This is a genomic window from Glaciecola nitratireducens FR1064, assembly GCF_000226565.1.
Classification (GTDB): domain Bacteria; phylum Pseudomonadota; class Gammaproteobacteria; order Enterobacterales; family Alteromonadaceae; genus Glaciecola; species Glaciecola nitratireducens.
The window spans coordinates 346030-1268775 of sequence record NC_016041.1 but is presented as its reverse complement, the minus strand read 5'-3'; the positions used below and the strand labels follow the sequence as shown (position 1 = coordinate 1268775).

The following is a 922746-nucleotide window of genomic DNA, read 5'->3' as shown; positions in this document are numbered from 1 at the left end:
ACCCGAGTCGGCTGGCGATTACGCGAGCGGCACTAATCACGTATTGCCAACCTATGGCTATGCGCGAAACTATTCAAGCCTAGGCTTACTCGATTTCATGCGCCGCTATACAGTGCAAGAACTAACCCGCGAAGGGCTAGAGAATATTGGTGATGCCATTATGGATTTAGCTGATGCTGAAGGTTTAGATGCACATAGAAATGCGGTTAAAATCAGATTAACTGGTTTGGATCTGCCTAGCGTCTTAACGCAGTCGGATGAAGATAATACAGCAACAGACAGTGCCTCTAAACAGGCTGAGACCCCATCTGAAAACAACGCGAGCACTGACGATCGGGTTTATCTTGATGTGCCATCTGGGAAACAGCCATGAGCGCAAAAGAAAGCCGCAATTGGTTAAGCGATTTGACTGTTGAGCACGTCAATGCACTCACTCCTTACGAATCAGCCAGGCGGTTGTTCGCAGGGTCTGGCGCAGACGCCGAGCAAGTTTGGTTAAACGCAAATGAATCTCCGTTTGCGGGAGAGTATGCTGTCGATTCGTCTGTATTCAACCGTTACCCTGACTGTCAGCCTGATACCGTTATTAAGGCCTACGCAAAATATGCGAGTTTACAAGCATCACAAACCTTGGTAACTAGAGGTGCTGATGAGGGCATAGAGCTTATCGTGCGCGCATTTTGTGAAGCAGGCAAAGACAGTATTCTTATTTGCCCTCCAACCTACGGAATGTATGCAATTAGCGCACAAACGTTCAACGTCGGTGTGCACAGGTCATTGCTCAACAACGATTTCAGCTTAAATATCCCTGATATATTAAGCTACGTTAGCAAAGTCAAAGCCGTCTTCATCTGTTCGCCGAACAACCCAACAGGTACAAGTGTTTCTCAACGAGATATTGTTGAGGTGCTCGAAGCATTTAAAGACCAAGCGATTGTTGTTGTCGATGAAGCCTATATAGAATTCGATATAGCACAAACGCAAACTGACTTACTTGGTAAATATGAGAATTTAGTGATTTTGCGGACGCTGTCAAAAGCCTTTGCTTTGGCCGGTTTACGCTGTGGATTTACACTGGCATCGTCAGATATTATTCAAACATTATTAAAAGTGATTGCGCCTTATCCTATTCCAGCACCCGTTGCTCAAATTGCTAGTAAAGCACTTGAAAACCAAGGGCTGGCGAAAATGCGTAACGACGTTGAAGTATTAAAAGCCGAACTCATTTCACTAAGAACGACCTTAGCTGACATTGGTGATATTCAAATTATCGGCGATACTAACGCCAATTTTGTGTTGTTTAGAACGCAAAGCAAAACTGAACTTATGGCTTACCTCGTTAAGCATAAAATGTTAATTCGCGACCAATCAAAGCAAATAAATTTGCAGAACTGTCTGCGTATTACGATTGGTAATCCTGCACAAAACAAAACATTATTAGCATTAATAAAGGCATTTTTTGCCGACGGAAATCAATAATATGAGTCAACAACCCATTCTTTTCATTGATCGCGATGGCACTCTAGTGGAAGAGCCCCCTGTCGACAAACAACTCGATAGCTTAGAAAAGTTAGTTTTCGAACCTAATGTCATCCCTGAACTGCTCAAACTCCAAGCAGCTGGTTTCAAATTAGTGATGGTGTCGAATCAAGATGGCTTAGGAACTGATAGTTTTCCTACTGCCGACTTCGATTTACCGCATAATGCCATGATGAATATATTCGCAAGCCAGGGTGTGCTATTCGACGACGTATTAATTTGCCCGCACTTTGACGCTGATAACTGTAGCTGCAGAAAGCCTAAACTGGGCTTAGTAAAAGATTATCTGCAGGCCGGTAAAGTCGACTTTACTCGTTCATTTGTTATTGGCGATCGTGATACCGATATCCAACTTGCTGAAAACATGGGCATAAAGGGCATCAAGTACGACCCTGTTTCTAATAATTGGCCAATGATCACCAGTCAATTGACCATAACGGCTCGCACGGCAGAAGTAGTAAGGACGACATCAGAAACGGATATTAGAGTAAAAGTGAATTTAGACAGTTCACAAAAACCAGAGATACACACTGGTTTGGGTTTCTTTGATCACATGCTTGACCAAGTAGCGACACACGGTGGCTTCTATTTAAATGTAAGCGTTGATGGTGACCTTCACATTGATGATCACCACAGCGTTGAAGATACCGCACTCGCACTAGGTGAATGTCTGAAAAAAGCATTAGGAGACAAGCGTGGTATCGCTCGTTTCGGCTTTGCCTTGCCAATGGACGAGTGTCGTGCTGAATGCCTTATCGATATTTCAAACCGCCCTCACCTGCAGTTTGATGCAAACTTTAGTCGTGATTCCGTTGGCGACATGGCTACTGAAATGGTGCCTCACTTCTTCTATTCAATTGCTCAATCAATGGGGTTGTCACTGCATTTATCCACCACTGAGGGCAATGCTCACCACCAAGTAGAGAGCTTGTTTAAAGTGTTTGGTCGTGCTTTGCGTCAAGCTATAGCGAAAGAAGGGAATGCCCTGCCGAGTACTAAAGGATCACTATAAATGTCGAGTTCATTAGTTATCGTGAATACAGGCTGTGCAAATATATCGTCAGTTAAATTCGCCTTTGAACGCTTAGGCATTCAAGTAGATGTATCTGACGATGTTGGCGTTATTGCAAAAGCACAGCGCGTACTGCTTCCCGGAGTAGGAAGCGCTCCTGCCGCCATGAGTAGCATCAATCGCAAGGCATTGGCCGACTGTCTGCGCTCTTTAACACAGCCTACACTCGGCGTTTGTCTGGGCATGCAGTTGATGGTAACAGACTCACAGGAAGGTGAATTTGGGAAAACCGATTTGACCAATAGCCTGAACCTCATTCCCGGACACGTAAAACGCATGCAGGTTGGCAATTTACGTTTGCCACATATGGGTTGGAATAGGGTCACCAGTAAATATGAAAACCCTTTATTTGCTGGCATACCGGACGGCGAACATTTTTATTTTGTGCACAGCTATGCCATCGATGACTATGAGCATACCTTGGCTACGTGTCACTATTCGTCCAACAAAAGCCAGTTGAGTGCCAGTGCGTCAGTCAACAATGCAAATGCAGACAAGCTAAGTGCTGAAGAACTGAAAGCCGACATTGGGACTACCTTTTCAGCCGCTATTCACAAAGACAATTTTTTTGGTGTCCAGTTTCATCCTGAGCGTTCTAGTGACGCTGGCGCGCAGTTACTCAAAAACTTTATTCAGTTGTAAGGAAGTAAAATGATTATTCCAGCGATCGATTTAATCGAAGGTAAAGTGGTTCGTTTATACCAAGGCGACTATAAGCAGACTACCGAATACAAACTCGATCCGATTGATGTTGTGCATCAATATGCCGACGACGGCGCACTATGGCTGCATATTGTTGACCTGACTGGTGCAAAAGACACTAGCAAACGACAGCTGACTCTCATATCAGAAATGGTTGCAACTAAACGTATGAAATTCCAAAGCGGCGGCGGTGTGCGCACTAAAGCAGATGTTGAAGGCTTATTGTCTGCGGGCGTTGAGCGCGTTGTGATTGGATCGCTTGCGGTTACTCAACCAGAATTGGTTGAGCAATGGATGCTTGAATTTGGCCCAGAACACATTGTTTTGGCACTGGACATCAACATTGACGAAAAAGGCAACAAGTTTGTTGCAACCCACGGGTGGCAGCAAGATTCAGGCGTTTCTATTGAAGAGCTTATCAATCGTTATTCGAAAGTTGGCTTGAAGCACGTACTGTGCACAGACATTAGTCGAGACGGCACGCTTCAAGGTGCAAATGACAGTCTGTATACGGAAGTTGCTGCGCAATTTCCTGATATTCAATGGCAGGCATCTGGTGGCATAGGTAGCTTACATGATATTGAAGTGTTAAAACCGACAAACGTTGCCGGTGTGATATTGGGTAGAGCCTTACTTGAAGGCAAGTTTACGGTAAAACAAGCCATTGAATGTTGGTCAAAATAACAAGTATATTTAGCAAGTTTTTGCTAATAAGAGCGTTATTGCGATGTGAAACTCTCGAAGTAGCTCGCAATACCCATAGCAAAATAATTCTTTATATTGATTTAGCGCTAATAAATGCAGCACAAAGCTGCTCTCGCTATTGTTCAAAGTGAAATATTACGTAAAATGATCACATAATTTAGGCTATCTGCAAACGACTGCTAGCTGAAGATCAATACACTTAGGCGGTTAATACTATTAACGCCACAACAAAAATTAGGAATTCTACATGGCTGTGTTCGGGACTGTTTTTATGCCGCAAATGGCATTAGCGACTTTTGAAAATGACAAATGGAGCGATGCTCAAAAGGTCTCTTCTGATAGCATTCAAATGCATCCAGGCGCACACGTACTGCACTATTCAAGCACTTGTTTTGAAGGTTTAAAAGCCTTCCGCCACGACGATGGCGGCATTTACATATTCAGAATGGATAAAAACATTAAGCGCTTTGAGCAAAGCAGTCAGCTATTAAATTTACCTAAAATTAACCCGAAACAGGTTGAAGCAATGATACTCGACATCGTCGCCCAATACGCCGACGATGTGCCACAACCTCCCGGCTCAATGTATATTCGCCCAACTCATGTAGGTACAGAAGCCTCTATTGGTAAAGCTGCAGCGCCATCACTTACTTCAATGCTTTACATACTCTTATCTCCTGTAGGTGATTATTTCGCTGGCGGTGCAAAGCCATTACGTTTACTGCTTGATGAAACTGGGATGCGATGCGCCCCGCACATGGGAATGATCAAAAGCGGCGGTAATTATGCGAGCGCCTTAGGCCCTATTTTAAAAGCGCGTGGCGAAGTACAAGCTGACCAAATACTTTTCTGTCCAAACGGTGATGTACAAGAAACCGGTGCCGCCAACTTTATATTAATCGATGGAAACGAAGTCATTACTAAAGCGTTAGATGCAAGTTTTTTGCATGGCGTGACTCGCGATTCTATTCTGACCATTGCTGCCGATTTAGGTATGACGGTTAGCGAACGCAATATTACGGTTGAAGAATTATTAGAAAGAGCAGCCAAGCCTGGTGTTGAAGCAGCTCTTTCAGGCACTGCAGCAGTACTTACGCCTGTAGGCACCTTTATTCACAACGGCAAAGAACATCAAGTTGGCAGCGGTGAAGCTGGGCCAACCACCATGAAATTGCGCCAAGCATTGAATGATATTCAATGGGGTAAGGCGGACGATAAACACAATTGGCTAGTTAAAGTTAAATAGAACTCCGCTAACCATAGACACAAAAAAGGCAGTTTAATGTTAGCAAGAAGAATCATCCCCTGCTTGGACGTAAAAGATGGCGTTGTCGTAAAAGGGGTTAAATTTCGTAATCACGAAATAATTGGCGATATAGTACCATTGGCGAAACGTTATGCAGAGGCCGGCGCTGACGAACTGGTATTTTATGACATTACCGCTTCAAGCGATCAGCGCGTTGTCGATAAAAGCTGGGTGACGAAAATTGCGCAAGTGATAGATATCCCCTTCTGCGTTGCTGGCGGCATAAAATCAGTCGAAGACGCGGGTAAAATCCTGGAAATGGGCGCAGATAAAATCTCTATCAATAGCCCAGCCCTCTCCAACCCAGAACTTATTAAAGATTTACATGATACATTCGGCCAGCAGTGCGTAGTCATTGGTATTGATAGTTTTTTTAATGAAGAAACGGGGCACTACGAAGTATACCAATTTACCGGCGACGAAACGCGCACTCAAAAAACCGCGTGGCAAACTGTTGATTGGGTAAAAGAAGTGCAGGCGCGTGGAGCCGGTGAAATTGTCTTAAACTGTATGAACCAAGACGGTGTTCGCAAAGGCTACGATATCGCGCAACTTGCCGCGGTGAGAGCGGTTTGTAATGTGCCTCTTATTGCGTCGGGCGGTGCAGGTGAAATGCAGCACTTCGCTGACGTTTTCAATCAGGCTGATGTTGATGGCGCACTAGCTGCGTCAGTTTTTCATAAAGCCATTATCGATATACCCGAATTAAAAGCTTGGCTATCCGCTCAAGGAATAGAAATGCGCAGCCAACGAGCACCGACTTAATAGGAAGTAGAATGAAAATCACAAACGAAACTTCAGCGCAGTTAGCGTGGGAAAAAATGCAGAATTTATTGCCTGCAGTGATACAAGACGCCCATTCAGGTCGTGTTTTAATGCAAGGTTATATGAACCAAGAAGCATTGGCTCAAACGCTTGATACAGGCAAAGTCACTTTCTTCAGCCGTTCAAAACAGCGCCTGTGGATGAAAGGTGAAACTTCTGGCAACACTCTCGATCTAGTGGATATTTCCGCTGATTGCGATCAAGATTCACTTCTTATTTTGGTGCATCCAAATGGGCCAACGTGTCACACAGGTGCAAGTACCTGTTGGTTTAATAGCGACGTTCCCAACATGACTTTTTTTGCTGAGTTGGAGCAAACTTTAGCCGAACGCAAAGAAGCAGATCCATCCACCAGCTATACAGCAGAACTTTACAGTAAAGGCATCAAACGGATTGCCCAAAAAGTAGGTGAAGAAGGGGTTGAAACAGCGCTGGCAGCTGTAGTGCAGGATTTAGACGAATTAAAGAATGAATCTGCCGACCTTTTGTACCACCTGATTGTGCTACTGCAAGCCAGCAATCTCTCGCTGAATGATGCTATTGCGGTATTGAAAGCTCGCCATAACAAATAAACTGTTAGCCGTGTTTGCTTTTAGCACGGCTACGACGCAGTAATATTCCAACCGTACCCATAAAGAAAAACATAAGAGTGGCTGGCGCTTATACACTTGCTACATCGATTCACGGCTGCATAGTTACTACCAGGTTATCTAGGCAGTTACCAACAGTGGCGTTACTGGGTCGAATGGAAGTAAACGTAATCTATGGCTTACTGCTATTCGCCACAAAAGAAGTTTTTAATAACGTCCACTTTTTTACCACATGGTCGCTAATTATAACGCTGTCGATAATGATATTATTGCCGCTTACGTCATAGCTAAATTGTTTTGTACTCTCCCTTCTCGAACTGTTTTAGAACTCAAATTCTATACAGGAAAAACACTTACTTTCTTATTTTCACGTTTTTATAGTAGGCTTCAGTCTACATCGTAAACTATCAAAGGAATTACATGCGCAGGCTCTCAAATAAACCCACAAGCGGTGCAACGAAATTGCTATCTTCGATTATTTACTCCGTCACGATAATCTTGCTAGTGACATTATCCATAAATACGAAAGCGGATAGTAATGATGACTTACACATATTACTTGATCGCCATTGGCAGCAAGCTGAAAAAGAAAAAGTGTTTTTTAGAACCGACCCCGACGCTTGGAAACCAAACGGAAAACTTGCCGATTTTTCGACCGAGGGCATGGCAAGACGCCAGGCTTTTAATGCCCAAATGCTGAAAGACTTATCTAGCATTGACACGAAGCAGTTGAGTGAACAAAACTTAATGAGCTATCGGCTATTTAAATATGAACGAGAATTTGAAGATAAATATTATCAATACCAAGACAAATATTTCCCAGTAAACTTTTTAAGCGGTTGGCATACATATTTTGCTGAAGCCCCCGCTAACATGGCATTTTTGAATTCTCAGGATTACGATAACTTTCTCGTTAGCTTAGAGGATTATCCTCGATTCAACCAAGAAAATATCGATTTAATGAAACAGGGTTTAAAAGCCGGTTTTGTGCATGCTTGCGAAAGCTTCAAAAACTATGAGCAAAGTATTCAACAACATATCGTCAGCCGTGCTGAAGACAGCGCGCTTTTTGAGCCATTTACGCGTTTTCCGAGCACCTTTACTTCGCAGCAAAAAGAGACTTACAGTGCAAAGGCCAAGCAGCTTATCAACGCGCATGTTGTGCCCTCATATCAGGAAATGTTCGATTTTTTCACTCAACAATACATGCCCAATTGCCGCCAACAGGCTGGTATATCCTCAGTGGAAGGCGGAGCGGATTATTATGCTTATGCCATAGAATATTACACAACAACGACGCTTAGCGCTCAACAAATTCATGATTTAGGCTTGGCAGAAGTCAAGCGCATCAAAACAGAAATGCTGGCAATTATCGACAAAGTCGGATTTAAAGAAGGCTCTGATGACAGCGCAGACAAAAAGCTCTCTGCGTTTTTGCAATTTCTAGCAAACTCAAAACAGTTTTATGCTGACAGTCCACAAGATGTATTGGAAAAGACGGCATTTATTACGCAAAAAATGTATGGCAAGCTGCCTTTCTTTTTCGGTAATTTACCTAGAAACACATTTACGATAAAAGGCTCAGCTAGCCGCGGTGCCTTTTACATGCCTCCTCCAGACAATCGCACTCCTGGCACTTATTTTCTGACCTCGGTTCCTTCTCAGCAGCCTTTATACAATCTTGAAGCTCTGAGCTTGCATGAAGCCGTACCTGGTCACCACCTGCAAAATGCGATTGCGATGGAGCTCGACTTACCTGAGTTCAGAAGAACACTCAACCACAGCGCCTTCTCTGAAGGTTGGGGGCTTTATTCTGAGAGGCTTGGGAAGGAGGCTGGCTTTTATGAGGACCCTTATAGTGATTTTGGTCGCCTTGGCTATGAAATGTGGCGAGCAGTAAGGTTGGTGGTTGATACTGGTATACATGCATTTGGATGGAGTCGTGAACAAGCGATTGATTACCTAGCAGAGCGCACTGCCCTGACCGACAAAGCAGTTCAAGACCAAATTGACAGGTATATTTCATGGCCTGGACAAGCTCTTTCTTACAAAATTGGTGAGCTTAAAATTCGTGAGCTGCGCGAACGTGTAGAAAAGAAGCAAGGTAGTAAGTTCGATATCCGCGTCTTTCATGACGCCATTATTGGGAATGGTTCACTTCCTTTAGCGGTGTTGGAGGAGGTTATTGAGGAGAAGTTCGAGCTGTAATACATTTTATGCTTGCGCCTCGACAGAATGTGCGGCGCAAGTTGATGTCGTGTTGCCCGATACCACAAGGTTAGAAACCTCAGATAAATTCTACTTTTTAAGCAAACCGGTAACAAAACCCCGCAAAAACAAAAAGAGTATAATTTCGCTTCATTTTTAAATTAAGTGAAATTTTTAGATATTTATTTCAACTTTGTTCTTGAAAAAATAAAGTCCGTACTCATATAGAAATAGTGGATGCCGAAAGGGTTCACAAAACCGCCGCCGAAATATCGGGGCATTTAATTTCAAACATATTGCTTAAAAGTAAAAGGATATGACTATGCGTACTATCGATCTATCTCCACTATACCGTTCATTCATTGGTTCAGACCATTTAGCATCTATGATTGATGCAGCTGCTCGAAACGAAAAACAGAATACTTATCCACCATACAATATTGAACTTCTTGAAGAAGATAAATATAGAATTACCATGGCAGTTGCTGGCTTTGCTAAAGACAATGTTGTTATTGAGGTTGTGGAAAACACACTCATTATCAGCGGCAGCAAAGAGCAAGCTCCAGACGAAAGTCGTAAATTCCTTCACAAAGGTATTTCAGAAAGAAACTTTGAACGCAAATTTCAACTCGGTGACAATGTGAAAGTACTGTCTGCCGATTTAGAAAATGGCTTATTACACGTCGACCTTGAGCGAGTAGTACCGGAAGCTAAAAAGCCAAGACGTATTGAAATAGGCAGCCAGCTTTTTGAAAATAAATAGGCGTTAACCGTTTAATTGTGCAGCTCGGTTGGTAGATCCCTAGCTTCCAACTGCAGCATTCAGCTAAACATCAAAGAAAGTTCGAAGCCATCGCATCTGCGATGGCTTTTTTGTATATATAACACTATCGCGGCGCTAAATAAATTTCGCAATAACTATGTACAAATTCCAGAAAGACAAGGCAATTAATACAGCAAATGTGGCTAAAGTGCCACTAACCCTTCCCCAACTTGCACCCGCTTTTGTCACCAAGCCATAGGCATGAGCAATCCGTCCAAATACCAACGCAATACCACAAATATGCAAAAAAACGTCAGCCTGTGACGTTAACTCTGCTATTAATAAAAGAATGATACAAACAGGAACATATTCACTAAAATTAGCATGCGCCCTCGTTGCTCTCTGCAAATCGTCTATATTTCCATCACCTAAGCTAACCATATGTTTTCTTCTAGCTTTGATTACTTGAATAGATAGAGCAAGCAAAATAAGGCCTAAAAGACCAGCGTAAAGTCCGGTAATCATTAAATTCATTTGGTATTTTCTATAGTTAGTTTATAGTGAGTATAACCAATCAACGCGCCGTTGAAACTGAAATAAATTAAATAAAGTAACAACTTAACTTGAGTTGTTGTGTTAGCGTTAATCAATTGTTAAATTAACCTTGTTAGTAAATAAAGACCTAGCTTTTATTGCGTAGTGTCATTTTCTGCTTCAATCATCACACTATTTTTTTATAGTCTAGGAGATAAAATTGAGTCATTTGTTTAGATTAGGCGTGATACTTGTTGTTGTTTGGCTTTTACTATCTGGTATCTACGAGCCATTAATGCTCTCCTTTGGTGCTCTCTCCATTCTAATATCGCTTTGGCTAACAAAACGCATGTTACGAATAGACCAAGAACAATTTACATTCTTTGTCACGATCAGTCTGGTCAAGTTTCTAGCTCAACTATTTTATAAGGTGATCGTTTCCAACTATGATGTCACATTGAGGGTTCTTGGAATAAGACCTGTGGAATCCACGTTTATCACTATTGAAGTGCCTTTTGACAATGACGTTGCAAGAGTTCTTTACGCAAATGCAATTACACTCACGCCCGGTTCAGCCAGCATCGCCTTATCAGATCACACACTCTTAGTTCACACCATTAGTGAGCAAGGCGCTCAAGACCTTGCGCAAGGCGATATTTTGAATATTATGCCCAAGCAATATCAGGTAAAAACTTTAGAGAATAGTAACGAATGATTGAATATTATCTTGTTGCAGGCTTAGCCATACTTATTGCAATGGCATTAGGTGTTTGCAGAGCACTATTAGGACCGACCGTTTTTGACCGTATCTTAGCCGTCAACTTATTTGGCACGAAAGCTGTGTTGTTAGTGGCTGTTTTTGCCTTCTTTTCCGGCCGTCATGATTTATTAGATATTTCTTTACTGTACTCCCTACTTAACTTTGTAGGTGTTATTGCAGCATTAAGATTAGTTGAAAGAGGCAAATTCTTTGCCAACAACAGCAAAATAGAACAAGAACATCTAACCGGCGACCAAAGCGCTGGTGAAATAAATCTCGAGAACAAACAAAAAGGAAACCAAGATGCTTGAAATATTTGGCTTCATTCTTATTGGCATAGGCTGTTTTCTTGGACTTGTTGGTGCATTCGGTTTGGTCCGCTTACCTGATATGTACGCAAGATTGCATGCTGTAGGTGTTACCGATACCTTATGTTCATTTTTAATTTTATCTGGTCTAGCGTGCCACGCTGACTCAGTCAACGTAATCGCCAAACTCATTCTTATCTTTTTATTCCTAGTATTTACAAGTCCTGTTTCATCTTACGCATTGGCGAACAATGCTTGGCGCTGGGGCTTAATTCACAATCAGAAGATCCACATCAGCAACTTTAAATTAGACAAGGAAAAAAAATGAGCCTTATCGTTAATTTAGTTCTACTTGTGTTTCTCCTAGTAATGGCTTTAGCCGTCCTTAAAACCCGTCATTTATTCGCAATGGCAATGCTATTTGGCTTATACAGCTTATTGGTTGCGGGTTTGTTTGTTGTTCTAGATGCACCAGACGTCGCTTTTACTGAAGCGGCTGTTGGAACAGGCATATCAACTGTTCTGATGTTAGTTACCTTAGCGTCGATTAAGGACGGTCACGAACTTGTCTCAACCCAAAAATCGCGAGCAGCTCCGCTTATCATCTGCATATTAATGGGTGGACTACTTATATATGGTACTCATGACATTGCAGAATTAGGTGATGGTAAAAGCGCACCACATATGCAGGTAGCGGCACGATATATTGAAAAGGGACAAGAGGAAACTGGTGTGCCAAATCTAGTCACGGCGGTTTTAGCAAGCTATCGCGGCTTTGACACACTCGGAGAGGTGACGGTTGTGCTCACTGCGGGTATTGGTGTGTTGATGTTGCTGGGTTCAAGAAAGAAAATAAGAATAAAAGAGGTATCCAATGGCAAATGATCTTATTTTAAGAGTTGTCACTAAGTGGCTGTCTCCCATCATTATTCTTTTTGCACTTTACGTTCAATTTCACGGTGATTATAGTCCCGGCGGCGGTTTCCAAGCAGGTGTAATATTCAGTTCAGCGATTTTGTTATATGCGCTCACTTACGGGCTTGATGCTGCACTGCAGCTTATCCCTGAATATATGCTGCGCATTGGTGCAAGTTTAGGCGTGCTTATATATGGTGGCGTTGGTGTAGCTTCGATGATACTTGGCGGTAATTTCTTAAATTATAGCGTGTTGGCCAGTACTTCCATTGCTGGGCAGCATCTTGGCATTATTATTATCGAACTGGGCGTTGGTATAACGGTAGCCTCGGTGATGGTGCTATTGTTTTTCACTTTTGCAAGAAGGGTGGCACCAGAATGATGGAGTACCTTGTTGGACATATTAACTACTGGTTAATTGTCGCAGTTATGATGGTTGGTCTTTATACCTTAATGAGTCGCTCTAATCTCATCAAGAAGCTAGCAGGTTTGGCAATGTTTCAAACTGCAGTGATTCTATTTTACGTTAGTTTAGGCAAAGTCACTGGTGGTACTGTTCCGATAATTAGCGAAAAATATAGCCTGTATTCAAACCCTCTTCCACAAGTGCTTATGTTGACAGCTATCGTCGTGGGTGTCGCGACTACAGCCTTGGGATTTGCATTAGTTATCCGCATAAAAGAAGCTTATAACTCTGTCGAAGAAAATGAAATTTCGGCTATGGATGAAAAAGAATAATGGAACAACTTACCATCTTATTGATTGTCATTCCTTTGATGGTCGCCCCGATTACTGCATTAATTCCGTCTGAAAAAATAACTTGGTTATTAACATTAATTGTTTGCCTTATATCGTTAGCAATCTCTAGCTATATACTTTATGCAGTGATTGATGGCAGCCACGTTATTTATGAATTAGGCGGTTGGCGTCCACCTTGGGGGATTGAATATAAAATTGATTCCTTAAATGCATTTGTTGCTCTTATCGTTAGCGGTATTGGTTGCCTTGCGTGCTTATTTGGTTATCGCAGCGTGCCTGATGAAATTGAAGAGAAGACAATACCACTGTTCTATGCTGCATTTCAGCTATGTTTATTGGGTCTTTTAGGCATCGCATTGACGGGCGATATTTTCAACCTGTTCGTGTTCTTGGAAATTTCATCACTGGCTACCTATGCACTCATCAGCATGGGTAAAAATAGAAAAGCGCTCACCGCAGCATTTTCATATTTAATACTCGGCACCATCGGTGCAACTTTCTTTCTTATCGGGGTTGGTTTTTTATTCGCAGCATCCGGAAGTTTAAATACGGCAGACATAGCGAACCGATTCAGTACATTTGAAGACATGCAGCTAGTTGAAACCGCACTTATTTTTATGGTCATGGGCATAGCCCTGAAAGCAGCAATATTTCCTCTCCATAGTTGGTTGCCGAATGCTTACAGCCAAGCCCCCTCAACCGTGAGCGTTTTTCTTTCTGCAACCGCGACAAAAGTCTCAATATATGTATTGCTTCGTATTCTTTATGACCTCTATCCTATTCAGTATTGGGTGGACATGTTATTGCCGCAAATCATGTTATCACTCGGATGCGTCGCCGTTATTTACGGTTCATATCGCGCTTATCAACAAACCGAAATGAAACGTCTTTTGGCTTTTTCTAGTGTCGCTCAAATTGGCTACATCGTGATTGGATTCTCACTTGTGAATCAGCTTGGACTGACCGCAGCAATTATACATTTATTCAACCACGCTCTGATTAAAGCGACCCTATTCATTGGTGCGGGCATTCTGCTTTATAGAGCCAATACAACAGAATTAGGCAGCTTAAGAGGTTTAGGAAAGGACATGCCGTGGACCTTTGCCGCCATTACTCTGGCAGGGTTAAGTCTCATCGGTGTTCCGGGTACTGTCGGCTTTGTTACGAAGTGGTATTTGCTTGAAGCTGCCGTTGAAAAAGGCATGTGGATTGTGGTCATCACAATTGTTTTAGGCTCAGTATTGGCAATTGGTTATGTCTGGAAAATTGTCGAAAACCTATATTTCAGAAGTAAGCGGAAAACACATATACAAGATGTACATAGCGGTGACTCAGGCATAGCGAAAGCACCTAAAACAATGGTTACAGCTCTCTGGATTGGCGCTGCCCTATGTATATTTTTCGGCTTAAATACTGAATTATCTTTTCAAGCGGCATCTTCTGCTGCCTCTGCACTGCTGAAGCCATAGGAGTAGTAATGACGCAATTGGCATTAACCCATTTATTGATACTCTCTATGGTTGTTCCGATAGTTGGGGCGATCATCATATCCCGATTAGACAAACACATAAATTTACGCGAGACAGCCACTATTGTGACCGCTGTCATACTTTTCATTATCAACGTTGATATTTACCTCAGTCTCGACTTATCTCATGCAAAAGACGTTGCAGCTTCGCGGCTCACCTTTGCTGAACCTATAGAAGGTTTGTCGATTGCATTTTCTGCAACGGCCTTTGGCAGTTTATTTGCACTGATCGCCAGCGGCTTGTGGATCGCAACATCCATTTATGCGATCGGATACATGCGCGGACACAACGAAAAATACCAGACGCGTTTCTATGTTTTGTTTGCTGTTGCTATTGCCGGCGTAATGGCCGTCGCTTACTCAGACAATTTGTTCACACTATTCTTATTCTATGAAATATTAACGGTCTCAACCTACCCCCTAGTTACTCATGAAGGAACCAGAGATGCGAGAAAAGGTGGTAAAACCTATATCCTCATCTTAATGGGCTCATCCATTTTGTTTTTCCTTCCAGCCATGGTCATTGTTTGGTTTGTATCAGGCACATTGACCTTCCAAGAGGGTGGAATACTTGCTGGTAACCTTGACATGATTTGGGCTGCACCACTTTTAATATTATTTCTTTTCGGCATAAGTAAAGCTGGGCTAATGCCACTTCACCGATGGCTTCCCTCCGCGATGGTTGCGCCAACCCCGGTAAGTGCCTTACTGCATGCCGTAGCCGTTGTAAAGGCTGGCGTGTTTTCAGTGATGAAGGTGGTTGTATTTATTTTTGGCGCAGACTTCATTACTGAATCTGGTGCGAATCATTGGTTAATATGGATACCATTAACCACCATTGTTCTCGCCTCATTCATTGCCTTAACCAAAGACAATTTGAAAGAGCGCTTAGCCTATTCCACGGTAAGCCAATTAAGCTACATTATTTTAGGTGCGCTTTTAGCCAATGAAGCCGGAATTATAGGCGGCACAATGCATATCGCAATGCATGCATTTGCTAAAATTTCATTATTTTTTGCAGCGGGCGCCATTCTTGTTGCAAGTCATAAAAAGTATGTAAGTGAACTGGCTGGCTTGGGCCGCGTTATGCCCTTCACTTTTGCGGTCTTTACGATAGGTACCCTGAGTATTATTGGTTTGCCTTTCTTTGGCGGCATGTGGAGCAAATATTATTTAGTATCAGGCGGCCTCAGTTTTACTGGTCCTGCCGCCACCTATTGGGCGGTACTTATTGGCTTAACAGTCAGTTCTTTGTTAAATATTTACTATTTACTCAGTATCCCTATGACGGCATTTTTCAACAAACCAGTTAAGACCAGCGCCGATCATTCGCATGATTCACATGGCGATCCCAACTCTGTGAGGCAAGGGATCAAAGAAGCGCCTTTTGCCTGCCTAATTGGCATGGCTATTCCCACATTAATGACACTTTATTTGTTCTTTGATCCGCAAGTGTTTTATCGACTTTCATCAACACTGGCAAATTTTTAAGGTATCGAAATGAAGATTGAAACAAGTAACGCTGAGCAAAAAATTCCATTTTTCGACAATCCTAAAAATGTCATGTGGATACTTCGTATTTTTTATGCAATATGCATATTATTAGTAGTTGCCGACTTTATTGTTCACCGACATATTTATGTGTCATTTGAAGAGATCCCTGCTTTTTATGCCCTTTATGGCTTTGTTGCATGCGTGGTGTTGGTTGTTATTGCAAAAGCAATGCGGAAAATTGTGATGCGTGATGAACACTATTACGACAAACGCAATGATGAAGTAGAGCTAGATGTTCCTCGTGTTGTTATTGAGCACAACGCTGACGAAGGCTCTCACCTTGGCGAGAACGAGAGTGCAGACAAGGAGTCGCATAAATGAGCTACGCTATTCCTGCATTCTTACCGTTTTTCTTAGCAGCACTGTTTGCAGCAGTCGCACCAGTGAAGCTGCGATATCTATTGGTTTTAGTGCCTTTAGTTAACGGTATTTTGATTTATTTGAACGCTGACCAACTAACCCCAATTAGCGTTCAACTGCACACATTCACCCTACAGATTATGGATGTTGGTGCGCAAGTGAGCGAGCAAGACGCTAAACTCAGTTTACTTTTCGCCTATCTATTTCACCTAGCCTGCTTTATCTGTCTTATATATGCATTACATGTTAAGGATCGAGTGCAAATTGTTGCAGGCTTGCTGTATGCCGGTAGTGCCGTCGGTGCGGTATTTGCGGGTGACTTCATTACCCTATTTATCTTTTGGGAATTGCTCGCAGTTACTTCTGCCTTTTTAGTCTTTGCTCGCAGAACCCAAGCATCTAAATTAGCGGGTATACGTTATTTAATTATCCAAGTACTGTCGGGTGTTCTGCTGCTCATTGGGGCAATTAGCTACTTCCAACAGACAGGTTCAACAGACATAGGCTATATCGGTTTAGGCTCCATGGCGTCGTGGTTATTCTTAATTGCCTTTGGTATCAAAGCAGCCTTCCCATTCATGCATTCATGGTTAACAGACGCCTATCCAGAAGCCACACCAGCGGGTGCTGTTTTCCTATCAGCGTTCACCACTAAAGTCGCAATTTACATGCTCGCCAGAACATTTCCGGGCGAAGACTTATTGGTTTATATTGGCGCAGCGATGACCTGCTTCCCTATATTTTATGCCGTAATTGAAAACGACTTACGCAAAGTATTAGCGTATAGCTTGATCAATCAGCTAGGCTTTATGGTTTGCGGTATCGGCATTGGTACTGCGCTCGCACTCAACGGTACTGTTGCGCATGCATTTAACGACGTTATATTTAAAGGTCTATTGTTTATGACAATGGGCGCCGTATTGCATCGCGTTGGTCACGTAAACGGTTCGAACCTTGGTGGCTTATATAAAACTATGCCTAAAACGACGATTTTCTGTATTGTCGGCGCAGCATCTATTTCTGCTTTCCCATTATTTAGCGGTTTTGTCAGTAAGAGCATGGTGATGGCAGCCATGATTGAAGCTGGACATGAATATTTATGGCTTATGTTGTTGTTTGCTTCAGCTGGCGTATTCCATCATGCGGGGATCAAGATTCCATTTTTCGCTTTCTTTGCGCACGATTCAGGTTTACGTCCAAAAGAGGCTCCAACCAATATGCTTGTCGCGATGGGGATTGCTTCATTTATCTGTATTCTTGTTGGCACGTACCCAGAGTTTTTGTATCAAATGCTGCCTTGGGATATGGAAAAAGCCTACGTACCTTACGATTTAACACATACGCTAACTCAACTACAACTATTGTTCTTCTCAGCGCTAGCCTTCGTTTGGTTAAACAAAAAAGGATTATATCCGCCTGAATTGAAGTCGGTTAACTTGGATACTGAGTGGTTATATCGAAAAGTATTACCGACGACAGGTAATGGTTTAGCGCGTATTGCGAACAATATCAAAGCCGGCGTTATCGAAATATCTGTGAGCGCATTCAACGCATTACCGGTAATGAAGCGCGGTAATGACGCAAACGCGGCGACCTTAACGTTAAGAATGGCATTAGGGTTTGTTGTATTAGCCGTATTAGCGTTTGTGACGCAATTTATGTAAGTCACAAGCGCTTAATTTTCGCAGCCACCCATACTCATGCCGCGGGGTTAATACTTTCGCATAAAAATACGATATTCCCAGGGTTCGAGGTCGAGTTCAAAATCTGCAAACAAATCATGCAGACACGGACTGCTTTCGAACACGTCTATATATTCATCAGTAAACAAGTCCTCTTTAAAGCTCACCTGCTTGTGCTCATTGCTGAAATTAAAAATCATAAACCACTTACTTTCACTGTCTTGGCGCACAAAGCTGAATATTGCTTGCTGATGATTATTCGGTACTTGATGCATGAGCGCCCCGTGTTCAGCATTCCAAAGGGCTGTATAGCGCTGACGCAAGGACAATAACTGTGTATATAGAGCACCAGTGGAATGCTCTTGCCATTCAATACAATCTTTTTCAAAAAACGCCAGTCGTTTAGTTTCTCCCGCTTCCTGACCATTGTGGATCAGCGGCATGCCTTGACCCAAGCATGACAATACAATGCAAGCGTGCTCTGCATCACCAAATTTTTCGGAAGGTGTGCCTTCCCATGCGTTTTCATCATGATTGCTGACAAACGTCATTCGCATGGCTTCCTTTGGCCATGCTCGCTCATTCCAAGAGTAGTATTTTCTTAACTTATCCAACGAAGCACGTTCATGCACAATATCGTGTAGCACCTCATTCCAAGACCACGCATAGGTCATATCAAATGCATATTCGTGTAAATCCCTATTCTCCCATTCGGCTAGCATAAACACGGGTTTTATTTCATCTAGCGCTTCCCGAGCCTGTCGCCAGAAATCATTGGGAATATAACCAGCGACGTCACAGCGAAAGCCATCAACATCAAACTTTCTGACCCAATAACTCATGGCATCAATCATATATTCACGCAAATCTGGCTGCGAGTAATCAAACTCGATGATGTCATCCCAATCCCACCACGGCGCAGGTCTAAAATCACCTTTATAATCTCGGGCGTACCAATGCGGATGTTCTGTGACCAATTTATTGTCCCATGCGCTGTGATTCGGAACCCAGTCGAGTATGACTTTTAATTCAAGTTCATGGGCATGTTCTATTAACTCTTTAAGCTCTGCATCGGTGCCAAGCTCCGCATTGATTGAGTAGTAATCTTTAACCGCGTAGGGACTCCCCAAGGTGCCTTTTCGTTTAACTTGCCCAATTTCATGAATAGGCATCAGCCAAATAATACTAACCCCTAACTGTTTTAGACGTAACAGCTGAGTGTTAACTGCCTTAAATGTACCTGATGGACTGAATTGACGAACATTGACTTGGTAAATACTGGCGTTACTCGCCCACAGCGGAGTGCTATGTTTAACATGGGGTATGACTGGATATTTCAAAATAATTGTCGCGCGTGCGTTGTTCATTTAATGAGCATGTAATCATAATCCTGGCTCGTTCGCAAATATTGGCGCCAAAAGTATCTTATTAAATGTTCGCTAATTCGACTGATAATCAATGACGAGCCTGATCATCTTCCTTTGGGCTTGCTTTCACTGAAACTTTTGTGCACTGTAATACATATCACTGGCTAACTGACTTTTTGAGAACAACAATATGCTGCAAAAACAATATGTACTCGGAGCGTTCGCGTTAGCAACTTTACTGACTGCTGGATGTTCTAATAAAGCAGCCTATGAAATAATGCAATCTAACAAAAAGGAGGCCTGTGAACGCGTAGCTGAGGGCCAAGCCAGAGAAGATTGCATGCGTGGATATGAGCGATCCTTCGCGGAGTATGAACGTGAACGTAATCGCGCCGTAGGAAAATAAAACTACCTTTTTCAAAAATGACTGCTTTCCTTACGTAATTAATCCCGCTATACCCATGATTAGTATCCATGTAGCAAAGAATATTTTAAGTTTTACCACAGAGAAATGGAGGACAACTCGCTTTGCAACAATACCGCCGACAATTGCACCAGCACCCGCAAATAATAGGACATTCCAATAAATCGCTTGTGAAACCATAAGATGGTAAATCACAGCCGACCAGACTGTAAACGCACTAAGTATGACGGCAGACGCAATCGCTGAGGTAACGTTAAACCCTCGCAAGATTAGATACACAGCGACAAGTTCACCAACGCCAACCGATAACCATGCTGTAATAATGCCACCGAGAAAGGCAATGATACCCAAACACAATACGTCCACGGGTAGCAAGAACGTTAATGATTCTTGTCTGCGCAGTAGTGGAATAGAGCCATAAATTGCGAACGCCAATAGAATAGAAAACACACCAAAAGCGAGATGCAAAGACGTTTGCATTTGTTGCGTGTATTCGCTCAAGATAAATTGTGCTGTCACTATCCCGAGAATGGATAAAGGGATCGTAATCAACAAGCCTTTGTTTATATATGACCACTGCTCTGCGTCATGGGAAATAACGCTCTTGTTTGCATAGTGGTTTGGCACCAGAGACTTTCGGTGCTTATGCCAAGTAATCGCTCCAGCAGTCATGCCACAGCACTGAATTGCGAAACTAGTGGCAACAATAGCAGTGTTTTGCATATCGATTTGATTGAAAAAGGGGACAAATACTACACCTCCCCCAGCTCCTGTAGCATTGGCAAAAATTGCTCCTGCAATACCTAAAAATAGAAAACCAATATAATCAAAAATGATCTGAAAACTGTCTGGTATGCTAAAAATAAGAATGAGCCAGCAAACTGCAAGAGCTGCTCTATACGGATGACTATTGAAAGCGCTTCGAAAAATGGTTAACAATACAACTGACCGCCAATAAAAGAGTACAAATATATGCTGAAAAAAGCGATAGTCTTAAAAAAACAACTTCATTCGAGCATTGGCATATGGTTCAGCTAGACAAGCACGATAGTGACGTTATTATTCTACTGACGCCTAATCGTTCTCTTACGTGGGCCGAAGCGAAATGGATTATCGCATTCATGGTTGCTGTTGTCATGATAATTGCCATCGCGTGGACGTTTATCGGTGCTTGGGTCATTCTTCCTTTCGCCGGTATTGAAGTTGGTTTATTTGCCGTACTAATGTACAAGGTCACGCGCTTCACATATTCGAAACAAATAGTGACATTTACAACTCAGGATATCACGATTGAAATGGGCATTGACCGCTTACAATCGACCGACTCATTTCCTCGATTCGGTACCGACATCTATTATTCTGAAACTGAGCGAGATTGGCGCACACCAAGGATCACTCTTCAAAATGGTAATAAAAGGGTTCAAATTGGTCAGTTTTTAAACGCCGATGATATGGTCATTTTACGCAACGAATTAGAAGGCTTAGGGTTTCCAGTTTGCCGAGAGCATTGGTGGAAGAAAAGGAAATAATACAACACTACGTTAGCACTAAGCTTAGACTCCATTGGATGCTTAATTGATCTTTTGCCTATACTCCTCGTTTAAATTTAAAGGGTTAAGGAGAAGCGCAATGAACTTGTTTATCGAATCAATTGAAGGTGGGACTTATATCGCAGGTATAGGTGAAACAAAAGCGGATACTCTATTAAAGGAAAAGCACAGCAATTCGCTCTCATTTCAATGCATCAACACAATCAAAACGCAGGTCGAGGGACAGAAGTTCGATAAAATTTGGTTGAAGCAAAACACACCCTACGAGGAAATGTGCGGCTTGAACAGCAGCACTGAGTCGTTGGTGATTGAACTAGACTGGTAATAAACTGATGCTTTCGCATTAAACTAAAAATCGACTGGTCAGATGTGACAATAATGTTAATATATTGCGATATATCAATTTGAGATTTGAAGTCATATGACTGAGTTTGACATAATTATTGTTGGCGCTGGATCTGCCGGTGCTGTTCTAGCTAATCGATTATCAGAAAACCCAAAACTATCCGTCTGTTTACTAGAGGCTGGTGGCAAGGATACTCACCCCGCAATACACGTTCCCTTCGGACTTTCGTTTTTATCAAGTATTAAGTCGGTCACTTGGGGCTTTGAAACCCACAACGAGCCTAATTTGAATGGTCGCGAATTATTTTGGCCGAGAGGCAAGACATTAGGCGGTTCTAGTTCTATTAATGCCATGTGCTACATCAGGGGAGCCGCTCAAAACTATAATGATTGGGCAGAGTCAGGCCTAACTGGATGGTCATGGGATGACGTTCTTCCCTACTTCAAAAAGAGCGAGGACAACACCAGAGGCGCATCAGAATTTCACGCTATCGGTGGCAGTCAAACTGTGTCAGACCTTAAGCATGTTAATACCTTGAGCAATGATTTTATCACTTCGTCTGTAGCCAACGGCCTCGCTGAATCAAAGGATTTCAATGGTGAAAGTCAGGAAGGTGTTGGTCTGTATCAAGTTACACAGCGCAATGGATCTCGATGCAGCACAGCAAAAGGCTTCTTATCTGACGAAATACAAGCACGACCTAATCTACATATTATGACCAATGTTGAAGTGAAAAGAGTGACATTGGATAATAATAATATAGCCACTGGCATCGAAATTTTTTCGAATAACACAAAACAATATCTGTATGCTAGAAAGCGCGTTATTTTAAGCGCTGGTGCTATCGGGTCTCCGCAAATACTCATGCAGTCTGGCATCGGTAACGAAGAACACCTCAAATCCTTAGATATCGATGTAAAAGCGCACTTACCTGGCGTCGGTCAAAACCTGCAAGACCACTTGGACGGCACCATTTTATTTAAAACAAAAGACACGCGCTCCTATGGCTTATCTATGTCTGCGTTGTTAAAAAACGCGGCAGAACCCATCAATTATTGGCTGAATAAAGAAGGTATGTTCACGTCAAACATTGCAGAAGGCGGCGCCTTCTTTAAATCAGATCCTGCTATGCTTTTACCTGATTTACAGCTACATTTTTTACCTGCTCTGCTAGTTGATCATGGTCGCTCTAAACCTTGGGGCCATGGCTTTACCATCCATTTCTGTAATTTGTACCCAAAAAGTCGTGGCGAAATTTTACTGAAGAAAGTTGACGGTAAAATAAGCGCAGATATTCGCCCTAATTACCTGTCTCATGAAGACGATATAAAACCGTTAGTCGCCGGTTTCAAATGGTGCAGAAAAATTAGCAATACCTCTCCCTTAAGCGATGGAGCGAGAGAGTGGATACCTGGTGACGATGTACAAAGCGATGATGAGATTATTGATTATTTAAGAGGCAACGCCGAAACCGTTTACCATCCAGTGGGCACCTGCAAAATGGGCGTAGATGGAGATGAATTAGCCGTTGTTGATACTAATTTGAACGTCAAAGGTATGACCAATTTAATGGTTGTAGATGCTTCTGTTATGCCAAATATCATTGGAGGGAACACAAATGCCCCTACTATTATGATTGCAGAAAAAGCGGCTGATTTATTGAAAGCGACTCTTTAGGCTAAGGTTGTCTTTATCAAAGTTTAGATAGGTATAAAAAACAAAGCTATAACCGCGATGTCATTTGAGATTCTATCTCATATGACATCGCGCACTGGTGCATTTATTTAGCTCACGATTTGCTCTAACTCACCGCTCACAACACCCACTGCTTTTGTTCCATCAAGCTTGTGATAAGCACACAAACCTTCAGATGCAGCGGCTTGATAATAGTTAACCAGTGGCTTAGTTTGATCATGATAAATAGCGAGGCGGTCGCGCACTGTCGCTTCTTTATCGTCATCGCGTACGATTAAGTCTTCACCGGTATCATCGTCCTTACCATCCACCTTAGGCGGATTATAAACAACATGATAAACCCGTCCTGAAGCAGGATGCACCCGACGTCCACTCATACGGTCAACGATGACGTCATCAGGCACATCAAACTCGATACAATGATCGACCTTAACACCTGCATCTTTCATCGCTTCAGCTTGAGGTATAGTGCGAGGGAAGCCGTCAAGTAGAAAACCATTGGCGCAATCTTCTTGTGCAATACGCTCTTTGACTAAGCCAATAATAATATCGTCAGAAACAAGTTTCCCTGCATCCATTACTTCTTTAGCTGCTAGTCCCATTTCAGTACCAGCTTTAATAGCGGCGCGTAACATGTCACCAGTAGAAATTTGTGGGATCCCAAATTTCTTCATCAAAAACTGAGCTTGTGTTCCTTTTCCGGCACCTGGTGCGCCAAGTAATATGATGCGCATTAAGCATCCTCCAACAAATTGATTTGAATTATAAACCAGCAAACTTTACAACTAAGGCTACTAGTTCACAAGTCAAATTGGCTTAAAAATCATAACTTAAGACTAATAGCGAATAATTTCCCCGAACTGTGCACAAAACAAGCGCTTAGGACGGCTAAATTTTCCGTTTTACATAAAAAAGCGAGCCTAAGCTCGCTTTCATTATTTCAATCAATCACTAAAAAATGTGGACTAGTGAATGCTTGGCTATCGCCAAACCATTAACGACTATTTCGCTAAACTCGCCAAGAGTCCGTTTAGATTTTTAGCAAATGTTGCGGGGTCTTTCAAACTGCCCTGCTCAGACAATGCCGCCTGATCAAATAACACTTCTGACCATTGTTTAAATTGCTCTTCATCCTGCACGCCCGACATCAATTTGACTAGGTTATGTTCAGGGTTCAATTCAAAGTGATACTTAGTATCTGGTACCGGTTGACCAGCTGACGCCATTAACTTCGCCATCTGTGTTGTCATTCCATTCTCATCTGCCACTATGCAAGCTGGTGAGTCTGTTAGTCGATGAGTAAATTTGACGTTTTCAACTCGATCACCTAAAGCGGTTTTTACTCTTTCAAGTATACCTTCCACTTCTTTTTCTGCAGTCTCTTTTGCTTTCTTAGATTCTTCATCATCCAAATCACTTAAATCGAGATCTGCTCTAGCGATCGACTGAAACTGCTTTTCATTGAATTCGCTTAGATGTGACATTAACCATTCATCGATGCGCTCACCCATTAATAGAACTTCAATGCCCTTCTTGCGGAAAATCTCTAAGTGAGGGCTTGTTTTGGCTGCTTGATAGCTATCAGCGGTCACGTAAAAAATCTTTTCTTGGCCTTCTTTCATGCGACCAATGTAATCTTCTAGGGAAACGGATTGTTTGCCTGATTCGTCTGCGGTTGAAGAGAAGCGAAGTAAACCTGCGATTTTCTCTTTATTTGCAAAGTCCTCTGCAGGACCTTCTTTAATAACATTTCCAAATTCAGACCAGAACGACTGATAATTCTCAGGTTCATTCTTCGCCATTTTCTCAAGCATTTGAAGCACACGTTTTGTGCAACCCTGACGAATTGATTGAGTAATTTTATTGTCTTGTAAAATTTCACGAGACACGTTCAGTGGTAAGTCGTTCGAATCTAATAGCCCTTTAACAAAGCGCAAATAGGTTGGCATAAACTGCTCGGCGTCATCCATAATGAACACGCGTTGAACATAAAGCTTTAAGCCGTGAGCTTGGTCTCTGTTCCACATATCAAATGGTGCTTTAGCAGGAATATATAATAAGCTGGTGTATTCTGTTTTGCCCTCAACACGGTTATGCGACCACTTTAATGGGTCGGCAAAATCATGTGACACATGCTTGTAAAATTCAGTGTACTCTTCATCGCTGATGTCAGACTTTTCTCGCGTCCACAGCGCTGTGGCTTTGTTTACTAACTCCCAATGTCCAGGAACTGCCGGTACTTTTTCGCCATCAGGGCCATCGCTCTCAGGCACTTCCTCTTTAAACATTTGTACTGGAATGTTGATGTGATCAGAGTATTTAGTAATGATTGAACGAACACGCCAATCGTCTGCGAACTCTTTTTCATCTTCGCGCAAGAATAATGTAATTTCAGTGCCGCGAGTGTCTTTGTCAATTGTAGAGACGGTGAACTCTCCTTCACCTGCTGATTCCCAGCGCACGCCCTCAGCCTTGTCAGCACCAGCTGCACGGCTCTTAACGACGACTTTCTCTGCAACAATAAATGCAGAGTAAAAGCCTACACCAAACTGTCCAATAAGCTGAGAGTCTTTGGTTTGGTCGCCTGATAATTTACTGAAAAAGTCTGCGGTACCCGACTTAGCTATTGTACCCAAGTGAGCAATTGCATCTTCTTTGCTCATGCCAATTCCGTTATCAGCGATAGTCAGTGTGCCAGCCTCTTTGTCTACACTGATCTTTACGGTAAGCTCTGCATCATTCTCGTACAAACTTCCATCAGAAAGACCTTTAAAACGAAGCTTGTCGGCGGCATCTGCAGCGTTAGAGATAAGCTCTCTTAAAAAGATTTCTTTATTTGAATAAAGCGAGTGGATCATCAGATGAAGCATTTGTTTTACTTCGGTTTGAAATCCATGGGTTTCTTGTTGGACTGTCTCAGCCATAGCCAAGTATCTCCTACGTTGTTTTCTAGTATGTGAAGCCAAGTGGCTTACTACATTTCTCTTTTGGTGAGAAGCGCAGCACGCCATCATTAAAAGCGTTGATTGATGAGAGATGTAGGGACAAGCAGAGGTAATTTCAAGGGAAAAAGCGAAATGAAGGCAAAAATAATTTTAGAATGTTTGCCTATAGTAGATTGTCTGTACTTAAACTTGCCGTCTACCTGAAAAAGCGTGGCTAATGGTGTTTCCGTCAATATATTCGAGTTCGCCGCCCACAGGCACACCGTGCGCAATCCGTGTTGCCTTTATTTGCTTGTCTCTGCAAATTTGCCCAATATAATGCGCGGTCGCTTCACCTTCTACTGTTGGGTTAGTTGCCAAGATAACTTCTTGAATAGATTCTTTGTCCAAAAGCAGAGCTAACTCACTTAAGCCGATTTCAGCAGGACCAATACCATCAATGGGAGACAAATGACCCATCAACACGAAATACTTTCCTTTATATTCCGAAGTTTGCTCGACCGCTAGTACATCCTGCGGTGATTCAACAATACATAGCTGCCCGCTTTCACTGCGCATAGGGCTTTCGCATATTTTACATAAGCGAGTTTCTGTAAACGTTCTACACTGTTCACAGTGTGAGACGTGCTCCATTGCATCATGCAGCACTCTACTCAATGTCATTGCTCCTTCACGATTTCTTTCCAACAGTGTAAACGCCATCCGCTGAGCGCTTTTAGCGCCAACACCTGGAAGACATTTTAATGCTGTAATTAATTCGTTAATAAGAGGACTGAATGACATAGATAAAACTTCTCGAATGATAAAAGTGAATAATAACATGAAGTGATGAATTTGTTGCCCTGTGTAATTTCATCTCTTGCGTGAGTGAAGGTGTCTTGTTGTGTTACCAAGGCCTAACTGGTCGTAGAGTTTCTAATGGAGCTAACTATCGCTTTTAGTATCTAAAAGCTATGTACTAAGTTTGGCATGCTGTCATTGCTTGCATGCCAAACCTTCCTTACCAAAACATCACCCCGTCTCACCTGCTATCTTTAGCAAATAACAAACTAATGCATTGAATCGACTTAAAGCTAGAAAGGCATCTTAAAGCCAGGTGGCAGATTCATCCCGCCAGTTACTGAACCCATTTTTTCTTGACTTGTTTCAGCAACGCGACGCACAGCGTCATTTGTTGCCGCAGCAACCAAATCTTCAATCATGTCTTTATCATCTTCCATAAGAGATGGGTCGATCTCTACTCGTCTCACATTATGATTACAAGTCATTGTCACCTTAACTAGGCCGGCACCAGACTCTCCTGTTACTTCTAGGGAAGCGAGTTCATCCTGTGCTTTTTTCATTTTCTCTTGCATTTGCTGGGCCTGCTTCATCATATTACCCATGCCGCCTTTAAACATTTTCATCTCCTAATTTATCTTGGACAGAACTCAAATTGTCCTATCAATAGTTATCAATACGGGTCGTTTGTTACCTTGGTTTTATAGAACCTTCAATAACTCGTCCTTCAAACGCTTTTATCAATTCTTGAATTGAATCATTAGTTTCCACAACCTTGTGGGCATGTTGGTGTCTTACCAACGATATCTGTTGCTGTATTTGAAATGGTGTTTCGTCTACATCACCGCACTGCACTTCAAAGGTGACAGGCTTTTGATAAAAATTACTCAGTGCTTCGGTAATCGTAGCGTGGTGTTGCTCTTCGTCCAAGTGCTTGTTGCGTTCATCAATGCGAATGATGAAGTGTTCACCGTGTTGTACTAAATTAGATTGTAGCAAAAGTTGTTTATTCAACCCTCCAACACCCAGCTCTTCAATAAAATCACTCCATTTATTAATTTGTTTCGCTCTTAATAATTTTTCACCATTTTCTAAATAAGGTGCAATTTGTGGATGAGTTATTTTTACGTTGCTGAGGTCGTTCACACCATGCCCAAACATCGCCGCAATTTCATCTGCGGTATCTACGAATTGTTTTTCTGGCGTACTTTGTCGTTCTTCTGGGTATATGTCGTCCACGTGCTCTGTTTCTAAATACTCTGGGGGAGCTTCCTGCTTAACACCTACCTGCTCGCTAGTTCTTTGCGCATCATCCATTTGGTCAACACCATCAACGGGCGGCAGTTCAGTAAAAGCTTGGTTTACATTATGAGCATCATTGGTTTGTGAGTCAGATTCGAGGGATATACTTTGCAGCTCTTCTTCTTTTGATGCTACCGACGCTTTTTCAAAAGGCGCGTCGTCTGCTTCATCAAAATCAATTTCGTCGTCATCCGTCGTTTCGACATGTTCTTCCAGACTTTCTAGGCCAGCAGCCGTAAATGGTTCAACAACATCAGCATTCTGCTCATTCGATTGGACTATGTCATCCCAAGGCGGCACTTCGCCCTGAGTTTCAATCAATGGGTTTCTAATAATCTTGCTTTCTGCTCCACCTGAGTCTTTATTTGAATCCGACTTCGGCAAGTTATCATTAGTAACAAATATGGAATTATCTTGCTTCATTAAACGATCAAACAAAGACGATGTGCTGCCTTCAACTTCAGTGCTCTGTGCCTCGTCTTCAGGCTCTTCGTTCTCAAGTAATTCGTGAAGTGCTAGTAAATCAGTTGTCGTGCTTAGATTATCTTGCAGAGGCTCTGCATTTTCTTCGATATTTTGTTCTGCATTAGGAGTATGTAGCGCTGAATCTGTTACTTCTGGCGTTAATAAACTAGCCGCGTGCTCACGCTGTGTTTGCGCTTCATCTTGTAGTTCGTGAAACTCATCAAACATTGTTTGTTCAACATCTTCGTCCACGAAAGACATATTGAAAATATCTTGTTCTGCTTGTTCTGTCTTGTTCTGCTTGTTCTGCTTGTTCTGTCTTGTTCTGCTTGTTCTGCTTGTTCTTGCTTGTTCTTGCTTGTTTCTGCTTGTTCTGCTTGTTCTGCTTGTTCTGCTTGTTCTGCTTGTTCTGCTTGTTCTGCTTGTTCTGCTAAAAGGATATTTTCTGGGGATTGTGTGTCAAGTTTTTGTGTTGGAATTACCGGCTTATTTTCAGTAGGAAGCGTTTGGTTATTTTGTACTGAAGCAACAGGAACTTCTGTTGTATTAAGTTCTTTTGAAGCATTAGAAGCCTTCGAGGCTAAGTCGACTGTTTTTTTTTCTGCCAAAGCGTCGGTGTGTGCAGTTTCTAAATCAAGTTCAACTGCCTGAGCTGGGCTAAACGCAAGCATACGCAGTATAGTCATCTGCAAGCCAGTAAAAGCATCCGGAGCGAAAGGTAAATCTTTTTTGCCTTGCAACACGAGCTGATACAACAATTGAATATGTTCTGCGGATACCGACTTTGATAATTGATAAACAGCCCGCGCGCTCAAGGTTTCAATTTTACAGATATCAGGCACTATTTGTGTTAATGACACTTGATGTAACAAACTCAGAACTTCTGACAACACTTGCGAATAGTCTGGCGCGTGTACACAAATTTCATCTAACTGTTTCAGGGCTTCCTGACTATTCTTTTCAATAACAGCTTTAACCAATCGTAATACTTGATTTTTATCTAGTAGACCAAGCATATCCGTAACAATTTGAGCTGTTACTTGATTATTACCCTGAGCAATTGCTTGATCGGTTAAGCTCAATGCGTCGCGCATGCTCCCTTGAGCGGCCCGAGCTAAATGCGATAAAGCCACTCGTTCAGACGGGATACTTTCTTGCTCTAAAATATACTCTAGCTGCTTTTGAATCTGTTCTCGAGACAAAGCTTTGAGACTAAACTGTAAACATCTGGATAATATTGTGACAGGTAGTTTTTGCGGATCCGTCGTCGCTAGCAAAAACTTAACGTGCGGAGGAGGCTCTTCCAATGTTTTTAATAAAGCGTTGAAGCTGTGCTTAGAAAGCATATGCACTTCATCGATCAAATATACTTTAAAGCGTCCGCGAGTGGGCTTGTACTGAACATTATCGAGCAACTCTCTCGTGTCTTCGACTTTTGTTCTTGAAGCTGCGTCTATCTCCAACAAATCTACGAATCGGCCTTCATCGATATCTCGACAGGCATCGCAGGTGCCACATGGTGTTGCACTTTGCCCTGTTTCACAGTTCAAACTTTTTGAAAATATTCGAGCTATTGTTGTTTTACCAACGCCTCGTGTTCCAGTAAACAAGTAAGCGTGATGTAACTTGTCGTTATCAAGTGCGTTGGAAATAGCACTAACAACATGCTCTTGGCCAACTAGCTCAGCGAATTTTTGTGGTCGCCATTTCCTTGCCAATACTTGATAGCTCATTATAGTAAGTTACTCACCCTCAAATTCAATTAAACTAAATGGTGTCACACCATGTTCTTCTAACTTTTTCGCACCGCCAATTTCAGGTAAGGATATAACAAAACCTGCGTGTTCAGCGATACCGCCTAATTGACGAATTAAATTAGCAGTGGCGACCATTGTGCCGCCTGTAGCGAGCAGATCGTCAATCATTAATACTCTTTCGCCAGGTAAAATAGCATCTTTATGTATTTCTAAGGCATCGATACCATATTCAAGTTCATATGTTTCAGAAATCACTTCTCTGGGCAATTTGCCAGGTTTCCTGGCGGGAACGAAGCCGATCCCCATTTCTAGGGCTAATGGAGCGCCAAAAAGGAATCCTCTTGCTTCAGTGCCAACAACCTTGTCAAAAGTCATTCCATTAAATTGGGCTTTCAATTGCTCAATACAAGCGGTGAAAGCTTCATGATTTTGAAGCACACTCGTTACATCACGAAACATGATCCCTTTTTTTGGATAATCAGGGATGGAGGTTATTGCAGATTTGATTAATTCGATTGTCACTTCACTACCTAATACAGATTAATTGCTGAAAAAGAATACATACCAACCAGCTAGTATATGCATAAGTGGCAACGCTAGTAAAACAACAAGCACCCCCAAAAAATACCAACCGTTAAAAACTTCTTTAAATTCAGTATCATTACTCATTGGCACGACCTTCGTTGTTGACAGTAATTTAAGAGCGGTGAATATTACTTGATTGAGGTCAAAAAAAACAGGATTTGATGTGTTTATTACTAGAAGATTTCGATCTATGTCTACTAGCTGGATAATCTCATTTACAAGATGTGCATGAAGCACTTTAACGTGAAAACGCTAAAGCTAAAGATGGGCATACTTAACAGCCAATAGCGTTTCTTTTTGCGCTATTGGTTGAGTTTTTACTAAGACGCTTTATAGCCTATTCTAAATCCTCCCCAGTGTTTACCGTTCACATAAATAGGTGCTGATAAATCATGCATAACTTCACCCGTATCGCGTTTATAGGTTTGCAGTAAAAACAATTCTTGATTGCTACCGCATCGTGAACCCGTATAGTCGTCAAATATTCGTTTAGTTCTATTACCGACCAAATCTGTCTCATAGTTGCCAGTTAATGGCTTCGAAAAGCAATGATTGTGCGTTGGAAAATAACCATTTCTATCAACCGCACCTGCATAAATAATAAAATTATTTTCCTGAAGAATTGTTTCTTGTAATGACGGTAATAGCTTATCTGTAAACTTATCAAATTTAGTCGTGTGTTTCATTGGGTCAGTATTTGCAATAGGCTGATAATTAGTATCAAAAAGATCATTTTCACTTATCTTTGCATTATGTATTGATTCTTCAAATAACTTGCCGATTGCACCGGCAGTTTGAATTGCCAAGTTCTGAACCATTGCATTTCTATTCTCTAAATCGAACACGTTTAGGGTTCGAAATATTCCTTCAGTTTGATGACACAATACCAGTACCTTATCAGAGACATCCTCTAGTTCTCGCTTTAAAGAATCAGTAGAAAGAAAAAGACTCTCTGCGTGCGTTGAAATTCCGCTATTTACCTCTTTAGTTTCAGCAACACGTATGGTCAGGCTATCCATCGACTCTTTGGCTATCAATGAGGTTGAAGCTGATTTAGATACACGATCAGATGCTTGAGCTACATAATCTGCCATTTGATTCCCAGCATTGGTAACTTTCTCAATCGCCTCAACGGAAGAATTACTGCCTTTGGTAATTTCTTCAAGTACCGACTTAATTCCCTTTGTTGCTTCCGTCGTCCTTTTTGCTAAATTTCTTACCTCATCTGCAACTACAGCAAATCCTCTACCCTGCTCACCAGCCCTAGCTGCCTCAATGGCTGCATTAAGTGCCAGCATGTTAGTTTGAGCTGCGAGTTGATTAATCGTTTCTACAATGCTTGCTATATCCGTTGCATTGTCTCTTAGGCTTAATAAAAGTGTATTGGTGTCGTTTATGCGAGATTGCAGTGTGATTTGTTGAGCGGACACTTGTTGCAACAATTCCACAGAGTCGTTTGCATCGCCAAATGAATCTGAAATACTAATTAAAGCTTCTTGGCTAATTTCAATAATGGATTGATTGGAGCTTTCAATGGCTGTAACACGTTCTGCGATTTGTTTCGTACTTTCAACTTGCGCATCAAATAAATTGGCTAATTTATCTACGAAATGAGACACGTTTGCGCTACCAATGGCTATTTCACTCGATTGCTGTGCAATATTTTCACCTGCCCTTCGCATGTCTTGCACGATGGTACTAGCAGGCGCAATATCCTGAGTTTTCGACGCGCTTGCAAAAAAAGCGAATGCAAAAGTAGCCGCAATAAAAATGATGCAGACGGAGACACTAGTGATTAGCGGCCCTAACTCGAAATAAAAAGTAATATAAACAACGGCAATTAGAAAAACAGACCCTAAGGTTCTAAGAAGCAAAATCGGTTTCAATAGACAGCCCTCTGAAATTGATTTAAATGAGCGTCTTCCGTACAGACAATAAAGACTGATGAATAATATAGTTATTATCGGCGCAAAAGCTACATTGATTAATAATACTTTTGTCGCAGGCTATGACTAAATCAGTAGAGTTAAGAAGGGAAAGCCTCATCCATGAGGCAAAAACAGGAATCCTTGTTTGGTAAAAAGTGACGTTAAAAATTATTTTTTCAAATTGGCGACTGCAAATTCATCCGAGCTAATAAAACCATCGCCATCGATATCTAGGGAATCAAATAGCTCATAAAGCACGTCGTGAGCTTCGGCTTCCTCTTCAGAAATCATACCGTTTGCGTCTGTATCTAAAGTTTTAAACAAACCTTCATTTGAAAATGCACTTGTTGAGGTTAAGGCGAGCGTGAACGCGAACGCCACCATAGACAAAAATATATTCCGTTTATTATTCATAATAAATCTCCATTCCATAAAAAGTTACGAGAAGAAGGTGTTCTCAATGAATCTACTTCACAATTCATGCCAGATAAAAATTATGTAATAATTACAGTAACTTGGAAAAACACATCTAAAATAATACGCCTTTTATCCTCAAAACATGTTTCATTTTGGTAACACCACATCAATCATTTTCGTAAGACTCTGCTAGGTGCTTGAAAAATTCATTATTTTACTGTATGCAATAGATAACACCGGCGTTTTGTCGATGATAAACAGGTGAGAAAAAGGTGTAGGGGTCACTGTAGTACAGAGTTCTCGTGTCTAGAAAGAAAAAACCCGTCACAAGGACGGGTTCTTAAATGGGAGCCTGACGGTGTGCTACTCTCACATGGGGAAACCCCACACTACCATTGCCGCTAATACGTTTCACTTCTGAGTTCGAAATGGATTCAGGTGGTACCGTATCGCTATTGCCGTCAGGCATAAGCTTGGTGCAGAATCATCGCGCTCTTTGCGATGGCTTCTGCGCAACTGATGTCTCTCTCGCCACAGGGCGGTAGATGACAACAATTACATTAATCTTTGTTTTAACATATTTAGAAAGCTAATAATCAATGTCTCTATTCAACGCAGAGTCACTACTCTGTCTTACTTTATTTGATTTGGCTACTTGTCACACTTCAACCCTTTCGCTTACGCTACTTTGGTGTTGTATGGTTAAGCCGCACGGGCAATTAGTACAGGTTAGCTTAACGCCTTACGACGCTTCCACACCCTGCCTATCAACGTTGTAGTCTACAACAACCCTTCAGGACAGTTAAACTGTCTGGGATGACTCATCTCTGGGCTCGCTTCCCGCTTAGATGCTTTCAGCGGTTATCGATTCCGAACGTAGCTACCGGGCAATGCCATTGGCATGACAACCCGAACACCAGCGGTTCGTCCACTCCGGTCCTCTCGTACTAGGAGCAGCTCCCATCAATCATCCAACGCCCACACCAGATAGGGACCGAACTGTCTCACGACGTTCTAAACCCAGCTCGCGTACCACTTTAAATGGCGAACAGCCATACCCTTGGGACCGACTTCAGCCCCAGGATGTGATGAGCCGACATCGAGGTGCCAAACACCGCCGTCGATATGAACTCTTGGGCGGTATCAGCCTGTTATCCCCGGAGTACCTTTTATCCGTTGAGCGATGGCCCTTCCATTCAGAACCACCGGATCACTATGACCTACTTTCGTACCTGCTCGACGTGTCTGTCTCGCAGTTAAGCTGGCTTATGCCATTGCACTAACCTCCTGATGTCCGACCAGGATTAGCCAACCTTCGTGCTCCTCCGTTACGCTTTGGGAGGAGACCGCCCCAGTCAAACTACCCACCAGACACTGTCCACACCCCCGATCAGGGGGCAATGTTAGAACATCAAACGTACAAGGGTGGTATTTCAAGGTAGGCTCCACATCATCTGGCGACAATGCTTCAAAGCCTCCCACCTATCCTACACATGTAGGGTCAATGTTCAGTGCCAAGCTGTAGTAAAGGTTCACGGGGTCTTTCCGTCTAGGTGCGGGTACACAGCATCTTCACTGCAATTTCAATTTCACTGAGTCTCGGGTGGAGACAGCGAGGCCATGGTTACACCATTCGTGCAGGTCGGAACTTACCCGACAAGGAATTTCGCTACCTTAGGACCGTTATAGTTACGGCCGCCGTTTACCGGGGCTTCGATCAAGAGCTTCGCTTGCGCTAACCCCATCAATTAACCTTCCGGCACCGGGCAGGTGTCACACCGTATACGTCATCTTTCGATTTAGCACAGTGCTGTGTTTTTAATAAACAGTCCCAGCCTCCTGGTCACTGCGGCCCTCAGATGCTCATGCAGCAAGTGCAATCACAAATAAGGGCGTACCTTCTCCCGAAGTTACGGTACAATTTTGCCGAGTTCCTTCACCCGAGTTCTCTCAAGCGCCTTAGTATTCTCTACCTGACCACCTGTGTCGGTTTGGGGTACGGTTCGATATATCATAAGTTTAGAGGCTTTTCCTGGAAGCAGGGTATTTGCTACTTCGTCACCTTAGTGACTCGTCTCGTGTCTCAGGCATGTAGAATTCCGGATTTTCCTAAAATTCAACCCTACGCACTTTCACTTGGACTACCAACGCCAAGCTAGCATAACCTTCTCCGTCCCCCCTTCACTGATATACCAAGTACGGAAATATTAATCCGTTTCCCATCGACTACGCATTTCTGCCTCGCCTTAGGGGCCGACTTACCCTGCCCTGATTAGCATGGGACAGGAAACCTTGGTCTTCCGGCGGGGAAGTTTTTCACTCCCCTTATCGTTACTCATGTCAGCATTCGCACTTGTGATATGTCCAGCAAACCTCTCGATTCACCTTCAGCCACTTACACAACGCTCCCCTACCACTTGAACCTAAGTTCAAATCCGCAGCTTCGGTATATTGCTTAGCCCCGTTACATCTTCCGCGCAGGCCGACTCGACTAGTGAGCTATTACGCTTTCTTTAAAGGATGGCTGCTTCTAAGCCAACCTCCTAGCTGTCTTAGCCTTCCCACTTCGTTTCCCACTTAGCAATATTTTGGGACCTTAGCTGGCGGTCTGGGTTGTTTCCCTCTTCACGACGGACGTTAGCACCCGCCGTGTGTCTCCCGGATAGTTCTCATCGGTATTCGGAGTTTGCAAAGGGTTGGTAAGTCGGGATGACCCCCTAGCCTTAACAGTGCTCTACCCCCAATGGAATTCGTCCGAGGCTCTACCTAAATAGATTTCGGGGAGAACCAGCTATCTCCCGGTTTGATTGGCCTTTCACCCCCAGCCACAAGTCATCCGCTAACTTTTCAACGTTAGTCGGTTCGGTCCTCCAGTTGATGTTACTCAACCTTCAACCTGCCCATGGCTAGATCACCGGGTTTCGGGTCTATACCTAGCAACTAAACGCGCAGTTAACACTCGCTTTCGCTACGGCTCCCCTATTCGGTTAACCTTGCTACTAAATATAAGTCGCTGACCCATTATACAAAAGGTACGCAATCACCCTACAAGTGGGCTCTCACTGCTTGTACGTATACGGTTTCAGGTTCTATTTCACTCCCCTCACAGGGGTTCTTTTCGCCTTTCCCTCACGGTACTAGTTCACTATCGGTCAGTTAGGAGTATTTAGCCTTGGAGGATGGTCCCCCCATCTTCAGTCAGGATAACACGTGTCCCGACCTACTTAATATGGCAACTATGAGGCTTCGTGTACGGGGCTATCACCCTGTATCGCTGTGCTTTCCAACACATTCCACTACCTCATAATTACTCGGCTGCTCCCCGTTCGCTCGCCGCTACTTGGGGAATCTCGGTTGATTTCTTTTCCTAAGGGTACTTAGATGTTTCAGTTCCCCTCGTTTGCTTCGTTAGGCTATGAATTCACCTAACGATACCGCCGAAGCGGTGGGTTTCCCCATTCGGACATCTGTGGCTCAAATGCTTTTTGTCAGCTCACCACAGCTTTTCGCAGACTTACACGTCCTTCATCGCCTCTAACTGCCTAGGCATCCACCGTATACGCTTAGTCACTTAACCATACAACCCAAAATAGCGTACGTATTCACCCCGCCAAGAATGAAAACATGCGCATTTTATCAGCCACCGCCTTTTTAATCGGCAACTGTGGTGCAGCTTAACGATTGCTCGTAATCTGCTAGTCGTATGCATGACAAGTTTTGCTAATCAAATATCGTGTAGAATTTTCGCGCCTTTCAGCGGAAACTTCTACGCAACCGATGTATCACTCGCCTAATGACGGTTAATGACATCAATCACTTACACTTTGTCAGATAGAGTAGCGTTGAAAGAATCTCATTCAACCTAAGTTGAATTTAATTCATCAATTACTCTTTCGTTAAATATTGATTACTAATTATCAGCTTTCCAAATTGTTAAAGAACAGTGACACACTAATGCGTCACTTTTAAGGTTTAAAAAACCTTAATGGATAAACATTCAATATGCGTATTCATTAAGGTTGTTGCCTTTTCATGTAAGGTCAATTTCCATCACAGAAATTGGTGGAGCTTAGCAGGATCGAACTGCTGACCTCCTGCGTGCAAGGCAGGCGCTCTCCCAGCTGAGCTAAAGCCCCTTACATGCGAGTAAAAATGTATTTTGGGATTTTAACAAGGCGGAAGCTACCGAAGTGTGCTTTTGCACATGAGGTGGCGTCCAACGCAGTAAAAATCACAAAATGGTAGGCTTGGGCAGACTTGAACTGCCGACCTCACCCTTATCAGGGGTGCGCTCTAACCAGCTGAGCTACAAGCCTATGTTGCAGGCTTATATTGCCTAAACTACTTTTTTACTCTTTCTTTTATATAACAAGATAATCTGTGTGAACACTGCATTAAGAACGCGCAACTAATAGTAAGGAGGTGATCCAACCCCAGGTTCCCCTAGGGTTACCTTGTTACGACTTCACCCCAGTCATGAAACACAAAGTGGTAATCGTCCTCCCGAAGGTTAGACTAACTACTTCTTTTGCATCCCACTCCCATGGTGTGACGGGCGGTGTGTACAAGGCCCGGGAACGTATTCACCGTAGTATGCTGACCTACGATTACTAGCGATTCCGACTTCATGGAGTCGAGTTGCAGACTCCAATCCGGACTACGACGAGCTTTAAGGGGTCCGCTTACTGTCACCAGTTTGCATCCCTTTGTACTCGCCATTGTAGCACGTGTGTAGCCCTACTCGTAAGGGCCATGATGACTTGACGTCGTCCCCACCTTCCTCCGGTTTGTCACCGGCAGTCTCCTTAGAGTACCCAACTTAATGCTGGCAAATAAGGACAAGGGTTGCGCTCGTTGCGGGACTTAACCCAACATCTCACGACACGAGCTGACGACAGCCATGCAGCACCTGTATCTTGGTTCCCGAAGGCACTAATTCATCTCTGAAAAATTCCAAGTATGTCAAGAGTAGGTAAGGTTCTTCGCGTTGCATCGAATTAAACCACATGCTCCACCGCTTGTGCGGGCCCCCGTCAATTCATTTGAGTTTTAACCTTGCGGCCGTACTCCCCAGGCGGTCTACTTATCGCGTTAGCTTCACTACTCACGGATTAAATCCACAAACAGTTAGTAGACAGCGTTTACGGTGTGGACTACCAGGGTATCTAATCCTGTTCGCTACCCACACTTTCGCACATGAGCGTCAGTTATTGACCAGAGAGTCGCCTTCGCCACTGATGTTCCTCCAGATATCTACGCATTTCACCGCTACACCTGGAATTCCACTCTCCTCTCCAAAACTCTAGTCTGCCAGTTCTAAATGACCATCCCACGTTGAGCGCGGGGCTTTCACATCTAGCTTAACAGACCGCCTGCGTGCGCTTTACGCCCAGTAATTCCGATTAACGCTTGCACCCTCCGTATTACCGCGGCTGCTGGCACGGAGTTAGCCGGTGCTTCTTCTGTTGCTAACGTCACAGCTGACGGGTATTAACCGTCAACCTTTCCTCACAACTGAAAGTGCTTTACAACCCGAAGGCCTTCTTCACACACGCGGCATGGCTGCATCAGGCTTTCGCCCATTGTGCAATATTCCCCACTGCTGCCTCCCGTAGGAGTCTGGACCGTGTCTCAGTTCCAGTGTGGCTGATCTTCCTCTCAGAACAGCTAGAGATCGTCGCCTTGGTGAGCCTTTACCTCACCAACTAGCTAATCTCACCTGGGCTTCTCTTTGCGCGGGAGCCGAAGCCCCCTTTGACCCGTAGGTATCATGCGGTATTAGCCATCGTTTCCAATGGTTATCCCCCACACAAAGGCAAATTCCCAGGCATTACTCACCCGTCCGCCACTCGACATCATCTAGCAAGCTAGACATGTTTCCGTTCGACTTGCATGTGTTAGGCCTGCCGCCAGCGTTCAATCTGAGCCATGATCAAACTCTTCAATTAAATTTTTTGTAAATCGTTTTTTGTTGTCGACACTCTTAATGAGTGCCCACACAGATTGTCTTGTTATAAATTGTTAAAGAACATGCCAGCTTCTTTCCATTTCACTGGCGGCTTGAAAGTCACGTTGTGTGCCGTCTCAAGCGGGATGCGTATACTACCTGCATCGTTTTTATTGTCAAGGTTTTTTGCAATTTAATTTGAATTTATTTTTAACCGAAGCAAACGATAAAACCAATTCAAACTGCCCTAAAACATCCTGTTCGTGCGAACCAGCAAACTACTGTTTGGCTGCCTCCCTTGAACAGAGCGCGCATTCTACAGAATCAAATAAAGTGTTCAAGTCTTTTTTACAATTATTTTTATAAGGTAGGGAGATAATCTAGTATTAAGTGTATATAAATACGTCAATAAATAGATTTAAACCAATAAATTCAACAGTTTAATGATTATACTTTTAAAGCTATTGTCAGCTTAACGATTCGATACTTCAGGGTTAAGCTATAAAAGTAGGCACAAGCAGCAATAGTGGGTGCTAAAGGCTGCTTATGCTACAACGATATAAATTGGATTACCGATGATTACTTTTCTTTCTTCGAATCTTTGTCTTTATTATCGGCTGTATCTTTATCAACAGTATTGTTGCTCGATGTTGCGTTCTTATCTGCAGCTTCGACATTATCCTCAGACGCTCCCTCAAAATCGGCGTCTTCTGCTGTCTCTCCGATCACATCCTCTAACGTCACTTTTTCAACCGACCTAAAAGTATTAACGGGCCCAGCAACCGCATATAATAGAAACACGATGAAGAGCACAAGAGAAGGTGCAGTTGCCACTACTATGAATACCAACATAACGACGAGTATTGCTACAAATGGTACTTTCCCATGTAAATCTATCGTCTTAAAACTGTTGTATTTAAAATTACTAACCATTAATAGCCCTGAAATACCGGTCACTATCGCAACAATGATCCCATATTCATTTCCATCAATGTCGTAATCGATTCCTACCCATACCATACCAGCAACAAGTGCAGCCGCGGCCGGACTCGCTAAGCCCTGAAAAAATCGATTGTCAGCAATACCTACCTGCGTATTAAACCGTGCCAACCTTAATGCAGCACACGCAACATAAACGAACGCCGCTAACCAACCAATCTTGCCTAACTCAGCAAGACCGAAGTTATAAGCTACCAATGCTGGTGCCATGCCGAAAGAAACCATATCAGCCATCGAATCATATTCGGCTCCAAAGTCACTTTGTGTATTTGTCATCCGCGCAACACGACCATCTAACCCATCGAATATCATGGCCACAAATATTGCAATTGCTGCGGATTCAAAATGATTGTTCATTGACATAACGACAGCGTAAAAGCCTGAAAATAGCCCTGCCGTTGTTAGTAGGTTCGGTAAGAGATAAATACCTTTTCGTTTATTGGCTTGCATATATATAGTTGTACTCATTAGTTTAGATTAACTGCGCTTCGAAACACTAAGCACCTTTATTGCGGTCAGCTGCTCCGATTTACACGCATTCTTATTCGTTGATTAATTGTATACATAAACAATAGAGCTGTATATGTTAGTCAATCCGCTGTTGTTGTGACCAGTCAAGGAGACATGTGTGTCAGGCTTTTTGACACACTAGCGCATTACACTCACAACCAACTGAAAAATATGCAAAATTCTTTTAAGCATCAAATTTGCTAGGCAGAATACAAATTCCATTAAGTTGTAGGAAAGATATGAGAAAGTTTTATTTAGCGAACCGCTGATTGACATAAATATTGCCAATGGCAACAACCGTGATGCATTGATAATACTGAATACGCTAATAAAGGATGACTTTTTAAACGCCAAGTATTTCTACAAAATAGCCCTAATTTTCAATAACTCAAATGAGTTTACAAAAGCGAAAGAAGATTTTAAAACATTATTAGGCCTCTATAGTGACAATGTAAACGACCTATACCGTTTAAGTTTAGCTCAATGGCGAGTCTCCGATGCCGCTGGCAGTTTAGTCACTTTAAATAGAATTTTAGAATTAGATGAAACCAACTTCTTTGCCATACGTGACAGCGTGAGAGCATTGTTATCGCTAGGCGATATAGATGAGGCTACAATTCTTTTAGATTCATTGACCAAAACCTAACCCAAAAATCCTGACGTAAATTTATTGACGGGCGACTTCTATCTTTCTAACAATAACGTTGATGCTGCATATAATTTCGCTCAACAAGCGCACGAAGCATGAAGGAACAACTATCTAGTTTAGAACAACACGCCAGTTTTGATGTATTTATCAGCTTATTTAAATAATGCCATTAGTAATCCTAATGGCATTATAAACGACTGATTAAGCAATCACTAAAACGCCATCAACCGCATCAATTCTGACTACTTCCTTATCGACAAGTTTGTCACTTAATAGAGTTTCAGCTAATGGGTTTTCAATCTGAGTTTGAATTGCACGCTTCAGCGGTCTCGCACCATACACTGGGTCAAATCCCGCATCAGCAATTATATCTAATGCTGCACCAGATATTTCTAATTTTAATCCCATTTCTTGTAGGCGCTGACGTAAGCCTAAGAGCTGAATTTTAGCAATCGACTTTATCTCTTCCCTACCCAATGAATGGAATACAACAATATCATCAACTCTGTTAATAAATTCAGGCCTAAAGTGAGCTGACACTTCTACCATCACTTGCTTCTTCATTTCTTCGTAGGTGCTGTCATCAGTGTGACCTTGGATAATGTCAGAACCTAAGTTAGAGGTCATAATAATTAAAGTGTTCTTAAAGTCGACTGTGCGACCCTGCCCGTCTGTCAATCTGCCATCATCCAACACTTGCAGCAAAATATTGAATACGTCTGGATGCGCTTTTTCTACTTCATCTAATAAAATAACCGAATAAGGTTTGCGTCTAACGGCTTCGGTTAAATAACCACCTTCTTCATAACCTACATAGCCCGGCGGCGCACCCACTAATCTCGACACTGAGTGTTTCTCCATAAACTCAGACATATCAATGCGGACCATGGCATCTTCAGTATCAAACAAAAAGTTAGCCAATGATTTACATAGTTCAGTTTTCCCCACCCCTGTTGGACCTAGAAACAAAAACGAGCCGGTTGGTTTATCTGGGTCAGCAAGACCAGCACGAGAACGCCTGATCGCATTTGAAACAGCAACCACTGCTTCCCTTTGGCCAATGACACGTTTACCGATAGTGTCTTCCATACTAACTAGTTTATCTTTCTCACTGTCCAACATTTTGCTTACAGGAATGCCAGTCCAACGAGATAACACATCGGCTATTTCATTTTCAGTCACTTTATTTTTTATCAGCTGTGTTTCCATTATGTCAGACTCACTGGCCTGCTCAAGTTTGAGCTCCAGCTCAGGAATACGGCCATACTGGAGTTCTGACATTCTGGACAAATCAGATGCTCTGCGCGCTATCTCGAGATCAAGTTTCGCTTGTTCGAGCTCTCCCTTGATAAACTGGGTGCCCTGCATTGCATTTTTTTCAGCGCGCCAAATCTTATCTAAATCGCCAAATTTCTGCTCTAGCTGCTCGCGCTCTATTTCAATTACCTCTAATCTTTTAAGGCTGGCAGTGTCGGTTTCTTTGGATAAAGCCTGCTCTTCAAGCTTCAATTGAATAATTCGACGCTCAAGCTTGTCCATTTCATCTGGCTTGGAATCTATTTGCATTCTAATGCTAGACGCAGCTTCATCTATTAAGTCAATCGCCTTATCAGGCAACTGCCTATCGCTGATATAGCGGTTAGATAGTCTGGCTGCCGCAACAATAGCCGGGTCGGTAATGTTAACAGAGTGGTGAAGCTCATAGCGCTCTTTTAGTCCGCGCAAAATAGCAATCGTGTCCTCCACCGAGGGCTGATCTACCTGCACCTTTTGAAAGCGTCGTTCTAGCGCCGCGTCTTTTTCAATATATTGTCTGTATTCGTCTAGCGTAGTGGCGCCGACGCAATGCAACTCACCGCGTGCTAACGCTGGTTTGAGCATATTTCCTGCATCCATCGCTCCTTCACCTTTACCTGCGCCAACCATGGTATGAAGCTCGTCAATAAATAAAATGACTTTGCCTTCTTCTTTGGATAGCTCATTCAACACGGCTTTTAAACGTTCTTCAAATTCACCACGGTATTTTGCACCGGCTAAGAGTGAGCCCATATCTAAAGATAATACTCGTTTGTTCTTTAGACCTTCAGGTACTTCGCCGTTAATGATTCGTTGCGCTAAACCCTCAACAATGGCTGTTTTACCAACACCTGGCTCACCGATCAACACAGGATTATTTTTAGTTCTGCGCTGCAGGACTTGAATCGTCCGGCGGATCTCATCGTCGCGCCCAATCACTGGGTCTAATTTTCCCTGCTCAGCACGCTCTGTTAGATCCATCGTAAACTTTTCCAGTGCTTGTCGAACATCTTCAGCATTTGGATCAGTCACTTTTTGACCATTACGCAACGAATTAATCGCTGACTCAATCGCTTCTTGTTTAACGCCTAATGTTTTGAATATCGTGCCTAGGTGGCCTTTGTCTTCCATACATGCAAGCACAAATATTTCAGATGTGATGTAGTCATCTTTGCGCTTCTGTGCAATCTTATCGCTCAAATTGAGCAGTTTTAATGTGTCATTACTAAGCTGAACATCACCGCCAATACCTTGTAATTGAGGCAATCTTTCAATGGCTTCTGATAGTGATGAACGCAAGCTATTTACGTTGACCTTTGCTTGATCAAATAACGGGCGCACAGAACCGCCCTGCTGGTTTAGTAAGGCCATCATTAGATGCACTGGTTCAATGTATTGATGATCTCTTCCCAATGCGAGGCTTTGTGCATCGGAAATCGCAATTTGAAACTTGCTTGTAAATCGGTCTAAACGCATAAGTAACTTAACTCCATGATGTATATTAAGTAAATGTGGAGTCTAAGACGCGAACTTTCAAGCTCGTTTTTTATTCAATCGAGGTCTTACTTGATTAAGATCAAGTTTGCCATTCGCCCACAAGTAGATATACCTTGATGTGTAGAGCGACGGTGTGAGAACAAGTTAACTGAAGAATAGGTACAAATATTTGAATAGTAACGCTGATAAACACTCAGTTCATCAAGCTTTAAATTCGCTACTTCAATCAAGTTTAGCAGCGTTTTATTCTTTACCGTAGAGGCTTTCAACGCGCTTGGAAACTTCGAAAATAGGGTTTTAAGGTCTTCTCCAACCTCAAAATGCTGCTGACATATAGAAGGTGCGAACCATACGTGAATCTCACTACGCCGCGAGGAAAACTGCTTTACTGTATTTTCAATAACGCCGTTTAATAAACCTTTCCAACCTGCATGAACCGCAGCAACTTCAGTACCGTCAGTGTTTGCAATCATGAGGGCCATGCAATCTGCAGTCATGACGCTGCATGGTAAATTAGGCATATTAGTAAACGCCGCATCGGCCTCTACTTTGCCAGCGTCTGTGGGTGCTGACAGTCTAAGAACGTTCGTATTGTGAGTCTGATTAAGCCATGACAGAGGCTTAACATCTGGCACAAAACGCTTGAGTTCAGAGGCCAAACGTTGACGATTCAGCTCAACATTATGTGGATCATCACCAACGTGAGAACCTAAATTTAGGCTTTTGAACGCACTGGTACTGACACCACCACTAGTAGTGGTGCTTACACAAAACACGCTCTTATTTACCGGCCACGAAGGCTGAATAAATTCGATAAAGGCCAATTAGATATCAATTCCGTTTATTTTTGTGTCTTCCCTTACGTCTTTCAACAAGGTAACAAAATCTTCCGGAAGAGGAGCTTTGAACGTCATTTCTTCGCCACTAACCGGATGCATTAAGGTCAGTTGTGCTGCATGCAGTGCTTGACGTTTGAACGCTCGCAACGCGTTAATGAAATGTTCGCTAGCGTTCTTTGGCAAACGAGGTCTACCGCCGTAAAGTGCATCGCCTACTAATGGATGATTAATATGCGACATATGAACTCGGATCTGGTGCGTTCTGCCACTTTCCAGTTTTAAGCGAAGATGAGTATAGGCGCGAAACTTTTCTTTCACTCTATAATGCGTTACAGCAGGTTTACCGAACTCTCTCACCGCCATTGCTGTTCTTTTTGTTGCGTGTCTGCCGATAGGTTCATCAATAACTCCACCTGCAATCATTGTTCCCATAACCAATGCTTCATACTCACGGCCCATGCTTCGAGCCTGCAACTGTTCCACTAAGCTTGTTTGCGCAGGCAGTGTTTTTGCGACAACCATTAAACCCGTTGTATCTTTATCTAAGCGATGGACAATGCCGGCTCTAGGTACTTGATCAATTTCAGGAACTTTAGCCAACAATGCATTTAGTAGAGTGCCGTCATGGTTTCCGGCACCGGGATGGACGACTAAGCCGGCTTGTTTATCGATAACCAGTATATGCTCATCTTCATAAACAACATTCAAATCGATGTGTTGAGCTTCGCTAGTGACCTGCACTTCTTGCTCAGCGTCGATAACAATTTCTTCACCGCTTTTTAGTTTTAGTCGTGGTGTGTCGATTTTTTCGCCGTCAACACTTACAAACCCAGCTAGTATCCACTCTTTTAGCTTAGATCTTGAGTATTCAGGGAACAAAACCGCCAAACATTGGTCTAGTCTTTTATCGAATAAATTTTCAGGCACTGTTGCCGAAAGATTAATTTGGAGTTTATTGGAAGCCATAACATTCGCATTAATAAATAGTGTGCGTAGTATAGCAAGCAAGTTATGTTGCATAACAGCAAGAATTTCTAACACAGCAAATAAAGCTTAGTGTAGAATAGCCAAACGCGGTGGAAAACATGGTTAATGGCGCAAAAAATCCATCGAAAAGTACAAAGAGTTGATTTGAAAAGAGCAACTCATTAATAAATAGAAAAGGTTAAGCAATTTCAAATGATACTGAAAAATAAGATAAGCATAGCAATACTCGCAGCAGCAATGATTGGCCTAGGAGGCTGTGCCTCATCTGAAGACGAGGAAGCTAAAGCAGTTGCTAATCAAGGAGTTCAGGCGCTCTACGCTAACGCTCGTGAAAGCATGGCTGTAGGTAACTATGCACAAGCAGCACAAACCTTAAGCGCAATTGATTCAAAATATCCGTTTGGCGCACATTCACACCAAGTTCAATTGGATCTTATCTTTTCATATTATAAAGTAGGTAAGCCTGACCAAGCATTGGCGACTATCGACCGCTTTGTTCGCTTGAACCCTAACCATGCAGACGTTGACTATGCGTACTTTATGCGCGGCGTGACCAACATGGAACTAGACAACAATCTTTTTCAAGAAATGCTTGGTGTGGATCGCTCTGACCGAGACCCATCTAAATCACGTGAAGCTTTTGAAGATTTCAGACGATTAATTCAAAAATATCCGAACAGTAAATATGCAACTGATGCGAGTGAGCGCATGCTGCATATTAAGAATCGACTCGCTAGTTATGAAATTGCGGTTGCACGTTATTACATGAGAAGGCAGGCATACGTAGCTGCAGCTAACCGTGGAAGATATGTTATCGAGAATTTTCCCGATACGACACAAGTGCAGCCGGCACTTGAAATTATGGTTTCAAGCTACAATCAGCTTAACTTGACTGAACTTAAGCAGAATACAATGAGAACACTCAGGTTGAACTATCCTGATAGTGAATTTCTTGATTAGAAATAGATTTACACAAGTAAAAGAAAAATTACGCACAAAAAAGCACGCTCAAAGCGTGCTTTTTTATTGTCATTTATTCTGAAATAATATTACGCTAGTGTATTTACTTAAAGAATAAATGGCTAAATGGGTTTATCAGACGAGCCCAGCCAGAAGTAAAATGCAATGGCTTATCGACGATACTAAACACTAGACAGCCTTCATCAGAGATCGTCGATGGTGTATGTATGTGTTTACCATCCATAACCATGAAGTCTCCACTATCGTAGTCTGCTAAACCGTCACTGAACTCACCATTGACAACTAGAGTCATCTCACTGCCTCTATGGGTATGCTCTGGAACAGACCCACCCTTCTCCATAAAAATAAAGTTTGCGACGTTGTCACCACCAATATTTACAGGTGCTTGCCAAAGCTTCCCAACCATGTGGGACCAGTTTCCCATCGACTCAGACAACCTATTTAGTGACCGAGGTAAAGTAAACTTACGACCATCCAACTCTAACACCCTGTTAGTTGGCTCAACTACTATGCCCCTATCCACTTCTTCAGACATAATTTGAGATAACATGTCACCAAAAATGCCAGGTTCTGCCTTCGGGCTGCTTTGGTCGAAGACTATTTCTGCATTTGCATCAGTATATAGCGCTACTTTCTTGGCACATTTCGAACACATGTCGCAGTGGGCTGAAATAATCAATGCTTCGGCAGGCGCCATAAGGCCATCTGCAAATGCATCTAATCTTTCGTTTGTAGGATGAAAATTAATCATGTGTTTCTAACATGTCCTTTAAACGTTGTAGGGCAAGTCTCGTGCGAGATTTTACTGTACCTAAAGGTATTTCCAACTCGTCTGCAACTTCTTGCTGAGACTTTCCATCGATATAAATTGCTTCAATTACTGCTTTCTGCTTCTCAGGCAATTCGTTAAACAATTCCCCTACTTGCTGCAGTGTAATTTGTTCTTCCAAAGACTTTTCTTTCGGGTCTGCCGTTTGTTCGCAAAGTATCGGCCACATATCGTCAGAGCAAACATCTTCCTTTCTATTCTTCAACTTGCGCAGCATGTCGAAACGAATGTTTCGCGCAATCGTGAAAATCCAGGTTGAAGGAGAACCTTTCTCTGCATTAAACAAATGCGCTTTCTGCCACACATTTGACATCGTATCTTGAACTAATTCCATAGCAATAGCTTCATTGCCCATTTGCTTTAAGGCATATGAACGTAAGCGGGGAGCGAAATAACCAAATACTTTTGCGAAGGACGCTTTGCAACGTTCTTGCGCCACCGTCTCTAACAGCGCTGACATTTCTGCCGCACAGTCTTTCGGTTTTCTTACATCTGGCTTGTTGTTTTCCAATGGGATTCCGATGAGCATTTTGTTCTTCCTGTCGTATGCATTGCTAGTTTATACGAGGTGCTAATTAGAAAGATCACTTAAATAAAAATTTAATATCATTTTTTAAATTGATTTTGCAAGCATCAGTTTATCTCAACAGAGCAGTTTAATATAGACGTTTATTTTCTTAGGTCATACAACCCTATAATGACCAATCCTGCTTCGGTGTTAGGCGAGATATACTACTCAATCAGCTGCGAAAGATAATCTACTATTTTCTTGCAATCTTTTTGCGCTAAAAAATGTTGTTTCTGCTCAGCATCGACAGGGAGTAATTCTAACCAACGGTTTATCACCCATAGCGGATCATCTAACTTAACTGTCTCATATAACGAACTAACCTCTTGGTACGTCTCGAATATTTCACCTAGACGCTCATTCATCGGAGCTAAGTCTTGAATATCAAAACTGCAAGACCACACCTTGACGTCTTCGCAGTCAGCGACACGTAGACCATCTTTTTCCGTTTCAATATTACTTATCGTTACACAATTAATGCCTTCGATTGTTATGCCTAAGAGCCCATCTTCTAAAAGATCAAAATCAATAACCTTGCAATACGTTCCCGTTGGAAAGATGTGCGTATTTAGCTCTTTCTGTCCTTTAGAATTCAGCATGCAGATAACAAAACCAGTGCCTTCGGCGCAGGCCTCTTTCACCATCCTTACATAACGCGGTTCGAAAATTCTCAGCGCCATCCTTCCCTCGGGAAGAATATGCGCAGACAGCGGGAATAATGGACACTTCATAATTACAAACGTTCTCGGTAGCTTAGAATACAATAATGATTACGCTGAGATTAAAGATTAGATCGAAATCACAATGAATTAAAAAAATTTAATCTCTTGATCTCAAGTATAATATAGGATGTAAAATCCATTAAGCATTAAAACAAAGAGCATCACATATGAACGCAATCAAAAAATTTGAATCATTCTATGTTGACCTAGAGTCGATGAAAGTAGAGGAATTAGCGGACATATACAGTAATGACGTTACATTTATCGACCCTATCGCTACACACTCAGGCATTGCTGCAGTGCAAACATACTTTACTAAGCTCCTAAGAAACGCTAAAAACTGCTCGTTTGAGATACATTCTATCGATAAAGTCGCCTCGCTAAATAGTGAAGAAAAAAGCGCAAGTGCTCTCCTAGCCTATCTAGTGACGTGGAAAATGACCTTTACCACATCCGGAATTAATAAGGGGAAACCCATTGACGTTGATGGTATTACTCAATTGAAAATCAAGGACGATAAGATTATATTCCATCGCGATTATTATGACTTAGGTCAGATGGTATATGAGAACATTCCTCTACTGGGCAGAATTATAAAACGTATCAAAAGGAAATTAGGATAATGGCAACAATACTCATCACCGGTGCAACGTCTGGCATTGGCGAAGCCCTCGCGAAGCGCTGCGTAAATGATGGACATAAGGTGATTGCCTGCGGCAGAAATGAAGAAAAACTGGCTGAGCTTGCCAAAATAGAGAACATGACAACATGTCGCTTCGATGTAACGGATGAAGCTGCAACGAAGGACGCATTAGCTAATGTAAAATGTGATATCGCAGTCCTAAACGCAGGAACTTGCGAATATGTTGATATCAATAATATAGAACCAGACATGTTTAAACGTGTTTTTGATGCAAACGTGTTCGGCGTCGTTAATGTTGTATCTGCACTCATCCCTGTCCTTAAATCAGGGAATAAAATTGTCTTCGTTGACAGCCTTGCCCGCTTGCTGCCCTTTCCAAAAAGCCAAGCTTACGGAGCGAGCAAAGCCGCCTTGAACTATATTGCCAAAAGTTTTGAAGTCGATCTAGCGCACAAAGGGATTGCGGTACAAACCTTATCGCCAGGTTTTGTAAAAACACCGCTGACCGATAAAAACGATTTTCCAATGCCCATGGTTATTAGTGCAGAAGAAGCAGCAGAATACATGCTTAAAGGAATCGTTTCTTCTCGAGCTAGTGTTTATTTTCCGAGAAGATTTAGTTTTATTGTCCGCTTGTTAAACCTACTCCCCGAAAGAGTGCAGAAAAAAATATGCATCAGCATGCGTCAGAAACCAAAGAAAAAAGAGAACGCTCGCAATGACTAAGAGAATTGCCATCATTGGTACAGGTATATCAGGCCTGAGTTCTGCGTACTTACTAAACAAACAGTATGAAGTGAAAGTCTACGAGGCGAACGATTATATAGGCGGTCATACGGCAACAAAGAATGTCGTTGTGAATGACACTACATATGCCATCGACACCGGTTTTATTGTTTACAACGAGTGGACGTATCCAAACTTTATAAAATTAATGCAAACGCTCAACGTTGATACTCAGCCTACCGAAATGAGCTTTAGTGTTAAAAATATCAAAACAAAGATGGAATATAACGGCAATACTATCAACAGCTTGTTTGCCCAGCGGCGAAATATATTGCGGCCTTCTTTTTGGCGTTTAGTGCTCGACATAGTTAAATTCAACAAGTTGTGTAAGTCCCACATTGCCGACAATAAAGATACTGACAACATCACACTTCAACAATTTATTACGCAACATAAGCTGAGTGAGGTTTTCACACACAACTATATACTGCCTATGTGCGCCGCAATATGGTCAACGAGTTTAGAGGCCTCTGCTAATTTCCCGCTGTCTTTCTTTCTGAAATTTTTTAATAATCACGGCCTACTCAACATTACCAACAGACCGCAATGGTTTACTCTTGTCGGCGGCTCAAGCCAATATATCGCGCCTTTAATTGAATCTTTCAGTAGTAAAATTAGTGTAAATGACGCTGTTAAAAGTGTAGTAAAAGTAGATAGCAGCTTCGTTGTAGTCAGTGAAAAAGGTGAAGAAACCTTTGATGAAGTAATATTTGCGTGCCATAGCGACCAAGCATTAAAAATGCTGTGTGAAGAGCCTCAAAATGAGGTAGACATGCATTTATATAAGGAAATTTTGGGAGCTATTCCTTACTCTATGAATGAAGTTGTGCTGCACACCGACACGTCTGTTCTACCTGATCGGCCGCTTGCCTGGGCAAGTTGGAATTATGAAATTGAAGGCGCTAAGGCAGAAGCATCGAGGCCTGCAGCAGTGACCTACAACATGAACATCTTGCAAAGATTAAAAAGCGACACTACCTTTTGCGTGACTTTAAACAACACCCAAGCCATATCGCCAGACAAAGTGTTGGGCACATATTATTATGCACACCCACAATTCAGTCCCAAAATGGTGAGTGCGCAAGAACGCAGAGAAGAAATATGCGGGAAAGATGGCATTCATTTTTGTGGTGCATATTGGTACAACGGTTTCCATGAAGACGGTCTTCGCAGTGCATTAGATGTTTGTAAGCGCTTTGGTGCGAGCTTATAATGTCCCTGCAGAAGTCAAACACATCAATTCAACGACAGACCGAGTCAGCTCTGTACACTGGGGTTGTGCATCATCAACGCTTTGTACCGAAAGTACATAGGTTCAACTACAAGATTTATTTGTACTGGTTAAAGTTAAGCGAAATTGAGCAATTAGATACTGACGTCAAAGGCTTTTCGAATAAATCAAATGGGTTTAGTCCTGTCAAATTTTTACGTAAAGATTACTTAGGCGACCCTGCGAAAAAGCTAGAGTCATCTGTTATCGCAAGAATGTCTGAGTTAAACGGGTCCAAACTATCGGGTGACGTTTACTTTCTCGGGCAAGTTCGTACATTTGGCTGGTACTTTAGCCCAGTTAATTTTTATTATCTTAGAAATTCAGAAGGTAAGTATACCCACATGCTGGCTGAAGTGAGCAATACACCTTGGAACAAGAGACATCACTATTTGGTAGATTTAGCCAAACAAGAAGACTGCGACAAGGAATTCCACGTTTCTCCATTCAATCCAATGGATATGACCTATCAGTGGAAAATAAAACAACCAAATGAAAATCTAAGATTGCATCTTTCGTGTATAAAGCATGAGAAACACTTTGAGGCTGCCTTGAATATGCAAAGACAGCCCTTAACAACAAAAACACTGCGTGGCGCTTTACTCAGTATTCCTAGTATGACCTTAAAAACGGTTGCGGGAATTTATTGGCAAGCAATTAAGCTCTTTTTTAAACGCGTTCCAATTTATATGCATCCATGAGGTAAGGAATAGATATGTCACATGGCGAACAAACAATACAAAACACCGATTCAATGACATTTATGGACCGTACTTATCGGCAGCTTTTTGTTAAAGCTATGCAAAATATGCCCGAAGGGCATTTAACTTTAAAAGAAAACGGTCGATTAGTTGCACAATGCGGCAACCCAGACCAAGACTTGCATGCCGAAGTAAATATCATTGACGCTCGTGCTTACAAACGCTTAGTACTTGGAGGAAGTGTTGCATCAGGCGAAACATTTACAGATGGTTGGTGGACAACGCCAAGTTTAACTAACGTGATTCGGATTTTCGCGCGCAACCTAAGCACATTGGATGAATGGGAAAATAAATTCAAGTGGGTCACGATGCCGGTGCTGAAAGTACAGCATTTTATGCGACGCAATTCACGTGAGCAGGCTAAGAAAAACATCTCAGCTCATTACGACCTGGGCAACAAATTATATGAAAAGTTTTTAGACCCTTCGATGATGTATTCCTCGGCTATTTACCCTACGCCAGAAGCAACGCTAGCTGAAGCTCAAGAGAACAAACTGCGCTCAATTTGCGACAAGTTACAACTATCTGAAAACGACCATTTAATGGAGATAGGCACAGGCTGGGGTGGCTTGGCCATCTACGCAGCAAAGCACTACGGCTGTAAAGTAACTACCACCACGATTTCTGATGAGCAGTATGCTTATGCCCAAGAATGGGTAAGTAGGGAAGGTTTGAATGAGAAAATCACCTTATTGAAAAAAGACTATCGTTTATTGGAAGGTAAATTTGATAAATTAGTGTCAATCGAAATGATAGAAGCTGTCGGCAAAGCGTATCTAGCTAATTTCTTTGAAAAATGTTCTTCGTTGCTGAAGCCAAACGGACTCATGCTTTTGCAAGCCATTACTATTGATGACCGTCGCTATGACAGTTACTCAGACAGTGTCGATTTTATTCAGAAACATATATTCCCTGGCGGCTTTTTACCTTCTCAATTTGCCATCAATAAGTTTTTAAAGAAATGTACCGACATGAACATTCGTGACTTACATGATATTGGCTTAGATTACGCTAGAACACTACACGACTGGCATATAGCATTTGACGCAAGTAAGGAAGCGCTTGAAAAAGATGGATACGACGAACGGTTCGCTCGTATGTGGCAATATTATCTAAACTACTGCGAAGGTGGTTTTTTAGAGCGCGCAATTAGTACGGTTCAGTTGGTTATCAGCAAGCCACATTACCGTGCAGAGCTAGAGCGCTCTTAATTAAAATTACTTTTACGTATTAGCAAAAAGCCCTAACAATGAAGTGTGACCAATAATTTGGACGCTTCTTTGCTAGGGCTTTCTTACTTTATATATTTTGTGTACTGCCCTCTATGCTCTACAACCTTTCTTAGACTCAATAAACTTAATTTTCCAGCACTGATATGGGGTCTGAAAACTTCGGTTTACCCTGCATAATTGATATTTCTACGCGCCTATTTTTGTTTCGAGATTCAGGTGTATCTTCTGCTTCAATTGGTTGTGTAGCAGCTTTCCCAACGATTTTCATTCTGGCTTCATCAAACCCACGTGCTTTTCGCAGCTCTTCAGCAACAGCAACTGCTCTTTGCGCTGACAAATCCCAGTTTGAGCGATATAGTTCATTTGAAATTTGAACACTGTCACTGTGCCCAGTCACTTCTATTTCGCCCGGCATGTCTGCTAGTAAGACGCCAATCTCGCGAATAATCGGTTTGAATTGCGGTTGTAAAAATGCAGAACCGGCTGAAAAAGAACCATTCTCTCTTATCCGAATAACAATTTGCTGTCCGAGATTTTCAACATCTACTGCGCCATCTTTAATTTCTTTTTGCAGTAAATCTTCTATTTTTTTGGTATTTTTATCTGTTTGATCTTTGCTTGAGGCCGCGGCCGCTGCGGCCGCAGTTTGATTTGCTGTTTGTGCTGATTGGCCACCTCTAAAGCTACCACGCTGCTTTTGTCTGCCACCTGCGTTATCTTCTTCACCGTCTTGGAAGTTCAACATAGGTTTAGTAATTTCTTGTGTGATTTGTTGGACTGTTTCAATGGGCGTTGGATCGGGTTTCCCCGGGCGAAACTCCATTGCAATAACGCTGGTACCTTTGGGAATATCTTTCAACTCAATTTTATTTTGGACACCAAATGCAAACTTCATGGAACCCGCTATCTGTTTAAACTTTCTCACATCCATTTCAGAAAATGAAAGTAGCAGTACGAAAAAGCACATTAACAATGACATCAAGTCAGCGAAGGTACCCATCCAAGCAGGCAGTCCTGCGGGAGGACATTTGGGGCATTCGTCATCCACTACTCTGTTTCTCCAGTGCCGCGTTTACCTTCAGCAATATAGCCTTTCAAAACACCTTCAATAACACGTGGGTTTTGACCATCGGCAATTCCTAAAATACCATCCAGAATAAGACTTTGATTAAGTTTCTCTTGAGCCGCTCGCACGCTCAATTTAAAAGATATTGGCAAACAGACAATGTTCGCTAAAAAAGCGCCATACAGCGTCGTTAAGAGTGCTACTGCCATCGCCGGACCGATTGCTTTTGGATCATCCATGTTTGACAGCATCGCAACTAATCCAACCAAGGTACCGATCATTCCCATCGCTGGAGCCACGTCACCGAGGGATTTAAAAATTACCGAACCTGCGTCATGTCGTTCAGACGTATTCGTAATATCCTTACCCATTGTTGTTCTTACGACTTCAACGTCGTGACCGTCGACCAACATGTCGACGCCTTTTTGCATAAATGCGTTGTCAATAACAGCTTCTTCTAAGGCCAGAAAGCCGCCCTTACGCGCTGCGTCAGCCATTTCAACAATCTTATGGATTAACTCTTCAGGCGCTTGAATCTTGAACATAAACGCTTTACCAGCAACTTTCCCTGCGCCTAAAAATTGGCCAAGTGGATATTGTGAAAGTACAACGAATACAGAGCCACCAAAAACAATCAAAACCGAGGGTACATTGAAAAACATCCCCAAATCGCCGCCTAAGATCATTGCCATTAAGACAAAACCTATGGCACCAATCATACCTATGAGGGTTGCTAAATCCACGTTTCGCTCCTATTAAAATTGCTTTTTAAAAAATTGATAGTGTTGACGCTTTGCAGTTTACCCGTAACGCCAAAAATCGCGGTATCGGCTTTAATACCTTTGTATTTTGGACTAATCACAGCCTGCAAAAGTATTAACGGCATAAATACCAAAAGCTTTACTAACAAAGGAATATATTTACGCATATTTGGGCAAATTAATTGACCTTGAATCGCCCCTCAGTTATGGTTCTCCGCAAGCATTTGCCAGAAAAATTAAAGTCAATGACAGAACAAAAAACATCATTTGAAGCAGCCATGCAAGAGCTCGAAGAAATCGTCGTCGAAATGGAAAAAGGTGATATTCCCTTGGAAGACTCTTTGAAGAAGTTCGAACGCGGTATTCAGTTAGCAAGACAAAGCCAGCAGCAACTGAAGGCAGCTGAACAAAAAGTCCAGATATTGATGCAATCTAACGGCACCGAAACACTTGCTGATTTCGAAAGCGATGAGCTTTAGTAAGAATGTCGTCCACTTCGCCCTCCGCTATAGCACTGTTGAACATTCAGCAAGATGTGCAAACACGAATTGATCGCAAACTAGCGTTATTTATTGACCAGCAAACACAGACTGCTGACGAACTTATCACAGCAATGAAATACAGTGTTTTTAGCGGTGGTAAACGTATGCGTCCAATGCTCCTTTCGATAGTTGGAAATATGCTTGACGCTAATCCAGACGATCTTGATGTGGCGAGTATGTCAATTGAATGTATTCATGCTTATTCCTTAATCCATGACGACTTACCCGCCATGGACGATGATGCCCTGCGCCGCGGCAAGCCAACAAATCATATACAGTTTGGTGAGGCGACCGCTATTTTGGCAGGCGACGCACTACAAACGCTCGCTTTTGAAATTGTGCTGAATCACCCACTGTCAAAAGACAATTCAGCGAAGCGCGTTGATATGGCAAAAGTAATAGCCAAAGCGTCTGGGGTAAACGGAATGTGCGCTGGTCAAAGCATTGATTTACTTGCCACCGGTAACGAAATATCATTAGCCGAGTTAACCGAGCTTCATCAACTAAAAACCGGTGCATTGCTGAGTGCTTGCGTATCGTTAGGCGCAATACTAGCGCCCAGTATACCCATTGAACATATTCAGTTATTGCAGAAATACGCCAGCAAGATTGGTCTCGCTTTTCAAGTACAAGACGACATTTTGGACGTCATATCGGACAGCGAAACATTAGGTAAACCCCAGGGTTCAGATACTGATTTAAATAAAAACACTTTCGTGTCACACCTTGGCTTGGAGGGATCGCAAAGCTTTTTGCAAATGCTGCACAATGAAGCACTTCAAGCAATTGCCTCTTTGCCCTACAATACAGATCAATTAAAAGCCTTTACCGATTTTTTGGTCTCGCGAGAATACTAGTACTGGAATCAAGTTTCGTGCTTAAAAATGCAGCGTGCACCTTTAAGCAAATGATTTACGAACAGAAATAGACACCTTTGTTACTCATCAACAATGCTACAATTGCCTGAGTACGCGGTATCACTGACAGAAGATAAAAGAAATAATGACGTTAAACCTAGCTGACTACCCACACTTAGCGAAAGCAAATATTCCAGAAGAGTTGCGCAAGTTACCCAAAGACTCTTTGACCAAAATTGCAAACGAACTGCGTCGCTATTTGCTTGACAGCGTTAGTTTAAGCAGCGGTCACTTCGCCTCGGGTCTAGGTACCGTTGAATTAACCGTGGCGCTTCATTATGTATACAATACACCGTTCGACCGCGTGGTATGGGACGTGGGCCACCAGGCTTATCCGCATAAAATCCTAACAGGAAGACGTGACCGAATGACCACCATTCGTCAAAAAGGTGGTCTTCATCCCTTCCCTTGGCCTCCTGAAAGTGAATACGACACCTTTGCTGTTGGTCATTCCTCAACCTCTATCAGTGCCGCCTTAGGCATGGCAATTGCAGCTGAACAAGAGGATAAAGGTCGTAAAGTCGTTGCTGTAATTGGTGACGGTGCGATGACCGCTGGATTAGCGTTTGAGGCGCTGAATCATGCCGGCGATATAGGCAAAGATATGGTGGTTATTTTAAATGATAACGAAATGTCGATATCGGAGAACGTTGGCGCGTTAAACAGTCATTTAGCTCGCTTATTAACAGGCAATTTTTTCAATAGCATAAGAGACGGTGGCAAAAAAATCTTAAGTACCTTGCCACCTATTAGAGAATTTGCGAGTAGAGCTGAAGAACACCTAAAGGGCATGGTAGTGCCGGGGACGATTTTCGAAGAATTGGGTTTTAATTATTTTGGGCCAATTGATGGTCATGATGTTCTTGCTATCGTTGATACCTTAGCCAATATGCGCAAAATGTCAGGACCAAAAATTTTGCACGTAGTCACCAAGAAAGGCAAAGGCTATGAGCTTGCCGAGCAAGATCCAATAAAATGGCATGCGGTTCCTAAGTTCAACCACTTAGAGCACAAGTTGCCTAAAGCAGCTCCTAGCTCGCCAAACTTCTCCGCCATATTTGGCAAGTGGTTATGCGACATGGCTAAAGTAGACACTGATTTAATGGCTATTACACCAGCGATGCGCGAAGGCTCTGGTATGGTTGAGTTTTCACAACGTTTCCCTGAGCAATACTTTGATGTAGCGATTGCTGAACAACATGCTGTCACGCTTGCTGCAGGTATGGCACGAGAGGGAAAAAATACTGTCGTTGCCATTTATTCTACCTTTTTACAGCGTGCATACGATCAACTAATACATGACGTTGCGATCCAAGACTTGCCTGTTCTATTCGCTATCGATCGTGCTGGATTGGTTGGCGCAGATGGTCCAACTCACCAAGGTGCATTCGATATTAGCTTTCTTCGCTGTATCCCAAACATGATCATTATGACGCCATCCGATGAACTTGAATGCCGCAATATGCTATACACGGGTCATAAAGCAAATAAACCAGCCGCTGTAAGATATCCGAGAGGTTCAGGATCGGGGATTGATGCCACGGGCGAAATGCAGTTATTAGATATTGGAAAGGCCAGGACCATCAGAAAAGGTAAAAAAGTCGCTATTCTTAATTTCGGTACCTTAATGCCTTATGCAGCTGAAGCGGCTGAGCAAATAGACGCAACGTTGATTGATATGCGCTTTGTGAAACCGCTTGATGAAGTCGCCTTAGTTGAAGCGGCCAAACAGCATGAGCTGCTTATAACACTAGAGGATGGTGCGATTGCTGGCGGTGCTGGTGGTGGGGTGGCAGAAGCCTTATTCAAGCACAAATTAACCCCAAACCTTGTACAGTTAGGCTTACCAGATGAGTTTATTATGCAGGGCACGCAGCAGGAAATGTATGCGGAGCTAGGATTAGATACTAAGGGTATTTTAACGGCAGTTGCAGCAAATAGTTAATCTACGGCAATGCGATGTTTCCACATCGCATTTCACTCTGTTTTGCTTGCTGCATAATGTATTTAGCTAGGTGATTTGCGACGCAATATTAGGTAGTAGATAAAAGATCCCATGCAAGCAAGCACACGCCATGAGCCCAGCCACAATATCGTCAATCATAATGCCAAAGCCGCCATGGACGCGCTTATCAAAAACTCGAATAGGCCAAGGTTTTAAAATATCAAAAAATCGAAACAATAAAAAACCCAACAATAGAGAAAGTGGATTGATTGGAATTGCGATGAAGGTCACCATCATACCAGCAACTTCGTCCCACACAATCGAACCGTGATCGTGCATTTTCATATCGCGTGCTGTCTTGCCACAAAGATATATTCCCACTAAAAAACTTACTACAGCAATTGCTATAAAGACTTCTAAAGTGACAAAACTCATCGCGTATAAAATGGGAAGGGCTGCTAGAGAGCCAAAAGTGCCAGGCATTAACGGAATTAGACCACTCCCGAAGCCCAATGCTAAAAAGTGCACTGGATTTCTCATGCTAACTCGCTGACGTAGGGTTTTATCCATTAGGAAAAGTGCTCAAAGCCAATCTTTTTTGATTCAAATTCAAAAGGCTGCTCGTCTAAACGAAGATCAATCTTTCCTGCCGCACCCGTAATTTGCCCAATGCAGGTAACTGGAATATTATAACTTGCAAGCGCCGTTTCAATGTAAACTCTTTGCTCTTCTGGAACCGTAAACAACAACTCATAATCGTCACCAGCCGTCGCTGCATATGTGAGCGCGTCAGTTAGGTTTTCAATGTTTTTACCCAATGCCTCTGAAATAGGTAACTTATCAAGGTGCACTATAGCGCCAACTTCAGAGCGTGAAATGACTTGATGTAAGTCTTGAATAAGTCCGTCAGACACATCAATACACGAGGTTGCAACGCGCCGAAGCGTCGTGCCTGCAAGCACTCTGGGAGTTGGAAACCAATGCCTATTTTTCAAATAAGATGCGTGCTCAGCATTACTGACTATGACTTTATCGGTGAGAATATCTAAGCCTACGCCTGCATCGCCCAAACATCCCGTCACTAGCAACCAGTCGCTAGGCTCTGCACCACTTCGAGTTATTTGGTTGTCGTCTGGTATAAAACCTTGAGCGGTTATGGTAATGCTAAGAGGACCTTGAACCGTATCGCCACCGATGAGCTGGAATGAAAAATAGTGGCTTAAACTGTGGATTTTTTCTGAAAAAGCTTTCACCCAACTTTCATCAATACTGGGTAACGAAAGAGACAGGCTGATCCAAGCAGGCTCTGCACCCATTGCGGCGAGATCACTGAGGTTTACTGCAATCGCTTTGTGAGCGATTGCCTCTGGCGCCGTATCGGCGAGAAAGTGAACGCCTTCAACAAGCGTATCGGTGGTTGTCACAACACATTGGCCAGTAGGCACCTTCGTAACAGCAGCATCATCACCGATACCTAACAATACATCTTTGCGGACATAACCACCTTTTGCAAAGTAGTTACCAATCAAATCAAACTCTTTCACTACATTAGCTTCTTTCGTCTTTTCGAAGTGTCTTAACGGCTTTATCTAACACGCCATTGACAAACTTATGACTCTCTTCAGCGCCAAAGGTTTTGGCTAACTCAATTGACTCATTAATGACAACCTTAAAGGGCGTGTCAAAACGTTCAACGAGTTCTAATGTTGCTAATCGTAAAATTGCTTTTTCGACCGGATCTAGTTCTTCCGGCAAACGGCCGAGATACGGCTTGATAGCTTTATCTAACTCTTCTGTTCTTTCTGCGACTCCGCGCAACAGGGCTTGAAAGTACTCCATGTCGACTTTGTGCATGTCATTGGTAGTAGCAATACTAAGCTCTATTTGTTCGATAGGGTTGCCACTCATTTGCCAACCATACAAACCTTGAACTGCTAGCTCTCTAGCTTTACGTCGCGCGGCAGGTTTCACTTAGTTAGCCTCTTCAATAGCACTAATGACGTTTACCATTTCAAGTGCACACAAAGCTGCTTCTGCGCCTTTGTTGCCAGCTTTCGTTCCTGAACGCTCAATTGCTTGCTCTATGCTGTCTGTAGTGATAACCCCAAACGCAACAGGAATGCCAGCATCTAAAGATACTTGAGCCAACCCTTTGTTGCATTCACCAGCAACGAAATCAAAATGTGGCGTACCGCCACGGATCACTGCACCGATAGCAATAATCGCATCAAATTTATTTTTCTCAGCGAGTTTTTTAGCAGCGATAGGCAATTCATAGGCACCCGGCACTCGAACCACGGTGACGTCATCAGGATTCACTTCACCATGACGCTCTAGCGTATCTAATGCACCATCCAACAAACTCTCAACTACAAAACCGTTAAAGCGTGCTACAACAATGGCAAATTTTTTGCCAGTCGCTCGAATATTACCTTCAATCTCTATCATTTTTGCTCTCCAAAAAAATCGGCGCGAAGTATACCATAAGTCGCGCGAAGATTAATTGTTAAAAGGGTTTATTTTTCATCGTAAACGTATTCGACAACTTCAAGGCCAAAACCTGATAATGCCGAGTATTTAATTGGCTTGCTTAATAAACGCATTTTCTCTATACCTAGGCTTGCTAGTATCTGACTTCCCACGCCTACAGTGCGAGAAGAACCTTGCCATGCTTTACCTTCAGCAACTTCGCCGTTATCTTCTGCTTGAAACTGCTTCACTTGTGAAATGATGTCTTCTTTTTTACCAAGCAAAACTAATACACCACCCTCTTTATTAATGCGTTGCATCGACTCAGAAAGAGGCATCGAGCGATTCACTGCTCGCGTTGAGCTAAGTAAATCACTTAAGGTATTATGTAAATGCACTCGCACTAAGGTTGGTTTGCCTGCAACAATGTCGCCCTTTTTAAGCGCAAAATGAATTTGTTCATCAATTACGTCTTTAAAAGTAATGAGCTCAAAATCACCGTAAGCGGTAGGTAAATTGCAAGTTGCTACTTGTTCAATAGTCGTTTCGTTTAGGTTTCTATACTCGATGAGATCGGCAATCGTTCCTATTTTCAGATTATGTTTCTGGGCGAATACCTCAAGCTCAGGTCTTCTCGCCATCGTGCCGTCATCGTTGAGAATTTCAACAATTACTGAAGCTGATTGACAGCCAGCCATTCTGGCCAAATCAACACCGGCTTCTGTATGTCCAGCTCTATTTAACACGCCGCCTTCTTTCGCAATCAGAGGGAATATATGACCTGGCTGCACGATGTCTTTGGCAATAGCGTTTGGATTGACTGCTGCCAAAACTGTTCTTGCTCTGTCGGCTGCTGAAATACCCGTAGTTACGCCTTCTGCAGCTTCAATCGAAACAGTGAAGTTAGTGGAAAATTGAGCGTTATTGTTGTCCACCATCAACGGCAACTTCAACAATTTGCAGCGCTCTGCTGTCATGGGCAAACAGACTAGGCCCCTTGCATGGGTAACCATAAAGTTAATCGCTTCTGGCGTAACGTGCTCAGCAGCCATAATCAGATCACCTTCATTTTCTCGATCCTCGTCATCCATCAAAATAACCATTTTGCCTAGCTTGATGTCTTCGATAATTTCCTGTGTTGTGTTCAACGCCATTACATTTCTCTTCGTGTTTTTAAATATGGTGAAACTTCGATTATTTCATGTCTTTTTACTGGCTAGTTCTGCTTGCAACAATGAGCTAATGCCAAACGAATCTGTTTCAAGTTAGTGTATTTGAGTCGAGCTTTTGTAAAGCTCCCCCTATTTTAAATAACCATGCTCAGCTAAAAATGACATGCTGATGTCTTGTTTTTCTTCTTGTGCGGCTTTGTCACCGAGCATAAGTCTTTCTAGGTAACGCGCAATCACGTCAACTTCTAAATTGACTTTAGTTCCTTTTGCATAAGTGCCCATGACCGTTTCTTGCAACGTATGAGGGATTAGCCAAAGCATGAAAGCCGCCCCCTTAACTTCGTTTACTGTTAAGCTGACTCCGTCGACGGTAATTGAGCCTTTGTGCGCAATGTACTTAGCCAATTCATCCGGCGCTTTAACCCAGATTTCAACGTAGCGCTGATGGTCAGTAACCGAAAGCACTTCGCCCACACCATCAACATGACCACTCACAATGTGACCACCAAATCGGGTATCAGCACGCATGGCTTTTTCAAGATTAACGGCGCTGCCGCTACTGTAATCCGCAAATCCAGTATATTTTATGGTTTCAGAAGAAACGTCCACACTGTAAAAGTGCTCACCAAAATCAACAACCGTTAAACAAACGCCGTTAGTGGCGATGCTATCTCCTAAGGCAACATCGCTCATATCAAGCTTGCCTGTTTCAACTGTTAGGCGAATATCGTCGCCGTGATTGACCAAGGACTTAATCGTTCCCTTGGCTTCTATAATCCCAGTAAACATAAACCGACACTCCTACTACTTTTAATTTGTTGTTAGCTTTTAATAGATAAGCGAAGTTTTAGATCTTTCCCGACCTGAGTCACTTCTTTAAATTCTGTTTTAACTGCTTGCTCTATACTTGTTAATTGGCCAATGTTTACCGCACCTCTGGCATCAGAGCCGAGCAAAATTGGGGCTTGATAAATAATCAATTCGTTGACTAAATTGCTTTTCAACAATGCGCCTGACAGTGCGGCCCCAGTTTCAGTCCACACTCTGTTTATTTGCCTTTCAGCTAACACGAGCATTATAGCGTGTAAATCTAAATACTGCCGAGCTTCTGCAGATTGATGTTCTGTTGAGACCACCAGCGGCACTTGAATTTGCTCAATATTTTTAGCCGTTAATTGAAAGTTATGTTTGGCGTTGAAGACAATTACTTCGTGTTCATCTTGAAAGATTTGATAGTTATTATGCAGTCGGTTTTGGCCGTCAATAATGACCCTAACAGGCTGTGCAGCGCGCAGTTTGAAAAGCACACTTTCGAAAACAGGCAAAGCCGCATCGCGCACGTTTAATTTGGGATCATCTGCGATGACAGTGTCTGCACCACTTAAAATAGCGCAGCTAGAGGCCCGTTCTACCTGCACGTTAGCACGCGCCTCTGGCCCGGTAATCCATTTACTCTCACCGTTTTTCAATGCGGTTTTGCCATCGATACTGGTAGCGAGTTTGACGATCACATATGGCAAACTATGAGTCATTCGAAAATTGAACGCTGTGTTTAATTTTTGCGCTTCAGACTCCATCAAGCCTGTGTCTACTTGGATACCCGCTTCTTTTAACTGCGCAATCCCGTTATTCATGACTTGAGGGTTTTTATCAATGCTAGCAATAACAACCCGAGCGATTTGTGCTTCAATCAAAGCAAGTGCGCACGGTGGGGTCTTACCGGTATGACTGCAGGGTTCTAGCGTAACATAGGCTGTGGCGCCATGCGTTATAGGTTTATCCTGATGGACTGTTGGCTCATTTGCTGGGTTTTGGTGAGGAATAAATCCAGCGTTTATTAACGCATTAACTTCTGCGTGGGCCTGACCTGCCTTTTGATGGAAACCTTGACCAATCAACTGATTATTCTTGTCAACAATGACGCAACCCACATTTGGGTTGGGCATTGTTGAAAAACGTCCCTTTTGAGCCAATTTCAACGCCATTGACATCCAATGCGCATCGATTTTAGTGAATTTGGGCATTAATCACCTAGCTTAGCAATTTCTTCACCAAACTCACGTATGTCCTCGAACGATCGGTATACCGAGGCGAAACGGACATAGGCTACTTTATCCAGCTCTTTAAGCGCATCCATTATTAAACTGCCGACAAGCTCACTCTTAATTTCACGTTCGCCTGTTGCTCGCAGCGATGATTTAATACGAACAATGCAGTTTTCAACTTGTTCGGTGCTTACTGGACGTTTCTCTAGTGCTCTTTGTAGCCCAGCCCTCAGCTTGTCTTCATTAAAAGGCTCTCGCGAACCGTCTCGTTTAACAACACGAGGCATGACCAGTTCAGCAATTTCGAAAGTGGTATATCGTTCATGACACTCCAAGCATTCCCTGCGTCTGCGCACCTGAGCACCGTCGGCAACGAGCCTTGAGTCAATAACTTTAGTTTCTTGTGCGGAACAAAATGGACAAAACATGAGCTGACGCTCCAAAAATAAGCAAGGCCATACACATCAATGTATGGCCTGCAATTGAGCTAATTTTAAAAAACCTCTTTAACTAGCCGTATACTAACTAACCATATACTGGGAAGCGTTCGCATAGTTCTACGACTTCGCCTTTGACTCTTTCGATGACACTTTGATCATTGATACTGTCTAATACATCACACATCCAAGTAGCTACTTGGCCTGCTTCTGCCTCTTTAAACCCGCGTCTCGTAATAGCCGGAGTACCAATGCGTAAACCGCTTGTGACGAAAGGTGACCTTGGATCGTTAGGCACTGAGTTTTTATTAACGGTAATATTCGCGTTACCCAACGCAGCATCAGCATCTTTACCCGTGATATCTTTGTCTATTAAGTCTAGCAAAAATAAATGATTATCGGTGCCGTTTGACACAATCTTATAACCGCGCTCTTGCATGACCGAAACCATTGCTTTGGCATTTTTAAGCACTTGCTGCTGATAAGTTTTGAACTCAGGCTCAAGCGCTTCTTTGAACGCGACCGCTTTCGCAGCGATAACGTGCATCAAAGGTCCGCCTTGGTTACCTGGGAACACTGAGCTGTTAAACTTTTTATATAAAGTTTCATCGCCACAGGCTGATAAAATCAGACCACCGCGCGGGCCAGCCAATGTTTTGTGTGTCGTTGTAGTGACCACGTGTGCGTGAGGCAGAGGACTCGGATAAACACCCGCAGCAACTAAACCGGCAACGTGCGCCATGTCTACTAGTAAGTATGCATCCACTTTGTCTGCAATTTCGCGGAAACGAGCCCAGTCGACAATACCTGAATAGGCAGAAAAACCGCCGATGATTAGTTTAGGCTTGTGCTCAAGGGCAAGCGCCTCGACTTGGTCGTAGTCAATAATGCCGGTTTCTGGATGCAGTCCGTACTGAACCGCATTATACGTTTTACCCGAAAAGTTAACGTGAGAACCATGTGTAAGGTGACCACCGTCGGCCAAGCTCATGCCCAACACGGTGTCATTAGCGTTAATTAATGCCATAAACACGGCAGTGTTTGCCTGTGAACCAGAATGTGGCTGCACGTTTGCATAGTCGCAGTCAAATAACTGTTTAGCTCGTTCTATTGCTAATTCTTCGGCAATATCAACAAACTCACAACCGCCATAATAGCGCTTACCCGGATAACCTTCAGCGTATTTATTGGTAAGTTGCGAACCCTGTGCTTCCATAACTCGCGGACTGCAATAATTCTCAGACGCAATAAGCTCGATGTGGTGTTCTTGACGTTGGTTTTCGTTGTTTATTGCAGCAGCCAATTCTGGATCGAATTCTGCAATAGTCATTTTACTTGATAACATACGGATCTCCTACTGAGCTTGTTTTGCGTGCATATTTCACTTCGTCTCGTTACTTCAATCACAACACAAATAAGCGTTTGCTCTTGTTGTTAGTGCCGATGACAATATGAGGGACTAAAATGTGCGTATTCACCTAAAATTCAGACTCGATATTTTAAGCATTTTCAGGCGCTTGTATAGCGCTTTATTGGAATTAAATATAAGCAGTTGTAAAGCCTACTTATGCAGGCCTTCCAAGACTTTGACTCGTTCAACCAATTTATCGATTTGACGCAGTCTAACTGTGTTTTTCTGCCATTCTCGATTTAGTTGCACCGGCATGCCTGAAGAGTAGACTCCAGGCTGGGTAATCGATTTAGTCACCATACTAAAACCGGTTATTTGCACCTTGTCGCAAATATCAATGTGCCCATTCACAACACACGTGCCCGCTATCACCACATATTTGCCGATATTTGTGCTTCCGGCAATGCCAGTGCCACCGCAAATACAAGAATGATCACCGACCGTTACGTTATGCGCAATCTGCACTAAGTTATCAATAATGACATCGTTGCCAATCATTGTGTTGTCCAATGCACCTCGATCAATACAGGTGTTAGCGCCGATCTCACAGCCATCACCAATCACTACGGTGCCTGTTTGCGGGATTTTCACCCACACGCCTTTGTCATTTGCGTAACCAAATCCGTCAGAGCCAACAATCGTACCACTATGAATTGAAACTCGATTACCTAAAATCACGCGATGATAAATCGTGACATTCGCCCGCAAATTCAAGTCATCGCCTATCTTAGCGCCTTGGCCAATGACAGTATTCGGACCAATACGCGCATTTTTGCCAATCGTCACGTCTCTTTCAATCACAACGCCCTGCGCAATACTCGCGTTTTCGCCAATTTCAGCAGTAGGATGAATGCTAGCAAGCTCGGAAATACCGCTGTCGGGTACCGGAGTAGAATCCAACAACTGAGCAATTTTCGCGAAAGCAACATAGGGGTCAGAGTGAATTATTTTATTGGTTGAACAAAATTCCGCGTCGGCTTCCTTTAAAATCACGGCGCTCGCTTTTGTATTGGCCATGGCATTTTTGTATTTCGAATTGGTCAAAAATGACAGCTGTCCTTTTTTAGCCCCTTCTAAAGTGCCCATGCTAGTGATGATGGCGTTTGGATCGCCCTGTAGCTCGCCCCCAATATGTTGTGTGAGTTCTTGCAGAGAGTAAGACGCTGGCATAAGGCTCCTTATAATTGTTTTGAATTTTACGATTTTGTGTTTTTTATTGATGATATCACAGATATTTACTAGTACTTAATTACCAAAGTCCTTACAATTCAGACACTGATATTCGGATTATCACATTCGGGTTAACGTGCCGCTATTAATACACTCAAGCTAGTGTACTCGTATTCGTAAAATGGCTCGTTAAAACGTGTTTTATCTCTGAATTAATGCAAAATCTCAACAAAAAGGTTAAAAGAGAGAACTATGGCTCAATATGTATATAGCATGCATAGAGTGGGAAAAATTGTCCCACCTAATCGTCAAATTCTTAAGAATATTTCCCTCAGCTTCTTCCCTGGCGCCAAAATTGGCGTTTTAGGTTTAAATGGTTCTGGTAAGTCGACACTGCTGCGCATTATGGCTGGCCTTGACACCGATATTGAAGGTGAAGCAATTCCTCAAACGGGGCTAAAAATAGGTTATTTGCCGCAAGAACCGCAGCTAGATGAAAGCAAAGACGTCAGAGGCAACATTGAAGAAGCCGTCGCCGATGTAGCTCATGCATTAAAGCGACTTGATGAAATATATGCAGCTTATGCGGAGCCAGATGCCGATTTCGATGCACTAGCGCAAGAGCAAGGTGAAATGGAGGCCATCATTCAAACCAAAGATGGTCACAATTTAGAAAACGCATTAGAGCGTGCTGCCGATGCTTTGCGTCTTCCTCCTTGGGATGCTGACGTAAGTAAGCTCTCAGGTGGTGAAAAACGCCGCGTTGCATTGTGTCGTCTATTGCTAGAAAAACCTGAAATGCTACTACTTGATGAACCAACCAACCACTTAGATGCGGAATCGGTAGCTTGGTTAGAACGTTTTCTACATGACTATGAAGGCACTGTTGTGGCCATTACCCACGATAGATATTTCCTTGATAATGTTGCTGGTTGGATACTTGAACTTGACCGTGGCCAAGGTATTCCATGGGAAGGTAACTACTCGAGCTGGTTGGAACAGAAAGACGCACGCTTAGCACAAGAAGAGCGCACTGAAAGCGCACGTCAAAAATCTATCAAGCAAGAGCTTGAGTGGGTTCGAAGCAATCCCAAAGGCCGTCAAGCTAAAAGCAAAGCCAGAATGTCGCGCTTTGAAGAGCTGAATACTGGCGATTATCAAAAACGTAACGAAACGAATGAATTGTTCATTCCACCTGGTGAGCGTTTAGGTGACAAAGTCATTGAAGTGACTAACTTGAGAAAGTCATATGGCGATCGCTTATTAATTGATGACCTCACTTTTAAAGTACCAAAAGGCGCTATTGTGGGCATTATCGGTCCTAACGGAGCGGGTAAATCAACTTTATTTAGAATGCTGACGGGTCAGGAACAGCCAGACTCAGGTAAAATAGATATTGGCGACACCGTTCAATTAGCTAGCGTCGATCAATTTAGAGATCATATGGATGGCAACAAAACGGTTTATCAAGAGCTTTCCGATGGACAAGATATTGTTCGTATCGGCAATTTCGAATTAAACAGCCGCGCATATTGCAGTCGCTTCAACTTCAAAGGCACTGACCAGCAAAAGTTTGTGAAAGACTTATCGGGCGGTGAACGCAACCGTGTGCATTTAGCGAAACTACTCAAAGCTGGCGGCAACACGCTGCTACTGGATGAGCCAACCAACGATCTCGATGTCGAAACCTTGCGTGCACTTGAAAACGCAATATTAGAGTTTCCGGGCTGCGTTATGGTTATTTCGCATGACAGATGGTTTTTGGATCGCATCGCCACACACATAATGGATTACCGTGATGAAGGGAAAATTAACTTCTACGAAGGTAACTATAATGAGTATGAGACGTGGATAAAACAAACTTATGGACATGACGTTGTTGAACCACATCGCTTGAAGTACAAGAAAATTAGTTAAGTCGCTGGTCTAACGATGGCTAGACCAGACACGCAAAAAAGGAGCTACATGAAAATGTAGGCTCCTTTTTTGTTACTGAAGCGTGATTACTGCAAGTGCTGATGTAGGAAAAGAGCTAATGCATCCGTTTGCTCAAGAGGCAGCATATGCCCAGCATTAGTAAACACCTCTTTTTGGAATCTTTCGGCACGCGCTGCAATCTCAGTAATTTCAGGTACGGTAGCAATGTTGTCCTGCTCCCCTACTAAAAAGTAAGTGTTGAACTGTTGTTTGCTCAACTTATTGATCAGATCTTGTCGGTTTGCCGTCGCTTCTGTCTGTGCGCCTAATACTGAAGGGCCCAAGTCATCAGCCATCTCTTTTATCAGAGCAACAATCTCCTTGTTGCCCTGACTATTGCTGTGCAGCATAAAGTCAACGCGAGACTGCGTCATACCTTTATATTGTTTGTTTTTAATGGTTTTCAACACCAACTTACGTTGTTCAAGTTCTTTATCTGCTAGTGCGGTTGCAGTGCTAGCAATAAGTGTTAATGACGCGACTTTATCAGGATTTGCCAAAGCAACTAAGGCCGCAATATAGCCGCCCATTGAATACCCCACTAAGTGCACTTTTTCAGGAAAATAAGCGAGGCGATCTTCATTTAATGCCATCATTTGCGACAAATCTTCAGCCCATTGCAAAGGCACAAAAGCTTTGTTATCTAGTGAATTACCTTTTGAATTCAGCGCTCGCCACAGCGGTATAAATATGCGTTCATCACATAATGTTCCGGGTAAAAATACAACAGGGGTCTTAATTGAATGAGTCATTTTTAACGTTCCAAAGCTTGCTGCAGCTATAAAGTAGTATCAAAGCGCTTCGAGAGCTTCAGATAGTCGACTAACAGGCACAATTTCAATACCCGGTATTTTTTGTTTCGGCATGTTTGCTTTCGGCACAATAGCACGCTTAAACCCGTGTTTAGCCGCTTCAGTTATGCGGTCAGTACCATTTGGCACCGGCCTTATTTCACCGGACAAGCCTACTTCACCAAAGGCAATTAGCTCTTTTGGTAAGGTATAGTTCCTAAAGCTAGATACCATCGCCAATAACACCGCAAGGTCAGCACCCGTTTCAGTGATTTTTACCCCACCCACAACATTCACGAATACATCTTGATCGTTCATTTGCACATTGCCATGGCGGTGCATCACTGCTAGCAGCATAGCAAGCCTGTTTTGATCAAGCCCTACCGCAACACGTCGTGGATTCGATAGCTGCGAGTAATCAACCAGCGCTTGTATTTCAACAAGCAGCGGACGAGTTCCTTCCCAGATCGTCATGACAATACTGCCAGGTGATGCTTCATCTTCTCGGTTTAAGAAAATAGCAGACGGATTAGACACTTCTTTCATGCCTTTCTCGGTCATACCAAAAACACCCAATTCGTTAATTGCACCGAATCTATTTTTAGTACCACGCAAAGTTCGAAAACGGCTGTCACTCTCCCCTTCTAGCATCATGGAACAATCAATGCAGTGCTCCAACACCTTTGGACCCGCAAGACTGCCGTCCTTGGTTACATGACCAACTAAAAACATAGCAATGTGATGTTGTTTCGCAAAACGTGTCAACGCAGCGGCACTTTCTCTAACTTGAGACACGCCACCCGGCGCAGATTGAATGTCACTCATATGCATCACTTGAATCGAATCGATAACCATGATGCTTGGTTTGTGCTGAAGCGCTAATTGACAAATAGTATCAACATTCGTCTCAGCTAATAATTTGAGTTTGTCATCGGGTAACTGCAGTCTTTTAGCTCGCATTGCGACCTGCTGAAGCGACTCTTCGCCGGTCACATATAGTGTCGAATTCGTTCTAGCTAACAGGCACATGACCTGCAGTAATAGTGTACTTTTGCCGGCTCCGGGAGAGCCACCAATCAATATTGCGGAACCAGGAACAATACCGCCCCCCAGAACACGATCGAGCTCTTTAAACCCCGAAGAAAAACGCGGAAGCGCCGCCAAATCGATTTCGTTTAATATTTCTACTTTAGCAGCTGTAGTGCCAGAAAAACCGCTACGACTAGCTGGAACGCTTTTAGTCGCCGAATTTTCAATTATAATTTCGGTAAGCGTGTTCCATTCGCGACAGTCATTACATTGTCCTTGCCAGCGCGGGTGCTCTGAACCGCAGTCGTTACAAACAAAAGCCGTTTTTCTTTTTGCCATAAATAATGTGTGTTCTCAATATAGTAGTCATATAATCGCCGTATATGATGGTCATATACAATGGTCACTTATAGTGCTGGTTTAACGTTTCGTGTTATTGTTCGAAGAGTAACGAAATTTGTCCCAAAAATCCGTTTAGAAATGAAATTTTTTGCCGATAAAACGAGTAATTGACGATATTAAACGTGTAATCGCGATAATAGCCCATTTGATACTAAAAACGACTGCCTAAAGAATAGGAACGCATGACGCACGATCTGTCTGAACACACTTATCTTATCCACAAATTAGCTCCACTAGTAGAAAGAGCGGAATTTTCACGTTTACTCATTGAGGCAACTAAAGATATTAGTGTTGAAAAGCGTTTTTTACTGAAAATGGAAATGAAGCGACTGTCCAAGCCTTGTATCCGTTCAATTGATCTAAGAACGCGAGTGAGTGCAAATTGTGAACTTGTCTCATTTCAGGGGATCAAGCATTACTTGCATCAACCAGCAGTGACATTGTTTGAGGAACTAATTGAGCGTTACGGAATTTATACCTTCGGCGTTTATGAGTCAGTATTAAAACTGGCTGAACACGAATCCAATGCCAATGCTGGCACAATGACATCCACAGAAGAACAAAACGACAATCACAAGTCAAACTCCGAAAAGTATATCGTTGCTAATCAGCAGTTATTAAATTACGCACATCGTCGCGAAGAGCGCATGAACTATGTTGTGGCGATAGAAATCTTTTTAGACAATAATCAGAGTTTATTTGCTACCACTGTCGACCTTAGCCCTAGCGGCTTAAAACTGAAACTTAAAAACCCAGACGAACTCGACATGATAAAAGCGTTTGCACCTGTCAACATCGTTTTTCGAGGCTTTGAGTCTGATTCCGGACTCATTAAAGAATCTATTGAGTACCGTATATTGGGCATTTCTGGTGAAGCAGGCCAAGCGCGGATCCACGTTAGCCGTGATTTAAGAACTGGGCCTCAAGTTTTCAACAATTATGTGAAAAAGCTAATAAAGCTTCACAAACGTAAATACAAAGTAAACCTCGACAATACCTTAGCAGCCTTAGACGACAAGATTCATGAGCAGGCTTTTGCTAGCACCACTCCTGCACTGTCAATATTCATCGATTCTCAAGACGCAGAGACGCCAACAGCCCGATTCGCCTGCGTGAACGGGACAAATAAAGAGATAATGGATTACTGGTTAGACGAAAACAATGAGCAAAATATCGGTTTCTTGTTGAATCCGACTAGGCTCGCAGCCATGATAGCGAGCCCAAGCTCAGACGCTTGTCTTTGGATATATGCATTCACTCACATCAAAGACGGTAAAACCTATTTTTATTCCGCATCAAGCGCAGAACTTGAAATTGAGAGAGAGCTAAAGCCCATTTTTTTGAGTTATGCTGCTCGCAAAGTGAGTTGGCGCGTGTATAAGGTGTTGTGCATTGACATTGATCCGAAGTCTGCTTATACGCCTAGCGCAATGCCCACCGGCATCAATCGTAAAATTGATAGACTTAATCGTCCTCTTACACCAAGGCTTGAATCAAAATTAAAGCATATCCAACACATGGTAAGCGTGACTGATGTTACGCATTTAGTCGCTCAACAGTGTTATCAAAAAAACATCCTAGAACGAGATAAAATAAAACATTTAGCTGCTTTCGGTCACCCTCGTAATAAACCGCCGGTACCTGTGCTTTCTTTTCGCTACAAGCAACAAGAATTACGTAGGGAAACTCGATATAAGTTGCGCACCTTAGTTAAGTTATCTAACTATGACACGCAGATTACGGGCGTCAGCGAAGATTGCTCTATCAGCGGCCTCAAGATAGAACTCGACTCACCTTTTGAACAACGCATAAATTCAAGGGTGAGCATCGCTTTCCCTGTGCTGCAAAAAAGAACATCGCAGTTTGTCTTAGAAGATTTGCACTATAGAGTCAAACACATCAACTACGACAAGCTAGTGCTGCATTTAGAAGCGATATCTGAAAAAGAATTGAGTATTGCTGAGAAGTTTTTCACATTGTTAATAGACAGCAACAAAGATAAACTCAAAACAATTACAAACGAAGAATCTGTGCCTGGTATGGGCCATGCGTTGCGCTGTATGCAAGCTAAAAACTCGCCACAATTGTGTACTTACATGCAAAAACAACGCGGGGGTTACTTTCCTACCGTCACAACCATGCAACCTATAAGAGCGTCTTGGTTAGCATTGCTGAAACACGATATGCCGGCGACAAAAATGAATTGCGCTTGGCTATTTCAAGATAAGCATAAAAGCAATGCGTTCATAAGAGATGCACTGCGTACATTGCGCGTCGATCTTCGTCCAATACAGGCAGAAATCTATGTCGCATTCAACCCAAACGAACTTGAATATGAAACAGCAATTGTTGCGCAATGGGAAAACGAATTAGCCACTCATCGTTCAAAATTACAGTTCATTAAAACCGCTATGGCTCAAGGCGAGTTTTATGCATTTAATGTTCATATTAGTCGTGCTAATCGCCCTGATATTTCTTTTTTGGATCAAGAGTTAGCTTACATCACTCGCTATGCTATTCACAAAGCAAAACAGTTAGAAGAGCAAATGTGGGATATTGCCGGTCAAATATATTTAACGGATATTAGCCAAGAAGTCATTTATCGTTATCAAGTCAAAGGATAAAACCGTCATTCTATTAATCGTAATTATCACTTAAATACAATTTTTATATCTGCAAAAACTACCCAAGTAGCATAGAGTGATTTTTAGCCTATTTTTTATATTCAACAAGGGTTTAGCGCTGAATTTATGTTTTAAGGGGTATTTAAACAAAAGAGACAAGGCTTTTAACTTCTTAAGGTGTTAAACACCAAAATTACAAACAAAGAGGCTATCTAAGTAATTGTTTTTAATGATTTATTTCCATTTTTAAAACAGTAGATTTTATATAAACATAAATTCCAGCCTGCCTGCAAGTAATTGTTTCTATTGTATTTTTTAATTTTTGGCCATATTCAATAATATTTTTCTTTATATTTTAAGCAGTAAGCCCTTGTTTTAAACTATACACCGCACAAGCAACAGATATGATACAGAGATTAACTCCAAGCCAAGGCCTAATTTAGACAATATCGCTTTTGCTATATATAAATGAAGCCATATAGCGAAAGAGCACATAAGCAACACTGATAACGTTATTGAAGCCAATCTTTATTGCAGAATTCTAAAATGATTCAGCACTCTACTCTTCTTTATGTATTCTAGTTAAAGATAAGACTTCTTTTTTTTATGTAGCTGTGGTTTTATATCGACAGTTTTTTATCAACTAGAAATATAGGCGCTGAGCGCGGTCATTCATTTAACTTATGGCAACCGTGGCGCAACTCAGGAGACCTTATGCGTAATGGCAATCAAACCGCGGCTGTAAAAAACTTTGATCTATGGATCAGAAACGACTTCAAACAGCTTAATACCCAATTAGAAGAAATCTATTTTGCACAGAGTGATCGTAGTGACGTAAATTGCCAAACTAGCGTTACTAAGCCTTTAACCAACGAATTAACTGAGGCTGGACGAACTTATATTGCAGCATTATTAAAGGAAGGCAATACCGATTCAGGTTTTGATGCTGGTTTTGATTTGCTCGGCAACGTCGGTTTATATATGGCTGCATGTCGTCGTCATGACATTACTGAACCAAGCAGAGAAACTAAATCACCCCTAATCGAAGCGTCTGCATTGGCCATGCAAATTGGCGCGTCGCTTGGCGTAACGCCGCGTTTTTCTACTAGTCATTTAACTACGCACAATTCAGCCATAAACGGCTTATACAAGAGCTTTACCTCGTTGGAAGATGAGATATTGTTCTTAGACTACAATACACGCGGCATTTTAGCGTACATGCGCACCGCCGATGCCCTACTCAAAATACTACCAATGGGTATATCACATCCACTTACTGGCGATATGCTACACGTTGCCAAACAAGGCTTACAGGATGTCATTAAATACAATGATATATTGTTTAATGAGCTGAACGTAGAGCGCTTTTTTCATTGCGTACGTCCATACTACAAGCCTTATCGAGTTGGCCAGAATGAATATCGTGGAGCAAATGCGGGCGATTTTGCCGGAATCAATGTCATTGATTTATTGCTCGGTGTTTGCCAAGGTGATGACCCCTACTACTCACAAATTTTAGTCGACAAGTTCCTATTCATGTTGCCGGAGGAACAAGCCACGCTGCGTGATTGTATGAGGCGCGAGAGCTTGCTAGATTCTATGCTGAGTGTGACGCCTGAACAGATAAGTAGTCCGTGGTTTAAAGAAAATGGCGCCTTATTTTTAGAAGTGCTCGAACTTCATGGCTACGCAGCAAGCCAACATCACAATCAATTAGTTGAACGATTCATTGCGCAGATGGCAAAAAACGAATCTCAACAGGCATATGAAAAAGTCACGGCTAGTGGCCCACCTCTGCCCGTTTTGTTGCGCTCACTGGAAAAGTTGAAGGATTTACGTTGCGCGACAGAGCGAGATGATATTCCCAGCAGATATGCTGAAATTCAATTATTGAAAGCAAGGATCGCATAGCCCATCAAATTTGATGAGATTGAGGTTATTTAGTGTGTGGTTGCACCTTTGAGCTATTGCTGTCTTTTGTGTCACTTTCTTCAGACAGCAGTTCTATAAAAGGTTGTGGTTTGTGAATAGCAAAGCCCTGTGCGTAATTCACACCTATCTCTTTTAGCATCGTCTTAATCTCTTCACTCTCAACAAATTCAGCGATGGTTTCCATGCCCATCACTTGACCTATTTCATTTATCGACTTTACCATTGCACGATCTATTGGATCGCAAACGATATCTTTGACAAATGCTCCATCAATCTTGAGATAATCAACGGCTAAATTTTTTAGATAGCCAAATGAAGAAAGGCCACTGCCAAAATCATCTAGTGCGAAACGGCAACCAAACTTTCTCAATTCAGATATGAATTTACCCGCTAACAAAAGGTTAGATATTGCCGCAGTCTCGGTGATCTCGAAACAAATCTTTGACGCGCTGTTCTTCAGACTGCGAATTTCTTTGAGTACAAATTCTAAAAAACGCTCATCAGTAATCGATTGACCCGAAAGATTGATTGAAATGAAGTCTATTCTGTTCAAAAATTCGGGGTGAGCTTTTAACGAACGAAGTGTGTTGCTGATAACCCACTTGTCGAGTTCACGCATTAAATTGTAACGCTCTGCAGAAGGCAAAAAAGCTCCCGGTGGGATAATATCACCATGTTCGTCTATCATTCTGACCAAGATCTCAAAGTGTTTTCCCGAACTTTTCTCTAATGGTTCAATCATCTGAGCATAAAGACAAAAGCGATCTTCATCTAGTGCATGCTGTATGCGAGTAACCCAATGCATCTCACCCTGTCGTTTTGCTAACTCTGAATCTTCGTCACTGTGCACGTGTATGCGATTACGCCCTTTGTCTTTAGCCATGTAACAAGCTACGTCGGCAACTTTCAGTAATTCTGTTAAGTTATTCGTCTTATCCGTTATTTGCACTAATCCAATACTTACCCCAACACGGAAACTGCGATTTTCCCAAACAAACTGATATTCTTGAATAGCAGCTTGTATTGCTCTCGTAACTCGGTAGGCGTTATCGGGCGAACAGTGCTCCATCAACACACCGAACTCGTCGCCTCCTAAACGAGCAAGCGTATCGTTATCTCTAACCGCTTCTTTTAATAAGGCGGAAATCTGTCGTAACATTTCATCACCTGCAGCGTGGCCACAGGTATCATTTACTATCTTAAACTGATCCAGGTCCATATAGCATAGAGCGTGAAGCTGGTTTTTCTTCTTGGAGGCAGAGAGCAATTGTTCGGTTCGCCGCTCGAACTCTCTTCTATTCACCAGCCCTGTTAATGAATCATGTGACGACTGATAATTGAGTTGTTCTTCTGCTTTTTTACGCTCTGTAATATCAATATGAGTGCCGACTAAGCGCGTTATTTTTCCCTCCTCACTTTCCACTGCAAAAGCGCGTGACAGTATATTAATATATTGACCATCCTTATGTCGCATTCTAAATTCGGCTTCATATCTCTCAACTTTTTTATCCATAAAATCTTGAATTTGAGCTATGGCCCTGTCTACGTCGTCAGGATGCACCAAGCCCTTCCAAGTATCATAATGATCTTTAATTTCATCTTCAGCAAAGCCAAGCATGCTTTTCCAACGCGGTGAGAAATATATTTTGTCACCTGCTAAATCCCAGTCCCATAAACCGTCATTTGCGCCTAACATAGCTAACTTCAAACGCTCTGAACTGGCCTCTGCTTTTTCTTTTTCAATGAGCAACTTAGTGTTTTGATGCTCAATAGAAGCTGTCATGTTTGCCAGAGAGTCTGACAGATCACCAATTTTATTTTTAGCTTTTTTTATTTCCGTAATGTCATAAAAAATAACCAAAAATACTTCTGTGTAAGAGCCCTTCAATGGTGCAGCACTGATTAATACAACACGCTTTGTGCCATCCTTGCACTTAATATTAACTTCGATAGGTTCAAAGTCAGTGTTGGTTTGTTGCGACTCAGCAAGATGCTGTTCCCAAATATTAACAACCCATTCTCTATACAAGACGTCGGGGTACGCCAGAGGCCACCAATCTGACACTGTAGGAATATCTTTTATGTCATAACCAAATGTTTTAACAAACGTGGTATTGAGGTTAATGATGGTGCCAGCTTTGTTGCTCAAACCGAATGAAACAGGAGAAGAATTAAACATATTTAAAAATAATGGATTATTCGTTGAATTTGTTTCCAATTCCAAAATACGCATCTCTGCTTTTTTTAAATCAGACTGCAGTTCAACTATGTCTTTCATTATTTCATTCCTGTAATCTAACTTTGAGAGCCGTCGAAGGGTTGCTATTCAACGTCACACTTCTGCTAACATTAGTGTAAGATTTATCACAAATCGAGCTTAGAATATATAATTTAATGTTTTACACCGAGTGGTCAGCACATATTATTAAGCGTAAATAAACACTTTGAAGGAAGCAAATGAACAAATATAGATTACATATAGCGACACTTATTCTGCTAACCGGACTAGTCGGATGTGACAAATCAGAGGTGGGCGATATTTCGTTGGGAGTGTTTACGACACAAGATATAAAACTCAATACACTCGTTGACCCATTGGTGCCAGGCGTTACCTGTCACGTGGCCAGCATTGAAGCTGATTTGAGCTTTGCCGATCCATCTGACAGTTCCATTGCTTGCCGACAAACCGGTGAAATAACTGCTGCGATGATTGCGACAATTGATAAATCAAAGTCGGGAGAAATTGTTTTTAGAAAATCAAAAAGTATTTTTTTCAAAACAATGAAAATACGGCGTGTTTTTGATGCTGAATCTCAAACCTTGATGTATGTCTCTTATTCAACCAAAGAAACATCGGGTAGCTTTAAGCACAGCCTTTCAACCGTTCCACTGTGGGGAACTCAGGCCTACGTCAACCCAGTAGGTATAGAACAGCCTCCAAGCCGCTAAATCGAATTGAGTTAGCCGCTTGTTCTTGTACTTTAGGTTTTGCCTTAAACGCCACACCGCTGCCCGCTACCGACATCATAACCAAGTCATTAGCGCCATCGCCAACAGCAAGAGTGTTTGCTATAGGAATGGCGTTGTCTTTCGCCAACTGTTGTAAAATGTCAGCTTTAGCCTGAGCATCAACAACTTTACCTAAGACCTTGCCGGTTAACTTGTTATCTTTAACTTCTAAGGTATTGCTTGAGGCATAATCAAAATCGAACAGCGCTTTAATATAATCAGCAAAATAGGTAAAACCGCCAGAGGCGATTGCTACTTTCCATCCGGTGCGTTTTAATTCGTTAATTAAGAGAGTGAAACCAGGCATAAACGGCAAACGCTTTCGAATACTCAACAAAGCATCTAAATTCACGCCACCCAAACAGGCGACGCGATGATGCAAACTTTCTGAAAACGCAATTTCACCCAGCATGGCTCGTTCGGTGACTTTACTCACAGCTTCACCGACTCCCGCTAACTTTGCTATCTCATCAATACACTCCATCTCTATTAGTGTGCTGTCCATATCAAACACAGCCAGACCAGGTTGTTCAATAAATAAAGGTGGTTTCACAAAAACATCAATAAACAAGGTCTCACTGAGATTTTTAAGTGTCGCATTGAGAATTTCAAACTGACTGCTAGCCTCATTCATTTCACAATCAATATTCACCACCATTTTGTCAAACGCACAGTGATATCGGTTGGTGGTTATTTTGATAAGGTTTGATTGCGTAGGCAGCGCATTTATAATCTCCTCAAGTAGCTCGAAATTAACCACGGTTGCAGCAACAATAAATGTGTATGACTTACTGCTGCTGTTCGCAGAAGTATTAAGCGTTGTATTTGCTGCTTCGTGACTACCGTCGACGTTCTCTTGGCTGAACCAGCTTCCTTTGGGTGAATTAATAAGAATCTGCTTACTAGCATGCTCGGAGATCAACTGACCCATGACTGCGCTATTTTCAGTATTTTTAAGCATCCAGAGTACATTTTGCGGTTTTAGATAGATCGCGAATTTGGCAGCGCTCAGTATTTTGGTAGTTTCTGTGGGTATGAGGTACAAATTAGTTCCTAAGATAACGCGGTGTATTTTACCGACGAGATGATACCTAAAGGCGCATCGCAATAAAACAAAGTCTTGGCAAAAAGCGTTATTTATCCTATTGTTGCTCGGTAGCCATTAACCATGAGAAGCGCTTGTTTAGCCAAACCACACCTAAATTTTCCATGTTGAAACGTATCTCCAACTTTGTATTGGCGATATGTATTGTGGTGATTGCAGTTAACTTGTGGTTGATGCACAATAAAAATGCCAATGAATGGTATAGCTTAGAATCAGAGCAACTCGGCAGAAGTCTAGCTGGCCAAGCCTCAAGAATGTTAGCTGCACCGCTTGAAAAAGAAGACCAAGAAAGTATCGAAAATTACGTAAGCACTATTGAGACTGACAGTTTCGTTAAAGGCACATCACTATACGATCAAACCGGAAAAACAATTACAAGCTTTGATGAAAACTACTCCATCATAGAAGAGTTCAGAGTCTTAGATCAGCCCCCACTCATTTTTATTGAAGATATTATTTATGATGGTAAAACGATTGGCTATGTAAAGCTTTTACTGGACCGCGACGCTATCATTAAACATCACAAAGCATTCAATCGCACCCAATTGATACAAACCGGTTTAATCATGTTGTTAACGGCTATTTGTGCAATGATTATTACTCGCCTATTTTACAAGATACGCGCCAGCTATCAGTTTAGCGACAACCCAAAGAGCGTTAAATAGTTTTCAGTCGTTTGTTGTTCAACTTCAATTGATGACGTTTTTTTAAGTTCAGCCAATGCCTTAACCACCAGCGACAGTTGACTGGGTTGATTGCGTTCGCCTTGAAATCCGCTTATTGGCATATCGGGCGAGTCGGTTTCAACAACGAGTTTGTCTAAGGGAACTTTTGCAATACTCTCTCGTGTTTTTTTCGCACGTGCATAGGTTATCGTTCCCCCAACACCCAATAAAAACCCCATATCAATATAAGTTTTAGCTTCTTGATAGCTACCAGAAAATGCGTGAAGTATTCCCCCACCCTGATAATTTTGCGCTTTCAACAGACTAATGAGTTGATTGTGAGATTTGCGATGATGCAGGATAACGGGTTTTTTATAGCTTTTTGCAAGCTGAAGTTGATAAGACAGGATTTTTTGTTGATACATCATATCAAGCGCTAAACTGCCGTCCAAACCCATTTCACCGAAAGCGATAAAATGCTCAGTATGCAAACTCGCTAAACGAGACAACTCGTCAAGCGTAAGCTGAGTGTTTGCATCATCTTGGAGTTGAAGAAAGTAAGGATGTAAGCCCAAAGCAATATCAACCTGCGGGTATCGCTGGCGCAGGCCTAGTAATTTAGGAAATTGCTGATTTGTTAATCCAAGCACTAACAGACGCTGAATGCCCACTTGAAATGCTCGCTGCAAAACATCATCGCGATCATCATCAAAGGTCTCAAGGTCGATATGGCAATGACTGTCAATCATAAGTTCAGGGCTTAGCCGGGACCTTCATCACGGCATCAATCGTTGTATCGTCCAACTGCCATTTTCTTGCTTATTGTATTCGAAGCGATCATGTAAACGATGTTCTCCTCCTTGCCAAAATTCAATTTGCTGAGGCTCTACTCGAAACCCACCCCAAAAATCGGGTAAAGGAACTTGGCCCTTAGCAAACTTTTCTTTCATTTGCGCAAACTGAGTGACTAACAGCTCGCGTGTTGAAATTGGCTGGCTTTGCTGAGATGCCCAAGCGCCTAACTGACTGTCTTTTGGGCGGGATAAAAAATATTTAGCAACTTCGGTTCGTGAAAGTGCTTTTGCAACGCCGTTAACTCTGACCTGACGTTCTAAAAAATACCATGGGAAATGCAGAGAAATTTTTGCATTGTTAGCAAGGTCTTTCGCTTTTCGACTACCTAGGTTGGTATAAAAAACAAAGCCCTCGTTGCTTAAGTCTTTCAGCAACACAATGCGCTGGCTAGGCTGACCGCTTGCATCTACGGTAGCTACCGTCATGGCGTTTGGGTCTGGTAACTTTGCATTGATAGCATCGTCTAACCAGATCTTAAATAAATCCACTGGATGCTCGGTAAGCACGTCTGATGTCAAACGACCGGCCGTATATTCTTTTCTAAAATCACTAAGCGGTTTCATAATTTGTATTCCACAACAGGACTGCATTATTGTTAAAGAGAATTAGCCTTTATAGTCGTTATCGTAGCCAAGGGATCGCAATGCGCGTTCGTCATCTGCCCAGCCGGCTTTCACTTTAACCCACAGTTCAAGAAAAACTTTATTATCAAACAAAGCTTCCATGTCTTTACGCGCCTCTGCGCCCATGGTTTTAAGATGACTACCCGACTTGCCAATAATCATGCGCTTTTGGGTTTCACGCTCAACTAATATTAATCCATTTATATGGTAGATACCTCTGGGAGTGAGTTTAAACTGCTCTATTTCAACTGTCGTTGCATAGGGCAGCTCATCGCCAGTGAAGCGCATCAACTTTTCTCTGATAATTTCCGCAGCCATGAAGCGGCTAGAGCGATCTGTGATGTAGTCTTCTGGAAAGTAAAACTCACTCTCAGGCAGGGCTTTTAGGACAAGCTGACGCAAATGATCGATTTGCCTATTTTGCTTCGCACTGACAGGAATGACATTTTCAAAATCATGTTTTTCGTTGAGCGCTTTCAACGTATCCATTAACTCTGCTCTGTCAGGCACTTTGTCAGTTTTGTTCACGATGAGCCAGCAGGGTATATTTGCCTGCTTTATTTTCGATAAAACAAGTTCATCATCTTCGGTCCAGCGTGTTCCTTCAATCACAAACAATACTAGAAATACTTCGCCGAGCGAACTGGCAGCGGCACGATTCATTAAACGATTGATAGCGCGCTTTTCTTCGCCATGTAAGCCTGGTGTATCAACATACACTGCTTGACGTTCGCCAATAGTATCAATGCCCATGATACGATGCCGAGTGGTTTGCGGCTTGCGTGAGGTAATACTGACTTTTTGACCTAAAATTTGGTTCAATATTGTCGATTTCCCAACATTCGGGCGACCAACAATGGCAACCATCCCACAATGTTTATTGCTCATTTAATAATATCTCTAGTGTTTGTTTTGCCGCGTTTTGCTCGGCTTGTCGACGACTTTTACCTTTTCCAATTTGACTGGTATTTAAAGGCTCTACAGTACAATCAACTTCGAAGGTTTGCGCATGGTCTTTGCCGCTAATAAGGACAACTTCGTAATTGGGTAATGGCAGTTGTCTGGACTGCAAAAATTCTTGCAACTGTGTTTTATTGTCTTTTATTTGCCTATTCGGATCGAGTTTTTCGATGCGGCTTGCGAATAGTTTAACGATGGTATTTTTTGCAGCATCAATACCCGATTCTAGAAATATCGCACCTATCACAGCTTCAACAACATCAGCTAAGGTTGAGCTACGTCGATGACCACCGCTTTTCATTTCGCCCGAGCCTAGCTTTAGGAATGCGCCGAAATCATGTTCTTTCGCAATCATTGCCAGTGTATCGCCTTTAACGAGTGAAGAACGCATTCTCGTCAACTTACCTTCAGGTTGTTCTGGAAATTGCTGATATAACAACTCGGCAACGACCATGCCTAGCACTGCGTCCCCTAAAAACTCTAATCTTTCGTTATGAATTTTGGCAGCACTACGATGCGTGAATGCCTGCTCAAGCAAAGCCTTATTTTCAAATGTATAATCAAGTACTTTGTTTAATCTAATATATGGATTCATTTTTGCTCTTAACGATGCCTATTTAATTTACGACTCTTAAGGTAATCACTGCTTACCCGAAACGTAAAAGATATAGGCACCTTTGATGTTAACTATCATTGGGATAGTCATACAACTATTGGTTATATCAACCAATTAATTAATAGTACCACTGCGTTCAAATCGTATGCCGGAAGGCAACCAAGTAGGCAGAAAATCTTCAGGCGCTCTATCAAACTCGAAACTAACCCAAATCAACACGGCTTCACCGACTAAGTTTGCGTCAGGAACGAAGCCCCAATATCTGCCGTCTTCACTATTGTCTCTATTGTCACCCATCACAAAGTAGCTGTTCTCTGGCACAATCCACTCGTTGATTGCGGTTCCTGGCTGTTTTGGTTCATAGCGTGCTACCGGATCAATTGCCCTTGGATTTCGCAATAAAGAATGCTGCTTGGTGCCCAAACCTTCAGTATATTCCTCAAGATAAGCACCGCGACTAATAAAGTCAGTCCGACCTGTATATATTTGGGTAACCATTTTTTCTGTAGGACAAGGTTGCTGCCCATTACACGCTTCGGTGATATACAACTGCTTATTGCGATAAATCACTCTGTCGCCAGGTAAGCCAACGACTCTTTTGATAAAATCGACATTAGGATCGCTAGGAAACTTAAAGACAACAACGTCACCTCTTTCAGGTTCTCCGGTTTCAATCAGCTTCGTTCTAAAAATAGGATCTTTTATGCCATAGCTGAATTTTTCAACTAAGATGAAGTCTCCTACTAACAGTGTCGGCATCATCGAGCCTGATGGAATTTGAAAGGGTTCGTATAAAAATGAGCGAAACACCATGACCAACGCAAAAATTGGAAAAAACTGCTTAGCATTATCCACCAAGGCAGGCAAATTAGGATCCGCTTCTTCACCGACTAACTCAATTATGCTCTCATCACCTAAAATAGCGCGACGCTCTTCTAATGCGATTACTTTTCTTTTTGGTGCGAAAAACATGGCATCGACTAGCCAGATGAAACCGGTGATTGCGGTCATCGCCACCAAAAATATTGCGAAATAATTGGCCATTAATTATCCACCTTCAAAATTGCTAGGAAGGCATCTTGAGGTAATTCTACATTCCCTACTTGCTTCATACGTTTTTTACCGTCTTTTTGCTTTTGTAATAGCTTTTTCTTACGGCTAATATCGCCACCGTAACATTTTGCAATAACGTTTTTACGCAGCTGTTTAACCGTACTGCGCGCTACCACGTGATTGCCAATTGCCGCTTGTATTGCAATATCGAACATTTGTCTTGGAATGAGCTCTTGCAGTTTTTCCACTAAGTCACGCCCGCGGCGCTGAGAGTTTGCTTTGTGGGTTATAAGTGCTAAAGCATCGACTCTTTCACCGTTTATCAGTATATCTAAGCGAACCATATCGGCAACTTGGAAACGACTAAAGTTGTAATCGAGCGATGCAAAGCCTCTGCTGGTTGATTTCAATTTATCAAAGAAGTCGAGAACCACCTCTGCCATAGGCATATCGTAGGTAACCGCAACCTGTTTGCCATGGTATGTCATTGCTGTTTGCATTCCGCGCTTTTCAACGCATAGCGTCATAACATTACCTAGGTATTCCTGCGGCACCAGCATGCTTGCGGTCACAATAGGTTCACGGATTTCTTCGATATCATTAATTGGAGGTAGTTTAGATGGATTATCTACTTCTATCACGACGCCTTTGGTTGTTTTCACTTGATAAACAACAGTTGGCGCGGTAGTGATCAAATCTAGGTTGTATTCACGCTCTAAACGTTCTTGAATGATTTCCATGTGTAGCATACCTAGGAAACCTATTCTAAAACCAAAACCTAATGCGGCAGAACTTTCAGGTTCAAAAAACAAAGAAGCGTCATTCAGACTGAGCTTTGATAAAGCATCGCGAAAATCTTCGTAGTCATCAGAACTCACTGGAAACAAGCCCGCGTATACCTGCGGCTTGATCTTCTTAAAGCCGGGTAATGCATTGGCAGCTGGGGCTTTAGCTAAAGTAATGGTGTCGCCAACCGGCGCGCCATTAATTTCCTTAATACCAGCAATAATAAAACCAACCTCACCTGCTTTTAAAATCCCGGTGTCCGTTTGTTTTGGTGTGAATATCCCTACTTTATCTACCTGGTGAACAACACCATTTGACATTATTTGAATTTTATCTTTAGCGTTTAACTGTCCCTCTACTATTCGCACTAGCGAGACAACGCCCTGATAATTATCAAACCAAGAATCAATAATCAATGCCTGAAGAGGCGCATCAACGTCGCCTTCTGGCGGCGGAATACGTTTAACGATTTCTTCTAACACATCTTCAATACCAACACCTGTTTTAGCAGAACAACGCACAGCGTCGATTGCATCAATGCCGATAATATCTTCAATTTCTTCGGCGACACGTTCTGGCTCAGCCTGTGGCAAATCTATTTTATTTAGAATTGGCACAACTTCCATATTCAAATCCATTGCTGTGTAGCAGTTCGCCAGCGTTTGTGCTTCTACGCCCTGACCAGCATCGACCACTAACAGAGCGCCTTCACATGCTGCCAATGAGCGCGATACTTCGTAAGTGAAGTCAACGTGCCCTGGCGTATCGATAAAGTTTAACTGGTATTTTTCACCGTCTTTCGCTTGATAATAAAGTGTCACGCTTTGCGCTTTGATGGTGATCCCGCGTTCACGCTCAATATCCATTGAATCGAGCACTTGAGCCGACATTTCGCGATTAGTTAAGCCGCCACAAGTTTGAATAAGTCGATCGGCGAGCGTCGACTTGCCGTGGTCGATATGCGCAATAATACTGAAGTTGCGAATGTTCTTTAGTTGCATAAATTTAGCTACTTGTCCTGAAGTTACCGAGATTTGTTTCAAGCCCTGAGACGCTTTGTTTTGCCGTCGAAGCTTACCTTGGTTTTATAAGCGAAAAATAAAGACGCGATTTTACCGTTTTATCAGCACAAATGCGAATGATTACAGCATTATTACTACGTTTAGACTGCTGAACTTGCTCACAAGTTACAAATAATTTGTCAGGAGGTGTTACCTAGCATACTTCACGCTAACAGTTGCTTTAAAAGACAGGCTGCAATTAAGTGATTTTTTTAAGAGGGATTTCGTTTTTCATGGTCGTTGTTGCATCGTTCACCGCGCCTAAGATAACGGGAGAAAACTGACCTTTATCGTGCTTTTTCGTAAATTTAGAAATTTGCCAGAAACTTATCGCGGTCGCAATAAAACCGAATAAGATTTGCCAGCCTTCATGCAGTGAAGGAAGCATAATTTGCATGCTTGAAGTAGAAACAATTAACACGATTATTGGCAATAAGTAAACCAGCATAGAAGCGCCCATTAGCTGCTCTTCAGGGATCCCTAACTTTACAGTTTGCCCCTCTATCAACTCATGTGGACTGTTTAGTTGCAGTAATTCTGGCTTAGCAGTAAATGCTTTGGCCACGACACTTGTTCCGCAATTTTTATTCACATGGCAGGTGCCACAGGTTGTCTTAATTTGGGTCTCTATCCAAACTTGTTTGCCCTGTACTTTTCTAACAATGCCAGTTTCTTCAATCATATTTTTGTATTAATTTATCACTTCAATTGATTTTGCCATCAGCTGCGCCGTAACTAACGGAATATCACCGACAACAGTCACCTGTACTTTACCATCTGTGCGAGAGTGCACAGTGTTAGCACCGTTATTTAAATTGACGTCGTTCTGAAATACGCCTGTCGCCGCTTGAATATACACGGAAACATTGACTAGACCGTCGCTAAATAAACTATATTCCGCCACCTGCCCTGTTATCGCTAACTGATGAATATCCTGTTTTATCGCTTTCATACCTACCGGCAAAAAAGCCAACTTCCACTTGTGTTTTCTTTGCGGAGGATTAACCACGTTGATCACTCTCGGTAAGTTCTCTTGCTGCAATTGACTGAACGCATCTGCTACTCTGTCGTCAATTCGGAGTTGAGTAACTTGAATTTGCTGTAGGAGCTTACCATCAAGTCCGTGCATATTTAATTTCAACAGCATCCCGGTTGCTTCGTCTAACCACAAATTATAACCGTAGCGCGTTTTATCCGTGCTAGTAATTCTGATTTGTTGAGCCGAGCGGCCTGATATTCGGTTTCTGCCTACTAAGAGGAATTGATAACTCTTCAGGAGCTTATCAGGTTCATGAAGTAAGGCATACGGTATGGGCCCATCTATAGCACTACCGTACATACTGTAAGCAGGGTATCCAGGCTGAAAAACGCTGACCACACCATTGACCCGTATATTTTCAAAACCGGGGCCATTCAACAAACTAAGCTGTTCTATTTGAGTACTCTCGTCGACTTTGGCATGTCGCCATAAAAATGGTTGAGCATCTTTGCCTGGTATATTTAACACAAACGATATTTCGTAATTTAAGCTTGAGGTTTGTCTTGAAAGACGAGTCAACCAGCTTATAGCGGATAAAGGATCGAAAGTCTCGCCTCCGTTCAGCACGCCCTGAGCAATCTCACGCGCTACCGCCTGCTGGGTTTCTGAACTGAGTATTTTGTTTTCTTTCTTGGTTTCTTGCGCTTGTTGATTTACTTGCTCTTGCGCGGTCAAAATAGTGACCGCCGAACTTGAAAAAGAAATAGACGCAAGCATTCCCAAAATAATAAGAAGCAAACCCCGCTTACAGAGCACATTGCCGATACTCGCTCTAGTAATCACGTCTTTTACTCCAATTATCATACTACTTCTGTGCTTGCGCTTTTTCTACTTGTTCTATACTCGAGTCTAGGTTTTCTGTCTCTAATTTCTTACTTTGCCCAGCATTCTTTAGTTTAAGTTGACGCTGATGATCTTCAATCAAAGCATTAATTTGACGTTGCTGTTCCAGCAATATCGCCATACCTTCGCGGTCAACGCTCTCACTCGTGTTCAAGCTTACAGGAGCCAATCCGCCTTGTGGGCCGAAGCCAGTCGGTGCGGTTAAGAATGGCTGTGACTCTTCTGGTTGGTTGTAAGACTGATAACTAAATATCATCACAGCGGTTGCGCATGCGGCAACAGCTAGTTGACCACTCTGTTTAACCAAAGGAATTACACTCGCCACCACTGGAAGCTCACGCCAAGTGCGTTTTGGTGCAACCATTGGCAGCTCGTGTTCCAACTTCTTCGCAATTTGAGCACTAACATCAAAGTGAATGTCGACACTCATTTCGTTGCGAATGCAGTCTCGAGCCAAGTGATAACGTTTCCACTTGTCGGCGAGTTCAGAATCTTGAGTCAAGCTTAACGCTATCTCAGAGTCTTGGTGCTCACCGTCTAAAAATGCTGATAATTTTTCATGCTGTTGCGTCATATAACACATTCCTACTTTAACACCGCTAATGGATACATTGGCTTATAGCCGATAATATAATCAACCGTGTTTATGTTTGCACCAAAGGCAATATAACTTTGTCAATTGCTTCTCGTGCTCTAAAAATTCTTGATCGTACTGTCCCAACCGGACATTCCATCACTGCAGCTATCTCTTCATAGCTTAGTCCTTCAATTTCACGCAACGTAATTGCCGAACGTAAATCTTCGGGTAGCGCGTCAATTGTTGCGAATAGTTTTTGCTGTAATTCGTCGGATAGCAAAGCACGTTCTGGAGAATTATTTTCCTTTAATGCGTCGCTTCCATCGTAATAATCAGCTTCACTCGCGTCAACATCACTTGCTGGTGGCTTTCGCCCCTGAGATGTTAAATAATTTTTTGCACTGTTTACCGCTATCCTATACAGCCAAGTGTAGAAGGCACTTTCGCCTCTAAAGTTGGGTAACGCTCTGTAAGCCTTTATAAACGCCTCTTGCGTTACATCCGCGACGTCCCCACTGTTCTTCACGTACCTTGCTACAATATTCATCACTTTATTCTGATGACGAATAACTAACAAGTTAAAAGCGTTCTTATTGCCTTTCTGTACCTGTTCAACTAATTCTTGATCGGTCTTTTGCTCGCTCATTCGAGCCACTACTCCTAAAAAACATCACTTATGGCTCATGCAAGTGTAGTAATAGACAGACACTTGTTGGATAAGTTCGATATACAGCTAAAATAATTTATAAATAACCACTAGTTGTAATTTTTTACTAGATGATTAGTATGGCGATACATCACAATTCTACATGTTACTTGAAAAACAATCTATGTCTCAAACAATTGAACACCGCTGCGATTTATTAATCGTAGGCAGCGGCGCTGCAGGTTTAAGCCTTGCACTCAAAATGGCTGAATATTGTGACGTTATCGTCCTCAGCAAAAGCGACATCAACGAGGGTAGCACGCGCTATGCGCAAGGCGGTATTGCTGCTGTTTTTGACGACACGGACTCTATCGAAAGTCACATCAAAGACACTTTAGATGCCGGCGCCGGACTTTGCGATGAAGCTGTCGTTGCATTTACTGCACGCAATGCAAAAGAGAGCATGGAGTGGTTAATCAATAAAGGTGTTCCTTTCGATCAAGAGAAGAGCGAGAGTGGTGAAACTAAGTTTCATCTCACGCGAGAAGGTGGCCACAGCCACAGAAGAATTCTACATGCTGCAGATGCAACTGGCGCCGCAGTGCAAGAAACACTGTCGGACAATGTCGCGAACCACCCCAACATACACTTGTTCGAGCGCTATAATGCGATTGACCTAATTAAAAGTACGACGACGCCGGACCATTGTGTCGGTGCCTATGTTTGGAACCGTAAAAAAGAGCGCGTTGAAGTGATCAGATCACGATTCACTACGCTAGCGACGGGTGGTGGAAGCAAAGTTTATCAATACACTTCAAATCCGGATGTATCTAGCGGAGACGGTGTCGCAATGGCGTGGCGTGCAGGATGCAGAATAGCCAATATGGAATTTAATCAATTCCACCCTACCTGCTTGTTTCATCCTGATGCTGGAAACTTTCTTATTAGTGAAGCGTTGCGCGGCGAAGGCGCATTTTTGTGCCACAAAGATGGCACTAAATTCATGCATAAATTTGATGAAAGAGGCGATTTAGCCCCCCGTGACATTGTCGCAAGAGCAATTGATTTTGAAATGAAACGTCTCGGTGCTGACTGCATGTATCTCGATATCAGCCATAAATCTAACGATTTCATCAAAAAGCACTTCCCGAACATATACCGTCGCTGCCGCTCATTGGGAATAGACATCACGACTCAGGCAATACCCGTCGTTCCAGCTGCTCACTATACCTGTGGGGGTGTCGTTACTGATTTTGATGCTCGCACTAACTTGCAGAATGTGTATGCCATCGGAGAAGCTGCATATACTGGCCTGCACGGTGCAAACAGGATGGCGAGCAACTCTCTATTGGAATGCATCGTATTTGCTCATGCCGCCGCTAAACACATAATCAATCGTTTGGACGGAGATTGGATTGATGAGCCAATAAAAGCCTGGGATGAAAGCCGTGTTATCGACTCAGATGAACTTGTTATTATTCAACATAACTGGCATGAACTGCGACTTTTCATGTGGGACTACGTGGGCATTGTTCGCACCAACAAACGTTTAGAGCGAGCCTTGCGGCGCATTAACTTGCTAAAACAAGAAATTGATGAGTACTACAGCAACTTTAAGGTCAGCAATAATATGCTGGAGCTGCGTAATCTTGTATGCGTTGCACAACTGATTGTGACCTGCGCTATGGCCAGAAAAGAAAGTAGAGGATTGCATTACAACCTAGACTATCCGGACATGCTTGAAAAACCAGAGCCAACTATTATTCAAAAGAAACTTTGAGATTCTCAGCCCCCCAACACAGAAAGTATTGCGTGCTAAAAACCAGGTAATGCAGATGAGCTCTTTACAACGAGTGCTATGCAATCACTACCTTAGTGCGCAAGTGCTCTCTTGCTTTAGAGCGACTTTTTGACGTTAGCGAGAAGTCAATCTGATCGCCACCGCGATTGATGTTTAACTCACAGCTCGTAGGTAAATAAATGGGTTGTATAAATTGAGTAGAAAACTGCATTGGTGTTTGTGCTAATGCCCCTTTCCTATTTTCCATTTCTTTTTTTAAGACCTCTGATATACACAGCGCCTTGGAGTACATTCCGTGCGCAATCGCCTGTTTAAAACCCATTAATTTTGCCGTCCAGCGAGTCAGATGAATAGGATTAAAGTCACCAGAAACTCGTGCATACTGGCGACCAATGCCTAGAGGGAAATTCATATCACAGCTAATATCAAAAGGAGGCAAGACCTCATTAATTATTGGCATATTAGAAACATTTTTTTGCGCTATTTTGGTCTTCGAATTCGTTTCATCGATATTCACATTACTCGTCAAGTCGGTATTTTTATTAGTTTGAGCGTGCCGCTGCCGAGACAAATAGTAAGATGTAGCGGAAATAGCCAATTGACCATTCACAAACCCCTCACTTAAGAGAGCAAACACCCAACCACTCTTATGCCACGTTAATCCATTGAAGGATGTCTGCAGCAATAATTTAGCATTTTGTTCCGGTAAGTAGTTCACCTCGATATGATTGGCTAAATGCACCAATCCCATTGGTTTAAAGGGAAAAGGTTCGTTTATCATCATCTCAAGCTGCATAGGCAGGGACAAAACCTGCAAATAATTCGGATGTATTACGGATGCAATACCTAGCTTCCAATTCACAGCCTTATTGTATCGCTCACAGTGCACAGTATTTATTTGGATCTCTTTGCGCACAATGTTTTCGGGCAACACAGGTACATCACTATCAAGACGCTGTGGACTGTACATAGCCGCTTTCAATAAGCCCATGTTCATCATTTACTTGGTATTCCTAGGTTAGTTTCGAGCGTAAATTAAATTCTATTGCCGCATTTCGTGCAATTGCCGAGGTAAGCGCTCGGTAGTGCTGCTCACTTAGCTGCCACTTAAATAAGAGCGTCTGACTCTCGAGTTTCTGCTGCTTTGACTCTAATACTAAGAATATACAAAACTGCGTGCAGCGCGAGCGAAAGTCTAGTTGATAGTCCCCTTCGACTTTTGAATTATCAATGTCCAGATATTTATTCGCATTTTGCTTTTCATTATCAAATATTTTATCCATTGGCGCATCGCAGAGCAGTATTTCTTGCTGCCTCATGCATATTGCAAAATGCGTTGTTAATTTGGTATTGCTGCTAACTCGATACACAAACCAAATACTCAACATTGCGGTGAAGGCAAACTGCAATAAATATAGGTTCGGCGTAATCCCGTTTGGTAAAGACCAACAAAGCAAAAGCGGTACAACGCAGTAATTAAAAAAATCTACTAAACCGAAGTCATAGCGTGTTGCGGTGATAGTTATTATTGAATTAAACCTTAACTCTTTGCAGTACACGCTGCACCATAGCGGCAAAATCCGGGTCTTCACATTTTTGATGGCCCATGAACCACGCGAAAAGGTCGGGATCATCACAAGTTAGCAAACGTTCGAAAACCACTTTCTCGCCGTCAGTCAATTCATCGAAAGCCTGCTCAACGAATGGAAGGAACAACACATCTAACTCTAGCATTCCTCTGCGACATGCCCATTTTAACCTAGCGACCCTCTTTGCTGTAAACATTGGTAACCTCGTGCTTTAATTCGTTTGATAGTAGCATAACGCGGACAAATGCAGAACTGATCAAAAGATATTAAAATGTAGTCATATGAGCGTAAAAAATTCAAAATAAAAGCCGTCCGATGAATCATCATCTTGCAAACTAACGTACAATCCCAATATCGACTATACCTAGAGAAAAGAGTGAGCTTACTTCGTTCAACAATAACTGAACAGTCGGCAAATCTCGACTGCATTAGAGGCTACAAAATGTCATCTCAAAAAGAACTGATCGCAAAATTGACTAATCTGGGCTGTATTACATTTTCAGGTCCACAGGCTGCAGAGTATTTACAAGGTCAAGTAACCGTCGATGTTGCAAAGATGAACTCCCAAACTGCTCGGTTTGGCGCACACTGCGACGTCAAAGGTAAAACATGGTCTGTGTTCACAGCGCTATTAACGCATGATGTCTATCAGTTGATCATGCGAAAATCCGCACTTGAAAAAAGCATGGCCGAATTCAAGAAGTATGGTGTTTTTTCAAAAGTAGATATAAAGCAATCTGGCGATGACTTAAGCTTTTTCGGAGTGTCTGGCAACAACACAACCGCAGCTATTAGTGCATTGTTTACTGAGCTAAGTGATCAACATCTCAGCGTAGTTAATAACGAATTTGGCAGTGCAATATGCTTGAATATAAACGGCCCTCGATACTTGCTAGCGCTGAACGCAGAGGGCGCATCTATGCTAAGTCAATTAGCAATGCCTAATGCATATGCGGACGAAGGCGATTGGGACGCCATGAATATACGAGACGCGATCCCTTATGTAGAAGCCGAAACCAGTAACGAATTTGTGCCGCAAATGCTGAATCTGCAAGCAGTTTCCGGTATCGATTTTGATAAGGGATGCTACATGGGACAAGAGACCATTGCTCGCACAAAATTCCTAGGACGCAACAAAAGAGCTTCGTATATTCTCACCGCTGAGGGCGTTGAAATTGCACCGCATTTGTCACCTGGTATCGCTCTAGAAAAACAAGCCGGTGAAAACTGGCGCAGTGGTGGTACCGTTCTTCAAAGCGCAGTATATGAAGGCAATACGCTGATGTTAGCAGTGCTTGCAAATGACACGCAAATAGATGATGTGTTAAGATTAAAAGAGTTTCCAGAGCAGCAATTTACCGTAAGCGCTCTACCTTATAAATTAGATTAAAAATAGGATATAAGATGCAAATACAGAAAGATAATGTTGTTACCCTTCATTACACTGTAAGTACCATAGAGGGCGATATGATTGATTCCTCTCACGAAGCGCCACCAATGTCTTTTCTGCAGGGCAGTCATTTTATGATCGAAGGCATTGAAGATGCCTTAGTTGGAAAAACTAAAGGTGACAAATTTTCCGTCACTGTCAATCCTGACAAAGCCTACGGGGAGCGTCATGACGATTTAATACAAGAAGTTCCTGCTGACATGTTTGAAGGCATGGATGTTGATGTTGGAATGAGTTTCCGAGCAACCACTGACGATGGCGAGCAATCGGTTATTATCATCGACAAAACGGACACAACCGTGACCGTCGATGGCAACCACCCATTAGCAGGAATGTCGCTTGCCTTTGATGTTGAAGTTGTGGATGTTCGTGAAGCAAGCGCTGATGAAATAAAACATGGGCACGTGCACGGCGAAGGTGGTTGCGGTCACTCCCACTAATTTTTAACTAGCAGACAGCCTTTACGCTAGTTTTAATAAGCGAGTACATGTACTCGCAATATCTTTCGATTTAAACAATGCCAACGAAGACGCTAAATAGCGTCTTCGTCTGTTTCACCAGTGCGAATTCGAATAACTTGTTCAACGTTAAATACGAATATTTTACCGTCACCTATTTTACCGGTTTTTGCATGCGCCAAGATGGTTTCAACCGCTCTATCCAACAGATCGTCTGGCACAACCAGTTCGATTTTTACCTTAGGTAGAAAATCCACGTTGTATTCCGCTCCGCGATAGAGCTCTTTGTGGCCTTTTTGTCTACCAAACCCTCTCACTTCAGTCATCGTGATACCACTAACACCTATTGAAGATAGCCCTTCGCGAACATCATCCAACTTAAACGGCTTAATAATAGCTTCAATTTTTTTCATTAGTTTTGACTTTCCTTATTCATGATCATAAACGGTCGGGATAGGAAGACGCTTATGCTGTGTTTTTAAGTATATAGCTAAGAGTTTATCATCAGCAACTTTATCATCACTCTTGCCTTCTAAAAAGTCGTCGATTTGTTCGTAAGTTAGGCCTAATGAGGACTCATCTGACTTCTGTGGTGTCAGCGTTTCTAAGTCGGCAGTGGGCGGCTTTGTAATGATGTTTTCAGGCGCCCCCATATGCCGCGCTAAACTGCGAACTTGACGTTTACTCAAACCAAACAGTGGCGCTAAATCGCAGGCACCATCACCAAATTTTGTATAAAATCCCGTAATGTTTTCAGCAGAATGATCTGTACCCAGTACTAATCCATTCATTAAACCGGCTATATCGAATTGAGTTGCCATTCTTGTTCTCGCTTTGGCATTCCCTTTCACAAAATCGCTTTTTTCTGCTGAAAAGCTAGTTACGCCAGCAGCAAGAAGGCCGTTGACTGCGCTCTCATGTATTGCATCTGCCCCTGCCTTAATATTCGACGTTACGTGTAAACTTGGTTGAATAAAATCAATCGACGCTTGCGCATCATCTTCATCTGCCTGTGTATCGTAAGGCAATCTCACCGCAATAAACTGATAGTCGCCCTTAGATTCTTCATTCAATTCATTGACCGCCATTTGTGCGAGCCGACCCAATGTACATGAATCAATACCGCCGCTTATACCTAGCACTAGACTGCGTAAACCTGACTCACTCAACTTATCCTTTATGAATTGAGTTCGGCGTTGAATTTCATGTTCGACATCTATTTCAGGTAAAACACGCATCTCTTGGATTACTTCAGATTTCAACATGAACTCTTCCTTCTTGATTTTCAGATAAAAAAATTTGGTGACAAAAACGTAAACATGAACAATTAATATTGCAAACTTATGAAGTTAAAGCAATTTTTGAATTTAACATTCAGTAAAAGAGGAAACTAGCACTACTGAATGACGCTAATTGTTACATATTCAAATTATATATATTAATACAAGGTATTAACTAAGCTAACGAGCGTTGTTAGTGTATACGCATCAAAAATAAAAATAGAGTATAGTTGTACAATATTTATTGGGGGTCACAGTGCTAAATAACAAGCTTACCACGCAGGTTAGTAGAACCGTTCAAAAAGGCGTAACGCTTCTTGAAATGATGATCACATTAGCAATATTAGCGATTGTGCTAACGGTTGTCGCGCCCAGCATGCAGGATTTCCTAATTAAAAATAGGATAACGGGTGAAATTAACGAAATTAGCGGTGTTGTTCAGTACGCTCGTCACCTCGCTATTGATGAACAAATTAATGTCATTGTATGTCCCTCTGCTGATTTTGAAACGTGCGGAACAAATTGGAACGACCCCAAAATTGTATTTATAGATTCCAACACTGACGGTAATAGAAGCTCAGGTGAAGAGCTTTTGGTAACCACTGCGAAGGCATCTGATTCAACCAAAGTGACTGGGCCAAATGCTAATATCCACTTCAAGGATTCAGGGGCTGCTAGTCAAGCTTTTACGCTTCAGATATGCCCAATTAACAAAGATGAAACTTTCGCTAGAGCACTGTCGGTCTCTTTACAAGGACGCGTAAAGGTGAGCTCTGACTCTGATGACGACGGTACGCATGAAGATATGGATGGAACCGCGCTAACTTGCAACTAGAAGAAAAAAGCACCTTTAAATAGCAAGCGGCCAACATAACTTGACCACAAGGCTGTAGGATTTTTCGATGATGCAACACAATAGAGTGTTAACTATCTATGTTGGTCGATCAAAATAGGGTTGCCATCGGGATCTGTCAGCATAAAATTGGCGGGCCCCTTGTTGTTTTCACCAATCATCTGCCCACAATCAATGCCTTTGTCGCTCAGCATTTTTTGTAAGTACCTTACATCTATATAATCATCAATGTGTTTAGCGTTGGCATCCCATCCAGGATTAAACGTTAACATATTTTTTTCCAACATCCCTTCGAATAAGCCAATGACCTGATCGTTTGGGTCTTTCATAACGACCCATTTTTGATCCACATGCCCGGCCATTTGATTAAAACCCAGTTTTTCATAAAATGCTTTTGAAATTGCAATATCAGCAACTTTTAAGCTGATCGAAAGTAAGCCTAATACCATGCTTGTTTCCTTATTGTTCAGTTAACTTTGGGGGAAGTATAAAACATTATCCAAGCATATACACCGATGCTTGGCATCAACATCGGTGATTGTGTCATTTACACTTGTTTCAAAGTCTTTGCAAAACGTGTTCTGAGCGATCTAAAGATAAATAACAGGGCGATGGGTACCTATTCGACTAATTGGTCTTTGAAATTAAAGGTATATACAGCAATTGCTCGTCGCTCACCTGTAAAACGCTGCGTACTCGTTCTAAATCAGCCGTGGCCTGTGCCGGTGCATAAACGTTTATTGTTTTAGTTTCGACTGGGGATGTATTTACGCCCACACCATCAGTACAGTCATCATTATCACCACGGGCTTTGCTAATAACATTTGGACAATTGTCTATCACATCGGGGGTACTTTGAACTGTTTTATCTGCCGACTGCTTTACAATAAGCTTGCCGCCATAGTATCCCTGACCAGGCTTCAACTCGATAGGGGCGAGCGTACTAAGCGAAATGTCAAATACTTCTGAATCTTTGTTGGATGACACACATTTTAAATCACCAAATCTGTAAGTACCTGGCATCAATTCGACGAGAGCAAATACGCTGTCTTTAAATTGAAGCGATTCTGCAACTTGCCCTGAATGCGAGACTAATTCAATGTTAATCGCCCCGCACGCAAGATTGCTAGAAACTTGTAAAAGATAGCTCGCTGGCATGCTCTCTTGTCCCTTCGCGCTTGCTATTGATACACCTAAAACAAGCATTCCTCCCAATAAAAGTTTACGCATATTTATTACCTTTCCATTTGATTACGCTGTCTTGAAATTAGCACCGAAGGACTTCGGCGTATATTAAAATAGACGATATGCCTGCTCTATGCAACAGAATAGGTTTGTGACCGTAAGTAACGGTAACATCGCGGAGGAAGTTTAACAGTCGGCAAAACGCAAGAGGGAATAGGATGAAGGTTCACACTCACCTCCAAATTGAAGTGAGTGTGATAAAGCTATTATCAGTGAACTAGCAGGTCCAGCAAAACTCACTTGTGGCAATAGTGCCATTGTTGTCTTGATCCCATGCCTTACGTCCATCGCTGTAAATGAAAAGCGCACCGTCATCAGCCATTGAACCGCCAGAAATGGGTGTTGCCTTCAAACGAAATGTTATGCCGTTCGATGAAACGTCATCGATCGTCAGATCATATCTCTTGTTTGTAGCGGGTTCAGAGCTAGGTGAATGCGATGCGAATATCTGTGGTTTCCCCGTATTCGCGCCGCTCTCACCTGCCCCTTTATACGAAAAACTCGACGCATTGTGTCTTTCCATTGCAGCGGCGAAAGACATAAGATCAGCTTGCGCTGTGCTCCTTGCTGCGCCGTTTATCATATTTTGATAACTAGGAAATGCGATTGCAGATATTATTCCAATAATGGCAACTACAATCATCAATTCAATCAAGGTAAACCCTTGATGCGTTTTTCGAAACTTCATCTATTCACGCTCCACTTCAGTTTTCCAGGTATTTTTTTGGACTCGCTCAAACTTGCCATATATGTTTCTGGCCAAACATTCAAAGTCAGAACCACAGGCAACAACTGCGCCATTCTCGTCAGTTTCTATAACAGCCGACACACACTCAGCACCTAAACAAACAACAGGCTTAACGATGTTCTCTATCAGTATTTTTGTATCGGGTGCAATACCTGTTTGCTTGAGTAATGCGTACCTGTCTGTTGAATCGGTCTCATTATTTCTGTTCAAGTCCTCAACGGCATTTCCGTCAAGCAAATTGACCAGATAAGCCCTACTGTTACCTGTTGGTGGGGCGCAGGCGCTTTCACTAGAGCTAGCAGGCAAGTACGTTGTAAAGAAAACTTGGTAATCTAGTATTAGCGGCGACGCTAATACTTTTTCACCGTTCTGAGTCAATCTAATCATCCAACCGTCTTTAGATGCAAATAAACTGCGCTGCAATTCTTTTTCATCATCGTTACTGCTGGTAAGTAGATGTTCCGTAGCGTCATACAGGTTGCTTATAGAGAATGGTGTTGATGGCAAGACGTAATTATTAAACTCATCGCGCTCAAACACACCTTTGTCTTTTACCATGAAGAAACTATCTTCGATGGTTGTATTTAAAGGACCAGCTCTTAAACCAGAACCAATAGCCACTGCAAAGTAGTGGTCATCTGCCGTAGAAACTTCTGCGATATCAGGAGCGTAATAAAAACGACGATTGTTTTCAGGTAGGTCACCGCCGAACTGCGCCAACAATCCACCTTTAACTAAATTACTCGTGCTTTTGCCATTATAAATATCGAAACGGAATATTTGCCCCCCCATATCAGCAACGTACATATGATCGGCTAAGCCATCGTTATCACGGTCAATCACCGAGATCCGTGCAGGTATACTGTAGTTCATTTCCGTTACCGTCAAGTCGGCATCGGCGTTGCTAGCTGACCACAATAAATCACCTGTGTTTGCATCAATAATGTAAAGCGCATTACCAACAGTATCTTCACTACGATTTACTTTGGCATCTTGGCCTTCATCGTAGCCACCACCAATAATCATCACATCTTTGACGGTGCTACCAATCTTAACCTTGGTAATTGTTGGTCTTGACCACGATTGACCCATTTTTAGATAGTCGCCTTCGCCGCCATTAATCGTGAAGACTATTTTTGGATCTAACTTATCTGTGACATCAACAGCATAATAGTTGTTGCCGCCACGACGCATGCCAATGTAGATATATTTTTTATCGCCATATTCACGATATACCATATCGCCATCTAGCCCATATATATGGTTAAACGAACTACTGTTTCGATAAAATTCATTGAGATTTGTCATCAACTCCTTGGGCATGATTGCAAAGTTTTCTTCGCCTGTTTCGGCGTCGATTGAATGCAAGAAACCATGGTTAGTTGCTACAAACACTGCGCTATCAGTGGCACTATAGTTAACAATGACCGGCTGTGAATGTATTGGGTCGCCTATTTGCAAACGAACATCTGTTGTTGAGCCGTCACCGTCGTCATCTCTAACATCGACGCCTCTAGCCCATTTCAATACCACTTCCCTAGTACCTACAGGGTCTATGTCGGGATCAAGAGCTAGGTCTGCATCAGTAATATCTGTATTACTTTCTGATACTTGATTTTCCGGTATCATCACTGACCCAGTACCATTAAAGAAATACACTTTTCTTACTAGATCTAATCTGCTTGCTGCACCACCTTGACGCACATCATTGCCATCTTGCGTTGTAGACCAATATGAATGAGAGTTTTCAGAGAAGAAACCTGATCCACTATCCACCGCATTTACGCCATTTTTATCAAGCACTTTATCGCCACTGATTCGATACTTTTTCAAGTTACCTGGCCAAAGTGTGCCCTCAGACGGCTTAAACAAGGCAAAATACAACTCATCTCTATGGGTGAGTCGGTTTAACTGGTTTACAGCGACACCCGGCGAAACGAAGGTCGCATTAACATCTTTAACGTTGCGCAATATAGCTTGGAACGCCTGCACTAAATCTTCACTGTTATCAGCTTGATAGAAACCGCCACCACCTTGCAATGCAAGCTGATTCAAAAAGTTATTTGCCGTGGAGTTTGCAGCAAAACCAATAGTATGGGTTACTACACGCGCACCAATGGCTGAGTCTCCCGCATCACTTATATTTTTAACCAGATCGATACCGCACTTTTCTCCACCGCTACCAGCACAACTTGTGCCCAGTAAAGTTTGAATTTCGCCAACACTATGGTTGTTATTAGCTTCACCATCAGACAATAAAACGATGTGATTATTTACTTGGCATTGCAGATCAACTACAGGAGAAATGTATTGCGCACCAACAGGAATATATTCTTGAATACAGTTAGAGCTGCTCAAATCATCTTCAGTACAACCAGCTGGACGCACTGCATCGCTACCAGTATATGATGCTCTATGACTTACTCGGGTGCTTCTGCGAACGCTACTGCTAACCGAATCTTCACCACGTTTACGACCATAATAAACTTCTCGGCCTCCAAAATACATTGCGGCCTCATACAAAGTATCCACAATCGGCGTTAATCCGTTTGCCGTTAATTCATCGACTTTACTCATAATGTGTTGACGTACAGTTGCCGATGAACCTGGGGTTGCATTACCTTCAAATTCAATAACCAACCTTGCGGCACCAGAAGGTTTGCCACTCGCCGTGTATGCACCACGATATGACCAATCGAAATCGGACATCACAAACATCATACTGTTACCATTATTCCAACCAGTACGATTAACCGTTGCTTGTACCATGCTAGTAAGCGATGGGGATTTGTAATCTCGATCCGTTAGCCACTGCCCAATATTAGCCCAATTTACGCCTGCGCTTTTTGGTTTATCTCGCAGCAAGTATCGAGTATAGTTATTCCGTCTACCGGAAAACATTCTACCAGGGTCATCTTCTTGTACTGCACGAATAACCATTGAACCATTACTACTAGCGCTATTTCTATTTGCGGTAAACTCTAAATACGCGTTCGAAATATTGGCATTTTTAGGTACATTGATATCAGTGAAGCGCAATCCAATATAGCTGTTAGAGTCTCGATAAAACGTCAACTCTGTTCCGGTGCTTTGATAACCGTTGGACTGTTCTTCTGCATTTTCGCGTTGCGACGTTACCTGATAAATAAGACGCTCTCGCATGCAACCTGTTGCAGTGCTTTCGTCATAAGTAAGCATTAACTGTGGCGTTCTGCCATTTCCAACTTCAAGTGAAGAAGTTTTGCGAGCGCTCGATGATACTGCGCTAGTGCCCTCGATAAGCAAATTGAGACTATTGCCGCCACACCAATCGCCACGATTAACAACTTCTTGGATAACAGCACTAATGTCAGGAGAAAGGATACTTTCATCCGATAGAGGAAAATTATTATCTGTGTTCCAAACCACCTCAGAGCCGGTAGTCGAACGACTAGATATATTCCTGTCCTCGCTAGTGAAAGTTGTTGAGTTACCCACCGACTCAGCTCTAAAAGTCAAAGTCGCATCTGAGGTATTTAATGCTCTTGACGTAAAGCGCACGCGAGCGCTTGTAATCACTGCACCTCGGGGAATACGCAAATCTTGATAACGCAAACCTGTGTAAACAGTTTCTGTGCCTACGGTAAGATTGAGTTCATTAGAAGTAAGCGCAACATTCTCGTTAATTTCGTTTGCGTCGTCTGAACCAGAGGTAATTGGAACAATAATTTCAGGTGATACGGGCGAGTCAATTCCTCGCACGGGGAATAAAACAGGACCACCAAAGTCAGAGAACCGCATCAAACCTGCATTAATATTGGTTGCCGAACCTAAAGCTGTCTTCAAGGCGTTTTGCACACGTAACATTCTAGTTTCGTCAGTGTCATCCCTAGATCCCATCGAACCTGAACTATCCATGATAAATAGGACATTAGGATTATATGTGCTTGCGTTACCCCCAGTACCTAAGTAGATTTCTAAGTCGTCGCCTAATGCACTCATACTGATAAGAATAGTTAACAGGAATGCACTAACCGAACTTGTAACTCTCTTGATTGACATACCTAATACCTCACTTCGATGATGGTGCAAAAACTGCTGCACTCATTGTATTTGCGACGGCATAATTGCTGCCCGCAGTTTTTCCACAACCTCTAACCATAAACACGTGACAGCTTATATTGCTGCCACCAATAACGTTACTTGAACCTCTACATGCTTCTTCTCTCACGAAAACGCTTTTAGACCAGCTTGTTGTTGCAGGATTTGTTCTAAAATTTCCCGTCGTTGTGTGCATCTTTCCTCTCGTTAAACCGTCGTTGGTGATAAAACGGTCAGCACGATCATTGTCAAAACAACTTAATTCATCGTTGGCTAAATCTAGTGCATCCAATTGCCTTGCTTCAGACAAAGGATCTGTTTTCAAAGGGTTTGCTAGTAAAGACTCATCTTCTGACTCGTAAACCACCCCAGCTAACGCCGCTTCAGCAGCATCAAAAGCAAATGATTTTCGCTCTAATGACGCCGCCATTTTAGTTTGCAGCATACCGCTAGAAACCGAGGCAACGCCTAAAATAGTTAATGACATCAACACCAACAGTGCGAACACCATAACGACACCTTGCTGATTCTTCATGCCTTACTCCTTACGAAATTTTTCATATTTCTCAGTGTTATTGTTGTTTCGAATGATTTATACAGGCCGTTGTCGCTGGGGGTATAGTTTGCTTCATTTAGCAGCCTAAACGACGGCTTAGTTTCTACCGTGATATCGCTGTCAGCGCGCACAACTAGCGCAATGCGCAGAGCGACAATTGTTTTTCCATCGTTTATTGCGTTCTGAATATCGTCAGCGGTTACAAAACGGGTCGGGATTGCTGATCCTGAGGTTGATGCCAAGTCAGTGACGCCATAGGTCACTTGAAAGTTGACCACGTCGTCTAAAATAGTCATTGATTTATGACTATTATGACCTTCAGCTGCCTTCTGTCCGCGCAAATAACGACCATCAAAACCTCTGCACTTTAATTTATTATCATCAACAAAATATTCGTTAACCACATAAAACTCTTCATCGTTTGCATAGCCGAGGACATAACCTCTACAATCCATATTACTCTGCAGACTAACAACTAAGGTGTCATTGCCGCCGTTACTTCCTTGAATGGCACCCAACGTCGTTCTCACTGCAAATTCATTTGGTAATATAACTGGATGATTACGCACAAAGTTATTTTCGTTAACGATATCGACATTAAGATTAAGCTTCGGATTCATTTGGTCATATAGCCCAACCATCAGCATCTCTGCGCGCAAACGGTTAATAATAAAACGCCCACTTTCTTGCGTGGACGCCATTGCTCTATTTAATTTTTCAGTAACTGAATTGCTGACCATAATTTGAATTACAGCACCTGCTATGACAAGCCCTAAAGCCATCGATATCATTATTTCTACTAGCGTAAAACCTTTTTGATGTCTATTATTGACGCCTACACTGCTGCGTTTATTGATAAACAAGCTCATAAGGCAACCTCAATAACAACACAATCATTAGAATCACCAGTAGTCTTGTTGCAGGCACTATTCAGCACTCTTTCATTGCCCTGCCAGTTGCGCACAGGCCAGCTAACTATCACCTCGTGAATAGAACCTGCAGTACATAAATCGGTGTCACCCAAGTCTTTATCTGTGCAGCTAAGGCTTATTTTAGCGTTTGGATTATTGCGCACGGCGGCACAAGACATTTGATACGCATCGAACTCAGCTAATTCTGCTGAGTTACAATCTCCAGTTTGACAATTAGCAACAGCGGAAGGATGAGCCTTGCAATGACAGTCATAAGCACTTGCACCCGCTGTTGAACAAGTTAAGTTGGCGAAGTTATAGATGTCCTCGTCAAAGTATGCATTGTCGACAACAAAACCATCGGCTACATCAGATGACATGGCGTTTGCATTCAAACGCTCACTAAACTGCTGCGCTACAAAAACGGCCTGAGTACGATTCAAGGCGTCAGCGTTAGAAAAAGAACCAACAAATTGCAGTGATGCAACGCCCAGCAATCCAATTGATAAGATAAAAAGAGTGACTAATACTTCAATCATGCCCAGCCCTCTTTGCGAGCGCTTTGATTTTCTTGCCAATTGATGAGTCAGTTTATTCAGCTTCATAGTTATTCAAAAACAATTTTTCCATGTCATCAGCCTACATGAGATGCACGGGTAGTTGGTTATCTTGGATAAGTCTAACGTATTAAAAACGTATCGAAACTGAACTAAAGTAGGTTTGGAGCGAAGATGCCGCCGCAAAGCACGTATTAACTGTGCTCTGCGTCGGTGTATTAGTTTAAAGTGTGTCTAAATTTGCTTGATGCGGAGCTCTTTTGGCACTGCAAACTCGATATTCTCCTCTCTTCCAGGGCGCTCAGATGAATTAACGGCTCCCCAGCTAAGCAGCTTATCCACCACTCCTTTGACCAGAATCTCTGGTGCTGAAGCGCCCGCTGTTACACCAATGTGATGTGCATTCGCTAACCACTCTTTTTGAATACAGTTTGCATCGGCAATCAAATACGCTTCAGCACCAATTTTTTCTGCTAATTCTCGTAATCTATTCGAATTAGAACTGTTTTGTGCGCCGACCACGAATAGAATGTCGCAGTCGCCTGCTAACTCCCTCACGGCATCTTGTCTATTTTGCGTTGCATAACAAATATCGTCTTTGCGTGGGCCGTCAATATTTGGAAATTTTTGACGCAATGCATCTATTACATCCGCTGTATCATCGACGGAAAGCGTTGTTTGGCTGCAGTAGTAAAGAGCGTCAGGGTTATTCACAGATAAGGTTTCTACGTCAGCAATCGATTCAACCAGATAGATGCCGCCATTAGGGTTATCATATTGGCCCATTGTTCCTTCAACTTCTGGATGCCCTTGATGGCCTATCAGAATGCACTCTGTGCCTTTCTTACTGGCTCGCATTACTTCCATATGAACTTTTGTCACCAATGGGCAGGTTGCGTCAAACACTTTCAGTCCGCGTTCATCAGCCTCTGTGCGCACCGCTTGCGATACACCATGTGCAGAAAAAATCACAATTGTGTCATCAGGTACTTCTGTTAGTTCATCGACAAACACTGCTCCACGCTCTTTCAAACCATCTACAACGAATTTGTTATGCACCACTTCATGACGCACATAAATAGGCGGTCCGAACATTTCTAGAGCACGTTCAACGATAGTGATTGCGCGATCAACTCCGGCGCAAAACCCTCTGGGGTTAGCTAAATGTATTTCCATCTTACTTTGCGCTCGCAGTTCTAACTTCAATAATTTCAACGTCAAATGTTACGTTTTGGCCTGCTAAGGGATGATTAAAATCGACAGTGACAGAATGGCCCGCAATGCTTCGAATAACACCAGGAAGCTCAGAACCATCGGGTTGAGAGAACCCCATAATCATGCCCTCTTGTATAGGGGTATCGGTACTGAATTTTGTGCGATCGACATAGTAGATGTTGTCAGGGTTTGGCATACCAAACGCATCAACTGCCTCCAGCAAAAACGATTTTTTATCGCCCGCCGCGAGGCCACGTAAACAGTCTTCAAAGTTTTTGGTTAAACTGCCGTCCCCCATAACCATTTTCGCAGGTTTGTTATTCACTCTTGTACTGTCAGCGGCTGATCCATCAGAGAGTTTTAAGTCGAAATGCAAGATAACTTCGGAGTTATCTCCAATGACTAAGGTATTATTTGTCAACGTCATTTGCCTCTTTGTTAATAAACATATCGATGATAAGTAAGACAGCGCCTAAAAATATTGCAGAATCTGCAATGTTAAACGCTGGCCAATGTGAAGTACCATAGTAAAAATCAAGAAAATCAATCACATAACCATGCATAACACGATCATAGACATTGCCCAATGCGCCACCTAAAATGAATGAAAAAGCGACAGGAAGCAAAATTTGATCGCGAGTTGTACTTTTCAACCACCACACTATCAAGCCACTAACACCTAGTGCAATTGCACTGAGAAAATAACGCTGCCAGCCGCCAGCATCATAAAGAATGCTAAACGCAGCACCGTAATTATGTACGTAGGTAAAATTAAAAAACGGTACAATTTCAATTGACTCGTAAAGCGCCATAGATTGAACAACCGCTTGCTTGCTCCACTGGTCTAAGACCACCGCAATAATGGAGATCCAAGTAAATCGCAATCCCGTATTTTTAAAGACATTAAGCATAGTGGCGAACTTCTCCATCACCATCAACATTGTCGATACATCTATTACACAGTTCAGGATGTTTAGGATCGCTGCCGACTTCCGGTTTATGGTGCCAACAGCGAGCACATTTCTCACCATCCGCTACCAGCACATCGACAAATACATTGGAGTCATTCAACGCAATAGCGGTCTCTGTCTTCTCACTCAAGCTTTTCACTTCAGCTTCAGAAGTAATAAGAACAAAACGAAGCTCGTCTTTTAACTTCGCTAGCACACTTGCCTTTTCCTCATTCACGTAAACGATGACTTTCGCTTCAAGTGAACCACCGATGGTTTTTTCATTACGCGCTTTCTCAAGCGCACTGTTTACCTCGGTTTTAATTTTCATCGTTGTTTGCCAGAAATCGTTATCGAGAGAACTCGTGGTATCAGCCGCCGGTAAACCCGCATACCAAGTACCTGTAAACACAAATTCATCTCGCTCGCCCGGCATTGCTTCCCACACTTCTTGTGCGGTAAAACTCATCACAGGTGCCATCCAGCGCACTAAAGCTTCAGCAATATGATACAAGGCCGTCTGGCATGAACGTCTGGCTAAACCATCCGTTTTAGCCGTGTACTGTCTGTCCTTGATGATATCGAGATAAAAACTACCCATTTCAATGGAACAAAACTGCATCAATGTTTGGCACACGACTAAGGTATCGTACTGCTCGTAGCTTTCCAATATCTGCTTTTGTACTGCCGATGCACGTGTTACTGCCCACTGATCCAATGCCACCATTTCTTCAAACGGCACGATGTCGCGACTCGGCTCAAAGCCATTTAAGTTGGCGAGTAGGAATCGACAGGTGTTACGGATACGGCGATAAGCATCAGCGGAACGCTTCAAAATTTCGTCTGAAACCGTCATTTCACCGCGATAATCAGTTGAGCCAGCCCACAAACGTAGAATGTCTGCACCCAGTTTATTGGTCACCTCTTGTGGGGCGATCACATTACCTAAAGACTTCGACATTTTTTTACCATTGGCATCAACAGTAAAACCATGTGTTAGTACTTCTTTGTATGGCGCGTGACCATGCATCGCTGTCGATGTCATCAATGAAGACATAAACCAGCCGCGATGCTGATCAGAACCTTCTAAGTACAAATCAGCACCAGCCGGAATATCATCGCGCTTATCGACGACAAAATAATGCGTTACGCCAGAATCGAACCAAACATCCAGTGTGTCTGTGACTTTTTGATATTTTTGAGCGTCAGTGCCAATTAGGCTCTCTGCTTCCATGTCCCACCAAGCTTGAATGCCCTTTTGCTCAACTTCCAACGCCACTTTTTCAATAATTTGTGCTGTTTGCGGGTGCAACTCACCGGTTTCTTCGTGGACGAACAAAGTAATTGGCACGCCCCACGTACGCTGACGTGAAATACACCAGTCTGGGCGACCTTCCACCATGCTTTTAATGCGCTCTTCACCCCAACCTGGGATCCATTTGGTTTGCGCAATTTGTTCGATCGATTGCTTGCGTAAGCCATTTTTGTCCATGCTAATGAACCACTGCGGAGTAGCACGGAAAATAATCGGCGATTTATGGCGCCAGCAATGCGGGTAGCTATGCTCATATTTAATCTGCAGCGCTAGAGCACCTTTTTCGGCTAGTGCATCAGCAATGGGCTGATTAGCCTTGAATACATGCAACCCAGCAAACAAAGGTGTGTTCTCAAGAAAAACGCCATTGCCGCCAACGGGGTTATAGACTTCAATATCGTATTGCTTACCTACATTAAAATCGTCTACGCCATGTGCAGGTGCAGTATGAACGCAGCCAGTACCAGATTCGGTAGTAACATGCTCACCTAATATCAATGGCACTTGAATAGGGTTCAGAGGGTGATTTACCTTCAAGTTTTCAAGGGCAGCTCCGGCGCACGCACCCACAACGTTGAAATCTGTGATCCCGTAACGGCTCATGCAGCTTTCCACTAAATCAGCTGCAATAACGTAATTTTCTTTACCTGTTTCAAGCGTAACTTCAACTAATTCATAACTTAGCTCTGGATGTAAGCTAATTGCACGGTTAGCAGGAATAGTCCAAGGTGTTGTTGTCCAAATGACGACCGAGGATTTTACTTGCTGCAAACGCTCAGGGTTAACACCAAACGCATCAGCAAAGGCGGCGTGGTCTTTAATTTCAAACTTTACGTCAATGGCTGGAGAAACTTTGTCTTGGTATTCAACTTCCGCTTCGGCCAATGCTGAACCGCAGTCAGTGCACCAATGAACCGGCTTGAAGCCTTTCTCTAAATGGCCTGACTCAGCAATTTTACCAAATGCCCTGATGATGTTGGCTTCTGAACTGAAGTCCATCGTTTTATATGGGTTCTGCCAATCACCCAGCACGCCCAAACGAATGAAGTCAGTGCGTTGCCCGTCAATCTGACGCTCAGCATAAGCTCTGCACTTTTCGCGAAACTCTGCGACCGTGACTTTTTTACCAGGCTTACCTACTTTCTTCTCTACCATAAGTTCGATCGGTAGACCATGGCAATCCCAGCCTGGAACGTAAGGGGAATCAAAGTCAGACAAGGTTTTTGATTTAACGATAATGTCTTTTAGAATCTTATTAACCGCATGACCAATGTGAATATCGCCATTTGCATAAGGAGGGCCATCGTGCAAAATAAAAGGTTTTTTACCAGCTTTTGCGCTTCTGATCTGCTCGTACAGTTTTTTCTCTGTCCACTGTTTCAGCATTTGCGGCTCGCGATTAGCCAAATTACCACGCATTGGAAACGCCGTCTCAGGCAAGTTTAGCGTCGGTTTATAATCAGTCATATCTGGTTTTCCACTTCTATAAGTATGTTTTTATAAATTTAATACTGGCTTCGTTATTTCAAGCCCTTAAATATTGAATATGTCTCGTGCCGCTTGTGCGTCACGTTTTATTTGTTGGTGCAGCTCTTCAAAATTGTCGAACTTTTTCTCATCTCTGAGCTTTTGTTTAATAGCGACTTCTATAAAGGTTCCGTAAAGATCTTGCTTAAAATCGAATAAATGCACTTCCAGCTGTGATCTCGTTCCACTAACCGTAGGCCTATTGCCTATGTTTGCAACCCCTTTATAGCGCTGCTTTCTAATAATTACCTCAACGGCAAAAACACCACTAACAGGAGATTTGCATCGCTTTAGCAAGACATTTGCGGTTGGAAAACCGATGGTTCGGCCTTTTTTATCTCCGTGATTCACTCGCCCAGCAATAGTGAAGTCACGTCCGAGCATTTCTTTTGCTAATTCAAAATCGCTATTAGCCAGTGCTTCACGAATTTCTGTCGAACTAATTCTGCAGTTCGCTAATTTAAAACTCTGAGTGCTGACAACGTTAAAGCCTAAATGTAAACCAGCCTCTTGCAGCATTTCAAAATTTCCTCGGCGCTGAAAACCAAATCTAAAGTCGTCACCTACCACTAAAAATTTAACGCCTAGCTTCTCAACCAACAAATCTTGAATAAAACTTTCAGGGCTCATTCCGGCAAAGGCAGGGTTAAACCTGACGCAAACAAGACGATCAATACCGAGAGCTTTGAATTGCTCATACTTGTCACGAAATCGAGACAACCTAGCAGGAGCGTGGTCCGGAGCAAAAACTTCTTCAGGTTGCGGCTCGAAAATCATTACGGTTGACGCCAAACCGAGCGCTTTTGCTTTCTCTACCAAATTAACAATGACAGCCTGATGACCTAAATGGACACCATCAAACTTACCAATAGTTAATACACACTTTTGATGCTGTTGTCGTAGATTGTGTAGGCCTCGAATTAACTGCAAACCACCTTGCCTTTTGATGTTTGAATGATGCATTCTTCGCGGTTCTTAACAAGAACCGAGAACAATACACAAAAATTAAATTGATTGATCGTTTTAAAGCCAAAAGATTATAAACGACCCCAGAGTGAATACCAATGATTATAAGGCGACGAGCGCTATTTTTTAAGCAGCTTTCTGGATCTTCAGATGCCTAGGTCGAATTCCAACAACGATTAGACTAACAGCAAAGACACTAAGACCTAAACCAACGAGTGCCGTTAGCATGTATATACGCGCCATTAAATCGGCTGATTCCCAAACAAAACTTACGTTAAACATGTAGATTGAAGCGCCCATGGCAATTGATGCCAATACAACTTTGAGAATAAAGCTAAGGGTTTCACCGCTTATTTTGTAGACGCCTTGACGATGTAAACGTTGATAAAGAAGCACGGCATTCAAAGTGCCTGACATTGCAGTGGCGATCGCTAAACCAACATAGCCAAAGGGGACAGCAAAAATCAGATTAAATAACATGTTGGTCGCCATCGTAATGATACCGTATTTTACTGGCGTTTTCGTGTCCTGCCGGGAATAGAAAGCAGGAGCTAGAATTTTAACTAACATAAAGCTCAACAAACCACTACCGTATGCAATCAGGCTATAGGATGCCATTTGAGCATCATCAACGCTGAATTCACCTCGTTGAAATATGACCATTAAGAGCGGATAAGCCAGTAAAACAAGCGCGGTTGCTGCTGGTATGCCTAACAAGCAAATAATCTTAAACGCCCAATCCAAATTACTTTTAAAACCTTGATCGTCCTTACCAACATGATTTCTAGACAGAGCCGGTAATATAACTGTGGCGATCGCAATGCCAAACAAGCCAAGTGGGAACTCCAGCAAACGGTCACTGTAATACAACCAGCTAATTGAGCCAGTCATCAAAAAACTAGCAATGAAGGTATCGAGCAACAAATTGATTTGGCTAACAGATACACCAAACAGCGCTGGGATCATCAGCGTTCGCACTTTTGTTACGTTAGGATCACGCCAGCCCCACTTGGGCTTTACCAACAAACCCGCTCTAAATAAGAATGGCAGTTGAAACAAAAGTTGCACTAGCCCACCAATGAAAACACCCCATGCAAGGGCAAATGCTGGTTGTTCAAACCGTTCAGCTAATAACCAAGCACAGGCGATAATGCTGATATTGAGTAATACTGGAGTAAAGGCTGCTACAGCGAACTTGTTCAGTGTATTAAGAACAGCTCCTGCAAACCCCGTGAGAGATATGAAGAAGATATAGGGAAAAGTAATTTTGAGCATGGCAGAAGCCAGTTCAAAGTTGGCACCGTCTGGTTTATCATTCAGATAGTCAATAAACCATCCGGCTCCGAATAACGCGGCTAGTACTGGTGATAACACAACTCCAGCTATAGCCGTGACGAAAACGATGGCTCCCAACGTACCTGACACCTTTGCGACGAAATCTTTTAATTCGGCTTCATTCTGATGTGACTTAACTTCTGTTAAAACCGGCACAAATGCTTGCGCAAACGCCCCCTCTGCAAACAATCGACGTAAAAAATTAGGAATTTTATTGGCGAAGAAAAATACGTCAGCCGCGGCACCCGCCCCCATAAAATTAGCAACAACAACGTCTCGCACCAGTCCGAGCACTCTCGATATTAACGTCATTGAGCTAACGACAATCCCTGATTTTAACATCGACTTAGTTTCACCTTTGATTCGTTATTATTCTTAGCTAACCATTTCACCCTATTTATAATCGCACTAATCCCCTAATACTCGCAATAGCTCATTCCGTCCTGAATAAATAACCGACGCTTTTACCAAAAATTAAATGTAAAATGCGCGACGGAAGCAATGAAGTCACTTATTTGCGTTATTTTTTGATTTTAACCGTCAATTTTATTGACAGCGTGTTTTAAAAACTGGATAATCCGCACCCTCAATTTTGACATGAATTTACTTAGGAGTTTCACTTGGCTAACATTAAGTCTGCTAAGAAACGTGCTATCCAGTCTGAGAAGCGTCGCCAGCATAATGCAAGCCGTCGCTCCATGACACGTACGTGCATCAAGAAAGTACTCGCCGCTATCGAAGCTGGTGATAAAGCAGCCGCCCAAGAAGCATTTACAGCAGCTGTTCCTGTTTTAGACCGTATGGCAACTAAGGGCCTTATTCATAAGAATAAAGCTGCTCGTCATAAGAGCCGTCTAAACACTCAAATTAACGCGCTTTAAGGAAGTTATCTTAAACGCTATTTGTAGCAATGCTTATCGTTATTGAGTAAATGCTACGAAAATAAAAAACGCCTCTTTGGCGTTTTTTTTTGTCCTCAATAAAGCACAAAATACCCTAAATAGATATTTTACATCGACAAGGAAGGCGTAAATATCACGAGATTGATTGACGATAAGTGTGCACTATTTCATAAGATATCACGTATTTGTTATATGAATTGTTAATCGGCGTGCCAAAGAATTTGCAACCGTGTGACTATAGAGCTAGCTAGCCGCTAGAAATATTAAGAACATGTGTTACTGTATTGTGGCAGGAAACGTAAGAAAACGTAAACCGATTAGCGGCAACCTAAAAAGCACAAATTAAAACTCTGGAGTACCCGATTGTTTAAGTTTTTATTTCTAATCCCTATCGTTCTTTGCCTACTATGGCTGGCCTATTTGCGCTCTGGTGGCTATTCATTGTCTGAGGGCAAACAAGGCTTTATTTATATTATCGTCATTTCTGGAACGATTCTGGTGGCTTTTTCAGCCATCATGTTTTTACTTTAAAACGACTCAAGAATTACGGTTCGGACCTATCCCAAAGTGGGCCACTAAAGATTAAAAAAGCCCCCGGAAGTTATTGCTAACTTTCGGAGGCTTATAGTCTTTTTATGTTTAAATCACTCGCCTCTCAACGGAGCGCCAATGAGAGGTTTATGCGTAACACTATCTTTTGATAATCTCGATATCCGCGTCACTTCTCAACGCATCAACAAAGTTTTCATAAGACGTTCTGCTTTCGTTGCTCGCCAATCCTTGTTTCACAGCGAGTAGGTCATCTGCGTTCACCTCTGAAGCAGCTTGCACTGAATCTAAAATGACTAAGCCAACATTACCCGAGCTGAGCTTAACCACTGATACATTCTGCTGTGCAACAGGCGATAATTTGAAGATAGCACTGCTCATTTCAACTGGTAAGGCACCGCCAAAACGAGCTAGTCCCTCAACCGGTGTAAACTCTATCGACTTAGCCGTTAATGCTTCATCAATCGACTCACCTGCAAATATTTTAGACTTCAAGCCTTCAGCCCAAGCAACTGCAGCTTCCTGTGTTTTCTCTGCGGTTAATTGATTAACGATAGAGGCCTTTACTTCCTCAAGCGCCAGCGTTCTCTGAGGTTTATGATCAGCGACTCTAACCACCATTATTTTTTCATCTGATATCTGGAGAACATCGCTGTTCAAACCGTTTTCAATTAACTCGGCGCTGAACGCAACATTTTCAACCTGCGGATAATTAACCGATGCAGGGTAGTTTGTCTTTTCAAAAAACGCAGTATCGATAATTGGTCTGTTAGTAATTTCTGACACTCTTTCTAAGCTATCTGGCTGTTCAAAAGCAGCGCTAGCGACTTGCTCTTGAAAACCAAAGAAACTCTCCATTGCTTTGTCTTTAAGCAAGGTTTGAGTAAGCTCATCTTTTACTTCTTCGAAAGGCGTTGTCACTGATGGCTTAAGGTCGGTTAACTTAATAATGTGATAACCAAATTCGGTTTGCACCAAATCAGAAGTATCACCAACAGCCTTCAATGCGAATGCAGCATCTTCAAATGACTCACTCCAATCACCCTTAACGATAAAGTCTAGGTCACCACCAATTTCAGCACTGATCGTGTCAGAAGAACGTTCAGAGGCAATTTTTGCAAAATCAGCGCCTGGAGCTTTTACTAGCTTAAGAACTTCTTCAGCAGTCGCTTTTGAAGCTGAATCATCTTCCCCAAATTCAATAAGGATATGTGAGATACGACGCTCTTCAGTGGTTTGATAAGCAGCAATATACTCGTTGTAATACGCTTTCGCCTCTTCTTCAGTAACAGCTTCGTTGGCCATTAGATCAGAAACAGAAAGGGTAACATAGGACAACTTTACCTGTTCTTGGGTATCAAAGTCGCTCAAATTAGACTGGTAGTATTGTGCCACTTCGTCATCTGAGACTGAAACATCAGAAGTAAAATCATCAGCGTTAACTTCTAGCGTTCTCGCTGTTCTCGTTTGATTTTGTAGACGCAATACAGAGGTAACTTCATCATCTATGCTAAAACTCGAGCCGTTAATGACATTACTTAACTGCTCTGTGGTCATTTGCTTACGCAAATAATCTCTAAAACTAGCAGGCGTAAAATTTTGTCTTGCAATAACGGCTTTGAAGGTATCATTGTCAAATTGACCGGCCAATTTAAAAGCATCTATTTCAAAAATAGTCTGCTTTATTTGCTCAGTACTTACTCGCAGTCCAATTTCATTCGCTTCTTGCTCTACTAGCTTCTCTGAAATCAATTGCTGTAACACCTGCTCTCTGAACGTTTCTAAGTAAGCTTCGTTCGCAAATGCTGCCGCCACCGACTCACCGAATTGCGCTTCCATTCTGGCTCTTTGGTTTTGGTATGCAGCTTCAACTTCAGTTAACGTAATTTCTTCGCCGTTGACCGTCGCAGCAGCTTGTGTTGATGAAGAACCTAAGTAACTCCCGACACCTGTAACCGCAAAACTAATAATTATTAAGCCAACAATAGTCATGGCTAAAGGACCTTGAGAGCCCTCTCTAATTCTTTCTAACATGAGTTAAAACAACCTTGTAATACTAACTTTGATGTTGCAACTAAAAGTATAGTTGCGCCGCATAATTCGTTTTTTTAGGCCGGGTATTATACCCGTTGAATACAGCTTGCGCGACTATTAAGCATTCTTTTTTAGATAATATAAATAAAAAAGGCGATGGACTAGCCATCGCCTTTTTAGAATAAAACTAAAATGCTTAGTTAACAGCGTCTTTCAATGCTTTACCAGCTTTGAATGAAGGTACTTTAGCAGCAGCAATCTGGATAGTCTCACCAGTTTGTGGGTTACGACCGCTACGCGCAGCGCGCTCACGAACTGAGAATGTACCGAAACCGACAAGTGCTACTTGATCGCCATCTTTAAGAGCAGAAGTAACTGCGTCAGTGAAAGCATCCAATGCACGACCCGCGGCAGCTTTAGAAATATCTGCGCTAGCAGCGATTGTATCGATTAGTTGAGACTTGTTCACAATATGACCCCTTTATTTTTTTATTATATTTGCTTAATGCAAAATTATATTGTCTAAAAGTTATAACAAGCTTGAAGCTGAACTTCAAGCTATCATTAACAATTTTTTAACTTCCTAGTAAATCGCTTGCTATCCCTTTCGTGACAAGGCATTAAGCGAGTACGAACCTAAAGGTAGCATAACTGTCGGACTTGTGAAGCCCTAATATTTAAAAAAAGTAAAAAAATCGCGTTTTTTTCAAAGAATTTGCCTGTTTTTTATTCAACAGGCAAGTCTTCAAAAATTTCTCACCCTAACTAGGATAAAATTTCTACAGCATCTACCGGTGACTCTAGCGCAATATTTAGCACTTCGTCTATCCATTGAACGGGATAAATATTCAGATCACCAATCACATTTTTTGGTATTTCCTCTAAATCCCGCTCGTTGTCTTTGGGTATGATGACGGTTTTTATACCGCCACGATGTGCAGCTAATAACTTTTCTTTCAAACCACCGATAGCTAGAACTTCGCCTCTAAGCGTAATCTCACCGGTCATTGCAACATCGCACTTTACTGGATTACCGGTTAATGTCGAAACCAAAGCAGTACACATACCGATGCCGGCACTTGGACCATCTTTTGGTGTCGCACCTTCAGGAACATGGACGTGAATATCTCGCTTCTCATGAAAGTCAGCGTTAATGCGCAACTTTTCAGCGCGTGAACGAACCACAGTCATCGCAGTTTTAATTGATTCCTGCATAACATCACCCAACGAACCCGTGAATGTTGTTTTACCTTTACCTGGCACAGAAGTCGTCTCAATCGTAAGCAAGTCCCCACCCACTTGAGTCCAAGCTAAACCAGTTACTTGACCAACTTGATTGTTCTTATCAGCTTTTCCGTAATCATAACGCTGGACACCCAAATACTCTTTTAGATTATCCTGATTTACGACCACTTTTTTGCTGCCTTTGTTCAGCAAAATATGCTTCACGGCTTTGCGACAAATTTTAGATATTTCCCGCTCAAGACTCCTTACACCGGCTTCTCTAGTATAATAACGAATAATACCGATAATCGCAGAATCCTCTATCTCAAGTTCTTTCGCCTTTAGCCCATTACGAGAAATCTGTTTACTAATCAAATGACGAGTCGCAATATTGAGTTTCTCGTCCTCTGTGTATCCCGACAATCGAATAACTTCCATGCGATCGAGCAAAGCATCAGGAATGTTCATACTATTCGATGTTGCAACAAACATGACATCTGAAAGGTCATAGTCGACCTCTAAGTAATGGTCACTGAAGGTCGAATTTTGTTCAGGGTCGAGGACTTCTAATAATGCCGAGGATGGGTCTCCGCGCATATCAGACGACATTTTGTCGATTTCATCCAATAAGAACAGCGGATTTTTAACTCCGACTTTAGACATCTTTTGAATCAACTTACCAGGTAGTGAACCTATGTATGTGCGGCGGTGACCACGGATCTCAGCCTCATCTCTTACGCCACCCAGTGCCATTCTTACATATTGTCTTCCCGTTGCCTTTGCAATCGATTGACCCAAAGATGTTTTACCAACACCAGGAGGGCCCACTAAACACAAAATTGGCCCCTTGAGTTTTTTGACGCGCTGCTGCACTGCTAAATACTCAAGAATACGTTCCTTAACCTTCTCTAAACCGTAGTGATCGTTGTCTAAGACCTCTTCCGCTTTCGCTAAGTCTTTCTTTACAACACTGCGCTTAAACCAAGGAACGGACGTCAACCAATCGATATAGCTTCTGACAACCGTCGCTTCTGCAGACATCGGAGACATCATTTTCAGTTTATTTAACTCTGCCTCAGCCTTGTCTTTCGCATCTTTCGGCATTTTCGCTTCGGTAATCTTCTTTGCTAACGCTTCAAACTCATCAGGTGCTTCATCCATCTCACCCAATTCTTTTTGAATCGCCTTCATTTGCTCATTGAGATAATACTCTCGCTGACTTTTTTCCATCTGCTTCTTAACGCGAGTTCTTATTTTCTTCTCAACTTGCAGTAAGTCAATTTCACCTTCCATCAACGCCATCAGGTACTCTAAACGCTCAACGATGGCGTTCATTTCAAGTACTTTCTGTTTTTCCGCTAGCTTCAATGGCATATGAGCAGCCATCGTATCAGCAAGTCTCGCAGCGTCTTCGATGCCGTTTAGCGATGTCAGTACTTCTGGTGGGATTTTTTTGTTTAGCTTTACATAGCCTTCAAACTGAGACACAGCGGAACGTATTAAGACTTCTTGTTCAGCATCATCTAATGTTTCAGCCTCAATTGACTTTATTTCGCCGGTAAAGAATGGATCAACATCAATATACTTTTCAATTTGGCCACGCACATTACCTTCAACCAGCACTTTGACTGTTCCATCAGGTAACTTAAGAAGCTGTAGAATTGTAGCTACGGTGCCTACCGTATAAATATCGTCCACAGCTGGCTCGTCAATGCCTGCATCTTTCTGGGCGACTAAAAAGATCTGCTTGTCGTTGTCCATTGCTGCTTCTAAACATTGAATAGACTTTTCACGCCCTACGAATAGTGGGATAACCATATGTGGGTAAACGACCACATCACGCAATGCCAAAATTGGCATTGTTCTGAGATTATTGAGCTCAGTTGTCATATTTCTCTCTTGTTTATGGACTTGCATGTTTATATGGGGCTTGGCCGGCAAAGTTCAAACCGAAATTGAAAAAAAACTAATAATTAACGAAAAAAAAAGCTGAGAAGTCAGTCCCAATGGTTCTGTCTGCTCAGCTTTCACTTTTTCAAATGCCTCTGTTTATTCTGAAGCAGCCTTCTTGTCTTGCGCATTATCATAAATAAGCAGTGGTTTTGATTCGCCTTTAATCACGGCTTCATCAATCACAACTTTACTCACTTTTGGCATAGACGGTAATTCATACATCGTATCCAATAGAACCGCTTCAACGATAGAGCGTAATCCACGCGCACCCGTTTTACGATGCATCGCTTTTGTTGCAATCGCATGCAGCGCATCATCACGGAACTCTAATACCGTATCTTCCAAGGCGAACAATGCACCGTATTGCTTAGTGATGGCATTCTTCGGTTCTTTCAAAATCTGAATTAATGCATCTTCATTCAGCTCTTCGAGGCTCGCCACAACGGGCAAACGGCCAATGAACTCAGGAATTAAACCGTATTTCACTAAGTCTTCAGGTTCGACTTCTTTAAACAACTGGCTCACAGCCTTTTTGTTTAACGATGACTTCACTTCAGCACCAAAGCCAATACCTGCGTTTTTAGCTGCACGCTGCTCAATTACTTTATCTAGTCCGGCAAACGCACCACCACAAATGAATAAGATCTTAGAAGTGTCTACTTGTAAAAACTCTTGTTGTGGATGTTTTCTGCCGCCTTGAGGTGGTACTGACGCAATTGTACCCTCAATCAGTTTCAACAATGCCTGCTGAACACCTTCACCAGAAACATCTCGGGTAATAGACGGATTGTCAGACTTGCGAGAAATTTTATCAATTTCGTCGATGTAAACGATACCACGCTGCGCTTTTTCTGGATCGTAATCACATTTTTGCAAGAGTTTTTGAATGATATTTTCAACGTCTTCGCCGACATAGCCAGCTTCAGTCAACGTAGTAGCATCGGCCATTGTGAATGGCACGTCTAATAAACGCGCTAAGGTCTCTGCGAGTAGCGTTTTACCACTTCCCGTTGGACCAATTAGCAGTATATTACTTTTACCTAATTCAACGCCATCGTGCACATCATTGTTACGCAATCGCTTGTAGTGATTATAGACCGCAACGGCTAATACTTTTTTGGCATGCTCTTGGCCAATGACGTAATCGTCTAGATGTTTGTGGATTTCGGCCGGTGTTGGCAACGCATCGTTCTTTTGCTTTGGTGAAATCTCTTTGATTTCTTCGCGAATGATATCGTTGCACAGTTCGACGCACTCATCACAAATGAATACACTTGGTCCTGCAATTAACTTTCGAACTTCATGTTGGCTTTTACCACAAAACGAGCAATACAGTAGTTTGCTGTCGCCGTCTTTATCATGGTCATCACTCATAAAATTTGCCTTTTCATTCTTACCCTAAACTGGGTTCTTATTGTGGTTCGCAAAATGAAGAAAAGTGCGAACCATTACTACTTACTTGCTTACTTGCTTACTATGGCGATTAATCTGCGTTTTTCAACACTTCTGCACGATTAGCCATTACTGAATCAACTAATCCATAGTCGACTGACTCTTGTGCACTTAAGAAGTTATCACGATCTGTGTCTTTAGCCACTTTTTCGTAATCTTGCCCTGTATGCTCTGCCATCAGTCTATTCATCTTCTCTTTAATAGAAAGAATTTCTTTAGCATGTATTTCAAAATCCGAAGCTTGCCCTTGAAAACCACCTAATGGTTGATGAATCATAACACGTGCATTAGGCAAACAATAACGCTTTCCTTTTGCGCCGGCTGAGAGCAAAAACGCGCCCATACTGGCAGCTTGACCAATACATACAGTGCTCACGTCAGGCTTAATGAAATTCATAGTATCATAAATAGCCATACCAGCAGTAACTGAGCCGCCGGGAGAATTAATGTAAAGGAAGATATCTTTTTCTGGATTTTCTGCTTCTAAGAATAACATTTGAGCAACAATCAAATTTGCCATGTGGTCTTCAACTTGACCCACCATAAAAATGACGTTCTCTTTTAATAGGCGTGAATAGATATCATAAGAGCGCTCACCGCGAGCTGTTTGCTCGACGACCATAGGAACTAATGCGCTGTGCGGTTCTGTAATAATATTTGTCATAATTCTCTTAATAAAAAGTCTTCATAAAAAAAATGCCCGGATAGTCCGAGCATTTAATCAGTTGATAGCGTGATAAGTCAATTGTTGAAGAACAATTTACGCGTTTTTGTTCATGATTTCGTCAAAAGCTTTCTTAACTTCTTTCACTTTTGCTTTTTCAAGAATCGCTTCAATTGCTTGTTCTTCTAATGCAAGATTTTGCATTTGTTGCTTTAACTCGGCGTTTGACTGGTAATACTCGACCACTTCTTGAGGGTCTTCATATGCAGACGCTGCAGTCTCAATTAATTGTGTGACTTTAGCTTCATCCGCTTCTAATTTGTTGTCTTTTATAATCTCACCTAACAACAAACCAATGCTGACTCGACGTTTAGCGTTATCTGTAAACAAGTCTGCTGGCAATTCAGGAACCTGACCGCCTTTGCCTTGCTGTTCAAAACGTTGCTTCGCTTGCTGGCGCAGAGCTTCGATTTCTTGATCAACAAGCGCTTTTGGCAAATCCAATTCGTTGTTTTCTAACAAACCTGCAATTACATTTTCTTTTACGGTTGCTTTCAAGGTTTGGTCTAGTTCACGCTGCATATTTTTCTTAACTTCAGCTTTAAGCGCTTCAACACCGCCCTCTTCTACACCAAATAATTTAGCAAACTCATCGTCAACTTTCGGTAGATCTAAGCCTTCAACTTTAGTCACTGTGATCGCGAAAGAGGCATTTTTACCTTTTAGCGCTTCTGCATGATAGTCATCAGGGAAAGTGACTTCAGAAACAACTTCATCACCCGTTTTAGCGCCGACTAATGGCTTTTCAAAACCTGGGATCATACGACCTTTACCAAGTTCTAATGGAAAATCTTCTGCTTTGCCGCCGTCGAATTCTTCGCCGTCAATTGTTCCTACGAAGTTAACCGTTACTTTGTCGTCTTTCTTAGCTTTGCGCTTAACTTCTTTCCATGAAGCGTGCTGTGTTTGCAACGTTTTCATCATGGTATCTAAGTCTTTGTCAGTAATCTCAACTACTGGCTTCTCGACTTTAATTTTATCAAGGCCGGCAACTTTAACTTCTGGATACACTTCGAAAGTAGCAACAAACTCTAAGTCTTGACCATCGACGTCTTTGGTCATGTCAAAAGTAGGCATACCTGCTGGCGTGATCTTTTCTTTCATTATGGCTTCGTAGAAGTTGCGCTGCATAACGTCACCGGCAACTTCTTGACGAACTGCCTGACCGAAACGCTTCTTGATAACGCTTACTGGAACTTTACCTGGGCGAAAACCGTTAATACGTTGTGTTTTTGCTAATTGTTGTAAACGTGCTTTAACAGCGGTATCTACAGAATCTGCAGAAACGGTAATAGTAAGACGGCGTTCTAAACCTTGAGTCGTCTCGACTGACACTTGCATTGTTCTACCTCAACTTGCGCTTCTGTGCGCTTTACATGATTCAACACGCTAATATGACTAATGCCATGGTGTTGCCGAATGTGGTCTAGCTAAACTAAGCCACATGAGTTTAAAAAAGGACGCGGAATTATACAGAGACGACACCATGGAGTCGAGTGATTACAGGTAATAAATGTAAATTAATTGCTATGTGCCCAACATGCATAGAGAAATCGCTAGATTATTTGATTCAAAAGCGAGTGGTAAATGGCAAAACGATGGCTGTATTCTAACAGCATGCGGTCAGCCCTATCCGTTAGAAAGTCGCTTCGAGCCCATCCCTGGGTCGCTAGGTGCAAAAGCGGTGGCTGTGTTCCAACATCATCCGGTCAGCCCTATCCGATAGAAAGTCGCTTCGAGCCCATCTCTGGGTCGCTAGGTGCAAAAGCGGTGGCTGTATTCCAACAGCATCCGGTCAGCCCTATCCGATAGAAAGTCGCTTCGAGCCCATCCCTGGGTCGCTCGGCAATCGGCGTCCTGCCGATTGACGCTTTCTATCGGATAGGGCTGCCCGGATGCTGTTTGCATTAGTGAGCTTTTTGGGCTTTTTGAGCTTTTTGAATTTTGTGAAACAAGGGGCCAGGTTCTTTGATTTCAAGGAACCTGGCCCCTCGTTGTGTAAATTGACTCGTTGAGATTTTTAGATTTTTGAACGCGACCGCCAGAAACTGGGACACAGTTTGGCTAGTTCGTTATTTTTTGTTGGTTCATGAGCTGAAGATTTTTTTTCACAAAGATGGTCGGTGAGATAGGATTCGAACCTACGACCCCCTGGACCCAAACCAGGTGCGCTACCAAGCTGCGCCACTCACCGACATTTTGCTTTTTTTATGTGTGGCTACACATAAGATGGTGCGGAAGGAGAGACTTGAACTCTCACGCCGTGAAGCACTGGAACCTAAATCCAGCGTGTCTACCAATTCCACCACTCCCGCGAAACTATTCCTTGTCAAAGGTGCTATTTGTTCGACATTGCGCGTTGACCAATCAACGTCGAACTTAGCAAAAAAAGTGGGGTGGACGATGGGGTTTGAACCCACGACCGCTGGAATCACAATCCAGAGCTCTACCAACTGAGCTACGCCCACCACTGTTTCACTTTACAACATTTTACAACTTACTTTACCTGCTAGATTCGCATGGCGCGTCCGGCAGGATTCGAACCTGCGACCACCCGCTTAGAAGGCGGGTGCTCTATCCAGCTGAGCTACGGACGCTCGTCGAATCAAAAGCAAATGGTCGGTGAGATAGGATTCGAACCTACGACCCCCTGGACCCAAACCAGGTGCGCTACCAAGCTGCGCCACTCACCGAAACCGTATTGGTAGAACACTACCTCTACGGGGGGCGCATATTACCGACTTGCCCTAGTATCGTCAAACACTTTTTACAATGAATTTAAGTTTTTTTTCAGTTGCTTAAAAAGCAAACAAGTTGTTTGTATAAGAGTGTATTTTAATGACTGATTTTATTACACTACACCCACTAAATTATTGCGACAAAAGAATACTCGATGACTGCTCATTTAATAGACGGTAAAAAAATTGCCAAACATGTTAGAGACAACGTACATGCTTACGTGGATACGCTTAAGGAAGCAAACAGAAGGATGCCCGGACTAGCCGTCGTTTTAGTAGGTAGCAATGAAGCATCTAAAGTTTATGTGAGCAACAAAACGAAAGCGTGTGAAGAAGTCGGCTTTGTTTCCAAATCATTCAATCTTCCATCCGATACCTCGGAAGAAAAACTGCTCGCATTAGTAGACGAGTTAAATCTTGATGGCACTATAGATGGCATATTAGTGCAATTACCCTTGCCAGCAGGTTTAAATGCGGAAAAAGTGCTAGAGCGAATACATCCGCATAAAGACGTCGACGGTTTTCATCCTTACAACATTGGACGATTGGCACAGCGTATGCCTGCCCTGCGCCCATGCACGCCGAAAGGCATTATGACCATGATTGAAGCTACCAAGCGCCCTGTCAAAGGATTAGATGCTGTCATCGTGGGTGCTTCGAATATTGTGGGGCGGCCTATGGGTTTAGAACTATTGTTAGCCGGGTGCACTGTCACAACGTGCCATAAATTTACGAAACAGTTGAAAGAGCATGTGATGCGCGCCGATTTGCTGGTAGTTGCTGTTGGTAAGCCTCACTTCATTCCTGGAGAATGGATAAAAGAAGGTGCTATCGTGATTGATGTGGGTATCAATCGCTTGGAGAACGGTAAGCTGACCGGTGATGTTGATTTTGAGATAGCGAGAGAACGCGCTGACTGGATTACTCCCGTACCCGGCGGCGTCGGACCAATGACAGTTGCCAGTCTGATCGAAAATACGCTCGAGGCCTATGTCAAATTTCACAGCCATAACGCTAAACAAGCGGCTTCGAAGGAACAGTAGCATGACAACTCAAACAGCGGTTGAACAGACACTACATTGGGTTGATAAAGTCATTATCGGTGAAAATTTCTGCCCCTTCGCACGCAAAGAGCGAGACAGTCACCGCATCCGCGCCGTTGCAACTGAAGAAACAGATAACGGGCTGATTTTGCAAGCATTGCTAGATGAAATGCAGTTATTAGAAAACCAAAGCAACATTGAAACGACGCTACTCATTATCACTAATGGTGTCAAAGATTTCTTCGATTACTTAGATTTAGTTGACCTTGCTAATAGGCTATTAAAACAAGAACAATACGAAGGTGTTTTTCAGCTAGCCACCTTTCATCCAGACTATATGTTTGCTGACGCACCGGCCGATGCCACCAGCCACTATACCAATCGTTCACCTTTTCCGATGTTACATATCATTCGTGAAGAAAGCTTAGAATTAGCGCTCGAGACGTTTCCGAATCCTGAAAATATTCCCGTGCGTAACATTAAACATGCAGAGAAATTAGGAAAAGCGTTTTTTCAGCAATTGCTTGGCTCACATGACCAAACGAAATAGTAATGCAGGTAGTACAAATGCAGCTAGTTTTGAGTTTCGTTCAATCGGTATTATCTCTACACCTTTTAAACAGAAATTTGGTATTCCACGGCAATCACAGTCAATTAGCAAGGCAACGGGTCTTATTATATTTTCATCCGATATCAATCCAGTAAATGCATGCCGCGGACTCGATGACTTTTCACATCTATGGATAAGCTTTATATTTCATGAAAATCTACAGGGGGGATGGAAAGATACGGTTCGCCCTCCTCGCCTAGGCGGCAACGAAAAGGTGGGCGTATTCGCCAGCAGAAGCACGTTTCGACCAAATCCTATCGGCCTTTCCGTCGTGAAAAATCTAGGGCTCAATAGCAAAAATGAGCTCGTAGTGGCAGGCGTCGATTTACTAGATAAAACACCTATTATCGATATTAAACCTTATATACGGTACGCGGACAGTATAAGCGATGCCTCTTGCGGATTTGCTGAATTTGCTCCCGACACGATTCTGCAGGTCGACTACTCTGATCTTGCCCGTGTAAAGCTTAATAAGCTGCTGCACAAGCACCCTGACTTTGAAGTGCTATTGCAGAATATTTTAGAGCAAGATCCTCGCCCAGCATACAAATCAGTAACGGAAGATGAAAAAACATATTCAGTCCTATTGTACAGTTACGATATCAAATGGCAGGTACGTGAGGCAATAAACTACGTTATTGATATTGAAGCTAAATACTAAGCAAGCGGCGGAATCGTTCAAGAGTTAAGGAATCGGTGAAAGTGTAATAAAAAAATAAATAAAGAGTTTCTTCATTTTATGCTTTGTTGCCACTCTGCGCGCTGTTAAACTTCTCGATTAAATTTATTTTAGTCTCTGACATCGTTAGAAAAACTTCAAGGTTACCTAAACACCATGCGTACCTCTCAATATTTACTTGCTACTCAGAAAGAAACACCAGCTGAAGCTGAAGTTATTAGCCATCAACTTATGCTTCGCGCCGGTATGGTTCGCAAACTTGCCTCTGGTTTATATAATTGGCTCCCTACTGGCTTAAGAGTCGTTAATAAAGTAGCTGCCATAGTGAGAGATGAGATGAACAAAGCTGGCGCAATCGAAATATCGATGCCCGTTGTTCAACCCGGTGACTTATGGGAAGAGTCTGGTCGTTGGGACGACTATGGACCAGAGTTATTGCGCATAAAGGATCGTCACAATCGAGATTTCGTGCTTGGTCCAACGCATGAAGAAGTTGTCACCAACCTTGTTAAGAATGAAGTTAGCAGCTATAAGCAGCTACCGCTAAATTTGTATCAGATTCAAACCAAATTTCGTGACGAAGTGCGTCCTAGGTTTGGCATTATGCGCAGCCGAGAGTTCATTATGAAAGATGCGTATTCGTTTCATATCGACGCAGAAAGTCTAGATCAGACTTATCAAATAATGCATCAAGCTTACTGCAATATATTTGAAAGAATTGGTTTATTGTATCGTCCTGTTATTGCGGACTCGGGTTCAATCGGTGGCGCAGTTTCTCATGAGTTTCATGTATTAGCCGACTCGGGTGAGGATGATATTGCTTACAGTGATACATCTGACTATGCAGCGAATGTAGAGCTAGCCGAAGCAGTTGCCTTAGGAGAAGCGACAGAGGGTGCTGCCGAGCTTCAGCTTGTCGATACCCCTGATGCGAAAACAATTGCGAAGGTATCAGCATTGCTTGGCTGCGACGTAAAACAAACGGTCAAAACGTTGATCGTAAAAGCTGACGAAGATTCAGGACATGAGTTTGTTGCCCTAATATTGCGTGGTGATCACAGTTTAAACAGCATTAAAGCGGAAAAGTTAGCACTCGTTGCCTCGCCACTGCAAATGGCCGACGAAGCGGCGGTAAAAGCTAAACTTAACTGTGGTTTTGGCTCTTTAGGGCCTGTTGAGCTTGATCTTCCAATTATCGTTGACCGCAGTGCAGAAACAGCGTCTGATTTCGTTTGCGGTGCTAATAAAGAAGCACAACACTTTACCGGAGCCAACTGGCAACGAGATGTGAAAACATACACAGTGGCTGATATACGTAACGTAGTCGCCGGCGACCCTTCGCCCGATGGAGAGGGAATACTAGCGATTGCCAAAGGTATCGAGGTTGGCCACATTTTCCAACTTGGTGATAAATATTCAAAAGCAATGAATTGTGGCGTGTTAACTGAATCAGGTAAACATGACGTCCTACAGATGGGTTGTTATGGTATCGGTGTTACACGCATTGTCGCGGCAGCCATTGAGCAAAACAACGATAAATACGGCATTATTTGGCCTGAAAGTATCGCGCCGTTCAAAGTCGTTATTATTCCGATGAATATGCACAAATCTCCTCGCATCCAAGAAGTTGCTGAAAAGCTCTACAAAGACTTATGTGACGCTGGTATCGAAGTGTTATTTGATGATAGAAAAGAACGTCCAGGTGTCATGTTTAATGATATGGAATTAATTGGCATACCTTACAGCGTTGTAATTGGCGAGCGGAATCTTGATAATCAGCAGCTTGAAATAAAAAATAGAAAATCAGGTGAAAAAACTTTGTTAGAGGTCGATAACCTGCTTGAGTACATAAAAAATTTAGGCTAAAGCATATATGAAAATCACTTTTTGTGGAGTTCGCGGTTCCACACCAGCACCGGGCGCAGAGTTTATACGCTACGGTGGCAACACTGCATGCGTGCATGTGGAGTTGGCCGACGGCAGCGATATTGTATTGGATGCCGGCACTGGTATACGCGAACTCGGTAAAAAGCTAGCGAGTAAAAAAACACCTGTACACATTTTGCTAAGCCATAACCATTGGGATCACATTCAAGGTTTTCCCTTTTTCATTCCAATTTACCAACCTAATCGCGAGATCTTGATTACACCGGGCTTAACGGACTTGAAACAGCCTGAGGCCGTACTCGATCAGATGACAGGCTCTTATTTCCCAGTTCATAAAAACGATCTTGCAGCCATCATAAAAGTGATACCTCGTCCCGTGCAAGAAGATGATGAATGGTATATCAATAACGCGCTAGTAAGCCGACTCAAAATGAATCATCCCGGGGGAGGCAGTTGTTACACTATAAAGGAAAACGGTTCTAAAATTGCCTATATTACTGACAATGAACTCTATCCTCCTTATCGAAAACAAACTGACTTTTTAGATTTTGTCGAATTTGCAACGGGCGCCGACCTTCTTATTCATGACGCTCAATACCTTGTATCGGATATGCCAGGAAAATCGGGCTGGGGCCATAGTGTCGCTGAGGAAGCCGTGAAACTGGCTATGGCTTGCAAGGTAAAACAACTTGCACTGTACAGTCATGACCCTGAGCGCACCGACGATGATATCGACGAAATCATTGCTCATTGCAACGATGTTATCGACGCAGGAGGGATGGACTTAATTTGTTTTGGTGCTCGAGAAGGTCAAATAATCGAAATATAAGTCGTTTCCGTGTATTATCAGCGAAAATAATACCGAGTAAAGGAACCGGTTTGAAATTAGTCAACATATCCAAGTTTTGGGCTTCTGCTCTTACCTTAATTTTCATAAGCTCAGCCTACGCTCAAGAGACAAGCCCTCCCACTCAAGAAACGCCTCCCCCAGAGTCAGAGTTAGAGATAGTGAAATCGGTTAAGCAAGTCGTTGAAGAAGCGAATGATAACAATCAAACGACGAATTCAATATTAGACAAACGCGTAAAAAGTGTAAAAGAATCAAATATTAATCCATTTTCCATTTCACAATATCGTCAAAATTACCTACTCCCTTTCACTTATGTGAGTTCACCCAACGCAATCAGCGTAGATGGCCTAACAGATGAAAACATCGACAAATTTGAAGCCAAATATCAGATTAGTGTGAGCATGCCGCTCTACTTGATGGAAGATGATGCCAGCGGTGTTTTCTTCGGTATGACATTAATCAGCTTTTGGCAGGTTTACAACAGCGAAACTTCAAAACCGTTTCGTGAAAACAACTATGAACCTGAAGTGTTTTATCAATGGCAAACTGATTGGGACATACTTGGCTATCGCTTTAATCAATTCAATCTTGGTTTGAACCATCAATCTAATGGCCAAAGTGGCTTAAAATCAAGAAGTTGGAATCGCCTTTACGCTACTGCTATTTTCAGCGATATCGACTCCTTTTATTACTTAAAAGCGTGGTATCGATTACCTGAAGATGAAAAAACCTTTGAGCTAGATCCAACAGGCGATGACAATCCAGATATTACTGACTTTATAGGGCACGCCGAACTTGGTTATGGTTTTAACTTCGGTAAAGTTAACTTACTTACCAAAATTACAAATAACCTGTCGTTAAGCGAGAATCGTGGCAGCATAGAATTCAACCTTACTTATCCTATTAACGATAGATATGACTGGCTTCTACAGTACTTTAACGGCTACGGTGACTCACTCATTGATTACAATCGACACCAGCAGCGTATTGGGCTTGGTATTCAGTTGAAATTGTTCTGATAGGTAAACTGTCAACGCACTTAATAGAAAGTTTGCATACTTATGAAATACGCGAATACCATTGATCTAGTCAATTCAAACGAAACGCAAGCCGACTTCAAGCGATGGTCGGGTCATGGTTTAGTCAGTATTGGCTTGGTCAACCCTAAATCGGCAACAAATGTTGCTTCAATTTTACGCGCTTGTGGTTGCTATGGCGCTAGCGCTGTTTTTTATACAGGTCAGCGCTTTGGCTATGCGAAAAACTTCAATGCAGATACACGACAAATGCGACATATAATCCCTACCATAGGGGTCGATGACTTATTAGCAATCGCGCCAAAAGATGCCAGCAAAGTCGTTATAGAGCTGGTTGAGGGTGCCATACCATTACCGGAATTTGTGCACCCAGAAAATGCATTTTACATATTCGGTCCTGAAGACGCTTCCGTGCCTGAAGACATCGTTGCAGCATGCGATCACGTTGTATACATCCCCACTCGCAACAGCATGAATTTAGCGGCCACTGCAAACGTTGTCTTATACGACCGCATGGCAAAAAGTGACTATGTCGCAAATGATGAACTGATAAAAAAAAGCCGAGACAACAATAACGGCCTAGCCATATAAACGAAAACAAGGGGCCAAAAACAAGGGGCCAGGTTTCTTGAAGTTTCAATGAACCTGGCACTTTGGTCTTAACCGCAATTGTTTGCGATTCAAGGTACCTGGCCCCTTGATATTTTTCTGGTTGAACGCGGGGGGTTATTCACTTACTAATTTCGCTTTGTTTGTTTCCATGTGCCGCCATATTGATATGCGGCTTGAGTTTTCGCCTTTGTTTGACAAACTGAGCAGGCGAATATCCAAGGGGCTTGTGAACTCAATCTGATCCTGTACAACACCGCTTCGATTTTACCGCAGCTATCACATTGTTTTGCTTCGCGACTTCGCTGTGATTTTCCCATAAGAATAAATGACCTATTGCCAGAGATAATTTGAAATACATCTTCTTATAGACCATCTACGTTAATTGAACAGTCAAGAACTTACAATTTATAGGACCTTAAATACTCTGGAGACTTCACGATTTGAATATTTCTCCCGGTTTCAAATGACATTTGTGTGTTGTCATTAAACTAACGCGGGAGAATTCTCAATGGGGTAAAAAATTAATTAATTATTCCCATTCAATTGTAGCGGGTGGCTTACCTGAAATATCGTATACCACTCTCGAAATGCCATCGATTTCATTGATGATCCGGTTAGAAACCTTACCTAAGAAGTCATAGGGTAAGTGAGCCCAATGCGCAGTCATAAAATCGATAGTTTCTACGGCTCGAAGTGAAACGACCCAATCGTATTTGCGCATGTCGCCCATCACGCCAACCGATTTTACAGGTAAAAAGACAGTAAAGGCCTGACTCACTTTTTGATATAAATCGGCCGCATGCAGTTCTTCAATAAAAATAGCATCAGCACGGCGCAACAAATCACAATACTCTTTTTTAACTTCGCCAAGCACCCGCACGCCCAATCCTGGCCCAGGAAATGGATGTCTAAATAACATATCGTACGGTAAGCCCAACTCTAAACCTATTTTGCGAACCTCATCTTTAAACAATTCGCGCAAAGGTTCAACCAAGCCCATGTTCATCTCGTCAGGCAGTCCACCGACGTTATGATGCGATTTAATGACGTGTGCTTTTCCGGTTGCAGAGCCCGCTGACTCAATTACATCAGGATATATTGTGCCCTGTCCTAACCACTTAGCATTTGCTAACTTATGTGATTCTTCGTCAAATACTTTAACAAACTCACCACCAATCACTTTGCGTTTAGCTTCAGGTTCTTCAACGCCTGCAAGTGCGCTTAAGAAACGTTCTTCAGCATCTACCTTGATAATGTTGAGTCCAAACTTGTCGCCAAACATGTCCATGACTTGTTCGCCTTCATGTAATCGCAGAAGGCCATTGTCAACAAATACGCAAGTTAGGTTTTTCCCAATGGCACGATGTAACAGCATCGCTGTGACTGAAGAATCAACACCGCCCGACAGGCCTAATATTACTTCATCGTCACCGACTTTTTCCTTTATGCGTTCTATTGCATCTTCAATAATATTAGCGGGTGTCCATAAAGCTTCTAACTTACAAATATCGAACGCGAAACGTTTTAAAAGTTCAAGACCTTGCTTGGTGTGTGTTACTTCTGGGTGAAACTGTACGCCGTAAAAGTGTTTCTTTTCGTTCACCATCGCGGCATGCGGACAACTTGGCGTTTGCGCTATTGTACTAAAGCTGTCTGGCACTTTAATCACTTTGTCACCATGGCTCATCCAAACGTCTAATAATGCGTTACCGTTATGATTTGTCTCGTCCACAATGCCATCAAAAATTGTTGACGCTGTTAACACTTCCACTTGTGCATAGCCAAATTCACGAATATCAGAACCTTGCACGGTTCCACCAAGCTGATGCGCCATTGTTTGCATGCCATAGCATATGCCTAATACAGGTACGCCAGCATTGAATACATATTGCGGTGCTCGGGGCGAGCCCATTTCAGTTACCGACTCAGGGCCACCCGATAAGATGATACCGTCGGGTGCAAAGTTGCGAATTTGATCCTCTGTCACATCCCATGCCCAAAGTTCGCAATAAACGCCAATTTCGCGAATACGTCTTGCGATCAATTGCGTGTACTGAGACCCAAAATCAAGGATAAGGATTTTCTGACTATGTATATTTGCAGACATTATTTTACCTACTTCTAAAAATGAAAAAGGGCTGAGACGCGAAGGTTAACAACCTACACCAGCCCTTTAGAGACGTCTTTGGTTTATCCTAAACGATAATTTGGAGCTTCTTTCGTAATACTCACATCGTGCACATGAGACTCACCCATGCCCGCTGCGGTTACTTTCACAAACTGTGGCTTAGTACGCAGTTCTTCAATATCTGCACAACCAGTCAGTCCCATTGCCGAGCGCAAACCCCCAAGCTGTTGGTGAATAATAGTTGAAATAGGCCCTTTATAGGCGACGCGACCTTCAATACCTTCCGGCACTAACTTTTCTGCATTGCTGCTGTCTTGGAAATAACGATCTGATGAACCGTTACTCTGATTCATTGCACCTAAAGATCCCATCCCACGATAAGACTTATAGTAACGGCCTTGGTACAACTCTACTTCACCCGGCGCTTCTTCTGTCCCAGCCAGCATACTGCCGACCATTACCGAGCTTGCGCCCGCCGCCAATGCTTTTGCAATATCACCAGAGAAGCGAATACCGCCATCTGCGATAACCGGAATACCAGTGCCTTCCAATGCTTCAACTGCGTCTGATACTGCCGTGATTTGCGGAACGCCGCAGCCGGTTACTATTCGTGTAGTACAAATTGAACCAGGGCCGATACCGACCTTAACTGCATCAACGCCAGCATCTGCTAGCGCTTTTGCGCCTTCACCTGTGGCAACGTTACCAGCAATAATTTGGATATTTGGATAATCTGCTCGCACTTTTTTAACGCGATCGATCACGCCCTGCGAGTGACCATGCGATGTGTCGATAAGCAAAACATCAACACCTGCGTTAACCAGTAATTTAATACGCTCATCAGTACCAGGTCCAACACTAACAGCTGCACCTACACGCAAGCGACCTTTTGCGTCTTTACACGCATTGGGTTTGCTTTTTGCTTTTTGGAAATCTTTTACGGTGATCAAGCCGGTTAGCTTAAATGCGTCGTCGACAACTAGAATTTTTTCAATTCTGTGCTCATGCATTAAATCCATCACGACGTCAGGGTTAGTATCTTCTTTCACCGTGACTAGTTTTTCTTTTGGTGTCATTACCTTACTGATAGGTTGATCGAGGCGATTTTCGAAACGTAAATCACGACCGGTAACCAAACCAATTAAGTTGTTTTCTTCGTCAACGACGGGAAAACCAGAGTAGCCGAGTTGCTTACTCATCGCTTTGACATTGCCAATCGTCGCATCTTTACTAACAGTGACTGGATCGGAAACAACTCCGCTTTCATATTTTTTTACTTGCAGAACATGAGCAGCTTGGCTTTCAGGCGTCATATTTTTATGAATGAAGCCAATTCCTCCTTCCTGCGCTAACGCAATAGCAAGGCGAGCTTCAGTAACTGTATCCATTGCTGCTGAAATCAATGGCATATTTAAGGTAACGCCGCGGGTTAAGCGTGTTTTTAAATCGACAGTGTGGGGTAAAACAGTGGAGTGACCGGGGACGAGTAAAACGTCATCAAAAGTTAACGCTTCTTTAGTAATTCTTAACATGCAAGTAACACCTTAGGACAGTGGCTAATTGCGGTGCAATTGTAGTGTTTTTTTATATTTAGGTAAACTACAATTCGCACTCAAATGAATAAAAAAAGTGAAATATGTTTTCTACCTCCCCAAAACAACCTAGCATTATCTCTGTTACGCGTTTAAATAGGCTAGCAAGACAAGTTTTAGAGTCGGAAATTGGACAGGTTTGGGTGTCTGGCGAATTATCAAATTTTGTAGCGGCAGCTTCTGGTCATTGGTACTTCACTTTAAAAGACAGCAAAGCGCAAATTAAGTCCGCAATGTTCAAAGGCGCAAATAGAAGTATCAAATTTACGCCAAAAGCCGGCGATAAGGTGATCGTGCGCGGTAGTTTAAGTTTATACGAAGCAAGAGGCGATTATCAGCTAATTGCAGAACATATGGAGCCAGAAGGACTCGGGCAGCTAAAGCAAGCTTATGAAGCACTTAAAGCAAAACTATCAGCCGAAGGTTTGTTTGCCATGGATGCGAAACAAGCCCTACCTGAGAGTGTAAAAAGGCTCGGCGTAGTGACCTCACCAACCGGTGCGGCAATACATGACATATTGCATGTTTTAAAACGCAGAAATCCTAGCATTGACGTTATTATCTATCCTAGCTTAGTACAAGGCGAAACGGCAGCGAAGAGTATTGCTGAACAAATTAACATTGCTAATAAAAGAGATGAAGTCGATTTGCTCATTGTAGGTCGTGGTGGAGGTTCCTTAGAAGACCTTTGGGCATTCAATGAAGAAATCGTTGCCTACGCTATCTCTGAATCTAAATTACCCATCGTCTCAGCTGTTGGTCATGAAGTCGATGTCACTATTGCTGATTATGTAGCGGATATGCGTGCACCAACGCCATCTGCCGCAGCTGAGTTAGTTAGCACGGATAAAAGTCAGTTAGAAAGACACATCCAACAGCAGCAGCACAGATTAGCGCAAGTGTTTCAGCAACATTTAAAACGTATCGACTACAAACTTCAGTTAGTCCAGTCACGGCTGTCAAATGTACATCCGGCGGTACAAATAAGACAGGCAAGTCAACACGCTGATAGCTTGATGATGCGTTTATCGCAGTCCATCGCTGCAAAGTTAAATGGTGATCAGAACAGAAGCGACAAACTCACGCTACGTTTACAACACATATCTCCAAGCAATGCGATAAAGGAAAAGCAGCAACAGTTGCAAAAAGTTAGTAAACAATTGACCTCTATACAGCAGCGTCAGCTTTCTGATAAACGATACCAATTGCAAAGGATCGCAGATATTTTAAATTCGGTGAGTCCATTATCAACGCTGTCCCGCGGCTACAGTATTGCGTTTAAAAACGATAAGGTTGTGCGCAGTGTCGCCCAACTTGCAAAGGGTGATGTCATTGAAACACGTGTGAGTGATGGCAGTGTGATTGCAAAAGTTCAGGAAATCACACTTAAAAAGCAATAATCAACACGACAATTGCGACATCAAATGTCAGCTCAGGCGTCTGATTTATTTACACTTTATTTACTTTTTATCTTTAAAATTATCTGTTAATCTCTTACCTACGCTGACTTTCCGAGTCAGAGAGGATTTAGCTTTGTATATATAATTACAGTGAGCCCTTAAGGCAGTAAAAATATACAATAAGTATTAAAAATAATAAGGGATACAGATGCCAAGGATGACAGATAGACTCTCAGAACGCTTTAACGAAAGCTACGCAAGCAAAAAAACAGCCTTCATAAAAAAACGGTTTGCTCTGTTATCATTCTTTGACCGTTGCTTTTATTCCCTCGCCTTTGGTGTATTGCTAATTTCTCCAGTTAACGCGGCCCACGCATATTCCGTTGAGCAAGAGGCTAATGTTGTTCATTCTAGCGATATCAATATTTACGCTGCTCACCTTACAGAAGAATTAGAAACTTACTGCGAAACTGACACTACTATTAGATGTGAATTAAATGTGTTGTCTCAACCTCGCTTACTCGCAGCCTTGCAACAAATCGATACAAAAAGCAACGTGATTAAAGCGCTTGAAAGCTCAGAGTACGAACTACTTATTGGAAGCGCAACAATCAAAAATACGGAAAATTCAGTTCAAAAGTTGGTTTTAGAAGTTACTGCTCAATGGCATGGCATTGTGATTGACGATATTCAATTGACAGCAGTTTTAGATATCAATATGGCGAGCGTGGCTGACACTATCTCTGAAACAAGCAATAGACTTTTAAGCGAGTGGGTTGAAAGCGCATTGAGCAAACAACTATTCAGCGCGGAGTTTCTTTATCAGTTTTTAGGAGCAAGCGATTATAAAAACGAACTGAAAGTACCACAGCAAATTGGTGACTTTGCACTATCGCGTCAACACTTATTTAATGACCCTCTAAAAGGCATGCTTTCGCGCTATATTCACAAAGACTTTGATCTTGCAGTGTTCGACGTTTATGTTTATCCGCTAAAAAACGACGATTCAGCGGTTACACAAAGCCGAGATGAGTTACTGCGCGAACAACAAGATATTCTAACCATAAGCAAAGCATTAGGGAAAGAAGCACTAACAATGTCCGAAATTTACGAATTGGACAATCTTGCAAGCCTTACAGATGTCCGTGTGTTTGGATTTGAAGCAACACTGCAAACCAACTCTGAACCACTTTTTGCGACCCAGTATGCGTATGTAAAAAATGACAAAGTGGTCAAATTCAGCATTAATGTCCCAGCGCGAATTACAAAAAGCTTAATTGCCGATGCCATCAACGCGATAGTTGTCCCACCAGAATCGTCGATGATGAAACAAGTGCGACAAACCAATCATAGTCAAAGCAACGCCAACTTAGTGTCCATGGCACCATAAACAGCTAGCTTCCACGCCAATCGATTATTATGAAAAATGAGACTATAGTGGTCGTTAAAAGCATAAGCCTATTCACCAAAGAAGAATAATAATATGAATAAAAGCAAACTTTCAGTATTGGCATCAATCCTGATTGCCCTTTGTGCCGGCTGCTCACCGAGCAACACAAGTTCAACAAAGCCTCAAGCCCTAACGCTCGATGCAGATGATGCAAAAGCATTCTTGCAAAAAGTAGATGCTGACATCACTCGCTTGAACAAGCCGGCGTCTCATGCTGCATGGGCCTACGCAACTAACATCAACTATGACAACGCGCAGGTTGATGCATATCTGGGCGAGCAATTGTCAGTAATGTGGGCGAAGTACGCTGTAGAAGCGGCTAAGTTTAATGACGTAGTCGTAGATGCAGATACGCGCAGGCAACTAGATTTGTTGAAATCAGGGCTAGAAATTGCTCCTCCAGCGGACCCTGCTAAAGCAGAACGTTTAGCCGCAATTGGCTCAGATTTATCCGGTATTTATGGCGCAGGAAAATACTGCCGCAGTGAAAACGAATGTTTTTCTCTTGTTGAAATGAGTGCAGAAATGGCGGTGAGTCGCGATCCCGCTTTGATGTTAGAGTTTTGGAAAGGTTGGCGCGAGGTGTCTGTGCCCATGAAAGAGATGTTTGTTGAGCAAGTTGGCATAGCGAATGAAGGTGCTGTGGAGTTGGGCTATGCCAATACATCGGAATTGTGGCGCGCTAAATACGACATGCCGGCGGAAGCTTTCCCAAAGGAGCTTGACCGTTTATGGGGCCAAATTCAGCCATTCTATAACTCATTGCATTGTCACGTTAGAGCTGAGCTATCTGAACACTACGGTGAAGAAATCGTCCCACTAGACAAGCCGATTCCAGCGCATCTGCTCGGCAATATGTGGGCACAAAGCTGGGGCAATATTTACGACCTTGTCAAACCCGAACAAGAAATGAACTTACCTGATGTGACAAAAGCATTAGCAGAGCAAGGATACGACGAAATAAAAATGGTGAAACAAGCTGAGGGCTTCTTTTCTTCACTCGGTTTTGCTCCACTCCCAGATACTTTTTATGAACGTTCAATGTTCCAAAAACCGGCAGAACGCGACGTTCAGTGTCATGCATCGGCGTGGGATGTAGATGAAAAAGACGATTTACGCATTAAAATGTGTATTCAAAAAACCGGGGAAGAGTTTAACGTTATTCACCACGAATTAGGCCACAACTATTATCAGCGTGCATATAAAGACCAACCGATGCTGTATAGAGGTTCTGCCAACAGTGGCTTCCACGAAGCCATTGGCGACACTATTGCTCTGTCTATCACACCGACTTATTTGCAGCAAATTGGTTTGATTGACGATATTCCAGACGAGTCAAATGACATTGGCATGCTGTTGAAAGTGGCGCTGGACAAAATTGCCTTTATCCCATTTGGTTTAATGGTAGATCAGTGGCGCTGGAAAGTACTTGCAGGCGAAACGACCCCAGAGCAATACAATCAGCTTTGGTGGGAGTTGCGCGAAAAATATCAAGGAGTAGCAGCACCCGTTGAGCGCTCTGCTAACGCTTTCGATCCAGGTGCGAAGTATCATGTTCCTGCTAACGTTTCGTATACACGTTACTTCCTAGCGCATGTGCTGCAGTTTCAATTTCACAAAGCCCTGTGCGACATTGCTGGTAGCGAGGAAGCCTTACATCGTTGCTCAATTTACGGCAGCAAAGAAGCTGGAGAAGCGCTAAATAACATGCTAAAAATGGGTAAAAGTCGACCTTGGCAGGAAGCAATGACAACTTTGACGGGCTCGCCTGATATGGATGCCTCAACGATAGAAGCTTATTTTGCGCCGTTAAAGGTATGGCTAGACAAGCAAAACGAAGAACGAAATTGTGGCTGGTAACAGCCGCTAAACAATGGGAAACGCCATCTTACAGGCGTTTCCCGTTTCAAACTTAAGATTTACCTCTGATGTTCATCAGTTCTTACTAACTTCATATCTAACTTTCTATTTATCGCCGAATTAATTATTGTTTGCGCAAGACTAATGTAAATCAAAAAACTAGCTATTTTGCGTAAAAGTTGTCGCACAAGTATCTATTACCATAGTTGTATTCTTTACATAACAGATAAAGCGTATACTCCCGCCCTTTCCTCTTGAGCACTTACCTTAGAGACTCGCAACATGATAGATTGGATACTCATTGGCATCGCCATTGCTGCGCTGCTAGGCGTCATATTTGAAGAACTGATACATGTCAATAAAGCTAAAACGACATTGTTATTGGGCACCACAGCTTGGATAATTCTTTTTATTGATGCCAATAAGGGATCTGGTTTAGAAGCCGTTGAAAAGAACTTGTTTATCAATATCACCGAAATATCAACACTTTGGCTTTTTCTTGTTGCCGCTATGACCTTTGTCGCTTATTTAAATCGAAAAGGGCTAATTGAAAGCATGTTAAACGTGATCATGCCGAATCAGATTAGCCTGAAAAAATTGCTGTTCATGACCGCTATATTCAGTTTTTGTTTCTCTTCCTTAGCCGATAATATTACCGCGACACTGGTATCCATTGCATTGGTGCTATCACTGGGCTTACCGGCTAATCAAACCATGCGGTTTGCTGTTTTAGTGGTATTTTCGGTCAACTCAGGCGGGGTGTCTTTAATCACCGGCGATGTCACAACATTGATGATATTTTTACAGGAGAAAGTCACAATTACACAACTGCTTTGGCTTATTTTACCCTCGTTTGCTGGGGTAATAGTGCTGGCAAGCTTACTCAGTTTTGGCTTGCAGGGTAAAGTTAAAATTAAAAAGCAGCATCACCACATAAGACCCGTAGATTACACCATCGCTGTGACTTTTTTATCCACTATAATATTAACCTTAGTTGGTAACGTGCTGTTTGCTATTCCGCCTATGTTGAGTTTTCTGGCAGGCATGTCAATTATGTTTTTAGTCGCTAATTTTATGGCTAAAGATAATGACAAAGACCCCATTTTGGACTACATCAGATATATCGAGTTTGACACATTGTTGTTCTTTTTAGGTGTGTTGTTAATTGTCGGGATGTTAGAGCATATTCATGCATTACACGCACTCTTAGATATTTACACCATGTTCCCGCCAGTGATAGCCAATTATATTATGGGGATTTTATCCTCAATGATAGACAATGTACCGTTAACAGCCGCGTTGTTAAAAGCTAATATTAATATGTCATTCAGCGAATGGATGTCATTAACCTACGCTGTTGGTGTGGGAGGCTCGTTATTGGTAATTGGCTCTGCCGCAGGCATCGTTGCAATGAGCAAGGTGCAAGGCTTAACATTTGCTCGCTACGGCAAGTATTCACTCTTGCTTTTAATCTCTTACTCAAGCGGCTACGGATTGGTGCTGTTAATGACGCAATATCTGCAATCTTAAGCGCGGTTGGGGGCAGAGTTGAGAGCAGAGTAATATGAAATTTTACTCTGCCTTTAACAGGCGAGATATCGAGTCATGCTTAGTATTTTATGAAAAGTTTATATTGATTAGTCGCATTATAGATAAAGGATAAAATTATAGTTTTGTGCTTTTATTAAAAGCTGGGATTTTGAGTGTGATCAAAAACGTGCGTCGCCTCTAAGGACTTTTTATATCAGTGTCGGTTGTGCGGCAATTGCGGCCCTAAGATAGCTTCTCTCGAAATAACCAACACGTCATCCTTGCGAAGGCAAGGACCTGCCAAAGCCAAACTCCATGTAAAAACCATCCTTTTCAATTTCAGGTAAAGCTTATATGCTCGATGCTTAATTGAAAAGGAATTCAATAATGAAACAACCCTGTGTTTATATGATCACAAATCGTAATAATACGACCTTATATATTGGTGTTACCAGTAATTTGGTGCAACGTGTATATCAACATAAAAATAAGCTAATAAAAGGCTTCAGCGCCAAATATAACGTAGACAAGCTTGTTTACTTTGAGCTGTTTGAAGATATGGAGAATGCCATAACCCGTGAAAAAAGGCTGAAGCTCTGGAAACGAGATTGGAAAAATCGGATTATTAATGAAGTAAATCCTAGTTGGCAGGATTTATACCCTGACCTAATTAGGTAAACGTAATTAGACTTTCTATGCTATTTGGTAGGTCCTTGCCTTCGCAAGGATGACGTGAGGGATGTTTCCTACATGGGATAAATATGATGTTTTTCTACGTCCGGAATCTGCCCTTTGCTGCCCTTAAAAGAACATATCTAAAATGTACTTAACAGGCAGAAACATCCCAATCAAATCATTTTTAATTAACTACGTTATTATCTATCGACAAGAACCGCTATAAGCATCGCAAGCAAATATAAAGCCTAATAAAACAAAAAAGCTGTTATTTTCGATTGAAAATAACAGCTTTTTAAACACTTGGGTTGGAACTAATAGACTCTCAACACTTACTTTTTCTTGTGAAAAGTCATCAAACGTTTACGCTTACGTTCCTGCCCTACCGTTAACTTATTGACCTTACCTTCAAATGGATTCGCACCCTCTTTGAATTCAACTCGTATCGGTGTACCCATGGTTTTCAGTGCTTTTCGATAGTAATTCATCAAATAGCGCTTGTACGAATCAGGTAAATCTTTTAACTGATTGCCATGAATAACGATAACGGGCGGATTATAACCACCAGCATGAGCATACTTCATCTTAACGCGGCGACCATGGATAAGTGGCGGATTGTGATCATTCTGAGCCATTTCCATGATTTGTGTTAGCACTGACGTTGTAATACGCACAGTAGCAGACTTGTAGGCTTCTTGGACAGATTCAAACAAGTGTCCAACACCAGTGCCATGTAATGCAGAAATGAAATGTAAACGAGCAAAATCGACGAAGCCTAAGCGTCTGTCTAATTCTCGTTTAATTGATTCCTTTATGTGGGTTTCAAGCCCATCCCATTTGTTGACGGCCAACACTAGAGAACGACCAGAATTTAACACAAAACCTAATAACGATAAGTCTTGATCAGTAACCCCCTCTCTAGCATCTATCACCAATAACACCACGTTAGATTCTTCAATCGCTTGTAGCGTTTTAACGATCGAGAATTTCTCTACTGTTTCTGAGACTTTCTTACGTTTTCTCACGCCTGCAGTATCAATCAAAATGTACTCACGATCGTCGCGCTGCATTGGGATAAAGATGCTGTCTCGAGTTGTACCTGGCTGATCGTAAACAACAACGCGCTCTTCACCCAAAATACGATTAATAAGTGTGGATTTACCTACATTCGGCTTACCCACTATCGCTAGTTTAATAGGAGAGGCTTGTAAGCGCGCCAGTTTCGCATCAGCGTCTTCTTCTTCGTCTCTCTCTTCCTCTACAATTTGCATGTCGGGAAAGGTTTTTTCGAGAGGCGTTAGGACATGCGTCATCATTTGCGAAACACCGCGACCATGCGCAGCCGCAATCTGCAGTACTTCTGCAAAACCTAACTTAAAGAAGTCGGCCGTTTCACTATCACCGTCAATACCATCGACTTTGTTGGCAACCAAATACATGGCTTTATCTTGTTTGCGCAAATGCTCAGCAATGCCAATGTCATCAGGCGTCAATCCGGCTCTCGCATCAACTAAAAACAAGACCACATCAGCTTCGTCTATTGCTAACAATGACTGTTCAGCCATAGCCGCATCAATGCCTTCTTCATCACCCGTAATACCACCGGTATCGACGACAATGAAACCACGATTTTCGAATTTTGCTGGGCCGTACTTACGATCACGTGTCAAACCCGGGAAATCAGCAACTAGTGCGTCTCGAGTATTCGTTAATCGATTAAATAATGTTGATTTACCAACATTGGGTCGGCCAACCAAGGCCACTACAGGTAACATTTTTCACCCTTAATAAAAAACGCCAATGGCATACCATTGGCGTGTATCGTTATCCGTTCTAACACGTTATCTTGACTACAATATGGCATCACTTCATTAGTACTTAACGCACATAAATCAGCGACACTTTCAACTCACTGTGGTTGAATAACTGCAGCAATTTTTCCGTCTCTCGTTTGTACATAGAGGATGTTTTCTGCGCTAATCGGTCCCGTGAAGATAGCTTCATCTTCATCATCATCACCAACCGCTAACTGCGCCACGAGCTTACCTTCGTCTTTAGTAAACCAATGAATAAATCCAAACATATCTCCTACAACCACGTAATCTCCGTGTGGTGTGGCAGATGTAATGTTGCGATCTTTCAATCCAACATTAGACCATAATTCAACGCCGCTACGGCGATCAATTGCAAATATATTACTGCTATTATCGACGACAAATAAGCGGTTTCCATCGATACTAATGTTGCGGTAAGAACCGTATTCACGTGTCCAAATTACTTGACCTGTGCGCAGCTCTACGGCAGACAAAGTACCATTGTAAGAAACAACAAACACATTTCCGCCAAACACCAGTGGCTTGACATCAATATCAACGATACGCTCTAGCTCGGTAGCACCAGATGGAGAAGCAATTTGCGTTTCCCATGCTACCATACCCGTTTCAAGGATACTGACCTTCAGTTTTCCTGAAGGAGTGCCGATTAGTGCGCCGCCGCTGTCTGCTGCAGGTGCAGAAACGCCGCGCAGTGTTAATGGAGGAACATCAGACTCAGTGACCCATTTCTGTTCACCGTTCTCAGGATTAAGCGCAATCAAATGACCCGACGTTGTATTGACTAGCACTACACCAGCATCAACAGCAGGCGCAGAAATAACTTCACCTTTTACGCCAACCTTCCATTTTAATTCGCCTGTTGATTCCTCGAGGGCATATACGTATCCGTCCTCTGTGCCAAAATACACAGACTGATAGGCAACTGACAGACCACCAGAGATTTTTGCGGATACCGCGCGGTTTGAGTACCACAGCATCGCTTTCTTGAAACTGTAGTTTTCGTAGTTAGCGAAGTCTTGTTCCCAGATTTTTTTACCCGTTTCCTGATCAATCGCCACAACAATACCATCTCTGCTCGCAGCGAATACTTTGCCATATGCGACAGCCGGTGCTAGGCGGGAGAAGTAATCTTGAACCCCGTCTCCGACATCTATATCCCATTTGATTTCAGGTTCAAAAGCGGCTTCAATCGGTTTCAAACGGCGGATTTCTAATTCCTCATCGTCCGCAAACCAATCTGATACAGTTGCACAGCCACTGAGTGACAAAGCTAGCAACGTTATTATTAGTCTATTCTTCACTGGGTAGCACCTGCCACTTCAGTTGCAGCATAGTTTAAGTTACTCAGTTTCATTTCCACTACACGATTTTGCGGTTGTTCAGCGAGCACAGCATCATACGCAACTTTTGCTTTATCGAATTCTTTCGTTGCAACGTAAATATCGCCTTTAACTTCTTGCACTTGGTCGTTGTATGAGGCACTCACGACAGTGTCTAAAGTTGCAAGTGCAGCGGCAGTATTACCTAGTTGATTTTCAATACGCGCTAAACGAACTTTTGCTAAATCTGCAATTGCTTCACTAGGAGAATTGCTTGCCGCCATCGCCAAGTGCATTTTTGCGCCTTCAAAATCGTTTTTTTCAGCAGCTTTCTGAGCAGAAATTAAACTTGTTAACACAGCATAGCCCGAATCACCGTTTTCTTTTGCGAACGCTTCTGCTTCTGTCAATCCATTTTCTGAATCAATGCCTTCTAATACACTTTGAAATGCCATTGATTGGGTTTCTTTACCTTCGATAACCATGTCGTTGTACTGCTGCCAACCGAACAAGCCAGCTAAGCCGATGCCGATACCGACTAATATTGCAGTACCATTTTCTTTCCAAAAGCCTTTGATTGCTTCTACTTGTTGTTCTTCGGTTTCGTAACGTTCCATTGAATTCCTCTACCCTTACTACATCTAACTGATTAATAACTAAGTTTTATCTGACCAACTCTACTTTGAAGTGTTTACAGCCATTCTGCTATTGCAGATAACTCACTCAAAAACACGCTAGCCTGCGGCTTATCTTGTTTTAAATACTTTATCGAGACGCTCGCATTAGCAAGTTCATCATCCCCGATAATCATCGCAATCGCAGCATCTGATGCCATTGCCTTTTTCATTTGTTTCTTAAAATTCCCACCGCCACAATGCTGTTGCACTTTTACGGTCGGTAACTCGTTTCTAACTTGCTCTGCAATCTTAGTTGCTTCCGATTCGGCTTGTTCGCCGATTGGCATTAAATAAATATCAACTGCATTATTTGCATAAAGCGACTCGTCAAGACTTTCTACTAGCAACACTAAACGCTCTAAGCCCATAGCGAAACCAACAGCGGGACTAGCTTTGCCTCCGAGCTGCTCAACGAGACCATCGTACCTGCCACCCGCGCAAATAGTACCCTGAGCACCCAAGAGCTGTGTTACCCACTCGAAAACAGTGCGATTGTAGTAATCTAAACCACGCACTAAACTTGGATTAACTGTGTATTGGATGCCTAAATTGTCTAAACGTTCACATAAAAGTGAAAAATGCGCCTGTGATTCATCATCTAAATGATCAATGAGTTTTGGCGCGTCTTTTACAATCTCTTGTACGGCTGGATTTTTACTATCAAGCACGCGCAGTGGGTTGGATAACAACCTGCGCTGACTGTCTTCATCCAATTGGTCGTGGTGCCCTTGTAAAAACGTTACCAGCACTTCCTTGTAAGCAGCTCTTGCTTCCGCCGAACCCAAGGAATTTATCTGTAGCTCAACTTTGTCGGCAATACCGAATGCTTGCCAAAGGCGCGCGCCAATCAAAATCATTTCAACATCAATATCCGGGCCATCAAGACCGTATGCTTCAACGCCAAACTGATGGAACTGGCGATAGCGACCTTTTTGCGGGCGCTCATGCCTAAACATGGGACCCATATACCATAATCGCTGCTGCTGATTATACAGTAAGCCGTGCTGATTACCCGCTCTTACGCAACACGCAGTGCCTTCAGGGCGCAATGTGAGACTATCTCCGTTGCGATCCTCAAAGGTATACATTTCTTTTTCGACTATATCAGTGACTTCACCAATTGAACGCTTAAATAAATCGGTGCTTTCAACAATTGGCGTACGTATTTCTTGATAACCATAATTGGCTACGACACGGCGTATATTTGACTCAACAAACTGCCATATACCAGTTTGCGATGGTAAGCAGTCGTTCATACCTCTGATTGCTTGAATAGTCTTTGCCACGTTTGTCTCTGATTAATTAAATAAAGCGCGACATTATAAGGATTTTGTCGCGCGGGGTAAAATTTAGGAGGCCTGTTTTTGCGTGTTTTATGTGTTTTTTTTCGCTTTACGCGGGATTATTCGATTTAGCTGCTGATATCGGTCACTTTGATTCGGTTTTTCTCGTCCAGCTGCGCGGCTTTTGCTCGAATACGCTTTTCTAACTGATCCACTAGGTCATCATTGGATAAACGCTCGCGCTGACGCTTGCCGTCCAAATAAAAACCACTCATGTTGCGAGCGCCAGTTAATCCTAAATCAGAAACTTCCGCTTCACCGGGCCCGTTTACAACGCAGCCAATAATCGAAACGTCCATGGGCGTTAGAATGTCTTCAACTCGCTGTTCAAGGGCATTGACTGTAGCTATAACATCAAACTCTTGACGTGAACAACTTGGGCAAGCGATAAAGTTGATGCCGCGTGCTCTAATTCTCAACGACTTCAAAATATCAAAGCCTACTTTAATCTCTTCAATTGGATCCGCTGCAAGTGAGATCCTAATGGTATCGCCAATACCTTCTGCCAAAAGCATACCCAGCCCTACCGCACTTTTTACTGCGCCAGAACGGAAACCGCCCGCTTCAGTAATACCTAAATGCAGTGGTTGCACAATTTGCTTCGCTAATAGGCGATATGCACCAACAGCTAAAAATACATCCGATGCTTTGACGCTCACTTTAAATTGATCAAAATTGAGTTTATCGAGAATATCGACATGCCTCATTGCTGACTCAACCAGTGCTTCGGCCGTTGGCTCTTTATATTTCTCTTGGATTTCTTTCTCTAAGGACCCGCCGTTTACGCCAATTCGAATAGGGATGTTCTTGTCTTTTGCGCAGTCAACAACCGACCTAACGCGCTCCATATTGCCGATATTACCCGGATTTATTCTGAGACAATCGACACCGTACTCTGCCACTTTCAACGCAATTCTATAATCGAAATGAATATCGGCAATCAACGGAACGTTAACTTGCTGTTTGATTAGTTTGAATGCTTCTGCCGCTTCCATCGTTGGCACCGATACTCGAACGATTTCACCGCCAACGCCTTGAATGCGCTTTATTTGAGCAACTGTTGCAGCAACGTCTAAAGTATTGGTATTAGTCATCGACTGCACTGCAATAGGTGCACCGTCACCGATAGGAACATTACCTACGTTTATTCTGGTTGATTTACGCCGAATGATCGGAGAATCAGAAAACATTATTCACCTTTAACAGATAGTTGGAACTTAACAGGATTACCTCTAGGATATTTGGAAAGATCAACCGGGGCGCCACCAAAAACAATATCTACTATGCTAGGTGGGCACATATTCACCGAAATCGGTGGAATACCACTAACTGACATCACTCTGCCTTTAACTTTCACACCTACAGCCATCACTTCGTCATTTGCGTCTGTGACACTTAACCAGCAATCTTCTTTAAAAGTAAAAATAACATCTATCGTGCCGTCACTGTTAACCGAGTATCCGTTTACATTTTGGCTGTCAGCGCTAGCAAAATCGTCGTTAACGTCGCCGCTATCATTGAATGGACTGTCCATATCGGATAATTCGTCTACCGCTTGCTCAATTACTTCAGGGCCCTGCTCTGCAATTGCTTGCACTTGCTTAACACTTTCAACAGCGGCCTTTTTAATTTCACTGGCAGCTTCACCTGCAATTGTGTCGCTCTCACTGCTAGGTTCATTTTGATTTTTAATATCTTCTTCAGGTATGGCAAGCTCATCGGGCATAGACAAGTTATTGCTCATTGCATTCACCGATTGCCCCTCGTCGATATTATTCGATTGTGCCTGTTCTGTCGTCGTATCACTGAACAAATTTAATCTGTTCATTATCGACTTGTCCGATTGCTGATACCACCAAATAACTAGAGATGCTATCACCAAAAATACGATAAGGTAGGTCACCATCATCCAACGGTCATCGTTTGCTTGCTTCGCAACGCGTTGAGAAAAACTTTGTAGCTTCGCTGGCTGCTTTTCACCTTGATGCAAAATATCAAACGCTGCCAGCAACGGATCCACAGGCATGCTCAATAATTTGGCATAAATTCGAACATACCCTTTTGTAAACGTAATAGAGACGCCGGGCTTGTGTGTGTCAGTTTCAATATCTTGGATGTTACCCAAGCGCAGGTGAAGACGATCAGCAACTTGTTGCTGTGTCAAACCCATCGCCTCGCGACCCCTTTTCAACTGTTGACCAGGTGTAGCTTGCGTCGACTCTACTGTCGCTTCTTTAGTATTGCTATTTTCTTCAGTCATTATTTTTTGGGTCCTTTACCCGCAACTTCATCCCTACTCTTATAGCGGATGAATCGTCAAGGTTATTCCATTGCATTAGGTATTTCATTTTAACGTTATATCGAAGTGAAATTCGATATAAGTTTTCCTTTGGTAACACAACATGATAACTGGCATTTGCGCTCGCCGCCTCATCTATTTGCTGTGTTGCTTTATCTTGTGTTTGCTCAACTGTCGTCTCTGCAGCTTTGTCGGCAGTTGCGAGCGTCTCATCGACCTTTTCAATAGTACCATCAATGCTTGCAGACTCATCACTTACCGCATTAAAATCAGCCGACAGTGCCGCTTCTAATTCGGCCTCGCGTTTCGCCGCTTCATCCAAACTAGGTGCATTTTCTATCACTTTCTGTTGCACTTGTTCTTCGACTTTATTTTCAGCTGCATCTGGCGCCAACGTTTTTATCTTTTTATTCACTTTAACTAAAGACGGAGCTTCTACCGATGCGCTTTGGTCGTTTTCAACTGCGTTTAGTGGCTCATCAACTGTAACGGCAACTTCAGCTTGGGTATTTGCTTGCACTGCAGGAGGAACTGCAAGAGCTGCACGTTTATTTTTAACTGTTGCTACCGGCTGAAATTTACCCATTTGTTTTTTGAAAAGAGCGGTGTTCGGATGCTCTGGGAACATACTCTTCATCAGTTCGCCATAGCCCAGTGCAGCTTCAGTGTCACTGAGACCCTGTGCTATTTCATAAGATAACCAAAGAGATTCTGGAGAAACGCGCGAAACACGGTCGTACTTCCACAGGGTCTTCTTGGCCTCGCCATAGTTTCCCTGTTCCTTCTGCAATTGAGCTAAGAAGAATAAGCTTTTGCCTCGTGTTGGCTGATGGTTTAACGCCGACTCAAAAAAGCCAACTGCTTCATCTGTCTTTCCTTGGTCTACTGCACAAATCGCTAGGTTTTCGTAGGTTTCAGCTGTTGAAACATAACTTTTGCTCGACACCGCTTTTAAAAAATATGATTTGGCTTTTTCATAGCGACCCTGCTCACAAAGAAATGCGCCATAGCTGTTGATGATATTTGGATTCTCAGGTGCTAATTTAAGCGCCTTAAGATAGTACTCTTCGGTTAGCGCAAGTTCATCAACCTGCTGATAATAATAAGCCATCGCAAAATGCGCGTCTGCTGACTTAGGTGCAAAATTGAGTGCCTTGTCTAAGTTCGCCTTTGCTTGAGAAAAGTTGCCATTATTCAAATAAGTTAAGCCCAAGCTCACTCTATTCTTCGCTGCAGCATCTGTGTTAATCGCGTCAGCACCAGCAAAATCTGGATCCCTTGGCTCTGTTACACACGCACTTAGCAGTGAGCATAGAACAATAGCAGCTACGGATTTCTTCAACATGGTTTGTCTCTTATATTTTTTATTGCGTCATTCTTACCGAAATTGGTTTTCCATTCATCTGTTTTTTTAATAATCTTTTTGTTCTATCAACAACGTCACCAACTAATTGCCCGCAAGCGGCGTCAATATCGTCGCCGCGTGTCTTTCTGATGACAACCGTAAAGTTATAGTCCATCAGTACCTTAGAAAATCTATCCATGCGTGAATTGCTTGAGCAAGTGTATGGCGAACCAGGATATGGATTAAAAGGTATCAGATTTATTTTACAAGGCGTGTCTGCTAACACTTTTGCTAACGCATGCGCCTGATCAGTACTGTCATTTATATGATTCAACATAACATACTCAACGGTGACTTTACCTTGATTTGCTTTAGATTTTGCCAAATAGCGCCTAACCCCTGCTAAAAACTCTTCAATCGGATACTTTTTATTCACCGGAACAATTTCATCGCGTAGTTTATCGTCTGGTGCGTGCAAAGAAATCGCTAAAGCGACGTCTATCTGATCACCTAACATATCCAACGCAGGGACCACACCTGAGGTACTGAGTGTCACTCTGCGTTTTGATAGACCAAAGCCATAGTCATCAAGCATAATGCGCATTGCAGGAACGACGTTTTTCAGGTTGAGCAACGGCTCACCCATTCCCATCATCACAACATTGGTAATCGGCCGTTTTGATGTGTCTTTAGACATGCCTATAAAGGTAGCAACGCGCCAAACTTGCCCGATTATTTCAGCAATAGATAGGTTGCGATTGAAACCTTGCTGAGCGGTTGAACAAAATGTGCACTCTAATGCACAGCCTACTTGGGAAGAAACGCAAAGCGTCGCGCGATCAGTTTCTGGGATCCATACCGTTTCAACCTCCTGCCCCCCTTCCAATAACATTGCAAACTTAATGGTGCCATCGGATGCTTGCTGATGCTCTGAAATTACAGGCGCTTCAATCACACAATAGTTTTTCAACTTTGCGCGCAAGTCTTTATTCATATTGGTCATCGCGTCGAAATCAGATTCACCCGCTTGATATATCCATTTCATCAGTTGGTCAGCTCTGAATGGCTTTTCATTGATTGAAGCAAAATAGTCACGCAAACCTTGGCGATCAAAATTCAATAAATTGACTTTTTTCATCTCTTTTTTTATCTCTCCTTTCACCTCGTTCGAAGCTTTAGGATCCACTTGGTTTACAGACATAATTTTACCTTTATAACAAAAAATCTAACCCGGGTTTTATTTTACCGACGCTGGTCTAGGCTCATTTTGGCTTAACCAACTCACAGTATACGCACTTTCGGGCTATTCAGCGCGTTTAAAATAACTAAAAAAGGGAGCCGAAGCTCCCTTAGTATAACACTTTGTCGCTTAACGTGTGCGTGGGCAAATTTCTTCGTCAGAGAAGAAGTAAGCTATTTCGCGAGATGCTGACTCTGGTGCATCTGAACCATGACAAGCGTTTTCGTCGATAGATTCTGCATAATCAGCACGTAAAGTGCCAGCAGCAGCTTCTGCCGGGTTAGTTGCACCCATGATTTCTCTATTTTTAACAACAGCGTTGTCGCCTTCAAGCACTTGAACCATCACTGGACCAGATGTCATGAAGCTAACAAGAGCGCCAAAGAAAGGACGTTCGCTATGTTCAGCGTAAAAGCCTTCAGCCTGTTCTTTGCTCATGTGGACCATTTTTGAAGCAACAATGCGTAAGCCTGCGCTTTCAAAACGGTTGTAGATTGCGCCGATAACATTTTTCGCTACTGCGTCAGGTTTGATGATCGAGAAAGTACGTTCTAAAGCCATGATTAATTCTTCCAGTTTACTGATTTTTAAAATTCGCGCGATTATAAAGAAGAAGAGGCGTAATGAATACCCCTAGACCGAAAATTCATCTTATATATTTGCGCTATTTGTGCAGCAAAAACTCTATTAAGATGCAAATTTACAACAAATAATTCTTTTAATTCAGAAGCTTGATCATATAACAGCGACGCCATTTCTCAAATTTTAGTGTGTCATAATTCATCCAACAATCCGCACTACGCCGCTTTATGTAAAAGCTTCAGTCCTGATTACTGTCTTCAAACAAACTTTCGGCTGATTGTTTTCAACAATAATTTAGTGTGCAGCTCGCTCAACAGTACTTTGATCGATTCCCTCTTTATACATATCCCAAAGTGGCGACATTTCACGCAACTTGTCGATAGCGCTGCGAATAAGATTAGTCACATAATCAATCTCTTCTTCAGTAGTGAACCGACCAATACTAAAGCGAATTGAGCTATGAGCTAATTCATCAGTAAGACCAAGTGCCCGCAGCACATAAGAGGGCTCTAGGCTTGCAGAAGTGCATGCTGAACCTGAAGATACGGCAATGTCTTTCAGTGCCATTATCAACGATTCACCCTCGACGTATGCAAAACTTACATTCAGGTTATGAGCAACCCGATGGTCGGCATCACCGTTTAAATAAACTGCCTCGATATCTTTTACGCCGTTGTAGAGCTTGTCACGTAACATTTTTATACGTTCGTTTTCAGTCGCCATCTCTTCTTTGGCTAAGCGGAAAGCTTCTCCCATCCCAACGATTTGATGAGTTGCCAGTGTGCCTGAGCGCATTCCACGCTCGTGCCCACCGCCATGCATTTGAGCTTCAATTCTTACTCTTGGCTTACGCGACACGTAAAGTGCGCCAATCCCCTTAGGACCATATGTTTTGTGTGCAGAAAAAGACATTAAATCAACGTTTAATTCTTGTAAATCAATTGGAATTTTACCTGTGCTTTGCGCTGCATCAACATGGAATATGATTTTACGTTCGCGGCATATCTGACCGATAGCAGCAATATCTTGAATCACACCAATTTCATTGTTCACGTGCATGATGCTGATAAGAATGGTGTCGTCTCGCATTTCAGCTTGAAGCTTGTCCAAATCTACTAAACCATTTGGTTCAGGCATCATGTAAGTTACTTCAAAACCTTCACGCTCAAGCTGTCGGGTCGAGTCCAACACAGCTTTATGCTCAGTCTTCAAGGTAATGATGTGCTTGCCACGCTCTTGATAAAACGTTGCGGCACCTTTGATTGCTAAATTGTTCGATTCTGTAGCGCCTGATGTAAATACGATTTCACGTGGGTCTGCATTCACTAGGTCCGCAATTTGATTTCTCGCAATGTCTACCGCCTCTTCCGCTACCCAACCAAAATAGTGAGAACGTGAGGCTGGGTTACCGAAATTGCCTTCTTTTGTTAGGCAGTCTTTCATTTTTTCGGCGACACGAGGGTCAACTGGTGTGGTCGACGAATAATCTAAATAGATTGGTAATTTAATATTACTCATTATCGCTCCGATTAAAGTTGCATACTGATTTCAATGTCGCTCACTATGTTTTTCGCCGATGCCTTTGTAAGGTCTTGTCGGTCGGCTACCTCTTTTACTTCATTTTTTGTCATTAACTCGCCAAGAGTAATGCCATTGAGAAACTGACTGATCCTAACGCTAAGATCTTGCCAAAGTGTGTGTGTCAAACAACGCTCACCGCCTTGGCAGTCTGCTTTTCCTTGGCACCGTGTTGCGTCAACTGACTCATCGACAGCGCGAATGACGTCGCCTATGGCGATGTCGTTTGCTGCGCGTCCTAGTTTATAACCACCGCCAGGACCTCTGACACTAGACACTAGCTGCTCCTTGCGCAAGCGAGCAAACAATTGTTCTAAATAAGATAACGAAATTTCTTGGCGTTCCGAAATATCGGCCAACGGCACGGGCCCCTTGCGCGAATGTAGAGCAACGTCGAGCATTGCAGTAACCGCGTAACGACCTTTTGATGTCAGCTTCATACTTCCCTCATTTCGTTGAACAGCCAATTGGCTTGGAGTTTATGAGGAAATTGTATATACCTGAGTAAAATTGTCAAGTATATACCCGACCACTTTAGTAGGTTATTACTACCTCGGCATTATGTGACCCAAAATACGAGAAAAGCCGAGGTGTTCTTAATTAAATATGCGGGTCAAAAGCGTCTACTGCTGCCTTTTTAAGCACAGGGGAAATACCCGTATCGGCAAAGTCCTTAACGCCAAGCTTAGGAATTGAGTCACTGCACACATCTCCACCGAGTGATTGTATCACCTTACACATCTCTTCTACTTTAGTGTCCATTTGATGCACATGTTCGAGCATAATGCCCATTGCGTTAGCAACTGGATCGGGGTTTTCTTCACTCACTGCGTATGCATCAAAGCCATATTTTTTTGCGATGACTTGGCGCTTTTGCTTTGTTTCAGAGCTTGCTTCTTCACTCTTTTGTTTCTGCAACAAATTACGCCCAGGGATCCCAACGCAAGTAGCATTTTCTGGAACGTCTCTGACTACAACTGAGTTCGATCCTATCCTGGCATTTTTACCCACAGTAATAGGGCCGAGTACTTGTGCACCTGCACCTACGACAGAGTTGTCTTCCAATGTTGGATGGCGTTTACCCGCTTTCCAACTTGTCCCGCCTAAGGTAACACCATGGTATAGCGTTACATCGTTACCAACGATGGCTGTCTCGCCAATTACTACACCCATACCGTGATCGATAAAAACTCTGCGACCAAGCTGTGCACCCGGATGAATTTCAATACCAGTTAAAAAGCGAGAAATGTTTGATAAGAAGCGCGCTACCCAATAGAGTTTCCACTGCCATAGCTTGTGGCTTACACGATGCATCCAAATTGCGTGCAAACCAGGATAATTGAATAGTACCTCCATTGTATTTCTGGCGGCAGGGTCTCGATGAAATACACTTTTAATATCTTCACGAATTCTACTAAACATTATTTTGTACTTCCGTTTTCTTTGGTCGCCATCTCTTTGCTCAACATCTCTTTATTCGGATTATTTTTATCAATAGAGGCCAGAATGCCTCGTAAAATATTTAACTCCTGCACTTCTGGCCGAGCACGATTAAATAGCCGCCGTAGCTTGGTCATAACCATGCCCGGATGGTTAGGTACAATAAAATCGACTTCTTTCAAGGTTTTCTCAAGGTGCACGTAAAAACGCTCTAGGTCTTCACTTAAAGGATATTCAGCTACCGCCGAAGCGGCATGCTGTGACGCTTTAATATCAAGATGATTGACACGAATTTCATAGCAAAGTGTTTGCACCGCGGCAGCAATGTTCAATGAACTGTAATCTGGATTTGCTGGTATGCAAACATGAAAGTGACACTGCTGTAACTCTTCATTGCTCAAGCCATTATTCTCACGACCAAAGACAAGTGCCACAGGATATTTCTCAGCTTCAACTACCAACTTTTGACCACACTCTCGAGGTGTCAGCATAGGCCAAGGCAAGGTTCTTGAGCGAGCCGAAGTACCCACAACCAAACCACAGTCACTCACTGCTTCTTCCAATGTGTTTACCGTAATCGCATTAGCCAAAACATCCCCAGCGCCTGCAGCTAATGCACTCGATTTGCCATCAGGCGGGGAAACAGGATCGACTAAATATAATGAACTGAGCCCCATCGTTTTCATAGCGCGAGCCGCCGAACCAATATTGCCGGTGTGGCTAGTACTAACTAAAACAATGCGAATATCTGAAAGCATGAGAGGATTCCGTTAAATTATTAGCGCTCAAATACAGATGATGAGTCAGTTACAGTCAACATCAAAATAGAGTTGCGACCAAAATAGAGTGACAAATAAAACTGACTCGGTTTTTAAAACTGAATAATTGCTGCCGACACTTGTGGAAGCGAAGTTAGCGCTGCCCGCTGCCTGTTAGCTCGGCACCTTTTTCGGCGCGAAGTTTATCACAAGCGATAAACACTGTCTTTTGCAAAAAAGTAATAAAATATACAGGGAATGATTCAAGACATTTCGCAAAGATTATTTAAGTCGGCCGCTTAGCCTATAATATGCCTAATTTCATTAATTAATTCATCAATTTGGGGCTCAAGCTCGAGGAAGCTTAGCTTTCCATTTTTAATATTAGTTTCGAGTTGCGTTGCTTTTCGGCTTAATTCAGCAAAGCCAAATAGATATGAAGCACCGGAAAGTCGGTGAGCTAATGCTCTGAGAGCATTAACATCCTGTTTTTCCTGCTCAGCGCTGAAATGCTTAAGTTCACTTATCAGACTTGTTTTAAATTCGCTTACTAAATCTGACATATCAATATTTCCAAGTATCGAATTAGCTCTGCGCATAGAATCGTCATCATTAGCATTAAAAAACGTTGCTATGGTTGAAATCAGCAGCTGTCGATCAATTGGTTTTTCAATATAGCCATCGAAGCCTAGCGAAAAGTATTCATCAACTTCATTTGTCATCGCATTTGCAGTTAACGCAATGATCGGTTTTTCACAGCCCAAATCACGCAAGGCCTTGTAAGCCTGTAAACCGTCCATTCTGGGCATTTGAATATCCATCAAAACAACCTCAGGCGAATGCTCTTTGTAAAGCTCCAGAGCCTCAAATCCATCAGCTGCCGTGTATACGGTTAAACCTAACTTGGTTAACAAACGCGATATCAAACGACGGTTATCTGAGTGGTCCTCAGCCAGCAGTATTTTCCCATTAAACAAAGGCGTAGACGACGATTCATCTACCTTAAGGTTTACTCTCGGCTTGTCCGATGCTGACATAACTGGTGGCGCAGGCATACTAAAGGTAAATACGCTGCCTTTGTCTACTTCGCTTTTTACCGTTATCTCACCATTCATTAATACGGCCAACTGGTTAGAGAGGTGCAAACCAAGACCTGAACCACCAAAACGTCGGCGTATGCTGCTGTCTCCTTGGGTAAAACTTCCAAAGATAAGATCGATCTGGTCTTCGCTTATACCGATACCTGTGTCTTCTACATTGAATACTAAGCGACTATCCGCCAGTAAAACTTCTAATCTTACGTAGCCACTGACAGTAAACTTTAAGGCATTAGAAAGCAGGTTAATTAATATTTGTTTTAAACGTAAACCGTCGACATTGATAATAAATGGGCGTGGTAAATTCTCTATTAAACTGAACGAAAGTCCTTTGACGCGAGCCTGCATGGAAAACATCGTATTAATATTGCTTAGTAAACTATGTAAATCTTGAGGTGCATACTCAAGCTCAAATTTATTCTCTTCAATTTTGGTCAAATCTAGAATATCGTTCAAGAGCGCGAGCAGGTATAAACTGCTGTCGTGAATGATTTCAACCTCTTTATAAATGTCTTCTGGTTTTACATCACGGCAAATAATAGCTTCAGCCTGACCAATTACTGTGGTCAAAGGCGTGCGAATTTCGTGGCTCATATTTGCAAGGAATTGTGACTTTATGCGGTTCGCAGCGGCTAGCTTCTGGGATTCTTGAGCGATGTCTGCGGTTTTCTCTGCAACTTGACGTTCCAACTTAATAACGGCTCTTTTTTGTCTTTGTAAATAATACAATATGCCCAGCAGAATCAGTGTTGCATATACAACAAGCATCCACCACCGTTCCCAGAAGGGGATACCTACATTTAAATTTACAGCTAGGTCTTGGTCATACCAGAGATCATCCTTTATTTTTGCACGAACCCGAAATACATAGTCGCCGCCACTTAAATTTGTGTAGGTGGCAGTGTTGTTATTGCCGTTTTCTATCCAGTCTTTATCAAAGCCTTCCAAAAAATAACTGTATTGAATTTGCCTCGCATTTAAGAGATCTAAAGTCGCAAACTCAAATTTAACGTTACTTTCGTCAAACTTGAGCTTTATTCCCTGTTTCTTTATTTGTTCTATGTTGTATTTAGTAGTAGTAGATAATACTTCAAAATTAGTGAGCTCGGTGTTTTCGTCCAAACTATGATTTTTAACAGATGCTGGTGAAAAATAAGTAATACCGTCGCGACTTGACAAGTAGATGGTGTCGTCTGAGGAACTGCTTGTTGGTCTGAGAAAATATCGAGAACCAGGCAAGCCATCGCGCTTATCATAATGTTGAAAATCACCACTGGTCGGATTAAACTTGCTAACACCGGTTGGAGTCACTAGCCATAAAAAGCCACTTTTGTCTTCGTTGATCAAACGAATACCTTTATTTTCTTGTTCCAAAAAATAACGACTGATGGCCTGCCTCGCACCAGACTTTTGATCGACCATGAAAAGTCCTGTTTTATTACTGATCCATAATTGATCGTTGCTATCTATCAAGATTGAATAAATAAAATCTTTGATCTCACTAGAGTTGGACGATGGCTCAGGACTACTTATCAACTCTAACTCTTCTGTATCTTTACTCCAACGATACAAGGAATTTTGAACTGTCACCCACATGTTGTTATGTGGATCCAAATAGAATTGAGAAAAGTGATAATCATCGGTAGATAAATTTTCTATTGAAATAGAGTCAAACGATAAATCGATTGTATTGACAACAAAAAGTAAATTTTTGGTCCCAATCCAAATATTATCCACTTCGTCCGTCGCTATATCTGTAAACCTTTCAAATTCTTCCCGTAATGCCACCGGTGGTAAAACTTCTATTTGCCTGCCTCGCTCATCTAACTTAAATAGATTTTTTGAACTGCCATACCAAATATCACCTTTGGATGTCTGAGTGATAAATCTGATTTCAGGGAAAGTTGTTTCTGTCTCGCTGTAAATTAAATTAGTTAACTGATTACTTTCTGGTCTCCAGTTAAAAAGACCATTTTGCGCAGTACCGACTAAAACACTATTGTCGTTCGCTACTTCAGTCGCAAATGCCGCCTTGACAAGTGGGTCGGGAAACGTTTTAAAGATGTTAGTCTGGGTAATTTTATACACACCAACGCCTTCGCAATTAAGCCAAATGGTGCCTTGCCTATCTTGGAAAATACTCTGACTACAGCGATCATCAAAACCCAATTCTACTTTTTTCAGCGTTTTGTCATCTTGGGAAAATGAAAAAATGCCATGGCCACTGGTTACCCAGTATTCACCAAAATCTGTAGCAATCATTGAATATATAGGTCCCATATTGGGAAAGCTGGGATTATCTATCACATTGAATTCACCGAGTTTTGTATCCAAAACCACGACACCATTTTGGGTGCCTAAATACAGGTCTCCGTTTTCAGCGGTTTCAATTACACGTATTTTATTGCGTTCAGAAAGAAGTCGATCTGGCTCTGGGAAGTAATAAGAAAATTTAAGCGTAACGGTGTCTAGTTTGTTCAGGCCAGATTCCGTCGCTATCCATAATTCATTAAGTTTAGTCTGCTTTATATCCCATATTCTGTTATTCGAGGGGCCACTGTTTCTTTCATCTTGCATTGAGAATCGTTTGAATTTTTGACTGTCTTTATCAAATCTGTTGATTCCCCCAGCAAAAGTACCAAACCACACTACGCCGTTAGCATCTTCGAAAATACTTTGTACCGAAGAGTGGCTAATTGTGTCGGGGTTATCGAGTGAGGACTGAAATTGCGTAAATACTTGAGTGGAAGGATCGAATTTAATAGCTCCTCCACCCCAACTACCAATCCAAAGATAGCCTTGCTTACTCAGTATTAAATTTCCAGCATTATCATGTGGCAAGGAGTCAGGATTATTAGGATCGTTTTTAAAGTTGACAACATTTTTGCCGTCATAACGTAAAATTCCGCTAAAACCAGTACCAAACCAAAGAAAACCATCCTCATCTTGTACGATCGAAAATATGATCGACGACGTGAAGCCGTCATTATCATTAAGTAATTCATATTGGTAGTCATTCGCTGATACCCTTAGGATACTAAGCGACAGCAGTATCAGCAAACTACAGCATTTTATTAACCGATTTAACAACAAGGCACCTTAATAGATGGTAATACCAGTTACGATACGAAAGTATACATTAATTAATAAGCCATGAAAAACACCAATAGACCCATTCACCGCTATCTGTTAACATGTGCGCGATTTTTTTGGCCATGCTATCGAACAAAAAGCGTACTATGCGCAATCTTCGACATCATGACTCAACCGTTCTTTTTACAACTTGGTGGTTTTAACTATGCATCCTATGCTCAATATCGCTGTGCGCGCAGCTCGCTCAGCAGGAAACGTAATCGCTCGTGGATTTGAAAATTTCGACGACTTGCAAATCGAACAAAAAGGCGAAAATGATTTCGTAACGAAAATTGACAGGGAAGCTGAACAAACCATCATTTACAAAATTCAACAGTCTTATCCAGACCACACGTTTGTTGGTGAAGAAGGCGGTATTGTTGCTGGTAACGACGATTATAAATGGATCATTGACCCGCTTGACGGCACCACCAACTTTATCAAAGGCATTCCTCATTTTGCTGTTTCTATTGCACTTCAATATAAAGGTCGTTTAGACCAAGCAGTTGTGTTCGACCCTATTCGTGGTGAACTATTTACCGCAAGTCGCGGCAACGGAGCTCAATTAAACGGACATCGTATTCGCGCTAGCCAAGCAAAAGAATTAGGCAGCACAATTTTAGCCACCGCTTTTCCGTTTAAAAACAAAGACTCGTTAAACGAATATATGACAAGCTTTAATCAGATATTTTCTGAGTGTGGCGACATTAGAAGAGGTGGTTCTGCCGCACTTGATATGGCTTATGTCGCAGCCGGTCGTTTTGACGGGTATTGGGAACGTGGGATTAAGCCATGGGATATCGCCGCTGGCGAACTATTAGTGCGCGAGTCGGGCGGCTTAGTGACTGACTTCGCTGGCGGTAACGATCCGTTATTAAGCGGTGAAATAGTTGCTGGCAGTCCTCGTGTTGTGCAGGCGCTTGTTAAAAGACTCAAATAAGTACCTTTGTTAGGTAAGAATAAAATAAAAAAACCCGCTAATTAGCGGGTTTTTTGTGTTCAAAATTTGAGTGGTAAGGTGTTCTCATTTCCTATAAAGGATCTAAGTCTTCCCCTTCTTTCTCAATTTCTGTTGGTATCAAATCATCTCGGCTAATACCCAGTGCTAAGCCTACTGCACTTGCAATGTATACAGAAGAATATGTACCAATGAAAACACCAAACAACAATGCTGTTGCAAAACCGTGTATTAACGCACCACCTTTATAAAATAGAGCTATCAAAACCAAAATAGTGGTTAATGATGTGATAATTGTTCTATTTAGTGTTTGCGTCAAAGAAATATTAATTATCTCTATTGGCTCTGCTTTTCGTATTTTTCGGAAGTTTTCACGAATTCGGTCTGACACAACAATGGTATCGTTAAGCGAATAACCTATTACTGCCAGCACAGCAGCCAATACGGTTAAATCAAACTCTAGTTGCAGCACTGAGAATAAACCCAAGGTCAAAATAACGTCGTGCGCCAATGCAGCGACAGATCCTAAAGCGAAACGGTATTCAAAGCGCATTGCTACGTATATCAAAATACAAATAAGCGCCACAAGCATGGCTAAACCACCTTGCTCTGTAAGCTCATCACCCACGTTTGGGCCAACAAACTCAATGCGTCGCATATCGACTTTCGTGCCATCAGCGCGCAATGTCACCATCACTTGGTCACCAATGTCTACAGCTTTTACACCTTCACGCGGAGCAAGGCGAATCAGCACGTCCTGACTGCTGCCAAAGTTTTGTACTACTGCATCGGTATAACCTGCGTCTAGCATCTGTGCTCTAATCGATTCAAGATCGGCCGACTGCTCGTAGCCCACTTCAATTAGCGTTCCGCCCGTAAAATCAAGGCCCCAATTTAATTGATTAACGCCCAGTGAGACAATCGAGCCAATAATTAACAGCGTTGAAAAAATCATCGCTGGAACACGCAACTTCATAAAGTTGATTGTTTCGTTTAGTTTTAGTAATTGAAATCCCATGTGACTCTCCTATATCGATAACTTAGTCACACGTCTACCGCCCCATATGCTGTTAACCAGCACACGAGTGACAATAATCGCAGTGAACATTGATGTAGCGATACCTATCATCAACGTAATTGAGAACCCTTTAATGGGACCGGTGCCGACGGCAAACAGAATCAAACCGGCAATGAAGGTAGTTATGTTGGCATCCAAGATAGTCGAGAATGCGCTGTCATAGCCAAAGTGGATGGACTGCTGCGGACTTCGACCATCACGCAATTCCTCTCTAATCCTTTCGAATATGAGTACGTTCGCATCTACTGCCATACCCACTGTAAGAACAATACCGGCCATACCTGGAAGCGTTAAGGTCGCACCTGGGATCATCGACATAATACCGATAATCATGACTAGGTTAAGCACTAGCGCAATATTCGCAATAACCCCAAAAGCACGATAATAAATCAGCATAAATACTAACACCGCGGCCAAGCCCCAGATAATAGCAGTCATGCCTAATTCGATATTTTCTTTACCTAAACTTGGTCCAACCGTGCGTTCTTCAACTATTTGAATGGGTGCAATCAACGCACCAGCTCTTAGCAGCAATGATAACTCTCTTGCTTCTGTTGGAGAATCTAGCCCAGTGATTTGGAATGAAGAACCTAATTGCCCTTGAATAGTCGCGACGCTAATAATCTCTTCTTTCTTTTCAAACACAAGCTTGCCGTTTACATCACGCTCGCCGGTTGTTTTGTATTCGATAAATACCGTTGCCATTGGCTTTTTGATATTTTCTTTCGTAGCCTTCGACCACTTCGCTCCGCCTTTTGAATCAAGGTCAATGCTCACGTTAGGCACACCGTATTGGTCAACGCCGCTGTTAGCATCGATAATGTGCGAACCAGTTAGCATAATCTGCTTTTTCAACAAATAAGGCTGACCATTCTTATGATAGATAACTTCTGACCCTGCGGGAGCTCTTCCACGCATTGCGTCACGCACATCATTTTTTTCATCCAGCATGCGAAACTCAAGTGTGGCTGTCGCATTGAGAATTTCTTTTGCCTTAGCGGTATCTTGAATACCAGGCAACTGTACGACAATACGCTCTTGTCCTTGCTTCTGAACCAGAGGCTCGGCAACACCGAGCTGATTTATTCTGCTGCGAATAATGGTTACGTTTTGTTTGACAGCCGCGTCACGTATTTCTGCCAGGCGAGCTTCCAAAAATGTCGCTCGTAGTGTCAGGTCGTCACGTTCAGTAATGCTCAAATTGCCAAACTGATTGCGCAAATAAAACTGCGCTTTCTCAAGCATATCAGCGTCCCTAAAGATAACGTCTACGGAGTCAGCGTTTTGCACAACGGTACGGTAAAATATTCTTTCTTCTCGAAGTTGTAGTTTGAAATCACCAACAACATCTTCGTATGCTTTTGTCGTTGCGCTGTTCATGTCAACTTCCATTAGAAAGTGAACACCACCGCGCAAATCAAGACCCAGCTTCATTGGGTTTGCGCCAAACGCTTCTAGCCAATCCGGTGTGTCTGGTGCTAAGTTCATAGCAACAACGAAGTCATCGTTATCAAGCGTACTATCAATCAACTCTCTAGCCACCAACTGAGTGTCAGAATCAAGCAAACGTACTAGTATGCGTTCGTTCTCGAGCTCAATACCTTTAATCTCGATGCCTTTATCTTTCAAAGAGCGCTCTATCGAGGTTTTTAACTCTTCACTAACAGTGGCATTATTACTTGCCGAAATCTGAATAGCGTGATCTTCACCATAAATATTCGGCATTGCATACAAAGCTGTTATACCAACAACAAATATGACTAAAATATATTTCCAAAATGGAGTTTTATTTAACACAATGTGACCCTACAAAAGCAAAATAGCACCTTAGGCGCTATTTTACTCTCTGTTGATAGTTTATATTGATTTCATTGTGCCTTTCGGCAGAACGGCACTCACTGCTGATTTCTGAACAACAATGTTATTGGATTCGTTAAGCGCAATTTCGATGAAATCTTTGTCATCGCTCACTTTCGTGATTTTACCGACCAGACCACCTTGCGTTAGCACTTCGTCCCCTTTTGAAAGAGACGAAACAAGATTCTTATGCTCTTTTACACGCTTTGCTTGTGGGCGATATAGAAGAAAATAGAAAATCAAACCAAAAACAGCCAACATAATTAACATACCGAATTCACCACCCGGCTGACCTGCTGCTGCATCTTGTGCGTGTGCACTTGAAATTAAAAAGCTCATAGATATCCTCGTTTATTTCGTTTTTATTGTTGTTTTACTTTATTTTTAATACTCGTTTGCTTCCTGAACACATCGTCCAAAAAACCAAATACCAATGCTAATCTTCCAAAGGTGGCACTGGCAAACCTTTCTGCGCATAGAACTCGTCGACAAAACTAGCCAGCTCTCCCGCCGCAATGGCAGTGCGCAATCCCTCCATAATCCGTTGATAGTATCTTAAGTTATGGATGGTATTTAATCTTGACCCAAGTATCTCATTGCACTTGTCTAAGTGATGTAGATATGACCGAGAATAATTTTTACAAGTGTAACAGTCACATTTTTCGTCCAACGGACCGGTATCAGTTTTGTGCACCGCATTACGTATTTTCACAACGCCGTCGGTAACAAACAAATGACCGTTTCGTGCATTTCTCGTTGGCATAACACAATCAAACATATCAATACCGCGGCGCACTGCCTCAACGATATCTTCAGGTTTGCCCACTCCCATTAAATACCGTGGTTTGTTTTCTGGAATTTTCGGTGCTGTATGATTGATGATTCGTATCATGTCTTCTTTAGGCTCACCTACTGACAAACCGCCAATGGCGTAACCATCAAAGCCGATATCTTCCAAGCCTTCTAAAGAAGTGTCGCGTAAGTGTTCGTACATGCCGCCTTGTATAATACCAAATAAGGCCGATGGGTTATCACCATGCGCATCTTTGCTGCGTTGAGCCCAGCGCAAAGACATTTCCATTGAATCAGAAGCTTCTTTTTCGGTTGCTGGATAAGGCGTGCACTCATCAAAAATCATGACGATGTCAGAGCCTAAATCGCGCTGAACCTCCATTGATTTCTCAGGTGTGAGTAAGATTTTCTCGCCATTAATAGGAGAACGAAACGTTACACCATGTTCGGTAATTTTTCGAAGATCGCCTAAGGAGAAGACTTGAAAGCCGCCAGAATCTGTGAGAATGGGTTTATCCCAATTCATGAAATCGTGCAAGTCGCCATGCTGCTTAATAATGCTTGTGCCAGGACGAAGCATTAAGTGAAAGGTATTGCCAAGGCAAATATGAGCGCCAGACTCATCAAGTTCTTCCGGCGTCATGCCTTTAACGGTGCCGTATGTACCAACGGGCATAAACGCGGGTGTTTCAACCACACCACGCTCAAATATAAGTTGACCGCGACGAGCTTTGCCGTCTGTAGCCATTAAATTGAATTTCATTTGTTAACCTAACATTCGCGACCCAGCGCACTTGCCATGCCAAACTACGACTGGATCCAACGCTTTCAAGCTTTGAACATGATGCGCAACTAATGTCATCAACGCGCTAAAAAATGAAAAACGTATAATACTGATGTTATACAGTAAACAAACATACGGGCTGCTTACTGTGAACGCTTACTGTGAATTGCGGCGCGCAGTATAACAAGAAACAGCGCGAGGCTCACGTATTTTTGCGCTCTATAAACATCGCGTCACCGTAACTAAAAAAGCGATATTCTTCCTCAATAGCCTTTGCGTATGCATCCATTACATTGTCGCGCCCAGCAAATGCACTAATCAACATCATCAATGTAGACTCAGGCAAGTGAAAATTGGTCAGCATTGCATCGATCACTTTGAATTGGTAACCCGGATAGATAAAAATATTAGTATCTGACATAAATTCAGTGATCAGATCATTATCAGCAGCTTTTGCGGCTGATTCAATTGAGCGCACAGACGTCGTACCAACGGCAATCACTCGGCCACCCGCCGCTTTTGTTGCAATAACTTTATCGACAACGTCCTGTGAAACTTCGGCATATTCTGCATGCATCTGGTGCTCTACGATGTTTTCGACCCTTACTGGCTGAAAAGTACCGGCGCCAACATGCAGCGTAACAAAAGCTAAATCAACGCCTTTATCTCTTAGTTTGTTTAATATATCGTCGTCAAAGTGCAGCCCAGCCGTTGGCGCTGCAACCGCGCCCGGCTTCTCGTTATATACAGTTTGGTAACGCTCTTTATCGGCTTCATCGTCTGGTCTATCGATATAAGGAGGAAGAGGCATATGGCCATATTTTTCAAGCAAGTCAAAAACATTTTCTTCTGTCAAAAACTTAATATGAAAAAGTGCGTCATTGCGACCGAGCATTTCAATCTGTAATCCACCCTCCATCGTCAGAATTGCACCCGACTTTGGTGACTTACTCGATCTAATATGCGCCATTGCGCTACCATCATTGAGTATTCGTTCGATTAATACCTCTACTTTCCCACCCGAGGCTTTTGCGCCGTGTAATCGTGCAGGGATCACCCGTGTATTATTAAATATTAGGAGGTCGCCCGGATGCAGCAAGTCTAGTATGTCAGTGAACTTTTGGTGTAAAACCTCTCCTGTATCGCCCTTGAGATGCAGTAATCGACTTTGCGTTCGCTGCGCTGTTGGATGTTTTGCAATCAAATGTTCAGGTAAATCAAAATAAAAATCGGCTAACTTCATGGCTCTCTCATAATCGCTGTATGTCTTTATCAGTAAGGGACGAAAAACTTCACTTACAAATTATCGTATATTCTAGAATACCCTATACTAAGGCTTAATACTTAAAACGCCTGTTATTTCTACAAATATGGCGTACTCTTGTTACATGTTTCGAATTAAGTGACGTTCTCCCAAACTTACTTATTACCCAGTTTTTCTGGGTATTTTTTTGCCTAAAATTTGGGGATTTCCGAGTTACTACTGCATGTCGCTCAGCATTTCTTCAATATCTTCATACTTAATTTGTTTGATATTGAGTACAAAAATAATTTGAAATAAGAGATCAGAGCCCAAAATGCCCTTATTAATTTTATTTCTTAGATTATCTGCGCTTTGATTCACACCTACCGCACTTAGCTTATCACTGAGGTCCTGATACTTTATTCCCTTTTTCGATAGCTCTGCTTTTAATAATCGCTCAACTAATTTGCGCCAATCGCTTGCTTTTGGCTTCATATATCACCTATTTTTAAGTTTCTTTTGTAACGTATAAGTCACATTTAAACATTATTTAACCCAAATGTGAAAAAATAATTTGACTTTATTTTTACCCTATGACTATACTTCTCCCAAGTTCGAGGTCAGCCTTGTTGTTCAATCAATAGTAAGAGTCTATTATAGATGACGACATGGTAAAAACACACTTTTAGGAGAAGATGAATGACGTGGGAACTATCACAACTAGCAGAAGTTGTTTCTGCTCAAGAGGGATATGTAGTTACACACGAGGCAGATTGTTTGCTTATTGCGAATGAAGATGGAATCGACGCTTGGTTAGCTATTAGTGGAGAACAAATATTAGTTGAATCTTTATTGTTCTCGTTAGACGAAGTGAAAGACCCGGCTGCGTTGAATGAAGAAATTCTGAGAACGCACATGATTTTTCCATTAACCACTATCGGTATTTCGTCAGTCGCAGGGACTCAGTATTACACGGCTTTTGGTTCGCTTAGTGCGCAGTCAAAAGAGCAAAGTGTGTTGATTGAAATTTCAACATTGTTTCAAAATGTAGAAGCATTTTTAGATGCATACCAAGATTTTTTAAAATCTAAATAATAATCGGAGATTGCCATGTCAGTTTGGAAAAAATTATTTACTGCCGTAAAAGGTACCGCTACAGAAGCAGCGCAAGCGGTTGTTGATACACAAGCAATTAAAATTCTTGAGCAAGAAATTCGTGAAGCAAAAGACGAATTAAGAAAATCAGATCATGCGCGTACGCAAATTTTAGCGAAATGTAAACTATCACAGCAGAAAGTAGATGGGCTGAACAAGTCTATCGGTGAGTATGAAGCTCATGCTAGAAAGGCCATTGATACTGACCGTCAGCTAGCGCTCGATTGCGCTCAACGCGTATCTGAGCTGCGTGGCCAAGTTGAAACTGAACAAACTTATCTTGATCAGTTCACGAAGTCAGAGAAACAACTTGCTGGTAACATAACGCAAGCAAAAAACAACTTACGTCGTTTGGAGCAGCAAGTGGACATGATCAAAGCGACAGAGTCAGTGCAGCGTGCTCAAGTAGCAGTTTCATCTAGTCACCTAGGTGCAAACAGTAAGATGAAAACGGCAACTGAATCGCTTGCTCGCATCCAAGAAAAGCAAAATTTGCGAAATGCTGAACTTGAAGCGGCTGAAGAATTAGCACAAAGCGAATCTTCAGATGATCTCGAAAAGCGATTGGCTGGTGCAGGCATCAAAGGTGGTCAAGCATCCGCTGACGACGAACTAAGCCGCATACTTGGCAAGTAAATTTATTGAGAACGGCAGCTTAAAAGGCTGCCGTTTTTTGTTGTTCTTTATACAAAAGGAAGATTTTCATTCATGTTACATTGGGTAAAACTCAAAAAACTATGCGTGAGATACTTTTCCGAGCTGCGCTGGTACACATTATCATTAGCGCTGCTGTTCTACACAGTTTCCAGTTGGATATTGCTTTTCTTAGCAGACGAGAAAGCCTTACTAAGCGCCTCTGATTATTTTTATTGGCTCGTTGTAACTGGCTCGACGGTCGGTTACGGCGATATGTCACCGGCAACACCAGCGGGTAAATTGATTGTTGCGTTGTATGTTATTCCACTTGGATTAAGTATATTTGCTTTGGTCATTGGACGCATCGCATCTTGGGTTAGTGATCAATGGAGAAAAGGAGCAAGAGGTTTGAAACCGTTAAATGTCTCTAATCATATTTTAATTATTGGCTGGAATGAAAAACGTACTGACCAATTACTAAAGCTACTGATAAAAGAAAAAGTCGATACCACCGAGAATCCAGATATTGTGCTTTGCGTGAAGGCGGATATTGAAAATCCGCGCCCCTCAGAAATTGAGTTTGTGCACGTTAGTTCCTTCAATCAAGACGAAGATATGGATCGTGCCTGTATTGAAACAGCAAGTACCATACTCATCGACAACCCTCACGATGACCTCACATTAACGACTGCATTGTATTGTTCAAAGCGCAACCCAAAGGCCCATAAAGTAGCCTATTTTGAAGATGAAAGCTTGGTGGCTTTGTTGCAACAACATTGTCCTGAAGTAGAGTGCACGCCTAGCGTTGCTGTAGAAATGTTAGCAAAATCCGTTTTTGATCCAGGCTCTAGCTTATTACACCATGATTTATTAGACGTAGAAGAAGGCCAGGCACAGTTTTCGGTTAAACTCCCTAGCACAATTAATGACATCAGCGTTGAAACATTATTTTTAGGTCTAAAAAAACAATATAACGCGACATTTATTGGTTATTCTGCGCCGGAAAGAGTAAATAAAATTTCAGTGAACCCGGATTTTAACGACGTTGTAAAACCCGGTAATAAAGTATTTTATATTGCAGAACACCGCATCAATAACATTGATTGGAACAGCTTACACTTATAGTTTTGCACTCAGTATCTTGCATCAATAATAAGTAAAAGCTAAAGGAGCATAATATGTTCGGTAAGTTATTCGGAAAAAAAGACAAACCCCAAGCTCATAAACCTGATACGCCAGAGATTATGGGCTTATATTTGGGCGGGTCATTCGAACTCGACACGCTCAAATTAAAATTGATTGAACCGTCTCTTAAGATAAACGGTGCAGCAAACAAGCATTTGATCCAAGCCGTTGGCAAAGTAATATTAGATAGCGGTGGCACTATGTTTCGGTTTTACACCGATGATGATGCGTATTTACAGGTGATCACCGATGGCGGTGAGACAGAGAATCACATTACTGACGTTAAACTGTGGTATTTTTACGATACCAAAACAGTAGGATCTGAAACGCAATGGCAAGACTTACTCAAAAATGGCATTTCACAGCCTATCTATAAATTAGGTGACGACGCCTATGAGCGTGTTTGGGATGCCGTTGGCGAAATATCCCCACCGGTAGCAATGACCGAAACCACTTTTGAAGAAGATGGTGATGTGACGACAACAGACCAATTCATTATGCTCTATGAGAAATCTATTTCAGAAGATGATGTCGAATCAGTGTTAGTATCCGGCGAAGAAAAAATTGTCGGTAACAACCACGACAGATGTTTGGTCATTAGCACCGGTTTCAATTTGTCACCTGCAGATATAATAATAAACGGTTAAGGAAAATAAAATGGACGCACTACTAAACTCAATCGCCGGATTGCAAAATTTCGCACTATATTTTGCTATCTCAATCGCCTTATTTTTTGTTTTCAAAATCGTCTACGCTTTCGTTACGCCGCATGATGAATGGAAGCTGGTTAAAGAAGACAAGAGCACTGCAGCCGCAATTGGTTTTGGTGGTGCGATGATTGGTTTTGCCATTGCACTATCTGGTGCGGTCACCAATTCAGAATTTTTACTCGACTACGTGATCTGGGGTTTCATTGCAATTGTTGCGCAACTCGTCGCCTTTGCACTTTTGCGATTTACTTTCATGCCTAAAATAGCTGAAAGAATTCAAAACAATGAAGTATCCGCAGGCGTCATGTTAGGCGCAATGTCAGTTGCTGTAGGCCTGCTCAACGCCGCTTGCATGAGCTATTAAGGAGTAATCCAACTATGCAAACTAACGTTAAACAAAAACGCAGTAACAATATTAATGTATCGAAAATGCGAAAAGCATTTTCTTTCAAACCGTTGGCCTTAGGTGTTGCAACTGTATTACTCAGTGCGTGCTCCGGAGGTAAAGAAGAAGCCTTAGTGTTTAAGACTGCTGACGAATGCGCAGATGCCCTGCCCGATATGGCGCAAAAGTGTCAAGTGGCCTACGAAGGAGCGCTCGCCGAGGCAGCTAAAACAGCACCTAAATACAACAGCAAAAATGATTGTGAATACGAGTTTGGTGCAAATCAATGCCAAAGTTATAACAACAACGGTAGCTCGATTTTTATGCCATTAATGGCTGGGTATATGATGGGGAATTTATTGGCTCCTCGCCCCTATTACCAACCTATGTTTACATCTTACTCTCGTTATTCGCCATACCGCAATCACTGGATCGGAGCTGATGGGCGCGATTTTGGCGATACGAGAAAACGCGCTCTTAACGTTAGACCAAGTGCTTTCGATAAGAAGCCAGCAGTGACCCGCACAATGCAGCGCGGTGGATTTGGTAGCAGCGTGAGAGCAAAAGCTTCATGGGGAAGCAAAAGCAGTAAAGGCTGGGGTGGCTAAGTGCTCCGACTCCCCATTGAGGCGAGAAAAAACTGGCAGCAAATGGCGCGTGATTACGGATTTCATTTCCATACTATGCACGGACAAGCATACTGGGATGAAACCGCCTACTATCAATTTAATTTACAACAGATAGAACGAGATCTTGAGGCTCCTACGGAAGAAATCCACCAGATGTGTTTGCATGTGGTGGACCTAGTTGCAAAAAGTGAAGAACGATTATCACAATTTGCTATCCCAAGTACTTATTGGCAAGCCATTGCAGACTCTTGGCAAGCGAAAGAACCTTCACTTTATTCAAGGCTGGACTTTGTCTACGACGGAAGAACGCCCGCCAAACTGCTTGAAAATAATGCAGACACACCCACCAGTTTATATGAATCAGGCTTTTGGCAATGGCTGTGGCTTGAAAACAATGTAGACAATAACAAACTCAGCAAGCGCGCAGACCAGTTCAACTCGCTGCAAGAAAAACTGGTGAATCGTTTAAAAGTGATCGCCGATTATTATGGTATTCACTATCTCCACTTTGCTTGTTGCAAAGACACCGACGAAGACAGAGGAACCGTTCAATATTTACAAGACTGCGCAAAAGAAGCGGGTCTTGACGACTACTTTTGTTATATCGAAGATATCGGGCTTGCCGTTGGAGGTGAACTCACCGACTTACAAGACCAAGTTATTTCACATTGCTTTAAACTCTATCCGTGGGAATTTATGCAGCGTGAAGAGTTTGGCCCTCACGCATTGAAAGCAAATACAGCTTGGATTGAACCAATTTGGAAAACGATCCTCTCAAACAAAGCATTGTTACCTATGCTGTGGAAAGAATTTGAAGGGCACCCAAACCTTTTGCCGGCTTTCTTTGAAACTGACATAGCAAGCATGAACGCACTTTCAGGTATAAAAAAGTGGGTCAAAAAACCGCTTTATTCTCGCGAAGGCGCAAATATTGATATTTTAGAAAACGGCAAAATGAGCCTGTCGTCAGACGGCCCCTACGGTGAAGAAGGATTTATATATCAAGCACACACACCGTTACCAAAGTTTGCTGACAATTATACACTGATTGGCTCATGGTTGGTTGACGACGAGGCTGCGGGAATATCTGTTCGTGAAGATAAATCGCCCATTACGCAAGACCTGTCGCGCTATATACCGCACATTATTCTATAACATACTTAAAGTAATAGGGGCATAAATTGGCCATTGTCAAATCACCTACAACACTAAAAAAACAGCTGGTTTGGGTTAGCTACGTTGTTGGTATTATGCTGGTGATAGAAGCGATTAATATGCTCACAGGCCGCTACTTCAATCAGTTCAGCATTTTCCCAAGAGACCTCAATCATTTAGCCTATATTTTTACAGCACCGTTTTTACATGCTAATTTCACGCACTTTGCGTCAAACGTGGTTACGCTTGGCATTTTTGCGCTGCTGCTTCTTCAATTTGGCGGGAAGCGTTTTCTAAGCGTTACTTTTGGGCTGATCGTTTTGACAGGTTTGCTTGTGTGGATGTTTGGCAGGGCCTCTTATCATTTGGGCGCAAGCGGTGTCATTTATGGCTATTTTGGTTACTTAGTTTTTGCAGGTTTTCTCAGCAAGCGTCTATTTTTGATTATTATTTCAGTAGTTGTCGCTTTCTTCTATGGCGGCATGATTTGGGGAGTTTTACCGAACCAACCCTATATATCTTGGGAATCACATTTATTTGGATTTATTGCAGGTCTCTGTTTAGCATGGTTTTTACGAACGCGGTCTTAAATTGATACAAAATCAGGGTGACATCATCTCACTTTTTTTCGTACAATCCTTATCCACTTCAAAAGAGCAGTCCAATTTACATGTCTGAAAAAACACAGCAACCGAAACAAACAGGATTTTTTGGCAATTTAATTTTTAATATTGCTGTCCCTGTTGTCGTAATGAGCTATTTAAGTTCAGACGAATATTTAGGCCCTGCTTGGAGTATTGTACTGGCACTCTCCTTTCCACTAGTATTTGGCCTGTATGATTTAAAGCAAACAAAAAAAGTAAATGCTTTTTCGGTACTTGGCATCGTTAGCGTGTTGCTAACAGGTGGTATTAGTTTATTAAAACTTCCCGCTGAATATATCGCAATAAAAGAGGCGGCTATTCCGGGTCTTATTGGCTTAGCGGTCATCATTACGCAATACAGTAAAAAACCACTAGTAAAAGCACTTATATTAAATGACCAATTAGTTAACTGGCCTAAACTCAATGACACGTTGGAAACGAAAGGCTTAACCACTGTTTTCAACAGCAAAGTTGCTGTGAGTTCGTACATTGTTGCCAGCTCTTTCTTCTTATCTTCAGCCTTGAATTACTTGCTCGCAAAGTGGATTTTGGTATCAGAACCAGGCACTACGGCGTACACAGAAGAGCTTGGACGCATGACTGCCTTAAGTTACCCGGTGATTGTTATTCCTAGCATGATTTTATTGATATTCGCTTTGATGTATTTATTTAAGCAAATTTCGAGTGTCACTGGCGAACCTTTTGAAAGCTTTTTACATCAGTAGTCTTTCAGCGCCTCGTTAACGTATACTTAAGGCATCGACGCAAATTAGTTGCCTTTTTATGCTTTCCCTAAAAAATTTACAGAAAAGTTATATCGATGCTGGTGAGAAACATACCATTCTCAACAACGTCAACTTAAGCATAATGCCAGGAGACAGCATCAGTATTCAAGGTGCTTCAGGCTCTGGAAAATCGACCCTTCTGCATCTTTTGGCTGCGCTTGATAAACCCGATAGTGGTGAAATTCTGCTAACGAGTTCAGGCGAATCATGCGGCACCAACAATAAGAGGCCGAATGACCCGCAAACTCTTTCCCACGACATTACTCAGTTCACTGAAAAGCAAGCAGATCAATATCGCCAGTTTAAAGTTGGACTAATTTTTCAAAGATTTAATTTAATAGACTGCATTACGGTGATGGAGAACATCATGCTGCCAGCCAAGATTACAGGCAATGTGCAGCACGAGTACATTCGGAACTTGCTGAATGCCCTTGGTATTGATCGCCACATCAACAAACTTCCCAATCAACTATCTGGTGGAGAACAGCAGCGAGTAGCCATTGCAAGGGGCCTATCGCATCAACCTCCCCTTTTGCTTGCCGACGAGCCTACAGGAAACTTAGACGGTAAGAACTCAGACACTGTGAGCAAATTACTGGTCGACACATGCAAAAAGCTCAACACCTCTCTTGTTATGGTAACTCACAGTGAAAAAGTGGCTTCACTTACTCAGCAGCAGTGGTACTTAAACGACGGTAGGCTGAGCCAAATTTAATATGAAGTATTCGCCATTCCTTTCCGTTTTATTAAAAAGTTATCGCAACAGCAAATTTAGCCTCACGATGCTAATGGCGTCGCTAATTATTGCTGCCGCTGGTTTATGTGCTGTGCTGGTGATTAATAGCAGTGCCAAACAAAGCTACAGTAGTCAACAGCAATATTTAGTGCCCAATGTTACTCATACTATCTCCTCTAATTCGTCCAAGTTAACGCTCACAAAACAAGACTATGCTGCGCTCAGGATGAAAGGGTTTAATCAATTGATTGCCGTTGCGCAAACAAGGCAACACTTATATAAAAATAACCTCATTATTTCTCAAAGGCGCATCGACTTTACTGGCATCGATACATTTTCACTAATCGCACTACCCACCTTTTCAAATCCAACACCTCTTGCAGAGCAAGCAGGTGCGGCGAAGCAGCCCAACGCTAACTCGAATACTAAAACCAGCGAAACCAATCAGCTTATTCGGCAACTGAGCGTTGGGCAGCCAAGTGCCATATTGCATCCGCAATTACTTGAGCAATTAACAAGCGCTAAAAATGACACCAATAGTGAGTCTACTGCTAGCTCATATCTTGGCGCTGACGGCGCGTTAACAATGAGTCAATTTACGACAATGTCAGGTAAGCCCTTACCCAAACTCATCACCTTTGAAAGTGCAGCTTTAGGCAATGATATTATTATGGATATTGCTGCGTTGTACCGCCTTTATCCTAACGCTGAGTTGTCGATGTTGTTATTTGTTGGCGAATTATCGCAAAGCCAAGAAGAGACGCTTAAACAGTTATTACCAGACCATCTACAACTCATCAGCACTGACAAAGGCCAACAGGATTCGGAGCTTACCAGCAGCTTTCATTTGAACTTAATGGCAATGGCACTGCTTATGTTTGTTGTGTGCCTCTTTATTGTCGTAAACGCAGTCAACCTCCTATTAAATTCAAGACTTACTTGGCTAAAAATTTGTCGACAGCTTGGCATATCAAGACAACAACTGTTTTTCGTTCAACTTACTGAAATTGTATTACTCACTTTTGTCGCCAGCTTATCGGGCGTTTTACTTGGCATTGAGTTAGCAAAATTAGCCTCGCCAACGGTGCAAGCAACGCTTGAAAATTTATATTCCGTAGAAGTAGGCTTCGGTAAAGTATCCTTTCTTGGTTTACTGTTTCAAGTATTCGGCATTTGTTTGCTTGGCAGCATCTGCGCTACTTTCATTCCCCTAAATAAACTTAATCATCAGTTAGCACAAGCCAAAGATGTGCCTTTGTCGAGCGTTCAACAGCGTTTTTGGAAGCTCGCTATATGGCTTTGTTTTGCAATTTTTGCAGTCCTTGCCTATGTGTTATTGAATTATGCGCAGGCGCTTTGGCTCCTGCTCATCGCCACGGCATTAGTTATCCTGTCTGGCTGCTGTTTACTGCTTGCTAACTATCCAAGCATGCTCAAAATTATCCAACGATTTATTCCTGATCGCTTTCCATTACTGCAAGTTAGCTCCAAACAAAGCTTGGCATTGTCAGGTAAAACTAAGATCGCCTGCTGCGCTTTTTTTATTGCCGCGACAAGTAATATTGGTATGAATTTAATGGTAGACAGCTTTCGAGGCGCAACGGTCGGATGGCTAGAGCAACGATTAGCGGCTGATTACTATGTTTACAATAATGGTGAACCTAATATCAGTGAGTTGGCAAAAAATACTGGCGTGAATGTTTATTCACGTTTGGAAAACTATATTTCTTTTCAAGGTAAAAAAATACAGCAGTTTAGCTACCCTACCGACGAGTTCAACCAGCAAGCTATGGTGTTTTATGAAAAAGGACGGGATGAAAATTTGTGGGCGGAGTTTAGCCAGGGCAAGGGGGTCTTAGTTAACCAACAGTTTGCGTTTGGATTTGAGTATCGAATTGATGACTATATAGACCTTCCACATCCGTCTACAGGCACCTTGTCGTCTTATAAAATACTCGGCATTGTTTATGATTTTGGTAGTCCTTATGCGCAAGTATTGATGCCATTCGATATGTTTGAATTATCTAACTCTAAGTGCTGTATCTACGCACTCCAAGGTTCTGAGAGTAGCATAAATTTGTTGCGCGAAAATATGCTCAAAGCAGGGTTCGAACCAGAAACACAACTACTGAAAACCGAAGCGTTACTGGCATTATCGATGCAAGCTTTTGATAACACCTTTATTATTACCGACGGATTGAATGTGGTCACGCTCTTAGTTGCTGCACTCTCACTCGCCTGCGCTATTATTGTTCTAATGAATGATATTCGTCCACAGAATATGCTAGTTCGCAGCATGGGAGTATCAGCATTAAAAACTCAAGCACTCGCACTATACCAATATTTACTGCTCTGTTTTGTGGCCTTATTATTAGCGACACCGTTCGGAATTTTACTAAGCTGGGTGCTAATATTTAACATTAATTATCAAGCTTTTTCTTGGACTTACCCCTTAGTTATAAATCCAATGAAAATACTGCAAATATACGCAACGAGCCTATTAGTGGTGACTGCGGTCATCGTTATTCCTATTGTTAGAGCTGGCAGAAGACCACTTATTGAGGATATCCGATGGGTAAATTAAGCAAACTTTCTAGGCTACTCATTGCGGTTTTGTTTATCTTACTCGCAGTTGCCTTAGTTGCGTCTATAAGCAATTCGCAAAACAATAACTTGGGTAGTACTGTGCGTTATATCGAAGCCTTAGTTTTTGATAACGGGTATAACGACGCGACGACTGCTGACGAAGGTGCCATGTCACAACAACCCTTTGGGAGAGGCTTCAGTGCGTCTAATCCACAAAATTTAGGGAACACTTCCGATCCAAACTATGTCATTAGTTTTCCTGAGGATCATGGCGCTCACGAGTCATTTGATATTGAATGGTGGTACTTAACCGCAAACTTGCAAGATGAAGTTGGCAATATATACGGCCTGCAATGGACGCTATTTCGCTTTAGAAACCCAAACAATGAAGCCCGCGAGCAAGGGCAAACAAACGTCAGCACCGGAAGCGAACCGTTCAATAGTGATGACACTATCAAGACGCCGAGTTCGGATTGGAATAACCAACATATTTACATGGCACATGCTTCGGTGCATAGTGCCTCGCAACACTGGTTTTCGGAGAAATTTGCACGGGGTAATGTAGGCAATGCAGGCGCGGAAACAACGCCATTTAAATTATTCATCGATGACTGGCAATGGCAAAGCCCAACACCTGGCTTGCTGCCCGCAACATTAGCTTTCAACGCCAGATTGATTAGCGACAGTACTAATATTAGCGGCATTTCTTACCTTGATGTTCAACTTAATTTATCTAACACAGGGCCATACATACTCCAGGGACAGAACGGTTACAGCATAAAGTCAGCAAATGGCAAACACGCTTCGCATTACTACAGTGCCCCTTTTATTCAGGTAGATGGTAAGTTTACGATGAGTGATGAGTTATTACTTTCACGCGTTAGCGAGCAATATGCGCCAATGAAGAAAAGCACAGAAGATGAAACTAAGACAGATGACTTATTAAAGCATATAGCCGTTAAAGGTAACGCGTGGTTTGACCAAGAATGGACATCACAACTATTCGACCAAGCAACATTGGGCTGGGACTGGCTTTCTCTTCATCTTGATAACGGTGACAAAATCATGGCTTTTCGAATGCGTTTACAAGATCAGCCTGACTATATCACCGGCACCTACATACAGGCTGACGGTTCAACAGCAACGTTAATGCCATCCGATCTAAGCATGGATATCATTGAGTTTACTGAACTTAGCAATAAAAAGCTGCCCTTACAATGGGCCCTAAGCATTGCAAGCAAAGGACTTAACATTAAGATTGAAACCAGCAAAGACGACCAATGGAATCCTGCACTAGTTGCGTATTATGAAGGTAACGTGGTGGTGAGCGGAACACATACCGGTCGTGGTTTTCTAGAACTCACAGGCTATTAAATAAAATCTCCTCTCAACAAGAAAATTTCATCTATGAGTAGCAAAAAAATATTATTTTGTAGTCATTGATATTTGACCTAAACAATACTATTAAGTGTTTATCGATTGGTGAATTGTTTACCAACTATATTGAGAGAAAACATGCTACGTATTCTGTTATTCGTCGGTACCAACATTGCGATTATTGCTTTATTGAGTCTTACTTTTAGTTTATTTGGGATCCAGGGTCTGCTTGCACAAAACGGCGTTGACTTAAACCTTAATGCACTGATGGTTTACTCTGCCGTTATTGGTTTTAGTGGCGCATTCATTTCATTATTAATTTCAAAATGGATGGCGAAACGCTCAATGCGCGTACATGTCATTGAGCAAGCAACTGATAGCACAGAAACATGGTTGTTAAATACGGTTAGTCGCTTGGCTAAACAGTCCAATATTGGTATGCCAGAAGTGGGTATCTTCCAGAGTCATTCGCCAAACGCTTTTGCTACAGGCTGGAACCGCAATAATGCACTCGTAGCGGTTAGCACCGGCTTGCTCGAAAGCATGAATAAAGATGAAGTTGAAGCTGTGCTTGCGCATGAAGTGGCGCACGTTGCAAATGGTGATATGGTAACCATGACGCTGCTGCAAGGCGTAATGAATACCTTTGTGGTATTTCTGTCGAGAATTATTGGTCACACCGTTGACCGCGTTATTTTTAAAGTAGAACGTGGCCATGGACCTGCATTTTGGATTGTGTCCATTATTGCAGAACTCATTCTAGGTGTTTTGGCGATGACCATTACCATGTGGTTTTCTCGGCATCGTGAATACAGAGCAGATGCTGGTGCGGCAAAGCTTGTCGGAAAACATAAAATGCGAGCCGCGTTAATGCGTTTACAAGCGAGTCAAACTGGACCTGATATGCCCGATGAAATGGCTGCGTTTGCAATTAATGCAGGCAAAATCCACAAGCTGTTTGCGAGTCACCCGCCGCTTTCAGAAAGAATAAAGGCGCTTGAATAAGCGCCTTTAAATAGCCTATTCAGCGTCACCTAAGAACGCAAAAATCTTTTTAGCGATATCAATGTTATTTAAGTTGCCGGCAAATGCTTGTGCGCCGGCACCAAATGCATAAACTTCTACATCTACGCCAGTATGGCCAGATGTTGTCCAACCTGTATTCGTGCGTTTGTCCAGGAGAGATTTCAATATACTTTCACGCTCTCTCCCACTCATGCTGCTAGAAATACCGCTAATAATATTTTTTTCATCTTCATTCAATGCAAACCCGAATACGTCTTCAACGTATAAAGTCATATCTTCACTATCTATTATTTTTTCTGACATGACGGTCACGGAAGCCTTCATGTTTTGAATGAATTCAGGACTCCAACGATAATCACCATCAGCACCAATGGTTAATCCACCAGTACTATGATCAGCAGTTAGCACAACTAAGGTGTCAGGGTGCTGGTCGACATAGCTTTTCAGCATTTTAATCGTTTGCTCTAAATCTTCCATTTCCCCCATTGCCGAAGCAATGTCGTTAGCGTGCCCCGCCCAATCAACCTGACTCGCTTCAACCAACAGGAAGTAGCCATTCACATTTTCCAAGTGGGATATTGCACTTTCGGTTAGCACCGAAAGTCGATGAGGATTAACGTCATCTAGTGCTTTGGGTAAGCCAACATCTGCAAATAGACCCAAGGTTGGTTTGCCTTTAGGCAATGATAATAAGTCGGTATATGAAGCAGCGTATTGATATCCCAATGTCTTGAATTCTTCAACTAGATTGCGGTCATCACGAATAAAGTAACTCCAACCGCCGCCCAACATAACATCGACAACATTCTTATCATTGATGCGGTCATCTAAAAACGAGTCGGCAATTTCGTTGTAGTTACGACGAGATTCGTTGTGTGCAACATAAGCAGCGGGTGTTGCATGAACAATTTGTGAAGTAACAGCCACACCGGTTCTTTTACCTAGTTTCTTAGCGCGTTGCAGCACACTTTCAACAGACTGCTTGTCAACATCTAAGCCAATAGCACCGTTGTATGTTTTGATGCCAGCAGCCAAAGCCGTTGCGCTTGCTGCTGAATCGGTCACATAACCCGATACCGAAGCCGGATAAGTTTGAGCAGTACCAATCAAGAAAGCATCAAGCGCAGTTAGTTCAATCATCGGCGTGTTTGGGTCGTCTTTATATAAGCGGTAGGCCGTTGTATATGCCGGTCCCATGCCGTCTGCGACTACCATAATAATATTTTTAGGCTTACTTACATTTACCTCAGCGCTGTCCATACCGTTGTGCTTATTCGCTGTACATGCAGCGCCGAAAAGCGTGACGGTGGCAAGCAAACTAAATGTAAAAATATTCTTTTTGATCATATGACTAAATACCCTCTAAAAGCTCGTAACACATTGAGTTACCGCTGTTTAATAAATCAATTCTTCAGATTAAAATAAAAGGAGAGAGGCGGATTTTAACACGCCTAAGGAGCCCTTTGTTGAAAAGAAAATACCAATATTTCGGTGCGCTATAATATAAGCTAAATCTATGCCGTAAATATACCGTTAAACACCTTAGAATGCCAAATACAAAAGACCGCCCTGTTAAGCATTAAACGTTACTAATTGTTACTCATTTAAAATTATTCCCAACACTGCGTAAAAATTCACCGGCTAATATTCACAGCTGTTCAGAGGTGGATCGAAATAGAGAGGCTAAATCACTCATTAATTGCCGAATTAGATGGATCGCTAAAAATATTAGCACTAGCATTTCAAGCAGACAGCGCTCAACAACGCGCTTTATCATCAGTACCTTTTCTTTATAACGCCATAGAATTCATTAAGTTATGATTCATGTCGAATCACAGTCTCATGCCCAATAAAAGCAACATTCACACTGTGAATAGCTGGAATAAGTTTCATACTGTTTTTTTATTCATCATTGCAGCATAGGATGGGTATGTCTTCACCGATTAGCGAACTGAAAAATAAACGCGTTCACCAAAGGTCATGGTTATTTAGAGGCTCGCAATATCAAATAGAATTAACGACAAGATTTAATATCACCAGTTTCAATATCTGCATACAGCACAGAAAGTTAATGAAACGGCAAAGAGGAAAACAATATGTCACAGTATCAAAAAGAACTAGAAAACATGGCGAAACTTAAGGCCGCTCAAGGCACACCATGGAATGCTATCAGTCCTGAGTATGCAGCAAGAATGAAAACGCAAAATAGATTCACAACTGGATTGGATATTGCAAAATACACTGCTGGCATAATGCGCAAAGATATGGCTGATTACGACGCAGACACGAGCCAATATACTCAGTCACTAGGCTGTTGGCACGGTTTTATCGGACAGCAAAAAATGTTGGCCGTTAAAAAGCACCAAGGTACTACGGACAAAAGCTATCTTTATTTATCAGGTTGGATGGTTGCAGCATTGCGCTCAGAGTTCGGTCCGTTGCCTGACCAGTCTATGCATGAAAAAACTTCGGTTCCTGCATTAATAGAAGAGCTATATACATTTTTACGTCAAGCCGATGCCAAAGAGCTTGGCAAACTTTTTGACCAGTTAGACGAAGCGAGAGCAAATGGTAAGGACACAAGCGAAATTCAGTCTCAAATAGATAACTTCGAGACGCATGTTGTTCCTATTATTGCAGATATTGACGCGGGATTCGGGAACGAAGAAGCTACCTACTTGCTTTCGAAGAAAATGATCGAAGCCGGCGCGTGCTGCATTCAAATTGAAAACCAAGTGTCTGACGCGAAACAGTGTGGTCACCAGGACGGTAAAGTAACCGTGCCGCACGAAGATTTCCTAGCTAAGATAAATGCTGTTCGTTACGCTTTCCTTGAATTAGGCGTAGACGACGGTGTTATTGTCGCTCGCACAGATTCATTAGGCGCTGGTTTGACGCAAAAAATCCCAGTATCTACAAGCGAAGGCGATTTAGCGGCTCAGTACAACGCATTTTTAGAAACAACGCCAGTCAACTCTATCGATGAATTGTCAAACGGTGATACCGTAATGAAATTGAACGGTGAACTTGTGAAGCCTGTGCGTTTGCCAAATGGTCTCTATAAGTTTAAAGAAAACACAGGCTTTGACCGCGTTGTTCTTGATTGCATAACATCATTGCAAAACGGCGCTGACTTACTGTGGATTGAAACTGAAAAGCCACACGTTGGCCAAATCGGCGATATGGTTCGCGCTATCCGCGAAGTAACACCTTCAGCTAAGCTTGTTTACAATAACAGCCCGTCATTCAACTGGACGCTTAGCTTCCGTCAACAGGTATTCGATACTTGGGCAGAAGAAGGTAAAGATACCAGCGCATACGACCGTGCAGCCCTTATGTCTGCGAGTTATGATGATACTGAACTTGCATTAGTTGCTGATGAAAAAGTACGTACATTCCAAGCTGATGCGGCACGTGAAGCCGGCATTTTCCATCATTTGATTACGCTACCGACCTATCATACGGCAGCACTATCAACGGATAATCTGGCCAAAGGCTACTTTGGTGACGAAGGTATGTTAGCTTATGTTAAAGGCGTTCAGCGTCAGGAGTTACGCCAAGGCCTAGCCTGTGTTAAGCACCAAGCAATGGCGGGTTCTGACTTAGGTGATACTCATAAAGAGTACTTCTCAGGTGAGCAAGCATTAAAAGCGTCAGGTAAAGATAATACGATGAATCAATTCGACTCTGTCGATTGATATCGTAATTAAGCAAAAGTTTGATATAGAAGTAGCGTGATATCGAACCACAGTAAGACTCTTGTTCAGCGCCCTTCGGGGCGTTTTTTTTGTCTTTAAATATTAAAAATCAACGATATAAATTGAATTATTCGCTATTGCGCGACCAAGGTATTATCAATCTTTCGTCGTTTATGCTTATATATTTATCGAAATATAGGCATAATTAACGTGAATGGGATTTGTAAAGTCACCTATTTTTCTGAATTGTGCACCTTTTACTTTCACTGACATTGGAACGAATACTTTGAATATTGCAAAAGTCGACCTGAATCTATTAGTTTACCTAGACGTTTTATTAAGAGAAGGCAGCGTCACCAAAGCAGCTAACCAGCTAAGTATTACCCAACCAGCGATGAGCAATGGCCTTAAGCGATTGCGAGATTTATTCAAAGACCCCTTACTCGTTAGAACCAGCGATGGTATGACGCCAACTAAACGTGCTCTGGAGTTACAGCCAGTTATTCGTGATGTGTTGAGTAAGTTAGAATCGTCTATTCAACCCGAAATTGAGTTTAGTCCTGAAACAAGCGTACGTACTTTCAGAATAATGACCAGCGACTACGCGGAATCCACATTACTGCTTGAACTCATTGGCCGCCTCGCAGTATTAGCGCCTAACATTACTTTAGATTTGATCACTCCTAGCGACGTAACGTTTCACGATGTTGAGCAAGGCAAGGTTGATATGGCCATAAATCGCTTTGAGGAGCTGCCTCTTTCGTTTCATCAAAAGGTCATTTGGTACGATTCATTTTCGTGCGTAATTGGCAGCGATCATCCCATGAAAAATAATTTTGATCTTGCCGCGTATTTGAAAGGCACCCACATTTGGGTGAGTAAAACTGGTTTTGGTGTTGGTGTCGGTATTGACCCAAATGAAGTGCAAAAGTTGGGTTGGGTTGACGCTGAGCTAACAAAAATAGGTAAGCAGCGTGAAATTCGTGTTTTTACGCGCCATTATCACGCAGCGCTGCAGTTGGCCAAAACACAGAATTTAATAGCAACATTACCGACCAAGGCGGCTAAAATTTTTAAAGACGACCCAAAAGTTGTCGTTCTTGAGCCACCTTTCGACATTCCACCCATTGCATTGAAGATGGCGTGGAGTGCGTTACTGCACCACGATGCAGGTCATATTTGGCTGCGAAGACTTATTACAGAAGTCGCAAACGCTATGACTAGTGAGACACAACCCTAAGGAATATAGTGGCAATTACTACATTCACAGTATCTATAGCAAATATACTGTACATAAACTAAAAAACTGTCGTTATATTCCCTAGACTGTATGAAACATAACTACGGAGTATGCCAATGTCTACGGTTTCAACAAAGACAACAAGTTCACCTGGTGCAAATGGCATCAGTGCCAGCGCAGAAAGATACGTAACAAAAGGCAAACTGTCGGTCGCCAGCGAACTACTCAATTTCATCGAGTCTAGCGCCTTACCAAATTCCCAAACTGACGCTCTCGCGTTTTGGCAAGGCTTTGAAAAAGTCCTCGAAAGCTTAATGCCACTCAATAAAGCACTATTGAACGAACGTGAAACTTTACAAAAACAAATTGACGACTTTCACCGCGTCGATGCAAACGCTCCCGCAAATGAATACAAATCCTTTTTAAGCACAATAGGCTATTTGCAAGCACCTCCGATTCCTAAATCAATTGAAACTCAAAACGTAGACGCCGAAATTGCGACTATGGCAGGACCGCAACTTGTTGTCCCAATCAATAACGCGAGATATGCATTGAATGCTGTTAATGCCCGCTGGGGAAGTTTATACGACGCACTCTATGGCACTGACGTTATTTCAGATGAAGGTGGCGCCGAAGCTAAAGGGGCATACAACCCTGCCCGTGGTAATAAAGTTATCCTAAAAGCACGAGAATACTTGGATACTATTGCCCCTTTAAATGTAGGCAGCCACGTCGGGAGTCAAGACTATCAGCTACGTGACGCTGGTTTATCGATTACCTTGGCTGATGGCAGCGAAACAACGTTGCAAGACCCGTCTCAACTAATTGGTTTTCAGGGCGAAATAGAAAGCCCAACAGCAATTCTAGTAAGTCATAACGGCTTACATGCTGAAATTCAGTTTGATAATTCACATCCCATTGGCAAAACAGATCCCGCAGGTATGAAAGACATTGTTCTTGAGGCAGCGATAACCACGATTATGGACTGTGAAGACAGTGTTGCCGCAGTTGATGCCGAGGACAAGACCTTAGTTTATCAAAACTGGTTGGGCTTGATGCAAGGCAATTTACGCATTCAGCTTGATAAAGGGGATAAAACTTTTACCCGCAGCATGAACCCAGATCGTGAGTATCGTTCTCTGCAAAATGAAAAGATTACGCTTTCTGGTAGAAGTCTGATGTTTATCCGCAACGTTGGGCATCTTATGACAAACAGTGCGATTTTATTTGAAGGGGAAGAAATCCCAGAAGGGATAATGGACGCGATGATTACATCGCTTATCGCCAAGCATGACCTACTTAATAATAGCCCTTTTAAAAATGCAAAAGAAAACAGTATTTATATCGTAAAACCAAAAATGCATGGTCCTGATGAAGTCGCCTTCACAAACCGACTATTCAGCAGCGTGGAACAAGTACTTGGTTTAGCAAAGAATACGATAAAAATAGGCATTATGGATGAAGAACGCAGAACGAGCCTCAATTTAGGTGCGTGTATTCAAGCTGCAAACGAGCGAGTGGTTTTCATCAACACAGGCTTTTTAGATCGCACTGGCGATGAAATTCATACATCTATGCTGAAAGGTGCTTTTGCACCAAAAGCAGAAATAAAAACGCGCCCTTGGTTGAATGCCTACGAATTAGCGAATGTCGCTACGGGGCTAAATTTTGGGCTATCTGGTCGCGCGCAAATTGGTAAAGGCATGTGGCCTATTCCTGATCAAATGGCTAACATGATGGCGGTCAAAATCGGGCATCCGAAAACGGGCGCAAATACCGCTTGGGTTCCGTCTCCAACGGCAGCAACTTTGCACGCGCTGCATTATCATCAAATTGACGTCTTTGAACAGCAGAGAAATATACTTAGCGATAATAAAAATGCCCATTTGGATTATATCGATACCATTCTAGAAATCCCGCTCATGGAAAAAGGTGCAAAACTAAGTCCGCAAGAAGTCACTAACGAACTCGACAATAATGTTCAGGGTATTTTAGGCTACGTTGTGCGCTGGGTACATCAAGGCATTGGCTGTTCTAAAGTGCCCGATATTAATGGCGTCGGCCTCATGGAAGACAGAGCGACGTTGAGAATTAGCAGTCAGCATATTGCGAACTGGCTTGAACACGGGCTTGTAACTGCGGAGCAAGTAAATGAGTCTTTGCAACGAATGGCTGCTTTGGTTGATAGTCAAAATGAAAGTGATGCAGAATACATTCCGATGCTTCCAGACTTAGCGAATTCAATCGGTTTTCAAGCCGCTAAAGACCTTATCTTCTTAGGCAAAGAACAACCATCTGGTTACACTGAGCCGCTGTTGCATGCTCGCCGCAGAGAAATGAAGGCAAAGCTTAAGGACGCTGCTAGTTAGCTTAGGTGAGAAAAAGCATTCTTTTATTCAATTGAACTGTTGACCCAACTGGTTTAGCGCAGTAGAGTTAAGAGACGAAAGAGAATTCTTTAAACAGGGGCGGAAATGAAAATTTTATCATCAAATAATCGATATTCTTTGATTTCTATTCTGCTGCTATTACTCTTGGCTAATTCACTGCACGGGTAAGTTTTATTGCGAAAACACATAAAAAACCCGTGCCAAGCACGGGTTTTTTGTTTTCTACCTAAATTAAATATGAATGACGTTCTAACAGAAGCGGTGCGCATCCCGCCATAGCAAACAACGGTCAAATGAAAAAGGCAATTAGTATGACTACAGTTAACCAGAGCAATAAGCAGGTCATTATTTTTGACACCACCTTACGTGATGGAGAGCAAGCGCTGCCGGCTAGCCTGAATGTAAAAGACAAGCTACAAATTGCACTGATGCTAGAAAAACTCGGTGTCGATATTATTGAAGCCGGTTTTCCAGTCTCATCACCAGGTGATTTCAAATCCGTTAATTTGATTGCTAAGGAAATTAAAAATTCCATTGTTTGCGGTCTGTCCAGAGCATTGGAAAAAGACATCGACGCCTGCGGACAATCGCTCAGCGTGGCTGATCACTTTCGCATTCACACCTTTATCGCGACGTCAGATATCCATGTAGATACCAAGCTGCGTAAATCACAAGATGAAGTGGTTGAAATGGCAGTAAAGGCCATTAAGCACGCGCGCAAATATACAAATGATGTAGAGTTTAGCTGTGAAGACGCAGGACGGACGCATATCGACTATCTATGCCGTATGGTTGAATCTGCGATAAACGCCGGGGCAACAACAGTCAACATTCCTGATACAGTTGGTTATACAACGCCCACAGAATTTGGCGGCATTATTCAAAACCTATATAACCGTGTTCCCAATATTGATAAAGCGGTCATATCGGTGCATTGCCACAATGATTTAGGCCTCGCTGTCGCGAACTCATTGGCGGCTGTCGAGCAAGGTGCTCGTCAGGTTGAATGCACGGTTAACGGTATAGGCGAGAGAGCTGGCAACTGCTCTTTGGAAGAAATAGCGATGATCCTACAAACTCGCTACGCCATGCTCGGTTTAAGCACCAATATTAATTCACAAGAAATTCATAAGGCATCAAAATTAGTCAGTAACCTTTGCAATATGCCAGTGCAAGCCAACAAAGCAATTGTAGGGGCAAATGCATTTAGTCACTCATCAGGCATTCACCAAGATGGTGTTCTAAAGGGGCAGAATACATACGAAATAATGACGCCAGAAAGTGTGGGAATAAATAAAAACAAACTCAATTTAACATCGCGCTCTGGCCGACACGTCATTAAGCATCGCCTGGGAGAACTTGGCTACCAAGCAGATGAATATGATTTAGATGCTATTTACGAAGCATTTTTACGCTTAGCTGACAAAAAAGGACAAGTGTTTGATTACGACCTGGAAGCCTTGTTGTTCTTCGACCAACAAAAGCACGACCACGCACATTATCAATTGGATTACTTGCTCGCCAACTCAGGTCGCAATATCATACCTAACGCCACCGTTCGCCTTAAAGTGGGCGACCAAAGTATTACGGAATCAGCCGTAGGAAACGGTCCTGTTGACGCCGCATATAATGCTATTATGAGAGTCGTAAAGGGTCACAAAATTGATATCGTTGATTTTAAGCTAGATTCAAAAGGCGAAGGCGCCGACGCGCTTGCTCAAGTTAGCGTAGTAGCTGAATATAATGGTAGACGCTTTAACGGTATAGGCTTGGCTACCGACATTGTTGAATCAGGCGTTCGCGCATTAATTTTCGTATTGAACAATACTTACCTAGCTGATCAAATTGACGAACAAAAATCACAACAAGAAAATATCGTAGGAGTTTAGAATGGCCACATACCATATTGCAGTTTTACCCGGGGATGGTATTGGTCCTGAAGTGATGGAACAAGCAAATCGAGTATTAGACGCGGTTTGTACTAAGTTTGATATTACTCTAGAACGCACAACCTATCCTGTAGGTGGTTTTGCAATCGACCAACATGGTGAAGCATTGCCACAAACAACCCTTGATGGATGCGAACAGGCTGATGCGATTTTGTTCGGCTCAATTGGCGGTCCAAAGTGGGATAGTCTGCCTTTAGATAAACGTCCAGAACGCGCCGCGTTACTGAAACTGCGCAGTCATTTCGATCTATTCAGTAATTTACGTCCAGCAAAAATTTACTCAGGCCTTGAGCACCTATCCCCACTGCGCAGCGATATTGCCCAGTCTGGCGTGGATGTTTTGGTGGTACGTGAGCTCACTTCAGGCATTTATTTCGGCCAGCCTAAAGGGCTTGAAGGAGAAGGTGAAGAACAGTTTGCTTTTGATACCATGCGCTATTCGAAACGTGAAATTCGGCGCATTGCTATCAGCGCATTTGAAGCGGCAATGAAACGCAATAAAAAAGTCACCTCCGTCGATAAAGCTAATGTGCTTGTTTGCAGCCGCTTGTGGCGTGAAGTAGTTGAAGAAGTTGCAAAAGATTACCCTGAAGTAAAGCTTGAACATATTTACATTGATAACGCGACTATGCAGCTTATCTGTGACCCTGCACAATTCGACGTGATGTTATGCTCCAATTTATTTGGCGATATCATCAGCGACGAGTGCGCAATGTTAACTGGCTCAATGGGCCTATTGCCGTCGGCGAGCATCAATGGTTCAGGATTTGGTATGTACGAACCAGCAGGCGGCTCAGCGCCGGACATTGCAGGTAAAGGCATTGCCAACCCAATTGCGCAAATTCTTTCAGCCTCAATGATGTTACGATACAGCCTAGGCGAAGTTGACGCCGCTGACGCTATTGACGCAGCCGTCGTAAAGACCTTGGAAGATGGCATATTAACCGCTGAATTAATGCCCAAAGAAGAACGCGTAAACGCGAGTTCTACCGCAGCCGTAGGCACTTATATTTTACAACAAATCTCTTAAACTAAAGGGAAGGATAAATCATGGCTCAAACCCTTTATGACAAAGTCTGGAACGCACATATCGTTGAACAGTTAGGTGAAGACACTCTTTTGTATATTGACCGTCACCTCATTCACGAAGTTACTTCACCTCAGGCCTTTGCCGGATTAAATGAGAAGGATCGCAAAGTACGTCGGCCTGATCTCACCTTTGGCACCATGGACCACAGCATATCCACGCGCTCACTAGCTTTAGATGCGTGCGGGCCACAAAATAAATTACAGCTGCAAACCTTGGCTGTAAACTGTGAACAGCACAACATACAGCTGTATCCTGTTGGTCATAAAAACCAAGGCATCGTGCATGTAATTGGTCCTCAGTTGGGTCTCATCCAACCTGGTATGACCGTTGTTTGTGGCGACAGCCACACGGCTACGCATGGAGCATTTGGCGCACTCGCCTTTGGTATAGGTACTTCACAAGTTGAACATGTTCTCGCAACTCAGACTTTAAAACAAAGTAAAGGCAAAAGCATGAAAGTTGAGGTAGCAGGCAAGCTACCTACAGGTGTTACAGCAAAAGATATCATCCTGGCCATTATCGGCGAAATAGGTCACGCGGGTGCTACTGGCTATGTTATTGAGTATTGTGGTGAAGCGATCCGCGAATTATCGATGGAACAGCGCATGACCATCTGCAACATGAGCATTGAAGCTGGTGCAAAAGCAGGCTTAATTGCACCCGATCAAAAAACTATCGATTATCTCAACGGAAAAGAATTCTCCCCAACGGGAAAACATTGGGATGATGCAGTTAGCTATTGGCAATCATTAACGACAGATGCGGATGCCACTTTCGATACTGTTGTTACCCTGCAGGCGAAGGAAATTCAACCACAAATTACCTGGGGCACTAATCCAGGGCAAGTAATTGGCGTAAACCAAGCGATTCCATCCCCTGATGATTTTGATGATCCTATAGAAAAAGAGTCCGCTAAAAAGGCACTCAAGTATATGGGCTTAGAAGCTGGACAAACATGGGACAAGGTTAACGTATCTCACGTTTTCATTGGTTCTTGCACTAATAGTCGTATTGAAGACTTAAGGGCGGCAGCCAAAATAGCTGCAACAGGCAAAGTGAAAAGTAACGTTACCGCTATTGTAGTTCCTGGCTCTGTTGCGGTGAAAGAACTAGCGGAACAAGAGGCCTTGGATGTCATATTCAAAGAAGCGGGCTTTGAGTGGAGACTGCCAGGTTGTTCAATGTGCTTAGGCATGAACGACGATATTCTGCAGGCAGGTGACCGCTGCGCCTCTACCAGCAATCGAAATTTTGAAGGTCGTCAAGGTCGTGGTTCAAGAACTCATTTAGTAAGCCCCGAAATGGCTGTTGCCGCAGCTTTAACCGGCAATTTTGCTGATTCAAGGCAGTTTGGAGAATAATATGACAGGATTTACAGAGTTAACAGGTAAGGCCGCTCCATTAGATCAAGCCAACATTGATACTGACCAAATAATCCCAAAACAGTTTTTAACCGGCGTGACGCGCGCAGGCTATGGTGTGCACCTGTTTCATGACTGGCGTTATTTAGACTTGCATGAGCAAGAGTTGAACCCTGAATTTGAGTTGAATAAACCGGAACATCAAGGAGCTAAAATTTTGTTGTCTCGCGAGAACTTTGGCTGCGGTTCAAGTCGAGAACATGCTCCATGGGCTCTGGCAGATTTTGGCTTTGCATGTGTCATTGCGACAAGTTTTGCCGATATTTTTTATGGTAACTGTATTAACAATCAATTTCTTCCTATCGCACTGCCAAGTAAACAAATGGACGAATTGTTCGCGCATGTGGCAAATGACCCAGACATTAGCTTTCATGTTGACCTCAAGAATCAAACATTGAACGTTGGCAACAGCACTTATAAATTTGACATTGCTGAGCACCACAAACAAAATATGCTTAAAGGATTAGACGCAATCGGGCAAACACTCGAGTTTGATAGCAGTATAAGTGCATTCGAGGAGAAACGTCTCGCTTGGTTATAGCAATAGCATAAGGGACTATACAATTTATGATTAAATCCATTTCCATTTCTGAGCTCACCATAGGTATGTATGTTGAGAACGTGGTCAAGCAAAAAGGCAACGTTCGCATAAAAAGTAGAGGATTGGTTAAAACTCAATCGATTTTGGATGCGCTGAAAAGCAAAGGCATATTAGAAATTGAAGTCGACTTTGCTAAAAGCCGACTCCCAGAGAGTGCCACTAAAAACAACCCTAGATCAGAGCAATTGCTTGATAGCGATAATAACGCAGAGAGCAGTTCTGCTGCTGATATCGGACAGTTACAGAGTGACACTCTAAGCTCAAGCGTGCCAATGCGAAATTCCATAAAAATAGCGCAGATAGAAGAGTCTAGCTCAACAAACGCTATCAAAGCAGCTCGGCATCAAGAGGCATTAGAGGAAGCTGATAAGCTCTATTCTCAAGCGAAGAATGTACAAAAAAGTTTTCTCAGTCAATTACGGTCAGGTTCAACACCAAATATCGATGATTTAAATAACCTGTCGCAACATATCATTGAGTCTGTATTCGACAACACCGATGCACTCTCCTGTTTATTAATGCTGAAAGACTCCAATGAGTATTTAGTAGAACATGCTATCAACTGTGCCATTTTGCTCGCTATGTTTGCTCGCGCCAAGAATATGTCTGAGGCAGAAGTTGAAGATTTAACCAACGCTGGCTTACTTATGGATGTCGGCATGGCCTCCCTACCCCGTGAACTCGTCGCAAAAACAAGCAAACTAAATGAGGCCGAGTGGGCGAAGATGAAAACGCATGTCGATATTGGTGTCGAGATAGCTGAAGGCTTAGCTGACCCACAACCTATTGTGTTAGATGTGATTGCCAATCATCATGAGCGAATAAACGGCAGTGGCTATCCCAATGCGAAAACGGCATCAGAAATTAGCGTTTATTCTCAAATGGCCGCCATCGTCGACTGTTACGACGCGATGATATCGAATCGTCATCACCGACGCTCTGTAAGCGCAACAGCTGCTCTGCAAGAATTAGAGCGCGATGAAACGCTAGACCGCGACCTAGTTATAGAGTTTATTAACGCAATTGGGCTGCATCCTGTTGGCTCCTTAGTTGAACTGCACAGTAAAAACCTCGGCATTGTGAGTAAGCGTAATCGTCAACATCCGCTCGATCCTGTAGTGATGATTTTTTACAGTTTACAAACGCAACTACACACCGATGTGCAGCGGGTTGATCTGCTAGAAGCCGATGATCACATTGTAACCGGCGTAAGACCTGAAGAATTTAGTATGAATTTGGGAAAATTCTTTAAGAAAGTGTTTTTATCCGGTTAATATCAACAAGCGGTAAGCAGGCGTTTAAGGCTATAACCCTTGGTTTTTTTTAGAGTAAACGCCTTGCTACATGTCACACACAAAGTTAAAGTCAAATACTGTAAATCCACAAACACACCGTAGAATAATGAACCGCATCAATTATCTAATTTTCATTCTGGTCTTGTCTTGCATAAACCTGCCGATAGCACTTGCTAATGACGACATCCCAGGCCTAAACGCAGCGCAACTGCAATCCATAGGTGAAAAGATTTATCAAAATGAAACCGGCAGCAACCCTGAACATTTAATCGCTTGGAATAATGGCGAAGCATTTTCGAGTTTGGGCTTAGGCCACTTTATTTGGTTTCCAAAAGATATGATTAGCCCATTTACCGAAACGTTTCCAAGCTTGCTGCAATATTTACAAGCACAAAACGTCCCGATTCCTAATTGGTTGCAGCAAACGCAATATTGCCCCTGGAAAACTAAGCAAGAGTTTACTGATGCAAAAGATAGTCTGCAAATGCAAGAACTAAGAAGTTTACTAGGCTCTACGTTTAAACATCAGGTTGCTTTTATCCATCAACGGATGCGCCGTTCTTTACCTCTGATGTTAGCTGAAGTCGATAATGCGGAAACTCAAAGCCTCGTTTCTTCACGATTTAAAGCACTCGCCGCCACCGAATTAGGCATGTACTCCTTGATTGATTACGTTAACTTTAAGGGAGAAGGTATTGCTGAAACCGAAAAATACAACAACCAAGGTTGGGGCTTGCTGCAGGTACTACTCAACATGCAGCTAGATAGTCAAAACCAGCACTTGGCGTTTACCCAAGCGTGCGATGCAATGCTAACTCGGCGTGTAAAAAACTCACCGCAAAAGCACATTGAACAAAATTGGCTAGCAGGCTGGCGCAAACGCTGTGATACATATAGTAATACTAGTTTGCGTTAAATTTATCACGAATTTCTTCTATTCGTCTTCTATTAACGCCAAGGTCTGAAAGTCCAAGACGAGAAGCTGAACGGGTCTGAATGACTATTTTTCCAGTCTCTTCTGATGGGAAATAAAACTCAACATCATCGACAAATCCAAAGATTGCTGAGGTGGACTCGGCTCGAATATAATCTTCCTGATCTACTGTAACTTCGGTTCGCTCCATCTCTTTCAGTACTTTAATAAGGCGTTCCTTCGCGTCTTTTTGTGTGCCGGTAAAATAAAGAGGCTCTACAGAGTCTAGTTTACCAGTGGCTTGACTGTTGACACAGTTCGGCGTAATTGGACAAGGTGTTAATTGTCCATCAGTGACGCCTAATTTGGGCCCGCTGCCCGCACATCCTGCCAAGAAAATAAAACTGAATAATGGGACTAGCATTTTCTTACTCATTTATCTTATCCTTTTACACTTTGCGGTGCCGGTGCACCCTAAAAAAGACTTTCTGTCATATTCTTATCAAGTACAAATTTGGAGTTAGAATAAACTCACGCCAATTCCTAAGGTCGGCAACATGAATCTAGTTTCCCTACCAATCAGACAATGCATTCATCGTAAAAATTTCGTCTTTAAAAGATAAGATAACCTTTTGAGGCTCTATGTTAACCAACTGCAGCCCTTCGGCAATAAAGTCGCCCTCAACCAATCTTCTACCATTAACTCGAACCCAGCGACCGTCCCTATCTGAAGAGTACATATGCGCGCTGAACGCCATGCTTGGAAGTTGGGTTTGAATAGCAATGGACAACTGGTCAATTCTTGGTAAATCATCGTAGTTTGTCGCTTGTTGATTGCCGGAGTCGAGGTTTGTGTCATTGTCTAAATCAGCAATCGCTTTATTAATTTTGTTTAATAACGCCGCCGAAATACGCGCGTCGGTTTGCGTTTCCTCAGCTTCATTTGAGATGGTTTCACTCTGACTTTCAACAACACGATCGAGTGCCTCTTGCTGGGCTTCATCTTTGGGTTGATAACCTAACACAAGCGGCTCCACTTCTTCCTTTGACGGCTGATTTGCTTGTTCAGATGTAAAGTTGTTCGCGCTGTCTACAGCTTGAGGATTCTGTTTGGAAGTTTCTTTGCCTGGGCTCACTTTTTCAGTGCTTCCTTTTGCGTTTTTCTCTTGCTCGGTTGAAGCAAGATTGTTGGGACCATCGGTATTCTTGCTACTATTCTCGCCAACAGTCAGCTCCTCTCGCTTTCTAGCAGAATAGGCAGGCTGATAATCTATGACCACGTAGTCTTTGCTTTTAGACAATGACAACCATTTAGGAATGGAAGCGATATTCCAACCAACACAAACACCGCCAATAACCAACAGCAGCAAAAGCGCAATATTTTTACCATATAAGTCCCATGACGAGGGCAAACTATCCATAGAAGGCATAAACAGGGAGCGATTGTATTGTTTACTTGTATCATTGCTGGTCCTTGCAGACTGTCTTTCATTTTGTAAAAGCTGTTGAGTCGGCGTTAATTTTGCCTCTTTTTCTAAAGGTTCAATTGAGATCTCAGCTTCATCGGCGTCTTGTAAACCGAAACTTTGGCTTAAATCAACTTCAACTTCAGTCACGCCCATTTCGGTCAAGCCTTTGATCATTTCAGGGCTGCGGATCATGCCAATTTTGCGGATTTTAACCGGACCATGCTGACTAATCACTTTGCTAACTAACATACCGGGCTGTAAGTCTTTTACATTAATCACCTTATGCATACAGTCCTCCCACCAGCAAGCCAACAACAATGGACGCAACAAAACTGCCTACAAAAATACGCTGCCACAGCTCTTTTTGACGCTGCTGTACAATATCTTCGCCAAGTACTTGATAACTCGCTGCAGTAACTAGTTGATGAGTAATAAGAGGTTTTTGTAAAGTATAAGCAAGAGTCATGGCCCGGTCGCAAAGCAAATTGATCACTCTAGGAATGCCGCCACTGATTTGAAATAAGCTGCTTAACGATGTTGGTGTAAATATGCTTGGGTTGCCATTTGCGACCTGAAGACGGTGAGCAACGTACAAGGCAACCTCTGCTTTTGTCAACGGCAACAAATGATAGCGCGCAGTCACGCGCTGCGCTAATTGCCTAAGCTCAATGCGACGCAACAGCTGCTGTAACTCGGGTTGACCAATCAGTACAACTTTTAAGAGCTTTTCTCGGGTTGTTTCTAAATTCGTTAACAAACGCAGTTGTTCCAATACTTCTGGCATTAGATGCTGAGCTTCATCAATAATCAGCACGGTATTGATGCCGTTAGCGTGATTGTCGGCGAGCTTATTTAAAATTTTATCTGTGAATACTTTTAGTGAATGAGTGTTCGTTTCATAACGAATGCCTAGCTCGTCGCAAACGGTTGCTAATAACTCTATGGCAGACAAGGTGGGATTTAAAATAACTGCCGTTTGTGTGTCATCCGATAAATCTTGCAACAGTTTGCGCGATACTGTGGTTTTTCCCGTTCCTACTTCACCCGTTAACATTACAAAACCGCCCGACTCCTTTAAACCAAACGTTAGGTGAGCCAGTGCTTCGCGGTGTCGCGGGCTCATGAAGAGGTAATCGGGGTTAGGGGCAATTGAAAATGGGTTGTCCGATAACCCAAAATAGCTTAAATACACGTTATCTGCGCTGTCATAATTATTGTGTTGATAAACTATCGAGTATCGCTATTTAAGTCAATGCTTAAGGAGCGAGAATGCTAACACCTACAGTGTATTTTACGTATTGTAAGAAAATACCGTTTTGCATTAAAACAAGCATACTCGTTATCGTCGATTTGAGGTAGAATGCGCCCAAACACAAACGAAACTAAGTCATACATGTTTGCACAATTAGATTTAGATGACGAGCTCTGCAGAGCCGTCGCCGAAATGGGCTATGAACGCCCAACCAGTATTCAGTCTTTGGTCATTCCTCATGCAATGGAAGGTAAAGATATACTCGCTGATGCTCCAACGGGCACCGGCAAAACTGCGGCATTCTTGTTGCCTGTTTGCCAATATTTACTTGATTATCCGCGAAAAGACGACAGTTCAACGAGAGCGCTTGTATTGGTTCCTACCAGAGAACTAGCAAATCAAGTATATGAACAAGCCGTCGCTATCACTAAATTTACGCATTTGACCTGTGGTGTCATCACTGGTGGCATTAACTACGGTACCGATCGTGAAACGCTAAACGCAAAGGTCGACATTCTAGTGGCAACACCGGGTCGATTGTTTGAGCATATTGAACAAGAAAGCTTTGACTGCCGTGACATTGAATCACTCATATTAGATGAAGCAGACCGCATGTTAGACATGGGCTTTTCATCCATTGTCCATCAAATTGCAGGGGAAGCTAGGTGGCGTAAACAAAGCATGTTGTTTTCTGCAACGCTGGAAGGGAAAGGCGTACGAAATTTCGCTGAGGAACTTTTAAAAGATCCCGTTACACTTTCTGCAGACTCATCAAGAAAAGAAAAGAACAAAATTATTCAGTGGTATCACTTAGCTGACGACTTACAGCACAAAAATGCCATATTAGTGCATCATTTACTCAATACCATTGAGTCTTGCATCGTTTTTGTAAAAACGCGAGAACGCTTGCATAACCTAAAAGATTTTTTGGCTAGCCAAAAATTTAGCGTAACTTATTTGCAAGGCGAAATGCCGCAAGATAAGCGCAACGCCGCACTCGCGAGCTTTAAAGCCGGTGAAGTGAAAATTCTGATCGCTACCGATGTGGCGGCGAGAGGCATTGATGTTCAGGATATTAGTCATGTTATTAACTATGACATGCCTCGTGGTTCAGATATTTATGTGCATCGCATAGGCCGAACGGGCCGAGCGGGCGCAAAAGGCACAGCAATATCGATTGTTGAAGCGCATGACTTTGAAAAAGTGGGAAAAGTAGAGCGTTACACCAAAGAGCCATTTAAAGCTCGCGTCATTGATGGTTTACGTCCAAAAAATAAACCACCGCTTGTGGTGAGAAAGAAAAAAGTAAAATTAACAGGTAAAGCAAAGAAAGCAAAAGCTAAATCTAAGGCGAAGACCAAGTTTAAAAAGAAGACGACTAGACCCTCATCACCTAAATCAAAAGAGGCCTAAATGAGCATAAAGCAAATAGTCTTAGCCACTGGTAACAAAGGAAAAGTTGCAGAGTTCTCAACCCTTTTTGATGGTTTTTCAATTAAGGTATCACCGCAGTCGGAGTTCAATGTAGAAGAAGTGCCTGAAACTGGCACTACGTTCGTTGAAAATGCAATTATTAAGGCTCGTCACGCAGCAAAAGTGACTGGGCTACCTGCGATTGCCGACGATAGCGGTCTGGCGGTAGATGCACTTGGCGGTGCACCGGGCATATACTCTTCTCGCTACGCTGGTGAAAGTGCTAACGATAGCGATAACATCGACAAATTGTTAGGCGCTTTAGCAAATGAAACCGACAATCGCAAAGCGCGTTTTCTATGTGTTCTTGTATTTATGCAACACGAACTCGACCCGACTCCGATTATCTGTCAGGGTGAATGGCACGGCGAAATTAGCACCTCACGCAACGGCAACGGTGGATTTGGCTATGATCCTATTTTTTGGTTACCAGAGCAAAAATGCAGTGCTGCTGAACTAGACAAGCACACCAAAAACAAAGTTAGCCATCGCGGCAAAGCCCTTGTGCAGTTAATACAGCGCATGCAGGAAGTATTGAAAAGTTGAGCTCTATTTCGTCAACTACCTTAAACACATCCATATATACAATGCCCGCGACTGATGACAGCGTAGCAAGTTTGCCTCCCCTCAGTTTGTATGTGCATATTCCTTGGTGCGTACAAAAATGCCCCTACTGTGATTTTAACTCGCACAACTTAAAGGGCGGCTTGCCCGAATCTGAATATATTAGCCACCTGCTAGATGACTTAACGCAAGATCTCCCGCTGGTGACCATTGATGGCGAGATGCGTGAAGTGTCTACCATTTTCATTGGCGGTGGTACACCGAGCTTACTCTCCGTTGCGGGAATGCAGAGATTAATTGACGGCATTGCAGCGAGGATCCCTTTGTCACCTAGCGCTGAAATTACCATGGAAGCCAATCCGGGTACCGTTGAAGCCGATAAATTTATCGGTTTCGAAAAAGCAGGTATTAACCGTATTTCAGTGGGCGTACAAAGCTTTGATGAGCAGCATTTGAAGGCTCTCGGTCGAATTCACGATTCAACGCAAGCAACATCAGCCATTGAACTAGCGAAACGCTTGCCGTTACGCAGTTTCAACTTAGATTTAATGCATGGCTTGCCAAATCAAAGTGTTGAAGACGCTATGCAAGATTTGCATAAAGCCATTGCCTTGGCACCACCTCATTTGTCGTGGTACCAACTCACTATTGAGCCAAACACCTCATTTTACTCAAAGCCACCCACGCTTCCCGACGATGATATACTTTGGGAAATTCAGGAGCGTGGTCATCAAATCCTAAGCGCTGCGGGCTATGAACAATATGAAATATCAGCCTATGCAAAAAAAGGCCAGCAGTGCCAACACAATTTAAACTACTGGCGCTTTGGCGACTACCTTGGCATTGGTTGCGGTGCACACGGCAAAATCACGCGTATGGCCAAGCAGATGCCAAAGAGGGCCGAACAAGATGCAGCGGCTAATACAAATATAGTACCTGAATACGAAATTTTGCGAACCGTTAAAGTGAAGCATCCAAAAGGCTATATGGACCTCACGCGCTCTTACATGGATAAAGTGATACCGGTTGAAAGTGACGATCTTGCATTTGAATTTTTCATGAATCGTTTTCGTATTATGGAGGCTTGCCCTAAGGCTGAATTTACCAAAAATACTGGCCGCGAATTAAGCAGCATTGAATTGCAACACCTCAAAAAAGCCGAGTCAATGAAGCTCATCACCAGCAATACTGAAGAATGGCAGCTTACCGACACCGGCAAACGTTATTTGAATAGCTTGTTGGACCTATTTGTATAGATCATTTTGACATTGCAATTAAGCGCTCAACTGTCGACAGAAGCTTAATCTTGTCTATCGGCTTAGCGATAAAGTCGTTCATCCCTGCTGCGAGGCACTCCGCCCTATCTTCAGCAAACGCATTTGCTGTCAGCGCTACTATGGGCGTTTTTAAATTGTAGTCATTGCGCAGCTTTTGCGTTGCCGCTAAACCATCCAATACCGGCATTTGTAAATCCATAAGGATTAGATCAAAGTCTTGGATCAGGCAGGCGTCTATGGCTTTTTGGCCATCGAATGCTAAAGAAACCTCATACTTCTCGTGCTCAAGCATAGATTTAACGACCTCTGCATTGATCTCATTATCTTCTACTACAAGTATATGCTTACCAGAATTTTGCTTTGTGTCATACTCAAGTGAATTTTGTTGAACCAGCGTTTGAAGCTCAACGAGATCTCTTTCTATTGCGCGTCGGTCTACTGGTTTTGCATGCATTCGCCAAATAGCATTTCTTACCTCATCAGAACACTCAAGATGCTCTAACACCGCAGACGCTAAAAGGATGTATGGCATATGCTTTAAGTTAGCACTCAGCATTCCTTCGATCGCACCCACGCCATCTATATTTGGCATCGAAAGGTCGAGTATCACCAAATCGTAACTATCTGGTTTATCGTTTAAAAATTCAGACGCTGATTGATAGGTGCTTGCTTTAAGCCCTTGGAGTTTAATTAAGTGTTCAAAATATTCACGACTCGTTTGCAGGTCGTCAACAATTGCACAATTAAGCATTACGTCAGACTGAACCGGCAGCGCCCGTTTATCAATGCGAATAGGAATGCTAAAAGTGAAGGTACTACCCTCACCTAACGTTGACTCAACGCTCAGGGAGCCTTCCATCAACTCGGTTAACTTCGCAGAAATACTGAGTCCGAGTCCGGTGCCGCCATAAAGACGCGTTGTGGTTTGGTCAGCTTGTTCAAATTTATTAAAAACACTCAATTGATTTTCTTTACTAATACCAACGCCTGTATCTTTTACAACATAAGTAAGGTGATGCTTTTTATTCTTTATAATGACACTAACGTGCAGAGCCACCTGCCCTGTTTTTGTAAACTTGATAGCGTTGCTCAACAGGTTGTGCAGAACTTGGCTAATGCGAGATGGGTCCCCGATAATTGTATCGGGGAGGTCGGTATCTTTGTGATAAAAAAATTCGAGTCCCTTTTTTCGACAGTAGATAGCCTGAAGTGAAACGACATCATCAATACACTGATACAAGTCAAACGAGATATTTTCTATCCTGAGCTTGCCAGCCTCAATTTTTGACAAATCTAAGACGTCATTAATTAGCATGAGTAATTGTCGGCCTGCATTTTTGGCTTTTTTGAGGTAATTGTTACTTTTGCTTGGGTTGTCGATAGCAAGTTCGATCATGCCAAACAAACCGTTCATTGGGGTTCTGAGTTCATGACTCATGCTTGCTAAAAACTCTGATTTTGCTTTACTGGCCTCCATCGCCTTTTTTTCTGCGTTTTTGGCTTTAATTATCGCTTTATCAAGACGCTTTATATTCGACGCGATTTGTTTTTCCATTGGCCTAAAAATGAGAAAAGCCTCTAACAGCAATATAAGTAGCGTTACAACCCATAAACCCATCTCTAGCTCTTCAACATATGCAACTCTACTTTTCGCATCATTTTCAAACTGTTGAACAACCTCATTTAAAAGACCAAGCAGCAATTCTGTTTGCTCAGTATTGAAAGTATCAGGGATTATCGCGCACTCAGCACTCGCAGCGTAAGCTCGCGCACTTCTGATGTAATCTTTGGTCTCCTTATCAACGTTTTCGGGCCCAAAATACATCGAAGTTAGTTTAGCGGGTAAAGACGGTAGAGCCGTCAGAAATTGATGATTCGTTTCAAATTTATTAACGATTTCAAATAAACGATCAGTGTATTCTACTGTCGAGTCATCGCAAACCGATACGCGTTGCACAAACAATGCGATGCGCTGGGAAAGCATTCGCTGCTGACCAGCAACATTAATAACAAAAGCGTCGTTTTCCTGTGCCTTAAAAACATAGCGCATTGATATTGCAGACGCAGATACGATAATTGCGACAAGAAGCAGTGCGGATATGTATCGAAACTTTATAGACACAAAAATTCGTTTCCTTTTGCGAAGTTCATAAACGGTGCCACATCAACGTTTTTTTATCAATTAAATTAATCGGGCTCACGTTCAAAAGGCAGCGCTGTTCGCACAAGCCTAACAAAAACGGTACGGTTTTTCTCTTTAATCGAATTGCTACTATTAAAAAATGCTACCACCCAAGCACGCTCTGGGTCATTCATTGATGGCGTTGAAGTCCAGAAGTCATCCGGCGGTGTTGCCGGAAATAAGTCAACATCAACTGACGGTCTCGTGCATGAACGCTCTGTGATCGAACTCAATTCTTTAATATTCGGTAAACGCCAATTAGTAGAGGCATTGAATTCGTAACCTACGCTTAATTCTAAAGCCTGTTTCCATGTATAGGGTTCGGCTTCGCCTGTGCAGGTCTCGCCATTCCAAGTTTGCCCGATAGCACAGCGCATCCACACGAGATTAGTACGCAAATGCAATAATTGTCCATTGTCGAGTTTGAGAAAGTTTTCTTCCGGTGCGCTAACAGGCGCGGTACCTAAGCAGAATTGCTCGGCATTAGCGACGCTGAAAAAACAGACGCAAAAAAAGCACAACACGTTTTTAATAAAGCGATTCTTAATCATCGTCCGGCTCTCACTAGTTTGACACGCGCCTGCGTAGATTTATTAATGAAATTATCGACCCCAGAGTTGAAGTCAATTGCCCACGCGTTCTGCGCTCCGCGCTCGCTCACGCCATCGACGTTAGGCACAAAAGTCCAATACCACAAAAAAGTATTCGGATCCGTTGTTCCCATATCGGGAAAGTACTCACTTTCAATCAGTGGCGGCTGCAGTTTGCCAAAATGAACCAGCGACAAAAGCTCATTGTGAGATGGTAAACGCCAATCGAAGAAGCCGCACAAACCCTGTGCGTTAACGGTATCTACATACGCCTGAGTGTTGCATTCTTCTGAAGAAAGATTACAAGCAGTACTGCCTGCATTTGGATCACCTTCGAATCCTCCGTTGTCGCCAAATGCGTACCAGGTAAATAGCTGCTCGGCATCGTGTAAATCACCAGGAATACCCGTCTTATTCTCCCAAATTAATCCTGTAATATTATCACGTACGCAGCGCCAGTCGGCTGTGTCTTGGTCCAGTTCATCACCATTCTGATTTAATCGGGTAAAATCGAATCCCAGCTCCCCTCTTCCTGCTTTATCTGAAAAACCACTGGTTGCCATACGATCATATCCATTATGAGCGTCCTGACCTGCGAACTCTCCCTGATACGCAGCGAGATTAGCATTGTTGTTTGCATTTAAGCTCACACCAGTATCATTGAGCCTAGTGAGTGTTTGTGGCTGAACCAACATGGTTTGCGTTTTACTTCGTCGATTTCCATAGTTATCCATAATCGCCAGTTGATAAACGATTTCTGTCTGTTCGGATACCAAAGGCGCAATACTGAATGTGTTGAGCGCGATTGCATCACCAATCACCGGAACTAGTGGCGAATCAGATGTCCACAGCACTGAAAATGGTTCAGCACCGCTTGCCACGCTAGAGACTTCTCCACCAAGTGACAATAGTTCACCTGAAAAAACGGTTTGCATAGGCCCAATAGATAATTCCGGAATAGTTTCAGACTCACTGAGTAGGCTCAACGTTTTGTCTATGCTTGCTGTTGCTCCTTCTTGATCAGTCACCTGCAGTCGAATAGTAATATCTGCGGACTGCTGAAGCACCGGTGTAGTAAAGTTTAGGGTAGATGTCGTTAAAATACGTCCTGCTAGCACATCGGGGCCGGCAACTTGTTGCCAATTATAGGCAGCGATTGGTGCGTTTGCGCTTTGCGGGTCGGCGTCAGTACTGCCTGTTCCATCGAGCGTTATGCTAGTTAGAATTGGATAAGTATCGATATCGTAAAGCTCAATACGAGGTGCAAGTATTGCTGCTACAGGGGCCACATTTACGGGGTTGACGCGCATCGTAATACTGTCTACTCCGGTTGTGCCATTGCTGTCAGTTGCAGTCAGTGTGAGTATATATTCTGTCACTTGGGTCACAATAGGTGCAGTAAAGGTTGCTTCTGCAATCGCCGCGGTTGGATCAGTGAGCGTGAATGTTAATGCGGGCGTTGATGTCCATGTGTAACTAATTCCACCAGCGGTGCTGGTTGCTATGCCGTCAACTGAAACCGTTATCTGCTCGTTGGTCTCAATATTTTGTCCTGCATTGACCAGGACCTTCGGAGTTGTAGGTCTCTCAGCGTCGCCGCCACCACAAGCTGTAAGGGCGAAGATAGCTGAAAGGATAAGTAAAAACGTTGAAAATTGATTCATCACTGTATGCCAGAAATAATGGTAGCCTCAAACGTCATCTAACGCTCAGCTTGGAAATAATAGATAGGGTTTTGCAAGGATCAGACCAATCCGACAATATGGTGAAACGCAAATTTTTACTTCGCTGCTTGCTTCATTTCACTATGTTCTACTTGCAAGGCGAGGAGCTGCTTTTTTGCAGATGCAGCGTCGGTCATGTCATAAATCATCATGCAGACATGGTCAACTTGCCCGGTTGCTGATACTAACGCAGATATTGAAATGTTCTGATACATGAAAGGTTCAGTGCCCGTAATTGGACGAAAATTTCTAAACTTGAATAAATAAGGACGTTGTTCCCACGTCATAAACGCGCGAGTACGAAGTTCAAACACGGCTTTCGCTTTGCGTCTGAACCAAGTTTCTGAAATATCTGGAAACAGCGAAAATAAGGTTTTGTCCCTTACGTCGCTTGGCAACTTTCCACTGTGCGCTTCCATGAAACCATTCCACACTTTAATTTCAAAATCACTATTAAGAACAACAATGCCCACATCAACTGTTTGCAACATGTCCATCATCCAATGAAATTCTAGTATTTCGTCAAGTGCGCTAGTGGTACTCATTGTTTAATCCTCGAGCAAATGGGCCAATTTCGAATTTAAGGTTTCTAGTGAGTCTTCGGTGAACAACAAGACTAAGTCACACTGCACATTGTAGCCTTCTAAGCCATAGCTCAATTCAATCGCGAGGGTTTTTCGCCAATTGTTTTTATTCATTTTAATTAGGTCTTCGACGCTTTGATGTTGACCCAAAACAACAGGTTGGCCTTGTCTAAACTGCATATCCAGCTGTTTTGCAAAACCAGACAAGCACGAGCCGATAAGAATACTGGCAACATCCATCAACATTTCGAGCTGTAATTCGTCGTCAACAGCTTCCTTAATGTCCAGAATTTTTGCAACATCACCGAAACTAGAGTCACTTAATATGCAAAGCGCTTCCCCACTGATGCCATCGCCAAGAAACCCTTGGCAAACACCAGATGTTTGCTCATGCATTTCGATATCAGAAAGCATCATATGCAATTCCGACACTTCAATTAAGTTAACGTTAGGAATGGGCAGCTTAACGAAAACGTTCATTATTCTCGCAAGGTGGTCACCAGCCTGACCCATCGCCACATTAGTGACCTCTTGGTAACAATCGCGTAAGGCATCATCCAAACCTTCAGATGGTGCCTCTTCAGCCAAAGCCAATATGTTATGTTTGCGCAGCACAGCGGCAAGATCGCTTGAGCTGACAGGTTTTTGAATGAAATCGATAGCGCCTAAGGCCATTACTCTTTCTTTCGCTTCTGGCTGAATGTCTCCGGATACCACAATTGTTTTGGTTAAAAGCTGCTGATCTTTAATCCCTTTTAAGGTTTGATAACCGTCCATAACCGGCATGTTTAGGTCAAGCAATAAAACTTGTCCCTTCCCTTCAGCTAAAGCAACAAGCGCCTCTTCGCCATGTTTGGCAAAGTGCACAGCAACATCCCAGTCCTGAGGTAAACACTTAGCAACCTGCTTTCGCGCTACAAGAGAGTCGTCACATATTAGGACTGAAATCATGTATTAACCTAACAAAGATGAAAGTTAAAAGACGTATACCGTTAAGTGGCTTTTGCATACCACCATGTATTAGTAACGGCGCAATGACAAAATTCTTTAGAGTTTCGTTCACTATGACTAACAACTGCAGGAGGAGCTAATTAGCACTCAAGCAAACAATATAGGCAACAACACGGCAGTGAATATTCCATTTAAACACAATCCTAAGGTGGCAAAAGCGCCACACGTTTCACTGATGCTCAACGCCTTCGATGTGCCAACAACATGAGCAACCGAACCTAGTGCAAGACCTTGGGCATATTCTGAATCTGTCTTTGTGAGCATAATTAGCCATGGTCCAAAGGTTGCACCAACTATACCGGTAAGTATTACAATAACCGCAGCCAGTTCAGGAGTTCCTCCAATAAGATCCGCAGTTCCCATTGCTAGTGGCGTGGTAATTGATTTGACTAGCATTGTCATTTGTAGTTGCAGAGGCGTATCTAAAAAATAAACCGACAGCCACGCAAGCGAGGGCGCAATGCTTCCGCCAATGATAATAGGCGCCAACACTTTTAAGCCCAGTTGTCTGAGAACAGGTAACTGATTATATAGCGGGACAGCTAACGCAACAGTTGCCGGCCCCAATAATAATTCAAACAGCGTTATACCGTGTTTGAACTCAACTACATCAATTTGCGTGGAATATAAACCAAGTCCAATAATCAAGGTGCTGACGGTTAAAGGATGCAGTAATGGCGTTTGATTCAACCAAAAATGTATTTTTCGACTGAATAAATAAATGCCCAAAGTGACAAATATACACGCAAACATAAAAACAAAATCTTGCGTCCATAGAGGCGAAAACTGAGCAGCAATCCTCTGCAACGCAAATATAATAGGGTCAGTGTTAATTATCATTTTCTTGGTCTTCACTTGCCATCGGCGTCTTCACCGCCACAGACTTACTTACGCCGGATAGTATGCGCTGACTCAACCACAAAGTAATACCAAGGCTGAGCAGTGTGCTCAGTAAAATAGCAACAATGAGCGCAGCGTAGTATTTTGCAAACAAGTCGCCGTATAACAATACTGAAATAAGAGCTGGCAGCAAAAACAAGCCCATGTGTGCAAGCAATGGGCGCGCAGACTGAGTGATAGCGGCAGGCACTCTGCCCAGCATTAACAGCGAAATCAAAAGGATGAAGATGCCGATAAGTGCTGGGGGTAATGGAATGGTAAAATAGTGAAAAGAAAACAAAGAGACTAAGTAGATACAAAAAATCACGGCGAATCCAAATATTCCGCGCACTGAGTTTTTCATCATATTGGCGTATCTACTTAATGCTAAAAGGTACTGTCTTGGTGGATTGTAATAAAGTAATCCGTACCCGCTTTACTATAGTCGATTTTGTATTCTTTGTTATTCAAGGTTTGAATAAATAACATTGGGCGATAATCACTAAAATTATCAGAAGAAGAAATATCAACCCTCACCATGTCCATACGTTTAGCTTCCAGCTTATTTTCAGGAATTTTCCCTTCATAAACTTCTATGTCGTTATACATAACAAGTAGCACAGGATCGCGTCTGCCATTAATGACAAGCAAATCCTGCTTTCTTAATTTATGTATGATCGTGTTTCGACCACTAATTAAATAGGGTTTTTCTGCCATTTACAGCTCCTAGCAAATTTAAATAGGCATTTCTCGTGGAAATATAACAAAACAAGTCCGTTTATGCACGCGCAGATGTTGAAGATAGTACATATAACAGTCATTTATGATATATATCGGCTTTTTTTAAAAAACTTTTACCTGTTTGATGACAACACCATAAAAAGAATTTATACTTCACGCCGCTTTTCGGATGGAGCTCGGGACTCTTAGTTCCAAGCAGTCAACTTATGCAACGCCTCATATTGTTTTATAGGTTTTCGTTATAAGAAACACACAACCGTTCGTAAGCTTCCAAAGTGTGGCCCAATAGCTCAGTTGGTTAGAGCATCCGACTCATAATCGGCAGGTCCCCTGTTCAAGTCAGGGTTGGGCCACCATTTCTAAAAGCTTACCAAGCTAGCGGTTACTTACAAAAAACAAAAATCATAAATTTTATAGCGTATTTGTAGCACGGCGATGCGGCATCCTATGTCTCTACCAACACCTAGTCAGACGATGATAAATTAAGAGTTAGACCGAAACTGATACCCGCCTACACGACAATAACCCACACACGCCATTAAAAATTTTGTGAATATACCCTACTTCCAGATGAGTCATTTCTAGGACATATTTCCAAGTAAACTAATGGCGATTCAATATGGTTATATATTTAATTAACACAATGATTTACTTCCCTCGCTGTATTGCATATCATTCATTTATAAAAATATTGTATTAAATTAATCGAGTATTTATGAAATTAGCGAAGCACCTTGTAGTTATTTTTACAGTATGTTTATTAGCCTCTTGCACATCTGTCAAATTCAATGATAGCTACGCAAAACGGATGTGGTCAGTCGTTGTTATTGCGCCACTTGTCGACGAGAACAATACCTATGTAACAGATCAATATGTTCATGAATTAGCTACACAAAGCGCTATTCGTTTTATTACCCCTGAAAGAGCTATCGCTAAACTTATTGAATTAGATCTATTAGATGCTTATAAAACTGACACCGTTAACACGCTAAACCGCATATCATCTGAGTTTGGGGCTGATGGTTTTTTACTAATCGACGTAAAGGCGAACGGTTCCGGTATAAACCGAGCTACTTTGTCCGAGGCAGTCATAAGGACGACCCTATATGAGACCAATTCGTTGGCCGTTGTAGCTTCTACATTCAGCGAATCTAGCAGTGTCTTCTTTGGTGGTCGTCATTCCTTAAATGCTGCAACTAATGATTCACTCGAAGAACTACGGGTTATATTTTCACGCCTCAACGGTAATTTCAAAGAAGGCTAAAAACAGACTAGTGATGTTAACGCTTTTATCGAAATCAACTCACCCTACTGCTACCAAACTAGAATTCAGTACTAACGATAATAATTGGTGATTAACTCATTTAGCAGGTTGAGTATACCCTACGACAGGGTTTAGTTGTCATATGCTGAGTTTTTACACAGTCCGTGCCCGTTTCTGACTTAATAACTCGGTTTTCAATATGGCAAAAAGGGACGTACGCCACTCAAATTCGTATGCGAGCTTTGTGCAAAAAGCGGACCTTCGCCAACATTCATCTGAATTGGCGCTTTGGGCAGTTTCCTGCCGTTGCGGTTTTCTTGTATTTGGTATTGTTAGAATGAAAAGATGGTGTTAGTTTTAAAAATATATTGAGTTAATTCAAGGTTATTTTAAATTGATAATAAAACTACTTTTCTCGATAGCTGACGTTCACTAATGCCCTGTTAAGGGGAAAATTGTAGTCGCCTAAAATGTGAAGCGAATCCAGCCGACTACAATTTGTCCCGCCTGAACAGCTTGTTATGCAATGTAGCTAACAATTGAACCATAAATCAATAAACTAACACCAAACACCTGAAATTTTATACCACCGACGGAGACTTTTTCTAATTTGGTACTTATGTCAAAAGTTTTGTTAGATAAGGCACCGTACTTTTTACTACTTTCCTCATACATATTTTGTATTTGCTTTTTTAAGTGTTTAATATCATCTTGAAAATCTTCCTTGAGCCAATTGAGTTTCTCTTCAAGTGCCTCTATTTTTTCTTCTAGTGTATCGGCTTTTCTCCCCAACTTGATTTTTATTGGGTGAACTTCTGATCTGCACTCTGCTGTTATTGGCCTAATTACTAATGGTTTTCTTTTAATAAATGGAAATGATTTAAACCAAGCTAGAGTTAAACTTTTTAGATTCTTATTTCTAAATAATCCAATGTTAGAGTCAATTGAGTGAAGGACAAGAAAGCCACCCAATACTTGTAGAATAAGTGCAAACACTTTGTTGATTTCATTATTTGCTATGCAAATAATGTTTACCCCAAAGATAGAATCAATACATGGTAAAACCAAAAATAAATAATGCACCAGAAATAAGGGTAGGATACCGAGAACAGGCCATGCCCTTGAAATCCATTTTAGCAGACGAATCATGAGTTCACTCTCGTTGTATAACACCCCGCATAGAGGGCAAGTTTGCGGGTGCAGCTTTTGAACGAAGTGAAATCCGCACGTAAAATTGTCACAGCGACCGAAGGGAGTGAACTGATGCGTTTGTTAGATTTGAATGATTTAACTCGGTTTTGACTAAACAATCCATGTCTCCTTACGTTATCCATTTTAGTAAAAATATACTCGTTTAACGTTGATACAGCAAACGATGTTGACCAGCGAAGACCAAACAGCAAATGCTCGCGAACCCGAAAAGAGCTCATTAAAAACAGATGAAAGTCACTCTTGAAAGAGTGAGCTAGCACTTAAAGCGGATATCACAGCGTTTTTTGCGAAACCTCAAAAAAAGTACATAGATACTAATAACCGAATTTATAATCGAAGTTTGTAACAATATGAACCCAAAAACCTTTAGCGTTATTTTGTACTACCTTGCATCAAATTTGTATTTAATTGAAGCGGTTGAACACAATATAATCGGGATAACATAAATAAGAACAGAAGCCATTTGAGACACGATAGAAGTACTTATTGTCCAAGCGATTACTCTTGGGTCGGCAGGCTCACTAAACACTAAGGTTTGCTGCAAAAGAGAAAGCAAAGGTGCGTACAAGCAAAGAAATCAACAATAGAAATAGTTAAAAAACAAACAACCTCCAACTGCAATCCATTTACTCAACTTTAATATTCCAGCTTAAACGACAAAACCTAATATCTTATTATGGAGAATCCATAGTAACAGCGGGCAGCAGTAATTTCGAGAATTCTATATACATGAATATTATCAGAAGCTTACTGTCTATTGGGTGATAATTTCTACAACTTTTTTATTCAATATTGCACTTTACTGGTACAGTTATTTACAGAACTCCAAGTGAAGAGCTAAAAGGCGCAGCAATTTTCTCAATACGCCATTGATGAACGCGAGTGATGATTTCTTTTCCTTTGTAAAAAATTCCTTTTAGTTTAAATATAGGAATACCATCAAACAAGTTTGCTTTAATGGCACCTGTATCTTTGTTTACTTCAAAGTCGTAATAAGGTCTTACTAATTGGTCTTTGCGTTTTGAAAATACTCCTCCCATCAAAGTAACAAAGATCCCCCACTTGCCCTGATCTGCTGATTGATGGATTTGTTGCAGTTTTTCGTCTTTATCGAAAAGCTTTTTAAGCCTCCGCATTTCTCGCCAAACAGTCACAGAAACCCCACCTAGTTGTTGAAACTGACGAATACCCCAACAACTAGCCCAAGCTTCGACACGCTCAGCACCTTCTATAGGATTCTCGCCATAGATACCTTCGTCTAAATTCGCTCCATCTATATTTTTACTAACGTATTTAGCGACGTAACCAGTAGCAGAGCCCTTTTTTGGGTCAATATCAACGAACTTAACACGATTTTCTTTTGCTCCTGGTTCATCGCCATCTTCCTCTAATGAATATTGCTCAATTATTACTTTGCAACTTTCCAACTGATGGGCTTCAACAAATATCATTAAATGCCAATGCGGTGTGCCGTCATGTTGAGGTTCAGATACTCGTAAGCCATACAATCTAATATTCTTTCGATTAAACTCAGCCCTTATGCGTGCCCATGTTGTGCATAGGTACTGTTGACTATCATGAGGTGTGGCCCCATTCCATTTCGGGTTTTCACCGCCAGAACGTGAGTAGGCGCGATGGTATTTAGAAGGGCAAGTCAGCGTAACAAAGATTCCTAAATGACCGTGCTCTTTAGAAAGTTCTTCGAACCCATGCATTCTTGTCATCAATTCGTTTCTTCTATTAATTGGGTTCGACACACCTTTTTCATAGATATCATAGAGTGTAAACTGCTCACCTAACTCGTTTGTCATTAGTATCTTTTTGAGCGACTCTAGTTGATGTGACTTTTGAAACCTTCTGTTTTTTGCAGTCCAATCACTGCAGTAAATACCTTTGACACGATTAACTTTATTAAGGTAGATCATTACTTGTTCAGTGGAGCGTCTTAATACGCATCTCAATTTACGTAACCACCAAACTTCATCCAACATTCTTTTTAGACACCCATCGAAAGTAAGCTTCTTCGATGGTTTAGGGGGCGTAATACCGTTTCCCCTGACAAAGTTTGCGCACTTTTCATAACTTAATACAATCGTGTCACTGCGCGTGCTAGCGTTAACGGATGAATCCGAAAAAAGAAACTCGCTTTCACAAGAATCAATGCGCAATGCTGCGCTTACATCCGTTTCTTTTTTCGTAACGAATGTAAACGCTTTATAGTGAATTGTTTGCCTAAGCAAATAGTGACAGGATTCCGCGCAGTCTTTCGCAAGAAGGCGCAAATCTTCTTCGCCTGCGTCAAAGTGTTTTAACAATACTTTTGGAATAATTTTGTTAATTTCTTCAGTCGTGGTTCTTATGCAAGTATTCGCCTCAAAGCGTGTATTTTTCGCATTGTAGTCGCTAATAAGGTATGACTGTATTGCTCTAGGTAAATGCGAGATAAGTTCTCGCACATAAAGCCGATCATCCTTATCTAATTCTAAATAGAAGGAACCAAATTGTTCATCTTGAAGATTAAGAGCCCTATGTATGGGGTTTTCAACGAATCTTCGCATTGCAAACCTCCCCGCAGTTGTAAGAACTTAGACCTTTTGCATTTAGTCGGAAAATTGACCAACGCATACCAAAACAAAAATATTCTCTCTCATCTACTAAACCATATTGGATAAGGTTATTTAAAGTAGCGTTAATTTTGGCTGGTACTGTCTCACCAATAGCTCTTATATTTCCGCAGCTACGACCAGCATGAGTGCACTGTTCTATTCGATTTCCTAACGATAGCCATTCGAGCGTATCTAAAGTAACTTTATTTAATTTAATCAAAATGGCCCCCTTGGATTTGTCCCAAATGCTGAAGGCGTTGAAAACTATCTAACCAGCTATCAAGGTCGTCTTTCATATATCGAATTGAACGACCGATTTTGATGAATGGTGGAGCTGAGGTTCTGTTGGTTCTTTGCCCATCCATGCGGGACTGACGCAAAAAAGAACGACTCATAGAAATATATTCGGACGCTTCCTGTTCTGAAAAAGCGCGTTTGACTGAAATAGAATGCATATAAATCTCCAAATGCAAAATGAAATACAATGAAGAACATGCTAAGTGTCCCAATATTTTTGGGACACTTTTTGGGACACTAAGAGCTAATTAATTTTTTTAAATTCTATAACTCTATTTTTAAAGCTCTTATAGGAAAGTTTTTTCTCAAGGTCATTCTTGCCCATCCAACGAATATAGTCATTAGTAACTTCGCACAGAATGGAGTTAGGATCGAGATCGTCACGTGATTCCCAGTTATTTTGCAAAAACTTCCATAATTCTGATGGGATCATTAACGGTTGTAGCTGAATGAGGTTTTTAATAAGGATATGAGGTGGATGATTTATAGAAACTAATTCCGACGGTGACTTTTTATTTTTAAAAACTCTCGAACTAATGTGTGTATGACCAAGTTTAACGAGATCTTGGTGAGCCACTCGTGAATGATGTAACTCAAACTTTTCGGTTTTAGAGAATACATCTTTAGATTTTTCCATAATACTTAACAGTACATTTCCCTCTTCTGTTATTAACGGCTGCTTGCTTGTAAAACTCTCAACACTTGCTGCAATAACGTCGATAACCCCTTGCTTAGTATCTTGCAGAGACGGTTCAAAGACAAATCCATAAGTTATAGTGTCGTTAAGTGACTGCGACGGATTCCATTCGGCAAATATTCGATTCGGCATTTTACTACCCAATTGATACTCAGAAGAATAAATATTTAGTTTTGACGTTTCTAGAATTGCTCCAATCGAAAATTCCACCTTGCCTTCAATCGAGAGAGTTCGTGTATTTTCAGCTCCTATTGCTAAACATCCATTGTATGTTGCATGACAAAGTCCAATACGCCTTTTGTCCTTAATAGAAAAAACTATGCCTTTCTTATCGACACAACGAACCGAGAATTGAAGCTTCCTATTCTCTGCCAAGTCAAGGATTTCAGATTTTGTTAAACTAAAATGCTCCTCAACTTCATCCAATCTATAAAAATCTTTAGGTTTTAGCATACTAAACTCAATAAATACTGTGGTGTTCGCGTGATTCTGCCGAAAAAATCAAGCCGTCATAAGTAGAAGATTCCAGTGAAATAAAAAGACAGAAACTTTAAATAGCTTACATTAGGGTTCTAGCAGCGGCTCTAAATTTTTAGTATCGTCGTCCCACCTTAAATTGAATGCTGCCAGATGTCTTTTTCTCTCTTCCGCACATTTAACAAACAGCGACATATCACCCCTATTTGTTCGACAAGTCTCTGATTCAGTAAAAAACTCTCGCCAACTCTTCAACTTTGCACCTTTGAACGCAGCGAATTCTTGTACGCGTATATTTTTAGTTGGAACGACTCTGCGGGGATAGGTAGACGATTTGTTTCTATTTCGACTTTTTGAGTTAACTGAATTGTTACTGCGAATCAGGCTGTTTTGAGTTGAGTAGACATTCTGAGCTTCAATATTGTTCTTTTTGTTGTTTTCTTTTTCTTCACGTAAACATTCCAAAAACTCCATTTTGGCCTCTCTGTGTCTATCTCTAGCTCGTTCGGTAGACCTATTTTTTAAAAGATCATTCCAATAATCAACACTATCTTTTTCTTTCTGACATGACTCTTCAGCGTATGAGGCTTGAGAGTACATTACGAAAAAAACCATGAACAAATACCTTTTCATAAATGGGCTTAATTTGACAAATTTTGTTTATACTAATCATCTATTGCTATGCGTTGGGAGTTAAAAAATTTACAGAGGTATGAAAACATGTGACTTTCCTAACCAATAAGATTCACAGCGGCTGCAGTATGCTCAGGTGCTAAATGTGCATAACGAAGCGTCATATCTAAATTATGATGGCCTAACAATTCCCTAACGGTATTCAGATCAACACCAGCCATAACAAGCTTACTTGCAAAGTGATGCCTTAAATCATGAAACCTAAATTCAGAAATTTTTGCTTCGACCAACAAATTAGTCCAAGCCTTTTTTATATCCTTTAGAGGTTTACTCGCCTCTCCTTCAAAAACAAATATGTTTGGAGCATTAAAGCGCTCCCATTTCGATAAAGCACTTTTTGCTTCAGTGTTTAAAGGAATTATTCTGGACTTGCCTGACTTCGCATTTTCGGCAGCAACCGTTAGTCTACTATTTACCAAGTCAACTGATGACCATTTCAAATTAAATATTTCACCCTTACGCATTCCAGTATTCATCGCAAGAATAACTAAAGGTTCTAAGTAGTCGATATACTCATTTCTATTATAAGTAGGTAGTAGCGGATAATCTCTATCTTCCCTGAATTTGTTGCCGCTTTGCCTTTGCTCTTTTGCTTTTTGGTCTCTCGTGCTCATAGCTAAACGAAGACTGTTCTCTTGAGCTTTAGTCAGGTAACGAACAAGGGCATTATCAACCTTCAATGATTTCACTTTGTTTAGTTCATGACTGTCAATTATCCCCCACTCTACAGCCCTGCTAAAAGCGCCTTTAAGCGAGTTTACATAACTATTGATAGTAGAAGGTTTCAAACCTATTTCACGCTTCTTAGAGCGCCACTTTTCGATAATCCAAGGATTAATACTCGAAAGCTCATGACTTAATAAATCTGGAAAGCCTGTTTTTATGGCCTTAACTGTTTTATCTGCTGTCTTTGCATTTCTAGTTTTGAGCCAAGGCAAATATTTATTGTCTAAGAACGTCTCTAATTCTGAATTCTTCTTATTCAAATAAGCTTGCTTGGCTAATTTTTTTTCAACCTGAACATCAACACCTTTTGCAACATCCCCTGCTTTTGTCTTTGCAAGATCACGAGCTTGTGTTGCTGTAATTTGACCATGAGTGCCTAACTTAATATTTGCTTGCTTACCATCAATGCGATAGTAAAAGTAATAACTGATTTTGCCCTTGGGAGAAATAAGTGCATGAAAACCTGCTATTTCAGAATCATTGAGCCGCTTATCTGAAGGTATAAGGTTTTTGATTGATGTGTTTGATATTTTTTCGCGCTTTGACATAGCCCCTACTTTTTATAGCAAATTTATAGCAAAAGTAGTATGCATTGAGAAACATGAATGAACGCTGAAGAACAAACTTTAAAATTTAACACGTTGTATTAGTTGGGATTTATTCACCATGTAACGTACATTGAAGTTCATAGTGATTCATTGAAAAACAACGATAAAAACAACTCATAATCGGCAGGTCCCCTGTTCAAGTCAGGGTTGGGCCACCATTTATTCATAAATATCATCAAGTTATCTCAACTCAGACCCGCCGATTTATGGATTTAGGTCCATTCCATTTTGTCTGAAAAAATTCTCTCCTGCTTTTTGGTGCTCAGTCACTCTCTGCGTAATCTTGATCTCTGACCATCACCGACGTAACAGTTTGGCGGAACTTTGGCGGAGGGTGCAACTGTGGAGCACTCAGGGTGGACGGGGGCGCAGTTTTGCAATTTCTTTTTTGCGAGTGACCGAGTTTGAAAATTCTGAGAAGCTGACATTCTGAAAAGCTGGAAGCTGATAAAGCTAACTTTAAGCATATGACTGCTGTGGGCAGATAACGGACGTAGCGATTTAGATTAATTTAGTCCCCTTAGAGCGAGAAGCTAAAGTTGGCTTGAGTATCATCGATCGACCGCTTTAGACAATCAGCAGACGTTCAACGCTGTGTTCAGGGGGCCACGCCCTGAGTGAGACGGAGTCGAACTGAGCAAACAACGATAACGCAAGTGTACCGCTGAAAAAAGCGAACGACCCAGTGAGTCACTTGCATTACGTTGTTGGGGGAGAGCACCACAAATTGGACTAACCCCGATTGTTCCGATTTCAACACAAGCGCATTTTATGATAGGGTGGAAACCTATAGCCTCGATTCTCGCATCTGTTAGCGGGCTTGGTGCGTAAGAAGTGTCTCAATCCAACCTATGGAGAATGCCCAATGACCGGATTTATCGCTGTGCTGCTTTACGTAGTGTGGATGCAACTGCTGATGCTGGCTTACGCGTTTCCCCGCGTGCCGATGGCGCTGCTCGGGGATCGCAACTTCGCGGACTGGGAGCGCGCTGAAGTCAACCGCGACTCACCCTTTATGGTCCGCGCCAAAGGCGCACATCTCAACTGCGTGGAAAACTTTCCGCTCTTCGCTGCCGTCGTGGTGATCGCTACGCTAATGAGTGAGAGTCCCGTTGTGGATGGCCTTGCGGCCTTTATCCTGGCCGCGCGTGTGGGGCAGAGCCTGGTGCACCTTATCAGCACCGCGCCAGCGTTTGTGCTGCTACGTGCCACGTTTTTCCTCGCTCAGGTAGGCATGATTTTCTGGGTTTGCTACCAACTCATCGTCTGACCAAGCCAACGTGCCCATGAAACCATGGGGTATCAAACGCCAGTCAGATCCACAACGCTGATGAAAGAACTCGGCGGGTAAATCGTCATGCTTATTGACAGCGGGAATCATATCAACTTCCCACTAAGGGGCGATAACACATGATCTAAAATTAGGAACGAAGTGACGCAGCCCTTGTTAGCGTCCCAGCGAGCGAAGCGAAAGCCTTGTTAACTGCTATAAACAATCTATTTACTACCATTATTGCACTCGTAATTTTCAAGAATTTTGAAAATCGCATCATAGGAAATTGGCCCCCACAAAAGAGGGATTATTGGAATGATGATGAATGGAAGATAACTTCCGGAAAAAAAGTAACTGAATACTATGGTAAAAGATAAAGCTAAACAGCCTAAAAAATACAAGTTTGAGTTTTTGAGCTGAAAATTGCCTTTAGAAGTGTCCAAGAACATAAGAGCACTAATAACAAGAATACAGAACTCTTTTCATGCCTTTCGCTCGTTAGGGAGTAAAGTGCCGCCGGTAATACGAAAATGATACTAGTCCCCCAAATTCGTCTTAAGTGAGGACTAAAATATGAATTACTCACTTTAATTCCTTGCTTTTCCCACAGGCAGCTAACATTTAAATGAAGCGGACCCTAAGAACCGCTTATTAATTTTTATCATACCGGGCCATCTCCGCTATCCTTTGCTGTGACTGAGCTGGCGTCACTTTTACTATTTTGCGAACCTATTTATATGCGAACCACAGTTCGCATATAAATAAATCACGATTGGCATAGTACAGCTTTAAGCCGCTAAGTCATACACTTAGGCATTCGCAAAACTGGTGAGTGAAAATAAAAGCGAATACACGAAATGACTGTCGGGCCGAACGGCAGCTAAACGTACACAGCGACCATACAAATTTCAAAACTTGAACGGCAGTTAATGGCACAAAGCTCGCATACGAATTTGAACGGCGAACGGCTGCTTATGCCGTGCACTTGTCCTTCACAAAATGGAGCATGGGCACATTAGATTAGATGGTCGCACTTCTGTTGAAGAGGTGCGACTTTCAAGCTTTTGTTACGAATCAATTCCCTCCGATACCTCTAATGCATCATCTACTTCTATACCTAAATATCTCACCGTACTTTCAAGTTTTGTATGACCGAGTAACAATTGGCAAGCTCGCAGATTCTTGGTCTTTTTGTAAATAAGAGAGGGCTTTGTTCGCCTCATAGTATGCGTGCCGTATTGAGTCGCATCTAAGTCTATCGATTCGACCCAATGATCAACAATCCGGCTATATTGTCGAGTTGATATATGATCAGATGCTTTCACTCTCGATTTGAACAAGTAATCACTTGACGTCAATTGGTCGTGTTGGATTAACTGTGAGATAGATTCACGCGTGTTTTTAGTAATTTCAAACTGTACCGGTTGCCCAGTCTTTTGTTGAACTACCATTGCTCTGGATTGAACACTTAATCCATGAGCAATGTCACGCAACCTTAAAGAAACTAAGTCACAACCTCTCAACTTGCTGTCAATAGCTAGGTTAAATAGTGCTAGGTCTCTAACATTACCTGATAGCTCAAGGCGAATACGAATAGCCCAGATTTGCTGAAGTTTAAGTGGGAGCTTTTGACCAACAAGCTTATTTTTATTCCAAGGTTCCTTTTTCCTATAAACTGTAATTTGATACATGGTGTCACCTCTTTAATATTTGGTTGATGTGATGAATGACCACACATACTAAAGATGAGCTACATATCATGTTAAAGACAATTTTTCGCTCTACACATGGTTCCGAAAAAATAGCCAATAAGTCCATTTACCGAAAGCCGACTGTCGCCAGAGTTTTTCATCGGTCGGCTTAGAGCGACAAGGAGACATTGCCCTTCCTAACGCTCAAGGGAAAGATTACGGCATAAGCGGTCACTCGCCGTTCAGATTTGAATGAGCATTTTTTGATTCTAAATAGATACAAATATTTTATCGTAGCTTCTCAGCGCTACCCGCATTCTTACAAAAAGGATGGAAGTCAACATGCCTTCGCAACGCGTTTCTGTCGATTTACCGCATAAACGCATACCTAACGCTATCAAATCCTGACTTTTTCATCCGTTGACCTTTACCAACAGTCAGCTCAATGACCCTGAACCCAACAAAATTATACCCTGTTGAATAGATCAGGTATGTGGTTTTTTTTCTTATACTCGCGCCTGTTGCATAGCTTATGGATGTGTTCTATTCTGCAAATACCCCATTTGATAATCGACAGTTTTTAACATGACTTTATTCCGAAAATTACCTCTATTGTTGCTCTGCGGCGCTTTGGTCGCGTGCCAACCAGCAAACAATCAATCCACCGTAGCGATAGATGAAGAAGTGGACAAAACTTCGTCAAGTTCGGCTACCATTGCCGACCGTGTGCTAACGGGCGGTACAATCATTACCGTAGATCCCGACCAACCAGAAGCTCAAGCAATTGCTTTAAAAGACGGTCGAATACTTGCCGTTGGTAATGTTGAAAATATCGCTAGTTACATTGGTGATTCTACCGAAGTCATTAATCTTGATGATCGTGTTGCGATACCCGGGTTTATTGAAGGACATGGGCATTTTCTCAGTCTTGGGCAAGCGCTAATGACGCTCGATCTTGTGCCAACGCGCAGTTTTCAAGACATTGTCGACATGGTAGCGCAGGCAGCAAAAAATGCCGAACCGGGTGAGTGGATTACAGGTCGCGGCTGGCATCAGGAGCGTTGGGGTAAGACCGATGAAATGCTTTATGATGGTATTCCTCACCACCGCAGCTTAAGCGCGGTTAGTCCGAACAATCCGGTATTTTTGATTCATGCAAGTGGACATGGTTCTTTAGTCAATGAGATGGCGCTTTCACTAGGTGGAATTGATAGCAATACTCCCGATACCGAAGGCGGCACTATCGTTCGTGATAACAATGGTGATGCTACCGGATATTTACGTCAGGCTGCCCAACGACCTATTTATGCGGTTCTAAATGATGTGCAGGCAAGCCTAAGTGAAGAAGAAAAACAAGCACAGTTCGAGCGTAAAGTGAAGCTCGCTGGTGAAGAATCGTTACGTTTTGGCGTTACCAGTTTTCATGACATGGGCTCCAATTTTGAGGAAATTCAACGATTAAAAGTAGCGGCTGACGCTGGGCAACTACCTATTCGTTTACATATGGCAGTTCGTTGGGAAACTAACGAATCTCTTCGTGCTCGCGCTGCTGATTTTCGCATGGTTGGTCACGCCAATGGCTTTTTAACGGTCCGCGCACTGAAACGCGGTATTGACGGCGCTCTTGGCACCCACGGTGCTTGGATGCTTGACCCATACAGCGACAAACCCGAAACATCAGGACTCCCACAAACGTCTATGGAAAATCTGCGTGAAACAGCCCAAATCGCTTTAGACAACGGGTTCCAGTTAAATACCCATGCAATAGGTGATCGTGGAAATCGTGAAGCAATGGATATTTATGAAGATTTGATGGGCGCCCGCTTAGATGAAGACCTTCGGTGGCGAATAGAACATGCTCAAACCCTACATCCTGACGAAGTCCCACGTTTTGCCAAGCTGGGCGTTATAGCCTCAATGCAAGGTGTACACGCGACCTCTGACGGCCCATGGGTTCCCCAACGAATAGGCGAAGAGCGCGCTCAGAACAGAGCCTACGTTTGGCGCTCGTTGCTCGACGCTGGCGCAACTATCTGCAACGGTACCGATGTGCCGGTAGAAGCAATTTCACCCATTGAGTCTTACATTGCTTCAGTGACCCGTCGCATGGAGAGTGGCGAGCAGTTTTACCCAGAGCAATCTATGAGCAGAATGGAGGCGTTATATTCATACACGATGGGTTGCGCCAAAGCGGTCTTTGACGAAGACGAACTTGGCAGCCTTACACCCGGCAAGCGTGCCGACATTGTAGTCTTGAACGGTAATCCACTAACCCTAAGCGAAGAGGAACTGTCTGGGCTTGAGGTTGAAATGACCTTGATTGAAGGCGAAGTACGCTACGCCCGCCCCAACTAGTCAAACTTTTGACCTGTATTCATGTCTATGAAAGCAGGTCAATTCAATAAAGGAATATTAGCGGCTGGCAACCAGGTATTTTGTGGACAAATGTAATTTCTGATTTATCGATTGCCTTTGCTTATTTCTCGATACCCTTTGCCATGCTGTACATCAATTGCCCTTTCATACTCTCAAGGGCAAGGTTACGGCCATAGCAGTCATAGGTTGATTTCCCGCTTAACCTTGGTTCACGCCTGAGAGAGCGGAAAAAATCGGCCCAAGGAATAAATAAGTAAACCCATCTTTCTAGCTAACCATACAGTGTTGGAGGACTCTTCTTTAGGTTAAGATAGAATCATCGTCATCAAAGGTTTACTGGATCAAAATTGTTTGGCCCAACGACGTCTAAGAGATCTTTTTCCTACCAGGTTAGCGATTTTCATAACTTCAAATTGTTGGCTAAAATTACAGAATTAGCCTTAAAAAATATCCATCCTCTTAATTATTCTGCTTCCTGTTTATACAAGGCAGGTTACAAATGTCTGTGTCCAACATTTCTACCAATTTTCTGACGACCTTCTTTAATGAATGGTTGTTAAAGTAAATCGAACGCTGGATGTCAACATTGTTGGTATGGATAACTTTTTCTCCTAAATGTGAGATATATTTTTCCAACTTTAATTCCCGGATCTGCTTCGCTAAACTTTCAACTGTTGATTCATAATGGTCCTTTAATGGCAGGACGATGTCAAAAAGTTCGTCATAGATGGAACCGTGTATGCCAAAATGGGCGGCACGGTAACGATTGTCTCGCTCGATCCACTGATGCAATGCTTGCGGCATCATGCGGTCGACTTCATCATCTTCGCTCGCGCGTAAATGGTAAATCAAGGCCTGCAGGAAGGCCGCAAGTGACATAGCGTCTGAAATGGTTGGCTGGGTATCCATGACGCGAATTTCGAGTGTGCCCAGGTGTGGTCTGGGACGGATATCCCAATGTACATCATTGATCGATTTGAATATTCCACTTCTCGTTGTAACCGCAATAAAGGTCTCAAACTCGTCCCAGGATTGAAAAGAAGGGGGGATACCATAACTGCGGCTGGCGGCCAGCACATGATGGCGAAAAGCGGCATAGTCGGTATCGTGACCATGCCAGAAGGGCGAATTTGCAGACAGCGCAATCAGCAAAGGAATAAATCGTTTGCACCCACGCATGATTCTAAGGGCTTCTTCGCCTGATTGCATGCCGACGTGAATGTGAGTGGCAAAGGTGATTTGAGTGTGACTGGTAAACCCTTCTATAGCCTCCATACGGAGATACCGCGGTAAAGGAGTCGTAGCGGCCATACCCCTACTAAAAGGATGAGTCCCTGCTCCGCAAATCGCCATTCCCAAACTGTGACATTTTTGATGAACGTCGGTAACGAGTATCCTCATTTCACGCTCTAATTCAGAGATGCTATGACAAACAGGCGAGATGACTTCTACAGTGTTTTGAATAAATTCAGGCTTAACGAATGGGTTGCTGCGATAGAACTCCATGAGCTCAAGAATTCCTTCTTTTAGTTTCAGAGTCTGTCTGTCTAACAATTGGAACTCGATCTCCATTCCTATGGAACTGATCTCTGATACCTTGAAAGGTAACTGAGTATCAGACATAGTAGTCTGCAGCCAACTTTGACAGGGTATGAAAATAGTTGGCTCCGATAGCTAGAACTTCTTCGTCGATATCGAATGAGGGGCTGTGCAGAGGGACAAACTTTTTGTCCTTGTCTCTGGCACCAAAGCGGACATAACAGCCAGGTATCTTTTCTAGATAATAGGAAAAATCTTCTGATCCCATGCTTGGATAGTCCATCATGATCACGCCGTCATCCCCTAACGTTTCTTTTACAGCGGCTAATGCCAGGTTAACTTCCTCATTAGAGTTTACAACTGGAGGATAGCCTTCGGTTATCGTTAAGCAGACTTTTGCGTTATGTAGTATTTCGAATGCATCGACCATTCGTTGAAGACCTTGCGTGATTCGTTCTCTAGATTCTGGCAAAGTGGTACGAATTGTTCCTCTTAGCATTGCTGACTCTGCGATGACATTAGCTGCACTGCCAGCTTGAATCTGTCCGATTGTTACTACTGAGGGGTGCAGTGGATCGACTTCTCGAGAAACTAGCGTCTGAATACTATTAACTAAGGAGCCGGCGATAATTACTGCATCGGTTGCCTCTTGCGGTCTTGCCCCATGGCCTCCTTTACCGGTAATATTAATTTCAAACCGGTCCGATTGCGCAGTAATAATTCCGTGCCCGATCATAATTTGGCCCACTGAGTAATAGTGAGTTACATGGCCAGCAAATATTGCTGATGTTTTTTCCAGTATTCCTGTTTTAATTATTTCTCTGGAACCTCCTCCACTTTCTTCTGCCGGTTGGAAGAACAAGAAGACATTAATCCCCACAGGTTTCTCTTTCAGTAATTTCGCGGCACCGAGAACAATTGCCATATGCGCGTCATGACCGCAGGCGTGAACATTGCCGATATTTCTGGAAGAAAAACTAAGTCCAGTAGTTTCATGGCCGGGCAGGGCATCCATTTCTGCCCTCAGTGCGATGCTGGGTCTATTCGGTCGCTTGCAAGCGATGGTGGCAATGATACCTCCGCCTACCCCCGTATAATCATAGGGAATACCGAGTTTGTTCAGCTCGCTGAGAATAAGTTCAGCCGTCTTTTCCTCATGAAAAGCCAGCTCGGGCTCCTGATGTAGAGTTCTCCTTGTATCTACCAGATATTTTTTTAGCTCACCAGAGTCATTCATGAGTTCTTTCACTTTGTAATGATGTTTTCCAAAAGAGAAAATAAAGATACAGAGAATAAGCATTGGTAGAGTTGACACACGTCAACTAGTGAAACTTGTCAGGGCTTTAAAGTCTTAGCTAAGGAGTGGACTGCCCATTCTTGTCTATGACAGCTGCACGGCAAAACCTGCCGTTCGCCGTTCAAATTCGTATGCGAGCTTTGTGCCAAAAGCGGCTGTACACGTTCTACACAATGAACGGCCCCAAAAGGCAGTAACACAAATAAAGCTACCGCCAAAAAGCCGTTGGATCCTTACCCGCCCAAATAATTTCATCGATCATAACTTCTGCGTTACGCAGTTGAGAGAAATTACTGTTTATCATGCAGGGGAGAATAGGCGCGACTATCTTGCGATACAAAAGCTCATCAAAAAGAAGAACGTTATCTGTAGGTGAGACGACATCGTCCGTTAATGAAACAAAACTATTTTCCCCGTTACCCTCTTGACGATTTTCATAATATAGCGACGAATACTTATTCTGCAGGCACCAATCTCTGAACTTTAATGTTAAGTCTATCCAAACAGCTTCTTGATATTTAGTATTGTGAAAATTCTCTCCCACATATTTAGAGCGCTGACGTCTAGCTTTGTACTCTACTGAGCCAATTGTATCTTTTTTCAAATTTAAGATTATCGACTTAATGTCTTTGCGGGAGTATTTTAAATTCAATTTATCTGGAAAAATTGGACCATCGAACGGCTTAAATATTGACCAAAGGCTTTGCAACTCATTGCCCCGTATAGTGCAGGTAAGTCGGTCAATGAGGCAAACGGAAAGCCCCTAGTAGCGGCATCAAAGTTTATGCTTTGTCCTTTAGTTAGCGCGGGTAAGTCTTGTGAAAATAACGGCTCTACATCTTGTGTGGGCCACGCACTATAAAACCTAGGTTCTTGCTCATCTGATTTAGAAAAGATTACGTGTAGTCGTCCTTCTTTTGGCTCACTTTGCGAACTGGTAATAGTCAAAGACACCTCTTTTGCAGCGACAGTATTAATCACCAACTGCGAGATTAAAAAAAATATGGATAAGCGCATCAGCTTAGAAGAGGATGTCATTGTAAAGGCCTTTCTTTATTATATTGAGCGAGCTTTAGGTTACCTGTATTCATCGCTTTTGGCATCTTTTAGATAAGGTCGAATGTCTGTAAATTGTTTATTTATCTAAACCTTAAAAGCAGATAGTAGAACTGTGGTATTTTAACGGTCGAAAATTTCAGAAGGTGTATAAATAGTGAAGTTGTGGCTTAAGGATGATTTGGACTCAAAAAAAACGCTTATTCAAAGAGCGATGCTATTTTCTGTGGTCACCTTAGTAATATTATTTTTGTTTCAACCTTTTGGCACGCACAGCGATACTATTTCCTATAAATATCTGCGTCTGTCTGGTTATGGTTTAGTGACTTTTTGTGCTTTATTGCTGGCTGGGTTCATAGAGATATTATTAAGCCGTAGACGATTAAATAGCCACATTAGAAAAGGCCTTATTGCTACTTTGTATATTGGCTTTGTAGCGGTATTTAATCACAGTTATTTTGTGGTGGCCATATTAGGTGTTTGGCATTGGCAGAATCAATTGTTGTTTGTTTTTTATATTTTAGCCATTGGTCTGTTTCCGATTATTTTTATGTTTTTAGTTAATCGACATTCAATTGCTATTACTCAGTCTCAGCCAATTGCCCTTGAGTCAAGCCAAGCGAAAAACGCTACGCTAACCTTAGAAAAACAAATAACCTTAAGAGGTGACAATAAAGATGACATTGTACAAGTCAGTTTGTCGCAGATTTTATTTATCAAATCTGCGGATAATTATTGTGAGCTTGGTATGCTCGAAGATGAAAATTGCAGTCGTAAGTTATTGCGCGGCTCGTTAACCAAACTGTTAAAACAGCTTCCAGCTGACGCTCAGGTGGTACGTTGTCATAGATCTTATGCAGTAAATCTTGGTTTAGTTAAGTTATGGCAAGGTAACGCTGGTGGTTTGCAATTGACTATGCAGGCTGGCGATTTGGTAGTGCCCGTCTCTAGAACCTATGTAGAAGCAACAAAAAAGGCCTTGTCATTCGCCCCTAAGGTTTGTTAATCACCGCAAATTTTTGTCACTAAACCCTAAATAATCAGCTTTAGCCCTAACTCATCGCCATGATGAATTGGGCTTGGCATGCTTAGCTCGAATTTTGAATTTCTTACTAAGCAGGTAACTATGAATCACACAATCAAATCACTAATATTATTAACCACCTTTATGTTCTGTCACTATTTTATGCGTGATTTTTGGGGCGAGAGTTGGAGCGAAGTATTACTTAACCTAGATCAACAAACTTATCTTTTATACACCTTGGCGAAATATCTATTTATCTACGGGCCACTTGTCTTAGTGGCGGTCTTATTATTTAAACAACACCCTTGGTATGACGTAATAGGTGTAAACGTGTCTGGCAGTCAGCACTACTTATTGGCAGCTGTAGCTTGTTGTTTGCCTATGACCTTAGGGTATGCATTCTTAAGTACCGAATTAGACCTCTCACTGCCTGGCATTATTACCGGCTCAGTATATGCTGGGTTGTTTGAAGAAATTATCTTTAGGGCAGCGTTATTTGGGGTGTTATTTCACTTTTGTCGTTGGGGATTTATTCCTGCCGCATTAATTAGCTCGGTTATTTTTGGTCTAGGGCATATTTACCAAGGGCATGATGTTATGTCTGTTGTTATGGCGCTAACCATCACAACTATCGCTGGAACATGGTTTGCGTGGTTATATTGTGAATGTGGATACCGTATTTGGTTTCCTATGTTTATGCATATTTTCATGAATGCAGCTTACGGTATATTTGGCATGTCAGGCGGCGCCGCTGGTGACCTAGAAGGCAACCTTTTCAAGGCCACTGCCATTATTCTAAGTATAATTTATGTGCATATACTGGTGCGTAAAGGGAAAACACGGGAAATAGCCTTTAAAACACTATGGCGCAACAATGGCGATGTTAATTCACAACCTCAACCTCAATCAGAACTAACCACTCAAAACAGCTACTAGGAGAACCACTATGTTTGAATTATTTTTAGTTATGCTAGCCCTTACCTCACCGATTTTAATTATCATCTTTGTGCGTAATTATTTTAATTACAAATCTGAGGTCAATCAGAAGATATTAGCGCTGCAAAAAGACACAGATACCGAAGCGGTGAATAGCATGCAGAAAAGGGTAGAGCAGCTGGCTAAAAGAGTGATAGTGCTTGAAAAAATAGTCACCGATAGCAAGTTTGAGTTGGGGCAGGAAATCAGCCAATTGTGATTGATGTAACAGACAACAATAAACGGCTCATGTTGAGCCGTTTTTTTGTTTAATAATTTAGTAACCTAGAGGAGCGCTATCTAACAAATAAACTTAGTTTCACGTTACAAAGTTTTATGGTCGGCTAATAGATAATGAGACATGCAAGATTTGCTTGCTGACAGTCGCAAAAACGGCAATAGTGGCCGTACGCTGCTCAAATTTGAATGAGTATTTTATCCAAAAATAAAAGTGTCAGAATTTTCTACACTTGTTTCGGCTTCACACCAAAGCAGACGGTCGGTGCGTTTCAGCAAATTGGCACTTTGTGCCAATAGCGGTCATTAGGGCGGCATTACAAAGCGACTCTTGATGGACAGCAATGCCACCAAAGCGGTCATAGATACTTTAAAATAAAGTACCAATAAAAACTAACACTTCACTTTATTATCCATTGCTCTAATATGTATAACCAGAATCAGAATGAAGTAAGGCCATACATTTTCTATTATTATGAAAAATCTATTATCCATTCGCTCTTATAGTACAAAACCAACTCGTCACTCACATCACTTTAATCAATTAGTTTTACCCTTACGTGGTGTTATAAATATATGTGTTGGTAATTTCAATGGTAAAGTTGCACCTAGTGAATGTGTTGTAGTTAAAGCCAACGAAGAGCACTTGTTCACTGCTGATACTGAAGCTAGATTTGTAGTCGTGGATATGGAACACCTCCCCCTAAACATTTCATCTTCACAATATATTGTTTTTGCGATTAATTCATCTCTTAGAAGTTACTTAACTTTTATCGAAAACCAACTAGAAAACAAAGTTAATGCTCAATTAGAGCAGGCAATGTTTGAAATATTTAGTTTACTGCTTGCAGAGCAACCTTTATTGCCAAAAGTAGATAATCGCATTGGTACAGCAATATCCTTCATAGAACAAAATATTGCATCGCAGCTTCAAATCAAACGCTTGGCTGAGTCTGCTTTCCTGAGTGAGACACAGTTTAAGAAACTATTTAAACAACAAACAGGTATGACTGTGATGAAGTACTTAACAAAACTTCGGATGGAAAAAGCTCAAGCTTTACTTACACATACAGATTACCCACTACCAATTATTGGTGAAAAAGTAGGTTACAAAGAACCGTCAGCTTTTAGCCGAAAGTTTTCACAATACTTTGGCCTATCACCTACTAAGTTCAAAAAGTAAACGTAGTCTGAATTGTTAACGATTGCGTCTTAATTGTTAAAAACGCCTTTCTTAATTAGCATACTATTTCCGTATTGAAGTAATCATATACAGGTTTCATTATGGAAAATTATCATGACAACTTTAAGGGTGTTATTGCTATTGTAATTGCCAGCTTTTTGTGGGGAACAACTGGCACTGTGGCAAGCTATTCACCTGATGTAAGCTCTTTGGCTATTGGGGCATTTTCTATGGGTATAGGCGGAGTATTACTTGTAGTTACAGCTCAAAAAAAACTATTTATAGATTATAAGCTCATGCTAGAACAACCTCGTATATTACTTTTTGGGGGAGCTTCTGTCGCTATTTACCCATTAGCATTTTATACCTCAATGCGTTTTTCGGGTGTTGCCATTGGCACTGTGGTTTCTATCGCTACAGCACCTTTTTTTGCCGCAATCCTTGAACATCTAATTAGTAAAAAGCACATATCACAGCAATGGATATTGAGCTTTGTCATTGGAGCGATAGGTATTGCTCTGTTAACGTTAGGTAGAGACCAAAGTAATAATACTGCTTACAGTATTAATCAACAGGGTCTGGGGATTCTTTTGGGTTGTATTGCTGGATTAACTTATGCAGGTTATTCATGGGCAGCAAGGCGTTTAATTGAAAGTGGCGTTCATTCAAAAGCGTCCATGTCAGGGCTATTCGGTTGTGCAGCACTATTGTTACTCCCTTCATTATGGTTTACGGGTGATAACTTATTTTCAAGCTCAACTAATGCTTTGGTATCTTTGTATATGGCAATAATTCCAATGTTTTTAGGATACTTATTATTTGGTTTTGGCTTGAATTATATAGATGCAAGTAAAGCGACATTAATAACCCTAATTGAGCCATTAGTTGCAACTATTTTAGCTGTTTTCATTATTGGCGAAAAATTTAAAGTCATTGGTTGGATAGGTGTGGCTTTAGTCTCACTATGTCTATTGATGCAAACCATCAAACCTCAAAACCAACTAAGATTAGCCTTCAAATCAACTTAGTTATACAGTCTGATATAATTACTGCTTTGACAAAAAGTTCATAACGCTTTTAGTTGCCAACCATAAGTTAGCGTAAAAATATCAACGGCAACTATGAGCTTGAAGCAGTCTCACAAAAATACAAAGCTTACCGTCCACTGATCGCTCTAAGGAGACCACCTCCTTCGCGATGGTGACGGGCTGCAAATCTCTCATTGCCGAAGTTCGGCTCAGTGCCATAAGGAGTCATTCGATAATAGATACGACACTTTTACTTTGGGAAAAAATAGTCATTTATTCGAGTTGAATTCAACTCAATAATTGTTCCGCTTCGTCACCAAAACGGACATTTTCGAGCAAAGTCTAAAGAGCATAACAAAGAAACTCTAAGCTGATGGCTATTGCTCACCATTGATAAAATCGATTTGTTTTTTAATTGTAGTGATAAATTTTTCTGTGCGTTTTTGTAACTCTTTATACATATCAAAGTTAGCTACTCGCAGTAACTGCTGATGATGAATGTCATTAATATATTGCTGATTTTTACAAACCTCTTGAAAACGCCCGCTAATCTTGTATCGACTGAAATATAGGGGATCGTTAGTTTGTGTCTTCTCAACAAAATAGGGGGATTTGTCAAATGGCCAAGTATTCCAAGATACTTTAGAGTTATCGCTAACATCCAAACTAAATTGCTTACTAATAGCTGAATATTTATTGAGTAGGATAATAAAGGTATCTTCATAAAGAGGATAAAAAGACTGGGTGTATAGCTGCTCCAAGGCAACCGTATTTAGATTCAAAGAAAAGTTATATATAAAGGTGTTAAGTGTTTCGTTAAATACCATCTGACTGTCATTTTTATCGTCACATTTTAATAGATTCTGCATATTTTCATTAAATAGGATTTCTTGAGCCACGGCGGATTCGAGGTAAAAAGAGAGTAGCTTGTTATTTTCAATCGCTTCTGCTTTTGCTTTCTCAAGCGATTTAATAGCAAGTTGATTTAAGTCGTTATTATCTTTCCATTCGGTTACTTGCAATGCGACAAAAATACCAACTACTACGACCGAAAAATCAAGGAAAACAGCGAACCAATTTTCTGTTTTTACATGTTTTATAAATTTCCGTAAAAGCATTGACACTTCCTTTCTCTTTAATTTTTTAAATAATCAATAACACAAAAGCATTTATAAAGTCCATTTTACCCGTGTATAGGTGAAATTAGTTGAATATCGGAATATAGATGGAATTTATGCTATCGACTAGCCTTGGTGACTGCTGTCTCTGAAACTGATTTTGCACTCTCTTTAAGCGCTGTGTCCACTCATACTCCGAGCACTATACGGATTTTCAGAATCTAATGTAGTCACGAGTTGGTGGTCATTTTTTTGCATTATGATGCAGAGGGTCTGCTTTAAGTAAAAACAACTCCGTCAGGTTTTGCGTTCGATTGTCCGCTTTAGGATCAGATGTAGACATTAGGTTTACACGTTTCGAACTTCTGCTTTTCGCTCTAAGCCGACCGATGAACAACTCTGGCGACAGTCGGCTTTCGGTAAATGGACTTATTGGCTATTTTTTCGGAACCATGTGTAGAGCGAAAAATTGTCTTTAACATGATATGTAGCTCATCTTTAGTATGTGTGGTCATTCATCACATCAACCAAATATTAAAGAGGTGACACCATGTATCAAATTACAGTTTATAGGAAAAAGGAACCTTGGAATAAAAATAAGCTTGTTGGTCAAAAGCTCCCACTTAAATTTCAGCAAATCTGGGCTATTCGTATTCGCCTTGAGCTATCAGGTAATGTTAGAGACCTAGCACTATTTAACCTAGCTATTGACAGCAAGTTGAGAGGTTGTGACTTAGTTTCTTTAAGGTTGCGTGACATTGCTCATGGATTAAGTGTTCAATCCAGAGCAATGGTAGTTCAACAAAAGACTGGGCAACCGGTACAGTTTGAAATTACTAAAAACACGCGTGAATCTATCTCACAGTTAATCCAACACGACCAATTGACGTCAAGTGATTACTTGTTCAAATCGAGAGTGAAAGCATCTGATCATATATCAACTCGACAATATAGCCGGATTGTTGATCATTGGGTCGAATCGATAGACTTAGATGCGACTCAATACGGCACGCATACTATGAGGCGAACAAAGCCCTCTCTTATTTACAAAAAGACCAAGAATCTGCGAGCTTGCCAATTGTTACTCGGTCATACAAAACTTGAAAGTACGGTGAGATATTTAGGTATAGAAGTAGATGATGCATTAGAGGTATCGGAGGGAATTGATTCGTAACAAAAGCTTGAAAGTCGCACCTCTTCAACAGAAGTGCGACCATCTAATCTAATGTGCCCATGCTCCATTTTGTGAAGGACAAGTGCACGGCAATTGCGGACGTAGAAACCCAAAATTACGCAAAAATCCATACTACTTTTTGTCTATTTGAACTGGAGCTTTGAGAGGCTCCTTAGAGGTAGCTAGCAGACGTTGCTTTTTGCGTTCTGCTGAACAAGTTTCACGTTTATCGCTAATTTTTTGAAAGCAAGAACGAGGCTGTTCCCGGATGGTTATATCTTTTTGTATTTGGAATGTTATAAACTAGTTCACCATTCAAACTCTTAATTTGAATGGTGTTAAAGGTAAGATAGTTGGTTACCTGAAATCAGCACGTAGCTATTGAAACATTAAGGCTTTTTAGCGATAAAAAATTGCTACCCAAATTCGCCGAGGCGAGTTTTTTATTAATCGACTTCGCTTTAGATATCAATCACAGCTTGTGATCCAGTCATCTTAGATGCAAGCTCTTAAAGACGCTGTTCAAGTGGTTGTAAGTTTTAAAATTATAACCGCAAACGACCTTGAGCTAAGCTTAAACGATTTGAAAAGCTAGTTGTAACAACAGGTAGCATAAAACCTCAATACACCCTATACTGCCCTTTCATTTACATAGTGTTTACCTTTTGTTTTCTTTTCCGCTAAACCTCAGATTTTAAAGGATTTCCCAGTGCTAAGAACTAGCCTACTTCTGTTGCTCTTTCTTATTAACTCAAAAGCATTATGCACAAACCAGTACAGTGAAATCGGTATGCCTGTGACGCAAACCTTTGGTTTGGCGGAACATAAAGGTAGTGATCAAAACTGGTATCTCACCCAGGCTGACAATGGCCTTATATATTCTGGCACCGGCACGGGTATCATCGAATGGGATGGAGAAAACTGGCATCTTTACAATACACCTAATAACTCAAGAGTGCGCTCGTTAATCCATTGGCATGACGGTCACATCTACGCCGGTACGATTGACGATATTGGCGTTTTTAAACCAAATACCCATGGTACGCTTGAGTTCATATCTTTAGTCAGTCAGTGGTCTGCCCAAGAGCGCCAATTTGGCGAAGTGTGGTCTACCGCTGCAAATTCCCAAGGTGTCATGTTTGTGACCAACAAGGCAATGTATTTTTGGGATGGTAATAAGGTACATAAAGTGCCAGATATGCCTGGTGGCAGGCACCGTATTTTCACTTTGGACGACAGCTTTGTATTCAAAATATTAAACGAGAAGTCCTTACATATACTGAATATAAACACTTCTTCATTGTCACCTGACTTTACACTAAACAAAAGCGATGTGGGTCTTCCTAAAGCAGCAGTTATTCGTAATATGTTTTACAATAACAGTAATGAGCTTGTCACGATAACAGGCACACACGGGATCTTTGAGCAACACAACGGTACTTTTGAACTCAGGTTAGACGGAACCCGCTTTGGTGTAGATGATGGTTTGTACGAAGGTATACAAGCCAAAGACGGCTTTTATTATCTTGTATCATTAGACCGAGGTTTATTCGTGCTTGATCCTACATATCACATCGTGGCGAATTACCGTGAAGAACACAATTTAGATATTGGTTCACTTTACTCTGTGCTAGAAGACCAGCAAAGCAATATTTGGCTTTCTGGTATCCCAAGTATCACTCAAATGCTTCCTCCTCACCGTTTAAGTTCATACAAACCCGGTACTCAATCCACGATCATTGATAGGTTGGTACCAGTTGGCGGAAAGCTTGTGGCTACAGGCGATGGTGTATTCCAACTCAAAGCCGGACAGTCCCAACTGGCCCCAGCGAAGTTCGAAGTGCTCATTGACAGCAAACGAATTTATTTCGATGCCATAGAATACAAAAAACATTTTCTTTATGCTGGCAATGGCGGTGTGTTCGCCCGCCTTATCAATGAACCTGAACAAGAGTTTTCAAATATACTAAAAACTGGATGGGCTCGGTCTTTAAAAGTCGATCCTTTAACAAACAAGTTGGTTGTAAGCTCATACGAGGGTTTATTTATTGTCGAATACCTTGACGGTGAGTGGTCGAAGAGCAAAGTAGAGGGTTTAGCTGATGAATTAGAGTTTGTTGCAGTGCAAGACAACGGCGTGATTTGGACAGGCACCACTACTCAAGAATTATATCGTGTTGAAAACGCGCAGTTTTTGGATAAAGCCACGAAGGTCGAAAAATTTGTAGATAAGGATGGTTTGGGCCCCGGCAATGTGATGCCCTTCAAATTGTCATCTGGCGTTGTTATAGCCACTAGCAACGGTTTAATGGATTACATGCCTCAACGTTTACCTGCACTGCAATTTATGACCGGCTTCCCCGAAATTTTCACAACTGAAAAAGAAGACGTATTTCGTGTTTTTGAAGATCCAAAGGGCAGAGTTTGGTTCCGCATTGGACAGCAATCAGGATATGTTGAAAAAGACAGGAACGGCAAATGGCAACGACACTCTGAATTGTTTGCGCCATTTACAAAAGTCGGGTTGAGAGATTTTGCTAGCGACTCAACGGAACATGTTTGGTTTGTGCAAAGTTCCGGTGAAGTGTACCGAGCAAATGTCGACTTGGCGGAAGCATTGCCAAGCGAAGGTAAATTAAATATTCGCCGCATTAGCAATCTTGATAGCCAAGTGATGATTAATGGAGGGCAACTTTCAGCAACAGACCCCATTGCACTCGACCAGACTAATAACTCAATTCGGATAGAGTTTGCTCTAAGTGGTAGTAGCTTGTTGAATGACACTTTGTATCGACATCGGCTGTTAGGCAGCGGGCAACAAAAATGGAGTGAATGGGCCAACGAACACCAAAAAGACTATACCTTATTGTCTGGGGGTGATTACCAATTCCAAGTTCAGGCAAAAGATGATTGGCTGCGCACGTATGAAACGGAACTTGCATTTTACGTTAAACCCCCCTGGTATTTGAGTCGGATTGCTTGGGTAGCTTATATTTTAGTGCTGATTACTTTGTTGGTCCTAACGGGCTTGTTAACACAGCATTGGCGTGCCGCTGAGCTTAAAGCACAAAACCGCAGCTTAGAAAGTACCGTGGCGCTGCGAACCCAAGAGATCAAAGATAAAGTAGCTGAACTAGAGCAACAACAAGTTTTAAAAGAGCGTTTCTTTGCCAATGTATCCCATGAGTTTAGGACGCCATTAACCTTGACGATTGCGCCCTTAAAAGACTTGTTGGCAGAGTACCCAAACCTAAAGCAAGGCATTTCTTATCCAGTTGAAACCGCCTTAAGAAATGCGAATAAAATGCTGGAGCTTGTAGGCCATATTTTAGATATCAATCGCTTAGATGCTGGTCAATTCCCTATGCATATTGCTCAATACGATATCGCGGAATTGATAAACTTAGTCGCGCCTCGATTTAAAGGTTGGGCACATAAACAACACCAAACAATTACAATACACGATACAAATGATCCAGTGCTGCTTTACTTTGACCGTGACCAACTAGAAAAATGCATTGCTAACTTACTCTCTAATGCAATCAAATATAGCGGTTCGAATACGCAAATAAGCATATCAATATTAAAACAAACATCTCGAATAGGCATCGAGGTAAAAGACAACGGTACAGGTGTTGAACATTCCTTACACGAAAAACTCTTTGATCGATTTTATCAAGGTGAATCATCTCAAAATGTCAACCAACCGGGCACCGGAATTGGCTTAGCGCTAGTTAAAGAACTCATGGAGCTGCATCACGGAGAAATAGAGTTAGTAAGCCAAGTCGGTCAAGGGTGCTGCTTTACAATATGGCTCAAGCCTGGCAACCAGCATTTTGACGCTTCGCTACTGCTTGAAAATAGCGTCTCAAACAGTGTCAGCGATATGCCAATTTTCCCTATTGCTCAAATCCCAGACCGTGACATGTCCAATATGATAAGTAGCGATACTCTTACGCATAGTAAGGATGACATCACCACAATATTGGTGGTTGATGATAATGTCGAATTAAGACAATTTATTTCGCTAAAACTGTCAGGATATTACCGCATTGTTCAGGCTTGTGATGGTGAAGAAGGCTTAGAGAAAGCGATATCAACCCTACCCGATTTAATCATTTCTGACGTCATGATGCCAAAAATGAACGGTCTAGAGATGTTGGCTGAATTAAGAAAGAACGCTCTTATCTGTACTGTTCCCATTATCATGTTAAGCGCCAAATCAGGTAAGCGCGAGACAGTTGAAGGTTTACAAACTGGCGCTGATGATTACATGACTAAACCCTTTGATACTTCCGAGCTAATTGCCAGAATAGACGGACTTATTAGAAACAGAAAAATGATCCGTGAACAATTAAAAACAGACTTCGCTTTATCATTAAACGCTCATTCAATCGCGGATAAAAATGAGCCTAGTTTCGCTGAAAAGCTACGTTTTGAAATTTTACAAAACTTGACAAACCCCGAGTTCAATACAGATATTTTAGCCGCAGCAATGGCCCTAAGCCGGCGTTCACTCAGTCGAAAGTGCCAAGAAGATTGCCAACAATCTGCTGGGCAATTTATTACGCAAGTACGCATGCAGATTGCGCTTAAATTAATCAATGAAAACACCCTAAGCATTAGCGAAATTGCCTATGGAACAGGTTACGAAAGTTTGGCTTACTTTTCTCGTACCTTCAAAAAATTCTATGGTAAAGCGCCTACCGCAATTAAAAGCTTGAAGACGAATTAGTGTGTTTGTGAGGCTAAAGATTTTGCAAAATCTAAAGGTATCAATTGCCTCCCTCTAAATCATCATCTTCATTTGAGGAAGAATCTTCAGACGAGGTTGAGCTTGAAGTTATGTCTGAGTTTGTAGTACCCGTCAAAGAAGATTGTTGAACGATATCCTTAATGCCTTCTAAAAAAGCAGAATAAATGTCAATGGTAGTTTTATCATCTGCATTAATATTAGATGCCAGTTCGCAGGCCCTATACATTAGCTCTCGAGTAATCAATACCGCCGGCGATCTACCTCCTAAATTAAGACCTGTTTGTTTTTCCCCTCCACCGATACTCTCGCCGCCATTCATAGGTAGCGATAAATTGAGTTGATCACTTTGTTGCACGCTAAAGTCAGGGTCTGGTGCCCTACAATATTTTTCTTTTGATACCGAAGGGCTAAAATAAACTTCCCTGTAAGTTGCTGGAATTAAAGAAATACTGACACCATTTCGTTCGACTACTTGCTCTACCTTAGTCGCTGGCGCCATGGTTGAACAGCCACTTAATAAAGCTGTCGACACAAACAAAGTACACATAATTGACCGTTTGTTCATTTGCAATATCCTATATTTATGTATGAGAAATAGGTACGAGCCAAAAACTCGTACCCTAGATGTTACAAGCAATTGCAAACATGGCTTAGTTATGGTCTTCACTCAAAAGTGAAAAATGATTGTGTACCAAAGCATCATAGTTATTATCGTAGTCTTGTTCGTTATCGAAAGTTTTCCACTGAGGGGCGGGTTGATATAAAACCTTGGTCACTTTTGTGGTGATTTTTCTCGTTGACGAATATCTTGGTGGTAAGTGAACACTATCGCTCGAAGTTTTAGAGCTTAGGATTGTGTTAATTGCAGCTGCTTTATTTTTGCTCCCTACTGCAAAGGCGGCATAACCGCTAAAAGTCGAATCGAATGTGACCTCTACTTCATAGGATAAGTTGTCAGCAGAAGGTGCGTGACCATAAAACTCACCTTTAGGAATGTACAAGGTTTCGGTTGAAGTATTCGTCTCTGAGTTTTGATGTTCCTTCGACTGTATAAAGTCGGATTTGAGAGACTGTTCTGTTGTTTTTGATGTAGACCCGCTCACTCCTCCTGATAGTCCTTTGTAGGTAAAACCAAGGTTAGCATCCGCAGTTTGTGTCCTCGTGATTTTACTCGTTGATGAAGTACTCAATGTAACGCTTTGTGAATTTGAAGTGCTGATTGTGCGCTGCCATTGTTTTTCTTGTTTTTCTGGCGTCTTAATACTAAACATGCCCGCTTGTTTTGGTGTTGCGTATGTTTTTATCTCGCAACGTACTGCCTTTGTATGCATCAATGGACGCATTTCGATTTTTTTGTTGTACTTTTGAACCCTCTCAAAGTGTTTGTTACTGCGATTGAGTATGGGAGCAGCAAAAGCTGCTTCATAACCCCATTGAGATAACGCATACTGCGTAGAAATATGAGAAAAGTTTACAACGCCACCGACGGCAAGATTAAGATCATCTAGCGTTAGGTCTTGAACAGTTACGCCTTCGGTTACACTGCACTTGAATCCACTTTTGTGATCGCCTGTTACCACATACCCGGCAGGCTCAGATGCCATAACAGATGTTGATAGTGTAATAAAGAGAGCCCCCGCACTAAATGTTTTCATTACCTTTATTGATATTTTTGCTTTCATTTTCGTTCCCTTTCAATTTAGTAAATAATGGGCTATCTCTGACAAACCCGTATTTTATTAAGAGTCACATGCAAGCTAGAAGCGCCGTGTCAGCGATAGAAGCTTTGCAAGTAATAACATCGTTTTAGTTCGACGAGAAATAGCTTAATGTGTTTGAAAATTGGGGGTTTGCAGTATTGAGCCAATCACTTGACATATCGGGTCAATTTTTTGAAAGGCCAATAAAAACAGGAAGTGTAGTAGAAATCGAACGACCGTTATTTAGATGGGACTTGCCGGTCAGATATTCTAGTCAAACCAACATTCTACTCCAGAAATAGCACTTTATGGCAATGTCGGCAATCTGCCCTAAGGCGTCATATACTCACAACCAGTTCCCGCAGTTTTTCAGGATTTCACGTTTTCTGCTGCCCCTCCCCCCTTTTTTTTGCAAGTTCACACTACTAGTTCAGTAAAAGTTCAGTGTTCGGTTGAGAATTTCCATTAATTTTCTTGAACTTACACTTGAGTCGTTCGAAAACCGAACCTGCTCAGTTCGGAATAGTTTCGGTCGGTTTTTTGAGCCAATTTTGCCAGAGATTTTTTGCTTACTTTTCTTGCACTTACTACAAAACCGCGAACGATTTCCTTGGCCTCATAATCGGCAGGTCCCCTGTTCAAGTCAGGGTTGGGCCACCATTTCTTCATAAATATCATTAAGTTATCTCAACTCAGACCCGCCGATTTATGGATTTGGGTCCATTCCATTTTGTCTGAAAAACCTGTGCTGCTCTTTTGTGCTCATTCACTCTCTGCGTGGTTTCCACTCGTGACCATCAGCGTCGTAAAAGTTTGGCGAAATTTTGTCGGAGGATGCAGCTGTGGCGACTCAGGTTGGGATTAGAAAGGAATTAAAGACCTTAAAGAAACCCGAGGGGTATGCAAAGGGTATACACTTAAAGCCTTATAACAGTCAGAAACAGCCACCGTAAACCACTAAAACAAACCTACATAGACATAGTCTTAAATGTATCGCGCCTTTACTAAATGTCAGACATAAAAAAAGCACCTACCAAGTGGAAGGTGCTTTCAGAAAAACTATTAAGCTTATTTTTTAAAGCGACGTGCGCCTAAGCCAATCAAGCCTAATGCTAAGATAGCTAGTGTTGATGGTTCTGGAACTACCTTAACGTTATCAATTATCGCTCCACCAAAGTCATTCGGACCTGTAGACGTGAAAAATATTGAAGCTTCCAAGTCACTATCTGGCGTAAAGTATAGTGTTACGACTGATGACGATGTGTTTAAACTTGTTAGGTAGCTTTTTAAATTGCTTATCGTCCCAGATGCTAATACGCCGGCTGAATTCCTAAACCCATAAATCAAACCATTATCTTGGGTGTGCTGATTATTGCCAAGTAAAAATGATAACGAATATGTAGCGTTTGCTGCAAAGCTGAACATTTCTTGAGTTTGAATTGAACCTACTTGATTGCCGCTCATATCAACAGCATATCCCGGTGCAAACGCACCCGTAAAATTCCACAAATCTACGTTACCAGAAACTACAGACCAATTGCCGAAGTTACCGGTAATATTAGCTCTGTTGTTACCGCTACCAAAATCGTCCTGAAATATTAGCCCAGCGCTCGCATTACTGATTAACAAACTGAACAGTGCAAATGTTACTAAAATCTTTCTCATGTTATTAAACCTCAAAATTAATAATAATAAAATCCTGTAAGCACATGCCGCGCCAACATTATTTATTTATTATTATCAATAATATACATATCCTAGACATTTAAAAAAACAAAGATTGTAAAAAAACCTGACACTCAACAGGCTCAATTTAACGTCAACAAACAAAGAAGAGAGAGCTATGCGGCTGTAGGATTTATCTAAGTGTAATAGTCAAGGGATTTTGGCCACCGTTCTATAGTATTTCAAATACCTATATGTGGATTTATTTGGCGCCAATCCACCGTTATATGAGTAAAGCTAATTTCACTACAATAACCAAGAATACGAAATTACATTTGCGCTCTTCTGAGTATCTTATCTGAACAACATCGTTCATAACCAAATCGGAGACCTACTATGAATATACGCCTAATCAAAATCGCCGAGTGCGGCAAACTCACTGCTCCTAAATCTATCAGTCTCACCTACAACATCGGTGTTGCTGGCTCCAGTAAAATCCATTTCAGAGTCACGGACAATAAAACCGGCGGCCTATTATCCACAGAATGGATAGCACTGGATGCCATCCTAGACACGGTCAAGACTGCGGCACCTGATGCTACGTCATTCAGCGCGCTGATTTTTGACCGCCTGTTCAGCTTTAGAAGCGCTAATAATGCTCGCTTTCACTTCGCTACCCTGCTGGTTGAGGGTGTATTACAGCGTTACAAAGAGACTAAGCCGAATACTAAGCCCACTGCAAAGTAACCGCCCTAGCCCCTTAGCTGGGCTCATCACATTACACAAAAGGTCCCTTTATAGATATGCAACTTTCACTTGTAGGCATAGTTGCACCTGCAATTTAGACCATAGGAGAAAATGTAGAAAGTAGTAAATGTACCAACCTCCCTCGGGCATCTGAGAGCTCAATCTGGCACCAGACTGTCGGACTCCGGGACTTTCATAGGCCAAGGGTGACCAATGCACTGCCGGGGGTCGGCGTTCCAGAGCGGAGGGCTATAACGCACTTTAGCTAGGGAAGTTTTAGCCCCTGTGCAACGCAGACGGGAAGAATATGGGGGATGCAAGTATTCTCCCCTAACTCATTCTGCGGCTGCGCTCGCTCATCCTGTTAACTTATGATACCGCACCTCAACTAAAAGTTGGCCCAATCCCTTGTGCTGCATAAAAAGCTGGCCGAATTTGGCTGCACTCATTCACTGCAGCATTTTGCTGGGGTGGGTGGGGTCGTAGTTTTTCGAGTTTTTTTGCCAGTGAACGAGGACGAAAAGCTGAAATCCTGAAAATTTTGGAAAAGCTGGAAGTCTAGTGTGGATAACATATGCGCTCGACGGTTAGCTAAACGGCAAAAACCGTCATACGCTAATACATCCTACGTCATCCTCGCGGAAGCGGGGACCTCCCACCGCAAGAGAAATTTTGAAACTACAGCATCACTTAATTAATGAAAAAAAGTCATTTTTTGAATTTTCTATGCTGTTGGGGAGGTTACCACCTGCGCGGTAATGACCTAGGGTTTGTATACATCGCAGGTCAAATTAACGCCCGTTATCTACCCATTTGAGACAGTCATTAATACAAGAGCAAACAGGTGAGTTGTTATACAACACCTCTAAAAAGTGATCAGCTTTCGAGTTGCGTACTTTCTTAAGTAGCTATCTTTAAAGATCATTACTAGTGGCGTACTTTATTAAAAACCGATTCTGGAAAAAGCTTTTGATATCGGTATGTTAAGGTTTCTCCCTTAGTAGCGCACTTTATTTAAGAACAACACTTAACTTCCGCGTTTAGCGGCTCGCAACATAGACTGAACCAGCTCTTTAGCATCAAACTTAGTCAATGCTTCATCCGCACCCACTTGTTTGGCTTGAGAAACCGAAATTTCACTGGATAGTGACGTATGCAATATAATGTAAGCGTTTGCTAACGCAGGGGCACTTCGCACTTCAAAGGTAAGCTCATAGCCATCTAAACCTGGCATTTCGATGTCACTCACCAAAATATCAACCGGATTACCTTCTGATGCCTTTTTATGCATGATATCCAGAGCATGTTGGCCGTTATCGGTAACATCAAACGAGATGTTTAAATAGTTCAGCACATCGCTTAGTTGTTTACGCGCTGTTCGAGAATCATCCACAACTAAAATATGTTTCGGCCGCAGTAACTCACGCTCCACGTCCGTTACTGAGGTTTTGATCGATGACGGGTCGCTTGGGTAAATTCGTTCTAACAGCACTTCAACGTCCATCAACTGAACCAGTTCGTCATTTACTTCAACGGTTCCGGTAATAAAGACATCCCGCCCAAGCGCAGCATTTGGTGATTTAATATGCCGCCAGTTGGTTTCAACAATTCGCTCTATAGAATGTACTAAAAAACCGATGACCTTACGTTGACAATCGGTCACCACAATAAACGATTTATCCAACTTAGTCGGCGGTATCGCACCTGCACCAATAACCTGCGCCATATCAACAATCGGGATGGTTTGATTACGAATCGTGGCCGCACCCAATACGCCTGTTTGTGTATTTAATATGGGCGTGACGGGTTTGTAGGGCACAAGCTCACGAATTTTTAACGTTCCCAAAGCAAATTGCTGGTTATTATGCAATCGAAACAACAACAACCCTTGGGAATGTCCGGCTTTAGAAGTCACAAATAGATCCTTGAAACAAATGGATTACAAAATTATCGGCCAGCTTATCTTTTTCTGAACAGCCTATAACCCAGCTCAACGTGCTATGATCCTAATCCTTCTAGGTACGCCTTAATAATGAAAGTAGACCCGCCAGTCAGTTCCAGCAAAAATTCAACGGCAGGAAATGCGCACAGGAGTCATACACTCAGATCCAGTTTTCTCAGCTATCGCAGATTTTCAGAAGTTTAGATTTTCTGCTACCCCTCTCCCACTATGCGACTTTCCACTGCAAGTTCAGTAAAAATTCAGTATTCGGTTGAGAAATATCGTTAATTTTCTTTGGCTTGGTACGGTCCGAACCAGAAACCGAACTTGGCAAGTTCTGAATAGTTTCGGTCAACTTTTTGAGCACATTTTACCAAAGATTTTTTGCTTATATTTCTTCAACTTACTGCAAAACCGCCGACGATTCCCTTGGCCTCATAATCGGCAGGTCCCCTGTTCAAGTCAGGGTTGGGCCACCATTCTTCCATAAATATCATCAAGTTATTTCAACTCAGACCCGTCGATTTATGAATTTGGGTCTCGCGCCATTTTGTCTGAAAAACCCTGTTGCTGTTTTGTGCTCAGTCCTCCGCTGTGTAATCTTGATCTCTGACCATCACTGGCGTAACAGTTTGACAAAATTTTGTCGGAGGATGCAACTGTGGGGCGCTCAGGGTGGATGGGGGCGCAGTTTTTCGAGTTTTTTTGGCAGTGGCCTAGGCTGAGAAGGTGAGATTCTGGAGAGCTAGTAATTTAACTGTATCCCTACTAATATAGACTCGATTGCTGGCACGCAATAATAACGTAAGGCAATACACAATAATGTGGAACTTTTGCGGGTTATCCACTCAACATTTAATCTTTATATAAAATCAAGGATGAACTTTATGGTGATCAAGTCGCGACTTTGCGGTGCGTTGCTGTTTAATGCATTACTATTAATTGGTACAAGTTATTTACACGCATCTGAAAGCCCTCTCCCTGAGCCTTTTCAGGGCGACGACCCAAGGTCAAAGCTATCGATAGCTTATGCCGATCTGGATGCTTTCATAAAGCCACATTTCTTTCAGTCTGGGCCTTCAACAAGAGCTAAGGCACCTGAATCAAGCGGCAATATTGGGACCCGATTTAAAATAAAGGTTAATAGATACACTGCACTTGAGGGCAATCGTTTTTATTTTAAAAACTTACAAAATCCTGAGATTGTTGCAGTACTTTCTGACCTTGTTGAAAGCTTAGAAATGCTCCCGGACCAAATTCCGCTAAGTATATTGAATCGAAATGAGCAGCTCGCATATTGGCTCAACTTATATAATTTCGCATTATTGGAAGAGCTGAGCCAAGTCTATCCAAAAACAAGTCTAGAAAATGTCTTGGATTACGTTGACGACAATTCGATACTCGCCAAAAAAGTACTTAAGGTGTCCGGTGTGTCCTTAAGCTTGAATAATATTCAATACGATATTGTTTATAAAATATTCCCCGAAAAACACAATATCTTATACGGCTTTTTTCAAGGGAATATTGGGGGCCCTAATATAAGGGAGAAAGCCTATGAGGGTGACACCGTTTGGAGAGCACTAGAAGAAAACGGAAAACGTTTTGTAAATTCCAATCGCGGCGCCGCAGTTGGGAGCAGTGGTAAAGTAAGAGTGTCTGAATTATACGAATACAACATGATGTTATTTAACAATGATAAAGAAGTGTTGCGCAATCATTTACAGGACTTGGCTGTAGGCGATTTAGAAACGGCATTAGCCACAATGAAGTCAGCGATAAAAATAGATTTCGATATTGTCGATTGGAACTTTGCCGATTTATTTGGAGACCCGCGTAGCTTTGGTGGCGGTTCTCACACTAACGCGGCAGCGTTATTGGATTCAGTAAAAGCAACAATGGTTGCCGACGGAGGCAGATCAGTACAAAGCTACTTATCTGACGACCTTCAATCTAAAGCTAAAATGGATATTCGCTTTTCCGATTCGGAACTCGAAACATTATTGATGCTCAAACAGAAGAGAAATGAAAGTATGGGTACAGTAGAAATTAGAGACATTGAATAATTTATAGAAGGTAAATAAGAATAAAAGAGCCAGGCGACTCTAATAAGTAGTCTGGCTCCGCTCAGTTTGTTCGTGCATTATTTACGATTTAACGCTATATACGCTTTTTAAACTAAACGTTAGTTCAATTCACCTAGTAGCTATGACGATATCTCGCTCATAAAGGAAGTAGTCATATGCTCACAGCCAGTTTGCGCAGTTTTGCAAAATTTTGCTGCGCAATCAGCTGCGAAGCGATGCTTTATTATTATTTGGACTAGGGCCTGCAAGATATGCACTCGACGAACGGCAATGCCTTTTGCTGCCAGCAATTCTTCGATGTCACAAAAACTGAGTGTAAATCTATGATAAAGCCACGCAACATGACTGATTATTTACGAAGGATAGCGATATCTGGCATACATATTTATATTTTTCATGCCTAGATTATCGCATGTTTCTAAGTCTGCTCGTTATATTGACATTACCTAGTCGAGGTAAGCGAGCCATATTGTATTCCTTTACATTATTTTTGGTAGGTAAAGTCTAATTTATAATACCGTTAACTCCATTTAACTGCTTTCAACAAACCTGACCCCGAAGGTCCATATACATCATCTTCTATAAACTTAACTCGGAATAGCTTCTCAATCAGACATTAAAATAGCCTTAAACCTGTCAGAGTATTTTACACTTTTTAATAATGAATAATTAAGAATTAATAACTTACTGAAATATATAAATAAAAATATTGGCTCATTTTTTGCTCAACTGTAAAGGTGAGTAGTTTGAACAACACCAATTAATTTAAAGGAAATATTATGAAAAAGTATTTAACAGGAATTCTCAAAGCTACGACATACGCGGCAATACTATGCTCTAGTGTTGCTCAGGCCAATATAATTAACTTGCCAGTGGATATAACCATTCGCGACTTTCATCAAGTCCATCCTGATTTCCAAAATGGCATATCTGGACTTACATCGGGAATGGTTGGTACCACCCTTGTCGGCGGTGTGCCTGTCTTCGTGGCTGCAGGTGGAACTGGATCTGTCAACAATGCAACAACGTTTGCGAGCTGGTACAGCGGTGCCTGTGATTCTTCAACTCCAAGTCTTACTTGTGTGGCTACATACAATGAACAAATCAATACTACTGTAGATGAATCGACTGGCCAGCTAACCTATAATTCATCGTCGTTTTTCCCCTTAGATGCCATAACAGGGATCACAGGGGATGGTGATTCAAATAATAATCATAATTATTTCTTCACTGTTCAGTTCAGCCTAGACCTCGTCTACGACCCAAATCTGACAAATACCTTTTTGTTTACAGGTGACGATGATGTTTGGGTTTTTATCAATGACCAGTTAGTTCTCGATTTGGGTGGCGTACATTCAGCTGCAACTGCCGGTTTTAACATGAATGCCATAGCGCTTAGCCAGGGAATTCAGGCTGGAGAACAGTATTCATTTGATTTCTTCTTTGCGGAAAGACATTTTACAGAATCAAATGTAAATATAACTTCTTTCTTGGGCGCGCCTGTTTCGGTCCCTGAACCATCCAGTCTTGCAGTATTTACGCTTGGCCTTATAGGGTTAGCGGGATTTTGGCGTCGCAAAAAGGCTTAGTTGTTAGCGGTATTGGCTAAATACCGATGATTATCGACTAGTTACGTAAACACCTTTTGTTGGTCAACCTAACGAAAAGGTGTTTACGGTCGACAAGCGTTCCTCTGAAGAAAAAAGCTATTGCCATTCGAAGTCGACAGTGTAACTCTGTGGCAATTTCAAATTACGGATCAAAAAACTCAAAACTCGCTTCGCTGTTCCTGTTATTTTAAGGTGTTGACAAGTCATCAAAATTGGATGAATAAAATGCCAGTACGACCACCTATCCCAAAATTATAAACACTTAAGGTGTATTGAAACCCCTAACTGTTTTGCTCTCAAAAGATTCCCAGTTTACAAAATAATGATGGTGAAGAAGTTTATGATCATACATTTAGGGGAGGCAGAAAACTTTAAGTTTGAAATTAAGCATCCGACGGATTTGCTTGAACACAATAGTCTAACTGGCAAAATAAATCTAAGCGAATATAGGCTAAAAGTCATATCGATTATGGATACTATTTTACAGTAGTGGGGCTTAAGCTAAGCGCTTAATCAAAAGAACACAAAAAAGCCCGCATTAACGCAAAAGATAATGCAGGCATTTATTACTACTTATTTTTTTATTTAAGCACCTGGTACGCGAGGTACGCCCTTGCCTGGACGGCCATTGGTTACATACATACTGACTTCATAATTACCTGAACGGAATTGACCGTTACCCGTTGCGTCAAGCGATATAAATAAATCAGGATTAAGTCTTAAGAGGTCTGGTGATAAAACCTGCAAAACATATTCGCCATCCTTCTCTAATGGTGCATCTACCAATAATGCGTCAAAACCTTCAAAGTTTTGGAAGTTTTGTCTAACAAGGGTGAGAGAACCATCCTCTTCAACGTAGTAAAGGGCGAGCGCGCCAATTACAAAATCAGCTTCCTGTGCAAGTTTAGTAGGTACAGTATCAAATCCAAAAAATTCTGCGTTTAAGAATTGACCTGCTTTAGCTTTAAACCTGTAGCTATCGACTTCTCCAGCAATATCAATACTTCCTTCTATTCTCGCTTCAAGGAGCTCAAGTTTACCTTCTGCATTTTCGCCAGAATCAATGGTATTAGGCGCAAGCACTCTTCTAAATTTTACTTTTTGATTCCCGCCAGTTACGTCTTGTTCCTGCAGAATGAGAGGGCGCTGGTTGGCGGCCAATTTAAGAGCAGAGCGTTCAGAGAAAAATCGCAAATCTACAGTGCTGTCAGCAAAACCGGTTCCGACGCTGGCGCCAGATGCCATAGTGTGATCAAACGACTCAAGTGCAGCCAATGGACCGTCAAAAACTGGAAAGAAATCGCCGGTACCTGGTGTAACGCCATCACCAGGTGCGCCGAAACTATCATGGTGACGAAGACCTAGGTTATGTCCAAGTTCATGTGCGCCCGTGTTTGATGCTTGGTTTACAACCGCTTGTGAAAGAGCCGCATCAACATTGCCATCATTGATAGGGATGCCTGAAAAGTTGCTGAGAAGCCCACCACTTGGGTCAAGCTCAGCAAACACTTGCCAAAGATTAGCATCTACAAAGGCACTATCGTTTCTATTTTCGTTTCGAATGTCTATAGACTGAGCTCGCCCGAACAAAATACCTGCTGTGAAATCTATGCATCCACCTTGTTGACACTCAAAATTTAGTGTGGAGAAATCACCGTCTGTCGGCTGCTCTTGCGTAAATTCCACATCAAAGCCTTCATAACGGTCTGCGATATTCGCTTGGATTTCATCACGCTCTTCTTGTGAATATTCATAGGATTCAAACGTTCCTACAACGCCACCAAATACCACTGCTTGAAAAGTCGGTGAGGACTGATCAAAATTGAGATAAACCACCTGGGTGCTGTTATCATTTTGCCCAATACCGTAGCCTTTACCGTGGTTACGTTCATTTTTACTGGATTCAGAATTAGCGTTTGCGCGCATCGCGCTTTGTCGATTAGCAGCATCCGATAACAAATCGAGCGTTTGTTCGACTGTAAATTCACGTCTATCAGCACACGAAGTCTCGCCGCAATCATCTGTGATGACCGGTAAGCTTGATACTACTGGAGTCTGCTGCGCTAATATTGTAGTTGCGTAAGTGATTCCCAGTGCAACACTGATCCCTGCCGCTAGTGTAGTTTTTAATTTTTTCATTTTATTACTTCCCATTTATTGTTGACTAAAATCCTGCTGTCAGTTTTGGAGTTTTTATGCTTTCTTTTCTCTAAGGAAGAGCCCTGACTTGTTATGGTTTTTTATCCCTTCCATTCAATAAACATACCTTAAATTTATTTCGTTTGAAAGAGTCAGGGGTCGAGACTGCTTTTGCTAATCCTAAACATGCAGGTTGGGTGTCAGCATTTTTTTACAAAGTAATTCATGGACATAAAAATTTTGATTTAACCTTCTAACATTTTTGCCTTTAGAATTTTGGGTTGAAAATTGTAACTTGATTTTAATGCTGGACTGGGGGACAAACTCAGTAACTTGAGTTGTTAAAATTTAGAAATGAACGCTGCGCAGCCGGAGATAACAAGCCGGGGCAAAAGCGGCTAATCGACCTTCGCTGTGGTAGCGTTAAAAATCCTGACAGTCGGCTAACTGCCCATTGTTGCATACAAGACATGCAATATATTCTCAGAGCAAAACAAATCACATCGAATAATTCGAGCTTATCCGAAATTTAATCAGTATTTTTATTGAAGCAATAAGTCACTACACTTTTGCTAGAACAGTTAATAAGTGCTTTTATTATTAGGAAATTAAAATGAAGATAAATAGTATTACAGCTTTCTCGCTGGCTTTGTTTGGCTTTTCGGCGCAGAGTTTAGCTGGCGCAAGTTTCAACTTTGCTAGCAGCGCCAGTGTTGACAAGAAATCTCACGTTGTATTCATTAATAGCGCAGATAACTTGCAAGGCAAAGCCAAGGAAATTGACCAAGCATCTGGCGGCCAATTAACAAAGCTCATTGAAATGAATAAATTTTCTGCTGAAAAAGGTGACCTATTGCATTTGCAGATGGTCGCCGGTATTGAGTCAATTTTATTAGTCGGCAGCCAAGATGATGACGGTTTGAGCGCGCCTGAGCTGCAAAATCTAGGTGGAAAAATAGCGGCTAAATTTGAATCAAGTAAAAACACCCTAGACTTCACTATGCATATTGAAGGCTTGGAAACCGATGTGCTATTTCCAAGCGCCCACTTAGCTTATGGTTATCATTTACGCGACTATAATTTTGATCAATATAAAAGCAAAAAAAGCGAAGGCAATTCCAAGGTATTATTTCTTACCCCAAAAGCGGAGCAAGCCGCAAACTTATATAACAAGGACTTAGCCTATATTGCTCAAGGGGTGCATTTAACTCGCGACTTAGCCACTGAGCCAGGCAAGAACATGTACCCACAGGCATTTGTTGATGTAGTCAAAACCAAATTCAAAGGTGTGAAGAATATCGAAATAGACGTGCTAGATATGCGCGATATTAAAAAACTAAATATGGGAGCTTTAGCCGGCGTGGGGCAAGGCTCAATTAATGACCCTCGCCTGTTAGTCATTCAGTACAACGGCGCTGAAAAATCTGAGGCGCCCGTTGCGCTAGTGGGCAAAGGCATTACCTTCGATACCGGCGGCATTAGCCTAAAATCAAACAGTGGCATGTGGGCGATGAAATCAGATTTAGCCGGCGCTGCTGCCGTAGCGGGTACTTTATATGCAGCCGCGCAACGTGGCGAAAATATTAACTTAGTCGGCTTTATGCCCTTGGCCGAGAACATGCCTAGTCAAGACGCTATCCGCCCTGGTGATGTATTAGAAACCATGAAAGGCGTAAGTATTGAAATAATGAGTACTGACGCAGAAGGCCGATTAGTGTTAGCCGATGCAGTGTATTATGCGCAGCAGAAGTTTAAGCCCAGAATGCTGGTAAATATTGCAACCCTTACCGGTTCAGCTGCTCGTGCTTTGAGTGATGAGTACGCAGCTGTGATTACCAGAGACTTCGCACTGTCTACAAAAATGATGAGTGTCGGCGAACGTTCTGGTGAACATGTTTGGCCACTACCTTTACATGAAAATCACTTTAAGCAAATTGAATCCCCTATTGCTGATATCAAAAACTCAGGCGCCGGCAACCCAGGCGCAAGTATTGGCGCTGCGGTAGTTGCTACCTTTATTGATGATGATCTTCCTTGGGTGCATTTAGATATTGCCGGTGTAGATTGGCTAGAAGCAGATATAGATGTAGCACCAAAAGGCAGTCAAGGATGGGGAGTAAGGTTCATGGACCAGTTTGTGCGTGATGAAGTTAAGTGATAAGCCGCTGCTTAGGCGTCATTAGTTTATCCAATTAAATGCTAGCGCTTCTGATATTTGCCCTCTGCGAGGGCGAATATCTAAGCGTAAACCGCGTAACATAAAGCTAAAAGGAATTACGACAAATAATCATTATTAAGCAGGAGTTATCTCATTTATGAAAATTTGTCAGATAGAGCATGTAAACGTTCGATAAAACCATTAGCCTTTTTAATTTATATTAGAATCTAGCACTCGCAGAGCTTGCTCAACGGCCAATATATGCTCGTCGTTAACACCGTATTCCCGCAACGACTCTGCTAAATCATATACATAGTGTTTGTTTTCACCACTTGGTCCTCTACTTGTATGTATCTCTATGGCAAGTTTGTCTATGCTAGCCTCTCCTAAAAATGCTTTGTTTTCTGGGTTTGCCATATAAACTAGACCCCTGACTGTTTGTCCGACGTTGGGGCTTGATATGAACTCTATCTCTATTTCTTCTCGCAGATAGCCGTTCTTTTCTCTGTGATCTAAATGCTCGAAAACTGTCGGGTTAACTTTATAGGCCATCCCAAAACATGCTGTTTTGTTAGATGGAATAAGGGTGGCAACACGCCCTGGCTTTTCAATTGTGCCTCTATGATCGCTACTTCCTTGCCAAAGTCTGCGCTCATAACCATAAATATTCGCTGGCCTGCGCTCAATATAGTCAAAATCAACTTTATAAATCAACGAGCCGTAACCAAAAACCCACAGCTCATCATATGTCTGTAAGTTTTGTCTGCTCTTGTTGAGCAATTGTGTATCGAAAGTCATAGTATTTACTTTATTTTTGATTGAACGCTTATTTCTAACTTAAGTACTGTCAAGTTACCGAGATCGGATGAATTGAATAGCAATCAAGCCTAAACAGATTATTAATCATACCATGACAGGAGATAAATCGTTGAGCCTGACCTTAGGACTTAAATTTCCTCATCTGCATTTTCTGTTATCGACTAGCTTGGTGGGATAACTCAAAAACTAAGTGTAAATGTATGATAAAGCCAGATAGTAAGAAGAATGATCTGCCGATTTAGAGGCGCGCTAACCACATTTCTTTGCTGTCATATTATCAATATATTGCTCCAACGCTTCTATACTGAGTGGCCTGCTGAAAAAATAGCCTTGAAAATAAGAGCATCCTTGTTGCGTAAGGTAGTTTTTCTGCTCCACCGTTTCTACCCCTTCAGCAATTACCTCAAAGCTCAAAGACCGACCTAAAGCGATTATTGTTTTAACAATGGCTGCGTCATGCACGTCGGTAAAAACATCGCGCACAAAAGTTTGATCGATTTTTAGTTGATCTATCGGTAATCGTTTAAGGTAAGACAAAGACGAAAACCCAGTACCAAAATCATCAAGCGAAAATCTGACACCGTGATTTTTTAATAACATCATCTTTTGGCTCATTTGATCGGAATCCTGCATTAGTAGACTTTCTGTTATTTCGATTTTCAGACGATTTGCTGGCGCACCTGTTTTTTCAAGCACTCTCAATACTTGGCTCACGAAGTCTAATTGGCGGAACTGCATGGTACTCACGTTGACTGAGATAGTTAGATCACGCCGTTCAGGGATGCTAGACCATGCCATTAGCTGTTTGCATGCTATCTTTAATATCAATATACCCAGTGGAACGATCATCTGATTCCCTTCAGCTAAGCTAATGAATGAAGCTGGTGACAATAGCCCCTGAGTTGGATGATTCCATCGAACTAAAGCCTCTACACCTTGCACTTTGCCGTCAACGTGAACCTGCGGTTGATAACAAAGAAAAAACTGCTCTTGTTCAATGGCTATTCGTAAGTCCGATTCGAGTGCTGTTCGAGTAGACAGCACAGCATGCATTTCAGGGTCGAAAAACCTCAATGTATTTCTTCCTGCTGCTTTAGCTTGGTACATCGCCAAATCGGCATGTCTGAGCAACTCATCCATTGTTGTTGAATTCTTGTCAAAAATAGAAACACCGATGCTCGGAGTACTATGATGCAACACACCCATTAACAGATATGGTTCATTGAGCAACTTAATAATTTTTTCTGCGACTCTCTTTGTTAATTCTGCTGCTAACTCTCCATTCTCGCTGAGGTTTTCAATTAACACGACAAATTCATCCCCTCCTATCCTTGCAACAGTATCCCCCTCTCTAACACACGAGGTTAAGCGTTCAGCGACTTGACATAAGAGCTTGTCACCTAACGCGTGGCCCAGGGTATCGTTGAGACTTTTAAAATCGTCAAGGTCAATAAACAGAACTGCACCGATGCGGCCACTGCGTTTATATGACAGTAATGCGTGCTTTAATCGGTCCATTAATAAACGCCGATTAGGTAATTGAGTGAGTGAATCGAAAAATGCTAGGTTACGGATTTCCTCTTCTGCCTCTTTGCGTCGACTAATATCAGCGATATTACAAACGTAGTTAGTAATGTCCCCATCTGTATTTCTGATGCATGTGATAGACATCAGAAGCGGCTGGAGCTTACCTGATTTATGACGATTCACTATTTCGCCCTGCCAGCGGCCAATTTCTGCGATGGATGCCCGCATTTCACTGTAGTATTTAGAGTCGTGGTGTTCAGATTCAAATAGCTGAGGTGTTCGGCCAAAAACGTCTGCGTGGGTATAACCTGTAATTTCTGAAAAAGCAGTATTGACGCGTAAAATTATTTGGTTTTCGTCCGTAACATAAATACCCTCTTGAGACTCAAAAGCCGAGGCTGCAATACTCAATTCTTTCTGTGTTGCAACTAGATTTTTGTTAATTGTATTGAGCTCTTGAGTACGCGCTTTGACCTTTAGTTCTAGGGATTGGTTTAGCATTTTGATTTCAAAAAATTTCTTTTTGAGAGAATCTGCCATCGACTTAAAATTACCGATCAAATGATGAATTTCTTCAGAACTACTTTCAGGCCATACTATGACTTCATTCGACGCTAATTTAACGGGCAAATCATAGGTAAGTTCTAACAACTGTTCATTAGCCTTTGCAATTTGGCGACTCAAGAGTTCTGCTATCACGGTGCCAATTAATAATAGCTTTAATAACAGCACCAATCTCTTGGTTGAGCTCTCATTAAGCGCTTGCTGTATAGGTTCAACAGATTGTTGCAACTCTAAGGTCCAATTTGTTGGCCCTCCGAGCTGTGCTGTAGTCATATAGTAAGACGATGTCGTACGATTAATTGCCAATTGGTATGAATCAGAAGGAAACCATTTTGATACTTCATCATTAATGACGAGTAATTCTCCTTCACCGCGTTTAAAGTTAGCTAGCAATGGCTGGTTAGGGTCATTTGTAAGCATTACATTGGAGTTCTCGTCCAACAGCATGTAGTGAGATGCCTCGCCTCGCACTGCCGAGTTTAAAAACAATTGAATCTGCCCTGCCTTGAGAAAACCGACAATATAACCATCAAAGACAGCATTTATACGTAACGGTAAAATAATTGCCACAGCAGGGTTAGTGGTATCGTTTAGGTCAGTGAGCACTCGAGTAAAAAATGGTGAAGAGTCTGACGCTGCCGAAAAATCGATTTGTTCAGAAAAGTCCCTACCTATATTGCTAACTCCCTTTTTATCTCCTTTGGGCGCAAAATAGACGCTCTTACCTTGCTTGTTAATAAAGCCGAAAGAGGCAAAGTTCTGGTCAAAACCTAGCGCTTGCTCCAAGCGACTTTGGAGTTGTTCTATTGGTAATGAGTTCGCCAATAATGCCAGTTGAGAGGAACTGTCAAGTCGGCCTGAAACCCAAACTGACAGCAGTTGTTCCATATTCCTCCGTTCATCTATTAATACTTGCTGTACGTCATCCTCTAACTTATTCAGATCGGTGCGGCTTTCAATAGACAAAAACAGTAGCATCGGAGCGGCTAAGCAAAAAATAAGGCTGTAATAAATAACTTCTCTAAACGACGCCGTATTACGACGACTCAAATAAGCATAAATAAGATAAATAACTCGCGCAATAAGCACATTGCTAATTCCGTTGACCGCCTGCTTAGCCATAACAACATAGACGCTATCCAGCGAGATCCCCATAATTTGGTTATAGAAAAAATACACCATAGGAAGGCCGACAAAGAGCCAATAAATCGCGTCAGATAAAATAACGTTTATTTTTATTTTACGCAGCAATAAGGCGGCGATTAGGATCTCTGATGTGAATATCACAATCGCATAAGGATGACCCCAATGAAGATAAGTCACTGAGGCAATAAGAGAAGAAGCAAGTAAGCCCCATTTCAATCCGAAGAATTGCAAGGCTAAAAAAGCAAATATACTACCGAAAAGAAAATCGATACTTAGAAATAAGGGATATTTGAAATAATTACCGAGAATTCCGGCAAGAATGAGAACCGTATAAAGGCCCCATTGCTTTCTAACCGTCATCGTCTCAGTCATAGATTTTTAAAAACTGTTGTCTAAAGATAAGAAACAGTAAGCTACAAGCCTTTCCTAATCAACTGACTTTTTCATTTCAAAGATCTAGATCAAAGAAACGGACAGTTAAAACCGATTTGCCTATCAATTTCAAATAAAAATAGGATGAGTTGTAAGTGGGCATTCTTTGTTAAAACATCCTTAAACGCTGAAGAGCTAACCGTCGTATGGCAGTCAATTAATGTTGAGCACGATTGCCATTACTGCGTACCAGCACACAGCGGAATTGCGGCGTCGATGAAGGTTGATCAAGATATCGTTGATGCACTTGTAAATAAAACACCTCTAGCGGATCCTAAACTAGAAGCTTTACGTGAAACGACATTAGCAGTCACACGCGAACGCGGTGTAATTAGCGACAAACAAATTGAAAAGTTTTTTGCAGCGGGTTACGGAAAGCAACAGTTGCTTGAAATTATTTTAGGCTTATCTCAAAAGGTGATGAGTAACTACACTAACCACCTTGCTGATACGCCAGTAGACGAAGCATTTAAAAAATTCATAAAATAATGAAGATTTTCTACTAATAAAAGGCAGCTTCGGCTGCCCTTTTATTGTGCCTATGAACAGTGTGATAATATGCAGATGAAAGTCCTGTTGCTAGGCCACAGCGCAATCATCCAAATTAGAACTATCGGCCACAATTCTATTACGTCCCGCATTTTTAGCTTCATAAAGCGCTCGGTCGGCGCGCGAAATCCACTCATAAGATGCTTCAGTGCCATCTAGTTCAGCCACTCCGCCAGATGATGTAAGCACTTTATTTTCTAGCATATCCCACTGTGTCGTCTCGATATCTTTGAGAAGATTTTTCGCTAACGTTAAGGCGCCTTCTAGTGGCGTGTCTGTCAATATAATCACAAACTCTTCACCACCAAAGCGATAAGCGCTATCTTTGCCTCTAATTCCTTTCAGCAGTACGTTAGCAAACGCTTCAAGTACTTGGTCACCACATTTGTGCCCGAAGGTATCATTAATATTTTTAAAGTTGTCGATATCAAGCAACAGTAATGAACAAGATGTCAGCGACTTCGTTTTGATTTTTTTAGTTATTTCTGCAAGTTTACTATCAAGGGCTCGGCGGTTACCCAAGCCCGTTAGCGGATCAGTTTCTGACTCGTTGCGAAAGAAGTAGGCTTTTTTGTGCATTTTCAACGAAAACGCATATGAGAACACAAATGTAATTGCTGCCGTAGCTGCGATAGTAAGTAAATACAATGAATTTACATCCGGGTAGATTATGATAAACGCCGCGACAAGGCATATCATGCCCACCACTGCGGCAAAGTGAGCTGAGAGCATATAAAAAACAGTCGTCAACGCAGGGTAAAGCCAAAGGATTTGCTCCGCACCTTTGAGATGTATAGTTATTAGCATAGCACTCATGCTTAATAACGATAAACCCCAGCGCGCAATGAGTGTTCTATAGGTGAAATAAACATAACAAAACAGGGCGAAAGCTAAGGTCGTAATGGAAACATTCAATGCTGCTACGGGCCAATCGCCCTGCATAATTCTAATGACACAAAATGGCAACAGACAAAGCGTGATTGAACCACTGATAAAAAGAATGATTGCCGAGTCGGCATTATGTTTTGAGTTTGTAATTTTCACGCTGCGCAAACAATCCTTGTTGATTAGTTGTAATTCGGAGACCCTATCGAATTACAAGCAAAACTCTTAGCGCAGACAAGGTACAGTATTTTATCTACTCCTGTCTACTAACTACACACTAAACTAGCACTCAAAAATTCATCGAATTTTTACATCCAAGAGCGTTTATCAACAACGAGCTGACTTAATATACGATTAGTTATGCTTTGCACCTCTTTTGCAGGCATGTAGGGAACGAACTTTGCCCCAGAGGCTAATACCACTTTGAATGTTGCCAATCGGTATTGTCGAATGAATATATTTTGTTTAAATTGCACTTGTTGCACTTTATGCATTGGAAAACAGTAATAATTCACGCCCAAAAAGCCTTTTCGAAGATAAAAATATTCATTGTCATAGCTGTAACCCCAGCGCTTCCATCTTATTACTGACAGTGCAGTGATAAAGCCAAGCACAAAAGCGGCAGAAACCGATGCCGTCATCGGTTCTTTTTGAAACATCGCAATAAATACTAAGGCCGCAGCAGGGAGCGCAATAAAGAGAAAGCTTCGCAGTATATAGCGCTTGGAGATCGGCTTGAACGTTTGTTCTCCCAGCTTTTGTGTAGGCATCGCGTCTTGCATCAACGCTAGTGATTCATCAACGGTTACAGAGGGAACAAGCAGCTTATTCGCCATATGCTCGCCTGATTTATTCGCGTTCGCAGCCCCCGATGTATTTTGCTCAAATGATAAATTAACCCTTCCTAAGATTAGATCAAGCCAGTCCTGCGCTTGCACCATTATTTGGATTCGACTTAACTTCATACTCACCTCATGCTTGGTGAGTAAACCTGAGCGTCTAATATAGCGGTCACTGGTTTTACTTAATGTGTATTTATAAAACATTAAAATAGCGCCAACAACGGATAACAAAACGACAACGAGCATAATTAACATAGCTACAGACAGCACATGCAAACCCAACTCCCACCAAGCCTGAGTTTCTATACTAAAATAAGCTTCAGCATCAAAGCCGATTGATTCAAAAAACTGAGCTAAAACATCCGAAATAGCGTTGTAAAAAGGCGCGAGTGCCCCGAGAAAAATCCAGATGCGATTGTTTGTTAAGCCATGGATCACGAGATCGCGCATGCTTCGACGATTTAATATCACTTCATTTGAAGCTTTATCTATAACTTCCCCTGCCCCCCCCTCATCGGCGTGCACTTCATTAGCTGTTTCAAGTATCTGGAGCCGGAATTGTTCAGCGAGATGTGTTTTTAGCGCAACGATTTTTGCCTCTTGTTTTGCACTACCTGCAGTATCTAACTCAATACAAGAATAGTCATTAAACCTATAATATAGCGGCTGAGATAACTTAACATTTTGAATTCGTTCAAAAGGCAAATCAATGTGTGACTTTTTAAAAACACCTTGTTTGATCTCTATTCGATTAGCGCCAACTCTAAAACGATAGAACCAGTAATTCATCACACCCATCACAAAAAATACAAGTAAAACTGTCAATGCCACAGCAACGACAATCAAGGGCTGCTCTTTAATTTTGTTGAAGTTGAGCGCAAGAACAGGTATCAGATAAAACAAAGTATTTGCAAAAGCGAAAATAGAGCTCACAGCAAAGTAGACGATACTGATCGGCGAAAGTCGATTCCACTCTTCACTTTGCAGTTCAGCAACTTGCTGGTTATCTACCTTGGTTTCAGACAGCTCGCCATTATCCATTTTGACTAACATCCTTGTGATTCAGAATAAATTGACGTAGTTCGATTGCTTTTTCATACGTCAAACCTGGGATTTCAAAAGTATGATGAGCCCCACCAGCGCTGAATACTTGTAACGTGGCTAAACCAGCGCTGCGCTCTAATGGCCCGCGCTCTATTTCGATATGTTGGATCCGCATGATTGGCTGACTCACTGTGCGAAAAAATAGCAAGCCCGATTGAAAATGCACATCAAACTCTCGCAGTGCATATTGCTTCTTCGGATCAGCAAAGAAGCTGTACAGCACAGACCAGAGCGTTAAGAAAACAACAGCAAAAACGACAATATGGTAATAATTGAGATACTTTTCTGGCATTGAAATGAAAGGCTGTACTGCTAATAAAACTAGAATTCCAATAATAACGAAGCCAATAACCAAAGACACAATAATATTTAACGTGCGGTATTTTGGAGACAAGGCCTGCAGTTTCATGTCTTCAACGTTGCATGTCCCCAACAGCTCGACCTGTTGATTTGACACTATTTCATTACTCATTATCTATCCTTTGCTAAATTCGTTTTTGCTTTCATCCAATAACTAGCGCTCAGTTTGATGGAAATTTTTTCATTTGTACAATTGTCGCTTATGAATTTATCAACACAGCCCGACATTTATGCATGTTAGGTACATAGGCAAGCACTAAACCAACGTAAACCCCAGTTATTTATACCATTCTATATTAACGCATACGCTCTAAAACTGAGATTGGCTGTTAATTTTTGAACGCGTCTTTATAATGATTTTATGATATTTAAAACAATCCGCTCCACCCTTACCGCTTTCAATAGTTTGGCTATTGCGAGTTTGTGTGCCGCTGTCTTGAGCTTTGCAATTTTTCAACACGAAGAACTCTATAGTGAAGCAGTTACCAGCAACCTTGATGGCTTATCGAATAACATGGCCGAAGATTTGTTCACTATATTAGGGGCATCGAATATAGACAAACTCGAGGTGACTAAAGCGCTGCTGGAATTAACGGAATACGAAAACGTGGACTTTGCGATTGTTGTTGATAAAGATTTTAAAGAAATCGAGTTTCATGCAGGAAAGCCTCTGCAGGAAATCGGCAGGCCAAATTTAAGTGTCGATACAGAACAACTCCGCGAACTCGAGATCGGAATGTCGACAAGTAAAGGCCAACTATATGCTAAAAAGCTCATAGGTGAAGTAGCGTTTCCACTCGGTTATTTGTTAATAGCCAATGACCTGCAAAACCCTCTAGATCGAAGCAAAATTGCACTAATGAAAAATGTGCTCCCTCTAACCATTATCGTTATCGGTATTGGTATCGCACTGTCTTTATGGCTGAATAGTAAGATGCTGTTGCCCTTCCAAAAACTGGCTCGTTTAGCTCATCAAATCAAACAAACTAACGACTACAGTATCGATATTAAAGTCCATGGTAAGCAAGAAGTTACCGACTTGAGCAATGAAATGAGCAGTATGATGGATACTATTCATGACGAAGAGATCAAAAATAAGCACTACACTCAACAACTAATGCAGCAGCGTAAAGATATGGAAAGGCTAGCCAATTTTGATAGCTTAACCGGTTTACCTAATCGCCAGTTTTTTATGGAAACTTTGCGTAAATCATTGAGCCAAGCTGAGGGCGAAAACGATGATATGGTGCTCATGTACTTTGATCTTGATGGTTTCAAAGGCGTTAACGACACCCATGGTCATGAAGTAGGTGACAAGCTGCTTATTGAAGCCAGTAAACGCACGCAACGGTTTTTACGCCATGGTGATTTGATTGCCCGTCTTGGTGGCGATGAGTTCCTTATTTTACTTTACAACGATCCGAATGACTTTGTTGTGACTGACATTGCAGAGCGTATTATCAAGGAAATTAGTAAGCCATTTTATATTAGCGACTGGGAGATATTGATCAGTGTGAGCATTGGTATTGCGCGCGCAACTGATGCTAAATACAATCTAAGCGACTTTGTCAGTAATGCTGATGTGGCAATGTATAAATCAAAAGTGGAAGGCAAAAACAAACACACTATTTTTATCCCTGCCATGATGGAAGACAACAGACGCCGGCTTATTATTGCTAATAGCATTGTGTCTGGTTTACGAAACAACGAATTCCAAGTTTATTATCAACCCAAAGTTAATGCGGATGAACAAATTGTTGGTTTTGAAGCCTTGCTTCGATGGAGTAGCGATGAACTTGGTCTGGTCTCACCTGACGAATTCATTATGATCGCAGAGCAAAGCGGTAAAATAAATCAAATCACAGAGTGGCTCCTAAAAGAAGTGATGTTTAACTACGCAAGTATCCTTGAGCATTTTGGCGAAGATACCGTGATTGCGCTCAATTTATCCGCCCATGACTTAAAGAATGCTAAAATCTTAGAGCTTATTACGTCACTTTACGCGCGTCATATGATCAATCCTAAATGCATTGAGTTTGAAGTGACCGAGTCGACATACCTTGAAAACTTCGATATGGCTAACGCCTTCTTCGAGAATATTAGAACGCTTGGTTCATCTATTGCTCTCGATGACTTTGGCACAGGTTATTCGTCACTAAGTTATTTAACACAAATCCAGCTAAATACACTCAAAATTGACAAACAATTTGTAGATAATTTGGGGATATCAAAACGCAGTACACTCGTCACTAAAACGGTGATTGAAATGGCGAAGCAGCTCAATCTGAATATATGCGCAGAGGGTGTAGAAACACGTCAGCAAATGGACTTCTTAGTTGCCCACGGTTGCCATCAGCTGCAGGGTTATTTGTTCGGAAAACCTACAGATCTGCCAACGTTACTAGCAGTGCCATATAAAAAAGAGAGTAAGAGAGTACTTCCCTTCATGAGGTAAGAACATCAATCAACAGGCTTTTTTATTTAATACTAAATATAAACTTTCATACCTTATTATTAGTATTGATTCTAGAACGCTGAGGTAATTTGTTATTGTATATGCCAATTGTATTGTTATCGAGAATCCATGTTGCTTAAAAATAGACAAATAAACAGACAAATCGTTACCGCATTTGTCGTAATATTGATGAGTCAAATTCCAATTGCGAAGGCACTTGACCTTAAAATTCTCGATAAAAATGGTACACCTGTCGCGAATGCCGTGGTTTCATTTCCTGAAATTAAGGTAGCGGAACAAACTGCACTGGCGATCATGGACCAAATTGACAAACAATTTGCTCCCTACGTATTAGTAGTCCAAAAAAATCAAATGGTTGATTTTCCAAATAGCGACGCTGTAAGACACCATGTTTATAGCTTTTCGTCACCTAATCAATTTGAAATTCAATTGTTTAGTGGAAGCGAGGCAAAGCCACTCTCCTTCAAGAACGAGGGAGTTGTGGTTCTAGGCTGTAATATTCATGACAATATGATTGGTTATATCTATATAAATGGTGGCGAATTAACAGCAATGACCGATACACTTGGAGAGCTGTCAATTCCCTTGCCTGACGATATCAAGTCAGCAGCAGAAGTAGAGTTGTCAGTGTGGCATCCCGAGCTTTCACCTATGCAAACAAAGAGAGTAACAGTGCGCTTACCCGGTAATACAAAAAATCACAGTATTACTTTGCCATTTGGCTTAGAAATTGCGAAACCAGAGCTTAACACTGGTTTTAAGAAAAAATTTGGTAACTAATTGATAACGAATAAACAATGCAGCAGTCTTTAAATAAACGCATTAACAAGCTTATTATCGGGATCGTCGTTCTAACGACGTTGGTTCTCGTGCTTTTTGTTTGGAAATCGACTAGTGAGCAAGCGGCAGCTAGACTAAAAAATGACTTAGACGTTGCGCGCAACGTACTCACGCTCGTGCTAGAGAATCGCACAAAACAGCTAGCGAATTCAGTCACTGTATTGACCGACGACTATGGCTTTAAGAGAGCGGTAGGAACTGGAGACAAACTGACAATTGACAGCGTACTTTCTAATCACGGCAAACGGGTTAACGCAGATCTAACCGCCTTAATTTCACTTGATGCTCTAACCATTACTAGTGTGCCCGAGCTAATAAAAGCGCAGTCTCCCTTTATTTATCCCGAATTCATTGATGCTGCAGTATCGGAAGGAAACTCAAGCTCAATACTCTCTATCAATAATAAGCTCTACCAAGTTTTACTTTCTAGCATAAAAGCCCCTCGCCCCATTGCAGTTGCTTTAATGGGCTTCGAAATTGACCGCTTACTTGCAGACCAGTTAAAAAAGATAACCCAGCTTGATACGACACTCATTGTATATATTGAAGGTAACGAATCTTACAGAATAAGCACGTTAAAACCCGAACAATACACTCAGAACATTCAAATTGAGAATACTGACGCACTGTATTTGCCGCTATTAGCGTTTTCAGCTGACAGCAAACTGATTTCAACCCGATTTACTTTTCTAGACAAAGAAGGCTTGAAAATTGACATTATGCTGTCGAACGAAGTAAAAGTTGTTTTTGCCGACTTTATTTCTCTCCAAACCAGTCTTGCCTGGATTGCCCTCCTTGCTATCCTGATTGCCGTTTTGTTAGGTGCGCTGTTTTCTCGCAAATTAGTCAAACCCATACATTCACTGACCAATCATGCCGAGAAAATTTCGGTCGGCATTTATGATGAAAAAATTGATGTTGATTGGCATTCATCTGAACTAAGTACTCTTTCTCACGCGTTTGACACGATGCAGGAAAGCATTCAAGACCGAGAAAGAAAGGTGGTATACCAAGCGCAGCACGACGTGCTCACCACCTTATACAATCGCAATCATGCTGAAACCTTGCTTGATAAAAAGTTTGAGAATAAAGATACCTTCCAAGCGATTGGTATTAACATATTTGGGTTCAGAGGCGTTAATGACACTTTTGGTTATCACAATGGTGACTTGTGTTTGCAAGAATTAGCCCGCCGTGTAACAAGTCTAGGCGGATTATCGGCACGCTTAACGGGCGGAGAATTACTCTGGGTACCTGACAAAATTTTAACTGAAGAAGAACTCAAGGTTATAAAAACACAGATCGATGGCGACGTGCTTAGCGGCGATTTAAGTATTCCTATGACGGTTGCAATGGGCGTTATTAATTGTCCATCGGAGACGCATTCGCCGAGTGAGTTGTTTAGGCGCATGAATATTGTTATTGATGAAGCGCAAATTACCCGCCAATTTATATTACATTTTAGTGCTGGATTAGAAGAAAAGTATACGCGGCGCTTGTCTATCATTACTGAGCTGAAGAAAGAACTCTCAAACACTAAGGGCGAATTGGCTCTATTTTATCAACCAAAATTAAACCTAGTGCACAAAAAAGTCACAGCAGTTGAGGCATTGATCCGCTGGAATAATGCGGAGCTTGGCTTTGTATCACCAGAAGATTTTATCGCCGTAGCTGAACACGCTGGCTTTATCGGTGAAATTACCGCTTGGGTATATCACCAAGCAATTCAAGATATACAAAGCTTTAGAGCGCAAGGAATCGACGTAACCGTTGCCATCAATATATCGGCTCAGGATGTCATGAACGCTGAGTTATTGCCGACGATATTATCGCTATTAAACGCCTACGACTTGCCGCCCAGCGTATTATCGTTCGAGATGACCGAGGGGCACTTGGTGAAAAATTTAAGTGAGGCGGTTCAACAACTAACAATAATGCGCGACGCAGGGTTCAAAATAGCCATTGATGACTTTGGTACGGGCTACTCATCACTCTCATATTTAAGCCAATTGCCTGCCGATATCCTGAAAATAGATAAAAGCTTTGTGCTAAAACTAGATGAGCAGGTTTCTGATCAAAACATCGTCCAAAGTGTTGTTTTGCTAGCCCACCAATTCGGTATGGAAATAGTGGCTGAGGGTGTAGAAAATCAGAACTCACTTGAGCTACTTGACGACTATGGCTGCGAATGGGCTCAGGGTTACCACATTTGTCGTCCAATTGATGCCGCAAGCTTCGTGAAGTGGTTTAAAGAATACAAGTATTAACGTTCAATTTTTATAAAATTTATCAGTGAGATCCTTATGCCGTATAAACATTTATTTCTCTCGCTAGCACTCTTTGCTACTCTGGGTTCTACAACAATACACGCCAACGATGGAAAATTACTCGCAACTGCCGGCTTGAGCCAGATAGAAGGAGCCGGAGGCGGTGGTATAGTGCCTTGGGCAACACTCTCAGGTTATGACAGTCAAGACCAAATATCTGTATCTGCGGCACTCTCACAGGTTGATTTAGAAGATTATCGACTGAATGTTCAAGCGGTAAGCGCGTCCTTCTATGACAAGCTTGAACTTAGCCTTGGGCATCAACGTCTTGACTTAAAAACACTTGGCGGCGACATTAAAATGAATATTGTCGGTGCAAAGTACAAATTATATGGCGATGCTGTTTATTCGGAATTACCGCAAATAAGCCTTGGTGTTCAACACAAAATGCTTGAAGACAAAGCAATTGCAAACGCCTTAGGAGCCAAAGACACGTCGGGTACCGACATTTATCTTGCGGCAACTAAGATTCACTTAGGCGCTATAGCCGGTTATAACGCAGTATGGAATGTAACCGCGAGAGCAACCAAAGCGAATGAATTAGGCCTTTTGGGCTTTGGTGGTCAAGGCAATGACAGCTATAAAGTGATGCTCGAAGCGTCAGCCGGCATCTTATTCTCTCGGCATTTAGCCGTTGGCGTAGAGTATCGTCAAAAACCAGATAACCTAGGCTTAAAGGAAGATGATTGGATCGACTTCTTTGTAACTTACATTCCTAGCAAGTCGGTTTCTATAACCGCGGCATACACAAAGCTTGGCACTATTGCAGGTGCTCCTGATCAAAATGGTTTATATTTTTCAATTAATGGACATTTATAATGCGTAAAACTCAACTCAAATTGAATAAAAGCGTGGTCTGTATCACATTCTTAGGGCTTTGCCTGGTGGCAATAACCGGTTGCGCGACGCCCACCACCTCGGCGTCTTCTAGCGTAGTATCTAGCTCGGATAATTTATATCAAACCTTAGGTGGTAAAGCGAAGATAGATGAAATTGTTGACAACTTTATTAACGAAATCGCATTCGATCAAGAAACCTACGCATTCTTCAAAGACAGCAACATGCAACGTTTTAAAGAGAAGCTTTCTGAGCAACTATGTGTAATGGCTCAAGGTCCTTGCACGTACACGGGTGATAGTATGGAGCAGGTTCATACTGGAATGAATATAACAGAGGCCAACTTTAACCATGGTGTCGACTTATTCATCAATGCGATGGACAAAGCGGATATTCCTCACAATGTACAAAACCGTTTGCTGAACGAAATGGCGAAAACCAGAAAACAAATGCTTTATCGCTAATAAAGTCAACCAACTGCCTTATGATAAGGTGATTAGCAGAGATATTGGTATGCTTATGTCGTTTGAAATACACTGTCGCTTCGATGTGATAACCTTTCGCTCGATTTGAATCTGCAGCGGCTGCTAAACAATTGCTAGAAAAGCTTTTTATTCACTAGTAGAAACGTCAAGCATCTATCATTCTTACCGTTGTCATTTTAGAGCAATCTGATTAAGCGTGGTGTTCGTATCTATTTTTTTAAAGTGAAGTATGCAGTGTTCGCACGGAGGCGTGATGTCCCATCTTGTTTTTCATCCAATTTATAGCCAGCTCGACTTACCGGTTCGACACCGTTTCCCCATTCAAAAATATCAAGGCATAAAGGACGCGCTGTTACGAGAAAAAGTATCTGCCGAGTTCTTCTATGAGCCAAAACCACTTTCGATTGAAGCGCTGTCGCGTATTTACGATCCTGTCTATATCAGCCAACTTTGCTCTGGTGAGCTAGATCCAAAAGCGATGCGGCGCATTGGTTTTCCATGGTCAACGCAACTTGTAGAACGCACCTTAACCGCGGCAGGCGGCACCGTGTTAACCTCAACATTGGCGATTGAGTATGGCAAAGCCTTAAATCTAACCGGCGGATATCATCACGCTTTTGGCAACTTTGGCTCAGGTTTTTGTATGGTTAACGACCTCTACCTCGCCGCGTTGAATATGCTCCAGTCTCCTAGCATTGACAAAGTATTGATATTTGATTGTGACGTTCACCAAGGCGACGGAACAGCGAAGCTAGCCGCCAACAACAGTGCTGTTTATACCGTTTCTATCCATGGTGAAAAAAACTTCCCGCATCGCAAACAAGTGTCCGACTTGGATTTCGGCTTGACGAAAGGCACCGGTGATGACGAGTATTTAGCCACCGTTGAGCAAGCTTGGCAAATGGCGATGACCTACTTTCAGCCAGACGCTGTTATCTATGATGCAGGAGTCGACGTGCACATCGATGACGATCTTGGCCATTTAAATATCACTACGGAAGGCGTTTTGGCCCGCGATAAGTTTGTATTTGCAGAATGCAAAAAAATGGGGCTACCGATTGCAGCCGTCATTGGTGGCGGATATCAACGTGACATTGACGCCTTGGTAAATGTTCATATGCAGTTATTTAAGGCGGCAAACGTTTATTAGAAAAATATCTATATTTAATTATTTCACTTAAGTTTGCTTTAAGTTTGACGTGAGACCCTGACGTCATCCTAACTGTTATACTGCATCGCCAATGAGCTTTGAAAAAAATATAGTAGATGACAAGCATGATTCGCAGACCTATCTACTTTCAGATTTTGTCGAATTTAATCGTAATCAGCTTACTATAAGCAAAGTTAAACCCGCGTTAGCAAAATATATTAGTACATTGGCATTAGTGCTTGTGCCTTTATGCTCGGTTCAGGCACAAATCAGCGCAGACAAAAGCGAAGCACTTCCAATGATTCAGTGCTCCCCTTCCGATACAAACATTGATCTTGACCTAACAATTAAAAATCACGGCCAAGTTGAGCCTAATGATGCCTCTGCTACTCCTGATAGCACTCAAAGGCTGCATAAAGGTAGACGACAAGTCGCTAAGATATCAATTACCAACAATACAATTTTCGATGAGTCTGAACATGACACAATGGCCTTTCATCACATGGCGAATTGGATGCATATTACAACCAAAGATGACGTTATCCGCGAGCGCCTGCCCTTTAAAGAGGGCGATTTGTTAAATGAAGATGATTTACTTGAAGCGGAACGTATTATTCGCAGTCAAGCCTACATTAGAGACGTTAAAATCACCTTCAAAGAGAACTGTGATATAAACGAACCGGCTCAAATAGAAATTCAAACTTGGGACAACTGGTCATTGATCCCCACCGTCAGTTTTGGCCGCAAGGGTGGTGAAAACAAACTTTCTATTGGGGTAAAAGAAGACAACGTATTCGGCACCGGCATTCGCGCTCGATTTAAATACAACAGTGACGAACAACGTAATGGCTATCAATTTACCCTGCGCTCACCATTTCCAGCAATACCCTACTCAACAATATTAGTAGACTTTGCGGACAATGATGACGGCCAACTGACACAGTTGGAATTGGATAAGCCGTTTTATCATATCAATTCAGACTATATGTTTAATCTATCATTTTTAAAAAATGAAAAAACTGAAGATATTTTTCAAAATGGCCTAACTCGCAATAGTTTTAATGAAAACAGTCATCGCTATGCGGTATCAGGCGGCTGGCAATTAGAGCATCAAGAGAATATGAGCACTCGCATTGAATTTGGCTTTGTTGATGACTCAGCTAAATTTGAAGCAACTCGCTTATTAAATACGGCCGATAGCGTGTTTTTACCACAAGATCGAGCTTATCAATACCCGTGGATTGGTGTGGAGTATGTAGAGCGCAAATTTAAGAGAATGTTTGATGTCTACTTAATCAACCAAACCGAAGACATTAATCTGGGCTGGCATCATGAAGTTAAGCTAGGCCTTGAATTAAACGATGTTGCGCAAGACAGCGACGCTGGTTATCACGTAAACCTATTATCCAGCAAGGGATATGAAGTTAACGATGCGCTAGTTTTGCTATCTGCAGAGGGCCAAGCACACCTCAACACGTCGAATCCAGACCAATACTCGTTAACCGGTAACCTCGAATACTTCAGCAGATATAGCGACTTAATAGGTATGTATGCTCGCTTTTCAGGTACCTCGTCAAAAAATAATTTCCTTGATAAACCGTTCACCGTGGGCGATGACAGCGGCGTCAGAGGTTATCCGCTTCAATATCAACATGGTGACACGAGTTTCTCAAGTTCATTAGAAGCACGCTTTTATACCGACTACAACATTCTTAAAATACTTGACCTTGGCTTTGTTGCATTTGCCGATGCAGGGAAAGCTTGGGGTGGCGAACAAGCTGCTTTCAACGAGACCGACTCATTACTCACCAGCGTTGGAGCAGGTGTCCGCCTTTATTCATCACGCTCGAGCCATAAAAGCGTTGTACACATGGATATTGCTAAGCCGTTTGAAACGTCTGACAACGTCGACTCTTGGCAATGGCGATTACAAATAAAGCAGTCCTTTTAAAACACTAGTGATAACCCACAACATAGAATAGATATAGGTAACGATGACAGATTTAACTAATAAGCAAAATGGCAGCGGTGCACAAAGAGTATTCAAAGCGACGCTTTGCTCATTCAAAGGCTTCAAGGCAGCATGGTTACATGAGTCTGCTTTTCGTCAAGAGCTGATAATGAGTACTGTTTTACTACCTTTGAGTTTTTATCTTGCGCAGTCCCGCCAGCATTGGTTGCTCTTATTTGGAGCTCTATTATTTGTGCTTTTCGCCGAAATTATCAACTCAGCGCTCGAAGCTTTGGCCGACAGCATTACGCTTGAACATAGTGTATTGATTGGTCGAGCTAAAGATTTAGGCTCTTCTGGTGTATTCATCGCGCTCACTTTCCTTCTGGCGGTATGGGGCGAAGCGATGCTGAGTCTATTTATGTAGATTATTAACGAGCCAACTCAAATTGATTTGAAAATCATAAACGCTGTTTCTTCAATATTACTGCATTTTTCTTTTAGGACATAAAATGATAACCAACGATAAACCTATCACGCATTTCATCAAGCAAAGTGCAATATCGCTTGTAAATCGCATTCGTAATCATCGGTATAGTGCTAATCAACTTATCGTTATCACCTCGTTATACGTGGCGTTTGTTTGTAACTTCCCTTTCTTAACAAGGGCAATAACAGCCATCACGCAAACCAGTGACTACAGCTTCTTGTTTTTATTATCGGTGCCAACACTGCTGGTTAGTCTTATCATCATGATAAATGGCACAATAGGTGTTGGTAAATTACTAAAGCCTCTACTGATTTTAACCATACTTTTGTCCACTGTTTTGCTTTATGCCACCGCAAGCTATGGCGTCGTTTTCGACTACACAATGATTCAAAATGGCGCAGAAACTGACTCAGCAGAGGCTTTTTCTTATTTAAACGCGCACGATATTGTATTTGTTATTCTAGTTGGCGGCATTCCTGCACTTGGTATTTTTTTTGCTAAAGTGAAAACTCAATCGTGGAGCCGAGGACTCAAAGCCCGGTCTGCTCTAGTAGCGTCTCACACCATACTCGTCGTGTTGATAGCTAGCGTTTTCTATGCCAATTATGCCGCAGTTGGCAGAAATAACAGAGAGCTACTAGCTTACATTACGCCCTATAAGTTTGTTGATGCCACGGTTAAATATACTAAGCGACATTACTTCACAACTGAGTTGCCATTTAAAACATTAGATAGCAATCCACTGCTGGAGATTGAAGATGATAAGGCAAGAGTAACCGTTCTTGTGGTCGGTGAGACCGCGCGGGCGCAAAATTTTTCATTAAATGGATACAGCCACAATACTAATCAATATACAGAAGATTCAGGCATTGTCTCATTTACAAAGGTGTCCTCCTGTGGCACAGCTACGGCCGTATCCTTACCGTGCATGTTTTCGAGACTAGATAGACAAACCTACGACAACAGAACCGCGAATGCCCAGCAAAATTTACTCGATATTGCCAAGGCTGCGGGCACCGATGTGCTCTGGATAGACAACAATAATGGAAGTTGCAAAGGCGTTTGTGCCCGCGTTAATTCTATTGATATTGATACTGGCATAGCCAACCCATTGTGTGACGGCGAGTATTGTTTCGATGAGGCTTTGCTGTTGCCACTGCAGAACAAACTCGATAACTTAAGTGCGAAAAACACACTCATTGTACTGCACATGATAGGCTCTCACGGACCCACTTATTACAAAAGATATCCGCAAGACAAAGCCGTGTTTTTACCTGATTGTCAGCGCAGCGATATTCAACACTGCAGCGAGCAGGAAATCGTTAATACCTATGACAACACCATTGCTTACACCGATTTTGTGCTGAATAAAATTATTGCTCGCTTAGAAAAACTGGAAAGTGACTCAGCGGTGCAAACAGCCATGCTGTACATCTCCGACCATGGCGAATCATTGGGAGAAAAAGGTGTCTACTTACATGGTCTTCCGTATGCTTTTGCTCCCCAAGAACAAACTCATGTACCCATGTTATTTTGGCAGAATAAAAGCCTTGCTCATCAAGATAATGATTGTATTAAATCGGTGTCTAGCGAAGTTATTTCACATGACAACCTTTTTGATATTGTTCTTGGCATTACTTCAGTGAGCAGCACTCAATATATTGAAGGTAGAGATGTTTTGTCAAAGTGCAGAGCCAGTGATGGACTGCTCGCAGCTGCTACAGAGCCGAATACAAAGATATTACTCTAGATCCACTTTTTACGTCTGAAGAAATACAGCATGCCGCCAATCATCAATGCAATGATGCCCCAGACCATCAGATATCCGAACTGCCAATCGAGTTCAGGCATATTGGTGGGGCTGTTTTCAGAACGAAAATTCATTCCGTAGACCCCCACTAAAAAGGTCGGTGGAATGAAAATCGTGGTAAAAATAGTTAAAAATTTCATCACGTCGTTTAACTTGAGGCTCACACTGGTTAAATACAGCTCCATTAAACCTGAAGTCATTTCGTGGTAGGTTTCTAACATTTCCATAATAGAAATAACGTGGTCATGACAATCTCTCAAATGAAGCAGTGTGTTGTCCTGCAGCAGCGGATTGTCATCCGCTCTTAATAACTCGTTGATAACTTCCCTCTGTGGCCAAAGACGTCTGCGGATGAGAAGTAGGTCGCGACGCAACTCATGTATTGAGCTCAATAATCTTTCATTCTTTGTTTCCATCAACTCATCTTCCAATGCCTGAATTTGCTCAGAGTACGTTTCTAACATTGGAAAGCCAAAATCAATGACGGTGTCAATCAAGGCATATAATAAATAATCGCTTTGTTGCTTGCGCAATTTACCTATTTTATTTTCCAGCCTTTCAATTACGGCTAAAAAAGGATTGTTTTTACCTGTAGAAAAGGAAATTAACGTGGTTTTGCTTAAGAAAAGGCTGACTTGATCGACACGAGCACTGCTTCCTTCTTTAACCGGCAAGTTAAGAATAAGGAATATTTGTTCATCATTTATTTCCACTTTGGGTCGCTGCCCGACGTTAATAACATCTTCGACATAGAGCTCGTGTATCCCTAGGTCTTTTCCTAGCAGCTTCATGGCTTCTGCAGAGGGGTCTCCTTGTACGTGTATCCAAGTGCAGTTTTCGCTCTCTATAAATGACTTGCAGGTGCTGACATCGACATTGAGCTGAGCGTTAAAGACCGTTGCGTTGTAGTCATAGAGATCAACACTGAACACCGCATTTTCATTCGTTTTCAGAGTGCCCGGCCTAGTACCCGGTTTGTGATATTTTTTATTGAATAACTTCACTGCGAATCCTTTACCTTATGATTTATCGTGACTGCACTTGCGTTGACCTGTCCTGAAGCATCAAATGTTCATATACTGAAAGCTGCTTATGGTGAGTCGACCAGATCCCTGTAATTTACTGTTACTAATCTGCACTCTTAGCAATGTATGTGTTTAAATATAAGCACATTCCCACTGGTAAGCCACCGCTAAATATAAAGAAGTTAATCTATGCTAAATTTGAGGGAACTGAAGGGATGCTTTCGAATGCGTATTTAAGCCCTACGAGGCAATCATTTTGATTGCACACTGGTCATTTATACACTATTCTTGATGAATTCGTTTTCACAAGAAAACACGCTGTGGCGATATTGAAGTAAAGGGAGATTGAACAGAGTGAACACCACCGAAATCATAAACGAAATGCCCCATGCACAAAGAGAACGTTTAGCGTTTATCGACTTCTGTCTGCAATTTTTTGGGCACATTACTCGCAATGATTTGGTTAGTCGCTTTCAAACAGGTCTGGCGGCGTGCACTCGTGACTTTGCAGCCTATCGCGAGTTAGCAAGTACCAACTTAGTGCTCGACCATTCTACCAAGCAATATTATCGAACAGCCTCATTTGTACCGCTTTTTAAATATCAACCCGATATTATTTTACAATCACTGAGTCGCGGTTTTGGCAACGGCATTTCACACTCGACACAACCATCTGAACAGTGCTTTGATGCCGTGCAGCTTATTCATCCGGATAGCAGTATTATTGCCGCGCTGATGCGTGGGATCCATAATCAAGCACTGTGTGAGGTTGGCTACGTTTCGGTTTCATCAGGTGAATCAGTTAGGCAGTTTATTCCACACGCATTGATTAACAATGGCCACCGCTGGCACGTGCGCGGCTACGATTGCAAAAACCAAGGTTTCAGAGATTTTGTATGCACGCGCTTCACCCATATTACCGCCACTGACGAAGAAATATTACCTCATCAACTTGCTGCTGCTGACGTTCAATTTAACCAAATTATAAACTTAGTTATTGTGCCTCACCCGAGTATTACAAACCCACTCGCCATTGAAATGGATTTTGCGATGCAAGACGGAAAAAAAGTAATGACTACCCGAGCAGCGCTGGCGGCTTACATTCTGAGGCAGTGGCAAGTGGACTGTTCCGAAGGACACCGCATTCGAGGACAGGGTTGTCAGTTAGCACTTGAAAACATTGATATATTACAACGTATTGAGAACCCCACTTTAGCGCCTGGTTACTCGATATAAATAGCATTAAAAAAGACTGTAAATTCAGAAAAGTAAGGCATTTATTTTAATAACCTTGTGCTTTATTGGAACTTTACTCAGCTAGGTTAGGTCTTTATAACTTAGGAAACGGTCTTCTCATCTCATAAGGTAGACATTATGGCTGAACTACATCGATTAGATACTAGACAACATCAACTCCATAATGAGGCGTTGATTAAGTTAACCGTCTTGCTCTATCAGATTGACGGGAAAGTGACGTTGACAGAACAGGATTACTTTGACGAGCTTTTGCAAGAAATGTCTTGGCACAGCGGTATTTCCAAAGAAGCTTACGTTAATGACGCGATCCACCAAGCCCGAGAGGCGATTGATAGTGTGGCGGCACCTGAGTTCGTTCGGTCACTATCAGATGAATTAAACATAGATGCCGCGCGTTCATTAGAAGTTGCAATGGCTATCACTAAAGTCGACGGTGTTCGCAGTGAGAAAGAAGTTGAACTACTTGCGCTACTAGCAAATCGAGTGCTTGCTAGAGGCCTAGTCGCCTAAGTAAACATGCTTTTATATTTATTACACACTAGCGCTGAAGCATTCCGCCAATAACGCCCGGAGTATTTTTAAAATCGATAGAGTTGGGTATTATTTGAGTATGATGATTTGAGTGACGCGTTAAAAACTATTGTATTTTTTGCGGCATTGTTAGGAGGCCTAACTTGGTTCTTTTCTAGCATGTTGGGCCCTGATACTCGCGGAGTAAACCGTTTAAATAATGGTGTCATTCAATACTTTGGCCCTATCGATATAGAGCGAGTGGAAAAATTCAAACAGCTCTATAAACCTGGCGACCGCCTATTAGTAAATAGCAATGGCGGTAGTCTTTACGCTGGCATCGAGATGGGTAAATTCATTCATCAAAACCGAATGACGGTGGAGGTTGCAGGTCTTTGCATTTCTAGCTGCGCCAATTATGTATTCTTAGCCGGTGAAACCAAAGTACTGAATAAGAATTCCTTAGTTGTCTTTCATGGCGGACCTAAGCAAGCCAACTTCTTGTCGCTTATGCAGCAAGCTGACGCGTCTAATGCAGAACCTGGTACAACCTTTGGAAGAGCAGACTACGAAGGAGTAGTGACTATCGAGTCGGCTTCTGCACAGCGCCAAGCGCTGGCGTCAAATTACGGAAATCCCTGCGGCATTGGCGAGATCCTGAATGTCTATGGTAACTGTGAAGTGTTCACAGCTGAGCAACAGCTCCAATTTTTAATCGATTTGGAAAATCAGTTGTACAGAGACATCAATCCAAATATGGATAGAGATATTCCTTACCTTGGTCAAATCGGTGACTATGCGCAGCTCTACCTTGCCTATCAATACTATGGTTTTTTTTACAATATAGACAGCCTTGAGAAACTCGGTGTATCAAATGTCTATACAAAGGACGGCGAATGGTCGCCGCAAAATAATCCCTTATATGACAAAGTTTATGAGGTCGTGGTAACGCCATAATTTGCGAAATAGAGTGACTTACTAAGTGACGAACTGAGCAAGCGACGCACTTAGCAAAGGACGTACTCAACGCCCTATAATTTACCCTGAGGCACATCAAAGCTTGCTTCTTGCTGCAACTGCAGTTCATTTACCGATATACTATTTTCACTATCTGAAATAGACCAGCACCAAAATTGTTCTTTACCAACCTGCTCTGTTTGAGGCGATAAGGTAATGGTTAATTCACGTGACGGATCGACAGAAAAAGGTGTGGGCAATGGGAACAAAATTTGATCCCAGTGGGTTGGTATATCATTCGGACCCGTGCCAAATTGCACTTCAGGGCTCAATTGCGCGCTGAACCAGCCACACAGAGCAAATATTTCGGTTTTTTCACTGGGTATCAGAGTAGTGGTAAATACTCGCGGTGTATTGGTTTTTGTGATGGTTCGCATGTCCAGCGTACCCAAGTCGGCGATACTCTCCAACAGACTTTCGGGCTCAAGTGCAACCAAATCTGATTGCTGAAAAGGTACATGAGCTATGGGTGTAAAGTCGAGGCCGTAAGGACTATTTTGCAAAAAGCATAAATCATCCAATACAAATTCATCGACCACTAAACCCACATGCAGGCTTACTTGCGCCGGGATCATAGTACCTCCCTCTGCCAAATAACGATCTCTCACCGTCAACAAGGGCTCTAGCATAGCTTCGTAAAATAAACAGTGCCCCATCCACTCCGATACAATAACGTCCACTTTCTCGTCCAGTGCTAGCGACTGGTGATCATCATGATAAAAGTTAATTTTTTCGAAACCATTAGCAATAGCAATGTTTTGAGCATTCTTGATAAACGGCGAACGATCTACTGCTATCACCTTGCTTGCGTTAGCGCGCGCAGCAAACATCGATAGCACACCGCTACCGCACCCAAAATCAAGAACGCTAAGACTAGGATTCACTGTGGCATTAATCGCCTTTTCATAAGCCTCGGTACGAACAATATCTTGCAGCATGACTTTATGCATGGCTACATCACGATAAGACATGCGATGAAGACCGCCGCTACCATCAGTTTCATTGGCGCTGATATCAGCGTGGGTATTATCGTTTTTGGATTTAGTCATAGCCATCTCAAGTTCGTTTTTTGCGGTATTCTAACAGGCTGCATTGAAGCCAGATACTGTTTATATCCCGTAAACTTTGCAAATAGCCGACCGGCGAGTGCAATATCGTTAACTAAAACAATAAATAGGCTTATATTTCTCAAATCTCCTATTCATTTGTTTTTCGATTTTTATCGAAGCTGTTATTATGCCGCAAAACAAAGTAGCAACACCACGCACGAGGCAAGATATGACAAATCAACAACACGCACATGAAGATGAAGGCCATGTACACGGTCCTGATTGCAACCATCACCACCACGAGGTGCAAACACCTATAGTCAGAGCCGGCGCTAAAATTGGTCGTAACGATGTATGTCCATGCGGCAGTGAAAAAAAGTATAAAAAATGTTGTGGTAAGTAGCGTCAGTCTTGCTTGTAATAATAGTGTATTGCAGCATTCGGCATGTCTCGATCACGTGGCTGTGAATGAGCTTTAAAATGGAAAAATCAACTATTCATTTCGCTGCCGAATTAGCCACCGCATTAGCAAAAATTGATCATGCACTGATTCAGAATGACAGCCAACAACCTGAACTCAAGCTCATCATTCATGCTGGTACACCAAAAACAGGTACCACGAGCTTACAAACCTACTTGGATAAAAAACAACGCAAATTAAGAGGAAAAGGAATTCTTTATCCACATAATTTGGAGAAGTTAAAAAATCCCCACGCGCCAAAACACCAATGGTTTGAAAAGAATCTAGTCACGACGAATTTAAACAGTTTCTTAGAAAACTTTAAAAATATTCTTTCGCAAGTCACAAGCGATACTCACACCATCCTTCTGTCCTCTGAAGGTATTTATAATTACTGGTGGGATTTTCCTGACGCGTCAAAAGATGTTTTATCTGAGTTGAGTAAACTTTTCAACATTGAGCTATGGGTGTGGTTTCGTGACCCAATCAAATTTATTGAAAGCTATTACAAGCAGTGCATTCGCAATCCACAGTTGGATGGCAACCCATGCTATGGCAAGAATTTATCCTTTGCTGACATGTTGAAGATAGACTGGTTTGCTCGGCATCTGGACTATCAAGGCTTCGTCGATGAATGCCAAATGCTGTTCGGCGAAAATAAGGTCTCCGTATTTAACTACGAAGGAGATGTGGTGCAGGAAGTCATTCAGAAATTAGGGCTAGCAACTGCGCATGACAATCCAACGCCAAGGCAAAATAAAAGCCTTAACAGCGCATCCGTAAAATTATTAAGAACGATAAACCACTACAATTTAAAAGCAAAAGATAAAGAGCGTTTGATGCCCCACTTAAAAGAAATTAATACACTGCTTGAAAATTATGCCAAGGATGCTCTAATTGACGCAGAATCAAGAAGGAGAGTGTTGGCCCTCGCTCATCCAATAAAATTCTAAGCCTTTTTTAAGTTGTTGGTGCAGCATTTATGATCATTTAAGTTTCTTCCTGCATATCAATGAGATTGCAGGCACTTAAATTAGGTCAACAGCATGCGTTTAATAATCACCATTGGTATCACTTTAACTATCAGCTTGTTCGCTTTCTTTTCATGGAGTATTCAAAACAACACAATGGAAAAACGCATAGATTTCAGCACTTCCGCAGAAGCCCGAAATTGGGTTATTGTTAACGACACGGTAATGGGTGGCCGCTCACAGGCGGAATTAGCCATTGAAAACGATATGCTAGTTTTTACCGGCAATTTATCATTAGAAAACAATGGCGGATTCGCTTCAACTCGAAGAATCTATTCACCCTTAAGCTGGAACAGCAACGAAACTTTGGAGATAAAAGTACTTGGCGACGGCCGCAGTTATCAATTCAGGCTGCGCACTAACCGAAATGCAGATGGCATTGCTTATGTGGCAAATTTCACTACGACAAAAGGTGAAGTTCAGCTCCTCACTTTCAATCTTAATGACTTTAACCCTCAATTCAGAGGGAGACTCGTGAAAGGCGCCCCCAGCCTAAACTTTTCAGACATTGCACAAATCGGCTTTATGTTGGCAGACAAAAACCGAGGAGATTTTGTTTTGCGAATTGCGCACATTAGGCAGATACCAGAAATCATATAGTCCAGTGCCATAGCTTAGTCTTAATAATGTAAAGAAATCGGGGTATGAAGAGTCTTTAAAGCAATCAGTGACCTAGAATGCACGTCACAAATGTCCTAGCAGTTTATCACTAAGCGAACACAGCAGCTTAAATGTGCCGCTGTTTAGGGACCTTTGACACTTTGCCGTATTAATTAAAATACCCACCCTGCAGCTTGAATACTTAAGCTAGAACTAGCAACTGTATCATTACTCCCATAGAAACATTATTGGGATATTCCGTGAACTTCCGACTTTTCACTATCGCTATTTGCTTTTTCGTCTGCAGCAAAGCCGCTAAATGAGGACAGTGCAACATGGCATTCGGACAACAGGTCTATCAGTCAACGATATGGTTCACTTAGCACAAGTTCAACGCCGTCCAATGACCCAGACTGTGCAGAATCGCTTTCTTTTGCACCTCGCTTGGCGAAATGAGGCTGCTAATTCAGCAACGTTTGGCAACTTAAATTTGATAAGGGATCTATGAAGCCTTTACTAAGCCTAAATCGACTTTTCAGCCAAGTCGGCATCCGAGGGCTATTTTTGCCGTTGATCATATTACTAGTCGGTATTTTGATGTCGCTGTTCGCTGAACAGAAAGCGCAAAATAACCAAGCTGATTTAGTAACACACACGCTCAAAAATGACTTGCGCAACATTCGTTTAGATTTTAATCAAAGACTCACTTTTTACAATTACGGATTGAAAGGTCTGCATGGACTGATTTCAACCATAGGTTTAGAAAGTTTTGATTATCAGACAATGATGAATTATGCCGAAAATAGAGACTTTCAAGAAGAATTCCCTGGTGTTCGAGGCATCGGTTTTATTCAACGAGTTGAGCAGAATCAATTAACAGAATTCATATCCGCACAAAGACAAATGAGACCGGATTCTCAATTCGATTTAAAACAATTAAATGCGCACAACGACAGTCTTTTTATAATTCGTTATATAGAACCCGAAGATAACAATAAAAGTGCGGTTGGCCTCGATATTGGTTCAGAAAGCATGCGCAGAAACGCGGCCATAGCTGCAGCAAGCAATAATGAACTACAGATAACCGCGCCTATCACGCTAGTACAGGCAGATAAAAAAGAAAAACAGGGGTTTCTCATACTCTTACCTCTTTACGACACCATAACGATTCCCACAGAGCCTGAGGAGAGGCTAGAACACACGATTGGCTGGATATATGCGCCAATACTAATAGACGAAGTATTGAACTCCAACACCGACTTCCCTAGAGATGTCGATATTCAAATTTCAGATGTCACTGCCACCGGCGGACAAGTGTTTTATCAACAGCAGTCGGAAAGCTCGGCTCTTAGCTCCTTTGCCTACAGTGAGCGCGTTAGTGTGTTCGGCCGAGTCTGGGAGTTAACCTTATCGGCGCAACCAAGCTATGTAAATCGAGTCAAAACAACGAAAAACTTTCATACCTTCTTTCAATATTTGATTATCAGTGTCTTGATAGCTCTTATATTCTTGAGTGCCCACTTAGCCTTGCTTCGCAGAAAGCTAATGAAAGACTATGCTCAGGAATTGCTCATCGCTAACGAGAAAACGTTAAAGATCGCAAATGAGCAACTAGAAGACGTAGTTGCGCAACGCACTGCAGAAATCCATAAAGCCAATGCATTGCAAAACGCGATTTTAACTAATGCCAATTACTCGGTTATTGCGACAGATACAAAGGGGCTTATCACCTTGTTTAACCCAGCAGCCGAGCGGCTGTTGGGATATAGAGCAAAAGACTTAATAGGAAAAGAATCACCTGCTTTGTTTCATGTGGAAGAGCAGATACATGAACGAGCGCGTGCTCTATCTCAAGAATTGCAATGTGAATTTGAAAACAGTATGGAAGTGTTTTTTGCTAAATCCGATAGAGGATTAGAGGATAAATCAAACTGGACTTATGTTAACAAAAGTGGGCAAAACATACCTGTAATGCTTAACTTAACGGCGCTGAGAAATGAAAGCAACGACATAACTGGTTATTTAGGAATAGCCTACGATTTGACTGAACAAATAGAAAAAGAGAGCGCGCTAGCAGAGGCAAAAGAAGCAGCAGAGAAAGCCAACTTAGCGAAGTCTGAGTTTTTAGCGAATATGAGCCACGAAATACGCACCCCTTTAAACGGCATTTTTGGCACACTGCAGCTGCTGCGAGATGCCACAACTAAAGCCAAGCAATCCAAACTGATTGAACTCGCGGAGAAGTCGACCAAGACACTCAACCGACTGGTAAATGATATATTGGATTTTTCTAAATTCGAAGCGGGAAAATTGGACTTGAATATATGCCCAGTCGATTTACCCATGCTCATAAATGAAATTGAATTAGAATCAAATCCGAGCGCGCAACAGAAAAAGTTAGCATTAAACGTCAATATCGATTTGAAAAATGCTGTCTGGATGACTGACGAATTGAGGCTGAAACAGATATTACTCAATGTGCTCAGCAATGCGATTAAATTTACACACGAGGGCGAGGTAAACCTGACCATTTCTGAACAGGATAGGAATGGGATAAGTTTCATTGTCGAAGACACGGGTATCGGGATGAATGAAGTATCACTAAAAAGACTATTTCAGCGCTTCGAACAGGCCGACAAATCCATAACCCGTCGCTATGGCGGAACAGGACTCGGCATGTCGATTACTCATTCTTTAGTGCATTTGATGAACGGAACAATATCTGTAGCAAGTAAAGAAAACACTGGTACACGTATTAGCATCTCGCTGCCTTTAGTGGCTATTGAAGCGCCAAAAACAATTACCCCCGAACCGCACAAGCTTCCTGTAGAAATAGATGAAAGGACGATATTAATCGCAGAAGACAATGATATTAATCAAGTCATTCTTAATTCAATGCTAGAAGATCGATATAAGACTATACATACCGTTGAAAATGGACAGCTGGCTTTGGAGTTTGCAACAACAAGACAGGTCGACGTAATCCTTATGGATATACAAATGCCCATTATGGATGGAATAGAGGCCTGTAAACGCATTAAATCTTTGCAGCCAAACTTACCCATTATTGCGACTACAGCAAATGTCTTCGAAGAGGATATTGCGCTTTATAAAGCCGCGGGCTTTGATGCCTGCATTGCTAAACCATTTGAACAACAGCAATTGTTCGAGGTTATTCACAACACCTTGAACAAATAGTAAATAAGTTGAGTTGGCCGGTAAGCCGGGTTCTGTCTTGGACAATCATTCGTCTAGGCCAATAATCGCTCATTGGCTCAAGCAACCTACCCGTTCCCAACGCGGGCCGCGCCATAAGGGAACCTATTTGGTCTTGCTCCGGGTGGAGTTTACCTTGCCGTCAACTGTTGCCAGCGACGCGGTGCGCTCTTACCGCACCCTTTCACCCTTACCAAGTGTAAACACCTGGCGGTCTTCTCTCTGCTGCACTTGTCGTCGGCTTACGCCGCCCAGACGTTATCTGGCACCCTGCCCTGTGGAGCCCGGACTTTCCTCCCCTCTAAAACATACAAGTATGAATAAAGCGGCGATTGCCTGGCCAACTCAGGGCGGGAGTTTACACTAAACGTTTGCGTTGTGATATACGTTTTGCACGTCATCACAGTCATTCAACATATCCATGAATTTTTCATACATAGGCATGTCTTCTTCACTAATGTCTTTGCTGTCTTGCGGTACCCAAGTAATTTCTTCAACTTCAATTTCCAAATCAGGAAACGCGTCATTCAATGCTGTTTTGCATTTGAAGAATTCAGTATGGGGGACGAATACCGTTACCGTGCCATCCTCAACTTCAACGTCAGAAACATCCACATCTGCTTCCATTAATGGCTCAAGCACAACTTCATCGTCGTCACCTTTAAAGGAGAATATGGCAAGATGATCGAACATAAACGCAGAGGAACCTTGCGCGCCAATTTTACAATTTGTTTTAGTAAAGCAATTACGCACATCTGTAATGGTTCGATTAGCATTGTCAGAAAGGCAATCAACAATAACCATGCAGCCGCCGGGGCCAAAACCTTCATATCGCATTGGAACGAAATCTTCACCAGCACCACCAACCGCTTTTTCAATAGCTTTATCAATTACGTGGCTTGGTACTTGGTCTTTTTTGGCTTTTTCGATAAGGCGGCGAAGCTGCAGGTTTGCATCAGGGTCAGGACCACCGCTTTTGGCAATGACGTAAATTTCTTTACCGTAGCGTGAATATACTTTCGTTTTTGCGCCGGCAGTTTTCGCCATCGCGACTTTTCTTACTTCAAACTTTCTACCCATTTTTAGTTCTCTTTTTATGGATTTTGTAAATTCGCATCGCCATTATGGCGTCGCGCTTTGTATCAATGTATGAGATTGTACTGCTTTTCGTTTACGCTGTCAGCGTTGTAGAGCGCTTTGGTACGCACTTTATAATACGCATAATACGCTGCGAGTCGCTAGTTAGTCTGCAGCAGTATTAAAGCAAACAAAATAAGCTCTCTTCTAGCAACTTCCAAATCACGCGATATGCTGCAAACCCAAATATTCTCGTGATTGCATTTCTTGCAAACGACTCAAGCACCGCCGAAACTCGAAACTCAAACGACCTTCTGAATATAATTCTTCTAAAGGTACTGCCGCTGACATAATTAATTTTACTTTTCGTTCATAGAATTCGTCAATCATGGCAATGAAGCGCCTAGCAATATCGTCACTGTTAGCCCCCATTTGCTCAACATTGGCAACCAATACAGAATGATAACAGCGGCTTATTTCGATATAGTCAGACTGACTTCTAGGCCCATCACAAATAGCTCTAAAGGTGAACATCACTACGCCGTCTGCCTCTCGCATTGCTGGGATATCTCTACCCGCAACATTGATATTTATATCGGACACACCTTCTTCCGGCGCAAGCTGCGTAAAGTAAGTTTGTAAGTTGGTCGTTGCCTCATCGTCTAACGGATAGTGATATATCTCGGCTTTTTCGAGGGTTCTCAATCGGTAATCGACACCGCTATCGACATTAACAACACGCGTGTTCTGGTTAATTAATTCTATAGCAGGTAAGAATCGAGCGCGCTGCAGTCCGTTGTGGTACAGCCTGTCAGGAATGATATTGGATGTTGCCACCAGCACAATTCCGTGCCCAAAGAGTTCTTCCATTAGCGTGCCAAGTATCATGGCATCGGTAATATCTGACACAAAAAACTCGTCGAAACAAATCACTTTCGCCTCAATAGAAAGCTTTTTGGCGATAATTTTTAAAGGATCTTCTTTACCTGCCAGCAGCTTTAACTCTTCGTGAATCCGATGCATAAAACGATGAAAATGCACCCGCATCTTATTCTCGAACGGTAAACATTCATAAAATGTATCAACGAGGTAGGTTTTGCCACGGCCCACACCACCCCAAAAATAGATGCCCTGAATACTTGGCTGCGCCATCCCTTTTCCGAAAGCTTGCTTAATTTTCACTCGCCATGAAGGCTTTCTTTCAGGATGCGTTAATTCATCATATAAACGCTGTAATTCTTTAACCGCATTTTCCTGCGCCGCATCGTATTGAAAATCAATGAGCGACAAATCATCTTGATATTTTTCCCAAGGGGTCATTAATGTTCCAAAAATTCTAAAAAATTGCTAAAAATCACTTCGAATGGCTTGAAAATAAACTCAACAGACTACACTAAGCGTATTATAACGAAACGCTCAAGTGCATACTTACGAGCAAAGGTAACGTTTGGGTTTTGTGCGAGTATACAGCGCGGCGACTAAGTTGAAAATCACGACATAGGTATTATCCTAATTTATTACTAATAAGCGCTTGCATGGAATCGATGAATAGCTGATCATTTGTCCGAAGCAATCCTCAGTTGGAGACATCATGGAAATCGGTACATTAATTATTGGCGTCATTATCGGACTCGTCATCGGCGGTATTTTGGGTTTAGTTGTATTCAGAACAATGCAATCAAATTCTCAGCAAAAAGTTAACCATACAGAGGACGAACGCAAAGCCTTATTAGCTATACAAGCCCGACAGCACTTGGATATTTCAAGACAGGCATTAACTGACATTCAAAATAGAACAGCGGAACTGGCGAGTCATTTAAATGAGTATGAAGACTCGCTTACACAGGCAACAACAAGCGCTGGTGAAGTGAAAGAAACGTTCTTCGGTGAACATGCCAGCGTATTTTTACGTAACAGTTTAGAAGCACATAAGAAAGACCTTGCTTTAGCTCAACCGGATACTCAACCACGTGATTTTGCGAACAGTGGTTCAGGTGTCTTTGTTGGGGCTAATGCAAAGACAGTAAAAAAGAATAAATCACAAGGCTAGTGAACTTAACCCGCTTTTCACTAGTCTTTGTCAGGTATTCAATTTTTTTAAACATACTTGGAGTATTGAGATTAATGAAAGCATTTCTTCGTAAATTAGCGGTCTGTTTCACTGCAGGCTCTATTATTTTTGTTACCCTCTCAAGCGCAAACGCTGCGCTACCCTTTTTCTCGACCAAAAAAGACGAAGTTCCTTCACTCGCCCCGATGATTGAACGAGTGTCGCCTGCGGTTGTGAGTATATCGGTAGAAGGGACTCAAGTGAGTCGCCAGCAAGTGCCAGAAATGTTCAAACGCTTTTTTGGTGCGCCCAATGAACAAGTTAATGAAAGGACATTTCGTGGCATGGGTTCTGGCGTAATTATTGACGCAAAGAAAGGTTATGTTGTCACCAATAATCACGTGGTTGAGAATGCAGACGAAATCATTGTAAAACTAACTGACGGGCGCGAATTCGTTGCTAAGAAGCTTGGTGCTGACGAGCAAAGCGATGTAGCGCTGCTGCAAATTGAAGCTGATGACTTATCTCAAGTATCGATAGCTAATTCAAATGAATTACGCGTAGGTGACTTTACCGTCGCCATCGGCAACCCATTTGGGCTAGGACAAACCGTGACTTCTGGTATTGTCAGCGCACTAGGACGCTCAGGCTTAAACATTGGCGGCTTTGAAGATTTTATACAAACCGACGCGGCGATTAACCGCGGTAACTCAGGCGGCGCGCTAGTTAATCTAAACGGCGAGTTGATTGGTATGAACACCGCTATATTTGGCCCGAACGGCGGCAATGTCGGCATTGGCTTCGCGATCCCAAGCAATATGATGAAAGGTTTGATTGATCAAATTGTTGAATTTGGTGAAGTTAGACGGGGCTTACTTGGTATTCAAGGCGGGAACGTTGACGCGAAACTTGCAGAAGCGATGCGCTCTCCAAGCAACCGAGGTGCTTTCATTAATGAGGTTGTGCCCGAATCAGCAGCGGATAAAGCCGGATTAAAGTCAGGCGATATCATTACAAGTATTAACGGTAATGACCTCAGTAGCTTTGACGAACTTCGCGCCAAAGTAGCCACCATGGGTGCAGGTGCTAAAGTGAAATTAACGATTGTAAGAGAAGGCAAAAAGCAAGATGTCGATGTTGTCCTTGGCGATGCAGGAAAACCTGTTACGGAAGCCAAAGATTTACACCCAGCCTTTGAAGGTAGCGTGTTGAGCAATGGTCAGGACGAGACAGGCAACGATGGTGTGGTCGTGTCAGAAGTTCAAGCGCGTTCACCCGCAGCTCGAATTGGTCTTAAATCAGATGACGTTATTGTTGGCTTAAATAGACAGCGCGTAAATAATGTCGCTGACCTTCGCCGTCTTGTAGAAGAAAGCGAAGGAAACGTGATGGCGTTGAATGTGAAGCGCGGCACATCCACTATTTATGTCGTTATTAGACAGTAATTAAGTATCAACTTTGAGCATTCCATTTCGACGCATGCAGCGTCGTCTTGGAATGTTTGATTCACCACGCTGTAACACTTTGGATTAATTTGGTATTCTTACGAATTAATCACTAGTATCGAACTTATTAAACATGCCAGTATTGCAACGTTTCTTTATCGCACTTCTAAAACCAATTATTCTTGGTTTAATTGTTGCAGCTATCCTCCTTGTATTTATCCCAGAGTTTCGTCAAGGCAGTGGCCTAAGTATTAATTGGCTACAAAAGAAAGATAATCCGCCAGAACGCCTCAGTTATTTCGACGCTATCAGCAGAAGTGCTCCGGCTGTTGTTTACATTTATGGTGTTAGCATCGATAACCCTAATCCAAATAGTATCTTTAGAGGCAGGACAACTGAGCGCACCAACTTAGGCTCAGGGGTTATTATGAACGAAGATGGCTATCTAATGACCTGTTATCATGTCATTAAAGATACAGATACAATATTTATTCGCCTGCAAGACAGCCGCACGCTTGAAGCTCAAATTGTTGGGTTTGACGTCGAGACCGACTTAGCTGTGTTGAAAGTTGACGCTAAAGATCTTCACGTAATGCCTCAGGTACCAAAAACAGGGCTTCGAGTGGGTGATGTCGTAATGGCTATTGGCAATCCACTCGACTTGGGTCAAACCATCACACAAGGGATAGTCAGCAGGATTAGTCGCAACAACTTAGCGAATTACTTTGACTTTATTCAAACCGACGCAGTATTACACCCAGGCAATTCAGGTGGTGCATTGGTGGATAGTAATGGCTATCTGGTAGGGATTACCAACGCTAACTTCAAAACTCGAGGACCTTCTGGTCGCGGACTAACAACCGTTGATGGTATTAACTTTGCGGTTCCTTATGAGTTGGCAAAAAAAGTAATGGAAGAAATTATAGTATCAGGCACCGTTGTTCGCGGGCAGTTAGGATTTGTAGGAAACCCGCTAAGAGAAGGAAAAGGAATGGTTGTGACCGCAGTGACTCGCGGCGGTCCTGCTGACAATGCAGGTTTAAAAACGAATGATATCCTGCTTGCTATCAATGGCTTTGAAATTGAAGAGAATGATACAGGCCAAGCGTTGAATATCGTGAGCCAAACTGCCCCTGGAACATTGCTTACTTTGAGAATTGAACGCAATCAGGAGCTGATGACACTGACAGTGGTGGTTGGCTCGTCAGCGTCGTCCTAGACGATTATCGTAAAGCTAAAAAAAGGATTAGAAGCTACACTCGCTTGCTAATCCTTTTTTAACACTATGCATTTGGTGAGTTAAGCTTGCTTTTCTTTTACTCGCTTAATGTTAGCGCCTAAAGCACTTAACTTATGCTCTATGGCCTCATAGCCTCTATCGAGATGGTATATTCGATTAACCGTTGTTTCACCGTCAGCGACTAAACCAGCAATAACCAAGCTTGCTGAAGCACGCAAGTCAGTTGCCATTACCTGTGCACCTCTCAACTTAGAGCCACCCTTCGATAACGCACTGTTGCCCTCAAGCTCAATTTCGGCTCCCATACGCTTTAATTCTGGTACATGCATAAAACGATTCTCAAAAATCGTTTCCGTGATCACGCCAGCACCCTGAGCAACTGCATTTAATGTCATGAACTGAGCCTGCATATCAGTTGGAAAGCCAGGGTGCGGCACCGTTCTTAAATTTACTGCTTTTGGCGATTTACCCTGCATGTCCAACTCAATCCAGTCATCTCCAAGCGTTATATTTGCGCCAGCTTGTTCAAGCTTGCTCAGAACTGCGTCAAGTGTCGATGGATCTGCTTTTTCACAGCGAATACGACCACCAGAAACTGCGGCTGCAACTAAAAAAGTCCCCGTTTCAATCCGATCGGGCAAAACGCTATAGTTGCATCCCTTAAGACTTTTAACACCCGTAATTTTAATATGGTCGGTACCTGCACCGCTCACGTTTGCGCCCATGCTGTTTAAGCAGTTAGCGAGATCGACAATTTCAGGCTCTCTGGCAGCGTTCTCTAAAATCGTTTCGCCATCAGCTAAAGATGCGGCCATCATCAAGTTTTCTGTTGCACCAACGCTTACCACGTCCATAAAAATACGAGCGCCTTTCAAGCGTCCGTCAACTTCTGCTCTGATATAGCCCTCGTCTACTTCGATCTTAGCGCCCATTTTCTCGAGGCCCGCCAAATGCAGGTCAACCGGTCGAGCACCAATGGCACAACCACCAGGCAATGACACGTTCGCTTTGCCATGCTTTGCTAAAAGCGGACCTAAGACCAGAATCGACGCACGCATAGTGCTCACTAATTCGTAAGACGCCGTCACGCTGCTTAAGTTACTTGCGTCAATTTCCACGTGATTTTTATCCACTTGATTTACTTTCGCGCCAAAATCTTTTAACAAAAGTAACGTGGTACTGATATCTCTAAGCGCGGGAACATTGCTAAATGAACAAGTTGAATCAGCTAATAAGCTCGAAATAAGTAACGGTAGTGCGGCATTTTTCGCACCTGAAATTGTAACTGAGCCAGATAATGGCGGGCTTTTAGTAATAACCAACTTGTCCACAGGTACTCTCTTTTATTTATATTTTTTATTATTATTTACGTTAGTTTCAAGAATGAAACAATTTCTCTCGCTGCCATTGGTCAGCGGTAAACGTCTTGATGGTGATAGCATGCATGGTGCCGTCTGCTATTTGCGTCGACAAAGGCCCGTAAATTAACTGCTGCTTTTTGACTCTTGTCATTTCGGCAAAGCGATCATCAACAGCAATTATCTGAAAATGGGAACCTTCGCTTTTTACCTTCACGTCGCTTAAAGAGAGTTCAGATTTTAGTAAACTCGCTATTTCTTCATTTGTCATTCTTTTCTCTATTTTAGGAAGCTGTCAGCATTGCTAAGCTTTGCCAGCTCAATTAATTTTTTAGGTGAATGATGAATACTAACACTAACGTTACGTTGTTTTAAATCACGTTTAAGATTAATTAGCCAAGCCAAGCCCGCACTATCCGCTCTTTCCACATCATTAAGGCAAACAACAAGGCTTGATGCCTCTGCTAATTGCTTTTTCGCACCGTCGTTAGTAGACGCCCAATAATCGTTTTTTAACGTTAGTTGGTCAAGATCTCCTTTTACAACTAACGTTAGTTGTTTTTCTCGCAGCTCTAGTTCAGCTTGCATCGATTGTGTGACCTTATTTATCAAGTTTTTCGTTAAGTTTAATTGGCTCAGCGATACTTTTTCTCATTAATTCGATCACTTTGTCGATGCCATCCTGACGCAATATAGATTCAAACTCAGTGCGTTTGCTCGATAATAAACTAATACCTTCTGCGACCATGTCATACACTTGCCACTGGTCTGATTGACGGTCTTTGCGCACTTTAAAGGCAACCTTGATATCCGGGCGATCGCCGTCTTTAATCACAGCACGCACTGTCACATCTGAGCGGCCATCGAACTCCATTGCTGGGGCAAATTCAACCTGCTGGTCGTCATAATAACCGAGGGCAACCGCATAGCTAGTAATTAAGTACTCTCTAAATACTGACACAAATTCCAACAATTTCTCTCTTGGTACTTTGTTGGCATACTTGCCCAATACTTTAAAGGCCGAAAATCGGTAGTCTATGTAAGGTAACAACTCTTCTTCCATTACAGTACGCAGTAATTCTGGGTTGCTTTTAATCTGTGATTTCTCACGCTTAATGCGGTCAAACGTTAGCATCGCAACCTCATTGATCATAACGTAGGGATCGCTTTGTTCGGCAGCCACCGTAACGCTGGCAGGGACCATAAAAATCATGGCAGTCAAAATAGATATAAGCCACTTTTTCAGGCTGTTACCATGTTTATTCACATTATTCTCCTCGTTTACTACTGTCATGATTATTCTGAGTCTTTGCCAAACAAAAACTGACCAATAAGGTCTTCCAACACCAACGCTGACTTGGTATCAACGATATATTTAGTTTCGCCTTCTTTATCGCCGATATAAATTGGATCTTCCCCGGGAAAAACAAAACCTGGTGTCAAACCAATATACTGCTCACCCAGCAAACCCGCTGTCAGAATGGATACAGAGCTTGTTTCAGGGAATGTTTGCGCATAGCTCGACGAAATTTCCATTTCGACAACAGGAATGAGCTCACGTTCATCTAAATAAATACGCGACACTCTTCCTACAACCACTCCCCCTACTTTTACGGATGATCTTTCTTTTAGCCCACCGATATTGTCGAACTTAGCGCTAACCTTATAGATTTCGCCGTTTCCACTCATTCCTTGATTAGCTACTTGCAGCGCAAGCATTAAAGTTGCTGCAATTGCAAAAGCAACGAAGATACCGACCATTAATTCTGTTTTCTTGCTTGTCATCTTATTTCCTAATTAATTCCAAACATCAGTGCTGTAAGCACAAAATCTATACCTAAAATCGCCAACGAAGAAAGCACTACGGTTTCCGTCGTTGCCTTACTTATACCTTCTGACGTTGGTAAAGCATCGTATCCTTTGTAGAGTGCAATCCATACAACCACTAGCGCAAATACAACACTTTTTATAACGCCATTGATGACATCTTTATCCCACTCAACCGTTGACTGCATAATTGACCAATAGCTTCCAGAGTCGACACCTAACCACTCAACACCAACTAAATGGCCACCTAGAATTCCCACGGCGCTAAAAATCACAGCCAACATTGGCATGGATATTACGCCAGCCCAGAAGCGCGGAGCGATAATCCGTCTCAACGGATCGACGGCCATCATTTCTAAACTACTCAATTGTTCAGTCGCCTTCATTAACCCGATTTCTGCAGTTAACGCTGAGCCAGCTCGGCCAGCAAACAATAAAGCAGTAACCACCGGCCCTAACTCACGGAGCAAAGACAACGCAACCATAGGACCTAGGCTGCCTTCAGCACCGTAATTCACCAAAATCGTATAGCCTTGCAGCGCCATAACCATGCCGATAAACAGACCTGACACGATGATAATCAGCAGGCTCTGCACACCGACAACGTATATTTGCTGAATAATGAGAGGGATGTTCTTTAGTCTTGGAATTGCAAACAAACCGCCCCACAGCATCAAAGAGGCATTACCTATAGCACTCAACTTCGCCAGCGTTCCAGCACCTAAATTAATCAACCAGTTCACTATTTAGCTCCCTTTAAGATTTCTTTTTCAGAGACGTCTTTCTTAAAGGACGTTTTCTTGGAAGCTCCTGCCATAAAAGCTTCCTCCAGCGACGGCGCAGGAAAGTGAAATGGCACTGGCCCATCAGCATTGCCTTGCAAAAACTGCTGCACTAGCTCTGAGGAAGAGTTTCTAATTTCTTCAGGCGTGCCTTCTCCAATAATGCGTTTATCAGCCAGAATGTAAGCGTAATCAGCAATTGTAAGGACTTCTTTTACATCATGAGTGACTACGATACTGGTTAAACTCAAGGCAGAATTCAGTTCTTTAATTAACTTAAGTAGCACGCCCATCGAAATTGGGTCTTGTCCCGCGAAAGGCTCGTCATATAAAATTAAATCAGGATCAAGCGCAATCGCTCTCGCCAAAGCGGCCCGTCTTGCCATGCCACCAGACAGCTCACTGGGCATTAAATGAGCAGCCCCGCGCAAGCCCACGGCTTCTAACTTAAGCAAAACAATTGTCTCAATAATTCCCTCTGATAATCCGGTGTGCTCCCGAAGAGGGAAAGCAACATTGTCAAATACTGAGATATTCGTGAATAGCGCGCCACTTTGGAAAAGCATGCTCATTTTGCGCCGAACGTCATACAAGCGTTTCCGGCTCATTTGATGAATATTTTCACCTTGAAACAACACTTCACCGCTGTCCGGATAGAGTTGGCCTCCAATGAGTTTGAGCAGCGTAGTTTTACCTATTCCGCTGGGGCCCATCACTGCTGTGATACCGCCTTTTTTCACTTGCATCGAGATGCTGTCATAAATGACACGATCACCTCGCTCGAAGTGCATTTTGTCGATATCAACTAAAATGTCTGACATTAGATTTCTTTAATTCCTATGTGAGTGATCTTCACTATTGAAACGTCTCCATACTGGTCTTTCACAGATCTCGTTCCTTAAAGACGACCAAGCGCCGATAAAAGTTCATTACATTACCAATCTTTAATGACTGTAAGCTGAATGAGACCGGCTTTTTACGTTTTTATTTTATTTTTTTGCACTTTTATACAATAGTGAATAAAACAATCGCGCTTAATGCCGTATTATAGCGTAATAAGCTAGCTATGTTGTTATAGATTAGTACTTTTCAAGAGCTAAAAAGGCATAAATCTGTAACAAAAATTATATATTAGGAATTGACTTAGCGACGAAAACGGTAAAAAAGTACGAGAGAACAATATTTCGCACTTTTTAGGTGTCAAACCGCTGGGCTTTTTGCGACAATAACAAAACGATTTAGAAGAGATTTAAAACTACGTGATTACACAAATCATTATATTTTTAATAGGCTTAGCTGTGCTCAGTTGGAGTGCAGATAAATTTGTCTATGGTGCTTCAGCACTTGCCAAAAATTTTGGTGTGTCCCCGATGATGATTGGCTTGACTATTGTCGCCATGGGTTCGAGCGCTCCTGAAATAGTGGTTTCCGCAACAGCATCATTGAACGGCAATCCGGATACCGCGGTTGGTAATGCAATCGGCTCCAATATTACGAACATTGCTTTAGTCTTAGGAATAACTGCACTCATCAAGCCCTTACTAGTCTCATCGACAACATTAAGACGGGAACTACCGGTGTTGCTGTTGGTCACCTTAATCGCTGTTTACTTCCTTTCAGACAATTACCTCAGCAAAACTGAAGGCATCATTTTAATTACCTTATTTGTCTTGGTGCTCGCAATAATGGCTTGGCTCTCATTCAAAGTGGATAAAAACGACCCATTAATTGCAGAAACCGAGGACGAAATACCAAGTAATGTGCCAACCGTAAATGCAGTCATGTGGGTAATCGTTGGTTTAATTATGCTCCCCTTGAGCGCGCACTTTCTCGTGGAAAGCGCGGTCTACATAGCGCGTTTCTTTGGCGTTAGCGACCTAGTGATTGGTTTGACCATTATCGCGTTAGGTACTAGTTTGCCTGAGCTTGCGGCAAGTATCGCTGGTGTTCGAAAAGGTGAAGACGACCTTGCGCTTGGAAATATCATTGGTTCTAATATCTTCAATATATTAGCGGTTCTCGCAATGCCTGGTTTGATTATTCCTAGTATGTTGGACCTGAACGCCTCTACGCGCGACTCTTATGTCATGCTTGGCTTGACTATACTGCTCTTCGTTTTTTGCTTTAATTTGCGCGGCACACGGCAAATTAACCGCTATGAAGGTGGTATTTTTGTATTGGCCTTTCTTACTTATCAATACTGGTTATTTAAGTAACAGCCCACATATATAATTCAGTTGGAATTCATGTAAGGCAGCGTATTGTTGCTCAAGGCATGAACAAACAAAAAGGTTGCTGTAATAGCATGAGCGAACAGAAGAGTTTTTTAGAAACCGCAAAAACAGTTTTTCAAAACGAAATTGAAGCTTTGCAAAAATTGCAGAATAGTTTGGATGAGAGTTTTAACCAAGCCTGCGAGTTAATGCTTCACTGTACTGGTAAAGTAGTTGTTTGCGGCATGGGCAAATCCGGTCACATTGGAAATAAGATTGCAGCAACGCTTGCGAGTACTGGCACGCCAGCCTTTTTTATGCATCCCGGAGAGGCCAATCACGGGGATTTAGGAATGTTAACCAAGGGTGATGTACTTATCGGTATATCTAATTCAGGCGAAACCCATGAGTTGACAGGCCTTTTGCCCGTCGTCAAAAGAATTGGTGTACCGGTCATTGCCATAACCAACAATGCGAACAGTACTTTGGCCAAGTTCTCGGATGTGGCGCTCAATATTAATGTTGAAAAAGAAGCTTGCTCTCTCGGCCTAGCACCAACCACCAGCACCACTGCCACATTGGTATTGGGTGATGCGTTAGCCGTAGCTCTTCTGGAAGCAAAAGGATTCACAGCCGACGACTTTGCGCTATCCCATCCGGGTGGTTCGTTAGGAAGAAAGCTGCTTCTCACGGTAGACGAAATAATGGCTGTCGAACAAGAACTCCCCCTCGTTAAGCACACCGCAACCGTCATGCAAGCTTTGTTTGAAATTTCAGACAAGGGCTTAGGAATGACAGGGATCATTGACGATGATAATAACTTGCTAGGTGTTTTTACCGACGGTGACCTGCGAAGAGCATTAGACAAGCAGGTTGATATACACAAATCGACAGTGGAACAAGTGATGACTCCGAAAAGTGTTACTATGATCAAGGGAAAATTAGCGGTAGACGCCCTCAACTTAATGCAACAATACAAAATTAGTGCGATGTTTATTGTTGATGATGAACAAAAACCGGTCGGTGCTATTAAAATGCATACACTGCTTAAAGCAGGAGTCGTGTAATGTCAAAAGTCGATACCTTATATGGCCCAATAGACGCAACTTTATTTGAGCGTTTCAAAGGCATTAAACTGTTAGTGTGCGACGTTGATGGCGTATTTTCTGACGGTACTATTTTGTTGGGCAATCAAGGTGAAGAACTCAAAGCCTTCAACACAAAAGACGGTTATGGTATCAAGGCTCTAGCAAAAGTTGGCGTTAAGGTTGCTGTTATCACAGGTCGCCAATCAAGTATTGTAGAGCAGCGCATGACGGCACTGAACGTTGATCATATTATGCAAAACAGAGAAGATAAACATATCGCAATAAATGAATTGATTACACAATTTGGCTACAAGGCATCTACGATTGCCAGCGTCGGCGATGACATGCCTGATCTGGGCATGTTCAGCGCAAGTGAAATTGGTATTGCGGTGGCCGACGCTCACCCTTATGTGAAACAGCAAGCCACATTTTGCACAACGTTGGCGGGCGGGCGTGGTGCAGTGCGTGAAATTTGTGACATTATTCTGCAAGCCAAGGGTAAACTTGAAGATATTCACGGAGCAAGCGTATGAATAGGCTGGCTGTTAGTATTATTTTAATATTTGGTATCGCTTTTGCGCTGTATCTACCGACGTGGTTGGAAGATGATAAAGAGGTCGTGTTAAGCGACAAAGACGCTGCGTTGATGCCTAATTACGAGGCGAAAAACTTACGCAGTAAATTATTCGACAAAAATGGCAACCTTACCCATCAAGTCAGCGCTGAGACCATGGAACATTATGAAATGCTGGGGTTTGTCAATTTCACCAACCCTGAATATACGATCTATCTTCAAAGCGATGGTTCAAGTTGGCAATTAAATGCTGACGAAGGGACTTTTTACGACAACAACCGAATTGAGTTGGTTAACGGTGTACAAATTCGTAATCTGCAACCAGAAGACTACATACAAACCATATCGACTAACTTTATAGAAATTGATTTATTGACTAAGACAATTACATCCGATGAACCTCTAGTTATTTCGGGTGCAAACGTTATTATTAATGGCCGAGGGTTCGAAGCCAATTTAGAAACCCAAAAATATGAGTTAAAAAACCATGTTCAAACTGAATATCTACCTGTTCGCTAGCCTACTTATGTTGGCTGGCGCGGGTTCATTAAGTGCACAAGAAGCAATTAAGAAGAACGACTTTGATAAACCAACGAAGCTATCATCTGACAGCAGCTACGGTGACGGAAAAGAGAAAGTAGCCGTGCATGAAGGCAACGTAAAGATTACTCAGGGTACTTTAGAAATCAAAGCTGAACGATTGAAAGTATCAGCAGCTCTTGGTAAAGATAAAGAAGTGTTTGAAGCGACAGGCAATCCAGCGAGTTACACACAACAACTGGCCGACGGCACAATGGTGGTGGCAAAAGCAAACAGTATTCGCTACGAGAAAGCCACTAAAATCATCACGTTAAAAGGAAATGCGGAGCTTTATCAAAATGCGTTTAGTATAAAAACCGACTCAATTATATACAACATTATAAAAGAGCAATGGCAGGCGCAGAAAGACACCGATAGTCAGCAGCAAGTTGTGACCGTATTTGATGGCGATACTTTGAAAAAAACAAAAGAAGCAATGGAAAAGCAAAAGGAAAATAAAAAGTGAGTACCTTGTTTGCAAAACACCTCGCTAAATCATACAAAGCTAGACAAGTTGTAAGAGACGTTAGCTTGGAAGTGTCCACAGGCCAAATTGTTGGCTTGTTAGGCCCAAACGGCGCAGGTAAAACAACGACGTTTTATATGATTGTCGGCTTGGTACCGCTTGATAAAGGTGAAATTTTTATTGACCAATTAGACATGTCAATTCAACCTATGCACGAGCGTGCGAGACATGGCATTGGATATTTGCCCCAAGAAGCCTCTATTTTTCGTAAATTGACCGTGTATGAAAATCTAATGGCAATATTACAAACACGCAAAGAATTGGCAAAAGATCAACGTGAACAAGAAGCTGACGACTTAATGGACGAATTTAATGTCAGTCATATCAGAAATAATTTAGGCATGAGTTTATCCGGTGGAGAGCGCCGCCGCGTTGAAATTGCACGAGCTTTAGCTGCAAATCCTAAGTTTATTTTACTCGATGAACCATTCGCCGGTGTTGACCCAATTTCTGTTAATGATATAAAGAAGATCATTAAACAATTAAAAGAGCGAAACATTGGTGTGTTGATCACAGATCATAATGTACGTGAAACGCTAGATGTCTGTGAAAAAGCATATATTGTAAGTCACGGTGAGCTGATTGCATCAGGAACCTCTGCTGAAGTACTCAGTAACCAAAAAGTGAGAGAAGTGTATCTCGGCGACCAATTTGTATTATAGGTGTATCATGTTTTGTAACTGGCTTTTATCACCATTAGAAATAACTGAAGGACATCAATGAAACCTTCACTGCAGTTAAAATTTAGCCAACAGCTAACAATGACGCCTCAGCTTCAGCAGGCGATAAAGCTGCTACAATTGTCTACATTGGATCTTCAGCTCGAAATTCAGGAAGCGTTGGATTCCAACCCTTTACTAGAAATTGACGAAAGTGAACACAACAACGACAGCTCAGACAGTGACTCTGAACCTCAAGACTATACTGATAAAAACTCACTCAGTGCGGAGAATTCAGATAACGTTGACAGCCACGACGCACTCGAAAACAACCAAATTCCTGATGACTTACCACTAGACAGCTCTTGGGAAGAATATCTAAGCGCCTCGTCTGCGCCAGCCAACATATCCAACGGCCCCGCAGATGATGACTACATATTTCAGGGCGAAACCACCGAAAATATCCAAGACCATCTAATTTGGCAGATGGAATTAACCCCGTTTTCAGATATAGACCGCTCTATTGCTATTGCGATAATTGACTCAATTGATGAGTCTGGTTATCTCACTGTTAGCAGCGAGGAAATTTTAGATAGCTTACAAAACGAAGAAATTGAATTGGACGAAGTTGAATGCGTTCTAAAACGCATTCAAATGTTCGACCCTATTGGTTCCGGCTCTCGTACTCCTCAAGAGTGCTTAATGGTGCAATTAGCCCAATTTGATCCTGCAACGCCTTGGTTGGCTGAAGCCCGTCTGTTGTTAACAGAACACAGCGACTTGTTAAGCAGCAAAGACTACCGCACATTGATGCGTAAAACTCGATTGAAAGAAGACCAGCTGCGAGAAGCAATGCGCCTATTGCAAACGCTTAACCCAAGACCAGGAAGCACAATTGCCGTTAAAGATTCTGAATACGTTATTCCTGACGTGTCTGTTGCGAAAAAAAATGGTCGTTGGACAGTTGAGCTGAATGGTGATTCTTTGCCACCGCTGATCGTCAATAAAGAGTATGAAGCACTCAGTAAAAGCACTAAAAATTCGAACGATTCACAATATATTAAGTCACACTTACAAGAAGCTAAATGGTTTATTAAGAGCTTAGAAAGTCGCAATGAGACACTATTGAAAGTATCTCACTGTATTGTTCAGCAGCAAATGGGCTTTTTTGAACACGGTCCAGAAATGATGAAACCAATGGTTTTAAATGACGTTGCTGAGATGGTCGATATGCATGAGTCAACTATTTCAAGGGTTACCACCCAGAAGTATATGCATACGCCCAGAGGCATTTTCGAGCTTAAGTACTTTTTCTCTAGCCATGTTTCAACTGAATCTGGCGGTGAATGTTCGTCGACAGCAATAAGAGCACTCATCAAAAAGCTCGTTGCGGCGGAGATTGTCAGCAAACCACTTAGTGATAGCAAGATTGCGCAATTGTTGGCCGATCAAGGAATTCAAGTTGCTCGACGAACCATTGCGAAATATCGAGAGTCCCTCTCGATTCCCCCGTCGAACCAAAGAAAAAGTCTGCTGTAGACTTCATAAGAGGACGTAACATTATGCAAATAAATCTAACTGGTCATCACGTTGATATTACTGATTCACTAAGAGCATACGTCGACAGTAAATTCGAACGATTAGAAAGACACTTCGATCATATTAGTAATGTACATGTAGTGTTAAATGTAGAGAAAATAAATCAAAGAGCTGAAGCAACACTTCATCTCAAGGGTGACGTTGTTCACGCTAACGCTGAACATACTGACATGTACGCAGCCATCGATGGACTGATTGACAAGTTAGATCGCCAAGTTATAAAGCACAAGGAAAAGTCAAAACGACATTAGTCGCCTACGAATTATGATTATATCTGATATTATTTCACTCGACCGCACTGAATGTGCGGTTGAGTGTCAAAGCAAAAAACGAATTTTTGAAGTCATCAGCGAAATTGCAGTGAAGGGAAATCCACAGCTCAATTTAAATGATGTGCTTGCGAGCATGTTGGCGCGCGAAAAAATGGGTAGCACAGGCATAGGTAACGGTATTGCTATACCACACGGCAGAATTGAAGGAATACAGGATATAGTTGCTATCATTGTCACTAGCGAAGAACCGATCCAATTCGATGCAATAGACGACAAGCCCGTAGATATATTTTTCGCTTTATTAGTGCCCAGTGAACAAACCCAAGAGCATCTTCAAACGCTTTCATCTATCGCGCAAAAATTGAGCGATAAAAACATAGTAAAAGCGTTAAGAAACGCTGCTACTAGAGACGAAATTATTTCAGCACTAGCGTAAAAATTAACCACACGGTGAATTATCCCACCGTTTCATAACTGTTATCTACCTCTAAAGGACCTGCACACGTGAAACTCTTGATCATCAGTGGTCGCTCTGGCTCAGGCAAATCAATTGCATTAAGGGCCTTGGAAGACCTAGGGTATTATTGCGTCGATAACATACCCGTAAATTTGCTGCCGACACTTACTCATGCACTCGCCGATGAAAGCGAAAAAGTAGCGGTGAGCGTCGATGTTAGAAACATGCCTAAAATGGCGAATGAGCTTAGCGAAATTGTGGACTTTTTGCCCAGTATTTGGGAAGTTACCATTTTGTATTTAGACGCTAGTGATGATGTATTGATTAAGCGCTATAGTGAAACAAGACGTTTGCACCCGCTCTTCAAACTCAATAAATCACTGGCCGAATCAATTGAGGCGGAACGAGAAATATTAGTGCCTGTATCGGAAAAAGCGGATTTACATATCAACACCGATAATTTATCACTGCACGAGCTTTCAGAACTAATTCGAGAAAGAGTGTTAGGTAAAAAAAGCGCAAACTTAGTCCTAGTATTTGAGTCGTTTGGCTTTAAATACGGCATTCCAAGAGATGCAGATTATGTATTTGACGCCCGTTTTTTGCCTAACCCACACTGGGAGCCCGACTTAAAGCCCTTGAATGGATTAGATGGCCCGGTACAGTTATTTTTAGGGGGACAGCCACTTGTCACCAAATTCATATGGCAAATTCAAAACCTGATATCAACTTGGCTGCCACATTTAGAAAGAAACAACCGCAGCTATGTTACTGTTGCTATAGGTTGCACCGGCGGGCAGCATCGCTCTGTATTTGTGGCAGAGGCGCTTGCAAATAGCTTCCGTGCAAGCCATGGGGATGTACAAATCAGACACCGTGAATTGAAGTTGAGCAAAAAAGAAGAGATTGATCCAAATACACTGAATGAGTCTCAGCATGATCGTTGAAAAGCAACTTACTATCGTAAATAAATTAGGCCTGCACGCGCGCGCAGCGACTCAATTAGCAAAATTAGCTAATCAGTTTGAAGCGACAATAACAATGCATCAAGAGGATAAAGAAGCCTTTGCTAACAGTGTGTTAGCGCTTATGATGCTTGAAAGTAGCCAAGGAAAAGAGGTACTCGTGCGCTGCGATGGCGGCGACGCTGAGAAAGCGATGCAGGCGATTGAAAATTTAATCGTAAATAAATTTAACGAAGACGAATAGGGCCTTATGGCTGAAACTGTTGAACAAAACAATGTACAAAGCCAATTAGCATCGATAAGCGAGTCGCTTAACGATGGTACTTTTGTGCAGGTTCGAAAGTTACTCCATGACCTACAGCCAAGTGACGTTGCCCTTCTATTAGAATCCAGCCCGAGTAAAACCCGTAATGAATTATGGCAGCTTATTGATGCTGATTTCCATGGTGATGTACTTGAAGAATTATCGGAGGATGTCCGTAACGGCATCATCTCTAAAATGGTGCCCTCTAGTGTGGTCGATGCACTTGAGGATATGGATACTGATGACTTAGCTGAAACCCTAAGCTCCCTGCCCGATCCGGTTTTACAAAGCATTTTAAAATCGATGGATGCTCAGGATCGTTTGCGGGCGGAAAAAGCCCTATCCTACGGCGAAGAGACGGCCGGTTTCATCATGAATACCGATACCATTACACTTCGGCCTGACGTAACAATTGACGTAGTTTTACGCTATTTGCGACTTAAAGGTGAGCTACCCGAAAACACCGATACTTTATACGTTGTAAATCGTCATGATAATTTGATCGGCACTGTGCCGGTGACTAAATTACTGACTTCACCTCCGGACATGAGCGTGAACGAGATCATGAATGAGGAGCCTGAAACCATTCCCGTGGACATGAGTGACAGTGAAGTTGCGAGTATGTTTGAGCGTTACGACTGGCTTTCAGCACCCGTTATCGATAAAAACAAAACGCTTGTCGGGCGGATCACAATAGATGACGTGGTCGACATTATTCGCGAAGACGCCGAACACTCAATGATGAGTATGGCGGGTCTCGATGATGAAGAAGATACATTTGCTCCTGTTGGAAAAAGTACTCAGCGTCGCTCTATTTGGCTCGGTGTTAATTTAGTTACCGCTTTAATGGCTGCTGCGGTGAGCGATTTGTTTGAAGCTACACTGAGTCAGCTTGCCGTACTAGCTATCTTGAATACCATTGTGCCCAGCATGGGTGGCGTTGCGGGTAACCAAACGCTGACCTTAGTGATCCGCGGTATGGCCTTAGGTCACGTCAGTCAAAGCAACTCGGTATGGCTTATCAAAAAAGAACTCGCCATCGGCTTTTTAAATGGCGTGATTTGGGCAACACTTATCGCTTCGGTAATAGCGCTGTGGAAGCAAGACTTTATGCTCGGTGTGGTTATCGCCTTTGCGATGATGATGAATATGATTGCGGCTGGATTAGCCGGCGCAACGCTGCCGATTATTATGAAAAGATTAAATATTGATCCTGCGCTCGCTGGTAGCGTCATCTTAACGACCATAACGGATGTTGTGGGAATATTTGCCTTTCTAGGCACCGCCACTTTATTCTTAATATAGCAAAAAAAGCATTCCAAAAGTGTTATCACAATAAAGGTACTAGCTCAAACGTGATACACACATTTACACTAAAGGGCATGACCAAAGCGTATAATCGACAATATTTATAGTAGCCTTATTTAACGACTCCAAGTGGCAGTTTGCCAGACTTTTAAGCATCCTCCGTCATACTTGCGAAGGCAAGGACCTCCCAAACAAGATAGAAAATTCGAAAACAACGACTCTTTTGACCACACGGTTGATGGCGGGGGTTTCCTGCTTTCGCAGGAATGACTTGGGATGATTCAATCTTCAGAACGCAAACAAACAATATTGCCAGAAGTGATATCAACCAGCTCTGACTGCAGTGCTACAACATCACTTAGTGCAACCGCAAAACTGTTCACGACACTGATTTGATATGTTGCTTCTACATCTTGCACAGCATACCTTTCTAATAATCGTGCGATAGCTCCTTGAAAGCTATAGTCATACTCAATAGTGAGTCTGCAGCGTTCTACTTTTACTACTAATGGTAACTTCTCCAGAACTTGAACGACCGCATCAGAATATGCTCGCTGTAAACCACCGGTTCCTAACTTTGTACCACCGAAGTAGCGCACCACCGCCACGGCTATTTCACCCAAGCCGCTATATTGAAGCACTTTCAACATTGGCATCCCTGCAGTGCCGCTTGGCTCCCCGTCGTCACTCATAGACCGTTCGGTGCTATCTGGCGAGCCTGCAATGTATGCCCAACAAACGTGGTTAGCTTGTGGATGCTGAATTTTCAGTTGCTTAACAAAAGCATCGGCCTCCTGGCGATTGCTTGCTTTTATCGCATAGGTAATAAATTTACTGCGTTTAATTTCTAATTCAACCTTGTTGTCGCCGGCAGGTATCGAGTAGGATATAGTCATGAGCCACAGTGTACTTTGGAATTAAAGATGAACAGCAACAACATAGGATTAATCATCTATCTTGTTTGCATTCACCCACTCCATCAGATGCTCAACATCCTTATCAATAGCCATCGCAAGTTCTTCAACCCATTCGTGGACGTTCTCCCACCATGCAGGATGGTCACCTTCTTGAATTTTATTTGCCGTTTGCTGCACGCGCATCAAACCCACTGAGCCTGCGGCTCCCTTAATTTTGTGTGCTTGAGAACATACCTCTGCCTTTTCATTTGCGGCGAGAGAGACAGTTAAGAGTTCCATGTACTCAGGAATTTTCTCTTTGAATATGCCTAAGCTTGCGCGCACCATATCTTCACCAATCGTATCGACCAGCATCTGCAACATGTCCACATCTAATATTTTGTCTACTTTAGGAATACTCACAAGCTCACTAGTTGGACGTCTTTCTTCGTGCTTTTGTTCTTCTCCAAACAACTCATTGAACACTTCTATCACACGGCTCTTTTTAATTGGCTTGGCGATGATATCGTCCATTCCATTTTGCAAATACTCTTCGCGTTTTTTAATCACGTTTGCCGTTAAAGCGACAATAGGAGTTTGTAAAACTAATTCTTCTTCGTGCAATACTTTTGCAACGTCGAAGCCGCTCATATCGGGGAGTTGGATATCCAGTAAAATAAGGTCGTACTCGGTTTTACGCGCCATTTCAATTGCAGCTGTGCCTGTCATAGCAACCTCAACTCGCTGCCCTAACTTTTCTAACAATGCTTTTGCCACCAATACATTCAATTCAATATCTTCGACTAACAAGATATTTAAGTTACTCACTTCTAATTCAGCCATTCTTGCTTGATGCTGACTGATTGCCACGGGCAGCACAATTTCGAAACATGTGCCTTGTCCTATAACACTGTGCACATGAATTTCACCTCCCATCTTATCCACCATCTGTTTGCATATCGCTAAGCCAATGCCAGTGCCCGTTGCAGATTTGTGGTCAGGATGGTCAACTTGATAATACATCGCAAATATCTTATCCAAGTCATCCTGCGGAATACCAATACCGCTATCTGTAATCCTAAAGGTCACTTTAGCGTTACCTGCTCCTTCATCAGATGCCTCAATGCTTAGTTTCACCTCGCCTTTTTGAGTGAACTTAATGGCGTTAAACAAAATATTCCACAGTACCTGACGCAACCTAGTGCCATCCGCTTCGATGGCTACCGGTATAGGCTCTATAATTTCAGAGTGGAATTTTAGGCTCTTATCTTGCGCTAACAAGCTAACAATACTGCTAATTTCGTTTGTAAAATCACGCAAGTTTACTGTTTTTAAATCAATTTCAATTTTGTCTCTATCCAGCTTATCGAGATCCACAATATCGTTGAAAATATTGCCCAGAGTAATGGCACTTGCATAGATTGTGCTCACCCAATCGAATTGCTCTTTGCTTAATTTGGTATCTCTTAGCATGCGGCTCAAACCAACAATACCATTTAAGGGGGTGCGCAATTCGTGGCTAATTGTGGCGACAAATTTTGTTTTGTCCTTACTAGCTTGGGCAATCGCACTTTCTGCTTGCTTACGTTCGGTCATGTCTCGACCAAAGGCTAGTAAACCCAAGCGGTGCCCGTCCTGATCAAAAAATGGTACCTTGCGCATTTCGAAGTAACGTCGACGACCATCCGCGAATTGTAACCACAACTCTTCTGTCAAACTGGCGTTGGTTTCTAATACCTCATGATCACTAGCGGCAACCTGTCGGGCAAGGTGTTCATCATAAACCTGGTGCGGTGTTAGTCCTAAAAGTTCAGCTTCCGTTTTACCCGTTACTTCTTCAGCAACACGATTACAACCGGCAAACCGCCCTTCTTCGTTTCGGTAATAAATTAAGTCAGGAGACGCGTCAATAATAGAACGAGTAAGAGTTGATAAACGCCTAGCCTGAATTTCTTGCTCAGACTTTTCTTTTATTTCTCGCTCTAACTCTTCAAATACACTTTCACGCTCTAATTGCGCATTACGACGCTGCTCTATTTCATAATTTAACTGACGAATATTATTTTGTAGTTCACGATTTAAGATAACGTCATGTTTGCGTAAGCGTTCCAATTGACTTACGGCATCTTCCAAATTAATCCTACTATGCTCGAGTTGTTTAATTAACTCACTAAAGAAATACAGTACCCAAGGTGCACTCAATAAAGTAAGTATGAGTGCAGTAATAAAGTCATCTGGATCAACAGGGCTCCCCAAGCTAGACCTTATTATGTATGAGCCTGCTAATGTAAACAGCAGTGTAAATATGACAAACATAATACTGATTTTCAGTGTGCCAAAACGGTCAACAAATTTTGCAAATTTGATGGCCCAAGAGTCATTTGGTGATTTTATGTTCATAAAAGAGGTCGTCGTAAACTAGAGGAAGAACACTATGCTACCAAGAATGCAAAATAAGTGACAATAAAGAAATAGATTGATCAAATACCGATGTGGATACGTTTAATACTTATGCAATTTAATTCGCATTTCCATTCAAAACCAATCATATTTTTTAGTTAAAAACCGTCGCCACAGTCACAATAAAAAAATAATTTCCATGCCACAATTGCAGTTTAAAATAGAGGCACACCGTAAAATTAATGCTAAATACATGTTTAAACTCTTGTTTAACGCGTTATATCACTCTAATTTCCATTATCCAAAAGCAACATTCACCAAATAAATATTGATATTATCGCTGTTTATAATTGATTTTTTCATGGGGAGTCGGTATGTTATCTGGCCAGTTTTGAAATGCATAAAAATTCGACATTGTCGAATATCAAAACGGCTCAAAAATTCGGTCAAATCCGACAGCAAAAACTCAAATAATAATAATAAAAAAGAAACACAGCGACATCATCGCTATTTTAACAAGTATCACGCTGGTTTTAGGACAACGTGCCCCGGTGAACGTTACCGTGGAAGGAGAAAACATGAGTTTGTATCATCAAAATGATTCCAAAGACAATTGTGGTTTTGGGCTAATTGCACACACAACAGGTGAAGCGAGTCACCAGCTAGTTAAGACCGCAATTGAAGGCCTAGACCGCATGCAGCATAGAGGTGGCGTTGCCGCCGATGGTAAAACAGGAGATGGTTGCGGACTTTTATTGCAAAAGCCTGACGCTTTTTATCAGAAAATAGCGCAAGACAAAGGCTGGAAGCTAACAAAAGACTATGGCGTGGGCATGATTTTCTTAAGTCAAAATCCTACCCTAGCAGAACAATCACGCCAAATACTCAATGAAGAAATGGAACGCGAAATGCTGCCGATCTTAGGCTGGCGCGATGTTCCTGTCGATAAAACTGTCCTTGGCGATTTGGCCTTGACCGGCGTTCCGCAAATAGAGCAAGTCTTTGTTAACTGCCCAAATGGTTGGCGCACAGAAGATTTAGAGCGCCGTTTATATATGGCAAGACGTCGAGCAGAAAAACGCTTGGAAGATGATCCAGACTTTTATGTAGCGTGTTTATCCGCTCTCGTTACCGTCTATAAAGGCTTGGTAATGCCAAAAGACTTGCCGGCTTTTTATCTTGACCTTGCAGACGAAAATCTACAGTCAAGCATTTGTGTTTTCCACCAGCGATTCTCAACCAACACGCTACCTAAGTGGCCACTAGCGCAACCTTTCCGGTACTTAGCACACAATGGTGAAATTAATACTATCAAAGGGAACAGAGATTGGGCTGCGGCGCGAGAAGGTAAGTTTGCAACACCGTTAATACCCGATTTAATGCAGGCAGCACCGTTTGTTAATACAGAAGGTTCTGACTCAAGTTCGTTAGACAATATGCTTGAACTATTTCTAGCTGGCGGTATGGACTTATTCCGCGCTATGCGTTTGCTAGTGCCACCTGCTTATCAAAATAACAAAATCATGGGTGAAGAACTGCGCTCGTTTTATGAGTTCAACTCAATGCACATGGAACCTTGGGATGGCCCAGCAGGCATCGTATTAACCAATGGTCGCCACGTAGCGTGTAACCTCGATAGAAACGGCTTGCGTCCTGCGCGATATGTCATCACCAAAGATGGCCTAATTACGCTAGCGTCTGAAATTGGTATTTGGGACTACAAACAAGAAGATGTTATTGAAAAAGGTCGAGTTGGGCCGGGTGAAATGCTTGCAGTAGATACTTACACCGGCAAGATTTGGCGTACCAATGAAATTGATGAGGACTTGCAGTCTCGCCATCCTTATAAAGAGTGGTTAGACAGCCATATCAAGCACCTTGTTCCTGTTGAAAGCGCAGATCACAGTAAAATTGGTCAACGTGTTTTTGATGACAACAAAATGGCGACTTACCATAAACTGCACGGCTACAGCTATGAAGAAATGCAGCAGATCATTAAGGTTCTCGCCAAAGATGGCCAAGAGGCCGTTGGGTCAATGGGCGACGACACGCCGATGGCCGTCATGTCATCAAACAATCGCACGCTTTATGACTACTTTAGGCAGCAATTTGCGCAAGTTACCAATCCACCAATTGACTCCTTACGCGAAAATCACGTTATGTCTTTGGCAACCTGTATTGGTCGTGAGCAGAACGTGTTTAATGAAACTAGAGGCTATGCAAACCGAGTATTGTTTAAGTCACCTATTCTTATGTATACCGACTTAAAACAGCTGCGCGAGCTGGACGAAAAGTATTATCACAACGAAAACATTCAACTTAACTATCATCCAGAGGAAGGCCTAGCCGCAGCAATTGTGCGTGTTTGTGATGAAGTTGAAGAGGCTGTGCGCGAGCGCGGTGCCGTTTTTGTTGTACTTACCGACAGAGATATCAGTCCCGAAACATTACCCATCCCAGCAGCTATGGCCGTTGGTGCAGTGCAACGCCGACTGATTGACAAAGCACTGCGTTGCGACGCTAATATTGTTGTAGAAACAGCATCAGCAAGAGATCCGCACCACTTTGCCGTACTTATAGGCCTGGGCGCCACGGCTGTTTATCCTTTCTTAGCATATGAAACCATTGAACAGATGGTCGAAAATAAAGAGTTAGACATCAGTGCTATGCAGGCCGTTATGAATTACCGAAAGGGCATTAACAAAGGCTTGTACAAGATAATGTCTAAGATGGGCATTAGCACGATTGCGAGTTATAGAAGTTCTAAGTTATTCGAAGCCGTCGGCATTAATAGTGACGTCGTTGCACTTTGCTTTAGGGGCGTACCGAGCCGCATTCAAGGTGCATCATTTGCCGATTTCGAGCAGGACTTAACAAATCTCTCCAGAATCGCTTGGCTAAAGCGTAAAAAAATCTCCCACGGTGGTTTGTTGAAATACGTTCACGGCGGCGAATATCACGCATACAACCCGGATGTAGTCACTTCGCTGCAAAAGGCAGTGGTGAGCGGAAAATACGAAGATTATCAAGTGTACAGTAGCTTGGTGAATGATCGTGCTCCTGCGCATTTACGTGATCTCATGCAAATAAAGAGCTTCAAAGAAGCCATTCACATCGATCAAGTTGAACCAGCGGAAAAATTATTTCCCCGCTTTGATACTGCAGCGATGTCGATGGGCTCATTGAGTCCAGAAGCACACGAAGCGTTAGCGATTGCAATGAACCGTTTGGGTGGTCAATCGAATTCAGGCGAAGGTGGTGAAGATCCGGCGCGCTTTAACACCGAAAAGAACAGTAAAATTAAACAAGTGGCTTCTGGTCGCTTTGGCGTGACCCCGCACTACTTAATGAATGCGAGTGTTATTCAAATTAAAGTGGCTCAGGGCGCTAAACCCGGCGAAGGCGGTCAGCTACCGGGCGATAAAGTGAATAAATACATCGCCGATTTACGCTTTTCAGTGCCTGGCGTTACCCTAATTTCACCACCACCGCATCACGATATTTATTCAATAGAGGATTTAGCTCAACTCATATTCGATCTAAAGCAAGTTAACCCTAAAGCGCTGATTTCAGTGAAATTAGTATCTGAGCCTGGCGTGGGCACAATTGCCACAGGGGTGGCTAAAGCCTATGCCGACTTGATCACCATTTCTGGCTATGATGGCGGAACTGGTGCCAGCCCGTTATCTTCGGTTAAGTATGCAGGAAGTCCATTTGAATTGGGCTTAGCTGAAACACAGCAAGCCCTCGTTGAAAACGGATTACGACACAAAGTTCGGGTTCAAACCGATGGCGGTTTAAAAACTGGCTTAGACGTAGTTAAGGCAGGTATTCTTGGCGCTGAAAGCTTTGGCTTTGGCACTGGCCCAATGGTTGCCCTAGGCTGCAAGTATCTGCGCATTTGTCATTTAAATAATTGTGCTACAGGTGTGGCTACCCAAGACAAAACCCTGCGTGAAAACTACTTTATTGGTTTGCCCGACATGGTAATGAACTACTTTAAGTTCGTCGCTCAAGAAGTGCGCGAAATTATGGCCAGCATAGGTGTGACCAGTTTCCAAGACTTGGTAGGTCGAACCGAGTTACTAACGTTGTTGGAAGGACAAACTGCAAAACAACAACGACTTGATTTATCGCCTCTATTGGTTAAGCCTGAGGCAGGCAAGCATACTCGTTTGTTCTGTTCAGAGACAACCAATGAACCTATTGATAAAGGCGTATTGAACAAAAGGATATTAGCGGATAACAAACATGCCGTTAAACACTTAAAGGGAGCTCAGTTTACGTACAATGTTCGCAACACGGATCGCAGTATTGGGGCAACCTTGTCAGGCTACATTGCCAGCATACACGGCAATCAAGGCATGGCAGATCATCCTATTCAACTGACCCTAACTGGCACCGTCGGTCAATCCTTCGGTTGTTGGAACGCAGGCGGTTTACAAATGCGCTTAATTGGTGATGCGAATGATTACGTAGGCAAAGGCATGACCGGTGGCAAACTGGTTATTCATCCTCCACGTAATGTGTCGTTTGATACCCACAGCAGTACCATTATGGGCAACACCTGTTTGTATGGTGCTACTGGCGGCAAACTATTCGCAGCGGGTCGCGCAGGCGAACGCTTTGCGGTTCGAAATTCAGGCGCAGTTGCGGTTATTGAAGGCATGGGTGATAACGGCTGTGAATACATGACTGGTGGCATTGTGGCTTGCCTCGGTAGCATAGGGGTGAACTTTGGTGCTGGTATGACCGGAGGCTTTGCCTACTTGTATGATGAATTTAATGATATGAACAATAGAGTAAATGAAGACCTAGTTGATATTATGAGCGTTGACGACAAAGTTATTTTGTCTGAGCATTTACGCGGACTAATCAACCGCCACTATGAAGAAACCGGAAGTGACCATTCACTCGCTTTACTCACGAACTTCGCTGAAGAAAGTAAAAACTTTAGGTTAATTAAGCCTAAAACCAGCGACGTCAAAAACTTGCTTGGCCATATCAGCCGTTCTACCGCAGAACTACGCATACAAGCGCAATAGGAAGAGAGAAATACTATGGCTAAAAATGTATATCAATTTGTAGACGTCGAGCGTATCGATCCTCCGAAAAAACCTATCATGATTAGGAAAGAGGATTTCGGCGAAATTTATCAACCGCTGTCACAGTCGCAAACAGAAGGTCAAGCCGATCGCTGTTTGGACTGCGGAAACCCTTATTGCGAATGGAAATGTCCAGTACATAACTTCATTCCACAGTGGCTAGACCTCGCCAATCAGGGCAGAATAATTGAGGCTGCAGAGCTGTCACATAAGACCAATAGTTTGCCGGAAGTTTGCGGTCGTGTTTGTCCGCAAGACCGCTTATGTGAGGGCGCATGCACTTTGAACGATGATTTTGGTGCCGTTACTATTGGTAGTATTGAAAAATACATTACCGATACCGCATTTAAAATGGGTTGGCGCCCAGATATGTCGGATGTAGTTTGGACCGATAAAAAGGTGGCAATTGTCGGTGCAGGCCCAGCAGGTTTAGCTTGTGCTGATGTATTAATACGCAACGGTGTTAAACCGGTTGTTTATGATAAATACGAAGAAATAGGTGGTTTGCTTACTTTTGGAATTCCATCGTTCAAACTTGAAAAAGAAGTTATCAAGCTGCGTCATCAAATATTCGCCGACATGGGTATTGAGTTCGTTTTAAATACCGAAGTGGGTAAAGATGTGCAATTCCAAGACTTAATTGACAGCTACGACGCCGTTTTCTTAGGAATGGGCACATATAAGTCAATGAAAGGCGGCTTTGAACACGAAACTGCACCAGGCGTTTATGAAGCGCTCCCCTTTCTTGTTGCTAACATTAATCGCGTTATGGGCATTGAAAAGGCAGCAACTGACTTTATCGATATGAAAGGTAAAAAAGTAGTTGTACTTGGCGGTGGCGACACCACCATGGACTGCGTTAGAACCTCAATTCGTCAAAATGCGGAATCAGTAACCTGTGCATATCGCCGAGATGAAGAAAGCATGCCGGGTTCACGACGTGAAGTTGTGAATGCAAAGGAAGAAGGCGTGCATTTTCAATTCAACCTACAGCCGCTGGATATTGCAGTAGACGAAAAAGGCAATACTATTGGCGTTCGTGTGGTTAAAACGCAAATGGGTGATCCGGATTCCGCGGGTCGCCGTCGCCCTGTCGAAATTCCTGACTCAGAGCATATCCTAGAAGCGGATGCAGTTATCATTGCGTTTGGTTTTCAACCTAGTCCTGCACCGTGGTTTGGTGAGTTCGGTATCATGCTGGATGAGAAAGGCAGAGTGAGAGCGCCAGCAAAAGGTCGCTTCGCATTTCAAACGTCTAATCCAAAGATATTTTCTGGGGGCGATATGGTGCGAGGCTCTGATCTTGTCGTAACTGCCATAGATGAAGGACGTAAAGCAGCCGAAGGTATACTCGACTATATGGAAGTTTAAGAGCTTCAGCTATTTACAAAGCTTTAATAATGAAGCGAGTGTAAGGCAGTGCAACTATATATCTTGCTGCTTACACTCGCTTTTTGTTGTCTTTAAATTGTTTTTGTTTACCCGCGGCATGGACTCAAGACTTTATCGCCGAGTCACCTAAATTCAGCAAGCCCCTTCATTAGGTTATTGCTTACCATACCTAGCTATTATCTAGCAGACTTCAAACCTTCAGTACAGCTAGTATCCTGCCGATGATACTTCTACAGTTCGAATAACGGACATCACTTTCGATTGCAGCATATCGTACATTGAAAATTGGCCCAATCCGCCTTCTTCAAAATATGTTCGGGAAAAACCACTACCGACGTTCAGGGTGAATAAAAATAGCGGTATTAGCAGCGCGGCAATCAAATGAAAGTCAGCATTTAAGGCAGGTAAACACAGTGAAATACACAAAGAAAACGAACATTAATCAAACCACTCCTTTGCTTAAGTACATACCAAGCTTAGTGGCAGGTGTTGTCATCGCCTCTTTATCTGCCTCCGTGACAGCGAACCAATTGAATAGCAAATTACAGACACCGGCTCAAGTAGAGCAAGCGTTAACCGCGCTGCTAGATTCGAGAGATGCTACCCTCCAACTAGCGGCCTACACAAGCAAACAGGCTTCAATCCCAGTAGGGCAACTTGTTGTTAGGCAAGCAGCGACTAAAAAAGTGGATCACTCACAAAAGTCAGTTGCCGAACTAGTTTTAGCTGGTTTAGCCATTACTAGCGAAGCCAAAGACGAACTATCGTCATCTGCTCCGACCATTGAGCCAGCAGCAGCCGTGGCTCAAGACTATGCTGTAGCAGACATTGTTGACGTAGAAGAGTTAGTTGCGACAACTAACGGAAATACAAACAGCACTATTCAAGACTCAGAATTTGATAGCAACAAAACACAAGACGCATCAGCAGCAAATGTTGACTATTCTAGTGAAGCTGACGTTGCCACCGAAATTGAAATACAGCCCGTTGCTCAAGGAGTAGCAAGTAAATCGACTAAGATAAACAGCCCAGTCTCTATCAATATTAACGAACTTGACGAAGATGCATTACCTGCAATGCCAGTATCTGAAGCGCTGACGACACTTAACGCAGAAGAAAAAAGCGAGGTTGACGGTTCTTCAACATTAGTGGAAAGCAACGACCAGCCCGAGCGCGTTGAAACGTTTGCTATGAGCAATACTGATGAAATAGATGTTGTAGAAACTAAAGCGTCAGCGTCGGACATTGCAGCCGTCGAAATGGAAACTGTTGAAGCAGACGTTGCTGAAATTGCTGCCGTCGAAACAGAAGCTGTTGAAGCTGAAGTTACTGAAATTGCTGCCGTCGAAACAGAAGCTGTTGAAGCTGAAGTTACTGAAATTGCTGCCGTCGAAACAGAAGCTGTTGAAACTGAAGTTACTGAAATTGCAGTCGTCGAAATAGAAGCTGTTGAAGCTGAAGTTACTGAGATTGCAGTCGTCGAAACAGAAGCTGTTGAAGCAGAGGCCTCTGAGATCGCAGCTGCCGAAGAGGAATATGCTCAAGCAGGTGTTACCGAAGCAAAGTTTGTTCAAAGTAACATTGCAGAAGCCGATGTGGCAGAAGAAGTCGCGCCAAAGATTGTTGAATTAGAAGAGTCCGCACCAATTCAATTGGCTAGCGTATCAACTTCAGCATCGCTATCTGCGCCGACAACGCCAGATAGTGCTCAAAACTCCGCTCCAGAGACTTTCGCCAACGACGAGGTGACGAACAAAATCGACGCTAACGTTACTGTAGCAACACGCAGTGCGGGTTGTCCTGAAGACTTCAACAAGGTCAGTATTCCGGTAAACGGCAAAATGTGCCAAATATTTGCCGCCGACTTTCCGGCATCAATGATTTTATTCATTCCACAAACACCTGAAGAGGTCATTCAGTACTATTTAGCGTCCTCGGCTAATTTTGTTGAACCGAAGGCAATTAAGCAAAGAACGATGCTGAAAAGTGCAGACAACAACACCACCCTGATCATTTCAAAAGACGGTGGCGGTACTCAGGTAGATATACTTGTAAAGTCTCCAGTTATCTAAAAAGTCATATTTTTCATGATGTTACTTTCAATGATTGTATTTCAAAAGGTCAGTATTTACATAATAAATACTGACCTTTTTTGTTTTTGCAAATTACTTGTCTTTCTGCTCTATGCGTCAACTTTTAATCTTCTTTAGGTTCTCTACTATTTTATTTTCAATAAAGAATATCTATTGGCACATCAATTGCTAAACCTTCAATATGCAGTGGGAAGCCTCCCATTCTCTTTTTGATTTAGTCTTGATGAGTTTCTTCTTCACTACAAAATTGAAGAAACAAACCAATGTTTTAGGAGTCGTTATGGAATTCGCAATTATCCTTATTATGGTATTAATCGTCGTTGCTATTGTTGCTATCAAGCTCAGCGTTGACGAAGTCAGCTTTCCCTTCATGAGTAAATCCCAGCTTTTTTCGCCGGTCGAGCATCAATTTCTCGATATGATTGAAAAAGCGGTAGGTAATGAATTTAGAGTCATGTGTCGGGTAAAGCTGACTGACATCCTGGCATTACGCAGAAACACGAACAAAAAAATGGCGAAAAGCGCATTGCTGAGAGCTGGCGGCAAACAGCTCGACTTCGTGCTTGTAAATAAAATCGACATGACGCCGGTATTAGCACTTGATTTAGTGCACTCGTTGGGTAAAGAAGGACATAAAACAACGCGCGACTTCTTTGTTACAGGTGCATTAGATTCTGCGGGTATACCGCACGCTCGCATAAAGGCTCGTCACGGTTATAAAATTGAAGATATAAGAGACTGTATTGAATCCAAACTAGTAGCGTTCAGACGTCGCCAAGGCAAGCTCCCAATACCAGCGGTTGAAGAGACGCCTAGCTTATTTACACCGACTAAGCGCCCTACTCGTCCAATTCGTTCATCAAGACAAGTTGCTGCTTAAACACTGCCTAGCTGACGACATTAGTAAGTGCGTTGAGAAGACTAATGAACACCTAGCAACGCGCTTCTACCTAGCGACGCAAAATAAACGCAAGAATTCATATGTTTTCTTGCGTTTCTGCATATGCTTAGTAAACTTCTGTGCAATTGAATAAAGAGACAACCCATGAAAATAGCAATCTTAGGAGCAATGGACGAAGAAGTGAAACTTATTAAAGAGTCTCTTGAAGACTTACAGCAAGTTACTTACTCACATCTCGTCTTTTATACTGGCAAACTACACGGTCATGAAATTGTGTTGGTGAAGTGCGGTATCGGTAAAGTGGCAGCGGCTGTCGCTACTACTATGATCATAGAAAAATTTGACCCTGACTATGTTGTTAACACTGGTTCGGCCGGCGGTTTCGATAAAGAGCTTAATATTGGCGATATTGTTATTAGCGATGTGGTGACTCACCACGACGTAGATTTAACCGTCTTTGGTTACGTGCCAGGTCAATGCGCTGGTATGCCTGAGAATTACGTGTGTAACGAGCAATTGATTGAAGCCGCAGAGAAATCAGCTAGCCAAATAGATGGTGTGAAGGTGAAAAAAGGTCTAGTTTGTTCCGGCGATAGTTTTGTTGGTAGCGATGAGCTCGCAGCGGCAACACTGCAAAAATTTCCGTCGATGATGGCTGTTGAAATGGAGGGCGCTGCTATTGCCCAAACCGCTTATTTAATGGGCATTCCATTTTTAGTGATCCGCAGTCTATCCGACATAGCAGGCAAAACTTCTACGGTTTCATTCCAAGCCTATTTAGAAAAAGCGGCAAAAAATAGCGCACAGTTGGTGATGGGAATGGTAAAAGCGCTCGACTAATTCATGGAGAGCCTGATTAGCTTTATCACAACACCGGCTATTTTACCTTGGTTTATTTTATGTGCCGTGGTGCTCTTTGAGCGCTTTTGGCACCTACCTACTCGTGTCGATCCGCTCGCTTTTGTTCGCTTGCTCGGACTTAGAATGGCGCAGCGCGTTTGTCCAGATAGGAACTTAACGTCGACCTCTCAGCCAAAAACAATGCAATCTCGGATATCAGGTTCACTTGCCCCATTCATGATTGTCGCACCTAACCTCATCATATTAGTCATATTCAGAGAGTTCGTTTATTATCCAGAATTGTTCGATGCCATTATTTTATATGTGTGCATCCAATTTTCATCTAATATTCATCAGTTTCAACATATTAGACGGGCATTATTAGCCAGTAAAAAGAAACTCGCAAAAGACCTATTATCGCCAATGGTATTGAGAGAAACAGCAATGTTGTCGGAAGTAGGTGTGAGCAAAGCGGCCGTTGAAAGCTTGATCCTGCGCTTTCATTATCAAGCCTTAGTTTGCTACTTTCTATTCATTGTTTTTGGACCATTCACTTTGTTGACTTATCGCTTGTGCTACGAGTTACACCTTGTATGGAATCCGAAAATTGACGCCTATCGTGAATTTGGAAAGCCGATGGAAAAACTGGTGATGATATTCCAATGGCTGCCTATCCGACTTAACGCATTGATATCAGTAATATTGAGCCGGGGCTTTAAAGCCATTGTTTATCTTAGAACGCAAAAGCTAGCAAAACGCGCAACCGAACCGCATGGCGCAATTTTACTCCGTGCAAGTCATTTTGCTCTCGACGTCAATCTCAGCGGCGCTGTATTTTATAACGATAGAAAAGTACGCAGAACGAAGTACATTGGCAGAGGCGAACCTAATGCAGCATTTATGCCCAATACAATTGCGCTAATTAATCGGGTTCTTGTTGTAAATCTTTTGCTCCTCCTGTTAACTTGTCTAATCATCAATACTATTTACTCGACTATTTAACCAAAAACTCAAAAGAGCAAACTTATCATTCTTAGAAATTTACAATCATGCGCTGCCTGCTTAAAAGCTATATTGGTTTATAAAAGCACAGAGAAGAATAAGCATTTAAGTCTGCTATTTATCCCCTTATTGTTAGCATTCTTATTGTTAAACGTGTCGTCAAGTTATGCTAAAAGCAAGCCTCAGCGTATTGTTAGCCTGTCGCCTCATCTTACAGAAATGGTGTTTGCGCTAGGTCGAGAGAAACAATTAGTTGGGGTGAGTGACTACAGCGATTATCCGTATGCTCAAGGTTGTATTAATGAAGATTGCTCGGTTAAGTTGCCAACAGTAGCAAATTATCAAGGGGCCGACATTGCTGCTATCATTCGGCTAGAGCCTACCATTATTCTGGTCTGGGCCGGCGGCAACAAAACACAAGATATTGATCGACTGGAGCAATTGGGCTACGTTATTTTTCGTTCATCTCCAGCGAATATTAAAGCACTTATGGAGGAAGTACTTACCTTAGGACAAGCGCTGAACGCCGTTTCAAAAAGCAAAAAACTGCATGCCGATATGACCGAACAGGTAGGCAACATAAAATCGGAGTATGCGAAGCAAGCCACAAATGCGCTTTATTACATGAATCAACAGCCTTTAAGCGGCATGGGAAGTGACGTATGGATAAATTCTTTGCTTTCCTTGTGCAATATTCAAAACATTTATGCTGATCTTCCCACTGCTTACGCGCAGTTTTCCATGGCAGATATCATTAGAAAACAGCCTGAGGTAGTTATTGCAGCAAGTCATCAAAACCTCAGTTCAGTGAAAGCCTTCTGGGCATTGCATCAGTCGGTTTATAATCCCAAAATAGTGTCAGTAAACCCTGATGCACTGCATAGGTTTACAGCAAGAGTATTGCCCGAACTTACGCTTTTATGTAAAAAAGTGCATTTTGAAAATAATTAGCTAATATAATAAGCAACGGGCAGAGCCGTTTGTTCTAGTGCAATAATTTAAATGGACGCAGCAAAAATGAAAAAAATAAAAACATCATCACTTTCAGCCTCGTTGACCAAAGCAACAAGGCTAGGTATGAATAAAAAATCTATCACCCGTTTACTGACTTGCTTATATTTATTTTTTGTTTCAGCTTCAACAATGGCCGCTGAAGATATTAGTGCAGACGCCATGCTAGCGATGAAAGCATCAGAACGCTTATTGTTAGACGTTAGGACGGTTGAGGAATATACCAAAGCCCATATACCGACATCGGTTAATATTCCACTGAGCGAAATCGAAACCAATTTAACTCGCCTATCAGACTTTAAAAACTCTCCAGTGGTTGTTTATTGTCGTTCTGGTGTGAGAGCAGGTAAAGCCATTGCCTTGTTGGAAGACAACGGCTTTACAAATGTTATGCACCTCGAAGGCGATATGATGGGATGGGAAACAGAAAACAGACCAACAAATAAGTTAGGTAATTAGTCTGTTTGAAGCGTAATGAGCTTATATTAAGGATATACGAGCAAACTTACGCTTGCCTACCTGATATACATTCTCGCCCTTTGTCTGCAAAATCAATCGTGTATCAGTTACTTTCTCGCCATCAATTTTAACCGCACCTTGCTTAATCATCCGCATGGCGTCCGACGTTGAAGCAACTAAATCAGCCTGCTTTAGCAAATTGCCAATGGCAATCCCTTCTGCATCCATCGTAATTTCAATTTCTGGCATCTCATCAGGAATAGCATTTTTCTGAAAACGCTGAATAAAATCCTGCAAAGCGGCGTCTGCTTCAGCTTCACTATGAAAACGAGCTATGAGTTCCTGCGCTAAAGCAATTTTAATATCGCGCGGGTTTTTGCCCTTATCCATATCTTCTTTAAGTTGCTTTATTTCATCAATGGGTTTAAAGCTGAGCAAGTCATAATAACGCCACATTAATTCATCAGAAATAGACATTATTTTACCAAACATCTCTGTGGGAGAGTCGGTAATACCAATGTAATTGTTTAATGACTTTGACATTTTCTGCACGCCATCTAAACCTTCAAGCAAGGGCATCATGAGCACAGTTTGTTGTTTCTGACCTTGAGACTTCTGGAGCTCCCGGCCCATTAACAGATTAAATCGTTGGTCTGTTCCGCCTAACTCAACGTCAGATTCCAGCGCAACAGAATCCCAACCTTGCACAAGTGGATATAAAAACTCGTGTATAGCAATTGGCTGTCCATTAGCGTAGCGCTTTTTAAAGTCATCACGCTCCAACATCCTTGCTACCGTTTGACTTGCGGCTAGTTTAATCATACCCGCCGCCCCTAGTTTATCGAACCACTCAGAATTGAACCTAATAGTGGTTTTTGCAGGGTCAAGAATTTTGAATACTTGTTCCTGATAAGTTTTTGCATTTTCAAGCACTTGCTCTTTTGTCAGTGGCTTGCGTGTTACATTTTTACCTGTTGGATCGCCAATCAAACCTGTGAAGTCGCCAATCAGGAAGATAACTTCATGTCCTAACTGCTGAAATACACGAAGCTTGTTTATTAAAACGGTATGTCCTAAATGCAGGTCTGGCGCAGTAGGATCGAAGCCAGCTTTGATTTTAAGAGGTTTACCTGTTTTCAACCTCTCAATAAGCTCTTCTTCAATTAAAATTTCATCCGACCCGCGTTTTATCTCCGCGAATGCTGTTTGCCAATCTGCCATTACTTATTCCTGTGGTGTAAAAGGTATAAAGCACCTCGCTCTATAACTAACTCAATTTATTAGATTTTAGTTGATGTATCTCGCTAGCAAGCTAAATACGCTCGATATTTTGACAATAACAATGCGTTAATTAAACCGTTCCGCTGGATTCGAGACCAAAATCGTTATATTCTCATGTTTTGATTAGCAAGCATTTTACGGTCGTATGATTACGAATACAATAAAACAACTACCAAAACAACATCGTTGGACACTTGGCTGTGTCGCGTTAGTCTTGGTGTCTTTGATTTTATTTCCTTTTGATTCAGTCAAAGCGTCAAGGAATGTCGAAGTCAAACAACTGCTTCCCGGCATAAAATACGAACTGCACCTTCCTCCTCTCGCTGAACACTTAGACGATATGGATTTGGAAGATGATATAGACAACTGGCAAACCTACAAAGTCGAAAGTGGCGATACATTAGCCAAAATATTTTCGCAGGTTGGCTTGAGCGCGCGCGATACTTACAATGTTAGCCGTGCTGGTGACCTTGCTAAAAAGTTAATTCATATAAAACCAGGTGATGTCCTTTATGTGCATGTTGACGATGCTAATCAATTCGTATCATTGCGTTACCCTCTTTCTAAAACTGAAACTCTCAGCGTTGAAAAAAATGCCGATGGAAAGCTTGTAAGCGATGTATCCATCAAGCAGGTAGAAACGCTACACAGCTTTGCGCAAGGTGAAATTCGCAGTAGCTTTTGGAATGCTGGCGCCGAGGCCGGTTTAACTGATAATCAAATAATGCGCCTAGCCGGTATTTTTGGATGGGATATCGATTTCGCGCAAGAAATTCGTGAAGGCGACACGTTCAATGTAATTTTTGAAAAACAGTATATAGATGGCGAATTTATTGGTTTCGGTGACTTTGTTGCCGCTGAATTTAAAAACCAAGGCGAAGTTTTCCAAGCCGTTAAGTACGATGATGGGAATTTTTACACGCCCGATGGAAAGAGTATGCGTAAAAGTTTTTTACGTGCACCCGTTTCGTTTAAATATATTAGCTCAAGCTTCAAGAAGAGCCGTTTTCACCCTGTGCAGAAAAGATGGAAGGCTCACCGTGGCGTAGATTACGCTGGTAAAGTAGGCACACCAGTAATGGCGGCGGGCGATGGAAAAGTGATAAAGTCGGGATATGACAAGTATAACGGCCATCACGTTTTTATTCAGCACGGTGAAAAATACACCACAAAATATTTACACTTTACGAAACGCGCAGTGAAGTATGGGCAAACTGTTAAGCAAGGAGAGACTATAGGATATTTAGGGTCGACAGGCTTGGCCTCTGGCCCTCACCTGCATTATGAGTTTCTTGTTAATGGTGTGCATCGCAATCCAAGAACCGTCGCGTTGCCACAAGCTAATCCAATCGCTAAAGAGCACGCTCAATCCTTCAAACTGATTGCTCAACAGCGTGTAGAGCAGCTTAACAACAATAAGCGCATCATGTTAGCGATGAATTAAGCAACCATCGCCTGAGGGCGAGTGACTAAGCTTAGTTTTTCAAGTGATGCAATCCAGCCGTACTGCTGATGCAACATATCTTCTTCACGATTAAAGCCACTTTGAGTTAATTTAATTGAGGTGGTTGTATCGTTGTCACACGTAAATTCAATATCTACTTTGGTAGTATCGTTCGTATCTTCCCAACGCCATGTAAAACATAGGCTCTGATCTAAGTTAATCGTTTGGTAGCAGCCCACAATTGTTTGTTGGAAACCGTCGGGTGATTGCAATATCAAGCGGTAGTTGCCCCCTTCGATAAAGTTAGACATAAACTGCGACACCATCATGTTACCTGGAGCAAACCAACGAACGAGTACATTTGGGTCGTGAAAAGCGTTATAAACATCATGAAGACGTGCGTTCAGTGTACCGTCAATGGTGAAATCATACATAAAATCTACTTCGCTTATTATTCTCAATTGTGATAGAAATGGTATCGGCATCAGCGCCATTTTCTTCACTGTGAATTTCATCAAATTTGGATTATGTTGCATGGCTAAGCTAGCTATTATTTCTCGAGAGTACCTTACGTATAAAAAAGCGTTGCAAGAATTGCAATTAGCAGGTGAATTTAATGATGTAGAACTCATTTGGGCAAATGAGCATGCTGACGGAGCGCCTTTAGATAGCATAGAATATGCGTTAGCGAACCCAAACATTATGTCGCGCTACATACACAAGTGTCATCATCTGATTTGGGTTCAATCGACTTGGGCCGGTGTTAACACTCTCACTAATCAAGCTAAAAAAGACTATCAACTGACGGGCCTGAAGAACGTCTTTGGCGCTCAAATGCGCGAATATGTAATGGCTTATTTACTCTATTTTCAGCGCAATGTTCCTGAATTATCTGCCAATCAACAAAAGCGTGAGTGGCAACAATATCGTATTCCTACACTGCAAAATCAAACGTTGGGGATAATGGGTTTAGGAAGTATTGGCAAAGACGTTGCCAACGCGGCCAAGGCATTTGGAATGAAGGTCCACAGTTTAAATGCTGCAAGTAAACCCGTTGAAGCAGATAAACACTTTCATTTAAGCCATCTGCATGAATTCGCTAACAGCGTCGATTTTATCGTCAACTTGCTTCCGCATACATCTGCAACAACAGGGATCTGTGATACGAGGTTTTTTGAAAGTATGAGAAATCATGCCGTATTCATTAACGCAGGTCGTGGCAATGTTATTAAAAACGATGAAGATTTAGTGAATGTGTTAAATGACCGCAGAATTCGAGCCGCTGTTATCGACGTTTTTAAAACTGAGCCACTACCGACCGATCACCCCTTTTGGAATGCGCCCAATTTACTCATGACCAACCACACCGCAGCGACTAGCCAGCCTAAGCTCGTTTTTACGGTATTTAAAAACAACTTGATAAAACAGTTAGCAGGTCTGCCTCTTGATTCAACTATCAACCTGAATCAAGGTTATTAAAATTACCTGCGCTAAGGTCAGTCTTTCAAAAGTCTCGTCATTCCTAAGTTAAATAAGCGCAACCAGTGTCCACTCAGTTTGCCTTTAGATTCTTTGTTGATGGTGATAACCGCTTCTTTTTTGGTTTGTCTGTGCTCGTCTTTTGGATTAATCAATCCCTCGTACTTATCTAAGATAGCGAGTAGTTTTGCCCCATCACAGATATCTTCATTTTTAATACCCAAAGGGTACCCGCTGCCATCAACTAACTCATGATGCTGCATGACTATTTTTCTAGCTTCGTCCCACAAGCTAAGGTTTTCGAGTAAGCGGGCGCTTTTATAAACATGGGAACGCAGCAGGTTTTTCTCTAGAGCTGTCAATTCTGTGGTTTTGTTAACAATCTCAGCAGGCATAAAAGACAAACCAAAATCATGTACATAACACGCTACCGCCAGCTGTGCTTGATCAATTGGTTCGTCGCTTAAGTCATTAATGTAAAAAGCTAGCTTTGCAATCCGATCCCCTCGCCCCTCTGGATAGCCGGCTCGCTTTTCAATTGGCTTCATCAGTTCTCTGAAAAATAGCAAATCTACTTGTTGTTCAGGCGTTAGCGTCTTCGGGATGCCAGTACGAGCTAAATTAGCGCTACCTTGGAATGCGTCGCTGTCGTCTTGGTTTAGCTGTCGTGAGGGCTCAATTAGATTTATTGCTTTGGCAAGCAAACCCTCATGACGAGACTGATTTGTTGCATCAATGGTAGAAATAATCGCTATGACAGCATCATTTAGTTCGCCGTCATATTCCGCCTGACCGGATTTCATGCAGCTTTCAACAAACACCTTCACTTTATCCATCAGTAAAAGAATAAGATCGCTCATGTTATGAGTGTATTCGATTTCACCTTTTCGCAGTAAATCAAGCAAGTCTTCAAGGTGCTGTAGCAGATTGATCATAGGCGTAAAAGCCACTAAGCCAAGGTCACCTTTGATTGTATGCACCGAGCGGAATAGAGCACGTTGTAATTCATTATCTTTGGGCGTGAGCTCTAACTCTATAAGTGTTTGCTCACTGGCCTCATATAATTCATTAATTTCTTCCATTAAGTCTTGAAGAATATCGTCTTCCAATTCTTCGGGCTTAAAAATCGGCATAAATGCTCACTTACTAAAGGTAAATATATAGTGCTAGTATATCGGCAATGCGGACAAATTCATGCATTAAATCGACTGATAAGGTATCTTCAGAAAAAAATCTCCGTATAATTGCGGCCAGTTCAAGCTTTTTGGAATTTCTGTGCTAGCTATTATTCGAATCATCACGCTATTTGTCTATTTTATCGGGATAAATATCGTACTCTTCCTAATTTATTTAACCCGTCCGTTTCATAGAAATAACGTGTATTTAGCCGGTCAATTTTACTCAACGATGGTACGCATCCTCGGCTTGAAAATAGAGCTACGGGTTTCAAACAAAATAGACAGTAAGCAAAACTACGTGTTTGTTGCTAATCATCAAAACAGCTACGACATATTGACGATCAGCAAAGCGGCATTACCGGGAGTAGTGACCGTCGGAAAAAAAAGTATCAAGTGGATCCCAATTTTTGGACTTATCTATTGGCTTTCGGCTAACATCATGATCGACCGCAAAAATACCGGAAGCGCAAGAAATACTCTGGACGCAACACTAGATAAAATGAACGCAAAGAAACTAAGCATTTGGTTTTTTCCGGAAGGCACTCGCAGTTATGGACGTGGATTATTACCCTTTAAGACCGGAGCTTTTAGGTTAGCCTTAGCAGCTAACAAAGCAATCGTCCCGGTGTGTGCAAGTGAAATGCACAACAAAATTAAATTTAATCGCTGGAATAATGGCACCGTTATTATTGAAGCGATGGAACCTATTGACTTACCCGAAGAGATGAATGCAAAGCAACTTGCTCAGCACGTTCATTCGATTATGTCGGCAAAAATTGCTCAGCTTAATATTGAAGCTGAAAAACTAGATAACGCATAAGGTCGCTCGACCTAGATTTATTACAAGAGGTTAGTATGAGTAAGCATGACGCCAGCGAATGGCACGAATTCAACAGAGAGACAATAGAAGCGCTTACAGAAGACGGCAGCGATTTAAGTCTGCCGCATACTATCGAGCATCATTTTGCGAGCAGCGACTTTGATGCCTTAGAAAAAGCGGCGGTTGATGCATTTAAAGCGGGTTTCGAAGTAAGTGACGCAGAAGAACTTGTACTTGACGACGGCGGCACTGTGTTTTGCTTTGATGCTGCAGTAGAAAAAAAGCTCGACCTTGACGTGTTCAATGCAGACTCTGACAAGCTCATTGCGATTGCAGACAAGCACAACGTGTTTTATGACGGCTGGGGCACCTACTTCATTGGTGAAGGCGCGATTGAACGTGACGAAATCGATGAAGACGACTACGACTTTGATGACGATGATGAGTATTAGGCGCGCGTGCTTAGTATAAATAATGAAGGAATGTAACCAGTGCGGCAAATGCTGTATCAAATACGGCGATGGCGCACTGAGTGCCACAAAAGAAGAGATAGATCTGTGGGAGTTATTCAATCCCGATATTTTTAAATTTGTGAAAGACCATGAAATTTGGTTCGACCCGACCTCAGGCATTCAGCTAACACGGTGTCCGTTTTTAGAAATTGAACCGCCCAAAAGTGCATCCGCTCAAACTAAATATACATGCAGCATATACTTAGACAGACCAGAGGACTGCCGTCATTATCCTAGTCTCATATCGGAGATGATTAGAGATGAATGTGAAATGATTGAAGTAATCGATTTGGGCAATGCAAAACAGGCTCAAATAAAACTAGATACGTTAATGAGAGATAGTCGGTCTTCCGGTTAGCAGAAGCGTCATTTATGACGGACTAATCGAGTCTTAACCTTGTAGTCGGAGCACACATGCAAGCAAAAAGAAACGGTCGAGACTACCTAGTCCTTGCAGGTAAAGGATTGATAATGGGCGCAGCCGATGGAATGCCCGGCGTTTCGGGTGGCACCATTGCCTTTATTACAGGTATATATCAAGAATTAATCCATTCAATCAAGCTTTGTGGCCCAGAAGCTCTGCGAATTTTGTTCAAGCAAGGCTTACTTGATGCATTCAAATATATTAACGGTAGTTTCCTTGTCACACTTTTTGCCGGCATAATCGTTAGTGTTATTAGTCTCTCAAGAGTAGTCGTTTACTTACTCGACACTTATCCAGAATTACTCTGGTCTTTCTTCTTTGGGCTCATTCTTGCTGGAACTTGGTCAGTAATTAGGCACGTAGATAAGTGGAATTGGACTTTATTTGTCACTTTTTTGGCAGGCTCAGCTGTTGCATACTCGCTTACGATGATAACTCCTGTCGCAATTGAACCAAGACCGCTATATTTCTTTTTATCTGGCATGCTAGCAATATGCGCGATGATTCTGCCCGGTATTTCCGGCGCTTTTATTTTACTATTACTAGGCATGTACGGCCCTGTCATGCTAGCCATAAAAGAGTTTCAGTTTAGCTTATTGGCACTATTTGCGTGCGGCTGTGCTATCGGGTTACTAAGCTTTTCCCATTTTCTAGACTGGATGTTTAGCAAGCACAAAAACCTGACGTTCGCATTGCTCGGTGGCTTTATGTTTGGCTCATTAAACAAGGTATGGCCGTGGAAGCAGACCATAGAGTCGACCATTGACCGTCATGGGAAAGAAATTTCTTTGCTTGAACGCAACATTTCACCGCAAGCGTTTGAGTCATTAACAGGTCAACCCTCTTATTTACTGTTCGCATTAGGTTTAATGTTGCTAGGCATTGCCTTGGTAATTTTCATGGAGCTAATGAATAAGTCTTCTGATAAATCATAGAAGCCTTAAACCCGAAGCCGATATCGACAAATATCATAAACTTTTCATGTGCTCTGGCCCCTTGATATTTATTGATTAGATTGGGTGTAGCGTTTATTCTTTTTGTACGTTCTTTTTGAATTGTCTGTTGAGATAGTAATTAATGAAAAAAATAAAGAATGAAAATGCGCTTTTGAAAAAAGCGCTCGCGGTTGCCGAGGCTTATGCTGTGAAACGTGGCTACAATGCTTTTTCAGCGAGTGATTCGGCTAAACAAAAAATTGAAAGTTTGTACCGACTGTTGGTGCATGACAAGTTAATAAGCCCTCTGCCAGAAGACAAAGAAGATTTGGCTAGTTTAAAACACCGGCTAGTCATGTGGATAAGCAGTCAATTACCTGCTGATCATGAATTACTAAAATAGCATTGCCACTTTGCTCAGACTAAGCAAGCAGCCTGCAGGCGAGAGCGGCATCGGCAGCTTTAAATCTAACTATAATAATAAGACAGGAAGTTGAGCCTATGAAAACCTTCTACTCAATCAACATCTCCCGACAGCTTTTGATAGGCTTATGCCTACTATTCGCCGTATCAGGCTATTCTCAGGCTGCGACTCCAGTAGTCGAGGGTAAATATACGATTGAAAACTTCGCCTATGACGATGGCAGCAGAGTTAACCTTACACAGCACTATCGGACGCTCGGCACGCCGCGACGCGACGAAAACGGTAGAGTAGAAAACGCCATAATAATAATGCATGGCACCACAGGAAGTGGTGCGAGCTTTCTCAGCGATCGCTATGCTGGCGTATTATTTGGTGATGGTCAAATCCTCGATGCCAGCGAGTACTTCATTATTCTTCCTGACGCTATCGGCCATGGGCAATCGAGTCGCCCAAGTGCAGGAAGTGCTGCGAACTTTCCAAAATATACGTATGACGACACCGTGCGGGCCTTGCATCAACTGTTAACTGACCATCTTAAGGTAGACCACTTGCGCCTAGTAACAGGCACTTCGATGGGTGGCATGCAAAGTTGGGTATGGGGCTATACTTATCCCGATTTTATGGATGCAATCATGCCTCTAGCTAGCCTGCCCGTGGAGATTGGCGGACGCAACCGCATGTTGCGCAAGATGATGATTGACGCAGTAAAAAACGATCCTGATTACAAAGAAGGCTTTTATGAAGAACAGCCAGACGGTATGCGAGAAGCAATGTATTCGCTGATTTTCATGGTTTCTAGTCCGCTGCAATACCAACTGCAAGCCCCAACTAGAGAAGCCTCAGAAGCGATGTTGGATAGTTTGGTAGAACGCTATTCAACACGCATTGATGCTAACGACTTAGTGTGGGCATTCGATTCCTCAAGATTCTATAACCCAGAACCCCACTTGGAGAAAATATCAGCTCCGCTTATGGCCATCAATTCCGCTGATGATCAAGTCAATCCACCGGAACTTGGCTTATTAGAATCCCTTATCGTTCGAGTTCCTCATGGTAATGCAGCAACTTTAGCTATATCGAAGTTGACGCGCGGGCACGGCACGCATTCTATGCCTAGCATATGGGGGCCTTACCTCGCGCGCTTGTTAGACGCCACAGAAACGCGCAAACAAAGCTCGCTGCCAACAAAAAACCACCTCGAAAAACCTACAGCTGCAGTTTGGCAAGAACGCGCTCCGGATACATTTACAGTCCGCTTTGAAACCACCGAAGGCATGTTTCGGATTGAAGTGAAACGAGATGATGCACCACTTGGAGCCGACCGCTTTTATCAGCTAGTCAGCAATGGGTTCTATGATGGCGTGCATATCAATCGTGTTGTGGAGGGTTTCATCGCTCAGTTCGGCATACATGGCGTACCGTCAATCAACGCTGTCTGGAAAAACAACTATATTTCAGACGACCCAGTGAAGCGGAGCAATACTCGAGGCTCGGTGGCCTTCGCGATGACAGGACCAGATACGCGTGCTACTCAAGTTTACATAAATACAGGCAATAATAAGCGTCTGGACGCCGATGGCTTTGCGCCGTTTGGTGAGGTTATCGAGGGTATGGACGTTATCGACCGACTTTACTCACCGTATGGCGAAAACGCTGGTGGAGGACTGCGCGGAGGTCGTCAGGGCCCCCTAGAAACCGGCGGCAGTGATTATATTAACCAAAACTTTCCTCTTCTCGACTTTATCCGAGTCGCGCACGTAGAGTAAAAGTAAAGTTACATCACCGCCGCCTGCAACAGTGCGGCGGTTAGTTTTACTCTAAATGACACTGAAATAGTGTAATTACACTTTGTTACAAAAATGTAATTTTCAAACGAAGAAAAAACCCCTCCGCACTTACTAACTAAGCCATTGATATATAATATTATATTGTAATAATCATCGTCTTATCCTTGCAAAAACAACAATTTGAAAAGTAGTCTGACTTTCCATTTTTTGTGTAATCATACCAACTGTGATCAATTATCGTTTTAACAATGATGAATATTGCTGTGCTTTCAAGCTCATACGCACGGCAATTTGTGGAGAAAGAGAGACATGAATACCCAGCCCGACCAATCCGCTAGCTATAACAAAAAAGTACCCTGGATCCTTCACGGCATTGTCACCGTGGTGATATTGCTGATTGCTTTTCTCGTCATTACTGGCATGTTTAGCAGCAAACCTGAAGCGCAAAGGTGGGGAGGTGCACGCCCTGCACCATCGGTAGGCGTTGATGTCGCTGATTTATCAATTCAAGACTATCCTGTCTGGATAGACTCTTACGGCACGACTAAACCACTAACAGAGACGGTACTAGTGGCCGACGTAAACGGTAAAGTTGTTGAGGTTTCACCAAATATTCGCACCGGCAAACGATTCAGTAAAGGTGAAGTTCTCGTTCAGCTAGATAACCGAGACTTCGTTGTTGAAGTAGACATTGCGGCAGCAGCAGCGGCGGAAGCAGAAGTTCGATATCTGCAAGAACTGGCTGAATCAGAACTGGCTGCACAGCAATGGAATAAGCCACCAGAAACAGAAGCAGCGCAATTATTATCACTGCGTAAACCACAAGTAGCGGCAGCAAAAGCGTCCCTCAGAGCTGCAAATGCGCGCTTAGAAAGAGCAAAACTAAACCTCGATAGAACCACTATCAGAGCTCCATTTGACGGTAAGGTTTTGGAACAAATGGTCGATGTTGGTCAGGTTATCAATCCAAGCCAATCTATTGCAGAAATTTATAGTACTGAAGCTGTTGAAGTGAGACTCCCGGTAAAAGTTGCAGATTTAGCCTACCTAAGCATTGATGATAGCTCGGAGAATATGGATAACTTACCGCGCGTTGTTTTATCGGGTGAACTGGGCAATCAAACCTATGAGTGGACCGGCAAGATAGTGCGCAGTGAGGGCGCCTTCGATCCAGCAACAAGAATGCTATATTTAGTTGCACAAATAGATAACCCGTTCACAAGCACAGAGCAACGCCCCGCGGTTAGAATTGGGCAATTTATGCGCGCCAAAGTACAAGGCGATACCTTAGAAAATGTGTTCGTCATTCCAAGACGCGCCGTTTCACAAGATTTCGTTGTGGCTGTGGTTGATGAGGGTTTGTTAAAGAAGCGTCGCGTTCAACCCTTGTGGACTGATGCAGGTTCTGTTGTTGTCTCAGCTGGAGCGCCTAGCTCACAAACCTTAGCTGCAAACTCGGCTGATGTGATCCGCAGTAGTATTCAAAATTTGCGCAATACTGACAAGTTGATTTTAACACCCACAGCTAATTTGCCCGATGGCACTCGCGTAAAAGCGATTGCTCCTATGACAGAAAGCGAGCCCGATACACAGTCTATTGTAGGGAGCAAGCAATCTAGTGAGGACAGCGCTAATGCCGCTGCCCCCTCAACGACTGCTGCGCAATAAAGGGAGATTATTATGATTGCATGGTTTGCTAAAAATGATGTAGCAGCGAATATTTTATTATTCGTCATTATGATCTCAGGGCTATATGTAGCGACAACGCAAATTCCGGTTGATCTATTCCCAGAATTTGAACAACGCAATGTGCAAGTTTCAATGGTATTACCCGGCGCATCTCCACAAGAAGTGGAAGAAGGCATTACCATTAAAATCGAAGAAGCAATTCAAGATTTAGAGGGTATCCGTCAGATAACCTCACAAAGCCGTGAAGGCAGTGCATCTGTCACTGTTGAAGTAGAAGAAGGGTATGCGGTGCGTGACCTTCTCGATGAGATGAAAATTCGAGTTGATGCAGTTAATAACTTCCCTGTCGAAGCAGAGAGCTTATTAGTGCAGGTTCCCCAATGGCGTCGCGATGCCATTGGCGTCGTACTCTATGGTGACTACGACAGTTTGACCTTGCGTCGGTTCGCCGATGGCATTCGCGATGAGCTAGCGGCTTTGAGCAGCATTTCGCAAGTGGAAGTTAGCAACGTATTGCCGTATGAAATTTCTATTGAAATTCAGGAGTGGTCGCTACGACAGTATGACATCAGCTTAGAGCAAGTTGCCGCAGTTTTGCGTCAAAACTCAACGGATGTTTCTGCAGGAAACCTTAAGACGGAAGGTGGCGACATCTTCATACGCAGTTTAGGGCAGGCTTACAAAGCCGATGATTTTGGTGATATTCCGATTATCACTACTCAAGACGGCACCATGATCAGGCTTAGAGACATTGCAAATATTCGCGACGAATTTGAAGAAACACCGCTACGCACTCGTTTCAACGGGGTTTCAGCAATAGAGGTTGAAGTGTTTCGCACAGGCGATGAAAGCATTATTGAAGTGACGTCTGCTGTCCGTGACTATATCGATGCAAAACAAGTCGACATGCCACAAGGATTGAGTCTCGATTATTGGCGAGACCGAAGTGAGCCCATTAAAGCGCGCTTACAAACTCTGTCGACTAGCGCTTGGCAAGGATTATTGCTAGTTATTGCGCTACTCGCTCTATTTTTGCGCCCATCTGTAGCATTTTGGGTTTGCTTGGGTATTCCTATGAGCTTCATGGGTGCTTTCTTATTCATGCCTTTGTTTGATGTGACTTTAAACCTGATGAGCTTATTCGCCTTTATACTGGTGCTCGGTATCGTGGTTGATGACGCTATTGTGACCGGTGAAAACGTTTATTCACATTTACAGCGAGGCGAAGACCCGCTTAGTGCTGCCATCAAAGGCACGCAAGAAGTAGCGGTTCCCGTGACCTTTGGTATCTTGACCACCGCTGCTGCATTTTTGCCCTTAGCCTTTCAAACGGGCCGAGGAAGTTGGTACGCTGCGATCCCATTCGTCATTATTCCGGTCTTACTCTTTTCGCTAATAGAAAGTAAGTTTATTCTTCCTGCGCATTTAAAGCACGTAAAAGCCAGAAACGATAAGAACTCATCTAAGCTTTCGATGGTACAACAAAAGATAGCGAATTCATTAGAAGTACTCATTGCTAAGGTATACCAACCTGCCCTAGCTCAAGCGATGAGATGGCGTTACGCAACGTGGATGGCAATGTTCGCTATTTTAATTATTATCATAGGAACAATTGCGGCAGGCCACACCAAATTTGTATTCTTTCCGAGAGTACAAAGTGAAGTTGCCACAGCTACCTTGGTCATGCCTGCCGGTACAGCATTTGAAAGTACCGACCGCATTATTTCTTCTATGACCCAACACGCAAAAGATCTACAAAAAGAATATACCGATGCGGATACCGGCGAATCCGTGATCCGCAACATCTACTCCATAAGTGGCGGCAGAAACTCAACCACCGGACGCGTTCAGATAGATATGATACCGCCAGAATTAAGAACGGTTGACGTAACGACCCGTGAAGTGGTGAATCAGTGGCGAGAAAGGGTCGGCCAAGTCGCTGGAGCTGAACAACTGAATTATCGAGCTGAAATAGGCGGTTGGGGTGGCGCACCCATTAATATTGAGTTAAAAGGCCGTGACACTGAATCATTGAACGAGCTTGCTGAAAAATTAAAACAACAGCTAGGACAATATGCGGCAGTATCGGATATTGAAGACTCGTTGTCGGATGGTAAAGAAGAGCTACAGCTTGCTCTAAAACCAGAAGCAAGACTACTCGGCTTGGATCTAAACACCGTCGCAAGACAAGTGCGTCAAGCGGTATTTGGTTTTGAAGTACAGCGTGTTCAGCGCGGCAGAGATGAAGTTAGAGTAATGGTGCGTTACCCTCTCGAATCAAGACAGTCTATAGAAACTTTAGAACAAATGATGATCCGCGTTGGCCCCAACAGAGAAGTCCCCTTGTGGCAAATTGCAGATGTTCTCCCTGGTTTAAGCCCCGACAGTATTCTGCGTGTGGATAGGCAGCGGACTATTTCTGTGAGCGCTGATTTTGACAAGCAAGGTGGTGATTTATCATTGGTTCAAAGCGAAATAAGAGAATGGCTACAGCAAGAAGTCCTTACCTACCCTAGCACCAACTTTGAGATGGGAGGGGAAGCACGCGATCAAGAGGAATCGTCCCAGGGTCTTTTAGTCGGCGGCATTGGCTTGGCTATCCTTATTTATATATTGTTAGCCATTCCATTTAAATCATATCTGCAGCCTATTATTGTCATGTCTGTTATTCCTTTTGGTTTAGTTGGCGCTGTCATTGGCCATTGGATAATGGGGATGGACCTAACATTACTCAGCTTTATGGGAATGCTAGCGCTCTCGGGAGTTGTGGTAAATGATTCGCTCGTGTTAGTGGACTATATCAATCAAAAACGAAAAGAAGGTGTTGCCCTTAAAGATGCGGTTTATAACGCAGGCGGGCGACGTTTCCGTCCGGTTCTGCTAACCTCATTGACAACATTTGCCGGGTTGATGCCCTTGTTGTTCGAAGAGTCGACGCAAGCCCAGTTTTTGATCCCGATGGCAATTAGTTTAGGTTTTGGTATTTTATTCGCTACAGTGATTACCCTATTCATTGTGCCTCTTAACTACCTAATACTAGAAGATATCCAACGCTACTTTAAAAGATATGGTGCTGATATGAAGGGCTTAGTGTCGTCCAAAGCAAAGTAGATACCGTGATAATTTGTTCCGTAAATTTTGTTCGCCACCCAAATGAAGTCTCGGGTGGCGTTACAATATTTAGGTTCCTCCCCAATCATCTAAACTCTAGCTAAATCGATGACTATTGCACAGACCCAAGATGTGCTTTAATCTTCCCACGCTCACTCAATTCTTAAATGAGCATTGGTGACTGCTTTTCGACTTCGCCCCCATAAAACGGAGATTAAAAAAGATGCACATTGTGCGCTACTGGACAAATATATTCCGCGACGCTGGAAAGCTATGGCTGCTTGAAAACGCCTTCAGCTACGCCGGAGCCCTAGCCTTTTACACGCTATTTTCTCTTGCACCGATCGTTATTATTGCAGTGACTGTGATTGGTGTCGTGCTTGGCGAAGAAGCAGCTCAAGGCCAAATTGTCGCGCAATTTACTGACATCATGGGAGCCGAGGCTGCTGCCGTAGTAGAGCGAGCGGTGAGCCAATCGCGCATTGAGGAATCAGGACTATTACCGTCGGTGCTAGGTATCGGAGCCTTAATGCTTGGCGCAACGACAGTATTCGGCCAGATGCAATATTCTCTAAATTCAATTTGGGGCGTTACCGCAAGTCCGGATCGTAACGGCTTGTTTCTGCTTGCTAGAAAACGCCTTTTTTCGCTAATGGTGGTGCTATCCATCGGTTTTGTGTTGCTAGTATCTTTGCTCTTTGGGGTGGCTTTGCGCGCAGCGCTTAAATATACCGCCGAATTCGTCCCGTTCGTTGAATTACTGCTAGGAAGCGCCGAATTTATTGTTTCGCTGGCCATGATATCGCTTTTGTTCGCTACCATTTTCAAAGTGCTGCCCGATGTCATTTTAAGCTGGAAAGATGTGATGGCAGGCGCGCTTGTAACCGCTATTTTGTTCTCTCTGGGGCGTTATGGTATTGCGGCCTACCTTGCCTATACCGCAACCGCGTCGGCCTATGGCGCAGCTGGCTCAATGGTAATTATTTTACTCTGGGTTTACTACTCGTCGCTTATATTGTTGTACGGCGCGGCCTTTACTCGCGTCCACCTGCAGGCAAGAGGTAAGCCTATCGTACCGCGCAACACAGCTGTAAGAGTCGAAAAAAACATGATTATCTAAGCGCTGAAGGAGGACTCATATTAGCAATATTATTTCCTCCTTTTAGTCAGCTGCCGTTCAGTTTAATTTCAGATTAGGTTCAGGTTACAAACAGCATAATGTTTTTAAGCATTAAATCTGAGGTAAAACACATGAACGCATCTAAAAATAAATTACTTCGCGCCACGACTTCAAAAGTTAGTGCATTAGCTACTATTTTTGCACTGACCTTTGCTAGCGCAGCAACATTTGCACAAGGCAACTCGCAAACGAATAAATTAACTGAGGACGTGGTTGTTAGCGGAACCGAATATCAACCAAATTTGGTGCAAGAGGACGGCTTACATCTAAAAGTTAAGAAACAATTAAAAGGTGCAAAGCCACAAAACACAGCTACAAACAAAGGTGCGTTATCAGCACAGACGGAAAAAGGCCCGTTATCAAGAGAGTCAGCTCGTATCGATGATGACATCGATTTTTGGATTTATGATAGCTACGTTACGCTGACTGCCGACATTGACTACGATGGTTACTATTCATCTTTTACGCTCGAATTCGACGTTGATACTATTTATCAATCAGCTCCTATTTACGCTGTCATTTATACCTCAACGTCTGAAGAGTTCACGCCGTTTTATACAACGAATATCTATAATATCTACGGTGACAATACTCAAGATGCCATCATTATTGAAAATGATTTAGTCACCGGCTTTCCGAGCAATGAATATGAACTCATGGTGGTTATATACGATGCAGATACAGACGAAGTGCTTGCTGTTTCTGACGGTACCGACGATGCAGACCTTGCTTACCTGAGCTTAGAAAGTGAAAACTATGAATATGTTGAAACAGTTGAAGTTGTGGTTGTTGAACATGGCGGTGCGTTAGGAGTGTGGTTATTCGCTGGGCTAGGTTTAGTGGCTTATAGACGTTTAAGGGTTTAAACCACAACCTATTTAAGCGGCTTTCAACTGAGAAAATGGCAACACATGCAGGCAGATATTACTATTGGTTCCTTAAGCCATATTGTGTTGGGGTTGAGACTGTTTGCATTCTGCCATTCACCGACGTTTCATGGCTATCTGATGACGGTCTCAAATGGGCAGTTTATAGTCATTCAAGATATAGCGGCAGCACCTCACCTCCCAAAATCAGGCTCATAGATCAGTCGTTTTCTAAGCTCTTGTTTGACATCCTTGAATGCCACTATTCAAGGACGAAGGAAGTGCTGGCAATACAGCAGGAACAAAAGTACAAACGGAACCGCCCCGAAACTACCTCGCTGTATCAGTTGGTAGAACGTTATTATCCTGAATTTACTACAAACCTAGCCGAGCGAGGCAAGTACTTACCCAAATATGTTGAACGTGAGTTTGATGAATTCTTGCGTTACGGTCGACTTGAGTACGGATTTTTACGCGTGGTATGCGGCGACTGCAAACATGAAAAGTTAGTCGCGTTTAGCTGCAAGCGACATGGATTTTGCAACAGTTGTGGTGCCAGAAGAATGGCAGAAAGTGCAGCTTTGTTGGTCGATGATGTGCTACGAGGCTACCCAGTTCGTCAATGGGTGTTGAGCCTCCCCATCCCTTTGCGCTTGCTATTGGCAAGATACCCAAGTGAGTTAAGTAAAGTGATGCAAATCATTCACCGCGCCATCTCATCAAGAGATGCTTGAACTAGTGCATACTATCAGCCATCGCATTGCTCGATATTTAGAAAAAGTCGGTTTAGTACAACACGATATGGAAAATAGTTACCTCAATTTGCCAATTGATGATGAGGATAGCCTGCTACAGTTGCAAGGAGCGTCTGTTAGCTATCGCATAGCCATGGGTCCTCAGCAAGGGTTGAAAGTATTTACCTTGCAAACCCTTCCGGCAAGTAATGAAGGTGAATTTGGCCAGTTGGCCAATACCTCTGATTTTTCTCTTCACGCCGGTGTCTTCGCCAATGCAGCTGAGCCAGAGAAATTAGAAAGGCTGTGCCGCTATCTCAGTCGCCCGGCCATTAGCGAGCAACGTTTAAGTATGACTAACCATGGAAAAGTACGCTATGAATTGAAAACGCCCTGCAGTGATGGAACGACTCACGTCTTCTTGGACCCCATCGATTTCATTGGCAAACTAGCCGCACTCATTCCACCACCAAGACTTAACCTCACCCATTGCTGGCAACAATACCAAAAATGAGTAACTACAAAACCACCAAAAATACAGCTGTCACAGAGGCTAGTCGGTAGCGTTAATTTGTCCTGTAATCTGTACTCTCTTTGTTAGATGATTTTGAAACGGTGAATTTAACGTGCCACAAACATGCTATTTGAAATTATCAATCAGCACCAATGTCACTTTGAATTCTAATCACTAATAGTGACCACTTAGTGGCTTGATAATTCCATAAAGGTAGATTTATGGTGATCGTTATTCGATAATGGCCTAAATAAAATTAGATTGCAGTCATTGCTACTCAATAAGCGAACGAATTCTGCACAGTGATACGGATTGGTATAAGGACATGTTAATGCGGTTGACTTCAATTGATGCACTTCGAGGCATGGCGATTTTGGGTATTCTTTTGATGAATATTCCATTTCACGCAAATTTAGAACTTGGTTATGTGCCGTTCAGTCCTATACTACTCAGCGACCAAGTGATGACACTTTTTCATAGTATATTTGCCGACGGTCGGTTTAGGACACTTTTTTGCTTGTTGTTTGGAGCAGGGTTAGCCATTCAATATGATTCATGTATAAGAAAAGAAGTCGATCCTAAGATATTTATAAAATCTAGGCTGAAATGGTTGTTCGTTTTTGGGTTTATCCATGGAGTGTTTGTTTTCGGTGGCGATGTTTTGATGCTTTATAGCCTAGTAGGCTATTTTTTGATTGATGGTCTGTCACTCGATAATAAAGGATTGTTGCAAAAATCACGTAAGTTTTTAATTATTGGCTGCACCATCATATTTATTATCGCCATGTTAATGCTTATTTTTTCAGATCCCAGTGAACGAGTTGTTAGGGGGACTGAAGAATATTTTGAGTCTGTTGCGTATTGGCAAGGTAATTGGGGGTATCAAACCATGATTAATGCTGGCTTCTCTATTGGATTACTAATCCTGTCACCTTTATTTAATCTGTGGCAAGCACTGGGCTTGATGTATTTAGGCAGTTACCTGTATCGAAGTGGCTTTTTTATCCAAGGTTTTAGTCGGTCTGTATTGGTAAAAATCTCTATTCTCGCAGTTGTTAGCACGCTGTTGTGTATTGCTCCTCAGATATTCATTAAGGACATAGACTCAGAAGTCATTCCTGCTTTTTCAAGTATTTCCGCCATCTTTGTTGCTTTAGTGTATGCACATATTGTTGTTAAGCTTTGCCAATCAAAAAGTAGGATCATGAGTGTATTAGCGAATACGGGCAAAGTAGCTTTTAGCTTGTATATTTTGCAGTCAATCGCTATGGGTATTTTACTGCGTTGGTTAATACCTGAGTTCAGTTTAGAGGCAACACACCTTGATTATTTATTAATAGTGATAGCGTTCACTGTGATCCAAATAGTGATTGGTCAGCTTTATTTATACAAATTTAAACAAGGACCATTAGAGTTACTTTGGCGGTCACTTTACAATAGAAGCATACATAAGGCGCTTCGGGACCACATAGCCGAGCGGGGATCCGAAGCTCGTTGTAAATAAATACATCAGCTTAGTGACCTTAATTGAAATGGCTTTTTTTAGTCATTAGCGTGTTTAATTTGGAGCTGCCCCCTTTTATTTTCTTTATTATTTTTAATTAGTTAGGAATTTAATTGTTTACCATAAACTTGCTTAAAACATTGTGCTGTAGCGCATTGCTACTATTGCTTTTATCTTGTGATCAGGCGCCACATAAAACTCAGTCAATGCTCAAATTAGACGCCGCGCATCATCAAAGCCAACAGCTAGTGGATAAAGCCAATGCCCTATTAAACGCAAAAGTCATGGTTGACCCTAAGTCACATTTAGATGCGATTGTGTATGCCAAGAAGGTCAGTGATGATGCCATTAAGGTTTTTGATACTGCTAATATTCGTGACTGGGAACATCAAGAGTTAACCCAACTGCGTAATGCCATCATGGCTTTACAGCCCGAATTAGCGCGTTATGCCATTGAGCTGTTAATACAAACAACAGAAAAACTATCACACTACGTAAACGTCTAGAAGAGGTGAAAAACATTCTGTTTGGAGGGAATAGCACGCACGGGCACCGAAAAAATGATCCAGTACTTATCTAAAAACTATAATGCTGACATTTCTGATTGCTGTCTGGTCAGTGTCACTCGAATCTTCCAAATGTTATCTCGATTAACTACTATTAGCTACTCAGTTATTTCTAGGTTATTGAAAAATAATAAATGATCGACAAAAAAGTCATTCTATTTGAGTCGTCTTCTCATTGTAGACCGGCAATAAAGTATCACACTCTTTGGCAATTGACAGGCCGTTTTGGGCAGTTTGCCGACGTTGATTTGACCTCCGTTGTAAAAACACCCTAGGTCATTGCCGCGAAGGCGGTAACCTCCCCAACAGCATAGAAAATTCAAAAATGACTTTTTTTCAATAATTTAGTGATGTTGTAGTTTCGAAATTTCTCGTGCGGTGGGAGGTCCCCGCATCCGCGAGGATGACGCAGGATGTCTTAGCGTATGGCGGTTTTTCCGACAAAGCAGACATACAAACGAAGAATTATATTACTGTATTTTGCTGCTAAAACCCTTCAACATCAACTTCCTCTATCCGTCGGCCACGCGCGCAGGCTGTGTAAAAACTATTTTCAGCCCATTATTTGAACAAAAATAGATGTAAATATGTGTCTTACATTAAAATCTGACCAAGTTTCATAACTAAGGAAACTTACATTTTACGTAGTATTGCGTAATTAATTGGGTTGTTGAAGTTTTTACACAACCTGAGCCAATTGCAGACGTTCGTGGTCATAGCGATTCAGGAGCAAGAAGCCTAAGTTTTAGCAAATTAGGATGATGTCTCAGCAACTGATTTAAGGCACTTTTTAGTTGGTAGGGCACCTTAACCGTAAGTCGTTATTGCCAACCTTTTTCCGATACCCCAGAGCGGGTAATATAACGGCACAGCCTTTCGAGTTTACTTCTATCCTGTGCGTTGCTCATCATGACACCTGCATGGAGACTGAAGCCTGCCACTTTGCGGCACAGCCTGACGCAACCCCTTGCTCTGCCATAGGTGCAATGGTTTGCAAGGTAAAGACGTTTCGTCATTGCCGTCCCCATTCCTTTCCACCCATTTCTGCCAATCGAGACGCGGCTCGTCGAAAGGAAAAGGCAAGATCATTGGCGGACGATAATTGTGCCAGTGACACGCCAATTAGACCCGTTGCCGACCACTCGAAATATTCCCCCTCTTTGGTACGAATCATGGTCGTCGCAAAGGAACTCGAGTTTCCCCCCTTCTCACTGACAAACAATTCTTCATCTCCATCACTGCTTTGCACTTGCGCTTCAAAATCGACAAACAATTCGTCGAGCGGGACTTGTGCCGCCAGCACCAAGCGGGTGCGAGATTCATAACACGCGTCAATGAGGGTCACGAATCGTCGCGCTTCGTTGAGGTGTTTGGCGTCCAGTTGGGGGACGCGGTCCATGATGAGGACCGGAAATCGGCAGCAGAGGGAAATATAATCGGCCGCCCCGAGCGGTTGGTAGCACAACTCGGAAAAGTCAAACCAGGCGCACCGGTCATTCAATCGGGCGACCTGGACGGTGCGACCAAAAAGGACGGGAATGATCTCGGCCTCAGTTCCGGATGCAGTGCCACCAAATATTTCTTCCAACTGCGCCTGCATGTTGTTATTAATATTATTATCGCCATGAACATCCTTGTTTGACCAAAAATAGGATTGCCCAGCCGCTCGAGTTTCGAGTCGATAATCCTTGCGGGAATCCTCCATGGAAATAATGTCGGACGTGTGTTTCAACATGTCGATGAATGGCAAAAAGAGGGATCGGTTAATGCCTCCCTCATACAAGGCATCGGGGGCGCGATTCGAGGTGGCCACCACCACGACATTCCAATCCAATAATAGTAAAAACAGTCGCTTCAAAATCATGGCATCGGCAATGTCTGTCACTTGAAATTCATCGAAACAGAGGAGTTGGGCTTCTTGTGCCAATTGTTGCGCAATGATGGGAATCGCATCACCTCGTGGGTGCTTCTGTTTGTAGACAAAGATTCGATGATGGACGTCTAGCATGAATTCATGAAAGTGGACGCGGCGTTTGGTAATCTTTGCGTGTTTGTGTTTGTGTTTGTGTTTGTGTTTGTGTTTGTGTTTGTGGTTGTGGTTGTGGCTGTCATTATTACAACAAGAATCATCATCAGGAACAGTGACCGACGCGTAAAAGAGATCCATTAGAAAGCTCTTGCCGACCCCGACCGGTCCATGAATGTACATGCCTCGCGGTGGTGGACCAAAAGACCACAAATGGAACTTCTTTCGAAGAAAGGAATGTGCGGATGCCAGGGATCGCGCCAGTAACGGTAACAGTGGACTGCTGCTTGTACAGCTGCTCTCTGTCGGATCGTCGGTGCGTACGGGTACTGGTGGGAGCGAGGCAAGAGACTCGTGCAGGGCATCGAACTTTGCCGCCAGAGCGACTTGCGCGTCATCTCGTCGCACCTCCCCCGCGTCCACCTTGAGTTCATAAGCCGCTGTCACGGGGCCTGTCGAGAAGCACCGCCGAGCGACGCGATGTTGTGCTATCATCGTCTTCATCATCATCGTCTTCATCGTCTTCATCATGGAGCTGATGAGTTTATCAACATGATGGTATTGTACACTAGATTTCTGTAAGGGTATCAAATGGATTTGTATTAGAGACTCAAGTTTTGGAGTTCAACTTGAACGCCAAATTCAGCATAACTAACTGAATAATATAAATAAAAACAGCCTTATTATGGTAAAGTGTTTGTTATCTAGACAAAACACGAAACCACTCAAGGGCTATAAACTGAACTCTGACACAACCCCCTCTATTTTATATTCTTAAGGGAGTGAAAGTCGGCTATTTTTCGTCTATTAATCAACTGTTTCCGCGTAATTAAGAATTCAAGACAAGCGGCTCCTAAAGTTGTGCAAACCAGTTTTGAATATTACTTTTATTTAAACAGACTTATCTGAGGCCAAGTTTGATTAATCGTATGATGATTCTTCGCTCAATATAGTCTGATAGTTCGAATTTTCTAACGTCAGCTTTAGGTTGTGAGTTCAATTGGTCGATTCAAGCCTTTTCTAGACTAGAACCTTATGTCGGCTGTTGCCATAAACCTGTCCAAGCGAGCACATGGAGCAAACTGATGCTTCTGTTGATGTTGTTGCTTAACGTGTGTATTTGTTTTGAGCAGCCAAATGATGCTGTAAAGTCCGCCAAAACCTGGTATCGCATGACACGACATTGATGGCGTCCGAGTTAGTTCTGAAAATCTTGGTATGAAGAAAACGATCTTTGAAATTTAGTTTTATGAGTTAGGTACGATAGTGACAATTGTAGTTTACTTAAAAAGTTTTTCTTTCATCAACTCATTCCGTTAAAGACTAAAGCTTCGAATATGGGGCGAGCGTTGTTCAAGCGTTAGCCATAATTTGTTTATTATGCCTATCTCGTCTATCGTTTGCCTGCGGCCTGGTAAAGTTATGCATGCAGAGAGCAAAAGAATACTTACAATGAATATCAGCAGGCGAAACCGAGAAACACCCATAATCTAAATTCCTTTTTTAAACTATTAATACTCATTTACAATCAATCGTTTCGTTCAGCTAATAAAAAAACGCGCTTACTTTACAGTAGCGCGTTTTTGTATATCACATTTAAGGACTATGTAACTCTTTGCAAATTACTCTGTTATTCCGTGCGAAGCCAGCATAAATGCAGTTTCCTCGGCATAATCACGCAAACGGCCATATCGTCCGCTATTTGAAAAGTGGCCGGCGCCCATATTAATCCGCATCACTAACAAATTATCGTCAGTTTTGAGTTCGCGCATTTTAGCTGTCCATTTTGCTGGTTCCCAGTAAGTTACTCGAGGATCATTTAACCCACCCGTAACTAACATTGGCGGGTATTCCCGTGCAACAATATTATCGTAAGGTGAGTAGCTTTGAATATAATCAAATGCGACTGCGTCCTCAATTGGGTTGCCCCATTCACTCCACTCCGGCGGCGTTAACGGTAAAGTAGCGTCAAGCATCGTGTTTAACACATCGACGAAAGGTACACCCAAGGTCACTGAACTCCAGAGTTCCGGCGCTTGAATAGTTACCGCTCCCATTAGCTCACCACCAGCACTTCGGCCCGAAACACTGATATTACCTTCGGCAACATACTTTTGTGATACTAAGTGACGGGCAACATCAACAAAATCGTTGAAGGTATTCACTCGCTTATCTAATTTACCGTCCAAGTACCACTGATGACCTAACATATCGCTGCCGCGAACATGCGCAATTGCGTAGGAGAAACCTCGGTCAAGAATACTCAAGCGTGTCGTAGAAAAACGCGGACTTATTGTTGCTCCATAGGCACCGTAACCATACAAATGCATAGGTTGGCTTGCATCTTTCTTAAAGCCTTTCTTATAAACTAAGGTCACTGGCACTAAGACACCATCGCGCGCCGGCGCCATAATACGCTCGGTGACATACTGCGACTTGTCGTAGCCCGATGGTATTTCTTGAACTTTTTTCGTCACTAAGTCTTTGTTCACTACATTATAGTCAAACACCGTACTTGGAGTGATCATGGAATTATAGTTGATACGCACAAAATCCTGCTTGAACTCGCGATTATTGCCGTTCGACACTGAGAATACTGACTCAGGAAATTCAACATCTTGCTCTTTACCTGCATAGTCATAAATCGTAAAACGCTCGATACCGTTTTCTCTTGATGCCACAGTTATGAATTTTTGGAAAGTTTGCATCTCCATCAAATAACGTTCGTTTGAACCTGCAATAACGGTTTCCCAATTCGCATAAATTGGCTCTGCATCTGCTACTTTTGCTAATCTTGAGTTTGTATGAGTATCGTTAGCAAGCATGTAGAAATAACCATTCGCATGATCAATTTTACTTAGAAACTGTTGCTCTCGAGATACTAGTTGAACAGGCGCTGCGGTAAAGTCAGTTGCAGGCACAACGTACACTTCGGATGTTTCACTTTGCCCCGTACTAATAACAAGATATTCATTACTGCTTGTCAGACCAAAACCAATAAAAAAGCCATCATCGCTTTCGCTAAAAATCGCTTTATCACTTGCCTGTTTGCTGCCTAAAGTGTGTACTTTTACACTTTCTGTGTACCAACGGTCGCTGGCTAATGAACCATAGACAATAGACTGACTGTCCGCGCTAAACACGATGTCGCCACTGGTATCAGTAAGCTCATCAGACAGCATTTGCCCCGTCGTTAAATCTTTCACTACAATTCTATAGCGCTCGTCACCGTTTGTGTTGTATGAATAGGCAATTAGCTGATTATTCGGGCTAATTTCCCAATCGTCCATCGTGAAATAGTCGAATGGCTTGGCTAATTCAGTAACGCTTAAGAAAACAACTTCTTCATCACTATCCAATTTACGACGGCTAAACGTTAAGTACTCTTCGCCGGGCTTGTAGAAGGACTTGTATTCATAGTCATTTTCAATCCAAGGCACTGAGCTCTCAACGTCGTTTGTGCGACCTTTGAACTCCTCAAACAAGGTGTCTACCAATGCTTTTTGAGGCGTCAAAAAGGCATTGAAATAGGCGTTTTCTTCGTTCAAATAATCAATAATAGCTTGATCGTCAACCTCTGGATAACCAGCGTCTTTTAACCAATTGAAATGATCGTTAATCGTTTTTCCGTGATACTCAGCGCTAAACGGAATTTTATTTGCTTGCGGTGCTGCAATACTCAGCTGTTGTAATCGTTGCTTTTCAGTTGTTGGCTTTTCAGGCATTTGGGACTCTTGTGAAGGTGAACAGCCAGCCAAAATAGCAATACTGCATAAGGCTACCGCAGGTATAAATATCTGACGTAACATAATTTTTCCTTTTTAATTTTAAATCCGTTTAGAGGAAATCGAAGCTTAAATAGCTTCGATTTCCGCTTTTTGTGCTTGTATTTTAGACAACTGCATCTCCATGTCCGCAAGCTTCGCACGCTCTTTATCAATAACTGCAGCAGGTGCTTTACTCACAAAGCTCTCATTGCTAAGTTTGCCTTTTGTACGCTGGGCGTCCTTCTCAATTTTCTCTGCCGCTTTGTTTAATCTAGCAAGCTCTGCTTCTTTATCTATCAAGCCTGCCATCGGAATTAGAATTTCCATTTCACCTACTAAGGCTGTTGCAGACGCAGGCGCTTTTTCACCTGCCGATAAATAAGTGACAGACTCGAGTTTAGCAAGCTTTTCCAAGTAACTTCCGCTTTTGTCTAATCTTGCCTTATCGCTTGCGCTCACGTTCTTAAGCAACACGGGCAATGGCTTCGATGGCGGAATATCCATTTCGCCACGAATATTGCGAATACCAACAATGAATAACTTAACCCACTCAATATCATCAATTGCAGCTTGGTCATGCTTGTTTACATCAAATACCGGAAACGCATCAACCATGATGCTCTCTGCTGTTGTGCGATTGCTTGAGAGAGGCTGAATTTTCAGCCAAATTTCTTCTGTGATGTAAGGCATAAATGGATGCAGTAGACGCATCATATGCTCAAGAACATTGATTAAAGTATGTCTTGTTCCTCGCTTTTCGTCTTCAGTGCTTTGCTCTGAATTCAATACTGGCTTCGACAATTCTAAATACCAATCGCAGAATTGATTCCAAGTAAACTCATACAAATGTTGCGCTGCAATATCGAATCGGTACTGCTCAATTGCCGTTTCATAAGCTTTTAACGTTTCTTGGAATTGTGACCAAATCCAACGATCAAAAACACTAAGAGACATTTCGCCGCCATCACGACCTGCATCGAATTCTTCCGTATTCATCAACACAAAGCGTGTCGCATTCCAAATTTTATTACAGAAATTACGATAGCCTTCAACACGACCCATATCGAAATTGATATCGCGGCTTGTTGACGCCATAGCTGCAAAGGTAAAGCGCAAAGCATCGGTACCAAAGGCGTTGATGCCGTCAGGAAATTGCTTTTGCGTCGCCTTGCCAATCTTTTCAGCCATTTTTGGCTGCATCATGCCCGACGTGCGCTTGTCCATTAGCGACGCTAGATCAATGCCATCAATCAAATCGATGGGATCGAGCACGTTGCCTTTTGATTTCGACATTTTATCGCCGTTTTCATCACGAATGAGGCCGGTAATATAAATATCTTTAAAAGGGACTTTCCCAGTGAACTTCTTCGTCATCATAATCATTCTGGCAACCCAGAAAAAGATGATATCAAAGCCGGTAACAAGCACAGAGCTCGGCACAAAGGTTTCTAATTCAGGCGTTTCTTTTGGCCACCCCATGGTAGCAAATGGCCAAAGTGCAGATGAAAACCAGGTGTCTAACACGTCGTCGTCTTGTCTCAATTTGACAGAATCTGGAATACTGTTTTTTGTTCTTATTTCCGCTTCGTTGCGACCGACAAAAATATTTCCTTCTTCATCAAACCACGCAGGAATACGATGTCCCCACCAAAGTTGGCGTGAAATGCACCAATCTTGAATATTATTCATCCACTGGTAATAGGTTTTGTTCCAGTTTTCAGGCACAAAGCGAATTTCGCCACTTTCCACAGCCTCAATTGCAGGCTTTGCAAGTGACTCGACAGCGACGTACCACTGGTTCGTTAGATAAGGTTCTATAACAACACCCGTTCTATCACCTCTAGGAACCTTGAGCTTGTGTTCATCAATTTTAATCAGTAAGCCTGATTCTTGTAAATCGGCAACGATAGCTGCCCGTGCATCGAAACGATCCATGCCTTGATATTTAGCTGGTGCAACATCGTTAATCTTGGCTTCGTCGGTTAATATATTAATAATTTCAAGATTATGACGTTTACCCATGTCATAGTCGTTGAAGTCATGTCCCGGGGTTATTTTCACACAGCCGGTGCCGAAGTCTTGATCAACGTAATCGTCTGCAATAATCGGAATTTCTCTTCCCGTTAATGGCAAAGTAATGGTCTTACCAATAAAGCTTGCATAACGCGCATCGTCAGGATGAACCGCAACTGCGGTATCGCCTAACATAGTTTCAGGGCGCGTTGTTGCAACAACTAAGTGACCCGAGCCATCCGTTAATGGATATTTCATGTGCCACATATGACCGTTTTCTTCTTCGCTGACAACTTCTAAATCAGATACCGCAGTTAATAATACGGGATCCCAATTGACTAGGCGCTTGCCCCGATAAATCAGCCCTTCTTCATGTAGTTTGATGAATACTTCTTGTACTGCATCAGACAAATTGTCATCCATCGTGAACACTTCGCGTTCCCAATCTGGTGATGTGCCCAAACGACGCATTTGTTGCGTTATAGTGCCGCCCGACTCTTCTTTCCATTCCCAGATTTTTTTCACGAAATCATCGCGACCTAAATCGTGACGAGTTTTGCCTTCGGCGTTTAATTTGCGTTCGACCACCATTTGCGTAGCAATACCGGCGTGATCGGTTCCACATTGCCAAAGCGTATTCTTGCCTTTCATGCGGTTGTACCGGATCAAAGAATCCATGATGGTATGTTGGAAAGCGTGCCCCATGTGCAGGCTGCCCGTCACGTTAGGCGGTGGCAACAAAATACAGTAAGGTTCACCTTCACCAGATGCTTTGAAATAGCCTTGTTGCTCCCACTTTGCGTAACACTCTTTCTCAATATTGTGGGGGTCGAATGTCTTATCCATTAATTACTCTCGTTTATTTGATTAGCTGGCGTGAACTGCATAGTGCACCCGGCTAATTTATACTGCTTGTATCTTTCTCGTGCTTGCTGCTTTTGAGTTTCTTCAACAGGCACAAAATCAATAATGTGTTGGTACTGGCGATGATTGTCTATCATGCTTTGTGATAAATTAATGAGCGTATGACGGCTATTTAGACTTTGACCAAGCCACGTAATTTCAGCAGGCGTTCCTTGCTTAGGGCCCTCTCCCACCAAATTATGCGGGATGAAACTATCGACCGGGTGCTGCCAAACGAATTCGTCGACATCCTCAGCCTGCTGCTTGTCAGTGCACAATACCGCCGCCCATTTGCGTTTCTTTACTGTTTCCAATAACAATTGGGAGCAGGCTTCTAAGATATCCTGCTTTGCATCTTTGCTATTTTCGTCCAATTGATAAAAAGTCACGATTGGCATTATTTGTCACGTCCATAACGAAGACTAAGGTCTGTTTTAGACCCGTCTTGGTGCGCTAGTTGGTCATCGGTTGCGCTAGTCATTAATCTTCACTAACCAATCCTGCTTTGTTAAATAAATACTGCGACAGCATGGGTACCGGACGGCCCGTAGCGCCTTTGCGAGCACCACCTAGCCAAGCTGTTCCAGCAATATCGATATGAGCCCAGTTGTATTTCTTAGTAAATCGAGATAAGAAACACCCTGCCGTAATCGTTCCTGCAGGTCTTCCACCAACATTCGCCATATCGGCAAACGGGCTTTCAATTAATTCTTGGTACTCATCCCACAGCGGCAAGCGCCAAGCTTTGTCAGAAGACTGTTCCGAAGCATTAATTAATTCATGCGACAGTGGATTGTGCGTGCTGAGTACCGCACTTGCGTGAGGCCCCAATGCAATCACACATGCTCCTGTTAAGGTGGCAATATCAATTACCGCTTCAGGCTCAAATCGCTCAACATAAGTCAGTGCATCACAAAGCACTAAGCGACCTTCAGCGTCAGTGTTGAGCACTTCAACCGTTTGGCCTGACATGGTAGTTAAAATATCACCAGGACGATATGCATTTGCATCCGGCATGTTTTCACAACCAGCGATCACGCCAATGACGTTAATCGGTAAATTCAATTTTGCCACAGTGTGCATTACGCCTAGTACTGCACTCGCGCCACACATATCGTATTTCATTTCATCCATGCTAGCACTGGGCTTGATTGAAATACCGCCGGAGTCAAAAGTTAATCCCTTGCCAACTAACACTATGGGAGCTTGTGAATCATCGGCGCCTTTATGATGAATAATACTCATAATGGATTCATTTACTGAACCGCGTCCAACGGCCAAATAACTGTCCATTTTAAGCTCAGCCATTTGCGCTTCGCCAATAGTTTCTAGCGTCAAAGACGGATACTCTTCTACTAGCAAAGCAGACTGCTCATTCAAATACTTAGGATTACAAATATTTGGTGGCATATTGCTTACATCTTTTGCAACCAAGACGCCTTTACTAATCGCAGAGCCATGTTCAATTGCGCGTTCACCCGAGGTTAACTCTTTGCGCGTTGGTACGTTAAAAACCATTTTACGCAACGGGCGTCGTGGTTCGCCTTTTTTCGTTTTTAGTTGTAAGAATGTATACAATGAATCACTTGCTGCCTCGACCGCTTGGCGAACTTTCCAGTAAGTGTCTCTGCCTTTAACATGTAATTCTGTTAAAAAGCATACAGCTTCCATGGAACCTGTTTCATTCAGGGTTTGGATTGTTTTTGCAATAATTTGTTTATATTGTCTTTCGTTTAGCTCTCGCTCTTTACCACAGCCTACAAGAAGAATTCGTTCACTTAGTACATTCGGCACATGGTGTAGCAGTAGCATTTGCCCTGCTTTCCCTTCAAGGTCGCCGCGGCGTAGCAAGTTACTAATATAACCTTCGCTTATTTGATCGAGCTGCTCAGCAACATGAGTCAGGCGACGAGGTTCGAAAACGCCAACCACAATGCAAGCACTGCGTTGCTTTTCTGGACTACCGCTTTTGACGCTAAATTCCATGATATATCCTCAATGATTATGCTTAGTTTCTCCGCCTAAAACCGAGATCCTTTTGATTTTCAGTTTCATGCAAATAAAAATCTATTAATCTTTGTTAGCAAAAGAAAACTTTATGCTAAACTTATACGCGATTTATATACGTTGTGTGCATTAAAACAGTTAGAAACGTTAAGTTTACTGAAATATCTGCACCTTTCCACTAAAACCTATGTTTTCATCAGTAACTAAATGCTAATTTTCCGATATTTATTGCGAGAAACATTCAAATCACAAATTGCTGTATTTTTAATACTTATGGCCATTTTCATCACGCTTAAATTCGCCAGAATTTTAGGTGATGCCTCTGATGGTGATGTTCCCGCTGATTTAGTCCTTGGTTTTATTACACTTTATAGCCCAATACTAGCTTCACTCGTACTGCCCATAAGTCTATTTTTAGGCGTTATGCTTGCACACGGACGGCTGTATGTCGACAGTGAAATGACGGTACTCAAAGCATGTGGCGTTAGCGAGTGGTATGTTACCAGAGTCACGCTGCTATTTGCGGTCATTATGGCAATAGTTACCGGCGTTGTTACACTGTATCTTGCCCCAGCTGCTGCTGAAAAAGAGTATCAATTGCAGGAGCAAGCCGCCGCAAAATCAGGCTTAGCCTCTGTCATTCCTGGTCGCTTTCAACAAACTGGTAATAATAAGGCGGTGATATTCATACACGACGTTGATTCAGAGACGCAACGGCTTCAAAAAGTATTTTTGTCACAACGAAGTCCTGATGATGAAAAAATGCACCTTATTTATGCAAAAACTGGCACGATGGAAACGAGTGAAATTGGTGACCAACAGCTCGTCTTGTTCGACGGCAACCAATATGAAGGATCGAGCACAGAGCAGGCTTTTCAAATCGTCAATTTTGATGAGTATCGCGTGACGATTGCGCCAAGAGACCAAGAACAAAAAAGACGCAAACTCACAGCTTTGCCGACTACAGAACTAATGAAGCTAGATAACATTGAGGCTATCGCTGAGCTGCAGTGGCGTATTGCGATACCGCTTTCTTTACCTTTTTTAGTGCTGATTGCCGTGCCGCTCAGTGCCGTTGACCCCAGACAAGGACGATTCGGTAAAATGTTCCCCGCGCTATTACTTTACCTCGGCTATTTTTTATTGTTGCTCGCGAGTCGACGAGTATTGGAAGACGGTAAACTTCCTCCAGCATTGGGCTTGTGGTGGGTGCACTTGCTTATGTTACTGGTTGGTTTTGGCTTGATTGTTAGGGATCGAAAAATGGGTGCCGTGTTACGTCAAATATTCTTGAGGAGAAAAGATGTTCCGTCTCCTTGATTTATATATAGCTCGAACCCTTCTGGGAACGGTAACGGTAACGCTATCAGTACTGGTGGGTCTCAGTGCGCTTATCAAGTTTGTCGAACAACTGCGTCGAGTGGGACAAGGTGACTATGATATGACTATGGCAGCATTATACGTGCTGCTAAGCTTGCCAAGAGACATCGAACAATTCTTACCTATGGCTACCCTGCTTGGTGGCCTTATTGGCATGGGCTTACTCGCTCAAAATAGTGAACTTGTAGTAATGCAAGCGTCGGGTTTAAGCCGCTGGAATATTATTAATTCAGCTATGAAATCACTGATTATCTTAATCATCGCGGTCATGATGTTAGGTGAATGGGTTACTCCTCGTAGCGAGGCAAAAGCCAAAGAGTTAAGAACAACAGCATTGTCAGGAGGTAGTCTGATTTTATCGGACGAATTGTTCTGGGCCAAAGACGGCAGCGACTTCGTAAGTATCGGTGAGGTACTTACAAAAGAAACGCTAAGAGATATAACGGTCTATCAATTCAATCCAGGACTTGAATTAACTAACGTTCTCACAGCCGATGCAGCGCTTTTTAAAGATGAAAGTTGGGAGCTACAAAACGTAAGCTTGTTGTCTTTTTCTCCCACTAAAATAGATAAGACACAGGCCAAGACGCTGTCTTGGAATTCAACATTAACACCTGATAAATTAGGCATTGTGGCAATAAAGCCGGAAGCCCTATCGATTCAAGGCCTTGTTGGGTATGTGAAGTATTTGAATAGCAGTGATCAGGATTCGGCGCGCTATGAATTAGCATTCTGGCGTAAAATTACGCAGCCGATTACTGTCGCTGTCATGCTGCTAATGGCCTTATCATTTATTTTCGGTCCGCTACGAAGTGTCACTATGGGGGCACGCACAATAATGGGCGTAATGGTCGGCTTCTCATTCTTTATTGCGAATCAGGTTTTTGGGCAAGTCAGTCTTGTTTTTCAGCTGCCTGCATTCATTGGCGCCTTGTTACCTAGCATCGTTTTTGCAGGTATTGCGATGCTCTTACTCAGACGCCAATAACAGCGCCTACCAGCTTTTGTGGTCGTTTTCTTCTTTAGAAAGATAAAGCACTTCGGTTTGAGCAATCCTGTCTTGTAGCGACTGCCTATTTTTAACATCGATTAACACGAGTAAGGTGCCTAGCCCCAAAAAGGCTGTGACTAACCGCAGTGCAAGTCGAGCGTAACTTATGTTCTTTTCGTCTTTTAAGTTATAAATTTTAAGGCGCCATGCTCGCATTCCAAGCGTCTGACCACCGTGTTTCCAGAACCATAAAAAAAAGCCTGCGACCCAAAGAGCAACCCATGCATTGGCCATGATCTGAAGTGACTCAGAGGATTGAAAATAATCCATATAGTCTGCAAAATCATGACTATCAAGTAATTTGTTTTGAAACAGAATAAGCATCACAACTTGAAAAATCAATCCTGACAGCATGCCCACAGCAGTTGCAACTAATGCATCGTAGACCATAGCAGCTAAACGTCGAAAAAAACCTGCGCGTTGAAACGACATATCACTCTTGTTTGTCTCTGCGCTACTTTTTGATTCTGGCTTTTGTTGAGATCTGGATTTACTTTTTGCCAACGTTTATTGCCTCTGACTAGGGTAACTAAAAGGAACTCGTTTAAACACTTTACGCATATTATCACTGTTTAGACTTGCGACAAGGTTGAAGAGCGTACTTTTATTCGCAAAATAAGCTATCTTTTCTGCATAAGAGTAAAATAACACTTGATACATGATCTTAGATGGATATAATGCTCATCCATTCGACGCAAGTCGTGTGGCACTCTGTGCCAGAGTGGCGAAATTGGTAGACGCAGCGGATTCAAAATCCGCCGGTAGTAATACTGTGCCGGTTCAAGTCCGGCCTCTGGTACCATCTCTTTTTAGAGACTCAAAACCTATTGAACTTCAATAGGTTTTTTTTGTTTGTGGGATATAAATAATGAATGCAAACCACGTTGTTAATTCGTGACGTGTTTACTGTATAAATCTATTTATAGAAAGCTTCAACTGTACCTTTTAAAGTAATCATCAGTGGTTGTCCTTTGCGATCTAAGGCTTTCGGTGAAGGAACTTTTACCCACCCGTCACTGATGCAGTATTCCTCAACATTAAAACGCTCTTTGCCATTCAACATGATACCAATATTGTGCTCAAAGATTTCTTCCACGTAGTGTGGACTGCGAGGATTGCTGGAAAGGCGATCCGGTAAAATGGGTTGTGATTTCGTATCGTTCATAACGCTTGCCTGAGATAAATAAAAGTTGGCTATTGTAGACGCTATAAGGCAAGCGCTCAAGAGACTAATATCAATGCCTCAACGTTTGCCCCCATTACCTCTTAACAAGCGACATACTATTTACTCTTTTTCACGATACGGAAACTCTTTTATGTACAAATCTTGCTTTGAATATGGGATCTCAATGTCATTGGCCTTGAATTGGTGAAAAATTTGACTGTTTAGGATGTCTATTAAGCGGCCTTTTAATGCTGGTTTTTCAATCCATACCAGCAGCTCAAAGTCGAGTGCTGAGCCACTAAAACGTCTAAATCTGACTCGAGGCTCAGGATCTTTGCACACGAGTTCCTCATCTTGCGCAATACCTATTAAAACAGATCTCACTAAATCGATATCAGCATTATAAGAAACTCCTATTGGCAGTCTGCATCGAGACTTCTCTAATAGGCCACCGGACTCATTGATTATTTTTGAATTACCCATCACCGAGTTTGGAATTGTAATTTCAACATCATCCCTTGTTAACATGCGGGTACTGCGTATTCCAATATGCGTAATTTCCCCCCTATCTGTTGAATCCAAAATAACGTAATCACCAACTTTGTATGGTGCATCAGCCATAATGAATACGCCAGAAAATAGGTTTGCTAAGGTATCTTTTGCGGCGAATCCGACCGCAATTCCCACAATGCCAGCAGATGCAAGCCAAGCCGTCATATCTACGTTCCAGACCGAAAATACGACATACACTGAAATAACAATAATTACGATACTAAGGATGTTTTGAAACAACGGTAAAGTTTTACTGTTAATTGCACTGAAGTGAGTGGGATGTGAGGCAAATCGCTTTAAAAATACGCTATTTGCTCTCAATAAAAACACAGTCCAAATGATAACGCCAACTGACTTGAGCACTGCAGACTCGATATAAAGAATATTTTCAGATGGTTTTAGGGTAGTAAGCGCTATCGAAAGACCAATAAAAAGAACACTGTAATAAATTGGGGTTCTTAAGAGATCTAAAATGTCAGAACCTAAATTAATATTGGTCCTCGCCACAATGTTTTTTAGGGCAACAATAATCACACGCTTGAAGAGCGTTGCAGCTAACAAAGAAAGTAAAATCGCTGCCGCTGCCTGAACAATTAGATTATCGCCAAAAAATGCTAGTACAGAAGTGAGTGACGATTGCATTTTATCAAACATGTTAGTTATTCTTACAGTTAAGGGACATTCGGTTAAACAAGTATACACAACTTTAAAAAACGTTGAGCATATTGTCGAAACATGGTTCAAGTTATTCCTCTCTAGCCTATACCTAGCGTCCATGTGCGATAAGGCTTGGCATTTTGTTCAATGAAGTCAAATACCAAGTTAGCAAGGTCTTCAAATTGCGTACTATGTACACAGAACTATAGCTGATAATATGCAGCGTCGCTTACGTCAGGAATAAACATGGCAAATATAGTCAATTTTGGTTCAGATATTCTTATCTGGTTAGGCATACTCGTATGTATTTGCCACAGTGCAGTCTTTTCAGGGCTGAACCTTGCATTTTTTAGTATGAGCCGACTGCAGCTTGAAGTCGAAGTAAAGCAAGGCAGCGAGGCTGCTAAAAGTATATTAAGACTCAGAGAGGACGCTAATTTTTTATTAGCCACGATATTGTGGGGCAATGTTTCAATAAACGTATTGCTAACGCTACTTTCTGACTCAGTTTTAGTTGGCGTGTCCTCGTTTTTGTTTTCCACAATTGTCATTACTTTTCTTGGTGAAATTATTCCTCAAGCCTATTTCTCGCGCAACGCATTAAAAATGGCTTCTTTACTTACTCCTGTGATTCGCTTTTACCAAAAAGTATTTTTCATTGTCGCCAAACCGACAGCCATCATGTTAGACGGCTGGTTAGGAAAAGAAGGGATCACGTATTTTCGAGAAGAAGAACTCAAGGCGATTATTACCGCACACGCTGAAGCAAATGAGGCTGCTGTTGTGCATGTTGAAGGACTAGGTGCATTAAACTTTTTAGAAATAGATAAAGTATCCGTCATGGAAGAGGGAGAAGAACTAGACCCCCAGAGCATTATTGAACTGCCATGTAAACTCGATTTACCAATTATTCCAGACGCGAACACTGAAGAGGGAAAGGTGTTTGTGGCTAAAGTTAATTCTTCTGGTCACAAATGGGTGGTGCTGGTTAACCATAAACAATCACCACAATTGGTGTTAGACGCAGATGGTTACTTGCGTTCATTGATGTTTGGTGACAAAAATGTGGATAGCTATCTGTTTTGTCATCGGCCAGTTATTATTAGAGATAAAAACTGCACACTTGGCAGAGCCTTGAGCGAACTCAAACAAGCCGCAAACCTTGAAGAAGTGTCCACCGATGTTTTAAATCATGACTTAGTTATATTGTGGACAAGCTCTGCTAAACGCGTAATTACTGGAGCCGATGTGCTCGGTCGATTATTGAAGGGAATTGGTCATGAAAATGGCTAAGATATATATAAATAATGCTGACTTATGAGAAAAGCTAAACATGACAATAAATAAGCAGTGGTGGGGAGAGTTTGAATTTAAACTTGGAGAAACCAAGTGTTGGCGAATCGATGACAGGCAAATCTCGATTAGGCGAAATCCTCACGAGTGGACAATCTGGAATCAAGAAACTGAATCTGAAATGCAAAAACCGATAGTGGTGAATAAGCCAGGCATGGACGAATCATTTGAGCACGTAGATTATAAAAGATACGTATTAGGCTCAACCAGTGAACAATTAATCATTGAACCTTCGCTCGCAGATAGAGCAATGATAGCAAGACCCAGTAAACCTTTAGTCGTATTGCCGGGCGAGGATATTACGGTTTTTATAAGCACGCCTTTATGGATGACTATTTTAGTTCCTCAGCGAGAAGTGCCGATTGCGGACATTCCTTTTTGGCGTCCTTCGGATTCATGGTTCGGCCCTTCTACCATGACCGGCGATTTATGTTATTCAAAATATACCGATGCCAAAATGGATGTAAAGAATCTTGAAAAACGCTCTCATCGCGCATCAACAAGGGTGACTATTAAGAATGCACTGGACGAACCTCTAAATATAGAAAGAATAAACTTGCCAGTACCTGCATTAAAACTATATGTGGATGAAAACGGCGAATTTTGGACAGACCATGTTTCTATTTTACAGAAAATCGAGCACTCCAAGCCAATTTCTCACATACGTCATTTACCACCGGAAAATGTTGGCAAAATGAAGCACGTATCAGAGTCGCGAGAATTAAGTAAGAAAACCTCGTTTTTATCCTCAATCAAAAGTTTAGTTGATTAACATTAATAAGTGAGACAAGAGGCAAATGAACGTACCTGTTGAAACCATCAGCTTACTTGAAAAGCTCCACGTTTTTGCAATTGGAAAAGCACTTTTCATCCTTATTGTGGGTTACTTTGTCGCAAAAGCGCTAAGCAATATGGTGATGAGATTTAATTTCGCACATATGTCGAATCACGGTCAGGTATTGCTTAAACGCGGTGTTTTCTATGGCGTTTTGATTCTCATGTTTATCTCCGCTTTGCGAGAATTAGGCTTCGACTTAAGCGTTGTTTTAGGTGCAGCAGGAATACTCAGTGTCGCTATCGGATTTGCATCACAAACATCGGCATCCAACTTAATTAGTGGTCTATTTCTTATGATGGAGAGACCATTTTCTATTGGCGATGTTATCCGTGTAGAACAAACGACCGGCGAAGTCATATCCATTGACTTACTATCCGTTAAAATTAGGACCTTCGATAATCTATTTGTTCGAATACCCAACGAATCGATGATCAAAACTCAAGTCACTACGCTAACCCGTTTTCCTATTCGCAGAGCTGATCTTAAAGTCGGTATTGCCTACAAAGAAGATATTGAAAAAGTGAAAAAGATTCTCGCAGATGTTGCAGAAAAAAATCTACTCTGCCTAAGTGAGCCAGTACCTTTGTTCATATTGCTCGGCTTCGGAACATCTTCTGTCGATATTCAATTTTCAGTATGGGCAAAACGCGAGAACTTTTTGTTATTGAAGAATAGTATTTATCAAGAAATAAAAGAGGCATTTGATAAGAATGGCGTTGAGATACCCTTTCCGCACCTGAGTCTTTATTCTGGCGAGGCATCTAAGCCAATTAACATAGCAGTCTCGTCGTCAGATAAAGAACAAAACGACTCTTAATCCTGCAAGGCTTTGTTAGCCTTGCAAGTGAAACGCTTCAATTAGTTGATTTGAATATCCAAATGGTATCCAGAATACTTCCTAACATTAATGACCCTATCATTATCTAATAATAAGTACTGGCCTTTTATGCCTTGCAGTTTTCCTTCAAAACCAAGCTCTTTGTCTAGGTTTATCGATTTTATCTTTGTAGGGTAAGTGTCCACTGGATAGCCAATATTAATAATTTCGGATTCCACCTCAGCGAGAGCCTGTATACCAAACTGATTTTGTAATTCGGTGAGCTCTGGTGCAGCGGTTTCCAGCAAGGTATTTTTCAAGGCTATCAAATCGATAGGCTCTGCATCCCCCTGTAGCATCTTTCGCCAATTTGTTTTATCCGCGATTTGTGATTTTAATGCAGTTTCAACTAAACCACTCATTAATCTATTCTGAACTCGTAAAATCGGGATCGCTTGCGAAGCACCTTGGTCAATCCACCTAGAAGACACGCCGTCGGTAACAAAGCGCGTAATACCTACTTTTGCATTTCCCGTATTTGACAGGTAAACGAAATGCGACTGCAGACAATTTTTTTCACCCCATGCTGGCTCTCTGCATGTTCCCTGGTCGTAATGACACTTTTCAGGCTTAATAATACAAGTGTCACACTGCGCCAACTTAGTCAGACAAGGATAACAATATCCTTGGTTGAAACTTTTCTTAGTTTTTCTACCACAGTGAACGCAATTGATGGTTGCTTGGTAGTTAATGGAAATATGCTTCCCTATTACATCGTTCATATTAAGTACGTTATCGCCAACATTTAGTTGATATTGCGCTACATTGTCGTCGTTGACGTCAACAGACATCTTTTTAATATTTCCAGAAAATACGGTCATAAAACTCTTCGGCTAAACTTATATGGTGGAATGATAAAGTTATCTTACATCGCTTACAAATAAGAGATGGAAATAATTCAATAGAAATCATATTTAACAAGCTAGTCTTCAGTTGTATGCGAATGTGTTACCGTAGCTTTAGCGAATTATTTGTGCTAATTCAATCGACATTATCTTACTTTTTATGGATTTTATATGCAGCCCAGCAATCTCAAAGAGACTTTTGCGTTATTGGAAAGTGCAAAAAGCGAATCGCTCAAATACTTAGACAACGCGGACCGCCTGCCAGTTTATCCAACAAACGATGCACTAAGCCTGTTGGCATTATTTGATGAAGATCTGCCAGATAATCAAAACAACCCCAGCGATACTCTATGCAAGTTAGCTGAATTAGGCTCACAGACGATTGTAAATACTGGCGGGAGCCGATATTTCGGTTTTGTAAACGGTGGTATTCTTCCTATTGGTCTTGCTTCTCGCTGGCTGGCTGATGCTTGGGATCAAAATGCGGCATTGGAAGTAATGTCTCCCTTATCGGCTAAGTTAGAGCAGGTTTGTGAACAATGGCTAGTTGAGCTACTACAATTGCCTGATACAACTAAAATGGGACTTGTTGGCGGTACTTCAGTTGCAACACTTTGCGGCTTGGCTGCAGCTAGAAATCATCAATATAACAAGCTTAACTGGAATGTGAATGAAAAGGGCTTAATTGGCGCGCCACGCTTACGTTTCATTATGGGAGGCCAAACACATGGAACCGTTAGTAAAATGATTCGTCTTCTTGGTTTTGGGTCCCAGTCGATGAAAATCGTGCCATCCGACGATCAGGGGCGACTTAACGTTGCTTGTTTACCTCCGCTTGATGAAACTTGCGTTTTAGTGCTGCAGGCCGGAAACGTATGCTCCGGCTCATTTGATGATTTTACCGCTCTGTGCGCTGCAGCAAATAAAGCAGGTGCATGGTGCCACATTGATGGTGCTTTTGGTTTGTGGGCTGCAGCTTCACCATTACTGCGACATCTGACCTCAGGAATTGAATTGGCCGATTCGTGGGCAGTGGATGGACACAAGACTTTAAATACGCCTTATGACTGCGGCATAATTTTATGCAAGCATCCTTCTGCCATTACTGAAGCGTTGCATCAACAGGGAAGTTATATTGAATTTGGTAAAAGCAGAGATAATATGATCTACACTCCCGACATGTCTCGCAGAGCCCGAGGTATCGATCTGTGGGCCTGCATGCATCACCTTGGCAAAAATGGTATTGCCTTATTAATTGAAAGACTTCATGAGGGTGCTAGATATCTTGCTGAACGGCTGCAGGAATGTGGTTTGCCCATCGCGAATGTAATCCATTTTAATCAAGTTATTGTTCACGCAGGGAATGAAGCATTAACTCAACAGGTTTTGAAGCATATACAAGCTAACGGCGTTATCTGGTGTGGTAGCGCGATTTGGAAAGGCATGTTTATTATAAGATTGAGTGTTTGCTCATGGCAAACGAATAAAACAGATTTAGATGTAGCAATAGAAGCACTGGCGTCTGCACTGCATTTAACAGAAGAAACCGACCATACTAATCAGACCACCCACCCATAAGCAATGCGTTTTCTCGTGTCTAGAAAGAAAAAACCCGTCGCGAGGACGGGTTCTTAAATGGGAGCCTGACGGTGTGCTACTCTCACATGGGGAAACCCCACACTACCATTGCCGCTAATACGTTTCACTTCTGAGTTCGAAATGGATTCAGGTGGTACCGTATCGCTATTGCCGTCAGGCATAAGCTTGGTGCAGAATCATCGCGCTCTTTGCGATGGCTTCTGCGCAACTGATGTCTCTCTCGCCACAGGGCGGTAGATGACAACAATTACATTAATCTTTGTTTTAACATATTTAGAAAGCTAATAATCAATGTCTCTATTCAACGCAGAGTCACTACTCTGTCTTACTTTATTTGATTTGGCTACTTGTCACACTTCAACCCTTTCGCTTACGCTACTTTGGTGTTGTATGGTTAAGCCGCACGGGCAATTAGTACAGGTTAGCTTAACGCCTTACGACGCTTCCACACCCTGCCTATCAACGTTGTAGTCTACAACAACCCTTCAGGACAGTTAAACTGTCTGGGATGACTCATCTCTGGGCTCGCTTCCCGCTTAGATGCTTTCAGCGGTTATCGATTCCGAACGTAGCTACCGGGCAATGCCATTGGCATGACAACCCGAACACCAGCGGTTCGTCCACTCCGGTCCTCTCGTACTAGGAGCAGCTCCCATCAATCATCCAACGCCCACACCAGATAGGGACCGAACTGTCTCACGACGTTCTAAACCCAGCTCGCGTACCACTTTAAATGGCGAACAGCCATACCCTTGGGACCGACTTCAGCCCCAGGATGTGATGAGCCGACATCGAGGTGCCAAACACCGCCGTCGATATGAACTCTTGGGCGGTATCAGCCTGTTATCCCCGGAGTACCTTTTATCCGTTGAGCGATGGCCCTTCCATTCAGAACCACCGGATCACTATGACCTACTTTCGTACCTGCTCGACGTGTCTGTCTCGCAGTTAAGCTGGCTTATGCCATTGCACTAACCTCCTGATGTCCGACCAGGATTAGCCAACCTTCGTGCTCCTCCGTTACGCTTTGGGAGGAGACCGCCCCAGTCAAACTACCCACCAGACACTGTCCACACCCCCGATCAGGGGGCAATGTTAGAACATCAAACGTACAAGGGTGGTATTTCAAGGTAGGCTCCACATCATCTGGCGACAATGCTTCAAAGCCTCCCACCTATCCTACACATGTAGGGTCAATGTTCAGTGCCAAGCTGTAGTAAAGGTTCACGGGGTCTTTCCGTCTAGGTGCGGGTACACAGCATCTTCACTGCAATTTCAATTTCACTGAGTCTCGGGTGGAGACAGCGAGGCCATGGTTACACCATTCGTGCAGGTCGGAACTTACCCGACAAGGAATTTCGCTACCTTAGGACCGTTATAGTTACGGCCGCCGTTTACCGGGGCTTCGATCAAGAGCTTCGCTTGCGCTAACCCCATCAATTAACCTTCCGGCACCGGGCAGGTGTCACACCGTATACGTCATCTTTCGATTTAGCACAGTGCTGTGTTTTTAATAAACAGTCCCAGCCTCCTGGTCACTGCGGCCCTCAGATGCTCATGCAGCAAGTGCAATCACAAATAAGGGCGTACCTTCTCCCGAAGTTACGGTACAATTTTGCCGAGTTCCTTCACCCGAGTTCTCTCAAGCGCCTTAGTATTCTCTACCTGACCACCTGTGTCGGTTTGGGGTACGGTTCGATATATCATAAGTTTAGAGGCTTTTCCTGGAAGCAGGGTATTTGCTACTTCGTCACCTTAGTGACTCGTCTCGTGTCTCAGGCATGTAGAATTCCGGATTTTCCTAAAATTCAACCCTACGCACTTTCACTTGGACTACCAACGCCAAGCTAGCATAACCTTCTCCGTCCCCCCTTCACTGATATACCAAGTACGGAAATATTAATCCGTTTCCCATCGACTACGCATTTCTGCCTCGCCTTAGGGGCCGACTTACCCTGCCCTGATTAGCATGGGACAGGAAACCTTGGTCTTCCGGCGGGGAAGTTTTTCACTCCCCTTATCGTTACTCATGTCAGCATTCGCACTTGTGATATGTCCAGCAAACCTCTCGATTCACCTTCAGCCACTTACACAACGCTCCCCTACCACTTGAACCTAAGTTCAAATCCGCAGCTTCGGTATATTGCTTAGCCCCGTTACATCTTCCGCGCAGGCCGACTCGACTAGTGAGCTATTACGCTTTCTTTAAAGGATGGCTGCTTCTAAGCCAACCTCCTAGCTGTCTTAGCCTTCCCACTTCGTTTCCCACTTAGCAATATTTTGGGACCTTAGCTGGCGGTCTGGGTTGTTTCCCTCTTCACGACGGACGTTAGCACCCGCCGTGTGTCTCCCGGATAGTTCTCATCGGTATTCGGAGTTTGCAAAGGGTTGGTAAGTCGGGATGACCCCCTAGCCTTAACAGTGCTCTACCCCCAATGGAATTCGTCCGAGGCTCTACCTAAATAGATTTCGGGGAGAACCAGCTATCTCCCGGTTTGATTGGCCTTTCACCCCCAGCCACAAGTCATCCGCTAACTTTTCAACGTTAGTCGGTTCGGTCCTCCAGTTGATGTTACTCAACCTTCAACCTGCCCATGGCTAGATCACCGGGTTTCGGGTCTATACCTAGCAACTAAACGCGCAGTTAACACTCGCTTTCGCTACGGCTCCCCTATTCGGTTAACCTTGCTACTAAATATAAGTCGCTGACCCATTATACAAAAGGTACGCAATCACCCTACAAGTGGGCTCTCACTGCTTGTACGTATACGGTTTCAGGTTCTATTTCACTCCCCTCACAGGGGTTCTTTTCGCCTTTCCCTCACGGTACTAGTTCACTATCGGTCAGTTAGGAGTATTTAGCCTTGGAGGATGGTCCCCCCATCTTCAGTCAGGATAACACGTGTCCCGACCTACTTAATATGGCAACTATGAGGCTTCGTGTACGGGGCTATCACCCTGTATCGCTGTGCTTTCCAACACATTCCACTACCTCATAATTACTCGGCTGCTCCCCGTTCGCTCGCCGCTACTTGGGGAATCTCGGTTGATTTCTTTTCCTAAGGGTACTTAGATGTTTCAGTTCCCCTCGTTTGCTTCGTTAGGCTATGAATTCACCTAACGATACCGCCGAAGCGGTGGGTTTCCCCATTCGGACATCTGTGGCTCAAATGCTTTTTGTCAGCTCACCACAGCTTTTCGCAGACTTACACGTCCTTCATCGCCTCTAACTGCCTAGGCATCCACCGTATACGCTTAGTCACTTAACCATACAACCCAAAATAGCGTACGTATTCACCCCGCCAAGAATGAAAACATGCGCATTTTATCAGCCACCGCCTTTTTAATCGGCAACTGTGGTGCAGCTTAACGATTGCTCGTAATCTGCTAGTCGTATGCATGACAAGTTTTGCTAATCAAATATCGTGTAGAATTTTCGCGCCTTTCAGCGGAAACTTCTACGCAACCGATGTATCACTCGCCTAATGACGGTTAATGACATCAATCACTTACACTTTGTCAGATAGAGTAGCGTTGAAAGAATCTCATTCAACCTAAGTTGAATTTAATTCATCAATTACTCTTTCGTTAAATATTGATTACTAATTATCAGCTTTCCAAATTGTTAAAGAACAGTGACACACTAATGCGTCACTTTTAAGGTTTAAAAAACCTTAATGGATAAACATTCAATATGCGTATTCATTAAGGTTGTTGCCTTTTCATGTAAGGTCAATTTCCATCACAGAAATTGGTGGAGCTTAGCAGGATCGAACTGCTGACCTCCTGCGTGCAAGGCAGGCGCTCTCCCAGCTGAGCTAAAGCCCCTTACATGCGAGTAAAAATGTATTTTGGGATTTTAACAAGGCGGAAGCTACCGAAGTGTGCTTTTGCACATGAGGTGGCGTCCAACGCAGTAAAAATCACAAAATGGTAGGCTTGGGCAGACTTGAACTGCCGACCTCACCCTTATCAGGGGTGCGCTCTAACCAGCTGAGCTACAAGCCTATGTTGCAGGCTTATATTGCCTAAACTACTTTTTTACTCTTTCTTTTATATAACAAGATAATCTGTGTGAACACTGCATTAAGAACGCGCAACTAATAGTAAGGAGGTGATCCAACCCCAGGTTCCCCTAGGGTTACCTTGTTACGACTTCACCCCAGTCATGAAACACAAAGTGGTAATCGTCCTCCCGAAGGTTAGACTAACTACTTCTTTTGCATCCCACTCCCATGGTGTGACGGGCGGTGTGTACAAGGCCCGGGAACGTATTCACCGTAGTATGCTGACCTACGATTACTAGCGATTCCGACTTCATGGAGTCGAGTTGCAGACTCCAATCCGGACTACGACGAGCTTTAAGGGGTCCGCTTACTGTCACCAGTTTGCATCCCTTTGTACTCGCCATTGTAGCACGTGTGTAGCCCTACTCGTAAGGGCCATGATGACTTGACGTCGTCCCCACCTTCCTCCGGTTTGTCACCGGCAGTCTCCTTAGAGTACCCAACTTAATGCTGGCAAATAAGGACAAGGGTTGCGCTCGTTGCGGGACTTAACCCAACATCTCACGACACGAGCTGACGACAGCCATGCAGCACCTGTATCTTGGTTCCCGAAGGCACTAATTCATCTCTGAAAAATTCCAAGTATGTCAAGAGTAGGTAAGGTTCTTCGCGTTGCATCGAATTAAACCACATGCTCCACCGCTTGTGCGGGCCCCCGTCAATTCATTTGAGTTTTAACCTTGCGGCCGTACTCCCCAGGCGGTCTACTTATCGCGTTAGCTTCACTACTCACGGATTAAATCCACAAACAGTTAGTAGACAGCGTTTACGGTGTGGACTACCAGGGTATCTAATCCTGTTCGCTACCCACACTTTCGCACATGAGCGTCAGTTATTGACCAGAGAGTCGCCTTCGCCACTGATGTTCCTCCAGATATCTACGCATTTCACCGCTACACCTGGAATTCCACTCTCCTCTCCAAAACTCTAGTCTGCCAGTTCTAAATGACCATCCCACGTTGAGCGCGGGGCTTTCACATCTAGCTTAACAGACCGCCTGCGTGCGCTTTACGCCCAGTAATTCCGATTAACGCTTGCACCCTCCGTATTACCGCGGCTGCTGGCACGGAGTTAGCCGGTGCTTCTTCTGTTGCTAACGTCACAGCTGACGGGTATTAACCGTCAACCTTTCCTCACAACTGAAAGTGCTTTACAACCCGAAGGCCTTCTTCACACACGCGGCATGGCTGCATCAGGCTTTCGCCCATTGTGCAATATTCCCCACTGCTGCCTCCCGTAGGAGTCTGGACCGTGTCTCAGTTCCAGTGTGGCTGATCTTCCTCTCAGAACAGCTAGAGATCGTCGCCTTGGTGAGCCTTTACCTCACCAACTAGCTAATCTCACCTGGGCTTCTCTTTGCGCGGGAGCCGAAGCCCCCTTTGACCCGTAGGTATCATGCGGTATTAGCCATCGTTTCCAATGGTTATCCCCCACACAAAGGCAAATTCCCAGGCATTACTCACCCGTCCGCCACTCGACATCATCTAGCAAGCTAGACATGTTTCCGTTCGACTTGCATGTGTTAGGCCTGCCGCCAGCGTTCAATCTGAGCCATGATCAAACTCTTCAATTAAATTTTTTGTAAATCGTTTTTTGTTGTCGACACTCTTAATGAGTGCCCACACAGATTGTCTTGTTATAAATTGTTAAAGAACATGCCAGCTTCTTTCTATTTCACTGGCGGCTTGAAAGTCACGTCATGTGCCGTCTCAAGCGGGATGCGTATACTACCTGCATCGTTTTTATTGTCAAGGTTTTTTGCAATTTAATTTGAATTTATTTTTAACCGAAGTAAACGATAAAACCAATTCAAACTGCCCTAAAACATCCTGTTCGTGCGAACCAGCAAACTACTGTTTGGCTGCCTCCCTTGAACAGAGCGCGCATTCTACAGAATCAAATAAAGTGTTCAAGTCTTTTTATTAAAAAAAGTGAAAAACATGCCAAACAAGTGATTACCCGTTCTAAATACGACCAAATCGAATGAAATTCGTGCAATTAACAACAAATATCATGTTGAAGTAATAGTTTACTGGCAAAATTAACTTAAAACCGTCATATTGTATGTGCCTTTTACATAACATTAACAACAATAAGAGAAGGAAAGGTTATGGTATCCGTTAAAGCGCCACTATTACTCGTGGCTTCAATCGTGCTCGCCGTGATTGGATTTTTTGTCGCAGGTCCAATACTTGGTGAAGGAACATCCAGTATTGCAAAATCAATGTTTTCAGCGGGAGTTCTTCTAAATGCTGTTTTAATCTTTATATTAAGCAGCATGACAAAATCTTCCTCTTCAGTAACCACAGCACCAGTAAGTAGTCCCACTACATCTGCATCTACTGACGTTGAATCTGATGAAGACGTTTCTACTTTATATGTAGGAAATTTGCCTTATCGCGCTAACGAACAAATAGTCAAAGAGCATTTTGAGAAATTTGGTTACGTTAGATCAGTAAGATTAATGAAAGACAAACGAACTGGAAAACGAAAGGGATTTGGATTTGTTGAAGTAGCAGCGCAGGAAGCTGATTCAATGATAAAAGAACTCAATGATTCAGAGTTTGAAGAAAGAACAATAAAAGTAAGGCCCGCTAAGGATAAAGTGGCTTAAATTTATTATTCATAGAAGTAAATAAAAGCCCGCTACTCAGCGGGCTTTTCATTTGTAGGAAGCTCGGGTTTATCTATGTTCAACCCTTCCAGAAGTTTTGCATTAAATGTGTGGAAACGATTGATCGCGGTCAAAATATCTGGCACCTGCACATCCTTCATCTCATTCACTAGGCTGTTTATAATCGAGTTAAAGTCTTCTTGAGACCCAAGCTGTTCATTGGCTTGCTTCATCCCATTTAATACTTTGTTTAAATATTCAGCTACGGCTTTCGGCGCTTTCAAATCTGTACTAGGCGCTTCTGAATATTGCTGCACCTCACCATACTTTTGAATTTTCTGTGAGCTTTCGACTTTAGTCAGCTGTAAAGCAAAGCTTTGTAGCTCCTTATTATCATAACCAATATCAAGTGCTTTTTCGTAAGCTTGTTCTATGTTTCCGCGATAAAACATATTAGCAACGTCATCGGCTTGAGCAACCAGGTCACCAATAGCTTTTAGTTCGCCCTCATCAAGCTCGCCTCTCACCTGTATCGAAAAGCTAGTTGTTTGTTGGTAAACAAATTTACTCTGTGAATTGCCGTTGTCTGCAGAAAAGCTCTCAGTTGAAGTATTTTCTCGCATTCCAAAACTAATTTGAACTTCATCACCGTCTCTTGTGCGCACAGAGAACTCGCTCAATTCAGCTTTCTGAATCGATAGAGAATTACTGACTATCGATGTGTTCTTCTCAGTTTTATCAAAGATACTGGTTTCAAGATCCTTAATTCCATCAAAAATAGACGCTTTACTGTTAGCAATTCCTTCTTTGACTTCATCAGTCGCTTTGTCGCCTAGTTCATCTTCAGCTAATTTAATGCCTTTGGACACACCATACCGAGCTTGTTCAAACAATGAGTTTAATTTGTCATCAGGTGCACCATCAGACGCCGCCTTTTTAATGACATTACCAACAAAGTTTAAAACATTGCGCGCTACTTCTTCAAAATCAAAAAGTGGCTTTTTAGCCTTCTGCTCGTCATCGTCAGTTTTCGCGCTTACATCGCTTGTTCGCCCTTCAATTGTCAGGCTTTGGCTAATAGACACGCCAAGTACTCGCGCGGCCACCTTTCGGTTATCCGAAATGTCTTGATTTGCGTTTGCAAAAGACTGTTGAAGCTCTCTAGCTTGCTTCAAACCATCCTGCTGCAATTGCTTGTTTAGCGCTACGTCAGGACGAACCACTTTTGGTTGTTCTGACTGTACAGCTTTAATTTCACCTAAATTCATTGCGAATACCTCTCTATCCTCAGCATCCTTATCGGCATGTAAAAATAAAACCTTTAGCTTTAACTTGGTAAATTTTTAAAAAACTTTACAATTCACGTTCAAGAATTAATTTAAGGAAATGCATGTCAGTCGATCTTAGCGAAAAATATCAACGTCAACTTGATGAGAAAACGAATAGAGTCAAAGAGTTACTCTCTACGTTTTATGAATCAACAATTGATATTTACGCCTCTCAGCCCAGTAATTTTAGAATGAGAGCGGAATTTCGGATTTGGCATGACGGGCCTGATACCTACCACATCATGTTTGATAAAGTGGATAAAGAACAATATCGAGTAGACCAATTGGCAGCAGCAAGTAAGGTCATTAACAGTGGTATGCAGATAATGACGGAAGCGTTTGCAGGAAACGAAGTACTCAGAAGGAAGCTATTCCAAGTTGATTATTTGAGTACGCTCACTGAAGAGCTTTTGGTAACAATGATTTATCACAAGCAGCTTGATGAAGAGTGGGAAGCTGAAATTCAACAATTAAAATCAGCCTTTCCTAAACATTTTAACGTTAACTTTATTGGTCGCTCGAAAAAACAAAAAGTTATGTTAGATAATGACTTCGTTATAGAGAAACTCTCAATAAAAGATAAGACATACCAATTTAAACAAATTGAAAATAGCTTTACGCAACCTAACGCAAAAGTAAATTGCAGTATGATTGAGTGGGCTATGGCGCAAGTGAACGACAAAAGTAGAGACTTGTTGGAGCTGTATTGTGGCTCAGGTAATTTTTCTGTCCCTTTGGCTAGCTGCTTCAAAAGCGTATTGGCTACAGAAATTTCAAAGACATCAGTTAACGCAGCTCAGTTTAATATAGCCGCGAACAACATTGACAACCTCGATATAGTGAGACTTTCTAGCGAGGAGTTTGTTGAAGCAATGACGGGCGTAAGAGAATTTAAGCGCCTAAAAGACGTGAATTTAAGCGACTATGATTTTTCAACCGTTTTAGTCGATCCTCCAAGGGCAGGTATAGACGACAAAACGATAGCGCTTATCCAGCGCTTCGATAACATCATTTACATATCGTGCAATCCACTCACCTTAGCGGACAATTTACAAGAACTCAGCAAAACACACAAAGTTAAACGCGCGGCGCTATTCGACCAGTTTCCATTTACAGAACACATTGAAAGTGGCGTTTATTTGGAGCGTCGCTGATAAAAATACATTCAGAGGAATAAATAAAGAACAAACGAGAGCCAGCTTTAGCGTAACGAGTACTGTAATGCACCAAGCTGCACAAAGCGGAGTTGAAGCTTGACTCGTTTGGCCGTTTCAGCAACTGAGGATTTGTCGGAATCAAGCGCCTCTGCGCCGGCACTGAATACAAGCTTCACCATAGCTTCCGCCTGCATTGTCGCAATTGCTCGCGGTAACCTTAACTGCAAAACAATATAGTCACTGAGCTCTTCAATAAAGTGCTGTATTTCTCTGGCAACAGCTGCTCGAAACGCGCCAGAAGTGCCCGTGTGTTCGCGCAGCAACAAACGAAAGACGTTTTTATTATCGGTGATAAATTCCATAAAGGTATCAACGGAAATGTCTATAACTCCGCCACCGGCCTCTATCCGCTGCCTGGCTTGGCGCATTAATTGGCGCAGCGCTAAGCCTGCCTCATCAACTAGTGTTAAGCCGAGGTCATTAATATCAGTGAAATGCCGATAAAAAGAAGTGGGTGCTATTCCAGCTGCGCGAGCTACTTCGCGCAAGCTCATAGCAGATAGACTTTTATCTTCATCTAATAAGCTAAAGGCGGCATCTACGATACGTTGTCTTGTTTGGAGTTTTTGTTCTTGTCTACTCATATGTACATAGAATACATCAAAAATTGTCATTTTAAGAACTTTATTTCTTGCCAAATAAGCCAACAAAAGTTAAGTTAGCGTACAGTTGTAAGCTGAAATTTTAAAGGTATCTCTTGAATAAACCTCCCATTATAATTACCAACGTATTAGTTTTTAGTGTTCTGACACTAATAGCACTGGTAGGGACACCAATGTGGGCACTAAGTTACGGATTTGACTGGGTCGAAATAGGCGCAGCCATTTTTCTTTTTTATTTTACCGGTATGTCGATTACAGCTGGTTATCATCGTCTTTGGTCTCACAAGACATATAGCGCACATCCGATAGTTCGCTTCATTTTGGCCGTCGGCGGTGCAATGACATTGCAAAACAGCATTTTACATTGGTCTTCAGATCATCGTGTTCACCACAAGCATGTTGATATTGACGACGCCGATCCGTACTCAGCGAGCAAAGGCTTTTGGTTTTCGCATATCGGTTGGATGCTGCGTGAATACCAAGCTACCCGATATGCAGATTACAGTAACTGCAAAGACTTACAAAAAGACAAAATTGTCATGTGGCAACATAAGTATTACTTACCTATCGTGCTGGTATCGAACTTTGGTATATGTATTTTGTTAGGTTGGTTAAATGGCGATATTTTAGGCATGGTGTTACTCGCCGGGGTGACTCGACTTGTACTGGTTCACCACGTCACGTTCTTCATAAACTCACTGGCACACATGTGGGGTTCTCGCCCGTTCACGGACAAAAACTCAGCGCGCGACAATGGAATATTAGCATTCTTTACATTTGGCGAAGGCTATCATAATTTCCATCATATATTTGAGTATGACTATCGAAATGGTGTGAAGTGGTGGCAGTTTGATCCAACGAAATGGATGATAAAAGGTTTGTCATACGTGGGCTTAACAAACAATCTTAGGACTTGCCCTGAAGAGCGTATTGAAAAAGCTAAATTAGAAATGCAGCTTAAATATGCTCATGATAAGGCGATAACGTTGCCGAACGCAGAAGAAATTGTTGTCAAAATTCAACATGAATATGATGTTTTAATGCAGCGCATGGGTGAATATTATGCCACTAAAAAGCGTCTGGTAAATATGAAGAAGAAGAATTTGCAGGCTACATATGAGCGCTTAGAGCTTGATTTTAAATATAAAGAATTGAAGCAAACTCTTGCTGTTCAAAAACAAAAGTGGCGAACAATGTACTCATTCTACTTAGAGCCTCAAACGGCTTAATTGTTGCACTTATACAAAAGGATGCCTCGGCATCCTTTTTTTATTTCTAAATAATAAAGCAATGGTTAAAAGCTTAGATGTTTAGATGTTGTTGCTACAAGTCTCGGTGCTATAACGTACGCTAATTCTGACCGTGCGTAAAAACCTAACAAAATGAGTGTGCCGTCCTCGCTCACCTCACAAGCATGCTCCCTATGACCCAGCGCCTTTTCAGCGTGTGGTAACTTTATCACCAAAAACCATAAGACATAAAAAAACCTCCGATTAGGAGGCTTCTTCTATGTCTTTGCGCACTATTAGTTTTTGGCTAAATATGCATCTCTGTGCGCCACAACATCAATCGACATTGTTTTTGGATTGAAAGTCATAGTTGCAATTGCTCTATCACTAACATCACTGGCTTTTTGGAATACAGCTTCTTCAGCTCGTTTGAAGACTAAATTTGATGCAATTTGCTGGCTCATACACTCACTGTTCATCTCGAAAGTGGTTTTATCCATACAATTAAATAACTTAGCTTCACCGGACTTTGCGTTCGCTGACATTGCGATCGCAGAAACTGTTATTAACATGATTGCTTTTAAGTACTTCATATCAGTTCTCGGTGAATTAACAGTAGAGAGAGTATATGCATTGATAACCTAGAATTCAAGCGAAAACACACAAATATTACATTAATATTACAGTTAAACGACAAAACCATGAATTATTGACATAAAGCAGTTATTAATTAAACAATTAACACCGTTAATTGACAGGATTATGTTTGTTCATATTCTAGTTTAATAAATGAGGCATCATTTAGGTATTATCTGGCGCAACTTTTTGGTAACTGTGCGACAGTAGGTATGTTTTAAGATCACTGAATGGCATTGGCTTTGCAAACAAGTATCCCTGCGCCTCATCGGTACCCAGCTTTAGCATTTGGCTGGCTTGGCTTTTTCTCTCGACACCCTCTGCAATCGTAATAAGACCCAACTGCTTTCCTAAATTAACGATTGCCTGTGCTATAAATGCATCTTTGTTAGTATCTATATCTTTAACAAACGATCTATCAATTTTAAGACGGTCCAAGGGGAGTTTTTGAATATAACTCATAGAAGAAAATCCCGTGCCAAAATCGTCAATCGCAATATGTACGCCGAATGCTTTGAGTTGATTAAGCGCTTGTATTACTATTTCTGGTTCATCCATTACAACCGATTCAGTGATTTCCAACTCCAATAGCTTAGGCGGTATTCCATGCAAATCGATGACATATTTTACGTAATTAACGAAACTCTGATCTCTGAATTGCAGGACTGACACATTAACTGCCATTCGAATATGCGAATAGCCCGCTGCGATTAATACTTTCAGCCGACGCACACTCTCAGCTAACACCCATTTACCGATTTCAACAATTAAGCCGGAATACTCAGCAAGCGGGACAAAAACCTCTGGAGATATAAACTCTCCTTTTGAATCACGCCAACGTAATAACGCTTCAACCCCTACCGTTTCTTCTGTCAGCAGATCAATTTGTGGTTGATACCAGACTTCAAGTTTTTCGCATTCAAAGTCATGCTGTAAATTTCTGATAATATCTAAGCGCTTTCGAGTTTCGTCATCCATCGCAGGTGAATAGAATGCAGCATTTTTTGAAATGCTTTTCTTTGCATGATTAAGCGCAACGTTAGCGCAACGCAGTTGATAAATAGCGTCGACATTGGCCTGTATTTCATAAAAGCCGATATTTACATTGATCAGTAGCGCATGAGAACTAACCGAAAAAGGCTCTCTGAACAAATCATTAATAATATGGGGCGCCACAAAACTTGCATCTCCGATAATGCCAAATACATCCCCAGTAATACGACCTATTTGAATTCCATCGCTAAAAGAATTTACTAGCCGTTTAGATACAGCCACTAACAAAGAGTTGCCGATATCTTGTCCTAGTCCGTCATTGATATCGGAAAAATGGCTCAAGTCGACAAGCGCTAACTGCTTTCGAACGGTGAGATCCGTTTTCATTGCACTTATTAGATTAATAAATTCATTTCTATTAGGAAGCTTAGTTAACCAGTCGTTAAACGATGTTGTCTTCAACTTACTATATAAATTTACATTTTCAAGACCAATAGATATTTGCGACGCCATTGTCTCCGCGATTTTTTGTTCACTGACTTCCAAAGCAGTCGCAGACTCAAAGTAAATTAATGATTCAAGCCCTGAGTAGTTAAGGTACATCAAGTTGTCTTTAGAGGAGTAATAATGCGTTTTAGAATCAAAGCAATGTTGGACAAGCTTGGCTAGTCTTTTTGGTAGTGCAGTTGCTGCATCATTTTGAAGAATAGGTAAGAAAGCATTTATTGCACCTATCACATATAAATTGTTGCTGTCTTTATCAAGCAAGTGGCCAGCCCTAGAAACGCAAAGCGCGCTGCCTGATAGACCAAGAACATCATTCATTTTTGCTAATTGATATCCTAGATAATCCATTACAGAGCCGACAGAAGACGGACTCATTGCCGTATCATTGATCGCATCTAAACCTGACATTAATTTCGCGTTCATCGACATTTTTTCAGCACACCCTCTGAGCATATAGCCAAAGTAAATTTATCAAAGCATGGCTACACTATAGAATAATTTGCACAAAAAACCAGCACTGAAGGCTGGTTTTTAATGTTTCATAAGACTTTGTTTTGGCTATATATAAAAAGGTTTGTGCCGGGAGTTTTTATATACCATCGCCATCACCAAATTCATGTAAACCACACTCACGCTTCAAGCCAAAGAAGCGCGTATCTTGCTCTGACATTCCGTCTTGCAAAGCCATCGTTGTGTGCCAATCGCCAATCGAAACGAAACCTTTTTCCCATAGGGGGTGATAAGGCAATTGATTCGCTTTCAGGTATTCATGCAGTTGCTTGTTCGATTGATCAAGAATAGGGTGAATCTTAAATTGCTTGCTCTGCTTTTGTAGGACTTTAAGGTTGCCGCGTGAATCGGATTGATCTCTGCGCAAGCCCGCAAACCAAGTTTTGACATTAAGATCGTCAATTGCCCGCTTCATCGGTTCAACTTTGTTTAACTTATTATATATTTCAATGCCTTCCACGCCCTGTTCCCATAATTTACCGTGTCGCGCTTCTTGCCAAGCAGCACTGAGTTTCGCGGAGTAAACATGCAAATTTAAATCTAAACGCGACACCATCTCATCAATAAATTGGTATGTTTCTGGAAATAAGTAACCGGTGTCTGTAAGCACTACCGGTGTGCCTGGCGCTACTTGGTTGATCAAATGAAGCATCACTGCAGACTGAGCACCAAAACTCGAAGACAGCATATGATTGCTAGGTAAATTGTCTAAGGCCCATTCAACACGTTTTATAACAGGCATGGCTTCAAGCGTCTGGTTTAACTCAACCAGAAACTCGCTATCAATATCGAAATCAAGTGTCCCTTCTGGTCTTAATTGATGTGCTAGATTAGTCATAGAAGTCCCTTGCAGAGTCGACAACAGGTGCGATGATGCCGGCTCTAATTACGTAGTCACCAAACGATTCACTAGGAGTTCGCTCTTTTGACCAGCGACCAATTAATTCATCTAAGTGCCCCATAATTTCTGTATCGGTAATATTCTCTTTATACATACGAGGTATTCTGGTGCCCTGACGGTCTCCTCCAATATGGAAGTTATATTTACCGGGGCCCTTCCCTACCAAACCAACTTCGGCCAGCATTGCACGACCACAGCCATTCGGGCAGCCTGTTACCCTATAAATAATACTGTCATCTTGCATACCGTGTTTTGCAAGTATGCCTTCAATTTCAGTCACAGCCTCTGGCAAATAACGCTCAGCTTCTGCCATAGCAAGAGGGCATGTTGGCAATGACACACAAGCCATAGAGTCTTTACGTTGATTAGATACGCTGGCTTCCATCAAACCATGTTTAATAGCAAGCGCTTCTATGCGTGCTTTTTGTTCAAGCGCGACGCCTGCAACGATCAGGTTTTGGTTGGCCGTCATTCTAAAATCACCCTGATGTATTTTAGCGATTTCTGCGCAGCCTGTTTTCAGCGTTTTACCTGGATAATCCAGAATACGGCCGTTTTCAATGAACAACGTCAGGTGATGCTTGCCATCAATTCCTTCAACCCATCCAAAACGATCGCCACGACTAGTGAATTCGTATGCTCTGCTTGCTGCGAACTTAACGCCAGCACGTTTTTCTACTTCCGCTTTGAAATTCTCAACACCAACGCGCTCTAAGGTGTATTTGGTCTTTGCATTTTTACGATTAACCCTGTTGCCCCAATCGCGCTGCGTTGACAATACAGCAGCGGCAATATCGAGAGTCTTATCCAATTCAATAAAGCCAAAATCATCAGCTTTACGAGGGAACGTAGAATGGTCACCGTGAGTCATCGCTAAGCCACCGCCCACAAGGACATTGAAACCGATAAGCTCACCATCTTCGGCAATCGCAACAAAATTCAAATCATTTGCATGCACGTCCACATCGTTTTGAGGTGGTATCACAATGGTTGTTTTAAACTTACGCGGTAAATAATTCTTACCTAGTATTGGCTCATCTTCTTGCGTTGAATCAACTTTTTCACCGTCTAGCCAAATTTCAGCGTAGGCATTTGTTTTTGGTAACAAATGCTCACTGATTTTTGTCGCCCAATCCCACGCCTGTTTATGTACTTTTGACTCAATAGGATTCGATGTACACAGTACGTTGCGGTTAACGTCACCGGCTGTCGCAATAGAGTCTATACCTGCTTTATGCAAGGTTTGATGCATCAGCTTCATATTAGGTTTAAGGACCCCGTGAAACTGGAAAGTTTGACGAGTAGTTAAACGAATACTGCCATACATAGTGTAATCGGCTGCGAATTTATCAATTACCAACCATTGATGGGGTTGAATAACGCCACCAGGTAGTCGGGCACGAAGCATCACATTATGCAGAGGCTCCAGTTTTTGTTTCGTTCTTTCTGCACGAATATCGCGGTCATCCTGCTGGTACATTCCGTGAAAACGAATAAGTTGGAAGTTATCTGCAGTGAAACCGCCAGTAACGTCGTCTTTCAAATCGTCAGAAATCGTGCCGCGAAGCAAGTGGCTTTGCCCTTTCATTCGCTCGTTATCAGCAAGTTTACCTTCAACTTTAAATTTGTTGTCGTCGCTCATTAGTAAACATCCTTCTGGTAACGTTTTGATTTGCGTAAGTTCGTTACGTATTCTTTTGCTTCAGCAGTGGTTTTATTGCCATGCTCAGCGACTAAGTCTAATAAAGTGGTTTCCACGTCTTTAGCCATTCGTAAAGCGTCGCCACAGATATAAAAATGAGCGCCCTGCTCCAACCAATCAAACACTTCCTTGCCGTTCTCTTTCAATCTGTCTTGGACATAAATCTTGTTGGCCTGGTCACGAGAAAACGCTAAGCTTATTTTGCTCAACAAACCCGACTTTAAATAGCCTTGCCATTCGGTTTGATATAAAAAATCTTGGGTAAAATTGGGATTACCGAAAAACAACCAATTCTTACCCTCTGCTTCTACCGCATCTCGCTCTTGCATAAATGCTCTAAATGGCGCTATACCTGTGCCTGGACCGATCATAATAATCGGCGTATTTGGATCGGATGGAAGTCTGAAGTTATCGTTATTTTCAACGTAAACATTCAGCTTATCGCCTTCTTTCAATCGAGTTGAAAGGAAACCAGAAGCACCACCTTGGTGAGTGAAACCGTTGGCTTCATACTCGATGTGGGCAACTGTTAAATGCACTTCATCCTCTACCTCAGCTTGACTTGATGCGATAGAGTAAAGTCTTGGCGTGATAGGTCTAAGCGCATCTACGAGTTCTTGAGCTGAAATTTTAGCGGGGAACTTCTCGGTAATATCAACAATTTGCGAAACAGATAAGTATTCTCTCAAAGCCGCTTTATCTTCCATTAGCTCTGCGAGTTCCTGATGCGCGGTTTGCGCTTGATATTTTTTCACAAAACCTGGATAACTTAAGGTCAGTTCAAGTTTATTAAGCAGGGCATCGAGCAGTGTAAACTCGGTCTCAGCAATTAATACTTTGTCTTCAGCGTTTGTTGAGGTCGCTGCTAATATGCGCTGTACCATTGCTTCGTCGTTGCTAAACCAAACGCCTAGTGCATCGCCGGGTTTGTATACAATTCCACTGCCTTCTAAAGAAACTTCAATATGGCGAATATCTTTGACCGAATCTCGCGCCGTTATTTTCAAGCTTTCACTCAAGCTAGCGGCGAACGGGTTCTTTTTATTGTAAAGAGACTCAGCGACAGCGTTGGCGGCGGGAGTCAAATTAATCACCTGCTCGGTTACCACTGGCTTTAATTCATCTTTTAACTTGGCATTCAACGATACAGTCCAGTCAGCGACTACCGACTCGTAGTCAACATCGCAATCTAATCTTTCAACTAAGGCCGTTGCACCAAGGGCTAACAAACGAGACTCAAAGTCCTTGCCGGTTTGACAGAAGAATTCATAACTGGTGTCGCCCAAACCCACTACCGCAAACTTTAGATTTGGCAGTTTAGGCGCTTTTTTACTTGCTAAGAACTCGTATAATTCCACGGCATCATCAGGAGCATCTCCCTCGCCGTGGGTACTAACAATAACAACGAGATGAGTTTCATTTTTCAACTGACGCGGCTTATAGTCGCTCATGCTTACTACATTTGCTTTGTATCCTTGCTCTAACGCAGAGGCTTTATAGCTATTAGCTACGCCTTTTGAGTTACCTGTTTGCGAGCCATAAAGGATGGTCAACGTAGGCTGCAAGGATGCTTGTTCTGTTGTTTGTGAAGAAGCAGGGATCGGTAGCGCATTAGCAGCACCCGCTAAGCCAGCTAAGAAACCGCTTGCCCAGATAAGCTGGTTGCTATTTAAAGAAGAAGCCGCACTAGAAAGCAACTGTAGTTGCTGTTCTGTTAATGCTGAAAAGTTGTTGTTGCCGTTATTTGTTGTCATTAATCGTTAACCTTAGCTAGTACGCTGCTAAGATTAACGACTTTTTATCATAACTTGAAAGACTTAAATCAGATTTTTTATTACTTTTTAGACTTAAAAACTATGTAATAAGATGAAAGTTTTTAAAAATCAAATTCTAAACCGACGAATACACCTTTAAAATCAAGATTTGTATACAGGTCGTCGAGGTCATCTAACTCAACCTTCATCGATCTATAACCTGCTTGCAAGGTCATATCCAAAGCAAGCGTTTCAACGAAACTATAGGTAATAGCTGCTTGAAAGTCTGATACGGTGCTATCGCCTAACGCTAAAAAACTGCCTTCAGCATAAAGTCCCAAACCAGTAAACGGTAATCCAACTTCAGCTTTTGCATATCCCATAGGGATAACGCCTGAAAAGTCTTCAGATACCATTCTGTTGCCGCTCGTTTCCGATACCATAATAGTACCGTCAATGTATTTACCGTTGATACCTACATCGATACTTACTAGGTCGTTATCTAGAATTTCATAGTACAAAATAAAATCTGTACCTGTCATTTCAATGTCTGTCGTCAGGTTGGTGTCTGCACTATAAACCTCGTCGTTAAACTCAAACGTTGACGTAAGTGTCGTCACGCCATTCGTGTCTAACATTGTTCGGTTTATTTTAATATTTGGTATCAATGGAACAGGATGCTCTAATGCAACATAGAATGAACCATTTGTTTGATCATCAAACGAAAAGTTAGTGACACTTTCGTTATTAGAAAAGCCACCGTCTACGCCCATATTCCATGCCTGCGCTCCTACATAAGCGCCAAGTAGGGTATCGGCCTGCACCGGAGCAACTGCTGCAGCTGCTAACAACGCACAACCTAAAAGTGACTTCTTCATATTTTATCCTTGATTTAATAATTCTGATAATTCGATTAGAGCAGCATTTGCTCTTGAAATATAGTTCGCCATTACTAACGAGTGATTAGCTAACATACCAAAGCCGTCTCCGTTTAATATCACGGGCGAAAACATGGTTTCTTGAGTTGCTTCTAATTCACGAATAATTTGACGTACGCTAACCGTCGCGTTTTTATTCTCCAATACATCTTTAAAATCTATCTCTACGGCTTTCAAAAAGTGCAGCAAAGCCCAACTTGCGCCGCGCGCTTCATAAAAGTTATTGTCTAACTGAAACCAACTCGTTTTGTTGCTAACGACTGGACTTTGCGGTGTCGATTGTGTTGCTTTAGAGTCGCCGGCGAGCTCAGTATTGATCACGTCTGAGCCTACACTGGCACTCAGCTTTTGCGACATACTTCCTAATCTCTTTTCCATCTGCTTTAACCAATCACGCAAGTTGTCAGCTCTAGCATAAAATTGAGTATTCGAATTAGTAATATTGCCAAGCTCAGCCTGATACAAGTAAAGTTGCTCTATGGCTTTTTCATAGCGAGATTCGGAGGAAGGCAAAATCCAGCGGTTACTGTCATTATTAAAAAACGGTTGGGCTTCAACTAAATAGGGATTTTCGAGAGACTGTGATTGCGAACGACTGAAGTCTTTACGCATAGAGAGCGCAAGATCTCTGCTCATTTCTAAAACACCAAACTCCCAAGCTGGTATGTTATCCATAAAAATGCCAGGAGGCAGTACATCGTTTGTAATGTACCCACCGTTTTTATAAAGCATTTCTTCAGTCACTCGGATAAGCGCTGATGTTGTTGTGTATCCTGTTACTACTTGATGACCTTTTTGAGCCGCCATGTCTTGTGCATTTTTGCGCACGTCAAATGTGTTTGGCTCAAAACTCCACCAAAAACCGAGTAATGCGAACAGCAGGATGATGAGTGCGATACCCGCAGAAACTGTCTTCGTAGAAAAAAACTGTGTCATAAATATCCTTTGACTTTTGTTAACCGGAGTAGAAAAACTCACAGCCGCTTAAGCGGCTGAAGACGACAACTAAACCATTCAGGGGTTTATTGTACAAGCGTACCTACTTATACCGCAACAAAAGGATTGCCAAAACATAGGCCAATGCGGTGGGAACGGTTAAGAAAATCATACTTACAATGGCACCAGCTCTAACCCAAACAGGATCGACATCCAAGTATCTTGCTACGCCAGCGCAAACACCAGAAATAACAGCGCGGTTAGCGTCTCTAAATAGTCTTTTATCATTAATTACTGTTTTCATTATAAGTACCTCTTTAACTCTCTAATTTCGTAAACCTAATGTTGTAGGTGTCTGTAAAGCTAACGCTAGCTTTTCCTAGCCGTAATCAGCTTAAAGTGCTCTAGGCATAACACAACAGTTGCGCTACCAATGTAGAATAGTACCGGTGTTGCTAATAAACCAATCAAATTCATTTGACCTAACATAATTCTCTCCCTGCTTTACTAATGAAATGGGACGGCAACTAATCCATTAATTAGTCTTCACTTTTTTCTGTAACATCTGAGTCTTTCGCAGTTGTTTTAGCACTAGCGATATCAGTAATTGTTACTTTCGTTGCTGGTACTGTTGGGTCGACAGGCTTAGCAAAAGAGAAGTTATAGGCCGAAGTAAGAATTGATTTCTGCACTTCTTCGTTAATTTCTGCTGTTACATTTTGCATTGCTTGGCTAACCATTGTTGATAATACTCTCTCAACGTGAGATTCCTGTGCCTGAACTGGAGCTGCACAAACGATAGCAGTAGCGAATAAAGTGGTGAGTGCTGTTCTTTTAATTGACATGATATTTTCCCTAAATTTTTAAAAATGTTGGTTACGCTTACTGCTACGGAACCTTAAGTTAAATGCCTTTTCGGCAACGACACTTAGACTTAGCGATTGTTGTGCCAACTTTCATAAAAAATAAATTGTTGTTATTATTCAATAGTTTAAAGATTTTCATCTCATTGAGAAAGGTAATTTTAGAATAGGGAGATGTTGCAATTGGTTAAATTAACCACTTGAGTTAGTTAATTCAACCAATTATTGAGTCATATATTTTGAGAGATGTAAAGGAAAGAGAATACTGACTAACTTTCTATTTTACTTGCTTGAAAATCGCGCGCTTTTGCTTGTGCTGCCAATACTTCTTCATAAGCATGCAGTAAAAGATCGGTAGAAACGTCTTTCTGCGTGCCATGTTGACTTAAATAGCGACGCCAAATTCTCCCCCCTGCTTGTCCTTGAAACAGACCCAGAACATGCCTTGCAATATGCCAGACTCGTGAGCCTTGAGCTACTTGCTCCTTTATATAGGCAGTCATCAACAGCACCACTTGTTCTCTGCTGATCGCATTCTCCGATTCACCATAAATCAGAGAATCAACCTTACTCAAGATATAAGGGTTTGAATAAACTTCACGGCCCATCATCACACCGTCTATCGACTGTAGATGCTTATTTGAGTCCTCAAGCGTGTTGATCCCGCCGTTGATAGAAATCTTCAACTGCGAAAACTCTTTTTTCAAATCATAAACGCGTTGATAATTTAATGGTGGAATATCTCTGTTTTCTTTTGGACTCAAGCCCTGCAGCCAGGCCTTGCGGGCGTGAACAATAAAGTGTTCGCAGCCCCCTTCGGCAACGAGCGAAACGAAACGACTCAAACCTTCGTAATCGTCCATATCGTCAATGCCAATTCGGCATTTCACAGTTACCGGGATAGTAAGCTCAGACTGCATGGCAACAACACACTCGGCAACTGTATCTGGCATAGCCATTAAACAAGCGCCAAAACTGCCGTTTTTAACTCTGTCAGACGGGCAACCCACGTTGATGTTCACTTCGTCATAACCGCGGTCCTGTGCAATAGAGGCACAATGCGCCATTGCTTTCGGGTCGCTGCCACCTAACTGCAGTACAACAGGATGTTCTTCGTTGTTATATCCTAAATAATCTCCCTTGCCATGAATAATTGCACCTGTAGTGACCATTTCTGTATATAAAACCGTGTGTTTTGACAACAAACGGAGGAAATATCGACAGTGGCGATCTGTCCAATCAAGCATGGGGGCTACTGAAAAACGGTGGTTTAGCATAACTTAGGACACAGACCTATTAGTTTGGGGTCAACATAAAGAATAAGTTTACATGACATAACGTTTACTTAGTTATGTGATGGCCACTTCTAGCGAACGAGGATTATAGAGAATCTGCGGCAACTAAACAAAATTAAAAGGGGTAGAAATGGAAATTAAAAACTGTAAACCAATTCAACTGCAGCTAGAGTCCAGTCATCCGTGTCTTGAGTCACGAAGCGCGGAATTGAAACCTGAGGTATCCATGCTGAACTATTCACAGTTTGGAGTTTTGCATAAGCTTTCAAACCTCCATAAACAGTCCAATTCAAACCTAATTCTCTGGCCGTCGACGTTCTTGATTCTGTTACTAAGCTCCACTCAACTGGACGCAAGGTTCCACTTGCTTCATAGCCATCGTTGTATGAATCGTGTAGACGCGTCCATTGACCCGTTAGCACTAAATCATTTTTGAGGGTTAACTGAAACTCTGTGAAAAAACCATAATTAATACCGCTAGAATTCAGCGCCTCGGTACCTGTTGTCGTATAATGATTAAACATGTCGATATCGCTAAGCGTCAGTGACGAAATAACTAATGTATTTGCAGAAGCCGCGTCCAATATATCAAACGATTTGAATACCGGCTGTTTCACTTGAACAATAGGAGACGCAACCAAGGACGCTGTCATCGTATTCTGGGATATTAAATAAGCGCCCGAACTGAGTTGACTACTCGTCGAATCGACCGCATAACCGACGGTCGAAGTAAGTAATAATGTAAGTAGGCAACTTAGTTTAATCATAATTTCTCACACTCATAGTGTTTAAAAAACGATCTACATAGTACCTTACTTTTTTAAGCCTGAGTCCCAAGTTGGGTATTCTTGAGGTGCCTTAGATATCAGATTAAATACGCTAAATTATCTCTTTTTCATTCATCTGCAAATAAGCATTTTGCGTGAAACGATATATGATCATCGATAAAGCTACTTATGAAAAAGTAGCTGTGGTCGTAACCAGAGCGCATATTCAGGGTTAAATGATAATCAGACATTTGCGCGACTCTAATCAAATTATCAGGCTTTAATTGCTCTTCCAAAAAGTCATCGTCTGTTCCTTGATCGATTAAAATTGGGACTTGTTTCGACGCATTTTGCAGTAGATGACATGCATCATATTCTAACCAACTTTGTTTATCGTCACCGAGATAATGTGTGAACGCTTTTTGACCCCACTGACAGTTAACCGGATTACAGATCGGGCTAAATGCTGAAATAGAGGTAAATATATCAGGATTTTTTAACCCCATCGTTAGGGCACCGTGTCCTCCCATTGAATGACCAGAGATTGCTGAATGCTTATTCACAAAGAACGTTTGCTGAACACTTGGAAGCAATTCATTAAGAATATAGTCATACATATTATAGTGAGCAGACCATGGCGGCTGTGTTGCATTGAGGTAAAAGCCCGCACCTAGGCCAAAATCATAGGCCTTGTCAGGGTCGTCAGGTACACTCTCTCCCCTCGGGCTGGTGTCAGGTGCAACGATGGCTATACCTAATTCAGCCGCGGCTCTAAAAGCACCTGCCTTTTGCATGAAATTTTGGTCATTACAGGTAAGTCCAGATAGCCAGTACAAGACCGGCACTTTCTGCGCTTCTTTACCTTTTCCTAACGCTATTGGTGGTAAAAAAATAGCGAAGGTCATGTCACACTTATTGGCTTCACTGTAGTGGCTGTATTGAGCATGTTCGCCACCAAAAACTCTATTTGAAGAAAGCTTTTTCATTCCCGCTTCCATTATATTTTAGGGCTTGGTTGGAAGTGCACAACAGAACGTATGCTCTTACCTTCGTGCATTAAGTCGAAGGCCTCGTTAATGTCTTCGATCGCTAGGTTGTGCGTGATGAAGTCATCTAAAACGATATCACCGTTAAGATATTTTTCAACGTAATCTGGCAACTCACTGCGACCTTTCACACCGCCAAATGCACTTCCTCTCCATACTCGGCCGGTAACCAACTGAAAGGGTCTAGTACTAATTTCTTGGCCAGCTCCAGCAACACCGATAATGACCGATTCGCCCCAGCCTTTATGGCAGCATTCGAGAGCACTTCTCATTACGTCAACGTTGCCTATGCATTCAAAGGAAAAATCAACGCCACCTTCGGTCAACTCGACGATGTGTTCTTGAATAGGTTTATCAATTTTCTTTGGATTTATGCAATCAGTTGCCCCTAACTTTCGCGCTAGCTCGAACTTACTTTCATTGATATCAATGACTAAGATTCTCGATGCTTTGGCCATTACCGCTCCAATTACCGCAGACAGGCCAATGCCGCCCATACCAAAGATGGCAACCGTATCGCCCGCTTGCACCTTAGCCGTATTCATTACAGCTCCGATACCAGTGGTGACGCCGCAACCGAATAAGCACACTTCATCCAATGCCGCTTTTTTATTCACTTTAGCGAGTGAAATTTCAGGCAACACTGTATATTCAGAAAAAGTTGAACATCCCATGTAGTGATACAGTGGCTTACCGTCTTTATAAAAACGTGATGTTCCGTCAGGCATCACTCCTTTGCCTTGTGTCTCTCTAATTTTTTGACAAAGATTGGTTTTTCCTGACAGGCAAAATTTACATTCTCCGCATTCAGGTGTGTATAAAGGAATAACGTGATCACCCACTGATACGCTGGTCACGCCTTCGCCGACTTGTTCAACGATGCCTCCACCCTCATGCCCTAAAACCACAGGAAAAAGTCCTTCTGGGTCTTCACCAGAGAGAGTAAAAGCGTCTGTATGGCAAACGCCACTGGCGACTATTCGTATTAATACTTCGCCTGCTTTTGGCAGCATCACGTCAAGCTCTTCCATAACAAGCGGTTGATTAGGACCCCATGCAACTGCTGCTTTAGATTTGATAAATTTTTGTTCCATGAGTTTTCCTTAATGATTTCGCTTTTGTAAATGAGTTTTATAAATAGGCACCTGTGAATGAGCCTTTATAAATAGCCTTTATTAGGTCGGTCTAAATAAATTGCTAATGATACATAGAGTATTAATCCTTTGCGAATTAAGATCAAACCTAATTGCTAGAGTTAACCTCTGTACAAAAACCAAACAAAAAAGGAAAAAATCACCGCTAAGTAGCAGCAATTTCTTGATCTCAGTGTTCAAAGGACTAACATCGACAAGCTGCCTAGTTTTTAGGCGGGCATCTAATGATTAGACATTTAGAAAAGGATTTCGATATTAAAAAACTGTTAGCTCACACGCCTCAGCATACTGAATCTGTTTTTTCAACGGCGGTTCTTGTATATGGTTTGAATTTTGGTGGGCTTGGCGCTTTAACTAATTACTTCCTCAGTATCCCTTTCTACGGGCATTTTTCACTTTATTTTGGACAAATATTTGTTCTTATCTGCCTCATAACACGTGGACTAAATGCTGGCATCATCGCTTCTGTAATTTCCGCAACTGCCCTAGCAGTCAAGATGGACGACCCTTTTTTATTCATAATCCTTGTTAGTGAAACGTTTGCCGTTCATATTTTTTTGCGAAAAGGTAAAGTATTGCTTGTAGCCGACGTCTTTTACTGGCTTTTCATTGGTGTACCGCTAACCCTTTTATTATTATTGTTAACCAGCAACTCCTCCACTGAACTGCTTATCATTTCCGGCTTGACCATAAGTATCAACGGTATTTTTGGCGCTTCCGTTGCCGCATTAATTTACTCATTCATTCCTTTTCAAAGCGTTTATAGAAAATACAGAGGAAAGCCGCCAAAGTTTGCCACCATCATATTTTCGCTCTGCATGTTAACGGTGACATTACCTACTATCGCAATTTCACTCGTCTTCACTTGGCAAACTACAGCGCAAAAAGAACAGGATTTATCAAATATGCTGTCAAAACAGGGCGAACAAATCATGTATGTTGGGGAGGCGTTTGTTAATAATCATATTTCGGCAGTTAAAACACTTTCTAGCATATTATCTGAATCTAGCTTCTCAATTCCAGTTCAAACTGTGTTGGATTCGACAGCAAAAAACTATCCGAGCTTCACTAGCATGTTAGTGTCGGGACCAGACGGTGAAATATTATATGCTTCCCCCGAAAAGTACGCCATGATGCTAGGCAGGACAAAAAAGCACACACTGCATACAAGGACTTACTTCAATGATGCGAAAAGGACGCTTGAGCCGCAATTGTCTGAGGCCATAGAGGGAGTTGGCTTTGGTAATGATGCAATATTGACGGTGTCTGCGCCGATTGTTTTAAATGACCAATTTTTGGGTATTTCACAAGGCGCTATTCGTTTATCAAGCTTTTCGAAATTTAAACAAGAGCATATTGACGACAATGAGTTTTATCAATATGTCATTACGGATAGAAATAATCGGATTATATTTGCATCGGACGGACTTAGCTTGCCAATGCTATCGCAATTTAGTTACCAACCGAGTAACAATATACTGCTCAGAAAAATACCAGAGTTAAAACTGCAAAATAACAAATATCTTTATTATCAAACAGTCACAGAACATGGCTGGAAAATAACTGTGCTCAATTCACCCTCGGCAGTAACGCAAGTTATCTCACAAAATTTTTATATATTGGCAGTAGGCTTGCTCATCACTCTCGTTGTATTTTCTTTTATTGCCAGTCAGTTAAGTAAAAGAATCACCTTACCACTCGAGCGCTTAGCTAATCATTTTAACGACACTACTTTTCCTGAGGATATAGCAAAGGAAGCAGAAATAAGCGATGAAATGATTAAAGTGACAGACAAATTAATAAACTCTCGTGAAATCATGTTGAACTTTCAACAACAACTAACAGAGCAAGTGCAAGATAAAACTAAGCAACTTAAATCGTTAAACCAAAAACTGTATCATTTAGCGCAAAAAGACGGTTTAACCAACTTGTTGAATCGAAGTGGCTTTGACGACCTCGCGCAAACGACTTTTCGCAACTGTGTGCGCAACTATGTGCCCTTATCGATGGTGTTAATTGACATCGATGATTTCAAACAAATTAACGATACCTATGGGCACCCTTTCGGAGATAAATGTATTGTCTCTATTGCTCAGACGCTAAGTAAATTTTGCAAACGCAATACCGATTTACTGGGGCGATACGGTGGAGAAGAATTTATTGTATTGCTCAGCGGTGGCCATATTGAAGAACATCATGAGTTGACCAAACAGATTCATCGAGCGGTGCAAAAAACCACGGTCAGCAACAGCGAGATTACTGTGAAGATGACGATAAGTATTGGCATTAGCAGCCTTAGCAGCAATTATGGAATGACTTACGAGGGTTTGGTCAAGTCTGCAGACGAACAGCTTTACAAAAGCAAACGTACGGGCAAAAACAAAATATCAATCTATGTGCAATAACAATAAAAATTCTCGTTTATTTGAATGCGTAAACAGACCGAGCGTAAAACCGCAACAACTAGACTTTCAATCTGAATAGGGCTAATGTTGCTCGATAGAACAAAAATTAAACTCCTGTATTAAATGCCCAATTTAATCCTGAAACAAAATCAAGAATTTATCTTGCAGGGACTGCTTTTTGGAATTTTAGCGGCCGTTGCTAACTTGTTTTTGTCAATCCCTATTTATGCTGCATTGAGTCTTTCATGGGGCATGGGTTTGTGCATCTATGTCCTAATAAGCTTTGGCATTCGGGCTGCTATAATCCCACTTATATTTAGCATCGGTTCAATGTACTTATTGGATAAACCCGCTATACATATTGGCATTGACTTGGCAGAGTTCATTACTATCGCGTATCTGATTCAGAAGCGCTTCTTTGTTGTTATGGCTTCCCTTTGTTTTTGGTTATTTATCGGTAGTCCATTCTGCTGGCTGTACCTAAACAGTTTTTCGGCAAATGCTAATAGCCACGACTTCAGTTTTGTGTTCGCCGCAATGCAAGGGTTGAACGGATTATTTAATGCTTCTTTAGCCGCAATGCTGTATCTGTTGACACCGACAAAATGGATTTCAAGGCACACGGCGTCATCTGACAAAAGCTTATCGTCAAATATTTTTGCATTGAGTGCGCTCACACTTATTTTGCCACTGGTCACCGTGTCTTTAGCATTGGCTGGCACCGCAAGCATGAGTAATGAAGAGCAATTGATGAAAATTTTAAGAGCTCAAGCGACAAATATTGGTCTCGCCACAGACCGATTTATTGGTGAACACTATACTGTCGTTAAACAACTCGCGAGAACCTTGTCAATAGTGTCTGATGAAGAGCTTAGAAAAAGCATTTTATTAGACGCGCAAGCCAACAACCCTAACTTCTTCAATTTAACTATTATCAACTCTGACGGCTATACAAACTACTTTGCGCCAGACAGATACAATGAAGAACTGCAAGGCTTGCCAAAGAACCTGAGGTATGTGAACGACCGTCCCTATTTCATTCATGCTCGTGAAAATAAAACGCCTTTTATTTCTGACGCCATGATGAGTAGAGGTATTATTTCGGCACCCATGATTGCAATGTCGAGTCCGATACTCATTAATGAAGAATTTCAAGGCGCTTTGTTAGGTGCAATAGATTTGCAGTTTATAGCAACACTGCATCAGAATATTGAGACGACTCTACAAACCGACTACACCATCATTACGGATAAAGACGACAAAGTTATTTATGCATCTTCTCCCATCGGTCTCAAAAATTTAGAGCAATACCATGTGAATGCTGGAAAAAGTGAGTTCACCCCCAACTTTCCAGTGTTATCTATCAACGGTAAAAATCACCCGTATTATTTAGCAAAAAACAGCTTTGACTGGAAAATTTATATTATTAAACAGCCTACCGAGCTGGTGAAACTTTTTAGTCAACATATTGCGGTACTTGCAGTCACCGTGGTCGCTATCATTTTACTATTTCTGTACATAGCATATAAATTAGCGAATAAAATTACGTCCCCACTGGTAAAGTTGTTAGAAAATAGTTCAGAAAATTACATTTCAAACTTTGAAAATATTCAGGATTCGACTTCAAGCCAAGAGATCAACGATGTTGCCGCAAAACTGCGTAAATCACACAATCTGCTGCGCGACTTTGAGGACCAATTGCAGCAACAAGTTACGGAAAAAACCACTCAGCTAGAGCAGATGAATTTGCAACTTGCCGCGCAAGCGAGAGAAGATGGATTAACCCAACTTCTCAACCGCAGTGGATTTGATGAAATTGCCTACAACGCAATTAAAACCAATCAACGAATGAATCAGCCTATTAGTTTAGCGCTTATCGATATAGACCATTTCAAACTCATTAACGACAGTTATGGTCACTTAGTGGGCGACGAATGTCTAAAAGCATTCGCCCAATTGATGCAACAAAACTGTAAGCGTGAAACAGATATTATTGGGCGCTATGGCGGTGAAGAGTTTGTTATCTTAATGTCAGGTAAAGATGTCAGAACTCATCATCAGTTGATCCACAATATTCTCACACAGACACAAAACATGCTGATAAACATAAAAGATTTGCAGGTTCCTATTAGCTTTACCATAAGTATCGGTGTATGCAGTTTACTTGGGAACAGTCTTTTGAGTTTGCATGAAATAATCAATATTGCTGATGAAGAGCTATATAAGTGTAAACGAAACGGGCGCAATCAACTATCAGTTGTGACAATTGATCCCGAGTAAATCCGAATAGTGCTGTAGGCAATTAATTTACGCTTTAATTGTTTCGGCACAGAGCTTATGTTCATATATACTTACCGCTTTGGTCGACATAAAACTAGGATACGCCAGCTTTGCTTCATTTTATCAACGGCTGTTTGTCAGCACTCGGTTATTTTATTAATACTGTTTTCTGGGTAATCCCAATCATCATTTTATCTTTACTAAAGGTTATACCTATAAAGCCGTGGCAAAAGTTTATCTCTTTTCCACTCGATGGTTGCGCTACCACTTGGATAAGTATCAACAATATTAATCAAAACATTTTCTCCCGAACTCGCTTCAATACCAAAGGCCTTGAAGGGCTGACGACAAAGGAGTGGTACTTAGTTATTTCAAATCATCAATCGTGGGTTGATATTTTAGTACTGCAGCGTGTGTTCAACCGCAAAATTCCATTTTTAAAGTTCTTTCTCAAAAAAGAGCTCATTTGGGTTCCTTTCATAGGCATAGCCTGGTGGGCATTAGACTTCCCTTTTATGCGTCGTTACAGCAAAGCATTTTTAACTAAAAATCCACACCTAAAAGGAAAGGATTTAGAAACCACTAAAAAGGCCTGTGAAAAGTTTCAGCACAAACCGGTTAGCGTTATGAACTTTATTGAGGGTACGCGGTTCACCGAGCAGAAGCGTCAGCAGTCGGGCGAGATCTACTCTAAGCTGCTTCCACCGAAAGCTGGCGGCATTGCGTTTGTGTTAAGTGCAATGGGTGAAAGATTGACTCGCCTTGTCGATGTCACTATTCACTATCCTGAAGGAACCCCTTCATATTGGGATTTTGTTTCAGGAAAAGTGTCGAATATTGACGTCAGCATCAAAACCGTTTTAATTGATGACTTATTTACAAAAGGCATCTTTTCTGCTTCCTTTTTCGACGATCCAGAGCAGAAAAAAATATTTCAGGAGTGGCTGAATCAAATGTGGCAAAACAAGAACGCAGAGTTAGAGTCAATGGAGCACAGCAATAAATGAATTCACTAAAGTCGTACTTAATTTTCCCTATACATTTTGTTTTGCAAATGACTAATTTAGGCCTTTGGGGAATGTTGATTTTTTGCTTCGGCATTATACGTTTTATGATCCCCATAAAGGCCATCAGCAGAATGTTGCTCAAACTGATGCATTTTTTCTATTTTACGTTCAGCGTTATTAGCGTAGGCATGATTAAGCTTTTCAATAATGTGAATGTTGAAATAAAAGTAGATAAAGAGCTTAGCAAGCAAGAATGGTATTTGATTATTGCGAACCATATTAGTTACTTAGATATCATTCTCCTTATTCGTTTTTGTGCGAAATACACATCACCGCCCAAGTTTTTTCTAAAGAAAGAACTTATCTGGCTCCCTTTTGTTGGTATTGCGGCTTGGGCCTTAGACATGCCTTTTATGCGTCGTTATACCCAAAGTTTTGTGAAAAAAAATCCGCATTTGAAAGGGAAGGATATAGAAACGACTCGGCAATCTTGTGCAAAATTTATAGATAGCCCAACCTCCGTTATTAATTTTGTTGAGGGCACTCGTTTTTCGCCAGCCAAAGCAGAGGCGCGAAACAGTCCGTTTTCACATTTATTGCGCCCAAAAGCTGGAGGTATTGCCTTTACGCTTGCATCGATGGGTGAGCAATTTAGTAGTCTGCTAGATATAACGCTGGCATACCCAGAAAATTCAGGTCACCCAATGCGAGACATGCTGAGCGGTGAGATGACACATATTGTCATTGACGTCAGCGTTCACCCGCTTTCAGACGAGGTGATTGGCGATTACTTTAATAACCCTAGTTTTAGAGAGAGCTTCCAAGCCTGGTTAAATGAGCTTTGGATTAATAAAAACCAACGCATGAAAGAATGGATGAAAGGGTTGAAGGTGTAAATTAATGAATTATATAACAATGCTTTTATCATCAATTTTTACTTCTACTGCAGTTACTCCGGACGCTTTACCAGAACCCGAACAAACGGGAAGCCAAGTTGTAGGTGACCTTGTCGAACTATTGATTGAAGCGGGTCAGTATTTTGGGATGAAGTTGGCACCGGGCACTATTTCATATCAATTATTTGCCTTGAGCAGCATCATATTGGTCGCTTTCATTGCATTTATTGTCGTCAAGTTTATTCTCCATTTTAAAGTGCTCAGACTGGTCGCTAAGTCTAGCATTACTTGGGACGATTGTTTGATGAATGCTGGCGTGTTCAGGCGTATTGCTAGAATTGTGCCTGGCATAGTAGTGTATTCAACCTATGGCCTCTTTTTTGAACCTGAAGAAAAAATATATGGCGTACTGGCAAATCTTACCGCTATTTATCTTTTGTTCACGGTATGGAGAACCTTAAGTGCTTCCTTGACTGCTATAGAGAGCATTTATAGTAAAAGCCAATTGGCTAGAAAAGCTCCCATCACTGGCTTTATACAAGTAGCCAAACTGCTCTTCACCCTTATCCTCATATTTTTAATCTTGTCGCTAATATTGGGTAAAAGCCCCATTTATTTATTGTCTGGATTAACGGCTATTGCTGCAGTTTTACTATTAATATTCAGAGACACTATTTTAGGTTTTGTTGCAGGTATACAAATTGCTGCCAATAGAATGTTCAATACAGGCGATTGGATTGCTATGCCTAAATACGAAGTTGATGGCGAGATATTGGAAATTGGCTTAAACGTCGTCAAAGTTCAAAATTGGGATAAAACAATATCAACACTTCCTACTTACGCACTCACCACCGATGCGGTCAAAAACTGGCGTGGAATGACAGAGTCTGGCGGTAGAAGAATAAAGCGCTCAGTCTATATCGACCTTCATTCTGTTTCTTTCGCGGACAATGAACTGCTCGAAGAGTGGGAAGGTATGAAGTTGTTGAACAGCTATCTAAAAGCGAAGAAACAAGAATTAATAGACGACAGAAAATCAAAGTCGATAGAAGAAACCGACATTCTAAATTGCAGACGTTTAACGAATTTAGGCACATTTAGAGCCTATTTAACGGCTTACTTAAAAAACCATGAATGGATAAATCAAGATCTAACGTGCATGGTCAGACAGTTACCACCAACGGAAATTGGAATTCCACTGGAAATATATTGCTTCAGCAAAGAAAAGGACTGGGTAAGCTATGAACGCATTCAGTCGGATATTTTTGACCACGTAATAGCAATCATGCCCGTTTTTAAATTAAGAGCTTACCAACGGGTGTCTAGTAATTTCGAGCAGCCACAAAAAAACGCGCAATAGCGCGTTTTTTTTTCACTCTCGCTCTTATCAAGCTGCAGCGTAACCTAACAATAAAGTTATCGCCAAGCCTGAGAAGCCCATAAATCCATATTCAATTTTTTCACGCATTCCTTCTGCGCCTGTTTTTCCTGATAAGAATGCCATAACGATACAGCTTAATCCTAAAACCAAAGCTACAGCAGTCGCACCAAATAAAAAACCGCTAAGTATACCGTTCATAATAGTCCTAAATTGAAAGCAGAAAACGCGCGTATTATGCACTAATTTGCCAAAATGTCACATGCTAGCGACGTGTTTTTTCCTCGGCACTTGATCTTGGTCAATATCACCAACTGTTAGGTGAAATATGCAATTAAATTTTGAAACGCATCATTCCTTTAGTTATAAAAAACATAAACAACTGAATTTTATAATTATTTTAAAATGGGAACGTTATTTGCTGTTGTCTGTCCTAAGAGGTATGTATTTAGACTAAAAAGCTGTTTATCGCTTGGTCACTAAACTTTTAATAAAAGCTCTATATGAACTCGATACGCACCTTTGTCCTATTTCGAGAAGCTTTACAGCTTTTAATAGCGATATTCATATACACATACTAAACTATGGCTCAACCAACAGGATTATCAAAAATGAAAAAAACAATCGCGACCACTATTGGTCTTTGCGCTTTAACCGCCTTCAACGCAAGCGCAGCTCAATATCATTCAGAGCAGTGTGACATTAATCTAAATGGTGATTTACGTTTTGCTGAAAAAACGCTCACGGTGAAAACAACAGCGGATGAGGAAGTAAAAATCACAGATAGCTATATGGTGTATTTGGATGGCAAAAAGTTGTCACTTTCAGCAGAAGAAACAAAGTGGATTCAAGATTACTACCAAGGCATTGAACAAAGTATTCCGCAAGTGATGACGGTTGCTGCAGAGGGCGTAAAGATTGCAAACTACGCAGTAAGTGAAGTATTAAGAGGATTTCTGGGCGAACAAAGCAAAGTTGCTTCACAGTTAGAGATTAAGCTAGACGATTTATATAGCAAGTTGACCAAGCATGTCTATCAGAACCCTGAGTCACTTACGTTTGATTCTGCCAAGCTGCAAACTGAGTTAGGCCTTGGCCCAGACTTTGATGCTGAGGTTGATCTCATCGTATCTGATGTTATGGAAAAAGCGATGGGTGAATTTTTAGTTCAAATGGGCAGAAGCATGTTAAACGGTGAAGGTTCAATGGAGTCGTTCGAACAACGCATGTCAAAAATGGGCGACGACATCGAAAGCAAAGTAGAAAGTCAAACCGATGGCATTGAGAAAGAAGCTAAAGTACTCTGCGAAATGTTAACGACAATTGATGCCTCTGAAAGTAACGTGCAGAAAATTAAGGGACTTAGTAAGGTCGATATTGTGTCAAAAAGTAAAAATGCATAAACACCTCATCATTGGGTTGGGCTGGTTAGGGGCCCCATTAGGTCTTTATTTTAAAAGTGCCGGACATACTGTTGCCGGCACAACACGTAGTGCAGAAAAAGCAGGAGCCTTAGCGAGTCAAGGCATTCAAACCGTGTTGTTTGACCTATATGAAAATGACGTCACTGACCTTCCTAACGAGCTTTTTCAAGATGCCTATGTGGTTATAAACATTCCTCCTGGCCGCAAGAACTTTGAGCCAATATTGTTTATCGAGCGCATGAAACGGCTTTTTAATTATGCTCACCAGCACGCTGCCGTGCATATCTGTTTTATAAGCACCACCTCAGTATTCGGTGAACTTGAGGGGCGAGTGACTAATGGTTCCCCATTAGCACCAAGCACCGCATCGGGGAATGCGCATGTCGAGTTAGAACAATACTTGAAAGGCTTAGCACTGGCATCTGGCGCAACTCTTGACAAAGACCTTAAAGCGAATGGCTTTAGCTGCTCTGTGCTTCGCCTTGCTGGATTAGTAGGCAAAGACAGACACCCAATCACTACCTTATCCCAGAAATCGAATATTACTATGGGTAAAAACCCAGTTAATCTAGTCCACCAAGAGGATGTTATTCAGGCCATTTCAGCGGTTTTGCGGAAGTCAGATGAGAAAGTAGATGATAATCAACCGGGGATATTTGCAACCGGTCTTTTCGAAAACAATTTTTACGCTGCGAATCTGTGTAGTTTAGAGCACCCCAGTAGGGAGCAATACTATACATGGTGTGCAAAACAAAGAGGCATCCGTCATCCCGCGTTTTCGCCTGACAATAGGACAATAATCAACGGAAAGTGGATTGATGCTGAAAAAACAGTAAGTGAGCTAGGGCTAACGTTACGTTATCCAAGCCCCTATAGCATGCTGTAGCGAAAGAATTCACAGCTTATAAAAACCTTCAATGGGCAGGGTGCAAACAAAAGTGGCAGTATATTATAGATAATTGTCTTTAATAAACGTCATGTAGTCCTGCTCATCTAAAATATTAAATCCACTGTTTTCAAAATCGTTACATTCGATTTCAGTAGGAAAAGTAAAGTATAAATCACTCTCTTCTTGAGCTTCAGAATGCAGCAATTCATCTCTCTCTAAAGATTCAATAGCAGCCATTATATCGAGAGAACCTTGCTTATAGAGCTCGAGAACATGCCAAAGATAAGATTTATCTGCCCTACTTTTCATTTTAGACGTTTTTATAATGCGTCCCGTGTCTATAGAGCCATTTTCAATGGTATGCAGAGTAGTCCCAACCTCACAGTCATTATTTTTCAAGGCCCAAAACGTCGCCATAACGCCTTTATATTTGGGTAATATTCCAGAGTGCAGATTAAGCACACCTTTTTTAGGAAGATTAATAACCGCCTCTTTTAAAATTTGGCCGTAGCGAATAGATATAATCAGGTCTGGCGATAGATCCGCCAAAATATCCACTATCTCGGGCGAGTTAATTTGATTAATCTCCTTCAGTTCGGAGCTTAAAAAACAGCTAAAATCATCAAAAGCTTTATATGCATTGTTAGATTTAACGATCAGAGGGCTAAGGACTTCATTAAACAAATCTTGCTCGAAAAATTTAAGTGATGTTAACTGTTTGGGCAAAACACTATTCTTTCCAACCTTTGCCGACAGCCAAAGATGAACCTCATTATTTTTTGACACTTTGGGTAGAAGCCGATTGAGTGCAAAATTACTTGCTAAATCTTTATTAGAAAGAAACAAAATTTTCATATTTATATTTCTCTATCCATTTCGCTATGAAAAAGTAAAGCCAGCGACGAGCGCTGGCTTTACATTATAAGTCATTTTCGAGGTGAGCCAGTTAAATCAAAATAACTCCGTCAGCAACGAGAAACCAAAATACTTCACCGCCACAGTATTGATGAAAATAACCAGTAAAATAACGGGAATGAAGGTACCCACAGACAGGTTCACATAGCGCTCAAACAAGCTCTTCTTAAACTTAGGTGCACCTTTATCTAATTCTTCGTTAAAGTTGTGTTTTTTCCAGCGGTACATTACAAAAATACAAATCAAAAAGCCGTTTAGAGGTAGTATAGTATCGTAAAACACATCATAAACGACAGTGAAGAACGAATTATCGTTACCGGCATAAGTCATGAAATTAGTAAAAAACTCTGAGTGTCCAAATGATAAAGCACACATTATCGAAAACACTACCAACAGAACGCCGCAAAGCAGCAGTGCTGGCTTTCTCTCCATGCCTTTTTCGCTCATTAACGACGCCACAGGCACTTCAAAGATAGACACTAAGGAAGTGATTGCAGCGAAGAAAACTAATAAAAAGAAAATACTAGCAACGACACTTGCACCGATGTAACCGATACTTGTTTGTAATTCTAAAAATATTTGCGGTAAAAATGAGAAAATCATACTGACCGAAGACTCACTCAGCTCCTCTGGATTAATCTCAGGATTAAACGAAAATATCGCAGGTAAAATCATCAGGCCAGCGGTAAAAGCCACAGCAGTATCGGTCAATGCAACTAGCTTTGCAGAGCTAGGCACGTCGGCCTTGCTGTCGATATAACTACCGTAAGTAATCATGATCCCCATACCTAAAGAGAGCGAGAAGAAAGCTTGAGAAAGCGCTCCGTTCACTACTGAAGCATCAATTTTAGAGAAGTCAGGGACTAAGTAAAATTCAACACCCGCCATCGCATTGTCGCGCGTGAGTACAAAGATAACGAGCACAATAAGCATGAAAAATAACGCTGGCATCAGTATTTTTGCCGCTTTTTCGATACCCTGTTTGACACCGCCTTGCAGAATAAGGTACACCACCAGCAACACGCCAATCATGTACGCAAAGATACTATTACCACTAATAAAATCGCCGAAGGTATCGGCCTGGGCAAGCTCGTCGAGATTACCGATCATGGATTGTAATAAGTAGCCAAATATCCATACGGTGATAACGAGATAAAATACCGCAATCATGAAGGGCGTAATAACAGACAACCAGCCAGCTATTCGCCAACCGCCTGAGCGATTCGATAAAGCAGCATAAGCCCCAAGCGGATCTTTTTGGCTGTTTCTACCAACTGACATCTCAGCGAGCATCACCGGTAAACAAATGAAAACCACAAAAATGGCATACATCAATAGGAAAGCACCGCCGCCGTTTTTGGCAGCACCAACGGGAAAACCAACTAGATTGCCAATGCCGACAGCAGAACCTGCAGCAGCAAGAATAAAACCAAGCTTTGAGCCAAATTGCTCTCTTGAACCACTCATCAATAATCCTTCTTTTTATTTTTGTTATTTGATGTTGAGCGGTGGATATTAACAGCCTCGTAACAAAAAGTCTTGAGCTTAAAGCAATAAAAAAGCCGATAAAAATCGGCTTTACAAAAACGATTAAAACAAGCCCTATAGCCTACCAAGCAATAGCTTCACCTTTCCAATCTAAGTAAAATGGGCTTTGCTCTGGATTTAAATCAGCGCAAATAGAAAGAAGCTGTTCCACTGTGAATTGTGGTGTGAATAATTTTTCAGGTTTTACGTTGGCTTGGAATGGCTTCGACAGTCCTGTGTCGACGGTTCCGGGGTGATAGCACATTAAGCTGACGTTCGGCGCTCTGCGCTTGTATTCCACCGCTGCAGTTTTTACAAGCATGTTGAGCGCAGCTTTCGATGCTCTGTATCCATACCAGCCACCTAGTTCATTTTCACTGATACTGCCAACACGGGCGCTAAAGAAAACAAGGTTGGCACCTTGCTTATCTACAACCTTGACTAGATTCTGCAGCCAAATCGCGGGCAATATGCTGTTTATTCTAAAATACTCGGCCAGCTGCATTTCATGCATGTCTTCCAAACGCTTCTCTGGTTTTAGCCCGACTACTTCCGGTGTGCTTTGTGTATTTGCTTCTTGATGCAGGATCCCCGTCGTGCAGATCACTAAGCTCAATTTTACCCCATTGTCCTTTAGTTCATCGATGAAGCTCTTCACCGCCGCTTCATCTGCTGTATCCATTGCTTTGTGAATAAGCTTTGTGTGAGCACTGAAATCACTAATATTATAAGCAGCCTCACCGCGAGAGAGAGTGTAGATCGTATCAAATCGTTGTTGCGCACTTACCTGACTGACCACCTCTTTGCCTATACCGCCGTTTGCGCCTATGACCAGTGCATATTTTTTGTCGCTATCTGTCTGTTGCATATTACTCCCGTATGATGAGTCCAATATTGTCATTGCGTGACTAATGAAAAAATTATTTTTCGTCGCTTTTTATACTTCACGTAACCGTCATTTACATTTGCTGCTGTTTCACAAAAAAATGCTATTTCAAATTACAACGATTGCTCTCGCATCTTTCTTTACCCGTTAACCAATACGAAATTTTGTATCTATGTTTCGCAAATACCAGATAGAATTTATCTGCAAACCATCTGATCACAGGCCATCTCAGTGGTGCATACAACCAAGTCACCCCCACTAAACTCCAAGCTTTGTGCGTAACATCTAAGCCTGTAATCATGCTACCGTCATCTAACTGACCGTGTATGCGAGCATTTAACTCGTCCAAACTCAGATGCGGATAGCGCGACGAGAAGTCTGGAAGCGAAATATCTTCGAATACAATATTGTTGTCTTTATCGCGTTTCATTAAATGCGTTATTTCTTTTTCGCACAATGGACAAAGGCCATCATAAAATAGCGTGAATGCCATGTTTGCCTCGTTTACATAGTTAGTTAATTCTTATACGTGAATATATTAAGAATAGATGACTTGAAATTTGGTCTAGTTAGTCGCACTTTATGTACCAAGTAAAAGAATTACACAGCTAATAGGATAAATCATGAGTTCGCAAACAATAACATTGGGTGGCGGTTGTTTTTGGTGTTTAGAAACAGCAATGAACACCGTTGAAGGGGTAACGTCGGCCTATTCAGGCTATTCTAACGGTCACGCAGACAATCCCAGTTACGAAGCCGTATGTACGGGAGAAACAGGCCACACAGAAGTGGTTCAGGTTACGTTTGACACAGCTAAACTAACCTTGCGCGAAGTACTGGAAATTTTCTTCGCATTGCACAACCCAACACAACTAAATCGTCAAGGAAACGATACTGGTACCCAATACCGCAGCGGCATTTATTATCACAATGACGAACAAAAAATAGCGGCTGAAGAGATTGTTAAAGAAATTGAAGATAATAAAATTTGGCCAGATCCAGTTGTAACAGAAATTTTACCCATTGATAATTATTTTCAGGCTGAAGATTACCATCAAGATTACTTTACGAATAATCCGCAAAATCAATATTGCAATATGGTCGTCGCGCCCAAGTTAGCGAATTTTAAGAAAACCTTCGTGAGCAAGCTGAAGAAATCATAGAGAAAACGATAAAACTCAGCCACGTTTGTGACCACAGCATTGACTGTTGAACGTGGCTTCGTCTGAGCGGCAGAAAAGCAGGGCGAGAGTTACTCGAACCAAGCATCTTCAATTTTCATCTTAAACAACAATGGCGCCATTTGCTGGTATCGATATTCGTCGCTAGCGCAAACCACATTTTTAAGGTAATTCACCTTCCACGGATCATTGACCATCCACACATAATTATCAACAACAGCAACCCCTTCAATAGACGCATTGTCCATCAAGTGTGTCGACTCGCAAGCAGCATCACCTGAGGGTGCAAAAAAAGCCAATTTAATACGTTTAGTTGGCTTACTTTTGGCTAAATCGACAACCCAAAGTTCACTGTCATTGCGCGCCGCCGCTAATAAATAACCAGCGCTATCCGGTGAAGGATAATACACATCCATTCCGTTGATCGGATGATTTCCTTGTTCAAAAGTGGGTAACAACAATTCACTGTCCGATACCACAGCAAAGTCTGCCGCCTGCCAAAACTTATCGTCTATCGTTACTTCAAAAACCCTAGGCTGCTTGTTAGCATCTTTTTCCAAGCCAAGCAATAATCTATTATCTTTTGTAAAGGTGAGGCCCTCTATACCATCGTTTGGAAAATCACCCACTTGTGCTGATCTTGGAAATTGAATAGGACGAACGTGTGTTACTTCAATACTGTCATCACTTAGCTTTAGACGTACCAACAAAGTAGGAAAAAAAGTTGAGCCTGTATTCGCGAACTGCTGCTGGCAGGTTTCGCTCAGTTGCTTTGAGCGACTAGCGTCTTCAGTTACAAAAACCCATGCATTTTCCTCACTGGGTATCGGTGCGAGTCCTTCATAATCTGGTTTACCAGCAAGGTAATCATAAAAGCAGCTGTTTCTCACGCTATCACTGAATTCGGTTGGCCCAAGTTTGTCCATTATTTGACTATCATCCGGCGAAATTTTGTGTAATCTTTTTACTTGGCTAGCATGCGCGCTTGCATCAGAAAGCGAATACAAATAGCCGTTGTCATATTTCAATCCCGAAGTTTGTGGATCTATCATCACGCCAGCATCAAGATCGATAATCCAACTGCCTACTAGTGGCACAGCTTTACTGGCTTTATTATAGGCAATTACATCCTCAGTAATGACATCAGCACTGTTTTGGTCTGGCGTGCAGCCAACACAGAAAGTTACAATTGATGAGACAACAACTATCGCCATGAGCTTTTTCATTCTATATCCTTTGAGTGGTATATATTTTACTAGTACAAATAACAGCAGCCAGCGAGTATACACGTCGACGGCAAACTTATTGATGACAACTTACGTACAAAAATAAAATAAAGTTGTCAGGTTAACAAAAATCTTGGGGCATCGTTTAAACTAAGAGTATTTAGACTAACGAGAGTCCTAGGACAGTGTCCCAAAGGAGCTAAGAACACATTGACGCAATCACTCCCCACGGTCATGGCTGGTCCTGTTTTGCGCCACACTGACAATCAGCGTATTGTTTGGTGGTTGGTAAGTTCTGTAGCAATCAACATAAAACCGGTCTTGTTTGATACACATGGCAATGCCGTTGACATGCAGCATGCAAATGTTCAACAAGACACATTTTGCGTTGGGCAGCGCGCTTTCATTCAATTAATTACCCTAGAATCAACCACCGATGAACCCTTGATTCAGTCGGGAGCGCTATATCATTATGATTTATTAAGTGACCTTCAAAGTAAGCTCGATATAAATTCAAATAATGCCGATAAGGCGATTGCTAGCACCGAAGAAATGCTGCTTCAAAGTGTTCTAAAAGATATGCCCCACTTAGTTTACGAGGGACATACACTGCCTAACTTTCGATTCAATCAACACTTAACTAAAGTAACTCAAGGCTCTTGCCGTAAGCCACATTTTCATGGTCAAGACGCGTTACCGCAACTAGACAATTTAGTGGCTGATGAATTGGCCAATAAAGTGAATGCATCGAAAACGAGCGAAAGCAAAAGCATAAATCGCCCTGATTTGATGCTGATGACAGGCGACCAAGTTTATATCGATGATGTGTCAGGACCGATGCTGCACGCCGTACATCAAATAATTAAGTTGTTAGGACTTCACAATGAGCAGTTTGATGGAGCAACGTTCAATGACCTAATCGAGTTAATGTCACATGAACATAGCTTTTATCAACGAGAGCTATTGCTGCCAGAGATTGAAGCTAACGACAAGCTGACCAAAACGTTTTTTGGCGCTAAACGTAAACCCGTATTCACGTCGGTAAATGCCAAAAATCATCTTATTGCATTGAGCGAAATGTTAGCGATGTATCTATTAACTTGGTCTCCGACACTCTGGCAATTTGTTGATTTAAACAAACAGGAACTGAGCGAATCAAACCAAGAGATATATGATAAAGAAAGACAACACATAGAGCTATTTCAAGCAGGTTTAGCAAAAGTTCATCGCGCCCTTGCTCATGTGCCAAGCTATATGATGTTCGATGATCATGACGTTACCGACGATTGGAATTTAACAAGAGGCTGGGAGCAACAGGTCTACGGACATCCCTTTTCTAAGCGCATTATCGGAAACGCAATGACCGCCTACTTTTTGTGCCAAGGCTGTGGCAATCCTAGATTAAAAATAGAGCCATTGTTTAGTGAATTCCACAAAGAATTCTCAGTCAGCTGCGCAAATACCGCTTCAGGTGATTCAAAAGATACTGCGATATACGGCGATTCGCACAACAAGCTCATCGAAACATTATTTCACTTTGATCAATGGCACTATGAGCTGGCAACGCAACCGCCTGTGCATGTGCTGGATACCCGAACCCAACGTTGGCGCTCAGAATCGTCGTTGAATAAACCCTCAGGGCTCATGGATTGGGAAGCGTTATGCGAGCTTCAGCAATCTATTATGGGTAAAGAGTCGGTTATTATGGTGTCTCCCGCACCAATATACGGTGTAAAGTTTATAGAAACCGTACAGCGAATATTCACTTTTTTTGGCGGCGCGCTGGTTGTCGATGCTGAAAACTGGATGGCTCATAGAGGTACGGCCAGCGTGATTTTGAACATATTCCGACACCTTAAAACTCCACCAAATTTCATTATACTATCGGGAGACGTGCACTATTCGTTTGTGTACGATGTGAGCTTACGTTTTCGGCGTAATAGCCCACATATAACTCAATTCACAAGTAGCGGACTGCACAACGAGTTTCCGCCTGGGCTGCTAAAATGGTTCGATAGGCTAAACAGGTGGTTCTATGGCCCTCGTTCACCGCTCAACTGGCTAACAATGCGAAGAAACATGTCCGTTAAGCAACGCGAACCCAGTAATCACAGCGGGACGCTGGTCAATAACTGTAACATCGGCGTTCTAACCTTGAATGATGACGCGAGTGAGGTAGACTGCGCACTGTTATGCAGTGACGGCGAATACGTCAGCTTTTCAAAAGCCAAATCAAGGTTTTCAAAATATTCACAGGTAGGTTCAGATAAACAGGCCGAGGCAGAGTAAGAGTAATGAGTTCAGCAAAAAAAGAAATTGCCATTTTTTATGGTTCAACCACCTGCTATACAGAGATGGCGAGTGAAAAAATACAAACTGAGTTGGAGTCCATCGCAAGTCAACAAGGAATCGAAGCGAATATCAGTATGTTCGACATTAAAGAACACGCACTTGAAAAATCGACACAATACGATCTAGTCTTATACGGCATATCAACTTGGGATTTCGGTGAATTGCAAGAAGACTGGGAGTCTACTTGGGACGATATCAAAGCACTGGATTTGGCGGGAAAAACAGTTGCGCTCTTCGGGTTAGGAGACCAATTGGGCTATGCAGATTGGTTTCAAGATGCCTTAGGAATGCTGCATGACGAATTAATCGTTTTAGGGTGCGACGTTATCGGCTATTGGCCAAATCAGGGTTATGAATTTACCGCATCAAAAGCGTTAACTGAAGACGGCGAGTTTTTTGTTGGCTTGTCTTTAGACGATGAAAATCAATATGATCAGAGCGACGAGCGCGTTAAGCAGTGGTGCGCACAGATTTTTGAAGAGTGGACAACTGCTTAGCCTTGCAAGCCCACACAGGGTCTACATCCACTCTATGCTCTGTTTACACCATTGAGTCGATAACACAGCAAGCCTAGGCTTGCTGCTCTGGATCAAGAATTCTAACTTCCCGTTGAGGGAATGGAATTTCGATACCGTGCTCTCTCAGAGTTTCAAGAATAGTCAGCATTAAGTCGCCACCGACACGATTTTTACCGTCATCAACGCCAATCATCCAAAACTCTACAAACATGTTGATGCCTGAATCACCGAAGCTATCTATTTCACAATCTGGACGCTCTTCGAAAGGCACGCTTTCGCCACTCAAAACCTGAGGATGCTCGGCAACGGCAACTTTGATGAACTCAACCATGCTGCGAACGTCCGTAGCATAGGGCACGGAAAAATCGACGCGATATCGCTGTTTGGGATCTTTATGCGTCCAGTTAACTAAAAAGTCTGAAATGAACTTTTCATTTGGAACCAGTATATCTTTGCCATCATAGGTTTCTAAAACGGCATAGCGCATCTTAAATTCGCGTACAAATCCTTTTTGACCATCACCTAATTCGACAAAATCACCGACCGTTAAAGAGCGGTCAAGAAGGATAATGATACCTGATATAAAGTTCGAGGCGATAGACTGCAAACCTAAGCCGATACCGACACCTACAGCACCGCCAAATACAGCTAGCGTAGTCAGATTGATACCCATTACATTTAGTAACAACAAAACAATGATGCAGAAAAGGGTTACTTCAAATAATTTCGAAAAAACTTCCTTTGTTGGAATGTCTAAACTTTCTTGGCGTTTGATAACGGCTTTACCAAAACTATTGGACACGCGGCCAAGCCAAAACAAAAAACCACCAAACAACAATACTCTGACGACACCATAAACAGATATATCGACGTTACCGACACTCATTGACATTTCTTCTAAGGCACTGACAATGCTAGGTAACAGTCCAACTAAATGTAAAAACAATATCGGTAAGCCAACCCAGCGGAACAGCGTCGCCGCATAGTGATGAGTAACAAACGCACGAATAATGGAGCTAAAGAACAATAATATTGCAACAGAAAGTGCGACTTGAATAACCCAAGGGGTGTACTCGAGATTTTCGCCAGCTTTACGCGATACTTGCAGCAACAAAATGGCAATAAGCGGAAACAAAACGCCGCCAATTCGATACGCAAATTTGCGCAGTGGGTGAGCAACGTCGTCAGGCTCGTTGTGCGTTAAGCCAATGCTGTGGCGTATTTTGTATGCAACTCCAAATGCAATACCATAAATGACCACAAGCATAGCCAACTGCACGTAGGTTTGTGTGCTCGTAATTAACGCTAATCCTTTATCAAGATTGTCGTTAATTACGGTTAAGATTGATGAAAAATCCATAGCTGTGCTTCCTTTTATATTATTGCTCGACATGAATCGAGTACAGCGCTACTCGCGCCAATGCTTGCACAAGAATGAATTCAAGCCAATGTATTTCTGCACTTTGAATCAGAATAATAGATAAAAAAGTGATAGCCTTTGAGTATTCCGCGTATACAGAATCTACACGCACAGTTAACGCCAATTGAGAATAATGCATCCAATACAATCGAAGACTGACCCTACAAAAACAAAGAAAGGTCGTTTACATACCCAATTCTATCGCAACGGAGATGAGCACCGCGCTGGCGCGGACGTCAGTTTCCAAGATGTATTGCGCCTCTTCCGCTTTTGCTCAATTGAAATAGGCAAATGGGTCACCGAAGAAGAAAAGCGAATTGCTGCAAATCTTTTTTTCGACGCGCTGTGCGACTTAATGGATATCCTGCAAGTACCTGAAAACGTCATTTCACTCAATGGCACATTATCTCTAGGATTCGGGGTTGGTGGCCAAAAACACGCTAGCGCACACTACAATAGTGCAAAGAAACAACTTTCATTAGCGAAGAACGCCGGCGCTGGGGCGCTAGCTCACGAGTGGTTTCACGCCTTTGACCACTACATTGCGAGTAAAATGTTTGCAGTATCGGGTAGCAATCTGTTTGCCTCTGAAATTTGGCTTAATGAAAATGCTCAAATGAACGCTCACGCACTAAATAGCCAACTGGCTCTTTGCTTTGAAACTATTTTTTTGGAAGGCAATGGCAATTTGCCAAGCGAACTCATGCAAAAGAGTGTACTCATCGATAAAGAACTCAAAAGCTTCTATTACGCACGACCGCAAGAAGTTGCAGCCCGAGCTTTCGAGGCATGCATTCAACATCACCCCATTAAAAATGCATTTTTGGTGCAGGGCACAAAACAAAGTGCAGAAGCAAAGCTAGGTATTTATCCAAGCGGTATTCAACTATCGAAAATAGCGGTTGAAATGGCAACTTATTTTAACTGGTTAGGTAAAGCCCTTGATCATAGCCCTACTGACTAGTAGAGTTAGGGAAAGTAGAATTACAAAATCGCTTAAATTCATGACGCAAAGCTAGTTTTTGACAACAAATGAAAGAAAAAATAGTTTTTTGTAAAATTCGTTTACAAAACTCTATGCTTTTTCTAGCAAGTTACTATACTATGTTGTTCGCTAAGATGAATTGCTATAGAGCAGAATTAGAAGGACTGAGTGTAAAAATGAAAAGAAAAAAACATACATCCGGTGATGAGGACGCAGCAGTAGACATGACACCAATGTTGGATATCGTGTTTATCATGTTGATATTCTTTATCGTGACAACGACCTTCTCATCAGAGAAAGGCTTAGAGCCTACGCGTCCGCCAGAGAGCGATAGTCCTCCACCACCAAATAGTAAGTCATTATCTATTAGAATTGACGAGTCAGGCCAAATACTTATGAACGGTCGTATTGTTGATATCCGTCGTGTTGTTGCGAACGCACAGACGTATTTAGCAAATAATGACACCGACTCAGCTGCAATTCAAGCCAGTGAAAACACTGAGCATGGTGTTGTAGTTAGTGTTATGGACCAAGTTAAATTAGCGGGTATTAGCAAAATATCAGTGTTGGTAAAAGAGAAGTAACTCTCTTACAAAACAAATTCAAAAACGCTGCTTGATGCAGCGTTTTTTTTTGCTATTTTTTCTCTATGCTTCATTTAATCTTTAGGTAAAGCGCTCTTTTCTGCCGAGGAATCTCGATACAATGTATAAAATATACTGCACAAGTTAGTTATATTAAATACCGTACCAAATATACTGCCAACCATAATTGCGTAAACTAAGCCTAGTACTTCAGCTAAAATAAACCACTGACGGATCATCTTAGCACTCGTTAGGGTAATTGAGCCTACCGTGAATATGAGTGAAGAAGCATAGGCAATCACAATCGTCCAGCTATGATTCAACCAAAACAATTCATAAAAGAAAAAACAAAGATTGGCTGTCACGAAGGTAAATAGGACCGGTAGACCACGATACTTCATAGCAACAATATTACGAATACTGGCCAGCATGCAGCCAATACCGGCGGCCATTGCGCCCAACAAGAAAAAGTGAATACTAACGCTCAACAGCGCGATAGATGAAATAAAGCGATATCGGTTAATATCGCTTTGTCGGTATCCAATAAAATTAAAAACAACGGCTATTGCGCCAAAAACTTCTGCTACTGGGAGCATGTGTTCTCCGTAAATTACTTATTAATCGGCTGCTGGCTGTCTATAGATAGACAGCTGCAATAAAAGCAGAAACACCGCTAAAAGTAATCATAAGGCGCACAATACCTTATTGAAATGAAGACTGGGTTTCAAACCACTCGTCGTATGACAGCATAATATGTTCATCAATATGATCGGCTGGATAAGCAAATAATCCAAATTGATTGCCTTTATGATGCGATATCACTACCGCAAGCTTGGGCATCTCAGACATGTTTTGATGAAAAGGGTCCCAAAGCGGGATTAGATACTTGTCGACACGGATCAAAGGCACTTTGACACCATTGATCAGCTTCCATTCATCAGCTACTGGATTAGGAATGCATGCGTACACGCAATGAAAAGGGATTTTAATTTGTACCCCGTCCCACCAGAACTGTTCAATTCTTATATTTTCTATCAGTGTTTCAACATCTGTTGGAATAGCTGTAGCCATAATGAATTGCCTCTTAAAACTTCATGAAGGAACATACTTAGTATGTCCCTATATAGCTTATCGATGCAAATTAAGATTAACTTTAGCTAAAAATCGGCGCGAGTATAGTAATTATGCCCCTCTATCGCCAGTCCTATTTCAGAAAACTTGCAGTTGGATCATCTGATAAGCCACTTGGTTCGCGCTCACTGGTCGATATTTAGCTAAAGGACCAAACATTATGGGCGACAACACCTTCATGATGGCAATTCCCCAACTTTCCGCCGTGCGCTTTTGCGTGCGCTGCCCTAGCAGTAAACTAGGCCGCACAGCAGCGGCATTGTCTAGCTGCGGCATACTAAGGATGGCGTTTTCTAATTCCCCTTTTACTTTTAGATAAAAGTTACCACTCTTCGCGTTCGCGCCAACAGAAGAAATCCAAACAAAGCTTTTAGCACGCTGTGCCCGCGTTAATTGCGCCGCAACGTGCACAAACTGAAAATCGACACGTCGGAAGTTTGACTGCGAACCCGCTTGTTTAATCGTCGTGCCTAAACAACAAAAAACGTGTTCAACTGAAAAGTAACCTTGATAGTCCTGAAGCTCCTCGAAGTCTATGACAATGGCCTGTATTTTATTTAGTGGATCATGGTACTGCGCTTTTGATAACGGTGAGCGCACCAAACACGTTACCTGTGAATATCGGTCGTCCTGACATAGTTGATTAACCAGCGCTTTGCCAACTAAACCTGACGCGCCGAGCACCAATGCTTTGTATTTTTCAGTCATATTTTACCTAGGTTGTGATACTCTTTTGCGCCATTCAAACAATAACAACGTGAACGACGAACAATTCATTATGAACAGACTAATCATTACTTTAGCTTGCGCGTTTGGGTTCAGCTTAACCTCAAATGTAAATGCAGAAACGCTCAGCATTGAGCGCATTCACCAGTCACCCTCTTTATCAGGCAGCACGCCAAAAGGTATTCAAGTATCGCCAGATGGTCAGCGAGTGACTTTTTTGAAAGGAAAAGAAGCTGACTACGATCGATATGACCTATGGGAATATCACATCCCTACTGGTAAAACACAAATTCTATTTAATTCAGACGACCTACATACTGGTCCCGAAGTCTTATCCGACGAAGAAAAAACGCGCCGCGAGCGGATGCGTGTCTACGGCAGCGGCATCATTACTTATGATTGGTCTAATGACGGCAGTGCTTTACTATTTCCCTTAGCTGGAGACGTCTACTACTTTAAAATTGGCGATAAAAAAGCCAAACGATTACTAGAGACAGACGCATTTGAAACTGACATTAAATTCTCACCAAAAGGAAACTTTATTTCCTACATTCGTGAGCAAAATTTATATGTGATGAACGTCGCAACAGGAAAAGAACAAGCCATCACAACCAAAGGCGGCGGCGACATTAAATACGGCATGGCCGAGTTTGTCGCACAAGAAGAAATGGGCCGCATGACAGGCTATTGGTGGTCAAAAGACGAAAAGCACATTGCTTTTACGAAGGTTGATGAAAGCCCCGTTGACAACATCGTGCGCTCAGAAATCTATGCCGACTCTATTAGCACTATAGAGCAGAAGTATCCTAAAGCCGGCAGCAATAATGTGTATATTGAATTGGCTGTCGCCAACCTCGATAGTGGCAAAGTTCGTTGGGTAGACTTGGGCGAAAACAAAGATATATATTTGGCTCGCGCTAATTGGATGGATTCATCCACGTTGACTTATCAAACGCAATCTCGCGACCAGCAAATACTTAACTTGAACGCGGTGAATATTGATAGCGGCGAGCAAACAGTGCTATTGCAAGAAACCAGCAACACGTGGGTTAACTTAAATTTCGATTTACGTTTTTTGGCAGACAACAAACATTTCGTTTGGGCCTCAGAACGCGATGGCTTTAAACACCTTTACTTGTATCGTAATAACGGTGAACTCGTTCGACAAATCACCCAAGGTGACTGGGTTGTTGAAAGCATCAAAGCCATTGACGAAAAGAAAGGACTTATCTACTTTCAAGGACGCAAAGACACTGTATTGGAAAGTCATGTCTATTCAGTGTCACTTGATGGCAGCAATATAACTCGACTAAGTGAAGCGAATCGATTCCACAGTGCGACCTTCAGCTCTGACGCTTCGGTATATGTGGATTCGCATTCAAGCACTAACTCGCCTGCACAAGTCAGTTTGCATCAAGCCGACGGCAGCATGATCACTTGGCTTGAAGAAAACAAAGTCGATAAAGACCATCCCTTATTTGCCTATACCGATAGCTGGGTTAAGCCGGAGTTTGGCAAGATAAAAGCGCAAAATGGTACCGACCTTCACTATCGCCTATATAAGCCAACAGAATTGAAAGGCAAACACCCGGTTATCGTTTATTTATATGGCGGTCCTCATGCTCAAACAGTCACCAACAGCTGGGGTGGCAATCGTGGTCTATTAATGCAGCATTGGGTTAGCAAAGGCTATGTTGTCTTTACAGTCGATAATCGTGGTTCATATAACAGAGGCAAGGCCTTCGAAGATCCGTTATTCAAAAAAATGGGCTTTGTTGAAGTAGACGATCAAATAGCTGGAGTGAAGTTTTTACGCACCTTAGATTATGTTGACCCAGCAAGAATTGGAGTACATGGGCACAGCTACGGTGGCTATATGACGCTGATGACAATGTTCAAAGGTGGTGACTACTTTGCAGCAGGCGTGTCAGGCGCACCCGTTACCGACTGGCGTTTATATGACACTCATTACACAGAACGGTACATGGGCAATCCAAAGACAGATGACCAAGCCTATACGGACTCATCCGTATTTCCATATGCCAAAGACCTTAAAGGTGATTTGCTAATTTACCACGGTATGGCGGATGACAATGTGTTATTTACTCACAGCACCATGTTATACAAACATTTGCAGGACTTAGCCCTGCCGTTTGAAGTAATGGATTACCCAGGTAAGAAACATAGCATTCGTGGTAAAAATACCGGAATTCATTTGTATAAAACAATCACCAATTTCTTTGACAAACATTTGCAGCCAATGAAAACGGTAGAATAATAGCTTCAGGTCACGATTCAGTAAGCAGATAAGGTACTTACTTGATATTGTTTTTTACTAACAGTGCGCCTTCACTATCGAAGGCGCATTTTTTATGTCTGCGTTATCGACCGAGCTTAATTGAGGCGACAATAATAATGACCAGACTACTAAGGCTTTGTTTTTTAGAATGGTCATTTATGGTTTCTCGTTGGTTCGTAATGTTGGTGCACTTAACGCTGACTTTATCTTAGGTAAACATCATATTTGCTAGGGTCTTTTGGACATCTTGCGCCAAACCGGATTTTAACTTGGTCTCGATTGGTTCTGATTGACCTGAAACCCATATCTTAAGATCACAGTCCATATCAAAATGCCCCGCAGTTTCTACCTTTACTTGTGTAATTGCTCGATAGGGAATTGATAAATAATCAACTTTCTTACCCGTAACACCTTGTTTATCAATAAACATTAATCTTTTATCAGTAAATACAATCAAGTCCCGAACCATTTTGTAGGCTTCTACTACTTGTTCAGCACTAGAAAGTATCGGTGCTAGTTCTTCCGTAACCGATGAAACGTCAATTTTTGAAGCGTTTCCTAATAAACCATCTAACAGCCCCATAGCGGCATCCTTTTTAAGTGTGTATGTCTTCCTATTTAGGCAAACGACAATAGCAAATTTTGAATGTTTTTCCACAACTTCCCTTTGCGATAGGTATCGAAAACATAAAGTAGCGCTTTACTTGCGCTTCCGCCCGCTGCACAGAGATTTTTTCTGCTAACGCTTCATATAAAAACCGGATACGTTTAAACTAGTGCTTAATATGAAAACACGGTGAAACGAATTAGTGTTCTCCTAAAAGGATATTTTTTAGATGGTATCGATAGCTGATATAGAAGCGGCACAAACACGCATTAGTGGCATTGTAAAACAAACACCGATATTTGAATCGCGTTTGCTCAATCACTGGCTCGGTCATCAAATTTACTTCAAAGCTGAATGTTTACAGCGAACAGGTGCATTTAAACTACGCGGAGCAACCAACATATTAGCTAAACTGCATGAGCAAGGAGCACTTCCTCAACGTGTTATCGCCAATTCATCAGGAAACCATGCGCAAGCAGTGGCCTTTGCCTGTGGGCAATTTGGCATTCCTGTTTCAATTTACTGTGCAGACACTATTTCCCCCATCAAAGCGGCGGCAACTGAGTTTTATGGTGCACAAATAAACAGATTTGCTAGCAGAGAAGAAGCAGATATTGCCGTTGAAAAAGCAAGCCATGAGGAAGGAACGCTTTGGATCCCGCCGTTTAATCATCCTGATATTATTGCAGGCCAAGGTACCGTAACCTTAGAGGCTCTGCAGCAACTAGCAGAAACTGGCGTCGAGCCAAATGGCGTTTTTGCCCCATGTGGTGGTGGTGGTCTGCTATCCGGTGCCATTATTGCAACCAAAGCGCGTTTACCCAATGCTGAGGTTGTGGGTGCTGAGCCTTTAAATGCAAATGATGCTGCGCGAAGTTTGCAAAGCGGAAAGATTGAACGCCTTGATGGCCCGCCAGATACTTTGGCCGACGGCGCAGCGACGCCCGCTATTGGCGAACATACCTTCGAAATATTAAAAACGGTCGATGACTTTTACGAGGTAGAAGAACAACAAATTGCTTATTGGACACAATGGTTACATCATTTGTTAAAATTACACATAGAGCCAACCTGCGCCATGACCATGGCAGCCGTGGCAGCTTGGTTGAGTGATAAACCTGCCAACCAGAAGGTGCTAGTGTTATTATCGGGTGGAAATATTAGTCAGGCATCAATGCAAAAAATATGGCAGCAGGATTATCTAACGCAGCCCCCAATAATGAATCCAGAAGCTTAAACTGTTTTACAAAAATAAAATTGACACCAAAAGGAATGTAAATGAAATCAATGCTTAAAACACTGCTCAGGACAAGCACGCTTATACTCGCGTTATTTTCCACATCGGCCTTCTCACTTACGTTTATTGAGAATGTAAAAGGCTACACCTTGAATCAACAAGGCAAATTAATCACGTTCACCAATATTGCGTTTGAAGACGAATTTATTGTCGGCATGAATCTGACCCAAGAACCCGGTGGAATTGTTACAAAAATAGACGGGAAAGGCCGCGTTATGTTACCCGGCTTAATTGATGCTCATGGGCATATTTTGGGTTTAGGACAGAACCTATTAGAAATTGATTTACGCGGCACCAAAAGTGAAGACGAAGCGGTTAAGAGAGTTTTAGAGTTTGTAAGTGCTCACGCATTACCAAAAGACAGCGCGAAATCCACAACCACACAGTGGCTTATTGGCAGAGGCTGGAATCAGGTCTTATGGTCAAGCAACGCATTTCCAAGTAAAGAAAGTTTAGACGCAGCGCTAAAGGATCGTCCAGTTGTGTTATCAAGAGTTGATGGACACGCAGTATGGGTAAATAGCGCAGCCTTGAAGTTAGCTGGAATTGACGCAAATACGCCCTCACCGGCTGGCGGCGAAATAGTAAAAGACAAAAATGGTCAACCAACAGGCGTCTTAATCGATAACGCCGAATCTTTGGTAACGAAATTAATCCCAGCGGCGGATGTAGACCAGCTGTCCCAGCAACTTAATGCAGCGTCTGAGCATTTATTGTCGTTAGGCATCACCAGCGTGCATGACGCAGGTATCAGCAAACAAGTGTATGATTTTTATCAGCAGCAAGCACAATCTGGAGAGCTTAAATTTAGAATATACGCAATGATTGCGGCCACAGACCCACAAATTAATGACATGCTCGCGGCTGGCCACATCACAACAAAGAACGATATGCTAAGCATTAGAAGTGTGAAGGCTTATGGTGATGGAGCATTAGGAAGTCGCGGAGCTGCGTTAATTGAGCCCTACTCGGATGATAAAGATAATCATGGATTATTAGTTACCCCGCAGGAAAGCTTACCAAGTTTGTTTTCACAGGTACTTGGCGCTAATTTCCAGCTTAACTTTCATGCAATTGGTGACAGAGCTAACAGATTAGCGCTACAGCAGTTTGCTAAAACCTTCAAGACCTTCCCAGAGAATACACAGCGGCATCGCATTGAGCATGCTCAGGTTGTTGCAGTAGAGGATATACCTCTATTCAAAGAGCTTGGTATTATTCCATCAATGCAGCCAACTCATGCCACAAGCGATATGAACATGGCTGAAGATCGCATTGGTAAAGCAAGATTAAAAGGAGCCTATGCTTGGAGAACTTTTTTAGACCAAGGCTCAAGGATCGCCTTTGGCTCTGACTTCCCAGTAGAACTTGCGAACGCCTTTCATGGACTGCATGCGGCAGTGACGCGTCAAAGTAGTGAAAATGAACCTAAAATGGGATGGATACCTGAAGAAAAAGTGTCTGTTGAAGATGCACTTCGTGGCTTTACCTTAGACGCAGCTTATGCAGCTTTTCAAGAAGACAAACTTGGTACCTTAGAAGTAGGTAAGCGTGCTGACTTCATCTTTATTGATAGAGACATCTTTACTGGGCCAGCGTCAGATATTCGCGATACCCAAGTATTAGAAACATGGATAAATGGTCAGCAAGTATTTGCTAAATAAAAACCTTAATAACGCAGAGTCATAAAGCGACAGCCGTCGAGGGCATTTATGCCAGGAGGCGTCGCCGACTCTGCAAATCCAAATTTTGTATAACAAGCAATTGCAGTTGTGTTTTCAAGATAAACAAACAACGACACTTCTTTTACCTGAATTTGTTGCTGGGCATTTTCAATAAGTTCAGATAACAAACGTTTAGCCAAGCCCAAACCTCTATAATTTGGATTAATCACGAGTCGAGCTAGATGCGCACGCTGTTTCACTAGTTGAATTTGGCCAAAGCCAACAATGTTGTTGTTCTCAGTTAGTGTAAAAGATTGGTAATTACCGTTGATAACATGAAATGCGAGCTGTTCGGCTGAACAGGGGTACCTGATTTTTGGGCCCGCCCACTGACGGATTAATTCTCGTTCCTCTGCTGAACTTGCTAGTTTGCGGGGAACAAACCAAGCGGATACAGCCGCAAGATCTTCTATTGCGGCTGCCCTTAATTCAATATCAGAACCTACTTGTATAAGGTTCTTATCCATCTTTCTTCAGTAATGAAGTTCCAAGACCAGCTTTTCCACTTATCTTCCAGCCCAGCGGCAACCATATCGTCTTCACTCATACCAGCCATCTTTTTAGCCTGAACATAAGCGTAGGTTTTCTTAATCATATCTAAGAAGCGCACGTAATCGGCCTTGTTAGCCAACGCACCGTGTCCTGGGATAACTTTCGTGTCATTATCAATCATCGTCAACAACGTTTCAACTGCAGCTATATAGCCCACCACTGAGCCACCTGAATTTAAGTCTATAAACGGGAACCAATCTTTAAAGAATAAATCACCGGTATGCATTACATCGGGTTGTTCAAACCAAACCGCACTATCGCCATCTGTGTGCGCAGACGCAAGATGGAATACATGCACTGTGTCACCGTTCATATGAAACTTAACACCTTTGTCATACGTTACAACAGGCAGCATAGCAGGATCGGTATCTTCTCCTGCAGCTAAACGAACACGCACATTTTCATGGGCAAATATCGTCGCTTGTTTGTGCTTACTAAAAAATGCGTTTGAACCAGTGTGATCGCCGTGAAAATGCGTGTTGATGACATAGCGAGTCTGCTCTTTGCTTATATCAGCAAGGCTTACTGCAATTTTGTCTGCTAGATCAGCATATTGATCATCAACGATCAGTAGTCCATCAGGCCCAGCAGAAACGCCGATATTACCGCCCGCTCCAACTAGCATATGCACCGAGCCGCCTACCGATTGTGATTTCACTTCAACGTCATCGAAACGGCCTTGGGAAAATGCAGAAGATGCAAATAGCCCAGCGAGTGATAGTGCTAAAACGCTTTTTCCTATCATATTTTTCATTATTTATTCCTTAATGTTACTTTTTCGATTGTTCGTGTTTACATGTTTTTTTGCAATTTAGTTCAATACGGAGCTATTCAGTAAAAAGTGCTTAATTATATTAGAACTAGTTACCGTAGTCTGATAGCGAATTACGTTTCATCTATATAGCTAAACCTTGGAATTTGTTTTCCATCAACTTCAATGCTCTCTGTAAACATATCCAGTGGACGAACCCAAAGCCCTTTCTCACCATAAGTTGGCCTATAAACCACTAATTCTGTTTCATCTTCCGAGTGGCGTGCTACACCAATGACTTCATAGTTATTGCCTTTATAGTGCTTATATAATCCAGTTTTCATCTAAAAACCTATAAGTAAGTGTTAACAAACACATTAACTGGCGCGCCTGTTGGCTTTCCATGTTGCCAATCAAGCCCCTCGATGCCGCTACCCGCGATATCGACGTGAGTGAAAGGCAATGGCTGTTTTGCGCTAGCCTCATGTTTGTCCAAGCCAGACGCAATCGTTAAAAATGCCATTGGGAATTGATGACCACGCATAGTGGTTACAGAAGGCGCATTGTTTGAAGACAACACATCATCCGCTTTTGTGCGTGGCTTAACAAAGTCAAAATCTTCGCGACGCGAAAGCGATGGCTCCACCTGATCAGCACATAGTTCACCCTGCACGAATAATTGCTTTGCAATACCCATATCTCGGGCAGGTTTGTTTTCAACCAGCGCGGTATAGGGTCCAAAAGCCATTGCTGCGTGTCCTGTTAGGGTTGCAACTGAAAACAATTGAGGGTTTACCGCACTAACTGCATCTTCTCGCAAATGCGAAAGTAGGTCGGCAAGCAACATTCTGCCTTCAGCATCCGTATTGCCAACGCGTACTCTTACGCCTGCATGGCTAGTAATAATTTCATCCGGTATAAAGGCTTCAGCACCAATACTGTTTCGAACTGCGCCGAGTTCTGCGATAACTTTAATGCCTTTCGGCGCGAGTAAAGAAAGTGTCTTCATAAAACCGGCAACGCCTGCAGCGCCGCCTTTATCTCGGCTCATACCTGCCATATGACCATTCACTTTTAAATCAGCGCCGCCAGTATCAAAAGTGATGCCTTTGCCTGCAAATAAAAGTGTTTTAGTAATTTCGCCCGATGGCTCGTAAACCATGCGAATAATGCGGGGACGATGTCTTTTCACTTCAATTGAAGCTCTCGCGACAGCATGCAGCAGAGGATACTCATGTTTGATATGTGCATCGTCAGAAACAACCGTTACTTTCACATTTGAGCCTTTGAATGCCGCAACACAGTAATCGGCGAAACCTGGCGGTGCCATGCGCTCAGGCTCAGTGCCGCAGAGGTCACGTGCAATTCGCTTCCCTGCTTCAATAGCATTTAAACGAGATACATCGATGCTACTGCTGCCGTCAATCAAACCAATGAATTCAATCGGTTCAATTTCGTGTTCATCTAAAGCTTGCCTTGCTTCAAGAGGCTGCCATAAACCTTGGCATAGTCCCAAATATGCCGCTTCGACAGCATTTTTAAATTGCGCTGCTTGGCTCTCATTTAAGCCCGCTAGATTGATTTCTAGAAGCGGCTTGCGTACACCTGAGTCCAAGAGGGTCTGTGCGACGTTTCGCGCTGCATCAAAGATGCGGCGAACATCGTCGTAGTCTCGGTCTAATTGACCTACAGGCACTTGCAGTAACCTTCCGCCAACAACGTCCGCTGCAACAAGAACTGCATGTCCGCCAACGCGCTTGTCGAGCGACTGGTGCTGCTCTAAATTTTGTTGAATATCTGGGTAGTGCTGACTCGACAGCGTGTTACTGACTAATACATAAGCGTCATATTCATGAGTCAATTGTGCAATATTTGTTTCTAAAACTGCGTTAGGAAAAGGCATTGATGTCTCCGTTAGGATTGCATATTAAGCAGAAGTCTATTTTCTCTTTTAAAAGAGCTTGGCACTTCTTGCATAGCTTATTATTGTTATTATGAAATGAAACTAAAGTATATTGCTTATTCTGCACTAAACAAGGGCAAAGCGAGTTGATCAGCATTAATATTATCTGCCAAAGATACGTGCAGCCCCACTAAGCGGACGTTTTTACCATCTCCTCTTTCGAATGCCTTGGCGAGCAATTCGATTAATAATTGCTCGTTTACTTCTTGTGACTGCTGTTCAACAGTGGTTTGTTGAAAGTCGTCAAACTTCAGTTTCACTCCCAATGACTTAATTGGACTGTGTTTTTTAGTATCAATTCGTTCATAAAGCTTAGGCAGCAGCCTTGTTACCACTTCTTTGCATTCTTCCAAGCTTACAAGATCTTTGTCTAAGGTTCGCTCCACCCCTATCGACTTTCTTTTTCTGTTTGTCGAAAGTCTTCTTTCATCGATAGCATGTGCCCGTTTCCAAAGAGCGGCGCCAAATTTACCGAAATGTTTATGTAGTTTTTCGATGGGGAATGAACGAATATCCTCACATTTGTATAACCCGAGTTTATTTAACTTTTCGAGTGTTACCTTGCCCACGCCCGGTATTTTCTTCAAGGGGAGGCGCTTAACAAACTCGTCCAATTGCGCTGGATTAATTACACAAATACCGTTCGGTTTGTTTTCGTCACTAGCAACTTTAGCCACAAATTTTATAGGAGCCACGCCTGCTGAAGCGGTTAAGCCTGTTTCTTCAAATATTGCACGTCGAATATCTTCAGCAATATAGGTAGCACTCCCGCCAAACAATTCACTTTCGGTGACATCTAAAAAGACTTCATCCAACGAGAGAGGCTCAATCTCATCGGTATAACGCAAATAAATTTCCTTTATTTGGTCCGACACTTTTTTGTATTCATCCATTCGACCTTTCACCAAAACAAGGTCTGGACAGAGCCTTAGGGCGGTTGCGGTAGCCATAGCTGAGCGCACACCAAATTTTCTCGCAGGATAGTTACAAGTAGCTACGACACCCCTGCGATCGGCGCTGCCACCAATGGCAATTGGTTTGTGCTTTAAGCTTGGGTCGTCACGCATCTCGACTGCTGCGTAAAAGCAGTCCATGTCGATGTGAATAAACTTACGCATTAGATAATATTTGCTTCAGAATAATGTGGAATTCCAACTCAGCAACACTGTATATACACACAGTTTAAAACACTATTAGTGATTTACCAATTATTCATCGCGTTGTTTTGACAGAGAGGGCCTTTGTTGTTTTACAATTGGACGCGGGAGTTATGTATTTCAACTGTTCGCCGCTTATAGAATTTGGTTATCTTGCCATTCCTTTATTTTTTTCTGTCTTTGTTCTTCTCTTTCCATTCTTGCTTTTTTTCTATCGCATGGCTCTGGGCAATCACAGGCTTTTGAAATACCTATTGCCCCTAAACCACCGCAACTGCCAGCAATCGTTTTTTTTTGCAGGATATAACCCACTGCCATGGCCGCTACCATCAGTAAGAAAAATGCAAATGCTAAAATAAATGTACTCACGCTTACCTCTAAAATTTTCAAAATGCTTTAATATGACTGAACGGCGATGCTGCCGCACACGGTCGCTAATTTTGTTTAACATCTCTTACAAATGCGGGAGACGCGTATTCAATAAATTCGCTGCCTTCCTTCATGATCATAAATACGGCTAGATCATTGCTGACTGCTAAAACCTTTGCTTTATCCGCCCCCATGACATTCAACGCTGTAGCTAAACCATCTGCAGTCATTGATGAAGGATGCACTACGGTAACCGATACAAGATTATGCTTAATAGGATACCCGGTAGTTGGTTCAATTAAATGCGAATAGCGCACACCGTCTTTTTCAAAATAATTACGGTAATCGCCTGACGTGGCTACGGCATTGTCGCCTATACTGATAATCTTTTGTATGGCCCGCTCTGTCGTTATAGGTTGTTCAATAGCAATGCGCCAATCAGAGCCATTGCCTTTTTTGCCGGCAACTCGCATTTCGCCGCCAATTTCAACTAGGTAATTATCTATTTGATTGTTTTCTATGATATCAGCTACAACATCAACACCATACCCTTTTGCAATTGTCGATAAATCTATATACAACTTTGAGTGTAACTTTGTGACAACGCCATCAACTAACTGGAACTTATCAATACCCACATAATCTGCAATTTCCGTTAGTTGGGTTTGGGTAGGTATCACTTCTGGTCGTTTATCGGGCCCAAAGCCCCACAGATTGACTAAAGGACCAACAGTTATGTCAAGGCTGCCTTGGCTCAAGTTATTCAACCTAATGGCTTCTGTTAGCACGTATTCGGTTTGTTCTGATATAGGAAATGCTTGTCCTGCTTGTGCTTTGTTTAACAAGGATAGCTCTGACTTAGGGTCATAAGTGGACATTAATGCGTTAACTTGAATTAGCGCATCATCAATTTCTGCCTGTAGTGCCTGTATATCGATGGGCGCATCGCTTTGCTGAACCACTTTTATATTATATGTGGTTCCCATTGTTTTGCCGGTTATAGCAATCTCAAGCGGTTGCTGGGGGGCACACGAAAATACAAATAATAATAGAAAAGGCAGTAAAAATTTCAAGGCAATCCTCATATATAACTAGTTGGTAAACTGAAAACGTGGGTTACAACTGTAAGACCAGCATAGCGACGTTTCGTTGCGCTGCATTATACATGAATTTACTGATGGACATAAAAGTTCGTTATCCTGACCGCTCACGCTAGGCCTCTCGATCTAGCGAAAGTTTAAGACCGCAAAAACCGAGAACAGCCCCCCTCTGCGCCATTAGCAAACGCGCTTTTCGTCATCCTGACCGCTCACACTAGGCGTCCTTGCCTAGTGAAGGTTTGCTAATGGCGCAGAGGGGGGCTATTCTCGGTTTTATATTTGAGCTTCTGTTGTTGTTTTTTATTATTTATTATTTATTTTTTAATAAAAAGGCGCCAATGAGGCGCCTAATGTTGTTGCTTTCTTCCTTATGGCTGATTAGCCACCGAAGTCATCTAGCATGATGTTTTCGTCTTCAACGCCAAGCTCTTTGAGCATGTTGATTACTGCGGCGTTCATCATAGGTGGACCACACATGTAGAACTCACAATCTTCTGGTGCTGGGTGGTCTTTCAGGTAGTTTTCCAACAGTACGTTGTGAATAAAACCTGTGTCGCCTTCCCAGTTATCTTCTGGTTGTGGATCTGACAGTGCTACATGCCATTCAAAGTTATCGTTTTCTTTGGCTAACATGTCGAAATCTTCTACGTAGAACATTTCACGTGACGAACGAGCGCCGTACCAGAACGTCATTTTACGGTCTGTTTTAATTCGACGAAGTTGGTCAAAAATGTGTGAACGCATTGGGGCCATACCTGCACCACCGCCAACAAATACCATTTCTGCATCTGTTTCTTTCGCGTAAAACTCACCGAAAGGACCGGATATCGTGGCTTTGTCGCCTGGCTTTAATGACCAAATGAATGATGACATTTTACCAGCTGGAAGGCTCAAATTATTTGGTGGCGGCGTAGCAATACGCACGTTCAGCAAAATGATGCCTTCTTCTTCTGGGTAATTTGCCATTGAGTATGCACGAATAGTTTCTTCGTCACACTTTGACTCTACATCGAAGAAACCGAAGTGTTCCCAATCTTTACGGAATTTCTCTGGTACATCAAAATCTTTGTACTTAACATGGTGAGGTGGCGCCTCAATTTGAATGTAACCACCGGCTTTAAACGGAACGCTCTCGCCGTTAGGTATGCCAAGCTTAAGTTCTTTGATGAAGGTTGCTTTGCTGTCATTAGAAAGCACTTCACAATCCCACTTTTTAATACCAAAAACTTCTTCTGGAAGCTCAATATCCATGTTTTGCTTGATGGATACTTGGCAAGATAAACGACAACCTTGCTTCGCTTCACGCTTTGATATGTGATCAAGCTCGGTTGGTAATATCTCACCACCGCCTGATTTGATATCAACAGTACACTGACCGCAAGAACCGCCGCCGCCGCATGCTGAAGACACAAAAATACCTGAATCAGCTAGAGCGCCTAATAACTTTCCGCCCGGAGAGGTTGTAATTGATTTGCTTGGATCGCCGTTAATGGTGATGACAACATCACCTTCAGGCACTAATTTCGATTTCGCAAACATGATGATAAAAACTAACGCTAAAACGATAGCGATAAACATGCCTACACCGAGATAGATTTCAACTGAATTCATTATCTATACTCCTAATTCGCCTTACAGCGAAATACCTGTGAATGACTGGAAGCCCAATGCCATCAAACCAGCAATCATAAACACAGAACCTAATCCGCGGATACCATCTGGCATATCAGCATACTTTAACTTTTCTCTAACAGCAGCTAGCAAGATAATGGCTATTGCCCAACCTGCGCCGCTGCCGATGCCGTAAACGATACTTTCAGTGAAGTTGTATTCGCGTTGAACCGCGAACGCAACACCACCGAATATTGCACAGTTTACGGTGATAAGCGGTAAGAAGATCCCTAATGCGTTATATAAAGCAGGGAAAAACTTGTCCAGTGTCATTTCCAATATCTGAACCAATGCCGCGATAACGCCGATAAAAGTCAAGAAACTCAAGAAGCTAAGGTCGGCATCTGGGAAACCAGCCCAATCCAAAGCGCCTGGAGCAAGGATATTAACAAAAATAACTTGGTTGACCGGCACCGAAATACCTAATACTACGATAACGGCTACGCCCAAACCCATTGATGTCTTTACTTTCTTTGATACTGCCAAGAAAGTACACATCCCCAAGAACAGTGACAACGCCATGTTCTCAACAAATACTGCTCTAATAAATAATGCTGCGTAATGTTCCATGATTATTCCTTAGGCTCAACTTGTTCAGGGCGAATAGTACGAATGAACCAAATCAAACCGCCAATGAGGAAAAATGAGCTAAACGGTAATATTAACAAGCCGTTACCCTGATACCAACCACCGTTCGTGACGAGTGGTAAAATTTCAAAACCAAGTAACGTACCAAAACCGGCGATTTCCTTGATTGTACCAATCACGATTAGGACGAATGAGTAACCCAAACCATTACCAATACCATCTAAAAAGCTCATTACTGGGGGTGACTTCATTGCGTAAGCTTCCGCGCGCCCCATCACGATACAGTTAGTGATAATCAATCCGACGAATACTGAAAGCTGCTTTGAAATTTCATAAGAATAAGCTTTCAATACTTGGTCAACAACGATTACCAACGAAGCAATGATTGTCATCTGTATGATGATCCTCACGCTTGAAGGAATTTGTTTACGTATTAGTGAGATAAACAAACTAGAAAACGCGGTTACTGTTGTTAATGCCAAAGACATAACGAGTGCGGTTTCTAGCTTTGTTGTAATTGCCAATGCAGAGCAAATACCGAGTACATGCAACGCAATAGGATTACTGTCTATTATTGGCCCAAACAGGGCTTTTTTCATTTCTTTAGTGTCAGCCATTGTGGTGCCTTATGATTTCCAAGATTGCTTTTTAAGGTAATTACCGTAGCCGTTGTCACTAGCCCAATACTGCAGCGTATTTTGTACGCCGTTACTGGTTAGTGTCGCACCTGATAGTGCATCAACTGCATACTGGTCGTCTTTGTTTTCACCCTTGTTAACTTCAATGGCAACGTTACCGTCATCATAAAGCTTTTTACCGTCCCACTTAGCCTGCCATTCTGGGTTTTGAATTTCGCCACCTAGTCCTGGAGTTTCTTTGTGTTGGTAGAAAATCAATTCACGAATAGTCTGACCATCGTTGTCGATTGCTAGGAATCCATACATCAAATCCCACAAACCGCTGCCGTGCACGGGTAAAATAATGCGTGAAACTGTACCGCTATCATCTTTGATCAAATACACGCTAGCGACATTTGCACGTCGAGAAAAACCAGCCGGGCTGCCATCTACTTTTGTGCTTGTAGCATCGGCCTTAGACACTCTTCCGTACATGTCGTATGGCTTCGGTTCACCCTCAGCAGGGTTAGCGACGTATTCACCAGATGCTAGGTCTACAAAACGCTCTTCAACCTTCGCATCGTAAATTGTCGCAATGTCTTTTTTCGTTTTCGCTTCGCCGAGTAGTCCAGCTGCAGTTAATATGTTCGACTGCTTATCAAGCGCTGCATTGGTTTGCTGTAGTTCCCGCAAACCTACCGCTGCACCCGATACTATAATTGAACAAACTAAACAAACAGCAACGACAACACCGACTGTTTTACCTAAAGTTTCTTTTTTAGCCGACACGAGCAACCCTCCGTTTAATATTGCTTTGCGCTACGAAGTAATCGAATAATGGCGCCCATAAATTAGCGAACAATATAGCTAGCATAATACCTTCAGGGAATGCTGGGTTGATGACTCTTACTAACACTGTCATAAATCCGATAAAGAACCCATAGAACCATTTACCTTGGTTAGTAAATGATGCAGACACCGGGTCCGTAGCCATAAAGAACATACCGAAGGCCAAACCGCCGATTACAAAATGCCAGTAGAACGGCATTGCGTATATTGAGGTTGCGTCTGGCGCAAAGAAGTTAAGCAAGGTACTGAAGAAGGTCACGCCTAGCGCTACACCCAATACAATTCGCCAACTCGCAATGCCGAGATAAATGATGAACAAGCCACCCAGCAGGATCATCAAACTGGATACCTCACCAACTGAGCCTGGTATGTCACCCAAGAAGGAGTTCATCCAAAGACCCATGTCTGAAAAGTCCATTTGCCCGTTTGCCGCATTACTTAACCAAGTTGCACCTGAATAACCGTCAGCTAACTCAGCAGCAACCCAAGGCTGGTCGCCTGAGATTTGTGCAGGATATGCAAAGTAAAGGAAAGCACGACCAGATAACGCTGGGTTTAGGAAGTTACGACCGGTTCCGCCAAAGATTTCCTTCGCGATGACAACACCGAAAGTGATACCCAAAGCAACCTGCCATAGCGGGATAGTTGCTGGTAGGGTCAATGAAAACAGCACTGAAGTTACGAAGAAGCCTTCGTTTACTTCATGTTTTCTAACAGATGCGAACAGAACTTCCCAGAAACCACCCACCACAAACGTTGTGGCGTAGATAGGGATGAAGAAACAAGCACCGTAGAACAGCATTGATAATATGCCAGAGTCAGCCGTTAAGGTTCCGCCTAATGCAGAGAACAAACCTGCTTGCCAACCATCATACAACGCGCCGCCGGCTTCGATAGCATAAGATGCCTGCAGACCAACGTTATACATACCGTAAAACATAGCTGGGAATGTTGCCATCCAAACCATGATCATAATGCGTTTTAAATCGATACTGTCTTTTACATGCGTATTAGCCTTATTCACTTTGCCCGGCGTGTAAAAAATAGTAGCGGCTGCTTCATACAGTGCATAAAACTTTTCGTATTTACCACCTGGTTCGAAATCAGGTTCTGCTTTTTCGATTATTGCTTTTAAACCCATGACTTAACCCTCTTCTTCAATCTTGGTTAAACACTCTCTTAAAATTGGTCCATAGTTGTATTTGCCAGGGCAAACATAGGTACATAAGGACAAATCTTCTTCGTCTAATTCAAGCGCACCAAGATTTTGTGCACCTTCTAGATCACCGGAAATGATGTCACGAAGTAATAGAGTCGGAATAATGTCTAATGGCATGATACGTTCATAATTACCGATTGGCACCATTGAACGGTCTGAACCATTAGTTTGTGTGGTCATATTAAATAACTTTTTAGGTGATAAATGTCCTAAATAAGCTCTAGTCACAGAATGCTGGTTTGAACCTGGCATAATCCAACCAAACAGACGCTTTTCTCTATCTTCTACGAGCAGTGAAACCTGCGTATGGTAGCGTCCGAGATAAGCCTGCGGGCCAGAGGCTGTTACGCCATTTAAGACTGAACCAGACACAACGCGCACAGGACCGTCAATTTTCTGATCTGCGGTAAGCTCATCAAGACTAGCGCCCAAAATAGTGCTTATCAATTTCGGAGCTTTAGCTGCAGGCCCTGCAATCGATAAAACCTTCGATGTGTCGAGCTTGCCGGTTTTTAGTAATGAACCAAACGCGATGACGTCTTGATACCCAACATGCCATACGAATTTCTTCATGCCAACGGCATCAAGGTGGTGTATGTGAGTACCCACAAGACCAGCAGGATGCGGTCCAGCAAATTCGTTCACTTCAACCACTGCGTCGCCTGTATGAATATCAGCGCCAGGTGCTTTACTCACAAACACTTTACCGTCGGTTAGCTTAGCTAATACCTTTAGACCAAAAGCAAAATCGTCCTTACGTTCAGCGATAATGATTTGTGGGTCGGCAGCAAGCGGATTGGTGTCCATAGCTGAAACAAAAATTGAAGAAGGTGTTGAACCTACTTTTGGGTTTTTGCTGAATGGACGCGTTCTAATAGCTGTCCATGCACCAGACTCAACCAATAATTCGCTTATTGCAGAGCGCTCTGCAGAAGCAAGAGCTGCTTCGTCATAGCTAGTGAATGTAACTTCTTCGTCACCTTGAAGTTTGATAACCACAGACTGCAAGACACGTCTTGCGCCACGGTTAATTTCAATGACTTCACCTGCTGCTGGTGCCGTAAATTTTACACCCGGGTTTTTCTTGTCTTCAAAAAGCAACTGCCCTTTTTTGACAACATCCCCAACCTGAACATGCATCGTAGGACGCATGCCATTATACTCTTCCCCAAGGATGGCGACTTTCGTCACAGCCGGCCCTGGATGGACCTTCTGCTCCGGCGCGCCTTCGATAGGAAGATCTAAGCCTTTCTTGATTTTTATCATACGTAATTGACTACTCTAATTTAAGATACCAATTTTAATCAGCCTATGGCTGCTGCTTAGTAAGCCGATTAAAATTTGTTACTTTGTGTTATGCCCGACCGAGGTGTATCAACGACCCTGTTATTAAACCGTTATAACTCAATCACTTATTACCGTAAAAGAAAAACAAAATCACCTTCTACGCCATTTACATCAGTGCTTAAACGTTTAGAAAACGTGTTACATAAAAAATGAGCAGGCCCTATAAGAAGGTCTACACTCATCCGTGGTTTATTATTATTATGTGTAGTCGCAACATCGCTGAGATGGTCGTCATGAAGAAAAATGAATTCATCTTCGTCCATCTAGCAATGGAACGCGCGGATTTTAGCATTAATAAAGGTGAAAATGCTATGCCAATAATGTCAAAAACCACAATTTAATTGATGCATCGTGAACAAAATGTTCCACCTTACGACTGAATTAAGCCACCATTTACCCTTTCAGAGTAAAGGATGGCTCTGTATCGCATGGTTTTTACACTTCGCTGGTAAACAAGCTATTTTACATCGTTATTTCAGACCAGTTACGACCAATTTACTACAGGATCAACATCGGCCTCATAATCAACACCTTGAATGTCAAAGCCGAATAAGTTTAAGAACTCATGGTGATAACCCGCATAATCACTTAAGTCATGGAAGTTCTCCTGAGTAACCCTGTCCCATAGTGCTTTAATTTTAGCTTGGGTAGCGTCATTGGTTTCATTGTCTTCCATATGGTAGCGATTCATGTTGTCCACTGCAGGATTTGCTGCATAAAGACAGGTGGTGTAAAGACCCGCTATTTGTTCGATACAGCCTTCGTGCGTGCCTTCCTCTTTCATCACTTTATAGATAAGCGAAATGTATAGAGGCATAACCGGAATTGCTGAACTCGCTTGTGTTACTAGCGCCTTCAAAGACGATACATTCGCACTCACGTTGTTGCTTTTCAGCCTATCAATAATCGCGCTAGCTGCTCGATCTAGATCTTCTTTCGCCAGACCAATGGTTGCTTGTCCGTATATAGGCCAAGTCAGTTCTTTACCAATGTAAGTATAGGCCGTAGTCTTCGCCCCCTTTGCTACGACGCCGGCTTCATTCAACATGACTAACCAACGTTCCCAGTCTTCTCCACCCATGACTTTTACGGTCTGGTCAATTTCATCCTGATTAGCTGGTTCAAGCGTTATTTCATGGACTTTGTCTTTGTCTGTGTCATATGTTTTAGTCGTATAGCCTTGCCCAACCGGTTTTAGCGTAGATTTGTAGACTTCACCTGTATCGGGATCGGTTCTTCTAGGAGATGCTAAGCTGTATATGATCAGGTCGACTTGACCTAAATCTTGCTTTATTTTTTCAATAGTGGTCTTTTTAATGTCATCAGAGAAAGCATCGCCGTTAATCGTTTCAGCATATAGCCCGGCTGCCTTTGCTTGGTCATGAAAAGCCGCTGTATTATACCAGCCAGCCGTTCCTGTTTTGCGTTCTGACGGTTCTTTTTCGAAACAGATCCCTAGGGTTTTTGCGCCGTAGCCAAATGCAGAGGTAATTCTAGAAGCCAGTCCATATCCGGTGGAGCTACCAATCACTAACACTTTTTTGGGGCCTTGAAGTTCAGACTTGCTCTTCACATCTTGCGACTTTACATAGTTGATTTGGTTTTCAACACTCTTTGCACAACCTGCTGGGTGAGCATTGGTACAGATGAAACCTCTAATTTTTGGCTTGATGACCATAATAACTTCCTTTTTTATCACGCATAAAAAGCGCGCGATTGATGAAATGGCTAATTTGCTGCTGCTTGTAAGCTAGGACCTATACCAAGCATTCTACGCAAAACTAACTGTTATATCTAATAAACGCGCGCATTCTAGTGCTATTCGGGCAATAAACAAATCAGATCAGATCGAAAAGCTACTCTCTATTTTCATAATATTCTTGCTCTGATACCTTGTGATAGGCTTTTACATCTTGGAAGAAAGCATCATACGATGCATAAATTCTATCGAAATCTTTGTCGTCGGCACGCTCTTGTTTAATCACTTTTGCTGTCGCGACTTTAAGCGCTTCAATAACATCGGCAGGTAATGCACGCATTTCAGTTCCATACTCAACAAGTTGTTTGTAAGCATTCGGGTTTCGTGCCGTGTATTCATCTAACATATCTTGATTAGTAGCACGCGTAGCTACTTCCACTATTTTTTGTAAGTCTTTTGGCAGCGCATCAAATGCCGCTTTGTTTACGGTAAATTCAAGCAACGTACCCGGCTCATGCCACCCACTGTGATAATAGTATTTTGCTGCTTTATGCAAGCCAAATGCTAAGTCATTATATGGGCCAACCCACTCTGTTGCGTCAATTGCGCCGGTTTGTAGAGCGGTAAATAACTCACCACCGGTAAGCGTAATAGGCAGACCACCTACTTCTTTAAATACGTCGCCACCCAAACCAGGTATGCGCATTTTCAGTCCTTGAAAATCTTCTAGGCTATTGATTTCTTTATTAAACCAACCCGCCATTTGCACACCTGAACTTCCTCCTGCGAATGGAATAACGCCATACGGTGCATATAATTCGCGCCATAATTTCATGCCGTCGCCATAGTGCAACCATGCATTCATTTCGGTCGCGTTCATACCAAATGGAATGGCGCTAAAGATCGGTGCTGCCGACATTTTACCCTTCCAGTAATACGCCCCAGCGTGCCCCATTTCTACGCTGCCACTCGACACCGCATCAAATACTTCAAAACCAGGTACTAGCTCACCAGCACCGTAGACTCTCACTTCTAAGCGTCCACCAGACATCTCATTGACATATTCTGCAAAGGTCTCCGGTCCCTTACCTAAACCTGGAAAGTTCTTTGGCCACGAGGTTACTAACTTCCATTTAATCGTTTCGGCGGGCTTACCTGCCGTCACTGTTGCACTGTCCTCACTTTTCCCGCCGCAAGAAACCACAGCGAACATAGCTGCGGCAGCAAACAATAAACCAAATGACTTTTTCATTTTTAATCTCCTTTAGAAATAAGACTAGTTACCGTCATAAACGACTGAAGGTAACCAGGTAATAATCTCTGGCCAAATAGCCATGACAACCAATAAAACCAGCTGAATAATAATGAACGGAATCACTCCTTTGTAGATTTGCTCCGTTTTTACTAAATCTGACGCCACGCCACGAAGATAAAATAAAGCGAAGCCAAAGGGCGGCGTTAAAAAGCTAGTTTGCAGATTAACCGCAATCATAATACCCAACCATATAGGGTCTAGCCCCATCATAAGTAGGATTGGTGCGACAATCGGAACAACTACGAAGGTGATTTCGATAAAATCTAGAATAAACCCAAGTAGAAATATAACAATCATAACCAACAGCATGGCCGTAAATGCGCCGCCCGGTAAATCAGTAAAAAAGGCTTGCAGCAGCTCTTCGCCTCCAAACCCTCGGAAAACTAGCGAAAAAATGGACGCTCCGATGAGTATCAAAAATACCATTGAAGTCACTTTTGTCGTTTCACGCACCACATACTTGGTGTTTCCAACACTAATTGTCTTCTTCAATAGCGCAAGGATAACCGAGCCTATAGCGCCAACTCCAGCGGCTTCGGTAGGTGTGGCTTTACCCGTCAATATAGACCCCAGAACAGCGGTGATCAGTATTAATGGTGGCAGTAAAGCAAGAAGCAGTTCCTTCAAATTAGCGTGTTCACTTTCTTGACCGTGTGCAGGTACCTGTGAGGGACTAAACTTACTGACCGCCCATAAATACAATAAATAGAATACAACGAGAATTAGCCCCGGTACGAGTGCGCCCACAAATAAGTCGCCAACAGAAACGCTATCGGGAGAAAATATCCCCATATCGAGCTGTGCTTTTTGATAAGCACTCGACAGCACGTCGCCAAGCAAAACGAGAGCAATAGAAGGCGGTATAATTTGACCCAAGGTGCCAGTTGCACAAATCGTCCCCGTTGCTAGAGATGGCGAATAACCGTGCTTAAGCATAGTAGGCAAAGACAATAAACCCATTGTAACTACAGTAGCACCAACGATACCTGTACTGGCAGCTAGTAACATACCTACCAACACCACTGATACACCTAAGCCGGTTTTAAAACGGCCTAAAAGACCCGACATTGCTACGAGCAAGTCTTCGGCAATTTTAGAACGCTCTAACACAACCCCCATAAAAACAAACAGTGGCACTGCAATAAGCGTTTGGTTATTCACGATACCAAACAGGCGACTAGGTGTGGCTAACAAATAGCTAGCGTCGAACGCGCCAAAAAAGATACCTATGCCGGCAAAGACAAGGGAAGTGCCGGCAAGCGTCAAGGCAACTGGATACCCAACCAATAAAAATAGACAAACTACAAGAAACAGGACGAGAGACAAAATTTCCACTATTTAGAAACTCCCGCCAAAATCATGCTTTGTTTGATGACTTCTGATATACCCTGCAAAAGCATTGTTATTGAAAATAACAGAATAAATGATTTCAACACATACAAAAATGGGAGCCCGCCAGATTCCATTGAGCCTTCAAGTGTTTGCCATGATTCCAAAACATAGTGCCAACTGACTAAAGTAATGAATAGCATGACAGGCAATAAGAAAAACAGAGTCCCCACAAGATTAACTAGCGCCTTGTGTTTGTCACTGAAGCGCCGATAAAACACATCGACTCTTACGTGACCGTCGTGCTGCAGAGTATACGCACTGCCAAGTAAAAACACCGCTGCGTGCAGGTAAACGATGGACTCCTGCATTGCTATCCAGCCGAGATTGAAGCCATAACGTAGGATCACAACTACAAAAGTGATAGCAGCCATTAAAAACGTAAAATAGCTTACCCATTCGCCAATTTTTTTATTGATGATGTCAATTGCTGCTGATACGGATGAAACAGTGCCTACTACAGACATGGCATACCCTCGCCTAATGGTCATTCTTTAATAAAATGTTAATGCTGGTATTCTTGCATATAACTCTTGATGGCGTAATGTTTTTTTGTGTTCGGATGGAGTGTTTATATTGGCTAATTAATCACTTTGATATCATTAAGAATAATAGCCCCTTCACAAATCGCGATTTCAAACAGGACGGAGAACGTTGGTGCATTGTTCAACGAGATAAGCCTCGAGTTCGAAGACGCAAACGAAATAAACGCAAAATCACATTGCTAAAAACCCTATTAATGCATTTCTAAAGTATTTAAAGGTAAGCTAGCAGTATGCAAACACCTCTCAATTAGATACGGTACTCTGAGATAAATACTTTTTTAACGGTATAAATCAATATCAGTTCCTTTTCTTTTAGCTCAATATAATCACTGTATTGCATAGGAAAAGGATCGCGTTTATTATTTTCATTATAAACACCAAAAGCCACGAACTTCTTGATAACCCGCGGATGTATAAATGAAATTAAATAGAAGTGCCACGAAAATAGGGGTTATCGGTCTTGGTTACGTTGGTTTACCTTTAGCGGTAGAGTTTGGTAAACACTTTATTACGGTTGGATTCGATACTAATCAAAAACGTGTCCAAGAGCTTAACTTGGGCTATGACAATACGGAGGAGCTTGAAACAGATGAAATACATTTGTCCGATAAACTATCCATAACCTCTGATATTAATAAGATTAAAGCATGTAATATTTATATAGTTACCGTGCCAACGCCCGTCGATATAAATAAACAACCAGACTTAACTCCGCTTATAAACGTTAGTGAAATGATAGCCCCGCATATCGCTAATGGAAATATTATTATATATGAATCAACAGTTTACCCCGGCGTTACGGAAGACATATGCGTACCAATATTGGAAAAAATCAGTGGTTTAGTATTCAACAAAGACTTTTTTGCAGGCTATTCACCTGAACGCATTAATCCTGGGGACAAAGTAAAACGACTCACCAACATAATAAAAGTTACCTCTGGCTCTACACCAGAAGTTGCCGAGCTAATAGATACCTTGTATCAAACTATTGTGATTGCAGGTACACACAAAGCTCCTTCAATCAAAGTCGCTGAAGCGTCAAAAGTAATAGAAAACGTGCAACGCGATGTCAATATCGCGCTAGTCAATGAGTTACATCAAGTGTTTAATAAACTAGGCATTAACACCAAGGATGTCATTGACGCAGCCGCAACCAAATGGAATTTTATGAAATTAATGCCGGGCATGGTTGGTGGCCATTGTATCAGTGTCGATCCTTATTACTTGTTACATAAATCTGAAAATGCCGGATTTATCCCCGATTTAATGAGAACCGCCAGAGAAATAAACAATGGAATGCCAAACTATTTTGCCAATGACTTTTTACGCAAACTGATTTTGCGTAAGATCAATCCACTCAATTGTAAAATTTTACTATTGGGCTTTACGTTTAAAGAAAACTGTCCTGATATAAGAAACACAAAAGTATACGAGCTTTACATTGTGTTAATCAATATGGGATTAGATGTTCAGATATATGATCCGTGGGTTAATAAAGAAGAGGTTTTCCAAACTTTTAATGTAGAAGTCTTAACTGAATTAAATCCAAACCAAGTGTTTGATGTTGGATTTTTAGCAGTGGCACATGACACTATTGTATCTGATTTAGCAACTCAAAAATTAATGTTATCCAAAAATTTTGTTTATGACTTTAGAGGCTCTTAAAGGATAAAAATCACGTTACGTTTATTCTAAAGGTCATCTTTTTTTGCTATTCGCGAAACTTTCCAAGGGTTCCAACTATCATCGTAGGAGGTTTTATGAAAGAACTCCATGATATATGAATATGTGCGAACTATACGCAAATACACTCCCGTATAAAAAGGCATGAGCGGCAGGAACAGAGGCAAAAATTTATCAGGTTGCTTGAAAGTATCGTTTACTAGCATCCGCACTATGACAAACTGAAAGCAGTTCGCGAGAAAATACAGGCAATAATTAATGATAAAAATATACCCCAGATTCTCTGGTTGTGTGATTAGCATAATAATAAAATAGACAAACCATTTAAAATCAAAAAACACGTTGAAAATTATATTTTCTAATACGGAAAAGAAGTTAGAACCACGGAAATTAGCATCCGGCTTCAGTACGTCTAAATGTTTGCGCAAACGAAATCGAATTAATGATTTATCCCAACGATAGCGCTGTTTAGACAGCTTTCTGAATGTGGTTGGTACGTTTGTATAACAAACTGCATCAACTTGATGCACTACGTCATAGCCGAGCTTTCGAACTTTTAAAGTGAGATCACCATCAAGCCCAGGGCCAACATCCCAACCTTCGATGCGTTCCAATACATCACGTCGAAATACACCATGAGCACCCGATATAATACGTAAAATATTGAGTTCAGATGACGCGGTGCGCCCTGCACTGATGGTTTTATAATATTCGATAGTTTGTAAACGACTGGCAAAACTATCATCTGAATTGGCCACTCGCACGTCGCCACCCACTGCGCCAACATTTTCATTTAAATAAAAAGGCAGGAGTATTTTCTCAATCGCATCACTTTCTAAATGTGAATCGGCATCAATATGTACGATATAGCGGCCCTTCGAGTGCTGAAATGCTGTATTAGCTGCAGAGGCCTTTCCACCTCTGACTTCGTTGCGGATAAAGACATCGATTTTACCTTCACGCTGCAACCGTCGACAAATAATAGGCGTTTCGTCATCTGAGCCATCATCGACCACAATCAGCTCAATATTTTTATAGGTTTGTTGTGCAAGCGATTGAACTAACTTAAGTAGATGTTTACCCTCGTTTTTACCTGGAACCAGAATAGAGACCAATGGCTTTTCAAAGAATAGCTGATGACGTGCCAAGCGTCTTTTCGGTTTATCTCTGCGCTTGCGAAAAAGAAATGCAAAAATAAGAATACTTTCTAACACCACGTAGCGCAGCATATCAAGTATAAAAAACGGCCAAAAATAGGCAATTAGCTGAGTGCCCGTGAGTCCTAAGGCAAATTCGAGCAACCCTTCCATAAAGCTAGTTAACCCTCAGCAGAAATAAATTCATCGATAACAACATCTAAATCATCAACCTCAATTATATTAGTAATCTCAGTATTTACCTGCAGTGTGAAATCAAGACTACCCTCGAATAAGCCTTTGATAGCATCGTCAAGTCGCTCAATCGCCAACTTAGCATTTTGAGTGGAGGTTTCAGTCATTATCACCGCATACAAACTTTCGTTTTTCGCCGTGATCAGATCCGACTCACGAAAAATCGACTTAAAGACCGCACTAATTTCTTTAAACACTTGTTCGGTTTTGCGTCCAAGAGTATCAAATAGAGCCTCTAAGTTGGCAAAATGAATGACAGCTAAGCTTGTTTCAGACTTTTTATAACGTTCTATCCTCGCTTTTTCGACTATAACAAACTGCTTAATTTCGGCACTGCTATAAAGCTTTAGATCGGTCTGGAGTATTGAGGTAAATAATGCATCTAGACCAAAACGCGCGGCATTGGCGCCTATTGCTGAGACACTAAACGCACTCATTGTGCGTAAAGTCAAATCATCACTGCTACTGGAACGATGGCAGGCAAAACAGTCAGCTTTAACTTCAGGGTCTTGAAAGGTACGCTTACACTCTAAACAAGTTGAAACCGTCGATGGCTTATCGTAGTCAACACCAATATGTTTTAAATCATCTTCACATTTGGGACACTTTAAACGATTATTATAGATAAACTTATTGATCACGTCCGTATGACCGCACTTAAAGTGATGGATGAGTTCGTCGCGTTCCAAATTATCACTACTGCAGTCTGGACAAGTTTCTTTAAAATTTAAAAAGGCACTGTCACAGTGGGGACAAAAGTGTGCTTTTTTAACAAACTCATCTTTCACTAACTGCTGAGACTGTAAAAACGCTAAAACCTTTTCAACACTGCCATCTGACTCGCTGAACAAAGGCCTAAGTAGGCTGTATTCAAAGCCTCGTTTATCATAGATCGTCGCGTTAGGCGTGCAGCGCGCATTGCGACTCGCCATCAAGCGCAGCGCCCGGAAACGTAAACTTGCATCACTTAGCGTATTATCATTATTAGGTATTTTAGCAATCCAGCTATTTAACTTTCCAAACTTACTTTGTAAATCAGCTAATTGCACTTCTGTAAATTCGTCTTCAGTAAATACACAATCGAAGCGTTCGCGGATGTAATTTGGCTTGAGCTCGCTATTATGCAGCAACACAATCGCACGCAAATAGACGTTTGGGTTATCATGTTGGCGTATAGCATTTAAGAGATGCTCAGCCTGTTCATCGTTTTCGTAGCTAACGAAGAAACCTAGACATTCAGATGCGACATTCACGATGGCTTGTTCTTCAACATGCTGTAATGAAGTGAGGATATAATTAGGTTTCGCTGATACAGCGTAGAATGCTCTCATTTTATCCCCTTAACGTCGACACTGTATCGATCGTACTGCTTCCATAGTTCTACATCGCTTTTATCTACTGGCACAAGGTTAGCCTTCAGCTGCGGTATTACTGGCTTATAGTTATTCCAAGCACGCTCTGGCTGCGTAATCGCAGAGGAGAATATCTCGCTAACAACGGCTTTCGACGACTCACCATTAGGAAGTGTAATGTCAAAGGTTTGCTGCGGTTGTGCAGAAGCAAACAAATCATTCTCTAAGTAAATCTCTATGTTCACTTCAGCATTATCAGCCACGATCGTCATAATAGTCTCGCCACGATTGCTCACCTCATTTTGGCTAAAAGTGGTTGAAAATACGTACCCATCAAACGGCGCTGAAATTATTTCTGCTGAGCAACTCGGATCATTATTTACAGTCACAGCAACGTTGCGCTGTAGTTTAAGGCGTTCATTCAAATTCGCAATGCGTAAGCGCTGAATATCAATTTCATTCTGTTTTTCTAGCATCTTAATATTTTCAGCCTGCGGGTTTTGCAGCAGCGGTGCATTTAACTCTAGTGCACGACGAATGCCTGCATCGATTCGAGCGGGCTGCGCTTGAATACGTTTAAGCAACGCGAATTCTTTAAGTAAGCCACTTAACTCAATCTCTTCATCTTTTATAGTAAATGCTAGCTGCGCTGAACGCGTATCGGCGGCCGGCGGACTACAAAAGCGCGCGGCTCCAATAACCGCTAATTTATCTCCTGCTTTAAAACGGTCTCCTTGGGCTACAGTAAATTGTTCAATTTTACCACCGTGAGTTGCGGCTATTCTCTGCTTTGAAACTTCAATAATGCCGTCTGTTTTAAGATAAAAACTACGAGCAAAAAAGAAATAAATTACGTACAAAAAGATAAATAAAATAAATAAAAAATACAGCAGTTGTGTGAATCGAGGCCACTTCCTGCGTTCGGGATGCCCCTCGTCCTGGGAGACTAAATAACTCTTTTTTTGATGCAACTTCATTATTGTTTGCCCTTATTCATTAACTAGGTCAGCAAGTTTATGCATTACAAACTCGTCAACCCCCGATGCTTTATTCACTAGCTTCAGGCTCTCTTCAAGCGCAAAATTTGTAGAAAAATCATTTGGTCTAACGGCCATAGCTACTTTCGACTTAGGTACAACCTGCAAAATATTTTTCATTCGACGTACTAGCGTATCAACACGGTCATTTTCGTAGTTCATCACCACAACTTTATCAGTCAATGCCGCGACTTTACGGTAGGTTTCTAGCTCCCAGTGAAAAGGAACGGCTATGCTCAAATAAACATCGGGCGACTGCAAGCGTATCGCTTTGAGCATGTCAATAAAGCGCTGTTGGTATTGCTCCTTTTCCTCAGCGTAACTATCCAGGGCTTGGGGTTCAATATCCAGATGAATATGATCAGTTTGCATCGTCAGCGCCGCGACCGTTTGCGCAGCTTTCATATGGTTACGCTCGTAAACCCATTGATTATCACTGAGCATCAACTCAATCTTGATGCCTTTTTGCTGGGCGCTTTGCATAAAATTGGCCAGCTTTTGTTTGTCTGTCATCTTACTGTAAGACAGCATTACTCGTGTGAATGATTTGGTTTGTAGTAACAATAATATTTGCTCGTTACTGAGCCGATTAAAGGCATCAGACCAAATGTAGACTCCTCGTGAGTAGGGCCGAGAGCGGTGGTTTTCGATAGACATGGGTAGCGGGCGAATGTATTCGGGTGAAAAATCCAATCTTGAGGTCAGAAACAATGCATTCGCTCTTTCAAACAACCCTTGCTTTGCAGCAATCAGCTCAAGGCTAGCATCGACATAAGTAACTAGCCGAGCGATAACCGCTTGTAACATCAATGGGTCACCCATGGCTTTGCGGCTAAAAACTCGGCGCATGCGCTCTTTGCTGCGCAGATAACGATAGTTTTGCGTTATTACTCTATCACTCTGCTGTCTAAAACTTTGATAAGCCTCGCGCACTCTTGTTATACGCTCCCACTCATCAAGGCTTCTTTCTTGGTCAAGTTGCTGCAGCTTGTTTTGATAATTTGGTCTATCCGCAAACACCAAGGGCACAGCAAACCGAACTCCTGCAACCAAATCGTCACGATTAGAAGACAATATATCGAATTCTTTACGCACGAAAAATCGTAGTCGATTACCATCTTGATACGGGTTAATTGCAGCTGCGCGCTGCTGCTGGAGATCGACAACACTTTTAAACCTCGGGTCATCGCCGATGTTTTGTAGCAGTTGCTCAATATTGATGTCAAAAGCAGGCAGATTAAGTACTTCGAAGGTTTCCTGTTGATAGTTTTGCGGAGAATTGAGCTGCTCCAGCCGACGACGTAGTGTAAATAATGCTTCTTCCGAAATCAGTAATTCATCTAAATCGCTGCCACCATTAAAATAGGCTTCTTGTTCTATTTTATACACAGACTCCATCAAGCCGAGCTTTGCAGCAGCAATCTTCGCCTCAATACCAACGAAGGACTTGCCGATTTGATAACTGCGACAACGGTAGCGGTTAGCTATTTGTTCAAGCTGTGTAGAAATTCGTTCAAGGGCAGCGCGGCGCTTCAAGTCTTGCGCTCTATAATCGAACTCTTTGTAGCCGTTGTCGAGCACATCCCAAGAGAGCTCAAGGTAACTTAGCCCCCCATCGTCTATTTCGCTATTATCTAAATCCCCACTGGTAATGCCACCGCGAAGCTCAAGCCCGTAATTTTTTTCCCAATATAGAGATTCTTGGAGCAAATCGGCAGAGTTGGTCGGAACAGTTAAGTTAACACGGCAAGATTGACCAAGAACCCGTGAAGCAACAAACAAGGACTCTTCTTTTTCGATTGTACTTTCCGTCAGCAGATAAGTTTCATTGACCCATTGCCACATCTGCTCATCAGTATAGGCAATGACTACATCGTTTGCGAAGGTTTTTGAGACATTTAGACAAAGCCCAATAACAATGAATATGAGAAAGCAAGAGCCTCGCAAAATTACAACTAAATTTTTTAATGACATAAAATAAGAGGAGTGTTCGTAAATAAAGTTTGTACGATTTTGCTACAGTGCGTCGATGAAGTCACCTTTTTTGATAACCTTTCGTTGAACTGTCGCTATCAAATACTAGCTGCTTGTAGTGGCAACCGTTTCTTTTATATTGTTTTTTGAGCATACTATCGTTGGCTTCAAAAGATTTATTACTGAATTACATGATATCTACACAGTCTCTCTCTGCACCGCTCTCGTATGGTATAAGAAAGAATACACAAGTATAAAAAGTTATAAACAATATTCTTATATTAAATTGCTGAAAGCTGGTTTGACCTGTATTATTTCTAGCCATATATAGCATCAGGAGCAGTAATCAATGACGCTAACACGTTTTATCAGTATAGCCGCATTGACGTTGTCATTTAGTGCACAGTCTGCGCAAATTCTAATCGACACGACTAAGTGGACCGAGTCTGTTTCGCCATCCTCGGACAGATTAAGCAACGAAAATTGGGTACAGTTACATGATAACGCTCCCAAAAAACAGGGGAATTCCTCGGGCGCGCTTATCAGCGACTTTACACTCGGTGGGGACTTTACATTTAGCGGGATTTTTACACCTACATATGCGTACAACGCCAGCTGTCAAGCTGAGAACACATGTGACGATGACGATATCTTAGGTTTAGTGTTTGGTTGGCAAGATGCGAACAATCATTATCGATTGGGTTGGAGTCAAGGAGATGGTTCAAACTCAAGCGGTGTGAAAGACGTAACAGGTAAAACGGGCCTTTTCTTGGTCAAAGAAGAAAATGGTCGCAGTAACACAATCAAAAACTGGGATAGCAGTTTTTGGCTTGAGGACGTTGCATATAAATTTAGTATCTCGCGTGTTGCAGATTCAATTAGTCTTTCAGTTCAGGGGTTGATGCAGAGCATTCGTGGTATACAAGGCGCTATTGTGCCTACCAATGTTGCGCAAAGTGGTACGCCTCAGACTATAGACTACAGTGTTAGTGATAGTACATTTGTGAGCGGTAGAGTGGGTATTTATACCGAAAGCCAAACAGCCGAGTTCAAATCTTTGGCCGTCAACGTTCCTTCGACGGCTGTAAATGTAGTTGCACCAGCAACGGCGAGTTTGGCAATACTGGGTGGTCTAGGACTTTTAGTCTTCCGCCTCAGAACGACAACTCCCACAATTAAGGCGTAGTTTTGGAAGTCGCAGCTACAATGATTTTAAACTGCTCTTGGGCTTTAAATTTTTACTGCGGTTAAGTCGACGAGAACAACTAAACAATAATAAAGCCTGTGCTGTGTCACAGGCTTTTCTTTATTGTTCTTGCAGCCAGTTAGAATTACTATTATACAAACAATTATTCGCATTATTGTCGTTAGCAGCGACCTTTGGCAGCGCCTAATCAGTAACAGAACGTAAAGATTATTTATTCAAGCGGTGCTTCACTTTCCTGAAGCCCACTTTTACTCATTAGTCATAAGATTGTTTTATTCAGAGTCGAAAGCTAAAAGGCTGTGTTTATCGATATGTGATATCGAAGAGTATGACATAAAGTGCTGTAAAAAACGTACGTCAGATAACGTTAATAGCTAGAAAAGAGAGAACGACCATGCGGCCGCTCTTTTAATGTACGCAACGTAGATGCAATATTAAACACACCTATCAGGGCTATTTCTAAGCCCTAACTTGCCCCACACCATTCACTAAATACTTCTCAGTAGTTAATGACTCCAAGCCCATAGGCCCGTAGGCGTGCAGCTTAGTGGTTGCGATACCGATCTCAGCACCCAAGCCTAGCTGACTACCATCAGAGAAGCGTGATGACGCATTAACCATAACAACAGATGAATCCACAGTGCGCTGGAAACGCTTAGCGGTCAGTTCGTTCTTAGTACAAATAACCTCAGTGTGATGACTACCGAAACGGGCAATATGCTGCATAGCTCCTTCAATAGTAGGTACAATGCGCACAGCAATCTCTAAATCTAGGTACTCTTCACCAAAACCATCAGTTTTAATCACAGTTGAGTTATTAAAGTACTTGCTTGAATTTTCACAGCTGTTCACTTTAACAGAATGCTCTTCCAAAATAGGACCCGCAACACTCAAAAATTCTTCAGCAATGTCTTCATGTACCAGCAAGCCTTCAAGCGCATTACATACACCCGTTCTCTGCGTTTTGCCGTTCACCAACAGGTTGATGGCGGTTTCGATGTCCGCTTCTTTGTCAATATACAGGTGACATACACCTTTAAAGTGCTGAATAACAGGTACTTTACTATTTTCAGTTACGTAGTTGATAAGACCTTCACCACCGCGCGGTATGATCACGTCAATGTAGTCTTTTTGTTCCATCAACTCTTGCATCAGGGCTCTGTCGGCGTTTGGTACTACCGAAATAAGCTCTCTTGGTAAGTTATGCTTTTCTAGCACGTCTTGAAGCAAGTTTGCGATGAATAAGCTTGATTCCAATGCTTCTTTACCACCACGTAAAATGGCTGCGTTACCTGATTTGAAACATAAGCCTGCAGCATCTGCAGTTACGTTTGGACGCGCTTCATAAATCATGCAAACCACACCCAGCGGAACTCTCATTTTTCTGATTTGTAGACCATTAGGGCGAGTGCCTAAATCTCTTTCAACGCCAACAGGGTCTGGCAGTATAGCAACTGTTTCCAGTCCTTCAGCCATCGCTTCAATGCGCTCTTGGTTTAGGGTCAGTCTGTCGATCATGGACGCTGCTAGGTCGTTATTCTTAGCATTAACTAGATCCTTAGCGTTGTTCTCAATGATACCGTTTGCATTGTCACGCAAGGTCTTAGCCATATCCATTAAAACAGCGTTTTTTTCTGCTTCATCCAAAACCGATAGGATTTGTGCTGCTTCGGCTGCTTTTCTTGATAGGTCTTTAATTAAACTCATTTGTCCTCCAGTAGGGCTATATTACTATCTGATATTATCGGGCCAGTGCTGTCTTCAAACTTAGAAGCAAACTCTTCATCATCTTGCTCGGCAATAAAACTAAGCAAACAACTGCTGTAGTTTGACGTGGCGTTTGCAATTCTAGTACCGTCGTCTTTTCTCACCAAAATGGTGTCGCCGACGGCAAAGTCGCCGTTTACCGCAATGATTTCGTTGCTAGTAAGTTGTTCACTGTCGCCTTCAAGCTCAGTGTTAAAATCATTATTAACTACCACTTCACCTTGAGCGGTTGAAGTGTGTGTCATCCAGTGTAAATGCTCGTTCATTGGTTTTTTATCCGGCGCAAAATGCGTACCTGGATTTTTACCCGACAGTAGCGTGTTGAACGTCTGCACAGTAAAACCATTAACAATGTAAGTATCGATGCCGTGGGCAACTGCTTTTTCAGCTGCTTCTATTTTTGTTTTCATGCCGCCGGTGCCAACTGAGCTAGTTGCGCCACCTGCCATTTCAAAAATTTCATCCGTTATGAATGGTACCGACGACAACAATTTCGCGTCTGCATTAGTATGTGGATTGCTGTCATAAAGTCCGTCTACGTCAGAACAGATAATTAAGGTATCTGCGTCTGCTGCGGCTGCAACCATCGCTGACAAGTTATCGTTGTCGCCTACTTTTAGCTTATCGGTGGTTACCGTGTCGTTCTCATTCAAAATTGGCAAGATGCCGTTTTCGAGCAAACTAAATATCGTTTCTTGAATGCTGATATAGCGCTCTCGATCTCTTAAATCACCGTGAGTCACCAAAATTTGAGCCGTTGGAAAATCAAATAAGCGATCCCAAGTCGTCATCATTTCCATTTGGCCAGCTGCCGCCATTGCTTTCTTGACCGCGATCGAAGGCTTGTAACCTTCTTCTTGTTCATTAAACAAATGCGCGCCTGCCGCAACAGAGCCAGATGAGACTAATACCACCTCAATGCCCATTGACTTGCAACGTACGATGAATTGAGCAATACCTAATAAATAATGGCTACTACAACCGTTTTGGTTTGGAGCAATTAACGCGCTCCCCACTTTTATTACTATTCTCTTCCAACTTACCGAACTCATTGTTGTCTCCAAAATTAAAATCTCTTTAGTAGAACAGCATTCACTTTATCGATACTGTTTCTCGCGGTTTTGTTACTTTCGTTCGCCATTCCAATCATTATAAAGATGATTTCGTTACTTATGGCAAACCTAATAGGTTGTTGCTTCTTATCTCTGATTTTTCAGATAAAAAAGCGATTTCCTCTAAACTAAATTTTTGAACATCTAAAATCAATGTTGAAATATCTGACGTAAAGCGACTATTGCATACACGTCATTTCTTATGCTGTTACGAAATATATCCTGACGGAATCTAAGCTCATGGTTTTTCTTTGTTATTAATTTACAAAAAAAACGACTAAATAATATAATAAAAAGTTCGATGAACTAGATAGAACTCAACGTATCAATAGTTATCCTATGGAGTAGGACAAAGTTGTTAAACAGTCACGTAGGAGAGTGTGAACCGCCATGCGCAAGGGAAAGCACATTTACAGATTGTACGAAGGTGTTGTGTTTTTTGAAATTGGTCATTGTGTTGTTTTGACCTTTTTTCGTAACCATAATATTTAAATTGCACTCGATTGATTAGAAGTCGACGTATATTATTGACTATTTTTGGTACTAAAATCAAATTTAAGTGGGTTTAATTGTGTTAAATTGATGTAATAATCGCATCAAAGTGTGAAAAAATAGATCCATGTCGAACTATTTTCATGCATTATTGGTTGAATTTACATCTATTTATAGTATATAAACCCTGTTTTCTCTATAAAAGCGATAAAAACTCACTTTTTTAATAGAGTTCTAATTAATACCAATAAACTATAACGAGCCCCGCTGAACGATGAAAAAGTATGAAGAATTACTGGTTTCCTTGCGAAAAGTGATTAGAGCCATCGATTTATATTCCAAGAAACTCAACAAAGATTCTGGCTTAACGGCGCCACAACTTTTCGTTTTGCAGGAAATATCAGCTCATGATGGAGTGATGGTAAAAGACATTGCGAGCAACATTAACCTTAGTTCGGCGACCGTCACGAATATACTAGACCGACTCGAAGTTCGAGAACTCGTCATAAGAGAGCGTTCAACGGTAGACAAACGAAAAGTGGGTCTTCACCTAACTGAACTCGGAACAAAAGCACTAGAAAATGCGCCAAAACCGCTGCAAGAACACTTTATTGACCGCTTCGAAAAATTGGAGGAGTGGGAGCAAACGCAGTTGGTTGCTACCATGCAGCGCATTGCGATCATGATGGATGCGGAGAATTTAGACGCCGCACCGATGCTTGAGGTTGGTGCTATCCAAGTGCTCGATAGAGAAAAGTAGCGAAAACCTCCTATTGGGGCAAGATTGCTCAACGCTGAAAGATAAGCGTAGGCAAAAAAAAGGAAGCAAAAAATGCTTCCTTCTATTTAATTTCAATTACATCACCGCAGATCACGCCTTCAACGCAAATCCACAGACTTGGCAATCACTAGCCAACAATATCTAATAACTCAATATCAAACACTAATGTGCTAAATGGACCGATTGCGCCGCCAGCACCTTGCTCACCGTAAGCGAGGTCATGTGGTACATACAAACGCCATTTTGAACCAACAGGCATCATTTGTAATGCTTCAGTCCAACCTTTGATTACACCAGCTACTGGAAATTCAGCTGGCTGACCGCGTTCGTAAGAGCTATCAAAAACGTCGCCATTAATAAGCGTACCGTGATAGTGAGTACGAACTGTGGATGCTGGAGTCGGCTTTTCGCCTTCGCCCACAGTCAGTATTTCGTACTGCAAACCAGTTTCAGTGGTAAGAACTTCTTCACGTTTTGCATTTTCTGCTAAGAACTTAGTACCTTCTTCAACTGCGCCTGCAAATTGTTCTTGCTTAGCAGCTTGCATACGTTCGTGAATTTCGGTGAACGCAGCACGTAGGTCGTTGTTATCAACTTGTGGCTGTGCGCGATTAAAACCGTCTGTTAAACCAGTTAATACTGTTTCTACGTCTAGTCCGTCGAAAGGGTTAGAGGCAAGTTGTTCACCCATCTGGTAACCAATACCGTAACTTGCTTGTGATTCTACTGTTGAATACTTATCTGACACAGGGTCTCCAAAATAGTAATTTAATGATTTAAGTTAGTCGTATAAAAATTTCGGGCGTAGCTTAACACATTCTCAAAAGCTTTAAAATTCGCTGCTTATCTCAACTAATAGTCAGTTATAAACCTAAGAATTAGACTTTAGCCCTAATGATGAGTATCTTGTTGTGGTTGTTTTTAACTAAGGAAAACTGGAAATATGAACGATTCGCTCGACGCACAATTAAAGGATACGGTACGTTATTTGGGTGCAACACTTGGTGAAACCATTGAAGCTGAATTAGGCAGCGAATGGCTACAAAAAATAGAGCAAATCAGACAGGACGGCCGCGATTCTTATGCCGATGATACAAAAAGCACAGATCGCCTCACCGCCTTATTTTCAAGTTTAGATAATCAGTCTCTATTAACGATAGGACGAGCTTTCGCTCAGTTCTTAAATTTAGCCAATATTGCTGAGCAAGAATATAACAGCGCAAATCAGCGTGATGAATCGCTCGCTTCGTCACTCGAAAAAATTAAAACCATCGCCACAGATAAAGAAAAAGTCATCGCTGCGGTGAAGAGTCTCAATATTGACTTAGTATTAACGGCACACCCTACGGAAGTGACTCGCCGCACTCTCATTCATAAGCACAGGCAGCTGGCCGCTCAGCTTGAAGCAATGCATGCACCTGATTTGAGCAGCAAAGACCGCGGGAAGATCAAAAATCGCATTGCAGCGTTAATAAGCCAAGCATGGCACACTGAAGAGATACGTTCTGTGCGCCCAACACCGGTAGATGAAGCTCGCTGGGGCTTCTCTGTGATTGAAAGCTCGTTATGGGAAGCGGTACCTGAGTTCTTACGTGAGTTAGAAGAATACCTAAAGGCCGAATTCGACATTACCCTGCCGCTCGACGCTAAAACAGTGCAAATAGGTTCTTGGATGGGCGGCGATCGCGATGGCAATCCATTCGTCACCTCAAAGGTAACCGAAGAAGTTCTCATGCTTGCTCGACGCAGAGCTGCTAAGTTATTCGCCCTAGATATGGATGATTTGTATATTGAACTCTCCATGAATGACTGCAATGACAAATTGCGCGATATGGTTGGTGATGCGAAAGAACCCTATAGAGCTGCGCTAAAAGCGATTAGAAACAAATTAGAGAAAACACGTGACAACCTGCTCCCTTTAGAAGAATGGGTCGCAAACAATGATGAGCTGTTAACACCCTTATTAGCCTGCTACGAATCATTGCATGAATGCGGCATGGCAGTCATTGCTGAAGGTGTGTTGAAAGACACCATTCGTCGAGTACACTGCTTTGGTGTGAATTTGTTGCAATTGGATATTCGTCAGGATTCAGATCGCCACGCCGACGTATTCAGCGAACTCACTCGCTATCTTGGGCTCGGTGACTACGCGCAATGGAGTGAAGACGATAAACAGGCATTCTTACTGCGTGAACTTAGCTCTAAAAGACCCCTGATCCCGCGAAACTGGCAGCCAAGCGAGGACGTTCAAGAAGTCTTGGATACTTGCGCTGTGATATCGCGCCACAGTCGAGAAAGTTTTGGTATTTACATTATATCCATGGCAAGAGAAGCATCCGATGTTATGGCTGTTCAGTTGCTATTGAAAGAAGCAGGCTTGAGTTGGCCAATGCCCGTAGCTCCGCTGTTTGAAACCCTCGATGATTTAAATAATTCACCAAAAGTCATGCGTAATTTGCTCGATATTGACTGGTATAGAGGCTACATCAAAGGTCGTCAGTATGTCATGATCGGCTATTCTGATTCAGCAAAAGACGCAGGCTCGCTCGCTGCAGGCTGGGCACAATATGAGTCACAAGAAGCCTTAGTCGCGCTTGCCGAAGAAAAGTCAGTAAATCTTACCTTGTTTCACGGTCGTGGCGGCACAATTGGTCGCGGTGGATTACCGGCGAAAGCCGCTATTCACTCACAGCCTCCTGGCTCACTGACCGGCGGATTCAGAGTAACCGAACAGGGCGAAACTATTCGCTACAAATTCGGTATGCCGCAGTTGGCTAAACGCAGTTTGTCTATATACGCAGCGGCAGTTGTTGAAGCAATGCTTTGCCCGCCACCAGCCCCTAAGCCTCTGTGGCGAGAAACCATAACGAAAATGGCAGCGCAAGCACGTGACAACTACCGCGGTGTTGTGAGAGAAGACCCAGAGTTTGTCCCCTACTTCCGCGTGGCAACTCCTGAGCAGGAACTTGGCAAACTGCCGCTTGGAAGCCGTCCAGCTAAACGTAATCCACAGGGCGGTATCGAGAGCTTGCGGGCTATTCCATGGATATTCGCATGGGCGCAAACGCGTATGGTGTTGCCGTCTTGGTTAGGCGTTATGAAAGCGGTTGAAAGTGTTATCGAGGACGGTAGTGAAGAAGCGGTCAAGGATATGATTGATAACTGGCCGTTCTTTAATTCAAGATTGTCTATGCTTGATATGGTGTTCAAAAAAGCTGAGCCTCATATCAGCGCAGCTTACGACGCACGATTAGTGCCTGACAATCTGAAACACTTCGGCGAAGGCTTGCGCGCTGAGCTTAAACAAAGCATTGCTTCGATACTGCGCATTCTAGATCATACCGACATGATGGAAGATGACCCGCACGGCAAACTGTCGATGGAGATCCGTGGCGGTTACCTCGAGCCATTGCATTACTTGCAAATAGAGTTGTTAGACCGGATCCGTAAAGAAGGATCGTCTGATTACAACGATAACGACACCGCAACTTTAGAGATGGCGATGATGGTAACTATTACGGGTATTGCTATTGGTTTACGTAACACTGGGTAAATTCACTATATATGCGCCTAGCTTAACCCTGTAAGAATGTAAGGGACCCTATGTAAAATTGTAAGGGTCCCTTTTTTATGCTTAAAAAATATAAATATAATTTAGCAAAATCAACACCTTAAATTAGGCACAACTGTTGCTTTATTCTTAGTGAGGACGTAACGCTGCTCTACAATTAGAGTAGCAAGCAGCGTTTTTCCAATAACGAATAACAGGAGTATCTATGACTAATCAAGTAAAACAAGTCGAAAAAGTAACTGATGTCATTCAAGTATTACATGCCGGGATTGGTTTTTATGAAGACGCGATGAAAGAAGTCGACAACATGTCGGTTAAGTCGGCATTTAGCCGTATGGTGGAAAACAAAGAAAAGACAATCGCACAACTGCAACCACTGGCTATCGCTGAGCAAGGTGATGTCGAGAAAGGCTCATCGTGGGCAGTAGAGGCGAGAAAGATGTACACGAAATTAGCGAGCAGCATTTCGTCAAATCAAGATTTCACTTTTGTGGATCAGTTAGAAGAAGTTGAGGACAAAGTGCTTGAGGTACTCGACGAGGCCATGGGTGCTGACCAACCGGCTGCCGCGATGGTGACCCTTCGAGCAGTCAAGGCTGAGGCGCAGAGCCTGCATGACGAGATGAAAGCATTGCAAGAGACGATGAAGCAATAGGTACGTACTTTTATAAGGCTGTTTTCAGACTTGCGTCTTAAGCACCTTTTAATTACCTGTTCTTAGTAAGTAGATAGATTATATAGGTCGCTCATGCGGCCTATTTTTTTGCTAGTTATTTACTCGTTCCACTTCACTATGAGATTTTAAAACTTCGTCACCGTCATCTTGTTCAATCAAATAAGCTGGGCACTCGCTAGAAGCCTCCCGTGTCACCTCAGTTCCCTTAATAGTTTTCGTTACTTTTTCGGTAAAACGAGAAGTCACTTTCCCTTCAGCTGTGCCGCTACCCCAATCCCAACTCACTTTCGTATTAATGGCAAATCCTTCCACGCTAAATTCCTCTTTTCTTTTTTATCAATTTATTTTCGGATACAAGCTTACTTTCGTATCTCGGATCTACTTCCTATCATCTTCGGCTTGGTGTTTCACTTTTATATAATCACTGTGAGAGATATACAGCAATTCAGACACTTTCCTAATGACAGCCTCTTCGTATTTATCAAGCTCATCATCAACATATGCTACTTTCCACATTAACCCGAGTAAGTTGACTTTCTGGTCGTACTCATAGCTGTCATTTATCATTGATGTAAATGGATGTACCGACGTGGTGTCTTTACTTGCCTGTTTGCTGTACTCGAATAACTCCGCCAGTTTTTCATCTGACAAACTAAATAACGATTTAAGCACCTGTTTTATCTTCTCTTTTTCAACATCCGATTGCTCAAAATCAGCATTAGACACTTCCATTAACAACAAAGCACAGGCTTGTTCTAAACTATGCTGTTGCTTCTCCTTTGAGCCACCGGAAGTACTGAATGCAATTTCATTTTTAAAAAATTCTTTAAGTTTATTTATCATGCCTAGCCTTTTTGATTGCTTAAGATATGCAAATCTATTGTGTCATCCATACGCCTTAGTTTATGCGCATTGTTTTCTTAACAGAATGAATATGTATATGAAATTATCGGTGAATTGGTTTTGTTTGTATTAGCAATCAGAGTTCTAGATCGCATACACACGTCGCATAAACGGCTTAGTATTTTGCCAACCATAATGCATCAGCAAAAAAAAACCGGCTGTTTAATTTAATAAACAGCCGGCTACTTTCATCTAACTCAACATGCACTAGCCGTTAACGAAATCGACACCCATTTTGATGTCGCCACGTAGGCCTTCAAGCATTGAATTTTTAGCGTTTTCTTCAAAATCGCTTAAGTCGCCGTATGGTAGAATTTCTTCAACGCCATTTGCGCCCAAACGTACTGGGTGAGCAAAGAACGCAGCGTCATCAGAACCATCAACTTGAACGTAAGTGTATTCGATAACTGCTTCACCCTGCATTGCAGCAACAAGTGACAAGCAGAAACGTGCAGCGGCTTGACCCATAGACAATGTAGCAGAACCGCCACCGGCCTTAGCTTCAACAACTTCAGTACCTGCGTTTTGGATACGCGTTGTTAAACTTGCAATCTCTTCATCAGTAAAGCTTACGCCTTCAACTTGTGAAAGAAGTGGAAGAATAGTTGTACCTGAGTGACCGCCGATAACAGGAACGTGAACTTCAGTCGTTTTTAAACCCTTAAGGTTTGCAACAAAAGTTTCTGAACGGATAACATCTAGTGTAGTTACCCCAAACAGTTTGTTTTTGTCGTAAACGCCTTTCGCTTTAAGCACTTCAGCAGCAATAGCAACCGTTGTGTTTACCGGGTTAGTAATAACGCCGATACAAGCTTTTGGACAATTGTCTGCAACTGCTTCGATAAGGTTTTTAACGATACCAGCATTGATGTTAAACAAATCAGAACGGTCCATACCAGGCTTTCTTGGAACGCCCGCAGGAATTAAAACAATATCACAACCAGTTAGTGCTTCAGCTAGCTCATCTTTACCGTGGCCAGTAACAGCAACATCAGTAGGGATATGACTTAAATCAACAGCAACACCTGGAACAACAGGTGCAACGTCATACAATGCTAGCTCAGAGCCAGCAGGTAATTGTGTTTTCAATAATAATGATAACGCTTGACCGATACCACCAGCGGCGCCTAGTACAGCTACCTTCATAAAATTCTCCTGTTAATAAAAGCTTTTATTTGCGGGCGACACAATAATCTATATACGTGAAGATCTCAATCACCCGATAGTCTTATCCCTCTTTTTTACGCTCACCTTCACAAAAAGCCTACAATGCTTACAATTTGCTAACATTTATTAGTCACATTCGTTTGCGAAAAGGGTCTCGCTGATGCAGAATACGCCATTGTCAATAATGAGGCTTTCAGTAATATGTCATCGAGCAAACAAGACGCCCTAGTAAAATCATTTAAAGAGCTATTGAAAACCGAAAGCTACGGTTCGCAGGGTGAAATTGTTAATGCGTTGAAAGAGGCTGGCTTTGACAATATTAGCCAGTCGAAAGTGTCTCGAATGTTGAGTAAATTTGGTGCGGTACGAACTCGAAATGCACGCGGCGATATGGTTTATTGCTTGCCGCCTGAGCTCGGTATGCCGACCGCAAAAAGCCCGTTAAAACAGCTTGTGTTAGATATTGTGCACAACAATGTGATGGTAATTATTCGCACCAGCCCTGGTGCGGCGCAACTCATAGCGCGCCTGCTTGATTCATTAAGCCACACTGACGGTGTACTTGGCACCATTGCTGGCGATGACACCATTTTTATTGCCCCCGCTGATATCACTGAGATAGAAGAACTTCGTCAACGTGTAGAAGACCTATTTGAGAGTGTCTAAGCCGATTGCGTAGAGTGCGTTTTTCTTAAGACCATAGTGCGCAGCGGTTAAGGCCGCTGCTTTTTTCAGAGGCAGTTCTTTTGCTAGTAACGCGAGTAAAGACAAAGCTTCCTGTGATGCACCATCAGAGTTCAAATTATTAGGGCAATAAATCATCAACACAAATTCACCCTTTTGGTGGACTGGGTCTGCATCTAGCCATTCTAAAATAGCTTCCGCTCGGCCTTGTTTATAAGTTTCAAAGGTTTTACTTATCTCTTTTGCTAAAACAATTTCGTGATCTTCTTGCAAGTTTTCGTGACAAGCCGCAATTGTATCCCGAATGCGCCTGGGTGCTTCATAAAATACGGTTGTAGAACCTGAGTTTGTGAGTAACTTTAGCGCTTCTGCCTTGGCTTGTTGCTTTACAGGTAAAAAGCCATGAAAGGTAAATTTATCGGTTGGCAAACCGGAGGCGCTTAATGCGGTAGTTAGCGCGCATGGGCCAGGTAAAGCAATGACAGGTATTCCCTTCTCTCGACAATCTCGAACAAAAATAAACCCAGGATCGCTTATTAACGGCGTTCCCGCGTCAGAAACCAACGCGATGTTTTTACCTTCAAGTAGTTTCGACGTTAATTGATTTGAACGAGCTGCTTCATTATGGTCATGCATCGAAATGGTCGACGTGCCTATAGAATAATGGGATAACAAGCGTGAGGTGTGCCGCGTGTCCTCTGCGGCGATTAAATCAACCTCTTTCAGGATATCGAGCGCTCGAGAGCTAATATCAGATAAATTCCCAATGGGCGTGGGCACGATGTAAAGCGTTCCTGATGTTGTCGTAGTTTGCATTTTTCTCTATTTTCCAACTCTTAGTTGCACGCGGGCAATATTACACTAAATCAAACCACAGCTTTTACACTTTATGCACGTACTTTAGAACAGAATATGTCAAAGTTGATAGATATTTACCTGAGCTTGAGTAAACTAGTACTATATTAGTTATTTGAGAGCACTTGTGAACCTAATTTCCAATTTTCAAAACATGGCACCCACACATAGCAAGTATGTGCTTATCGCATTCATTTTATTGTTTTTGAGCAGTTGTGCCACTCCAACAAAAACAACGACTCAGAAACCACTCGATAAGGTAGACAAGCCTTCTAAGGAAGTGGTTCTAAACAATGCCGAAAAATCATTGCAGAAAGCGGAAGTGGAATGGTTGAAAAACGGTGACATCGAGCAACGCAACAGCCTGTTGCTAGCCGCTGCTCAAGACTTTCAAACGGGTGGTGAATGTCGTCGCTCTGATATTATCATTGCCAACATAGAACCGTTCTTAGAAAATCCGATTCAACAACAATACTCGCTACTATTAAAAGCCGAGTGCGCATTGATACAGCACTATGCGTCTGGACTATCTGCTGAGCTTATCCAAACGCCGATAGACACAATGATTTCATGGCTCACTCCTATTACTGCGAACCAATTTATCGCTCGCAAAGAAGTGCTTATCGCACACTTGGCCGCATTACATGAGCGTTGGGACTTAGCCGCTAATGTGTTAAGCCAGCAGTTGGAAGCCGATAGCCCATTGAATGTCGATAGTTCGCCCGTTAGTCAGCTCCCACTAAGTGCGGATGCATTGAATGCCCGCAGCCTACCAAGCGCAGCGCCAGAGCAAATATTGTGGAAATGGTTTTTAAAGTCATCGAAATCGACTCAAACTACTATGGCGCAGAGCAATCCGTTCATGCGCGCGTATTTGTCACTTGCTAATATCTTGGAGGATGAAAACTTAACAGATGCGAGTAGACAGCAAGCAATCATCTTCTGGCAAAAACAAAATCCAAGCCACCCACTCTCTATTAACCTGCCTAGCGGAGTTAAAGGATACCTAGCGCAGACGCTAAAAGAAGTGCGCAACATTGCGGTTTTACTGCCGTTAAGTGGGCGCGTTGAAGTGCAAGGAGATGCGATAAAGCAAGGTATTATGACGGCCTACTTTGCAAAATTAGAAAATATCAATAAAAACAACCCAGGCGAGACTATCCCAAACATTCGCTTTTTGGACACAGGTTCTGATACCAGCCGCTTCGTAAGTGACGAAATTACGCCCGAAGGACTCATGCAATATGATATTGTCATTGGGCCACTGCTGCGTGAACACGTGAGTTTGGTGAAAAACTTCAACTTGCCTGATTCGATGTTGGTTTACTTAAACCGTATTTCTCGGGCGACATCAAACATCGGAGCAAAAGACAACACCGTTGCTGCCTTGCTGCAAGATGAATTTGTTGACTTACCGAATAATGATTCGAGCACTTTATCTTCTGATAAAACTCTTTTTCAGCCTAATCAAGACCAGGCACAAGACGCTACTCTTAGTTTGAAGACTAATGCTGAAAGCACATCAGCAAAAGTATATTTTGCACTGGCTCCGGAAGATGAAGCGACGCAACTTGCAAATTTAATGAAAAAACAAGGAATACGCACCCCAATCATTATCAGCAATGGTTCGTCACTTAGTCGTCGAATGATTGATACTTTCAATGAACAGTGGATTGCCCTAAATGGTCTCGATGCTATAAAACCTCCAAAAGTTGTGACTTTTTCCGATAATAAAGGTTTACGCGTTGGTATTACCGCAGCACTTGATGTATTGCAAAGTCAACGACGCATTAACCAACTGTCTAACTTAAGCTCAGAAACGGTCCACAGCGTAACGCGCAACAGAAGAGATGTAGATGCTTTTGTCGTTTTCGCTTTGCCGCAGCAAGTCGAATTATTGAACCCAATTATTGAGGCTAGTATTAGCTTGTTCACGGATCGGACGATACCTGTATTCGCCACCTCTTATAGCTACCAGCATCAACTAAACAAAAACAGTATTCGCGATTTGCGCAGCTTGGTGTTTGTTGATATGCCCTTTTTAATGCCAGAACAAAGAAATAGTCCACTTGCCGAGCAGGTAGATACGCTTTGGAATAAACCACCCAGTTCGTTTTTACGTCTATTTGCTTTTGGCTATGACGCGTTTCAGTTCTCCGAGCAAATGCAGCAGTTGGCATATTTCAGCCACACCGATTTAAAAGGTCTTTCAGGTAAGTTGACGGTGAATGAGCAGCGTCAAGTGATCCGTAATTTACCAAGCGCTATTATACAAAATGATTCAATAACCCAAGTAGACGGTTTTTAGTCTTTGGTGTCTCACCAATTCATGGCCAGCTTGATTGGCCATGATGCAGAGCAAACAGCAAAGCGCTATTTGCTCGAACATTCACTTCAATTTTTGGAACAAAATTACAAAGCCAAGGTCGGAGAGATAGATTTGATTATGCTCGACGAGCACCAGCTTGTTTTTGTTGAGGTAAAGTTTAGATCGACTAACAGCCATGGTTGCGCCGCTGAGCAGTTCACGTCGAAGAAGCGAAAAAAGCTTGAGAGAACGATTAATTACTATTTATTACAAAAAAAATTGAATCCTCACCACACAAATTTACGAATAGATGTTGTAGCAATAGACGGCGAACAGGTAAACTGGATTAAGAACGTATAGCGACGACTTTATAAAAAGAAACTAATAACTAAAAAAAGTCACCGAATGGACACGACTTAAGGGGCAATAAATGCTGGATAATATTAAAAAAAGTTTTACCGAAAGCATTCAAACTAAAATAGCAGCGGCAGAAGTATTACCTGTTCCTATTGAAAAAGCAGCCAATATGATGGTGCAAGCACTAATTCGTGGCAATAAGATTTTAAGCTGCGGCAATGGCGGTTCAGCAGGCGATGCACAACACTTTTCATCAGAACTTTTAAATCGATACGAGCGCGACCGACCATCACTTCCCGCAATGGCCCTCACAACCGATAGCTCCACCATTACATCAATTGCGAATGACTACAGTTACGATGAAATTTTTTCTAAACAAATTAAAGCGCTCGGACAACCTGGTGATATTTTATTAGCCATTTCAACTAGTGGGAACAGTCGTAACGTTATCAACGCAATGGAAGCCGCGCTAGCAAGAGATATGACAATAGTCGCTTTAACTGGCAAAGACGGCGGAGAGATGGCTGGATTCTTGAGCGAGAATGATGTAGAAATTAGAGTACCTTCATCGCGTACGGCAAGAATACAGGAAGTGCATCTTCTTGTTATCCACAATTTGTGCGAGTCAATTGACAACGCGCTATTCCCCATTAGTGATTCTGAATAAAGAGAAGGGTTTATGTTTAGCAAGGGAAAGTTCGCCACGATTTTGATTATCTTCGTTGCGTTTATGCAAAGCGGTTGCGCACTCATGGCAGTTGGAACTGCTGGCGCTGCTGCAACTGCATCAGCTACGGACAGACGAACGGTAGGAACACAAATAGATGACAAAACGACCCAAAGCAGAGTAAGAAGCGCAATCAATGATATTCCATTGGTGAAGGACGAGGCGGCAGTGAGCGTTGATGTTTACAATGGTCAGGTGCTGTTGACAGGTCAGGCACCATTGCAAAGAATGATTATTGATATCGAAAACTCCGCTTCTACCGTACAAAACGTCACAAAAGTACACAATCAAATTAGACTAGGAAGCCCTATTCCGGCGACGTCGACGATGAATGACGTTTGGTTAGCCTCAAAAATCAAAACCATTATGCTCGCCGATGAGCAAATTCCATTGTTTAAACTCGACCTGATAGTGGAAGACAGCGAAGTGTTCATCATGGGCTTATTAACAAAACAGGAAGCCGCCGCTGCCGTTGAAGCCGCCAGAAATGTCGACGGCGTCACCAAGGTCATCAGAGTCATGGAGCTCATCCGCTAAAATCAAGGGGCCAGGTACGTTGAATAACCAAGGGGCCAGGTACGTTGAATTCAAGGTACCTGGCCCCTTGGTTTTAGCAACTTGGTTTATTTACATTTTTAAGCAATAGCGTTTTTCCCATTCTTCAATACAGCTATATTTAGACACAAGCTTTAGTATATTTGTTGACGTCGGTTTCAACTTTGGTAGCACTCATTTTGCCACGTCATCCAAGAATTATGGTTCCTAATGTTCCAGTCCACGTTATTCAGCGCGGTAACAATCGCCAAGCATGTTTTTATCAAACGAAAGATTACGCTGTTTACCTGAAAAAACTCAAAGAAAGTGCAAAAAAGTTCACAGTAAGAGTGCATTGTTTTGTTTTGATGACCAATCATGTTCATCTATTACTCACAGCGAATGACTATACCGGCATTAGCAACGTAATGCAGAGCTTGGGCAGCTATTATGTGCGATACATTAATACCACCTATGAACGGACGGGAACGCTTTGGGAAGGCAGGTTTAAATCTAGCCTAGCCGACAGCGAAGAATACCTTTTGAATTTATATCGATATATCGAAATGAATCCGGTTAGAGCTGGAATGGTGAGGCATCCGAGAGACTATCCGTGGAGTAGCTATCACACGAATGGTGGTGATCGGCAAATAAGCCTCATCACTCCTCATCCTCTATTTCTCTCACTTGGGGACAATGAACGGCAACGAAAGAAATATTATAACGATTTACTATTATCGCCACTTTCGGAGAATATGGTTCACCAAATTTCAACAACCACAAACAAATCTAGAGTTTTAGGCAACGCAAAATTTATCGCCCAAATATCTCAGCAGCTAGAGCGGTATGTTGGACATGTCCAGCATGGCGGGGATAGGCGATCTGAAGATTTTTTGGAAATTGCATATATTAATAATAACGCAGATTAAGTCCTATTCTCTTTCGAAGAACTTACATCTGCGTTAGCCACTCTCTCTAATCGTTATTTAGTGCATACCCACAATGCATGAATAATGCCTGGAACGTAAAACAGTATGCAAAGCAATATGTTGATTAGTAAATCCTTGCCTGCACCACTTTTAAGGAAAACAGCAACTGGAGGCAAAAATATAGCCAGAAGAATGAGTACTAGTTTATTCATGATGTATCTCTCTTAGTTTATGGTTTTTCGAATTATTATATAAGAAAATGCATAACACCATTTTGCGCTCTAAAAAGCTAGTATTTGATTTTTCTAGTTGACGTAAGGACTGGCTGCTTTCTTGAACTGCACGTGACAGCAAGTTGACTACTTTAGAATGGGCCAGCAACTAAATTTACGGAAAATTGCTCCGATTCGAATGAATCTGAGCGGTTTTACACTTCAATAAAACCACGCTCGCATTCAAGTAACCCGGCCCCTTGAACTCGGCACCTTGAGCTAAGGCCTTGCTAGATTTTCAAGTAACCTGGTCTCTTGATTTGATTTTCAAGAAACCTGGCCCCTTGGTGTTTTGGTCGGTTTATTTGATTACTTTTAGACTCGGTCTTTTGGGGGGTTCATCACTGGGTTTTGATAGTTTTTCAGGACCGCTGGCCTTGCTTTCTTCGGTTGAGCTTTCTTTTTTCGCCTTCGGAGGGCTCTCTTCCGTTAGCTTAACGCTTTGCAGTTTCTTCGCAGGTTCCACAGAGGGCGCTCCCGCTTGTTTGTAAGTGTTCTTTTCATATTCGGCTAACTCTTCAGGAGTGTGCGTAAAAACTGTACCTGCGCCGTTTTCACGAGCATATATGGCACTAACTGCAATGCTTGGCACAAACACTTGCATCGGTTGTCCAGAAAAGCGCGCCTGAAATGCTACACCTTCTAAGCCGACATTTAAGTTTACACAGGCGCTAGGCGAGACATTCAAAACAATTTGGCCGTCTTTCACAAACTGCCTAGGCACTTCAACACCTGGTAAATCTGCGTCTACCACAATGTAAGGTGTTAAACCGTTGTCAACTATCCAGTCGCAAAAAGCGCGAAGCAAGTACGGTTGGTTGTTGGTCATATTATCCATTGGGTCTCTCAAATTGTTGTCACAGGAAAAATAATGTAAAGGATGGTTTAGGAGCGGCCATAATTATGAGCCGCTCTTAATAACTTACTTATAGAGGATTATGAATTTCACGCTCTTGGTCAGTCAAAGATGCTTTGAATGAACCTCGTTCGAATATACGATTCATATAAGCCACTACGTCTTTACTACCTGCGCCGCTCAACGTGATGTTCAAAGCTGGTAAACGCCATAGCAACGGCGCTAAGTAACAATCAACCAAACTGAATTCATCACTCATGAAGTAAGGTTTTTCTGCAAAGATTGGACCTAACGCAAGTAAAGATTCACGTAATTCATGGCGAGCTTCTTCTGCGCCTGGTTCATTGCGGAAAATCTTCGCAGCTAACGCATACCAATCATGCTCAATACGATGCATCATCAAACGGCTCTCACCGCGAGATACCGGATAAACAGGCATTAATGGTGGATGCGGGAAGCGCTCATCTAAGTACTCCATAATAATATGAGACTTATAAAGTACTAATTCTCTATCAACTAACGTTGGTACTGTGCCGTATGGGTTCAGTTCCAACAAATCTTCGCTCAATTGGGTTGGATCGATGTAGCTTATTTCTACGCCCACACCTTTTTCCGCCAATACAATGCGTACTTGGTGACTATAAATATCAATATTGTCAGAAAACAACGTCATTATTGAACGTTTGTTCGCGGCTACAGCCATTAAAACCTCCGAATTCTCTCTCAAAAAGAGAATTGCAAAAAATAAACAATTAAAAACACTAAAAGGGGCGCACTGCCCCTTTTATTTTATTACTACAGGTAAGTCGTTATTTTTTAACGTCTTTCCAATAATCCTTTTTAAGCAGGTAAACAAACACAAAGAAAATAAGGATGAATATTAACACACCTTTACCTATGCTTTCTGATTGTAATCTTGATGGCTCCCCAGAGTATTCTAAGAAATTCACCAAATCCAAAATAGTCTGATCGTATTCATCAGTAGTGAGTTGTCCATCACCATCGGTGCGTAAACCAACACTCACTTCTGTCATTTCGCCATCGATCATTTTCATTTCGGTAGCTAATCTTGGTGTTCCCTGCAAACCTTGCAAAACGTGAGGCATACCTGCATTAGGGAATGCTAGGTTGTTTACACCAAATGTCTTGGTCTCATCTACATAAAAGGTACGTAGATACGTGTAAATCCAATCGGCACCACGAACACGTGCGACTAAGGTTAAGTCAGGTGGCGCAGCACCGAACCATGTCGCCGCATCTTCCGCAGGCATTGGCGACGTAATGTAATCGCTGACCTTTTCACCGGTAAAACGCAAGTACTTATCACCTAGGTCATCAGGCACGCCAATATCTTGGAAAGTGCGCTGGTAACGCTGATACTGCATTTGGTGACAGCCTAAACAATAGTTCATAAATGTTTGAGCGCCACGCTGCAACGATGCCTTATCGGTTAAATCAATATCCGCGTGGTCGTTAGGATATGTTCCACCTGCGGCAAATGCGAAGGTAGGCACTAACAGTAAAATTGCTAACCATTTTTTCATAGTGTGATCCTCGCAGGTACTGGCTTGGTTTTCTCTTTACCTGAGTAAATCCAAAGTAAAACGAAGAAACCAAAATACATAATAGTGGCTATTTGTGACGCAACAATTTTCCAGTTTTCTTGTGGTGTACCGCCGAGGTATCCCAAAAATATGAATACAGCTGCGAACACAAGCAAGTTGACTTTGTGAAGGCCACATCTGTAACGCCATGATCTCACTTTACCACGGTCAATCCAAGGTATAGCAAACAGCACTGCGATAGCACCGAACATGGTCAATACACCGAATAGTTTATCTGGTACTGCCTTCAAAATCGCATAGAACGGCGTGAAATACCATACAGGGAAAATATGCACAGGTGTTTTATACGGGTTCGCAATTTCAAAATTCGGATGCTCCAAGAAGTAACCGCCCATTTCAGGCATAAAGAACATGATGTAGCAGAAACCGAACAAGAACACGCTAAAGGCAACCATATCTTTCAACACGATGTGCGGGAAGAAAGGTACAACGTCGTCAATGATGTCGTATTTATTCGTGTAATGCTCATGGATCTTATAAGACGTTTTGTCTTCTTCAGCCAATGAACCTTTTTTATGCTTTATGTTAGTGCCGTCCGGGTTATTCGAACCCACTTCATGCAAAGCAATGATGTGTAGGAAAACCAAAATCACAATCACTAGTGGCAGCGCAATTACGTGCAGTGCAAAGAATCGGTTAAGCGTTGCACCCGAGATAACGTAGTCACCTTGGATCCATTCGACTAGGTCAGGACCGACAACTGGAATAGCACTAAATAGCGATACAATAACCTGTGCTCCCCAATATGACATCTGACCCCAAGGCAATACATAACCCATGAAAGCTTCAGCCATAAGTGCTAAGTAAATTAGCATACCGAACACCCACAGCAATTCGCGAGGTTTTTGATATGAGCCGTACATCATCCCTCTGAACATGTGAAGGTAAACGACAATGAAGAAAGCTGAAGCGCCTGTACTATGCATGTAGCGAATAAGCCAACCGTAGTCGACTTCACGCATGATGTATTCAACCGATGCGAACGCGCGTTCTGCGGATGGTTCGAAGTTCATCGTTAACCAAATACCAGTAATAATTTGGTTTACCAGCACGATAGTGGCTAAGAAACCAAATATGTACCAGAAATTCATGTTTTTTGGTGCTGGATATTGAATCGCATGCATATTAGCAGTGCGCATCATGGGAATACGTTCTTCGATCCAGTTCATAAATGCATTCATTACGCAACCTCCGCTTCTGAGCCGATAATAATCGTATTATCATCAACGTATTGATACGGTGGCACCACTAAATTGAGTGGCGCTGGAACACCTTGGAAAACGCGACCAGCCATATCGAACTTAGAGCCGTGGCAAGGACAGAAGAAGCCTTCCGCTACGCCCTCAGCGTATTGCTCGAAAGCACCATCAGTTAGATGCTGTGGTGAACAACCAAGGTGAGTACAAATACCAACAAGAACCAGATATTCCGCCTTTAAAGAACGGTATTGGTTATGTGCAAATTCAGGCTGCTGTTCAGTGTCTGAATTTGGATCACGAAGCTGATCTTCGTGAGCACTCAAGCTTGCAAGAAGTTCTGGTGTTCTGCGAACAATCCATACTGGCTTACCGCGCCATTTTACACGAATCATTTGGCCTGACTGGATTGCACTAATATCTACTTGCACATCAGCACCCGCCGCTTTGGCTTTTGCGCTTGGTTGCCATGAGGCAACAAAAGGGACTGCAGCACCTACAGCACCAACAGCACCAACAACACATGTACCAACAGTCAAAAATTTGCGGCGATCGCTGCTTTGAGGCTGTTCGTTATTTGTTGCTGACTCATTGGTATCTACTGATACATCGCTCATCAACTTTTCTCCGGGGTTGGAAAGACTGGGTTCAAATCATAAATTCGAGTTCAATGATGGTTTAAATACGACCTAAATCAAACTATAGACTTACTACAACAAGATTAAACAAGGTTGCAATGTAACCTAAATTGAACTGGTATTTTTAATCTGAAACTCTTAATTATTTCAAGCAGGGTATGTTAAAAGAAAACCCTTAACAAACACAAGGATTTACTCATAAAAATTGATTGTTTTTGTCGTTATAAGTCAAGATTTCTCCACAATAGTGCATTTCAATAAGATATCGGCAGAAATTTGCTATACGACACAGTTTTTCGCTAACAAATAAAAAACCCAGCCGGAGCTGGGTTTTTGAAAACATGTCGAAACGAATTAACGTTTTGAGAATTGTGGACGCTTACGCGCTTTATGTAGACCCACTTTCTTACGTTCAACTTTACGAGCATCACGTGTTACGAAACCAGCTTTGCGTAGTGCTGGACGCAAGGTCTCGTCGAACTCCATAAGAGCGCGAGTGATACCGTGACGTATTGCACCAGCTTGTCCGCTGATACCACCGCCAGAAACGGTAACGTAGATGTCGAATTTTTCTGTCATCTCAACTAATTCGATTGGTTGTCTCACGATCATACGTGCAGTTTCACGACCAAAGAATACGTCAAGTGGACGTTGGTTTACAGTAATGCTACCTGTGCCCGGACGAAGAAAAACGCGAGCTGTTGAGCTTTTGCGACGGCCAGTGCCGTAGTATTGAGTATCTGCCATTTTGCTCGCTCCTTAAATGTCCAGTGATTGTGGCTGTTGTGCAGCATGCGTATGCTCTGGACCTGCAAAAACTTTCATTTTGCGGAACATAGCACGACCTAGTGGGCCTTTTGGAAGCATACCTTTCACTGCTTTCTCAATAACCATTTCTGGCTTCTTTTGAATTAGCTGTTCGAAAGTTGCTTGCTTCAAGCCACCTGGGTAACCAGAGTGAGCGTAGTAGATTTTACCTAGCGCTTTATTTCCTGTTACCGTAATTTTTTCTGCATTAACTACAACAATGTAATCACCAGTATCCACATGAGGTGTGTACTCTGGTTTATGCTTTCCACGCAGTCTTACTGCGATTTCAGCCGCTAAACGGCCTAAAGTTTTGCCTGCGGCGTCAACCACATACCAGTCGCGCTGTACGCTTTCTGGCTTTGCAACAAAAGTTTTCATTTATTCGTCACCCAAAATTATCAGTTAGTTTCACTGTCAAGCAGTGTATTCTGCTCAAAGTGTATATTTATCAACCTGTTAGCCCCTTCGAGCTGGTCAATCTACCACCTTCCCAAAGGTGGGTGCAACTGGGCAGGTCGCGAATTATACAGACTTTGCAGGAAAAGCGAAGTGTTTTTGTGGATTTTGTCTGAATGTATGCAGAGCATCTATTTTATGTCCAGATACTTTATGCTGCAAAAACCATTCTCAATCCTGCGATCCAAAGAACCTTAACCAGCCTCTTCACTCACTTTATCTGCCTGAATTAAGCTTAGCTTTGCTTTCTGCCAGAGTATTTCTAGTTCCTCTGCGCTTAGATTTTTGAGCTCAAGACTTTCATTAGCAGCAAAGGTCTGAACTAAAGCAAAGCGTTTACAAAACTTTTCGGTCGCTTTTGCCAATGCAAGATCTGGGTTGATGTGCAAATGGCGCGACAAGTTCACAACTGCAAATAGCAAATCGCCTACTTCATCTTCAATTTTGTGCTGCTGCGGTTCGGTCGCATTGACCTCCGCTTTTACCTCATCAATTTCTTCAAGTATTTTATCGAATACGGGCGCGGCGTCTGGCCAATCAAATCCGAATTCCGCACATTTCAGCTGAATTTCCAGTGCTTTTTGTAGCAAACTCGAATTAATCCCTTGCGACATCATTCACGTCCGGCAGTTGCTTCAATCTATCGACAACGCGAGCTAAATTATTGGCATCTGTCACTTCAACAGTGAGTTTTATTAGCGCAGAATTGTGGCTTTTGTTGCTAAAACTGTTTACACCGAGCAAACCCACCTTTTCATTTGATAATACGGTAGTGATATCTCGTAAAATACCGGTTCTGTCATTACAAAAAACGTTGAGTTCCGTTTGAAAGCTTGTTTGATGCTCTACTGCCCACGAAACGTCAATTTGGCGTTCGGGATGTTGTTCCAAGAGATTAGCGAGCTGTGCACAACTTTCTTTGTGCACGCTAACGCCTTTACCTTGGGTTATGTAGCCTAAAATCGGCTCACCAGCTACCGGTTGGCAGCATTTTGCAATTTGGCTAAGCAAATTACCGACACCTTCCGCGATAATCGGCTCCGCTCCTTTTCGAAGCTTTGCTCTGCGCGGCTTAATCGCCATTTCAGCTGGTTCTGGTGGCGCCGGAGCATGTTTCTGTGATAAGAAATGTACAACCGTCATCACACGCGTATCGCCCACCCCGATAGCAGCAAACAGATCGTCAACAGAATTAGCATTGAATTTATCCAGCGCCTCTGCAGCAAGCTTAATCGGAAGATCGACTTTTGAAAGCTCTCGTTCTAGGAGTTCTCTTCCTGCATCAACGTTCTTATCTTTATCCTGCTTTTTAAAGTAGGAATGGATTGTCGCTCGGGCTCTAGCAGAATGCACATAGCCTAAGCCAGGATGCATCCAATCGCGGCTCGGTGACCGGTTTTTACCGGTAAGTACTTCAACTTGGTCGCCACTTTGTAACTTATAAACAAATGGCACAATGCGCTTATTTACCTTCGCGCCAATACAACGGTGGCCAACGTTACTGTGTACGTAATAGGCAAAGTCAAGCGGGGTTGAACCTAAGGGTAAATCAATCACATCGCCTTTGGGCGTAAACACGTATACTCGGTCATCGAACACCTGACTACGCAGTTCTTCAACCAAATTACCGGATTCAGCCATTTCTTCTTGCCACTGCAGGATTTTTCGCAGCCAGTTCAAGCGTTCTTCTGAGCCAGCCGCTTTGCCCGTTGTCCCCTCTTTATACTTCCAATGCGCCGCAACACCGAGCTCTGCATCTTGGTGCATTTGCTGTGTTCTGATTTGAATTTCAACTGACTTACCTTGAGGGCCAATAATAACGGTATGAATACTCTGATATCCATTCTGTTTTGGCGTCGCTATGTAGTCATCAAACTCCTTCGGGATATGTTTCCAATTTGTATGCACTGTGCCGAGGGCCGCGTAACAATCTTGTAGTCTGTCCGCAACAATACGCAGGGCACGAATATCAAACAACTCTTCAAAAGTAAGCTGCTTCTTTTGCATCTTTTTCCAAATGCTATATATATGCTTGGGTCGACCAATTACTTCTGCCTTGATGTTTTGCTCATCCAACAGTCCCTGCAATTTGTTAACAATGTCAATAATGTACTGTTCACGATCAATTCGCTTTTCATCCAGCATTTCTGCAATGCGTTTGTAAGTGTTTGGATGCAAATAGCGAAAAGAGAGGTCTTCGAGCTCCCATTTGAGTTGTCCAATTCCGAGTCTATTAGCTAAAGGCGCATAGATACTTGAGCACTCATGCGCCACGATAACCCGCGTTTCTTCATCCGCCTCTTTGACGGCATGCAAGGTACAAATGCGTTCCGCCATTTTAATGACCACGGCTCGCACATCTTCGACCATACTCAACAGCATGCGACGTAAATTATTGACGTGATCTTCGTCTTGACGGGTGCGCGATTGCAGAGTTTTGATGGCATCCATGCGTCGAACGCCCATAATAAGCTCTTTTATTGGCAAGCCAAATTGGTCTTCAATTTGTTCTTCAGATAATTTATGAATTTGACAGTATGGATAGACTAAAGCCGCTTGCAGCGTTTCATCATCCATATGCAGTTCGTGCAAGATTTCCACCATTTCTTGACCAACTAAGAGCGTATCTGGTTGATCTGAAACATGGCGAAGTTTTGTTTTAGTTTTTTCGGGCACATCCAAATCTGCCAACCATTGGCTAAAAGTGGGCCGACTGCTTTGGTGTACGCTTCTAATTGATACCATTTGGTTTCACTCTACTTTGAGCTGATTAAAGCTATCATCTCAATATGCTTTGTGAACGGAAACATATCAAGTGCTCTAATTTTAGTAATCTCGTATGTGTTTGGCAAAACTTCTACATCCCTCGCGAAACTAGTCGGATTGCAAGAAACGTACAATATTTTTTGTGGTTTAAAAACCGATATTACCTTCATAATTTCCAGAGCACCTGCGCGCGACGGATCGACTATAAAGAGAGCGCCCTGAGGTATATCAAGTGTTGCCTTTGCGGCCAAGTTATTCAAGTCAAAGTGTTCAAAGCGACAATTGCTAATGCCATTTAACTGTGCATTTGCGCTAGCTTGTTGCACCATTTCAGGGATACCTTCAACGCCAATAACTTCTTTACAATAAGAAGCTAAAGCCAACGAAAAGTTGCCCATGCCCGAAAATAAATCAACAATGCAGTCCTCAGCGCTGGGATTTAACCATTCTTTCGCTAAGCGCAGCATCTGCTGGTTCACATGTTTGTTGACCTGTATAAAATTATTAGCAGTTACTGCAATTTTCAACGATGGAATGTCCGAAATGCTGAATTTCGCATCAAAAATTACATCTTCACCTACGTCACTACTTTTATCCGCTCCATCTAATACCGAAACATTTAGGAGCTTTGAACCTTTGCTTTCTATTACATATTCTGTGCCGGAAGCTTTTTGCTCTGCAACTAACATGTTCACTGATTCGGCACTTAAGCTCTTAGTTAAATGTAGACAAACCTGCGCCCTTTCAGAACCTTCAGTTAACGTGATATGACCGATAGAGGAAACACTCGGAAGGCGTTTAATTAAACTGACTAATTGGGCGTAAACATCGTGCAGTGACTCAACTAAAACCGCACACTTCGGTATATCAACAACTTTATTCGACTTCTCTTGTCGAAATCCAATTTTAATCTCGTCTGGATTACGAGCATCGATAGCCAAGCGAGCGCGACGACGGTATCCATGTTGCATATCCGATATATCCGAATGTATTGCATCACCCCATTCACAGTGCTTTAGTCTTGACGAAGAAATAACATTCTCTAAGTAGCTTTTCAGACTAGCTTGCTTTGCTTCAATTAAATAGTCAGCGCGAAATGCTTGGTGCGAGCATCCTCCACAAGTAGTTACATAAGGACAAAATGGCTCAACGCGAGCAGATTCATGCACTTGCAAGACCTTTGCAATTTTACCATGCCATACCTTTTGCTTTTTAGTGAGTATTTCTACTCGATACGATTCACCTGGAATTGTCGCAGGTACAACGATAATCGGTTGATGAGATAGGCATATGCCGTTGCCGTGGTGATCAATAACGTCCGCTGAAAACTCGACAAACTCGTGCTCGGCCTTTACTTGAGTACGGTTTCTTTGAGGTCTTTTTTTACCTGAAGATGAGGGCTTTTTTGCTTTAAAAAACTGAACCACAGCTATTACCCCTCTAAAATGACGGTAGCGGTTGCATAATGCTTTTCATCTGAGATAGAAATATGCGTGTGGTTAACGCCTTTCTGCTTAAAAAGTTTCTCAAGGTGACCGTTTACACGCATATAAGGCTGGCCTGTAGCATGATGTGCAATTTCAATTTGCTGCCAGCTAACGCCATTACCAATGCCATTGCCAATGGCTTTCACCGCAGCTTCTTTTGCAGCAAAACGTTTGGCTAAAAAGCGCGCTTGCGAACTGATAATCGATGACTCTTTGTCGACCGCCCCCGCCTGTTGGCGCGATCTAAGCGTTGGCAATTCAGTTAACGTTGAGTAGTCTTGATATTCTCTAGGCGTTAATATCCGCTTGGCCATAGAATCTGAACGGTCAACGCTCGCCTGCAGTCTTGCAATTTCAACAATATCAGTTCCGACTCCGACAATGGGCATTCACTACTCCTGAGTTAGTTAACGGTGACCTAACCTTGCTTCTTGCATTAATAAACGCATGTCTTTGACTGCTTTTTCAAGACCGTCGAATGCAGCTCTCGCAATAATACTATGCCCAATGTTCAATTCAATTAATTCAGGGATAGCCGCGATTGGTTTGACGTTGTGATAGTGCAAGCCATGGCCGGCATTTACCTTTAATCCCAATTTATGCGCATACCGTATGCCTTTAATGAGTTTCGCCAATTCAAACTCGGCTTGTGTTTCATTTTTTGCTTCAGCATATTGCCCAGTGTGGATTTCAATATAAGGCGCTCCAGCCGCAAGCGCAGCTTCAATCTGCTTTTCATCGGCGTCGATGAACAATGAGGCTAAGGTGTTTTGTGCCTTTAATTGCTCACAAGCCGCGCGCATTTTCGAAAGATTACCAGCAACATCCAAACCGCCTTCGGTCGTCAGTTCTTCTCGCTTCTCAGGTACCAAACAGCAAAATTCAGGCAACACTTTGGCAGCGATCGCGAGCATTTCATCGGTCACCGCCATTTCAAGGTTGAGGCGTGTGTTAATGGTCTCTTTGAGTAAATACACATCTTGATCTTTTATATGTCGACGGTCCTCACGCAAGTGCACTGTAATACCATCGGCACCGGCTCTTTCAGCAACATCAGCGGCATGCACTGGGTTGGGATAGTTAGTACCTCTTGCATTGCGAAGTGTCGCAATATGGTCAATGTTGACACCTAGTAATATATCTTGCACTTGGCTCTCCTTGGATTGCCGAAAAGGGTTAGCGAAAAAGGGTTAGTTTAAGTAGTTGTTTTAGTGCTAAATAGTTCACGGCTTTTAATCGGTTTGTCGCCTAATATTGGATGCAAGGCAATACGACTTATCTTTTTTGCCGCTTTTAGCGACGCAGGATGCCAGTCATTATCATTCACTGCCAATATATCGAGCCCGCTAATGGCAAAAGACTGATGCGGGTCACATTCAACAAAACCAATCTCATTCATTAACGAATAGCTCCTATTAGCAACTATCTCCAGCTCATTCTGTGAATCATAAGTAAAGTCAGGCAAATAACCCAACTCTTCAAGCAGTACAAATTCAAAATTTCTCAATACAGGTTCAATTTCCGTTAATTCACAATCAGCGCTTGATAGTGCCTGCAGTGTGTTCAAGGATAACTCATATTGGTGAAACAAGCGGGTAAATACTTCCGATTCCGGTAGCGCCCTATTCAATATTTCATTCATATAAAACACACAAAACAACGCATTTTGTGAGAGCACATACGATCTAGAGGTCGATTCAATTCTTCCTAAATTTCGCAACGTGCCGCGGCCGCTCAGTTCGAAGTTAACCGCCTGAAGTGGCTGCAATAAGCTTTTTTTATCTGACTTTGGTCTTCGCGCACCTTTCGCCATTGCGCTAACCCTGCCATTCTGGAGGGTAAAGAAGTCAACAATAAGACTAGTTTCACGATAAGGTCGTCGATGGAGCACATACCCATCGTAAATGTCTTTGTTCAAGCTAGCTCACTTTGATCCTAACAACTTTCATTGTTTCGAATTCCATACCCGCGATTTCTTTTACTTCAGGGTAATAAGTTAAATTGACGACGCTGCTTTCTAGATTTTTGTATTTTTTGCGTCGTTTGAAGATGAAAGGGACATCCGATTTAACGATTAGGAGTGTGTTAACGAACCAACCATCTTCTTCGCGCTGCACATGTGATGTCACTTTGCATAATTCTGAATGCACCAAGTTTGGGTGAGTTTCTAGTAATGTTTGCAAAGCTGTTTTTCTTGCCATCGTTCTAATATGCCTCATTTTAGCCGCATTATATTATAATGAGCTCGGTTTCATCAGCTTATCTTGCTTACTCAAAATGACTTGGCAGCCCGACTGTGAACCTTATTTGAAAATACGCCTCAATCGACTGACTCGAGCGCTTGGACCAACAATTGTACACTGATTTGGCCCCTAAATTCATTAATATCCAACTTATAAGCCAGTTTAACTTGCCTAGTTTTGACATTTGGCCATGATTCTAGGTCAATATTGAAAGCAATAGCGTCGAATTCTATGCCGTCTAAACTAACGACCATTTTTAAGTGGTTTTTACCAACAATGCGCTGGCTGCGCATTTGAAATACCCCGTCAAATAATGGCTCCTCAAAGGTTTGTCCCCAAGGAACCGCCAACTTAATAAGACTAGCGTTATCAATATTGATTTCGTCACTTTCTAGGATACCGTCAGACAAAATCAAGTTATGCATTGGTAAACCTTTCGTTGCCAGCGCAACCGCAGTCTCAAAGGCTGCTTTAAACTCGCTTAATTTTGTTGTTTGTAAGCTGAGTCCTGCAGCCATCGCGTGGCCACCAAACTTATCAATTAAACCCGGGTGCTGCGTATTTACCGTTTCCAACAAATCGCGAATGTGAACGCCTGGAACTGACCTAGCAGAGCCTTTAATGACGTAATCGTCTTGCTGCGCAAAGACAATAGTGGGTCGATAGTATTTCTCTTTGATTCTGCCCGCTAATATCCCGATAACGCCCTGATGAAAGTCTGATTGATAAAGAACAACACCAGCAGGTAAGTCATTTCCATCAGACATAAAAGCCTGAAGTGCTTTTTCAGCTTCTTCTTTCATCGATGATTCAATTTCACGACGCTCTAAGTTCAATGCGTCTAATCGCGCAGCCATTTGCCGTGCCATTTGTTCATCTTCTGTCAGCAAGCACTCGATACCTAGAGACATGTCATCAAGTCTACCCGCAGCATTTAAGCGCGGACCTAACACAAAACCAAGGTCGGTTGATGAGAGCTTATGACAAGGTCTGGCCGCAACATCCAATATAGCTCGAATACCCGGGCGGGCAATACCGCTGCGAATGCGCTGGAGCCCTTGATGTACTAGTACCCGATTATTTTGATCTAATGGCACAACGTCGGCAACCGTGCCTAAAGCCACAATGTCGAGATAATTAGCCAAATTCGGCGCTGGAATGTTTTTCTTTTCGAACCATCCTTGCTCCTGCAGCTTTGCTTTTACGGCCAACATCACATAAAAAGCAACGCCAACTCCAGCTAAATTCTTAGAAAGAAATTCGCAACCAGGCTGGTTAGGATTAACTATTGCATCAGCGTCAGGCAGCGTAAAACCTGGTAAGTGATGATCTGTGACCACCACTTTCATGCCTAAATCCTTTGCATGACTCACACCATTAACACACGAAATCCCATTATCAACGGTAATTATAAATTCAGCATTGTTTTGATGGGCAACATCGACAATTTCGGGGCTTAGTCCATATCCAAAATCAAAACGATTTGGCACCAAATAATGAACATTTGTATGACCAAATGCCTTCAGAGACAACATGCAAATAGCAGTACTGGTTGCGCCATCGGCATCGAAATCGCCAATAATGCAGATTGATAATTCTTGCTTTATTGCTTCACATATTAATGATGCAGCCTTTTCAATTCCCTTTAACTCTTTGTAGTGACGTAGCTTTTTTATCTGAGTTTGTATTTGAGCGACGTCGGTAACGCCTCGATTTCGATATAACCTGTCTAGAATTGGTGGTAGTTGAACATCGATAGGATTAGAAATGACGGCGTGGCGTCTCTGTATTTGCAAAACTGATTTCTCTAAATTTCAAGATATGGTAGTGAGTTTAACACAGGCGAGTCATTAACTTTATAGCCAAGTTTATAGATATTTTTCAAAAGACAGTGAAAGCGCATGAGAGTGCTCGAGTAATAAAAAAGCCCGCTGAAAGTTTTATCAAATTTCCAGCGGGCACCTTAAACGCTTATGACGGCTTATGTTGGGCTACTATTTTTGCCTTTTAACCATGTAAATTTTCATAAATTACTCGCAGCGTGTTGGAGAAAGCACGCTTGGTATTCGGCCAACCAATCGATATGTTGTCAACCATACCGGATCCGCAGTCGACTTCTAATCGACTAACTACATCGAATAATGCATCTGCGTTAACTTTCTTACCCGACTGAACAAGCTTTCTGGCCCCGCGCAAAATTTCGCCATTATCATCCTGCATCACTGCATTGTCGGTCGAGACAATAACTGTCTCCAACTCAGAAATTAACTGATTGAGCGCTGTAGACAGCGAGTCCACCTGCCCTTGCTGCTGCAGGTAAGGCAGCAAATCAAACCAAACGCTCGGGTTTTCAGGCATAGGTATTTTTGCAATTGCAGACTCTTGCTCTGGCACTGCACTTTCCTTCTTCTGCGTCTTCATTTGCTCTTGCGCTTGATGTAACTCTTCTTTGTGCGCAGCTACTAGCGCATCTTCCTGCTCAGAGAGCATCTCCTCATTGCTTTGTAGCTGTTGTTGCGCCTTCTGTAACGCTTGCTCTTTGTCATCTAACTGCGCTTTGCTTGACTGTAGCTCATTCTCTAATGAAGCCAACTGCTCAGCTAGACCCGACTGATTATTTTGTTGCTCACTCAGGCTCTGCTTGCTCTGACTGTATTCTTGCTGAACCGCTTCTAATTGAGCCAACAGCTGCGCTTGTTTCTGCTCCATATCCTGAATACTTTGCTCACGACCTAACAGGGTTGCCTGTTGTTCCTCTACTTGCTTTTTAAGCGCAAGCTCTTGCTGCTCTTGCTGCTTAATACGTGCTTCCAACTCTTCTTGCTGCGCTTTCGCATTGTTTAACTCATCCTGCAGTTTGTTCTCTGCTGACTGAGTCTCTGAAACCTGCGATTCCGCGTGCTGTAGCTCACTTAGATTGCCCTGCAGTTTTTCCTGCAGACTCTTGTTTTGTTCCTGAGCAGCAATAAGAGCTTGCTGTAGCTGCTTCTTCTGTTCTTCAATTTGTTTGTGATGCGCAGTCCACTGTTCCTCGCTGCCTTCAAGCATTTCGCGCTGCTTGCTCGCTCGGCTTTCAACATCAGACAATTCAACTGTTAACTGTTCGAGTTTTTGCTCTTTTTCAAGACGTGCAAGCTTCTCAGCTTCAGCCTGCTGCTGAATTTCATCGAGTTTCGTTTGTGAATCTTGCAACTGCTGACGTTTAGCCTCTACTTCTAGCTTAAGCTCGGCTTGATGCTCTTCCCACTGTTTACCTGATTGTTCAATCTTGGCCTGCTGAGCGGCACTATGTTGCTCAATTTCTTGTAGCTCTGCCTGCAGTTTGTCGAACAATTCTTGCTGGCGAAGTTTCTCTGCTTTCTCAGCTTCTGTTTGTTGTTTCGCGTCACTTAAGATTTGCTCAGTTTCAAGCAGTTTCTGTTGTTTCGCTTTTAACTCTTCGTGGAGCTTATTCTGCTCGGCTAAGCGCAGCTCTTCAGCCTCTTTCATTTCTTGCAGCTTGCGCTCCGCATGTTGCTCAGCTTCGGCCAGCTCTGCTTCAACGCGCTTCATCTCTTCCTGCTGCTTCTGTTTCTCTAGCTTCTCTTGTTCGGCAGTTTGTTTCGCCTCATCAAGTGCATTTTGAGTTTCTTGCAGGACATTTTGCTTTTCTTCCAGCTCTTGCATCAATTTGCTTTGCTGAGCCGCCATGTCGCCTTTTTCTTGCTTCGACATTTCTTCAAATTTTTGCATTTCGTTCTGCAGATGCTCAACGTGGCGCACCTTATTAGTCAATTCTGATTGCGCTAGTTTGTACGTTTGCTCAATTTCACGACGCTGATTTTCAGCTTCTTCGCTAGCTTTGCGCTGATTAATTAAGGCTTGCTTTAACTTCTCGCTATTACTATCGCTGGTTTGCAGCTGCTCTTGGAGACCCGTGATTTGAGAGCCAACTTCATTAATCTCTGCGTCTTTATCGGTAATTGATTGCTTCAATGAATCAATTTGCGTCACGTAAGCCTGCATTTTTTCTTGCTGCTGCTGCTGCTGAATCTGCAGTTGCTTCGAGTTTTCTTCACTAGCTTCAAGCTGCGATTGTGCTTCCTTGAAGTTCTTCTCGCTCAACTGCAATTGGTTCGAAATTTCGTTGCGCTGACTTTGCAAGTTATTTACTTTCTTCGTTGAAAGCTCTAGCTGTTCAGTTAGCGTATTGTTAACGTCTTGCGCCTCACTCAGCATCTCTCTGCTTTGTGAATACTGGTGTTGCACTTTTTGAAGATTGTCAGTGACGCTCTGATGCTGTTCTTGCAGCGTGATATATTCAATTTTGGCCTCAGAGATTTCGTCATGAGCTAGCTGAAGCTTAGTTTCAGTATCACGCAGATCGCGAAGTTTCGTGGCAAGCTGCTCGTGACTTGAACGCAATAATTGTTGCTTCTCAGCCACTTCGCGCTCAGCTTCTTTATGCGCAGTAATTGCTTCTAATCTAGCTTGATCAGCTTGAATGATCTCTGTTAAATCGGTCCACATACAAAGAATTGAATCAAATTCTTTCCCCTTGTAAACAGGTATATAGGTAGCTTGACAAGGACGCGATGTTGGACCTACTTTATGCTCCCAATTAATCGACTTCGCGCGACCGTCATACTTCACCTTGTTGACGATACGTTCTAATTCATATGCCTCACCTTCGTCGTTATTTAACTCGAGTGAATAAGGTGCAAAGCCCCATAAATCATCTTCATTTTCAACGCCAAAGAATTCACATGCTGCAGGGTTGACGCTGGAGAATCCTTTTTCATCCAAAATTGCCATTGGCATGCTGCTATGCTCAAGCAATCCATGGAATTTATCTTCCTGGAACTGCTCGCCCGAACGATCGGAAATCCAGCAAACGTATTGTTCTTTTTCTTTATCAAATAAATCTATATGCAGTTCGCTCGGATGCATCACCTCGTTTTTACCACGCAAGCTCGTGTTGAACGCTCTTAAGCGACCGGTCTGGTGCAGCTGTTTGGCTGCGCGGCCCGCAGCATCCGCATCGTTAAACAATTGATAAAACGTGCCTTTCTTAAGCTCTTTCTCATTTAAGCCCAAACGCTCTGTCATTGCCGTGTTTGCATGGACAATTCTGTCGTCTGCATCAATCGTTGCGACGGCTATTGGCGCAATATCGAGCAAATTAGAGAAGTGAGTACGCTCAGATTCTAGCTGACGCTGCGTTTCTGTTAACAAGGTTAAATCTTGGAACATACCAGCAAAACCAGCGCGTTCATTTTTATCATCGCCGAAAGCTTGCAAGGTGACGCGTAAATGCAGCGTTGTATTGCTATCATTCCCTGCACTAAAGCTTTGCGGAGCATCTGCCGCCAGATGCGCTTGTTCAAGTTTTCGGCCTACTTTACCGCTAAACTCTCTATTGAGCGCTCTACCAATTGAGACCGGTGTGGAGTCTGGGTTATGTAAAATGTTGATGTCTTCTGGCACTAAGTTTAGCAAATCAAATCGCTTGTTCTTAACATCCGCTATACGCACACCAAACATGCGTTCGAATGGATTATTAATTGCAACAATACGGCATTCGTCATCAAGTATATAAACAGGATGCAGCGACACATTCAGCATCGCTTTCACTTTTTGTTCGCTTGCGTATTCTTTTCTTTGGTTTTGGCTAATTTCAGTTTCATCAATGACTAATAATTTGAACTTCGTCGACTTACCCTTGCTGTTTTTCGCCGTACTAATGGCAACAATGCGCACTGGCACTTTGAATTCAATCGACTGCAAAACGCTTTTAAAGTCAACTTCATGCTGTTCTTTCGCTAGCTCAAACGACTGTTTCCAAAAGGTAATATTATTCGGACAAATGAGCTTGTGTAACTTATCGAAGTCCCCTGAAACTTCTTCATTTTGACCCAAAATAGTAGACAGTATTTGATTTGCTTGGAAAGTTTCCGCCTCAAAATCAATAGTCATTTGACCTAAATATAAATGCTCGGTCAGCTCATTCAGTTCATCTAAGTTGATCTTTGTTTCTTTTAATTCTTTTTCATAATCGTTGACATTTTCGAGACTGACAACAAACGCTACACCGTCATACATGGACGTATTTTTCACAATCGTGAGGCGCAACTCCATATTACTAGACGGGGCGGTCACCACCATTTTCACCGTCTCGTTGCCGTCCATTGCTTTATTAATTGCATCTTTTGCCTCTGCTTTGAAAAAATCCACCAGCGGCTGGTTTAATACCCTACTTTTCTCACGCCCTAGTAATTTAGCTGCAGGATTTGTCACTTCAACGACGTTTCCACGCAAGCCCACTAGCATGAGGCCGTTATTCATTTTTTGTAAGATGTCGTCTTTGTGTGCAATTACTTCATCGTGAATTTCAATGGTTTTGTTTTTAGAATGCATACTTACAAACGCATAAATTGCCAGTCCTAAGAGCACGACAATCAAACCTATGCCCGAATAGGCGACTAGGCTCAATGTTGCTTCATCTTGGCGTGCTAATTTATCACCCAATGCCAAACATGCAGGGCTGATAAACAACAAAGCTAAGAAAGCTACACGCTTTGTTGAGGAAAAAATCGAAAGCAGCAGGTGTCGTGGCATCTTAAAAGTATCCAAAGAAAATAAATTGATATCCTATGAGACAACTTACATCGTGAGCGTCAACTTAAAAATAGTCGCACGACATATAGTGTATATTTATAAATAACTAATACACCGTATCTGTCGCAGAATATGTCCCAAACTTAGTGTGTGAGAATCTCATCGTTTTAGCTGCGCAAGTACGTGATAGTTGCATCTTCATAACTCTTTATCGGCAGCGTTAGCGGGATTTAAAACTTATTGTGACGACAACGCCCGAACCATCGGTTTGATTGTCGATACTAATGTCGGCATGATGAAAAAGTGCAATCATTTTAGCAACATACAAACCTAGACCTAAATGTGGTTGCTCTGTGTTTTGTTCCTTGCGAACAGATATCATGGAGTCTAAAAGTTCTTTTTGCATATTTTTTGGTAACAATGGTCCCTGATTACTAACGTGAATTTTGTAGGCACTTGAGTTCCCCGTTAAAGCAATTTTTATTGCCGAGTCATCAGGACTAAATTCAAGCGCATTTGCGACAATCTTGTCTAACATTTGAGCGAGGAGCTCGGGCGAACCGGATATCATCAACTTCTTTAGCTTCAAATCAAGTGAAAACTGTCTTTCAGGGTAGGCCATTCGATACCCTTGCGAACACCCATCTAATACTTCGTCAAGGTAAAACTCCTCGATATCGCTGCGCTGAATAGCTTGTTCTAGCCGAGTTGCTTCACTCATATTACTCAGTATTTTGCTTAACCTCGCAATCCCCTCTTTCGCTCTGTCAATATAGACTTGGTTGTCGCTTGAATGTTGCTCAAGCGACAAATTGTCTAGTGACGAGTTAACAATCGCTACGGGAGTTCTTAATTCGTGCGACAAACGCGACGCCATATTTTCTAAATAGCTATTATATTGACTTAGTTTTGACAACACGCTGTTGAAGGTTCGGCTCAGATCGCCAATTTCATCATTCGTTACCGACGCTTTAATTTCACCGACTATTTTACCGGAACTGTCGATAGCACTTTCTGTTTCGTTTCTAAGTTTTCGAATTCGCCATGAAATACGTGATGCTAATAAAAATAAGGCAAGCGTGCCTAAAACAATCACGCTCAAAATGAAATGAAACTGTTTTTCTAAGGCTTGATTTCGAAGCGTTCTTATTCCATTTGTCGTTTGTTCGACAACGACGGCCCCCATTACCTGCTCATCAATGTAAATAGGATGTGCGGCCGATAAAATGACTGCTTTTTTATCTGCACTTAAACGCCACAACGAACTCGGCACGCCACCGAGCGCCTGTTCGATATCCTTCCCCTGCAGCGCATAGGCATTTTCGAGATCGTCTACAAAGTCGGCGGGCGGTTTAGTGAGAATTTTATAGTAAACAGGAAGCAGCCATTCATTTTCAATATATTGCCACCAGCCTGTTTGTTTAACATCAATTTGATTTTCGGCTTGTGAACCAGTGCTATTTTGGTCTGATTCATCTTGTAGTAACGTAACATCATAGCTATTAACAACAAGGTGTTCAGCTTCGAGTGAAGCATAACGACTAGGTTCAATTCCACTATTTTTGCCACTTTCATCAGTAAAAATGCGTTGTTCTTCGCTGCCCTGAGTTTGCAGTCCACTTGAACTTTGTATCTCGCCAGACTTAGCTAACACGCGCATGTGTTTATCAATTACCCAAACTCTTGCATTCGCGTACTGCAATCCTTTCAGTATACTTTCAATATCTGGCGACGGAATGAGTATGGTGCCCAAGGCGTCTTTATTCGACGGATCGGAGGTTCCAACCGTGTATTTGGAAAAGCGCGTCTGCGGGTCGTCAACGTCGGTGATCGCGAATGCAATTTTACTCGACATCATGCTAACGGGTAAGCGCAGTTCTATCGTATAGCCCATTTCCGTTTGCTGCCAGTAGCCTTGAATTTTAGTTTCTAAGCGCTCGGGTTGAATACTCTGTGTATCAGACTGAAGCAGGTATGCATTAACCCAGCCGGACTGCATGGGCGCAACGAGGTAACGCTCGAATTCACCATTAATGTCGGTCATCGCCACCTGCAAATAATCGTTGCGGTCGATGCGTAAACTATTGCGAGCTCGGTAAATCAAGCTGTCGTCAACTACTTCAAATAACGCATATAAAAAGTTCTCATAACGACCAATCATGTGTTTAAACGAAAGGCTTTGAGGACGATAAGCTTGCTGAATTTGCACGAGATTTTGCTCGGCATAATTGAGTTTAAAAGCTTGATATTGGTCCCAATCGGATGCATCACCGTCAAGTTGAATAGGATAATCCATGCTGTGGGCATACAAGTCTGTCCCCGGCCGCACGTTACCAACAAAGGAAGACTGCCCATCGAAAAGTTTGGGTCGTTCATGCAAAGCTGTCGCTACTGCACGGGCGGTGCCGACCATGGTTTGTTCTTGACCTATGCGCAAATAGCTTTCTAATTCCCATACATATTGATAGCCTAAATACGGAATGGCGAATAGAAATGATGAGAAAAAAAGCAGCTTAACGCGTAAGCCAATGCGCCATTTATTCATGCATGCTCTGCTTTCCAGCGATAGCCCATGCCGTAGACGGTTTCGACACGATCAAAGCTAGGGTCGATTTGTACGAATTTTTTTCTCACGCGTTTAATATGTGACGTAATGGTTGTATCGTCGACCACCATCTTGGACTCATCCATTAACTGCTGTCGACTTTTTACGTGCCCAGCATATTTTGCAATCGCATGTAGCATCCAAAATTCGGTCACAGTGAGTTCAATAAACTGTCCTTTCCACTTCACGGTCATGCGCTTGGCGTCCATGACTAAATCTCCAGCCTCAATGAGGTCTGAGGGAACTTGAGGTTCATTCAATAATTCAGTGCGTCTGAATAGGGCCGCTATGCGCGCCAATAAATGCGGCAAGCTAATATCTTTTGTCAAATAATCATCCGCGCCCATTCTTAAACCACATATTGTGTCGTAATCATTATCACGTGCTGTAAAAAAAATAATCGGCAGGGTTTTCGAGAGGCTGCGCAATGTTTGGCATACTGCAAAGCCCCCATCAATTTCATCTTCCAAACCAATATCGACAATAGCTAAATCGGGCAGTTGTTTTGCAAAGGCCAATTCAGCTTGCTGCCTATTTGCGTAGGCTTTCACTTCGTAGCCCTGTTTAGATAACGCGGATACGTAGTTATCTCTCAACGCTCGGTCATCTTCAACTAAAGCAATTTGCTTTGACATAACATACCTTTGGTTCATACAGCTTGTTATTAAGAACGTTTAACTAGCTGCTTTTGTGAGGTGTTTTTTATAAACCGCCCAAGATAAACAACTAAACTATCGATATTAAGAATTAAACTTACTATATAGAAAATTCCGGTAGGTTAAAGCCCTTCGAGGTAATTTCCATTTTTTCGCCACAATTGACCTCAACATTGCCATTTTTTCTCCCTTAAGTTGCCATGAATTCTTTGTTTAATGACATGGCGATTCACAGATGCTTTAAAAAAAGTCATTTATAAAAAATTAATAATCTTTGGAGAAAAACATGAAAACAGCATTTAATAAAATTACCTTAGCTATCGCATTTACAGGCTTAATGAGTGCTTCAGCTTTTTCAGTTGCGGGCTCTCGTTCAGATGAACAATTAGCAACACCAAGCGCCCAAGAAATAAAAAGCAAAGAAGACCAAAACAACGCAGTAGGTTTCGGCACGGGAGTTGTGCTTGGTGCCGTTGTTGCCGGCCCTGTCGGTGCTGTTGTTGCGGGTCTATTTGGCATATTGATTGCCGATGATGTGAATGACAAAAACCGTTTAACGCAAACAAAAAATGCATTAGAAAATGCATTAGACAGCACTAATCAGGAGCTGGTTGCGCTACAGCGGGATTATCAGCAATCGATTACCTCGGCAAATCAACAAATTGCAGCAATGGACAGCGCGATGAGTCAAGCAATGCAGCAAGTTACGCCAAGTCTTGAAGCAAATATTCAATTTAAAACTGCCTCATTTATCGTTGAAGACCATTACAAGTCGCAGCTTGATGGTTTAGCGAGTGAATTACGAAAGAATCCAAAATTGAAAATTGAGCTTTCTGGTTTTGCAGATCAGCGCGGTGAATCGACATACAACCAAGTGCTTTCAGAACAGCGGGCCAAGGCGGTTAAGGATTATTTGGTAAGCCAATTTGTGAATGACAATCAGATTATTACACAGTCATTTGGTGAGTCAGAATTGGTGAGTGAAAGCGATAGCTTTGAAGACAACTTTTTTGACCGTCGCGTGTTGTTGAAAGTCAGTAATAAACCAGTCGATATGACCGCTGCAAACAACTAGAAACCTCAGCAGTAAATAAGTACTTACTTCGAGCTCTTTATCAGAGCTCGCAGTAATAGCTCCTCATACTAGCTCTTAAACATCACATTTAAATTTAGCAAAAAAGGAAGACTCTAATGGCATCACTTCATCGCTTCATTATTGCTGTGTCCGCAGTTACTGTCGTTGGTGTTATTCAGGCTGTAGTACCTGATTTTCCTAGTCGACTGCTACTAAGCAATGAGGAGAGTTTAGGCTGGCCAGCATTGTCAGGCTCATCGCTATCTGCGTCTGCGCAACCCAACCGCATCAACATTGAGAATGTCAATGTCGAGCGCGCCAATTTTACCGTAAATAATCCTTATCAAGAGACGCAATCAGGGCAACTTTATTTTCAGGCGGTTTTTGACAATAAAGACCAAAGCCCTCCCAATAGAAAAAACCACGCAAGCGCTAATTCCGCCTTTATTTTAAGTGATAATCTGCAAACCGACGTAAAAATTGCCGTCACAGGTATGATTGCTAGAGCCACTGTCACTCAAACTTTCACTAACCCAAGTAATGAATGGGTAAATGGCCTCTATGTATTTCCGCTACCTGAAAACGCGGCTGTCGATCATTTAATGATTCAAATAGACGAGCGAAAAATTGAAGGACAGATAAAAGAGAAACAGGAGGCGAAACAGCTTTTTGAACAAGCAAAGCTGGCAGGTAAGAAAGCCAGCTTAATTGAACAAAAGCGGCCTAACCTCTTCACCAATAACATTGCAAACATCGGCCCCGGTGAAACGATTATAATTAGTCTTGAGTACCAACAAACCTTGCAATATTCGAACGGTAGCTATTCATTGCGTTTTCCTTTAGGCATTACACCCAAATACATGCCAACAAACACTGATGCAGCGATAACGAGCGCGAATGAGGAGCAGGCAGAACTTGCTTTGCTCAGCAGTTCAGGGAATACGCAGATGTCAGGCTTGGCAATCAGCAACAATATGCAGGACTTAGCCTCAGCGCCTGCATATTCAGAAAACATCAATATCAGTGTCGTGCTTAACACCGGAACACAACTGCAGGGCATAGAAAGTGAGCATCACAGCATTTATACGAGTATCTTGGGGAATAATAAGTACCTCGTTACACTGGATGGAAGTCAGGTGAAAATGTATGACTTTGTATTGAATTGGCAGCCAGAGTTGGGCAGCAAGCCAACCTCAGCTCACTTTACGCAGTTCGTCAACGGCAATGAATATGGCTTGATCGTGCTATATCCGCCATTGCCAGACGAGCCACTTTATCTGGACAGAGAAGTTATCTTTGTGTTGGATACCTCAGGCTCGATGTCCGGTAAAGCGATTGAGCAAGCCAAACAAGCATTGGCTTATGCGATTGATGATTTAAGTACGAGAGACAAATTTAATATTATTGAATTCAATAGCAATGCAGAAATTCTTTGGCGCCAAGCAAAATTTGCAGACCAAGAAAACAAAGCCGTTGCATTTGAGTTTATCTCAGAGTTGAGCGCGAATGGCGGAACAGAAATGCGTCAAGCACTGACTATGGCTTTACGAAGTGAAGCTGATCCGGAGCTTTTCAAACAAATTCTGTTTATCACAGACGGCAGTGTCAGCAATGAATCCGATTTAATGACGCTCATTGAGGAAAATTTGGGACCAGCGAGACTATTTACCATTGGCATAGGCTCTGCTCCAAACAGCTATTTCATGACCGAAGCAGCAAAAAGTGGCAAAGGCACTTTTACCTTTATCGGTGACACTAGGCTCGTTGAGGAAAAAATGGCGCAGCTACTCGGCAAAATCAATGCACCAGCATTGACCGACATCAAACTGAACTTAAAAGGTATTCAGCAATATCAACAGTTTGAGATGTACCCGAACGTCATCTCTGATTTATATAGCAGCGAACCATTAGTAATTACTTACAAACAGCCTATAACTGACAATACAGATTCACCGCTGCAACACACAAGTGAGCCAATGTTAGTTGGCAACTTTAATCATTCTTCATGGCATTTTACACCCAAAACGACATTCAGCAGCAAAACAGCCAAGACAGTAGATTTAACTAACAGCAGTTTCGAAAAAAGCTTGGCTGCGAAGCAATTGGCTAAACCTGAGTTTGCTCTGCAAGAAAAAGCAAAAGGCATCAATGTAGTGTGGGCCAGAGAAAAAATTTCTCAATTAACGAGAGACAAGCGCAATGCTGCCACGCTAAATAAAAAGGCACGTTTTCACAGAGTGGGTGCCAATAGTCTCAGCCCTCGTATAGAAAGCCATAACAGCGAAGAATTAGTAAAAGAAGCGCTCATTCAAGAGATAACATCAACCGCTCTTGAGCATCACATTGTTAGTGAGTATACGAGCTTGCTGGCCGTTGACATCACGCCAAGTAAACCTTCATTCATAGAGAGTGATGGCGACAATAGTGATGCCTTAAGCGCTGAGCAGCAAGCAACGCGAGAAGTAACAAAACATGCTCTGCAGTTACGAAACATAAAGGCAGCTCAATCACATCAGGCATTTGCCCTACCGCAAACGGCTACGAATGCGCATTTGAGTATCCTTACCGGAATGCTATTACTGCTTCTCAGTTTACTCATCAATGCACTGAAAGTTCCTTTTTTGACGAAAAGCTAAAACACACTAAAAGGAGGCCGAGTAAATGAGACAAACTAAAGAAGGCTCTATTTTTGAACGCACGTTTAATCAGAGCATCAAACTAAAAACAATGATGAGCTTAGCGCTTTTTGCCTTTGCCCTATTTCTTATTATTGATGGATTTTACATAAAGGCTAAGGCGCAATATGCACAGTACTTAATTGCGGATTCGTGGGACCATTATATGAAAACCGGAGAACTAAGAAAACCGTGGCCATGGGCTGATACTTATCCTGTTGCTAAACTTGAGATGTACCAAAAAACACAATATGTATTGGCAGGGGCAAGTGGACGTAATTTAGCATTTGGTCCATCGCACATGTTGCAAACTGCAGCGTTAGGAAGACGCGGAAACGCAGCAATCGCGGGTCATCGTGATACTCACTTTGACGTGTTGAAACAGGCCAAAACAGGCGACCTCATTTACTTAACGAGCCGCAACTCCAGCACCCCACGAACCGGTTTAGAAAGCGAGGGCGAGCATACAAACTATTTAAAACAAGCTTATCGTGTAAAAAGTATCGAGATTGTCGACCAACACAACCTAGATGTTTTGAACAATACAGGAGGCGCATCAAGCATTACTTTAATTACCTGCTACCCGTTTGACAGCATGGAACCCAACCCTGCATTACGGTATGTCGTCAAAGCTCAATTAATATAGAAAAAGATTGAGTTGGCGGCCTGATTGCCGATAAACTGAATCCTAGGTGTTAACAAACAAGCGTTAACTATATCTTTCAGAAGAAATTATTACGCTTATAGCGGATGGTGTATATGCTCATAAAAAGTCTTCGGACTGAAATTGCAATATTGGCTTTCACCTCAATTCTTTCTGTCAGCACTCTTATTCTATGGTTTGCAATTGATTCCTACGAAACCCTATACCAACAAACCGCAAGCAACGATCTCAACGGTTTATCTGAGAACGTCGCCATTGATCTAATCGCAAGCATCGACGAACAAGACAATTTCAAGATCGATAGTACGTTATTGCAGTTAGAACAGTACGACAATGTCCGCTTCGCAGCTGTTTTTGATGAAAACGGTAGCATATTAAATGATTATTTAGGCAACGCCTTAAGGCGCAACAAAACGCCTGATGAAATTATTGCACTACCGCAAATTAACTATCAGGATTACTTTCAATATCCACTGGGCATGACTAAAGTCGGTGGTATTATTTTAGCCAAAAAGCGGATTGGGGACATTCAATCATCATTGGGTTATTTGATTATTGCAAATGACCTATCGGAGCCACTATTAGTCAGTAAAAAGAATTTGCTGTGGTCGATTTTACCTTGGGCCATTTTAACGATATTCGCTAACGTCGTGTTAATTATTGTCTTTCAAAACCGCACGTTGAAACCGCTTATTCAACTGGCAACGTTCTTGCGGAAAGTCAAAGATACTAGGAATTACAGCCTGGTTGCCACTGTTAACGGTAAGCGAGAAATATCTGTTGTGACAGAGGGGCTCAACAGTATGATGAAAGAAATCAATACAGAGATAGAGAAAAACAAACAGCAAAATCACTTACTGACTGAGCAACAAGAAGAGATGGAGAAGCTAGCTAATTTCGATACCTTAACCGGTCTACCAAATCGACAATTCTTCATGCAAAGCTTGGAAACTGCTTTGGTAAAAGCAAAAACTATGCATTCTGATGCTGTATTGATGTTCTTCGACCTAGACGGCTTTAAACTAGTAAACGACTCATTTGGGCATGAAACTGGCGACCGTTTACTACGAGCTATTGCTAGAAAAATCGTGGATATTATCGGGCCTGAACATGTTGTTGCGCGCTTAGGAGGCGATGAGTTTTTGGTGTTATTGGAAGGAAAATATAGCGACGATTATCTGCAGGCAACCGCCAGTAGATTCATCAAAGGAATTTCGGAACCCGTTGATATAGAACAGTGGAATTTGCAGGTAGGCACCAGTGTTGGCGTCGCCAGAGCCAGTGCTTCTGACTTTAACGTGACTGAGTTAGTCGCCAATGCCGACATTGCAATGTACCGTGCTAAAGCAGACGGCCGTCATCGCTTTACCTTATTTAGTCAGGACATGATTGAAATTAGCCGTCGCAGGTTAAGAATAGCAAACGCAATAAATAATTCACTTAACGCGAACGAATTTACCCTTTTTTATCAACCCAAAGTAGATGTTCATCAAAAGATTATTGGCTATGAAGCCCTTGTTAGGTGGTCGAATGATGAGTTAGGACATATATCACCCGCTGAATTTATTCCTATTGCCGAACAAAGCGGAAAAATCACGCAGATTACCGAATGGGTAATTGAACAGGCGTTTAAGGACTCGCATTCTATATTTGCAGTTCGTAATTCGATTACCATTGCTCTTAACCTATCTATCCATGATCTCAAGAACCCATCGTTAATAAACATCATCTATCGGCTAATGTTGCAATATAAAGTAAAACCGCAGCAAATTGAGTTTGAAATTACAGAATCGGCCTACTTAGACAACTTTGAAGGTGCTAATCTATTTATTGAAGAAATAAGAAATATGGGCTGCTCTATTGCGCTTGATGACTTTGGCACGGGCTATTCATCACTCAGCTATTTAACACAAATAAAGATAGACACCTTAAAAATAGATAAACAATTTGTTGATCAAATTGGGGTATCACAGCGCAGCACATTGGTGACTAAAACGATAATAGAGATGGCTAAACACTTAGATTTACAGGTGTGTGCCGAAGGGGTTGAAACGATTGAGCAAAGCCAACTGCTGTTAGACAGCGGATGCCACATTTTACAAGGGTATTACTTTGGTATGCCGGAGCCTTTGGAAATCATCTTAAAAAAGCTCCAATGAAAGCAGTGTGGTGCCCTAACTACTATTCCGTTTTGTAGATTATCGTTAGGTTAGCTGGTATTTCAGTATCAGCGGGTACATACGCAACGGTATCTTTGTTTTCCTGCAAAAAAGCCAATATAGAGTCAATAGTTTCAAACTCTTGCGGTGGTTTCTTCCTTCCACTAAATCGCATTTGCGCCCAGTAGGATTGAATGCGTGATTCGGTCAGACCGACTATTTTTGTGTTAAATACAAAACGCGCTTCGCTTTTTGCGGTTAATACCACTGGCTTTAAAAAGAATTGAGAATCATTGCCCATAAAGATATCTCTTATTTGACGTTTCTCCGCTTTAAGATCGTCTACTGAAGTATTCGCAACTACAACCACATCGGAAGCATAAATACTAAATGCATTTATCGACAAAACGGCAAGGCAAATCTTTGACAAATATTTCATTAAAAGACCCACTCCAATCCGACTTGGTAGAGCGTCGCCTTTCCATTAAAATTTGGATCGCTGACGTTATTAAAGAACGAATTGTCACCAGGCTTTCCATCTAAAAATGTAATCTCTGCTTTTGCAGCCATACCGCGGGTGAAATCCCAGCGAAGACCTAGAGAAAGAGAGTTTAACGAAAGCGCCGGCAAGCCGCTGATAATTTGGTCATAACCAAATGACAGCTGATCAAGCTGCGGATTAACTCCTTTGGGGATTAAATTATCGCTAGCATTGTATGAACTGTTGGACACGGCATAAGTCACGTGTGCTTGCAAAGGATGGAAATTATAGCCTGCAGTAAAATAATACGAATCAACCTGCGGAACTGCCAGTAAATCACTTACAATCTTCATGCCTTCAACAGCGAGAAAGTAATCGAGGTTATCGTAATTAAAACCGGCTTGGTAAACTGTCACGCTGCTATCGAAACGCAACGACTCTGCGTTTTGAATAAATCCAGCACTCTCTAACACATTAGAAAACTGGGTCAATTCTGGTATGTTTACCGAAAAATCTGACGAGTTAAATACAGAGAGTCTTGTCGTGAAGTTACCGCTGTTTATACTTAAGATTGTGCCGAATAAAGCATCGACTTCAACTGCAACTTTCCGGTCATCTTGATTAAGATCGCCATCAAAGCGGCCATAATATGCCTCCAGTTCAAAGGTAACATCATCGAAACTAGAAATATATGTTGCACTGCTACCTTCATAATTTGAAAACAGATAAGCGGTATAAACTTGCTGTGGCGGCAAGATCCATGGATAAGCGAAGCCAACGTCAATAACATCACTGTAGCGGAAAAAAGGTGTACGCAACTTGCCCAACTTGAATCGCCAGTTTTGAGTTGGCTCATAACTCAGATATAGCCACTCAATGCCCGACTCACGCTTCTCACTTGAATGAGCAAGTAATTGAGCAGAAAGACTGAGCTTTTCGGTGACGGTTACATCAGTTTGCAACGCAAAAAGAGATTGCTGTGAGAAGCTCAGATTATCTGAATAGCCGTCATACTCGACGCTTTTCTCATCTAAGTAGCCCCCTATCAAGCGACCGAAACCACTAAATTCTATCCGCTCAGATAGATCAGTCGACGCAAACGAAGGCGCAGCAAGCGAACATAATATAGTGGTAATGCCAAAGATTTTAGGATTTAAGAGCATTGTTCTTTTTTCATATTGAATTTACGACAAATAAGACATCAGTGCGTAATATGCCAAACAATCTGGCGCCCTTAGTTATTTTGTATCATACGCTGTTATGTAATGCGCGTGAACCAAATACACTGCACATAAAACATCACATCCAGCGACTTATTAGTCCTTCTTATTAATCTGCAGTTTAGAGTGCCCAAGCAGAATAAATACCGCAGTAAATAAATATACGGATTAATTTCGATTAATTTGTGACGTTTCATCATTTGCCAACGTCTATACGTCAAATTGCCAATATTGGCAGTCATTTGAATGGAGCAACAATAATGAAAAAGTCAATTATCAGTATCAGCCTTACGCTAGCTTTGCTAGGTGGTTGTGCATCAAGCCCTTCAGTTAGTGAAGCAGACATTTTTCAGCAGTACCCGAGTGTACAAGAGGCCAGCACCTTATTAACGAACGCAAAAGACGATAATTTAGCATTCTATTCGCCAGAACAAATGAAAGAAGCCAGGCGCGTTTATGACCAAGCAATGAAAGATGCCAAAGCAGGTAAGTCTGGCGCTGGACAACTAGCAGATGAGGCGGTCGCACGCGCTAAAGCAGCAAAAACACAAGCAGACAAAGCAAAGTACACTTTCGAAGAGGTGTTGTTAGCCCGTGAAAAAGCACTTGATGTGAATGCTACGACTGTTGCGCCTGAAGATTTTCAGGAAGCTGAAAAAGAGTTCGCAAAAGCCATTGCATTGTTAGAGATAGGTCAGGATGCGAAAGCGAAAAAAGATATTGAGGCAATTAAAAATCAATACTTAGCAATTGAGCTTAAAGCGCTGAAAAAGAACATGTTGAGCTTTGCTCAACAAGCTGTCGCCGCATCAGAAAAGAACGATTTAGACGATATTGCACCAAGAACTATTGCTCAAGCAAAAGACGAACTTAAATTAGCAATCAACACATTAGAAGCCAACCGAACGGACACAGCGAAAGCCAACATCCATTCTAATAGAGCAATTTGGTTAGTAAAACAGGCCGAAGGCATAGCTGATATTAATGCTTACTTTAAGAATGCTAATTTTGACGAAGAACAAAAAATATTGTGGTATCAAGAACAATTAAGCACAGTTATCGCTCCAGTTAACAGCGATGTTCAGTTCAATCAAATGAACAAAGAAGTAGTTGCGGGCTTGCGCCAACAGCTTTCAGCATTAGTTAATAACAATGAGTCTTTAACTGCTAGTTTGAGTAACGCACAAACGCAAGTAAAGCAAATTACGTCTGACTCTCAATCTCGTGAAAGCCAGTTGGAGCAAGAAAAAGCTAATGCATTAATGCAAGCTCAAATGGAACGCGCAGCAGAGCAAGCGGCCAAAAAAGCAGACGACGCTCGTTTTGCGGCAGTGCAGTCGATGTTTACAGAAGAAGAAGCGACAGTTTATCGTCAAAGAGATAACGTGTTAATTCGTGCACAAGGGTTTGCGTTTAAGCCCGGTGCAAGCGAAATTGAATCATCTAACTTTGTTATGTTAAACAAAATTACTGATGCAATTAAACGCTTCCCTAACGCTACTATTGTGGTATCAGGCCATACCGACGTGACCGGCAGCAGCGAACTTAACCTAGCGCTGTCTAAAGCTAGAGCTGAAGTAGTAGCAAACTTTATTACGCAAGTGAGTGAGATTGATAAAGATCGAGTGAGCTCCACTGGCTATGGTAAAGAGAAGCCCGTTGCCTCAAACGAGACGCCCGAAGGCAGAGCACAAAATAGACGTGTTGAAATACTGATAGTCAACAAGTAGCCCCATATGTCGGCCCACTAATGTGGGCCGTTTTTGTTATTGGAGAATGAAAGTGAGTATTGAAGAAGAGAAACTGAAAGCCCTATGGGCGATTGAGTCACCTGCTATTGATGAACACAAAGCGCTCGAGAAAGTACTAAAGGAAACGCAGAGGATCACCGCAGTTAAGGACGTATCTAGCATTTTCGTAGGATGGGTTTGGGTTATATTTTTAGGCTTCGGGGCTTCTGCTTTTTCTGCAAAACGAAAACTCGAACTACATCGACAAAAAGCTACTAGTAAAAATGAAAACAACACAAACCAAAACAACCATTAATTAATGTACCTAGGGCTATAATATCGCCCGGAGAAACACAATGAATATAAATGCTTGGGCACAGTCATTCAGCAGCGCACTTTCTATTTTTTGGACAGAAATAGCAGGCTTCCTGCCTAATTTAATCGCTACCATTATTGTTGTGGTGATTGGTTTGTACCTCTCAAAATTAGTGACTAAGTGGATCGCAAAAATAATACAAAAAGTGGGCTTTAATGAACTTTGTGAAAAGCTCGGCATTGAAAAAAGTTTACAAACCCTAGGATTTAAAGCTAGTTCCTCAGAACTGGTCGGAGGCATCCTTCACATATTTTTCGTACTTATTATATTCGTAGCAGCCGCCGACACGCTGGGATTAGATCGTTTCTCCGCCGTCCTTGATAATTTCGTACTATACTTACCCAAGCTGTTTGGTGCGGTGCTTATTGCTCTCATCGGTCTATTTATCGCGAAGAAAGGAAAAACACAGGTTGAATCAGCCCTGGATAACGTTGGAGTAGAATATAGCGCCTCTGTCGGCCGCGTGCTGCAGATGCTTATTCTGTTTGTGACTTTTTCCTTAGTTGTGGGTCAACTCGACTTAGAAACACAGCTGCTCAATACTATCTTTACGGTGTTGATTGCCAGCTTAGGCATCGCTTTAGCATTAGCCTTAGGGCTTGGTACAAAGGGTATAGCCAACAGTATTGTCTCCGGGATTTATGCTCGCGAGCAGCTGTCACCAGGTGATGAAGTTACGTTTGACGGATTCACTGGCAACGTGGTTATGGTGAGCACGGTAAACACACTTTTGGAAAATAAAAGTGGTGAACAATTAAGTATTCCAAATCAAGAGTTACTCAACACTAAATATACTGTCGTGCGACTAGCCGATAGAAAGTAAAGGCTGATAAATATGGAAATCCCAGAACACGATAACCATCGTGTTTCTGAAAGGCTGTCAAAGTTCGATGATATCGAACTGGTGCGCTTAGCAAAGCTACAGCTCCCCTATGTGACAGCAGCCTACGAAGTGCTTTTTCATCGATATCATAGGCAGCTAAGCAGCGTCTGCTATCGATATTTAGGCTCATTGGAAGAGGCCGAAGAAACCGTTAACGACACTATGCTGAATGTGTTTAACAACATAACTCGGTTTGAACAGCGTGCCAGTTTCAAAACCTGGATATACAAAATTGCCCATAACTTATCAATCACTCGCTTGCGTAAAAAAAAGCTAGATTATGTCAACATTGATGAAACCAAAGATATTCTCACAGAAGACGAACCGACTGACGATAGCGAAAACCAACAAAAAATGAATACATGGCTTGATTCGTTGAGCGTTGAAGACAGAACGATTGTTGTTTTTAGAGTTGTAGGATGCTTGGAGTTCAGCGAGATAGCCGAAATAGTTGAGCAAAAATTGAGTGCCGTAAAAATGAGGTTTAAGCGTGTTTTAGAAAAACACGCCTCATAGCATTAAACTCCTACGCTTTCTCTGCAGCTCTTAAAGCTGCCAAAAGAGCTTGAGCTGGCTGATAGCCGGGGATAACTGTGCCGTCTGGCAAAATAATATTTGGGGTTCCGTTAACGCCAATTGCTTTGCCAAAATTATATTGTTCCGCTACTTCATTTTCACACGATGTGCTAGCAACGTTACCACCGGCCTTAGCCTGTGTCATCGCTTCTTGCGGGTTGTCTGAACACCAAATCGAGACTGCGTCGCTATAAACTTTGCTATTAAGCCCTTGTCTTGGGAACGCAAGGTAGCGAACCGTGATACCCAAGTCATTGAGGATATCCATTTCATTGTGCAATTTCCGACAGTAACCACACGTCGCGTCGGTAAATACGTTTAACACATACTTTTCCTTTGCAGACTTAAATTCAATAGCTGAATCTTTAAAGCGCTTGATACCCTCCAGACGATACTTTTGTAAAGCGGCGCCTGTCTCATCGACTATCTCGTCACCCACGCGGTAAATGCGAGCACTTAGAAAGTATTCGCCGTTTTCGCTAGCGTAAAAAATGCCAGTGTCCGTATTTATCTGCAATAAGCCTGGAACATTTGCGTCAGCCACAGAGATTATTTTGAAGTTTAGCTTTTGCTCAAAACGTTTTATTAGCTCGGCATGCTCTTGTTGAGCAGCGAACGCTGATGTCGTCAGCACTGAGGAAAGCAGCAAGATTGAAGCAGCAACAAGCTTGGTTGCTGCCGTTAAGTTATAAATATAATTCATATAATAATTCCAAAAAATTGCGATGTCGCTTTTTGTTTTAAGTATTCTTTCTGTTTGTTACTAGACCGTCTGTTTGCAAAAAAATATTCAAACTTTTTTCTTATCCTCGAGGATGATGGTTTTTCACCAAAGATTGAAGTCTTTCGGTAGCAACATGGGTATAAATTTGTGTTGTAGATAAATCGCTGTGACCTAACAGCATTTGTACCACGCGCAAATCTGCGCCGTGGTTTAGTAAATGAGTAGCAAAAGCATGCCTTAGGGTGTGAGGAGATAAATGTACCTGAATACCAGCCTGCTTTGCGTGCAGTTTTATACGATGCCAAAAGGTCTGCCTCGTCATTGTCGAGCCGCGCTTACTTGGAAAAATGGTGTTGCTCGGTTTACTTAGCAATTGTGGCCTCCACTCCTTTAAATAAGTAGCTAAACAATCAATCGCAACCTCACCTAACGGCACTAAGCGCTCTTTATTGCCTTTACCCATCACCCTAATAACGCCCTGCAGCAGACTCACTTCATTCATTTGCAGGTTGACCAATTCAGATACTCGAATACCGGTAGCATACAGCACTTCAAGCATGGCTTTATCACGCACATTTATTGGATCGTCATCATTCGGCGCAGCCAATAAGTCGTCTACTTGCTTTTCACTTAGCGTGCTGGGTAAATAGCTTGGTAACTTTGGATTACTAACCCCTTGCGTCGGGTTATCTTCACGCCACTTTTTCGCGATAGCGTATTTAAAGAAAGATCGCGATGAACTCAGAAATCTTGACGTTGAACGTTGGGACAGCTTCTGTTCAAAACGCGCAGTCAGATAGGCTTGGATATCCTCTTTTCGCACTGAAACCAGATCTGAAGTTAATGCTGATTTGCTTTGTAAAAAAAGCGAAAACTTACTGAGGTCGGTTCTGTAGGCAGAAGCCGTGTTATCGCTGAGCCCTTTTTCAACCCAAAGCATGCTAATAAAGTCATTAATCGCAATTTCATTTTCAGCCGAAAGAATGGCTTTTTCTTTTTGATTTTGTTCGGTCATTAAATTCATTTAAAAATGCTTATGTTTTCGAACCAACTCGTAGGCAGCTTGAATGTCTTGCGCTTTTTGTTTAGACAGTTCAAGTGCCTGCGCAGGCAAACCTTTTGATGCCATTTTATCGGGATGATGCAATGACATTTGTCTGCGGTAGGCTTTTTTAACCAACTTTGCATCATCGCTTTGTTTTATGCCTAAAATCTTGTATGCATCATCAAGTTCAGCTATTGCCGAATACGAGCGCTGTGTGCTTTGTTGCCGGCCTTGTCTGTGTTGGCCTTGCTGACCACGTTGATTATTTGCCTGCGACCGACCTCTACGAAATCGTTGTTCTGCCTCAAAAGTCATAATCAAAAAATCGAGTTCAACGCGTCTAAAACCTAGCGCTTTAGCTACCTTTTCCAATACGGTGTATTGCGCGGCGCTCAACTTTTTAGTTGCACAGGATGCTTGAATCAATATTTCCAAGTATATTTGCAGGACATCTCTGCGAGCATGACATTGCTCCTTAAATTGTTGCAGCATCTCGATAATCGCAAAATCACGTTGCTTACCGTCCCTAAAGGCTTGCTGTGCTTCTAATCTTACGTCACCGCTAAGGTTCATTTCATCCATTAGAGCAGACGCGATCTGAATATCTTCTTGCGTCACTTTGCCATCTGACTTTGCAACATGCCCGAGCGCAGAAAACAAACTATGGAAAAAAACCGCCTGTTGTTGAATTTCATTAGAAGTGGTGAATAAACGAGAAAAACCGCCTTTTTGAGAAAAATCTTTACTGTAGGTGACATCGAATATATGGCCGACCACCAAACCCAATATCGCACCCGCTACTCGGCCAAACATAAAGCCAAAAAGCACACCAACAACCTTTCCCCAAATTTGCATCTTTTTGTTGCCCTCTGGCATTTTTATTTACGTTATAAAAAATAAATCACTCTTCACTGTACAAGCGAGTGAATCAATAACAGTAGTTCTCGAATGAATTATGCACTCGTTGGTAGCATTCTGCGTCTAATTTCGCTGTATTTTTCAGCATTTTACATTTAATTATGTATTTATTGCCAATTATCCAACAATATAGTTGGTTATTCCGCCCCAAAGCATTAAAATTTAAGGTCATTTGAACGCTATATTCGATAGTTGCGAAAAATACCTGTGTCGTGCAGGGTCGCAACGTCAACAAAAGCATCTCAAGTAGTGTTGCAACGTGATTTTTCAATGTGATTTTCAACACTATGGAACGAGGGAACGAGACGATGCTTAAGCGACACCATGCGAACATTAGCTCTTGGTGAAATCACCGAGACTAGCTGAAAAGGTTACCTAAAATCACTTGATGATTAAATTGTTCTTTGCCACAACGCTCAGTATTAGTGCATTTTTTGTGAGTGCGCAAACTGTTGAGTTGTGTATACCTGAAAGCACGCCGTTTGAGTCATCATTACTGACTACCGGTAAGCAGATCAAAGTAAGTTCTGACGCCGCCCAAATGATTCAAAATAGATCAGCATTATTTAACGGTAATGTTCTGATTACCAGTCCTAGCTCCATGATAAATGCAGATGTTGCGCAAATAGATAATAACGGAAAACAAGTTATCGCTAGCGGTGATGTGCTTTATCGAGACGAAGCTTTGCAAGTCGAAAGCCAAGGCGTTGAATTGAACAGCGACCTTAAATTATTGCAAATGCAAGATACTGAGTATCAATTTAAAAACATATCAGGGCGTGGTGCGGCTGATTTGCTGTCGCTTTCTGGTGAACAAGGTTTACGCTTAGAACAAGTCTCATTCACCACCTGTCCTGAAGGCAGTGAAGATTGGAAAATGTTTGCTAATGAAATTGTCATTGCTAAAGACAGTCCATTTGGTGAGGCTTACAACACTAAGTTTTACCTTGGTGGTGTGCCGGTGTTTTGGCTCCCATATTTTGCATTTCCCGTTACTGCTGAACGTCAAAGCGGATTATTATTTCCTAATATTGGCAGCTCAACCCGCACCGGTCTTGAGTATGAACAACCGGTATATTGGAATATTGCGCCTAATTATGACGCAACTTTCTCGCCGAGAGCGATGACCAACCGCGGTATTCAACTGAAAACAGAATTCCGCTATTTGTTTAGTCAAAGTCAAGGTGAAGTGCAGTTAGAATACTTACCGAAGGATCTCGATACCCTCACTCAAGAGGACCGCTATTTTTATCGATATTTGCATCAAGGGAAATTAAGCGACAATTGGAGTTTAAATGTCGATTTTAGCGGGATAAGTGACGACAACTATATCGTTGACCTTGGCTCTGATTATTACAATCGCGCTGACACTCACTTATACCGCCAACTAGGGTTAAATTACTACTCACCTAATTTAGACTTTTCTTTGCAGTTTCGCGATTTCGAAGTTGTTGGTGATCATCCCGATGTGTATCGTGCATTACCCGAAATGAAGTTAAATTACGGCAGCGATATCGGTGAATACATTGATTTCAAATTAGCAAGTGAAGCGGCTTACTTTGAGAATAAGCTCGATTCAAAACCGAATGCGTTTAGAGTGCACATTGAGCCTAGTTTATCCCTGCCATACCAGCGCGCTTGGGGTGAACTGTTAGCAGAAGTGAGTTTGCTACAAACTTATTATGAGCAAGAACTGCCGGAAGGTTCTGTAGGGCAGCTTGACGAAAGCGTCAGTAGAACCATTGGTCAAGGGAGATTATATGGTTCTCTCATTTTCGAAAAAGAAGGCTTAGTATTAGATGATAAATACGGGCTGACTATCGAACCAAAGGTGCAGTACCTTTATACTAGCTTTGAAGAACAAGACAATATTGGTCTTTACGATACAACACCGCTGTTGACTACTTTTAACAATTTATTCCGCGGGCAAGAATTTACAGGTTTAGATCGCATTAACGACAATAATCAATTTACATTAGGTGCAACAGCCAGACTCATTGATCAAAAAAACAGAGAAAAATTGGTGCTAAGCGTCGGTCAGATATTTTATTTGGAAGACAGTAAGCTAATTAGCAGTGTGAGAGAAGACAATCGCTCAGCTTTAGCCGCTGAATTTGATTGGCAAGTGAACCAACGCTGGTTTTTGCACTCTGATATTCAGGTTGAGACGCAAACCCAAAAAGTAGAACGTAGTAGTGTTGCGACTGAGTATCGTATTGACGATAATAAGCTTATACAGGTAAACCATCGCTATATTCGCGATCTGTCTGGAGAGGAAATAAACCAATTTGGTGTAACGGCTAGTTGGCCAATCAACGAAAAATGGCATTGGGTAGGACGCTGGTATAGAGATGCTAATCTATCCAGAACCACCGAAAGCTTTGCTGGCATTCAATACGAAAGTTGTTGCTGGGCATTACGTTTCACTTATCAGCGCAGTCTCAGCAACCGATTTGACGCAACAGGCTTACGCACAACCGATGAGTTTGACTCAGGCATAGGCCTACAGTTTATTATTAAAGGTATTGGCAGCCGTAGAAGTAATTCCGATATGTTAGAGCAAGGGATGTTTGGCTACCGCCAGCCCTATGTTTTAAATTAATTAGATTTAGACGTAATTTAAATAGAGAAAATATGAAATACAGATTATTAAAAGCAAGCTTACTGAGTGTTACCGTCGTTTTCAGCATGCTAGCCAGCGCGGTTGAGCAAAGTCTAGACAAAGTGTCCGTCATTGTAGACCAAGGCGTCATTCTTGAAAGTGAAATATCTGAGCTAGTCAATGCCGTTAAACAAGGCGCAGTTGCAGAAGGACAAGCTCTACCGTCAGACAGAGCTTTGCGCACGCAAGCAATCGAACGTTTAATATTAAAAAGCCTGCAAATGCAGATGGCAGAACGCATGGGCATACAGATAAGTGACCCACAGCTAGAGCAAACTATCGGCAACATTGCGCAGAGAGACAATATTAGCATTGATGAATTGCGCAAAAGGGTGCAGCTTGATGGCCTTTCGTACGAAGTATATCGCGAAAAAGTCCGTGAAGAGCTAATCACAGGTGAAGTAACGCGCGCAAATGTAAGACGCCGTGTTTATATTACACCACAAGAAATTGAGACCTTGGTAAACTTAATTAGCCAACAAGGTGACGAACAAGCTGAATACCGTTTAGGCCATATTCTGATTGCTGTACCGTCGGGTGCAACGGAAGAAGAAATTACTAAATCGAGAGACACCGCAGAAAAGGTGCTTGAACTGTTAAACTCTGGGTCCGATTTTACCAAAATCGCGATAGCATCATCTTCTGGTCCAAAAGCACTTGAGGGCGGTGATATGGGTTGGATGAACGTTAACTCTATGCCAACCTTGTTCGCTGAAGCCGTAGACGGTAAGAAAAAAGACGATTTAATTGGTCCGTTGCGCAGCGGCGCCGGCTTCCATGTATTAAAAATACTGGATTCGAGAGGCATCGAGACTGTAGAAGTTGAAGAAGTTAACGCTCGCCATATTTTGGTGAAGCCGTCGATTATCCTTAGCGATCAAAAAGCAGAAAAAATGCTGCAAGAGTTTCGTACCAAATTAATTGAAGGCGAAGAAGATTTCGCTAAGCTAGCAAAGCAGCATTCCGAAGATCCAGGTTCAGCTTTGAAAGGCGGTGTGTTAGGTTGGAACGACCCAAGCATATATGTTCCTGAGTTCAAGGATGCACTTAGCACCCTGAAAAAAGATGAATATAGCCAGCCAATTAGAACAGTTCACGGTTGGCATTTGATTCAGTTGATTGAACGTCGCATTGATGATGCAACGGAAAAACGCAAGGAAGATCGTGCGTATCAATTATTATTTAACAGAAAATTTAATGAAGAAACAGACACTTGGTTACGCGAAATGCGTGAAGGTGCTTACATTGAATTACTCGATAAAAAAGACCTGTAATGTCAAAAACTTTAAAGATTGCTGTTACGCCCGGAGAGCCTGCGGGCATCGGCCCAGACCTTATCATTAAATTATCCCAGCAGGTCTGGGATGCTCAACTGGTGGTTTATGCTGACGCTGACATGCTGCAAGAACGAGCTACATTATTAGGAGTTCCACTCGATATCATTCCTTATGATGCTGGTAGTAACTATATTCAGCAGCCTGGCCAATTGATCGTTAAGCATATACCTGTGGCAGTTCCTGTTATAGCAGGAGAATTAAATAGCGAAAATGGACACTATGTTGTCGAAACATTGCGCCAAGCCTGTGACGAGAACATTAACGCAACCTTCGACGCGGTCGTAACGGGCCCCGTGCACAAAGGCATCATTAATAAAGCAGGCATTTCGTTCAGTGGTCACACCGAATTTTTTGCAAACCAGTCTAACTGTAGCGATGTTGTGATGATGCTTGCAACCGAAGGCTTGCGCGTGTGCCTTGCAACAACGCATATTCCGTTGCAATACGTTTCCCGTGCTATCACGCCTGAGCGCCTCGACAAAGTTATTCATATTATTCACACCGACATGAAGCTTAAATTTGGTATTGAAGCGCCTAAAATCTATGTTTGCGGTTTAAATCCACATGCTGGTGAAGACGGTCATTTAGGTACTGAGGAAATTTTGGTAATTACACCAAAATTAAATGAGCTGCGAGCACAGGGCATTGATCTTGTTGGCCCACTCCCTGCGGATACTATTTTCCAACCAAAATACTTAGAAAAAGCTGATGCTGTGCTAGCGATGTACCATGACCAAGGTCTGCCGGTATTGAAGTACAAGGGCTTTGGCGCATCGGTGAATATCACACTGGGTCTGCCGTTTATTAGAACCTCAGTGGACCACGGCACTGCATGTGACCTTGCTGGTACTGGTGATATCGATTGCGGTAGCTTCACCAAAGCAATTAACAAAGCCATCAAACTGGCTAGGAAAAAATCATGAGTCAAAAGCACTTAGGCCACACGGCAAGAAAACGCTTTGGTCAGAATTTCCTGCATGACCAGTATGTGATTGATAAAATAGTCTCCGCGATTAATCCAAAACCCGGAGAGAACCTTGTCGAAATTGGCCCCGGTTTAGGCGCATTAACCGACCCAGTTGCGGAAGAAGTTGACCATCTCACTGTTGTCGAACTCGACAGAGACCTAGCAAAAAGGTTACGTGAGCATCCGTTTCTGAGTAAAAAGCTGACCGTTATAGAAGAAGATGCACTGAAGTTCGATTTCGCCAGTCTAGTTAAGACGGATGGTGAACTGAGGATTTTTGGCAACCTTCCCTATAATATTTCAACTCCACTGATGTTTCATTTGTTTACTTTCACCAACAAAGTGAAAGATATGCATTTTATGCTTCAAAATGAAGTGGTAAAACGCCTGTGTGCAAGCCATGGAGACAAGCTTTATGGCCGATTGTCGGTGATGGCGCAATATTACTGCCAAGCCATCCCTGTGGTCGCCGTTCCGCCTACAGCCTTTAAGCCTGCCCCAAAAGTAGACTCTGCTGTTGTTAGACTAGTACCACATGCAACGCCACCGGCTCAAGTCGATAGTATCGACAGGCTACAGCAAGTAGTTACCACTGCATTTAATCAACGCAGAAAAACCATTCGCAATAGCTTAAAAGAATTAATGTCGCACGAAGAAATCGAATCTTTAGGCATAAAACCAGAATTGAGAGCTGAAGCCTTGTCTTTACAGGATTTTGCATTGATAGCTAATTACGTTGAGAAAAAGCGCATCGCTTTTGAAAAAGAAGAGTTTGAAAAAGAAGAGCTTGAACAACAATCCGCTGAAGAAACCGTGACTAAAAAAGCAGACTAAAGCAATGAAAAAATCACTCAACATCAGCACCAAAACCAATTTTATGGGCGTTAAAGACAGCGGCGACAACACGCCTGTTTATGTTTTTAGCTATACTGTTACCATCAGCAATAACCTGGCACAACCTGCGCAACTGTTAAGCCGATATTGGTTAATCACCAATGGTGACGGTGAACGAGTTGAAGTAGAGGGCGAAGGTGTCGTCGGTGAGCAGCCAATTATTCAACCAAATGAAAGCTATGAATACACGAGCGCCTCGATGATAAAGACGGCAGTAGGCACAATGGAAGGTTATTACGACTTTGAGCTCGCGGACGGGCAAGCTTATCGTGAATCGATACCTGTTTTTAACTTGTCTAAACCAAACAGCTTGCATTAATCTTAGCATGAAGAATTACGTAGTCGGCGATATTCAAGGTTGCTATAAAGGATTGCGCAAACTTCTGCAGGCGGCAGGGTTTAATGCAAAAAAAGATAAGCTATGGGCTGTTGGTGATCTCATAGCTCGCGGGCCCGAGTCTTTAGAGACTCTTAAATTTTTAAACGATTTGGGTTCCGATCATTTTGATACCGTGCTCGGCAATCATGATTTACATCTTATTGCCATGGCTCACGGCATCAGCGACCCCAAACCCGTCGATAAACTTGCCCCATTAATGAAACACAAATCATTCAGTGAACTCATAGACTGGCTGAGTACTAAGAAGCTAGCTTTAAAACCGGCTAAGCGGCATTTTATCTCTCATGCCGGCCTGTATCCAATGTGGTCTACAAAAAAAGCGCTAGCGCTGTCAGATGAAGTAAGTGAAGCATTAAGCGGTAGCAAACAACTCAAATTTTTGAAGAATATGTATGGCAATACACCAAACGTTTGGAACGACAGTTTAGAAGGCAATGAGCGCCTTAGGTTTGTCGTAAACGCCTTAACACGAATGCGCTTTTTAAGCGACAACGCGCTTGAATTCAAAACTAAATGCCACCCAAATGTCGCGCCCGAAGAACTCACACCCTGGTATCTTTCTCCCAATCCAAAATTGAAGAAAAATAAAATCATTTTATTTGGACATTGGGCATCATTAATGGGCGAAACTAACAACGAAAATATCATCGCGCTAGATACTGGATTCGTCTGGGGCAAGAGAATGTCGCTCTATTGCATTGAATCGAAGCAGTTATTTTCACAACAGGCATAAAGAAAAAGACCCTCCTACCGATACCTTCATATACACATAGTTATGAAACTGCGTACCCGAGTCTTTGCTGAAATCAATTACTCTTGCGCTACTGTTCAAAAGACAGAAATCATTGTCACAAAACCGAGTAATTAGGGGTCAAAAAATGAATCTTACCGTGAAAATGCGAGTAATAGGCGGATTTAGCATCATCAGTTTTCTGCTCGTATTGTTAAGTGCACTGTCGCTTGTTAGTTTAAATAAGATCGAAGGTGCCACTGCTGAGGTAAGTGAATTAGCATTGCCAACCGTGGGAGGAAGCAGCAGTTTAAAAGCGTCGTTCCTCAATATGGGGAGATTAACCTTTGAGGCTTACGTCACAACTAATCAACCCGATTTAAATGACAAGCTATCGGAATTTGAGACGAGTAAAGGCAATTTTGAATCAGAGCTATCGGATTTACGCACTACGGTGCAATCTGAAAGTAGTTTGAAAAGCGCTCTTGCTTCAGTTGAAGTCGCGTATGACGAATATTCCACAAACGCAATTCAAGTCTATTCTAACCGCCTCGCTGAACAAAACTTCGGTGACAGCGTAAAATCTAAGTATGCAGTGATTGAAGAAAGTGCCGATGATGCCACTTCTTTATTATTGGACTTTACTGATTTAGATGAAGTCGCTAACTCAGCTTTACTTTCAAAAGTAGCGAGCGAAGGCGTTAAATTAGAATCAAATTTACTCTCACTTCTATCTTCTATTGCTGAGTTCGCTTCGACTGAGACACTTCAACGAGCAGAACTCAGAAGTAAAGAAGTTCTGGTAATGGTTGAGCAAGCTGATGAGCAATTTGCGAGTATGGTGAGCTTGGCAAACGGACAAGACGATACCGGCACATTGGATGAAGTCGGAGACCTAATTGATACAATAAAAGAAACAACATCTGGCTCTAATGGCATTCTAAGAACAAAAACAAATATGCTAGAAAGAGCTGTCGATTCTAAGAAATTCTTAGACGCATCTGATGAAAATATTACGCGTGCGCTGGAATCATTAGCTAGCTTACTAAAATTGGCTAACAATAAAGCAACAACACTCAAAGAGGACGTTAGCTCTCAAGTTAGCTCAAGCATTCAATGGGTGGTTGTGATGGTATTGGCATCCTTGGGTATTGCCGCATTCACAGCATACAAGAGTGTTATTGCGATAATAAATCCGTTAGCAAAAGTCAATGAATTACTCACAATTGCATCTTCTGGTGACTTAACGCATCGCCTTGATGATTCATCAAAAGATGAATTTGGTGTGCTTTCGAAAAACTGTAACTTACTTATTGATAACTTAAAGTCATTAATTGAAGGCATTCATCGCCGAGCAGAGCAACTTGCCGCTGCGTCTGGTGAAACATCGGCTGTAACCGAACAAACAACGAGATCGATTCAAGATCAGAAATCGCAAATATCGCAAATTGCGGCGGCTACTACTGAAATGCACAGCACATCTCTACTTGTCTCGCAAAGCGCTGACGATACCTTGAAAGAAATTGGTCACGCTGATGAAGAGGCAGAGAAAGTAAAACAAATATCTTTAGACAACAAACGGACTATTGAAGTACTTGCTCGTGACGTACAGGAAGCTGCTGACGTTATTAACAAACTACATGAAGACAGCGCATCCATAGGAGGTATCCTTGATGTAATCCGTGGCGTTGCAGACCAAACTAACCTACTCGCATTGAACGCCGCAATTGAGGCAGCACGGGCGGGTGAGCAAGGTCGAGGTTTTGCTGTTGTCGCAGATGAAGTGCGCACTCTGGCAAGTCGGACACAAAAATCGACGCAAGAAATTAATTCGATGATAGAGGTCTTGCAAGCTGGCGCTGAAAAGGCGGTAGCGGTAATGACGCAAGGCAAGCAACAAACAGAGTTGTGTGTACAACAAACTGAGAAAGCAGCTCAAGCGCTTGATTTGATTACTGACGCGGTGCACAAAGCGCATGAAGTTAGCACTCGCATCGAACAAGCAGCACGTGAGCAGAATCAGGTGTCGGCAGAAATTAGCGAAAAACTCGAGAGCATTGTAGGTATTGCAGAGGAAACATCTTTGGGTGCTCAGCAGACAACAGAATCGAGCGCTGAAGTAGCGAGACTGGCGGATGAACTACAAGAGTCTATTGGTAGCTTTAAGGTCTAAGTACTTCCCGGCGAAGGCTTGAATATCAAGCTAGCGAGATTTATTTCTTAACATTGGTTTAACGTTTTAATAGCTACAAAAAAAGCGATTTTGTATTTTTACAAAATCGCTTTTTTATTGCTTAATTTTAAGCTGTATCAATAATTAACTGCGCTATGCCTGCTTCTGAACGATTATTCAAAAAGCGCTTTGTGCAACACTTGAACGACATCTTCACTGTCAGCATTACTCACGACGAAAGATAAGTTGTGCGGGTTTGCGCCAAAACAAATCATTCGTAAGTTAAAATCAGTCACCGCTTCGAATATTTTGCTCGATACGCCAGCAGAGCTATGCATATTATTTCCCACAACCGTAACCACGTCATACCCTTGCTCAATAGTCACATCACATATTGTGGTTAACTCAGCGAGCGTCTCTTTATTTACCCTTTCGGAAACGGAATTAGGCGGATTATCAAGTGTAAACGACACCGAAATTTCAGACGTGGTTACCAAGTCAACCGACAGATTGTGTTTCGCGATAATTGTAAAAACACGCTGCAAGAATCCCTGTGCATACATCATCTGGGGTGTTTTGACTGTTACCATTACTTGGTCTTTACGTCGCGTAATGGCTCTATAAGCCGGTTCATGCTCGCAGTCTCTGACTATCCACGTGCCACCTTTTTCAGGTTCACGGCTAGAGCCAACAAACACTTTAATGTCCTGTCGAAGCGCAGGCTCCATCGTTGCCGGATGCAATACTTTGGCACCAAAGGTGGCCATTTCGGCAGCTTCTTCAAAACTAAGCTCTGGCAAAGGCCGCGCTTTGTCAGTAATGCGAGGATCGGTTGTGTAAACACCAATAACGTCAGTCCAAATTTCACAGGTTTGTGCATCTAGTGCTTCGGCCAGCAGTGCTGCCGTAAAATCAGAGCCACCACGGCCCAATGTTGTTGTTCTGCCCTGCTCATCGGCACCAACAAAGCCTTGTGTCACAATCACTGAGCTATCAAGTTCAGGCTGCAGCAAGGATTGTGAAAGTTGCCTAATAACGGAAAGATCCGGCGCTGCTTGCGTAAACAACGAATCAGTGCGCAAGACTTTTCTGACGTCAAAATTGGTCGCCGGAACGTCGAACTCTCTGAGTACCGCTGAAAACAACAGTGAAGACATGCGTTCGCCCATAGACACTAAGGCGTCTTTTAAATCATCTCTAAAGTTGATTTCTTCATGTTTTGCTAGTTCGGTTAATTCAGTTAGCAATACGTTTAGCTTATCGCTTATCTGCTCTGGTTTTTTTAACTTACCGACAATAGCCAGCTCAATGGTCTTAATCTTTTCGATAATTTCTTCGATCTGTTGGCTGGTTAAAGCTGTGTTTGCTAAGGCAACTAAATGATTGGTTATGCCCGCAGAAGCGCTAACTACTACAACTCTAGTACTTTGATTGCTCGCGATTATTTTCGCGCAATTACACATTGTCTCGTAGGTCGCTACGCTAGTTCCACCAAATTTGGCAACATTCAACGCTGAATTCATTTATTTTTATCTTCCTCTACGTTAACTCAAAGAAACACATTATCGACAGCTGCCTAATACAGCTAAATGTTTATTATTAAAATAAGGGCTGCTTAACGCGCCCTTCTATTGATACTTTATCACCTACTTTTATGCCGTTTTTAGCAAACCAGCCCTGATTCATTTCCAAGGCAAAAAGAACCTCTTGTGATGACACTACTGAATTAAGGTCGTGGGGCTGAAGTTGCTTTATGTCGACTATACTACCATCAACCGTTATGTAAGCTAGATCAAGCGGCACAAAGGTGTTCTTCATCCAAATGCTGGCTATACGTTCGCTATCAAACTGAAAGAGCATGCCACAGTCTGTGCACAAACTTTTGCGATGCATCAACCCGAGCGCTCTTTCTTCAAAGGAATCGGCAAATTCAACTTGGAGCGCCTTGTCAGCAAATGCAATGTTAATATTACTGTCGTCAGCGAGTAAAGCTAACTCTTCTTCATTTAGTTCATCATCAAGGCTTGCTGTTGTGTCAACCTGAACCTGCTTGTCTAAGCCTCTGGTACTCTCTTCTTGTGCACAGGCTTGCAGCGAAAATATTGACGAAAATATAATGGCGATAAAGCCAACGATATTGCTGTATAAGTATTTTTTCACGACGCGATCCTTGTTTTGTTTATATTATCGCAGCGTTTTATTAGGTGATTTATTTCGCTGCGACTTTTAGCTAACGAGTATTATGTATCTAAACAAAAGCGCTGTTAATGACTTTCTGATTATTTAAACCAAGAGTGAAGTCCGAGATGTACAATATAAAAAAACGCCAAGACTTTTTGAAGAGTCTCGGCGTTTAGATTATTTATCATCGCCGGTAAACGTTATGTAACAACGCTTACCTTGCCAACATTATCACGCTCTTACACAATGTTTAACGCTGGAATGATATTTTCTTTCGCAGCAGCAGCGGCTTTGCTGAACTTAGGCATGCGATCAAAGTTCAAGTAACGGAATACTTCACCGCTCATTGATTCAATTTTACTCGCATATTCCATATATTCTTCAGCCGTTGGAATACGACCAACAATCGCGCCTACCGCAGCCATTTCAGCTGAACACAAATACACATTTGCGCCATCGCCTAATCGGTTCGGGAAGTTACGAGTTGAGGTTGAAAGCACTGTTGCGCCAGCGAGAACTCGAGCTTGGTTACCCATACACAAAGAGCAACCTGACATTTCCATTCTTACGCCAGCCTTACCGTAAATGTTGAAGTAGCCTTCTTCCATTAGCTGTGCTTCATCCATTTTGGTTGGAGGAGACATCCATAAACGCGTTGGCAAGGTGCCTTTAAACTGTTCAAGAAGCTTACCTGCAGCACGGAAGTGACCAATGTTCGTCATACATGAACCAATGAATACTTCATCAATTTTATCGCCGGCAACTTCTGACAATGTTTTTGCATCATCAGGGTCATTTGGACAACACAAAATTGGCTCATTAATTTCAGCTAAGTCAATTTCTAGTACCTCAACATATTCAGCATCCGCATCAGCTTGCATTAGCGATGGGTTGGCTAGCCAGTCTTCCATCTTACGCGCGCGGCGCTCTAATGTTCTTGGGTCGCCATAACCTTCGTTAATCATCCAACGAAGCATAGTGATATTCGAATTCAAATATTCTGTGATCGACTCTTCAGACAGCTTGATTGTACAGCCAGCAGCAGAACGTTCTGCAGACGCATCAGATAGTTCGAATGCTTGCTCAACAGTCAGATCATCCAGGCCTTCAATTTCTAATATACGACCAGAGAAAGCATTAATCTTACCTTTCTTAGCTACAGTCAAGAGACCTTGCTTGATGCCGTATAACGGAATAGCGTGGACTAAATCGCGCAGAGTGATGCCTGGCTTCATTTTACCTTTAAAACGAACCAATACTGATTCAGGCATGTCCAGCGGCATAACGCCAGTTGCAGCAGCAAAGGCAACCAAGCCAGAACCTGCAGGGAATGAAATCCCCATTGGGAAACGTGTATGTGAATCACCACCAGTACCAACCGTGTCAGGCAACAACATGCGGTTTAACCAAGAGTGAATGATACCGTCACCAGGACGCAATGAAACACCACCACGATTCATAATGAAGTCGGGTAAAGTGTGCTGTGTATCGATGTCTACAGGCTTAGGATAAGCTGCTGTGTGACAGAATGACTGCATTGTTAAGTCGGCAGTAAAACCTAAACACGCTAAGTCTTTAAGTTCGTCACGAGTCATAGGACCCGTAGTATCCTGCGAGCCTACTGTGGTCATTTTTGGCTCACAGTATGTGCCTGGGCGAATACCTTCTACGCCACATGCTTTACCCACCATTTTTTGCGCGAGTGTGAAACCTTTGTTTGATGCTGCAGGAACCTCAGGTTTACGGAACATATTGTTCGCTTCTAAGCCTAATGCTTCGCGAGCTTTGTCAGTCAAGCCACGACCGATGATCAAATTAATACGGCCACCAGCACGAACTTCATCAAGCAACACGTCTGATTTATATTCGAAAGTAGACAGCAATTCGCCTGTTTCAGCGTTTTTAACTTCGCCTGCGAACGGATAGATGTCGATAACATCACCCATGTTTAATTTGTCGACGTCAGCTTCAAATACTAACGCACCGGCATCTTCCATTGTGTTATAGAAAATAGGAGCTACTTTGCCACCGATACAAACACAACCACCGCGTTTGTTAGGCACGCCAGGAAGGTCATCGCCGAAAAACCACAAGACAGAATTGGTTGCTGATTTACGTGAAGAGCCTGTACCAACAACGTCTCCCACGAATGCTACTGGATAACCTTTTGCTTTAATTTCTTCGATTTGCGCAAGAGGACCAACTTCGCCATGCGTTTCAGGCGTTAAGCCATCACGAGTCATTTTATACATCGCACGGGCATGCAAAGGAATGTCAGGACGAGACCAAGCGTCTGGCGCTGGAGAGAGGTCATCGGTGTTGGTTTCGCCAGTTACTTTAAAAACGGACATGGTGATTTTTTCTGCCAAATCATCTCGAGAAGTAAACCACTCGCCTTCGGCCCATGACTCTAGTACGTCTGTAGCAAACTTATTACCCGCTTTATGTTTTTCTTCAACATCATGGAATGCATCAAACATTAACAATGTGTGCTTTAGCTCTTCTGCTGCAAGCTCTGCTAGTTCTTTATCATCGAGCAAACCGACTAAAGTTTCGATGTTGTAGCCACCGTGCATGTTACCGAGTAACTGCACTGCGGCATCAGCGCTGATAAGGTCGCAAGTTTCTTCACCCTTAGCAAGCGCACTTAAAAAGCCAGCTTTAACGTAGGCTGCTTCATCAACGCCTGGAGGCACACGTTCTGAAATTAGTTCTAATAAATATTCTGCTTCGCCTGCTGGCGGGTTTTTCAATAGTTCAACGAGACCAGCAACTTGCTCTGGATTCAATGGCTTAGGCGGTATACCTTCAGCTGCGCGTTCTTCTACGTGTTTACGATAATCTTCTAACACTATTTAACCCTCTTTTTGATGCTGATGTTTGTTCATTTAAATTGTCTACATCAATTGATAATATCTATACAACAATCTGACAAGAATAAACTTAATTGTAAAAATGCGTTGCGCATTATAGCGCTTAACGTTAACAATTTGAATGACAAAACGTCAGCAACGAATTATAGCCGATATTCATCAAACTAATTGTTTTAGTAATGTTAATGAATTTAAATTATACCTACCTACTTTGCCACGAGTTTATAAATCTTCGCGTCTTCGCCGTCTGTTAACAGCAAAACATTTCCCTCATTGTCTTGCTCTATGTCTCTCAATCTCTCTTGAAAGTTTGACAACAAAATTCGCTCGTTTGACATGCCAATCCCATCAAACATGACTGCCCTAAGCTGTTTAAACTTGAGTGAGGTTGCGATCAAATGTTGAGATAAAGATGCCAACTTTGATGACTCATATAAAATCATACCGGAGGGCGCAATTGAGGGAGTCCAATCAAAATTAGGCTGTTGCATGCCCTTATATTCAGTAAATGGCGTAATGACAGCTCCGGAATAGTCCATCCCATTAGTAATCACAGGCCAACCATAATTATTGCCGGCTTCAATGATGTTGATTTCATCACCACCGGCTGGTCCGTGCTCATGCGAAATAATGACGCCTGAATTACTTACCAACAGCGCTTGTGGGTTACGATGTCCTAAGCTAAATACGAAGTTAACATTACTTTCGGGCGCCTCTTTATCATAAAAAGGATTGTCATCTACCGCCTTCCCAGTGTCACTCACTCGCAGTATTTTGCCCAAATGTGAAGATTTGACTTGTGCCTGCTCTCGATAATCAAAGCCGTCACCAGTGCTTATTAACAGACTCTTGTCAGATAAAAAAGCAAGACGCCCACCATAATGGACAGGGGTGTCTTTATCTGTTTTAACAGTGAAAACGTCTTCGATTGTTGAAACCTTGTTACCTGACTCAGGTAGTTGAAATCTCACCACTTTCAATCGATTTGAATCACTATTACCCGCGCTATAGCTTAGGTAAATCCAACCATTTGATAGAAAGTCAGGATGGAACGTCAAATCAAGAAAGCCACCTTGGCCTTCAGAAAATACGTCATTTATCGATGTGGTGTAGGACTTCTTATTCCATTGCTGGTCAAAGACAATGATCCTCCCGCTTCTGTCAGTAACAAATATTTCGTTATCTGGAGAAAGTGCGAGTGACCATGATTTAGGTAAGCCATCGACAATTAATTCGACGTCAAAATTGTCATCGGGAACGGCGGTGTTCGATTGCGCAAATGCTGCTTGCCAACTCAATGAGGCTAACAGTAAGGAAGAAGCAACTAGCTTAGTGATTAATGTTGAGCGTGTTAGAAGCATCATTATCCTTTTTAAAGAGAAACGTGGAAGTCATGTCATTTGTATCTTACTATCTTCATACTAAGACGAGAAGATAATAACTGCACTTTATGTTAAAACAGTCAGTATTAGGTTAGTTATCAACAAAATAGCTGTCGACAAAACTGATATAGTGTCAATAAGCAAACGGAGAATGAAAATTTTGGAAAGCCCCACTACCATGCATAAAAGAACGAAATTAACCCGATTCGGTTTATTCATGTTTCAACTCTTGGTTGCTACGCTTGTTACCTTTTTAATAGCGAGTGCACTACACACCCAATCTGTTTTATCCGGATTAATCTCTGTTGGCGCTGAAATTCCTTTAAGCCTGCGAATAAAAACAGTTTTTGTCGATTTTGCAGGTCTTCTTCCAACATATGGCGTTATCGTTTTTGTTGGTATGCTAATTGCCATGTCGGTTACTCTACTTATCGCAAATAAATTACCGTCAGCATCAGCAAAGCGTGCAAATAACCCTCAATCACCGTCTCAATCCTCTCGGCTTTGGCTATTTTCTCTAGCAGGAGCTGTAGCCGTGTTTACTCTGTTATCTGCTATGCATCCTATTTTGGACGTTAGCATTATTGCGGGAGCAAGAGGTCTTTCAGGTTTACTCACACAAAGCATTGCAGGAGCTATTGGCGGTCTTGTATTTGCACTGGTCAGATATAAATTGAATAAGACTGCCTGATCGAGGTAAGCAAAGCCGTTCGATGAATATCCTTTAAATTGCAATCCAAATCATCAATAAGCGCATATAATGTAAATTGATTGTTAATTACATCAGTTTAGGACTATCTTATTTCAATAATCCAATCTGAATCAAAAACTAACTTTACACATTAAGGATGTGACATGACTGAGCAATTAGTAATACCGTCTCATATTAATTCTCTTGCTGATTACATAGAAGAAACCTTCAAAAAATTTGACAATAAGCCTGCTTATAATGCGCTGGGACAAACCCTAAGTTTCGCAGAAATAGATAGTATGTCTGCTCAATTTGGCGCTTGGTTATTAGCAAATGGCAATTTAGTGCCCGGCGATCGAATAGCGATCCAACTGCCAAATTTACTGCAAAATCCGATAGCTGTTTACGGTGCATTGCGCGCAGGATTGGTTATCGTCAATACAAATCCTATGTATACACCGACCGAAATGGCGCATCAATTTAGTGATTCAGGTGCTAAAGCATTAGTTATACTTGAAGACTTTCTGCCTAAATTTGAAGAAATAAAAGATAAAACGCAAATACAAACCGTGATTGTCACGGGAGCAGCTCAAATGCTCAACAAAACAAAGTCTGCGTCAGGACTTCCTTGTTTTATTCAAATATTTGAAGAAGCCAAAGATCTCACACTGCCAGCTCGTCCAGATATATCCTTGGATGACGGCTGTATCTTGCAGTATACAGGAGGCACCACTGGGATATCCAAAGGTGCAGAATTGACCCACCGCAATGTCCTTGCTAACAGCATTCAGACACTTGAGCGTTTGGGTAAACGATTTGACGACGGTAAAGAAATAATCGTGTGCCCGCTTCCTCTCTACCATATATATGCATTTACCGTATGTATGATGACCTTGTTTGCTAAAGGTGCACTGTGTGTACTGATCCCTAACCCACGCGATATGGATGCGTTTGTGCAACAAATTAAACCTCATCAGTTTAGCGCATTCGCTGGTTTAAATACTTTGTTTATGGGTCTTTGCGCACACCCTGAGTTTCCTTTACTAGACTTCAGTAAATTAAAACTAACAATGTCTGGTGGAACCGCTTTGACAAGTTCAGCGGCCGATCTTTGGAAAGAAACGACAGGATGTGCTGTAACCGAGGGATACGGTTTATCAGAAACCGCTCCCGTTCTGTCATTCAACGAACCCGGTGATGAACAAATTGGTACTGTTGGTCTTCCTTTGATTTACACCGACATTCAAATGTTAGATGAAAACGACCAAGCGGTCGCGGATGGAAAAGAAGGTCAAATAGCGGCCAAGGGTCCGCAGGTAATGAAGGGCTACTGGCAGCGTCCTGAAGAGACAGCAAAAGTAATGACCAAGAATGGATACTTTAAAACCGGCGATATAGGTGTAAGGCTACCCAATGGTTGCATTAAAATCGTAGACCGCCTAAAAGATATGATCATCGTTTCTGGCTTTAACGTCTACCCAAATGAGATCGAAGATGCCCTCACAAAACATCCAGATATATTAGAAGCTGCTGTTATAGGAAAGCCAGACGAGAGGACTGGAGAACGAGTATGTGCTTTTGTTACCGTTAAAAATGATATCGATAAAGAGGAAGTGCTGAACCACTGTCGAGTCCTCTTAACTGCATACAAAATTCCCAAAGAACTACATGTTATTGATGAATTACCAAAATCGACGGTTGGTAAAATATTGCGCAGAGAATTGCGTTAACCTTGAGAACTTAGCTTAAGCTTTAAATCAGGTTCTGCGACTCCGCCTAAAACTGTTATTAGTCGGAGTCGTCAAGATTATCCCAAATCTTCAAAGCGGTCGCCCGCTTAAAACGTTTATTTAGAAAAGCCGCGATAAAACGCGTATCATTCCCACACGATTTCATCCTGAGTCACGCAGTGTTAGATACTAAAACCATCATCGATTTTGCCTTTTCAGTCATTGGTCCCGTCGTTTTATTAATTGCATTCGGTTATGGCCTATATAAGACCGGACTAATGACGGATGATTTTGTTGAACGAGCCAGTCGGCTCATCTTTAATTTCGCGTTGCCCGCTCTACTATTCACGACTATTAGCGCAAGCAACATCGATGCGGTGTTTGATTTTGAGATGATAGTCATTGGCGTATTAGGCACAATTATAATTTGTTTAGCGTTGATGCTTGTTAGCCCATTTTTAGTGGCCAAACGCAGTGATCGCGGGGTTGTGATACAAGGCGCGTTCCGTTCAAATATGGGCATTATCGGCTTGGCATATTGCGCAAATGCCTACGGTGAGGCAGGATTAGCCTTAGGGTCCATATACTTAGGCGCACTCACCATTACTTATAATGTGATAAGTGTCGGCATTTTAAATTTCTATTTGGATAGCAAAACCTCTTTTATTATTGTGATCAAAGGCGTGGCCAGCAATCCCATTATTTTATCGATTGTCGCAGCCCTATTGGTATCTACATTTAACATTAAGTTACCGAGTATAATCCTTAACAGTGCAGGCTATTTTGCCCAACTGACCCTGCCGCTAGCACTATTGTGTACAGGCGCGGCGCTTCGCTTTTCAAGCTTTAGGAACGATGCAAAAGCGGCATCATTGAGTATATTCGTAAAATGTTTCGTATATCCAGGGATCATTGTTTTAGCTGCCATTTGTTTTGATATTAGAGGCATAACGCTGGGCGTCGTGTACCTGATGTCAATTGCCCCAACCGCAGCAGCAAGCTACGTTATGGTTCGTAAGATCGGGGGCAATCACCAATTGGCTGCACATATCATTGCCATTAGTACGATATTATCAGTACCAATCACAATTGTTGGCTATACTTTGCTCGCAGTTTATTTATAGCATTAACTTACTAACTTACACAGAAAGAACAAACACATGAGCAAAAACATGGAAAATAAAAGGCGTCATTTTGAATTGACGAAAAAAAATATATTGATTGTTATTGTGATTTTTTTGGTTTGCTTTGGCGTTCCTATCTGGTTATTTCTAAATTTATAGTTCCAATTGAAAAGTCTAACTTATTTTTTTTTCATATCGACCGATACAATATTACGCGGCCTGATTGTGACCATCACAATTCACAACAATATTACTTACTTTAAATAAAAGATTCATTGACGACTTAGTTGCTTTAAGACTTAACGTTTTAAAAACTTAATAAATGAATTACTTAACCAATGGAACATTATAATGTTTGTCTTAGCCTCAAATTATGAAAAACTAGAACGCGAAAATGCACAATTAAAGCAAAAACTACATGAGGCAAACTCCTTTGCAGATGAGCAGAAAGCGGAAAAAGAAGCATTGATTCAAGAGTTAAATTTGCCTAAACCAAACGATGCTTTCGAAAAATCACTCGTTGAGTGCACGCTTGAATCATTGAAGCAAGTGGAAGGAATAAGACAAACCGTATTAGAATCCTTCTTGAACATTCAAAGCGAAAGTGAATCAATAGAACAAATAAACGCACTGTTTGATGTTTCAACTTCAGCTTTGAACGACATCGCTAGCTCAATGAGCGGTTTGACTAATAAAATGGGCAGTCTGACTCAAAATATATCAGGCCTCTCTGACAAAGCCGATAACATCAACAAATTTGTGTCGACCATTACTAGTATTTCTGACCAAACAAACCTACTGGCCTTGAACGCCGCCATTGAAGCTGCAAGGGCGGGCGACGCTGGTCGTGGATTCAGTGTGGTGGCCGATGAAGTTCGCTCGTTAGCAACCGAAACAAACAAATCAGCCAGCGAAGTAGCGGATTTAGTAGGCAATATAATATCATCGACGAAAACGGCGGTGGAGTCAGCTGAAGATGTAAAACATAACAATGAAACACTTTCACTTGGTATAACTACCTTAAGCGAAAACTATAGCACTATTGTTACTAGCAGCAACAGCATGAAGTCTACGATCTCAGAGTCAGCGCATCGCTCGTTTATTCAAACTGTAAAACTAGATCATATCGTTTGGAAAAGTGAGGTTTATAGCGTCATCCATGGCCTTACTAATAAAGCGCCAAGTGACTTTGCTAACCATAAAAACTGCCGTTTAGGCCAGTGGTATGAAACTAAAGGCTTACAAAAATATGCTAATAACACAGCCTTTAGAAGTATAGATCAGCCTCATGCCGAAGTTCATAACGAAGGCGTAAGAGCACTCGAAGCATTCGCAAAGCAGAATAAAGAGCAAACGATAATAGCGTTGCAAAAAATGGAAGACGCTAGCAGAAGAGTAATGGCTTACTTAGACGACCTCGGCAACCTCAATTAGGCTTAGCCGCCGATTTATGGTTTAGTCCTTGAACCCAGCAAAGCCTGAATTGTATCTTTGTAGGCTTAATTCGACTAAACCTAAGAGTCTTATGCACATGGAGAGTGAGCTAGTTAAGCAAGCGAAAATCTAAATATTTCCCATAAAAAAAGCACCCTTAGGGTGCTTTTTTTCGAATGAAAAGTGAAAACTTATTTTTGAACTTTAAATCTGCGACTAGACAAACCCAAAAGACCTAAGCCTAAAAGAGCCAAAATTGATGGTTCAGAAACTTCAGTACCAAAAAATTCTATCTCACCTAATTGATGATTTGACCCGCTCACAACTGAATAAGCTTGATAACGAAAAATGCTGTAGCCAGTAGACGTATTGTAATCATCTTGATTAGAGAATTGAATTACTTGATAGCGAGTGTTGCCCCAAATTGATGTACCGTCAACATTATATGTATATAAAGCCGTATAATTGATACCGTCGTTTGACCCTAAAATGCTCCAATGGTCAGCGTCTCTGCTTGGAACATCATTTGCTGAAGAAAGCGTAAAACTGTTCAACAAAAAGCGCTTATTGCCGAAGTCTGCTTCAACCCAAACACTAGGACCTGAACAGCACCATTTACCGTTACCACCTGACAGTATGTTATCGAATACATTAAAAGCATACTCACCACCACCGAAACCTGGTTCGTTGTTGGAACGAAAAACCGCATTGTAATTAACATTCGCGTCAGCTAAGCCATCATTCTCTGGGTCCGTTAAATCACCACCTATCAATGAACTAGTTCCGGTTCCAAGTATCACAGAAGCGTTTGCTACTGAGGTAAAAAACGTCGCTACTGTAAAAACAACGAGGGAAATATACTTCAATTTCATTTACTACACCTTTTTTAACTTTACGTTTTACACCAAATCACTTTATGGATAGGCACTTTATTTAAAAGTTAGAGCAAAATTTAGGCCACATAAAATAACCAATAATTACAACAAGTTAAATTTTATAATATTAGTGATGTAAAAAAAGCTGACAAAAATAAGGAGAAAGATAAAGTAAGTTCATCCTTAAACGTCCGATCTATGGAACAACGACTCAAAATTCTAAAATGACGCGTTGTTATTATATTAGCTGGAACAATGACCGTCTCTCCATGCCATTTTTCCATTGATAACGGCTACCAACTTACCTTCAGTTGTTTAAACAGGCTTATGTTCTTTAATTCAAAAATCTTAGTGCAGGATTGAGAAAGTACACTTGAATTAGATTGTTATTTCACGCCAGTGCTAAATCCACAGCCGCTTTTGCATGTAACTCTGTGGTATTGAATAACGGTGCTTGCGGAAGATCCTCCGGCTTCAACAACAAAAATATTTCCGTACAACCCAAAATTATTCCCTGTGCGCCTTTTAATAGTAAGTTTTCACACACACTAACGTAGGCCTGTTTTGACTCCGTTGAAGTTTTTCCTTTTACAAGTTCATCAAAGATAATTTTGTCTACGGAAATCTGTTCGCTTTCATTTGGCGAAATGACTTCTATACCAAACTTTTTCTCAAACCGGTCTTTGATATAGCTTGCTTGCATAACTGGCTTAGTGCCTAAAATACCTACTTTCGTCAGCCCCGCATTCTTTATTGCTTGTCCAGTTGGATCACTGATATGAATAAAAGGAATACTCACCACGCTATCAATATTATCAAGAACACAATGCATCGTATTGCTAACGCAAATAAGCATATCAGCGCCAGCTAATTCTGCACCTTTTGCTTTCGCCTCAATATACGTGCGGGCTTCATCCCACAAACCGTTTCTAACGTAATATTCAATATTGCCAAAATTAAGACCTTGGATCAGTGTTTCCCCAATTTCCCAACCACCTAAGCGCTGATTAACAAGCTCGTTAATCATTCGATAATATTCAGACGTGGCTTGATTACTCATACCACCGAGAATGCCGATAGTTTTCATTTTGGTTGGGCGCATCATACTAATTCCTGTGGGCGTTGAGCTATTCTGTTTTCGTGGCAGAGTGTAACTCACTACACCTGCAAAGTGCACATATCAGAATTCAATTGCGACTTTACTTTGCAAGTACAATGAAAGTACATTGCTGCCTCTAATTAGTTAATACGCGCCATCTGAATACGTTAACTCATAGCTATGGCTATATATTTCAAGAATATTTCCAAACGGGTCTTCCATGTAAATCATTCGGTAGGGTTTTTCACCTGGATAATAGTAACGTGGCTTTTCCATTCTTTTTTTACCGCCTGCCTCGACTATTTTCTCAACTAATTCTTCTAAATTTGGGTCTTGAACGCAAAAATGAAATACACCAGTTTTCCAATACTCAAAATTATTGTCTGGCTGCTGTTGGTTAGTAAACTCAAACAGTTCAACGCCAATACGGTCACCTGTAGACAGGTGGGCTATCTTAAATTGCCCCCAGTCCGCACCGAAAACATCGGTACACATCTCGCCAATTGGACTGCTGTCTTCGATGATAGTCGTTGGCACCATTATCTGATACCAACCTAAAACTTCAGTATAAAATTTAACAGCTCGTTCTAGGTTTGGAACGGAAATACCTATGTGTGAAAAAGATCGTGGATATGCTTTACTCATGCTCTCTACCTCTGGTTATTAGTTGATTGAATTATAGCGGGCATGTTAAGATTAAAAAATTATCATTTATTATATAAATAAGTATATTTTGTAATGATTAATCAAACCTTGTTAAAGACATTTTGCACTCTGGTAGAGAATGGTCACTTTACTCGTACGGCCGATCGCCTCGCAATGACACAATCGGGTGTTAGTCAGCACATTAAAAAACTTGAGCAGCAACTTGAAGTGCCTTTGTTAATTCGCGAAGGAAAGTCTTTCTCGCTTACCAATGCGGGTGAGCAGTTATACCATCAAGGTAATGAACTTTTAAAATCATCTGAAGACTTAGAAAGGTTGATTAAACACGACGAACCGCATGAAGGGGTCGTTAAATTCTCCTCTCCGGGAAGCATAGGACTGCGCCTTTACCCATTTTTATTAAGCCATCAATCAAATCATCCAAATTTGATAATCGACTATACATTTGCACCAAACAAAAACATTGAACAAGCGCTAGCAGAACGCAAAATTGATTTAGGTCTGCTTACTGATTTAACCAAAGTCAATAATTTGATTAGCAAAAAAATTGCGGTTGAACCCCTAGTTTTAGTAACGCCAAAAAATATAACTTCAGTGGATTGGAAACAGCTAATACAACTGGGGTTTATTGCACATCCAGACGCTGCTCATCATGGGAGATTACTATTGAGCGAAAATTTCAGCGAGTTTGAACATGTTAAACAATTTACGCATAAAGGGTTTTCAAACCAAATTAGTTTAATACTAGAGCCGGTTAGCCGAGGTTTCGGGTTTACGGTTCTGCCTCTGCATGCCGCAAAGGCATTTCATCAGCAAGGTTTGATCCGAATTCACCATCTAAATAAACCAGTAAATGAAAACCTTTATTTATGCTTTAATCGACAAGCAATAAAATCAAACCGAATAAAATATATAGAAAGTTATATCACAAGCTATTTAGCTGCCTAATACTCCCTTCACATCAATCTAAAAAAATATTTCTCCTACAACTTAGTTTTAAGCTCAAAGTTTGATTCTAGTCAAACATAAATTTTCATAAATTAGTTTACTAGCTAAGCAGGGTTAACTGTAATTACCCAATGGTGACAGCAGCGCTTAACCAACCATCTTTTAAACTAGTTTATAAATAAACATCGGAGAATCATTATGTCGAATATACAAAGTAGAGAACAAACCAGCCCAACTAAACAAACAGGTTTATTTCCTATTGATATGTCATGGGATCATATGGACAGAATATTCAATAATATGAAAAGTCATTGGCCATTTCGTATGACAGACGAAAATCTGTTCAAAACAAGTGATTTAAACCTAAGCCCCAGCGTAGACATAAAGGAAGACAAAAAGAGTTACGAGATATCAGCTGAATTGCCGGGCTTAGAAGTTGGCGATATTAGCTTAGACATTTCAGATGATATCCTCACCGTTAGTGGTGAAAAGAAAACGGAAAAAAAAGAGGACATAGATGAAAGCTATCATGTAATGGAGCGCAGATACGGCTACTTTAAACGCAGCTTCAACTTACCCAATAGTGTGGAGCAAGACAAAATAAAGGCCGAATTTAAGAAGGGAATCTTACATATTACGCTACCTAAATCTAATCATGCTCAAGAGGCGCAGCGAAAAATAAAGATTAACGATTGAATCTGATTTGTATGGTAAATCAATTTCGTTAGATTTAAGCACACGATTTTGCGTTGTTATACTGCGTTAAAACACAGGGCGGCACATATAAATTTAACTGAAATTAATATGAAGATAAAAAGGCTGATGAATAATATCAGCCTCTTCGTTACCCATTCAACAATGCCTAGCTATCGCAGGAAAACGTGAGTAAAAATAAACAGAAGAACCACTCAAGTTTTGTCATAAATATTAACTATACGTTAAGTTTATTGGAAAAAACCAACCGAGACCAAAAAATAGGGATCGACTAATGAAAACAATGATTGTTTACTATTCGCTTTCTGGCAATACAAAAAAACTAGGCGATTTTCTTGCAACAAAGCTTTCTGCTGATAAAACCCAGATTGAAGAACGTAGTAAAAATACTAACTTTTTTACCATGCTGCGTTTGATGTATCAGGTTTTGCTAAACAAGCCGAGTAAAATTCGTTCATTTGGTGCTAACCCCTCACAATACGACCTAATTATTTTAGGAACGCCTGTTTGGATGACGAGACTATCATCTCCAGTAAGGGCATTTATTAATCAAGAGAAATCTCACTTTAAAAAAATAGCTTTTTTTTGTACTGAAAGTTCCTCCGGAGGAAATGCAGTTTTTAAAAGTATGTCAGAGTTATGTGGACAACAGCCAATTGCAACGCTTGAAATGACACGCAGTGACATGGTCGATTTAAACAATAACCAAAAACTGTCTGACTTCATTGATGTCTGCCGAGGGCGAATTGAAGAGTGCAGCACCGGAGCAGTTGATCACAAACCGCATCATATGGCTTGATAATAATCAGAGGTGTTAGTTATGAGTACACGAAAAAAAGTCACATTAGCTGCAGTACTTGTCGGCTTAACCCTATTCTCTTCACTAACATGGTACAACGTAAAGTATTCCATGGAGTTTGTGCCTTCCTTTACAATTAAATCTGAAAACTCAATATACAATCTATTAATAGCTACGCAAGGAAGCGCATACAAAAGATCATTGGTTGACGGCGTCATTGAACAACTTAAAAATCGTCCATTTAATATTACGGTAATTGATGTATCTGCTTTAGCAGACGTAAACACTGAAGAGTGGACTGCCATTGTTATTTTACATACGTGGGAAAGTTGGAGACCTCAACAGGATGCAATGTCATTTGTTCATCGTAATCCAGACGCAGACAACACTATTGTACTGAGTACTTCAGGTCAGGGAGATTTAAAAATAAAAGGAATAGACGCAATCACATCAGCTTCCAATATGGCGGATGTGGATAAGGATGTGGCCAAAATCATGCGTAGAATTGACTTATTAGTACCAAACGGCTGATATTTTGATGGCCTCAAAAGAATTAAAATTGCATACGAGCTTGCATAGTTAAGCCACACTTGCGTGATAAGTGTCATCGGGTGACGCAGAGTAAGCCTTCGTTCCTGCAAACCTTCAAACGGCAAGGACGCCGTTTGAGAGCGGCCAAGGATGGCGAACAGCGTGTTTGTGTGATAAGTGTTATCGGGAGCAGCAGGCGGGGCCTTTTCCCCACACAAACCGTCTAATGGCAAGGATGCCATTAGCGAGAGGCCAAGGATGGCGAACAGCGCGTTTGTGTGATAAGTGTTATCGGGGGGCGCAGAGTAAGCCTTCGCTCCTGCAAACCTTCAAACGGCAAGGACGCCATTTGAGAGCGGCCAAGGATGGCGAAAAGCGTGTTTGCAGGAGCGAAGGCTTACTCTGCGTTCCCCGATAACACTTTTTCTTAAGCAAAAAAAGGCGCTCATTGAGCGCCTTCTTCGTATTTGCAGTCGGTATTATGCGATGACTTTCGCAACAACACCAGCACCTACTGTACGGCCACCTTCACGGATTGCGAAGCGTAAACCTTCGTCCATCGCGATGGGTGCAATCAACTCTACTACGAATTTCAAGTTGTCACCTGGCATTACCATTTCTACGCCTTCAGGAAGCTCTACAGCGCCTGTTACGTCAGTTGTACGGAAGTAAAACTGTGGACGGTATCCTTTAAAGAAAGGAGTGTGGCGACCACCTTCGTCTTTGCTCAAGATATATACTTCAGCTTCAAACTTAGTGTGTGGGTTGATTGAACCTGGCTTCGCTAGTACTTGACCACGTTCTACGTCTTCACGCTTTGTACCACGTAGAAGAACACCAACGTTCTCGCCTGCACGACCTTCGTCAAGCAACTTACGGAACATTTCAACACCAGTACAAGTTGTCTTAACTGTGTCTTTAATACCAACGATTTCTACTTCTTCGCCTACTTTAACAATACCTTGCTCAACACGACCCGTTACTACTGTACCACGGCCTGAAATTGAGAAAACATCTTCGATTGGAAGAATGAATGGCTTGTCAACGTCACGCTCTGGCTCTGGGATATAGTTATCTAGAGCTTCTGCTAGTTCGATGATTTTTGCTTCCCACTTCTCGTCGCCTTCTAGCGCTTTAAGTGCTGAGCCTTGAATAACGGGTAAATCGTCACCTGGGAATTCGTATTCTGTAAGAAGTTCGCGAACTTCCATTTCTACCAATTCTAGTAATTCTTCGTCGTCTACCATGTCACATTTGTTCATGAATACGATCATGTAAGGGATACCAACCTGGCGACCTAACAAGATGTGCTCACGTGTTTGTGGCATAGGACCGTCAGTTGCCGCAACAACCAAGATACCGCCGTCCATTTGAGCAGCACCAGTGATCATGTTCTTAACATAATCGGCGTGTCCAGGACAATCTACGTGTGCATAGTGACGCTTAGGCGTATCGTATTCTACGTGTGACGTAGAGATAGTGATACCGCGCTCGCGCTCTTCTGGAGCGTTGTCGATTTGATCAAATGCTTGAGCGGAACCGCCGTAAGTTTTTGCTAGTACCGACGTGATTGCCGCTGTAAGAGTTGTTTTACCGTGGTCAACGTGGCCGATAGTACCAACGTTTACGTGTGGTTTATTACGTTCAAACTTTTGCTTTGCCATTTTAAATATTCCCAGCAACGTATAAAAAATTAATTTTCAATGAAGTAAGGAAGGAAGATTAGGATGTGGTGCTGATAGGCAGATTCGAACTGCCGACCTCACCCTTACCAAGGGTGCGCTCTACCAACTGAGCCATATCAGCAACGTTAATGGAGCGGGCAGCGGGAATCGAACCCGCATCATAAGCTTGGAAGGCTTAGGTAATAGCCATTATACGATGCCCGCGTTCCTAATTCTCGTCCCCACTTCATAAGAAAGTGGTGGAGGGGGCAGGATTCGAACCTGCGAAGGCTGAGCCGGCAGATTTACAGTCTGCTCCCGTTGACCGCTTGGGTACCCCTCCGAGATTGATGGTGCCGACTACCGGAGTCGAACTGGTGACCTACTGATTACAAGTCAGTTGCTCTACCAACTGAGCTAAGTCGGCACTGCATCAAGTGGGTGCGCATATTAAAGAAATGATCGGCATGTGGCAATAGCTAATTGCGAAAAAAACACATTTTTTTGTACTTTTTTTTAATATGGCTTTTTTTAACGCAATTTATTGATAATTTTTAATCAACAAACAAGGTTAAACCTTCTAAAACCAGATTTTCACACTGAATAATATTTTTAACATCCAGATTTAAAAATAGTTTTTTATCGCCGCCAGTCAAAAATATTTCAAATTTTTTGACATTTTTTTTCATTTCTCTCTCAGCCATCAGTAGAGTGCCTAAAATTTGAGCAGTACAACCATGGTCAACACATAGCGGTGTGTCCTTACCAAAGTCTGTTAAACCGAAATTTTCCTCACTTCCAAACACGCGCTGTGTATTTTTAAACAAACTTTGCTTGAGTAAAGAGAGTCCAGGAACGATCCATCCTCCGAGGTGAACTCCGTTTTGTACCGCATCAACTGTCATAGCTGTACCAATATCGACGACTAAAAAGGTTTTACTTTGACTTTTTTGCATACATGCGAGCATCGCAAGCCAGCGATCGACCCCCATATTTGATGGAGTTGAATAAGAATTTGTTAAACCAAATGCGCTTTTTTGGGTTTCAGCAATAAACAACTGAACATTATTATCTGCACAGATAGATTGAATAAGGAGAGTGACGTCTTCTTTACCTACATTGGAAAGGTAAACACGACCAGCGGCTTGAATCGGTGTTATTAACTCACTAGCATCACGATAACGTGAAATGTAAGCAATACCGCGTTCGTTCGGATCATATAGCGCTGATTTTATAGAAGTATTGCCGACATCAATGCATAAATTAGCTTTTTCTAACACTGATTTCTCCACCGTGATGCGGTGTGACTTTACCTGCATTTTCTAGCATTAAAGCCCCCCCTTCATTTATACCTTTACTTAAACCGTGAATTCTATTGCTACCAGACTCTAAATAAACGTATTCATTATAAAATAAGTCAGCTTCTCTCCATTCAGATAAAAATGGGGCTAATCCTTTTAATTCAAATTCTGTGAGCATTGTAGTTAACGTTAAAATGATAAGTGCAACTAATTCATTTCGGTCAACTGGTTTTTGGGTAATGCTAACTAGGTCGACGAATGGTTGGTCAATTTCACTGACGGCATTGGGTAAATCAACGTTGATACCAATTCCAATAACCGCGCTTGCATCAGAGCCAACTTGCCCCTCTACTTCAACTAAAATTCCTGCGAGTTTTCTGCAATTATGGAAAACGTCATTCGGCCACTTTAACTTGCAGTCCTTTATGCCCATGGTCTTTAGTGAGCGATTAATTGCAATACCAACTAGTAGTGAAAGCCCAGCCATTGACTGGTAACCGCCTTTAAAAGTCCAGGCCATTGACATATAAATACTTGAACCAAAGGGTGAGACCCAAGTTTTACCGCGTCTTCCACGACCGTGCGTTTGCGCTTCGGCCAGACAAACATAGCCTTTGGGTAATTGGTGCAAATGCTCTTTAACATAAGTATTAGTTGAATCAATGATGCTGACTACCTCAACAACATTTGTACTCTGTTGGCCTAACAACGCTGATATCTTGTTTTGATCTAATAGCTGCAGTGGCGACGCTAAACGATAGCCTCGTCCTTTTACACTAAACACATCTAAGCCTATATTGGTCAGATACTTGATATGATTTGCGACGGCACTGCGACTCACTCCGACCAGTTCACCTAACAGCTCACCAGAGTTAAAGTCACCGTTGGCCAATTGCTTTATTAGAAGGGAGCGAGTTTGAGCTGCCTTTTTCCTCATAACACTATCAATCCGCTATTGCCTACTAATCTGACTTCATTTTCTAATTCAATAGCGAATGTGTCGAAAACACTCTTTTTGATTTCTCTTGCTAGCATTAGTAATCCTTCTCCATTGCCGTTTCCATTGTTAACTAGTACTAAAGGTTGTCTTTCATGACACTTAACGCCTAAGTGCATTTTTCCCTTAAACCCGAGTTGGTCAATTAGCCAAGCAGCAGGCACTTTAAAACTCACCTCGGATAATTGGAAGTAAGGAACCGTATCGAAGCGTGTTTTAATGTCGTCTAGTATTTGTTTCGATACCACTGGGTTTTTAAAAAAACTGCCTGCATTGCCTAACACTTTAGGGTTCGGAAGCTTATCCGTTCTGACTTCAATGACCTTGTGAAAAATATCAATAGGCGTTGGTTTAACTAATTGGTTTAAAGGCGCATAACTCTGCTCAACCACGTTGTTTTTTGGCATTGTAAAATTAACGCTAGTAATCACTGCTTTGTTGAATAATTGCTTTTTAAAAATACTGTCTCTATACCCAAAGTTGCATTCTTCATGGTTAATAATGTTGAAAGTATTTAAATCTATATCGTAATACTCAATACTTCGGATGAATTTTTCAATCTCGACACCGTAAGCACCAATGTTTTGTATGGGCGCTGCGCCAACCGTTCCTGGTATTAATGCAAGATTTTCGAAACCAAAAACACCGTTCGAGAGCGTGTATTCAACCAGTTCGTGCCATGGTTCGCCAGAAGCAACCGATAAACAAAACTCTGTATCACTTTCCTGCAGTTCTATGCCTTTCAATTTATTGAGAACAATAGTTCCAGTAAAGTCCTCCAAGAAAATACTATTACTGCCCTCACCTAATAAATAATACGTTTTATTTTTTACGCGTCGAAATACTGAAATCAAATCGTCGCGATTGTTAATTTCAACAAGGTCTTGAGCTGAGGTATCAAAACCAAAAGTATGTAGTTGTTTTAAAGATACCACGGTTGTTGCCCATTCTTGTGCAAGGTACAGAGTACATAAAGCTAGTTGGTTCTAATGATACCAACTTTTACTATTTAAACGCGTTTTTTTATATCGACGCGGTGATGTATTTTCAATAATTAAATATTGTTTTCAAGCGCTAGCAATTTGGTGGTGAGAGTTTTTATCGAATGGGTTACAATAACGGCGTCGAAAATAGAGAATATAATATGAAAATATGTGGTGTGGAATTAAAAGGTTCTGAAGCGATTGTATGTTTACTATCTTTTAAAGATGGCTTGTTTAACCTACCTGAGTGCCGAGTTCGTAAGGTCGAGTTTAATAAACGTAACAGTACCGGCGACATCCGTTATTTTCAGTCTACTTTTAGCAAGCTAATGGCAGATTACGGTATTGATTCTGTTGTTATTAAAGAAAGGCCATTAAAAGGGAAGTTTGCTGGAGGCGCTTTAGGGTTCAAAATGGAAGCTGCGATTCAACTCATCGAAGGACTTGATGTTGAAACCATGTCACCGCAGGTTTTTAAAGAGTCAATTAAACGTAATCCAGTTGTAGTACCGTTTGCAGAGACTGGCCTAAAAGCGTTTCAAGAAGCAGCGTTTACCGTTGCATACGCTAAACACATGAACTTACAGTACCCGCCGCCCCCCGTAGAGTTAGCAGAGTAGTCGATAAGTACGGGCCTCTTTGCCTGTTATGCCTGTACAGTGTTTCGACACCAAATTGAAGACTGCTCAGGCCTAAGTATTAAGCCAAAAAAATAACCAATCAATACGTATATCTAAATTCATCCTCATCGTGTTTGGTGCGGCAGCGCACTGACGCTATCGCACATTGCGTCTAGGATGATGCCTGCGCTTAATGATAATAGAGTGAGAATTACTCATCTCAACGTCAATTTACTACGATAGTTTGTTTCAGCTTTCTTTTTTTAACTCTCTTCCAATTGGAAGAGACTGTGCTATTTCAAACTGAAAGCATGCCATTCGTTCTAATGCTGCACCGACTATAAAAGTTAATCACTCGTGAACCGTAGAGTTTTATTAAGGGGGAACTAACTATCAACAACCTTATTGCTAACTTTTCATACTGGTCTACTCTAGTTCAAATTCGGCAGCTAGCGCTTTATTGCGGTGGGCTCCCGATAACCAGTCGACCTTTTTCATATTATCGAAGAGTTTTCTTTGACGACCAGTCACCACAAACTATTTTAGCAAGTTTACAAGGAAAGAAATTACTTGATATTGGCTGCGGATATTCACCTTATTCCAAAGAGTCTATGTTCAGGGCTTGTTATGACAACGGAATCGAATTTTACGGCGTTGATCCGGTTCTCAAGCAGTGTAATGCTTTCAGATCCTCAGATGTCTTATTAGCACGATTAACTGGTGGAACAGGCAAATATGATATCAATGCCCCTGGGCTCGATCGAGCAATTTCCGCGAGTGCTAATCAATTACCGTTCTTCGATAATACAATCGACATGATACTCAGCTGCTGGTTTATTCCTATTTGGATTGATACTGAGGAAGAATTATTAGCTGTCTTTGCAGAAATTTATAGGATATTGAAAGTAGGAGGGACTATCAGTCTGTACCCACTGCCAGATTGGGATAGTTTCGCAATCAACCTCCCTCATCTGCGATTACTGTTCAACAAATTTACATTCAGCCAACAGTTTATCTTTGAACCATTTAATTTGATGTATCCGCCAACAAACAGATTAACATTAACGAAAACATACTAGTTTTCGATTATTAAGCATCAAGGACCAAGCATATAAGATTGTGGCCGAGCACTCATAGCAATGCGTTTTCTCGTGTCTAGAAAGAAAAAACCCGTCGCGAGGACGGGTTCTTAAATGGGAGCCTGACGGTGTGCTACTCTCACATGGGGAAACCCCACACTACCATTGCCGCTAATACGTTTCACTTCTGAGTTCGAAATGGATTCAGGTGGTACCGTATCGCTATTGCCGTCAGGCATAAGCTTGGTGCAGAATCATCGCGCTCTTTGCGATGGCTTCTGCGCAACTGATGTCTCTCTCGCCACAGGGCGGTAGATGACAACAATTACATTAATCTTTGTTTTAACATATTTAGAAAGCTAATAATCAATGTCTCTATTCAACGCAGAGTCACTACTCTGTCTTACTTTATTTGATTTGGCTACTTGTCACACTTCAACCCTTTCGCTTACGCTACTTTGGTGTTGTATGGTTAAGCCGCACGGGCAATTAGTACAGGTTAGCTTAACGCCTTACGACGCTTCCACACCCTGCCTATCAACGTTGTAGTCTACAACAACCCTTCAGGACAGTTAAACTGTCTGGGATGACTCATCTCTGGGCTCGCTTCCCGCTTAGATGCTTTCAGCGGTTATCGATTCCGAACGTAGCTACCGGGCAATGCCATTGGCATGACAACCCGAACACCAGCGGTTCGTCCACTCCGGTCCTCTCGTACTAGGAGCAGCTCCCATCAATCATCCAACGCCCACACCAGATAGGGACCGAACTGTCTCACGACGTTCTAAACCCAGCTCGCGTACCACTTTAAATGGCGAACAGCCATACCCTTGGGACCGACTTCAGCCCCAGGATGTGATGAGCCGACATCGAGGTGCCAAACACCGCCGTCGATATGAACTCTTGGGCGGTATCAGCCTGTTATCCCCGGAGTACCTTTTATCCGTTGAGCGATGGCCCTTCCATTCAGAACCACCGGATCACTATGACCTACTTTCGTACCTGCTCGACGTGTCTGTCTCGCAGTTAAGCTGGCTTATGCCATTGCACTAACCTCCTGATGTCCGACCAGGATTAGCCAACCTTCGTGCTCCTCCGTTACGCTTTGGGAGGAGACCGCCCCAGTCAAACTACCCACCAGACACTGTCCACACCCCCGATCAGGGGGCAATGTTAGAACATCAAACGTACAAGGGTGGTATTTCAAGGTAGGCTCCACATCATCTGGCGACAATGCTTCAAAGCCTCCCACCTATCCTACACATGTAGGGTCAATGTTCAGTGCCAAGCTGTAGTAAAGGTTCACGGGGTCTTTCCGTCTAGGTGCGGGTACACAGCATCTTCACTGCAATTTCAATTTCACTGAGTCTCGGGTGGAGACAGCGAGGCCATGGTTACACCATTCGTGCAGGTCGGAACTTACCCGACAAGGAATTTCGCTACCTTAGGACCGTTATAGTTACGGCCGCCGTTTACCGGGGCTTCGATCAAGAGCTTCGCTTGCGCTAACCCCATCAATTAACCTTCCGGCACCGGGCAGGTGTCACACCGTATACGTCATCTTTCGATTTAGCACAGTGCTGTGTTTTTAATAAACAGTCCCAGCCTCCTGGTCACTGCGGCCCTCAGATGCTCATGCAGCAAGTGCAATCACAAATAAGGGCGTACCTTCTCCCGAAGTTACGGTACAATTTTGCCGAGTTCCTTCACCCGAGTTCTCTCAAGCGCCTTAGTATTCTCTACCTGACCACCTGTGTCGGTTTGGGGTACGGTTCGATATATCATAAGTTTAGAGGCTTTTCCTGGAAGCAGGGTATTTGCTACTTCGTCACCTTAGTGACTCGTCTCGTGTCTCAGGCATGTAGAATTCCGGATTTTCCTAAAATTCAACCCTACGCACTTTCACTTGGACTACCAACGCCAAGCTAGCATAACCTTCTCCGTCCCCCCTTCACTGATATACCAAGTACGGAAATATTAATCCGTTTCCCATCGACTACGCATTTCTGCCTCGCCTTAGGGGCCGACTTACCCTGCCCTGATTAGCATGGGACAGGAAACCTTGGTCTTCCGGCGGGGAAGTTTTTCACTCCCCTTATCGTTACTCATGTCAGCATTCGCACTTGTGATATGTCCAGCAAACCTCTCGATTCACCTTCAGCCACTTACACAACGCTCCCCTACCACTTGAACCTAAGTTCAAATCCGCAGCTTCGGTATATTGCTTAGCCCCGTTACATCTTCCGCGCAGGCCGACTCGACTAGTGAGCTATTACGCTTTCTTTAAAGGATGGCTGCTTCTAAGCCAACCTCCTAGCTGTCTTAGCCTTCCCACTTCGTTTCCCACTTAGCAATATTTTGGGACCTTAGCTGGCGGTCTGGGTTGTTTCCCTCTTCACGACGGACGTTAGCACCCGCCGTGTGTCTCCCGGATAGTTCTCATCGGTATTCGGAGTTTGCAAAGGGTTGGTAAGTCGGGATGACCCCCTAGCCTTAACAGTGCTCTACCCCCAATGGAATTCGTCCGAGGCTCTACCTAAATAGATTTCGGGGAGAACCAGCTATCTCCCGGTTTGATTGGCCTTTCACCCCCAGCCACAAGTCATCCGCTAACTTTTCAACGTTAGTCGGTTCGGTCCTCCAGTTGATGTTACTCAACCTTCAACCTGCCCATGGCTAGATCACCGGGTTTCGGGTCTATACCTAGCAACTAAACGCGCAGTTAACACTCGCTTTCGCTACGGCTCCCCTATTCGGTTAACCTTGCTACTAAATATAAGTCGCTGACCCATTATACAAAAGGTACGCAATCACCCTACAAGTGGGCTCTCACTGCTTGTACGTATACGGTTTCAGGTTCTATTTCACTCCCCTCACAGGGGTTCTTTTCGCCTTTCCCTCACGGTACTAGTTCACTATCGGTCAGTTAGGAGTATTTAGCCTTGGAGGATGGTCCCCCCATCTTCAGTCAGGATAACACGTGTCCCGACCTACTTAATATGGCAACTATGAGGCTTCGTGTACGGGGCTATCACCCTGTATCGCTGTGCTTTCCAACACATTCCACTACCTCATAATTACTCGGCTGCTCCCCGTTCGCTCGCCGCTACTTGGGGAATCTCGGTTGATTTCTTTTCCTAAGGGTACTTAGATGTTTCAGTTCCCCTCGTTTGCTTCGTTAGGCTATGAATTCACCTAACGATACCGCCGAAGCGGTGGGTTTCCCCATTCGGACATCTGTGGCTCAAATGCTTTTTGTCAGCTCACCACAGCTTTTCGCAGACTTACACGTCCTTCATCGCCTCTAACTGCCTAGGCATCCACCGTATACGCTTAGTCACTTAACCATACAACCCAAAATAGCGTACGTATTCACCCCGCCAAGAATGAAAACATGCGCATTTTATCAGCCACCGCCTTTTTAATCGGCAACTGTGGTGCAGCTTAACGATTGCTCGTAATCTGCTAGTCGTATGCATGACAAGTTTTGCTAATCAAATATCGTGTAGAATTTTCGCGCCTTTCAGCGGAAACTTCTACGCAACCGATGTATCACTCGCCTAATGACGGTTAATGACATCAATCACTTACACTTTGTCAGATAGAGTAGCGTTGAAAGAATCTCATTCAACCTAAGTTGAATTTAATTCATCAATTACTCTTTCGTTAAATATTGATTACTAATTATCAGCTTTCCAAATTGTTAAAGAACAGTGACACACTAATGCGTCACTTTTAAGGTTTAAAAAACCTTAATGGATAAACATTCAATATGCGTATTCATTAAGGTTGTTGCCTTTTCATGTAAGGTCAATTTCCATCACAGAAATTGGTGGAGCTTAGCAGGATCGAACTGCTGACCTCCTGCGTGCAAGGCAGGCGCTCTCCCAGCTGAGCTAAAGCCCCTTACATGCGAGTAAAAATGTATTTTGGGATTTTAACAAGGCGGAAGCTACCGAAGTGTGCTTTTGCACATGAGGTGGCGTCCAACGCAGTAAAAATCACAAAATGGTAGGCTTGGGCAGACTTGAACTGCCGACCTCACCCTTATCAGGGGTGCGCTCTAACCAGCTGAGCTACAAGCCTATGTTGCAGGCTTATATTGCCTAAACTACTTTTTTACTCTTTCTTTTATATAACAAGATAATCTGTGTGAACACTGCATTAAGAACGCGCAACTAATAGTAAGGAGGTGATCCAACCCCAGGTTCCCCTAGGGTTACCTTGTTACGACTTCACCCCAGTCATGAAACACAAAGTGGTAATCGTCCTCCCGAAGGTTAGACTAACTACTTCTTTTGCATCCCACTCCCATGGTGTGACGGGCGGTGTGTACAAGGCCCGGGAACGTATTCACCGTAGTATGCTGACCTACGATTACTAGCGATTCCGACTTCATGGAGTCGAGTTGCAGACTCCAATCCGGACTACGACGAGCTTTAAGGGGTCCGCTTACTGTCACCAGTTTGCATCCCTTTGTACTCGCCATTGTAGCACGTGTGTAGCCCTACTCGTAAGGGCCATGATGACTTGACGTCGTCCCCACCTTCCTCCGGTTTGTCACCGGCAGTCTCCTTAGAGTACCCAACTTAATGCTGGCAAATAAGGACAAGGGTTGCGCTCGTTGCGGGACTTAACCCAACATCTCACGACACGAGCTGACGACAGCCATGCAGCACCTGTATCTTGGTTCCCGAAGGCACTAATTCATCTCTGAAAAATTCCAAGTATGTCAAGAGTAGGTAAGGTTCTTCGCGTTGCATCGAATTAAACCACATGCTCCACCGCTTGTGCGGGCCCCCGTCAATTCATTTGAGTTTTAACCTTGCGGCCGTACTCCCCAGGCGGTCTACTTATCGCGTTAGCTTCACTACTCACGGATTAAATCCACAAACAGTTAGTAGACAGCGTTTACGGTGTGGACTACCAGGGTATCTAATCCTGTTCGCTACCCACACTTTCGCACATGAGCGTCAGTTATTGACCAGAGAGTCGCCTTCGCCACTGATGTTCCTCCAGATATCTACGCATTTCACCGCTACACCTGGAATTCCACTCTCCTCTCCAAAACTCTAGTCTGCCAGTTCTAAATGACCATCCCACGTTGAGCGCGGGGCTTTCACATCTAGCTTAACAGACCGCCTGCGTGCGCTTTACGCCCAGTAATTCCGATTAACGCTTGCACCCTCCGTATTACCGCGGCTGCTGGCACGGAGTTAGCCGGTGCTTCTTCTGTTGCTAACGTCACAGCTGACGGGTATTAACCGTCAACCTTTCCTCACAACTGAAAGTGCTTTACAACCCGAAGGCCTTCTTCACACACGCGGCATGGCTGCATCAGGCTTTCGCCCATTGTGCAATATTCCCCACTGCTGCCTCCCGTAGGAGTCTGGACCGTGTCTCAGTTCCAGTGTGGCTGATCTTCCTCTCAGAACAGCTAGAGATCGTCGCCTTGGTGAGCCTTTACCTCACCAACTAGCTAATCTCACCTGGGCTTCTCTTTGCGCGGGAGCCGAAGCCCCCTTTGACCCGTAGGTATCATGCGGTATTAGCCATCGTTTCCAATGGTTATCCCCCACACAAAGGCAAATTCCCAGGCATTACTCACCCGTCCGCCACTCGACATCATCTAGCAAGCTAGACATGTTTCCGTTCGACTTGCATGTGTTAGGCCTGCCGCCAGCGTTCAATCTGAGCCATGATCAAACTCTTCAATTAAATTTTTTGTAAATCGTTTTTTGTTGTCGACACTCTTAATGAGTGCCCACACAGATTGTCTTGTTATAAATTGTTAAAGAACATGCCAGCTTCTTTCTATTTCACTAGCGACTTGAGAGTCACGTTCTGTGCCGTCTCAAGGGATGCGTATACTACCTGCATCAAATTTATTGTCAACTTATTTTATTAATTTTTTTTAATTAATTTAACTTGTTGGTAAATACATTTATTAATGTTCATAGAATGTAAATAAATGTAAACTTTTTCAACATTACACAGTCTTAACATTCCTGCTAAGAAGCCAATCTCGAAAGCGACGCGCATTGTAGTCATTTATACGAATAGGTCAATAGCAATACACACAAATGTTGAAAGATTTTTCACTTAAGCGTAACTTAACAAATCTGTTATAAACTCTTGTTGTGCCGATAAGACTAAAACGGAAGAGGAAAACATATGAAACTTTCAGTCCTAGCAATTAGCGTATTGATGATTAGTAGCGGATATGTAGCCGCACAAAACAATACTAACGAACTTGTGGACGCCTCAGTTGTATCCTCTGAGCAATCCAGTCATTTTCTTAAACAACAAGTGCGTAGCAGTAACTCTGTTGGAAGGGCGATTCGAACAGTTTTAGCGAGATACCCGGAAAATACATCCGACTTAGTAGAAATTGCATTGGATACATATCCAGACAAGTACAGAGAAATCGTTTCCGCTGCAGTGTCGTCTCAGCCGGCTTATATAGACGATATCCTTGAACTAGCTATTACTCGAGATCTTGCCCCTACTACCGAACTAGTAACCTTAGCTATAAATGCAGAACCCAGTTATGCAGAATATGTAACAGAAGCAGCTTGTAAGTTTTCTCCTGACCAATTCAATGAAATTGTAAAAACCGCCGTTACTATGGAACCGGATTCTGCCGATCAAATAGCAAAAACACTAGCAAGGACATACCCTAACAAAACATTGGAAGTTTTAGTCACTACCATTCAAGAAGTACCGCTTGTTGGAAAATATGTGGTCGAAGCATTGCTTGCACTTTTCCCTGATGACTCTTCTGAGTCTGAATCAATGATCATAATATCGGTTGAACAATTGGCAAAACATCCAGAAGCCCTAGAGCGCTTAATAGAATTAGCAGAGCGACGCGGTATTGAACAAGATTTGATTAGCGCGAGTGCTATGAGAGGTGGATTGACAAATGCACAAGCAAAGGTATATGTAGACAGATACTATATAGAAAAATAGAAGCGTAAAGATATAAGATTTAATATCGACTTCCAGCCCACAACCCATATAACAAAAAACCCGGCAATTGCCGGGTTTTTTAATTTCATTCTCTAATTAGAGAGTGACTAGTCTTCTGTTACTTCAACTACTTCTTCAGTAGATTCAACAACAGGACGGTCAACCAATTCAACGTAAGCCATTGGAGCGTTGTCACCTGCACGGAAACCACACTTCAATATACGACTATAACCACCTGGACGTGTGTCGTAACGCGGACCAAGTTCGTTAAACAATTTACCTACCACTTCTTTATCACCGGTTCTTGCAAAAGCAAGACGACGATTAGCAACACTATCTTGCTTTGCTAATGTGATTAGCGGCTCAATTACTCGACGTAGTTCTTTCGCTTTAGGCAACGTAGTTTTAATAACTTCGTGCTTTACCAAAGAACCTGCCATGTTTTTAAACATTGCTTGTCTGTGGCTGCTATTGCGATTTAACTGTCTACCACTCTTGCGATGGCGCATAGCTATATCCTTCTTTACAAATCAGTTTATCTAAAACCTGATTAATCTTTTTCAGCGATTGATTCTGGTGGCCAATTTTCTAGGCGCATGCCTAGTGACAAACCACGAGAAGCAAGTACATCTTTAATTTCTGTAAGCGACTTCTTACCTAAGTTAGGCGTTTTAAGAAGTTCAACTTCAGTACGCTGTACCAGGTCACCAATATATTGGATAGCTTCCGCTTTCAAACAGTTAGCAGAACGAACCGTTAACTCTAAGTCGTCAACAGGACGAAGTAGAATTGGATCGAATTCTGGTTTCTCTTCTTTTTCAACCGGCTCAGAAATGTCACGTAATTCTACGAAGGCATCTAATTGCTCAGCTAAAATAGTAGCAGAACGGCGAATCGCTTCTTCTGGGTCTAAAGTACCGTTAGTTTCCATATCGATAATTAGCTTGTCTAGGTCAGTGCGTTGTTCAACACGAGCTGACTCTACAGAATAAGCAATACGTTCTACAGGGCTGTATGAAGCATCAACTAATAAACGACCAATAGGACGATCATCATCTTCAGAGGAACGACGAGTTGAAGCTGGAACATAACCTCGGCCCATTTCTACTTTGATGCGCATGCTCAACTCAGCTTCGCCAGTTAAAGTACAAATAACGTGCTCTGGATTTACGATCTCAACGTCACCATCGTGCTGGATATCACCGGCAACAACTAAACCTGCACCAGATTTAACTAGTGTAAGAGTTGCCTCGGTTTTACCTTCAAGACGAACTGCTAGTCCTTTAAGGTTAAGCAAAATTTCAATTACGTCTTCTTGAACACCTTCTTTAGTGCTGTACTCATGTAATACACCATCAATTTCAACTTCAGTCACTGCACAACCTGGCATAGACGAAAGCAAAATACGACGAAGCGCATTACCTAGAGTATGGCCGAAGCCTCGCTCTAAAGGCTCTAGTGTTACTTTTGCACGAGTAGGTGAAATATTTTCAATTTCAACTAATCTTGGCTTTAGGAATTCGGTCACTGAACCCACAATGTATCCTCTTTAGTTAATCTTTACTTAGAGTAAAGTTCGACAATCAACTGTTCGTTTATGTCCGCAGACAAATCCGTTCTTTCTGGAACGCGTTTAAAAACACCTTCCATTTTCGTATTGTCAACTTCCAACCAAGTTGGTTTCTCGCGTTGATCTGCTAATTCTAGTGCAGAAACAATACGGGCCTGTTTTTTCGCTTTTTCACGAACAGCAACCACATCTTCAGCTTTTACGTTGAATGATGGAATGTTCACTACTTTACCGTTTACTACGATAGCTTTATGGCTAACGAGTTGACGAGCTTCAGCACGAGTGCTGGCAAAGCCCATGCGGTAAACAACGTTATCTAAACGCTGTTCTAAAAGTTGCAACAAGTTTTCACCTGTATTGCCTTTAAGGCGAGCAGCTTCTTTATAGTAGTTTCTAAACTGTTTTTCCAATACGCCATACATACGACGTACTTTTTGCTTTTCACGCAATTGAACACCGTAATCAGACAGACGACCGCGACGGGCGCCATGCTGACCAGGAGCTTGGTCAATTTTACATTTACTTTCAATTGCTCTTACGCCGCTCTTAAGGAACAAATCAGTTCCTTCACGACGACTTAGTTTGAGTTTTGGACCCAAATATCTAGCCATGATCTTTCTCCAACTGTCCGTCGATTAAACGCGACGTTTTTTCGGTGGACGACATCCGTTGTGAGGTATAGGTGTCACATCGGTAATATTTGTGATCTTGTAACCCGTTGCATTTAATGCGCGGATTGCAGATTCACGACCTGGACCTGGGCCCTTAACGAACACTTCAATGTTCTTTAAGCCGAATTCCTGAGCGGCTAAACCAGCTCTTTCAGCAGCAACCTGTGCAGCGAAAGGAGTTGATTTACGTGAGCCACGGAAACCAGATCCACCAGAAGTTGCCCAAGATAGAGCGTTACCCTGACGGTCAGTGATTGTCACAATTGTGTTGTTGAAAGAAGCATGGATATGAGCCATACCATCTGCAACTTGACGTTTTACGCGCTTGCGGGCGCGAGTAGGAGCTTTAGCCATTGTAACCCTCGCTTACTTTTTAATAGGTTTGCGAGGACCTTTACGGGTACGCGCATTAGTTTTAGTGCGCTGACCACGTAGAGGTAAGCTACGACGGTGGCGAATACCACGGAAGCAACCTAGGTCCATCAAACGTTTAATGCTCATTGATACTTCACGGCGAAGGTCACCTTCAACTGTGAATTTAGCAACTTCTTCACGAAGTTTATCAATGGTCGTTTCATCAAGATCTTTCATCTTGGTTGATTCTGATACACCTGCACCAACACATATGAGCTTCGCTCGTGTTGCGCCAATACCGAAAATTGCTTGGATAGCAATGACAGCATGTTTGTGATCAGGAATGTTAATGCCAGCGATACGGGCCATTAACAGCACTCCTTATATTTAGTGTTACTAGCCTAAAAAGCCCGATAGGATACTTACCCAGTAACAAAATTGCAAATAAAGGTTTTAAGGCTCGGGCGCTAGTACAGCAACCCGATATTAAAAACCATCTTGATTCCCCTATTTCTAGGGGTCTGGATTAACCTTGCCTTTGCTTATGCTTAGGCTCTACACAAATCACTCTAACAACGCCGTTGCGTTTAATGACCTTGCAGTTACGGCAAATCCGCTTAACAGATGCACGAACTTTCATCACATCACTCCGTAAATAGCTAGCTTAAGGTGTCGGCCAATGCCTAACCTTTAAGGTTCGCTTTTTTAAGAACATCGCCATATTGATGTGACATCAAATGGGTCTGAACCTGCGCCATAAAGTCCATTACCACTACGCATATAATGAGTAGTGAAGTACCACCAAAGTAAAACGGAACGTTAAACCATAGTAATAAGAACTCAGGCACCAAACAAACAAAAGTAATATAGAGAGCACCAGCTAGTGTTAAACGAGTCATCACCTTATCGATATATCGAGAGGTTTGCTCGCCTGGACGAATGCCAGGAACAAAAGCACCAGATTTCTTTAGATTATCAGCTGTTTCGCGAGGATTAAAAACTAATGCTGTATAAAAGAAGCAAAAGAAAATAATCGTTGCAGCATAAAGCATAACGTATAACGGCTGCCCTGGAGACAATGCTAAGGACACATCAGTCAAAAACGAGAATGTCTCATTCTGACCGACCATTCCGGCAAGTGTACCTGGGAAAAGGATAATACTTGATGCAAAGATAGGTGGAATTACACCCGCCATATTCACCTTGAGGGGTAAATGTGAACTTTGCGCAGCAAAAACCTTACGGCCCTGTTGGCGTTTAGCGTAGTTGACAACAATGCGACGTTGCGCACGTTCTACGAAAACAACCAAATATGTCAACGCTACAATAATGGCACCGATAACTAGCAAGAACAGGAGATTAATTTCACCCAATCTTGCTTGCTCTGCAGTTTGACCAATTGCGGTAGGTAAACCTGCGACGATACCAGCGAAAATAAGTATTGAAATACCATTTCCGATGCCGCGCTCTGTAATTTGCTCACCTAACCACATCAAAAACATGGTGCCAGTAACCAAACTCACGATAGCTGTAAAATAGAAACCAATGCCAGGGTTTACCACTAAACCTTGAACTAAGTTTGGCAAACCAGTAGCAATACCGACAGACTGAAAAATAGCTAACAACAAAGTAAGATACCTTGTGTACTGACTAATTTTCCGTTTACCCGCTTCACCTTCTTTTTTCAGTTCCATCAATGGAGGGTACATATGCGAAAGCAACTGCACTATAATAGAAGCTGTAATGTAAGGCATAATCCCTAACGCTAGTACTGAAGCACGCTCAAGAGCACCGCCAGAGAACATGTTCATCATCTCTACGATAGTACCCTTCTGTTGTTCAAATAATTGAGCCAACACGTTGCCATCAATACCAGGGATAGGCACATAAGAGCCCAGCCTAAACACGATGATTGCTCCAAGAACAAACAGCAGTCGAGATTTAAGCTCGCTTAATCCGCCTTTTGCCCCTGAATCTTGTCCTGGTTTTGCCATTTAGCTTATTCCTCTACTTTACCGCCAGCCGCGTTAATCGCTTCGAGTGCACCTTTACTCACGCGGATACCACTTAAAGTAACAGAACGATTAATTTCGCCACTCTTCATCACTTTTACAAACAGGATTTCTTTTTTAACAAGACCCGCTGCTTTCAAAGTTTCAAGAGAAACGATATCGCCTTCTACTTTAGCAATTTCGCTAAGAGTAACTTGGTCAGATACGAACGATTTACGTGACGTAAAACCGAATTTCGGTAAACGACGTTGAAGAGGCATTTGACCACCTTCAAAACCAGGTCTAACAGTACCGCCTGAGCGAGACTTTTGACCTTTATGACCACGACCACCAGTCTTGCCTAAGCCAGAACCGATACCGCGACCCGCGCGCTTACTTGCTTTGTTAGCTCCCTCGGCAGGAGCGAGAGTATTAAGTCTCATAGATTACTCCTCTACTATCTCAACCATGTATTGAACACGGTTGATCATGCCACGAACTGACGGAGTATCTTCCAACTCACGTACTTGTCCGATTTTACGTAATCCCAAACCAACTAAAGTTGCTTTGTGCTTAGGAAGACGTCCGATTGAGCTTTTAGTTTGCTTAACTTTAATCATCTTAGACATGTTCGATTACCCCAAAATATCTTTGACTGACAAACCGCGTTTTGCAGCAATCTTCTCTGGTGAATTCATTTCCACTAGAGCGTTGACTGTTGCACGTACAACGTTAATCGGGTTTGTAGAACCGTAGCATTTTGAAAGTACGTTCTGAACACCAGCTACTTCAAGTACTGCACGCATCGCACCACCGGCAATAATACCAGTACCTTCTGATGCAGGCTGCATGTAAACTTTAGAGCCAGAATGACGACCTTTAATTGGATGCTGTAATGTATTGCCGTTTAGGTCAACGTCAACTAAGTTGCGTCGAGCCTTTTCCATTGCTTTTTGGATTGCAGCAGGTACTTCACGTGCCTTACCGTAACCAAAACCAACGCGGCCATTGCCATCGCCAACCACTGTCAAAGCTGTGAAACTAAAGATACGACCACCTTTAACAACTTTTGATACACGGTTTACAGCGATAAGCTTTTCTAACAGATCACCCTGTTGTTGAACTTCTTGCTTAGCCATTTTAAACTCCTAGAACTGAAGGCCCGCTTCACGAGCGGCATCAGCCAGTGCTTTCACACGACCATGATATTTAAATCCACTTCTATCGAAAGCCACTTTCAAAATGCCTTTTTCGATAGCTCGTTCTGCGATCGCTTTACCAACTGCCGCTGCTGCCTCTGCGTTGCCTGTAGCTTTTAAAGAACCCTTAAGGTCTTTTTCTACAGTAGAAGCTGCTGCTAATACTTCAGAACCACTTGGAGCGATTAACTGAGCATAGATGTGGCGTGGTGTGCGGTTTATAACCAAGCGATGTGCACCTAACTCACTAATTTTCTTACGGGCGCGAGTAGCGCGACGTAAGCGAGCTGATTTCTTATCCATCGTATTACCTACCTACTTTTTCTTAGCTTCTTTACGACGCACAGTTTCATCTGCGTAACGAACACCTTTGCCTTTATATGGCTCTGGTGGACGGTATGCGCGGATATTCGCTGCAACCTGACCTACAACCTGCTTATCAGTGCCTTTGACAATGATTTCAGTTTGCGTAGGGGTTTCTACGGTAATGCCTTCAGGCATTTCGTAGCCGACAGGGTGAGAAAAGCCCAACGTAAGGTTTAGTTTGCTACCTTGTGCTGACGCACGGTAACCAACACCATTAAGTTGAAGTTTCTTTTCAAAACCATCAGTAACACCGATTACCATCTGATCCAACAATGCGCGAGCGGTACCAGCCTGAGCCCAGTTGTTTGCAAAACCATCACGTGGAAGTGCTTTCAATTGGTTCTCTTCTTGTACTACTTCGACTGCGTTATTAAATACGCGGGTCAATGTACCTTTACTACCTTTTACTGTGACTTCTTGGCCAGCGATTGTAATTTCTACGCCAGTTCGGATGTCGACAGGTGCTTTTGCTATACGTGACATAATTATTCCCCTGTTATGCTACATAACCGATGATCTCACCGCCCATACCCGCTTTACGCGCTGCACGGTCAGTCATCACACCTTTTGAGGTAGACACGATAGCAACCCCGAGTCCGCCCATCACTTTTGGTAACTCATCTTTTTTCTTATAGATGCGTAGACCAGGACGGCTAACTCGTTCGATTGTATCAATTACTTTTTTACCTTCGAAATACTTCAAAGTAACTTCTAATACAGGCTTAACGCCTTCAGTTACTGAAGAACTTTCGATATAACCTTCAGCTTCAAGTACTTTTGCGATAGCAACACGTACTTTTGAAGAAGGCATAGAAACCGCAACTTTCGAAGCCAATTGGCCGTTACGAATTCGGGTAAACATATCTGCGATAGGATCTTGCATGCTCATAGTCTGCTCTCCTTACCAACTGGCTTTTTTAAGGCCAGGGACTTCACCACGCATTGCAGCTTCACGAAGCTTTATGCGAGAAAGACCAAATTTGCGTAGGAACCCATGTGGACGGCCCGTGATGCGACAACGATTATGTTGACGCGACGGAGACGAATCACGTGGAAGTGATTGCAGTTTTAGAACAGCATTCCAGCGCTCTTCTTCCGAAGAGTTTACGTCACTGATCGTCGCTTTAAGCGCAGAACGTTTCGTTGCATACTGTTTAACCAGCTTGGCACGTTTTACTTCACGCGCCTTCATTGATTCTTTTGCCATAACCCTACACCTTATTTTCTAAACGGGAAGCTGAACGCACTCAAAAGAGCGTGTGCTTCATCGTTAGTATCTGCACTGGTAGTGATAGTAATATCCATACCTCGCATTTTATCCACTTTATCGAATTCGATTTCAGGGAAGATGATTTGTTCACGAACACCCATGCTATAGTTGCCTCGACCGTCAAAAGATTTCGGGTTAAGACCACGGAAGTCACGGATACGTGGAATTGTAATTGAGATTAATCTCTCAAGGAATTCCCACATACGTTCGCCACGCAGGGTCACTTTGCAGCCAATCGGATAACCTTCACGGATTTTAAAACCCGCAACAGATTTTCTAGCAACAGTGACAATTGGTTTTTGACCGGCAATCGCTGCCATGTCAGCTTGCGCTGACTCAAGAACTTTCTTATCCGCTACTGCTTCACCCAAACCCATGTTTAAGGTGATTTTCTCAATCCGAGGGACTTGCATGACGCTTTTGTACCCGAACTGCTTCGCAAGTTCAGCTACTACTGTTTCTTTATAGAAATCATGCAGTTTCGCCATCGTACTCTCCAATAATTATACTAGGTCGCCGTTAGACTTAAAGAAACGAACTTTCTTTTCATCTTCAACACGGAAACCAACGCGATCAGCTTTACCCGTTGCTGGGTTAACTAACGCGACGTTAGACACATGAATGGTGGCTTCTTTCTCAATGATACCGCCAGGCTGCTCAATCTGTGGATTGGCTTTCTGGTGTTTCTTGATCATGTTCACACCTTCAACTACTAAACGGTCTTCAGAACCAAGTACTTTCAAGACTTTGCCTTGTTTTCCTTTGTCTCTTCCCGCTAATACGACTACTTCATCATCACGACGAATTTTATTAGCCATTATCGTGACTCCTTATAATACCTCTGGGGCCAATGAGATAATCTTCATGAATGAATCTCCACGAAGCTCACGGGTTACCGGGCCAAAGATACGCGTACCAATTGGTTGCTTGTTTGCATTGAGCAAAACAGCTGCGTTGTTATCGAAACGGATGGTTGAACCATCTGCACGACGAACGCCTTTTCTAGTACGCACCACCACTGCATTCAGAACATCACCTTTCTTTACTTTACCGCGAGGAATTGCTTCCTTGACAGTAACTTTGATGATGTCACCGATATGTGCATAACGGCGATGCGAGCCACCAAGAACCTTAATACACTGAACCCTGCGAGCTCCCGAATTATCGGCAACGTCCAGGTTAGTTTGCATTTGGATCATGTTTAGTGCTCCGCTGTTAAATATTATGACTCTTGCGAGTCGCTAAGCTGCTATTTGCCCCTTGATTTCAAAAGAAATTTCAGAAAAAATAGACCACACCCCTACAAAAAGGGCGCGAAACTATAACAGAAATTAAGGGGTAGCGGTAGTTTAATTTACAAAACAGTTCAGTTTATTTGCTAGTCTTGCGTACTTCACTTCGCTTTAAGAATAAGTATGTTGGGGTGGTGAATAAAAACACACTGGTTGGGAAGACGAAAGGCAGTGGTCCTGCCTATCAATTCTGCTTAGATTGAACGCTGTCGAACAATTTCGTACAAACACACACCTGTCGCCACTGACACATTCAAGCTACTGACTGAACCTGCCATAGGTAGCTTAATTAGCTCATCGCAGTTCTCGCGAGTCAGCCTGCGCATGCCTTTGCCCTCAGCTCCCATAACCAGAGCAGTTGGTCCTGTCAGTTTACACGCATAAATTGACTGCTCAGCCTCGCCTGCAGTACCAACAATCCAAACACCCGCATCTTGCATTGCTTTAATCGTTCGCGAAAGATTAGTCACCTGAATTAACGGAATGACTTCAGCCGCGCCACAAGCCACCTTGCGAACGGTGGGTGAAAGCGTAGCTGATTTATCCTTTGGCACCACGACTGCATGCACACCGGCTGCGTCGGCGGTGCGCAGACAGGCTCCTAAATTATGAGGATCAGTCACACCATCTAAAACCAGTATAAAGGGTGATGCTTGGCTTTTTAAAATATTGTTTAGGTCGTGTTCATCTAACACTTTACCTGGCTTCGCGCGCGCAACAACACCTTGATGTTGTTCGCCATTGCATTTGTCGTCCAATGTCTTGCGCTGGCAAAATTGAACGCCAATACCATGTCGCTTAGCTTCATCAAGAATATAGGTTAAGCGCTCATCATCGCGGCCTTTCAACACAAATAATTCAATAACACGTTCTGGTTCGTGATCCATGACCGCCGTCATCGCGTGCAGTCCGTAAATTAATTCCTGTTGTGCCATCTTTATGTCTGCTTCTTATTTTTTGATGATTTTCTAGCTTTAGACGCCGGACCTGGTCTTTTTCTGCCTGCAGGCTTGCGCTTCGAAGGCGGTTTATCATTTGCAGAAGCGCTGTCTTTGGCCGCTTTATCCTTTGAGCCCTTACCTTGAGTTCCATCTACCTTAGTAGAAGACCCGTTTTTGCCTTTACCGCCAGCTTTACCTTTACCGCTGCGCTTGCGTGGTGCTTTCACTTTGCCGCGGCTGCTTGTTACACCATCAATAAGCAAGTCAATTTTTCGCTCATCAAGGTTAACGCCCGCAACTTTAATCTTAACCTCATCGCCCAACCTGAATATAACTCCTGAGCTTTCCCCTACTAAGCATTGCTTTTGGTCATCGTATTGATAGTAATCGCTTGCTAGTGAGGTAATGTGCACTAGACCATCAATTTGGAACTCTGTAATACGTACAAACAGACCAAAGTTCGTCACCGATGCAATCACGCCGTCAAAAACATCGCCAACGTGATCTTGCATAAACTCACATTTTAACCAATCAGACACATCTCTCGTAGCATCATCTGCTCGGCGCTCTGCCATTGAACATTGTTCACCTAACTGTTCGACTTCCTCCGCCGAATAAGCTTTTCCACCGGTTCTCGATTTACGTTGATTTTGTTTATCGACAATTGCTTTAATTGCTCGGTGGACCACCAAATCCGGATAGCGACGTATAGGCGACGTAAAGTGTGCATATGCGTTTAGTGCTAAACCAAAATGCCCAACGTTATCTGGCGAATAAACCGCTTGCTTCATGGAGCGAAGAAGCATCGTCTGGATAAGTTCTTTGTCGGGTCGATGTTGGATTTTTTTCATGACACTCGTGAAGTCAGCTGGCGTAGGTTCTTCACTCACGGTAAAAGGAATGCCGATTTCTGACAGATACGTTTTGAACGTAGTTAGGCGATCTTCATCTGGCTTGTCATGCACGCGGAACAGAGCTTCGGCTTTGTTTTTCTCCAAGAATTCCGCTGCACATACGTTTGCCATAATCATGCATTCTTCAATTAACATGTGCGCTTCATTGCGCTCTACCGCAATGATATGAGAAATTTTTCGTTGTGCGTTAAAAACAAATTTGCTTTCAATCGTTTCAAACTCAATGGCACCGCGACCTTGACGCGCTTTTTTCAGCGCTTTAAACAAGTTATTGAGGTTCATCAAGTGAGGAACATGCTGCTCATAACGTTTGAGTAAGACTTCATCTCCCTTCAGAATTCCCCATACTTTATTGTAGGTAAGGCGAGCATGAGAACGCATTACTGCTTCATAAAACTGATATTCACCTAATTTTCCGCCTGCAGAAATAGTCATTTCACAAACCATACACAGTCTGTCAACATCTGGGTTGAGAGAGCATAATCCGTTAGACAGAACTTCAGGCAGCATGGGTATTACTTTTTCAGGGAAATACACAGAAGTCGCACGATTTTGAGCTTCGCTGTCAAGAGCGGTGCCGGTTTTGACATAGGAACTAACGTCAGCAATCGCCACCCATAGTTGCCATGAACCATCGTCGTTGGGCTGACAATAAACGGCGTCGTCAAAATCTCTGGCATCTTCACCATCAATAGTCATTAAAGGTAATTGTCGTAAATCAACACGACCTTCTTTGGACTGCTCTGGCACTTCCTCCGACAAACCTTCAACCTGCTTCAAAACGCCTTTCGGCCAGTTGTGCGGGATATCAAAATTACGCAAGGCCATTTCAATTTCCATGCCTGGGGCCATATGCTCACCCAGTACCTCTAGTATTTTACCAATGGCATTAACTTGTCTGCGCGGGCGTTGGGTAATTTCTACAATAACGACATGACCTTGTCTGGCACCATTCCTACCTTCTGGTGGAATAATAATTTCGTGCGAAATGCGGTTATCATCTGGAATAACGATAGAGACGCCTTCTTCCATAAAAAAACGACCTACAATCGGTTCTTTTCTTGGTTCTAGGACTCGATTCGGACGGAATTCTGCACGCCCTCTTCTGTCTGCACCGCCCATTACACCCTCTACAATATCGTCGTGCAAGAGTGTTTGCATTTGACCTTGGTGGATAAATAAGTCTTTTTCTGTATCGGAGTGCTTTAAAAAGCCATAGCCATCGCGATGGCCAATAACTCGGCCTCTGATTAGCGCTTCAGCTTTTTGTACTTCATATTTTTTGTCGCGTGTGAAAGCCACCTGCCCTTCGCGCTCCATAGCACGCAGGCGCCGCTGAATACCAATTCTGGCATCTTCATCTGTCGCGTTGACAATATTGCAGATTTCTAAAAAGGAAAGGGCTTTAGTAGCGTTGGAAAGTGTTTCGAGTAGAAATTCTCGGCTTGCTACCGGGTTTTCGTATTTTTCTTTTTCTCTTGAGTAATGCGGATCTTCTGACATTCATTCTTTTCGTTGTTAAATTCGCGAGTATTATAACAAGGTTTTTGTTGCAAGTCTGTGACAATTAATGTTTGCTCATAAATTAAGCGTTTTTTTTACAGGATGCTTTATGTTGTCCCCTAACTAAATTCGTCTATCGATGACTACAACTAATTAATCATCGGTTTACGCGCATCTCGCACAGCTTTAGGGTGCATTAGGGACTCTAATTCACCCATGTACATGGCTATACGCTGGTGCGTTCGGCTATCATCGGTTATCGCGTTATAAAGCCAATGATAGAGATCTTCAAAATCGTATGGACTGCCATAACCATCAATAAACAATTCTGCCAGCTGTAGTTGAGCTTTTAAGTTTCCTAATGCAGATGCTTCTCGCAAATAAATAACTGCTCTTTTCTTATCTTCTTGTACTAGTTTCCCAATAGAATGATAGCGGCCTAACTGTTCTAACGCAGCTGCTAAACCTTGCGCTGCGGCTTCCCGCATGTAATAAACGCCGCGCTCGGGTTCTGCATCTACGCATACACCCCAAGCAAGCATGTCGCCCCACAGGAATTGATAAGCAGGTACTCTGAGCACTTCGGCTCTGGCCTCGATGTCCTGAACTAACTGACAACGATCAGAGACTACTCGCTCCAAGTGCTGGTTTTTATTGATCATTTTAATCAGGTCGTCTTGACTGTAAATTTGCACAGCTTCTAATTGCTGAGCCTCAGTAGTGCCAATCATAGTGATAAAAATAGTAATGAAAATCGAAAATTTGAACACGAAGACTCCTGACCTTGCGATATTTAAGCTGCTAAGTAGCTATCGGCAAATTAGCTAACAGCAATAGTAGCAAACTATAAAAAACCTTGTTTTGGTGTTTTTAATTCTCTTGTTTGATCAATGCATATGTTTAGGCAGTAATAAGCACGTCACCAAAATACGAAGAATGAAATATCAGCTTGTGTTATTTTTTGGTAGACTTTAGTGATTAAGTTAATTGCTATTAATCTTGATAGTTATTACTAGTCACTGTGCGCTTACACGTTAATTTCTCATAAAAAGCGTATTTAAAAACTCAGATTTATTGCATCTGGGATGAACTGGCTGATTAATAGACCATCTAGTAAGTAAGCAATGCACATAATAAGTTAACGATTTAATAAAGGACTTTCATGAAAGTGATTAATTGCACGGTTGAATCGATTGAAGCGCAGACTTCAATTGTGCACAAAGTAGTATTGACTCCCGAGTTCCCTCTTGAGTTTAAAGCGGGTCAATACCTTCAAGTAGTAATGGGTGAAAATGATAAACGTCCTTTTTCTATTGCAAACGCGCCTAGTTCATCAAATAAAATTGAGCTGCATATAGGTGCTGACCCCGCAAATAGCTATGCTTTCGAAGTATTGGCGAAATGTAAAGAAGAGGGTAAATTGATTGTTGAAGCTCCTTTAGGTAATGCATATTTGCGAGAATCAAGTTCGCCAGCAATTGTTGTTGCCGGCGGCACTGGCTATTCTTATGCAAAATCAATTGTTATAGATTGTATTGAAAATCAGCCGCACAGAGAGCTAACTTTGTATTGGGGGGCTAAATCGCTTAATGACTTATATGAGTCTAGTGAATTGGAAGCGATGAGTATTACCCATCCACACTTTACGTTCATTCCGGTGGTCGAACATCCAAACGATGACTGGACGGGGCACACTGGTTGGGTTCATAAAGCGGTAATGAAAGATATTATCGACTTTTCAGCTTTACAGGTCTATACAGCAGGTCGTTTCGAAATGTCAGCGACCATTCGGGATGAATTTTGCGCCAACGGGCTCAACAAAACTGAATTGTTCGGCGACGCCTACGCCTTTATATAAAAATTAGTAAAATCATGAACGAACTGAACTGTTTCTTAAGCGATTTATGCTGCAGTTCGTTACTGATTGCAATACGCCAGGTCTTAGATTTGGATTTAATGGCCACTTTTTCAGATAGATTTAGTTCGATGAACATTGTTTTCGGAATGCTAGGATTTTAGTAGCTTTACAAAACAAACACTATCTTAGTAACGATTGTTTTTATAACCATTTTTTAAAGTAAATAGCTAAGGACATTGTATGCGTAAATCAACTTATTCACTGGGCAAGATCAACAAGGCTATCGCCTGTAGTTTGCTCGTTTTTTCATCCTCGCTGCTTGTGGATAGCGGCGTTGCGCATGCACAACAAACTCCCACCAATATGGTTAGTTACACTGACCAAGCTCTTTTACACGAAATAGCAAAGGACGTTTCAGCAGACCGAATTGAACAAGATATTCGCACTTTGGTTGGATTTGGTACGCGACACACCCTCTCAGAAACAGAATCAGAAACACGCGGCATCGGTGCGGCGCGACGATGGATTAAGGAAGAGTTTGAAAAGATCTCGGCGGAATGCGGCGGCTGTTTGGAAGTGTTTTTTCAAGCAAAAGTTATTTCTGGTGAACGACGTATTCCAGATTCAACCGAAGTTGTCAGCGTTATCGCGATTCAAAAAGGCACTACAGACTCCAATAGGTATGTCATGATGAGTGGTGATATTGATTCTCGGGTGTCCGATGTGATGGACAGTACATCTGACTCTCCTGGCGCTAACGACAACGCATCGGGCGTTGCCGGTACCTTAGAAGCAGCTAGAGTATTGAGCAAACACAAATTTGAAGGTAGCATCGTATATGCTGCATTAGCCGGTGAAGAACAAGGTTTGTTCGGTGGACAAATACTTGCAGAATATGCAAAAGCTAACAACTGGCGTTTAAAAGCGGTGTTGAATAACGACATGATCGGTAACATCGAAGGTATTAACGGCGTTATTAACAACACAACAGCCAGAATATTCGCAGAAGGAACAAGAAATACTGAAACTGCAGACGAAGCAACATATCGTCGCTTTACAGGCGGCGAAGTTGATAGCCCAAGCCGAAATTTGGCGCGCTATATCGACTTCATGGCTGACCGCTACATTGAAAATTTAGATACAATGGTGGTTTATCGTTTAGACCGCTTCAGACGCGGCGGACATCATCGTCCATTCAATGACCTCGGCTTTCCTGGCGTTCGCATTATGGAAACAAACGAACATTATGACAGACAGCATCAGGACTTGCGCACCGAAAATGGCATCGTTTATGGTGATACTATCGAAGGCGTCAATTTCGACTATGCAGCAAAGTTAACTGCGCTCAATGCAGTTTCACTAGCCGGCATGGCTAACGCACCAAATCCACCAGCAGATGTCAGTATTTCTGGCGCAGTGCAAGCTTCAACGACCCTAAGCTGGAAACCTCATGCAGATGCTGATACAACGCCAAGCAACCCACATTTAAAGGGCTACAAGATATATTGGCGATTAACAGATGCACCACAGTGGCAGTACAGCAAGTATGTAGGTAACGTAACTACAGCAACACTTGAGAATGTTGTTATTGATAATTATTTCTTTGGAGTTGCTAGCGTTAGCGAAGACGGTTTTGAAAGCCCCGTAGTATTTCCTGGTGCAGCAGGTGCGTTTGGAGAATAATCCAAATGAGAGTGAAAACTCGTACTTACATTAATGAAGGTTTAAAGGTAATTAAATGAACAATGAATTGTCAGTACGAGCACCACTTCTTATTTGCTTAGAAGGTAAGTCTCCATGCTTATAAGTAACACGCACAAAGCAGTAATGGCAGCGGCAGTGCTGCTTGTTGTATCGAGTATGTTGTTATCAACCACTCTTCAAGCGCAAACCTTAAATCTTGTAGGCAACAAGGTCGCTACTTATATTGACGAGCATAAATTACCCGCTCGTCAAATGGACGTTGTTGCTGCCGCATTGGGCGATAAAAAAGCGCAAATAATAGCAACAACGCAAGCTTGGTCGGGCAGCGGATTAAGATCAGGCAAGTTTGCTGGTTACATTGACCATTATTCTCTTAATGACCAAAAAGATGATTACCTCTACTCTTTGCCTTACATGCAAGTGGAATTGCATGTGGTATCGCGAAATCAAAAAGCCGAAAGCATTATTAGGCTTGAACAACTGTATCGTGAACGAGTTGGTGTCGAGAATCGGTTCGCCAACACTGATCAACTGCGCGACGAACGTGATATTCGGTGGGCGCGGTCCCCTTGGTTTTTCGACAATATCAAGCAACTCTCAGAACGACGCGTCGATTTCCTATTAGTGGACAAAGCGATGTTAGATGAAATGAATCTATTGCTCAAAAGTGTCGGCCAGAAACCAATTTATGTTTCCAAAGTATCTCTAATCTCAGTCAATGTCTCTTTAGCGATACATCGTGATTACGCTGATGCTAAAGATATTATCGCGTCTTTTGAAAAGGGTATCGAGGCATTAAAAAGCAGTGGCGAGTATGCAGAATTACTGAAACAAGACCTTAACAGAGAAAGCCTACTTGATGACCGTGTTTACAGCGATATTTTAGAAAAGTGGTAAGAATACGTATAGGTCAAACTAACCTGATGTTTGCGACGAGTTCATTTGCAACTTTGCGTAAAGCATCGCTCCATCTTGAGCGACTCTTTGCATAGCGAGCACAGGTTTCCCCATTTTTTGCTGCAGCAGCGGTTGATAGCTTCCCGAGACGCCTCCCGTGATAAATATAGGAAAGCCATCGCCAAGCGCATTCGAACTTAATACAGAGGATAAGTAGTCAGCACCTTCATTAATGAGGGTGTTCGCTGTTGAATTTCCATTCTGATACAAACCAATAATAACAGGGGCAAGTTGCGCATAGTCTGCAGCTAGCTTATTTTTAAAATACCGTAGAATGTGGTCAACGCTTGCCGACTTTTCAGCATTGCTAATACCGCTCGTATAGTCAATGCCGATAGCGTGCGCTATTGCGTTACAGAACTCTTCATCATCAAGCAGATTATCGAAGCTTTTCAATAACAGTTGTACCGCTCTCAACCCAAGCCAAGCGCCACTTGCGTCATCACCGTGAATAAAACCATGGCCCCCATATTGCGTTACTAGGCCATTTTGACAATGCGCGATTGATGAGCCTGTGCCGGTAATCAGAACGACACAGTCACCGCCACTATTCGCTGCTAGGCAACTTGCGTGCAGATCACTCGTCATAAACAGCCGTTTATAAGGAACATTGAGGCGACTAAGACCCTCCTTTGCCTGTGCAGTTTGCCCTCCAGCACAACCCGCACCGACAATCAGGGATTTTCTATCAATAGATATTTTTGCACTGTGAAACGCTATATCAATAGCGATGTCAATTTGCTGCATTGCCTCCGTAAAGTTATTAAAAACATTTGCAGGGCCTGCAAGCCCAGTTCCAATGACTGTTTCAGTACTGTCATAGAGCGATGCTCTGCAGTGTGTGCCTCCAGCATCAACACCAACAAAATAGTCCGTCATACGAGCTTCCTAGGCACTCGTTTGGAAACACGAGTCATCAATTCATAACCAATAGTGCCAATGTGTTTAGCCACCTGATTGATAGGTAAGTTTCTTCCCCATAGTTCTACTGGCGAGCCTATATCAACATTATCGATATCGGTCACATCAAACGTCAGCATGTCCATCGAAACACGACCGACGAGTTTAGCTACGTGGCCATCGATAAGCGCGGGAGTGCCAATTGGAGCATGCCTCGGATAGCCATCAGCATAACCAATAGCAACAGTGGCAATAGTTGAGGGCTGTTGGGCTGTCCATGTTGCTCCGTATCCAACTGACTCGCCCGCCGGGATATGGCGAATAGCAATGACTTCGCTATTTAGTGACATCACCGTTTGCAGGGAAACTAATACTTCATCGTTTTCAAAAGGAGAACTACCGTAGAGGGATATTCCCATTCTATTCCAGGTTTTTGCAGACGCTGGCAAACAAATGTTTGCAGCAGAGTTAGCAATAGATAAACAATTGTGTCTACCAACCATGACGTTTAAAAACTGCTCTATTGCTGTCAGCGAGGCTTTATTATTAGGCTCATCGGCCCTTGCTAAATGTGTAGCGACAACGGTTTCAGCGTGAAATATATGTGCGTAATCCTCACTCAAACGCTCGTAGTCTTCGAGCATAAAGCCTAAGCGATGCATACCGGTGTCAAACTTTACCCAATGATGAAGATTATTTATTTCCTTGTTTTTTATACGTTTATTTATCCAATTTAACTGTTGCTCAGCATGTAGCATCCAAACTACATTGAGTGTATTTGTGAGTTCACACTCTTGCTCTTGATGTGGTCCTTGTAGTACCAGTATTGGCTGCGTTATTCCCGCTGCTCTAAGTTCAAAGACTTCATCAATAAACGCAACCGCAAACATATCCGCGTGGTTTTGCAAGCAAAGCGCAACCGCAACAGCACCGTTGCCATAGGCGTCTGCTTTCACCACAACAACCTGCTTGCTGTTTGGAGAGCATTCGCTCATAGCCATAAAATTATGTGTTAACGCATCGAGATCGATTGCTGCGTGGGTATGTCTAGCCAAAAAATGAACTTCCGATTAATCAGTGCAAGCAAATAAGTATTGCGATAGTAAACTAGTGAAACTTGTTTTTCATCATGATTAATGGGTTAATGGCAAGATAAATCAAGCGAATGGATAAAAATGTCAGCTTCGAGCTTTTGACAAGCAGACATTCCCCGAAGAATAACTATAAGAGCGTTATGATTGATCAATTTTCCGCCATTGACTGGCTCATTTTTGGAGGCTACGGCCTGATTCTCATTGTAAGTGGTTGGCTGTATAACCGGCAAGCTGCTAATTCAAACGACTATTTCCTAGGTGGAAAGTCGATGCCTATGTGGGTAGTTGCTATATCAGTGCTAGCCACCTCGCAAAGTGCCGCAACGTTTTTAGGTGGACCTGACCAAGGCTATCGAGGGGACCTTACTTATTTAGCCACCAATATTGCTGGCTTTATTGCCGCCATTTTTGTCGCAAAGTTTTTACTGCCCAAATTTTATAAGTTTAAAGTGTTCACCGTTTATGAACTCCTTGCTCAACGCTTTGGTGATCAAGCTAAATATCAGGCAGGCACTGTTTATTTAGTGGGTCGCTTATTTGCAAGTGGCGCGAGGCTGTATATGGCGGCCATCGCTATTGCCATGATATTGTTTGGCAACATAGAAGCTTCAAGCGTCATGATTTCAATCACGCTAATTGCTACCGTTGGGCTCTTATATACCGTGTACGGTGGTATTCGTACGGTTATATACAGCGATGTTATTCAGTGTATCGTGTATATTTCAGCAGCCCTATTAGTGCTTGGTTACTTACTCTATAGCATCCCATCCGACTTCAGTACTATTATCAATGCATTACAAACGCCTACAGATGGTTCACAGTCAAAACTTACCTTAATTGATTTCTCTCTGGATTTTTCGCCTTCCGGTGTTTTTGGGTTTTGGTCCGTCATCACCGGCTTCGTATTGTTGAACATTGCGGCTTTTGGCATGGATCAAGACGTCACACAACGCATGTTAACCTGTAAAGATTCCAAAGAAGCCACTAAAGCACTAACCTCCTCGATCATAATGGGTATTCCCGTTGTGCTTATTTTCGTCATCATTGGCATGCTTCTCTATATTTATTACCAGCGCCCTGACCTTATGAGTCAAAGTATCGCTAATGGTGACGCACCCACGCCAGAGTTTGTTGGGCAAACTGTGACGATCTTTATGTATTACGTGCTTACTGATTTGCCAAACGGCATAAAGGCGGTGGTCACCATTGGTATTATCGCGGCTGCATTGTCAACTCTCAACTCAGGACTTAACTCAATGTCTTCAGTTGCTGTGCAAGATATATATCGTGGAATTTTGCTTAAAAATGGCAAAACGCTATCAGACACACATATGGTGAAAGCCGGTAGAATTAGCATGATTGTGGTTGCTATTGCACTGAGCCTAATGGCCGCCTTGTGCTTTTACTGGCAGCAACACAGCGATATGCCATTGTTAGCATTTGCGCTGAGCGTCATGATTTTTTCTTACAGCGGCTTGCTTGGCGTTTATTTCACTGCTCTGTTTAGCAACCGCGGATCACCTCTATCTATATTAGCCGCACTAATCATTGGCTTTCTGATACCTGTGCTGATGCAGCCTTATATCATGAGTTTATATCTCCCAGTTGAATATCAATTTAGTTTAGGCTTCTCGTGGCAGCTTATGATAGCTACGTTTGTCGCCACCTCGGTGTGTTTACTCGGCAACACCAATGCAATAAAGGACAAAATGTGACGAAAACGCATGACATACTAAAAGAGTTAGGTCAGATCCCATCCGAAGGAATAAATCTGGCGAGCGAGCAAATAGATTTAATGAGTACGAAAGACGCTTTGCATTGTATAAATCACCAAGACGCCTTAGTTGCAGGAGCTGTAGCTGATGCTATTCCTGCAATTGCTAATGTTGTCGATGCTGCTGTTTTGCGCTTAAAAGAGGGCGGGCGTCTTATATACATTGGCGCTGGAACGAGTGGTCGACTCGGTATATTAGACGCAGTTGAATGTAGACCAACGTTTAGTGTTTCGGACAATGTCGTGATAGGTATTATCGCTGGCGGTGAAACCGCATTAATAAATGCTGTAGAGGGTGCTGAAGACGATATGCAAGCAGCTCAGCGTGATCTTCAAAATATAGACTTTAATCAACACGATATGTTAATTGGATTAGCCGCGAGTGGTCGTACACCATACGTTATTGGTGCTTTGAACTACGCAAAGTCTATTCAAGCCACAACAGCCTGTATTGTGTGCAATCCAAACGCACCGCTGATGCACATTGCGGATATTGGCATTTGTGCAAATGTAGGGCCTGAAGTGTTAACGGGCTCAACGCGAATGAAATCAGGTACTGCACAAAAGCTTATCCTAAATATGATCAGCACTGCGAGTATGATCAAATTGGGCAAAACCTATAAGAATTTAATGGTCGATGTGAATGCAACAAATGAAAAATTAGTTGCTAGAGCTATACGTATTGTCATGCAAGCAAGCGAATGCGAAGAAGACGTTGCGGTTAATGCCCTAGCAATTTCAAACAACAATGCAAAGCTTGCAATACTATATGTACTTACTAATAGTGACATAACTACATGCAAAAGTTTATTGAAGAACAACGATGGCTTTTTACGTAAAGCTTTGAATGAATTTTAGTCTATAAAAGAGAGGATAAAGTCGTTTAGGAAAGCTAATTTAACTTCCAATATTAGCTATTTCAGTGAAAAAATTTCTACGCAGAACAAACTATAATGCATCGTCGCGCTTTTTGATTGATTACTATTTAAACAACAAAAAAGCATGAACACCAGTATATTAAGACAATAGCGACACAAAAAGTCACATTAGTACTTTAATAACTCCTCAAATTTTCGTTTAAATTACAAAAGAAAAATGTCATATTTTTTATCAGCAAACGTCGTTCAAAAATTAGGGACGTGACTTGTCACATTGATAAACGACATGGGTAGAAAAGTTGTATTTTTCAAGCCTAAAATCTCTAATTTACCGAATAGAGTGCGCAGGAAAAATTTGCTTCTTACTTACAATCTAAAAAGATGTTTTTCAATTGTTATACCTACAGATCCTACAAAAAATTCAACTGTAGAAATCCAATCGACGATGAGATAATAGTGTTTGATGCACAAGATGTCTGTACAAGTTTTATACCTATGTTCACTAATCGCATTACATGACGGGAGAGCTGCTTTATCGTTAAATGCTTTTTATCTTATTCGCGTTCTTTACATTCACCTCTTATCATTTCAGTTGCATTAAATTCAGTAATTGGCCTATAGTATAAAATCAATTAAGGGAGTAACGGTCCACTGATGGATATACTTTTCTCTACCGAGCTTCAATCACTTTATGAAAATCGTGTAACAAATCTCGATAAACAGCAGTTAATACCCGAGGATATCATTGCAATAGTTGATGAGTTATCTTCTCGCGACATGGTTAACAAAACTGTTATAGGACACTCTTTTTCTGGCCAAGCACTCAATTGCCTAACCTTAGGGTTTGGCCCTAAAACAGTAGTCATGTGGACGCAAATGCATGGTGATGAGTCTACTGCTACAGCTGCCGTCTTAGACGTTATTCACCTACTCAGTGCAGAACTGGTCACCTCAATAAACGCAGATTGGCAAAGCCTGCTGACAATACACATTATTCCCATGTTAAATCCTGACGGTGCCCAAGTTGGAACGCGGGAAAATGCACAAGGTATAGACATAAACCGAGATGCAATGGCCTTGCAAACACCTGAAGGCAGAGCGCTAGATACATTAGTGACGAAAACACAGCCACATTTTGCATTTAACCTGCATGATCAGCACGACTATTATCGCTGTGGCACAGATGGCAAGTCTTCCACGCTTGCATTTTTGGCTCCCGCATTTAATTCCAAAAAGACGATTGATCCTGCTCGACAAAAAGCGATGGCGTTGATTGCTGAACTGCAACTTCAAGCTAAGCCTTTCTTGCCCGATAATATTGCTCGCTATGATGACGAGTATTCTGCTCGCTCATTCGGCGATAAAATCGCAGAACGCGGTATTAGTACCATACTCATCGAATCGGGACATTACCCAAATGACCCTAATCGTCAAGTTGCGCGATCAATGAACGTTTTTACCTTGCTGCATGCCCTAGATATGCTTTGCGATGAAGCAAGTTGGACTGACGATAAGACAATAAAAGAATTGGAAGAACGATATTGGCAAATTCCTGAAAACCGGGAATATCAACTTTGTGACTTATTAATAAAAAACTTAGGGTTCGCCAACAACAGCTTCACCACAGATATTGCGGTGCGAAAATATGATCGCTTTGAAAAGTCATTTTTTGTCGCTGATATTGGTGATTTGCACGAACATTACGGTCTTGAAACTATTGAGGCCTCGGGCTACCTATACGATCCGGGGCGGTCATATTTATTAAGTGAAGAGATATGCTTAACCAATGAAAGCTACATCTCTCTGCTCAAAAGTGGGTTCAGCCACTTTGTTGGTGACCCCCTCTTAATCGACAACCACTCGGATTATACTGTGATCGAAAATCCAAAGTATTGGCACGACGACCTAAAAATGATGAAAGGCGTCATCCCTGCTGGCTTCTTATGTAAGCACGGTGAACGTAAATTTGCGTTCATAATGGGCGAGTTAGTGGCGCTGTAAGAAACTAAGACTCTATCTATACCCATACATTAATCTACACATGTAAAACCGCTAAGTTATGCTAATATATCGGAAAAGGCAGCGTATTCCTTGCGCAGCTCTGAATTGACTTGAGCCCCTCACACATAATTAACGCTATGAAAAAAATTATTGCTATTGTTTCACTCTTCTTCAATAAGGCTCCATTTAATTTTGCGCTATCCGTCATATCGTTAACTAGCATCTCGTTGTTAAGCAGCGCCGCAATTGCCGACGATACAAAAGAAGCAGTTATCGTATTTGCTGCTGGAATGCCCGACATATCAAATCCTCGCTCCGGCAAATACGCTGAATTGCAGCACTTGGTGTCGCAGCAAAGAGAGAGTAAAAAAACAACATTCTTTATATTTGGCGGGGGCTCTGTTGGGCCTAGTGCACTTTCCAACCTCGATCGCGGCTCTCATATTATTGATATATTGAATAGCCTTGAGCCTGATGCAATGGGCGTCGCAAAACGTGAATTTAGTTACTTTGAAGATGAACTGTCGCTGCGCTCCTACGAAGCTGCGTTTCCAATGGTCGCTAGTAATATCATTGATCAACGTATTGGTTTAACCCCAGATGGTCTTGTCGATCAAGTGATCATTACCAAAGGCGCTATAAAATTAGGGTTTATTTCCATCGTTAATGAGCGACTAATATACGAATATCTGCTAAAGAACGTCATCGTTAAAGACCCCCTTACGACCATTAAGACAAAAGCAAAAGCTTTGCGTGATGCAGGCGCTGATATCGTGCTTTTACATTACTTCTACCCTTTTGATTTCGTACCACAGCTACTTGAGAGTAGAGATATTGATTTTGCATTTAACTCCAGCACTAGCTACGTTGATAAAAAAGCTTTAAATACACACCCTAGGCTGCTTTCGATTAACGAAGCTGGTCAGGCAGTTGTCGCGACAGTAGGCTTTAGCCCGCAATTAGACATATTGTCATCAGAACTTATCACACTCGCAAACATGCCGCCTGATCTAACCGTTCAGGCTCAAGTTAATGCCTATCAACTGAGGCTAGACCGGCTGTTAGACGATAGGATTGGCTATTGGGACGGAAAATTTACGACTCAACGCGACATCGTTAGATCAAGTGAAAATCTTTTTGCAAATTACATTGTAGATGCCATGCGCAGCCTTACAGCAACAGACATTGCAATTATAAACGGTGGCAGTATTCGGGGAGACACCACCTATGAGCAAAATGCCGAAATTACAAGAAGAACAATAGCAAATGAGCTCCCATTTCGTTCTGCACTCAATGTCATCTCAATTAAAGGGAAATATATAGTAGAAGCTCTGGAAATTGGCTTATCAGGTTTAGATGAACTAACAGGAACATTCCCTCATATTTCAGGCATGCGCCTAACATTTGATTCAGATGCCAAACCCGGAGAAAGGCTTGTGTCAGTCTTAGTGAATGGGAATAAAATAATACCAGAGCAAACTTACACCTTAGCAACAACCAACTATCTATTCGAGGGCGGAGACGGCTATACACCTTTGGCTCTGGGTAGCCAAATGAAAGACTCTATTGTATTAAAAAATATTTTAATTTCAGACTTAGTACAGCGGGACATTAGGCTAAAAGGGAAACTTAGCAGTAAAATAGACAACAGAATTGTTGATGTTGCACAACAAAATAACAAAGGTAATAAAAATTGAAGTCCAATTCACGACATACAATTAAGTTATTTACCTATGCTCAGTTGGGTATTGTCGCACTGTTTATTATTGTCGTTCTATTTTCGACCATTCGATTAACTGAATTGGGTAAAATACTAGCGGATCTGACTAACTCTACTATCCCCAAAATTTCTTATGCTGCTTCACTTAATACGCAAATACAGAATCTTGCAACATTGACTTCGATTTTGGCAAGTTCGCAAAATAGTCCAGCCCAACAGCTAGCGCGACAAACCATTGATAGTAGTCTAGTCAGCATAAACGAGTCGATGTTAAATGATGCTACTGACCGTCAGTACTTGCCTACACAACTTGCGACGCTCACCAAAGAGATAAATGAGCTAGACGGCTTAGTGAAACAAAGAATAATATTTCAACGATTACTGAATGACAAAAAGGACGCGCTCAATACCAACCTACAGAGACTTTTCGCGAGTATTCGGTTGATTGAAAATAGCAATGAAATTGAAAATATGTTGGTAGAAGTCTTATTGCTCAGCGTTAAAATCAGCGAACAAAATAGACTCCATGAAATTAGACAAATTGAATTGGCCTTAAACTCACTAACAATGAAATTAAAGAACAAATTAGTTGAGAGAAAATTAGACAATACAATACTTATAAAGCCCTTGGAAAGACTATTATTCGGCACCGAAGGTTTGATAAACCAGAAAGTTCAATCACTTCGCATTGATGGCAGAACGCGGGGAAGAGATAATTTTGTTCGAAACCTGATAGCGGATGTCGCTAGCAACTTGCAATATCAGGCATATGTTATGAACAAAGAGAGTATGGAGGATGCTAAAAAAGTTAACGAGTTAGCAGCTCAGTACTCAAAACTGACCATCATATCGGGTGTTTTTGCGGTCTTTTTAACCCTCGGAATTATCTACTATTTGCATCAACGTATTGTCTTGCGCTTGGTCTCGCTGTCGTCGCAGGTTTCTGTTGCTTCTAAAACACCGGAAGCTGTTATCAACATTGACGGTAACGACGAGATAGCGAGACTCGCCGACACTTTTTCTTTGTACTTGGAACGTGTTAAAGAACAAGAAAGTGCATTGCTAAATATGACGCTTACCGATCCCCTAACGGGCATTCCAAACCGCCGTGCATTTGAGCGTAAACTATCTGAAACCATAGAGTTGGCTATGAGAAACAAATGGGCGGTTACCGTCATATTAATAGACGTTGACTACTTCAAGTTATATAACGATCACTATGGTCATGCCGGCGGCGATGCCTGTTTACGATTAGTAGCCAGTGAGTTGAACAAAACCTTATTAAGGCAATCTGATTTTTGTGGCCGATTCGGCGGTGAAGAGTTCATATGCATTCTGCCAAATACAGGCGCAGAAGCAGCAAACGTGATCTGTGAGACGTTGCGATACGCAATTGAAGAACTAAAAATACCGCATGTGAAGAGCACAATAAACGACTATGTGACGATAAGCCTTGGTGCATCAACATTGACATTCAACCACAACAGCGATTTGACCAAGGAAATATTGATATTGGAAGCCGATAAAGCCCTATATCAGGCCAAAGCACAGGGACGGAATCGGAGTTGCTTTTCTCATTTCAATTCTGGGAATTTTTCCTTAAAGTAAACTCAATCGCCAGTGTTCAATGATTTCCCTAAAGAAAAGCGATTAACGTAACATTGCGTCCAACTGGTCGACTATTTCTGCCCAATCTGCGTCCTCTTGTTTCATTTGACGCAAAAACGTTTTCTGCGACGTGTTCCAAAAGTCTGCATCGTGCAGTTTTACCTTGGCAGGCAATGGGGAGTTAGCAACAATAAAAGCATTCATTTCCTTCTCTGAACTTCCTAAACCTAGCTGCTCAAACAAAGAGCTAATAGAGTGAATTGGCGTATACATTTTTGACTCCTGTTAAATTCAATTCCATTTAAGCTTAGCATAAAATAGATAAACTCGAGGCAAAGATAGCGCTTTTGATGAATGTCGAGTGTCTTCTTCTGAACCTTACCTTGTTAATTTTGCCATAAAGCAGGTTATACTAGGCAACATTGACTGTAGATATGTATATTCTATCTATTTATGTAGACTGCAGCGTCGAAAGCCGAGTAAATTGTTTACAAAGTTCTCTGATAAAAAGCATCATGGAAGTAATGAAACATATTCCGCTGCAATAAAACCAATACGTTCTTAAAGGAAAGATAATGCCAAATTGGACAAGGCTAGCGCAGGCTTCCCTTTTCGCTAGCACTGTTTTTTTAGTGGCTTGCTCAAGCATCTCTGATGTTGAGATGATGCAGTCCAAAAACTATAGCTATCGCGTTAAGTCCCTAGTCATGCACTTTACCGCAGTAAATTATCAAGAGTCAGTTGATGCGCTAGTTGCAGAAGGCAACGTTAGCTCACATTACTTAATTCCCAAAGCAGACGATCCGAGTTACCCCTACCGCGTTCCTAAAGTTTTTCAATTGGTCGACGAAAATCAGCGCGCATGGCACGCTGGTATTAGTTATTGGCAAGGCCGTTCGGGCCTCAACGACCACAGTATTGGTATTGAAATTGTTAACACGCCTTCTTGTCAGGAGGATTGGCCCGTTGATGCATCAGCTCAAGCCGTGATCCCAGAAATAATGGGAGCAGAAAAAAATCGAGATTTGTGTGTTTTTCCAGAATTTGAAGAAAAACAAATACAGCTATTAATCAAATTAAGCAAAGAAATACTCGCTAGAAACCCTGATATTGAACCCACGGCTGTTATTGGCCATTCAGATATCGCTCCAGCACGAAAAAATGACCCAGGTCCGAAGTTCCCTTGGTATCGACTATATAAAGAAGGCATTGGTGCTTGGTATGAAAATGACAGCTTAATGCATCACTGGCTGGCCTTTAATCAAACATCACCTAGCTTGGGACTGATTCAAAAAGCTTTAGGCACCTACGGCTACGATATTGTGGCAACGGGCAGAATGGACCAGCAAACTATTGATACTTTGAGTGCATTTCAAATGCACTTTGTGCCTTGGCAAGTTACTGGAGAACTCAATAATCAGACGGCTGCTGCGGTGTTTGCGTTACTCGAAAAATATTTTCCAACAAGCTATGTACAGTTGAATAATATTTATCAATCAGAAGTGCTAACAGCGCAAATGAAGCAACCGCAGAGAATAGATTTGGTGCAGCAATATCAGCTATCGAAGGTGTTTCCAGACCCTGCATATCAAACACCGAATGAAGTTCGCAATCGAGATTTATTCAAGGCGTATAAAGGTAGAGGGGAGCTCATCATTGAAACTGATGGTGCGAAGTCTGCAGATATATTTATTAATGGACAGAAACTTGGTTTAGATGAATTTAAGCAGCTTCAGGCTAACAAAGTGTCTATCCACAAACGCACTGTGGATGGTCTCAATAGCCTGCGCGTGGCCAACATCCAACCGCAGGGTGCTACGATCAAAGTTAGTATTCCTTACCCTACACTAGCCGACGACGTGAAGCCTTACGAGCCACTGTTTCAGAAAGTAGATCGCCTGATTAACGACAAAGTAAAAAATGGCTTCCCAGGGGCGACGCTGGCCGTCGTACACAAAGGTAAAATAATAAAAAGAAGCAGCTATGGTTATGCAAAAAAATACATCGCTAATGGCGACTTACTGACACAGACTAGCCAAATAGAAGATAAACAGTTAGAGGCTCAAAGGATGACGCCGGAGCATATGTTTGACCTCTATTCAAATACACAAGTGTTCGCCACGAGCCTTGCTATTATGCAACTCGTGAGCGATGGCACAATAGATCTTTACAAGCCTCTTCAATATTATATCCCCGAATACCGCGGCAGTGGGCGAGAAGTAATCAGAGTAAAAGACTTGCTGGCGCAAGCATCAGGTTACGCAGACACACTTGAGCTTTATAGACCCGATAACAAATATGGCGAGTATTTTTATTCTCAAAATAAGATAAAAACAAGTCGCTTACTGCTTACCGCTTTGCCTTTTGACTCTTTTGCAGGCAGCACACAGCAGTACAGTGAAACAAACTTTATGTTGCTTGGTCTTTTAGTGGAGCGGGTAAGTGGTATGCCTTTGGATGAGTATAGCCAAGACAAAATATACTCCCCACTTGGGCTCAAGCACACTTCATTCAATCCATTGAAGGCAGGATTTAGCAAAGATGATTTTGCTGCGACTGAGGTCTTTGGTAACACACTGCCGAGCAACGCTGATTTCCCTAATATAAGAAGGAATGTTCTGCAGGGCGAAGTGGCTGATGAAAAGGCTTTCTATTCAATGCAGGGAGTATCAGGTCACGCAGGACTTTTTTCAAATATCGACGACTTGGCCATATTGAGTCAGACTTTGTTAAATGGCGGCGGATATGGCGACGTGAAGTTATTTAGCCAGGCAACAATGTCTCAATTTTTAAGCCCTGCGGGGCAATCTAGTAGCATTGGGCTAGGCTGGAAACTCGCTAACAGCGATGCTAACAAAGGGCTTTTTAGTTCTTACGCCAGTGCTTCTGCATATGGGCACGAAGACGCTGCAGGCACTGCCGTTGTCATTGACCCCACCCTCGATTTGGCCATTATTTTATTGACCAATAAACAACATTCAAAGGTAAACATAGTAGAAGAAGGTGCCGTTACTGCTGCTGATAGTTTTGAAACAGGTAAATTTGGAAGCGTCATGAGTATGATTTATGAAGCACTCATTGAATTCGAAGCACAGAATCAGCTTCAACATGGAAACTAGGAAATAAATTATGGAATGGCTTACTGTCCTCCCACCCGTTATTGCAATTGCTGTTGTTATCTGGAAAAAGGAAGTCATTCTTGCTTTGTTTTTGGCCATACTCTGCTCGGAGTTGCTGTTAACAGTCACGACTTCATCTGGTTCTTGGCTTGGTACTCCGATTAATACGATTGATCGTATTGTAGAAACAGCAGCCTCTGACGGCACAACACAGATACTTATTTTTAGCTTACTGGTTGGCGCTTTGCTTGCATTCATCCGAGACTCTGGCGGCGTTAGCGCGACTGTGAACCGTGTGGTAAGCAGTGGCATTATCAATTCTAAAAAGCGCGTCGGCGGGGTTACCATGTTTACTGGTATCGCCATTTTCATTGAATCAAATTTGAGTGTGTTAACTGCGGGTATATTTGCTCGCGGGTTATTCGATAAGTATAAAATGAGTCGCGCACGGCTAGCCTATATTATTGATTCAACCTGCGCGCCCATTTGTATTCTCATTTTACTAAACGGCTGGGGAGCCTATGTTTTAGCCCTCATCAGCACTTATGATTTAGGTCAAGATCCACTGGCTGTATTATGGGGAACCCTACCTTTTAACGTTTACGCATGGTTAACGCTAGTGGTCGTTGCCTACACTATTTTCTTCGACAGAGTGCACGGACCGATGAAAGAAGCGGAAAAACTTCTAGAGTCTGTAGATACTTCGTTAGATTCGAGCCCTGCGACAAAATCTCGATTTATGCTAGTACCTCTATTCGTCATGATAATCGGTATGTTCGCCTTCATGTTCGTAACAGGCGACGGTGATATCACCCAAGGTAGCGGCAGTAAGTCGGTGCTGTATGCCACTTTCTTAGCATGTATTGTTGCCTATGCTCAGTTACTTTGGCACAAGCGCTTCACGCATAAACAGTCGGTTAAAATTGGCTTCAACGGCATGGGCGAATTACTGCCCTTGGTTACCATAGTGTTACTCTCTATCGCTTTGGGAACGAGTCTGAAAGCTCTTGGAACGGGTATTTTTGTGTCGGGTTTAGTTGGTGAAAACTTACCGTTGATGTTGGTTGTCCCGATGTTGTTTATTGCCGGCGGGATAATGTCGTTTACAACAGGTACATCATGGGGCACCTTTGCTATTCTCATCCCTATTGGCATGCCTTTGGTTGAAACTCTAGGTTTACCGCCATCATTGGTGTTAGCGGCAATATTAGGCGGTGGCATTTTTGGTGACCATTGCTCGCCCATTTCGGATACAACAGCAATATCGTCTCTGGCCGCAGGTTGCGACTTACTCAGCCATGTTAAAACGCAGATGCCCTATGCATTATTTGTCGGTGGCATAACAATTATTGCGTACATGCTTTTGAGCCTGCAAATACTGTTCTAGTATTTGCAGAGGATGATAAAAAAGGTTTAGCTTTTTGCACTTTTTATGAATAAATGCTTTTTGCAAAATTATTTTGCAAATATCTGAGACTCGTCAGCAAAACCTTTAAACTCAAGCGCGTTACCCGCGGGATCGAGTAAAAAGAAAGTCCCCTGCTCGCCTACCTTCCCTGCAAAGCGAATATAGGGTTCAATTACAAAGCTTTGCTTAGCAGTGCTTAGCTTTTCAGCAAGCACCGTCCATTCTTCCATGTTTAAAACAACACCAAAATGAGGCACCGGTACCGCTTTCGAGTCAACTTGGTTTGGCGCAGGTGCTGTTGGCATCTCGGCAACTAGATGAGTGACTAGTTGATGACCGAAAAAATTCCAATCTATCCAATGTTCGGAACGACGACCTTGTTCGCACCCCATAAGAGTGCCATAAAAGGCTTCTGCATCTGCTAAATTGGTTACCGGTATAGCTAAGTGAAAAGGTGCTGGCATATATTAATCCTATGAGAACTTTTTGAGTAACATGAGCTTCAATTTGCTAAAAGGCGCATATCGTATTGGAGCATCAAATTTGTAACTGCGTTTCATAACAGATTTAGTGTGACTAAAAATATCAAAACCGGCTTTACCATGGTACTGCCCCATTCCACTGGTACCTACACCGCCAAAGGGTAAATCATGATTCGCCATAAAAATACTGGTATCGTTTACACACACCGAGCCCGCGCTAATTTGCTCAACAAAGTCTGCCTCAAACTTTGCATTTGAGGTAAACACATAAGCAGCTAAGGGTTTTGGTCGCGATGTAATAAAATCGAGCATTTTCTGCTTCGATTTAAAGGTAACAATCGGCAAGATTGGCCCAAAAATCTCTTCCTGCATCAAAGCTGAATCAACTGAGGGCTGCACCACCACGGTAGGCTCAATAAATTTATCATCTAGCTTATGCTTACCACCGTGAATAACGTTTTGACCGTCTAGGTAATTAATTAATCGGGAGCAATGCCGTTGATTAATTATTCTTCCATAATCTTTTGATTGCGAGGGCTCTTTGCCATATTGCTTCTTAATTTCGGCAATTAAACGTTGGCTAAAGTCAGTCAAATATTCTTCTTCAATTAAAACATAGTCAGGTGCAACACAGGTTTGCCCGGCGTTCATCCACTTCCCCCAGACTATCCGACGAATTGCAACGTCTAGGTTTGTGTCTCCATCTACCACGCACGGGCTCTTACCGCCCAACTCTAGTGTTACTGAAGCTAAATGCTTAGCGGCAGCCGTCATTACTATACGCCCTACCTGCTCTCCCCCTGTATAAAAATACTTATCGAAGGGTTGTGCTAGTAACTCTGTGGTTTCGTCTTTGCCGCCTTCAACAACCTTGATTGCTGCGTTATCAAGGTATTTAGGCACAAGCTTAGCGAGTAGTGCTGACGTCGTTAGTGATAACTCTGAAGGCTTAATTACCGCACAGTTACCCGCCGCAATAGCGGCAATAAGCGGTGTAATGACTAATTGAAAAGGATAATTCCAAGCACCAATGATAAGTGCAACGCCGAGTGGTTCGTTGATTGTATAGCTTTTGCCGGGTTGCGCTATCATTGGTGTACTGATTTTATTTGGCTTCATCCAAGACTTAAGGCGTTTTACTGTGTCTGTAATGCTAGCAGTAGAATAACCAATTTCAGTTAACCAAGCCTCTGTTTTACATTTACCTAGGTCAGCATGGAGCGCCTCAATAATATCACTACTATTCTCTTCAATTAAGAGCGTTAAAGCGTTTAATTGCTCTACTCTCCATTCATATGACTTTGTCCGACCGGAGGCGAAAGTGCGCTTCAACTCATCGATATTCGTTGTGTTGTAGGTCGCAATTTGCGCTTGCTGAAAAGTAGCTGATACGTCTTGCATTAATTATGCTCTCAAAAATAGTGTCAATTATTCGGGCGTTATCTACAGCCTAGCAAAGCGTTTAAGTAAAGCAAGTAGCAGAGATGCCTTTACCCTTCGTTTAGTAGAGCCTATAGCCCTATTTATTGATTAACGTGAAATCTGCATTTAAAAAAAATGCCGACGTATTGTCAGCATTTTTTAGTCATTCAAAATCAACATCACCGTCCGTTTATACGACGGTTCTGATAAATGGTTTATTCCGCATAGGGGTGGCGCAAAACCATTGTATCTTTACGGTCTGGTCCAGTTGAAATGATATCAACAGGAACTCCGGACAACTCTTCTATACGCTTAATATAGTTTTGAGCAGCAACCGGAAGACCTTCGTAAGTTGTCACTCCGTAGGTATTGTCAGACCAACCTGGCATATCTTCATACACTGGAGTAACCAAATCGTAACCTTCAGCGGCTAGAGGTGGTATTTTGCTGACATTACCCGCAGCGTCCTTATAACCAACGCAGAGACGCAATGTTTCCAAACCGTCTAGCACGTCAAGTTTAGTTAAACAAAAGCCTGAAATCGAATTCAACTGCACGGCACGACGTATGGCAACTGCATCAAACCAACCAGTGCGACGTTTACGTCCTGTTGTGGCGCCAAATTCGTGACCTTTCACACCTAGGTGCTGGCCAACTTCACAATCTAACTCTGTTGGGAAAGGGCCTGAGCCGACGCGGGTTGTGTAGGCTTTGACAATACCCAAAACATAATCGATATTGCGTGGACCGAAACCAGCACCGGTGCAGACGCCGCCTACCGTTGTATTAGAGGAAGTCACATATGGGTAGGTGCCGTGATCAATATCGAGCAATGTACCTTGTGCACCTTCAAACATAATAGACTGTTTATTTTGTCTAGCAGTTTCGAGCAAGTCAGTCACGTCAACAACCATCGACTTCAAAAGATCAGCCACTGAAAGCGCTTGCTCTAGCACGGTATCGTAGTCAACAGCTTCAACTTTATAATACTCAGTGAGCATAAAGTTGTGATAGCTGAGCACTTCTTTTAATTTGATCGCGAAATCTTCAGGATTGAAAAGATCACCGACGCGCAATCCTCGGCGCGACACTTTATCTTCGTATGCTGGACCAATACCACGACCGGTAGTACCGATAGCTTTATTGCCGCGAGCTTTTTCTCGTGCAATGTCCAACGCAATGTGGAAAGGCAGAATAAGAGGACAAGCTTCACTGATCACTAATCGCTCTTTGACGGGCACACCGCGCTCTTCAAGCATTGCCATTTCAGTAAGCAGAGCTTCGGGACTCAATACAACACCGTTTCCAATCACGCACTTTACGTTTTCACGCAAAATACCAGATGGAATTAAGTGAAGTACCGTCTTTTCGCCGTCGATAACGAGCGTGTGCCCTGCGTTATGTCCGCCTTGGTAGCGAACAACAAAAGAAGCTTGGTCAGTAAGAAGATCAACGACCTTACCTTTTCCTTCGTCACCCCATTGGGTGCCGAGTACTACAACATTTTTAGCCATGAGAGGTATATATCAGGAAATTAGGCGGAGATTTTAGCAAAAATATGAGGTAAAAATCACCCCATATTTACGATTTATGCATTCATTATTAAGAAATAAGCACTTATGGCACCGATAACCACCAGCACACCACCCATTCGCCGCAAGGATTCACTGGGTTGCAGCGCCATTTGCATCAAAAACTGCTTCCATTTGTCCGGCAAAATTAAAGGCATCAATCCTTCAACAATTAATACAAAACAAATAGCTAAAAGAATGCTGTTTAACATCTAGTGTTCATCACTAATAAAGTAAACTGTATATTTTCCGTCGATATTCTGATTTTAAGGGAGCACCATCGGGTAGCGCATTGATCATATCCAACGTGATTTTTTTCGCGTCACCGAAGCCTAACTCTTTTCGCAATACAGACAATAACAATACTAAGGCCTCTTCAGTGCGATGCGCCTGATGAAGCTGAACAGCAAGTTTAACTTTAATCTCCATGTTGTCGGGATCAGAATCAAGCTCGGCCTGAAGCAATTGAATTTCAGGTGAATCTGCAGCCTGCTCAGCTAATTCAATTTTACCCATAATTGCGTGATACTTTGCATCTTGGTCAGCCAGTTTCACTTGCTCTAATAGCTGTTTAGCCATTTCAGCCTGCCCCACTTCAACATAGCAATCTGCCATAGTTAGGCGAATATCAGCACGTTCGCTGTTTAATTCAAACGCCTGCTTAGCAAACGTAAAAGCGTCGTGATAGTTACCCTGCTGAATCAACTCAATGGCAGATTGCAACAGTCCATCTTCTGCTTTTGGTAAGTGTTTATCTAGCATCTCACGAATTTGGCTTTCTTCTTGGGGGCCTGCGAAGCCATCGAGAGGTTGCCCGTCTTTTACAAGGATTACCGTAGGTAAGCCTTTTATACCAAATTGCCCTGCAATTTCTTGTTGTTCATCACAGTTAACGCGTGCATACAATAAGTCGCCCGTGTATTCACCTGCAATATGCTGAAGGACTGGCGCTAATTCAGCACATGGCTCGCTCCACGGCGCCCAAAACTGAATCATCACCAATTTGGCTTTTGATTCTTCCAAAATAACATGCTGGAAGTTTTCTAAGGTAATATCGATCTGATTCGCATTCGCTTCTGGCAACATAACTCTACTTCTTTCTATCTATGAATACGTACAATTATTGGGTTTTATTCTTGGAAAGCAACCTGTTTCGTAGACACTTTTTAATGTTCTGTGTGTTTAAATAGCACTGCGTCTCAATTCTTAGCAAAATTGTGTATGTGCAAGAATATGCTAACATCACACTAGAACAAAGAGAGAGATTGAGTGACATGGACAAAAAATATAATAGCTTCAGTGAATTTTATCCGTATTACCTATCAGAGCATGAAAATAACACGTGCCGCTTGTTGCACTTTATAGGTTCATGGTGCGTGCTGGCGCTCATCGCCTATTCTGTGACAACTAATCAATTAGTTTTACTCTGGTTTATTCCCGTTATTGGGTATGGTTTTGCTTGGGTAGGACACTTTTTCTACGAACACAACAAGCCGGCCACGTTTCAATACCCGTTATATAGCTTAATGGGCGATTGGGTTATGTTTAAAGATATCTTGGTTGGCAAGATCTCGCTTAAAAGCTAGGGCTCAATAAACAGAGTTTCTCGTTGAAAGAAACCAAATCGCATGAAAGGCTTGTGTGGACAACTCGCTTAGAAAAGGAGATTGTTTTTTAGCACGAGGGCGCAGACTATCACAGCCTTTCTGCTGTATAGCGTGCGCCACCGTTGCTATGATTGTTTATTTTCTAGAGTGTAGCGCGCAGCATCCAAGCTGTTTTTTCATGAACTCGCATGCGATCCCCTATGAGTGAAGCGCTCGACTCATCATCAGCCTCTTGGGCAATCTTCAGTACTTCTCTGGATGTACGAACCACTGTCTCATGCGCCTGCATCAGAATAGTCACCATCTCTTTGGCTTCGGGTACACCGTCAATTTCTTTTACACTACTGAGCTCTGCAAACGCACGGTAGGTACCTGGGGCAGTAAAACCTAAGGTTCTAATGCGCTCTGCAATGTCATCCACGGCTATGGCAAGCTCTGTGTAATGTTCTTCAAACATCAAGTGCAGCTCACGAAATTGCGGGCCAGTGACATTCCAATGGAAATTGTGGGTTTGCAGATACAATGTGTATGAGTCCGCTAAAAGCTTTTTTAAACCTTGAGCAATTTCTTGTCGACTTCCTTCGCTAATTCCAATATCTATTTGACTCATTCTTTATTCTCCAGTTTGCTAACTAATTATGCTCCTTTGCTACAGAGCATCTTTTATCGAGCATCTTTTACTTCGATCGGAACTCGTATCACTTTGTTATTTTCAAACCTCAGCGACAATACGAATTGCTCGCCTGTTGTAAGTGGCTTTTCGAGTCCCATAAGCATGATATGCTTCCCACCGGGCGAAAATTCAAGGGTAGAACCAGAAGGAATTTCGAATCCGTCCGTTGCTTCACGCATTTGCATCATTTCCTCTTCCATCTGAGTTTCGTGAAGTTGAGCATCACTCGCCACTGTGGAATCAACACTAACCGATAAAAGCTTAAGATTATTTTCACTCTGATTATCAATACTCAAATACACTGCCCCCGTTTTCGCAAGGGCAAACGTTGCGCGTGCCCAAGCATTTTCAACAGTAACCTTACCTTTTGCTTGTTTATGTTCGTGTGCAAAAGACAGTCCTGAATATGCCATGAAAATAACTAAAGCAGACAAAACAAGCAGGCTTCTTTTTAATTGAGGCATAGATGCTTCCCTTTATTTGTGTAACCAAAATATGAAGTTGACCTTTAATCAAAAATTGATGAAAAGCAAGAGCTGGTTCAGTAAAACTCAAATGTAACGAAGAATTACCAGCTCTAATATAGCGTAAAATAGTCGTCAAATTTGCAGTTATTGCAGGATATTTTGTGGCAAACCGCGAAGACGGTAACGACATAGGATGTATCAGATTGGGTAGATAAAGTATGGCAGGAATTGCCATATAACAGTCAAAGCTAACTAAGTTTGAAGGATACATGACGATTGACAATTGCTACTAGTCTCAATAATTTCTAATGTGATAAGCACAAAGAACATACCTTCACCTTAAACGCCTTGAAGTAATATTTATTATAAAAAAAACTTGCATTAGTTGATTACAAGTGTAATCTAAAATCATTGATTACATTTGTAGGCGATAAAAATTGATAGAACTTTCTAAAGCAGAATTTGAAGTACTCGACGCACTTTGGACAAATTATCCCGCTAGCGCGAGCGAAATCATTGAACGTATCAGTGACGAAAAACAGTGGCATGAAAAGACGATAAAATCCTTGCTCAGCAGATTGCATAAAAAAGGAGCCGTTAGCTTCAATAAACAAGGTCGCTTATATATTTACTCCCCCACCATTGAGCGTGCTGATTATACCCTCAAAGAAAGCCGTAATTTTATAGAGCGACTTTTTAGTGGCCGAATTGCCCCTTTGGTTAGCGGTTTTGCAAAATCACAAGAATTATCTCAACAAGATATTAACGATTTAAAAAAAGTAATTACTGATTGGGAAGATAATCAGAAAAAATAAGGAACCTAGCATGTCGCATACTTTTTTCATTTGGCTTATCGAGCAGCAATTTTTGCTAAGCGCATTACTGCTGACAATTGTTTTGTTGGAACGATTCTTTTTAAAAGCACTTAGCCCAAGCTTTGTCTACAAACTTGTTTTAATAATTCCTTTCGCCATGATGATAAGTAATTTACCAGACAGTTTTAAGCCCTTACAAAATAATCAAATTAGTTACTATCTAATTTCGCCAAACACTAATTACTTGAGTAGCGATAATTGGGAGTGGGTATATGCATATTTTGCGATCACTATATTGCTGCTGGTTTACATATTGATTGTACATATGCGTTTTATTGGCAAATTAGATTTATGCCCTATTGCACTCAAAAACCCCTTCAAAGGAAGCAATGTAAACAGCACATTCGTGAGCAATGCAATTAAAACGCCCATGGTAATAGGCCTCTTTAACAGCAAACTCGCACTTCCTACAAACTACGACAAACAATTCACCGAGAACTCACTAACGCTGATTTTAGAACATGAGTCCATTCACATTCAGCGCAAAGATAATTTGAGTAACAGCCTGTTCCTTTTACTCACTGTTTTACTGTGGTTTAACCCAATTGCTTGGCTTGCATATGGCAGTTTCCGTCGTTTACAAGAGCTTTCTTGCGATGAGCGTGTCCTTAACAATAAAACTATCGAACAACACATTCTATACAGCAAAGCCCTAGTAAGTTGTGCGGCAAAGTCGCCTGCAACACTAATGGCTTATTCACACTACGGAGATAAAAACATGATATTACAGAGACTTACTCATATTAAACACAATGGAAAAAATTCCAAAATTGCCAAAAGCGGTCTGTTATTAGCAGCAGCTTGCATGCTCAGCACTTTAGCTATTGCAAAATCAGCGACACAAGAAGAAAGTAAAGCAGATCATGTTGCACCTATATTGCGGGTTGCACCAGCATACCCAGCTCACGCCGCTGAAAAGGGAGTTAGTGGTAGCGTAGTACTAAAATTTGATATTACTTCGACAGGAACTACATCGAACATAAGTGTTGTAAATTCGACTCCTGAAGGCATATTTGACCGCGAGGCAAAAAAGTCGCTAGCTAAATGGCAATACAATCCATCTGCGCAGGGGCATCAAAATGTATTAGTGCAGCTTGACTTTGCAATTGACTCAGAAGCAGCTATTGCGCCTTCACCTGAACGTGCAAAAGTGATTAATTAGTATTCCCAAATTAAGCTAATGTTTTACGCAGCGGAGCTTTTGGGACAACATGTTCAATAATCCGCAATTCGCTCGAAGGAGACTATATTTAGGGAGAGATTTAAGCCTGACGAATATATTAGGCTGATAACGAGGGAAGTTAAACTTAGACGTCTGTTTTTCATACAATTAATTTGGAGACGCACCAGAATGTGTTTCATGAAAGCAACATAGTTTGATGCGATTCAAAAACTGAGGACTTATATTTTTTCCATTTGCGCTCTTTCGCTAGCTTTCAAGCGCATATAGCAATATTGAAAAGGATGTAGCTCAAAAGAGACACTAGCAACGGTATTAAAATTTTAATTTCAATACCGTTGCTGCGGCCTTACAGCCCGATCTATTCTGGAACTGCAAAGCTAACGTCAGTGGTTGAGCCGTCTTCACCGACGTTTGTTTCAGTTATTGCTATAAACTCAATATCATCATCACCTTCTGGATCTGTATCTGTTGAGCAAGTAAGTGCAAGGGTATAATCACCAGCGCTTATAAAGCCTATCTCGAAGCTATAGCTTGTTGCGCCATCAAAAAGAACCGGCGCACTAGTTAAGGATTCAATACTCTCTGCTCCGCCATTGTCAGCTAATTCAGTAGTGTCTAAATTGATCCCTTGATACACGTATACACTAGCAACAGTCTCGCTTAAATCCTCCGGCATCACATCACACATATTATTCATTAAAAGTGCTTCACTTACCGTACCTTCAATATGCCCTGATTCTGTGTTATCGACGATCCGCACACCGCGAGGTTTAAGGATATAACCTTCCTGACCAACGGGATTTGTCATTCCTTTGCGCAAATCGAACTCAACGGTGAGGTCGGTTATACCGCCTAAAGTTGCGGTGAAGCCGTCCAATTTTAATTCGTTTGACGGCACTCTAATAGGGATCCTATCGGCGCGTCCGTCTTGGTCGTTGTCATCTTCGATACCGTCTTTATCTAAGTCAACGGTGGCATAGGATAGTGGACTCATCACTAATCTTATTTGATTGTAGTTGCCCGGATTTATTTCAATGTTATTTAGTAGTTCAGTGCTATCAGCACCAGTAAAAGATAAGAGGTCTATGCCTCGAGTATTTGCAACAATGGCATTGTTACTGTCTGTACATAAATCGTTTGCGGTAGCCGTTCCTATAGTGTCGCCTATAAGAAACGTTTGATTATTAGCGCTGTCTGATGATTTAAGCTCTATTTGACTAAAGCATGCCACTACAGTGACCGCATTTTCAACCGGCGCATCACTCACCGATAAACTAAAACTAGGCGCATTTAGCGCTGTGTTGTCTGAATCACCGCCACAGCCTTGTACTAAAACTGCTGATATAATAAGGGCTAGCGTCGTTTTATTCATTTTAATTCCTGTTTGTAGTTTAACCCATTTTGGGTCGTATTTATTTTTCATCTGTTGAACGTTGTTCTTTATTAGACAAGATGATCATGGATAGTCATTCTTGGTCAGCTATTAATGATATAAGGGCTAATAAATAAACTTACGCTTGGGTGAGGCCTATTGAAAAAGTTTGCAATAAACGCGCCATGTGACATCAAGTTCCGCAAACGCTAAATACCTCAAGATAAAACGTCGCCGAACAATGATAAGGCTTGAAGTGCAGATGTCGTAGACAAGAAGTGGCGTGAACCGGACTTACAGGAAGCAATGTGCAATGGCCGCAATGCTGATTATGATGAACCAATTTCTATATTTAAATAAGAATCAATAAACGCGTTTATTTTCTCCCATGGAAGCGGTGCGCTGAAGTAATATCCCTGAATGTTCATTGTGCCAATCGATTCAATGGTTTTTAGCTCAGCTTCAGTTTCAACGCCTTCAGCCACCACATCAAGAGACAGTAAATTTGCTAAGCCAAACACTGTTTTTATAATGGCGGCTTTATTCTCCTGCGTATCTAAATCTGTTACAAAACTGCGATCTATTTTCAATACATCGATAGGTAAAGTTTGTAGATAACTAAGCGAAGAATAGCCGGTACCAAAATCATCCAACGCGATCTTAATGCCATTCTCTCGTAACGCGCTTAACTCATTTAATGCCATATCCATGTCTTGCATAATGGCGGTCTCGGTTACCTCTAGACGAATGGAGCTTGTTGGCAGTTGATGCTGCTGTAGCAAACTGACTACTTTATTCGCTAAGCTGTGACCTTCAAACTGCTTCGCAGAAACATTGATCGCAACGTAAAACGCTTTTCCTTTCATCGCACCGTTTTGCAGTTTTTTTACCATTTGCACTGATTGTTTGATTACGGAGTCGCCTAGGTCAACCATTAGCCCGCTTTGCTCTGCGATAGGAATAAACTCATCGGGCGGAACAAATCCAATGGTTGGATGTATGAATCGAGCCAAGGCTTCGAAGCCAACAATATCGTGAGTAGAGGTTTGCACAATGGGCTGCAAATACACTTGTAACTCTCCATTACTGATGGCTTTTCTTAATTCGCGTTCGACCAACGCCAGGCGAGCAATTTTTTCATGAATCGCTTTATCATAAACGTACACACCATTCGATTTTCTGCTCTCTCGCAAAGCTGCTGAAGCGCACTTAAGCAATTCTGTTGTGCTCGATGTGCTAATTTCAGTTGACCCCACGGCGCCTACCGATACCGACAAGTAGTGCTTCACATTGTAATCAACATTGAAAGGTTGCTCGAATTGGTCGACTATAAGGCCACAGATTCTTTTTGTTAACTTATTGTCTGCAGTACCCGTAATCGCGAATATATCGCCGGTCAGTTTAGCAAGCATGGTTCCTTTCGCTGCAATCGTTGACAAGCGTTTGACTACTAGCGCTCTAAAAGGATTGACCATCTCAGGTTCCACTAATTGGCTTAAGTTGCTGTATTGCTTTACGTGTATAAAGTAAAGCGTTACCGCTTGCTTTTGGTCTAGCTGATCTTGTAAAAATTCGAGTAAAGATGATTCGTTCGGTAATCCCGAAGCTTGGTCGCGAGAGCGTAGCTCACTAATATCGGTTTGCGTCCCCGCTAGCACGCTAGCATTGCCATGTTCATCAAATTGACATGCGCCACGACACAACATCCAGCGGTAACTGCCATCCTGTGTTTTTAAGCGATATTCGTTTCGAAGCTGTGTTTTTTGAGATTTTTTTGCTTCTTCAATCGACGCTCTGAGCGACACTATGTCGTTAGGATGAACCAGATTAAACCAGTTTTGCAGCGGCATATTAGCGTCATAATTGTCATTCGAAACTAACGAATTCCAGTGCGATGAAAATTCAATTTTATTTGTTTTTAAATCCCAAATCCAAACGGTGTCACTAGAGCCCTCTATTACCAAGTTCAAAATTTGAGTGCGTTCAGCTATCTTCTCTTCTTGCTGCTCTGCAAGAACTTTAAATTTATCGATATGACGGCGCACTTTTTCTAACAGAAAGTTGACTAATACAGCAAGTTTTTGGCCTTGTATATCCTCAGTATCGGTGCGAACGTGTATGTCAAAATTATTATCCAAGGTATCGCAAATCTGGTCACCGATGCTTGCGATAACGCGACGTAACTCTTTAGCGGAGCTTAACTTTTTAATCATCGGGGTTAATTACTTTAATTTTGACATGCTGATGCTGATCAGATTTTGACTGCGGCCATTGAAGGTTGAAGCTACATTCACTTTGACCTTCCTTGACACATCGAGTGCAGCTTATTGATACGGTTTCGTTATATATGCTGCTAACTTCATGAACTAAAGCCTTGAAAAGGCCACAAAGTAGATTAGGGGAGCGATAATCTATTCTCACGAGCCTTGGACTAAGCTGTGTTGCTGAAAATTTGTCAGTGACTTGTTTTCTATCTTCACTATGTTGCAGGCCAGAGGCCATGACTGCATGAACAGTGGCTTGGCGCATCAAAAATTCTTCAGAGGTTTTAGATATTTCGAAAAATCGGGGAAATAAATCTCTGACTTGGTTAATGAAGGCCGTTGCATATAGTGCGTATACTTCATTTGCAGATAAACCGGTTTCAACCACCGCAGCATCAATTAACTTTAAGCAGTCAATATCGGAGTAGTTTTGATCGATACGAAAATGCATGTCGGGTGGTAAACCAGCGTGCTGTAAAACGCTCTGCTTTAGACTTTCGCCGCCAGTTGACACCAATAAGTCCATTAACACTTTTTGAATAATACCGATCATGAAACGTTTATTTTCTCGCTTTTGTTGAGTCTCGACGACAAACTATTATCTTTAACGACAGCTTGATTAAAGGTCTGATATTCGTTTTTCAGGCTAAAACGCATTTTAAGGACAAATGTGAAGAGGCGATGGACGATATACTTTAATACTAGTCTAATACAATCTCAGACGGCAAGTTAAGAATAGAAAGTATGAGTATAGAAGTAAAGGTGCCAAAATTTATACTGTAAACCTTATATTTATTGAGCGAGCTCGACAGCAACGAGGCTTACTTTATAAATTCCATTTCTGGACGCGTGTTTAAGCCTCTATTCAAATCCTAGCCTTAGAAGTTCTACGAATGGACTGATTAGGGATGATACTGTCTGTTGGAATCGAACTACTAGGAGCTATAAAAGTGTGAAATGGTGCCGACTACCGGAATCGAACTGGTGACCTACTGATTACAAGTCAGTTGCTCTACCAACTGAGCTAAGTCGGCACACTAAAACAGGAATCTTGCTGCTGCAAGAAGGATGCGTATTGTATGGATACGGCGTTGATTGTCAAGCCTAACTTTTTAGTTTTTTTCGTTTTCTAGTCTTGTCGCTTCACTTTCCAATTTAGGGAAATATTCGACGGGTAAGAATTCGATAAGTTGCTTTAGCTTCTTACCCAAACTGGCGTGGGACTTTGCGACAACATTAATGTGGCCCATTTTGCGCTTTTTACGAACTTCTTTACCATACCAATGCAAATGCACATCTGGAATACCAATCAGGTCACGGCTAAAGGCGGTGCAACCAATGATATTCACCATTGCGCTTGTTCCGATGAGTTCTGTGCTGCCCAAGGGCAAATTTAGAACCGCTCGAATATGCTGTTCGAATTGGCTAGTAGAGCACCCTTGCTGGGTCCAATGACCCGAATTATGTACTCTTGGCGCTATCTCGTTAACGTATAGCTCTTCACCGCATTGAAACAATTCAACGGCTAGTACACCAACGTAATCCATTGCGGTTGCCAGCGTTTCAAAAATGTCCTTGGCTTTTTTCTGCAATGCCTCAGTCAATTGCGTAATTGGCGCGACTGAGACGTGTAGTTGCCCTTCGTGATGTAAATTTTCAGCTAAACTGAAACATGCTATCTGTCCGTCTTGGCTTCTTGCTCCAACTAACGAAATTTCACGGTCGAATTGCATCATTTTTTCAGCAATAACAGGCACTTTTTTTAAATCAAGGAGGGCAAAATCTTTACGCACATTGACCAGATCTGACGCAGAACTTATGCGCCATTGACCATAGCCATCATAGCCATCTCTGCTGGCTTTGAAGATAACTTTTTCACCCAAGCGCTCAACCACATCATCAAGCTGATCAACATGGTCAATAAGCAAATACTCACAGTTCGGAATATTATTTTTCACCAGCAACGCTTTTTCTCTAACGCGATCAGCTCCTGCCAATATAGAAGCTACGTTAGGATAAAGCTTCCCACTTTTGTCAGCGTCCAACAACAAGTGCTCTGGCACATGCTCAAATTCAACCGTTATTGCATTGGATTCTTCAATTGCACGATGTAATGGCACGCCCGTGGCCTTTTTTGATATTGGGTTGACGACGGTTTCCGTCACAACATCAACCGCACTGACGATCACGCCCAAAGGCGCAGCCGCCAAATACATCATTTGAGCAAGTTGGCCAGAACCATAAACTAAAACTCTCACTCTTCTAATTCCAAGTTTTGGTTACTCATAACAGTGTCAGACTGCTTTTGTCGAAACGCAATGATGGCGTCTCTTACTTTTGGCTCTTGCAGCGCAATAACCTGAGCGGCAAGTAAGCCGGCATTAGCAGCACCCGCTTCGCCAATAGCAAGCGTACCTACAGCAACACCCTTAGGCATTTGTACAATAGAAAGGAGTGAATCTAAACCGTTTAGTTGGCTAGACTTAACTGGGCAGCCGAATACGGGGAGATAAGTGTGAGCCGCGATCATGCCCGGCAAATGAGCCGCCCCACCTGCACCGGCGATAATAACCTGCACACCATGATCTGCTGCACTTTCAGCAAATTCAACTAATAAATTGGGAGTGCGATGGGCTGAAACTACTTTTGCTTCATATGAAACACCGAGCTCTTTCAGCATAAGAGCTGCTTTTTGCATCGTAGGCCAATCAGATTTTGAACCCATTACAATTGCAACTTGCGCCATTTTAATTACCACTTCAGTTAGTTAAAGCCAAGGGATCATACTAATAATTTTGGCTAGCCATTAAAAAAGCACGATATTATACGCAATATCGTGCTTTTTTTATAGCAATATTTAGCGCTTATTTTGCGCTATTCATATAATCCAGAGTTAAGTTCGTGAGAAGCTCTACACCAAGCTTCATACCACTGTCGTCTACGAAAAACTCAGGAGTATGATGCGCGGGCGAATCCGCTTCAGATACATCTAATGGCTTACCTCCCACCCATAGATAAATACCTGGTATTTCTTGTTGGAAGAAAGAGAAGTCTTCTGCGCCTGTCACCGCTTTAGAATCTATTACATTTTCTTTGCCAGCCGTGCGCACCAAGGTAGGCAGCACTTGATCCATCAGTGCTGGGTCATTAAAGGTAATTGGGTAACTATAGTCCAATGGCAGTATGACTTCAGCTTCAGCTCTCATACTATCCGCAATACCCTTTACTTTGCGTGGTATTGCTTCATACATATGTTCACGAGCAGCCTTGTTTAGTGTGCGGATAGTACCCACCATTGTGACTTCATTTGGAATAATATTAGAGCGATTTCCGCCATGAATAGAACCAATGGTAACCACAGCAGCGTCGTCAATTACTTTAATTTCTCGGCTAACTACAGTTTGCAGTGCCATAATAATTTGCGCTGAAGTAGTAATTGGATCAACGCTCTTCCAAGGATAAGCGCCATGGGCCTGCTTACCCTTCACTATAATTTTAAACGGGTCAACCGCTGCCATAATACCGCCGTGTTTATAGCGTACTTTACCAACGTCAGTGTTTGAACTGATGTGTAGACCAAAAATCACGTCTACATCAGGGTTCTTTAATACACCTTCTTGAACCATCACTTCTGCACCGCCTTTTTCACCAGATGGCGCACCCTCTTCAGCTGGCTGGAAAATAAACTTCACCTTTCCGCGCAATTCGCCTTTCATGTCGGTCAGGATCTTTGCAGCTCCCATCAACATTGCCATATGCGTATCATGTCCGCAGGCATGCATAACCGGCACTTCATTGCCATCTAACATGCCTTTAGCCGTAGATTTAAAAGGTAAATCATTCTGCTCAGGAACCGGTAGACCGTCCATATCAGCGCGCAAGGCAACTGTAGGCCCTGGCTTTCCTGAATCTAATATGGCAACAACACCAGTAATAGCGATACCGGTGGTGACCTCTAAGCCTAATCCACGCAAATACTTTTCAACATACTTTGCTGTTTCAAATTCGCGGTTTGATAGTTCAGGATTTTGATGCAAGTGATGGCGCCATTTAATCACTTCTGGCTCGATTTTATCGGCCATCATAGACACCTTATCGTGATCGTCAGCGTGCGCAATACCAGAAAGTGCAATTAGCGAAACCGCCGTTAAAGAAATTGCCGCTGGCTTGAATCTATTGAATAAAGGGAGTAAGCGTTTCATATTCAGGACCTACCTTGGTTTTATTATTGTTGGATATTGTTATTCGACTAGACGCGTTTCGTGCGCGCCAACGATGCACTAGACATTAGCGCAAAAGAGAGCAAATTACGAGCTTTACCCGTTTCCTAACCTGCTACTAAACCTACCAACTCTGCTGATAGAAACTATCGATAAGCACGCTAATTCCTAGCAACACTGGGATTGAAATCGTAATCGCTACATTTCCCCCCATCAAAGGCGTAAGTTCCTCGTTACTTGGAGTGTCTTTGCTGTCTTTAGTAATTCGATTCAATTTAATCCCCAAGTAAATACCAATTAATATAGGGGGCAAGGTTATAGCACTTATCAGCGGTAAGTAGTCGAAAAAAACTAATAATCCGAGCGTTACCAAACTAAATACTGCCATCGTGAGATACACGTAAACACCGGATGAGACGCCGTATTTTATTAGCCAATGATTGCGCCCATGGACTAAATCCGCTTTGATGTCAGGAAATTGGTTTAACAAGAGTAGGTTGTTAACCACAAAAAATGGAAGCAAACTAATCATTATCACATCAATTTGGAAACTGCCTGTCAACACAAAGTAGCTGCCGTTTACCAATAAAACACCAAAGGCTAAGCCTGGTGCAATGAGGCATAAAAATGGAAAGCGATTTATCCACTTTGTGTACGTAATGACGATAACAACACCTAAAAGACCGATACTCAAAATTTCTCGACCCGCTGTAAATGTAAAAAACAACCCGATAGAGCAACATATCAAAAGATTGATGCAAGCAAATACTAAGACAGTGCGTTTTGCTGCAGGCTGAGCAACTAGCGCACCACTTCCACCACTGAAAGGTGTGCGTTGCGTGTGTAAATCGAGTCCTGAACTAAAGTCTGCGTATTCATTGAGCATATTAACCGAGATATGAGCGCAAAGAGCACCGATACTAATCAATACAATTAAATGCCATTGCAAACTCTCCGTATTCTTGTAAGCCAGCGAAAAAGCAAGTAATAGGCAGGCTAGAGTTAACAAAAGGAAGGGCAATCGCATTGTGCCAACGACAGTTGCAAATGATGAGTTTGCTGCACTATTTATATTTTGTTGAGGAGCTATATTTTGGTCGGAGGCCATTGCGATATGATTATTTTAAGTTAAAGAGGATTTAAGTTATCAAACCGGACAGGGATGTAACATTCTTTTTGACCCTTCATTTGATTTAACGCAATTTTTATAAATACATTTCGTACACTCATAAAAAAACCGTGATGTTGAACACAGCACGGTTTTTTTTGTAGCGCATTAAGATTTACTTCATCAGTTTATCGATAAAATATCCTAATCAAACTAGCCTTTCTGGCGTTTCATTGACTCAAAGAACTCATCGTTCGTTTTCGTCATGGCTAAACGACCTATTAGGAATTCAATTGCATCGATTTCAGTCATATCGTGAACAATTTTACGCAGTATCCACATCTTCTGTAGTTCGTCTGGCGTCGTTAATAGTTCCTCACGACGAGTACCCGAGCGATTGATATCAATTGCAGGGAACACACGCTTTTCAGAAATCTTACGATTTAGATGCAGTTCCATGTTGCCCGTGCCTTTAAATTCTTCATAGATAACTTCATCCATTTTAGAACCGGTATCAATTAGGGCCGTTGCAATGATGGTTAAGCTACCGCCTTCCTCTACGTTACGAGCTGCACCAAAGAAACGTTTTGGCTTGTGCAATGCATTTGCATCAACACCACCCGTCAATACTTTACCTGACGATGGGATAACCGTGTTGTACGCGCGTGCTAAACGAGTGATTGAATCAAGAAGGATCACCACGTCTTTTTTATGTTCGACTAAGCGTTTCGCCTTTTCGATAACCATTTCAGCAACCTGAACATGGCGACTCGCTGGTTCATCAAAAGTTGAAGCAATAACTTCACCTTGCACCAAACGCTGCATCTCTGTTACTTCTTCAGGACGCTCATCGATTAACAAAACCATGAGCTGTGCTTCTGGGTGATTTGCCGCAATCGATTGCGCGATATTTTGCAGTAACAGTGTTTTACCCGCTTTAGGAGGTGCAACAATCAAACCACGCTGACCGCGGCCGATAGGGGCAGCCAAATCGAGTACACGTGCAGTAATATCTTCCGTACTGCCATTTCCACGCTCGAGCCTGAAACGCTCATTAGCGTGCAGCGGTGTTAAGTTTTCGAAGAGGATTTTATTGCGAGAATTTTCAGGTTTATCAAAGTTTACTTCACTTATTTTCAATAATGCAAAGTAACGTTCGCTGTCCTTCGGTGGACGAATTTTCCCAACGATCGTATCGCCTGTGCGCAAATTAAAGCGTCTAATTTGACTCGGTGATACGTAAATATCATCGGGTCCAGCTAAATAAGAACTATCACCTGAACGCAGGAATCCGAAACCGTCTTGAAGGATCTCGAGAACGCCGCCTCCAAAAATGTCTTCGCCGCCTTTTGCATGGGACTTTAAAATTGAAAATATAATATCTTGTTTTCTAGCGCGAGCGAGGTTTTCAAGCCCCATCTCTGAAGATAAGGATACTAATTCACTGATGGGTTTGTCTTTTAATTCGTTCAAATTCATATTGGTGGGTCTTTATGTTTAGGCTGCGTAAAAAAGTACAAAGAATAAATTACAAATTACTCGTTCTTTCTCACTATGCCCTATCAAAAGTAGTCTCTGGTTAAATTGTCAATTATTGAGGTTTGATTTTATGTTTTCTTCCAATGCAATTTTTGTATGCTGTTCGATTTCAGCAAATAACAACAATCGGCTGATACAAGCTAGAATCAATGAACTGCTTTAACAGTTCCTATTAATCGATGTTGCTTACGTTACCTAAATAAATAGGAAACTAATTAATAGATGACGCTGGAGGAATATAAAAAAGGTTAGCTCGGATGAGCGCCCAGTTAAGTTAGCACTAAATAAAGTTATCGTCCAGTTTTACAAAAAAATAACTTTATTTATAAAAAAGGCCAGCAAAAAAATGTTGGCCTTAAATTTTATAAGTTGATGATAGCTGTCTTGTATCTGACTTAAATATTTTCGTTCAAAAATTCAACCAGCTGAGTTTTTGACAATGCACCGACCTTCGTCGCTGCAACTGCACCATTTTTGAAAAGTAATAAGGTCGGAATACCACGAATACCATATTTAGGTGGCGTTTCGTTATTTTCATCGACATTAAGCTTGCCAACTGTTACCTTTCCATCAAACTCGTCAGCAATCTCAGATAAGATTGGGGCGATCATTTTACAAGGGCCGCACCATTCTGCCCAGAAATCAACTAACACAGGACCGTTAGCATTGATAACATCTGCTTCGAATTTTTCGTCACTCAACGAGATTATTTTGTCGCTCATTCTTTTCTCCAAATTTGGTCATCCGCTGAGACTTTCAGCTTTGCCCTATAGTGTTAATAGAAAATGTTCTTAATGCAAGCAATGATAAGCTATAAGCTATGCCACAAACACATTTAACAAATACGTCATTTTCCGATCTTCCGATCCATCCGCTGATTTTAAAGGCGCTTGAGGAAGCAAATTTCACCAAATGTACGCCAATTCAGTCAATGGCGCTCCCTCAATTAATTGCGGGAAACGACATTGCTGGTCAAGCGCAAACTGGGACGGGCAAGACCATTGCTTTCTTGGTGGCTACATTTCACCACCTTTTAAATAACCCAAAACCTGACAACGAGCCAAATAAACCGAGTCCCAGAGCTATTATTATGGCACCGACTCGTGAGCTTGCTGTGCAAATCTATAACGATGCGGAACTACTCAGTAAACACTCCGGTTTGTCGCTAAGTTTAATATATGGGGGTGAAGGATATGAAAGTCAACGGGATCAATTAACGAAAGGCGTAGATATTGTTATTGGTACAACCGGTCGTATTATTGATTATTACAAGCAAGATATTTTTTCCCTTAAAAACATACAAGTTGCGGTACTTGATGAAGCAGATCGCATGTTTGATTTGGGTTTTATAAAAGATATTCGCTACTTGTTTAGACGTATGCCTGATCCTACTCTGCGTTTAAGTATGCTTTTTTCTGCAACATTGAGCTTCCGCGTTCAGGAACTTGCTTACGAGCATATGAATAATCCGACGCACGTACAAATTGAGCCTGAAAAGAAAACAGCGACAAGAGTGACAGAAGAATTGTTTTATCCCTCTGACAAAGATAAACCACTGCTTTTACTAACGCTCCTTGAAGACGAATGGCCAGACAAAGCCATTGTATTTGCCAATACTAAATTTGGTTGTGAAACCGTATGCGCTTGGCTGCAGGCTGACGGACATCGTGTTGGCATGCTAAGTGGCGATGTTCCTCAGAAGAAGCGACTGAGTGTACTTGAAGACTTTACGAGCGGCGCAACAGACATATTGGTTGCGACGGACGTAGCTGCTCGCGGGCTGCACATTCCAAAAGTGACTCATGTATTTAACTATGACTTACCTGATGATGCCGAAGATTACGTTCACCGAATTGGTCGAACAGGTCGTGCTGGTGAAAGTGGCATTGCAATTAGTTTTGCGTGCGAAAAATATGCGTTGAATTTACCTGCAATTGAAATGTATATTGATCATCAAATTACAGTAAGCGATTATGATCCTGACAGCTTATTGAAAGACGTTAAACCGCCAGTTTTCCATCGTAAGCCTCGCGGCCGAACTGATGGTCGTCCTGGCAATAGAGGTGGTCGTTCTGGCGGGCAACGCCCAAGTGGCCCCAAAAGAAACCATCAAGGAAGAAACTAGAGGTAGCTGCGCTTGATCCAAGAAGTACCCAACACTGTTATTCAGGATGAATACTATGCGGCCGTTGATTTAGGCTCAAACAGCTTTCACATGGTTATCGTGAGGGTACTTAGCGGTAGCGTTCAAATAGTCAGTAAAAATAAACGTAAAGTAAGGCTCGCTGCAGGTCTCGATGATAACTTTAATCTATCAGAAGAGAGCATTCAGCGTGGCCTAGATTGTTTAAAAACCTTCCGCGAACAGTTAGATGATATCCCCAGAGCAAATATTAAAGTTGTAGCCACCGCGACACTTCGCATTGCCACGAATGCAGTTGACTTTGTCACGCGCGGAGAAAGAATACTTAATCAAAAAATCAATGTCATATCCGGTGAAGAAGAAGCGCGCCAAATTTATTTAGGGGTTGCTTACACCTCAGCAAACCAAGGTAATACGCTAGTTGTAGATATTGGCGGTGCTAGTACTGAAGTGATTATTGGTCGCGACATGCAGCCACTTCACTTAAACAGTGTTGACATGGGTTGCGTCACTTTTATGGAGAGGTACTTTCAAAATGGCATTATCAATGAAGCAAACTTCGATAATGCCCTCTCAGCGGCAGAAGAAATGCTGGCTCCATATGCGGCTACGTTTAAGTGCTTCGACTGGCAGCAGTGTCTAGGTGCGTCGGGCACACCGCAAGCGGTTGTTAGCATACTGGTAAAGCAAGGCATCAATGACGCTATTCGCTTAGATTACTTGTACGACCTGCGTGATCAAGCAATCGCGTGTCGACACGTTGATAGCCTGCACATTGATGGCTTAGCAGATTCACGCAGGCTAATCTTCCCAAGTGGCTTAGCGATTCTCATCGCGCTATTCAAGCAATTAAACCTAAACAATATGCAAATTTCTGGTGGTGCACTTCGCGAGGGCATCATTTATGGCATGTTGGACAATTACCAGCGAGCCGACCGCAGAACCCAAGGTATCAATCAACTTGTTTCTCGCTTTCATATCGACACTGCGCAAAGCGACAGAGTTCGCAAAGTAGCGATGGCCTTAAGCCGTCAAATGTGTGCCCAAAGTAATTTTTGCGACTTCGATACTGAAGCACTTATTTCCTCTGCAGCAGCACTGCACGAACTTGGCCTTCACATTGGATATAAGAAGTTTCATGAACACGGCGCATATATTTTAACGCACGTTGAATTAACCGGCTTTACTACGCTGCAACGTATGTTTATTAGAGATTTAGTCGGTATGCATCGTCAAGAAATTGATTTAGCAATATTTAATAACTACCAGCAAGATTTTAAAGAAATGCTGGTTAACGCATTACGTATTGTGAGAATTTCCGTAATTTTATGTACTCGCAGAAGAGACGATACCATACCCGCTCCTGCTCTTACCGTGAACAATCATGTTTGGCATTTGCGATTCGGGGAGGGTGTTTTACTATCTCAGCCATTGGTGCACGCAGAACTCATCCACGAAAGTTGGCTACAGCATAAAGCCGGATGGAAACTTATCTGCGAATAGCCCCCCGCTTTCCTATCGATATTCTATTTTCAAAATAAACTTATTATTAAGCCCTTGCTACTTCTTTCATGTCGCTTATTATTTAGACAATCAAAAGTTACATACTGTTGATTCCATATCTAGATAAGCAATTGATAAGTGCAGTTCGTGTCTTATTACAGCTTTTATATCTATATAAAAGTTGAGTAAGTTACGCTATTTGTCACAACTAAAATTGAGACATAAAGAGAGCATTATGAATAAGGATATGATTAAAGTTGTTCAATCAAAATTAAATAAGATGTACCGCTCCACACTAGTCGTCGATGGTATCGCAGGTAATGAAACACAAGCCGCACTGCAAAAAGTCAGTGTACTTCCTACCGAATGGAGTACCGAACGAAAGTTAGTCGGTTTCATTCAACATTTAGCAACTCTTTCTGGAATTGATGCAGGCCCAATTGATGGCAAATTGGGGCCTCAGACTGAGAGTGCTTACAGCGATTTAGTTTATAAACTAGCGCATGGAAAATTACCTGCTCCATGGCGTCAAGAAGAGTTTACTGGCGACGACAGCGGACAATGGCCTCTGCAAAACGAAGCATCTATGAACGCTTTTTATGGAGAAGTAGGCACTAATCAAGGCAAAGCAAACTCTCCCTACCCCCTCAAACTTGCTTGGGACACGGACAAAATTGTTAATCGCTTCACCTGCCATGAAAAAATAGCGACTGCAGTGGAGCGCGTTCTTCAGAGAGTACTTGATCATTACGGATTGGAAGAAATAAAACGACTCCGTCTCGATTTGTGGGGCGGAGCACTCAATGTGCGAAAAATGCGCGGTGGGAGTAAATGGTCAACTCACGCCTGGGGTGCATCTATTGATTGGGATCCAGCACACAATAAATTAAAGTGGAATAGAAGCCAGGCTACATTAGCTAGTCCTGAATATGATTTCTGGTGGAAATGCTGGGAAGACGAGGGGGCAGTCTCTCTGGGGCGCGAACAAGACCGAGACTGGATGCATGTTCAATTTGCTCGCTTGAGATAAATGATGCACCTTAGTTTTGTGTCATGTTCAAGCTGGGTAGTGGCAAAAATCATACACGCCGAAATTTGAACTTGAACCTTCGATACTTTTCTAGCGTTCAGCTATAAGCAGCGCGTTTTAAACAAACGCGCTGCTGTCACATTTCTCAAAAAAATGTGTTTATTGATTGCTCAAACGTTTGCCAAAAGAAATGGCGTATGCTGGTGAACGCATTCTTAACACTGGGTCTGCGCTTGGGGTGAAACCAGCAGACATCATATTAGGATCGAAGTTGGTATTTTTACAGGCATCACCGCCACTCGTTGTTACGGTAACTGTTCCTAGTGCAACTTGAGGACGCTCTGCAGGCCACTGCTGCGATGGGTCGATATCGCTATCTTCAGCTTCACCCAAACTTGCCATAATGGTAAAGCTCACCGTCCCCTCCTTAAGCTGCTTAGCAAACGTATCTGCAAGAAACGTTTCTGGCATCTTGGCGGCTTCATCTTTGTCTAAGGTTTTTACACCTAAACTTGGCTGTATATCCCAACGAAATTTGGTTTTTTCGCCGTTCGCGTTATCAAAATAAAAGGTGTGAAGACCAAAAAATGCGGTATTTGCAAATGAGGCAGGTGTTTTAGCCTGTTGATTCCACATAGCGTTTGCCTGCACCGAAGGATTCGCTTTAATGAAAGCCATCGTTTTCGCCGGATCTGTTTTTCCATTTTCATCAGGCAGCAATGTCGATAGGAAGCCAAAGAATGTTTCTGGATCTTTACCGGCAAAAACCGGGAAGTTATTGCCCGTAAAAGTATGGAATGAGCCATTAGGCAGTTTTATTTGCATCCCTAAACCGCGGGTACCAGGTGCTCTTTCATCGCTATTTGGATTTGCACCGCCTAAAGAGAATCGCATAGACACCGGTAGTTCGCCATTGCTCAATAGTGCAGCATCTTTGAAATGTTCATTTGCTGATGGCACGAATGTCCCCGCTGCACACATCCCTTTTGCATGGGCTTTTCGATAACCAGGATGTTTACCGCCGAGCTTCTCAAAAATATCGACTAAATCCGTTGCTTGAACTTCCTTGTCAGCTGCTGCTGCAGTTAAAGGTGTTGTTGCGCCTACAATCAATAGACAGGCCGCAATGCTTGATGCAATTATAGTGTGTTTCATATGTATTCCTTGTTATTGGTAATTACGCAGGCTTTAACACTAGATTGCAGCAAGCATTGCCGGACAATTCGATGTGTGAAAACTCTTTTGCGCTTTTTATAAAGACTAGCATGTTCTTTTTAGACACTAATCGTCATGAATCATAATGTGGCTGATGTAATTTTGATATACGCTCAGTTAAGAAAGTTTGCGCCACGACATTAGCCAGCAAAAAACGCTGATAAAGCCTAAACTTACACTCCACAATGCTGGCTTTTCAAACAAATACATGAGCACGGTTACTACTGAGAATGCTGCAGCCAAGTGACTGTAAAAACGAGCTTTCTGAGTGCTCTTAATGGCTTCAATTTGTATTTCATGCAGCCTTTGTTGTTCAATCGGACTACGTTTGATTTGCTTCATCGCGTCATACAATAGATCAGGCATTTCAGGCAACTTTTCACTCCAAAATGGTAAATTCTCATATACCTTTTTAAGCATAGCCTTGGGTCCAACCTGCTCTTTCATCCAATTTTCTAAAAAAGGTTTTGCAGTTTGCCAAAGATCTAATTGCGGGTAAAGCAGGCGACCGAGCCCTTCAACATACAATAAAGTTTTCTGCAGCAGCACAAGCTGCGGCTGCACGACCATGTTAAAACGGCGCGCTGTATTAAATAGTTGTAAAAGCACATTGCCAAAACTGATGTCTTCTAAAGGCTTTTGAAAAATGGGTTCGCAAACAGTGCGAATAGCCATTTCAAAATCGGCGATATTGGTGTCCGCAGGTACCCAGCCAGAATCAGCATGAAGTTCAGCTACTTTGCGGTAATCACGGTTGAAAAACGCGATAAAGTTTTCAGCTAAATAGCGCTTATCCTCTTTATTTAATGTGCCAACAATGCCGTAATCGATGCCAATATAACGCGGGTTTTCAGGGTGTTCTCTGCTGACAAAAATATTCCCGGGGTGCATATCCGCATGAAAGAAACTGTCTCTAAATACCTGCGTGAAAAATACCTCCACACCGCGTTCGGCAAGCAACTTCATGTTAGTGTTTTGGGCTCTTAATGCCACTACATCAGAGACCGGAATCCCAAAAATTCGTTCCATTACAATGACATCTTTACGACAATGATCACTATAAAAATGCGGCACATACAGGGAATCTGAGTCTTCGAAATTGCGTTTTATTTGAATGCCATTTGCTGCCTCTCTCAACAAGTCTAGTTCGTCGAGAATAGTGCGCTTGTATTCTTCTACAACTTCAACGGGACGCAAACGCTTACCGTCAGGAAGCCATTTCTGCAGAACTCGAGCGAGACTTGTGATCAACTCAACGTCCGCTTCAATAGTCTGTCTTATATTCGGTCTAAGCACCTTTATGACAACCTGTTTGTTATCACTTTTTAAGGTCGCAGAATGCACTTGTGCAATGGATGCAGAAGCGAGTGGTTTCGTTGTAAAATCAGAAAACAAAACCGATAAGTCTTGTATACCCAGCGAGCGTTTAATCATCTCTTGGGCTTTCTCAGGATCGAAGGGCGGTACGTTATCCTGCAGCATACTCAATTCTGTTGCGATATCGTTCGTAAGTAAATCGCGACGTGTTGACAACATTTGTCCGAACTTTATGTAAACAGGGCCCAGAGTCTCAAGCGCAAGACGCAAACGACGGCCTTCAGACTCGCTTTTGTGTTTGTTTGGCAGCCAAAAGATACAGCGGCGTGCAAAACGCACGTACCACGGCTTAAAACGTGCTGGTATTAGTTCGTCTAGCCCGTGCTGAAGCAGTACTTTACCAATGAGATAAAAGCGTTTAATTTGCACGTTAAGAGTCCTGCTCCGTTGTTTTCTTCGCTGTATTACCTGCGGTCGACCTAGCTTGCTTCTCCAAGATTGCTATACGTGCTTCCAATCTGGCAGCAGCATCTCTCACTTCGGACACTTCTTGTATATAATTTTCTACCATGATCGGCCTAACACCAATTGGTTTGTCATCAAGTATCACTCTGCTTAACGCTTGCATGGCTGTTTTATGATTGCGCTTAATAAACTGGCCAAGAGAGTCTGCACTCTGCACTGCATTGTGCGCAGCAATATCACCAACATGTTTAGATAGAATTTCCTCGATATCAATATTTAAACCATTAAATAGAGCACTCATATTTTGCGCAATTTGCAAATTTCCGTCAAAATCTAATTTATGTTCGCGAATGAGTCGAGTAATGTTACTGGTGTCTTTTAGTTCATTAATAATGAACACAGACAGGCGAATGGCGCATTGATTTTTGTTTTGACTCTTTGCTTGTGGCGTTTGCGCGATAATTTGCTCACTACCGTCATTCACAATTGAACTGACTGCAACACCTTTTGAGTGAAAGTTAAAGACGAGTGGAAAGGCTAACTCATGCAGCTTTATTTCGCACTGCTTACCAATGAGTGGCTGCAACAAAACACCGCTGTCTTCATCCAAAGACAGGATTTTGTTCATTGCAAATTCAATCGCACTTGTCATCACTTGAGCTTGATACATTTAGAACTTAAAACCTCTATGCAAAGCAACAATACCGCCGGTTAAGTTAGTGTAGCTGGTTTGTTCAAAACCGACCTCCTTCATCATTCCCTCGAGTGTCTCCTGATCGGGATGCATACGAATAGACTCTGCCAAGTATTGATAACTTTCAGAATCATTAGCAACCAACTTGCCCATTTTGGGCAATAGATGAAATGAGTAGGTGTCATAAATCTTGCTCAACATCTCACTGCTTGGCTTAGAAAATTCTAAGACTAATAAGCGGCCACCGGGCTTGAGTACCCGATAAATAGAAGCAAGTGCATTCAATTTTTCTGTCACATTGCGTAAACCAAAAGCCATCGTAACTAAGTCGAAATGATTATCTGGAAATGGCAAGGCCTCAGCATTTGCCTGCACATAATTAAGGTTAGACATGATGCCCATGTTCGTGAGTTTTTCTTTCCCCACCATCAGCATCGAGTGATTAATATCAGCCAGTGTCACTTGCCCTGTCTCGCCCACGATACGACTAAACTTAGCGGCTAAGTCACCGGTTCCACCGGCCAAATCCAGTACTTTCTGGCCAGGACGTATACCACTACAATCAATGGTGTAGCGCTTCCAAATGCGATGAATACCAAGCGACATCAAATCATTCATCACGTCATACTTCGCTGCAACTGAATGAAAAACATCGGCGACCATCGATTCCTTTTGGTCTTTCGCAACTTGCTTAAAGCCAAAGTGCGTTTGCTCTGCAGCATCTTCTTGCGTTGAATCCAGATGATCTAGCAAATTCTCGCCATGCTCATCGTCGTGCTTTGGTGCTGATGTTTGTTTTGTGCTTTGCATTTTAATGGCTTCTTTTTAGGATTTTGATATTGATGAGCGGTGTATTTTTTACTGCATTGAGCTTTATGCCATCAGTCATTTACTCATCAGGCAGCTCAAGAACGCTCATACGCTATCTATTCGTTCGATTGTAGCGAAAAATCGGCGTAAATACATCAAGTAAGCTAAACCATACCCACGTAATTGTCACCGCAGCTGAAAGAAACAAGTTGACTGAGCTCTTGCAGCGATAGGCCACTCTCTTTTTGCCATGTAAAAAATGTATTTTGGATGGCGGTTAAACTGCGCTTTGATCTTGCTGAACCACTAATTAAACCGTGTTCATGGAAATAAGCTTCGACGTCGCGGCTCAACAAAAATGTATCTACGCCCAAGGTTCTCAGCGCATAAGGCCCCGTATTTCCACCTAATCTTGCACCGTTTTTCTTGAGAAAGTCCCATAAGCCAATTAAATCATCTTTCGGCCATTCGCTGATAAACTTAGCAAAGCTACCGTGCTTGCGTCGAACGTCTTCAATCATGAGGGCATTTTCGCGTATCGTCTTAACTTTGTTGAAATTTCGAATAATCGCGGGGTTACTTGCCTTCTGCTCCAACATCTCATCAGGTATTAACAATATTTTGTCTATATTAAAACCAAAAAAAACGTCTTCGAAGTCTGGCCATTTCTGACGCACAACCCGCCAGACGAAGCCAGATTGAAACACTTTCTTAGTAAACTCGGCTAAAAAACGATCGTCAGGTATGTCGAGAACTTGCTTCTTGCTCGCCGGTTGCGAAAGCAATTCCTTCACCATTGCCTCACTGCCTTTACGTTTAATAACGCGATCATACAGGCTCGCAAAAGCTTCAGCTTTTACGCTGATGTCTTTTGCATTACCTACACTCATGCTGCAATGCCTGAATGGCGTAGTAATGCATCAACTTCAGGCTCACGGCCTCTGAAAGCGACAAACAATTCCATAGGCTCTTTGCTGCCGCCCATTTCGAGGATGTTGCTTAAAAAATCTCGCCCAGTCTGTTGATTAAAGATGCCTTCCTCTTCAAAACGACCAAACGCATCTGAGGAGAGCACTTCAGCCCATTTATAGCTGTAGTAACCCGCAGCGTATCCACCCGCAAATATGTGTCCAAAACTGTTTTGAAACCTGTTAAATGCAGGCGGTATGACTACGGCTACCTCTTGTCTTATCTCGTCTAAAATACTTTGTACTGATTTTTCGGCGCTGCTTTGTTGATGTAGCGTAAAATCAAACAAACTAAATTCAAGCTGACGCACCATTTGCATTGCCGATTGGTAATTTTTTGCAGCTAACATTTTATCTAACAACTCGTTAGGCAGTGCTTCACCCGTTTCAAAGTGACCCGATATAAAGCTTAAGGCTTCTGGTTGCCAGCACCAATTTTCGAGAAACTGACTCGGTAACTCAACCGCATCCCAAGCGACGCCACTGATCCCGGAAACGCCACCTGCGTCTATTTTTGTCAACATATGATGTAAACCATGCCCGAATTCATGAAATAAGGTCACCACTTCATCATGAGTGAACAAGGCTGGCTTACCATCTACTGGACCGTTGAAGTTGCAAACCATGTAGGCGACAGGCAGCTGTATTTCGCCATTAGACAAACGTCTGCGACTTCTACAAACGTCCATCCATGCACCACCGCGCTTTTTCTCGCGGGCATACAGGTCAAAGTAAAAAGAGCCTCGATGTTGATTGTCAGCATCAAAAATTTTATAAAACGATACATCTTTATGCCATATATCAACGTCTGTTTGCTGCTCTATACGCAAACCATATAAACGCGAAACTACCTCAAACAAACCACTAACAACTTTATGCTCAGGGAAGTACGGACGCAGTTCCTCATCTGATATTGCATATTTTTTCTGCTTTAATTTTTCGCCAAAGTAAGTGTAGTCCCAAGGCTGTAACTCTGTTTGAGCATCTGACTGCGCTGCAAAATCGACAATTTCTTGAAGCTCATCTTGTGCTTGTGGTTTCGAACGTTTTGCCAAGTCTCGTAAAAACTGTGTAACTTGCTCTGTCGATGATGCCATTTTAGTGGCCAGCGAACGCTCCGCATAAGAGCTGAAACCAAGTAATGATGACGCTTCTTGTTTTAACGCAAGCATTTCATCAATGTGGGCAGCGTTGTCGAACTCCCCAGCGTTAGGGCCCTGGTCTGACGCTTTGGTGTTGTATGCGCGATACATTTCTTCGCGCAAATCGCTACTATCGGCGTACAGCATAACCGGCAAGTAACTTGGGATATCAAGAGTGAACAACCAACCTTGCTTATCTTTGTTCCTTGCTGTCTGCGCCGCTGCGGCTTTCGCAGACTCTGGCAAACCGGCAAGTTGTGCTTCATCCGTCACATGTTTCGTCCACGCCATCGTTGCATCCATGACATTGTTGCCAAATGTTGATGACAAGTCAGATAAGCGACTCTGAATCTCGGCGTAACGTTTCTTTTTGTCGTCCTCTAGTCCAACTCCCGACAGCGTAAAATCGCGAATAGCGTTAGTCACCACTTTTTGCTGAGCTTCATTCAATGTTGCAAACTCATTGCTCTCACGAAGCTGCTGGTACAAAGAAAACAAACCCTTGTGCTGACCAACCCACGTGCCAAATTCAGACAGCATCGGCAGGCACGCATCATGCGCTTCGCGAAGTTCGTCGCTGCTAACGACAGAATTCATGTGGCCCACTGGAGACCACATTCTTGCCAAAATATCGTCGGTGTCGTCGATGCGTTCAACCACCTCAGCGTAAGTAGCGTTTCCATTTTTAACCACTTCATCAATCGTTGATTTACAGTTTTCTATCGCTTTTTTAATCGCTGGAACAATATCTTGCGTACTAATTTGTGAGAAAAGAGGAAGGCCGCTCACGTTTTCAATTGCATTCATAAAAAATCTCATCGTTATTCGTTGTTGCCAAGAAAATAAGTGGCAAATAGATACATTTATAATTGGGTATTCCGAATGGGATCACAATGGTAAATAAAACTTTTTTTGAAGGAAAACTTGATAATTGCGGTCTTGTAGGCATATTTAGCACACTAGTTTTATAGCAGTGACCCTTTTAGGAACAAAATGAATACAAGTACTCAGAACGCAAAAGCGAAAAATCATTTCGACTATATCAGCATTGGCGGCGGCAGCGGCGGTATAGCATCTGCGAATCGCGCATCAAAATACGGCAAAAAAGCCGCTATCATTGAAGCTAAAGAGATTGGCGGAACCTGCGTCAATGTGGGCTGTGTACCCAAAAAGGCCATGTGGTTTGGTGCACAAGTCGCAGAGGCTATCCACAAATATAGTCCGGATTACGGATTCGACGTTACCGTAAACAGTTTTAGTTGGACAAAACTAGTAGAGAGCCGCACAGCATATATCGACCGCATCCACCAGTCGTATGATCGCGTGTTAGGCAAGAACGGCGTAGAGCTTATTAAAGGCTTCGCTACGTTCATCGACAATCACACGATAGAAGTCAACGGAGATATTTATACCGCTGACCATATCACTATCGCTACCGGTGGACGTCCGATTAAACCAACGATACCAGGGGCAGAACTCGGCATTAACTCTGACGAGTTTTTTGATATTACCGAACAGCCTAAACGAGTAGTCGTCGTGGGCGCCGGATATATTGGCGTCGAGCTAGCGGGCGTAATGCACTCTTTGGGTTCAGAAACCCATTTATTGGTCCGTCGCGAAAAACCACTGCGTAACTTCGACGATATGTTGTCAGACACACTCGTAGAAATAATGGCTGAAGAAGGCCCTAAACTGCACCCTTTCACCGAAGTAACATCGATTGAAAAACAGCCAGATGGCTCGCTAAAAGTGAACCTTAATACGGGTTGGCATATAGATTGTGATGCTCTAGTTTGGGCCATTGGTCGCGAACCCGCAAACGATAAAATAAAGCTTGAAAATACAGACGTAGAACTCGATGAGAGGGGTTACATAAAGGTAGATAAATACCAAAATACGACTGCTGAAGGCATATACGCGGTGGGTGATAATATCGGAAAAATCGATCTAACACCGGTTGCTGTTAAAGCGGGTCGTTTATTGTGTGAGCGTCTATTTAATTTTCAAACAGAGGCACACATGGATTACGACCTAATCCCAACGGTTGTGTTTAGCCACCCCGCTATTGGAACCATGGGCTTAACTGAAAAAGAAGCCATTGAGAAATACGGTTTATCAAACATCAAAGTGTATAACTCTAGCTTCGCTGCTATGTATACCGCGGTTACTTCGCATCGACAAGCGACAAAAATGAAGTTGGTTTGTGCGGGCATTGACGAAAAAGTGGTGGGTCTGCATGGTATTGGTTTCGGCATGGACGAAATACTGCAAGGTTTTGGTGTTGCGATTAAAATGGGGGCAACAAAAGCTGATTTTGACGCCTGTGTTGCTATTCACCCAACCAGCGGTGAAGAGTTTGTGACGCTTACTTAAGCCGAAAATACTGGCAACAATTAGCGCTATTGCAAGTTTCGCTACAGCTACCTTTTTAAAAGCGCATGAACATAGTTCATGCGCTTTTTTTATTATTACTTCAATGCGTCTTCAATGAACAAAAACACACCGAGCTTAATTACATTAATTTAGCAATATCACTCATATTCACACGCAAGCCAGCAATGCGTTTTTTAGTATTCACATCATCTTTTGCAGGTTTGATATCACGCGCCAATTGATTAAGTGAGGCAGCTAACGACTTGTTTTTAGCGCCCTTCGATACTGACTCCTTCGCACTTTCGAGTAAAGTTGTGGCCTTATCGATATGGGCTTGGGCTAAACCACCGTTACGTGTTAGTTGATCAATGAAAGCCAAACCAATAACAGGGTCTGCAGGCCAAGTGACTTGGAATTGCTGCTGCGGATTAAACGTATCGCCCATATCAGCTAATTTAGCCGCCGCAAGCTCGTTTTCTGTTAGGAACTCGCTAACCTGCAAATCCATTACGTCTAAACCTCGCAGGATTTCCGTTCCATATATCTTGCCGTTATACCAATATGTTGACCAGTAACCAGCAATCACCATGCGCTCATCATGAATTGGGCCACGATCGAAATAAGCAATTTCAACAGGATTAGCCGTGTCGGTAAAATCGATAACAGACAAACCACCCTGATACCAAGCTTGCACGAAAATATCTCTGCCCGGCACTGGAACCACCGACCCATTGTGGGCTACACAATTTTCCTGCTCTGACTGCGGCGCACCAATTTTATAATAACTTTGAAATGTTAGCTTACCGTCTTTCACTTCATAAAATGCATTTGCACCCCAGTTTTTTGGGTCTGAAGCTCTACAACGGGCTTGCGTGCCGCCGCCCCATTCATCGGTAAATAACACTTTTGTACCCTCATTGTTAAACGTAGCTGAATGCCAATAAGCGAAACCAGTATCGGATACTTCGTCAATGCGTTTTGGCTGAAGTGGGTCAGAAATGTCCAACAATATGCCGTTACCTGAACATGCACCCGCCGCTAACTTCAATGCAGGAAAGACAGTGATATCATGACATTGATCGGTAATACTTGTATCTTGAGTGCCGTCACCATGGTCGCCACCGCGCCATAGACCGGATAAGCGTCCTTCGTCGTCAGCAAAAACTGCAGGGCTTGACGTGATACGCGCTTTGGCTGGGTCTTTCACCGGTATTTCAATAACGTCAATACGAAACAATGCCGTGCGAGTATCTCCTGGAACTTCGCCAATACAACCGGCCAATTCTTCTTCGTCTCGAACGCCTGCTGTACCTGAGTTATACACAACAATCTTTTCGTCATCAGAGGATACGATTGAATGGGTATGTGAACCTCTGCAGGTTTGTACTAAGCCAACTTGTTTTGGCATCGTCATATCTGAGATATCAAATATCCGTAAGCCACGAAAACGTTCATCACTCACATCATCGCTGATACCTTGTAAACCGCAGTCAATGCGACCTCGAGTTTGTTCTACCGACATGATCAGTAAATCGCCCACAATGGAGACGTCGCCCTGACCGCCCGGACAGACGATCGAACTGGCTAAGCTTGGCTCACCGTTGTCGTCTAAATTATAAATATTGAAGCCATGATAATTCCCTGCAACAAGCGTATTGCCTGAAAACGCCATATCGGTATTCCAGAAGCTAAGCAGCGGCCAGCGTTCGGCCCACTCTGTTTTTGCGTCACCACCTTCTTCATCTTCACGACTTTCGGATTTTTCATCCGCGCTAGGCATTTTAACCGGCGGTAAATTTGAAGGGTTTTCAGGATCGAAGAAACCGTTTGGCCGTGGTAGTGTTTTAATCAGCGTCAGGTTCAAGGCTGCTTCACCTGCATCCCGGAAGCCTGCGCTTAGTCCTACCCTTTTGTCGGTCGACAAACCCGACAACAAAAGGTCCATGCGAGTGATTTCAGCTTTTTGGTCGTTGACTATATCGTTGATAAAGTCATATAAAATGGGATCGTAAGCTGAGCCTGACTGCTCAAGTAAATCATCCACCATTCTTACCGCACCCTCATGATGCGGTATCATGAAAGTTAAAAACAAGCGGTCAAAATCTGTTCCTTTTGCAGCAGCGAGTTCATCCATTTGCGCTGGTGTTGCCATGCCCATTAGACTGTGGTCCATATGCATTGAGTGATCAATATCAGTCGCTTCATTTCGCTGTTCTAACCAGTCCTTCATGAATGCAATTTCATCAGCTTGTGATTTGCGAATGCGACCCGCTATGTCGATTATCTCCTTATTATTGGTTCTGTCCTCCACTAGTATAGCCATACTCACCGCTTGCCCATGATGCGGGATCATGTTCTGCATAAACATAGCATCGTCACGTGTGAAACTTGTATTGGCAATTTTGACTGCATCTTCTGCGCTGAGCGAACGTGATGTTTGCCCAGGAGCACCTGGCTGAATAATAGGCGGAGTAACTTGGCTTTTTTCGGCCGGCATTTGGGCGGCACAAGAAAAATTTAACACGCTTAAACTCAAAAGAGCCGTCGTTGAAAAAACAGTTTTACGAGTGAAATTTGGAATGTTAGTTCGGGATATTGGCATGAAAGACAAGTCCTTTTGAAAAGTAATTAATTTTAATTTGGCAACACATTAGTTCGAATAATAATCAGTGTAAAGTTTTCAAGAAGCTAAATGAGTAAAAAAAGACAATCAAATGTAAAATATTTATGTTTTTTATGTTAAAACTACTAAGTTATTGACTCTGCTTTTAATAGAGTAGTTACAATAAATGAATTCAATAAAGCGTGCTTATAAACATGTTTTTAATCAATTTTTAGCCCAATACTGAGAATAATAATATGCTAAAGACAAGGCCTGATGGAGAAGTACAACCTGGTTTTAAATGGGGCCCGTTTACCATGCGGATCCCTCTGATTCATTTACGCTTTTCATTAGCGGATATGCTTCAGGGCTTAGCTGTTGCTGGGGCGACTGGAATGGCATTAGTCCCCTATTTTATGGCCTTGTTGGGGCTTAGTTTTGAAGAAGCCGTGACGATGGCGATGTTTCACAGTTTATTAATTTCATTTTCCTGGATGTTTTTCGGCGACCCATATGCACCGGGCTGGCTAACACCCGCAATCCCATTCGTCGTCGCATTCATCACTGCGCCGGCATACTTGGGAGACCATACCTCTCAGTTTCAAGCAATGACCGCATTGTCGCTGAACTTTGCCTTTATTCTTATTTTTCTCGGGGTTACGGGGCTTGGCGCAAAGTTAATCAATATTGTTCCCAACGTCTTTAAAGGCGGCATCATTCTAGGCGCCGCCGTCGCTGCATTTTTGCGTGTAACCAAAGACGGTGACGCCGCAAATGTTTTTCAGTCGGCACCGATAGCGGGTACTTTAGGCGTGGTCGTGTGTTTGGTATTTGCATTTTCTAAACCACTACATGCAGTTGCTCTAGATAAAAGATGGTTAGCTAAGTTGCTCGGGTTTGGCTTACTCCCAGGTTTTATCGTTGCAGGCACTGTTGGCTATTTTACCGGTGAGTTTGAATACAATATCCGCTGGGAGATTCTTGATGTTGTAGCGTCAACCACGTCATTATGGGATAAGGCGTCCCCCTTCGCTATTGGTTGGCCATCACTAGCAACCTTTCTTGCATCCTTTCCATTAGCATTGATTACTTACATCTTGTTTTTTGGTGACGTTGTCACGGGTAATGAAATGATCGAAGAAGCGCAAAAAGCTCGCAGTGATGAGAAGCTTGAATTAGACGGCAGCCGCGCGCACATGGCCACTGGTATCAGAAATATTTTGATGGCTATTGTCGCTCCTTTCTTTGCTACCCAAGGGGTATTGTGGACAGGTATTCAAGTCGTCCTTCTTAAGCGTTGGACCCAAGGACGCGACAAGCTCGATTCAATCTTCGACAGCATCGGCAGCTTTTATGCCTTTGGTCTGCCGTTTTTATTCATTTTACTACCGCTAGTCACCTTGCTAAAACCATTACTTCCTGTAGCGCTTGCCGTCACACTTGTATTAACGGCGTTTGCCTGCGCAACGTTGGCCTTGTCACTGGTTAAAGATGCAACAGAGCGCGGTGCAATGGTGATAACAGCAATGGCATTCAGCGTATTTGAACCATGGATTGGCCTCTTGGTTGGCGTTATTACTATCGTTGGCCTATGCGGTGTCAACGTGTTCAAGCCTCAAAAAGCGGAGCAGGAAGACAACAAGAAAGAATAGCAACAGAACGAACACGAGGAAGTCTATGCGTCGAATAGTATTTTTAGACAGTGCCACATTTGCAGATGGGATCCGCATTCCATCACCCGATTTTGCGCATAAGTGGACTAATTTCGACAAAACAAATGCTGAGCAAACCTTAGAACGTGCTCAAGGTGCTAACTTGATAATCACTAATAAAGTGAAGTTCGACAAAGCATTAATGAGCCAACTTCCTCAACTCGAGCATATCGCAATTACTGCTACAGGGACTAATTGCGTTGACCTGAAAGTAGCGACAGAGCTTGGTATAAAAGTGAGTAATGTACCCGGTTATGCAACACGCTCTGTTAGCGAACACGTGATGTCGTTGATATTGAGTCTGCGGCGTCATTTATTCAATTTTCAAGCAGATATAGCTAGCGGAAAATGGCAAGCTTCGCAGCAGTTTTGCTTTCATAACGAGCCTATTAGTGATTTACACGGCAGTACCCTGGGCCTCATTGGTACAGGTGCCATTGCTCAACAAGTTGGGCTACATGCTAAGGCATTTGGAATGCGAGTAATATTTCACAGTGTAAGCGGGCGCAAGGAGCTGAAAGGTGAGTCATTAGTTTCACTCCATGACTTGTTAGCTAACGCCGACATTGTGAGTTTGCACTGCCCTCTGACGCCTGCAACTGAAAACCTCATAAATGCAGACTGTCTTAAATTAATGCGCAACAACGCTTTACTCATCAATACAGCGAGGGGCTCAATTGTTGACCTTGAGGCACTTCAGGAGGCACTTTTACATAAAGAAATAGCAGGGGCCGGATTAGATGTTGCTCCACAAGAGCCGCCTCCGAATAGTTCGGTCATCATGCAGCTGAACGCAATGTTAAATTGCATTGTTACACCTCATGTAGCATGGGCTAGTCAGCAAGCTTCACAGGCATTAATGAACCAAGTAGTCACCAATTTAAATGCATTTGTAAGCGGTCAATCAATCAATATTGTGAATTAACACGCTTAGTCATCCAAAAGCTCAAAACCAGAGCTAAACCCTCTAATCTGCTTAGCTTTTTATACATAAATAATCTAAATATCCGTTGCAGTTTAGGTCGTTTGATGTGAATCTACGCGCATTATCATCCATTTACTGGGGAGCCTCTTATGTCTGAAACTTTACCTGATTTGATTGAAGAGGTCATTAGCCACTCTGACTTGAGCGAAAGCGGTGTGGGCATTGCGGCGATTATCGCGCAGGCCGATGAAGATGAGATGGCATCGCTACTCGAATCACTGCCGATAGAGCAACGGTTAAGTCTTTGGCAAACCCTACCCGACCATAAAAAACTTGATATCCTCATTGCGATGCGCGGCGATCCTCGTGAAGTGCTTGTGCGCGCCACAGAACCTGAACAATGGGATAAGTTGTTTGTTGGTATTGAAGCGGAAGACTTGCTTGAGCTGGCCGACTCACTACCTGAAGAGTTAGTTGAACGTGCATACGCTGCGATGGATAGAGTACAAAGACAGTACTTTACCGAAGCAAATCAATACCCTGAAGAACAAGTAGGACACTGGATTACGCATGACTATTTGGTATTACCTTTAAATGCGCGAGTGCGAGAAGGTATTCGTCTTATACGTCGTGAGATGCCGCGACACACTGATACTATTTTTCTAATCAATCGTTCAGGCCATTTTTCAGAAGCAGTTCCTATTGCTAAACTTTATGCATTACCAGAGCACGTTCCACTCGTAGATGTGGCCTTAGACGATTTCCCTGTGATTAATGCCACAGATGAAGGTCAAAAAGTGGCAAAGGACGTGCTGTTTTCAACTTATGGCGCCCTGCCCGTCGTTGATGAGAATCGCAAGCTGATAGGCCGGATTGACGTGACTACGGCATCTGAGCTAAGCGAAGAGTATTATGAGCGCCAACTGATGGCTAGTGCGGGTATGGATGAAAATGAGGATTTGTTTTCACCGGTACGCAGAAGTGCAAAAGCACGCGCAATCTGGTTAGGCATCAACTTGTTGACGGCATTTATGGCCAGCGCCTTTATCGGTATGTTTGAAGCAACGTTGCAACAAGTAGTTGCTTTGGCGGTATTGATGCCGGTAGTAGCGAGTATGGGTGGCATTGCCGGCAGCCAAACGCTAACCTTAATTATACGCGGTCTGGCATTGAAACAAGTAACGCCTGCCAACACCATGGTATTGCTAAGAAAAGAGCTTAAAGTAGGTGGCTTAAACGGGTTTATTTGGGCCATTGTTATCGGCTTGGTTGCATTTGCATGGTTTGGCGACCCTTTAATTGGCGCCGTTATCGCTATCGCTATTTTTCTAAATATTGTTGCCGCAGCATTTGCCGGCGTTTTTGTACCGGTAATACTGGATAAACTGAAAATAGACCCAGCGCTTTCTGGCTCAGTTATTTTAACAACGGTGACTGATATCGTCGGTTTTGTCGCGTTCTTAGGCTTAGGAACAATACTATTGCTCTAAGGCCGCTACATTGTTGCTCTAAGGCCTGTGTTTATAAATTTTGATTAATTTGAGCGGCGAGCTCACTTATTTGAGCTCGCATTTGCCTTACCGCATTGGCGTAACCATCCACACTCAACTCGTCTACGAGTTGAAAGTAGGAAAGCTTGTTTTCACCTTTGCTTTTCGAAATTTCAAAAAATCCTGAAAGCAGCAGCTTGCCTTCGGCAGATGGATAAAAGTGCTCTATTGTCACGCTAATACTGTCGCAAGGACTGCACCAATCCACGAACTCATTTTCTGCGTTTATGTTATTAAGATCGTTTAACAGCGCTCGCTGAATTGACTCATCTAAACTATCAGCCCAGCTGTGGTAATTCGCCTTAATAAGCACGTGCCCACTCTCACGCATAACTAACTGGCTACCGCTTAAGTAGTCGGGTAGAGTCACTTTTTCAAGTTTAATTCTAGCCTCTGTGACTTTGTGTTGTTGTGCCACAGGATCTGCATCGAACAAGTAATATGTTGTATCTGGCGCCTGTTTCATTGCTCCGCACGCCGACACCAACAAACAAAATATGACTAGCATAGACACTTTTTGCATCTTAGTTCCCTTCCTTTTTGGATGATTTTGGCTGTCTATCACTGCTTGCGGGCTCACCAAATACCAGCGAATTAGGTTGATTGGAGACTTCTTTTACAATTGGCTTTATTTCATCGAGCGTGACTTCTATTTTTTTTATCATCTCTTCAACTGAGCGATAAACTTGAGAATCCGGCTGCAGGCCCCTCAATGTCGACTGAAGTTCTTCCAGACTTTGCTCTAAAGTGTGTAAAGTCTTGCTCGCTTTTTCTATCACCCCACCTGTCGTTTTAACCGTTTCATCTGCGCTGTCAATTAAGCCATTGATATTCGCTAGTGTGGCGTTTAAAGGCAACCTTTCGAGCTCACTCAGAATATTTTCTAACTTTTTACTCAAACTGGCAAATCCTCCTTGGGAAGAGGGTATAACCGGAAATTTTCCAAATTGTCCTACCGCGGCAATTGGTTCGCCGCCAGGCTGCAGGCTTACCATCAAGCTGCCAGTAAGTAAGTTCGCACTTTCTAAAGAGGCAGTTAGACCTTCTTTTATCCAGTCATCAACCATTGCCTTAAAAATATCAATTGCAATATAGCCGTTTTTCATCAACCGTTCTGGCTCAAGCTTTATTACAACGGGTATACGCTCCTCCTTACCAACGCCAGCTACATCGATAATTTCCCAAAATTCCATGTAAGGTTCACTGACCGTTCCTAGTCGAATACCGCGGTACTCTACAGGCGCTCCTTTGTGCAATCCGCCAACGCTATCTTCAACTAATAGCACGTATTCAACGAACTTATAATCTCGCTGTTCATCAATGCTCTCTTTTGAGTCATACACTTGAAATTGATAGTTTTGCGGCACACCAAGACCTGGCAAAGCACCATCCAATAAGCCAAACTCTACACCACCCGCAACCAGAGCATCCAACGACGCCATGGTTACATTGACACCCTGTGTCGACGTGGTAATTGAAAGCCCGTTTACATTCCAAAATGAAGTGTTTTCAGTAATCAGATTGTGGAAAGGCGCCTGAATAAAAACATCGTAATGAGCTTCCTGTTCTAAGTCATCATAATACTTTGATTCTACTGCTCCTACTTCAAAGCCTTTATGTAAGACAGGATTGCCTACTTTTAGCGGCTTATTTCCGCGCGAAACGAGTTTTAAATGAATGCCGTCAGCATTTAGTGATGTTACGGGCGGTGTTTCCAACCCTTTGAATTCCAGCTGTTCTATTTCAGACTGGCCTGGTGAAACTTCAATGTAGGCACCGGAGAGTAGTGTGCCAAAACCGGTAATACCCGTTGCACCAAATCGTGGTTTGACAACCCAAAACTCGCTATCCTCCACTAAGAAAGAACCCATCGACTTATCCACTTCGATATCTACTAGGATTTTGGTTTTATCTTCACTAAAACTAATCTTTTTAACTCGACCAATATCAACATTACGATTCTTCAGTACGGTTTTCTTTACTTCTAAACCTTCAGCAGTCTCAAATTCAACTTGGATATGAATGCCTCGATTTTGCCAGTCGTTATACACCATGCCCAACCCAATGAGTGCGGCAAGAATGGGCAGGATCCATACTTTCGAAAAGCGCGCTTTATCCACAACCACAGGCTCATTAGCCTCTGGGGCAGCTTGGCTACTGAGCGTGCTATCCTCTTCCGTTTTTCCCGATTGTCCATTTTCTGTATTGGTGTTGCTTGTCATTCTTCGTCCACTTTATCCCAAAGGATCCTTGTATCAAACTTATGAGCGCCAATCATGGTCATGATCACGACGCCAGCAAATGCAGGTGCTGCGAAGCCCACCTTAATTGACATGATCTCTCCAAACTGTATCAACGCCACTAGAATAGCCACAACAAATACATCAATCATTGACCACTTCCCTATAAATTCAGTCACACGGTATAGCTTAGTTAGCTCATACTTCTTTATGGATTCTACTCGTGTTGCAGAATAGCACAGCCAAGCCAAAGCAAACATTTTGGCCAGCGGAACAATAACACTGGCAATAAAAATCACCGACGCTATAAAATAAGATTCTTGTTCTAAGAATAAGATAACCCCACCAATAATGGTGCTATCCGTTGTTTCCCCTAGTAAATTGGTACTCATAATTGGATAAAAATTTGCTGGTATGTATAGCAACACTGCTGTAAGTAACAGACTTAATGTTATTTGCACACTATTTACTATTCGTGAAGATAAAGCAGTCCCACAACGCTTGCAGTGAGCAGTGTTAATGGGTGCTAGCTGATGACAAACCGTGCAACCAACTAAATTGCTATTTGCCGCAGTGATTGGTTTGCTTGAGCTAATCATGGGAAGCGCTTTTTCCTTGCTCAATCCAACGCCACAGCCGGTGATTATCAACTAATGATACAATATGCGTAAATAGCGGTGCAAAAATAACGTAGGCCCAAAACGAGGGTTCAAGCGAAATTTCCGCCATAGAAATCACTTTAATTAACGCAACTAGAACACCTATAAGAAACACTTCAGCCATTGACCATGGCAAAATATAACTAATCAATTTGCCTAACCAGGGGCTTGCTACAAATGCAAAACCTTTATAGCTTGAGAAAATAATAAGACAAACAGCCACCAAATATAGTGTAGGGAGCAGTAGAATAAAAGCAAAGACAAGAAACGCAACAAAGTAATATTCCTGACTATAAAGCTGTGTAAAACTCTGTACTAAGTTGATGGTTCGGATTTGACCATTTGATGAAAATGAAATAAACGAAAAGGTGCAGGCAATAAACATCAAAATAAGCGCGGTAAAACTAGTGGCCAGCACGTAATGCCTAGCATTATTGTGCCCAACCGCAATGCTGTGATGACATCGGGGACAGTTTACGTTCGAGCGATGTGAAATAACGTCAGGCATGGTAATGAGGAGATCGCACTCTGGACATGCATGCAAGTGAGGCTGCGCTTTATTCATTTGCCAATAAATAGCCTAGATAACTAAGATATAGAAGTATAAAGCATGTGCAGAAACAGTAAAGGCGTGATTATTTATCATTGGGAAAATAAAACGCAGAGAGCAAAGTGTAGATTGCGCTTAAATAGTATTGGTCTATCAATATAAAAATTAGGAGTCAATGATGTGTGGATACATTGAAGTCAATGGAGAGCAGTCTAGTCCTGTTATGCTACAACCCGATTTTTCAGACTATTTACCCTTTTTTACCCGGGGTCAAAATAAGGTTTTCTATCCAGCGTTTGGAAAAGATCCTAATAAAACCATCGACATTGTGATTCGAGAAAACGGCAAATTAAAGCAAGTGTCTGCAACTTGGTGGTTTGACTGTTTCGATACCGATGATGGTTTAGCAGTAGGTAATAAAACAACGTTCAACGCACGCAATCTGCAAAGTCCATTTTGGAAGCACTCGCTACAAAACCAACGCGCCCTTGTTTTTGCAACAGGTATTGGTGAATCAAAGCTCGTTGGCAAAACAAAGCATCAATATTACATGCAAAGTGATGGCATATTTGTTCTCGGCGCATTGTATCGCAAGCATGCTGAAAACAGGTACAGTTGCGCTGTTATCACACGCGACTCCCATCCTAAAATGGAGCCTTATCACGACAAAGCGTTCCCGTGCTTTTTACCAATGGATCCTACCTTTTTAGATATATGGCTAGATGAAGGTACCCGACAGCACCCACGCATAGATTTTGTTTTGGAGAACCCAACCTTATACCCAACTCTTCATGTGCAACGGGTAAAGACCTATAAAAACAAAGTGCCCATGAAAACCCCACCGCCGACAATATTACTATCTGATTTGCAAGCCAAGTTGTTATAGAATGGCAGAAACCACTTACTTTAAGCATTGTAGAGCAATGGCAAAATGAAATCAGCGAAAAGCGCTCCAAGCTCGGCGGGCAAGCAAAGCAATGCGAAGCCTGAAATGCACCCTAGAAATCCGCATAACCTAGGCTATGACTTTGCTGCATTAGCGGATAACTATGCACCGCTGAAAGACCATTTAGCCCCTAATCCCTTAGGCAAACTAACCATAGACTTTTCACAACCGACGGCAGTTAAGGCCTTGAATGCAGGATTATTAAAGCATTATTACCAAGTACAACATTGGGATATTCCTGAGGGCTTTTTATGCCCAGCGGTGCCAGGTAGGGCTGATTATATCCACTACATTGCCGATTTACTTGCGCTAGACAATAACGGCAATATTCCCGAAGGAAAGCAGATACGTGGCTTAGATATAGGCACCGGCGCAAACCTTATCTATCCTATCGTAGCAAGCCAAAGTTATGGCTGGAGCATGCTCGGTAGCGAAATTAATCGCGCTTCATATTCTAGTGCTAATCTAATTGCTGATGCGAATCCTAACTTGCGACAACTGGTCAAAGTGCGGCATCAGAAAAAGGCAAAAGCGATATTTTCAGGCATTATAAAAGAAGATGAGGCATTTGATTTCAGTTTATGCAATCCACCCTTCCACGTTTCTGCCGACGCAGCTTTAGCTGGCAGTCAAAAGAAGAATAAAAACTTGGCAAGGCATAGTCATAAACGCCGAGGTAAAGACTCAACAGCTAAAAATCAGTCATCACTTAATTTTGGTGGGCAACACAATGAACTGTGGTGCGAAGGTGGTGAATTTGAATTTGTTAGAAGCATGATTAAGGAAAGCGTTGAATTTAAAAAGCAGGTTACGTGGTTTACGACATTGCTGTCGAAAAAAGAAAATGTTGCTCCACTGCTTTTGTTAGCGAAAAAACTTGGCGCAAGCGAGTGTAAAACGATTAATATGGCGCAAGGTGCGAAAGCAAGCCGTTTTATTGCATGGCGGTTTTGATCTTAAATCAATTTACATAAAACAATTTACGTAAAACTGTAGAATAATAACGGACTCATTATGGCTTCTTCGGATAATCCTAAACAGCATTCTTTCGATCTTGATTCAGCGCATGATGAAACAGATATAAAGAAAGCAGCTGAATCACTCGACGAATCAACTCAAAACTCACAATACAACACGCATGATCCTGCTGCTGAAACGAGCGATAAACTGCATGATGAAACTCAACAAGAATCAAAAAATAGTATTGAGAACAAGCGCAAGATCAATGAGTCAGAACCGTTTTTTGAAACCGCTGACAGCGCGGATATAGAAAGTTTTGAAGATTTGGAGGACGTGGAGGATATCCGCGATGGTAATGTCGAAGATGCTGACATTGAAGAAGCTGATATTAAAGATGTTGATATTAAAAATATTGATATTAAAAATGCAACAACAGCCCGTAAACACCGCAATGAAAAGCTTTCGAACAAAGAAACGCGCACAATCGTCACGCCATATGCCTTTACGGTTTCCCCTGAGTTACTGGGTCAACCGCTAGCAACTCCTGCTCGCAGAGGCGTCGCTATGCTCATCGATGTGTTTCTTATTGCCGTGCTCAGTGGTCTCAGCGCTTTACTTCTTGCTGGCTTTCTTGCACTGACATTCTTCAAAGCAGGTAATCGCCTCAAACAGCAAAAACGCTTTAATTTTGTGCGACTAAGTTTTAGAGGCCTTTCCGCATTCTTAATTTTTGTCATCGTATTTACTATTGTGGCAGATCTTGAAGAGTCAGATGAGTCGGTGTTAAGTCCAACTGCGCAAACGCGAGAAAATGAAGACACCATGAGAAGTCTTCTCGACCTAGCGGCTGTACTAATCGATATAAGCTGCAATAACGATAGTGAGTGTTTACTTAAATATGCTGAAGGTGCGGCTGTCGGTGCTGCTGCAATGAAAATCCCTATCGAGGATATTAATGCTACGACAAGCGACATTGTGGCTCAAAAACAATGGACTGATGAAAATAAGACGCTGTTTATGGACAAATTCATCAATACTTTAAACGAAGAGCGCAATGCTTATACCGACGATATAATCGAAATTGTGGAGTCGACAGAACCTGCAGAGAAAAGAAGTGGTATTTACAGCATCTTAGAATGGGTGAAAGGCATCATGTCTGATCTAGGCCTTAGCCTGGGCTGGGCCGCTTTGTATTTTAGCGTATTTACCGCTTGGTGGCGTGGACAAACTATTGGCAAGAGAATTGTTGGAATTGAAGTGGTAAAGCTTGACGGAAATTACCCATCTTTATGGGAAAGCTTTGGGCGATACGGTGGTTATGGTGCAGGTTTTGCAACCGGGCTACTAGGCTTTTTACAAGTCTATTGGGATCCAAATAGACAAGCTATTCAAGATAAGATATCCGAAACATTGGTGCTTCGTTTAAAGCCTAATGTTCATAAACAATAGTCGTTTTTTTGCTTACAGAACGCTTTTTAAATTAGGAACAAAACATGAGTATCTCGGTTCTACTCGCAGGTTTTTCACTCGGCATTTCGCTAATACTGGCTATTGGCGCGCAAAACGCATTTGTTCTAAAACAGGGCTTAAAACAGCAGCATGTATTCGTAGTGTGTCTCATTTGTGCCCTATCTGATGCCATTCTCATCTCTGCGGGTGTCGCTGGTTTTGGTGCTATCGTACAAAAATTTCCACTCATTGAACAAATTGCGAGATATGCTGGAGCGGCGTTCTTGTTTTTCTATGCGGCAATCAGTTTCAAATCTGCTATCACAACAGACCATGCGCTTAAAGCTGAAGGGAAAGAAGTGGGTAATGTGGTAACTGCGGTATTAACGTGTCTGGCATTTACTTGGCTAAATCCACACGTTTATTTAGATACCTTCGTACTGTTAGGTTCTATTTCTACGCAATATGAGGGACAGCAGTTGGCATTCGGTGTCGGCGCTGTTACTGCGTCGTTCGTATTCTTTTTTTCGCTGGGCTATGGTGCAAAACTGCTTATTCCCATTTTTAAGAAGCCCGTAGCTTGGAAAGTACTTGAGTTTGTAGTTGGATTTATCATGCTAGTATTAGGCATCAGTTTGCTGATTTAAAACAGCTAATCCATCTAGCAAAATGCCCACAAAAACACTTTTTTCAACGGGTCTTGATAAGAAGTAGCCTTGACCAGAGTTACAGCCTAGCGCCTTCATTGACAACAATTGTTCCGCTGTTTCAATGCCTTCTGCTGTAGTTTTGATACCTAATGCGTTTGCCAAATTAACAATCGCCTCGAGAATGATATTTTCTCCCGAATCAGCTTTATGATTACTGATAAAACTCTTGTCTATTTTCAAAACGTCAAACTTAAACTGATGCAAATAGCTCAGCGAAGAATATCCAGTTCCAAAGTCATCTAACGCCAATTTTACACCCATTTCCCGTATCTTCTGCATCGTTATCTGAGTTTCTGCTACGTTTGCTACGATACTTCTCTCGGTTAACTCAATGGTCAAATAGTTCAGCACTTCTGGAAAGGTATGGTAGGTACTTTCCAAAATTTGCATGATGGATTCGGAGTTAAATCCTTTCCCTGAAACGTTCACATTCAGAGAACGGAAGTGCTTTGGCCACTTGTCATGCCAAGCTTTTAGGTTTTGAATGGAAGTCCAAACAACGTACTCGTCTAGTGCAACAATTTGATTGCCTTTTTCGAGTTCCGGTAAAAAAGATACAGGCGGCATATTGCCGAATTTTGGATGCTCCCAACGAATTAACGATTCACCGCCAATAACCAAACCTGATTGAATATCAATAATGGGTTGAAAGACTAGGTATAGCTGATCTTCAACTAATGCCTGCTTAAATTCACTATCAAGGTCGAAAGAACTAAAATTATCCCCACCTTCTTTTGCTTGATAGAAACAAACTTGGTTTCTACCGTTTTCTTTAGCCTGATACATTGCTTCATCGGCTTCCAAAAACATTTTTTCAGGGGTTTTCTTTTTACTTTCACCGTGATTTTTACGACTGTTTTTGTGAGTGGGCTTACAATACGTCACGCCAATACTGGTGGATATCGTTAGCTCGGTATCTTCAATAATAATCGGCTCACTTATGGCCCGAGCAATGTCACTAGCAATATCATGGATATTTTGTTCGTTGTCTATGTTGACTAGTAGCACAACAAACTCATCTCCACCTTGTCGGCAAACCGTATCTGACTCACGAACGCATCTGTTAAGTCGCTCAGCGCAGGTTTTCAAAAGTTGGTCACCAATAAAATGGCCGTGTTTATCATTAACAAATTTAAATTTATCCAAATCCAAGAACAGTAGCGCTACGATGTTGCATTGGCGTCGCTCTAAATCAATCAGGGCTCTATCTAAGCGATCGTTAAATAATATTCTATTGGGCAATTGCGTGAGTGGATCGTGTAAGGCTAAATTAGTCAATTCAGAGCGAGCCTGCATGCGCTCAATCGCGTTTCGAATATGTTTAGCGACAAAGGTAAGCAACAGTTTGTCTTTTTCTGTAAAAGCAAACTGCTCATCATAGCTTTGCACAACAACGATACCCCGTAGGGAATCGTTGCCAAAAGGAACTCCTAACCAAGCCTCGGGGAGTGAGCCTTTGACATAAATCAGTTTTTCTTTGAGCTTACGCTCAATGTCATCCTTATAAACCAGCAGAGCTTCGTTAGTTTGCAAAACGTAACCAGTGATGCTCGGCGGGTTATCAATCATTATTGTCGTTTCGTTGTCAGGAACATCGTCAACTTCATCGACACAATACGGAATTGTAAAAGACTTACCATCACTGGTAGATAAGGCAATAAAGAAGTTTTTCGCAAAGGTTAGATTAGAAATTTTGGCATGCAATTGCTGATAAAACTCAGCCATGTTTTCGGTTTCAAATATCAGTTCGGCAATTTCAAATAAAGCATCTTGAATTTTGCTACTTTGCTCAAGCTTGCTGACAGTCTCCTGAAGCTTACTCAGCGATCTATTCTGGGAAATTTTTGTAGCAGCGATGGAGGCAACAGCCACTAATGTTTTGACATGGTTTTCGGTAAAGTAGTTTGATTCTCGATGTTCAGAATCTATCACTCCTACGAGGTGGTCGTTGTCCAACAAGGGGACGGCAAGCTCTGATAGGCGCTTTTTATCATCGACAAGATAATCTTTACACAAGCGAGTATCATCGATGATCATTGTTGTTCTGGTTTCAGCGACTTTTCCTACAACACCTTGGCCAAGTTTAAGTTCGATCGGCTCAATCACGCTGTAATTTTCGCCGGCCTTGCTGCCAAACGCCGCTTTCTGCTCTAGAACCTGCCTTTCTTCGTCAAAGATGTAGACAACGACATCTTCAAAGCCTAATTTTGAAACGACATTATGAGTCAAATACCAAAGAACATCGGATTCTGTATTCAGCGATAATATTTTAGCAGCAAATTCACTCACAACCTTAAAATGTGTCGCTTCTGAATCCACCAGATTTTTCTCGTCACTCATTAATTACAACTCATGTTAACCATGCCAAGACAACTTTTTTCAATCTATTCAGCTTCATCTATAGCTTTGCGACATCTAAGACTAACAAAGTATTTTATTTCGACCAAATATACAAAGACTTTTGCTGTTCAACTGATAATCACCGTGACTTTACTCATTCCTCGTCAATCGCAGCGCTGCTCGAAACTATTATAACGCGCCATCTACCGTAGCTTTCGGTATGCAATTTTACCAAAATTATATTTTACGATAAGCACTTATAAATCTACGTCCAGTTCTTTCAATTTTCTGGTTAAGGTATTGCGCCCCCATCCTAGCTTTTTGGCAGCATCTTGCTTATGGCCATGTGTGTACTTCAGCGCGCGTTGTAATAAAATTTTCTCGAAGGTTGGCATTGCGTCACCTAAAATATTGTCATGACCCGCGCCTAATTCCGAATCAGCCCAGTGAGAAAGCAGTGTTGTCCAATCGTTACTCGACTCTTTTACCTTCAGGTCGTCAGGAGACGTTAACAACTCTGGAGGTAAATCAGCGGGATGAATTTCTTGTCCACTTGCCATTACTGTAAGCCAACGACAGGTATTTTCAAGCTGACGAACGTTACCCGGCCAACCCAACTGCGATAGTACTTTGGCGGCCGCTTTGGTTAACACTTTCCCCTCAACACCCAATTCTTTGCTTGCTTTGACTAGGAAATGATTAGCTAGCAAAGCAATATCTTCTCGACGCTCATTGAGTGAAGGAATATGAATACGGATAACGTTTAAACGGTGATATAAATCTTCTCGAAACTTCCCTTCTGCAACACGCTTCTCCAAGTTTTGGTGTGTCGCAGCAATTATCCGTACATCGACGCTAACCGGGTTGTGCCCGCCTACTCTATAAAATTGGCCTTCAGCTAACACTCTTAATAGACGAGTTTGCACATCAATAGGCATGTCCCCAATTTCATCTAAAAATAAAGTACCGCCGTTGGCTTGCTCAAACCGGCCTTGCCGGGCCGCTTGTGCGCCGGTAAATGCGCCTTTTTCATGTCCAAATAGTTCGGACTCAACCAAATCCGCAGGGATCGCCGCCATATTTAAAGCAACAAATGTATTCGATGAACGCGGACTGTGTTTATGTAAAGCAAGAGCAACAAGTTCTTTACCTGTCCCGGATTGACCATTGATCAAGACACTGATTGAGGAACGCGACAGACGGCCGACGGCACGAAAGACTTCCTGCATTGCTGGCGCTTCCCCAATAATCTCTGCCGTTGGGCTTATTTGTTGAACCTGCCTTAGTTTTGTTTGCTCTTTTGCGTGTTCCATCGCACGCTTGGTGAGCGTTACCGCCTCATCAATATCAAACGGTTTTGGCAAATACTCAAAGGCCCCGCCTTGATATGCATTCACAGCGCTATCTAAATCAGAATGCGCTGTCATGATAATAACGGGCATTTCAGGATAGTGCTGATGGATCTCTTTTAACAAAGTCATACCATCCATCTGCGGCATTTTCACATCAGAAATGATTATTTGTGGTGTTTGACCTGATTGCAATTGAAGCAATAAGTCTTCTGGGTTCTCAAAGCTAACGCAGGCAATGTTGGCTGCTTGCAGTGCTTTTTGTAAAACCCAACGAATAGAGCTGTCGTCATCGACAATCCAAACTGGTTCATTCATAACTATTCGAGCCTTTTCTTAATAGGTAAATACAAGGTAAATTCCGTATGTCCAGGATAACTTTCCACATCTATTTTGCCATCGTGGTGGTTCGTCAAATTTTGCGCTATTGATAGGCCTAAGCCGCTGCCATTATGTTTACTCGTTACCATTGGATAAAAAACGGTATCTTTGAGCTCTTTAGGGATACCCGGACCATTATCAATAATACTAATGAGCGCACTCAAGCCATAGCGTTTACCTTTAATGACTGCTTGTCTTTCAATGCGGGTTTTTAGCTTAATACATGCATTTGGTGTTTCGTCCGATTTCAATGCCTGCATGCTGTTTCTTGCAATATTTAATAGGGCTTGCTGCAGCATATCTGGGTCGACAAACAAATCCGGTATCGACACATCATAGTCTCTTTCTATTTGAATCACTTGCAGCGTATCTGCGAATATGACCGCCCGCACCTTCTCAATCACCTCATGAATATTCGTCCATTTCATTTGCGGTAAAGAGTTTGGCCCTAAAAGTCGATCGACGAGTGAACGCAAGCGATCTGACTGATCAACAATCATTTGTGTAAATTCTTTCTGATCTGGGTTCGTCAGCTCTTTTTCGAGCAATTGCGCCGCGCCGCGAATGCCGCCGAGAGGATTCTTGATTTCATGGGCAAGCCCTCGCACCAGTTCCCGTGCTGCTTCTTGCTGGGCGTGCTGAATGGTTTCTTGGGTTATCTTTTTTTGTTTATCGATTTGTCTTATTTCTAGCAACATCATGCGTTGCCCATCAGAATCAAAACAAGTGGCCGTCATATCCGTTAACACACAACGTCCATCTTTAAAAAATAGCTGCACCTCTGTTTCACTGAAGTCTTCTCGATTACGAAAGGCGTCTTCAAATGTCGAACGCTCAATGCCATCTTCAAGAAAAAACTCATAGAATTTACGATCGTGGATTTGTTTTAAACCGGTTTCCAGCAATGCCAAGGCGGCATCGTTGACATATAAAATATCAAAATGCTCATCTATAATGATCACTACTGTTTTCAACATGTTGCGTAGTTGAAACGGTGAAAGATTAATTGCAGCCAAACGATCTTCCATAACGCCCTTTTTGTTGCACCAGAAATGTGCAATGCACTATATTATGCGATTTCATTGCGCAATTAAATCAATAGCTAAAACTTGCTAACTCTCATGCACCTTTGTGTGCACAAAGGAGATGGGGCTTGCACCGCGATATGGCTTAATTGCTCTTGTTTTGAGGCGTAATTAGCACTGAAGGTTTATGCATAAAAAAGCGTCTCACCCCTGACGATGCAATTACCTTGCCCGAAGTGCTAACAAAGTTTATTTGGTAGGAATACTCTCCTCTTGGTAGATCTTTTACCAAGAAAGTACCTGATGAGGAACGAAGCTTTTTTTCATGTAGCGAGAGTTCGTAGTGGCCGGGCGCGTTTGGTGTAACAGTGGCACTGATACTTACATTGCCCGTTGTGTTGCGAATGGTTTCATCGATAGCTGGTGAATTGACGCTAAGGGTATGCTCGACCGGCGTTTTCTGTTTAATTGTTTTAAGTTGTTTCGTCTTAGCGATTGGGTTTTGTACAACTGTCGTTGTATTGGAGGCAAAGTCGACCTCAACCGCCCCTGGCGTTGGCTGGTCTGAATACGTAATAGTTCCGTCTTTGTTAATCGTTTTATATATTTTTCCTGCATTCACAGAAGTAGAGAGAACTAGACCAATAATGATCAGCATTATAAAGCGTGTCGATGTTGAGAACTTTGCTATATTCATATATTTGCCCTAATTAATAACGCTCTCTTCGTGTAGCTAGCTTAGTGTAGCTGTTTTAACATAAAAAAAAAGCCTGTAAACACAGGCTTTAGTATAGATTATTATATTTAGTGAGTGCTGAGCCGGTATAGTAGGTTTATATCGGCTCCGCGTTCTAAATAATAAGCGCTTACACGCAGTTCTAAACGCTATAGTACAACTCAAACTCAACTGGATGCGTTGACATATTAATTCTTTGTACTTCAGCAGTCTTTAGCTCTATATACGCATCAATCATGTCGTCGCTCATAACGCCACCGGCTGTTAAGAAATCACGGTCAACATTCAATGCAGCTAACGCTTCTTCTAATGAACGAGCAACTTGAGGGATAGACGCTGCTTCTTCAGCAGGTAAATCATACAAGTCCTTATCCATTGACTCACCTGGATGGATCTTATTTTTAATACCGTCAAGACCAGCCATCAATAACGCAGTAAATGCTAGGTATGGGTTAGCTGATGGGTCAGGGAAACGAACTTCAATACGGCGCGCTCTCTCACTTGTTACGTAAGGAATACGAATAGAAGCTGAACGGTTACGCGCAGAATAAGCTAGCATAACAGGCGCTTCGAAATGAGGCACCAAACGCTTATAAGAGTTAGTCGACGCATTTGCGAACGCATTGATTGCTTTAGCATGCTTAATAATACCGCCAATGTAGAACAAAGCAGTTTCAGAAAGACCAGCGTAGCTGTCGCCAGCAAAGGTGTTCTTGCCATCTTTACTAATTGACATATGGCAATGCATGCCAGAACCGTTATCGCCTACAAGCGGCTTAGGCATAAAGGTTGCAGTTTGTCCGTAGGCATCAGCTACGTTGTGTACAACATACTTATAAATTTGAATTTCGTCTGCTTTCTTAACCATGCTGTTGAATTTGCAAGCGATCTCGTTTTGGCCGGCCGTCGCAACTTCGTGGTGATGAGCCTCTACAACGAGTCCCATTTCTTCCATTACTAGGCACATAGCGGCACGAGTATCGTGCGCTGAATCGACAGGTGAAACTGGAAAGTAACCGCCTTTAACGCCCGGACGATGGCCTTTGTTGCCACCTTCGAACTCAGCACCAGAGTTCCATGCAGCTTCTTCAGCATCAATTTTGAAGAAAGAACCTGACATATCAGTGTGGTAGCGAACGTCGTCGAATAGGAAGAATTCTGGCTCAGGACCAAATAATACAGTATCGCCAACGCCAGTTGATTTTAGGAACTCTTCAGCACGCTTTGCAATAGTGCGCGGATCACGATCGTAACCCTGCATAGTCGATGGTTCCAAGATATCACAGGTAATATTTATCTGTGTTTCTTCAGCAAACGGGTCCAATACTGCAGTTGTTGGATCAGGCATAAGCACCATGTCGGATTCATTTATGCCTTTCCAGCCAGCAATTGAAGAACCATCGAACATTTTACCTTCTTCAAAGAAGTCTTCATCTACTTGGTGAGTAGGAATAGTAACGTGTTGCTCTTTACCCTTTGTATCTGTAAAGCGCAAATCAATAAATTTCGCTTCGCTCTCTTTAATTAGTTCTAATGTCGACTCGATTGACATACTGTCCTCCAATAAAAAAATGTCCTTGTACAGATTTGCAGTCCATACAAATGCTAAAACTATCCTATATGCGTTCAAAATAGCTATGTAAAACTATAAGCGATATTCGTGCCATTTAGCAATCAAATAAAAAACCGCGTAAACACTGGCTTAGCCTTCAGCCGTGACAAGTTTAAAACAGCCAAACTGCACCAAAATGATCCCAATCAGACCCAATTTAGTGCAACTGCAAATAAATATGTTTTTATTGGTGCAAAACAACACTAATAAATATCGTCCAACCGCTAAAAAGTGTTGAACAATCAAAGTGACTGAAAATTTAGCCAGAAAATAAAGTTACAACACTTTTGAGCACTTTTAAGCCATATTAGCGTAATGGTATACATAAGATGTCTGACGGTCGGTGGAAGTCGCTTATGCGCACTCACCTTCGTAAAATAATCACAAAAAATGGAATGACAAAATGAATTATTTAAAAATTACAGCATTTACTATTGTTCTTAGTTTAGCGGGCTGTATCTCTTGGGTTTTTGCAAAAAGTCCCTTTAACGATATGCCAGAAGGCGAATACGTCGTTGATCTGAGCCATGCTTCAATTGTCTGGAAAGTTTCTCATTTAGGCCTGTCTAATTATGTCGCTCGTTTTGCCGATTTTGATGCTTCAATCGAGTATGACCCGTCTGATATAACCAAGAGTAAAGTCACGGCTAAAATCAACCCTATGTCAATTCAAACGGCTTACCCAGATCCAAAGAAAGAAGATTTTGATAACACACTTGCAACCGACGAAAGCTGGTTTAATGCGGGCAAATTTGCCAGCATCGATTTTATTTCAACCTCTATAAAAATGACGGGTGAAAAAACTGCAGTTATGAACGGTGACCTCACTTTCCTGGGAGTATCTAAACCTGTTTCACTTGACGTAGAATTTAACGGCGCAATGTTACGCCAACCTTTTAGTGGAAAACCAACGATGGGCTTTTCTGCCACAACAACAATAAAGCGCACCGAATGGGGCATGGGAAAATATGCACCTAACATTGGCGATGAAGTTGAAGTGATGATTGAAGGTGAGTTTGTAAAAACTGATGACTAGTGCGACCGCTGCTAAATCATTGCGCTATCATAGTCTGAGTATTCTTTTGCACTGGACCGTTGTGCTTGGTTTAGTATTTATGCTGGCAAGTGGCTTGTATATGGTCAATGCCGATATCAGTAAAGCTGACCAATACAAGCTATTTCAGCTGCACAAAGCTGCCGGCGTGATCATGCTTTGGGCATTATTTATCCGAATCTGCGTACGTATTTTCACAAAGGCACCGGGTCTTCCAAGCGCTATGTCAAATGCTAATAAAAAGAAGGCTAAGGCGGGACATTTATTACTCTATGTGGCTTTGGTGATCATGCCTTTATCCGGCTGGGTAATGGTCTCTGCAAGCCCTTTTGGACTGCCAACCTTTGTGTTTGTAGACTGGATAAAATGGCCGCATATTCCTGGGATTGCAAGAAACAAGACGGTTGAAACCGTCGCCAACAATACACACTGGATAACCGCCGCAGTTCTATTTACGCTGATTATAGGTCACATCGCTGCTGTTATATGGCACAAAAAAGCACATGGCCTTAATTTATTAAACCGAATGTGGTGGTCAAAGCACAAAGATTAATTAATCTCACAACAGCAACAAATATTTGGGAAAATAACTACATGTTAAAAACGCTTGTATTGCTTAACCTAACAAAGATCAACAGCTATAAAACAAACAAAAAAATTAAATGTGACTACTTACTTACCTTTTACTCTACATTATGTATAGCGCTTGCCTTAACGTTTGCTCCATTGGCTGCTGCACAACAGAAACTCACCTTTAGCGCTAAAGACAGTACAGTGAGTTTCGCTGGAGAGCATGTCGGCATGAAATTCTCTGGGGTTTTTAATAAATGGAATGCAGAACTTGTGTTGCCTCCTGCAGATTCACCGACAATCACAGCCACATTTTACGTTGCATCTGCGAAGACAGGTGATAGCACGTATGACAGCACCCTGCCCGAGGGTGACTGGTTTGATGTTAAGAATCATCCAAAAGGACTATTCGAAAGTGAGCAAATAATTTCGAAAGGAAATGATTACGATGTTACTGGAAATTTAACATTGCGCGGTATCAGTCAGCCAGTTTCATTCCTTTTGAAAGACAATGGTGCAACGCTATCTGCAAACTTCAGCATCAACCGACTTGCCTATAAAATTGGGTTCGAGTCTGACCCCGCCGCAGAATGGGTTAGTGAAGAAATTGATATGACTCTCTTGTTAAATAAATAGGTAAAGCTACGAACCCAGCAGATCAACAAAACACTTTGGGCCATCCAAAACATCCTCTCTCATCCTTGCGAAAGCAAGGACTTCGATAATTTACAGCAGATTCAAACAAAATAATTTTTTGATTTGCGGGTGGGTTTAGGAGGTTGCTGCCTGCGCAGGAATGACGGAGGGGATAAAAAAACTAGATTCAGTAGTGAATAATCAAGTATTTAACTATTTTTGCAGACAAATTGGCAAATTTTGTCGCTAATTGAATAATAAATCTGTACAATCCGCGCCCAACAATCCTAGGGGCTTTTTCCCTTCGTATTTATCTATTGAGAGTAAAAAATGCCTTCATCCATTGCAAATCTTCGCAATATCGCGATTATCGCTCACGTCGACCACGGTAAAACCACCCTCGTTGACAAGCTTCTTCAACAATCCGGCACATTAGCGAGCCGCGGCGTAGCCGAAGAGCGCGTAATGGATTCGAACGACATTGAAAAAGAACGCGGCATTACCATTCTTGCTAAAAACACAGCAATTAACTGGAATGAATACCGTATCAACATCGTAGATACTCCAGGACACGCCGATTTCGGTGGTGAAGTAGAACGTGTTATGTCAATGGCAGATTCTGTACTTCTATTAGTAGACGCGCAAGAAGGCCCAATGCCACAAACGCGTTTCGTAACACAAAAAGCTTTCGCGCAAGGCCTTAAGCCAATCGTTGTTATTAACAAAATCGACAAGCCAGGCGCTCGTCCTGATTGGGTTGTTGACCAAGTATTCGATCTTTTTGACAACTTAGGCGCAACTGACGATCAGTTGGATTTCCAAGTTGTTTATGCGTCAGCAATTAATGGCTGGGCGACTATGGACTATAACGAGCCAAGCGAAGACATGACGCCGTTATTCCAAACAATTGTTGATCAAGTTGCTGCACCTGATGCTGATCCAGATGGTCCTTTGCAAATGCAAATTTCTCAGCTTGACTACAACTCGTACGTTGGTGTTATCGGCATCGGTCGTATCACGCGCGGTACGGTGAAGCTGAATCAAGCGGTTACTATTGTTAATGCAGCGGGTGAAAAGCGTAACGGTAAAATTGGTAAAGTATTAGGTTACTTAGGTTTGGATAGACATGATATTGATTCAGCAGCCGCTGGTGATATTGTTGCCATTACAGGCCTAGGTGAATTAAAGATATCAGATACAGTTTGTGACGTTAGCAAAGTCGAAGCGATGAAACCTTTGTCGGTTGATGAGCCTACGGTTATCATGACATTCCAAGTAAACACCTCGCCATTCGCTGGTAAAGAAGGTAAGTACGTAACCTCACGTAATATCCTTGAGCGTTTGCAAAACGAATTAATTCACAACGTTGCTTTGCGCGTTGAAGAAATGAGTGACCCTGATAAATTCCGCGTCTCAGGTCGTGGTGAACTTCACTTAGGTATCTTGATTGAAAACATGCGCCGTGAAGGTTATGAGCTAGCAGTTTCTCGTCCAGAAGTTATCTTAAAAGAAGAAAACGGCAAGCTAATGGAACCGTTTGAAACCTTAACGATTGACGTTGAGGAGCAACATCAGGGTTCTATGATTGAGCAGCTTGGTATGCGTAAAGGTGAAATGACTAACATGACACCAGATGGTAAAGGCCGCACACGCGTTGACTTTATCATTCCAAGCCGTGGCTTGATTGGTTTCCAAACTGACTTTATGACGCTGACTTCAGGTTCCGGTTTGATTTATCACACATTCGACCATTATGGTCCGCACAAAGGTGGCAACATCGGAGAGCGTAAAAATGGTGTATTGATTGCAAACGCGACGGGTAAAGCACTGACTAACGCCATATTTAACTTACAAGAACGTGGCCGTATGTTTATCGGTCACGGTGTTGAAGTTTACGAAGGTATGATTATCGGTATTCACAGCCGTGAAAACGACTTAACGGTAAACGCACTTAAAGGGAAGCAGCTTACTAACGTTCGTGCATCAGGTACTGATGAAGCACAAACATTAGTTCCACCGATTGTTTACACACTTGAACAAGCACTAGAATTTATTGATGACGATGAATTGGTAGAAGTAACGCCAGTGAGCATCCGTATACGTAAGAAACTATTAACAGAAAACGAGCGTAAACGCGCTGGTCGTCCTAAGAAAGATAATAGTTAGTTGTAGCTCGATGTTATGAAAAAAACCAGCATTAGCGATAATGCTGGTTTTTTTATGTCTTATTTTCATCTAAGAAAAGTTCTTACGATACTAAAAAGCATACTCCGCATGCAATCCGATGTTTCGACCGATTTCAGACACTTTTTGTCCCACTGCTATTTCGCTGCCAGCCACTCTATTTACTCCTCCTAAATGCTGAGCATACTCTTTGTCCAATAGATTTTCGGCAATTAGGCTTAGCGTCAGTGCTGGCGTCATCTGATAGTGCATGTTCAAGTTCCAAACTGCGTAACCAGGCGTTGTCGTTTCATTTTGTAAAGAAGACACTTCGTCTTGCGCATCCGCTATAATAACCGACAGCGAAACGTCGAGTGAGTCCTTGTTCCAGTGTAATCCGATATTGCCACTTAAAGGTGCAATTCGATATAGAGGATAGCGTTGACCATCAATGCTTTCAGTTAATTCACCTTCAACCCATTGTGCACTTAACGTTGCCTGCCAATAAGATCCAATGGTTTTGGAGAGATACAGGTCCGCTCCATACAATTTCGCTTTGCGATTATCCCACTGAAGCGGCTGCTGTGCCCCCATCATAGTAGCGATCATATTCGCCGCTATGTTGTTTGTGGGAACCCCAATAATATAGTTATCAATACGATGATAAAAAATATTTCCCATTACTGTAAGACTGTTGTATCGGAACTGTAAACCCGCATCTATCTGGCCAGCTGTCTCTTTTTCTAGATTGAGATTACCTAAATAATTTCGGCCATCTGCTAAACCCGCAGACACCCCTAATGGAAACCAAGAATAAAGCTCTTGATAGCTGGGCGCTCTTTCTTTTTGCCCAAATGATAATGTTGCCTGCAAGTGGTCGTTGATCCTGGTCTCCGCTTTAATTACCGCATCAACTAAGTCGAAATCCAACGCTTTTTCTGAGTCATTGAAGCCGTTTGCTAGTGCGGCAACATTAGGATTCATCATTGTCATATTAGAACCCACTTCATCAGCATCGTAAGCAACATGAGTGACTCGCCCGCCTAACTGCCAATGCACATTATTGTTCTTATTTATGGATTTAAAGGGGTTTGCCGCGATATCATATTCAATATACACGCTGCCAACTTCACGCTGCACATTAGTAAAATTCTGAATGAAGAAGGCCATATTGTTCGGGTTGGTAATGCGAGAATCATGAAATTGTGAATAGTAGTTAGCGCCAAACTTCCAATTGTTTTGCACAGAGGTTTGAATAAAATTTAGGTCCATCCCAACAGCATCACTGTCCACTGTATTTTTTCTGTGAGCTGCTGGCAGCGGTGTAAATCGTAGGTCAAAATTAGTCATTATATGCTCATTTTGATTGCCGAATATTTTAGCTTTGACTTTCCAATCACTACCTATGATTTTTGCCAATCCGAATTTGTACCATACTGAATCGACGAATGAGATATCCATTGCAAGAGCCGGCGTACCAGATTCGTTGGTGTTGCGACTACCAACTAAAAAGTCGAGTTCATAGTCATCCGTGTATCTAGCCGCAGCAAACTTAAGTCCGCTTCGCTCGTAAAAAGTGGAAGGAACAATATCACCGTTTCCACTGCTGTAATTATCAGCTTCCTGAAACTGGCCTTGAAATGATATGTAGTTCTGGTTGTTTGCCACAGCAACGTTAGCCCCCAACATTTTCGCGTCGTTGTTACTGAACCAACTAGCTAACAAAGTGGAGCGTGCATCAAATGCAGACGATGCACCCAATATTGGCTGCGCGTCTTTTATTTCAATAGCGCCAGCAAGCGTCTCGTATCCAACCGAAACTGGAGCGATCCCTTGATACAAAGTTACAATTTGATTATTACCCAGTGCATGAGACAACGGACTATCCATTGCGTTTGGTCCTGCCCCCGCAATCTCAAGACCATCTATTTTAACCTTGAGTCGATCACCGAATAATCCCCTATACTGCACAATCCCACTGACTAAACCGTTACCGTTAACACTGACACCTGGAATTTGCGATAACTGCGAGCGCAGGTCAGGTGAGCTAGTGTTGGCTAATTTGATTTCCGATTCCATTAAACCGGTATTGATTTGACCAACAACTTCAATTCTTTCAATTGCTTTTGTGCTAGTAGCATCAAGCATTGATATGCTCTCTTGCTCATTTTTTAATGTAGAAGTGGGTTCCTGACCGATATCTTGATGTGGTAGCAAAGCCTCAGAAAGTGCATAACTAGGGACTGAGAAAGCCAGCAACACCGCTGCTACTGGAGAAAATTTAATAAAATTACGCTTTGTTACATTAGCGCTTTGTTTTATACCATTTTTTATTTTGTTGCCCGCATTGCCAGAGTGCAGTGGGCTAAAGTCACAACGTGAAGTCATGTAATAATTTCCTATAAACGATAAAAGGTGACCCACTTTATGCAGATCAATTTTAAGTATTAATGTCGCTTATAGAAAAACTGGAGGCCCTCTAGCGAGGAAATTATTCACATAGTCTGCTGCTACAAACAACAGTTTTGAATTGAGAACAGTGGGATTAACGAATTCAGTAGCGTAGGATTTAAGACTTGTGAATTTATCGTCTATCGGTGAGTCATTTAGTTGGCCAAAAACGCAGGAGACTTCATGCAAGTTATCAGGCGTATTGACCGGTGCTTCAACTTCAACAATATCGCCAGACTGGTAAAATATCGCCGCCGATATCCACTTAACGCGAGTGCCTGTGCAAATAGCTAGAGTGTCATCATCTACAAAGTTCTGCATTGCGGACATAGCACTCGCACTATTTAGCATGCCAAGCCCCTGATTAGAAATAAGAGCTAGCAGAAGCAAGGTACTCAAAATGTAGTGATTTGCAGTTTTAAGCGGCATATCTAGTTTTACTGTTTGCCTTTTTTAGTTTTTGTACACGCATCAGTTGTATCAACGATTCATTGATATCAACAATAAGGATTGTATGGGGCATGTTAATAGCAAATAGAATGCAAAAACAAGATAAAACCCTACTTTTGATAGGATTAATGACGCAAATCAATATCATCATAGACGCGTGGCAGTTTTTCAATCGTCTTTTTTACTGATGTAAGAGCATAAGATACCAATTTTAGATTAGTGGTAAACTCAACGGCGAGTCCTTTTCTTTGCAATATCAGGAGGTTCTATTTAATGTGAAAATGCTAATTCTAGATTGTAAAAAACCTGATCTTTAAGTGAACATATAGCGTAGACTTTGGTCTATGAAACAACTAATACAACGAGAAATTTTGTTTATGTTTATTCACCGCAATCAACTCCCTATTACACTAGCGTTTTTACTAGTCGGTTTTGTTTTTTCAAATACCGCGCAGGCTCAGTCTTGGGGGGGAAGAGGAGAAAGCAAAACTCAGGTATTGGTTCAACCACTAGCCTATCAGGCACAGCAGTCTAATCTTGAAGCTGTCGGCACAGCCGAGGCGGTTAAGTCCGTCATTTTATTCTCCGCTGTAAGCGAAAGAGTCACAGCAGTCAATTTTATCCCCGGACAGCAAGTGGAAAAAGGCCAGGTACTGCTAACGCTTTACAACGAGCGCGAAGCCGTTGCTCACGAGCGTGGAAAAATTCAGTTGAAGGACGCTACTAGAGAATACAATCGCTTATTAGAAAGTCGCAAAAAAGGAGCCGCTGCGCAAAGCCAAGTAGACATTGCGAGCACCCAGCTTGGGTTTGCAGAAATTGCCGTAAAAGAAGCTGAGGTAGCACTTTCAGAACGCGTAGTAAAAGCGCCGTTTAGTGGCATTGTTGGCTTCACCGACGTTGAAGTAGGAGACCGGATTACTCCACAGACCAGCATTACCACCATTGATGATAGAAAATCACTATACATCAACTTTTCAGCACCCGAAGTAGCGGTCGCAGTCCTAGGCAATAATCCAGAAGTCACCTTAACACCTTGGCAAAATCGCGAAATAAACATTCCCGCAAGCATTGCACAAATTGATTCTAGGATTAACGAACAAGATCGCACCATAAGAGTGCGAGCTCTGCTCGATAACACTGCCGATATCTATCGGCCAGGTATGAGCTTCAGAGTTAAGCTGTCAGTTAAAGGTCAAGAGTACGTCGCTATTCCTGAAGCTGCTTTGCTATGGGGAGCAACGGGCGCTTATGTTTGGCAAATGGTTGAAGGTAAAGCCGATAGAGTCGACGTGCAGATACAGCAACGCTTGCGTGGGACTATTCTAGTCAATGGCAAGTTTAACGCAGAGGCTGCTTTGGTTGTGGAGGGTGTGCAGCAGTTGAGGCAAGGGCAGAGTCTTGAGGCGATCAACATGCCAGAGGCGTTATCATGAAAAAAGGTGATTCGATCAATACCTCAGTACAAATAAACGATCTACCTTCGCTATCAATACGCCGTCCTGTTTTGGTGATGGTATTGAACCTGCTTATTATTTTGGCAGGCTTTGCGGCAATTAACGACTTAGAGATCAGAGAACTTCCAGATGTTGATCGTCCAATTGTTACAGTGTCAGCGAGTTATCCTGGGGGCTCTCCTGAAACGGTTGATAGTGAAGTTACTAGCCGCTTAGAGGGCGCCGTCGCCAGAGTCAGCGGTGTTGATTCTATTAACGCATCGAGTGAGGAAGGCTCTTCTCGAATTCGCGTTGAGTTTCGCCCAGGCACCAATCTTGAAGATGCAGCGAATGAGGTGCGTGAATCGGTCAGCCGAGTGCAGCGTCGCTTGCCTGCAGAAGTTGAGAATTTGGCAATCATTAAAGCCGACAACGACGCACAAGCAGTTGTCAGCTTGGCCATTAGTAGCGACACACTGGATATGGAAACCCTAACTGAACGTGTTGAGGTTGACCTAGCCCCCTTGTTTTTAAGTATTCCTGGTGTCGCTGACGTTTCGCTTAACGGTGAACGTCAGCGAGTGATGCGTGTTTCTGTTGATCCATTGCGCTTAACCAGCTTCAACCTATCAATGACTGAAGTGTCTGCCGCTCTGCGCCTGGCGCCATTTGACGTGCCCGCTGGCAGCGTTAAGTCACAAGATCAGGAGCTTATTGTAAGAGCCGATGCTACCTCTGTCTCCACGCAGGATATAGAGCAAATCGTTATCTCTGGTGACACCCGAATAGGCGATGTTGCTAGCGTCTATTTTGGCCCCGCCGATGCCAACAGTTTGGTTCGACTCGATGGCAAACCTGTCGTTGGATTAGGCATTATCCGTCAGGCACGCTCAAATACCATTGAAATTTCTGACGAAGTGCTTGCGATGGTAAAAAGCCTCGACAATCGTTTCGCTGATCTCGACATTGTAGTGACATCAGATGATGCAGAGTTCATTCGTAGCTCGGTAGATGAAGTTATTGTGTCTCTCGGGCTCACCATTTTGTTAGTTATTGCCACGCTTTGGCTATTCTTAGGTACATTTAGAGCGACACTAGTGCCCGCCCTGTCAATACCCGTGTCATTGATTGGCGCACTAGTTATCATGTGGGTACTCGGTTTTTCTATCAATATCTTAACCTTGCTTGCGTTAGTGCTTGGAACAGGTCTTATCGTTGATGATGCCATCGTGGTATCCGAAAATATTCAACGCCGTCGTGCTCAGGGTATGGGTTCGAGAGCCGCAGCCGTGTTGGGCACACGAGAGGTCTTCTTTGCTGTTGTCGCCACAACCGCCGTCTTAGCGGCCGTTTTTATTCCTATCGCCTTTTTACCTTCAACGGCAGGCAGATTATTTAGAGAGTTTGGTGGAGTACTAGCAGGGGCAGTCATCATTTCCTCGTTCGTTGCTCTGAGTTTAGTACCAGCACTAACCGCTAAGTTACCCGTTAAAAGTAAGAACAATAGTCTATTCGACCGCACTCTAGGCGCGTTTGGCACCCGAGTTCTCAACGGTTATATGAGCATACTGCACAAAGCCTTGCGCTTTTCATGGCTCACTGTCTTGCTCTCTCTTTTATCAGCTGGCGGCGCAGCGCTACTATATGAACAAATAGAGAACCAGCTTTTACCTTCTGAAGACAGGGGAACAATACGCGTGTTTGCACGCGGACCTGACGGCGCTGGCTTAAACTATATGAACCGACAAGCAGAGAAAATTGAACAAATTTTGCTGCCCTATGTTGCAGATGACGATGTTGAATCAATTTATACCGTCGTTGGACGCTGGGATCCTAATATTGTTTTTATCACTGTTCCGCTTGCACATTGGGACGACAGAACAAAATCACAGCAAGATATTATCAATGAAATGCGGCCTAAACTAGGCGGTATTCCTGGCGCACCTGCTAGGGCATTCGGCAGTAATAGTTTGAATTTACGTGGCCAAGGCGGTGGTTTAGAATTTGCATTGACCGGCGACACCTACACGCGCATTTACGAATCAGCTTTGGCCTTTAGCAAACTAATAGAGGAGCGACTACCTGAACTTGGTAGACCCGACATTGGCTATCAGCCGACTCAGCCCCAACTAAGAGTGAATATCGATAGACGCAGGGCCGAAGACCTAGGCGTTCCGTTTACAGATATATCGACTACATTACGAGCCGCCATCAATGGCGATGATGTGACCGACCTAAATATTGGTGACCAAGCAGTTCCGTTAATATTACAGTCTACCAATAAAACGACGGCTGACCCTTCAGATCTCACGAACCTCTATGTTAAATCGAATAACGGGATGCTGGTGCCGCTCTCTAGTCTCGCGTTTATAAGTGAAGAGGGCGTTGCGGCTGAATTAGAGCGCCACGCGCAGCGCAGAGCCATTGAAATTGAACTTGAACTTCCTGACACGATGACCATGGCCGAAGCCGTTAGTCAATTGCGTGAAATCGCTGATGAAAATCTAGCTGATGGCATTGGCTTAGTATTCTTGGGCGAGGCCCTCACCTTTGAAGAAACCTCAAACCAGATCGCCATGACCTACCTGTTTGCATTCATTATCGTATTGCTAGTTTTAGCTGCTCAGTTTGAAAGCATGAACAGTGCTATCGTTGTTATGATAACGGTGCCTTTTGGTATTGCTGCTGCTATTTATGCTCTTTATCTAACAGGAACCTCAATTAACATTTACTCACAAATTGGCTTAGTCATGTTGATAGGCTTGATTGCCAAAAACTCGATACTGCTTGTTGAATTTGCCGACCAATTACGTGACCAAGGGCTTGCTGTGAACGATGCGGTTGTTCAGGCGGCTTCAGTCAGACTGCGTCCTATTATGATGACATTGATGTCGACGATATTAGGTGGTCTTCCCTTAATATTATCAACGGGCGCTGGCGCCGAGGCTCGAAACTCAATTGGCTGGGTAGTATTTGGTGGCTTAGGTATCGCCGTTGTGTTTACGTTATTTTTGACCCCGGTTTTGTATAAGCTTATCGCTCGGTTCACTAAACCAAGAGCGGATGAGAGTAAGCGTTTAGAGACTGAACTTGAAGCAGCTGAGCAACAAGGCGCTTAGCGTTTTAAAATCCTACTTAAGCCCTAACTATCCACATCAACTGACCAGAGGCAGCCAGCCTCTGGTCAACGTTATGAAATATATCGACAAGTTCTTTTGCAATTAAGATTTGTGCTTTAGACTCTGTAAATATGTAATGCTGACTCAAACACCGCAATGTTCGCTGCATCGATTTTGAGAAAAGCAAAGTCGTTCTGATGTAACGCTACTGATCGAAGTCTCGGCAAAAGAGCTTGAGCATTAAACGCATCAACAATTAGAGGACACGCAATGAATTTTAGCGATAAACCAGACCGCACAGCATCAAAAGCTTACAAATGGGAAAAGTACAAAGGCACGGAAATATTGCCTATGTGGATTGCTGACACTGAATTTCGTTGCGCAGAGCCTATTTTACAAGCGTTGCATGACCGTGTTGAAGATGGTTTATTTGGCTACACTTTGCCGGCGCATGATACCGAAGCAATTGAAGCCGTTGTGGGCTGGTGTGAAAAGCAATATGACTGGAAAATCGATCCAAGCTGGATCGTTTGGACACCCGGCGTTGTTCCTGCATTCAATGTTGCGATACAAGCTTATTGTCAGGAAGGCGATACTATCATAGTACAAACGCCTAACTACCCTCCGCTGCTAGCAGCCCCTGGCATCAATGGACTAAATAGAACCTGTGTTCCGACTGTTGAAGTGGACGGCAGATGGACGCTTGATTTTGTGGCTTTAGAAACCGCTGCTGCCGATCCTAAAGCGACCCTATTCATTATGTGTAATCCTATGAATCCGGCGGGTTCTGTTTTAACTCAGGGTGAGTTAGATCAAATCGCTAGTATTTGTCGAAAACACGATGTTTTAATTTGTTCTGATGAAATTCACTGTGATTTAATTTTAGATGAAAGCAAACATCTTCCTGCTAGTGCACATCAAGATCTAAGCCAGCACTCAGCGACTCTTATGGCGGCGAGTAAAACATTCAATGTTGCAGGGCTAGGCACATCATTTGCTATCATTCCGAATACCAAATTGCGTGCAGCTTTTAATAAAGCCACCCGAGGAATTGTGCCATGGGTAACTGTTACTGGTTTAACCGCAACTAATGCTGCTTTTAGACATTGCGATGACTGGCACAAAGATGAGCTAAGCTATTTGAAAGCTAATCGCGATTTCCTTGTTACCGAGATAAACAAAATACCCGGCTTGAAAGCCATCGCACCTGCGGCAACCTTTCTACTCTGGGTTGATGCGAGTGGCCTTGAGGTTGCCGATACACAAAAATGGTGTGAAGAAAAAGGCATAGGCCCTTCTCCTGGCAGAGACTTTGGTGCAAAAAACTTTTTTAGACTTAACTTTGGTTGTTCGCGAGACTATTTAGTTGAAGCCATTGCAAAGCTGTCCTCTTAACGAGGCCGTGACACGTTAATATTTCGTTCTAAGATTGAGCTTTAGGGCCTTAATTTATGGGCCCTAGTTTCAATACCTCAAGCTCTAGGGACCCTCACGCTGTCTGCAAGTATTTCATAAACAACCCCCTCTTTGACTACATCAGACCCACCCTGCATGTCTTTATTAAAATGTTCCACCTGCTCAGTAGTCATTTCTTTTTTAATAAGCTCGCCAGCCAGAGTGACGGTTTTACCTGCACTGTCTGTCGGCACAAAAAAACCATAGTCGCGAAAAGCAACCCGCATAACATCATCACCTTGTTGCGCAATAAAGAAACAGCCTTTTTTCTGACAAACCTTAGCAACTTTAGTGTCAAGCTGAAACGGCTTCCCGACATAATCAGTAGACTGTGCTACTAAATCCTTTAACGTCACTTTTTGAAGTGTTTCATCAAGCTCAGCTCCGAAGGTTTCCGACTTAGCGTCTTGTGCAACAGGCTCAGATAATCTCAAAACAACACTATTTTCGTTGGTTTCAATTTCCTCTGCGGAGGCAACAAATACACTCGTACTAGCAATAACTATTGCAGCAATTAACAATACTTTACATTTCATATTGATTAACCTCTTCTTCGTTTAATTGGTGAATTTAATAAACGTGACAACATGTTAACTACGTAGCTTCCATCACCTCAATGGTAACACCTGCATGCTTGGCCAAACGGTCAATAAGCGCTTCATTTAACGCTGAAGCAGGAGTCCAAAAACCGCCCTGTAGATTGGGAACATCTTTCGATAGGCAAAGCACAGACTGCGCAAGCATTTTTGCTGTGCAGCCATAGCCAGGATCTCGATCTCCCTCAACCTTAACCACTATTCGCGCACCCGTCGCAGTATCCGCATAAAAACGCATATCAAACATACCGTTCAGCTGTTGCTCTGGCGTAGGACCTTCACCTGGTTTCATTAGAACGTATTTGGCTAACAATTTTCTTAACGGCGACAGGCTTGCTGCCAGCATAAAAGCACCTAAGCCAAGCGTAAAAGTCCATGCTTGGAAACCGTTTTTAGCCGTCATCGCTTCATCATATAAAAAGTTTTCACCATATTGATTGCCGAGTAATGCGTTTGAGCGATGCACAATACGCTCGTTGATAGACGCCATCACAAAGGGCATTGTCCAAACCCCGAGCGAACTGTCGTGCTCAGCGCCTTTATGATTTTTTTGACGTTGCTTAAAGGGATGTCCTTGGGGACAGAGGACGTAGGGGTTTACTAAAACTTTGCGTAAACTAGGGTTTTCTTTAACTTCTTTAAACACATTCAACATGCTCGCAATAGTACCGCCAGAAGCCCCTCCCTTCAGCCGCCTAACGCGCATTTTAATCTGCTTTGCAGGTGCTGCTGTTCGTTCTATAACAACTTGCTGTAGTTTATAAACACCAAGATCTGAAGGAATAGAATCAAAACCAGCACAATGCACAATGCGCGCCCCAGAGCTTTTTGCATCCGATTCGTACTTATCCAGCATTTGTTTTATCCACTGCGGCTCGCCGGTCAAATCACAATAGTCGGTGCCAGACTGCGCGCACACTTTCACTAGCGTTTCGCCAAACATTGCGTAAGGACCGACCGTACTTACAACGGCCTTCGTATTTAAACATAGATTTTTTAGTGCAGTCTCATCGTCGGCATCAGCAATAAAGTGTGGGACGTCATTAATATTAAAACGTTTCTTTAAAGCCTGCAGTTTGCTTTCACTTCTACCTGCCATTGCCCAGCTATACTCTTCGCCCTTATAGCTAGTAAGATACTCCACCATTATTTGACCAACGAATGAAGTTGCTCCATAAAGAATGAAATCAAATTGTTTATTGCTGTTCTTCATACGAACTTTTTACCTATTTTTTACGTGCATTTTAATCGTAGCTTGAGTCATTATTGAGTCTTTCTTGCATTTGTTGCAAGGTAAGCTTCAGCATCGGCACTCTTTCATAGTCACAGTGCCCGACGTTTCTTTCCCATCTGAATTTAGCATCAGACTTTGGTGCATCTTGCTTTTCGAGCATGTCTTGATAAAGGTTCATCGCATTATTCAAATAGAAGTTGTCCATATCTCCCATCCAAATATGTAGTTTCCCCGCTAATTTTGGTCCAAGTGAAGACCAATTTTTTTCGGTAAATGCGCGTAAATCATACGCTTCCCAAGCTTTCGCTACCTTCTTGTCAATTTCGCCCGTTGTGGGATCCCATATTGCCGAAGGTTCGCCATTTTCCTGCTTCGGACCAAATACAGCGTTCCAACCACCCCATTGACCACCGCTAAATGCGAACGAATTTTTTCTCCCAATAGCATTTTCCATCATGATTTCACGTTGAATGCTGAAAATTATTTCCCCATCTTTACTCCGATAGGAAGGTCGTTCATTCCCATGCTCGTTGATAAACGCATTTTTGTCATTGTAGATGTCCACCAACTGAAAGTAACGAAAATCTACGCCATCTGCGCTGTAGGACCAAGCACCATTAAACTCGTCTGGGTAAAACAACTGCATAGCCAAACTTACCCAACCACCTGTTGAACAACCGGTTGTGAAGCGAGAACTTCCGTTATCAATTAAGCGATATTTCTCAGTTAAATAAGGCATTAACTCTCGCATATTTGCCTCACCATAGGGTCCATTATTTGCAGAGTCTATTTGATAACTATCGCCTAGTGGCGCCTCGCCATCTAAAAATACCATGACCATCTGCGGAGCATCATCGCTAAACCAGAAGTCTTTAAAAGCCTTATTTTCATATAGATTCTTAGCGCGAGTATAGCGAGCGTGGTAGCCACCAATATCATAAACTACCGGAAACGTAGCGTTTGGATTATCGAAATAGGTTTTTGGCAGAATAACCCCGACTTTCAAAAACATATCGTTTTGCCAGAATTTAGACAAAAGTTCACTCGGCATTTTGTCGAACTTCAGAAATCGCTCTTCTTCTGGTAACGCTTCTTCACCAATCTGTTGATTTAAATTAAGGGTAAGTGCTTGCTTACTTTTATCATCAACATTTATTTCTGCAACGTTTGAGTAGAAATTTAAGGGTGAATTGATTCTAGAGTCCAAAAAATCAGTATCGTAAACCGCTTGCACAAACCATTTCTTATGAGGTATTGCATCTAATGTCTTGTAAGGAAAGCCAGCAAGCCCTTCAGAGAAGCTTAGGGTTTCATTGGCCGTAAAGCCCTTGATGTCTTTAGCAAAAAGAGGCTCAACATTGCTAGTAGGCCAGGCACTATAAAATCTGGGCTCCTCTTTATCAGAAGGAGAAAAGACGAGATAAAGTCGGCCATGAGACGAAATCGGCTGCGCACTTGTCACGTCAACACTGATGCCTTGTTTGAGATTACCAGAGCTGTCCGCAGTCTGAACAGTGGAGCCATGAGTAACAGCACTTACGAGGCATAAAGCCAAAAATGGAATGAAACCCACCGATATAATTTTATTCATTTTAATCCTTGTTGCTACTTGGCGTCACCAACGATTAACTGCATTGGCGAACGAATGACCATGGTTAGCAAATAATATATGTTTATTTACCAATATTGGAAATAAAAACCTTATGCTTGAGTTATAGTTTATATCTTAGATAATAATTATTGAGTCAATATTAGGAGCACATATGTCTTCAGCAAATCTGAACAGCTACAGTACTATTTCCATCAGCATTGCAGATGAAATTGCGCATATACAGCTATGCCGTCCAAAAGAACTAAACAGCATGATTGACGCTTTCTGGACTGAGCTTCCCGAAGCGGTAAGGCATATTGACGAGCATGCATTAGTACGCGTTATTGTTATTTCGTCACAGGGAAAACACTTCAGTGCGGGCATGGATTTATCTGTTTTTCAAAATATGGGAGCAAGCTTCAACGGCGAACCCGCTAGAAGAGCAGAAGCGTTTAGACGTCATGTATTGAAACTGCAGGACGCTTTCAACGCATTAGAAGAAGCGAGAATGCCTGTTTTAGTTGCGGCCCAAGGCGGTATCATTGGTGGAGCGGTTGACATGATAAGTGCATGCGATATTCGCTATTGCACTGATGACGCATTCTTTTGTATCAAGGAAACTGAAATTGGCATGACCGCCGACGTCGGCACATTGCAGCGCCTTCCGCACCTCATACCTCAAGGCCTAGTTAGAGAGCTTGCGTATACGGGCAGAAATATGATGAGTCAAGAAGCGCTATCTAGCGGTTTAGTAAACCAAGTGTATAAAGATCAAGAAACCATGCTAAGCGAAGTGATGAAAATTGCAAAAATGATTGCGGGTCACTCTCCAATGGCCGTCGCCGGCTGCAAAGAAATGATTAACTACACTAGAGACCACAGCGTAAGCGATAGCCTTAACTACATAGCCACTTGGCAAAGTGGTATGTTACAAATGCCCGACGTAATGGAGGCCATGAACGCAGGGCAACAAAAGCGTAAACCCGTATTCGAGAACTTACTGTCTAAAAAAGCAAGTTCGTAAAACGCTAATTCGATTTACGCATACCGTCTTCAATTTCGTCGAGAATAGTGACACATGTTTTGTATTCTAGCTTTTTAAGTGCGCTAATAAAGCGGTCAATAAAGTCAATGTCGGTGAATTCCGCAATAGCTGATAGTTCTTTTGTAATGTCATCTATCGAAACAAACTTACTGTTGGCTAGGTCTGTTCGCAATGTTGTTAGGTACTCTAAAGCTAATATTCTGCCACCACCGACAATCGGTTGTATAGTATGATTTTTGGTGGTGTGCACTGCACGAATCGACGCAATAGCGTCATCTACTTTTTCAAATAGTTGTGCTGGATCGATGAAATTATCCTGCGAATACTCAAATTCAATAAATTTAGCTTCCTCATACAAATCATTTGCTCCCATGCTTTCAGCTAAGCCCTTAATGGTGTGAGCATAGCGCTGAATAACGGCAAACTGACCTTGCCCAAAAGCGTCGTAAACACTTGAAGCTCTATGGTCAAAGTCGTCTGCAAAACTCTGTATAAGCTTTAAGTATAGAGCCTCATCATCACTCACTTTTCTCATGGCATCGGCAATATTAAAATTTTTCGGAAATTTAGATAAATCCCATTTTTGGCTGGAGGGCAGCACTCGCACATTTGACTTCTTGTGGCTTAAAAATTCCGATAGTCTTTGAAACAGAAGGAGTAAACTAAATGGCTTAGGCAGATGACGATCCATTCCCGACGCCGCTACTTTTTCAATGTCAGATTCAGAGACCGCCGCAGACATTGCAATTATTGGAATGTCTTTACCATGTGGTGTCGCTTTTATGACTTTACTTGCACTATATCCATCCATCACCGGCATTTGTAAGTCCATCAAAATAAAATCAAATACATCCGTTTCAACCGCATTTATTGCTTCTAAACCATTATTCACACACACTGACTCAATATTTAACTGGGATAAGAACTCAACGGCAACCACTTGATTTGTCATATTATCTTCGACAACAAGTGCTTTCACGTCCTCAAATTCAACAATATCGAACCCTGCACTGCCATCGTTTGGAAAATCAACTGTAGATGTGTTCGACTCAACATTGCTTAAGTCTGCATAGTCAGCGGGAGAAAACGGTAATATCACCTCAAATACACTTCCCTTGTCCAACTCAGTCTCAAAACTTAAATTACCGCCCAGTAAATGTGTTAGTGAGCGACTAATTGCCAATCCAAGACCCGTTCCGCCATATTGTCGACTAATAGAAATATCAGCCTGCGAGAAAACATCAAAGATTAACTCAGCCTGTGCTTGCGACATACCAATACCAGAATCGGCAACTTTAAAACTAAGTGATTCAACATCGTCTATAACGACCCGAGATACTTTCATTTCTATCTTGCCTGCACTAGTAAATTTAACCGCGTTACCCAATAAATTATTGATAATCTGACTGAGGCGTATCGGATCGCCTAAATAGTATTTTGACAAGCTACTTTCTTTACTGACCACAAATTCAATACCCTTTTGCTCAGCCAAAAAGCCAAATAAGCCGGTGCAGTTATCGATCACAAAGTTAAGTTCAAAAACCTCTTTATTGATCCTTAATTTGCCTGCTTCAATTTTGGAATAATCTAAAATATCGTTTAGCAAGCTGAGAAGGGACTGCGAAGATGCTTCGACTCTGCTGAGATAATCACGCTGTTTAGCACCCAAATCCATGCGCAGGACTACGTTAGTTAAGCCTAAAATTGCATTCATAGGCGTGCGTATTTCATGACTCATGTTTGCCAAGAATGAACTTTTTGCAGCGCTGGCCGATTCAGCCGACTCCTTCAGCTTGATTAGGTTGTTTTGCATGGCCTTCATTTCGGAAATATCTAAGAAACTGCTCATATAGCGAACAACCTTGCCAGTAGCATCTTTTTCAAACACAACGTCTTTGGCCAAACACCAAACCCAATGCCCACTGTTATGCTTTAATCGGTAGTTAATATGCGCCATCGCGTCAGTGTCTAGCTTTTTCAGGGCTTGCCAGTGTTCTAAGGCATGGAGCTTGTCATCCGGATGGACTAAGTTAGCCATAGCCGCCTCATCCATATTAAGCGCAACATCCATGCTATATCCGGTAATCTCGGTGAAGCTTTCATTAACAAACTCAATTTTATTCGACTCAAAGCTGTAGACGATAACGCCGGTAATAGAGGCGTTGAATGCCGTTTTAATGAATAACTCCTTGGCAGCTATCGCTTTTTTAGCCTTAATCTGTTCTGTTACATCCTCAAACAACACGATAGCGGTGTTTTTAACACTTTGGAAACACTGAACATCGTAGACTCCCTTAATATTGCCATGTTCATAATCAACCGCTTGATTGGTCCAATGCCCCCCTTTCTGTGCGATATTTTTATAAATTCTAGGCATCTCGGTATCAGCAATATCGGGAAAAGCTTCCTCAATTTCCCTATGCAACAGTTGCTTATGATCAAGAGCCAGTATTTTTTCAGCAGCATTGTTATAACCACTTAGAATAAAGCTATTCTTATTCTTCTTGAATACGTGCATACCGATAGGCAGTGATTCGATAATACTGCGGGTTGTCGCTTCGCTTTCAGCCAAAGCCTGTTGATACCTCAACTGTTCACTTATATCTTGGAATGAAGCAAAGGCAACCGCAATTCCCGTATTTATGCTGTCATTGCTCTCGTTCGACGTTAGCTTGAAACTGAGTGGCACTCTATGCCCAGTTTGCGTTACCGCATAAATAATATGAATAAACTTATCTTGAATTTTGTCGTCAAACTGCAACTGCCACAATTTTTGTAAATCAGAAGGCTTAATCCAGGTGGATTTTCCATTTTTTTGTGAAATCTTTTTTATTTCAATCAACTCTTGAATGGGTATGTTTTCAATTTCCACCTTTGATGTTTCAAAAATCTGACAAGCAGCATCATTGGCAATGATTACTTTTCCATTTTCATCAATTGCAAATACACCGACATGAGCAATGTTTGTTGACTCCCTCAACATTGCTTCTTCATTCGCTTTACCCTCTAGTTTGAGTCGTTCAATCCTTTCCTCATTCACTTTTTCATAAGCAGCTTTCAGGCTATCTTGGGTTGGCAATTTTAGCGCTAGAGGAATTGACTGATAAACTTTATACGCCGTAATGCAAGACACGATGGCCGTGGCAAACTTCGCAAGCCCATGTATCCCATAAATACCGTGCCAAATCACAAATATACTAATGGCATGCGTAATACCGCAAAATAAAATAAACAGCGAGAATAAAATGAAGATACCTTTGAACTGTAAATCTGCTCTCTGTTTCACGAAATAATAAATAGCAATAGGAATGGAAAAGTAAGCAAAGGTAATCATAACGTCAGAAATAACATTCAGCCACAAAATCTCAGGCTTCCACAAATAGCAGTGACCATGCGGCATGTAGTCAGAACGGAATAAGGACTCTAACGATTCGCCCATTATAAACTCCTAGAAGATAGAACAATTTGTATACAATTGATTTAACGCACTATAAACTCAAGAGGAAGACTTTAACAGGGCAATTAATGAGTTCCGACACTATCACCAGAAAACCTGTTGTACTTATTGTCGATGATGACATCACGACGGTTAAATTTATAGCCGAAGCAATTAGGGACCAATACGATGTCATATTTACGTTGTCGGCAGAGGACTGCCTGCAAAAAGCGATGGCAGAACAAAAGCCGGACTTGATATTGCTTGATGTAAAAATGCCCTCGGTTGATGGCTTTCAAATTTGTGAAGCACTCAAAAAATCTGAAGAAACTCAAAACATTCCGGTCATATTTATCACTAGCGCAAAACATCAAGAAGATCAGGAAAAAGGCTTTGAGATGGGCGCAATTGATTACATAACGAAACCTATCAATGTCAAAATTCTAAGAGCCAGACTAAAGGCACACATTCGTCAATCTATCGATCTAAAGAATTTAGAAGAGCTTGCCCTTACCGACGTGTTGACTGGCGTGCCCAATAGGCGGAAATTTAACGAAGCAATGAGATCCGATTGGAAGCTTGCAGTTCGAGACAAAAAACCAATCTCCCTCCTGATGATAGATATCGATGAGTTCAAACGTTTCAACGACCATTACGGGCATCCTGAAGGTGATAAGTGCCTCATTGCCGTTGCCAAAACCTTAAAACAAACTGTAGACCGCCCTATCGATATGGTTGCACGTATTGGTGGAGAAGAGTTTGTAATTTTACTGCCAGATACCGATTTATCGGGTGCTGAATTTATTGCAACAAAGGTGCGTCAAAGTATCCATGCATTAAACTTCCCTCATTCTGAGTCAAAAGTGTGCGATTTTGTTACGTTGAGTATTGGCGTCAGTTCTATGAAACCTACTATGCAAGAAGATCCTGAGATGTTAATTGATGCTGCAGATAAAGCATTATACAAAGCCAAGCATGATGGAAAAGACTGCTACAGAGTTGTTACTTTTTAAACTATCCCTGCATATCTTCTAATGCTCTACCCTTTGTCTCTTGCACATATTTAATAACAAAGAAAATAGAAATGAACGCACACAAAGTATAAAAGCCGTAGGCCCCCGCAAGACCAATACTGGCTAACATTATTGGAAACAGCATGATAACTGCGAAGTTTGTTGCCCATTGCGCTAAGCCAGCAACGGCTAAGCCAGAGCCGCGAATTTTATTAGGGAACATTTCACCGAGCATTACCCACATCACGGGCCCCCAACTCAAATTGAAAAAGAACACATAAGCATTTGCCGCAATTAGTGCTAGCATACCCATCTCACCCATCACTAGTTTGTTGGTTTGTGTATTGAACTCTGAATTCATGAATGCAAAAACCATAAGCCCGAGCGTTATCGCCATGCCAAGGGAACCAATAACCAATAATGGTTTGCGACCGGCTTTATCAATTACTTTGACAGCAATAAGGCAAGCCGCAATGCTCACACTGGCACTTATAACATTAATTAATAGAGCATCCGATTCGGAATAACCTACTGCTTGCCAAAGTACAGTACCGTAATAAAAAACGACGTTTATGCCCACCAGTTGTTGGAAAGTTGCCAAGCCGATTGCAACCCACACAATGGGCCTCACGCGGTGGCTAGCCTTATCAATTAAATCGACGATAGTGGGTTTGGTATCTTTATTTTCAATTGAAGCCTTGATTTCGTGCACCAAGGTTGCTGCCGCAGAAGCGCCATAGAGTTTAGTTAACACAATACTTGCCTTATCAAACTGTTGGCTCAACACCAAATAGCGCGGACTTTCAGGGATAAGAAAAAGAATCAAAAAGAACAAGGCCGCAGGCAGCAGTTCAACCCAAAACATCCAGCGCCAGGCTTCGAAGCCCATCCACAAAATGTCTGTTGATAAGCCAGCATATGTTGCTAAAGCGTAGTTACTCACGAATGCGCCGAACAAACCGAAGATGATTGCAATTTGCTGAATTGACACCAATCTACCGCGCAACCTCGCCGGAGCTATTTCGCTAATGTAGGCTGGCGCCATTACTGATGCGGCGCCCACGGCCAAGCCGCCGAGAATACGGTAAACCACGAATTCCAATGAACTGGCGGACACGCCTGATCCCCAAGCGCTCACGAGGAAAAAAATAGAAGAAATAATGAGTAAGGTTTTACGACCTAAAACGTCGGCTAATACGCCAGCAAAAAGAGCACCTATAGCGCAGCCTAAGAGCATGCTCGCGATATTAAATCCACCGGACAAATCGGAAGTATTAAACGCAGCGCTTAGCCCATCGTAAGTGCCATTAATAACACCGCTGTCAAAGCCAAACAAAAAGCCGCCTATGGTTGCCGCACAGCTTATTAAAACGATGTACAGTATGTTTTCGTTTGGCTGACTAATACTCATTTCCTACCCTTTGCTGTTAGACGCATCCAGTCTAAAAAATAGAAGGATGCGCAAATGTAAACAACATGTTAACTGGCAGGCGAGGCTCTGTCTAAGACTAATTAAAAATTAGCTCTTATACCAACGATAAACGAACGACCTTGTACCGGCGTCAGGTCTTTTAAGAAGGAAGTGTGCACGCGTGCCTCTTCATCCCCTAAATTACGCCCCTTCAAATAAAACGTAAGGTCTGTATTATTGAAAGATGTAAGATAGTTAATATCAAGATCCACTAAGGTGTAGCCTTTGGTTTCGCTTTCAAATTCAGCAACTCTGTCTTGTGTAAAGTACTTGTGCAATGAAAGTTCAGCTTGCCAATCACCCAGAACATAGTTAGCACTCACGCCCACTCTTGACGGCGGTGTTCTTGGTAAGTATTGGCTCTCGCCCATATTTTCATTCAACTTTGTGCGCACTAAATCACCCTGTGCTTGAAGTTGTAACGATGCCGTAGCTTGCCAGTTAACTTGAGCTTCAAACCCGTAAAGGTCTGCATCAACAGCGGTGAAAAGAAACACGGGTAATTCATCACCGTGTTCTTCTGCCATGTTGTCCACCAGCTCATCAGTTTCGTCATGCTCGCCTTCAACGACAAAGCCAGAGTCTGCTGCAAAATAATAGTCGTTCACTTGGTTATAAAATGCATTTAATACAAAACCAAATTCTCCACTAAATTTTCTGAGCGAGATGTCGATGTTATTCGATTTTTCTACAGCCAAATCTTGCGCCTGGAAAATCACGTCACCGTCATCAGTAATGTCGTAAAATGCACCGAGCTCATAAGTACTGGTGCCTATGTGCGGACCAAAACTGTATATTTCAGAGCTAGATGGCGCTCGTTGAGCGTAAACATAAGACAAGCCTAGATTATATCCCTCAGTAAAGTCCCATACTGCACCAATAGAAGCACTTATCGGGGTAAATGAAGCATTGCTCGACTGAATTCCACCAAGAGAGTTTTCAAGGTCATGGCCTTCAACAGCGTCATGATCTGCCTCTAAATGCTCTGCTTCTGAATGCATTGCCAAGAAGGCTGTTTCGCCGATTTGAATTGCTGGTACATCAATTTCTACGCGTTCAATTCTTGCACCCAGTTGAAACAGGACGTCACCAAAGTGTTGTTCCTCTATAACGCCAATCCCAAAGCTATTAGTTTTTGAAGGAGGCGTAAATGCTTCGTCGCCAATGGCTTCAAAATCACTGGCTTTGTAATGGAAGCTGAAGCCACCACGCCAGCCTGCAATCGGCTGGTGAATAAGCTCTACGCGAGCCTCGTGAGATTTATTTTTGAAAACAGTGCCTATTTCTCCGTTCTCAATTTCGGCATGCTTGTAATCTGTAAAGGCAAAGCTGGTATTAACTGCACTTATTGCATCAGTATTTAACTGAAGCTCACTTGAGATTTGGTAGCGATTTTGCTGTAGATCACCTTGAACGATCTCTTCGTCCATGGGTTCACTTGCATCTACATTGGTCTCATCGCTATGCTCATCCTCGTGAGCATGTCCAGGAACACCGTAAAAACTCGACATATGTTCTACAGAAAATCCAATGTGCCCGTTGTCGAGTAAATAGCTAGCGCCAACAGTAATTCCTTTTGTTCTGCTAGAGGAATTTTCTACCACGCCTTTTTTTTCGCCCTCATGCTCGCTGTGCGCCTCCTCACCTTCATCTTCAGAATGAGCTTCTTCATTTTCTGCGTAACCAGGAATTCGGTAGTCATCTGCATCGCGATAATAACCTTGTACATTAAAGGCGATATTGTCCTTGCCACCCTTAATAAAACCGGAAAAAGTTTCTTCACTGTTATTGGTATTGCGGTCTGTTGATACTTCGCCTTCCCAATCATTATTGTCGGGAATACGCTGGTCGACAACATTGACTACCCCACCAATCGCGCCACTACCATAAAATAGTGTTGCTGGGCCTCTTAAAACTTCTATCTGTGTTGCAGTTGACGTATCGGTAGCAACGACATGATCTGGGCTAACACGCGAAGCATCACCAGAATCTAAACCATTTTGTGTGACCAATACGCGTGGGCCATCTAGTCCTCTAATGATTGGCGAACTCGCAACCGAACCGTAAAAGGTAGAATGCACACCGACTTCATTTTTAAGTGTATCCCCAAGCGTAGACGCTTGTTTTTTGCGAAGCTCATCGCCTGCGATCACGCTTACTGGTGCTGCGGACTCTATCGTTGAAGCATGAAAAGCACTCGCTGTGACATCAAATATTTCGATACTCGAATTGGCAACTACAATTTCAACATCAAACAGGCCTAATTCAGGGATTGTGAGTTCTGTTTTTGAATGTATGTGCTTTGAACTCGCAACGTGAATTTCAACATTACCCGGTTTTACATTATCAAAAATAAACCGACCATCAGCGAGAATAGGCGTGCTTATGTTCGTTCCCATAATCTGCACTCTACCTTCATCTAAAGCTTGCCCTGATTTGTCGAGAACAACACCAGATAAGGTTTGTGCTTGAATTGAAATAGCAAAAGTGGATAGAACAGATAATGACAGAAAAGTGAGTGGTTTAGGTAAGCTGGTCACAATATATAATCCATATTAAAAGAAGATTTTAGATAGTGATTAAGATGTTATACTATAACATTTAATGTGTAAAGTTATAATATAACATTTGCTACATGCTTTTATTGGCAGGCCGAGAGACTATAACTCGGTGCTTTCTAACGAATGAAGAATGTATTGATACAGGTAAAATTAAAAGTGAAGATTGGAGCAATCTGCGTTTAGCTGCAAGGAATAATTGACTCCTTTAAGTTAGCCTACGCGCCAATTAAAAGCTTGACGCCTGGTCTTAGGTTTATTCAGTCATTTCTGGTCTAAAATCAGTAGAAACCACTGTATTTCGCCCCATAGACTTAGCTTCATATAAGCATCGGTCGGCTACTTCTAGCAACTTTCTACAATCAAATGCAGAGCCTTTATCAGAGCTTGTAGTTACGCCAATGCTAATAGTTACCGCTTTGTGAATAGTCGATTTAATATGAGGAATTGCCAACTCTTCTATTTTTTCACGGACTTTCTCGGCGAGCATAGCACCTTCGGATTCGCTTGAATCCGTCAGCAGTATCACAAACTCTTCCCCGCCATAGCGAGCAACTAGATCGAGAGGGCGAGATGCGCATTGTTCAATTGTTCGTGCTACCTTTTTAAGGACTTCATCACCTTTCACATGGCCGTAATGGTCGTTATATTGTTTAAAAAAATCAATATCTAAAAGAAGGATAGAAATACGGCGCTTGTTTCGTTTTGCATATTTGCAGGCATCGAAATACAGTTGGTCAAATCGGCGCCTGTTCGAGACTCCGGTTAAACCATCAATCCATGCCAACCTCTCAAGCTCAGCGGTCTTTTGGACTAATTCGATTTGATTACGGATACGCGCTTTAACCAGCGGTAAAACGAAAGGCTTTCGAAAATAATCACTGGCACCTAACTCTAAGCCTATGAGTTCATCGTCAGCTCCGCTTTGTGCCGTAATAAAAATAATGGGAATATGCTGTGTTAACTCATTGCTTTTCAAAGCTCGGCAGACATCGTGGCCGCTTATGTCTGGCAAAACAATATCGAGCAAAATAAGACAGGGAAGTGATTCAGAAGCCACTTTAATCGCTCGCTCACCAGTCATCGCAGCAAGGATATTGTATTGGTCACCTAGGGCGTTATTTAAAATCTGAATATTGATCCGCTCATCATCAACAACCAGAATGGTGGCGCGCTTTTCTATCATGTAACCCTTACTTCTCTAAATTTACTATTTCTTTTACAGATGCTTGGCGGATTAATATTTCACCATGCGAACTGGTTATCGACCATTGGCTTAAAAACTTACGTAAAACAACATTGTTTAAAAAACACGCATGATATCATCTATTTAAATTAGTGCCAAAGCTATAGTTCTTTCTCAGCAAATTCTGCTAAGCGGCTTCTAACAACCCCGTCTAAGTTGAAAGTAGCGCTTCCTGAAAAGTTTTTAAACTTTTCCACAATATAAGTTAAACCTGATGTAACTGCACTCAGATAGTTACTGTCAATTTGCGCCAAATTACCGCAGCAAATGAGTTTAGTGCCTTCTCCGCAGCGTGTGATTATGGTTTTCAGCTGTGATGCCGTTAAGTTCTGTGATTCATCTAATATAACAATCGCATTTTGAATACTGCGACCACGCATAAAGTTAACCGATTTAAACTGAATATTCGCCTTTTCCATAATGTAACTCATCGAGCCTTTAGTGCTCTCATCGTTTTTATGCAACACTTCCAAAGAATCGGTTATTGCCGACAACCAAGGAGCCATTTTTTCTTCCTCGGTGCCAGGCAAAAAGCCAATGGATTCAGCAATTTCAGGCGTTGAACGAGTGACAATGATTTTGTCATACATGCTTTTCTCAACGATCATCTCGAGCGCCGCAGCCAAAGCAAGTAGAGTTTTACCACTCCCTGCAGGGCCCGTCAGAATACACAGGTCGATATGTGGGTCGAGTAGCGCATGCATCGCCATTGCCTGACCAATATTTTTAGGCGATACGCCCCAAGCCCGACGAGACATTATGCGCTCATAACCCAAATCGAGCACTTCCAAGCTATCGGCTGTTATTGATTCAACTACGCCTGCAAACTGTCGAGACTCATCTAGCAGAAATTCGTTAACATATGCTTCAGGCAGAACACTTCTTGGAATATTGTGAATAGTGTCACGCCCTTCTGTGTGACTTTCAACACGCTGGACATTTTGCCAGAAGTCACCTTCGAATATATGATAGCCCTTGGATAGATATTTAATATCACTGATGAGCTGATCAGTTCGATAGTCTTCTACCAGACTCATTCCTGCACCTTTGGCTTTTAGGCGCATGTTGATATCTTTCGTTACCAAGATAACCTGTCTGGGGGCTAGTTTTGCCTGTAAATGCAAAGCAACATTAATGATTCTATTGTCGTTCTCATTGCTGGTAAATACCTGCTGTTTATCTGGCATCGACAAGTCTGAAAATATCGAAAATGTGCCTGTAGGTGCACTTTCTCCTGAACCTAAACTGGCCATACTAACACCTGATAGCATTTGTTCAGGGCTCGCATTGTGCAGCAAATCCTCCATTGCCCTAATTGAAACTCTTGCGTCACGGGCCACATCTTTTTTGCTGTCTTTGATGTAATCCAGCTCTTCTAACACGGTCATAGGCACCGTGACGTCATTCTCTTTGAAAGACGTAAACGCGAGCGGTTCATGCAGTAGGATATTCGTGTCAAGCACATAGAGTTTAGTGTTGGAGAGCGACACTATTTTCGCTTCAGTGCTCGCTTCAGTTTGTTGATCGTTCGGCTTAGCAGGTGTGATTTGCGTTTGTTCTGGCATCCGTTACTCCGATTGCACGAAGACAAAGATAAAGCATGTTGTCTCGGTGGTGAGAAAACAATGTTTCTGCGCAATCCGTGTAGATGCCGTGATTATTCGGCTGTAGCGGCAGAAAACATTGACGACACCGTCACTTTAAATGAGTTTTCTATAATTATCACTACCTTTTTTAAGGTAATTTGAACAGATAGCTGACAGCCGCGCTGAGTATCAGTACAATGCGCACCCTTTTTATTTTTTACCTTGGATTTTTAATTATGAACGCAGCACAAGAGTATACCGTTGGGCAACGTTGGTTAAGCAATACAGAGGCTGATTTAGGCTTAGGTATTGTCATGGCCGCTGACAACCGAACGATAAATTTACTCTTCCCTGCGGTCAAAGAAGATCGTACTTATGCGATTGCTCATGCTCCGATTACCCGTTTAATTTTGAGTGAAGGTGAAAAAGCCCTTCATATCGACGGCTGGGAGTTAAAAATCACAAGTATAATGATGCAAGATGGTCTTTATATATATTCAGGCTTGCGCACAGACAATGGTGAAGAAGCATCGATTATGGAAGTCACTCTTGACCATAACGTAAAGCTCAATCAACCAGAGAAACGTCTATTTAGTGGTCAATTGGATTCGCCTAAGTGGTTTGACATTCGACACGAATGTCTGCAAAAGCAGCACGACCACGCCACCTCTGGTGCCGTTGGTTTGGTAGGCGCTCGCGTTGAGCTTATACCGCATCAACTGCACATTGCAAATGAGGTCGGCAGTCGTTTCGCTCCACGTGTTTTATTAGCTGATGAAGTAGGCTTAGGTAAAACAATTGAAGCAGGACTAATACTGCATCAACAATTATTAACAGGCAAAGCTAAGCGCGCTCTCATTACAGTCCCCTCAAGTTTAGTGCACCAGTGGTTAGTAGAGATGCTGCGCCGCGTAAACCTTTCATTTTCAGTATTTGATGAAGAACGCATGGAAGCAATGGCCGAAAGTGGCGATAATCCTTTCGAGCAGGAGCAGCTGGTGCTGTGCAGTATCGACTTTATTAAACAAGAAAAAGTCCTAGAAAAAGCGACTCAAGTTGATTGGGACATTTTAATCGTAGATGAAGCCCATCATTTACAATGGTCGGCAGAGCATGTGTCAGAAGAATACAGCGCCATTGAACAGCTATGTAAAATCGTGAAAGGCGTGCTTTTATTAACAGCAACACCGGATCAACTCGGTCATGAGAGCCACTTTGCGCGCTTACGTTTGCTAGACCCAGCGAGATTTCACGATTACCAACAATTTCTTGAAGAAGAGACGCACTACGGCGAACTCGCTGAAGCAGTCGCGCCATTGATTGAAAATGCGCATATGAGTCAGGCGCAAATAGACAAATTAAATGCCGTAGTTAAGGATGAAGAAATAAGCGACGCAATGCTGGCAAGCGGCGAGCAACGCCATGCTTTATTAACTAAGCTTATAGACCAACATGGCACTGGACGTTTGTTGTTCCGCAATAGTCGAGCCAGTATTCAAGGATTCCCTGAACGAATTCCTATGCCTGCGCCATTAAAGTTGCCAAAAGAATATGCGGTATCTTTATCTTTAGAAGAAGATGTTGTGCTTAGTCTGCATCCAGAGCGCGCTCCTCTAGTAAACGACAACTGGACCAAATATGACCCACGTGTCACATGGTTAGTCGACTTACTTGAAACTAATAAAAATGAAAAAGTGTTGGTTATATGTGCTTACGCATCAACAGCACTGCAACTGGCTGAATATTTACGCCAAAAAACAGCTATTCGGCATACTGTGTTTCATGAAGGCATGAGTATTATCGAACGCGATAAAGCCGCACATTTCTTCGCGACCAATGAACAAGGCGCTCAAGTGTTGCTGTGCAGCGAAATAGGCAGTGAAGGCCGAAACTTTCAGTTTTCTCGCCATTTAGTATTGTTCGATTTGCCAATGGTGCCTGACTTGTTGGAGCAGCGAATTGGTCGCCTCGACCGCATCGGTCAGAAATTCGATATCAACTTACATATCCCGTACTTCGAAAACACAGCGCAAGAAGTGTTGTTTGACTGGTACCAAGATGGACTAGGTGCCTTTGAGTCCACATGCCCGGTTGGAAGTGATGTATTTAAGCAGGTACAGTCCGACCTCATGTCTGCACTCAAAAACCCAGAAGACACAGAACTAAAGCTCGACATTATCGGCCAAACCGCGGCACTAACGAAAGAGCTGAAAAAGAAAATTGAGCAAGGTAGAGACAAGCTTCTAGAATTAAATGCCTCAGGTTTTGGCCGTATTGATGACTTGTTAGACACGATCATTGCCGCCGAAAACCCAGTAGGCTTACTAAAATTCATGAGCAGATTGTTTGATGCGCTTGGCGTTACACAAGACGAAAAAGATGATTACAGTTTTATTCTTCGCCCCACAGAGCAACTAGTCCATCAAATTCCAGGTTTGACTGAAGATGGTTTAGAAGTGACTTATCAACGTAGTAATGCAACCAAATTTGAGCAATTGCAGTTTTTAAGCTGGGACAGTGAGATTGTTAGTCACTGCCTAGAGTCAGTTACAACTGATGTATTGGGCAAAAGCAGTATTGCATTTACAAAAGATCCAAACTTACCTACCGGTGCATTTTGGATAGAGACAACAAGCGTGCTATCCGCCAGTGCAGAAGCAAGTTTGCAGCTTTATCGGTTTTTACCTCCAACACCTGTACGACTGTGTTTAGACTCTAAAAACCAAGCAGTTGAAGCTGAGTTTGAGCAATTGTTTAAAGTAAAGCGTAAAATTGCACTGCAGCTTCTTCAAGCACTTGCCGACCCAATTACCTCTGGTATCGAAGAAAGCTTAAAGTTAGGTCATGCGAACTTGGCTGAACAACAGTCACTGGCGCTCAGTGCAATGCAAACAGAACTCAGTGCTGAAATTGAACGTTTGCGCTCGCTGCAAAAAACAAACGCCTCAATTCGCGATGAAGAAATTCAGTTTATTGAAGCACAAAAGGCAAAGCTCACCGACATCATTTCAAACGCAGAACCTTATTTAGACAGTTTGCGTGTTGTTGTGAACAATCCATAGATGGCGCTGTTACATTATGCACCGCCCTTAGATCCTTATCTTACGATACTGTATCAAGATGAGGATATTTTGGTGCTCGACAAGCCTGCGGAGCTACTCACTGTTCCAGGCAAGGCACTAGAACATCGAGATTCGCTGCAAATTCGCGTGCAGCGCGTTTTCCCGACGGCAACTATCATACACCGGCTCGATATGGCCACCTCCGGTATTCTTATTATGGCCTTGAATAAACCTGCGCATGTACATTTGTCTCGTCAGTTCGAAAATAGGCTTACATCTAAAACGTACTTTGCCAGAGTGTTTGGTCACGTAGAAAGAGATTCGGGAAAAATTGACTTGCCATTGATATGCGACTGGCCAAATAGACCAAAGCAAATGGTCGACCACGAGCACGGCAAGCCATCACAAACGCATTGGCAAGTGATCCAGCGCGATGCTAAGTCTACCCTTGTGGAATTGACTCCCATCACTGGACGTTCACATCAACTACGGGTGCATATGTTGGCATTAGGGCACCCTATACTAGGCGATCGACTCTATGCGCATGAGGAAGCAAAAGTAAATAACCCACGACTTTGCTTACATGCACAAATGCATGAGTTTTCGCATCCTGTTAGCGGCGAAAAGCTGCGTTTTGAATCTTTACATTCATTTCATCAAGAGTGATGCTGAGTAAATTGGCATCGTCACTCATTTATCCTGTTTGAGCATTTTCTCGCCTATTCCGACTGAATCAGGCTTATGAGTTGTAAACATATTCATAACGAAGCCGATAGCTTTTGTATATATGTAAAAGAAACACACTTTAATTTTATGCAGAAAATAATAAGAGACCTTATTACTTTAATTTTCGCAGGCTTGTTATTGCTCAGCAGTGCTCTGTCATTCCAGCTTGAGGCTCAGTCAGCTTCATTTTCAGAAATGACAAGTATGGATATGAGAAATCAACTGCATGTGGATGAATTTACCCTAATTGACGTAGGGAACAATCGTGTTCCTATTTTGATTTCTACGTCTGAACAACCCATCACTAAGGGCATTGTGCTTATCATTGGTGATGCCGATATGCCCTTGGGTAGACAAGATTCGCTTAGCCAACTTGCAAAATCCTTACCAGCAGTCGGCTGGACTACGGTAGTGATGCCGTCTTTAGGATTAAGCCTTGGGCCAAATATTGCCTTCCCGATTGAAAACGAAGGTACGCAAGAATCCGCGGAAACAGATAATTCAACACAACAAAATGATGATTTGTCTGGAGCGACAGCTACCCCACTTGCTGATGCCGTTGAAGACGGTCAGGTTGTTGATGAAACGACGAACAGTCTCTCGGTAACGTCATCTATAAGCGAAGCTGACCTCGTCATTTATTCGCTAGAAATAGAAGCATTTATTAGCGCTACCCTCCAACATATGGAAACGACGATGGGACATCGCATATTGGTGAGTCAGGGCATGACAGCAGCCACCATCGCTAAGCTCGCGGCTGATGAACATGCAACAATGCAGCAAATAGACGCACTGGTTATCAATAATCCGTATTGGCCAATTCGTAAGTTAAACAACAAAATACCCATGGTTGTTGCGCAAACTCCTATTCCTGTTCTCGATCTAATTAGCTATTGGGATAATAGCTGGAGTAAACAAACAGAGAAGGCACGCAAAATAAAAGCAAGAACTCAGCTTAAGGAAGTTTATCGGCAGGCTGACATTGTTGGACAAACTTTTGATCAAGTTCAGAAAGACTATGTTGCGCGTCAAATTCAAGGTTGGACGAGCTACCTGGGCTGGTAATCATCCTTTCGATTTTTTAATTCCTTATATATTTCTATATAATACATAGGGTTGAGCAGTCATTTACGTTGTGACTACGCGAATTATTTTTCACTACCTATACTGTAAATACCTCCTAATCTATTTACGTTGGCACATTACTTTGTTGGTTCAACACTTCATCGATCGCAAAGCACGACAGCTTGCTTATTATATGCGTTCTTATTGGCAGAACGAGCTTCCTTATGCTGAGCTCGAATGCTTTTTGTGGGACACTTTTGAAGAATGGTCACAAGTTAAAAACCAGAAGACGCAGCCTTATAGCCACAAAGAACGGATATTTTGGCACGTGCTGCACCAAACTCATTATTGGGAGGAACCACGATTACGCAACGATGAATGTATTAAAACGCAATTATCGATGTGTATTTCGTTTTTAGAGGGCCAAGGTTTGTGCCCCTTGGATGTTGTAGGTATACGCCCTTAACCGAGCTATCTAGTACTATTCCAACGATCCTTCATGGGCTAAAACAACACGATTACGCCCCCCTTCTTTCGCTTCATATAAGGCTTTGTCGGCATCTTCAAGCCACAGCACAGCCTCTCTATAATCACTCGTAAATTGAGCGATGCCGATACTAATCGTGTATTTGATTTTTATATCTTCGTAGGGAACCGCGTCTAAAGAAACCAACTTACGTAACCTTTCTGCCATGATTTTAGCCGTTTTCTCAGTCGTATCCGGCAAAATAATAGCGAACTCTTCGCCGCCGTAACGTCCGCAGATATCTGTTTCGCGTGTAGCTAATGTAATTAATTTAGCCAAGCGCTTTATAACCAAATCACCTGCATGATGGCCGTGTGTATCATTCACTTTTTTAAAGTGATCAATATCTAACATGATGGCGCAAACGTCAGGGTCATTTCGCATCGCCATTTTGTATTCTCTCTCGAAGCGCTCTTGCCAATAACGTCTATTATACAAGCCCGTTAAGCCATCAATTCGACTCACTTCCTGCAGCCTTGCATTGAGACCTTCAATGCTTTGCTTGGCCATTGCTTGGTCAGTAACATCATAGACTAAGACACAAATCCTTTGGGTTTCTCCAGTGATTGAAGCTAGCGGAAATATCGTGACATTTTGATACATATAGTCTGACGCAGACGTAATCGGTCGGCTGGTGCCAAATTTAAACACATACGGGCGTTGTTCCCAGATGATAAATGCAGGGCTGCCCATGTTAAAGACCGGGTCACACTTGCGTTTAAACCACGTTTCGTCAATCTCTGGAAACAGTGAAAAAAGATTTTTTCCAATTATCTGGCTAGGCCTAACGCTGCTGTGGTTTTCCATAAACTGATTCCACACAGCAACAGAGAAATCTTTTTCTAAAACAACGATCCCTACTTCTATTGAGCCTAAAAGGTCTTGCTGCCAATGTAACTCTGATAACTCCTGAATATCTTTATTCATCTTCGCTTCCTTTCTGAAACACTAAGCGGTTGAACACCCTATCGACATCTTGATCAGGAATAAGTAGCAGCAGCTCAAAACTGATATCGTGTTTTGAAATGGCATAAGCAATCTCAATTGCCAACACTTTTTCCCACCTTGAAGTCTGATCATTCATCAATTCATGCAAGTCACGGTGTAAGCCCAAAATAATCGGCGTATTGTGAGTAAATTTAACATTCAATTGCTCTGATAATGCGTTCAAGCAGGCACCAATGAGAATATTGGAAACGTCCATAAGAACTTCGATTTCACCACTACCATCATTATTAGAAATATCATCGCCGAGCAAGGAGGCCATACTTTGTACGTTGCTGTCGTTGAATAAAATGATCGCTTCACCGCTAATACCAGTGCTGATAAATCCTTTCGATACCGCCGACATCTGCTTATTTCGATTCACTTCATCAAGTGCCATATGCAGTTCGCTGGAGTGTAATAGACTCACATTAGGAATGGGTAAATCGATAAACTCGTTCAGAATTTTAGCTAAGTTTTCGCCTGCTTGGCCCATGGCAACGTTTGCAAGCTCTCTGAAGGCATCCAACTTTTCAGCTTCATCCGCATTTTCTGAGAGTAAATTTGTTTGTTCACGCTTTTGTGCCGTTGTTGCGCCAGTATAGATACCGTATTTGGCAAGGATCGTCGTTAGCTTTTCGTTATCGATAGGCTTGCGGATAAAATCAACGGCACCTAGTGCCAGCATTCGCTTTCGAGCTTCTTCTTGAACGTCACCGGAAACAACAATCACTAAGGTAGGAAGATCTTCCTTGCGGATAATTTGCATGGTTTGATAACCATCCAGCACGGGCATATTCAAATCAAGAAAAAGAATATCACCCTTACCCTCTTTGATCATGTCAATTGCTTGTTGGCCGTGCTCCGCAAACGAGATATCTATATCCCAACCATCTGGAAGCGATCTGGCCATTGCTTTGCGTGCAAAGCCAGAGTCATCGCATATGAGCACGGATACAGTCATTAATAGAACCTTAAGATAAAAATATATGTCGTTTCTAACCAACAAAAAAAGAAAATGGTTTCATGTTCCCAGAAGGTTAGTTATGAAGCTATTTTAACAGCGTTATAGCGATTCTATCGGCTTTAACGGCTCCTAACTTTATTATAAAACAGCTTGTTTTTCAAAATAGCAGTTAAACATCACCAAGTATTGGCGGGGAGCCTGCTAAAATCTCCATTTATTATGGTTTAAACAGCGATGAATTGGCAAAAGCTTAGACAGAAAATGGATACGCAATGGCATCGTGATGTTCATACCCATGCACCGTAAAGTCATCCGTTGTTACCCATGTTTCAATGTCGTTGAGAGACGTAATTTTTGGATTAATTGTCAATGTAGGATTGTCAAAAGGAGTGCGAGATAGCTGAACATCCTTCATTAGATCGAACTGATTTTCATAGATATGGGCATTTATTATTTTATGATAAGCTTTCTTGGGTCTATTGCCCGTAATTTGCGCTACCAAAGCTAACATCACATAAACTTGAATTTGATTGAAGTTTAAGCCTAGCGGAACATCGCAAGAGCGTTGATAGCTAGTTAAATACAAATCCTTACCCAACAGTGAAAAGGTGTGCGTGTGCATGCACGGTCGCAAACAAGCCATATCAAATTCACCTGGGTTGTAAAATGTAATTATTTCACCGCGATCATCGATACCCTGCGATAAATTATCAATAACTTTCGCAAGTTGATCCAGCGTCGAGCCATCTGGCTTTTGCCATGTCCGGCCCTGCACGCCATAAACTCTGCCCATATCGTCTTCTCCTTTACGATGTGGGTTTGCCAACCAGGCTTTGTTCTCGTTAGCGTTTGCGTTCCATGTATTGCAACCAATAGCGCGAAACTGGGCCGCACTTTGATAACCACGCAAATAACCTAATAGCTCAGCAATTGCCGCTTTGTAAAAGCTTTTTCTAGTGGTCACCAAGGGAAAAGAGTTGTTCTCAACATCGTATTCAAGCTCAGCATTAATCACGGTTAAACACTTTTGTCCTGTGCGCTCATTAGTTAACCACGTTCCTTCATTAACGATGCGCTGACATAGTTGTTCGTATTGACTCATAGTAATGACTTCCTAGCTCACATTTAGCTTTTATTAACGTTTTACTGCTTACTTGTTCTTGTGTATTTTGGGTTGAACTAGGCTTTTTCACCTTTTTTAACTGCATAAGCAATTAACGCAACGCCCGCTAGTATCATTGGAATACATAGCATTTGACCTTGTGATAAGCCAAGTGAGTTTAAATCTAAATGCGCGTCTGGCTCTCGGAAGTATTCAACGAAGAATCGAAATGCGCCATAGCACAGTAAGAATAATCCACCGACCGATCCAACAGGGCGCGGTTTAGCTGAATATAGCCATAAAATCACAAACAGCAAAACCCCTTCCAGCGCAAACTCATATAGTTGTGAGGGATGACGCGGCATTGGACCTGCACCCGGAAAAACAAAGGCCCAAGGTACATCAGTAGTGCGCCCCCATAACTCACCGTTGATGAAGTTGCCGATGCGACCCGCTCCTAAACCAATTGGCACTAATGGTGCTATAAAATCGCCCACACGTAAAAATGACCAACCGCGTTTTCTGGAGTACCAATACGTCGCGACGATAACCCCTAAGCAACCACCATGAAACGACATTCCACCTTCCCATATGCGGAAAAGGTAGAGTGGATTATCAAGAAAAACGCTGAAATTATAGAATAAAACATAGCCAATTCGGCCACCAAGCACCACCCCCATAAAACCGTAAAATAACAGATCGCTGAGCTGTTCTTTGCTCCAATCGGTTCGGGATAGTCGTCTGTTAGCCAGCCAAAATGCCGCTAAAAAACCAATCAGATACATAACGCCGTACCAGCGCAGGGCTATTGGTCCTATTTCGAAAATAACGGCGTTTATTGTTGGAAAATCCAAATGCGCAGGGATATTTTGTACTGGGATGGTCATGTATTACTCAATTCCTATGATCATGCGTATGCTGACTAAGACCAAGAAAGCCGCGAAAACTTTCCTCAACTTAGCCGTATCTAATTTTTGTCCGAGTTTAGCACCAATCGGGGCAGTAAGCACTGACGTCAGAATTATGCCAAATGTGGCCGGTAAGTAAACATAACCGAAAGACCATTCGGGTAAATTTGGGTTATTCCAGCCCGTAATCACAAAATTTAAGGTTCCAAACACTGCAATAATAATGCTGCTAAAGGCTGCGCAGCCAATCGCTTTACGAATATTTACTTGAAACCAAACCAGTGCAGGAACCAGCAGGGCACCACCACCAATTCCCATCAATGCCGAGATGAAACCGGTGCTAGCGCCTATGCCAGACAGCCCCAGATTACCCACTTTATTTTTAGAGGCTTTGCGTGAGAAAAACACCATTTGTAGTGCAATTAAAATCACTAAAACAGCAAAAATACGCTGTAATAATACTCCCGATATAAAACTGGCAAATTGCGCACCGAGCGTTGCACCAACGGCAATACCTAAACCACAATAGGTCACAATTCGCTTATCCAAGTTGCCCAATTTATAATGACTTCGGGCGGAAGATAATCCTGTCATAATCACCGTAGATAAGGAGGTTGCTATGGCAATGGGCATACCAATTTCGATATCTATTTGAAGAAAAAAGTGAAGTAAAAAAACCAAAGCCGGAACGATAAGAAGACCGCCACCAATGCCCAATAAACCAGCCAAGACACCAACAACTGAACCCAGCATAACGCACAACAAAAAAATCTCTAGATTTGGATCCATTTACACTTTACTCATTCTATAAAAACTAACGACATGCGCCGTAAACTTCAAGAGCCTGCTCTCACTAAACCACCGAGGCCTTTCAGCTCAAGATATTGATCAACAATTGTTTTAACATTCTCGGGGCCGGCGCAAGACAATATTTCACTCAGCAAAGCCTCAAGTTCCTTCATCGAAACGTTGCGGATAACCCAATTAATCTTACGTAAACTGTGTGCATTCATACTCAACTTGCGATACCCCATTGCCATTAGGATGAGGACACCACTTGGCTCCCCCGCCAATTCGCCGCAAACAGTGACGGGAATATTGCATCGCTTAGAGGTTTGTACTATTTGATTAAGCGCAATTAGTACAGAGGGGTGATAGCTTGAATACAGCTGAGCAACCCGAGAATTATTGCGATCTACTGCTAACAGGTATTGCGTTAGGTCGTTTGTACCGACTGAAAAGAAATCGACTTTTTCAGCAATTAGCTCCAACTGAAACAATATCGCAGGAACCTCCAACATAACCCCAATAGCCGGTTTTGAAAGCACCTTCCCCGTTTTGAGTGCATCTTCCTCTACTTCATCGAACGCTTGTTTAATCAGTCGGTTCGACTCATCAATTTCGCTAATGCTAGAAACCATGGGAAGTAAAATATGTAAATTTTTGAGACCGATGCTAGCTTTCAGCATCGCTCTCACTTGGACTAGAAAAATTTCTGGATGATCAAGAGTCAATCGAATACCACGCCATCCCAAGAACGGGTTTTCTTCTGAGATCGGAAAATAAGATAGAGGTTTATCACCACCAACATCTAGCGTACGCATGGTCATTTCTTTATCCGGATGCGCACTCAAAAGACTATGGTAGAGCTCAAATTGCTCTTGCTCAGAAGGGAAACGCTCGCGCAGCATAAATGGAATTTCTGTTCGGTATAAACCAACACCAGCACCTTGCTTATTTTGCTCCATTTCTAAGCCCGCTGATAAGCCAGCATTAACCAAAAGGGTCATTTCACAGCCATCTTCACTTATTGCCGGCCTGTCTGACTCACTCTCAATGCGTTTAACTAAGGCTTCTTCATCTGCGATTAGCTGTAAAAATTCTGTCCGCGCTTGTTCTTCTGGTGCCAGTACCACTAGCCCTGAATAGCCATCTACAAATAGTTCTTGATGGTTCAACAAGCTTAATGGAACCCCTCTTAATCCCATCACAGCGGGCACGCCCATTGCCCTCGCTAAAATAGCTGCATGAGAGTTGTTCGAACCTTCTATCGACACAATTCCCTTTAATTTTTCAGCCGAGAATTCGGCCAGCATAGGCGCAGATACCTCACGTGCAACGAGGATTGCATTTTCCGGTATGTTTCGATCGGTATTGGTAGGAGAACCAGAGCCGTTCATAATGTTATGCAAAATTCGGTTAGACAGGTCGACAATATCAACGGCCCTTTCCTGCATATATGGATCTTCCATTGCAGCGAATTTTGCAGCGTAGTTCTCTACCACTAATTTCAGTGAGGATGCCGCGTCCCAGTTTTCACGGATTTTTTGCTCTACCTCTCGCCCCAGACTATTTGCATCGAGCAATTGATGGTAAAGCTGAAATATCGCTTTGACATCCTCTGGTAAGCTATCACCCAGATTATCCGACAAACGATCAACTTGAGTCCGAGTAAGTTCAACCGCTTTACGATACCTATCTACTTCTTTTGGTTGGTCAGTCGTTTTGCGCGCAATGAGTTGACTGAGTTCATGCTTCATATTAAGCACAACGGCCTGCCCCAATGCCAAACCAGGCGCGCCTGGCAAACCATTTATGCTTTTGTGCGCGTCGAAGTTTGTTTCAGAATTTACATCCAACACACCGCGAATTTCTGCATTCGCAATCTCTAATCCAATTTGGGTGGCAAGCGTCACTAAAAAAGATTCTTCGTCTTCGGTAAAACGTCGAATAGACTTTTGCTGCATCGAAATGACGCCAAGCACTTTGCGTTGATGAATTATTGGCGTGCCGATAAATGCGAAAAAAGCATCTTCATTGACTTCTGGGTAGTGTTTGAAACGCGGGTGAATTGGCGCGTTCTCGATATTGAGGGGCTCTTCGCGCTGAACCACTAAGCCTATTAGGCCCTCATTAAAATTTAACTTAACCTTATTGATGGCGCTTTTTTCAAGACCGTCTGTCGCCTTTAAAACTAGCACTTGGTTTTTATGATCAGCGAGATAGATAGAGCACGAATCCACCTCCATGGTTTCTCTAACCAAGGTAGCGAGACGCTCCAGTGCAGGTTCCAAGCCCGGAATTTGATTAACTTCTTGAACTATTCTTTTCAGGGTTGTTAGCATGCATTGGCTCCTTTGCAGTTAACAAGACGAGTAAAGTAAACTTCAAGCATGTTCAACATAATCGCTATGCTTGCGGTCTTGGTCGACGTCGCTTATTTTTTCGGTTGTTGGGCAACTGAGAATGAGGCTTTTGCGCAGGCAGTACCAGCGGTGAAAACTCTTTCATGACTTTTCGATATACATCGCGTTTAAACGAGACTACGTTACGTATTGGGTACCAATAACTAACCCAACGCCAATCGTCAAATTCAGGGTGCCCTGACTGCAGAAGATCAACATCTTTTTCGTCACACTTTAACGTGAGCAAAAACCATTTCTGTTTTTGACCAATACATACAGGGTTTGAACCCTTTCTTACAAGGCGTTTAGGCAATTTATAACGAAGCCAGTTGCGCGTTACGCCAACGATGCTTACGTCTTTTTCAAGCAACCCCACTTCTTCGTGAAGTTCCCTGTACATTGCCTGTTCAACAGTTTCCCCTTGGTCAATCCCGCCTTGTGGGAATTGCCATGAATGTTGGCCATATCGACGAGCCCAAAATACCTGACCCATTTTATTGCATATAATTATGCCAACATTCGCGCGGAATCCTTCGGCATCAATCACTTAGATTACCTAGCGCATTTATACTTTTATATTGGTCCATTCTTCCATAAACTACAGATTATGCAAAGCAATAGCGTTAATTATTTAACAAGTGAAGCCCAAACAACATGCAATCAATAAAAACACCGAAGACTGCTCCCTCTACAATAGAAGAGTTAATGCAGCGGGCAAGAGGTTTAGCTGGCTTATCTTTGGGGGATTTAGCGAGAGCCGCCAACATTCAAATACCTGCGAATTTTAAAACCCAAAAGGGATGGACCGGGCAATTGATCGAGCTTTGGTTAGGGGCAAGTGCCGGTTCGAAACCAGAACAAGATTTTCCAGAGCTAGGTGTCGAGTTGAAAACATTGCCTCTTTCGTATAGCAATAAACCGCTTGAAACAACCTATGTCTGTTATGCACCATTAACTAATAACACGGGCGTCAATTGGGAGAACAGCAACGTGCGCAATAAGTTACAGCGTGTATTGTGGTTGCCCGTGCAGGGAGAAAGAGAAATACCGCCGGCTGAACGCATCGTAGGTTCGCCTGTTTTATGGCAACCTAATTCGCATCAAAACGCACAATTGCAGCACGATTGGGAAGAATTGATGGACATGATCAGCTTAGGTCAAGTCGAGCGCATAGACGCCACAGTAGGAAGCTATTTACAGCTTCGCCCCAAAGCCGCTAATGGTTCAGTAGTAACGGAAGCAATTGGTGAAGATGGGCAAATAATAAAAACCCGTCCGAGGGGCTTTTATTTGCGCAAAAATTTCACTCAGGACATTCTGGAAAGCGCATTTTTAGGGTAAGCCAAGCTGCGTTAGCATTTGCCCTGTTGAGTGCATCGAAGTGAACCCTAATCGCAAAGAAACTCTTCATCAACTAGCGGAAAAATTTGAACGCTTGCAGGCTTAATAATCACCTGCAAGGTTTCTAATTGAACTTTGTTAATTCGTTACGTAACTTCAATATTTCTGCTTTTAGATTTACGATGCTTGCGCCGGTCGCATCTGCATTTCGCCCAAGCGACTGAGAAGTTAACTCTAGTTCACTAGTCGAACTTGCTATCTCCGTTGACGCCACTGATTGCTCTTTTATTGCAATCGAGACCGACGATATATTTTCACTAACCGATGAAATATTACCGACGACGGTTTCTATCATTTCTTTTGCAGAATCTGAAGAGTCTGATACTTTTCCGGACTTCTCCAAACATATCTGCATGTTATCAACTGACAACTTTGACTCACTAATCAATGCCGCCGTTATTTCACTAATCTGCTCCGTATTTGATTTTGTGCGCATAGCTAGTTGTCTTACTTCATCAGCAACTACCGCGAAACCTCGTCCATGTTCACCCGCTCTTGCAGACTCTATTGCCGCATTTAGCGCAAGCAAGTTTGTTTGCTCAGAAATAGCTTTTATCGACGCCATCACATTTTCAATTTGAAAACATTTTTCAGCTAAATTAGAAATTGTCGCCGAGGTTTGCGTCAACTCTGCCTGTAGCAAAACAACTTCACGGTTTGAGTCCTCAACCACTTTTTTCGCTTGGTTACTCGAATCTCTTGCATCCTGCGACAGCGTATTTACCGCGAGCGCACGGTCAGACACAGATTGGTTATTGACCGTCATTTCTTCCGTAGCCGCCGCTATCGTTGAAACTTGCCCACTGGTGTCAAGACTCGCCTGCTTGACTTCCGACGACAATGTTTCTACTTCCATAGCAACGATGTCTAAATTTGCAGAAACTTGCTGAGCTTGTTCAATGACGTAAGAAAAACCGTGCATCAAATTAGTAAAGTTTTTTGATGAATCGTTATTCGACGTCATTTCGACATTAATATTAAATTTCCCTTCATCTTTCATTATGTTTCGAATAGCTTCAGTAAGCTCAAAAGCTGCGAAGCCATCTTTATAGGATTGCATAGCCAACACACCTAAAACCGCACCTTCAGCAATAGCAAAAAATGCATGAATAACTAATATGTAGAGCATTAAATATTGTGCTTCAAAGATGAAAACTGAGCTACCAGAAACTTGCAATGAGTAGAACCCGACATGATGAATAGCGACGAAAAGTACGCTCGACAACACCACTTTCCAATCGCGATAAACAATGGTGACCGCCATAACGGCAAAAATTTCGAAATGCATAAAGGTAGCACCCATCGCCTGCTGAATATGGAGCGCTACAAAGAGTTGACTTGCAATTACGGCTGCATGTTTTGTGTATGAGGCTTCTTTAGCAAAGTTAAAAAGAGCGAGTGGTAGCAGTAAAATAAACAGGCCGACTATAAAACCCATCGTAAAAGAATCTGTCAGGAGCCCAATGAGTAGGGTCATAACAAATTGAAAGATTAATACGCCGGTATATACTTTGTGACCTTTGCTTGTCCAAGGAAAAAACATTGAGTACCTCATAGCCTATGAATAATAACGTTTAAATAGTCGCTTCCAAGCAATAGTTTTTATAAGAAACTTTCGATCCATTGTATAGATATCGGCAAAGATCCGTATAACTTCACACAAAACTACAGATTTGTTTGATGAGCCGATATCAACCTAGGGTAAATGATTTGTATCAAAAACTAGAGATAGACATGCAAGCTCACTTTGATGCTTAATTAGACGGTTACGTGATATTATATTCACACTATTAAGACTTTCTGTTTTCCAAAAGGATTCCAACTGAAAACGTCCTCGCGAGTACATTGGCCCATGTTAGGTAATAAAGAGTCAGGTAATAAAGAGTTAGGTAATAAAGAATCAGGCAATATAAAGCTGGGCAGCATAGTATTGCTGGGGATGGGTGCGTTGATCATGCTCTTCGCGCTGAGTGCTTACCTGTTGCGAGTGCCGCTGACTCAATGGGTGATAGTTGATTTCCTGCCGCAAAATACACAGATTACTTGTTTGGAGTTTGATATTGGCACCTCACCTCTGCTGACAATACGAGAGCTATGTGTTGAGAGCGAATCAATTAGTATTGAAATATATGATGCGGGTTGGTTTTTGGATGATTGGCAGCGCAAGGAGAGTCGCTTAAGTATTGCGAAACTTGCCATCAATCATAGAGATACTGGGCTCAAAACGAACGAAGATACCGATTCGCCAACGATGCCTGATATTGCTTTACCGACAAACATGCCGCGCATTACGGTCAACGCTCTTTCAATCACGTCATATCTTTTGCGCAAGCCACTGAACCTTGCACTCAAGCAAAGTTCAGTGTCAACATTTTCTCTTTCAGGCGATATCGAGGCCAGCTTAGACTATGTTGACGGCAAGCTGAATGGAACAATAAATTGGGCGCCATTTCAGGTCCTTAATCAAAGTTCTTTGCTGCAAGAGAGAACACAATTTTTACATGAAAGATTGGATTGGCAGACTTTGATGAATACCAACATAAGTAGCCAGTTTGTTTTTACTGGAGACAGCATTGACACTATCCATGAACTTGCAGTAAAGACACAAATCAGACTCGAGAACTGTGCGATTAACGCCGAAGCTAAAGGCACTATTGGCATCAACTTGGCGCTTTCTAATTTAGAGACAATCATTGATGCCAGAGACTTCCCTATATCTGCAAGTGCTACAGAGTGTCAGTTTATTTCTCCACAACTTAAGAACTTACAAATAAATGAGGCACATTTAATAGCAACCGAACCTGTTTTGTTTAAAGACAATGTATTCACTACCACCGACGTCAGATTCAGTTTACCTAAGCTGCAAGCGTTTCCCGCAGTGACATTGAGTGATATTGCATTTGGATTAGATCAACACCTTTCGCTTATCTACAGAATTGACTTAGCGTCAACGTTGGCCAACGTAAACATAGTCGATACCACCTTGAAAGGTGATATAAGCCTTAAGTCTTCAGGAAAGGCAGTTAAAAATGGCAGCAATTGGGTTATCTCTTCAGAATCAACAAAAATTGAGATCGCGACTCCCGATAGCAATTGGGCGAGCGCTGAACAACTAGTGGCTAACTTCAATTACCGACTATTGCTCTCGGGATCTGAAATAGTAGATATATCGCTCACTGGCCAGCAGCGTATTGTTGGATTAAAAACCAAATCACAGGACAACTCGTTCCTCACTGCCAAGCAAATAGAAACCGACTGGCAAGCAACGCGCACTAGCAGCAAAGCTTGGGAAATTAAGCTAAAAAACAGTATTCCCGAATTGAGCACTGCACAAGTAAAAGTAAGCAAACTCAACAACACCAGTAATATCACTCTGGCGCCCGACAGCAGCGTGAAGCTAACTGGGCAATCTGAAATTCAAAGTATTACTTATACTGATAAAAAATTAACTAACATCGCCTTGGTGCATGACTTAAAAACGCAGTCTGCACTAAAAAAGCAAGAGACAAAAAAGCCGACAACGATGAACCTATTGGGAGAACACCAGCTTCAGTTAGGATCGGGCTTAAAAGTGCAGATAAACCACACCGAAGAGAACTTTAAGATTGCGATAATCGAGCAGCCAATAAACACTCTGCAAAAGCTGCTTAGTCAGTTCAATAGTAAAATACAGTTGATAGCAGGCACCTTTAACGCAGGACTTACAGGTAGTTTATCTTCTGCCGATTACTTTGGTAATCTGCAGGTAACGAATGCTAGTTTAAAGTACGATGATTTTCAGGTGCTTTTCCTCAAATTAAATGAGGGGTTTACGCTAAATTCAGCGGGGATTCAGCTAAACAGTGGCAAGATTACAATAGACGAACTAGATGTTGGCATCCCGATTCGAAAAATTGAGTTGCTTGTTGATGTTGTAGACAGTGTCGCGAAACTAGACTTAGCTCAAGGTGAGCTTATTGGCGGCACTTTCAAAATTTCCGACCTCTGGCTTGATGGCAGAAAACAGAGAACTAATATCAGCGTCAGCGGCTTAGATCTCGCTGATTTTGTAGCACTACAAAAACAGCAGGGCATACAGGTCACTGGAGAAATGTCAGGTATATTGCCTTTCCAACTTGGCGCTACAGACGCTATTATTGAACATGGATTGCTTGCCAGTGATGGCCCTGGCAAATTAAAAATACAGAATAATCCAGCGTTTGACGCAATTAAAGATCAACAAAAAGAACTGTCTTTTTTACAAAACGTGGAGTATCGCAAGCTGTCCAGTAAAGTAGAGCTTGCGTCTGACGGCTGGTTGGATCTGGAGTTATCCATCGCCGGGCGTAATCCGGATCAAAAGCAAGAGGTGATATTTAACTATGGTCATAAAGAGAACATTTTTACCTTGCTAAAATCCCTCAGAATAACTCGGTCGATACAAGACTCGATTGAAAAACGAATTGAACAACGTTACTTAGAAAAAGGAAAATGAACGTGAGAATTTTAGCCCTGATCTGCGGTGTTGTGTTCTTGAGCGCCTGTACCCATAAGGTGCAACTAGAGACAAAAGAGCCCATCACTATTAACATTAATGTCAAAATTGACCATGAAATCCGTGTCAAAGTAGACAAAGAACTGGACGACATTTTCAGTGACGACAGTAAATTATTTTAGGAGTTAAACATGAAGATTATCACCACAATAAAAAGCGTTCTATTTGGAGCCATACTATTCAGCACTGTCGCTTTTGCAATTGAACTAGATATAGCAAAAGAAACTGGCCTAGTAGGCGAACAGCAAAATGGTTACTTAGGAGCGGTTGTCCAGAGCACGGAAGTGATGGAGCTAATTAACGATATCAACGCAAAACGCAAAGCTAAATATCAAGAGCTAGCGACTAAAAACGGTATCACGTTAGAACAGGTAGAAATACTCGCCGCTAAAAAAGCCTATGAAAAGACCGAACCTGGTCACTACCTGCAGGTTAATGGCCAATGGCTTAGGAAGTAATTCCCCCCCACAACGAATATCTAATATATAGCGAGTGTGCGTGCTCCGTTACGCACCCTCGCACAACGATTTCGTTTGCTGGTTAATGTTGCTCAATATTTTCTTGGGTGCAAATGAATTGGCGTTCGCTTCTTCAACGTCTATTTTGTAGTTTTCAGGAATACAATCCTTCAAAAATCCACCAATCACCATATGTGGAAATATGTCGTCATATCGTTTTACTTCTTGCTGATTTACCCGCCTAAATATATGCGTACGGTTAAGCTCATCCGGCGATGCCAGTCCTGCTGATGAAATAATATCGACGGTTGCGTGCACTGTTTTCTCATGAAACTGTTGCACCCTCACGGCTTTGTTGGCGGGAACTAATCCAGCAGACAGCTTAGGATCTTGAGTAGCAACACCGGTAGGACATTCATTGGTATTACAAGACAACGATTGTACGCAGCCTAATGCCAACATCATACCTCTAGCGCTGTTACAAATATCGGCGCCTAGAGCGAGGTTTTTTACCAAATGAAAGCCCGAAATTATTTTTCCTGAAGCAATAATTTTAATATCTTCTCGCACGCCAAAACCAACTAGGCAGTCATCTACAAAAGCAAGAGCTTCACGCAACGGTGAGCCAATAGAGTTTGAGTATTCCAGTGGTGCTGCGCCTGTTCCACCCTCACCACCATCTACGGTAACAAAATCGGGCGTTATATTAAGTTCAACCATCGCTTTACAAATAGCAACAAACTCGCTTCGACGGCCCAGTGCAAGCTTAATACCTATCGGTTTTCCGCCACTGAGGTCACGTAAGGTTTGCACAAAGTTAATAAGCTCAATGGGGGAACTAAAGGCACTGTGCGTAGACGGCGAGTCAACTTGAGTTCCTACTCTTACGCCACGGATGTCCGCAATTTCTTGGGTATTTTTGTTTGCTGGTAAAATACCGCCATGTCCTGGCTTTGCCCCTTGGGATAATTTAATTTCAATCATCTTGATGTTCACATGCGAAGCTTGCTTTTCAAACTTGTCTGCGTCAAAGCCCCCTGAATCAGTTCTACAGCCAAAGTAACCCGTACCTACTTGCCATACAACATCCGCACCGTATTCAAGATGATAAGGGCTAACGCCGCCTTCCCCGGTGTTGTGATAGAACCCACCGGCTTTTGCTCCCTTATTCAGCGCCTGTAGCGCCGGTTTGCTCAAACTGCCAAAGCTCATCGCTGAAATATTTAGAATACTCGCTGAATAGGGCTGCTTGCAGTGACGACTGCCAATAGTAACTCGCGGCTGCATGTCGATATCTTTAACATTGAGCGCTGACAAGGAATGCCCAATCCACTCATAACCGGTTTGGTAAGTATCAAGCTGGGTCCCAAAAGGAATAGTATCTCGACTGTTTTTAGCGCGCTGATAAACAATATTTCGAAACATCCGACTGATTGGTGCACCACCCGTATCAGTTTCTAAAATATATTGTTGAATAAAAGGACGGATCCCTTCTATTATCCAGCGACTTCTCCCGACCAATGGAAAGTTTCGCAATATTGCATGTTTTGTTTGCCTGCTGTCATAAATTGCGGTCATTAACAAAGGAAGGGTAATAAGCAAAAGCCATACTAGCGCTGGCGCTACGAAAGAAATAGCCAAGGTAACTACATTGATACCGATTAGAACCTGAAAAATAGTTTTACGCATAATCTTCCTTGTTGAATAATAACAACCTACCGCTATATTTATCGAAAGCGGGGACTATCGTCCACCTCGCAAATACTACGCTCGTCCTTCAATTTATTTGCTTCGTTTGATTCTTTTGCTGCAAGCTCGTCACGAGCATCGCAAGTTACAGTGATGCTATAGGTGAAAACTGCTCCCAGTAGAACCACAATCCAGCTTAAGTAAACCCAAACAAACAATATCGGCACTACCGCAATCGCACCATATATAACTTGATAAGATGGGAAGCTGGTCACATAAAGAGCAAACCCTTTCTTCGATAACTCAAACAACGCTGTGGCAAGCACTGCGCCACATAGCGCGTATTTTGCTCTTACTGGTCTATTAGGCACTATCATATATAGAATTAAGAATGCACCTGTAGCGGCGAAACTTGGAACCAATTTAAGAAAAAAGGTGCCCAGCCCTGGTGTATATTCTTCGGCAAATGTGGCAAGACCGGCTAAGTAGGAGCTAACCACGATACTGGAACCAATCAAAAACGGACCTAGGGTGATAACCATCCAATAAATAGCGAATGTGAATATAAGAGGCCTTTCAACTTTTGTACGCCAGATGTGGTTGAAGGTTTTGTCTATATTGGATATCAGCAGAAGCGCTACAACTAATAGTGAGGCAATACTCACGGCTCCCATGCCAGACGCGTTCGACACAAAGTCTGCCATGTAATCCTGAACAACATCACCTGCGGTAGGTACAAAATTAGTAAATATAAAGCTCTCTAGCTGTTCCCTTACCTCAGCAAACGCAGGGAATGCAGACATGATCATAAAAAAGACCATTATGACGGGAACTAGAGAGAGTAGTGACACATACGCTAAGTGCCCTGCAGAAACGGTGATCCGCTCCGACCGTATATGCTCAATAAAAGCTTTACCCACATTAATAACTAATGGTTGGTAATAATCTATTTTTTTAGCCACACTATCAGGTAGATTCAATGCAGCAAGCTCCAAATGTTGCTGTTAAAAGCTTACTTTGTTAATCGAATACTCAAAACAAAACATGCTAAATACGACCTTTAGTTTACCTCTAACAGCGGAGAACTTAAACCTATCATCCAAGAATGCTTACTTTTGGCTGCGCAAACCTAACATGTGGCAGATTGCATAACTCAACTCGCAGCGATTCAAAGTGTAAAAGTGAAAATGTTTCACTCCTTCTTTTGCTAATACTTTGACCATATCCATTGCGATGTTTGCCCCCATCAAATTCCTAGTAGCTTGGTCGTCGGCATCCAGTCCGTCGTACATTTTATGCAGCCAGTTGGGAACGTGCACATTCGTGAATCCAGCAAAACGCTGGAGCGTTTGGTAGTTGGTAACAGGCAATATACCAGGAACAATATCTAAATCGATCCCTGCTGCGGCGGCTCTGTCTCTAAAACGCAAAAAGACGCTAGTGTCGAAGAAAAACTGAGTAATTGCCTCATTTGCACCAGCTTCTGCTTTGCGCTTGAGATTTAACAAATCAAATTGTGTATTAGGCGCTTCTGGATGTTTTTCTGGATAAGCCGCAACCGAAATATCAAAATCAGCGACATCTTTCAATAAAGTCACTAGGTCTGACGCGTACATGTCGGTTTTTTCTACACCAGGCGGTAAGTCCCCACGCAGCGCTACAATGCGTCGAATACCTGAATCCCAATAATCCTTTGCAATTTGTCGAAGCTCTGTTGGCGTTGCGTCTACACAGGTTAAATGGGGGGCAGTTGAAACGCCTGTTTCTTTATAAATTCTTTTCACAACCGCATGTGTTCTATCTCTTTCGCCACTGTTTGCACCATAAGTTACAGACATATATTTTGGCTTTAGTGGCGCGAGACGCTCAACAGACTTCCATAAAGTTTTCTCCATCGCTTCAGAATTTGGCGGAAAAAATTCGAAAGAAACATCAATATCTCTCAATTCGGATAGAGACTGATTTAGTGCGTCGATGCCTTGGGCGTATGAAACCATTCTTTTACTGCTCACTTTTGGACGTTTAGACGTCTAAATTACGTTTTATACGGGTAGACGTCAAGAAGTTTACACTTCTAGATTGATATTTTTTCTATTCCAGTTAAAATTTTACAATAATTAAAAAGTTAAGGATTCACATGGCAGAGTGGAATGGTAAATATATTCACCCATATGCTGAGCACGGCAAAAAAAATGAGCAAGTCAAAAAAGTGACTGTTTCAATTCCGATTAATGTGTTGAAAGTACTTACTGATGAGAGAACCCGACGTCAGGTTAATAACTTACGTCATGCCACTAACTCAGAGTTGCTATGCGAAGCATTTCTGCATGCATTTACTGGGCAACCTTTGCCCGACGACAGTGATATCAAGAAGGATAATCCAAATCGTATACCAGCTTCCGCGAGAGACATCATGCAGAAAATGGGTATTGATATCGAGGCGGTCGAATCTGAATAAAAAGCTCATGTGAACGGCTTGGTGAGCCCAGTTGACGGGCTCAATTGAGAGCTTATGCTAGTTTCTGATGCTTTTAATAAAGTCGTCTGATTGCGCAATGGCAACATTCATCTCTTTTATCAAGCTGCTTACATCTTGCTTAATACTGTTAAACTCACCTTGAAGAGCCCCTATCGCCTCTGCGTTTAAATTATGCTTTAAAGCAAAAACATTGTCTTGTAGCGCAACCAAAACTGGCGCCATACTCTTTTCAACTTTTCTCATCGAGACTAGTAATGTTGCATATTTTCTTCTAGTTTCAGCGAGTTTACGTTTGCTATCCCTCTGCAGATTAGCGCTAGAAATCATATCAATTTCAGCTTCCCATTCGACAAACAAAGCGTTGGCCACTCCCTCTACTTTATCTATTCTTCGCGTTACCGACGCTGCACTTTCTTTACTGGCTTCTAGCTGATCGCTTAGATTATTATAAATATCTTCTAATTCACCACCATCAAAATTAATAAGTGAACTAAATTCATCAAGTGCGGAGGCGAACTGTTCTTGAGCGTCTTTTTGGCTATCCTGAGCATCTTCGACGCGGTCAACAAGTATATCTCTTTTTTCAACACCCAACTTTTCCCACATGCCGTAATAAGCGCCATCTACTGCCGATTGACAAGCTGTTAGAGACAAAAAACAAAGACAAAACAGTGAACGCAACACAAAAAAACGGGGCATAAACATTTCCTTTTACAATATTAAAACCGCAACACACTGAATTTTAACACGGGAAGAAAGATAAATGACATAAAACTGTTGTATTTTCAGGCTACTTTGTGGCCGAACATTCAACAGCCTAATAAGAATTCTAAGCATTTCAATGTATGCGATTGTGTTGACTATCGCCCTGTTTGAAAGCATATTACACTTATGCTGGCCTGTATTTACCTGTTTTTAATAGCAATATATAAAGAGAACTCTTAATGTTCAGCCGTCTTTTCATGAACAGTACAATACTTCGTAACATTTAGTAATAGGCACTATATGCACGAAACTTTTCACACCAACACAGCTTATCATCATCAAACCATAGAGGTTTCGGATGGCCACAAACTGTACGTTGAGCAAAGCGGTAATCCTCAAGGTATCCCAATCATATATATGCACGGCGGTCCAGGGGCTGGTTTAGGTAAAAATTATCAATGGCCCTTTAACCCGCTCAAATACCGCGTTATCGGTGTTGATCAGCGTGGCTGCGGCCGCTCTTCTCCGTTTGGCGACACTAAACATAATACAACTCAGCTGTTAATTGCAGACTTTGAATTAATCCGCAAGCAGCTTGGTATAGACAAATGGATCGTATTTGGCGGTTCGTGGGGCTCAACGCTTGCGTTAATATACTCAATTCAATATCCCCAGTTTGTCATATCTATGGTATTGCGCGGTGTATTCCTAGCCCGCAAAGAAGACTTTGACTGGTTTTTATTACCTTCCGGTTGCGCAGCACAAATATATCCCGAAGCCTACGAAAAATTTTCACGACACATTAGCGACAAGTCTTCATCTGACGTTGTTTGCAAGCAATTTATCAGTTTGTTTGAAAGCAATCAGGCCAGCAAAAGCTTTGCAGCGCTGAAGTCATGGTTTGACTGGGAAGGATATATTTCAAGGCTGATTGCACCTAATGTCATGATGAGTGATTTAAGCACTGATAAACAAATTAAAAGTCTTGCGCTACTCGAGTGTCATTACCTTTTGAATAAATGTTTTATTGAAGAAAACTATATCTTAAACAATATATCCAAAATTGAAGGCATTCCCTGCCATATCGTGCACGGGCGTTATGATATGGTGTGTAAGTTAGAAGCAGCGTATTCTGTTCACAAAGCACTCCCCCAGTCTACCCTGAAAATAGTAAATAATGCCGGTCACAGCATGTCTGAACAAGGTATTGCAAATGCGCTCACCAATATCATGAATGAAATGTTTGAAATAGGTGGCAACGCTTGAAAGGACTCATTCAGAGAGTAAAATCGGCATCCGTCAACGTTAATGACAAAAAAGTAGCCAGTATTGACATTGGCATTCTACTTTTACTTGGTATCGAAAAAGGGGACGACGTACTTCAGGTCGAAAAAATGGCTCGCAAAGTGTTTAACTATAGAATATTTTCTGACGCCGATGGCAAAATGAATAAAAGCCTAACGGATATAAACGGTGAATTGCTGGTGGTGTCACAATTTACCTTGGTTGCAGACACAACGAAAGGTAACAGACCAGGCTTCTCAAAAGGCGCAGCACCTGCACATGGAGAGTTTATCTATCAGTCTTTCATTGAACATGTACGCAGTGAATATAGCGAGTGTAAAACGGGCGTTTTCGGCGCAGATATGGCCATAACATTAATTAACGATGGCCCTGTTACGTTTTGGATTGAAACCTAAATTCAATATCACTTAACTTCATCACCAAACTTTGTATTCATCTTTATTTTTTACAATAAAAGACCGTAATCTTATTCGCTACTAGTCAATTGGGCGCAATTCAAGCTACACTTAATGATTACAAAAATGCAGTATAGTCACCTAAATACAACATGAGGATAGCTATTGTTTACTATATCAACGCCTAAGTCAGAACAAGAACTCAATGACTATTTTCATTTTAGATGGCAATGGCTGCGCGAACAGTGGGGATTTCCTGAAGGTTCAGAAAAAGATGAATACGAAACGGTTAGTGAGCATCGAGTTATTTTAAATCCATCTGGTGAAATAGTTGCGTGCGGCCGAATTCATTTGAATACAGCAGAAGAGGCGCAAATAAGACATATAGCGGTAGACAAAAAGTATAGACGCAAAGGCGTAGGTCACCTCATACTCGGCGCCCTAGAGGTTGTAGCTCGTGATTTAGGCGCAAAGAGAACTGTCACTAACTCTCGAGAAACCTCAATATCATTTTTTTCATCATGTGGTTACAGTATCGAAAAAGAAGCCCCTGTAGAGCTTGGCAAATTAAAGCGCAAGCATATGTTCAAATTATTAGTCGATAACAATGTGCTTGTACTTCATCCGCAGTGGTGTAAAGAGTTACAAGACACTTGGCATGAGAAGATACCGATTACTGAACATATGGGCATAACGCTTCATCAATACACTGAGCGTACCATTGAAACCAGAGCCTCGTTGAATAAGAATATAAACCTGCATGGCTCCATGTTTGCCGGAAGTATTTTTTCACAAGCAACGTTAACGGGTTGGGGAATGATATTTTTGCAGTTGAAGCAAAAAGAAATGCAGGGGGAAATTGTGCTTGGCGATGGTAATATCCATTATCATAAGCCGATTACAATGCGTCCTCGCGCTATTTGCAATATTGAATCTGTTAAGGCTCGCTTTGATTTACTGAAGGCTAATAAAAAGTGCCCTATTGAACTCACCGTTGACATTCATGATGGTGACGTTTCTGTCGCCAGCTTTACGGGTAAATATTGGGTCATACCAGAAAAGAAAGAAGCCTAAGTAAATTTAACAAGTAGCCGAAACAGCGATAATCTTGGCAACTCGAATAAACACTTTATTTTCCCTCAGCTAAGACCCACTTTTAGTTTTATATAGAACAAAAGTGGTGTTACGAAATACAAAAAAGCGCCGGTGTCTCCATCGGCGCTTTTTTTATACTAGCATTAGGTTAGCAATCTTAGTTAGGCGATGCTGCCTATACCATTGCTGCCTGTAATTTTTTCAGCGCATTCTTTTCAATTTGGCGAACACGTTCTGCTGAAACCTGATATTCATCTGCAAGATCTTGTAAGGTCATCTTATCGTCGGATAACCATCTTGTTTCAATAATATGCTGGCTTCTTGCATCAAGCGTTTTTATTGCTGAGTACAAACTGTCCGACGCGTTTTTATCATGGTCACTGTTGATGACGTCCATTTCCACATCTGTGGTCTTGTCTTCGAGGTACTGCGCTGGAGCAAACGCACTTGATTCATCGTCGTCATTAGTTAAATCAAAGGCGGCATCTTGACTGCTCATACGAGCTTCCATCTGCAGCACTTCTTTGGTACTTACGCCAAGCTCTTCCGCAACCTTTTGCACTTCGGCATGTGTGAACCAACCCAAACGCTTCTTGGCTTTGCGAAGGTTAAAAAACAACTTACGCTGTGCTTTGGTCGTGGCAACTTTCACTATGCGCCAGTTCTTGAGCACAAACTCATGAATTTCCGCTTTTATCCAGTGCACCGCAAATGAAACTAGACGGACACCTACACTCGGGTCGAAGCGTTTAACCGCCTTCATAAGACCAATATTACCTTCTTGAATAAGGTCAGCCTGGGGCAAACCATATCCTGCGTAAGATTTCGCAACATGAACTACGAAGCGAAGGTGTGACATGACTAGCTTTCGTGCAGCTTCAAGGTCACCGTCATCGAATAAACGAACTGCGAGAGACTTTTCTTCATCTGCCGTCAACATATTAATGCTGCTCACCGCTGAAACGTAGCTTTCGATACTGCCACTACGCGGGACGCTCAATGCTAAATTTTGCATTTTTGTACTCATTTTTACCTCGTTGCTTCGTTCTGCAAGTGAAAGCTCAGGATTTCTGAACAACTCATACATTAATAGACAATATGCCAGACCGAAAGTTCGATTAAATTATTTAGATAAATATAAGGCTTCTTACTCAGAACTCAAGGTCTAAGGTCGAAAATATTTACTTTTATTCTAATATTTTTATAATTAGGCGATAACGCTATATTATTATATGCTAAATTCAAGAAACGATCACAAAGATAAGCAGTATTTTATTATTTCGCTTCACTTTCGAGCAGTTAATTAATGTTTTCATATGTAGCAAGACAAGCCATCTATAATGTTGAAAAACGTGTATTTGCATACGAACTATTATTCAGGGACGGTGATAGCAATTGTTTTCCTGATATGTCGCCTGACGAAGCCACCAGCAGCATGATCGCGAACAGCCACCTTACCGTTGGCATTGAAGACATTACCTTCAACAAACCTGCCTTTATCAATTTTCACAAAGACACACTGCTGTATAGATTCCCTTCAACACTTGATCCAATGAATGTCGTTATTGAAATAGTCGAAACCGTTGAAGTGAACGATGAGCTCGTTCAAGCCTGCAAGCACATTCGAGATCTTGGTTATCAACTTGCACTGGACGACTATGATTTTGCTCCTCGATGGGATATATTTCTTCCTTTCGTTGACTATATTAAAGTCGAAGTTGAAGAGATTGAAAAGCAAGGTGCCGCCGCCGTAGCTAAAATTCAGGCATTTAATGCCCAAGGCATTAAAGTAATTGCCGAAAAAGTAGAAACGCACGAACAGTTTGAACGTTTCAAGGCAATGGGCGTAAAACTTTTTCAGGGATATTTTTTGGCTCGCCCTGAAATGATACGTCACCGGGATTTAAATACATCACTACATTCTGTCACTGAGCTTGTTAGTTTAAGTAATTCGCCTAATTTTGATACCAAAGAAGTCGCTAAAGTGATTGAAAAAGACGTTGGCTTGGCATATAAGCTAATGCGTTTCATCAACAATCCGATGATCAATAAACGACAAAAAATTGAGTCGTTGCAGCACGCCATTAATTACATGGGTCATGTCGAGATTAAAAAGTTCATTGCCCTATTAGCACTGGCGAACATGCGCGGCGAAAAGCCTTCGGAACTCTTAATTCAATCCTTGGTGAGAGCTCGTTTTTGCTCACTCATGTCCATAGAATTAAAGTTACCCGAAAATCCGCCAACCAGCTTTTTATTAGGGCTGTTCTCAATGCTCGATGCTTTGCTTGATCAGCAAATGGAGCATTTAGTTGAAAAACTGCCAGTTGGCGAAGAATTACGAGATGCTTTGTGTAAAAAGAATATTGATTCAACGATGGGCCTGCAAATGCGTGCTTGTTTTGCATTTGAAGAGGCTAATTGGGAAGAAATAGATTATATTGCCATTCAGTTTGAACTAACAGGTGAACGCTTATACACGCTTTATTACGAAGCGATGCATTGGGCTGAAAACATGAATAGTTCAATTACTTAAAAGCCAAACAAGGAAGTATAGATGTTTGCATTTATTGCTCGCCAGCCAATCTTAGACAAAGACCAGACACTCTTTGCTTACGAACTTTTGTTTAGAGACGGCGCCAATGGTAGCTATCCTGAACACGATCCCACAAAGTCAGAGCTAATAAACGCACGATTTAATACATTGGGTATTGACGATATCTCTGGCAATCAACGCGCCTTCATTAACTTTCTTCCAGAAACCATTATTAATCGTTTCCCTCAAGAACTGTCATCAGATAATATCGTTGTTGAACTGACGCAAAACCCAGCTGTTAATTCAGGTTTGATGAATGCCTGTGAATTCCTTAAGAACTCAGGGTACCAAATTGCGCTCAACGATAATCGGCTGCAGTCAGCTGTTTTAGCACCCTATCCTTATATTGATATTGTTAAAGTTGATATCGATAAAATCAGCATCCAAGTGCTCGAAAAGCACATACCTGCTCTAGCTGCTTCAGGTATTCAGCTTGTTGCAGAACAAGTATCAACTCTCGATCAATTTGCAATGTGCCGTGATTTGGGTTTTGATTATTTTCAAGGCTATTTTTTCACCCAACCTCAGACCAAAACAGCGAAAGCTTTACCATCATCCAAAATAACGCTGCTCGAGTTAATGTCGTTGAGCGCTAATGCTCATTTCGATATCGAGAGAGTAGCAAGCATTATTGAGCGTGACGCTGCCCTATCCTATTTGCTGCTGCGGTTTATCAACAATCCCATGATAAATAAGCGTGAAAAAATCACTTCACTTCGCCATGCACTGCATTATTTGGGTGAAGTTGACGTTAAAAAGTTTATCGCCCTGCTTTCACTCGCGAGTCTAAATGACACAAAACCGGTTGAGTTGCTGCAGGTGTCACTGGTCAGAGCAAAGTTTTGTGAGTTATTCGAATTGCATAAGCACGGTAAGAAAAAAGCAATGTCAGCATTTATCGTAGGCTTATTTTCTCTCTTGGATACTATTTTGGATGGCGATATGCCGTCAATTCTAGAGAAGTTGCCTATCAGTGATGATATAAAGCAAGCACTGCTGGGAGTCGAGGGTGAATATACTCAATACCTTGTAACAGTCAAAGCATTTGAAAGTGGCCTTTGGGGCAAAATCATAAGCCAGGCTAGCAACTTAGATATTTCACAAAAAGAACTGCACAGTATATTTAATGATGCTATTCGCTGGAGCAACGAAATGCGTCAAGCTTTATCTGACTTTTTCCCTAGAACAAAGCCTATCGCCTAAGTCAATGCAGGAAAAGCCAGCCACTAGTCGAACGTCGACTTCATTTCGTTTGCCCAATTGATGGCTTCGTAGTGCATTGAAAAAATGTCTGAAATAGACAGCTTTGTCTCTTTAGAAATTGTATCAATTGCATCCCAATCGGCTCTATCCAAAGCTTTGCAGAGTCGATATTGACTAGCCAACGTACCTTCTTCATTTACTTCACACAGAACATCAACAATAGTTTCCGAAAATGGTAGGGTCTTCAACACATCGACCATTGTGGTATCTAGCAGTGCGTCAATCTTTGAAAACAGTCCTAATATAAAACTGTTGGGCGGATCTTCTTTCTGCCCCATAGCTGTGGCAAGCAACTTACAGAAATGTGCTCTAACTAAGCTTGTCACAAGCAAATCAATTGGTTTATTGCCCTTTAAATTAGCAATTGCTAACAATGCGATAAACTTTTTAAGTTCTACGTGACCTAGATACTTTAAGGCATGACCCAATGTTTCTATTTTTTGTCGTTTGTTGAACATTGGGTTGTTAATGAAACGCATAAGCTTAAAGGTCAATCCGACGTCTTTCTCGAAGACCTTATTCACTTTTTCTATGTCAAATTCTTCCGAGACACTAATACCAACTAGTTCAGCAACTGAGGTTGTGGAAAGCTCTATATCTTTATGTTTTATGACTTCTGGGCGGGATAAAAAGTAGCCTTGAAAATAATCGAAACCGGCACCTTTGAAACGCTCAAATTCGTCATGAGTTTCTACTTTCTCTGCCAATAAGGTTTTACCCTGCTTTTTAAAGTCCGCCAATGTTTGTATAACAATAGGATCATCTAAGTTAACCAGGTCAACTTCTAGCTTAATGTAGCTAACCAGATGCATTATCGCATCCCATTGCTTAGAGAAATCGAAATCATCTAACGCAATTTGATAACCTAGGTCACGAATATGCTCACACGCTTTGATTAGCTCACTCGTTACCTTAACTGTTTCAACAATTTCGATAACAACATTGAGCGGATCAAGAGTTGAAGGGAATCGATACAACAGCGTGTCTTGGTGAAAATTAATGAAGGCAGGCTTATTTCCAGTAATACTTTCGACGCCAACCGAAAGGTGACTGCCCGCCAACATGCTGCTGGTGGCTTCGTCCGGAGAAATATCAGGAAAACAATTTTTGACTCCGTCCCGAAAAAGTAATTCATAAGCAAAAACACGTTTTTCGCTATCGTATATCGCTTGCCTTGCTACATATGCAAACATCAGGAATCCTACTTAAAATAAACCGCCGAAACCTTGCACTTGGCAGTATTACAACAAATCATCTTTTACAATAAGATAACAACATAAGCGCCTAAGAGGATAAGAACGAGGTGAGGGAAAACAACCGTCGGTTTCGCCAAATGTCGTAAATACTCTGACACCAAAAATACGATCCCTCGCGGCTTGGCTTCCCAAGCGGTATTGAACTGGATACTGCTGTCGCTCTGAGAGCTTGATAAACTGCTTTCTATCTGTAGCAAGCGTTCGCTAAACCTAGATTGAAACGTTTTCCAAACGGCATCCTGAACCCACAAAATACTATTGAGCACCAATATAATTTCAGGGTGAATTAGTGTAATAGAAAACAAAGAAGCAAGCAAAACCGCAAGCAATTTAATGCCTAATGAGAGCTTTTCAAACGCATCGCACTGATTTTGTAGTGTCACCCACTCAGTCAATAATGGGCTTTTCTGACTTTCTAGCAATGTAATCTATCCAATATAACAAATAATAAAACTTGAGCAAAGAATGTAAAGCTTTGCATGCATGAAGCAGGTATTTCTATCGGGGCTCAATGTCTTTTACGTGACGTTGAACAGATAACAGCGACCCAGCTATTCCCAGACCAACAGACACCGTGAGCATTACTATTAGGGTGCTCAAATCCATAGCGGTGAGATCAAAACTCACTTGGTATTTTTCCATAAAATTTTGCATGCTGTAGTCAACCCACAGCAAAATGAGTAATACGGTAACCCAGGCCATTACTCCGCCTAAGAAACCGAACCAAAAGCCGGTGTATAAAAATGGCCTTTGAATGAAAGCATCGGTGGCGCCAACCAGCTTCATCACAACAATTTCGTCACGTTTATTTAAAATATTAAGTCGAATGGTGTTGCCGATAATAAGCACTACTGCAAAAAATAAGAGAACCGCCAGCAAGGTAACCAGATCCTTGGCAATGCCGATAAGTGCATACAAACGTTCCAACCACTCTATATCTAACTTGCCAATTTCGACTTCCCTCTCTTTGCGCAACTTATCAAGGAGAATGCCTGCAGCGGTCGGGCTTGCATGTTTGCTGGTTGGCACAACAAGCACCACGGCGGGCAGGGGATTGGTTTCAAGGTAGTTTAAGGCATCACCGAGACCAGAGAGTATTTGAAACTCTTTTAAGCCCTCTTCAGAGCTAATATAGGCAACCTCAGCTATTTCAGGCCAGAGGCGCAGGCGCGTTAATAGTTGCTGAGCACTGGCATCTGTCACACCACTTTTAAGAAACAGTGATATTTCTGATGCTTGCTCCCACTGCTGACTGATTTGTTCAGTATTTTTAACAAGCACATAAAGCGTGCTAGGCAAAGTAATGCTAAAACCGAGAACACCAATAGTCATCAAGGAAGCAAAAGGTGAACGCCATAGTTCACCAAGACTGTTAACCGCTTGACGTAAGTGATCGGTAAAAAACATAATAAGCATCTGAAAAGCGCCAATTTTGACCGATTCAGCGCCCTGTGCGCGCCCTTTAAATAATAGACTCATACGTACAGTCCTTGATTCGGCTGCTCATCGAGGCCATCAGTGATCATTTGCCCATTCTTCAGCGTTAATGTTCGATACTTCATGCGCGCAATCAGGCCCAAATCATGGGTCGCGATGAAAACAGAAACCCCCGCCTGATTAAAGTCTTCAAACAGGCGAATAATTTCCATAGAAAGCTTCGGGTCAAGGTTTCCTGTAGGCTCATCTGCTAATAATAATGGAGGCCGATTGACGACAGCCCTTGCAATACCAACACGCTGTTGTTCGCCGCCTGACAATGTAATTGGAAGGTTTTTTGCTTTATCTCGTAAGCCAACCATCTCTAAGGCGGCGTCGACACGTTTAGCGATATTCTTTCGAGTGTGACCTTCGATAACAAGAGGCAAAGACACATTGTCAAAGACCGTCTTGTCCATCAGTAACTGGTGACTTTGAAATATCATGCCTATATCACGTCGAATGTAGGCAATGTCTCGACGCTTTATTGAACTAAGATTATGTCCATTGATAAGCACTCGACCAACAGTAGGCCTTTCCATTATGCTGATAAGCTTCAGTAGGGTACTTTTTCCTGCACCGGAGTGGCCTGTTAAAAAAGCCATTTCACCTTGTTCTACGTGAAAGTCGACTTTTCGCAACGCCTGTTGGCCTCCGGGATAGGTTTTGCTTACCTGCTCAAACTTTATCAACCTGACATCCTTTACTGTTGCTCAGTAATATCCTGACTAAACAATGCATCAACAAATTGCTGTGCTTCAAATGGACGAAGGTCGTCTATACCTTCTCCTATCCCAATATAACGGATCGGGATACCGAATTGATCGGCAAGTGAAAAAATAATACCACCTTTTGCCGTTCCGTCTAATTTGGTTAAATTAATGCCGCTGATACCCACTGCTTCGTTGAATATTTTGGTTTGACTCACTGCATTTTGACCCGTGCTTGCATCAAGCGTCAACATAACTTCATGCGGTGCATTCGGATTAATCTTTTTCATTACTCGAACCACTTTTTTAAGTTCTTCTATTAAGTGATTTTTATTCTGCAGTCGCCCCGCTGTATCGGCGATAAGTACATCGACCCCTTTCGCTTTAGCCGAGGCCAACGCGTCAAAGATAACCGACGCGCTGTCTGAGCCGGTTTGTTGTGCAACCACTGGAATATTGTTGCGTTCGCCCCACACCTGCAGTTGTTCTACTGCAGCCGCTCTGAAGGTATCGCCGGCTGCCAGCATGACTTTTTTACCCTCTCTTTGAAACTGCTTTGCTAATTTCCCGATGGTTGTCGTTTTACCGACACCGTTAACACCAATCATCAGGATAACAAAAGGCTCTTTATTACCATTCTCATCATTTTGCGTTGTTAGATCGAGGGGCTTAGAAACTGGCTCCAGCAAAGCTTTCATCTGTTCTTTAAGGAGGTCATAAAGTGCATCACCGTTTTTCAGCTGTGACAACTTTGCACTCTCAGTAAGGCTATTAATAATTTTTGTGGTCGTTGTGATACCAACGTCAGCGATGAGTAACTGTGTCTCTAATTCCTCATACAAATCGCTATCAATTTTTTTACCGGCAAACAAGGACACGAAACCGGTCCCGATGCTTTCTTTGGTGCGCGATAAACTTTGCCTTAGGCGACTAAAGAAACCGACTGAACTTGGCTTTTCTGCAGTAAACGAATCTACTGATTGTAGGTTTTGTTCTTCTGCGTCAACTATTGGCGCATTTTTAAGAGGGTCATCGCTAATCTCATCATCCGAGAGAGTTTCGTTTACAGATGAGTTTTCTAGCTCTGGTTGAACAGTTATATCAGATTCAGGCGTCACATCAGAAGTTAAGTTGAGATCCGTATTGACGATATCCAACTGTGTTTCTGTTTGCTCAACTGGTGAATGCTCGCTGGAAACCTGTTCAGCGTCAGTTTCAACAGCGTCAGTCGCATTCTTAGTGTCACCTTCTAATGCTTCATGCGCTTGCTTTTCAGTCTTTTCAGGTTCATTTTTAGCCTGATCTTTCTTAAACCAATTAAACAGATTTGCCATGTTGTTCAAAAAATCCTTAACAGCAGGTGGGTAGATTCGGATATAATTTTAAATACAACTCAATACTAACACTTTCATAGCACATGACGCGAGCAAGAAAACAAGCAAATTCAAGCACTGGTTCTATCCGGATTATTGGCGGTAGTCATCGTGGTCGTAAGCTACCGGTGCTTAATGCTGAAGGACTTCGTCCAACAACCGATCGGACTAAAGAAACTCTGTTTAATTGGCTAATGATGGATGTACAGGGTGCAAACTGTCTCGATTGCTTTGCGGGCGCAGGTTCACTGGGCTTTGAGGCCTTATCCAGAGGAGCTAAATCAGTCACCTTCATGGAATTGGACAAACCAGCCTCGAAGCAGCTGCAGGCCAATGCTACTTTGCTTAAATACGATCAAGAGAGCGCGCGTATTTTACAAGGTAATACGCTAGATTTATTAAAACGCGATCCAATGAAGATGGATATTGTATTCATCGACCCACCATTTCAGCAAAATTTAGTGCAGCCTTGTATTGAATTAATCCACGCTCAGGAACTTGTGAAAAGTGGTTCAAAGATTTACATAGAAAGAGAAGTTAACGGTAACTTAATGCAACTTCCCGACAGTTGGCGGCTAATTAAAGACAAATCAACTCAACAAGTGAGTGCACAACTATTCGTTGTAGAGTAATTAATTACCTTAGAAACAAAAGTTATGATTAAAAATTGAAGCGGCAAACACCCTTGCGCTATTCTCCCAAGCTCAAACCGATATTAGACATCTCTTGCGCCTTCATTTCGCGGCGCAGCGATTTGAAGTCAATCGACTTGTTCTTGCACATTGCCAGCACTTCAAGCTGAGTTTCAATTTCAAACTGCATGAGTGGGTCCTGCTTAATTTCTTCATTACTTAAATCCGCTTCCGACAATGCCAATAAATAAGCCTCAACACCGCCCTGACTCAATTTTGCTACCATTACTGCACCATTTGGCTCCTCATCAGACATTAGCTGAAGTGTTGCCGTTAATGCCATGCAAAAATCCAAGGCTGGATAAACACCAAAATTATCAAAATTTTCGATGTCGGGCGTTACTTCTTCAAGTTTCTCTAACTGAACCGCAAAATTAATTTTTGCTTTCGACGCATTTAGCCACTCCCAAATAAGCTCTACGAGCTTAGCCGCAAGTTCTTTGTCACCAAACTCGCTGACATCGCAAAATAACTCATAGTTGGGCAACATTCTTTGTAATAAAGCAGCCGAAAATGCAACCGCTGGCTTCTTCGAAAGATCCCTGACCTGCTGAAATGTGCTCAACTTTTCGCCACTAAACTCGACTTTGCCTTTTTGTTTCATACTTTCATTGGTCATTCTTGAAAACTCAGTTTAAAAATTAATGTATTGGGTCCGTTTTTACGCAGGATTAGCAGCGTCAGTAGACTCGTATCACTTTCAGGTTTTTCAGCTTAGCTGATGTTGGAAATACCTACCAATGCCATTGAGTAACATTTGAATTGCTATCATCACTAAGATCATTCCCATTAAACGCTCGATGGCATTCAAGCCTTTTTCACCTAAAACACGATGAAAGGTATTCGACATAGTTAAAATAATGGCACTGATCAACCAAGCAGCAAAAAGGGCAACACTCCATTGCGTCATTTTGTTGGGTTCTTGATTAGCCAATAAAATAAGTGCGGCCATGGTTGAAGGCCCAGCAATCATTGGAACAGCCAAAGGAACAATGAACGGCTCCTCGCCAGCAGGCAGCCCCATAATGCCGCCCGGCCGTGGGAAAATCATTTTTATAGCGATAATGAACAAGATAATACCCCCCGCAATACTCACGGTTTCTTGTTTTATCTTAAGAAAATCAAGTAATGCTTGCCCACTGTGTAAAAACACCATTAAGATTACTAACGCAATAACGAGTTCGCGAATAATAACAACGCGCCTGCGCTTGGGATCGATGGTTTTCAGCACCGACATATAAATGGGTAAGTTGCCAAGAGGATCCATGATCAGAAATAGCATAGTTGCAGCTGACAATATTTCTATCAAATCGGTCTCTCCTAGAAAAAGCGTGAGTATGCGCTATTGTGCATTAAAATGGCAGTGAAAGACTCAAATATTAACTAATGAAGCTGCATTTATCAGGTTTTATTTTTTAATTTATGAACTCTATAAAGATACTGGTATGATAATTTATCTCATAATTTTATCGTTACTGTCGTTAACATTGAACATAACGATTTTTAATATTAATTAAGCGGAGCTAAAAATGGCATTAATGACAGTGAACGAAGTAGCTGAGTTTTTCGGTGTACAAAGCACGAGAGTAGAGCGACTAGAAAGAGAAAGTCTACTTATGGCGAAAGAAAAAGATGATCAAGGTAATCCGTTATTTGAGCGCGGTGACGTTGAAAAATATAAAGAATTAGCAGAAAGATTGGGCGGCATCTAAACCGCCCGTTCGTTGTACTAGCCGATAAGCTGGTCGGCAATAGTTCTTATCCCTATGGCCGTTGCACCATTAGGCATTAATTCGGTGCCATTACGGTTGTACGCTGCCGCTAAGTCAATATGAACCCAACCTTTGCCTTCGTTACCCACAAAGCGCGATAAGAATCCGGCTGCATTAGACGCACCACCAGCGCCTCCCCCCTTCACCGGGCGACTATTTGCTGTGTCTGCGAAAGGTGATGCACACTGCTCTTGATGCCATGGCATTAATGGTAAGCGCCAATGCGGTTCGTGTACTTTTGCTGCACTCGCTAAGAAAGATGCTTGAAATTCTTCATCTAAACTAAAAATAGCGTTGAACTCTTTACCAACAGCCATGACCGCAGCCCCTGTCAAAGTTGCTGCATCAATGATCTTCAGCGCACCAGACTCGGTTGCTGCCATAAGACCATCTGCAAGTACTAAGCGACCTTCAGCATCGGTATTCACTATTTCAACGGTTACTCCGTTTTTGTAAGTGATGATGTCACCTAATTTATAAGCATGATCGCTAATCAGATTTTCTGCACAGCAAAGGAACAGCTTCGTGCGCTTTTTTAATCCCTGCATGATAGCCAGCCCAAGTGCGCCGGTTACAGTCGCAGCGCCTCCCATATCGCATTTCATGTCTAACATTCCTTCACTGGATTTAATACTATAGCCACCGCTATCAAAAGTAATGCCTTTGCCCACTAAAGCGAAATCTATGACAGCGTCAGGCTTGCCTGTCGGATTGTAGTCGAGTTCAAGTAGCACGGGTGGACGGCAGCTGCCGCGACCAACTTCATATATGCCGTGCCAGCCTGCTTCGAGTAGCTCTTCGCCAGTAAGCATACGCGTCGTAACGTGCTCAGGAGCTAATGAATGAATCCATTCAGCGGCTTCTGTAGCAAGTGACTCTGGACTTAGTTCCTCAGGTGTTTCGTTCACGAGGCGTCGCGTAAACTGCATCGCAGAAAAACGAGTCTTCAAATCGCTTTCGTCTGCATTTTTACACCATGTAATTGCACCCTTAAAACCAGCGCCGCAATAACTTGTTGCGAACGCCCACTGTTGTTCAGCATCCCAGTCGCCGACAAATTCAATATTTTCGACGCCGAGCGCCCCAATTTTGCGTGTTGATTTCTGAATTTGACGTAGGTTCAATCCTGAATCGGGCAGATGCAATACGGCACCCCCTTCTACAAATGAAAGTTTCGCATTTGCTCCCCATGAAGCAGCAGCGGGCTCGTGACTGAGTGAAACATAAAAATTTGACATTGGGACTCCATCAGGGTTGTATGAAACGCCAAGATTAATAAGCGTTTGACTTAAAAAGTGCTAGGCTAAAACATGCATCGTTCTAAAAATACAAAATTAGTTAATCAGGCAATCCTGCATAATTTTTTGCATGGTATTATGGGTGAATTGGCGAAAGCCAATATTTGTATGTGGTCATAATAACAGTAAAGTAATAACAACAAAACGCTGGGATGAACTCCGAAATGTATTGCTCTGAAATATGTTGCTCTGAAATACGTTGCTCTGAAATACGTTATTCTGAAATGTAGTTTACTTAAACCCCGAATAGGTAAAAGAGTTTATGCTTAAGTTTGAGTCACCGCTGATCGAGGCTGTTTTGATAAAGCGCTACAAACGCTTTTTAGCCGACGTCGAACTCGACAATGGCGAGTTAATAACGGTGCATTGCCCAAATACAGGCTCAATGACTAACTGTGCACAACCTGGTTGGAAAGTTTTGTTAAGCAAGTCTGCGAATAAAAAGCGCAAATACGCGCATACTTGGGAATTGGCGATAAATGATGACGGGCATTGGATTGGTATTAATACCAATAATGCAAATAAAATAGTAAAAGCCGCATTGCAACAGCGGAAAATAATAGAGCTCGCTGAATACGGTCAAATTACTCCTGAATATAGAGTTGGCGAAAGCAGAATTGATTTTTTTATGCAGGCCGATGGTATGCCTGATTGTTACCTTGAAGTGAAATCGATGACCCTATGCGAAAATTCACTGGGACTTTTCCCAGATTCAGTTACGCAACGAGGAACAAAACACGCTAATGAATTAGCTGAATTAGCAAAAGCAGGACATAAAGCCGTTTTGCTATTTTGTGCGCAACATTCGGGTATTTTGCATTTCAACATTGCGCGTCATATTGATGAAAAATATGCTCATGCAGTGTCAGAAGCACAAAAAGTAGGTGTTGAAGTAATTTGTTATGGTTGCAATTTTTCCAGTGATTTTATTGAGTTAGCTCAATCAATACCAATTGCTGACTAAAAAAAGATTGATTTTTGTGTAAAAATCACCATATTACGGTCCTCAAAGAAAAAAGTAAGTCACAGAATTATTGTATTTAGCGCACAAAAAGGCGTTAGATAAATGGAAAAAGACATTGTCGTACGATGTGATTTGCCGGAAAACATCAGGCAAAGGGATGCAGAATGTCGACGTTTAGGAGAAATGGCAAATGCCAACAGAAAAAGCAGTAGGATTACTTGGTTTAGCTGACGTTAGGCCATATCAGGAAAAGTCCGACGAAGAATATATGAACGATGCTCAAATGAATCACTTCAGACTGATTCTAAAAGCATGGCGCAACCAACTTCGTCAAGAAGTAGATCGCACCGTTCACCACATGCAGGATGAAGCTGCAAACTTTCCAGATCCGGTTGATAGAGCGGCGCAAGAAGAAGAATTCAGTTTGGAATTGCGCGCACGTGACCGCGAAAGAAAGTTGATTAAGAAAATCGAAAAAACACTCAAGCGCATTGAAGATGACGACTTTGGTTTTTGCGATACATGCGGAATAGAAATTGGTATTCGCAGGCTAGAGGCTCGCCCGACAGCTGACATGTGCATCGACTGCAAAACAATGGCAGAAATTAAAGAGAAGCAGCTTCAAGGTTAATCTTGGCTGAGTTTCTACTGATTTAGATAAAACCGTGTTAGCGTTGGCTTGCGCGGTTTTTTATTGCCTCCTTTTTTGTTCACTAGCAACCAAGCTACTAATCATATCCAGGTTTTTGTAATGCAAGCATACGTTGGAAGATTTGCACCATCACCGAGTGGGCCGCTTCACTTTGGTTCCTTAGTATGTGCTTTAGTAAGTTTTTTGCATGCTCGCCAAGCCAAGGGTAAATGGTTAGTTAGAATTGAAGATGTTGATACAACACGAGTACAAGAAGGCGCGGATAAAGTTATATTGTCTCAGCTTCTTGCGCACGGCATGCAGTGGGATGGTGATATTGTTTATCAAACAGATAGACAGCATGCTTATCAAAGTGCACTGGATACACTGCACAAACAGCAGTTAGTTTATGCCTGTGCTTGCACTCGCCAAGAAATAAAGTCAAAAGGAAGATATTACACAGGAACATGCCGGCAAATGCAGCTTCCTTGGGAAAATAACGCAATTAGAGTAATAAATACTTGCCAAAACACCTATTTTGACGACATACATTTAGGCCATGTGCAGGTCGACGCATTATTCTGCAGCGAGGATTTGAGCATTAAACGGAAGGACGGTTTATTTGCCTATAACCTTGCCGTAGTCGTAGATGATATTGAACAACACGTAAGCCATATAGTGCGTGGAGCTGATCTTATTGACACTACCGTGCAGCAGCAACACATTTATAGTTTATTAGGTAAAACGTCGCCAAAATATTTTCACCTGCCTGTAATTTGCACCAAAAGCGGGCAAAAATTAAGCAAACAAAACCATGCTGCCGCAATTGATAATAAGCAAGCGTCGAAAAATCTAATTTACGCCTTTGCAGCAATTGGACTATCGTGCCAATCATTGACAGAAAAAATGACAATAGAAGAGCTTATTCATTGGGCTCTAACCCATTGGTCGCCTAATTTACTAGTAAAAAGAAGAGAAATTCTGATTTCTGACATAAATACAGTATAATTCGCGGACTTAACCTAAATATGGTTAATTAGAAACGAATACGATTTCAAAACAGTATGAATACAACATACGGTTACAACAATAACAAAGACGACGCTCCACGACGTTGTTAATAATAGGTCAAGGTGGCATGCCAAGCACCCCAACAAAAAAAACAGTGATTAATCCTGTCGTTATCCCAAAAGGACAGCATCCGGTTACGTTCTCTGACATTAGTGACAATACACTTTCAGTATTACGACGACTGAACGCGAAAGGATATGAAGCCTATCTCGTAGGCGGTTGTATTCGAGACAAACTGATGGGAAAAACTCCAAAAGACTTCGATGTCGCAACGAATGCAACACCAGAGCAAATCAAAGAGTGCTTCCGTAACTGTCGACTAATCGGCCGACGTTTTCGCCTGGCGCACATCGTTTTCGGTAGAGATGTAATAGAAGTAGCTACATTTCGCGGACATCATGAAGACGTAAACGCAAACGAAGAAGAGAATAAAACTCAAGTTAAAGGTCGTCGCGGCAACCAAGTTGATGATGTACTAGCCAAACAAGACCAGCAGGGTCAACTCCTGCGCGACAATGTATTCGGCAGCATTGAAGAAGATGCCGAACGCCGTGATTTCACGTTCAATGCCATGTACTTCAGTGCAAAAGATCAAAGTATCATCGATTTTGCCGACGGTATGGCCTCGATTAAAGAGAAAAAAATAGAGCTTATTGGCGATCCTGCAACACGTTTTCGTGAAGATCCCGTGCGCATGATCCGAGCAATCAGATTCAGTGCAAAACTAGGCATGTCGATACCGAAAGAAGTGGGTGACCAGATAAAAGAACTGGCTCATTTGCTCGCCAATATTCCACCAGCAAGACTGTTCGAAGAAGTCCTAAAATTATTGATCGGCGGCTGTGGGCTTCGCACTTTCCATTTATTACATGAATATGGTTTATTCGCGCAATTATTCCCGCAGCTAGCTCCTTTACTTGTGGACGATACCTGTCGAGAAATGAAGCTAGTAGAACAAGTCCTTAAAAACACGGATGACCGCATTAACAACGAACAGCGAGTCACCCCGGCTTTCCTGTATGCGGCTTTTTTATGGTATCCAGTTGAAGAACGAACACAACTGATTATGAGTGAATCCGGTGTTGCACATCATGACGCTTTCAATATTGCTGTCGGAGAGGTTTTGTTCAGGCAAACTCAACGTATCATGATACCAAAGCGCTTCAGTATGCCTGTGCGTGAAATGTGGCAATTGCAATTGCGTCTGCCGAAGCGGTTCGGGCGACGTGCGTATCAAACGCTCAGTCACCCAAGGTTTCGAGCTGCTTATGACTTTCTGTTAATACGAGGTCAAATAGAAGGCGGTGATTTGCTTGAGCTTGGAGAATGGTGGACTGAATTTCAAGAAGTAACGCCCGAGCAGCGCAAAGATATGGTGGCGAATTTACGCAACCAGTCGGGCGGCGTTCCGAAAAAAAGAAAATATAATAAAAAACGGAAAGCGAATTAATTATGTTGTCTGACATCGCCTATATTGGTTTAGGAAGCAATCTTGGTGCGCCTGTTCAGCAACTTGAACAGGCATTGAAAGCAATCGAGATGCACCCCCAGATGGTCTTGGTTGCTAGCTCTCATTTCTACGCTAGTTCACCAATGGGACCGCAAAATCAACCTGATTATGTGAACGCGGTTTGTAAAATCAAAACTTCCTTACAACCACAAGAGTTGTTAACGACGCTACAAGATATCGAAAATCAGCAAGGTCGAGAACGTGTAGGCGACCGCTGGGGTCCTCGCACATTAGATTTAGATATATTGCTGTTTAATGATCTTACCTTGAAAACTAGCAAATTAACGTTACCTCATTACGGTATGCAAGAAAGAGAGTTTGTGCTCGTCCCTTTATTCGAAATATCCCCTGATCTAATTATGCAAGATGGTCGTTCTCTTGCAACTTGGGTTGCTAAATGCAACCTAGATGGTTTGTATCGGATTGATCAACAAGCGTCTAGTATCAAACAAAAAGCAAGTGTGACGTTATAAATAATAAGAGATAAGCAAATGAAAAAAGTGACCACTTCAACGCTAATGCAATTAAAGCAAAAAGGCGAAAAGATAGCAGCGCTTACAGCGTACGACGCCAGCTTTGCAAAAATGTTTGATGAGCAGCTAATTGATGTAATGCTCATTGGTGATTCACTCGGTATGGTACTGAGAGGCGATGACGACACCCTGTCGGTCAGCATCGACGATATTGCTTATCACACAACTTGCGTTCGCAAAGGTACCAGCAGAGCGTTTGTGATAGCGGATATGCCGTTTATGAGTTATGCAACAACCGAACTCGCTTACACCAATGCTGCAAAGCTAATGGCGAGTGGCGCAAGTATGGTTAAAGTTGAAGGTGGCGAATGGCTAATATCAACTATTTCTGGCTTGGTAGAGCGCGGCATCCCTGTGTGCGGCCATTTAGGCTTAACCCCACAGTCAGTGCATGTGTTTGGCGGTTTTAAGGTGCAAGGACGTGAACAGGAACAAGCGCAAAAGATTATTGACGCCGCAATAAAGCTAGAAAAAGCAGGTGTTCAATTATTAGTACTGGAATGTGTTCCGAGTGCCATAGCAAAACGTATTTCTGAGACTTTGACAATACCGGTAATTGGGATAGGCGCAGGCGTCGATACCGACGGACAAATTCTGGTGATGCATGATATGTTTGGTATTAGCGCAAACTATATGCCTAAATTTAGCAAAAACTACTTGGCAGACTGCAATGATATGCGCTCAGCGGTAAGTACATACATTGATGACGTGAAAACGAAACGTTTCCCTGGCCCAGAACATTCTTTCGAGTGAGTACGATGCAATTAGTAGACGGTATGCAAATAGTTAGCGATATTCAATCATTAAGAGAACTTCGCCGCGAGTGGCAAACAGGGAAGCAAGCCATTGCTTTCGTTCCTACCATGGGTAACTTACACAATGGCCATTTGAAACTGGTTAAAGAGGCGAAGAAGCACGCAAGCAAGGTGGTTGTCTCGATTTTTGTCAATCCACTGCAGTTTGGCCCTGACGAAGATCTCGATGCCTACCCAAGAACCATGGAACAAGATAAAGCATCTTTGGCTGAATTGGGCGTTGATGTTTTATTCATGCCAAAAGTTGAGGACATTTATAGCAGAGGTTTAGAGCAACAAACTTTCGTTGAAGTACCGGGTTTGTCCTACATGATTTGCGGTGCCAGTCGCCCTGGCCATTTTAGAGGCGTTGCAACTATTGTTTGTAAACTGTTTAATATGGTACAGCCCAATATGGCGTTTTTTGGTGAAAAAGACTTTCAGCAACTGCAAGTGATTAAGGCGATGGTAACCGACTTATCCATGAACTTGACTATTCATGGTGTTCCTACTGAACGCGAAGCTGATGGTTTAGCCATGAGTTCAAGAAACAATTATTTGAATGAGGAACAGCGTGAAATTGCGCCTGGTTTATATCAATTAATTTCCAACATGGCTGTTGAAATTAAAAGCGGTCGCAGAGATTTTTCAATCATGATCCAAGAGTATAGGCTGCGCTTGGCGAGCATTGGTTTTAAGCCTGACTATATCGATATACGGTCAGCAAGCAGTTTGCTGCAACCGAGCCACGAAGACAAAGAACTGGTGATTCTTGGTGCTGGTTTTTTAGGTAAAACACGGATTATAGATAATATTCAAGTTGAGATATAAAACAGAGAGCCTATACTCAAACCCTCAGAGCTGAAACCTCTGAGGGGTCCGTCTCTATCCATAGTGTTAAAGCACAAAATATTTTCCGACTTTTACAATAAAAACCCTAACCTTCATTTTATTTCCGTTCGTCAGTGATATCCGATTCGTTGAGTTTGATTTCGCTCAAGGGAACGGCTTTACCAAAAAAATATCCTTGCGCAAAATCAACGCCTAATTCAACTAAGCAGTCGAGGATTTCTTTATTTTCGACCGATTCAGCAATCACTTTCTTATTCATTTCATGCCCCAGATCGCTGATAGCTTTAACCATCGCTAAATTGACTGAGTCAGTAGCAATATCTTTGACAAACAAGCCAGCGATTTTAATATATTCAACAGGCAGAGCCTTCAAATATTCAAAAGACGATAAGCCCGTTCCGAAATCATCCAGTGCAAACTCACAACCCAAATTTTTAAGGGCATGCATAAAGCTGTTGGCGTTGGTAAAATTGGTGATGGCCGCAGTTTCAGTTATTTCAAAACAGATTTTTCCAGTAGGTATCGGTTTAGCCTTCAGCGCGTTAACGACGTGTTTTAAAAACTCTTGATCCCCCAACGACTGTCCAGAAATATTGATGTTGATTAAGGCAACATTCTCTAGTTGATGTTTGTTATCAGTCATCCAATTAAATGTGTTACGAATGACCCATAAGTCAACTTTGGATGACAAGTTATAGCGTTCCGCCGCTCCCAGAAAATCGTCTGGTTGAATAATATTGTCACCGTCTCGCATGCGGATTAATACCTCATAAGAAAGCTTATTGGTATCAACACCATTGATTGGAACGATGGGTTGTAAGACGAGTAAAAAGCGGTTGTTTTCTAGTGCTAAGTTGATGCGCGCGACCCATTTCATCTGTCCGTGCCGAGCAGCCATATTCGTATCTTGTTCCGAATAAACATGAACCCTGTTACGGCCATTTTCTTTTGCTGCGTAGCACGCTGCATCAGCAGCCTTTAATAAATCAGTCTTATCTTGTCCATCGCCAATTATTTCCACTAAGCCTATACTGACGCCCACCATATGAGTGTTTCCTTGCCAAAAAAATCGATAATTAGCCACAGCATCACGCATACCGTTAGCGACACGCTTGCCTTCATGCAGGTCGCAATGTTCCATTAATAAGCCAAACTCGTCACCACCAAGCCTAGCTAAAGTATCTCGCTTTCTAACATGACTTTGTAACACATTTGAAAGCTGTCTTAATAATTCGTCACCCGCCAAATGTCCGCAGGCATCATTGATCACCTTAAACTGATCTAAGTCTAAATAACATAAAACATGCTGATCTTGATCTTCAGGACTGTTTTGTAGCACGCGTTCTAGGCGCTCATCAAACTCCCGACGATTAATAAGGCCTGTTAAGGCGTCATGACGCGCTTGGTAGTCTAATTTATTGATTGAGGCATACTCTTTGGTCATATCTCTAAAAATCACGACGGCGCCCCTCAGCTCGCCATGTTCAATGATCGGCCCCACTGAATATGAAATGGGGAACGATGTACCATCTTTACGCCAAACCAAATCATTTGCACCGCGATGGGGTTTTTGATCCTTAAGGCACTGATAAACAAAACAATCAGACCACGGGTAATCAGAACCATCAGAACGTGTGTGATGAAATATCGTATGTGAATCTCTACCAATTAGCTCTTGTTCCGTAAATCCTAGATCTTGGACAAGCTTGGCATTAACAAACGTACATTTGCCTGAGACATCAACGCCATAGATGGCCTCACCCGTTGATTTTAAGAGCAACTCGATACGCTCTCTGGAACTGCTTAACGAGCTTTTAATTTGATTAAGGCGTGTAATATCAAAAAATGTCACGACCACGCCTTCTATCTCACCGTCATTGGTGCGAAAGGGTGAAATTCGAACGATATAGCACTTATCGTCGGTCGTTTTGACCTCAATCTCATTCATTAGGCGATTCTTAAGCGTTAACTCGGCCTCTTTCACTAAATCAAGTGTTACGAACTGATGGGAGATATCGCTAATGGGTCTTCCAACATCGGATTTTATCAGCTGAAACAACGCGCGCATGGCTGGCGTAAAGCGTTTAATGCAAAACTTAACGTCTAAAAATAACGCCGCGATATCAGCACTCTCCAGCAGGTTAGTCATATCATCATTAGCAATGGCTAACTCTTCGACCTTGTTTTGGAGCTGATTGTTAACCGTGGTCAGCTCTTCATTTAGTGACTGTAATTCTTCTTTGGAAGTCTCTAGCTCTTCATTCGACGACTGCAGTTCCTCATTCATCGACAAAACTTCTTCGTGCGATACTTTTAACTCTTCAGTAGAAGATGCCATATCCTCAAGACAGGTTCGCAGGTCGTCTTTAGCCTCAGCTAACTCCTCTTCTAATTGATGGAGTAGATTAGTGTGCTGCAACTCGTCAGGCGTTGCCGATGCAATGACATTTATCTGGTTAGACTCAACAACTTCACTAAAGCTAATCAATAGTAAATCTTCACCCGATTTTAACGTATGTATCGGGTGAACCGAAAGTTGGATTGGATAATAATTGGCGTCGCGCTTGACCCTTGTCGTCACCTCGATCATTTCACCGTTCGTCATAGCTAACTGAACTGCAGCGCGAAGCTTGCTACGTATACCTTCGCGCAAAACTGAGATCAGGTCCTGTGAGGGCTTCCCCGTCGTCATTTCCAAATAACGTCCAGACTGACCATTGACGTAAAGAATGTCGAAATTCTTATTAATTAGAACGGCAAAAGGCGCATAATGTTGAAGTAACAACTGCTGCGTAATTTTGCCATACTGGGCTGCTTCTTGCGTACCTTGATTTATTGGATAACTCATTTGTGGCTGCTTACTAAAATCTGACAAAGTGGGGAAAGAAATCGTCTCGCTTTTTGTCTTCCCAACGCGACGGTATAAACGCAGTTTTTTGGAGAGAGGCTGAAATAGGTCCTCATGTTGACCAATTGTTTCAGCACTACCTAAAAACAGATAGCCCCCTTCATTGAGAGCAAAGTGGAACATCGAAATGATTTTTTTCTGAATAGCCGGCTCGAGATATATCAACAAGTTACGACAGCTAATGAGATCTACTTTTGAAAAAGGCGGGTCACTGATTAAATTTTGTGTCGCAAACACCACGCAATCTCGCAACGTCTTATTCACTTGGTAGTGATTGTCCTTTTTAATAAAAAATTGCTGCAAGCGCTCAGTAGAGATATCAGAGGTAATGTTAACGGGATACCTGCCCGCGCGCGCAACGCTGATAGCCTGTTCATCAATATCGGATGCAAAAATCTGCACTTCGTTGTGCTTTTTTGCGAGTTGTAACTGCTCCAGTATAACCATCGCAATCGAATAGGGCTCTTCACCCGTTGCGCATCCGGGCGTCCATACCCGAATCACATCATCAGGTGCTTTAGTGTTGATGATTTTTTGAACAACGTCGTTTTCGAGTTGTTTATAAGCTTCAGGTTCACGGAAGAAATCAGTCACACTGATTAATAAATCTTTCAATAATAGTTGAGCTTCTTCGTGGCTTTGTTGAACTATATGCGCATATTCAGCAAAATCAGTCAGGTGTTTAAGTCCCATGCGACGTTCTATGCGACGCGTTAAAGTGCCTTTTTTATAGTTTGAAAAATCATATTTAGTTTGCAATCGCAGGGCAGATAGAATTTTGTCTAATTGCTCGTGAACCAAATCAACAGGAATGTCGCTTATGATTAATTGCTGAAGACTCTGGAAATATAATAACAATTCACTCGGCATTTTTTGGACTGGTAAAGTACAGTCAACAAATCCGGTATCAATAGCACTTTGCGGCATGCCATCAAATTTCGAGGTTTCAGGAGCCTGCACTAATACCAATCCTCCCTTGTCTTTTATCGATTTAATGCCCAGTGAACCATCAGTCCCTGTTCCAGAAAGGATGATGCAAATAGCATTTTCTTGTTTATCTTTTGCCAACGATCGTAAAAAAATATCAATTGGCATCCTCTGTCCATGCGCTTGACTTGGCTCGCTTAGTAGCAGAATATTCTGACTGATAGTTAAATCTTTATTTGGTGGGATTACGTACACTTTATTTGCTTCAACATGCATTTGATCGTCAACCTGATGCACTGGCATTAAGGTATGTTTCGCAATTATCTCAGCCGTCAGGCTCTTATGATTCGGATCAAGGTGCTGGATCAAGACAAACGCCATACCACTTTTTGCCGGCATAGCATCAAAGAACATAATGAAAGTTTCTAAGCCGCCAGCGGAGGCGCCGATACCGACAACGGGGACTGAGTTTTTTGTAAGTAAAACTGAGGCTTTTTCTTCTGGTCCACTGCGCTTTTTTTGATCGGTTTGAATCGCGTTAGGCGTGTCCCTTTCTGAGCGTTTTTTCATAATTATACCGACCACTCTTTGGTGAAATTTAAATATTAATAATTCACTTGAGTTGAAATCGGACGATGCAACTAAGCGTTAAACTAAAGCTTACCTGTAGACTTTAAAGATAGTAGGTACGATCTATATTTGTCAACGCCAATCGCCTTATTTTTTTACATTATCTAGTTGATTAAGCTTAAAATCAGACATTAAAAGACCAACCCTACAACTATTGCCCCGCTCCAGCGAGGCTAATATCCAGCGTTTCAAACATTAATTCGAACGCACTTTTTGTAAATCCAGTATCTTGGCCGCATCTTTTGCAAAATAGGTTAAAATACCGTCAGCACCAGCTCGTTTAAAAGCCAGCAACGATTCCATAATGACGGCATCTTTGTTTAACCAACCATTTGCAAAAGCTGCTTGGTGCATCGCGTACTCACCGCTAACTTGATAAGCAAACGTAGGCACACCAAACTCTGTTTTACAGCGCTGCACTATATCCAAATAAGGCATTCCTGGTTTTACCATCACCATATCAGCGCCTTCGTTAATATCGAGCTCAATTTCTCTCAGTGCCTCATCTGAGTTAGCAGGATCCATTTGATAATTTTTCTTATTACCACCTTTGATATTGCCAGCTGAACCCACAGCATCTCTAAACGGACCATAGTAACTTGATGCATATTTTGCTGAATAAGCCATAATACTGGTGTTTTTAAATCCTTCTAATTCAAGCGCTTCCCGAATTGCCCAGATGCGCCCGTCCATCATGTCCGATGGCGCGACAATATCAGCCCCAGCTTCTGCGTGAGACAGGGCCTGCTTCACCAACACGTCAGTTGTCTCATCATTCATCACATAACCATTATCATCGATTAAACCGTCTTGACCGTGCACGGTGAAAGGATCAAGCGCAACGTCGGTAATCACTGAAATATCGGGAAACGCTTCTTTCAACGCCCTTACCGCGCGCTGAGCTAAACCTTCAGGGTTAAACGCTTCGCTGGCACACAGTGTTTTTTTATCCGCAGGTGTCACTGGGAATAATGCAAACACATGCACCCCGAGTGCGACTACTTCACGTACCTCTTCAATTAATTTATCAATACTGAATCGAAACACGTCAGGCATAGACTCGATTGACTCAACATGATCCGACCCATCCAATACAAACATTGGATATATAAGATCATCAACTGTAAGTGTTGACTCACTAACTAATCGCCTAATCGAAGATGTATAACGCAGTCTACGAGGACGGCTAAGTGGAAACTGTGACATATTTTTCCTTTATTAATGTGAAAACTCTGCGGACATTACTTGATTACGTCCGGCTTCTTTTGCTTTATAGAGCAACTTATCTGAAAATGCATGAAGCAGTTCATACTCTGATTCGTTTACAATAACTCGCGTCGACACGCCAACGCTAATGGTAAATTGAATTGTTTTGCCTTCACAGTCAAATTGACTTTTTTCAGTAGATGAACGAAGATTTTCCATCAAAATTCGCGCGCCTTCTAAATCTGTATTTGGCAAGATAACCACAAACTCTTCGCCGCCATAGCGACAAATTGTATCCGTTGGGCGCTTGATACATTCTTGTAAAATAGCCGCAAAGTGCTTCAGTGCGGCGTCACCACATTGGTGACCATGAGTATCGTTGACCACTTTAAAATGATCAATGTCTATCATCGCAATGGCTAATGGTGTTTTTTCGCGCCGACTTCGACGAGCCTCCGCCAACACTTTTTTATCATATAAACGTCTGCTGGCAACGCCTGTTAATGCGTCTATTGATGTCTTCCGTTCAAGCTCCTGATTTGCTTCATTCAGCTCTCTTATTGCGATTGCTAGCTCATAATTGCGTTCACGCACAGCTTGTTCAAGTTTCTCTTTAGCCTCTATCTGTAATCGTAAAAGCTGGTCTTTTGCCTGCTTAGCCTTTTGTTTATTCTCGACTGTCTTTAAATGCACTCGCTTTGCCGCAAGTCGCTGCTTATTAAATCGCTCGGCTAACCCTAGCGCCATGAAAAGCGCAGCAATCACAGCGCCTACCATCATGAGGTAACTCGGATCGAGACTTGGGCTAATCCAAACTAGGCTGTCTGCAAGCCCAAGTAGGCCACCCAATAATAATGAACACCAAGCGGCGCTTAGGTAGCTCGCAACTGAGTTCCCTTTTGACCCGATATAAATCGTAGAGCCAAACAGTAAAAACAGTCCTATTGCGGCTATTAGCGCTAATGTCGGAACCATCACACTAAAAGGCAAAATAAAAATAAGACCAATGTAAACAGTAACAATAATGCCGAAGATAATGAAAAATCGATAGAGTTTCTTAAAGGTGCTTTTAATTTCCAGAATCTCAGCGGCAAAAGCGCTAGAAAGCAATACCGCTGAAGCGGCAAAAAATAATACGGCATACTCTTGAAACAGCACACTTTCTGGCCATAAGAAACGATATCCTAAGCCCTGACTGCTTGCTAAAGCGAATGATAAACATAATACGATCCCTGTATACAGCAATGTACTGATACTGCGAGAAGTCACGAACAAAAATAAACTAATCAAGGCCATCGCAGTCATAAAACCGTAGAATATGCCAGTAAAAACTCTGTGCGAGGCAATGAATTGAATATACTCCTCCTCTTGCCACAGTTTTATAGGAACGTTTATTCGCCCTTGAGTTTCAACACGTAGGTACAGTGAAACAACGGATGCGCTGTTTGGAACCGGAAAGACGAGTTGGTCATGGCGAATTAGTCGTTGAGAAAATGGATAATTATCACCCGTTTTAAACTGACTGAGGATAAGCGCCTGTCCCTGACTTTTGTCCACAAACCAGAGGTCAAGAAAATCAAGATTTGAATAGGAAACTTCAATTAAACGTGAGTCTTCATTTGTGCTTAGCGGTATATCAACGCTAAACCAATGTGCTTTTGAAGAAAAAGCAAAACTACTGCCATTGATCGGCTCCCATTCAAGCTCTTCCAATTGCATCACGGTATTGATGTCGTCCTTATCAGAGGACGCGATGTGCAATTGAGCTTTGTTGTTGATCAAAGACTCTTCGGTCTGCTCAGAGAAAGTCAGCGCCAAAGTAAACAAGATAATGCCAATTAATGCAATGAGCACTGCAACCCACTTGCCACCGCGATCAGATACATCTTTTGCATTTGAGTGTGTTGCGTCAATAACGTTAGCTGTTCTTTTCTCCATTAGCGAGTGCCCGAGGTTTTGTTGCTCGCCTGGCTATTTGCCGACATACCTTGGCTAGAAACAACACAGTTTCGACCGGCCCCTTTGGCGAGGTACAGCAGTTTGTCAGCAAGAGTCACCATCTTTTCAGAGTCTTGCTCGTCTGTTACAACGCGAGAAGTGACACCTGCACTCACCGTAAACTTAATTGGATGACCCTGAGTATCGACCTGTAAGTTTTCAATCGCCGACCTGAATTGTTCTAGTACATTTTTAGCGCCGTCAACATTGGTATTGGGAAGTAAAACAACAAATTCCTCTCCCCCATAGCGCGACAATAAGTCTCCTGGTCGTTTTATCACCGCTTTTAACGTGTTTGCGAAAGCAATAAGACAATCATCACCACATTGGTGCCCATAGTTGTCGTTAATCTTCTTAAAATGATCAATATCTAGCAATGCAATCGCCAATGGCTGTTTTTCGCGTCGGCTTCTAGCAGCTTCTATAACAAACTGTTCTTCAAAGAATCGCCGATTAGACAAACCCGTTAGCTTATCAGTTTGACTCATTCCCTGTAATTCGTCATGAACTTGGGACAAACCCGCCAATGCTTTTTCAAACTCTTGGGTACGTGCCGTTACTTCTTGTTCAAGATCTGTTTGCGCTTGCTTTTGCAGAGCAATAACTTCGTCCTGAGCCTGCATCGCCAATAATTCGTTTTGCGCTGAATCCTGATGCGCTTTTTTTGTTTCCAGCCGTTGAACGCTATAACTAGTTGCGATGGCTAGCGCTAACAAGAGTGTTTCCGTCGTCGCTCCTACCATGAGTAAATAACTGGAATCAATGGATAGATTAATCCAATGAAAGTTATCAGCAGCAGCAGTGAGACCAGACAGCAGAAGAACACCCCACGCAGCGCTAAAGAATTTTGCAATAGCGCTGCCTTTTAGCACTAAGCTGATGCTAACTATCAAAATGACAGGAATAGTGAAGAGCAAAAGTACAAGTAATAGTTTGATCATGATGGCATACGGCACAATAAGCGAAGCCAAAACGCACAACATGTAAACAGTTGAAAAACCTCGAAAAATCCTGTGATAGTTGGGACTAGAAGTTTTTAGTTGTAAAATTTGTGATGAAAATACGAGCACAAAGCTCATCATCATGAATGCAAACACCACGGTTGTTCTTTCTTGCAGCCAAGGACTCTCTGACCAAATAAAGCGATAGCCTAAGCCATGAATAGCCGCAATTAACATGCCGAACGAAAAGACATAACCAGCGTAGGTAATAAACAAAACACTGCGTGTAGTAATAAACAAAAATAGATTAATTAGCCCCATGGCTAACATGTAACCAAAAAATAAGCCCATAAAAAGACGATGCGATGCAGTATAAACAACATAGTCTTGCTTAGACCAAAGCTTTAAAGGGGCTTTTAAAGGTCCGTCAGATTGAACTCTCAATAATAATTGTACATCGGCCGCATCATTTGGCAGAGGGACTAAAAATTTATCATGAATGATCGGACGCTGAATGAAGTTAAGGCTGTCGCCTAAATCGTAATGCTCAATAATATAATATTGCTCATTGGTGACACCGCTAATGCCTTCTTTTTTGCTACGAAACCAAACTTTTACACTATCGAGCATTGCATAGTCTATTTCTAACAGTTGGTTGTTTTGCGTCTTTGCTAAATCAACTTTTAGCCATTGAGAGGACTTCGTTAAGCCAAAGTTCTGATTATCATTTTTAAGCCACTGCTTGCTTTCTATTTGATCAATAGTATCGATTGTTTGCTTATTTTGAACATCTTCAAAGTGGTAAACCGGCTCTAAAGCGTGTTTGTCTATATCTTGCCCTAAGGAAACCACCATAAAAAGCATAAGAGCTGAGAATGCGAGTACTAAGGCAGCAAGCACATAGTAATTATAGGATAAACGCTGCCTAAATTTAGTCATCGCTAGCTGAGAGTCCAAATACTCTATTCGCATTTTTTACCGACATCTCTGCAAGTAAACTCAAATCTACCCCTTTCAGCTCGGCAATCTTCTTTGCAACATGCGGTAAAAAGCTAGGTTCATTGTTTTTTGCTCTTGGCTTTACGTTCTTGGGGAACAAATAAGGAGCGTCGGTTTCAAGCAGCAGTTTATCAAGCGGCAAGTGTTTTACCGCCTCCTGTAGTTCATTCCCTCTCTTGTCGTCGCAAACCCAGCCGGTGATGCCGATGTAACAGCCTAAGTCCAAGTAAGCTTGCATTTGATAAACCGACCCAGTAAAACAATGCACGACGGCATAAGGTATTCTGGGTAAATACTTTTTGAGCAGGCGAATTTGGTCTTCAAACGCATCGCGCTCGTGCAGATATACCGTTTTTTGGTTGTCAGCGGCACATTCCAATTGTGCTTCAAAAGCCTGTAATTGATTTTCCTGCGTTGAAAAGTTTCGATTAAAATCCAATCCACATTCTCCGATAGCGATCATGTTCTTATCGGTTGAAAGTGCATTTAATTGAGTGATGACGTCTTTGGAAAAATCGTCTGCATAATGAGGGTGTACACCGGCGGTGTAAACTAGCTGTTGAAAGCCCGCTTGTTTGTTGTGGGCGTTTACAAATGCCTGTGAAGCTAGGGTTTCTTGTATAGTAGAACTGATCACGCAAAGCTGGTTAACCGATTGCTCAGAGGCTCTTGCAATAACATCGGCCGCGCAAAAGCGCCGGTCTAATAAGTTGACGCCAATGTCAAACCACTGCATTACTTTACTCTCTTCACTCTAACACTGCGTGTACCGTCAACTTTAGAAAGGTAAAATGCGCTTAACGCGCCATCCTTTACGAGGACTTGGTCGCCTTTGTCAACGCGCAACTCTTTACTGGTTTTATTTTCCCAAATTTGGCCATTCGTAAAAAAGAATCGCTGTTGTTTGCGAATAGTTAACTCTACCTTGTCGACTGTAAAAGTAACGACTTCTAATTTAGGCGCTGCTTCCTTTGCCACTTCAAGGTGCTCGCCACCAAATTTTTCAACTGCGTCTTGCTTGCGAACAACAGCATTGCTCGGTTCAGGCGCTTGCAAAGCAGGTGAAGTGACAACGTTCATTGGCATAGCTGGATTTTTCTCGGACGGCGGCTGGCTCTGTTTAGCTTTAGGCGCATTCAGCTTAAACACGTCATCAAAACATTTTAAGCGCTGCTTATCGACAACTATGGCGCTGCAACCCTGCGCCTGATTAACAAGGTTCTGATTAGGTTGGATGGATTGTTCGGCCGTGACGCCCTGCAGCGCGGCAGCTAACGAGATTGCGTTTATTAATGAACTCATCATGAAGGATTGGCCTTATTTTATTAATTATTTTTTTCTTCTTCTGGCTTTGGATCCATGGAAACTTCATCGTCGGGATCCTGATCTCGCCTCGCATTCTTGGTATACCAACCTCCAACAACAACGCCCACTTCAAACAAAAACCACATGGGAATAGCGAGTAATACTTGGGAAATAACGTCAGGTGGTGTTAGTAGCATACCGACTACAAAAGCGGCAACAATAACGTGTGAACGTTTTGCACGAAGCTGATCAGGCGTCGTCATGCCAGTCCAACACATTAATATAATGGCGACCGGTATTTCAAACGCCACTCCGAAGGCAAAAAATATTTTTAATACAAAGCTTAAGTATTCGGAAATATCAGGGCTAATGAGCACATCATCTGGAGCAACGGCGGCGAAAAAACTAAACGCAAGCGGGAAAACAACAAAATATGCGAAAGCCATTCCACTATAAAATAGCAATGTGCTAGAAAGTAAAAGTGGTGCAACTAGCTTCTTTTCATTGCGATACAAACCAGGCGCGATAAAGCCCCAAATTTGATATAGAACATAAGGAATAGCAATAAAGAAAGACAACACCATCGTAAGTTTAAATGGTGCGAAGAACGGCGAAGCAACACTGGTTGCAATCATCGACGCCCCTTCCGGAATTGTCGCCACCAGCGGTGCGGCTAATATTCCGTAGAGGTCTTGCGCCCAATAGGCCAGGGCCATGAAAATAACGAGAACAGACGCAAGTGCTTTTAGTACGCGGCTTCGTAACTCAACAAGGTGGGTAATAAAACTACTTTGTGTGGTCATCTTTACTTTTCTTTTCGGTTTCTTGAGCAATATTACTGATAGATTCTTTCTCGTGAGCTTGTTTATCATGAGGCTCTTTATCGAGAGCATCTGTCTTACTAGCGTCTTTGTCCGCTTTTTTGTAGGGCTGCTGCACAGATAGTGCCGCTTGTTTTAACTCTTCCACGCTTTGAGCAATTTCAGGACTGACATTTTCAAGCCCCACCTTTTCCGCTTTTTTTAAGTTTTCATGCAACTCATGCACGCGCAACTGCTCTTCAATTTCGGTTTTAAAACCTGAAGCCATGTTTTTCACGCTCCGCACTGTTTTTACCGTTGAGCGAATTGCACCGGGCAAACGCTCAGGCCCAAGTATGAGTAGGGCTACAATGCCAACGATGAAGAGTTCCCAAAAACTGATATCGAACATGTGCTACTCTTTCGTAGTTGTCTTAGTTTTGGTTTCGCTTGGTTTTACCGTTTCTTCAGACGCGCGCTTGTCTTCCACAGATCCAAAATCCGCGTCTTTGTCCGTGTCTTTTTTGTCTGAATCGGCATCATCATCACTTAAGGCCTTTTTGAATCCCTTAAGCGCAGAGCCTAAGTCACCGCCGACATTGCGTAATTTCTTTGTGCCAAATAGTAAAACAACTATTAGCAATATAACTATAATGCTCCAAACGCTAGGACCCATTTGTAAATCTCCATTGTTAAAGTTTTGTTTTTTTTGCTACCTTCTACTAATCAGTAGATGCTAAAAACTGAATATCACGACCTCTAGGGCAACATCAGCTCATAAAATGTATTATACGTTGCTTTTAACAAATATCACTGGCTTTAATTAACTTGTTTTTACACTTATGTTCCGAATCAAGGATTTGCACAAATTTCGTCATCATTAAGTGCATGGATGAATGACGTGACTGACTGCTCATATCCAGCAAAAGAACATCGCTACAGGGCGATTAAGGTGGTCTGCTGCCTATTGCTTTTTAGTGCCGTAACTATTCATTTTCCAGCTGCTGCACAATCACATACAGCGGATTCAAATACAATAGAAACAGTGCAAAAAGAAATTACCGAACCTGCCACTCAAGCATCCGACCTTACAAATTCAGAGACAGATAAGAAGCAACCAGCCCAAGAAGTACCAAAGTTATCGACTTCAGAGTTCCGTTATTGTGATGCGCAGCCTTGGTTAGACGACTGGTATTGCCATTTTAATTACGGAATTGAGAGTTCGGTAATAGAAGTTAACAAGTGGTTTGTTGCCGAGCATACTCCGTCAGCCAAGCGAGCTAAGGCGTCCGGCAAGCTGCGCTTCGGATGGGAGCCAAGAAGCGGTGATTTAGGCCAATTAGATTTTCGTTTTAAAATTCGCGTGAAACTACCAGCGCTGCAAGATCGAGTAGAACTGCTGCTCTCAGATGACGAAGGGGATTTAAATCAACAAGCCGTCAAAGCAGCGCGTAATCAACAGTTAGGAAACGACGACCAAGCGACCGTTGCACTGCAATTTAGAGATAAACCGGATTCAAAAATAGCGTATCGTATTGGCCTTGGACGCGGTTCCCAAGTTTATACTCGCGCCCGATATAGCGATAGAGTAGAGCTAAATCAACAAAACAGCATGAATTACTATGCGGAAGTGAATTACTACAGCGACGATCAAATAGGAGTCGAAACCAAAATATCACTGAATCATACAATATCGCAAAATGAAGCGATTGAATTCGATAATACGTTTCGCTATCGAGATAAGAGTGAAGATCTTTTCTGGCGTCATGAAATACAGTACCTATATTTGCATGATAGCAAAACCAGCTACCTATTTACGGCGTTGGTAGATGGTCTAAACAAACCGTCTTATCGCGAAGAGCAAGTATTGGTAAGTATGAGATATAAACGGAATATACTTCGACCTTGGCTATTCTTAGAGGTCGAGCCTTTTGTACTGTGGTTGCGCGAGGAAAATTTCAGGACCTCCTTTGGTGTTGCCATTAGAGCTGAAGTGCATTTCCCTCAATATTAAATTAGCGTGTGGAACCTATCTTATCGAGGGTCTGTTGCCCGCACTTCCTGTCTTTCTTTCGTCGCATTATGAAAATCAACTAAAGCCGACAGCGATGAATAATCATATCTTTCGCGGAATGAGACCCAATCGAGCAAACAAAATAGGCTGATAGTAGCGTAATTCCACTCTTCGAATTGACCTTCTTCAGCTGCTTTATTCAGCTCAGCAAAAATCACATCAAAGCGCTCTCTTTGTAAACGAAAATATAACTTGTCAGCACTAGTATCGATATCAGAGCGAGACAACAAAAAAATCTGTACCAGTGAATCATTTGCCGAGTCGATCAGCGTCAATAAATTAGTCTGCTCCCAACTGAGTTCCTGCTTGCTCAACTTTTTCGTTAAATAACGATAGATTGCGCCTGAGTCGAAGATGGTGCGTTTGCCATCTTCTAGCATAGGAACCTTTAGGGTTGGATTCGACGTGACCAGTCTCGCGCGATCCGCACTGTTGAATATATCAACTTGCTCAAAGCCGTGCTCAATGTCGCTCATCCAAATGCGTAAGCGACGAACGTAAGGTGATGTTGTTGAACCAATTAGCTTCATAATTTTTACACGCTCTTCATTTTATACTGGTTATTTATCTACTAAATACTGAAGCTTGCACCACAACCACAAGTGGTTGATGCATTAGGGTTATTGACGAAAAAACGCGAGCCATCCAAGCCTTCAGTATAATCAACAATACCGCCAACCAGATACTGCAAGCTCATCGGATCAATCACCAAGGTAACGCTCTCTTTTTCAATTGTCATATCACCTTCGTTGACTTTTTCATCAAACGTAAAGCCATATTGAAACCCTGAACAACCACCGCCAGTAACATATACACGGAGTTTTAACTCAGGATTTTCTTCCTCAATAATTAATGTTTTCACTTTTTTTGCCGCAGCTTCAGAAAACTCAATTGGCAATGCCATTTCTTCAGACATAATATTCCTCTAATAAAAGCGTTGGGCTAAAAATACCGGGCGCGAATTATCTAATACCTGAGTAATTTAATCAAGTATTCAATCGGATTCACTGAAAGCTTCTTTCCATTGTATTGTGCGAGCGTACGAACCGCGTTTTGTTTTATACTTGTAGATGTCTGTTTTGATTTCAATTTGTTCAGGAATAAAGTTTTCAGGTAGCGTCACTCTTAATTCAAGCACTTGAAAATATTTAAATGAAAACGCCATATTGTTGCTTTTATCATCTAGCAATTCTTTTAAATTATACTTGATCGGTACGGTGTTCTGACTTCCTTGCAGCGTAATATTTAGCGTTCCTTTGATGATCGCTTTGATGTTTTCACGTTGCAGCATCATGACTGAAACTGCGTAATTATTAGTGCTTGCTGTTGATAATATTTCAACACTTTCAATTACGAAACCGTCCTGTGTCAACTCTGGCGCCATGACCTTTTGATAAAAACTAATCTGCTCACGAAGTTCAGCATCTTTGCGCATAAATTCTTTATACGATAATTGAGCCTGTTCATTCGCAATACTTGCTACCTCTAGCTCAACTTTCTTGACATTTAGCTCAGAATTTAAGGTTTGATTTTCTAGTTTTAAGTTGTCGATACTACTCTGCATCACATCTATCTCAGCGGATAGCAGGTGATTCTTTTTGTCCGCATACTCATGACCCGCGTAAAACACACACGCAAGCACAAAAGCTAGGGCTAAGTAATATCTGACAAAACCAAGTTGGCCGCGCAGTTCGCTTAATTTCAATGAAATCTCCACAATTCAGGGCATTGTTATTGATATCTAAATATAAAAAGAGCAACGAGAACCGAATCACCGATAGCAAGGGGGTGCTCAAACCGCTATGATAGACCTATTCGCAACCAGTATAAACCCAAACACATCATGTTTCTGCGCTCCTTACTGGAATCCTTGAGGCGAGAAGTCTCGCACCCAAGAACATCACTTCAATTGTGCTTATTAGGCATCATTGCGGGTGTGTGCGCAGCAAGTATTATTATTGTATTCAGATTATCTTTTGAATTTATACAAAAAATGCTTCTTGGTGGCGTAGCGCAGTACGCTGCAATCGAGAGCAAATACCTTTTTTTCTTGCCCGTATCGGCAATTATTTGTGTTATTTTTGTCGCTAAACTGACTGGGTTTAAGCATTATCGAATGGGTATTCCTTTTGTTATCCATCGCATCAAAACACGCTATGGGCATATTCCTCTAAGAACCTCTATCAACCAGTTTTTTGGTGGTGTGTTTTCTTTAGCCGGAGGACTTGTTGTTGGTAAAGAAGGCCCTACCGTGCATTTAGCTGCCGCAGGAAGTCACTTTTTAGGTCAATGGTTCAGGCTACCTTTTAATAGTTTACGGATATTGACCGGCTGTGGCATTGCAGCAGGTGTAGCGGCCGCATTTAATACGCCATTCGCCGCCGTGATTTTCGTCATGGAAGTCGTTTTGCGTCAATACCGAGTTCACGTTTTTATCCCAGTTATGCTCGCCGCAGCTTGTGGTTCAGTTTTAACGCGGATCGTATTTGGTAACGAAAACGAGCTAACGTTTCTAAACTTTCAAGTTATCGATAATATATTGCTGCCATATCTAATTGTGTTTGGCATTGCGCTTGGTTTGTTGGCAGCACTATTTAACAAACAACTTATGCTAGTCATAAGGTTGTTTCGTCATGTCAACATGATAACGCGTTTGCTGCTTGCTGCTGTTATCACCGGAATTGTTGGTTACTTTATGCCGCAGGCATTAGGGGCTGAGTTTGCGGCTATTGAAACCTTATTCGCCAATGATCCACAATTAAGTTTACTACTGCTGCTATTCGCACTAAAGTTCGTTCTTGCCGTATTCGCTATCGGACTAGGTGTACCCGGCGGCATTATCGGTGCTGTTATGATCATCGGCATGCTGGCAGGCGTCATTCTTCTGCAGCCGCTTTACAGTATGAGCGATCAAAGCGAGATGACGTCGACATTTGCTTTGCTCGGATTAGCAGGTATGTTGGCAGCAGTTCTGCATGCTCCTATGGCAGCGCTGTCCTCCGTAATGGAGTTATCAGGAAATTCTCAGGTCATACTGCCTGCCATTGTGGTGATTGTGAGTGCTTATGTCACTAGCAAACAATTATGCAATAACCGCTCTATATTCATTCAGCAATTAGAATTTCAAAATCTCCCCTACACCACGTCATCTATCCGAGACTCACTACAAGAAACTGGCGTGATGGCTATTATGCAAACAGAATTTAAACACTTTGTTGATGCACCGAAAGCCGCTTTGTATAAATATCTGCAATCCAACCCCAACCAACTGGTGCTGCAAGAACAAATATTTGAAATAGACAGGCAATATCAGATAGTGTCAATGGATGTGAGTTTGCAAGAAGGCGTGCTGCCATTGGCTATTCATCAAATGGAAGGTTTAAGTGACCAATCGACCATGGCTGAGGTATACGAAACACTGCATAAACAAAGACAAGGCGCGGTTTATATATACCAAGAACTTGATGTTGACGCTCATGTTTTCGAACACGGCAAGCCTAAGATAATAGGGATAATTACGTGGAATATGCTGCATTCTTACTTGTTTAGACAGCAGCACTAAACTATTTATTCAAACAACCAAACGATAAAGTAAAAAGGTAGAGCGATGAGTATTTTGTGGTTAAAAGCTTTTCATGTGTTTTTTATGATTGCATGGATGGCTGGTATTTTCTATCTACCCCGATTATTTGTGTACCACGCAGAGAGTCAGCATCAGGAAACCAAAGACCAATTTAAAATAATGGAACGTCGTTTATGGTTTTTCGTGACGCCCTTTGCCTTGCTAACGCTCATCTTAGGAATATTGATAATGTATCAATATGGTTTAGCGTGGTTCAAAGCATTGGCGTGGCTGCACGCAAAATTAGCCATTGTAGCGCTGTTTTATGTTTACCATTTTTATCTGTATTCGTTGCTTAAGATGTTTGCAGCAGATAAAAATACAAAAAGCCCCCGCTTTTATCGAATGATCAACGAGCTGCCCGTGCTCGCCTTGCTTGCGATTGTGATTTTAGCGATTCTAAAACCGTTTTAGCTGACCGTAACTAAACCGGTTTTTGAACAAAGGTCTCAAACTGATTTGGTAGGTAGCTTGCAAGCTCACCTGAAATAGAAACGTAGGTATTCAGGGCTTCAGGGAGCGAAAGAGCGATCAAGGGCAGTTTTCGTTCAAAATCCGCTTGTCCTCTCTTTTTTGCCTGCTCCATAGCAAGCGCATTATCTGCAAACGTACTAAACATACCCAAACTGTGCTTCAACTTTTTTGCCAATACAGGTGCCTGCTCTGGCGCTTTCTCTTGCATGAGTTGCCACGCATGTTGCCATACTGACTCCATGCTTGAATGCGCCATCAGAAGACCTTGAAGCCATTGAGAAAGGGGTGAATTACTACCTGGAAAATCCACTAAACCATCGCCATCATCTTCGAAAACAGCATAACTTGGCAGGCATTGTGCGTTATCCTTCATCTGCTGCAAACAATACTTAAAGTAGTCAAACAAGGCATCTGTAATCGAGTCGGCTTGTTGGTTATTTTGCATTTGCCCATGATTTTTTATTGCCCAAGGTAGCCAGACATCAGGCATGGGTATTTCAGGCGTAACAGCGGCACCAAATATTGCTCCTTCAACATAATAACGTGAATGCAGCATGTCGGCGATTTCAGGACTCTGATATATAAGCAGTAAATTCATGATTAATTGGAAGACTTAAATTTGCGAATTCGAACAATGCAGTAGATGATAGAGGGAATTCCAAACGAATAACAACTATTAAAAGATGTTTTGGGGAAAACGACTTATGAAATCAGGAAAAACAGGACTGATTATAGCCGCTGCTTTTATCGGGCCAGGCACAGTAACCACGGCATCAATGGCGGGCGCTAGTTTGGGTTATGGGCTAGTTTGGGCACTGTGTTTTTCAATTTTCGCAACTTACGTTTTACAAGAAATGGCGTCTCGCTTGGGCTTAATAACAGGCCAAGGTCTATCAGAAGCTATCGTCAATATCAGCCAAAATACGTTCATCAAATGGTTTAGTATTGCGCTAGTGTGTGCAGCAATTGGCGTTGGTAACGCAGCCTATGAAGGCGGGAATTTAACGGGCGCAGCACTAGGCTTGGCCAACGTATTGCCGGGTAGTATAACGCTGTGGGCTTTAACCCTAGGCTCTATTGCTCTGATATTACTACTTAGTAATCGCTATCAACTGGTTGAAAAAGTACTTATTGGCCTCGTTGCATTAATGAGCGTTGTGTTTATTACTATCATGCTGATTGCCGGCATCGACACAGCCGCGTTAAGTAAGGGCTTAAGCCAATTTGGCTTTTCCAATACCTCTTTACTGCTTGCTATTATTGGCACAACCATCGTTCCCTACAATTTATTTTTGCATGCAGGTCTAAGCGCTAAACAATCGCGCGAGATGCCTCTATCTAAGGCTGAAATAAGCACAGAACTACCTGCGCACAAGCGACAATTGTTCTCATCAATTGGTCTAGGTGGCATTGTGACATTTGCTATTATGTCGTGCGCAGCGAACGCTTTTTACTTGACGGGTAACGTACTTTCGCCAGGCAACATTGCGTCACAGCTTGAACCCATTTTGGGTGATTATGCTAATTTGTTTTTTGCGCTAGGTTTATTTTCTGCGGGGCTGACAAGCGCGATAACAGCGCCCCTAGCGGCTGGATATGCAATTTGTGGTTTATTCTCTTGGCAACCGACACTGCAGGCTAAGGAGTTTAAGTTGGTTTGTGTCAGCATATTGGTCTGTGGGGTGCTGGTTGCAACGTCGGGCTTTAAACCCCTAGGCATTATTATTTTAGCACAAGCATCCAATGCACTTTTGCTACCAATTTCAGTGCTGTTTTTGCTGTATGTCATGAATCAAAAGAAAATAATGCAAGAGCATACCAATACGCTACTGGCGAATCTGTTTGCCGGTGTCATACTCATCGTTATTATTGGTCTGGGCGGAAATAAACTGATTAGCCTATTATTTTAACCAGCTTTGCGGGTTCAGCGCTTTACCTTTATGACGAATTTCAAAGTATAAGCCTGGACTCGATTGCCCTCCACTACTGCCAACTAAACCAATCGTCTCGCCCTGTAGCACAGGATCACCGGGCTGTTTCAGTAAGGCCTGATTGCGTCCATACACCGTCATGTAGCCTTCGCCGTGATCAACTATCGTCACCAAACCAAATCCTTTGAGCCAGTCAGCATAAAGCACTTTCCCGTCTTGCACTGCTTGAACCGGTGAACCTTCACTGCTGTTAATAACGATGCCTTTCCAGCGTACTTGTCCCTGCCTTCTCTTGCCAAATAACTGCTGGATTTTACCACCGGCGGGACGCGTTAGCTTTCCTTTTGACTGTGCTAAACCTACCAAAACGATATCTTCATCTTTAGTTCTGCTTCGCGCATCAATTTCTGCCTGTTCGATGGCATTAATTAACGAGCGCTCTTCTTGTTGAAGCTGGTTCACCTTGGCAGTATCAGACTTTATCTGCTGATCCAGTTGTTTTAACTTCTGATGCCGTGACGCTTGTTGTTCTCTCAACTGACTGCTTTGCTGTTTTTGCGTTACCAAGAAGCTTTCTAAACGCTGAGTTTTTTCAGCTAACTTTGTATTCAGTTGCTCAAGCTCCAACACCAGTGCTCTAAATTTACTAATTTCTTGCTGACGCGCTTTATTTAGATATTGATAATAAGTTAGCGTTCGTTCGAACCGACCAGCGTCGTCTTGATTAAAAAACATCTTTGCAAAATCGTAATTTCCTGCCATGAACGCAGATTTAAGCTGACCTGCAAGCTGCTTTTGCTGCTCTTTAATCACAGTTGAAATTCGTAATTTTTCGCTTTCAAGTTCGACTGTTTCTCGACGCGTTGTCTGCAATGATTTATCGGTTTGATTCAACTGCGTTGCCGTTTTTGCAATTTCCAGTTCGGCGAGTTTTAGCTCTTGCTGCAAGCGCTCTGAAGATTCAAGCTTTTTGTTCAGCTGGGCCTGTGTTTGTTTGATCTTTTCTTGAATGGTTGCCAAGTCAGTATCTTGTGAAAAAGCGTGCGGGATGAGCATAAATAGCCCGACAGCTAGAAAACAGCTACCAAGGCTACATTTTGTTTTTATTATGCTCAACTTCATTGCATTGCCTTAAAAACCTTCAATTAGCTTTTTTTCAAGGTCATTATGGTGCTACCGGTCATCTCCGGCGGCTGCTCCATACCCATCAGATGCAGCATCGTTGGTGCTACGTCACTTAGCGTTCCACCCTTTCTTGCTGTGGCATCACGACCAAAGTAAATAAACGGGACTGGGTCACTTGTGTGCGCGGTGTGCGCAACACCAGTGTTAGGGTTGACCATTAGTTCAGCATTTCCGTGATCGGCTGTAATCAAACACTCTCCGCCAACTTCTTTAAGTGCTTCAAGAACGCGACCAAGACAATGATCAACTGCTTCACAGGCTTTAATAGCCGCATCTAACTTGCCCGTGTGTCCGACCATATCACCGTTAGGATAGTTGCAAATAATTGCATCAAACTCTTTCGATTTAATAGCGGCAACCAGTTCATCCGTCAATTTTTCGGAATTCATCTCAGGCTGCAAGTCATAAGTGGCTACATCTGGTGAAGGGATCAAAATGCGTTTTTCGCCAGGATATTCATCTTCTTTACCACCACTATAGAAAAAAGTGACGTGAGCGAATTTTTCGGTTTCACTAATGCGCAGCTGTGTTTTGTCATGAGTTGATAACCACTCTCCCATCACATTGACAAGCGGCTCAGGTGGGTAGGCGCACGGAACATCCAAGTTAGACTCAAATTCGGTTAACATCATAAACTCGGTTTTTACCACTTTGCTGCGCTCGAAGCCGCTAAAATCCGCATCGACCATTGCATGTGACATTGCTCTTGCACGGTCAGCTCTAAAATTCATAAACAATATAGCGTCACCGTTTTCAACCCCTGAATAACCGCTTATGACCGATGCTTTAACAAATTCATCATTTTCATCACGAGCATAAGCGGCTTCCAGTGCCTCAGATGCCGAAGCGTATTCATATTTACCCTGAGCTGAAATAATCAAATCGTAAGCTTGTTCAACGCGATCCCAGCGGCTATCACGATCCATAGCAAAATAACGTCCTACAATGCTCGCAACTTGACCAACGCCTAAATCAGAAAATATTTTTTCTGCAGCTTCGATAGAAGGGCCGGCGCTTCGTGGCGCGGTATCTCTACCATCAGTAAAGCCGTGTAAATAAATGCTCTTTGCGCCTTTTTCAGCGGCTAATTTGATTGCAGCAAACAAATGTTCCTCATGCGAATGAACACCGCCTGGCGACAGCAATCCCATAATATGCACAGCTTTTCCTGCAGCAACAGCCTTATCGATTGCTCCAACAATAACCGGGTTGGTTTTGAAGGTGCCATCATGAATAGCTTTCGTAATTTTCGTAAAGTCCTGATAGACGACGCGTCCGGCGCCCAAATTGACATGGCCAACTTCAGAGTTTCCCATTTGCCCTTCTGGTAATCCCACATCTAAACCTGAACCGGAAATTAGGGTGTTAGGTTTGGTCGCATACAAGTCATCTAAAACAGGAGTATTGGCCAACGCGATAGCGTTGTTTGTTGTGTCTTCTCGATACCCCCAACCGTCAAGTATAATGAGCGCTAATGGTGTTTTAGTATGTGTCATGAATAACCTTGAAAATAGATGCGTTAAAGTGAAAAATAAAAAAATGACAAAATCTGTACCTAAAGCTATCAATAAAACGCAGTCTTATAAACTGTTTATGATCATTTTTACGTGCTTTTGCATAAAACTTTTTTTATATCATCAAATTTTGATGTGTAAAAACTGTTCTTGATACAACACTTTGCCAATTCGAGTTGAAAAGAATTCGAGATGAAACCGCATAAATGCTGGTTTCTGTCCTTTTTTTCTATATACTTTGCCAACTTCAAACAGTAACAGGATGACAGCGTTTTTTATGGACCAGATAATAGAGTTTGCTACCAGTACGCCATTGATTTCAATTTTATCAATCGCCTGGGTAGCGCTAGTCGTACTTATCATTTATTCCTATGTTGGTGCAGCATTGTCACCAATCAAAGAACTTTCAACGCATGACGCTACCTTGCTCATGAATAAAGAAGACGCTGTGATACTCGATATTCGCGCGCCAAAAGAATTCAAAGCAGGACATATCTTAGGTTCTAGGCAAATAAAGCCGGAAGAACTGAAAGACGGAAACTTCGCAAAACTTGAAAAATCAAAAGATAAACCCATTATCGTAGTCTGTGCGATGGGTTCCACTGCGAAAAAGACAGCATCACAGTTGTTGAAAGCAGGGTTTGAGAAAGTTAGCGTTTTAAAAGGCGGAATGAGTGCATGGCAGTCAGCCAGCCTTCCCGTCTCAAAATAAGAGATTAGTAAACATGCAAAAAGTAGAATTATTTACCAAAGGTTATTGTCCGTATTGCTCGCGCGCAAAGGCGCTATTAGAGCAGAAAGGGGTTACTTTCACTGACCATGAAATAGACAAAAAACCAGAATTACGTCCTGTCATGATCGAACGTGCAAACGGTCGAACCACGGTTCCCCAAATTTTTATTGGCGAAACCCATGTAGGCGGCTGCGATGATTTATTCGCACTAGAATCGGCAGGCAAACTTGAGGCTCTACTTAACGCATAAGTAGTAACGATTGAGCACGATGTGAGTTATTGCTCACATATCGCTGATTCAAACAATCTAAAAGGTTATGTACTCATAGCCTTTTTTCATTTTTAAACAATATAACGATAAGAAATATCAATAGGAAATATTCATGGCTGAAGAAAACAACACACCCGCAGCAGCACCAGAACAAGCTCAGCAAAGCGCGCAATTCAGCGTTCAACGAATTTATACAAGAGACATCTCGTTTGAAACGCCCAATAGCCCTGCCATTTTTCAAAAAGAATGGAAGCCTGAAGTGAAGCTTGATATCGACACACGTACAAACGAAATTGATGCTAATTTGTATGAAGTGATTCTATCAATCACCGTTACCGCAACGCTTGGCGAAGAAACCGCATTTTTATGTGAAGTTCAGCAGGCCGGTATCTTTGCTGTAGGCGACATGCCGGATCAAAATAAAGCACACACATTAGGTTCTTTCTGCCCGAATATGTTATTCCCATATGCACGTGAAGCGGTGTCGAATTTAGTTAACCGTGGTACTTTCCCGCCGCTCAACCTAGCACCGGTAAATTTCGACGCGATATTTGCAGCATACATGCAAAAGCGTGCAGAGCAAGGCGGCGCAGCACCTGATGCACCGCAACAGCTTGACGCATAGCACTGCAAAACTTTGAAGGCAAAAATGGATAACAATTTTACAGCAAACACAGCAGTCATCGGTGCCGGCTCTTATGGCACCGCGCTCGCCTTTGTTTTAGCGCGAAACGGTAATCCAACGGTACTGTGGGGACGTGATGAAAACCACGTTTCCACAATGCGTGAAACTCGACGCAACGATAAATACCTGCCCGATGCAGTATTCCCTGATGCCCTATCAGTTTCAGCCAATCTTAAAGAAACGGTAGAGAGCGCTAAAGACATACTTGTCGTCGTACCAAGTCACGCCTTCAAAGAAAACCTAGAAGCAATAAAGCCATTTTTAAATGAGCAACACCGACTAATTTGGGCAACCAAAGGTCTTGAACCTGGCACAGGTAGAATCTTGCAAGAAGTCGCCATAGACGTATTGGGCGGCAGCATTCCTATTGCCGTAGTGTCTGGCCCAACATTCGCTAAAGAAATGGTTGCTGGGCTGCCCACCGCTATTACCTTGTCTTCTACCGACACTGAACTTTGCGAGTCGTTTTCTCAAAAACTGCACTGCTCAAAAGGATTTCGTGTTTATAAAAACGATGATTTAATTGGCGTTCAGCTGGGCGGAGCTGTCAAAAATGTTATTGCGATAGGAGCGGGTCTGGCCGATGGGCTTGGCTTTGGTGCTAATGCCCGCACAGCCTTGATTACCCGCGGACTTGCTGAAATGAGCCGGCTTGGTTTAGCTATCGGCGCAAAGCAAGAAACGTTCATGGGAATGGCCGGCTTAGGTGACCTCGTGTTAACGTGCACCGACAATCAATCTCGAAACCGACGGTTCGGTCTAGCACTTGGGAAAGGAATGACCGTCGACGCAGCAATTGAAAGTATTGGCCAAGTTGTTGAAGGCTACCGCAACACTGACGAAGTAAGGTTACTTTCTCAGGCCAACGATATTGAGATGCCCATTTGTGAGCAAATATATCAGGTACTTTATAATGGCAAATCTGCCAAAGAAGCTGCTATTGCATTGTTGAGCCGCGAACAAAAACAAGAATAACCCTCTTTCTCACGTATTTACACTAGGTAATAATTACCCATGTTTCATATCGCGCTTTTCGAACCCCAAATTGCACCGAACACCGGTAATGCCATCAGGCTTTGCTCTAACAATGGATGCCATTTGCACCTAATTGAGCCTCTTGGTTTTAGCATGGAAGAAAAGCAGTTGAGACGAGCCTCTCTTGATTATCGTGATTTAGCAAACGTGACTATTCATAAAAATTACGATGCATTTTTACAAGAAATGGGGCCGCGCAGAATTTTTGCGTTAACCACCAAAGGCTCCATTCCGCATAACGAACCGACTTATCAGGAGGGTGACGTTCTTCTATTTGGCTCAGAAACCTCAGGCTTACCTGATGATATCCGTGACGCTTTTGCTCCAGATCGCCGGATTAGGATCCCAATGCTAGCGAATGCCCGCAGCCTCAACCTCTCTAATTCCATTGCGATTGTAAGCTATGAAGCTTGGCGTCAGCTTGATTTTAGTATGCCTGTTACAAAGCTATAGAAACGAAAAACTATCGTCGTGATTAGACGATATCCTCTCGGCTTGTGCTTTAAATAACTTTATCCCCAGGTGTGCTGACTAAACCTTCAGTGATATCTATAGCACTAGCGGGGCGTCCAAAATAGTATCCTTGCCCAAAGCGACACCCTAGCTCACAAAGTTTTTGAGCCTGTTCTTTCGTTTCAATGCCCTCAGCAATAACCTTTCTATCTAGATCATGGCACATTGAAATAATACCTTTAACGACTAATTCATTGCGCCTATCTAGCATCATAGAAGCAACAAAGGAACGATCTATTTTTACATAATCCATATCAAGCTCGCGCAGATATGCAAAAGAGCTCATTCCAGTTCCAAAATCATCGATAGATATTTTGACTCCAAGTGAACGTAATTCAGCAAAGGCTCTTTGAGTAACTTCCACATCAATCATACTAGCACTTTCTGTTAACTCCACTTCCAACAAATGAGCTGGCAACTGATAGAGCGCTAGCTGCTCTCTTAAATAGGGCACTATGTCAGTGTCGGCTAAATTATATGCTGACAAATTTATAGAAATAGGCAGAGAAATTGACATATCTAACCACTCTTTGCCCTGTCTAATCGCTTCTGAAATAACAAATCTACTAAAGCTGTGTATTGCGTCACTTTGCTCGATCAAATCGATAAATACAGCTGGGGATAACAATCCATCTATAGGATGCTGCCAGCGGGCAAGTGCTTCTAAGCCGACAATTTTACCGTCAGGCAGTGACACTTTAGGTTGATAGACGAGCACAAATTGTTTTAATTCGAGGGCCTGAGATAGCTGTCCACGCAGCAGCACTTGCCTCTCACTAAAGTTCGGCAATTGTTTTTGGTAAAACGCGAATCCATTTCGCATCTTTTTTGCTTGATACATTGCTATATCAGCATTTTTACATAAGGTATCTAGTTTGTTGCCGTCTTGCGGACAATAAGCAATCCCGATACTTGCCCCTACTTCAAACGGTGAATCCACTAGCGGCACAGGAAGAGAGCAACAATGAAGTATATCAGAGACTAAAAGATTAACATCTCGAGATGCTTCCATCGTAAACCAAATAACGAACTCATCACCACCATAGCGAACCAATAAATCTTTATCGGCAATCAATGCTTGCAAGCGAGACGAGATAACTTTTAACAAGTCATCGCCAACTGCATGACCAAAAGTATCATTTACGTCTTTAAATTTGTTTAAGTCGATTATTAACAAAGCCCCAATGGGGCCATTCTCAGTCGAAGAAATTGATAATTTATGCTCTATTTCGTTATCAAAAAAGTCATGTAAATAGGCGCGATTTTTTAAACCGGAAAGACTGTCGTGCATTGCTAGAAAAGCGAGCTTTTTACGATTATCTTCGAAACGCTTAGTAATCAGTGCTGACATTGTTAAGGCTGCCCATATTGCTAGCCAAAAAGTTAAAAAAGCCGTAATTGATAATCGCTTAGCAACATATTCAAGAGCCGCTTCTAAGCTACTAATTTTATATACGACTAAGAGAGAAAATGTGTTTTCTGGCGTGCGTTGAAATTGCCAAAACAAACGTTGTTCATTTAGAAAATACGTCCCATTCGCGGATTCAGGAAAGTCTAATTCTTTAAGCTCATTTAAAATCATAGACTGATTGACCGTATTATTTTCGGCAAACTTCTGTTGTTGAGATATGATATCAATTGCAACGATGTCACTTTCTATGCTTTTATAGGAGCGCGTGTCTTTTAAGGCATCAATGAGTTGATTTGGGCTTTGATTATTATCGAGTAACACTTCGAACTCTTCAAAAAGCCAACTAAATTGTTTGTTAAACTGTTTTACTTCGGTTGATTCAGCTAAGTCACTTGCTAAACGATAGGCGACTACAATAAAAATGATAGATACTGCAATCGCCAAGCTGATTGAGCCAATAATCAATCGTCGCCTTAAGCTGATGTCAGATATAGCCGAATGTAGTTTGGACAATATAAACCCTTGTTAAGCTTTATTTCTTACAGGTAGAAATATTTGCCAATTTATAGACAGGACACCAGCCAATAGCAAATGAAATGAAATTTAATCCTGCAAAAATAATAATAAGCACTTGTAGCACGACATCACCAATTTGCTCAGCCCAAAGTACTGCGAAAACTAACAGGCTAAGGCTTAAGCCGCCTCTGATAACCCGGTCTGCCAAACATAAGTTCTTCACTGGTAGGTTCATAATCAGTATCACTCTTTTCAGTTAAGTCGATTTAAAACCGCTTAAAACGCAATAACTTGAATGCACAGAATTGAATATGACACAATGTTACCCACAAGACTTTTGCAAAGTTACTTTGTTATAGGCTGTCCTCAATGTCTTCGATAAATTTTTGTTTTTTAAAATGGTTTTTCGTATTGTATGCTAACTTGATATTAATTCATTATAAATGTACTTAATACTTCTTTTTAACAACCGCATATAATCCTAGTTCATTCAAGCGTTTTAGCGATATTGAATCGACCTAAAGTACCTTGATAATGTCTGACTCAATGAGTATACGGGCCTTAGGTGGCATGTTGAGTATGAAACTAACACAGAAGTATTAGTTAACTGTACCTATCGAAACAAAAGAGAACGAACTATCCTGCATTCAGGTTTGATTCAGATACAAGTGTGTATCTTAAAACCTAAAGACAATAACTAACTCGCAAAAATAATGAAAAAAACAGCCTTAATTATTTTACTATTCGTATCCGCGAGCGCAGTCGCTTCTGATCGCTTCACTATTTTTACTAAGCATGAATTAAACGACACCGACAGTATTTCCGGCGTCGGTTTTTCGGGCATAATGGGCCCTCGCTACAGCAACTTTAAAAGCGAGCTTATTACTTCCCTTAATAGCATCACCGTAATAGACGACTTTGGTTATCAACAAGAGTATTTTGGACTAGATCTAGGCGTTCGCTTTGGGTACTTTAGCGACGTATTCATGTATGTTGAAGGTGGTTTCGACGTATTTGAGGCATTTTACAAACAAGAGCATAACGACCAAGTTTTTGATTCTCATTACGGTTATGGCAATTATGATTCAGATCATCTAGATGGCTACGCTGCTTTCGGTGCAGGGATACAAGCAGGGAATTTACGAATTGAAGGCTTTATGAAAGCGCGTCAAATTGATGCTGAATATTGGGATGCAAATAAAACACTTTTTTATGGCATGCAATTCTCACTTTCATTCTAAACAAGGGAACGGTAATAAATCTCCATTTAACCTTACTACGGTGAAAAATAACTCAGTATTTTCGTTAAAACAGGCGTTCTAAACTTGTCTTTTTCGAATAGTAACTCATGCAATGCTTCGGGTATCAATGTTGATTCACAGTGTTTGAAGTCACTGATTACCTGTTCAATATCTTCATTCGCCACTACCGTGTCGGCGCCAGAATAGAGAACAAGGCAAGGCTGTTCAATTTTGCTGGCCTGTTCACGTATTTCTTTCATCGCAATTAAAGACGCATTTAACCATTCGTAGGTTACTCCACCTAACTGCAACTCAGGTTGCTCTGCATAGGTTCTACGAAAAATCTCATATCTAAGCTTACTGCTCATCAAACGGTTTTTGTAGAACGCGGTTGGACTGTAGTCGCTTTGCCCAAAAAAGTAACTCGTCCGTTTTCCTCTCAACTTGTTGAAACGAACACCAAGTCGAACTAAAAAGTTTGCAATCCATGGCGGCAATGGTGGGGTTATCCCAAACATAGGCGAGCAAAAAACGGCTTTAGCAAAAAGTTCAGGACGAGCTTTCACAAGCAACACACCAATTGCGCTTCCCATTGAGTGACAAAGCAGATGCAGTGGTGGAAGCGCGTGGTTAAGCATTAGCGCTTCAGTATTTGTTGCATTGTGATCCGCTTTTACATAATTCTCATTTAACATCGGCAGCAAAACGTCGTCAATCATGCTGCCAAAATCACTTACATACTGATTAAAATCCTCAACATAACCCCAGTGAGGATTCTCATCTAAACGAGTAGACAAGCCTTGACCACGATGATCATGAATAAACACCGAATGACCATTTTGATGTAAATCATAGATAATTTCGGCGTATTTAGCTGCACACTCCACGCGGCCAGAGGAAATTACAATAATGGATTTGGCTGCACTGTGATGCGCATATCGATAATGCAGCGAAGTGCCGTCAGCTAAAGTCCAAAACCCAGACGTCATCTTGGTTTTGAACCAGGGTTTGATAACGCTATCAAACTTTTCTGGCAATTCTGTCTCTTTCGTTAACTGCATGTCATCGCTATGTTGATTTTCGGACAATCGGAAGCTGTATTATTACTGATAAGCCAGACAAAGGCGATGCTTCTGCGAGTTTTATATCGCGAGCCTGCGCAAAAATCTGACCACCATGCATTTCAATCGCTGCCTTGGCGATAGATAAACCAAGTCCAGCGCCTTTACTTACTTCATGCACTTGATGGCTGCCACGGAAAAAGGGATCAAACACGGTGTCGAGTTCAATCCCAGTCATACCCAAACCATCGTCCGTTATCTTAATTTCAATACATTCTGTGCTGAATTTACCGGAAGTTGACTCATTTGCAGCTAATTCACACAAAGTAATATTAAATTCACAGCTAACCTCCTTTTTAGCAAAACGAATGGCATTTCGAAGAATATTTTCGACTGCACTGATTAGTAAACGCATGTCAGCGTGTATCACAAGATCTGGAATAGCGCTGATCGTAAGCTTCTTTCTCAATGCCTCTGCCTCAAAGCTTGCGTCGTGAAGGACATCTTTTAGCAACGAACTTAAGCTTACTTCCTGCAAATCAATAGATTGCTGAGAAGCATTAATTTTTGCCAATGTTAGTACTTGTCCAATCATCTGATCCATCTTGATTATTTCACTTTCAATACGTGCCAAATGTTTTTCATTTAAATCTCTCGATGTATTGTCAGATTCCGTACTCAGTTGCCCCTCTAACAGAGCGACCGCAAGCTGCAGGCGGGTCAGAGGTGTGCGCAATTCATGGGATACGTTTGCCATCAATGTCTTCTGCCCATCGATCAGACTTTGTAGACGAGACGCCATCGTATTAAAATCGTTAGCCAAATGACCTATCTCGTCTTTCCTACTCTCTAGTCCTTGAATGCGTGTGGTCAAATCGCCTTTAGCCAATCGATTGCTAGCAGAACGCAGTGCGCCAAGGGGCTTTGTGATACTCAAAACCAAAACAAAGCAAAACACTGTGCTCAGAAAAATAGCCAACACTAAACCCGCTGTAGCAACTTTAGAGCGAGACATCACATTCCTCTCTGAGCGCATCAAAAGGCGGCCAACATACACCTCGTATTCTTCCTGCTTAAAACTAAGACTATAAGGCCCAACGAATTCCATATTATTGAGTCTTATTAGCAGTGGTGCATCACTTTCAACGAAAGCTTTTAATTCGTTGACGTTGCCTGCCAATGGTCCTGGAAAGCTAGTACGAAGTTGCTCTGTTTTAGTATTAATTGCTACTATCTGAAGCCCATTCCGCTTGCCCAATCTGCGCAAAGATTGATGCAAATTACTACTGCGCAACAAGACTTTACTGAGACGCTGAATTGTTGCACCGGCCTCCATTTCTTGCTTTTCGCTCACTGCATTAACTTCCAACACGTCCGTAAGTTGTTTTGTCAAAAAGAACGCGCTGACTAAAATAACGAGCAAAGCAGTCCAGAACCAAACAAAAACGCGTCCAAATAGCGAATTGAAAGGATTAAACTTAGCAAGCCGCATTACAGTTCACTCATAAATATGTAGCCTGAACCTCGAGTGGTTTTAATCACATTTTCAATACCATGTTGCGCTAGCTTTTTGCGCACATTACTTACGTGCATATCTAAACTGCGGTCGAAAGCGCTGAGTCGACGGCCTAATACCTCCTCACTCAACTTTTCTTTACTTAACAAATGACCAGCGTGCTTCATCAAAAGCACCAGTAAGTGAAACTCAGTGCTCGTTAAATCAACGGTGTGATTAGCAATCAAGGCTCGTTGGCTAGACTCCTCTATTTTTATGCCGTGAAATTCTAGGTTCTGAACTTGGTTGAAGCTGCTCAAGTCATCAAGTCTTCGCGTGAGAGCCTTCATTCGAGCCAACAGTTCGCGGTGATTGAATGGTTTCGCAAGATAATCATCGGCGCCCAGTTCCAGGCCTAATATACGATCATAATCCTCCCCTTTAGCGGTCAACATGATGACCGGCACAATAGAAAAAGCACGGATTTGTTTTAGCGTTTCGAAACCGTCTAATTCAGGCATCATGACGTCCAACAAAACGATGTCGAAACTTTTTTCTCGTACTTCTGCAATAGCCGACAATGGAGAATTTTGAACATCAACGGCAAAGCCATTTTGCTGTAAATATTCGGCTAGCATTTGCGTCAATGCTACATCATCGTCAATTATTAATACTTGGTACATTTATCCGCCTTAATGCTTTATTGACCTATACGACAGGCCTCATAGCAGGTTTGAGCTTATCATCAACACTATTATAAGTGAATTTTAAGCAAGGTCCTGACACCTTTACACTAGCTTTACACTAGCTTGGCGTTTCTTTGCATTGACTGCGCTATGATTTATCTCGACAGTTTATTAAGACCTAACTTTAATAACTCGCTTAATTCGAGAGGAAAGAATATGAAAAAATTACTACTTAGTTTAACACTAGCAAGCTTGTTGAGTGCGGGTTCATATGCAGTGAATGCGAAAGAAAGAAACCACGGTGAACATGAATGCGCATTGATGGCGAGCCTGTCGTTAACTCAGCAACAAAAAGAAGACATCAAGCAAATACGCAAAGAAAACAAACAAGATTTAAGCGTATATCGCTCTGAACAACAGCAGTTGCGAGAAAATATGCGTTCTATTATGCAAGGCAGCAGCTGGGATGAAGTCGCAGTTACAAACGCCATCGACCAGCAAATGCAACTTAATTTACAAAGTAAGCTAATTGAAGCAAAAAGTAAAAATAGAGTGTTCAATCAGCTAAGCCCAGAACAGCAAGCACAGTTTATTGCAGCTCGAGAGGATAAAAAAGACAGAAAATACGGTAAAAAGCATAAAAATCCAGGAAAAAAAATGCAGCGTATCGTTAAAGCTTTAGATCTGGACACTGAGCAACAGGCAAAGTTAACGGAAATGATGCTAGCGAATAAAACCGAAAAGCAAGTAAATAGAGCACAAGCTAAAATTGTTAAAGCGCAACTTACTCAGATAATTCAAGCCAAGGAGTTCGATGAAGATGCGTGGCTAGCGATCCATGCAGACAACCGACAGCAGAAACTCAATATGGCTGTTAACAAAGCCAAAGCGCGATTTGAGATGCTGAGTGTATTAAGCGCAGAGCAGCGCAAAAAGTTCGAAAAAATCATGAAGAAAGACAGAAAAGGCAAAATGCATCAACAACGAGACAGAAAGTATGGAGAAGACCATGACGAAGTGTTCAAAGAAGAAAGCGATGACTCATCTTCAATGAATTAAGGACTTAAGTTTGCAGACCAAGTGGGGCTGTCGTGGCGCAGTAGCAGCCTTTAGCCTCACTCTGTATTGTTGCACGAAGTGTATCCGCGGAGTTTTGAAAGTAAGGTTTAATTCTATCATCTACCATACCGGAACTTTGAAAGCATCCCATACCCGTCGAATATGGTCCCAAATAAACAAGCTCTCGATTTTTGTTCAAAACAATAACAGCAGGAGTTGAGGGCACAAAGCGTCGCAGCGTAGACATACTTGAAACATCGATATTTTGGTAAGATATTTGCTCACTTGATGCCCACTCATTCAGCGTATTTTTATGTGATTCGCTTAATGTTTCACAAAAGCATGAGCCTTGCGTAATATGGTAGATAGTCCCGTTTACATTTTCAGCATCACTATCTATATTTTCTTCGCCATTCTGTTCGACGCTAGCTGGCAGCAAGCTAAGCAACTCTGCTTCCATTGAAAGTGACATCATTTCAGATGAGAGTCTCAACTCTGGATCGAAATCCTTAAATTTGCTCTCACCGACCCAGTTGATGGCCCAGAACGCAATGCAGAACCAGACTACCGCTGCCAATGGAAGCAGCCATCGAATGATTCTGCGCTCGCTTTTACTATTTGTAGAGCCCATAAGCCTGTAAAGCCTAAACCTTAAAAGCTTTCAACTGCATTGCTAAATCGGTTGCAAGTTGATTGAGTTCTGCAACGTCCAATTTGAGTCCTTGAACTTGTTCCTTTTCATCCGTGAATAGTAGAACCAACTCTTGAGCCGATTGGCTAATTGACTGAGAAGTTTGAGCTTGCTCCGTGGCCGAGCCTGCAACCGTCGTTACGTTTTGGTTGACTTCAATAATTCCTCTGAGTACCGCCGCCATGTTTGTTGAAGATTGAGCCGCAGACTCAACAGCCTTTTCAACCATTGCGACGCAGTTGTCCATGTTCTCGACCGAATGATTTGCACTCTCGGTTAGTTGACTCGTGATCTGTTCGATCTCTTCAGCACTTTCTTTTGACTTAATAGCCAAATTTCGCACTTCATCAGCCACGACAGCAAAACCGCGACCATGCTCTCCCGCTCTTGCAGATTCAATGGCAGCATTTAGCGCTAGAAGATTGGTTTGCTCTGCGATTGATTTTATCGATTGCATCACTTCAGATATATTAGAACATTTCAGGCTCAAATCACCGATCGCTTGTGATGTCGTTTGCAATGTTGACTTTAACTGAGCAATATTTCTGCTAGAGCCTTCAATGGAGTCTCTCGTTTCGTCGGTATCTACTTTTGCTCTATCGGCAATTTGATTGGCACTGTGGGATAAGGTTGCTACGTCATTGATACTTGTCGTCATATTTTGCATTGCGGATGAGATACTGCTGACCTGCTGATTTTGCTGGTCAACAGAGCTATCCAAATCATCCGACGCGCCTTTTACTTTTTCAACAATGTTAACCAAGCCCACGCCAACGCTGTTCACCTTATCGATGAGTGCTTTAAAGCCGCGAATCAAACGGTTAAATTCTGCTAGTTGTGGATGGTCGTATAGCTGCGAGTCTTGCAGGTCAATGCGACCGTCAGAACCCATTATTCTCATCACTGATCTTTTCAATAATTCTCCAGCTACAGCCTCTTTGTGGCTGCTGCGCGACAGCACAGTCAACACGCCGCCTTCCGCTAAAGCAAATAAGGCATGAATAACAAGAATATAGAAGAACAGTTTATTGTCTTCAAAAATAAAGACTCCGCCACCATTGGTCTGCAAAATGAAGAACAATATATGGTGAACGGCAACCGTCAGGGTGCAGGAAATGACAACTTTCCAGTCGCGGAAGAGGATCAATAAGGCCAAAACAACAAACACTTCAAAATGCATTTCGGTCATGCCATATGCTTGTTGAATATGCAGAGCAGTCATCAGCTGGGTCGCAACCGCTATCATATGTCGACTGATAACGGCATGCGGTTGTTGGAGACTAAAAATAAAAGGGATCGCGACAATTGGCAGCCCAACAATGAACGCGGTAAACAAATCATCGGTAATAAACCCGATAAAAATAGATATCGCAAGTTGTACTAAGAGGATCCATCTGAATATTTTATGGGCTTGAAGCGTCCACGGGTATTGTGTTTGTTCGGTCATATGATCATCCATTTCGCGATAAAGTACTCGGGTGTGACTAAAACAAAATAGCGCTAACCCAAGCAAAAAAATGTGTATAAGTTGCTATCGGCTGAAGACAACTAATAATGAGTAATGCTTGGTGCTTTTCGATTCCTATTAATTAATTATTTGTCGTAGTTGGGTAAGTCAGGCTTATAGTTTGGGTCTAAGAACAAAGGTGATGAGACCAGCATATCTGCGCTAGAAACATTACAAGCCACTGGCACATTCCATACCGAGCACAGACGCAGCAGAGCTTTCACGTCAGGGTCATGCGGCACGGGATTCATTGGATCCCAAAAGAAAAATAGCGCATCCAGTTTTTGTTCGGCAATGAGGGCACCGATTTGCTGATCGCCACCTAAGGGGCCACTTTGCAAGCGCGTGATATCTAAACCGACTTTTTCAAGCAACAAACTTCCTGTCGTACCTGTGGCAACCACTTTGAATAACGCCAACGCTTCCTTGTTCTTTTGCGCCCATACAACGATATCTGCTTTTTTATGATCGTGTGCAACTAGGGCAATGGTTTTTACAGACATAAGACCTCGCTTCAAGGTTGGATAACAATTCAATCCGATAAGGTAAATAGTATTGCTATTTATGAAAAATCACAACATAGCAATAAAGAGCAACAACCAAGCAATAATTATTTATACATTTTTATTGCATAAATATTCAATATTTACTATTCTCCTAACATATACATCACAATAACCATTGTGTTTGAGACTAAATTGTAACTGAGTTTTTTTAAGTGACTAAATTTACTATTAAATTTTTATTATCGATGCCATTATCCCATCTCCCTCCCTCCCTTTGCTATCGGGAATTCTTACGACGATATCGTTCTGGTTATTGCTTCAAGCATTGCTTCGAGATTGTCGTTTAAAAGACCATAGCACTTTCGCTCTTGGTGTAATCTTTACTGCTAGGTTACACTGAGGGTGAGAGGGATTTTTACCTTCAAAAAAAAGACACTACTATGATTTCAACTTGTATCATCGGCGCCAGTGGCTATACAGGCGCCGAATTAATTAAAATATTGATTCGGCATCCACATTTTTCTTTGGACACCTGCTATGTTTCTGCTGGAAGCGCTGACAGTGATAAGCCGATCGGCGCTATTCATCCACAGTTGTTTGGACAAACCGAACTTGTCACTCAGTCATTAGACTCTGGCGAATTAAGCCAAATAGCCGAGCAATATGGTGCCATTTTTTTAGCAACACCACATGAAGCAAGCCACGATTGGGCGCAAGCGTTGAGTGGAAAAAAAGCCAAAATTTTCGATTTGTCTGGCGCTTTTCGACTCAAAGATGCGCGAGTATTCGAGCAATTTTATGGCTTTCAACATCAAGAAACTGGCGTGCTTAGTAGCGCAGTTTATGGTTTAGCCGAATGGCACGAAGATGCAATCAAGACAGCCAGTTTTATTGCTGTGCCCGGTTGCTACCCCACTGCATCTTTATTAGCTCTCAAACCAATGACTGAAGCAGGCTTTCTCGATCCCAATGTCAGACCGATAATAAATGCAACATCGGGTGTAAGTGGAGCAGGCCGGAAACCTTCTATGACCACCAGTTATTTTGAAGTAAGTTTGCAAGCATACGGTGTTTTGGGGCATCGTCATACGCCAGAGATTGAAGAATATTGCGGCACTTCGGTTATCTTTACACCTCATCTTGGTCAATTCAAAAGAGGTATTTTGGCAACCATTACAATGCGTTTGCGCACCGGTATAACGACGGCCGATATTCAACAGAAATTTGAACAGCATTATGCCAATCAACCGATGGTTCGCTTACGTGATTCATGGCCGAAAATTGACGATGTTGCAAATACTGCTTTTTGTGACATACATTGGAAATTCGATGAAGATAGCGGCTATTTAGTGGTATGTTCGGCGATAGATAATTTATTGAAAGGCGCAGCATCTCAAGCTGTTCAATGCGCAAATTTAGTATTCAACCAAGCAACCGAAACAGGACTATTGTAAATATGAATAATACTGCTCAAGCAGCCAAACACCATATCAGCAATATTGTATTAAAAGTGGGTGGCAATTTTTTTGAAGACCAGCAGGCGCAAGATAGTTTCTTTTCCTCCGTCGCCGCTCTTAAGCATCAAGGTCATAACGTTGCAATAGTGCATGGCGGAGGCGCGCAATTGCAAACTCAACTAACTGCGCTTGGTTTTGTTAGCGAAAAGCATGAAGGTTTGCGTATATCGCCCGATGAACAAATGCCAGCAGTGACCGGTGTATTGGCAGGCACATTAAATAAACAGATGGTTTGCATGGCAACAAAAGCAGGTTTAACCTGTGTTGGTATCTCTTTAGCTGATGGTAATTTAGCTGTTTGCGAGGAAGTCATGCCAATGCTTGGGGCTGTTGGGTATCCGCATCCACGTAGCGCAAAATTATTGCATCAGCTTATGCACGCAAATTTAACCCCGATTATTTGCTCTATTGGTAGCGATCTGAAGGGTCGACTTTATAATGTAAATGCCGATCAAGCAGCAACATGCATATCCTCATTACTGTATGCAGACTTATATCTTTTATCAGACGTTAGCGGCGTTTTAGACGAAAATAAAGCACATATCCAGAATTTAGACGACGCTAAAATAGCGAGCCTCATCAACGCAGGCGTTATTACAGACGGTATGATAGTTAAAGTAAAAGCGGCACAAGAGGCATCTAAAACCTTGGGTAAAGCAGTCAGCATAGGCAGTTGGAATGATATCAACATGATGTTTTCACAAACAAACAGAAAGATAGGCACTTCAATCACCTCGAGCCCTTCCTCATAACGATTGTGAATACGAGCAAAATATACTGAATATAGAAAAGGATAGGAATAGATAATGCAGGACTTACTCAGCTTCAGAGAATGGAAACCAACTTCGATGCATTCGTTATTAAAACTTGCAGTCGAACTTAAAACGCATCCTGAAAAATTTGGCCGCCCTTTAGAGGGTAAATCAATCGTTGCGATTTTTGAGAAACCGTCGCTACGCACAAGAGTGAGCTTCGATATTGGCATTCATAAACTCGGTGGACATATGGTTTATGTCGACAGCCAAGGCTCTCCGCTCAAAGACAGAGAAGACCCCATTGATGTTGGCGCTAATCTAGCCTGCTGGGCCGATGCCATTGTATCGCGAGTTTACGAGCATAAGACGCTGGTTGATCTCGCCAAAGGTGCCAATGTTCCGGTTATCAATGCCTTATGCGATCTCTATCATCCGTGCCAAGCGCTAGCTGACTATCTCGCTATGTTTGAAAAGTTGGGTGGGGTTAAAGGTAAAACGATGGCCTATATTGGAGACGGCAATAATGTGACTCATTCACTATTGATAGTGGGTGCACTTTTAGGCTGCCATCAAACAGTCATCACACCAAAAGGTTTCGAAATTAACCCGAACATCGCTAAACATGCGGCTAAATTAGCGTTTGAAAACGATGTGAGCCTAACCATTGCAAATGACATTGACGAATTAGGACAGGCCGACATTCTGTATACCGACACATGGCTCTCCATGGGCGACAACACGCCATTGGCACAAATAAAAGAAAAGTTTGCAGCCTATCAAGTAAATGAAGCACTGATGAAAAAGTCAGGCGCAAGCTACGTGATGCACTGCCAACCAGCTCATCGTGATTTAGAGATAAGCGGCAGCTTAATGGACAGCGAGCAATCATTATTAATGCTCCAGGCTGAAAATCGCATGCATGCACAAAATGCCATTTTGGCGATGCTGGTTGGCAATGTTGCGCTAGATTGAAGTTAGCAACTTTGCGATTAGCAACTATAGTACATAGACAAATATCACTACCTATTTATACAACTGAGCTAATAACATTGGCTTATCAGTAATTAAGGATTTAAGAATGGCGTTAACAGACAACAAACACGATATAAAAAAGGTCGTATTAGCCTACTCTGGCGGACTCGACACATCGGCAATTATGCCTTGGCTCAAGGAAAACTATGATTGCGAAGTCGTCGCCTTTGCTGCCGATGTTGGTCAAGGTGAAGAAGAGCTTGAAGGCTTGTATGACAAAGCCATCGCGTCTGGGGCAAGTGAATGCCACATTGTCGATCTGAAAGAAGAGTTTGTTAGCGACTTTATCTACCCTACCATTACAACGGGTGCGGTATATGAGGGCGAGTATTTGCTGGGAACATCGATGGCTCGACCAGTAATTGCCAAAGCCCAAGTCGAGATTGCTCGCAAAGTAGGTGCCGATGCGCTAAGCCATGGCTGCACCGGTAAAGGCAACGACCAAGTACGATTTGAAGGCGCGTTCGCAGCATTAGCGCCGGATTTACAAGTAATTGCTCCTTGGCGTGAATGGGACATGGTATCGCGTGAAGACTTACTCGACTACTTGGCTAGCCGAAATATTAAGTCAAGTGCGTCAGCAACTAAAATATACAGCCGTGATGCAAACGCGTGGCACATATCGCACGAAGGCGGTGAACTAGAGGATCCTTGGTGTGAACCAAGCAAGCAAGTTTGGACAATGACAACTGATCCTGAGGATGCGCCAGATAAATCAGAGCGTATTTCTCTTAGCTTCGATGAAGGCCGCTTAACGCATGTCAACGGCAAAGCATTGTCTCCTTATCAAGCCTTGGTAGAGCTTAACCAACTAGCGGCACCACACGGCGTTGGACGGATTGATATTGTAGAAAATAGACTGGTTGGCATGAAATCTCGCGGCTGCTATGAAACGCCAGGCGGTACCGTGTTAATGAAAGCTTATAAAGCCCTCGAGTGTCTTGTGTTAGACAAGTCAGCACTGAAATTCCGAGAGCAACTTGCGCTTGAGTTCTCACATGTGATGTACGACGGTCGCTGGTTTACAGCTCTCAATGATGCTTTATTAGCGAGCGCAGCAAGCTTTGCAAAATTGGTTACTGGCGAAATTGTCGTAAAACTATACAAAGGCCAGGCTACCGTTGTGCAGCGTCAATCGCCGAACAGTCTATATTCAGAAGACTTCGCAACCTTTGGTGCAGACGATGTTTACAATCAAAGCCACGCTGAAGGTTTTATCAGACTCTTTAGTTTGTCTAGCCGCATCAAAGCATTAAAACAGAAATAAGGAAGCATCATGGCATTATGGGGTGGGCGCTTTCAGTCCGGTAGCAGCGACATGTTTAAGCAGGTTAATGATTCACTGCCTTTCGATTATGTAATGGCATCTGAAGATATTTGGGGCTCTATCGTTTGGTCACGAGCTTTGAAGGAAGCCGGAGTATTAAACGAAAATGAACAGTTTCAACTAGAAAGCTCGCTAATTGCGCTAAAAAAGCAAGCTGAAGCAGGAACCTTAGATTTCGCAAACTCTCCTGAAGAAGATATTCACAGCTTTGTTGAAGCAACATTAACAGCTGAACTAGGTGATATAGCTAGAAAGCTTCACACTGGCCGCAGCAGAAACGACCAAGTCGCTACTGACTTTCGTTTGTGGTGTCGTTCGCATCTGGCATCGCTGAGAGAAGATTGCCTAAATGTCATTAGTGCGCTGCTAAAAGTCGCGACTCGTCACGAAAATGCAATTATTCCTGGCTACACTCATTTACAACGCGCCCAGCCAGTTTATTTCGCTCATTGGTGTCTTGCTTACGTCGAAATGTTGAAACGTGACGTAAGTCGCATTGAAGACTTACAAAAGCGTCTGAATCAATGTCCATTGGGCTCCGGCGCGCTAGCAGGAACCACGTTTCCAGTTGATCGCGACAAAATCGCAGCAGAATTGGGCTTTGATTCACCCTGTTTAAACAGTTTAGATGCCGTTTCCGATCGCGACTTTGTGCTAGAACTTCTGTTTAATGCCAGCACAAGTATGATGCATTTGTCGCGCATGGCTGAAGACTTAATTTTTTACAATAGCGGCGAAGCTGGTTTTCTGCAGCTGGGCGATTCTGTTACGTCCGGCTCATCACTTATGCCACAAAAAAAGAATCCAGATGCGCTTGAACTGATGCGCGGAAAATGTGGTCGTGTGTTCGGTAATTTGCAGGCATTGTTAGTTACAATGAAAGGCTTACCGCTAGCTTACAACAAAGATATGCAAGAAGATAAAGAGGGAGCAATCGACAGCGTCAACCAATGGCATATTTGTTTATGTATTGCGGTTGAAGTACTCGACACCCTCTCACTCAATGAAGAAAGGTGTCGAGCTGCTGCTCAACAGGGCTATGCAAACGCAACAGAATTAGCCGACTATCTAGTAGCGAAAGGTATTCCGTTTAGAACTGCACATGATATTTCTGGGCAGGCCGTGGTTTTCGCAATTTCAAAAGGCAAAGCCTTAGAAGATTTAAGTGTTGCCGAGTTTCAATCAATTAACGACAAGATCGAAGAAGATGTCTACCCAGTTCTAGAATTAGAGTCAGTATTGAACAAACGTAATGTGCTTGGCGGAACGAATAAGGAGTTGGTCATTCGAGCACTCTATGTCGAACTCGAAAAACTTGACCAACTCACGGGGTAGCCGGTGAGTGTATTTCGTGAAGCATTGAAGAAATCTTTAAAGAGCGTAATAAAGAGAGACCAGAATGGCACTGTCTGATACTGAAAGTATTCGTCTATTTAGGAGCTCTGCTCCTTACATTAACGCACACCGAGGTAAAACCTTTGTGATCATGTTCGGTGGCGAAGCTATAGAGGACCCTAATTTTCCTAGGATCATTCAAGATATAGCCTTGTTAAATAGTCTTGGTGTCCGACTTATCATTGTGCATGGCGCTCGTCCTCAAATTGATCTTCGTTTGCAGCTCCGTAATAAGGAGTCGATGTTTAGAGACGGCATCAGGGTTACAAATAAAGAAACCTTAGAATGCGTTAAAGACGCTGCGGGCTCTTTGCGCAGCCAAATTGAAGCTTTACTGACGATGGGCTTGCCCAATTCGCCAATGCATGGTTCACAAATAAGGGTGTGTTCTGGTAATTTAGTGGTCGCGCGTCCATTAGGTGTGCGAAATGGTGTCGACTTTGAAAATACCGGTCTAGTTCGTCGTATCGATGTACAGGGCATTAATGATCATCTTTCCGATGGCTCAATTGTGCTGCTATCACCCATGGGATACTCACCCACTGGCGAAGTTTTTAACTTGTCACATGAAGACGTTGCGACCCAAGCAGCGATTGCCATGAAAGCGGACAAAATCATCACGCTTTCAGAGCGGGATGGCATTTTTAATCAGGATGGTAGATTGCTCAGAACGATTGAGTTAAATCTCATAAAGAAAGAGTTAGCACTTGCGAACATTGATGCAGAAACTACATGCTTAACCGCGATGATTGCGTCCGTGGAGGCAGGAGTAAGCCGCGCGCACTGCATCAATTATCATACTGATGGTGCGCTGCTGAAAGAACTATTTACTCGCGATGGTGCCGGTTCACTTGTATTACAGAATCACTATGAGCAGCTGAGAACGGCCACGATAGACGACGTTGGCGGTATTTTAAAGCTAATTAAACCCTTAGAAGAAAGCGGTGCTTTAGTGAAGCGTTCGCGAGAGCGCTTAGAAAATGAGATTGATTTATTTACCGTGATTGTCCGAGATGGAATGATTATCGCCTGCGCCGCTTTGTATATGTATAAGAGCGACGCTTGCGGAGAGTTAGCCTGCGTGGCAACCCATCACGACTATAGAGGCGGAAACAGAGGCGAGAGATTGCTAGAGGAGATCCGCAAAAAAGCTATTTTAAGTGGACTAGAGCGTATATTTGTTCTCACTACAGTCACGGCACATTGGTTTTTAGAGCAGGGCTTTGCAGAAACGACAGTGGACGCATTGCCCTCAGCCAAAAAAGAAATGTATAACTTTACGCGCAACAGCAAGGTGTTTATGTTGTCACTAGCGCCGAACTAAGTTTTTTTGATACATGGGAAAATATAACCCTATGAATATATTACGGTTATAGACTTTTTAATAGCTCATTTTTTGTAGCAACCTAAAAAATGATATTTCCGATAAAGGGCTAATTGCCGCATTGTAGTTACTTGGAAAACGCCTGCTTACAATTGATGTAAGCAGGTGTTTAATGAACTGATAAATTAGATGCTAACGCGCTTATAAGGGCGGTACTCAGGCTTCCAGAAATCACCCTCTATACGCTGCATTAACATTTCATCTGGAATAGGGAGTGCTAAGCCCTGCTCCATCGCCACTTTTGCAACCGCAAATGCAATCTTTCGACTCAAGTTCTCAATTTCGGTTAAAGGGGGCAGTAACTCACCCTTAGGATCATTTACCATCGGCGAAGCATCAGCGAGCGCGTTACTAGCGGCCATTAACATTTCATCACTAATAATACGTGCTTTAGAAGCAATAACACCTAGCCCAATACCTGGGAATATGTAGCTGTTATTACACTGTGCTATTGGATATACACGACCTTTATATTCCACAGGTTTAAATGGACTTCCAGTTGCAATCACAACGTTGCCGTCGGTCCACTCAATCACTTGCTCTGGTCTTGCTTCGACCTGACGAGATGGGTTGCTTAGCGGGAAAATAATAGGCTTCTTACTATTTTGTGCCATTGCGGTTACAACCTGTTCGCTAAATAGACCCGGTTGGCCAGAAACCCCAATCAATATGTCAGGCTTAGCACAATGAACAACGTCTAACAGCGAAGCATATTCGCCGCTGTAAGACCAAGATTCAATCGCTTCTTTAGGCTGTTGCAAAGCCCGCTGAAAATCGCGTAAGCCTTCCATTCCTTCGGTTAACAGGCCAAAACGATCAATCATAAATACATGTTTGCGCGCTTCTACATCAGTCAGGCCCTCAAATATCATTTGTTGGACAAGCATTTCAGCAATGCCGCAACCAGCTGAGCCAGACCCTACAAAAACAATATTCATATCCGACAATTTAGAACCACGCACACGGCAGGCCGCTAAAATCGTACCTAAGGTGACCGCTGCAGTACCTTGGATATCATCATTAAAGCAGCACACTTCTTCACGATATTTTTTCAATAACGGCATCGCATTTGGTTGTGCAAAATCTTCAAATTGAATCATTACTTCAGGCCAACGTCTGCGAGCTGCGCAAATAAACATATCGACAAACTCATAGTATTGCTCTTGGTTTATTCTTTCATGCCGCGCACCCATGTACATTGGGTCATTGAGTAATTTCGGATTGTTGGTCCCAACATCTAGCATTACGGGCAAGGTGTAAGCAGGGCTGATACCGCCGCACGCCGTGTATAAGGAAAGCTTACCAATAGGGATACCCATGCCGCCGATACCTTGGTCACCTAAACCTAAGATACGCTCGCCATCCGTCACAACGATGACTTTTACTTTGCGTTTGGTTGCATTGCGTAAAATATCGTCCATCAAATGACGTTCTTCGTAGCTGATAAATAACCCACGAGAGCTGCGATAGATGTCAGAGAAACTCTCACATGCATCACCTACTGTAGGCGTATAAATGATGGGCATCATTTCTTCAATGTGCGCTTGCAGAAGACGATAGAACAAGGTCTCGTTATTATCTTGAATAGCACGTAAATAGATATGCTTATTAAGCGGATCCTCGAAACCTTTGTATTGTTTATAGGCTCTGCCGACTTGTTCTTCAATTGTTTCGTATCGTGGAGGTAGTAAGCCAAGTAAATTAAAATTCTTGCGCTCTTTCTCAGTGAATGCACTGCCTTTGTTCAGCAAAGGCGTTTCAAGTAAAGATGGCCCTGAGTGGGGAATATATAGGTGATTGCGCTGACTCTTGTCGCTCATTCGTGAATTCTCTTTTTTTGCCTGGTGCGTTAATAATTAATACTACTATGTTCATTTCCGGCTTGCTAACCTTCCAACAAACCCTACCGTAGACGCTTATAAAATCGTAAAATCGAGTTTTACTTTACACAACTCAAAAAAATGAAGATGCTTAAAAGATATCATCATCTTTTGGTTGTTCCGGATTTTCTTCATCTATCGGCAATGATAACTCATCATCGGTCACATAAGTGGTTGGTTCAGTTCCAACTTTGAAGTATTCAAACATAGCAGTATGGTCTGTTCGCTTCGTTAGCTTACCTGTTTTAATATCAATTCTTACTCGAACAATACCTTCTGGAATTTGCTTTTGCACTTCAGGCTTATCCTTCAGCACATCCTGCATAAACCGGATCCAGGCGGGTTGAGCTCCTTTAGCGCCATCTTCAACACCAATGACAGCATTGCCAATCCAATTAAATTTCTCTGGATTTTTGTTAACTAAGTTTTGATTTCTCGACGCTCTACCAAGTTGACGCGATGCATCATCAAATCCAACCCATGTTGTTGCCACTAAGTTACCAGCAAAGCCACTAAACCAAGTATCTTTTGAATCGTTTGTCGTTCCTGTTTTACCGCCTATGTCGTCTCGCTGCAGCAAGTTCTTTGCGCGCCACCCTGTGCCCAACCAGTAGGTTTTATTGTTCCAACTGCCGTTAGCTTTCACGGCAGTGCGCATCATTTCAGTAACTAGGAAAGCAGTTTGCGGACTAATCACTTGTTCTGCAGATTGTTTAACTTTGGCTTTTACCGCAGTATTTGTTGTTTGTCGGCCAAACTCTGCGGCAAGCATCGCTTCTATGTCTCGCTCATCTTCTGCAGACTCTTGTTTAGAAGGTGTGTCAGTATCACATGGGTTGCATGCATAAACAGGCTCTGCCTGCCACAATAACTCACCCAGATCATTCTCAATGCGTTCAATAAAATAAGGGCGAACGGCAAAACCACCGTTGGCTAAAACGGCAATCCCAGAAACAACTTCAATGGGCGTATGCGACCCTGATCCCAAGGACAAGGTTTCGTCTCTTGGTATGTCGTCTTTGTCGAATCCAAAACGGGCAATATAGTCTACCGTCTCATCCAAACCAACTCCTCGTAACAAACGAACCGACACAACGTTTTTTGACATGCCCATCGCGACGCGCATCCGTATTGGTCCTTCATAAACAGCAGGCGAATTTTGTGGACGCCAAGCAACACCCGATGAGCTATCCCATTGATTTATAGGAGCATCGTTAATAATACTTGCTAGATTATAGCCACTTTCAATGGCGCCAGCGTACACAAAGGGCTTAATGTTTGAACCCACTTGACGTTTCGCCTGCGTGGCTCGGTTAAATTGACTTTGGTAAAAGCTGTACCCGCCTACAACAGCCTTTACAGCGCCATCGTTTGGATCAAGTGCAACCAAAGCTCCTGTTGCATCGGGAAATTGTCCTAATTGCCAAACGTCATCTTGAGGACGCTTTCGGATATATACCAGCATACCTTCAGCAAGAATGTCTGCAGCGTATTCTGGGTCATCACCTTGCGACTGATCGCTAATATAAGGCCTCGCCCAATCTAATCCGTCCCAAGTTAGTCTAATCATTCGCCCGTCTGCGATAATCACGTCTGCAGTTTTTTGTTGAACTGCCATTACCACTGCTGGCAACAATGGTTTTATTTCATCGACGCTGTCGAGGTAGGCTGTCACTTTTTCAACTGACCAGGCGTTTTCATTGAAGGGAGCCGGCGTTTCTTCGGGTTCAACATTAGATTGTTCTGAACTATCAGATGCAGCACTCGGTGTTACTGCCTGGCGTTTGAGTGGCTCCCACAGCTGCGCAAGAGGGCCTCTAAATCCGTGCCTTTCGTCATAATCATGTAGGTTTTGGATAACCGCTTCTTGCGCCGCTTTCTGCATGTCATAACTCGCCGTTGCATACACATTGAAACCGCTAGTCTCTGCTATTTCTTTGCCGTATATCTCTACCATCTCGTTATAGATAAGGTCAGCCAAATAAGGAGCATCAAGCGCCAATTCGGCACCGTGCTTCTTCGCCGTCACGGGTGCTTGTGCAGCCTCATCAAATTGCTGCCTGTTGATGTAACCCTCATCCAACATACGCAGCAAGACGATGCGCCGACGCTCTTTTGAGCGCTCGGGACGACTAATTGGATTTAGTGTCGATGGTGCTTGCGGTAGCCCTGCTAACGTTGCTATCTGGGCTAAATCTAACTGATTTAAGTTTTTCCCATAATAAACTTGAGCGGCAGCGCCAAAACCGAAGGCGCGGTGTCCTAATTCAACTTTATTGAGATATAATTCAAGAATTTCATCTTTGCTTAATTCTTGCTCCATATGCAGTGCAATGAACAGCTCCCTAATTTTACGGCTAAATTTCTTTTCCCTGGTTAAGAAGAAACCACGCGCCATTTGCATCGTTAAAGTACTTGCTCCCTGCCCTCGTTCGCCCGTAGTGACTAAATTTAAGAAGGCGCGCGCTACGCCGATTGGATCGACGCCAATATGGTCGTAGAAACGGCTATCTTCGGTTGCGATCAAAGCCTGTACCAAGGCCTCGGGGACTTCCTCTAGAGAAACCGGTATCCTTCTTTTCACCCCATATTGAGATATTAATTTACCGTCTTGGGTAAATATACGCATGGGTGTTTGTAATTTTACTTCTCGCAGCACTTCCACACTAGGAAGCTCTGGTTTGAGATAAAAATACATACCTATGATGCTAATGACCCCTAGAAAAAAACCTAGGGTGGTCAGTAATATAAGCTTCTTTATTAACTTCACTGAACTGTTTTCACTTTTAATTGTTGGGCTTAAATACTCAATTTTTATACTTAGGTGTCGTTAACAGATCCATACAGTTTAAAAAAATCAGTATTATTTGAACCTATGATACTAGAACTATGACAGAGCTACTATTGAATGAAACCGCTTTTTAAGAAAAAAGCCCAAAGTATTATCGGGCTAGACATCGGAACTAAATACGTCAAGGCTGTATGCCTAGATGTTAGCGGTTCTGTCGCCAAAGTAAATGCTTTCGCTTGCGAACCTATTATTGGTGCCGCATTTAATGAGCGTGAAATTAAAGATTTTGACGCTGTGAGCAAAGCATTAGCTAAGGTCAAGCATAATTTGAAGGCCAAAAACAAAAATGTCGCGATAGCCGTTGCCGGCGCATCCGTCTTAAGTAAAGTGGTTTTCATGGAGCCGAATCAAACTGATTTTGAATTGGAAAGTCAAATTGAAATCGAAGCAGATAGCTTAATTCCTTATCCTTTAGAAGAAGTGTACTTAGACTTTGAAGAATTGGGTGAAAGCAAAACTCATGGCGGAAAAGTTGAAGTGTTACTTAGCGCCGCTCATAAAGACATGATTGATAGTCGTATCACGGTAGTGAGAGAAGCGCCTTTCGAACCAGTCGTTATGGATATCGAAGGATACGCACTGGGTAACGCACTGATTCACTTTGCAACTCACAAAAAAGACAAGCCAACTTGCTGCATTAACGTCGGGGCAAGCTTACTTCAAGTATGCTTCGTTGAAGACGGTGAAGTTATTTACAGCAAAGAACACAACTTCGGTATGAATAAATTCGTACAAGATTTAGCGGTTATTCATTCGCTAGACATTCAAGAAGTTGAGAACCAAATTGCTGATGGTTCAGCACCAGAATCTTGGTTTAAAGATACGTTGCCTATGTTTTTATCCGCTCTGCAACAGCAAATTCAACGCGCATTACAAATGTATGCGTCAACGACTCATAAGCAGCAGCCTGACAAGATCTTAATATCAGGCGGCGCTGGTTCACTGCCAATGGTGGTTGAGGAATTAGCAAAAGACCTCGGGATTGAAGTTGAAGCGTTTAATCCGTTCTTAAATTTGACCATCGCTGAAAACGTTGACGCTGATAGACTGAAAAAGTTTGCTGCACAACTGGCGATTGCGATGGGCTTAGCAAGTAGGAGTTATTCGCAATGGCACATGTAAACTTACTTCCATGGCGTGAAGCCCAACGTCAGCGCCATAAGAAACAGTATATTGGTTCATTGGTAGTTATTTCGATTCTTGTGCTGGCTGTGTTTTGGATACTCGGCGAAGTTATTGAACAGCAAATTCGTAATCAGAACTCAAGAAACAACTACCTTGAACAACAGATCGGCGTGTTAGATACACAAATTGAGCGTATTAAAGATATTCGTAGTTCAAAAGCTGAGATCGCTCAACGCATGGCGCTTATTGAGCAGCTGCAAGTAAGCAAGAACGTATCGCCAATCGTGTTTGATGAATTAGCACGAATTGTACCTGCAGGTGTTTCATTTGAGAAATTGTCTCGTAGCGGCAACTTAATCGAAATTGTTGGTATTAGCGAATCAAATAATCGCCTGTCCTCATTCATGCGAAATCTTGAGCAGTCGGATGTATTTACTAGCGGCATATTGTCCTCAATTACTGCAGACGTGAGCACTTCGAATGCAGTGAGTGACTTTAAATTAACATTCTCTATTACGCCGAAAGTTGCTCCGGTTCAAAATGCAGAAACGGATGAAGAGGGGAATCGATAATGGCCTTTGATTTTTCTAAATTAAAAGAAATAAACGATCTTGATTTTGAACAAGTTGCCATTTGGCCGAAAGAAATCAAAACCGTGGTTGCTATATTTTGCGTCGTCGTCGTCGGTGCTATTTGTTATTACGCCATCATTAGCGGCAAATTACCGCAGCTGGACGCATCTAAAAGCAAAGAAAGTGAGCTTAGAACAACCTTTGAATCGAAGTATCGGATTGCAGTTAATTTGGACGCATACGAAAAGCAGCTTGTGAGAATGAAGAGTGATTTCTCATCAATGTTGAAGACTTTGCCAACTAGCAATGAAACACCAGGACTGTTGGACGATATTACGTATGTCGGCACTGATGCGGGTTTGTCATTCAAGTTACTTAATTGGCAGCAAGAAAATCCGAAAGAATTTTATACTGAGTTGCCTATACAACTCGAAGTTTCCGGAACTTATCACGAATTCGGCTCATTTACGTCTAACATCGCCAATCTCCCAAGGATTGTGACGCTACATGACTTTGATATTACAAGTAACAAAGGGGTACTTAATTTAAAGATGCAGGCAAAAACTTATCGTGCTGCGATTACTCAGGCCGATATAGCAATTGAGGAGCAAAAATAATGATAAATGCGTCGAATAAGTATCTTATCCTTGCTACTTGTGTTGGTTTGTCAGCTTGCAATGCGCAAATTGATGATTTAATTGCATACACCGACAGCGTTAAGGCAAACACCAGCATCAACATAGATGAATACCCTGAATTTAAGCAGTTGCAGCCTGTTAACTACACAGCCAGCAATATGCGCAGTCCTTTTCAAAGGCTGCAGCAAAGAAATGAAGCAGCAACAAGCGTGACGGTGCAGACAGCTAACTGCAGTCAGCCAAACCGTCAACGAGCGAAACAAAAATTAGAATCTTACGGTATTGATGCACTGCAGATGGCAGGTGTCTTTGACACTGGCGGTCAAAAGTGGGTTCTTATAAAAGCCAATGATGGCACTTTACACAAGGCGAAACGAGGCCAATACATCGGTCTATTTTTCGGCAAAATTATTAACATAACGGATAAAGAAGTGGTTATTGAAGAAATGTTACCTGACGGAGCTGGTTGTTGGAAAACTAAAACCGCCACATTAACCATGTCATCAGTAGCTGGGGAAAATGATAATGTCTAATAAATATATTTTTAACAAACGCTTAAACAGCAATAGACCTCACTGGGCCTTAATAATTGCGTTCGTGCTAGCCATTGTCAGCTTAGGCGCTGTTGCGCAAGAACCTGGAAACTTGATCGATTTAGTTGACCCACAAGGCGAAGCAAGCCTAGGAAGTTCAAGCACATTGAACAGCATCGATTTTAATCGCTCTGCAAAAACCGGCAATGTGCTTATTGGTTTTGAAGGCAATGTTCCTTCCGTTACGATCGTAGAGGCAAAAGGCTTTGTGACGTTAACGATGAAAGAAACCATGCTAGCCGAGGACCAGTATGTTGAAGTTGACGTGAGTCAATTTGGTACAGCAGTGCAAAGCATAGAAACTTTTCAAGACGACAACGAAGCTAAAGTCGAAGTTCGTTATACTGGCTTAGTAAAGATTCAAAAAATGGAAGTTGACGGCATTGTTACTATTGCAGTAACACCGCTAAGCAAAGAAGAAGTTCAGCAGTCTAAAAATACGACTTATGAAGGAAAGCCTATTTCTCTCGACTTCCAAGACGTGCCAGTGCGTCAAGTGTTGCAAATTATTGCACAGGTCAATGGTTTTAACTTGGTAACTACTGACACGGTGAACGGTAATGTCACTATCAGTTTATCCGGTGTTCCTTGGGACCAGGCGCTCGATATGATTTTAAAAATTCGAGGCTTAGACAAGCGTTTGGAAGGCAATATCCTGCTTATCGCACCAACTGAAGAATTAACTGCCCGTGAAACACAGCAGCTTCAATCAAAGCAACAAGTGCAGAATCTTGCAGAATTGAAATCAGCGAATATTGAAATTAACTACGCGAAAGCAGACGAAATTGCGGTTATCCTTAAAACAAGTGATGGCGGTATACTTTCTACTCGCGGTAATGTGACGGTTGATACTCGTACAAACACTATATTAATCCGAGATACTCAAGAAAGTATTGATGAAGCAAGACGCGTAATCAATGCCCTAGACATTCCTGTAAAGCAAGTACTTATAGAGTCTCGCATGGTCACCGTTCGTGATAATGTGGATGAGCAACTAGGTGTACGCTGGGGCTTTACCGGTGCTGGTGACAACAACTCTGTTTCAGGTTCAATTATTGGTGCCGATACTGCTGGCCAAGGCGTGGTTCCTGATATTGGCGACAGACTTAACGTTAACTTACCAGTATCAAGCGCAGCCGGCAGCATTGGCTTTCAGATAGCAAATTTATTAGATGGTAATATCCTTGACCTTGAGTTAAGTGCACTAGAAGCAGAGAATAAAGGTGAAATTATTGCTAGCCCACGTATTACTGTGGCCAACCAACAAGAAGCATACATTGAACAAGGTACGGAAATTCCGTTCGTACAAGCAACATCCAGCGGCGCAACGTCAGTAGAGTTTAAAAAGGCAGTATTGAGCTTAAAAGTAACGCCGCACATTACACCTGACAATAGAATTATATTGAACTTGGTGGTTACTCAAGATACACGTGGTGATACAGTTTCGACATCAACAGGTCCAGCAGTAGCGATTGATACTCAAGAAATTAGCACTCAAGTATTGGTTGAAAATGGCGAAACAATTGTCCTTGGCGGAATATTCCAACAAGTGAGTACGAATGATGTGACTAAAGTACCACTCTTAGGTGATATTCCTTACTTCGGTAATTTGTTCAAAACAACCTCAACAATTGAACAAAAACGTGAGTTGCTGATATTTGTAACGCCAAAAATTATTGAAGAAGGCTTTTAATTGCTGATTTATTAGTGTAATTGCACTAATATCATCACCCCTTTAAAAGAGTGAAGGCATAGCCTTCGCTCTTTTGCAGTTCTAAAGCACAGAATTTTACATTTTGCTTGAATAAGAATGCTTGCATATCAGGCTAGTTAATTGAGATAATCCAAGCATAGATTTTCCAATGAGGAAATTATTCGCTCGCATCGACGTTAAAAAATTTAAAAACGCGTTAATGTGGTAGTCAAAGTTGGTTGATAAGAACACACCAAGCCGACTTCAATCATATATAAAGAATGTGAATTAATCAGACATGGCTGAAAAACGTAATATATTTCTTGTTGGCCCAATGGGAGCAGGAAAGAGCACTATCGGTAGGCATCTTGCAGACGAACTCCACCTCGATTTTTACGATTCTGATCAAGAAATAGAGAAGCGCACAGGTGCTGATATTGCTTGGATTTTTGATCTTGAAGGTGAGGACGGATTCCGCAAACGTGAAGAAGACATCATCAACGATCTTACCGATAAACAAGGTATCGTACTAGCAACCGGCGGTGGTTCTATTGTATCGAAAAATGTGCGAAATAGACTTTCGGCACGTGGGATCGTAGTTTATTTACAAACCACCATCGATAAGCAAGTTGCAAGAACACAACGCGACAAGCGCCGCCCTCTGCTGCAAAACGATGATCCAGAGCAGGTATTGAGAGATTTAGCTGACGAACGCAATCCTTTATACGCAGAAGTAGCGGATTACGTAGTTGAAACGGACGACCAAAGCGCACGCGCTGTAGCAAACCAAATTATCGGCAAAATCGGTTTGTAGTGGCGTAATTTTTAGGATTTTTTAGAAAGGATAACACGCAATGCCCACATTAAACGTTGATTTGGGAGAGCGTAGCTACCCTATTTACATTGAAACCGGTTTGTTTAGTCAAGCCGGTTTTTTGCTTTCTGCGATTCAAGGAAAGCAATGCGCCATTGTCACCAATGAGACTGTCGCTCCGCTGTTTCTTAATAGCATCAAAAAGCCTCTAAGCGAGGCTGGCATTAGCACTTTCGATATCATCCTGCCCGACGGTGAACAATACAAAACAATCGAATACTTTAATGTTGTGCTAACACAACTGCTCGAAAACAGAGCAGCGAGAGACACGACTCTAATTGCATTAGGTGGTGGTGTTATTGGTGACATGGGCGGATTTGCCGCAGCGTGTTATCAACGTGGTATTCCATTTATTCAGGTACCTACTACACTGCTATCGCAAGTCGATTCATCCGTTGGCGGAAAAACTGCGGTTAATCACCCACTTGGCAAAAATATGATTGGCGCTTTTTATCAACCAAAAGCTGTTTTCATAGATACGAATTCATTATCAACCTTACCTGAACGAGAGTTCTGTGCCGGAATGGCTGAGGTTATCAAATACGGAATCATGTACGATGGTGACTTCTTTACGTGGATTGAAAACCAACGTACGAGCATCAAAAACCGCGATGCCGACGCACTTCGCTACGTCATTGCAACATGTTGCGCAATAAAAGCAGCAGTCGTCAATTTGGATGAGAAAGAACATGGCATAAGAGCGCTATTGAACCTTGGTCACACCTTTGGTCATGCAATAGAGGCAGAAAAAGGCTACGGTGTTTGGTTGCACGGCGAAGCGGTTGCGGCTGGCATGGTGCTTGCAGCTAGATTAGCAATGCTAAGAAATTGGATAACAACGTCAGAATTTAGGCGCATAGAAAGCTTACTTGAGGTCTTTAATCTACCTGTTGCGGGCCCTTTAGATATGTCTACAGAGCACTATATTCAGCATATGCAACATGATAAGAAAGTTTTATCGGGTAAAATGCGCTTTATCGTTCCCACAACTATCGGGGAAGCTAAGGTAATAGATGATGTTACAAATGACGAACTAAGCGCAATATTAAACTAACTAAAACTGAAGCAAAAATTCGTAGAAGCAAATTTAAAAGGACATGACTGTTTGTCAGAATTGCAAGAACGACTGGAACACTTAGTTAATTATTCATCTCAGTTGATATTCGTGAGCGGGGATAGTATTGCTCAACAGCAACGAGCTCTCGAAGAATTCCTTTCGGTGCAAAAAGAAAACACCGAGATATCCTACTTCACATCTGAACTAACAATGGAATCTCCTGATTTTCGGCGCATTATTTGCCGTCAACTTTTAGGTCAGAAAGTCGGTAGTTTTGTGCGTCCTTTAAAAGAGCTTCTTAAAGATTTGCACGAGCAGCCAGGTCCATTTTTATTATGTATTAAACAGGCTCAAACACTTCCAAATCCGTTTTTACAAGAGCTTTGGGATTGGGTAACAGAGAGTAAAAAACTCTCCCCGAATCATCACGTTAACGTGATACTTTTTGGCGAAACCGAATGGGCTGAAAAGGCTAAAAAATGGCTTCCAAAACGAAACAGCAGTCGTCCTGTTCTGTTGTCCACTCAATCTGTTGATTCAACAAAATTTGACGTTAATGCATTAGAAAACTTGATGGCAGAAGAAAGAGTCGTCTTTTCTCTCGATATGTTTCGCAGAGACGAATTTTCTTCCCCAATTGTGACGCAAAAGTGGTTTATCGTTAGCGTAATGGTGCTGCTTTTATCGGTTTTTATAGGGCTGATGAGTTGGCAATATCCCGATCATGTGAAGTCCCTACTGCAGACAGGTTCGCTGCCACCAGAAGTAGATATTAACGCCGACCAGTTAGCGGTACGAAACGAACAGCTAGAAATTGACCGAAAAGAAGACATCGCTGATGAAACCGCCGCCACAGAAACAATTCCAGACAATCTTGAATTAGTCAGCTCGTGGGATGAGGCTAAGCAAACTAGCGAGACTAAAATTGACGCTCTCAAGCTAAGCATTGATGAAAAAAAAGAGGCGCAAGAGCAGGATGCGCTGGCAACAGCAAAACTCGACGAACCATTGCTAAGCAGTGAAACGTCAAATTCAAATCTAGCGATAGAAGATGCTGAAGGTGACTTCGCTGTTCCAGACATTCTTAGCGTTGAGCAATTAGACGCAACATTAGGCAATCAATTATTATCAACATCACAAGACGATGAATTTGAGGATGAAATTGCTCCCGAGCAGTCAATTGACCCTCTTTATGAATTTGATGAAGCGGCCTTATTAGCATTATCAGAGCCCGCGATGCTGCTGCAACTGTCGGGTATTCAAAATAGATCTGTACTCAATGAATTTATAGCTGACAATCAATTACAAGATATTGTTTGGGTTTATCAAACGACAAGATACGGTGGTGCGTGGCATGTTGTTTTATTCAAACAGCGTTTTGATTCGCTTAATGCAGCTCGACAAGCGACTGAACTATTACCGGAATCAGTGCGCTTAACTGAGCCGTTTGCAAAAGACCTGACACAAATAAAGCTAGAAATACGAAATCGCTAAATTTTATGGTACTGTAGCGCCACGTTTGAAAACACTTCGCAGTTAAAATCACAGTCGTGCATAAAAATAACAAGAATAGAGCCTTTTTAAAATGGGCCGGCGGCAAATACTCTCTGTTAGAGCATATTCTCCCTCACTTACCATCATCGCCAAAATTGATCGAACCTTTTTTCGGTGCAGGCTCTGTATCATTAAACGCAGATTATGACAGCTATCAACTAAATGACATTAATGCTGATTTAGTTAATTTGTATAAGTTAGTGCAACATTCTTCGGAGCAATTCATCACTGACTTAGCCGGATTATTTACGCCAGAATCTAACGAATCAGTATTTTACTACCAGCGCAGAGAAGAATTTAACGCTACTGAGGATGGATTTCGTAGAGCGCTATTATTCGTTTATCTCAACCGTCACGGTTACAATGGTCTTTGTCGCTACAATAGCAAAGGCGGTTTCAACGTCCCCTTCGGCCGCTACGTGAAGCCCAAGATGCCATCGTCTGAAATTCGTCATTTTGCAGAGCGTTTTGCGAAAGCGGAGTTTACCAACTTAGACTATGTCGATGTGATTCAACAAGCACCTGACAACAGCGTGATTTATTGCGACCCTCCGTATATCCCAATTAGTAAAACGGCATCGTTTACTCAATATGCAAGTAATGGCTTCAACTTAGAAGCACAAGCAAAGCTGGCAGAAACCGCAAAAGAAACTGTGCGCAATCGCCCAATTACCATCGTAATCAGTAATCACGATACACCACTTTCCCGTAAATTGTACCAAGGCGCAAAATTTAAAAGCTTTTCTGCAAGAAGATTCATCAGTCAAAACGCTAATACGCGCAAGCCGGTCAAAGAGCTAGTTGCCGTATTCTGCAAAGAATCCTAATATACGGTCTATTCAATGGAAATATACAAGCAAACATCACAAAAGACAGACTTGTGAATGCTTAAATAAGCCAATAGAATACCGATAATTCAGTGACGCAAATCACTCTCTATGTTAAGTTACACCGCATCGGAACAAAGCAGCACGACGCCTTTACTCGAGTGTGCTAGCCCTCACTTTCAACGGAATTGGCAAACAATTTTTAATTCATGATTCAAATCCGCGGTTTACTATTTAAAACTCTTCTACTGGTGATTGTTGTTGCCATTTTGTCTCTAGCAGCATCCTATGGGTTTGTGACGGCACAGCAGTCTATTCGTTTTGAAGAAAAAATGAGCAGCATTAAACAATCTCATTTGCAAGCCACTCAATTACTGTTTAAACAGCAGCTAAAGGAACAGGTATCTAAAGCTCAAGAGCTCTTTGCTCTCGGGGGCTTAGCTAATCGAACTCCGCAAGAGGCTGCTGCTTACTTTGAGGACGTTTGGCCAAGGGTTCGACTGAGCTTTGCTCTATCTTCGATGTCTATCTCAAATGATAAACAAGCTTTCGAATTCGGCGACTTTCCTAAAGAGAAAACTAACTCATTACGTCTCGACATGTTAACTGATGCTAGACCGACATCAGCAATTATATGCCATCAAGTTTGTGAGCTTGCATCCTCAGTACCTGTTCCTTTTTGGCAAGATAAGTGGTCGTTGACTCTCTTATCTGACATCGCACCTTCCATCGAGTTTTTGTACCAGATTGTTGGCAGTGACATTGGTGTTTTGGCTCCGCTGGAAGCGCCTCTGACAGAACAGCACAACCTTAAACGCTATATAACAGAAATAATGACAGGCCTTGAACGAATTGATGGTGTGCTGAATTTACAGCTCACACTAGACAAAATAAAACAGGCAGAAACAAAGGGCATAGTACTGTCCTTTGGGAAGCAAGAATTTTTTATCTGGTTTGAGACTATCAGTAGCGCAGGTTCCGAGCTAAAACTTATTTTCGTTCGGGATATCACTTCCCTTGTCGCTGACCAAAACCAACAAAAAGAGCAGCTCATCATTATCTTCATGACGGTTACGTTGGGCATTTTACTGACGCTGATTACTTTTTCAATCATCCCGATATCACAGATAAACAAACTTCGCCGCGCCATAAAGCTAATTGCAAATAAAGAATATAACACCGCCAGATTTCGCCTTGGTCAAGCGCGTAAAAGGAAGTTTAACGACGAACTTCATGACCTTGAGGACGAGTTTAGAAATGCAATCGATATGCTCGAGTTGTATGAGCATGAGCTAGATGTGTCTCAGAAACGATTGTTGCGCCAGGCTACAATTGACGGCGTTACTGGCTTATTTACACGCAACGTTTTAGTTGACGACCTTCTGTATATCCGTAACAAAAATGCATCGTTCAATGTCGCTATATTCTTTTTAGATTTAGATGGATTCAAACCAGTCAACGACAATTTAGGACATGAAGCTGGTGACATCATGTTGAAGAAAATTGGTTACCGTTTAAAAGGGGTCGCCAATAAATTTATTAAAGTCTATCGTATCGGCGGCGATGAATTTGTTATCTGTTATAACGATTACAGCAGTCAAGAAGCCTTGCTGCAAATGGCGGAGTCGATTGTTCAACTGTTTGCCGCTCCTTTTCACGTATATGAAACGAATATCGCGATTAGTGCCAGTATTGGTATTGCGCTGCAAGAGGCCCAAGCCATCGATGCAGATCAACTGTTACGATATGCTGATATTGCGATGTATCAAGCAAAACAGGAAGGAAAGAATCGGTATAAATTTTTTGATGAATCAATGAGGGCGCGAACTCAATTAAAGTTTACCATAAAGAACGATTTTCTCTCCTCACTTGCAGATGGCCAACTATTCTTAGTTTACCAACCTATTGTAGACAGCCGTACCCGAAAAGTAGTGAAAATTGAAGCGCTGTGTCGTTGGAAGCACCCTGAACTTGGCTTTATTCCACCACCTACTTTTATCGATGTTCTTGAAGAAAGTGAAAATATGAACATCTTGTTTGACTGGATAGTCAGTAAGGTTGTCGAAGAAGCGGTTTATTTAAATAGTATTGGGATGCAGGATATTGTCATTTCCGTTAACTTAAGTCCCTCTCAACTGGGTGATGATAGAGCTGTCGAAAGCTTAAAAGACCAGCTAGACAAAAATAAAATCAGCCCAAATCGTATCGAACTTGAAATAACGGAAACGACCTTAATAACTAATTTCAAACAAGCGAAGGCTTGGACTGAAATGGCAGCGAGCATTGGCTTTAGAGTAGCAATCGATGACTTCGGCGCTGGCTATTCCTCTCTTTCTTACCTTGCGGCGTTTAACTACAACACGGTTAAATTCGATAGGTCTCTACTGGACAAAATTGACGTAGACAGCCGTCAACAAAGGATCGTTGGCTCACTGACACAAATGATACACAGCCTATCTGTCCCAATCGTTGCCGAAGGTGCCGAAACAGAGGAACAATTTGAACAACTAAGAAAGTTGGGATGTGACTTCATTCAGGGTTATTTGATTTCAAAACCCATTACTCATGAAGAGCTTGCCATATTTTTACAGAAACACACTCAGGTTTAGCTTGCGGATGGCCTTCGAGCAAGAGTATTGTGTAAGAGGATAGCACTTTAAAATTTAGCTTAGGGAGCTTTGTAATAGTTACATTTAGCGAACGTTTTATTGACAGCCGTTAAACTAAGAAGTTAACCAATAAGACAAGACTGAGTATAAATAAGATAACGAGAATAATGCCTGTAACAACGAAAGGAAGGACTGATTGCTCGGCGAAGTCTTCTTCATAGTTCTTTTGGGATTGAACCCCCATCATGCTTGCCGTTACACTCTTAACTAATCGAAGCCACTTCTTTATCACTTGTATCATCTATTTTTCTTCAGGGTCGATTTGCGAGAGCAGTTCTAACAAATCAAGAAAATGAAACTGATTTGATGTCGACTTATTCGTAACCCATGCCAACCAACTTACCTCGTTACCATTATTTGCACATTGAATGCTAGACGGCAAACCGTTTTCGTCAGTTTGTGTTATGTATCGGCTTTGCTCACAATCGCGAATGGACGGCTGGATAGCGATAAATGTAAAATACAGACCGAACGTTAGAAAAACACAAGCAGACACCGATGTAAACACCGTTGCTTTTCTCGACGCTCTTGCATTTAGTTTAGTCTTCATACTCAATTTAACACTCTTTACGGTAAGTTCTCTTTAACGTGCATTGCAAAAATATGGTGTATGCAAATAGTGCAAACGATTATCTTAAGTCACAACACACAAACAAAAAAGCTGCGGTGAGTATAACGCAAAAGCCAAAATGCACAATATTTAATCACAAAATCATAAACAAAAAACCCTGCAAACCAATAGATTCGCAGGGTTTTAAAAATCCGTGCTTATAATTTTAAATTATAGCTCAAACGATTTGCTAAGCGAAAAATACAAAGATTCGCTGTCATCTAGGTCTGAACCACTGATGACAAGGCCGACACCAACTTCAAAGCCGCCAATCTCTGTGCCATATGCTATTTCAGCATACTCACCGTCTGAATCTTTACCGTATGAACCGATAAGTGCAGACCAACCGTCTTTTTCGATACCTACGGTAATAAGAGAGTAATCGCCTTCAGTTGCATCTTCATCACCCACTACGCCGTCCCATTTGCCTTGTATGTAGCCGACAGAAAATAAACCGTAACCAGCACTCAAGCCAATTTCATTGTATGCACTGTCAAAATCACCAGTGTATTGATAAGAGGTAAAGTTAGCATCAAGAGTGACACCACTTTCTAATTCGATACCGTAACCGGCGTATAAATCGACTTCAAGCCCATCTTGAACGTCAGCCGTCCAAGCGCCAACGTAAAACCCAGAGTCAGCAGCGTAATCAACACCAGCGCTGGTTGATGCAGTTTCTGTTTGCTGAATACCTCGGAAGTGGTAATCAGAGACTACACCAATATTCGCTGACCAACCCGCCATTGCAGATTGACTTGCTAATGTTGCTGTCAAAATTGTTGCAGCAATTGCTGCGCGTTTAAATGTTTTCATGTGAGTTCTCCGTATAATTCCAAGTTGTTTAAGCGATTTCTTCTTGTCGTCTTATTATTATTCGTGTGCTGATGCTGATGCTGAACTGAGTTATTAGTTTAAGTCTTTGATCCAGCAATCATTAATTTGGCAAGCTAACTGTGCTTATGTGAGTGGTAGAGCAAAAGTAGTGCCTAAATACAAAAAACCACATAAAAAAACCTATCTTACTGAATTATATTGATTTAATTTTTTTCATAGCGCCCTGTTCGAAAATATATTGATCGAAATCGGAGTTATTAAAACCTCTACTGCCCCATTATGATGCATACTCACCAATAAAGGGCGCGGTTAATGCTTTTGTCAATCATAAAAGTTCGGTAAACTTATGACTTTTGGGATAAGACAATGCACACACCGTTAATTGCGCCATCAATTTTGTCCGCTGACTTTGCTCGTTTGGGGCAGGATGTTCAATCTGTGCTGGACGCTGGAGCTGATCTCATTCATTTCGACGTGATGGATAATCACTATGTTCCCAATTTATCTTTCGGCCCCATGATTTGTGATGCGTTGCGCAAACACGGCATTACGGCAGATATTGATGTGCATTTAATGGTGCAACCCGTCGATACGATGATTGAAGCTTTTGCTAAGGCGGGTGCTACTATGATCAGTTTCCATCCTGAAGCAACAATGCATCTGGATCGTAGTATTCAGTTAATTAAAGATAATGGATGCAAGGCAGGCTTGGCACTGAACCCAGGGACACCGCTGCACGTCCTAGATTGCGTGCTAGATAAGCTTGACTATGTCTTGTTGATGTCAGTGAATCCGGGGTTTGGTGGTCAGTCGTTTATCGAAAGCACACTCGAAAAGATAAGCGAATTAAAGCAAATGATCATAGCGAAAGGCTTGTGTGCGCGAATAGAAGTCGATGGCGGAGTCAAAGTCGACAATATACAATCCATTTGGGATGCGGGCGCTGACATGTTCGTTGCAGGGTCTGCTATATTCAACAGCGATAATTATGCCGACACCATTGCGGCAATGAAAAACAAATTTAAATAACACTAGGAAGTCGTAAACAAAATGAGCTTGCAAAAACCGATCGTTTTAAGTGGTTGCCAACCTTCAGGTCAACTTACCATGGGCAACTACATGGGAGCCTTGCGCCAGTGGGTTGACATGCAAGATGAAAATGACTGCCTTTATATGATTGTTGATTTGCATGCTATAACGGTGCGTCAAGATCCTGAAGCGCTCAATAAAGCCTGTCTTGACGGACTCGCACTGTACCTTGCCTGTGGCATTGACCCAAATAAGAGCAGCATCTTTATGCAATCGCACGTTCCTGAGCATGCGCAACTCAGCTGGGTACTCAATTGCTACACGCAAATGGGTGAGCTCAATCGTATGACGCAATTCAAGGACAAGTCGTTGAAGAATGCATCCAACATCAACGTAGGTTTGTATAGCTATCCTGTTCTGCAGGCTGCTGATATATTAGTGTATCAAGCGAATAAGGTTCCAGTAGGAGAAGATCAAAAGCAGCATTTGGAGCTGACTCGCGACATTGCAACGCGCTTTAACAACTTATATGGTGATGTGTTTACCATTCCCGACCCGTTTATTCCTGAATCGGGCGCGCGCGTTATGAGCTTACAGGATCCCATGAAGAAAATGTCCAAATCGGATGATAATCCAAATAACGTCATTGGCTTATTAGAAGATCCCAAAAAATTGGCGAAAAAAATTAAACGTGCAGTTACAGATAGTGATGAGCAAGCCCGGATTTACTTTGACGTTGCTGAGAAGCCTGGCGTATCGAATCTTTTATCCTTGTTGTCTTGTACAACCGGTGAATCAGTAGCAAGCCTAGTGCCCAAATATGAAGATAAGATGTATGGTCACTTAAAAGGTGACGTTGCTGAAGCTGTGGTTAACATGTTAACTCCGATTCAGGCAGAATATGCTCGCATTCGCGCAGACGATGCTTATTTGCATGACGTTTTACGAGCCAGCGCAATTAAAGCAAGAGAAAAAGCTTCTGTGACGCTTGCGAAAACATATAAAGCATTAGGGTTCGTTGCACCATAAGAATATTCGTGCGGTATTTTACGGCAATTAGCAATGATGCTTTGGCAGTATAAGGTTTACAATTGGAGTCACTAACGTGGTTTTAATCATTGATAACTATGACTCCTTCACCTTCAATTTAGCACGTTATTTTGAAGAGTTGGGCGCTACGGTAAAAGTCGTTAAAAACGATGAGCTGAGCATTATCGAACTGCAAAGCCTCGAATTTACGCATTTGGTTATTTCTCCTGGACCGTGTTCGCCAAACGAATCAGGAGTTTGCCTTGATGCAATTGCTACATTTGCAGGAAAAGTGCCACTTTTAGGCGTATGCTTGGGTCATCAAGCGATCGGACAAGTATTTGGTGCAAAAGTAATACGTGCAAAAAATATCAAACATGGTAAAACTTCAGAAGTACAGGTAAAGCAAACCAAAGGCATATTTAAGGGCATTAAGGACACATTTACGGCAACAAGGTATCACTCTTTGCTGTTAGAGCTGGAAACCTTGCCAAGTTTGCTCGAAATTACTGCAGTTTGCAGCGAAAGTGACGATATAGAGATAATGGGTATTCAACATGCAACATTGCCAATATTTGGCGTTCAGTTTCACCCCGAATCACTGTTAACTCAGGAAGGTCATAGAATTCTGGATAATTTTTTAAAAACAGAATATAGATGTAGAGAAACAACATGAAGTTAAGCGTATCTCAATTAGCCTCGACAATAAATTCGCGATTCGAGCACCTTCTTGTCAGTTTAGACGAGGCGGTGCTGCTGTCTGGCCAGAAAACTGAGAAACAACGAATCATGGAAGACTCTGAGCAAGCCGAAGCTCGCAGAGAGTTATTATTTGTAGAAGAAGTCGCGATAAAAAATCGCGAGGAATTGCACCAAAAGCAAAATTTATTTATTCAACAAGTCGAGGCCGAATTTCATGTCAGTCTCATTAATGACCTCGCTGAGCGATTTAAAAATACCGAGGATGTATTAGAGAAAGTGCTAGGGTATGACCCTTCTATAGGCAAGATATATGATGTTTTATACACCGAGTCTTGTTCAATATCTCGCTTAGAAGCTATCATCCTACAATTAGATTGGCTGTCAGATGCTATCATCAAATTTGTAAAACAACCTAAATACCGTCGCTTCGATTCTAAAGGAAAGTTAATTGTTATCAACAGCTTACGCAGTGCACTGAGTTTTGTTGGGATTGAAAGTTTGCGTACACTTCTACCGGCCTTGATCGCTAAACGCGGCTTGCCGCCAAAATCAGCTATTTTTCCAGAGTTGCAAAAACACATGTGGGAATACACGCTAGGAAGCGGTAAGGCCTGCCGAGCAATTGCAGAAAAAGAAGGAATGAAGTGGTATCTAGGCTACAACATAGGCTTGATGAGCACGCTTGGAAGAAGCGCTATTGCCAAAATGTATCTCAAGGCATTTGACGGTAAGTTGCGAGAGAAAGTAATCGAAGCGCAGAAAAACAATAATCCAGTGCAAGCTAAAGCGCTATACACGCTCGTTCCATCGCATAAGTATCTTATTTCACTTTGGAGTCGTTACGCTGATCATCTAACTAACGAGCTAGTAGGCGCTTTAAAATGCCGCTGGTTAATGATCGGCATTGGACTTGAGGACTACACGCGAATCAAAGAAATCAGTTATGCCCATGTAAAGGAAAACAAATTGCACCCTCTCACCGACCTTTTGTTTCGCTGCCAGGGGTACATGCAATTTAAAATGATGAAGGCCAATGGTCTAATATCTAAGCAAGCATCTATGCTGTACTTACGTAATTACGGTATTGTGTCAGATGACGTTGTGCTGTTGATGAAAACTAACCTCACTGGGTTTGAAATAAAGATACCGGAGATCCAGCAAACCCCCAGAGCTCTCAACGACTGACAATTGCATTATATAATTGGCAATAAACATTTCTTTTCAATAAGAATTTCTGCATGAATATGCCTATTCATCCAACTTGCAATTCGTCTAATGCATCTGTATTCCCCGATTTTAAGAAATATCTAGTGCGTCTACAAGCCATTGTTGCTAGCTAGAGCGTCGAATCACCGTGTTATTTTTGCAGCCAAATTTTCGCAAAATAAATATTCACTAATTCTGCAAATAAGTGCATAACCCTTATTTTTACTGGCCTTGCGACGAATAAGTTAATTGCTTTCGTCTCGCCTTCTGGCATAATACGTAGCCAATTTACTCGCACCTATTACATTGTGTGAGTGCAATATAGCTAAGCAAAGAGGTGTATGACATGCAAGTGAATCGTTCAACGTTTGATGATGTAATGGTACCTAACTATAACCCTGCACAAATGGTGCCGGTGCGTGGAGAAGGCTCTCGCGTTTGGGATCAAGAGGGTAACGAATACATCGATTTTGCGGGCGGTATTGCGGTTAATGCGCTAGGCCATTGTCATCCTGAACTAGTAAACGTATTGCAGGAACAAGGCAGCAAGCTATGGCATTTAAGTAATGTATTCACGAACGAACCAGCTATGCGCTTGGCTAAAAAGTTATGTGACGCTACTTTTGCTGATAAAGTCTATTTCGCGAACTCAGGTGCTGAAGCTAACGAGGCTGCTTTAAAACTCGCTCGTCGATTCGCTCTTGACCATTACAACGAAGACAAAGATCAAATCATCTCATTCAAACAGGGCTTTCACGGTCGTACTTTCTTTACCGTTACTGTAGGTGGTCAACCGGCTTATTCAGACGGCTTCGGTCCAAAGCCAGGCGGCATTGTGCATTGTGAATATAACAACCTCGAAATGCTAGCTGAAATGATGTCAGAGCGCACTTGCGCCATCATGATGGAGCCCTTACAAGGTGAAGGCGGCATTATCGTTCCTGACCCTGCATTTGTTAAAGGCGTGAGAGAGCTTTGTGATAAACACAATGCTTTGCTCATTTTTGATGAAGTGCAAAGTGGTGTTGGCAGAACAGGCTATTTATACGCTTATATGGGCGTTGACGTAACTCCTGACATTTTGACGACAGCTAAATCATTAGGCGGCGGCTTTCCAATCGGCGCAATGTTAACTACCGACGCAATAGCGAGTAGTTTAAAGCCAGGTACACACGGCAGTACCTATGGTGGTAACCCACTAGCATGTGCTATAGCGGAAAGAGTATTAGACGTAGTTAACAAGCCAGAAGTACTTGCTGGCGTGCTGAAGAAAGAAGCTCTGTTTCGCGAAATTTTAGGTAAAATTAATGACAAGTACCATGTGTTTAGCGAAATTCGCGGCAAAGGAATGTTATTAGGTTGCGCGTTAAATGAGAAATATGCGGGCCGCTCACGTGATTTCATGGTCGCAGCAAACGAACAGCATATGATGTGCTTAATAGCAGGCGTGAACGTTATTCGTTTTGCTCCATCATTAGTTATCCCAGATGAAGACATTATTGAAGGTTTAGCTCGTTTCGAGAAGGCTGTCGCCTCAGTCGTTGCCGCTTAGTCTTTTTTAGGTTGTCACCAACAACCATAGGGATCATTTGATGAAAATTATTCGTCCTATTAAGGTGTCTGATTACAAGGCACTGAATGAAATAGCGCAAGAATCAGGTATAGGCTTTACTTCACTTCCAGTGAACGAAGCTTTGCTGCGACGCAAATTAGTCAAAGCAGAAGCCGCTATTCAGTCAACGCCGACTGAACCAGGTATGCAAAGCTACCTTTTCGTGATGGAAGATACGGAAACTGGTGAAGTAGTCGGTACTAGCGGCATTGAAGCAACCGTCGGTTTGCAAGATGCATTTTATCACTATCACGTAAGTAAAGTGGTGCATGCATCACGTGAATTGAATGTGCACAATACTGCTGAAATACTGCATTTTTGCAACGATTACACTGGCGTCAGTGAAATTTGCACACTGTTCTTGAGAGAGAATGCACGACAGGGTCTAAACGGTCGCTTTCTATCTAAAATGCGCTTTCTTTTCATGGCTGAGCATAAAGAACGTTTCGCTGACGTTGTCATTGCTGAAATGCGTGGTATTAGTGACGATAAAGGCCGTTCTCCTTTTTGGGCGTGGCTTGAAGAGCATTTCTTCTCAATGGATTTCCCAACTGCCGATTACCTAACAGGGATTGGTAATAAAGTGTTCATTGCTGAACTCATGCCTAAATATCCTATTTATGTGAAACTGCTCAGTAAAGCTGCGCAAGATTGCATTGGTAAGGTGCATGAAAAAACCAAACCCGCGCTACGCTTGCTCGAGCAAGAGGGCTTCAAATGTCGTGGTTACGTGGATATATTTGATGCTGGCCCTACGGTTGAAGCCGACGTAAAGAACATTGCAACGGTGCAAGCTAGCCGCAAAGTATCTATTGTAATTAATGACAACCTCGCTCAAACCGACGGTGAAACCTGTTTTGCAATCAATACATCGGTAGAAGACTTTAGAGCTTGTATCGCAGAAATCGCTTATGTTGACGGTAATCGTGTTGCAATAGAACGTGCAACTGCCAAGGCATTAGGTATTAAAGACGGCGACTCAATTCGTTTCTCACCTGCCAACACAAAGCACTAGGAGTACAAATGACAAATTCAACACACTTTATCAATGGTCAATGGATAGCCGGCTCAGGCCATGATATTAACTCAATTGATCCTGCAAAAAATGTCGTTATATGGTCAGCAAAATCAGCGTCCTCGGCACAAGTAAACGAAGCAGTTGTTGCCGCTCGTAATGCCTTTCCAGCTTGGTCTTTAATGACGGTAGATGAACGCTTAGTAATTATTAAGAAGTTTGCTGAACTTCTAGGTGAACACAAAACTGAACTTGCGAAGATTATTGCGAAAGAAACGGGAAAGCCGGAGTGGGAAACTGCCACTGAAGTAGGCGCAATGATTGGTAAAATTGCTATCTCTGAAAAGGCTTACCACGAACGCACGGGCACTGTTGAAAACGCAATGCCGCTTGGACAAGCAATCATTCGCCATAAACCACACGGTGTGGTTGCTGTGTTTGGCCCTTATAATTTCCCAGGACATTTACCCAACGGTCATATTGTTCCAGCATTGATTGCTGGTAATACAGTCGTTTTTAAACCCAGCGATCTGACTCCTATGGTAGCCGAATTCATTGTTCAGCTTTGGGAAAAAGCAGGCTTGCCAAATGGCGTATTAAACCTCATTCAAGGTCAAGTTGAAACGGGCAAAGCCTTAGCTAGTCATGCGAATATTGACGGTCTATTTTTCACTGGAAGCTCTCGCACTGGTAAAATTCTTCACGAACAATTTGCAGGTCATCCAGGCAAAATTTTAGCCTTGGAAATGGGTGGCAACAACCCGCTCATCGTTAAAGATGTTGCCGATGTTGACGCTGCCGTACATGATATTGTGCAGTCAGCGTTCGTGACAAGTGGTCAACGCTGCACATGCGCTCGACGTTTATTCATTCAAGACAACGCCCAAGGTGATGTTTTGCTAGCGCGCTTGCTAGAAGTCACTAAAAATATTCAAGTAGGCCATTACGACGCAGAAGAACAACCTTTCATGGGTGCAATGATCAGCTCGGCTGCAGCTGCGGGCATGTTAAGTGCTCAGCAACAGCTTTTAAGCTTAGGTGCAACAAGTTTGGTCGCGCTTGAACACACAGAAAAAGATACCGGTTTTGTTACTCCTGGTATTATTGATGTTACTGCAATCGCAAACGACATGCCCGATGAAGAGCACTTCGGTCCTCTTCTAAAGGTGATCAGATACACCAATTTTGATGACGCAATCGCGCACGCAAACAACACCAGCTTTGGTTTATCTGCTGGTCTGTTAAGCGACTCTAAAGCAGATTATGACTACTTCTTAGCGCGTATTAGAGCTGGTATTGTTAACTGGAACCGTCCTATTACGGGCGCGAGCAGTGCAGCGCCATTTGGTGGCATCGGCGAAAGCGGAAACCATCGTGCAAGCGCTTACTATGCGGCAGACTACTGCGCTTACCCAGTAGCGTCGGTAGAACTAGATGTCGTAACGTTGCCATCATCTTTAAGTCCTGGGCTTAAATTTTAATAGCTGATAAGGAAATAAACATGCACACAGATATTAATAAGTTGTTTCAGGGCCTCTGGGAGAACTATATTCAAATAACCCCATCGGCGAACAAGATACACCAGTTGCTTGCGGAGAAAACCGGTGAAGCTGAGATCATTAACGATCATATTGCCCTGCGCACCTTTAATCTTGAAAGCGTTAATTTGAAAAAACTGGCTGCGCATTTTCTTGCGCTGGGTTATGAGCAGAAGGGTGACTACGACTTTGCAAGTAAGAAGCTAAGCGCACAGCACTTTGAGCACCCTGATACAACGCAACCTAAAGTATTTATCAGTGAGTTACGAGTAAACGAGCTTTCTGAAGCTGCACAAACGATTATCAACAAGATGGTTTCGAGCGTAGAAAAAGGTGCGACTGAAGCAGACAACTTCCTATATTCAGGAACCCATTGGTCAGTTTCACACGATGACTATAAAACGCTGTTAGCTGAGTCTGAATACGCTGCATGGATGGCAGCTTGGGGCTACCGCGCTAATCATTTCACGGTTAGTGTTAATCATCTTCATAAGATTGATGAATTGGCTGAAGTAAATGACATTCTTAAACAGGCTGGATTTACGTTAAATACATCCGGTGGCGAAATCAAAGGCGGCGAAGACGTGTGTTTAGCTCAGTCATCAACGATGGCTGACGCGTCAAAAGTTAAGTTCAGCGATATAGAAGTGTCTATTCCAAGCTGTTTTTATGAATTTGCACAGCGCTATAAAATGCAAAACGGCGAGTACTATCAAGGCTTTGTAGCTGCATCGGCAGACAAGATTTTTGAAAGTACAAACGTTCAGTAATAGACTAGAACAAACCAATGATGTAAAAGCATTGAGCAACTTAGCTTGCATAAAAATGTTTTATAAAAAGCATCTATAAGAGCCTTTTATAACGTGTTTCTACACAAGCTCTAGTGAAACATTTCTCAGGAAAGAAAAGGCTCATTTATGATTAAATGAGCCTCCTTAGTTCGATATCACAGTTCAATGACTGCTTCATGCAAGCTTAAGTGCCTGCACTCGTTTATTAAGTCTTGTTCAGCAAATATTCTAGCTCTGGATCCACAATGAACCTGCCGGCCATTGCTTCACGTCCAAATAACATCAAGTAAGTCATTTCGGAGCGATCCGTCAGCGTCAATTGAATTTGCCAGCGCTCACCGGCCATCACGATATCTGTTTCAATGACATAGCGGCGCTGCCTTGTGGCCGTTGAACTTTTTACTTTGCGCTGACCTGCTACTTTAGCTTCGCAGCGGATCAGCTTTTTCACATCATGAATATCTGGGTGAATATCAAACTTTATCCAAGTGTCTTCGCCAACATCAATTTCTTCAATATTATCGACATGCAAAGATGACGTGGTAGCGCCTGTATCGACTCGAACATGGAGGCCTTTGATACCTAGTTCAGGGAGGTCGCATTGTTCCAAATTTCCAACCGTAAGCTTCTTTTTCATTTTACACTTCTCAATAATAAAGGTTAACCATTTGTATTGGTTACCTAATCAGACGAATCAATTATATCCAAGTTGTCTTGCAACAATTCGACATGCTCAGCGACTTCAATGGGTTTTTTAAAGTATGCAATATGATAAATCGCCTCGCCCTCTTGCGCTAGGGGTATGTTTTGCTTACCTATGACCACACCCGTGCTTGGGGAGTCAATCGTACCTAACTGCTCACCGAAAGGGTTAGAGATAACTGCAAGTAAATCCCCCTTCACGACGTGGTCACCCAACTGCGCTTTGTGCATAACAAAGCCGCTTTCGTTTGCTCTAACCCAGCCGCTTTGTCTTGCTACGAATGGCTTAATGCTGTGTCCTACCGACTTAGTTTTATTCAACATGCCGACGTGACGCATCACTTTTATAATACCTTTTACACCGGCTGCAATTGAGAATTCATCATAGCGCAAAGCTTCGCCCGCTTCGTAAAGTAGTACCTTAGCACCTTCATCTGCTGCAGCTTGGCGCAATGAGCCGTCACGGATATCAGCGTTCAACAACACCGGTACGCCAAACGCCTCGGCCATTTCCAATGTTGCAGGGTCGTCCAAGTTAGCGCGTATTTGCGGTAAATTAGAACGATGTATAGCCCCTGTATGCAAGTCGATACCATAATCACACTTGCTAACGATTTCATCCAAAAATAAACGCGCAATACGTCCTGCAAGCGAGCCCTTTTTACTACCTGGGAAGCAGCGATTCAAATCTCTGCGGTCGGGTAAATAACGACTTTGATTGAGAACGCCGTACACATTCACCATCGGTATCGCTATAAGTGTGCCTCTGAGGTTTTTTATTGCACGCGCCTTTATTAGACGACTAACAATCTCAATACCGTTTAGTTCATCACCATGAATTGCAGCACTGACAAACAAAGTGGGTCCAGGCCTTTTACCGTGTAGTACAAAGACGGGAATACCCATAGTAGTAGCGGTATACAAAGGAGGCATCAGCAGCAACAAACGCTTTTGTTCGCCAGGTTTAATGACTTCCCCGCCAATTACAAAGTTTTGGCGCTTCATGCTTAGCCTTTACCTTTGGTTTTTGTTTTGTTCGGTGTTGCTGTGTTGGCAATGAATTCGATGATCATGCCAGCAATGTCTTTTCCAGTGGCAGTTTCAATCCCTTCTAATCCGGGCGAAGAATTCACTTCCATCACCATTGGACCATTTTTTGAGCGCAGAATGTCAACGCCACACATATTTAAACCCATGGTTTTTGCAGCATCTACGGCTGTTTTTCTTTCTGCGGGCGACAAGCGAACTAAGCTGGCTGAACCGCCTCGGTGCAAGTTCGAACGAAATTCGCCCGGCGCGCCTTGACGCTTCATCGCAGCAATCACTTTGCCACCGACAACCAAGCAGCGAATGTCCGCACCACCAGCTTCTTCTATATATTCTTGGACCAAGATACTCGCATTTAGCCCCATGAATGCCTCAATAATAGCTTCAGCAGTTTTAGCAGTATCGGCTAATACCACACCAATACCTTGAGTACCCTCAAGCAATTTAATAACAACAGGCGCGCCGCCTACGTTTTTAATTAAGTCGTCAATTCTATCTGGGTGATTGGCAAATCCTGTTCTCGGCATACCGATACCCTTGCGAGACAGTAACTGCAGTGAGCGTAATTTATCTCTTGAGCGACTGATCGCAACAGACTCATTGATTGAATACGTCCCCATCATTTCGAACTGACGAACGACAGAGGTGCCATAAAAGGTAACCGATGCACCAATTCGAGGGATTACTGCATCATAGCGTGGTAATGCTTTACCTTTGTAGCGCACCGAAGGGCGGCTGCTCGTTACATCCATGTAGCAATGCATTGTATCGATAACATCGACTTCGTGACCTAGTTTCTCACCCGCTTCAACAAATCTTTTAGTAGAATAAAGCTTAGGATTCCGCGACAAAATTGCGATTTTCATATTTTTCCTTGGTAACATATATAGCGCCACTATATATCGTTAAAAATTATATTTGCATACTTTTATTTGGTTTATTTATCTAATTTGATAATACTTTCACTGATGAATCATACTAAAATACGAACACAATATCGAATGGCCAGCTATCTTCTCACTCCCTACTGGAAAACTTAATGTCCGACTTACCGATTATTTCAAATTTTATTACTTGGATGGACAAGTACTACATCACCCTATTATGGTCCGGCGGCGTTATATTGCTGCATATCATTATTGTAAAATGGACCTTGCCGAAGATAAGAAAAGGCGTGAAGATTAGTAAGCTCAGCGAAGAAAGCGCGCTAAAGGCGTTTAATATCATGCGTATTATTATTGGCACGATGACGCTAGCCGCATTATTCCTAGTTTGGGGTATCGACTTCTCGGGGTTGTTACTGGTTTCAACTTCACTGATTACCATTACAGGTGTTGCTTTATTTGCTAACTGGTCTTTGCTCAGCAATATTACGGCCTACTTTATCTTGTTATTTCAACCTTCATACAGCCGCGGCAACTTCATTCGGGTATTCGAGGGTGACAACTTTGTTGAAGGAACAATAGCCGATGTAAACTTGTTTAATATCAAGCTTATTACCGATGAAGAAGAAATCATAATGTATCCTAACAACCTGTTACTAACTCGTTTGACGATGCTCAATCCAAGAAGACGGTTGCAAGGGTTTGGCAAGTTACTACCGACCGTTTCTTTAGAAAATTACAAGGATGATATTCTCGATGATAGAGCAAACAACGAAGATTTAGGCCGAATCAAAGAAGAAAAGGCGAATAGATAAAGAGAAAGCGTTAAGTTATACTTCACGACCAAGCTATCAAGCGCTGCTTGATCGACATCTAGCTGGTCCATAATTATGGTGTTATCGTCCAACTGCCATAACAGGCGTGAGCCTGCGTAACTGTAGTTAATCGCAAGCATTGCATCTATATCTCCCTCTTGCGCAGCCGCTTTTAATTTCAACATTCTTCGGTTTATTCTATTGAGCGCTTTTTTTAGCTCCCATACATATGCAACTTCAGTCATGAAGTTGTGAGACTTGTACTTATTAAGCATTAGGCCGATGATTAAGCTTGTAACAATGACCCCCGTCAAATTCCAGTGAAAATGGCTGCCGCTTTCGTCAGGAAAGAGTGCAATTAAAGTCTGCGAAATGCCCAAGCTTCCAATAAGTAAAGCAGCCACACAGGCAACGATGACATAGTTCAAATGGCGGCGATAACGTTCTTTATTAATCTTAATGAGTTGCATAACAGCCTAAAAAGTGGACGTGAAGGAATAAAAGAATGGTCATTGTAACGAAACATTGCACTTAACAAGTAACTATCTTACTTGTTTTCATTTTCATATTAGGATTGCCGCCCCAAATGTGACCGTGAATTAATGGTTAAACTACGATATGTTGGTCTGACTTAGGGTTTTTAGCGTATGTTAAATTGATTTAAAACAAAAGACTGTGCTGGCAGGAGGATAAGTTGATACAGGTTTCCAACCTTACGATGGAGTATGGCCAAGAAGAAGCGCCGTTGCGTGTTCTCGATAATTTGAACTTTAATATGGAACGCGGCGATACCGTTGCAATTGTGGGCCCTTCAGGTTCAGGAAAAACGACACTACTGCAACTTCTAGCTGCGCTGGAGCAACCCACACAAGGCAAGATTAACCTAGACAGTCAAACGCTATCAGCACTATCCCCTGATGAACTAGCTGACTTTAGACGCGACAATATGGGCATTGTTTTCCAATCCTTTCATCTAATAGACAGTTTAAGCGCACTCGCGAATGCGGCGCTGCCTTTAGATATCGCAGGCAAGCCCAATGCTACACAGCTAGCTAAAACCATGCTTGACCGTGTGGGGCTGAAAGACAGAGTTCAGCATTACCCACAACAACTATCTGGCGGCGAGCAACAGCGTGTTGCCATCGCACGCGCACTTGTGCATCAACCTAGACTCATTCTCGCCGACGAACCCACCGGCAACTTAGATGAGAAAACCGGTAAGCGCGTTGCCGACTTGTTGTTTGAACTACACGCTCAATCGCAATCGACCCTAGTAATTGTTACCCATGATATGCGCCTAGCTAAGCGCTGCAAAAGGCTATTTTGGCTAGAATCTGGCAAACTTCGTGTTGAGGAAAATAGTGAACTTTCAGTGTAAATTTGCCTGGCGCGACTTATTACAAAGTCTGAAGCGCCTTTGGTTATTCTGTGCTTGCCTAGTGTTTGGTGTGTGCTTGGTGATGGCTGCGGCAAGCCTCTACCAAATGCTCGACAGAGTATTGCTTTCAGACACTCGCGCACTCATGGGCGGCGACGTCGAGATTGAATCGAGCGAGCCGATTAATCAAGAAGTCTTAAATTGGATAGCGAAAACTGGAGACATTTCGCTAACCCGTGAACTCGCCACTATGATGAGTACCGAAGACGGTGAGTTCGCCTTGGTCGAACTATTAAGCGCAGATGCTGCTTACCCGCTTTATGGTGAACTTAAGCTACAGCCAACTCAAACGTTGAGCAACACGTTGGCGAGTAAGGACGGTCTGTGGGGTATCGCTATCGATCCCGTTCTAGCAGAGCGCTCAAAACTAAGCGTCGGAGATACGGTCTACATTGGCGATTTAGCAATTATTGTAAGAGCGTTGATATTAGAACAACCCGACCGACGGCTCAACGCGAGCTGGCGGGGCACGCCTGTTTTAATTTCAGAAGAAGCCATGGACGCATCTGGCTTACTGCGCCCCGGTAGTCGCGTTGAACATGAATATCGCATCCGAACCACAGTAGACGCACAAACGTGGGAAGCTAATTTTGTTGCCCAATTCCCCAATACAGAATGGGAAATTCAAACATTTGAGGATAGAAGTGAACGCGTCGCCGAACGTTTATCCCAAGTTGCTTCTGGTTTACTTATTGTTGCGTTTAGCACCCTGTTCATTGGTGGCCTAGGTATATTTAACAGTATTTCTGTTTATTTACAAAGCAAGCGCGAAACCATTGCCACACTAAAAGCATGTGGTTTAAGAGATTCACGTATTGGGCAAGTTTTTATTATACAAATTGCTATTTTGGCGGCGCTCTCCGGTTTAATTGGCGTACTCATTGGTAGTGTTTTGGCGTTATTGGGCAGTGAAATTTTAGCCCAAGACTTGCCGCTTGCCATACAAAGCACCGATATGCTGATCGCAGCGATAGCCGCTTGGTTCTTTGGTATCGTTACCGCGTTTACCTTTGCGCTTCCCGCGCTTGGGCGCGCCTTGCAAATAGATGTTGCACATTTATTTCGAGCAAATGAGCTAAGCGGACACGCAATCTCACCACGCTGGCGCTTCGCCAGTTACTTTTTTGCGGTCTTGCTTAGCGGACTCGTATTAATCGCGATTCCAAACGTGTTTTTTGGTCTTGCATTTGTTGTCACCGTGCTCATTTGTTTGGCCTTTTTTGAAGGCGTAGTGCACGCGCTTCGCTGGCTTTCCCGCACCATGGAGCAGCGCCCTTGGTTAGCCAGTCATGCAGCAACACGTTTGGCCCTGGCGAATATGCATCGCCCCGGCACGCCACTTCGTATTACCCTTCTTTCTTTAGGCACAGCGCTTACCCTCTTGGTTGCATGCACGGTTATTGTAGTTTCCTTGCTTCGCCTAGTAGAGACCACTATCCCAGAAGAATCGCCGGCGTTAGTGCTCTATGATGTACTGGATGATCAAAAGGACGCAGTCAACAAAGTTGCAGGAAACTTCAATAGTGTGACAAAACTGACGCTTTCGCCAATGGTGCGCGGCAGAGTATCAGGCATCAACGATACGCTTATTCGCGATATCACCGATCCTGAGGTTGATTGGCAAGACATGGCGCGTGACGAGCATAAATTGAGTTACTTGTCGGGCAATATAGACGGCATCACCATTGTTGACGGCGCAATTTGGGATGCAACGATCACGCAAAACATAAGTAAAAATGAGAACCTCGACTTCGCCTTCATTATGGAAGACCGTGAAGCCGACCAAATGCAGCTAGAGCCAGGTGATGAGGTACAGTTCACGATAGTGGGAATAGAAAGAACCGGATTACTCACCGGCATTTACAGCCAAAAAGGTATACAAACCCGTTTTTGGTTTGAAGCCATATTCTCAGACGGCGCTCTTGATGACTTTATTAACGCCTATGTTGGCACTGCCTATATGGACGACCAACAAGCATTAGCGCTGCAAACCGAACTAGCGCGAAACTATCCAAACATCATTACCGTTCGCACAAAAGATCTTATAGATTCAGCAAGCGATTTACTTAACAAGGGGACCAACGGTCTTAGTGTCATCTCTTTCATCAGCTTAATAGTTAGTTTGATGGTGCTTGCCAGCGTGATGGCGGCAGGCAGAAGCAAGCAGAGCTATCATGCCATTATTCTCTACTGTATTGGCGCGCGGATATCCTATATTCGCAGGGCAATTGCGATTGAATATACGCTTTTGGCAACCGTCGTCAGTGCATTCTCAATAACACTTGGGCTCACAATTGCTGCCCTGGTACTTCAAGTTCGACTGAAAGTATTTGAATGGGATGTTTACTGGCTTGGTGTTGCTGTTGCGCTACTATCATCGGCTATTGTGTTTGGCTTGGGCGCCTTGTATTTGTTCCAGAAATTGAAGCTACAGCCGGCACGATTACTCAGGGAAGGAAGTTAGGGAAAGTAAAGCATCTCATTATCAAGCTTGGCGTCTGAGTTATGAAAAAAGCCGCTGAACAGGCTTATTGCTAAGTTAAAAAACTCTTTATCTTTTTGGTACATGGAGAGATCCTTGCCGGCGCATAGAGCTGTTCGCTTAAGCAATATATCCCACTCGTCGTCTTTGCGAAGGCAAAGATCTCCCAAAAAATCCTTTATTTTTGAACAGATAGAGGTAGCATCAGGGAGATTCTTGCCTTCGCAAGAAAGACGGGTGCTTAAACGAACAGTATTATGTCGTCGCAAGAAAGACGGGTGCTTAAACAAACAGTATTATGTCGTCGCAAGGATGACGTAAGATGTATCAATAATCTATGTAAATGCGGGTAGAACACATTTGAAAATTGAAGATTTAATGTCGAAAAACGTGATCACGGTGCATATCGACGACAGGTTAATAAAAGTAAAAGAATTGTTTGAGAAGAATTCATTCCATCACCTCATGGTAATCAATGATAAAGGTGAACTGGCCGCTGTTATTTCCGATCGAGACTACACGAAAGCAATTCACCCTAACATCGACAAGCCTTCTGCAACGGTCAAAGACCTAGCAACATTAAATAAGCGAGTGCATCAGATAGTTAAAAGGGAAGCTGTTGTTATTGCTGAACATGCCTCCCTTAAAGCGGTCATACAGATGTTTTATGAAAATAAAATCTCTTGTTTGCCTGTAGTTGATAGCAATAAGCGTCCGGTTGGCGTTATTAGCTGGCGTGATATTTTAAAGTGGCTGTACGAAAAAGCGAACAAGCAGTAAGGACAAAGCTTATCGCTTGATGTCCTTACGCTCCCAGACTGCCCTACATCTGCTATTCGTTAGTTGGTGTTCCGTTGCTGCTTGAGTCTTCACCAGGAACATCGTCCGCTAATGGCTCAACGGCGGCTTTCCCTGACTCTATTTCAACTGAGTCTACACGCTGCAGTCCACGAGGTAGCTTATTCCCTCTGCGACCACGTTCGCCTTGATAATGAGTTAAGTCGCTTGAAGTTAACGTCATGCCGCGCTTGCCAGCAAACACCTTAATATCTGCACCTTCAGGCACAACGGTTAACACCGTTAAGTATTCTTCTCGCGTTTTTGCCTTAGCTGAAGGAATGTTCATTAACTTATTCCCCTTCCCTTTACCTAATACCGGCAAATCTTTCAATGGGAACAACAGCATTCTTCCTTCGTTAGATATACACAAACACCAGTCGGTTTTCACATCAGTTACTGGTTGAGGGCGAATAACTTTTGCTGCGCTTGGCAAAGAAACAAAGGCTTTTCCTGCCTTAGCTTTACTTAACATATCAGAAAATTGACCGACAAAACCGTAGCCGGCATCAGAACCAAACAGGTATTGCTTATCGTCAGCCGCCATTACAACGTGTTCAATATTTTCCCCGCCAACAATGCTAAAGCGCCCGGTTAACGGTTCACCCTGGCTTCTTGCGGAAGGTAATGCATGCGCATCGCACGAGAATGCACGACCCGATGAGTCTATGAAGGCAACAAGTTGTGTACTGCGGCCTTTGGCGCTGCACAGAAATTTATCGCCTGATTTATAACTCAGGCCTTCAACATCAATATCATGCCCTTTCGCACATCGAGCCCAGCCTTTATCAGATACAACGACCGTTACAGGCTCAGAAGGAACAAGTTCTTTCTCAGATATCGCTTTCGATTCTGTGCGTTCAACAATGGGGCTGCGACGATCATCACCGTAAGTTTCTGCATCAGCTAAGATTTCTTTCTTAATCAATGTTTTCAAGCGTCGTTCAGAGCCCAGAAGGAGCTGCAGACCATCACGCTCTTTAGCTAGTTCTTCTTGCTCGCCCTTTATCTTAAACTCTTCAAGCTTTGCCAAATGGCGTAGCTTTAATTCTAGGATAGCTTCGGCTTGCGTATCAGTCAGCCCAAAACGCTCCATTAACACCGGCTTTGGTTTTTCTTCTGTTCGAATAATGTGAATAATTTCATCAATATTCAGAAACGCGATGAGTAAACCTTCTAAGATATGCAGGCGTGCTAATATTTTGTCTAATCGATATTGTAAACGACGCGTTACCGTGTCCTTTCTAAATACCAACCATTCATTAAGAATAGAGCGCAGGTCTTTTACCTGTGGGCGACCATCAAGACCGATCATGTTGATATTGACACGATAACTTTTTTCTAAATCGGTTGTTGCAAACAAGTGTTGCATCAACTGATGAATATCAACGCGATTGGAGCGAGGTGTAATTAATAAGCGCGTTGGATTTTCGTGATCAGACTCGTCGCGTAAGTCGCTAATCATTGGCAGCTTCTTGGCCTGCATTTGTCCAGCAATCTGTTCCAACACCTTACCACCTGAGGCTTGGTGCGGTAGCGCAGTAACGATAATATCGCCAGCTTCTTCATGATAAACGGCGCGCATTTTAATTGAACCGCGACCGGTTTCGTAAATTTTTTGTATTTCACTGCGCGGAGTAATTATTTCAGCGTCAGTTGGGTAATCAGGACCCTGCACGTGCTCAAGCAGTTCACTCAGTTCAGCACGGCTATTATCGAGTAATAAAGCACACGCATTGGCAATTTCGCGCACATTGTGGGGAGGTACGTCGGTAGCCATACCAACAGCGATACCGGTGATGCCATTCAGCAAGATATGCGGTAAGCGAGCGGGTAACACTTTGGGTTCGTCTAGCGTGCCGTCAAAGTTTGGTTGCCAGTCTGCTGTGCCCTGTCCTAACTCCGTTAGTAAAACTTCACTAAACTTACTTAGGCGCGATTCGGTATAACGCATCGCCGCGAAAGACTTAGGGTCATCTGGTGCACCCCAGTTGCCTTGCCCATCAACCAATGGGTAGCGATATGAAAACGGCTGCGCCATTAACACCATGGCTTCATAACAAGCAGAGTCGCCATGTGGATGAAACTTACCTAATACATCACCCACTGTTCTAGCAGATTTTTTATATTTAGCATTATTGCTTAGCCCAAGTTCGGACATTGCGTAAATAATTCGTCGCTGCACAGGCTTGAGTCCATCACCGATGTGCGGCAATGCTCGGTCCATGATGACGTACATGGAATAGTTGAGATAGGCGTCTTCAGTAAACCGACTTAAAGGTAATTGTTCAATACCGTCGGTATTAATGGTTATTTCATTGCTCATGATTGACTTTTATTTATTCTTATTGGATAAAATCAAAAAACTGCAGTGCTGCTAAACCGTTGTTGAGCTAACACGCTGTACATATGATGCCGCAGAATCTATATTAGCACCATGTTATATTATTTTCGCTTTCAGCATAACAATTCTTGTGTTTAAACTAATAAAAATACGTGCGTTAGTGGCATTAACTCTATTTCTTTTAGTGTTTTTTGCGCACGCCATCGAAACGGTCAAATTAACAAACGATTCAACTAATTTAAATATTTCATCAACGCTTGCCGTATATCCTCAAGAAGGCCGAGCATTATCATTTGACGAATTCAAATTAAGTCGCACTAACCTGTCATACCAAAATTACAAAATTCCTAACTACGGATTTAACCCAGCCGGCGTTTGGCTGTATGGCGAAGTCGCCAACTTTTCCAAGGGCAATAATTGGGTTCTCAATGTTAATTTCTCCCAACTCGATCAGGTTGATTTTTACCTAGTTTCTAATGGCGAAGTACTCGACGCAGTGAGCGGCGGACGCGATCAGAGTAAACATTTTTATCGCACGCCCACTTTCAGCGTCACACTTGACACTGAGCACACGTATCAGCTCTACTTATTCGTCAAAGCTAAGCGCATACCTATTATCGCTCCAGTTCGTATTATGAGCGAGCAGCAGCATCAGCAAGAGACTCTTTTGGATTACTTGATTTGGGGCGTTTTTTACGGCGCTCTGCTTGTCATTGCGCTCTACTGCATCGCTGTCTTGTTCGACAAAGGGGAAGTCAGCGCGTTTATGCTATTTACCCTCGTTTGTCTCGTATTTCTTTGGCAGATGGTATGGAGTGGGCATGTTCAACTTCTGCCAAAACAATGGCACGCATTAAGTATTTTCCACAGCCTAGACCTTTTATTACCCTTAGTTTGCGCTTCTGCAACGTTGTTCACTCTCACCTTTTTACCAAAACCCAAGATATTTAGCACCATTCATTTAGCGTTGAAGCTATTGTTTATCGTGCTTATTATCACTTTTGTCATCATTTTATTTGCTTGGTTTAGCGAATTTACCCGAGCTCTGCTTATCCGCGTTATCGGTTTTGTCACCCTGCTTTTGAATATTTTATTCACAATAAAAAGTATCCGCCATTCGTTTTCGCCCGCTAAAACAGTCTTGGCAGGTTGGCTAATATTAGCTTTAGGTTCAATTATTAGTTCATTGTTTGTTGCGGGACAATTACCGGTCAATTCGTTTACCACCTATGTGTTTCAATCCGCATTGTTAGGGCTAACCTTATGCTTTGTTTTAGCCATCATTTTAAAAGTCAGATTTAGCCTCGAACAAGAAGTTCTACAGGCATCTAGCGACGCTGAAAATAATTTTCTTCTTATTGAAGAACAGAATGTTCACTTAGACATTGCACGCAGAGAAGCAGTAAAAGCGAGTGCTGTAAAAAGCCAGTTTTTAGCAAACATGTCGCATGAAATTCGAACACCATTAAATGCGATTATTGGCTTCAGCAATGAATTAGAGGGTAAAACTAACGACTCTGAACGAGATGAACATGTGCGGATTATAAACAGTGCCGCATCAGATCTCCTGATGATTGTTAATGACATTCTCGACTTTTCAAAAATGGAAGCAGGAAAACTTACTCTAAATCAAAAACCTTTCTCACCGCGCGACGCATTCGAAGATATTGCCAGCTTAATGGCGAAATCTGCGCAATTAAAAAAGCTAGAGTTTTTGCTTGATATCAACACCCTTCCAGCAGTGCTAATAGGAGACAGTTTTAAGCTTAAACAACTCCTGAACAACTTGCTCAGCAATGCATTAAAGTTTACTAACTATGGACAGATAACGCTGCGCGCAAAATCATTTAAATTTAGCGACGACGAATACATGCTCAGTGTTGAAGTCGAAGACACAGGCATAGGTATAAACGATAGCGATAAGAAAAAACTATTTAAACCGTTCAATCAACTTGATGACGAGTTGAATCGGTCTTTCCAAGGCACGGGCTTAGGTTTGGTCATATGCCAAGAATTAACATTCTTAATGAAAGGAAGTATTGAGGTTAAGAGCCGTTATTCTCAAGGTAGTAAATTCACAGTTAACCTGCCATTTAAATCCGTCAACAGTCAATTAAGTCTTGGGTTACAGGAACGTTTCCAAGCGAAAACAGTTGCTATTTATGACCCTATGCCCGAAAGCCGCAAGATAACGTGCAAACTCCTTAAAAGCATTGGTTTTATAACATTTAGCTATGATTCAATAGCCGCATTTGACAAAAATGAAACGTCATTCGACTATATCTTTGCTTCATTACCCATGCGAGATATCACAGCTAGAACGAGCGTTATCAAACGAGTGTTAAAACGAGAGTGCAAAAAAACAGTATTCATGTTTTCTGGCCCACCACCAGAGCAGCATCTTACAAACAACGCCCACAATAAACCCGTTATCCTGCGTTCACCTCTAACTTTGAAGTATATAAATGACCTAAATACCGTTCAAATTGAACAGGCTGAGCAAGGAAGTAAATCTGGACAAAAATCGCTTCCCCCAGCGAGGATACTAGCAACCGACGACATGCCGTTAAACTTAAAACTACTTGATACCTGGCTTAAAGATTCACCCGTTACACTCGATACAGCTACCTGCGGCGAGGACGCCGTTGAATTATGTAAACAAAACGAGTATGACCTCATATTAATGGATATTCAGATGCCCAATATGGATGGATTGCAAGCGACCAAACATATACGACGAACTGAACTCAATATGGGGACGCCAATCGTTGCTGTTACCGCACATGCATTTCCAGAAGAGAAAGAAAGATTTTTATCCTCAGGAATGGACGACTATTTACCGAAGCCTATTGATTTGGATAACTTAATTAAGCTAATACAAAGCTGGTGCCAAGGGGCTGAATTTGTCGAACCTAAAAACGCAGCCATTAATTGGCAACTTGCGGTAAATAAGGCACATGGTAATAAAGATGCTGCGAGGGAGTTTCTAGCCGAGTTTGTCGCGCTGCTGCCGAAGAGTATGTTTGATATTGAGTTGCATTGGCAAAAGCAAGATTTTGAATCATTGCAAGAGTGTGTCCATAAGCTTCACGGTGTTAGCGCCTATACTGGCGCCACGGGTCTTCAAAAAGCATGCTACGAAACGGAAAGTAATTTAAAGCGCAAGCAACATCAGCCATTAAAAACACTGATTTCCATCCTTTTACTGGAAGCTGAAGCAATCATTGAACAGTGGCAAACTGTTCAGAAAGAAGTAGAAGCAGGCGACGCGAAAGACAAGAAAATATAACGCTAAGCCTTAGCTTTTGCCGCAGCGGCTTGGCAATCTTTTATCAGAGCAATAAACTGCATGGCTTCTCTATCAATTTCATTACTAGAGATAAAAACGTCATAACCCAATTGGTTGCGCAGTTTATTCATCCGGTTGCCAAACATAGCGGATATACCTTTAATACCCTCACCACTGGCACGCACAAACTTGTCGTCCTCAATCATATCAGAGCCATAACATTGCCCTGATGTGCAGTTAGCGTCACGATTTTGCATAGTCAACGGCCGTTGCTCCATCAACAGGTAGGTGATAAGGCGCGGCGATATTTCATCGAGGAAAACGTCGGCATCGCGCAATCTAAAGCCAATCATTTCAAGCTCTACCTGCTCTATCCCCTTGGTTATGCGGGGGACGTCAACGCGTTGAATATTTTCCCATGAAATTCGCCACTTCCCGCGTCGATGATAGTAAATAATATGTTCGCGCGTTAACTCTAGGCTGTGCTTAGGCTCTTTCAATTTAAACCAACCGATGATCAGACCTACAATACCGCCACTGATAACAAAAACACCGGGAAGAAAAAATAGTTTAGGTAATGAAATACACGCAAGCGCACCCAATAATATCAGACCAGACCCGATTAAAATTGAGGTCAAGCCATTGTGAGTTGATGCTGCTTTGATAAAAATCGATTCGGATTCGAACTTAGTTCCAGACATATAAATAAAATACCAACATAATTAAGCCCCATATCATTATTAAACGTGAACGGCGGCAAAAAGCACAATCTGTTTGCCACCATTGTTTAATTTGTTGGAGAAATTTAGGCATTAGCCGTTCTTTGCGCTCGTTTTTGTAGCTTACTAGTGCGTATTCTACACATCATTGCAACAATTGTGGGAGTAAAAAATAATGACAAGATAACAGAGAAACCAACCCCGCCTGCCAACACGACAGCGAGCGGTGGCCAGAAAGAACCTTGTGAAAATAGCAATAGCGGAATAAGGCCTCCCACCGTGGTGAATGTGGTCGATAGAATGTGTCGACTGCAGCTCATAGTTTCTTCAACAATAGCTTTGGTATCCCCACTTTTAGCCTTCGCATTTCCGTTAATAGCCGCGATCACAACGATTGATCCGTTAATCGCCACACCTATCAATCCGGCACTGCCCAATAGAGGATTGAAACCAATTGGTAAACCTGACACCCATAAGCTGAACATACCAAGTCCAACTGACAATACCGCTACCATGCCAATAACAGCGGCAAATCTGACACTATTGAAGGTAAGAATTAACGCCGTGATCATAAGCACTAACAACACTGGAGCATAGGTAGCCAACTGTCCAAGCGCTTGCTGCTGCTCATCTGCGTCCCCAGCCATCTTTATTCGATAGCCTTGAGGCAACACAAAATCACCATTTTCGAGAAGCTCGCGCAACTGTTCACTGGCGTCAATAGCAGGAACGCCTTGCAGCAAGAACGCCTGAACTTTATTTACACGTTCTCCGTCTAATCGGGTGATGCCGCTTATGCTGGGTACTAGGGTGAATTCACCCAATGAAGCCACACCAATGCTGGCTCCATTTTGAATCAACTCTCGATTCATAAGCGGCAAAGCGTCTAATTCCTTCATGCTGCCGCGTTGATAGTCATTGATTCTGACTCTTACCGGTAACTCTTCAGTTCCCTGCAGTACAGAACCGCCGGTTGTTCCTGCAAGCGCCAGCTGTAACTGTTTTGCAATTTCGGTTAAGGACAACTGCGCAATATAAGAATCATTTTCAGACACATCATATTGCAACTCAGGCTCACCTGTTGTAATTGAGGCAATCGTTTGAGTAATACCCGGAACTTTGCTCATCGCTAAACGCACTTGTTCACCCAAGGCATTCAGTGTATTGATGTCTGGTCCAAAAATGTCCACTTCGATGGGTGCAGGTATCGGTGGCCCTTGGCCAAATGGACGCACAACAATTTGCGCGTTCGGATAAGCATCCTGCAGTTCATACTGCAGTTTAGGTATTAACGCGGCCGCTCCAGCAATGGAGTTGGTGGTGACAACAGCGTTAGCAAACTCGGGGGAATTGTCTCGCGACATCACTTGGTTATAGTATATAGAAGGTGTGGAAGCGCCCACTAACCAAGTAACTTGCTGCACCTCCTGCTTTTCTCGAATAAGGACATCAATGCTTTGCGCTACCTGTTTAGTTTGCTTAATCGACGCACCATTAGGTAACCACACATAAATTTCAAATTGATCTCTGTCTGCACTAGGAAAGAAAACACTTGGTAGTTGCTGCGATAGCACAAAGCCAGATAGACAAAAAATACTAATCAGCGGCAATACCAGCAAGGGTCGCTTTATCAGCTTGCCTAACAATTTTGAAAATTGATGCGACACTGCAGGCATCTGCCAACCACGCCGATACCAAGCGTGCCCAACACCACCATCTCTCGGCAGATATCGAGCAGCCAGCGCCGCGATAATCGTGAGTGAAATAGCCAGTGACCCCAGCAAAGCCATAACCACACTGATGGCAATTGCACCGATAAAATCACCAATATTGCCAGTTAATAGAAAGATAGGCATAAAGCCTAAGACTGTCGTTAGCGTTGACGCTAATAGCGGCGAAAACAAATGTTTCACTGACTTTTCGAGTGCCTGCAAACGCGTTAAATTTTGGTCAAGCAAGTTCAGTCTGATTTCATCGGTAATAACTATCGCATTGTCGATAAGTAGACCGATAGCGATAATAATACCAAAAATGGACATTTGATGAATTTGTTGATCGAAGAAACTAAGAGAGAAAATGGCAAAGGCTGCGCATAGAGGCAGCGCCAAACCAACTATCCAACTTGCTCTAGCCCCCATAAACACAAGAATAACTAACATGACAACCAAAGACCCGAGCAGCAGATTCTCAGTGAGTTCGGTCAAACGGGCCTGCGTGTATTCATTTTGCTCGAACACCATGTTTGCCTGCGACGTGCCATCAAACTCGGTATTAAAATCAGCAATTTTGCTTTTTACTGCTTCGGTCCATTGATCCACTCTTACTGTAGTTTGCATGCGGGCAGCCATAAAAATGGTGCGCTGACCATCAACAAACGCAAACTCGCGCTCCGGTGTTTGCCATGATTGCTCAATTGTTGCAACATCTGCTAAGCGCAAATAGCTTCCATCAGCTGCGACCAATGGGATATTTGCAACAATATCTAAGTTTTCGAGTGGCTCAGCCACCTGCACGCGGATGTTCTTTTGATCAGTACGCAATACGCCCGCGGGTAATTTTGAATCTGCACTGCGAATACGGTCACTTACTTGCGCAATACTCAATCCTGCCGCAGCTAGGGCTTGAGGGTTAAGCGCAACCACAATTTCTTCTATCGGGTGACCATATAAGCGCACTAGCTCGGTTCCCGGAACATTGCGCACTCGGTCCACTAATTCGCTGGCGAGCCTACCTGATACAGATAGCGACGTTGTGTCTGGATTTGCTGCATCAATAGAAATTAGCATGGTAAATGCTGTCGCTCCGCGCTTGTCCTCTAGCAACGGTTTGCTCGCGCCTACTGGGAGTTTCGCGGATGCATTCTCAAGGCTATCTCTGATTTTTGAGAATATTTGCTGATTACTTGAGTCGTCTACCCAATCTTGCAGTTCAACCAATAAGCTAGAGAAACCCGCTTTTGAGGTAGATTTAATTTCTTTAATTTCGTATAACTCGCGAAGTTCATCTTCCAATACATCGGATACCAATGCTTCAACTCGCTCTGGCGAAGCACCAGGATAAGAGGTAAGAATAAGCACATTTCGCAGATCGATGCGCGGGTCTTCTAAACGAGGCAAGCTGCTAACAGCCGACAAGCCAGCAACAAGAATGATGATAATACTCAAAACAAGTAAATGGCCACTGCGAAAAAAAGTGGTATACCAGGGTGATTTATTCTGCACGTTCGACATCGCTTAGTTTCTCGCCGTGTTTATCACTTGGATGTTTTGCACTACTTGGTTAGGCGTTAGTCGATGAAGGCCAGAGACTACTAACAAATCTCCTTGATCAAGTGCTCCCGATACGAATGCATAGTCTTGCTCCATATACTCAACGTACACACTACGTGGTTGGATAATTTGAGAACCCGTTGATTTATCGATAACGAATAAAGTCCACAAACCTCTTACGCCATTAGACAGGGCACCGATAGGGATCCAAGCGCCTTGTTTGTCAATTTCAACATCTACTGATAGCGACACTAAATCGCCAGGCATAAGATAGAGCTTTTCTGCGTCTTGCGCGTCTATCTGAAACAAGGCATCAATCGCTCGCGTTGCCCTATTGCGCTGTTTCGCCAGCGAGATAAGTTTAGCCGGTACGGGTTGGTCTTCGTAGCTGAGTGTGTAGCGCTCACCTAAACTCAAAGCCAATGGAGACTGCGTTGGTAAGCCTATTCTAGCTTCTAAGTCGACTTCCGCCATTAAAGCGAACACAGGTTGCCCCATTGTGACGACAGTTCCAGAGTCTAGCAGTTGCTTTACAACCTGCCCATTAAACGGCGCGACTAGTGACGACTTCTGAAGTTCAACATTTAGGCTTTCGTGCCTCGCTCTCACCTCGTTCACGAGCGCATTTGCGGCATCTAAGGCTGCGTTTGCTTCGTCTAGTCGTTGGTCTGGTTCGAGTCGTTTTTTAACTAATTCAGCAGTTCTTTTTGCAGATAAACTCGCTAATTTCGCGTCGGCTTTTGCGCGCAGTAACGCAGCATCAAGCTCCTTTTTTTGAGCCATTAATCGTTGCTGATCGAGCGTTGCCAGTATCTGACCCTTTACAACCCTTTCGCCCTCCGCAACAAGTGTTTCATTGATAACGCCAGAGAGTTCAAAGCCCAAGTTAGCCTGTTGTGCAGACTCAATCAAACCATACACTTTTCGCTGCTTGGTGTACGCCGACTGAATAGAGATTGCCTGTACGTTTACTTTTGCATTTTCAATGACTAATGATTGGTCATCTGCAAACGCAATGGCTGTTTTATCACCTGAAAATAAAATCAACACTATCAGCAATATAAAGCTGCTGATGCAAAGAAAGAGCAGCGACAGTTTACTGCCTACGGCATTATTAGTGTTCATATATTTGAATCCGATACTTTAATCAATGTCATATGTTGTTGCCCATGGAATACTTTTAACACAGTGTTAGTTCAACAGGGTTACGTATGTTTATACTCGCGTCTGAGTTTTTAAGACTACTCACAACCCTTGATGATGCTAAACCATAAATACTAGACCGTCCAGTTTGATTATTATTTTACAGAAATTTACGCAATCAAAAAAATAATTTTTGTCCCGAATGTAAGTCAATTCATGTAATATAAAGATCCTTATGAATACTATATCGACATCATCTAAAAATTCGCCAGAGCAAAGCCAACCGAGAATGGTAGGCAGGCCAAAAAGCAGCGAAAAACGCCGGCAAATTTTGCATCACGCAGGAGAGCTTTTCTTGCAGCAAGGTTACGATCGCACGTCTATGGACGCTGTCGCCAAACAAAGCGGCGTATCCAAACAAACGGTTTATTCACACTTTCAGAACAAAGATGTTTTGTACAACGCCGTGATTGAAAGCAAATGTGAAGAATACCGCGTCGAAGAAGCCGCCTCGTGCATTGAATCTCAGGCTCTCGACGATATTCTTTATTCGATTGCCTTCAACTTTATTCAATTGCTTAACGATAAACGCGTTATTGCGATGTACTCGGTAGTTATAGGTGAGTCGAAGAATAATCCGCATTTGGCGCAGTTGTTTTATGATGCGGGCCCACTGCATAGCGTCAACCTCGTTAAAGACTTACTCATGAAACACCCTCAAAGCGCACTACCGGAGTCCGATGCTAGGGAGCTTTCTATTGATTTTTTCAATCTACTGAAAGGCGACTACCACATGCTAAGTATGCTTGGTTTACCTTATGAGCAAGAGAATGAAAAACTTCAGGACTATGCTAGAAAAGTGGTTTGTAAAACACTAAGAATAGCGGAACTGTTTACTGAACATGGCAAAGTGTCATCCTAATAACCTCTCCCATCATTATCTGACCTTTTTAATGGAAATTGATGAAATTTAGCGCTTTATTCTGCATTTTTTTGATAAACTCTACCGCAATTGATATTTCACTCTAAAGGCGCCGTTTTCATGACTGTATTTACTGGTAATCATGTATTAAGTGTTGCTCAGTTTGACCGAGGTGCAATTGAAAAAGTCTTTATGGTTGCCGATAGCATGCTGCCTTATGCGCTTCGTAAAAAACGGACTCAGGTTCTGGAAGGGGCGATATTGGGAAACCTATTTTTCGAACCAAGCACAAGAACAAGAGTCAGTTTCGGCACCGCATTCAATTTACTTGGCGGCGAAGTTAGAGAAACCACCGGTATGAGTAATTCTGCCTTGGCAAAAGGTGAGTCTTTATATGATACCGCAAGAGTCTTAAGCGGCTATTCCGACATTATCGCCATGCGCCATCCACAAGCGGGCTCGGTCGCGGAGTTTGCAGAAGGAAGCAGAGTTCCGGTTATTAATGGTGGCGATGGTGCAAACGAGCATCCAACGCAAGCATTGCTCGACTTGTATACTATCGAAAAAGAAAGAAAGTCTCACGGCGAAGGGATTGATGGCCTAAACATTGCGATGATTGGCGATCTAAAATATGGCCGCACCGTACACTCCCTATCAAAGCTATTGTGTTTGTATAAAAATATCCACTTCACTCTAATATCACCGCATGAGCTAAGTATGCCGGCGTATATTTGCGATATGATTACAAATGCAGGTCACAAATTAACAATAACAGAGCAATTAGAAGGCAGTTTCGATGCGGATATCTGCTATCAAACCCGCATACAAGAGGAACGTTTTCCGTCACAAGATGAAGCAAATAAATTTCGAGGGAAGTTTCGTTTGAATCAAGAAATTTATACCAAACACTTCCAATCCAAAACAGTGATTATGCATCCGCTACCACGAGACTCTCGAGTGGAAGCGAATGAATTGGATAACGATCTAAATCTAAATCCTAATCTGGCGATTTTTAGACAAACTGATAACGGCGTATTGGTCAGAATGGCATTATTTGCTTTGACCTTAGGCGTTGAAGATAAAGTTTCAGACTTCGACAGACCCGTACATTGGTACAGCAATAAAGGCCAAAGCTAACTATGACAACCCAATCTGAAAAACTTTTCGAAAGAGCTCAAATTACTATTCCTGGCGGCGTAAATTCGCCGGTTCGCGCATTCAAAGCCGTCGGTGGTACACCTCGCTTCATCAACAAAGCCGATGGTCCTTACATGTGGGACGTAGACGGTAATCGTTACATTGACTATATTTGTTCTTGGGGCCCGATGGTATTGGGTCATAATAACGCTGAAGTCAGACAGGCAGTTATTGATGCATCTGAATTTGGTTTGAGCTACGGTGCCCCCACCGAGGCTGAAATTATTATGGCTGAATTAGTCAATAAATTGGTACCATCGATGGAAATGGTGCGCATGGTAAATTCGGGCACCGAAGCCACAATGAGCGCAATTCGCCTAGCCCGTGGCTATACCAGTAAAAACAAAATATTAAAGTTTGAGGGCTGTTATCACGGCCACGCCGATTCTCTACTTGTAAAAGCCGGTTCAGGAGCGCTCACCTTAGGCGTGCCAAGTTCACCGGGTGTCCCTGACGACTTTGCTAAACACACCTTAACCGTCGACTTCAATGATCTCGACTCAGTGCAAGCTGCTTTTGATGAGCATGGTGACGATATTTCGTGCATTATTGTGGAACCCGTTGCTGGTAACATGAACTGCATCCCCCCTGTCGAAGGCTTTCTTGAAGGCTTACGAAGCATATGCGACCATTATGGTGCACTGCTTATTTTTGATGAAGTGATGACTGGATTCAGAGTTTCTTTGGGCGGTGCGCAAGAACGTTATGGCGTAGAACCGGATCTCACTTGTCTTGGTAAAGTCATTGGCGGCGGAATGCCTGTAGGCGCCTTTGGCGGTAAAAAGAAAATACTGACTCACATCGCGCCAACCGGTCCGATATACCAAGCGGGAACATTGTCAGGTAACCCTATTGCAATGGCTGCAGGGCTTGCAGCACTATCACAGTTAGCGGAACCAGGTTTCTATGACAGTATTTTTGAGAATACTAAGATACTGGCTGAAGGTATTAGAGATACCGCACATAAAAATAATATACCTATGAGTATAAATGTCGCTGGTAGTATGTTTGGTATATTCTTCACCGACGTAGAGCACGTTACGAATTACAAGCAAGCAATTAATTGTAATACTGCGCAGTTTAATCAGTTCTACCATGCAATGCTCAACGAAGGCGTTTACTTAGCGCCCGCATCATACGAAGCTGGTTTTGTGTCTAAAATGCACAGCATTGACGTTATTGAAGCAACAATAGCAGCGGCTGACAGAGCGTTTAAGCAAATCACTGCGAAGTAAAAGGAAGTTAAGTCTGTGTTGTTTTGGGTTATTGGTTTATCAATTTATGCGGTTTCGTGTACTGCGCTGTGGTTAGTTACCTTGCGTAAAGCTAAACGCATCAAAAATAAATTGGTGCAGTATAGAGACACAGAAGAACGATCTCATCGGCTAAAAGCTGATGAGGCTATGCAGCTAAACCAAAACTTCCAAAAATTTGTACCTCGACAATTTTTTGACCATATTTATAAGAAAGGCGGAGCGCTCGAACTCGGTCATGCAGATGAAGATAACGTCGCTATCTTATTTTGCGATATTCGTGGCTTCACCAGTCTGTCAGAAAAAATGACCCCGCAAGAGCTTTTGAATTTCCTAAATTCATATTTCTTAAGAATGAACGCGCCGATCCACGACAATAAAGGCTTTATTGATAAGTTTATTGGCGATGCAATTATGGCATTGTTCGATAGCCCTGAGGGTTCAGACTGTGACAAAGCACAAGACGCTATCCGCGCCGCTATCGGCCTAAATCGTGCGCTAATTTTATATAACCAACATCGTGCAAAAAGTGGTTACTCTGCTGTGAGTATTGGTATTGGCATTCATTTTGGCCCGGTTATTATTGGCACCGTGGGGTCTGACGATAGAATGGACACAACAGTCATTGGCGATAGCGTTAATATTGCTCAACGCCTTGAGACATTGAAGTCGATATACAACGTGGATATTATTGTTAGTGAACAATTAATTGCGATGGCCGACCATGCATTTGTCTCGCGCACCATTGATTGGGTTAGAGTAAAAGGGCGCAACGAGCCTATAAAACTTGTTGAAGTCATGACTCATCTATCCGACGAGTTACAACAGGAACGCTTAGATACGGTTGACGCTATCCAGAAAGGTTTGGCTTTCCGTATGGAGGGTAACTTGAGAGAAGCACTCTCTGTATTCCGTGCCGCGAAAAAACAACATCCGCAGGATCCTATCCTAAAGCAACATGTCACCTCAGTAGAACAGCTCATTTTACATGGCGTCCCAGATGACTGGGACGGTGTGCTACAACTTGGCAATAGTTAGAAGATAAGCAGCCTGAACGTTTTTCTGAGTGACAGCTTAAGTTATAAAATGTGCTATCTTTAACCGATGCGCTTTAACTTTTTATTCTAAAACCAAGTTAAATTTTACTATCAACACTAACGAGAAGCAGTATGCCAAAAGCCAGTGAAATAAAGAAACATGCAGCCATTGAACATAATGGAAAAGTCTATTTTGTAAAGGATATAGCGAAGCTAACTCCAAGCGGCAGAGCAGGAGCAAGTTTATATAGAATGCGTCTATATGAAGTTGCGACCGGTGCTAAAGCAGATGAGAGTTTCAAAGCTGATGAAATGATCAATACTGCGGAGTTCAATAAGAAAAAAGTGATGTTCTCTTACAACGATGGCGACGAATATGTTTTTATGGATAATGAGGACTACACTCCCTATTCAATCGATAAAGAAACCATCAGTGAAGAGCTTCTATTTATTACTGAAGAAACCACTGGTTTGCAGGTGCTGATAGTAGACGACAAGCCAGTAGGACTCGAATTACCAGCATCTGTTGATTTAGTCATTACTGAAACCGATCCTTCAATAAAAGGTGCATCTGCAAGCGCACGCACAAAACCAGCGGTGCTGTCGACTGGCTTGACTGTTCAAGTACCTGAGTACATTTCGACAGGTGAAAAGATAAAAGTAAATACGGCGGACGTTAAATTTACAAGCCGAGCTTAACAAGCGCCTATCCACTTCAATCTTATTAGTCAGAATAATTGACGCTAAAAGGCATCGTGATACAAATATTCACGATGCCCTTTACACAAATGTTTACTCTCCTTAGAGACCCAACTCAGTCGGTATTTTCGGTGTTTCTACAGCACGAATAGGAGTAAAGGCTTTTAGTTCATCCATCATTTGTTTAATGCCTCGGTCTAGCTGTGGATCGATTCCTTTATTAACTTCAGCAGGCATGAGTTTAACTTCGATATCGGGAGCAATGCCCGTATTTTCTGCCAGCCACTCACCTTTTGCATCAAATATGCGAATGAACGGCACACTCATTTGTCCACCATCTATGAACGCGGGGTTGTGAGAAATACCAATTAAGCCCCCCCAAGTACGAGTACCGATAAGTTTGCCAATCCCTTCATATTTGAAGGCATAAGGTAGAAAGTCGCCACCAGAGCCTGCATCTTGATCTATTAGCATCACTTTGGGCCCATCAAGTGCGCCAACGGGCGAACCATACACTTCACCGTCACGATCTTTAAACCCAGCTAAATAAGTACTCGATAATACATCCGTAATATAGTTGGCAATTTGACCACCACCGTTCGAGCGTTCATCAATAATCATCGCCTTCTTATCTAACTGCGCAAAGAACATGCGGTTGAAATATGTAAACCCTGCATCTGCAGTATTGGGCACATAAACATAACCAACTTGTCCCTTAGATTGCTCATCTACATACTTACGGTTAGCCTCTATCCACGACCACTGGCGCGCAATTCGTTCGTTGTTCATCGGCACAACAGTCACTTTTCTCGATTCCTTGCCTTTTGGATCCGCACTTACCAACAAACTAACTTGTTTGCCTGCGGTATTCTCGAAAGCCGCAAAAAAATTGTCGTTAGCAGAAAACGCTTTGCCGTTTACCGCTAATATATAATCTCCTTGCTTGATATCGATCCCCGGTATGCCTAAGGGGGTATTTAAATAGGGGTTCCAACTTTCGCCGGTATAGATTTTAGCTAAACGAAACGCGCCGTTTTCATAGCGAACATCGGCACCAAGCAAGCCTACGTTAACGGTGCTTGGATTAAAAACATCACCGCCATAAGCTCTATTGTGACCCACCTGTAGTTCCGAAATCATTGCAACGATTAGCTTGTTTAGGTCAGCTCGTGTACCAACGTGATCGAGTAGTGGACGATATTGCTTGTAAACACCCTGCCAGTCTATTCCATGCAAGTTCTCTGCATAAAAGTAATCCACCTGCATACGCCATGTGTCCTCGAAAATTTGAGCCCATTCTTTCATTGGATCAATTTTCATTTTCAATTCAGCAGTATTAAGTGGCTTGCTTTCAATCTTTGCTCCGATCTCAGCGGTTTGCCATTCACCCTCTGAAGAGGCGTGCAGTATCGTCTTTGCATCGTGGCTTAGTACAAAGTTAACAACGTCGCTTATCACTTGGGTAGACTTTTTTTCTGTCATATCGAAACGCATTAAATTGCTTTTATCTGCAGCGTTTCCTGAAGCGTCGAGGCCTGAACCTGGCTGCGGACGGTCAATATAGTAAAGCGCTTCGTCAGAGCCGACAGCAAGGTGTGAATAGTTTTTTTCTGCGATAGGGAGTGCAACGATGCGATCCATTATTCCGTCTAAGTCAACACGAGTGGCTTGAACTTCAGCATCTTCGTTCTTTTTATCCTTTTTTTCGTCAGACGCTTTTTCTAAAGAGATTTCCTCATCGGATTTTGGCAGCAGCGGCGACTTGCCCGCAGAGGATAAAACAGCAGCATATAAGGCCGCACGATAAGGCCTGTCTTGCTGAGACATATCGATGGAAGCAACCGTGGGGCCGCGATTGGTAGATGCAGAAAAGTATAAGTATTCGCCATCAACAGAAAACGCAGGTTGTGCTGCGTCACTCATTCCACGAGTTATTGGTGATGCTTTGCCGGATTCGAAATTGTAGAGGTACAATATTTGATTATTACTTGGCCCTAATAATGAATAGGCAAGCCATTTGCTGTCTGGTGAAACAGCTATTTGTTGAGACCCTTCTACAAAACCCTTGCGCCTTGGATCAGTGCCAATCACATAAGATTTTTTCTTTTTCAAATCAAAATATTTCAAGTTTAAGTGACTATCGCGGTAAATTACTTTGCTGTCATTATCCGCAAAAGCGACTAACTCAAAGTAGTTTGTTTTTACTTTAGTCAAGGCGTAACTGCTGCCTTGCTGTTTGCCGAATTGGTCACTGATAATTAACTCATAAGCGCCTGAAGCATCAGAAAGGTAGGCAATTTTACTGCCATCTACAGACCATATCGCGGTCATCTCCCTTATCCCATCGCTTTGGGATACGTTGCGTGTTGCACCATCTTTAAGAGGCACAGTAAACACTTCTCCTCTTGCAACGATAGCTGCGCGTTTGCCAGTAGGAGAAAGCGAGGCAAATTCGATATTGCTGCTAACGTCTTTCCAAGCAACTCTTCGTTGTGGTAAGTCGGGATTAATTTCGATAGCCAGCGTCTGCGTTTTCTTAGTGTTGGTATCGTGCATAAGCAACTCACCACCCGCTTCAAAAATAATTTCAGACCCGTGTGCATTAGCACTGAGAATATCCCAAGGTTTCGTATCGAGCACTTTGCTTACCGTGCCCTCAGTTGTGTAATGATGAAGCGCAACTGAGCCATCTCGATCAGATAATAAGTACAGGTCATTACCTATCCACATCGGTTCAAAATCATTGCTGTTTGGCTTTGGTACTTCTATTGTTTTACTGCTCTTCGTATTATAAATCCATACAGGTGGCGTTGTTCCGCCTCGGTGTTGACGCCAACCACTTGCCCCTCTATGCGCTTTATGGAATGGTCGGTAGGCAATTGTCTCGCCATCTGCCGCCCACACTGGATCTACTGCCCTGGCTTCCATGACTTTGAGAGGGTGTCCGCCTTCAATACCGACTTCAAACATTTGCGGAGAACGATTGTGATTCACTTCACGCATGCTGGTAAACACCACGCGTTTACCATCATTTGACCATCCCTCGACCATGTCATCAACAGGATGCCAAGTGAGCCGCGTTGCCTCTCCTCCATTAATTGAGACAATATAAACGTCTTGATTATTACCATAGTCAGCTGTGAAAGCGACGTGTGAGCCATCAGGAGAAAAATGCGGTCGCATTTGTGTCTCATTGTCACTGATTAGACGTTTCGGATTACTGCCGTCGCGATTTGCTAACCAAATATCGCCAGCGTAAACAAAAGTAATATGGTTATCTGACAGATCCGGTTGCTCTAGCATTTTAGTCGCATTGGAAAACGCCATTGAGCTGATAAGCAACATCGGTAGACTTGCACTAACAAATTTTAATATTTTCTTCATGGTGTCCTTTCCTGAATAGTGTCATTTGTTGATTGTTTGTTTTGATAGTCGTGTATAAACCTTCAACAATGATAGTAGTATACTGAACGCATAAAGAGTAATTAAAATGTGATTCTATTTACCAAATTTTCTATTAGATCGACATACGAGTGCATCTTTTGACAGTTTAGGAAGGCTTTGCTGTTACTATGACAACATTGTATGATGCCGTCGAAAGTATAAATGGTTATAAAATAAATAAAGTATTGGAATGTTAAATAAACAAGAAATAATGCAGGGTCTTACACAACATCTGGGCTACTCTCACAGTCCTTATTCAGGCGTTCAAGTTGTTGCTGCGATAGTATACGAAACCAACGGCGAAGAGCGCGTCGCGTATGGTGTCAATATCGAAAACGTATCATATGGACTAACCGTATGCGCGGAGCGCTCAGCTATTTCCGCTGCGGTCATTGACGGAATGCAATCTATAAAAGCGCTGTACGTCATGTCCAATCAATCCGACCCAATTTCGCCTTGTGGCGCATGCAGACAGGTAGTGACTGAGTTCATGCAAGACCCCGTTGCGCCAGTGCTTTGCGTAAACAAAGCACTGAACAAAAGTTGGGAGAGCACATTAGGTGAATTATTACCTAACAGGTTTGATTTAGGCTGAGCGTATATAATTGCCAATAGCAGCCATATTCTTAGATGCCCTCAGAAGAAATAAAGCTTTGATTAACTCTTATCATTTGACGTAATTCTTCGATATATTCTTCACCACGCTCCGAGTACTTACTTAAGCCTTCAGCCAAAGCATGGCCCGTCACTTCTTTTTGTGCATTGCGATGCTGCAAACGGATCGCGCGTAAATCCTTATAAGCTGGATGGCTATTAAGATTACGCATGTAAGAGTACATAGCTTCAGTAAGGTCGTCGAACTTTGCCACTTCATGACTAGCACCTTCGTTACGACGATTTGGGACAAAGCCACAGCCTTTCTCAAAGCACCACAAACCAAAGAAATTGTAGCCCTTTCGAGCAAATCTAGAGGTTCCCCACGCTGACTCATTAGCCGTTTGAACTAGCACTAAATCTTCCGGTATTACATCAACTTTACGAAGTAATTCCGTAAATACAGGCTTTAGTTCTTCGCTATTGGTGACTCGGTATTCATTGATTAACCAATCTAATTCTTCTTGTTCGCTCTCAGAATATGCTTGTCCATCAGAGTGCATTTCCTGATACTTCATGATCAAAGCGCGGACGGTAGAGATGTATTCATTTTGAGAGGCTATAGCGGGCTTTAAATAGTCGAAGAAAGCGCGCTTTTTGTCTTGAACTCTTTCGTATTCATTGAAGTCTGGAACAGGATCGCTAGCGTAATCTACGCTGGGGATGTTGTTCACGGTATTCTTAGCTGGTTGTAAATAAATAAATCCAAATACAGCCACTAATATTACGATCGCCGTAATTGAAATAATTTTAATCTTGTCCACTAAATACTCCTCTGTCATGATTTATTTTCGTATTGTTGTCTCACCTGCTTGCTCATGACGAAACAAACCTTGGCAAAATATTAAATCAAAAGAGTAGGCTCCTGATCTAAAACATGCAGACCACATTATCCGCATAGTAACTAAGCAGAATAAAGTGATTACAGTTTTAACTAACCCTTCTAAGTATGGGCCAATCTTGCATTGAGATCAAAAAACTCATATTGCAAGCTAGTGGTTCGCCTCTGCTCGTCTTATAAAAACGCAATTTTTAAAAAGTTAACGATTGATTTCACCGGCGAAATTTGTAGACCTGAAAACGATGCAATAAAAAGCATCGCTATCTTTCCTGATATGGTTGATGGCACCCTAACCGCAAACCAATAATAGCGAAAGCTAAACTACAGCGAGAAACGCTCACGCAAAAAGTGCGCAATACCATCTTTGTGATTATGACCTATCGTAGCGGTCGCAGACTTTTTGATTTCTGCTTTTGCATTGTCTGGGGCATAGCTTTCATCAGCAAGCGCAAACATGCTTAAATCATTATCACCGTCGCCAAAACAGATAATGTTACTAGCGCCTAACTGTTGTTTTAAATTTGTTACTGCATTTCCTTTACTAGCGCGGCAGTGATGCACATCCATCCAACTGTATCTTTCTCCTTCTAAGGCCTTACCTGAATAGGCAATGAGGTTTTCATAGGTGTTTAGTTCAAGCCACATTTCGTGAATTGTATCTGCCAATCCAATCATGCTGATATTAGTTACTTGGCTATCAGAAGGTAAAGCGTGCAAAGGCAAGAGTTTTGCGTCGGTGCGGGAAAAATACTTATTCACTAACTCTTTTTCTACCTCATGAAGTGTCTCAGCATGATAGATAATGTGATGATGATTTTGCTGCTTATAGTTGCCAATCGCGTTAACGAACGGTGTGATCCCATGGGACAACGACGAATTAATAATTGCTGAAATTTCTGCATTATCAAGCAGATTTTCAAGAGACAATTGTTGAATTTTAGGATCCCATACCGTCACCCCATTATTATAAATTTGGGGTAAATCGAAGTAATGACCGTCTACTATAGATTTCGCAGAGAGCATAGTGCGCCCAGTTGCAACGGTGTAAGCTATATTTTTTTCTCTTAGCAAGACGAGTGTATCTTTCGTAAAAGTTGATATTTTAGATTCGTCGTTTAATAACGTTCCATCTAAGTCAAAAAAAATAAGATCCATAAATAGTTTCGTAGCCCAGTATAGTGGGCTAAGCGTCAGCCCTAAGTTTTTAGTAAGTGCAAGAGTTACGTGTCAAAAGCCGATTTAGTTTATTGACACAATCTCACTTTAAAGATCGTCACTCTCTTGTTCAGCTTTCACAAATAAAGCTTCAGCGCTGCTAACAAAATCCTGAGTCGACTCGGGTTTTGAAATCAAAAAGATAGGACTAATGATAAAAGCATTTGCATTAGGGTTCTCAATATAATTGTTTTCATCGAAGAACCCAGGCAGAAGCTTTGCACAGGCTAATGCGCCAAAAACAGCAAACACAATCGCATTTCTTTTACGATTGCTTTGATGAAAAGCGACATACAACGCTAGCCAAAATACGACGATTGAGCATCCCCAAGTAAAGAGGGTTTCGACAGAGACAACAAGACTTGTTTTGTCGAAATTAAATAGTAAGAATTTAATAAGATACGAAAATAACAACACACTTACCACGCTGACTAAAACCAAATTGAACTGAGTGATTAAACGCGCGTCTTTTTTATTCAATATCGATAGCAAAGCAAATATAAAAGGGACAATGCAAACCACCAGAAGCATCCCGCCAATGCTCGCTATCAAGCTACTAACCTCGAATTTGCTAAACGTGCCAAAGTAAGAGTCGATGGTGGTAAGAATAGTGAGTGCAATTAATAAACTGAAAAAGAACCGTCTTTTTGCAAATCGATCGATATATTCTTCCATCGGATTTAGCTTTTTTGTCGGCGCCAAACTGCTATCTGCAGCAAAGATTCTAAAACGACTCCTGCCGACGGTGATAATATCGTCAGCATTTACTTGCGCTTCTGACACCACCTTACCATTCACCCTGACACCGTTTACCGAATCATTATCCTGAATATTAATTGCACCCGACTCATCAATGCTGATATTTAGGTGCTGTGCACACACATAAGGATCGTCAATATGCTTGTCGCACGAAAATGCGCGTCCAAGCGTGGCTGAAGATAAGCCAAGAACCTGGTGGCTAAGCACCTGATTGTTTCGAGAAAGAAGTTCGATAACTACTGCCATGATATTGCGTCCATAAACACGGGCGTAAACGCTTTATAAGACGCCTGACTGATCCCTGAAAGGTAAAACAGCGAAACTAAGCTGGCGTTCGACTGATCTAGGGTTGCAGAGACAAACAATACATCAAATAAGCCATCAAACTCTTTATAATTTTTGACGCAAATTGCAGATTTAAACTTCACATTATTGACATTTTTCATCACATCTCGCTGACATTGATATTCTGAAAAGTCTTCTTTTGACCTGCCGTCTTGATACGTCATCATGCGCATTTGTTCATCAATCATGTTGTAGAAGCGAAAACTATTTAGCTTGTCGCTTGAATACCATTCAAAATTAGCGGCAACCCGACCGGTCTGCATTCTCCTACTGATATAAATGGTTTGATCAAGAGAGCACGACTTGCGCACAGCAAGATACTGAGCTTCTTTATCGTCAGCGTTTGAGCCTCCCCAACAAGTTATAAAGTCGGCCATTGCGTCGGGCACATCGGCCAGTCCCAATGGTGTTTTTGGCCATTGAACTGCGGTTAGCTCAGCAATTAGTTGCTGTTGATTTTGCTGTAATTGTTCCGCGATTATTTTTTTATAGTCACCAATTTCAATCGTTTTATTTTTATTGATTAACGCTTTTAACTTGTTCAGAGGAACTAAAAAGCCAAGCTGATTGCCGGCTGTCGCAACGTTAACCCCCATTGCCTCCCCGCTCTCATTTACCACAGGGCCACCGCTCATGCCTGAGTTAACAGAACCGGTAAAGTGTATCTTTTGATAGAAGCTGTTCTGCTTTAGCCCGTTGTATGTGCCCGGTACAACTATCATGCCCAAGTCGTGGGGATTGCCCAATGAATAGATTGTCGAGCCCTGAGTTGGCAACTGTGTTGCAATAGGTAAGTACTTACTGCGGAGAGTATCCCCTTGAATTCGAATTAAGGCTAAGTCGTTAATAACGTCGAAGTTAACCAACGAAGCTTGGCTTACCTTACCGTCAATATCTTCTACTTCGATACGGTTTTTATCAGGATATAAAATGAAATCGGATACCACGTGATAATTAGTCACCGCTAGCCCTTGCCCATTAATAATGAAGCCCGAACCTATGGTTGATTTTTGCCCTGACTCGTTATCAATAATTTTGATTTGATAGAGAACTTCTTTATAACCTGTGTACAAATTTTCCGCAAAATCTGCAGCTTGGCTTGCCGATACGCACAAAATAAGCGTAAAGAAAATACAATATTGCTTTAATCCTAGCATGTAATTTGTTGCTTCCTTGTTTTGAAGTGCATGATGATTATTATATTAACATTCAATCCAAGCAGTCGATTTTTTATCTACAAATAGGGATGCCATATTACTGACTATTTTCGTCACTGTATCCCCAAGGCGCAGTTGGGGTCTCGATCGGCTTACTTAAATCGAAGTCAACACGAAACTCCCTGCCTTCACGCACCATTCTATAGGTAAACTTTTCTTCATAAATGAACATTTGCCATGTATTTCCATTAGACTGTGGAATACCGCTTTGCGTGAATAGTTCTTTAGAATATTGATCCGCAGGGAATGACTGAACTTGATTATAACCTGCATCAACAGTGTGTCCGCCATACATTGTTAACGAATCATCGCTACCATCATTGTGTCTATGATCGTGCTTTAAACTCAAGCCGCTACCGGTTTTAGTAATTATCCATGTGCGTGACGAATCGGGTCCAACGTGAAATGGAATTTGTAGCTGTTCTTCAGAACATTTTCTGACATGCATTACTAACTTATCATCGAATGCAGGACTGGGATCGTTATCAAATACAACTTTACCCTCGAACGCCTTGCCGCAATGTTTTGCAATACTGTTAAAAAAATTGTCATGGGTTGGTATAGACACCAAAGGTGCTGGCTTGACCACTGCTCCAGCGGACGCCGAAACGCAAAGGGAGAGACTAATAAAAAGAACACTGAGGGTAGTTAACTTCATCATTTTGGAGACCTAATCGTAAGTAATACGCTTAGGTTATTGCATATTGCAGTAAAAGCCTAGTTTCACTGCAATTAATACATCAGCTACCGTCAACTATTAGCAAGGTAAATGGCAGTGAAATTCATTACTAGATTAAAATGCCAATTTAATTTTCATTAGCTTTCAAAACTTCCCGCATTCTTTCCTGAACAACGTCTACCAGTAAGTCCGGCTGAAATTTAGAAATAAAGCGATTACAGCCAACTTTTTCAACCATCGCTTCATTAAATGTGCCGCTCAGTGACGTATTTAAGGCTATAAATAAGTCTGACATTCTGGGGTCTTTACGTACTTCAGCGGTGAGTCGATAACCGTCCATTTGCGGCATTTCGGCATCTGTAAACATCATTAGAATTTCATCGGTAACAACCTTACCTTCGTCGGCCCAACTCTGCAAAAGATTCAGAGCTCTTAATCCGTCTTTTTCCTCAATGATTTCAATACCTAATTGAGTGAGCGTCTCGCGTATCTGGCCACGGGCAGTTGACGAATCATCGACAACTAACACTTTCTGACCCACCAAGTGTTCTTTTATATCTGAATCTAACAGGTCTTCTGAAATGGAGGTATCGTACTCAATGATTTCTGAGAGTACTTTTTCAACATCGATGATTTCGACAAGCTCCATTTCACCATCATTTTCAACTCGAGTGAATGCAGTCAAATAGTTATTTTTTCCAGCCGAAGTCGGAGGTGGCTGAATGTCACTCCATGATGTGTTCACGATATTCATTATTTGCCCTATCAGGAACCCTTGGACGCTTCTATTATATTCAGTAATAATCACGTTTTGAGGCTCATAATGCGCACTGTTATTGCTCAAATGGATCGCTGTTCTCAGATCAATAATAGGAATTGACCCGCCACGATAATTTGTTATGCCTTTAATGTGATGGTGAGAGCCAGGCAGTTGATTCAGTGGAGGCACGGTAATAACCTCCCTCACTTTAAATACGTTAAGCGCAAACGTGTGCCGTGAACCTAATTTAAACATCAGCAACTCTAGGCGGTTTTCACCCACTAGCTGCGTGCGTTGATCAATTGATGACATTAGATTAGACATAACACTCTCTAGAAGACAGAAAAGGTCCAGAAGACTAAACTTCTGATTATTATTATACTATATCGTCCAGTAGCGCTGCTTTATTAGCAGTTTTTAAGAATCGTTAACTTTTAACGTCGCTTTTTCAATTTTAGTTTAGTTAATTCAATTGAGCGAGCGCGCTTTTCGGTATGCACCAATACTAGGTATAAGTGCAATTACAAATGTGGCAATTAGCACAACGCCAATCATTGATAGAGTATGTACAGAAAGAATATTTGCGCTCAGCGACAAACCATATTCCGCCAACAACCAATCATTGCTAAGTAAAATAACGCCTGTTACTAACAAGACAGCAAAGACGCTAGCACCCAAGGCAATACTGAGCGCCTCAAGCTGCAGCAACCAGAATACAAAGCTTGGTTTTGCTCCCATCACCCTGAACACGCTAATTTCAGCTCTGCGCTCGCGCAGTGACGCTAACAGCATGGTGCTTAGGCCTAATAGACTAGCCACTAGGACTGCTGCCGAAATAATGCGTAAGACATTTTCAACGGCACCGACTAAGCGCCATAGCTCACCTAAAGCAACGCCGGGAATAATAGCTGACAGTGGCTCAAGTTTGGACTGATTAACCTGTCTTTGCATTTGCAGTACGGCAATGCGAGATTTAAGTCCGAGCATAAAAGCTGATACTTGAGTGGGCTGTGCAAGTGCGTGTTTATTCGAATCTTGCTTGTTCGAGGTTTCAAGCGGCGTATGTGCCGGTTGAGGAGCTGCTTTGTCGCTGTGTTCGTGCTCGTGCTCGGCATGTTCTGCTTCCTGCGGTTTTTTCAAACTCGCGCGAGACATTGTGCTTTTGGATAAGCTTGGATTGCCTTGTGTATGAATCGATTCTATCGCATTCAGACCAACGTGCACCCCTTGATCAACCGGCGTTCCCGTAAATTGCAGAATACCAACAATGGTAAAGGGATGATCGTCGTGGTAGCTAAAGCTAACTTTGCCAACACCATGAGAGATGATGATCTCATCACCCACTTTATAGTTTAATTGTTTGGCCGCGTCCGCACCTAGAACAACATCAAAATGCTGGCTCACAGCAGACATTTTCGCCGCACCATTTTCGCTATCACCGGCACTATCAATGGAACTGTCGCTCTCACCACTGCTGGCAAAACGTCCGCCGGCTTGAAAGCTTAACTGGCGCTTATCACCATAACGGTAATGCTCAAAATAAGCGTTGGTGGTACCGATAACGGCAAAGCCCTTATGCGAATCGCCCAGTGAAAGCGGAATAGACCACTCAACCTGAGGATTCGCCACAATACTTTGATAACTTTCCCAGCTCACAGAGTTAGCGTTCGCCCCTACTCTAAACACCGAACTGAGCAGTAAATTAATTTGCCCTGTACGCGCACCTACAATCAGATCTACACCAGAAACCGTGCGATAAAAGCTACTTTTTGCTTCTTTTCGAATATGCTCAATTGAGAGCAATAATGAAACGCTAACTAATAAGGCTAAAAAAGTCAGCATGACTGATACTTTTCTGTGCAATAGGCTTTGTTTAGCAACCCTAAAAATCATGTCCGGCGTTCCGGCTCAGGCATTGCAGCAGCTGTATAGTTTATGTCAGTTAATGATTCAACTCGTTTAAAATGCCTAGCAAGTGACTGGTCGTGGCTAACAAATATGAGCGCTGCATTCGAACTTATTGCCGTGTCGGTTAGCACTTGCATAAAGGCGTCTTTGGCCGCTGCGTCGAGAGCAGACGTCGGCTCATCGACAATCAGCACATCCGGTTTATTTATGAGTGCGCGTGCAATAGCAACCCGCTGCTGCTGCCCTACACTCAGCTCGCTAGCTTTTTGCAAGATGCAGTCACTGGGCAACTGCAAGGCATGTAGCATTGAGGCGATCCGCTGTTGTTTGGTCGACTCTTTTTTCATAGCATCTGTTTTATTAGAATCATCGTTAGCAAAGTGCATAGCTAACTGAATATTGTCGAGGACACTTAAATAAGGAACTAGGTTAAACTGCTGAAATACAACGCCAATGTGCTGGGCTCTAAAACGATCCCGCTTGCTAGTTTTTAAGCGCGCAATATCCGTACCTAAAACACTGACCTTACCCCCTTGGGGTGACAAAATACCGGAAATCAAGTTTAACAGCGTACTTTTTCCACAGCCTGACGGGCCGTATAAGAATACTTGTTCTGATTTACCTAGCTGCCATTTTTTAATGTCAATTATGGGTTTGCTGGCTACATACGAAAATAAAAGAGATTCGACAAGAACTGCGGGAACTTGCGCGTTATTTCCATTATTAAGGTCATTTATTTGATGATTATGGGATGCAGATTTAGCGTCGTCGCCCGTAGGCTCGTTCTTTAGAATACTCAAAAAGGCACTTTCCCGTCATCATAGTCTTTGGCATGACGTTTTATAAATTGAATTGAAGGTGCAAAAAAAGCTGCGCCTGTCTCCGCGTTTGAATAATCAAGAAAGCGATCATAATGCCCCATTTCATCGCCAAAAATACGACTATGCAACATATCTTTGAAGGACTTACTGTTATTTGCACAGCTAACAAAAAACAAGCCCTGCATGAGCATGTCACCGTAAGGCATGCTTTGCTTTAACAAACTTGGATATTCACCATTCGGCCCCGTTAATTTAGTGCGAAAATTATGAGAGGAACGCCCACTGTCAACCAAAGGTAGATTGTGCTCTTTGGTTTTGCCCATAACGCCTTCTTGTCGACGCAGGGACAGTGCATTCCAACGATTCATATCGTGACGATAACGCTGAATGTGAATATAGCTGCCGCCCTTGTGCTCAGGGTCATTGTCACCAACGATAGCAATATCGAGTTTTTTCATGCCTCTCGGGTTATCCTCACCATCAAGAAACCCCGTTAAATCTCGACCATCAAGATATCTAAACGCGCTCACTTGTTCCACTAGCTCAACGTGAACACGCAACAAATCAAGCACTTCAATACCTACCGCATGACAAATATCCAGACGGTCGGCTCTAATTTGAATAAATAAATCACAGGGAAGTACTGGCGCGCAACGATCGTCGCACTGCATATCAGGAAAACCCACCAGCTCTTGTGGCGAGCTGTGCGGGTAAATTTCAGACCAAAAACTGGAGCCTATTGCAATAACACCAGACACCATAGCCTCATAGTGTTCATCGTCAAAGTGCTCGAACAAGTCGAGCAATCGCGAGAGCTTTTCGCGCATTGCTGGAAAGTCATCGTCAACAACGTTAAACAGCAAATATTGGGCGTGCAAATTTGGCTCGGCGCAAATCCCCTTTTGCGATTGACTCATTAATTAGTATCCTGCGGCTTGACCGTCTTTTCTAGTTTCTGATGCACCATAATACACTTTGTTTTTATCGTCTAGCATGATTGCTTGGTAGCCACCAAAAGCACCCGATACATCCTTAAGAGTATGTCCCTTTTGGAGTAAATCACGACGTGTTTTGGCAGAAAAACCAGATTCTAAACTAATGTAGCCGCCATCGGTCATGATATCACCTTCAGGTGAGCTAGAACCGGTATGGAGTATTCGTGGTGCGTCGCCTGCTTCTTGCAGGTTCATGCCAAAATCAATCATGTTAACAATGATTTGTGCATGCATTTGCGGCTGCGTTCCGCCACCCATAACGCCGAAGCTCATGAGGGGTTTATTATTGCGAGTTACGAACGCGGGAATAATCGTGTGGAACGGACGCTTACCAGGTTCTAGAGCATTAAAATGATTTTTATCTAGTGAGAACATTTCGCCTCGGTTTTGTAAAACAAAGCCTAAATCAGTTGGGATCATACCTGAGCCCATGCCACGGTAATTGCTCTGGATTAAAGACACCATGTTGCCTTGGCTATCAGCAACAGTTAGGTAAATAGTGTCTCCTTCATGTTTACCCGCATCTACGCGCTTTGCCGCTGCATTTGGATCAATCAGCTTCTGGCGTTTTTTCGCATACTCTTTAGAAATTAACCAATCCACCGGAATTTGGTTAAAGTCGGGGTCTGCATAAAACTTAGCGCGGTCTGCAAATGCCAGCTTCTTGGCTTCCACCACAGTGTGCACAAACTCAGCGCTGTCTCGGCCCATGCTCTCAAGGTCATATAATTCAAGAACGTTAAGGATCTGCAGTGCAGCAATGCCCTGACCATTAGGTGGTAATTCCCAAACGTCATAACCGCGGTAGTTGGTTGATACTGGTTCAACCCAGTTCGATGTATGTGACGCCATATCTTGATAGCTTAGCAGTCCACCTTGGCTTTGCATAAAACCGCTGATGGTGCGCGCAATATCACCTTTATAAAAAGCATCGCGTCCCCCTGTGGCTATCTTTTCATATGTTGCTGCTAGGTTTGGGTTTTTAAATATTTGACCTTTTTTGGGCGTATTACCATTGATAGTGAAGGTTTCTTGAAAGCCAGGGTATTGGCCTATACGTTTCTGATTCATTTCAAAATAGTAGGCAATCACTTCTGATACAGGGAAACCATTTCGAGCATAATCAATGGATGGGGCCAGTAATTCCTGCATAGATTTAGAACCGAATCGCTCATTTAACATAAACCAACCGTCAACAGCGCCAGGCACCGATACCGGCAGTGGCCCAAACGCGGGGATTTTATCTAAACCCTTTTGCGCAAAATAGTCTCGCGTCAGTCCTTTTGGCGATCGCCCTGAAGCGTTCAGACCATAAAGCTTTTGCGATTTTGCATCCCAAACAATTGCAAATAAATCACCGCCAATGCCGCTTCCCGTAGGTTCAACTAGGCCCAGCAGAGCGTTAGCGGCAATCGCTGCATCGATTGCATTTCCGCCACTTTTCAATATGTCTAATGCAACTTGAGTGGCTAAAGGTTGACTGGTTGCCGCCATACCATTTTGCGCAATGACTTCAGAGCGACTAGCAAAGGTTTCACCCGTTATGCGGTCATATGCATTTGCGCTAGGAAGCAATAAGGTCATTGAGATACTAGAAAACAGAACAAGGGTAGATTTAATTGATTTAAGCATGCTGTACTCTTTTGTTTTAATTTTATGAACAGATGATAAGTATACAGTGTAACGCTGAATTGGGTTGAGTGCGAAAGGGAATTTTGCATCGCACGCTTGTTTACGATTTTAATTTTCGCCTGAAAGCTTATCAATTAGTTAACAAAACTTGGCATTGGCTCGCTAATCTATACAATATCCACCTGATAATAATGAAGCGGTAGTTTTGGAGAACTCGATGAAGCTAGTATCTTGGAACGTCAATGGCGTTAGGGCAGCAATCAAAAAAGATTTTTTACAGTCTATGGCGTCTCTTGACTGCGATGTCCTTTGCCTGCAGGAAACCAAGGCGCAGGACGAACAAGTGATTGAAGCTCTGTGTGAGCTAAATGGCTATCATATATTCACTAACTCAGCGGTAAAAAAAGGTTATTCGGGTACCAGTATCATTACTCGCATCCAACCCATTGACGTCACAAAAGACATGGGCATCGAAGAGCATGATCAAGAGGGCCGCGTGTTATGTGCAGAATTTAGCGATCTTTATTTAGTCACCGTTTACACTCCAAACTCAGGCAATGACTTGAAGCGCTTGTCTTATCGGGCGCAATGGGATGCCGACTTCCTGAGTTACATAAAAAAACTTGAAGAGAAAAAGCCGGTCGTGATTTGCGGGGATTTAAATGCAGCGCATCGCGATATTGACTTGGCTCGACCAAAGCCAAATTACAATAAAAGCGCAGGGTATACACAGCAGGAAATAGACGGCATCGACAACCTTGTTGCCGCCGGTTACGTGGACACTTTTCGTTATGTCCACCCTGAGAAGGTAAAGTACAGTTGGTGGAGTTATCGAGCAGGCGCTAGAGAACGCAACGTGGGCTGGAGAATTGATTACTTTTTAGTATCTCCCAAATTACAGGGACAGATCCACGACGCTGAAATTCATAATGATATTCATGGTTCGGATCACTGCCCTGTTAGCGTGCAACTGTCGATATAGAAACACGCCATCAATTCTGAGTTAATCTTTTGGCTGCTCTCGATTAAGTTGACAGCACCTCCCCATATCGTCAAAAAGGCGATATGGCAACTTTAAGAACACCGTCTCTTTGATTGGCGAATAGTTCATAAGCATCTTCTATTCGGTCAAGCGCATAACGATGAGTAATTAAAGGTTTGAGATCGATGCGCTCGGCGGCAACGACATTCATAAGTCTGCGCATTCGCTCTTTCCCTCCAGGGCATAAAGAGGTAATTATTTTGTTGTCCCCCAGCCCTGCATGAAAAGCATCCAGTGGGATAGTGAGATCATTAGCATAAACCCCTAGGCTGGACAAAGTGCCCCCAGGTTTAAGTGAGCGCAGACCATTTTCAAAAGTCGATTGTAGCCCCAGAGCTTCAATAGCAACATCGACGCCTCGACCCTGAGTGATGCGCATGATTTCTGCAACAGGATCAGCTTTGTGATAATCAATCACAAAGTCAGCCCCTAATCGACGCGACATTTCCATACGTGCTTTGACTGTCTCAACGGTAATAATGGTGGTCGCACCGCGTAGCTTAGCTCCTGCAGTTGCACACAGTCCTATTGGTCCTTGTGCGAAAACCGCAACGGTGTCCCCGATCTTTATGTTGCCTGATTCTGCCCCTGCAAAACCAGTAGACATGATATCAGGGCACATGAGTACTTGTTCATCGCTTAGTCCATCGGGTATCAGAGCTAAGTTAGCCATTGCATCTGGAACCAACAAAAACTCAGCCTGTGCTCCGTCAATAGTGTTGCCAAAACGCCAACCACCAAGTGCTTTGATACCGTGCCTGCAGCTTCCTCCGTCTTGTGAATGCAGTCCATCGAGGCAAGCATGAGAATATCCACTAGGGCATATCGCGCCAGCAATCACTCGCTGACCTTCCTCGTATCCCAAAACATTAGCGCCAAGCTTTTCTATCACACCAACAGGTTCGTGCCCTATCGTTAAGCCCTTTTCTACGGGATATTCTCCCTTAAGGATATGAATATCGGTGCCACAAATGGTAGTTGTGGTTACTCTTATAAGAGCATCATTTGGTCCTACCGCTGGAATTGGCTTGTCATCCAAGACTATGCGTCCAGGTTCAACAAAGACAGCCGCTTTCATCATCTGGGTCATATCAAATTACTCCATGGTTTTATATTGCCCATTCACTGCTGAAAGTAGCATATTCACTTATTGAGTCTTTGATCCACGTCAAAAATGTAATTGGCTCTTACCTTTGAATAGTAGGTGATTAGTGCGGTGTGCACTTGAGCAGCAAACATCAAGCCCTTTTGGTGCGCTGGAGCGCTAGGCGAAGTTGTTTTTCGACCTCAATAATAGTAAATAGCGCAACACCGATACCTAAGACGAGAACACCGTCCCAAAATGGAATGGCTTCAGTAGCAAATACTGATTGTAGGGTTGGAAGATAAGTAATGGCAAATTGTGCGGCTGTAACTGCAATTACCACCATCCAGACCACTTTTGTGCCGCGTACAGCTTTCCAAGTAAGTGATGTACCATAAATGTTACGAATGAAAAAAAGATGAAAAATTTCCATTACTACAAGCGTATTGAGGGCAATAGTGCGAGCAAGTTCGACAGAATAATTTTGGTCGATGGCATAATGGTAGGTGCCAAATACACCACACAGAAATAAACAAGATACCAACACAATATGCCATACTAAATCATTAGTCAGCAGAGGCTCATCGCGGGCTCGGGGTGGCCTGCGCATGGTGTTTTCTTCAGTTGGCTCAAACGCCAGTGCTACACCTAGCGTGATAGCCGTAATCAAGTTAACCCAAAGGATCTGAATAGCGGTGATCGGCAGTGTCATCCCCATAAGCAATGCCACAATTATAGTCATTGCTTCCCCCGCATTAGTTGGCAATGTCCAACTAATGACCTTTTTAATATTGTCATAAACAGTGCGCCCTTCCCGCACGGCAGCTACAATAGATGCGAAATTATCATCAGCTAGCACTAATTCTGCAGCTTCTTTCGCGGCTTCACTGCCTTTTTGTCCCATCGCGATACCTGCATCAGCTCTTTTGAGTGCAGGAGCATCGTTAACACCATCACCCGTCATTGCGACCGTAAAACCATGAGATTGTAATGCCATTACCAAGCGCAACTTTTGTTCAGGACTTGTACGCGCAAATATATCGCAGTCTATTACTGCCTGTCGCAGAGCTGCATCATCAAAGCAATCGAGGTCTGAGCCGGTTATCACGGTCTCAGCATTTTTCAGACCAATCTGCTTGCCAATTGCCGATGCAGTTTTAGTGTGGTCACCGGTAATCATTTTCACGCGGATCCCGGCAGTACCGCATTCGGCAATTGCGCTAATAGCCTCGTCTCGAGGGGGGTCGATCATTCCTACCATGCCTAGTAGAGTGAGTTTGTTTTGTATGTCTGCATGCTCCAGAACCGTATTGTTTGAAGGTGCTGATTTGACCGCAAAAGCAAGTACTCGCTGACCAAGGGCAGCAATGGATTCAAGCTCATCATTCCAATACGCCGCATCCAGAGCTTCTGTTTTTCCATCTGTTGTGCGCTGATCGCAGCACATGCTCAAAATCTTTTCTGGTGCCCCTTTCACGAATACCCAAGCATGTCTTTCATGATCGTGATTTAGTGTAGCCATAAAACGATTTCGAGCATCAAAGGGGATCGCATCGGTTCGTGTCCATGTGGATTGTTCGTGAGAAATGTCGGCGTCCATTTTTCCGCTAAAAGCTAGCAACGCTCCTTCCATGGGGTCACCTTCTGCTAACCACGTGTTTTCATGCTGCCGAAGCGCGCCATCATTGCAAAGAATCGCTGCACGGGCGAGTTCTTCCAGCACCAAATGTTCGGCTGGGGAAACATCTCTGTCGTCTATTTTTAGTACACCTTTTGGTTCGTAACCACAGCCTGACATGTTAAATAGGTGAGGATGAGTCAAGACTGAAGCCACCATCATTTCGTTGCGTGTCAGTGTGCCCGTCTTATCGCTGCAAATGACCGATACTGCCCCAAGCGTTTCAATGGCAGGTAACCGTCGCACAATAGCGTTGCGCTTCGCCATTGCCTGAACCCCGATTGCCAATGTTATCGTTAAAACTGCAGGTAAACCTTCGGGGATTGCGGCGACAGAGAGTCCGACGACGGCCATGAACAATTCTGCGAAGTCGCGATGCTCTACAAAATAACCGAAGGTGAGTAGCAGAAAAGCGATGATGAGAATCAAAACGGTCAGCCATTTAGCGAATACACCCATCTGCGTAACTAAAGGCGTTGTTAGTATTTCGACTTCAGAAAGCAGCCCGCTGATACGACCGATTTCAGTCTCTGCTCCAGTTGCAATTACCACTCCTTTGCATTGGCCACTGGTGATTAGAGTACCGCAAAAAGCGACGCAAGAACGGTCACCAAGAGGCAGCCCTTCAGCAACCGGCAGTGTTTGCTTTTCTACAGACAAGGACTCCCCTGTCAGAATAGCTTCTTGCGCCGCCGCGCTGTGCGCACTGAACAATCGTAAATCAGCGGGCACCTTATCTCCTGCCTCTAGCAACACAATGTCCCCAGGAACCAATTTTTCACCATCAATTGCTAGTTGCTTTCCATCACGAATGACTCTGGCCTGAGGAGCTAACATATGGCGAATAGCGTCCATGGCTTGTTCGGCTTTCCCCTCCTGAATAAAGCCAATTATCGCATTCGCAAGGACAACCGCCAATATCACTGCTGAATCAACCCAATGTTGAATAAACGCAGTGATTGCGGCTGAGGCCAGCAATACGTAAATCAAAATATTATGAAATTGCATCAGCAATCGCTTAAAAGCACTTCGTTTTGCTGCTTTTGGCAGACAGTTAGCGCCGTAAGTTGCCAGTCGCGCGTCGGCCTCTTGTTGGTCTAAGCCATTGACTGATACATTTAGATGCTTGAGACACACATTTGCAGGAATGCTATGCCAAATAGGATGAGATAATTTGGAAGTAGTCGAATTGAACGTTTTATCAGTCATTTACCTACCTTGGCCCCTGCTTTAGAATCATTAGATATCAAAAATAATAATTGCAGGAAAACGAGTAAATTTAATGACCTGTATCAATATATTGGATGCTAAATACGTTTGAACCTAGGCGTGAATGCTCTCTGTATCTGACCTTAGTTTCACTAATCAATTGCGCTTTGTTGATAATCGAGATTCTGATCTCGTGTTAATTGCCACATGAGTTGAGAATGATTTATGGAGACTTAACGTAAGGCCTCCCACCTATCTCCAAATAAGCTTTTAGTTACTCACTTAACCCCTCCTTGATGTGGGTATTAAAATCGATTGTTATTACTCAAAGTGACTAGATGTTGTTTGTATGGCTAATCAACTTTTATAGTCTTCAACTCAAAAGACTGTTGCTCTATTACAGGCTCTTAAAAAACCAGTCAATGTCCTCTGCGACATCAACGCTATCCGCAAACCAAGGATGTAATTTAAGTAGTATTTTAATATGCGTAATATTGCTGTTATATACTATCGACTGATGCTTCACGTTTTCTTTTTTTAACGCTTCTGCCATTATTTCTTGATTAAACACACCTACCGTTTTATCTCCGCTGCCATGCAGTAAGATCATGGGGGCTTCGTTTCCAGTCACGTACTGAGCAATCTTCATACTGTCAAAATTTTCCTTGCCAAAAATGTTGATATACTCTTGGGCCTTCGGGGTAAAGTTATAGGGCCCCGCAACGCCCGCAACTCCTTTTATGAAACTTTTACTTTCACCTGCTTTCTGCAAATATTGGGTATCTGTTGCCGCCATCGCTGCAATATATGCACCTGCTGAATGGCCTACAAGAAAGATTTTTTCAGCGCTGCCTTGATATTCGCTAACATTATTCTTTATCCACACAATCGCCTTAGCACCATCTTCAACAAACTGCGGAAATTTTCCTTGAGGATAAAGCACATAATTTGGGATAGCGACGGTGTAGCCTTTGCGAACAAAGCTGTCCGCAATAAATTCAAAATAGGCTTTATCTCCCCAAGACCAGCCACCACCAAAAAAGAAAACGATGACCGGCGTATTTTCGTCGGCATCCCGGGCTCGATAAATATCTAGTTTTTGCCACGATTCACCACCGTAAGAGATGTCACGGCTAATATTATAAGAATGGGTTAAGGAAACACCCGTATTTAACAAGCGTAAACCCGTTGCTGCAGCGTCAATGAACAAAGCGACAGAGAATATAATGAGGGCAGGCAACAGAATGAAGAGCATGAATTTTTTCAAATTGAATATCAGTAAACGTGAGACGAATAGTATGTTTATGTATGTTGAGAACGCTAAGATCATATTGCGTTGAAATATAAGGACTATAAGTTGGATGATACGAAAAGCCCCGATAAATCGGGGCTTTTTGCTAAAAATAACTATTGGCGTGTACTTATTGTTATTTTCACGCCAACTTGTGCTTCCCTGCTTCGTCCTTGAGCTTTCTTCATAGAGCTAGCTATCCATAGCCGGCTCTTAAACTAGCGTAGATTAGTTTTGACGGCTAGTAGTAAAGTCTGGATAAGCTTCTAAGCCACACTCACTCATGTCTACGCCTTCAAACTCTTCTTCTTCAGTAACTCGTATGCCAATGATGGCTTTAAGCGCTAGCCAAACAACTAGGCTCGTCACGAATACCCAGAAGAAGATGGTCAAAGCACCGACAAGCTGTCCGACAAACGTTGCACCACCCGTTCCACCGCCAGCTACATCAACAGTTAACGGATTAGTAAATGGCACCAACATAAGACCTAAGAAGCCAACAACACCGTGAACAGAGATTGCGCCCACTGGATCATCAATCTTCAGCTTGTCTAAGGCTAAAATGCTACCTACCACTAAAATACCACCCAAGGCACCGAACAATGTAGCCTGCAGAGGAGTCGGTGTAGAAGGCTCTGCTGTGATAGCTACCAAACCAGCTAATGCGCCGTTCAATGCCATCGTCAAATCCGCTTTACCGAAAAGTACTCTCGCTAGCAATAACGCAGCAACTAAGCCACCTGCTGCAGCCATATTAGTATTCATAAACACTACTGCAACCGCATTTGCACTTTCAACGCTTGCTGTCGCTAAAACCGAACCACCGTTGAAACCGAACCAGCCCATCCACAGTATGAATGTGCCTAAAGTAGCTAATGGCAAGTTTGCACCAGGGATTGCGTTAACACGGCCGTCTGCGCCATATTTACCTTTACGAGCGCCAAGCACTAATACACCAGCCAATGCTGCAGCAGCACCTGCCATATGCACAATACCTGAACCAGCAAAGTCTGAGAAACGGAACGCAGGCATCCAGTCAGCAGCAGCATCTTCTGGTACTGGTGCGCCTAAATTAAACATACCAAATACGTCAGCGCCGCCCCATGTCCAAGAACCAGACATTGGATAGATGAAAGCCGTTAACACGACCGCAAACGCTAGGAATGCCCAAAGCTTCATACGCTCAGCAACCGCGCCAGATACAATTGACATTGCTGTTGCAACGAAAACTACCTGAAAGAAGAAATCAGCTGATGGTGCGTAAGCTGCTGGATCTTCAGCACCGGTTGCGCCGTCACCCATTATGCTTGAAAGGAAAAACATATCGTCGCCACCATACATTATGCTGTAGCCGCATATCATGTACATGATGCAAGAAATTGCATACAGCGATACGTTTTTAGTTAATATTTCAGTGGTGTTTTTAGCGCGTACTAAACCCGCTTCTAACATAGTAAAACCTGCCGCCATCCACATTACTAGTGCGCCACAGATTAAGAAGTAAAAGGTATCTAATGCATACCCAAGTTCGAATGTGATTTCCATTTTTGTTCTCCGGTTATCTGGCTGCGCGACTTACAGAGCGTCAGCGTCTGCTTCGCCAGTACGAATACGCACTGCTTGTTCTAAGTCATAGACGAACACTTTTCCGTCACCAATTTTGCCTGTTTTCGCTGCGCCAACAATGGCTTCAACCAAACGCTCAACTTGATCATCATTTATTGCGATCTCAAGCTTCACCTTAGGTAAAAAATCAACTTGATACTCAGCGCCACGATAAAGCTCAGTGTGACCTTTCTGACGACCAAATCCCTTCACTTCGGTGACAGTCAAACCGTCAATACCGATTTCAGAGATAGCTTCACGAACATCATCAAGCTTAAATGGCTTAATGATTGCGGTGACTAATTTCATAGTATGCTCCTGCGTAATTCAAAAGAAATAGTGTAGTTTCGATTTACTATTCAAGACCAGTGCCAACACTTAATAGCTATATATATCAATTAGATAAGGGTTTTTAAATTACCATGAGCACACAAAAAAGCACCATAATGGTGCATTTTCAAATATTCGCCCCATAAGGACGCAAGTGACTTAAAAAAATAAAGGGGTCAGTGTTAATTAAATTACAGCTGATACATTAGGCAGGAAATAAAGACGAGATTACTCTCCGAACAACTTCTCCCAGAACGATTTTTCCTTCTTTTTAGGCTGCATTCTAACAGCAGGTTGGCCATCACAGCCGCGAGCATTTTCGGGAAGCGCGCTGAGTATTGCCGGCACACTTAAAATATCACCACATCCTGGCGCTGAAAGCTCGCCTGTTTTTGCATCAAAATGCGCAATGCCAAGCCCATCAGGAAATCGTCGAGATAGATTTTTGGGTGACTGTTTCTTCTGAAACGCAATAAAAACCTGCATTGCGCCACTTGCACCCGATAAGTTAACAGGTGCATTGTCGTCTGATCCCATCCACACGCTGGTCACTAAGTTTCGGTCAAAACCCGCAAACCAACTGTCTCTATAATCATTTGTAGTGCCGGTTTTTCCTGCCATATTTATGTTTGGAAAAGCCTCTCTTACCGCTTTTGCTGTGCCTTCAAGCGTCACTTTATGCAGTGCGTAATTCACTAAATAAGTAGCCGACTCATCAGCTCTAATTTCACTTTCTACGTCGCGCAAATACAGCAATTCATTTTCGTTTGATGTCACCGCGGTCAAACTATGCAGTTGATTCATCACGCCATTATTAGCAATGGTTTGATACATTTGGTTAACCTGCAGTGGAGATAAATCGATTGCGCCTAGGGTGAGCGCAGGGACTAAGGTTATTTCCTTATCTACGCCTAAGCGATTAATTGTGTAAGCCACTTCTTCTAAGCCAACAGCCATGCCTAGCTTTACGCTTGGCACATTATAGGATTTGGTTAAGGCCTCAATTAAAGATACTTGGCCACGAAACTCTTTATCAGAATTTAAAGGCTCCCAGTACTTACCGCCAGTGCTGCGCATTTTGACTGGCGTGTCTTCAAGCATTGTCGCTAAATTATAATGCTCAGGGTCCTCTAATGCTGACAAATACACCGCAGGCTTTACCAATGAACCAATCGGACGATAGGCATTCAAAGCACGGTTAAAGCCGCTAAATCCAGCTTTTTTACCGCCCACTATGGCTCTAATTTCACCACTCTGAACATCAGATACAACCATTGCGGCTTCTAGGTCTGGTTGTTCACGTTTTTGCGCAATACGATCAACTTGTTCCTTCACTGCCGCTTCCGCACGACGCTGCGCGTTTATATCGAGGGTTGTGTAAAGCTTAACGCCCGATAGCTGCTCCGCACGACGGCTAATCACAGCGTTGAGTTCATCACGTACTTTGTCCATAAATGCCGGATGCTTGCCACTCGCTAAACTTTCACTACTCGCTGTGTTCAGCGGCGCCGCGACAAAACCAGCGTATTCGTCGCTGTTAATTTCATTTGCTTCAAATAGTAAACGCAACACGATATTACGTCTCTCTAACGCTCGTTCAGGGTGCTTACTGGGCGAATAGAACGAAGGCCCTTTTACTAAGCCTATCAATGTTGCTATCTCAGGAGTATTGAGTTCAGGTAGTGGTTTGTCAAAATAGAAATGACTCGCTAAACCAAAGCCATGCACTGCAACAGCACCATTCTGCCCAAGGAATACCTCATTTATATAAGCATTAATAATTTCTTCCTTCGAATACCTAGCGTCTATGACTACTGCCATGACGGCTTCTTTAGCTTTTCGAATATAGGAGCGCTCTCGGGTCAAAAAGAAATTTTTAGCTAGCTGTTGAGTTAATGTGCTGCCGCCTTGCACCGTTCTACCAGCCACTATATTGGCAAAAAATGCGCGGATGATCGATGTTGGTGCAACACCGTGATGCTGATAAAAATCGCGGTCTTCAACGATCACCAAGGCTTTTTGTAACAGCAAAGGAATGTCGTCTTTGCCGACCAGCATCCGATCTTCGTCGAGTCCACTCACAAGACGAGAAACTAACCAAGGTTCTAAACGCGTTAATGCAATCGACTTCGCTGTTGGATTCGCACCTTTACCTATTAAATATTCGATTTTAGCAATTCGCTCGCCTTGCCAAGTGATGCGGATATCTCGCTCTGGTTCATAACCATTTGGAAAATGAAACGCTCTACGTTGGATGCGAAGTTGATTTGAGTAGGTCTGGTATTCACCTGTCAATTTCGCAGCGCTAACCCGCCGATATCCCAACAAGCTTAATTCATCTTTAACTTCCGCAATCGTAATCTCTTGCTTAACTTGCAGGGTTAATGGCCGTGCGAATATTTGCGCAGGCACCTGCCACTTGTTCCCTTCGAATCGTTGTTTTACTTGAGCATCAACATAAATCACATAGGACACAGAGGCAGCTAAAGCAACAATGAACAATTTCCAAAAATGGCGTTTTAGCCATCGAAAGGGCAATAGAGGTAATTCTTTTATCTTCAAAGCGTTTTTGTTCTCTTCATAAGTGTTGATTGAGTTTTGATGAGTGTTTATTCAATTTATGTTCTGTGCATTCTAGTGATAAGTTGCCGCATTGTAATTGTATATTGTCTCGAAGCGAGACGTTTTATTCATCCTGTTAGTCATACACCGTTAAAATAAAAGAGGGCACCGCTCTGTTAAGCATGACTACGCACATGAGAATGTATAATTAACCTACTACAATAGTCGAAAACTATAGACATTGTTTAGGCTGCGGCATAGGCTAAAAGTTCAGCAATAATAAAAAACGCTATCGTCGTTATTATTTAGGCCGGCTGTTTATAGAAACGTTATCGATAAATACGCTGTCTAGGTGTACTACGTTGCTTATTTTGCAATGGCTTACTCTGAAGGAAACCCTATGAAAGTCAAAATAGAATTGGAACTGAGCCCCGCCGAAGCACGCGAAATTTTTGGACTTCCGGATTTTAGTCAACTGCACACGAGCATAACAGAAGAACTAGCAGAGAAATGCGCGCAGGATCCACAGAAAGCCTTTGAAACATTCATTAAACCGTCACTAGAGAACGGACTGACGGGCTTTACCGCGTATCAGAAAATGATGGAAGGTTTTTTAAAAGGGCAGAAAAAGTCCGACTAGCATAGAATGGAGAATGAATATGAGTACGGATGAAACTGAAGTTTTAGCCTATATTGAAAAATATGCAACCGTATTTAACGCCTTGGCTCAAGAGGTGTTAACAAGAACAAATAAAACCGCAGAAGGCGCGGGCGCATCAGTGCCAGGCATGTTCGATCCGCAAAAGTTAGCGGCCTTGTTAAACGGCGATATTAAAGTTGACTCGAATAAGCTCATTCAGCAACAAATGCAGTATATGCAAAAACAAACCGACTTGTGGCAACAAGCATCTAAAGCAATGATGGGACAGAGCCTAAGCGATAATAACAACGACGAAAAAGCGTCTAACGCAGAAGCAAAAAACAAGTCCTCTGACCGCAGGTTTGCGCACAGCGATTGGGATCAAAACCCAGTATTTCGATACATAAAGGAATCTTATTTAGCTAATTCCGATATGCTCAGCAACATGATTGACGCGATTGAGTTCAGCGATGAGAAAGCAGCAAAGCAAGCGAAGTTCTTCACACGTCAATACGTGAATTCGCTTTCACCAACAAATTTCGTGCTAACGAATCCTGAGGTTTGTGAAGAAGTCATTAACAGCAAAGGTCAAAATTTAGTTAAAGGTATGCAGAACTTCCTTGAGGACTTGGAAAAAAGTCCCTTGGAAGCATTTAAAATGCGACAGTCTGACAGCGATGCCTTTAAACTAGGTGAAAATCTAGCATACACCCCCGGAAAAGTTGTTTTCCAGAATGAACTCATCCAGCTTATTCATTACACCCCCATTCAAGAAAATCACTACCAAGTACCTGTATTAATAACGCCTCCTTTTATCAATAAATATTATGTTCTTGATTTAGATGAAAAGAAGTCGATGGTAAAGGGCTTGCTGAACGCAGGGTATTCGGTATTCATGATTTCATGGGTGAACCCGACCTCAGAATTATCGGACAATGACTTTACGGACTACATGCGCAAAGGGCCACTCGAGGCAATTGAACAAGTAAAAGCCATAACAAAACAAAAGCAGGTTAATTTAACCGGTTTCTGTGTTGGCGGTACGTTATTGGCAATGACCGCCGCCTATTTGCGAGCCCTCGGTGACGAATCAATCGCATCACTCACCTTTTTAACGACCTTATTAGACTTTAACGAGCCGGGAGAAGTTGGAAATTACTTCTCTGAAGACATGCTGCCCATGATTGAACAAAACGCAGAACTTAAAGGCGTTTTTGATGGCCGAATAATAGGCATGAGCTTCAGTCTGTTGCGTGAGAACAACTTGTTTTGGTCATTTTTTATAGAAAATTACCTCAAAGGTAAAGACCCTGCGCCATTCGATATCTTGTATTGGAATAGCGACGCAACGAACATTCCAGCAGCATGCTTCAAACAATACATGCGCACCACCTATTGGGAAAACAAACTGAAAGACCCTGGTGCCGTGGTTATTGATGGAGTACCAATTGACTTAGGCAAGATTGATATGCCTAGCTACTTTTTATCTACGGTCGCTGATCATATCGTTCTGTGGCAAGGCGCGTATGAAGGGGCAAAACTAGTATCCGGTGACAGTCGTTTTGTGCTGGCTGGTTCTGGCCATTTGGCTGGTGTTATTAACCCCATTGAAGGTGGTAAATATCCACATTGGTTAAATGACGAATTGCCCGATTCATCACAAGACTGGTTTGATGGCGCGAAAGAGCACAATGGTTCATGGTGGCCGGACTGGCATCAATGGATGCAATCTACTTCTGGTAAAAAAATTAAAGCACCACAGCCCGGCCAAAGTAAACAACATCCGGCTATTATGGACGCTCCAGGAGACTACGTATTGAAACGCTTGGATGAATGAAAAGCGACACAACGTTGATGCTATAAATGAAAGCCAAGCAACTTTTTATTAATTAGGCTAGAATTTAAGGGCTCTTAATTGAGCCTTTTTATTTTGTACTCGTTTTTTGGGAGGGCTTTGCCTTACCTTTTGTTGTTTACTATTTCTTAGAGGTTATCTTGGTCGTCATTAAAAAATATCCGAATCGCCGTTTGTACGACAGTTCACAAAGCAAGTATGTCAATCTAGATTTTATCAAGACTCTGATAAACGATCGAACTGAGTTCAAAATAGTTGATTCAAAAACTGAAGCGGACATTACGAAGTCGGTACTACTGCAAATCATTAGTGAATCAGAAGCCAACGAACAACAGTCTTTATTAACTGATGTTTTGCTCAAACAGCTTATTCGATTTTATGATAGCGATATGGAAGTATTCGTTAGACAATATCTTGAACAGAGCATCGTGCAGTTCATAGCACAGCAAGATAAAGTTCAAGGGCTAATGAAAAATATGGTCGACAACAGTCCTATTGGCATGTTTTCAAAAATCATGGAGCAAAATATGTCAACCTGGAACCTGAACCCAAAAAACAAAAAAGACAACTAAATCATATAATTAATTGCAACACCTCTAAACTCACCTCATTCAAATGAAAAATATGTTGCAGTGCAGCAAAATATTTCTTGATCTTCTCTGGATATCGTATATTATTTGAACATGTCAAATGTTGCAACGCAGCAAAGCCTAATCAAATAAACAGGAGAAAGAGTATGTTTGGTCAATTTTCAGAACAAATGAAAAAGTCATCACAGCCAGTTAATGAGCTGTTAGCCGCTAATGTAAAAGCGATAGAAACTGTGACTAAGCAACAAACCCAATTTTTCTCTGGGCTAGTTGAAGACAGCGTGAAGTTAATGCAAACCGTTGCACAACAAACTGAAGTGCAAGGCGTTTTAGCTGCTCAGTCTGTATATGCAGAATCGGTAAGAGAACGCTTAACCAGCAACTCAAAAGTGACCTATAACACCGTCAGTGCAGTCTCAAAGCAGTACACAGATGTAATGCAGTCTGGTATCACAGCAGCAACTGAAGCAGCAAAAGAGAAAGTCAGTAAGGCCGTTGCACAAGGACAGCCAGTAAAGGCAGCGTCTGTAAAGGCTTCTTCAGTAAAAGCGGCGCCAGAGAAAAAAGCAGCGCCAGCGAAGAAGACCGCATCGAAAACGGCTTCAACTAAGACGTCGAAGGCAGTAGCTAAACCTGTTGCCGAAGCAGGAAAGACAACGCCGGAAAAACAAACGACCAAAGCAGCTACCAAGACGAAGTCAGTTTCAAAAACGGTAGCACAGGAGCCAGTAACGAAAGCAACGCCAGCTCCTAAGACTGCGGCGAAGCCAGTTGCAACGCTAAGTGCTGAAGAAGTAAAAGCACCGGCAAAAATTAAAACAACTGATGTTAAAGCAACACCTGAAAAGCAAACAGAAGTTGAAACAAAAGCGTAATTACCCCTTAATTTTCTAAATATTGGAGATATATCATGTTAGACCAAATGAATGAACAACTTAAAGAAACAATGAAGCCTGTTACTGAATTAGCGACATTAAACATGTCTACTCTTCAAGCACTAGCTGAAAAACAAAATGCACTTTTCTCTACGCTTTTAAGCGGCGGTGTTTCATTCGCTGAAACTGCAAGCCAGCAGAAAGACGTAACAAGCCTTGCTGAAGCGCAAAAAGCGTATTTAGAAGGTTTACAGCAGACAGTAACTGAAGCAGCAAAAGAAACGTATACCCTAGTTTCTGGCGCTCAAACTAAAGCTGGCGAAATGATCAAAGGCTTGAGTGAAGAGATGACTGCTAAAATGAGCGCGGCTGCTAAAGCTAAGTAATGAGCTCTATCTATACACACCGATACGGGTTGTATACTATATAAATCAACTCCAAGCGCAAGGATGTAATGGTCCAAGCACTTGGAGTTTTTTTTACCCAGCAAGAACTGTTGAGCTAAGTTATCTAGCATTTGCCCAACGCCGTTGCTGGCATTGAAGTACTAGGAGACGTGATGAATTATCAAGCATACGATTATTTTGCAAAAAGTGGACAGTTAATGAGTGAAGGTTTTCGCTTAGTTAATGAGCTTATTTCACATCCCAGCAACCCCTATTCGCACACTTGGAGCGGACGAATTGCAAGTGCCACGCTCGAATCAGCAATGAGAGTAACGCAACGCTATGACAAGCTGGGCTTTAATATCACTACAATTGATATAAAAGGTAAAGCAGTTAAGGTTCAAGATGAAATTGTATTCGCAAAGCCATTCTGCAACCTGATCCATTTTAATAAAGCAGGGCAAACTGACAAAGACAAAGTATTGCTAGTTGCACCGCTTTCTGGGCATCACTCAACCTTATTGAAGGGAACTGTGGAGGCCTTATTGCCAAGTCATGAAGTGTATATCACGGATTGGTTGGACGCTCGTGAAGTACCGTTAGAAGAAGGCCCGTTCTCATTCGATTGTTATGTCAGTTATTTGATTGAGATGATGAATCACTTAGGCCCAGAGACACATTTAATTGCTATCTGTCAGCCGACTGTTCAAGCGTTAATTGCAACCGCAGTCATGGCACAAGACAAAAATCCAAATATACCGAAGTCACTGACATTAATGGCTGGTCCAATAGATATCAGTAAAAATCCAACGCGCGTGAATGATTTTTCAAACGAGCATCCAATGAGCTGGTTTGAAAATGTCGCTATTATGAAAGTACCGGTTGGTTACCCCGGCGAAGGGCGTGAAGTTTATCCTGGATTTATGCAGTTAGGCGGGTTCATTTCTATGAACAAAGAAGCCCACATGAAAAAACACCAAAAATACTTCCAAAACTTACTGTTTGGTGAACACGAAGATAGCGAGCGCTTTAGAGCATTTTACGACGAATATATGGCAGTTCTTGATATGCCTGCTGAGTTTTATTTAGAAACGATTGAACGTGTATTCAAAAACAACGAACTAGCAAACAAAACGATTACCTACAATGGTAAGCCAGTGGATTTCAATGCAATTACCAACACTCCCCTGCTAACCGTTGAAGGCGCTGAAGACGACATTTGCGGTATTGGGCAAACTGAAGCAGCGCAAGATCTTTGTCAAAACATACCTAAAAACATGCGTAAACATCATCTTCAGCCGGGTGCAGGTCACTATGGAATATTTAGCGGTTCAATGTATCGTAAGAATATTCGCCCGTTGATTACTGAGTTCATTGATAAGTATTCCTAAGGTATTGTAAATCGCTATCGGCTTAACTACCTTTTAAGCAAAAATACAAAAAGTGCGAACTATCGCACTTTTTGTGTATTTAATGGTCTGTATAAGTAATAATCTCGTCTTCTAGTTTTGACTACGTTTGTATTCGTCAACGTAAATCACATTTTTTGTATTAGGGAATACTCAATATTATGTTTCGACCGCTTTCTCACATTAACAGGTCATTCAGGAAGAGAGGAGCAACTTTGCTTTCGTCTCTATCTGCGTTTTCAATTTTACTTTCAATAGCAGCACCGTCCCATGCGCAAACGATGGTTGAGCCTGCCGCCGAAAAGCAGCCTAGCTTTGCTGAATGTAAAGTCAATCTCGCAGAAATTGCGCTGCAACAAGGCGTGTCAGAAGCTCGTATAGCAGCTGAAATTCCAAACTTAACGCAAATTCCTAAAGTGTTGGAATACGATCGCAATCAACCCGAATTTGTTCAAACGTTCCCTAGTTACTACAGCGCAAGAGTCAATCAATGGCGTATTGAGAAGGGCCGCGAGGCACTCTCCGAGAAAAAAGAGTTTTTAGCTGAGTTGACCAGAAAGTACGGGATACCTGGTCATTATTTACTGGCATTTTGGGGGCTTGAAACTAATTTTGGCAATTATAAAGGCAAAATGTCTACACTTGATTCATTAGCTACACTGGCATGTGACCCTCGTCGCAGTGGCTATTTCACCGGTGAGTTAATGCTTGCATTAAAACTTATGGATCGCGAATCACTTAATAAAGAACAAATGATTGGGTCTTGGGCTGGGGCAATGGGACACACACAATTCATGCCCACCGCTTACATGAAATATGCGCTTGACGGCGACGGTGACGGCAAAGCCGATTTATGGAATAGTGAAAAAGACGCACTTGAGTCAGCGGCAAACTTTTTAAATAAACTAGGGTGGAAACCCGGTCTCCGATGGGGGCGTGAAGTAGTGCTGCCATCTGATTTCGATTATGCCGGTGTAAGTAACGAGAAAAAACCAATCAGTCATTGGGCAAAGTTGAATATTACAAAAGCCAATGGCAGTAGTGTCGGTGAATCAGATATTCCATCTACATTAATTGTACCTGCAGGACATGAAGGGCCGGCATTTTTGGCTTATCACAACTTTAACGTTATTTTACGTTGGAACAATTCTGAGTTTTATGGCATTGCGGTAGGTCAGCTCGCCAATCGTATTTTAGGCAACGATGAATTGAGCAAGCCACTACCAGAACTCCCTAAGTATAGCATTAGTCAAATGGCTCAGATGCAGCGAAAGTTAAATTCCATGGGTATTGATGTTGGTGGCGCTGACGGCATTATCGGCCCCGCGACCAGAGCTGGCATTCGTGAATTTCAAAGCCGAAATCAGTTGATTGCCGATGGGTTCCCTTCAACTACCACATTTAATGCGATACTCGAATTTTAGATATATCGCAAAAAGCTCGCTCATAAACAGAAAACTAAACTCAAAAACGGAGGCACTATGGCCTCCGTTTTTACTATTAATTTATCAGTTCAAAGCGTTGCCGCATTACAGCGGGTCTATCGCAAAGAGCAATGAGCCCTGCCAATGTATGCAGAACTGCTTAGTACATATGTTGACCGCCGTTTATAGACAATGTAGAGCCTGTAATAAAACCAGATTCGTCATCAACTAAAAAAGCCACGCTGTTGGCAATATCTTCAGGTTTTCCTAAACGACCAACTGGGATTGTTTTAATAATTTTCACCAACACTTCTTCAGGCACAGCTCGCACCATATCAGTGTCAACATAACCAGGTGCGATGGCATTTACCGTGATCCCCTTGCCCGCCCCTTCTAATGCTAAAGCTTTGGTGAACCCATGAATACCAGACTTAGCGGCTGCATAGTTAACTTGTCCATATTGACCCGCTTGACCATTTACAGAACCAACGTTAATGATGCGGCCAAACTCTCTTGCGCGCATTCCATCAATGACTGCACGACAAGTATTGAAGCAAGAAGACAAGTTAGTTTGAATAACTGCGTTCCATTGTTCAAAAGTCATTCTGTGCATTGTGCCATCTCTAGTAATACCGGCGTTGTTAACCAATATGTCAATCGGGCCATATTCGCTTTCAATTTTCGCTATGCCTGCAGCCGTTTCATCAAAGTCTGACACATCAAATTTTGCTGTTGGAATTCCGGTCCGCTCAGAAAATTCAGCTGCTTTGACATCGTTGCCGCCGTAGTTGGCAATAACTTTATATCCTTTTTCAAAAAGCTTTATACAAATCGCTTCACCAATTCCGCGTGTTCCACCTGTTACTAACGCTACTCTTGTCATATCCATTCCCTATTACCTGACGTAAATTACTAAATATAAAATACAGCGCCATCATTGTGCGCTATTTTTCGTGCTCATTCTTTAAGCTACATTTATAGTACAAAGTTCGGATGACAATAATGCGACTTTAGTCTTGCGGCTACATTTACCGCAAACTGGATTGACCTAGATCACAACGAAAACTGTCATTAAGCAAGTGCTATGTAGGTATACAACTAAAATTACTTACCAATTAAAAAGCACCCACGGTATACTTTATATCCAAAACATCACTTCATCAACGCAAAAGGAAAATTTGCTTTGCTTTCAACTTATCGTCTCGTTATCGACTGTCCCGACCAAACCGGACTAGTGGCGGCTGTTTCCCAATTTCTCGCAGAGCATGGTGCGAACATTCTGGAGGCTAGTCATCATACCGACCTGCAGCTCAATCGTTTTTTTATGCGCCACGAAATTGATGCGAAATCGATTGCCGTGGATCACGAGGACTTTGTAAATGCTTTTGGCAAAGTAGCTGAACGTTACGACATGCGTTGGAAACTCAGCGATTCTGAAAAAAATGCAAACGTAGCGCTATTGGCCAGCAGAGAGTCTCATTGCTTAATTGATGTGCTGCATAGATGGCACACCGGTGAGCTGCGGTGCAATATCCCATGCATTATTGCCAACCATGAAACCATGCGTGAGTATGCCGATTGGTATAAAGTACCGTTTCATTTTATTGATTTTACGGACAAAACAGCAGCGTTTAAGGAAGTTGAAAGATTACTCGAACATTACCAAATTGACTTAACGGTACTTGCCCGATTCATGCAAATTGTGCCAGACCACTTATGCAAAAAACTCGCAGGGAAAGCAATCAATATCCACCACAGTTTCTTACCTTCATTTGCTGGAGCAAAACCCTATCAGCAGGCATATGAAAGAGGTGTAAAGCTAATTGGCGCAACATGTCACTACGTAACTTCAGACCTTGATGAAGGCCCTATTATTGAACAGGAAGTATTGCGCATTAGTCACAGCGATTCAGCACAAGATATGGTACGAAAAGGAAAGCGTTGTGAAGTGAATGCGCTTGCAAACGGTATTCGATATCACTTACAAGATCGCGTTATTATTCATCAAACGAAGACTTTAGTATTTGCATAGCGACGCGTTGATACTGCGTGAATACAGTTAACCCGAGTTTCGCGTTTTTTAGTAAAAAATAAAAACCGCGGCGTAGCCTTTCTCAACCCAACAAATTAACACTTTATTTACAATCGACTCTTATTATCATCTTCTTATTCTGTTAATCGAGCGATACTTAATAATATTGCTCTCACCCTAAAACACTGGTGCGTGCATATTAGAAAGGATTTTTTTCAATTAATAAAAATGCTCTTTTATCAATATTATTGACTGCAAAAATCTCTTATTTTAATAAAATTAGAAGCTTAAGAGTCGTTATATGAGACTTTCAATTTGGAAAGATCAAATTTAAGTACGCCAATTTATATAGTATTTTAAATTTTATAGAAAACGCTATAAGCTCTGAATTCACTGAGGTATAGAGAAACGCGTCAAAAATTCTTTCCGGCTAACTTGTAAATTTATTGTAAATATTTCAACCAATTTTGTAATAGAGCGTAGAAATTTGTCATTAGAGCAACACAAGAAACAAGATCCTCTAATGAACATGTACCATAAAAATTTTTTTAAAGGATAAACAGAGAAAAAATTATGACTACAAAAAACGCTTATAACAAAACAAAAAGCTTCTCGCTGAGCAACGTCAGCGTCAATGTAAAAATGATGGTTACCGCATTATTTTTATTAATGTTACCCACCTTTGCAAGTGCCGCAGCTAATTTAGAATCCGACGATTTTGTTGGCATTTCGTTTTGGCTAATCTCTATGGCATTAATGGCGTCAACTGTATTTTTCCTTTGGGAAACGCAGGGCGTAACCGCCAAATGGAAAACCTCGCTTGTAGTATCAGCGCTAGTAACTTTCATAGCAGCCGTTCACTATTTCTATATGCGCGATGTATGGGTTGCTACGCAATCGACACCTACCGTGTATAGGTATATAGATTGGTTGTTAACAGTGCCACTTCTTATGATTGAATTCTATTTGATACTGCGTGCAATCGGCGTAGCATCTGCTGGAATATTCTGGCGTCTACTAATTGGTACTTTAGTGATGCTTATACCAGGATACATGTCAGAAGCTGGCTATTTAAATATTACAGTAGGCTTTGTAATCGGTATGTTGGGTTGGTTTTATATTCTATATGAAATCTTCTTCGGCGAAGCCGGAAAAGCTGCTGAAGCAAACGCGAGTCCTGCTGTAACATATGCATACAAAGCAATGCGTTGGATCGTGACGGTAGGTTGGGCGATATACCCAATTGGTTACGTGCTTGGTTATATGACGGGTACAGCTGACCAAGAAACACTTAACATAGTGTACAACCTTGCTGATTTGGTTAACAAGATCGCGTTTGGTTTGTTGATATGGTACGCGGCTACTAGTGAAAGCCAAAGCGCAGCAGAGAAACACGCTTAGAAATAAGCGCATATTATTCACTGGTCTAGCGAGTTTGCGGTTCCAACTTGGGCCCGCAGGCTCGCTCTCATATTAGAGTAATACCTATGATACAAACGAAAGCGCTCGACTTACCAACAATGTCTTTTATCCTAAAGCAGTGTGAAGAAGACATGCACTTTAGAATAAAAGATAGCCAACCTGGCTTGTTCCATTTAAACAGTGGCGGCAACCGAGCTCGCGCTACATTCTGTATTGAAGCCGGAATTGCACTACGATTGCCTGAAAAGTCAATAATCGCAATGGCCTGTACTATTGAATTGCTTCACAATGCCTCCCTTGTTCATGACGATCTTCAAGATTCAGAAACAATCAGGAGAGGTAGGCAGTCGGTATGGAAAAAATACGGCAAATCGCACGCTATATGTGCTGGTGATGTGATGATTTCTGCCGCATACGGAGCGTTAGCAGACATCGGACCACATCACTCATTAGCGACATTGCTGTCGCATACCCATAGAGCTGTTTCAACTACGATCCACGGTCAATCGCAAGATATCGATGCAACACCTGACATTAGTGTAAAACAGTATGAAAAAATTGCGGCGATGAAGTCAGGGCCACTAATACAACTGACCTTATCTCTTCCTCTACTAATGGCAGACATGGAGGAGCATGTTCAAACAGCACATCAAGCATTAAATAACTTTGCCATCGCCTATCAAATTGTTGATGACTTGGACGATTGGCAACAAGACTCGCAGCGCGGTCAACTTAACCTGATTAATTTATTAGCGTCACGAAGCTGTATCGAAGAGGCGACTTATATTGCGCGCAATCGTGCCCGCTATTTATTGAAGCAATGTGAGAAAGAATTAAGCTTACTTCCTGCAAACTGCGCGGCATCTGTTATTAAAGCGGCTCAGAGCCTACGAACAAAAACAAAAGCGAGTACTCATGAATAAGGCTGTTGTTATTGGCGGCGGTTTTGGAGGCATGGCATCTGCACTTAGGCTGCGTGCAAAAGGCTATGATGTTGTGATTATTGATCAATGCGAACGCTTGGGCGGGCGGGCGCAACAGCATAAAATAGACGGTTTTGTTTTTGATGCAGGTCCGACCGTTGTTACGGCTCCATTCTTATTTGAAGAACTATTTTCGCTTTTTGATAAGAAATTAGAAGATTATATTGAGCTCGTTGCTGTAGAACCTTGGTATCGCTTTGTCTATCCAGACAATAGCCATTTTGATTATGGCGGCACCATCGAGGAAACATTGGCTCGCATTGATGAAATTGAGCCTGACGATAAAGCAGGATATAAGGCTCTGTTAGCCCAGTCGGAAGCCATCTTTGATGTTGGTTTTACAGAGCTTTCTGATAAACCGTTTCACAAAATATCTACAATGTTGAAGCAAGTACCAGCGCTAATCAGGCTCAATTGCTATCGCACGGTTTGGCAGATGGTATGTACTTATTTAAAAAACGACAAATTACGACAAGCATTTTCTATCCAGCCTTTGTTGGTAGGTGGCAATCCTTTCGCAACAACCAGCATTTACAGCTTAATTCATTTTTTAGAACGCAAGTGGGGAGTGCACTTTGCCATGGGCGGTACCGGCGCGATGGTTGATGGTTTAGAAACCCTAATGCGAGAGCAAGGCATTAAAATAAAACTCAATACACGCGTAAATAATTTAACAATCGACTCAAATCGAGTCACTCAAGTACACACAAATGAGGGCTCCTTCGAATGTGACAAACTGGTGTCGAATATCGATCCTAAATTTTTGTATCGACACTTGGTTCCCAAAGAAAATCAAAGTATTAGTGCTAAAATTAAAACCAAACATGCCAAACTTTCTATGGGCTTGTTCGTGTTACATTTTGGCACAACCAAGAAATATCCAGATGTAGTGCATCATACAATTTGGCTGGGCAAACGTTACGAAGCTTTATTGAGTGACATCTTTGATAAAAAAATACTAGCGGACGATTTTTCCCTATACTTGCATCGACCAACAGCGACAGACCCGAGTATGGCGCCTGACGGATGTGATTCATTCTATGTATTGGCGCCAGTGCCCAACAATCTCTCTGGTATTGACTGGGCCGAGCAAGAAAAAGCATACGGTGATAAGATAATTAAAGCCTTAGAAGATACGATTATGCCCGACTTATCAGCGCATATAGTCCATCGTTTTGCAAAAGCACCGAATGATTTTGAACATGACTTTAGCAGTGTCGAAGGCAGCGGTTTTTCTATCGCCCCATCATTTCAGCAATCGGCTTGGTTTCGCTTTCACAATAAATCGGAAGGACCAGAAAACTTGTATTTATGCGGTGCCGGAACCCATCCGGGCGCGGGCCTGCCAGGAGTGCTGTCATCGGCAAAAGTGGTAGATAGTCTTATTGCGGCACCGGGTTTGTAGTTTATGCAAGATGACCCTACGGCCCTCTTAAAAAAGCATGGCAAGTCGTTTAATTTTGCTCGACTGTTTTTAGGCAGCGAAACCGGCATAGCTGCCGCCCGCTTATATAGCTTTTGCCGCATAGTGGACGACATTGCTGACGAGAGTCTGGACAAAGAGCAAGCAAGAAAAGACTTAGCAAATTTGAGTGATGCGATTAATCAAAATCAAACAGGACATCCCTTAGTTGCTGACTTTTTGCTGCTTTGCGAACAGCATGGTATTGACAGAAAAAACGGTATAACACTCATTGAAGGCGTTAGCGAAGATTTGAGTCTACAAGCCTTAGATACAGAACAAGAAATAGTGCGGTATGCGTTTAAAGTTGCTGGTGTAGTCGGCTTAATGATGGCACCGATTTTGGGTGCAAAGGAAGATGGATACGCATTTGCCATTGATTTAGGCATTGGTATGCAGTTGACTAATATTGCTAGAGACGTTTTGGAAGACGCTAAAATGAATCGTCGCTACATTCCCGGAGCATGGGTGGATTCTCTATCGCCGGAGCAAATTAGTCTTGCTCAAAAGAATGACCAAGAAAGCGTACAAACAGCTATCACTAGATTATTAGAACTCGCTGAGAGATACTATCAGAGTGGTTTAGCCGGACTTTATTATTTACCTCAACGCAACAGGCCAGCAATTGCAGTAGCGGCCTACGTATATAGAGAGATAGGTCGAAAGCTACTGAAGCAAAACTGTGAATATTGGAGGGGAAGAATGGTGGTATCAAAGTCACACAAGGCCTTGCTGGCAAGCAAAGCGCTTTGGTATTTACGTTCTAGGGAATTTGCTGACAAAGCGCCTAAACATGATCCTAACCTACACATTCATCTTCAAACCACACTTGCGAATAGCGAGTACTCTCCAAATAACAATGCCACGACAGTGACCAACGCTTTGTGAATAACAACGGTGCGGAGGAACAGCCTACCGATTTAATCATCATTGGTGCTGGCGCCGCGGGTTTATCCCTATTGCTTGCTCTGAAAGAGCGTAATTACCCGCATACCGTAAAAGTGTTGGAACAGCAAAATGGCCCTCAACACGATCGCATTTGGAGTTTCTGGAATAGCAAAGACCTCCCCTTTTATATGAAGGCGATTATTTCTCATGAGTGGTCGAGTTGGAGTCTGTCAACCGAGCAGCGTCAATACACAATGAGCGACTCGTTTTACCCTTATTGCTCCATAAGGTCCGAGCACCTCGGCGCGCTGGCCATCGAGCATGCTGAGCAAGAAACAAACGTAGAAATAATATTTAATTGTGACGTACTATCCATTGACTGCAATGCAGACAGGGTTTTCATCACTACTGCAAATGGAACAATGCTTGCTAAGAAAGTAGTCGACACTCGTCCACCGCCATTGCATCACGAACACAATGGATTATTTCAATGTTTTTACGGCGAAGAAATTTCAATTAACGCAGATATATTAGAGCCATTTACCGTAAAATTAATGGATCAATTACGTTACTCTGAGTTAGGGATTGAGTTCGTATATGTCCTGCCGTTTAGTTCAAGCCATGCGCTCGTTGAGTTTACCTGCTTTAGTATTACTATTATTGATAAGGAAACACTAAAAGCACGTCTCACCGAGAGACTTAAGCACATGTTTGAGCAGCATGACTACAAGGTACTGCGAACCGAACAGGCAGCTTTGCCCATGTATTCGATTAACCACAACAACCTAAACAAGACACATAAAAATCTGATTTATGGAGGCATTGCGGGGGGAGCAATGAGGATTGCTACTGGTTTTAGCTTCCTTAACTCTCAACGTTGGGCAAAACAGTGCGCACAAGCTTTAATAGAGCAAGGAAAACTAGTTCCTTCACCACCTATCAACGTGATATACCGAAAAATGGATACGCTGATGATAAGAGTTCTGCGAAACGATATGAAGATAGGCGTCACTATTTTTGAGCAAATGTTTAAAAAAGTAAAAGCGAAGCGATTTGCCCGCTTCATGACGGAACAAGCAACAACGGCTGACGTGATTAGCGTTATTGCAGCAATGCCTAAGCGTGCATTTTTGCGTGCAGCCTACAACGCACTCACCGCGGCGTTTACTACTTTATTATTCAAGCGTAAGCAATCGCCAAACAAGCATAACGACCGGCAACAATGAATAAAGTGCGCTACACCCAAATTTATTTATGCGTATTTTTGTTATGCATAATAGGAGCATTGCTAAATTTACATCTTCCTGAATCATATATGATTGTAGGTTTAGCCATCGCAGTCACTTTGTTAGGCTTACCTCATGGGGCGCTTGATTTTGCTGTAGCGAAATCGTTGAAACTGATTTCGTCATTCAATTCGGCTCTCTATTTTATTCTTGTTTACACTGCTATTTCTGCTTTTTCCATTGCTTTATGGGTAGGCTTTCCAGCAACAAGTCTCGGATTATTCTTCTGTGTATCTATTTATCACTTCTCAACTGACTGGCGAAATACAATGCCTCGTTATGCTCGATTAGGCATGGCAAGCATCATTATTTGTGGTTCCTCAATCATGTACTCATCGACATTACTAACGCTTTTCACCTTGTTGTTTCTCCCAGCTGAAACAGCCAATTTGATTATTCAAGGTATGCAAATCATGTTCTGGATTGGGATTGCTGCTTTCGCTTACTTCATTGTGCAATTGCTGAAAACGCATCTTACGCTTGATAAGTTAACGCTCGTCGAGTGCGTGGCATTGGTAGTCAGTAGCTTGACACTGACCCCTTTGCTTCACTTTGCACTTTACTTTTGTTTACTGCATTCCCCAAAGCACCTAAATGACGTTGGTGAGGAACTTCAACTCAGCGTGTCAAAGGCTATTATTTTAAGCTTACCGTTTGTAGCACTGACGATAGTGTTGGCAGCAATCTTATTCGAATTTTTTGGTGTAAATGATGTAAATGTTGATTTACTGCGATGGATATTTATAGGTCTCTTTGGCCTGACGATGTCGCACATGCTGCTGATCAATTTATGGCATCGCTCACACCGATGATAATGCGCCCACATTGTTTTTCTTGATGTAGTCAAATACCATCGGAAACCAAGCGGCAAATACAGAAGGTTCACGTTTAAGCTGTTTGACTATTTCATGCTCCTTCCACCATCTGACGTCCATTACTTCATCAGGATTTTTGCACCACTTAATGTCATCTACGTCAGTGGTAACGATATTATCTAATTCATGTTCAATCATATCGTTATCGAGTGGGTACTTATAACGAATCTGGCCAATTGTGGAGAGGTTTAACAAAGAGGTAATGCCCAACTCCTCAGATATCCGCCTTTGTGCTGCATCCTTAATACTTTCATTTGGCAAAGGGTGTGAGCAGCAGGTATTCGCCCAGAGACCGCCGCTGTGATATTTGTGCATTGCTCGCTGCTGCAAAAGATACTCGGTGCTATTGCCCTGAGAACGGGTGATCATTAAGGAAAAAGCGAGGTGAAGGTCGCCTCGTAAGTGCGCCTCTATTTTTTCTGCGTATCCGGTTACCTCGCCATTAGTATCGACAAGCGTAACAAGGTTGAAGTCATTTATCTGATCCATACTGATTAGTCTTGCTTATCGTTCATACGAATAAATACGAAAATAATAGAGAGCACTAAAGCTACCGGCGCTAACGCGAGCAGCGGAGAGTCCGATAAAGCCATTTCCCCGGCAACATAAACAAGGCCAGCAACGACGGCAAATGCACCTAAAGTCGAGAGTAATTTGAGTGGTTTGTTCATAGACAAAATCCCTAAAAGTGACATATTGACCATACTTCAATAAATATTTTTACGCTGAGTAACTTGTTTTAGTTCATTGAGAAAAATCATACTATTTATCAATAAAAATCCGCCGAAAGCCCTAGCCTCTAATCCAATGCAACGCGCTGTCGCGCTTGCCGTGTATAAGTCCAAACGTGCACAAAACAGTGCATTTTTATAAAGTTCAAACCAAATTGGTGCTAATATCAAACAGATGATTTTAGATAAATTCAGCAAACGCATGATTAATAACTATAAATTCTAAAATCACAGTTGGCATAGTTCTTCCTTGGTATAGATATAATTTATATAACTCCACGGAAAAACTTCATGTCCAACTTATACTACTTCCTTTATTTTTTATGGTATTTAGACATCAGCGTGTGGCAAGTGAACGAGCCAACTAGCACTCATACCACAGCTGAAAAAGAACGAGCAGATGCTTAATTCGCATTCACAATGGCCACTTGGAGTAATATGTTACGCGCATTAGTTCCTATATCCGCATTACTGCTTTCTAATGCATTCTTACTCCTTGGTCATGGATTGTTACTCACCCTGCTGCCCATTGCTGCCAGTACTGCTGGGTTTTCTGACACACAAGTGGCATTGACGGGCTCTGCTTATTTTTTAGGATTTGTTTCTGGCTGCTTGGCAACCCCCTATATGTTGAAAAGGGTTGGACATATTCGCAGTTTTGCAGTGCTAGCCACTTGCTATTCTGTTGTGATCTTAATTTTTCCGCTACTACCCGAATTCTATAGTTGGATGATTCTACGGTTTTTCATTGGTGTTGCAATTTCCGGCTTGTACATGATTATCGAAAGCTGGCTAAATGGAAGTTCAGACGCAAAAAACCGAGGTTCAATACTTTCGGTTTATACAACATTAAATTTCGTCATGGTAATGAGTGGACAACAATTATTGAATTTAGGTAATACTCAAGATTGGATGTTGTTTGGTTTGGCTGCGATATTTGTGTCTATAGCGATCATACCTGTGTCACTTACTTTGTCCGCAGCCCCTGCAGCCATTCATCAAGTAAAGGTAAATATGTTCAAGGTTTGGCAGCATTCACACATCGCGCTCATTGGCGCCGTCGTTACGGGTTTAGTAACTGGCGCATTTTGGTCTTTAGCGCCCATATATGCAAAGGATAACGGCTTTGAAAGCAGTCAGCTAGCGGCATTTGTATCAGCCACAGTGCTCGGCGGCGCTTGCTTTCAGCTGCCATTAGGGAAGGTTTCGGATAGATTTGATAGGCGTATTGTACTCATGTATTTAGCGCTAGCAGGGGCAGCTGTATCATTACTATTTGTTGGCTTACCGTATGTTGTTACAACATTTGGCGGCTGGCCCGCTGCTATTTCTGCCTTTTTCTGGGGAGGGACATGCATGACGCTATACGCAATATGTTTAGCTCACGCCAATGATAACGCCACGTCAGACGATTTTGTTGAAATAAGCAGTGCCATGTTAATAACGCTTGGCTTATCTTCTGCCATCGGTGCCCCCTTGGCATCCCTTGCTATGAGTTTAATGGGCGCTAATGGCCTTTATGCCTTTACAAGCGTTTGTCTTATTACATTCTTTATTATTGTAGTATTAAGACGACGCAGTCATGAGCTTCCGTTTGATTTAGAAACAAAAGACAATTTCCGAGCGGTTACAGAAATGACCGGCCCTGCTGCTTTTGAAATGGATCCACGCACCGAGGTTGACCATAAATAAGCAATTTTTGAGCACCATCAGCTAACAATACATTCTATTGCATAGCGTCATTAAATGGTTTACCTTCTTAATGTTGTTTATGTTATCGAACATGAGCATCCTATTTCAGAAATACATCTGTTGTTAAAACACCGCTATTAAAAATGGCATATTGAAGGATATATCAGTAATGAATAAGTTTCTTAAAGCCAGTATCGCAAGTTTGATTTTTGTATTCAGTATGGGCCAGGCAACGGCAGGGGTTTTTAGCTCAGACCAAGTTATCGCTAATCAACAGCACCAGTATAATAAGCAGCAAGTATTGTCCTTTGTGGATAATGCCGAAGTGCAGAGTAAGCTGATTGAATTGGGCGTGAGTCCTGCAGAAGCAAAGCAACGCATCGCAAATATGACTAATCAAGAGCTAGACGCTTTAAACAACGAAATTAACGAAATGCCTGCAGGCGGTATCGTAGGTACTATCGTAACGGTGCTTGTTGTTGTAGCAATACTAGATTTAATGGGCATTACCGACGTTTATCCTTTTATACGTCCAATCGGTTCCTAATTTTTTATGCCTTCATTGTGGCAGACCTCTTTATTGCTAGGTCTGTCAATTTTCTTACTAAGTGCTTGCCAAACGCCTACTCAAACTAAGCAGATATTAAATCAGCCTCCAGATATTGCCCGTCAACACCTTGTCCCAAACGTACCGTTTCATTCTCAAGAAGCCTTTTTTTGCGGTCCTACAACCCTAGCTGAAGTTGCTGGGTTTTATGGCTTGGAACAAAATCCACTGCAGATCGCACCGACCACTTTTATCCCAGGTTTAGACGGTAGCCTGCAAATTGAAATGGTGGCGGCGACTCGTCAACTTGGCCTGCTGGCCTATGCGCAGAATGGCAACATGAAGCAGTTGTTGAGTTTGCTTGCTGAAAATATTCCGGTGATTGTGCTGCAAAACAATGCTATTGCTTTGTTTCCTCAGTGGCATTATGCCGTGGTGATTGGTTACGACCTTGACCGCGCTGAGCTTATTTTACATACCGGCGTTACCGAAGCGCATCGCCTGAACTTTTCTACGTTTGAACGCACTTGGCAACGGGCTCAGTACTGGATGTTAGCAATGTTGCCAAGCGACAAAAGCAGCGAACATCTTGATCCCTTTATTTATGCCAAAGCATGCCAAGATTTGATCAGCACACAGCAGTCAAGCGTAGGCATCGCTGCTCTTAAAACAGCAACACAACAGTGGCCTGACTATTGGTTGCCCTATTTTTTGTTGGGTAATTATTATTTTTCAACACAGCCTTCAGCCGCGGCTAATTGGTTTGCACAAGGCTTACCTTTTGCTCAGCAAGAGGTGTCTTATCTGAATAATTACGCGATGCTTTTAAGTGAGCTTGGTTGCGATCTTAAAGCCAAAGAACTCATTGCACAGGCACTTAACATAGAGCCTGATGATAGTAACCTGCAGGACAGTGAAAATCAGATATTGCTAAAGGCGACTTATCGCAGAGCGCAGCAACAAGGACTTAAGTGTCGCTTACCATAGATAGCGCTAGCGCTTCTGCTACGCGGATACCATCTATTCCTGCTGACCATATACCACCGGCATAGCCAGCGCCTTCTCCAGCAGGATACAAACCTTGCACATTAACGCTTTGATAATTTTCATCGCGCTTAATGCAGATAGGTGAAGAGGTGCGAGTTTCAACTCCAGTTAATAGGCCATCGGTTTTAGCAAAACCCTTAATTTGACGATTAAAAGCGGGTATCGCTTCACGGATCGCCTGCGTAACAAAGTCAGGTACAACTTTACTTAAATCCGTTAGCGTTATGCCTGGTGTGTAAGAAGGTTTCACATCACCTATTTCTGAACTCGTTTTGCCCGCTAGGAAGTCGCCTATCAATTGTGCGGGCGCATGATAATTCTCGCCCCCAACGCTAAACGCAAGCTCTTCTAAACGTCGCTGCAACTCAATACCAGCTAAAGGATCCCCTGGGTAATCCTCTTCAGGCGTAATGCCGACAACAATGGCGCTGTTTGCATTTCGTTCATGACGAGAATATTGGCTCATACCGTTGGTGACCACGCGACCAGGCTCTGAAGCTGCAGCAACCACAGTACCACCCGGGCACATGCAGAAACTGTATACCGTGCGCCCGTTTTTACAGTGGTGCACTAACTTATAGTCGGCCGCGCCTAGAATGGCGTTTCCTGCGTTTTCGCCAAAACGTTCCCTGTCGATCATGCTCTGCTCATGCTCAATTCGAAAACCTACCGAAAAAGGCTTGGCTTCGATGTAAACGCCTTGTTCATGAAGCGCGGTAAAAGTGTCGCGAGCGCTATGACCGATCGCCAAAATGACGTGGTCACAAGGCAGATAGTCCCCACCCGATAAATGTAAGCCTTTAATTTTATGAGCTTTACCATTAGTGTCTAAATCTAGCTTTTCGACTCTGGTGCTAAAACGGAATTCACCGCCTAGCTCAATAATTGTCGCCCGCATTTTTTCGACCATATTGACTAGTTTGAAGGTGCCAATATGCGGTTTACTTACATACATGATTTCTTCTGGCGCACCAGCCGCGACAAATTCATGCAGCACCTTACGACCATAGTGCTTGCGATCTTTGACCTGACTATACAGTTTGCCATCGGAGAAAGTACCCGCCCCCCCCTCACCGAACTGTACGTTCGATTCAGGATTCAGTGCCTGCTTGCGCCAGAAACCGAAAGTGTCTTTCGTGCGCTCGCGTACAGCCTTTCCTCGCTCTAAAATAATCGGGTTGAAGCCCATTTGAGCTAAAATCAAAGCAGCAAACAAACCACATGGTCCAAGGCCAATAACAACGGGTCTGTTTTTTAGATTCGCTGGAGCTTGTGCGACAAACTTGTAGGTCATATCCGGTGTAATACGCACATGAGGGTCCCGAGCAAACTGAGTTAACAGCTCTTCCTGCGAGCCCACCTCAACATCGAGGGTATAAATGAGCTGAATATTTTTATTATTGCGTGCGTCATACCCGCGCTTGAACAAGTTGAATGACAGCAGTTGGCTCTTCTCTATCTTCAACTTGCTTAAAATGGCAAGCTCTAGAGCCTGTTCATCATGATCGAGGGGTAATTTGATATCGGTTAAACGCAGCATAATACAAAGACTCTTTAAAACGCCGGACAGCCTTTCTGTCAGGGCACGATATTTTAAAACAGTTACGCTTGTTTAGATACCTCTGTGTGCGAGCATATTGATGTTTGAAACTAGCGCTTTCTACTCAATTATACTACTCCCTGTTTCGTTATTTTTTGGATAACAGTTCATTTTGTGCTTCCATTAACTCTTTTATACTATGCAGCAACTCAATATCACGAGGTGTATTAACTGTTTTATCCTTTACATCTTCAGCTCGTTTTTTAAGTGAATTCATCGCTTTTACTACAACGAAAACAGTAAAACTGATGATGATGAAATCAACCATCGTCTCAAGAAGCTTTCCGTAACCTAGCGCTATCTCATCAACTTTGCTTGCACCGACGCTTGATGCCTCTCGCAATATTACTTTTTGATTTTCCCAGTTTGAGCCATTGGTTAAAAAAGCGAGAGGTGGCATAAAAACCTCTTTGACAAGCACGTCTATTACCCTATTAAAGGCTGCGCCAATAATGACACCAATGGCAATATCAATCATATTTCCTCTAATCGCAAATTGCTTAAATTCGTCGAATATTTTCATGTCTCTCTACTTCCTATTATGTTATCTATCACACATGTCGTTTATTAAAATGAACACAGTGACTATTAAGTTCGATTTTGTTGGGCGTCAATTTATCTGAGAACTTCTAGAAGCAAAATAATAAAGTAACTTGTGTTTTAACACTGCTACTTTACACTTGTCATAATTTAGAATGTTTGAATAGTTAGTCGCCATGACCTTTGTAGTAACCGACAATTGCATAAAATGTAAATACACAGATTGTGTTGCCGTTTGTCCCGTTGATGCTTTCTTTGAAGGACCAAATTTTTTGGTTATCGACCCAGTAATTTGCATCGACTGTGAATTGTGCGTGCCAGAGTGCCCGGCCGATGCCATTTATCAAGATACCAAGCTACCGCCAGAACAGGCTGAGTTTCTGGAAATCAATGCACAGTTATGTCAGGAGTGGCCTAACATCACAGAGCTCAAACCGGCGCCGGATGACGCCGACAAATGGAACGGTGTTACCGATAAGCTGCCGTTGCTTGAACGTTGAACGTTAACCTTTAAATCCTTTACCCACTATATAAACCTCTCGCGAGCGCGGACGAGAAGCCGCAGGTTTACGGACAAGCACTTTATCGAAGGAGCTTCTCACGTCTTTTGCGTATTCTTCATAGCCCACCCCTTGAAATACTTTAGCGCAGAAACTTCCGCCCGGCTTCAATACGTTACGCGCCATATCTAAGGCTAATTCAACAAGGTAGATTGAGGAATATTGGTCGGTGGTATTAACACCACTTAGGTTAGGTGCCATATCAGATACAACAACGTCTACCTTTTCGCCATTTAGCTCGCTTAAGATCTGCTTGTAAACGGCTTCCTCGGTAAAGTCTCCTTGAATAAAGGTGACGCCTACAATTCCATCCATCGGCAGAATATCAGAAGCGATAACGCGACCGGAGTCACCCACCCATGGCGAGACCACTTGTGACCAGCCTCCCGGTGCCGATCCCAAATCCATAACGACACTGCCTGGGCGAATTAACTTATCTTTTTCATTAATTTCGATGAGTTTATAACTGGCGCGAGAACGATATCCGTCAATTTGAGCCTTCTTTACGTAAGGGTCGTTAACATGTTCGTCCAGCCATTTTTTACTGGTTTTTGTTCGAGCCATAAGGTGAATATACTATTAGTTTCGGTAAATCGGAGCTTATTGTAAGCCTGCAGACCCGATTTGCAAATTCCTTCTGGTTTTAATTCACTATTTGAGTAGTCTTTATTTGCGCAAGCTATCGTCAAATTCAGAGGAGTAACGGTATAAACCACCTCGACAATCAACAAAAGACAGGACTATTTAGCGACTTTTTATCGGACTTATATTTAACGAAGCGATACAATCGGCAACAAGAAAGGTTGGCCGTTTGTGTTAACAACAAATATCAAGCCGCAAGAATGAACAGTATAGCGTTAGCAAACGTAGATTTTGCACGCTAACAGACAGTATTTTAAGGTAAGCCTAAATGAAGCTAGACGATGTTAAGAAACTACATCAAAAAAAATACCGCGCGCTGCTAGGCTATTATTTGGTTGAAGGCGAACACCTAGTGCTTGAGTTGCAAAAAGCGGAACGACAGAAGGCTAGTGCATATAAAGAAGTGATAGGGGAAGCCGCCCCTAAAAGCGTAAAGCTTTTCGTGACTGAAGAATATGAAGCGTGGGCTAATCAACTAAACGCCAATTTTTCGATATTCACCGTTAATAAAAAGCAGATGGCCCAAATGAGCGACACTAAAACACCACAAGGGATTATTGCTTGTGTGCCTCTGCCGAATTTACGCTCTGAATACGATATGAATAGCCAAGTTATACAACCGCAGGAAACAGGAGTCGCAAACGGGCGAAACGAAATTGAACGCTGCATCTATTTGCACGAAGTGCAGGACCCAGGTAATTTAGGCACTATTTTGCGAACGCTAGCTTGGTTTGGTCATTTTCGCTTATTACTCAGCCCTAATAGTGTCGACCCATTTAACCCCAAAGTTGTGCGATCCAGCATGGGCGCCATTTTTCATGTCCCCATTGAATTAGACGTAGCGCTAAGCGACTTGCAAACGCGCTTTAAAAGGTTCGCTTATTTGGATATGCAGGGTAGTAAAGTTAACGCGAAAGAATTTGCTCGCTATGATTGTTACTTATTTGGAAATGAGGCTCGCGGGGTGCCAAGTGATGCTCTTTCGGCTTTTGATGCCGACGCATTTACGATCCCCGGCAGTGGGACTATCGACTCACTTAACCTAGCTAGTGCGGTCAATATATGTGTATACCAATTATCCATGGAGGTTTAGATAACTACATTTTCACAACATCGTTAAACGTGTTGAAGGAAGCAGCCCCAATAAGCTATCAGGACTGCTCAATTTACGCCAATGCTTTAATTAAGGCTGGGTAATTGGGATCAACGAAATTTCGACCCTTCTATTTTGCTGCTTACCTGCTTCAGTTGCATTGCTTGCTATTGGTTGAGTTTCACCGAAGCCGATCACTTCCAACCTGTCAGTGATAACACCGCTGTTGTTAAAATAACTAGAAACCGACTGAGCGCGTTGTTCCGATAAGCGTTGATTCAAAGCATCGGAACCTGAACTATCAGTGTGGCCGCTAACAACAACTAGTGTTTTATTGAACTCTTGTATAACTAAAACAACAGAGTCTAAAACAGACAGAAAGTCACTAGCGATATTAGCGCTACCAGAGGCAAAGGTAATGTTGCCAGGCATAACAAGATTAATGTTGTCGCCTTCACGCACGACACTTACGCCTGAACCACGTAATTGCTCTCTTAACTTCGCTTCCTGCGTATCCATATAATAACCGACACCGCCACCAATGACCGCGCCACCAGCAGCAGCTTTAAGTATTCTTTCATTACGCTTTCCTGCGTCTTTGTCTTTGTTTGCCAAATAGGCAACAACAGCCGCAACGCCAGCACCTATACCTGCACCTTTGCCTGCTTTACTCACTTCTTGCTCACCAGTATAGGGGTCATAGGTAGCACAAGACGACAGCATTAAAACGCAGGAGAGAGAAATTGCAGCAGTGATAGTTTTCATTTAATTTCCTTTATCGCTTAATTGAATGTATAAAACATGCTCAGTTTACAAGAAGCTGAGCGAAAAGTATCAACTTATGTTTGGAGTTGTCACAAAACTATCCGCCTCAAACTTGCCAATCATAGGTTGAATGCCTACTATTGTTGCACATCCATTTTGTAAAAATATACGTAAAGACACGACTAGCCAACAACAATAATAATGAAAAGGAAAACCAAATGAAAAAAGCGGTATTAACGCTTTCTGCGGTAGCGCTCGCGCTTTCAATGGCAGCTTGCTCCGAAAAGCCAGTAGAACCTCAAAAACCTATAGCTGATACTCAAGCACAGCAAAATGTGGACAATGTCCTGCTTGCTGAATTCAAAGGTCCATACAATGGCGTTCCAGCGTTTGATAAAATGTCCCTCGCTGACCTAAAACCCGCCTTAGAAAAGGGCATGGCGCTTAATTTAGCTGAAATCGACGAGATAGCGAACAATCCAGAGCCAGCTAATTTCCAAAACACTATTGTCGAAATGGAGCGCGCGGGCAGTGAGTTAAGCCGGGTGTTTACTTATTGGGGCATATGGAGCTCGAATAAATCCAGCCAAGAGTTCAGAGAAATTCAACAAGAAATGGCCCCTGTCATTTCCTCTTTCAGATCAAAAATAACACAGAATAAAAAGCTGTTTGAGCGTGTTAAAGCTGTTTATGAAAGCGAAGAGTTAGCGACGTTAACAAGCGAAGAACAACGCATTACCTGGATGACTTATAACGGTTTTGCAAGAAATGGCGCAACCTTGAACGACGAAGATAAGAAGCGTTACGCAGACATCAACCAAGAATTAGCCTCTTTACATACTCAGTTTTCAAACAATGTCCTAGCCGATGAAGAAAATTATGTACTGTATTTAGAGCAGGACCAACTTGCAGGTTTACCTGAATCTTTCGTCAATGCAGCAGCTGGAATGGCTGAAGCACGTGACAATAAAGGTAAGTATGCAATCACTAACACTCGTTCTTCAATGGATCCGTTTCTAACGTATTCTGAAGATAGAGCCTTACGTGAAAAGGTCTGGAACACGTATTACAGTCGTGGTGACAATGGCGATGAATACGATAACAATGAACTCATTAAGAAAATTCTGACCTTGCGCCACGAGCGTATCAAACTTTTAGGCTACGACAACTATGCGCAGTGGCGTTTAGAAGATCGTATGGCGAAAACGCCAGAGCGCGCGATGGATCTGATGGAAAAAGTGTGGCCAGCAGCTATCGCAAGAGTAAAAGAGGAAGTGGCCGACATGCAGGCTATTGCCGATGCTGAAGGTGCCAATATTAGTATTGAGCCTTGGGACTATCGTTTCTATGCTGAAAAAGTACGTAAAGATAAATATGCTCTCGATTCCGATGAGGTAAAACAATACTTACAGTTAGATAAGCTGCGCGAGGCAATGTTCTTTGTTGCAGGCGAATTATTTAACTTTGAGTTTACGCCTGTAGCTGAGGGCAAAGTACCTGTATTTCATCCAGACGTGAAAGTGTGGGATGTTACTGACAAAACCAGTGGCGAGCACATAGGTCTATGGTACCTTGACCCCTTTGCAAGACAAGGCAAACGCTCAGGCGCTTGGGCTACAACATATCGTAGCTACACTACCTTTGATGGTAAGAAGACGGTGTTGTCTTCAAACAATTCAAACTTCGTAAAAGGCGCTGAAGGCGAGCCGACCTTAATTTCTTGGGATGATGCAGAAACGTACTTCCACGAATTTGGACACGCTTTGCATTTCTTGTCAGCTAATGTTGCTTACCCAAGTTCGCACTCTGGCGTGCGCGACTACACTGAATTCCAGTCACAGTTGCTTGAGCGTTGGTTATTAACCGATGAAGTTATCAATAATTATTTGGTGCACTACAAAACAGGTGAGCCGATACCACAAACATTGGTCACTAAAATCAAAAATGCATCTACGTTTAATGAAGGCTTTAAAACGACCGAGTACATGTCGTCTGCAATTATGGACTTGCTTTACCATACCACCGATCCAGCCAAGATTGAGCCAGACAGCTTTGAGCGTGATGAACTGACTCGCTTAGGCATGCCCAAAGAAGTGGTTATGCGCCATAGAACAACACAATTTGGCCATATCTTTTCCGGCGAAGGTTACGCAGCTGCATACTATGGCTACATGTGGGCAGAAGTGCTGACGTCTGATGCAGCTGAAGCATTTGCTGAGGCACCTGGTGGCTTTTATGATAAAGAAGTGGGTGACAGACTTGTGAAATATTTGTTTTCTGTGCGCAACGCGATGGATCCAGAAGAGGCTTATCGTAAGTTCAGAGGCAGAGACGCAAGAGTCGAAGCCCTAATGCGTGATAGAGGTTTTCCAGTAACGTCAGAAGATTAATTAATTTAAGACGCGTATAAACCTAAGAGGCAGCACCTCTTCAGAAACGCCAGTCATCGTATAACGTGACTGGCGTTTTTTTTGACTAAAGCATATTACGTGAACTGCCATTTTAAACTGAGAATTTACTTGGCTTACTAAGGGCAATGCATTACCTGGCAGCAAGAAAGTTATAAGGTCTTTATTGAAAAACCTCTTCAATTGCTTTTAACGTTTGTTCAATGGCGCCTCTATTTTGCTCTATAACTCGTTTATTAGCCTCTCCTGCCCGCGTTGCAGCATCAACATCATCAAGCCATTCCAACGCTGTCTCAGCAAGTTGTTCTGGTGTAGACAATATTTTCAGGCCACCCGCAGCGACTAAAGCATCACAAATGACGGGATTATTAAAGATACTCGGCCCCATCATCGTCGGCACACCGTATAAGGCAGGTTCAAGCGCGTTATGCCCTCCTTTGGGCGAAAAACTACCACCAACAAAGGCGCAAGACGCTAGCTGAAAGCATGCCTTGAGCATTCCCATAGCATCTACGAGCAATATGTCAGGTGTGCTTGTTGGCGGCGATTCAGGTAAATTGCTTAACTTTACCACTGTGTATCCGGTCGCTTGGCAAAGCTGAGCGACTTTTTCAAAACGATGAGGGTGGCGAGGAACAATAATAAGCATTAGGGCCGGATGCGTAGTGCGCAACTTTTTGAACGCATCCAAACAAACCGTTTCTTCTAAATCGTGCGTGCTACCGGCAACAAAAACCGCTTGTGTTGTCAGACAAAGCTGCTTTTTGAGGATTGATGCCTTCACATCATCAGTTGAGTCTAATTCAAGGTCAAACTTCATATTGTTGCTCAACGTCAAGTTTGGCTTATAAACACCTAGCTTTAAAAAGTTATCAAAGTCTTGTTGACCCTGAGTACAAATGCGCGAAAACTTACGCAAGCTAGGCCTAAACAAATACGCTAAACGTTGATAATTCTTAAGCGACTCATTGGTCATTCTGGCATTAATCAATACAGCGGGAATGTTACGCTTAAAGCACTGGTGTAGCATATTTGGCCAAATTTCAACCTCGGTAACCAACACTAGCTTTGGCTTCAGCTTCTGAAAGAACATCCACATACAAATAGGTATATCAATTGGTAAATAAACGTATTGAACGCTGTCTGCAAAAACTTCCCGAGCTTGTTTTGCCCCGGTTGAAGAGGTCGTTGATATAGTAATTGGCAAATTAGGGTAGCGCTGCTGCAGGCGCAATACGATGCTCTTTGCAGCATTCACCTCACCCACTGAAACGCAATGTACCAGAATCCCTTGGCTCTCTAGTTTTCCTATGAAACCAAAACGTTCGCGATTACGATTTCGTTGTCCTTTGGTTTTATCCGATTTTAACAGCAGCGTGAGCACGCCGAGCGGTAAAAGTAAGACAAGCACAAGGTTGTAACACCAGCGCCAAATAAAGTGGTACCAACGATGTGTATAGGGTGTGTTCATAAGTTCCGAATAAGCGTCAAATGCAAACGCTATAGAGTGGATGTTATTAGTAAATATTCGTTCATATCATCGCGCAAACAAGTCTTTAAAGCAAAACTGGATGAACTTCACATTACACCGGGTTTGCTATCCTCCTAGCATAGCCAAATGTTGTGTTGCTCCAGTAAAGCCTTTGTCTAGGTAATGAGTGGCTTCTTTATGCCCGAGCATATTCTGTATTTCAGTAACCAAACAACTCGGGTCTTGTTCGTTTAGGCTTTTTGCAATTGTATCTCTAAGATCGAGCCCTTTTTCAGAAAACAGACACAAGTGCAGTTTACCAAGCGCAGAAATTCTCAAGCGGTTACAGTCTGCGCAGAAGTCTTTGCTGTAGGGCATAATTAAGCCAATGCGGCCAAGATAATCTTCATGCCTATACACTTTCGCTGGCCCAGCCCACTGTGCTTTTTGCTTGCGCGACCAGCCCATATCAATGAGTTTATTTTCAATGCTTTCACCACTCACATGTTGTGCATTAAAAAAGGCTTCGTTATCACCTGTTTGCATTAGCTCAATAAATCGTAGTGTGATGTTGTTTGATTTTACAAAGTCGAAGAAGAGTGACAACTGGGAGGCATTAAATTCTTTCAAAAGTACGGCGTTGACCTTAACCTGCAGACCTAATTCGACGGCGAGTTCGAGTCCTTTTAGGATACTTGGTAAGCGCCCATCACCGGTTATTTGTTGGAACTGACGGGGGTCCAAGCTGTCAATGCTGACATTAAGCGAGGTTAGTCCTGCGTCAACCCACGCTCTTAGGTCCTTTTCAAGCTTGTAACCATTGGTGGTAATTGCAACCTGCTCAATACCTTCTACACTTGCGGTTTGCTGAATAATGGTCGTTAAGTCATTGCGTAAAGCCGGTTCGCCGCCAGTAATGCGTACTTTTTTAGTTCCCATTTTAGCAAAAGCATGCACCACCGCGTTGAGCTCTGACGCAGACATAAAATTGCGAGGCGTATCACATTGATAGCCGTCGGGAAGACAATACTGGCAGCTAAAATTACAAACATCGGTGATCGACAATCTCAAGTATTCAAACCGTCTACCAAACTTATCCATTAACGGCACGGCATGCTCACCCACGTTTTTTATGGGGATGTGTTGAGAGACTGTGTGCGCGCTATAGTTATTCATAAAGCCTGAGATTCCAATTTAGGTAGCAATGTTAGTATTTTTTCACCGATAAAAATATGTTTATATACACTAGAGTTAAGGTGATTTTATACCATACATTACGAGCGATTCCTCGTTTAGTATTGCAAACAGTGTAACACTGGAGAATAATTTGTCAGGAAATGAGGAGCTATTCAACTAAATAGAAGGATTACGCCATCAGGTTGAAGTTGACTTGATTTCCATTGTTAGTGAATCATTATCAACTGTGAAAAACCTCAAGAAACTCTGACGCACCATGCAAATTAACTCTCCTTTTCTAGCGAAGATATGATTGAACAAAACTCTGCGCTTTCCTGACCACCACAGCAGAATTTTTCAAGCTTCGACAGGGTGGCCTGCATTTTCTTCAACTTTTTAATCTGTTCAGCTATTTCTATTACTTTTGACTGCGTAATTTGTTTTGCTTCGGCACAAACATGTTGGCTTTTATCATTCTTTATAGCTAATAAAGAAGATGTCTCTGCCAGACTAAATCCACATTCTTTACTCCGCATAATAAATTGAGCTGTGATGACGTCATCTTGATTATACATTCGGTAATTGCTCTCACTGCGTTGCGATGGTTCTAATAACCCAACTTTTTCATAATAACGCAGTGTATGTGCACTTAAGCCGGTTCTCTTCGCCAATTCGCTAATTTTCAAGGTCGCACCCAGAATAGTGTTAGTTATAGGGTATAAACCTTAATGTAAGCTCTAAAGTAATTCAACTTTAGAATCTATCGCGCAAATAGGGTGCCACATTAAATTTCCCTTATCTGCCGTCAACCTTTCCTCAAGCAGAAGCATTTATGCTAGCGGATAGTTCTCAAGTTGTGGTTACTGATGAGTTTGCCGCACAGTTGATACCGCACCCATTTTACGACGAGAGAAGTGCAGGCAATAAAAAAGGCGCTAACCTCGAAAGGTAGCGCCTTTTTTGAACTGCGTTAAATTAAGCTTTAACTATAACGTCAACTAACATCCAAGTCTTAGACTTAGAAAGAGGGCGACATTCAGTAATAGTTACTACGTCACCTTCATTACACACATTAGCTTCGTCGTGTGCGTGTAGCTTAGTTGAGCGCTTGATAAACTTCCCATAAATTGGGTGTTTAACAGTTCTCTCAACCATAACAGTAATGGTTTTATCCATTTTGTTACTAGTTACACGACCTTGTACTGTACGAATTTTCTGTTCAGTCATTACGCGTTAGCCTTTTGAGTTAAAATAGTCTTAACACGTGCGATGTTGCGACGTACTGTTCTTATTTGGTCAGTTTTTTCAAGCTGGCCAGTAGAATGTTGCATGCGAAGATTAAATTGCTCACGAAGCAAATTAACTAGCTCTGCATTTAACTCTTCTACGCTTTTTTGGTTAAGTTCAGTAGCTTTCATTACATCACCGTCCGAGTTACAAAGGTTGTTTTAAATGGCAATTTCGCCGCAGCCAATGCAAACGCTTCACGAGCTATATTCTCTGGAACACCTTCCATTTCATATAACACGCGTCCTGGTTGAATTTGGCATACCCAGTACTCAACGTTACCTTTACCTTTACCTTGACGAACTTCTAAAGGCTTCTGTGTAATCGGCTTGTCAGGAAAAACTCGAATCCAAATTTTACCTTGACGTTTAACGTGACGAGTCATGGCACGACGAGCTGCTTCAATTTGACGAGCGGTCATACGACCACGCGCGACAGCTTTTAAAGCATAAGTCCCGAAGCTTACTTTGCCTCCGGCAACAGCAAGACCACGGTTACGACCTTTATGCATTTTACGAAATTTCGTACGCTTTGGTTGTAACATGATTAGCCCTCTCGTTTAGCGTTGCGGCCTTTCTTCTTAGGTGCAGGAGCTGGTTGCTCTTGTGTAAGAGGCAATCCGCCTAATACTTCACCCTTAAAGATCCAGACTTTCACGCCAATGATACCGTAAGTCGTAGCTGCTTCAGACGTTGCATAGTCGATGTCAGCACGGAAAGTGTGCAAAGGTACACGACCTTCACGATACCATTCAGCACGTGCGATTTCTGCACCACCTAAACGGCCACTTACTTGAACTTTGATACCAAGTGCACCTAAACGCATTGCATTTTGTACGGCACGCTTCATAGCGCGACGGAACATAACACGACGTTCAAGCTGGCTTGAAATGCTGTCAGCTACTAGCTGTGCATCTAGCTCAGGTTTACGAACTTCAGCAATGTTGATCTGAGCTGGCACACCGGCTAGCTTAGAAACATGATTGCGAAGCTTCTCTACGTCTTCTCCCTTCTTACCGATAACAACACCAGGGCGAGCAGTGTGAATAGTCACACGGATACTCTTAGCTGGACGTTCGATAACGATTTTCGAAAGTGACGCGCTCTTTAACTGTTTCGTCAAATATTGACGGACCTGGTGGTCATTAAACAAGTTATCTGCATACTCTGCTGTATTAGCGTACCAGGTTGATGTCCATGGTTTGCTGATACCCAGGCGTATACCGGTAGGATGAACCTTCTGTCCCATAATCTACTCCTAGTTATCCGCCACAACCACAGTGATGTGACTGCTACGCTTAAAGATACGATCAGCACGGCCTTTCGCCCGTGTTTTGATTCGCTTCATAGTCGGGCCTTCATCAACGAAGATTTTAGCTACCGACAACTCGTCGATATCAGCACCTTCATTGTTTTCAGCATTGGCAATTGCTGATTCAAGAACTTTCTTGACCAGCGCAGCGGCTTTCTTTGGACTATACGTTAAAACTTCTAAAGCTTTTTCAACGTGCAATCCGCGGATTTGATCTGCTACCAAGCGTGCCTTTTGAGGTGACGTACGAGCAAAACGGTGTTTAGCTAATGCTTCCATTTTATTCCCCTTATCTCTTGGCTTTCTTATCTGCGACATGGCCGCGATAAGTACGCGTTGGCGCAAATTCGCCCAACTTATGGCCAACCATTTCGTCACTGACGAAAACAGGTACGTGCTGGCGACCGTTATGAACCGCAATGGTCAACCCAATCATATCTGGGATGATCATAGAGCGACGAGACCAAGTCTTAATTGGTTTCTTTTCGCCCTTTTCCACTGCAGCTTCTACCTTCTTCAGCAAGTGCAGGTCAATAAAAGGACCTTTCTTGAGAGAACGTGGCATGGTGAATCCTCGCTGTTATTTATTACGACGACGTACGATAAGTTTATCGGTACGCTTGTTACTTCGGGTCTTCTTACCTTTAGTAGGTACACCCCAAGGCGTTACTGGATGACGACCACCAGATGTACGACCTTCACCACCACCGTGCGGGTGATCAACCGGGTTCATGGCAACACCACGAACTGTTGGTCTAACACCACGCCAGCGAGTAGCACCGGCCTTACCTAGTGAACGAAGCATATGCTCAGCGTTACCTACTTCACCGATAGTTGCACGGCAATCAGATAATACTTTACGAACCTCACCAGAACGAAGACGTAGTGTTATGTACGCTCCATCACGAGCAAGAATTTGTGCATATTGACCAGCAGAACGTGCAATTTGTGCACCTTTACCTGGCTTCATTTCAATCGCATGTACTGTTGAACCTACAGGCATGTTGCGCATTGGCATTGCATTACCTGCTTTGATAGGTGCATCAGCCCCAGATTGGATAGCATCGCCTGCTTTAGCGCCTTTCGGTGCTAAAATATAACGACGCTCACCGTCTGCGTATAATACCAAAGCGATATTAGACGAACGGTTTGGATCATATTCTAAACGCTCAATTTTCGCTGGAATACCGTCTTTATTACGTTTGAAGTCAATAATACGATAGTGTTGCTTGTGACCACCACCAATATGACGAACAGTAATACGACCATTGTTATTACGGCCACCAGATTTGCTTAGTTTATCTAATAAAGGAGCATGTGGAGCACCCTTGTGCAAATCAGGATTAATTACCTGAACAACGTGACGACGACCTGCAGAAGTTGGCTTAGCTTTCAATAATGGCATTTCTAATCCCCTTCTTACTCAGCGGCACCGACAAAGTCGATTTCCTGACCTTCTTTAAGCATAACGTATGCTTTTTTCCAGTCACTGCGCTTACCAAAAGACTGTCCATGGCGCTTAGTTTTACCTTTGCATACCACGGTACGAACAGAGTTCACTTCAACTTCAAACAATTTTTCAACTGCAGCTTTAATTTCTGCTTTGTTCGCGTCTTTAAGAACTTTAAAAACAACTGTGTTGCTTGCTTCAGCGGCCATTGTGGCTTTTTCTGAAACGTGAGGTGCTAAAAGCACTTTTAACAAACGTTCTTCGTTCATGCTAATGCCTCCTCAAGTTGCTTCACTGCTTCAGCTGTAATCAACACTTTATCAAATGCGATTAAGCTTACTGGGTCAATTCCTTGAACATCACGAACGTCAACTTTATAAAGGTTACGTGAAGCTAAGAACAAGTTCTCGTCTACTTCAGGAGTAACAATCAATACATCAGTTAATTCGTATTCATTCAATTTCGCTAAAAGTTCTTTAGTTTTAGGCGTTTCTACACCAAAACTTTCAACAACGATTAAGCGGTCTTGACGTACCAATTCAGATAGGATGCTTTGTATCGCACCACGGTACATCTTTTTGTTAACTTTTTGTTCAAAGTCACGAGGCTTAGCTGCGAATGCGCGACCACCACCAACCCAAATTGGGCTTCGGATAGTACCGGCACGTGCACGGCCTGTTCCTTTTTGACGCCATGGCTTCTTACCACCACCACGTACTTCAGCGCGTGTTTTCTGCGCTTTAGTACCCTGACGAGCACCTGCACCGAATGCAACAACCACTTGATGTACAAGTGCTTCGTTGAATTCACGTCCAAAGGTAGTGTCGGATACTTCAAGAGCGCCTTTCGCGTCTTTAAATGTTAATTCCATCAGATTACTCCCAGACGTTACGCTTTGCCAGCCGGCTGGACGATAACGTCACTGCCAGTAGCGCCAGGTACGGCACCTTTAATTAATAAAAGGTTGTTTTCAGCATCAACACGTACAAGTTCTAAAGACTGAGTGGTGATTCGCTTGTTACCAAGTTGACCAGCCATTTTCTTGCCTTTAAATACTTTACCAGGTGATTGGTTTTGACCAATTGAACCCGGAGCACGGTGAGATAGTGAGTTACCGTGTGAATTACGTTGGTGACTAAAGTTCCAACGTTTAATTACACCGGCAAAACCTTTACCTTTAGATGTACCTGCTACATCGACTTTCTTCGTGTCATTGAAGATTTCAACAGTGATTTCACTGCCTACTTCAATATCACCACCTTCATTTTCATTAAGGCGGAATTCCCACAATCCACGGCCTGCTTCCACGCCAGCTTTTGCAAAATGTCCTGCAGAAGCCTTGTTTACGCGGTTAGCTTTCTTAGTGCCAGCGGTAACTTGTAGTGCACGATAACCGTCAGTTAACTCAGTACGTAACTGAGTTACACGGTTAGGGGTCGCTTCAATAACAGTTACAGGGATAGATACGCCATCTTCTGTGAAGATACGAGTCATGCCCACTTTACGACCGATAAGACCAATCGACATTGTTATAACCCTCTCTTGTTAGCCCAGGCTGATTTGAACATCAACGCCGGCAGCCAAGTCCAATCTCATTAAAGCATCAACTGTTTTATCAGTTGGCTCAATGATATCTACTAAACGTTTGTGTGTGCGGATTTCGTACTGATCTCGTGCGTCTTTATTAACGTGCGGAGAAGTAAGAACCGTGTAACGCTCTTTACGTGTTGGTAAAGGGATAGGACCCGATACTTGTGCGCCAGTGCGTTTAGCGGTTTCTACAATCTCTGCAGTAGACTGATCGATCAACTTGTGATCGAACGCCTTTAAACGAATACGAATTCTTTGATTTGCCATCGATGAAGCTCCAATCGAAAGAACAAAATGAATCACCTCTTCACTCCTATTGCCTTATAAAAAAAGCGCGGATGAAAAGGTGTGCGTAAACCATTGACCTACAATTGAGGTCCTGTTCATATGTTAGCGTGCTGCTAGCCGTTAGTTTGCGGAAGTAGATTCTACTGCTACATTCAAGTCGCTTGCTGCGTGGCGTATAACTAAAGAAGCAAATGCTTGTTGACCTAGTTATTCGACCCGCTAAACAATGTCTTTTATTAGGAACTTATAAAGTACCTGTGGAGACAGTGGGCGCAAATTATACAGAGAATAACAAACAAGGCAAGTATTCATTTACAATATGCTTTTTTAGCTGGTCTTGTTTTAAACCGCCCTCGCAATCAATAGTGGAGGCCTCTTATAATAACGAAAACTTTTTCGAGTGAGGCTGCTTTTTGGTCTTCGGTGAAACCTTCGTCTAACGCGCTTTCGTCGTAAGCTGAGTTAGTTTTTTATCACCTTAATTGAGCTGTTCGTCCTTCCAGAACTTTGTTCCTTTCACCGTCGCCTGCAAAGCTAAACCGCTCTCAGTCATTGTATATACAGTTACGTCACCATAATACGCTTCGCCTTCTATCGATTTTCCTTTTGTGCCGGCTTTTGCAGCAGCGTCGGCATTACCGCCGAAGGTCCAGCCTTTATCAACGAAATTACGCATTGCAGCTTGATTGTGAAATACCATTACGATGCGATAGTCTTTTGCACCAATACCGAAACCCACTCCTCCTTCCGCCATATTCATGTAAATCTTTTTATTCTGAGTTTGATCATTTACCACGCCGTAACCGGTTCCTGCGGAAACTAAAAATAAGTTAACGTTCGCATTTGAAAATACGGCATAACCAGGAGACGCTTTTAATTCTGCTCTAGCCGCAGGTTTCTTCAAATAAAGTTTTTCAAGTGCGTCCTGCTGCATTTCTAATATAGCCACACGCTTTTCCGCGTTAGTTCCCGATCCCATAGATGCACATGCAGTGAGTAACAATATGCATGCGAAACTACCTACTAATTTTAAATGACACATTTCACTTCCTTATATTAGATTCATGCTTGATATTGGATTAGTGCTTGAACCCTTAGTATACACCCAAATAAGAAGTCGCATTTATTCTCTGTTTAGTCTCGATATCTTTTTTACCCTACTACCGCAACGAGGGCTTGCAAACTCAACCGCAAAAAGGGGCTTAAAGTTTCGCTATGAGCCACAGAATATTATCGGCTCACTTCCCTCTTCCCATATCGGATATTGCGCCATTACTTTATTGAACAAGGCACTTTGCAAATAGTTATTTAACCATCGTTTAACGTTGTTATAGGACGACTGCACATACCATTGACGCTCTACCTTGGCGAATTGACGAATAAACGGCAATATCGCAATGTCTGCTAAGCTCTCGTATTCGCCCATAATAAAAGCATGTTTACTTAAACGCCGCTCCAAGTCTTGAATATACACTTCACAGTCGTTGCGACATGCTTCTAAATTCGTTTCATGATAGCGTTTTGCGCATTTATAACGCTCTATGCAGGGTTTAAACTCTCTGTCGTAAATATCGATAAATGTTAATAAGTCAGAAAGCTCAACAATAGAGCTTAGCAAAAGATTATCAGGATCACTCTCACCCAAGCTCCACAACATCACATCCAAACTTTCATCGATTATTTGCGAAGCCGACACAACTAAAATAGGAACGGTGCCTTTTGGAGAGGCCTTTAGCATTGATGCTGGTTTATTGGTTAATTTAACATCGCGCAGTTCAACTGCTTTCTGGGACTTAAAAATAGCCAATCTGGCACGCATTGCAAACGGGCAATGCCTAAGGGAATACAAAATAGGTAAAGTCATTTAAATCGCTCCCGAGTTAGATGCGTCTTGGCATAAAAAGATATTTGAGGAGCTTATTCTATCATCAAGGCATTTTATCGGTATAAAGAGATTGCATATACAGGTAAAATCATCAGCAAGTAAATTTACCGCAATATTAGTACAAGTGATAAAAATGAATTCTAACGTTGAATTATTAGCGCCGGGCGGCGATGTAGATGCAATTAAAGCGGCGATCATCGCCGGAGCCGACGCGGTATATTGTGGTTTAGATACCTTCAATGCTCGCAATCGAGCCTCAAATATCTCGTTTGATGAACTTGTGGGCGTTATTCGCTTAGCGCATCAATACGATTGTGAAATATTCCTAACCCTAAATATCGTCATTCTAGAACGTGAATTCAAAGCAATGGCGGCGTTACTGAGCAAATTGGCAAATACCACCTTGGATGGCGTAATTGTCCAAGACATTGGTATGTTTTACTTAATTAAAAAGTACTTCCCAACTCTAGATATTCACGCCTCTACGCAAATGACGACGCACAACGTCGGGCAAATTCCTTTTCTTAAGAAATTAGGTGCATCGCGGGTTAATTTGTCGAGAGAATTAAACCTGCGCGAAATTACTGACATGGCCGACGTTGGTAACAAGCACGGTATATTGACGGAAGTGTTTGTGCATGGCTCGTTATGTGTTGCCTTCTCTGGTTTATGCTATTCAACTTCTGCTAGCGTTGGTAATTCAGGGAATCGAGGTCGCTGCAGCCAAGCTTGTCGTGAAGAATACGAAACAACTGAAACGGGCAATAACTTTCCGCTTAACATCAAAGATAATTCAGCCTTTTTCGATATGCCTGCATTAATAAAAGCGGGCGTTCATTCGTTTAAAATTGAAGGGCGCATTAAAGGCGCAAGCTATGTGCATACGGTGGTCGACAGTTTCCGTAAACAAATAGATGGCTATTTAGAAACCGGGGAATTAACGCAAGACGGCGAACGACTTTATAAAGTATTTAACCGTGATCTGACCAATGCGTTCTTGCGTGGTGATTTGAATCAGTCCATGTTTATCGAAAATCCGCGTGATAATTCGACTAATCGCGCGCTTGAGAATAGCAACGCAATTTCCGTCGTACAAATATACGATGCAAAGCAAATATTGCAGCAAGAGCGCAATGAAATAAACGCCACTGTTTTTGACAAAATAAAGCACCTAAGTATCGAAAAGATGTTTTTGAAGCTGCATTTTAGCGGTGAGATTGGAAAACCATTGAGCATAACAGCTACGATTGAAGAAGCGTCGGTGTTACCTGGCTCGTCAAGCAACATTCGAACAATCACCGTGCAATCGAAACAGGCTTTAATTGAGAGCGAGAAACCTAATATCGATTTAGTCTCACTGGATAAACGCTTTAGAAGCTTTGATAACTCACAGTATAAGCTCACCAAAATTGGTGCTGACGCTATGCCGGCAAATATGAGTTTAGCGTTTAGTGCACTCACCGCGCTGAAAAACGAATTAGCGTTGAAATTAAATGACGGAAGAGAAGTGTTGCCAGAGGTTATTTTGCCAACACTTGAAAAAAATCCGAGAGCTGCCGCAAAATCAGCAGATGCACCGCCACCTAAACTGTCTTTATTAATCTGCGACAAAAGCGATTTACATTTAGCTGAAATTACAGACGCCGATATTTACTTTAAGCTACCGGATGCTTACAAGCGAGGTTGCACCCAGTATGTTGATTTTCTGTCTGCTAATCCGCGTTTGATCCCATGGTTTCCACCCGTATTGATTGGTAAAGACTTTGATGTAGCTGTGACTATTTTAGAGCGAGTAAAACCTAAGCTTATTGTGACCAATAACACAGGTATTGCACACCGTGCATTTGAATTAGGCATTGAGTGGATTGCAGGGCCATTTTTAAACACAACAAACTCGTATGCTTTGTTAGCTATGCAAGAAACCTTTGCTTGTAGCGGTGCGTTTATTTCTAACGAAATTAATCGTCAGCAAATTCAAACAATCGCGCGCCCTAGAAACTTTAAGATGATGTATAGCATTTATCATCCCATATTATTGATGGCCAGCCGCCAGTGCTTCTTTCAACAGAGCGTTGGCTGTGAAAAGCCACGCATAGATAATGGCTGTATGCTGTCTTGCGACAAGTCTACAAGCATTACTAATCTGAAGGGCGACTCGTTTGCTATTGATAAACAAAAAGCTGGCTACCCAAGCATTTATAATCAGGACCAGTTTTTGAACATGGAAATTATAAACGACCTAGCCCACCTGTTTGATGGATTCATGATTGATTTAACGAATATAGGCGCAGGCGATAAGGAGTCACCGGACAAAGTGCAGTTGATTCAGCAGTTTGAACAACTTCTTAACGGCGATTTAACGGTAGAAGCGATCGTGAACAAACTTGTCCCACAATCGACTAATGTGCAATATCACAACGGTTTATAAAAGGCAGTTGTATATGTAAACATCACTGCAGTCGCAATAAAGCCGCTTAGAGCATGGTGAAAGGCAACTCAAGCGTTGCGAGTCTATTCTATTTCTGTGTCTTGCAGAGCGTCGCCGGTGAGCCACTCGTCTAAGCTTGTTTTCCCAAAAATAATTGCCATGCTTTTCAGTTGCCGAGCAATGCTCGGCTTCATTACCCCTTTAGCTAAGCCGGTGACAAAAATAGTTGCCAGTCCTTTAGGTGAAGAAATAAGCGCTAGAGCCCTTTTCTGTGCACGCTGGCTTTGCGACTTTTCTAACTTAGTCAGAAGTTGTAAATCTGTTTCGTACCTATCCGCTTGTCGAACATTTTTAAATAATGACGCTATCATATGTCACCTTTGACTATGCGTTTTGTGCGTGTGAAACCCACTTGCCGTTTAACCTTCTTCATTAAATAAAAGAAGACCCCGAGCAGCAATACATTCACGCTCGCCGCTATCAGCAAACCTAACCATAGCGATGAATAAAGCTGCATAGCGCCAACGACAATCGCCACGTTTATGAGAATCCACAGTGTGGTAATGAAGACGCATGCAAGAAGGGCTAATAGACTAAATATAGCGACGGCTTGAAGCGTAATTTTACCCTCTAAAAAGGCTAGGTCGAAGGTTTTCTGGTATTTCTTTTGTTTGACTTTGAACAGGTTGATTGCGGCAGAATAGGTCGCTTGAAACGAAGCTTCAACTGCCTGTTCTTGCTGTAATCGCAAGCTCTCATCCTCAGCATTGTCTTGCTGAGGATGACTTTCTGAATGTGCGCTTGTAGTCACTGTCTATGCTTCCTATTCAGCAGCCATTACTTTCTGCGTAGTAGGCTGGTTAGCAATACACCTGCTGCAAAGGCAATACCCGCAGTCGCTATCGGATTTTCAGTAGCGTATTTTTTAACTGCAGATTGCTCCCATTTCGCCTGAACTTCTTGCTGTTTTGCGGCAAAATTTTCTGAGCCCGAATGCGCAGCGTCTCGCAGTCGCTCTTCTGTAGAGCCAGCTTTTTCCGCAAGGGTATCGACCGACTCATGCAAAGACGACTGCACTTTGTCAGAAACCGGATGAGTAGATTTTGTTTTAGTAGCGTTACCTGATGTTGAATTAGCCATATGATTATTCTCCTTTTGTTCTAAACAACTCGCGTTGCGTAGTTAGGAAATTGCAATCATTGGGCCACAAGAATCACTAGAATTTATGCATTAAATTCAACAACTTAAAAAAACTAGTGTTCATGTTGATTTCTAATAAGTGAAATATTGACCGATACAAATGAAAATATTACGCATATTAAAGTAAGCCTGTGCAGCAGAACAAACAGAGGTTTTACAGCTCAATGACTTCGTCTAGCTCACTCCCTAGAGTTTAGCTTCAATGAAAGTTACCCAGTGACTCAATATATCGAGTCGCTCTAAGGTCAGTTTAATCGAAACTAAAATAGGAACCGCTAGCAGCACGCCAGCGATACCCCATAGCCATCCTAGAAAGAACAGCCATAGGATAATGACCAAAGGGTTCAACTGCATCTTTGAGCCCAAAACCATTGGCGTAACAAATTGGGATTCCAGCAAATTGATGCTTAAAAACACACCTGCTGGCATTATTGCAAGAAGCGTGAAACCAAACTGGACTGAGCCTGCTAAGGTTAATATCGTAAAGCTTATTAGCGAACCGACGTAAGGCACAAAATTTAGTAAACCGACCAATACCCCCCATAAAATCGGATCGTCTATATCAAGCAGGGAGAATGCAAGTGCGGTAGCGGCGCCTAGAAAGAAGTTAATAACGCTAATCGTCGCAATATATTTTGATAATACTTTTTGCACTTCAAAAACAATCGCGTCAAACTTTCGTTTGTCCGGAATATGAGGAAAGCTTCTTATCGCCATGAAAACAGAAGGCCCATAGATAAGTAAAAAAAGGATTAATATTAAACAACCAAAACATTGGGCTAAAAACATAGGTGCGCCACTCAGCCCTTCAACCAGGAGTTCTATGCCTCCTTGTTTTATGCGTTTTTCGACTGTGTTTTCATCTTGCTGTTTCGGTTTTTCTGGTTCAGGTTTATCACTTGAAAATAAGCCAAAAAAGGAAAACCCACTGTCTTCTTTTGTTTCACCCTCAGCGGCTGCACTTTTAGCGGCCTCTTCTGCTTCAGCCTGTTGCTTTTGATTAGCAAATTCTTCACTGATAGAATTAATGTGTTGATTCAGCTTCACCGATACTTTTGGCAGCAGCTGCGCCCATTTTTGGGCAGGCTCCACTAACTCCGAGGCTAAAAAACTGAATGGCGCTACCAGCGTTGCTAACAGCACGAAAGACGAGATGGTTCGCGGGATGTGAAAAGACTTGAACAACTTTACTAATGGGCTGAGTAACAATGCGATGAAGCCTGAAAACAGAATCGGAATTATTAAGGACTGCGCGAGATACAGTGTATATAAAGCAGCAAGAGCTATTAACCACCTAAGTGACTGATGATTACCTATAGATGCATTCACTGAAACTATCCTTCGAAAAAAGTGCCTGACACAGAGTGTATAACAAACTGCGAGTGCTCACTCTATTTTCCTTAACGAATAGACAAACTGTCCGACTAGTCGTCTACAATTTAATAATAATACGAATTAACATACAGGATAATTTTCGTAAATTGCAGCAGATAATCGCTAAATTAAGAAAAAGTGACGATTTTTGATAACATTGCCGATAGCTTACCTATACGTATGTATCCAAATTTAGTCTAGGTCTGTAAGCTGTATCATTCTATGATGACGGTATAGAGAGGAAGAAAGATTTTATATGATTGAAAGTACGGCGCATCAACCAGCCATAGACAACCTGCGAGCACAGCTTGACGCGCATCCGACGCTCATGGATGCCTACGGTCAAGTCGAGCCCATTATTTTGCAGATATTTGGTGCGCAACGTATGAGTTTGTTTCAGCGCAGACGGCAGCATCAAGACCTCGTGGCGCGCTTCAAAACGGGAAAAGAAACAAGACAAATAAAAGTCCCTATCAGTCCGCTATCCATTGCCGGTTATGTCGCTTTAGCGCAACGTCCTCTTGTAATTGACGACCCTTATAATGCTGAACAGCTTGCATCAGTGCACCCGAGACTTAGATTCGCAGGTCAGTTCGATAAATCAGGCACGTTTAGAACCCAAAATATATTGTGCGTGCCTGTCATCAACGCCGATGTATTAATGGGCGTCATGCAAATTATCAATAAAACCGATTCACCGTTCAACGAAAAAGACGTTGAAATTGCGGTGAAGGTTGCAGAAATTTTAGGCGACAAGTTCCGCTATGAATTGGGCGGCACCAAGCATCAATTCGAATATTTGATCCATAGAGGATTGACGTCCCAGAAAACTATCGACGAACTATCTGAACACGAAGCAAGCACTAAACAGATTATTCAACGCCTTATATCTGAACATCGTATCTCAGAAGATGAAATAGGTAACGCAATATCGGTCCACTACCAGGTTCCTTACATTGGCTATTTACCTGACAAATATCATTTATATCAAAGCGACAGTCGACTCAATCTATCCTATTTGAAACGCAACCACGTTGCGGTTGTATCAGATGCAAACGACAGCCCTATCGTGTTGATGGCAGAACCAAATAACGCCACACTATTGATGGAAATTGAGAGTGCCTTAGGCATCGATAGCTATGAAATCGCCGTTGGAATTCCAACCCACATTCTTCAATATCTAGGTGAGAATGCGGGTGGTGGCTCTGGGCCTGGCGATTTGGATGAAATTCTTGACGAAATTGGAACAAGCAGTGATGAAGACGAAGAGCTAGGTGACGACCTCTCAGATGACGCTCCTGCGGTTGTCAGATTGGTGAGTCGCGTATTACACGATGCAAAAAGACTAAATGCATCAGATATCCATGTCGATCCCGAAAAGGGCGCACCAACACGTGTGAGAATGCGCGTTGACGGCGTCATTAGAGACATAAACCAAGTTCCTGCATCACATCACAATGCGGTGATCGCGCGTATCAAAATAATGGCCAGCTTGAATATCGCAGAAAAGCGCGTTCCTCAAGATGGTAAGTTGACCTTCAAAATGTCAGGCCAGCCCGTTGAAGTGCGTGTTGCTACTATCCCTACCGTTGCCGGTGAGGGGGTTGTTATGCGTATACTCGCAACCGGCGGTGCAATGCCGATAGGCAAGATGAACTTATCGCCTCGTAATATGGACATGTTGGAAGTAATGATTAAAAATCCGCACGGCATTTTGCTTGTTGTGGGACCAACAGGTTCAGGTAAAACGACCACACTGCACGCAGTGTTAGGTTATTTAAACACGCCTGATAAAAAGATTTGGACTGCCGAAGACCCTGTGGAAATTACGCAGCCAGGATTACAGCAAGTTCAAGTGGTTCCTAAAATTGGTTTTACCTTTGCTAATGCGTTAAGGGCCTTTTTGCGTGCCGATCCTGACATCATTCTGATTGGTGAAATGCGAGACAAAGAAACTGCACATGCCGGTATTGAGGCATCCTTGACAGGTCACTTAGTATTATCAACGCTTCACACTAACTCGGCACCTGAAACGATTACACGTTTACTGGATTTAGGCCTAGACCCCGTTAACTTTGCGGATGCCTGCGTCGGTATATTAGCGCAACGCTTGATAAGAACCATTTGTCCTGATTGTAAAGAAACCTACCTAGCTAGTGATGATGACAAAGCGTTTCTTCGCCGCCAATATGGTGAAAGCTATTTAGGTGAATTGGAAGTTGATTTTGATGCAGACGTCGAGCTTACCCGAGGTACCGGCTGTGATACTTGCGGCGGAACCGGTTACAAGGGACGAACGGGCGTTCACGAATTGCTCGGCATGTCGGCTGAATTGAGAGGAATGGTTTATAAAGAGGCATCCGTTCCAGAGATGAAAGCTCAGGCAGCAAAAGATGGCATGAGAACACTAACCCAAGACGCTGTTTTAAAAGTGTTAAAGGGCGACACTGATATCGCCCAGATGCAGATACTAAGTGGCGGCGGTCACTAGTTCTTAGGGCAACTTAAGCACAGTGCGCTACCAATCTTGATGGCGCAAAACCATACTCCGCTTTAAAACAAGTGCTGAAGTATGAAGCTGAACTAAACCCAACTTCTAGCGAAGCCTCATTGATCGAGTGCCCTTTGGCTAACAAGTGTTTGGCTTTCTCTAATCTATATTTTTTCAAATGTTCTTTGAAGTTATGCGAATAATATTCGTTTAATCTTCGATTTAAAGTGCGAAAACACACGTTCATATGCTGGGCAGCTATTTCTCTTGTAAACTGTTCATTAGCAAAATTTTCGTCCATCATTTCATTAAAACGAACAATAAAACGGCTATCTTTGTCGCTTTCAAAGGCCGACGCTTGCGGAACCGCTAACTGTTGACTGTGGTATTCGGAGAGCTTTTCATCTACTTTTTCAGCAACTCGCTGCTGTTGCTCTAACAAGCTCGCTACAGTTAGTTGCAATTCGGTTGGACGCAGCGGTTTTTCGATGATGCAACTCGCTCCCAAGCGTAATACAGATAAGCGAAAACTTTGCGCTGCTATGCCACAGCAAACCACAATAGGGGTATGTTCAGTTTGTGGGTTTTTGCGAATAAGCTTTAACAGCTCTAGGGGGTCCATGTCTGGTAAAATTTGGTCAATTAGAATCAGCTCTGGCTGCAAATTATGGATCACTTGCATCGATTCTAAGGGTGAGGTACATGCGAAACATTGATAGTTCGATTGCAATGCCCTGTGCACTATCATCTGGCTAGTATTATTTTGATCAATGATCAGAATTTTTGATTTACCAGCAACGACAGCATTTGCACTTTTTGAAAATTCAATATTCTGAGTTGGATTTAAAGAATCATTCTTCGCAGACGGTTGCTCATGATTTGAGGATATAGCGTCCTTGCTTGCTGGCAAAGAAACATATATGACAGTGGCATAATTAAGTGCACACGCTAATTTTACAGAGCCTCCAAATTGAGCAACAAGTCGGTGAATGCTGGCTAAATTCAAATCGCCTTCATCATCTTGTGCGCGTTTAGCAAAATGAAACCTAGGGTTGGTGCGCACTGACAAATTAATGTTGTGCACTTCCTGACTGCTTATCCCTTCACCCCACGCCGTCACGCTAAAGTTAAAGCTATTCATGCCTGTGTCACATCGCACGCTCAATATAGTGTTTGGATTGGCAGCTTTTGAAGCGTGAATAACTGCTCCTCGCAAAATTTTATCCAGCATGCCTGTTGGCATTTTGAGCATGCTATGGTCTTGCTGCACAAGGTCGAGCTGTTGTTCTTTTGAGCTGAGAATCGATTTCAACATCATTTCGTTTTGTGCAAAAACAGCTTTAGAGCTCACGGCAATTTCAGCAAGTTCTCTGTTTTCATTTCTCAATGCAAAATAGGCCAAGCGCTCTGCAAGCTCGGAAACCTTGCGCCAACTGTTTATTTTTGCTTCTCTGCGCTCATTATCTTCATTCGCGAAAAAAAGCGAGCTATTTTGTTGCTGAAATTCCTCAGAAATAACTGATTGAATCGCAGAGCCTATATTCGTAACGCTAATTTGCTGAAAATGAAGTGTCTCCAAAACTTCTTTATTTCGGGTATTAAGCACCTCTAAGTCACTCGCTAGAGTGTGATGTTTAGACAGTAATTTTTTATAGAGAAGAAACAAGGTGAGGGCACTAGACAGCAATATTATGCTTAGTATGAAAAGCCCTATAGATAAATAGATATACTCGTTTGAGAAATTGATATGCTCTACCAACACAATGCTTCCTTGCACTTTCGATTAACTTTATCCTAAAGATATATTGCTATAGTTCCATGCGGAAAACAACTGGACAAAAGTTGTAATTAGAGGCGGCATGTTAATTGGGTATGAGCTAGTAATACACTCTGGGATAATCGTGTTTTTAGTATTAAAGTTTTCAAAATAAGATTGCCCGAATTATCAAAAGCTTAAGTTTTAGCAATATAGGATAAGCACGCTTTGTAGTCGTCAATTCCTACTTGATGTTTATACAGCCAAGCCTGCATTTCAGCATTATGAGCAGCTTGAATGTCATAAATATAGTCACCTAAATAGGCAATATCTGATGGCTCAATTTGCCAACTATTTGCAATACTAAGCAATGCCGTCGGGTCGGGTTTTGCAGGCGCGTCTTCGCGAGTAATAACGTGCTCTATAGCGATACTATTATTATTAAGTTTTATTTCTGTCGCCTGTCTGCAGTTGCGAGTCACGATGGCTAGTGGCAGAGCATGTTGTTTTGCTAAAGCAACAAAAGCCTCGGCACCGGGCAACCACACCGAGGTTTGCGCATCCTGTAGCTCGTGCTCAAGCACGACCTGATTGGCTTCCGCTTTTCGTTCATCGCAAGCTAAATTATGGATAAAAGTTAAGATATCGTCTGATGTTGGACACCCGATTGCACGCTTTATTGCGGCAAAATCTAACGTTGTTTGTACCAACGTATCGTCCAAATCAAAAATGATACCTTTAACATTGGAAAACTGGAATTGGATAAATGACTCCGGTCTAAGGCTTCTGTGAACCATGAGATATATATCTTAGGTCCAGCTGTTAATTTAAAGCGCGCTTGTAGCAAAAGCTATAAAGCACAACACTGACTAAAGATACTTAAACTCTTGAAGCGACTTAATAGTTCAAATAAGCTAACAAGTATTTTAGTGCTTCAGATAATAGGATTAGACAATGAATGCAATTAACAAACTGTTTATTTATACAGTAATTAATGTATAGTGTGCAACGTAGATTTATTTATTAAAAAATAACGGAGGCCAGCATGGCAGTTATCACCCAGTATGTGGTTCAGCATAAAGGAGTTGAGAAATTGGTAACGACCGACAAAAAAGAGGCGGACAAATACGACAAAATGTTGGAGGTTGCCGACAATCTCAGCGCGTATCTTGCAGCAAAAGGCATCGAACTAAATGAAGCACTTTCTGAAGAGCTAGGCATTTTGTTATCTAAAAACAAAGAGTCTGTAATGAAGATTATGAAAGGCGCTGAAATTGAAGGCATACTTGAAGTCGAATCAGCCGATGTTGTCGAGCTACCCGCGGCAAAGAAAAAGAAATAGCTCGCTAACGGACTACGACTCTCACTAATAAATAATCATCACGAAGATAATTAGTGAGTGTCCAAATAAAAGAGTAAGATAAGACTGGTCTAATGAGTTAATCGAGTTATTACTGCGATGAAGATCCACGTCTTAAAAGGCTTTATACAAAATATATTCTTAGTTGAATACCCCGACAAGTGCATGCTACTTGACGGCTGCTCAAAAGCCGACTTTGCATGCTTACAGACGTTTTTCAGTGATGAGCTGAAACGCCCGCTTAGCGACTTAAAAGTTGTCGTCGTAACGCACATGCATCCAGACCACGCCGGTTGCGCTCATTACTTGAGAAAAAAAACAGGCTGTAAGATTATCAGTTGCGAGAAACAGACGCAGTGGTACGAAGGTGTCAAAGGCAAGCTTGCTCATATCATTGATATTTCATTAGCGCTTTGGGTCGCCGGCAAGATGAATAGGCCAAGAAAGAACATTTGGTATCCTGCACATTTACATCCTGATCTCACTCTTACGGATAAACAATTCATTCCAGGTTTTGACGATTGGCAGGTTTTTGAGACTCCCGGGCACACCGATAGAGACTTGTCAGTAATGCATATTCCAAGCAAGCGCATTTATGTTGCAGATCTTATTGTTAAAGTGAAAAGCAAATTGTCCCCACCTTTTCCAGTTTACCTACCTGAGTTATACAAACAGTCGCTACTCAAACTGCAGTCTTTGCAGCCGAATTCAGTCATGATGGCTCATGTTGGGGAGTTAACGCTAACAGACGAGGATTACGCTCAGTTGCTTATCGATGCGCCCACGCAGCCTGAAACTAACAAAGTGGCAATCATTAGAATGCTGAAGGGAAAGCTGTTAGGAAAGAAACTGGGACTAAGAGATAAATCATAGTCCCGTGGTTTTATCTTGTTTGCTAGGCTGTCCCGCCCACCGTGAGTTCATCTACTTTAAGCGTGGGCTGTCCAACCCCAACAGGTAAAGACTGACCGTCTTTACCGCAAACGCCAATGCCCATATCTAATGATAAATCATTGCCTATCATCGATATTTTTTGCATTACTTGAGGTCCATTGCCAATCAATGTTGCCCCTTTGATGGGTGTGGTTACTTTGCCATTCTCGATTAAATACGCCTCAGACGTTGAAAATACAAACTTTCCAGACGTAATATCAACCTGACCACCACCAAAGTTAGGTGCGTAAACCCCCTTCTCTACTGATGCAATAATATCCTCAGGACGATGCTGACCGCCGAGCATATAAGTGTTTGTCATGCGCGGCATAGGCAGGTGCGCATAACTCTCGCGTCTGCCGTTACCCGTTGGACTAACACCCATTAAGGAAGCGTTATGTTTGTCTTGCATGTAGCCTTTTAAAATACCGTCTTCAATCAAGACATTGCGCTGCGACTTAACGCCTTCGTCATCTACAGACAGCGAACCACGACGGTCAGACATTGTGCCATCGTCGATTACCGTAACGCCTTTCGCTGCAACCTGTTGGCCAATGCGACCGCTAAACGTTGAGGCACCTTTACGATTAAAGTCTCCTTCAAGACCGTGACCAACCGCTTCATGCAAAAGCACACCAGGCCAACCATTGCCAAGTACGACTGGCATTAAACCCGCTGGCGCCGGAACCGCAGCTAAGTTAACTTGTGCCATATGAATTGCATCGTCTGCAAGCTTTTCATACAAAGGCTTGTTGTCGCTGCTTATGCTTTGAAAGTACTCATAGGTTCTACGCCCACCCGCACCCGCGCTTCCACGTTCTCGCTTACCGTCTTTTTCAAGCAATACAGAACAATTTAAGCGAATGAGCGGTCGAATATCGGTAGCAAAAGTGCCGTCAGTAGCTGCAACCAAGATTTCTTCATACACCCCCGTTAAACTAACAACCACTTGGGTTGCATGAGGGGCCGCTTTGCGAATATAGCGATCAACAGTTTGCAGGAGCGTAATCTTTTCACTGTCCTGCATTGTTAAGATTGGATTTTGTTCAGTATATAGGGATTTGAGCTTGGCACTTGAGAACCGCTCTATTTTTTGAGTGCCGCCCGCCGGTGCTATTCCTCGAGCAGCCTTGCAAGCATCTTCTAATGCGCGACTTGAAATTTCATCTGAGTAAGCAAATCCTGTTTTTTCACCCGATATGACGCGCACGCCTACCCCACGCTCTATATTGTAACTTCCGTCTTTCACGATCCCGTCTTCCAATACCCAGCTTTCGTGCTGGCTAGATTGAAAATATAAGTCGGCAAAGTTAGCTTGATGAGAAAACACGTCTTCTAACAATGAAGAGAGCCTATTTTTATCAATCCCTGAGGCCGTAAGAAGATTGTGTTCGACAGATTGGCTCAAAATGGTTTCCTATTATTTTTATGTTGTTGTATTGGCATTTCTTTGCGGATATTAGCCAATAATACGTTGTCATACTTAGCCGCTACCCAACCTTCGTTTGCAGGTAGGTTAGCGAGTAGTTCACCCCAAGGAGAATAAATACAGCTATTCCCATAGGTTTCGCGCCCGTTATTATGAACGCCTGTTTGATCAGATGCTACTACATAACACTGATTTTCGATACTTCTGGCCTGCAGTAAGGCGTGCCAGTGCGCTTCGCCTGTGCGGCGAGTAAAAGCGCTGGGAACTACCAGCACGTCTAATTGTGGCATTTGCTGAATTAACTCGGGAAAGCGCACGTCATAGCAGATTATTTGTCCAACCGTCCCCCACGGGCTATCGAAAGTAACGACCTTTTCACCAGGCAAGGTCGTCGCCGACTCTTTGTAACGGCCCGTATTGTCGTTCACGCTAACATCAAATAAATGGATTTTGTCATACCGACTAACACGAACACCGTCGTTGTTATAAACCAGGCTTGCCGCATAAAACTTTGTCCGATCGCTCTTGCCAGCCTCTGCATCACTTGGCTTTATTGGAACCGTACCGGCAACAATCCATTTATTATAACGCTCTGATAATGTGGACAATGCCGATTGAATTGGGCCATGATCAATTTGTTCTGCGATCTCGATTTGCGATTTGTTAGACGTACCAAAACAAGCAAAACATTCTGGTAAAACGACTAATTGCGTTTTCTCAGGCAAGGCCGCAAGCTGTCGTTCAACGAGTATCAAGTTTTGTTCAATGCTTGGTGTTGAACTTATTTGAATAGCAACAAGGTCAGTCATAAATATAAGCCATTAGTGAAATTCATATTTGAGATACATAATATCATGCTAACTACGATCCTTTTTGTTCACCATCATTTACATCCATCATCAGGGTGTCTTCTGATGTAGGTGGAACAAAGCCTTGGTCAACTTCAGGTAATTCGTCTCTTCTGGCAGGAAGAGCAACCTCGGTACTTTCTCTTCCCGTTTCGATTAAAATAGGCTCTTCCAACGTACCGGTGATGCTGTAATTGACGTTAGAGATGACTTTGGCTGAGGTCAATACTTGGTCTAATGCGAGTGCAGCAAGAGCCGTCGGAGGGTTTACCATAAAATAGACAAGTACTGGCAGATTACCAGTGACGTTAGGCGTGAAACTAACATTATAGTTGAGTTCTCTAGCAACTAAATCAGTGTAGCCGTATATTTCCATCTCACCCGCGCCGCCGTCTATCTTGGTATCCCGCGTATCAGCCTTACCTTCGGTAATTTGCACGCTACCCTGCATTTCGTCGTAGAAAAACCCTTTCGCGAATACATCTCTAAAATCTAAACTGAGCTTTCGAACGAGCGAGTCTAAACTCAATAAAGTAAAGATACGTGACCCTTTGTCGCTCAGTTCAGTAATATAACCGTCAGTTAATTCCCACTGCATTTCACCGTCTAAGTAGTCAAATGAAAAGTCGAAAGGGGAGGCTTTCCACGTAAAGGCGTAGTCCATGACCGCTTCACTGTCTTTAATCCCTGAATCGAATTGAAAATCTTTCAGGAACTCGCCGAAATCGTCACTTTTCAAGTCACCATTAATAAACGTATAGTGATCACCGTTTCGTTTATACCATTGACCGTTTGCATGAACTTGGCCATTCGGACCATTAATTTGAATATCTTCTATTCTTAAACCGTCATCATTTGGAAAGCTTTCAAATTTAACTTGGCCTAAACGATTACCAAATACTCGGCAGTCTTGGCAGTTCAATCTAATGCGAGGCAAAGTTTGCGGTTCTATTTCTGGCCTTACCTGCTTGTCTTGTTCCACCCAGTTATCAAAACGGACAAAATCTGCGTCAATCTCAATCCCTTCCTCTACCCAACGATTGTGAAAGGTAATTTGTGCTTTGGCTTCGTCTGATACGACATCAAGTATCCAATTGCTGTCCACTGTTTTAACAGTCGCATTAACATCTGTCAGTGTTTGACCGGCTAATATCAAGTTTTCGGTTTCAATGAATATGCGTTGAGGTGCGTCGAAAATCGGTTTTCGATCTGTTTGGCTATCTTTGGAAACACCTGCCAACAATGCTGAAATACTCTGATACCATGGACCTAAGCGTATCTGCGGCAAGTTTGCGCTGATACTAAAACCGACGCCCCGCCCGACAAAGTCTGTTTCACCAATAGCTAAATGTGCTCGGCTAAACTGCAGTTCTTTATGCGGCAATATGCCGTCAAACTTTACCTGCTCACCGAATGCGAGTGTAATGTTAGAGGCTTGAGGATTGCCATTGACCTCTAATTTGAGGGTTTTCTTATCATCCTTTATTTTATCAAAGGGGGGAGGCAAAATAGAATTGACCTCGTCCAACTTGGAAAATAGCGTTGCCATGTACGAAAAATCTTCTTTTCCAATAGCAACATTGATCGATGAACTCCAAGCTCCGCGTCCAGTAACGTACTCGCCCAGCTCGTCGCTCACATAAGGAACCAGTGGGCTTAGATCCCAATTTCCATCAAGTCCGACGTTGAAACGATATTCAGTATCACTGTTAGCACCATTAAACTCAGCAATAATCGGTTGACCGAGTAAGTTCGCCTTTAAATCGGAGAACACTACTTTGTCGTTGTCGAAAATAACCCGTCCATCGACGTTGTCGAGCTGCAACAATAAACTAGGAATTTGCACATCGTTATCAGGCAGCCTAACAATGCCGCTTGCCGATGTATTTTCAGGCGCATCTAATGGGATATGAAGGGATAACTGTGTGCTTAGCCTGTTGCTAACAAGAATATCCTTACTTAAAATTTTACCAAGACCCTCTGACAAGCTGCTGTTTTTTAGCAAGTTAGAAACCTCATCACCAGTGCCTGTCGCCATCGCTTCTATTATTAGGTCAGCACCCTTGGTCAATAGCGGGATGTAAGCCCTGAGAGTCGAGATTCTAACCTTGCCTAAGGCGGCCTCTGAACTTTGCATAGATAAACCTAGGTTTTCAAACGCGAGATTAAGGTCTAGCTTTGTAATGCCTGGCCAATTGCTTGCAAACGAGAAGTCTGCCTGCTTAATCGCCACATTAGCCTGAAATATTCCTTGATTTTGATCGAACGGAAATTGACTAAACGCACCATGCCAAAGCACTTGAGCGCTCTCTATTTTTCCATTGGCATAAAACGCATTGTTCAAATACTGGCTAACACCATTACCAAGAAAAGGTTCTAAGGGAAGAAACCGTCGAATGTGGGAAACGTCCAATTCGCCAATATCCGCAGCCAAGGATAGAAAGGCGTTATCTATTTGGTATTCAAAGACTGGCGAAATGCTTGTTTCAGGCAGTGCAATAACGCCTGATGCAGAAGATACAATCCATGAATCATCGCTTTGATAAAATTGAATAGGCAAATTAACGTTGTCGATACTCAATGCCTCTGGAAAAATATTATCCGCAGCAATCGCTACATCTTTACCTATAAGTTGAATCGAACCTATGTTTTTATGCCATGAAAATTCAGCCTGCAAACCTTTAATTCCCGGCACGCTGTCACTCGCACTCCACTGAATATCATGCATTTTAAAGTGAGCAGAAACTCCCTTGGGTCTTTTCTGAAAGGCTAAATCTGAAATAGTACTGGTAGGCTGGATAGCGTTGAATTGTTCAAGAAGACCGCCATTAAACAAGCCGACAATGGGTAAAAGCGGTGAAATTTCAAAACTATCTGCGGCTTGAACCTGTATCTCACCTTGTTTGGAAATAGACCCTTTCCAATTTGTCTTTAAGGTTTTGTCATAGACTGATAGCGTGAGGTCTTTCACGTTAAATAGCCATTTGTTATCTGCCGGCTGGGCAACGAAAATACCGGATTCAATGCCGCTAGTTAAATCAACCTCGTCTTGCTTCCAAATAAATCGAGTCGGCTTTATATTTCCGTAAACCTTGGTGATAGATTTGCGATTGATATCAGCCCAAAACTCAAAATTTGCTCTACCTTCGAGTAGTTCACTCTCTAACGCAGAAAACTCATTGATCCACGGCGATACGTCTAACTCATCAGCCTTGGCATAAATAGTTCCGTCGAAATTATCGGCGCGGCCTTTCAAATCAATAACAAATACTGCCGAGTTAGTTGCAAGCTCTGACACACTAATAAGCCCAGAACCTTGGTGACGTTCTCCTTTGTTTATCCATGACAAGTTAGCAATATCAAAAGATTGACGATTGTTTGCGCCACTAATCGATACTTCACTGTTAACCAAGGAGAAGGTTTGCAACTGCTCTAAGAATAGCCCCTCTAAGGCGTCTAGAATCGGAAAGTCGTTGTTAGAACTTTCCATTTGCTGCAGATCTATGTCCAAAACGAGACCATCTAAACTGAAGTTTTTTGATGAAAACTGCCGCGTTAGCAGCGAGTCCCAAAAATCAATTTCGACATAAATGTTGTTGATATTGAGCTCAATAGGTGACTTTTCACTCTGCTCGAGAGTAACTCCCTCGAGCACGAGTACAGGCCCAACGCCCTGCCAAGAGGCCGAAATTGACTGAATTTCTAGGCCAACGCCGTACTCTGTTTGAGCAAAGTCTTCAAAGATCTGTTTTTTGTCGTTTAAATATGGAAGAGAATAGCGTAACAGGCTCATCAACAAAGCAAATACGACTAGCGTAATTGCGATGAGGGTCCATAGTTTTCGGACAATATAAGTTGCTACACTGGATACTTTTTTCACATCATTACCACATCAAATTTGTCTTGATGATACAACAACTCCGTCTGTATTTTGATTTGCTTGGACACGAACACTTCTAGCTCGGCCAACATATGAGATTCTTCGCCCAACAATGCATCTGCGACAATAGATGATGCGTAAACCACGAATTTGTCGGCATCGTAGGCTCGATTGACCCTAACAATTTCACGCATAATTTCGAAACAAATCGTTTCAACCGTTTTAATACTGCCGCGTCCTTTGCATGCTGGGCACTCGCCGCAGAGGATATGTTCGAGGCTTTCCCGTGTGCGCTTACGAGTCATTTCGATAAGCCCCAGAGCTGTGAAACCATGTATATTTGACTTCGCTCTGTCTTTACTCATTGCTCCTTCGAGACTATGTAAGACTCGTCTTTTGTGATCTTGTTCCATCATATCGATAAAATCGATAAGTATCATGCCGCCTAAATTACGTAAACGTAGCTGTCTTGCGATAGCAAGGGTGGCTTCAATATTGGTATTAAAAATTGTTTCTTCTAAATTTCGATGGCCAACAAAAGCGCCTGTATTAATATCTATCGTAGTCATCGCTTCGGTTTGATCAATGATGAGATAACCACCTGATTTAAGATCAACTCGCCTTTCGAGTATCCGCTGGGCTTCGTTTTCAACATCATACAGATCGAAAATTGGGCGTTCACCTTTATAGTATTCAAGCTTGCTGCTTAATTCTGGAACGTAGTCTTTAGTGAACTGCTGCAGCTCAGTAAAAGAAAGCTTTGAGTCAATTCGAATACGGTCAAGTTCAGTGCCCACAAAATCCCTCAGTACTCGCCTTGCTAGGGGGAGATCTTCATAAAGCACGTGGGATTTTTTTAGCTTTAAACGAGATTGAATTTTTGCCCATAGGCGGCGTAAAAAATCGGCATCTTGATGCAACTCAGTTTCTGAAACACCCTCTGCTGCGGTACGCAGAATAAACCCACCGTTCTCATCACATAGTGACTCAACTAGATTCTTTAAGCGTAAACGTTCAGATTCATCCTCAATGCGCTGTGAAATACCGACGTGAGTCACGTTAGGCATAAATACGAGATAGCGTGAAGGTATAGTTATGTCGGTAGTTAGGCGTGCACCTTTGGTTCCCAAAGGGTCTTTAACCACTTGTACAACGATGTCTTGTCCATCTCTTACTAGCTCTCTGATGTCCTTCTTTTCTATCGCTGTTTCTGATACCTCAGCGGCAATTTCATCGTGCACCGCAATGTCTGAAGCATGCAGGAAAGCGGCTTTATCTAGGCCGATATCGACAAATGCCGCCTGCATTCCTGGTAGCACTCTGCTCACTTTACCTCGATAGATGTTGCCGACTATGCCTTTTTTAGTGTCCCTTTCTATGTGTATTTCTTGCAAAATACCATTCTCGATCAAAGCGACTCTGGACTCTGATGGCGTCACGTTAATTAACAGCTCTGCGCTCATTCATGTATTCCCATTTCTGCTAACATTAATTGTGTTTCGACTAAGGGTAGGCCTACAACATTGCTATAGCTGCCAGTAATCTGCTTAACAAATTTACCCCCAATTCCTTGGATCGCGTAACTACCAGCCTTGTCTTGAGGCTCGCCCGTTTGCCAGTAATTTTGTATTTGCTTAGTAGATAGACAAGCAAATTCGACTTCAGTTTTCACTACTTTCGATAAATTTTTGCTTGCGCTAATTATGGCCACTCCGGTCATGACCGTATGACGCTTTTCGGACAGCTTTTTTAAGATAGCTATACTATCATTTTGGCTTTTGGGTTTTCCAAAGATTTCATGACCGAGGGTGACAATAGTATCAGCCCCGATAACTATTGCGTCGGGGTTTTTATGCCAAATTGCAAGTGCTTTTGATTTTGCTAAACGCCCAACAAGTGCAGCCGGTAACTCATCTGATTTTGGCGTTTCATCAATATCAGCAGTTTGGACCTCAAAGTTGCTTAGGATATGGGATAGAAGTTCATGGCGGCGGCTAGATGCTGACGCTAGAATGACTCTGGGTAAGTCACGCTCGCTCGCCATGTTAAGTGACTCGAAGTAATCTGCGGTAGCGTCTTAAAAACCAAAACAACCATGGCCACAGAAACACAGAGGTAATAACGGGCCAGAGAAACTCAAATCTAAACTGCACGCCGGTGAGCCAATATTGCAACCAATACACAACCATGTGATACAGCATAGAAAGAATAAAAATCATGATGGCTTGTTGCACCACACTGTAATTTCTAAAACGTTGATAGTTAGCCGCCACTAAATAAACTGGAATAGCCATAGCGAAGCTATGTACACCTAGAGACGTACCGTAGAGCACATCCAAGACTATGCCACAAACGGCGGTTGCTCCAACGCCCACTCGATTCGGCAAGGCCATAGTCCAATAACATAAAATAAGCAGCAACCAGTCCGGACGGTAAACGTCAATGGAAGCAGGCATGGGCATAATCTGTAAAATAAATGCAACAACAATACTCGCGGGTATTAGCATCTGATTTAATTTCATTGCTTTCCCTTTGGATCTTCAAGCGGCATTTCATCATTTAAATCGGCATCTGGCGGAATTGCAGCGGAAGGAGCCATTTCTTGAGGCCAAAGCAGCAGCAAATATTTGATACGGTCTAACTTAGCTAGCGGCGTTGCTGTCACTTCCGCAAAAGGCCGACTTTCGTTGCGCACAATATTGCTTATCGTGCCTACCGGATAACCTTCAGGAAAAACTTCTCCTAAACCCGACGAAACGATAACATCCCCTATTTCGATGTCAGCGCTGTGCGGCACGTGCTGCAATTGCATAGAGTCCAAACTACCGTCACCCACCGCAATAAATCGAACGTTATTGCGTTCAATTCGAATAGGAATGGCATGTGTTACATCAGAAATTAATAAGACTCTGCTGTTAGTTGTTCCTACTTCAGAAATTTGGCCGACGATGCCAGAATCATCTAGCACCGACTGACTTACAAATACGCCATCGATGGCACCTTTGTTTATCACAATTTGATGACTATAGGGGTTTGTATCAACGGCCATTAGCTCCGTGATCATTTTATGCATGCTGTCGCGCACAGGCGCGTCAAGAAGCTTGCGCAGGTTTTTATTTTCTTGTTCTAAAATTCGAAAGCGTTGGAGTTGCTCGCTCATCAAAGTAACCTGATTGGTTAACTCTTCATTGTCTTCAAGCAATTGTTGGCGGGACGTGAATCGATCTGCACTCCAACTGAGCATAGCACCGGGCAAATTAGCAATGTACTGCAACGGACTTACCATCGAATTCAAATAAGTCCTTGCCGTGGCAAAGTTATCTACTTTGGTATCTATTATCATAGCACCCAGGGATAGCAACAAAACGAAGGCTAACCTAACGGATAAACTTGGACCACGTGCAAAAACTTCATTCATATTAGATAAGGGCTAACGCCAAGCCTTATTCATAGCTAAATAAGTCGCCGCCGTGTAAGTCAATCATATCGAAAGCTTTACCACCACCACGAGCTACACAAGTGAGTGGATCGTCAGCGATAACAACTGGAATACCAGTTTCTTCCATTAACAAACGATCGAGATCTTTTAATAGTGCGCCACCGCCTGTCAACACCATTCCGCGCTCGGAGATATCAGACGCTAATTCTGGTGGTGACTGCTCGAGAGCAACCATGACCGCGCTTACAATACCCGATAACGGTTCTTGAAGCGCTTCTAAAATTTCGTTGCTGTTGAGTATAAAGCCGCGAGGAACACCTTCAGCAAGGTTACGACCACGTACTTCAATTTCTTTAACTTCTTCACCAGGATAAGCTGTACCAATTTCGTGCTTAATTCGCTCAGCAGTAGCCTCACCGATGAGTGAACCAAAGTTCCTACGAATATAATTGATAATGGCTTCGTCAAACTTGTCACCGCCGATTCTGACAGATGATGAATACACAACACCATTCAGTGAAATAATAGCGACTTCTGTTGTACCACCACCAATATCGACCACCATTGAGCCGGTTGCTTCTGATACTGGCAATCCAGCACCAATTGCAGCAGCCATAGGTTCATCAATTAAATATACTTCACGAGCACCAGCGCCAAGTGCTGATTCACGAATTGCACGACGCTCTACTTGTGTTGAACCACAGGGCACACAAACCAACACACGAGGGCTTGGTCTGAGGAAGTTATTATCATGCACTTGCTTAATGAAGTGTTGAAGCATTTTTTCAGTCACATAAAAGTCGGCAATAACGCCGTCTTTCATTGGGCGAATAGCTTTAATATTTCCCGGCGTTCTGCCTAGCATTTGCTTTGCTTCATGACCTACAGCAGCAACACTTTTGGGGCCACCCGCGCGCTCTTGGCGAATCGCCACTACCGAGGGTTCATTTAGGACAATGCCTTGATCCTTTATATAGATAAGCGTGTTCGCTGTACCCAAGTCGATCGAAAGGTCGTTTGAGAACATGCCTCGAAGCTTTTTAAACATGGAATGCCTTTGCGTTATTTTTGTTGTTTTTTAGGCCCACGAATTCATCCGAAAATAGAACCCGCGTGCAATTAGAACAGGATTATAGGGCTAATCCCGTAACTTTACCAACGCCTTTTAATAAGGGCAAGCAATGCCGACTATTATTAGACGTAAAAGAGCGATAAGCATTAAAAACTTCTGTCCGCTTATCGGTTTTACTATTCAAAGACTTCTCGCCAATGAATTATTCGATCGTTGCCTCGATATACCCCAAAGGTGGCTATCGCAGAGGGGCTATCGTCGTAAACACCATCATTATCCCAATCATAGTTTAACCAATCGTAGGCATCATATGAAACACCTATTTGTCCTTGATTTCCCGCTCCGGGTGCTCGAAGTTCGATTGCTTGGGTTTTACCTAACTGAAAACTCCCAGTCCCACCCAGTTTAGAAGTGAGTGCAGGGTTTAAACTAATATTCGTAAGGGAAATCTTGCTTGCATCATAATTGGAGCAATTATTGTCTGAGCTAACAATAAAACCTGTACCGTCAAAGTGCTCTAGCTGCATAGGCTGGGGGAAGTTTGACGTTTCAGGACCAAAACTGTTACCCAATACCAAGCGCCCAAATCGGATTTCGACACCTGTTGGTGATGCAGCAACGGTTGTCGTTACGTTAACGTTATCTGCATCTGTAATCGCTGCGACAGAGAAATCAATATCAGAAGTAAATGGCGCCACTAGTGCATTTGCAGACCGGTTATAGAAAAAATTATCGGCATCTGAAAGTTGATAGTGCAAGACCCCTTTCGGCAAAGCGACAACGCCTGGCAGAGCGGTCAAATCATTTTGGCTCAAGATTCCTTGGCTCATATTCGCCGTCAACGGTAGTAGATTGGTATCAACACCCACAGCGACTTGATCAAGGGTCGGTGTGTTCATGCTTACATTGGCAACATCGAGTTTCATAAAGTCATTGACGCTTCCCTGACTATCTTGATAGTAGTTTCGGGTAATGTTTCCTTGCTTATTGTAAGCCGTTATTGCGATTACTGGGTTAGTTAAGTATGAAATTGCACCGATACTATTAGTCGCCTCGTCTTTTTGACCGCTATAAGCAGTGAATGCCGTTGTTGCATTACATGTAGCCGCAAAGAAACCATTATCAGCTACCGTTTGCTTAAAATGGTCTGGTATAAATCGGCCTACGTTTATTGCAGCAGCAGGAATAACGATACCCGCATTGCCATAATTGCTGTCTTGGACATCTAGATTAATGAGTCCCACTTCGGAATAGTAAGCGCCAGTATAAGAAGACACACCTAGCGCAAAATTGCTAAGAGTAACGTCCTGGAACACAGGACTCGCGTTACTTGTCAATATTGACGCCGCTGCGTAAGTTAATGCTCCATCGACACTATCACTCAGGGTTGGGCCAGTGCGCTGCAGCCTGAACTGTATTTTTCCTGGTGAGTAATTAGGCGTAATAACACCTTGGCTGTTGAAAGCAGTAACGCTAAGTTCAAAGTCGTCGCCCGCTTTATGAGTACGAGCTGCCGTTGCGCTTGCACCATCTAGCGCATTACTGCCTAAGGTTGCACTAACAACGAGTTCAGCTGGACTGACCCAAAACGTATTGCTGTTGCCAGACAAAGTGATACCGCCGATGTTATAGTCAGCGTGCAAGCGTATTTGCCCAGCGTCGTGATAAATAGGGGTTGGGATATTAGCAATACTATCGGCACCAAAGTTTAAAGTAGTTACTGTGCTACCTGGGCGTTTGGCAATATCAATGCCGTTAACGCTAAAGCTTAGACCCGCAGTACCGCTGGGATCGACGTTTTCTTGGGAAAGGCTAATGCTCTTATCTCCGCTAAATAGCCCCTCACAAACGCCATCATTATTTTGAACCGCTTGCACTCTTAATGGAAAGGTCGTTCCCGATATTTGGTTGCTAATAATGTCAGACAAACCAGTGCTGCCATTGAGAAACCTAAAGCCGGCATCTGCAAACGCTAGGCTACAACTGTTTGAGCTGCCGTCGGAACATACGACAGGGTTCGCTGCAGCTATCGATGCATTTTCCAGAGATAAAACAACGGTCTCAGCAACTGTGTAGGGAATGCTTGCATTACCCGTTCCTACGAAACTAATAGTGTCTACAACGGAAGTAGAACCCGTTGCTCGAACATCTAAGGTAACGGCTTCATTACTCAGTGTACATGAGCCATCATAGGCATTGGTACACGCATTAATAGTAACGGTTTCAGCAGCACAAGTGAGACCTTGCCCGTCGTGAATGATTTGATAGTGATTTATTTGCGAAATGACTGGGCATCCAAATGTCACCTTACCGCTGAGCGCACCATCGCTCAGGATCTCGTAGCCTGATGGCGGAGCAGAAGCACGAATGCTATTTGAAATCGAAACCTCCATAAAGTCACCGCCGTCGCGTTCAAAAAATATTGACGCAACAGAAAACACTGAGTCCTGAGTTAAGCTGAACGACCCACCTGTCTGTGCGTTTCCAGTTGGACCTTCAAAGCGCAGCTCATTGCTAGCCCCTGCAGTTGAGAGGCCAAATTTGTTGAATACTATCGGATCACCGGACAGCGTTTCCATGACAAAACTAAAGCCGTCGTCACTCTCAACATAAATCGTGTAATCACCAGCAGCTAAACTGATAGTGCCCGACGAGTGTACTAAAAAATGCGAAAGATTTTGACTACCCACGGCACCGAAGCCTGGATAGGCTAGCGTACCTGCAAAAGTGCGTTGCGCACCGCCAAAGTCGATGCGGTCAACCGTACTTGAACCACTTTGCGCAACATTATAGACACCACCATTTATTAAACCCGATGCAGGTGAGCCAGCTCCTAACCAACCGGCGTGAATATTCAAAGCTTCGGTTATGGAATTGATTTGGGTATCGGTGCCACCACCTCCAATTCTAATACCTACCGCATTAAGGGTGCCAGGCACAGTGCAAATAGAGTCACAATTGACCGCATCTCGGGCGCTAGCGTCATAGTTGGTGCCAGCCAATTCATTTACGTAAATGCTGGTAACGTCACTGTCTGATAATCTGACATCGTATATTTTAAATTCGTCTAGCTGTCCTTCGAAATTTTGTGCTGTGCTAAAACCACCACCAAATTGGTCTTGTTCTTGACCAATTACTATTGCGTTGGCGTTGTTAACGGATAATACACCTGCGCTTGCACTGGTAGTGCAGGTTTGCTGTGCACCATCAATAAACAAACATATGTTTTGGTCTTCTCTCGCTACTGCCAAATGATGCCAATTGTCGTCTGTCAACAAAATACTGCTGGTTAATGAGCGTTCCACGTCCCTTACTTTAACAACCACGGTATTGTTGTTTCTCAGGTGTATTTCTAGTTCGTCATCGTTCCTATTGTTACCAAGTGCGTGGAGTATCTCTTGTTGATTTTTATTAACTGCGGTTTTAAACCATACCGACACTGAAAAATCATCCAAGCCATCAACTGCGTTGCTCGGCACCGAAACCCAATCACTTGTATTGTTTTCTCTTAAATCGAGAGATTGATTGATAATGTTTTCATTCGACGAGGACAGCACGCCATTCGAACTGCCGTTAAAATTGCCAGTTTGATCGAAAACATCTCCAGGCGTTGCATCGTAACTACATATGTCAAAACGATATTCGAGAATAGGAGCCGGAGTTATGCAGGGATGTGTTTCCGCCATAATGGCATTAATTTGCGCCGTTGTTAACGCACCTTCGTACACTCTGACTTCGTCTAATAATCCACTAAAATTATAAGCAGTGCTGTTGGCTACGCCCCCAATACGCAGTTCTGAGTTCACATATGCACGGGCATTATTGGGGGCACCGTATTGTTGTGAGAGTAATTTTTCCTCCCCATCAATAAATATTCGATTACCTAAAACGTTGCCGTTAGTAAATTCAACCGCAACATGACGCCAAGTATTAGCTAAGCCAGCGCTTGAAAGACCATAAACATCATCATTCCAAGTGTTAAACCCGATGCTACCGGCAACGATCCAGAGATCGTGAAAATTCCAACCAATTGGCATAACACTGTCAGTGCCATCCCAATTCATCCAAAATGTAACGGTGGTTTTTACGCCCAAGGTGCTTGTGTCCAAGGGTAGTCCGCTTACTTGAATTGAACCTCGGTCTTGTGCGACGTATGCGCATGTACCAGGATTCCCAGGTAATGCTGGCGACGAATTTTCTTGTATGGAAGCGTTTCTAACTGTGCCATGGTAGTCATTACCCGTACTATCGAGCACCTCTCCGGCGCTTCCATTCCAAGTGCTTTCTTCAAAGCGATACTCGGCTAAAGGCGCTATATTGGTGCTGGCCGAAATTTTCGTGGTGAAATAAACCAGGTTGTCAGCATCATTATTAGACGACCAAATCCACTGCGCGCTTGGGTTAATGCCAGTTCTAGTTCCCCAAGGTGCGACTCCGTTTACACCATAAGCCGTTACATTCGAATAACTATTCCACCCGGTTTTGCTGACAAACCAATTGGTAGTGTTAGTACTAAGCGTAGTTAAACCATTGGAGAATGTGTGGTCACTTCCTACGATTTGAAAATCACCCAAAAAGCCCGCTACGCCACCTTCATCAGTACCTCTGATATGCAAATAATAGTCTTGTCCTGGAACTAAGGGGCTTGCCAATACATACATTGTCGGCCAGTTTGTACCGGAGGCTATTAATGTGCCCTGCACCGAATCGTTGGTAGAAATATAAGCTTCAAAAGTATTATCAAGATGCAAATTACCGGTAAGCTGAGCACGTGCGGTTGGTAAGCAGCATAATGCGACTAAAATAATAGACATCATTTTAGTGGCTAACTTTTTTGTCCATATACTGTTAATCATGACAATCTGTATCCTTTGCCGTTATGCGCAACGCTGCACCGTGTCTTTCTAAAATCAATACATCGTTCATAACTTAATTCTCTTGCATCGCATCAACAGAAACCGTGCGGCTGACAACAACGCCATCAAATCCACAACTTCCAGTACTTGAAAAACGGTAATAGCGATAGTCTTCGCCATTAAAATTGATATCGCTTGTGGTGCACCTTGCTGTAAATTGACACGATTGAAATCCAGGAATGGAAGCAAAGGTTGCTGGATTAACGATAACTTGGTTACATAACTGTGGTCCTGCTCCCAGAGGAAATGCCGTCATGGCTAGTTCTTGAATCCCCGCTTGCGCTGCATTTTTTGCACGCACACCATACACCTCGAATAACACAGAATTTGATGACGTGCTGAGCATATTAACGAGTGTGCCGGCCAGCAACGCTAAAACAATAATGGCAAACAAAGCCATCACTATCATGCTGCCACTTTGCCGCGCAGCTTTTCTTGCTCCGCTGCTCATGTAAGTTAGCGATGATCTTGCTTTATTAGCGTTAGTAGCTTTAATAGCCTTAATACTTTTACTAGGGCACATTAGGAACATGAATCTCCTGTGTAAAAGTCATATATTCACTGTCTCTGGCAAAAATAAACTGCGTTTGTGTGTAGGCGTTTCGACGCAATGAAGCATCAATAACTCTGAATGGGTTTTGACTATTTACACCGGCGAAATTGGGATCTGCACTGAGAGCATTGGCTAGGTTTTCTGCCATTAATACCCCACCGCTTGTGAACGTAGTTTGAGTAGGTGAAATAGTCGATTCATGCCGATAAATTGCGTTATTTCGCACACAGTAGTTCACCGCAGAACTGGCAATGTACATGCGCTTTGCTGGACTTGCTTGTGAAAATGCACCGCTCAGCGTAAGTTGCACAACACCGTCAGCGTCATCGTCGGTTGCACAATCACCATCGCCGTCATCACTGCATGAGTTAATAAGGTGGCGTCTGTTGCTTGTGTTTGAATAGACATCGTCCGAACTAGTTGGATAAACCAATGCGTAGTCACTGCCGTTGTTTGGCGTAAATACGTTGCCATCGATATCTTGCATTTCGAAAACATCCATTTCGCGGTCGGAACTTGGCGTCATCGGTAGCGTTAAGTAAAAAGTGCTCCATTTGATTGGCACAAACTGTAAACAGTGCACGCCTGCATTACCCGTTAATCGAACTGAATTTGGCACTGCATCAGATATTTCGCGATTAATGCGTTCAACCGCAAAACTACCTTCACGTAATAAACGTTCGCGCTCACTTGTATCAATAAAAATTTGAGTTGAAGAACGGATAAAACGGGTGAGCCCGACCGACACGATCGCTAACACCACCAGCACCATAACCAATTCAATTAAGGTAAATCCGCGATTCAGTTTAAAGGTCGAATTTGGGATAATCATTAAAAATTACCCTTTACGCTAGTTAGCACGATACGCTCGCCGCCAGGTGTTGTAATAGTGACGGTAATAAGCTTTTTATTACCTACTGCTAAGTCATCAATACCGTCAAGGTTTTGGTCGTAAAATACACTCACTTGCGCATTGAAGCCGGCGTAAATGTATGTGCCATCAACCTCGGTATTTAAACCGAGAGAATTAAAGATATCTTCACCGCTAACATTTAAACCATGGTAGTCATCAACATCATTGTAAGAGTCGCGGTTTTCGCCAGCATCTGGGCCGAGAGCGCCGCTGTCAGTGCAGGTTACAGCTTCATTACAACGCTCCATGCCACCTACCTGATTCGAGTTTTGATCAAATGGTTTTGCTAAAATTTCATTGCTTATTGATTGGCCCAACGATGCTGCTCGCACCTGCCAGATGGGATCAATTCCCTTTCTTACCTGCGGCTGCAAAAAACTAACGACTAGCACCATCGCAACAGCAAATATAACAATGCCAACAACAAGTTCAATTAAGGTGAAACCATGTTGAAAGGGCGTTGATTGAAAACGCGCAGCCTTAATTTGAATAGGTGAATTAACAAGCATGAATAAACCCTTCCGATTCAATACACACTTGAGCTGCAGCTTGGCCCGTGAATGTTACTCGGCAGCCTGCACTGCAATTGGATACTGCCGTTTGAGGGGAGCCAACAGAGTTGAAATCGATCGCATTGATTGCTGTTGAACCATCAACTACCGTCATCGAAACGCTCGATTCTTGGATTTCGGTTGCTGAGGTTCTTAGATATTCGGGAGAATTATAGTCGATCGACGTTGCGCAAGTGGCAGCTTCATTGCCCGCTGAATAATTTGTGGAGGCTGGCCCGAAAGCCACTTGGGTGCTTGTGCTGATAAAGTTGATTCTGTGGCAAAACGAAGGACGTGAATCCTGCATTGCTCTAACTTGCATGTTTCGTAATACGGATATTAATCGGTTCTGATAGGTATATTCCGAGTAGCCGGAAGCGCCGCTAAATTTGGGAACTGCATAGATTGCTAAAATGCCGAGGATGATCATCACGACAATAAGCTCAAGGAGGGTAAACCCGCCTTGAGCTCGTTGATGTTTGAGTACCGATAATGACCAAAACATTTATTGAGTGTTTTGCAACCGTGATTAACAGCCAGTAGCAATAACTGTGATCAATGGTGAGGAATTCGCACCAGCGTTAGTATAACGAATAAAGCAATTGTCTGTTTCTGCTTTGCCCTCAAAGAAAATCTCAAAATTGTCATCTGTCGGAGCTGTTTTAGCTAAATCAAATTCAGCGCCGTCGAGCTCTAAAAATGGTGCTAAGTCAGTAAAGTCAGTGATTACGATAGCATTTGGATATCCATTAATTGTCGAAACGTCGGTACCATTGATATCAACAAGCTCCGCAGTTGCACTGCCTTGAACGCCTGCAATAGCAGCTTTTGCGTAAACCAATTGCGATGCTCCTTGAAGCGCAGCTTTAACACCATCAAGCGTTGACGCTTTAGCATCAGACTGCAAATCAATAAAACGTGGAGCCGCGGTTACTGCCAAGATACCAAGGATTACGATAACGATGATTAACTCGATTAGTGTAAAGCCTTTCTGTTTGTTCATTTGGTTTTTCATAATACTTCCTTCGAAATGGATATTTCTATTAAATTTAAAGATTAAAAATCGTTGTTAATATTCAGCACTACCTAATCAATTAGTTATTACTAAACACAATCACCTGACCAATCCTTGGGTCGTATACAAAGCCATTGCCTGAACTAGTGGTGGTCGGCTCATTAGTGTTGTTCTTAATGGTTCTAGTCAGGTAATAATGACAAACATCATTACCGCCAGTTCCTGCATTCTCGTTCACATTAGTGAAGTATCGAAAATCTTCTACTGCTTGTGCACTCCACGTTGACGTAATCGTTGGTGCACTTTGCATAATTAAGTTAAAGATGCTTTCGCAATCCAGACGAGTCATGCTGTCATCTTCGGTGCTTGAATCGTTGTTGAGCTGACCGGTTGGATAACCCGTATCGCTGTCAATCCCAATTAAAATACCTTCAATGGTGACAAAGCTTAGATTGTTGCCGTTGTTGTCCTGTGGTCTACCTTCAATTTCCCACTGTGCTCGCGCTAAACCGACACCTGTTGCGAAACCACCCGCAACACCTTCAACAGTTGCGTCTTCTGCATCTTTCGGTACATCTAAGAAACGCGGTATCGCTGTAGCAGCTAAAAGCCCAAGGATGACAACAACAATGACCAGCTCTATAAGCGTAAAGCCCTGTTGTTTTATGTTGTTACCCGTTGCCATAATCTCTCCTACATTCATTCAATTTGTACTTAAAACAGCTTGCCTGTTCCAAGGTGATATTCTAATTCTTGATTTTTCCGGCTATATCGACATATATCGACTGCTTCGCCAGAGTCGTTGAGTTCTTGCTGCGCTAAAAACTCAACGCTAATGCCCAACTGCTTCGTAATATCAACATCGAGCTCTAAACCACTTACTTCAACAACGACTGAATCGGCAAAGATATTTAAAAAATCGCGGCAAGCTTCGCGTGACCTTGCTAAATTTGGCCAACCGTCAGCATTAATTTCAATTCGGTCAATACGCTGTGCTTGAGTCGTTTCATACAAAATAGAACTTGGTCGACCTTCGTACTGCCACTGCCAATGGATTATCGCTAAACCTTTTTGCATCGACGCTTTCAAACTTTCAAAACCAACTTTTTCCCACGATTCACTATTGCTGCCCAAGAGGCTTTTGTATAAGCCGGTGCCAATCACCATAATGACGATGAATACACAGATTAGACGATATAGCTTGCTAGACATTACTTGCCTTGCACCACGCTCATCATGTCCCACATTGGTGTGAATATGCCCAAGGCTAATACCAGCACCATAGCAGCCACAATGGCTATTAAAATTGGCTCTATCTTCGAAGTCAGACTCTTTAAGTCGTACTCAACTTCGCGCTCATAAAACTCAGCAACTTCCTGCAGCAGCTCGTCGACACGACCTGTTTCTTCACCCACATTAATCATCTGCATGACCAAGGGTGTAAACAATCCGCTGGCTAATGCCACGCGCGATAAACCTTCACCTTTTTCGATGCGCTGACGCATATCGATAATCGCTTTACTCATGTAACTATTGCTAACAGCGTCAGCAACTAAATTCAGCGCTGTCGTTAATGGCACACCCGCTTTTAACATCATAGAAAAGCTTCGAGCAAAGCGACCTAGCAAGGAACGTTCTATAATCGAACCCACCAACGGTATTTCGAGTTTCAATTTATCCCATTTGTAGCGCCCTTGTTTAGTATCGAGATAACGCCTTGTTATGAAAAAACATACGATAATGATAATAATTAGGACCCACCACTTGGTGATAAAAAAGTCAGACATTCCTATTAAAAACAAGGTCATACCAGGCAATTCGGCATCAAACTTTTCGAACATCCCAGCAAACACTGGAATAACGAAAATGTTCATGACAATGAGGGCAGCAACCAAGGCAAATACGACAAACATGGGGTAGCGTGTCGCTGCTTTTATCTGTTTGCGAGTTTCTTGCTCTCTTTGCAGATACTCAGCAAGTTGCTTAAAAGCCGCATCTAACTGACCGGTATTTTCACCCACGTGCACTACACTGACAAAGAGTTGATTAAAGATTTTTGGATGTTGCGCCAGTGCTGAAGATAAATTTCGACCTCGCTCCAACTGTTCAATGACGTCTGTCAACGCAAGGCGCATGCGCTTTGAATTCGTGTTCGACAATCCGGCAACAGCACGAATGATCGGTATGCCTGCTTTTGCCAATGAATACATTTGACGCGCAAAATTGACCAAATCGTCAATACTGACCTGCGGAACGAACAATCCTAAATCACTGGACACTTCTTTTTTGCTAGCTTTACTTGTTAGCACTGTAATATCGACAGGAACAATATTCCTTGTCATCAACATTTTGGCGGCAGTCACCGCATCGATAGCATCAATAGTGCCATTTACCAGCGACCCACCGGATTCACGACCTTTGTAAGCAAATGAAGCCACTAGCTATCATCCTCCAGTGACAAACCTGAACCGCTAAAATCTGAGCCCAAGCTATCTTTCAGTGTCGACGGTCCACGTTCAGGCTGCGGAACTAACAGTGCAGGAACATCATCTTCGACCGTATGTTCTGTATGTTCTTGGTCTTGCGCATCACCCACCATTTCGACTAATTTCAATACTTCATCAATACTGGTGATGCCTTCTTTTGCGTATAACAGAGCCGAGTGAGCCAATGGCTTGTAATCGGGACTAACCCGCGCGGCTTCAGAAAACGCACTGGTATCGTTGTTTTTCAGCGCAGTCATCATTGCTTCGGTCATTTCTAATAATTCAAATACACCAACACGACCGCGATAACCGCTATGGTTGCACTTTTGGCACCCTTTGCCCTTTTTGAATGTGATGTCTGAAATATCTTCATTGAGCGTTTTCAACCAAAAATACGCTTCGCTCGACACTTCTTCGTCCACTACACAGTTGTCACAAATGCGGCGCACCAGTCGCTGCGCTATAATTGCTCTTAGTGAACTAGCCACGAGGTAACCTGGTGCACCCATATCTAGCAGACGAATAGCACTGCTGATACTGTCATTGGTGTGCAAAGTAGAAAGCACCAAGTGACCGGTTAGTGCGCCTCGAAGGCCTATTTCAACCGTTTCTTTGTCTCGCATTTCGCCCACCATGATGATATCAGGGTCTTGACGTAGCGTGGTTCTAAGTACTTGTGAGAAGGTTAGATCAATTTTATGATTTACCTGTACTTGGTTAATCCTCGGCAAGCGATATTCAACCGGATCCTCAACCGTAATGATTTTTGATTGCGGCTTGTTTAACTCACTCAATGAGCCATACAGCGTCGTAGTTTTACCAGAACCTGTAGGGCCCGTAACCAAAATCATGCCGTGCGGCCTTTGTAATAACTTTCTGTAGCGTTTAACAATGCTCGGTGGCATCCCGGTTTGGGCAAGCGTCAATATGCCTTGTGATTGATCAAGTAATCGCATCACCACCGACTCGCCAGCTTGCACAGGCATAGTAGAGACACGAACATCAATCACTCGACCTTTAATTTTAATTTGCGCGCGACCATCTTGTGGTAAACGTTTCTCTGAAATATCCAAGCCAGACATTAGCTTCAGTCTCAGTACCAGTGCTGCGGCAATGTTACGCTCTGGAATGATGGTTTCCTGCAGTTGTCCATCCACGCGCTGGCGAATGCGCAGTTGCTTTTCTTCAGGCTCAATGTGAATATCGGAAGCTTTGGCCATTACCGCGTCTTCAAATATCGACTGCAGCAGTTTTGCTACCGCAGTTTCTTGTTCGCCGTCAACGCCCATATTGAGTTCGAAGTCTTGCGAGTCGTCGTACTCTTCCGCTAGCTCTTGCGCAAATGACGCTATTTCTTCCGTTTTACGATAGAAGTTTTCGTAAGCAGCAAACAGTTGGGTTTCGCTGACAACCGCAATTTCAATTGGCTTCGGTAGCCTGTTACTGAGGTCGTCAACTGCATTGATATCGCCAGGATCGCTCATTCCCACAAGCAGCTTGTCACCCTTATCGTCGAGCACTAATGCTCGATATCGCCGAGCCTGAATTTCTGGCAGCAGCTTGACTGCTTCAGGATCAACGCGGTAATCATCAATTTTAATTAATGGCACATTTAAATGAGTCGACAATAGCTCAAGAAGTTGGTCTTCTGTCACCATGTTCAATGCAATTAGGGTTGCGCCCAATTTACGTCCTGACTGCCGTTGCTCTGATAGCGCGGTTTTGAGCTGTTCATCATTAATTAAGTTATTTTGGACTAACAAGTCACCTAATCGAATTTTCATATTTTATGACCCCACCAAGGCTGCTAAGCGTCCATCAACAAAACTAACAACCTGTGCTGATAACTGATTCAATGATTTAACTTTCTTATAAGTAATAACGGCTTGTTCAATCATTTTTTGTTTGTCTTGGCTTATGGCTAATCCCAACATCCAACGCGCATTGCCCGGCTGGCGCTGCAGTAAAACTGCATAATCTTCTAAAGATGTTGCGTAGTCTTTTTGCTTTTCAGCGAGTGCCGCACGAAAGCTAAGCAAATCATTGTCTGCGATAACGCTTTTAGGATGATCGTTGAGTATCGCAAGTGCTTGTGCATTCCGGTTTTCACGGAATAATAGGCGCGCCAGCATCAATCGCATGCTGCTGTCGTTTGGCGATAGTTTGATACCTTGGTCGAGTAAAAAAGCGGCTCTTTTCGGGTTACCCTGCGCAAACTCAAGACTTGATAAGCGCTTTCTTGCACTCGCATTTCTTGGCTCTAAAGCAAGTAAGTTGTTCAGATCTTTAAGTGCTGACGCAGTATCACCATTTTTGAGTGACAGCTGAATGCGCTGCTCTATCATTCGATGCGTGGATGCGCTCTTATTGCTGGAAGAAACGTTGAAAACAGGTTCGTCGGCCTCTATCTGTTTTGTTTCTGTCTGCGCTATTTCTGTCGGTGCTGTGTCCGTCTGCTCGATTTCTGCATAGTCGACGACATTGGCATTGTTCACACTCGCACTTTGCGTACTTTCCTGCTGCTGAGCTTGCTGTAATCCAGCTCTTTTTACTGCAACTTGCTGAACTTTTTGCGCTAACTCTTTGTTCACTTCGGCTAGTTTCGCCTCTGCTACAACAGTTGCCGCTTCAGCTTGCTTGGCATTTTCTAAACTATTAAGGGTTGCCTGATCAAGCTCACTCAACATAATTTGAGCCTGCTGTTGTTCCGTTATTGTCTGCTGAAATTGGTTAACCCCATCCGCTTTAGAACCAGCAGCGGGCAAGATAGTGGCCGTTGAAGGTGTCGGTGCCTGTGCCTGCACTTTCGCTTCAATACTTTTGCTAGCAATGTCGTTGGGTAATAGCAACCGCGTCGCGGCGCCTGATGCGACAACTAATACCAAAACGCCAACCAACAATTTTCGTGATTTTGCGCCCTGTGATTCAACAGGCACGTAATCAGCCTCGTAAACTGATTGTTTGTCGCGTTGCTCTAAATCTTTGAGCATTTTGTTTACGACACTCATTTAATCCAACCCGAACCAAGAAAATCAAAGTTCATATGGATACTGGTAATCGCCAACGCCAAAACAGAGGCTGCCGCAAACAATGAAGTGGGCACCCAAGCCCAGCGTTTCTTTTTGTTAATCGGAATGGCAGCTTCAGTATCATCTATCGCCGCTTTCACATGCTGAGGCGTAATTTTTTGTACGCCTTCACCATATGCTAGCATAAGTGATTTGTGGCAGAGCACGTTAACAATTCTCGGTGTTCCGCCACTCGCCTTGTGTAATAGTTCACAGCACGCTTCATCAAATAAACCCTCAATGCGATAGCCGGCAACAGCCATTCTATGACGAACGTATTGATAGAGCTGATCTGCATCCATCAGTTTCAACTTGTAAGAAAACGTTATGCGCTGCAGCAGCTGACGCAGCTTAGGCTGTCTCAGTTTTTCATCCAATTCAGGTTGTCCAAATAAAACGACTTGCAGCAGTTTTTGTGACTCAGTTTCTAAGTTTGTCATTAGACGCAAAGCTTCAATGCTTTCATCTGGCAAGGCTTGTGCTTCGTCAATGATAAGAACCGCATTCTTGTGCTGCTTATGAATTTCAACAAGACGCTGCTGAATCAATTGAGTGAATTCTTGCGTATCGGTACCTTCTGGTAAATCGACATTTAGCTCCGCCGCAACTGAGCGACGTAACTCCGCGGGTGACAAATAAGGATTTGGAATGTAGGCAGTCACAAAGCCATCAGGTAGTTCATTGAGTAACTTTCTGCAAATCAGCGTTTTGCCCGCACCAACTTCTCCTGTCACTTTGATAAAGCCTTCGCCGCTCATGAGTGCGGTAGATAAGACTTGGATCGCCTCTTTATGACTCGGCAAACCGAAGTAATAACTCGTATTTGGTGTGAGCGTAAAAGGTAATTCTCTAATCCCAAAGTGATATAAATACATGATTACTCCACGTACAACCAATCGGCCATTTGCGCACGACTGGTTTCAATTTGCTCGCGCATTGTATTTTTACCAACAATTGTTGGCTTCAGTAAAATAATGAGCTCTTTCTTAGTTTCTTTCTCACGCTTACTTTTGAACAAGTTACCCAGAATTGGAATATCGCCTAGCAGCGGTGTTTGAGAGTTTTCGGTCGTAATGATTGACTGCATCAACCCACCAATGACCACAATTTCACCCGACATTGCGCGAATAATTGTGTCTGACTCACGAATAGTGCTTTGCGCTAGCGGTAAAATGTATTGCTCTTCATTCAGGGTTATTACTTTTTCTTGCTCTTCTGTTTCAATAACCGAAGGGTGAATGTGCAGTAGAATGCTACCGTTGGCATCTATCTGCGGCGTTACGTCAAGCGCAATACCGCTAAAGAAAGGTGTTAAACCAATATCTGGTGTCACTGACGTTGAGCTAGACGTGATCGTATTTGAGGTAGATACATCCGTTACAAAGTATTCGTCATTACCTACTTTTATTACCGCCTTTTGATTGTTGATAGCAGTAACGCGGGGGCTTGAAAGCACCTGCACATTGCCCTGAGTGTCCAACAGATTGAGAACACCACTGAAATCTTTATTCAAAAATGACAGACTCGTAATGCCGCCAAGAGACGCAGTAATATCGTTTGCAAAATTACCAGCGGAAGTAGCAAAAGTAAGATCCGTGCTGCCCGCATGCGACAACACTTGAGTCCAATTAATGCCTTGTTGATACTCATCATCTAGTATCACTTCCAATATACGTGCTTCAATGATGACCTGGCGCTGTAAGCTTTCTTCGGACCTATTGAGGAAATTACCAATCGTCTTCAATTCGCTTGGCAATGCTCGTACTGACACTAAACCCGCTTGCGGGGATACCATGACAGAACGCCCCTCTTCATTGCCCAACATTTCTTTTAAACTGGTTTCTAGGTTTTTCCAGAAGTCGGTTTCAGTGCGTGTAGAAATTGAAGTGCCGTTCGAGCCGTTACCGTTGCCGATATTACTGCCGCCCTGATTGTTGTTTACCTGTGAATTTCCACTGAAATTATTTGCACCACCATTGTTATTATTTCTGCCGTTGTTATTGCTCGCATTTTCAGAAACACCACCAGAGATGATGCTGGTTTGCGTACTTCCATCGCGTTTCATCAATAAGTAATTTACAGAGAAGGTTTCGGTGCGCATGCCTGCAGGGAACACTTTATAAACGTTACCAGTGCGGTCGATATGGAATCCGTAAAGGTCAGAAACTAGGTCAAAAATAGTGTCTAGGTCAACTTGCTTAAGATCAAGAGAAATAAGACCCGTTACGCCCGGATGGATCGCAACTGAAAAAGGGGTGTCTTTTACCAATCCTGCAAAAAAGCTCACTGCATCAATCTGTCTTGCGTTGATATCGTACTTATCTGCCGTAAACAGAGTATCGCTTGGCGTAGTTATTTCGCCAGCAAGCAAATAATCAGAAACTGCTGCTTCCAATTCTGGGGCCGGTTGAGGCTCAGGCAATTGCATCTGAGCGTCAAGCTCCTTGGCAAGTGATTTTTCAACATGACTGTTCACAGGCACTTGACAACCGGCCATTGAAACGGCAATAAAACAAAGACTTAATGCTTTGCAGATACGTAAATTATTCATTATTTGTCTGCTTCTTAAAATCACTTTTCTCATTTACCAAAAACCTTAGAGGGATTGCCTCTGGTTCATTCTCATTCTTCAAAAACACGCCAGCATTGGTTATATCAGTAATGCGCCATACGCCGATTTTCTCGCCTTTTTTTAGCCAGCTACCATTAATTACGGCGTAAGATACTTGATTCTTTTTCAACACCGCGGTGATGGTCACTGCTGCATTATTATTTAGCTCGTTGGTGACACTAGCGTCTCTGCTTTGACCAGGAGGACGCGTAGGATCAGTCAGCGTGTTAGCGAGCGTTGCTCCTGATATGCTGAAAAACACGCCGAATAACACGATGCATAGTAGGACGAACTGCTTCGCTGTCTGAAAAAATCCATTAAATCTATTAGTTAACATTGATATATGCCTCGCTTCTGCTCAACGTAAACAATTCAATGTCAACTTGTGCTCTTGGATATTCACTGACTGCAAACTCGATTTCGTGCCAATGCAGCTTCCAACCCATTTGCTCGGCTGACATTAAGAAATCACGCGTATCAAAAAACGAACCTTCGAAACTAATTTTTAAACCATGTTTAAATAATTCTGGTCCAATAGCATTCGTTATAGGATTTTCTGAACTTGTCGAATCCGCATCATCTTTGAATATATTGGTAGGCGGTATAGAAGCCATACTCATTAGTTTGAGTTTTTTTGCGTTAGCAAATAATTGCTCAAGCACTAAAGGCATTGCATAAGGCGGCACTAATTGTTCAAGCTCTTCTGAAAATTGTCTTTCCAAACTCTTAATTTGCTGATTGACGTCAGCGATTTGATTGTTTAATGCAACGTCAGGATCAACATTCAGTTGCGCTTGCACTAAGTCCACGCTATTGGATCCGTTCACAAGACGAAGCTTTTGCACAGAAATTTTACCGCGAGTTTCAATTGTCTGCGTTATAGCAGGCTCAATAAAACCTAGAATGAAGACTAAACAAATTACTAGCGGCACTGCATAGAACACCAGTTTTTGTTCACGAACCGAAATTGAACTGAACTTAGCTTCGAGCTTATCCGTGAAGTTACTCATTGGTTTCTCCTCGGGCTTCTTCTATCTGGGCCGCCTGGCTTTCAATCTTGAAGCCTAGCTGGCCTTCTGTTCTAAATACTGTTGCAGCTCGAAAATCACGGTTGTTAAAGAAGCTAGTTTTCCCAATCGATTTTAACCATGAGGGTAACGCTCCCGGTTCATTAATATTGCCCTGTATTTCGATGTTCTTGTCATTAATTTTAAATGAGGTTAACCACACGCTGCTGTTGTTAATCTCAGCGAATGAAGTTAAGGCAGTTGAAAATGGCTTTTCTTGTAGCTTGCTTAAGTTAGATAATTTGTCGGCAAGATCTTTCGCTGTCGACAGTCTAAATTTTTGTGTTTCCAACTTCGACAACAGAACCGGATTTTTTTGACGATCCGTCAATTGCTTGGTTAGTTCAGCAAGCTGACGTTCTTTCGTAGCGATATCAGTTTGTATCTGTGCCAGTTCTTGCGCGCTTGATTGCTGACTTTCCCAAACAGCAAAGTACGTACCTCCCATCAGCAATAGAGTGAGGACACTAAAAACAATGGCGTTGGTTGCAGAAACCCAAACGAACTGCGGCTTAAACTCATCACGATAAAGATTAATGCGGCTGTTCATGAAGCCACCTCTGCACTTTTCAGATTACTGCTATCAGTCTCGTCTTGTTTGCGATTTTTTTGCTCAACCAGCATAGATTGCTTAACATAAGCCGCGCCTAAACAAGAAAAGCTTGCCATTTTAAAGTTGAAGCCAGAGCCACAGCTTATCTCTGGTTCAAATGGACAAACGGGCAAGCCCATATTCTCTTGAATCTGAATAGCAAGCTGCTCTGTTAATGCAGTATCTAACTTAAGTAACACTTTGCGTACCGGAGATTGTCTTAATTGGCTTTCGAAATAGTCCATAGAACGCTGTATTTGCACACACAGAGATTCAGTGATTCCCATTGAAAGCTCGTTTTCACTGTAGCTTCCTAGGTTTTCAAAACCTTTAAGACGGCGCGTAAAGTACAACTCATTATTTTTTACAATGTTCAACACGATTTCTTCACCGTGCTCCTGCACTAAACTGATCACTGCATCGTCTGATTTTGGTGTTAGTTCAACGGTAGCGGTTTCTTCAATCGAAATGATTTTTAAAGTGAGGTCAGCGTCGTAGATACCCTTGCTTATATTCGTAATATCTTTGTGTGGAATAGCAACAACGCTAAGCTTAGACTGGCCTGCTACTTGCGCTGGAGGACTCAAATAGTCGTAAACGTATTCTGTGTTTGGCGGAAGCAAATCTTTAAGTGGCCAGCCAAGTGCGGCATATACTTCTTCTTCCGGCACTTTGGGTTTCTCAATCTGCAACAACTGATACCAGTGTGATGTCAGCGAAACATAGCAATCAGTGTTGGCTAATTTATGACGCTGTACATAGTCAGCCAGTTGACCTTGCCAATTGGAGTGACTAAAACTTGCATCCAACACCCACTGCAGTTCATCACCCTTCTTTTGCAAAGCGCACAAGAGCACACTTTCACCAGAAAAAGCGATGCCGATAGAAAAGTACGATGACTTCCCTTTTAATTTTGACTTTACAAGTTGTCGCCAACTCAAACGCATAAGTAATTTGTGCCTATTGGTTGTTTTCGCTATGAAAAGATTTAGTCAACGAAGTGTTTCAATAACGATAAGTATGTTGTTGCACATATCACGTTGAGTTTGCGTTCTCTGTGTTTTATCGACTTTGAAAAAATTCTCTTAACCTATCACGCGCTTTTAATACCAAACGATTGTATGTGATCGGTTTTAGTGATTAGGTATGCGAAAACGAACCACATAATGCGCAAGTCATACGTATTATTCATTATACTGTTAGCTTCTAGTAGACCTAAAGCCAGTGTTTAGGAGGCTTTGAACGATATATTTAACGGTTTTTTATGCCCAATGATGCGTGTAATAAAGAGACAAAAATCACGCATCTCTAGGAAAAAATGGAAAATATTATTTAAGAAATCAACGCCAATACCAAGATTCCATAAGTGGTAAGAGGTTTTTCTTAGCTGCCATTCAAATTAAAGAAGAACAATGTGATTAGCGCGAAAAGGACGCAAAAGTCGGGTCAACGCGCTCTATATTAGACAATTTAGCCATGTCAGCGACATGAGCATAGAGTGACGCTTGTTTTGGCAAAAAAACGCAAAATACAATAAAGAATGGCGTCTTTAAGTTAGTTAACTGCGGTAAAAGCCTGCATATGCCAAGCCCTAATTCGACATATTCAATCCACAGTAGACAAGTCGCAAATGACGCAACTATGAGTAAAAGCATCAGCTTTAAGCTGATTTAAAACATCAAGCACCTCCACCCTGCTGCTGCAAACTCAAGAACTTCAAGGGGCCAGAGTTCTTGAATTTCAAGAGCTCTGGCCCCTTGATTTGTTTCTGCACTCTAGATACTAAAAAGCCCAGCGCTTGTGCTGGGCTTTTGGCTATTTTTGTTTCAGATCAGAAATTAGAAAGGAATGTCATCATCGAAATCAAAGTCAGGCTCTGCCATTGGCGGCGCTTTTTGCGGTGCCTGCTGAGGAGACTTTTGCGGTGACTGCTGTGCTGGCTTGTATCCACCGCCCTGCTGTCCGCCGCCTTGCTGATAGCCGCCTTGATTATTTTGGCCGCCTTGTGGAGACTGCTGATAACCGCCGCCTTGGCCGCCGCCACCTTGACCACCGCCACTTTCATTACGGCCGCCTAACATCTGTAGCTGGTCAGCAATGACTTCTGTTGTGTAACGATCGTTACCTTGTTGGTCCTGCCATTTGCGAGTTTGCAATTTACCTTCCAAGTAAATTTGCGAGCCTTTTTTCAAATACTCACCCGCAATTTCTGCCAAACGACGGTACATAGTTACTTTGTGCCATTCTGTTTTTTCTTGAAGTTGACCCTGTTGATCTTTCCAACTTTCACTAGTGGCGATACTCAAATTGGCAACGGCGTTACCATTAGGCATGTAACGAACTTCGGGATCGTTGCCTAAATTGCCAACTAAGATTACTTTATTCACACCTCTAGAGGCCATGCTAACTCCTGTTTTTTACACTTTTAAATTGTTTTAATAGTCGAATTCATTAGCACCGGATGCTTAAACTAATATGCAAATTGATAATAGTATTGTGCATTATACAGGCGCAATGATGACGTCAATATTCTGGTGACTAATATACTATTGTATTTGATGTATTGCACACCCAATTCGCCCAATTTTGAGATAATCTATTCTTTGGATCGAGTACAGGTTTTGCCTTGTTTGAATTCTTCCCTAGCTAATCAATGCGTTAGCTTTTTCTATGTCGAAGCCCTTGCTGTCGACTTTTAAATACACTGCATTTTTTTCTACATCGACAAATACTTCCTGTACGCCGTCAAGTTTAGCAAAATCACTTTCCAACTGTATTTTATTTGCTGCCAGTTTATCACCGCCTAAGTTTTGAATTGCGAGTGTGACTCTTTTAATTTTCGTCGCTTGTTGCAATCCCAAAGCCATGTACATAGCAACAGCGATGAAAACTAAGCAAGCCATTAAAGCGAGTTTAGGACCCAACCATCCCGTCAGCAAGCCAGATATAAGTCCGCCTAGAAACGCACCAAAAAATTGGCAACTAGCATAAATCCCCATCGCGCTGCCTTTTTTGCCAGCAGGGGCTATGCTCGAAACCATCACCGGCATATGCGCCTCCATATAGTTGAAGCCGCCAAAAAATAAAGTACCAGCAACGATAATGATGAGCCAGTTCACTTCTGGTAACAGCAGTAGCCCGAACCCTGATGCCATTAGTGCTAGTGATATAATGAAGGACGTTGATGTTTGCAGGGGCTTACACACTTTCATTAGAACAACTAAAATCAATATCGAAATGAACAAAATTGGCGTATAAATTTTCCAATGTTCATCAAGACCAAAACTAGCCTGAGTAAGCAAGGTCGGAACTTGCACGAAAAAACAAGTGATCAGCAAGTGAACCGTCAACACGCTTGCATTTAAACGCCAAAGACTCGGGTCTTTGGCAAGGTTTTTTAATTGACTCAATTGCGGCAGTGCATCGCCAGATGGGCTGCTTGCTTCAGGATTAGGCACGCCAAACTTCACCAAGGGTAGACAACAAAGAGTCAGTATTGCCGTAATCCAAAAAATCCCCTGAATGCCATAGTATCCAGCAATTATTGGGCCGGTTAACAAGGCTACATAAAATGAAAAACCAATGGAAACACCTATAATCGCCATTACTTTTGCACGCTCTGATTCACGCGTGACGTCAGCTGCCAAGGCTATTACAGCACCGGCAATCGCGCCCGCACCTTGCAAAATTCGTCCTACCGTGAGCATGGTCATGGTATCTGCATTAGCAGCAATTAGGCTGCCAATCGCAAAGAAACAAAGCCCCATATAAATAACAGGCTTTCGTCCCCACTTATCAGACAAGACGCCCATGGGGATCTGCAGTATCGCTTGCGTTAATCCGTAGCCGCCAATAGCTAAGCCAACTAAAAGGGGTGAATAATCTGGATACTCTACAGCCGCAATTGCTAAAACTGGAATAACCATAAATAAGCCAAGCATACGCAAAACGTAGACTAAGGCTAAGCTAATGGCTGCACGTGTTTCTTGTGGGTTCAACTTATTGTTATTTCCATTGGTAGATAATAATCAATCTGCATTGCGCAGAACATAACGAAGGCGTGCAATATTAGCATAAGAATCTGATTGACTCATCACCGTATGAATCATTATCTGATCTAGTGAGCGGCCGGCAGTATTATCTGCTTTACGACCGCCTGTGCGATGCACCGCATGATCCCTTCTATGTAAGAAGCGTAACAAACGAATATTTTCTCGTAAATTTGTGTCATACTAATCGATTGTTCTGGCACCATCTCATCTAAGGCAATATGGATAAAATAGAAGTTCGCGGGGCTCGCACCCATAACCTGAAAAACATCAATATTGAACTCCCAAGAAACAAGCTAGTTGTTATCACTGGTTTGTCTGGTTCTGGGAAATCTTCGCTGGCGTTTGATACGCTGTACGCAGAAGGGCAGCGTCGCTACGTGGAGTCCTTATCTGCATACGCAAGACAGTTTTTGTCAATGATGGAAAAGCCAGACGTTGACCATATTGCGGGATTATCGCCTGCTATATCGATAGAACAAAAGTCAACCTCGCACAACCCGCGTTCAACCGTAGGAACAATCACAGAAATCTACGATTATCTGCGCCTATTGTTTGCGAGAGTCGGCGTACCAAAATGCCCAGACCATGATGTCGCGCTAAATGCACAAACTGTCAGCCAAATGGTTGACCGAGTATTGGAAATGCCTGAAGGCACCAAGCTCATGCTGCTCGCGCCTGTTGTCCAAGATCGCAAGGGCGAGCATGTAAAAACCTTGGAAGGCCTGTGTGCTCAGGGTTTCATCCGAGCTCGTATTGACGGTGAAGTTTGCGACCTAACCGATCCACCTACCTTAGACCTGCACAAGAAACACACCATTGAGGTTGTCGTTGACCGCTTTAAAGTGCGTGATGATTTGCAGCTACGTTTGGCTGAAAGCTTTGAAACTGCGCTTACTCTTTCCGCTGGCTCAGCCAAAGTAGCCTATATGGATGATGCTGAAAAACATAAAGAAGAAATCGTGTTTTCAGCCAACTTCGCATGTCCACACTGTGGTTACAGCATCACAGAGCTTGAGCCTAGAATTTTCTCATTCAATAATCCAGCTGGCGCTTGTCAAACCTGCGATGGTCTAGGCACAAGACAATTTTTCGACCCGCATAGAGTCGTGGGTAACCACGAAATTAGTTTAAGTGGAGGCGCAATCCGTGGTTGGGATAAACGCAGCTACTATTATTTCCAAATGCTGCAGTCGGTTGCGGACCATTACGGGTTTGATTTAAATAAGCCCTTTGAGAAGTTAGATGAGACAGCGAAAGAGCTTGTCTTATATGGCAGTAAAGGCACATCAATTAAGTTTAAGTACATTAATGAACGCGGCGACATCATGGAGCGCAAGCATCCATTCGAAGGCATTATTCCAAATATGGAACGTCGTTTTCGCGAAACTGAATCTAATACCGTGCGCGAAGAACTCGGCAAATATATGAGCAATCAGTTTTGCTCTGCATGTTCAGGAACCCGTTTAAGACTCGAAGCTCGCAATGTATTCATCGAAGGCACAACCTTGCCAGAAGTTGCAGAAAAGTCGATTGCCGAGTGTTTGAGTTTCTTCTCAAATTTAGAGCTTGTTGGCCAACGCGCGGCAATTGCCGATAAAATATTGAAAGAAATAAAAGACCGCTTGGCCTTCTTAGTCAATGTCGGTTTGAACTACCTATCGCTTTCTCGCAGCGCAGATACACTATCAGGCGGTGAGGCTCAGCGTATCCGTCTTGCTAGCCAAATTGGTGCCGGTTTAGTGGGTGTAATGTATGTGTTAGATGAGCCATCTATCGGCTTGCACCAACGCGACAATGCTAGGCTGCTCGAAACGCTTCGTCATTTGCGCGACCTAGGCAACACAGTTATCGTTGTTGAACACGATGAGGACGCAATAAAAGAAGCAGATTATATCGTTGATATTGGTCCGGGCGCAGGCGTGCATGGTGGTGAAATCATTGCTCAAGGCCAGCTTGAAGACATCATGAACAGTGAACATTCACTCACGGGTAAATACCTTTCGGGTAGAGAGTTCATTACCATACCGAAGAAGCGAAATAGCACAAAAGATCGTAAATGGGTGAAGTTGACAGGCGCCACAGGCAATAATTTACAATCCGTTAATTTAAAGATACCGCAAGGATTAATGACTTGTATTACAGGGGTATCTGGTTCAGGTAAATCGACGCTAATTAACGATACTTTTTATCGTATTGCACAGCGCGAATTGAACCGTGCAACCACTAACGAGCCAGCACCATACAAGACAATCACAGGTTTAGAACACATGGATAAGGTGGTTGATATTGACCAGAGCCCTATCGGCAGAACGCCGCGTTCTAACCCTGCAACTTACGCAGGTATTTTCACGCCAATTCGTGAGATTTTTGCTGGTACTCAAGAATCGCGTTCACGCGGTTATAAACCTGGGCGCTTTAGCTTTAACGTTAAGGGCGGACGTTGCGAAGCTTGTCAGGGCGATGGATTGATCAAAGTAGAAATGCACTTTTTACCTGACGTCTATGTCCCTTGCGATGTGTGTGCCGCCAAACGATACAATCGTGAAACACTTGAAATTCGTTACAAAAACAAAAACATTCATGAAATTTTGGAAATGACCGTTGAGGACGCTCGTGATTTCTTTGATGCAATACCGTCAATTAATCGCAAACTACAAACCTTGATGGATGTAGGCCTGTCCTATATTCGATTGGGTCAGTCTGCCACGACGCTGTCAGGCGGCGAAGCGCAACGCGTTAAGCTTGCCAAAGAATTGTCTAAGCGAGACACCGGTCAAACCCTTTATATCTTAGATGAGCCGACAACAGGCCTGCATTTCCACGACATCAAGCAGTTGCTTGAAGTACTGCATCGTCTGCGTGATCATGGCAACACGGTAGTGGTCATCGAGCACAACTTAGATGTTGTGAAAACAGCGGATTGGGTAATTGACCTAGGGCCCGAAGGTGGTTCTGGTGGTGGTCTTATCGTTGCTGAAGGAACGCCAGAGGACATTTGCAAGGTTGAAGCATCGCATACCGGTAAATTCCTAGCGCCAATGTTAGCTGTGCAACAGGGTAAACAATAACTATTTAGGTATCCCCTCAAGAGATGAAAGGAGAAATAGGTGTTAAGTATTGAATTCGATGTTCGCTTTTATGAAACGGACGCACTGCAGCATGTCAGTAATACAGTATTAGTGGGATGGTTTGAAACTGCTCGCCTACCAATATTCAAATACTTTACACCTGATTTGGACCTGAATAATTGGCCGCTTATTTTGGCTAATTACAACGTTGATTTCTTAGAGCAGATTTATTTGGCGGGTCCTGTTGAGGTCAAAACTTGGGTGAGCCGCATTGGCAATAGCTCTTTTGTCGTTTACCAAGAGCTATGGCAGTCAAATACAAAAAAAGCCAAGGGAACAACAACGCTTGTTCGCTTTGACTATGCCAGTAAAAAGTCGGTGCGCATCCCTGACGATATTCGCGCCAAGCTTGAAGAACATAAAATAGAACTTGAATAAGACTTACGGACAATTTTCAAGTCAGTAAGATAAGAAGGGAAGGTCTGGTGAAGAATACCGATTTTATTAGCGTTATTGATAATGCTCTATCGCCCCAGTTATGTCAGCAAATAATCGATATATTTGAAACCAGCGAGCACCTAGCCCCCGGTGAAACAGGCGGAGGTGTGGACACTTCTAAGAAACGTTCAACCGATGTTTCTATTTCTCGCCATGCAGAATTTAAAGAGATTTCTCCGCAAGTCAGTGCAGTCACTGGCAAGCATCTTGTCGACTACTTCAAAGCTTATTATTTCGCGTTAATTGGCCCAATCGGCTTAACCATGGCAGATATAAACACAGGTAAGCCAGTAAAATTAACCGCCGATAACTTCAACGAACAGGCCCTCCCCAGATTACCGCAAATTGTAAATTACTTGTTTAGAATGGGCGAAATTAACGCACAAAAATATACTGCTGGTGATGGCGGTTATCCATATTGGCATTCTGAAAACTATCCGCAAAAAGGGTCAACTGATGCCCTGCATCGCAACTTATTGTTCATGTTTTATTTGAATGATGTAGAGGAAGGTGGCGAAACCGAGTTTTACTATCAAGATAAGAAAATTAAGCCGAAAGCTGGCAGAATGGTAATTGCCCCCAGTGGTTTTACGCATACTCACCGCGGCAATGTGCCAACTTCCAACGATAAATACATTCTAACGTCTTGGGTGCTATTTAATCCTGCCGAGCATATATTCGCTGGCAGTTAATTGCTCAGCTATAAATGCAGCAGGCTATGTGTGCCTTTCAGCCTAATGTGCCATGGAATGATGCAAGGTGCTCTTATGCGAAGCGTTGGCGCAAATAATCTATAATCTCGGAAGACTCATACAACCAAGTAGTTCCTGTAGCTGACTCAATGCGCAAGCAAGGTGTTTGAACCTTTCCACCGCCTTGAAGCAGCTCATCGCGATAAGGCGAGCCCTTCGATACATTGCGTTTAACTATCGGCAAATTCATTTTATACATTGCACGGCGAGTCTTAATACAAAACGGACAGGCAAAAAATTGATACAGCGTAAACTCCTGTAACTCTTTTTCAAGCTGTTGCTGGTTTTCTTTTGTGCGCTTTAACTTGCTACCGCGGGTAATAACATCAAAAAAAGCAATGATGCCACCAAGTAAGTTGCGAATTAGGTTAATGATTACGCTCATTTGTACTGCTCAATAGGTGATAATTTACGGGCGCAGAGTATACCTAAACTAGATTTTTATGTCTTGATGAATCGCTGTAAGACCGTAATCAATTCTTTGCGATCAATCGGCTTGCCAATATGAGCATTCATACCAACACGACGCGCATTGGCAACATCTTCCTGCAGCACTGAGGCACTGAGCGCAATAATTGGCGTGACTTTGTCTCTTAGACGTATTGCTTTGGTCGCCTCGAAGCCATCTACGTTTGGCATCTGTAAATCCATGAATATAATATCAAAGCAACAATCCTTCGTTACTTCAATGCCATGCTTTCCATCATTTGCCAACGCTACATCAAGTCCGAACGACGTTAAAATTTCGTATGCGACAATCTGATTAATTTCATTATCTTCTACAACCAATACTTTGCCGGTGAACTGCGGCATTTCTCTTTGCTCATCGTTATACATATTGATAGGTAACTGCTCGCTTTTTTCTAAGCACAGCCGAAAATAAAACTGGCTGCCAATATTCTCTTTGCTCTCAAGCCATATTTCACCGCCTAAATTATCAAGCAAGCTTTTCGATATTTGCAGTCCGAGGCCAGTTCCGCCATATTCGCGCGTCGTCGACCTATTCGCTTGAACAAATGGCGAAAAAATATCTTTCAAACTTTCATCTGAAATACCAATACCTGTATCCTCTACACAAAACTCTAAGGTTTGAGCTGCTGCACTGTCCTCAATCACCTTAAGCGAAATATTGACCAGACCATTTTTTGGGGTGAATTTGATGGCATTACTTACTAAGTTATTAAGAATTTGAGTGATCCTCGTCGGATCGCCCATGAGCGAAAAATCTACAGATTTATCGACCTTTGCTGCTAATTGTATATCTTTATTAGCCGCTAACGTTTGAAAAAAAAGTGTCGTTTCATTAATTATTTCACGGAGGCTTATCGGCACGCTTTCAATGACAAGCTTGCCTGCAGCAAGCTTTGTATGGTCAAGTATGTCGTTCAAAATAGTGTTTAAGGTAGAGCCTGCCCGTTTTATCCTTTCAAGCTTAGGTCGCTGTTCCTCCGTGATAGTCGATGACAGAATAATATCAGCTAAACCGATGATGCCATTCATTGGCGTGCGAATTTCGTGTGACATCGTGGCTAAAAAAACAGACTGTGCATGATTAGCCTTTCGCTCACCTTCTAATGCTTCATTTAACGCATCGGACTTGTCCAAACTATCTACTAACGCTTTCTCTAAAAACGATGCCAATAGAAATACCGTGATACCAATAAACACATTAGTGACAGACAATCGCAACCAAATTCCAGGATCATATTCGACTGGTGAGAGTGGTACTAATAATGTAGAGCTTGCGATTACAAATATTGAGATAGTTCGCCAGTATCCTTTAGTTAACATCACAGGAAAAATGGTTGTCAGCGATATTAAAGTGGCTGGAAAAATACCATTGAGCAATACAAGGACAAGCGTAGAAGGAACAGTTAAGACCACCCAAATTTTTGCGCAAACATTGCTGTATTTCTTCTTATACAATCCAATGATTGAAAGTAAAAACCAAAAAATTGGGAAAGCCCAAGCGAAAATGGGGTTTTGAGGCGCTGCTGCTATGATAACCAACGCAATGAGAATGCAAAAAACAATGAGAACCTTGAAGCCGGTTTCCTGTAAAATGGCTTCAACTTTGCTTGTGTTAGTTAATACAGTTTCCAATGTTTCAATCTCTAAGGGCTTTCTTGAAAAAAAATATTTCGAACATCATGCTCATCGAGTTTGCAAAATCAAAAAAACTTAACTAGCTTGGCTACCTGAGCGGAAAAGCTTTTTTCTTTAGTACTTAAACTGCTGCATAATACGGTTAAAGTCTTTTGATAGCTGCTCTAGCTCAGAGCTAACCAAAGTTAACTGTTCAGAACTGGACGTCGTATCCTCTGTGCGTGCATTAATTTCATCAACATTGGACGAAATCATATCCGCTACTTTTTGTTGCTCGCCAGTGGAATTAGCAATTTGGTCATTCATGCGTGTTATGCGACTAATGGTCTCCGTAATTGCATTCAAACTTGCACCCGCTTTATTTGCTTCATCAACACTAACCGCAGCCTGCTCTGTCCCCTTCGCCATGACTGAAACTGCAGAGCGCGCTGCACTTTGGAGTTGTTCAATGGTTGCTTGAATCTCTTCTGTCGACTTTTGGGTGCGTGAGGCCAATGTCCTTACTTCATCAGCAACAACCGCAAATCCACGGCCTTGTTCGCCTGCTCGAGCTGCTTCAATGGCAGCATTCAAAGCCAACAAATTAGTTTGTTCTGCAATGCCTTTAATCACGTCTAATACTACGCCAACCTGATTTGAGTCTTGCTCTAGCTTCTTAATAACTACTGCGGTTTCTTCTACTCTAGCGGCCAAACTTTGAATACTAGCTACCGTTTGGTTCACGACTCGTTGACCATCGTCCGCCGCGGTCGATGCTTCGCCAGCTGCATTAGCTGCTTCGTTAGCACTCGTTGCAACAGCACCTACGCTATTCGTCATTTCATCAACAGCTGATTTAGCATCCGCCGCAGCCATTTGCTGTGACGAAATGGTAACGCGCGCTTGATTTGACACTTGATTTAAGTTTTCAGCTAAGTTTGATAAAGGCTTACTTGAGTTACCAATATCCCTCACAACTCCCTGCAGCTTTTCAATAAATTGATTAAACCAGTGAACCAAATCGCCAATTTCATCGGCGTTATCCGTTTTAATTCGGATGGTTAAATCGCCGTCGCCTTGCGCCATATCTTTCAACGAACTAACAACATCTACAATGCTTTTACGCAAGTTGTTCACAATAGGAAGGGCTGTTAAAAACAAGATAACCATGGTTGCTAGCCCCATGAAAATACCGATTTTAATGAGCGACTTTGCAGATTCATTAGCACTACTGATGGCATTTTCAAAAGACACTTCGCGCTGTCCACTAAACGCTTTTAAATCAGCATTTGCTCTGTCGTAAGAAGCGTTCATGTCTTGCAACGCAGTCTGTAACTTTGAAAAGTCGGCTGTATTATCAACCATTGACTTACTGACATCGTAAGCCGTTTTAAAATAAGAATCGAAGGCTTTTAAGATTGGGCTGACGTCTTTCGCCATGTTGTTATCGAGCTGGATGATGAACTTTAGATTGTCAGACGTTCTGGTGGCAAGCGTCTCGGCCTTAATCAAACTATCTTCATCACCTGTGGTCACAGCGGCACTAAGCGTTTCTTTTACGCCCTCCATTGAATTCAGTGCTTCCCTTGACTTTAACAGGGCTGGCGTCTGCTTTGTCCGAGCATCATCAAGAAGAGCCACATTGGCATATGCGGTATATGTGCTTATGCCTATGTAGATACCAAAGCTAAGTGTTCCAATAATTGGAATTAAAAACAGCTTTTGAGCAATTGATAGTTTCGCCAAAAAATTCATACTTTACCCAACTTATAATGTGATTACGCACTAGTTCGTGCAAAAATAACGTGTGCGCCTAGCCTTCGAACTCAGTTACAGCTTGGCCTTTCAGCGTGTAGCCAACGGTCGCGATATCGCCCTTCCAACCATCGGTAGACAAGATACCTGTTACCCAAACAGCGTCGTATAAGTTGGTTATCGGCACACCTTCAGAAAATTTAACATAAACTATCTGATTTGATGGTGGAGGCGGTACATGAATGCAAGCGCCAAAATACGGAACCAGTAAAAACTCAGTAATATTATCGGCGTCACCTTCGAGTGGAACCACAAAACCTGGAATTTTAACAAACTGACCATTCAACGATTGAAGCAGCGGTGCATCCGGCTCCAGTTGGGTCATATTGCCGTTATGATCAATTGCGCTCGGCGGTACAACATAGCCTTTTGGCACCATATCTTCCCAATATAGTTCTTTCGGTTCGTTGTCTATATTCGCCATTGAAACAGCCGTAAATAAGCATCCGATCAGCATTAATAAAACAACGTTTATTTTTGTTTTCAACAAGTTCTCCTTGGTGGAATATTTTGCGCGTTTAAATAGTATAAACTTTAACACTTAAATATCGAGCAAAAAAAAGCCCGCACAATGCGAGCTTAGTATGATTGTATATTAGCTTTTACAAAAAACGGCATTTACGCCGTCTTGTTGTATCGCTCAACACTAGATGAGATTTCTGCTTTAGCTGCATCGATATCAGCCCAACCTTCAATCTTCACCCATTTGTTTGGCTCTAAATCTTTATAATGCGCGAAAAAGTGCTCAATTTGATTTTTCAACAAACCAGGAACATCTTCGATATTGTGAACATCATCATAAATCTTAGTTAGCTTTGAAACAGGCACAGCGATTATTTTTGCATCTTCGCCCGACTCATCAGTCATCTTTAATACGCCAACTGGGCGACATTTAATCACTGAACCAGCAATAAGAGGATGCGGAGACATAACAAGTACGTCAACCGGGTCACCATCGTCAGACAATGTCAGGTTTACGTAGCCGTAATTCGCAGGATATTGCATGCAGGTTGCCATAAAACGGTCAACAAATAATGCGCCCGTGTCTTTGTCTACTTCGTACTTAACAGGTGTAGAGTATGCTGGTATTTCGATGATGACATTCACTTCATCAGGTGCGTTTTTGCCTACTGGCACATCGTTTAAGCTCATGGATATTTCCTATCAATAAATTAATTGCCGCGATTATAAGAAAATCTCCGCATACTATCCACATAAAGCGCCTAAGAGTTTGGTCTAATGACGCTTAAACGGTGGGTCAATTGCGTTAGATGTTAGTTAATAGCAGCGTTTTGCCTACTTATAATAGCTCAAGCAAGCCAACACTTCGTTTTTAGAACCTAACAGCGTAGGTACGCGCTGATGAATTTCTTCCGGCATGACTTCCATAATGCGGCCCTGACCTGTGTCGGCTAAACCACCGGCTTGTTCCATTAAGAAAGCCATTGGGTTTGCTTCATAAAGTAAGCGTAACTTACCCGGCATTTTAGGATTACGTTTGTCGAAAGGATAAGCAAAAATACCACCGCGGCAAAGCACGCGATGTATATCGCCAACCATCGCTGCTACCCAGCGCATGTTGTAGTCTTTTTCTCTTGGGCCTTCAGACCCGGCAATAAGATCTTTCACATATTGTTGAATTGGCTCTTCCCAATGACGTTGATTAGATGCGTTGATAGCAAATTCAGCGGTGTCTTCAGGTACTTTTATGTTTGAGTCAGTGACCAGAAAGCCACCGTGAGTTTTATCCAAGGTATACAGGTGTGTGCCGCGACCTGTTGTCATCGCCAACATGGTCGATGGACCATATAATACATATCCCGCCGCAACCATTTGCGTTCCAGGCTGAAGGAATGCAGACGGATCATCTGGCTTCATCCATTGGGGCGCATGCGTAATTGAAAATATGGTGCCGATCAAACTATTGATTTCCGTGTTTGATGAACCATCTAAGGGATCAAAGCTCACTAGATAATTGCCATCAGGGTTACAAGGTACAACAGTATCCTCTTCTTCCGAAGATATTGCCTTAACGTAACCTGATTCACGCAGCGTATCTTTTAATATCTGATTAGAAATAACGTCTAACTTTTTTTGCGTTTCGCCCTGCACGTTTTCAGACAAGGTCGAGCCAAGCACACCGGCCAAAGCACCTTGACTGACGCGGAAAGAAATTTCTTTGCAACCGGCTAAAATAGTACGTATTAAAAGAATAAGTTCGAGCGGAGCGCCATCTTGTTGAAGCTGAGAGTTTAAGCGTTTCATGGTACCAAGTGTTCCTTAGATGTGAGATCAAAACGATGGAGACTTGCATATTGCACTGACGATTTTATGCAGAATGCTCATCCTTGTATAGCTTGGGTAACAATTGTAACTGGGAAGTGTTCAAATTGCGACCTTGTTGTTGCATACGTATGCAGCAAAGCCCATTGGCGCTTGTTATCAAAAAACGAAATAAAAATAAATCGTAAAAAGTAGATCCTCATCTCCCGATGTTTTGATACAGTTAGCAGTAAAGTGAAAAGACGAATTAATAAAAACATGCACGTACATATTTTGGGCATTTGCGGTAGTTTTATGGGCGGTATTGCTGCTATTGCAAAGTCACTTGGGCACACAGTAACGGGTTCAGACACAAACGTTTACCCGCCGATGAGTACACAACTGGAGCAACTCGATATTGAGTTGACTGCGGGCTTTGACACTCAACAATTTACGCCTTGTCCCGACATGGTCATTATTGGCAATGCGATGGCGCGCGGAAATCCGGCGGTGGAATACGTACTCAATCGCAATCTACCGTATACTAGCGGTCCGCAGTGGTTGTTAGATAATTTACTTAACGATCGCTGGGTAATTGCCGCGTCAGGCACCCACGGCAAAACCACAACGTCCAGCATGATTGCTTGGATACTTGAAGATGTCGGCCTTAATCCCGGGTTTTTGATTGGTGGCGTACCAGAGAATTTTGGTATTTCCGCTCGCATCGGTGTTTCTCCGTTCTTCGTTATTGAAGCGGACGAATACGACTCGGCATTTTTCGACAAGCGTTCTAAGTTCGTACATTATCGCCCTAAAACCTTAGTCATGAACAATCTTGAATTTGATCATGCGGATATTTTTGAAAACCTCGACGCCATTAAGAAGCAATTTCATCACCTAGTGCGCTGCGTTCCGGCCAATGGCACAATCATATCCCCTGCCGATGACACGAATTTAGAAGATGTGTTGAATAAAGGCTGTTGGAGTGAAACTCAAAAAGTAGGCGACTCAGATGCGAGTGATTGGCGCGCTGAACTGATTAATGCCGACGGCAGTCAATTTAACGTATGGCAACATAATAAGCTGGTTGGTTGCGTAAATTGGGAGCTTATCGGTGATCATAATGTCAGCAATGCTGTTATGGCAATTGCGGCTGCGCATCATGCTGGTGTGCAAACGGCTGACGCTATTAATGCCCTTTCTCGCTTCAAAAATGTGAAGAGGCGCATGGAAGTGAAAGGAGAGATCGCAGGGATTACGGTTTACGACGACTTTGCTCATCATCCCACGGCAATCCAAACCACAATAGCGGGGCTCAGACATAAAGTGGGGGATTCGAGAATAATTGCCGTTCTCGAACCGCGTTCAAACACGATGAAAATGGGAATACATAAAGACACATTGGCAAATTCTTGGCAACAAGCCAGTGAGGTATTTTTGTTTGAGCCTCCGAATGTCGACTGGTCGATGCAAGCTTTGGTCGCAAACAGTATTGCTCCCGTACATCTATACCAAGATACGGACCGTATTATAGAAGCGGTTGTGGAACTGGCGGAACCAGGAGATCAAATTTTGGTCATGAGTAACGGTGGTTTTAACGGTATTCATCAAAGTCTGTTAACAGCATTAGCTGTAAAATTTACGAATAATATTTAACAAGCAATATTAGCTAGCAATTTCTGAAGCACGATTTGACGCTCCAGAAGCTTTAAGGTTAATTACAAAATTAGTGACTTATTTTAAATCATGACAAGAGACAAACTATGAAAAAACTATTGATTGCTTCTGCCCTACTTGCGGCTAGCTCAGTTCAACAAGTGCATGCTTGGGGACAAACAGGCCACCGCGTCACAGGCGCAATAGCGGAGCAGTATTTGACGGTTGAGGCGAAAGCAGCAATTGAAATGTTGCTGCCTAATGAAAGCCTTGCTGAGGCATCAACTTATGCAGACGAAAATCGCTCAAACCCTGACGACTTTTGGCAGAAAGAAGCGGGTGCATACCACTATGTAACGGTGCCGGCCGGCAAACATTATCATGAAGTAGGCGCTCCTGAACAAGGCGATGCCTATACCGCATTAACGAAATTCTCTAACATTGTGAAAGATAAAACAGCGCCACTAGCAGAACGCCAGCGCGCCTTACGCTTTATTGTGCATATCATCGGCGATTTACACCAACCGCTGCACGCGGGAAATGGCACAGATAAAGGAGGTAACGATAGAAAGGTCAAATTTTTCTGGGAAGACTCAAACTTACACCGCGTTTGGGATTCAGGCTTAATTGATAGACGTCAACTGTCTTACACTGAGTGGACAGAGTGGTTGAGTCAAAAAATAACAGCTGAGCAAGCGGCTGAATGGAATACAAGCGACCCACTCATTTACATTGCTGAAAGTGCGGAAATACGCGATGTAATTTATCCAGAAAAAGATAATATTAGCTGGGATTATTTGTATCAGCACATACCTATCGCAACCGAGAGACTGCAAGAAGGCGGTGTGCGCATCGCGGCTTATTTGAACGACCTGTTCAAATAAAAAGACAACATCTATAGAGACAAGAAAGGGAGCAAGGTATTGAAACTTGCTCCCTTTTTTTAATTATTAGCTTTAGAAAAATTTTGCTTTAAAAGTACGAAAGATTAATCGATGTCTAATGCTTCTGGCGAGAGGATAATGCCAGTGCCATCAGCATACAGGTGATCTTCAGGCAGGAAAGTGACTCCCGCAAAATTCACGGCAATATCAATATCGCCAACTTCTCTGCTTTCTGAGTTCACAGGAATAGCGCTTAAGGCATGGATCCCAATATCGCAATCTTCGAGTATGTCAATTTCACGCACGCTACCGTAACAAACAATACCTTCCCAGCCATTTTCAGCGGCCATTTGTGCGTTATATGCATCGATTAGGGCTCGCCTGGTTGAACCGCCGCCGTCTATCAGCAATATTTTACCGTCACCTCGAGTTGCCAATACCCTGTCTACCAAGCCTTTGTCTTCAAAACATTTAATAGTGGTCACCTCACCACCATAAGAATAGCGGCCACCAAAACTGGTAAAAATAGGGTCGAGTACATCGACACTATCAGCGAATAAATCACATAATTCAGAAGTATTGTATTCCATGATATTCCTCAAACTATCGTTGATAAATCGTTTGCTTAGGCATGCCTTATAAACGTCTAGTGTTATACTAGCACTTCTGACCATAGATGAAACTACAATATCAGCGCAACAAGCCTTGTCACATAGGTTTCTTCTTATTGTCACCGTTTATTCATATTGAGATCGTATCTTTCGTTCAGTGTTTGGCTAACGTGAGAAAAGCATGACATTTAAGCGGATTACAAAGTTAGATACAGCTCTTTTTTATTGGTTTAATCGGTATTCAACAACAGGCAGCTTAACGGTCCTTACAAGTATACGGGTGATTTCAAGGACCGGAGATGGCCACCTTTACATTTTTTTGGGTGCTTTGTTATTTTGCTTAGATAACAGCCACGGCGTACTTTTCTTTTATACTGCACTCATGGCTTACGCGCTTGAGGTCCCGATTTATTTGTTTTTAAAACAATGCTTTAAACGTAAACGACCCAGCGCTAGCTTAATCAATTTCACTGCTCACATCACGCCCTCCGACAAGTTTAGCTTGCCTTCTGGTCATACTGCTGCCGCCTTCCTGATGGCAACAATAATCAGCAGTTTTTACCCTACATACAGCATCTTCGCCTTTAGCTGGGCAAGTTTAGTTGGACTGTCGCGCATTTTATTGGGCGTCCACTTCCCATCCGACGTTCTCATTGGCGCGGCACTGGGCATCAGTATTGCCAGTATTAGTATGTTCATTTTAGCTTGAGGCTACAGCATGAAAATTTTATATGGCGTGCAAGGGACAGGAAATGGTCACATTGCGCGAGCGAGGCTAATGGCTGAAGCGTTTGCGCAACGCACAGATGTGCAGGTTGACTATCTGTTTTCAGGTAGAGATGCTAACGCTTACTTCGACATGGAAATATTCGGTGACTATCAAACACGACGTGGGTTATCGTTTGTCACTGAAAACGGCTCGCTGCACCGTTTCAAAACAGTGAAAAATATCAGATTAATCGAATTTATGCGGAATATTCGAAAGCTAGACCTAAGTGCTTATGATCTCGTGTTAAATGACTTTGAACCCATCTCCGCATGGGCTGCTAAAAATCAAGGTGTCCCTTCACTCTCAATCAGTCATCAAGCCGCATTTATGTATGCAGTGCCAACCGAAGCTCAAAGCATCGTTGATAAATGGGTGACCCGGTATTTTGCACCAACCCAGTATGCTCTTGGTGTGCATTGGTATCATTATAACCAAGCGATTATCCCGCCTTTCGTGCCGCCTTTGATTTCGCCTTCAATCCCGAAAGACTCTTCAATCAATAATGTTGACCGTCACGGAAGACCAAAGAAATCAGATTTCACACTTGTTTATCTGCCTTTCGAGGACACGAGCCAAATTCAACAAGTACTACAAGCGCTGAGTGAAAACCGCTTTTATTGTTATCACCCCGATGTTGAATTTCCATTTGTAGAAAAAAACATTCACTGGTTTCCGCCATCAAAGGTAGGCTTTCACGGAGCGCTGTCGTCGTGTAAACAGGTGATTGCGAACGGCGGATTTGAACTAGCAACAGAATGTTTAAGTTTAGGTAAAGCCCTTCTAATGAAGCCCTTAACGGGGCAATTCGAGCAATTTTCGAACGCTTTCATGTTGCGTCAGTTAGGCATATCAGACACCTTGTTTAGCCTGAATACAGACGACATTGAAGAATGGCTAAACAATCACCATTCCACAAAAATTTGCTTCCCTGATAACGTGAATGGCTTTATTGACTGGATCATGGCAGGCGACTTATCCGACACTGCAACAATATGTCGACAACTCTGGCAACAAGTTGAATTTCCAGACGAAGTAGGTGAAAAACTCCGCACCGCAAGTCGCGTAAATATTTAGCGCTAGACCTAGAAAGAGTTTGCATTTTAGGCCATTGCAGTGCAATGTTAAGCGCATATTAAGCAAGTTATTTTATGTCCATGAATCGAATGTCAAAATTAGCGCTTTGCATAGCGCTAGCCCTATTTTTATGCGCCTGCGGTCAACGTGGTCCGTTGTACCTTCCGAAGCAAGCGCCGAGTAATGAAAAAACGCCTTCAACAGAAAGCGACCCCCTGAGTAAATTCAACAGTAAAGAAGGTCAATAACAATGGATTTCTTTACCTATAAAGATGCGCAACTTTTTGCGGAAGACGTCGCAGTTGCTGATATTGCAAAGGCACATGGCACGCCTGTATACATTTATTCGAGAGCAACTATTGAACGTCATTGGCATGCTTTCAATAATGCTGTTGCTAAACACGATCATCTTATTTGCTACGCAGTAAAAGCTAACTCTAACCTGGGTGTATTGTCAGTTTTAGCTAAGTTAGGTTCAGGCTTTGACATCGTCAGTAAAGGCGAGCTATGCCGTGTCATTGAAGCCGGCGGCGATCCAACAAAAGTGGTTTTTTCTGGTGTCGGTAAAACATCGGATGAAATACGTTTTGCGCTGCAACAAAACATCATGTGTTTTAATGTTGAATCCGACGCAGAGCTTGACCGAATTAATAAAGTAGCGGGTGAAATAGATGTTAAAGCGCCTATTTCAATCCGCATTAATCCGGATGTTGATGCAAAAACGCACCCTTATATTTCAACAGGGTTGAAAGCCAATAAATTCGGTATCGCTCGCGATGATGCGCTGCGTGTTTACAAACGCGCTGCTGCAATGCCTCATTTAGACGTTAAAGGAATGGACTGTCACATTGGTTCTCAGTTGACCGATATCACACCGTTTGTTGATGCATTAGAGCGGTTATTAATATTAATAGACGAGCTGGCTGAGCACGATATCCACATTTCACATCTTGACGTTGGCGGCGGTTTAGGCGTTCCTTATAACGACGAGACGCCTCCTCATCCGAATGAATATGCAGCGGCTATGGCTGCAAAAATGCACGGCCGCGAGCATCTCAAACTTATTTTGGAGCCCGGCAGAGCGATTGCTGCAAATGCAGGTATCTTAGTTACCGAAGTTGAGTTTTTAAAACAAGGTGAAGAGAAAAACTTCGCGATCGTCGATGCTGCGATGAACGATTTAATACGCCCTGCATTATACAGTGCATGGCAGGCCATCATTCCAGTTCAACCACGACTGGATATTGCGGCGCAAAAGTATGATGTTGTCGGTCCTGTTTGTGAAACCGGCGATTTTTTAGGTAAAGATCGCGACTTGGCAATCGTGCCAGGGGATTATCTTGCAGTCAGAAGCGCTGGTGCTTATGGCTTCGTGATGGCTAGCAACTATAATAGTCGTTGTAGGCCTCCTGAGATTATGATCGATAAAACAGAGACCATTGTGGTTCGCGAGAGAGAAAAATTAAAAGATCTCTGGAAAGGCGAGCATAAAATTACGTAAACTAGGGCAATAGCCTTACAAATATAATAATAATTATAAGACGCAAATGCTGTTAAATTTTTCTAAAATGCACGGGCTCGGCAACGACTTTGTCGTTATTGATAACGTTACCCAAAATGTGTTTTTCTCCAAAGAGAAGATCCAGCAGCTTGCCGACCGCCATTTTGGCATCGGCTTCGATCAGATGCTGATTGTAGAACCGCCTTACGACCCAGACCAAGATTTTCATTACCGAATTTACAATGCTGACGGCAGCGAAGTTTCTCAATGTGGCAATGGGGCTCGCTGCTTTGCTAAATTTGTTAAACAAAAAGGCTTGATAAACCGCAACAAGATAATTGTTAGCACAAAAGCCGGTCGCATGGTGCTGTATCTCGAAAAAGACGGCAGCGTAACGGTGAATATGGGGCGTCCCGTATTTGCGCCAGAGCGCATTCCATTCAAAGCAAATAAACAAGAAAACTTCTACATTATCCGTGATAATGAACACACTTTTTTCTGTGGTGTAGTGTCGATGGGTAACCCTCATTGCGTCCTCGAAGTTGATGACGTAGACACTCACGATGTTGTGGGTATTGGCAAAATAATTGGCAATAATGAACGCTTCCCAGAAGGCGTAAATGTTGGTTTCATGCAAATAATAAGTCGTAGCGAGATAAAGCTTCGGGTTTTTGAACGCGGCAGCGGAGAGACTCTCGCCTGCGGCAGCGGGGCTTGCGCAGCGGTTGCGATCGGTATTATGCAAGACAAGCTAGATAAAGAAGTGAATGTCACGCTTCCTGGTGGTAAACTAATTATAAAATGGCAAGGGGAAGACAGTCTATTAAAAATGACGGGCCCCGCAGAACACATTTATGACGGACAAATAACGCTATGAATAAATCAGGTGTTAAAGGAAATACTGCGCAAGCGCTAGCGCCAGACTTTCCCTCAGAAGCAATCACGGAAGCAGAAGTACGCGAGTATATTCTTAATAACAAAGATTTTTTTGTTAAAAATCCAGACGTCGCTGAAAAAGTACAGGTGCCACATAAGCAAAAAGGCACCGTTTCTCTTGTAGAATTACAGAGCAGTCAGCTTCGTAAAAAAGTTCGTCAACTCAGCTTTAAACTCAGCCAACTCATCTCTATTGCTAAACAGAACGAAGAAATTTATCGCGTATATGCCGACTTAAATCTTCGTCTACTGCGTTGTACTGAATTCGCAGAAATGCAATACACCATTGAAGAAACGCTGCAGGATGAGCTCGATATGTCAGCCGCGGCAATCAAACCGTTTAAAGGGCTTTTTGCTTTACCCGAAATTCAGCAGCGTTTGTTTATGGAAAAACGCTTCAAAGACAGCGACTTCTTTTTTGGACGCCTAAGCCAGCATGAAAAACAACTCTTGTTCGGAGATGCCATTGCCGAATCAGTTGCTCTTGTGTTACTTGGCGATAAACGCGACCTAGGCATATTAGCTATTGGTAGTGCAGATCCAATACACTTTACCCCAGACATGGACACGTTGTTAATACGACAGCTTCAGGAGTTCCTCAATGTCTCAATGCCTGACTTACTTCATTATTAATAAAACGTTTGTGAGTGAAATACTTGCATGCAAAACACCTTTTTATAAAACGCGCATTGTTAACAGCCAATTTTGAATGCTTCCTTGGCTATTGAAGAACAAATCCCTCCTCAATTGAGCTCTTGGGTGATTGATTTTATCCATCATATTCGCGTAGAACGTCAGCTTTCTGAACACACCTGTAAAAACTATCAACGTCAAATTCTCAGTGCCTTAAACCACCTTAATATCGACAATTGGGCCGAACTTACTGCTGATCACATCAAGATGATGCTCATGCACTGCAGTAAAGAAAAGTTATCAACACGCACCATCAATTTGCGGCTCACAGTATTGCGTAATTTCTGTGAGTTCATGGTAACGCGAGAATACTTAAGCAATAACCCTGTTGCCTCCATCCAGTCCTTGAAGCAATCAAAGCCATTACCCAAACAGCTCAACGTGGATGAAATGGGCAGTTTACTGAATTTTGATACGACCGAGTTTTTAGGAATCAGAGATAAAGCGATGTTTGAATTGCTTTATGGCTGCGGCATGCGTTTATCAGAGTTAACGGGCCTTGAGTTGAACGATATTTTAGCCGGTGACGAAGTTAGGGTGATCGGTAAAGGCAACAAAGAGCGACGTTTACCCCTTGGGCGTCAAGCCAAGGTAGCGCTGGGCTTATGGCTCAGCGAGCGGGATAAATTGTTACCCTCGAGTGATGAAAAGGCGCTTTTTTTATCCAAGCGCAAAACCCGAATTTCGAATCGCCAAGTTCAAAATAGACTTGATTATTGGGCTAAGCAACAAACCTTGTATCAACAAATAAGTCCGCATACATTGCGCCATTCTTTTGCCACACACGTATTAGAATCTAGTAACGATTTGCGAGGTGTTCAGGAGTTGCTAGGGCACGCTAACCTATCAACGACACAAGTCTATACGCACCTTAATTTTCAGCACCTTTCTCAAATTTATGATAAAGCACATCCGAGGGCGAAGAAGAAGTGATTATTTACAAACCGACTCCTAAAATTCAAGCGATGACTTTCGATTTAGACGATACTCTATATGATAACTGGCCATTGATTGTTGAAGCAGAAAAAGGTTTGTTAAATTTTATTGCCGAGGAGTATCCAAATGCATCTCACCTTGCTAAAGAGGATTGGCAACAATACAAACGACAAGCGCTGCGCGATGATCCGGAACTGTTTTCAGACATGGGTGATTTGCGACGTATTATCTTAACAAAAGGACTTCAAGAATCTGGTTACAGTGGCGCTAAGTTAACAGACGCTGTAAAAGTTTGTTTCGACTGGTTTTACTTTGAGCGTAGCAATTTTAAAGTGGGTGAAGCTGAATGCCAATTACTCGAAAAATTGTCCCAACACATGCCATTGATTGCAATTACCAATGGCAATGTAAACACCCAGCAAATAGGGCTTGATGGCTATTTTCAGCAGGTTTTAAAAGCCAGTCGCCAGCGCCCAATGAAACCACATGCGCACATGTTCGATGAAGCCGCTAATTACCTTAGTGTTAACCGAAGCAGTATTTTGCATGTCGGAGATAACTTAGAAAAAGACGTTTGGGGTGCTATTAACGCAGGATTTTCAAGCGCTTGGCACGCTTGCGACCGACCAATGAAAATAAAAAATGAACCGGTTAAAGTGCTTCCTCACGTAGAAATTCATCAACTTGAAGAACTTTTAGCATTTATATAGCAAATAAAGGGGTCAGGGTAAATTAAACCAAGGGGCCTAAACCAAGAAACCAAGGGGTCAGAGTACATGAAAAACAGTAATGTTTTTCATGTACTCTGACCCCTTGGTTTCTTGGTTTCTCTGGCCTCTTGGTTTAATTTACCCTGACCCCTTTATTTTATTTGTTTAAGTAGTTTTGTAGTTGTTCAATTTATCTTTCATAGTGCTGACTAACGCGGATAACTCATCACTCATTTTCTTCATATTGGTAGCGCTCGCCGTATTTCCTTCGGTGATTCGATTCACATTTTCGATACCTAACTTGATATCCATCGACACTTCTTTCTGCTGGCTTGCCATTATTGCCGTTTCACTATTCAAGGACTTAATTTGATCAACTGCCGCTAATGCTTGCTGTAAAACAGCGCCCGTTTTCGATGTGGATTCAACTGTTTCAAGCGCAGATGCTTTATTGGTGGCCATTGCTGTTGATGCTTCTTTACTGCCGGCTTGTAGCCTCTCAATCATCGTTCTAATTTCTTCAGTTGATTTTTGTGTTCTGCTCGCTAACGATCTAACTTCATCAGCAACAACAGCAAATCCTCTTCCTTGTTCGCCCGCTCTGGCAGCTTCAATAGCTGCGTTTAAGGCAAGCAAATTCGTTTGTTCTGCAATATTTCTGATAACTTCCATTACGCCGCTGATTTCTTCACTTGAGCGCGCTAACTCTTCAATGACTAAAACCGAATTTTGCGTATTGTCGGCCTGCCCCTTGATGTCAATGATTGTCTTATTCAGTGTCTCTACACTTAAATTTGTTTCTTTGTCTGCGGTTGTTGCCGCCTCATCAGCTTTTGCCGTATTGTGTTCAACAGCAGTTGCTTTTTCTTCTAAAATACTCGCTGAACGAGTCATAGAAGACACTTCTTCGCTGAGTTGTTTGACCGATGCTTGCGCGTTGGTAGCAAGCTCATTTAACGCCAGTGCTTTGTCAATAAGTTTGCTAGAGGTAGATTTTACGTCTGTAATAGTATCTTCAACTTTACTAAATAACCTATTTAAACCTTTTGCCATGCGACCAAACTCATCAGTATGACGTTCGTCAAACCGCACGCTTAAATCACCCCGACCAGACGCAACTTCATTAATAGTATCGATATAATTTTGAATTCTTTGCCCGACAATCTTGTTAAGTAAGAAGAAAATTGTCCCTAAAATAACCAAGCCAGCGATTATCTGTTTCACAGCTGCGCCAATCACGCTCGACCATATTGTACTTGAAACTTCAGCATTACTTGCCGCCAATACAATACTGTAGCCCCATTTATCATAACTCACTTTTGTTAGCTGCCAATCATCAGTGTTGCCGAGTGCTTTCTCTACCTCACTCTCAGATAAATTCGACGAGTTAGCGCGAATATTGCCTTTAGCATCGAGCAAGGCAATGAAGCCTTCATCCAATAAGCGACTATTTGCAATCGTATCTTGAATAGAGCGCAAATCAGCTGAATAACCCACATACCAAATTCCGATAGTTTCACCATTGCTGTCAAACATCGGCGCGTAGCCGGTCAAAAACGGGTTTCCGAGGATATCAACTTGACCAAAGTAAGGTTTCCCGCTGTTAATATTGACAATGGCCTTCCCTGTAGGGCTTAGCTTAGTTCCAATAGCTCTCTTATCGTTTTTAATAACGTTAGTTGCTATTCGAATATAATCTTGGTCAGTTTTGCTAAAAATAGTCGCTGTACCATTCATTATTTCAGTTAAGCCGTCAACGAGGGTAAAGTTGTTTCCTTGCCCAGAAGAACCTAAGTAAATATTATTAGCCGAAACACCGTTCACGGACACAGTACCGTCAATTTTAGCTGGCCCTAATTCAGCGCCCATTTTTTTAAGCAGGCGCATACTGTTTTGCACTCTCTCAGCCATAATTGTGTCAGTGGTATCTAACACATCAATAATGTGTTTTTGTTGTTTCAAAATGTCTGAACTAATCATTTTTTGCGTTTGTGAGGCGCTTTGAAAACCACTAATAACCGCTAAAGCAACTGCAAAAAAGGCGACAATCGTCGCTACTGCATAAAAAAACTTCTGTTGAATTGTCATATTTTGGGCCTTTGGTGCTTAGTTCTTCGAACTGTGTCGTTTGACTTCTCATTAACTTATATCGGATGCCTTAATAAAGTCTAGAGTAAAATTTGCACAGTTCAGCTATTGCGATATGAAAGAACTCAAAAAAAGCATTAATATTCTGAAAGGAGCTCTATATTTATGTTAACTAAACGCATACGATGAAGCGCAACCCAATAAAAATAAGGCAATTAAACCCATGACTTCCAGTTCTCCCTATCCACATTTACTTGAGCCTTTAGATTTAGGCTTTACTACCTTGAAAAATCGTACATTGATGGGTTCAATGCATTTAGGTTTGGAGGAAGAGAAAGGAGGCTTTGAGAAACTTGCTGCATTTTATGCTGAGCGCGCAAAAGGTGGTGTTGCATTGATCGTGACGGGTGGAATTGCGCCAAACATAGCCGGTTGGGTAGCTCCCTTCGCTGGACGCATGAGCAGTTCACGGCACGCCAAAAAACATCGTGTAATAACCGAAGCTGTGCATAAGGAAGGCGGTAAAATTTGTATGCAAATTTTACATTCGGGTCGCTATGGGTATCATCCATTGGCGGTTTCAGCATCGGGCGTTAAATCCCCTATCACCCCATTTAAACCAAGAGCGCTGTCGTCAAGAGGGGTACGCAGCACCATCAAAGATTATGTCGAATGTGCAAACTACGCCAAGAGTGCTGGTTATGACGGCGTCGAGATCATGGGCTCGGAAGGTTATTTAATTAATCAATTTTTTTGCGAACGCACTAACCAGCGTGACGATGAATGGGGCGGTAGCTTAGAAAATAGAGCTCGCCTAGCCATTGAAATTGTTAAACAAACTCGTCAAAAGGTAGGTGCCGATTTTATCATTATTTATCGTTTGTCGATGTTAGATTTAGTAGAAGGCGGAGCACAGTGGGAAGAGGTGGTCTATCTCGCTAAGGAGATAGAAAAAGCCGGTGCGACTCTTATAAATACGGGTATTGGTTGGCATGAAGCAAGAATACCAACCATCACTACATCAGTTCCGCGTGCTGCCTTCACTTGGATAACGCAGCGAATGAAAGCCGAGGTAAAGCTTCCGCTAATTTCCACTAACCGTATTAATACACCCGAAATTGCTGAATCTGTATTGGCTCAAGGACATGCTGATATGGTGTCTATGGCTCGCCCATTTTTAGCCGACCCCGACTTTGTCGCCAAAGCGATGCGCAATGAGTCAGACCAAATAAATACCTGTATTGCCTGCAACCAAGCCTGCCTTGATCATGCGTTTGAGCAAAAACGGGCAAGCTGTTTGGTCAACCCACAAGCTTGCTATGAAACTGAGCTGATTTTTAAATCAGTCGCTGCTCCAAAAAAACTCGCGGTAGTAGGCGCAGGTCCAGCAGGCTTAGCATTTTCAACTTATGCCGCTGCGCGTGGACATGAAGTGCATTTATTTGAACAATCGAATGAGATTGGTGGCCAATTTAACTACGCAAAACAAGTACCTGGCAAAGAAGAGTTTTACGAAACCCTGCGTTATTACAACAAACGCATTGAAGTCACTGGGGTTAAGCTTCATTTAAATACGCGAGTCGACGCTAACATGCTAAAACAACAAGGCTTTGAAGAAGTTGTGATGGCCACAGGAATTAAACCGCGTGGGTTAACTATTCCTGGCAGCGACCACCCTAAGGTGTTGAGCTATATCGATGTATTGCGTGATCACAAGCCTGTTGGCGCTAAAGTGGCTGTGATTGGGGCGGGTGGCATTGGTTTCGACGTGTCTGAATACTTAGTCGAGCAAGAAGAGCTCACCACACATCTTGATAAATGGCTGGCTCATTGGGGGGTTGATAAAACATATGAAGCAGCCGGCGCACTGATGGAAAAAGAGTTACATAAACCGCCAAGAGAAGTTTATTTGTTACAGAGAAAAACCACGAAGGTAGGTAAAGGTTTAGGTAAAACCACCGGCTGGGTTCATCGTAAATCACTGATAAACCATAAAGTGCAAATGATGAATGGCGTTAGCTATGAAAAAATAGATGACGAAGGCCTGCACATCAAAATTGGCGATAAAAGCAAAGTGTTGAACGTAGACAACATTATTGTTTGCGCCGGGCAAGAGCCACTAAAAGAGCTGCATGCAAGCTTATTAGAAGCGGGCATGCAGGTACATATTATAGGCGGCGCTGACGTTGCTGCAGAACTTGATGCAAAAAGAGCGATTCGGCAGGGAGCTGAGCTTGCAGCTGCTATCTAGAAGTTAAGAGGTTAGTTAAATCTTGGTCTAAACGGAGTGATTGATTTCATTACTTCCGTAGGCCTACAAAAAAGTATCATTCTAATTTCCAGTGTGAGGGGAACACCTGTAAGTTCGATAGCAAAAAGCTATCAAACTTTTGATGCCTGACGAGCGAACAGGATAATCAATGGAGTTCAAACCCAAAAACAGCGTTATAGCAGACTTAAAAATTGAGAACCGATCTGCTGAACTAACAGAAAGTATCGGCTCTCATAGTAGTATTCATAAAGGCGCGAAGAATGAAAAACAACCGCGCCTTTATTGCATATTTAACAATGCTTTACGAGCCTCATCAAAACGCTGATACAGTCTCGGCATTGGTTTTTCGCCATAGGCTTTTTTAGCTCGTATTTCGGCTGCATCGATTGCACGAATCAGTTCGCCAGCGGCTTTAGCTTTATCCGCTGTAGTCGTGCTACCTATCTGTTTTATCCAAATGGGTGATGAATGCGCAAACGGCCTTGCATGCATACTTGGCCAGCTGTCTGCTCGCTGCTCTGATGCATAAGCCCGCGCAGCAATCCACCCGCCCTCAGGCAATTCTACTTGGCCTTGATAATTTTTCGTTTCACCACTCTTTATGCTTGCGAGCGTTTGTACAACCTTTCCGTTGACGACAATTTCAACTTTTTCCAAAGCGACCGTACTTGCGAGGCTTAATGTGTAATTTTGCTTACCGCTGTCGCTCACATCGCCAGGCTTAGCGCCATTATCTAATGAGAACGCTATCATCGGCCCCGTGCTTAAAAAACTTCTTCCAGCAAGTGCTCCAGCAAGAATGGGGTCGGCATCGCTATTTTCGTTCA

The 922746-nt window shown here is 42.5% G+C and carries 795 protein-coding genes, 18 tRNA genes, 9 rRNA genes, 1 other RNA gene and 6 pseudogenes (2 of these 829 cut by a window edge); 357 read left to right on the top strand and 472 right to left on the bottom strand.

The annotated features are described in order from the left end of the window. The 10 genes from hisD to GNIT_RS05540 form a co-directional block, all read left to right on the top strand. A protein-coding gene (gene hisD / locus GNIT_RS05585) for a histidinol dehydrogenase (protein ID WP_014108175.1) crosses the window boundary here: on the top strand, positions 1 to 373 show its 3' end. It extends 1073 nt beyond the left edge of the window; 373 of the gene's 1446 nt are visible here — the last part of the coding sequence; its start codon lies off the left edge, out of view; the stop codon is at positions 371 to 373. Then, positions 370 to 1479, top strand: coding sequence for a histidinol-phosphate transaminase (hisC, locus tag GNIT_RS05580; protein ID WP_014108174.1), 1110 nt, complete (start codon positions 370 to 372; stop codon positions 1477 to 1479). The genes hisD and hisC overlap by 4 nt, the downstream gene beginning before the upstream one ends. A 1-nt stretch (position 1480) precedes the next feature. Beyond that, positions 1481 to 2551, top strand: a complete 1071-nt coding sequence (gene hisB / locus GNIT_RS05575; protein ID WP_014108173.1) for a bifunctional histidinol-phosphatase/imidazoleglycerol-phosphate dehydratase HisB — start codon at positions 1481 to 1483, stop codon at positions 2549 to 2551. Next, a complete protein-coding gene (gene hisH, locus GNIT_RS05570; RefSeq protein ID WP_014108172.1) occupies positions 2552 to 3253 on the top strand; it encodes an imidazole glycerol phosphate synthase subunit HisH in 702 nt (233 codons plus the stop codon). A 9-nt stretch (positions 3254 to 3262) separates the two neighbouring features. Beyond that, complete coding sequence (gene hisA, locus GNIT_RS05565; protein ID WP_014108171.1) at positions 3263 to 3997, top strand: 1-(5-phosphoribosyl)-5-[(5-phosphoribosylamino)methylideneamino]imidazole-4-carboxamide isomerase; 735 nt, start codon at positions 3263 to 3265, stop codon at positions 3995 to 3997. A gap of 268 nt (positions 3998 to 4265) precedes the next feature. Next, positions 4266 to 5264, top strand: coding sequence for a branched-chain amino acid aminotransferase (locus tag GNIT_RS05560; RefSeq protein WP_014108169.1), 999 nt, complete (start codon positions 4266 to 4268; stop codon positions 5262 to 5264). 36 nt (positions 5265 to 5300) lie between these two features. Continuing rightward, positions 5301 to 6089, top strand: coding sequence for an imidazole glycerol phosphate synthase subunit HisF (gene hisF, locus GNIT_RS05555; RefSeq protein WP_014108168.1), 789 nt, complete (start codon positions 5301 to 5303; stop codon positions 6087 to 6089). Between the two features lie 11 nt (positions 6090 to 6100). Next, the gene (gene hisIE / locus GNIT_RS05550) at positions 6101 to 6721 is read left to right on the top strand and encodes a bifunctional phosphoribosyl-AMP cyclohydrolase/phosphoribosyl-ATP diphosphatase HisIE (protein ID WP_014108167.1); all 621 of its coding nucleotides are present in this window, start codon (positions 6101 to 6103) and stop codon (positions 6719 to 6721) included. 438 nt (positions 6722 to 7159) lie between these two features. After that, complete coding sequence (locus tag GNIT_RS05545; protein ID WP_014108166.1) at positions 7160 to 8947, top strand: DUF885 domain-containing protein; 1788 nt, start codon at positions 7160 to 7162, stop codon at positions 8945 to 8947. Positions 8948 to 9269: 322 nt separating this feature from the next. Beyond that, positions 9270 to 9710, top strand: a complete 441-nt coding sequence (locus tag GNIT_RS05540; RefSeq protein WP_014108165.1) for an Hsp20 family protein — start codon at positions 9270 to 9272, stop codon at positions 9708 to 9710. Between the two features lie 135 nt (positions 9711 to 9845). Here the strand turns inward: GNIT_RS05540 and GNIT_RS05535 are convergent, their stop codons facing one another. After that, positions 9846 to 10244 (bottom strand): MAPEG family protein, encoded by a 399-nt coding sequence (locus tag GNIT_RS05535; RefSeq protein WP_041246313.1) that lies wholly within the window; start codon positions 10242 to 10244, stop codon positions 9846 to 9848. 220 nt (positions 10245 to 10464) lie between these two features. Between GNIT_RS05535 and GNIT_RS05530 the strand changes: the two genes are divergently transcribed. The 10 genes from GNIT_RS05530 to GNIT_RS05485 are packed head-to-tail and all read left to right on the top strand — an operon-like array spanning position 10465 to position 18092. Then, on the top strand, positions 10465 to 10959 hold the full coding sequence (locus GNIT_RS05530) for a Na+/H+ antiporter subunit E (RefSeq protein WP_014108162.1): 495 nt from the start codon (positions 10465 to 10467) through the stop codon (positions 10957 to 10959). Further along, positions 10956 to 11315: an MrpF/PhaF family protein gene (locus GNIT_RS05525; protein WP_014108161.1), complete on the top strand. Its 360-nt coding sequence runs from the start codon at positions 10956 to 10958 to the stop codon at positions 11313 to 11315. Before GNIT_RS05530 ends, GNIT_RS05525 begins: the two co-directional genes overlap by 4 nt. Further along, positions 11308 to 11640: a monovalent cation/H(+) antiporter subunit G gene (gene mnhG / locus GNIT_RS05520; RefSeq protein WP_014108160.1), complete on the top strand. Its 333-nt coding sequence runs from the start codon at positions 11308 to 11310 to the stop codon at positions 11638 to 11640. The genes GNIT_RS05525 and mnhG overlap by 8 nt, the downstream gene beginning before the upstream one ends. Next, positions 11637 to 12197, top strand: coding sequence for a DUF4040 domain-containing protein (locus GNIT_RS18360; protein WP_014108159.1), 561 nt, complete (start codon positions 11637 to 11639; stop codon positions 12195 to 12197). Before mnhG ends, GNIT_RS18360 begins: the two co-directional genes overlap by 4 nt. Continuing rightward, entirely contained in the window at positions 12187 to 12609 is a 423-nt protein-coding gene (locus tag GNIT_RS18355; RefSeq protein WP_014108158.1) for a Na(+)/H(+) antiporter subunit B, read from the top strand. The genes GNIT_RS18360 and GNIT_RS18355 overlap by 11 nt, the downstream gene beginning before the upstream one ends. Further along, positions 12606 to 12965, top strand: coding sequence for a cation:proton antiporter subunit C (locus GNIT_RS05505; protein WP_014108157.1), 360 nt, complete (start codon positions 12606 to 12608; stop codon positions 12963 to 12965). The genes GNIT_RS18355 and GNIT_RS05505 overlap by 4 nt, the downstream gene beginning before the upstream one ends. Next, positions 12965 to 14455 carry a monovalent cation/H+ antiporter subunit D family protein gene (locus GNIT_RS05500; RefSeq protein WP_014108156.1) on the top strand — a complete coding sequence of 497 codons (1491 nt, stop codon included), beginning with the start codon at positions 12965 to 12967 and terminating at the stop codon, positions 14453 to 14455. Before GNIT_RS05505 ends, GNIT_RS05500 begins: the two co-directional genes overlap by 1 nt. An 8-nt stretch (positions 14456 to 14463) precedes the next feature. Then, entirely contained in the window at positions 14464 to 16005 is a 1542-nt protein-coding gene (locus GNIT_RS05495; RefSeq protein WP_014108155.1) for a proton-conducting transporter transmembrane domain-containing protein, read from the top strand. Positions 16006 to 16014: 9 nt separating this feature from the next. Beyond that, positions 16015 to 16389 (top strand): hypothetical protein, encoded by a 375-nt coding sequence (locus GNIT_RS05490; RefSeq protein WP_014108154.1) that lies wholly within the window; start codon positions 16015 to 16017, stop codon positions 16387 to 16389. Beyond that, positions 16386 to 18092, top strand: coding sequence for a Na(+)/H(+) antiporter subunit D (locus GNIT_RS05485; RefSeq protein WP_014108153.1), 1707 nt, complete (start codon positions 16386 to 16388; stop codon positions 18090 to 18092). Before GNIT_RS05490 ends, GNIT_RS05485 begins: the two co-directional genes overlap by 4 nt. A 47-nt stretch (positions 18093 to 18139) precedes the next feature. Here the strand turns inward: GNIT_RS05485 and GNIT_RS05480 are convergent, their stop codons facing one another. Next, positions 18140 to 19477: an alpha-amylase family glycosyl hydrolase gene (locus tag GNIT_RS05480; protein ID WP_083822418.1), complete on the bottom strand. Its 1338-nt coding sequence runs from the start codon at positions 19475 to 19477 to the stop codon at positions 18140 to 18142. 190 nt (positions 19478 to 19667) lie between these two features. Here GNIT_RS05480 and GNIT_RS05475 point away from each other — a divergent pair, with 190 nt between their 5' ends. After that, positions 19668 to 19883, top strand: a complete 216-nt coding sequence (locus GNIT_RS05475; RefSeq protein ID WP_014108151.1) for a hypothetical protein — start codon at positions 19668 to 19670, stop codon at positions 19881 to 19883. 30 nt (positions 19884 to 19913) lie between these two features. Here the strand turns inward: GNIT_RS05475 and GNIT_RS05470 are convergent, their stop codons facing one another. Beyond that, positions 19914 to 20840 (bottom strand): sulfite exporter TauE/SafE family protein, encoded by a 927-nt coding sequence (locus GNIT_RS05470; RefSeq protein WP_014108150.1) that lies wholly within the window; start codon positions 20838 to 20840, stop codon positions 19914 to 19916. Between the two features lie 86 nt (positions 20841 to 20926). On the opposite strand from GNIT_RS05470, the gene GNIT_RS05465 reads away from it, so the two are divergent. The 3 genes from GNIT_RS05465 (at position 20927) to GNIT_RS05455 (ending at position 23474) form a co-directional block, all read left to right on the top strand. Continuing rightward, the gene (locus GNIT_RS05465) at positions 20927 to 21430 is read left to right on the top strand and encodes a DUF2244 domain-containing protein (protein WP_014108149.1); all 504 of its coding nucleotides are present in this window, start codon (positions 20927 to 20929) and stop codon (positions 21428 to 21430) included. 100 nt (positions 21431 to 21530) lie between these two features. Next, the gene (locus tag GNIT_RS05460; protein WP_014108148.1) at positions 21531 to 21776 is read left to right on the top strand and encodes a DUF6482 family protein; all 246 of its coding nucleotides are present in this window, start codon (positions 21531 to 21533) and stop codon (positions 21774 to 21776) included. 96 nt (positions 21777 to 21872) lie between these two features. Then, complete coding sequence (locus GNIT_RS05455; protein WP_014108147.1) at positions 21873 to 23474, top strand: GMC family oxidoreductase; 1602 nt, start codon at positions 21873 to 21875, stop codon at positions 23472 to 23474. A 107-nt stretch (positions 23475 to 23581) separates the two neighbouring features. Here GNIT_RS05455 and adk read toward each other — a convergent pair whose 3' ends face one another. The 16 genes and pseudogenes from adk to pssA form a co-directional block, all read right to left on the bottom strand. Beyond that, positions 23582 to 24226: an adenylate kinase gene (gene adk, locus GNIT_RS05450; protein WP_014108146.1), complete on the bottom strand. Its 645-nt coding sequence runs from the start codon at positions 24224 to 24226 to the stop codon at positions 23582 to 23584. Positions 24227 to 24493: 267 nt separating this feature from the next. Continuing rightward, positions 24494 to 26416 (bottom strand): molecular chaperone HtpG, encoded by a 1923-nt coding sequence (gene htpG / locus GNIT_RS05445; RefSeq protein WP_014108145.1) that lies wholly within the window; start codon positions 26414 to 26416, stop codon positions 24494 to 24496. Between the two features lie 204 nt (positions 26417 to 26620). Next, entirely contained in the window at positions 26621 to 27220 is a 600-nt protein-coding gene (gene recR / locus GNIT_RS05440) for a recombination mediator RecR (protein ID WP_014108144.1), read from the bottom strand. 290 nt (positions 27221 to 27510) lie between these two features. Beyond that, positions 27511 to 27837 carry a YbaB/EbfC family nucleoid-associated protein gene (locus tag GNIT_RS05435; RefSeq protein WP_014108143.1) on the bottom strand — a complete coding sequence of 109 codons (327 nt, stop codon included), beginning with the start codon at positions 27835 to 27837 and terminating at the stop codon, positions 27511 to 27513. Positions 27838 to 27907: 70 nt separating this feature from the next. After that, a complete protein-coding gene (locus tag GNIT_RS05430) occupies positions 27908 to 29245 on the bottom strand; it encodes a DNA polymerase III subunit gamma/tau C-terminal domain-containing protein (protein WP_083822417.1) in 1338 nt (445 codons plus the stop codon). A 17-nt stretch (positions 29246 to 29262) separates the two neighbouring features. Next, positions 29263 to 30717 (bottom strand): annotated as a pseudogene (dnaX, locus tag GNIT_RS05425) (DNA polymerase III subunit gamma/tau); the annotation flags it as partial. 9 nt (positions 30718 to 30726) lie between these two features. Then, positions 30727 to 31263 carry an adenine phosphoribosyltransferase gene (apt, locus tag GNIT_RS05420; RefSeq protein ID WP_014108142.1) on the bottom strand — a complete coding sequence of 179 codons (537 nt, stop codon included), beginning with the start codon at positions 31261 to 31263 and terminating at the stop codon, positions 30727 to 30729. Between the two features lie 18 nt (positions 31264 to 31281). Next, a complete protein-coding gene (locus tag GNIT_RS18450) occupies positions 31282 to 31410 on the bottom strand; it encodes a hypothetical protein (RefSeq protein ID WP_014108141.1) in 129 nt (42 codons plus the stop codon). Between the two features lie 236 nt (positions 31411 to 31646). After that, positions 31647 to 33212: a methyl-accepting chemotaxis protein gene (locus tag GNIT_RS05410; protein WP_014108140.1), complete on the bottom strand. Its 1566-nt coding sequence runs from the start codon at positions 33210 to 33212 to the stop codon at positions 31647 to 31649. Between the two features lie 210 nt (positions 33213 to 33422). After that, positions 33423 to 33668 carry an EF-hand domain-containing protein gene (locus GNIT_RS05405; RefSeq protein WP_014108139.1) on the bottom strand — a complete coding sequence of 82 codons (246 nt, stop codon included), beginning with the start codon at positions 33666 to 33668 and terminating at the stop codon, positions 33423 to 33425. 353 nt (positions 33669 to 34021) lie between these two features. Then, a 5S ribosomal RNA gene (rrf, locus tag GNIT_RS05400) occupies positions 34022 to 34137 on the bottom strand. Between the two features lie 232 nt (positions 34138 to 34369). Continuing rightward, positions 34370 to 37248 (bottom strand): 23S ribosomal RNA (locus GNIT_RS05395). 483 nt (positions 37249 to 37731) lie between these two features. Then, positions 37732 to 37807 (bottom strand) — tRNA-Ala (locus GNIT_RS05390). A gap of 103 nt (positions 37808 to 37910) precedes the next feature. Beyond that, positions 37911 to 37987: transfer RNA gene (locus tag GNIT_RS05385), tRNA-Ile, on the bottom strand. Between the two features lie 99 nt (positions 37988 to 38086). Then, positions 38087 to 39619 (bottom strand): 16S ribosomal RNA (locus tag GNIT_RS05380). The 16S, 23S and 5S rRNA genes sit together here with 2 tRNA genes alongside, the layout of an rRNA operon. Positions 39620 to 40197: 578 nt before the next feature. Further along, entirely contained in the window at positions 40198 to 41067 is an 870-nt protein-coding gene (gene pssA / locus GNIT_RS05375) for a CDP-diacylglycerol--serine O-phosphatidyltransferase (RefSeq protein ID WP_014108137.1), read from the bottom strand. A 367-nt stretch (positions 41068 to 41434) separates the two neighbouring features. On the opposite strand from pssA, the gene GNIT_RS05370 reads away from it, so the two are divergent. After that, positions 41435 to 41773 carry a tetratricopeptide repeat protein gene (locus GNIT_RS05370; RefSeq protein WP_014108135.1) on the top strand — a complete coding sequence of 113 codons (339 nt, stop codon included), beginning with the start codon at positions 41435 to 41437 and terminating at the stop codon, positions 41771 to 41773. A 204-nt stretch (positions 41774 to 41977) separates the two neighbouring features. Here the strand turns inward: GNIT_RS05370 and clpB are convergent, their stop codons facing one another. The 3 genes from clpB to rluD all read right to left on the bottom strand — a co-directional run bounded on the left by clpB (position 41978) and on the right by rluD (position 46374). Then, positions 41978 to 44548, bottom strand: a complete 2571-nt coding sequence (clpB, locus tag GNIT_RS05365; RefSeq protein ID WP_014108134.1) for an ATP-dependent chaperone ClpB — start codon at positions 44546 to 44548, stop codon at positions 41978 to 41980. Between the two features lie 86 nt (positions 44549 to 44634). Further along, positions 44635 to 45393 carry a peptidoglycan editing factor PgeF gene (gene pgeF / locus GNIT_RS05360; protein WP_014108133.1) on the bottom strand — a complete coding sequence of 253 codons (759 nt, stop codon included), beginning with the start codon at positions 45391 to 45393 and terminating at the stop codon, positions 44635 to 44637. After that, positions 45394 to 46374: a 23S rRNA pseudouridine(1911/1915/1917) synthase RluD gene (gene rluD / locus GNIT_RS05355; RefSeq protein WP_014108132.1), complete on the bottom strand. Its 981-nt coding sequence runs from the start codon at positions 46372 to 46374 to the stop codon at positions 45394 to 45396. 213 nt (positions 46375 to 46587) lie between these two features. On the opposite strand from rluD, the gene GNIT_RS05350 reads away from it, so the two are divergent. Then, positions 46588 to 47355 (top strand): outer membrane protein assembly factor BamD, encoded by a 768-nt coding sequence (locus GNIT_RS05350; protein ID WP_014108131.1) that lies wholly within the window; start codon positions 46588 to 46590, stop codon positions 47353 to 47355. Positions 47356 to 47458: 103 nt separating this feature from the next. On the opposite strand, the gene GNIT_RS05345 is transcribed toward GNIT_RS05350, so the two are convergent. The 3 genes from GNIT_RS05345 to GNIT_RS05335 form a co-directional block, all read right to left on the bottom strand. Then, positions 47459 to 48127 carry a ChrR family anti-sigma-E factor gene (locus tag GNIT_RS05345; protein ID WP_014108130.1) on the bottom strand — a complete coding sequence of 223 codons (669 nt, stop codon included), beginning with the start codon at positions 48125 to 48127 and terminating at the stop codon, positions 47459 to 47461. Then, positions 48120 to 48734, bottom strand: a complete 615-nt coding sequence (locus GNIT_RS05340) for a sigma-70 family RNA polymerase sigma factor (protein ID WP_014108129.1) — start codon at positions 48732 to 48734, stop codon at positions 48120 to 48122. Before GNIT_RS05340 ends, GNIT_RS05345 begins: the two co-directional genes overlap by 8 nt. A 203-nt stretch (positions 48735 to 48937) precedes the next feature. Next, positions 48938 to 49504, bottom strand: a complete 567-nt coding sequence (locus tag GNIT_RS05335; protein ID WP_014108128.1) for an LON peptidase substrate-binding domain-containing protein — start codon at positions 49502 to 49504, stop codon at positions 48938 to 48940. A 158-nt stretch (positions 49505 to 49662) separates the two neighbouring features. Here GNIT_RS05335 and GNIT_RS05330 point away from each other — a divergent pair, with 158 nt between their 5' ends. From GNIT_RS05330 to GNIT_RS05310, 5 genes are read left to right on the top strand one after another with little or no spacing between them, the layout of a single operon-like run. Then, positions 49663 to 50118, top strand: a complete 456-nt coding sequence (locus GNIT_RS05330; RefSeq protein ID WP_014108127.1) for a nuclear transport factor 2 family protein — start codon at positions 49663 to 49665, stop codon at positions 50116 to 50118. Continuing rightward, complete coding sequence (locus GNIT_RS05325; protein ID WP_014108126.1) at positions 50118 to 50864, top strand: SDR family NAD(P)-dependent oxidoreductase; 747 nt, start codon at positions 50118 to 50120, stop codon at positions 50862 to 50864. Before GNIT_RS05330 ends, GNIT_RS05325 begins: the two co-directional genes overlap by 1 nt. After that, positions 50857 to 52137, top strand: a complete 1281-nt coding sequence (locus GNIT_RS05320; RefSeq protein ID WP_014108125.1) for an NAD(P)/FAD-dependent oxidoreductase — start codon at positions 50857 to 50859, stop codon at positions 52135 to 52137. Before GNIT_RS05325 ends, GNIT_RS05320 begins: the two co-directional genes overlap by 8 nt. After that, complete coding sequence (locus GNIT_RS05315) at positions 52137 to 52895, top strand: DUF1365 domain-containing protein (RefSeq protein ID WP_014108124.1); 759 nt, start codon at positions 52137 to 52139, stop codon at positions 52893 to 52895. The genes GNIT_RS05320 and GNIT_RS05315 overlap by 1 nt, the downstream gene beginning before the upstream one ends. Before the next feature lie 14 nt (positions 52896 to 52909). Further along, positions 52910 to 54166 carry an SAM-dependent methyltransferase gene (locus tag GNIT_RS05310; RefSeq protein ID WP_014108123.1) on the top strand — a complete coding sequence of 419 codons (1257 nt, stop codon included), beginning with the start codon at positions 52910 to 52912 and terminating at the stop codon, positions 54164 to 54166. 145 nt (positions 54167 to 54311) lie between these two features. Here the strand turns inward: GNIT_RS05310 and GNIT_RS05305 are convergent, their stop codons facing one another. Both GNIT_RS05305 and pomA read right to left on the bottom strand, forming a co-directional pair. Continuing rightward, positions 54312 to 55235, bottom strand: a complete 924-nt coding sequence (locus tag GNIT_RS05305; protein WP_014108122.1) for a flagellar motor protein MotB — start codon at positions 55233 to 55235, stop codon at positions 54312 to 54314. Further along, on the bottom strand, positions 55235 to 55996 hold the full coding sequence (pomA, locus tag GNIT_RS05300) for a flagellar motor protein PomA (RefSeq protein WP_014108121.1): 762 nt from the start codon (positions 55994 to 55996) through the stop codon (positions 55235 to 55237). The genes GNIT_RS05305 and pomA overlap by 1 nt, the downstream gene beginning before the upstream one ends. Positions 55997 to 56259: 263 nt before the next feature. Here pomA and xseB point away from each other — a divergent pair, with 263 nt between their 5' ends. From xseB to dxs, 3 genes are all read left to right on the top strand, one after another. Further along, entirely contained in the window at positions 56260 to 56493 is a 234-nt protein-coding gene (xseB, locus tag GNIT_RS05290) for an exodeoxyribonuclease VII small subunit (RefSeq protein WP_041246665.1), read from the top strand. A gap of 5 nt (positions 56494 to 56498) precedes the next feature. Next, entirely contained in the window at positions 56499 to 57413 is a 915-nt protein-coding gene (locus tag GNIT_RS05285) for a polyprenyl synthetase family protein (RefSeq protein ID WP_014108118.1), read from the top strand. 145 nt (positions 57414 to 57558) lie between these two features. Further along, positions 57559 to 59418 (top strand): 1-deoxy-D-xylulose-5-phosphate synthase, encoded by a 1860-nt coding sequence (dxs, locus tag GNIT_RS05280; RefSeq protein WP_014108117.1) that lies wholly within the window; start codon positions 57559 to 57561, stop codon positions 59416 to 59418. Between the two features lie 66 nt (positions 59419 to 59484). Here dxs and GNIT_RS05275 read toward each other — a convergent pair whose 3' ends face one another. The 10 genes from GNIT_RS05275 to lpxD form a co-directional block, all read right to left on the bottom strand. Beyond that, the gene (locus tag GNIT_RS05275) at positions 59485 to 59988 is read right to left on the bottom strand and encodes a phosphatidylglycerophosphatase A family protein (RefSeq protein WP_014108116.1); all 504 of its coding nucleotides are present in this window, start codon (positions 59986 to 59988) and stop codon (positions 59485 to 59487) included. Continuing rightward, entirely contained in the window at positions 59988 to 60962 is a 975-nt protein-coding gene (gene thiL / locus GNIT_RS05270) for a thiamine-phosphate kinase (RefSeq protein ID WP_014108115.1), read from the bottom strand. The genes GNIT_RS05275 and thiL overlap by 1 nt, the downstream gene beginning before the upstream one ends. Positions 60963 to 60966: 4 nt before the next feature. Continuing rightward, positions 60967 to 61389: a transcription antitermination factor NusB gene (nusB, locus tag GNIT_RS05265; protein ID WP_014108114.1), complete on the bottom strand. Its 423-nt coding sequence runs from the start codon at positions 61387 to 61389 to the stop codon at positions 60967 to 60969. Then, positions 61390 to 61866, bottom strand: coding sequence for a 6,7-dimethyl-8-ribityllumazine synthase (ribH, locus tag GNIT_RS05260; protein ID WP_014108113.1), 477 nt, complete (start codon positions 61864 to 61866; stop codon positions 61390 to 61392). Positions 61867 to 61934: 68 nt separating this feature from the next. Further along, positions 61935 to 63041, bottom strand: coding sequence for a bifunctional 3,4-dihydroxy-2-butanone-4-phosphate synthase/GTP cyclohydrolase II (gene ribBA, locus GNIT_RS05255; RefSeq protein WP_014108112.1), 1107 nt, complete (start codon positions 63039 to 63041; stop codon positions 61935 to 61937). A 147-nt stretch (positions 63042 to 63188) separates the two neighbouring features. Then, positions 63189 to 63848 (bottom strand): riboflavin synthase, encoded by a 660-nt coding sequence (locus GNIT_RS05250; protein WP_014108111.1) that lies wholly within the window; start codon positions 63846 to 63848, stop codon positions 63189 to 63191. Between the two features lie 32 nt (positions 63849 to 63880). Next, positions 63881 to 65083, bottom strand: a complete 1203-nt coding sequence (gene ribD, locus GNIT_RS05245) for a bifunctional diaminohydroxyphosphoribosylaminopyrimidine deaminase/5-amino-6-(5-phosphoribosylamino)uracil reductase RibD (RefSeq protein WP_014108110.1) — start codon at positions 65081 to 65083, stop codon at positions 63881 to 63883. After that, positions 65083 to 65532 (bottom strand): transcriptional regulator NrdR, encoded by a 450-nt coding sequence (nrdR, locus tag GNIT_RS05240; RefSeq protein WP_014108109.1) that lies wholly within the window; start codon positions 65530 to 65532, stop codon positions 65083 to 65085. The genes ribD and nrdR overlap by 1 nt, the downstream gene beginning before the upstream one ends. 97 nt (positions 65533 to 65629) lie before the next feature. After that, positions 65630 to 66886 carry a serine hydroxymethyltransferase gene (gene glyA / locus GNIT_RS05235; RefSeq protein ID WP_014108108.1) on the bottom strand — a complete coding sequence of 419 codons (1257 nt, stop codon included), beginning with the start codon at positions 66884 to 66886 and terminating at the stop codon, positions 65630 to 65632. A gap of 216 nt (positions 66887 to 67102) precedes the next feature. Beyond that, entirely contained in the window at positions 67103 to 68122 is a 1020-nt protein-coding gene (gene lpxD, locus GNIT_RS05230) for a UDP-3-O-(3-hydroxymyristoyl)glucosamine N-acyltransferase (protein ID WP_014108107.1), read from the bottom strand. Between the two features lie 252 nt (positions 68123 to 68374). On the opposite strand from lpxD, the gene ettA reads away from it, so the two are divergent. Beyond that, positions 68375 to 70039 (top strand): energy-dependent translational throttle protein EttA, encoded by a 1665-nt coding sequence (gene ettA, locus GNIT_RS05225; protein ID WP_014108106.1) that lies wholly within the window; start codon positions 68375 to 68377, stop codon positions 70037 to 70039. 86 nt (positions 70040 to 70125) lie between these two features. On the opposite strand, the gene GNIT_RS05220 is transcribed toward ettA, so the two are convergent. Together GNIT_RS05220 and radA are read right to left on the bottom strand one after the other, a co-directional pair. Beyond that, positions 70126 to 70851: an alpha/beta fold hydrolase gene (locus tag GNIT_RS05220; RefSeq protein ID WP_014108105.1), complete on the bottom strand. Its 726-nt coding sequence runs from the start codon at positions 70849 to 70851 to the stop codon at positions 70126 to 70128. A gap of 39 nt (positions 70852 to 70890) precedes the next feature. Next, positions 70891 to 72258, bottom strand: coding sequence for a DNA repair protein RadA (radA, locus tag GNIT_RS05215; protein WP_014108104.1), 1368 nt, complete (start codon positions 72256 to 72258; stop codon positions 70891 to 70893). A 245-nt stretch (positions 72259 to 72503) separates the two neighbouring features. Here radA and GNIT_RS05210 point away from each other — a divergent pair, with 245 nt between their 5' ends. Continuing rightward, positions 72504 to 74945, top strand: coding sequence for a PilZ domain-containing protein (locus GNIT_RS05210; protein WP_014108102.1), 2442 nt, complete (start codon positions 72504 to 72506; stop codon positions 74943 to 74945). Between the two features lie 714 nt (positions 74946 to 75659). Further along, positions 75660 to 76856 (top strand): PrnB family protein, encoded by a 1197-nt coding sequence (locus GNIT_RS05205; RefSeq protein WP_014108101.1) that lies wholly within the window; start codon positions 75660 to 75662, stop codon positions 76854 to 76856. Between the two features lie 25 nt (positions 76857 to 76881). On the opposite strand, the gene GNIT_RS05200 is transcribed toward GNIT_RS05205, so the two are convergent. Beyond that, complete coding sequence (locus GNIT_RS05200; RefSeq protein WP_014108100.1) at positions 76882 to 79155, bottom strand: EAL domain-containing protein; 2274 nt, start codon at positions 79153 to 79155, stop codon at positions 76882 to 76884. Between the two features lie 179 nt (positions 79156 to 79334). Between GNIT_RS05200 and GNIT_RS05195 the strand changes: the two genes are divergently transcribed. Continuing rightward, complete coding sequence (locus GNIT_RS05195) at positions 79335 to 79826, top strand: CreA family protein (RefSeq protein WP_014108099.1); 492 nt, start codon at positions 79335 to 79337, stop codon at positions 79824 to 79826. Here GNIT_RS05195 and serB read toward each other — a convergent pair. Beyond that, complete coding sequence (gene serB, locus GNIT_RS05190) at positions 79789 to 80847, bottom strand: phosphoserine phosphatase SerB (RefSeq protein ID WP_014108098.1); 1059 nt, start codon at positions 80845 to 80847, stop codon at positions 79789 to 79791. The two genes, GNIT_RS05195 and serB, sit on opposite strands and share 38 nt — an antisense overlap. Positions 80848 to 81065: 218 nt before the next feature. Between serB and GNIT_RS05185 the strand changes: the two genes are divergently transcribed. After that, entirely contained in the window at positions 81066 to 81656 is a 591-nt protein-coding gene (locus tag GNIT_RS05185; RefSeq protein WP_238526943.1) for an AhpA/YtjB family protein, read from the top strand. On the opposite strand, the gene GNIT_RS05180 is transcribed toward GNIT_RS05185, so the two are convergent. The 10 genes from GNIT_RS05180 to rpoE form a co-directional block, all read right to left on the bottom strand. After that, complete coding sequence (locus GNIT_RS05180) at positions 81623 to 82405, bottom strand: TatD family hydrolase (RefSeq protein ID WP_014108096.1); 783 nt, start codon at positions 82403 to 82405, stop codon at positions 81623 to 81625. The genes GNIT_RS05185 and GNIT_RS05180 overlap by 34 nt on opposite strands. A 27-nt stretch (positions 82406 to 82432) precedes the next feature. Then, positions 82433 to 83074, bottom strand: a complete 642-nt coding sequence (pdxH, locus tag GNIT_RS05175) for a pyridoxamine 5'-phosphate oxidase (RefSeq protein ID WP_014108095.1) — start codon at positions 83072 to 83074, stop codon at positions 82433 to 82435. A gap of 42 nt (positions 83075 to 83116) precedes the next feature. Next, positions 83117 to 84022 carry a GTPase Era gene (gene era / locus GNIT_RS05170; RefSeq protein WP_041246307.1) on the bottom strand — a complete coding sequence of 302 codons (906 nt, stop codon included), beginning with the start codon at positions 84020 to 84022 and terminating at the stop codon, positions 83117 to 83119. Continuing rightward, the gene (rnc, locus tag GNIT_RS05165; RefSeq protein WP_014108093.1) at positions 84012 to 84689 is read right to left on the bottom strand and encodes a ribonuclease III; all 678 of its coding nucleotides are present in this window, start codon (positions 84687 to 84689) and stop codon (positions 84012 to 84014) included. The genes era and rnc overlap by 11 nt, the downstream gene beginning before the upstream one ends. A gap of 135 nt (positions 84690 to 84824) precedes the next feature. Further along, positions 84825 to 85754 carry a signal peptidase I gene (gene lepB, locus GNIT_RS05160; RefSeq protein WP_014108092.1) on the bottom strand — a complete coding sequence of 310 codons (930 nt, stop codon included), beginning with the start codon at positions 85752 to 85754 and terminating at the stop codon, positions 84825 to 84827. Continuing rightward, the gene (lepA, locus tag GNIT_RS05155; RefSeq protein WP_041246661.1) at positions 85754 to 87550 is read right to left on the bottom strand and encodes a translation elongation factor 4; all 1797 of its coding nucleotides are present in this window, start codon (positions 87548 to 87550) and stop codon (positions 85754 to 85756) included. Before lepA ends, lepB begins: the two co-directional genes overlap by 1 nt. Positions 87551 to 87809: 259 nt before the next feature. Then, entirely contained in the window at positions 87810 to 88292 is a 483-nt protein-coding gene (locus GNIT_RS05150) for a SoxR reducing system RseC family protein (RefSeq protein ID WP_014108090.1), read from the bottom strand. 9 nt (positions 88293 to 88301) lie between these two features. Then, complete coding sequence (locus GNIT_RS05145) at positions 88302 to 89453, bottom strand: MucB/RseB C-terminal domain-containing protein (protein WP_014108089.1); 1152 nt, start codon at positions 89451 to 89453, stop codon at positions 88302 to 88304. 1 nt (position 89454) lies between these two features. Continuing rightward, positions 89455 to 90066 carry a sigma-E factor negative regulatory protein gene (locus GNIT_RS05140; protein WP_014108088.1) on the bottom strand — a complete coding sequence of 204 codons (612 nt, stop codon included), beginning with the start codon at positions 90064 to 90066 and terminating at the stop codon, positions 89455 to 89457. A 70-nt stretch (positions 90067 to 90136) separates the two neighbouring features. Continuing rightward, positions 90137 to 90715, bottom strand: a complete 579-nt coding sequence (gene rpoE, locus GNIT_RS05135) for an RNA polymerase sigma factor RpoE (RefSeq protein ID WP_014108087.1) — start codon at positions 90713 to 90715, stop codon at positions 90137 to 90139. Positions 90716 to 90899: 184 nt separating this feature from the next. Here rpoE and nadB point away from each other — a divergent pair, with 184 nt between their 5' ends. Beyond that, complete coding sequence (gene nadB / locus GNIT_RS05130) at positions 90900 to 92495, top strand: L-aspartate oxidase (RefSeq protein ID WP_041246659.1); 1596 nt, start codon at positions 90900 to 90902, stop codon at positions 92493 to 92495. Positions 92496 to 92571: 76 nt separating this feature from the next. Here nadB and GNIT_RS05125 read toward each other — a convergent pair whose 3' ends face one another. The 3 genes from GNIT_RS05125 to GNIT_RS05115 all read right to left on the bottom strand — a co-directional run bounded on the left by GNIT_RS05125 (position 92572) and on the right by GNIT_RS05115 (position 94301). Next, a complete protein-coding gene (locus GNIT_RS05125) occupies positions 92572 to 93516 on the bottom strand; it encodes a MaoC family dehydratase (protein WP_014108085.1) in 945 nt (314 codons plus the stop codon). 13 nt (positions 93517 to 93529) lie between these two features. Continuing rightward, the gene (locus GNIT_RS18070; RefSeq protein ID WP_158307648.1) at positions 93530 to 93799 is read right to left on the bottom strand and encodes a hypothetical protein; all 270 of its coding nucleotides are present in this window, start codon (positions 93797 to 93799) and stop codon (positions 93530 to 93532) included. A gap of 250 nt (positions 93800 to 94049) precedes the next feature. Then, a complete protein-coding gene (locus GNIT_RS05115; protein WP_041246306.1) occupies positions 94050 to 94301 on the bottom strand; it encodes an FAD assembly factor SdhE in 252 nt (83 codons plus the stop codon). Positions 94302 to 94547: 246 nt separating this feature from the next. On the opposite strand from GNIT_RS05115, the gene ygfZ reads away from it, so the two are divergent. Both ygfZ and GNIT_RS05105 read left to right on the top strand, forming a co-directional pair. Continuing rightward, a complete protein-coding gene (ygfZ, locus tag GNIT_RS05110) occupies positions 94548 to 95495 on the top strand; it encodes a tRNA-modifying protein YgfZ (protein WP_041246305.1) in 948 nt (315 codons plus the stop codon). 14 nt (positions 95496 to 95509) lie between these two features. Continuing rightward, the gene (locus GNIT_RS05105; RefSeq protein WP_014108081.1) at positions 95510 to 95995 is read left to right on the top strand and encodes an FKBP-type peptidyl-prolyl cis-trans isomerase; all 486 of its coding nucleotides are present in this window, start codon (positions 95510 to 95512) and stop codon (positions 95993 to 95995) included. Positions 95996 to 96087: 92 nt separating this feature from the next. On the opposite strand, the gene GNIT_RS05100 is transcribed toward GNIT_RS05105, so the two are convergent. Next, on the bottom strand, positions 96088 to 96426 hold the full coding sequence (locus tag GNIT_RS05100; RefSeq protein ID WP_014108080.1) for a P-II family nitrogen regulator: 339 nt from the start codon (positions 96424 to 96426) through the stop codon (positions 96088 to 96090). 15 nt (positions 96427 to 96441) lie between these two features. After that, positions 96442 to 97278, bottom strand: a complete 837-nt coding sequence (gene nadE, locus GNIT_RS05095) for an ammonia-dependent NAD(+) synthetase (protein WP_014108079.1) — start codon at positions 97276 to 97278, stop codon at positions 96442 to 96444. A gap of 271 nt (positions 97279 to 97549) precedes the next feature. On the opposite strand from nadE, the gene GNIT_RS05090 reads away from it, so the two are divergent. Next, positions 97550 to 98128, top strand: coding sequence for a GspH/FimT family pseudopilin (locus tag GNIT_RS05090; RefSeq protein WP_083822414.1), 579 nt, complete (start codon positions 97550 to 97552; stop codon positions 98126 to 98128). Positions 98129 to 98220: 92 nt separating this feature from the next. Here GNIT_RS05090 and GNIT_RS05085 read toward each other — a convergent pair whose 3' ends face one another. The 13 genes from GNIT_RS05085 to murJ form a co-directional block, all read right to left on the bottom strand. Further along, entirely contained in the window at positions 98221 to 98595 is a 375-nt protein-coding gene (locus GNIT_RS05085) for a VOC family protein (protein ID WP_014108077.1), read from the bottom strand. A 178-nt stretch (positions 98596 to 98773) separates the two neighbouring features. Beyond that, positions 98774 to 99376 (bottom strand): hypothetical protein, encoded by a 603-nt coding sequence (locus GNIT_RS05080; RefSeq protein WP_014108076.1) that lies wholly within the window; start codon positions 99374 to 99376, stop codon positions 98774 to 98776. Positions 99377 to 99608: 232 nt separating this feature from the next. Then, positions 99609 to 100079 (bottom strand): type IV pilin protein, encoded by a 471-nt coding sequence (locus GNIT_RS05075; protein WP_014108075.1) that lies wholly within the window; start codon positions 100077 to 100079, stop codon positions 99609 to 99611. Next, entirely contained in the window at positions 100080 to 104180 is a 4101-nt protein-coding gene (locus GNIT_RS05070) for a PilC/PilY family type IV pilus protein (protein ID WP_014108074.1), read from the bottom strand. Between the two features lie 10 nt (positions 104181 to 104190). Further along, positions 104191 to 104754 (bottom strand): pilus assembly PilX family protein, encoded by a 564-nt coding sequence (locus tag GNIT_RS05065; protein ID WP_014108073.1) that lies wholly within the window; start codon positions 104752 to 104754, stop codon positions 104191 to 104193. Then, positions 104751 to 105644 (bottom strand): PilW family protein, encoded by an 894-nt coding sequence (locus GNIT_RS05060; protein ID WP_014108072.1) that lies wholly within the window; start codon positions 105642 to 105644, stop codon positions 104751 to 104753. Before GNIT_RS05060 ends, GNIT_RS05065 begins: the two co-directional genes overlap by 4 nt. Continuing rightward, positions 105641 to 106291, bottom strand: coding sequence for a prepilin-type N-terminal cleavage/methylation domain-containing protein (locus GNIT_RS05055; protein ID WP_014108071.1), 651 nt, complete (start codon positions 106289 to 106291; stop codon positions 105641 to 105643). Before GNIT_RS05055 ends, GNIT_RS05060 begins: the two co-directional genes overlap by 4 nt. A gap of 186 nt (positions 106292 to 106477) precedes the next feature. Further along, positions 106478 to 107419, bottom strand: coding sequence for a 4-hydroxy-3-methylbut-2-enyl diphosphate reductase (ispH, locus tag GNIT_RS05050; protein ID WP_014108070.1), 942 nt, complete (start codon positions 107417 to 107419; stop codon positions 106478 to 106480). A 1-nt stretch (position 107420) separates the two neighbouring features. Continuing rightward, the gene (fkpB, locus tag GNIT_RS05045) at positions 107421 to 107885 is read right to left on the bottom strand and encodes an FKBP-type peptidyl-prolyl cis-trans isomerase (protein WP_014108069.1); all 465 of its coding nucleotides are present in this window, start codon (positions 107883 to 107885) and stop codon (positions 107421 to 107423) included. Further along, on the bottom strand, positions 107869 to 108369 hold the full coding sequence (gene lspA / locus GNIT_RS05040) for a signal peptidase II (RefSeq protein ID WP_014108068.1): 501 nt from the start codon (positions 108367 to 108369) through the stop codon (positions 107869 to 107871). The genes fkpB and lspA overlap by 17 nt, the downstream gene beginning before the upstream one ends. Beyond that, positions 108362 to 111190: an isoleucine--tRNA ligase gene (gene ileS, locus GNIT_RS05035; protein WP_014108067.1), complete on the bottom strand. Its 2829-nt coding sequence runs from the start codon at positions 111188 to 111190 to the stop codon at positions 108362 to 108364. The genes lspA and ileS overlap by 8 nt, the downstream gene beginning before the upstream one ends. A gap of 66 nt (positions 111191 to 111256) precedes the next feature. After that, positions 111257 to 112213 carry a bifunctional riboflavin kinase/FAD synthetase gene (gene ribF, locus GNIT_RS05030; RefSeq protein ID WP_014108066.1) on the bottom strand — a complete coding sequence of 319 codons (957 nt, stop codon included), beginning with the start codon at positions 112211 to 112213 and terminating at the stop codon, positions 111257 to 111259. Positions 112214 to 112342: 129 nt separating this feature from the next. Next, positions 112343 to 113893, bottom strand: coding sequence for a murein biosynthesis integral membrane protein MurJ (gene murJ / locus GNIT_RS05025; RefSeq protein WP_014108065.1), 1551 nt, complete (start codon positions 113891 to 113893; stop codon positions 112343 to 112345). Between the two features lie 278 nt (positions 113894 to 114171). Here murJ and rpsT point away from each other — a divergent pair, with 278 nt between their 5' ends. Further along, positions 114172 to 114432 carry a 30S ribosomal protein S20 gene (gene rpsT, locus GNIT_RS05020; RefSeq protein WP_014108064.1) on the top strand — a complete coding sequence of 87 codons (261 nt, stop codon included), beginning with the start codon at positions 114172 to 114174 and terminating at the stop codon, positions 114430 to 114432. Positions 114433 to 115143: 711 nt separating this feature from the next. Here rpsT and GNIT_RS05015 read toward each other — a convergent pair. The 6 genes from GNIT_RS05015 to tig form a co-directional block, all read right to left on the bottom strand. Beyond that, on the bottom strand, positions 115144 to 117036 hold the full coding sequence (locus GNIT_RS05015) for a SurA N-terminal domain-containing protein (RefSeq protein WP_014108062.1): 1893 nt from the start codon (positions 117034 to 117036) through the stop codon (positions 115144 to 115146). Between the two features lie 196 nt (positions 117037 to 117232). Then, the gene (hupB, locus tag GNIT_RS05010; protein WP_006009977.1) at positions 117233 to 117505 is read right to left on the bottom strand and encodes a nucleoid-associated protein HU-beta; all 273 of its coding nucleotides are present in this window, start codon (positions 117503 to 117505) and stop codon (positions 117233 to 117235) included. A gap of 296 nt (positions 117506 to 117801) precedes the next feature. Beyond that, positions 117802 to 120150: an endopeptidase La gene (gene lon / locus GNIT_RS05005; RefSeq protein ID WP_014108061.1), complete on the bottom strand. Its 2349-nt coding sequence runs from the start codon at positions 120148 to 120150 to the stop codon at positions 117802 to 117804. A 159-nt stretch (positions 120151 to 120309) separates the two neighbouring features. Next, entirely contained in the window at positions 120310 to 121587 is a 1278-nt protein-coding gene (gene clpX / locus GNIT_RS05000) for an ATP-dependent protease ATP-binding subunit ClpX (RefSeq protein ID WP_014108060.1), read from the bottom strand. Positions 121588 to 121696: 109 nt separating this feature from the next. After that, a complete protein-coding gene (gene clpP, locus GNIT_RS04995) occupies positions 121697 to 122329 on the bottom strand; it encodes an ATP-dependent Clp endopeptidase proteolytic subunit ClpP (protein WP_014108059.1) in 633 nt (210 codons plus the stop codon). Between the two features lie 96 nt (positions 122330 to 122425). Further along, positions 122426 to 123730 (bottom strand): trigger factor, encoded by a 1305-nt coding sequence (tig, locus tag GNIT_RS04990; protein WP_014108058.1) that lies wholly within the window; start codon positions 123728 to 123730, stop codon positions 122426 to 122428. A 199-nt stretch (positions 123731 to 123929) separates the two neighbouring features. On the opposite strand from tig, the gene GNIT_RS04985 reads away from it, so the two are divergent. Next, positions 123930 to 124115: a hypothetical protein gene (locus GNIT_RS04985; protein WP_041246304.1), complete on the top strand. Its 186-nt coding sequence runs from the start codon at positions 123930 to 123932 to the stop codon at positions 124113 to 124115. 391 nt (positions 124116 to 124506) lie between these two features. On the opposite strand, the gene GNIT_RS04980 is transcribed toward GNIT_RS04985, so the two are convergent. The 5 genes from GNIT_RS04980 to GNIT_RS04960 all read right to left on the bottom strand — a co-directional run bounded on the left by GNIT_RS04980 (position 124507) and on the right by GNIT_RS04960 (position 125082). Continuing rightward, positions 124507 to 124583 (bottom strand) — tRNA-Pro (locus tag GNIT_RS04980). Between the two features lie 36 nt (positions 124584 to 124619). Next, positions 124620 to 124704: transfer RNA gene (locus GNIT_RS04975), tRNA-Leu, on the bottom strand. Positions 124705 to 124781: 77 nt separating this feature from the next. Continuing rightward, a tRNA-His gene (locus GNIT_RS04970) sits at positions 124782 to 124857 on the bottom strand. Positions 124858 to 124909: 52 nt separating this feature from the next. Continuing rightward, a tRNA-Arg gene (locus GNIT_RS04965) sits at positions 124910 to 124986 on the bottom strand. A gap of 19 nt (positions 124987 to 125005) precedes the next feature. Then, positions 125006 to 125082, bottom strand: a tRNA-Pro gene (locus GNIT_RS04960). A 200-nt stretch (positions 125083 to 125282) separates the two neighbouring features. Here GNIT_RS04960 and folD point away from each other — a divergent pair. The 7 genes from folD to GNIT_RS04925 all read left to right on the top strand — a co-directional run bounded on the left by folD (position 125283) and on the right by GNIT_RS04925 (position 131824). Further along, the gene (folD, locus tag GNIT_RS04955; protein ID WP_014108056.1) at positions 125283 to 126170 is read left to right on the top strand and encodes a bifunctional methylenetetrahydrofolate dehydrogenase/methenyltetrahydrofolate cyclohydrolase FolD; all 888 of its coding nucleotides are present in this window, start codon (positions 125283 to 125285) and stop codon (positions 126168 to 126170) included. A gap of 1 nt (position 126171) precedes the next feature. After that, positions 126172 to 126720: a DUF1415 domain-containing protein gene (locus tag GNIT_RS04950; RefSeq protein WP_014108055.1), complete on the top strand. Its 549-nt coding sequence runs from the start codon at positions 126172 to 126174 to the stop codon at positions 126718 to 126720. Continuing rightward, complete coding sequence (gene tsaA, locus GNIT_RS04945; RefSeq protein WP_014108054.1) at positions 126704 to 127441, top strand: tRNA (N6-threonylcarbamoyladenosine(37)-N6)-methyltransferase TrmO; 738 nt, start codon at positions 126704 to 126706, stop codon at positions 127439 to 127441. The genes GNIT_RS04950 and tsaA overlap by 17 nt, the downstream gene beginning before the upstream one ends. 174 nt (positions 127442 to 127615) lie before the next feature. Continuing rightward, entirely contained in the window at positions 127616 to 129325 is a 1710-nt protein-coding gene (locus GNIT_RS04940) for a proline--tRNA ligase (protein WP_014108053.1), read from the top strand. Positions 129326 to 129332: 7 nt separating this feature from the next. Then, positions 129333 to 130175: an MBL fold metallo-hydrolase gene (locus GNIT_RS04935; RefSeq protein WP_014108052.1), complete on the top strand. Its 843-nt coding sequence runs from the start codon at positions 129333 to 129335 to the stop codon at positions 130173 to 130175. 50 nt (positions 130176 to 130225) lie between these two features. Beyond that, entirely contained in the window at positions 130226 to 131215 is a 990-nt protein-coding gene (locus tag GNIT_RS04930) for a phospholipase A (protein ID WP_014108051.1), read from the top strand. Positions 131216 to 131257: 42 nt separating this feature from the next. Then, positions 131258 to 131824 carry an RNA methyltransferase gene (locus GNIT_RS04925; protein WP_014108050.1) on the top strand — a complete coding sequence of 189 codons (567 nt, stop codon included), beginning with the start codon at positions 131258 to 131260 and terminating at the stop codon, positions 131822 to 131824. 550 nt (positions 131825 to 132374) lie between these two features. Here GNIT_RS04925 and guaA read toward each other — a convergent pair. Together guaA and guaB are read right to left on the bottom strand one after the other, a co-directional pair. Then, a complete protein-coding gene (guaA, locus tag GNIT_RS04920) occupies positions 132375 to 133952 on the bottom strand; it encodes a glutamine-hydrolyzing GMP synthase (RefSeq protein ID WP_014108048.1) in 1578 nt (525 codons plus the stop codon). An 83-nt stretch (positions 133953 to 134035) separates the two neighbouring features. Further along, entirely contained in the window at positions 134036 to 135505 is a 1470-nt protein-coding gene (gene guaB, locus GNIT_RS04915; RefSeq protein WP_014108047.1) for an IMP dehydrogenase, read from the bottom strand. Between the two features lie 104 nt (positions 135506 to 135609). Between guaB and xseA the strand changes: the two genes are divergently transcribed. The 5 genes from xseA (at position 135610) to GNIT_RS04890 (ending at position 142483) form a co-directional block, all read left to right on the top strand. Continuing rightward, entirely contained in the window at positions 135610 to 136965 is a 1356-nt protein-coding gene (xseA, locus tag GNIT_RS04910) for an exodeoxyribonuclease VII large subunit (protein WP_014108046.1), read from the top strand. Positions 136966 to 137173: 208 nt separating this feature from the next. Then, positions 137174 to 138355 (top strand): hypothetical protein, encoded by a 1182-nt coding sequence (locus GNIT_RS04905; RefSeq protein WP_014108045.1) that lies wholly within the window; start codon positions 137174 to 137176, stop codon positions 138353 to 138355. A gap of 93 nt (positions 138356 to 138448) precedes the next feature. Next, entirely contained in the window at positions 138449 to 140275 is a 1827-nt protein-coding gene (locus GNIT_RS04900; RefSeq protein WP_014108044.1) for a M2 family metallopeptidase, read from the top strand. 282 nt (positions 140276 to 140557) lie between these two features. Next, complete coding sequence (gene nhaD / locus GNIT_RS04895; protein WP_014108042.1) at positions 140558 to 141805, top strand: sodium:proton antiporter NhaD; 1248 nt, start codon at positions 140558 to 140560, stop codon at positions 141803 to 141805. Positions 141806 to 142192: 387 nt separating this feature from the next. Beyond that, positions 142193 to 142483, top strand: a complete 291-nt coding sequence (locus tag GNIT_RS04890; RefSeq protein ID WP_014108041.1) for a GIY-YIG nuclease family protein — start codon at positions 142193 to 142195, stop codon at positions 142481 to 142483. Between the two features lie 329 nt (positions 142484 to 142812). On the opposite strand, the gene der is transcribed toward GNIT_RS04890, so the two are convergent. The 14 genes from der to GNIT_RS17640 all read right to left on the bottom strand — a co-directional run bounded on the left by der (position 142813) and on the right by GNIT_RS17640 (position 161083). After that, positions 142813 to 144255 carry a ribosome biogenesis GTPase Der gene (gene der, locus GNIT_RS04885; protein WP_014108040.1) on the bottom strand — a complete coding sequence of 481 codons (1443 nt, stop codon included), beginning with the start codon at positions 144253 to 144255 and terminating at the stop codon, positions 142813 to 142815. Between the two features lie 134 nt (positions 144256 to 144389). Continuing rightward, positions 144390 to 145616 carry an outer membrane protein assembly factor BamB gene (bamB, locus tag GNIT_RS04880; protein WP_014108039.1) on the bottom strand — a complete coding sequence of 409 codons (1227 nt, stop codon included), beginning with the start codon at positions 145614 to 145616 and terminating at the stop codon, positions 144390 to 144392. Beyond that, the gene (locus tag GNIT_RS04875) at positions 145613 to 146251 is read right to left on the bottom strand and encodes a tetratricopeptide repeat protein (RefSeq protein ID WP_014108038.1); all 639 of its coding nucleotides are present in this window, start codon (positions 146249 to 146251) and stop codon (positions 145613 to 145615) included. The genes bamB and GNIT_RS04875 overlap by 4 nt, the downstream gene beginning before the upstream one ends. Positions 146252 to 146325: 74 nt before the next feature. After that, positions 146326 to 147597: a histidine--tRNA ligase gene (gene hisS / locus GNIT_RS04870; protein ID WP_083822413.1), complete on the bottom strand. Its 1272-nt coding sequence runs from the start codon at positions 147595 to 147597 to the stop codon at positions 146326 to 146328. A gap of 125 nt (positions 147598 to 147722) precedes the next feature. Then, on the bottom strand, positions 147723 to 148844 hold the full coding sequence (ispG, locus tag GNIT_RS04865; protein ID WP_014108036.1) for a flavodoxin-dependent (E)-4-hydroxy-3-methylbut-2-enyl-diphosphate synthase: 1122 nt from the start codon (positions 148842 to 148844) through the stop codon (positions 147723 to 147725). Further along, positions 148844 to 149914: a RodZ domain-containing protein gene (locus tag GNIT_RS04860; protein ID WP_014108035.1), complete on the bottom strand. Its 1071-nt coding sequence runs from the start codon at positions 149912 to 149914 to the stop codon at positions 148844 to 148846. Before GNIT_RS04860 ends, ispG begins: the two co-directional genes overlap by 1 nt. After that, positions 149907 to 151298, bottom strand: a complete 1392-nt coding sequence (gene pilW, locus GNIT_RS04855; protein ID WP_014108034.1) for a type IV pilus biogenesis/stability protein PilW — start codon at positions 151296 to 151298, stop codon at positions 149907 to 149909. The genes GNIT_RS04860 and pilW overlap by 8 nt, the downstream gene beginning before the upstream one ends. A gap of 19 nt (positions 151299 to 151317) precedes the next feature. After that, a complete protein-coding gene (gene rlmN, locus GNIT_RS04850; protein WP_041246652.1) occupies positions 151318 to 152436 on the bottom strand; it encodes a dual-specificity RNA methyltransferase RlmN in 1119 nt (372 codons plus the stop codon). 231 nt (positions 152437 to 152667) lie between these two features. Then, entirely contained in the window at positions 152668 to 153099 is a 432-nt protein-coding gene (ndk, locus tag GNIT_RS04845) for a nucleoside-diphosphate kinase (protein WP_014108032.1), read from the bottom strand. A 315-nt stretch (positions 153100 to 153414) separates the two neighbouring features. Further along, on the bottom strand, positions 153415 to 154638 hold the full coding sequence (locus GNIT_RS04840) for an IscS subfamily cysteine desulfurase (protein ID WP_014108031.1): 1224 nt from the start codon (positions 154636 to 154638) through the stop codon (positions 153415 to 153417). Between the two features lie 11 nt (positions 154639 to 154649). Next, positions 154650 to 155138 carry a Fe-S cluster assembly transcriptional regulator IscR gene (gene iscR, locus GNIT_RS04835; protein ID WP_014108030.1) on the bottom strand — a complete coding sequence of 163 codons (489 nt, stop codon included), beginning with the start codon at positions 155136 to 155138 and terminating at the stop codon, positions 154650 to 154652. A gap of 160 nt (positions 155139 to 155298) precedes the next feature. Beyond that, the gene (cysE, locus tag GNIT_RS04830; RefSeq protein ID WP_014108029.1) at positions 155299 to 156120 is read right to left on the bottom strand and encodes a serine O-acetyltransferase; all 822 of its coding nucleotides are present in this window, start codon (positions 156118 to 156120) and stop codon (positions 155299 to 155301) included. Further along, positions 156120 to 156896, bottom strand: coding sequence for a tRNA (cytosine(32)/uridine(32)-2'-O)-methyltransferase TrmJ (gene trmJ, locus GNIT_RS04825; protein WP_014108028.1), 777 nt, complete (start codon positions 156894 to 156896; stop codon positions 156120 to 156122). The genes cysE and trmJ overlap by 1 nt, the downstream gene beginning before the upstream one ends. 299 nt (positions 156897 to 157195) lie before the next feature. Next, positions 157196 to 161083 carry a hybrid sensor histidine kinase/response regulator gene (locus tag GNIT_RS17640; RefSeq protein ID WP_014108027.1) on the bottom strand — a complete coding sequence of 1296 codons (3888 nt, stop codon included), beginning with the start codon at positions 161081 to 161083 and terminating at the stop codon, positions 157196 to 157198. Between the two features lie 208 nt (positions 161084 to 161291). Between GNIT_RS17640 and suhB the strand changes: the two genes are divergently transcribed. Beyond that, positions 161292 to 162065, top strand: coding sequence for an inositol-1-monophosphatase (gene suhB, locus GNIT_RS04815; protein WP_014108026.1), 774 nt, complete (start codon positions 161292 to 161294; stop codon positions 162063 to 162065). Positions 162066 to 162156: 91 nt separating this feature from the next. On the opposite strand, the gene secF is transcribed toward suhB, so the two are convergent. The 6 genes from secF to GNIT_RS04785 form a co-directional block, all read right to left on the bottom strand. Then, positions 162157 to 163101 carry a protein translocase subunit SecF gene (gene secF / locus GNIT_RS04810; RefSeq protein ID WP_014108025.1) on the bottom strand — a complete coding sequence of 315 codons (945 nt, stop codon included), beginning with the start codon at positions 163099 to 163101 and terminating at the stop codon, positions 162157 to 162159. 9 nt (positions 163102 to 163110) lie between these two features. Continuing rightward, a complete protein-coding gene (secD, locus tag GNIT_RS04805; protein ID WP_014108024.1) occupies positions 163111 to 164958 on the bottom strand; it encodes a protein translocase subunit SecD in 1848 nt (615 codons plus the stop codon). 60 nt (positions 164959 to 165018) lie between these two features. After that, positions 165019 to 165357, bottom strand: coding sequence for a preprotein translocase subunit YajC (yajC, locus tag GNIT_RS04800; RefSeq protein WP_014108023.1), 339 nt, complete (start codon positions 165355 to 165357; stop codon positions 165019 to 165021). A 97-nt stretch (positions 165358 to 165454) separates the two neighbouring features. Further along, a complete protein-coding gene (tgt, locus tag GNIT_RS04795; RefSeq protein WP_014108022.1) occupies positions 165455 to 166573 on the bottom strand; it encodes a tRNA guanosine(34) transglycosylase Tgt in 1119 nt (372 codons plus the stop codon). Between the two features lie 223 nt (positions 166574 to 166796). Then, the gene (gene queA / locus GNIT_RS04790) at positions 166797 to 167837 is read right to left on the bottom strand and encodes a tRNA preQ1(34) S-adenosylmethionine ribosyltransferase-isomerase QueA (RefSeq protein ID WP_014108021.1); all 1041 of its coding nucleotides are present in this window, start codon (positions 167835 to 167837) and stop codon (positions 166797 to 166799) included. A gap of 237 nt (positions 167838 to 168074) precedes the next feature. Further along, positions 168075 to 168332 (bottom strand): DUF6471 domain-containing protein, encoded by a 258-nt coding sequence (locus GNIT_RS04785; RefSeq protein ID WP_014108020.1) that lies wholly within the window; start codon positions 168330 to 168332, stop codon positions 168075 to 168077. Positions 168333 to 168536: 204 nt separating this feature from the next. Here GNIT_RS04785 and GNIT_RS04780 point away from each other — a divergent pair, with 204 nt between their 5' ends. From GNIT_RS04780 to htpX, 13 genes are all read left to right on the top strand, one after another. After that, positions 168537 to 168932, top strand: coding sequence for a DUF2170 family protein (locus tag GNIT_RS04780; RefSeq protein WP_014108019.1), 396 nt, complete (start codon positions 168537 to 168539; stop codon positions 168930 to 168932). Positions 168933 to 168947: 15 nt separating this feature from the next. Further along, positions 168948 to 169628, top strand: a complete 681-nt coding sequence (locus tag GNIT_RS04775; RefSeq protein ID WP_014108018.1) for a PspA/IM30 family protein — start codon at positions 168948 to 168950, stop codon at positions 169626 to 169628. Positions 169629 to 169700: 72 nt separating this feature from the next. Continuing rightward, a complete protein-coding gene (locus GNIT_RS04770; protein ID WP_014108017.1) occupies positions 169701 to 170753 on the top strand; it encodes an ion channel in 1053 nt (350 codons plus the stop codon). 53 nt (positions 170754 to 170806) lie between these two features. Continuing rightward, positions 170807 to 171460: a YjfK family protein gene (locus tag GNIT_RS04765; protein WP_014108016.1), complete on the top strand. Its 654-nt coding sequence runs from the start codon at positions 170807 to 170809 to the stop codon at positions 171458 to 171460. A 10-nt stretch (positions 171461 to 171470) separates the two neighbouring features. Continuing rightward, positions 171471 to 171887, top strand: a complete 417-nt coding sequence (locus GNIT_RS04760) for a DUF350 domain-containing protein (RefSeq protein WP_014108015.1) — start codon at positions 171471 to 171473, stop codon at positions 171885 to 171887. 14 nt (positions 171888 to 171901) lie between these two features. After that, entirely contained in the window at positions 171902 to 172516 is a 615-nt protein-coding gene (locus GNIT_RS04755) for a DUF1190 domain-containing protein (RefSeq protein WP_014108014.1), read from the top strand. Further along, complete coding sequence (locus GNIT_RS04750) at positions 172517 to 173692, top strand: glutathionylspermidine synthase family protein (protein WP_041246303.1); 1176 nt, start codon at positions 172517 to 172519, stop codon at positions 173690 to 173692. 26 nt (positions 173693 to 173718) lie between these two features. Beyond that, positions 173719 to 174282 carry a rhomboid family intramembrane serine protease gene (locus tag GNIT_RS04745; RefSeq protein WP_014108012.1) on the top strand — a complete coding sequence of 188 codons (564 nt, stop codon included), beginning with the start codon at positions 173719 to 173721 and terminating at the stop codon, positions 174280 to 174282. An 80-nt stretch (positions 174283 to 174362) separates the two neighbouring features. Continuing rightward, positions 174363 to 175061, top strand: coding sequence for a VC0807 family protein (locus GNIT_RS04740; RefSeq protein WP_014108011.1), 699 nt, complete (start codon positions 174363 to 174365; stop codon positions 175059 to 175061). Positions 175062 to 175119: 58 nt separating this feature from the next. Beyond that, the gene (locus GNIT_RS04735) at positions 175120 to 175836 is read left to right on the top strand and encodes an ABC transporter ATP-binding protein (protein ID WP_014108010.1); all 717 of its coding nucleotides are present in this window, start codon (positions 175120 to 175122) and stop codon (positions 175834 to 175836) included. A gap of 73 nt (positions 175837 to 175909) precedes the next feature. Beyond that, positions 175910 to 178441: an FtsX-like permease family protein gene (locus GNIT_RS04730; RefSeq protein ID WP_238526942.1), complete on the top strand. Its 2532-nt coding sequence runs from the start codon at positions 175910 to 175912 to the stop codon at positions 178439 to 178441. Further along, entirely contained in the window at positions 178429 to 179817 is a 1389-nt protein-coding gene (locus tag GNIT_RS04725) for a lipocalin-like domain-containing protein (protein WP_014108008.1), read from the top strand. The genes GNIT_RS04730 and GNIT_RS04725 overlap by 13 nt, the downstream gene beginning before the upstream one ends. 141 nt (positions 179818 to 179958) lie before the next feature. Next, positions 179959 to 180825, top strand: coding sequence for a protease HtpX (gene htpX, locus GNIT_RS04720; protein ID WP_014108007.1), 867 nt, complete (start codon positions 179959 to 179961; stop codon positions 180823 to 180825). A gap of 15 nt (positions 180826 to 180840) precedes the next feature. Here the strand turns inward: htpX and GNIT_RS04715 are convergent, their stop codons facing one another. Further along, complete coding sequence (locus GNIT_RS04715; RefSeq protein WP_014108006.1) at positions 180841 to 182193, bottom strand: alkaline phosphatase; 1353 nt, start codon at positions 182191 to 182193, stop codon at positions 180841 to 180843. 749 nt (positions 182194 to 182942) lie between these two features. Here GNIT_RS04715 and GNIT_RS04710 point away from each other — a divergent pair. The 9 genes from GNIT_RS04710 (at position 182943) to GNIT_RS04670 (ending at position 195446) form a co-directional block, all read left to right on the top strand. Continuing rightward, on the top strand, positions 182943 to 184544 hold the full coding sequence (locus GNIT_RS04710; RefSeq protein WP_014108005.1) for an isocitrate lyase: 1602 nt from the start codon (positions 182943 to 182945) through the stop codon (positions 184542 to 184544). Between the two features lie 286 nt (positions 184545 to 184830). After that, on the top strand, positions 184831 to 185784 hold the full coding sequence (locus GNIT_RS04705) for a LysR family transcriptional regulator (RefSeq protein WP_014108003.1): 954 nt from the start codon (positions 184831 to 184833) through the stop codon (positions 185782 to 185784). A gap of 116 nt (positions 185785 to 185900) precedes the next feature. Further along, a complete protein-coding gene (locus tag GNIT_RS04700) occupies positions 185901 to 188153 on the top strand; it encodes a malate synthase G (protein ID WP_014108002.1) in 2253 nt (750 codons plus the stop codon). A gap of 332 nt (positions 188154 to 188485) precedes the next feature. Further along, on the top strand, positions 188486 to 190063 hold the full coding sequence (leuA, locus tag GNIT_RS04695) for a 2-isopropylmalate synthase (protein ID WP_014108000.1): 1578 nt from the start codon (positions 188486 to 188488) through the stop codon (positions 190061 to 190063). A 1-nt stretch (position 190064) separates the two neighbouring features. Next, positions 190065 to 191153 (top strand): 3-isopropylmalate dehydrogenase, encoded by a 1089-nt coding sequence (gene leuB / locus GNIT_RS04690; RefSeq protein WP_014107999.1) that lies wholly within the window; start codon positions 190065 to 190067, stop codon positions 191151 to 191153. A gap of 20 nt (positions 191154 to 191173) precedes the next feature. Further along, positions 191174 to 192574, top strand: a complete 1401-nt coding sequence (leuC, locus tag GNIT_RS04685; RefSeq protein WP_014107998.1) for a 3-isopropylmalate dehydratase large subunit — start codon at positions 191174 to 191176, stop codon at positions 192572 to 192574. A gap of 1 nt (position 192575) precedes the next feature. Continuing rightward, positions 192576 to 193175 (top strand): 3-isopropylmalate dehydratase small subunit, encoded by a 600-nt coding sequence (gene leuD, locus GNIT_RS04680; protein WP_014107997.1) that lies wholly within the window; start codon positions 192576 to 192578, stop codon positions 193173 to 193175. Between the two features lie 26 nt (positions 193176 to 193201). Beyond that, positions 193202 to 194509, top strand: coding sequence for a cyclic di-GMP phosphodiesterase (locus tag GNIT_RS04675; RefSeq protein ID WP_014107996.1), 1308 nt, complete (start codon positions 193202 to 193204; stop codon positions 194507 to 194509). A 127-nt stretch (positions 194510 to 194636) separates the two neighbouring features. Then, positions 194637 to 195446 carry a hypothetical protein gene (locus tag GNIT_RS04670; RefSeq protein ID WP_014107995.1) on the top strand — a complete coding sequence of 270 codons (810 nt, stop codon included), beginning with the start codon at positions 194637 to 194639 and terminating at the stop codon, positions 195444 to 195446. Here GNIT_RS04670 and GNIT_RS04665 read toward each other — a convergent pair. The 3 genes from GNIT_RS04665 to GNIT_RS04655 all read right to left on the bottom strand — a co-directional run bounded on the left by GNIT_RS04665 (position 195433) and on the right by GNIT_RS04655 (position 198104). Further along, a complete protein-coding gene (locus GNIT_RS04665; RefSeq protein WP_238526941.1) occupies positions 195433 to 195867 on the bottom strand; it encodes a DUF1499 domain-containing protein in 435 nt (144 codons plus the stop codon). The genes GNIT_RS04670 and GNIT_RS04665 overlap by 14 nt on opposite strands. A 148-nt stretch (positions 195868 to 196015) precedes the next feature. Next, a complete protein-coding gene (locus GNIT_RS04660) occupies positions 196016 to 197200 on the bottom strand; it encodes a general secretion pathway protein GspB (protein WP_014107993.1) in 1185 nt (394 codons plus the stop codon). Then, positions 197193 to 198104: an ExeA family protein gene (locus GNIT_RS04655; protein ID WP_041246302.1), complete on the bottom strand. Its 912-nt coding sequence runs from the start codon at positions 198102 to 198104 to the stop codon at positions 197193 to 197195. The genes GNIT_RS04660 and GNIT_RS04655 overlap by 8 nt, the downstream gene beginning before the upstream one ends. 201 nt (positions 198105 to 198305) lie before the next feature. Here GNIT_RS04655 and srmB point away from each other — a divergent pair, with 201 nt between their 5' ends. From srmB to hemW, 3 genes are read left to right on the top strand one after another with little or no spacing between them, the layout of a single operon-like run. Continuing rightward, positions 198306 to 199577 (top strand): ATP-dependent RNA helicase SrmB, encoded by a 1272-nt coding sequence (gene srmB, locus GNIT_RS04650; RefSeq protein WP_014107991.1) that lies wholly within the window; start codon positions 198306 to 198308, stop codon positions 199575 to 199577. Further along, positions 199578 to 200183 carry an XTP/dITP diphosphatase gene (locus tag GNIT_RS04645; RefSeq protein WP_014107990.1) on the top strand — a complete coding sequence of 202 codons (606 nt, stop codon included), beginning with the start codon at positions 199578 to 199580 and terminating at the stop codon, positions 200181 to 200183. Between the two features lie 41 nt (positions 200184 to 200224). After that, positions 200225 to 201457: a radical SAM family heme chaperone HemW gene (gene hemW, locus GNIT_RS04640; protein ID WP_014107989.1), complete on the top strand. Its 1233-nt coding sequence runs from the start codon at positions 200225 to 200227 to the stop codon at positions 201455 to 201457. A 1-nt stretch (position 201458) separates the two neighbouring features. On the opposite strand, the gene GNIT_RS04635 is transcribed toward hemW, so the two are convergent. The 8 genes from GNIT_RS04635 to GNIT_RS04600 form a co-directional block, all read right to left on the bottom strand. Continuing rightward, positions 201459 to 203600: a response regulator gene (locus GNIT_RS04635; protein ID WP_014107988.1), complete on the bottom strand. Its 2142-nt coding sequence runs from the start codon at positions 203598 to 203600 to the stop codon at positions 201459 to 201461. A gap of 65 nt (positions 203601 to 203665) precedes the next feature. Further along, a complete protein-coding gene (locus GNIT_RS04630) occupies positions 203666 to 204211 on the bottom strand; it encodes an Lcl C-terminal domain-containing protein (protein WP_014107987.1) in 546 nt (181 codons plus the stop codon). Then, positions 204208 to 205914, bottom strand: a complete 1707-nt coding sequence (locus tag GNIT_RS04625; protein ID WP_014107986.1) for an Lcl C-terminal domain-containing protein — start codon at positions 205912 to 205914, stop codon at positions 204208 to 204210. Before GNIT_RS04625 ends, GNIT_RS04630 begins: the two co-directional genes overlap by 4 nt. Before the next feature lie 116 nt (positions 205915 to 206030). Next, entirely contained in the window at positions 206031 to 206519 is a 489-nt protein-coding gene (locus tag GNIT_RS04620) for a PAS domain-containing protein (RefSeq protein WP_014107985.1), read from the bottom strand. Between the two features lie 3 nt (positions 206520 to 206522). Continuing rightward, a complete protein-coding gene (locus GNIT_RS04615; protein ID WP_014107984.1) occupies positions 206523 to 207509 on the bottom strand; it encodes a response regulator in 987 nt (328 codons plus the stop codon). 147 nt (positions 207510 to 207656) lie between these two features. Further along, complete coding sequence (locus GNIT_RS04610) at positions 207657 to 208409, bottom strand: LrgB family protein (RefSeq protein ID WP_014107983.1); 753 nt, start codon at positions 208407 to 208409, stop codon at positions 207657 to 207659. Then, complete coding sequence (locus tag GNIT_RS04605; RefSeq protein ID WP_014107982.1) at positions 208399 to 208815, bottom strand: CidA/LrgA family protein; 417 nt, start codon at positions 208813 to 208815, stop codon at positions 208399 to 208401. The genes GNIT_RS04610 and GNIT_RS04605 overlap by 11 nt, the downstream gene beginning before the upstream one ends. 20 nt (positions 208816 to 208835) lie before the next feature. Further along, a complete protein-coding gene (locus tag GNIT_RS04600) occupies positions 208836 to 209165 on the bottom strand; it encodes a hypothetical protein (RefSeq protein ID WP_014107981.1) in 330 nt (109 codons plus the stop codon). 303 nt (positions 209166 to 209468) lie between these two features. Between GNIT_RS04600 and GNIT_RS04595 the strand changes: the two genes are divergently transcribed. Together GNIT_RS04595 and GNIT_RS04590 are read left to right on the top strand one after the other, a co-directional pair. Continuing rightward, positions 209469 to 209545, top strand: a tRNA-Ile gene (locus tag GNIT_RS04595). A 359-nt stretch (positions 209546 to 209904) separates the two neighbouring features. After that, positions 209905 to 210453, top strand: coding sequence for a hypothetical protein (locus GNIT_RS04590; protein WP_041246301.1), 549 nt, complete (start codon positions 209905 to 209907; stop codon positions 210451 to 210453). Positions 210454 to 210972: 519 nt separating this feature from the next. On the opposite strand, the gene GNIT_RS04585 is transcribed toward GNIT_RS04590, so the two are convergent. The 6 genes from GNIT_RS04585 to GNIT_RS04555 all read right to left on the bottom strand — a co-directional run bounded on the left by GNIT_RS04585 (position 210973) and on the right by GNIT_RS04555 (position 217709). Next, positions 210973 to 211602 (bottom strand): hypothetical protein, encoded by a 630-nt coding sequence (locus GNIT_RS04585; protein WP_014107979.1) that lies wholly within the window; start codon positions 211600 to 211602, stop codon positions 210973 to 210975. Positions 211603 to 212480: 878 nt separating this feature from the next. After that, positions 212481 to 214223 (bottom strand): replication endonuclease, encoded by a 1743-nt coding sequence (locus GNIT_RS04580; protein ID WP_083822412.1) that lies wholly within the window; start codon positions 214221 to 214223, stop codon positions 212481 to 212483. A gap of 260 nt (positions 214224 to 214483) precedes the next feature. Continuing rightward, positions 214484 to 214726 (bottom strand): MerR family transcriptional regulator, encoded by a 243-nt coding sequence (locus GNIT_RS04570; protein WP_014107977.1) that lies wholly within the window; start codon positions 214724 to 214726, stop codon positions 214484 to 214486. 86 nt (positions 214727 to 214812) lie between these two features. Beyond that, positions 214813 to 215718 carry a hypothetical protein gene (locus GNIT_RS04565; protein ID WP_014107976.1) on the bottom strand — a complete coding sequence of 302 codons (906 nt, stop codon included), beginning with the start codon at positions 215716 to 215718 and terminating at the stop codon, positions 214813 to 214815. A gap of 111 nt (positions 215719 to 215829) precedes the next feature. Further along, positions 215830 to 216357, bottom strand: a complete 528-nt coding sequence (locus GNIT_RS04560) for a hypothetical protein (protein ID WP_049786923.1) — start codon at positions 216355 to 216357, stop codon at positions 215830 to 215832. 116 nt (positions 216358 to 216473) lie between these two features. Then, positions 216474 to 217709, bottom strand: a complete 1236-nt coding sequence (locus GNIT_RS04555) for a site-specific integrase (protein ID WP_014107974.1) — start codon at positions 217707 to 217709, stop codon at positions 216474 to 216476. Between the two features lie 925 nt (positions 217710 to 218634). Here GNIT_RS04555 and GNIT_RS04550 point away from each other — a divergent pair. Further along, entirely contained in the window at positions 218635 to 219039 is a 405-nt protein-coding gene (locus tag GNIT_RS04550; protein ID WP_014107973.1) for an MAPEG family protein, read from the top strand. A 1070-nt stretch (positions 219040 to 220109) separates the two neighbouring features. Here the strand turns inward: GNIT_RS04550 and GNIT_RS04545 are convergent. Beyond that, positions 220110 to 220733, bottom strand: a complete 624-nt coding sequence (locus GNIT_RS04545; protein WP_014107972.1) for a tyrosine-type recombinase/integrase — start codon at positions 220731 to 220733, stop codon at positions 220110 to 220112. Positions 220734 to 221318: 585 nt separating this feature from the next. On the opposite strand from GNIT_RS04545, the gene GNIT_RS04540 reads away from it, so the two are divergent. Then, positions 221319 to 223088: an amidohydrolase gene (locus GNIT_RS04540; RefSeq protein WP_014107970.1), complete on the top strand. Its 1770-nt coding sequence runs from the start codon at positions 221319 to 221321 to the stop codon at positions 223086 to 223088. 480 nt (positions 223089 to 223568) lie between these two features. On the opposite strand, the gene GNIT_RS04535 is transcribed toward GNIT_RS04540, so the two are convergent. The 4 genes from GNIT_RS04535 to GNIT_RS04520 form a co-directional block, all read right to left on the bottom strand. Beyond that, on the bottom strand, positions 223569 to 224732 hold the full coding sequence (locus tag GNIT_RS04535; RefSeq protein ID WP_014107969.1) for a carboxylate-amine ligase: 1164 nt from the start codon (positions 224730 to 224732) through the stop codon (positions 223569 to 223571). Continuing rightward, a complete protein-coding gene (locus GNIT_RS04530) occupies positions 224725 to 225897 on the bottom strand; it encodes a M20 metallopeptidase family protein (protein ID WP_202945468.1) in 1173 nt (390 codons plus the stop codon). The genes GNIT_RS04535 and GNIT_RS04530 overlap by 8 nt, the downstream gene beginning before the upstream one ends. 256 nt (positions 225898 to 226153) lie before the next feature. Further along, the gene (locus tag GNIT_RS04525) at positions 226154 to 226597 is read right to left on the bottom strand and encodes a hypothetical protein (RefSeq protein WP_041246300.1); all 444 of its coding nucleotides are present in this window, start codon (positions 226595 to 226597) and stop codon (positions 226154 to 226156) included. Next, positions 226594 to 226983, bottom strand: a complete 390-nt coding sequence (locus tag GNIT_RS04520) for a hypothetical protein (RefSeq protein ID WP_041246299.1) — start codon at positions 226981 to 226983, stop codon at positions 226594 to 226596. Before GNIT_RS04520 ends, GNIT_RS04525 begins: the two co-directional genes overlap by 4 nt. Before the next feature lie 175 nt (positions 226984 to 227158). Here GNIT_RS04520 and GNIT_RS04515 point away from each other — a divergent pair, with 175 nt between their 5' ends. From GNIT_RS04515 to GNIT_RS04495, 5 genes are all read left to right on the top strand, one after another. Further along, positions 227159 to 228007, top strand: coding sequence for a LytR/AlgR family response regulator transcription factor (locus GNIT_RS04515; protein ID WP_014107964.1), 849 nt, complete (start codon positions 227159 to 227161; stop codon positions 228005 to 228007). Positions 228008 to 228127: 120 nt separating this feature from the next. After that, positions 228128 to 228961: a CPBP family intramembrane glutamic endopeptidase gene (locus tag GNIT_RS04510; protein ID WP_014107963.1), complete on the top strand. Its 834-nt coding sequence runs from the start codon at positions 228128 to 228130 to the stop codon at positions 228959 to 228961. Positions 228962 to 228971: 10 nt separating this feature from the next. After that, the gene (locus GNIT_RS04505) at positions 228972 to 229220 is read left to right on the top strand and encodes a hypothetical protein (protein ID WP_014107962.1); all 249 of its coding nucleotides are present in this window, start codon (positions 228972 to 228974) and stop codon (positions 229218 to 229220) included. A gap of 492 nt (positions 229221 to 229712) precedes the next feature. Next, positions 229713 to 230420: an AraC family transcriptional regulator gene (locus GNIT_RS04500; RefSeq protein ID WP_014107961.1), complete on the top strand. Its 708-nt coding sequence runs from the start codon at positions 229713 to 229715 to the stop codon at positions 230418 to 230420. 101 nt (positions 230421 to 230521) lie between these two features. Next, positions 230522 to 231448, top strand: a complete 927-nt coding sequence (locus tag GNIT_RS04495) for a DMT family transporter (RefSeq protein ID WP_014107960.1) — start codon at positions 230522 to 230524, stop codon at positions 231446 to 231448. Between the two features lie 377 nt (positions 231449 to 231825). Here the strand turns inward: GNIT_RS04495 and GNIT_RS04490 are convergent, their stop codons facing one another. After that, positions 231826 to 232572: a hypothetical protein gene (locus GNIT_RS04490; RefSeq protein ID WP_148261688.1), complete on the bottom strand. Its 747-nt coding sequence runs from the start codon at positions 232570 to 232572 to the stop codon at positions 231826 to 231828. A 544-nt stretch (positions 232573 to 233116) separates the two neighbouring features. Here GNIT_RS04490 and GNIT_RS04485 point away from each other — a divergent pair. Together GNIT_RS04485 and GNIT_RS04480 are read left to right on the top strand one after the other, a co-directional pair. Next, positions 233117 to 233740: a tyrosine-type recombinase/integrase gene (locus GNIT_RS04485; protein WP_014107958.1), complete on the top strand. Its 624-nt coding sequence runs from the start codon at positions 233117 to 233119 to the stop codon at positions 233738 to 233740. A 709-nt stretch (positions 233741 to 234449) separates the two neighbouring features. After that, positions 234450 to 238475, top strand: a complete 4026-nt coding sequence (locus tag GNIT_RS04480; RefSeq protein ID WP_238526940.1) for a hybrid sensor histidine kinase/response regulator transcription factor — start codon at positions 234450 to 234452, stop codon at positions 238473 to 238475. A 40-nt stretch (positions 238476 to 238515) separates the two neighbouring features. On the opposite strand, the gene GNIT_RS04475 is transcribed toward GNIT_RS04480, so the two are convergent. The 3 genes from GNIT_RS04475 to GNIT_RS18350 form a co-directional block, all read right to left on the bottom strand. Then, the gene (locus GNIT_RS04475) at positions 238516 to 239061 is read right to left on the bottom strand and encodes a hypothetical protein (RefSeq protein WP_014107956.1); all 546 of its coding nucleotides are present in this window, start codon (positions 239059 to 239061) and stop codon (positions 238516 to 238518) included. An 85-nt stretch (positions 239062 to 239146) separates the two neighbouring features. Further along, complete coding sequence (locus GNIT_RS04470) at positions 239147 to 240178, bottom strand: hypothetical protein (protein WP_014107954.1); 1032 nt, start codon at positions 240176 to 240178, stop codon at positions 239147 to 239149. Positions 240179 to 241264: 1086 nt separating this feature from the next. Continuing rightward, on the bottom strand, positions 241265 to 241861 hold the full coding sequence (locus GNIT_RS18350; RefSeq protein ID WP_014107952.1) for a PEP-CTERM sorting domain-containing protein: 597 nt from the start codon (positions 241859 to 241861) through the stop codon (positions 241265 to 241267). A gap of 396 nt (positions 241862 to 242257) precedes the next feature. Between GNIT_RS18350 and GNIT_RS04455 the strand changes: the two genes are divergently transcribed. Next, a complete protein-coding gene (locus GNIT_RS04455) occupies positions 242258 to 242608 on the top strand; it encodes a hypothetical protein (RefSeq protein WP_014107951.1) in 351 nt (116 codons plus the stop codon). Positions 242609 to 243635: 1027 nt separating this feature from the next. On the opposite strand, the gene GNIT_RS04450 is transcribed toward GNIT_RS04455, so the two are convergent. Beyond that, the gene (locus GNIT_RS04450) at positions 243636 to 244523 is read right to left on the bottom strand and encodes a chemotaxis protein (RefSeq protein WP_014107950.1); all 888 of its coding nucleotides are present in this window, start codon (positions 244521 to 244523) and stop codon (positions 243636 to 243638) included. A gap of 914 nt (positions 244524 to 245437) precedes the next feature. On the opposite strand from GNIT_RS04450, the gene GNIT_RS04445 reads away from it, so the two are divergent. Continuing rightward, on the top strand, positions 245438 to 246613 hold the full coding sequence (locus tag GNIT_RS04445; protein WP_014107948.1) for a DUF547 domain-containing protein: 1176 nt from the start codon (positions 245438 to 245440) through the stop codon (positions 246611 to 246613). Positions 246614 to 246897: 284 nt separating this feature from the next. On the opposite strand, the pseudogene GNIT_RS18345 reads toward GNIT_RS04445, so the two are convergent. Then, positions 246898 to 246987 (bottom strand): annotated as a pseudogene (locus GNIT_RS18345) (IS6 family transposase); the annotation flags it as partial. 426 nt (positions 246988 to 247413) lie between these two features. Between GNIT_RS18345 and GNIT_RS04440 the strand changes: the two are divergent. Then, the gene (locus GNIT_RS04440) at positions 247414 to 248223 is read left to right on the top strand and encodes a fibro-slime domain-containing protein (RefSeq protein ID WP_014107947.1); all 810 of its coding nucleotides are present in this window, start codon (positions 247414 to 247416) and stop codon (positions 248221 to 248223) included. Between the two features lie 606 nt (positions 248224 to 248829). Here the strand turns inward: GNIT_RS04440 and GNIT_RS04435 are convergent. Continuing rightward, positions 248830 to 250383: a zinc metalloprotease gene (locus GNIT_RS04435; RefSeq protein WP_014107944.1), complete on the bottom strand. Its 1554-nt coding sequence runs from the start codon at positions 250381 to 250383 to the stop codon at positions 248830 to 248832. Between the two features lie 613 nt (positions 250384 to 250996). Between GNIT_RS04435 and GNIT_RS04430 the strand changes: the two genes are divergently transcribed. Then, a complete protein-coding gene (locus GNIT_RS04430) occupies positions 250997 to 252541 on the top strand; it encodes a leucyl aminopeptidase family protein (protein ID WP_014107942.1) in 1545 nt (514 codons plus the stop codon). Between the two features lie 210 nt (positions 252542 to 252751). Here GNIT_RS04430 and GNIT_RS04425 read toward each other — a convergent pair whose 3' ends face one another. From GNIT_RS04425 to GNIT_RS17630, 3 genes and pseudogenes are all read right to left on the bottom strand, one after another. Continuing rightward, positions 252752 to 253339, bottom strand: a complete 588-nt coding sequence (locus tag GNIT_RS04425) for a gamma-glutamylcyclotransferase (RefSeq protein ID WP_014107941.1) — start codon at positions 253337 to 253339, stop codon at positions 252752 to 252754. Between the two features lie 85 nt (positions 253340 to 253424). Then, a pseudogene (locus tag GNIT_RS18520) lies at positions 253425 to 253541 on the bottom strand (IS6 family transposase); the annotation flags it as partial. Between the two features lie 68 nt (positions 253542 to 253609). Further along, positions 253610 to 256969 (bottom strand): EAL domain-containing protein, encoded by a 3360-nt coding sequence (locus GNIT_RS17630; RefSeq protein ID WP_014107940.1) that lies wholly within the window; start codon positions 256967 to 256969, stop codon positions 253610 to 253612. A 165-nt stretch (positions 256970 to 257134) separates the two neighbouring features. On the opposite strand from GNIT_RS17630, the pseudogene GNIT_RS04415 reads away from it, so the two are divergent. Beyond that, positions 257135 to 257518, top strand: a pseudogene (locus GNIT_RS04415) (carboxymuconolactone decarboxylase family protein); the annotation flags it as partial. A 90-nt stretch (positions 257519 to 257608) separates the two neighbouring features. Here GNIT_RS04415 and GNIT_RS04410 read toward each other — a convergent pair. The 3 genes from GNIT_RS04410 to GNIT_RS04400 form a co-directional block, all read right to left on the bottom strand. Beyond that, positions 257609 to 258622 carry a GGDEF domain-containing protein gene (locus GNIT_RS04410; RefSeq protein WP_148261687.1) on the bottom strand — a complete coding sequence of 338 codons (1014 nt, stop codon included), beginning with the start codon at positions 258620 to 258622 and terminating at the stop codon, positions 257609 to 257611. Positions 258623 to 258771: 149 nt separating this feature from the next. Next, on the bottom strand, positions 258772 to 260346 hold the full coding sequence (locus GNIT_RS04405; protein WP_014107937.1) for a PH domain-containing protein: 1575 nt from the start codon (positions 260344 to 260346) through the stop codon (positions 258772 to 258774). After that, entirely contained in the window at positions 260339 to 260881 is a 543-nt protein-coding gene (locus tag GNIT_RS04400) for a PH domain-containing protein (protein WP_014107936.1), read from the bottom strand. Before GNIT_RS04400 ends, GNIT_RS04405 begins: the two co-directional genes overlap by 8 nt. Positions 260882 to 261130: 249 nt before the next feature. Between GNIT_RS04400 and GNIT_RS04395 the strand changes: the two genes are divergently transcribed. The 9 genes from GNIT_RS04395 to GNIT_RS04355 all read left to right on the top strand — a co-directional run bounded on the left by GNIT_RS04395 (position 261131) and on the right by GNIT_RS04355 (position 273075). Beyond that, complete coding sequence (locus tag GNIT_RS04395) at positions 261131 to 263224, top strand: putative bifunctional diguanylate cyclase/phosphodiesterase (protein ID WP_014107935.1); 2094 nt, start codon at positions 261131 to 261133, stop codon at positions 263222 to 263224. Between the two features lie 129 nt (positions 263225 to 263353). Further along, on the top strand, positions 263354 to 264025 hold the full coding sequence (locus tag GNIT_RS04390; protein WP_014107934.1) for a cupredoxin domain-containing protein: 672 nt from the start codon (positions 263354 to 263356) through the stop codon (positions 264023 to 264025). Positions 264026 to 264042: 17 nt separating this feature from the next. Beyond that, a complete protein-coding gene (locus GNIT_RS04385) occupies positions 264043 to 266352 on the top strand; it encodes a bifunctional diguanylate cyclase/phosphodiesterase (RefSeq protein ID WP_014107933.1) in 2310 nt (769 codons plus the stop codon). Positions 266353 to 266388: 36 nt separating this feature from the next. Beyond that, positions 266389 to 267231, top strand: coding sequence for a DUF3034 family protein (locus GNIT_RS04380; RefSeq protein WP_014107932.1), 843 nt, complete (start codon positions 266389 to 266391; stop codon positions 267229 to 267231). Then, on the top strand, positions 267231 to 267713 hold the full coding sequence (locus tag GNIT_RS04375) for a group I truncated hemoglobin (RefSeq protein ID WP_014107931.1): 483 nt from the start codon (positions 267231 to 267233) through the stop codon (positions 267711 to 267713). The genes GNIT_RS04380 and GNIT_RS04375 overlap by 1 nt, the downstream gene beginning before the upstream one ends. Positions 267714 to 267987: 274 nt before the next feature. Next, positions 267988 to 268884: a histone deacetylase family protein gene (locus tag GNIT_RS04370; RefSeq protein WP_014107930.1), complete on the top strand. Its 897-nt coding sequence runs from the start codon at positions 267988 to 267990 to the stop codon at positions 268882 to 268884. A gap of 91 nt (positions 268885 to 268975) precedes the next feature. Then, positions 268976 to 270835: a ShlB/FhaC/HecB family hemolysin secretion/activation protein gene (locus tag GNIT_RS04365; protein ID WP_014107929.1), complete on the top strand. Its 1860-nt coding sequence runs from the start codon at positions 268976 to 268978 to the stop codon at positions 270833 to 270835. 43 nt (positions 270836 to 270878) lie between these two features. Next, positions 270879 to 271262, top strand: coding sequence for a diacylglycerol kinase (locus tag GNIT_RS04360; RefSeq protein WP_014107928.1), 384 nt, complete (start codon positions 270879 to 270881; stop codon positions 271260 to 271262). Between the two features lie 85 nt (positions 271263 to 271347). Next, positions 271348 to 273075 carry a phosphoethanolamine transferase gene (locus tag GNIT_RS04355; RefSeq protein ID WP_014107927.1) on the top strand — a complete coding sequence of 576 codons (1728 nt, stop codon included), beginning with the start codon at positions 271348 to 271350 and terminating at the stop codon, positions 273073 to 273075. On the opposite strand, the gene corA is transcribed toward GNIT_RS04355, so the two are convergent. Beyond that, positions 273072 to 274139: a magnesium/cobalt transporter CorA gene (corA, locus tag GNIT_RS04350; protein ID WP_014107926.1), complete on the bottom strand. Its 1068-nt coding sequence runs from the start codon at positions 274137 to 274139 to the stop codon at positions 273072 to 273074. The two genes, GNIT_RS04355 and corA, sit on opposite strands and share 4 nt — an antisense overlap. Positions 274140 to 274514: 375 nt before the next feature. Here corA and GNIT_RS04345 point away from each other — a divergent pair, with 375 nt between their 5' ends. The 3 genes from GNIT_RS04345 to GNIT_RS04335 all read left to right on the top strand — a co-directional run bounded on the left by GNIT_RS04345 (position 274515) and on the right by GNIT_RS04335 (position 276884). Further along, positions 274515 to 275396 (top strand): WYL domain-containing protein, encoded by an 882-nt coding sequence (locus GNIT_RS04345; RefSeq protein WP_014107925.1) that lies wholly within the window; start codon positions 274515 to 274517, stop codon positions 275394 to 275396. A 138-nt stretch (positions 275397 to 275534) separates the two neighbouring features. Next, complete coding sequence (locus GNIT_RS04340) at positions 275535 to 275927, top strand: TerB family tellurite resistance protein (protein ID WP_014107924.1); 393 nt, start codon at positions 275535 to 275537, stop codon at positions 275925 to 275927. Between the two features lie 108 nt (positions 275928 to 276035). Further along, positions 276036 to 276884, top strand: coding sequence for a Clp protease/crotonase-like domain-containing protein (locus GNIT_RS04335; protein ID WP_014107923.1), 849 nt, complete (start codon positions 276036 to 276038; stop codon positions 276882 to 276884). A gap of 74 nt (positions 276885 to 276958) precedes the next feature. Here the strand turns inward: GNIT_RS04335 and GNIT_RS04330 are convergent, their stop codons facing one another. Then, entirely contained in the window at positions 276959 to 277993 is a 1035-nt protein-coding gene (locus tag GNIT_RS04330; RefSeq protein WP_041246631.1) for a class I SAM-dependent methyltransferase, read from the bottom strand. Between the two features lie 229 nt (positions 277994 to 278222). Between GNIT_RS04330 and GNIT_RS04325 the strand changes: the two genes are divergently transcribed. The 4 genes from GNIT_RS04325 (at position 278223) to GNIT_RS04310 (ending at position 283282) form a co-directional block, all read left to right on the top strand. Further along, complete coding sequence (locus GNIT_RS04325) at positions 278223 to 278396, top strand: SEC-C metal-binding domain-containing protein (protein ID WP_041246630.1); 174 nt, start codon at positions 278223 to 278225, stop codon at positions 278394 to 278396. 77 nt (positions 278397 to 278473) lie between these two features. Continuing rightward, positions 278474 to 279406 carry a sulfotransferase family protein gene (locus tag GNIT_RS04320; protein WP_014107920.1) on the top strand — a complete coding sequence of 311 codons (933 nt, stop codon included), beginning with the start codon at positions 278474 to 278476 and terminating at the stop codon, positions 279404 to 279406. A 93-nt stretch (positions 279407 to 279499) separates the two neighbouring features. Then, complete coding sequence (locus GNIT_RS04315; RefSeq protein WP_014107919.1) at positions 279500 to 280084, top strand: CIA30 family protein; 585 nt, start codon at positions 279500 to 279502, stop codon at positions 280082 to 280084. Positions 280085 to 280588: 504 nt separating this feature from the next. Continuing rightward, positions 280589 to 283282 (top strand): CHASE domain-containing protein, encoded by a 2694-nt coding sequence (locus GNIT_RS04310; protein WP_049786921.1) that lies wholly within the window; start codon positions 280589 to 280591, stop codon positions 283280 to 283282. Positions 283283 to 283287: 5 nt separating this feature from the next. Here GNIT_RS04310 and rnpB read toward each other — a convergent pair. The 3 genes from rnpB to zapE (GNIT_RS04300) form a co-directional block, all read right to left on the bottom strand. Then, positions 283288 to 283648: RNase P RNA component class A (gene rnpB, locus GNIT_RS17795), an RNA gene on the bottom strand. Positions 283649 to 283663: 15 nt separating this feature from the next. Beyond that, positions 283664 to 284380 (bottom strand): YebC/PmpR family DNA-binding transcriptional regulator, encoded by a 717-nt coding sequence (locus tag GNIT_RS04305; RefSeq protein ID WP_014107917.1) that lies wholly within the window; start codon positions 284378 to 284380, stop codon positions 283664 to 283666. Between the two features lie 219 nt (positions 284381 to 284599). Further along, the gene (zapE, locus tag GNIT_RS04300) at positions 284600 to 285697 is read right to left on the bottom strand and encodes a cell division protein ZapE (RefSeq protein ID WP_014107916.1); all 1098 of its coding nucleotides are present in this window, start codon (positions 285695 to 285697) and stop codon (positions 284600 to 284602) included. A 271-nt stretch (positions 285698 to 285968) separates the two neighbouring features. Between zapE (GNIT_RS04300) and GNIT_RS04295 the strand changes: the two genes are divergently transcribed. The 3 genes from GNIT_RS04295 to GNIT_RS04285 all read left to right on the top strand — a co-directional run bounded on the left by GNIT_RS04295 (position 285969) and on the right by GNIT_RS04285 (position 289091). Then, positions 285969 to 286427: a Z-ring associated ZapG family protein gene (locus GNIT_RS04295; protein WP_014107915.1), complete on the top strand. Its 459-nt coding sequence runs from the start codon at positions 285969 to 285971 to the stop codon at positions 286425 to 286427. 74 nt (positions 286428 to 286501) lie between these two features. Continuing rightward, positions 286502 to 287872 (top strand): DegQ family serine endoprotease, encoded by a 1371-nt coding sequence (locus GNIT_RS04290; RefSeq protein WP_014107914.1) that lies wholly within the window; start codon positions 286502 to 286504, stop codon positions 287870 to 287872. A 133-nt stretch (positions 287873 to 288005) separates the two neighbouring features. Beyond that, on the top strand, positions 288006 to 289091 hold the full coding sequence (locus GNIT_RS04285; protein WP_014107913.1) for a S1C family serine protease: 1086 nt from the start codon (positions 288006 to 288008) through the stop codon (positions 289089 to 289091). Positions 289092 to 289171: 80 nt separating this feature from the next. On the opposite strand, the gene murA is transcribed toward GNIT_RS04285, so the two are convergent. From murA to GNIT_RS04250, 7 genes are read right to left on the bottom strand one after another with little or no spacing between them, the layout of a single operon-like run. Then, positions 289172 to 290443: a UDP-N-acetylglucosamine 1-carboxyvinyltransferase gene (gene murA / locus GNIT_RS04280; protein WP_014107912.1), complete on the bottom strand. Its 1272-nt coding sequence runs from the start codon at positions 290441 to 290443 to the stop codon at positions 289172 to 289174. A gap of 46 nt (positions 290444 to 290489) precedes the next feature. Beyond that, the gene (locus GNIT_RS04275) at positions 290490 to 290741 is read right to left on the bottom strand and encodes a BolA family protein (RefSeq protein ID WP_014107911.1); all 252 of its coding nucleotides are present in this window, start codon (positions 290739 to 290741) and stop codon (positions 290490 to 290492) included. 8 nt (positions 290742 to 290749) lie between these two features. After that, entirely contained in the window at positions 290750 to 291058 is a 309-nt protein-coding gene (locus GNIT_RS04270; protein ID WP_014107910.1) for an STAS domain-containing protein, read from the bottom strand. A gap of 13 nt (positions 291059 to 291071) precedes the next feature. Beyond that, a complete protein-coding gene (locus GNIT_RS04265) occupies positions 291072 to 291764 on the bottom strand; it encodes an ABC transporter substrate-binding protein (protein WP_420492356.1) in 693 nt (230 codons plus the stop codon). A gap of 2 nt (positions 291765 to 291766) precedes the next feature. After that, positions 291767 to 292255 carry an outer membrane lipid asymmetry maintenance protein MlaD gene (mlaD, locus tag GNIT_RS04260; RefSeq protein WP_014107908.1) on the bottom strand — a complete coding sequence of 163 codons (489 nt, stop codon included), beginning with the start codon at positions 292253 to 292255 and terminating at the stop codon, positions 291767 to 291769. An 8-nt stretch (positions 292256 to 292263) separates the two neighbouring features. Continuing rightward, positions 292264 to 293040 carry a lipid asymmetry maintenance ABC transporter permease subunit MlaE gene (gene mlaE / locus GNIT_RS04255; RefSeq protein ID WP_014107907.1) on the bottom strand — a complete coding sequence of 259 codons (777 nt, stop codon included), beginning with the start codon at positions 293038 to 293040 and terminating at the stop codon, positions 292264 to 292266. Further along, positions 293040 to 293900: an ATP-binding cassette domain-containing protein gene (locus GNIT_RS04250; protein WP_014107906.1), complete on the bottom strand. Its 861-nt coding sequence runs from the start codon at positions 293898 to 293900 to the stop codon at positions 293040 to 293042. The genes mlaE and GNIT_RS04250 overlap by 1 nt, the downstream gene beginning before the upstream one ends. 438 nt (positions 293901 to 294338) lie before the next feature. Here GNIT_RS04250 and GNIT_RS04245 point away from each other — a divergent pair, with 438 nt between their 5' ends. From GNIT_RS04245 to mgtE, 12 genes are all read left to right on the top strand, one after another. Further along, on the top strand, positions 294339 to 295295 hold the full coding sequence (locus GNIT_RS04245; protein WP_014107905.1) for a calcium/sodium antiporter: 957 nt from the start codon (positions 294339 to 294341) through the stop codon (positions 295293 to 295295). Positions 295296 to 295384: 89 nt separating this feature from the next. Further along, positions 295385 to 296359 carry a KpsF/GutQ family sugar-phosphate isomerase gene (locus tag GNIT_RS04240; protein WP_014107904.1) on the top strand — a complete coding sequence of 325 codons (975 nt, stop codon included), beginning with the start codon at positions 295385 to 295387 and terminating at the stop codon, positions 296357 to 296359. Continuing rightward, positions 296359 to 296913, top strand: coding sequence for a 3-deoxy-manno-octulosonate-8-phosphatase KdsC (gene kdsC / locus GNIT_RS04235; RefSeq protein WP_014107903.1), 555 nt, complete (start codon positions 296359 to 296361; stop codon positions 296911 to 296913). The genes GNIT_RS04240 and kdsC overlap by 1 nt, the downstream gene beginning before the upstream one ends. Beyond that, the gene (gene lptC, locus GNIT_RS04230) at positions 296910 to 297473 is read left to right on the top strand and encodes an LPS export ABC transporter periplasmic protein LptC (RefSeq protein ID WP_014107902.1); all 564 of its coding nucleotides are present in this window, start codon (positions 296910 to 296912) and stop codon (positions 297471 to 297473) included. Before kdsC ends, lptC begins: the two co-directional genes overlap by 4 nt. Then, on the top strand, positions 297442 to 297999 hold the full coding sequence (gene lptA / locus GNIT_RS04225) for a lipopolysaccharide transport periplasmic protein LptA (protein ID WP_014107901.1): 558 nt from the start codon (positions 297442 to 297444) through the stop codon (positions 297997 to 297999). Before lptC ends, lptA begins: the two co-directional genes overlap by 32 nt. Continuing rightward, positions 297996 to 298721, top strand: coding sequence for an LPS export ABC transporter ATP-binding protein (lptB, locus tag GNIT_RS04220; protein ID WP_014107900.1), 726 nt, complete (start codon positions 297996 to 297998; stop codon positions 298719 to 298721). The genes lptA and lptB overlap by 4 nt, the downstream gene beginning before the upstream one ends. A gap of 57 nt (positions 298722 to 298778) precedes the next feature. Continuing rightward, positions 298779 to 300257 (top strand): RNA polymerase factor sigma-54, encoded by a 1479-nt coding sequence (locus tag GNIT_RS04215; protein ID WP_014107899.1) that lies wholly within the window; start codon positions 298779 to 298781, stop codon positions 300255 to 300257. Positions 300258 to 300280: 23 nt separating this feature from the next. Beyond that, positions 300281 to 300568, top strand: coding sequence for a ribosome hibernation promoting factor (gene hpf, locus GNIT_RS04210; protein ID WP_014107898.1), 288 nt, complete (start codon positions 300281 to 300283; stop codon positions 300566 to 300568). 13 nt (positions 300569 to 300581) lie between these two features. After that, a complete protein-coding gene (ptsN, locus tag GNIT_RS04205) occupies positions 300582 to 301025 on the top strand; it encodes a PTS IIA-like nitrogen regulatory protein PtsN (RefSeq protein ID WP_014107897.1) in 444 nt (147 codons plus the stop codon). Positions 301026 to 301093: 68 nt separating this feature from the next. After that, positions 301094 to 301993, top strand: coding sequence for an RNase adapter RapZ (gene rapZ / locus GNIT_RS04200; protein WP_014107896.1), 900 nt, complete (start codon positions 301094 to 301096; stop codon positions 301991 to 301993). Next, positions 301983 to 302255 carry an HPr family phosphocarrier protein gene (locus tag GNIT_RS04195; protein ID WP_014107895.1) on the top strand — a complete coding sequence of 91 codons (273 nt, stop codon included), beginning with the start codon at positions 301983 to 301985 and terminating at the stop codon, positions 302253 to 302255. Before rapZ ends, GNIT_RS04195 begins: the two co-directional genes overlap by 11 nt. Positions 302256 to 302261: 6 nt before the next feature. Continuing rightward, on the top strand, positions 302262 to 303620 hold the full coding sequence (gene mgtE / locus GNIT_RS04190) for a magnesium transporter (RefSeq protein ID WP_014107894.1): 1359 nt from the start codon (positions 302262 to 302264) through the stop codon (positions 303618 to 303620). 284 nt (positions 303621 to 303904) lie between these two features. Here mgtE and GNIT_RS04185 read toward each other — a convergent pair whose 3' ends face one another. Further along, a complete protein-coding gene (locus GNIT_RS04185) occupies positions 303905 to 304519 on the bottom strand; it encodes a YigZ family protein (protein ID WP_014107893.1) in 615 nt (204 codons plus the stop codon). 48 nt (positions 304520 to 304567) lie between these two features. Continuing rightward, the gene (arcB, locus tag GNIT_RS04180; RefSeq protein ID WP_041246295.1) at positions 304568 to 306919 is read right to left on the bottom strand and encodes an aerobic respiration two-component sensor histidine kinase ArcB; all 2352 of its coding nucleotides are present in this window, start codon (positions 306917 to 306919) and stop codon (positions 304568 to 304570) included. Between the two features lie 578 nt (positions 306920 to 307497). Here arcB and gltB point away from each other — a divergent pair. The 8 genes from gltB to GNIT_RS04135 all read left to right on the top strand — a co-directional run bounded on the left by gltB (position 307498) and on the right by GNIT_RS04135 (position 319722). Continuing rightward, a complete protein-coding gene (gene gltB / locus GNIT_RS04175) occupies positions 307498 to 311964 on the top strand; it encodes a glutamate synthase large subunit (RefSeq protein WP_014107890.1) in 4467 nt (1488 codons plus the stop codon). Between the two features lie 15 nt (positions 311965 to 311979). Further along, complete coding sequence (locus GNIT_RS04170) at positions 311980 to 313395, top strand: FAD-dependent oxidoreductase (RefSeq protein WP_014107889.1); 1416 nt, start codon at positions 311980 to 311982, stop codon at positions 313393 to 313395. 434 nt (positions 313396 to 313829) lie between these two features. Continuing rightward, positions 313830 to 315488: a hypothetical protein gene (locus tag GNIT_RS04160; RefSeq protein ID WP_014107888.1), complete on the top strand. Its 1659-nt coding sequence runs from the start codon at positions 313830 to 313832 to the stop codon at positions 315486 to 315488. Positions 315489 to 315789: 301 nt separating this feature from the next. Then, positions 315790 to 316389 carry a DUF2726 domain-containing protein gene (locus GNIT_RS04155; RefSeq protein WP_014107886.1) on the top strand — a complete coding sequence of 200 codons (600 nt, stop codon included), beginning with the start codon at positions 315790 to 315792 and terminating at the stop codon, positions 316387 to 316389. A gap of 165 nt (positions 316390 to 316554) precedes the next feature. Beyond that, positions 316555 to 317250 (top strand): 5'-methylthioadenosine/adenosylhomocysteine nucleosidase, encoded by a 696-nt coding sequence (locus GNIT_RS04150; RefSeq protein ID WP_014107885.1) that lies wholly within the window; start codon positions 316555 to 316557, stop codon positions 317248 to 317250. A gap of 3 nt (positions 317251 to 317253) precedes the next feature. Continuing rightward, on the top strand, positions 317254 to 318252 hold the full coding sequence (locus GNIT_RS04145) for a cobalamin biosynthesis protein CobD/CbiB (protein ID WP_014107884.1): 999 nt from the start codon (positions 317254 to 317256) through the stop codon (positions 318250 to 318252). A 153-nt stretch (positions 318253 to 318405) separates the two neighbouring features. Further along, on the top strand, positions 318406 to 319203 hold the full coding sequence (locus tag GNIT_RS04140) for a helical backbone metal receptor (RefSeq protein WP_238526963.1): 798 nt from the start codon (positions 318406 to 318408) through the stop codon (positions 319201 to 319203). Between the two features lie 66 nt (positions 319204 to 319269). Further along, entirely contained in the window at positions 319270 to 319722 is a 453-nt protein-coding gene (locus GNIT_RS04135) for a rhodanese-like domain-containing protein (protein WP_238526939.1), read from the top strand. Positions 319723 to 319743: 21 nt separating this feature from the next. Here the strand turns inward: GNIT_RS04135 and tyrS are convergent, their stop codons facing one another. Next, positions 319744 to 320943 (bottom strand): tyrosine--tRNA ligase, encoded by a 1200-nt coding sequence (gene tyrS / locus GNIT_RS04130; RefSeq protein ID WP_014107881.1) that lies wholly within the window; start codon positions 320941 to 320943, stop codon positions 319744 to 319746. A gap of 205 nt (positions 320944 to 321148) precedes the next feature. Here tyrS and GNIT_RS04125 point away from each other — a divergent pair, with 205 nt between their 5' ends. Continuing rightward, complete coding sequence (locus GNIT_RS04125) at positions 321149 to 322447, top strand: peptidoglycan DD-metalloendopeptidase family protein (protein WP_014107880.1); 1299 nt, start codon at positions 321149 to 321151, stop codon at positions 322445 to 322447. On the opposite strand, the gene GNIT_RS04120 is transcribed toward GNIT_RS04125, so the two are convergent. After that, on the bottom strand, positions 322444 to 322983 hold the full coding sequence (locus GNIT_RS04120; RefSeq protein WP_014107878.1) for an SRPBCC family protein: 540 nt from the start codon (positions 322981 to 322983) through the stop codon (positions 322444 to 322446). The two genes, GNIT_RS04125 and GNIT_RS04120, sit on opposite strands and share 4 nt — an antisense overlap. Here GNIT_RS04120 and GNIT_RS04115 point away from each other — a divergent pair. Continuing rightward, positions 322982 to 323926 (top strand): D-2-hydroxyacid dehydrogenase, encoded by a 945-nt coding sequence (locus GNIT_RS04115; protein WP_014107879.1) that lies wholly within the window; start codon positions 322982 to 322984, stop codon positions 323924 to 323926. The two genes, GNIT_RS04120 and GNIT_RS04115, sit on opposite strands and share 2 nt — an antisense overlap. Positions 323927 to 323943: 17 nt before the next feature. On the opposite strand, the gene GNIT_RS04110 is transcribed toward GNIT_RS04115, so the two are convergent. Next, positions 323944 to 325059: an HD domain-containing phosphohydrolase gene (locus GNIT_RS04110; RefSeq protein WP_014107877.1), complete on the bottom strand. Its 1116-nt coding sequence runs from the start codon at positions 325057 to 325059 to the stop codon at positions 323944 to 323946. Between the two features lie 142 nt (positions 325060 to 325201). On the opposite strand from GNIT_RS04110, the gene GNIT_RS04105 reads away from it, so the two are divergent. The 13 genes and pseudogenes from GNIT_RS04105 (at position 325202) to GNIT_RS04045 (ending at position 340110) form a co-directional block, all read left to right on the top strand. After that, entirely contained in the window at positions 325202 to 325924 is a 723-nt protein-coding gene (locus tag GNIT_RS04105; RefSeq protein ID WP_041246294.1) for a 1-acylglycerol-3-phosphate O-acyltransferase, read from the top strand. A 35-nt stretch (positions 325925 to 325959) separates the two neighbouring features. After that, a complete protein-coding gene (rraB, locus tag GNIT_RS04100) occupies positions 325960 to 326376 on the top strand; it encodes a ribonuclease E inhibitor RraB (protein ID WP_014107875.1) in 417 nt (138 codons plus the stop codon). Between the two features lie 22 nt (positions 326377 to 326398). Continuing rightward, positions 326399 to 326794 carry a YkgJ family cysteine cluster protein gene (locus tag GNIT_RS04095; protein WP_041246293.1) on the top strand — a complete coding sequence of 132 codons (396 nt, stop codon included), beginning with the start codon at positions 326399 to 326401 and terminating at the stop codon, positions 326792 to 326794. Positions 326795 to 326850: 56 nt separating this feature from the next. Next, complete coding sequence (locus tag GNIT_RS04090; protein ID WP_014107873.1) at positions 326851 to 327795, top strand: polyprenyl-phosphate transporter; 945 nt, start codon at positions 326851 to 326853, stop codon at positions 327793 to 327795. A gap of 142 nt (positions 327796 to 327937) precedes the next feature. Beyond that, the gene (locus GNIT_RS04085) at positions 327938 to 328198 is read left to right on the top strand and encodes a DUF5062 family protein (RefSeq protein ID WP_014107872.1); all 261 of its coding nucleotides are present in this window, start codon (positions 327938 to 327940) and stop codon (positions 328196 to 328198) included. 98 nt (positions 328199 to 328296) lie between these two features. Continuing rightward, on the top strand, positions 328297 to 329985 hold the full coding sequence (locus GNIT_RS04080; RefSeq protein WP_014107871.1) for an alpha/beta fold hydrolase: 1689 nt from the start codon (positions 328297 to 328299) through the stop codon (positions 329983 to 329985). Between the two features lie 330 nt (positions 329986 to 330315). Next, positions 330316 to 331674: an efflux RND transporter periplasmic adaptor subunit gene (locus GNIT_RS04075; protein ID WP_014107870.1), complete on the top strand. Its 1359-nt coding sequence runs from the start codon at positions 330316 to 330318 to the stop codon at positions 331672 to 331674. A 12-nt stretch (positions 331675 to 331686) separates the two neighbouring features. Beyond that, the gene (locus tag GNIT_RS04070) at positions 331687 to 334806 is read left to right on the top strand and encodes an efflux RND transporter permease subunit (protein WP_014107869.1); all 3120 of its coding nucleotides are present in this window, start codon (positions 331687 to 331689) and stop codon (positions 334804 to 334806) included. 223 nt (positions 334807 to 335029) lie between these two features. Next, a complete protein-coding gene (locus GNIT_RS04065) occupies positions 335030 to 335926 on the top strand; it encodes a YihY/virulence factor BrkB family protein (protein ID WP_014107868.1) in 897 nt (298 codons plus the stop codon). Positions 335927 to 336057: 131 nt separating this feature from the next. Next, the gene (locus GNIT_RS04060; protein ID WP_014107867.1) at positions 336058 to 336852 is read left to right on the top strand and encodes a choice-of-anchor H family protein; all 795 of its coding nucleotides are present in this window, start codon (positions 336058 to 336060) and stop codon (positions 336850 to 336852) included. Between the two features lie 338 nt (positions 336853 to 337190). Next, positions 337191 to 338073, top strand: a pseudogene (locus GNIT_RS18515) (transposase); the annotation flags it as partial. 358 nt (positions 338074 to 338431) lie between these two features. Continuing rightward, entirely contained in the window at positions 338432 to 339604 is a 1173-nt protein-coding gene (locus GNIT_RS04050) for a DUF418 domain-containing protein (protein ID WP_014107866.1), read from the top strand. Between the two features lie 113 nt (positions 339605 to 339717). Further along, complete coding sequence (locus tag GNIT_RS04045; protein ID WP_041246292.1) at positions 339718 to 340110, top strand: hypothetical protein; 393 nt, start codon at positions 339718 to 339720, stop codon at positions 340108 to 340110. A gap of 1072 nt (positions 340111 to 341182) precedes the next feature. Here GNIT_RS04045 and zapE (GNIT_RS04040) read toward each other — a convergent pair. The 5 genes from zapE (GNIT_RS04040) to pepA form a co-directional block, all read right to left on the bottom strand. Next, entirely contained in the window at positions 341183 to 342715 is a 1533-nt protein-coding gene (zapE, locus tag GNIT_RS04040; protein ID WP_014107863.1) for a cell division protein ZapE, read from the bottom strand. 1103 nt (positions 342716 to 343818) lie between these two features. Continuing rightward, positions 343819 to 346005 (bottom strand): S9 family peptidase, encoded by a 2187-nt coding sequence (locus GNIT_RS04035; RefSeq protein ID WP_014107861.1) that lies wholly within the window; start codon positions 346003 to 346005, stop codon positions 343819 to 343821. Between the two features lie 45 nt (positions 346006 to 346050). After that, on the bottom strand, positions 346051 to 348822 hold the full coding sequence (locus GNIT_RS04030) for a valine--tRNA ligase (RefSeq protein ID WP_014107860.1): 2772 nt from the start codon (positions 348820 to 348822) through the stop codon (positions 346051 to 346053). After that, positions 348822 to 349277: a DNA polymerase III subunit chi gene (locus GNIT_RS04025; RefSeq protein WP_014107859.1), complete on the bottom strand. Its 456-nt coding sequence runs from the start codon at positions 349275 to 349277 to the stop codon at positions 348822 to 348824. The genes GNIT_RS04030 and GNIT_RS04025 overlap by 1 nt, the downstream gene beginning before the upstream one ends. An 82-nt stretch (positions 349278 to 349359) precedes the next feature. Further along, positions 349360 to 350865: a leucyl aminopeptidase gene (gene pepA / locus GNIT_RS04020; protein ID WP_014107858.1), complete on the bottom strand. Its 1506-nt coding sequence runs from the start codon at positions 350863 to 350865 to the stop codon at positions 349360 to 349362. A 228-nt stretch (positions 350866 to 351093) separates the two neighbouring features. On the opposite strand from pepA, the gene lptF reads away from it, so the two are divergent. After that, on the top strand, positions 351094 to 352206 hold the full coding sequence (gene lptF / locus GNIT_RS04015; RefSeq protein WP_041246291.1) for an LPS export ABC transporter permease LptF: 1113 nt from the start codon (positions 351094 to 351096) through the stop codon (positions 352204 to 352206). Continuing rightward, positions 352190 to 353254 carry an LPS export ABC transporter permease LptG gene (gene lptG, locus GNIT_RS04010; RefSeq protein WP_014107856.1) on the top strand — a complete coding sequence of 355 codons (1065 nt, stop codon included), beginning with the start codon at positions 352190 to 352192 and terminating at the stop codon, positions 353252 to 353254. Before lptF ends, lptG begins: the two co-directional genes overlap by 17 nt. 6 nt (positions 353255 to 353260) lie before the next feature. Here lptG and GNIT_RS04005 read toward each other — a convergent pair whose 3' ends face one another. Next, on the bottom strand, positions 353261 to 353749 hold the full coding sequence (locus GNIT_RS04005) for an RDD family protein (RefSeq protein WP_083822475.1): 489 nt from the start codon (positions 353747 to 353749) through the stop codon (positions 353261 to 353263). A gap of 283 nt (positions 353750 to 354032) precedes the next feature. Between GNIT_RS04005 and GNIT_RS04000 the strand changes: the two genes are divergently transcribed. Further along, positions 354033 to 354119, top strand: a tRNA-Leu gene (locus GNIT_RS04000). A 114-nt stretch (positions 354120 to 354233) separates the two neighbouring features. Here the strand turns inward: GNIT_RS04000 and GNIT_RS03995 are convergent. After that, entirely contained in the window at positions 354234 to 354482 is a 249-nt protein-coding gene (locus GNIT_RS03995) for a DUF3297 family protein (protein WP_041246290.1), read from the bottom strand. A 120-nt stretch (positions 354483 to 354602) separates the two neighbouring features. Continuing rightward, entirely contained in the window at positions 354603 to 355688 is a 1086-nt protein-coding gene (locus GNIT_RS03990; RefSeq protein WP_014107853.1) for a mechanosensitive ion channel family protein, read from the bottom strand. Between the two features lie 249 nt (positions 355689 to 355937). On the opposite strand from GNIT_RS03990, the gene GNIT_RS03985 reads away from it, so the two are divergent. Genes GNIT_RS03985 through GNIT_RS03975 form a run of 3 tightly spaced genes read left to right on the top strand, consistent with a single transcriptional unit; the run spans position 355938 to position 358699 of the window. Continuing rightward, positions 355938 to 356984, top strand: coding sequence for a DUF21 domain-containing protein (locus tag GNIT_RS03985; protein WP_014107852.1), 1047 nt, complete (start codon positions 355938 to 355940; stop codon positions 356982 to 356984). Between the two features lie 40 nt (positions 356985 to 357024). Next, positions 357025 to 357816 carry a DUF432 domain-containing protein gene (locus GNIT_RS03980; RefSeq protein ID WP_014107851.1) on the top strand — a complete coding sequence of 264 codons (792 nt, stop codon included), beginning with the start codon at positions 357025 to 357027 and terminating at the stop codon, positions 357814 to 357816. A 25-nt stretch (positions 357817 to 357841) separates the two neighbouring features. After that, entirely contained in the window at positions 357842 to 358699 is an 858-nt protein-coding gene (locus GNIT_RS03975; RefSeq protein WP_014107850.1) for a mechanosensitive ion channel family protein, read from the top strand. 41 nt (positions 358700 to 358740) lie between these two features. Here the strand turns inward: GNIT_RS03975 and GNIT_RS03970 are convergent, their stop codons facing one another. Then, entirely contained in the window at positions 358741 to 359580 is an 840-nt protein-coding gene (locus tag GNIT_RS03970; protein WP_014107849.1) for a DUF2797 domain-containing protein, read from the bottom strand. A 195-nt stretch (positions 359581 to 359775) separates the two neighbouring features. On the opposite strand from GNIT_RS03970, the gene GNIT_RS03965 reads away from it, so the two are divergent. Further along, entirely contained in the window at positions 359776 to 361182 is a 1407-nt protein-coding gene (locus tag GNIT_RS03965; protein WP_014107848.1) for a pyridoxal phosphate-dependent decarboxylase family protein, read from the top strand. 63 nt (positions 361183 to 361245) lie between these two features. Here the strand turns inward: GNIT_RS03965 and rrf (GNIT_RS03960) are convergent. The 5 genes from rrf (GNIT_RS03960) to GNIT_RS03940 all read right to left on the bottom strand — a co-directional run bounded on the left by rrf (GNIT_RS03960) (position 361246) and on the right by GNIT_RS03940 (position 366843). Further along, positions 361246 to 361361: ribosomal RNA gene (gene rrf, locus GNIT_RS03960) — 5S ribosomal RNA — on the bottom strand. A 232-nt stretch (positions 361362 to 361593) separates the two neighbouring features. Next, a 23S ribosomal RNA gene (locus GNIT_RS03955) occupies positions 361594 to 364472 on the bottom strand. A gap of 483 nt (positions 364473 to 364955) precedes the next feature. Then, positions 364956 to 365031: transfer RNA gene (locus tag GNIT_RS03950), tRNA-Ala, on the bottom strand. A 103-nt stretch (positions 365032 to 365134) separates the two neighbouring features. After that, a tRNA-Ile gene (locus GNIT_RS03945) sits at positions 365135 to 365211 on the bottom strand. Between the two features lie 99 nt (positions 365212 to 365310). Next, positions 365311 to 366843: ribosomal RNA gene (locus tag GNIT_RS03940) — 16S ribosomal RNA — on the bottom strand. A 537-nt stretch (positions 366844 to 367380) separates the two neighbouring features. On the opposite strand from GNIT_RS03940, the gene GNIT_RS03935 reads away from it, so the two are divergent. Continuing rightward, positions 367381 to 367884: an RNA recognition motif domain-containing protein gene (locus GNIT_RS03935; protein WP_014107847.1), complete on the top strand. Its 504-nt coding sequence runs from the start codon at positions 367381 to 367383 to the stop codon at positions 367882 to 367884. A 32-nt stretch (positions 367885 to 367916) separates the two neighbouring features. Here GNIT_RS03935 and GNIT_RS03930 read toward each other — a convergent pair whose 3' ends face one another. After that, a complete protein-coding gene (locus GNIT_RS03930; RefSeq protein ID WP_014107846.1) occupies positions 367917 to 369152 on the bottom strand; it encodes a DUF5610 domain-containing protein in 1236 nt (411 codons plus the stop codon). Positions 369153 to 369274: 122 nt separating this feature from the next. Between GNIT_RS03930 and trmA the strand changes: the two genes are divergently transcribed. Then, entirely contained in the window at positions 369275 to 370366 is a 1092-nt protein-coding gene (gene trmA, locus GNIT_RS03925; protein WP_014107845.1) for a tRNA (uridine(54)-C5)-methyltransferase TrmA, read from the top strand. Between the two features lie 47 nt (positions 370367 to 370413). On the opposite strand, the gene fabR is transcribed toward trmA, so the two are convergent. Next, on the bottom strand, positions 370414 to 371013 hold the full coding sequence (gene fabR / locus GNIT_RS03920) for an HTH-type transcriptional repressor FabR (RefSeq protein WP_014107844.1): 600 nt from the start codon (positions 371011 to 371013) through the stop codon (positions 370414 to 370416). Positions 371014 to 371126: 113 nt separating this feature from the next. Between fabR and GNIT_RS03915 the strand changes: the two genes are divergently transcribed. Then, a complete protein-coding gene (locus tag GNIT_RS03915; protein ID WP_041246289.1) occupies positions 371127 to 372260 on the top strand; it encodes an acyl-CoA desaturase in 1134 nt (377 codons plus the stop codon). Between the two features lie 296 nt (positions 372261 to 372556). Here GNIT_RS03915 and GNIT_RS03910 read toward each other — a convergent pair whose 3' ends face one another. From GNIT_RS03910 to GNIT_RS03850, 13 genes are all read right to left on the bottom strand, one after another. Beyond that, positions 372557 to 372853, bottom strand: a complete 297-nt coding sequence (locus GNIT_RS03910; protein WP_014107842.1) for a hypothetical protein — start codon at positions 372851 to 372853, stop codon at positions 372557 to 372559. Between the two features lie 208 nt (positions 372854 to 373061). Continuing rightward, positions 373062 to 374819: a bifunctional diguanylate cyclase/phosphodiesterase gene (locus GNIT_RS03905; protein WP_158307646.1), complete on the bottom strand. Its 1758-nt coding sequence runs from the start codon at positions 374817 to 374819 to the stop codon at positions 373062 to 373064. Positions 374820 to 374985: 166 nt separating this feature from the next. Next, positions 374986 to 375744, bottom strand: a complete 759-nt coding sequence (locus tag GNIT_RS03900; RefSeq protein ID WP_014107840.1) for a phosphoadenylyl-sulfate reductase — start codon at positions 375742 to 375744, stop codon at positions 374986 to 374988. Beyond that, complete coding sequence (cysI, locus tag GNIT_RS03895) at positions 375737 to 377449, bottom strand: assimilatory sulfite reductase (NADPH) hemoprotein subunit (protein WP_014107839.1); 1713 nt, start codon at positions 377447 to 377449, stop codon at positions 375737 to 375739. Before cysI ends, GNIT_RS03900 begins: the two co-directional genes overlap by 8 nt. After that, positions 377449 to 379263 carry an assimilatory sulfite reductase (NADPH) flavoprotein subunit gene (locus tag GNIT_RS03890; protein ID WP_014107838.1) on the bottom strand — a complete coding sequence of 605 codons (1815 nt, stop codon included), beginning with the start codon at positions 379261 to 379263 and terminating at the stop codon, positions 377449 to 377451. The genes cysI and GNIT_RS03890 overlap by 1 nt, the downstream gene beginning before the upstream one ends. 122 nt (positions 379264 to 379385) lie before the next feature. Further along, the gene (locus GNIT_RS03885) at positions 379386 to 380141 is read right to left on the bottom strand and encodes a TIGR04219 family outer membrane beta-barrel protein (RefSeq protein ID WP_014107837.1); all 756 of its coding nucleotides are present in this window, start codon (positions 380139 to 380141) and stop codon (positions 379386 to 379388) included. 3 nt (positions 380142 to 380144) lie between these two features. Beyond that, positions 380145 to 381137, bottom strand: a complete 993-nt coding sequence (locus GNIT_RS03880) for a DUF2333 family protein (protein ID WP_014107836.1) — start codon at positions 381135 to 381137, stop codon at positions 380145 to 380147. 103 nt (positions 381138 to 381240) lie between these two features. Further along, complete coding sequence (locus tag GNIT_RS03875) at positions 381241 to 381441, bottom strand: PspC domain-containing protein (protein ID WP_014107835.1); 201 nt, start codon at positions 381439 to 381441, stop codon at positions 381241 to 381243. Positions 381442 to 381676: 235 nt separating this feature from the next. Beyond that, positions 381677 to 381982, bottom strand: coding sequence for a hypothetical protein (locus GNIT_RS03870; RefSeq protein ID WP_014107833.1), 306 nt, complete (start codon positions 381980 to 381982; stop codon positions 381677 to 381679). Positions 381983 to 382269: 287 nt separating this feature from the next. Beyond that, positions 382270 to 383247, bottom strand: a complete 978-nt coding sequence (gene dusA / locus GNIT_RS03865; RefSeq protein ID WP_238526936.1) for a tRNA dihydrouridine(20/20a) synthase DusA — start codon at positions 383245 to 383247, stop codon at positions 382270 to 382272. A gap of 185 nt (positions 383248 to 383432) precedes the next feature. Beyond that, on the bottom strand, positions 383433 to 384062 hold the full coding sequence (locus GNIT_RS03860; protein ID WP_148261685.1) for a hypothetical protein: 630 nt from the start codon (positions 384060 to 384062) through the stop codon (positions 383433 to 383435). Between the two features lie 128 nt (positions 384063 to 384190). Then, entirely contained in the window at positions 384191 to 385048 is an 858-nt protein-coding gene (fghA, locus tag GNIT_RS03855) for an S-formylglutathione hydrolase (protein WP_014107830.1), read from the bottom strand. A gap of 11 nt (positions 385049 to 385059) precedes the next feature. Next, positions 385060 to 386202 carry an S-(hydroxymethyl)glutathione dehydrogenase/class III alcohol dehydrogenase gene (locus GNIT_RS03850; protein WP_014107829.1) on the bottom strand — a complete coding sequence of 381 codons (1143 nt, stop codon included), beginning with the start codon at positions 386200 to 386202 and terminating at the stop codon, positions 385060 to 385062. A 284-nt stretch (positions 386203 to 386486) separates the two neighbouring features. On the opposite strand from GNIT_RS03850, the gene GNIT_RS03845 reads away from it, so the two are divergent. From GNIT_RS03845 to GNIT_RS03825, 5 genes are all read left to right on the top strand, one after another. Beyond that, entirely contained in the window at positions 386487 to 388667 is a 2181-nt protein-coding gene (locus GNIT_RS03845) for a sensor domain-containing diguanylate cyclase (protein ID WP_014107828.1), read from the top strand. Positions 388668 to 388790: 123 nt separating this feature from the next. Continuing rightward, a complete protein-coding gene (locus tag GNIT_RS03840) occupies positions 388791 to 390947 on the top strand; it encodes a sensor domain-containing diguanylate cyclase (protein ID WP_014107827.1) in 2157 nt (718 codons plus the stop codon). Positions 390948 to 391057: 110 nt separating this feature from the next. Then, positions 391058 to 391954, top strand: a complete 897-nt coding sequence (locus tag GNIT_RS03835) for an acyltransferase (RefSeq protein ID WP_014107826.1) — start codon at positions 391058 to 391060, stop codon at positions 391952 to 391954. After that, entirely contained in the window at positions 391951 to 392850 is a 900-nt protein-coding gene (locus tag GNIT_RS03830; RefSeq protein ID WP_014107825.1) for an acyltransferase, read from the top strand. Before GNIT_RS03835 ends, GNIT_RS03830 begins: the two co-directional genes overlap by 4 nt. A 4-nt stretch (positions 392851 to 392854) precedes the next feature. After that, positions 392855 to 394210: a mechanosensitive ion channel family protein gene (locus tag GNIT_RS03825; RefSeq protein WP_014107824.1), complete on the top strand. Its 1356-nt coding sequence runs from the start codon at positions 392855 to 392857 to the stop codon at positions 394208 to 394210. A 27-nt stretch (positions 394211 to 394237) separates the two neighbouring features. Here GNIT_RS03825 and GNIT_RS03820 read toward each other — a convergent pair whose 3' ends face one another. After that, positions 394238 to 394429 carry a hypothetical protein gene (locus GNIT_RS03820; protein WP_014107823.1) on the bottom strand — a complete coding sequence of 64 codons (192 nt, stop codon included), beginning with the start codon at positions 394427 to 394429 and terminating at the stop codon, positions 394238 to 394240. A gap of 410 nt (positions 394430 to 394839) precedes the next feature. Here GNIT_RS03820 and GNIT_RS03815 point away from each other — a divergent pair, with 410 nt between their 5' ends. After that, positions 394840 to 395631: a YggN family protein gene (locus GNIT_RS03815; protein ID WP_014107822.1), complete on the top strand. Its 792-nt coding sequence runs from the start codon at positions 394840 to 394842 to the stop codon at positions 395629 to 395631. Next, positions 395624 to 396538, top strand: a complete 915-nt coding sequence (locus GNIT_RS03810; RefSeq protein WP_014107821.1) for an NAD-dependent epimerase/dehydratase family protein — start codon at positions 395624 to 395626, stop codon at positions 396536 to 396538. Before GNIT_RS03815 ends, GNIT_RS03810 begins: the two co-directional genes overlap by 8 nt. A 63-nt stretch (positions 396539 to 396601) precedes the next feature. On the opposite strand, the gene GNIT_RS03805 is transcribed toward GNIT_RS03810, so the two are convergent. The 4 genes from GNIT_RS03805 to GNIT_RS03790 all read right to left on the bottom strand — a co-directional run bounded on the left by GNIT_RS03805 (position 396602) and on the right by GNIT_RS03790 (position 400362). Continuing rightward, the gene (locus GNIT_RS03805) at positions 396602 to 397396 is read right to left on the bottom strand and encodes a formyl transferase (RefSeq protein ID WP_041246288.1); all 795 of its coding nucleotides are present in this window, start codon (positions 397394 to 397396) and stop codon (positions 396602 to 396604) included. Between the two features lie 96 nt (positions 397397 to 397492). Next, positions 397493 to 398923: a sodium-dependent transporter gene (locus GNIT_RS03800; protein WP_014107818.1), complete on the bottom strand. Its 1431-nt coding sequence runs from the start codon at positions 398921 to 398923 to the stop codon at positions 397493 to 397495. Positions 398924 to 399065: 142 nt separating this feature from the next. Next, on the bottom strand, positions 399066 to 399851 hold the full coding sequence (locus GNIT_RS03795) for an SDR family NAD(P)-dependent oxidoreductase (RefSeq protein WP_014107816.1): 786 nt from the start codon (positions 399849 to 399851) through the stop codon (positions 399066 to 399068). Positions 399852 to 399972: 121 nt separating this feature from the next. After that, complete coding sequence (locus tag GNIT_RS03790) at positions 399973 to 400362, bottom strand: thiol-disulfide oxidoreductase DCC family protein (protein WP_014107814.1); 390 nt, start codon at positions 400360 to 400362, stop codon at positions 399973 to 399975. A 130-nt stretch (positions 400363 to 400492) separates the two neighbouring features. Between GNIT_RS03790 and msrA the strand changes: the two genes are divergently transcribed. Beyond that, complete coding sequence (gene msrA / locus GNIT_RS03785; RefSeq protein WP_014107813.1) at positions 400493 to 401032, top strand: peptide-methionine (S)-S-oxide reductase MsrA; 540 nt, start codon at positions 400493 to 400495, stop codon at positions 401030 to 401032. 89 nt (positions 401033 to 401121) lie between these two features. On the opposite strand, the gene GNIT_RS03780 is transcribed toward msrA, so the two are convergent. Further along, a complete protein-coding gene (locus GNIT_RS03780; RefSeq protein ID WP_014107812.1) occupies positions 401122 to 402276 on the bottom strand; it encodes a hypothetical protein in 1155 nt (384 codons plus the stop codon). A gap of 210 nt (positions 402277 to 402486) precedes the next feature. Between GNIT_RS03780 and GNIT_RS03775 the strand changes: the two genes are divergently transcribed. Both GNIT_RS03775 and fldB read left to right on the top strand, forming a co-directional pair. Next, on the top strand, positions 402487 to 404565 hold the full coding sequence (locus tag GNIT_RS03775; protein ID WP_014107811.1) for a metallophosphoesterase family protein: 2079 nt from the start codon (positions 402487 to 402489) through the stop codon (positions 404563 to 404565). Between the two features lie 5 nt (positions 404566 to 404570). Next, positions 404571 to 405125: a flavodoxin FldB gene (fldB, locus tag GNIT_RS03770; protein ID WP_014107810.1), complete on the top strand. Its 555-nt coding sequence runs from the start codon at positions 404571 to 404573 to the stop codon at positions 405123 to 405125. A 73-nt stretch (positions 405126 to 405198) separates the two neighbouring features. Here fldB and GNIT_RS03765 read toward each other — a convergent pair whose 3' ends face one another. After that, positions 405199 to 406506: a mechanosensitive ion channel family protein gene (locus GNIT_RS03765; protein WP_014107809.1), complete on the bottom strand. Its 1308-nt coding sequence runs from the start codon at positions 406504 to 406506 to the stop codon at positions 405199 to 405201. 193 nt (positions 406507 to 406699) lie between these two features. Between GNIT_RS03765 and GNIT_RS03755 the strand changes: the two genes are divergently transcribed. Both GNIT_RS03755 and GNIT_RS03750 read left to right on the top strand, forming a co-directional pair. After that, complete coding sequence (locus tag GNIT_RS03755; protein ID WP_014107808.1) at positions 406700 to 407530, top strand: CLCA_X family protein; 831 nt, start codon at positions 406700 to 406702, stop codon at positions 407528 to 407530. A gap of 197 nt (positions 407531 to 407727) precedes the next feature. Beyond that, positions 407728 to 408135 (top strand): ExbD/TolR family protein, encoded by a 408-nt coding sequence (locus tag GNIT_RS03750; RefSeq protein WP_041246616.1) that lies wholly within the window; start codon positions 407728 to 407730, stop codon positions 408133 to 408135. A gap of 74 nt (positions 408136 to 408209) precedes the next feature. Here GNIT_RS03750 and GNIT_RS03745 read toward each other — a convergent pair whose 3' ends face one another. From GNIT_RS03745 to GNIT_RS03735, 3 genes are all read right to left on the bottom strand, one after another. Then, a complete protein-coding gene (locus GNIT_RS03745) occupies positions 408210 to 408731 on the bottom strand; it encodes a YgjV family protein (RefSeq protein ID WP_014107805.1) in 522 nt (173 codons plus the stop codon). A gap of 106 nt (positions 408732 to 408837) precedes the next feature. Continuing rightward, the gene (locus tag GNIT_RS03740; protein ID WP_014107804.1) at positions 408838 to 409206 is read right to left on the bottom strand and encodes a hypothetical protein; all 369 of its coding nucleotides are present in this window, start codon (positions 409204 to 409206) and stop codon (positions 408838 to 408840) included. A 138-nt stretch (positions 409207 to 409344) separates the two neighbouring features. Further along, positions 409345 to 409974, bottom strand: a complete 630-nt coding sequence (locus GNIT_RS03735; protein ID WP_014107803.1) for an NAD(P)H-binding protein — start codon at positions 409972 to 409974, stop codon at positions 409345 to 409347. Between the two features lie 70 nt (positions 409975 to 410044). Between GNIT_RS03735 and GNIT_RS03730 the strand changes: the two genes are divergently transcribed. Further along, positions 410045 to 412270, top strand: coding sequence for a S9 family peptidase (locus GNIT_RS03730; protein ID WP_014107802.1), 2226 nt, complete (start codon positions 410045 to 410047; stop codon positions 412268 to 412270). A gap of 229 nt (positions 412271 to 412499) precedes the next feature. Here GNIT_RS03730 and GNIT_RS03725 read toward each other — a convergent pair whose 3' ends face one another. Next, on the bottom strand, positions 412500 to 412874 hold the full coding sequence (locus GNIT_RS03725; protein ID WP_014107800.1) for a PH domain-containing protein: 375 nt from the start codon (positions 412872 to 412874) through the stop codon (positions 412500 to 412502). 253 nt (positions 412875 to 413127) lie between these two features. Between GNIT_RS03725 and GNIT_RS03720 the strand changes: the two genes are divergently transcribed. Then, positions 413128 to 414135: a serine/threonine dehydratase gene (locus GNIT_RS03720; protein ID WP_014107798.1), complete on the top strand. Its 1008-nt coding sequence runs from the start codon at positions 413128 to 413130 to the stop codon at positions 414133 to 414135. A gap of 41 nt (positions 414136 to 414176) precedes the next feature. Further along, on the top strand, positions 414177 to 415859 hold the full coding sequence (locus tag GNIT_RS03715; RefSeq protein ID WP_014107797.1) for an amidohydrolase: 1683 nt from the start codon (positions 414177 to 414179) through the stop codon (positions 415857 to 415859). Between the two features lie 5 nt (positions 415860 to 415864). Here GNIT_RS03715 and GNIT_RS03710 read toward each other — a convergent pair whose 3' ends face one another. From GNIT_RS03710 to GNIT_RS03625, 17 genes are all read right to left on the bottom strand, one after another. After that, entirely contained in the window at positions 415865 to 416386 is a 522-nt protein-coding gene (locus GNIT_RS03710) for a GNAT family N-acetyltransferase (protein WP_014107796.1), read from the bottom strand. Then, positions 416362 to 417225 (bottom strand): MBL fold metallo-hydrolase, encoded by an 864-nt coding sequence (locus GNIT_RS03705; RefSeq protein WP_014107795.1) that lies wholly within the window; start codon positions 417223 to 417225, stop codon positions 416362 to 416364. The genes GNIT_RS03710 and GNIT_RS03705 overlap by 25 nt, the downstream gene beginning before the upstream one ends. Before the next feature lie 131 nt (positions 417226 to 417356). Further along, a complete protein-coding gene (locus GNIT_RS03700; RefSeq protein ID WP_014107794.1) occupies positions 417357 to 417566 on the bottom strand; it encodes a DUF1653 domain-containing protein in 210 nt (69 codons plus the stop codon). Between the two features lie 8 nt (positions 417567 to 417574). Then, the gene (locus GNIT_RS03695; protein ID WP_014107793.1) at positions 417575 to 419125 is read right to left on the bottom strand and encodes a M17 family metallopeptidase; all 1551 of its coding nucleotides are present in this window, start codon (positions 419123 to 419125) and stop codon (positions 417575 to 417577) included. A gap of 116 nt (positions 419126 to 419241) precedes the next feature. Further along, entirely contained in the window at positions 419242 to 420303 is a 1062-nt protein-coding gene (gene dinB, locus GNIT_RS03690; protein ID WP_014107792.1) for a DNA polymerase IV, read from the bottom strand. A gap of 174 nt (positions 420304 to 420477) precedes the next feature. Next, positions 420478 to 420711 carry a (Na+)-NQR maturation NqrM gene (nqrM, locus tag GNIT_RS03685; RefSeq protein WP_014107791.1) on the bottom strand — a complete coding sequence of 78 codons (234 nt, stop codon included), beginning with the start codon at positions 420709 to 420711 and terminating at the stop codon, positions 420478 to 420480. A gap of 65 nt (positions 420712 to 420776) precedes the next feature. Then, positions 420777 to 421796, bottom strand: a complete 1020-nt coding sequence (locus GNIT_RS03680) for an FAD:protein FMN transferase (protein WP_041246286.1) — start codon at positions 421794 to 421796, stop codon at positions 420777 to 420779. Between the two features lie 393 nt (positions 421797 to 422189). After that, entirely contained in the window at positions 422190 to 423422 is a 1233-nt protein-coding gene (gene nqrF / locus GNIT_RS03675; RefSeq protein WP_014107789.1) for an NADH:ubiquinone reductase (Na(+)-transporting) subunit F, read from the bottom strand. A 21-nt stretch (positions 423423 to 423443) separates the two neighbouring features. Continuing rightward, entirely contained in the window at positions 423444 to 424052 is a 609-nt protein-coding gene (gene nqrE, locus GNIT_RS03670) for an NADH:ubiquinone reductase (Na(+)-transporting) subunit E (protein WP_014107788.1), read from the bottom strand. 2 nt (positions 424053 to 424054) lie between these two features. Further along, a complete protein-coding gene (locus tag GNIT_RS03665) occupies positions 424055 to 424687 on the bottom strand; it encodes an NADH:ubiquinone reductase (Na(+)-transporting) subunit D (RefSeq protein WP_014107787.1) in 633 nt (210 codons plus the stop codon). Positions 424688 to 424696: 9 nt separating this feature from the next. Continuing rightward, complete coding sequence (locus tag GNIT_RS03660; protein WP_014107786.1) at positions 424697 to 425476, bottom strand: Na(+)-translocating NADH-quinone reductase subunit C; 780 nt, start codon at positions 425474 to 425476, stop codon at positions 424697 to 424699. Next, the gene (locus GNIT_RS03655; protein ID WP_014107785.1) at positions 425466 to 426677 is read right to left on the bottom strand and encodes an NADH:ubiquinone reductase (Na(+)-transporting) subunit B; all 1212 of its coding nucleotides are present in this window, start codon (positions 426675 to 426677) and stop codon (positions 425466 to 425468) included. The genes GNIT_RS03660 and GNIT_RS03655 overlap by 11 nt, the downstream gene beginning before the upstream one ends. A 3-nt stretch (positions 426678 to 426680) precedes the next feature. Beyond that, positions 426681 to 428021, bottom strand: a complete 1341-nt coding sequence (locus tag GNIT_RS03650) for a Na(+)-translocating NADH-quinone reductase subunit A (RefSeq protein ID WP_041246285.1) — start codon at positions 428019 to 428021, stop codon at positions 426681 to 426683. Positions 428022 to 428586: 565 nt separating this feature from the next. Next, entirely contained in the window at positions 428587 to 429780 is a 1194-nt protein-coding gene (gene fabV, locus GNIT_RS03640; protein ID WP_014107781.1) for an enoyl-ACP reductase FabV, read from the bottom strand. 178 nt (positions 429781 to 429958) lie between these two features. Continuing rightward, positions 429959 to 431053, bottom strand: coding sequence for a TRAP transporter substrate-binding protein (locus GNIT_RS03635; protein WP_014107780.1), 1095 nt, complete (start codon positions 431051 to 431053; stop codon positions 429959 to 429961). 24 nt (positions 431054 to 431077) lie between these two features. After that, positions 431078 to 432451, bottom strand: a complete 1374-nt coding sequence (locus tag GNIT_RS03630; RefSeq protein ID WP_202945467.1) for a TRAP transporter large permease — start codon at positions 432449 to 432451, stop codon at positions 431078 to 431080. Next, positions 432451 to 432972 carry a TRAP transporter small permease subunit gene (locus GNIT_RS03625; protein WP_014107778.1) on the bottom strand — a complete coding sequence of 174 codons (522 nt, stop codon included), beginning with the start codon at positions 432970 to 432972 and terminating at the stop codon, positions 432451 to 432453. The genes GNIT_RS03630 and GNIT_RS03625 overlap by 1 nt, the downstream gene beginning before the upstream one ends. A gap of 495 nt (positions 432973 to 433467) precedes the next feature. On the opposite strand from GNIT_RS03625, the gene GNIT_RS03620 reads away from it, so the two are divergent. After that, a complete protein-coding gene (locus tag GNIT_RS03620; protein ID WP_014107776.1) occupies positions 433468 to 434715 on the top strand; it encodes a nucleotide sugar dehydrogenase in 1248 nt (415 codons plus the stop codon). 26 nt (positions 434716 to 434741) lie between these two features. Here GNIT_RS03620 and GNIT_RS03615 read toward each other — a convergent pair whose 3' ends face one another. The 4 genes from GNIT_RS03615 to GNIT_RS03600 are packed head-to-tail and all read right to left on the bottom strand — an operon-like array spanning position 434742 to position 440487. After that, positions 434742 to 436043 carry a glycosyltransferase family 2 protein gene (locus GNIT_RS03615; RefSeq protein WP_014107775.1) on the bottom strand — a complete coding sequence of 434 codons (1302 nt, stop codon included), beginning with the start codon at positions 436041 to 436043 and terminating at the stop codon, positions 434742 to 434744. Positions 436044 to 436051: 8 nt separating this feature from the next. Beyond that, positions 436052 to 437455, bottom strand: coding sequence for a TackOD1 domain-containing metal-binding protein (locus tag GNIT_RS03610; RefSeq protein ID WP_014107774.1), 1404 nt, complete (start codon positions 437453 to 437455; stop codon positions 436052 to 436054). After that, positions 437452 to 438453, bottom strand: coding sequence for an HlyD family secretion protein (locus GNIT_RS03605; RefSeq protein WP_014107773.1), 1002 nt, complete (start codon positions 438451 to 438453; stop codon positions 437452 to 437454). The genes GNIT_RS03610 and GNIT_RS03605 overlap by 4 nt, the downstream gene beginning before the upstream one ends. 12 nt (positions 438454 to 438465) lie before the next feature. Continuing rightward, positions 438466 to 440487 (bottom strand): glycoside hydrolase family 18 protein, encoded by a 2022-nt coding sequence (locus GNIT_RS03600; RefSeq protein WP_014107772.1) that lies wholly within the window; start codon positions 440485 to 440487, stop codon positions 438466 to 438468. A 349-nt stretch (positions 440488 to 440836) separates the two neighbouring features. Between GNIT_RS03600 and GNIT_RS03595 the strand changes: the two genes are divergently transcribed. Beyond that, positions 440837 to 441673, top strand: a complete 837-nt coding sequence (locus tag GNIT_RS03595) for a hypothetical protein (protein ID WP_014107771.1) — start codon at positions 440837 to 440839, stop codon at positions 441671 to 441673. A gap of 480 nt (positions 441674 to 442153) precedes the next feature. Here GNIT_RS03595 and GNIT_RS03590 read toward each other — a convergent pair whose 3' ends face one another. Together GNIT_RS03590 and proB are read right to left on the bottom strand one after the other, a co-directional pair. Next, entirely contained in the window at positions 442154 to 443401 is a 1248-nt protein-coding gene (locus GNIT_RS03590; RefSeq protein ID WP_014107770.1) for a glutamate-5-semialdehyde dehydrogenase, read from the bottom strand. After that, positions 443398 to 444513, bottom strand: coding sequence for a glutamate 5-kinase (gene proB, locus GNIT_RS03585; protein WP_041246282.1), 1116 nt, complete (start codon positions 444511 to 444513; stop codon positions 443398 to 443400). Before proB ends, GNIT_RS03590 begins: the two co-directional genes overlap by 4 nt. Positions 444514 to 445339: 826 nt before the next feature. Here proB and GNIT_RS03580 point away from each other — a divergent pair. Beyond that, on the top strand, positions 445340 to 445825 hold the full coding sequence (locus tag GNIT_RS03580) for a MarR family winged helix-turn-helix transcriptional regulator (protein ID WP_014107767.1): 486 nt from the start codon (positions 445340 to 445342) through the stop codon (positions 445823 to 445825). Between the two features lie 148 nt (positions 445826 to 445973). On the opposite strand, the gene GNIT_RS03575 is transcribed toward GNIT_RS03580, so the two are convergent. Next, positions 445974 to 446594 carry a BamJ family beta-barrel-assembly machinery protein gene (locus tag GNIT_RS03575; RefSeq protein ID WP_014107766.1) on the bottom strand — a complete coding sequence of 207 codons (621 nt, stop codon included), beginning with the start codon at positions 446592 to 446594 and terminating at the stop codon, positions 445974 to 445976. 195 nt (positions 446595 to 446789) lie between these two features. Between GNIT_RS03575 and ppc the strand changes: the two genes are divergently transcribed. Next, positions 446790 to 449399 (top strand): phosphoenolpyruvate carboxylase, encoded by a 2610-nt coding sequence (ppc, locus tag GNIT_RS03570; RefSeq protein WP_014107765.1) that lies wholly within the window; start codon positions 446790 to 446792, stop codon positions 449397 to 449399. 223 nt (positions 449400 to 449622) lie between these two features. Further along, positions 449623 to 450072 (top strand): PA2169 family four-helix-bundle protein, encoded by a 450-nt coding sequence (locus GNIT_RS03565; protein WP_014107764.1) that lies wholly within the window; start codon positions 449623 to 449625, stop codon positions 450070 to 450072. A gap of 111 nt (positions 450073 to 450183) precedes the next feature. Here GNIT_RS03565 and GNIT_RS03560 read toward each other — a convergent pair whose 3' ends face one another. The 3 genes from GNIT_RS03560 to mdh all read right to left on the bottom strand — a co-directional run bounded on the left by GNIT_RS03560 (position 450184) and on the right by mdh (position 452142). After that, positions 450184 to 450405 carry a hypervirulence associated TUDOR domain-containing protein gene (locus tag GNIT_RS03560; RefSeq protein ID WP_014107763.1) on the bottom strand — a complete coding sequence of 74 codons (222 nt, stop codon included), beginning with the start codon at positions 450403 to 450405 and terminating at the stop codon, positions 450184 to 450186. A gap of 66 nt (positions 450406 to 450471) precedes the next feature. Further along, on the bottom strand, positions 450472 to 450936 hold the full coding sequence (locus tag GNIT_RS03555; protein WP_014107762.1) for a tellurite resistance TerB family protein: 465 nt from the start codon (positions 450934 to 450936) through the stop codon (positions 450472 to 450474). A gap of 267 nt (positions 450937 to 451203) precedes the next feature. Further along, the gene (gene mdh / locus GNIT_RS03550) at positions 451204 to 452142 is read right to left on the bottom strand and encodes a malate dehydrogenase (RefSeq protein WP_014107761.1); all 939 of its coding nucleotides are present in this window, start codon (positions 452140 to 452142) and stop codon (positions 451204 to 451206) included. A gap of 222 nt (positions 452143 to 452364) precedes the next feature. On the opposite strand from mdh, the gene argR reads away from it, so the two are divergent. Then, positions 452365 to 452829 carry a transcriptional regulator ArgR gene (gene argR / locus GNIT_RS03545; protein WP_014107760.1) on the top strand — a complete coding sequence of 155 codons (465 nt, stop codon included), beginning with the start codon at positions 452365 to 452367 and terminating at the stop codon, positions 452827 to 452829. Here the strand turns inward: argR and rsmI are convergent. Continuing rightward, entirely contained in the window at positions 452812 to 453663 is an 852-nt protein-coding gene (rsmI, locus tag GNIT_RS03540) for a 16S rRNA (cytidine(1402)-2'-O)-methyltransferase (RefSeq protein WP_014107759.1), read from the bottom strand. The genes argR and rsmI overlap by 18 nt on opposite strands. 166 nt (positions 453664 to 453829) lie before the next feature. Between rsmI and GNIT_RS18330 the strand changes: the two genes are divergently transcribed. The 5 genes from GNIT_RS18330 to GNIT_RS03515 all read left to right on the top strand — a co-directional run bounded on the left by GNIT_RS18330 (position 453830) and on the right by GNIT_RS03515 (position 458557). Next, entirely contained in the window at positions 453830 to 456010 is a 2181-nt protein-coding gene (locus GNIT_RS18330) for a penicillin-binding protein activator (protein WP_238526934.1), read from the top strand. Positions 456011 to 456031: 21 nt separating this feature from the next. Then, on the top strand, positions 456032 to 456370 hold the full coding sequence (locus tag GNIT_RS03530; protein ID WP_014107757.1) for a YraN family protein: 339 nt from the start codon (positions 456032 to 456034) through the stop codon (positions 456368 to 456370). A 70-nt stretch (positions 456371 to 456440) separates the two neighbouring features. Beyond that, positions 456441 to 457034, top strand: coding sequence for a phosphoheptose isomerase (locus tag GNIT_RS03525; RefSeq protein ID WP_014107756.1), 594 nt, complete (start codon positions 456441 to 456443; stop codon positions 457032 to 457034). A 12-nt stretch (positions 457035 to 457046) separates the two neighbouring features. Then, positions 457047 to 457631, top strand: a complete 585-nt coding sequence (locus GNIT_RS03520) for a BON domain-containing protein (protein WP_014107755.1) — start codon at positions 457047 to 457049, stop codon at positions 457629 to 457631. A gap of 197 nt (positions 457632 to 457828) precedes the next feature. Beyond that, positions 457829 to 458557 carry a transposase gene (locus GNIT_RS03515; RefSeq protein WP_041246611.1) on the top strand — a complete coding sequence of 243 codons (729 nt, stop codon included), beginning with the start codon at positions 457829 to 457831 and terminating at the stop codon, positions 458555 to 458557. A gap of 53 nt (positions 458558 to 458610) precedes the next feature. Here the strand turns inward: GNIT_RS03515 and GNIT_RS17810 are convergent, their stop codons facing one another. From GNIT_RS17810 to pdsR, 19 genes are all read right to left on the bottom strand, one after another. Beyond that, on the bottom strand, positions 458611 to 458769 hold the full coding sequence (locus GNIT_RS17810) for a YqaE/Pmp3 family membrane protein (protein ID WP_014107753.1): 159 nt from the start codon (positions 458767 to 458769) through the stop codon (positions 458611 to 458613). A 361-nt stretch (positions 458770 to 459130) separates the two neighbouring features. Continuing rightward, positions 459131 to 459667 carry a ClpXP protease specificity-enhancing factor gene (locus GNIT_RS03505; protein WP_014107751.1) on the bottom strand — a complete coding sequence of 179 codons (537 nt, stop codon included), beginning with the start codon at positions 459665 to 459667 and terminating at the stop codon, positions 459131 to 459133. An 88-nt stretch (positions 459668 to 459755) separates the two neighbouring features. Then, complete coding sequence (gene sspA, locus GNIT_RS03500; RefSeq protein ID WP_014107750.1) at positions 459756 to 460388, bottom strand: stringent starvation protein SspA; 633 nt, start codon at positions 460386 to 460388, stop codon at positions 459756 to 459758. 106 nt (positions 460389 to 460494) lie between these two features. Next, on the bottom strand, positions 460495 to 461229 hold the full coding sequence (locus GNIT_RS03495) for a cytochrome c1 (RefSeq protein WP_014107749.1): 735 nt from the start codon (positions 461227 to 461229) through the stop codon (positions 460495 to 460497). After that, positions 461226 to 462491, bottom strand: coding sequence for a cytochrome b (locus tag GNIT_RS03490; protein WP_014107748.1), 1266 nt, complete (start codon positions 462489 to 462491; stop codon positions 461226 to 461228). Before GNIT_RS03490 ends, GNIT_RS03495 begins: the two co-directional genes overlap by 4 nt. After that, positions 462491 to 463123, bottom strand: a complete 633-nt coding sequence (gene petA / locus GNIT_RS03485; RefSeq protein ID WP_014107747.1) for a ubiquinol-cytochrome c reductase iron-sulfur subunit — start codon at positions 463121 to 463123, stop codon at positions 462491 to 462493. Before petA ends, GNIT_RS03490 begins: the two co-directional genes overlap by 1 nt. 375 nt (positions 463124 to 463498) lie before the next feature. After that, positions 463499 to 463891 (bottom strand): 30S ribosomal protein S9, encoded by a 393-nt coding sequence (gene rpsI / locus GNIT_RS03480; RefSeq protein WP_014107746.1) that lies wholly within the window; start codon positions 463889 to 463891, stop codon positions 463499 to 463501. Between the two features lie 12 nt (positions 463892 to 463903). Continuing rightward, on the bottom strand, positions 463904 to 464332 hold the full coding sequence (gene rplM, locus GNIT_RS03475) for a 50S ribosomal protein L13 (protein ID WP_014107745.1): 429 nt from the start codon (positions 464330 to 464332) through the stop codon (positions 463904 to 463906). A gap of 272 nt (positions 464333 to 464604) precedes the next feature. Continuing rightward, entirely contained in the window at positions 464605 to 465027 is a 423-nt protein-coding gene (locus tag GNIT_RS03470) for a MazG nucleotide pyrophosphohydrolase domain-containing protein (protein ID WP_041246281.1), read from the bottom strand. Then, positions 465008 to 467155, bottom strand: a complete 2148-nt coding sequence (relA, locus tag GNIT_RS03465; protein ID WP_014107743.1) for a GTP diphosphokinase — start codon at positions 467153 to 467155, stop codon at positions 465008 to 465010. The genes GNIT_RS03470 and relA overlap by 20 nt, the downstream gene beginning before the upstream one ends. Positions 467156 to 467166: 11 nt before the next feature. After that, positions 467167 to 468603 carry a 23S rRNA (uracil(1939)-C(5))-methyltransferase RlmD gene (rlmD, locus tag GNIT_RS03460; protein WP_014107742.1) on the bottom strand — a complete coding sequence of 479 codons (1437 nt, stop codon included), beginning with the start codon at positions 468601 to 468603 and terminating at the stop codon, positions 467167 to 467169. A 5-nt stretch (positions 468604 to 468608) separates the two neighbouring features. Beyond that, on the bottom strand, positions 468609 to 469052 hold the full coding sequence (gene acpS, locus GNIT_RS03455) for a holo-ACP synthase (protein WP_014107741.1): 444 nt from the start codon (positions 469050 to 469052) through the stop codon (positions 468609 to 468611). An 18-nt stretch (positions 469053 to 469070) separates the two neighbouring features. Then, positions 469071 to 469811 (bottom strand): pyridoxine 5'-phosphate synthase, encoded by a 741-nt coding sequence (gene pdxJ, locus GNIT_RS03450; protein ID WP_014107740.1) that lies wholly within the window; start codon positions 469809 to 469811, stop codon positions 469071 to 469073. A gap of 47 nt (positions 469812 to 469858) precedes the next feature. Continuing rightward, entirely contained in the window at positions 469859 to 470581 is a 723-nt protein-coding gene (recO, locus tag GNIT_RS03445; protein WP_041246280.1) for a DNA repair protein RecO, read from the bottom strand. A gap of 1 nt (position 470582) precedes the next feature. After that, positions 470583 to 470864 carry a hypothetical protein gene (locus tag GNIT_RS03440; RefSeq protein WP_014107738.1) on the bottom strand — a complete coding sequence of 94 codons (282 nt, stop codon included), beginning with the start codon at positions 470862 to 470864 and terminating at the stop codon, positions 470583 to 470585. A gap of 119 nt (positions 470865 to 470983) precedes the next feature. Then, complete coding sequence (gene recJ, locus GNIT_RS03435; protein WP_014107737.1) at positions 470984 to 472702, bottom strand: single-stranded-DNA-specific exonuclease RecJ; 1719 nt, start codon at positions 472700 to 472702, stop codon at positions 470984 to 470986. A gap of 211 nt (positions 472703 to 472913) precedes the next feature. Next, the gene (locus tag GNIT_RS03430; RefSeq protein WP_014107735.1) at positions 472914 to 477503 is read right to left on the bottom strand and encodes a PAS domain-containing protein; all 4590 of its coding nucleotides are present in this window, start codon (positions 477501 to 477503) and stop codon (positions 472914 to 472916) included. A 220-nt stretch (positions 477504 to 477723) separates the two neighbouring features. Further along, positions 477724 to 480048, bottom strand: a complete 2325-nt coding sequence (locus GNIT_RS18325) for an ATP-binding protein (protein WP_014107734.1) — start codon at positions 480046 to 480048, stop codon at positions 477724 to 477726. Continuing rightward, positions 480045 to 480743, bottom strand: coding sequence for a proteobacterial dedicated sortase system response regulator (pdsR, locus tag GNIT_RS03420; RefSeq protein WP_014107733.1), 699 nt, complete (start codon positions 480741 to 480743; stop codon positions 480045 to 480047). The genes GNIT_RS18325 and pdsR overlap by 4 nt, the downstream gene beginning before the upstream one ends. Before the next feature lie 307 nt (positions 480744 to 481050). On the opposite strand from pdsR, the gene pdsO reads away from it, so the two are divergent. The 4 genes from pdsO to GNIT_RS03400 all read left to right on the top strand — a co-directional run bounded on the left by pdsO (position 481051) and on the right by GNIT_RS03400 (position 487337). Next, positions 481051 to 481839, top strand: coding sequence for a sortase-associated OmpA-like protein PdsO (gene pdsO, locus GNIT_RS03415; protein WP_014107732.1), 789 nt, complete (start codon positions 481051 to 481053; stop codon positions 481837 to 481839). 116 nt (positions 481840 to 481955) lie between these two features. Next, positions 481956 to 484475, top strand: a complete 2520-nt coding sequence (locus GNIT_RS03410; RefSeq protein ID WP_014107731.1) for a marine proteobacterial sortase target protein — start codon at positions 481956 to 481958, stop codon at positions 484473 to 484475. Positions 484476 to 484500: 25 nt separating this feature from the next. After that, positions 484501 to 485160 carry a class GN sortase gene (locus tag GNIT_RS03405; protein WP_014107730.1) on the top strand — a complete coding sequence of 220 codons (660 nt, stop codon included), beginning with the start codon at positions 484501 to 484503 and terminating at the stop codon, positions 485158 to 485160. A 113-nt stretch (positions 485161 to 485273) separates the two neighbouring features. Then, the gene (locus tag GNIT_RS03400) at positions 485274 to 487337 is read left to right on the top strand and encodes an EAL domain-containing protein (RefSeq protein ID WP_014107729.1); all 2064 of its coding nucleotides are present in this window, start codon (positions 485274 to 485276) and stop codon (positions 487335 to 487337) included. 22 nt (positions 487338 to 487359) lie between these two features. Here GNIT_RS03400 and GNIT_RS03395 read toward each other — a convergent pair whose 3' ends face one another. Together GNIT_RS03395 and GNIT_RS03390 are read right to left on the bottom strand one after the other, a co-directional pair. Further along, positions 487360 to 487776 carry a hypothetical protein gene (locus GNIT_RS03395; RefSeq protein WP_014107728.1) on the bottom strand — a complete coding sequence of 139 codons (417 nt, stop codon included), beginning with the start codon at positions 487774 to 487776 and terminating at the stop codon, positions 487360 to 487362. Next, entirely contained in the window at positions 487776 to 488981 is a 1206-nt protein-coding gene (locus GNIT_RS03390; RefSeq protein ID WP_014107727.1) for a hypothetical protein, read from the bottom strand. Before GNIT_RS03390 ends, GNIT_RS03395 begins: the two co-directional genes overlap by 1 nt. Positions 488982 to 489298: 317 nt before the next feature. Here GNIT_RS03390 and GNIT_RS17615 point away from each other — a divergent pair, with 317 nt between their 5' ends. The 4 genes from GNIT_RS17615 to GNIT_RS03370 are packed head-to-tail and all read left to right on the top strand — an operon-like array spanning position 489299 to position 492543. Continuing rightward, positions 489299 to 490768 carry an OmpA family protein gene (locus tag GNIT_RS17615; protein WP_014107726.1) on the top strand — a complete coding sequence of 490 codons (1470 nt, stop codon included), beginning with the start codon at positions 489299 to 489301 and terminating at the stop codon, positions 490766 to 490768. Between the two features lie 46 nt (positions 490769 to 490814). After that, positions 490815 to 491084 carry a hypothetical protein gene (locus tag GNIT_RS03380; protein WP_014107725.1) on the top strand — a complete coding sequence of 90 codons (270 nt, stop codon included), beginning with the start codon at positions 490815 to 490817 and terminating at the stop codon, positions 491082 to 491084. Between the two features lie 40 nt (positions 491085 to 491124). Next, the gene (locus tag GNIT_RS03375; RefSeq protein ID WP_014107724.1) at positions 491125 to 491967 is read left to right on the top strand and encodes a mechanosensitive ion channel family protein; all 843 of its coding nucleotides are present in this window, start codon (positions 491125 to 491127) and stop codon (positions 491965 to 491967) included. A gap of 12 nt (positions 491968 to 491979) precedes the next feature. After that, a complete protein-coding gene (locus GNIT_RS03370) occupies positions 491980 to 492543 on the top strand; it encodes a sigma-70 family RNA polymerase sigma factor (RefSeq protein WP_014107723.1) in 564 nt (187 codons plus the stop codon). Positions 492544 to 492553: 10 nt separating this feature from the next. Here the strand turns inward: GNIT_RS03370 and GNIT_RS03365 are convergent, their stop codons facing one another. From GNIT_RS03365 to djlA, 3 genes are all read right to left on the bottom strand, one after another. Next, complete coding sequence (locus GNIT_RS03365; RefSeq protein ID WP_014107722.1) at positions 492554 to 493306, bottom strand: thioredoxin fold domain-containing protein; 753 nt, start codon at positions 493304 to 493306, stop codon at positions 492554 to 492556. A gap of 100 nt (positions 493307 to 493406) precedes the next feature. Further along, positions 493407 to 494351, bottom strand: a complete 945-nt coding sequence (gene xerD / locus GNIT_RS03360) for a site-specific tyrosine recombinase XerD (protein WP_014107721.1) — start codon at positions 494349 to 494351, stop codon at positions 493407 to 493409. Next, positions 494352 to 495227 (bottom strand): co-chaperone DjlA, encoded by an 876-nt coding sequence (djlA, locus tag GNIT_RS03355; RefSeq protein WP_174268977.1) that lies wholly within the window; start codon positions 495225 to 495227, stop codon positions 494352 to 494354. Between the two features lie 451 nt (positions 495228 to 495678). On the opposite strand from djlA, the gene lptD reads away from it, so the two are divergent. The 7 genes from lptD to GNIT_RS03320 all read left to right on the top strand — a co-directional run bounded on the left by lptD (position 495679) and on the right by GNIT_RS03320 (position 504453). Continuing rightward, complete coding sequence (gene lptD, locus GNIT_RS03350; RefSeq protein WP_014107719.1) at positions 495679 to 497892, top strand: LPS assembly protein LptD; 2214 nt, start codon at positions 495679 to 495681, stop codon at positions 497890 to 497892. Positions 497893 to 497924: 32 nt separating this feature from the next. After that, positions 497925 to 499226: a peptidylprolyl isomerase SurA gene (gene surA / locus GNIT_RS03345; protein ID WP_014107718.1), complete on the top strand. Its 1302-nt coding sequence runs from the start codon at positions 497925 to 497927 to the stop codon at positions 499224 to 499226. Then, positions 499226 to 500212, top strand: a complete 987-nt coding sequence (pdxA, locus tag GNIT_RS03340) for a 4-hydroxythreonine-4-phosphate dehydrogenase PdxA (protein WP_014107717.1) — start codon at positions 499226 to 499228, stop codon at positions 500210 to 500212. Before surA ends, pdxA begins: the two co-directional genes overlap by 1 nt. Then, complete coding sequence (rsmA, locus tag GNIT_RS03335) at positions 500209 to 501090, top strand: 16S rRNA (adenine(1518)-N(6)/adenine(1519)-N(6))-dimethyltransferase RsmA (RefSeq protein ID WP_014107716.1); 882 nt, start codon at positions 500209 to 500211, stop codon at positions 501088 to 501090. The genes pdxA and rsmA overlap by 4 nt, the downstream gene beginning before the upstream one ends. A gap of 4 nt (positions 501091 to 501094) precedes the next feature. Next, the gene (apaG, locus tag GNIT_RS03330; protein ID WP_014107715.1) at positions 501095 to 501469 is read left to right on the top strand and encodes a Co2+/Mg2+ efflux protein ApaG; all 375 of its coding nucleotides are present in this window, start codon (positions 501095 to 501097) and stop codon (positions 501467 to 501469) included. Positions 501470 to 501476: 7 nt separating this feature from the next. Next, positions 501477 to 502283, top strand: a complete 807-nt coding sequence (locus GNIT_RS03325) for a symmetrical bis(5'-nucleosyl)-tetraphosphatase (protein ID WP_014107714.1) — start codon at positions 501477 to 501479, stop codon at positions 502281 to 502283. A gap of 145 nt (positions 502284 to 502428) precedes the next feature. After that, positions 502429 to 504453 carry a methyl-accepting chemotaxis protein gene (locus GNIT_RS03320; protein WP_014107713.1) on the top strand — a complete coding sequence of 675 codons (2025 nt, stop codon included), beginning with the start codon at positions 502429 to 502431 and terminating at the stop codon, positions 504451 to 504453. A gap of 173 nt (positions 504454 to 504626) precedes the next feature. Here the strand turns inward: GNIT_RS03320 and lysC are convergent, their stop codons facing one another. From lysC to GNIT_RS03300, 4 genes are all read right to left on the bottom strand, one after another. After that, positions 504627 to 505976 carry a lysine-sensitive aspartokinase 3 gene (gene lysC, locus GNIT_RS03315; RefSeq protein ID WP_014107712.1) on the bottom strand — a complete coding sequence of 450 codons (1350 nt, stop codon included), beginning with the start codon at positions 505974 to 505976 and terminating at the stop codon, positions 504627 to 504629. 76 nt (positions 505977 to 506052) lie between these two features. Further along, on the bottom strand, positions 506053 to 506613 hold the full coding sequence (locus tag GNIT_RS03310; protein ID WP_014107711.1) for a DUF192 domain-containing protein: 561 nt from the start codon (positions 506611 to 506613) through the stop codon (positions 506053 to 506055). A 260-nt stretch (positions 506614 to 506873) separates the two neighbouring features. Beyond that, complete coding sequence (gene acnB, locus GNIT_RS03305; protein ID WP_014107710.1) at positions 506874 to 509486, bottom strand: bifunctional aconitate hydratase 2/2-methylisocitrate dehydratase; 2613 nt, start codon at positions 509484 to 509486, stop codon at positions 506874 to 506876. A 227-nt stretch (positions 509487 to 509713) separates the two neighbouring features. Then, the gene (locus GNIT_RS03300; RefSeq protein ID WP_238526933.1) at positions 509714 to 510871 is read right to left on the bottom strand and encodes a PQQ-dependent sugar dehydrogenase; all 1158 of its coding nucleotides are present in this window, start codon (positions 510869 to 510871) and stop codon (positions 509714 to 509716) included. A 169-nt stretch (positions 510872 to 511040) separates the two neighbouring features. Here GNIT_RS03300 and GNIT_RS03295 point away from each other — a divergent pair, with 169 nt between their 5' ends. From GNIT_RS03295 to GNIT_RS03280, 4 genes are all read left to right on the top strand, one after another. After that, positions 511041 to 511580 (top strand): hypothetical protein, encoded by a 540-nt coding sequence (locus tag GNIT_RS03295; RefSeq protein WP_238526932.1) that lies wholly within the window; start codon positions 511041 to 511043, stop codon positions 511578 to 511580. 164 nt (positions 511581 to 511744) lie between these two features. Next, a complete protein-coding gene (locus tag GNIT_RS03290; protein ID WP_014107707.1) occupies positions 511745 to 513310 on the top strand; it encodes an AMP-binding protein in 1566 nt (521 codons plus the stop codon). 179 nt (positions 513311 to 513489) lie between these two features. Next, positions 513490 to 514434, top strand: a complete 945-nt coding sequence (locus GNIT_RS03285; protein WP_014107706.1) for an AEC family transporter — start codon at positions 513490 to 513492, stop codon at positions 514432 to 514434. Between the two features lie 351 nt (positions 514435 to 514785). Next, positions 514786 to 515868, top strand: a complete 1083-nt coding sequence (locus GNIT_RS03280; RefSeq protein WP_014107704.1) for a methyl-accepting chemotaxis protein — start codon at positions 514786 to 514788, stop codon at positions 515866 to 515868. Positions 515869 to 516059: 191 nt separating this feature from the next. Here the strand turns inward: GNIT_RS03280 and GNIT_RS03275 are convergent, their stop codons facing one another. The 3 genes from GNIT_RS03275 to GNIT_RS03265 all read right to left on the bottom strand — a co-directional run bounded on the left by GNIT_RS03275 (position 516060) and on the right by GNIT_RS03265 (position 518487). Continuing rightward, positions 516060 to 516740, bottom strand: coding sequence for a PEP-CTERM sorting domain-containing protein (locus GNIT_RS03275; protein ID WP_014107703.1), 681 nt, complete (start codon positions 516738 to 516740; stop codon positions 516060 to 516062). A 394-nt stretch (positions 516741 to 517134) separates the two neighbouring features. Then, positions 517135 to 517848: an aspartate/glutamate racemase family protein gene (locus GNIT_RS03270; protein WP_014107702.1), complete on the bottom strand. Its 714-nt coding sequence runs from the start codon at positions 517846 to 517848 to the stop codon at positions 517135 to 517137. A 138-nt stretch (positions 517849 to 517986) separates the two neighbouring features. Then, a complete protein-coding gene (locus GNIT_RS03265; protein ID WP_041246279.1) occupies positions 517987 to 518487 on the bottom strand; it encodes a lactoylglutathione lyase family protein in 501 nt (166 codons plus the stop codon). Positions 518488 to 518580: 93 nt separating this feature from the next. On the opposite strand from GNIT_RS03265, the gene GNIT_RS03260 reads away from it, so the two are divergent. The 4 genes from GNIT_RS03260 to GNIT_RS03245 all read left to right on the top strand — a co-directional run bounded on the left by GNIT_RS03260 (position 518581) and on the right by GNIT_RS03245 (position 521500). Continuing rightward, on the top strand, positions 518581 to 519456 hold the full coding sequence (locus tag GNIT_RS03260; RefSeq protein ID WP_014107700.1) for a LysR family transcriptional regulator: 876 nt from the start codon (positions 518581 to 518583) through the stop codon (positions 519454 to 519456). Between the two features lie 198 nt (positions 519457 to 519654). Then, on the top strand, positions 519655 to 520152 hold the full coding sequence (locus GNIT_RS03255) for an Hsp20/alpha crystallin family protein (RefSeq protein ID WP_014107699.1): 498 nt from the start codon (positions 519655 to 519657) through the stop codon (positions 520150 to 520152). A gap of 292 nt (positions 520153 to 520444) precedes the next feature. After that, entirely contained in the window at positions 520445 to 520969 is a 525-nt protein-coding gene (locus tag GNIT_RS03250) for a flavodoxin family protein (RefSeq protein ID WP_014107698.1), read from the top strand. Positions 520970 to 520990: 21 nt separating this feature from the next. Further along, complete coding sequence (locus tag GNIT_RS03245; protein ID WP_014107697.1) at positions 520991 to 521500, top strand: hypothetical protein; 510 nt, start codon at positions 520991 to 520993, stop codon at positions 521498 to 521500. 479 nt (positions 521501 to 521979) lie between these two features. Here the strand turns inward: GNIT_RS03245 and tuf are convergent, their stop codons facing one another. From tuf to murB, 8 genes are all read right to left on the bottom strand, one after another. Next, positions 521980 to 523164: an elongation factor Tu gene (tuf, locus tag GNIT_RS03240; protein WP_014107696.1), complete on the bottom strand. Its 1185-nt coding sequence runs from the start codon at positions 523162 to 523164 to the stop codon at positions 521980 to 521982. Between the two features lie 66 nt (positions 523165 to 523230). After that, positions 523231 to 523306, bottom strand: a tRNA-Thr gene (locus GNIT_RS03235). Between the two features lie 8 nt (positions 523307 to 523314). Further along, positions 523315 to 523389, bottom strand: a tRNA-Gly gene (locus tag GNIT_RS03230). Positions 523390 to 523422: 33 nt separating this feature from the next. Beyond that, positions 523423 to 523507 (bottom strand) — tRNA-Tyr (locus GNIT_RS03225). An 8-nt stretch (positions 523508 to 523515) separates the two neighbouring features. Continuing rightward, a tRNA-Thr gene (locus GNIT_RS03220) sits at positions 523516 to 523591 on the bottom strand. Positions 523592 to 523718: 127 nt separating this feature from the next. Next, positions 523719 to 524444, bottom strand: a complete 726-nt coding sequence (locus GNIT_RS03215) for a type III pantothenate kinase (RefSeq protein WP_014107695.1) — start codon at positions 524442 to 524444, stop codon at positions 523719 to 523721. Then, positions 524428 to 525402 carry a bifunctional biotin--[acetyl-CoA-carboxylase] ligase/biotin operon repressor BirA gene (gene birA, locus GNIT_RS03210; RefSeq protein ID WP_014107694.1) on the bottom strand — a complete coding sequence of 325 codons (975 nt, stop codon included), beginning with the start codon at positions 525400 to 525402 and terminating at the stop codon, positions 524428 to 524430. Before birA ends, GNIT_RS03215 begins: the two co-directional genes overlap by 17 nt. Beyond that, positions 525399 to 526397, bottom strand: a complete 999-nt coding sequence (gene murB, locus GNIT_RS03205; RefSeq protein WP_014107693.1) for a UDP-N-acetylmuramate dehydrogenase — start codon at positions 526395 to 526397, stop codon at positions 525399 to 525401. The genes birA and murB overlap by 4 nt, the downstream gene beginning before the upstream one ends. A 209-nt stretch (positions 526398 to 526606) precedes the next feature. On the opposite strand from murB, the gene GNIT_RS03200 reads away from it, so the two are divergent. Next, the gene (locus tag GNIT_RS03200; RefSeq protein WP_041246600.1) at positions 526607 to 527065 is read left to right on the top strand and encodes a DUF3010 family protein; all 459 of its coding nucleotides are present in this window, start codon (positions 526607 to 526609) and stop codon (positions 527063 to 527065) included. Positions 527066 to 527676: 611 nt separating this feature from the next. Then, positions 527677 to 528144, top strand: coding sequence for a class I SAM-dependent methyltransferase (locus GNIT_RS03195; RefSeq protein WP_014107690.1), 468 nt, complete (start codon positions 527677 to 527679; stop codon positions 528142 to 528144). Between the two features lie 120 nt (positions 528145 to 528264). Here the strand turns inward: GNIT_RS03195 and rrf (GNIT_RS03190) are convergent. From rrf (GNIT_RS03190) to GNIT_RS03170, 5 genes are all read right to left on the bottom strand, one after another. Further along, positions 528265 to 528380: ribosomal RNA gene (rrf, locus tag GNIT_RS03190) — 5S ribosomal RNA — on the bottom strand. Positions 528381 to 528612: 232 nt separating this feature from the next. Next, positions 528613 to 531491: ribosomal RNA gene (locus GNIT_RS03185) — 23S ribosomal RNA — on the bottom strand. Positions 531492 to 531974: 483 nt separating this feature from the next. Then, positions 531975 to 532050 (bottom strand) — tRNA-Ala (locus GNIT_RS03180). Positions 532051 to 532153: 103 nt separating this feature from the next. Beyond that, positions 532154 to 532230 (bottom strand) — tRNA-Ile (locus GNIT_RS03175). Between the two features lie 99 nt (positions 532231 to 532329). Then, positions 532330 to 533862, bottom strand: a 16S ribosomal RNA gene (locus GNIT_RS03170). Positions 533863 to 534318: 456 nt separating this feature from the next. On the opposite strand from GNIT_RS03170, the gene GNIT_RS03165 reads away from it, so the two are divergent. Beyond that, positions 534319 to 535116 carry a hypothetical protein gene (locus tag GNIT_RS03165; RefSeq protein ID WP_014107689.1) on the top strand — a complete coding sequence of 266 codons (798 nt, stop codon included), beginning with the start codon at positions 534319 to 534321 and terminating at the stop codon, positions 535114 to 535116. Positions 535117 to 535223: 107 nt separating this feature from the next. On the opposite strand, the gene rplQ is transcribed toward GNIT_RS03165, so the two are convergent. From rplQ to GNIT_RS03070, 20 genes are all read right to left on the bottom strand, one after another. After that, entirely contained in the window at positions 535224 to 535625 is a 402-nt protein-coding gene (gene rplQ / locus GNIT_RS03160; protein WP_014107688.1) for a 50S ribosomal protein L17, read from the bottom strand. A gap of 41 nt (positions 535626 to 535666) precedes the next feature. Then, positions 535667 to 536656, bottom strand: a complete 990-nt coding sequence (locus GNIT_RS03155) for a DNA-directed RNA polymerase subunit alpha (RefSeq protein WP_041246276.1) — start codon at positions 536654 to 536656, stop codon at positions 535667 to 535669. 20 nt (positions 536657 to 536676) lie between these two features. Next, entirely contained in the window at positions 536677 to 537297 is a 621-nt protein-coding gene (rpsD, locus tag GNIT_RS03150) for a 30S ribosomal protein S4 (protein WP_014107686.1), read from the bottom strand. Positions 537298 to 537321: 24 nt separating this feature from the next. Beyond that, positions 537322 to 537711: a 30S ribosomal protein S11 gene (gene rpsK / locus GNIT_RS03145; protein ID WP_014107685.1), complete on the bottom strand. Its 390-nt coding sequence runs from the start codon at positions 537709 to 537711 to the stop codon at positions 537322 to 537324. A 12-nt stretch (positions 537712 to 537723) separates the two neighbouring features. Further along, the gene (rpsM, locus tag GNIT_RS03140) at positions 537724 to 538080 is read right to left on the bottom strand and encodes a 30S ribosomal protein S13 (RefSeq protein WP_014107684.1); all 357 of its coding nucleotides are present in this window, start codon (positions 538078 to 538080) and stop codon (positions 537724 to 537726) included. 157 nt (positions 538081 to 538237) lie between these two features. Next, positions 538238 to 538351, bottom strand: coding sequence for a 50S ribosomal protein L36 (rpmJ, locus tag GNIT_RS17805; protein ID WP_081585804.1), 114 nt, complete (start codon positions 538349 to 538351; stop codon positions 538238 to 538240). Positions 538352 to 538394: 43 nt separating this feature from the next. Beyond that, entirely contained in the window at positions 538395 to 539705 is a 1311-nt protein-coding gene (gene secY, locus GNIT_RS03135; protein ID WP_014107683.1) for a preprotein translocase subunit SecY, read from the bottom strand. Positions 539706 to 539710: 5 nt separating this feature from the next. Continuing rightward, on the bottom strand, positions 539711 to 540145 hold the full coding sequence (rplO, locus tag GNIT_RS03130; protein ID WP_014107682.1) for a 50S ribosomal protein L15: 435 nt from the start codon (positions 540143 to 540145) through the stop codon (positions 539711 to 539713). 3 nt (positions 540146 to 540148) lie between these two features. Next, entirely contained in the window at positions 540149 to 540331 is a 183-nt protein-coding gene (rpmD, locus tag GNIT_RS03125) for a 50S ribosomal protein L30 (protein ID WP_014107681.1), read from the bottom strand. 6 nt (positions 540332 to 540337) lie between these two features. Continuing rightward, positions 540338 to 540841: a 30S ribosomal protein S5 gene (gene rpsE, locus GNIT_RS03120; protein ID WP_006011602.1), complete on the bottom strand. Its 504-nt coding sequence runs from the start codon at positions 540839 to 540841 to the stop codon at positions 540338 to 540340. A 9-nt stretch (positions 540842 to 540850) separates the two neighbouring features. Next, positions 540851 to 541204 (bottom strand): 50S ribosomal protein L18, encoded by a 354-nt coding sequence (gene rplR, locus GNIT_RS03115; protein ID WP_014107680.1) that lies wholly within the window; start codon positions 541202 to 541204, stop codon positions 540851 to 540853. 12 nt (positions 541205 to 541216) lie between these two features. Next, positions 541217 to 541750 (bottom strand): 50S ribosomal protein L6, encoded by a 534-nt coding sequence (rplF, locus tag GNIT_RS03110; RefSeq protein ID WP_014107679.1) that lies wholly within the window; start codon positions 541748 to 541750, stop codon positions 541217 to 541219. Positions 541751 to 541763: 13 nt separating this feature from the next. Next, positions 541764 to 542156, bottom strand: a complete 393-nt coding sequence (rpsH, locus tag GNIT_RS03105) for a 30S ribosomal protein S8 (protein ID WP_014107678.1) — start codon at positions 542154 to 542156, stop codon at positions 541764 to 541766. Positions 542157 to 542168: 12 nt separating this feature from the next. Continuing rightward, complete coding sequence (rpsN, locus tag GNIT_RS03100) at positions 542169 to 542474, bottom strand: 30S ribosomal protein S14 (RefSeq protein ID WP_014107677.1); 306 nt, start codon at positions 542472 to 542474, stop codon at positions 542169 to 542171. A gap of 11 nt (positions 542475 to 542485) precedes the next feature. After that, complete coding sequence (gene rplE, locus GNIT_RS03095) at positions 542486 to 543025, bottom strand: 50S ribosomal protein L5 (RefSeq protein ID WP_014107676.1); 540 nt, start codon at positions 543023 to 543025, stop codon at positions 542486 to 542488. Between the two features lie 15 nt (positions 543026 to 543040). Next, on the bottom strand, positions 543041 to 543355 hold the full coding sequence (rplX, locus tag GNIT_RS03090; RefSeq protein WP_014107675.1) for a 50S ribosomal protein L24: 315 nt from the start codon (positions 543353 to 543355) through the stop codon (positions 543041 to 543043). Positions 543356 to 543367: 12 nt separating this feature from the next. Next, on the bottom strand, positions 543368 to 543736 hold the full coding sequence (gene rplN / locus GNIT_RS03085) for a 50S ribosomal protein L14 (RefSeq protein WP_008846203.1): 369 nt from the start codon (positions 543734 to 543736) through the stop codon (positions 543368 to 543370). Positions 543737 to 544023: 287 nt separating this feature from the next. Continuing rightward, positions 544024 to 544764: a 23S rRNA (guanosine(2251)-2'-O)-methyltransferase RlmB gene (rlmB, locus tag GNIT_RS03080; protein WP_014107674.1), complete on the bottom strand. Its 741-nt coding sequence runs from the start codon at positions 544762 to 544764 to the stop codon at positions 544024 to 544026. 2 nt (positions 544765 to 544766) lie between these two features. Beyond that, positions 544767 to 547187: a ribonuclease R gene (rnr, locus tag GNIT_RS03075; protein ID WP_014107673.1), complete on the bottom strand. Its 2421-nt coding sequence runs from the start codon at positions 547185 to 547187 to the stop codon at positions 544767 to 544769. Between the two features lie 149 nt (positions 547188 to 547336). Then, entirely contained in the window at positions 547337 to 547918 is a 582-nt protein-coding gene (locus tag GNIT_RS03070) for a tetratricopeptide repeat protein (RefSeq protein ID WP_041246599.1), read from the bottom strand. A 431-nt stretch (positions 547919 to 548349) separates the two neighbouring features. Between GNIT_RS03070 and fre the strand changes: the two genes are divergently transcribed. The 3 genes from fre (at position 548350) to GNIT_RS03055 (ending at position 551646) form a co-directional block, all read left to right on the top strand. Further along, on the top strand, positions 548350 to 549045 hold the full coding sequence (gene fre / locus GNIT_RS03065; RefSeq protein WP_014107671.1) for an NAD(P)H-flavin reductase: 696 nt from the start codon (positions 548350 to 548352) through the stop codon (positions 549043 to 549045). A gap of 240 nt (positions 549046 to 549285) precedes the next feature. Then, on the top strand, positions 549286 to 550728 hold the full coding sequence (locus GNIT_RS03060; protein ID WP_014107670.1) for a M28 family metallopeptidase: 1443 nt from the start codon (positions 549286 to 549288) through the stop codon (positions 550726 to 550728). Between the two features lie 114 nt (positions 550729 to 550842). Further along, positions 550843 to 551646 carry a substrate-binding periplasmic protein gene (locus GNIT_RS03055; RefSeq protein WP_014107669.1) on the top strand — a complete coding sequence of 268 codons (804 nt, stop codon included), beginning with the start codon at positions 550843 to 550845 and terminating at the stop codon, positions 551644 to 551646. 18 nt (positions 551647 to 551664) lie between these two features. Here the strand turns inward: GNIT_RS03055 and GNIT_RS03050 are convergent, their stop codons facing one another. Together GNIT_RS03050 and alr are read right to left on the bottom strand one after the other, a co-directional pair. Next, complete coding sequence (locus tag GNIT_RS03050; RefSeq protein WP_014107668.1) at positions 551665 to 552585, bottom strand: glucosamine kinase nucleotide-binding domain-containing protein; 921 nt, start codon at positions 552583 to 552585, stop codon at positions 551665 to 551667. Continuing rightward, on the bottom strand, positions 552582 to 553661 hold the full coding sequence (gene alr / locus GNIT_RS03045; RefSeq protein ID WP_014107667.1) for an alanine racemase: 1080 nt from the start codon (positions 553659 to 553661) through the stop codon (positions 552582 to 552584). Before alr ends, GNIT_RS03050 begins: the two co-directional genes overlap by 4 nt. A gap of 179 nt (positions 553662 to 553840) precedes the next feature. Between alr and GNIT_RS03040 the strand changes: the two genes are divergently transcribed. The 5 genes from GNIT_RS03040 to GNIT_RS17610 all read left to right on the top strand — a co-directional run bounded on the left by GNIT_RS03040 (position 553841) and on the right by GNIT_RS17610 (position 561681). Beyond that, positions 553841 to 555415 (top strand): sodium:solute symporter, encoded by a 1575-nt coding sequence (locus GNIT_RS03040; protein ID WP_014107666.1) that lies wholly within the window; start codon positions 553841 to 553843, stop codon positions 555413 to 555415. Next, a complete protein-coding gene (murQ, locus tag GNIT_RS03035; protein ID WP_014107665.1) occupies positions 555412 to 556332 on the top strand; it encodes an N-acetylmuramic acid 6-phosphate etherase in 921 nt (306 codons plus the stop codon). Before GNIT_RS03040 ends, murQ begins: the two co-directional genes overlap by 4 nt. A 674-nt stretch (positions 556333 to 557006) precedes the next feature. Further along, positions 557007 to 558353, top strand: coding sequence for a M14 family zinc carboxypeptidase (locus tag GNIT_RS03030; RefSeq protein ID WP_014107664.1), 1347 nt, complete (start codon positions 557007 to 557009; stop codon positions 558351 to 558353). 137 nt (positions 558354 to 558490) lie between these two features. Next, positions 558491 to 560050, top strand: a complete 1560-nt coding sequence (locus GNIT_RS03025; RefSeq protein WP_014107663.1) for a bifunctional metallophosphatase/5'-nucleotidase — start codon at positions 558491 to 558493, stop codon at positions 560048 to 560050. After that, positions 560047 to 561681 (top strand): GGDEF domain-containing protein, encoded by a 1635-nt coding sequence (locus tag GNIT_RS17610; RefSeq protein ID WP_014107662.1) that lies wholly within the window; start codon positions 560047 to 560049, stop codon positions 561679 to 561681. The genes GNIT_RS03025 and GNIT_RS17610 overlap by 4 nt, the downstream gene beginning before the upstream one ends. Positions 561682 to 561723: 42 nt before the next feature. Here the strand turns inward: GNIT_RS17610 and GNIT_RS03015 are convergent, their stop codons facing one another. Then, the gene (locus GNIT_RS03015; RefSeq protein WP_014107661.1) at positions 561724 to 561954 is read right to left on the bottom strand and encodes a DUF2789 domain-containing protein; all 231 of its coding nucleotides are present in this window, start codon (positions 561952 to 561954) and stop codon (positions 561724 to 561726) included. Between the two features lie 302 nt (positions 561955 to 562256). On the opposite strand from GNIT_RS03015, the gene pbp4b reads away from it, so the two are divergent. Beyond that, a complete protein-coding gene (gene pbp4b, locus GNIT_RS03010) occupies positions 562257 to 564800 on the top strand; it encodes a penicillin binding protein PBP4B (RefSeq protein WP_014107660.1) in 2544 nt (847 codons plus the stop codon). A 10-nt stretch (positions 564801 to 564810) separates the two neighbouring features. Continuing rightward, a complete protein-coding gene (locus GNIT_RS03005; RefSeq protein ID WP_014107659.1) occupies positions 564811 to 566187 on the top strand; it encodes a Na+/H+ antiporter NhaC family protein in 1377 nt (458 codons plus the stop codon). Positions 566188 to 566255: 68 nt separating this feature from the next. Here the strand turns inward: GNIT_RS03005 and GNIT_RS03000 are convergent, their stop codons facing one another. The 5 genes from GNIT_RS03000 to GNIT_RS02980 form a co-directional block, all read right to left on the bottom strand. Then, positions 566256 to 566672: a VOC family protein gene (locus GNIT_RS03000; RefSeq protein ID WP_014107658.1), complete on the bottom strand. Its 417-nt coding sequence runs from the start codon at positions 566670 to 566672 to the stop codon at positions 566256 to 566258. 9 nt (positions 566673 to 566681) lie between these two features. Beyond that, positions 566682 to 568091, bottom strand: coding sequence for an aldehyde dehydrogenase family protein (locus GNIT_RS02995; protein ID WP_014107657.1), 1410 nt, complete (start codon positions 568089 to 568091; stop codon positions 566682 to 566684). A 236-nt stretch (positions 568092 to 568327) separates the two neighbouring features. Then, the gene (locus GNIT_RS02990) at positions 568328 to 569626 is read right to left on the bottom strand and encodes an adenylosuccinate synthase (RefSeq protein ID WP_014107656.1); all 1299 of its coding nucleotides are present in this window, start codon (positions 569624 to 569626) and stop codon (positions 568328 to 568330) included. A gap of 74 nt (positions 569627 to 569700) precedes the next feature. Continuing rightward, positions 569701 to 569895, bottom strand: a complete 195-nt coding sequence (locus tag GNIT_RS02985; RefSeq protein ID WP_014107655.1) for a DUF2065 domain-containing protein — start codon at positions 569893 to 569895, stop codon at positions 569701 to 569703. Between the two features lie 13 nt (positions 569896 to 569908). Continuing rightward, complete coding sequence (locus tag GNIT_RS02980; RefSeq protein WP_014107654.1) at positions 569909 to 570769, bottom strand: thioredoxin family protein; 861 nt, start codon at positions 570767 to 570769, stop codon at positions 569909 to 569911. A 188-nt stretch (positions 570770 to 570957) separates the two neighbouring features. On the opposite strand from GNIT_RS02980, the gene GNIT_RS02975 reads away from it, so the two are divergent. Then, positions 570958 to 571269, top strand: a complete 312-nt coding sequence (locus tag GNIT_RS02975; protein ID WP_041246275.1) for an Mpo1-like protein — start codon at positions 570958 to 570960, stop codon at positions 571267 to 571269. A 163-nt stretch (positions 571270 to 571432) separates the two neighbouring features. Here GNIT_RS02975 and GNIT_RS02970 read toward each other — a convergent pair whose 3' ends face one another. Beyond that, positions 571433 to 571900: a Dps family protein gene (locus tag GNIT_RS02970; protein WP_014107652.1), complete on the bottom strand. Its 468-nt coding sequence runs from the start codon at positions 571898 to 571900 to the stop codon at positions 571433 to 571435. Between the two features lie 53 nt (positions 571901 to 571953). After that, positions 571954 to 572427 (bottom strand): copper chaperone PCu(A)C, encoded by a 474-nt coding sequence (locus tag GNIT_RS02965; protein WP_014107651.1) that lies wholly within the window; start codon positions 572425 to 572427, stop codon positions 571954 to 571956. 440 nt (positions 572428 to 572867) lie between these two features. Here GNIT_RS02965 and GNIT_RS02960 point away from each other — a divergent pair, with 440 nt between their 5' ends. Together GNIT_RS02960 and GNIT_RS02955 are read left to right on the top strand one after the other, a co-directional pair. Further along, a complete protein-coding gene (locus GNIT_RS02960) occupies positions 572868 to 573245 on the top strand; it encodes a BlaI/MecI/CopY family transcriptional regulator (RefSeq protein WP_014107650.1) in 378 nt (125 codons plus the stop codon). Between the two features lie 10 nt (positions 573246 to 573255). After that, positions 573256 to 574467: a M56 family metallopeptidase gene (locus GNIT_RS02955; RefSeq protein ID WP_014107649.1), complete on the top strand. Its 1212-nt coding sequence runs from the start codon at positions 573256 to 573258 to the stop codon at positions 574465 to 574467. Between the two features lie 379 nt (positions 574468 to 574846). Here the strand turns inward: GNIT_RS02955 and GNIT_RS02950 are convergent, their stop codons facing one another. From GNIT_RS02950 to trxA, 10 genes are all read right to left on the bottom strand, one after another. Next, entirely contained in the window at positions 574847 to 575860 is a 1014-nt protein-coding gene (locus tag GNIT_RS02950) for a DUF4382 domain-containing protein (protein WP_158307645.1), read from the bottom strand. A gap of 329 nt (positions 575861 to 576189) precedes the next feature. Beyond that, on the bottom strand, positions 576190 to 578073 hold the full coding sequence (locus tag GNIT_RS02945; protein ID WP_014107647.1) for a bifunctional diguanylate cyclase/phosphodiesterase: 1884 nt from the start codon (positions 578071 to 578073) through the stop codon (positions 576190 to 576192). Continuing rightward, entirely contained in the window at positions 578066 to 578677 is a 612-nt protein-coding gene (locus tag GNIT_RS02940) for a heme NO-binding domain-containing protein (protein WP_014107646.1), read from the bottom strand. Before GNIT_RS02940 ends, GNIT_RS02945 begins: the two co-directional genes overlap by 8 nt. A gap of 405 nt (positions 578678 to 579082) precedes the next feature. Beyond that, positions 579083 to 579158: transfer RNA gene (locus tag GNIT_RS02935), tRNA-Thr, on the bottom strand. A 78-nt stretch (positions 579159 to 579236) separates the two neighbouring features. Continuing rightward, the gene (locus GNIT_RS02930) at positions 579237 to 580382 is read right to left on the bottom strand and encodes a 5-(carboxyamino)imidazole ribonucleotide synthase (RefSeq protein WP_014107645.1); all 1146 of its coding nucleotides are present in this window, start codon (positions 580380 to 580382) and stop codon (positions 579237 to 579239) included. Then, on the bottom strand, positions 580379 to 580870 hold the full coding sequence (purE, locus tag GNIT_RS02925) for a 5-(carboxyamino)imidazole ribonucleotide mutase (protein WP_014107644.1): 492 nt from the start codon (positions 580868 to 580870) through the stop codon (positions 580379 to 580381). The genes GNIT_RS02930 and purE overlap by 4 nt, the downstream gene beginning before the upstream one ends. 118 nt (positions 580871 to 580988) lie before the next feature. After that, the gene (locus tag GNIT_RS02920; RefSeq protein ID WP_238526962.1) at positions 580989 to 582209 is read right to left on the bottom strand and encodes an amidohydrolase; all 1221 of its coding nucleotides are present in this window, start codon (positions 582207 to 582209) and stop codon (positions 580989 to 580991) included. 259 nt (positions 582210 to 582468) lie between these two features. Further along, positions 582469 to 583293 carry a prenyltransferase gene (locus GNIT_RS02915; protein WP_238526931.1) on the bottom strand — a complete coding sequence of 275 codons (825 nt, stop codon included), beginning with the start codon at positions 583291 to 583293 and terminating at the stop codon, positions 582469 to 582471. Between the two features lie 372 nt (positions 583294 to 583665). After that, positions 583666 to 584931 carry a transcription termination factor Rho gene (rho, locus tag GNIT_RS02910; protein WP_014107641.1) on the bottom strand — a complete coding sequence of 422 codons (1266 nt, stop codon included), beginning with the start codon at positions 584929 to 584931 and terminating at the stop codon, positions 583666 to 583668. 455 nt (positions 584932 to 585386) lie between these two features. Then, positions 585387 to 585713 (bottom strand): thioredoxin TrxA, encoded by a 327-nt coding sequence (trxA, locus tag GNIT_RS02905; RefSeq protein WP_014107640.1) that lies wholly within the window; start codon positions 585711 to 585713, stop codon positions 585387 to 585389. 98 nt (positions 585714 to 585811) lie between these two features. Here trxA and rhlB point away from each other — a divergent pair, with 98 nt between their 5' ends. From rhlB to GNIT_RS02890, 3 genes are all read left to right on the top strand, one after another. After that, entirely contained in the window at positions 585812 to 587116 is a 1305-nt protein-coding gene (gene rhlB / locus GNIT_RS02900) for an ATP-dependent RNA helicase RhlB (protein WP_014107639.1), read from the top strand. Between the two features lie 12 nt (positions 587117 to 587128). Further along, positions 587129 to 588637: a Ppx/GppA phosphatase family protein gene (locus tag GNIT_RS02895; protein ID WP_014107638.1), complete on the top strand. Its 1509-nt coding sequence runs from the start codon at positions 587129 to 587131 to the stop codon at positions 588635 to 588637. 235 nt (positions 588638 to 588872) lie between these two features. Then, positions 588873 to 589667: a hypothetical protein gene (locus GNIT_RS02890; protein ID WP_014107637.1), complete on the top strand. Its 795-nt coding sequence runs from the start codon at positions 588873 to 588875 to the stop codon at positions 589665 to 589667. 159 nt (positions 589668 to 589826) lie between these two features. Here GNIT_RS02890 and GNIT_RS02885 read toward each other — a convergent pair whose 3' ends face one another. The 6 genes from GNIT_RS02885 to prlC all read right to left on the bottom strand — a co-directional run bounded on the left by GNIT_RS02885 (position 589827) and on the right by prlC (position 597085). Beyond that, complete coding sequence (locus GNIT_RS02885; RefSeq protein WP_014107636.1) at positions 589827 to 590822, bottom strand: catalase family peroxidase; 996 nt, start codon at positions 590820 to 590822, stop codon at positions 589827 to 589829. Positions 590823 to 590999: 177 nt separating this feature from the next. Next, entirely contained in the window at positions 591000 to 592628 is a 1629-nt protein-coding gene (ubiB, locus tag GNIT_RS02880) for a ubiquinone biosynthesis regulatory protein kinase UbiB (protein WP_014107635.1), read from the bottom strand. Position 592629: 1 nt separating this feature from the next. Then, positions 592630 to 593334, bottom strand: coding sequence for a ubiquinone biosynthesis accessory factor UbiJ (locus GNIT_RS02875; RefSeq protein ID WP_014107634.1), 705 nt, complete (start codon positions 593332 to 593334; stop codon positions 592630 to 592632). Then, positions 593335 to 594168, bottom strand: a complete 834-nt coding sequence (ubiE, locus tag GNIT_RS02870; protein WP_014107633.1) for a bifunctional demethylmenaquinone methyltransferase/2-methoxy-6-polyprenyl-1,4-benzoquinol methylase UbiE — start codon at positions 594166 to 594168, stop codon at positions 593335 to 593337. 164 nt (positions 594169 to 594332) lie between these two features. Then, entirely contained in the window at positions 594333 to 595058 is a 726-nt protein-coding gene (locus GNIT_RS02865) for a DNA-3-methyladenine glycosylase I (protein ID WP_014107632.1), read from the bottom strand. Then, complete coding sequence (gene prlC / locus GNIT_RS02860) at positions 595055 to 597085, bottom strand: oligopeptidase A (protein WP_014107631.1); 2031 nt, start codon at positions 597083 to 597085, stop codon at positions 595055 to 595057. The genes GNIT_RS02865 and prlC overlap by 4 nt, the downstream gene beginning before the upstream one ends. A gap of 186 nt (positions 597086 to 597271) precedes the next feature. On the opposite strand from prlC, the gene gorA reads away from it, so the two are divergent. Beyond that, complete coding sequence (gorA, locus tag GNIT_RS02855) at positions 597272 to 598651, top strand: glutathione-disulfide reductase (protein ID WP_014107630.1); 1380 nt, start codon at positions 597272 to 597274, stop codon at positions 598649 to 598651. A gap of 139 nt (positions 598652 to 598790) precedes the next feature. Here gorA and GNIT_RS02850 read toward each other — a convergent pair whose 3' ends face one another. Continuing rightward, on the bottom strand, positions 598791 to 601253 hold the full coding sequence (locus GNIT_RS02850; protein ID WP_014107629.1) for a DUF305 domain-containing protein: 2463 nt from the start codon (positions 601251 to 601253) through the stop codon (positions 598791 to 598793). 257 nt (positions 601254 to 601510) lie between these two features. Here GNIT_RS02850 and GNIT_RS02845 point away from each other — a divergent pair, with 257 nt between their 5' ends. The 3 genes from GNIT_RS02845 to GNIT_RS02835 all read left to right on the top strand — a co-directional run bounded on the left by GNIT_RS02845 (position 601511) and on the right by GNIT_RS02835 (position 605380). After that, the gene (locus tag GNIT_RS02845; RefSeq protein ID WP_174268976.1) at positions 601511 to 602905 is read left to right on the top strand and encodes a xanthine permease; all 1395 of its coding nucleotides are present in this window, start codon (positions 601511 to 601513) and stop codon (positions 602903 to 602905) included. Positions 602906 to 602930: 25 nt separating this feature from the next. Continuing rightward, complete coding sequence (locus GNIT_RS02840) at positions 602931 to 603890, top strand: D-2-hydroxyacid dehydrogenase (RefSeq protein ID WP_014107627.1); 960 nt, start codon at positions 602931 to 602933, stop codon at positions 603888 to 603890. Positions 603891 to 604039: 149 nt separating this feature from the next. Continuing rightward, positions 604040 to 605380 carry a magnesium transporter gene (locus GNIT_RS02835; protein ID WP_014107626.1) on the top strand — a complete coding sequence of 447 codons (1341 nt, stop codon included), beginning with the start codon at positions 604040 to 604042 and terminating at the stop codon, positions 605378 to 605380. A gap of 31 nt (positions 605381 to 605411) precedes the next feature. Here the strand turns inward: GNIT_RS02835 and GNIT_RS02830 are convergent, their stop codons facing one another. Genes GNIT_RS02830 through GNIT_RS02815 form a run of 4 tightly spaced genes read right to left on the bottom strand, consistent with a single transcriptional unit; the run spans position 605412 to position 608904 of the window. Next, positions 605412 to 605963 carry a PqiC family protein gene (locus GNIT_RS02830; RefSeq protein WP_014107625.1) on the bottom strand — a complete coding sequence of 184 codons (552 nt, stop codon included), beginning with the start codon at positions 605961 to 605963 and terminating at the stop codon, positions 605412 to 605414. A 1-nt stretch (position 605964) separates the two neighbouring features. Further along, entirely contained in the window at positions 605965 to 607662 is a 1698-nt protein-coding gene (pqiB, locus tag GNIT_RS02825; RefSeq protein WP_014107624.1) for an intermembrane transport protein PqiB, read from the bottom strand. Beyond that, positions 607659 to 608279, bottom strand: coding sequence for a paraquat-inducible protein A (locus GNIT_RS02820; RefSeq protein ID WP_049786916.1), 621 nt, complete (start codon positions 608277 to 608279; stop codon positions 607659 to 607661). Before GNIT_RS02820 ends, pqiB begins: the two co-directional genes overlap by 4 nt. Continuing rightward, positions 608272 to 608904: a paraquat-inducible protein A gene (locus tag GNIT_RS02815; RefSeq protein WP_083822408.1), complete on the bottom strand. Its 633-nt coding sequence runs from the start codon at positions 608902 to 608904 to the stop codon at positions 608272 to 608274. Before GNIT_RS02815 ends, GNIT_RS02820 begins: the two co-directional genes overlap by 8 nt. Before the next feature lie 160 nt (positions 608905 to 609064). On the opposite strand from GNIT_RS02815, the gene GNIT_RS02810 reads away from it, so the two are divergent. The 4 genes from GNIT_RS02810 to GNIT_RS02795 are packed head-to-tail and all read left to right on the top strand — an operon-like array spanning position 609065 to position 612891. Further along, complete coding sequence (locus tag GNIT_RS02810; RefSeq protein WP_238526930.1) at positions 609065 to 609775, top strand: SOS response-associated peptidase family protein; 711 nt, start codon at positions 609065 to 609067, stop codon at positions 609773 to 609775. A gap of 45 nt (positions 609776 to 609820) precedes the next feature. Continuing rightward, the gene (gene rlmF, locus GNIT_RS02805; RefSeq protein ID WP_014107622.1) at positions 609821 to 610789 is read left to right on the top strand and encodes a 23S rRNA (adenine(1618)-N(6))-methyltransferase RlmF; all 969 of its coding nucleotides are present in this window, start codon (positions 609821 to 609823) and stop codon (positions 610787 to 610789) included. Positions 610790 to 610849: 60 nt separating this feature from the next. Further along, positions 610850 to 612244: an RDD family protein gene (locus GNIT_RS02800; RefSeq protein WP_014107621.1), complete on the top strand. Its 1395-nt coding sequence runs from the start codon at positions 610850 to 610852 to the stop codon at positions 612242 to 612244. A gap of 44 nt (positions 612245 to 612288) precedes the next feature. Then, complete coding sequence (locus GNIT_RS02795) at positions 612289 to 612891, top strand: LysE/ArgO family amino acid transporter (RefSeq protein ID WP_014107620.1); 603 nt, start codon at positions 612289 to 612291, stop codon at positions 612889 to 612891. On the opposite strand, the gene GNIT_RS02790 is transcribed toward GNIT_RS02795, so the two are convergent. From GNIT_RS02790 to glnA, 5 genes are all read right to left on the bottom strand, one after another. Beyond that, positions 612868 to 615294 (bottom strand): bifunctional diguanylate cyclase/phosphodiesterase, encoded by a 2427-nt coding sequence (locus tag GNIT_RS02790; RefSeq protein ID WP_014107619.1) that lies wholly within the window; start codon positions 615292 to 615294, stop codon positions 612868 to 612870. The two genes, GNIT_RS02795 and GNIT_RS02790, sit on opposite strands and share 24 nt — an antisense overlap. Before the next feature lie 257 nt (positions 615295 to 615551). Beyond that, the gene (glnG, locus tag GNIT_RS02785) at positions 615552 to 616961 is read right to left on the bottom strand and encodes a nitrogen regulation protein NR(I) (RefSeq protein WP_014107618.1); all 1410 of its coding nucleotides are present in this window, start codon (positions 616959 to 616961) and stop codon (positions 615552 to 615554) included. Positions 616962 to 616963: 2 nt separating this feature from the next. Continuing rightward, entirely contained in the window at positions 616964 to 618052 is a 1089-nt protein-coding gene (glnL, locus tag GNIT_RS02780; protein WP_014107617.1) for a nitrogen regulation protein NR(II), read from the bottom strand. A gap of 142 nt (positions 618053 to 618194) precedes the next feature. Further along, on the bottom strand, positions 618195 to 618746 hold the full coding sequence (locus tag GNIT_RS02775) for a DUF4124 domain-containing protein (RefSeq protein ID WP_014107616.1): 552 nt from the start codon (positions 618744 to 618746) through the stop codon (positions 618195 to 618197). Between the two features lie 181 nt (positions 618747 to 618927). After that, positions 618928 to 620337 (bottom strand): glutamate--ammonia ligase, encoded by a 1410-nt coding sequence (glnA, locus tag GNIT_RS02770; RefSeq protein WP_014107615.1) that lies wholly within the window; start codon positions 620335 to 620337, stop codon positions 618928 to 618930. Between the two features lie 463 nt (positions 620338 to 620800). Here glnA and GNIT_RS02765 point away from each other — a divergent pair, with 463 nt between their 5' ends. From GNIT_RS02765 to typA, 4 genes are all read left to right on the top strand, one after another. Continuing rightward, positions 620801 to 621433 carry a YceI family protein gene (locus GNIT_RS02765; protein ID WP_014107613.1) on the top strand — a complete coding sequence of 211 codons (633 nt, stop codon included), beginning with the start codon at positions 620801 to 620803 and terminating at the stop codon, positions 621431 to 621433. After that, complete coding sequence (locus GNIT_RS02760; protein WP_014107612.1) at positions 621426 to 622004, top strand: cytochrome b; 579 nt, start codon at positions 621426 to 621428, stop codon at positions 622002 to 622004. The genes GNIT_RS02765 and GNIT_RS02760 overlap by 8 nt, the downstream gene beginning before the upstream one ends. 41 nt (positions 622005 to 622045) lie before the next feature. Further along, positions 622046 to 622657 carry a YceI family protein gene (locus GNIT_RS02755; RefSeq protein WP_014107611.1) on the top strand — a complete coding sequence of 204 codons (612 nt, stop codon included), beginning with the start codon at positions 622046 to 622048 and terminating at the stop codon, positions 622655 to 622657. A 330-nt stretch (positions 622658 to 622987) separates the two neighbouring features. After that, positions 622988 to 624823 carry a translational GTPase TypA gene (gene typA / locus GNIT_RS02750; RefSeq protein ID WP_014107610.1) on the top strand — a complete coding sequence of 612 codons (1836 nt, stop codon included), beginning with the start codon at positions 622988 to 622990 and terminating at the stop codon, positions 624821 to 624823. A 90-nt stretch (positions 624824 to 624913) separates the two neighbouring features. Here typA and GNIT_RS02745 read toward each other — a convergent pair whose 3' ends face one another. Both GNIT_RS02745 and GNIT_RS02740 read right to left on the bottom strand, forming a co-directional pair. Then, a complete protein-coding gene (locus GNIT_RS02745) occupies positions 624914 to 627208 on the bottom strand; it encodes a TonB-dependent receptor (RefSeq protein ID WP_014107609.1) in 2295 nt (764 codons plus the stop codon). Positions 627209 to 627277: 69 nt separating this feature from the next. Further along, entirely contained in the window at positions 627278 to 627700 is a 423-nt protein-coding gene (locus GNIT_RS02740; protein ID WP_014107608.1) for a hypothetical protein, read from the bottom strand. Positions 627701 to 628065: 365 nt separating this feature from the next. Here GNIT_RS02740 and GNIT_RS02735 point away from each other — a divergent pair, with 365 nt between their 5' ends. The 3 genes from GNIT_RS02735 (at position 628066) to GNIT_RS02725 (ending at position 633671) form a co-directional block, all read left to right on the top strand. Beyond that, positions 628066 to 629157 carry an efflux RND transporter periplasmic adaptor subunit gene (locus GNIT_RS02735; RefSeq protein WP_238526929.1) on the top strand — a complete coding sequence of 364 codons (1092 nt, stop codon included), beginning with the start codon at positions 628066 to 628068 and terminating at the stop codon, positions 629155 to 629157. Next, entirely contained in the window at positions 629154 to 632276 is a 3123-nt protein-coding gene (locus GNIT_RS02730; RefSeq protein ID WP_014107605.1) for an efflux RND transporter permease subunit, read from the top strand. The genes GNIT_RS02735 and GNIT_RS02730 overlap by 4 nt, the downstream gene beginning before the upstream one ends. Before the next feature lie 270 nt (positions 632277 to 632546). Continuing rightward, positions 632547 to 633671 (top strand): MalY/PatB family protein, encoded by a 1125-nt coding sequence (locus GNIT_RS02725; RefSeq protein ID WP_014107604.1) that lies wholly within the window; start codon positions 632547 to 632549, stop codon positions 633669 to 633671. A 77-nt stretch (positions 633672 to 633748) separates the two neighbouring features. On the opposite strand, the gene GNIT_RS02720 is transcribed toward GNIT_RS02725, so the two are convergent. Genes GNIT_RS02720 through GNIT_RS02710 form a run of 3 tightly spaced genes read right to left on the bottom strand, consistent with a single transcriptional unit; the run spans position 633749 to position 637152 of the window. Further along, the gene (locus tag GNIT_RS02720) at positions 633749 to 634267 is read right to left on the bottom strand and encodes a DUF4920 domain-containing protein (RefSeq protein ID WP_014107603.1); all 519 of its coding nucleotides are present in this window, start codon (positions 634265 to 634267) and stop codon (positions 633749 to 633751) included. Positions 634268 to 634325: 58 nt separating this feature from the next. Next, positions 634326 to 635540, bottom strand: coding sequence for a saccharopine dehydrogenase family protein (locus tag GNIT_RS02715; protein ID WP_014107602.1), 1215 nt, complete (start codon positions 635538 to 635540; stop codon positions 634326 to 634328). A gap of 31 nt (positions 635541 to 635571) precedes the next feature. Beyond that, the gene (locus GNIT_RS02710; RefSeq protein ID WP_014107601.1) at positions 635572 to 637152 is read right to left on the bottom strand and encodes an alpha/beta hydrolase-fold protein; all 1581 of its coding nucleotides are present in this window, start codon (positions 637150 to 637152) and stop codon (positions 635572 to 635574) included. Positions 637153 to 637324: 172 nt separating this feature from the next. On the opposite strand from GNIT_RS02710, the gene GNIT_RS02705 reads away from it, so the two are divergent. Then, a complete protein-coding gene (locus GNIT_RS02705; protein ID WP_014107600.1) occupies positions 637325 to 638176 on the top strand; it encodes a crotonase/enoyl-CoA hydratase family protein in 852 nt (283 codons plus the stop codon). A 4-nt stretch (positions 638177 to 638180) separates the two neighbouring features. On the opposite strand, the gene GNIT_RS02700 is transcribed toward GNIT_RS02705, so the two are convergent. Then, on the bottom strand, positions 638181 to 641636 hold the full coding sequence (locus GNIT_RS02700; RefSeq protein ID WP_014107599.1) for an ATP-binding protein: 3456 nt from the start codon (positions 641634 to 641636) through the stop codon (positions 638181 to 638183). An 86-nt stretch (positions 641637 to 641722) separates the two neighbouring features. On the opposite strand from GNIT_RS02700, the gene GNIT_RS02695 reads away from it, so the two are divergent. Then, a complete protein-coding gene (locus GNIT_RS02695) occupies positions 641723 to 642646 on the top strand; it encodes a diguanylate cyclase domain-containing protein (RefSeq protein WP_014107598.1) in 924 nt (307 codons plus the stop codon). Position 642647: 1 nt separating this feature from the next. Here the strand turns inward: GNIT_RS02695 and GNIT_RS02690 are convergent, their stop codons facing one another. From GNIT_RS02690 to GNIT_RS02675, 4 genes are all read right to left on the bottom strand, one after another. Continuing rightward, positions 642648 to 644057: a sugar porter family MFS transporter gene (locus GNIT_RS02690; RefSeq protein ID WP_014107597.1), complete on the bottom strand. Its 1410-nt coding sequence runs from the start codon at positions 644055 to 644057 to the stop codon at positions 642648 to 642650. Between the two features lie 101 nt (positions 644058 to 644158). Then, a complete protein-coding gene (locus tag GNIT_RS02685) occupies positions 644159 to 646657 on the bottom strand; it encodes a TonB-dependent receptor (protein WP_014107596.1) in 2499 nt (832 codons plus the stop codon). Positions 646658 to 646931: 274 nt separating this feature from the next. Then, entirely contained in the window at positions 646932 to 647861 is a 930-nt protein-coding gene (locus GNIT_RS02680; RefSeq protein WP_014107595.1) for a GGDEF domain-containing response regulator, read from the bottom strand. Positions 647862 to 648022: 161 nt separating this feature from the next. Then, on the bottom strand, positions 648023 to 649486 hold the full coding sequence (locus tag GNIT_RS02675; RefSeq protein WP_014107593.1) for a PhoH family protein: 1464 nt from the start codon (positions 649484 to 649486) through the stop codon (positions 648023 to 648025). Positions 649487 to 649743: 257 nt separating this feature from the next. Between GNIT_RS02675 and rapA the strand changes: the two genes are divergently transcribed. From rapA to GNIT_RS02655, 4 genes are all read left to right on the top strand, one after another. Further along, positions 649744 to 652569, top strand: a complete 2826-nt coding sequence (gene rapA, locus GNIT_RS02670) for an RNA polymerase-associated protein RapA (RefSeq protein WP_014107592.1) — start codon at positions 649744 to 649746, stop codon at positions 652567 to 652569. Continuing rightward, complete coding sequence (locus tag GNIT_RS02665; protein WP_014107591.1) at positions 652570 to 653235, top strand: RluA family pseudouridine synthase; 666 nt, start codon at positions 652570 to 652572, stop codon at positions 653233 to 653235. 147 nt (positions 653236 to 653382) lie between these two features. After that, positions 653383 to 654360 (top strand): DUF3530 family protein, encoded by a 978-nt coding sequence (locus GNIT_RS02660; protein ID WP_148261683.1) that lies wholly within the window; start codon positions 653383 to 653385, stop codon positions 654358 to 654360. Between the two features lie 142 nt (positions 654361 to 654502). Next, positions 654503 to 654826: a hypothetical protein gene (locus tag GNIT_RS02655; protein WP_014107589.1), complete on the top strand. Its 324-nt coding sequence runs from the start codon at positions 654503 to 654505 to the stop codon at positions 654824 to 654826. Between the two features lie 15 nt (positions 654827 to 654841). Here GNIT_RS02655 and GNIT_RS02650 read toward each other — a convergent pair whose 3' ends face one another. From GNIT_RS02650 to rppH, 7 genes are all read right to left on the bottom strand, one after another. Continuing rightward, positions 654842 to 655813, bottom strand: a complete 972-nt coding sequence (locus GNIT_RS02650) for a sensor domain-containing diguanylate cyclase (protein WP_014107588.1) — start codon at positions 655811 to 655813, stop codon at positions 654842 to 654844. Further along, entirely contained in the window at positions 655806 to 656834 is a 1029-nt protein-coding gene (locus tag GNIT_RS02645; RefSeq protein ID WP_014107587.1) for a response regulator, read from the bottom strand. Before GNIT_RS02645 ends, GNIT_RS02650 begins: the two co-directional genes overlap by 8 nt. Positions 656835 to 657087: 253 nt before the next feature. Further along, entirely contained in the window at positions 657088 to 657939 is an 852-nt protein-coding gene (locus GNIT_RS02640; RefSeq protein ID WP_014107586.1) for a thymidylate synthase, read from the bottom strand. Positions 657940 to 658016: 77 nt separating this feature from the next. Further along, the gene (lgt, locus tag GNIT_RS02635; protein WP_014107585.1) at positions 658017 to 658826 is read right to left on the bottom strand and encodes a prolipoprotein diacylglyceryl transferase; all 810 of its coding nucleotides are present in this window, start codon (positions 658824 to 658826) and stop codon (positions 658017 to 658019) included. Positions 658827 to 658829: 3 nt separating this feature from the next. Beyond that, positions 658830 to 659636, bottom strand: coding sequence for a sulfite exporter TauE/SafE family protein (locus GNIT_RS02630; RefSeq protein WP_014107584.1), 807 nt, complete (start codon positions 659634 to 659636; stop codon positions 658830 to 658832). A 47-nt stretch (positions 659637 to 659683) separates the two neighbouring features. Continuing rightward, entirely contained in the window at positions 659684 to 661972 is a 2289-nt protein-coding gene (gene ptsP / locus GNIT_RS02625; protein ID WP_014107583.1) for a phosphoenolpyruvate--protein phosphotransferase, read from the bottom strand. Between the two features lie 64 nt (positions 661973 to 662036). After that, complete coding sequence (gene rppH / locus GNIT_RS02620; RefSeq protein ID WP_041246273.1) at positions 662037 to 662579, bottom strand: RNA pyrophosphohydrolase; 543 nt, start codon at positions 662577 to 662579, stop codon at positions 662037 to 662039. A gap of 107 nt (positions 662580 to 662686) precedes the next feature. Here rppH and mutH point away from each other — a divergent pair, with 107 nt between their 5' ends. Next, positions 662687 to 663373, top strand: coding sequence for a DNA mismatch repair endonuclease MutH (gene mutH / locus GNIT_RS02615; protein ID WP_014107581.1), 687 nt, complete (start codon positions 662687 to 662689; stop codon positions 663371 to 663373). A 124-nt stretch (positions 663374 to 663497) separates the two neighbouring features. On the opposite strand, the gene GNIT_RS02610 is transcribed toward mutH, so the two are convergent. Further along, positions 663498 to 664976 (bottom strand): methyl-accepting chemotaxis protein, encoded by a 1479-nt coding sequence (locus tag GNIT_RS02610; RefSeq protein WP_014107580.1) that lies wholly within the window; start codon positions 664974 to 664976, stop codon positions 663498 to 663500. Positions 664977 to 665285: 309 nt separating this feature from the next. On the opposite strand from GNIT_RS02610, the gene GNIT_RS02605 reads away from it, so the two are divergent. Genes GNIT_RS02605 through GNIT_RS02595 form a run of 3 tightly spaced genes read left to right on the top strand, consistent with a single transcriptional unit; the run spans position 665286 to position 668425 of the window. Then, a complete protein-coding gene (locus tag GNIT_RS02605; protein ID WP_014107579.1) occupies positions 665286 to 667907 on the top strand; it encodes an intermembrane phospholipid transport YdbH family protein in 2622 nt (873 codons plus the stop codon). A 2-nt stretch (positions 667908 to 667909) separates the two neighbouring features. Beyond that, entirely contained in the window at positions 667910 to 668089 is a 180-nt protein-coding gene (locus tag GNIT_RS02600; protein ID WP_014107578.1) for a YnbE family lipoprotein, read from the top strand. A 9-nt stretch (positions 668090 to 668098) separates the two neighbouring features. Continuing rightward, complete coding sequence (locus GNIT_RS02595) at positions 668099 to 668425, top strand: YdbL family probable chaperone protein (RefSeq protein ID WP_014107577.1); 327 nt, start codon at positions 668099 to 668101, stop codon at positions 668423 to 668425. 48 nt (positions 668426 to 668473) lie between these two features. Here GNIT_RS02595 and GNIT_RS02590 read toward each other — a convergent pair whose 3' ends face one another. From GNIT_RS02590 to metF, 3 genes are all read right to left on the bottom strand, one after another. Then, positions 668474 to 670114: an FMN-binding glutamate synthase family protein gene (locus tag GNIT_RS02590; RefSeq protein WP_014107576.1), complete on the bottom strand. Its 1641-nt coding sequence runs from the start codon at positions 670112 to 670114 to the stop codon at positions 668474 to 668476. Between the two features lie 38 nt (positions 670115 to 670152). Beyond that, entirely contained in the window at positions 670153 to 671040 is an 888-nt protein-coding gene (locus GNIT_RS02585) for a virulence factor BrkB family protein (RefSeq protein WP_420492358.1), read from the bottom strand. A 183-nt stretch (positions 671041 to 671223) separates the two neighbouring features. Continuing rightward, positions 671224 to 672111, bottom strand: a complete 888-nt coding sequence (gene metF, locus GNIT_RS02580) for a methylenetetrahydrofolate reductase (RefSeq protein ID WP_014107574.1) — start codon at positions 672109 to 672111, stop codon at positions 671224 to 671226. 140 nt (positions 672112 to 672251) lie between these two features. Between metF and metJ the strand changes: the two genes are divergently transcribed. Next, the gene (gene metJ / locus GNIT_RS02575; RefSeq protein ID WP_014107573.1) at positions 672252 to 672572 is read left to right on the top strand and encodes a met regulon transcriptional regulator MetJ; all 321 of its coding nucleotides are present in this window, start codon (positions 672252 to 672254) and stop codon (positions 672570 to 672572) included. 57 nt (positions 672573 to 672629) lie between these two features. Here the strand turns inward: metJ and GNIT_RS02570 are convergent, their stop codons facing one another. Then, a complete protein-coding gene (locus tag GNIT_RS02570; RefSeq protein WP_014107572.1) occupies positions 672630 to 673292 on the bottom strand; it encodes a DUF2959 domain-containing protein in 663 nt (220 codons plus the stop codon). 306 nt (positions 673293 to 673598) lie between these two features. Here GNIT_RS02570 and pip point away from each other — a divergent pair, with 306 nt between their 5' ends. From pip to GNIT_RS02555, 3 genes are all read left to right on the top strand, one after another. Further along, a complete protein-coding gene (gene pip / locus GNIT_RS02565) occupies positions 673599 to 674564 on the top strand; it encodes a prolyl aminopeptidase (protein WP_014107571.1) in 966 nt (321 codons plus the stop codon). After that, positions 674561 to 674998 (top strand): D-aminoacyl-tRNA deacylase, encoded by a 438-nt coding sequence (gene dtd, locus GNIT_RS02560; protein WP_014107570.1) that lies wholly within the window; start codon positions 674561 to 674563, stop codon positions 674996 to 674998. The genes pip and dtd overlap by 4 nt, the downstream gene beginning before the upstream one ends. A gap of 165 nt (positions 674999 to 675163) precedes the next feature. Then, on the top strand, positions 675164 to 676072 hold the full coding sequence (locus GNIT_RS02555; protein WP_014107569.1) for a bifunctional GNAT family N-acetyltransferase/hotdog fold thioesterase: 909 nt from the start codon (positions 675164 to 675166) through the stop codon (positions 676070 to 676072). Between the two features lie 196 nt (positions 676073 to 676268). Here GNIT_RS02555 and rpoH read toward each other — a convergent pair whose 3' ends face one another. Continuing rightward, entirely contained in the window at positions 676269 to 677120 is an 852-nt protein-coding gene (gene rpoH, locus GNIT_RS02550; RefSeq protein ID WP_041246578.1) for an RNA polymerase sigma factor RpoH, read from the bottom strand. A 279-nt stretch (positions 677121 to 677399) separates the two neighbouring features. Between rpoH and GNIT_RS02545 the strand changes: the two genes are divergently transcribed. Then, positions 677400 to 678629: an EAL and HDOD domain-containing protein gene (locus GNIT_RS02545; RefSeq protein ID WP_014107567.1), complete on the top strand. Its 1230-nt coding sequence runs from the start codon at positions 677400 to 677402 to the stop codon at positions 678627 to 678629. Positions 678630 to 678650: 21 nt separating this feature from the next. Next, positions 678651 to 679892: an EAL and HDOD domain-containing protein gene (locus tag GNIT_RS02540; protein ID WP_014107566.1), complete on the top strand. Its 1242-nt coding sequence runs from the start codon at positions 678651 to 678653 to the stop codon at positions 679890 to 679892. Positions 679893 to 679915: 23 nt separating this feature from the next. Here the strand turns inward: GNIT_RS02540 and GNIT_RS02535 are convergent, their stop codons facing one another. The 5 genes from GNIT_RS02535 to ftsY form a co-directional block, all read right to left on the bottom strand. After that, entirely contained in the window at positions 679916 to 681145 is a 1230-nt protein-coding gene (locus GNIT_RS02535) for an EAL and HDOD domain-containing protein (RefSeq protein ID WP_014107565.1), read from the bottom strand. Positions 681146 to 681210: 65 nt separating this feature from the next. Next, positions 681211 to 681630, bottom strand: a complete 420-nt coding sequence (locus tag GNIT_RS02530) for a hypothetical protein (protein ID WP_014107564.1) — start codon at positions 681628 to 681630, stop codon at positions 681211 to 681213. Positions 681631 to 681706: 76 nt separating this feature from the next. Beyond that, a complete protein-coding gene (gene ftsX, locus GNIT_RS02525; protein WP_014107563.1) occupies positions 681707 to 682687 on the bottom strand; it encodes a permease-like cell division protein FtsX in 981 nt (326 codons plus the stop codon). Then, positions 682684 to 683376, bottom strand: a complete 693-nt coding sequence (ftsE, locus tag GNIT_RS02520; RefSeq protein WP_014107562.1) for a cell division ATP-binding protein FtsE — start codon at positions 683374 to 683376, stop codon at positions 682684 to 682686. Before ftsE ends, ftsX begins: the two co-directional genes overlap by 4 nt. An 11-nt stretch (positions 683377 to 683387) precedes the next feature. Then, entirely contained in the window at positions 683388 to 684728 is a 1341-nt protein-coding gene (ftsY, locus tag GNIT_RS02515; protein WP_014107561.1) for a signal recognition particle-docking protein FtsY, read from the bottom strand. A gap of 83 nt (positions 684729 to 684811) precedes the next feature. On the opposite strand from ftsY, the gene rsmD reads away from it, so the two are divergent. After that, a complete protein-coding gene (gene rsmD / locus GNIT_RS02510; protein WP_014107560.1) occupies positions 684812 to 685399 on the top strand; it encodes a 16S rRNA (guanine(966)-N(2))-methyltransferase RsmD in 588 nt (195 codons plus the stop codon). A gap of 58 nt (positions 685400 to 685457) precedes the next feature. Here rsmD and GNIT_RS02505 read toward each other — a convergent pair whose 3' ends face one another. Together GNIT_RS02505 and GNIT_RS02500 are read right to left on the bottom strand one after the other, a co-directional pair. After that, positions 685458 to 686078 carry a YjaG family protein gene (locus tag GNIT_RS02505; RefSeq protein WP_014107559.1) on the bottom strand — a complete coding sequence of 207 codons (621 nt, stop codon included), beginning with the start codon at positions 686076 to 686078 and terminating at the stop codon, positions 685458 to 685460. Between the two features lie 90 nt (positions 686079 to 686168). Next, positions 686169 to 686765 carry a YhgN family NAAT transporter gene (locus tag GNIT_RS02500; RefSeq protein ID WP_041246576.1) on the bottom strand — a complete coding sequence of 199 codons (597 nt, stop codon included), beginning with the start codon at positions 686763 to 686765 and terminating at the stop codon, positions 686169 to 686171. Between the two features lie 223 nt (positions 686766 to 686988). Between GNIT_RS02500 and GNIT_RS02495 the strand changes: the two genes are divergently transcribed. Further along, positions 686989 to 687171, top strand: a complete 183-nt coding sequence (locus GNIT_RS02495; protein ID WP_014107557.1) for a hypothetical protein — start codon at positions 686989 to 686991, stop codon at positions 687169 to 687171. A gap of 17 nt (positions 687172 to 687188) precedes the next feature. Here GNIT_RS02495 and pepB read toward each other — a convergent pair whose 3' ends face one another. Continuing rightward, on the bottom strand, positions 687189 to 688469 hold the full coding sequence (pepB, locus tag GNIT_RS02490; protein WP_014107556.1) for an aminopeptidase PepB: 1281 nt from the start codon (positions 688467 to 688469) through the stop codon (positions 687189 to 687191). A 322-nt stretch (positions 688470 to 688791) separates the two neighbouring features. Between pepB and sfsA the strand changes: the two genes are divergently transcribed. From sfsA to panC, 7 genes are all read left to right on the top strand, one after another. Beyond that, complete coding sequence (sfsA, locus tag GNIT_RS02485) at positions 688792 to 689493, top strand: DNA/RNA nuclease SfsA (RefSeq protein WP_014107555.1); 702 nt, start codon at positions 688792 to 688794, stop codon at positions 689491 to 689493. A gap of 190 nt (positions 689494 to 689683) precedes the next feature. Beyond that, a complete protein-coding gene (gene dksA / locus GNIT_RS02480; protein ID WP_014107554.1) occupies positions 689684 to 690124 on the top strand; it encodes an RNA polymerase-binding protein DksA in 441 nt (146 codons plus the stop codon). 120 nt (positions 690125 to 690244) lie between these two features. Further along, positions 690245 to 691132 carry a tRNA glutamyl-Q(34) synthetase GluQRS gene (gene gluQRS / locus GNIT_RS02475; RefSeq protein WP_014107553.1) on the top strand — a complete coding sequence of 296 codons (888 nt, stop codon included), beginning with the start codon at positions 690245 to 690247 and terminating at the stop codon, positions 691130 to 691132. 130 nt (positions 691133 to 691262) lie between these two features. Then, a complete protein-coding gene (gene pcnB / locus GNIT_RS02470) occupies positions 691263 to 692645 on the top strand; it encodes a polynucleotide adenylyltransferase PcnB (protein WP_014107552.1) in 1383 nt (460 codons plus the stop codon). 2 nt (positions 692646 to 692647) lie between these two features. Then, the gene (gene folK / locus GNIT_RS02465) at positions 692648 to 693178 is read left to right on the top strand and encodes a 2-amino-4-hydroxy-6-hydroxymethyldihydropteridine diphosphokinase (RefSeq protein ID WP_014107551.1); all 531 of its coding nucleotides are present in this window, start codon (positions 692648 to 692650) and stop codon (positions 693176 to 693178) included. A gap of 18 nt (positions 693179 to 693196) precedes the next feature. Beyond that, complete coding sequence (panB, locus tag GNIT_RS02460; RefSeq protein WP_014107550.1) at positions 693197 to 693991, top strand: 3-methyl-2-oxobutanoate hydroxymethyltransferase; 795 nt, start codon at positions 693197 to 693199, stop codon at positions 693989 to 693991. A gap of 23 nt (positions 693992 to 694014) precedes the next feature. Then, complete coding sequence (panC, locus tag GNIT_RS02455; RefSeq protein WP_041246574.1) at positions 694015 to 694863, top strand: pantoate--beta-alanine ligase; 849 nt, start codon at positions 694015 to 694017, stop codon at positions 694861 to 694863. 118 nt (positions 694864 to 694981) lie between these two features. On the opposite strand, the gene GNIT_RS17605 is transcribed toward panC, so the two are convergent. From GNIT_RS17605 to tatA, 9 genes and pseudogenes are all read right to left on the bottom strand, one after another. Then, positions 694982 to 699289 carry an EAL domain-containing protein gene (locus tag GNIT_RS17605; protein ID WP_014107548.1) on the bottom strand — a complete coding sequence of 1436 codons (4308 nt, stop codon included), beginning with the start codon at positions 699287 to 699289 and terminating at the stop codon, positions 694982 to 694984. Positions 699290 to 699544: 255 nt separating this feature from the next. Next, on the bottom strand, positions 699545 to 700555 hold the full coding sequence (hemB, locus tag GNIT_RS02445; RefSeq protein WP_014107547.1) for a porphobilinogen synthase: 1011 nt from the start codon (positions 700553 to 700555) through the stop codon (positions 699545 to 699547). A gap of 12 nt (positions 700556 to 700567) precedes the next feature. Next, positions 700568 to 702493 (bottom strand): sensor domain-containing diguanylate cyclase, encoded by a 1926-nt coding sequence (locus GNIT_RS02440; RefSeq protein ID WP_014107546.1) that lies wholly within the window; start codon positions 702491 to 702493, stop codon positions 700568 to 700570. Further along, complete coding sequence (locus GNIT_RS02435) at positions 702493 to 704466, bottom strand: sensor domain-containing diguanylate cyclase (RefSeq protein ID WP_014107545.1); 1974 nt, start codon at positions 704464 to 704466, stop codon at positions 702493 to 702495. The genes GNIT_RS02440 and GNIT_RS02435 overlap by 1 nt, the downstream gene beginning before the upstream one ends. Continuing rightward, a complete protein-coding gene (locus GNIT_RS02430; protein WP_014107544.1) occupies positions 704426 to 705229 on the bottom strand; it encodes a TatD family hydrolase in 804 nt (267 codons plus the stop codon). The genes GNIT_RS02435 and GNIT_RS02430 overlap by 41 nt, the downstream gene beginning before the upstream one ends. Continuing rightward, positions 705229 to 705798: a hypothetical protein gene (locus GNIT_RS02425; protein WP_014107543.1), complete on the bottom strand. Its 570-nt coding sequence runs from the start codon at positions 705796 to 705798 to the stop codon at positions 705229 to 705231. The genes GNIT_RS02430 and GNIT_RS02425 overlap by 1 nt, the downstream gene beginning before the upstream one ends. A gap of 20 nt (positions 705799 to 705818) precedes the next feature. Beyond that, positions 705819 to 706601, bottom strand: a complete 783-nt coding sequence (tatC, locus tag GNIT_RS02420) for a twin-arginine translocase subunit TatC (RefSeq protein ID WP_014107542.1) — start codon at positions 706599 to 706601, stop codon at positions 705819 to 705821. A gap of 115 nt (positions 706602 to 706716) precedes the next feature. After that, a pseudogene (tatB, locus tag GNIT_RS02415) lies at positions 706717 to 707010 on the bottom strand (Sec-independent protein translocase protein TatB); the annotation flags it as partial. A 3-nt stretch (positions 707011 to 707013) separates the two neighbouring features. Beyond that, on the bottom strand, positions 707014 to 707274 hold the full coding sequence (tatA, locus tag GNIT_RS02410) for a twin-arginine translocase TatA/TatE family subunit (protein WP_014107540.1): 261 nt from the start codon (positions 707272 to 707274) through the stop codon (positions 707014 to 707016). Between the two features lie 216 nt (positions 707275 to 707490). On the opposite strand from tatA, the gene GNIT_RS02405 reads away from it, so the two are divergent. Further along, positions 707491 to 708612 (top strand): hypothetical protein, encoded by a 1122-nt coding sequence (locus GNIT_RS02405; RefSeq protein ID WP_014107539.1) that lies wholly within the window; start codon positions 707491 to 707493, stop codon positions 708610 to 708612. 20 nt (positions 708613 to 708632) lie between these two features. On the opposite strand, the gene GNIT_RS02400 is transcribed toward GNIT_RS02405, so the two are convergent. The 3 genes from GNIT_RS02400 to GNIT_RS02390 all read right to left on the bottom strand — a co-directional run bounded on the left by GNIT_RS02400 (position 708633) and on the right by GNIT_RS02390 (position 710377). Continuing rightward, a complete protein-coding gene (locus GNIT_RS02400; protein ID WP_014107538.1) occupies positions 708633 to 709202 on the bottom strand; it encodes a glutathione S-transferase family protein in 570 nt (189 codons plus the stop codon). Between the two features lie 41 nt (positions 709203 to 709243). After that, on the bottom strand, positions 709244 to 709588 hold the full coding sequence (erpA, locus tag GNIT_RS02395) for an iron-sulfur cluster insertion protein ErpA (RefSeq protein ID WP_014107537.1): 345 nt from the start codon (positions 709586 to 709588) through the stop codon (positions 709244 to 709246). A 78-nt stretch (positions 709589 to 709666) separates the two neighbouring features. Next, positions 709667 to 710377, bottom strand: coding sequence for a DUF6776 family protein (locus GNIT_RS02390; protein WP_014107536.1), 711 nt, complete (start codon positions 710375 to 710377; stop codon positions 709667 to 709669). A 138-nt stretch (positions 710378 to 710515) separates the two neighbouring features. On the opposite strand from GNIT_RS02390, the gene GNIT_RS02385 reads away from it, so the two are divergent. Then, complete coding sequence (locus GNIT_RS02385) at positions 710516 to 712234, top strand: chloride channel protein (protein ID WP_041246271.1); 1719 nt, start codon at positions 710516 to 710518, stop codon at positions 712232 to 712234. A 45-nt stretch (positions 712235 to 712279) separates the two neighbouring features. Next, a complete protein-coding gene (locus tag GNIT_RS02380; protein WP_014107534.1) occupies positions 712280 to 712708 on the top strand; it encodes a CopD family protein in 429 nt (142 codons plus the stop codon). 10 nt (positions 712709 to 712718) lie between these two features. Here the strand turns inward: GNIT_RS02380 and GNIT_RS02375 are convergent, their stop codons facing one another. Further along, positions 712719 to 713366, bottom strand: coding sequence for a UPF0149 family protein (locus GNIT_RS02375; protein WP_014107533.1), 648 nt, complete (start codon positions 713364 to 713366; stop codon positions 712719 to 712721). A 106-nt stretch (positions 713367 to 713472) separates the two neighbouring features. Between GNIT_RS02375 and GNIT_RS02370 the strand changes: the two genes are divergently transcribed. Continuing rightward, positions 713473 to 714678 carry an Nramp family divalent metal transporter gene (locus GNIT_RS02370; RefSeq protein ID WP_014107532.1) on the top strand — a complete coding sequence of 402 codons (1206 nt, stop codon included), beginning with the start codon at positions 713473 to 713475 and terminating at the stop codon, positions 714676 to 714678. Here the strand turns inward: GNIT_RS02370 and GNIT_RS02365 are convergent. Then, positions 714670 to 715821: a murein hydrolase activator EnvC family protein gene (locus GNIT_RS02365; protein ID WP_014107531.1), complete on the bottom strand. Its 1152-nt coding sequence runs from the start codon at positions 715819 to 715821 to the stop codon at positions 714670 to 714672. The two genes, GNIT_RS02370 and GNIT_RS02365, sit on opposite strands and share 9 nt — an antisense overlap. Before the next feature lie 23 nt (positions 715822 to 715844). Beyond that, on the bottom strand, positions 715845 to 717380 hold the full coding sequence (gene gpmI / locus GNIT_RS02360) for a 2,3-bisphosphoglycerate-independent phosphoglycerate mutase (protein ID WP_014107530.1): 1536 nt from the start codon (positions 717378 to 717380) through the stop codon (positions 715845 to 715847). 295 nt (positions 717381 to 717675) lie between these two features. On the opposite strand from gpmI, the gene GNIT_RS02355 reads away from it, so the two are divergent. From GNIT_RS02355 to GNIT_RS02335, 5 genes are all read left to right on the top strand, one after another. Beyond that, complete coding sequence (locus GNIT_RS02355) at positions 717676 to 718110, top strand: rhodanese-like domain-containing protein (protein ID WP_041246270.1); 435 nt, start codon at positions 717676 to 717678, stop codon at positions 718108 to 718110. 13 nt (positions 718111 to 718123) lie between these two features. Further along, complete coding sequence (gene grxC / locus GNIT_RS02350) at positions 718124 to 718381, top strand: glutaredoxin 3 (RefSeq protein ID WP_014107528.1); 258 nt, start codon at positions 718124 to 718126, stop codon at positions 718379 to 718381. A gap of 133 nt (positions 718382 to 718514) precedes the next feature. Continuing rightward, complete coding sequence (gene secB / locus GNIT_RS02345) at positions 718515 to 719027, top strand: protein-export chaperone SecB (protein ID WP_014107527.1); 513 nt, start codon at positions 718515 to 718517, stop codon at positions 719025 to 719027. Between the two features lie 24 nt (positions 719028 to 719051). Continuing rightward, positions 719052 to 720062, top strand: a complete 1011-nt coding sequence (gene gpsA / locus GNIT_RS02340) for an NAD(P)H-dependent glycerol-3-phosphate dehydrogenase (RefSeq protein WP_014107526.1) — start codon at positions 719052 to 719054, stop codon at positions 720060 to 720062. Positions 720063 to 720101: 39 nt separating this feature from the next. Further along, complete coding sequence (locus GNIT_RS02335; RefSeq protein WP_014107525.1) at positions 720102 to 720575, top strand: tRNA (cytidine(34)-2'-O)-methyltransferase; 474 nt, start codon at positions 720102 to 720104, stop codon at positions 720573 to 720575. A 49-nt stretch (positions 720576 to 720624) separates the two neighbouring features. Here GNIT_RS02335 and GNIT_RS02330 read toward each other — a convergent pair whose 3' ends face one another. Beyond that, entirely contained in the window at positions 720625 to 722559 is a 1935-nt protein-coding gene (locus GNIT_RS02330; protein WP_148261681.1) for a putative bifunctional diguanylate cyclase/phosphodiesterase, read from the bottom strand. A gap of 19 nt (positions 722560 to 722578) precedes the next feature. After that, complete coding sequence (locus GNIT_RS02325; protein ID WP_014107523.1) at positions 722579 to 722797, bottom strand: YgaP family membrane protein; 219 nt, start codon at positions 722795 to 722797, stop codon at positions 722579 to 722581. A gap of 478 nt (positions 722798 to 723275) precedes the next feature. Here GNIT_RS02325 and GNIT_RS02320 point away from each other — a divergent pair, with 478 nt between their 5' ends. Then, a complete protein-coding gene (locus GNIT_RS02320) occupies positions 723276 to 723803 on the top strand; it encodes a hypothetical protein (RefSeq protein ID WP_014107522.1) in 528 nt (175 codons plus the stop codon). A gap of 35 nt (positions 723804 to 723838) precedes the next feature. On the opposite strand, the gene GNIT_RS02315 is transcribed toward GNIT_RS02320, so the two are convergent. Genes GNIT_RS02315 through GNIT_RS02305 form a run of 3 tightly spaced genes read right to left on the bottom strand, consistent with a single transcriptional unit; the run spans position 723839 to position 727042 of the window. Then, complete coding sequence (locus tag GNIT_RS02315; RefSeq protein WP_238526928.1) at positions 723839 to 724891, bottom strand: alpha/beta fold hydrolase; 1053 nt, start codon at positions 724889 to 724891, stop codon at positions 723839 to 723841. Beyond that, a complete protein-coding gene (locus GNIT_RS02310) occupies positions 724872 to 726356 on the bottom strand; it encodes an ATP-binding protein (RefSeq protein WP_014107520.1) in 1485 nt (494 codons plus the stop codon). Before GNIT_RS02310 ends, GNIT_RS02315 begins: the two co-directional genes overlap by 20 nt. Continuing rightward, positions 726356 to 727042, bottom strand: coding sequence for a response regulator transcription factor (locus GNIT_RS02305; protein WP_014107519.1), 687 nt, complete (start codon positions 727040 to 727042; stop codon positions 726356 to 726358). The genes GNIT_RS02310 and GNIT_RS02305 overlap by 1 nt, the downstream gene beginning before the upstream one ends. A gap of 219 nt (positions 727043 to 727261) precedes the next feature. Between GNIT_RS02305 and GNIT_RS02300 the strand changes: the two genes are divergently transcribed. After that, entirely contained in the window at positions 727262 to 728104 is an 843-nt protein-coding gene (locus tag GNIT_RS02300; RefSeq protein ID WP_014107518.1) for a Spy/CpxP family protein refolding chaperone, read from the top strand. 4 nt (positions 728105 to 728108) lie between these two features. On the opposite strand, the gene GNIT_RS02295 is transcribed toward GNIT_RS02300, so the two are convergent. The 3 genes from GNIT_RS02295 to GNIT_RS02285 all read right to left on the bottom strand — a co-directional run bounded on the left by GNIT_RS02295 (position 728109) and on the right by GNIT_RS02285 (position 730805). After that, positions 728109 to 728735, bottom strand: a complete 627-nt coding sequence (locus GNIT_RS02295) for a DUF6436 domain-containing protein (protein ID WP_014107517.1) — start codon at positions 728733 to 728735, stop codon at positions 728109 to 728111. A 13-nt stretch (positions 728736 to 728748) separates the two neighbouring features. Continuing rightward, positions 728749 to 730242: a methyl-accepting chemotaxis protein gene (locus GNIT_RS02290; protein ID WP_014107516.1), complete on the bottom strand. Its 1494-nt coding sequence runs from the start codon at positions 730240 to 730242 to the stop codon at positions 728749 to 728751. 146 nt (positions 730243 to 730388) lie between these two features. Further along, positions 730389 to 730805: a methylglyoxal synthase gene (locus GNIT_RS02285; RefSeq protein WP_014107515.1), complete on the bottom strand. Its 417-nt coding sequence runs from the start codon at positions 730803 to 730805 to the stop codon at positions 730389 to 730391. Positions 730806 to 731248: 443 nt separating this feature from the next. Between GNIT_RS02285 and argC the strand changes: the two genes are divergently transcribed. From argC to argA, 6 genes are all read left to right on the top strand, one after another. Then, positions 731249 to 732262: an N-acetyl-gamma-glutamyl-phosphate reductase gene (argC, locus tag GNIT_RS02280; RefSeq protein ID WP_014107514.1), complete on the top strand. Its 1014-nt coding sequence runs from the start codon at positions 731249 to 731251 to the stop codon at positions 732260 to 732262. Positions 732263 to 732264: 2 nt separating this feature from the next. After that, a complete protein-coding gene (gene argB, locus GNIT_RS02275; RefSeq protein WP_014107513.1) occupies positions 732265 to 733077 on the top strand; it encodes an acetylglutamate kinase in 813 nt (270 codons plus the stop codon). A 51-nt stretch (positions 733078 to 733128) separates the two neighbouring features. After that, positions 733129 to 734052, top strand: coding sequence for an ornithine carbamoyltransferase (locus GNIT_RS02270; RefSeq protein ID WP_041246269.1), 924 nt, complete (start codon positions 733129 to 733131; stop codon positions 734050 to 734052). Between the two features lie 106 nt (positions 734053 to 734158). Further along, positions 734159 to 735379, top strand: a complete 1221-nt coding sequence (locus GNIT_RS02265; protein WP_014107511.1) for an argininosuccinate synthase — start codon at positions 734159 to 734161, stop codon at positions 735377 to 735379. Positions 735380 to 735388: 9 nt separating this feature from the next. Next, the gene (argH, locus tag GNIT_RS02260) at positions 735389 to 736774 is read left to right on the top strand and encodes an argininosuccinate lyase (RefSeq protein WP_014107510.1); all 1386 of its coding nucleotides are present in this window, start codon (positions 735389 to 735391) and stop codon (positions 736772 to 736774) included. A gap of 64 nt (positions 736775 to 736838) precedes the next feature. Then, positions 736839 to 738158 carry an amino-acid N-acetyltransferase gene (argA, locus tag GNIT_RS02255; RefSeq protein ID WP_014107509.1) on the top strand — a complete coding sequence of 440 codons (1320 nt, stop codon included), beginning with the start codon at positions 736839 to 736841 and terminating at the stop codon, positions 738156 to 738158. A gap of 185 nt (positions 738159 to 738343) precedes the next feature. On the opposite strand, the gene GNIT_RS02250 is transcribed toward argA, so the two are convergent. Both GNIT_RS02250 and GNIT_RS02245 read right to left on the bottom strand, forming a co-directional pair. Further along, positions 738344 to 740038: an NAD-dependent malic enzyme gene (locus GNIT_RS02250; protein ID WP_014107508.1), complete on the bottom strand. Its 1695-nt coding sequence runs from the start codon at positions 740036 to 740038 to the stop codon at positions 738344 to 738346. A 151-nt stretch (positions 740039 to 740189) separates the two neighbouring features. Then, positions 740190 to 742868 (bottom strand): penicillin-binding protein 1A, encoded by a 2679-nt coding sequence (locus tag GNIT_RS02245; RefSeq protein ID WP_041246268.1) that lies wholly within the window; start codon positions 742866 to 742868, stop codon positions 740190 to 740192. Positions 742869 to 743006: 138 nt separating this feature from the next. Here GNIT_RS02245 and pilM (GNIT_RS02240) point away from each other — a divergent pair, with 138 nt between their 5' ends. The 10 genes from pilM (GNIT_RS02240) (at position 743007) to GNIT_RS02195 (ending at position 754491) form a co-directional block, all read left to right on the top strand. Next, the gene (pilM, locus tag GNIT_RS02240) at positions 743007 to 744071 is read left to right on the top strand and encodes a type IV pilus biogenesis protein PilM (RefSeq protein WP_014107506.1); all 1065 of its coding nucleotides are present in this window, start codon (positions 743007 to 743009) and stop codon (positions 744069 to 744071) included. Next, positions 744059 to 744646 carry a PilN domain-containing protein gene (locus GNIT_RS02235; RefSeq protein ID WP_014107505.1) on the top strand — a complete coding sequence of 196 codons (588 nt, stop codon included), beginning with the start codon at positions 744059 to 744061 and terminating at the stop codon, positions 744644 to 744646. Before pilM (GNIT_RS02240) ends, GNIT_RS02235 begins: the two co-directional genes overlap by 13 nt. Next, a complete protein-coding gene (locus GNIT_RS02230; protein ID WP_014107504.1) occupies positions 744646 to 745263 on the top strand; it encodes a type IV pilus inner membrane component PilO in 618 nt (205 codons plus the stop codon). The genes GNIT_RS02235 and GNIT_RS02230 overlap by 1 nt, the downstream gene beginning before the upstream one ends. Further along, positions 745263 to 745817, top strand: a complete 555-nt coding sequence (locus tag GNIT_RS02225; protein ID WP_014107503.1) for a pilus assembly protein PilP — start codon at positions 745263 to 745265, stop codon at positions 745815 to 745817. The genes GNIT_RS02230 and GNIT_RS02225 overlap by 1 nt, the downstream gene beginning before the upstream one ends. Beyond that, positions 745810 to 747570 (top strand): type IV pilus secretin PilQ, encoded by a 1761-nt coding sequence (locus GNIT_RS02220; RefSeq protein WP_014107502.1) that lies wholly within the window; start codon positions 745810 to 745812, stop codon positions 747568 to 747570. The genes GNIT_RS02225 and GNIT_RS02220 overlap by 8 nt, the downstream gene beginning before the upstream one ends. Positions 747571 to 747868: 298 nt before the next feature. Then, positions 747869 to 748384, top strand: coding sequence for a shikimate kinase AroK (gene aroK, locus GNIT_RS02215; RefSeq protein ID WP_014107501.1), 516 nt, complete (start codon positions 747869 to 747871; stop codon positions 748382 to 748384). 40 nt (positions 748385 to 748424) lie between these two features. Continuing rightward, positions 748425 to 749498, top strand: a complete 1074-nt coding sequence (gene aroB / locus GNIT_RS02210) for a 3-dehydroquinate synthase (protein ID WP_014107500.1) — start codon at positions 748425 to 748427, stop codon at positions 749496 to 749498. 51 nt (positions 749499 to 749549) lie between these two features. Then, positions 749550 to 750995 carry a cell division protein DamX gene (locus GNIT_RS02205; RefSeq protein ID WP_014107499.1) on the top strand — a complete coding sequence of 482 codons (1446 nt, stop codon included), beginning with the start codon at positions 749550 to 749552 and terminating at the stop codon, positions 750993 to 750995. Between the two features lie 56 nt (positions 750996 to 751051). Further along, positions 751052 to 751882, top strand: coding sequence for a Dam family site-specific DNA-(adenine-N6)-methyltransferase (locus tag GNIT_RS02200; protein ID WP_014107498.1), 831 nt, complete (start codon positions 751052 to 751054; stop codon positions 751880 to 751882). 209 nt (positions 751883 to 752091) lie between these two features. Next, entirely contained in the window at positions 752092 to 754491 is a 2400-nt protein-coding gene (locus GNIT_RS02195; RefSeq protein ID WP_014107497.1) for a putative bifunctional diguanylate cyclase/phosphodiesterase, read from the top strand. A gap of 109 nt (positions 754492 to 754600) precedes the next feature. Here the strand turns inward: GNIT_RS02195 and GNIT_RS02190 are convergent, their stop codons facing one another. The 3 genes from GNIT_RS02190 to GNIT_RS02180 all read right to left on the bottom strand — a co-directional run bounded on the left by GNIT_RS02190 (position 754601) and on the right by GNIT_RS02180 (position 755974). Next, positions 754601 to 754792, bottom strand: a complete 192-nt coding sequence (locus GNIT_RS02190; protein ID WP_014107496.1) for a DUF2970 domain-containing protein — start codon at positions 754790 to 754792, stop codon at positions 754601 to 754603. Beyond that, complete coding sequence (locus GNIT_RS02185) at positions 754793 to 755101, bottom strand: hypothetical protein (protein ID WP_041246267.1); 309 nt, start codon at positions 755099 to 755101, stop codon at positions 754793 to 754795. It abuts the gene before it with no gap. A 231-nt stretch (positions 755102 to 755332) separates the two neighbouring features. Continuing rightward, a complete protein-coding gene (locus GNIT_RS02180) occupies positions 755333 to 755974 on the bottom strand; it encodes a TorF family putative porin (protein ID WP_014107493.1) in 642 nt (213 codons plus the stop codon). 387 nt (positions 755975 to 756361) lie between these two features. On the opposite strand from GNIT_RS02180, the gene rpe reads away from it, so the two are divergent. The 8 genes from rpe (at position 756362) to GNIT_RS02140 (ending at position 764896) form a co-directional block, all read left to right on the top strand. Further along, positions 756362 to 757024 (top strand): ribulose-phosphate 3-epimerase, encoded by a 663-nt coding sequence (gene rpe / locus GNIT_RS02175; protein ID WP_014107491.1) that lies wholly within the window; start codon positions 756362 to 756364, stop codon positions 757022 to 757024. A gap of 21 nt (positions 757025 to 757045) precedes the next feature. Continuing rightward, positions 757046 to 758053, top strand: coding sequence for a tryptophan--tRNA ligase (trpS, locus tag GNIT_RS02170; RefSeq protein ID WP_014107490.1), 1008 nt, complete (start codon positions 757046 to 757048; stop codon positions 758051 to 758053). Positions 758054 to 758129: 76 nt separating this feature from the next. Next, positions 758130 to 758729 (top strand): anthranilate synthase component II, encoded by a 600-nt coding sequence (locus tag GNIT_RS02165; protein WP_014107489.1) that lies wholly within the window; start codon positions 758130 to 758132, stop codon positions 758727 to 758729. Next, the gene (locus tag GNIT_RS02160) at positions 758726 to 759940 is read left to right on the top strand and encodes an HDOD domain-containing protein (RefSeq protein WP_014107488.1); all 1215 of its coding nucleotides are present in this window, start codon (positions 758726 to 758728) and stop codon (positions 759938 to 759940) included. The genes GNIT_RS02165 and GNIT_RS02160 overlap by 4 nt, the downstream gene beginning before the upstream one ends. A gap of 367 nt (positions 759941 to 760307) precedes the next feature. Continuing rightward, entirely contained in the window at positions 760308 to 761513 is a 1206-nt protein-coding gene (locus GNIT_RS02155; protein ID WP_014107486.1) for an aspartate aminotransferase family protein, read from the top strand. Positions 761514 to 761553: 40 nt separating this feature from the next. Next, positions 761554 to 762588 carry an arginine N-succinyltransferase gene (gene astA, locus GNIT_RS02150; protein WP_014107485.1) on the top strand — a complete coding sequence of 345 codons (1035 nt, stop codon included), beginning with the start codon at positions 761554 to 761556 and terminating at the stop codon, positions 762586 to 762588. Positions 762589 to 762596: 8 nt separating this feature from the next. Then, on the top strand, positions 762597 to 764069 hold the full coding sequence (gene astD, locus GNIT_RS02145) for a succinylglutamate-semialdehyde dehydrogenase (RefSeq protein ID WP_014107484.1): 1473 nt from the start codon (positions 762597 to 762599) through the stop codon (positions 764067 to 764069). 20 nt (positions 764070 to 764089) lie between these two features. Next, positions 764090 to 764896, top strand: coding sequence for a DUF1338 domain-containing protein (locus GNIT_RS02140; RefSeq protein WP_014107483.1), 807 nt, complete (start codon positions 764090 to 764092; stop codon positions 764894 to 764896). Between the two features lie 226 nt (positions 764897 to 765122). Here GNIT_RS02140 and GNIT_RS02135 read toward each other — a convergent pair whose 3' ends face one another. The 3 genes from GNIT_RS02135 to rimK are packed head-to-tail and all read right to left on the bottom strand — an operon-like array spanning position 765123 to position 767532. Continuing rightward, complete coding sequence (locus tag GNIT_RS02135) at positions 765123 to 765554, bottom strand: ATP-dependent zinc protease family protein (RefSeq protein ID WP_014107482.1); 432 nt, start codon at positions 765552 to 765554, stop codon at positions 765123 to 765125. Between the two features lie 44 nt (positions 765555 to 765598). Beyond that, positions 765599 to 766624: a succinylglutamate desuccinylase/aspartoacylase family protein gene (locus GNIT_RS02130; protein WP_014107481.1), complete on the bottom strand. Its 1026-nt coding sequence runs from the start codon at positions 766622 to 766624 to the stop codon at positions 765599 to 765601. 2 nt (positions 766625 to 766626) lie between these two features. Next, entirely contained in the window at positions 766627 to 767532 is a 906-nt protein-coding gene (rimK, locus tag GNIT_RS02125; RefSeq protein WP_014107480.1) for a 30S ribosomal protein S6--L-glutamate ligase, read from the bottom strand. Between the two features lie 173 nt (positions 767533 to 767705). Between rimK and GNIT_RS02120 the strand changes: the two genes are divergently transcribed. Next, positions 767706 to 768365, top strand: coding sequence for a mechanosensitive ion channel domain-containing protein (locus GNIT_RS02120; protein ID WP_014107479.1), 660 nt, complete (start codon positions 767706 to 767708; stop codon positions 768363 to 768365). Here GNIT_RS02120 and GNIT_RS02115 read toward each other — a convergent pair. Continuing rightward, entirely contained in the window at positions 768287 to 768835 is a 549-nt protein-coding gene (locus GNIT_RS02115; protein WP_041246266.1) for a DUF3087 domain-containing protein, read from the bottom strand. The two genes, GNIT_RS02120 and GNIT_RS02115, sit on opposite strands and share 79 nt — an antisense overlap. Before the next feature lie 224 nt (positions 768836 to 769059). Between GNIT_RS02115 and GNIT_RS02110 the strand changes: the two genes are divergently transcribed. The 3 genes from GNIT_RS02110 to GNIT_RS02100 all read left to right on the top strand — a co-directional run bounded on the left by GNIT_RS02110 (position 769060) and on the right by GNIT_RS02100 (position 773065). Further along, on the top strand, positions 769060 to 769743 hold the full coding sequence (locus tag GNIT_RS02110) for an ABC transporter ATP-binding protein (RefSeq protein ID WP_041246265.1): 684 nt from the start codon (positions 769060 to 769062) through the stop codon (positions 769741 to 769743). After that, positions 769727 to 772267, top strand: a complete 2541-nt coding sequence (locus tag GNIT_RS02105) for an ABC transporter permease (RefSeq protein WP_014107477.1) — start codon at positions 769727 to 769729, stop codon at positions 772265 to 772267. The genes GNIT_RS02110 and GNIT_RS02105 overlap by 17 nt, the downstream gene beginning before the upstream one ends. Positions 772268 to 772663: 396 nt before the next feature. Further along, the gene (locus tag GNIT_RS02100) at positions 772664 to 773065 is read left to right on the top strand and encodes a CBS domain-containing protein (protein WP_148261680.1); all 402 of its coding nucleotides are present in this window, start codon (positions 772664 to 772666) and stop codon (positions 773063 to 773065) included. Between the two features lie 52 nt (positions 773066 to 773117). On the opposite strand, the gene parC is transcribed toward GNIT_RS02100, so the two are convergent. Beyond that, positions 773118 to 775448 carry a DNA topoisomerase IV subunit A gene (parC, locus tag GNIT_RS02095; protein WP_014107475.1) on the bottom strand — a complete coding sequence of 777 codons (2331 nt, stop codon included), beginning with the start codon at positions 775446 to 775448 and terminating at the stop codon, positions 773118 to 773120. 178 nt (positions 775449 to 775626) lie between these two features. Between parC and GNIT_RS02090 the strand changes: the two genes are divergently transcribed. Continuing rightward, positions 775627 to 778755, top strand: a complete 3129-nt coding sequence (locus tag GNIT_RS02090; RefSeq protein WP_014107474.1) for a hybrid sensor histidine kinase/response regulator — start codon at positions 775627 to 775629, stop codon at positions 778753 to 778755. A gap of 2 nt (positions 778756 to 778757) precedes the next feature. On the opposite strand, the gene GNIT_RS02085 is transcribed toward GNIT_RS02090, so the two are convergent. The 3 genes from GNIT_RS02085 to GNIT_RS02075 all read right to left on the bottom strand — a co-directional run bounded on the left by GNIT_RS02085 (position 778758) and on the right by GNIT_RS02075 (position 783868). Beyond that, the gene (locus GNIT_RS02085; RefSeq protein ID WP_014107473.1) at positions 778758 to 779456 is read right to left on the bottom strand and encodes a DUF2982 domain-containing protein; all 699 of its coding nucleotides are present in this window, start codon (positions 779454 to 779456) and stop codon (positions 778758 to 778760) included. 104 nt (positions 779457 to 779560) lie between these two features. Further along, the gene (locus tag GNIT_RS02080; RefSeq protein ID WP_014107472.1) at positions 779561 to 782704 is read right to left on the bottom strand and encodes an efflux RND transporter permease subunit; all 3144 of its coding nucleotides are present in this window, start codon (positions 782702 to 782704) and stop codon (positions 779561 to 779563) included. A 3-nt stretch (positions 782705 to 782707) separates the two neighbouring features. Further along, a complete protein-coding gene (locus GNIT_RS02075) occupies positions 782708 to 783868 on the bottom strand; it encodes an efflux RND transporter periplasmic adaptor subunit (protein WP_014107471.1) in 1161 nt (386 codons plus the stop codon). Between the two features lie 253 nt (positions 783869 to 784121). On the opposite strand from GNIT_RS02075, the gene GNIT_RS02070 reads away from it, so the two are divergent. The 5 genes from GNIT_RS02070 to efpL all read left to right on the top strand — a co-directional run bounded on the left by GNIT_RS02070 (position 784122) and on the right by efpL (position 788994). Continuing rightward, on the top strand, positions 784122 to 784808 hold the full coding sequence (locus GNIT_RS02070; RefSeq protein ID WP_014107470.1) for a TetR/AcrR family transcriptional regulator: 687 nt from the start codon (positions 784122 to 784124) through the stop codon (positions 784806 to 784808). 120 nt (positions 784809 to 784928) lie between these two features. After that, positions 784929 to 785945: an aspartate carbamoyltransferase gene (locus GNIT_RS02065; protein WP_014107469.1), complete on the top strand. Its 1017-nt coding sequence runs from the start codon at positions 784929 to 784931 to the stop codon at positions 785943 to 785945. 2 nt (positions 785946 to 785947) lie between these two features. After that, on the top strand, positions 785948 to 787240 hold the full coding sequence (hemL, locus tag GNIT_RS02060) for a glutamate-1-semialdehyde 2,1-aminomutase (protein ID WP_014107468.1): 1293 nt from the start codon (positions 785948 to 785950) through the stop codon (positions 787238 to 787240). A gap of 15 nt (positions 787241 to 787255) precedes the next feature. After that, the gene (locus GNIT_RS02055; protein WP_014107467.1) at positions 787256 to 788296 is read left to right on the top strand and encodes an adenylate/guanylate cyclase domain-containing protein; all 1041 of its coding nucleotides are present in this window, start codon (positions 787256 to 787258) and stop codon (positions 788294 to 788296) included. A 131-nt stretch (positions 788297 to 788427) separates the two neighbouring features. Continuing rightward, on the top strand, positions 788428 to 788994 hold the full coding sequence (efpL, locus tag GNIT_RS02050) for an elongation factor P-like protein EfpL (protein WP_014107466.1): 567 nt from the start codon (positions 788428 to 788430) through the stop codon (positions 788992 to 788994). 102 nt (positions 788995 to 789096) lie between these two features. Here the strand turns inward: efpL and GNIT_RS02045 are convergent, their stop codons facing one another. Further along, positions 789097 to 792378, bottom strand: a complete 3282-nt coding sequence (locus tag GNIT_RS02045) for a S41 family peptidase (protein WP_014107465.1) — start codon at positions 792376 to 792378, stop codon at positions 789097 to 789099. Positions 792379 to 792628: 250 nt separating this feature from the next. On the opposite strand from GNIT_RS02045, the gene GNIT_RS02040 reads away from it, so the two are divergent. Continuing rightward, complete coding sequence (locus tag GNIT_RS02040; protein WP_014107464.1) at positions 792629 to 793033, top strand: cytidine deaminase; 405 nt, start codon at positions 792629 to 792631, stop codon at positions 793031 to 793033. A gap of 31 nt (positions 793034 to 793064) precedes the next feature. Here GNIT_RS02040 and GNIT_RS02035 read toward each other — a convergent pair whose 3' ends face one another. The 10 genes from GNIT_RS02035 to ggt all read right to left on the bottom strand — a co-directional run bounded on the left by GNIT_RS02035 (position 793065) and on the right by ggt (position 804264). Then, positions 793065 to 793856, bottom strand: coding sequence for a glucosaminidase domain-containing protein (locus GNIT_RS02035; RefSeq protein ID WP_014107463.1), 792 nt, complete (start codon positions 793854 to 793856; stop codon positions 793065 to 793067). A gap of 398 nt (positions 793857 to 794254) precedes the next feature. Next, a complete protein-coding gene (locus GNIT_RS02030) occupies positions 794255 to 795088 on the bottom strand; it encodes an HAD family hydrolase (protein ID WP_014107461.1) in 834 nt (277 codons plus the stop codon). Positions 795089 to 795196: 108 nt separating this feature from the next. Continuing rightward, positions 795197 to 796153 (bottom strand): FHA domain-containing protein, encoded by a 957-nt coding sequence (locus tag GNIT_RS02025; RefSeq protein ID WP_014107460.1) that lies wholly within the window; start codon positions 796151 to 796153, stop codon positions 795197 to 795199. After that, positions 796144 to 797409 carry a S1C family serine protease gene (locus GNIT_RS02020; RefSeq protein ID WP_014107459.1) on the bottom strand — a complete coding sequence of 422 codons (1266 nt, stop codon included), beginning with the start codon at positions 797407 to 797409 and terminating at the stop codon, positions 796144 to 796146. The genes GNIT_RS02025 and GNIT_RS02020 overlap by 10 nt, the downstream gene beginning before the upstream one ends. Before the next feature lie 97 nt (positions 797410 to 797506). Next, positions 797507 to 798127, bottom strand: coding sequence for a hypothetical protein (locus tag GNIT_RS02015; protein ID WP_041246565.1), 621 nt, complete (start codon positions 798125 to 798127; stop codon positions 797507 to 797509). A 148-nt stretch (positions 798128 to 798275) separates the two neighbouring features. Beyond that, the gene (locus GNIT_RS02010; protein WP_014107457.1) at positions 798276 to 799232 is read right to left on the bottom strand and encodes a chemotaxis protein CheV; all 957 of its coding nucleotides are present in this window, start codon (positions 799230 to 799232) and stop codon (positions 798276 to 798278) included. Between the two features lie 144 nt (positions 799233 to 799376). Then, positions 799377 to 800801, bottom strand: coding sequence for an ABC transporter permease (locus GNIT_RS02005; protein WP_014107456.1), 1425 nt, complete (start codon positions 800799 to 800801; stop codon positions 799377 to 799379). Continuing rightward, the gene (locus tag GNIT_RS02000) at positions 800798 to 801616 is read right to left on the bottom strand and encodes an ABC transporter ATP-binding protein (protein ID WP_014107455.1); all 819 of its coding nucleotides are present in this window, start codon (positions 801614 to 801616) and stop codon (positions 800798 to 800800) included. The genes GNIT_RS02005 and GNIT_RS02000 overlap by 4 nt, the downstream gene beginning before the upstream one ends. Continuing rightward, positions 801613 to 802554 carry a Dyp-type peroxidase gene (locus tag GNIT_RS01995; RefSeq protein ID WP_014107454.1) on the bottom strand — a complete coding sequence of 314 codons (942 nt, stop codon included), beginning with the start codon at positions 802552 to 802554 and terminating at the stop codon, positions 801613 to 801615. The genes GNIT_RS02000 and GNIT_RS01995 overlap by 4 nt, the downstream gene beginning before the upstream one ends. A gap of 3 nt (positions 802555 to 802557) precedes the next feature. Further along, positions 802558 to 804264: a gamma-glutamyltransferase gene (gene ggt, locus GNIT_RS01990; RefSeq protein WP_014107453.1), complete on the bottom strand. Its 1707-nt coding sequence runs from the start codon at positions 804262 to 804264 to the stop codon at positions 802558 to 802560. 217 nt (positions 804265 to 804481) lie between these two features. On the opposite strand from ggt, the gene GNIT_RS01985 reads away from it, so the two are divergent. Then, positions 804482 to 805246, top strand: coding sequence for an exodeoxyribonuclease III (locus GNIT_RS01985; RefSeq protein ID WP_014107451.1), 765 nt, complete (start codon positions 804482 to 804484; stop codon positions 805244 to 805246). A 70-nt stretch (positions 805247 to 805316) separates the two neighbouring features. Here the strand turns inward: GNIT_RS01985 and GNIT_RS01980 are convergent, their stop codons facing one another. The 6 genes from GNIT_RS01980 to mrcB form a co-directional block, all read right to left on the bottom strand. Then, the gene (locus GNIT_RS01980) at positions 805317 to 806396 is read right to left on the bottom strand and encodes an NAD(P)-dependent alcohol dehydrogenase (protein WP_014107450.1); all 1080 of its coding nucleotides are present in this window, start codon (positions 806394 to 806396) and stop codon (positions 805317 to 805319) included. Between the two features lie 148 nt (positions 806397 to 806544). Next, on the bottom strand, positions 806545 to 809277 hold the full coding sequence (locus GNIT_RS01975) for a cation-transporting P-type ATPase (RefSeq protein ID WP_014107449.1): 2733 nt from the start codon (positions 809275 to 809277) through the stop codon (positions 806545 to 806547). A gap of 397 nt (positions 809278 to 809674) precedes the next feature. Then, positions 809675 to 810532, bottom strand: a complete 858-nt coding sequence (locus tag GNIT_RS01970; RefSeq protein ID WP_014107448.1) for an alpha/beta hydrolase — start codon at positions 810530 to 810532, stop codon at positions 809675 to 809677. Between the two features lie 264 nt (positions 810533 to 810796). Next, the gene (amt, locus tag GNIT_RS01965; RefSeq protein ID WP_041246263.1) at positions 810797 to 812113 is read right to left on the bottom strand and encodes an ammonium transporter; all 1317 of its coding nucleotides are present in this window, start codon (positions 812111 to 812113) and stop codon (positions 810797 to 810799) included. Positions 812114 to 812143: 30 nt separating this feature from the next. Further along, positions 812144 to 812482, bottom strand: coding sequence for a P-II family nitrogen regulator (glnK, locus tag GNIT_RS01960; protein WP_006011141.1), 339 nt, complete (start codon positions 812480 to 812482; stop codon positions 812144 to 812146). Positions 812483 to 812731: 249 nt separating this feature from the next. Next, positions 812732 to 815065: a penicillin-binding protein 1B gene (mrcB, locus tag GNIT_RS01955; protein WP_014107444.1), complete on the bottom strand. Its 2334-nt coding sequence runs from the start codon at positions 815063 to 815065 to the stop codon at positions 812732 to 812734. Positions 815066 to 815465: 400 nt separating this feature from the next. On the opposite strand from mrcB, the gene GNIT_RS01950 reads away from it, so the two are divergent. From GNIT_RS01950 to GNIT_RS01920, 7 genes are all read left to right on the top strand, one after another. Continuing rightward, a complete protein-coding gene (locus GNIT_RS01950) occupies positions 815466 to 815705 on the top strand; it encodes a hypothetical protein (protein WP_014107443.1) in 240 nt (79 codons plus the stop codon). Between the two features lie 19 nt (positions 815706 to 815724). Continuing rightward, the gene (locus GNIT_RS01945) at positions 815725 to 817542 is read left to right on the top strand and encodes a PHA/PHB synthase family protein (RefSeq protein ID WP_014107442.1); all 1818 of its coding nucleotides are present in this window, start codon (positions 815725 to 815727) and stop codon (positions 817540 to 817542) included. Between the two features lie 158 nt (positions 817543 to 817700). Continuing rightward, a complete protein-coding gene (gene phaR / locus GNIT_RS01940; RefSeq protein WP_014107441.1) occupies positions 817701 to 818132 on the top strand; it encodes a polyhydroxyalkanoate synthesis repressor PhaR in 432 nt (143 codons plus the stop codon). A 164-nt stretch (positions 818133 to 818296) separates the two neighbouring features. Continuing rightward, positions 818297 to 819025 carry a phasin family protein gene (locus GNIT_RS17600; RefSeq protein WP_014107440.1) on the top strand — a complete coding sequence of 243 codons (729 nt, stop codon included), beginning with the start codon at positions 818297 to 818299 and terminating at the stop codon, positions 819023 to 819025. 35 nt (positions 819026 to 819060) lie between these two features. Then, positions 819061 to 819411, top strand: a complete 351-nt coding sequence (locus tag GNIT_RS01930) for a phasin family protein (protein ID WP_014107439.1) — start codon at positions 819061 to 819063, stop codon at positions 819409 to 819411. 173 nt (positions 819412 to 819584) lie between these two features. Beyond that, positions 819585 to 820802: a polyhydroxyalkanoate depolymerase gene (locus GNIT_RS01925; protein ID WP_014107438.1), complete on the top strand. Its 1218-nt coding sequence runs from the start codon at positions 819585 to 819587 to the stop codon at positions 820800 to 820802. Between the two features lie 179 nt (positions 820803 to 820981). Beyond that, the gene (locus GNIT_RS01920) at positions 820982 to 822244 is read left to right on the top strand and encodes a lytic murein transglycosylase (protein ID WP_049786915.1); all 1263 of its coding nucleotides are present in this window, start codon (positions 820982 to 820984) and stop codon (positions 822242 to 822244) included. Between the two features lie 160 nt (positions 822245 to 822404). Here GNIT_RS01920 and phbB read toward each other — a convergent pair whose 3' ends face one another. Then, complete coding sequence (gene phbB, locus GNIT_RS01915) at positions 822405 to 823127, bottom strand: acetoacetyl-CoA reductase (RefSeq protein WP_014107436.1); 723 nt, start codon at positions 823125 to 823127, stop codon at positions 822405 to 822407. Positions 823128 to 823427: 300 nt separating this feature from the next. On the opposite strand from phbB, the gene purU reads away from it, so the two are divergent. The 7 genes from purU (at position 823428) to GNIT_RS01880 (ending at position 831129) form a co-directional block, all read left to right on the top strand. Next, entirely contained in the window at positions 823428 to 824276 is an 849-nt protein-coding gene (gene purU, locus GNIT_RS01910) for a formyltetrahydrofolate deformylase (protein ID WP_014107435.1), read from the top strand. Positions 824277 to 824849: 573 nt separating this feature from the next. After that, positions 824850 to 825677, top strand: a complete 828-nt coding sequence (locus tag GNIT_RS01905) for a bacteriorhodopsin-like (protein WP_014107434.1) — start codon at positions 824850 to 824852, stop codon at positions 825675 to 825677. Positions 825678 to 825763: 86 nt separating this feature from the next. Beyond that, positions 825764 to 826621, top strand: a complete 858-nt coding sequence (locus tag GNIT_RS01900; protein WP_014107433.1) for a polyprenyl synthetase family protein — start codon at positions 825764 to 825766, stop codon at positions 826619 to 826621. Beyond that, entirely contained in the window at positions 826614 to 828086 is a 1473-nt protein-coding gene (gene crtI, locus GNIT_RS01895) for a phytoene desaturase family protein (protein ID WP_014107432.1), read from the top strand. Before GNIT_RS01900 ends, crtI begins: the two co-directional genes overlap by 8 nt. A 3-nt stretch (positions 828087 to 828089) precedes the next feature. Next, complete coding sequence (locus GNIT_RS01890) at positions 828090 to 829031, top strand: phytoene/squalene synthase family protein (protein ID WP_014107431.1); 942 nt, start codon at positions 828090 to 828092, stop codon at positions 829029 to 829031. Then, positions 829028 to 830257, top strand: a complete 1230-nt coding sequence (locus GNIT_RS01885; RefSeq protein WP_014107430.1) for a lycopene cyclase family protein — start codon at positions 829028 to 829030, stop codon at positions 830255 to 830257. Before GNIT_RS01890 ends, GNIT_RS01885 begins: the two co-directional genes overlap by 4 nt. A gap of 89 nt (positions 830258 to 830346) precedes the next feature. Next, on the top strand, positions 830347 to 831129 hold the full coding sequence (locus GNIT_RS01880; RefSeq protein WP_238526927.1) for a Brp/Blh family beta-carotene 15,15'-dioxygenase: 783 nt from the start codon (positions 830347 to 830349) through the stop codon (positions 831127 to 831129). On the opposite strand, the gene idi is transcribed toward GNIT_RS01880, so the two are convergent. Both idi and GNIT_RS18200 read right to left on the bottom strand, forming a co-directional pair. Then, positions 831118 to 831681 carry an isopentenyl-diphosphate Delta-isomerase gene (gene idi, locus GNIT_RS01875; protein WP_014107428.1) on the bottom strand — a complete coding sequence of 188 codons (564 nt, stop codon included), beginning with the start codon at positions 831679 to 831681 and terminating at the stop codon, positions 831118 to 831120. The genes GNIT_RS01880 and idi overlap by 12 nt on opposite strands. Before the next feature lie 5 nt (positions 831682 to 831686). Further along, positions 831687 to 831863, bottom strand: coding sequence for a hypothetical protein (locus GNIT_RS18200; RefSeq protein ID WP_014107427.1), 177 nt, complete (start codon positions 831861 to 831863; stop codon positions 831687 to 831689). Positions 831864 to 832361: 498 nt separating this feature from the next. Between GNIT_RS18200 and GNIT_RS01865 the strand changes: the two genes are divergently transcribed. From GNIT_RS01865 to GNIT_RS01855, 3 genes are all read left to right on the top strand, one after another. Next, a complete protein-coding gene (locus GNIT_RS01865) occupies positions 832362 to 833615 on the top strand; it encodes an MFS transporter (RefSeq protein WP_014107424.1) in 1254 nt (417 codons plus the stop codon). 169 nt (positions 833616 to 833784) lie between these two features. Then, positions 833785 to 834162: a PA2779 family protein gene (locus tag GNIT_RS01860; protein ID WP_014107423.1), complete on the top strand. Its 378-nt coding sequence runs from the start codon at positions 833785 to 833787 to the stop codon at positions 834160 to 834162. Positions 834163 to 834168: 6 nt separating this feature from the next. Further along, the gene (locus GNIT_RS01855) at positions 834169 to 835149 is read left to right on the top strand and encodes a PA2778 family cysteine peptidase (protein WP_014107422.1); all 981 of its coding nucleotides are present in this window, start codon (positions 834169 to 834171) and stop codon (positions 835147 to 835149) included. Here GNIT_RS01855 and GNIT_RS01850 read toward each other — a convergent pair. Together GNIT_RS01850 and mscL are read right to left on the bottom strand one after the other, a co-directional pair. After that, complete coding sequence (locus tag GNIT_RS01850) at positions 835130 to 836749, bottom strand: NAD(P)/FAD-dependent oxidoreductase (protein ID WP_014107421.1); 1620 nt, start codon at positions 836747 to 836749, stop codon at positions 835130 to 835132. The genes GNIT_RS01855 and GNIT_RS01850 overlap by 20 nt on opposite strands. Before the next feature lie 148 nt (positions 836750 to 836897). Further along, complete coding sequence (gene mscL, locus GNIT_RS01845; protein WP_014107420.1) at positions 836898 to 837332, bottom strand: large conductance mechanosensitive channel protein MscL; 435 nt, start codon at positions 837330 to 837332, stop codon at positions 836898 to 836900. Between the two features lie 193 nt (positions 837333 to 837525). Between mscL and fdxA the strand changes: the two genes are divergently transcribed. Then, positions 837526 to 837849, top strand: a complete 324-nt coding sequence (gene fdxA, locus GNIT_RS01840; RefSeq protein WP_041246262.1) for a ferredoxin FdxA — start codon at positions 837526 to 837528, stop codon at positions 837847 to 837849. Between the two features lie 3 nt (positions 837850 to 837852). Here fdxA and rlmE read toward each other — a convergent pair whose 3' ends face one another. Further along, positions 837853 to 838473, bottom strand: a complete 621-nt coding sequence (rlmE, locus tag GNIT_RS01835) for a 23S rRNA (uridine(2552)-2'-O)-methyltransferase RlmE (protein ID WP_014107418.1) — start codon at positions 838471 to 838473, stop codon at positions 837853 to 837855. Positions 838474 to 838819: 346 nt separating this feature from the next. Between rlmE and GNIT_RS01830 the strand changes: the two genes are divergently transcribed. After that, positions 838820 to 839644 carry a TrmH family RNA methyltransferase gene (locus GNIT_RS01830; RefSeq protein ID WP_014107417.1) on the top strand — a complete coding sequence of 275 codons (825 nt, stop codon included), beginning with the start codon at positions 838820 to 838822 and terminating at the stop codon, positions 839642 to 839644. Positions 839645 to 839734: 90 nt separating this feature from the next. Here the strand turns inward: GNIT_RS01830 and GNIT_RS01825 are convergent, their stop codons facing one another. Then, a complete protein-coding gene (locus GNIT_RS01825) occupies positions 839735 to 840409 on the bottom strand; it encodes a YiaD family glycine zipper/OmpA-like lipoprotein (RefSeq protein ID WP_014107416.1) in 675 nt (224 codons plus the stop codon). A gap of 218 nt (positions 840410 to 840627) precedes the next feature. Between GNIT_RS01825 and GNIT_RS01820 the strand changes: the two genes are divergently transcribed. Next, complete coding sequence (locus GNIT_RS01820; protein ID WP_014107415.1) at positions 840628 to 842799, top strand: M3 family metallopeptidase; 2172 nt, start codon at positions 840628 to 840630, stop codon at positions 842797 to 842799. 181 nt (positions 842800 to 842980) lie between these two features. Here GNIT_RS01820 and GNIT_RS01815 read toward each other — a convergent pair whose 3' ends face one another. The 16 genes from GNIT_RS01815 to GNIT_RS01735 all read right to left on the bottom strand — a co-directional run bounded on the left by GNIT_RS01815 (position 842981) and on the right by GNIT_RS01735 (position 853254). Further along, on the bottom strand, positions 842981 to 844288 hold the full coding sequence (locus GNIT_RS01815; protein WP_014107414.1) for a 3-deoxy-D-manno-octulosonic acid transferase: 1308 nt from the start codon (positions 844286 to 844288) through the stop codon (positions 842981 to 842983). Positions 844289 to 844414: 126 nt separating this feature from the next. After that, on the bottom strand, positions 844415 to 845389 hold the full coding sequence (gene moaA / locus GNIT_RS01810) for a GTP 3',8-cyclase MoaA (RefSeq protein ID WP_041246561.1): 975 nt from the start codon (positions 845387 to 845389) through the stop codon (positions 844415 to 844417). A gap of 359 nt (positions 845390 to 845748) precedes the next feature. Then, positions 845749 to 846150, bottom strand: coding sequence for a Zn(2+)-responsive transcriptional regulator (zntR, locus tag GNIT_RS01805; protein ID WP_041246261.1), 402 nt, complete (start codon positions 846148 to 846150; stop codon positions 845749 to 845751). A gap of 289 nt (positions 846151 to 846439) precedes the next feature. Further along, positions 846440 to 846691, bottom strand: a complete 252-nt coding sequence (gene rpsQ / locus GNIT_RS01800; protein ID WP_014107410.1) for a 30S ribosomal protein S17 — start codon at positions 846689 to 846691, stop codon at positions 846440 to 846442. After that, the gene (rpmC, locus tag GNIT_RS01795; protein ID WP_014107409.1) at positions 846691 to 846882 is read right to left on the bottom strand and encodes a 50S ribosomal protein L29; all 192 of its coding nucleotides are present in this window, start codon (positions 846880 to 846882) and stop codon (positions 846691 to 846693) included. The genes rpsQ and rpmC overlap by 1 nt, the downstream gene beginning before the upstream one ends. Beyond that, positions 846882 to 847295, bottom strand: coding sequence for a 50S ribosomal protein L16 (gene rplP / locus GNIT_RS01790; protein ID WP_041246260.1), 414 nt, complete (start codon positions 847293 to 847295; stop codon positions 846882 to 846884). Before rplP ends, rpmC begins: the two co-directional genes overlap by 1 nt. Positions 847296 to 847297: 2 nt before the next feature. After that, positions 847298 to 847999, bottom strand: a complete 702-nt coding sequence (gene rpsC, locus GNIT_RS01785) for a 30S ribosomal protein S3 (protein ID WP_006012777.1) — start codon at positions 847997 to 847999, stop codon at positions 847298 to 847300. 9 nt (positions 848000 to 848008) lie between these two features. Beyond that, a complete protein-coding gene (gene rplV / locus GNIT_RS01780; RefSeq protein ID WP_014107407.1) occupies positions 848009 to 848341 on the bottom strand; it encodes a 50S ribosomal protein L22 in 333 nt (110 codons plus the stop codon). Between the two features lie 10 nt (positions 848342 to 848351). Further along, positions 848352 to 848627 carry a 30S ribosomal protein S19 gene (gene rpsS / locus GNIT_RS01775; RefSeq protein WP_014107406.1) on the bottom strand — a complete coding sequence of 92 codons (276 nt, stop codon included), beginning with the start codon at positions 848625 to 848627 and terminating at the stop codon, positions 848352 to 848354. Between the two features lie 15 nt (positions 848628 to 848642). Beyond that, on the bottom strand, positions 848643 to 849467 hold the full coding sequence (gene rplB, locus GNIT_RS01770; protein WP_014107405.1) for a 50S ribosomal protein L2: 825 nt from the start codon (positions 849465 to 849467) through the stop codon (positions 848643 to 848645). Positions 849468 to 849481: 14 nt separating this feature from the next. Beyond that, positions 849482 to 849781, bottom strand: a complete 300-nt coding sequence (rplW, locus tag GNIT_RS01765; protein ID WP_014107404.1) for a 50S ribosomal protein L23 — start codon at positions 849779 to 849781, stop codon at positions 849482 to 849484. After that, positions 849778 to 850383: a 50S ribosomal protein L4 gene (gene rplD / locus GNIT_RS01760; RefSeq protein WP_014107403.1), complete on the bottom strand. Its 606-nt coding sequence runs from the start codon at positions 850381 to 850383 to the stop codon at positions 849778 to 849780. Before rplD ends, rplW begins: the two co-directional genes overlap by 4 nt. A gap of 17 nt (positions 850384 to 850400) precedes the next feature. Next, positions 850401 to 851039, bottom strand: a complete 639-nt coding sequence (gene rplC / locus GNIT_RS01755; RefSeq protein WP_014107402.1) for a 50S ribosomal protein L3 — start codon at positions 851037 to 851039, stop codon at positions 850401 to 850403. Positions 851040 to 851057: 18 nt separating this feature from the next. Continuing rightward, positions 851058 to 851369: a 30S ribosomal protein S10 gene (rpsJ, locus tag GNIT_RS01750; RefSeq protein WP_014107401.1), complete on the bottom strand. Its 312-nt coding sequence runs from the start codon at positions 851367 to 851369 to the stop codon at positions 851058 to 851060. 499 nt (positions 851370 to 851868) lie between these two features. Beyond that, complete coding sequence (locus tag GNIT_RS01740; protein WP_014107400.1) at positions 851869 to 852432, bottom strand: lipid-binding SYLF domain-containing protein; 564 nt, start codon at positions 852430 to 852432, stop codon at positions 851869 to 851871. 171 nt (positions 852433 to 852603) lie between these two features. After that, the gene (locus GNIT_RS01735; RefSeq protein ID WP_014107399.1) at positions 852604 to 853254 is read right to left on the bottom strand and encodes a glutathione S-transferase; all 651 of its coding nucleotides are present in this window, start codon (positions 853252 to 853254) and stop codon (positions 852604 to 852606) included. Positions 853255 to 853408: 154 nt separating this feature from the next. On the opposite strand from GNIT_RS01735, the gene GNIT_RS01730 reads away from it, so the two are divergent. Beyond that, entirely contained in the window at positions 853409 to 855703 is a 2295-nt protein-coding gene (locus GNIT_RS01730; protein ID WP_041246258.1) for a peptidase U32 family protein, read from the top strand. A gap of 83 nt (positions 855704 to 855786) precedes the next feature. On the opposite strand, the gene GNIT_RS01725 is transcribed toward GNIT_RS01730, so the two are convergent. From GNIT_RS01725 to GNIT_RS01710, 4 genes are all read right to left on the bottom strand, one after another. Further along, on the bottom strand, positions 855787 to 856074 hold the full coding sequence (locus GNIT_RS01725) for a hypothetical protein (RefSeq protein WP_014107397.1): 288 nt from the start codon (positions 856072 to 856074) through the stop codon (positions 855787 to 855789). Next, positions 856071 to 856514, bottom strand: coding sequence for a hypothetical protein (locus tag GNIT_RS01720; protein ID WP_014107396.1), 444 nt, complete (start codon positions 856512 to 856514; stop codon positions 856071 to 856073). The genes GNIT_RS01725 and GNIT_RS01720 overlap by 4 nt, the downstream gene beginning before the upstream one ends. 26 nt (positions 856515 to 856540) lie before the next feature. After that, a complete protein-coding gene (locus GNIT_RS01715) occupies positions 856541 to 856843 on the bottom strand; it encodes a hypothetical protein (RefSeq protein WP_014107395.1) in 303 nt (100 codons plus the stop codon). 246 nt (positions 856844 to 857089) lie between these two features. Continuing rightward, on the bottom strand, positions 857090 to 858232 hold the full coding sequence (locus tag GNIT_RS01710; protein WP_085948146.1) for an AI-2E family transporter: 1143 nt from the start codon (positions 858230 to 858232) through the stop codon (positions 857090 to 857092). 301 nt (positions 858233 to 858533) lie between these two features. Here GNIT_RS01710 and GNIT_RS01705 point away from each other — a divergent pair, with 301 nt between their 5' ends. Continuing rightward, the gene (locus GNIT_RS01705) at positions 858534 to 860768 is read left to right on the top strand and encodes a GspE/PulE family protein (protein ID WP_014107393.1); all 2235 of its coding nucleotides are present in this window, start codon (positions 858534 to 858536) and stop codon (positions 860766 to 860768) included. Positions 860769 to 860781: 13 nt separating this feature from the next. Here GNIT_RS01705 and GNIT_RS01700 read toward each other — a convergent pair whose 3' ends face one another. Both GNIT_RS01700 and GNIT_RS01695 read right to left on the bottom strand, forming a co-directional pair. Further along, positions 860782 to 862530, bottom strand: a complete 1749-nt coding sequence (locus tag GNIT_RS01700; protein ID WP_148261677.1) for a helix-turn-helix domain-containing protein — start codon at positions 862528 to 862530, stop codon at positions 860782 to 860784. A 191-nt stretch (positions 862531 to 862721) separates the two neighbouring features. After that, positions 862722 to 863246, bottom strand: coding sequence for an HAD family hydrolase (locus tag GNIT_RS01695; protein WP_014107391.1), 525 nt, complete (start codon positions 863244 to 863246; stop codon positions 862722 to 862724). A gap of 323 nt (positions 863247 to 863569) precedes the next feature. Here GNIT_RS01695 and GNIT_RS01690 point away from each other — a divergent pair, with 323 nt between their 5' ends. Beyond that, positions 863570 to 863866 (top strand): YebG family protein, encoded by a 297-nt coding sequence (locus GNIT_RS01690; RefSeq protein WP_014107390.1) that lies wholly within the window; start codon positions 863570 to 863572, stop codon positions 863864 to 863866. A gap of 117 nt (positions 863867 to 863983) precedes the next feature. Beyond that, a complete protein-coding gene (locus tag GNIT_RS01685; RefSeq protein WP_014107389.1) occupies positions 863984 to 864757 on the top strand; it encodes an MBL fold metallo-hydrolase in 774 nt (257 codons plus the stop codon). Between the two features lie 22 nt (positions 864758 to 864779). Here GNIT_RS01685 and tldD read toward each other — a convergent pair whose 3' ends face one another. The 27 genes from tldD to GNIT_RS01545 form a co-directional block, all read right to left on the bottom strand. Continuing rightward, a complete protein-coding gene (gene tldD, locus GNIT_RS01680) occupies positions 864780 to 866225 on the bottom strand; it encodes a metalloprotease TldD (RefSeq protein WP_014107388.1) in 1446 nt (481 codons plus the stop codon). Beyond that, positions 866222 to 867055, bottom strand: coding sequence for a carbon-nitrogen hydrolase family protein (locus tag GNIT_RS01675; RefSeq protein ID WP_014107387.1), 834 nt, complete (start codon positions 867053 to 867055; stop codon positions 866222 to 866224). The genes tldD and GNIT_RS01675 overlap by 4 nt, the downstream gene beginning before the upstream one ends. A gap of 52 nt (positions 867056 to 867107) precedes the next feature. Continuing rightward, positions 867108 to 870974 carry a YhdP family protein gene (locus tag GNIT_RS01670; protein WP_014107386.1) on the bottom strand — a complete coding sequence of 1289 codons (3867 nt, stop codon included), beginning with the start codon at positions 870972 to 870974 and terminating at the stop codon, positions 867108 to 867110. Then, complete coding sequence (rng, locus tag GNIT_RS01665) at positions 870971 to 872437, bottom strand: ribonuclease G (protein WP_014107385.1); 1467 nt, start codon at positions 872435 to 872437, stop codon at positions 870971 to 870973. Before rng ends, GNIT_RS01670 begins: the two co-directional genes overlap by 4 nt. Then, on the bottom strand, positions 872434 to 873018 hold the full coding sequence (locus GNIT_RS01660) for a Maf family protein (RefSeq protein ID WP_014107384.1): 585 nt from the start codon (positions 873016 to 873018) through the stop codon (positions 872434 to 872436). The genes rng and GNIT_RS01660 overlap by 4 nt, the downstream gene beginning before the upstream one ends. Before the next feature lies 1 nt (position 873019). Then, entirely contained in the window at positions 873020 to 873496 is a 477-nt protein-coding gene (gene mreD, locus GNIT_RS01655) for a rod shape-determining protein MreD (protein ID WP_014107383.1), read from the bottom strand. Next, positions 873493 to 874392, bottom strand: coding sequence for a rod shape-determining protein MreC (gene mreC / locus GNIT_RS01650; RefSeq protein WP_041246256.1), 900 nt, complete (start codon positions 874390 to 874392; stop codon positions 873493 to 873495). The genes mreD and mreC overlap by 4 nt, the downstream gene beginning before the upstream one ends. Positions 874393 to 874417: 25 nt before the next feature. Beyond that, complete coding sequence (locus GNIT_RS01645) at positions 874418 to 875461, bottom strand: rod shape-determining protein (RefSeq protein WP_014107381.1); 1044 nt, start codon at positions 875459 to 875461, stop codon at positions 874418 to 874420. Positions 875462 to 875661: 200 nt separating this feature from the next. Continuing rightward, entirely contained in the window at positions 875662 to 880341 is a 4680-nt protein-coding gene (locus GNIT_RS18250; protein WP_014107380.1) for a LamG domain-containing protein, read from the bottom strand. A 73-nt stretch (positions 880342 to 880414) separates the two neighbouring features. Further along, the gene (locus tag GNIT_RS01635; protein WP_174268975.1) at positions 880415 to 880852 is read right to left on the bottom strand and encodes a type II secretory pathway component; all 438 of its coding nucleotides are present in this window, start codon (positions 880850 to 880852) and stop codon (positions 880415 to 880417) included. A gap of 61 nt (positions 880853 to 880913) precedes the next feature. Further along, the gene (locus tag GNIT_RS01630; RefSeq protein ID WP_014107378.1) at positions 880914 to 881786 is read right to left on the bottom strand and encodes a PulJ/GspJ family protein; all 873 of its coding nucleotides are present in this window, start codon (positions 881784 to 881786) and stop codon (positions 880914 to 880916) included. Further along, the gene (locus GNIT_RS01625; protein WP_014107377.1) at positions 881786 to 882376 is read right to left on the bottom strand and encodes a type IV pilus modification PilV family protein; all 591 of its coding nucleotides are present in this window, start codon (positions 882374 to 882376) and stop codon (positions 881786 to 881788) included. The genes GNIT_RS01630 and GNIT_RS01625 overlap by 1 nt, the downstream gene beginning before the upstream one ends. Beyond that, the gene (locus tag GNIT_RS01620) at positions 882366 to 882923 is read right to left on the bottom strand and encodes a type II secretion system protein (protein WP_014107376.1); all 558 of its coding nucleotides are present in this window, start codon (positions 882921 to 882923) and stop codon (positions 882366 to 882368) included. Before GNIT_RS01620 ends, GNIT_RS01625 begins: the two co-directional genes overlap by 11 nt. A gap of 24 nt (positions 882924 to 882947) precedes the next feature. Beyond that, positions 882948 to 883433: a prepilin-type N-terminal cleavage/methylation domain-containing protein gene (locus tag GNIT_RS01615; RefSeq protein WP_014107375.1), complete on the bottom strand. Its 486-nt coding sequence runs from the start codon at positions 883431 to 883433 to the stop codon at positions 882948 to 882950. Positions 883434 to 883512: 79 nt separating this feature from the next. Next, positions 883513 to 884118, bottom strand: coding sequence for a pilus assembly FimT family protein (locus GNIT_RS01610; RefSeq protein ID WP_014107374.1), 606 nt, complete (start codon positions 884116 to 884118; stop codon positions 883513 to 883515). 29 nt (positions 884119 to 884147) lie between these two features. Continuing rightward, complete coding sequence (locus GNIT_RS01605; RefSeq protein WP_014107373.1) at positions 884148 to 884645, bottom strand: hypothetical protein; 498 nt, start codon at positions 884643 to 884645, stop codon at positions 884148 to 884150. After that, a complete protein-coding gene (locus tag GNIT_RS01600) occupies positions 884645 to 885871 on the bottom strand; it encodes a type II secretion system F family protein (RefSeq protein WP_014107372.1) in 1227 nt (408 codons plus the stop codon). Before GNIT_RS01600 ends, GNIT_RS01605 begins: the two co-directional genes overlap by 1 nt. Beyond that, a complete protein-coding gene (locus GNIT_RS01595; RefSeq protein ID WP_014107371.1) occupies positions 885871 to 887703 on the bottom strand; it encodes a GspE/PulE family protein in 1833 nt (610 codons plus the stop codon). The genes GNIT_RS01600 and GNIT_RS01595 overlap by 1 nt, the downstream gene beginning before the upstream one ends. Before the next feature lie 3 nt (positions 887704 to 887706). Further along, positions 887707 to 888927 carry a tetratricopeptide repeat protein gene (locus GNIT_RS01590; RefSeq protein WP_014107370.1) on the bottom strand — a complete coding sequence of 407 codons (1221 nt, stop codon included), beginning with the start codon at positions 888925 to 888927 and terminating at the stop codon, positions 887707 to 887709. Continuing rightward, positions 888924 to 889862 (bottom strand): ExeA family protein, encoded by a 939-nt coding sequence (locus tag GNIT_RS01585; protein ID WP_014107369.1) that lies wholly within the window; start codon positions 889860 to 889862, stop codon positions 888924 to 888926. Before GNIT_RS01585 ends, GNIT_RS01590 begins: the two co-directional genes overlap by 4 nt. A gap of 2 nt (positions 889863 to 889864) precedes the next feature. After that, positions 889865 to 891538, bottom strand: a complete 1674-nt coding sequence (gene mshL, locus GNIT_RS01580) for a pilus (MSHA type) biogenesis protein MshL (RefSeq protein WP_014107368.1) — start codon at positions 891536 to 891538, stop codon at positions 889865 to 889867. After that, positions 891531 to 891935: a hypothetical protein gene (locus tag GNIT_RS01575; RefSeq protein WP_148261676.1), complete on the bottom strand. Its 405-nt coding sequence runs from the start codon at positions 891933 to 891935 to the stop codon at positions 891531 to 891533. Before GNIT_RS01575 ends, mshL begins: the two co-directional genes overlap by 8 nt. Beyond that, entirely contained in the window at positions 891925 to 892608 is a 684-nt protein-coding gene (locus GNIT_RS01570; protein WP_014107366.1) for a hypothetical protein, read from the bottom strand. The genes GNIT_RS01575 and GNIT_RS01570 overlap by 11 nt, the downstream gene beginning before the upstream one ends. Then, positions 892601 to 893215, bottom strand: coding sequence for a PilN domain-containing protein (locus GNIT_RS01565; protein ID WP_014107365.1), 615 nt, complete (start codon positions 893213 to 893215; stop codon positions 892601 to 892603). Before GNIT_RS01565 ends, GNIT_RS01570 begins: the two co-directional genes overlap by 8 nt. Then, entirely contained in the window at positions 893212 to 894204 is a 993-nt protein-coding gene (pilM, locus tag GNIT_RS01560; protein ID WP_014107364.1) for a type IV pilus biogenesis protein PilM, read from the bottom strand. Before pilM (GNIT_RS01560) ends, GNIT_RS01565 begins: the two co-directional genes overlap by 4 nt. 891 nt (positions 894205 to 895095) lie before the next feature. Beyond that, positions 895096 to 895659, bottom strand: coding sequence for a single-stranded DNA-binding protein (gene ssb, locus GNIT_RS01550; RefSeq protein ID WP_014107363.1), 564 nt, complete (start codon positions 895657 to 895659; stop codon positions 895096 to 895098). A 240-nt stretch (positions 895660 to 895899) separates the two neighbouring features. Further along, positions 895900 to 897255, bottom strand: a complete 1356-nt coding sequence (locus GNIT_RS01545) for an MFS transporter (RefSeq protein WP_014107362.1) — start codon at positions 897253 to 897255, stop codon at positions 895900 to 895902. A gap of 272 nt (positions 897256 to 897527) precedes the next feature. Between GNIT_RS01545 and uvrA the strand changes: the two genes are divergently transcribed. Genes uvrA through GNIT_RS01530 form a run of 3 tightly spaced genes read left to right on the top strand, consistent with a single transcriptional unit; the run spans position 897528 to position 901567 of the window. Next, positions 897528 to 900377: an excinuclease ABC subunit UvrA gene (gene uvrA / locus GNIT_RS01540; RefSeq protein ID WP_014107360.1), complete on the top strand. Its 2850-nt coding sequence runs from the start codon at positions 897528 to 897530 to the stop codon at positions 900375 to 900377. Positions 900378 to 900416: 39 nt separating this feature from the next. After that, entirely contained in the window at positions 900417 to 900815 is a 399-nt protein-coding gene (locus GNIT_RS01535; RefSeq protein WP_014107359.1) for an acyl-CoA thioesterase, read from the top strand. Positions 900816 to 900859: 44 nt separating this feature from the next. Then, positions 900860 to 901567 (top strand): 2OG-Fe(II) oxygenase, encoded by a 708-nt coding sequence (locus GNIT_RS01530; protein WP_041246254.1) that lies wholly within the window; start codon positions 900860 to 900862, stop codon positions 901565 to 901567. 73 nt (positions 901568 to 901640) lie between these two features. Here the strand turns inward: GNIT_RS01530 and GNIT_RS01525 are convergent, their stop codons facing one another. Both GNIT_RS01525 and GNIT_RS01520 read right to left on the bottom strand, forming a co-directional pair. Further along, positions 901641 to 902012 carry a glutathione S-transferase N-terminal domain-containing protein gene (locus GNIT_RS01525; RefSeq protein ID WP_014107357.1) on the bottom strand — a complete coding sequence of 124 codons (372 nt, stop codon included), beginning with the start codon at positions 902010 to 902012 and terminating at the stop codon, positions 901641 to 901643. A 56-nt stretch (positions 902013 to 902068) separates the two neighbouring features. Beyond that, positions 902069 to 903310: an ATP-binding protein gene (locus GNIT_RS01520; RefSeq protein ID WP_014107356.1), complete on the bottom strand. Its 1242-nt coding sequence runs from the start codon at positions 903308 to 903310 to the stop codon at positions 902069 to 902071. Here GNIT_RS01520 and GNIT_RS18320 point away from each other — a divergent pair. After that, on the top strand, positions 903300 to 903614 hold the full coding sequence (locus GNIT_RS18320) for a hypothetical protein (RefSeq protein WP_238526926.1): 315 nt from the start codon (positions 903300 to 903302) through the stop codon (positions 903612 to 903614). The genes GNIT_RS01520 and GNIT_RS18320 overlap by 11 nt on opposite strands. Positions 903615 to 903847: 233 nt before the next feature. Here the strand turns inward: GNIT_RS18320 and GNIT_RS01515 are convergent, their stop codons facing one another. The 4 genes from GNIT_RS01515 to GNIT_RS01500 form a co-directional block, all read right to left on the bottom strand. Then, positions 903848 to 905467 (bottom strand): methyl-accepting chemotaxis protein, encoded by a 1620-nt coding sequence (locus GNIT_RS01515; RefSeq protein WP_014107353.1) that lies wholly within the window; start codon positions 905465 to 905467, stop codon positions 903848 to 903850. Between the two features lie 58 nt (positions 905468 to 905525). After that, the gene (locus tag GNIT_RS01510) at positions 905526 to 905984 is read right to left on the bottom strand and encodes a DUF3299 domain-containing protein (protein ID WP_041246555.1); all 459 of its coding nucleotides are present in this window, start codon (positions 905982 to 905984) and stop codon (positions 905526 to 905528) included. A gap of 161 nt (positions 905985 to 906145) precedes the next feature. Next, a complete protein-coding gene (gene ppa, locus GNIT_RS01505; RefSeq protein ID WP_014107351.1) occupies positions 906146 to 906679 on the bottom strand; it encodes an inorganic diphosphatase in 534 nt (177 codons plus the stop codon). Positions 906680 to 906823: 144 nt separating this feature from the next. Beyond that, positions 906824 to 907792, bottom strand: a complete 969-nt coding sequence (locus GNIT_RS01500) for a class 1 fructose-bisphosphatase (protein ID WP_014107350.1) — start codon at positions 907790 to 907792, stop codon at positions 906824 to 906826. Between the two features lie 276 nt (positions 907793 to 908068). Here GNIT_RS01500 and mpl point away from each other — a divergent pair, with 276 nt between their 5' ends. Both mpl and GNIT_RS01490 read left to right on the top strand, forming a co-directional pair. Further along, entirely contained in the window at positions 908069 to 909445 is a 1377-nt protein-coding gene (mpl, locus tag GNIT_RS01495) for a UDP-N-acetylmuramate:L-alanyl-gamma-D-glutamyl-meso-diaminopimelate ligase (protein ID WP_041246252.1), read from the top strand. 107 nt (positions 909446 to 909552) lie between these two features. Next, positions 909553 to 910329: a S1/P1 nuclease gene (locus GNIT_RS01490; protein ID WP_014107347.1), complete on the top strand. Its 777-nt coding sequence runs from the start codon at positions 909553 to 909555 to the stop codon at positions 910327 to 910329. A 104-nt stretch (positions 910330 to 910433) separates the two neighbouring features. Here GNIT_RS01490 and rraA read toward each other — a convergent pair whose 3' ends face one another. Continuing rightward, complete coding sequence (rraA, locus tag GNIT_RS01485; RefSeq protein ID WP_014107346.1) at positions 910434 to 910919, bottom strand: ribonuclease E activity regulator RraA; 486 nt, start codon at positions 910917 to 910919, stop codon at positions 910434 to 910436. Between the two features lie 202 nt (positions 910920 to 911121). Here rraA and GNIT_RS01480 point away from each other — a divergent pair, with 202 nt between their 5' ends. The 8 genes from GNIT_RS01480 (at position 911122) to GNIT_RS01450 (ending at position 917559) form a co-directional block, all read left to right on the top strand. Continuing rightward, positions 911122 to 911649, top strand: coding sequence for a phosphatase PAP2 family protein (locus GNIT_RS01480; protein ID WP_014107344.1), 528 nt, complete (start codon positions 911122 to 911124; stop codon positions 911647 to 911649). A gap of 9 nt (positions 911650 to 911658) precedes the next feature. Continuing rightward, positions 911659 to 912783 carry an MJ1255/VC2487 family glycosyltransferase gene (locus GNIT_RS01475; protein WP_014107343.1) on the top strand — a complete coding sequence of 375 codons (1125 nt, stop codon included), beginning with the start codon at positions 911659 to 911661 and terminating at the stop codon, positions 912781 to 912783. An 89-nt stretch (positions 912784 to 912872) separates the two neighbouring features. Beyond that, positions 912873 to 913031: an LPS translocon maturation chaperone LptM gene (gene lptM, locus GNIT_RS17800; RefSeq protein WP_014107342.1), complete on the top strand. Its 159-nt coding sequence runs from the start codon at positions 912873 to 912875 to the stop codon at positions 913029 to 913031. 2 nt (positions 913032 to 913033) lie between these two features. Continuing rightward, positions 913034 to 914284 (top strand): diaminopimelate decarboxylase, encoded by a 1251-nt coding sequence (lysA, locus tag GNIT_RS01470; protein ID WP_014107341.1) that lies wholly within the window; start codon positions 913034 to 913036, stop codon positions 914282 to 914284. Between the two features lie 46 nt (positions 914285 to 914330). Beyond that, complete coding sequence (gene dapF / locus GNIT_RS01465; protein WP_014107340.1) at positions 914331 to 915161, top strand: diaminopimelate epimerase; 831 nt, start codon at positions 914331 to 914333, stop codon at positions 915159 to 915161. Continuing rightward, on the top strand, positions 915158 to 915853 hold the full coding sequence (locus tag GNIT_RS01460) for a DUF484 family protein (protein WP_014107339.1): 696 nt from the start codon (positions 915158 to 915160) through the stop codon (positions 915851 to 915853). The genes dapF and GNIT_RS01460 overlap by 4 nt, the downstream gene beginning before the upstream one ends. 84 nt (positions 915854 to 915937) lie before the next feature. Beyond that, positions 915938 to 916846 (top strand): tyrosine recombinase XerC, encoded by a 909-nt coding sequence (locus GNIT_RS01455; RefSeq protein WP_238526924.1) that lies wholly within the window; start codon positions 915938 to 915940, stop codon positions 916844 to 916846. Then, entirely contained in the window at positions 916843 to 917559 is a 717-nt protein-coding gene (locus GNIT_RS01450) for an HAD-IA family hydrolase (protein WP_014107337.1), read from the top strand. The genes GNIT_RS01455 and GNIT_RS01450 overlap by 4 nt, the downstream gene beginning before the upstream one ends. A gap of 165 nt (positions 917560 to 917724) precedes the next feature. On the opposite strand, the gene GNIT_RS01445 is transcribed toward GNIT_RS01450, so the two are convergent. Next, entirely contained in the window at positions 917725 to 919647 is a 1923-nt protein-coding gene (locus tag GNIT_RS01445) for a methyl-accepting chemotaxis protein (protein ID WP_014107336.1), read from the bottom strand. A 223-nt stretch (positions 919648 to 919870) separates the two neighbouring features. On the opposite strand from GNIT_RS01445, the gene GNIT_RS01440 reads away from it, so the two are divergent. After that, the gene (locus tag GNIT_RS01440) at positions 919871 to 921898 is read left to right on the top strand and encodes an NADPH-dependent 2,4-dienoyl-CoA reductase (RefSeq protein WP_014107335.1); all 2028 of its coding nucleotides are present in this window, start codon (positions 919871 to 919873) and stop codon (positions 921896 to 921898) included. A gap of 300 nt (positions 921899 to 922198) precedes the next feature. On the opposite strand, the gene GNIT_RS01435 is transcribed toward GNIT_RS01440, so the two are convergent. After that, a protein-coding gene (locus tag GNIT_RS01435) for a CehA/McbA family metallohydrolase (RefSeq protein ID WP_148261675.1) crosses the window boundary here: on the bottom strand, positions 922199 to 922746 show its 3' portion. The gene runs 1942 nt beyond the window's last position; only the last 548 of its 2490 coding nucleotides appear in the window; its start codon lies beyond the right edge, outside the window; the stop codon is at positions 922199 to 922201.

Excerpts from the sequence above, each read along its gene's own strand:
- hisC (WP_014108174.1), top strand. The coding sequence starts at position 370 with ATGAGCGCAAAAGAAAGCCGCAATTGGTTAAGCGATTTGACTGTTGAG.
- hisB (WP_014108173.1), top strand. The coding sequence starts at position 1,481 with ATGAGTCAACAACCCATTCTTTTCATTGATCGCGATGGCACTCTAGTG.
- hisH (WP_014108172.1), top strand. The coding sequence starts at position 2,552 with ATGTCGAGTTCATTAGTTATCGTGAATACAGGCTGTGCAAATATATCG.
- hisA (WP_014108171.1), top strand. The coding sequence starts at position 3,263 with ATGATTATTCCAGCGATCGATTTAATCGAAGGTAAAGTGGTTCGTTTA.
- GNIT_RS05560 (WP_014108169.1), top strand. The coding sequence starts at position 4,266 with ATGGCTGTGTTCGGGACTGTTTTTATGCCGCAAATGGCATTAGCGACT.
- hisF (WP_014108168.1), top strand. The coding sequence starts at position 5,301 with ATGTTAGCAAGAAGAATCATCCCCTGCTTGGACGTAAAAGATGGCGTT.
- hisIE (WP_014108167.1), top strand. The coding sequence starts at position 6,101 with ATGAAAATCACAAACGAAACTTCAGCGCAGTTAGCGTGGGAAAAAATG.
- GNIT_RS05545 (WP_014108166.1), top strand. The coding sequence starts at position 7,160 with ATGCGCAGGCTCTCAAATAAACCCACAAGCGGTGCAACGAAATTGCTA.
- GNIT_RS05540 (WP_014108165.1), top strand. The coding sequence starts at position 9,270 with ATGCGTACTATCGATCTATCTCCACTATACCGTTCATTCATTGGTTCA.
- GNIT_RS05535 (WP_041246313.1), bottom strand. The coding sequence starts at position 10,244 with ATGAATTTAATGATTACCGGACTTTACGCTGGTCTTTTAGGCCTTATT.
- GNIT_RS05525 (WP_014108161.1), top strand. The coding sequence starts at position 10,956 with ATGATTGAATATTATCTTGTTGCAGGCTTAGCCATACTTATTGCAATG.
- mnhG (WP_014108160.1), top strand. The coding sequence starts at position 11,308 with ATGCTTGAAATATTTGGCTTCATTCTTATTGGCATAGGCTGTTTTCTT.
- GNIT_RS18360 (WP_014108159.1), top strand. The coding sequence starts at position 11,637 with ATGAGCCTTATCGTTAATTTAGTTCTACTTGTGTTTCTCCTAGTAATG.
- GNIT_RS18355 (WP_014108158.1), top strand. The coding sequence starts at position 12,187 with ATGGCAAATGATCTTATTTTAAGAGTTGTCACTAAGTGGCTGTCTCCC.
- GNIT_RS05505 (WP_014108157.1), top strand. The coding sequence starts at position 12,606 with ATGATGGAGTACCTTGTTGGACATATTAACTACTGGTTAATTGTCGCA.
- GNIT_RS05500 (WP_014108156.1), top strand. The coding sequence starts at position 12,965 with ATGGAACAACTTACCATCTTATTGATTGTCATTCCTTTGATGGTCGCC.
- GNIT_RS05495 (WP_014108155.1), top strand. The coding sequence starts at position 14,464 with ATGACGCAATTGGCATTAACCCATTTATTGATACTCTCTATGGTTGTT.
- GNIT_RS05490 (WP_014108154.1), top strand. The coding sequence starts at position 16,015 with ATGAAGATTGAAACAAGTAACGCTGAGCAAAAAATTCCATTTTTCGAC.
- GNIT_RS05485 (WP_014108153.1), top strand. The coding sequence starts at position 16,386 with ATGAGCTACGCTATTCCTGCATTCTTACCGTTTTTCTTAGCAGCACTG.
- GNIT_RS05480 (WP_083822418.1), bottom strand. The coding sequence starts at position 19,477 with ATGAACAACGCACGCGCGACAATTATTTTGAAATATCCAGTCATACCC.
- GNIT_RS05475 (WP_014108151.1), top strand. The coding sequence starts at position 19,668 with ATGCTGCAAAAACAATATGTACTCGGAGCGTTCGCGTTAGCAACTTTA.
- GNIT_RS05465 (WP_014108149.1), top strand. The coding sequence starts at position 20,927 with ATGGTTCAGCTAGACAAGCACGATAGTGACGTTATTATTCTACTGACG.
- GNIT_RS05460 (WP_014108148.1), top strand. The coding sequence starts at position 21,531 with ATGAACTTGTTTATCGAATCAATTGAAGGTGGGACTTATATCGCAGGT.
- GNIT_RS05455 (WP_014108147.1), top strand. The coding sequence starts at position 21,873 with ATGACTGAGTTTGACATAATTATTGTTGGCGCTGGATCTGCCGGTGCT.
- adk (WP_014108146.1), bottom strand. The coding sequence starts at position 24,226 with ATGCGCATCATATTACTTGGCGCACCAGGTGCCGGAAAAGGAACACAA.
- htpG (WP_014108145.1), bottom strand. The coding sequence starts at position 26,416 with ATGGCTGAGACAGTCCAACAAGAAACCCATGGATTTCAAACCGAAGTA.
- recR (WP_014108144.1), bottom strand. The coding sequence starts at position 27,220 with ATGTCATTCAGTCCTCTTATTAACGAATTAATTACAGCATTAAAATGT.
- GNIT_RS05435 (WP_014108143.1), bottom strand. The coding sequence starts at position 27,837 with ATGTTTAAAGGCGGCATGGGTAATATGATGAAGCAGGCCCAGCAAATG.
- GNIT_RS05430 (WP_083822417.1), bottom strand. The coding sequence starts at position 29,245 with ATGTCTTTCGTGGACGAAGATGTTGAACAAACAATGTTTGATGAGTTT.
- GNIT_RS18450 (WP_014108141.1), bottom strand. The coding sequence starts at position 31,410 with ATGAGTAATGATACTGAATTTAAAGAAGTTTTTAACGGTTGGTATTTT.
- GNIT_RS05405 (WP_014108139.1), bottom strand. The coding sequence starts at position 33,668 with ATGAATAATAAACGGAATATATTTTTGTCTATGGTGGCGTTCGCGTTC.
- pssA (WP_014108137.1), bottom strand. The coding sequence starts at position 41,067 with ATGCAAGCCAATAAACGAAAAGGTATTTATCTCTTACCGAACCTACTA.
- clpB (WP_014108134.1), bottom strand. The coding sequence starts at position 44,548 with ATGCGTTTAGACCGATTTACAAGCAAGTTTCAAATTGCGATTTCCGAT.
- rluD (WP_014108132.1), bottom strand. The coding sequence starts at position 46,374 with ATGGCTTCCAATAAACTCCAAATTAATCTTTCGGCAACAGTGCCTGAA.
- GNIT_RS05350 (WP_014108131.1), top strand. The coding sequence starts at position 46,588 with ATGATACTGAAAAATAAGATAAGCATAGCAATACTCGCAGCAGCAATG.
- GNIT_RS05345 (WP_014108130.1), bottom strand. The coding sequence starts at position 48,127 with ATGATTAATTTTCATCCTACAAACGAAAGATTAGATGCATTTGCAGAT.
- GNIT_RS05340 (WP_014108129.1), bottom strand. The coding sequence starts at position 48,734 with ATGCTCATCGGAATCCCATTGGAAAACAACAAGCCAGATGTAAGAAAA.
- GNIT_RS05335 (WP_014108128.1), bottom strand. The coding sequence starts at position 49,504 with ATGAAGTGTCCATTATTCCCGCTGTCTGCGCATATTCTTCCCGAGGGA.
- GNIT_RS05330 (WP_014108127.1), top strand. The coding sequence starts at position 49,663 with ATGAACGCAATCAAAAAATTTGAATCATTCTATGTTGACCTAGAGTCG.
- GNIT_RS05325 (WP_014108126.1), top strand. The coding sequence starts at position 50,118 with ATGGCAACAATACTCATCACCGGTGCAACGTCTGGCATTGGCGAAGCC.
- GNIT_RS05320 (WP_014108125.1), top strand. The coding sequence starts at position 50,857 with ATGACTAAGAGAATTGCCATCATTGGTACAGGTATATCAGGCCTGAGT.
- GNIT_RS05315 (WP_014108124.1), top strand. The coding sequence starts at position 52,137 with ATGTCCCTGCAGAAGTCAAACACATCAATTCAACGACAGACCGAGTCA.
- GNIT_RS05310 (WP_014108123.1), top strand. The coding sequence starts at position 52,910 with ATGTCACATGGCGAACAAACAATACAAAACACCGATTCAATGACATTT.
- xseB (WP_041246665.1), top strand. The coding sequence starts at position 56,260 with ATGACAGAACAAAAAACATCATTTGAAGCAGCCATGCAAGAGCTCGAA.
- GNIT_RS05285 (WP_014108118.1), top strand. The coding sequence starts at position 56,499 with ATGTCGTCCACTTCGCCCTCCGCTATAGCACTGTTGAACATTCAGCAA.
- dxs (WP_014108117.1), top strand. The coding sequence starts at position 57,559 with ATGACGTTAAACCTAGCTGACTACCCACACTTAGCGAAAGCAAATATT.
- GNIT_RS05275 (WP_014108116.1), bottom strand. The coding sequence starts at position 59,988 with ATGGATAAAACCCTACGTCAGCGAGTTAGCATGAGAAATCCAGTGCAC.
- ribH (WP_014108113.1), bottom strand. The coding sequence starts at position 61,866 with ATGATAGAGATTGAAGGTAATATTCGAGCGACTGGCAAAAAATTTGCC.
- ribBA (WP_014108112.1), bottom strand. The coding sequence starts at position 63,041 with ATGGCGTTGAACACAACACAGGAAATTATCGAAGACATCAAGCTAGGC.
- GNIT_RS05250 (WP_014108111.1), bottom strand. The coding sequence starts at position 63,848 with ATGTTTACTGGGATTATAGAAGCCAAGGGAACGATTAAGTCCTTGGTC.
- ribD (WP_014108110.1), bottom strand. The coding sequence starts at position 65,083 with ATGCCCAAATTCACTAAAATCGATGCGCATTGGATGTCAATGGCGTTG.
- nrdR (WP_014108109.1), bottom strand. The coding sequence starts at position 65,532 with ATGTTTTGTCCATTTTGTTCCGCACAAGAAACTAAAGTTATTGACTCA.
- glyA (WP_014108108.1), bottom strand. The coding sequence starts at position 66,886 with ATGTTATCAAGTAAAATGACTATTGCAGAATTCGATCCAGAATTGGCT.
- lpxD (WP_014108107.1), bottom strand. The coding sequence starts at position 68,122 with ATGCCAGCGTCTTACTCTCTGCAAGAACTCACACAACATATTGGGGGC.
- ettA (WP_014108106.1), top strand. The coding sequence starts at position 68,375 with ATGGCTCAATATGTATATAGCATGCATAGAGTGGGAAAAATTGTCCCA.
- GNIT_RS05220 (WP_014108105.1), bottom strand. The coding sequence starts at position 70,851 with ATGACTCATTCAATTAAGACCCCTGTTGTATTTTTACCCGGAACATTA.
- radA (WP_014108104.1), bottom strand. The coding sequence starts at position 72,258 with ATGGCAAAAAGAAAAACGGCTTTTGTTTGTAACGACTGCGGTTCAGAG.
- GNIT_RS05210 (WP_014108102.1), top strand. The coding sequence starts at position 72,504 with ATGACGCACGATCTGTCTGAACACACTTATCTTATCCACAAATTAGCT.
- GNIT_RS05205 (WP_014108101.1), top strand. The coding sequence starts at position 75,660 with ATGCGTAATGGCAATCAAACCGCGGCTGTAAAAAACTTTGATCTATGG.
- GNIT_RS05200 (WP_014108100.1), bottom strand. The coding sequence starts at position 79,155 with ATGAAAGACATAGTTGAACTGCAGTCTGATTTAAAAAAAGCAGAGATG.
- GNIT_RS05195 (WP_014108099.1), top strand. The coding sequence starts at position 79,335 with ATGAACAAATATAGATTACATATAGCGACACTTATTCTGCTAACCGGA.
- serB (WP_014108098.1), bottom strand. The coding sequence starts at position 80,847 with ATGCTTAAAAATACTGAAAATAGCGCAGTCATGGGTCAGTTGATCTCC.
- GNIT_RS05180 (WP_014108096.1), bottom strand. The coding sequence starts at position 82,405 with ATGATTGACAGTCATTGCCATATCGACCTTGAGACCTTTGATGATGAT.
- pdxH (WP_014108095.1), bottom strand. The coding sequence starts at position 83,074 with ATGAAACCGCTTAGTGATTTTAGAAAAGAATATACGGCCGGTCGTTTG.
- era (WP_041246307.1), bottom strand. The coding sequence starts at position 84,022 with ATGAGCAATAAACATTGTGGGATGGTTGCCATTGTTGGTCGCCCGAAT.
- rnc (WP_014108093.1), bottom strand. The coding sequence starts at position 84,689 with ATGAATCCATATATTAGATTAAACAAAGTACTTGATTATACATTTGAA.
- lepB (WP_014108092.1), bottom strand. The coding sequence starts at position 85,754 with ATGGCCAATTATTTCGCAATATTTTTGGTGGCGATGACCGCAATCACC.
- lepA (WP_041246661.1), bottom strand. The coding sequence starts at position 87,550 with ATGCAACTAAAGAACATTCGCAACTTCAGTATTATTGCGCATATCGAC.
- GNIT_RS05150 (WP_014108090.1), bottom strand. The coding sequence starts at position 88,292 with ATGATTGAAGAAACTGGCATTGTTAGAAAAGTACAGGGCAAACAAGTT.
- GNIT_RS05145 (WP_014108089.1), bottom strand. The coding sequence starts at position 89,453 with ATGATAATTGGAGTAAAAGACGTGATTACTAGAGCGAGTATCGGCAAT.
- GNIT_RS05140 (WP_014108088.1), bottom strand. The coding sequence starts at position 90,066 with ATGACGCAACAGCATGAAAAATTATCAGCATTTTTAGACGGTGAGCAC.
- rpoE (WP_014108087.1), bottom strand. The coding sequence starts at position 90,715 with ATGAGCGAGCAAAAGACCGATCAAGAATTAGTTGAACAGGTACAGAAA.
- nadB (WP_041246659.1), top strand. The coding sequence starts at position 90,900 with ATGTCTCAAACAATTGAACACCGCTGCGATTTATTAATCGTAGGCAGC.
- GNIT_RS05125 (WP_014108085.1), bottom strand. The coding sequence starts at position 93,516 with ATGATGAACATGGGCTTATTGAAAGCGGCTATGTACAGTCCACAGCGT.
- GNIT_RS18070 (WP_158307648.1), bottom strand. The coding sequence starts at position 93,799 with ATGGATAAAATATTTGATAATGAAAAGCAAAATGCGAATAAATATCTG.
- GNIT_RS05115 (WP_041246306.1), bottom strand. The coding sequence starts at position 94,301 with ATGTTTACAGCAAAGAGGGTCGCTAGGTTAAAATGGGCATGTCGCAGA.
- ygfZ (WP_041246305.1), top strand. The coding sequence starts at position 94,548 with ATGTCATCTCAAAAAGAACTGATCGCAAAATTGACTAATCTGGGCTGT.
- GNIT_RS05105 (WP_014108081.1), top strand. The coding sequence starts at position 95,510 with ATGCAAATACAGAAAGATAATGTTGTTACCCTTCATTACACTGTAAGT.
- GNIT_RS05100 (WP_014108080.1), bottom strand. The coding sequence starts at position 96,426 with ATGAAAAAAATTGAAGCTATTATTAAGCCGTTTAAGTTGGATGATGTT.
- nadE (WP_014108079.1), bottom strand. The coding sequence starts at position 97,278 with ATGTTGAAATCTGAAGTAATCCAAGAGATGCGTGTTTTACCTGAAATA.
- GNIT_RS05085 (WP_014108077.1), bottom strand. The coding sequence starts at position 98,595 with ATGGTATTAGGCTTACTTTCGATCAGCTTAAAAGTTGCTGATATTGCA.
- GNIT_RS05080 (WP_014108076.1), bottom strand. The coding sequence starts at position 99,376 with ATGCGTAAACTTTTATTGGGAGGAATGCTTGTTTTAGGTGTATCAATA.
- GNIT_RS05075 (WP_014108075.1), bottom strand. The coding sequence starts at position 100,079 with ATGAAGTTTCGAAAAACGCATCAAGGGTTTACCTTGATTGAATTGATG.
- GNIT_RS05070 (WP_014108074.1), bottom strand. The coding sequence starts at position 104,180 with ATGTCAATCAAGAGAGTTACAAGTTCGGTTAGTGCATTCCTGTTAACT.
- GNIT_RS05065 (WP_014108073.1), bottom strand. The coding sequence starts at position 104,754 with ATGAAGAATCAGCAAGGTGTCGTTATGGTGTTCGCACTGTTGGTGTTG.
- GNIT_RS05060 (WP_014108072.1), bottom strand. The coding sequence starts at position 105,644 with ATGAGCTTGTTTATCAATAAACGCAGCAGTGTAGGCGTCAATAATAGA.
- GNIT_RS05055 (WP_014108071.1), bottom strand. The coding sequence starts at position 106,291 with ATGAAGCTGAATAAACTGACTCATCAATTGGCAAGAAAATCAAAGCGC.
- ispH (WP_014108070.1), bottom strand. The coding sequence starts at position 107,419 with ATGGAAATACATTTAGCTAACCCCAGAGGGTTTTGCGCCGGAGTTGAT.
- fkpB (WP_014108069.1), bottom strand. The coding sequence starts at position 107,885 with ATGACGTTGACAAATAATACCTTAGTCATTGGAGATAACTCCGAAGTT.
- lspA (WP_014108068.1), bottom strand. The coding sequence starts at position 108,369 with ATGCTTAATGTCTTTAAAAATACGGGATTGCGATTTACTTGGATCTCC.
- ileS (WP_014108067.1), bottom strand. The coding sequence starts at position 111,190 with ATGACTGATTATAAACCGACGCTAAACTTGCCTGAGACGGCGTTTCCA.
- ribF (WP_014108066.1), bottom strand. The coding sequence starts at position 112,213 with ATGCATCATTCAAACATCAAAAGGCAAGGTGGTTTGCAGTTAATTCGA.
- murJ (WP_014108065.1), bottom strand. The coding sequence starts at position 113,893 with ATGTTAAAATCAGGGATTGTCGTTAGCTCAATGACGTTAATATCGAGA.
- GNIT_RS05015 (WP_014108062.1), bottom strand. The coding sequence starts at position 117,036 with ATGTTAGAAAGAATTAGAGAGGGCTCTCAAGGTCCTTTAGCCATGACT.
- lon (WP_014108061.1), bottom strand. The coding sequence starts at position 120,150 with ATGACAACTGAGCTCAATAATCTCAGAACAATGCCAATTTTGGCATTG.
- clpX (WP_014108060.1), bottom strand. The coding sequence starts at position 121,587 with ATGAGTGATGACCATGATAAAGACGGCGACAGCAAACTACTGTATTGC.
- clpP (WP_014108059.1), bottom strand. The coding sequence starts at position 122,329 with ATGACAAATATTATTACAGAACCGCACAGCGCATTAGTTCCTATGGTC.
- tig (WP_014108058.1), bottom strand. The coding sequence starts at position 123,730 with ATGCAAGTGTCAGTCGAGACGACTCAAGGTTTAGAACGCCGTCTTACT.
- GNIT_RS04985 (WP_041246304.1), top strand. The coding sequence starts at position 123,930 with ATGCATAGAGAAATCGCTAGATTATTTGATTCAAAAGCGAGTGGTAAA.
- folD (WP_014108056.1), top strand. The coding sequence starts at position 125,283 with ATGACTGCTCATTTAATAGACGGTAAAAAAATTGCCAAACATGTTAGA.
- GNIT_RS04950 (WP_014108055.1), top strand. The coding sequence starts at position 126,172 with ATGACAACTCAAACAGCGGTTGAACAGACACTACATTGGGTTGATAAA.
- tsaA (WP_014108054.1), top strand. The coding sequence starts at position 126,704 with ATGACCAAACGAAATAGTAATGCAGGTAGTACAAATGCAGCTAGTTTT.
- GNIT_RS04940 (WP_014108053.1), top strand. The coding sequence starts at position 127,616 with ATGCGTACCTCTCAATATTTACTTGCTACTCAGAAAGAAACACCAGCT.
- GNIT_RS04935 (WP_014108052.1), top strand. The coding sequence starts at position 129,333 with ATGAAAATCACTTTTTGTGGAGTTCGCGGTTCCACACCAGCACCGGGC.
- GNIT_RS04925 (WP_014108050.1), top strand. The coding sequence starts at position 131,258 with ATGAAATACGCGAATACCATTGATCTAGTCAATTCAAACGAAACGCAA.
- guaA (WP_014108048.1), bottom strand. The coding sequence starts at position 133,952 with ATGTCTGCAAATATACATAGTCAGAAAATCCTTATCCTTGATTTTGGG.
- guaB (WP_014108047.1), bottom strand. The coding sequence starts at position 135,505 with ATGTTAAGAATTACTAAAGAAGCGTTAACTTTTGATGACGTTTTACTC.
- xseA (WP_014108046.1), top strand. The coding sequence starts at position 135,610 with ATGTTTTCTACCTCCCCAAAACAACCTAGCATTATCTCTGTTACGCGT.
- GNIT_RS04905 (WP_014108045.1), top strand. The coding sequence starts at position 137,174 with ATGCCAAGGATGACAGATAGACTCTCAGAACGCTTTAACGAAAGCTAC.
- GNIT_RS04900 (WP_014108044.1), top strand. The coding sequence starts at position 138,449 with ATGAATAAAAGCAAACTTTCAGTATTGGCATCAATCCTGATTGCCCTT.
- nhaD (WP_014108042.1), top strand. The coding sequence starts at position 140,558 with ATGATAGATTGGATACTCATTGGCATCGCCATTGCTGCGCTGCTAGGC.
- GNIT_RS04890 (WP_014108041.1), top strand. The coding sequence starts at position 142,193 with ATGAAACAACCCTGTGTTTATATGATCACAAATCGTAATAATACGACC.
- der (WP_014108040.1), bottom strand. The coding sequence starts at position 144,255 with ATGTTACCTGTAGTGGCCTTGGTTGGCCGACCCAATGTTGGTAAATCA.
- GNIT_RS04875 (WP_014108038.1), bottom strand. The coding sequence starts at position 146,251 with ATGGAACGTTACGAAACCGAAGAACAACAAGTAGAAGCAATCAAAGGC.
- ispG (WP_014108036.1), bottom strand. The coding sequence starts at position 148,844 with ATGTTTTCTGATTCTCCGATCATTCGGCGTAAATCAACCAGAATAAAC.
- GNIT_RS04860 (WP_014108035.1), bottom strand. The coding sequence starts at position 149,914 with ATGACTGAAGAAAATAGCAATACTAAAGAAGCGACAGTAGAGTCGACG.
- pilW (WP_014108034.1), bottom strand. The coding sequence starts at position 151,298 with ATGTTGAAGAAATCCGTAGCTGCTATTGTTCTATGCTCACTGCTAAGT.
- rlmN (WP_041246652.1), bottom strand. The coding sequence starts at position 152,436 with ATGAAAAAAGTCAATTTATTGAATTTTGATCGCCAAGGTTTGCGTGAC.
- ndk (WP_014108032.1), bottom strand. The coding sequence starts at position 153,099 with ATGGCTTTAGAACGTACTTTCTCGATCATCAAACCTGACGCAGTAGCG.
- GNIT_RS04840 (WP_014108031.1), bottom strand. The coding sequence starts at position 154,638 with ATGAGTAATATTAAATTACCAATCTATTTAGATTATTCGTCGACCACA.
- iscR (WP_014108030.1), bottom strand. The coding sequence starts at position 155,138 with ATGAAGCTGACATCAAAAGGTCGTTACGCGGTTACTGCAATGCTCGAC.
- cysE (WP_014108029.1), bottom strand. The coding sequence starts at position 156,120 with ATGTTTAGTAGAATTCGTGAAGATATTAAAAGTGTATTTCATCGAGAC.
- trmJ (WP_014108028.1), bottom strand. The coding sequence starts at position 156,896 with ATGCTTTCAGATATTCGCATTGTTTTAGTTAGTACTAGCCACACCGGC.
- suhB (WP_014108026.1), top strand. The coding sequence starts at position 161,292 with ATGCATCCTATGCTCAATATCGCTGTGCGCGCAGCTCGCTCAGCAGGA.
- secF (WP_014108025.1), bottom strand. The coding sequence starts at position 163,101 with ATGGGATTTCAATTACTAAAACTAAACGAAACAATCAACTTTATGAAG.
- yajC (WP_014108023.1), bottom strand. The coding sequence starts at position 165,357 with ATGAGCTTTTTAATTTCAAGTGCACACGCACAAGATGCAGCAGCAGGT.
- tgt (WP_014108022.1), bottom strand. The coding sequence starts at position 166,573 with ATGAAATTCAATTTAATGGCTACAGACGGCAAAGCTCGTCGCGGTCAA.
- queA (WP_014108021.1), bottom strand. The coding sequence starts at position 167,837 with ATGAAGTTAGCCGATTTTTATTTTGATTTACCTGAACATTTGATTGCA.
- GNIT_RS04785 (WP_014108020.1), bottom strand. The coding sequence starts at position 168,332 with ATGAAGCCAAAAGCAAGCGATTGGCGCAAATTAGTTGAGCGATTATTA.
- GNIT_RS04780 (WP_014108019.1), top strand. The coding sequence starts at position 168,537 with ATGACGTGGGAACTATCACAACTAGCAGAAGTTGTTTCTGCTCAAGAG.
- GNIT_RS04775 (WP_014108018.1), top strand. The coding sequence starts at position 168,948 with ATGTCAGTTTGGAAAAAATTATTTACTGCCGTAAAAGGTACCGCTACA.
- GNIT_RS04770 (WP_014108017.1), top strand. The coding sequence starts at position 169,701 with ATGTTACATTGGGTAAAACTCAAAAAACTATGCGTGAGATACTTTTCC.
- GNIT_RS04765 (WP_014108016.1), top strand. The coding sequence starts at position 170,807 with ATGTTCGGTAAGTTATTCGGAAAAAAAGACAAACCCCAAGCTCATAAA.
- GNIT_RS04760 (WP_014108015.1), top strand. The coding sequence starts at position 171,471 with ATGGACGCACTACTAAACTCAATCGCCGGATTGCAAAATTTCGCACTA.
- GNIT_RS04755 (WP_014108014.1), top strand. The coding sequence starts at position 171,902 with ATGCAAACTAACGTTAAACAAAAACGCAGTAACAATATTAATGTATCG.
- GNIT_RS04740 (WP_014108011.1), top strand. The coding sequence starts at position 174,363 with ATGTCTGAAAAAACACAGCAACCGAAACAAACAGGATTTTTTGGCAAT.
- GNIT_RS04735 (WP_014108010.1), top strand. The coding sequence starts at position 175,120 with ATGCTTTCCCTAAAAAATTTACAGAAAAGTTATATCGATGCTGGTGAG.
- GNIT_RS04730 (WP_238526942.1), top strand. The coding sequence starts at position 175,910 with ATGGCGTCGCTAATTATTGCTGCCGCTGGTTTATGTGCTGTGCTGGTG.
- GNIT_RS04725 (WP_014108008.1), top strand. The coding sequence starts at position 178,429 with ATGGGTAAATTAAGCAAACTTTCTAGGCTACTCATTGCGGTTTTGTTT.
- htpX (WP_014108007.1), top strand. The coding sequence starts at position 179,959 with ATGCTACGTATTCTGTTATTCGTCGGTACCAACATTGCGATTATTGCT.
- GNIT_RS04715 (WP_014108006.1), bottom strand. The coding sequence starts at position 182,193 with ATGATCAAAAAGAATATTTTTACATTTAGTTTGCTTGCCACCGTCACG.
- GNIT_RS04710 (WP_014108005.1), top strand. The coding sequence starts at position 182,943 with ATGTCACAGTATCAAAAAGAACTAGAAAACATGGCGAAACTTAAGGCC.
- GNIT_RS04700 (WP_014108002.1), top strand. The coding sequence starts at position 185,901 with ATGTCTACGGTTTCAACAAAGACAACAAGTTCACCTGGTGCAAATGGC.
- leuA (WP_014108000.1), top strand. The coding sequence starts at position 188,486 with ATGACTACAGTTAACCAGAGCAATAAGCAGGTCATTATTTTTGACACC.
- leuB (WP_014107999.1), top strand. The coding sequence starts at position 190,065 with ATGGCCACATACCATATTGCAGTTTTACCCGGGGATGGTATTGGTCCT.
- leuC (WP_014107998.1), top strand. The coding sequence starts at position 191,174 with ATGGCTCAAACCCTTTATGACAAAGTCTGGAACGCACATATCGTTGAA.
- leuD (WP_014107997.1), top strand. The coding sequence starts at position 192,576 with ATGACAGGATTTACAGAGTTAACAGGTAAGGCCGCTCCATTAGATCAA.
- GNIT_RS04675 (WP_014107996.1), top strand. The coding sequence starts at position 193,202 with ATGATTAAATCCATTTCCATTTCTGAGCTCACCATAGGTATGTATGTT.
- GNIT_RS04670 (WP_014107995.1), top strand. The coding sequence starts at position 194,637 with ATGAACCGCATCAATTATCTAATTTTCATTCTGGTCTTGTCTTGCATA.
- GNIT_RS04665 (WP_238526941.1), bottom strand. The coding sequence starts at position 195,867 with ATGCTAGTCCCATTATTCAGTTTTATTTTCTTGGCAGGATGTGCGGGC.
- GNIT_RS04660 (WP_014107993.1), bottom strand. The coding sequence starts at position 197,200 with ATGCATAAGGTGATTAATGTAAAAGACTTACAGCCCGGTATGTTAGTT.
- srmB (WP_014107991.1), top strand. The coding sequence starts at position 198,306 with ATGTTTGCACAATTAGATTTAGATGACGAGCTCTGCAGAGCCGTCGCC.
- GNIT_RS04645 (WP_014107990.1), top strand. The coding sequence starts at position 199,578 with ATGAGCATAAAGCAAATAGTCTTAGCCACTGGTAACAAAGGAAAAGTT.
- hemW (WP_014107989.1), top strand. The coding sequence starts at position 200,225 with ATGCCCGCGACTGATGACAGCGTAGCAAGTTTGCCTCCCCTCAGTTTG.
- GNIT_RS04630 (WP_014107987.1), bottom strand. The coding sequence starts at position 204,211 with ATGATTAAGAATCGCTTTATTAAAAACGTGTTGTGCTTTTTTTGCGTC.
- GNIT_RS04625 (WP_014107986.1), bottom strand. The coding sequence starts at position 205,914 with ATGAATCAATTTTCAACGTTTTTACTTATCCTTTCAGCTATCTTCGCC.
- GNIT_RS04620 (WP_014107985.1), bottom strand. The coding sequence starts at position 206,519 with ATGAGTACCACTAGCGCACTTGACGAAATACTAGAATTTCATTGGATG.
- GNIT_RS04615 (WP_014107984.1), bottom strand. The coding sequence starts at position 207,509 with ATGATTTCAGTCCTAATATGTGACGACTCTCTTGTAGCGCGAAAGCAG.
- GNIT_RS04610 (WP_014107983.1), bottom strand. The coding sequence starts at position 208,409 with ATGATAATTAACACTGACCCTATTATATTTGCGTTGCAGAGGATTGCT.
- GNIT_RS04605 (WP_014107982.1), bottom strand. The coding sequence starts at position 208,815 with ATGATGAAAAACTCAGTGCGCGGAATATTTGGATTCGCCGTGATTTTT.
- GNIT_RS04600 (WP_014107981.1), bottom strand. The coding sequence starts at position 209,165 with ATGGCAGAAAAACCCTATTTAATTAGTGGTCGAAACACGATCATACAT.
- GNIT_RS04590 (WP_041246301.1), top strand. The coding sequence starts at position 209,905 with ATGAAATTAGCGAAGCACCTTGTAGTTATTTTTACAGTATGTTTATTA.
- GNIT_RS04585 (WP_014107979.1), bottom strand. The coding sequence starts at position 211,602 with ATGATTCGTCTGCTAAAATGGATTTCAAGGGCATGGCCTGTTCTCGGT.
- GNIT_RS04580 (WP_083822412.1), bottom strand. The coding sequence starts at position 214,223 with ATGCGAAGATTCGTTGAAAACCCCATACATAGGGCTCTTAATCTTCAA.
- GNIT_RS04570 (WP_014107977.1), bottom strand. The coding sequence starts at position 214,726 with ATGCATTCTATTTCAGTCAAACGCGCTTTTTCAGAACAGGAAGCGTCC.
- GNIT_RS04565 (WP_014107976.1), bottom strand. The coding sequence starts at position 215,718 with ATGCTAAAACCTAAAGATTTTTATAGATTGGATGAAGTTGAGGAGCAT.
- GNIT_RS04560 (WP_049786923.1), bottom strand. The coding sequence starts at position 216,357 with ATGGTTTTTTTCGTAATGTACTCTCAAGCCTCATACGCTGAAGAGTCA.
- GNIT_RS04555 (WP_014107974.1), bottom strand. The coding sequence starts at position 217,709 with ATGTCAAAGCGCGAAAAAATATCAAACACATCAATCAAAAACCTTATA.
- GNIT_RS04550 (WP_014107973.1), top strand. The coding sequence starts at position 218,635 with ATGACCGGATTTATCGCTGTGCTGCTTTACGTAGTGTGGATGCAACTG.
- GNIT_RS04545 (WP_014107972.1), bottom strand. The coding sequence starts at position 220,733 with ATGTATCAAATTACAGTTTATAGGAAAAAGGAACCTTGGAATAAAAAT.
- GNIT_RS04540 (WP_014107970.1), top strand. The coding sequence starts at position 221,319 with ATGACTTTATTCCGAAAATTACCTCTATTGTTGCTCTGCGGCGCTTTG.
- GNIT_RS04535 (WP_014107969.1), bottom strand. The coding sequence starts at position 224,732 with ATGTCTGATACTCAGTTACCTTTCAAGGTATCAGAGATCAGTTCCATA.
- GNIT_RS04520 (WP_041246299.1), bottom strand. The coding sequence starts at position 226,983 with ATGACATCCTCTTCTAAGCTGATGCGCTTATCCATATTTTTTTTAATC.
- GNIT_RS04510 (WP_014107963.1), top strand. The coding sequence starts at position 228,128 with ATGAATCACACAATCAAATCACTAATATTATTAACCACCTTTATGTTC.
- GNIT_RS04505 (WP_014107962.1), top strand. The coding sequence starts at position 228,972 with ATGTTTGAATTATTTTTAGTTATGCTAGCCCTTACCTCACCGATTTTA.
- GNIT_RS04500 (WP_014107961.1), top strand. The coding sequence starts at position 229,713 with ATGAAAAATCTATTATCCATTCGCTCTTATAGTACAAAACCAACTCGT.
- GNIT_RS04495 (WP_014107960.1), top strand. The coding sequence starts at position 230,522 with ATGGAAAATTATCATGACAACTTTAAGGGTGTTATTGCTATTGTAATT.
- GNIT_RS04485 (WP_014107958.1), top strand. The coding sequence starts at position 233,117 with ATGTATCAAATTACAGTTTATAGGAAAAAGGAACCTTGGAATAAAAAT.
- GNIT_RS04475 (WP_014107956.1), bottom strand. The coding sequence starts at position 239,061 with ATGAACAAACGGTCAATTATGTGTACTTTGTTTGTGTCGACAGCTTTA.
- GNIT_RS04470 (WP_014107954.1), bottom strand. The coding sequence starts at position 240,178 with ATGAAAGCAAAAATATCAATAAAGGTAATGAAAACATTTAGTGCGGGG.
- GNIT_RS18350 (WP_014107952.1), bottom strand. The coding sequence starts at position 241,861 with ATGAGAAAGATTTTAGTAACATTTGCACTGTTCAGTTTGTTAATCAGT.
- GNIT_RS04455 (WP_014107951.1), top strand. The coding sequence starts at position 242,258 with ATGAATATACGCCTAATCAAAATCGCCGAGTGCGGCAAACTCACTGCT.
- GNIT_RS04445 (WP_014107948.1), top strand. The coding sequence starts at position 245,438 with ATGGTGATCAAGTCGCGACTTTGCGGTGCGTTGCTGTTTAATGCATTA.
- GNIT_RS04440 (WP_014107947.1), top strand. The coding sequence starts at position 247,414 with ATGAAAAAGTATTTAACAGGAATTCTCAAAGCTACGACATACGCGGCA.
- GNIT_RS04435 (WP_014107944.1), bottom strand. The coding sequence starts at position 250,383 with ATGAAAAAATTAAAAACTACACTAGCGGCAGGGATCAGTGTTGCACTG.
- GNIT_RS04430 (WP_014107942.1), top strand. The coding sequence starts at position 250,997 with ATGAAGATAAATAGTATTACAGCTTTCTCGCTGGCTTTGTTTGGCTTT.
- GNIT_RS04425 (WP_014107941.1), bottom strand. The coding sequence starts at position 253,339 with ATGACTTTCGATACACAATTGCTCAACAAGAGCAGACAAAACTTACAG.
- GNIT_RS17630 (WP_014107940.1), bottom strand. The coding sequence starts at position 256,969 with ATGACTGAGACGATGACGGTTAGAAAGCAATGGGGCCTTTATACGGTT.
- GNIT_RS04405 (WP_014107937.1), bottom strand. The coding sequence starts at position 260,346 with ATGGATAATGGCGAGCTGTCTGAAACCAAGGTAGATAACCAGCAAGTT.
- GNIT_RS04400 (WP_014107936.1), bottom strand. The coding sequence starts at position 260,881 with ATGAGTAATGAAATAGTGTCAAATCAACAGGTCGAGCTGTTGGGGACA.
- GNIT_RS04395 (WP_014107935.1), top strand. The coding sequence starts at position 261,131 with ATGATATTTAAAACAATCCGCTCCACCCTTACCGCTTTCAATAGTTTG.
- GNIT_RS04390 (WP_014107934.1), top strand. The coding sequence starts at position 263,354 with ATGTTGCTTAAAAATAGACAAATAAACAGACAAATCGTTACCGCATTT.
- GNIT_RS04385 (WP_014107933.1), top strand. The coding sequence starts at position 264,043 with ATGCAGCAGTCTTTAAATAAACGCATTAACAAGCTTATTATCGGGATC.
- GNIT_RS04380 (WP_014107932.1), top strand. The coding sequence starts at position 266,389 with ATGCCGTATAAACATTTATTTCTCTCGCTAGCACTCTTTGCTACTCTG.
- GNIT_RS04375 (WP_014107931.1), top strand. The coding sequence starts at position 267,231 with ATGCGTAAAACTCAACTCAAATTGAATAAAAGCGTGGTCTGTATCACA.
- GNIT_RS04370 (WP_014107930.1), top strand. The coding sequence starts at position 267,988 with ATGTCCCATCTTGTTTTTCATCCAATTTATAGCCAGCTCGACTTACCG.
- GNIT_RS04365 (WP_014107929.1), top strand. The coding sequence starts at position 268,976 with ATGAGCTTTGAAAAAAATATAGTAGATGACAAGCATGATTCGCAGACC.
- GNIT_RS04360 (WP_014107928.1), top strand. The coding sequence starts at position 270,879 with ATGACAGATTTAACTAATAAGCAAAATGGCAGCGGTGCACAAAGAGTA.
- GNIT_RS04355 (WP_014107927.1), top strand. The coding sequence starts at position 271,348 with ATGATAACCAACGATAAACCTATCACGCATTTCATCAAGCAAAGTGCA.
- GNIT_RS04340 (WP_014107924.1), top strand. The coding sequence starts at position 275,535 with ATGGCTGAACTACATCGATTAGATACTAGACAACATCAACTCCATAAT.
- GNIT_RS04330 (WP_041246631.1), bottom strand. The coding sequence starts at position 277,993 with ATGACTAAATCCAAAAACGATAATACCCACGCTGATATCAGCGCCAAT.
- GNIT_RS04325 (WP_041246630.1), top strand. The coding sequence starts at position 278,223 with ATGACAAATCAACAACACGCACATGAAGATGAAGGCCATGTACACGGT.
- GNIT_RS04320 (WP_014107920.1), top strand. The coding sequence starts at position 278,474 with ATGGAAAAATCAACTATTCATTTCGCTGCCGAATTAGCCACCGCATTA.
- GNIT_RS04315 (WP_014107919.1), top strand. The coding sequence starts at position 279,500 with ATGCGTTTAATAATCACCATTGGTATCACTTTAACTATCAGCTTGTTC.
- GNIT_RS04310 (WP_049786921.1), top strand. The coding sequence starts at position 280,589 with ATGAAGCCTTTACTAAGCCTAAATCGACTTTTCAGCCAAGTCGGCATC.
- GNIT_RS04305 (WP_014107917.1), bottom strand. The coding sequence starts at position 284,380 with ATGGGTAGAAAGTTTGAAGTAAGAAAAGTCGCGATGGCGAAAACTGCC.
- zapE (WP_014107916.1), bottom strand. The coding sequence starts at position 285,697 with ATGACCCCTTGGGAAAAATATCAAGATGATTTGTCGCTCATTGATTTT.
- GNIT_RS04295 (WP_014107915.1), top strand. The coding sequence starts at position 285,969 with ATGGAAATCGGTACATTAATTATTGGCGTCATTATCGGACTCGTCATC.
- GNIT_RS04290 (WP_014107914.1), top strand. The coding sequence starts at position 286,502 with ATGAAAGCATTTCTTCGTAAATTAGCGGTCTGTTTCACTGCAGGCTCT.
- GNIT_RS04285 (WP_014107913.1), top strand. The coding sequence starts at position 288,006 with ATGCCAGTATTGCAACGTTTCTTTATCGCACTTCTAAAACCAATTATT.
- GNIT_RS04275 (WP_014107911.1), bottom strand. The coding sequence starts at position 290,741 with ATGACAAATGAAGAAATAGCGAGTTTACTAAAATCTGAACTCTCTTTA.
- GNIT_RS04270 (WP_014107910.1), bottom strand. The coding sequence starts at position 291,058 with ATGCAAGCTGAACTAGAGCTGCGAGAAAAACAACTAACGTTAGTTGTA.
- GNIT_RS04265 (WP_420492356.1), bottom strand. The coding sequence starts at position 291,764 with ATGACAGTAGTAAACGAGGAGAATAATGTGAATAAACATGGTAACAGC.
- mlaD (WP_014107908.1), bottom strand. The coding sequence starts at position 292,255 with ATGACAAGCAAGAAAACAGAATTAATGGTCGGTATCTTCGTTGCTTTT.
- GNIT_RS04250 (WP_014107906.1), bottom strand. The coding sequence starts at position 293,900 with ATGTCAGACATTTTAGTTGATATCGACAAAATGCACTTCGAGCGAGGT.
- GNIT_RS04240 (WP_014107904.1), top strand. The coding sequence starts at position 295,385 with ATGAGCGAACAGAAGAGTTTTTTAGAAACCGCAAAAACAGTTTTTCAA.
- kdsC (WP_014107903.1), top strand. The coding sequence starts at position 296,359 with ATGTCAAAAGTCGATACCTTATATGGCCCAATAGACGCAACTTTATTT.
- lptC (WP_014107902.1), top strand. The coding sequence starts at position 296,910 with ATGAATAGGCTGGCTGTTAGTATTATTTTAATATTTGGTATCGCTTTT.
- lptA (WP_014107901.1), top strand. The coding sequence starts at position 297,442 with ATGTTCAAACTGAATATCTACCTGTTCGCTAGCCTACTTATGTTGGCT.
- GNIT_RS04215 (WP_014107899.1), top strand. The coding sequence starts at position 298,779 with ATGAAACCTTCACTGCAGTTAAAATTTAGCCAACAGCTAACAATGACG.
- hpf (WP_014107898.1), top strand. The coding sequence starts at position 300,281 with ATGCAAATAAATCTAACTGGTCATCACGTTGATATTACTGATTCACTA.
- ptsN (WP_014107897.1), top strand. The coding sequence starts at position 300,582 with ATGATTATATCTGATATTATTTCACTCGACCGCACTGAATGTGCGGTT.
- GNIT_RS04195 (WP_014107895.1), top strand. The coding sequence starts at position 301,983 with ATGATCGTTGAAAAGCAACTTACTATCGTAAATAAATTAGGCCTGCAC.
- mgtE (WP_014107894.1), top strand. The coding sequence starts at position 302,262 with ATGGCTGAAACTGTTGAACAAAACAATGTACAAAGCCAATTAGCATCG.
- GNIT_RS04185 (WP_014107893.1), bottom strand. The coding sequence starts at position 304,519 with ATGACTATATCCTACTCGATACCTGCCGGCGACAACAAGGTTGAATTA.
- arcB (WP_041246295.1), bottom strand. The coding sequence starts at position 306,919 with ATGAACATAAAATCACCAAATGACTCTTGGGCCATCAAATTTGCAAAA.
- gltB (WP_014107890.1), top strand. The coding sequence starts at position 307,498 with ATGAGTTTGTATCATCAAAATGATTCCAAAGACAATTGTGGTTTTGGG.
- GNIT_RS04170 (WP_014107889.1), top strand. The coding sequence starts at position 311,980 with ATGGCTAAAAATGTATATCAATTTGTAGACGTCGAGCGTATCGATCCT.
- GNIT_RS04155 (WP_014107886.1), top strand. The coding sequence starts at position 315,790 with ATGGAATTCGCAATTATCCTTATTATGGTATTAATCGTCGTTGCTATT.
- GNIT_RS04150 (WP_014107885.1), top strand. The coding sequence starts at position 316,555 with ATGAAAATAGCAATCTTAGGAGCAATGGACGAAGAAGTGAAACTTATT.
- GNIT_RS04145 (WP_014107884.1), top strand. The coding sequence starts at position 317,254 with ATGGAGAGCCTGATTAGCTTTATCACAACACCGGCTATTTTACCTTGG.
- GNIT_RS04135 (WP_238526939.1), top strand. The coding sequence starts at position 319,270 with ATGAAAAAAATAAAAACATCATCACTTTCAGCCTCGTTGACCAAAGCA.
- tyrS (WP_014107881.1), bottom strand. The coding sequence starts at position 320,943 with ATGGCAGATTGGCAAACAGCATTCGCGGAGATAAAACGCGGGTCGGAT.
- GNIT_RS04125 (WP_014107880.1), top strand. The coding sequence starts at position 321,149 with ATGATTACGAATACAATAAAACAACTACCAAAACAACATCGTTGGACA.
- GNIT_RS04115 (WP_014107879.1), top strand. The coding sequence starts at position 322,982 with ATGGCTAAGCTAGCTATTATTTCTCGAGAGTACCTTACGTATAAAAAA.
- GNIT_RS04120 (WP_014107878.1), bottom strand. The coding sequence starts at position 322,983 with ATGCAACATAATCCAAATTTGATGAAATTCACAGTGAAGAAAATGGCG.
- GNIT_RS04110 (WP_014107877.1), bottom strand. The coding sequence starts at position 325,059 with ATGCCGATTTTTAAGCCCGAAGAATTGGAAGACGATATTCTTCAAGAC.
- rraB (WP_014107875.1), top strand. The coding sequence starts at position 325,960 with ATGAGTAAGCATGACGCCAGCGAATGGCACGAATTCAACAGAGAGACA.
- GNIT_RS04095 (WP_041246293.1), top strand. The coding sequence starts at position 326,399 with ATGAAGGAATGTAACCAGTGCGGCAAATGCTGTATCAAATACGGCGAT.
- GNIT_RS04090 (WP_014107873.1), top strand. The coding sequence starts at position 326,851 with ATGCAAGCAAAAAGAAACGGTCGAGACTACCTAGTCCTTGCAGGTAAA.
- GNIT_RS04085 (WP_014107872.1), top strand. The coding sequence starts at position 327,938 with ATGAAAAAAATAAAGAATGAAAATGCGCTTTTGAAAAAAGCGCTCGCG.
- GNIT_RS04080 (WP_014107871.1), top strand. The coding sequence starts at position 328,297 with ATGAAAACCTTCTACTCAATCAACATCTCCCGACAGCTTTTGATAGGC.
- GNIT_RS04075 (WP_014107870.1), top strand. The coding sequence starts at position 330,316 with ATGAATACCCAGCCCGACCAATCCGCTAGCTATAACAAAAAAGTACCC.
- GNIT_RS04070 (WP_014107869.1), top strand. The coding sequence starts at position 331,687 with ATGATTGCATGGTTTGCTAAAAATGATGTAGCAGCGAATATTTTATTA.
- GNIT_RS04065 (WP_014107868.1), top strand. The coding sequence starts at position 335,030 with ATGCACATTGTGCGCTACTGGACAAATATATTCCGCGACGCTGGAAAG.
- GNIT_RS04060 (WP_014107867.1), top strand. The coding sequence starts at position 336,058 with ATGAACGCATCTAAAAATAAATTACTTCGCGCCACGACTTCAAAAGTT.
- GNIT_RS04050 (WP_014107866.1), top strand. The coding sequence starts at position 338,432 with ATGCGGTTGACTTCAATTGATGCACTTCGAGGCATGGCGATTTTGGGT.
- zapE (WP_014107863.1), bottom strand. The coding sequence starts at position 342,715 with ATGAAGACGATGATGATGAAGACGATGATAGCACAACATCGCGTCGCT.
- GNIT_RS04035 (WP_014107861.1), bottom strand. The coding sequence starts at position 346,005 with ATGTTACGTCAGATATTTATACCTGCGGTAGCCTTATGCAGTATTGCT.
- GNIT_RS04030 (WP_014107860.1), bottom strand. The coding sequence starts at position 348,822 with ATGGATAAGACATTCGACCCCCACAATATTGAGAAAGAGTGTTACGCA.
- GNIT_RS04025 (WP_014107859.1), bottom strand. The coding sequence starts at position 349,277 with ATGCCAATCGTGACTTTTTATCAATTGGACGAAAATAGCAAAGATGCA.
- pepA (WP_014107858.1), bottom strand. The coding sequence starts at position 350,865 with ATGGAATTTAGCGTCAAAAGCGGTAGTCCAGAAAAGCAACGCAGTGCT.
- lptF (WP_041246291.1), top strand. The coding sequence starts at position 351,094 with ATGCTAATTTTCCGATATTTATTGCGAGAAACATTCAAATCACAAATT.
- lptG (WP_014107856.1), top strand. The coding sequence starts at position 352,190 with ATGTTCCGTCTCCTTGATTTATATATAGCTCGAACCCTTCTGGGAACG.
- GNIT_RS04005 (WP_083822475.1), bottom strand. The coding sequence starts at position 353,749 with ATGTCGTTTCAACGCGCAGGTTTTTTTCGACGTTTAGCTGCTATGGTC.
- GNIT_RS03995 (WP_041246290.1), bottom strand. The coding sequence starts at position 354,482 with ATGAACGATACGAAATCACAACCCATTTTACCGGATCGCCTTTCCAGC.
- GNIT_RS03990 (WP_014107853.1), bottom strand. The coding sequence starts at position 355,688 with ATGTTTGATAAAATGCAATCGTCACTCACTTCTGTACTAGCATTTTTT.
- GNIT_RS03985 (WP_014107852.1), top strand. The coding sequence starts at position 355,938 with ATGGCAAATATAGTCAATTTTGGTTCAGATATTCTTATCTGGTTAGGC.
- GNIT_RS03980 (WP_014107851.1), top strand. The coding sequence starts at position 357,025 with ATGACAATAAATAAGCAGTGGTGGGGAGAGTTTGAATTTAAACTTGGA.
- GNIT_RS03975 (WP_014107850.1), top strand. The coding sequence starts at position 357,842 with ATGAACGTACCTGTTGAAACCATCAGCTTACTTGAAAAGCTCCACGTT.
- GNIT_RS03970 (WP_014107849.1), bottom strand. The coding sequence starts at position 359,580 with ATGACCGTATTTTCTGGAAATATTAAAAAGATGTCTGTTGACGTCAAC.
- GNIT_RS03965 (WP_014107848.1), top strand. The coding sequence starts at position 359,776 with ATGCAGCCCAGCAATCTCAAAGAGACTTTTGCGTTATTGGAAAGTGCA.
- GNIT_RS03935 (WP_014107847.1), top strand. The coding sequence starts at position 367,381 with ATGGTATCCGTTAAAGCGCCACTATTACTCGTGGCTTCAATCGTGCTC.
- GNIT_RS03930 (WP_014107846.1), bottom strand. The coding sequence starts at position 369,152 with ATGAATTTAGGTGAAATTAAAGCTGTACAGTCAGAACAACCAAAAGTG.
- trmA (WP_014107845.1), top strand. The coding sequence starts at position 369,275 with ATGTCAGTCGATCTTAGCGAAAAATATCAACGTCAACTTGATGAGAAA.
- fabR (WP_014107844.1), bottom strand. The coding sequence starts at position 371,013 with ATGAGTAGACAAGAACAAAAACTCCAAACAAGACAACGTATCGTAGAT.
- GNIT_RS03910 (WP_014107842.1), bottom strand. The coding sequence starts at position 372,853 with ATGAAGTACTTAAAAGCAATCATGTTAATAACAGTTTCTGCGATCGCA.
- GNIT_RS03905 (WP_158307646.1), bottom strand. The coding sequence starts at position 374,819 with ATGAACGCGAAATTAATGTCAGGTTTAGATGCGATCAATGATACGGCA.
- GNIT_RS03900 (WP_014107840.1), bottom strand. The coding sequence starts at position 375,744 with ATGACTAATCTAGCACATCAATTAAGACCAGAAGGGACACTTGATTTC.
- cysI (WP_014107839.1), bottom strand. The coding sequence starts at position 377,449 with ATGAGCGACGACAACAAATTTAAAGTTGAAGGTAAACTTGCTGATAAC.
- GNIT_RS03890 (WP_014107838.1), bottom strand. The coding sequence starts at position 379,263 with ATGACAACAAATAACGGCAACAACAACTTTTCAGCATTAACAGAACAG.
- GNIT_RS03885 (WP_014107837.1), bottom strand. The coding sequence starts at position 380,141 with ATGAAGAAGTCACTTTTAGGTTGTGCGTTGTTAGCAGCTGCAGCAGTT.
- GNIT_RS03880 (WP_014107836.1), bottom strand. The coding sequence starts at position 381,137 with ATGACACAGTTTTTTTCTACGAAGACAGTTTCTGCGGGTATCGCACTC.
- GNIT_RS03875 (WP_014107835.1), bottom strand. The coding sequence starts at position 381,441 with ATGAAAACAGTAATTAATGATAAAAGACTATTTAGAGACGCTAACCGC.
- GNIT_RS03870 (WP_014107833.1), bottom strand. The coding sequence starts at position 381,982 with ATGTCAATTAAAAGAACAGCACTCACCACTTTATTCGCTACTGCTATC.
- dusA (WP_238526936.1), bottom strand. The coding sequence starts at position 383,247 with ATGCTTGATTGGACAGATCGCCACTGTCGATATTTCCTCCGTTTGTTG.
- GNIT_RS03860 (WP_148261685.1), bottom strand. The coding sequence starts at position 384,062 with ATGATTAAACTAAGTTGCCTACTTACATTATTACTTACTTCGACCGTC.
- fghA (WP_014107830.1), bottom strand. The coding sequence starts at position 385,048 with ATGAAAAAGCTTTCTTCAAATAGAGTTTTTGGTGGCGAACATGCTCAA.
- GNIT_RS03850 (WP_014107829.1), bottom strand. The coding sequence starts at position 386,202 with ATGGAACAAAAATTTATCAAATCTAAAGCAGCAGTTGCATGGGGTCCT.
- GNIT_RS03845 (WP_014107828.1), top strand. The coding sequence starts at position 386,487 with ATGATTAGACATTTAGAAAAGGATTTCGATATTAAAAAACTGTTAGCT.
- GNIT_RS03840 (WP_014107827.1), top strand. The coding sequence starts at position 388,791 with ATGCCCAATTTAATCCTGAAACAAAATCAAGAATTTATCTTGCAGGGA.
- GNIT_RS03830 (WP_014107825.1), top strand. The coding sequence starts at position 391,951 with ATGAATTCACTAAAGTCGTACTTAATTTTCCCTATACATTTTGTTTTG.
- GNIT_RS03825 (WP_014107824.1), top strand. The coding sequence starts at position 392,855 with ATGAATTATATAACAATGCTTTTATCATCAATTTTTACTTCTACTGCA.
- GNIT_RS03820 (WP_014107823.1), bottom strand. The coding sequence starts at position 394,429 with ATGAACGGTATACTTAGCGGTTTTTTATTTGGTGCGACTGCTGTAGCT.
- GNIT_RS03815 (WP_014107822.1), top strand. The coding sequence starts at position 394,840 with ATGAAAAAAACAATCGCGACCACTATTGGTCTTTGCGCTTTAACCGCC.
- GNIT_RS03810 (WP_014107821.1), top strand. The coding sequence starts at position 395,624 with ATGCATAAACACCTCATCATTGGGTTGGGCTGGTTAGGGGCCCCATTA.
- GNIT_RS03805 (WP_041246288.1), bottom strand. The coding sequence starts at position 397,396 with ATGAAAATTTTGTTTCTTTCTAATAAAGATTTAGCAAGTAATTTTGCA.
- GNIT_RS03800 (WP_014107818.1), bottom strand. The coding sequence starts at position 398,923 with ATGAGTGGTTCAAGAGAGCAATTTGGCTCAAAGCTTGGTTTTATTCTT.
- GNIT_RS03795 (WP_014107816.1), bottom strand. The coding sequence starts at position 399,851 with ATGCAACAGACAGATAGCGACAAAAAATATGCACTGGTCATAGGCGCA.
- GNIT_RS03790 (WP_014107814.1), bottom strand. The coding sequence starts at position 400,362 with ATGGCATTCACGCTATTTTATGATGGCCTTTGTCCATTGTGCGAAAAA.
- msrA (WP_014107813.1), top strand. The coding sequence starts at position 400,493 with ATGAGTTCGCAAACAATAACATTGGGTGGCGGTTGTTTTTGGTGTTTA.
- GNIT_RS03780 (WP_014107812.1), bottom strand. The coding sequence starts at position 402,276 with ATGAAAAAGCTCATGGCGATAGTTGTTGTCTCATCAATTGTAACTTTC.
- fldB (WP_014107810.1), top strand. The coding sequence starts at position 404,571 with ATGAGTTCAGCAAAAAAAGAAATTGCCATTTTTTATGGTTCAACCACC.
- GNIT_RS03765 (WP_014107809.1), bottom strand. The coding sequence starts at position 406,506 with ATGGATTTTTCATCAATCTTAACCGTAATTAACGACAATCTTGATAAA.
- GNIT_RS03755 (WP_014107808.1), top strand. The coding sequence starts at position 406,700 with ATGCATCCAATACAATCGAAGACTGACCCTACAAAAACAAAGAAAGGT.
- GNIT_RS03750 (WP_041246616.1), top strand. The coding sequence starts at position 407,728 with ATGAAAAGAAAAAAACATACATCCGGTGATGAGGACGCAGCAGTAGAC.
- GNIT_RS03745 (WP_014107805.1), bottom strand. The coding sequence starts at position 408,731 with ATGCTCCCAGTAGCAGAAGTTTTTGGCGCAATAGCCGTTGTTTTTAAT.
- GNIT_RS03740 (WP_014107804.1), bottom strand. The coding sequence starts at position 409,206 with ATGGCTACAGCTATTCCAACAGATGTTGAAACACTGATAGAAAATATA.
- GNIT_RS03735 (WP_014107803.1), bottom strand. The coding sequence starts at position 409,974 with ATGACTGAAAAATACAAAGCATTGGTGCTCGGCGCGTCAGGTTTAGTT.
- GNIT_RS03730 (WP_014107802.1), top strand. The coding sequence starts at position 410,045 with ATGAACAGACTAATCATTACTTTAGCTTGCGCGTTTGGGTTCAGCTTA.
- GNIT_RS03725 (WP_014107800.1), bottom strand. The coding sequence starts at position 412,874 with ATGGGGCTGTTAGATGGTTTATTAGGAAACGCTTCAAAAATTGACGTT.
- GNIT_RS03720 (WP_014107798.1), top strand. The coding sequence starts at position 413,128 with ATGGTATCGATAGCTGATATAGAAGCGGCACAAACACGCATTAGTGGC.
- GNIT_RS03715 (WP_014107797.1), top strand. The coding sequence starts at position 414,177 with ATGAAATCAATGCTTAAAACACTGCTCAGGACAAGCACGCTTATACTC.
- GNIT_RS03710 (WP_014107796.1), bottom strand. The coding sequence starts at position 416,386 with ATGGATAAGAACCTTATACAAGTAGGTTCTGATATTGAATTAAGGGCA.
- GNIT_RS03705 (WP_014107795.1), bottom strand. The coding sequence starts at position 417,225 with ATGAAAAATATGATAGGAAAAAGCGTTTTAGCACTATCACTCGCTGGG.
- GNIT_RS03700 (WP_014107794.1), bottom strand. The coding sequence starts at position 417,566 with ATGAAAACTGGATTATATAAGCACTATAAAGGCAATAACTATGAAGTC.
- GNIT_RS03695 (WP_014107793.1), bottom strand. The coding sequence starts at position 419,125 with ATGCCTTTTCCTAACGCAGTTTTAGAAACAAATATTGCACAATTGACT.
- dinB (WP_014107792.1), bottom strand. The coding sequence starts at position 420,303 with ATGCGTAAGTTTATTCACATCGACATGGACTGCTTTTACGCAGCAGTC.
- GNIT_RS03680 (WP_041246286.1), bottom strand. The coding sequence starts at position 421,796 with ATGAGGATTGCCTTGAAATTTTTACTGCCTTTTCTATTATTATTTGTA.
- nqrF (WP_014107789.1), bottom strand. The coding sequence starts at position 423,422 with ATGAATTCAGTTGAAATCTATCTCGGTGTAGGCATGTTTATCGCTATC.
- nqrE (WP_014107788.1), bottom strand. The coding sequence starts at position 424,052 with ATGGAACATTACGCAGCATTATTTATTAGAGCAGTATTTGTTGAGAAC.
- GNIT_RS03665 (WP_014107787.1), bottom strand. The coding sequence starts at position 424,687 with ATGGCTGACACTAAAGAAATGAAAAAAGCCCTGTTTGGGCCAATAATA.
- GNIT_RS03655 (WP_014107785.1), bottom strand. The coding sequence starts at position 426,677 with ATGGGTTTAAAAGCAATAATCGAAAAAGCAGAACCTGATTTCGAACCA.
- GNIT_RS03650 (WP_041246285.1), bottom strand. The coding sequence starts at position 428,021 with ATGATAAAAATCAAGAAAGGCTTAGATCTTCCTATCGAAGGCGCGCCG.
- fabV (WP_014107781.1), bottom strand. The coding sequence starts at position 429,780 with ATGGTCATCAAGCCAAAAATTAGAGGTTTCATCTGTACCAATGCTCAC.
- GNIT_RS03635 (WP_014107780.1), bottom strand. The coding sequence starts at position 431,053 with ATGAAAAAGTCATTTGGTTTATTGTTTGCTGCCGCAGCTATGTTCGCT.
- GNIT_RS03625 (WP_014107778.1), bottom strand. The coding sequence starts at position 432,972 with ATGTCTGTAGTAGGCACTGTTTCATCCGTATCAGCAGCAATTGACATC.
- GNIT_RS03620 (WP_014107776.1), top strand. The coding sequence starts at position 433,468 with ATGAAATTAAATAGAAGTGCCACGAAAATAGGGGTTATCGGTCTTGGT.
- GNIT_RS03615 (WP_014107775.1), bottom strand. The coding sequence starts at position 436,043 with ATGGAAGGGTTGCTCGAATTTGCCTTAGGACTCACGGGCACTCAGCTA.
- GNIT_RS03610 (WP_014107774.1), bottom strand. The coding sequence starts at position 437,455 with ATGAGAGCATTCTACGCTGTATCAGCGAAACCTAATTATATCCTCACT.
- GNIT_RS03605 (WP_014107773.1), bottom strand. The coding sequence starts at position 438,453 with ATGAAGTTGCATCAAAAAAAGAGTTATTTAGTCTCCCAGGACGAGGGG.
- GNIT_RS03600 (WP_014107772.1), bottom strand. The coding sequence starts at position 440,487 with ATGTCATTAAAAAATTTAGTTGTAATTTTGCGAGGCTCTTGCTTTCTC.
- GNIT_RS03595 (WP_014107771.1), top strand. The coding sequence starts at position 440,837 with ATGACGCTAACACGTTTTATCAGTATAGCCGCATTGACGTTGTCATTT.
- GNIT_RS03590 (WP_014107770.1), bottom strand. The coding sequence starts at position 443,401 with ATGAGTTTAATTAAAGACCTATCAAGAAAAGCAGCCGAAGCAGCACAA.
- proB (WP_041246282.1), bottom strand. The coding sequence starts at position 444,513 with ATGAGTTCGGTAAGTTGGAAGAGAATAGTAATAAAAGTGGGGAGCGCG.
- GNIT_RS03580 (WP_014107767.1), top strand. The coding sequence starts at position 445,340 with ATGAAAAAGTATGAAGAATTACTGGTTTCCTTGCGAAAAGTGATTAGA.
- ppc (WP_014107765.1), top strand. The coding sequence starts at position 446,790 with ATGAACGATTCGCTCGACGCACAATTAAAGGATACGGTACGTTATTTG.
- GNIT_RS03565 (WP_014107764.1), top strand. The coding sequence starts at position 449,623 with ATGACTAATCAAGTAAAACAAGTCGAAAAAGTAACTGATGTCATTCAA.
- GNIT_RS03555 (WP_014107762.1), bottom strand. The coding sequence starts at position 450,936 with ATGATAAATAAACTTAAAGAATTTTTTAAAAATGAAATTGCATTCAGT.
- mdh (WP_014107761.1), bottom strand. The coding sequence starts at position 452,142 with ATGAAGGTAGCTGTACTAGGCGCCGCTGGTGGTATCGGTCAAGCGTTA.
- argR (WP_014107760.1), top strand. The coding sequence starts at position 452,365 with ATGTCATCGAGCAAACAAGACGCCCTAGTAAAATCATTTAAAGAGCTA.
- rsmI (WP_014107759.1), bottom strand. The coding sequence starts at position 453,663 with ATGCAAACTACGACAACATCAGGAACGCTTTACATCGTGCCCACGCCC.
- GNIT_RS03530 (WP_014107757.1), top strand. The coding sequence starts at position 456,032 with ATGGCCAGCTTGATTGGCCATGATGCAGAGCAAACAGCAAAGCGCTAT.
- GNIT_RS03525 (WP_014107756.1), top strand. The coding sequence starts at position 456,441 with ATGCTGGATAATATTAAAAAAAGTTTTACCGAAAGCATTCAAACTAAA.
- GNIT_RS03520 (WP_014107755.1), top strand. The coding sequence starts at position 457,047 with ATGTTTAGCAAGGGAAAGTTCGCCACGATTTTGATTATCTTCGTTGCG.
- GNIT_RS17810 (WP_014107753.1), bottom strand. The coding sequence starts at position 458,769 with ATGAATAAACTAGTACTCATTCTTCTGGCTATATTTTTGCCTCCAGTT.
- GNIT_RS03505 (WP_014107751.1), bottom strand. The coding sequence starts at position 459,667 with ATGGATAATATGACCAACAACCAACCGTACTTGCTTCGCGCTTTTTGC.
- sspA (WP_014107750.1), bottom strand. The coding sequence starts at position 460,388 with ATGGCTGTAGCCGCGAACAAACGTTCAATAATGACGTTGTTTTCTGAC.
- GNIT_RS03495 (WP_014107749.1), bottom strand. The coding sequence starts at position 461,229 with ATGAAAAAATGGTTAGCAATTTTACTGTTAGTGCCTACCTTCGCATTT.
- GNIT_RS03490 (WP_014107748.1), bottom strand. The coding sequence starts at position 462,491 with ATGAATGCATTTATGAACTGGATCGAAGAACGTATTCCCATGATGCGC.
- petA (WP_014107747.1), bottom strand. The coding sequence starts at position 463,123 with ATGAGCGATGTATCAGTAGATACCAATGAGTCAGCAACAAATAACGAA.
- rpsI (WP_014107746.1), bottom strand. The coding sequence starts at position 463,891 with ATGGCAGATACTCAATACTACGGCACTGGCCGTCGCAAAAGCTCAACA.
- rplM (WP_014107745.1), bottom strand. The coding sequence starts at position 464,332 with ATGAAAACTTTTGTTGCAAAGCCAGAAAGCGTACAGCGCGACTGGTAT.
- GNIT_RS03470 (WP_041246281.1), bottom strand. The coding sequence starts at position 465,027 with ATGATGTCGCAAGGGATTAATTCGAGTTTGCTACAAAAAGCACTGGAA.
- relA (WP_014107743.1), bottom strand. The coding sequence starts at position 467,155 with ATGGTATCAATTAGAAGCGTACACCAAAGCAGTCGGCCCACTTTTAGC.
- acpS (WP_014107741.1), bottom strand. The coding sequence starts at position 469,052 with ATGCCCATTGTCGGAGTCGGAACTGATATTGTTGAAATTGCAAGACTG.
- GNIT_RS03440 (WP_014107738.1), bottom strand. The coding sequence starts at position 470,864 with ATGGCAAGAAAAACAGCTTTGCAAACATTACTAGAAACTCACCCAAAC.
- GNIT_RS03430 (WP_014107735.1), bottom strand. The coding sequence starts at position 477,503 with ATGCCACGACACCTGCTGCTTTCGATTTTTTCCTCAACAAAGCGTGTA.
- GNIT_RS18325 (WP_014107734.1), bottom strand. The coding sequence starts at position 480,048 with ATGAATAAATGGCGCATTGGCTTACGCGTTAAGCTGCTTTTTTTCTCA.
- pdsR (WP_014107733.1), bottom strand. The coding sequence starts at position 480,743 with ATGTCAAAGCAAATTGCTTTAGTTGAAGATGACCGAGCGTTGAGAGAT.
- pdsO (WP_014107732.1), top strand. The coding sequence starts at position 481,051 with ATGAAAACAGCATTTAATAAAATTACCTTAGCTATCGCATTTACAGGC.
- GNIT_RS03410 (WP_014107731.1), top strand. The coding sequence starts at position 481,956 with ATGGCATCACTTCATCGCTTCATTATTGCTGTGTCCGCAGTTACTGTC.
- GNIT_RS03405 (WP_014107730.1), top strand. The coding sequence starts at position 484,501 with ATGAGACAAACTAAAGAAGGCTCTATTTTTGAACGCACGTTTAATCAG.
- GNIT_RS03400 (WP_014107729.1), top strand. The coding sequence starts at position 485,274 with ATGCTCATAAAAAGTCTTCGGACTGAAATTGCAATATTGGCTTTCACC.
- GNIT_RS03395 (WP_014107728.1), bottom strand. The coding sequence starts at position 487,776 with ATGAAATATTTGTCAAAGATTTGCCTTGCCGTTTTGTCGATAAATGCA.
- GNIT_RS03390 (WP_014107727.1), bottom strand. The coding sequence starts at position 488,981 with ATGCTCTTAAATCCTAAAATCTTTGGCATTACCACTATATTATGTTCG.
- GNIT_RS17615 (WP_014107726.1), top strand. The coding sequence starts at position 489,299 with ATGAAAAAGTCAATTATCAGTATCAGCCTTACGCTAGCTTTGCTAGGT.
- GNIT_RS03380 (WP_014107725.1), top strand. The coding sequence starts at position 490,815 with ATGAAAGTGAGTATTGAAGAAGAGAAACTGAAAGCCCTATGGGCGATT.
- GNIT_RS03375 (WP_014107724.1), top strand. The coding sequence starts at position 491,125 with ATGAATATAAATGCTTGGGCACAGTCATTCAGCAGCGCACTTTCTATT.
- GNIT_RS03370 (WP_014107723.1), top strand. The coding sequence starts at position 491,980 with ATGGAAATCCCAGAACACGATAACCATCGTGTTTCTGAAAGGCTGTCA.
- GNIT_RS03365 (WP_014107722.1), bottom strand. The coding sequence starts at position 493,306 with ATGAATTATATTTATAACTTAACGGCAGCAACCAAGCTTGTTGCTGCT.
- xerD (WP_014107721.1), bottom strand. The coding sequence starts at position 494,351 with ATGAATTTAATGACCGAACAAAATCAAAAAGAAAAAGCCATTCTTTCG.
- djlA (WP_174268977.1), bottom strand. The coding sequence starts at position 495,227 with ATGCAAATTTGGGGAAAGGTTGTTGGTGTGCTTTTTGGCTTTATGTTT.
- lptD (WP_014107719.1), top strand. The coding sequence starts at position 495,679 with ATGATTAAATTGTTCTTTGCCACAACGCTCAGTATTAGTGCATTTTTT.
- surA (WP_014107718.1), top strand. The coding sequence starts at position 497,925 with ATGAAATACAGATTATTAAAAGCAAGCTTACTGAGTGTTACCGTCGTT.
- pdxA (WP_014107717.1), top strand. The coding sequence starts at position 499,226 with ATGTCAAAAACTTTAAAGATTGCTGTTACGCCCGGAGAGCCTGCGGGC.
- rsmA (WP_014107716.1), top strand. The coding sequence starts at position 500,209 with ATGAGTCAAAAGCACTTAGGCCACACGGCAAGAAAACGCTTTGGTCAG.
- apaG (WP_014107715.1), top strand. The coding sequence starts at position 501,095 with ATGAAAAAATCACTCAACATCAGCACCAAAACCAATTTTATGGGCGTT.
- GNIT_RS03325 (WP_014107714.1), top strand. The coding sequence starts at position 501,477 with ATGAAGAATTACGTAGTCGGCGATATTCAAGGTTGCTATAAAGGATTG.
- GNIT_RS03320 (WP_014107713.1), top strand. The coding sequence starts at position 502,429 with ATGAATCTTACCGTGAAAATGCGAGTAATAGGCGGATTTAGCATCATC.
- lysC (WP_014107712.1), bottom strand. The coding sequence starts at position 505,976 with ATGAATTCAGCGTTGAATGTTGCCAAATTTGGTGGAACTAGCGTAGCG.
- GNIT_RS03300 (WP_238526933.1), bottom strand. The coding sequence starts at position 510,871 with ATGATGCTTCTAACACGCTCAACATTAATCACTAAGCTAGTTGCTTCT.
- GNIT_RS03295 (WP_238526932.1), top strand. The coding sequence starts at position 511,041 with ATGAAAATTTTGGAAAGCCCCACTACCATGCATAAAAGAACGAAATTA.
- GNIT_RS03290 (WP_014107707.1), top strand. The coding sequence starts at position 511,745 with ATGACTGAGCAATTAGTAATACCGTCTCATATTAATTCTCTTGCTGAT.
- GNIT_RS03280 (WP_014107704.1), top strand. The coding sequence starts at position 514,786 with ATGTTTGTCTTAGCCTCAAATTATGAAAAACTAGAACGCGAAAATGCA.
- GNIT_RS03275 (WP_014107703.1), bottom strand. The coding sequence starts at position 516,740 with ATGAAATTGAAGTATATTTCCCTCGTTGTTTTTACAGTAGCGACGTTT.
- GNIT_RS03270 (WP_014107702.1), bottom strand. The coding sequence starts at position 517,848 with ATGATGCGCCCAACCAAAATGAAAACTATCGGCATTCTCGGTGGTATG.
- GNIT_RS03265 (WP_041246279.1), bottom strand. The coding sequence starts at position 518,487 with ATGAGTAAAGCATATCCACGATCTTTTTCACACATAGGTATTTCCGTT.
- GNIT_RS03260 (WP_014107700.1), top strand. The coding sequence starts at position 518,581 with ATGATTAATCAAACCTTGTTAAAGACATTTTGCACTCTGGTAGAGAAT.
- GNIT_RS03255 (WP_014107699.1), top strand. The coding sequence starts at position 519,655 with ATGTCGAATATACAAAGTAGAGAACAAACCAGCCCAACTAAACAAACA.
- GNIT_RS03250 (WP_014107698.1), top strand. The coding sequence starts at position 520,445 with ATGAAAACAATGATTGTTTACTATTCGCTTTCTGGCAATACAAAAAAA.
- GNIT_RS03245 (WP_014107697.1), top strand. The coding sequence starts at position 520,991 with ATGAGTACACGAAAAAAAGTCACATTAGCTGCAGTACTTGTCGGCTTA.
- tuf (WP_014107696.1), bottom strand. The coding sequence starts at position 523,164 with ATGGCAAAGCAAAAGTTTGAACGTAATAAACCACACGTAAACGTTGGT.
- birA (WP_014107694.1), bottom strand. The coding sequence starts at position 525,402 with ATGAGGAAAAAGGCAGCTCAAACTCGCTCCCTTCTAATAAAGCAATTG.
- GNIT_RS03200 (WP_041246600.1), top strand. The coding sequence starts at position 526,607 with ATGAAAATATGTGGTGTGGAATTAAAAGGTTCTGAAGCGATTGTATGT.
- GNIT_RS03195 (WP_014107690.1), top strand. The coding sequence starts at position 527,677 with ATGTTCAGGGCTTGTTATGACAACGGAATCGAATTTTACGGCGTTGAT.
- GNIT_RS03165 (WP_014107689.1), top strand. The coding sequence starts at position 534,319 with ATGAAACTTTCAGTCCTAGCAATTAGCGTATTGATGATTAGTAGCGGA.
- rplQ (WP_014107688.1), bottom strand. The coding sequence starts at position 535,625 with ATGCGCCATCGCAAGAGTGGTAGACAGTTAAATCGCAATAGCAGCCAC.
- rpsD (WP_014107686.1), bottom strand. The coding sequence starts at position 537,297 with ATGGCTAGATATTTGGGTCCAAAACTCAAACTAAGTCGTCGTGAAGGA.
- rpsK (WP_014107685.1), bottom strand. The coding sequence starts at position 537,711 with ATGGCTAAAGCTCCTACTCGCGCCCGCAAGCGCGTAAAACGTCAAGTT.
- rpsM (WP_014107684.1), bottom strand. The coding sequence starts at position 538,080 with ATGGCCCGTATCGCTGGCATTAACATTCCTGATCACAAACATGCTGTC.
- rpmJ (WP_081585804.1), bottom strand. The coding sequence starts at position 538,351 with ATGAAAGTTCGTGCATCTGTTAAGCGGATTTGCCGTAACTGCAAGGTC.
- secY (WP_014107683.1), bottom strand. The coding sequence starts at position 539,705 with ATGGCAAAACCAGGACAAGATTCAGGGGCAAAAGGCGGATTAAGCGAG.
- rplO (WP_014107682.1), bottom strand. The coding sequence starts at position 540,145 with ATGAGACTTAATACTCTCGCTCCTGCCGAGGGAGCTAACAAAGCAAGT.
- rpmD (WP_014107681.1), bottom strand. The coding sequence starts at position 540,331 with ATGTCTAAGATGATTAAAGTTAAGCAAACTAAAAGCTCAATCGGACGT.
- rpsE (WP_006011602.1), bottom strand. The coding sequence starts at position 540,841 with ATGGCTAAGCAAGAAGTTCAACAACAGGGTGATCTGTTAGAAAAGCTT.
- rplR (WP_014107680.1), bottom strand. The coding sequence starts at position 541,204 with ATGGATAAGAAATCAGCTCGCTTACGTCGCGCTACTCGCGCCCGTAAG.
- rplF (WP_014107679.1), bottom strand. The coding sequence starts at position 541,750 with ATGTCACGTATAGCAAAAGCACCTGTCGACATCCGAACTGGCGTAGAA.
- rpsH (WP_014107678.1), bottom strand. The coding sequence starts at position 542,156 with ATGAGCATGCAAGATCCTATCGCAGATATGTTTACCCGAATTCGTAAC.
- rpsN (WP_014107677.1), bottom strand. The coding sequence starts at position 542,474 with ATGGCAAAAGAATCAATGAAGGCGCGTGAAGTAAAACGTGCCAAGCTG.
- rplE (WP_014107676.1), bottom strand. The coding sequence starts at position 543,025 with ATGGCGAAACTGCATGATTTCTATAAAGAAACAGTAGTAGCTGAACTT.
- rplX (WP_014107675.1), bottom strand. The coding sequence starts at position 543,355 with ATGGCTAATAAAATTCGTCGTGATGATGAAGTAGTCGTATTAGCGGGA.
- rplN (WP_008846203.1), bottom strand. The coding sequence starts at position 543,736 with ATGATCCAAATGCAAACTAACCTGGACGTTGCCGATAATTCGGGAGCT.
- rlmB (WP_014107674.1), bottom strand. The coding sequence starts at position 544,764 with ATGGCACAACAGGAATTAATTTACGGACTGCACGCGATGACGGCGGTC.
- rnr (WP_014107673.1), bottom strand. The coding sequence starts at position 547,187 with ATGTCAGAAGATCCGCATTACTCAAGAGAAAAAGAAAAATACGAAAAC.
- GNIT_RS03070 (WP_041246599.1), bottom strand. The coding sequence starts at position 547,918 with ATGATTGGCACTACTGAGGCTCAGCAATTAGAAGCTGTGCAAATTTAC.
- fre (WP_014107671.1), top strand. The coding sequence starts at position 548,350 with ATGAAAGTGATTAATTGCACGGTTGAATCGATTGAAGCGCAGACTTCA.
- GNIT_RS03060 (WP_014107670.1), top strand. The coding sequence starts at position 549,286 with ATGCGTAAATCAACTTATTCACTGGGCAAGATCAACAAGGCTATCGCC.
- GNIT_RS03055 (WP_014107669.1), top strand. The coding sequence starts at position 550,843 with ATGCTTATAAGTAACACGCACAAAGCAGTAATGGCAGCGGCAGTGCTG.
- GNIT_RS03050 (WP_014107668.1), bottom strand. The coding sequence starts at position 552,585 with ATGACGGACTATTTTGTTGGTGTTGATGCTGGAGGCACACACTGCAGA.
- GNIT_RS03040 (WP_014107666.1), top strand. The coding sequence starts at position 553,841 with ATGATTGATCAATTTTCCGCCATTGACTGGCTCATTTTTGGAGGCTAC.
- GNIT_RS03030 (WP_014107664.1), top strand. The coding sequence starts at position 557,007 with ATGGATATACTTTTCTCTACCGAGCTTCAATCACTTTATGAAAATCGT.
- GNIT_RS03025 (WP_014107663.1), top strand. The coding sequence starts at position 558,491 with ATGAAAAAAATTATTGCTATTGTTTCACTCTTCTTCAATAAGGCTCCA.
- GNIT_RS03015 (WP_014107661.1), bottom strand. The coding sequence starts at position 561,954 with ATGTATACGCCAATTCACTCTATTAGCTCTTTGTTTGAGCAGCTAGGT.
- pbp4b (WP_014107660.1), top strand. The coding sequence starts at position 562,257 with ATGCCAAATTGGACAAGGCTAGCGCAGGCTTCCCTTTTCGCTAGCACT.
- GNIT_RS03005 (WP_014107659.1), top strand. The coding sequence starts at position 564,811 with ATGGAATGGCTTACTGTCCTCCCACCCGTTATTGCAATTGCTGTTGTT.
- GNIT_RS03000 (WP_014107658.1), bottom strand. The coding sequence starts at position 566,672 with ATGCCAGCACCTTTTCACTTAGCTATACCGGTAACCAATTTAGCAGAT.
- GNIT_RS02995 (WP_014107657.1), bottom strand. The coding sequence starts at position 568,091 with ATGCAAGACGTATCAGCTACTTTTCAGCAAGCGCAAATTGCGACCTAC.
- GNIT_RS02990 (WP_014107656.1), bottom strand. The coding sequence starts at position 569,626 with ATGGCTAAAAATGTTGTAGTACTCGGCACCCAATGGGGTGACGAAGGA.
- GNIT_RS02985 (WP_014107655.1), bottom strand. The coding sequence starts at position 569,895 with ATGTTAAACAGCATTCTTTTAGCTATTTGTTTTGTATTAATTGTTGAA.
- GNIT_RS02980 (WP_014107654.1), bottom strand. The coding sequence starts at position 570,769 with ATGTTGCCAGAAGCGAATGCGAATCAGATCGATATTACCTTAGAAAAC.
- GNIT_RS02975 (WP_041246275.1), top strand. The coding sequence starts at position 570,958 with ATGGACAAAAAATATAATAGCTTCAGTGAATTTTATCCGTATTACCTA.
- GNIT_RS02970 (WP_014107652.1), bottom strand. The coding sequence starts at position 571,900 with ATGAGTCAAATAGATATTGGAATTAGCGAAGGAAGTCGACAAGAAATT.
- GNIT_RS02965 (WP_014107651.1), bottom strand. The coding sequence starts at position 572,427 with ATGCCTCAATTAAAAAGAAGCCTGCTTGTTTTGTCTGCTTTAGTTATT.
- GNIT_RS02955 (WP_014107649.1), top strand. The coding sequence starts at position 573,256 with ATGTCGCATACTTTTTTCATTTGGCTTATCGAGCAGCAATTTTTGCTA.
- GNIT_RS02950 (WP_158307645.1), bottom strand. The coding sequence starts at position 575,860 with ATGAATAAAACGACGCTAGCCCTTATTATATCAGCAGTTTTAGTACAA.
- GNIT_RS02945 (WP_014107647.1), bottom strand. The coding sequence starts at position 578,073 with ATGATTAAAAAGTTAAGCTCCGCTAAAGAGTTACGTCGCGTTATCGCA.
- GNIT_RS02940 (WP_014107646.1), bottom strand. The coding sequence starts at position 578,677 with ATGATCGGTATTATTCAAAAAGTGTTAATGGACTTATTGGTGTCAACT.
- purE (WP_014107644.1), bottom strand. The coding sequence starts at position 580,870 with ATGGCGCAAGTTGCAATTGTAATGGGTTCAAAATCTGATTGGCCTACG.
- GNIT_RS02920 (WP_238526962.1), bottom strand. The coding sequence starts at position 582,209 with ATGATGGCCGATAAAATCGAGCCAGAAGTGATTAAATGGCGCCATCAC.
- rho (WP_014107641.1), bottom strand. The coding sequence starts at position 584,931 with ATGAATTTGAACGAATTAAAAGACAAACCCATCAGTGAATTAGTATCC.
- trxA (WP_014107640.1), bottom strand. The coding sequence starts at position 585,713 with ATGAGCGACAAAATAATCTCGTTGAGTGACGAAAAATTCGAAGCAGAT.
- rhlB (WP_014107639.1), top strand. The coding sequence starts at position 585,812 with ATGCCACAAACACATTTAACAAATACGTCATTTTCCGATCTTCCGATC.
- GNIT_RS02890 (WP_014107637.1), top strand. The coding sequence starts at position 588,873 with ATGAATAAGGATATGATTAAAGTTGTTCAATCAAAATTAAATAAGATG.
- GNIT_RS02885 (WP_014107636.1), bottom strand. The coding sequence starts at position 590,822 with ATGAAACACACTATAATTGCATCAAGCATTGCGGCCTGTCTATTGATT.
- GNIT_RS02875 (WP_014107634.1), bottom strand. The coding sequence starts at position 593,334 with ATGTATCAAGCTCAAGTGATGACAAGTGCGATTGAATTTGCAATGAAC.
- ubiE (WP_014107633.1), bottom strand. The coding sequence starts at position 594,168 with ATGCAAAGCACAAAACAAACATCAGCACCAAAGCACGACGATGAGCAT.
- GNIT_RS02865 (WP_014107632.1), bottom strand. The coding sequence starts at position 595,058 with ATGAGTGTAGGTAATGCAAAAGACATCAGCGTAAAAGCTGAAGCTTTT.
- prlC (WP_014107631.1), bottom strand. The coding sequence starts at position 597,085 with ATGAATGCAATTGAAAACGTGAGCGGCCTTCCTCTTTTCTCACAAATT.
- gorA (WP_014107630.1), top strand. The coding sequence starts at position 597,272 with ATGAATACAAGTACTCAGAACGCAAAAGCGAAAAATCATTTCGACTAT.
- GNIT_RS02850 (WP_014107629.1), bottom strand. The coding sequence starts at position 601,253 with ATGCCAATATCCCGAACTAACATTCCAAATTTCACTCGTAAAACTGTT.
- GNIT_RS02845 (WP_174268976.1), top strand. The coding sequence starts at position 601,511 with ATGCTAAAGACAAGGCCTGATGGAGAAGTACAACCTGGTTTTAAATGG.
- GNIT_RS02840 (WP_014107627.1), top strand. The coding sequence starts at position 602,931 with ATGCGTCGAATAGTATTTTTAGACAGTGCCACATTTGCAGATGGGATC.
- GNIT_RS02835 (WP_014107626.1), top strand. The coding sequence starts at position 604,040 with ATGTCTGAAACTTTACCTGATTTGATTGAAGAGGTCATTAGCCACTCT.
- GNIT_RS02830 (WP_014107625.1), bottom strand. The coding sequence starts at position 605,963 with ATGCAAAAAGTGTCTATGCTAGTCATATTTTGTTTGTTGGTGTCGGCG.
- pqiB (WP_014107624.1), bottom strand. The coding sequence starts at position 607,662 with ATGACAAGCAACACCAATACAGAAAATGGACAATCGGGAAAAACGGAA.
- GNIT_RS02820 (WP_049786916.1), bottom strand. The coding sequence starts at position 608,279 with ATGATTAGCTCAAGCAAACCAATCACTGCGGCAAATAGCAATTTAGTT.
- GNIT_RS02815 (WP_083822408.1), bottom strand. The coding sequence starts at position 608,904 with ATGAATAAAGCGCAGCCTCACTTGCATGCATGTCCAGAGTGCGATCTC.
- GNIT_RS02810 (WP_238526930.1), top strand. The coding sequence starts at position 609,065 with ATGATGTGTGGATACATTGAAGTCAATGGAGAGCAGTCTAGTCCTGTT.
- rlmF (WP_014107622.1), top strand. The coding sequence starts at position 609,821 with ATGAAATCAGCGAAAAGCGCTCCAAGCTCGGCGGGCAAGCAAAGCAAT.
- GNIT_RS02800 (WP_014107621.1), top strand. The coding sequence starts at position 610,850 with ATGGCTTCTTCGGATAATCCTAAACAGCATTCTTTCGATCTTGATTCA.
- GNIT_RS02795 (WP_014107620.1), top strand. The coding sequence starts at position 612,289 with ATGAGTATCTCGGTTCTACTCGCAGGTTTTTCACTCGGCATTTCGCTA.
- GNIT_RS02790 (WP_014107619.1), bottom strand. The coding sequence starts at position 615,294 with ATGAGTGACGAGAAAAATCTGGTGGATTCAGAAGCGACACATTTTAAG.
- glnG (WP_014107618.1), bottom strand. The coding sequence starts at position 616,961 with ATGAATGAACCAGTTTGGATTGTCGATGACGACAGCTCTATTCGTTGG.
- glnL (WP_014107617.1), bottom strand. The coding sequence starts at position 618,052 with ATGGAAGATCGTTTGGCTGCAATTAATCTTTCACCGTTTCAACTACGC.
- GNIT_RS02775 (WP_014107616.1), bottom strand. The coding sequence starts at position 618,746 with ATGAATATAGCAAAGTTCTCAACATCGACACGCTTTATAATGCTGATC.
- glnA (WP_014107615.1), bottom strand. The coding sequence starts at position 620,337 with ATGTCAATCGAGTCGACATTAGAACTAATTAAAGAGAGCGAAGCGAAA.
- GNIT_RS02765 (WP_014107613.1), top strand. The coding sequence starts at position 620,801 with ATGAATTATTTAAAAATTACAGCATTTACTATTGTTCTTAGTTTAGCG.
- GNIT_RS02760 (WP_014107612.1), top strand. The coding sequence starts at position 621,426 with ATGACTAGTGCGACCGCTGCTAAATCATTGCGCTATCATAGTCTGAGT.
- GNIT_RS02755 (WP_014107611.1), top strand. The coding sequence starts at position 622,046 with ATGTTAAAAACGCTTGTATTGCTTAACCTAACAAAGATCAACAGCTAT.
- typA (WP_014107610.1), top strand. The coding sequence starts at position 622,988 with ATGCCTTCATCCATTGCAAATCTTCGCAATATCGCGATTATCGCTCAC.
- GNIT_RS02745 (WP_014107609.1), bottom strand. The coding sequence starts at position 627,208 with ATGACTTCACGTTGTGACTTTAGCCCACTGCACTCTGGCAATGCGGGC.
- GNIT_RS02740 (WP_014107608.1), bottom strand. The coding sequence starts at position 627,700 with ATGCCGCTTAAAACTGCAAATCACTACATTTTGAGTACCTTGCTTCTG.
- GNIT_RS02735 (WP_238526929.1), top strand. The coding sequence starts at position 628,066 with ATGAAACAACTAATACAACGAGAAATTTTGTTTATGTTTATTCACCGC.
- GNIT_RS02730 (WP_014107605.1), top strand. The coding sequence starts at position 629,154 with ATGAAAAAAGGTGATTCGATCAATACCTCAGTACAAATAAACGATCTA.
- GNIT_RS02725 (WP_014107604.1), top strand. The coding sequence starts at position 632,547 with ATGAATTTTAGCGATAAACCAGACCGCACAGCATCAAAAGCTTACAAA.
- GNIT_RS02720 (WP_014107603.1), bottom strand. The coding sequence starts at position 634,267 with ATGAAATGTAAAGTATTGTTAATTGCTGCAATAGTTATTGCTAGTACG.
- GNIT_RS02715 (WP_014107602.1), bottom strand. The coding sequence starts at position 635,540 with ATGAAGAACAGCAATAAACAATTTGATTTCATTCTTTATGGAGCAACT.
- GNIT_RS02710 (WP_014107601.1), bottom strand. The coding sequence starts at position 637,152 with ATGAATAAAATTATATCGGTGGGTTTCATTCCATTTTTGGCTTTATGC.
- GNIT_RS02705 (WP_014107600.1), top strand. The coding sequence starts at position 637,325 with ATGTCTTCAGCAAATCTGAACAGCTACAGTACTATTTCCATCAGCATT.
- GNIT_RS02700 (WP_014107599.1), bottom strand. The coding sequence starts at position 641,636 with ATGGGCGAATCGTTAGAGTCCTTATTCCGTTCTGACTACATGCCGCAT.
- GNIT_RS02695 (WP_014107598.1), top strand. The coding sequence starts at position 641,723 with ATGAGTTCCGACACTATCACCAGAAAACCTGTTGTACTTATTGTCGAT.
- GNIT_RS02690 (WP_014107597.1), bottom strand. The coding sequence starts at position 644,057 with ATGAGTATTAGTCAGCCAAACGAAAACATACTGTACATCGTTTTAATA.
- GNIT_RS02680 (WP_014107595.1), bottom strand. The coding sequence starts at position 647,861 with ATGATAGAAAAGCGCGCCACCATTCTGGTTGTTGATGATGAGCGGATC.
- GNIT_RS02675 (WP_014107593.1), bottom strand. The coding sequence starts at position 649,486 with ATGCCAGAACAAACGCAAATCACACCTGCTAAGCCGAACGATCAACAA.
- rapA (WP_014107592.1), top strand. The coding sequence starts at position 649,744 with ATGAACGCAGCACAAGAGTATACCGTTGGGCAACGTTGGTTAAGCAAT.
- GNIT_RS02665 (WP_014107591.1), top strand. The coding sequence starts at position 652,570 with ATGGCGCTGTTACATTATGCACCGCCCTTAGATCCTTATCTTACGATA.
- GNIT_RS02660 (WP_148261683.1), top strand. The coding sequence starts at position 653,383 with ATGCAGAAAATAATAAGAGACCTTATTACTTTAATTTTCGCAGGCTTG.
- GNIT_RS02650 (WP_014107588.1), bottom strand. The coding sequence starts at position 655,813 with ATGAATAAAGATATTCAGGAGTTATCAGAGTTACATTGGCAGCAAGAC.
- GNIT_RS02645 (WP_014107587.1), bottom strand. The coding sequence starts at position 656,834 with ATGACTGTATCCGTGCTCATATGCGATGACTCTGGCTTTGCACGCAAA.
- GNIT_RS02640 (WP_014107586.1), bottom strand. The coding sequence starts at position 657,939 with ATGAGTCAATACGAACAACTATGTCAGCGCATCGTTAATGAAGGAACG.
- lgt (WP_014107585.1), bottom strand. The coding sequence starts at position 658,826 with ATGACCATCCCAGTACAAAATATCCCTGCGCATTTGGATTTTCCAACA.
- GNIT_RS02630 (WP_014107584.1), bottom strand. The coding sequence starts at position 659,636 with ATGGATCCAAATCTAGAGATTTTTTTGTTGTGCGTTATGCTGGGTTCA.
- ptsP (WP_014107583.1), bottom strand. The coding sequence starts at position 661,972 with ATGCTAACAACCCTGAAAAGAATAGTTCAAGAAGTTAATCAAATTCCG.
- mutH (WP_014107581.1), top strand. The coding sequence starts at position 662,687 with ATGCAATCAATAAAAACACCGAAGACTGCTCCCTCTACAATAGAAGAG.
- GNIT_RS02610 (WP_014107580.1), bottom strand. The coding sequence starts at position 664,976 with ATGTTTTTTCCTTGGACAAGCAAAGGTCACAAAGTATATACCGGCGTA.
- GNIT_RS02605 (WP_014107579.1), top strand. The coding sequence starts at position 665,286 with ATGTTAGGTAATAAAGAGTCAGGTAATAAAGAGTTAGGTAATAAAGAA.
- GNIT_RS02595 (WP_014107577.1), top strand. The coding sequence starts at position 668,099 with ATGAAGATTATCACCACAATAAAAAGCGTTCTATTTGGAGCCATACTA.
- GNIT_RS02590 (WP_014107576.1), bottom strand. The coding sequence starts at position 670,114 with ATGCGTAAAACTATTTTTCAGGTTCTAATCGGTATCAATGTAGTTACC.
- metF (WP_014107574.1), bottom strand. The coding sequence starts at position 672,111 with ATGGTTTCATACGCCCAAGGCATCGACGCACTAAATCAGTCTCTATCC.
- metJ (WP_014107573.1), top strand. The coding sequence starts at position 672,252 with ATGGCAGAGTGGAATGGTAAATATATTCACCCATATGCTGAGCACGGC.
- GNIT_RS02570 (WP_014107572.1), bottom strand. The coding sequence starts at position 673,292 with ATGCCCCGTTTTTTTGTGTTGCGTTCACTGTTTTGTCTTTGTTTTTTG.
- pip (WP_014107571.1), top strand. The coding sequence starts at position 673,599 with ATGCACGAAACTTTTCACACCAACACAGCTTATCATCATCAAACCATA.
- rpoH (WP_041246578.1), bottom strand. The coding sequence starts at position 677,120 with ATGAGTACAAAAATGCAAAATTTAGCATTGAGCGTCCCGCGTAGTGGC.
- GNIT_RS02545 (WP_014107567.1), top strand. The coding sequence starts at position 677,400 with ATGTTTTCATATGTAGCAAGACAAGCCATCTATAATGTTGAAAAACGT.
- GNIT_RS02540 (WP_014107566.1), top strand. The coding sequence starts at position 678,651 with ATGTTTGCATTTATTGCTCGCCAGCCAATCTTAGACAAAGACCAGACA.
- GNIT_RS02535 (WP_014107565.1), bottom strand. The coding sequence starts at position 681,145 with ATGTTTGCATATGTAGCAAGGCAAGCGATATACGATAGCGAAAAACGT.
- ftsX (WP_014107563.1), bottom strand. The coding sequence starts at position 682,687 with ATGAGTCTATTATTTAAAGGGCGCGCACAGGGCGCTGAATCGGTCAAA.
- ftsY (WP_014107561.1), bottom strand. The coding sequence starts at position 684,728 with ATGGCAAATCTGTTTAATTGGTTTAAGAAAGATCAGGCTAAAAATGAA.
- rsmD (WP_014107560.1), top strand. The coding sequence starts at position 684,812 with ATGACGCGAGCAAGAAAACAAGCAAATTCAAGCACTGGTTCTATCCGG.
- GNIT_RS02505 (WP_014107559.1), bottom strand. The coding sequence starts at position 686,078 with ATGACCAATGAAAGTATGAAACAAAAAGGCAAAGTCGAGTTTAGTGGC.
- GNIT_RS02495 (WP_014107557.1), top strand. The coding sequence starts at position 686,989 with ATGGCATTAATGACAGTGAACGAAGTAGCTGAGTTTTTCGGTGTACAA.
- pepB (WP_014107556.1), bottom strand. The coding sequence starts at position 688,469 with ATGTCAAATTTTTATGTTTCACTCAGTCACGAGCCCGCTGCTGCTTCA.
- sfsA (WP_014107555.1), top strand. The coding sequence starts at position 688,792 with ATGCTTAAGTTTGAGTCACCGCTGATCGAGGCTGTTTTGATAAAGCGC.
- dksA (WP_014107554.1), top strand. The coding sequence starts at position 689,684 with ATGCCAACAGAAAAAGCAGTAGGATTACTTGGTTTAGCTGACGTTAGG.
- gluQRS (WP_014107553.1), top strand. The coding sequence starts at position 690,245 with ATGCAAGCATACGTTGGAAGATTTGCACCATCACCGAGTGGGCCGCTT.
- pcnB (WP_014107552.1), top strand. The coding sequence starts at position 691,263 with ATGCCAAGCACCCCAACAAAAAAAACAGTGATTAATCCTGTCGTTATC.
- folK (WP_014107551.1), top strand. The coding sequence starts at position 692,648 with ATGTTGTCTGACATCGCCTATATTGGTTTAGGAAGCAATCTTGGTGCG.
- panB (WP_014107550.1), top strand. The coding sequence starts at position 693,197 with ATGAAAAAAGTGACCACTTCAACGCTAATGCAATTAAAGCAAAAAGGC.
- panC (WP_041246574.1), top strand. The coding sequence starts at position 694,015 with ATGCAAATAGTTAGCGATATTCAATCATTAAGAGAACTTCGCCGCGAG.
- GNIT_RS17605 (WP_014107548.1), bottom strand. The coding sequence starts at position 699,289 with ATGAAAAAACGCTCAGAAAGGGACACGCCTAACGCGATTCAAACCGAT.
- hemB (WP_014107547.1), bottom strand. The coding sequence starts at position 700,555 with ATGTCACAGTTTCCACTTAGCCGTCCTCGTAGACTGCGTTATACATCT.
- GNIT_RS02440 (WP_014107546.1), bottom strand. The coding sequence starts at position 702,493 with ATGGAGAAAAGAACAGCTAACGTTATTGACGCAACACACTCAAATGCA.
- GNIT_RS02435 (WP_014107545.1), bottom strand. The coding sequence starts at position 704,466 with ATGCGAATAGAGTATTTGGACTCTCAGCTAGCGATGACTAAATTTAGG.
- GNIT_RS02430 (WP_014107544.1), bottom strand. The coding sequence starts at position 705,229 with ATGCAGTGGTTTGACATTGGCGTCAACTTATTAGACCGGCGCTTTTGC.
- GNIT_RS02425 (WP_014107543.1), bottom strand. The coding sequence starts at position 705,798 with ATGATGAGTTCATTAATAAACGCAATCTCGTTAGCTGCCGCGCTGCAG.
- tatC (WP_014107542.1), bottom strand. The coding sequence starts at position 706,601 with ATGACCACACAAAGTAGTTTTATTACCCACCTTGTTGAGTTACGAAGC.
- tatA (WP_014107540.1), bottom strand. The coding sequence starts at position 707,274 with ATGGGTCCTAGCGTTTGGAGCATTATAGTTATATTGCTAATAGTTGTT.
- GNIT_RS02405 (WP_014107539.1), top strand. The coding sequence starts at position 707,491 with ATGAATGACGTGACTGACTGCTCATATCCAGCAAAAGAACATCGCTAC.
- GNIT_RS02400 (WP_014107538.1), bottom strand. The coding sequence starts at position 709,202 with ATGAAGCTAATTGGTTCAACAACATCACCTTACGTTCGTCGCTTACGC.
- erpA (WP_014107537.1), bottom strand. The coding sequence starts at position 709,588 with ATGTCTGAAGAAATGGCATTGCCAATTGAGTTTTCTGAAGCTGCGGCA.
- GNIT_RS02385 (WP_041246271.1), top strand. The coding sequence starts at position 710,516 with ATGTTTCTGCGCTCCTTACTGGAATCCTTGAGGCGAGAAGTCTCGCAC.
- GNIT_RS02380 (WP_014107534.1), top strand. The coding sequence starts at position 712,280 with ATGAGTATTTTGTGGTTAAAAGCTTTTCATGTGTTTTTTATGATTGCA.
- GNIT_RS02375 (WP_014107533.1), bottom strand. The coding sequence starts at position 713,366 with ATGAATTTACTGCTTATATATCAGAGTCCTGAAATCGCCGACATGCTG.
- GNIT_RS02370 (WP_014107532.1), top strand. The coding sequence starts at position 713,473 with ATGAAATCAGGAAAAACAGGACTGATTATAGCCGCTGCTTTTATCGGG.
- GNIT_RS02365 (WP_014107531.1), bottom strand. The coding sequence starts at position 715,821 with ATGAAGTTGAGCATAATAAAAACAAAATGTAGCCTTGGTAGCTGTTTT.
- gpmI (WP_014107530.1), bottom strand. The coding sequence starts at position 717,380 with ATGACACATACTAAAACACCATTAGCGCTCATTATACTTGACGGTTGG.
- GNIT_RS02355 (WP_041246270.1), top strand. The coding sequence starts at position 717,676 with ATGGACCAGATAATAGAGTTTGCTACCAGTACGCCATTGATTTCAATT.
- grxC (WP_014107528.1), top strand. The coding sequence starts at position 718,124 with ATGCAAAAAGTAGAATTATTTACCAAAGGTTATTGTCCGTATTGCTCG.
- secB (WP_014107527.1), top strand. The coding sequence starts at position 718,515 with ATGGCTGAAGAAAACAACACACCCGCAGCAGCACCAGAACAAGCTCAG.
- gpsA (WP_014107526.1), top strand. The coding sequence starts at position 719,052 with ATGGATAACAATTTTACAGCAAACACAGCAGTCATCGGTGCCGGCTCT.
- GNIT_RS02335 (WP_014107525.1), top strand. The coding sequence starts at position 720,102 with ATGTTTCATATCGCGCTTTTCGAACCCCAAATTGCACCGAACACCGGT.
- GNIT_RS02325 (WP_014107523.1), bottom strand. The coding sequence starts at position 722,797 with ATGAACCTACCAGTGAAGAACTTATGTTTGGCAGACCGGGTTATCAGA.
- GNIT_RS02320 (WP_014107522.1), top strand. The coding sequence starts at position 723,276 with ATGAAAAAAACAGCCTTAATTATTTTACTATTCGTATCCGCGAGCGCA.
- GNIT_RS02310 (WP_014107520.1), bottom strand. The coding sequence starts at position 726,356 with ATGCGGCTTGCTAAGTTTAATCCTTTCAATTCGCTATTTGGACGCGTT.
- GNIT_RS02305 (WP_014107519.1), bottom strand. The coding sequence starts at position 727,042 with ATGTACCAAGTATTAATAATTGACGATGATGTAGCATTGACGCAAATG.
- GNIT_RS02300 (WP_014107518.1), top strand. The coding sequence starts at position 727,262 with ATGAAAAAATTACTACTTAGTTTAACACTAGCAAGCTTGTTGAGTGCG.
- GNIT_RS02295 (WP_014107517.1), bottom strand. The coding sequence starts at position 728,735 with ATGGGCTCTACAAATAGTAAAAGCGAGCGCAGAATCATTCGATGGCTG.
- GNIT_RS02290 (WP_014107516.1), bottom strand. The coding sequence starts at position 730,242 with ATGACCGAACAAACACAATACCCGTGGACGCTTCAAGCCCATAAAATA.
- GNIT_RS02285 (WP_014107515.1), bottom strand. The coding sequence starts at position 730,805 with ATGTCTGTAAAAACCATTGCCCTAGTTGCACACGATCATAAAAAAGCA.
- argC (WP_014107514.1), top strand. The coding sequence starts at position 731,249 with ATGATTTCAACTTGTATCATCGGCGCCAGTGGCTATACAGGCGCCGAA.
- argB (WP_014107513.1), top strand. The coding sequence starts at position 732,265 with ATGAATAATACTGCTCAAGCAGCCAAACACCATATCAGCAATATTGTA.
- GNIT_RS02265 (WP_014107511.1), top strand. The coding sequence starts at position 734,159 with ATGGCGTTAACAGACAACAAACACGATATAAAAAAGGTCGTATTAGCC.
- argH (WP_014107510.1), top strand. The coding sequence starts at position 735,389 with ATGGCATTATGGGGTGGGCGCTTTCAGTCCGGTAGCAGCGACATGTTT.
- argA (WP_014107509.1), top strand. The coding sequence starts at position 736,839 with ATGGCACTGTCTGATACTGAAAGTATTCGTCTATTTAGGAGCTCTGCT.
- GNIT_RS02250 (WP_014107508.1), bottom strand. The coding sequence starts at position 740,038 with ATGAGCGACAAGAGTCAGCGCAATCACCTATATATTCCCCACTCAGGG.
- pilM (WP_014107506.1), top strand. The coding sequence starts at position 743,007 with ATGAAACCGCTTTTTAAGAAAAAAGCCCAAAGTATTATCGGGCTAGAC.
- GNIT_RS02235 (WP_014107505.1), top strand. The coding sequence starts at position 744,059 with ATGGCACATGTAAACTTACTTCCATGGCGTGAAGCCCAACGTCAGCGC.
- GNIT_RS02230 (WP_014107504.1), top strand. The coding sequence starts at position 744,646 with ATGGCCTTTGATTTTTCTAAATTAAAAGAAATAAACGATCTTGATTTT.
- GNIT_RS02225 (WP_014107503.1), top strand. The coding sequence starts at position 745,263 with ATGATAAATGCGTCGAATAAGTATCTTATCCTTGCTACTTGTGTTGGT.
- GNIT_RS02220 (WP_014107502.1), top strand. The coding sequence starts at position 745,810 with ATGTCTAATAAATATATTTTTAACAAACGCTTAAACAGCAATAGACCT.
- aroK (WP_014107501.1), top strand. The coding sequence starts at position 747,869 with ATGGCTGAAAAACGTAATATATTTCTTGTTGGCCCAATGGGAGCAGGA.
- aroB (WP_014107500.1), top strand. The coding sequence starts at position 748,425 with ATGCCCACATTAAACGTTGATTTGGGAGAGCGTAGCTACCCTATTTAC.
- GNIT_RS02195 (WP_014107497.1), top strand. The coding sequence starts at position 752,092 with ATGATTCAAATCCGCGGTTTACTATTTAAAACTCTTCTACTGGTGATT.
- GNIT_RS02190 (WP_014107496.1), bottom strand. The coding sequence starts at position 754,792 with ATGATACAAGTGATAAAGAAGTGGCTTCGATTAGTTAAGAGTGTAACG.
- GNIT_RS02185 (WP_041246267.1), bottom strand. The coding sequence starts at position 755,101 with ATGAAGACTAAACTAAATGCAAGAGCGTCGAGAAAAGCAACGGTGTTT.
- GNIT_RS02180 (WP_014107493.1), bottom strand. The coding sequence starts at position 755,974 with ATGAAAACATTTAAACGCGCAGCAATTGCTGCAACAATTTTGACAGCA.
- rpe (WP_014107491.1), top strand. The coding sequence starts at position 756,362 with ATGCACACACCGTTAATTGCGCCATCAATTTTGTCCGCTGACTTTGCT.
- trpS (WP_014107490.1), top strand. The coding sequence starts at position 757,046 with ATGAGCTTGCAAAAACCGATCGTTTTAAGTGGTTGCCAACCTTCAGGT.
- GNIT_RS02160 (WP_014107488.1), top strand. The coding sequence starts at position 758,726 with ATGAAGTTAAGCGTATCTCAATTAGCCTCGACAATAAATTCGCGATTC.
- GNIT_RS02155 (WP_014107486.1), top strand. The coding sequence starts at position 760,308 with ATGCAAGTGAATCGTTCAACGTTTGATGATGTAATGGTACCTAACTAT.
- astA (WP_014107485.1), top strand. The coding sequence starts at position 761,554 with ATGAAAATTATTCGTCCTATTAAGGTGTCTGATTACAAGGCACTGAAT.
- astD (WP_014107484.1), top strand. The coding sequence starts at position 762,597 with ATGACAAATTCAACACACTTTATCAATGGTCAATGGATAGCCGGCTCA.
- GNIT_RS02140 (WP_014107483.1), top strand. The coding sequence starts at position 764,090 with ATGCACACAGATATTAATAAGTTGTTTCAGGGCCTCTGGGAGAACTAT.
- GNIT_RS02135 (WP_014107482.1), bottom strand. The coding sequence starts at position 765,554 with ATGAAAAAGAAGCTTACGGTTGGAAATTTGGAACAATGCGACCTCCCT.
- GNIT_RS02130 (WP_014107481.1), bottom strand. The coding sequence starts at position 766,624 with ATGAAGCGCCAAAACTTTGTAATTGGCGGGGAAGTCATTAAACCTGGC.
- rimK (WP_014107480.1), bottom strand. The coding sequence starts at position 767,532 with ATGAAAATCGCAATTTTGTCGCGGAATCCTAAGCTTTATTCTACTAAA.
- GNIT_RS02120 (WP_014107479.1), top strand. The coding sequence starts at position 767,706 with ATGTCCGACTTACCGATTATTTCAAATTTTATTACTTGGATGGACAAG.
- GNIT_RS02115 (WP_041246266.1), bottom strand. The coding sequence starts at position 768,835 with ATGCAACTCATTAAGATTAATAAAGAACGTTATCGCCGCCATTTGAAC.
- GNIT_RS02100 (WP_148261680.1), top strand. The coding sequence starts at position 772,664 with ATGTCGAAAAACGTGATCACGGTGCATATCGACGACAGGTTAATAAAA.
- parC (WP_014107475.1), bottom strand. The coding sequence starts at position 775,448 with ATGAGCAATGAAATAACCATTAATACCGACGGTATTGAACAATTACCT.
- GNIT_RS02085 (WP_014107473.1), bottom strand. The coding sequence starts at position 779,456 with ATGTCTGGAACTAAGTTCGAATCCGAATCGATTTTTATCAAAGCAGCA.
- GNIT_RS02080 (WP_014107472.1), bottom strand. The coding sequence starts at position 782,704 with ATGTCGAACGTGCAGAATAAATCACCCTGGTATACCACTTTTTTTCGC.
- GNIT_RS02075 (WP_014107471.1), bottom strand. The coding sequence starts at position 783,868 with ATGAACACTAATAATGCCGTAGGCAGTAAACTGTCGCTGCTCTTTCTT.
- GNIT_RS02070 (WP_014107470.1), top strand. The coding sequence starts at position 784,122 with ATGAATACTATATCGACATCATCTAAAAATTCGCCAGAGCAAAGCCAA.
- GNIT_RS02065 (WP_014107469.1), top strand. The coding sequence starts at position 784,929 with ATGACTGTATTTACTGGTAATCATGTATTAAGTGTTGCTCAGTTTGAC.
- hemL (WP_014107468.1), top strand. The coding sequence starts at position 785,948 with ATGACAACCCAATCTGAAAAACTTTTCGAAAGAGCTCAAATTACTATT.
- efpL (WP_014107466.1), top strand. The coding sequence starts at position 788,428 with ATGCCAAAAGCCAGTGAAATAAAGAAACATGCAGCCATTGAACATAAT.
- GNIT_RS02045 (WP_014107465.1), bottom strand. The coding sequence starts at position 792,378 with ATGAAGAAAATATTAAAATTTGTTAGTGCAAGTCTACCGATGTTGCTT.
- GNIT_RS02040 (WP_014107464.1), top strand. The coding sequence starts at position 792,629 with ATGTTAAATAAACAAGAAATAATGCAGGGTCTTACACAACATCTGGGC.
- GNIT_RS02030 (WP_014107461.1), bottom strand. The coding sequence starts at position 795,088 with ATGGATCTTATTTTTTTTGACTTAGATGGAACGTTATTAAACGACGAA.
- GNIT_RS02025 (WP_014107460.1), bottom strand. The coding sequence starts at position 796,153 with ATGGCAGTAGTTATCGAACTTCTTTCTCGAAACAATCAGGTGCTTAGC.
- GNIT_RS02020 (WP_014107459.1), bottom strand. The coding sequence starts at position 797,409 with ATGCTAGGATTAAAGCAATATTGTATTTTCTTTACGCTTATTTTGTGC.
- GNIT_RS02015 (WP_041246565.1), bottom strand. The coding sequence starts at position 798,127 with ATGAAGTTAACTACCCTCAGTGTTCTTTTTATTAGTCTCTCCCTTTGC.
- GNIT_RS02010 (WP_014107457.1), bottom strand. The coding sequence starts at position 799,232 with ATGTCTAATCTAATGTCATCAATTGATCAACGCACGCAGCTAGTGGGT.
- GNIT_RS02005 (WP_014107456.1), bottom strand. The coding sequence starts at position 800,801 with ATGATTTTTAGGGTTGCTAAACAAAGCCTATTGCACAGAAAAGTATCA.
- GNIT_RS01995 (WP_014107454.1), bottom strand. The coding sequence starts at position 802,554 with ATGAGTCAATCGCAAAAGGGGATTTGCGCCGAGCCAAATTTGCACGCC.
- ggt (WP_014107453.1), bottom strand. The coding sequence starts at position 804,264 with ATGCTTAAATCAATTAAATCTACCCTTGTTCTGTTTTCTAGTATCTCA.
- GNIT_RS01985 (WP_014107451.1), top strand. The coding sequence starts at position 804,482 with ATGAAGCTAGTATCTTGGAACGTCAATGGCGTTAGGGCAGCAATCAAA.
- GNIT_RS01980 (WP_014107450.1), bottom strand. The coding sequence starts at position 806,396 with ATGACCCAGATGATGAAAGCGGCTGTCTTTGTTGAACCTGGACGCATA.
- GNIT_RS01975 (WP_014107449.1), bottom strand. The coding sequence starts at position 809,277 with ATGACTGATAAAACGTTCAATTCGACTACTTCCAAATTATCTCATCCT.
- GNIT_RS01970 (WP_014107448.1), bottom strand. The coding sequence starts at position 810,532 with ATGCTCTTCATTCTGTTGCCTGCCCTCATTATATTCTCTGTCGCTTTG.
- amt (WP_041246263.1), bottom strand. The coding sequence starts at position 812,113 with ATGGAAATCACATTCGAACTTGGGTATGCATTAGATACCTTTTACTTC.
- glnK (WP_006011141.1), bottom strand. The coding sequence starts at position 812,482 with ATGAAATTAGTCACCGCAATCATTAAGCCATTTAAGCTTGATGATGTT.
- GNIT_RS01950 (WP_014107443.1), top strand. The coding sequence starts at position 815,466 with ATGAAAGTCAAAATAGAATTGGAACTGAGCCCCGCCGAAGCACGCGAA.
- GNIT_RS01945 (WP_014107442.1), top strand. The coding sequence starts at position 815,725 with ATGAGTACGGATGAAACTGAAGTTTTAGCCTATATTGAAAAATATGCA.
- GNIT_RS17600 (WP_014107440.1), top strand. The coding sequence starts at position 818,297 with ATGTTTGGTCAATTTTCAGAACAAATGAAAAAGTCATCACAGCCAGTT.
- GNIT_RS01930 (WP_014107439.1), top strand. The coding sequence starts at position 819,061 with ATGTTAGACCAAATGAATGAACAACTTAAAGAAACAATGAAGCCTGTT.
- GNIT_RS01925 (WP_014107438.1), top strand. The coding sequence starts at position 819,585 with ATGAATTATCAAGCATACGATTATTTTGCAAAAAGTGGACAGTTAATG.
- GNIT_RS01920 (WP_049786915.1), top strand. The coding sequence starts at position 820,982 with ATGTTTCGACCGCTTTCTCACATTAACAGGTCATTCAGGAAGAGAGGA.
- phbB (WP_014107436.1), bottom strand. The coding sequence starts at position 823,127 with ATGACAAGAGTAGCGTTAGTAACAGGTGGAACACGCGGAATTGGTGAA.
- GNIT_RS01905 (WP_014107434.1), top strand. The coding sequence starts at position 824,850 with ATGACTACAAAAAACGCTTATAACAAAACAAAAAGCTTCTCGCTGAGC.
- GNIT_RS01900 (WP_014107433.1), top strand. The coding sequence starts at position 825,764 with ATGATACAAACGAAAGCGCTCGACTTACCAACAATGTCTTTTATCCTA.
- crtI (WP_014107432.1), top strand. The coding sequence starts at position 826,614 with ATGAATAAGGCTGTTGTTATTGGCGGCGGTTTTGGAGGCATGGCATCT.
- GNIT_RS01890 (WP_014107431.1), top strand. The coding sequence starts at position 828,090 with ATGCAAGATGACCCTACGGCCCTCTTAAAAAAGCATGGCAAGTCGTTT.
- GNIT_RS01880 (WP_238526927.1), top strand. The coding sequence starts at position 830,347 with ATGATTGTAGGTTTAGCCATCGCAGTCACTTTGTTAGGCTTACCTCAT.
- idi (WP_014107428.1), bottom strand. The coding sequence starts at position 831,681 with ATGGATCAGATAAATGACTTCAACCTTGTTACGCTTGTCGATACTAAT.
- GNIT_RS18200 (WP_014107427.1), bottom strand. The coding sequence starts at position 831,863 with ATGAACAAACCACTCAAATTACTCTCGACTTTAGGTGCATTTGCCGTC.
- GNIT_RS01865 (WP_014107424.1), top strand. The coding sequence starts at position 832,362 with ATGTTACGCGCATTAGTTCCTATATCCGCATTACTGCTTTCTAATGCA.
- GNIT_RS01860 (WP_014107423.1), top strand. The coding sequence starts at position 833,785 with ATGAATAAGTTTCTTAAAGCCAGTATCGCAAGTTTGATTTTTGTATTC.
- GNIT_RS01855 (WP_014107422.1), top strand. The coding sequence starts at position 834,169 with ATGCCTTCATTGTGGCAGACCTCTTTATTGCTAGGTCTGTCAATTTTC.
- GNIT_RS01850 (WP_014107421.1), bottom strand. The coding sequence starts at position 836,749 with ATGCTGCGTTTAACCGATATCAAATTACCCCTCGATCATGATGAACAG.
- mscL (WP_014107420.1), bottom strand. The coding sequence starts at position 837,332 with ATGAAAATATTCGACGAATTTAAGCAATTTGCGATTAGAGGAAATATG.
- fdxA (WP_041246262.1), top strand. The coding sequence starts at position 837,526 with ATGACCTTTGTAGTAACCGACAATTGCATAAAATGTAAATACACAGAT.
- rlmE (WP_014107418.1), bottom strand. The coding sequence starts at position 838,473 with ATGGCTCGAACAAAAACCAGTAAAAAATGGCTGGACGAACATGTTAAC.
- GNIT_RS01830 (WP_014107417.1), top strand. The coding sequence starts at position 838,820 with ATGAAGCTAGACGATGTTAAGAAACTACATCAAAAAAAATACCGCGCG.
- GNIT_RS01825 (WP_014107416.1), bottom strand. The coding sequence starts at position 840,409 with ATGAAAACTATCACTGCTGCAATTTCTCTCTCCTGCGTTTTAATGCTG.
- GNIT_RS01820 (WP_014107415.1), top strand. The coding sequence starts at position 840,628 with ATGAAAAAAGCGGTATTAACGCTTTCTGCGGTAGCGCTCGCGCTTTCA.
- GNIT_RS01815 (WP_014107414.1), bottom strand. The coding sequence starts at position 844,288 with ATGAACACACCCTATACACATCGTTGGTACCACTTTATTTGGCGCTGG.
- moaA (WP_041246561.1), bottom strand. The coding sequence starts at position 845,389 with ATGGATAAGTTTGGTAGACGGTTTGAATACTTGAGATTGTCGATCACC.
- rpsQ (WP_014107410.1), bottom strand. The coding sequence starts at position 846,691 with ATGACTGAACAGAAAATTCGTACAGTACAAGGTCGTGTAACTAGTAAC.
- rpmC (WP_014107409.1), bottom strand. The coding sequence starts at position 846,882 with ATGAAAGCTACTGAACTTAACCAAAAAAGCGTAGAAGAGTTAAATGCA.
- rplP (WP_041246260.1), bottom strand. The coding sequence starts at position 847,295 with ATGTTACAACCAAAGCGTACGAAATTTCGTAAAATGCATAAAGGTCGT.
- rpsC (WP_006012777.1), bottom strand. The coding sequence starts at position 847,999 with ATGGGACAGAAGGTTCATCCTACCGGTATACGCCTGGGTATCAGCAAA.
- rplV (WP_014107407.1), bottom strand. The coding sequence starts at position 848,341 with ATGGAAGCATTAGCTAAACACCGTTTTGCTCGTACGTCACCTCAAAAG.
- rpsS (WP_014107406.1), bottom strand. The coding sequence starts at position 848,627 with ATGCCACGTTCTCTCAAGAAAGGTCCTTTTATTGACCTGCACTTGCTG.
- rplB (WP_014107405.1), bottom strand. The coding sequence starts at position 849,467 with ATGCCATTATTGAAAGCTAAGCCAACTTCTGCAGGTCGTCGTCACGTT.
- rplW (WP_014107404.1), bottom strand. The coding sequence starts at position 849,781 with ATGAACGAAGAACGTTTGTTAAAAGTGCTTTTAGCACCTCACGTTTCA.
- rplD (WP_014107403.1), bottom strand. The coding sequence starts at position 850,383 with ATGGAATTAACATTTAAAGACGCGAAAGGCGCTCTTGAAGTATCCGAC.
- rplC (WP_014107402.1), bottom strand. The coding sequence starts at position 851,039 with ATGTCGATTGGTCTTATCGGTCGTAAAGTGGGCATGACTCGTATCTTC.
- rpsJ (WP_014107401.1), bottom strand. The coding sequence starts at position 851,369 with ATGGCAAATCAAAGAATTCGTATTCGTTTAAAGGCGTTCGATCACAAG.
- GNIT_RS01740 (WP_014107400.1), bottom strand. The coding sequence starts at position 852,432 with ATGTGTCATTTAAAATTAGTAGGTAGTTTCGCATGCATATTGTTACTC.
- GNIT_RS01735 (WP_014107399.1), bottom strand. The coding sequence starts at position 853,254 with ATGACTTTACCTATTTTGTATTCCCTTAGGCATTGCCCGTTTGCAATG.
- GNIT_RS01730 (WP_041246258.1), top strand. The coding sequence starts at position 853,409 with ATGAATTCTAACGTTGAATTATTAGCGCCGGGCGGCGATGTAGATGCA.
- GNIT_RS01725 (WP_014107397.1), bottom strand. The coding sequence starts at position 856,074 with ATGATAGCGTCATTATTTAAAAATGTTCGACAAGCGGATAGGTACGAA.
- GNIT_RS01715 (WP_014107395.1), bottom strand. The coding sequence starts at position 856,843 with ATGGCTAATTCAACATCAGGTAACGCTACTAAAACAAAATCTACTCAT.
- GNIT_RS01705 (WP_014107393.1), top strand. The coding sequence starts at position 858,534 with ATGATTGAAAGTACGGCGCATCAACCAGCCATAGACAACCTGCGAGCA.
- GNIT_RS01690 (WP_014107390.1), top strand. The coding sequence starts at position 863,570 with ATGGCAGTTATCACCCAGTATGTGGTTCAGCATAAAGGAGTTGAGAAA.
- GNIT_RS01685 (WP_014107389.1), top strand. The coding sequence starts at position 863,984 with ATGAAGATCCACGTCTTAAAAGGCTTTATACAAAATATATTCTTAGTT.
- GNIT_RS01675 (WP_014107387.1), bottom strand. The coding sequence starts at position 867,055 with ATGACTGACCTTGTTGCTATTCAAATAAGTTCAACACCAAGCATTGAA.
- rng (WP_014107385.1), bottom strand. The coding sequence starts at position 872,437 with ATGAGCGCAGAGCTGTTAATTAACGTGACGCCATCAGAGTCCAGAGTC.
- GNIT_RS01660 (WP_014107384.1), bottom strand. The coding sequence starts at position 873,018 with ATGGCGAGCGAGCGTGACTTACCCAGAGTCATTCTAGCGTCAGCATCT.
- mreD (WP_014107383.1), bottom strand. The coding sequence starts at position 873,496 with ATGAAATTAAATCAGATGCTAATACCCGCGAGTATTGTTGTTGCATTT.
- mreC (WP_041246256.1), bottom strand. The coding sequence starts at position 874,392 with ATGAATGAAGTTTTTGCACGTGGTCCAAGTTTATCCGTTAGGTTAGCC.
- GNIT_RS01645 (WP_014107381.1), bottom strand. The coding sequence starts at position 875,461 with ATGTTTAAAAAGCTTCGAGGCATGTTCTCAAACGACCTTTCGATCGAC.
- GNIT_RS18250 (WP_014107380.1), bottom strand. The coding sequence starts at position 880,341 with ATGATTAACAGTATATGGACAAAAAAGTTAGCCACTAAAATGATGTCT.
- GNIT_RS01635 (WP_174268975.1), bottom strand. The coding sequence starts at position 880,852 with ATGAGCAGCGGAGCAAGAAAAGCTGCGCGGCAAAGTGGCAGCATGATA.
- GNIT_RS01630 (WP_014107378.1), bottom strand. The coding sequence starts at position 881,786 with ATGATTATCCCAAATTCGACCTTTAAACTGAATCGCGGATTTACCTTA.
- GNIT_RS01625 (WP_014107377.1), bottom strand. The coding sequence starts at position 882,376 with ATGCTTGTTAATTCACCTATTCAAATTAAGGCTGCGCGTTTTCAATCA.
- GNIT_RS01620 (WP_014107376.1), bottom strand. The coding sequence starts at position 882,923 with ATGTTTTGGTCATTATCGGTACTCAAACATCAACGAGCTCAAGGCGGG.
- GNIT_RS01615 (WP_014107375.1), bottom strand. The coding sequence starts at position 883,433 with ATGAAAAACCAAATGAACAAACAGAAAGGCTTTACACTAATCGAGTTA.
- GNIT_RS01610 (WP_014107374.1), bottom strand. The coding sequence starts at position 884,118 with ATGGCAACGGGTAACAACATAAAACAACAGGGCTTTACGCTTATAGAG.
- GNIT_RS01605 (WP_014107373.1), bottom strand. The coding sequence starts at position 884,645 with ATGTCTAGCAAGCTATATCGTCTAATCTGTGTATTCATCGTCATTATG.
- GNIT_RS01595 (WP_014107371.1), bottom strand. The coding sequence starts at position 887,703 with ATGAAAATTCGATTAGGTGACTTGTTAGTCCAAAATAACTTAATTAAT.
- GNIT_RS01590 (WP_014107370.1), bottom strand. The coding sequence starts at position 888,927 with ATGAGTGTCGTAAACAAAATGCTCAAAGATTTAGAGCAACGCGACAAA.
- GNIT_RS01585 (WP_014107369.1), bottom strand. The coding sequence starts at position 889,862 with ATGTATTTATATCACTTTGGGATTAGAGAATTACCTTTTACGCTCACA.
- mshL (WP_014107368.1), bottom strand. The coding sequence starts at position 891,538 with ATGAATAATTTACGTATCTGCAAAGCATTAAGTCTTTGTTTTATTGCC.
- GNIT_RS01575 (WP_148261676.1), bottom strand. The coding sequence starts at position 891,935 with ATGTTAACTAATAGATTTAATGGATTTTTTCAGACAGCGAAGCAGTTC.
- GNIT_RS01570 (WP_014107366.1), bottom strand. The coding sequence starts at position 892,608 with ATGAGTAACTTCACGGATAAGCTCGAAGCTAAGTTCAGTTCAATTTCG.
- GNIT_RS01565 (WP_014107365.1), bottom strand. The coding sequence starts at position 893,215 with ATGAACAGCCGCATTAATCTTTATCGTGATGAGTTTAAGCCGCAGTTC.
- pilM (WP_014107364.1), bottom strand. The coding sequence starts at position 894,204 with ATGCGTTTGAGTTGGCGACAACTTGTAAAGTCAAAATTAAAAGGGAAG.
- ssb (WP_014107363.1), bottom strand. The coding sequence starts at position 895,659 with ATGGCCTCTAGAGGTGTGAATAAAGTAATCTTAGTTGGCAATTTAGGC.
- uvrA (WP_014107360.1), top strand. The coding sequence starts at position 897,528 with ATGGATAAAATAGAAGTTCGCGGGGCTCGCACCCATAACCTGAAAAAC.
- GNIT_RS01525 (WP_014107357.1), bottom strand. The coding sequence starts at position 902,012 with ATGAGCGTAATCATTAACCTAATTCGCAACTTACTTGGTGGCATCATT.
- GNIT_RS01515 (WP_014107353.1), bottom strand. The coding sequence starts at position 905,467 with ATGAATTTTTTGGCGAAACTATCAATTGCTCAAAAGCTGTTTTTAATT.
- GNIT_RS01510 (WP_041246555.1), bottom strand. The coding sequence starts at position 905,984 with ATGCTGATCGGATGCTTATTTACGGCTGTTTCAATGGCGAATATAGAC.
- ppa (WP_014107351.1), bottom strand. The coding sequence starts at position 906,679 with ATGAGCTTAAACGATGTGCCAGTAGGCAAAAACGCACCTGATGAAGTG.
- GNIT_RS01500 (WP_014107350.1), bottom strand. The coding sequence starts at position 907,792 with ATGAAACGCTTAAACTCTCAGCTTCAACAAGATGGCGCTCCGCTCGAA.
- mpl (WP_041246252.1), top strand. The coding sequence starts at position 908,069 with ATGCACGTACATATTTTGGGCATTTGCGGTAGTTTTATGGGCGGTATT.
- GNIT_RS01490 (WP_014107347.1), top strand. The coding sequence starts at position 909,553 with ATGAAAAAACTATTGATTGCTTCTGCCCTACTTGCGGCTAGCTCAGTT.
- rraA (WP_014107346.1), bottom strand. The coding sequence starts at position 910,919 with ATGGAATACAATACTTCTGAATTATGTGATTTATTCGCTGATAGTGTC.
- GNIT_RS01480 (WP_014107344.1), top strand. The coding sequence starts at position 911,122 with ATGACATTTAAGCGGATTACAAAGTTAGATACAGCTCTTTTTTATTGG.
- GNIT_RS01475 (WP_014107343.1), top strand. The coding sequence starts at position 911,659 with ATGAAAATTTTATATGGCGTGCAAGGGACAGGAAATGGTCACATTGCG.
- lptM (WP_014107342.1), top strand. The coding sequence starts at position 912,873 with ATGTCAAAATTAGCGCTTTGCATAGCGCTAGCCCTATTTTTATGCGCC.
- lysA (WP_014107341.1), top strand. The coding sequence starts at position 913,034 with ATGGATTTCTTTACCTATAAAGATGCGCAACTTTTTGCGGAAGACGTC.
- dapF (WP_014107340.1), top strand. The coding sequence starts at position 914,331 with ATGCTGTTAAATTTTTCTAAAATGCACGGGCTCGGCAACGACTTTGTC.
- GNIT_RS01460 (WP_014107339.1), top strand. The coding sequence starts at position 915,158 with ATGAATAAATCAGGTGTTAAAGGAAATACTGCGCAAGCGCTAGCGCCA.
- GNIT_RS01445 (WP_014107336.1), bottom strand. The coding sequence starts at position 919,647 with ATGACAATTCAACAGAAGTTTTTTTATGCAGTAGCGACGATTGTCGCC.
- GNIT_RS01440 (WP_014107335.1), top strand. The coding sequence starts at position 919,871 with ATGACTTCCAGTTCTCCCTATCCACATTTACTTGAGCCTTTAGATTTA.